This is a genomic window from Mesorhizobium sp. NZP2077 (assembly GCF_013170805.1).
Lineage (GTDB): Bacteria > Pseudomonadota > Alphaproteobacteria > Rhizobiales > Rhizobiaceae > Mesorhizobium.
This window is the reverse complement of the sequence record NZ_CP051293.1, coordinates 1,680,001-2,596,976: the sequence shown is the minus strand read 5'-3', so window position 1 is coordinate 2,596,976 and position 916,976 is coordinate 1,680,001. Positions and strand designations below refer to the sequence as shown.

At 62.4% G+C, this 916,976-nt stretch carries 856 protein-coding genes, 4 tRNA genes, 2 rRNA genes and 31 pseudogenes (2 of these 893 only partly in view); 441 read left to right on the top strand and 452 right to left on the bottom strand.

Translation table 11 applies throughout. The features are described from left to right. Together waaF and waaC are read left to right on the top strand one after the other, a co-directional pair. Positions 1–539, top strand: partial view of a lipopolysaccharide heptosyltransferase II gene (waaF, locus tag HGP13_RS12705; protein WP_172225547.1) — the 3' portion only. The gene continues 469 nt to the left of window position 1, outside the view; 539 of the gene's 1,008 nt are visible here — the last part of the coding sequence; its start codon lies off the left edge, out of view; the stop codon is at positions 537–539. After that, positions 536–1,525 carry a lipopolysaccharide heptosyltransferase I gene (gene waaC, locus HGP13_RS12700; RefSeq protein WP_172225545.1) on the top strand — a complete coding sequence of 330 codons (990 nt, stop codon included), beginning with the start codon at positions 536–538 and terminating at the stop codon, positions 1,523–1,525. The genes waaF and waaC overlap by 4 nt, the downstream gene beginning before the upstream one ends. 247 nt (positions 1,526–1,772) lie before the next feature. On the opposite strand, the gene greA (HGP13_RS12695) is transcribed toward waaC, so the two are convergent. Together greA (HGP13_RS12695) and HGP13_RS12690 are read right to left on the bottom strand one after the other, a co-directional pair. Then, positions 1,773–2,246, bottom strand: coding sequence for a transcription elongation factor GreA (greA, locus tag HGP13_RS12695; protein ID WP_023767588.1), 474 nt, complete (start codon positions 2,244–2,246; stop codon positions 1,773–1,775). A gap of 254 nt (positions 2,247–2,500) precedes the next feature. After that, positions 2,501–3,040: a tetratricopeptide repeat protein gene (locus tag HGP13_RS12690; RefSeq protein ID WP_172225543.1), complete on the bottom strand. Its 540-nt coding sequence runs from the start codon at positions 3,038–3,040 to the stop codon at positions 2,501–2,503. Between the two features lie 193 nt (positions 3,041–3,233). On the opposite strand from HGP13_RS12690, the gene HGP13_RS12685 reads away from it, so the two are divergent. The 3 genes from HGP13_RS12685 to HGP13_RS12675 all read left to right on the top strand — a co-directional run bounded on the left by HGP13_RS12685 (position 3,234) and on the right by HGP13_RS12675 (position 5,950). Then, positions 3,234–3,659 carry a DUF3775 domain-containing protein gene (locus HGP13_RS12685; protein ID WP_172225541.1) on the top strand — a complete coding sequence of 142 codons (426 nt, stop codon included), beginning with the start codon at positions 3,234–3,236 and terminating at the stop codon, positions 3,657–3,659. A 411-nt stretch (positions 3,660–4,070) separates the two neighbouring features. Next, entirely contained in the window at positions 4,071–4,946 is an 876-nt protein-coding gene (locus HGP13_RS12680) for an extensin family protein (protein WP_246707346.1), read from the top strand. A gap of 197 nt (positions 4,947–5,143) precedes the next feature. Beyond that, positions 5,144–5,950, top strand: coding sequence for an extensin family protein (locus HGP13_RS12675; RefSeq protein ID WP_172225535.1), 807 nt, complete (start codon positions 5,144–5,146; stop codon positions 5,948–5,950). A 6-nt stretch (positions 5,951–5,956) separates the two neighbouring features. On the opposite strand, the gene HGP13_RS12670 is transcribed toward HGP13_RS12675, so the two are convergent. Continuing rightward, a complete protein-coding gene (locus tag HGP13_RS12670) occupies positions 5,957–6,667 on the bottom strand; it encodes a gamma-glutamylcyclotransferase (RefSeq protein ID WP_172225532.1) in 711 nt (236 codons plus the stop codon). Positions 6,668–6,779: 112 nt separating this feature from the next. On the opposite strand from HGP13_RS12670, the gene HGP13_RS12665 reads away from it, so the two are divergent. Then, positions 6,780–7,487, top strand: a complete 708-nt coding sequence (locus HGP13_RS12665) for an LssY C-terminal domain-containing protein (protein WP_172225529.1) — start codon at positions 6,780–6,782, stop codon at positions 7,485–7,487. A gap of 162 nt (positions 7,488–7,649) precedes the next feature. Beyond that, positions 7,650–8,960 (top strand): hemolysin family protein, encoded by a 1,311-nt coding sequence (locus HGP13_RS12660; protein WP_172225526.1) that lies wholly within the window; start codon positions 7,650–7,652, stop codon positions 8,958–8,960. A gap of 18 nt (positions 8,961–8,978) precedes the next feature. Here the strand turns inward: HGP13_RS12660 and HGP13_RS12655 are convergent, their stop codons facing one another. From HGP13_RS12655 to HGP13_RS12640, 4 genes are all read right to left on the bottom strand, one after another. After that, entirely contained in the window at positions 8,979–10,298 is a 1,320-nt protein-coding gene (locus HGP13_RS12655) for an HlyD family type I secretion periplasmic adaptor subunit (RefSeq protein WP_172225523.1), read from the bottom strand. Between the two features lie 3 nt (positions 10,299–10,301). Beyond that, positions 10,302–12,056, bottom strand: a complete 1,755-nt coding sequence (locus tag HGP13_RS12650; RefSeq protein WP_172225520.1) for a type I secretion system permease/ATPase — start codon at positions 12,054–12,056, stop codon at positions 10,302–10,304. Positions 12,057–12,091: 35 nt separating this feature from the next. Continuing rightward, positions 12,092–13,582: a family 16 glycosylhydrolase gene (locus HGP13_RS12645; protein WP_172225517.1), complete on the bottom strand. Its 1,491-nt coding sequence runs from the start codon at positions 13,580–13,582 to the stop codon at positions 12,092–12,094. 369 nt (positions 13,583–13,951) lie between these two features. Then, complete coding sequence (locus HGP13_RS12640; protein WP_172225514.1) at positions 13,952–14,866, bottom strand: DMT family transporter; 915 nt, start codon at positions 14,864–14,866, stop codon at positions 13,952–13,954. A 202-nt stretch (positions 14,867–15,068) separates the two neighbouring features. Between HGP13_RS12640 and HGP13_RS12635 the strand changes: the two genes are divergently transcribed. Then, the gene (locus HGP13_RS12635) at positions 15,069–15,833 is read left to right on the top strand and encodes a hypothetical protein (RefSeq protein ID WP_172225511.1); all 765 of its coding nucleotides are present in this window, start codon (positions 15,069–15,071) and stop codon (positions 15,831–15,833) included. 263 nt (positions 15,834–16,096) lie between these two features. Further along, positions 16,097–16,906 carry an MBL fold metallo-hydrolase gene (locus HGP13_RS12630; RefSeq protein WP_172225508.1) on the top strand — a complete coding sequence of 270 codons (810 nt, stop codon included), beginning with the start codon at positions 16,097–16,099 and terminating at the stop codon, positions 16,904–16,906. A gap of 62 nt (positions 16,907–16,968) precedes the next feature. Here the strand turns inward: HGP13_RS12630 and HGP13_RS12625 are convergent, their stop codons facing one another. Next, positions 16,969–17,574: an NADPH-dependent FMN reductase gene (locus HGP13_RS12625; protein ID WP_172225505.1), complete on the bottom strand. Its 606-nt coding sequence runs from the start codon at positions 17,572–17,574 to the stop codon at positions 16,969–16,971. A gap of 91 nt (positions 17,575–17,665) precedes the next feature. Here HGP13_RS12625 and HGP13_RS12620 point away from each other — a divergent pair, with 91 nt between their 5' ends. After that, positions 17,666–18,034, top strand: a complete 369-nt coding sequence (locus tag HGP13_RS12620) for a helix-turn-helix domain-containing protein (RefSeq protein ID WP_172225502.1) — start codon at positions 17,666–17,668, stop codon at positions 18,032–18,034. A gap of 170 nt (positions 18,035–18,204) precedes the next feature. On the opposite strand, the gene HGP13_RS12615 is transcribed toward HGP13_RS12620, so the two are convergent. The 3 genes from HGP13_RS12615 to HGP13_RS12605 all read right to left on the bottom strand — a co-directional run bounded on the left by HGP13_RS12615 (position 18,205) and on the right by HGP13_RS12605 (position 19,980). Then, positions 18,205–18,408, bottom strand: a complete 204-nt coding sequence (locus HGP13_RS12615; protein WP_172225499.1) for a hypothetical protein — start codon at positions 18,406–18,408, stop codon at positions 18,205–18,207. A 130-nt stretch (positions 18,409–18,538) separates the two neighbouring features. Beyond that, a complete protein-coding gene (locus HGP13_RS12610; RefSeq protein ID WP_172225496.1) occupies positions 18,539–18,934 on the bottom strand; it encodes an acyl-CoA thioesterase in 396 nt (131 codons plus the stop codon). Positions 18,935–19,038: 104 nt separating this feature from the next. Further along, complete coding sequence (locus HGP13_RS12605; RefSeq protein ID WP_172225493.1) at positions 19,039–19,980, bottom strand: phosphoribosylaminoimidazolesuccinocarboxamide synthase; 942 nt, start codon at positions 19,978–19,980, stop codon at positions 19,039–19,041. A gap of 258 nt (positions 19,981–20,238) precedes the next feature. Between HGP13_RS12605 and HGP13_RS12600 the strand changes: the two genes are divergently transcribed. Genes HGP13_RS12600 through HGP13_RS12590 form a run of 3 tightly spaced genes read left to right on the top strand, consistent with a single transcriptional unit; the run spans position 20,239 to position 23,980 of the window. Beyond that, positions 20,239–21,855: a GMC family oxidoreductase N-terminal domain-containing protein gene (locus HGP13_RS12600; protein ID WP_172225490.1), complete on the top strand. Its 1,617-nt coding sequence runs from the start codon at positions 20,239–20,241 to the stop codon at positions 21,853–21,855. Continuing rightward, positions 21,852–23,066: a mandelate racemase/muconate lactonizing enzyme family protein gene (locus HGP13_RS12595; protein WP_172225487.1), complete on the top strand. Its 1,215-nt coding sequence runs from the start codon at positions 21,852–21,854 to the stop codon at positions 23,064–23,066. The genes HGP13_RS12600 and HGP13_RS12595 overlap by 4 nt, the downstream gene beginning before the upstream one ends. Next, on the top strand, positions 23,063–23,980 hold the full coding sequence (locus HGP13_RS12590) for an NAD(P)-dependent oxidoreductase (protein WP_172225484.1): 918 nt from the start codon (positions 23,063–23,065) through the stop codon (positions 23,978–23,980). Before HGP13_RS12595 ends, HGP13_RS12590 begins: the two co-directional genes overlap by 4 nt. A gap of 93 nt (positions 23,981–24,073) precedes the next feature. Here the strand turns inward: HGP13_RS12590 and HGP13_RS12585 are convergent, their stop codons facing one another. After that, positions 24,074–25,012 carry a diacylglycerol kinase family protein gene (locus HGP13_RS12585; protein WP_172225481.1) on the bottom strand — a complete coding sequence of 313 codons (939 nt, stop codon included), beginning with the start codon at positions 25,010–25,012 and terminating at the stop codon, positions 24,074–24,076. A gap of 879 nt (positions 25,013–25,891) precedes the next feature. Between HGP13_RS12585 and HGP13_RS12580 the strand changes: the two genes are divergently transcribed. From HGP13_RS12580 to HGP13_RS12570, 3 genes are all read left to right on the top strand, one after another. Continuing rightward, positions 25,892–26,326: a hypothetical protein gene (locus HGP13_RS12580; protein WP_172225477.1), complete on the top strand. Its 435-nt coding sequence runs from the start codon at positions 25,892–25,894 to the stop codon at positions 26,324–26,326. 6 nt (positions 26,327–26,332) lie between these two features. After that, on the top strand, positions 26,333–27,463 hold the full coding sequence (locus HGP13_RS12575; protein WP_172225474.1) for a hypothetical protein: 1,131 nt from the start codon (positions 26,333–26,335) through the stop codon (positions 27,461–27,463). Between the two features lie 132 nt (positions 27,464–27,595). Further along, positions 27,596–28,117, top strand: coding sequence for a hypothetical protein (locus HGP13_RS12570; protein ID WP_172225471.1), 522 nt, complete (start codon positions 27,596–27,598; stop codon positions 28,115–28,117). Positions 28,118–28,550: 433 nt separating this feature from the next. On the opposite strand, the gene HGP13_RS12565 is transcribed toward HGP13_RS12570, so the two are convergent. From HGP13_RS12565 to HGP13_RS12540, 6 genes are all read right to left on the bottom strand, one after another. Beyond that, positions 28,551–29,620 (bottom strand): IS630 family transposase gene (locus tag HGP13_RS12565; protein ID WP_172224417.1). Its coding sequence is split into 2 segments (ribosomal slippage): positions 28,551–29,134 and positions 29,134–29,620, totalling 1,071 coding nucleotides; the frame shifts between segments, so codons are not numbered across the junction. A gap of 84 nt (positions 29,621–29,704) precedes the next feature. Further along, entirely contained in the window at positions 29,705–30,328 is a 624-nt protein-coding gene (locus HGP13_RS12560) for a hypothetical protein (RefSeq protein WP_172225468.1), read from the bottom strand. Positions 30,329–30,343: 15 nt separating this feature from the next. Further along, positions 30,344–31,966 carry an FAD-binding oxidoreductase gene (locus HGP13_RS12555; protein ID WP_172225465.1) on the bottom strand — a complete coding sequence of 541 codons (1,623 nt, stop codon included), beginning with the start codon at positions 31,964–31,966 and terminating at the stop codon, positions 30,344–30,346. 224 nt (positions 31,967–32,190) lie between these two features. Next, positions 32,191–32,433, bottom strand: coding sequence for a DUF1344 domain-containing protein (locus HGP13_RS12550; protein WP_027030598.1), 243 nt, complete (start codon positions 32,431–32,433; stop codon positions 32,191–32,193). Positions 32,434–32,769: 336 nt separating this feature from the next. Beyond that, positions 32,770–33,714 carry a hypothetical protein gene (locus HGP13_RS12545; RefSeq protein WP_246707345.1) on the bottom strand — a complete coding sequence of 315 codons (945 nt, stop codon included), beginning with the start codon at positions 33,712–33,714 and terminating at the stop codon, positions 32,770–32,772. Positions 33,715–33,908: 194 nt separating this feature from the next. Next, on the bottom strand, positions 33,909–34,970 hold the full coding sequence (locus HGP13_RS12540) for a CapA family protein (RefSeq protein WP_172225459.1): 1,062 nt from the start codon (positions 34,968–34,970) through the stop codon (positions 33,909–33,911). Positions 34,971–35,077: 107 nt separating this feature from the next. Between HGP13_RS12540 and HGP13_RS12535 the strand changes: the two are divergent. Continuing rightward, positions 35,078–36,334: pseudogene (locus HGP13_RS12535) on the top strand (hypothetical protein). A gap of 302 nt (positions 36,335–36,636) precedes the next feature. Here HGP13_RS12535 and HGP13_RS12530 read toward each other — a convergent pair. Then, positions 36,637–37,851: a TauD/TfdA family dioxygenase gene (locus tag HGP13_RS12530; RefSeq protein WP_172225414.1), complete on the bottom strand. Its 1,215-nt coding sequence runs from the start codon at positions 37,849–37,851 to the stop codon at positions 36,637–36,639. A gap of 100 nt (positions 37,852–37,951) precedes the next feature. Between HGP13_RS12530 and HGP13_RS12525 the strand changes: the two genes are divergently transcribed. Further along, on the top strand, positions 37,952–38,881 hold the full coding sequence (locus tag HGP13_RS12525; RefSeq protein WP_172225411.1) for a LysR substrate-binding domain-containing protein: 930 nt from the start codon (positions 37,952–37,954) through the stop codon (positions 38,879–38,881). Positions 38,882–38,913: 32 nt separating this feature from the next. Here the strand turns inward: HGP13_RS12525 and HGP13_RS12520 are convergent, their stop codons facing one another. From HGP13_RS12520 to HGP13_RS12505, 4 genes are all read right to left on the bottom strand, one after another. After that, positions 38,914–39,507: an Imm42 family immunity protein gene (locus tag HGP13_RS12520; RefSeq protein ID WP_172225408.1), complete on the bottom strand. Its 594-nt coding sequence runs from the start codon at positions 39,505–39,507 to the stop codon at positions 38,914–38,916. 81 nt (positions 39,508–39,588) lie between these two features. Continuing rightward, a complete protein-coding gene (locus tag HGP13_RS12515; protein WP_172225405.1) occupies positions 39,589–40,524 on the bottom strand; it encodes a hypothetical protein in 936 nt (311 codons plus the stop codon). Next, positions 40,524–43,223 (bottom strand): hypothetical protein, encoded by a 2,700-nt coding sequence (locus tag HGP13_RS12510; RefSeq protein ID WP_172225403.1) that lies wholly within the window; start codon positions 43,221–43,223, stop codon positions 40,524–40,526. The genes HGP13_RS12515 and HGP13_RS12510 overlap by 1 nt, the downstream gene beginning before the upstream one ends. Before the next feature lie 22 nt (positions 43,224–43,245). Beyond that, positions 43,246–44,115 carry a protein-L-isoaspartate O-methyltransferase gene (locus HGP13_RS12505; RefSeq protein ID WP_172225401.1) on the bottom strand — a complete coding sequence of 290 codons (870 nt, stop codon included), beginning with the start codon at positions 44,113–44,115 and terminating at the stop codon, positions 43,246–43,248. A 516-nt stretch (positions 44,116–44,631) separates the two neighbouring features. On the opposite strand from HGP13_RS12505, the gene HGP13_RS12500 reads away from it, so the two are divergent. The 8 genes and pseudogenes from HGP13_RS12500 to HGP13_RS12470 all read left to right on the top strand — a co-directional run bounded on the left by HGP13_RS12500 (position 44,632) and on the right by HGP13_RS12470 (position 53,591). Then, a complete protein-coding gene (locus tag HGP13_RS12500; protein WP_172225399.1) occupies positions 44,632–46,227 on the top strand; it encodes a DUF2778 domain-containing protein in 1,596 nt (531 codons plus the stop codon). A 129-nt stretch (positions 46,228–46,356) separates the two neighbouring features. Then, on the top strand, positions 46,357–49,443 hold the full coding sequence (gene uvrB / locus HGP13_RS12495; protein WP_246707342.1) for an excinuclease ABC subunit UvrB: 3,087 nt from the start codon (positions 46,357–46,359) through the stop codon (positions 49,441–49,443). Positions 49,444–49,506: 63 nt separating this feature from the next. Continuing rightward, positions 49,507–49,842: a hypothetical protein gene (locus tag HGP13_RS12490; protein ID WP_172225398.1), complete on the top strand. Its 336-nt coding sequence runs from the start codon at positions 49,507–49,509 to the stop codon at positions 49,840–49,842. An 85-nt stretch (positions 49,843–49,927) separates the two neighbouring features. Continuing rightward, positions 49,928–50,833: a DMT family transporter gene (locus tag HGP13_RS12485; protein WP_172225397.1), complete on the top strand. Its 906-nt coding sequence runs from the start codon at positions 49,928–49,930 to the stop codon at positions 50,831–50,833. Between the two features lie 249 nt (positions 50,834–51,082). Further along, a pseudogene (locus HGP13_RS12480) lies at positions 51,083–52,608 on the top strand (ABC-F family ATP-binding cassette domain-containing protein). A gap of 100 nt (positions 52,609–52,708) precedes the next feature. Then, positions 52,709–52,958: pseudogene (locus tag HGP13_RS37820) on the top strand (type II toxin-antitoxin system RelE/ParE family toxin). 27 nt (positions 52,959–52,985) lie between these two features. After that, positions 52,986–53,294 (top strand): HigA family addiction module antitoxin, encoded by a 309-nt coding sequence (locus tag HGP13_RS12475; protein ID WP_172225396.1) that lies wholly within the window; start codon positions 52,986–52,988, stop codon positions 53,292–53,294. Between the two features lie 123 nt (positions 53,295–53,417). Then, entirely contained in the window at positions 53,418–53,591 is a 174-nt protein-coding gene (locus HGP13_RS12470) for a hypothetical protein (RefSeq protein WP_172225395.1), read from the top strand. A gap of 48 nt (positions 53,592–53,639) precedes the next feature. Here HGP13_RS12470 and HGP13_RS12465 read toward each other — a convergent pair whose 3' ends face one another. After that, positions 53,640–54,254 (bottom strand): glutathione S-transferase family protein, encoded by a 615-nt coding sequence (locus HGP13_RS12465; RefSeq protein WP_172225393.1) that lies wholly within the window; start codon positions 54,252–54,254, stop codon positions 53,640–53,642. Between the two features lie 243 nt (positions 54,255–54,497). Between HGP13_RS12465 and HGP13_RS12460 the strand changes: the two genes are divergently transcribed. Further along, entirely contained in the window at positions 54,498–54,920 is a 423-nt protein-coding gene (locus HGP13_RS12460) for a glyoxalase/bleomycin resistance/extradiol dioxygenase family protein (RefSeq protein ID WP_172225391.1), read from the top strand. Positions 54,921–55,024: 104 nt separating this feature from the next. After that, positions 55,025–55,138 (top strand): annotated as a pseudogene (locus HGP13_RS12455) (DUF1428 family protein); the annotation flags it as partial. A gap of 195 nt (positions 55,139–55,333) precedes the next feature. Here the strand turns inward: HGP13_RS12455 and HGP13_RS12450 are convergent. Further along, positions 55,334–55,558: a hypothetical protein gene (locus HGP13_RS12450; RefSeq protein ID WP_172225389.1), complete on the bottom strand. Its 225-nt coding sequence runs from the start codon at positions 55,556–55,558 to the stop codon at positions 55,334–55,336. Between the two features lie 327 nt (positions 55,559–55,885). Here HGP13_RS12450 and HGP13_RS12445 point away from each other — a divergent pair, with 327 nt between their 5' ends. The 5 genes from HGP13_RS12445 (at position 55,886) to HGP13_RS12425 (ending at position 57,315) form a co-directional block, all read left to right on the top strand. After that, positions 55,886–56,092, top strand: coding sequence for a cold-shock protein (locus HGP13_RS12445; protein ID WP_172225387.1), 207 nt, complete (start codon positions 55,886–55,888; stop codon positions 56,090–56,092). 186 nt (positions 56,093–56,278) lie between these two features. Beyond that, complete coding sequence (locus tag HGP13_RS12440; protein WP_172234682.1) at positions 56,279–56,548, top strand: hypothetical protein; 270 nt, start codon at positions 56,279–56,281, stop codon at positions 56,546–56,548. Then, positions 56,545–56,811 carry a hypothetical protein gene (locus tag HGP13_RS12435; RefSeq protein WP_172225385.1) on the top strand — a complete coding sequence of 89 codons (267 nt, stop codon included), beginning with the start codon at positions 56,545–56,547 and terminating at the stop codon, positions 56,809–56,811. The genes HGP13_RS12440 and HGP13_RS12435 overlap by 4 nt, the downstream gene beginning before the upstream one ends. 47 nt (positions 56,812–56,858) lie before the next feature. Beyond that, positions 56,859–56,996 carry a hypothetical protein gene (locus HGP13_RS12430; RefSeq protein ID WP_167334868.1) on the top strand — a complete coding sequence of 46 codons (138 nt, stop codon included), beginning with the start codon at positions 56,859–56,861 and terminating at the stop codon, positions 56,994–56,996. 100 nt (positions 56,997–57,096) lie between these two features. Beyond that, on the top strand, positions 57,097–57,315 hold the full coding sequence (locus tag HGP13_RS12425) for a hypothetical protein (RefSeq protein WP_172225382.1): 219 nt from the start codon (positions 57,097–57,099) through the stop codon (positions 57,313–57,315). A gap of 149 nt (positions 57,316–57,464) precedes the next feature. Here the strand turns inward: HGP13_RS12425 and HGP13_RS12420 are convergent, their stop codons facing one another. After that, entirely contained in the window at positions 57,465–57,902 is a 438-nt protein-coding gene (locus tag HGP13_RS12420; RefSeq protein ID WP_172225379.1) for a Kazal-type serine protease inhibitor domain-containing protein, read from the bottom strand. Between the two features lie 541 nt (positions 57,903–58,443). Between HGP13_RS12420 and HGP13_RS12415 the strand changes: the two genes are divergently transcribed. The 3 genes from HGP13_RS12415 (at position 58,444) to HGP13_RS12405 (ending at position 59,814) form a co-directional block, all read left to right on the top strand. Beyond that, positions 58,444–58,656: a cold-shock protein gene (locus tag HGP13_RS12415; protein ID WP_006202520.1), complete on the top strand. Its 213-nt coding sequence runs from the start codon at positions 58,444–58,446 to the stop codon at positions 58,654–58,656. A gap of 325 nt (positions 58,657–58,981) precedes the next feature. Continuing rightward, positions 58,982–59,194 (top strand): cold-shock protein, encoded by a 213-nt coding sequence (locus HGP13_RS12410; protein ID WP_008877668.1) that lies wholly within the window; start codon positions 58,982–58,984, stop codon positions 59,192–59,194. Between the two features lie 176 nt (positions 59,195–59,370). Further along, a complete protein-coding gene (locus HGP13_RS12405; RefSeq protein WP_172225376.1) occupies positions 59,371–59,814 on the top strand; it encodes a BA14K family protein in 444 nt (147 codons plus the stop codon). Between the two features lie 199 nt (positions 59,815–60,013). Here the strand turns inward: HGP13_RS12405 and HGP13_RS12400 are convergent, their stop codons facing one another. From HGP13_RS12400 to HGP13_RS12390, 3 genes are all read right to left on the bottom strand, one after another. After that, positions 60,014–60,652: an MBL fold metallo-hydrolase gene (locus HGP13_RS12400; RefSeq protein ID WP_172225373.1), complete on the bottom strand. Its 639-nt coding sequence runs from the start codon at positions 60,650–60,652 to the stop codon at positions 60,014–60,016. Positions 60,653–60,825: 173 nt separating this feature from the next. Continuing rightward, the gene (locus HGP13_RS12395) at positions 60,826–61,143 is read right to left on the bottom strand and encodes a hypothetical protein (protein ID WP_027044077.1); all 318 of its coding nucleotides are present in this window, start codon (positions 61,141–61,143) and stop codon (positions 60,826–60,828) included. Positions 61,144–61,288: 145 nt separating this feature from the next. Continuing rightward, positions 61,289–62,182, bottom strand: a complete 894-nt coding sequence (locus HGP13_RS12390) for a branched-chain amino acid aminotransferase (RefSeq protein WP_172225370.1) — start codon at positions 62,180–62,182, stop codon at positions 61,289–61,291. Between the two features lie 261 nt (positions 62,183–62,443). Between HGP13_RS12390 and HGP13_RS12385 the strand changes: the two genes are divergently transcribed. The 5 genes from HGP13_RS12385 to HGP13_RS12365 all read left to right on the top strand — a co-directional run bounded on the left by HGP13_RS12385 (position 62,444) and on the right by HGP13_RS12365 (position 66,980). Beyond that, complete coding sequence (locus HGP13_RS12385) at positions 62,444–62,977, top strand: MarR family transcriptional regulator (protein WP_027044075.1); 534 nt, start codon at positions 62,444–62,446, stop codon at positions 62,975–62,977. Beyond that, complete coding sequence (locus tag HGP13_RS12380; RefSeq protein ID WP_172225367.1) at positions 62,964–63,683, top strand: response regulator transcription factor; 720 nt, start codon at positions 62,964–62,966, stop codon at positions 63,681–63,683. The genes HGP13_RS12385 and HGP13_RS12380 overlap by 14 nt, the downstream gene beginning before the upstream one ends. A gap of 47 nt (positions 63,684–63,730) precedes the next feature. Continuing rightward, positions 63,731–65,146 (top strand): ATP-binding protein, encoded by a 1,416-nt coding sequence (locus HGP13_RS12375; protein ID WP_172225364.1) that lies wholly within the window; start codon positions 63,731–63,733, stop codon positions 65,144–65,146. Positions 65,147–65,394: 248 nt separating this feature from the next. After that, the gene (locus HGP13_RS12370; protein ID WP_172225361.1) at positions 65,395–66,417 is read left to right on the top strand and encodes a glycosyltransferase family 1 protein; all 1,023 of its coding nucleotides are present in this window, start codon (positions 65,395–65,397) and stop codon (positions 66,415–66,417) included. A 98-nt stretch (positions 66,418–66,515) separates the two neighbouring features. Next, entirely contained in the window at positions 66,516–66,980 is a 465-nt protein-coding gene (locus HGP13_RS12365; RefSeq protein WP_172225358.1) for a hypothetical protein, read from the top strand. Between the two features lie 3 nt (positions 66,981–66,983). Here HGP13_RS12365 and HGP13_RS12360 read toward each other — a convergent pair whose 3' ends face one another. From HGP13_RS12360 to HGP13_RS12350, 3 genes are all read right to left on the bottom strand, one after another. Further along, complete coding sequence (locus HGP13_RS12360) at positions 66,984–67,343, bottom strand: tRNA-binding protein (protein ID WP_172225355.1); 360 nt, start codon at positions 67,341–67,343, stop codon at positions 66,984–66,986. Positions 67,344–67,354: 11 nt separating this feature from the next. Further along, positions 67,355–67,855: a YbjN domain-containing protein gene (locus tag HGP13_RS12355; RefSeq protein WP_027030631.1), complete on the bottom strand. Its 501-nt coding sequence runs from the start codon at positions 67,853–67,855 to the stop codon at positions 67,355–67,357. A 338-nt stretch (positions 67,856–68,193) separates the two neighbouring features. Next, on the bottom strand, positions 68,194–68,496 hold the full coding sequence (locus HGP13_RS12350; protein ID WP_172225352.1) for an accessory factor UbiK family protein: 303 nt from the start codon (positions 68,494–68,496) through the stop codon (positions 68,194–68,196). A gap of 157 nt (positions 68,497–68,653) precedes the next feature. Between HGP13_RS12350 and HGP13_RS12345 the strand changes: the two genes are divergently transcribed. The 8 genes from HGP13_RS12345 (at position 68,654) to HGP13_RS12310 (ending at position 75,086) form a co-directional block, all read left to right on the top strand. Continuing rightward, positions 68,654–68,815 (top strand): hypothetical protein, encoded by a 162-nt coding sequence (locus tag HGP13_RS12345; protein WP_172225349.1) that lies wholly within the window; start codon positions 68,654–68,656, stop codon positions 68,813–68,815. Between the two features lie 124 nt (positions 68,816–68,939). After that, positions 68,940–69,173 carry a BrnA antitoxin family protein gene (locus HGP13_RS12340; protein ID WP_172225346.1) on the top strand — a complete coding sequence of 78 codons (234 nt, stop codon included), beginning with the start codon at positions 68,940–68,942 and terminating at the stop codon, positions 69,171–69,173. 134 nt (positions 69,174–69,307) lie between these two features. Continuing rightward, positions 69,308–70,168 carry a prolipoprotein diacylglyceryl transferase gene (gene lgt / locus HGP13_RS12335; RefSeq protein WP_172225343.1) on the top strand — a complete coding sequence of 287 codons (861 nt, stop codon included), beginning with the start codon at positions 69,308–69,310 and terminating at the stop codon, positions 70,166–70,168. Then, positions 70,165–71,253 (top strand): class I SAM-dependent methyltransferase, encoded by a 1,089-nt coding sequence (locus HGP13_RS12330; protein ID WP_172225340.1) that lies wholly within the window; start codon positions 70,165–70,167, stop codon positions 71,251–71,253. Before lgt ends, HGP13_RS12330 begins: the two co-directional genes overlap by 4 nt. 116 nt (positions 71,254–71,369) lie before the next feature. Further along, positions 71,370–72,164: a peptidoglycan editing factor PgeF gene (gene pgeF, locus HGP13_RS12325; protein WP_172225337.1), complete on the top strand. Its 795-nt coding sequence runs from the start codon at positions 71,370–71,372 to the stop codon at positions 72,162–72,164. Further along, positions 72,164–73,315 carry a Xaa-Pro peptidase family protein gene (locus tag HGP13_RS12320; protein ID WP_172225334.1) on the top strand — a complete coding sequence of 384 codons (1,152 nt, stop codon included), beginning with the start codon at positions 72,164–72,166 and terminating at the stop codon, positions 73,313–73,315. The genes pgeF and HGP13_RS12320 overlap by 1 nt, the downstream gene beginning before the upstream one ends. A gap of 43 nt (positions 73,316–73,358) precedes the next feature. After that, complete coding sequence (locus HGP13_RS12315) at positions 73,359–73,982, top strand: hypothetical protein (protein WP_172225331.1); 624 nt, start codon at positions 73,359–73,361, stop codon at positions 73,980–73,982. Between the two features lie 168 nt (positions 73,983–74,150). Next, a complete protein-coding gene (locus tag HGP13_RS12310) occupies positions 74,151–75,086 on the top strand; it encodes a ribose-phosphate pyrophosphokinase (protein ID WP_015316090.1) in 936 nt (311 codons plus the stop codon). Here the strand turns inward: HGP13_RS12310 and HGP13_RS12305 are convergent. Further along, complete coding sequence (locus tag HGP13_RS12305) at positions 75,083–75,973, bottom strand: helix-turn-helix transcriptional regulator (RefSeq protein WP_172225329.1); 891 nt, start codon at positions 75,971–75,973, stop codon at positions 75,083–75,085. The genes HGP13_RS12310 and HGP13_RS12305 overlap by 4 nt on opposite strands. Positions 75,974–76,087: 114 nt before the next feature. On the opposite strand from HGP13_RS12305, the gene HGP13_RS12300 reads away from it, so the two are divergent. Then, positions 76,088–77,362, top strand: coding sequence for an MFS transporter (locus HGP13_RS12300; RefSeq protein WP_172225327.1), 1,275 nt, complete (start codon positions 76,088–76,090; stop codon positions 77,360–77,362). Between the two features lie 156 nt (positions 77,363–77,518). Then, a complete protein-coding gene (locus HGP13_RS12295; RefSeq protein WP_172225325.1) occupies positions 77,519–78,268 on the top strand; it encodes an SDR family oxidoreductase in 750 nt (249 codons plus the stop codon). Positions 78,269–78,327: 59 nt separating this feature from the next. Here the strand turns inward: HGP13_RS12295 and HGP13_RS12290 are convergent, their stop codons facing one another. Then, on the bottom strand, positions 78,328–79,185 hold the full coding sequence (locus tag HGP13_RS12290; RefSeq protein ID WP_172225323.1) for an alpha/beta hydrolase: 858 nt from the start codon (positions 79,183–79,185) through the stop codon (positions 78,328–78,330). Between the two features lie 149 nt (positions 79,186–79,334). Between HGP13_RS12290 and HGP13_RS12285 the strand changes: the two genes are divergently transcribed. From HGP13_RS12285 to HGP13_RS12240, 10 genes and pseudogenes are all read left to right on the top strand, one after another. After that, positions 79,335–79,775 carry a MarR family transcriptional regulator gene (locus HGP13_RS12285; RefSeq protein WP_172225321.1) on the top strand — a complete coding sequence of 147 codons (441 nt, stop codon included), beginning with the start codon at positions 79,335–79,337 and terminating at the stop codon, positions 79,773–79,775. Between the two features lie 339 nt (positions 79,776–80,114). Further along, complete coding sequence (locus HGP13_RS12280; protein WP_172225319.1) at positions 80,115–81,146, top strand: glycosyltransferase; 1,032 nt, start codon at positions 80,115–80,117, stop codon at positions 81,144–81,146. Continuing rightward, on the top strand, positions 81,143–82,087 hold the full coding sequence (locus tag HGP13_RS12275; protein WP_246707340.1) for a hypothetical protein: 945 nt from the start codon (positions 81,143–81,145) through the stop codon (positions 82,085–82,087). The genes HGP13_RS12280 and HGP13_RS12275 overlap by 4 nt, the downstream gene beginning before the upstream one ends. A 205-nt stretch (positions 82,088–82,292) precedes the next feature. Continuing rightward, positions 82,293–82,934 (top strand): 50S ribosomal protein L25/general stress protein Ctc, encoded by a 642-nt coding sequence (locus HGP13_RS12270; RefSeq protein WP_172225317.1) that lies wholly within the window; start codon positions 82,293–82,295, stop codon positions 82,932–82,934. A gap of 23 nt (positions 82,935–82,957) precedes the next feature. Then, positions 82,958–83,680, top strand: coding sequence for an aminoacyl-tRNA hydrolase (gene pth, locus HGP13_RS12265; RefSeq protein ID WP_172225315.1), 723 nt, complete (start codon positions 82,958–82,960; stop codon positions 83,678–83,680). A 95-nt stretch (positions 83,681–83,775) separates the two neighbouring features. Then, positions 83,776–84,879, top strand: a complete 1,104-nt coding sequence (gene ychF, locus HGP13_RS12260) for a redox-regulated ATPase YchF (protein ID WP_172225313.1) — start codon at positions 83,776–83,778, stop codon at positions 84,877–84,879. Continuing rightward, a pseudogene (locus HGP13_RS12255) lies at positions 84,879–85,688 on the top strand (APH(3') family aminoglycoside O-phosphotransferase). Before ychF ends, HGP13_RS12255 begins: the two are co-directional and overlap by 1 nt. A 159-nt stretch (positions 85,689–85,847) precedes the next feature. After that, positions 85,848–86,822 carry a magnesium/cobalt transporter CorA gene (gene corA, locus HGP13_RS12250; protein WP_172225310.1) on the top strand — a complete coding sequence of 325 codons (975 nt, stop codon included), beginning with the start codon at positions 85,848–85,850 and terminating at the stop codon, positions 86,820–86,822. Between the two features lie 124 nt (positions 86,823–86,946). Next, on the top strand, positions 86,947–87,417 hold the full coding sequence (locus HGP13_RS12245; RefSeq protein WP_172225307.1) for a MaoC family dehydratase: 471 nt from the start codon (positions 86,947–86,949) through the stop codon (positions 87,415–87,417). Beyond that, positions 87,414–87,884 (top strand): MaoC family dehydratase, encoded by a 471-nt coding sequence (locus HGP13_RS12240; RefSeq protein ID WP_172225304.1) that lies wholly within the window; start codon positions 87,414–87,416, stop codon positions 87,882–87,884. The genes HGP13_RS12245 and HGP13_RS12240 overlap by 4 nt, the downstream gene beginning before the upstream one ends. 255 nt (positions 87,885–88,139) lie before the next feature. Here HGP13_RS12240 and HGP13_RS12235 read toward each other — a convergent pair whose 3' ends face one another. Further along, a complete protein-coding gene (locus tag HGP13_RS12235) occupies positions 88,140–88,685 on the bottom strand; it encodes an adenine phosphoribosyltransferase (protein WP_027044041.1) in 546 nt (181 codons plus the stop codon). Positions 88,686–89,069: 384 nt separating this feature from the next. Here HGP13_RS12235 and HGP13_RS12230 point away from each other — a divergent pair, with 384 nt between their 5' ends. Then, on the top strand, positions 89,070–89,567 hold the full coding sequence (locus tag HGP13_RS12230) for a hypothetical protein (protein WP_172225301.1): 498 nt from the start codon (positions 89,070–89,072) through the stop codon (positions 89,565–89,567). Between the two features lie 132 nt (positions 89,568–89,699). On the opposite strand, the gene HGP13_RS12225 is transcribed toward HGP13_RS12230, so the two are convergent. From HGP13_RS12225 to petA, 4 genes are all read right to left on the bottom strand, one after another. Further along, complete coding sequence (locus tag HGP13_RS12225) at positions 89,700–90,395, bottom strand: phosphatase PAP2 family protein (RefSeq protein WP_172225298.1); 696 nt, start codon at positions 90,393–90,395, stop codon at positions 89,700–89,702. 132 nt (positions 90,396–90,527) lie between these two features. Beyond that, a complete protein-coding gene (locus HGP13_RS12220; protein WP_172225295.1) occupies positions 90,528–91,394 on the bottom strand; it encodes a cytochrome c1 in 867 nt (288 codons plus the stop codon). Between the two features lie 27 nt (positions 91,395–91,421). After that, positions 91,422–92,762: a cytochrome b N-terminal domain-containing protein gene (locus tag HGP13_RS12215; RefSeq protein WP_172225292.1), complete on the bottom strand. Its 1,341-nt coding sequence runs from the start codon at positions 92,760–92,762 to the stop codon at positions 91,422–91,424. Positions 92,763–92,779: 17 nt separating this feature from the next. Then, positions 92,780–93,340, bottom strand: a complete 561-nt coding sequence (gene petA / locus HGP13_RS12210; RefSeq protein WP_172225289.1) for a ubiquinol-cytochrome c reductase iron-sulfur subunit — start codon at positions 93,338–93,340, stop codon at positions 92,780–92,782. Positions 93,341–93,655: 315 nt separating this feature from the next. Between petA and HGP13_RS12205 the strand changes: the two are divergent. Continuing rightward, positions 93,656–93,981: pseudogene (locus HGP13_RS12205) on the top strand (cupin domain-containing protein). 3 nt (positions 93,982–93,984) lie between these two features. Here HGP13_RS12205 and HGP13_RS12200 read toward each other — a convergent pair. Genes HGP13_RS12200 through HGP13_RS12180 form a run of 5 tightly spaced genes read right to left on the bottom strand, consistent with a single transcriptional unit; the run spans position 93,985 to position 99,162 of the window. Beyond that, positions 93,985–94,296, bottom strand: a complete 312-nt coding sequence (locus HGP13_RS12200; protein WP_172225286.1) for a DUF6665 family protein — start codon at positions 94,294–94,296, stop codon at positions 93,985–93,987. Between the two features lies 1 nt (position 94,297). Next, positions 94,298–94,804 carry a GNAT family N-acetyltransferase gene (locus HGP13_RS12195; RefSeq protein ID WP_246707339.1) on the bottom strand — a complete coding sequence of 169 codons (507 nt, stop codon included), beginning with the start codon at positions 94,802–94,804 and terminating at the stop codon, positions 94,298–94,300. A 4-nt stretch (positions 94,805–94,808) separates the two neighbouring features. Continuing rightward, positions 94,809–96,692, bottom strand: a complete 1,884-nt coding sequence (locus HGP13_RS12190) for an ABC transporter ATP-binding protein (RefSeq protein ID WP_172225280.1) — start codon at positions 96,690–96,692, stop codon at positions 94,809–94,811. Further along, complete coding sequence (locus HGP13_RS12185) at positions 96,689–98,575, bottom strand: ABC transporter ATP-binding protein (RefSeq protein ID WP_172225277.1); 1,887 nt, start codon at positions 98,573–98,575, stop codon at positions 96,689–96,691. Before HGP13_RS12185 ends, HGP13_RS12190 begins: the two co-directional genes overlap by 4 nt. Positions 98,576–98,604: 29 nt before the next feature. After that, the gene (locus tag HGP13_RS12180; protein ID WP_172225274.1) at positions 98,605–99,162 is read right to left on the bottom strand and encodes a hypothetical protein; all 558 of its coding nucleotides are present in this window, start codon (positions 99,160–99,162) and stop codon (positions 98,605–98,607) included. 284 nt (positions 99,163–99,446) lie between these two features. On the opposite strand from HGP13_RS12180, the gene HGP13_RS12175 reads away from it, so the two are divergent. Next, positions 99,447–99,905, top strand: coding sequence for a tRNA (cytidine(34)-2'-O)-methyltransferase (locus HGP13_RS12175; protein ID WP_172225271.1), 459 nt, complete (start codon positions 99,447–99,449; stop codon positions 99,903–99,905). Positions 99,906–100,033: 128 nt separating this feature from the next. Then, the gene (soxR, locus tag HGP13_RS12170) at positions 100,034–100,504 is read left to right on the top strand and encodes a redox-sensitive transcriptional activator SoxR (RefSeq protein ID WP_172225268.1); all 471 of its coding nucleotides are present in this window, start codon (positions 100,034–100,036) and stop codon (positions 100,502–100,504) included. A 94-nt stretch (positions 100,505–100,598) separates the two neighbouring features. Here soxR and HGP13_RS12165 read toward each other — a convergent pair whose 3' ends face one another. Further along, a complete protein-coding gene (locus HGP13_RS12165) occupies positions 100,599–100,856 on the bottom strand; it encodes a hypothetical protein (protein WP_027030665.1) in 258 nt (85 codons plus the stop codon). Between the two features lie 163 nt (positions 100,857–101,019). Between HGP13_RS12165 and hemF the strand changes: the two genes are divergently transcribed. The 4 genes from hemF (at position 101,020) to HGP13_RS12145 (ending at position 104,269) form a co-directional block, all read left to right on the top strand. Next, positions 101,020–101,934 (top strand): oxygen-dependent coproporphyrinogen oxidase, encoded by a 915-nt coding sequence (gene hemF / locus HGP13_RS12160; RefSeq protein WP_172225265.1) that lies wholly within the window; start codon positions 101,020–101,022, stop codon positions 101,932–101,934. Between the two features lie 192 nt (positions 101,935–102,126). Beyond that, positions 102,127–102,312 (top strand): DUF1059 domain-containing protein, encoded by a 186-nt coding sequence (locus HGP13_RS12155; protein ID WP_027044022.1) that lies wholly within the window; start codon positions 102,127–102,129, stop codon positions 102,310–102,312. 296 nt (positions 102,313–102,608) lie between these two features. Further along, on the top strand, positions 102,609–103,205 hold the full coding sequence (locus tag HGP13_RS12150) for a hypothetical protein (protein WP_172225262.1): 597 nt from the start codon (positions 102,609–102,611) through the stop codon (positions 103,203–103,205). 83 nt (positions 103,206–103,288) lie between these two features. Then, positions 103,289–104,269: a S8 family serine peptidase gene (locus HGP13_RS12145; RefSeq protein WP_246707338.1), complete on the top strand. Its 981-nt coding sequence runs from the start codon at positions 103,289–103,291 to the stop codon at positions 104,267–104,269. 21 nt (positions 104,270–104,290) lie between these two features. Here the strand turns inward: HGP13_RS12145 and HGP13_RS12140 are convergent, their stop codons facing one another. The 3 genes from HGP13_RS12140 to HGP13_RS12130 are packed head-to-tail and all read right to left on the bottom strand — an operon-like array spanning position 104,291 to position 106,820. Then, positions 104,291–105,553, bottom strand: coding sequence for a CCA tRNA nucleotidyltransferase (locus HGP13_RS12140; protein ID WP_172225256.1), 1,263 nt, complete (start codon positions 105,551–105,553; stop codon positions 104,291–104,293). Further along, complete coding sequence (locus HGP13_RS12135) at positions 105,550–106,182, bottom strand: CoA pyrophosphatase (RefSeq protein ID WP_172234680.1); 633 nt, start codon at positions 106,180–106,182, stop codon at positions 105,550–105,552. Before HGP13_RS12135 ends, HGP13_RS12140 begins: the two co-directional genes overlap by 4 nt. Then, positions 106,182–106,820 carry a DUF1285 domain-containing protein gene (locus HGP13_RS12130; protein ID WP_172225253.1) on the bottom strand — a complete coding sequence of 213 codons (639 nt, stop codon included), beginning with the start codon at positions 106,818–106,820 and terminating at the stop codon, positions 106,182–106,184. The genes HGP13_RS12135 and HGP13_RS12130 overlap by 1 nt, the downstream gene beginning before the upstream one ends. Before the next feature lie 157 nt (positions 106,821–106,977). On the opposite strand from HGP13_RS12130, the gene HGP13_RS12125 reads away from it, so the two are divergent. The 4 genes from HGP13_RS12125 to HGP13_RS12110 are packed head-to-tail and all read left to right on the top strand — an operon-like array spanning position 106,978 to position 113,837. Next, complete coding sequence (locus HGP13_RS12125) at positions 106,978–107,982, top strand: MoxR family ATPase (protein WP_172225250.1); 1,005 nt, start codon at positions 106,978–106,980, stop codon at positions 107,980–107,982. Further along, a complete protein-coding gene (locus HGP13_RS12120; RefSeq protein WP_172225248.1) occupies positions 107,982–108,938 on the top strand; it encodes a DUF58 domain-containing protein in 957 nt (318 codons plus the stop codon). The genes HGP13_RS12125 and HGP13_RS12120 overlap by 1 nt, the downstream gene beginning before the upstream one ends. Beyond that, positions 108,935–111,757, top strand: a complete 2,823-nt coding sequence (locus HGP13_RS12115) for a DUF4159 domain-containing protein (protein WP_172225246.1) — start codon at positions 108,935–108,937, stop codon at positions 111,755–111,757. Before HGP13_RS12120 ends, HGP13_RS12115 begins: the two co-directional genes overlap by 4 nt. Position 111,758: 1 nt before the next feature. Further along, positions 111,759–113,837, top strand: coding sequence for a hypothetical protein (locus HGP13_RS12110; RefSeq protein WP_172225244.1), 2,079 nt, complete (start codon positions 111,759–111,761; stop codon positions 113,835–113,837). Positions 113,838–114,015: 178 nt separating this feature from the next. Here the strand turns inward: HGP13_RS12110 and clpS are convergent, their stop codons facing one another. After that, a complete protein-coding gene (clpS, locus tag HGP13_RS12105; protein WP_172234679.1) occupies positions 114,016–114,321 on the bottom strand; it encodes an ATP-dependent Clp protease adapter ClpS in 306 nt (101 codons plus the stop codon). A gap of 139 nt (positions 114,322–114,460) precedes the next feature. Further along, positions 114,461–114,775 (bottom strand): hypothetical protein, encoded by a 315-nt coding sequence (locus HGP13_RS12100; RefSeq protein ID WP_027044010.1) that lies wholly within the window; start codon positions 114,773–114,775, stop codon positions 114,461–114,463. Positions 114,776–114,789: 14 nt separating this feature from the next. Between HGP13_RS12100 and HGP13_RS38550 the strand changes: the two genes are divergently transcribed. Continuing rightward, the gene (locus tag HGP13_RS38550) at positions 114,790–114,915 is read left to right on the top strand and encodes a hypothetical protein (RefSeq protein WP_281410994.1); all 126 of its coding nucleotides are present in this window, start codon (positions 114,790–114,792) and stop codon (positions 114,913–114,915) included. Between the two features lie 21 nt (positions 114,916–114,936). Here the strand turns inward: HGP13_RS38550 and HGP13_RS12095 are convergent, their stop codons facing one another. Further along, positions 114,937–115,230: a hypothetical protein gene (locus tag HGP13_RS12095; protein ID WP_172225242.1), complete on the bottom strand. Its 294-nt coding sequence runs from the start codon at positions 115,228–115,230 to the stop codon at positions 114,937–114,939. Between the two features lie 39 nt (positions 115,231–115,269). Next, positions 115,270–115,569, bottom strand: a complete 300-nt coding sequence (locus HGP13_RS12090) for a hypothetical protein (RefSeq protein WP_172234678.1) — start codon at positions 115,567–115,569, stop codon at positions 115,270–115,272. A 343-nt stretch (positions 115,570–115,912) separates the two neighbouring features. Here HGP13_RS12090 and HGP13_RS12085 point away from each other — a divergent pair, with 343 nt between their 5' ends. Next, complete coding sequence (locus HGP13_RS12085) at positions 115,913–116,629, top strand: response regulator transcription factor (protein WP_172225240.1); 717 nt, start codon at positions 115,913–115,915, stop codon at positions 116,627–116,629. Next, positions 116,626–118,032 (top strand): ATP-binding protein, encoded by a 1,407-nt coding sequence (locus HGP13_RS12080; RefSeq protein WP_172225238.1) that lies wholly within the window; start codon positions 116,626–116,628, stop codon positions 118,030–118,032. The genes HGP13_RS12085 and HGP13_RS12080 overlap by 4 nt, the downstream gene beginning before the upstream one ends. Positions 118,033–118,048: 16 nt before the next feature. On the opposite strand, the gene choV is transcribed toward HGP13_RS12080, so the two are convergent. The 3 genes from choV to HGP13_RS12065 form a co-directional block, all read right to left on the bottom strand. Beyond that, on the bottom strand, positions 118,049–119,230 hold the full coding sequence (gene choV / locus HGP13_RS12075) for a choline ABC transporter ATP-binding protein (protein WP_172225236.1): 1,182 nt from the start codon (positions 119,228–119,230) through the stop codon (positions 118,049–118,051). Continuing rightward, a complete protein-coding gene (gene choW, locus HGP13_RS12070) occupies positions 119,227–120,081 on the bottom strand; it encodes a choline ABC transporter permease subunit (RefSeq protein WP_172225234.1) in 855 nt (284 codons plus the stop codon). The genes choV and choW overlap by 4 nt, the downstream gene beginning before the upstream one ends. A 132-nt stretch (positions 120,082–120,213) precedes the next feature. Beyond that, positions 120,214–121,149 carry a choline ABC transporter substrate-binding protein gene (locus HGP13_RS12065; RefSeq protein ID WP_172225231.1) on the bottom strand — a complete coding sequence of 312 codons (936 nt, stop codon included), beginning with the start codon at positions 121,147–121,149 and terminating at the stop codon, positions 120,214–120,216. Between the two features lie 257 nt (positions 121,150–121,406). Here HGP13_RS12065 and HGP13_RS12060 point away from each other — a divergent pair, with 257 nt between their 5' ends. The 9 genes from HGP13_RS12060 (at position 121,407) to HGP13_RS12020 (ending at position 132,253) form a co-directional block, all read left to right on the top strand. After that, the gene (locus HGP13_RS12060) at positions 121,407–122,018 is read left to right on the top strand and encodes a thymidine kinase (RefSeq protein ID WP_172225228.1); all 612 of its coding nucleotides are present in this window, start codon (positions 121,407–121,409) and stop codon (positions 122,016–122,018) included. 147 nt (positions 122,019–122,165) lie between these two features. After that, complete coding sequence (locus HGP13_RS12055) at positions 122,166–122,552, top strand: cytochrome c family protein (protein WP_172225225.1); 387 nt, start codon at positions 122,166–122,168, stop codon at positions 122,550–122,552. Positions 122,553–122,770: 218 nt separating this feature from the next. Continuing rightward, positions 122,771–123,859: a hypothetical protein gene (locus HGP13_RS12050; protein ID WP_172225222.1), complete on the top strand. Its 1,089-nt coding sequence runs from the start codon at positions 122,771–122,773 to the stop codon at positions 123,857–123,859. A 40-nt stretch (positions 123,860–123,899) separates the two neighbouring features. Continuing rightward, the gene (locus tag HGP13_RS12045; protein ID WP_095201941.1) at positions 123,900–125,045 is read left to right on the top strand and encodes a hypothetical protein; all 1,146 of its coding nucleotides are present in this window, start codon (positions 123,900–123,902) and stop codon (positions 125,043–125,045) included. Beyond that, entirely contained in the window at positions 125,038–125,469 is a 432-nt protein-coding gene (locus tag HGP13_RS12040; protein WP_172225219.1) for a hypothetical protein, read from the top strand. The genes HGP13_RS12045 and HGP13_RS12040 overlap by 8 nt, the downstream gene beginning before the upstream one ends. Positions 125,470–125,481: 12 nt before the next feature. Then, positions 125,482–127,392 (top strand): ATP-binding protein, encoded by a 1,911-nt coding sequence (locus tag HGP13_RS12035; protein ID WP_172225214.1) that lies wholly within the window; start codon positions 125,482–125,484, stop codon positions 127,390–127,392. A 258-nt stretch (positions 127,393–127,650) separates the two neighbouring features. After that, positions 127,651–128,949, top strand: coding sequence for a DUF6638 family protein (locus tag HGP13_RS12030; RefSeq protein WP_172225211.1), 1,299 nt, complete (start codon positions 127,651–127,653; stop codon positions 128,947–128,949). 105 nt (positions 128,950–129,054) lie between these two features. Continuing rightward, positions 129,055–130,179 (top strand): DUF2333 family protein, encoded by a 1,125-nt coding sequence (locus HGP13_RS12025; protein ID WP_172225208.1) that lies wholly within the window; start codon positions 129,055–129,057, stop codon positions 130,177–130,179. 394 nt (positions 130,180–130,573) lie between these two features. Then, the gene (locus HGP13_RS12020) at positions 130,574–132,253 is read left to right on the top strand and encodes a formate--tetrahydrofolate ligase (protein ID WP_172225205.1); all 1,680 of its coding nucleotides are present in this window, start codon (positions 130,574–130,576) and stop codon (positions 132,251–132,253) included. A gap of 66 nt (positions 132,254–132,319) precedes the next feature. Here the strand turns inward: HGP13_RS12020 and HGP13_RS12015 are convergent, their stop codons facing one another. Further along, positions 132,320–132,964, bottom strand: a complete 645-nt coding sequence (locus HGP13_RS12015; protein ID WP_172225202.1) for a cysteine hydrolase family protein — start codon at positions 132,962–132,964, stop codon at positions 132,320–132,322. Positions 132,965–133,091: 127 nt separating this feature from the next. Here HGP13_RS12015 and HGP13_RS12010 point away from each other — a divergent pair, with 127 nt between their 5' ends. Further along, positions 133,092–134,078 carry a helix-turn-helix domain-containing protein gene (locus HGP13_RS12010; protein ID WP_172225199.1) on the top strand — a complete coding sequence of 329 codons (987 nt, stop codon included), beginning with the start codon at positions 133,092–133,094 and terminating at the stop codon, positions 134,076–134,078. Here the strand turns inward: HGP13_RS12010 and HGP13_RS12005 are convergent. Beyond that, positions 134,051–134,653 carry a sugar O-acetyltransferase gene (locus HGP13_RS12005; RefSeq protein ID WP_172225197.1) on the bottom strand — a complete coding sequence of 201 codons (603 nt, stop codon included), beginning with the start codon at positions 134,651–134,653 and terminating at the stop codon, positions 134,051–134,053. The genes HGP13_RS12010 and HGP13_RS12005 overlap by 28 nt on opposite strands. Before the next feature lie 140 nt (positions 134,654–134,793). On the opposite strand from HGP13_RS12005, the gene HGP13_RS12000 reads away from it, so the two are divergent. The 4 genes from HGP13_RS12000 to HGP13_RS11985 all read left to right on the top strand — a co-directional run bounded on the left by HGP13_RS12000 (position 134,794) and on the right by HGP13_RS11985 (position 139,246). Then, entirely contained in the window at positions 134,794–135,255 is a 462-nt protein-coding gene (locus tag HGP13_RS12000) for a DUF4126 domain-containing protein (RefSeq protein WP_172225194.1), read from the top strand. Further along, positions 135,252–136,628, top strand: coding sequence for an FAD-containing oxidoreductase (locus tag HGP13_RS11995; RefSeq protein WP_172225191.1), 1,377 nt, complete (start codon positions 135,252–135,254; stop codon positions 136,626–136,628). The genes HGP13_RS12000 and HGP13_RS11995 overlap by 4 nt, the downstream gene beginning before the upstream one ends. Positions 136,629–136,736: 108 nt before the next feature. Next, the gene (locus tag HGP13_RS11990) at positions 136,737–137,912 is read left to right on the top strand and encodes an MFS transporter (RefSeq protein WP_172225189.1); all 1,176 of its coding nucleotides are present in this window, start codon (positions 136,737–136,739) and stop codon (positions 137,910–137,912) included. Between the two features lie 278 nt (positions 137,913–138,190). After that, on the top strand, positions 138,191–139,246 hold the full coding sequence (locus HGP13_RS11985) for a succinylglutamate desuccinylase/aspartoacylase family protein (protein WP_172225186.1): 1,056 nt from the start codon (positions 138,191–138,193) through the stop codon (positions 139,244–139,246). Between the two features lies 1 nt (position 139,247). On the opposite strand, the gene HGP13_RS11980 is transcribed toward HGP13_RS11985, so the two are convergent. Further along, a complete protein-coding gene (locus HGP13_RS11980; protein ID WP_172225183.1) occupies positions 139,248–140,018 on the bottom strand; it encodes an isocitrate lyase/phosphoenolpyruvate mutase family protein in 771 nt (256 codons plus the stop codon). A 69-nt stretch (positions 140,019–140,087) separates the two neighbouring features. Between HGP13_RS11980 and HGP13_RS38545 the strand changes: the two genes are divergently transcribed. From HGP13_RS38545 to HGP13_RS11970, 3 genes are all read left to right on the top strand, one after another. After that, positions 140,088–140,213 (top strand): hypothetical protein, encoded by a 126-nt coding sequence (locus tag HGP13_RS38545; protein WP_281410993.1) that lies wholly within the window; start codon positions 140,088–140,090, stop codon positions 140,211–140,213. A gap of 125 nt (positions 140,214–140,338) precedes the next feature. Continuing rightward, on the top strand, positions 140,339–142,528 hold the full coding sequence (locus HGP13_RS11975) for an anthranilate synthase (protein ID WP_172225180.1): 2,190 nt from the start codon (positions 140,339–140,341) through the stop codon (positions 142,526–142,528). Between the two features lie 5 nt (positions 142,529–142,533). After that, a complete protein-coding gene (locus tag HGP13_RS11970) occupies positions 142,534–143,481 on the top strand; it encodes a cation diffusion facilitator family transporter (RefSeq protein WP_281410992.1) in 948 nt (315 codons plus the stop codon). 265 nt (positions 143,482–143,746) lie between these two features. Here HGP13_RS11970 and HGP13_RS11965 read toward each other — a convergent pair whose 3' ends face one another. Both HGP13_RS11965 and HGP13_RS11960 read right to left on the bottom strand, forming a co-directional pair. Then, the gene (locus HGP13_RS11965; protein ID WP_246707337.1) at positions 143,747–144,331 is read right to left on the bottom strand and encodes a DUF4272 domain-containing protein; all 585 of its coding nucleotides are present in this window, start codon (positions 144,329–144,331) and stop codon (positions 143,747–143,749) included. A 146-nt stretch (positions 144,332–144,477) separates the two neighbouring features. Then, positions 144,478–145,581: a hypothetical protein gene (locus HGP13_RS11960; RefSeq protein WP_172225177.1), complete on the bottom strand. Its 1,104-nt coding sequence runs from the start codon at positions 145,579–145,581 to the stop codon at positions 144,478–144,480. A 96-nt stretch (positions 145,582–145,677) separates the two neighbouring features. Here HGP13_RS11960 and HGP13_RS11955 point away from each other — a divergent pair, with 96 nt between their 5' ends. From HGP13_RS11955 to HGP13_RS11940, 4 genes are all read left to right on the top strand, one after another. Continuing rightward, positions 145,678–146,115 (top strand): DsrE family protein, encoded by a 438-nt coding sequence (locus HGP13_RS11955; RefSeq protein WP_172225175.1) that lies wholly within the window; start codon positions 145,678–145,680, stop codon positions 146,113–146,115. A 63-nt stretch (positions 146,116–146,178) separates the two neighbouring features. Beyond that, a complete protein-coding gene (locus tag HGP13_RS11950; RefSeq protein ID WP_172225172.1) occupies positions 146,179–146,961 on the top strand; it encodes an SDR family oxidoreductase in 783 nt (260 codons plus the stop codon). A gap of 64 nt (positions 146,962–147,025) precedes the next feature. After that, entirely contained in the window at positions 147,026–147,334 is a 309-nt protein-coding gene (locus HGP13_RS11945) for a putative quinol monooxygenase (RefSeq protein ID WP_172225170.1), read from the top strand. Between the two features lie 67 nt (positions 147,335–147,401). Further along, positions 147,402–148,505 carry an AbrB family transcriptional regulator gene (locus HGP13_RS11940; protein ID WP_172225167.1) on the top strand — a complete coding sequence of 368 codons (1,104 nt, stop codon included), beginning with the start codon at positions 147,402–147,404 and terminating at the stop codon, positions 148,503–148,505. Positions 148,506–148,528: 23 nt separating this feature from the next. Here HGP13_RS11940 and HGP13_RS37815 read toward each other — a convergent pair whose 3' ends face one another. The 3 genes from HGP13_RS37815 to HGP13_RS11930 all read right to left on the bottom strand — a co-directional run bounded on the left by HGP13_RS37815 (position 148,529) and on the right by HGP13_RS11930 (position 150,686). Then, complete coding sequence (locus HGP13_RS37815; RefSeq protein WP_246707445.1) at positions 148,529–148,873, bottom strand: siderophore-interacting protein; 345 nt, start codon at positions 148,871–148,873, stop codon at positions 148,529–148,531. Further along, on the bottom strand, positions 148,812–149,594 hold the full coding sequence (locus tag HGP13_RS11935; RefSeq protein WP_246707336.1) for a siderophore-interacting protein: 783 nt from the start codon (positions 149,592–149,594) through the stop codon (positions 148,812–148,814). Before HGP13_RS11935 ends, HGP13_RS37815 begins: the two co-directional genes overlap by 62 nt. A 183-nt stretch (positions 149,595–149,777) precedes the next feature. Continuing rightward, positions 149,778–150,686, bottom strand: a complete 909-nt coding sequence (locus HGP13_RS11930) for a LysR family transcriptional regulator (RefSeq protein ID WP_172225165.1) — start codon at positions 150,684–150,686, stop codon at positions 149,778–149,780. Between the two features lie 147 nt (positions 150,687–150,833). Between HGP13_RS11930 and HGP13_RS11925 the strand changes: the two genes are divergently transcribed. Further along, positions 150,834–152,363: an MFS transporter gene (locus HGP13_RS11925; RefSeq protein ID WP_172225162.1), complete on the top strand. Its 1,530-nt coding sequence runs from the start codon at positions 150,834–150,836 to the stop codon at positions 152,361–152,363. 62 nt (positions 152,364–152,425) lie between these two features. On the opposite strand, the gene HGP13_RS11920 is transcribed toward HGP13_RS11925, so the two are convergent. Beyond that, positions 152,426–153,202 carry an esterase family protein gene (locus HGP13_RS11920; protein ID WP_172225159.1) on the bottom strand — a complete coding sequence of 259 codons (777 nt, stop codon included), beginning with the start codon at positions 153,200–153,202 and terminating at the stop codon, positions 152,426–152,428. Positions 153,203–153,206: 4 nt separating this feature from the next. Next, positions 153,207–154,373: an ATP-grasp domain-containing protein gene (locus HGP13_RS11915; RefSeq protein WP_172225155.1), complete on the bottom strand. Its 1,167-nt coding sequence runs from the start codon at positions 154,371–154,373 to the stop codon at positions 153,207–153,209. Positions 154,374–154,869: 496 nt separating this feature from the next. Between HGP13_RS11915 and leuA the strand changes: the two genes are divergently transcribed. The 4 genes from leuA (at position 154,870) to HGP13_RS11895 (ending at position 160,274) form a co-directional block, all read left to right on the top strand. Then, positions 154,870–156,546, top strand: a complete 1,677-nt coding sequence (leuA, locus tag HGP13_RS11910) for a 2-isopropylmalate synthase (RefSeq protein ID WP_246707444.1) — start codon at positions 154,870–154,872, stop codon at positions 156,544–156,546. A 253-nt stretch (positions 156,547–156,799) separates the two neighbouring features. Next, positions 156,800–158,566, top strand: coding sequence for a tetratricopeptide repeat protein (locus HGP13_RS11905; RefSeq protein ID WP_172225149.1), 1,767 nt, complete (start codon positions 156,800–156,802; stop codon positions 158,564–158,566). 202 nt (positions 158,567–158,768) lie between these two features. Next, on the top strand, positions 158,769–159,569 hold the full coding sequence (locus HGP13_RS11900; protein WP_172225146.1) for an alpha/beta fold hydrolase: 801 nt from the start codon (positions 158,769–158,771) through the stop codon (positions 159,567–159,569). Positions 159,570–159,665: 96 nt separating this feature from the next. Further along, on the top strand, positions 159,666–160,274 hold the full coding sequence (locus tag HGP13_RS11895; RefSeq protein ID WP_172225143.1) for a hypothetical protein: 609 nt from the start codon (positions 159,666–159,668) through the stop codon (positions 160,272–160,274). Here the strand turns inward: HGP13_RS11895 and HGP13_RS11890 are convergent. Continuing rightward, positions 160,258–161,181: a metallophosphoesterase gene (locus tag HGP13_RS11890; protein WP_172225140.1), complete on the bottom strand. Its 924-nt coding sequence runs from the start codon at positions 161,179–161,181 to the stop codon at positions 160,258–160,260. The genes HGP13_RS11895 and HGP13_RS11890 overlap by 17 nt on opposite strands. Before the next feature lie 71 nt (positions 161,182–161,252). Between HGP13_RS11890 and HGP13_RS11885 the strand changes: the two genes are divergently transcribed. Then, positions 161,253–161,750, top strand: coding sequence for an NUDIX domain-containing protein (locus HGP13_RS11885; protein WP_172225137.1), 498 nt, complete (start codon positions 161,253–161,255; stop codon positions 161,748–161,750). A 551-nt stretch (positions 161,751–162,301) separates the two neighbouring features. Here the strand turns inward: HGP13_RS11885 and HGP13_RS11880 are convergent. Further along, a complete protein-coding gene (locus HGP13_RS11880; RefSeq protein WP_172225134.1) occupies positions 162,302–163,291 on the bottom strand; it encodes a glutathione S-transferase family protein in 990 nt (329 codons plus the stop codon). Positions 163,292–163,562: 271 nt separating this feature from the next. Here HGP13_RS11880 and HGP13_RS11875 point away from each other — a divergent pair, with 271 nt between their 5' ends. From HGP13_RS11875 to HGP13_RS11855, 5 genes are all read left to right on the top strand, one after another. Beyond that, on the top strand, positions 163,563–164,087 hold the full coding sequence (locus tag HGP13_RS11875; RefSeq protein WP_172225131.1) for an N-acetyltransferase: 525 nt from the start codon (positions 163,563–163,565) through the stop codon (positions 164,085–164,087). Between the two features lie 75 nt (positions 164,088–164,162). Then, complete coding sequence (locus HGP13_RS11870) at positions 164,163–164,924, top strand: 3-hydroxyacyl-CoA dehydrogenase (RefSeq protein ID WP_172225128.1); 762 nt, start codon at positions 164,163–164,165, stop codon at positions 164,922–164,924. Positions 164,925–164,946: 22 nt separating this feature from the next. Further along, positions 164,947–165,726, top strand: coding sequence for a HugZ family protein (locus HGP13_RS11865; RefSeq protein WP_172225125.1), 780 nt, complete (start codon positions 164,947–164,949; stop codon positions 165,724–165,726). 155 nt (positions 165,727–165,881) lie between these two features. Then, positions 165,882–166,226 (top strand): metalloregulator ArsR/SmtB family transcription factor, encoded by a 345-nt coding sequence (locus HGP13_RS11860; protein ID WP_172234676.1) that lies wholly within the window; start codon positions 165,882–165,884, stop codon positions 166,224–166,226. 103 nt (positions 166,227–166,329) lie between these two features. Beyond that, positions 166,330–167,127 carry an RNA methyltransferase gene (locus HGP13_RS11855; RefSeq protein ID WP_172225122.1) on the top strand — a complete coding sequence of 266 codons (798 nt, stop codon included), beginning with the start codon at positions 166,330–166,332 and terminating at the stop codon, positions 167,125–167,127. A 17-nt stretch (positions 167,128–167,144) separates the two neighbouring features. Here the strand turns inward: HGP13_RS11855 and HGP13_RS11850 are convergent, their stop codons facing one another. Further along, the gene (locus HGP13_RS11850; protein WP_172225119.1) at positions 167,145–168,296 is read right to left on the bottom strand and encodes a hypothetical protein; all 1,152 of its coding nucleotides are present in this window, start codon (positions 168,294–168,296) and stop codon (positions 167,145–167,147) included. Between the two features lie 160 nt (positions 168,297–168,456). Then, complete coding sequence (locus tag HGP13_RS11845) at positions 168,457–168,993, bottom strand: DUF1134 domain-containing protein (RefSeq protein WP_244277619.1); 537 nt, start codon at positions 168,991–168,993, stop codon at positions 168,457–168,459. A 390-nt stretch (positions 168,994–169,383) separates the two neighbouring features. Between HGP13_RS11845 and HGP13_RS11840 the strand changes: the two genes are divergently transcribed. Together HGP13_RS11840 and HGP13_RS11835 are read left to right on the top strand one after the other, a co-directional pair. Next, complete coding sequence (locus HGP13_RS11840; RefSeq protein WP_172225113.1) at positions 169,384–170,013, top strand: histidine phosphotransferase family protein; 630 nt, start codon at positions 169,384–169,386, stop codon at positions 170,011–170,013. A 244-nt stretch (positions 170,014–170,257) separates the two neighbouring features. After that, on the top strand, positions 170,258–170,626 hold the full coding sequence (locus tag HGP13_RS11835) for a response regulator (protein WP_172225110.1): 369 nt from the start codon (positions 170,258–170,260) through the stop codon (positions 170,624–170,626). Positions 170,627–170,855: 229 nt separating this feature from the next. On the opposite strand, the gene ctrA is transcribed toward HGP13_RS11835, so the two are convergent. Continuing rightward, the gene (gene ctrA, locus HGP13_RS11830) at positions 170,856–171,551 is read right to left on the bottom strand and encodes a cell cycle two-component system response regulator CtrA (RefSeq protein WP_006203583.1); all 696 of its coding nucleotides are present in this window, start codon (positions 171,549–171,551) and stop codon (positions 170,856–170,858) included. A gap of 451 nt (positions 171,552–172,002) precedes the next feature. Between ctrA and HGP13_RS11825 the strand changes: the two genes are divergently transcribed. Beyond that, positions 172,003–172,380 carry a flagellar export protein FliJ gene (locus tag HGP13_RS11825; protein WP_140705050.1) on the top strand — a complete coding sequence of 126 codons (378 nt, stop codon included), beginning with the start codon at positions 172,003–172,005 and terminating at the stop codon, positions 172,378–172,380. Positions 172,381–172,497: 117 nt separating this feature from the next. On the opposite strand, the gene HGP13_RS11820 is transcribed toward HGP13_RS11825, so the two are convergent. Continuing rightward, on the bottom strand, positions 172,498–172,896 hold the full coding sequence (locus tag HGP13_RS11820; protein WP_172225107.1) for a helix-turn-helix domain-containing protein: 399 nt from the start codon (positions 172,894–172,896) through the stop codon (positions 172,498–172,500). 89 nt (positions 172,897–172,985) lie between these two features. Between HGP13_RS11820 and HGP13_RS11815 the strand changes: the two genes are divergently transcribed. Continuing rightward, a complete protein-coding gene (locus HGP13_RS11815) occupies positions 172,986–173,912 on the top strand; it encodes an NADP-dependent oxidoreductase (protein ID WP_172225104.1) in 927 nt (308 codons plus the stop codon). A 69-nt stretch (positions 173,913–173,981) separates the two neighbouring features. On the opposite strand, the gene HGP13_RS11810 is transcribed toward HGP13_RS11815, so the two are convergent. Continuing rightward, on the bottom strand, positions 173,982–174,257 hold the full coding sequence (locus tag HGP13_RS11810) for a DUF1153 domain-containing protein (protein WP_006203587.1): 276 nt from the start codon (positions 174,255–174,257) through the stop codon (positions 173,982–173,984). 287 nt (positions 174,258–174,544) lie between these two features. Between HGP13_RS11810 and mnmA the strand changes: the two genes are divergently transcribed. Beyond that, complete coding sequence (gene mnmA, locus HGP13_RS11805; RefSeq protein WP_172225101.1) at positions 174,545–175,735, top strand: tRNA 2-thiouridine(34) synthase MnmA; 1,191 nt, start codon at positions 174,545–174,547, stop codon at positions 175,733–175,735. Between the two features lie 45 nt (positions 175,736–175,780). Here the strand turns inward: mnmA and HGP13_RS11800 are convergent, their stop codons facing one another. After that, positions 175,781–176,740: a Gfo/Idh/MocA family oxidoreductase gene (locus HGP13_RS11800; RefSeq protein WP_027043946.1), complete on the bottom strand. Its 960-nt coding sequence runs from the start codon at positions 176,738–176,740 to the stop codon at positions 175,781–175,783. A gap of 240 nt (positions 176,741–176,980) precedes the next feature. On the opposite strand from HGP13_RS11800, the gene HGP13_RS11795 reads away from it, so the two are divergent. After that, a tRNA-Met gene (locus HGP13_RS11795) sits at positions 176,981–177,057 on the top strand. On the opposite strand, the gene HGP13_RS11790 is transcribed toward HGP13_RS11795, so the two are convergent. The 4 genes from HGP13_RS11790 to HGP13_RS11780 form a co-directional block, all read right to left on the bottom strand. Then, entirely contained in the window at positions 177,014–178,696 is a 1,683-nt protein-coding gene (locus tag HGP13_RS11790) for a recombinase family protein (protein ID WP_172234675.1), read from the bottom strand. The two genes, HGP13_RS11795 and HGP13_RS11790, sit on opposite strands and share 44 nt — an antisense overlap. After that, positions 178,693–178,824, bottom strand: coding sequence for a hypothetical protein (locus tag HGP13_RS38540; protein WP_281410991.1), 132 nt, complete (start codon positions 178,822–178,824; stop codon positions 178,693–178,695). The genes HGP13_RS11790 and HGP13_RS38540 overlap by 4 nt, the downstream gene beginning before the upstream one ends. Before the next feature lie 465 nt (positions 178,825–179,289). Continuing rightward, the gene (locus tag HGP13_RS11785) at positions 179,290–179,817 is read right to left on the bottom strand and encodes a helix-turn-helix transcriptional regulator (protein WP_172225098.1); all 528 of its coding nucleotides are present in this window, start codon (positions 179,815–179,817) and stop codon (positions 179,290–179,292) included. Between the two features lie 96 nt (positions 179,818–179,913). Beyond that, positions 179,914–180,558, bottom strand: a complete 645-nt coding sequence (locus tag HGP13_RS11780; protein ID WP_172225095.1) for a hypothetical protein — start codon at positions 180,556–180,558, stop codon at positions 179,914–179,916. A 119-nt stretch (positions 180,559–180,677) separates the two neighbouring features. Between HGP13_RS11780 and HGP13_RS11775 the strand changes: the two genes are divergently transcribed. Continuing rightward, positions 180,678–180,923: a helix-turn-helix transcriptional regulator gene (locus HGP13_RS11775; protein ID WP_031252501.1), complete on the top strand. Its 246-nt coding sequence runs from the start codon at positions 180,678–180,680 to the stop codon at positions 180,921–180,923. A 167-nt stretch (positions 180,924–181,090) separates the two neighbouring features. Here the strand turns inward: HGP13_RS11775 and HGP13_RS11770 are convergent, their stop codons facing one another. From HGP13_RS11770 to traA, 3 genes are all read right to left on the bottom strand, one after another. Further along, positions 181,091–183,247 carry a hypothetical protein gene (locus HGP13_RS11770; protein WP_172225092.1) on the bottom strand — a complete coding sequence of 719 codons (2,157 nt, stop codon included), beginning with the start codon at positions 183,245–183,247 and terminating at the stop codon, positions 181,091–181,093. A 385-nt stretch (positions 183,248–183,632) separates the two neighbouring features. Continuing rightward, positions 183,633–183,848, bottom strand: a complete 216-nt coding sequence (locus tag HGP13_RS11765; protein WP_172225089.1) for an AlpA family phage regulatory protein — start codon at positions 183,846–183,848, stop codon at positions 183,633–183,635. A gap of 131 nt (positions 183,849–183,979) precedes the next feature. Further along, positions 183,980–187,027: a Ti-type conjugative transfer relaxase TraA gene (traA, locus tag HGP13_RS11760; RefSeq protein WP_172225085.1), complete on the bottom strand. Its 3,048-nt coding sequence runs from the start codon at positions 187,025–187,027 to the stop codon at positions 183,980–183,982. A 172-nt stretch (positions 187,028–187,199) separates the two neighbouring features. Between traA and HGP13_RS11755 the strand changes: the two genes are divergently transcribed. The 3 genes from HGP13_RS11755 (at position 187,200) to HGP13_RS11745 (ending at position 188,850) form a co-directional block, all read left to right on the top strand. Continuing rightward, positions 187,200–187,526: a conjugal transfer protein TraD gene (locus HGP13_RS11755; protein ID WP_172225081.1), complete on the top strand. Its 327-nt coding sequence runs from the start codon at positions 187,200–187,202 to the stop codon at positions 187,524–187,526. A gap of 1 nt (position 187,527) precedes the next feature. Beyond that, the gene (locus tag HGP13_RS11750) at positions 187,528–187,776 is read left to right on the top strand and encodes a conjugal transfer protein TraD (protein WP_172225078.1); all 249 of its coding nucleotides are present in this window, start codon (positions 187,528–187,530) and stop codon (positions 187,774–187,776) included. Positions 187,777–188,319: 543 nt separating this feature from the next. Then, the gene (locus tag HGP13_RS11745; protein ID WP_172225075.1) at positions 188,320–188,850 is read left to right on the top strand and encodes a MucR family transcriptional regulator; all 531 of its coding nucleotides are present in this window, start codon (positions 188,320–188,322) and stop codon (positions 188,848–188,850) included. Between the two features lie 703 nt (positions 188,851–189,553). Here the strand turns inward: HGP13_RS11745 and HGP13_RS11740 are convergent. The 5 genes from HGP13_RS11740 to HGP13_RS11720 are packed head-to-tail and all read right to left on the bottom strand — an operon-like array spanning position 189,554 to position 196,480. Further along, the gene (locus HGP13_RS11740; protein WP_109659105.1) at positions 189,554–190,837 is read right to left on the bottom strand and encodes an FAD-binding oxidoreductase; all 1,284 of its coding nucleotides are present in this window, start codon (positions 190,835–190,837) and stop codon (positions 189,554–189,556) included. Next, positions 190,831–192,081 (bottom strand): pyridoxal phosphate-dependent aminotransferase, encoded by a 1,251-nt coding sequence (locus tag HGP13_RS11735; protein WP_109659103.1) that lies wholly within the window; start codon positions 192,079–192,081, stop codon positions 190,831–190,833. The genes HGP13_RS11740 and HGP13_RS11735 overlap by 7 nt, the downstream gene beginning before the upstream one ends. Positions 192,082–192,091: 10 nt before the next feature. Then, complete coding sequence (locus tag HGP13_RS11730) at positions 192,092–193,627, bottom strand: aldehyde dehydrogenase family protein (protein WP_109659101.1); 1,536 nt, start codon at positions 193,625–193,627, stop codon at positions 192,092–192,094. A gap of 22 nt (positions 193,628–193,649) precedes the next feature. Then, complete coding sequence (locus tag HGP13_RS11725; RefSeq protein WP_109659099.1) at positions 193,650–195,071, bottom strand: FAD-binding oxidoreductase; 1,422 nt, start codon at positions 195,069–195,071, stop codon at positions 193,650–193,652. Next, entirely contained in the window at positions 195,068–196,480 is a 1,413-nt protein-coding gene (locus HGP13_RS11720) for a VOC family protein (RefSeq protein ID WP_109661200.1), read from the bottom strand. The genes HGP13_RS11725 and HGP13_RS11720 overlap by 4 nt, the downstream gene beginning before the upstream one ends. A gap of 109 nt (positions 196,481–196,589) precedes the next feature. Here HGP13_RS11720 and HGP13_RS11715 point away from each other — a divergent pair, with 109 nt between their 5' ends. Beyond that, entirely contained in the window at positions 196,590–197,492 is a 903-nt protein-coding gene (locus HGP13_RS11715; protein ID WP_109659097.1) for a LysR family transcriptional regulator, read from the top strand. Positions 197,493–197,701: 209 nt separating this feature from the next. Here the strand turns inward: HGP13_RS11715 and HGP13_RS11710 are convergent, their stop codons facing one another. Further along, the gene (locus HGP13_RS11710) at positions 197,702–198,325 is read right to left on the bottom strand and encodes a helix-turn-helix domain-containing protein (protein WP_109661197.1); all 624 of its coding nucleotides are present in this window, start codon (positions 198,323–198,325) and stop codon (positions 197,702–197,704) included. Between the two features lie 43 nt (positions 198,326–198,368). On the opposite strand from HGP13_RS11710, the gene HGP13_RS11705 reads away from it, so the two are divergent. The 3 genes and pseudogenes from HGP13_RS11705 to HGP13_RS11700 all read left to right on the top strand — a co-directional run bounded on the left by HGP13_RS11705 (position 198,369) and on the right by HGP13_RS11700 (position 200,531). Continuing rightward, positions 198,369–199,058 carry a B3/4 domain-containing protein gene (locus tag HGP13_RS11705; RefSeq protein ID WP_172225072.1) on the top strand — a complete coding sequence of 230 codons (690 nt, stop codon included), beginning with the start codon at positions 198,369–198,371 and terminating at the stop codon, positions 199,056–199,058. A 105-nt stretch (positions 199,059–199,163) separates the two neighbouring features. Next, positions 199,164–199,280, top strand: a pseudogene (locus HGP13_RS37565) (nickel permease); the annotation flags it as partial. 39 nt (positions 199,281–199,319) lie between these two features. After that, positions 199,320–200,531 carry an aminotransferase class I/II-fold pyridoxal phosphate-dependent enzyme gene (locus HGP13_RS11700; protein ID WP_172225066.1) on the top strand — a complete coding sequence of 404 codons (1,212 nt, stop codon included), beginning with the start codon at positions 199,320–199,322 and terminating at the stop codon, positions 200,529–200,531. Positions 200,532–200,760: 229 nt separating this feature from the next. Here the strand turns inward: HGP13_RS11700 and HGP13_RS11695 are convergent, their stop codons facing one another. The 3 genes from HGP13_RS11695 to HGP13_RS11685 form a co-directional block, all read right to left on the bottom strand. Continuing rightward, positions 200,761–201,711 (bottom strand): PDR/VanB family oxidoreductase, encoded by a 951-nt coding sequence (locus tag HGP13_RS11695; protein ID WP_109659093.1) that lies wholly within the window; start codon positions 201,709–201,711, stop codon positions 200,761–200,763. Between the two features lie 6 nt (positions 201,712–201,717). Then, a complete protein-coding gene (locus tag HGP13_RS11690; protein WP_109659091.1) occupies positions 201,718–202,209 on the bottom strand; it encodes an MOSC domain-containing protein in 492 nt (163 codons plus the stop codon). Between the two features lie 216 nt (positions 202,210–202,425). Further along, a complete protein-coding gene (locus HGP13_RS11685) occupies positions 202,426–203,964 on the bottom strand; it encodes a PLP-dependent aminotransferase family protein (RefSeq protein ID WP_109661192.1) in 1,539 nt (512 codons plus the stop codon). Positions 203,965–204,037: 73 nt separating this feature from the next. Between HGP13_RS11685 and HGP13_RS11680 the strand changes: the two genes are divergently transcribed. From HGP13_RS11680 to HGP13_RS11665, 4 genes and pseudogenes are all read left to right on the top strand, one after another. After that, positions 204,038–205,273: a PLP-dependent aspartate aminotransferase family protein gene (locus HGP13_RS11680; protein WP_109659090.1), complete on the top strand. Its 1,236-nt coding sequence runs from the start codon at positions 204,038–204,040 to the stop codon at positions 205,271–205,273. 40 nt (positions 205,274–205,313) lie between these two features. Continuing rightward, on the top strand, positions 205,314–206,216 hold the full coding sequence (locus HGP13_RS11675; protein ID WP_172234674.1) for a dihydrodipicolinate synthase family protein: 903 nt from the start codon (positions 205,314–205,316) through the stop codon (positions 206,214–206,216). Between the two features lie 34 nt (positions 206,217–206,250). Then, positions 206,251–206,895 (top strand): FMN-binding negative transcriptional regulator, encoded by a 645-nt coding sequence (locus HGP13_RS11670; RefSeq protein ID WP_109659086.1) that lies wholly within the window; start codon positions 206,251–206,253, stop codon positions 206,893–206,895. A 45-nt stretch (positions 206,896–206,940) separates the two neighbouring features. Further along, positions 206,941–207,478: pseudogene (locus tag HGP13_RS11665) on the top strand (AAA family ATPase); the annotation flags it as partial. A 17-nt stretch (positions 207,479–207,495) separates the two neighbouring features. On the opposite strand, the gene HGP13_RS11660 reads toward HGP13_RS11665, so the two are convergent. Together HGP13_RS11660 and HGP13_RS37810 are read right to left on the bottom strand one after the other, a co-directional pair. Continuing rightward, entirely contained in the window at positions 207,496–208,620 is a 1,125-nt protein-coding gene (locus HGP13_RS11660; protein WP_172225063.1) for a hypothetical protein, read from the bottom strand. 603 nt (positions 208,621–209,223) lie between these two features. After that, a complete protein-coding gene (locus tag HGP13_RS37810; RefSeq protein ID WP_245951705.1) occupies positions 209,224–209,556 on the bottom strand; it encodes a hypothetical protein in 333 nt (110 codons plus the stop codon). On the opposite strand from HGP13_RS37810, the gene HGP13_RS11650 reads away from it, so the two are divergent. Next, on the top strand, positions 209,544–209,783 hold the full coding sequence (locus HGP13_RS11650; protein WP_172225060.1) for a hypothetical protein: 240 nt from the start codon (positions 209,544–209,546) through the stop codon (positions 209,781–209,783). The two genes, HGP13_RS37810 and HGP13_RS11650, sit on opposite strands and share 13 nt — an antisense overlap. A 35-nt stretch (positions 209,784–209,818) precedes the next feature. Here HGP13_RS11650 and HGP13_RS11645 read toward each other — a convergent pair whose 3' ends face one another. The 10 genes from HGP13_RS11645 to HGP13_RS11600 form a co-directional block, all read right to left on the bottom strand. Continuing rightward, positions 209,819–211,465, bottom strand: a complete 1,647-nt coding sequence (locus tag HGP13_RS11645; RefSeq protein WP_109659078.1) for a Na/Pi cotransporter family protein — start codon at positions 211,463–211,465, stop codon at positions 209,819–209,821. Between the two features lie 57 nt (positions 211,466–211,522). Further along, positions 211,523–212,551, bottom strand: coding sequence for an L-threonine 3-dehydrogenase (gene tdh, locus HGP13_RS11640; protein ID WP_109659076.1), 1,029 nt, complete (start codon positions 212,549–212,551; stop codon positions 211,523–211,525). Between the two features lie 20 nt (positions 212,552–212,571). After that, positions 212,572–213,774 (bottom strand): glycine C-acetyltransferase, encoded by a 1,203-nt coding sequence (locus HGP13_RS11635; protein ID WP_109659074.1) that lies wholly within the window; start codon positions 213,772–213,774, stop codon positions 212,572–212,574. Positions 213,775–213,847: 73 nt separating this feature from the next. After that, on the bottom strand, positions 213,848–214,420 hold the full coding sequence (locus tag HGP13_RS11630) for an XRE family transcriptional regulator (protein ID WP_109659072.1): 573 nt from the start codon (positions 214,418–214,420) through the stop codon (positions 213,848–213,850). A gap of 93 nt (positions 214,421–214,513) precedes the next feature. Next, on the bottom strand, positions 214,514–214,708 hold the full coding sequence (locus HGP13_RS11625; protein ID WP_342770034.1) for an FAD-dependent oxidoreductase: 195 nt from the start codon (positions 214,706–214,708) through the stop codon (positions 214,514–214,516). A gap of 84 nt (positions 214,709–214,792) precedes the next feature. Then, on the bottom strand, positions 214,793–216,079 hold the full coding sequence (locus HGP13_RS11620; protein ID WP_109659068.1) for an aminotransferase class V-fold PLP-dependent enzyme: 1,287 nt from the start codon (positions 216,077–216,079) through the stop codon (positions 214,793–214,795). A 395-nt stretch (positions 216,080–216,474) separates the two neighbouring features. Next, positions 216,475–217,566 carry an ABC transporter ATP-binding protein gene (locus HGP13_RS11615; RefSeq protein WP_109659066.1) on the bottom strand — a complete coding sequence of 364 codons (1,092 nt, stop codon included), beginning with the start codon at positions 217,564–217,566 and terminating at the stop codon, positions 216,475–216,477. After that, the gene (locus HGP13_RS11610) at positions 217,563–218,345 is read right to left on the bottom strand and encodes an ABC transporter permease subunit (protein ID WP_170136690.1); all 783 of its coding nucleotides are present in this window, start codon (positions 218,343–218,345) and stop codon (positions 217,563–217,565) included. The genes HGP13_RS11615 and HGP13_RS11610 overlap by 4 nt, the downstream gene beginning before the upstream one ends. Positions 218,346–218,353: 8 nt before the next feature. Beyond that, entirely contained in the window at positions 218,354–219,142 is a 789-nt protein-coding gene (locus HGP13_RS11605; protein WP_245951684.1) for an ABC transporter permease subunit, read from the bottom strand. Positions 219,143–219,287: 145 nt separating this feature from the next. Beyond that, positions 219,288–220,394, bottom strand: a complete 1,107-nt coding sequence (locus tag HGP13_RS11600; protein WP_109659060.1) for an ABC transporter substrate-binding protein — start codon at positions 220,392–220,394, stop codon at positions 219,288–219,290. Between the two features lie 598 nt (positions 220,395–220,992). On the opposite strand from HGP13_RS11600, the gene HGP13_RS11595 reads away from it, so the two are divergent. The 3 genes from HGP13_RS11595 to HGP13_RS11585 are packed head-to-tail and all read left to right on the top strand — an operon-like array spanning position 220,993 to position 224,166. Then, the gene (locus HGP13_RS11595) at positions 220,993–221,808 is read left to right on the top strand and encodes a DeoR/GlpR family DNA-binding transcription regulator (protein ID WP_109661190.1); all 816 of its coding nucleotides are present in this window, start codon (positions 220,993–220,995) and stop codon (positions 221,806–221,808) included. Further along, a complete protein-coding gene (locus HGP13_RS11590; RefSeq protein WP_109659058.1) occupies positions 221,798–223,327 on the top strand; it encodes a nucleotide pyrophosphatase/phosphodiesterase family protein in 1,530 nt (509 codons plus the stop codon). The genes HGP13_RS11595 and HGP13_RS11590 overlap by 11 nt, the downstream gene beginning before the upstream one ends. Beyond that, a complete protein-coding gene (locus tag HGP13_RS11585) occupies positions 223,324–224,166 on the top strand; it encodes a metallophosphoesterase (RefSeq protein WP_109659056.1) in 843 nt (280 codons plus the stop codon). The genes HGP13_RS11590 and HGP13_RS11585 overlap by 4 nt, the downstream gene beginning before the upstream one ends. Positions 224,167–224,287: 121 nt before the next feature. On the opposite strand, the pseudogene HGP13_RS37805 reads toward HGP13_RS11585, so the two are convergent. The 7 genes and pseudogenes from HGP13_RS37805 to HGP13_RS11560 form a co-directional block, all read right to left on the bottom strand. Then, a pseudogene (locus tag HGP13_RS37805) lies at positions 224,288–224,445 on the bottom strand (agmatinase); the annotation flags it as partial. 22 nt (positions 224,446–224,467) lie between these two features. Further along, positions 224,468–225,184: pseudogene (locus HGP13_RS11580) on the bottom strand (IS5 family transposase). 211 nt (positions 225,185–225,395) lie between these two features. After that, a pseudogene (locus HGP13_RS37800) lies at positions 225,396–225,497 on the bottom strand (IS630 family transposase); the annotation flags it as partial. Continuing rightward, positions 225,498–226,976, bottom strand: a complete 1,479-nt coding sequence (locus tag HGP13_RS11575; RefSeq protein ID WP_172234673.1) for an IS66 family transposase — start codon at positions 226,974–226,976, stop codon at positions 225,498–225,500. 109 nt (positions 226,977–227,085) lie between these two features. Beyond that, the gene (gene tnpB, locus HGP13_RS11570) at positions 227,086–227,442 is read right to left on the bottom strand and encodes an IS66 family insertion sequence element accessory protein TnpB (protein WP_023772705.1); all 357 of its coding nucleotides are present in this window, start codon (positions 227,440–227,442) and stop codon (positions 227,086–227,088) included. After that, entirely contained in the window at positions 227,439–227,885 is a 447-nt protein-coding gene (locus HGP13_RS38535) for a transposase (protein ID WP_172225057.1), read from the bottom strand. The genes tnpB (HGP13_RS11570) and HGP13_RS38535 overlap by 4 nt, the downstream gene beginning before the upstream one ends. Beyond that, positions 227,860–228,829, bottom strand: a protein-coding gene (locus HGP13_RS11560; protein WP_246707335.1) for an IS630 family transposase whose coding sequence is annotated in 2 segments (ribosomal slippage) — positions 227,860–228,492 and positions 228,494–228,829 — 969 coding nt in all. Because the reading frame shifts where the segments join, the coding sequence is not laid out codon by codon here. Before HGP13_RS11560 ends, HGP13_RS38535 begins: the two co-directional genes overlap by 26 nt. 93 nt (positions 228,830–228,922) lie before the next feature. Here HGP13_RS11560 and HGP13_RS11555 point away from each other — a divergent pair. Then, positions 228,923–229,567: a hypothetical protein gene (locus HGP13_RS11555; protein WP_246707334.1), complete on the top strand. Its 645-nt coding sequence runs from the start codon at positions 228,923–228,925 to the stop codon at positions 229,565–229,567. 372 nt (positions 229,568–229,939) lie between these two features. Continuing rightward, positions 229,940–231,064: a porin gene (locus tag HGP13_RS11550; RefSeq protein ID WP_172225053.1), complete on the top strand. Its 1,125-nt coding sequence runs from the start codon at positions 229,940–229,942 to the stop codon at positions 231,062–231,064. A gap of 259 nt (positions 231,065–231,323) precedes the next feature. On the opposite strand, the pseudogene HGP13_RS11545 reads toward HGP13_RS11550, so the two are convergent. The 24 genes and pseudogenes from HGP13_RS11545 to HGP13_RS11430 all read right to left on the bottom strand — a co-directional run bounded on the left by HGP13_RS11545 (position 231,324) and on the right by HGP13_RS11430 (position 251,924). Then, positions 231,324–232,105, bottom strand: a pseudogene (locus HGP13_RS11545) (IS5 family transposase). A gap of 100 nt (positions 232,106–232,205) precedes the next feature. Further along, positions 232,206–232,370 (bottom strand): annotated as a pseudogene (locus tag HGP13_RS11540) (arginase family protein); the annotation flags it as partial. Between the two features lie 366 nt (positions 232,371–232,736). Beyond that, positions 232,737–233,843 (bottom strand): HoxN/HupN/NixA family nickel/cobalt transporter, encoded by a 1,107-nt coding sequence (locus HGP13_RS11535; RefSeq protein WP_172225050.1) that lies wholly within the window; start codon positions 233,841–233,843, stop codon positions 232,737–232,739. 62 nt (positions 233,844–233,905) lie between these two features. After that, entirely contained in the window at positions 233,906–234,979 is a 1,074-nt protein-coding gene (hypB, locus tag HGP13_RS11530) for a hydrogenase nickel incorporation protein HypB (protein WP_109659048.1), read from the bottom strand. Continuing rightward, entirely contained in the window at positions 234,979–235,317 is a 339-nt protein-coding gene (hypA, locus tag HGP13_RS11525; RefSeq protein ID WP_109659046.1) for a hydrogenase maturation nickel metallochaperone HypA, read from the bottom strand. The genes hypB and hypA overlap by 1 nt, the downstream gene beginning before the upstream one ends. A gap of 9 nt (positions 235,318–235,326) precedes the next feature. Further along, positions 235,327–236,394: a hydrogenase expression/formation protein HypE gene (gene hypE, locus HGP13_RS11520; protein ID WP_109659044.1), complete on the bottom strand. Its 1,068-nt coding sequence runs from the start codon at positions 236,392–236,394 to the stop codon at positions 235,327–235,329. Continuing rightward, a complete protein-coding gene (hypD, locus tag HGP13_RS11515) occupies positions 236,391–237,548 on the bottom strand; it encodes a hydrogenase formation protein HypD (RefSeq protein WP_172225047.1) in 1,158 nt (385 codons plus the stop codon). The genes hypE and hypD overlap by 4 nt, the downstream gene beginning before the upstream one ends. Beyond that, positions 237,545–238,237: an SIS domain-containing protein gene (locus HGP13_RS11510; protein ID WP_109659040.1), complete on the bottom strand. Its 693-nt coding sequence runs from the start codon at positions 238,235–238,237 to the stop codon at positions 237,545–237,547. Before HGP13_RS11510 ends, hypD begins: the two co-directional genes overlap by 4 nt. Before the next feature lie 12 nt (positions 238,238–238,249). Further along, complete coding sequence (locus tag HGP13_RS11505) at positions 238,250–238,531, bottom strand: HypC/HybG/HupF family hydrogenase formation chaperone (RefSeq protein ID WP_109659038.1); 282 nt, start codon at positions 238,529–238,531, stop codon at positions 238,250–238,252. 2 nt (positions 238,532–238,533) lie between these two features. Continuing rightward, positions 238,534–240,957 (bottom strand): carbamoyltransferase HypF, encoded by a 2,424-nt coding sequence (hypF, locus tag HGP13_RS11500; protein WP_109659036.1) that lies wholly within the window; start codon positions 240,955–240,957, stop codon positions 238,534–238,536. Beyond that, positions 240,954–242,144 (bottom strand): NHL repeat-containing protein, encoded by a 1,191-nt coding sequence (locus tag HGP13_RS11495; protein ID WP_109659034.1) that lies wholly within the window; start codon positions 242,142–242,144, stop codon positions 240,954–240,956. The genes hypF and HGP13_RS11495 overlap by 4 nt, the downstream gene beginning before the upstream one ends. Next, positions 242,141–243,013 (bottom strand): NifU family protein, encoded by an 873-nt coding sequence (locus HGP13_RS11490; RefSeq protein ID WP_109659032.1) that lies wholly within the window; start codon positions 243,011–243,013, stop codon positions 242,141–242,143. The genes HGP13_RS11495 and HGP13_RS11490 overlap by 4 nt, the downstream gene beginning before the upstream one ends. A 1-nt stretch (position 243,014) precedes the next feature. Continuing rightward, positions 243,015–243,239 carry a hypothetical protein gene (locus HGP13_RS11485; protein ID WP_109659030.1) on the bottom strand — a complete coding sequence of 75 codons (225 nt, stop codon included), beginning with the start codon at positions 243,237–243,239 and terminating at the stop codon, positions 243,015–243,017. A gap of 9 nt (positions 243,240–243,248) precedes the next feature. Then, positions 243,249–243,461, bottom strand: a complete 213-nt coding sequence (locus HGP13_RS11480; RefSeq protein WP_109659028.1) for a hypothetical protein — start codon at positions 243,459–243,461, stop codon at positions 243,249–243,251. A gap of 23 nt (positions 243,462–243,484) precedes the next feature. Then, a complete protein-coding gene (locus HGP13_RS11475; RefSeq protein ID WP_246707333.1) occupies positions 243,485–244,522 on the bottom strand; it encodes a hypothetical protein in 1,038 nt (345 codons plus the stop codon). Positions 244,523–244,606: 84 nt separating this feature from the next. After that, on the bottom strand, positions 244,607–244,927 hold the full coding sequence (locus HGP13_RS11470; RefSeq protein ID WP_109659026.1) for a hypothetical protein: 321 nt from the start codon (positions 244,925–244,927) through the stop codon (positions 244,607–244,609). Beyond that, the gene (locus tag HGP13_RS11465; RefSeq protein WP_109659024.1) at positions 244,924–245,400 is read right to left on the bottom strand and encodes a hydrogenase maturation protease; all 477 of its coding nucleotides are present in this window, start codon (positions 245,398–245,400) and stop codon (positions 244,924–244,926) included. The genes HGP13_RS11470 and HGP13_RS11465 overlap by 4 nt, the downstream gene beginning before the upstream one ends. Positions 245,401–245,410: 10 nt before the next feature. Then, entirely contained in the window at positions 245,411–245,731 is a 321-nt protein-coding gene (locus tag HGP13_RS11460; RefSeq protein WP_109659022.1) for a hypothetical protein, read from the bottom strand. 41 nt (positions 245,732–245,772) lie between these two features. Further along, complete coding sequence (locus HGP13_RS11455) at positions 245,773–246,087, bottom strand: hypothetical protein (RefSeq protein WP_013896579.1); 315 nt, start codon at positions 246,085–246,087, stop codon at positions 245,773–245,775. A 93-nt stretch (positions 246,088–246,180) separates the two neighbouring features. Beyond that, positions 246,181–247,779 (bottom strand): nickel-dependent hydrogenase large subunit, encoded by a 1,599-nt coding sequence (locus HGP13_RS11450; protein WP_109659020.1) that lies wholly within the window; start codon positions 247,777–247,779, stop codon positions 246,181–246,183. 47 nt (positions 247,780–247,826) lie between these two features. Further along, complete coding sequence (locus HGP13_RS11445) at positions 247,827–248,789, bottom strand: hydrogenase (protein ID WP_013896581.1); 963 nt, start codon at positions 248,787–248,789, stop codon at positions 247,827–247,829. 229 nt (positions 248,790–249,018) lie between these two features. After that, the gene (locus HGP13_RS11440) at positions 249,019–249,261 is read right to left on the bottom strand and encodes a hypothetical protein (RefSeq protein WP_109659018.1); all 243 of its coding nucleotides are present in this window, start codon (positions 249,259–249,261) and stop codon (positions 249,019–249,021) included. A 157-nt stretch (positions 249,262–249,418) separates the two neighbouring features. Next, complete coding sequence (locus HGP13_RS11435; protein WP_246707332.1) at positions 249,419–250,810, bottom strand: sigma-54 dependent transcriptional regulator; 1,392 nt, start codon at positions 250,808–250,810, stop codon at positions 249,419–249,421. A gap of 178 nt (positions 250,811–250,988) precedes the next feature. Further along, a complete protein-coding gene (locus tag HGP13_RS11430) occupies positions 250,989–251,924 on the bottom strand; it encodes a LysR family transcriptional regulator (RefSeq protein WP_109659014.1) in 936 nt (311 codons plus the stop codon). A 116-nt stretch (positions 251,925–252,040) separates the two neighbouring features. Between HGP13_RS11430 and HGP13_RS11425 the strand changes: the two genes are divergently transcribed. The 12 genes from HGP13_RS11425 to HGP13_RS11370 are packed head-to-tail and all read left to right on the top strand — an operon-like array spanning position 252,041 to position 264,276. After that, positions 252,041–253,084 (top strand): class 1 fructose-bisphosphatase, encoded by a 1,044-nt coding sequence (locus HGP13_RS11425; RefSeq protein ID WP_109659012.1) that lies wholly within the window; start codon positions 252,041–252,043, stop codon positions 253,082–253,084. Between the two features lie 15 nt (positions 253,085–253,099). Beyond that, entirely contained in the window at positions 253,100–253,972 is an 873-nt protein-coding gene (locus HGP13_RS11420; protein ID WP_109659010.1) for a phosphoribulokinase, read from the top strand. A 10-nt stretch (positions 253,973–253,982) separates the two neighbouring features. After that, positions 253,983–255,995, top strand: coding sequence for a transketolase (gene tkt, locus HGP13_RS11415; protein ID WP_109659008.1), 2,013 nt, complete (start codon positions 253,983–253,985; stop codon positions 255,993–255,995). Positions 255,996–255,999: 4 nt separating this feature from the next. Beyond that, complete coding sequence (gene gap, locus HGP13_RS11410; RefSeq protein ID WP_172225043.1) at positions 256,000–257,007, top strand: type I glyceraldehyde-3-phosphate dehydrogenase; 1,008 nt, start codon at positions 256,000–256,002, stop codon at positions 257,005–257,007. Beyond that, a complete protein-coding gene (locus HGP13_RS11405) occupies positions 257,004–258,221 on the top strand; it encodes a phosphoglycerate kinase (protein ID WP_109659006.1) in 1,218 nt (405 codons plus the stop codon). Before gap ends, HGP13_RS11405 begins: the two co-directional genes overlap by 4 nt. 1 nt (position 258,222) lies before the next feature. Next, positions 258,223–259,302: a class II fructose-bisphosphate aldolase gene (fba, locus tag HGP13_RS11400; protein ID WP_109659004.1), complete on the top strand. Its 1,080-nt coding sequence runs from the start codon at positions 258,223–258,225 to the stop codon at positions 259,300–259,302. 28 nt (positions 259,303–259,330) lie between these two features. After that, the gene (locus tag HGP13_RS11395) at positions 259,331–260,794 is read left to right on the top strand and encodes a form I ribulose bisphosphate carboxylase large subunit (protein WP_210266357.1); all 1,464 of its coding nucleotides are present in this window, start codon (positions 259,331–259,333) and stop codon (positions 260,792–260,794) included. Positions 260,795–260,806: 12 nt separating this feature from the next. Next, positions 260,807–261,196 carry a ribulose bisphosphate carboxylase small subunit gene (locus HGP13_RS11390; protein ID WP_109659002.1) on the top strand — a complete coding sequence of 130 codons (390 nt, stop codon included), beginning with the start codon at positions 260,807–260,809 and terminating at the stop codon, positions 261,194–261,196. An 18-nt stretch (positions 261,197–261,214) separates the two neighbouring features. Then, positions 261,215–262,138: a CbbX protein gene (gene cbbX, locus HGP13_RS11385; RefSeq protein WP_109659000.1), complete on the top strand. Its 924-nt coding sequence runs from the start codon at positions 261,215–261,217 to the stop codon at positions 262,136–262,138. Then, positions 262,135–262,806 (top strand): ribulose-phosphate 3-epimerase, encoded by a 672-nt coding sequence (rpe, locus tag HGP13_RS11380; RefSeq protein WP_109658998.1) that lies wholly within the window; start codon positions 262,135–262,137, stop codon positions 262,804–262,806. Before cbbX ends, rpe begins: the two co-directional genes overlap by 4 nt. Next, complete coding sequence (gph, locus tag HGP13_RS11375; RefSeq protein ID WP_342770027.1) at positions 262,793–263,503, top strand: phosphoglycolate phosphatase; 711 nt, start codon at positions 262,793–262,795, stop codon at positions 263,501–263,503. The genes rpe and gph overlap by 14 nt, the downstream gene beginning before the upstream one ends. A 14-nt stretch (positions 263,504–263,517) precedes the next feature. Then, positions 263,518–264,276, top strand: coding sequence for an HAD-IA family hydrolase (locus HGP13_RS11370; RefSeq protein WP_109658995.1), 759 nt, complete (start codon positions 263,518–263,520; stop codon positions 264,274–264,276). A gap of 133 nt (positions 264,277–264,409) precedes the next feature. Here the strand turns inward: HGP13_RS11370 and HGP13_RS11365 are convergent. The 24 genes and pseudogenes from HGP13_RS11365 to HGP13_RS11250 form a co-directional block, all read right to left on the bottom strand. Continuing rightward, positions 264,410–264,506, bottom strand: a pseudogene (locus HGP13_RS11365) (IS6 family transposase); the annotation flags it as partial. Positions 264,507–264,776: 270 nt separating this feature from the next. Continuing rightward, complete coding sequence (locus HGP13_RS11360; protein WP_245951618.1) at positions 264,777–265,619, bottom strand: aldo/keto reductase; 843 nt, start codon at positions 265,617–265,619, stop codon at positions 264,777–264,779. Between the two features lie 123 nt (positions 265,620–265,742). Next, positions 265,743–266,516 carry a fumarylacetoacetate hydrolase family protein gene (locus HGP13_RS11355; RefSeq protein ID WP_109658991.1) on the bottom strand — a complete coding sequence of 258 codons (774 nt, stop codon included), beginning with the start codon at positions 266,514–266,516 and terminating at the stop codon, positions 265,743–265,745. 18 nt (positions 266,517–266,534) lie between these two features. After that, positions 266,535–267,563, bottom strand: a complete 1,029-nt coding sequence (locus tag HGP13_RS11350) for a 2-dehydropantoate 2-reductase (protein ID WP_109658989.1) — start codon at positions 267,561–267,563, stop codon at positions 266,535–266,537. After that, positions 267,560–269,152 (bottom strand): acyl--CoA ligase, encoded by a 1,593-nt coding sequence (locus HGP13_RS11345; RefSeq protein ID WP_109658987.1) that lies wholly within the window; start codon positions 269,150–269,152, stop codon positions 267,560–267,562. Before HGP13_RS11345 ends, HGP13_RS11350 begins: the two co-directional genes overlap by 4 nt. A gap of 214 nt (positions 269,153–269,366) precedes the next feature. Then, a complete protein-coding gene (locus HGP13_RS11340; protein ID WP_109658985.1) occupies positions 269,367–270,455 on the bottom strand; it encodes an ABC transporter ATP-binding protein in 1,089 nt (362 codons plus the stop codon). Next, complete coding sequence (locus HGP13_RS11335; protein WP_109658982.1) at positions 270,452–271,558, bottom strand: hypothetical protein; 1,107 nt, start codon at positions 271,556–271,558, stop codon at positions 270,452–270,454. The genes HGP13_RS11340 and HGP13_RS11335 overlap by 4 nt, the downstream gene beginning before the upstream one ends. Positions 271,559–271,598: 40 nt before the next feature. After that, a complete protein-coding gene (locus tag HGP13_RS11330; RefSeq protein ID WP_109658981.1) occupies positions 271,599–273,359 on the bottom strand; it encodes an ABC transporter permease subunit in 1,761 nt (586 codons plus the stop codon). A 93-nt stretch (positions 273,360–273,452) separates the two neighbouring features. Next, positions 273,453–274,556: an ABC transporter substrate-binding protein gene (locus HGP13_RS11325; protein WP_109658980.1), complete on the bottom strand. Its 1,104-nt coding sequence runs from the start codon at positions 274,554–274,556 to the stop codon at positions 273,453–273,455. Positions 274,557–274,633: 77 nt separating this feature from the next. Continuing rightward, entirely contained in the window at positions 274,634–276,106 is a 1,473-nt protein-coding gene (locus HGP13_RS11320; protein WP_109658979.1) for a gamma-aminobutyraldehyde dehydrogenase, read from the bottom strand. A gap of 112 nt (positions 276,107–276,218) precedes the next feature. After that, positions 276,219–277,136 carry a LysR family transcriptional regulator gene (locus HGP13_RS11315; protein ID WP_109658978.1) on the bottom strand — a complete coding sequence of 306 codons (918 nt, stop codon included), beginning with the start codon at positions 277,134–277,136 and terminating at the stop codon, positions 276,219–276,221. A 77-nt stretch (positions 277,137–277,213) separates the two neighbouring features. Next, the gene (locus HGP13_RS11310; protein WP_146211762.1) at positions 277,214–277,573 is read right to left on the bottom strand and encodes a 3-keto-5-aminohexanoate cleavage protein; all 360 of its coding nucleotides are present in this window, start codon (positions 277,571–277,573) and stop codon (positions 277,214–277,216) included. A gap of 548 nt (positions 277,574–278,121) precedes the next feature. After that, the gene (locus HGP13_RS11305; protein WP_109658977.1) at positions 278,122–279,879 is read right to left on the bottom strand and encodes a hypothetical protein; all 1,758 of its coding nucleotides are present in this window, start codon (positions 279,877–279,879) and stop codon (positions 278,122–278,124) included. Between the two features lie 45 nt (positions 279,880–279,924). Continuing rightward, positions 279,925–280,800, bottom strand: a complete 876-nt coding sequence (locus tag HGP13_RS11300; protein WP_109658976.1) for a 3-keto-5-aminohexanoate cleavage protein — start codon at positions 280,798–280,800, stop codon at positions 279,925–279,927. 12 nt (positions 280,801–280,812) lie between these two features. Continuing rightward, entirely contained in the window at positions 280,813–281,199 is a 387-nt protein-coding gene (locus tag HGP13_RS11295) for a RidA family protein (protein WP_109661182.1), read from the bottom strand. Between the two features lie 38 nt (positions 281,200–281,237). Then, positions 281,238–282,560, bottom strand: coding sequence for an aspartate aminotransferase family protein (locus HGP13_RS11290; protein WP_245951616.1), 1,323 nt, complete (start codon positions 282,558–282,560; stop codon positions 281,238–281,240). Between the two features lie 9 nt (positions 282,561–282,569). Further along, a complete protein-coding gene (locus tag HGP13_RS11285) occupies positions 282,570–284,615 on the bottom strand; it encodes an FAD-dependent oxidoreductase (protein WP_109658975.1) in 2,046 nt (681 codons plus the stop codon). Between the two features lie 77 nt (positions 284,616–284,692). Beyond that, positions 284,693–286,183 (bottom strand): aldehyde dehydrogenase, encoded by a 1,491-nt coding sequence (locus HGP13_RS11280; protein ID WP_109658974.1) that lies wholly within the window; start codon positions 286,181–286,183, stop codon positions 284,693–284,695. A 261-nt stretch (positions 286,184–286,444) separates the two neighbouring features. Next, entirely contained in the window at positions 286,445–287,251 is an 807-nt protein-coding gene (locus tag HGP13_RS11275) for an IclR family transcriptional regulator (RefSeq protein ID WP_109658973.1), read from the bottom strand. A gap of 12 nt (positions 287,252–287,263) precedes the next feature. Continuing rightward, positions 287,264–288,622, bottom strand: coding sequence for an FAD-binding oxidoreductase (locus HGP13_RS11270; RefSeq protein ID WP_109658972.1), 1,359 nt, complete (start codon positions 288,620–288,622; stop codon positions 287,264–287,266). A gap of 4 nt (positions 288,623–288,626) precedes the next feature. Next, positions 288,627–289,427: an ABC transporter permease gene (locus HGP13_RS11265; RefSeq protein WP_109658971.1), complete on the bottom strand. Its 801-nt coding sequence runs from the start codon at positions 289,425–289,427 to the stop codon at positions 288,627–288,629. Positions 289,428–289,429: 2 nt separating this feature from the next. Next, positions 289,430–290,731, bottom strand: a complete 1,302-nt coding sequence (locus HGP13_RS11260) for an ABC transporter permease (RefSeq protein WP_109658970.1) — start codon at positions 290,729–290,731, stop codon at positions 289,430–289,432. A 22-nt stretch (positions 290,732–290,753) separates the two neighbouring features. After that, entirely contained in the window at positions 290,754–291,803 is a 1,050-nt protein-coding gene (locus HGP13_RS11255) for an ABC transporter substrate-binding protein (RefSeq protein WP_109658969.1), read from the bottom strand. Between the two features lie 29 nt (positions 291,804–291,832). Then, positions 291,833–292,915, bottom strand: a complete 1,083-nt coding sequence (locus HGP13_RS11250) for an ABC transporter ATP-binding protein (protein ID WP_170136657.1) — start codon at positions 292,913–292,915, stop codon at positions 291,833–291,835. Positions 292,916–293,326: 411 nt separating this feature from the next. Between HGP13_RS11250 and HGP13_RS11245 the strand changes: the two genes are divergently transcribed. Both HGP13_RS11245 and HGP13_RS11240 read left to right on the top strand, forming a co-directional pair. Beyond that, positions 293,327–294,079, top strand: a complete 753-nt coding sequence (locus HGP13_RS11245; RefSeq protein ID WP_109658967.1) for an IclR family transcriptional regulator — start codon at positions 293,327–293,329, stop codon at positions 294,077–294,079. An 89-nt stretch (positions 294,080–294,168) separates the two neighbouring features. Next, complete coding sequence (locus HGP13_RS11240) at positions 294,169–294,972, top strand: shikimate dehydrogenase (RefSeq protein ID WP_109658966.1); 804 nt, start codon at positions 294,169–294,171, stop codon at positions 294,970–294,972. Positions 294,973–295,009: 37 nt separating this feature from the next. On the opposite strand, the gene HGP13_RS11235 is transcribed toward HGP13_RS11240, so the two are convergent. After that, entirely contained in the window at positions 295,010–297,022 is a 2,013-nt protein-coding gene (locus tag HGP13_RS11235) for an alpha-ketoacid dehydrogenase subunit alpha/beta (RefSeq protein WP_210266356.1), read from the bottom strand. 165 nt (positions 297,023–297,187) lie between these two features. On the opposite strand from HGP13_RS11235, the gene HGP13_RS11230 reads away from it, so the two are divergent. The 13 genes from HGP13_RS11230 (at position 297,188) to HGP13_RS11170 (ending at position 309,401) form a co-directional block, all read left to right on the top strand. Continuing rightward, positions 297,188–298,027 (top strand): SDR family oxidoreductase, encoded by an 840-nt coding sequence (locus tag HGP13_RS11230; protein ID WP_109658965.1) that lies wholly within the window; start codon positions 297,188–297,190, stop codon positions 298,025–298,027. A gap of 29 nt (positions 298,028–298,056) precedes the next feature. After that, positions 298,057–299,082: a hypothetical protein gene (locus tag HGP13_RS11225; protein WP_109658964.1), complete on the top strand. Its 1,026-nt coding sequence runs from the start codon at positions 298,057–298,059 to the stop codon at positions 299,080–299,082. A gap of 40 nt (positions 299,083–299,122) precedes the next feature. Beyond that, positions 299,123–299,629 carry a VOC family protein gene (locus HGP13_RS11220; RefSeq protein WP_109658963.1) on the top strand — a complete coding sequence of 169 codons (507 nt, stop codon included), beginning with the start codon at positions 299,123–299,125 and terminating at the stop codon, positions 299,627–299,629. Then, positions 299,626–300,411: an SDR family oxidoreductase gene (locus HGP13_RS11215; protein WP_109658962.1), complete on the top strand. Its 786-nt coding sequence runs from the start codon at positions 299,626–299,628 to the stop codon at positions 300,409–300,411. Before HGP13_RS11220 ends, HGP13_RS11215 begins: the two co-directional genes overlap by 4 nt. 75 nt (positions 300,412–300,486) lie before the next feature. Beyond that, entirely contained in the window at positions 300,487–301,485 is a 999-nt protein-coding gene (locus HGP13_RS11210) for a sugar ABC transporter substrate-binding protein (RefSeq protein ID WP_109658961.1), read from the top strand. Positions 301,486–301,576: 91 nt separating this feature from the next. After that, entirely contained in the window at positions 301,577–302,575 is a 999-nt protein-coding gene (locus HGP13_RS11205; RefSeq protein WP_170136655.1) for a sugar ABC transporter substrate-binding protein, read from the top strand. A gap of 54 nt (positions 302,576–302,629) precedes the next feature. After that, on the top strand, positions 302,630–303,382 hold the full coding sequence (locus tag HGP13_RS11200) for an SDR family oxidoreductase (protein ID WP_109658959.1): 753 nt from the start codon (positions 302,630–302,632) through the stop codon (positions 303,380–303,382). 73 nt (positions 303,383–303,455) lie between these two features. Beyond that, complete coding sequence (locus tag HGP13_RS11195; protein ID WP_109658958.1) at positions 303,456–304,142, top strand: GntR family transcriptional regulator; 687 nt, start codon at positions 303,456–303,458, stop codon at positions 304,140–304,142. A 14-nt stretch (positions 304,143–304,156) separates the two neighbouring features. Continuing rightward, the gene (locus tag HGP13_RS11190; RefSeq protein WP_109658957.1) at positions 304,157–305,014 is read left to right on the top strand and encodes an amidohydrolase family protein; all 858 of its coding nucleotides are present in this window, start codon (positions 304,157–304,159) and stop codon (positions 305,012–305,014) included. A gap of 90 nt (positions 305,015–305,104) precedes the next feature. Then, the gene (locus HGP13_RS11185; protein WP_109658956.1) at positions 305,105–306,055 is read left to right on the top strand and encodes an ABC transporter permease; all 951 of its coding nucleotides are present in this window, start codon (positions 305,105–305,107) and stop codon (positions 306,053–306,055) included. Continuing rightward, on the top strand, positions 306,052–307,068 hold the full coding sequence (locus tag HGP13_RS11180; RefSeq protein ID WP_210266355.1) for an ABC transporter permease: 1,017 nt from the start codon (positions 306,052–306,054) through the stop codon (positions 307,066–307,068). Before HGP13_RS11185 ends, HGP13_RS11180 begins: the two co-directional genes overlap by 4 nt. A gap of 29 nt (positions 307,069–307,097) precedes the next feature. After that, on the top strand, positions 307,098–308,657 hold the full coding sequence (locus tag HGP13_RS11175) for a sugar ABC transporter ATP-binding protein (protein ID WP_109658955.1): 1,560 nt from the start codon (positions 307,098–307,100) through the stop codon (positions 308,655–308,657). A gap of 9 nt (positions 308,658–308,666) precedes the next feature. Next, a complete protein-coding gene (locus tag HGP13_RS11170) occupies positions 308,667–309,401 on the top strand; it encodes an SDR family NAD(P)-dependent oxidoreductase (protein ID WP_109658954.1) in 735 nt (244 codons plus the stop codon). Positions 309,402–309,521: 120 nt separating this feature from the next. On the opposite strand, the gene HGP13_RS11165 is transcribed toward HGP13_RS11170, so the two are convergent. The 23 genes and pseudogenes from HGP13_RS11165 to HGP13_RS37790 form a co-directional block, all read right to left on the bottom strand. After that, positions 309,522–311,027 carry an aldehyde dehydrogenase gene (locus tag HGP13_RS11165; RefSeq protein ID WP_109658953.1) on the bottom strand — a complete coding sequence of 502 codons (1,506 nt, stop codon included), beginning with the start codon at positions 311,025–311,027 and terminating at the stop codon, positions 309,522–309,524. Between the two features lie 20 nt (positions 311,028–311,047). Beyond that, on the bottom strand, positions 311,048–311,836 hold the full coding sequence (locus tag HGP13_RS11160) for an ABC transporter permease (protein WP_109661174.1): 789 nt from the start codon (positions 311,834–311,836) through the stop codon (positions 311,048–311,050). Between the two features lie 10 nt (positions 311,837–311,846). Next, positions 311,847–312,710 carry an ABC transporter permease gene (locus HGP13_RS11155; RefSeq protein ID WP_245951612.1) on the bottom strand — a complete coding sequence of 288 codons (864 nt, stop codon included), beginning with the start codon at positions 312,708–312,710 and terminating at the stop codon, positions 311,847–311,849. A 2-nt stretch (positions 312,711–312,712) separates the two neighbouring features. Then, a complete protein-coding gene (locus HGP13_RS11150) occupies positions 312,713–313,822 on the bottom strand; it encodes an ABC transporter ATP-binding protein (protein ID WP_109658951.1) in 1,110 nt (369 codons plus the stop codon). A 71-nt stretch (positions 313,823–313,893) separates the two neighbouring features. Beyond that, positions 313,894–314,958 (bottom strand): ABC transporter substrate-binding protein, encoded by a 1,065-nt coding sequence (locus HGP13_RS11145; protein ID WP_246707331.1) that lies wholly within the window; start codon positions 314,956–314,958, stop codon positions 313,894–313,896. Between the two features lie 21 nt (positions 314,959–314,979). Then, positions 314,980–316,374, bottom strand: coding sequence for a sigma 54-interacting transcriptional regulator (locus HGP13_RS11140; RefSeq protein ID WP_170136654.1), 1,395 nt, complete (start codon positions 316,372–316,374; stop codon positions 314,980–314,982). Further along, complete coding sequence (locus HGP13_RS11135; protein WP_170136653.1) at positions 316,374–317,672, bottom strand: PAS domain-containing protein; 1,299 nt, start codon at positions 317,670–317,672, stop codon at positions 316,374–316,376. Before HGP13_RS11135 ends, HGP13_RS11140 begins: the two co-directional genes overlap by 1 nt. Positions 317,673–318,318: 646 nt before the next feature. Further along, a complete protein-coding gene (locus HGP13_RS11125) occupies positions 318,319–318,657 on the bottom strand; it encodes a hypothetical protein (RefSeq protein WP_146211760.1) in 339 nt (112 codons plus the stop codon). 235 nt (positions 318,658–318,892) lie between these two features. Further along, positions 318,893–319,657 carry an ABC transporter ATP-binding protein gene (locus tag HGP13_RS11120; protein ID WP_172225039.1) on the bottom strand — a complete coding sequence of 255 codons (765 nt, stop codon included), beginning with the start codon at positions 319,655–319,657 and terminating at the stop codon, positions 318,893–318,895. Positions 319,658–319,681: 24 nt separating this feature from the next. Then, the gene (locus tag HGP13_RS11115; RefSeq protein WP_109658945.1) at positions 319,682–320,680 is read right to left on the bottom strand and encodes an ABC transporter substrate-binding protein; all 999 of its coding nucleotides are present in this window, start codon (positions 320,678–320,680) and stop codon (positions 319,682–319,684) included. A 51-nt stretch (positions 320,681–320,731) separates the two neighbouring features. After that, positions 320,732–321,580, bottom strand: coding sequence for an ABC transporter permease (locus tag HGP13_RS11110; protein ID WP_109661170.1), 849 nt, complete (start codon positions 321,578–321,580; stop codon positions 320,732–320,734). Positions 321,581–321,622: 42 nt separating this feature from the next. Then, positions 321,623–322,996: an LLM class flavin-dependent oxidoreductase gene (locus HGP13_RS11105; protein ID WP_109658944.1), complete on the bottom strand. Its 1,374-nt coding sequence runs from the start codon at positions 322,994–322,996 to the stop codon at positions 321,623–321,625. Positions 322,997–323,050: 54 nt separating this feature from the next. Continuing rightward, positions 323,051–323,608, bottom strand: a complete 558-nt coding sequence (gene msuE / locus HGP13_RS11100) for an FMN reductase (protein ID WP_109661168.1) — start codon at positions 323,606–323,608, stop codon at positions 323,051–323,053. 649 nt (positions 323,609–324,257) lie between these two features. Continuing rightward, positions 324,258–324,560: a helix-turn-helix transcriptional regulator gene (locus HGP13_RS11095; RefSeq protein ID WP_109658943.1), complete on the bottom strand. Its 303-nt coding sequence runs from the start codon at positions 324,558–324,560 to the stop codon at positions 324,258–324,260. Positions 324,561–324,572: 12 nt separating this feature from the next. Then, on the bottom strand, positions 324,573–325,922 hold the full coding sequence (locus HGP13_RS11090) for a HipA domain-containing protein (protein WP_109658942.1): 1,350 nt from the start codon (positions 325,920–325,922) through the stop codon (positions 324,573–324,575). Between the two features lie 134 nt (positions 325,923–326,056). Further along, positions 326,057–326,445 (bottom strand): annotated as a pseudogene (locus tag HGP13_RS11085) (NADP-dependent oxidoreductase); the annotation flags it as partial. A gap of 18 nt (positions 326,446–326,463) precedes the next feature. Beyond that, positions 326,464–326,670 carry a LacI family DNA-binding transcriptional regulator gene (locus HGP13_RS11080; protein ID WP_109658941.1) on the bottom strand — a complete coding sequence of 69 codons (207 nt, stop codon included), beginning with the start codon at positions 326,668–326,670 and terminating at the stop codon, positions 326,464–326,466. A 69-nt stretch (positions 326,671–326,739) separates the two neighbouring features. After that, the gene (locus tag HGP13_RS11075; protein ID WP_109658940.1) at positions 326,740–327,768 is read right to left on the bottom strand and encodes an ABC transporter permease; all 1,029 of its coding nucleotides are present in this window, start codon (positions 327,766–327,768) and stop codon (positions 326,740–326,742) included. Positions 327,769–327,797: 29 nt separating this feature from the next. After that, positions 327,798–329,336: a sugar ABC transporter ATP-binding protein gene (locus HGP13_RS11070; RefSeq protein ID WP_109658939.1), complete on the bottom strand. Its 1,539-nt coding sequence runs from the start codon at positions 329,334–329,336 to the stop codon at positions 327,798–327,800. 75 nt (positions 329,337–329,411) lie between these two features. Further along, complete coding sequence (locus tag HGP13_RS11065) at positions 329,412–330,353, bottom strand: sugar ABC transporter substrate-binding protein (RefSeq protein ID WP_109658938.1); 942 nt, start codon at positions 330,351–330,353, stop codon at positions 329,412–329,414. A 152-nt stretch (positions 330,354–330,505) separates the two neighbouring features. After that, on the bottom strand, positions 330,506–331,399 hold the full coding sequence (gene purU / locus HGP13_RS11060) for a formyltetrahydrofolate deformylase (RefSeq protein WP_109658937.1): 894 nt from the start codon (positions 331,397–331,399) through the stop codon (positions 330,506–330,508). Continuing rightward, positions 331,396–332,196, bottom strand: coding sequence for a 3-methyl-2-oxobutanoate hydroxymethyltransferase (locus tag HGP13_RS11055; protein WP_109658936.1), 801 nt, complete (start codon positions 332,194–332,196; stop codon positions 331,396–331,398). Before HGP13_RS11055 ends, purU begins: the two co-directional genes overlap by 4 nt. A gap of 300 nt (positions 332,197–332,496) precedes the next feature. Then, positions 332,497–332,703: pseudogene (locus HGP13_RS37790) on the bottom strand (fatty acid desaturase); the annotation flags it as partial. A gap of 228 nt (positions 332,704–332,931) precedes the next feature. Here HGP13_RS37790 and HGP13_RS11050 point away from each other — a divergent pair. The 3 genes and pseudogenes from HGP13_RS11050 to HGP13_RS11040 all read left to right on the top strand — a co-directional run. Next, positions 332,932–333,963 (top strand): LacI family DNA-binding transcriptional regulator, encoded by a 1,032-nt coding sequence (locus HGP13_RS11050; RefSeq protein WP_109658934.1) that lies wholly within the window; start codon positions 332,932–332,934, stop codon positions 333,961–333,963. A gap of 101 nt (positions 333,964–334,064) precedes the next feature. Further along, positions 334,065–334,916, top strand: a complete 852-nt coding sequence (locus tag HGP13_RS11045) for a TIM barrel protein (RefSeq protein WP_245951608.1) — start codon at positions 334,065–334,067, stop codon at positions 334,914–334,916. Between the two features lie 92 nt (positions 334,917–335,008). After that, positions 335,009–335,140: pseudogene (locus HGP13_RS11040) on the top strand (IS6 family transposase); the annotation flags it as partial. Positions 335,141–335,330: 190 nt separating this feature from the next. Here HGP13_RS11040 and HGP13_RS11035 read toward each other — a convergent pair. The 3 genes from HGP13_RS11035 to HGP13_RS37785 form a co-directional block, all read right to left on the bottom strand. After that, positions 335,331–335,840, bottom strand: coding sequence for an RES domain-containing protein (locus HGP13_RS11035; RefSeq protein ID WP_109658933.1), 510 nt, complete (start codon positions 335,838–335,840; stop codon positions 335,331–335,333). After that, on the bottom strand, positions 335,837–336,295 hold the full coding sequence (locus HGP13_RS11030; RefSeq protein WP_246707330.1) for an antitoxin Xre/MbcA/ParS toxin-binding domain-containing protein: 459 nt from the start codon (positions 336,293–336,295) through the stop codon (positions 335,837–335,839). Before HGP13_RS11030 ends, HGP13_RS11035 begins: the two co-directional genes overlap by 4 nt. Positions 336,296–336,991: 696 nt before the next feature. After that, entirely contained in the window at positions 336,992–337,132 is a 141-nt protein-coding gene (locus HGP13_RS37785; RefSeq protein WP_245951606.1) for a hypothetical protein, read from the bottom strand. On the opposite strand from HGP13_RS37785, the gene HGP13_RS11025 reads away from it, so the two are divergent. The 4 genes from HGP13_RS11025 (at position 337,103) to nadC (ending at position 341,358) form a co-directional block, all read left to right on the top strand. Next, complete coding sequence (locus tag HGP13_RS11025) at positions 337,103–337,924, top strand: hypothetical protein (RefSeq protein WP_245951604.1); 822 nt, start codon at positions 337,103–337,105, stop codon at positions 337,922–337,924. The two genes, HGP13_RS37785 and HGP13_RS11025, sit on opposite strands and share 30 nt — an antisense overlap. 67 nt (positions 337,925–337,991) lie before the next feature. Continuing rightward, on the top strand, positions 337,992–338,966 hold the full coding sequence (gene nadA / locus HGP13_RS11020) for a quinolinate synthase NadA (protein ID WP_109658931.1): 975 nt from the start codon (positions 337,992–337,994) through the stop codon (positions 338,964–338,966). Continuing rightward, the gene (locus HGP13_RS11015) at positions 338,963–340,504 is read left to right on the top strand and encodes an L-aspartate oxidase (RefSeq protein WP_109658930.1); all 1,542 of its coding nucleotides are present in this window, start codon (positions 338,963–338,965) and stop codon (positions 340,502–340,504) included. Before nadA ends, HGP13_RS11015 begins: the two co-directional genes overlap by 4 nt. After that, complete coding sequence (nadC, locus tag HGP13_RS11010; protein WP_109658929.1) at positions 340,504–341,358, top strand: carboxylating nicotinate-nucleotide diphosphorylase; 855 nt, start codon at positions 340,504–340,506, stop codon at positions 341,356–341,358. Before HGP13_RS11015 ends, nadC begins: the two co-directional genes overlap by 1 nt. Positions 341,359–341,556: 198 nt before the next feature. On the opposite strand, the gene HGP13_RS11005 is transcribed toward nadC, so the two are convergent. From HGP13_RS11005 to HGP13_RS10970, 8 genes are all read right to left on the bottom strand, one after another. Then, positions 341,557–341,805, bottom strand: a complete 249-nt coding sequence (locus HGP13_RS11005; RefSeq protein WP_109658928.1) for a DUF982 domain-containing protein — start codon at positions 341,803–341,805, stop codon at positions 341,557–341,559. A 227-nt stretch (positions 341,806–342,032) separates the two neighbouring features. Further along, positions 342,033–342,308, bottom strand: a complete 276-nt coding sequence (locus HGP13_RS11000) for a DUF982 domain-containing protein (RefSeq protein ID WP_109658927.1) — start codon at positions 342,306–342,308, stop codon at positions 342,033–342,035. Positions 342,309–342,460: 152 nt separating this feature from the next. Continuing rightward, on the bottom strand, positions 342,461–343,063 hold the full coding sequence (pmtA, locus tag HGP13_RS10995; RefSeq protein WP_172225036.1) for a phospholipid N-methyltransferase PmtA: 603 nt from the start codon (positions 343,061–343,063) through the stop codon (positions 342,461–342,463). A gap of 473 nt (positions 343,064–343,536) precedes the next feature. Beyond that, positions 343,537–344,703, bottom strand: coding sequence for an ATP-binding cassette domain-containing protein (locus HGP13_RS10990; protein WP_109661162.1), 1,167 nt, complete (start codon positions 344,701–344,703; stop codon positions 343,537–343,539). Between the two features lie 66 nt (positions 344,704–344,769). Next, positions 344,770–345,807, bottom strand: coding sequence for a Gfo/Idh/MocA family oxidoreductase (locus HGP13_RS10985; RefSeq protein WP_109661160.1), 1,038 nt, complete (start codon positions 345,805–345,807; stop codon positions 344,770–344,772). A gap of 30 nt (positions 345,808–345,837) precedes the next feature. Next, on the bottom strand, positions 345,838–346,671 hold the full coding sequence (locus HGP13_RS10980) for a carbohydrate ABC transporter permease (RefSeq protein WP_109658925.1): 834 nt from the start codon (positions 346,669–346,671) through the stop codon (positions 345,838–345,840). Between the two features lies 1 nt (position 346,672). Then, entirely contained in the window at positions 346,673–347,602 is a 930-nt protein-coding gene (locus HGP13_RS10975) for a sugar ABC transporter permease (RefSeq protein WP_109658924.1), read from the bottom strand. Positions 347,603–347,673: 71 nt separating this feature from the next. Continuing rightward, the gene (locus tag HGP13_RS10970; RefSeq protein WP_109658923.1) at positions 347,674–349,137 is read right to left on the bottom strand and encodes an extracellular solute-binding protein; all 1,464 of its coding nucleotides are present in this window, start codon (positions 349,135–349,137) and stop codon (positions 347,674–347,676) included. Positions 349,138–349,406: 269 nt separating this feature from the next. Here HGP13_RS10970 and HGP13_RS10965 point away from each other — a divergent pair, with 269 nt between their 5' ends. Beyond that, complete coding sequence (locus tag HGP13_RS10965) at positions 349,407–350,666, top strand: ROK family transcriptional regulator (protein ID WP_109658922.1); 1,260 nt, start codon at positions 349,407–349,409, stop codon at positions 350,664–350,666. A gap of 255 nt (positions 350,667–350,921) precedes the next feature. On the opposite strand, the gene HGP13_RS10960 is transcribed toward HGP13_RS10965, so the two are convergent. Both HGP13_RS10960 and HGP13_RS10955 read right to left on the bottom strand, forming a co-directional pair. Beyond that, entirely contained in the window at positions 350,922–351,371 is a 450-nt protein-coding gene (locus tag HGP13_RS10960; protein ID WP_281411000.1) for a serine hydrolase, read from the bottom strand. 118 nt (positions 351,372–351,489) lie between these two features. Continuing rightward, on the bottom strand, positions 351,490–352,455 hold the full coding sequence (locus HGP13_RS10955; RefSeq protein ID WP_109658921.1) for a LysR family transcriptional regulator: 966 nt from the start codon (positions 352,453–352,455) through the stop codon (positions 351,490–351,492). Positions 352,456–352,689: 234 nt separating this feature from the next. On the opposite strand from HGP13_RS10955, the gene HGP13_RS10950 reads away from it, so the two are divergent. The 10 genes from HGP13_RS10950 to HGP13_RS10905 all read left to right on the top strand — a co-directional run bounded on the left by HGP13_RS10950 (position 352,690) and on the right by HGP13_RS10905 (position 363,672). After that, on the top strand, positions 352,690–353,781 hold the full coding sequence (locus HGP13_RS10950; RefSeq protein WP_109658920.1) for an ABC transporter ATP-binding protein: 1,092 nt from the start codon (positions 352,690–352,692) through the stop codon (positions 353,779–353,781). 31 nt (positions 353,782–353,812) lie between these two features. Next, positions 353,813–354,544 carry an HAD-IA family hydrolase gene (locus HGP13_RS10945; RefSeq protein ID WP_109658919.1) on the top strand — a complete coding sequence of 244 codons (732 nt, stop codon included), beginning with the start codon at positions 353,813–353,815 and terminating at the stop codon, positions 354,542–354,544. A 3-nt stretch (positions 354,545–354,547) separates the two neighbouring features. Continuing rightward, the gene (locus HGP13_RS10940; RefSeq protein WP_170136652.1) at positions 354,548–355,852 is read left to right on the top strand and encodes an FAD-binding oxidoreductase; all 1,305 of its coding nucleotides are present in this window, start codon (positions 354,548–354,550) and stop codon (positions 355,850–355,852) included. Between the two features lie 60 nt (positions 355,853–355,912). After that, positions 355,913–356,953, top strand: coding sequence for an ABC transporter substrate-binding protein (locus HGP13_RS10935; protein ID WP_109658917.1), 1,041 nt, complete (start codon positions 355,913–355,915; stop codon positions 356,951–356,953). Between the two features lie 82 nt (positions 356,954–357,035). Beyond that, complete coding sequence (locus HGP13_RS10930; RefSeq protein WP_109658916.1) at positions 357,036–357,908, top strand: ABC transporter permease; 873 nt, start codon at positions 357,036–357,038, stop codon at positions 357,906–357,908. Positions 357,909–357,911: 3 nt separating this feature from the next. Next, positions 357,912–358,709, top strand: a complete 798-nt coding sequence (locus HGP13_RS10925; RefSeq protein WP_109658915.1) for an ABC transporter permease — start codon at positions 357,912–357,914, stop codon at positions 358,707–358,709. Then, the gene (locus HGP13_RS10920) at positions 358,706–360,400 is read left to right on the top strand and encodes a GMC family oxidoreductase N-terminal domain-containing protein (protein WP_109658914.1); all 1,695 of its coding nucleotides are present in this window, start codon (positions 358,706–358,708) and stop codon (positions 360,398–360,400) included. Before HGP13_RS10925 ends, HGP13_RS10920 begins: the two co-directional genes overlap by 4 nt. Before the next feature lie 193 nt (positions 360,401–360,593). Beyond that, positions 360,594–360,947: a cupin domain-containing protein gene (locus tag HGP13_RS10915; RefSeq protein WP_109658913.1), complete on the top strand. Its 354-nt coding sequence runs from the start codon at positions 360,594–360,596 to the stop codon at positions 360,945–360,947. A 205-nt stretch (positions 360,948–361,152) separates the two neighbouring features. Next, a complete protein-coding gene (locus HGP13_RS10910; protein ID WP_109658912.1) occupies positions 361,153–362,196 on the top strand; it encodes a tartrate dehydrogenase in 1,044 nt (347 codons plus the stop codon). Between the two features lie 18 nt (positions 362,197–362,214). Beyond that, a complete protein-coding gene (locus tag HGP13_RS10905; RefSeq protein ID WP_109658911.1) occupies positions 362,215–363,672 on the top strand; it encodes an NAD-dependent succinate-semialdehyde dehydrogenase in 1,458 nt (485 codons plus the stop codon). Between the two features lie 335 nt (positions 363,673–364,007). Here HGP13_RS10905 and HGP13_RS10900 read toward each other — a convergent pair whose 3' ends face one another. The 10 genes from HGP13_RS10900 to HGP13_RS10855 form a co-directional block, all read right to left on the bottom strand. Further along, positions 364,008–364,280, bottom strand: coding sequence for a hypothetical protein (locus tag HGP13_RS10900; RefSeq protein ID WP_109658910.1), 273 nt, complete (start codon positions 364,278–364,280; stop codon positions 364,008–364,010). 6 nt (positions 364,281–364,286) lie between these two features. Then, positions 364,287–364,430, bottom strand: coding sequence for a hypothetical protein (locus tag HGP13_RS10895; protein ID WP_170136651.1), 144 nt, complete (start codon positions 364,428–364,430; stop codon positions 364,287–364,289). Then, complete coding sequence (locus HGP13_RS10890) at positions 364,400–364,540, bottom strand: hypothetical protein (protein WP_172225033.1); 141 nt, start codon at positions 364,538–364,540, stop codon at positions 364,400–364,402. The genes HGP13_RS10895 and HGP13_RS10890 overlap by 31 nt, the downstream gene beginning before the upstream one ends. A 118-nt stretch (positions 364,541–364,658) precedes the next feature. Then, complete coding sequence (locus tag HGP13_RS10885) at positions 364,659–365,849, bottom strand: serine hydrolase (RefSeq protein WP_109658909.1); 1,191 nt, start codon at positions 365,847–365,849, stop codon at positions 364,659–364,661. 29 nt (positions 365,850–365,878) lie between these two features. Next, the gene (locus HGP13_RS10880; protein ID WP_109658908.1) at positions 365,879–366,808 is read right to left on the bottom strand and encodes a MurR/RpiR family transcriptional regulator; all 930 of its coding nucleotides are present in this window, start codon (positions 366,806–366,808) and stop codon (positions 365,879–365,881) included. A gap of 12 nt (positions 366,809–366,820) precedes the next feature. After that, entirely contained in the window at positions 366,821–368,272 is a 1,452-nt protein-coding gene (locus tag HGP13_RS10875) for an amidase (RefSeq protein ID WP_172225030.1), read from the bottom strand. Further along, the gene (locus HGP13_RS10870) at positions 368,262–369,914 is read right to left on the bottom strand and encodes an ABC transporter ATP-binding protein (RefSeq protein WP_109658906.1); all 1,653 of its coding nucleotides are present in this window, start codon (positions 369,912–369,914) and stop codon (positions 368,262–368,264) included. Before HGP13_RS10870 ends, HGP13_RS10875 begins: the two co-directional genes overlap by 11 nt. Next, positions 369,911–370,762: an ABC transporter permease gene (locus HGP13_RS10865; RefSeq protein ID WP_109658905.1), complete on the bottom strand. Its 852-nt coding sequence runs from the start codon at positions 370,760–370,762 to the stop codon at positions 369,911–369,913. Before HGP13_RS10865 ends, HGP13_RS10870 begins: the two co-directional genes overlap by 4 nt. 11 nt (positions 370,763–370,773) lie before the next feature. Further along, positions 370,774–371,712, bottom strand: coding sequence for an ABC transporter permease (locus HGP13_RS10860; RefSeq protein ID WP_172225027.1), 939 nt, complete (start codon positions 371,710–371,712; stop codon positions 370,774–370,776). A gap of 61 nt (positions 371,713–371,773) precedes the next feature. After that, positions 371,774–373,321: an ABC transporter substrate-binding protein gene (locus HGP13_RS10855; RefSeq protein WP_109658903.1), complete on the bottom strand. Its 1,548-nt coding sequence runs from the start codon at positions 373,319–373,321 to the stop codon at positions 371,774–371,776. Between the two features lie 262 nt (positions 373,322–373,583). Here HGP13_RS10855 and HGP13_RS10850 point away from each other — a divergent pair, with 262 nt between their 5' ends. Further along, complete coding sequence (locus HGP13_RS10850; RefSeq protein ID WP_172225024.1) at positions 373,584–373,883, top strand: hypothetical protein; 300 nt, start codon at positions 373,584–373,586, stop codon at positions 373,881–373,883. A gap of 165 nt (positions 373,884–374,048) precedes the next feature. On the opposite strand, the gene HGP13_RS10845 is transcribed toward HGP13_RS10850, so the two are convergent. Together HGP13_RS10845 and HGP13_RS10840 are read right to left on the bottom strand one after the other, a co-directional pair. Then, positions 374,049–375,533, bottom strand: a complete 1,485-nt coding sequence (locus HGP13_RS10845) for an NAD-dependent succinate-semialdehyde dehydrogenase (protein ID WP_109661157.1) — start codon at positions 375,531–375,533, stop codon at positions 374,049–374,051. Between the two features lie 2 nt (positions 375,534–375,535). Further along, positions 375,536–376,816 carry a 4-aminobutyrate--2-oxoglutarate transaminase gene (locus tag HGP13_RS10840; protein ID WP_109658902.1) on the bottom strand — a complete coding sequence of 427 codons (1,281 nt, stop codon included), beginning with the start codon at positions 376,814–376,816 and terminating at the stop codon, positions 375,536–375,538. Between the two features lie 144 nt (positions 376,817–376,960). Here HGP13_RS10840 and HGP13_RS10835 point away from each other — a divergent pair, with 144 nt between their 5' ends. Further along, on the top strand, positions 376,961–377,773 hold the full coding sequence (locus HGP13_RS10835) for a MerR family transcriptional regulator (RefSeq protein WP_109658901.1): 813 nt from the start codon (positions 376,961–376,963) through the stop codon (positions 377,771–377,773). Between the two features lie 28 nt (positions 377,774–377,801). Here the strand turns inward: HGP13_RS10835 and HGP13_RS10830 are convergent, their stop codons facing one another. Further along, positions 377,802–378,569, bottom strand: coding sequence for an IclR family transcriptional regulator (locus HGP13_RS10830; protein WP_109658900.1), 768 nt, complete (start codon positions 378,567–378,569; stop codon positions 377,802–377,804). A gap of 158 nt (positions 378,570–378,727) precedes the next feature. On the opposite strand from HGP13_RS10830, the gene HGP13_RS10825 reads away from it, so the two are divergent. The 9 genes from HGP13_RS10825 to HGP13_RS10785 all read left to right on the top strand — a co-directional run bounded on the left by HGP13_RS10825 (position 378,728) and on the right by HGP13_RS10785 (position 387,033). Beyond that, positions 378,728–379,834 carry an ABC transporter substrate-binding protein gene (locus HGP13_RS10825; RefSeq protein WP_210266354.1) on the top strand — a complete coding sequence of 369 codons (1,107 nt, stop codon included), beginning with the start codon at positions 378,728–378,730 and terminating at the stop codon, positions 379,832–379,834. Between the two features lie 82 nt (positions 379,835–379,916). After that, positions 379,917–380,789 carry a branched-chain amino acid ABC transporter permease gene (locus HGP13_RS10820; protein ID WP_172225018.1) on the top strand — a complete coding sequence of 291 codons (873 nt, stop codon included), beginning with the start codon at positions 379,917–379,919 and terminating at the stop codon, positions 380,787–380,789. A gap of 1 nt (position 380,790) precedes the next feature. Further along, positions 380,791–381,699 carry a branched-chain amino acid ABC transporter permease gene (locus HGP13_RS10815; RefSeq protein ID WP_210266353.1) on the top strand — a complete coding sequence of 303 codons (909 nt, stop codon included), beginning with the start codon at positions 380,791–380,793 and terminating at the stop codon, positions 381,697–381,699. Next, a complete protein-coding gene (locus HGP13_RS10810) occupies positions 381,684–382,496 on the top strand; it encodes an ABC transporter ATP-binding protein (RefSeq protein ID WP_210267853.1) in 813 nt (270 codons plus the stop codon). Before HGP13_RS10815 ends, HGP13_RS10810 begins: the two co-directional genes overlap by 16 nt. Beyond that, positions 382,489–383,205: an ABC transporter ATP-binding protein gene (locus HGP13_RS10805; protein WP_109658896.1), complete on the top strand. Its 717-nt coding sequence runs from the start codon at positions 382,489–382,491 to the stop codon at positions 383,203–383,205. Before HGP13_RS10810 ends, HGP13_RS10805 begins: the two co-directional genes overlap by 8 nt. Next, positions 383,202–383,957 (top strand): SDR family oxidoreductase, encoded by a 756-nt coding sequence (locus tag HGP13_RS10800; RefSeq protein ID WP_170136650.1) that lies wholly within the window; start codon positions 383,202–383,204, stop codon positions 383,955–383,957. The genes HGP13_RS10805 and HGP13_RS10800 overlap by 4 nt, the downstream gene beginning before the upstream one ends. Then, on the top strand, positions 383,950–384,684 hold the full coding sequence (locus tag HGP13_RS10795; protein ID WP_210266352.1) for an SDR family NAD(P)-dependent oxidoreductase: 735 nt from the start codon (positions 383,950–383,952) through the stop codon (positions 384,682–384,684). The genes HGP13_RS10800 and HGP13_RS10795 overlap by 8 nt, the downstream gene beginning before the upstream one ends. 11 nt (positions 384,685–384,695) lie before the next feature. Next, the gene (locus tag HGP13_RS10790) at positions 384,696–385,523 is read left to right on the top strand and encodes a polysaccharide deacetylase (RefSeq protein ID WP_210266351.1); all 828 of its coding nucleotides are present in this window, start codon (positions 384,696–384,698) and stop codon (positions 385,521–385,523) included. A 64-nt stretch (positions 385,524–385,587) separates the two neighbouring features. Continuing rightward, positions 385,588–387,033, top strand: coding sequence for an amidase (locus HGP13_RS10785; RefSeq protein WP_172225015.1), 1,446 nt, complete (start codon positions 385,588–385,590; stop codon positions 387,031–387,033). A 632-nt stretch (positions 387,034–387,665) separates the two neighbouring features. On the opposite strand, the gene HGP13_RS10780 is transcribed toward HGP13_RS10785, so the two are convergent. Both HGP13_RS10780 and HGP13_RS10775 read right to left on the bottom strand, forming a co-directional pair. Beyond that, on the bottom strand, positions 387,666–388,484 hold the full coding sequence (locus HGP13_RS10780) for an IS3 family transposase (RefSeq protein ID WP_246707442.1): 819 nt from the start codon (positions 388,482–388,484) through the stop codon (positions 387,666–387,668). Further along, on the bottom strand, positions 388,463–388,813 hold the full coding sequence (locus tag HGP13_RS10775; RefSeq protein WP_172225012.1) for a transposase: 351 nt from the start codon (positions 388,811–388,813) through the stop codon (positions 388,463–388,465). Before HGP13_RS10775 ends, HGP13_RS10780 begins: the two co-directional genes overlap by 22 nt. A 130-nt stretch (positions 388,814–388,943) precedes the next feature. Between HGP13_RS10775 and HGP13_RS10770 the strand changes: the two are divergent. Then, positions 388,944–389,723, top strand: a pseudogene (locus HGP13_RS10770) (Tn3 family transposase); the annotation flags it as partial. Between the two features lie 104 nt (positions 389,724–389,827). On the opposite strand, the gene HGP13_RS10765 reads toward HGP13_RS10770, so the two are convergent. From HGP13_RS10765 to HGP13_RS10740, 6 genes are all read right to left on the bottom strand, one after another. Continuing rightward, positions 389,828–391,225: an L-serine ammonia-lyase gene (locus HGP13_RS10765; protein WP_109658891.1), complete on the bottom strand. Its 1,398-nt coding sequence runs from the start codon at positions 391,223–391,225 to the stop codon at positions 389,828–389,830. A gap of 106 nt (positions 391,226–391,331) precedes the next feature. After that, the gene (glyA, locus tag HGP13_RS10760) at positions 391,332–392,606 is read right to left on the bottom strand and encodes a serine hydroxymethyltransferase (protein ID WP_172225009.1); all 1,275 of its coding nucleotides are present in this window, start codon (positions 392,604–392,606) and stop codon (positions 391,332–391,334) included. Between the two features lie 17 nt (positions 392,607–392,623). Then, the gene (locus tag HGP13_RS10755) at positions 392,624–393,184 is read right to left on the bottom strand and encodes a sarcosine oxidase subunit gamma family protein (RefSeq protein ID WP_172225006.1); all 561 of its coding nucleotides are present in this window, start codon (positions 393,182–393,184) and stop codon (positions 392,624–392,626) included. 9 nt (positions 393,185–393,193) lie between these two features. Beyond that, on the bottom strand, positions 393,194–396,193 hold the full coding sequence (locus tag HGP13_RS10750) for a sarcosine oxidase subunit alpha (protein ID WP_172225003.1): 3,000 nt from the start codon (positions 396,191–396,193) through the stop codon (positions 393,194–393,196). Further along, on the bottom strand, positions 396,190–396,492 hold the full coding sequence (locus HGP13_RS10745; protein WP_137934474.1) for a sarcosine oxidase subunit delta: 303 nt from the start codon (positions 396,490–396,492) through the stop codon (positions 396,190–396,192). The genes HGP13_RS10750 and HGP13_RS10745 overlap by 4 nt, the downstream gene beginning before the upstream one ends. Before the next feature lie 13 nt (positions 396,493–396,505). Further along, the gene (locus tag HGP13_RS10740) at positions 396,506–397,759 is read right to left on the bottom strand and encodes a sarcosine oxidase subunit beta family protein (RefSeq protein WP_172225000.1); all 1,254 of its coding nucleotides are present in this window, start codon (positions 397,757–397,759) and stop codon (positions 396,506–396,508) included. Positions 397,760–397,891: 132 nt separating this feature from the next. Here HGP13_RS10740 and HGP13_RS10735 point away from each other — a divergent pair, with 132 nt between their 5' ends. Continuing rightward, positions 397,892–398,893: a GlxA family transcriptional regulator gene (locus tag HGP13_RS10735; protein WP_172224996.1), complete on the top strand. Its 1,002-nt coding sequence runs from the start codon at positions 397,892–397,894 to the stop codon at positions 398,891–398,893. A gap of 16 nt (positions 398,894–398,909) precedes the next feature. On the opposite strand, the gene HGP13_RS10730 is transcribed toward HGP13_RS10735, so the two are convergent. From HGP13_RS10730 to HGP13_RS10710, 5 genes are all read right to left on the bottom strand, one after another. Continuing rightward, positions 398,910–400,004, bottom strand: coding sequence for an ABC transporter ATP-binding protein (locus tag HGP13_RS10730; protein WP_137934477.1), 1,095 nt, complete (start codon positions 400,002–400,004; stop codon positions 398,910–398,912). Beyond that, positions 400,001–400,834, bottom strand: coding sequence for an ABC transporter permease (locus HGP13_RS10725; protein WP_172224993.1), 834 nt, complete (start codon positions 400,832–400,834; stop codon positions 400,001–400,003). The genes HGP13_RS10730 and HGP13_RS10725 overlap by 4 nt, the downstream gene beginning before the upstream one ends. Further along, entirely contained in the window at positions 400,831–401,676 is an 846-nt protein-coding gene (locus tag HGP13_RS10720; protein ID WP_137934479.1) for an ABC transporter permease, read from the bottom strand. Before HGP13_RS10720 ends, HGP13_RS10725 begins: the two co-directional genes overlap by 4 nt. Before the next feature lie 106 nt (positions 401,677–401,782). Then, the gene (locus HGP13_RS10715) at positions 401,783–402,919 is read right to left on the bottom strand and encodes an extracellular solute-binding protein (protein ID WP_172224990.1); all 1,137 of its coding nucleotides are present in this window, start codon (positions 402,917–402,919) and stop codon (positions 401,783–401,785) included. A gap of 92 nt (positions 402,920–403,011) precedes the next feature. Beyond that, positions 403,012–403,926 carry a LysR substrate-binding domain-containing protein gene (locus tag HGP13_RS10710; protein ID WP_172224987.1) on the bottom strand — a complete coding sequence of 305 codons (915 nt, stop codon included), beginning with the start codon at positions 403,924–403,926 and terminating at the stop codon, positions 403,012–403,014. Between the two features lie 99 nt (positions 403,927–404,025). On the opposite strand from HGP13_RS10710, the gene HGP13_RS10705 reads away from it, so the two are divergent. After that, positions 404,026–404,805: a creatininase gene (locus HGP13_RS10705; protein ID WP_172224983.1), complete on the top strand. Its 780-nt coding sequence runs from the start codon at positions 404,026–404,028 to the stop codon at positions 404,803–404,805. Positions 404,806–405,145: 340 nt separating this feature from the next. On the opposite strand, the gene HGP13_RS10700 is transcribed toward HGP13_RS10705, so the two are convergent. Further along, entirely contained in the window at positions 405,146–406,360 is a 1,215-nt protein-coding gene (locus tag HGP13_RS10700; protein WP_137934483.1) for a M24 family metallopeptidase, read from the bottom strand. Positions 406,361–406,616: 256 nt separating this feature from the next. On the opposite strand from HGP13_RS10700, the gene HGP13_RS10695 reads away from it, so the two are divergent. Together HGP13_RS10695 and HGP13_RS10690 are read left to right on the top strand one after the other, a co-directional pair. Next, positions 406,617–407,831 carry a M24 family metallopeptidase gene (locus HGP13_RS10695; RefSeq protein ID WP_172234669.1) on the top strand — a complete coding sequence of 405 codons (1,215 nt, stop codon included), beginning with the start codon at positions 406,617–406,619 and terminating at the stop codon, positions 407,829–407,831. A gap of 101 nt (positions 407,832–407,932) precedes the next feature. Next, positions 407,933–408,826: a LysR family transcriptional regulator gene (locus HGP13_RS10690; RefSeq protein ID WP_172224979.1), complete on the top strand. Its 894-nt coding sequence runs from the start codon at positions 407,933–407,935 to the stop codon at positions 408,824–408,826. A 45-nt stretch (positions 408,827–408,871) separates the two neighbouring features. Here the strand turns inward: HGP13_RS10690 and HGP13_RS10685 are convergent, their stop codons facing one another. The 8 genes and pseudogenes from HGP13_RS10685 to HGP13_RS37780 all read right to left on the bottom strand — a co-directional run. Further along, entirely contained in the window at positions 408,872–409,642 is a 771-nt protein-coding gene (locus HGP13_RS10685; protein ID WP_246707329.1) for an ABC transporter permease, read from the bottom strand. Between the two features lie 43 nt (positions 409,643–409,685). After that, positions 409,686–410,918 carry an ABC transporter permease gene (locus HGP13_RS10680; RefSeq protein ID WP_172224973.1) on the bottom strand — a complete coding sequence of 411 codons (1,233 nt, stop codon included), beginning with the start codon at positions 410,916–410,918 and terminating at the stop codon, positions 409,686–409,688. A 4-nt stretch (positions 410,919–410,922) separates the two neighbouring features. Beyond that, positions 410,923–412,044, bottom strand: a complete 1,122-nt coding sequence (locus tag HGP13_RS10675; RefSeq protein ID WP_232375810.1) for an ABC transporter ATP-binding protein — start codon at positions 412,042–412,044, stop codon at positions 410,923–410,925. Positions 412,045–412,068: 24 nt separating this feature from the next. Next, a complete protein-coding gene (locus HGP13_RS10670; protein ID WP_172224970.1) occupies positions 412,069–413,121 on the bottom strand; it encodes an ABC transporter substrate-binding protein in 1,053 nt (350 codons plus the stop codon). A 652-nt stretch (positions 413,122–413,773) separates the two neighbouring features. Further along, positions 413,774–416,341 carry a cation-translocating P-type ATPase gene (locus HGP13_RS10665; protein ID WP_172224967.1) on the bottom strand — a complete coding sequence of 856 codons (2,568 nt, stop codon included), beginning with the start codon at positions 416,339–416,341 and terminating at the stop codon, positions 413,774–413,776. 60 nt (positions 416,342–416,401) lie between these two features. Then, complete coding sequence (locus tag HGP13_RS10660) at positions 416,402–417,238, bottom strand: universal stress protein (RefSeq protein WP_172224964.1); 837 nt, start codon at positions 417,236–417,238, stop codon at positions 416,402–416,404. Positions 417,239–417,530: 292 nt separating this feature from the next. Continuing rightward, positions 417,531–418,601, bottom strand: coding sequence for an IS3 family transposase (locus tag HGP13_RS10655; RefSeq protein ID WP_245268851.1), 1,071 nt, complete (start codon positions 418,599–418,601; stop codon positions 417,531–417,533). After that, a pseudogene (locus tag HGP13_RS37780) lies at positions 418,568–418,720 on the bottom strand (transposase); the annotation flags it as partial. The pseudogene HGP13_RS37780 and the gene HGP13_RS10655, both read right to left, overlap by 34 nt. A 39-nt stretch (positions 418,721–418,759) precedes the next feature. On the opposite strand from HGP13_RS37780, the gene HGP13_RS10650 reads away from it, so the two are divergent. From HGP13_RS10650 to HGP13_RS10625, 6 genes are all read left to right on the top strand, one after another. After that, entirely contained in the window at positions 418,760–418,966 is a 207-nt protein-coding gene (locus HGP13_RS10650; RefSeq protein WP_172224958.1) for a DUF6429 family protein, read from the top strand. Continuing rightward, positions 418,963–419,124, top strand: coding sequence for a hypothetical protein (locus HGP13_RS10645; RefSeq protein WP_172224955.1), 162 nt, complete (start codon positions 418,963–418,965; stop codon positions 419,122–419,124). Before HGP13_RS10650 ends, HGP13_RS10645 begins: the two co-directional genes overlap by 4 nt. 72 nt (positions 419,125–419,196) lie before the next feature. Continuing rightward, positions 419,197–419,472 carry a hypothetical protein gene (locus HGP13_RS10640; protein ID WP_172224953.1) on the top strand — a complete coding sequence of 92 codons (276 nt, stop codon included), beginning with the start codon at positions 419,197–419,199 and terminating at the stop codon, positions 419,470–419,472. A gap of 635 nt (positions 419,473–420,107) precedes the next feature. After that, on the top strand, positions 420,108–420,320 hold the full coding sequence (locus HGP13_RS10635) for a hypothetical protein (RefSeq protein ID WP_172224951.1): 213 nt from the start codon (positions 420,108–420,110) through the stop codon (positions 420,318–420,320). Between the two features lie 203 nt (positions 420,321–420,523). Further along, the gene (locus HGP13_RS10630) at positions 420,524–420,727 is read left to right on the top strand and encodes a hypothetical protein (protein ID WP_172224949.1); all 204 of its coding nucleotides are present in this window, start codon (positions 420,524–420,526) and stop codon (positions 420,725–420,727) included. Between the two features lie 607 nt (positions 420,728–421,334). After that, complete coding sequence (locus HGP13_RS10625; RefSeq protein ID WP_172224947.1) at positions 421,335–422,045, top strand: pentapeptide repeat-containing protein; 711 nt, start codon at positions 421,335–421,337, stop codon at positions 422,043–422,045. 410 nt (positions 422,046–422,455) lie between these two features. Here the strand turns inward: HGP13_RS10625 and HGP13_RS10620 are convergent, their stop codons facing one another. Further along, the gene (locus HGP13_RS10620; protein ID WP_172234668.1) at positions 422,456–423,052 is read right to left on the bottom strand and encodes a LysR substrate-binding domain-containing protein; all 597 of its coding nucleotides are present in this window, start codon (positions 423,050–423,052) and stop codon (positions 422,456–422,458) included. A gap of 212 nt (positions 423,053–423,264) precedes the next feature. Between HGP13_RS10620 and HGP13_RS10615 the strand changes: the two are divergent. Continuing rightward, positions 423,265–423,423: pseudogene (locus HGP13_RS10615) on the top strand (transposase); the annotation flags it as partial. An 879-nt stretch (positions 423,424–424,302) separates the two neighbouring features. Here HGP13_RS10615 and HGP13_RS10610 read toward each other — a convergent pair. Next, positions 424,303–424,629 carry a DUF6804 family protein gene (locus tag HGP13_RS10610; RefSeq protein ID WP_172224945.1) on the bottom strand — a complete coding sequence of 109 codons (327 nt, stop codon included), beginning with the start codon at positions 424,627–424,629 and terminating at the stop codon, positions 424,303–424,305. 1 nt (position 424,630) lies between these two features. Next, complete coding sequence (locus tag HGP13_RS38725; protein ID WP_348647142.1) at positions 424,631–424,735, bottom strand: YHYH domain-containing protein; 105 nt, start codon at positions 424,733–424,735, stop codon at positions 424,631–424,633. Between the two features lie 195 nt (positions 424,736–424,930). Here HGP13_RS38725 and HGP13_RS10600 point away from each other — a divergent pair, with 195 nt between their 5' ends. From HGP13_RS10600 to HGP13_RS10585, 5 genes are all read left to right on the top strand, one after another. Then, on the top strand, positions 424,931–425,374 hold the full coding sequence (locus HGP13_RS10600; RefSeq protein ID WP_172224943.1) for a MucR family transcriptional regulator: 444 nt from the start codon (positions 424,931–424,933) through the stop codon (positions 425,372–425,374). Between the two features lie 348 nt (positions 425,375–425,722). Beyond that, positions 425,723–425,851: a hypothetical protein gene (locus HGP13_RS38530; RefSeq protein ID WP_281410990.1), complete on the top strand. Its 129-nt coding sequence runs from the start codon at positions 425,723–425,725 to the stop codon at positions 425,849–425,851. A gap of 53 nt (positions 425,852–425,904) precedes the next feature. Beyond that, positions 425,905–426,141: a hypothetical protein gene (locus HGP13_RS10595; protein WP_172224941.1), complete on the top strand. Its 237-nt coding sequence runs from the start codon at positions 425,905–425,907 to the stop codon at positions 426,139–426,141. Positions 426,142–426,534: 393 nt separating this feature from the next. Continuing rightward, positions 426,535–426,828, top strand: coding sequence for a metalloregulator ArsR/SmtB family transcription factor (locus tag HGP13_RS10590; RefSeq protein WP_172234666.1), 294 nt, complete (start codon positions 426,535–426,537; stop codon positions 426,826–426,828). An 83-nt stretch (positions 426,829–426,911) separates the two neighbouring features. Beyond that, positions 426,912–427,241: a rhodanese-like domain-containing protein gene (locus HGP13_RS10585; protein WP_172224939.1), complete on the top strand. Its 330-nt coding sequence runs from the start codon at positions 426,912–426,914 to the stop codon at positions 427,239–427,241. 217 nt (positions 427,242–427,458) lie between these two features. On the opposite strand, the gene HGP13_RS10580 is transcribed toward HGP13_RS10585, so the two are convergent. Then, complete coding sequence (locus tag HGP13_RS10580) at positions 427,459–427,614, bottom strand: hypothetical protein (protein WP_246707328.1); 156 nt, start codon at positions 427,612–427,614, stop codon at positions 427,459–427,461. Between the two features lie 289 nt (positions 427,615–427,903). Between HGP13_RS10580 and HGP13_RS10575 the strand changes: the two genes are divergently transcribed. From HGP13_RS10575 to HGP13_RS10565, 3 genes and pseudogenes are all read left to right on the top strand, one after another. Continuing rightward, positions 427,904–430,165, top strand: coding sequence for a cation:proton antiporter (locus tag HGP13_RS10575; RefSeq protein ID WP_246707327.1), 2,262 nt, complete (start codon positions 427,904–427,906; stop codon positions 430,163–430,165). A gap of 615 nt (positions 430,166–430,780) precedes the next feature. After that, positions 430,781–431,299: pseudogene (locus HGP13_RS10570) on the top strand (transposase); the annotation flags it as partial. A 116-nt stretch (positions 431,300–431,415) separates the two neighbouring features. Further along, the gene (locus HGP13_RS10565; RefSeq protein ID WP_172224936.1) at positions 431,416–432,531 is read left to right on the top strand and encodes an IS110 family transposase; all 1,116 of its coding nucleotides are present in this window, start codon (positions 431,416–431,418) and stop codon (positions 432,529–432,531) included. 294 nt (positions 432,532–432,825) lie between these two features. Here HGP13_RS10565 and HGP13_RS10560 read toward each other — a convergent pair whose 3' ends face one another. Both HGP13_RS10560 and HGP13_RS10555 read right to left on the bottom strand, forming a co-directional pair. After that, on the bottom strand, positions 432,826–433,917 hold the full coding sequence (locus HGP13_RS10560; protein ID WP_172234664.1) for an IS630 family transposase: 1,092 nt from the start codon (positions 433,915–433,917) through the stop codon (positions 432,826–432,828). A gap of 378 nt (positions 433,918–434,295) precedes the next feature. Continuing rightward, positions 434,296–435,410, bottom strand: a pseudogene (locus HGP13_RS10555) (IS110 family transposase). A gap of 103 nt (positions 435,411–435,513) precedes the next feature. On the opposite strand from HGP13_RS10555, the pseudogene HGP13_RS10550 reads away from it, so the two are divergent. Next, positions 435,514–436,014 (top strand): annotated as a pseudogene (locus HGP13_RS10550) (IS110 family transposase); the annotation flags it as partial. Between the two features lie 669 nt (positions 436,015–436,683). On the opposite strand, the gene HGP13_RS10545 reads toward HGP13_RS10550, so the two are convergent. The 7 genes from HGP13_RS10545 to HGP13_RS10515 form a co-directional block, all read right to left on the bottom strand. Next, on the bottom strand, positions 436,684–439,884 hold the full coding sequence (locus HGP13_RS10545; RefSeq protein ID WP_172224931.1) for an amino acid permease: 3,201 nt from the start codon (positions 439,882–439,884) through the stop codon (positions 436,684–436,686). Positions 439,885–440,501: 617 nt separating this feature from the next. Next, entirely contained in the window at positions 440,502–440,807 is a 306-nt protein-coding gene (locus HGP13_RS10540) for a hypothetical protein (RefSeq protein ID WP_172224928.1), read from the bottom strand. A 472-nt stretch (positions 440,808–441,279) separates the two neighbouring features. Then, a complete protein-coding gene (locus HGP13_RS10535) occupies positions 441,280–441,894 on the bottom strand; it encodes a DUF899 family protein (RefSeq protein WP_246707326.1) in 615 nt (204 codons plus the stop codon). Between the two features lie 1,045 nt (positions 441,895–442,939). Beyond that, entirely contained in the window at positions 442,940–443,179 is a 240-nt protein-coding gene (locus HGP13_RS10530) for a hypothetical protein (protein ID WP_172224925.1), read from the bottom strand. Between the two features lie 208 nt (positions 443,180–443,387). Beyond that, positions 443,388–444,182 carry a class I SAM-dependent methyltransferase gene (locus HGP13_RS10525; protein WP_172224922.1) on the bottom strand — a complete coding sequence of 265 codons (795 nt, stop codon included), beginning with the start codon at positions 444,180–444,182 and terminating at the stop codon, positions 443,388–443,390. Between the two features lie 120 nt (positions 444,183–444,302). Next, positions 444,303–444,746, bottom strand: coding sequence for a hypothetical protein (locus tag HGP13_RS10520; RefSeq protein WP_172224919.1), 444 nt, complete (start codon positions 444,744–444,746; stop codon positions 444,303–444,305). Between the two features lie 335 nt (positions 444,747–445,081). Then, positions 445,082–445,801, bottom strand: a complete 720-nt coding sequence (locus HGP13_RS10515) for an alpha/beta fold hydrolase (protein WP_172224916.1) — start codon at positions 445,799–445,801, stop codon at positions 445,082–445,084. Positions 445,802–446,295: 494 nt separating this feature from the next. Here HGP13_RS10515 and HGP13_RS10510 point away from each other — a divergent pair, with 494 nt between their 5' ends. Beyond that, the gene (locus tag HGP13_RS10510; RefSeq protein WP_172224913.1) at positions 446,296–446,517 is read left to right on the top strand and encodes a hypothetical protein; all 222 of its coding nucleotides are present in this window, start codon (positions 446,296–446,298) and stop codon (positions 446,515–446,517) included. 113 nt (positions 446,518–446,630) lie between these two features. Here HGP13_RS10510 and HGP13_RS10505 read toward each other — a convergent pair whose 3' ends face one another. From HGP13_RS10505 to HGP13_RS10495, 3 genes and pseudogenes are all read right to left on the bottom strand, one after another. Next, the gene (locus HGP13_RS10505) at positions 446,631–447,533 is read right to left on the bottom strand and encodes a sulfotransferase domain-containing protein (RefSeq protein WP_172224910.1); all 903 of its coding nucleotides are present in this window, start codon (positions 447,531–447,533) and stop codon (positions 446,631–446,633) included. Between the two features lie 160 nt (positions 447,534–447,693). Continuing rightward, positions 447,694–448,273, bottom strand: a pseudogene (locus HGP13_RS10500) (glutathione S-transferase family protein). Positions 448,274–448,862: 589 nt separating this feature from the next. Next, positions 448,863–449,708: a LysR family transcriptional regulator gene (locus tag HGP13_RS10495; RefSeq protein WP_172224907.1), complete on the bottom strand. Its 846-nt coding sequence runs from the start codon at positions 449,706–449,708 to the stop codon at positions 448,863–448,865. A gap of 168 nt (positions 449,709–449,876) precedes the next feature. Here HGP13_RS10495 and HGP13_RS10490 point away from each other — a divergent pair, with 168 nt between their 5' ends. Genes HGP13_RS10490 through HGP13_RS10480 form a run of 3 tightly spaced genes read left to right on the top strand, consistent with a single transcriptional unit; the run spans position 449,877 to position 451,995 of the window. Next, positions 449,877–450,962, top strand: coding sequence for an amidohydrolase family protein (locus HGP13_RS10490; protein ID WP_172224904.1), 1,086 nt, complete (start codon positions 449,877–449,879; stop codon positions 450,960–450,962). Next, a complete protein-coding gene (locus HGP13_RS10485; RefSeq protein WP_172224901.1) occupies positions 450,962–451,348 on the top strand; it encodes a Rieske (2Fe-2S) protein in 387 nt (128 codons plus the stop codon). Before HGP13_RS10490 ends, HGP13_RS10485 begins: the two co-directional genes overlap by 1 nt. Positions 451,349–451,371: 23 nt before the next feature. Beyond that, positions 451,372–451,995: an HD domain-containing protein gene (locus HGP13_RS10480; RefSeq protein ID WP_172224898.1), complete on the top strand. Its 624-nt coding sequence runs from the start codon at positions 451,372–451,374 to the stop codon at positions 451,993–451,995. 41 nt (positions 451,996–452,036) lie between these two features. Here HGP13_RS10480 and atzF read toward each other — a convergent pair whose 3' ends face one another. From atzF to HGP13_RS10440, 8 genes are read right to left on the bottom strand one after another with little or no spacing between them, the layout of a single operon-like run. Next, positions 452,037–453,896 (bottom strand): allophanate hydrolase, encoded by a 1,860-nt coding sequence (gene atzF / locus HGP13_RS10475; RefSeq protein ID WP_172224895.1) that lies wholly within the window; start codon positions 453,894–453,896, stop codon positions 452,037–452,039. Then, positions 453,893–454,243 carry a cupin domain-containing protein gene (locus tag HGP13_RS10470; protein WP_172224892.1) on the bottom strand — a complete coding sequence of 117 codons (351 nt, stop codon included), beginning with the start codon at positions 454,241–454,243 and terminating at the stop codon, positions 453,893–453,895. Before HGP13_RS10470 ends, atzF begins: the two co-directional genes overlap by 4 nt. Next, positions 454,236–454,904, bottom strand: coding sequence for an isochorismatase family cysteine hydrolase (locus tag HGP13_RS10465; protein ID WP_172224889.1), 669 nt, complete (start codon positions 454,902–454,904; stop codon positions 454,236–454,238). Before HGP13_RS10465 ends, HGP13_RS10470 begins: the two co-directional genes overlap by 8 nt. Beyond that, the gene (locus HGP13_RS10460; RefSeq protein ID WP_172224885.1) at positions 454,904–456,427 is read right to left on the bottom strand and encodes an ABC transporter ATP-binding protein; all 1,524 of its coding nucleotides are present in this window, start codon (positions 456,425–456,427) and stop codon (positions 454,904–454,906) included. The genes HGP13_RS10465 and HGP13_RS10460 overlap by 1 nt, the downstream gene beginning before the upstream one ends. Before the next feature lie 10 nt (positions 456,428–456,437). After that, positions 456,438–457,157, bottom strand: coding sequence for an isochorismatase family cysteine hydrolase (locus HGP13_RS10455; protein WP_172224882.1), 720 nt, complete (start codon positions 457,155–457,157; stop codon positions 456,438–456,440). Positions 457,158–457,167: 10 nt separating this feature from the next. Beyond that, complete coding sequence (locus HGP13_RS10450; protein ID WP_172224877.1) at positions 457,168–458,094, bottom strand: ABC transporter permease; 927 nt, start codon at positions 458,092–458,094, stop codon at positions 457,168–457,170. Next, positions 458,094–459,227, bottom strand: coding sequence for an ABC transporter permease (locus HGP13_RS10445; protein ID WP_246707438.1), 1,134 nt, complete (start codon positions 459,225–459,227; stop codon positions 458,094–458,096). Before HGP13_RS10445 ends, HGP13_RS10450 begins: the two co-directional genes overlap by 1 nt. 28 nt (positions 459,228–459,255) lie before the next feature. Beyond that, a complete protein-coding gene (locus tag HGP13_RS10440; RefSeq protein WP_172224868.1) occupies positions 459,256–460,383 on the bottom strand; it encodes a BMP family ABC transporter substrate-binding protein in 1,128 nt (375 codons plus the stop codon). 275 nt (positions 460,384–460,658) lie between these two features. Between HGP13_RS10440 and HGP13_RS10435 the strand changes: the two genes are divergently transcribed. Continuing rightward, on the top strand, positions 460,659–461,369 hold the full coding sequence (locus HGP13_RS10435) for a GntR family transcriptional regulator (RefSeq protein WP_172224866.1): 711 nt from the start codon (positions 460,659–460,661) through the stop codon (positions 461,367–461,369). A 255-nt stretch (positions 461,370–461,624) separates the two neighbouring features. Here the strand turns inward: HGP13_RS10435 and HGP13_RS10430 are convergent, their stop codons facing one another. The 8 genes from HGP13_RS10430 to HGP13_RS10395 form a co-directional block, all read right to left on the bottom strand. Then, a complete protein-coding gene (locus HGP13_RS10430; protein WP_246707325.1) occupies positions 461,625–462,161 on the bottom strand; it encodes an invasion associated locus B family protein in 537 nt (178 codons plus the stop codon). Beyond that, positions 462,158–462,619 carry a DUF4189 domain-containing protein gene (locus HGP13_RS10425; RefSeq protein WP_172224862.1) on the bottom strand — a complete coding sequence of 154 codons (462 nt, stop codon included), beginning with the start codon at positions 462,617–462,619 and terminating at the stop codon, positions 462,158–462,160. Before HGP13_RS10425 ends, HGP13_RS10430 begins: the two co-directional genes overlap by 4 nt. A 32-nt stretch (positions 462,620–462,651) precedes the next feature. After that, positions 462,652–463,317, bottom strand: coding sequence for a hypothetical protein (locus HGP13_RS10420; protein WP_172224860.1), 666 nt, complete (start codon positions 463,315–463,317; stop codon positions 462,652–462,654). Between the two features lie 13 nt (positions 463,318–463,330). Further along, positions 463,331–463,915, bottom strand: a complete 585-nt coding sequence (locus HGP13_RS10415) for an invasion associated locus B family protein (RefSeq protein ID WP_172224858.1) — start codon at positions 463,913–463,915, stop codon at positions 463,331–463,333. 7 nt (positions 463,916–463,922) lie between these two features. Next, positions 463,923–469,697, bottom strand: coding sequence for a calcium-binding protein (locus HGP13_RS10410; RefSeq protein WP_172224856.1), 5,775 nt, complete (start codon positions 469,695–469,697; stop codon positions 463,923–463,925). A gap of 196 nt (positions 469,698–469,893) precedes the next feature. Then, positions 469,894–470,412: an AraC family transcriptional regulator gene (locus HGP13_RS10405; RefSeq protein ID WP_172224854.1), complete on the bottom strand. Its 519-nt coding sequence runs from the start codon at positions 470,410–470,412 to the stop codon at positions 469,894–469,896. Between the two features lie 194 nt (positions 470,413–470,606). Then, positions 470,607–471,524 (bottom strand): AraC family transcriptional regulator, encoded by a 918-nt coding sequence (locus HGP13_RS10400; protein ID WP_172224852.1) that lies wholly within the window; start codon positions 471,522–471,524, stop codon positions 470,607–470,609. A 341-nt stretch (positions 471,525–471,865) separates the two neighbouring features. Further along, entirely contained in the window at positions 471,866–472,060 is a 195-nt protein-coding gene (locus HGP13_RS10395) for a hypothetical protein (protein WP_172224850.1), read from the bottom strand. Positions 472,061–472,354: 294 nt separating this feature from the next. Between HGP13_RS10395 and HGP13_RS10390 the strand changes: the two genes are divergently transcribed. The 3 genes from HGP13_RS10390 to HGP13_RS10380 all read left to right on the top strand — a co-directional run bounded on the left by HGP13_RS10390 (position 472,355) and on the right by HGP13_RS10380 (position 475,175). After that, on the top strand, positions 472,355–473,818 hold the full coding sequence (locus tag HGP13_RS10390; RefSeq protein ID WP_172224849.1) for a phosphatidylserine/phosphatidylglycerophosphate/cardiolipin synthase family protein: 1,464 nt from the start codon (positions 472,355–472,357) through the stop codon (positions 473,816–473,818). Positions 473,819–473,941: 123 nt separating this feature from the next. Further along, on the top strand, positions 473,942–474,742 hold the full coding sequence (locus HGP13_RS10385) for an endonuclease/exonuclease/phosphatase family protein (protein ID WP_172224848.1): 801 nt from the start codon (positions 473,942–473,944) through the stop codon (positions 474,740–474,742). A gap of 100 nt (positions 474,743–474,842) precedes the next feature. Further along, positions 474,843–475,175, top strand: coding sequence for a hypothetical protein (locus tag HGP13_RS10380; protein WP_172224847.1), 333 nt, complete (start codon positions 474,843–474,845; stop codon positions 475,173–475,175). 159 nt (positions 475,176–475,334) lie between these two features. On the opposite strand, the gene HGP13_RS10375 is transcribed toward HGP13_RS10380, so the two are convergent. After that, positions 475,335–475,565, bottom strand: coding sequence for a hypothetical protein (locus HGP13_RS10375; protein WP_246707324.1), 231 nt, complete (start codon positions 475,563–475,565; stop codon positions 475,335–475,337). 46 nt (positions 475,566–475,611) lie between these two features. Between HGP13_RS10375 and HGP13_RS10370 the strand changes: the two genes are divergently transcribed. Both HGP13_RS10370 and HGP13_RS10365 read left to right on the top strand, forming a co-directional pair. Beyond that, the gene (locus HGP13_RS10370) at positions 475,612–476,370 is read left to right on the top strand and encodes an SDR family oxidoreductase (protein ID WP_172224846.1); all 759 of its coding nucleotides are present in this window, start codon (positions 475,612–475,614) and stop codon (positions 476,368–476,370) included. Between the two features lie 24 nt (positions 476,371–476,394). Continuing rightward, a pseudogene (locus HGP13_RS10365) lies at positions 476,395–477,332 on the top strand (efflux RND transporter permease subunit); the annotation flags it as partial. 18 nt (positions 477,333–477,350) lie between these two features. Here HGP13_RS10365 and HGP13_RS10360 read toward each other — a convergent pair. Both HGP13_RS10360 and HGP13_RS10355 read right to left on the bottom strand, forming a co-directional pair. Continuing rightward, complete coding sequence (locus HGP13_RS10360) at positions 477,351–485,108, bottom strand: MBG domain-containing protein (RefSeq protein WP_172224845.1); 7,758 nt, start codon at positions 485,106–485,108, stop codon at positions 477,351–477,353. A gap of 9 nt (positions 485,109–485,117) precedes the next feature. Beyond that, positions 485,118–486,818 (bottom strand): ShlB/FhaC/HecB family hemolysin secretion/activation protein, encoded by a 1,701-nt coding sequence (locus HGP13_RS10355; RefSeq protein ID WP_172224844.1) that lies wholly within the window; start codon positions 486,816–486,818, stop codon positions 485,118–485,120. 448 nt (positions 486,819–487,266) lie between these two features. Between HGP13_RS10355 and HGP13_RS10350 the strand changes: the two genes are divergently transcribed. Both HGP13_RS10350 and HGP13_RS10345 read left to right on the top strand, forming a co-directional pair. Then, the gene (locus HGP13_RS10350; RefSeq protein WP_172224843.1) at positions 487,267–488,133 is read left to right on the top strand and encodes a hypothetical protein; all 867 of its coding nucleotides are present in this window, start codon (positions 487,267–487,269) and stop codon (positions 488,131–488,133) included. Between the two features lie 187 nt (positions 488,134–488,320). Continuing rightward, the gene (locus tag HGP13_RS10345) at positions 488,321–489,181 is read left to right on the top strand and encodes a hypothetical protein (RefSeq protein WP_172224842.1); all 861 of its coding nucleotides are present in this window, start codon (positions 488,321–488,323) and stop codon (positions 489,179–489,181) included. 239 nt (positions 489,182–489,420) lie between these two features. Here the strand turns inward: HGP13_RS10345 and HGP13_RS10340 are convergent, their stop codons facing one another. The 11 genes from HGP13_RS10340 to HGP13_RS10290 form a co-directional block, all read right to left on the bottom strand. Further along, positions 489,421–490,935: an aldehyde dehydrogenase family protein gene (locus tag HGP13_RS10340; RefSeq protein ID WP_172224840.1), complete on the bottom strand. Its 1,515-nt coding sequence runs from the start codon at positions 490,933–490,935 to the stop codon at positions 489,421–489,423. A gap of 196 nt (positions 490,936–491,131) precedes the next feature. Next, positions 491,132–492,406 (bottom strand): RNA polymerase sigma factor, encoded by a 1,275-nt coding sequence (locus HGP13_RS10335; protein WP_172224838.1) that lies wholly within the window; start codon positions 492,404–492,406, stop codon positions 491,132–491,134. Further along, positions 492,403–492,777: a YciI family protein gene (locus HGP13_RS10330; protein ID WP_172224835.1), complete on the bottom strand. Its 375-nt coding sequence runs from the start codon at positions 492,775–492,777 to the stop codon at positions 492,403–492,405. The genes HGP13_RS10335 and HGP13_RS10330 overlap by 4 nt, the downstream gene beginning before the upstream one ends. Positions 492,778–492,876: 99 nt before the next feature. Further along, the gene (locus HGP13_RS10325; protein ID WP_172224832.1) at positions 492,877–493,968 is read right to left on the bottom strand and encodes a DNA topoisomerase IB; all 1,092 of its coding nucleotides are present in this window, start codon (positions 493,966–493,968) and stop codon (positions 492,877–492,879) included. Between the two features lie 69 nt (positions 493,969–494,037). Next, on the bottom strand, positions 494,038–494,781 hold the full coding sequence (locus tag HGP13_RS10320; protein ID WP_172224829.1) for a hypothetical protein: 744 nt from the start codon (positions 494,779–494,781) through the stop codon (positions 494,038–494,040). Beyond that, the gene (locus HGP13_RS10315; RefSeq protein ID WP_172224826.1) at positions 494,778–495,656 is read right to left on the bottom strand and encodes a glycosyltransferase; all 879 of its coding nucleotides are present in this window, start codon (positions 495,654–495,656) and stop codon (positions 494,778–494,780) included. Before HGP13_RS10315 ends, HGP13_RS10320 begins: the two co-directional genes overlap by 4 nt. Then, the gene (locus HGP13_RS10310; RefSeq protein WP_172224823.1) at positions 495,653–496,591 is read right to left on the bottom strand and encodes a glycosyltransferase family A protein; all 939 of its coding nucleotides are present in this window, start codon (positions 496,589–496,591) and stop codon (positions 495,653–495,655) included. The genes HGP13_RS10315 and HGP13_RS10310 overlap by 4 nt, the downstream gene beginning before the upstream one ends. 150 nt (positions 496,592–496,741) lie before the next feature. Further along, the gene (locus HGP13_RS10305; RefSeq protein ID WP_172224820.1) at positions 496,742–497,626 is read right to left on the bottom strand and encodes a transglutaminase family protein; all 885 of its coding nucleotides are present in this window, start codon (positions 497,624–497,626) and stop codon (positions 496,742–496,744) included. A 128-nt stretch (positions 497,627–497,754) separates the two neighbouring features. After that, the gene (locus HGP13_RS10300; RefSeq protein ID WP_172224817.1) at positions 497,755–500,160 is read right to left on the bottom strand and encodes a circularly permuted type 2 ATP-grasp protein; all 2,406 of its coding nucleotides are present in this window, start codon (positions 500,158–500,160) and stop codon (positions 497,755–497,757) included. Between the two features lie 6 nt (positions 500,161–500,166). Continuing rightward, positions 500,167–503,526 (bottom strand): transglutaminase family protein, encoded by a 3,360-nt coding sequence (locus tag HGP13_RS10295; protein ID WP_172224814.1) that lies wholly within the window; start codon positions 503,524–503,526, stop codon positions 500,167–500,169. Between the two features lie 165 nt (positions 503,527–503,691). Continuing rightward, positions 503,692–504,888, bottom strand: a complete 1,197-nt coding sequence (locus HGP13_RS10290) for an acyl-CoA dehydrogenase (RefSeq protein WP_172224811.1) — start codon at positions 504,886–504,888, stop codon at positions 503,692–503,694. Between the two features lie 102 nt (positions 504,889–504,990). Between HGP13_RS10290 and HGP13_RS10285 the strand changes: the two genes are divergently transcribed. Continuing rightward, entirely contained in the window at positions 504,991–505,902 is a 912-nt protein-coding gene (locus HGP13_RS10285; protein WP_172224808.1) for a LysR family transcriptional regulator, read from the top strand. Here the strand turns inward: HGP13_RS10285 and HGP13_RS10280 are convergent, their stop codons facing one another. The 8 genes from HGP13_RS10280 to HGP13_RS10245 all read right to left on the bottom strand — a co-directional run bounded on the left by HGP13_RS10280 (position 505,903) and on the right by HGP13_RS10245 (position 516,634). Continuing rightward, the gene (locus HGP13_RS10280; protein WP_172224805.1) at positions 505,903–508,227 is read right to left on the bottom strand and encodes a Tex family protein; all 2,325 of its coding nucleotides are present in this window, start codon (positions 508,225–508,227) and stop codon (positions 505,903–505,905) included. 127 nt (positions 508,228–508,354) lie between these two features. Then, positions 508,355–509,536: a serine hydrolase gene (locus tag HGP13_RS10275; protein ID WP_172224802.1), complete on the bottom strand. Its 1,182-nt coding sequence runs from the start codon at positions 509,534–509,536 to the stop codon at positions 508,355–508,357. Positions 509,537–509,569: 33 nt separating this feature from the next. Next, the gene (locus tag HGP13_RS10270) at positions 509,570–510,766 is read right to left on the bottom strand and encodes a serine hydrolase (RefSeq protein ID WP_172224799.1); all 1,197 of its coding nucleotides are present in this window, start codon (positions 510,764–510,766) and stop codon (positions 509,570–509,572) included. Between the two features lie 159 nt (positions 510,767–510,925). Continuing rightward, positions 510,926–511,954: an extracellular solute-binding protein gene (locus HGP13_RS10265; protein WP_172224796.1), complete on the bottom strand. Its 1,029-nt coding sequence runs from the start codon at positions 511,952–511,954 to the stop codon at positions 510,926–510,928. Between the two features lie 29 nt (positions 511,955–511,983). Further along, positions 511,984–512,796 carry an ABC transporter permease gene (locus HGP13_RS10260; protein WP_027060103.1) on the bottom strand — a complete coding sequence of 271 codons (813 nt, stop codon included), beginning with the start codon at positions 512,794–512,796 and terminating at the stop codon, positions 511,984–511,986. Further along, positions 512,789–513,718: an ABC transporter permease gene (locus HGP13_RS10255; protein ID WP_172224794.1), complete on the bottom strand. Its 930-nt coding sequence runs from the start codon at positions 513,716–513,718 to the stop codon at positions 512,789–512,791. Before HGP13_RS10255 ends, HGP13_RS10260 begins: the two co-directional genes overlap by 8 nt. Continuing rightward, a complete protein-coding gene (locus HGP13_RS10250) occupies positions 513,718–514,818 on the bottom strand; it encodes an ABC transporter ATP-binding protein (protein WP_172224792.1) in 1,101 nt (366 codons plus the stop codon). The genes HGP13_RS10255 and HGP13_RS10250 overlap by 1 nt, the downstream gene beginning before the upstream one ends. Positions 514,819–514,960: 142 nt before the next feature. Continuing rightward, positions 514,961–516,634, bottom strand: coding sequence for an amidohydrolase (locus HGP13_RS10245; RefSeq protein WP_172224790.1), 1,674 nt, complete (start codon positions 516,632–516,634; stop codon positions 514,961–514,963). Positions 516,635–516,724: 90 nt separating this feature from the next. Between HGP13_RS10245 and HGP13_RS10240 the strand changes: the two genes are divergently transcribed. Then, positions 516,725–517,543: a TetR/AcrR family transcriptional regulator gene (locus HGP13_RS10240; RefSeq protein ID WP_246707323.1), complete on the top strand. Its 819-nt coding sequence runs from the start codon at positions 516,725–516,727 to the stop codon at positions 517,541–517,543. 23 nt (positions 517,544–517,566) lie between these two features. Then, a complete protein-coding gene (locus tag HGP13_RS10235) occupies positions 517,567–518,598 on the top strand; it encodes a histone deacetylase family protein (protein WP_172224788.1) in 1,032 nt (343 codons plus the stop codon). Between the two features lie 46 nt (positions 518,599–518,644). On the opposite strand, the gene HGP13_RS10230 is transcribed toward HGP13_RS10235, so the two are convergent. After that, on the bottom strand, positions 518,645–519,838 hold the full coding sequence (locus tag HGP13_RS10230; RefSeq protein ID WP_172224786.1) for a TMEM43 family protein: 1,194 nt from the start codon (positions 519,836–519,838) through the stop codon (positions 518,645–518,647). Between the two features lie 63 nt (positions 519,839–519,901). Further along, entirely contained in the window at positions 519,902–522,796 is a 2,895-nt protein-coding gene (locus tag HGP13_RS10225; protein WP_172224784.1) for a pitrilysin family protein, read from the bottom strand. Between the two features lie 517 nt (positions 522,797–523,313). Here HGP13_RS10225 and HGP13_RS10220 point away from each other — a divergent pair. Both HGP13_RS10220 and HGP13_RS10215 read left to right on the top strand, forming a co-directional pair. Further along, positions 523,314–524,024, top strand: a complete 711-nt coding sequence (locus HGP13_RS10220) for a helix-turn-helix transcriptional regulator (protein WP_172224782.1) — start codon at positions 523,314–523,316, stop codon at positions 524,022–524,024. Beyond that, entirely contained in the window at positions 524,021–524,791 is a 771-nt protein-coding gene (locus tag HGP13_RS10215; protein ID WP_172224780.1) for a helix-turn-helix transcriptional regulator, read from the top strand. Before HGP13_RS10220 ends, HGP13_RS10215 begins: the two co-directional genes overlap by 4 nt. Before the next feature lie 24 nt (positions 524,792–524,815). On the opposite strand, the gene HGP13_RS10210 is transcribed toward HGP13_RS10215, so the two are convergent. Genes HGP13_RS10210 through motA form a run of 6 tightly spaced genes read right to left on the bottom strand, consistent with a single transcriptional unit; the run spans position 524,816 to position 529,649 of the window. After that, positions 524,816–525,250 carry a hypothetical protein gene (locus HGP13_RS10210; RefSeq protein ID WP_172224778.1) on the bottom strand — a complete coding sequence of 145 codons (435 nt, stop codon included), beginning with the start codon at positions 525,248–525,250 and terminating at the stop codon, positions 524,816–524,818. Next, complete coding sequence (gene flhB, locus HGP13_RS10205; protein ID WP_172224775.1) at positions 525,247–526,329, bottom strand: flagellar biosynthesis protein FlhB; 1,083 nt, start codon at positions 526,327–526,329, stop codon at positions 525,247–525,249. Before flhB ends, HGP13_RS10210 begins: the two co-directional genes overlap by 4 nt. Before the next feature lie 3 nt (positions 526,330–526,332). Beyond that, entirely contained in the window at positions 526,333–527,343 is a 1,011-nt protein-coding gene (locus HGP13_RS10200; protein ID WP_172224772.1) for a flagellar motor switch protein FliG, read from the bottom strand. 46 nt (positions 527,344–527,389) lie between these two features. After that, on the bottom strand, positions 527,390–527,776 hold the full coding sequence (gene fliN, locus HGP13_RS10195; RefSeq protein ID WP_172224769.1) for a flagellar motor switch protein FliN: 387 nt from the start codon (positions 527,774–527,776) through the stop codon (positions 527,390–527,392). Positions 527,777–527,793: 17 nt separating this feature from the next. Then, on the bottom strand, positions 527,794–528,741 hold the full coding sequence (locus HGP13_RS10190; RefSeq protein WP_172224766.1) for a FliM/FliN family flagellar motor switch protein: 948 nt from the start codon (positions 528,739–528,741) through the stop codon (positions 527,794–527,796). A 32-nt stretch (positions 528,742–528,773) separates the two neighbouring features. Further along, positions 528,774–529,649, bottom strand: a complete 876-nt coding sequence (gene motA / locus HGP13_RS10185; protein ID WP_027045471.1) for a flagellar motor stator protein MotA — start codon at positions 529,647–529,649, stop codon at positions 528,774–528,776. Between the two features lie 161 nt (positions 529,650–529,810). Here motA and HGP13_RS10180 point away from each other — a divergent pair, with 161 nt between their 5' ends. The 32 genes from HGP13_RS10180 to HGP13_RS10025 all read left to right on the top strand — a co-directional run bounded on the left by HGP13_RS10180 (position 529,811) and on the right by HGP13_RS10025 (position 560,049). Next, complete coding sequence (locus tag HGP13_RS10180; protein WP_172234662.1) at positions 529,811–530,932, top strand: DUF1217 domain-containing protein; 1,122 nt, start codon at positions 529,811–529,813, stop codon at positions 530,930–530,932. 2 nt (positions 530,933–530,934) lie between these two features. Continuing rightward, positions 530,935–531,660, top strand: a complete 726-nt coding sequence (gene flgF, locus HGP13_RS10175) for a flagellar basal-body rod protein FlgF (protein ID WP_172224763.1) — start codon at positions 530,935–530,937, stop codon at positions 531,658–531,660. A 1-nt stretch (position 531,661) separates the two neighbouring features. Next, positions 531,662–533,062, top strand: a complete 1,401-nt coding sequence (fliI, locus tag HGP13_RS10170; RefSeq protein WP_172224760.1) for a flagellar protein export ATPase FliI — start codon at positions 531,662–531,664, stop codon at positions 533,060–533,062. Continuing rightward, complete coding sequence (locus tag HGP13_RS10165; RefSeq protein ID WP_172224757.1) at positions 533,043–533,900, top strand: hypothetical protein; 858 nt, start codon at positions 533,043–533,045, stop codon at positions 533,898–533,900. Before fliI ends, HGP13_RS10165 begins: the two co-directional genes overlap by 20 nt. A 116-nt stretch (positions 533,901–534,016) precedes the next feature. Continuing rightward, a complete protein-coding gene (flgB, locus tag HGP13_RS10160) occupies positions 534,017–534,397 on the top strand; it encodes a flagellar basal body rod protein FlgB (protein ID WP_172224754.1) in 381 nt (126 codons plus the stop codon). A gap of 2 nt (positions 534,398–534,399) precedes the next feature. Next, positions 534,400–534,816 (top strand): flagellar basal body rod protein FlgC, encoded by a 417-nt coding sequence (flgC, locus tag HGP13_RS10155; RefSeq protein WP_172224751.1) that lies wholly within the window; start codon positions 534,400–534,402, stop codon positions 534,814–534,816. Next, a complete protein-coding gene (locus HGP13_RS10150; RefSeq protein WP_172224748.1) occupies positions 534,813–535,136 on the top strand; it encodes a flagellar hook-basal body complex protein FliE in 324 nt (107 codons plus the stop codon). Before flgC ends, HGP13_RS10150 begins: the two co-directional genes overlap by 4 nt. 11 nt (positions 535,137–535,147) lie before the next feature. After that, complete coding sequence (flgG, locus tag HGP13_RS10145; protein ID WP_172224743.1) at positions 535,148–535,936, top strand: flagellar basal-body rod protein FlgG; 789 nt, start codon at positions 535,148–535,150, stop codon at positions 535,934–535,936. 6 nt (positions 535,937–535,942) lie between these two features. After that, positions 535,943–536,512 carry a flagellar basal body P-ring formation chaperone FlgA gene (gene flgA / locus HGP13_RS10140; RefSeq protein ID WP_172224740.1) on the top strand — a complete coding sequence of 190 codons (570 nt, stop codon included), beginning with the start codon at positions 535,943–535,945 and terminating at the stop codon, positions 536,510–536,512. A 149-nt stretch (positions 536,513–536,661) separates the two neighbouring features. Continuing rightward, complete coding sequence (locus HGP13_RS10135) at positions 536,662–537,750, top strand: flagellar basal body P-ring protein FlgI (protein ID WP_246707437.1); 1,089 nt, start codon at positions 536,662–536,664, stop codon at positions 537,748–537,750. Between the two features lie 3 nt (positions 537,751–537,753). Next, complete coding sequence (locus HGP13_RS10130; protein ID WP_172224734.1) at positions 537,754–538,341, top strand: MotE family protein; 588 nt, start codon at positions 537,754–537,756, stop codon at positions 538,339–538,341. Then, positions 538,338–539,039 carry a flagellar basal body L-ring protein FlgH gene (flgH, locus tag HGP13_RS10125; protein WP_172224731.1) on the top strand — a complete coding sequence of 234 codons (702 nt, stop codon included), beginning with the start codon at positions 538,338–538,340 and terminating at the stop codon, positions 539,037–539,039. The genes HGP13_RS10130 and flgH overlap by 4 nt, the downstream gene beginning before the upstream one ends. 20 nt (positions 539,040–539,059) lie before the next feature. Continuing rightward, the gene (locus HGP13_RS10120; protein WP_172224728.1) at positions 539,060–539,554 is read left to right on the top strand and encodes a flagellar basal body-associated FliL family protein; all 495 of its coding nucleotides are present in this window, start codon (positions 539,060–539,062) and stop codon (positions 539,552–539,554) included. Further along, positions 539,551–540,282, top strand: coding sequence for a flagellar type III secretion system pore protein FliP (gene fliP, locus HGP13_RS10115; RefSeq protein ID WP_027045485.1), 732 nt, complete (start codon positions 539,551–539,553; stop codon positions 540,280–540,282). Before HGP13_RS10120 ends, fliP begins: the two co-directional genes overlap by 4 nt. Before the next feature lie 242 nt (positions 540,283–540,524). Next, entirely contained in the window at positions 540,525–541,508 is a 984-nt protein-coding gene (locus HGP13_RS10110; protein ID WP_172224725.1) for a flagellin, read from the top strand. A gap of 282 nt (positions 541,509–541,790) precedes the next feature. Then, on the top strand, positions 541,791–542,861 hold the full coding sequence (locus HGP13_RS10105) for a flagellin (RefSeq protein WP_172224722.1): 1,071 nt from the start codon (positions 541,791–541,793) through the stop codon (positions 542,859–542,861). A gap of 120 nt (positions 542,862–542,981) precedes the next feature. Then, on the top strand, positions 542,982–544,631 hold the full coding sequence (gene fliF / locus HGP13_RS10100) for a flagellar basal-body MS-ring/collar protein FliF (RefSeq protein ID WP_172224719.1): 1,650 nt from the start codon (positions 542,982–542,984) through the stop codon (positions 544,629–544,631). A gap of 3 nt (positions 544,632–544,634) precedes the next feature. After that, entirely contained in the window at positions 544,635–545,255 is a 621-nt protein-coding gene (locus tag HGP13_RS10095) for a hypothetical protein (RefSeq protein WP_172224716.1), read from the top strand. Continuing rightward, positions 545,252–546,652, top strand: a complete 1,401-nt coding sequence (locus HGP13_RS10090) for a MotB family protein (protein WP_172224713.1) — start codon at positions 545,252–545,254, stop codon at positions 546,650–546,652. Before HGP13_RS10095 ends, HGP13_RS10090 begins: the two co-directional genes overlap by 4 nt. Further along, positions 546,649–548,019 carry a chemotaxis protein MotC gene (locus HGP13_RS10085; RefSeq protein WP_172224710.1) on the top strand — a complete coding sequence of 457 codons (1,371 nt, stop codon included), beginning with the start codon at positions 546,649–546,651 and terminating at the stop codon, positions 548,017–548,019. Before HGP13_RS10090 ends, HGP13_RS10085 begins: the two co-directional genes overlap by 4 nt. Next, positions 548,016–549,398: a flagellar hook-length control protein FliK gene (locus HGP13_RS10080; RefSeq protein WP_172224707.1), complete on the top strand. Its 1,383-nt coding sequence runs from the start codon at positions 548,016–548,018 to the stop codon at positions 549,396–549,398. The genes HGP13_RS10085 and HGP13_RS10080 overlap by 4 nt, the downstream gene beginning before the upstream one ends. Continuing rightward, the gene (locus HGP13_RS10075) at positions 549,328–549,918 is read left to right on the top strand and encodes a transglycosylase SLT domain-containing protein (RefSeq protein ID WP_172234661.1); all 591 of its coding nucleotides are present in this window, start codon (positions 549,328–549,330) and stop codon (positions 549,916–549,918) included. The genes HGP13_RS10080 and HGP13_RS10075 overlap by 71 nt, the downstream gene beginning before the upstream one ends. A gap of 224 nt (positions 549,919–550,142) precedes the next feature. Further along, a complete protein-coding gene (locus tag HGP13_RS10070; protein WP_019860967.1) occupies positions 550,143–550,811 on the top strand; it encodes a response regulator transcription factor in 669 nt (222 codons plus the stop codon). Between the two features lie 79 nt (positions 550,812–550,890). Further along, a complete protein-coding gene (locus tag HGP13_RS10065) occupies positions 550,891–552,147 on the top strand; it encodes a flagellar hook protein FlgE (protein ID WP_172224704.1) in 1,257 nt (418 codons plus the stop codon). 28 nt (positions 552,148–552,175) lie between these two features. Continuing rightward, positions 552,176–553,630, top strand: a complete 1,455-nt coding sequence (gene flgK / locus HGP13_RS10060) for a flagellar hook-associated protein FlgK (protein ID WP_172224701.1) — start codon at positions 552,176–552,178, stop codon at positions 553,628–553,630. A gap of 3 nt (positions 553,631–553,633) precedes the next feature. Then, positions 553,634–554,677 carry a flagellar hook-associated family protein gene (locus HGP13_RS10055; protein ID WP_172224698.1) on the top strand — a complete coding sequence of 348 codons (1,044 nt, stop codon included), beginning with the start codon at positions 553,634–553,636 and terminating at the stop codon, positions 554,675–554,677. Between the two features lie 29 nt (positions 554,678–554,706). Next, on the top strand, positions 554,707–555,054 hold the full coding sequence (gene flaF / locus HGP13_RS10050; RefSeq protein ID WP_172224695.1) for a flagellar biosynthesis regulator FlaF: 348 nt from the start codon (positions 554,707–554,709) through the stop codon (positions 555,052–555,054). Continuing rightward, positions 555,051–555,494 carry a flagellar biosynthesis repressor FlbT gene (gene flbT, locus HGP13_RS10045; RefSeq protein WP_172224692.1) on the top strand — a complete coding sequence of 148 codons (444 nt, stop codon included), beginning with the start codon at positions 555,051–555,053 and terminating at the stop codon, positions 555,492–555,494. The genes flaF and flbT overlap by 4 nt, the downstream gene beginning before the upstream one ends. After that, positions 555,494–555,901: a flagellar hook assembly protein FlgD gene (gene flgD / locus HGP13_RS10040; protein ID WP_172224689.1), complete on the top strand. Its 408-nt coding sequence runs from the start codon at positions 555,494–555,496 to the stop codon at positions 555,899–555,901. The genes flbT and flgD overlap by 1 nt, the downstream gene beginning before the upstream one ends. Before the next feature lie 13 nt (positions 555,902–555,914). Beyond that, the gene (gene fliQ / locus HGP13_RS10035) at positions 555,915–556,181 is read left to right on the top strand and encodes a flagellar biosynthesis protein FliQ (protein WP_010911298.1); all 267 of its coding nucleotides are present in this window, start codon (positions 555,915–555,917) and stop codon (positions 556,179–556,181) included. Positions 556,182–556,355: 174 nt separating this feature from the next. Further along, positions 556,356–558,224: an asparagine synthase (glutamine-hydrolyzing) gene (gene asnB / locus HGP13_RS10030; RefSeq protein WP_172224686.1), complete on the top strand. Its 1,869-nt coding sequence runs from the start codon at positions 556,356–556,358 to the stop codon at positions 558,222–558,224. A gap of 181 nt (positions 558,225–558,405) precedes the next feature. Next, positions 558,406–560,049 (top strand): MFS transporter, encoded by a 1,644-nt coding sequence (locus HGP13_RS10025; RefSeq protein WP_172224683.1) that lies wholly within the window; start codon positions 558,406–558,408, stop codon positions 560,047–560,049. Positions 560,050–560,095: 46 nt separating this feature from the next. Here HGP13_RS10025 and HGP13_RS10020 read toward each other — a convergent pair whose 3' ends face one another. Then, positions 560,096–560,710 (bottom strand): TetR/AcrR family transcriptional regulator, encoded by a 615-nt coding sequence (locus tag HGP13_RS10020; RefSeq protein WP_172224680.1) that lies wholly within the window; start codon positions 560,708–560,710, stop codon positions 560,096–560,098. A 111-nt stretch (positions 560,711–560,821) separates the two neighbouring features. On the opposite strand from HGP13_RS10020, the gene HGP13_RS10015 reads away from it, so the two are divergent. Continuing rightward, positions 560,822–561,439 carry a ferric reductase-like transmembrane domain-containing protein gene (locus HGP13_RS10015; protein ID WP_172224677.1) on the top strand — a complete coding sequence of 206 codons (618 nt, stop codon included), beginning with the start codon at positions 560,822–560,824 and terminating at the stop codon, positions 561,437–561,439. 78 nt (positions 561,440–561,517) lie between these two features. On the opposite strand, the gene HGP13_RS10010 is transcribed toward HGP13_RS10015, so the two are convergent. The 5 genes from HGP13_RS10010 to HGP13_RS09990 all read right to left on the bottom strand — a co-directional run bounded on the left by HGP13_RS10010 (position 561,518) and on the right by HGP13_RS09990 (position 566,926). Continuing rightward, positions 561,518–561,886 carry a cupin domain-containing protein gene (locus HGP13_RS10010; RefSeq protein WP_172224674.1) on the bottom strand — a complete coding sequence of 123 codons (369 nt, stop codon included), beginning with the start codon at positions 561,884–561,886 and terminating at the stop codon, positions 561,518–561,520. Positions 561,887–561,888: 2 nt separating this feature from the next. Further along, complete coding sequence (locus HGP13_RS10005) at positions 561,889–563,274, bottom strand: FAD-binding oxidoreductase (protein ID WP_172224671.1); 1,386 nt, start codon at positions 563,272–563,274, stop codon at positions 561,889–561,891. A gap of 25 nt (positions 563,275–563,299) precedes the next feature. Next, positions 563,300–563,959, bottom strand: coding sequence for an XRE family transcriptional regulator (locus HGP13_RS10000; protein WP_172224668.1), 660 nt, complete (start codon positions 563,957–563,959; stop codon positions 563,300–563,302). 167 nt (positions 563,960–564,126) lie between these two features. Further along, positions 564,127–565,908: a chloride channel protein gene (locus tag HGP13_RS09995; RefSeq protein WP_172224665.1), complete on the bottom strand. Its 1,782-nt coding sequence runs from the start codon at positions 565,906–565,908 to the stop codon at positions 564,127–564,129. Positions 565,909–566,626: 718 nt separating this feature from the next. Then, positions 566,627–566,926, bottom strand: a complete 300-nt coding sequence (locus HGP13_RS09990) for a putative quinol monooxygenase (RefSeq protein ID WP_172224662.1) — start codon at positions 566,924–566,926, stop codon at positions 566,627–566,629. A gap of 603 nt (positions 566,927–567,529) precedes the next feature. On the opposite strand from HGP13_RS09990, the gene flhA reads away from it, so the two are divergent. The 3 genes from flhA to HGP13_RS09975 are packed head-to-tail and all read left to right on the top strand — an operon-like array spanning position 567,530 to position 570,751. Further along, positions 567,530–569,617, top strand: a complete 2,088-nt coding sequence (flhA, locus tag HGP13_RS09985; protein WP_172224659.1) for a flagellar biosynthesis protein FlhA — start codon at positions 567,530–567,532, stop codon at positions 569,615–569,617. Beyond that, on the top strand, positions 569,614–570,366 hold the full coding sequence (gene fliR / locus HGP13_RS09980; RefSeq protein ID WP_115140255.1) for a flagellar biosynthetic protein FliR: 753 nt from the start codon (positions 569,614–569,616) through the stop codon (positions 570,364–570,366). Before flhA ends, fliR begins: the two co-directional genes overlap by 4 nt. Position 570,367: 1 nt before the next feature. Beyond that, positions 570,368–570,751, top strand: coding sequence for a hypothetical protein (locus tag HGP13_RS09975; protein WP_172224656.1), 384 nt, complete (start codon positions 570,368–570,370; stop codon positions 570,749–570,751). 23 nt (positions 570,752–570,774) lie between these two features. Here HGP13_RS09975 and HGP13_RS09970 read toward each other — a convergent pair whose 3' ends face one another. The 3 genes from HGP13_RS09970 to HGP13_RS09960 form a co-directional block, all read right to left on the bottom strand. Further along, positions 570,775–571,623: a DUF1365 domain-containing protein gene (locus tag HGP13_RS09970; RefSeq protein WP_172224653.1), complete on the bottom strand. Its 849-nt coding sequence runs from the start codon at positions 571,621–571,623 to the stop codon at positions 570,775–570,777. 16 nt (positions 571,624–571,639) lie between these two features. Then, positions 571,640–572,986, bottom strand: a complete 1,347-nt coding sequence (locus tag HGP13_RS09965; protein WP_172224650.1) for an FAD-dependent oxidoreductase — start codon at positions 572,984–572,986, stop codon at positions 571,640–571,642. Positions 572,987–573,138: 152 nt separating this feature from the next. Further along, the gene (locus tag HGP13_RS09960; RefSeq protein ID WP_172224647.1) at positions 573,139–573,525 is read right to left on the bottom strand and encodes a DUF2147 domain-containing protein; all 387 of its coding nucleotides are present in this window, start codon (positions 573,523–573,525) and stop codon (positions 573,139–573,141) included. A gap of 126 nt (positions 573,526–573,651) precedes the next feature. Between HGP13_RS09960 and HGP13_RS09955 the strand changes: the two genes are divergently transcribed. Continuing rightward, entirely contained in the window at positions 573,652–574,062 is a 411-nt protein-coding gene (locus HGP13_RS09955; RefSeq protein WP_172234660.1) for a DUF2177 family protein, read from the top strand. A 6-nt stretch (positions 574,063–574,068) separates the two neighbouring features. Here HGP13_RS09955 and HGP13_RS09950 read toward each other — a convergent pair whose 3' ends face one another. The 8 genes from HGP13_RS09950 to HGP13_RS09915 form a co-directional block, all read right to left on the bottom strand. Beyond that, positions 574,069–574,629: a hypothetical protein gene (locus tag HGP13_RS09950; protein WP_172224644.1), complete on the bottom strand. Its 561-nt coding sequence runs from the start codon at positions 574,627–574,629 to the stop codon at positions 574,069–574,071. A gap of 25 nt (positions 574,630–574,654) precedes the next feature. Next, positions 574,655–575,683 carry a cyclopropane-fatty-acyl-phospholipid synthase family protein gene (locus HGP13_RS09945; RefSeq protein ID WP_172224641.1) on the bottom strand — a complete coding sequence of 343 codons (1,029 nt, stop codon included), beginning with the start codon at positions 575,681–575,683 and terminating at the stop codon, positions 574,655–574,657. Then, entirely contained in the window at positions 575,680–576,516 is an 837-nt protein-coding gene (locus tag HGP13_RS09940; RefSeq protein WP_246707322.1) for a DUF1295 domain-containing protein, read from the bottom strand. Before HGP13_RS09940 ends, HGP13_RS09945 begins: the two co-directional genes overlap by 4 nt. Before the next feature lie 249 nt (positions 576,517–576,765). Next, positions 576,766–577,887: an ABC transporter permease gene (locus HGP13_RS09935; protein ID WP_172224635.1), complete on the bottom strand. Its 1,122-nt coding sequence runs from the start codon at positions 577,885–577,887 to the stop codon at positions 576,766–576,768. Positions 577,888–577,890: 3 nt separating this feature from the next. Then, on the bottom strand, positions 577,891–578,652 hold the full coding sequence (locus tag HGP13_RS09930; protein WP_210266349.1) for an ABC transporter ATP-binding protein: 762 nt from the start codon (positions 578,650–578,652) through the stop codon (positions 577,891–577,893). After that, positions 578,621–579,106 carry an ABC transporter substrate-binding protein gene (locus tag HGP13_RS09925; RefSeq protein ID WP_172224632.1) on the bottom strand — a complete coding sequence of 162 codons (486 nt, stop codon included), beginning with the start codon at positions 579,104–579,106 and terminating at the stop codon, positions 578,621–578,623. Before HGP13_RS09925 ends, HGP13_RS09930 begins: the two co-directional genes overlap by 32 nt. Before the next feature lie 138 nt (positions 579,107–579,244). Beyond that, entirely contained in the window at positions 579,245–580,453 is a 1,209-nt protein-coding gene (locus HGP13_RS09920) for a sulfotransferase (protein ID WP_172224629.1), read from the bottom strand. After that, positions 580,453–581,523, bottom strand: a complete 1,071-nt coding sequence (locus HGP13_RS09915; RefSeq protein ID WP_172224626.1) for a type III polyketide synthase — start codon at positions 581,521–581,523, stop codon at positions 580,453–580,455. Before HGP13_RS09915 ends, HGP13_RS09920 begins: the two co-directional genes overlap by 1 nt. Positions 581,524–581,730: 207 nt before the next feature. On the opposite strand from HGP13_RS09915, the gene HGP13_RS09910 reads away from it, so the two are divergent. Beyond that, positions 581,731–582,450, top strand: a complete 720-nt coding sequence (locus HGP13_RS09910; protein ID WP_172224623.1) for a class I SAM-dependent methyltransferase — start codon at positions 581,731–581,733, stop codon at positions 582,448–582,450. Beyond that, positions 582,447–583,619 (top strand): NAD(P)/FAD-dependent oxidoreductase, encoded by a 1,173-nt coding sequence (locus tag HGP13_RS09905; protein ID WP_172224620.1) that lies wholly within the window; start codon positions 582,447–582,449, stop codon positions 583,617–583,619. Before HGP13_RS09910 ends, HGP13_RS09905 begins: the two co-directional genes overlap by 4 nt. Positions 583,620–583,639: 20 nt before the next feature. Here the strand turns inward: HGP13_RS09905 and greA (HGP13_RS09900) are convergent, their stop codons facing one another. Continuing rightward, the gene (gene greA / locus HGP13_RS09900; protein WP_172224617.1) at positions 583,640–584,122 is read right to left on the bottom strand and encodes a transcription elongation factor GreA; all 483 of its coding nucleotides are present in this window, start codon (positions 584,120–584,122) and stop codon (positions 583,640–583,642) included. 219 nt (positions 584,123–584,341) lie between these two features. Between greA (HGP13_RS09900) and HGP13_RS09895 the strand changes: the two genes are divergently transcribed. The 4 genes from HGP13_RS09895 (at position 584,342) to HGP13_RS09880 (ending at position 586,431) form a co-directional block, all read left to right on the top strand. After that, positions 584,342–584,953 (top strand): rod-binding protein, encoded by a 612-nt coding sequence (locus HGP13_RS09895; RefSeq protein WP_172224614.1) that lies wholly within the window; start codon positions 584,342–584,344, stop codon positions 584,951–584,953. Positions 584,954–584,966: 13 nt separating this feature from the next. Further along, positions 584,967–585,392, top strand: coding sequence for a hypothetical protein (locus tag HGP13_RS09890; protein ID WP_172224611.1), 426 nt, complete (start codon positions 584,967–584,969; stop codon positions 585,390–585,392). A 29-nt stretch (positions 585,393–585,421) separates the two neighbouring features. Next, positions 585,422–585,958, top strand: a complete 537-nt coding sequence (locus HGP13_RS09885) for a hypothetical protein (RefSeq protein ID WP_172224608.1) — start codon at positions 585,422–585,424, stop codon at positions 585,956–585,958. Positions 585,959–586,146: 188 nt separating this feature from the next. Beyond that, positions 586,147–586,431 (top strand): SCP2 sterol-binding domain-containing protein, encoded by a 285-nt coding sequence (locus HGP13_RS09880; RefSeq protein WP_027043088.1) that lies wholly within the window; start codon positions 586,147–586,149, stop codon positions 586,429–586,431. 85 nt (positions 586,432–586,516) lie between these two features. Here HGP13_RS09880 and HGP13_RS09875 read toward each other — a convergent pair whose 3' ends face one another. Next, positions 586,517–587,083 carry an N-acetyltransferase gene (locus tag HGP13_RS09875; RefSeq protein WP_172224605.1) on the bottom strand — a complete coding sequence of 189 codons (567 nt, stop codon included), beginning with the start codon at positions 587,081–587,083 and terminating at the stop codon, positions 586,517–586,519. Between the two features lie 142 nt (positions 587,084–587,225). Continuing rightward, a complete protein-coding gene (gene odc2, locus HGP13_RS09870) occupies positions 587,226–588,359 on the bottom strand; it encodes an ornithine/lysine decarboxylase (protein WP_172224602.1) in 1,134 nt (377 codons plus the stop codon). Positions 588,360–588,899: 540 nt separating this feature from the next. On the opposite strand from odc2, the gene HGP13_RS09865 reads away from it, so the two are divergent. The 4 genes from HGP13_RS09865 (at position 588,900) to HGP13_RS09850 (ending at position 593,057) form a co-directional block, all read left to right on the top strand. Continuing rightward, on the top strand, positions 588,900–590,096 hold the full coding sequence (locus HGP13_RS09865; protein ID WP_172224599.1) for an amidase: 1,197 nt from the start codon (positions 588,900–588,902) through the stop codon (positions 590,094–590,096). A gap of 3 nt (positions 590,097–590,099) precedes the next feature. Continuing rightward, positions 590,100–590,999: a LysR family transcriptional regulator gene (locus HGP13_RS09860; protein ID WP_172224596.1), complete on the top strand. Its 900-nt coding sequence runs from the start codon at positions 590,100–590,102 to the stop codon at positions 590,997–590,999. Between the two features lie 175 nt (positions 591,000–591,174). Beyond that, positions 591,175–591,843: a DUF1007 family protein gene (locus HGP13_RS09855; RefSeq protein WP_172224593.1), complete on the top strand. Its 669-nt coding sequence runs from the start codon at positions 591,175–591,177 to the stop codon at positions 591,841–591,843. Beyond that, positions 591,840–593,057, top strand: a complete 1,218-nt coding sequence (locus HGP13_RS09850) for a nickel/cobalt transporter (RefSeq protein WP_172224590.1) — start codon at positions 591,840–591,842, stop codon at positions 593,055–593,057. Before HGP13_RS09855 ends, HGP13_RS09850 begins: the two co-directional genes overlap by 4 nt. A gap of 42 nt (positions 593,058–593,099) precedes the next feature. Here the strand turns inward: HGP13_RS09850 and denD are convergent, their stop codons facing one another. The 4 genes from denD to HGP13_RS09830 form a co-directional block, all read right to left on the bottom strand. Further along, positions 593,100–594,077, bottom strand: a complete 978-nt coding sequence (gene denD / locus HGP13_RS09845) for a D-erythronate dehydrogenase (protein ID WP_172224587.1) — start codon at positions 594,075–594,077, stop codon at positions 593,100–593,102. A 12-nt stretch (positions 594,078–594,089) separates the two neighbouring features. Continuing rightward, on the bottom strand, positions 594,090–594,302 hold the full coding sequence (locus HGP13_RS09840) for a hypothetical protein (RefSeq protein ID WP_172224584.1): 213 nt from the start codon (positions 594,300–594,302) through the stop codon (positions 594,090–594,092). 89 nt (positions 594,303–594,391) lie between these two features. After that, positions 594,392–595,363: a cation diffusion facilitator family transporter gene (locus HGP13_RS09835; protein ID WP_172224582.1), complete on the bottom strand. Its 972-nt coding sequence runs from the start codon at positions 595,361–595,363 to the stop codon at positions 594,392–594,394. A 32-nt stretch (positions 595,364–595,395) separates the two neighbouring features. Then, entirely contained in the window at positions 595,396–596,082 is a 687-nt protein-coding gene (locus HGP13_RS09830) for a GNAT family protein (protein ID WP_172224579.1), read from the bottom strand. An 83-nt stretch (positions 596,083–596,165) separates the two neighbouring features. Here HGP13_RS09830 and HGP13_RS09825 point away from each other — a divergent pair, with 83 nt between their 5' ends. Continuing rightward, positions 596,166–597,350 (top strand): pyridoxal phosphate-dependent aminotransferase, encoded by a 1,185-nt coding sequence (locus HGP13_RS09825; RefSeq protein WP_172224576.1) that lies wholly within the window; start codon positions 596,166–596,168, stop codon positions 597,348–597,350. A 152-nt stretch (positions 597,351–597,502) separates the two neighbouring features. Further along, positions 597,503–597,877, top strand: a complete 375-nt coding sequence (locus HGP13_RS09820) for a YciI family protein (RefSeq protein ID WP_172224573.1) — start codon at positions 597,503–597,505, stop codon at positions 597,875–597,877. A 24-nt stretch (positions 597,878–597,901) separates the two neighbouring features. Here the strand turns inward: HGP13_RS09820 and HGP13_RS09815 are convergent, their stop codons facing one another. The 3 genes from HGP13_RS09815 to HGP13_RS09805 form a co-directional block, all read right to left on the bottom strand. Beyond that, entirely contained in the window at positions 597,902–598,657 is a 756-nt protein-coding gene (locus HGP13_RS09815) for an SDR family oxidoreductase (RefSeq protein WP_172224570.1), read from the bottom strand. A 296-nt stretch (positions 598,658–598,953) separates the two neighbouring features. After that, positions 598,954–599,694 carry a tellurite resistance TerB family protein gene (locus HGP13_RS09810; protein WP_172224567.1) on the bottom strand — a complete coding sequence of 247 codons (741 nt, stop codon included), beginning with the start codon at positions 599,692–599,694 and terminating at the stop codon, positions 598,954–598,956. Positions 599,695–599,812: 118 nt separating this feature from the next. Continuing rightward, the gene (locus tag HGP13_RS09805) at positions 599,813–600,742 is read right to left on the bottom strand and encodes a rhodanese-related sulfurtransferase (RefSeq protein WP_172224564.1); all 930 of its coding nucleotides are present in this window, start codon (positions 600,740–600,742) and stop codon (positions 599,813–599,815) included. Positions 600,743–600,931: 189 nt separating this feature from the next. Between HGP13_RS09805 and HGP13_RS09800 the strand changes: the two genes are divergently transcribed. Beyond that, entirely contained in the window at positions 600,932–601,570 is a 639-nt protein-coding gene (locus HGP13_RS09800; RefSeq protein WP_172224561.1) for a 2-dehydro-3-deoxy-phosphogluconate aldolase, read from the top strand. Between the two features lie 426 nt (positions 601,571–601,996). On the opposite strand, the gene HGP13_RS09795 is transcribed toward HGP13_RS09800, so the two are convergent. Continuing rightward, complete coding sequence (locus HGP13_RS09795) at positions 601,997–603,820, bottom strand: DUF882 domain-containing protein (RefSeq protein WP_172224558.1); 1,824 nt, start codon at positions 603,818–603,820, stop codon at positions 601,997–601,999. A 550-nt stretch (positions 603,821–604,370) separates the two neighbouring features. Further along, positions 604,371–605,906 (bottom strand): sigma-54 dependent transcriptional regulator, encoded by a 1,536-nt coding sequence (locus HGP13_RS09790; protein ID WP_172224555.1) that lies wholly within the window; start codon positions 605,904–605,906, stop codon positions 604,371–604,373. Positions 605,907–606,063: 157 nt separating this feature from the next. On the opposite strand from HGP13_RS09790, the gene HGP13_RS09785 reads away from it, so the two are divergent. The 14 genes and pseudogenes from HGP13_RS09785 to HGP13_RS09720 all read left to right on the top strand — a co-directional run bounded on the left by HGP13_RS09785 (position 606,064) and on the right by HGP13_RS09720 (position 621,775). Then, positions 606,064–607,902, top strand: coding sequence for a M3 family oligoendopeptidase (locus HGP13_RS09785; protein ID WP_172224552.1), 1,839 nt, complete (start codon positions 606,064–606,066; stop codon positions 607,900–607,902). Positions 607,903–608,261: 359 nt separating this feature from the next. Beyond that, positions 608,262–609,026, top strand: coding sequence for a proton-conducting membrane transporter (locus HGP13_RS09780; protein WP_172224549.1), 765 nt, complete (start codon positions 608,262–608,264; stop codon positions 609,024–609,026). Positions 609,027–609,195: 169 nt separating this feature from the next. Continuing rightward, positions 609,196–610,341, top strand: a complete 1,146-nt coding sequence (locus HGP13_RS09775) for an aminodeoxychorismate synthase component I (RefSeq protein WP_172224546.1) — start codon at positions 609,196–609,198, stop codon at positions 610,339–610,341. Next, complete coding sequence (locus HGP13_RS09770; RefSeq protein ID WP_172224543.1) at positions 610,290–610,952, top strand: aminotransferase class IV family protein; 663 nt, start codon at positions 610,290–610,292, stop codon at positions 610,950–610,952. The genes HGP13_RS09775 and HGP13_RS09770 overlap by 52 nt, the downstream gene beginning before the upstream one ends. 13 nt (positions 610,953–610,965) lie before the next feature. Further along, positions 610,966–611,253: a YciI family protein gene (locus HGP13_RS09765; protein WP_172224539.1), complete on the top strand. Its 288-nt coding sequence runs from the start codon at positions 610,966–610,968 to the stop codon at positions 611,251–611,253. Beyond that, a pseudogene (locus HGP13_RS09760) lies at positions 611,250–612,188 on the top strand (DUF3445 domain-containing protein). Before HGP13_RS09765 ends, HGP13_RS09760 begins: the two are co-directional and overlap by 4 nt. Before the next feature lie 132 nt (positions 612,189–612,320). After that, a complete protein-coding gene (locus tag HGP13_RS09755; RefSeq protein ID WP_172224536.1) occupies positions 612,321–613,766 on the top strand; it encodes a homospermidine synthase in 1,446 nt (481 codons plus the stop codon). A 112-nt stretch (positions 613,767–613,878) separates the two neighbouring features. Next, positions 613,879–614,229, top strand: coding sequence for a hypothetical protein (locus HGP13_RS09750; RefSeq protein WP_348647134.1), 351 nt, complete (start codon positions 613,879–613,881; stop codon positions 614,227–614,229). A 236-nt stretch (positions 614,230–614,465) separates the two neighbouring features. Next, entirely contained in the window at positions 614,466–616,613 is a 2,148-nt protein-coding gene (locus HGP13_RS09745) for a bifunctional UDP-sugar hydrolase/5'-nucleotidase (RefSeq protein WP_172224531.1), read from the top strand. A gap of 135 nt (positions 616,614–616,748) precedes the next feature. Then, complete coding sequence (hemH, locus tag HGP13_RS09740) at positions 616,749–617,813, top strand: ferrochelatase (RefSeq protein ID WP_172224528.1); 1,065 nt, start codon at positions 616,749–616,751, stop codon at positions 617,811–617,813. A gap of 54 nt (positions 617,814–617,867) precedes the next feature. After that, entirely contained in the window at positions 617,868–619,079 is a 1,212-nt protein-coding gene (locus tag HGP13_RS09735) for an FAD-binding oxidoreductase (protein ID WP_172224525.1), read from the top strand. A 121-nt stretch (positions 619,080–619,200) separates the two neighbouring features. Continuing rightward, positions 619,201–620,151 (top strand): SPFH domain-containing protein, encoded by a 951-nt coding sequence (locus tag HGP13_RS09730; RefSeq protein ID WP_172224522.1) that lies wholly within the window; start codon positions 619,201–619,203, stop codon positions 620,149–620,151. Positions 620,152–620,174: 23 nt separating this feature from the next. Further along, a complete protein-coding gene (locus HGP13_RS09725; RefSeq protein ID WP_172224519.1) occupies positions 620,175–620,639 on the top strand; it encodes an NfeD family protein in 465 nt (154 codons plus the stop codon). 179 nt (positions 620,640–620,818) lie between these two features. After that, positions 620,819–621,775 (top strand): hypothetical protein, encoded by a 957-nt coding sequence (locus HGP13_RS09720; protein ID WP_172224516.1) that lies wholly within the window; start codon positions 620,819–620,821, stop codon positions 621,773–621,775. Positions 621,776–622,146: 371 nt separating this feature from the next. Here HGP13_RS09720 and HGP13_RS09715 read toward each other — a convergent pair whose 3' ends face one another. Then, positions 622,147–623,148, bottom strand: coding sequence for a KpsF/GutQ family sugar-phosphate isomerase (locus tag HGP13_RS09715; RefSeq protein ID WP_172224513.1), 1,002 nt, complete (start codon positions 623,146–623,148; stop codon positions 622,147–622,149). Positions 623,149–623,356: 208 nt separating this feature from the next. Between HGP13_RS09715 and HGP13_RS09710 the strand changes: the two genes are divergently transcribed. Continuing rightward, positions 623,357–625,156 (top strand): outer membrane beta-barrel protein, encoded by a 1,800-nt coding sequence (locus tag HGP13_RS09710; protein WP_172224510.1) that lies wholly within the window; start codon positions 623,357–623,359, stop codon positions 625,154–625,156. 176 nt (positions 625,157–625,332) lie between these two features. On the opposite strand, the gene galU is transcribed toward HGP13_RS09710, so the two are convergent. Next, positions 625,333–626,238 (bottom strand): UTP--glucose-1-phosphate uridylyltransferase GalU, encoded by a 906-nt coding sequence (gene galU, locus HGP13_RS09705; protein ID WP_172224507.1) that lies wholly within the window; start codon positions 626,236–626,238, stop codon positions 625,333–625,335. Between the two features lie 211 nt (positions 626,239–626,449). Between galU and HGP13_RS09700 the strand changes: the two genes are divergently transcribed. Further along, positions 626,450–627,673 carry a lytic murein transglycosylase gene (locus HGP13_RS09700; RefSeq protein ID WP_172224504.1) on the top strand — a complete coding sequence of 408 codons (1,224 nt, stop codon included), beginning with the start codon at positions 626,450–626,452 and terminating at the stop codon, positions 627,671–627,673. A 124-nt stretch (positions 627,674–627,797) separates the two neighbouring features. Next, positions 627,798–629,027 carry a DUF459 domain-containing protein gene (locus HGP13_RS09695; protein WP_172224501.1) on the top strand — a complete coding sequence of 410 codons (1,230 nt, stop codon included), beginning with the start codon at positions 627,798–627,800 and terminating at the stop codon, positions 629,025–629,027. A 30-nt stretch (positions 629,028–629,057) separates the two neighbouring features. Here the strand turns inward: HGP13_RS09695 and HGP13_RS09690 are convergent, their stop codons facing one another. Together HGP13_RS09690 and gltB are read right to left on the bottom strand one after the other, a co-directional pair. Beyond that, a complete protein-coding gene (locus tag HGP13_RS09690; protein ID WP_172224498.1) occupies positions 629,058–630,512 on the bottom strand; it encodes a glutamate synthase subunit beta in 1,455 nt (484 codons plus the stop codon). Between the two features lie 142 nt (positions 630,513–630,654). Next, positions 630,655–635,400, bottom strand: coding sequence for a glutamate synthase large subunit (gene gltB, locus HGP13_RS09685; RefSeq protein ID WP_172224495.1), 4,746 nt, complete (start codon positions 635,398–635,400; stop codon positions 630,655–630,657). Between the two features lie 493 nt (positions 635,401–635,893). On the opposite strand from gltB, the gene HGP13_RS09680 reads away from it, so the two are divergent. Together HGP13_RS09680 and HGP13_RS09675 are read left to right on the top strand one after the other, a co-directional pair. Continuing rightward, on the top strand, positions 635,894–636,943 hold the full coding sequence (locus HGP13_RS09680; protein WP_172224492.1) for a low specificity L-threonine aldolase: 1,050 nt from the start codon (positions 635,894–635,896) through the stop codon (positions 636,941–636,943). Between the two features lie 23 nt (positions 636,944–636,966). After that, positions 636,967–637,857, top strand: a complete 891-nt coding sequence (locus HGP13_RS09675; protein ID WP_172224489.1) for an MBL fold metallo-hydrolase — start codon at positions 636,967–636,969, stop codon at positions 637,855–637,857. 63 nt (positions 637,858–637,920) lie between these two features. Here HGP13_RS09675 and HGP13_RS09670 read toward each other — a convergent pair whose 3' ends face one another. Continuing rightward, positions 637,921–638,388: an Hsp20 family protein gene (locus tag HGP13_RS09670; protein ID WP_013893124.1), complete on the bottom strand. Its 468-nt coding sequence runs from the start codon at positions 638,386–638,388 to the stop codon at positions 637,921–637,923. A 481-nt stretch (positions 638,389–638,869) separates the two neighbouring features. Between HGP13_RS09670 and HGP13_RS09665 the strand changes: the two genes are divergently transcribed. The 4 genes from HGP13_RS09665 (at position 638,870) to HGP13_RS09650 (ending at position 641,440) form a co-directional block, all read left to right on the top strand. Beyond that, the gene (locus tag HGP13_RS09665) at positions 638,870–639,847 is read left to right on the top strand and encodes an alpha/beta hydrolase (RefSeq protein ID WP_172224486.1); all 978 of its coding nucleotides are present in this window, start codon (positions 638,870–638,872) and stop codon (positions 639,845–639,847) included. Between the two features lie 155 nt (positions 639,848–640,002). Continuing rightward, positions 640,003–640,158 carry a hypothetical protein gene (locus HGP13_RS09660; RefSeq protein ID WP_172224483.1) on the top strand — a complete coding sequence of 52 codons (156 nt, stop codon included), beginning with the start codon at positions 640,003–640,005 and terminating at the stop codon, positions 640,156–640,158. Positions 640,159–640,161: 3 nt separating this feature from the next. After that, entirely contained in the window at positions 640,162–640,395 is a 234-nt protein-coding gene (locus HGP13_RS09655; protein WP_172224480.1) for a DUF1127 domain-containing protein, read from the top strand. Between the two features lie 214 nt (positions 640,396–640,609). Then, complete coding sequence (locus HGP13_RS09650) at positions 640,610–641,440, top strand: AraC family transcriptional regulator (RefSeq protein ID WP_172234658.1); 831 nt, start codon at positions 640,610–640,612, stop codon at positions 641,438–641,440. A gap of 12 nt (positions 641,441–641,452) precedes the next feature. Here HGP13_RS09650 and hisN read toward each other — a convergent pair whose 3' ends face one another. Together hisN and HGP13_RS09640 are read right to left on the bottom strand one after the other, a co-directional pair. Then, positions 641,453–642,226 carry a histidinol-phosphatase gene (gene hisN / locus HGP13_RS09645; protein ID WP_172224477.1) on the bottom strand — a complete coding sequence of 258 codons (774 nt, stop codon included), beginning with the start codon at positions 642,224–642,226 and terminating at the stop codon, positions 641,453–641,455. A gap of 314 nt (positions 642,227–642,540) precedes the next feature. Continuing rightward, a complete protein-coding gene (locus tag HGP13_RS09640) occupies positions 642,541–643,482 on the bottom strand; it encodes an N-formylglutamate amidohydrolase (protein WP_172224474.1) in 942 nt (313 codons plus the stop codon). 163 nt (positions 643,483–643,645) lie between these two features. Between HGP13_RS09640 and HGP13_RS09635 the strand changes: the two genes are divergently transcribed. Together HGP13_RS09635 and HGP13_RS09630 are read left to right on the top strand one after the other, a co-directional pair. Then, on the top strand, positions 643,646–644,008 hold the full coding sequence (locus HGP13_RS09635; RefSeq protein ID WP_006199474.1) for a response regulator: 363 nt from the start codon (positions 643,646–643,648) through the stop codon (positions 644,006–644,008). Between the two features lie 105 nt (positions 644,009–644,113). Beyond that, positions 644,114–644,188 (top strand) — tRNA-Val (locus tag HGP13_RS09630). Positions 644,189–644,276: 88 nt separating this feature from the next. Here HGP13_RS09630 and HGP13_RS09625 read toward each other — a convergent pair. The 3 genes from HGP13_RS09625 to HGP13_RS09615 form a co-directional block, all read right to left on the bottom strand. Continuing rightward, positions 644,277–645,761, bottom strand: a complete 1,485-nt coding sequence (locus HGP13_RS09625) for a hypothetical protein (protein WP_246707321.1) — start codon at positions 645,759–645,761, stop codon at positions 644,277–644,279. Further along, entirely contained in the window at positions 645,706–646,674 is a 969-nt protein-coding gene (locus HGP13_RS09620) for a GDP-L-fucose synthase (RefSeq protein WP_172224471.1), read from the bottom strand. The genes HGP13_RS09625 and HGP13_RS09620 overlap by 56 nt, the downstream gene beginning before the upstream one ends. Before the next feature lie 199 nt (positions 646,675–646,873). After that, positions 646,874–648,028: a dihydrodipicolinate synthase family protein gene (locus tag HGP13_RS09615; RefSeq protein WP_172224468.1), complete on the bottom strand. Its 1,155-nt coding sequence runs from the start codon at positions 648,026–648,028 to the stop codon at positions 646,874–646,876. Positions 648,029–648,269: 241 nt separating this feature from the next. Between HGP13_RS09615 and HGP13_RS09610 the strand changes: the two genes are divergently transcribed. The 14 genes from HGP13_RS09610 to HGP13_RS09545 all read left to right on the top strand — a co-directional run bounded on the left by HGP13_RS09610 (position 648,270) and on the right by HGP13_RS09545 (position 664,326). After that, positions 648,270–649,325: a LacI family DNA-binding transcriptional regulator gene (locus tag HGP13_RS09610; protein ID WP_172224465.1), complete on the top strand. Its 1,056-nt coding sequence runs from the start codon at positions 648,270–648,272 to the stop codon at positions 649,323–649,325. Continuing rightward, positions 649,322–650,338 carry a Gfo/Idh/MocA family oxidoreductase gene (locus tag HGP13_RS09605; protein ID WP_172224462.1) on the top strand — a complete coding sequence of 339 codons (1,017 nt, stop codon included), beginning with the start codon at positions 649,322–649,324 and terminating at the stop codon, positions 650,336–650,338. Before HGP13_RS09610 ends, HGP13_RS09605 begins: the two co-directional genes overlap by 4 nt. Continuing rightward, positions 650,335–651,936 carry an acyl CoA:acetate/3-ketoacid CoA transferase gene (locus tag HGP13_RS09600; RefSeq protein ID WP_172224459.1) on the top strand — a complete coding sequence of 534 codons (1,602 nt, stop codon included), beginning with the start codon at positions 650,335–650,337 and terminating at the stop codon, positions 651,934–651,936. The genes HGP13_RS09605 and HGP13_RS09600 overlap by 4 nt, the downstream gene beginning before the upstream one ends. Next, on the top strand, positions 651,929–652,705 hold the full coding sequence (locus HGP13_RS09595) for an enoyl-CoA hydratase/isomerase family protein (protein WP_172224456.1): 777 nt from the start codon (positions 651,929–651,931) through the stop codon (positions 652,703–652,705). The genes HGP13_RS09600 and HGP13_RS09595 overlap by 8 nt, the downstream gene beginning before the upstream one ends. Positions 652,706–652,719: 14 nt before the next feature. Further along, positions 652,720–654,231: an aldehyde dehydrogenase family protein gene (locus tag HGP13_RS09590; protein WP_172224453.1), complete on the top strand. Its 1,512-nt coding sequence runs from the start codon at positions 652,720–652,722 to the stop codon at positions 654,229–654,231. Between the two features lie 58 nt (positions 654,232–654,289). Further along, the gene (locus HGP13_RS09585) at positions 654,290–655,543 is read left to right on the top strand and encodes an ABC transporter substrate-binding protein (RefSeq protein ID WP_172224450.1); all 1,254 of its coding nucleotides are present in this window, start codon (positions 654,290–654,292) and stop codon (positions 655,541–655,543) included. Positions 655,544–655,696: 153 nt separating this feature from the next. Beyond that, positions 655,697–656,647 carry a sugar ABC transporter permease gene (locus tag HGP13_RS09580; protein WP_172224447.1) on the top strand — a complete coding sequence of 317 codons (951 nt, stop codon included), beginning with the start codon at positions 655,697–655,699 and terminating at the stop codon, positions 656,645–656,647. After that, entirely contained in the window at positions 656,644–657,588 is a 945-nt protein-coding gene (locus HGP13_RS09575) for a carbohydrate ABC transporter permease (protein WP_172224444.1), read from the top strand. The genes HGP13_RS09580 and HGP13_RS09575 overlap by 4 nt, the downstream gene beginning before the upstream one ends. A gap of 20 nt (positions 657,589–657,608) precedes the next feature. Then, complete coding sequence (locus tag HGP13_RS09570) at positions 657,609–658,724, top strand: ABC transporter ATP-binding protein (protein ID WP_172224441.1); 1,116 nt, start codon at positions 657,609–657,611, stop codon at positions 658,722–658,724. A 5-nt stretch (positions 658,725–658,729) separates the two neighbouring features. Further along, entirely contained in the window at positions 658,730–660,232 is a 1,503-nt protein-coding gene (locus tag HGP13_RS09565; protein WP_172224438.1) for a GMC family oxidoreductase, read from the top strand. Continuing rightward, positions 660,229–660,990 carry a 3-ketoacyl-ACP reductase gene (locus tag HGP13_RS09560; RefSeq protein WP_172224435.1) on the top strand — a complete coding sequence of 254 codons (762 nt, stop codon included), beginning with the start codon at positions 660,229–660,231 and terminating at the stop codon, positions 660,988–660,990. Before HGP13_RS09565 ends, HGP13_RS09560 begins: the two co-directional genes overlap by 4 nt. Before the next feature lie 12 nt (positions 660,991–661,002). After that, complete coding sequence (locus tag HGP13_RS09555) at positions 661,003–662,625, top strand: choline dehydrogenase (RefSeq protein ID WP_172224432.1); 1,623 nt, start codon at positions 661,003–661,005, stop codon at positions 662,623–662,625. Positions 662,626–662,694: 69 nt separating this feature from the next. Further along, on the top strand, positions 662,695–663,012 hold the full coding sequence (locus HGP13_RS09550) for a Dabb family protein (RefSeq protein WP_172224429.1): 318 nt from the start codon (positions 662,695–662,697) through the stop codon (positions 663,010–663,012). A gap of 90 nt (positions 663,013–663,102) precedes the next feature. Further along, entirely contained in the window at positions 663,103–664,326 is a 1,224-nt protein-coding gene (locus HGP13_RS09545; RefSeq protein ID WP_172224426.1) for an MFS transporter, read from the top strand. Here the strand turns inward: HGP13_RS09545 and HGP13_RS09540 are convergent. From HGP13_RS09540 to HGP13_RS09480, 13 genes are all read right to left on the bottom strand, one after another. Next, positions 664,323–665,168 carry an EamA family transporter gene (locus HGP13_RS09540; protein ID WP_172224423.1) on the bottom strand — a complete coding sequence of 282 codons (846 nt, stop codon included), beginning with the start codon at positions 665,166–665,168 and terminating at the stop codon, positions 664,323–664,325. The two genes, HGP13_RS09545 and HGP13_RS09540, sit on opposite strands and share 4 nt — an antisense overlap. A 7-nt stretch (positions 665,169–665,175) precedes the next feature. Then, the gene (locus HGP13_RS09535) at positions 665,176–666,084 is read right to left on the bottom strand and encodes an endonuclease/exonuclease/phosphatase family protein (RefSeq protein ID WP_172224420.1); all 909 of its coding nucleotides are present in this window, start codon (positions 666,082–666,084) and stop codon (positions 665,176–665,178) included. A gap of 87 nt (positions 666,085–666,171) precedes the next feature. After that, a protein-coding gene (locus tag HGP13_RS09530) for an IS630 family transposase (RefSeq protein ID WP_172224417.1) occupies positions 666,172–667,241 on the bottom strand; the annotation gives its coding sequence in 2 pieces (ribosomal slippage) (positions 666,172–666,755 and positions 666,755–667,241; 1,071 coding nt in all). A 210-nt stretch (positions 667,242–667,451) separates the two neighbouring features. Then, entirely contained in the window at positions 667,452–669,005 is a 1,554-nt protein-coding gene (locus HGP13_RS09525) for a sodium:proton antiporter (protein ID WP_172224413.1), read from the bottom strand. A gap of 82 nt (positions 669,006–669,087) precedes the next feature. Beyond that, on the bottom strand, positions 669,088–670,152 hold the full coding sequence (locus HGP13_RS09520; RefSeq protein ID WP_172224410.1) for an ABC transporter ATP-binding protein: 1,065 nt from the start codon (positions 670,150–670,152) through the stop codon (positions 669,088–669,090). 14 nt (positions 670,153–670,166) lie between these two features. Further along, positions 670,167–670,958: an ABC transporter permease subunit gene (locus HGP13_RS09515; RefSeq protein ID WP_027030931.1), complete on the bottom strand. Its 792-nt coding sequence runs from the start codon at positions 670,956–670,958 to the stop codon at positions 670,167–670,169. Next, positions 670,955–671,842: an ABC transporter permease subunit gene (locus HGP13_RS09510; RefSeq protein WP_348647140.1), complete on the bottom strand. Its 888-nt coding sequence runs from the start codon at positions 671,840–671,842 to the stop codon at positions 670,955–670,957. Before HGP13_RS09510 ends, HGP13_RS09515 begins: the two co-directional genes overlap by 4 nt. 94 nt (positions 671,843–671,936) lie before the next feature. After that, on the bottom strand, positions 671,937–673,043 hold the full coding sequence (locus HGP13_RS09505) for an ABC transporter substrate-binding protein (RefSeq protein ID WP_172224404.1): 1,107 nt from the start codon (positions 673,041–673,043) through the stop codon (positions 671,937–671,939). 243 nt (positions 673,044–673,286) lie between these two features. Next, complete coding sequence (locus HGP13_RS09500) at positions 673,287–674,459, bottom strand: iron-containing alcohol dehydrogenase (protein ID WP_172224401.1); 1,173 nt, start codon at positions 674,457–674,459, stop codon at positions 673,287–673,289. 18 nt (positions 674,460–674,477) lie between these two features. After that, the gene (locus HGP13_RS09495; RefSeq protein WP_172224398.1) at positions 674,478–675,866 is read right to left on the bottom strand and encodes an aldehyde dehydrogenase family protein; all 1,389 of its coding nucleotides are present in this window, start codon (positions 675,864–675,866) and stop codon (positions 674,478–674,480) included. Positions 675,867–675,953: 87 nt separating this feature from the next. After that, a complete protein-coding gene (locus HGP13_RS09490) occupies positions 675,954–677,324 on the bottom strand; it encodes a glutamine synthetase family protein (RefSeq protein ID WP_172224395.1) in 1,371 nt (456 codons plus the stop codon). 95 nt (positions 677,325–677,419) lie between these two features. Continuing rightward, the gene (locus HGP13_RS09485) at positions 677,420–678,961 is read right to left on the bottom strand and encodes an amino acid permease (RefSeq protein WP_172224392.1); all 1,542 of its coding nucleotides are present in this window, start codon (positions 678,959–678,961) and stop codon (positions 677,420–677,422) included. A 23-nt stretch (positions 678,962–678,984) separates the two neighbouring features. Continuing rightward, entirely contained in the window at positions 678,985–679,803 is an 819-nt protein-coding gene (locus HGP13_RS09480) for an N-formylglutamate amidohydrolase (protein ID WP_172224389.1), read from the bottom strand. 136 nt (positions 679,804–679,939) lie between these two features. On the opposite strand from HGP13_RS09480, the gene HGP13_RS09475 reads away from it, so the two are divergent. After that, positions 679,940–680,767: a MurR/RpiR family transcriptional regulator gene (locus HGP13_RS09475; RefSeq protein WP_027030940.1), complete on the top strand. Its 828-nt coding sequence runs from the start codon at positions 679,940–679,942 to the stop codon at positions 680,765–680,767. Positions 680,768–680,903: 136 nt separating this feature from the next. Here the strand turns inward: HGP13_RS09475 and HGP13_RS09470 are convergent, their stop codons facing one another. From HGP13_RS09470 to HGP13_RS09445, 6 genes are all read right to left on the bottom strand, one after another. Continuing rightward, a complete protein-coding gene (locus HGP13_RS09470; protein ID WP_172224386.1) occupies positions 680,904–681,314 on the bottom strand; it encodes a GtrA family protein in 411 nt (136 codons plus the stop codon). Beyond that, positions 681,311–682,129, bottom strand: coding sequence for a ChbG/HpnK family deacetylase (locus HGP13_RS09465; protein WP_172224383.1), 819 nt, complete (start codon positions 682,127–682,129; stop codon positions 681,311–681,313). Before HGP13_RS09465 ends, HGP13_RS09470 begins: the two co-directional genes overlap by 4 nt. Continuing rightward, entirely contained in the window at positions 682,126–683,109 is a 984-nt protein-coding gene (locus HGP13_RS09460) for a glycosyltransferase family 2 protein (protein ID WP_172224380.1), read from the bottom strand. The genes HGP13_RS09465 and HGP13_RS09460 overlap by 4 nt, the downstream gene beginning before the upstream one ends. Further along, positions 683,102–684,268, bottom strand: coding sequence for a glycosyltransferase family 87 protein (locus HGP13_RS09455; protein ID WP_172224377.1), 1,167 nt, complete (start codon positions 684,266–684,268; stop codon positions 683,102–683,104). Before HGP13_RS09455 ends, HGP13_RS09460 begins: the two co-directional genes overlap by 8 nt. Before the next feature lie 217 nt (positions 684,269–684,485). Continuing rightward, on the bottom strand, positions 684,486–685,523 hold the full coding sequence (locus HGP13_RS09450) for a zinc-binding dehydrogenase (protein ID WP_172224374.1): 1,038 nt from the start codon (positions 685,521–685,523) through the stop codon (positions 684,486–684,488). Positions 685,524–685,575: 52 nt separating this feature from the next. Next, complete coding sequence (locus HGP13_RS09445) at positions 685,576–686,817, bottom strand: acyl-CoA dehydrogenase family protein (RefSeq protein ID WP_172224371.1); 1,242 nt, start codon at positions 686,815–686,817, stop codon at positions 685,576–685,578. A 115-nt stretch (positions 686,818–686,932) separates the two neighbouring features. Here HGP13_RS09445 and HGP13_RS09440 point away from each other — a divergent pair, with 115 nt between their 5' ends. The 6 genes from HGP13_RS09440 (at position 686,933) to HGP13_RS09415 (ending at position 691,261) form a co-directional block, all read left to right on the top strand. Then, positions 686,933–687,748, top strand: a complete 816-nt coding sequence (locus HGP13_RS09440; protein WP_172224368.1) for an SDR family oxidoreductase — start codon at positions 686,933–686,935, stop codon at positions 687,746–687,748. A gap of 45 nt (positions 687,749–687,793) precedes the next feature. Beyond that, complete coding sequence (locus HGP13_RS09435; protein ID WP_172224365.1) at positions 687,794–688,273, top strand: MaoC family dehydratase; 480 nt, start codon at positions 687,794–687,796, stop codon at positions 688,271–688,273. Beyond that, entirely contained in the window at positions 688,270–689,310 is a 1,041-nt protein-coding gene (locus HGP13_RS09430; RefSeq protein ID WP_172224362.1) for a phosphotransferase, read from the top strand. Before HGP13_RS09435 ends, HGP13_RS09430 begins: the two co-directional genes overlap by 4 nt. Further along, the gene (locus tag HGP13_RS09425; protein WP_172234656.1) at positions 689,310–690,086 is read left to right on the top strand and encodes an SDR family oxidoreductase; all 777 of its coding nucleotides are present in this window, start codon (positions 689,310–689,312) and stop codon (positions 690,084–690,086) included. The genes HGP13_RS09430 and HGP13_RS09425 overlap by 1 nt, the downstream gene beginning before the upstream one ends. 92 nt (positions 690,087–690,178) lie before the next feature. Beyond that, positions 690,179–690,823 (top strand): TetR/AcrR family transcriptional regulator, encoded by a 645-nt coding sequence (locus HGP13_RS09420; protein WP_172224359.1) that lies wholly within the window; start codon positions 690,179–690,181, stop codon positions 690,821–690,823. Positions 690,824–691,012: 189 nt separating this feature from the next. Continuing rightward, on the top strand, positions 691,013–691,261 hold the full coding sequence (locus HGP13_RS09415; protein WP_172224356.1) for a DUF680 domain-containing protein: 249 nt from the start codon (positions 691,013–691,015) through the stop codon (positions 691,259–691,261). A gap of 50 nt (positions 691,262–691,311) precedes the next feature. Here the strand turns inward: HGP13_RS09415 and HGP13_RS09410 are convergent, their stop codons facing one another. The 7 genes from HGP13_RS09410 to HGP13_RS09380 form a co-directional block, all read right to left on the bottom strand. Continuing rightward, a complete protein-coding gene (locus tag HGP13_RS09410; protein WP_172224353.1) occupies positions 691,312–692,361 on the bottom strand; it encodes a Gfo/Idh/MocA family oxidoreductase in 1,050 nt (349 codons plus the stop codon). A 31-nt stretch (positions 692,362–692,392) separates the two neighbouring features. Further along, on the bottom strand, positions 692,393–693,178 hold the full coding sequence (locus HGP13_RS09405; RefSeq protein ID WP_172224350.1) for a ThuA domain-containing protein: 786 nt from the start codon (positions 693,176–693,178) through the stop codon (positions 692,393–692,395). A 78-nt stretch (positions 693,179–693,256) separates the two neighbouring features. Then, positions 693,257–693,487: a hypothetical protein gene (locus HGP13_RS09400; RefSeq protein ID WP_172224346.1), complete on the bottom strand. Its 231-nt coding sequence runs from the start codon at positions 693,485–693,487 to the stop codon at positions 693,257–693,259. Positions 693,488–693,546: 59 nt separating this feature from the next. Next, positions 693,547–694,131 (bottom strand): sarcosine oxidase subunit gamma, encoded by a 585-nt coding sequence (locus tag HGP13_RS09395; protein WP_172224343.1) that lies wholly within the window; start codon positions 694,129–694,131, stop codon positions 693,547–693,549. Continuing rightward, the gene (locus HGP13_RS09390; RefSeq protein ID WP_172224339.1) at positions 694,124–697,132 is read right to left on the bottom strand and encodes a sarcosine oxidase subunit alpha; all 3,009 of its coding nucleotides are present in this window, start codon (positions 697,130–697,132) and stop codon (positions 694,124–694,126) included. The genes HGP13_RS09395 and HGP13_RS09390 overlap by 8 nt, the downstream gene beginning before the upstream one ends. After that, positions 697,129–697,425 (bottom strand): sarcosine oxidase subunit delta, encoded by a 297-nt coding sequence (locus tag HGP13_RS09385; protein WP_172224336.1) that lies wholly within the window; start codon positions 697,423–697,425, stop codon positions 697,129–697,131. The genes HGP13_RS09390 and HGP13_RS09385 overlap by 4 nt, the downstream gene beginning before the upstream one ends. 64 nt (positions 697,426–697,489) lie before the next feature. Further along, positions 697,490–698,743: a sarcosine oxidase subunit beta gene (locus HGP13_RS09380; RefSeq protein ID WP_172224332.1), complete on the bottom strand. Its 1,254-nt coding sequence runs from the start codon at positions 698,741–698,743 to the stop codon at positions 697,490–697,492. A 200-nt stretch (positions 698,744–698,943) separates the two neighbouring features. On the opposite strand from HGP13_RS09380, the gene HGP13_RS09375 reads away from it, so the two are divergent. The 8 genes from HGP13_RS09375 to HGP13_RS09340 all read left to right on the top strand — a co-directional run bounded on the left by HGP13_RS09375 (position 698,944) and on the right by HGP13_RS09340 (position 705,065). Then, positions 698,944–699,312 (top strand): DUF2568 domain-containing protein, encoded by a 369-nt coding sequence (locus tag HGP13_RS09375; protein WP_172224329.1) that lies wholly within the window; start codon positions 698,944–698,946, stop codon positions 699,310–699,312. Positions 699,313–699,422: 110 nt separating this feature from the next. After that, entirely contained in the window at positions 699,423–700,181 is a 759-nt protein-coding gene (locus HGP13_RS09370) for an SDR family oxidoreductase (RefSeq protein WP_172224326.1), read from the top strand. A gap of 111 nt (positions 700,182–700,292) precedes the next feature. After that, the gene (locus HGP13_RS09365) at positions 700,293–700,679 is read left to right on the top strand and encodes an SET domain-containing protein-lysine N-methyltransferase (protein ID WP_172224322.1); all 387 of its coding nucleotides are present in this window, start codon (positions 700,293–700,295) and stop codon (positions 700,677–700,679) included. Positions 700,680–700,855: 176 nt separating this feature from the next. Continuing rightward, complete coding sequence (rpsU, locus tag HGP13_RS09360; RefSeq protein WP_023810129.1) at positions 700,856–701,134, top strand: 30S ribosomal protein S21; 279 nt, start codon at positions 700,856–700,858, stop codon at positions 701,132–701,134. A gap of 138 nt (positions 701,135–701,272) precedes the next feature. Then, positions 701,273–702,115 carry a tetratricopeptide repeat protein gene (locus HGP13_RS09355; protein WP_172224318.1) on the top strand — a complete coding sequence of 281 codons (843 nt, stop codon included), beginning with the start codon at positions 701,273–701,275 and terminating at the stop codon, positions 702,113–702,115. Positions 702,116–702,337: 222 nt separating this feature from the next. Next, complete coding sequence (locus HGP13_RS09350; RefSeq protein ID WP_172224314.1) at positions 702,338–702,814, top strand: DUF992 domain-containing protein; 477 nt, start codon at positions 702,338–702,340, stop codon at positions 702,812–702,814. A gap of 172 nt (positions 702,815–702,986) precedes the next feature. Further along, positions 702,987–703,472 (top strand): DUF992 domain-containing protein, encoded by a 486-nt coding sequence (locus HGP13_RS09345; RefSeq protein WP_172224310.1) that lies wholly within the window; start codon positions 702,987–702,989, stop codon positions 703,470–703,472. A 159-nt stretch (positions 703,473–703,631) separates the two neighbouring features. Continuing rightward, the gene (locus HGP13_RS09340; protein ID WP_172224306.1) at positions 703,632–705,065 is read left to right on the top strand and encodes an MFS transporter; all 1,434 of its coding nucleotides are present in this window, start codon (positions 703,632–703,634) and stop codon (positions 705,063–705,065) included. A 22-nt stretch (positions 705,066–705,087) separates the two neighbouring features. On the opposite strand, the gene HGP13_RS09335 is transcribed toward HGP13_RS09340, so the two are convergent. The 7 genes from HGP13_RS09335 to kdpF are packed head-to-tail and all read right to left on the bottom strand — an operon-like array spanning position 705,088 to position 713,283. Then, positions 705,088–705,777, bottom strand: coding sequence for a response regulator transcription factor (locus tag HGP13_RS09335; RefSeq protein WP_172224303.1), 690 nt, complete (start codon positions 705,775–705,777; stop codon positions 705,088–705,090). Beyond that, positions 705,774–708,509, bottom strand: a complete 2,736-nt coding sequence (locus tag HGP13_RS09330; protein WP_172224299.1) for a sensor histidine kinase KdpD — start codon at positions 708,507–708,509, stop codon at positions 705,774–705,776. Before HGP13_RS09330 ends, HGP13_RS09335 begins: the two co-directional genes overlap by 4 nt. A gap of 57 nt (positions 708,510–708,566) precedes the next feature. Next, on the bottom strand, positions 708,567–709,133 hold the full coding sequence (kdpC, locus tag HGP13_RS09325) for a potassium-transporting ATPase subunit KdpC (protein ID WP_172224296.1): 567 nt from the start codon (positions 709,131–709,133) through the stop codon (positions 708,567–708,569). A 12-nt stretch (positions 709,134–709,145) separates the two neighbouring features. Beyond that, on the bottom strand, positions 709,146–711,239 hold the full coding sequence (kdpB, locus tag HGP13_RS09320) for a potassium-transporting ATPase subunit KdpB (protein ID WP_172224292.1): 2,094 nt from the start codon (positions 711,237–711,239) through the stop codon (positions 709,146–709,148). Further along, positions 711,236–711,451, bottom strand: a complete 216-nt coding sequence (locus tag HGP13_RS09315; RefSeq protein ID WP_172224288.1) for a hypothetical protein — start codon at positions 711,449–711,451, stop codon at positions 711,236–711,238. The genes kdpB and HGP13_RS09315 overlap by 4 nt, the downstream gene beginning before the upstream one ends. 7 nt (positions 711,452–711,458) lie before the next feature. Beyond that, positions 711,459–713,162 carry a potassium-transporting ATPase subunit KdpA gene (gene kdpA, locus HGP13_RS09310; protein WP_172224285.1) on the bottom strand — a complete coding sequence of 568 codons (1,704 nt, stop codon included), beginning with the start codon at positions 713,160–713,162 and terminating at the stop codon, positions 711,459–711,461. Between the two features lie 31 nt (positions 713,163–713,193). Further along, a complete protein-coding gene (gene kdpF, locus HGP13_RS09305; RefSeq protein ID WP_032918612.1) occupies positions 713,194–713,283 on the bottom strand; it encodes a K(+)-transporting ATPase subunit F in 90 nt (29 codons plus the stop codon). A gap of 1,128 nt (positions 713,284–714,411) precedes the next feature. On the opposite strand from kdpF, the gene HGP13_RS09300 reads away from it, so the two are divergent. Further along, positions 714,412–714,909, top strand: coding sequence for a ferritin-like domain-containing protein (locus tag HGP13_RS09300; RefSeq protein WP_172224281.1), 498 nt, complete (start codon positions 714,412–714,414; stop codon positions 714,907–714,909). Between the two features lie 174 nt (positions 714,910–715,083). Here HGP13_RS09300 and HGP13_RS09295 read toward each other — a convergent pair whose 3' ends face one another. Then, positions 715,084–715,803: a Crp/Fnr family transcriptional regulator gene (locus tag HGP13_RS09295; RefSeq protein WP_172224277.1), complete on the bottom strand. Its 720-nt coding sequence runs from the start codon at positions 715,801–715,803 to the stop codon at positions 715,084–715,086. A 220-nt stretch (positions 715,804–716,023) separates the two neighbouring features. Between HGP13_RS09295 and HGP13_RS09290 the strand changes: the two genes are divergently transcribed. Then, positions 716,024–716,260: a hypothetical protein gene (locus HGP13_RS09290; RefSeq protein WP_172224274.1), complete on the top strand. Its 237-nt coding sequence runs from the start codon at positions 716,024–716,026 to the stop codon at positions 716,258–716,260. Positions 716,261–716,397: 137 nt separating this feature from the next. Continuing rightward, entirely contained in the window at positions 716,398–716,595 is a 198-nt protein-coding gene (locus HGP13_RS09285) for a hypothetical protein (RefSeq protein ID WP_172224271.1), read from the top strand. A 145-nt stretch (positions 716,596–716,740) separates the two neighbouring features. On the opposite strand, the gene HGP13_RS09280 is transcribed toward HGP13_RS09285, so the two are convergent. Next, positions 716,741–717,043 (bottom strand): DUF982 domain-containing protein, encoded by a 303-nt coding sequence (locus HGP13_RS09280; protein ID WP_172224268.1) that lies wholly within the window; start codon positions 717,041–717,043, stop codon positions 716,741–716,743. 95 nt (positions 717,044–717,138) lie between these two features. Between HGP13_RS09280 and HGP13_RS09275 the strand changes: the two genes are divergently transcribed. After that, positions 717,139–718,176, top strand: coding sequence for a methyltransferase domain-containing protein (locus tag HGP13_RS09275; protein WP_210266348.1), 1,038 nt, complete (start codon positions 717,139–717,141; stop codon positions 718,174–718,176). A 35-nt stretch (positions 718,177–718,211) separates the two neighbouring features. Here the strand turns inward: HGP13_RS09275 and HGP13_RS09270 are convergent. Then, positions 718,212–718,301: transfer RNA gene (locus HGP13_RS09270), tRNA-Ser, on the bottom strand. Positions 718,302–718,748: 447 nt separating this feature from the next. Between HGP13_RS09270 and HGP13_RS09265 the strand changes: the two genes are divergently transcribed. The 4 genes from HGP13_RS09265 to HGP13_RS09250 all read left to right on the top strand — a co-directional run bounded on the left by HGP13_RS09265 (position 718,749) and on the right by HGP13_RS09250 (position 721,742). Then, on the top strand, positions 718,749–719,405 hold the full coding sequence (locus HGP13_RS09265; protein WP_246707319.1) for a hypothetical protein: 657 nt from the start codon (positions 718,749–718,751) through the stop codon (positions 719,403–719,405). Positions 719,406–719,515: 110 nt separating this feature from the next. Beyond that, positions 719,516–719,839: a hypothetical protein gene (locus HGP13_RS09260; protein ID WP_172224260.1), complete on the top strand. Its 324-nt coding sequence runs from the start codon at positions 719,516–719,518 to the stop codon at positions 719,837–719,839. 38 nt (positions 719,840–719,877) lie between these two features. Continuing rightward, the gene (msrA, locus tag HGP13_RS09255) at positions 719,878–720,540 is read left to right on the top strand and encodes a peptide-methionine (S)-S-oxide reductase MsrA (RefSeq protein ID WP_172224257.1); all 663 of its coding nucleotides are present in this window, start codon (positions 719,878–719,880) and stop codon (positions 720,538–720,540) included. A gap of 212 nt (positions 720,541–720,752) precedes the next feature. Then, positions 720,753–721,742 carry a BMP family ABC transporter substrate-binding protein gene (locus HGP13_RS09250; RefSeq protein WP_172224255.1) on the top strand — a complete coding sequence of 330 codons (990 nt, stop codon included), beginning with the start codon at positions 720,753–720,755 and terminating at the stop codon, positions 721,740–721,742. A 65-nt stretch (positions 721,743–721,807) separates the two neighbouring features. On the opposite strand, the gene HGP13_RS09245 is transcribed toward HGP13_RS09250, so the two are convergent. Next, positions 721,808–722,203: a hypothetical protein gene (locus HGP13_RS09245; protein ID WP_172224252.1), complete on the bottom strand. Its 396-nt coding sequence runs from the start codon at positions 722,201–722,203 to the stop codon at positions 721,808–721,810. Positions 722,204–722,225: 22 nt separating this feature from the next. After that, the gene (locus HGP13_RS09240; protein WP_172234654.1) at positions 722,226–722,432 is read right to left on the bottom strand and encodes a SlyX family protein; all 207 of its coding nucleotides are present in this window, start codon (positions 722,430–722,432) and stop codon (positions 722,226–722,228) included. A 217-nt stretch (positions 722,433–722,649) separates the two neighbouring features. Between HGP13_RS09240 and HGP13_RS09235 the strand changes: the two genes are divergently transcribed. The 6 genes from HGP13_RS09235 to deoA all read left to right on the top strand — a co-directional run bounded on the left by HGP13_RS09235 (position 722,650) and on the right by deoA (position 728,904). Then, positions 722,650–724,182 (top strand): ABC transporter ATP-binding protein, encoded by a 1,533-nt coding sequence (locus HGP13_RS09235; protein WP_172224250.1) that lies wholly within the window; start codon positions 722,650–722,652, stop codon positions 724,180–724,182. After that, the gene (locus tag HGP13_RS09230; RefSeq protein ID WP_172224247.1) at positions 724,179–725,318 is read left to right on the top strand and encodes an ABC transporter permease; all 1,140 of its coding nucleotides are present in this window, start codon (positions 724,179–724,181) and stop codon (positions 725,316–725,318) included. Before HGP13_RS09235 ends, HGP13_RS09230 begins: the two co-directional genes overlap by 4 nt. A 1-nt stretch (position 725,319) precedes the next feature. Then, on the top strand, positions 725,320–726,291 hold the full coding sequence (locus tag HGP13_RS09225; protein ID WP_172224244.1) for an ABC transporter permease: 972 nt from the start codon (positions 725,320–725,322) through the stop codon (positions 726,289–726,291). Between the two features lie 61 nt (positions 726,292–726,352). Next, positions 726,353–726,745: a cytidine deaminase gene (gene cdd / locus HGP13_RS09220; protein ID WP_172224240.1), complete on the top strand. Its 393-nt coding sequence runs from the start codon at positions 726,353–726,355 to the stop codon at positions 726,743–726,745. Between the two features lie 30 nt (positions 726,746–726,775). Further along, positions 726,776–727,585, top strand: a complete 810-nt coding sequence (locus HGP13_RS09215; protein WP_172224238.1) for a purine-nucleoside phosphorylase — start codon at positions 726,776–726,778, stop codon at positions 727,583–727,585. Further along, the gene (gene deoA / locus HGP13_RS09210) at positions 727,585–728,904 is read left to right on the top strand and encodes a thymidine phosphorylase (RefSeq protein ID WP_172224236.1); all 1,320 of its coding nucleotides are present in this window, start codon (positions 727,585–727,587) and stop codon (positions 728,902–728,904) included. Before HGP13_RS09215 ends, deoA begins: the two co-directional genes overlap by 1 nt. A 17-nt stretch (positions 728,905–728,921) precedes the next feature. Here the strand turns inward: deoA and HGP13_RS09205 are convergent, their stop codons facing one another. From HGP13_RS09205 to HGP13_RS09195, 3 genes are all read right to left on the bottom strand, one after another. Next, positions 728,922–729,485: a TIGR02281 family clan AA aspartic protease gene (locus tag HGP13_RS09205; protein WP_172224233.1), complete on the bottom strand. Its 564-nt coding sequence runs from the start codon at positions 729,483–729,485 to the stop codon at positions 728,922–728,924. A 227-nt stretch (positions 729,486–729,712) separates the two neighbouring features. Continuing rightward, entirely contained in the window at positions 729,713–730,342 is a 630-nt protein-coding gene (gene upp, locus HGP13_RS09200; protein ID WP_172234653.1) for a uracil phosphoribosyltransferase, read from the bottom strand. Positions 730,343–730,494: 152 nt separating this feature from the next. Continuing rightward, complete coding sequence (locus HGP13_RS09195) at positions 730,495–731,469, bottom strand: adenosine deaminase (protein WP_172224229.1); 975 nt, start codon at positions 731,467–731,469, stop codon at positions 730,495–730,497. Between the two features lie 134 nt (positions 731,470–731,603). On the opposite strand from HGP13_RS09195, the gene ubiE reads away from it, so the two are divergent. From ubiE to coaBC, 3 genes are all read left to right on the top strand, one after another. Then, entirely contained in the window at positions 731,604–732,380 is a 777-nt protein-coding gene (ubiE, locus tag HGP13_RS09190; protein WP_172224225.1) for a bifunctional demethylmenaquinone methyltransferase/2-methoxy-6-polyprenyl-1,4-benzoquinol methylase UbiE, read from the top strand. Positions 732,381–732,447: 67 nt separating this feature from the next. Beyond that, positions 732,448–734,022, top strand: coding sequence for a 2-polyprenylphenol 6-hydroxylase (gene ubiB, locus HGP13_RS09185; RefSeq protein ID WP_172224222.1), 1,575 nt, complete (start codon positions 732,448–732,450; stop codon positions 734,020–734,022). Between the two features lie 441 nt (positions 734,023–734,463). Beyond that, positions 734,464–735,933, top strand: a complete 1,470-nt coding sequence (coaBC, locus tag HGP13_RS09180; protein WP_210266347.1) for a bifunctional phosphopantothenoylcysteine decarboxylase/phosphopantothenate--cysteine ligase CoaBC — start codon at positions 734,464–734,466, stop codon at positions 735,931–735,933. A 56-nt stretch (positions 735,934–735,989) separates the two neighbouring features. On the opposite strand, the gene HGP13_RS09175 is transcribed toward coaBC, so the two are convergent. Together HGP13_RS09175 and HGP13_RS09170 are read right to left on the bottom strand one after the other, a co-directional pair. After that, positions 735,990–736,571, bottom strand: a complete 582-nt coding sequence (locus HGP13_RS09175; protein WP_172224218.1) for an invasion associated locus B family protein — start codon at positions 736,569–736,571, stop codon at positions 735,990–735,992. Positions 736,572–736,607: 36 nt separating this feature from the next. Next, positions 736,608–744,644, bottom strand: a complete 8,037-nt coding sequence (locus HGP13_RS09170) for an autotransporter outer membrane beta-barrel domain-containing protein (RefSeq protein ID WP_246707318.1) — start codon at positions 744,642–744,644, stop codon at positions 736,608–736,610. A gap of 479 nt (positions 744,645–745,123) precedes the next feature. Here HGP13_RS09170 and HGP13_RS09165 point away from each other — a divergent pair, with 479 nt between their 5' ends. Both HGP13_RS09165 and HGP13_RS09160 read left to right on the top strand, forming a co-directional pair. Further along, the gene (locus tag HGP13_RS09165; protein WP_246707317.1) at positions 745,124–745,516 is read left to right on the top strand and encodes a hypothetical protein; all 393 of its coding nucleotides are present in this window, start codon (positions 745,124–745,126) and stop codon (positions 745,514–745,516) included. Between the two features lie 127 nt (positions 745,517–745,643). Then, positions 745,644–746,120 (top strand): NUDIX hydrolase, encoded by a 477-nt coding sequence (locus HGP13_RS09160; protein WP_172224215.1) that lies wholly within the window; start codon positions 745,644–745,646, stop codon positions 746,118–746,120. A 9-nt stretch (positions 746,121–746,129) separates the two neighbouring features. On the opposite strand, the pseudogene HGP13_RS09155 reads toward HGP13_RS09160, so the two are convergent. Together HGP13_RS09155 and HGP13_RS09150 are read right to left on the bottom strand one after the other, a co-directional pair. Further along, positions 746,130–746,381 (bottom strand): annotated as a pseudogene (locus HGP13_RS09155) (citrate/2-methylcitrate synthase); the annotation flags it as partial. 14 nt (positions 746,382–746,395) lie between these two features. Next, complete coding sequence (locus tag HGP13_RS09150; RefSeq protein WP_246707316.1) at positions 746,396–746,758, bottom strand: CoA transferase; 363 nt, start codon at positions 746,756–746,758, stop codon at positions 746,396–746,398. 233 nt (positions 746,759–746,991) lie between these two features. On the opposite strand from HGP13_RS09150, the gene HGP13_RS09145 reads away from it, so the two are divergent. After that, complete coding sequence (locus HGP13_RS09145; protein WP_172224211.1) at positions 746,992–749,469, top strand: EAL domain-containing protein; 2,478 nt, start codon at positions 746,992–746,994, stop codon at positions 749,467–749,469. 7 nt (positions 749,470–749,476) lie between these two features. On the opposite strand, the gene HGP13_RS09140 is transcribed toward HGP13_RS09145, so the two are convergent. Together HGP13_RS09140 and HGP13_RS09135 are read right to left on the bottom strand one after the other, a co-directional pair. Beyond that, on the bottom strand, positions 749,477–750,577 hold the full coding sequence (locus HGP13_RS09140) for an OmpA family protein (RefSeq protein WP_246707315.1): 1,101 nt from the start codon (positions 750,575–750,577) through the stop codon (positions 749,477–749,479). 64 nt (positions 750,578–750,641) lie between these two features. Next, complete coding sequence (locus HGP13_RS09135; RefSeq protein ID WP_172224207.1) at positions 750,642–751,181, bottom strand: GNAT family N-acetyltransferase; 540 nt, start codon at positions 751,179–751,181, stop codon at positions 750,642–750,644. Positions 751,182–751,393: 212 nt separating this feature from the next. On the opposite strand from HGP13_RS09135, the gene HGP13_RS37775 reads away from it, so the two are divergent. Both HGP13_RS37775 and HGP13_RS37770 read left to right on the top strand, forming a co-directional pair. Continuing rightward, entirely contained in the window at positions 751,394–751,597 is a 204-nt protein-coding gene (locus HGP13_RS37775; RefSeq protein WP_246707314.1) for a DUF2214 family protein, read from the top strand. Between the two features lie 29 nt (positions 751,598–751,626). After that, positions 751,627–751,848 carry a DUF2214 family protein gene (locus HGP13_RS37770; RefSeq protein WP_246707313.1) on the top strand — a complete coding sequence of 74 codons (222 nt, stop codon included), beginning with the start codon at positions 751,627–751,629 and terminating at the stop codon, positions 751,846–751,848. On the opposite strand, the gene nth is transcribed toward HGP13_RS37770, so the two are convergent. Continuing rightward, positions 751,836–752,648: an endonuclease III gene (gene nth, locus HGP13_RS09125; protein ID WP_172224204.1), complete on the bottom strand. Its 813-nt coding sequence runs from the start codon at positions 752,646–752,648 to the stop codon at positions 751,836–751,838. The two genes, HGP13_RS37770 and nth, sit on opposite strands and share 13 nt — an antisense overlap. 22 nt (positions 752,649–752,670) lie before the next feature. On the opposite strand from nth, the gene HGP13_RS09120 reads away from it, so the two are divergent. After that, positions 752,671–753,165, top strand: a complete 495-nt coding sequence (locus tag HGP13_RS09120) for a DUF2244 domain-containing protein (RefSeq protein WP_172224200.1) — start codon at positions 752,671–752,673, stop codon at positions 753,163–753,165. 2 nt (positions 753,166–753,167) lie between these two features. Here HGP13_RS09120 and HGP13_RS09115 read toward each other — a convergent pair whose 3' ends face one another. Next, on the bottom strand, positions 753,168–753,983 hold the full coding sequence (locus HGP13_RS09115) for a class I SAM-dependent methyltransferase (protein WP_172224198.1): 816 nt from the start codon (positions 753,981–753,983) through the stop codon (positions 753,168–753,170). 115 nt (positions 753,984–754,098) lie between these two features. Here HGP13_RS09115 and HGP13_RS09110 point away from each other — a divergent pair, with 115 nt between their 5' ends. From HGP13_RS09110 to HGP13_RS38525, 9 genes are all read left to right on the top strand, one after another. Further along, a complete protein-coding gene (locus HGP13_RS09110) occupies positions 754,099–754,977 on the top strand; it encodes a bifunctional helix-turn-helix domain-containing protein/methylated-DNA--[protein]-cysteine S-methyltransferase (protein ID WP_172224195.1) in 879 nt (292 codons plus the stop codon). A gap of 220 nt (positions 754,978–755,197) precedes the next feature. Continuing rightward, positions 755,198–755,668 carry a hypothetical protein gene (locus HGP13_RS09105; protein WP_172224192.1) on the top strand — a complete coding sequence of 157 codons (471 nt, stop codon included), beginning with the start codon at positions 755,198–755,200 and terminating at the stop codon, positions 755,666–755,668. Positions 755,669–755,760: 92 nt separating this feature from the next. Beyond that, on the top strand, positions 755,761–756,081 hold the full coding sequence (locus tag HGP13_RS09100; protein WP_246707435.1) for a hypothetical protein: 321 nt from the start codon (positions 755,761–755,763) through the stop codon (positions 756,079–756,081). After that, positions 756,048–756,566 (top strand): hypothetical protein, encoded by a 519-nt coding sequence (locus HGP13_RS09095; protein ID WP_172224185.1) that lies wholly within the window; start codon positions 756,048–756,050, stop codon positions 756,564–756,566. The genes HGP13_RS09100 and HGP13_RS09095 overlap by 34 nt, the downstream gene beginning before the upstream one ends. Beyond that, a complete protein-coding gene (locus HGP13_RS09090; protein ID WP_172224182.1) occupies positions 756,538–757,023 on the top strand; it encodes a hypothetical protein in 486 nt (161 codons plus the stop codon). The genes HGP13_RS09095 and HGP13_RS09090 overlap by 29 nt, the downstream gene beginning before the upstream one ends. 208 nt (positions 757,024–757,231) lie before the next feature. Further along, positions 757,232–758,137, top strand: coding sequence for a ribokinase (locus HGP13_RS09085; RefSeq protein ID WP_172224179.1), 906 nt, complete (start codon positions 757,232–757,234; stop codon positions 758,135–758,137). A 2-nt stretch (positions 758,138–758,139) separates the two neighbouring features. Further along, positions 758,140–759,588 (top strand): amidase, encoded by a 1,449-nt coding sequence (locus HGP13_RS09080; RefSeq protein WP_172224176.1) that lies wholly within the window; start codon positions 758,140–758,142, stop codon positions 759,586–759,588. A gap of 107 nt (positions 759,589–759,695) precedes the next feature. Next, a complete protein-coding gene (locus HGP13_RS09075; protein WP_172224173.1) occupies positions 759,696–760,310 on the top strand; it encodes a LysE family translocator in 615 nt (204 codons plus the stop codon). 298 nt (positions 760,311–760,608) lie between these two features. Then, positions 760,609–760,737, top strand: coding sequence for a hypothetical protein (locus HGP13_RS38525; protein WP_281411318.1), 129 nt, complete (start codon positions 760,609–760,611; stop codon positions 760,735–760,737). A 58-nt stretch (positions 760,738–760,795) separates the two neighbouring features. Here the strand turns inward: HGP13_RS38525 and HGP13_RS09070 are convergent, their stop codons facing one another. Beyond that, entirely contained in the window at positions 760,796–761,737 is a 942-nt protein-coding gene (locus HGP13_RS09070) for a nucleoside hydrolase (RefSeq protein ID WP_172224170.1), read from the bottom strand. A 303-nt stretch (positions 761,738–762,040) separates the two neighbouring features. Between HGP13_RS09070 and HGP13_RS09065 the strand changes: the two genes are divergently transcribed. Together HGP13_RS09065 and HGP13_RS09060 are read left to right on the top strand one after the other, a co-directional pair. Then, the gene (locus HGP13_RS09065) at positions 762,041–762,466 is read left to right on the top strand and encodes an Hsp20 family protein (RefSeq protein WP_013893014.1); all 426 of its coding nucleotides are present in this window, start codon (positions 762,041–762,043) and stop codon (positions 762,464–762,466) included. Positions 762,467–762,530: 64 nt separating this feature from the next. After that, complete coding sequence (locus HGP13_RS09060) at positions 762,531–762,785, top strand: DUF1150 family protein (RefSeq protein ID WP_013529590.1); 255 nt, start codon at positions 762,531–762,533, stop codon at positions 762,783–762,785. A 90-nt stretch (positions 762,786–762,875) separates the two neighbouring features. Here HGP13_RS09060 and ptsN read toward each other — a convergent pair whose 3' ends face one another. The 6 genes from ptsN to lptC all read right to left on the bottom strand — a co-directional run bounded on the left by ptsN (position 762,876) and on the right by lptC (position 768,153). Next, on the bottom strand, positions 762,876–763,340 hold the full coding sequence (gene ptsN / locus HGP13_RS09055) for a PTS IIA-like nitrogen regulatory protein PtsN (protein WP_027031063.1): 465 nt from the start codon (positions 763,338–763,340) through the stop codon (positions 762,876–762,878). 59 nt (positions 763,341–763,399) lie between these two features. Continuing rightward, positions 763,400–763,984 carry a ribosome-associated translation inhibitor RaiA gene (gene raiA, locus HGP13_RS09050; RefSeq protein WP_027043252.1) on the bottom strand — a complete coding sequence of 195 codons (585 nt, stop codon included), beginning with the start codon at positions 763,982–763,984 and terminating at the stop codon, positions 763,400–763,402. A gap of 267 nt (positions 763,985–764,251) precedes the next feature. Next, positions 764,252–765,778 carry an RNA polymerase factor sigma-54 gene (gene rpoN, locus HGP13_RS09045; protein WP_172224166.1) on the bottom strand — a complete coding sequence of 509 codons (1,527 nt, stop codon included), beginning with the start codon at positions 765,776–765,778 and terminating at the stop codon, positions 764,252–764,254. Between the two features lie 251 nt (positions 765,779–766,029). Beyond that, a complete protein-coding gene (gene lptB, locus HGP13_RS09040; RefSeq protein WP_027043254.1) occupies positions 766,030–766,848 on the bottom strand; it encodes an LPS export ABC transporter ATP-binding protein in 819 nt (272 codons plus the stop codon). Then, entirely contained in the window at positions 766,848–767,453 is a 606-nt protein-coding gene (locus HGP13_RS09035) for an LptA/OstA family protein (protein ID WP_172224163.1), read from the bottom strand. Before HGP13_RS09035 ends, lptB begins: the two co-directional genes overlap by 1 nt. Continuing rightward, positions 767,440–768,153, bottom strand: coding sequence for an LPS export ABC transporter periplasmic protein LptC (gene lptC / locus HGP13_RS09030; RefSeq protein ID WP_172224161.1), 714 nt, complete (start codon positions 768,151–768,153; stop codon positions 767,440–767,442). Before lptC ends, HGP13_RS09035 begins: the two co-directional genes overlap by 14 nt. Before the next feature lie 383 nt (positions 768,154–768,536). Here lptC and sppA point away from each other — a divergent pair, with 383 nt between their 5' ends. The 4 genes from sppA (at position 768,537) to HGP13_RS09010 (ending at position 771,253) form a co-directional block, all read left to right on the top strand. Further along, a complete protein-coding gene (gene sppA, locus HGP13_RS09025) occupies positions 768,537–769,493 on the top strand; it encodes a signal peptide peptidase SppA (RefSeq protein WP_172224157.1) in 957 nt (318 codons plus the stop codon). Positions 769,494–769,572: 79 nt separating this feature from the next. Then, the gene (locus HGP13_RS09020; protein ID WP_006200394.1) at positions 769,573–769,857 is read left to right on the top strand and encodes an integration host factor subunit beta; all 285 of its coding nucleotides are present in this window, start codon (positions 769,573–769,575) and stop codon (positions 769,855–769,857) included. 36 nt (positions 769,858–769,893) lie between these two features. Further along, on the top strand, positions 769,894–770,250 hold the full coding sequence (locus HGP13_RS09015) for a DUF1049 domain-containing protein (RefSeq protein ID WP_172224154.1): 357 nt from the start codon (positions 769,894–769,896) through the stop codon (positions 770,248–770,250). 37 nt (positions 770,251–770,287) lie between these two features. After that, complete coding sequence (locus HGP13_RS09010; RefSeq protein ID WP_172224151.1) at positions 770,288–771,253, top strand: ornithine cyclodeaminase family protein; 966 nt, start codon at positions 770,288–770,290, stop codon at positions 771,251–771,253. On the opposite strand, the gene HGP13_RS09005 is transcribed toward HGP13_RS09010, so the two are convergent. From HGP13_RS09005 to HGP13_RS08995, 3 genes are all read right to left on the bottom strand, one after another. Next, positions 771,243–771,686 carry an EVE domain-containing protein gene (locus HGP13_RS09005; protein ID WP_172224148.1) on the bottom strand — a complete coding sequence of 148 codons (444 nt, stop codon included), beginning with the start codon at positions 771,684–771,686 and terminating at the stop codon, positions 771,243–771,245. The two genes, HGP13_RS09010 and HGP13_RS09005, sit on opposite strands and share 11 nt — an antisense overlap. After that, on the bottom strand, positions 771,683–772,063 hold the full coding sequence (locus HGP13_RS09000; protein WP_172224145.1) for a VOC family protein: 381 nt from the start codon (positions 772,061–772,063) through the stop codon (positions 771,683–771,685). Before HGP13_RS09000 ends, HGP13_RS09005 begins: the two co-directional genes overlap by 4 nt. A gap of 79 nt (positions 772,064–772,142) precedes the next feature. Then, positions 772,143–772,829 (bottom strand): YafY family protein, encoded by a 687-nt coding sequence (locus HGP13_RS08995; RefSeq protein ID WP_172224142.1) that lies wholly within the window; start codon positions 772,827–772,829, stop codon positions 772,143–772,145. A gap of 134 nt (positions 772,830–772,963) precedes the next feature. Between HGP13_RS08995 and HGP13_RS08990 the strand changes: the two genes are divergently transcribed. The 6 genes from HGP13_RS08990 to HGP13_RS08965 all read left to right on the top strand — a co-directional run bounded on the left by HGP13_RS08990 (position 772,964) and on the right by HGP13_RS08965 (position 780,063). Further along, complete coding sequence (locus tag HGP13_RS08990; protein ID WP_172224139.1) at positions 772,964–774,049, top strand: class I SAM-dependent rRNA methyltransferase; 1,086 nt, start codon at positions 772,964–772,966, stop codon at positions 774,047–774,049. A gap of 17 nt (positions 774,050–774,066) precedes the next feature. Further along, on the top strand, positions 774,067–774,924 hold the full coding sequence (locus HGP13_RS08985) for an RNA methyltransferase (RefSeq protein WP_172224135.1): 858 nt from the start codon (positions 774,067–774,069) through the stop codon (positions 774,922–774,924). 13 nt (positions 774,925–774,937) lie between these two features. After that, the gene (gene lspA / locus HGP13_RS08980) at positions 774,938–775,438 is read left to right on the top strand and encodes a signal peptidase II (RefSeq protein WP_172224132.1); all 501 of its coding nucleotides are present in this window, start codon (positions 774,938–774,940) and stop codon (positions 775,436–775,438) included. Positions 775,439–775,492: 54 nt separating this feature from the next. Next, the gene (locus HGP13_RS08975; RefSeq protein ID WP_172224129.1) at positions 775,493–776,482 is read left to right on the top strand and encodes an MDR family oxidoreductase; all 990 of its coding nucleotides are present in this window, start codon (positions 775,493–775,495) and stop codon (positions 776,480–776,482) included. A gap of 136 nt (positions 776,483–776,618) precedes the next feature. Beyond that, positions 776,619–778,901, top strand: coding sequence for a PAS domain-containing hybrid sensor histidine kinase/response regulator (locus HGP13_RS08970; protein WP_172224126.1), 2,283 nt, complete (start codon positions 776,619–776,621; stop codon positions 778,899–778,901). 286 nt (positions 778,902–779,187) lie between these two features. Then, positions 779,188–780,063, top strand: a complete 876-nt coding sequence (locus HGP13_RS08965) for a GNAT family N-acetyltransferase (RefSeq protein ID WP_246707434.1) — start codon at positions 779,188–779,190, stop codon at positions 780,061–780,063. A gap of 89 nt (positions 780,064–780,152) precedes the next feature. Here the strand turns inward: HGP13_RS08965 and HGP13_RS08960 are convergent, their stop codons facing one another. Together HGP13_RS08960 and grpE are read right to left on the bottom strand one after the other, a co-directional pair. Next, complete coding sequence (locus HGP13_RS08960; RefSeq protein WP_172224120.1) at positions 780,153–780,785, bottom strand: trimeric intracellular cation channel family protein; 633 nt, start codon at positions 780,783–780,785, stop codon at positions 780,153–780,155. A 125-nt stretch (positions 780,786–780,910) separates the two neighbouring features. Further along, positions 780,911–781,543 (bottom strand): nucleotide exchange factor GrpE, encoded by a 633-nt coding sequence (gene grpE / locus HGP13_RS08955; protein WP_172224116.1) that lies wholly within the window; start codon positions 781,541–781,543, stop codon positions 780,911–780,913. 238 nt (positions 781,544–781,781) lie between these two features. Between grpE and HGP13_RS08950 the strand changes: the two genes are divergently transcribed. Both HGP13_RS08950 and HGP13_RS08945 read left to right on the top strand, forming a co-directional pair. Beyond that, positions 781,782–781,982, top strand: a complete 201-nt coding sequence (locus HGP13_RS08950) for a hypothetical protein (protein ID WP_172224113.1) — start codon at positions 781,782–781,784, stop codon at positions 781,980–781,982. A gap of 139 nt (positions 781,983–782,121) precedes the next feature. After that, positions 782,122–783,144 carry a fatty acid desaturase gene (locus tag HGP13_RS08945; protein ID WP_172224110.1) on the top strand — a complete coding sequence of 341 codons (1,023 nt, stop codon included), beginning with the start codon at positions 782,122–782,124 and terminating at the stop codon, positions 783,142–783,144. Between the two features lie 156 nt (positions 783,145–783,300). Here HGP13_RS08945 and HGP13_RS08940 read toward each other — a convergent pair whose 3' ends face one another. The 7 genes from HGP13_RS08940 to cysG form a co-directional block, all read right to left on the bottom strand. Beyond that, the gene (locus tag HGP13_RS08940; protein WP_172224107.1) at positions 783,301–783,921 is read right to left on the bottom strand and encodes a DJ-1/PfpI family protein; all 621 of its coding nucleotides are present in this window, start codon (positions 783,919–783,921) and stop codon (positions 783,301–783,303) included. A gap of 191 nt (positions 783,922–784,112) precedes the next feature. After that, complete coding sequence (locus HGP13_RS08935) at positions 784,113–785,720, bottom strand: GMC family oxidoreductase N-terminal domain-containing protein (protein WP_172224104.1); 1,608 nt, start codon at positions 785,718–785,720, stop codon at positions 784,113–784,115. A gap of 96 nt (positions 785,721–785,816) precedes the next feature. Continuing rightward, a complete protein-coding gene (locus tag HGP13_RS08930) occupies positions 785,817–786,350 on the bottom strand; it encodes a DUF934 domain-containing protein (RefSeq protein WP_172224101.1) in 534 nt (177 codons plus the stop codon). A gap of 172 nt (positions 786,351–786,522) precedes the next feature. Next, positions 786,523–787,287 (bottom strand): phosphoadenylyl-sulfate reductase, encoded by a 765-nt coding sequence (locus HGP13_RS08925; RefSeq protein ID WP_172224098.1) that lies wholly within the window; start codon positions 787,285–787,287, stop codon positions 786,523–786,525. Further along, on the bottom strand, positions 787,262–788,932 hold the full coding sequence (locus tag HGP13_RS08920) for a nitrite/sulfite reductase (RefSeq protein WP_172224095.1): 1,671 nt from the start codon (positions 788,930–788,932) through the stop codon (positions 787,262–787,264). Before HGP13_RS08920 ends, HGP13_RS08925 begins: the two co-directional genes overlap by 26 nt. A gap of 45 nt (positions 788,933–788,977) precedes the next feature. Then, positions 788,978–789,271 (bottom strand): DUF2849 domain-containing protein, encoded by a 294-nt coding sequence (locus HGP13_RS08915; protein ID WP_172224092.1) that lies wholly within the window; start codon positions 789,269–789,271, stop codon positions 788,978–788,980. Then, positions 789,268–790,719 (bottom strand): siroheme synthase CysG, encoded by a 1,452-nt coding sequence (gene cysG, locus HGP13_RS08910; protein ID WP_172224089.1) that lies wholly within the window; start codon positions 790,717–790,719, stop codon positions 789,268–789,270. The genes HGP13_RS08915 and cysG overlap by 4 nt, the downstream gene beginning before the upstream one ends. Before the next feature lie 548 nt (positions 790,720–791,267). On the opposite strand from cysG, the gene HGP13_RS08905 reads away from it, so the two are divergent. Next, on the top strand, positions 791,268–793,052 hold the full coding sequence (locus HGP13_RS08905) for a cation:proton antiporter (protein WP_172224086.1): 1,785 nt from the start codon (positions 791,268–791,270) through the stop codon (positions 793,050–793,052). Here the strand turns inward: HGP13_RS08905 and HGP13_RS08900 are convergent. Next, a complete protein-coding gene (locus tag HGP13_RS08900) occupies positions 793,049–793,861 on the bottom strand; it encodes a helix-turn-helix transcriptional regulator (RefSeq protein ID WP_172224083.1) in 813 nt (270 codons plus the stop codon). The two genes, HGP13_RS08905 and HGP13_RS08900, sit on opposite strands and share 4 nt — an antisense overlap. A gap of 103 nt (positions 793,862–793,964) precedes the next feature. On the opposite strand from HGP13_RS08900, the gene HGP13_RS08895 reads away from it, so the two are divergent. Next, entirely contained in the window at positions 793,965–794,885 is a 921-nt protein-coding gene (locus tag HGP13_RS08895; RefSeq protein ID WP_172224080.1) for a zinc-binding dehydrogenase, read from the top strand. A gap of 117 nt (positions 794,886–795,002) precedes the next feature. Next, on the top strand, positions 795,003–796,187 hold the full coding sequence (locus HGP13_RS08890) for an MFS transporter (protein WP_172224077.1): 1,185 nt from the start codon (positions 795,003–795,005) through the stop codon (positions 796,185–796,187). A 106-nt stretch (positions 796,188–796,293) separates the two neighbouring features. On the opposite strand, the gene HGP13_RS08885 is transcribed toward HGP13_RS08890, so the two are convergent. From HGP13_RS08885 to HGP13_RS08845, 8 genes and pseudogenes are all read right to left on the bottom strand, one after another. Beyond that, the gene (locus HGP13_RS08885) at positions 796,294–797,046 is read right to left on the bottom strand and encodes an SDR family oxidoreductase (RefSeq protein WP_172224073.1); all 753 of its coding nucleotides are present in this window, start codon (positions 797,044–797,046) and stop codon (positions 796,294–796,296) included. Between the two features lie 78 nt (positions 797,047–797,124). Next, positions 797,125–799,404, bottom strand: a complete 2,280-nt coding sequence (locus HGP13_RS08880) for a transglycosylase domain-containing protein (protein WP_172224070.1) — start codon at positions 799,402–799,404, stop codon at positions 797,125–797,127. A gap of 172 nt (positions 799,405–799,576) precedes the next feature. Continuing rightward, positions 799,577–800,032: pseudogene (locus HGP13_RS08875) on the bottom strand (DUF1629 domain-containing protein); the annotation flags it as partial. Positions 800,033–800,308: 276 nt separating this feature from the next. Next, entirely contained in the window at positions 800,309–800,455 is a 147-nt protein-coding gene (locus HGP13_RS08865) for a hypothetical protein (RefSeq protein WP_172224065.1), read from the bottom strand. A gap of 25 nt (positions 800,456–800,480) precedes the next feature. Beyond that, entirely contained in the window at positions 800,481–800,735 is a 255-nt protein-coding gene (locus HGP13_RS08860) for a GlsB/YeaQ/YmgE family stress response membrane protein (RefSeq protein ID WP_172224063.1), read from the bottom strand. A gap of 111 nt (positions 800,736–800,846) precedes the next feature. After that, positions 800,847–801,050, bottom strand: a complete 204-nt coding sequence (locus tag HGP13_RS08855) for a hypothetical protein (protein WP_172224060.1) — start codon at positions 801,048–801,050, stop codon at positions 800,847–800,849. 96 nt (positions 801,051–801,146) lie between these two features. After that, positions 801,147–801,767 (bottom strand): ribonuclease D, encoded by a 621-nt coding sequence (locus HGP13_RS08850; RefSeq protein ID WP_172224058.1) that lies wholly within the window; start codon positions 801,765–801,767, stop codon positions 801,147–801,149. A gap of 79 nt (positions 801,768–801,846) precedes the next feature. Then, positions 801,847–803,232: a M20/M25/M40 family metallo-hydrolase gene (locus tag HGP13_RS08845; RefSeq protein ID WP_172224055.1), complete on the bottom strand. Its 1,386-nt coding sequence runs from the start codon at positions 803,230–803,232 to the stop codon at positions 801,847–801,849. Positions 803,233–803,711: 479 nt separating this feature from the next. Between HGP13_RS08845 and polA the strand changes: the two genes are divergently transcribed. Next, a complete protein-coding gene (gene polA / locus HGP13_RS08840) occupies positions 803,712–806,669 on the top strand; it encodes a DNA polymerase I (RefSeq protein WP_172224052.1) in 2,958 nt (985 codons plus the stop codon). Positions 806,670–806,676: 7 nt separating this feature from the next. Continuing rightward, a complete protein-coding gene (locus HGP13_RS08835; RefSeq protein WP_172224050.1) occupies positions 806,677–807,144 on the top strand; it encodes a macro domain-containing protein in 468 nt (155 codons plus the stop codon). A gap of 1 nt (position 807,145) precedes the next feature. On the opposite strand, the gene HGP13_RS08830 is transcribed toward HGP13_RS08835, so the two are convergent. Next, the gene (locus HGP13_RS08830) at positions 807,146–807,550 is read right to left on the bottom strand and encodes a Fur family transcriptional regulator (protein WP_172224046.1); all 405 of its coding nucleotides are present in this window, start codon (positions 807,548–807,550) and stop codon (positions 807,146–807,148) included. A gap of 244 nt (positions 807,551–807,794) precedes the next feature. Between HGP13_RS08830 and HGP13_RS08825 the strand changes: the two genes are divergently transcribed. From HGP13_RS08825 to amrB, 5 genes are all read left to right on the top strand, one after another. Beyond that, positions 807,795–809,996 carry a caspase family protein gene (locus HGP13_RS08825; protein ID WP_172224043.1) on the top strand — a complete coding sequence of 734 codons (2,202 nt, stop codon included), beginning with the start codon at positions 807,795–807,797 and terminating at the stop codon, positions 809,994–809,996. Between the two features lie 123 nt (positions 809,997–810,119). Continuing rightward, positions 810,120–810,500 (top strand): hypothetical protein, encoded by a 381-nt coding sequence (locus HGP13_RS08820; RefSeq protein WP_172224041.1) that lies wholly within the window; start codon positions 810,120–810,122, stop codon positions 810,498–810,500. After that, positions 810,497–811,204 carry a hypothetical protein gene (locus tag HGP13_RS08815; RefSeq protein WP_172224038.1) on the top strand — a complete coding sequence of 236 codons (708 nt, stop codon included), beginning with the start codon at positions 810,497–810,499 and terminating at the stop codon, positions 811,202–811,204. Before HGP13_RS08820 ends, HGP13_RS08815 begins: the two co-directional genes overlap by 4 nt. A 2-nt stretch (positions 811,205–811,206) precedes the next feature. Further along, a complete protein-coding gene (locus HGP13_RS08810; RefSeq protein ID WP_246707312.1) occupies positions 811,207–814,239 on the top strand; it encodes a caspase family protein in 3,033 nt (1,010 codons plus the stop codon). Further along, complete coding sequence (amrB, locus tag HGP13_RS08805) at positions 814,236–815,921, top strand: AmmeMemoRadiSam system protein B (protein WP_172224035.1); 1,686 nt, start codon at positions 814,236–814,238, stop codon at positions 815,919–815,921. The genes HGP13_RS08810 and amrB overlap by 4 nt, the downstream gene beginning before the upstream one ends. A 6-nt stretch (positions 815,922–815,927) precedes the next feature. On the opposite strand, the gene HGP13_RS08800 is transcribed toward amrB, so the two are convergent. Then, on the bottom strand, positions 815,928–817,754 hold the full coding sequence (locus HGP13_RS08800; protein WP_172224032.1) for a hypothetical protein: 1,827 nt from the start codon (positions 817,752–817,754) through the stop codon (positions 815,928–815,930). Between the two features lie 141 nt (positions 817,755–817,895). Continuing rightward, a complete protein-coding gene (locus tag HGP13_RS08795) occupies positions 817,896–818,984 on the bottom strand; it encodes a serine protease (protein WP_172224029.1) in 1,089 nt (362 codons plus the stop codon). A gap of 400 nt (positions 818,985–819,384) precedes the next feature. On the opposite strand from HGP13_RS08795, the gene HGP13_RS08790 reads away from it, so the two are divergent. Further along, positions 819,385–820,482, top strand: coding sequence for a trypsin-like serine protease (locus HGP13_RS08790; protein WP_172224027.1), 1,098 nt, complete (start codon positions 819,385–819,387; stop codon positions 820,480–820,482). Positions 820,483–820,575: 93 nt separating this feature from the next. Here HGP13_RS08790 and mgrA read toward each other — a convergent pair whose 3' ends face one another. The 7 genes from mgrA to HGP13_RS08755 all read right to left on the bottom strand — a co-directional run bounded on the left by mgrA (position 820,576) and on the right by HGP13_RS08755 (position 828,057). Then, positions 820,576–821,622 (bottom strand): L-glyceraldehyde 3-phosphate reductase, encoded by a 1,047-nt coding sequence (gene mgrA, locus HGP13_RS08785; RefSeq protein ID WP_172224024.1) that lies wholly within the window; start codon positions 821,620–821,622, stop codon positions 820,576–820,578. 132 nt (positions 821,623–821,754) lie between these two features. Then, complete coding sequence (locus tag HGP13_RS08780; RefSeq protein WP_172224021.1) at positions 821,755–822,912, bottom strand: Gfo/Idh/MocA family oxidoreductase; 1,158 nt, start codon at positions 822,910–822,912, stop codon at positions 821,755–821,757. 11 nt (positions 822,913–822,923) lie between these two features. Beyond that, entirely contained in the window at positions 822,924–823,670 is a 747-nt protein-coding gene (locus HGP13_RS08775) for a sugar phosphate isomerase/epimerase (RefSeq protein ID WP_172224017.1), read from the bottom strand. Positions 823,671–823,728: 58 nt separating this feature from the next. After that, a complete protein-coding gene (gene ugpC, locus HGP13_RS08770) occupies positions 823,729–824,823 on the bottom strand; it encodes a sn-glycerol-3-phosphate ABC transporter ATP-binding protein UgpC (protein WP_172224015.1) in 1,095 nt (364 codons plus the stop codon). A 5-nt stretch (positions 824,824–824,828) separates the two neighbouring features. Continuing rightward, positions 824,829–825,752, bottom strand: a complete 924-nt coding sequence (locus HGP13_RS08765) for a carbohydrate ABC transporter permease (RefSeq protein WP_172224012.1) — start codon at positions 825,750–825,752, stop codon at positions 824,829–824,831. Continuing rightward, on the bottom strand, positions 825,749–826,645 hold the full coding sequence (locus tag HGP13_RS08760; RefSeq protein ID WP_172224010.1) for a sugar ABC transporter permease: 897 nt from the start codon (positions 826,643–826,645) through the stop codon (positions 825,749–825,751). The genes HGP13_RS08765 and HGP13_RS08760 overlap by 4 nt, the downstream gene beginning before the upstream one ends. Before the next feature lie 155 nt (positions 826,646–826,800). Further along, a complete protein-coding gene (locus tag HGP13_RS08755) occupies positions 826,801–828,057 on the bottom strand; it encodes an ABC transporter substrate-binding protein (RefSeq protein ID WP_172224007.1) in 1,257 nt (418 codons plus the stop codon). A gap of 407 nt (positions 828,058–828,464) precedes the next feature. Here HGP13_RS08755 and HGP13_RS08750 point away from each other — a divergent pair, with 407 nt between their 5' ends. After that, positions 828,465–829,517 carry a LacI family transcriptional regulator gene (locus HGP13_RS08750; RefSeq protein WP_172224004.1) on the top strand — a complete coding sequence of 351 codons (1,053 nt, stop codon included), beginning with the start codon at positions 828,465–828,467 and terminating at the stop codon, positions 829,515–829,517. Here the strand turns inward: HGP13_RS08750 and gndA are convergent. The 6 genes from gndA to HGP13_RS08720 form a co-directional block, all read right to left on the bottom strand. Further along, complete coding sequence (gene gndA / locus HGP13_RS08745; protein WP_172224002.1) at positions 829,514–830,941, bottom strand: NADP-dependent phosphogluconate dehydrogenase; 1,428 nt, start codon at positions 830,939–830,941, stop codon at positions 829,514–829,516. The two genes, HGP13_RS08750 and gndA, sit on opposite strands and share 4 nt — an antisense overlap. A 149-nt stretch (positions 830,942–831,090) precedes the next feature. Next, complete coding sequence (locus HGP13_RS08740) at positions 831,091–832,728, bottom strand: copper resistance CopC/CopD family protein (RefSeq protein ID WP_246707311.1); 1,638 nt, start codon at positions 832,726–832,728, stop codon at positions 831,091–831,093. A 53-nt stretch (positions 832,729–832,781) separates the two neighbouring features. Then, a complete protein-coding gene (locus tag HGP13_RS08735; protein ID WP_172224000.1) occupies positions 832,782–833,300 on the bottom strand; it encodes a YcnI family protein in 519 nt (172 codons plus the stop codon). A gap of 39 nt (positions 833,301–833,339) precedes the next feature. Beyond that, positions 833,340–833,855, bottom strand: coding sequence for a copper chaperone PCu(A)C (locus HGP13_RS08730; protein WP_172234646.1), 516 nt, complete (start codon positions 833,853–833,855; stop codon positions 833,340–833,342). 131 nt (positions 833,856–833,986) lie between these two features. Continuing rightward, positions 833,987–834,343 carry a DUF2946 family protein gene (locus HGP13_RS08725; RefSeq protein ID WP_172223998.1) on the bottom strand — a complete coding sequence of 119 codons (357 nt, stop codon included), beginning with the start codon at positions 834,341–834,343 and terminating at the stop codon, positions 833,987–833,989. Positions 834,344–834,477: 134 nt separating this feature from the next. Continuing rightward, positions 834,478–835,380: a GntR family transcriptional regulator gene (locus HGP13_RS08720; RefSeq protein WP_172223996.1), complete on the bottom strand. Its 903-nt coding sequence runs from the start codon at positions 835,378–835,380 to the stop codon at positions 834,478–834,480. 253 nt (positions 835,381–835,633) lie between these two features. On the opposite strand from HGP13_RS08720, the gene HGP13_RS08715 reads away from it, so the two are divergent. From HGP13_RS08715 to HGP13_RS08690, 6 genes are all read left to right on the top strand, one after another. Next, positions 835,634–837,139 carry an altronate dehydratase family protein gene (locus HGP13_RS08715; RefSeq protein WP_172223994.1) on the top strand — a complete coding sequence of 502 codons (1,506 nt, stop codon included), beginning with the start codon at positions 835,634–835,636 and terminating at the stop codon, positions 837,137–837,139. Positions 837,140–837,263: 124 nt separating this feature from the next. Then, on the top strand, positions 837,264–838,262 hold the full coding sequence (locus HGP13_RS08710) for an aldo/keto reductase (RefSeq protein ID WP_172223991.1): 999 nt from the start codon (positions 837,264–837,266) through the stop codon (positions 838,260–838,262). Positions 838,263–838,605: 343 nt separating this feature from the next. After that, positions 838,606–839,601 (top strand): ABC transporter substrate-binding protein, encoded by a 996-nt coding sequence (locus HGP13_RS08705; RefSeq protein ID WP_172223989.1) that lies wholly within the window; start codon positions 838,606–838,608, stop codon positions 839,599–839,601. A 173-nt stretch (positions 839,602–839,774) separates the two neighbouring features. Beyond that, positions 839,775–841,328, top strand: a complete 1,554-nt coding sequence (locus tag HGP13_RS08700) for a sugar ABC transporter ATP-binding protein (RefSeq protein WP_172223985.1) — start codon at positions 839,775–839,777, stop codon at positions 841,326–841,328. After that, complete coding sequence (locus HGP13_RS08695; protein ID WP_172223982.1) at positions 841,325–842,290, top strand: ABC transporter permease; 966 nt, start codon at positions 841,325–841,327, stop codon at positions 842,288–842,290. The genes HGP13_RS08700 and HGP13_RS08695 overlap by 4 nt, the downstream gene beginning before the upstream one ends. Before the next feature lie 70 nt (positions 842,291–842,360). Then, positions 842,361–843,377, top strand: a complete 1,017-nt coding sequence (locus HGP13_RS08690; RefSeq protein ID WP_172223980.1) for a zinc-binding alcohol dehydrogenase family protein — start codon at positions 842,361–842,363, stop codon at positions 843,375–843,377. A gap of 15 nt (positions 843,378–843,392) precedes the next feature. Here the strand turns inward: HGP13_RS08690 and phnF are convergent, their stop codons facing one another. Continuing rightward, the gene (gene phnF / locus HGP13_RS08685; protein WP_172223977.1) at positions 843,393–844,142 is read right to left on the bottom strand and encodes a phosphonate metabolism transcriptional regulator PhnF; all 750 of its coding nucleotides are present in this window, start codon (positions 844,140–844,142) and stop codon (positions 843,393–843,395) included. Between the two features lie 121 nt (positions 844,143–844,263). On the opposite strand from phnF, the gene phnG reads away from it, so the two are divergent. The 13 genes from phnG (at position 844,264) to phnE (HGP13_RS08620) (ending at position 854,908) form a co-directional block, all read left to right on the top strand. Beyond that, on the top strand, positions 844,264–844,725 hold the full coding sequence (gene phnG, locus HGP13_RS08680; RefSeq protein WP_172223973.1) for a phosphonate C-P lyase system protein PhnG: 462 nt from the start codon (positions 844,264–844,266) through the stop codon (positions 844,723–844,725). Continuing rightward, positions 844,725–845,336 carry a phosphonate C-P lyase system protein PhnH gene (phnH, locus tag HGP13_RS08675; protein ID WP_172223970.1) on the top strand — a complete coding sequence of 204 codons (612 nt, stop codon included), beginning with the start codon at positions 844,725–844,727 and terminating at the stop codon, positions 845,334–845,336. Before phnG ends, phnH begins: the two co-directional genes overlap by 1 nt. 2 nt (positions 845,337–845,338) lie before the next feature. Beyond that, positions 845,339–846,451: a carbon-phosphorus lyase complex subunit PhnI gene (locus HGP13_RS08670; protein WP_172223967.1), complete on the top strand. Its 1,113-nt coding sequence runs from the start codon at positions 845,339–845,341 to the stop codon at positions 846,449–846,451. Continuing rightward, positions 846,448–846,753 (top strand): hypothetical protein, encoded by a 306-nt coding sequence (locus HGP13_RS08665; RefSeq protein ID WP_172223963.1) that lies wholly within the window; start codon positions 846,448–846,450, stop codon positions 846,751–846,753. The genes HGP13_RS08670 and HGP13_RS08665 overlap by 4 nt, the downstream gene beginning before the upstream one ends. Before the next feature lie 5 nt (positions 846,754–846,758). Next, positions 846,759–847,652: an alpha-D-ribose 1-methylphosphonate 5-phosphate C-P-lyase PhnJ gene (locus tag HGP13_RS08660; RefSeq protein ID WP_172223960.1), complete on the top strand. Its 894-nt coding sequence runs from the start codon at positions 846,759–846,761 to the stop codon at positions 847,650–847,652. Then, a complete protein-coding gene (phnK, locus tag HGP13_RS08655) occupies positions 847,649–848,425 on the top strand; it encodes a phosphonate C-P lyase system protein PhnK (RefSeq protein WP_172223957.1) in 777 nt (258 codons plus the stop codon). Before HGP13_RS08660 ends, phnK begins: the two co-directional genes overlap by 4 nt. A 2-nt stretch (positions 848,426–848,427) precedes the next feature. After that, positions 848,428–849,135 (top strand): phosphonate C-P lyase system protein PhnL, encoded by a 708-nt coding sequence (gene phnL, locus HGP13_RS08650; protein WP_172223955.1) that lies wholly within the window; start codon positions 848,428–848,430, stop codon positions 849,133–849,135. Further along, complete coding sequence (locus tag HGP13_RS08645) at positions 849,132–849,749, top strand: DapH/DapD/GlmU-related protein (RefSeq protein ID WP_172223952.1); 618 nt, start codon at positions 849,132–849,134, stop codon at positions 849,747–849,749. Before phnL ends, HGP13_RS08645 begins: the two co-directional genes overlap by 4 nt. Before the next feature lie 84 nt (positions 849,750–849,833). Then, the gene (locus HGP13_RS08640) at positions 849,834–850,544 is read left to right on the top strand and encodes a DUF1868 domain-containing protein (protein WP_172223948.1); all 711 of its coding nucleotides are present in this window, start codon (positions 849,834–849,836) and stop codon (positions 850,542–850,544) included. Between the two features lie 136 nt (positions 850,545–850,680). Further along, complete coding sequence (gene phnC / locus HGP13_RS08635; RefSeq protein ID WP_172223946.1) at positions 850,681–851,529, top strand: phosphonate ABC transporter ATP-binding protein; 849 nt, start codon at positions 850,681–850,683, stop codon at positions 851,527–851,529. 88 nt (positions 851,530–851,617) lie between these two features. After that, on the top strand, positions 851,618–852,526 hold the full coding sequence (gene phnD, locus HGP13_RS08630; RefSeq protein ID WP_172223943.1) for a phosphonate ABC transporter substrate-binding protein: 909 nt from the start codon (positions 851,618–851,620) through the stop codon (positions 852,524–852,526). A 55-nt stretch (positions 852,527–852,581) separates the two neighbouring features. Continuing rightward, positions 852,582–853,538 (top strand): phosphonate ABC transporter, permease protein PhnE, encoded by a 957-nt coding sequence (phnE, locus tag HGP13_RS08625; RefSeq protein ID WP_172223940.1) that lies wholly within the window; start codon positions 852,582–852,584, stop codon positions 853,536–853,538. A gap of 2 nt (positions 853,539–853,540) precedes the next feature. Continuing rightward, a complete protein-coding gene (gene phnE, locus HGP13_RS08620) occupies positions 853,541–854,908 on the top strand; it encodes a phosphonate ABC transporter, permease protein PhnE (protein WP_172223937.1) in 1,368 nt (455 codons plus the stop codon). Between the two features lie 101 nt (positions 854,909–855,009). Here the strand turns inward: phnE (HGP13_RS08620) and HGP13_RS08615 are convergent, their stop codons facing one another. The 3 genes from HGP13_RS08615 to HGP13_RS08605 form a co-directional block, all read right to left on the bottom strand. Then, positions 855,010–855,861: a sugar phosphate isomerase/epimerase gene (locus tag HGP13_RS08615; RefSeq protein ID WP_172223934.1), complete on the bottom strand. Its 852-nt coding sequence runs from the start codon at positions 855,859–855,861 to the stop codon at positions 855,010–855,012. Between the two features lie 223 nt (positions 855,862–856,084). Then, on the bottom strand, positions 856,085–857,272 hold the full coding sequence (locus HGP13_RS08610) for a Gfo/Idh/MocA family oxidoreductase (RefSeq protein WP_172223931.1): 1,188 nt from the start codon (positions 857,270–857,272) through the stop codon (positions 856,085–856,087). Positions 857,273–857,421: 149 nt separating this feature from the next. Then, on the bottom strand, positions 857,422–858,477 hold the full coding sequence (locus tag HGP13_RS08605) for a sugar phosphate isomerase/epimerase (RefSeq protein ID WP_172223928.1): 1,056 nt from the start codon (positions 858,475–858,477) through the stop codon (positions 857,422–857,424). Positions 858,478–858,878: 401 nt separating this feature from the next. Here HGP13_RS08605 and HGP13_RS08600 point away from each other — a divergent pair, with 401 nt between their 5' ends. Genes HGP13_RS08600 through HGP13_RS08580 form a run of 5 tightly spaced genes read left to right on the top strand, consistent with a single transcriptional unit; the run spans position 858,879 to position 863,139 of the window. Beyond that, the gene (locus HGP13_RS08600) at positions 858,879–859,766 is read left to right on the top strand and encodes a sugar phosphate isomerase/epimerase (protein WP_172223926.1); all 888 of its coding nucleotides are present in this window, start codon (positions 858,879–858,881) and stop codon (positions 859,764–859,766) included. 59 nt (positions 859,767–859,825) lie between these two features. Then, a complete protein-coding gene (locus tag HGP13_RS08595; RefSeq protein ID WP_172223923.1) occupies positions 859,826–860,995 on the top strand; it encodes a mandelate racemase/muconate lactonizing enzyme family protein in 1,170 nt (389 codons plus the stop codon). A 2-nt stretch (positions 860,996–860,997) separates the two neighbouring features. Further along, positions 860,998–861,717, top strand: coding sequence for a FadR/GntR family transcriptional regulator (locus HGP13_RS08590; RefSeq protein ID WP_172223921.1), 720 nt, complete (start codon positions 860,998–861,000; stop codon positions 861,715–861,717). A 14-nt stretch (positions 861,718–861,731) separates the two neighbouring features. Further along, positions 861,732–862,712: a hydroxyacid dehydrogenase gene (locus HGP13_RS08585; protein WP_172234645.1), complete on the top strand. Its 981-nt coding sequence runs from the start codon at positions 861,732–861,734 to the stop codon at positions 862,710–862,712. Between the two features lie 40 nt (positions 862,713–862,752). Continuing rightward, on the top strand, positions 862,753–863,139 hold the full coding sequence (locus HGP13_RS08580) for a hypothetical protein (RefSeq protein ID WP_172223918.1): 387 nt from the start codon (positions 862,753–862,755) through the stop codon (positions 863,137–863,139). A 24-nt stretch (positions 863,140–863,163) separates the two neighbouring features. On the opposite strand, the gene HGP13_RS08575 is transcribed toward HGP13_RS08580, so the two are convergent. After that, positions 863,164–864,459, bottom strand: a complete 1,296-nt coding sequence (locus HGP13_RS08575) for an amidase (RefSeq protein WP_172223915.1) — start codon at positions 864,457–864,459, stop codon at positions 863,164–863,166. A 117-nt stretch (positions 864,460–864,576) separates the two neighbouring features. On the opposite strand from HGP13_RS08575, the gene HGP13_RS08570 reads away from it, so the two are divergent. Further along, positions 864,577–864,924 carry a GFA family protein gene (locus HGP13_RS08570; RefSeq protein ID WP_172223912.1) on the top strand — a complete coding sequence of 116 codons (348 nt, stop codon included), beginning with the start codon at positions 864,577–864,579 and terminating at the stop codon, positions 864,922–864,924. An 11-nt stretch (positions 864,925–864,935) separates the two neighbouring features. Here the strand turns inward: HGP13_RS08570 and HGP13_RS08565 are convergent, their stop codons facing one another. Continuing rightward, positions 864,936–865,844 carry an SDR family oxidoreductase gene (locus HGP13_RS08565; RefSeq protein WP_172223909.1) on the bottom strand — a complete coding sequence of 303 codons (909 nt, stop codon included), beginning with the start codon at positions 865,842–865,844 and terminating at the stop codon, positions 864,936–864,938. Positions 865,845–865,941: 97 nt separating this feature from the next. On the opposite strand from HGP13_RS08565, the gene HGP13_RS08560 reads away from it, so the two are divergent. Beyond that, positions 865,942–866,502, top strand: a complete 561-nt coding sequence (locus tag HGP13_RS08560) for a TetR/AcrR family transcriptional regulator (RefSeq protein WP_172223906.1) — start codon at positions 865,942–865,944, stop codon at positions 866,500–866,502. A gap of 15 nt (positions 866,503–866,517) precedes the next feature. Here the strand turns inward: HGP13_RS08560 and HGP13_RS08555 are convergent, their stop codons facing one another. Then, entirely contained in the window at positions 866,518–867,732 is a 1,215-nt protein-coding gene (locus tag HGP13_RS08555) for an MFS transporter (protein WP_172223904.1), read from the bottom strand. A 183-nt stretch (positions 867,733–867,915) separates the two neighbouring features. Here HGP13_RS08555 and HGP13_RS08550 point away from each other — a divergent pair, with 183 nt between their 5' ends. Together HGP13_RS08550 and HGP13_RS08545 are read left to right on the top strand one after the other, a co-directional pair. Next, positions 867,916–868,887 (top strand): AraC family transcriptional regulator, encoded by a 972-nt coding sequence (locus tag HGP13_RS08550; RefSeq protein WP_172223901.1) that lies wholly within the window; start codon positions 867,916–867,918, stop codon positions 868,885–868,887. Positions 868,888–869,001: 114 nt separating this feature from the next. Beyond that, positions 869,002–869,433: a DUF4437 domain-containing protein gene (locus tag HGP13_RS08545; RefSeq protein WP_172223896.1), complete on the top strand. Its 432-nt coding sequence runs from the start codon at positions 869,002–869,004 to the stop codon at positions 869,431–869,433. A 13-nt stretch (positions 869,434–869,446) separates the two neighbouring features. Here the strand turns inward: HGP13_RS08545 and HGP13_RS08540 are convergent. The 8 genes and pseudogenes from HGP13_RS08540 to HGP13_RS08505 form a co-directional block, all read right to left on the bottom strand. After that, positions 869,447–870,199: pseudogene (locus HGP13_RS08540) on the bottom strand (ABC transporter ATP-binding protein); the annotation flags it as partial. Between the two features lie 116 nt (positions 870,200–870,315). After that, positions 870,316–870,756 carry a hypothetical protein gene (locus HGP13_RS08535; RefSeq protein ID WP_172223890.1) on the bottom strand — a complete coding sequence of 147 codons (441 nt, stop codon included), beginning with the start codon at positions 870,754–870,756 and terminating at the stop codon, positions 870,316–870,318. Next, positions 870,753–871,841 carry an ABC transporter ATP-binding protein gene (locus HGP13_RS08530; RefSeq protein ID WP_172223887.1) on the bottom strand — a complete coding sequence of 363 codons (1,089 nt, stop codon included), beginning with the start codon at positions 871,839–871,841 and terminating at the stop codon, positions 870,753–870,755. The genes HGP13_RS08535 and HGP13_RS08530 overlap by 4 nt, the downstream gene beginning before the upstream one ends. Before the next feature lies 1 nt (position 871,842). Further along, entirely contained in the window at positions 871,843–872,781 is a 939-nt protein-coding gene (locus HGP13_RS08525) for a carbohydrate ABC transporter permease (RefSeq protein WP_020629045.1), read from the bottom strand. A gap of 3 nt (positions 872,782–872,784) precedes the next feature. Further along, a complete protein-coding gene (locus HGP13_RS08520) occupies positions 872,785–873,846 on the bottom strand; it encodes a sugar ABC transporter permease (protein WP_172223885.1) in 1,062 nt (353 codons plus the stop codon). Between the two features lie 80 nt (positions 873,847–873,926). Further along, positions 873,927–875,360 carry an ABC transporter substrate-binding protein gene (locus HGP13_RS08515; RefSeq protein WP_172223881.1) on the bottom strand — a complete coding sequence of 478 codons (1,434 nt, stop codon included), beginning with the start codon at positions 875,358–875,360 and terminating at the stop codon, positions 873,927–873,929. A gap of 46 nt (positions 875,361–875,406) precedes the next feature. Then, positions 875,407–876,519: an ABC transporter ATP-binding protein gene (locus tag HGP13_RS08510; protein ID WP_172223877.1), complete on the bottom strand. Its 1,113-nt coding sequence runs from the start codon at positions 876,517–876,519 to the stop codon at positions 875,407–875,409. 438 nt (positions 876,520–876,957) lie between these two features. Then, positions 876,958–877,605 carry a TetR/AcrR family transcriptional regulator gene (locus tag HGP13_RS08505; RefSeq protein WP_172234644.1) on the bottom strand — a complete coding sequence of 216 codons (648 nt, stop codon included), beginning with the start codon at positions 877,603–877,605 and terminating at the stop codon, positions 876,958–876,960. A gap of 113 nt (positions 877,606–877,718) precedes the next feature. Between HGP13_RS08505 and HGP13_RS08500 the strand changes: the two genes are divergently transcribed. Genes HGP13_RS08500 through HGP13_RS08490 form a run of 3 tightly spaced genes read left to right on the top strand, consistent with a single transcriptional unit; the run spans position 877,719 to position 880,202 of the window. Beyond that, entirely contained in the window at positions 877,719–878,915 is a 1,197-nt protein-coding gene (locus tag HGP13_RS08500; protein WP_172223874.1) for a Tm-1-like ATP-binding domain-containing protein, read from the top strand. An 11-nt stretch (positions 878,916–878,926) separates the two neighbouring features. Then, positions 878,927–879,781 (top strand): phosphoenolpyruvate hydrolase family protein, encoded by an 855-nt coding sequence (locus tag HGP13_RS08495; RefSeq protein WP_172223872.1) that lies wholly within the window; start codon positions 878,927–878,929, stop codon positions 879,779–879,781. Positions 879,782–879,785: 4 nt separating this feature from the next. Then, entirely contained in the window at positions 879,786–880,202 is a 417-nt protein-coding gene (locus HGP13_RS08490) for a cupin domain-containing protein (RefSeq protein WP_172223869.1), read from the top strand. Between the two features lie 348 nt (positions 880,203–880,550). Here HGP13_RS08490 and HGP13_RS08485 read toward each other — a convergent pair whose 3' ends face one another. Continuing rightward, on the bottom strand, positions 880,551–881,741 hold the full coding sequence (locus HGP13_RS08485) for a Xaa-Pro peptidase family protein (protein WP_172223865.1): 1,191 nt from the start codon (positions 881,739–881,741) through the stop codon (positions 880,551–880,553). A gap of 368 nt (positions 881,742–882,109) precedes the next feature. Here HGP13_RS08485 and HGP13_RS08480 point away from each other — a divergent pair, with 368 nt between their 5' ends. The 6 genes from HGP13_RS08480 to HGP13_RS08455 all read left to right on the top strand — a co-directional run bounded on the left by HGP13_RS08480 (position 882,110) and on the right by HGP13_RS08455 (position 887,749). Then, on the top strand, positions 882,110–883,720 hold the full coding sequence (locus tag HGP13_RS08480; RefSeq protein ID WP_172223862.1) for an ABC transporter substrate-binding protein: 1,611 nt from the start codon (positions 882,110–882,112) through the stop codon (positions 883,718–883,720). Positions 883,721–883,856: 136 nt separating this feature from the next. Further along, positions 883,857–884,843 carry an ABC transporter permease gene (locus HGP13_RS08475; RefSeq protein ID WP_172223860.1) on the top strand — a complete coding sequence of 329 codons (987 nt, stop codon included), beginning with the start codon at positions 883,857–883,859 and terminating at the stop codon, positions 884,841–884,843. Beyond that, positions 884,840–885,670, top strand: coding sequence for an ABC transporter permease (locus HGP13_RS08470; RefSeq protein WP_172223857.1), 831 nt, complete (start codon positions 884,840–884,842; stop codon positions 885,668–885,670). Before HGP13_RS08475 ends, HGP13_RS08470 begins: the two co-directional genes overlap by 4 nt. Further along, positions 885,667–886,464, top strand: a complete 798-nt coding sequence (locus HGP13_RS08465) for an ABC transporter ATP-binding protein (protein ID WP_172223855.1) — start codon at positions 885,667–885,669, stop codon at positions 886,462–886,464. The genes HGP13_RS08470 and HGP13_RS08465 overlap by 4 nt, the downstream gene beginning before the upstream one ends. After that, a complete protein-coding gene (locus tag HGP13_RS08460; protein ID WP_172223852.1) occupies positions 886,461–887,246 on the top strand; it encodes an ATP-binding cassette domain-containing protein in 786 nt (261 codons plus the stop codon). Before HGP13_RS08465 ends, HGP13_RS08460 begins: the two co-directional genes overlap by 4 nt. Next, entirely contained in the window at positions 887,243–887,749 is a 507-nt protein-coding gene (locus HGP13_RS08455; RefSeq protein WP_172223849.1) for an L-2-amino-thiazoline-4-carboxylic acid hydrolase, read from the top strand. Before HGP13_RS08460 ends, HGP13_RS08455 begins: the two co-directional genes overlap by 4 nt. A gap of 3 nt (positions 887,750–887,752) precedes the next feature. Here HGP13_RS08455 and HGP13_RS08450 read toward each other — a convergent pair whose 3' ends face one another. The 4 genes from HGP13_RS08450 to HGP13_RS08435 form a co-directional block, all read right to left on the bottom strand. Next, positions 887,753–888,508, bottom strand: coding sequence for an ATP-binding cassette domain-containing protein (locus tag HGP13_RS08450; protein ID WP_027043364.1), 756 nt, complete (start codon positions 888,506–888,508; stop codon positions 887,753–887,755). After that, positions 888,501–889,562, bottom strand: coding sequence for a ribose ABC transporter (locus HGP13_RS08445; protein WP_172223846.1), 1,062 nt, complete (start codon positions 889,560–889,562; stop codon positions 888,501–888,503). Before HGP13_RS08445 ends, HGP13_RS08450 begins: the two co-directional genes overlap by 8 nt. Before the next feature lie 102 nt (positions 889,563–889,664). Further along, positions 889,665–890,642 (bottom strand): ABC transporter substrate-binding protein, encoded by a 978-nt coding sequence (locus HGP13_RS08440; RefSeq protein WP_172223842.1) that lies wholly within the window; start codon positions 890,640–890,642, stop codon positions 889,665–889,667. Between the two features lie 391 nt (positions 890,643–891,033). Then, positions 891,034–891,933 carry a sugar-binding domain-containing protein gene (locus HGP13_RS08435; protein ID WP_172223840.1) on the bottom strand — a complete coding sequence of 300 codons (900 nt, stop codon included), beginning with the start codon at positions 891,931–891,933 and terminating at the stop codon, positions 891,034–891,036. 290 nt (positions 891,934–892,223) lie between these two features. Here HGP13_RS08435 and HGP13_RS08430 point away from each other — a divergent pair, with 290 nt between their 5' ends. After that, positions 892,224–893,132, top strand: a complete 909-nt coding sequence (locus HGP13_RS08430; protein ID WP_172223837.1) for a tagatose-bisphosphate aldolase — start codon at positions 892,224–892,226, stop codon at positions 893,130–893,132. Between the two features lie 85 nt (positions 893,133–893,217). Then, entirely contained in the window at positions 893,218–894,639 is a 1,422-nt protein-coding gene (locus HGP13_RS08425) for an ROK family protein (protein WP_246707310.1), read from the top strand. A gap of 6 nt (positions 894,640–894,645) precedes the next feature. Here HGP13_RS08425 and HGP13_RS08420 read toward each other — a convergent pair whose 3' ends face one another. Continuing rightward, the gene (locus tag HGP13_RS08420) at positions 894,646–895,320 is read right to left on the bottom strand and encodes a GntR family transcriptional regulator (protein WP_027043370.1); all 675 of its coding nucleotides are present in this window, start codon (positions 895,318–895,320) and stop codon (positions 894,646–894,648) included. A gap of 138 nt (positions 895,321–895,458) precedes the next feature. On the opposite strand from HGP13_RS08420, the gene HGP13_RS08415 reads away from it, so the two are divergent. From HGP13_RS08415 to HGP13_RS08380, 8 genes are read left to right on the top strand one after another with little or no spacing between them, the layout of a single operon-like run. Then, on the top strand, positions 895,459–896,046 hold the full coding sequence (locus HGP13_RS08415; protein WP_172223830.1) for an amino acid synthesis family protein: 588 nt from the start codon (positions 895,459–895,461) through the stop codon (positions 896,044–896,046). Further along, a complete protein-coding gene (locus HGP13_RS08410; RefSeq protein ID WP_172223827.1) occupies positions 896,039–897,838 on the top strand; it encodes an alpha/beta fold hydrolase in 1,800 nt (599 codons plus the stop codon). The genes HGP13_RS08415 and HGP13_RS08410 overlap by 8 nt, the downstream gene beginning before the upstream one ends. Beyond that, a complete protein-coding gene (locus HGP13_RS08405) occupies positions 897,835–898,872 on the top strand; it encodes an LLM class flavin-dependent oxidoreductase (protein ID WP_172223825.1) in 1,038 nt (345 codons plus the stop codon). The genes HGP13_RS08410 and HGP13_RS08405 overlap by 4 nt, the downstream gene beginning before the upstream one ends. Positions 898,873–898,882: 10 nt before the next feature. Beyond that, a complete protein-coding gene (locus HGP13_RS08400) occupies positions 898,883–900,352 on the top strand; it encodes an aldehyde dehydrogenase (protein WP_172223821.1) in 1,470 nt (489 codons plus the stop codon). 59 nt (positions 900,353–900,411) lie between these two features. Further along, on the top strand, positions 900,412–901,416 hold the full coding sequence (locus HGP13_RS08395; RefSeq protein WP_172223818.1) for an ABC transporter substrate-binding protein: 1,005 nt from the start codon (positions 900,412–900,414) through the stop codon (positions 901,414–901,416). A gap of 59 nt (positions 901,417–901,475) precedes the next feature. Further along, positions 901,476–902,336, top strand: a complete 861-nt coding sequence (locus tag HGP13_RS08390; protein WP_172223814.1) for an ABC transporter permease — start codon at positions 901,476–901,478, stop codon at positions 902,334–902,336. Between the two features lies 1 nt (position 902,337). Further along, on the top strand, positions 902,338–903,138 hold the full coding sequence (locus HGP13_RS08385) for an ABC transporter permease (RefSeq protein WP_172223811.1): 801 nt from the start codon (positions 902,338–902,340) through the stop codon (positions 903,136–903,138). Then, positions 903,135–904,211 (top strand): ABC transporter ATP-binding protein, encoded by a 1,077-nt coding sequence (locus HGP13_RS08380; protein WP_172223807.1) that lies wholly within the window; start codon positions 903,135–903,137, stop codon positions 904,209–904,211. Before HGP13_RS08385 ends, HGP13_RS08380 begins: the two co-directional genes overlap by 4 nt. A gap of 63 nt (positions 904,212–904,274) precedes the next feature. Here the strand turns inward: HGP13_RS08380 and HGP13_RS08375 are convergent, their stop codons facing one another. Next, positions 904,275–905,057, bottom strand: coding sequence for a DeoR/GlpR family DNA-binding transcription regulator (locus HGP13_RS08375; protein WP_172223805.1), 783 nt, complete (start codon positions 905,055–905,057; stop codon positions 904,275–904,277). A 179-nt stretch (positions 905,058–905,236) separates the two neighbouring features. Here HGP13_RS08375 and HGP13_RS08370 point away from each other — a divergent pair, with 179 nt between their 5' ends. Continuing rightward, a complete protein-coding gene (locus tag HGP13_RS08370; RefSeq protein ID WP_172223801.1) occupies positions 905,237–906,040 on the top strand; it encodes a hypothetical protein in 804 nt (267 codons plus the stop codon). Here HGP13_RS08370 and HGP13_RS08365 read toward each other — a convergent pair whose 3' ends face one another. Both HGP13_RS08365 and HGP13_RS08360 read right to left on the bottom strand, forming a co-directional pair. Continuing rightward, the gene (locus HGP13_RS08365) at positions 906,041–906,652 is read right to left on the bottom strand and encodes an NAD(P)-dependent oxidoreductase (RefSeq protein ID WP_172223798.1); all 612 of its coding nucleotides are present in this window, start codon (positions 906,650–906,652) and stop codon (positions 906,041–906,043) included. Between the two features lie 37 nt (positions 906,653–906,689). After that, positions 906,690–907,328, bottom strand: a complete 639-nt coding sequence (locus tag HGP13_RS08360) for a DsbA family protein (RefSeq protein WP_172223795.1) — start codon at positions 907,326–907,328, stop codon at positions 906,690–906,692. Positions 907,329–907,462: 134 nt separating this feature from the next. On the opposite strand from HGP13_RS08360, the pseudogene HGP13_RS08355 reads away from it, so the two are divergent. After that, a pseudogene (locus tag HGP13_RS08355) lies at positions 907,463–908,376 on the top strand (LysR substrate-binding domain-containing protein). A 66-nt stretch (positions 908,377–908,442) separates the two neighbouring features. Here HGP13_RS08355 and HGP13_RS08350 read toward each other — a convergent pair. Together HGP13_RS08350 and tnpB (HGP13_RS08345) are read right to left on the bottom strand one after the other, a co-directional pair. Further along, positions 908,443–909,920, bottom strand: a pseudogene (locus HGP13_RS08350) (IS66 family transposase). Positions 909,921–910,029: 109 nt separating this feature from the next. Next, positions 910,030–910,401, bottom strand: coding sequence for an IS66 family insertion sequence element accessory protein TnpB (gene tnpB, locus HGP13_RS08345; RefSeq protein ID WP_172223792.1), 372 nt, complete (start codon positions 910,399–910,401; stop codon positions 910,030–910,032). Between the two features lie 60 nt (positions 910,402–910,461). Here tnpB (HGP13_RS08345) and HGP13_RS08340 point away from each other — a divergent pair, with 60 nt between their 5' ends. The 4 genes from HGP13_RS08340 (at position 910,462) to HGP13_RS08325 (ending at position 913,138) form a co-directional block, all read left to right on the top strand. Continuing rightward, positions 910,462–910,815 (top strand): transposase, encoded by a 354-nt coding sequence (locus HGP13_RS08340; protein WP_172223789.1) that lies wholly within the window; start codon positions 910,462–910,464, stop codon positions 910,813–910,815. After that, a complete protein-coding gene (gene tnpB, locus HGP13_RS08335; RefSeq protein WP_006201720.1) occupies positions 910,812–911,159 on the top strand; it encodes an IS66 family insertion sequence element accessory protein TnpB in 348 nt (115 codons plus the stop codon). Before HGP13_RS08340 ends, tnpB (HGP13_RS08335) begins: the two co-directional genes overlap by 4 nt. 66 nt (positions 911,160–911,225) lie before the next feature. Beyond that, complete coding sequence (locus HGP13_RS08330) at positions 911,226–912,902, top strand: IS66 family transposase (RefSeq protein WP_172223785.1); 1,677 nt, start codon at positions 911,226–911,228, stop codon at positions 912,900–912,902. Next, complete coding sequence (locus HGP13_RS08325) at positions 912,854–913,138, top strand: hypothetical protein (RefSeq protein ID WP_348647072.1); 285 nt, start codon at positions 912,854–912,856, stop codon at positions 913,136–913,138. Before HGP13_RS08330 ends, HGP13_RS08325 begins: the two co-directional genes overlap by 49 nt. Positions 913,139–913,232: 94 nt before the next feature. Here the strand turns inward: HGP13_RS08325 and HGP13_RS38520 are convergent, their stop codons facing one another. From HGP13_RS38520 to HGP13_RS08305, 4 genes are all read right to left on the bottom strand, one after another. Then, positions 913,233–913,679: a transposase gene (locus HGP13_RS38520; protein WP_172223782.1), complete on the bottom strand. Its 447-nt coding sequence runs from the start codon at positions 913,677–913,679 to the stop codon at positions 913,233–913,235. A 157-nt stretch (positions 913,680–913,836) separates the two neighbouring features. Continuing rightward, a tRNA-Met gene (locus HGP13_RS08315) sits at positions 913,837–913,913 on the bottom strand. 175 nt (positions 913,914–914,088) lie between these two features. Further along, positions 914,089–914,203 (bottom strand): 5S ribosomal RNA (gene rrf, locus HGP13_RS08310). 274 nt (positions 914,204–914,477) lie between these two features. Further along, positions 914,478–916,976: ribosomal RNA gene (locus tag HGP13_RS08305) — 23S ribosomal RNA — on the bottom strand (it continues 356 nt past the right edge of the window).

Below are 916,976 nucleotides of genomic sequence, written 5' to 3'. Positions count from 1 at the left end.
GGAACCAGGCCGTCCTGCTCGATCGTTTCGGGCTGGCGCCCCAGAAATTCGCGGCCCTGATGCCCGGCGCCGAATTCGGCCCGGCCAAGCGCTGGCCGAGCGAAAGTTATGCCGGCCTTGCCCGCGAGTTCATGGCCAAAGGCTTGAAGGTCGCCCTGTTCGGTTCGAAGAACGACCGCGATGTCACCGCCGAGATCGCCGCCCTTGCCCCCGGCGTCGTCGACCTTGCCGGCCAGACGCGGCTGGAGGACGCCATCGACCTGATCGCTGCAGCAAGGCTGGCGGTCTCCAACGACAGCGGGCTGATGCATGTCGCGGCGGGCGTCGGCACACCGATCGTCGCCGTCTACGGCTCGACCTCGCCTGAGAATACGCCGCCGCTGGCGGAACGGCGCGAGCTGGTCTGGCTTCATCTTTCCTGTTCGCCCTGCCACCAGAAGGTCTGCCCGCTCGGCCATCTCAACTGCCTGAAGACATTGCAAGTCGGGCAGGTCGCGGCGGCGGCGGACCGGCTGCTGGAACTCCCGGCCGCGGCATGAAGGTCCTCATTGTCAAGACATCGTCGATGGGCGATGTCATCCACACATTTCCGGCGGTCGAGGATGCCAGTCTCGCCAGGCCGGACGTGTCCTTCGACTGGTGCGTCGAAGAGGCGTTCGCCGGCATTGTCGCCCTGCACCCGGCGATCGCTGGGATTCACACCGTCGCCATCCGGCGCTGGCGCAAGACGCTGTTCAGTGGCGGCACCTGGCGCGAGGCGGCCGCGCTGCGCCGCACCTTGCGCGAATGCCGCTACGACCTGGTCATCGATGCGCAGGGCCTGCTGAAATCGGCCCTGGTCGCGCGGCAGGCGGGCGCGCCGATCGCCGGCTTCGACCGATCGAGCGCGCGCGAACCCTCGGCCACCCTGTTCTACGACGTCACCTACGGCGTGCCGCGCGACCTGCACGCCATCGAGCGGACGCGCCGGCTGTTCGGACTGGCGCTTGGCTACCAGCCCGATCTGTCGACGCTCGCATCAGGCATCGTGCCACCGCCCGGCGGTCTGGCCGGCATCACCGGAAAAACCGCCTTCCTGCTGCACGGCACCAGCCGCGAGGACAAGAAATGGCCTGTCGAAGACTGGATCGGAACCGCCCGCCTGCTGGTCGAGCGCGGCATGACGCCGGTCACCACCTGGTCGAACGAGCGCGAGAAGTCTGTTGCCGAAGCCGTTGCCAAGGCCGTGCCATCTACTGTCGTGGTGCCAAAGTCGCCACTGGCAGACATCGCCGCCATCCTCGGCCGCTCGACCCTGGTGATCGGCGCCGACACCGGCCTGACTCACCTCGCCAGCGCCTTCGGCCTGCCGACGGTCGCGGTGTTCCTGGCGACAGAGCCGGGTTTGACCGGTCCGCGTGGGCAATTTGCGTCGACGCTACTAGCCGCACCTGGTGGGCGTTTGGCGCCGGCAGAGGTGGTGGCGGAAGCGGACAGGCTGCTGGAGCGCCAGATACTTGGTCAGGCTAACGCTGCCAAGAGTTGATTTTCTCAATCAATTCAATTGGGAAGGTCGGCGCCGCCCCTCATTGCCCTGCCGGGCATTTCTCCCCGTAAACGGGGAGAAAGAAGCTGGCCGCAACGCTGGCGCCCTTCTTGCAACGTTGAAAATTGGCGAAACCATCAATGAAGGCGTCCTTCTCCCCGTTCACGGGGAGAAGATGGCGGCAGCCAGATGAGGGGCAGCGCGGCGCTTCAGATTCAGCAAAGGCTAAGTGCCCGCGCCTTAGGGTTTAAATAAACTGCACCTGGACGATCTCATACCCCCTGGCGCCGCCGGGCGCATTGACCTCGATGGCGTCGCCGACTTCCTTGCCGATCAGCGCGCGCGCGATCGGCGAGGAGATCGAGATGCGGCCGGACTTCACGTCGGCTTCCTGGTCGCCGACGATCTGGTAGGTCTTCTTTTCCTCGGTGTCTTCGTCGACCAGCACGACGGTGGCGCCGAACTTGACCTTTTCGCCGCTGAGCTTGGTGACATCGATCACTTCAGCGCGCGCGATATAGTCTTCGAGCTCGTTGACGCGGCCCTCATTGAGGCTCTGCGCCTCCTTGGCTGCATGATATTCGGCATTTTCGGACAGGTCGCCATGCGAGCGCGCCTCGGAAATCGCCTCGATGATGCGCGGCCGCTCTTCCTGCTGGCGCCAACGCAGCTCTTCCTTCAATGACGCGAACCCCTCGCCTGTCATCGGGACCTTGTTCATGATGCCTGACCTTTCCTGCCGCCACCCCCGCGTTGCGGGGAAAGCCTTGTCGATGGGTACAAAAAGAAAACGGTCCGGCAGCCTCGGGCTAACGGAACCGTTTCACCGCAATTTCCCAAGATATAGCAATCTTTCCGGGTTTTTCACGCCCAAAAATCGGTTTTGCAAAAATCATCCCCGCTTTCAACGAGACCGGGGCAGCAAAAAGCGGGCCGCGAGCGCGCGCGGCCGCTTCGGAAAGCCCTGGAGCCTGATCAGCTCCGCATGAAATGGTCGATCTGCTCGGACAGCATGCCGTATTCGCGCGATCCCTTGCCGGTGCGCTTCTCGATTTCCATCAGCTGCTGCTGGGCGCCGGCCAGGTCGCCGATCTGCAGATGCGCTTCGCCGAGATATTCGCGTACCAGCGTATAGTTCGGGTCAATGCGCAGCGCTTCCTCGTAGTAGCCGAGGCCGACAGTTACCCGGCCGGAATGGCGGTGCGAATAGCCGAGATAATTGAGGATGCGCGGATCCTGCTTGTTGGCAGCGAGGCTGAGCACCGCGATCGCCTCGCCATAGCGCCCGGCCATCGCCAGCGCATGACCGGCATCATAGATGCTGTCGTCGTCCAGCATGCCTTCCTGGGGCGCGACGCACTTTTTCTTCTTCTTGTCCCAGACCTCGCCCTTCTTGCACTGGGTGACGGTCTGGTCGCTGCCACCACTGCTACTGCCCGCAGCGAACACCGGGACAGCGAAGAACTGCAGCGCGACAAGGGCAGTCGCGGCCTGGATCAGCATTCTTTTACGCATCGAAGCCTCCTTGAGGGGTGAGAATGCAACACTAACGCCAAGTGCCCCGCGTTTCATCCCGGAAAAAAGCAGGGCCGGAAAAAAGCAGAGCCAGAAAAAGCAGAGCCAGAAAGAAAAAGCAGAGGTGGAGAACATCAGGTGACGGATGCCGCAAATCCGCTATCATCCGGCAAACGACGGACGGAGACGGCCCGTGCAGCGGCGGCTTGAAAAGGACTGGGACCTTACGATCGGCCCCGACACCGTGCGCCTGTTCATTCTCAAGGCCAAGGCGCTGAGTGCCGCCGTCAACGAGGATTATGCAGACGGTGCCGAGCACGAGGTCGAACTCGACGGCGAGGCCCATGTCAACCACCACCATGACGGCCTCGCCGAGGAAAGCTCGGAAAACCTGACCGAGGAAGAGCTGCGCGAGCTGATCAACGACCTCAATGTCGATGAGGCCGCCGAACTGGTGGCGCTGGCATGGGTCGGCCGCGGCGACTACGATGCGTCCGAGTGGGCGGATGCGCTGGCCGCGGCGCGCGAACGCGCCAACAAGCGCACGGCGAAATATCTGCTTGGCATGCCGCTGCTTGCCGATTGGCTGGAGGAAGGGCTGGAAGCGATCGGCGCGTAACGGTGTGGTTACCGTTCGTGATGGGCTGAAGGCAACCTCCGGGCGCGCGCGCCGTTGATGGCGATGGGGTCGTCTGTCTTTTCCCGAATGTACAGGATTGCACTGGCTACGGCCGTCACCGCTTTGCTAGTGACGCCTGCCGATGCCAGACATCGCCATCGGCATTACAGGCCACTGGCACCGAGGGTGGAGCAGCCGTTGACACCGCGGGTCGACCAGCCGTTGAAGCCGCGTCGCCGCCATAAAGCGAAATCGCGAGTGCAGCAGCAGACCACGTCGAAACCGGCTCCGCAGAAAACGCAAAATCCCCAGCCATCGCCGCTAACGCCACCGCCTTCATCATCATCCCCACCGCTGCCATCGCCTGCCGATGCTCCGGTGCCTGAACCACGTCCCGCAGCCGCTGCAAAGATGGAAGAACAGAAGACCGCCGTTCCCAAGACCGACGGTCCCAAAACAGACGGCCCAAAGACAGACACAACGTCCGACCAGTTCAATCAGGAAAAGTCCCGTCAGAAAAAGCAGGCGCGGCCCGAACCGTCGGCCCCGGAGCCGCCAGCCGATACGGAAAGCGAGCCGGAGCCGCCAGCCGACGTACCGACCCCGACGCCAAAGCCCGACATTGAGGAACCTGAGACCCAGCCGCCGGCCATTGCCCCGCAGCCGCCGCCAAAGCCGGCGGATGCTGGCGACAAGAAGATGCTGCCCGATCCGCGCTCGGCCGATCTCCCGGACGCGAAGATGCCCGCCGAGGAAGTCGCATGCCGTGAGCGGCTGAAGGCGCTCGGCGTCGAATTCGACGAGCACAAGGCGGAAAGCAATCCCGAAATCGGCTGCTCGATCCCCTATCCGATCGTCATTAAGACGCTGAACAAGTCGGTCGCCATCGGTCCCGCCACCGAGCTCAATTGCTCGATGGCCGAGGCCGCCGCCCGCTTCACGACCGATGTCATCCAGCCGGCCGCCAAGGCGGAGTTCAGCACGGAGGTGAAGTCGATCAGCCAGGCCTCGGCTTTTGTCTGCCGGCCGCGCCATGGCACCGGGAAACTGTCGGAGCACGCCTTCGGCAACGCGCTCGACATCGGCAGCTTCACACTCTCCGACGGAAAGAAGATCGAGATCGGTCCGACACCGCCCGAGAAAGACGCCAAATTCCTCAACGCTGTGCGCAAGGCCGCCTGCGGTCCGTTCAAGACCGTGCTTGGACCGGGTGCCGACGCCGATCACGCCCTGCATTTCCACTTCGATCTCGAGCCGCGCAAACATGGCGGCACGTTTTGCCAGTGAGCACACTGCAAAGCCGCATGCCGCATTTCCGCCGCAGGCATGAACGCGGACGCTGAGCTTTCCTTTACCCTTGATCGTTAAAATGCCGGATATCCGAACCATGATCCCGAAAAGCGGGAACCGGTTTTCGGAAAAGATCATGGTCAGGCAAAAGTTCGAACCTGATCACGGATCAGGTTCGAACTAGGATTCCGCAAATGGCCGGCAAATTTCGCGCCGTGTTTTTCGCCACCGCGCGCCAATCGAAACCGGTGATGCTGTTGGCCGCCGGCCTGACCCTCGCGGCGGTTTCGGCTTGCAACACCGGCAGTGTGCTGTCGTTGCAGCCGGCCGTCGATGTCGGCACGCAGACGGCTGCCGTGCCGCAATATACGGGTATGCAGAGACTTGTTCCGTCCAATCCCTACATGACGCAGGCCGCTTATCCGCGCATGGATGAACCGATGTCGCCGGTCGAACAAATGCCGGCCAGCGAAACCGATTGCCGCCAGCAGCTGAAGCGCCTCGATGTCGCCTATACCGACCTGGCGCCGATCCATGAAGGCCAGTGCGGCATCGACTATCCGGTAAAAGTCACAGCCATCGGCAGCATCCAGATGAAGCCCGCCGCGACGCTGACCTGCGACATGGCCGCCACCTTCGCCGCCTGGACGAGGAACGAACTCGTTCCTTCCGCCCGCTGGCGCTATTTCTCCGGCGTCAGGACCATCCACCAGGGCTCCAGCTATTCCTGCCGCAACATTGCTGGGGAAGGTGTTCTGTCCGAGCACGGCAAGGGCAACGCGCTGGACGTCATGAGCATCGAACTCAACAATGGCGACGACATCGACGTGCGCAAGCCTGGCCTGTTCGCCTTCCGCACGCGCGGCTTCCTCAACAATGTGCGCGCCGACGGCTGCCAGTATTTCACCACCGTGCTCGGCCCCGGCTATAATTACGACCACCGCAACCATTTCCATTTCGACATCAAGAACCGCAAGAACGGCTATCGCGCCTGCCGGTAAAAAAGATCAGTCGTCACCGGTGGACGCAATGATTTGCCGAGCCACCAGATCCTGGATGCGCCAGAGATTCTTGTCGCGAATACCGCTTTCCTCCAGCTTGCTGACCGTCCGGAACAGATACTGCGCCGACGAGCCCCAGTGTCCGGCCGCTCGCGCCAGCGTGTCCGCAACCTGCTCCAACGGCAACCGTCCGGCATAGGCCTTGCCATCCGGCGCGGCGACGAAAGCCAGGGCGCGCAGCGGTCCCTCCTTGGTCTTGACCTTGATCCAGCAGGGCACATTGGTTGGCGGGTTGGCATCGATCTCGCGGCGCATCAACTGGCCGAGTTGCCCGAAATGGTCTTCCATGGGCAGCCGGTAAACGATGCCGTTGCAACTGCCACCACGGTCGAGAGCCAGCATCAGGGCCGGCAATTGGCGGGTGCCGCGCCAGCGTGTCAACTTCAGGCAGAACGAGCGGTGCCATCCAGGCGCCGTCGCCGGGCGCTGCTCGACAGGAACGAATTCGGGATTCCAGATCAACGAACCGTAGGCAAAGACCCAAAGCGTTTCGGGCCGGTATTCGGCAAACAGTCGATCGACCAACTCATCGAACTGCGCGTCGGTGTGCTCGGTTGTTCCAGGCTCAGGCCCGGGATCCGGTTCGATGCGCTCCACCCTGGCGACAAGATCGGCTGTCAACGCCATCGATCGCCGGCCCGTCGGCTTCCGCCTCATTCCAGCCCCCACGAAAAGAATGATAGCTGACGATAGACCGGCTGCTCCTCGCTGGCCATTGATTTCCAAGGACCGTCAGGCAACAGAATACCGCACGGATCGAGCCTCCTTCATGAGCCAAAGAAGCTTCCGGCGACGCATTACGATCTGGGTGGCGGCCTTGCTGGCAGCCTACCTGACGCTTGCCTATGTCGCCGCGCCGGAATTCTGGACATTCAGGGAGCGTGGCTTTCGCGACCGGCGCTTCGAAATGGTGACGCACACCCCGCAAGGCATTCCGGGCGACCCGATCAATATCGGCCTTGTCGGCACTGAGAAGGAGGTGGTCCATGCCTTCGCCGTCGCCGGTTGGGACACCGCCGACGCGGTCACCCTGAGAACCGCCATCGATATCGGCGAAAGTGTCCTGTTTTCCCGCCCCTATCCCGATGCTCCGATGAGCCGCCTGCTGTTCGACGGTCGCCCCCAGGATCTCGCTTTCGAAAAGCCGGTCGGCGACAGTGCCGACCGGCGCCACCACGTCCGCTTCTGGCAGACAGATACGGTCGGCGACGACGGCCGCCCGCTCTGGCTGGGCGCCGCCAGCTTCGATCGCGGCGTCGGGCTGAGCCACGACACCGGCGCGATCACCCATCACATCGGCCCCGATATCGATGCCGAACGTGACTTCCTGATTGGTGACCTGAGCGCAGCCGGCCTGCTGGCATCGACCAGCGACATGGGGGGCATCGGCGCCACCAAGACCGGCCGCAATGGCGGAGGCGACCCCTATTTCACCGACGGCAAGGCGATCATCGGCGTGCTGAGGCAGTTCCAGTGAATGAAATGGGCCTTGCGACAAGGCCGTGGTCGCAAACGGTCGAAAAAGGCATCGTCTGTGCGATGCCGCATGGCCGTGTCGCGTCATCAGCCAGCACTGTCATTTTCCAAAAATGCTGGCGGACTATTTTCGATCGGCCCGCCGCAATGCTATTGAGCCCTCATGCTATACGTTGAAATTGCTATTGTGGTCGTCCTCATCTGCGTGAACGGCCTGTTGTCGATGTCCGAACTCGCCATCGTTTCATCGCGGCCGGCACGGCTCAAGGCAATGATCGACCGCGGCGTCAACGGCGCCGGCCGTGCGCTGGATCTTGGCTCGGATCCCGGCAAGTTCCTGTCCTCGGTGCAGATCGGCATCACGCTGGTCGGCGTGCTTTCCGGCGCCTTCTCCGGCGCCACGCTGGGTGACCGGCTGTCGGTGTACCTGGCCTCGACCGGCATGCGCGAAAGCGTCGCCGACCCGCTCGGCGTCGGCATTGTCGTTGCCGTCATCACCTATTTCTCGCTGATCGTCGGCGAATTGGTGCCCAAGCAGATTGCGCTGCGCGACCCCGAGCGCGTTGCCGCGCGCGCCGCTCCGGCGATGACCATCCTCGCCACCATCTCGGCGCCCCTGGTGTTCCTGCTCGACATCTCCGGCCGCGCCATATTGTGGCTGCTTGGCCAGCGCGGCGAAAGCGACGAGAAGGTCACCGACGAGGAGATCAAGATGCTGGTCGCCGAGGCCGAGCATCACGGCACCATCGAATCCGACGAGCGGCGCATGATCGCCGGCGTCATGCGGCTTGGCGACCGCGCCGTGCGCGCGGTAATGACGCCGCGCACCGAGGTCGACTGGATCAATCTGCAGTCCGACGACACGACGATCCGCAAGCTCCTGATGGAAACCCAGCATTCGCGGCTGCCGGCCGGCGACGGCGGCGTCGACGTCATGGTCGGCGTCGTCCAGACGCGCGACGTGCTGGCCGCGATCCTTGCCGGCCGCACGCTCGACCCGCGCAAGCATGTGCGCGCCGCGCCCATCGTCTACGACCAGGCCGACGCGCTCGATGTGCTGCAAAAACTCAAGGAATCCGACGTGCCGATGGCGCTGGTGCATGACGAATACGGCCATTTCGAAGGCATCGTCACGCCCGCCGACATTCTCGAAGCCATCACCGGCGTGTTTCGCGCCGACCTCGATGCCGGCGACGAGGAAAACGCCGTCAAGCGCGAAGACGGCTCATGGCTGCTCGCCGGCTATATGCAAGCCGACGAGATGGCCGATATCCTGGGCATCGACCTGCCCGAAAACCGCGACTACGAGACCGTCGCCGGCTATGTCCTGGCGCACATGCACCATCTGCCGGCGACCGGCGAATGCGTCGACGCGCAAGGCTGGCGCTTCGAGGTGGTCGACCTCGACGGCCGCCGCATCGACAAGCTGATCGCCACCCGCCTGCCCGGTAGCCAACGCGAAGCGGTGCGCTGACCGCTCGATCCCCAATATCTACCGCTCCGTGAAGGCGCGAGCGAAGGAATCGAGCATCGGCCGTGCCAGATACTCGAAGAATGTCCGGTCGCCAGTGTTGATGAACGCCTCGACAGGCGTTCCGGGATAAAGCTGCTCAAGCTTCACGCCGGACGGCAACTCGGCGGCAATCCTGAGCCTGGCGCGGAAATAGGGCTCATGCGTGGCCTGGTCGATGAGCCGGTCCGCGGAAATTTGTGTCACGGTGGCTGAAACCTCAGGGGTTAGCCGCATGTTCAAGGCGGACAATCGCAGTTTCGCTGGCTGGCCGACACGGACCTGATCGATGTCTTTTGGCCGCAGCCTTGCATCGACGATCAGGCCCGATGCCGTGGGCAGGATCTCCATGATCTTTTCGCCGGGGGCAATCACGCTACCCTTGGAATTGTAGGTCGACGAGACGACTATGCCCGCCGCCGGCGCCTTGATCGTCGTTCGCCGCAGCACCGCCTCCGACGCCCTGATCTGTTCCTCGATGTCGGCCAGGTTGGCGCGAACCTCGTCCAACTTGGTTAGAGCCTCCTCCACGCGCTGCGTGGTGAGGTGCTCGGTCTGCTCCTGGGCCTCGACGATCTGGGTGTTGGCCGCTGCAAGATTGGCCTCCATCGCCCCGGCCTGCCCGACGAGATCCGCTTCGCTGCGCAAAAGCTGGGAGTATTCGGTACGATTGGTGAGGCCCTTGTCCAGCAGGCTGGTCTTGATGCCGAGTTCCTTCTTCACCACTTCGGCCTGTTGCTGAATGGCCTGTTTCTGGGCCTGCAATCCCACGACAGACTGGCGATGCATGGCAACCCGTTGGACGAGGATCGATTGTTCCGATCGAAACCGGGCGAGCCTCGCATCGAATTCCTTCTGCTGTTCTCGAACCAGCGTCTCGAAATCGTGCTGGAACGGCGCCGGCGCCGCTTCGGGGATTGGCGCCAGCCGGTCCAATCCGTCACGTTCCGCCTCCAGCCGCGCCGCGCTCGCCCTGAGCGCGATCGACTGTCTCGTCAACCGGTTGAGCTCTGCCCGCGCGGCTGTTGGATCCAGCACGATCAAATCCTGGGCCTGTTGCACGCGATCGCCTTCGTGCACCAGCAATTCCTGGACGATCCCGCCCTCGGGATGCTGGATCAGGATGTTTCCGCCGGTCGCCGAGATCGTCCCTTGCGTGATCACCGCACCCGACAAGGGCGCGCTGACGGACCAATAGCCAAAGCAACCCACCAACAGCGCTATTGCCGCGTATCCGGCGGATGCCACACGCCTTATGTCGGTGCGCGGACTGCCTTCCCAAGCGAGGCTCTGGACTGCCATGGTCTATGATCCGAAGCGGGTGTTGTGCGTGCGAAGCGTCGCGGCGAACGACCCTGTCACCACCGGATTCTGCCGGGGAATGCCCTTGCCGGCGCCCGTTCTGGCCGCAGACTGCCGCAACACCTCACCGCTGGGGCCGAAGGCTTCGATCACGCCGCCGCGCAAAAGCATCACGCGGTCACAGGAAGCGGCAATCGAAGGGCGGTGCGTGATGACGATTGTCGTGACGCCGGCCGCTTTCACGGCGGCAAGCACCGCTTCGAGCGCTGCTTCGCCCGCGCCATCGAGATGGGCGTTGGGCTCATCCAGGACGAGAATCTTGGGAGCGCCATAGAAGGCGCGCGCCAGCCCGATCCTCTGGCGCTCGCCGCCCGACAAATTTCTGCCCGACGGACCTATCAATGTCTGGTAGCCGTCCCGCTGGGCCAGGATCAGGTCATGCGCCTCGGCCCGCCTTGCTGCTTCGATGATCGAGGCGTCGTCTGCATCGGGGTTGAAGCGGGCGATGTTTTGCGCGATCGATCCCGGAAAGAGTTCCACCTCCTGCGCGAGGTAGCCGATATGCTTTCCGAGCTGGCTTTCGTCCCAGGTCCTGAGGTCGGCGCCGTCGATCCTCACCGCGCCGCCGGTCGGCCGGGCAGCGCCCACAAGCAACCGCGCCAGCGTCGATTTGCCGGCGCCGCTTGGGCCAACGATGGCCAACGCTTCGCCGGCGCCAATTTGGAAGTTCAGTCGCTTGAGGATGGGTTCGGTGCCGGGCTGGGCATTCGGCGCCATGAAGAAAACGTCCTGCATGGAAATCGCGCCAGTCGGATCGGGCAGGATCAGTTTCCGCGCTTCAAGCGGACGCGCCGCAAGCGCCGTCTCAAGCCGGCTCCACGCTCTCCGGGCGTCGGCAATCTGCCGCCAGGCGCCGATCAGCTGGTCGAGCGGCTGCAGCGCGCGCGACGACACCAGCGAGGAGGCGAAGATCATGCCTGCCGTCATCTGCCCTTCGAGCACCAGCCATGCGCCGGCGCCGAGGATCGCCAGTTGCAGCATCATGCGCAGCGCCCGCGACGCACCGCTGAAGATTGCATTGGCACTCGAGGAACGGTCATGGAAGGTGAGCGCTGCCGCGACGTGCCGTCCCCAGACCTGCGCGGCGTTCTCCACCATGCCCATGGCGCGCAGCGTCTCGGCGTTGCGGGCAAAGGCCTGTTCAGCCTGGCTGGCCAAAGCCGAACGCTCCGCGGACAAGGCGTCGTTCTTGCCGATGGCAAGCTGGTTGGCCACGACCAGGAAAAGCAGAAGCGCCGCGCCGGCGACCGTCACCCAAAACAGCACCGGATGGATCAGATACAGCAGGGCGAGAAAGACAGGGGCGAAGGGCAGATCGAACAACACCGCCACGCCGCGCGACCTGATGAAGGCGCAGACCGAGGCGAGGTCGCGCAGCGGCGACAGGCCGCCGGCATATTTTGCGCCAAGCGAAACTGCGAATGTGCCGGCACCCAGCTTCCGGTCGAGGGTCGCCGCGACGCGCTGCGTGTAAATGGCGCGGATCGCGTCCAGCAGCCCGAGGAAAGCGAGCGCGAAAACCGCAATGGCCGAAAGATAGACAAGCGTCTCGACGCTGGAGGACGGCAGCACGCGGTCATAGACCTGCAGCAGGTAGAGCGGGATCACCAACAGCAGGATGTTGATCAACAGCGAGAAGACGCCGACATCGGCGATGGCGCGCATGAAGACCGGACGCAGGCCGGATGGTCCAGTCATTTCCGCATTCCCCGACGCTGCATAATCCCGAGACCTTACGCGTGGCCCCCGAATTCTGAACCGCCATGCAGCATGCTGTTGGCGATACTGTGCGTGCCAGTGCTGGCTGTAGTGCTGCTGCTGGCGATGTTCAGCGCGTTTGCCGGAGCGCTGTCCAGCGTATAGGCGCGGACGTAGTCGATCTTCATCTCGGCCGGCGTGGCCAAATGATCCGGAGGGGTGCCGGCCAGGCCGCCGACCGCGAGATCGACCAGCATGTACATGGGCTTGTTCATGTCGGACGGCGTCGCCGCTGCTGCGACCTGCACACCGTCATAGGTCCAGACAAGCTTGTCCGGCGTCCAGAGCAGGCCATAGGTGTGGAAACCGTCGGGGTCCGAGACACTCACTGTCGACGTGACCTTGGTGTGCGTTCCGGTCTCATTCGAGTGCGCAGTCATGATCAACGAGTTCGGGGCTTGGCCGATCGTCTCCACGACATCGAGCTCCGGCGGCCACGAACCGTCTTCCGGAAGCAGCCAGAAGGCCGGCCAGGCGCCGGCGTGCTCTGGCAGGTCGGCCCGTATTTCGAAATAGCCATAGGTCTGCGAGAAGGTGTCGTGGGTCGTCAGGATGCCTGAGGTGTATTCGTAATTGTTGATCAGCGGCTTGATGTCCGCCGGCGCCTGCGCCGCGGTGATGGTGAGCACGCCGTTGTTCACGCTGAACGGGTGGACGGAACTCGTCGGTGCGTAATTGGCGTCGATATACCATTGCAGCTCGTTGTTGCTGGTCAAGGTGCTGCCATTCGGCGCTCCCCACGAGAAGTTGGTATCCCACGTGCCGCCCTGGCTGTTGTGAAGATTCAGCGTGTTGAAATCGTCGCTGAAGGACAGGCTCATTGCGGACTTGTCGATCGGCAATTCGAACTGGCTGGGCTGGAACTTGTCGATGGTCGTGTCCTTGAACTCGAGGATCTCGCTGGATCCGAGGTTCAACAGCACGTTCGATCCCGCCTGGATCATGTTTGAGTGGATGGCGTCGAACGACGTGAACCCATAGCCATTCAGGCGGACGGTGTCAGTGGCGGCGAAATTCGCTATCAGATCGCTTCCATTGCCTTTCGAGACGATGAAAGTGTCGTAACCGCCGCCGCCGTCGATCAGCACATCGTTTCCCGCGCCGCCGTCCAGCGTCTGGTGCCCGGCCTGGGCGGTGATGATGTTGTCCAACCCGTTTCCGAAAGCATAGTTGTTGGCGTTTGTGACGACGAGGTTCTCGACATTGTCGGGGAGCTTGTAGCTCATCCATGTGCTGATCGTGTCGATGCCCGCCCCAGCGGCCTCGGCCACCTTGTTGCTCGCCGCATAGAGGTAATAGATGTCATCGCCTGCGCCACCATGCATGGTGACGCCGGATGCTCCGTAGAACGAGTCGTTTCCGGAGCTGCCGTACAAGTCCGGCCCGGACCCTGCCGCTGAGTACCAATGGGTGGAAGCGCCGCTATAGGGAAGAGGAACGCCTAGGGCATTGACGAAGAAGCTCATCGGATAAATCCTCCTCGTGATGCCTGGCCTGCTTGTATCGTTCGATACGGGTTCCAGACGGCCGCATCCGAATCAAAATTGCCATGCACTTTGCGGTTCCAGGAACTTGCCATAGAGTTCATCATTACATCGACCATTCAGTGGTATTTTCCGAGCTGTAAGCATAACAACCCGACGAATGGTCTATGGACAGTAATTTGACCAGCGGAATATTTAATAAAAATTGATGCGTCGACGCGCCGGGGATGGCGCCGCCATGTGGCCGACCTCCATGGCGGCGGGATCGACCAGCTGGTCGGCACCCGCGGGACCGGCGGTCATCGCGAGGCGGTGCGCTGGTCTAACAATCGAGCATTTGTTTCGGTCTGATTAAATCGCGGCTTCGATCGGTTCGGCAAGTCTCGGATTCGAGCGTGCGGCGATCAGGCAACTGGCCACGATAAGGCCGGCTCCCGCCAGCGTGGTCCAGGTCACTGCCTCGTCGAAGAAGAACCAGCCGAGCGCGATCGCCCAGATGAAGGCCGAGTATTCCGTCGGGATCAGATATTGCGCTTCGGCGCGCGCATAGGCCCAGCTCATCAGGAACTGACCGGCGAGCGACAGTGCAGTTACGCCTGCGAGCGGAAGCCAGAGATTGTTGGGCAGCGCAACGGCGAGCCAGGGTGCGGCAAGGCCGAGGGTGACCGCAACGCCAAGGTTCTGGAACAGCATGATCTCGACCGGCTTGGCCAAAAGCGCCTGTTGCCGGGCGAGGATCAGATTGTAGGCATAGAAAACCGTCGACGCGAGCACCGCCGCAGTGCCGAGCAGGGCATCCCCGGCATAGGTTTTCTGCCCGAACTGGCCGGTCACGATGATTGCGACGCCCGCAATGCCGGCGAGCGAGGCCCAGATCGCCTTGCGTTGTATCCTTTCGCCGAGCAGCAGCACGGCCAGCAGGAGCGCGAACAGCGGTGCAACGAAACTAAGCCCGATCGCCTCCGCCAGCGGCAGCCTGGCAAGCCCCCAGAAGAAGCACAGCAGGACAAAGCTGACGACCACCGCACGCAGCACATGCAGCCTCAGCACCGAGGGAGTTGGAAGCAAGCGCGGCCCCGCCAGCCAGCCGGCGCCGGCGACCACGGTCGCCAGCATGCTGCGCCAAAGCACTGTGTTGTAGACGCCGACCGCGATGACCAGCACCTTCATCGCCGCATCCATGCCGGACAGCAGGAAGATGCCGAGCACACAGACGAGCACCGGGATGGTGGGGGAGATTGCGCCGGCCAGGCTGGATGATTTCACGGATTTGCTCGAGTGAGTAATTGCAGCCTGACATATCAGGGCAAACTGGCAGGGCCAGATGGCAGCCCCGCCCATATGGCGGTCCAACACGCTTGGTCTTTGGCGCGACCGGGAATTTGAGCTTTCTTGCCGCTCGTGTCGATTTCGCCACCCGAAAGCCACCATCTACGCTGTGCGGTTCAGCGCTGGGCTTGTTGGGCCGATGGTCAGCCTGTATCGTCATGACTGTCTTGGCGGCGGCTCTCGCCTGCAACGTCGTGCCGGCCATGGGAGGCGAACCTTGAGTTCAGTCCAGGCACAAGACGTCAACCGGATCATTGCCTATGGCAGCGGCAGGACCGCGTTGAAATACATCGCCTTCTCGGCACTTGTTCTGGTTGTCGGGATCGTTGTCGCCTTCGGCAGGAATAACTGGCTGTTGGGCGTTCCCTTGGCGGCTGTGGCCGCCGTCGTGATTGTCTGGCAAATCAACGGATTGCTGACCGCCAAGCCACTGTTGCTGCTGTCGCCGGCCGGATTGCGCCTCAATCTCGACGGCTATGTCTTTGTCGACATCCCCTGGCGGGAAGTGGCGGGCATTTCCTCACTCGACCTTACCTTCGAGGTGGTGAAGAAGCGATGGTACGATCTCTCAGGGGACAGGCCGCGATATTCGTTGGGGAAAGACCAGTACCGGGGTGTCACCGCGCTGCAGGTTTCCGAGGCGTTCGCGGATAAAACGGTCCTGCCTCTATGGAGGGCTGTCAACCGAAACAGCAGGGGGTTACGGCGGTTCGGCATCGGTATCGCGACCTTCACGCTCGCCCCGAACGCCACGGCCTCGCGACTGGGCAACATATTCCCGACGCAGGATGGCAAGCGCTTTGTCACACTGCCCCATAGCGTGCTCTCCGTTGGCCGCGACCAGCTTCGCGCCGAAATCGAGGCCCGTTGGCAGGCCTTCGGCGAAATGACGGCCAAGGGCTAGCCGATCGGGGCTAGGCGATCTTCGCCGAAGTGCCCGCCCGCGTCGAATATTCGGCGACCAGCCTCGGAGCCGATCCTGCTGGCGCTCTGCCAATAGGTCAGCACCACGCTGACGAGCTGGACGAGAAGCACCACCTCGCCGACTGCATCATCCGGCCACGGCAGGCACAGCGCGCACAATTGGCTTAGATCGAATTGACCGGGCGGGTTGCGGACACTGGCTACTCACCGCAGACTGTCGATATCTACAGAACGGAACGGCAAATGCACCGCATAGCTTCGGGCGAACTTCATTGGACCTACACTCTTGGTGACGTGCGCATCACGGCCTTGCGCGATGGCTATGTCGACATGCCGATCGGGCGGCTTCGGCAAAACGGCGACAAGCCATTTAGCGATGACTTGCCGGACCAGGTCACGCTGGTTGGTGGTCTCCTCAGGCTCTCCGTCAACGCCTTCGCGATTGACGATGGGAATGAGATAACGCTGATCGATACCGGTGCCTCGAATGCCTGGCACCCCACCATGGGCAGGCTTCCCCAGGCGCTGGACGAAGCCGGCATCGATGTCGAAAAAGTCCGCGCCGTCTGCTTCACCCATACGCATCTCGACCACATCCATGGTCTTGTGCTTGCTGACGGCCGGGACGCTTTCCCGCGGCTGACGCGCCTGCTCGTTCCCAGCGAAGAACTCGGCCTGTTTCGCGCCGAAAAGCGGCTCGAGCGATTTCACGGCATGGCGGAACCATTCGAAGCCGGAGACCATTTCGAGGCAGATGTCGAAATTATCGGCGCTCATGGCCATGAAGTGGGTCACAGCTGCTTTCGCGTTTCGAGCGGCGGCGAACGCATTTTGATCTGGGGCGACACCGTTCATGTTCCCTCGCTTCAGTTCGATCGGCCCGATGTGACGTGGGAATTCGACACGGATCAGGACCAGGCGCGTCAGAGCCGGTTGCGGCTGCTGGCGCTTGCGGCGGACGATCATTGTTTCGTGGCCGGCGCGCATCTGGACTCGCCCGGCATTGGCCGTGTCGTGCGATCCGGCGCCAGCTTTCGATTTGAGCCGCTGTAACGAGAAAGGGCGGCGCAAGCGCCGCCCCGTATCCCTTGGGAGGATAATCTCAAAAAAGGCGATCAAGCCGCCTTGATTTCTTCGTTGACCACGTCGGCATCGCGCGCCTTCTTCAGTGCCTTGGCCCACCAGGCGACGTCGTTGACCAGCGCCGTGGCGGCCTGGTTCAGGTGCTCGAGGTCGTCCAGCTTCTTCTCGCCCTGGCGCACGGCGAGGAAGTCGCCCCAGGCGATGTGGACGGCCGACTTGACCGGCGCCATCTGCAACTCGACCGCATGGAGGCGGAGCTGCTCGACGGCGCGGGCGCCGCCGACGCTGCCATAGCCGACAAAGCCGGCCGGCTTCTTGTTCCACTCGTTGGCGGCGTAGTCGATGGCGTTCTTCAGCACGGCGGTCGGGCCGTGATTGTATTCAGCGGCGGTGAAGATAAAACCGTCATATTCGGCGACCTTCTTCTGCCAGCGTTGCGCCACTTCGTTGGTCGACGGCACCCAGGCGGAGGACGCGACTTCGTCGAAGAAGGGCAGCGGGAAGTCACGCAGGTCGACGACCTCGACCTCGATGTCGGCATGCGACTTGGCGATCTTGGCGATCCATTGGGTCGGCACATCGGCGAAGCGCGCGGCGCGCGTCGAACCGACGATAATGGCGATTTTCGGCTTTGACATGGGGGCTCTCCATTCCAGTAAAAGGCTGGTATCATTTAGATACCGGCGCTATATGAGATACTGTCAACTGCCGACGCAAGGAGGCACCGTTTTGTTACTGAGGCACCCGCACAACACCGAAGACTGCCGCGCGATTTCGGAAATCCTGCAGCGCGTCGGCGACAAATGGACCGTTCTCGTGGTCGGCAAGCTGGGCGGTGGACCACTGCGTTTCAACGAACTGCGCGCGGCTGTCGGCGGCATTTCGCAGAAGATGCTGACCACCACCTTGCGCGGCCTGGAGCGCGATGGCTTCGTCACCCGCACCGTGTTTCCGACCATTCCGCCGCGCGTCGATTACGAGCTGACCGAACTCGGGCATGAGTTGCTGGTGCCGGTCGGCGCACTCGGCGAATGGGCGCGCAGGAACACCCAGCGCGTCCAGGCGGCACGCGAAAAATTCGACGGCGCGCATGGCTGAAACCCTTGCGCTGCAAGGTGTCAAGAGTTTCGCGGGTAAGTGACGACGCCTGACGACAAGCGAAGTCGTCGTTCTCTGAACGATGCCTGACAACTTTTCTTTATGGCGCTTTACAGCGACCACGCACGCGCTGCTTTGACCACGACACCCGCAGACCAAAGGGCAGCCATTCAGCTTCTTGGCGCCAGGCCCTCGCAAGGCGCCGGTCTGCAAGGCGCGCATGTCGCGGCCGGCTTCCGGGCGCCCTTGTCGCCATGCAGGCAAGAGGTGTTCGGAAGGTCGTTTTTGACTTCGGCATAGGCGGTTACGCCGAGCAGGCAGACGACAGCAACAAGGGCTGCCACCAGCCAGCCGTTCAGCATGTGTTGACGCATTGTCTCCCCTCCAACGCCGGCACAATCGGGCGTGAAGGCAACCACTGGATGTCGCGAAACGCATCGCTGGCATCAGCGGTGTAACAATTGCCCTGAATGGGCAACGGGGATTGCGAAGACGGGGCTTTCGTCAACCCTCGGCCGGAACGGCCTTGGGCTTGCCCTCGCCGTCCAGCGCCACCATGATGAAATCGGCGTGCGTCACCTTTTCCATCAGGTCGGAGAGATAGCGCTGCGCCCAGGCTTCGACCTTGAGCGTCATCGAGGTGCGGCCGACACGTTCGACATGGGTGTAGATGCACAGCGTGTCGCCGATCTTCATCGGCTTGGCGAAGGACATCTCCTTGACCGCCGCCGTCACCACCCGGCCCCTGGCGCGCTCGGCGGCACGGATACCGCAGGCAAGGTCCATCTGCGCCATCACCCAGCCGCCGAAAATATCACCGGCTGCATTGGCGTCCGACGGCATGGCCAGCGTGCGCAGCGTCAGGTCCCCGATCGGCCGTCCTTCCGCGTACTGCACCATGCGAGAAATCCCTGAGGTCGACGGCTTGAGATTGATTGTCCTCGATCCCGTAGCGTCACGGCGCAGGCACGTCAACGCGCTATGGGTGGGGTCGCGCTTGCCCGCTAGAAGTAGCGTGCGAGGTTCGAGCGGATTCGATCGAGAACGGTATCCCCGGAAATGTCAGGAACGAATGCCTTGCCGGTGATCGCCTCGTAAGCCTGCGCATAGACCCTGGAGGCCTGCTCGACGATCTCGTCCGGTATCGCAGGAATCGGGTCCCTGTAGGGATCGCAGCGTGCCGCCACCCACGAGCGTATAAAATCCTTGTCGAAACTCTCCGGCCGCGTGCCGCTTGCCAGGGCCTGCTCGTAACTCGCCGCGATCCAGTAGCGGCTGCTGTCCGGCGTATGGATTTCGTCGGCCAGGATGATCGTGCCATTTTTGTCGGTGCCGAATTCGTATTTCGTGTCGGCGAGGATCAGGCCGCGTTCGGCGGCACGCGCCTGGCCACGGGCAAACAGTTTCAGGGCATAATCCGAGACGGTATCCCACTGCGCTTGCGTGAGCAGGCCCTGTTCGAGGATATCCGCCCTCGACAGCGGCTCGTCATGGGCGCCATCCGCTGCCTTGCTCGTCGGCGTGATGACCGGCTCGGCCAGCTTTTCATTGTCGCGCAGCCCGTCCGGCAGGCGCATCCCATACATGTCGCGTTCGCCGCGACGATAGCGGGTCAGGATCGAGGTGCTGGTTGTCCCCGCGAGATAGCCGCGCACGACGATCTCGACCGGCAGGATGTCGAGCCTCGTGCCGACGACGACATTGGGATCGGGATATTCGAGCACATGGTTCGGGCAGATGTCGGCGGTCTCCTCGAACCAGTACCGTGCCGTCTGCGTCAGGATCTCGCCCTTGAATGGGATCGAGGTCAGGATGATGTCGAAGGCGCTGAGACGGTCTGTGGCGATGATGATGCGCCGCCCGTCCGCCAAATCATAGTTTTCGCGGACCTTGCCCTTGTAGTGGCCCGGCAGCTCGGGAATGAAGGCATCCGACAGGGTACGCATATGATTTCCCGACTTCCTCGGAGTGGCCAGAGCATGATTCTGAAAAGTTGCAGACTTTTCGGAAAAAATCATGCGCCAAGATAATGCTCCCGCATAAGCTGCCGACCCCATGCATATCAAGCGCGATTGTCGGTATTCCCCGCAACTCGACCTACATCCCAGTCGCTTTTTTCACAACGCATGCCGGAAGGCGCGGCGACTCGGCGAACCCATGGCGTCTAGGCTGCGGCCAGATTTCCGGAGCCGCCAATACCTATCATGCAGACTTATGACTTCATCATCGTCGGCTCCGGCTCGGCCGGCTCGGTTCTGGCGGACAAGCTGTCGGCTTCGGGCCGCTTTTCGGTGCTGGTTCTGGAAGCCGGCGGCACCGACCGGCGCTTCTACGTGCAGATGCCGCTCGGCTACGGCAAGACGTTCTTCGATCCGGCGGTCAACTGGAACTACAAGACCGAAGCCGATCCCGGTCTCGGCGGCAACGTCGACCACTGGCCGCGCGGCAAGCTGCTCGGCGGGTCGAGCTCGATCAACGCCATGGTGTGGATCCGCGGCGCGCGCGAGGATTTCGACGACTGGGGCGCCGCCGGCAATCCTGGTTGGGGCTATGATGATTTGCTGCCGGCCTTCAAGGCGCTCGAGGACAATGAGGCCGGCGCCGACACATGGCGCGGCACCGGTGGCCCGCTGCACATCAGCGGCACGGCCAACGCGGTCCACCCGCTGACAAAGCGCTATCTCGCCGCCGGCCAGCAGGCCGGCCTGCCACTCAACCCCGATTTCAATGGCGCTACCCAGGAAGGCGTCGGCACCTACCAGATCTCGACCAAAAACGGTCGCCGCATGTCCGCCGCCCGCGCTTTCCTGCGCCCGGCGATGAAGCGCGCCAATGTCCGCGTCGAGACCAATGCGCTGGCGACCCGCATCCTGTTCGAAGGCAAACGAGCGGTCGGCGTCGAATATCTGCAGAACGGCGAGACCAGGACGACGCGTGCCGGCCGCGAGGTCATCCTGTCCAGCGGTTCGATCAACTCGCCGCAATTGCTGCAATTGTCCGGTATCGGTCCGTCGGCGCTGCTTGGCGGACTCGGCATACCGGTCGTTCACGCCAGCGAGAATGTCGGCGCCAATCTGCAGGACCATGTCGGCATCAACTACACCTTCAAGGGCAAGGTGCCGACACTCAACCAGATCCTGCGCCCCTGGTGGGGCAAGCTGCTGGTCGGCATACAGTATATACTGACGCGGTCGGGTCCGCTGTCGCTGTCGATGAACCATGGCGGCGGCTTCTTCCGCACCGACCCGGCGTTCTCGCGCCCCAACATGCAGCTCTATTTCCAGGCCTTCTCGACCGTCATCCCGAAGAGCGGCGAGCGGCCGATCCTGACGCCCGATCCGTGGCCAGGCTTTTCCATCGGCCTGTCCAACTGCCGCCCGTCGAGCCGCGGCGAGATCATGATCCGCTCCAGCAACCCGCTGGAGTATCCAAAGATCGTCGCCAACGCCTATTCCACCAATGCCGATGTCGAGGAGATGCTGGCTGCGGTGAAGTTCGTGCGCAAGATCGCCTCGATGCCGGCAATGGCGGAAATCATCCAGGAGGAAGTCCTGCCCGGCCCGTCGATCCAATCGGATGCCGATCTGATCACGGATTTCAGGAAACGCTCCGGCACCGTCTATCACCCGGTTTCGACCTGCCGCATGGGACCCGATCCCGCGCGCTCCGTCGTCGACCCTCGCCTGAAAGTGCATGGCCTTGACGGCTTGCGCGTCATCGACGCCTCGATCTTTCCCGACAACATCACCGGCAACACCAACGCCGCCTCGGTCATGACCGGGTGGAAGGGGGCCGAACTGGTTCTGGAGGACCAAAAATGAAGATCACCGACGTCAAGACCTGGGTAGTCGGCAACCCGCCGCCCGGCATCGGCGGCAAGTATTTCATCTTCGTCAAACTGACCACCGATGGCGGCGTGGTCGGCTACGGCGAGGCCTACAACGCCACCTTCTCTGCCCACATCACGGCCAAGCTGGTCGAGGACATGGCCGAGCGTTATCTCGTCGGTCACGATCCGCACGACATCGAAAACTTCTTCCGCCGCGCCTATTCCTCCGGCTTCACCCAGCGCCCGGACGTGACCGGCATGGGCTGCTTCTCGGCGCTCGAAATGGCCTGCTGGGATATTATCGGCAAGGAGGCCAACAAGCCGGTCTACAAACTGCTCGGCGGCCAGGTGCACGAGACGCTGCGCTCCTACACTTATCTCTATCCGCACACCGGCAGCGTCCATTCCGAGGACGCGCCGGACGGCAGGAACGTCTACAACGACCCCGAAATGGCGGCGGCCTGCGCGCTCGAATATGTCGAGCAGGGTTTCAATGCCGTCAAGCTCGATCCGGCCGGTCCCTACACCGCCTTTGACGGCCACCAGCCGCGCCTCATCGACATCGATGTCGCCACCCGCATGATAAAGGCGATCCGCGAGGCGGTCGGCACCCGCGCCGATATCCTCTTCGGCACGCACGGCCAGTTCACCGCATCGGGCGCACTGCGCATGGCCCGCGCCATCGAGCCCTACGATCCCTTGTGGTTCGAGGAGCCGGTGCCGCCCGACATGCCCGAAGTGATGGCGCAGGTGGCGCGGGGCACATCGATCCCCATCGCCACCGGCGAGCGGCTGACGACCAAGTTCGAATTCGCCCGCGTCATCGAGAACCGTGCGGCGACCATTCTGCAGCCGGATCTCGGCCGCTCCGGCGGCATCCTCGAAACCAAGAAGATCGCGGCGATGGCCGAGGCGTACCACATCCAGATCGCGCCGCACTGCTATTGCGGGCCGATCGTCGGCGCCGCCAACATCCAGCTGGCGGTGACGCTGCCCAACTTCCTCATCCTGGAATCGCTGAAGCAGTGGGACGGATTCCACGCCACGCTCCTGAAGAAAAAGATCGAGTGGCAGGACGGCAATGTCATCCCGTCGAAGGAGCCAGGGCTGGGCGTCGAGCTCGACGAAGCAGTCTGCGATGCCCATCCCTACACCGGCAAGGACCTGCATCTGCAGATGATGCAGACGCCGCTGATGCCATGAGCGAACGCTACGCCTTCATCGGCCTTGGCCATCTCGGCGGCAACCTTGCCGCCAGCCTGGTCCGCAACGGCTTTGCCGTGACGGTTTTCGACCGCGACCCCACCGCCGTCGCGCGCCTCGTAGCGCTCGGTGCCACCGCCGCCGACAGCGCCGCCGACGCTGCCGCTCGCGCCGGAAACGCCATCTCTTGCCTGCCCTCGCCAAAGGTCAGCGAGGCCGTGCTGGCCGGCCCCGGCGGGTTGCTCGAAGGCCTGCCCAAGGGCGGCACCTGGATCGAGATGTCGACCAACGGCCGTGACGAGATTCTTCGCCTCGCCGCCCTCGCCTCGGCCAAGGGTGTCGAGACGTTGGAATGCCCGGTCACCGGCGGCGTGCATCTGGCGGCGGTGGGCAAAATCACGGCGCTGGTCGGCGGCGATGCCGCGCTCTACGAACGCCATCGCCTGGCGATCGAAGCAATGTGCGCACGCTCCTTCCTGATGGGACCGATCGGCTCGGCGGCGGTGATCAAGGTGATCACCAACATGCTGGCCTTCATCCATCTCGTCGCCGCCGGCGAGGCGCTGATGCTGGCCAAGCAGGGTGGGCTCGATCTTGCGCAGAGCTACCACGCCATCGTTGCCTCCTCCGGCAACAGCTTCGTCCACGAGACCGAAAGCCAACTCGTCCTCAACGGCTCATACGACATCGGCTTCACCATGGACCTGGCGCTGAAGGACCTCGGCTTCGCCTTGGGCATGGGCAAGGATTTCGGCGTGCCGCTCGATCTCGCCACGCGCGTCAACGCGATTTTCGAGCAAGGCAAGGAAGCCTATGGCGGCGGCGCCTGGTCGACGCAGATCGTCAAATTGCTCGAGGATGCCGTTGGCACCGACCTGCGTGCGCCCGGTTTCCCGGCCAAGCTGGAAATATGATCGACGATTGGAAAACCAAGCAATTTCATTAGTTTGAATCGATAGCCGGATTCATTTTCGAAACGACTTGAATCAAAGCCGCAACGCCTTGTTTCAATACCTCAACGTCAGCGCTCCGGGCAGGATCTCGAAGGTCGCCGGTATGCGCCCCGGCGACTCGCCGTCTATGTCGACCAGCGCACCGTTCTTCTCGACATCGCCGAGCGGTTCGACCACCACTTTCTTGCCGCGCAGAATGGTGATTGCCGGATGGTTGCGGTGCCGGCCGCCATAGAGCAGGCGGATGTCCCAGATCAGTTTCAGCTTGCCCGCTGCGCGCAGGATGACGATGTCGAACTGTCCGTCGGTCAGCTCGGCGTCGGGCGCGATCATCATGCCGCCGCCGAAGAATTTGCCGTTAGCCACCGCCACCAGCGCCATGCGCGCCTCGACCGGGGTGCCGTTGTCGACGGTGATCCGCACATCCTGAAAGCGGTAGCGGATGAACTCGACCACGGTGCGCCACAGGAACAGCGCCTTGGCCGACATCTTGCCCTTGCGCTTGTCGGCATTGACCGCGCGGTCGGTGGCACCCGACAGGCCGAGGCTGGCGATGTTGATGAAGTGACGGCTGGCCAGCGCGCCATGGTCGTCTATGTAACAGATTCGGCCGGCATCGACCTTGCGCCCCTTCGCCTCGGCGATCCGCTTCAAGGTCGCGTCCACCGCCTTTGGCAGGCCGAGCCCGCGCGCGAAATCGATGCCGGTGCCGCATGGCAGCAGGCCAAGCTCGGTCGTCTTGCCGCCCTCTTCGGACGCCTGCAGCAGCCCGTCGGCCACTTCGCTGGCGGTGCCGTCGCCACCGGCCGCGATCACCAGGTCGAAGCCGCTGGCGGCAAGGTCGATGGCCAGCCGTTCGGCGTCGCCCTCGGCTTGCGTCTCGCGCAGCTCGAAATCGCCGAAATGCTTTTTCAGCGAGGCGGCGGCTTCAGGCCAATGCCGTTTCAGCCGGCCGCCACCGGCAATCGGATTGAGAACCACCCCGACTTTCAAATACTCGCCCTCCCCGGCGCCGGGCTATGCCCGATCCTTTGCCGGCATTGAAGCCCGCGCCCGTCGGCGTAGCAAGGGCCGCTTTGGGTTGGAGCACCAAAAAACGGGGCAGGCTGTCTAAGGCAGCCAGCGTCGAAATTCCGGGGGTCTCGGCAAACGGTCCCCGATAATCCCGCTATCCACAGGCCCAGGGCCATTCCCCAGGACCCTTACCCGGCGTAAGTTTAACCCATCTCAGGCGGCTACCGATCATCAAGCCGAAAGGCGAAGTGAAAGGCGGATTTCCTGAGGCCCGTACGGCCCGAAGCGAGAGCAGGCTTGCCTGTTCGAGGGACGGAAGCCGAGACCTACGGGGCCGCGGAAAGCGTGCCAACGCCGACGGCGGACCGATGCTGCCATGAAGGACGGCAAAAACCTTCGATGGCCGCAGGGCAAAGCCCGCAAGGGTGGAGACCGGCGAGGTCCCGAACGGACGCTGCTCTCGGGTGGCGGACTGGCAGGACCGTCAAAATCAAGGCCGGCATGGCGCGACGACTTTACGGAAGTTGCTGCCGCGACCGTGTCCTGATCTGACAGGGAGGCGCTGGGAGAAATCCCGGCGCCGACTGTCTTTTAGACCCTTTGATGCGATTGCCGGCGATCTTGCGGGTGGCGCTTCACCGCGCGATAAAATCGGTTAGTATCCCAGCGTCAGAGCCCGTTTGAAAACGCGCTCTGCCGAGTCGGATGACGTGGTTTTCGAGAACCGAAGCGCAGCGGACCTTTGGGTCCGTGAGCTCAGTTCTACTGCGACACAGTAGAACGGGGAAGCGCAGAAAACCGCGACAGGCGGCCGGCAGAGTAGCGTTTACAAATGGGCTCGTAGAAGGGGGATACTTCATGACGCTGATCCAGAAGCTTGCCGTTGCCTATGCTTTCCTGTTCTTCGCCGTCGTCGCCATCGGCTACATACCCGCGTTCAACGATGCCAATGGCAATCTGTTCGGCCTGTTCTCATTGCAATGGTACGATGACCTGCTGCACGCCTTCTCCGGCGTCTGGGCGCTGGCCGCCGCCTTCATCTCGCATCGCCAGGCGGTGTTCTATTTCAAGCTGTTCGGCTCGGTCTATCTGTTCGACGGCGTGCTCGGGCTGATCACCGGTTCCGGCTGCCTCGATGCCGGGATCTTCATCAACGGTTTCCGCTCCCTCAACGACATCGAATTCCCCGCCCGCTTCTTCGCCAACCTGCCGCATATCGTCATTGGCGGCTTTGCCGTCTATGTCGGCTTCTGGCTGTCGAAGCGCGTACACGACCACTTCGCCACGGCCTGACCGGCCATGTTCCTGTTCCGCTGGCTGAAGCGCCTCATCAAGACGATCCTCTGGCTGATCGTCATCGCCATCCTCATCCCGGTCGTCGGGCTGAGCTACGGCTTCCTGACCACGCCCTCGCTCGACAAGACGCCGCTGCCCGGCATTGCCGATGGCGCGCCGCCCAAGGCGCTGGCCGACAAGGTCCGCGCTGAAATCCCCGGCTACCAGCGGCCGGAGGAATCGACCTTCCTCACCTATCCCGAATGGGCGATCGTCTATGCCGCGCGCGAATATGCCGGCTTCGTCGCCAAGGACCAGCCGAGCGGCTTTCCCTATTGGTCCTATGTCGGCCGCTTCTGGCAGGACTACGCCACGGTGATCCGCGCCAGCTCGCCCTACAAGTTCAACTATGCCAACCATCAGATGCTGGTCATCATCGGCACCAGCCACTCGATCGAGCATATCCTGCAATGGGCCTATGAGAACACGGTCGGCCGCATCACCGAGGCGACATCGGCCAAGCGCACCGCCGCCGACATCTACCAGGCCAAGGTGGCGGCGGACTACGCAGGGTTTCTCGACCAGGTGCCGTGGTACCAGTTTCCCTATGCGCAGAAGCGCGCCGGCCTGTTTGCCGTGCAGCCGGCGCCGGGTGACAGCTCCGTCCGCACCAGCGAGCGCAAGCTCGCCTTCGGACTCGCCGATACAATCAAGCAGGGCTATGCCGACCTGATCAAAAAGGCGCTCGCCGCCACCTCCGACCCGGCCTTGCTCGACATCCATGTCTGGGCCAAGGGCCCGGTTGGCGAAGCCACCCGCAACGAGCCCGACACCTTGCTGGAACGCGATTACGGTGCCGACGGCACCATCTTCGTCACCAAGCGCTATCAGGTGTTCACCGACATGATCCCGCGGCTGATCGACAAGGGCGTCTCCTTCGTCGAGATCGGCGGCAATGACGAGATCATGGTCACCATGCTCTCGACCGACTCGATCGCCGTTCCCGAAGGCATGCGCATCCTGTTCAGCTATCCGCTGCCGGCCGACCCATCGGAGCGCCGCACCGGCATGGTGGTGGCCGTGCGCAAGCTGCATCTGGTGCTCCCGTCGCTGATGAAGGCAGGCGCAAAGCTCGAACACGTCTACGACTACTGAGGCCTTTCAGCCACGCCCGGCCAGGATCGGACGCCGCGCCACGCTCATTCCACAATCGCGGCCAAATCCCGCCTTGTTCGCGCGCGATGGAAATGACTGAGCTGCCGGGGGGCATCTCGAAGGGACAAGACCGTGATCAAGACCGCCCTTGTCGCCATGACCATTGTCGGCTGCGACTGCGACGCCAAGCTCTGCGAATATATCGGCGAGACGCCGGCCAAATGGTCGACGATCGCCGAGTGCGAAGCCGCGATGAAGAGCCAGATCCTGCACCAGCGCAATTTCGACTATCCGCTGGTGTCCGGCATCTGCCGGACCAAGGGTTCCTCGTCCTCCTCGCAACTGGCCGCCACCGCGTCCCGCCCGGAACTGAAGCCCGTCAGCCGGGTCGTCAAGGTCGAGAGCCCGCTGCCGCCGGAACTGAGCCATCGGCCGAGCGTCTCGGTCGGCACGCCGACGACGGCCGTCGAGGCGGACGCTGCCCGGCCCGTCGCCTATGAACAAGTGGTCGATGGCGGAACCGGCGTGCTCTATCGCACGAAGAACGGCTATGCCGTGGTCAAGACCGATCTTGGCCGCGCGGCTTCCGCAACAGCCGACGCAGCCAAACGCTCCGTGAACTGGCTGGCTGGCCTGGTGCCGACGGGACTGTAGGCCGCTAGCGTCTCGGCTCACGACCTGCTGCCGACGTATGACACACGATCAAAGGCCTGCCGGCGGGTTCTATCCAGCGGTGTCAGTCGCCCAGTCTCCGTTTGGTCAATTCGACTTGATAGACGCTTCGCGGATGCCGTCTCAGTCGCCATGCCTTGATGGATATGACCAGCGCCAAATATCCAAACAGCGCAAACAGACCCCAAAAGATTCCAATTCCGATTCCGTTGATTAAGATAAAAACAACTACAAACCCAACTGCAGCCACAACATAATACATGGCCGAGGGTCAGAAATATTTCTCCATTTGAGAGCTACTCACCTATCTCTGATTCCCGTTGGGTCATTCGATTCATAGCGCACCAATGCTGTGCAATTCGTTCTCGAGAATATGCCAATAGACGAGGCGCCTTCGACCCACTTATACCAAGAGTCATGGGGTTTGACCGACATGGGCCCATTGGCGCATCCCGATTGATGTGATGGTCTCGGAATCTGCGAGGAGTTTCTGCCAGGCGTCGCAGGCCGCATCGATGATATCGTCATAGCTGTCGAAGACACGGTTGGAGAGCCAGTTCTGGCGCATATACTGCCAGACGTTCTCGACCGGGTTCAGCTCCGGCGCGCGCGACGGCAGGAAGATCGGGGTGATGTTGTCCGGTATGCTGAGGTTTGCGGTGGTGTGCCATCCGGCGCGATCCATGACGAGTACGGCATGGGCGCCCTTTTCGACATGGCGGCTGATCTCGTTGATATGGAGTTGCATGGCCTCGGTATCGGCAAACGGCAGTGCGAGAGCCGCCCCGGTACCACGTGCTGGGCAGATGGCGCCGAACAGGTAGGCGCTCTTGTAGCGCTGGTCGGCCGGCTGTCGCGGCCGCGTGCCGCGTCTGGCCCACTGCCGTACAATCCCGTTCTTCTGGCCGATCCTTGCTTCGTCCTGGAACCAGATCTCCACCTTCGTGCGCGGCGGCAAGTCGCAAAGATGCGCCTTCAGCGTGCGAGGCCAGTTTTTTTGAATTCCTCGATGATATGGGCATCCTGCGCCGGATGACGCGGTCGCACACTCATGTGGGAGAAGCCGAGCTTGTGCAGCAGCTTCCCGACATAGCGCGCGTCATAATCAATGCCGAAGCGGTCCTTGATGGCTTTCTTCAGGTCGATCCGCCGCCAGCGAACGACGCCATCGACGGCACGATCCGGGCCCTTCTCCACAAGCGCGGCCAGTTCGGCCTGCTGCTCATGCGACAGCCGGGACGCTGGTCCCGGCGCCCATTGGTCCACAAGACCATCGGGGCCGGCCGTGTTGAACCGATGCACCCAGTCGCGTAGCGTCTGGCGATCCATCCCGCCGATCCGGGCCGCATCGGCCCGGCTCATGCCGTCCAGAACCGCTGCGATCGACAACAGCCGGCTGCTCTGGCGCACATCCTTTGAGTTCCGGGCAAGACGGCGAAGCTCCCCCGCCGAAAAGTTCGTCCGCAACTTCACCGCTGATCCCATCGCCGAATCTCCTTCGGCAATAGGGAATCACGGCGCGCAAATCGGCCAAAATCACAAAAGAGTCAGCAGCCAAGACCGTTGGTATTACATCTTGACCTTGAGCCTCTCCCAGAACTTGTCGATCAGCGGCTGTTCGGTGCCCAGGTCCTCGCTGCCGACGCGCGTGATGAACAGCAGGCCCTGATCGGCGAGGCCGTAGCCGACGATCTCGAAATACGCGGTGTCGGTGCGCGTCTTCACCTCGGCGCGGATGCCGGTCAGTTCCTTGCCGTCGGCGAGCTTGCGCGTCGTCGGCTGCTGCGTCAGTTCGGCGCCGGCCTGCACCGATTCCCGGGTCATCTCCTGCAGCATCAGCTGGTTGAGCGACACCGGGTTCATCTTGCCGTATTCCTGCACGACGACGATCGTGCCCAGCGCCGAGGCCATCAGATATTGCGTGATGTTTTCGCCAAGATCGGTCTTGGTCACCGAAATCGTGCTCGGATGGACGAAGGAGAAACTGTCGCCGGAAAAGGTGGCGAAGTCGTTGCGTTGGAGCGTCACCTTGCTCTGCTTGCCGCCGGGCAGCGTCACATTTGCGCTCTCGCCGGGATCGATATCGACCGTCACGCCATCGATGGTCAGCTTGAAGGCCTTGAGGTCCTCGGCTCCGGCCTGTCCAGCGCACAGCGCGATGAGAGTGAGGGCTGCCGCCGATACCATCCGCATTGATTGTTCTCCTGCTTACGCCACCCCGCTCAGCGCCTTGATGGCACGGTAGAAGGTCGAGGAAAACAGTTCCGTTGGGTCATGATGCCGCTTTGAGGCGAGGAAAGCCGGCAGTTCGGGATAGGAGGCCAGCAACTCCCTGGCCGTATAATGCAGCTGATAGGGCAGGAAGAAACGCCCGCCATGCTTGATGGTCACGTCGATCAATGCCCGCGTCAGCGCCCGCATCCTGGCATTGCCGTCGGCATCGGTCGGCTGGTTGATGTAGAGCACCAGCGAATAGGCCGGCTCCGGCGCGTAGGTCAGCGCCACATCCTCCTTGTGGACGATGCGCACCGAGGCGTTGAGCACCGGCAGCGACTGGTTGCGCAGGATCTCGCGAGCCTCCGTGATGAATGGATTATACGCACGGCGTGGAATAAAATATTCGTGCAGGATATCGGTCTCGTCCATCAGGTCGTTGAACAGATACGGCACCGAATCGTGCATCGGATTGTTGCGGGTGACGAGACAGGCCTCGCCTTGCGCCATCGCCGCCGTGCGCGCCACCGTGCAGCTTTCGAATTTCGGCTCCAGCGTCTTTTCGGTGAACCACTTCAGCTCCTGGAACAGGCTGCCCCATTTCGCCAGGTTGATGATCACCCGCTTCAGCCCGACCGAGCCCGGTTCGCCGATATCAGGCTGATCGGCCGGCGGCTCTTCGGCCACCTTGTCGTAGCGGTAGACGATCATGTCCTCGAGGAAGTTGCCCGGCGCCGTCGACAGATGGCCGTAGAACAGGCCGATATCCTTGTTCGGCTCCAATACCTCGGCAAAGAAGTTCGGGAAATCGTCAGATTTGATGATTTCGCGCGAAGTGCGGTAGACGGCGTTGTCGACGATGTCGAGCGTTGCTTCCAGCACCACGCCGAACAGGCCATAGCCGCCGACGACGTGGCGGAACAGCTCGGTGTTCTCGCTCGGCGAGCAAGTCGTCACCGACCCATCGGCCAGCATCACCCGCATCGAGCGGATCGAGCCCGCCACCGAGCCCGCCTGATGGTCCATGCCATGCGCGTTGACCGACAGCGAGCCGCCGACGGAGAAGATGTCGGTCGACTGCATCGCCTTCACCGCGAAACGCGGATGCAGCATATTCTGGATGTCGTGCCAGCGCGCGCCTGGCTGCAGCGTCATGGTCTTGGCCGCCGCATCGACGCTGACCTTGTTGAACTTCTTGAGGTCGAGCACCAGCGCATTGTCGTCGAAGGCGTGCCCGCCCATCGAATGGCGCATGGCGGCCAGCGAGACTTTCAGCCCGTTGGCGCGGGCGAAGGCCAGCGCCTTGGCGATATGGTCTTCCTCGCTGACCTCGACCACACCATAGACCGGCGTCCGCGACAGGCCACTGGCATCGTTGATGTCGCCGCCCTTGGCCGACCAGGGCAGCGAAGGATCGAAGGCCGGTGGACTGGCGATCGGTTTCAGCGGCAGGGCAATGCCGTCAATATCGGCGATACGGCCGGCATTCTTCGGCCCCGAAGGCCCGCGCGCCAGCCGCGCCATGGTGGTTCCGCCCCACAGCACCGCGCCGCCGACCACCGCCGCACCGAGCACCAGCCGGCGCGACAGGCGGAAGCCTTTTTGGTCCTCGGCCATGGATATCCCCCGTTGACCAAGGGATAGCGCGGCTTTTTGGCAAAAACCATAGGAGCGCGTGGCGGAGCCATGGCGCCATTTCGGTATCAGGGTGGCTGATGTTCCGATATCACAGGGCTAATCTCGCACGGTTGCGCTGCCCCCTCGTCCGCCTGCCGCTGCGCGGAGCACTCCTCAACTCCCCGTAAACGGGGAGAAGGGAGAAGCTCCAACGCTGGCGAACTCTACGAAGCCTTCTTGATCGACGTCACCATGCCGGTCTTGTCATCGACGGTCACAGCCACTTTGGCGCCGACCTTTAGTTTGCCGACATTCGCTTCCGGCGACAGCTGGTAGATCTTGCCGTCGTCGAGTGTGATCGACTTGGTCGTCGGGTCGACCGCCTGGATGGTGCCCTGAACGGACGCGGCATAGGCCGTACCGAGGAAGGCGAGCAGAGCGGCGGTGGTTACGAGGGTTCTTTTCATCGGATGTACTCCGTACTGTTTCGGTTTTCCGGGCCGCCGGGTAGCGACAGCACCGAACGAGCCGAGACTGGGCCGGAGAGCCTGCTGTCCGCAAATCACGTTGGATGAATTTTCGCAAACAGAATCATAGGCTTAATTCAGACACATTGTTCGCGGGTCGACAAGATCGGCCAGTTCGACGATCAATCACATCAACGACTTCCGCTATGAAAAGAGTCGGTTAGGTGCTGTCTGGCGTCCATCACGCCACTGCCGCATTTGCAGCTTGGCGGCATCACGAAACGGCCCAGAAAAGTCGTCGCGGACACGTTTTGTTTCATGGTCCAAGCGCTTCGGCTAATCCTTCGCCCCGATCTTGCGCACCAACGCTGCCGTCGCCAGCATGGCGCCCATGTCCGAGATCATCGGCGCGACATGCCTGGTATAGTCGAGCGGCACCGATATTTCGGGCAGCTCGAAGAAATCCTTCGCCTGCGGCAACAGCAGGAAACCGTCGCCGCCATTGAGCGCGACGCGGGCCGGATCGTCCGGCCAGGTCTCGCCCAGCCATTTCAGCGCCTGCGCCAGCCGGCCCATCACCAGCGGCCGCGCCGCCTCGACATTGTCGGTGCGGAATTCGTAGGCCGCATCGAGTTCGGACACGCCGGATGACAGTTCCTGCATTTTGCTGGCGAACATGCCGCGGAAGAAGCCCATGACCGCATTGGTGTGCCGCGTCGCCACCAATATTCCCGGGAATGGCTCGATGGCCTCGAAGGCGACGATGACGCCCTTGAAGGTTGTCGCCTTGGTCTTGGTCGACGCCCCATCCCAAAGGTCCGCTTCATAGAGTTCGAACGCAAACCCGTCATAGCGTCCCGATATGATATCGTCGAAGCGGCTCATGCTGGCGCCGCCGACCGTCTCGCGCGGTAGCCGGTCGAAGGAATTCGGCGTCACGTCGTGCTGGTAGCGCATATCCCCGATGAAGCCGAAGATGATCGGCATCAGCGTCTCGCGAAACGACTGCTGCAGCCGCGTCGCCGGCCGGATCGCCCGGAAATAGAGCAGGATCGCCGTCACGAAACCGATGATGTAGAGAAACACATGCGGCGTCGAAAACCATTGCTCGTGCGGGTCGGCGACCTTGTTGAACAGCCAGGCGATCAGCGCCACGGCCACCAGCACCAAACCAACGAAAAACGGCGTCCGCCAGCGCACCTGCCGCAGCGTCGAAGCCCGCGCCGCTTCGTAGGCCTCGATGCCCTTCCGGATGGCTGCGATCTCAGTCTCATCAGGCATGAAATCCGCTGTTTCCACCGCCATCTCTCCGCCGCCTGACTATGCTCATGATAGCTGGTTTTGCAGGAGCGACGCCAGACGGATGGCACTTCTTCCTTCTCCCCCTGTGGGAGAAGGTGGATCGGCGCGTCAGCGCCGAGACGGATGAGGGGTGTTCCAGCGGAGTGAGACGCTGGTATTCCCTGGAGCACCCCTCATCCGTCGCCTTCGGCGACACCTTCTCCCACAAGGGAAGAAGGGAAGACCGCTCTCAATCGCCCCTCGACCTTTGCCCTCATCGCGCCCCCCAAACCCTCCACCGGCACTAGCCGCTCATAGTCGCCGGCGCGCAGCCGCACAAAGGGATGCAGCCGGTAAGACGCAATCGCACCACGCGTCCCTGCATCCGCACTGACATCGGCAACGAAAATCCCGCCAATGCGCCCCGGCCATGGCTGTCGGGCAAGAGCGGTGCCGAGGAAATCGCCGAGCCCGTAAGCGATGACCGCGTCGCCGATCCGCTCCACAGGCTGCACCACATGGGCGTGATGGCCAGCGATCAGCCCGACACCCTGGCCGGCCAGGCGCCGGGCCAATGCCCTTGTTCCGGTGCGTGGAAAATGCCGGAACTCCCAGTCCCAATGCGGCACGGCGCAGAGAAGATCGAAACCATCGCGCTGCCAGCCTGTCGGGTCCATCGACACACGCCCGGCAAACAAATCTTCATCCGCATTGCGCCACAGCGTGAAGGCCGCGAAGCCGACATTCAGCGGCCCGACCTTGACCGGCTGAACCGGACCATTGGCGGCCAGGCCGATAGTGCTGATGCCGAGCCGCCTCAGCGCTGCCACCGTGTCGTCGAAACCGGCGACGCCCTGGTCGAGCACATGATTGTTGGCCAGCGACAGCACGAGTTTTTCGCGCGCAATGCCGGCCGCCGCCAGCGCCTCGGCCAGAAACCGCTCGCTCATCGCATGATGCGTGCCGAGCTTCGTGCCGAGCACGGCGCTTGGCCTGTCCACGACAGGGCTCTCGCAATTGCCGATCACCAGATCGGCGGTGCCGAGCAGCGCCTTGATCGCCGGATCGCAATCCGGCGCACGGCTGTTGGCCACCGCCGAAATGTCGCCGATGAAGGCCAGCCGCACCGTCTTTCCCGGTGGTGGCTGCATCAACGTCCCCGCCATCGGCGCAAACCCGTTGCCGTCGCCGTCAAGCGACGGCTTCAGGAAACGCGGCAGCCAGGACAGCTTGTAGGAAAGCGGATAGTTCGACACGCGACGCCCAATTGTTTGCCTTGTTTAGACTGTCCAGTGGGCGGGTTGAAGCGCATAGGCCGACATTCGTGTATGGTCGCCCGCAACAATACATGGGAGGGGAAACGATGACACGAATAGCAAGCCTGCTGGCATCCGCTTTCATTGTGCTTATGCCCTGGTCTTCCGCCAGTGCCGCCATGCCCGAAGCGGCAACAGCGCTGTTCGAGGCGAAGACCGTGGCCGCGCGTGACAGCGCCCTGTCGACGCTGGAGGCCGCCGCATCGAAAGATCCGGCGTCGGCCTATGCCGCCGGCGCCGGAGAATTCTTCACAGCACTTGAGCTGCTCGCCAGCGGCCTGCACCGGCATGGCTTCGAAAGCCCGCAATCCTTCATTCTGCCGCTGATGCAGCTGCCGGTACCATCAAATCCCAATCCCGAGCCGCTGACCTACGAAGAGTTCCGCGCCATACTGGTCGCCTTTCGCGACCGGCTGGCGAAATCCGCCGCGACGTTGGGCTCGGTGCCCGCCGATGCCGATATCGGCATGGTCATCGACCTCACCCATGTCGGCATCGACCTCAACGAGGACGGCACGATCGCGCCCGATGAAAGCATGGCGGCGATCATGGCCGCGCTGTCGCGCGGCAGCATCTCGCAGGGCGATACCGCACCCGCGCTGACCTTCCGCTTCGACCGCGCCGACGGCTACTGGCTGCAGGGCTATGCCGAGTTCCTGATGGCGCAGGCCGATTTCTGGCTGGCGCATGATTTCAGGAGCACCTTTGACGGCTCCTTCCACATGCTGTTCCCGCGCGCCAAGCTGCCGTTGCAGGACATCCTCGTGCCGCCGCCGAGCGAGATGGGCTCGAGCATCTTCTCCTCGGAATGGCGCATCGCCGATTTCATCTCGATGGTGCACATGATCAACTGGCCGGTGATCGAGCCGGAGCGCCGCAAGGCGGCGCGCCAGGAATTGCTCGAAATGATCCGGCTGTCGCGCGAGGACTGGAAGGCGATCCGCGCCGAGACCGACAATGACCGCGAATGATTGCCGGGACCGCAGCAGAAGGGCGCGAACCCGCTCACCGGTCTCGAAGTCGGCGAGGAACAGGTGCAGGCCTGGCTTGCCGCCTTGACCATGGCCGAGGACCTGCTCGAAGGCCGCGCGCTGCTGCCGCACTTCCGCATCACCGGCAAAGGCATCAACATGAAGCGCTTCTTCGACGAGCCGAAGACGTTCGACCTGGTGCTGTCGATCACCGGCCCTGGCATCGCGCCCTACCTTGAAAGCGGCAAGATCCTGACCAGCGAGGATTTCGACCAGATCCAGCGCGAGTTCGGCGGCGGCGGATTTTTGACGTTTGCGCTGTGGTTCAACTGAGCCGCTGATCGGCCCGCGGCTTGATTGCCACGTGGTTCCCCCAATCCGTCGCTGCTTCGCAGCGCCACCTTTCCCCCCTCCGGAGGGAAAGGAAAGGAGCTTTGCTGGACGAGCTTGGCGCCTTTCCTCTACCCCGTCGATCGGGGGGTCCGAAGGACGGGCGAGACCCGTGGCTCGCCCCGGCAGGTGGCTCGGCGAAGCCGAGACGGAGTGGGGGTCGACCAGCGCAGCATAAGCCAATGCATGCGCCAAGCTGCATGCCGCAGCGCAAAGCGAAGGCGAGGAAACCCTGCCCTTGGCTCTCAGAAAATCGCTCCTTGATACAACACCGCTTCCGCCTCCCCCGGCGCGAAACGTCTGGCCAGCGACCGAAACGCGCTGTGCACGCCGTCACGATCAATATTGCAGCTTCTGAGATGCCGCACGGCGAGCGTCGGGTCGAAGGCGCTGCGGCCATGCAGGACGCGCTGGTTGTCGAAGACCAGCACTTCGCCCGGCTGCAACTGGTGCTGGAACTGGTTCTGCGGGTCGCAGACCAGCCGCGTCAGTTCGGCCAGCGCCTCGATCAGGCCGTCGATCCGGTCCAAGGGAGCCCATTGCGGCGCCAGGCAGCGGTCATTGTAGCGGATGCCGGTGACGGCGCCCGCCGCGTCGAGGCTGATGACATGCGCCTCGGCGCTGAAGAACACTTCGCCTTCATGCTCGCGGTGGAAGGTGACGCCGTGCCGCGTCAACAGCTCGAACAGTTCGGGCGTGCGCCTCCGCATCAGCTCGGCGACATGAAAACCATCGACCATCAGCGAGGTACCGCCGCTCCCAGCACCCGTGCGGATAGCATGGAAAAAGATAAAACCCGGCGGCGCATAGCGAAACGGCTCGTCCGTATGCGGGATCTGCGCCCGCGCCGTCTCGCCCGCCACCCGCGCATCCGGCCGCGAGATCAGGTCAAAGACCTTGCCGTAGCTGGTCTCGCGGATCGGTCCGTAGCGGCCCGCGACCCGCGCCGTCGCCTCCGTCTCGGCCGGAACGCCGGTCAGCATGGCGATGCCGTGATCGCGCAACGCCCTGAGCGACTGGAACAGCGCCTCGTCATCCGCGACCACCGCGTCGAAGGCGAAGCGCCCGAGCCGTGCGGCGAGGTCGCTGTCCCACAGCTGCGGCTGGAAACGGACCGGACCTAAACCGCCGACATGGCCGGCGAGCAAGACCGCGTCGTAGCGCGAGACATGTCCATCCTGCCAGATAACGGTCACTTGCCCCGGCGTGGAGACGTCGAAACTTTCGGCATGAATGGCCTTGTCGACATCAGCCGGCGTCAGCCATCTCTTGCCCGAGGCGGTGTCGCCGCATTGCTCGCATTCACAGGCGAGCCGCAGCCAGCGCGTCGAGAGTTTTGCCGAGCGGCCGTCCGCAAATTCGACCGCGACGTGTGCGCCTGCGGTCCGCATGGCGCAGATCGGCGCCGCTTGTAAGGCTGCGTGTCTTGGCTGGCTTGCATGCTTTGGCGTGTCGAGCATCTGGCGTCCCCTACGGTTGAATTTCTTCGACCAGCCTAGGCAAGGAAAAACCAGTATTCAAACGAGTTCCCTTCTGCAAGTTTTGAAGTAAATTCAAACCATGACGACGCTGAGGGATTTGCCGCTTTCCGGATTGCGGGCGCTGGTGGCCGCCGCCAGGGCCGGCAGCTTGACGCGTGCCGCCGAGGAGCTGCGCGTCACGCCCGGCGCCATCGGCCACCAGATCCGCCAGTTGGAGGAACGGCTCGGCGTCAAGCTGGTCCGGCGCGAAGGCAATGGCATTGTGCTGACCCGCGCCGCCGAGGCCGCTTTGCCTGACATCGACCGCGGCTTCGACGCGCTTGCCTCCGGCATGCGCCGGCTGCGTTTCGAACGGCGGGCCGAGACCTTCACCATCTCGGCCGATCCCTCCTTCGCCTCGCTTTGGCTGGCGCCCCGGCTCAGCCGGGTGCGGACAGCGCTGGGCAAGTTGGACGTCCGCATCGTCGCCTCGGTCGCGCTCGACGCCATGGCCGAGGAAGGCGTCGACCTCGCCATCAGTTATCGCAGGGGTGCCGCCCCCGACCTCGCCTCGCTCGACCTGTTCACCGAACGGATGATCCCGGCCTGTGCGCCCGCTTTGGTTCGCGGCCATGGCAGGCCCGATGCGGCCGAGGTGCTGGACAGCATGCCGCTGCTGCACATCGATCCGACGATGGGCGACGACGTCTATCCCGCATGGCGCGACTGGTTCGCTGCCGCCGGCCGCCAGCCGAAAGGCATCGACCAGGGTCCACGCTTCGGCCTGACCATCGTCGCGGCACAGGCGGCGATCACCGGCATGGGCGCTTTGCTGGCAAGCGAACTGGTGCTGCGGCGCCACCTCGAACCCGGCCATCTCGTCGAGATCGCCCGCGACGTGCCGGCACTGACCATCAAGCGCCGTCTCGTCTGGCCTGAACACGGTCCAAAGGCACGCAGCGCCGCGGCGGTTGCCGCCGAACTGGCTGCCATTGCCGATATCGGAGTTGATCGCGCCTTGCCTCGGTGAATCCGTGTCAGGTCAACGCGACGTTCCATCAATCAGTTCGATACCGAGGAGGCACTATTCTCATTTGATTTATTCGCCCACTCAGCAGCGAACTGCTCGCTCCAACGAGAGAGAACGCTGTAGAAAACCTCGTCGTCGAGCCATTTCTCCACAACCGTGCCGCCGACATCCTCGGGAGATTCCGCATGTGCGGAAGCGATGAGGCGAACCTGGTGGCCGACGTCGAATTGGAGAATATGGCTTCCGTCATCGAATGACTCATCACCATCCGGAGCCCATACGATCGCGTTTCCATGGAGAATTTCGGTGAAATCAGCGGCCGGCAGCCCGAAATAATCAACACGAGCGGTTTGCCTGTACCAGGCATCAAGGTACGCCTCGGCAATCAGCGGCGCGTCGATGGTCGATAGAAACGGAACTTGATGCGTTCCGCGTCGCCGCAGTCGATCATTTACCGCCTCGAAGGAGCAGCCCAACATCGAGGCACCAGGCTTCTGGACGCCATACGCCTTTCCTCGGATGTGAATGACGAAGTATCCCAACGCGCGTTGCGCAATGTTGGGAAATGCCTGCGTGATTGCACTTTCGATCGCAAAGGACGTTCGATCTCCGACCACCGCAACCATCACTCAGCCTCGTGAGTTTTCTCGTACGCAAACAATCTAGCGTAGGATGCTGCCCATCAATCGCGCAAATGCAAACATATTCTAACGCGAGAACCCATGCAGCCTGCCCAGCAACCACTGCAGCGGGTTGCCGACGAACGCCCGGGTGACGAACGTATCGTGAGCGGCATCCGAGGCGAGGAAGGCGACAGTGCCGGCTTCGAGGCGGCGCGGCGGATCCGAACTGGGCGCGATGCCCTGGCTGACCAGCAACTGCCTGATCTCGGCATTGCCGGAGGCCGAGGATTTGCCATAGGCGCTGACGAGGAAACTCTTCCGGTGCTGCGCGATCCAGCTGGCGAAAATGTCGGCCTCGTCAAACACCGCGTCGAGCAGGATGATGCCGAGCACGCGGCCGCCGACGTCACCGTTCTTGAGAATAGAGGCTGCAGGATTGTAGCCGCCGCTGTAGGCGACCAGCACAACCGGCATGGCGTCGAACTTTGCCGCCTTGGCGCCAGTGAGTTTGGCCAATCCTTGAGCCGCCTCAGCCACGAATCCGGCAAAATAGCCCGGCGTCCAGAAATTGCCGGCGCTGGAATCCTGCGCATTGCTGGCGAATTGCGGCGCCACCAGAACGGCGTTGAGGCCAGAGGCCTCGACCTGGGCGACGACGCGCTGGCGGTCGACCACGTCGCGCTGCAGCGTGGCGCCATTGCCGTGGAAGAACACGACGATAACCGCCGGCTTGGCCGGATCGAAGCCTTTCGGCACCGCCAGCAATGTTGAGCGGTCGGAATAGGTCTCATCTTCCCAATAGATGCCGCCGCGCGGCGAGGTGTGGCCGCGCCTTCCATCCGCCGCCGTGACGTCGAGGAACGGCGCGGAACCATCGGGCAGCTTGCCCCGATAGGGAAAGGGAGACGCCTTGAACGGCACGATGGTCGAGATGGCCTTGTGCAAGCGCGCCCCCTGGCTTGCCACCGGAAACGCCGCCGTGGCCAGCAATCCAGCAACGATGGCGCGCCGGTCCGGCATCAGGCTGGCACCAGCCGCACAGCCGGCGCCTTCGACGGCAACAGCACGGCGAAGAAGGCCGGAATGGCGACGAGATAGGCGATCGCCGACCATTGCAGCACGGCGCTCAGCCCGAAACTGGTGGCGACGATTGGCACGGCGGCCGAACCGATGACGGAGAAGCAGCCATTGATGCCCCAGGCCCAGACGAACAGATGCTCCTTGCCGAGCCGCGCCAGCCAGGTCATGGCGGTGGCCATCGGCATGCCCATCAGGAAGGCGGGCGGCGACACCAGCAGGAAGCAGAGCAGCAAACGCACGGCATAGGGATAGGCGCCGATCCAGTCGAGCACCGGCGACAGATAGAAGCCATAGGCGAGCAGCAGCGCGCAGATCGCCAGAAGCACGACCGGCAGCAACGCCCTGGCGCGGTCGAAGATGCGCTCGGCAAACAGGCTGCCGAGGCCCGAAAACACCAGCATCGACGAAATCAGCACCGAGGCCGACACGGTCGGATTGGCGAGCGCCACGGTGAAGCGGCTGATCAGCCCGACCTCGACCATGATGTAGCCGAGGCCGAGACAGGCGAAATAGAGGATGGTGCCGAGCTTGCCGCGCGAGCGCGAGAACACGATGCGCCAGCCGAAGAGGACCGGCAGCAGCACCAGCGACGCCGCGGTGATGCAGGCGATGCCGAGCGTCGCCCAGATCAAGAGATAGCCCCAATCGTCCTGGAACAGGTCGAGCCGGTCGAGCGTGCGCGGCAGGTCGGCGACCTTCACATAGGCGGCGAAATAGGGCTGGTCGTTGCTCAGCGCCCGCGCGTCGAAGACATAGTCGCCAGCGAGTTTTTCCCAACCGCCGGTCAAAAGCGCGTGCCAGGTCATGCGCTGCAGTTCCGTCGCCGGCAACACTTGCGGGTCGGCATCGCCGCCGGCGCCCGCACAGGTGTCCAGCGTCGGATCGGCAGGTGCCGTCGGGTCGCAGTCGGGATTCCCAGGCGCGGTCGGGTCGGCAGGCGCATCGGCGGCCGGCTGGGTCAGCGTCGCATCCTGTCCGCTGCCGAAGATCGAGGCGCGGTAATCATCGAGCACCTTTTGCGCGCCCGAACCGTCATAAACCATTCCTGGATAATAGACTTCCTCCCAGGACATCGACTTGGTGTAGTCGCGCAGCGTCTTGATTTCGGCCTCGCTGAAACCGCCGCGCTTGAACAGCACCGTCGTCGTCGAGAGATAGCTCGACACGGCGAAGATGTCGTTGGCGGCACCTTGCGGGTCAAAGGTTTTGGCCGCCTCGGCGAGGGTCGCATAGAGCTTCAGCACCGATTTCGGCGGCTCTTCCTTGTTCCACAAGGTCACCGACAGCACGCCGCCATCGGCCAGCGCATGCATGTAGCTCAGCATCGCCTCATGCGTGTAAGCATACTTCTCCGAGATGGCGAAGCCGCCCGGATTGGACAGGCCGACGCTGTCGGCGAGGCTGAGGTCGATGACGTCGTAGCGCTCCGTCGTGTTGGCGAGGAACAGGCGCCCGTCATAGTCGATGACCTTGAGCCGCGGTTCGGCCAGTATATCGCCGGTGACATCCCTAAGGATCGGATCGCGAAATGCCCGCAACGTCATCGGGTTGCTCTCGGCGACGGTCACCGAGGTCGAACCGGCATTGAGCGCGGCCTGCGTGGAGATGCCGCCGCCGAACTGCACGACGAAGGTCTTCGGCTTCTCCTTGATGACATAGGGATAGTGCATCGGCAGATAGCGGAAGTAGACCTGCTCGGCCGGTGCCAGGTTGCGCATGATGCCTTCCGGCCCGTCGCCGTCGCGATACATGCCGACATAGGTGTTGGCCGGCACTTCGGGCATGCCGAAGGCGGCATTGTCGCTCAGGCCCGGCGCGAAATGCATGTAGGAGCTGGCATAGACCTGCAGATCGCCGAACGGCGAGACGCTGCGGTAGATGCGCTTGCCATCCGGAAAGTTGCGGGCGTAGGCGACGCCCTTGTACTGCGACACGGCAATGTCGGGTATGCCGAGCCAGCCTGGCAGCATGAGGTAGCCTGATATCGACAGCGCCGCCACGACAACCCCTGCGACAACGCTTTTCCAGGCGCCGAATGCGAAGAACCACAGCAGCGAACCGGCCGCCCACAGCAGCAGCGGCACGACGATGATGGTTTCCGGCGCGAACAGATAGAGCGACACCAGCACGACGAGGCCGGCGAGCCCAGAGCCGGTAAGATCGGCGAAATAGACGCGACCGAAGGCGGTGCGGCTCTTTAGGAAGACGATGCCGAGGAAGAATGCACCGGCCAGGAACGGCAGGAGATAGAGTAGGAAATTGGCGAGCAGCCGCCATTTCTGCGCGGGATCGGAGACCAGGAAGATGGCGTTGAACGGCACCGTCTGGGCGACGAGGTTGGCGCCGACGGCAAGCGGGCCGATCAGCATCAGGGCTCCGGTGGCAGCACCTTGCCAGTGGCGATCGAACCAGCCCTTGCCGGCGAAGATGACGACGCTGGACAGCGAGAAGCCAAGCATGGCGAGGCTGACCACCAGCGAGCCGAAATGCGACCAGCTGCCGACCGCGAACACCCGCATCGCCGCGATCTGCAACGCGATGATGGTGCCAGCGATCAGCCCGACCGCGAGATAGTGCGTTAACCGCGGCGCCTCCAGCGAGGCGATGCTTGGTCGAGAGGTCGATACGACAGCCGTCATTCGGGCCCCATGATGCGGCAACTCAACCGTTGTGCGTACCGACGATCTGGTCGCCTTCCAGCTTGGTGAACGGCACGAACGGCACCACCTTGCCATTGTAGATGTCCGAGCGGACGATGTTGAACGTGCCGTCGGCGAGCTGCTGCTTGATCACCTTGAGCACGTGCTGGGCGCCCGGCGGGCCGACCGGAATGACCATGACGCCATTGGGCTTGAGCTGTTGCAGCAGCGACGGCGGTATGTGGTCGATGCCGCAGGTGACGATGATCTTGTCGAACGGGCCGACGCTTTCCCAGCCATAATAGCCGTCGGCGTTGCGGCTGGTGACCGAGCCGAACACGCTGTAGCCCCGATCGATCAGCGCGTCATAGGTGCGGCGCGTGCGCTGCGCCAGCGGATTGATGATCTCGATCGTGTGGACCTTGTCGGTGAGGTTGGCGAGATACGCCGACTGGTAGCCCGAACCGGTGCCGACCTCGAGCACCGCTTCGCCGAACTGCACGTCGATGGCCGTCGTCATGCGTCCGACCAGATGCGGGCCGGAAATGGTCACGCCATAGCCGATGTCGAGGAAGGCGTGGTCGTAGGCGCGCCCCAGATTCTGCGGCAGGACGAATTCTTCGCGCGGCGTCGAAAGGAAGGCGCGTTTGTTGCGGTCGTCCAGCACATCCTTGTTGTAGACCATGATCTGGAAGCGATCGAATCGCTCGGCCAAAAACTTCGGATCCTCGCCGCGATTGGCCACCATCCAGTCGATGAACGACTTTTTGTCCTTGAACGGCACTTCGGCGTTGCGGTCATAGGCCACCGGCAAGGCAGCCCTGACGCTGGCTGGAAGAATGGAGAACGCCGCCGCACCCGCCGACAGCGTCAAGAAATCCCGACGCTTCATGGAAAAGCCTCCAAAAGTGCCCTTTGCCACCCCAAAACCAAGCCCTTCAACGGGATTGCACCGCCTCCCAAAACGAGTCAATGGCCGTCGGCAGGTCGGCGTCCGGGCCGGGAAAATGTTGCAAACGGGCAACAGTTTTTGCGAGGCCATCGGCTTTTTCGGCACTGTGGAATGGCGCGCCGCATTGCCGCAGGGCCTGCTGAAGCGCCTCTGTCTTAAATTAGCAAGGGCCGTTTTGCTTGACTCGGCCGTCAAAAGCAGGCAGCAAACTTGCCTCGGAAGGGCTGAAATACCGCGTGCATGATCGTGGACGAGCCTTTTTTGGCACAAAGTCCACGTCTCTCGGTTGGTTTTGAGAGGGATTGGTTAACCAACTTTGTCCATATTTTGAAGCAATCGGCAACCAACGACAGGCGCGGCAAACGCGTCGGGGACCACCTGGGATCACTCGCAGAATGGTCGTCGCGGCTGACAAGGCCACGTACGGGGAAAACCGATTGGAGCAAGATTGGTTGCATGGCGTTGTCGAGTAAACACAAAATAATCTGGGACCAACGCGAAGGCGGCGAGTTCGTCGATGCGCAGCGTGCCCCTTCCTTCAATCCGAAACGGATCGTCCGCTGGGTCGCGGTACCCGGTGCGAGCGCCGCTGTCGGCCTCTGGCTGATCGGCACAATGGCTGGCCTCAGCTCCGTCGGCGCTTCGCTGTCGGCAACGTCGGGCGGCGGCCTGCCGCAGACGCTCGCCATGCCGGGCTCGCTGGCGATGGCCGATCCGCTGAAGCAGCATTTCCTCAGATCCTCGGCGCCATTCGTGCTGGCCAATGCCCATGGCGGCGCACAGGCGCTGCATGACCATGCCGTGCAATGCGGCGCCAGCTGCTTCAAGCTGGCCAGTGTGAGCCCGCTGGCGGAAAAATCAGCGCGCCTCGTTGCACATGCGAAGCCCGAACAGCCAATCCTAAAGTCGAAAGCGCAGGAGCGCTTCGAACGCATGGAGGCGTCGCTGTCGCCGACCAAGCTTGCCGCTGCCTTTGCCGGCGCCGGCAGGCCTGTTGCCGTGGCCGACGCCCGCCCGGTGATTTCCAGCATCGGCGCGCAGATCACCGAGGCATCGGTGGTGCCGTCCGTCCAGGTGATGGCCAGCCTGTCGGATGGCATGCCGGCTCCCGCGGCGGAACGCTTCGCCCGCGCCGATACTGTGGTCCAGACCGCGCCGGCCCCGCAGGGCTTTGCCCAATCGCAGACGCCTGACAACACGCAGCTGGCGCTGGCCCTCGTCGAGTCGATGCCGGTCGAGGACGAGGCCTTCGCCTCGCCGCTGCCGGTGACCGAATCCTCGGCCGATGTCGCGGTTGCGCCTGTCGAAACCGAGCAGCAACAGCCCGGCGACGCCGCCGCGCTGCCGGATGCGCTGACCGACGACGTGCCGCTGCCGACGCGCCGCCCGCAATATGACGCGCCGCAACCCAAGGCCGTGGAGCACGACAAGCCGGCTCAACAGCCCAAGATCGTGCAGCAGAAGCCAGCGCCACAGGCAAAGCCGGTCCAGCAAGCCAGGCAACCGACGCGGCAGGGCCGCGGCGGCGGCGATGTGCTGGCCTATGCCAAGCCGGATACGCCTTCGGGCGGTCTTGGCCAGGCCTTCAGGAACCTTTTCAACGGACCGAGCCCCGGAAGCGGCGCCGGCCACGGCGTCGCCGTCTATGACATCAGCGCCAAGACCGTCTACATGCCGGACGGCCAGCGGCTCGAGGCGCATTCCGGCCTCGGCGCCATGGTCGATCAGCCGCGCTATGTCCACGTGAAGGATCGTGGGCCGACGCCGCCCAACACCTACAATCTGTCGCTGCGTGAATCGCGCTTCCATGGCGTCGAGGCCCTGCGCCTCACCCCCGTCGGTGGCGGTAACAAGTACAACCGCAACGGCCTGCTCGCCCACACCTACATGCTGCGCGGCGGCCGCGCCGAGTCCAATGGCTGCGTCGTCTTCCGCGACTACGCCCGCTTCCTCGCCGCCTTCAAGAAGGGCAAGGTCACCCGCCTCGTCGTGGTGCCGCGCCTCAATGGATCGCCGACCCAGGTGGCGACGGACAACGCACGCGGCGCCTGACCACGACAGGCAGGCATCCCCTGATACCTGACTTCTTCCTGACAACCTTCTGTCAGGAGCAGCATCCGGGTATGCGCCTTGCCGCATCGCGCTCTTTCCATTTTGGCCAAGACTCACCATATTCGGGCCATGGCCAAATCCCCCGACAAGAGAACGCCGCCGACGGCGAATGACGACCGCGCCGCGCCGAAGCGACGCAGCCCGCTGACCGATTTCCTCGATGCCTCGGAGCCACTGCATAGAGGCGGCTTCGCCGAGATGCCGCAGCCCGAACTATCGGGCACGCCGCTGACCGGTTCGATCGCAGACTGGGCCGAGCAGATCGAGCAGGAGGCCGAAAAGGAAGGGCGCCAGATCGGCAAGGGCGACGGCGGCAAATCGCCAAAACCGTCGAAGAAGATTCCCGAGCGGTCCGCCGCTCCGGGCCGCAGCTCGCGTGGCACTTCGATGGGCGGCGCGGCGTCAGCCAGGGAGCGGACCGCGGCCGGCCTCAACCCTGTCGCCGGCCTCGACATCTCGCTGGAAGACGCCGAGACAATGGCCTCGAGCAGCGTCACCGCCACGGTGGCGGCACTGTCGGCGCTGATCGAATCCGGCAATCCGCTGCACAAGGACGGCGTGCTGTGGACGCCGCACCGCCCTGCCCGGCCGGAAAAGTCGGAAGGCGGCATCGCCATCAAGATGGTGTCGGACTTCGAGCCGGCCGGCGACCAGCCGACTGCCATCAAGGATCTGGTCGAAGGCGTCGATAACAACGACCGCACCCAGGTGCTGCTTGGCGTCACCGGCTCCGGAAAAACCTTCACCATGGCCAAGGTGATCGAGGAGACGCAGCGCCCTGCTCTGATCCTGGCGCCCAACAAGACGCTGGCGGCGCAGCTTTATTCCGAGTTCAAGAAATTCTTCCCCGAGAATGCGGTGGAGTATTTCGTCTCCTATTACGACTATTACCAGCCGGAAGCCTACGTTCCGCGCACCGACACCTTCATCGAGAAGGAATCCTCGATCAACGAACAGATCGACCGCATGCGCCACTCGGCGACGCGCTCGCTGCTCGAGCGCGACGACGTCATCATCGTCGCCTCGGTGTCGTGCATCTACGGTATCGGCTCGGTCGAGACCTATACGGCGATGACCTTCCAGATGCAGATCGGCGACCGGCTCGACCAGCGGGCTCTGCTCGCCGACCTCGTCGCCCAACAATACAAGCGCCAGGACATTAACTTCGTCCGCGGCTCGTTCCGTGTGCGCGGCGACACGATCGAGATCTTCCCGGCCCACCTGGAGGATCGCGCCTGGCGCATCTCGATGTTCGGCGACGAGATCGAGCAGATCACCGAGTTCGACCCGCTGACCGGCCAGAAGACCGGCGAGCTGAAAAGCGTCAAGATCTACGCCAATTCGCACTATGTGACGCCGCGCCCGACGTTGAACCAGGCGATCAAGTCGATCAAGGAAGAGCTCAAGCACCGGCTGGTTGAACTGGAACGCGCCGGCCGTTTGCTGGAAGCACAGCGGCTGGAACAGCGCTGCCGCTTCGACCTGGAAATGCTGGAAGCCACCGGCTCCTGCGCCGGCATCGAGAACTATTCGCGCTATCTCACCGGCCGCCAGCCCGGCGATCCGCCGCCGACCTTGTTCGAATACATTCCCGACAACGCGCTGGTCTTCATCGATGAGAGCCACGTCACCGTGCCGCAGATCGGCGGCATGTATCGCGGCGACTTCAGGCGCAAGGCGACGCTGGCCGAATATGGCTTCCGCCTGCCATCCTGCATGGACAACCGGCCGCTGCGCTTCGAGGAATGGGACGCCATGCGGCCGCTCTCCGTCGCGGTTTCGGCGACACCCGGCGGCTGGGAAATGGAACAGGCCGGCGGCGTCTTCGCCGAACAGGTCATCCGCCCGACCGGGCTGATCGACCCGCCGGTCGAGGTGCGCCCGGCGAAAAGCCAGGTCGACGATGTCGTCGGCGAGATCCGCGAGACCACCAAGGCCGGCTACCGCACGCTGGTGACCGTGCTGACCAAGCGCATGGCCGAGGACCTGACCGAATATCTGCACGAACAGGGCGTGCGCGTGCGCTACATGCACTCCGACATCGACACGCTGGAGCGCATCGAGATCCTGCGCGATTTGCGCCTCGGCGCTTTCGACGTGCTGGTCGGCATCAACCTCTTGCGCGAAGGCCTCGACATTCCCGAATGCGGTTTCGTCGCCATTCTCGACGCCGACAAGGAAGGGTTTTTGCGCTCGGAAACCTCGCTGATCCAGACCATTGGCCGCGCCGCCCGCAATGTCGACGGCAAGGTCATCCTCTATGCCGACCAGGTCACCGGCTCGATGGAACGGGCGATGGCCGAAACCAGCCGCCGTCGCGAAAAGCAGATGGAGTGGAACGCCGCCAACGGCATCACGCCGGAATCGGTGAAGTCGCGCATCTCCGACATTCTCGATTCCGTCTACGAGAAGGACCATGTCCGCGCCGACATCTCGCAGTTCACCGACAGCGCCGGCGCCATGATGGGCAACAACCTGAAAGCCCATCTCGACGCGATGGAGAAACAGATGCGCGACGCCGCCGCCAATCTCGACTTCGAGAAGGCCGCCCGCATCCGCGACGAGATCAAGCGCCTGCGCGAGATGGAACTGTCAATCTCGGAAGACCCGCTGGCCAAATACGCCGACATGGAAAGCCCGGTTTCGGGCCGTGAAAAGGGCAAGCACAACAAGGGCGTGGCCAAGCATCGTACGGCAGAGGAACAGGAGCGTTTCCGCAAGCTCGACGAAGCACGTGCCGCCGAAGAGGCGGCCAATGCTGCCCGACCCAACCTCTTCCGCAAGCCAGCGCTTGACGAGATGGGCGCCGACGGCGCCGTGCCGGTGAAGAAGCCACTGTTCGCCAAACCCTCGATCGACGACATGGGGCCCGGGACCGATATGCCGACGCCGGCAGGTGCGGTGTCGCGCTCGCTGTTCAAGAAGCAGTCGGCGTCCGAAGCGCACGGCTCCGACTTCGGCATTCCCGGCGAGGCGGTCAAACCGCTGTTCAAGAAGAACTCGCTTGATGAGATGACGGTGCGGCGGACCGAGACTCCGATCGAGGGCGACAAGCCGGTCAAGCGCGAACGCGCCGGCATCGGCTCCTACGAGGATCCGAGCGATGCCCGCCGTGAAAAGCGCCGCCCTGGCAAGACGGGTCGGCCGGGAAGGTAACGGCCTGCAAGGGTCACGTTTCGAACAGTTGCGAATTTCCAACGCCATAACCTAGAATAACTGATGGTCGTTGTCCGCAGGCTTCATGAAAAAGAGTTCAAGGCTTGCTTCGCTGAGCCGATGACGAATGTCACCGCTACGGCGAATCGCGCCGTAGATATATGGCCTTATGTCGACGCGCTGGACCTGGACGAAATCGGTGTGCCCCATCTGAACGACGTACACTATGTTTATCGGGACGCCCAAAACAGGTTTGACCAGGTTTTGATCGGCACAGGCAGGTTCAACGCCCTTCTTGTGATTGTGGTTGATCTTGGCAGAAGCTCGGTTTTCGGCCATTTCCTGCTCGATCTTAACAACGAATATGGAGAAAGCGGCGGCCATCTGAGACCTGTCTGATCCGCGCGTCCCCTCCCTTGTCAGTTGCTGGTTGAAACGATAGGGCGGGTGGCATCCTCTCTCCGCAACCTCCTACCGGCCCCGCATGAAACCCAAGGACATCGCAGCCTACGTCTTCCTGGCCATCACCTGGGGCATGTCGTTCCTTGTCCTGCTCAAGGTGGTGCATGCCTTCGGCTGGGTCGGCGCGGTCACCCTGCGGTCGCTGATCGCCGGCATCACGCTCTTCCTGCTGGCAGCGGCAACGCGGCGCAAGCTGGATTTCAGCGCCGGCTGGCGGCACTTCACCGTGGTCGGCGCGACGACGGTCGCCGCGCAGCTGATCGGCCTGTCCTACGCCACGCCGCGCATCGGCACGGCGATGGCGGCCATCCTGGTTGCCGCGATCCCGCTGTTCTCGATGATCCTCGGCCAGTTGTGGGGCCTGGAACGCATCACCCTGCGCGGACTGGCGGGCCTGCTGCTCGGCGCCACCGGCATCATCGTTCTGGTTGGCTTTCCCGCCGTCCCAATCACGCCGTCCTTCGCGTTCGGCTGCGTCGCCTCGCTGTTCAGTTCGTTCTCGGCCGCCTTCGGCAGCAATTATGCCAACCGCCATCTGCGCTCGGCCGGCTCGTTAGAACTCACCGGCGCCGCCTTCCTGTTCGGCGGCCTGATGACGCTGCCGCTACTGCTCGCCGTGCCGGTGCCGTCCATGCCGCGCCCTGTCGACGTCCTCTATCTCGTCCTTCTCGCCTGCGTGATGAGCGCGCTGACCTACATCGTCTATTTCCGGCTGGTCGCCAGCATCGGCGCGACCAGGACAATCAGTGTCGAATTCGCCGTCACAACGATCGCGGTGCTGGTTGGCACCATCATGCTTGGCGAGTCTCTGACCGTCATCCAGGGCTTCGGGGCGGTGGCGATCATCGGCGGCTGCATACTGGTGCTGGACCCATTCCCGCGCCGGGCGAAAGCGGCAGCCTTGCCATCCGCACCACCTTTGGTGTAATCGCTCCTCAACACTCGAACGTCTTGAAAGGAGGGCTCACGTGTTCACGTTTCATCGTCACCATCGTCAGCGTGGCCCGATTTCCGCCCTGCGAGCTAGCTTGCAGGGCTGACCAGGGACGGTCCGGGTTTTTCCCGCTTCGATTTTTTGGTCTGCCCTTCGTGGTGCCGCAACGCCGAGCCTGATGGCCAGCACGCGCACCGTCAAAGTGCATCCGGAGTTGTTTCCGGCAAGACCAGAGAAATCACAATGGCCCTGATCAGCCTCAAAAACCTCGGCGTCACCATGAGTGCGCCGCTCTTCGCCAATCTCGACCTCACCATCGGCAGCGGCGACCGGCTCGGCATTGTCGCCGCCAATGGCCGCGGCAAGTCGACATTGCTGAAGTGCCTGACCGGCGAGATGGAGCCGTCCTCCGGAGACATCACCCGCACCCGCGGCCTGCGCGTTGGCCATGTCGAACAGTCCGTTGCCCCTGCCCTGCTCAGCCGCACCTTCCATCAGGTCGTGGCCGACGCCTTGCCCGCCGAGCAGGCTGAAAGCGAGACGTGGCGCGTCGATGTGGTGCTCGATTCTCTCGACGTGCCCGAGGCGATGCGAGAGCGAGAAATGCAGGCGCTGAGCGGCGGCTGGCAGCGGCTGGCGCTGATCGCCCGCGTCTGGGTCACCGATCCCGACGTGCTGCTGCTCGACGAGCCGACCAACCATCTCGACCTTGCCCGCATCAGCCAACTGGAAAGCTGGCTGAACGCGCTGCCGCGTGAGGTGCCTGTCGTCATCGCCAGCCACGACCGCGCCTTCCTCGACGCCGTCACCAACCGGACGCTGTTCCTGCGCCCGGAACAGTCGCCGGTGTTTGCGCTGCCCTACTCGCGCGCCAGGCAGGCGCTCGACGAGGTCGACGCCTCGACGGCGCGCAAGTTCGAACGCGACATGAAGGTCGCCCAGCAGCTGCGAAAACAGGCGGCCAAGCTCAACAACATCGGCATCAACTCCGGCAGCGACCTTCTCACCGTCAAGACCAAGCAGCTCAGGGAACGCGCGGAAAAACTGGAGGACGCGGCGAACCCGGCGCATCGCGAAAAATCGGCGGGCGCGATCAAGCTCGCCAATCGCGGCACCCACGCCAAGGTGCTGATCACGCTCGACGATGCGGCGGTCGAAACGCCCGACGGCACACTCCTGTTTCGGACCGGCAAGCGCCACATTTGCCAGGGCGACCGCATCGTCCTGCTCGGCCGCAACGGCGTCGGCAAATCGCGCTTCGTCACCCTGATCCGCAACGCCATCGCCGAACCCGACACGGTCCAGAACGTCAAGGTGACGCCGTCGACAGTGCTCGGCTACAGCGACCAGGCGCTGTCGGGCATCAGCGGCGACGACACGCCGCTGGCGATGGTGTCGCGCCGCTACGATGTCGGCGAACAGCGCGCCCGCTCGCTGCTTGCCGGCGCCGGCGTGGTCATCGAGATGCAGGAGAAACAGATCGGCGTGCTTTCCGGTGGCCAGAAGGCGCGGTTGATGATGCTGGCGCTGAGGCTCGCCAATCCCAACTTCTATCTGCTCGACGAGCCGACCAACCATCTCGACATCGACGGGCAGGAAGCGCTGGAGGAGGAATTGCTGAAGCACCAGGCAAGCTGCGTGCTGGCTTCGCACGACCGCTCCTTCATCCGCGCCATTGGCAACCGCTTCTGGCTAACGACAAGCGGAAACTGACCGAGGTTGAGGACCCGGAGGGCTTTTTCCGCGACGAGGCTGAAGCGGGCGGTTGAGGGCGAAGAATCGATCTGTAAATTATTTGCTTACATCTCTTGATTTGTGTAAGCAATCTGTTTACATATATTCATGATCAAGTCCTTCAAGAACTAGGCGCTGTCGGACCTCTTTCAAACCGGGAAAACCGGCAAGATCGACGCCAAGATGCACAAGCGCATTCTTGTCCGGCTCGACCGCTTGGAAGCATCGGAAAAGCCGGAGGAGATGAACCTTCCCCGGCTTCGATTTCCACCCGCTGAAAGGTTTCAATCCCATCCGCTACACGGTCCATGTCAATGGTCCGTGGTGCATCACATTTGAATTCGACTGCACGGACGCCCGCGTCGATTTCGAGCAATATCACTGAGGCGGCCAGATTGGAGAAATTCGACTTATGAACGTGCACGAGCCGACGCGTCCGATCGAGCGTTGTCCCTCCCACCCGGGAGCGCTGCTTGAGGACATCATCCCGGCAACTGGAAAGACCAAGGTGGAAATTGCAAATCTGCTCGGAATCTCCCGGCAGCAGCTCTATGACATCATCCGCGAAAAGAAGCCGGTTTCGCCGGCAGTGGCCGCCCGCCTTGGGAAGCTGTTCGGCGATGGCGCCGCGATCTGGCTTCGGATGCAGGCGGCTTTCGATGCCTGGCACGCCGAGCGTGAAGTGGATGTCTCAGCTATCCCAACGCTTAAGGTCGCCTAGGTCCATCCTGGATTGAACCCGGAGTCGTAACAAAAATTTCGACGATCTGTCGGATCGTCTGAGCCTGCCTCGTCCTTGGTATGCCGACACGATGATGCCGGCTTCATCTGAGGAGAAAGCATCATGTCCATCCTGTCATCCCTGGGTCGCGTTGCCTCCCGTTACGCACAGAACCGCGCCCGCCACCGCAGCGAACGCGAGCTGCTGTCCCTGCCGATCGAACTGCGCAAGGATATCGGCTGGCCGGAAATCGTCATCGACGCACAAAACGGTCCGCGGATCCGCAGGACGCCCTGACATGCGGTCGGAAAATATCGATGCAGGCCGCTGCTGGGCGGCCATTGCTCAATCATGCGTATCGCCCGAAAGCGGCGTCGCCTGCATCGATCCGCGATTTTCGAAAGCGTCGAACCAGCGCGTCAGCCGCGCCCGCGCGCGAAACGGCGGAAGGTTGCGGAACGCCATCCAGGACAGCGTGGTGGCCAGCGCTATGTGGCCGACATGGAGCGGCGCGCCGTCGTCCAGAGTACTTTCGACCCAGTCATAGCTCGCCTCGATCTTGTCCCGATATCCCCCGGCAAGAGCGCCATAGCGCAGCGGCTCGGGCCGTCTTTCCGTCTCCCAGCGCAAGGCGATGCCCGCCTGCGCCAAGCCTTGGGCGACCGACTGCAGCCGCAACGCCTGCCAGCGCGCCTCGCCGTCTTGCGGCAACAGCTTGCGGCCGTCATGCAGCGTGTCGAGATAGGCGCAGATGACATCGGAATCGAAGATCGCCGATGCGCCGGGCCGCAGCAGCACCGGCACTTTGCCGAGCGGGTTTTCGGCGTAGACACGAGCGTTGCGCAAGGTCGGACTGGTCTCGTGATGAATGACCTTGAGCCGATCGGCGATGCCGATCTCATGCGCGAAGACGAGCGCCTTGCGCGCGGAAGGTGAGTGGGTCTGATAATAGAGGATCATAGTCGTCCCAGGGGGTTGAGGAAGCGGCGCGATCCACCCGTTCTAGCCTGCAGGCTGCGAGAATTGCGCTCTGATTGCGGGCCGCCGACGCAAGTTCGTTTCACGCCTTCCGTTCAAACCGCCGCTTGCGCGGTCTGTCGGCGACTGGCCCGCTAAAAAATTTCGCCGCCATGTAGGATTTGCCGTCACCTCCGTGCGTCCTATGGTTCGCAAGGCCAAACCAGACGCAAAGAGGAGCAAGACATGACTGACCAGACCCCCGTTCAATCCAGGGCAGAAGTGCTCGGCGGATTGACCCCTTATCTGCAGGTCGACGGTGCCTTCAAGGCTGCCGACTTCTACAAGAAGGCCTTTGGCTCGAAGCAGGTGTTCGCATATCCGGCAGACGAAAAGGGCCGCACCATGCACGTCCATCTCCACGTCAACGGTTCGACGCTGATGCTGGGCGACGCCTATCCCGAACACGGCCATCCGCATAAGGCTGCGCAGGGCTACACGCTGCAGCTCCATCTCGACGATGGCGACATCGATACGTGGTGGCAGCGCGCTGTCGATGCCGGCTGCGAAGTGGTCACGCCATTGCAGGTGATGTTCTGGGGCGACCGCTGGGGCCAGTTGAATGATCCGTTCGGCGTCGCCTGGGCGATGAACGCGCAGGTGAAATAAGGCTTGCTGGCGAGCAGGCGTCGCCCGTCAGGGCTGACGCGCTCACCGCGCCGGGTCGTATCCCCGCCGACCCGGCGCCCGCCTCTCAGCAAAGGAATCCCACCATGTCGTATGTCGATGGTTTGGTGCTTGCTGTGCCCAAGGCCAAACTCGATGACTACAAGAAGCTGGCCAACCTCACGGGCCCCATATGGATGGAACACGGCGCGCTCCATCATGCACGACGCCCGGCGCCGGGCCTGGCGTCGTTGCAGGGCCTGCTGCACATACTGGTCGAGGCCCAGCGGCTCGTCTCTGATGTCTGTTAATGGGAAACCTGCCGTGTTTGTCCGCCTGCCGCGAGCTAGGCCATTGGCGCGTCAGGTTCTAGTCTCGGCGTGGTTCTGCGGCTTTTCCGTCGCCGCGCAAAGCGATCAGATCAAACGGTTGGTCTCGGCAACCTGCCTGGCCCGCCTCACCGTGCCATCGGTATCGGAGATCGTTCGCCTTGCCGCCTCATCGCTTCTGATGGTCAGCCGTGCCGACTTGACGATCATCGGCTGGCCGTTGGGGCCAACGGCAACGGCATGTATGGCGATTAACTTGATGACCGGATTGACCGCGACGGTCTTCGCCCTTGAGCTTCTTGTGGAAACCATGGTTGTGTCCTTATTCCGGAGTAAATAAAAATATCAGCACTGGGAAAATACCCCAGCGCGCTCTTCAAGGATTTTCAGAAATATGCCGGATCATAGCAGAATTATTTGAACATCCCCAGCGATCTATTTTTCAGTCGTGGCGGGTTTATTTTCTCAATCACCTTGAATAAGCGGCCAGATCGATCTATGTAAGGCAGATCGTTTTGGCCAGAATTGGCATCTCGCGGCGTCAGAGGTTCTCGACCCGCCAATATCATTCCAAATCGTTGATACCGGGCGCGCGACACATACGCCGTGCGACGAGTTCTCGATTCGCGAAAGACACATATGACCACCGGAACCGTGAAGTTCTACAATGGCCAGAAGGGTTTTGGCTTCATTCAGCCAGCTGACGGCGGCAAGGACGTTTTCGTCCATGTCAGCGCGCTGGAGCGCGCCGGCTTCCCCGGCCTCGCCGAGGGCCAGAAGCTGCAGTTCGAACTGGAGCGTGACGTCAAGGGCCGCGAGTCGGCCACCAATCTGCAACTGATCTGATCCGGCCGAATTCGATGAACGCTGACCACGGATGTACTGGCAGCTCTCGAAGGCGGCTTATTTCCAGCGATTGCCGGAAATAGGAAAGCGGGGCTCGTCCCCGCTTTTTTGCTTTCAGGCCGCTGTTTCGCATAATGCCCCAAGGTGTGAGCCAAAAAAGGCGTGAACCAATCGAAGGCCAGCACGATGCCGGACCGCACCACCCATTCCATCGCCCACTTCACTGCAGCTTTCGCGCTCGGTGGCCTGGAGGGACCGTTGCCGCCCGGCGACTACGACATCGATCATGACGAAGAACTGATCGAGGGCATGTCACGCATTGCCTGGCGCCGCGTCGCCACCTTCATTCACCTGCCGGCAAGGGCGGTGAAGAACCCGACCACCAGCCAGCTTGTCGCCATCGACCACCTCGAACTCGAAACCGCGCTAAAGCGCGACCGGGAGAATGCAGCATGATCCGTTTCCAGCAGAATGCGCGTCCGCGCACCGACACGCCCTCGCACCTTTTCGCCATTGGCCAGACGGTGCGCATGAAGAGCCGCACCGGCCTTGTCCAGAAGACGGCGGAACTGTTCGAGATCAAGAGCAGATTGCCGGTCAAGGACGGTTCGCCGCAATACCGCATCCGCAGCGAGCAGGAGACCTACGAGCGGGTCACCACGGAAGACAATCTCGAACCGGTCGACAATCCGGTTGTCGCCAGCAATCCGGTCGTCTGAGACCACGCCACAACGCCAAACCAGCACGCGCACACGAGGAGCAGTCCATGTCCAAGGGTCAACAGCGAAGCAATCGCGAAACACGCAAGCCGAAGAAGGACAAGGTCGTGGCCAAGGCCGCCGCCCCCTTCGGCTCTTCGGTCAAGCAGGCGGAGAGCAGCCTGAAGCCAAAGTCCAAGAGCTGACAGCCCCCTGGGGGCGCTTCGCATGCGCCCCTCGCCCCGCGGTGAGCACACGCTGAACTGACGCGACAGGCCCACGCAACGCTCGGCCACGGAGGCTTGCTTGAATTTCGTCATCGAGTTCTATCGGTCGCGCGACGCCGAGGAAGCAACACTCGACAAGGTGTCGCTGGAAGCGCCGACCCTGCGCGCCGCCCTGCAGGGCGCCACCGCACTTTTGCATACGCTGGCAATGCCGCAAATCCCGGACCGCCTGCGCATTTCCGATGAGCATGGCAGCGAGCTTTATGCCGGGCCTGCCGATGGGGCTTATCCGGCGTAGGCACCACCCGCGCAAGTGCCTCGCGACGTTGAGCCCGCAAAGCCATTGCTGCAGCCCGAAATGTCCTTCGCCGTCTTGAAGGCCAAGCCCTACGTCAACGTGGGAAATAGGCGGGGCTTTCCTTCTCCCACGTGGGAGAAGGAAAAAACTCAGCACGGTCCATCGCCGACGATGCGGTAGTCCGCGGCGCGGGCTTCGCAGGCGTTGGGGAAGCTGCGCATCTCGCCGTGCCGGCGGGCGCAGACGGGCGCGTATTCGCGGGTGCAGAACGTCTGCTCTTCGCCGCCACCGCCACCGCCATCGCCGTCACCGCGGCAGGGGCCGTCGCGCACGATGCGGTAGCCGGCGCGATCGGCAAGGCAGCCATTGGCGAAGGTCTGGCGGTCGCCGCCGCGGCGGGCACAGACCGGTTCGTATTGCCTGGTGCAGAATTCCGGCTCGGGACGCGGCGGACGCGGGCGTGGTCCCGGCCCGTCATCGACGACGACGGTGCAGGCGGCCAAGAGCGCCGACAGGGACAGCGCGGCAAATGCTTGCCGCGAAAAGCCAAGACCTTGACGCGAACAAATTGACGCCAGGAATTTCATGCCGATCTCTCCCCGATCCCGTCTCCGATCGCGATCCTCGCCATTCCCCTGTCAAATGCAATCCCGCCCCCGTCAAATGCAATCCCGTTGTCAAATGCAACCGCGTTCGCGGCTCTTTGCGCGGGAAACGTCGGTTGCAGCCGTGGCGGGCACCCGCCCACGCCGCCGATAATCCTGGCCCATGCGTGACCCCATCTGTGGGCCGATGACCCGATCCACAACCAAGCCTATTTGCGGCCGGTCGACGCTCAGATTGGTCGATTCTTGCGTCGGGATGCGCCTAGTATGGCGGCCCGCGGCGCTATCTTGCAACCTTCACGTTTCCGTGCGATAAATTCCGTGTTCGGGCATTTGCGACCCGGAGAGCGGAACGTTTTGGACGACCTTTCCCCGATACTGTGAATCTCTGACGGCCCCGTTTTCGGCGGGGGGTTTGACCATGCGCCAATGCATGACTGCCGAAGCAACCACCGGGAACTGCCCTCGACGCCAGGTGGCGGGCAGGACCACCAAAGACTGAACGGGTGAAGGAGTTTCCCCAATGGCCCAGACCGGCACCGTTAAATTCTTCAACGCGACCAAAGGCTTCGGTTTCATCACGCCCGACGGCGGCGCCAAGGATGTGTTCGTCCATATTTCCGCGATCGAGGCATCGGGCTTGCGCACGCTCGTCGACGGCCAGAAGGTCACCTTCGACGTCGAGCCGGACCGCATGGGCAAGGGCCCGAAGGCGGTCAACCTCCGCGCCGCCTGAACCATCGGCGCGCCGCTGCCTTGACGGCGGACGAACGAGGTTCGAAGCTTGCCCAGCCTCTGGGCCAGCAGACAGTTTTTTGAAAGGCGCGGCGATTTTCGTCGCGCCTTTTTCATATCCGCGGCGCAGCATGAATACATGTCACCAAGAGCGTGATCCGGTTTCTGGGGTCAACGACACGCATCATAACAAGAGCTTAAAGCGTGACGCGCTTGAAGTGCCCGCAAAACTTTCTCTTGCCGATGACGCTAAAATAAAGGACAAATTTCCTCTCGGGCATTTGCCGGCCCGAGACTGGAGTTTATGGGATCAAAGGGAGCTTCCCATGCCGCAGACCGGCACCGTCAAATTCTTCAACCATGCCAAAGGCTTCGGCTTCATCACGCCGGACGATGGCGCGAAGGATGTCTTCGTCCATATTTCGGCCGTGCAGGCGTCGGGTCTTCCCGGGCTCGAAGATGGGCAGAAAGTGACATTCGACACCGAGCCGGACAAGCGCGGCAAGGGCCCCAAGGCCGTCAACCTGTCGGTCGGCTGAACCGGCTTCACACTGGCTTCGGGAAGGCAGCCCGAGCCTGGTTTTTGACGCCTCTCTTGGGTTGACAGGTCGAAATCCGTTCAGCCTCCGTTCAGCCACGGTCGCATACTAGTCCTGGGTAAAGCCGGACCGCATCCCCTGCAAAAACTGCACGGCCCGGTACGAAGGAGACCAAGATGAACAGAATTTTCAAGACTGCCGTGCTGTCCGCCGCCGTGGCGGCCACCATGCTTGTGGCCTTGCCCGCGGCCAACGCCGATGAATGGCGCCATCACCGACACCACGGCAACGGCGATGCCATTGCCGCCGGCGTGCTTGGCCTCGCCGCCGGCGCCCTGATCGGTGGCGCGCTGGCCAATGACCAGCCACCGCCTGACGCTAACCGCTACTACAATGACGGTTACTACAATGACGGCTACTACAATCGTGACGTGCGCGTACGCCCGGCTCCGATCCGCCGCTACTATGCGGAGCCGCAGGTGGTCTATGCCGACCGTTATGCCGAACCGTGGACGCGTGACTGGTACGAGTATTGCTCGGACCGCTACCGCACCTTCAACTCCCGCACCGGCACCTTCACGGGCAATGACGGCGAGCAGCATTTCTGCACCGCAAACTGAGGCTTCCCTGCCCCAAACAAAAAAGCGCTGACCGCAAGGCCAGCGCTTTTTTGTTGGGCGCCGAAAATGGTGGCTTCAGAGAACCGGAGCGGAGCGTACTTTTGGGTACGTGAACTCAGTTCTACTGCGAGGGCAGTAGAACGGGGAAGCGCAGGAAGCCGCCATTTGCAGACCGGCCTCACCTGAATATCAGCACACCCTAAGTCAGAAACGGATTGGTCCGCCGCTCCTCACCAAAGCGGCCGCCAGGGCCATGACCGCAGATGAAACCGATATCGTCGCCCAGCGGCAACAGCTTGTCCTTGATCGAAGCGATCAGCGTCGCATGGTCGCCGCCCGGCAGATCGGTGCGGCCGACCGAGCCGCGGAACAGCACGTCGCCGACATGGGCGAACTTGGCGGCGCGGTTGTAGTAGACGACGTGGCCCGGCGCATGGCCGGGGCAATGCAACACCTCGAACACATGGCCGCCGAACGACACGGTCTCGCCTTCGGTGAGGAACCGGTCGGGCACACAGTTGCGCGAGCCGGCAATACCGTAGCGCCTGCCCTGGTTTTCCAGATTGTCGAGCAAGGACTTGTCGGCTGCATGCGGGCCGATGATGTCGATGCCGAGTGCTTCCTTCAGTTCCATGGCGCCGCCGGCATGGTCGATATGGCCATGCGTGATCCAGATCGCTTCGGCCGTGATCGCATTGTCCTTCAGCACCGCCAGCACCTTGTCGATATCGCCGCCCGGGTCGACGACGACGCCGTGCTTGTCGTCCATGTCGAACAGGATGGTGCAGTTCTGCTGAAACGGTGTGACCGGCACGATGCCGGCATTGAGCTGACCCATGATCTTCCTTTCGTATCTCTGGCGAGATGTAGAGGCGCAGGCGAAACGCGTCCACCCTCGAAAGACGAACAGTCAGTCATCCCAGAGACAGAAATGGCCAGAAACAGAAATGGCCAGAAACGGAAATGGGCGGCCGAAGCCGCCCATTTGAACAAACCTGAGACCGTCAAGGCTTACTTCTTCATCGCGCCCAGAACCGCGCCGATGATGCCGGTCAGGATGGCGCCACCGCCGGCGCCGCCGACGATGTTCTTGAGATCCAGAACGCTGCCCAGGCCACCAGCCGCAGTAGCTGCCGCCGCTGGGTCGATCGTGCCACCGCCAAGCAGGCTGCCGAGGATCGCCGCCCCGCCGACGCCGCCAATGGCACCGCCCAGGATTTTGGGCAGCTGACCCATCGCCGCGTTCTTGAGTGCAACACCGACCGCCTGACCACCGATGATACCCGTAATCACCTGTACAATGATCGGAAGAAGCGTGTTCATGTCCATATGATTAGTCCCTCCATAGCTGCCAGCCTCCCGGGCCGACACCATCATGAGACGCCGAATTGGATGAAAGTCAAATGCAGAAACGCTGAAATAAAAGGGGCGGCTGGAAAACCGCCCCTGCTTGCGCGAAAAGCTGTGACTATCGTTATTCTGCGGCGATCGCGTGCTTCGGCTGCACCGCGGTAGAATAGTCGTTCATAAGGTTCTTGGCGATTTCACCGACCTCGAATCGGTAAGGGCCGATCTCCGAAACCGGCGTTACTTCCGCTGCCGTTCCGGTCAGGAAGCATTGCTCGAAGCCTTCGAGTTCTTCCGGCAGGATGGCGCGTTCGATTACCTCCAGGCCGCGATCCTTGGCCAGGCCAATGACCGTGCGGCGGGTGATGCCGTCGAGGAAGCAATCGGGCTTGGGCGTATGGATCTTGCTGTCCTTGACGAAGAAGATGTTGGCGCCGGTTGCTTCGGCGACCTGGCCACGCCAGTCGAGCATCATGGCGTCGGCATAGCCCTTGGCTTCCGCGGCATGCTTGGACATGGTGCAGATCATGTAGAGGCCGGCGGCCTTCGACTTCGACGGCGCCGTGCGCGGGTCGGGCCGGCGCCATTCCGCCACGTCGAGGCGAATGCCCTTCAGCTTCTGCGCCGGATCGAAATAGCTCGGCCACTGCCAGATGGCGATGGCGCAGTTGATGCGGTTGTTCTGCGCCGAAACGCCCATCTGCTCGCTGCCGCGCCAGGCGATCGGCCTGACATAGGCGTCCTGGAAACCCTGCTTCTTCAACAGCGTGGTCGAGGCGTCGTTGAGCTCGGCGACCGAATAGGGAATCTTGAAGCCGAGCAGGCGCGCCGATTCATGCAGGCGCTCGGTGTGCTCGTTGAGCTTGAAGATCGCGCCGCCATAGGCGCGCTCGCCCTCGAAGACCGCGCTGGCATAGTGCAGACCGTGCGTCAGCACATGGATTTTGGCGTCGCCCCACGGAACGAACTCGCCATTCATCCAGATGAAGCCGTCCAGCTGATCGAAGGGAACGGATGCCATTGGTAACCTCCCGCGGGCAGCCGCCCGCATATTTTGGTGTCGTTGCGTGTTCTTTTTGGCCGCGCCATGCGATTGGAGACGCCGGCCGGTGTCTCGAAGCGTAGGCGGAGAATCGCGCTCTGGCAAACTCAGGAAGTTCCGGAAAAACCGGCCTGCCTTGCCTTTTCGTTCGCAATCGGCCCAAAAGCTTGTCAAAAATTACCATTGCAGGGAAATTACGTCAATAGTACTGACATAATCTCCCGTTCCTTTGGAGATATGATGACGGATCGAAGCGCAGCCGCCGGAAAACCGATCAGGACCGCGATCACGGACGAGGACGGCATCGACTTCGCCATCATCGAACTGTTCTTCTTCGCCTATCGCGACTTCACCTCCGATCCCGATCAGATCCTGGCCGACTATGGCTTCGGCCGCGCCCACCACCGGGTGCTGCATTTCGTCAACCGCCGGCCGGGCCTGACGGTCGCCGAACTGCTCGACGTGCTGAAGATCACCAAGCAGAGCCTGGCGCGCGTGCTCAAGCAACTGATCGACACCGACCATGTCGTGCAATTGCAAGGCCCGCGCGACCGCCGCCAGCGCGAACTCTATCCGACGGCGAAGGGCCGTGCGCTGGCGCTGGCCCTGGCGCGGCCACAGTCGCGCCGCATCCGTGCTGCATTGGAAGATTCCGGCGCCACCGAACGGACCTTGGTGGAGCGCTTCCTCGAAGCGATGGTCAATCCGGAACTGAGAGCGCAGATTGACGTTGGGTCCGCAAAAATGTCAGGGAAAAGCCATGGAGAGCACTGAGAGGGTCGATCAGACGGTCGCACCGGACGACGATGCGCCGCATCTGCTTGTGGTCGACGACGACACCCGCATCCGCAATCTTCTCAAGCAGTATCTGACCGAGAACGGCTTTCGCGTCACCGTCGCCGGCAATGCCGGCGAAGCCAGGCGCAAGCTTGCCGGCCTCGATTTCGACCTGCTTGTGCTCGACGTGATGATGCCGGGCGAAACCGGCGTCGACCTGACCAAATCGCTGCGGGCCGAAAAGAACGTGCCGATCCTGATGCTGACGGCGCTGTCGGAAACCGACAGCCGCATCTCCGGGCTCGAGGCCGGCGCCGACGACTATCTGCCCAAGCCCTTCGACCCCCGCGAGCTGATCCTGCGCATCAACAACATCCTGCGCCGCGGCGGCCCGGCGACGACGCCCAAGGTCGAGCAGCTGGTCTTCGGCCCCTACACCTTCCAGATCGCCAGGCGCGAATTGAAGCGCGGCGGCGAGGCGCTGAAGCTGACCGACCGCGAGCAGGAGATCCTGGCGATCTTCGCCGCACGCGCCGGCGAGACCATCCCGCGCCACGAGCTGGTCGGCGACGATTCCGAGGTCGGCGAGCGCACCATCGACGTCCAGATCAACCGGCTGCGCCGCAAGATCGAGCGCGACCCGTCCAACCCGGTCTGGCTGCAGACCGTGCGCGGTATTGGGTATCGGCTCAGCGTGGAATAGAATACCGGCCGTGGCCCGATTGGCCGCGGACGAAATGAAAAGAGCCAATGGCGACGACGGAACTGGAAGGGCCGGGACCTGACGGCTTGAGCGCACGCGCCACGCGAACGCTCAAGGCGGTGCCGCGCATCTGGAACCGGTTCTGGCGCCTTGTGTCGCTTTACATGCCCAAGCGCCTTTATGCGCGCTCGCTGATCATCGTCATCGCGCCGATGATCCTGCTGCAATCGGTCGTCGCCTTCGTCTTCATGGAACGACATTGGGCAACGGTGACGCAGCGCCTGTCACAGGCCACCGTGCGCGACATCGCCGCCATCATCGATCTGATCGAGACCTACCCGCACGACGCCGACTACGCCAACATCATCCGCATCGCGCAAGACCGCATGCAGCTGAAGGTCGATCTGCTGCCGCCGGATCCTTTGCCGCCGCCCGGTCCAAAACCGTTCTTCTCGATCCTCGACGACGTTCTTTCGTCCGAGATCACCCGCCAGATCAACCGGCCGTTCTGGATCGACACGGTCGGCAATTCCAACATCGTCGAGGTGCGCGTCCAGCTCGAGAACAAGGTGCTGCGCGTCTTCGTGCGCCGCAGCCAGGCCTATGCCTCCAACACCCACATTTTCCTGATCTGGATGGTCGGCACCTCGCTGGTGCTGCTGATGATCGCCATCCCCTTCCTGCGCAACCAGATCCGGCCGATCCTGACGCTCGCCGAAGCCGCCGAAAGCTTTGGCAAGGGCCGGCCGATGCCGCGCGATTTTCGCCCGCGCGGCGCCGAGGAGGTGCGCCGGGCCGGCTTCGCCTTCATCCAGATGCGCGAGCGCATCGAGCGCCAGATCGACCAGCGCACCGCCATGCTGACCGGCGTCAGCCATGATCTGAGAACCATCCTCACCCGCTTCAAGCTGCAGCTGGCGCTGGCCGGCGGCAAGGCCGAGACCAAGGCGGCGCTTAACCAGGATATCGACGACATGCAGTCGATGCTGGAAGGCTATCTCGCCTTTGCCCGCGGCGAAGCCTCGGAGGACCCGGGACGTTTCGATCTCGATGCCTATTTCCAGAAGCTCGGCGACGAAGCCGCCTTGCGCAAATGCAAGCTGTCGACGACGCTTTCCGGCGATCCGACCGTGCATGTCAGGCCGAACGCCTTCGCCCGGCTGTTGTCCAACGTCATCGGCAACGCCTTCCGCTACGCCAAGACGGTGGAGGTCAGCGCCAACCACGGCCGTGGCTCGCTTGTGGTCACCGTCGACGACGACGGTCCCGGCATTCCGGCCGACAGACGCGAGGACGTGTTCAAGCCCTTCGTGCGGCTCGACGAGGCCCGCAACCTCGATGCCAGCGGCACCGGGCTCGGCCTGTCGATCGCCCGCGACATCGCCCGCAGCCATGGCGGCGACATCACCCTCGACGACAGCCCGCTCGGCGGCCTGCGCGCGGTGATCAAGGTTCCGGCCTAGGCGAGCCCAAGTATCAAAGCCCAAGTATCAAGCCCAAATACCAAGCCAAGTATCCAGCTTCATCCGCTCGTCATGAAATCATGGTGAAGAGCGCGCATGAAACGCGCGACTACAGTCGATTCGATCTTGCCGCCCCACTTCGACCTCGTGCCCACCCGGGTACGCTGGAGCGAAGCGAGGGCAGCCGGCTGGTCGCCGTTCCGGCATCGTCTCAAGGCAACCGTCGACCTTTCAAGCAAAGGGCCGCCATGCGCATATTGATGGTCACCGACGCCTGGCGCCCGCAAGTCAACGGCGTCGTCCACACGCTGGAGCGGCTCACCGAAACGCTGAAATCCTTCGACGTGGCGGTGGATTTCCTGACGCCCAACATCTTTCGCACACTGCCCCTGCCGACCTATCCCGACATCCGCCTGGCGCTGACCACGCCTGGCCATGTCGCGCGCCTGATCGATGCCTACAAGACCGACCACGTCCACATCGTCACCGAAGGCCCGCTCGGCATCATGGCGCGGCGCTATTGCCGCAATGCCGGCCGGCCGTTCACCACCAGCTACCACACACGCTTCCCCGAATATCTCAGTGCTCGCCTGCCGGTGCCGGAAAGCTGGGCCTATCGCTGGCTGCGCGATTTCCACAATTCCGGCCAGGGCACGCTGGTCGCCACCCAGTCGCTTGCCGACGACCTCGCGGCGCGCGGCTTCAACAAGCTGCGGCCGTGGACGCGTGGTGTCGACATCGACCATTTCCGGCCGGACAAGCGCAAGGATCTCGGGTTCCCCGGCCCGGTCTTCCTCTGCGTCGGCCGCGTCGCCATAGAAAAGAACCTCTCCGCCTTCCTCGACCTCGACCTGCCCGGCAGCAAGGTGATCGTCGGCGAAGGACCTGAACTTGCCAAACTGAAAGCGAAATACCCAAAGGCGCATTTCCTCGGTCACCGCCCGAACGACGAACTGGCCGAGATTTACGCCTCGGCAGATGTCTTTGTCTTCCCCAGCCGCACGGACACGTTCGGCAACGTCATCATCGAGGCGCTGGCCAGCGGCACGCCGGTCGCCGCCTATCCGGTGACCGGGCCGATCGACATTGTCGGTGATGGCTTTGGCGGCGCGGTCTCCAACGATCTGCGCGAGGCGTCACTTGCCGCCCTCAAGGTCGACCGCGCTGAGGCCAGGGAACGCGCCATGCGCTACAGCTGGAAGGCCTGTGCGGAAATGTTCCTCGACTGTGTCGAGGAGGCCCTCGGCAGGACGCGCAAGCTGGCCGCCTGACTGATTCCTGGTTCAGGAATCCTCTGCGCACAGCGCTACTCGCATTCCCCATTGTATTCTGGCTATGATCAGGTCCCTGCGAACGGAAATTGGAATGGATGGCAAACGAGCCTTATCCGTATCTCGTGCACACCAACCGCGAATTGGAGATGATGCTCGCCGGATCCAAGCCGTTTGCCGTCTTTGCCCATGAGCGCGTGGATGGCTTTGAAAAATCCGATGCGCTGGCCAACCAGGATTTCGCGACCTATGTCGCCAATGGAACAGTGTCGGAGCATATCCGCTCCTTCACTAGGCGCCTCCCGGATGGCTCCCCACTGGACATCGACTATTACTTTTATTCCCGCCGGGGTGAAGAATGGCGGGTGGAGGCCTTTTTGCTTCTGCTCGATCTAATGGGTCGCGGGGCTTGGTGCTCTCAATTGGAATGGCTGGAAGGCAAGCTTCTGGGCTACACGGATGAGCAAAACCTTTATCATCTCTCCCGAACCTATCCGAAAGATCGATGGGTCGCAGAGACATATGGGAAACTAGCATCATCCAAGCCAATTGGGCTCACTTAAGCGCTAAAACAATCTGCCGCCGTCTGGCACCTTGCGCTCTATTGCGCCGAGCACCACGGCGCCCTCCTCGTCGGGAAAGCCCAGCGTCAGCACTTCGGACATGAACGGCCCGATCTGGCGCGGCGGAAAATTGACCACAGCGAACACCTGCCGGCCGACCAACGTTTCGGGCGTATAGTATTTGGTGATCTGCGCCGACGACTTCTTCACCCCGATGTCAGGTCCGAAATCGATCTTCAGCTTGAAGGCAGGCTTGCGCGCTTCCGGAAACGGTTCGGCCTCGACGATCGTGCCAGCGCGGATGTCGACACGATCGAAATCGGCAAAACTGATCTCTGGCTTACGCTCTTTGCTTGCACTCATTCGCGTACCGCTCAGGCGTTGCCGTAGGTCTCGAACAGCACACCGGCGAGCGCATCCTTGGCCGAGGTTCCCGACCAGACGACGAATTGAAAGGCCTGGAAATAGCATTCGCAGGCTTCCAGCGCCGAGGACAAGAGCACCTCGACCTGCTGGCTCGACGGCTCGACCCCGCCGGCCAAAAGCAGCGACTGGCGGAACATGATCGCGCCTTCCTGCTCCCAGAGGTCGAAATGGCCGAACAGCATCTGCTCGTTGATCAGCGACAACAGCCGCATCACTTCCAGCGCGCGAGTCTCCGGCACCTTGATGTCGAAGGCGCAGGCTAGGTGCAGCGCCTCGAAATCCTCCATCCAGGAGAAGGAGACGTGATAGTCGGTCCAGCTGCCGGCGACCGAGATCGAGATTTCATCGTCGCCGGCCCGTTCGAAGGACCAGTCATTGTTGTGGGCCACCTGCTCGATAACATCCACCGGATGGATTTCGCGGGAGTATTCGAGTTCGAGAAGTTCCATGGAATGCTTCCTGTGTTCAGGGGGAGCGCCGCACGCTCCGCGGGGCACACACGACGAACAATCTGATCTAGAACTCGGACGGCCAGGACTTTCTTCGCGCTAAAGACGACTTCTCGACGCAAAGACCCCAGACCGGACCCCACCGCCCGGCCGCATGACCCTGCTCCGAATCATGCAACAAATTCAGTCTATTGATCGGGAGTCGCGTGAACAGCCCAATTTTTCGCACTGCGGCATTCGCATGTGGAAAGGCGCTGTCACAAAGATTCATGCAATGCCGTTAAGCGATTCACGGCAAAGCGATTTTCAGGATCGCACTATGTGGAAAAGTTTAACGATTATTTTTTTGCGCGGGGCTTCGCCGCCGCCGCTGGTGCGGCATCACCAGCGAGTTCGGCGAGCTTCGCTTCGAGCGCCTCGATACGGGCGGCAAGCCTAGTATTCTCTTCCCGAGCCTTGGCGGCCATCTCGCGCGCGGCCTCGAATTCCTCGCGCTGCACCACGTCCATCGAATTGAGGATGCGCTCCGCCTGCCCCTTGACGGCGGTCTCCACCTCACGGCGCACACCTTGCGCGGCACCCGCGGCATCGGTCATCAGCTTGGCGAATTCATCGAGAATGCGGTTCGGTCCTGTCGACATGGCAAATCCTCGCTTGCTCGAAATGACGTAGTGGTGCTGGGCGCGGAATGCAAGAACGTTGAGGGCTGGTGCGTCATCAAGTCGGATGCGATTTGCCCTAAGCTGACAGCCAATAACTGGTACCAAAAGATTGAGAGCATTTCGACGGGAGTCTTCTGTGGCCATCAACACGGATTTGGACCGGCGCCTTGCCGCACTCGACGCGGCGCTTGCCCAAGGCATCAGGGAAGCCGACGCAGAGCGGGTAGAACCAGCCGAGGATGTGTTTGCCCGGCTGGAAGGCAAGTACAAGGCATTGGCAGTGAAATCGCCGAAGTAGGCACCCCGCGCCTGCGGGACTTTCGAACGGCTGCCTTCTGTACGGGATGGCGCCAAGTCGCCTATCATGGCGCTTTCCTCGCGACTTACGCCAATCATGAGTCGTCTCCAGTCAGGGTAACCAAATGGCAACGCCCCCGCGCCGACCGACAAATCCGTTCGCAGCCGCCGAAGCGGCCTTCAAGCCGGTCAAGAAACCGGCAGCCCCCATTCGCGAAGCCTCGAGCGCCCCGAATGTCCGGGAACTTGTCTCAATCCGGATCGACCGGGCCGTGCTCGACCATTTCCAGGAGGACGGCCCCGGCTGGCAGGACAGGATCAACGACGCATTGCGGCAATTGGTGGCCGCCAAGGGTTGAGTTCACCACCCACGGCGCGATGGCTCGCAATGGTGATCCATCGCGACACTTGACGGCGACCAGCTCGCCTTGACCCTGCCAAAACCCTGCCGCATGGTCCGCGCCCGAACGCGACCGCAACCGAGAGCTCCCCGTTGAACGAATATTTCCTGCTGCCGCTGGCCTCGCTGCCCTTTCCCCAGATCAACCCGATCCTCATCCAGATCGGGCCGCTGGCGGTGCACTGGTACGGCATCGGCTATATCGTCGGCATCCTGTTTGCCTGGTGGTACGCCAAGCGTCTCGCCGCCAACCCGAAACTGTGGCCCGACGGCGTCCTGCCGATGAAGCCGGAGGATCTCGACGATTTCATCGTCTGGGCGGCGATCGGCGTGGTGCTCGGCGGCCGCACCGGCTACGTGCTGTTTTACGATTTGGCGCGCTACATCGCGCATCCGCTCGACATATTCGCCGTCTGGCAGGGCGGCATGTCGTTCCATGGCGGCTTGCTCGGCGTCATCCTCGCCATGACGCTGTTTTCCATCAAACGCGGGATCCGCACCTGGTCGTTGTTCGATGTCGTGGCTGCCGGCGTGCCGGTTGGGCTCGGCCTGGTGCGCGCGGCCAACTTCATCAATTCCGAGCTTTGGGGTCGACCGACCGATGTGCCGTGGGGAATGGTATTCCCCAATGGCGGGCCGTTCACCCGCCATCCCAGCCAGCTTTACGAAGCCTTCCTTGAAGGCATCGTGCTGTTTATCGTGCTGCGCATCCTCACCCATTCGCGCCTCAAGCTGAAGACGCCGCGCTTCGTCGGCGGCGCCTTCATCTGCGGCTATGGCCTGTCGCGCATCTTCGTCGAGTTCTTCCGCGAGCCCGACCAGCAGCTCGGCTATCTCCTCGGTACCAACTGGCTGACCATGGGCATGATCCTGTCGATGCCGATGGTGCTGGCCGGCATCTGGGCGATGGCCACAGCCAAGCCGGTGACGCAAGCGCAACCGCAGGCGACATGACGCGGCTGAAGACCCGCATCGTCGACCTGATCGAGGCGCTTGGCCCCCTTCCCGTCAACGAATATATGGCGCTGTGCCTGTTCGACCCCGCGGACGGCTACTACACCACGCGCGAGCCGTTCGGCGCGGCCGGCGACTTCGTCACCGCGCCGGAGATCAGCCAGATGTTCGGCGAACTCGTCGCCGTCTGGCTCTACCAGGCGTGGCTCGCCACGGGCAAACCGATGCCGGTCACCATTGCCGAGATCGGCCCGGGCCGCGGCACGCTGATGAAGGACATGCTGCGCACCCTGTCCCGACTCGATCCTGATCTGACCAACGGTGCTGCCTTCGCCATGATCGAGACCAGCCCGCGCCTGACGGAGGTCCAAAAGCAGACGCTTGGCGCGACACCTTTCGCGATTGGCTGGCACGAGACCATCGAGACCTTGCCCGATCAGCCGCTGCTCATCATCGGCAACGAATTGTTCGACGCGGTGCCGATCCGACAGTTCGTCCGCGCCGGCACGGGCTGGCGCGAGCGCATGGTCAGCCTGGACGACGAGAATGCCCTTTGTTTCTTTGCCGGCGCCGGCTCGGTCGACCCGACGCTGCTGCCCGTTGACGCCGCTGAAGCGCCGCAAGGCGCGATCGTCGAGATCGCTCCCGCCCGCACCGCGCTGATGGCGGCCATTGCGGAGCGCATGGCCCGCCATGGCGGCGCCGGCCTGTTCCTCGACTATGGCCATCTGCAGCCGGGTGTCGGCGACACGCTGCAGGCCTTGCGCCGGCACAATCACGAAGATGTGCTGGCCAATCCCGGCGAAGCCGACCTCACCTCGCATGTCGATTTCGCCGCCCTTGCCGCAGTCGTGCGCGCGCATGGTCTCGACGCCCATTTGTCGACGCAGGGCAATTTCCTGCTCGGCATGGGCATTCTCGAACGCGCCGGCCGGCTTGGCGCCGATGCCGGCCAGGCGGCCCGCGACAAGATCACCGAAGATGTCGAACGCCTCGCCGGGCCGCAGGCCATGGGCGAGCTGTTCAAGGTGCTCGCAGTGCTGCCGCGCGGCGTGACCATCCTCCCCTTTGCCACGGCGGATTGACTTTTCACCGCTGCCCCTCCCAATCTCCCGTCCGGCAAAAGAGCGGCCGAACCGCCCGCCGCCTCGCTTCCGGACTTTTTCTTGACGAAACCGCCCACACGGACAACAACGCCCGCATGCTGAATCAGACCAAACCGGATCCCGTTCGGTCGCCGCTGCTGGACAAGGCGCAGGCACAAGGCATCCGCCACGGCTATTTCACCCGCAAAGGCGGCGTCTCGACCGGCATCTACCAGGGCCTCAACATCGGCACCGGCTCGGATGACGACAAGGCGCTGGTCGCCGAGAACCGCGCCCGTGTCGCCGCCTGGATGGGCGTGCCGGCGAGCCATCTGTTGACCGCCTGGCAGATCCACTCCCCTGACGTTGTCGTCGTAAGCGAACCCTTTGCCGGCGAACGCCCGAAGGCCGATGCCATCGTCACTGACCGCCCGGGCATCGCCATCGGCGCCTCGACCGCCGATTGCGGCCCGGTTCTGTTCGCCGATGCCGGGGCGCGCATCATCGGCGCGGCGCATGCCGGCTGGAAAGGCGCTTTTACCGGCGTGCTGGAAAACACCATTGCCGCCATGGAAGGCCTGGGGGCCCGGCGCGAAAACATCGTCGCCGTGCTCGGCCCTTCGATCGGCCCCGACAGTTACGAGGTCGGGCCGGAATTTGTCGCCCGCTTCGTCGAGGCCGACGCAGAAAACATCGGCTACTTCGCGCCCTCCGCCACATCAGGCCACGCCATGTTCGATCTCAACCGCTACACGGTCGACCGGCTGATCAGGGCCGGCGTGACCGCCGAGGGCCTCGGCCGCTGCACCTATGCCGAGGCAGATCTGTTTTACTCCTACCGGCGCACCACGCACCGCAAGGAGCCCGATTACGGCCGGCAGGTTTCGGCCATCGTTTTGGAGAATGAATAATGGCGTTGCATTTTGAACGATCGGAATTTGACGCGCGGCGCGACCGGCTGATGATCGAGATGGCCGAGAAGAAGCTCGACGCCATCCTGCTGTTCGCGCAGGAAAGCATGTACTGGCTGACCGGCTACGACACGTTCGGCTTCTGCTTCTTCCAGTGCCTGGTGGTGAAGGCCGACGGCTCGATGGTGCTGTTGACCCGCTCGGCCGACCTGCGCCAGGCGCGCCACACCTCGATCATCGACAACATCGTGCTGTGGACCGACCGCAACGGCGCCAACCCGGCGGTCGACCTGCGCAACCTGCTCAACGATCTCAACCTGCTTGGCGCCCGCATCGGCGTCGAATACGACACCCACGGCCTGACCGCCTACAATGGCCGCCGGCTGGACGAGCAATTGCAGACTTTTGGCCAGATCGCTGATGCCTCGGGCATCGTCGGCCGCCTGCGCCTGTTCAAGAGCCCGGCCGAGATCGCCAAGGCCGAGAAGGCCGCGAACCTCTCCGACGATGCACTGGACGCGGCGCTGCCGCTGATCAAGCAAGGTGGCGACGAAGCGCTGATCCTCGCCGCCATGCAGGGCGCGGTCTTTGCCGGCGGCGGCGACTATCCCGCCAACGAGTTCATCATCGGCTCCGGCGTCGATGCCCTGCTCTGCCGTTACAAGGCCGGCCGCCGCAAGCTGACCAAGAACGACCAGCTGACGCTCGAATGGGCCGGTGTCTTCCATCACTACCATGCGCCGATGATGCGCACCGTGCTGACCGGCAAGGTGTCGAAGCGCCATCAGGAGCTGTTCGACGCCGCGCGGGCCGCCCTTCTCGCCGTCGAAAAGGCGATGGCGCCTGGCAATACATTCGGCGACGTGTTCGACGCCCACGCCCGCACCATGGAGGCGCACGGCCTGACCAAGCACCGGCTAAATGCCTGCGGCTATTCCGTCGGCGCCCGCTTCACGCCGTCCTGGATGGACATGCCGATGTTCTATCAGGGCAACCCCGAGCCGGTCGCGCCGCACATGACGCTGTTCGCCCACATGATCATCATGGATTCCGAGACCGAGACGGCAATGACGCTTGGCCGCACCTACCTGACCACCGAATCCCAGCCGAAGCCGCTGTCCCGCCATGATCTCGACTTGATCGTACAGTGAATCCATAATGGGAGGCGTTCTTCGCCAAGGAGTTAGAAGGCAAATGAGACGATCGCATGTGACGACCGTGTCATTGCTTGTGGCATTGGCTGTTGCCTCCTGCACCAACGCAAAGGACGTTCTCGAACCTTCCGCCATCACCCCGCCGGCGACCTCAGCGCCGGCAACGCCGACCACTCAGGGCAGCGCGGTCACGGTCACGTCGCCCGCCGCCCCGGCCGCCACCACCACGGCCGGCGCAACCACCACCACACCGGCCACGCCTGCCCAGACCGCCACTATCCTCGCCAAGACCCGGCTGCAGATCGCGCCGATCGTCGGCGCTTCGGTGGAGGCCGCCACGCCGCTGACGGCGGAACTGCAGACGCGCGCGAAACAGCGTGGAATCACGCTTGCCGGCAGCGCCGACCAGACCGCGACCCATGTGCTGAAGGGTTACTTCTCGGCGATTTCGGAGGGCAAGGACACCACCGTCATCTATGTCTGGGACGTCTACGATCCCTCAGGCAACCGCCTGCACCGCATCAACGGCCAGATGAAGGCGCCTTCGGTTGGCAATGGCGGGGGCGCCGACAGTTGGAAGGATGTCTCGCCGGCCACCATGCAGGCGATCGCCGACCAGACCATCGACCAGTTCGCCGCATTTCTTGGCGGCAAGGCGGGCTAGCAAGGCGTGCTCGAGTGTTGCCTCTCGGCGATGGCACCAACCTTTCTTGAGTTTAGCCGGCGGATTCCCGATCTCGGCGCTTGCAATACCGGCGCGGGCCGCTAAAAGCCCGGTTAACGGGCGCAGGCGAGTCCGTGAGGTCTCGCCATCCTCCACCAGGAACGGTGCATGAAACTCTTCGCGGGCAATTCCAACAGGGTGCTGGCCGAAGCGGTCGCCCGTTATCTCAATGTCCCGCTGGGCAAGGCCAGTGTCAGGCGCTTCGCCGACCAGGAAATCTTCGTCGAAATCCAGGAAAACGTGCGCGGCGAGGATGTTTTCATCCTGCAGTCGACCTCGTTCCCGACCAACGATCATTTGATGGAACTGCTCATCATGATCGACGCCTTCATGCGCTCCTCGGCCAAGCGCATCACGGCGGTGATTCCATATTTCGGTTACGCCAGGCAGGATCGCCGGGCGTCGGGGCGCACGCCGATCTCGGCCAAGCTGGTCGCCAACATGATCACCCGCGCCGGCGTCGACCGGGTTCTGACGCTGGACCTCCATGCCGGCCAGATCCAGGGTTTCTTCGATATCCCGACCGACAATCTGTTCTCGGTGCCGGTGATGGCCCGCGACGTGAAGGCGAAATACAAGCAGCTCGGCAATGTCGTGGTGGTGTCGCCCGATATTGGCGGCGTGGTGCGCGCACGCGCGCTGGCCAAGCGCTTCGATGCGCAACTCGCCATCGTCGACAAGCGCCGTGAGCGCCCGGGCGAATCGGAAGTGATGAACATCATCGGCGCCGTCGCCGGCAAGGATTGCCTGCTGATCGACGACATCGTCGATTCCGGCGGCACGCTGTGCAATGCCGCCGATGCGCTCTTGGCCAACGGCGCCACCAGCGTCACCGCCTATATCACCCATGGTGTGCTGTCGGGCGGCGCTGTCGCCCGCATCAGCGGCTCGAAGCTGCAGGAACTGGTGATCACCGATTCTATCCAGCCGACGCAAGGCGTGCTCGATGCGCCCAACATCCGCGTCATCTCGATCGCCGACCTGATGGGCGAGGCGATCTCGCGCACGGCGACCGAGGAATCGGTATCGAGCCTGTTCGACTAAGACCCCGGCGCCGGCAATCTGTTTCCGGCATCGGGCGTCATCCGCCGCGCGCTTTCGCCGCTTTCGCGCGCGCCGCGCATATAGCCGCGCGGCGAGGAGCCCAGCATGCGCTTGAACATGGTGATGAAGGCCGGCACGCTGTCATAGCCGAGATCAAGCGCCACCCTGGTGATCGGCTCGCCATCGGCGAGCCTGGGCAGCGCCGCGAACAGGCAGGCCTGCTGGCGCCATGTCGACAGCGACAGGCCGGTCTGGCGCTGGAAGGCGCGGGTGAAAGAGCGCCGGCTCATGCCGGCGGCATCAGCCCATTCGTCGATCGTCGCATGCGGCGAAGGTGCCGCGACAAAGCGACGACACAGTATCGCTAGCCTCGGATCGGACGGGAACGGCAGCCCGAGCGGACGTTCCGGCAACGTCGGAATCTCATGCAGCAACAGATTCATGATCAACCCGCCGCGTCCTTCCAACTCGCCGCCTTGCGGCAGTTTCTCCGATTCCACGATCAGGCTGTGCATCAGCTCGGTGACGCCGACTACGCGCAAGCCTTCCGGCAGCCCCGGGATCGCGCCCGGCATGACATAGACCGATCGCATCGAGACATCGCCCAGCATCTCGACGGAATGCTCCGTGCCGGCCGGAATCCACATCGCGTGGTCTGGCGGCACCATCCAGCGCCCGTGCCGCGTCGTCACCAGCACGACGCCGACCAGCGCATGAAGCAACTGGCTGCGGCTGTGGCGGTGCTGCGGCACATGGTAGCCATCGGGGTATTCGGTCGGCAACGCCACCGCAGGCCCGGCGACCTCCTCCAGCCACTGCCAGCGGCTCTCATGCAATTGACCGAGATCGGCATTGCCGGCGCGAAAGATTTCCCTGCCATGCGGCATCTTGTATGGCCCACTTGCGAAACTATTGGACCAAACCACGAAAGAAGTCGCGCTGCAAGCAGCCTATAAGGCAACCGTCCCTAAGGCGGCCGCACCGCCAGATTGCCTGCGGGCATGCCCGCCAAAAAGACCACGGAGCCACCCTTGACCGATACGACAGCCGCCAGCGTCGCGCCGCCAGCGCCCGCCAGTCACGCTTCAGCCCAGGCGACGGCCTTCACCGTCATCCTGGCGGTGAGCTTCTGCCACTGCATCAACGACATCATGCAGTCGCTGCTATCGGCCATTTATCCCTTGCTGAAAGAGAATTACGGCCTCGATTTCTGGCAGATCGGCCTGTTGACCTTCACCTTCCAGGTGACCGCCTCGCTGCTGCAGCCGGTAATCGGCATGGTCACCGACAAGCGACCGATGCCCTATTCCCTGCCCTACGGCATGGCCTCATCGCTGATCGGCCTGGTCGTACTGGCCTATGCCGGGCACTACTATCTGCTGCTGATCGGCGCCTCTCTGATCGGCATCGGCTCGGCGATCTTCCATCCGGAATCCTCGCGCATCGCACGCTTCGCCTCGGGCGGCCGGTTTGGCCTGGCGCAATCGCTGTTCCAGGTCGGCGGCAATTTCGGCCAGTCGATGGGCCCGCTTCTGGCCGCCTTCATCGTCGTGCCCTTCGGCCAGACCAGCATCGCCTGGTTCGCTGTCGGCTCGCTGATCGGCATCGTCGTCTTGTGGCAGGTCGGCGGCTGGTACAGCCGGCTGCGCGCCGCGCAAGGCACCCGCAAGGCGGCTAGCTTCGTCTCGCCCTTCCCGCGCCGCAAGGTGATGAACGCATTGATCGTGCTGACCCTCCTGGTGCTGAGCAAGAACGCTTACATCGCCAGCCTCGCCAGCTACTACACCTTCTATTCCATCCATAAGTTCGGCGTGTCGGTGCAGATGTCGCAGATCATGCTGTTCCTGTTCCTCGGCGCCTCGGCACTGGGCATCCTGCTCGGCGGCCCGTTCGGCGACCGCTACGGACAGAAGGCGATGATCTGGTTCTCGATCGTCGGCGTGCTGCCCTTCACGCTGGCGCTGCCCTACGCCAACCTGGAATGGACGATGGTGCTCACCGTGCTTATCGGCCTCATCCTGTCTTCGGCCTTCTCCAACATCGTCGTCTTCGCGCAGGAACTGGTGCCGGGGCGTGTCGGCATGATAGCCGGCATCTTCTTCGGCTTCGCCTTCGGCATGGGCGGCATCGCGGCCGCCGTGCTCGGCGTCGTCGCCGACATGAAGGGCATCGATTTCGTCTTCCAGATCTGTTCGTATCTGCCGTTCCTGGGACTGCTGACGGTGTTCCTGCCCAACATGAAGGAAGCCCGGAAGGCTCAGGCAGCGATCGGCTAAAATCAGCTGATCTTCCGATTTGACACGAGGGCGTGGCGGCAGCCGCGCCCTCGACGATTCTTTCGTCACACGCCGGGTAAAAAGCCTGTTAGGAAATACTCGTCACTGACGGCAGGGCTTCCAACGAAGCGCTCCGAGTCAAGAAAGGCGATCGTCATGTCCAGACTCAAAGGCAAGGTCGCGCTGATTACGGGCGGCACCAGCGGCATCGGCCTGGTGACGGCGCGACGCTTCATCGAGGAAGGCGCGCGCGTCGCCATCACCGGCACCAATGCGGGCCGCCTCGAGGAGGCACGCAATGTCTTGGGCGGCGATGTGCTCATCATCGCCGCCGATGCCGGAGACGCAGCGGCCCAAAACGACATCGCACGGCAGATCGGGGAAACCTTCGGCAAGCTCGACGCTCTCTTCCTCAACGCCGGCATCGCCGATCTGCGTCCGCTTGGCGACTGGACCGAGGCGGCCTTCGACAGGAGCATCGATATCGACCTCAAGGGGCCGTACTTCCTGGTGAAGGCGCTCGTTCCGCTGTTTTCGAACCCGTCGTCGATCATCCTCAGCGGCTCGGTCAACGCGCATATGGGAATGGCCGGAACGCACGTCTATGCGCTGGCCAAGGCCGGCATGATCTCGCTGGCGCGAACGCTCTCGGGCGAACTGATAGGGCGCGGTATTCGCGCCAATGTGATCAGCCCGGGCCCGATCGACACACCGCTCAACGACAAGCTTGGACTGGACCCGGAAGCGGCGAAGGCGCGCGCGAAAGCGGTGGTCGGCCTGGTGCCCGCCGGCCGTTTCGGAACCGCCGAGGAAATAGCCAACGCCGTGGTGTTTCTGGCCTCGGACGAATGCCCGTTCATGGTTGGTGCGGAAATGCTGATCGACGGCGGCCTGAGCATCGCCTGACACCCGCATACGAAAGCACCCGCCAGATGGCGGGTGCTTTGTCTGTCCAGCGGAAAGCCTTACGCCTTGAAGAAGGCCAGCAGGTCGGCGTTGATGATTTCGGCATGGGTTGTCGCCATGCCGTGCGGAAAGCCCTTGTAGACCTTGAGCTCGCCCTTCTTGAGCAACTTGATCGACAGCAGCGCCGAATCGGCGATGGGGACGATCTGGTCGTCGTCGCCATGCATGACCAGCACCGGCACGTCGATCGCCTTCAGATCCTCGGTGAAGTCGGTTTCCGAGAAGGCCTTGATGCAATCATAATGCGCCTTGGTGCCGCCCATCATGCCCTGGCGCCACCAATTGTCGATGACGCCCTGCGAAACCTCGGCGCCCGGACGATTGAAACCGTAGAACGGACCGGCCGGAACGTCGCGGAAGAACTGGGCGCGGTTGGCCGCCTGGGCGGCGCGGAAGCCGTCGAAGACCTCGATCGGCAGGCCGCCGGGATTGGCAGCAGTCTTGAGCATGATCGGCGGCACAGCCCCGATCAGCACCGCCTTGGCGACACGGCCGCCTGAGCCGTACGTCGCGACATAACGCGCCACCTCGCCGCCGCCGGTCGAATGGCCGACATGGATGGCGTTCTTGAGGTCGAGATGCGCGGCAAGTTCCGCCACATCGGCGGCGTAAGTGTCCATCTCGTTGCCGATATCCGTCTGGGTCGAACGGCCATGGCCGCGCCGGTCATGGGCGATGACGCGGTAGCCTTGCGCCAGGAAGAACAGCATCTGGGCGTCCCAGTCGTCGCTGCTCAACGGCCAGCCATGATGGAAGACGATGGGCTGACCGGTTCCCCAGTCCTTGTAGAAAATCTGCGTGCCGTCCTTGGTGGTGATCGTGCCGCTGCCGGAGCCGGACTTTGTCTGCGAAGCCATCTCAATCTCCTCTGATTGCCTCTCGCGATAAACAATATCACGATATCGATATGGCTAACGCAGGTCGAGGGCCTTGTCTACAAAAATATATATCGCGATATCATTTTTCGTGGTACATATTTCGTGCTTAATCGGCAAAGGAATGCGTCGTGCCTCTCCCGTTGGACAATCAGCTCTGCTTCACGCTCTACGCCACCTCGATGGCGATCAACCGCACCTACAAGCCGATGCTGGACGAGATGGGGATCACCTATCCGCAATATCTCGTGCTCAACGCACTTGCCGAGGCCGACGGCATGTCGGTCGGCACGATCGCGCAGAGGCTCGCTTTGGAATCGAGCACCATCACACCGCTGGTGAAGCGCATGGAACAGGCTGGTCTGGTCACCCGCCAGCGCAGCCAGACCGACGAGCGCCAAGTGCAGGTCGACCTGACATCAGCCGGGCGCGCGCTGCTTACCCAGTGCAACTGCCTGAACGAGACCTTGATCGAGCGCTCGGGCATGACGCTGGCACAACTTGATGCGCTGAACCGCCAGATCCAGGCGCTGCGTGATGCGCTGAATGGGGATCTGGCCGACACCAGCTGAAGCTTGGGTGCCTCGGCGCGGCTTAAACTGCGCTCGCGCGGCGCCAAGGTCAACATCAATCAATCGCGCCGTCTTTTCGTGGGGAGGATGCAGCGCCAAAGCGGATTGAGCTTGCGTCATGGCAACGTCGACGGCTTGGCGAGGGCGGTCCAGTCACTCGCAGCACTCGTTGCACGGACTTGCCACCAAATGGGAGCGAAATGCTTCCTTCGTTCGCCCTCTAGTGTGCAGGCTGGCACAAAACGAATCCGGACATGATGATCCGTGGGAGTTGACCTATAGGCTCTCTGTCCTGCTATAGCCTATGGCGCGAGCAATGCTGCGGCAAAGGTGAGATGTATGGGTGTCAACAGCCCCAAGATAAGCGGCTTCGTCATAACCTACAACAGTGGAGAAATTCTCAAGACTTGCTTGCGTTCCTTGCGATTCGTCGATGAGCTCATTGTCGTCGACAAATCATCCACCGACGGTTCCGCTGCTGCTGCCGCCGGCTTTGCCGACAAAGTCATCTCCGTGCCCTGGTCGCCCTTGCCCACCGAGACGCGGTTTGTCGCCTTCGACGCCTGTTCACACGACTTCATACTCTATCTCGATCATGACGAATGCCTCAGCGTCGAAGCCATTCGCTGGATAAGGGAAAATGCCGGCTCCCACCCGGCTGGCGTGTTTCGCTTCCCCAAGCGCGAATACATTATGGGTCGCCACGACGATGATGCCTATTACTGGCCGTCCTACAATGTGCGCGCCTTTCGCCGCGGCGCTGCCGAATTCGTTTCGAAGCTGCATGAAGAGGTCGGACGAATAACGGGCGAGGTCTGCGATGTCCCGCATGATGGAGGCGTGTGCATCCACAATTTGTCGCATCGGGATGCGCATCAATGGATTGAAAAAACCAATCGCTATACGAGCGAGCGAGACAGGGTCTCGTTCTTCGACGCCAACACCCCTTTGGAGACCTTCGGGCACAAGCGCATAGCGTACTGGCTGGCTCAATCCAGGTCGCGGTCGGACTATGTTGTCGCCACCGCGCTGCTGCGGGCGGTCTACGACATAGTGGACCGTGTAAAACTATGGGAAGCGCAGGATGGCCTTAATGGCGACGCGGCATTCGCCGCCGTCTGCTCGGAATTGGAGGCAACCTACGATATTGCCGAACGGGCGAAGCTCTGGGAGGCCCGCGGTGGGCCTGAGGAGGAGGCGATATTCGCCGCCGTCCGCAAGGAGATGGAAGCATTTCATGACCCGTTGAGGTCCGACCGCCGCCAAACGTCGGCGCAAGCCGCCGGACAGAAGGTTCGACCGAAGCCGGCATCCCGGCTCAAAAAGACCTTGAAAAAGATTCGCGCGCGCTTGACGGGAAAAAGGCGTTGACGCTGGAAAACGGCGCGCCTGGATCCGCCATGCACTTGCAGCCGCTTCGTGTCTTGACCCTGATGGCGCGTCACGGGACCGACAAGTATCCGACCGCTTGGCAGGACTTGCGCGCTATGTTCGCCGACCAGATGCCGGACGTTGCGCATCGCGTGCTCGTGATCGACAATGCGCTGCCAGTCGGTCACGGCTCCGATCTCGACCGCGGGGTCGAACTGATCGGCGCGTCGAACGACGATTGGGAGTTCTCGGCGTGGGACGGCGGTATCAATCATACCGGCGCCAAACTTCATCATTTTGATCTGGTTCACTTGGCCACTTCGGCTTTCGCGGCATCCGCATCCGACCATCTCAAATTGATGGATGATGGCTTGTTGCGGTCGTTCCTTGACCTACAAGGGGCGCTGGGCTGCATTGATTTTCACGGCGAGGCCATCTCGATTTTCGGAATCCCTTCGCAGGCCTGGCTCCGCAGTTCGTTCATCCTGATGCAGCCGCGGCAACTCAGCGGCCTGGGATCTTTGGCAAGCGTCAGCTGGAACGCGCCGATTTTCAGCGGCAACCCCCGGCGGCCCTTCCGTGATGACGCTCCGATCTCAAAGGGATATCAGCAGTTTTTGCTGCGTTGGCTCACCGGCGACAGAGACGGCAACGGGCCAGTCTGGCATTCAAGGTTCGATCTTACGCCTGAAACGCTGCCGTTTTTCGAAAGCAAGGCCCGGGCTATTGTCAATGAGCAGATGCTCACCAACCGGTTGCTGGCCAATGGCTGCGCGCCTGTCGACGTGACATGGCTGGCGCGGAAGGCTCGGGCCACGGGCACGCAATCCCAGAATGATATTCCGGACTGGCGCGTGCAGGTCAGCTACCGAGCGCGGCCCAAACGCACTTTGACCCAAAAGCTCCGCCACCGGTTGTCCAAACTTATGTCGTGGCAATGATGCCTGCCATCGCTGGTTGCCGCCGCAGGCATGGCCAGCCCAACCGCTTGCACCTGTGGCCGCCTTCCGCTATAGAGCCGCCACCCGCGTAGACACCCTTGGAGGCAACGCGGCGGAAGGCCGCCTCACCCGGCGGCTTTCGACGTTTACGGTCCAGGCGCACTGCCCGCCGCGAACGCTCCAGAACAAACCGAAAGGAAATGCCATGAGCCACGACACTTACGAGCTCAAGGCCGAAGCACGCGAACAGGTCGGTAAGGGGTCCGCCCGTGCAGTTCGCCGCAACGGTAAAGTGCCTGCAGTAATCTATGGTGACAAGCAGCCTCCCCTGGCTATCGCGCTCACCTACAAGGACATCTACTACAAGATCCACGGCGGCGGGTTCCTGACCACGATCGCCACGATCGATGTCGACGGCAAGAAGATCCAGGTCCTGCCGAAGGACTTCCAGCTCGACCCGGTCAAGGATTTCCCTGTCCATGTCGACTTCCTGCGCATCGGCAAGGACACCGAAGTCAACGTCGACGTGCCTGTCCACTTCATCAATGAGGACAAGTCGCCCGGCATCAAGCGCGGCGGCGTGCTCAACATCGTGCGTCACGAAGTCGAGTTCCACTGCCCGGCCAATGCGATCCCGGAATTCATCACCGTCGATCTCACCGGCGCCGACATCGGCGACTCGATCCATATCTCGGCGGTCAAGCTGCCGGCCGGCGTCAAGCCGGTCATCTCCGATCGCGACTTCACCATCGCGACCATTGCCGGCTCGTCGGCGATGAAGCCGGAGACGGAAGAGACGGTCGAAGCGGCTGCACCTGAAGCGGCTCCTGCCGCCGAAGAGAAGTAACTCTTTCCCGCCCGGAGTAGACGATGCTTGTCTTTGCAGGCCTCGGCAATCCGGGCGCGAAATACGCTGGCAACCGGCACAATGTCGGTTTCATGGCGGCGGACGCAATCGCCCGCCGCCATTCCTTTTCGCCCTGGTCGAAGAAATTCCAGGGCCTGATTTCAGAAGGCACGCTCGGCGGCGAGAAGATCGTCCTGATCAAGCCGCAAACCTTCATGAACCTGTCCGGCCAGTCGGTCGGCGAAGCGTTGCGCTTCTACAAGCTCGACCTTTCCGCGCTCACTGTCTTCTATGACGAGATCGATCTCGCCGAAGGCAAACTGCGCATCAAGACCGGCGGCGGCGCCGGCGGCCATAACGGCATCCGCTCGATCGACGGCCATGTCGGCAACGCCTATCGCCGCGTGCGCATCGGCGTCGGCCATCCCGGCGTCAAGGAGATGGTCCAGCATCACGTACTCGGCGACTTCGCCAAGGCCGACCGCGAATGGCTCGATCCCTTGCTCGACGCGATCGCCGACAACGCCGACATGATCGTCAAGGGCGACGAATCCGGCTTCATGAACAAGGCCGCCCTCGCCGTCCAGGGCAAGGCCGCGCCCGAGCCGGAAAAGCCGGCGCAGAAGCAGGTTCCAAAACAGCAGAGCCACATCCGCCAGGCACGCCCGCAGCAGGCGCCCGCCAAGCTGCCGGAATCCGGCCCGATGGCCGCCATGCTGAAGAAACTGTTCGGCAACAAGGACTGAGCGCGCACGCATGCGGCCTTACAGGGCTTGACGTTGATCACCCCTATCGCCCATAGCCCTCATCAAATTTCGCTTTTCCCGATAGGACCGACACAATGGGTTTCAAATGCGGCATCGTTGGCTTGCCCAACGTCGGCAAGTCGACGCTCTTCAACGCGTTGACCAGGACGGCGGCGGCGCAGGCCGCCAACTATCCGTTCTGCACCATCGAACCGAACACCGGCGAGGTCGCGGTGCCCGATCCGCGCCTGCAGAAGATCGCCGCGGTCGCCAAGTCGAAGGAGATCATCCCGACCCGCATCTCCTTCGTCGACATTGCAGGCCTCGTGCGCGGCGCCTCGAAGGGCGAAGGGCTGGGCAACCAGTTCCTCGCCAACATCCGCGAGGTCGACGCCATCGTGCATGTGCTGCGCTGCTTCGAAGATGACGACATCACCCATGTCGAGGGTCGCATCGACCCAGTCGCCGACGCCGAGACGGTCGAGACCGAGCTGATGCTCGCCGACCTCGACAGCCTCGAGCGCCGCATCGTCCAGATCCGCAAGCGGGCCTCGACCAAGGACAAGGAAGCCACCACCGTCCTGCCGATGATGGAGGCCGCACTCGAGCTGCTGCAGGCCGGCAAGCCGACCCGTATCCTGCTCAAGGGCATTTCGGCCGAAGATTTGCGCATCCTGCAGGGGCTGAACCTTTTGACCTCGCATCCCGTGCTCTATGTCTGCAACGTCGCCGAAGCCGATGCCGCCACCGGCAACGAGCACACCCAGGCCGTGGAAAAGATGGCCACCGCGCAGGGCGCCGGCACCGTGGTGATCTCGGCCGCGATCGAGGCCGAAGTCGCCCAGCTCAGCGATGAAGAAGAAATGGAATTCCTGTCCTCGCTCGGGCTCGACGAACCTGGCCTGAACAAGGTCATCCGCGCCGGCTACGATCTGTTGCATCTCATCACCTATTTCACCGCCGGGCCGAAGGAAACGCGCGCCTGGACGATCCACAAGGGCGACAAGGCCCCGCAGGCCGCCGGCGTCATCCACACGGATTTCGAACGCGGCTTCATCCGCGCCCAGACCATCGCCTACATCGACTACATCACGTTGGGTGGCGAAGTGGCCGCCAAGGAAGCCGGCAAGGCACGTGACGAAGGCAAGGAATATGTCGTCCAGGACGGCGACGTCCTGCTGTTCAAGTTCAACACGTGATGCAACGGGCGGCCGACGATATCCAGCCACTCCCTGGAATCGGTCTGCCGCATGAGCTGCGCCGGCTGCTCTCCGGCTATCGCTGGCACCGCCAGACCATCGGCCGGTCACAGGCCGGCGTGTTCCGGCTGGTGGCCGACGGTGAACCGGCCCTGTTCCTGAAGTGCCAGCTGAGCCGACCTTTTGCCGAACTCGCCGATGAAGCCGCGCGGCTGCGCTGGCCTGCCGGACAAGGCGTCGCCTGCCCTGATGTGATCGCCCTGGAAAGCCATGCCGGCCACGACTGGCTGCAGATGTCGGCCGTCGCCGGCGCGGACGTTGCAACGGTGTCGATTGATCCAGCTGACGTCATCGACATCATGGCCAGTGCGCTGCGCGAACTGCATGCGCTCGACGTCCGCTCCTGTCCCTTCGACCATCGCCTTGACCGACGGATCGCAGTGGCGCGGGCCCGCATGGATGCCGTCCAGGTCGACGAAAGCAATTTCGATGAAGAACGGCAGGGCTGGACCGCCGCGAAGGCCTTCGCCGCGCTTGAGGCGCTCAGGCCGGCGACCGAGGATCTTGTCGTCACCCATGGCGATGCCTGCTTGCCGAATTTCATGGCGGCAGAAGGCCGTTTCAGCGGCTTCATCGATTGCGGCCGGCTGGGCGTCGCGGATCGCCATTAGGATCTGGCGCTCGCCTGCTGGAGTATCCGCTACAACATCGGCGAGACCTGCATAGAGCCGTTTTTCAAACGCTACGGGCCGACGGAAGCCGAGCCGGCGAAGCTTTCCTGGTACCGGCTCCTCGACGAGTTTTTCTGAGTGGCCGATGCCGGCTCGGCGGCATCCCGGGCTTGTCTTGATTTTGTCATGCCACAGGTCTAAGCGGCAGGCACACGCTCGGCGCATGCTACGAAGCGCTGCGCAATCCGACACCAGCGTCAATCTGAACAAACCTTATCTGGCAGGGGAGATCTGGCGATGATCAAGGCATTTGTCGTGGACAATGATCGCCTGCGCGTCGTCGACGACCTGCTGGCGGATAGCGACAGGGTCGTCTGGGCCGACCTGATCAACCCGACCAAGGACGAGGACGCCACCATCGAAAGCTGGCTCGGTGTCGCCATCCCGACCCGCGAGGAGATGGAGGAGATTGAGATTTCCAGCCGTCTCTATATCGAGGACGGCGCCTACTTCATGACCGCCACTCTGCCCGCCCAGACCGAAGTCGATGATCCGCTGATGTCGCCGGTCACCTTCGCGCTCGCCGGCAACAGGCTGATCACCATCCGCTATCATGAACCCAAGGCCTTCAAGACCTTCCCACTGCGCGCCGAGAAGGTGGCGACCGGCTGCACCAGCGGCGACACCATCCTGATCGGCCTGCTGGAGGCGATCGTCGACCGCCTGGCCGACATCCTCGAGCGCGCCGGCCGCGACATCGAGGCAATTTCGCGCGACATTTTCCAGGCACGCTCTACCAAGGTGTCGAAGCGCAACCGCGACTTCCAGGAACTGCTCAAAGCCATCGGCCGCAAGGAGGACATCGCCTCGTCCGTGCGCGACAGCCTGATCTCGCTGCAGCGCCTTGCCGGCTTCCTCGCCCATGTCGCCACCCAGACCAAGATGAGCAAGGACGTCCGCGCCCGCATCAAGACCTTGTCGCGCGACGTGCTGTCGCTCGCCGACCATGCCACCTTCCTGTCGCAAAAGATCTCTTTCCTGCTCGACGCCACGCTCGGCATGATCTCGATCGAGCAGAACGCCATCATCAAGATCTTCTCGGTCGCCGCCGTCATTTTCCTGCCGCCGACGCTGGTCGCCTCGATCTACGGCATGAATTTCGACATCATCCCGGAGCTCAAATGGCAGCTCGGCTATCCCTTCGCCATCGGCCTGATGATCCTGTCGGCGATCCTGCCCTTCTGGTATTTCCGCCGCCGCGGCTGGCTCTGACCGCTGCCGCCGGTGCCGGCTGCCTCACGCTGGCTCACCAGAAAGGACTTGACCAAATCGCGCGCTGCCTGCATCCGGGTTCGCCGATCCATGCGGATCGCGCGTTCTGCAGGGATGCCAGACCATGACCGCAAAGACATGGGCCTATGAGGATTTTGTCGAGGGCGCCTCGTTCGACCTCGGCACGAAAGAGGTGAGCGCGGCTGAGATCGTCGAGTTCGCCAGCGAATTCGACGCCCAGCCGATGCATCTCGAAGAGGAGGCCGGCAAGGCCAGCATCCTGGGCGGCCTGTCGGCTTCGGGCTGGCACACCTGCGCCATGTTCATGCGCATGCTGTGCGATGCCTTCCTTTTGGACTCCACCTGCCAGGGAGCGCCCGGCGTCGATCAGGTCAGGTGGAAGAAACCGGTTCTGGCCGGCGATACGCTCAAAGGCAGCCTGGTTGTCCTGGCCAAGCGCCTGTCCCGCTCGAAGCCGCAACTCGGCTTTGTCACCATGCGCAGCGAGCTGGTCAACCAACGTGGCGAAAGCGTCTTCGAGCTTGAGAATTCCGTCATGTTCCTGACGCGTGATGCCGCGGGGAATGCGGCATGACCCTGGACGAATTCTTCCGCATCGGCACCACGGTGACGCTGGGCTCGCACACATTCGAGGCCGAGGCGATCAAGGCGTTCGCCCGCAAATACGACCCGCAGATCTTCCATATCGACGAAGAGGCCGCCAGGAAGAGCGTGCTCGGCGGGCTCTGCGCCTCCGGCTGGCACACAGCCGCCACCTGGATGAAACTCAACCTCGAAGCCGGCATGGACGCCGAGGGCGCCAACTGGAACGGCCCCGGCCCGATGCCCGAATTTGGCCCCTCGCCCGGCTTCAAGAACCTGAAATGGCTGAAGCCCGTCTATGCGGGTGAGACCGTCACCTTCACGCGCACAGCGGTTTCCCACCGCCCGATCTCATCACGCCCCGGCTGGCGGCTGCTGGCGCTGCGCTGCGAGGCTTTCGCCGCGACCGGCGACAAGGTGCTCGAGTTTGAGAGCGCCGTGCTGGTGAAGACGGAGTAGCAGTGCCTCTTCCTTCTCCCCTTGTGGGGTGAGAAGCGGTCCGCGTTAGCGGACGAAAAGCCAACTGCTTGGCTTTTCGAGCTTCGAACGCCGTGAGCCTGCGAAGGGCGGGGGTGGCTGATCCACCCTTGCCGGGTCCCCGCTGCTTCGCAGCGTCCCGGCGTTCGCCGCCTTTCATCGTGCCACTGGCACGATGAATTCGCCTTCGGCGAGCCGGCTGCTCACCCCACAAGGGGAGAAGGAAGAACCGCTCCCTCAATGCCCCTCAAACCCAATCAGCGTCCTCACCGGCACCCCCAGCGCCTCAAGTTTCTTGCGCCCACCGAGATCCGGCAGGTCGATAACAAAACAGGCCGCCAGAATATCGGCGCCAATCTGGCGCAGCAGCTTCACCGCCGCTTCCGCGGTGCCGCCGGTGGCGATCAGATCGTCGACCAGGATCACCTTCTCACCGGGGGCAACGCCGTCCTTGTGCATCTCCATCTCGTCCAGCCCGTATTCCAGGCTGTAGGCGACGCGCACCGTCTCATAGGGCAGCTTGCCCTTCTTGCGGATCGGCACGAAACCGGCCGAAAGCTGGTGCGCGACGGCGCCGCCGAGGATGAAGCCGCGCGCCTCGATGCCGGCGATCTTGTCGATCTTCTGCCCGGCATAGGGGTGCACCAGCTCGTCGATGGCGCGGCGAAAGGCGCGCGCATTGCCGAGCAGCGTGGTGATGTCGCGAAACAGGATGCCGGGCTTCGGATAGTCCGGAATGGTGCGGATCGACGCCAGCAGCGTGTCTTCGAGCGAAGGTTTCATGAGGCGGCTCTCCGGGTGATCCAGTTTCGGCGGACAGATGTGAAACGCTGCCTGGGCCAATCGTAGCCCGGTGCGGCCGACAACGGCTAGCGCGATGTCGCGCCCGAGACAAGCGCATCCGGCAAAGGATTGGACTGGCCGCTGCAGTGATTTTCCGCGCTGATGCCGTCTGCCACGGCTGCGTCCTGCTCTGCTGATTATCGGAAGCGGTTCCCGCGCCACAATTGTCCGATCGAGTTGCAGCCCATCAACTTCACAACCAGTCCGATCTCGACCCGCATCTGTTTGAGCGCCTCCCTATGCCAAAGGACGTGTTGCCGAACTTTCGCGTAGGGGTAAAAAGGGGGCCTGAAGCGCCCCTTCCCGTCGAACCATGGTCGCTACATGACCCATCTTCTGCGAAAAATACTGACCGCCACTATGGCAACCTCGCTCCTGAGCTGGGCGCCGGCAGCCGTCTCCGCTGCCGAGCAGGCCAGTTGGACGGTCGTGCTACACCCGACAGATTTGGTGGTCGGCGACGCACTTGGACAATTGCATACGCATCGACAATGGATCACTGGATTCGACAAACGGTCAGGCGTGTTCGAGGTCGCTCTGCGCAGGAAGGCAATCGCGATTTCGGCGCCGCGCTGTCGGATGGACTATCTGATTTTGACGATCCCCGTTTATTACCCTGAAAATCCGAAGCAGGCATCCGTCCGCGAGCGTCGCGTCGTCTATGATGCTCTCGTCGCACTGCAGGCGAAGGGCAAAGGCAGCGCAACTGTTGCCGTTGAAGCGCCTGAACCTCTCTCTCGCCTGGGAAAACGAGGTATCGAGCTTGTTGCCTGCAACCTGTACTTTGCCTTTCCAATATCGGTGCAGGTGTCGGCGCAATGAGCCGTTGCCGGCTTCAGTCTCCTGGAGCCCTTTACGCGAGAGGAAGAGAAACTGACGTCCCGGCTGGCGCGCGCAGAGAAGCACCCCAGAGCGCGTCGCATGAATCCGCTCCGACGCGACGCGCTTTGGGACTTACATTCCGAGATCGGAACGCAGCTCGGCCCTGGCCACTTCGTACTCGGCCTTGAAGTCGTCCCGGTTGAGCAGGACCGCGGCAATGACGCTGCCGGAAATCTTGCCCATCTCGACGTCGGACGCATAGTGGATACCGCCAACCTCGCGGTTGTGGGCGTATTCGGCCGCGCGCGCCATGATCTCGGCGCGCTTCTCCGGAACCATGTCGGCAAGGATGATGCCCATCATGGTGCCGACGGTGGCGTGGCCGGACGGCCAGGAGCCGGAACTCGACAGCTTGACCGCCGGCTTGACGAGATCGCTGAGCTGGTGCGGACGCGGGCGTTTCCAGACATCCTTGGCCGGATCGACGACAGCGCCTTCGGTCTCGACGATGCGATCGAAAAAGGCGCTGAACTTCGGCAGCTTCTCCTTGGTGAAATTCGGCCCCATGACATTGGCGAAGCGCCAGACATTCTCCTCCGCATCGGCAACCGAGCTGGCCACCATCTCGGGCGTGCGCGTCACTTGCGCCGTCAGCACTTCGCCGAGCTCGGCCTTGGTCTGCGCCGAATCATTCGCCGGCGGCGGCGGCAGGATCATCGTCAGGTCGACATCCCTATTGGTGAAGAAAGGCTTTGCGTCTTCGGCCTGGGCGGCCGAGCCGATGACCAGCAGCAGCAGACCCGCGGCGAGCGATGCATATCTCCTCATGGGCGCAATCCTTAGTTTGAGAATGCCGCAGGATCACCAGATGCGGTGACGGCCATGTGACATCACCGCCTCCGAAACGCGAAAGGGCGCCTCGAGGCGCCCTTTCGTAGTCCTGTGCAGCTTTGGCGCGATTTAGTGCGCCACGCCTTCCCACACCTTGCGCTTGACGAGGTAGACCAGCGCACCGAACACCAGCAGGAAAAACAGCACGTTGACGCCAGTCTTCTTGCGGGCTTCCATGTGCGGCTCGGCCGCCCACATCAGGAAGGTTGCCACGTCGCGGGAATACTGGTCGACCGTCTGCGGTGCGCCGTCATCATAGGTCACCTGGCCGTCGGAGAGCGGCTTGGGCATTTTCAGCGACACGCCGGACATGAAGTACGGGTTGTAATGCGTGCCCTCGGGGATGACCATGCCGGCAGGCGGCGTCTGGTCGTAGCCGGTCAGCAGCGAATGGATGTAGTCGGGGCCGCCCGCGTCATACTGGGTGAAAATGTCGAAGACGAACTGCGGAAAGCCGCGCTCGACGCCGCGCGCCTTGGCCAGCAACGACATGTCGGGGGGTGCCGCGCCGCCATTGGCGGCCGCGGCGGCCTCTACATTGGCGAACGGCGCCGGGAAATAGTCCGATGGCTTGCCGGGACGGTCGAACATCTCGCCGGCATCGTTGGGGCCGTCATGGATGGTGTAGGTGGCTGCCAGCGACTTGATCTGCGCATCCGAATAGCCAAGGCCCGTTGGGCCTTCCAGCGTGCGGAACGCCACCATATTCATCGAATGGCAGGCCGAGCAGACTTCCTTGTAGACCTTCAGGCCGCGCTGCAGCTGGCCCTTGTCGTAGGTGCCGAACGGGCCGGTGAAGCTCCAGCTCATCTCCTTCGGCTCGTTGATCGGGAAATGCGTCGGCGCCGCCGCGTTGTGCGCCTCTTCGGCGGCGAAGGCGGCAGTGCCGGCGGCCACAAGGCCGATCAGCGCCAGCGAAGTGAGAATCTTTTTCATGCCAAATCCCCTTAGATTCCCTACCGCTCAGCCCTTGGTCTCTGGCGCGGCCGTGGCGCCCGCCGGATGCCCGCTGCCACCCTTGTTCTTTTCAAGCACCGCCTCGGTGATCGAGTTCGGCAGCCTGCGCGGCGTCTCGATCAGGCCAAGCACCGGCAGCGCGATCAGGAAGAAGCCGAAGTAGAAGAGTGTCGCCGCTTGAGCGTAGCCAACGTAGTTGCCCACGAGCTCACCTGTCAGGAGGGACAACAGACCGCCGCCCTCCGCCGGCTGCGAACCCAGCCACCCAAGCAGGATGGCGTCGGCCACGAACAGCCAGAAGAACAGCTTGTACCAGGGCCGGTAGACCGCCGAGCGCACCTTGGAGGTGTCGAGCCACGGCACCAGGAACAGCATGACGATGGCGCCGAACATGCACAGCACGCCGCCGAGCTTGGAATTGATCGGCCCGATGTTGAAGGTGATGGCGCGCAGGATCGCGTAGAACGGCAGGAAGTACCACTCCGGCACGATATGGGCCGGCGTCTTCAGCGGGTTGGCGACGATGTAATTGTCGGGATGGCCGAGATAGTTCGGCAGGAAGAAGATGAAATAGGCGAAGATGAACAGGAACACGATCATGCCGAACGCGTCCTTGATGGTCGCGTAAGGGGTGAAGGCGACGGTGTCGGTCTTCGACTTGACCTCGATGCCGGTCGGGTTCGACTGGCCGACGACATGCAGCGCCCAGACGTGCAGCACGACGACGCCGGCGATCATGAACGGCAAAAGGTAGTGCAGCGCGAAGAAGCGGTTCAGCGTCGGGTTGTCGACGGCGAAGCCGCCAAGCAGCAACTGCTGGATCCACTCGCCGACCAGCGGAATGGCGCTGAAGAAGCCGGTGATGACGGTGGCGCCCCAGAAGCTCATCTGTCCCCATGGCAGCACGTAGCCCATGAAGCCGGTCGCCATCATCAACAGGTAGATGATGCAGCCGAGGATCCAGAGCAGCTCGCGCGGCGCCTTGTAGGAGCCGTAATAGAGGCCACGGAAGATGTGCATGTAGACGGCGATGAAGAAGAACGAGGCGCCGTTGGCATGCATGTAGCGCAACAGCCAGCCGGAGTTGACGTCACGCATGATCTTTTCGACCGAGCCGAAGGCGAGATTGGTGTCGGCCGTGTAGTGCATGGCCAGCACGATGCCGGTCAGGATCTGCGCCACCAGCATGATCGACAGGATACCGCCGAAAGTCCACAGGTAGTTGAGGTTGCGCGGCACCGGATAGGCGACGAAGCTGTCATAGACCAGTCGCGGCAAAGGCATGCGGGCGTCGAACCAGCGTTCGATACCGGTTTTGGGCGTGTAGGTCGAGTGTCCCTCGCTCATCGAAATGTCCCCCTGCCTCAACCGATAAGGATCTTGGTATCGGAAATGAATTTGAATACCGGCACAGCCATGTTCTCGGGCGCCGGACCTTTGCGGATGCGGCCGGCGGTGTCGTATTGCGAACCATGGCAGGGGCAGAACCAGCCGCCGAAATCGCCTTCCTGGCCGAGCGGAATGCAGCCCAGATGCGTGCAGACCTGAACCATCACCATCCAGGCTTCCTTGCCGGGCGTGGTGCGGTTGGCGTCGGTCGCCGGCGCATCGGCAGGCAGATTGGCGTTGCGGGCGATCGGATCCTTGAGATCGGAGAGATTGACAGCCTCGCCGTCTTTCATTTCCTTTTCGGTGCGGTTGCGCACCACGACCGGCTTGCCGCGCCATTTGACGATCAGCGAACTACCAGGCGTCAGCGAGGCGACATCGACCTCGACCGAAGCAAGCGCCAGCGTCGAGGCATCGGGGCGCATCTGGTCGATGAACGGCCAGGCGAAGGCACCGGCGCCGACCACGGCGGCCATGCCCGTGGCGACATAAAGAAAATCTCGACGATTGGGATCGTGGATGTCGGTTGCGCTCACGGGTGCCTGATCCTTTCGCCTCTTCCGCGCCGGTGGCCGAGCCTTGTTCCCCGCTCAATCACGCCAACCCGACAGCGCATGGCGAACAGGCTAGCGAATTCCTCCGGCATTTGGACTTCGGTTTATGCGTGAAGCCCGTTTTTGTCCAGACGGGTCAAGGCACAAGGGCAGATTGTCGCGGGGACAAAATCCCCTATTGCCCGGCGGGACGGGGAATGGCCGCAAAAGGCGGCTAAACAACCGGGAAATATCAGCAAAATCCGAGGCTCCAGCTTGCCTCGACACAGGGCGCCGGTGTGATCTGTCCTCCCAGGCATGGCACACGTCATAGACCGTGAGGAATGGGCCGTCCGCTCCGACCACTGGAAGGGCGAATTGCAAGGCGGTGCCTACGGCTCTAACTCCTGCCTGATCTTCAACTATCTGCCTGATGAAGGCGGCGGCCCGCGGCTGAGATCTTCATCATCCGCCAGGGTACCGGCCTGTTCACCGTCGGCGACCAGGAAATCGAGGCTTCCGCCGGCCAGATCGTCATCGTGCCGCCCCACACGCCGCACAAATTCACCAATCTCGGCCCGGGCCCGCTGGAAACCACTGACATTCATGAGAACGGCAAGTTCATCACCGAATGGCTCGAATGATCCTTACATCGCTCCCAACCGGACAAGCACCGCCTTGGGTATGCCATACTCGCGGATGACGGCCTCGTGCCTGCGCAGGCCGCAAAGTTCGCGCTGGATGAAATAGGCGTGCACGGCCGCGGCAGCCTCCTTGAGAAGCCGGGGACGCAGTTCCTCGTCTGCATTGTCGCTTAGCCGAGCCAGCGTTTCCTCGACCTTTTGGCCGGCCCGGCCGAGTGCCGCCGCCTTCTCGGCCAGGATTTCATGGCCGAGCGCATCAAAGGCGGCTTCGGCGGCCGACGAGCCGGTGAGTTGAGATGGCGGACGCAAGGACATTTCAACTCTCCTTCCCGAACACCAAGCGGTGGGTGACGAATTCTTCGCCTGCCACGCGCTGAAAGCCAAGCCTTTCATAGAAGCCGTAGGCTTCCGGCGGGGCGCGGGTGTTCAACACCGCGAAATACTGGCAGGCCCGATCGATGACGGTCTCGACCAGCATGCGGCCAAGGCCGGCACGGCGGTGAGGCGCGCTGACGAACAGGTGCCGGACCCGGCCCTGATCTCTGCCCTCGAAATAAGGATCGATGTTCAGCCCGCAGACACCGGCGAGGTCCCGGCCATGCCATGCCCCATAAAGCGCCTCGCCCCGCTTCAGGAACTTGTTGCGGCCGCCAGAGTTGTGACCGCTTGACCAGCCATCCGCTAGGCGCACCAGCATCCAGTAGCCTTCCAGCCGGCTCTCGTCCTTCAGCCTGTCGAAGGCCGGCGTGGTCGGCCGGAGCCGCCTGATCTCATAACCGATCTCCGGGCCAATCTCTGGGCTGGTCTCTGGCGTCCCGCCCATGCGCCTACTCCGCCGGCCGCGTCTCTTCGAGCACGCTTTCCTCGTGATAGAGGAAGCCGCCGGACTGTCGCTTCCACAACCGCGCATAGAGCCCGTCGAGCGCCACCAGCTCGTCATGCGTGCCTTGCTCGACGATGCGGCCACCGTCCAGCACGACGAGGCGGTCGAGTGCGGCGATCGTCGACAGCCGGTGGGCGATGGCGATGACCGTCTTGTTCTCCATCAGCCTGGTGAGGTTCTCCTGGATCGCCGCCTCGATGTCGGAATCGAGCGCCGAGGTTGCCTCGTCGAGGATCAGGATCGGCGCGTCCTTGAGGAAGACACGCGCGATCGCCACGCGCTGGCGCTGGCCGCCCGACAGTTTCACGCCGCGCTCGCCGACAAAGGCTTCGTAGCCGGTGCGATCCCGGTTGTCGCGCAGGCCCAGGATGAAGTCATGTGCCTCGGCCTTCCCAGCTGCTGCGATCACCTCGGCGTTTGTCGCGTCGGGCATGCCGAGCTTGATGTTGTCGCGCAGCGAGCGGTGGAACAAGGCAGTGTCCTGGCTGACGACGCCGATATTGGCGCGCAGCGAATTCTGCGTGACTTGGGCAACGTCCTGGCCATCGATGGTGATGGACCCGCTTTCCAGGTCGTAGAGCCGCAGGATCAGATTGGCGAGCGTCGTCTTGCCCGCACCCGATGGCCCGACCAGCCCGACCTTTTCGCCCGGCTTGACGACGAGGTCGATGCCGTTCAGCACGCCGAACCCCTTGCCGTAGTGGAACTCGACATTTTTCACGTCGATGCGCCCGCCGGCAACGACAAGCTCCCTGGCATCGGGCGCGTCGATGAGCCCGAGCGGCTGCGAGATCAGCGCCTTGGAGTTCTCCAGCACGCCAAGGTTCCGAAGAATGCCGTTGAGCTGCATCATCACCCGGCCAAGCAGCATGTTGAGCCGTAGCACCAGCGACAGTGTGAAGGCGACCGCGCCGACGGTGATCGAGCCCTCCACCCAGAGATAGACGGCAAAACAGCCGATCGCCGTGATCACTATGCCCGACAGCGTCGTCAGCGCCATGCGCACGCCGGTGAGCCGGCGGGTGAAGGGCCGCAGCGCGTCGAGATAGATGTCGAAGCCGTTGCGGATGTAATGGTCGTCGCCGTCGGCCGAGAACAGCTTCAGCGTCTGCACGTTGGAATAGGAATCGACGATGCGGCCATTGATCATCGAGCCTGCTTCGGCCGTGGCCTCCGCATGCTTGCGGATCGCCGGCAGATAGAGTTTTGCCAACCAGCCGAAGGCTGCGATCCAGATCACCACCAGCGCCGCCAGCCGCCAGTCAAGGCTGGCGACCAACGCCAGTGTCGTCACCGTGTAGATAAGCATGAACCAGATGACTTCGATGAAGCTTTCCATCAGGTCGCCGGTGGCCTGCCCCGCCTGCCAGACTTTCGTCGCGATGCGGCCGGCGAAATCGTTCTGGAAGAAGGCGTAGGATTGGCGCGACACATGCCGGTGCGCCTGCCAGCGCACCAGATTGTAGAAGCCGGGCGTGATCGTCTGCTCGTCGACCAGCGCCGAGAGCCCGACGACGATGGTGCGGATGACCAGCACCACCGCGATCATGAACACCAGTTCGGGGCCGGCAGCGGTCCACAGCGCATGCCAGCTGCGCTCGCCGGGAAGCTGGTCGAGAATATCGACCAGCCGCCCGACGAAATAGAACAGGCCTGCCTCGACCAGCGGCGCGATGCCGCCGATGACCAGCATGGCGAAGAAGGCGAATTTCGCCTGGCCGACATAGTGCCAGAGAAACCCGCCGACGCTCGACGGCGGCCGAAGATTCGCCGGCTCCCTGAACGGATAGACCCAGTTCTCGAACCAGCGATAAACGGCTGTCATCATTCCGCGGCTTGGCCCTTTGCCATTGCGTCGTTGGCGATTTCGGCCGGGATGTCTTCGAGCAGGAACCCGCCCGACTGGCGCTGCCAGAGTTGGGCGTAGAGCCCGCCCTTGGCGACCAGTTCGTCGTGCGAACCCTCCTCGATGACCCGACCCTGGTCCATCACCACGAGCCTGTCCATCGCCGCGATGGTCGACAGACGGTGGGCGATGGCGATGACGGTCTTGCCTTGCATGAGCTTGTAAAGATTCTCCTGGATGGCCGCTTCCGCCTCGGAATCCAGCGCCGACGTCGCCTCGTCAAGGATAAGTATCGGCGCATCCTTCAACATAACGCGAGCAATGGCGATGCGTTGCCGCTGGCCGCCGGACAATTTGACGCCACGGTCCCCGACATAGGCGTCGAACCCCTTGCGGCCACTGCCATCCGAAAGTCCGCCGATGAAGTCCAGCGCCTCGGCGCGCCGTGCCGCCTCAACCAGCATCTCGTCAGAAGCATCGGGCCGGCCGTAGAGGATGTTCTCGCGCACCGAACGATGCAGCAGTGACGTGTCCTGCGTGACCATGCCGATCTGGGCGCGCAGCGAATCCTGCTTCACGCCGGCGATCTCCTGGCCGTCGATCAGGATCCGGCCGCTTTCCAAATCGTAGAAGCGCAGCAGCAGATTGACCAGCGTCGACTTGCCGGCGCCCGAGCGGCCGACAATGCCGACCTTCTCGCCCGGCTTCACCGCCAGCGACAGGTTTTCGATGACGCCTTTCTGCTTGCCATAGTGGAAGCGGATATCCTCGAAGCGGATCTCGCCCCTGGAAACGACGATCTCCCGCGCATCCGGCCTGTCCTCGACAAGGCGCGGCAGCGAGATCGAGGCGATGCCGTCATGCACCGTGCCGATGTTCTCGAACAGGCCCGACATTTCCCACATGATCCATTGCGACATACCCCACATTCTAAGTACCACGCCGATGACCACGGCGACCGCGCCGATCGTCACCACTTGCCCCATCCACAGCCACAACGAGATGGCGGTGATCGAGAACAGCAACAGTGAGTTCAGGATATAGAGCGTGCCGAAAAGCACCGTCACCAGCCGCATCGACCGATAGACGGTATCGAGAAAGCTCATCATGCCTTCCCTGGCAAAAGTGGCCTCGCGGCGCGCGTGGGAAAACAGCTTGACCGTCTGGATGTTGGAGTAGCTGTCGACGACGCGGCCGGTCATGACCGAGCGCGCATTGGCCTGTTCCTCGCCGACCTTGCCCAGGCGCGGAATGAAAAAGCGCAGCAACAGGATGTAGCCGACCAGCCACACGACCAGCGGCGCCGCCAGCCGCAGGTCGGCAGAACCGACAAGGAACAGCGTGCTGAGGAAATAGACGATGACGTAATTGAGGACGTCGAGCACCTTGATGACGCATTCGCGCACGGCGAGCGCCGTCTGCATCAGCTTGGTGGCGATGCGGCCGGCGAACTCGTCCTGGTAGAAGCTCATCGATTGCTTGAGCAGGTAGCGGTGCACCTGCCAGCGGATGCGCATGGGATAGTTGCCCATCAGCGTCTGCTGGTTGAGCAGCGAATGCAGCCATACCGTGGCCGGCAGCACGAACAGCACGATGAAGGCCATACCGGCGAGCTTCCAGCTTTCCGTCTGCAGGAAGGTCTCGCGGTTCTGCCCCGACAGCCAGTCGACGATCCGGCCGAGAAAGGCGAACATCGACAGCTCGGCGATCGCGATCGCGGCCACCAGGACCGCGTCGACTAGGATATAGGGCCAGGCGCCGCGCGTATAATGCAGGCAGAAGCCCACCAACGTCTTGGGCGGCTCGACCGGTTCCGCTGCCGGGAACGGATCGAGCCTTCTTTCAAACCAGTTAAACAACAACATGGGTCAGTCTCATGAAATCTGTTTTCCGCTCACGCGGCGCGTGAACGTACGAAGTCCCCGGGCCGTGTGGAGCCGAGGGCCGACGGTCCGGAATCATCCGGACCGTCGGCCCTGCTTCGCGCAATATAGGGGCTCGCGGGCTTTTCGCCGACAGGCTCGCTTGCCGATCCTGTCGGTGCGGTGTCGACAAGCCGGATTTTCGCACCCGGCCGGATCAGCCGGATGATCCGGCGCACCAGCGAAGGGCGGCTCAGATCGGGAACCGCGCGCGAGAAATCGACATCCGGCAGCATGCCGCGATGCGGCCGGCGGCGGACCTCGGCGTGAACCGCCGACGAATAGGTTTCACCGATCAGCAGCGCCCAGGTCGCCATCTTCTGGTCGTGCAGACTTCTTGAGCCGGGTATTCTGTAGGGATCGAACATCGGTCCGTCCTCCGTATGAAAATAGAGATGAAAAGGCGAAGCAACATCGTCCGCCGGCATTCGGCCGGAGGCGCGGATTGCGTTGGTCTGGACACGACGCCAAGCATCGGTCTGGACATACTCAGCTCGGGCGTTCAGCCCTTTTGACTTTTTGAAAAACATCGCAGGATTCCTTCGAGAGCCGAAAAATCGTTTCGGCAGGAATCGGTGCGATCAAGTCTTAGAGAGTCAGGAGAATTGTCGTACCGAAACCGCCGGCAGGCAGGTAAGCCCACGAGAGGGGCGCTGGATGTGCATGGTCATCATGAGTTTCCCCTCCATCGGTTCGGGTTGACAATGCTGGCCGTATACCCGACTTCGAAAAAAATGGCCACGCGCAGGTCCCGCAATTTCCAAAACCACGACCCCGCTGTTGCCGATCTGCCACTTATTAGAAGGACGCGGAAATGAACTGTCGTCTCCGCATCGCGCTCTACCAGCCGGACATTGCCGGCAATACCGGGACAATCCTGCGCTTCGCCGCTTGCCTCGGCCTTGGCGTCGATATCATCGAACCGGCCGGCTTTCCGCTCTCCGACAAGGCGCTCAAGCGTGCCGGCATGGACTACCTCGAAATGGCTGCCCTGACCCGGCACATTGACTGGAACGCCTTCGAGGACTGGCGCAAGAAAGACGGGCGCCGGCTGGTGCTGCTGTCGACCAAGGCGACGACCCCCTACACCAGCTTCAGCTTCGCGGACGGTGACATCCTGCTGTTCGGCCGCGAATCCGCAGGCGTGCCGGATGCGGTCCATCAGGCGGCGGATGCGCGGCTGACCATCCCGATGCAGGGCAGCGCGCGCAGCATCAACGTCGCGCTGTCCGTCGCCATGGTGGCGGGCGAAGCCGTCCGGCAGCTCGGCTAGCGGTTCGCCGGCAACTCCGTTTTCCGTCATTCTCACCCAGGCGCACATCGCCTTCTCCTGTCATTTGCCCTATCAACATTTCTTCGCTACAAGCTCAACTTAACTTGAGGTCAAGCGGAAAATCGGAAATGGCTCCAGTAACGGAATTGACGGTCGGCCAGGTGGCCATGCGCAGTGGCGTGGCGGTGTCTGCGCTGCATTTTTATGAGACGCGCGGCCTGATCCGCAGCCACCGCACATCGGGCAACCAGCGCCGTTACGGCCGCGACGTGCTGCGGCGGGTGGCGATCATCAAGGTCGCTCAGGAGGTCGGCATCTCGCTGGCCGAGATCGGCGAGGCACTGGCATCACTGCCCGAGGGCCGCACGCCGACGCGCGACGACTGGAACCTTTTGTCGACCGCCTGGCGCGACGGCCTCGACCACAAGATCGCCCAGCTGAAGAAACTGCGCGACGGGCTGACCGACTGCATCGGCTGCGGCTGCATGTCGATCGACAAATGCCCGCTCCGGAACAAGGGCGACAGGCTGGCAAGGGAAGGCACCGGCGCGAGAAGGTTGGTTTTTCCTTCTCCCCGTTCACGGGGAGAAGGTGCCTGAAAGGCGGATGAGGGGCAGCGCCAGCAAGTGAAGGTTTGCGCTGCCCCTCTCCTGCCTGCCGGCATCCTCTCCCCGTAAACGGGGCGAGGAAATCCTAATCCGCCACCGGCAACCGCCTGATCGTGAACTCGATCAGATCCCCCGGCCGCTCGAACCAGCTTTCGATCTCGGTCCAGTAGGCCTGTTTGGGAAAGCGCTCGAACCATTCCTTGGCCTTGAGCCGCGCGTCCGAGCGCGGCAGCACGAAGGTCTCGCGCAAAAAACCGTCGCGCGGCATGCGTGCGCGTTCGGCACGGCTTTGGTCGAGCCTTTTCTTCAGGCCATCCAGCGGCGGTCTTGCCGGGGTGCGCACGAAACAGCTCCTTGCACCTGGCGCATGACCCCGAAAACCGATTTCGGAAAGGATCATGCGCAAAACCAAAGTGACTTGACCCTGTCCCTCAAGAGATTAGGGATCGCGCCCGGAAAAGACGAGTCTTTTGTCGACTCACCGCCCCGCAACCGGAGACGGCGCTTTGGAACGACCTGAAATACAAGCTGGCCTGCCCGCCGACATCGAAGAGAAGAAGATGAAGGCCCGCCTGTGGTTCGAAGCCTTGCGCGAACGCATCTGCGGCGCCTTCGAGCAGATAGAGCAGGATCTCCAGGGGCCGCTCGCCTCATGGTCGCCGGGCCGGTTCGAAAAGACGCCGTGGGAGCGTGACCAGGGCAAGGGTGGGGGCGGCACCATGTCGATGATGCGTGGCCGGGTCTTCGAGAAGGTCGGCGTCCACACTTCGACCGTTTATGGCGAGTTCTCGCCCGAATTCAGGAAGCAAATGCCCGGCGCCGAGGAAGATCCGCGTTTCTGGGCTTCCGGCATTTCGCTGATCGCGCATCCCTGGAACCCCAACGTTCCGGCCGTCCACATGAACACGCGCATGGTCGTCACCTCCAGGCAATGGTTCGGCGGCGGCGCCGATCTGACGCCGGTGCTCGACCGCCGCCGCACCCAGGACGATCCTGACACCATCGCCTTCCATCGCGCCATGCAATTCGCTTGCGAGAAGAACGCCGAGGTCGCCGACTACCCGAAATTCAAGGCCTGGTGCGACGAGTACTTCTATCTGTCGCACCGCAACGAGCCGCGCGGCACCGGCGGCATCTTCTTCGACTGGCTGCATTCGGGCGAGGACAAAGGCGGCTGGAATGCCGACTTCAACTTCGTCCAGGATGTCGGACGCTCCTTCCTCGTCGTCTACGGCCACCTCGTGCGCGCCAACTTCAACGAGAACTGGACCGACGGCGATCGCGACGAGCAGCTCATCCGCCGTGGCCGCTACGTCGAATTCAACCTGCTGCACGATCGCGGCACCATTTTCGGCCTCAAGACCGGCGGCAACGTCGCGTCGATCCTGTCCAGCCTGCCGCCGGAGGTTCGCTGGCCGTAACATCGGCCAGAGGAATTCCGTCCGGAATTGGCGACATAACGGGCGGTGCACGATGCTTTGATGCAACCAGACCGGCCTTCCCGTGTTATAATATTTGCCCCGCTCACGTCAGGGAATTCAAACTGGAATGCACCGTGAGCCAAGAAAAATGGCGGAGCCCCGACCGGCTCCCCGGAGGAAAGGAGACATCCCATGAAGGAATTTCACTGCGGGTCGCTCGTGCCCGGCTGTGACTGGCACACCCGTGCCGATGAAGAGGCTGAAGTGATGCGCCGTGCCGTCGAGCATATGCGTGAGACGCATGGCGAGACCGTTATCCGCGAGACGATGATCGAGGCGATCCGCTCGCGCATCGAAAAAGTCCGCGACGCCGCTTAGGTTTCGCCCATCTTGGGCTTCGTGGGCGGCGGCAAGCGAACCGCGTCGGCGCTCACCTCTAGGGGTAGAAACGGCTTTGGGTCGCGACGCCCGCGACTCGCGCTTGACGCCATCGCGGTCGCGGCGCGATACATATTTTTTCCGGTCAAAAAATTATATTTGCCTCCGCTAAAGTAAACCCTGCGGTAACCGAACCCGTGCCAATGTCGCGCGGATAATCCGGCTACAGTGGGCTGCCAGAGAAGCCCGTCGCCACCAAGCACTGATCCGGAACGGTGGGGCGAGGTGTTTCGCGCATGCGCGAAAAGTCCGGCAATCGAGTGGGTTTCCGCACGGCGGCGCTCCTGCTTTGCGCGCTCGTCGGGGCGTCCCCGTCTATTGCCCAGGAAATGTCCATTGCCCAGGAAATGACGACATCGCTGGTCGACATCCATCAGGGTTCGCCGCTCAGCGATCGCGCGAGAAGCCTGGGCAATGGCGGTTACGAACTGCAGAACGGAACCTTTGTATCGTTCAACCAATGGTACAGCGCGAGCTGGGTCGACATGCATGTGGACCTGCTGACACAGATCACCGAGGATACCGGCATCCTTTGGGGTTTCGGGACCGGAGAAGAGGGCGAGAAGTATCGGATCGCGCCCAGCCTCAAGCTTGGGTTCCTCACCCAGATACATCCCAATCCCAACAGTACGCTTTCCCTGTCGCTCACCACGACCTTCGGCGGCAAGCTCACCGAAAAGTCCTGCGAAGCGAACTACGGCGATCTGGGCACCTACAGCGTCAATTGCCGACTCGCCGCCAGCCAGATGGCGCCTGAGGAAACCTTGAAATATCTGGTTAATGCTAAACCGGAAAGCCAGCATCTCTGGCTGAATTACCGTGTTACCTTCTGATCGCCGCGAGGTTGCAAATGCGGAATTCATCTCGCCCCGAAAGCGATCGCTCATCCTGGTTCTTGTCTGACTGGAGTTGGAACATGTCGGGTACTTGCATAAAGTTCGGCCTCGCCGCCGCCCTTCTCATCCTTTCGGCGCCATTCGTGTCGGCGCAGGAGGCCCTCGACGCCGATGAAATGGCCGCGCTCTGCCACGGTGGCGGGTCCATATGCGTGAGCGCGACGATCCCAGCCGCACCGGCGACGCAGGCGGTACAGAACTGGATGAGCCCCGATGTCGGCGCCGCATGGGCGGCAGGCTACAAGGGCAAGGGCGTCACCATCACCATGGTCGACGACTTCAGCAGTACGTCGCGCTTCTCCGGCAATTTCGGCGTTGGGGTTCAAACCCAGCGGCACGGCGAGTGGACCCGCGAGGAAGCCAGCATGGTTGCGCCCTTGGCGACGATCAGGTCGAAGGACTTCTCGACCGGTTCGGCCGTCAGCCTGGCGAGCGGCCTGAACGTGCTCAATCTGAGCTACGGCATGTACGCCAAGGCGGGCTACAGCTCAAACCAGATCGGGTGGGCCCCGGAGGAAGCTTCCATCATCTCCTACGCCGCCAAAGGCTTAGCCGTTGTCTCGAAGGCGGCGGGCAACGACTCGGTTGCCGTGGGCGGCGTCACCGGCGGCCAGCAGGATTATCTCGACATCGCTTTGATCGGCAAAGCCTCGGCGATCTTCGTCGGCGCGCTGTCCACCAACGGCACGACGTCCAACAAGGCCCAGCTTGCCTGGTATTCCAACTACGCCGGCTCCAACACGGCTGTGCAGAGCCATTTCCTCGTCGTGGGTGTCACCGGGGACAAGACCGGTCTTTACGGCACGTCCTTCGCCGCGCCGATCATTTCAGGATACGCGGCGATCATCGGCAGCAAATTCACCAAGGCCACGCCGACCCAGATCACCAACGACCTGCTCAATACGGCTCGTACCGACACTCTGGTCAACTATAGTGCATCCGTCTATGGCAAGGGCGAGGCGAGCCTCTCACGCGCCCTGGCCCCCGTAGCGATCAAGTAGGTGAGCGACGCCGGGATTTGACTAGGTTTCAAGTGCCTTTGCGGCGCGTTCGAGCAGCGCGCCGCGATCGGGCGCAAACCCTGCTTCGATCCATTCCGCCTCGAGGTTCTTGAGGATTTCGCCCAGCTTCGGCCCAGGCGTTGCGCCGAGCGCCGCCAGATCGGCGCCTTTCAGCGGAAACACCGGTTTTACCCATTTGAGCGCGAAGGCCAGCAGGCGCGAAAAGCCGCCGGCTTCCAGCAGCGCCTCATTGTCCTCGACAGCGCGCACCCGGGCGCCGGCAAGCGACAGCCGCAGCCGGTCGACAAACCCTTGCCGGTCGCCGCGATAAAGCCTTTTCGCCAGCTCGCCCTCGGTCGTCTTTGGCTCGACGGCCGTGGTGAGTGCCCAGTGGCGCAAGCGGTCTGATTCCGCAGTTGAAAACCTCAGCCGCTCGGCCAGCGTCTTCATGCGCGCGGCGTCCGGCGGCACGATCGCCTCCAGCCGCAGCATCGGATCGGCCACCCAGCCCAGATCCTTCTCGGCCTTGGTCAGCCCATGGATGGCGTCGATGCCCCATTTCTCGCTCTCCGGCAGCGCGGTGGTCAGCACACCTGCCTGCCGCATCCACAGCAGCGCCCGCGACGGGTCAGGCGCCGACAAGAGCTTCTTCAGTTCGGACCAGACGCGTTCCGCCGAGAGTTGGGCCAGGCCCTCCTTCAGCCGGGCACAGGCCTTCAGCCCTTCGGCGTCCGGCCGGCCTTCGCCGTACCAGGCGAAGAAGCGGAAGAAGCGCAGGATGCGCAGATAATCCTCGCGGATGCGCGCTTCCGCATCACCGATGAAGCGCAGCCGGCGCGCCTCGATATCGGCGATGCCTCCGACCAGATCGACGACCCCCCCGTCGGCCTCGGCGTAAAGCGCGTTGATGGTGAAGTCGCGCCGCTCGGCATCCAGCTTCCAGTCGCGTCCGAACGACACCTTGGCACGGCGGCCGTCGGTCTCGACATCGGCGCGCAAGGTGGTGATTTCATAGGGTTTTCCGCCGGCAACCACCGTGATTGTGCCATGCTCGATGCCGGTCGGCACCGGTTTGTAGCCTTCCGCCTCAGCGCGATGGATGGTTTCCTCAGGCAAACAGGTGGTGGCGATGTCGATATCGGCGACCGGCTGGCCCATCAGCGTGTTGCGCACGGCGCCACCGGCGATACGCGCCTCTTCACCGCCTTCAGCCAAAGCGGCAAGCAGGCGCTGCAGATGCTTGTCGGCGAGCCAGTCGGCCCTACCCGCGATCGAAACACTCACGCATAGAGCCTTTCATAGAGCGTACGGATGATGCCGGCGGTGACGCCCCAGATGCGCCGGTCGCCATAGGGCATGTCGTAGAAGAACCATTCGAGATCGTTCCACATGCGGCTGTCGCGCTTGTGGTTCACCGGATCCATCAGGAAGCGCAGCGGCACTTCGAAGGCGGCATCGACCTCGTCGGCGTTCAAGCTCAGCTGGAAGCCGCGTTGCACGATGCCCAGCACCGGCGCGATGCGGTAGCCGCTGCCGGCAACGTAGTCGGGCATGCGGCCGATGATCTCGATACGGTCCTGGTCAAGGCCGATCTCCTCGAAGGTCTCGCGCAGCGCCGCTGCCTCGGGGCTGGCGTCGGTGGAGTCGATGGTGCCGCCGGGAAAGGCCACCTGCCCCGAATGGCTGCGCAGCTTTTCGGCGCGTTTGGTCAAGAGAACCGTCGCCTCGCCACCATGATCGACCACCGGGATCAGCACCGCCGCATTGCGCAGCGCCTTGCCCTGGTTAAGCCGCGGATGGCCCGGATTGAAGCGATGGTCGCCATAGTCGTCGCCGGCATGCGCCTGCGGCTGCGCGGCGAAGCGCGCGCGAAAATCCGCCGATGAAAACGGCGCCGGCGATACCTGGTCCATCATGCGCTCAGCCGCTTCAACTGGTCCGCCGGCATGATCGGGAACACAGCGCCCTTCGAGCGCACGGCAAACATCGTCTTGCCGTCGATCTCGATCTCCTCGCCATGCTCGACCAGTTCATACATCACAGGCCGCCCCACCAGCGCCTCAAGCCGGCCGCGCACCAGCACGTAGGGCTTCAGCCCGCCGGTCTCGTTCTCGTCGACGAAGCGCAGCGGCCGCTCCGGCCCGGCTTCGACGACGTCGCCGACATTGGTGCGGAAGGTGATGATCTGCTCGTCGCCACTGCCCGAAACATCCATTTCGACGGCGGTGAACGGCGCATCGGCGACGCGGATGCCGACCTTTTCCACAGGCGTCACCAGATAGGTCCTGCCGTCCGCGTCCTTCCGCAGCACGGAGGAGAAAAGCTGCACCAGCGGCATGCGGCCGATCGGCGTGCCCAGGTAGAACCAGGTGCCGTCGGCCTTGATCTCCATGTCGAGATCGCCGCAAAAGTCGGGATTCCAGCGCTCGACGGGTGCTGCGCCCTTGCCGGCACGCGCCGCGCGCGAGATCAACGCCTCCAGGCCGCGCGCCCCGGTGGCGCTCGTAAGGCTTTGTTCGCTTTGTTCGCGATGTTCGTATGGTTCCGTCATCGTCACGAAATAGTCACTGTTGTTCCGCTTGTCAGCCTAAGTCTGTGATTTAAGTTCGATCATAGCCACTACCCGAGGCCGAATCGCGGCAACTTATGCTATGGTGCGGCCGTATTTCCGACCATAGGTATCTCCAGCCAAAAGGGATCGAAGCGGCATGAGCGTGATGGTCAAGGAAAGCCCGATCAGCGAAACGGAGATGGTCGCCGAGGCCGAGAAGGCGCTGGCCGATATTTCCAGGATCCGCGACGGGGTCGGCCGGGTGATCTTCGGCCAGGAGAACGTCGTCGAGCGCACGCTGGTGGCGGTGCTGGCTGGTGGCCATGCGCTGCTGGTCGGCGTTCCCGGCCTCGCCAAGACCAAGCTCGTCGAGACGCTGGGCGTCGTGCTCGGCCTCGATTCACGCCGCATCCAGTTCACGCCCGACCTGATGCCGTCAGACATCCTCGGCTCCGAGGTGATGGAGCAGGACGAGACCGGCAAGCGCTCCTTCCGCTTCATCTCCGGGCCGATCTTCGCCCAGCTGCTGATGGCCGACGAGATCAACCGCGCCTCGCCGCGCACGCAGTCGGCGCTGCTGCAGGCGATGCAGGAATACCATGTCACCATTGCCGGCGCCCGCTACGACCTGCCGGCGCCCTTCCATGTGCTGGCAACGCAGAACCCGCTGGAGCAGGAGGGCACCTATCCGCTGCCCGAAGCCCAGCTCGACCGCTTCCTGATGCAGGTCGACATCCTCTATCCCGAACTCGAGGCCGAGCGCCGCATCCTGCTGGAGACCACAGGCATCGAGGACGCGAAGGCCCAGAACGTGCTGCAGCCGGCACGGCTGAAGGAAATCCAGACGCTGATCCGCCGCATGCCGGTGCCCGAAAGCGTCGTCGAGGCGATCCTGACCCTGGTACGCTCGGCGCGTCCGGGCCAGGGCAATGCCGAGACCGACAAGCACGTCGCCTGGGGTCCCGGCCCGCGGGCCAGCCAGGCGCTGATGCTGTGCACGCGTGCCCGAGCGCTTTATGAGGGGCGGCTGGCACCATCGGTCGACGATGTGCGGGCGCTGGCCGAGCCGGTGCTGCAGCACCGCATGGCGCTGACCTTCGCCGCCCGCGCCGAGGGCACCAGCGTGCGCGACGTGGTGGCAAAGCTCGTGAAAGGAATTTGATGGCGCGCATCGGCGAGGTCCAGGCTCCGGCAGCGACGCGCGACGCGCTCGCCCGTGGCCGGTTGCGGGCTTCGCTTGTGCCCGACCTGCTGGTCGAGGCCCGCCGCATCGTCAACACCGTGATTGCCGGCTGGCATGGCCGCCGCAAGCGCGGCATCGGCGAGAATTTCTGGCAGTTCCGGCCCTATGTCGAGGGCGATTCCTCGCGCATCGACTGGCGCCGCTCGGCCCGCGACGACCATACCTATGTGCGCGACCGCGAATGGGAAGCCGCACATACGGTGTGGCTATGGGCCGACCCTTCGCCGTCCATGCTCTACAAATCGACCGGCGCCAGCGTCTCAAAGCAATCGCGCGCGCTGGTGCTGGCGCTGGCCATGGCCGAATTGTTGTCGCGCAGCGGCGAGCGCATCGCCTGGCCTGGCCTGACCGACCCGTTCACCGCCCGCAACGGCGCCGAACGCATCGCCGCCCAGCTGATGCACGCCGGCGACTTGCCGGCAAAGCCTGACCTCTCCGGCATCAGGCGCTTCTGCGACATCGTCATCGCCAGCGATTTCCTCGATCCGGTCGAGGAGACGATGGAATGGCTCGACGTGCTCGCCCGCCACGGCGTGCGCGCTCATCTGATCGAGGTTGCTGACCCGGCCGAGGAAACCTTCCCCTATGCCGGCCGCACCGAATTCACCGATCCCGAGACCGGCGACAAGCTGACCGCCGGACGCGCCGAGATGCTCGGCGACGAATACCGCCTGCTCTACACCGCCCGCCGCCAGGAATTGGCCAGCTGGTGCAAGCGGCTCGGCTGGAGTTTTACCGTCAACCACACCGATCGGCTCGCGTCCGACGCGCTGGTGCGCCTGCACATGGCAATGACCGCTGATGGCGGCTATGCCGGTAGCGGTCGTGCCGGCATGATTGCCAATAGCGATCAGCCAGGAAAGGTGGTCGCATGAGCTGGCTGCCGCTCTCCTTTGGCGCCCCCATGGTGCTGTGGGGCCTGCTGGCGCTGCCTGTGATCTGGTGGCTGCTCAGGCTGACGCCGCCCAAGCCACAGGCCGAGATCTTCCCGCCGCTGAAAATTCTCGCCCGCGTCCTGAAGCGCGAGGAGACGCCGCATCAAAGCCCCTGGTGGCTGACGCTGCTCAGGCTGCTGATGGCGGGGCTCATCGTCGCGGCTCTTGCCGAACCGGTGTTCAACCCGCGCGAAAAACTGCCGGCCGAGGGCGCGGCCCTTGCGCTGGTCATCGACAATGACTGGGCCAGCGCCGCCGACTGGAACAAGCGCGTCGCCACCGCCGAGCGGCTGATCAAGGACGCCGGCTCGAACGGCGTGCCGGTCATCATCGCCTTCACCGCCGAAAAGGCCAATGCGGAGATCGGCCCCTTCGATGCCGCCGCCGCGCTCGACCGGCTGCGCGCCGCCAAGCCGCGGCCGATCCCGACCGACCGGCCCGCCGTCTATGCCCGCGTCGCCGGCGTGCTGCAGACCTTGCCCGGCGCCAGCGTCGCGGTGCTCGCCGATGGCCTCGCGGCAAAGGGTGACGAGGCCGCCTTCAACACGCTTTTGTCGAAGAACGCTGCTCGCGTCGTCTGGGCAACTGCCGACCGGCTTTCCCTGACCGGTCTGACCAGCGCCGACAATCAGGTCGACGGCTTTGCGCTGACCGCCATCCGCGCGGCGGGCGATCCGGCCCCGGCGCAGGTCACAGCCGGCGCCTTCGACGACAAGGGCCGCCGCATCGCCGATGCGACGCTGACCTTTGCACCCGGCGGAGCCACCGCCACCGCCACGATGGCGGTGCCGTTCGAGCTGCGCAACGACTTCGCCTCGATCGCGCTCGACGGCGAGCGCCAGGCGGGTGCGGTGCGCGTGCTCGACGAAAGCTCCAAGCGCCGCCGTGTCGGGCTGTTGTCGCAGGCCGAGGCCGACCAGGCGCAGCCGCTTCTGTCGCCGCTCTACTACATCAGGCGCGCGCTGCAGCCTTTCGCCGACCTGGTCGAGCCGTCGAGCGCCGATCTCGCCGACGCCATCCCGCAGATCCTCGACCAGAAGCCGGCGATGATCATCATGGCCGACGTCGGCACCATCCCGGCGCAGGTCCGGCAAAGGCTGGTCGACTGGGTCGACAATGGCGGCACGCTGGTGCGTTTCGCCGGCTCGCGGCTGGCCGCCGCCGGCAATGATGACGATCTGCTGCCGGTCCGCCTGCGCACCGGCGAGCGTTCGCTCGGCGGCGCGCTGTCATGGACGTCGCCGCAGCCGGTCACCGAATTTCCCAAGGCCGGACCCTTCGCCGACCTGGCGCCGCCGACCGAGGTGACTGTAAGCAGGCAGGTGCTGGCCGAGCCGACACCCGACATCGTCGAGCGCACCTGGGCGGCGCTCGCCGATGGCACGCCGCTGGTCACCGGACTGAAGAAAGGCAAAGGCACACTGGTGCTGTTCCACGTCACCCCCGAGGCGACCTGGTCGAACCTGCCGATCTCCGGCAGCTTCGTCGAGATGCTGCGCCGTATCGTCCAGCTTTCGCGCAACCAGGGCGCGGCGATCGCCAATGCCGAAGCCGCCGCGACGTCGCTGGCGCCCTACCGCATGATCGCGGCCGACGGCTCGCTGGTGCCGCCGACGCCGGATGCGCGGCCGCTGGTGCCCGGCGCCGGCGCGCTGCCGGTGACCTTCGAGAACCCGCCCGGGCTCTACGGCTCCGAGACCGGCGTCTTCGCCCATAATTTGCTCGATGCCGCGAGCACGTTTGCACCGCTGGCACGCCCGCAAATCGCGGTTCCGGTCACCACGATCCAATATGCCTTCGACGAATCGCGCAATTTGAAGGGTTCGCTGGTCGCGGCCGCCCTGGTGCTGATGCTGCTCGATACGCTGGCGGTGTTCTGGATGGGCGGCCTGTTCTCGCGCCGGCCGCGCCGCGCCGGCACCGTGGCCACCACCGCAGCGATCCTGATTGCGCTTGGCACACTGTTCGGCCATGCCGATTTCGCCCGCGCCGACGATGCCAAGCCGGGCGACGATACGGCCATCGAGGCGATTTCGAAGACCCGCATCGCCTATGTGCTGACCGGCGTGCCGGGCGACGATTCGATCAGTCGCGCCGGGCTCGAAGGCCTGACCCGCTTCCTGATCGAGAAAACCGCGCTCGAACCCGGCGCACCGGCCGGCGTCGACATTTCGAAGGACGAGCTGTCCTTCTATCCCTTGATCTACTGGCCGATCGATCCTGCCGCACCCATGCCCAGCCAGGCGGCGATCGCCCGCATCGACGCCTACATGCAACAGGGCGGCACGGTGCTGTTCGACACGCGCGACCAGTTCGCCAACGGCATCGGCGCCGATTCCACCAGCCCGGCGACCGAGCGGCTGCGCGACATCCTGGGCAACCTCAACGTGCCGCCGCTGGAGCCCGTGCCGTCGGACCATGTGCTGACCAAATCCTTCTTCATCCTGCCGGAATTCCCTGGCCGTTTCGCCGGCAGCCCGCTCTGGGTCGAAGCATCGCTAGACGCCAGCAATGCCGACAACCGTCCGGTGCGCACCGGCGACGGCGTCTCGCCGATCATGATCACCGCCAATGATTTCGCCGGCGCCTGGGCGGTCGACGAGAATGGCGACCCGCTGCTGCCGACTGTGCCGAACGACCCGATGCAGCGCATCTACGCGCTGCGCGCCGGCGTCAACATCATGATGTACATGCTGACGGGCAACTACAAATCCGACCAGGTGCATGTGCCCATACTGCTCGAACGGCTGGGGCAGTAAGATGAATTGGTCGATCTCCTTCGAACCGCTGATTTCCTGGCCGTTGCTCGCTTTGGTGCTGGTGCCGCTGGCGCTGCTTGCGCTTGTCGGCCTGTGGTTTCGCCAGCGCGGCGGTGTCCTGCGCTTCGTCGCCCTGCTGGCGCTCGCCGCCGCCTTGTTCAACCCGGTGTTCCTCAATGAGGAGCGCGAGCCGCTGAAAAGTGTCGTCGCCCTCGTCGTCGACCGCAGCCAGAGCCAGGACATTGGCGACCGCACCAGGCAAACCGATGAGGCGGTAGCCGGGCTGCAGCAGCGTCTTGGCCGCTTCAAGCAGTTCGATGTCCGCGTCGTCGAGGCAGGCAAGTCCGATGCCGCCGAGGAGCGTACCGAAACGCGGCTGTTCGGCGCGCTGGAAGGCGCCTTCCGCGACGTGCCGCCGTCGCGCATCGGTGGCGCCATCATGATCACCGATGGCGAGGTGCATGACGCGCCCCCGGGCGCGCCCGACTTCAACGCCCCGCTGCACGCTTTGATCACCGGCAACGACCACGAGAAGGACCGCCGCATCCGCTTCGAGAACGCGCCGCGTTTCGGCATCGTCGGCAAGCCGCTCGACATGAGCTATCGCGTCATTTCGACGGAAAACGAGACCGGCCCGGTCGATGTGCGCGTCTCGGTCAATGGCGAGCAGGTCTCGGTCGAGCATGCCACCGTCGGCCAGCCAATGCCGTTGCAGGTGACCATCCCGGGCGCCGGGCGCAACATCATCGAATTGGCCATCGACCGTGAACCGGGCGAACTCACCGACACCAACAACCGCGCCATCGCGCTGGTCGACGGTATCCGCGAGAATTTGCGCGTGCTGCTCGTATCGGGCGAGCCGCATGCGGGCGAGCGCACCTGGCGCAATCTCTTGAAATCCGACGCCTCGGTCGATCTCGTCCATTTCACCATCCTGCGGCCGCCGGAAAAGCAGGACGGCACGCCGATCAACGAATTGTCGCTGATCGCCTTCCCGACCCGTGAGCTGTTCGTCGAGAAGATCAAGGATTTCGACCTCATCATCTTCGACCGCTACCAGCACCGCGACGTGCTGCCGATCCTCTATTACGACTACATCTCCGAATATGTCGAAAAGGGCGGCGCGCTGCTGATCGCCGCCGGCCCCGAATATGCCGGCGAGGCTTCGATCGCGCGCACGCCGCTGATGTCGGCCCTGCCGGCGATGCCGACCGGCGAGGTGGTCGAAAAGGCCTTCTATCCGCGGCTGACCGAACTCGGCCAGCGTCATCCGGTGACGCGCGGCCTCGATGGTTCGGCCACCGAGCCGCCGCACTGGAGCCGCTGGTTCCGCACCATCGGCGTGCAGAACCCGCAAGGCGAAGTGGTGATGAAGGGCGCCGACAACCGCCCCCTGCTGCTGCTCGACCGCAAGGGCGAAGGCCGCGTCGGCATGCTTCTGTCCGACCAGGGCTGGCTATGGGCGCGCGGCTTCGAGGGCGGCGGCCCGCATGTCCAGCTCTACCGGCGCATAGCCCACTGGCTGATGAAGGAGCCCGAGCTCGAGGAAGAGCGGCTGACCGCCGATGGGCGCGGCATGGTGCTGGAGATCCGCCGCCAGACCATGGCGGACGATCCCGGACCCGCGCAGATCATCACCCCGTCGGGCAAGACGGTGACCGTCAAGCTCGAAAAATCCGAGCCAGGCGTTTTCCTGGGCAGTGTCCAGACCAACGAGATCGGCCTGTTCCAGGTCGCCAATGGCGATCTCACGGCACTCGCCCATGTCGGCCCGGTCAATGCGCCGGAATTCGCCGACGTCGTCTCCACCGAGAACCGGCTGAGGGCGCCGGCGGAAGCCACCGGCGGCAGCGTGCGCCGGCTGGCCTCATCCACGGCCCTCGGCAGCGACGTGACCCTGCCCTCCATCGTGCCGGTGCGCGCGGCCGGCGAGGCCTTCGGCAGCGACTGGATCGGCCTGCGCACCACCGACGACAGCGTGTTGAAAGCCGTCTCGCGCGTGCCGCTGTTCGGCGGCTTCCTGGGCCTCGGCCTGCTGCTGCTGGCAATGGGTTCGATGTGGTACCGCGAGGGACGGTAGCGCGGCGCCGTTTTCCTTCTCCCCTTGTGGGAGAAGGTGGATCGGCGCGCAGCGCCGAGACGGTTGAGGGGTGTTCCAGCGGAGTGAGGCGTTGGCGTTCCCTGGAGCACCCCTCATCCGACCTCGCTTCGCGAGGCCACCTTCTCCCACAAGGGGAGAAGGAAAAGGCGCCCCTGACCTACTCCTCCGGCTCGGTCGTGAACAGCAGCGGATAGCCCTTGGCCTTGCCGGCGTCTGTGGCCCGCGTCGCCTTGGTTTCGGCGACATCCCTGGTGAACACCGCAACCACGCAGACACCGAGCCGGTGCGCGGTGATCATGACGCGGTGCGCCTGGTCCTCGCTGAGCTTGAACTCGCCCTTCAGCACCGTCACCACGAATTCGCGCGGCGTGAAATCGTCATTGATGAGGATGACCTTGTAGAGCTTTGGCCGCTCGGTCTTCGGCTCAACCTTGGTACGCGGTTTTGTGGTGTTTTCAGGCATCGGAACCGACAGTTTGCGATCGGGCTTCACCGCGCATTTTGCCACGGGCGGCAGCGATCGTCCATTTTCATTGGCGTGCGGACCACCGGCGGGGGAGCCTGGCTCATTCACAATGATGTGGGGAATTGTCGGCCGCCGTTCAACGGCCCTGACGGCCGAAGACACGATGATGCGCGGCGGCATCCGCCCGGCGTTCCAACCAAGCCGCGATCGGCCATCCGGCAACGCAGACCAGCGTCACGGCGAGAAGCACGATCAGCAGCCACGCCTGGACAGGCGTGATGTAATCCCAGTTGCTGGAAATTATCGGCGCGAACAGCGACGGTTCGGTGCGGCCACTGGCCGGGTCGGGCACGGGGCTGGCGGTGAGCAGAATCAGCGCCCTGGCGACACCGGTGGCCACAAGGCCGCCAATCACCATGGAACGCAAAATGGACGAAAGCCGCTTCTTCATGCGGATTGTCCTACATGGCCGGCGTTGAAAACGGGTTAAGTCAGATCGAGGTCGCTGGCTGTAAGCAGCCGGTGCTCAGCCGCTCGATCGAGTGCCTGGCAGAAGGCCGCCCCAGCCAGTTGCGGCTGGAACGGCCTTGATAGAACTGACCTCGAAACCGATCAGGGCTTCTTCTTCGGAGCCGCCTTCGGAGCAGCCATCGGGGCGGTCTTCGCGGGGGCCTTCTTGACCGGGCACTTGTGCTTCTTGGTCGGCTTGCAGACGGCCTTTTTGGCGACCTTCTTCGGAGCAGCCTTCATCGGAGCCGCGGTGGCCGGGGCAGTGGTGGCCGGAGCGGTGGTCGTGGCGGCAGCAGCCGGAGCAGCGGCCGTGGTGGTAGCTGCGTTGCCGAGAGCCGGCATGGCGAAGGCGAGAGCTACGGCGACACCAAGGGCGGACAGGAGGGACTTTTTCATGGCTTCGTTTTCCTTTTTATGCGGGTCGAGTTTTTGGTTTCACTGAACTGGGTCGTTCGGTGTCACTCCAAGCAGCTTCAAAGCATTGGCGAGCATCCGGATGCCCTGCGCCTGTTTCTTGGCGGCGCAGTACCGGTTGCCCTTTCTCTGAAGTGCCTTTGCCGCGGTGACCTGCGTTGCCGTGGCATGGGTTTCGAGGGCTTCATCAAATTGGTGGCTGAGATTGGCGCACCGTTCGCTCCGGGTGAGCGGCGCCTTTGCGTCCGATTGTCCGACAGCGGCAGTGACCAGGCCAAGGCCCAGCAACGCACCGAACAAACTGATAGACAAGCCTGGCATTGGTTTTTCCGTGAAACCCGGAGTTTGCGTCGCAGCCGATAACCTGACCGCCACGGCACCGTTATGCAGCCCTACCTTTTCAGGAGTTTTTCCCGATTGTAGAATTTTGTTTCTGGATTGTGTCTGGCGGGGCCGGCTGATGCGTGTCGCCAAAAAGTGGTCCCGGTTTTGGGAAAACGACACGCATGGAACAAACAGCGTCAGCGCGGCCATTCCGATCGATGTGGAGAAGACCGAATTCATTCTCCCTTGAAATCCAAGGCACTGGCCAACATATGGCCCGAATTCTATCGTGTGGCTCACCAGCCAAGATGACTTGGCCGGCAACCAAACAGGGCACCTCGTGAAATCCGACGCACACATACTGATCGTCGATGACGACAAGGGCATCCGCGACCTGCTTCAGGAGTTCTTCCAGAAGCGGGGCCTGCACACTTCGGTTGCCGCCGACGGCACCGAGATGGAGGCCGTCCTGCGCCGCACGCAGGTGGATCTCATCGTGCTCGACGTGATGTTGCCCGGCAAGAGCGGGCTGGAATTGTGCCGCGACCTGCGCGCCCAGTATACGACGCCGATCATCATGCTGACCGCCGTCACCGAGACCACCGACCGCGTGGTCGGCCTGGAGATGGGTGCTGACGACTATGTGCCCAAACCCTTCGATCCGCGCGAACTCCTGGCACGCATCCGCGCCGTGCTGCGGCGCAACGGCACCGCCGAGCCGAAACGCGCCATCACCAAGCAGATCTACCATTTCGCCGGCTGGACCATGGACTGTTCGCGGCGCCGGCTGACAGCGCCCGACGATGTCAGGGTCGAGCTGACCATGGCCGAGTTCAACCTGCTGCAGACCTTCGTCAAGAGCGCCCAGCGCGTGCTGACCCGCGACCAGCTGATCGAACTCTCCGGCGGCGACAGCGACTATTCCTTCGACCGCAGCATCGACATCCTGGTCAGCCGGCTGCGGCGCAAAATGGAAGATGACCCGAAGACACCGAAACTGATCCTGACGGTGCGCAGCGGCGGCTACCAGTTCCTGCCCGAGACGACCTCCGAATGAGACGTTTCCTGCCGCAGACCTTGCCTGTCTGGGTGCTGCTGATCGTCATATCAGGCCTTTTGATCAGCCAGGTCGCGACCCTTTACATCGTCTCGCGCGACCGCGCCGCCGCCAACGACGTGGTCGACCTCTATCGCCTCAACGACCGCGCCTTCTCGCTGGTGCAGCTGATGAGCAGCGCCACGCCGGAGGAGCGTAAGGCAACCGCGGCGGGCCTGTTCAACTCGACCTACGCCCTTACAGTCTCGGACACGCCGGCCGTCACCTCCTCGATCGCCGGCGACGACGAACTGGCCGAACTGGAGGACATCCTCGTTGGCCGGCTGTCGAAGTTCGGCGTCACCGATGCGCGCGTGCGGCGCGATCCGGCGACGCGCGAGGCCGATGACGCCAACACCGTATCCGGCCCCGATATCGGCCAGGTCGAGCGCGATCTGCTGGTGCTGGCTGCCGATTTCGCCCAGAGCGACAAGCTGACGGCCTCGCTGCGCTTCGCCGACGGCCAGTGGCTGAACTTCACCGAGCCGATCACGCCCGTCGGCCCGATCCTGAGCTTCGACAGCCTGCCGCTTTATTCGCTGATCGCCGGACTTGTGGTGATCATGTCGATCTGGTCGCTGCGCCGGCTGACCGCGCCCTACCGGATGATGGAAACCGCCGTGAACCGGATCGGCAAGGATTTGAAGAGCCCGCCGATCGCCGAGTCGGGCAGCCGCGAGGTGCGTGCCGCCGCGAGAGCAATCAACGCCATGCAGGCGAGGCTGCGCGAATATGTCGAGGACCGCGAACATCTGGCCGCCGCACTCGCGCATGATCTGCGCACGCCGATGACGCGCATGCGGCTGCGGCTCGAACTGTTGCGCAAATCAGCGGTTCGCGAGGCGCTGGCGCATGATCTTGCCGATGTCGAGAGCATCGCCAGTTCGGTGATCGACTTCGCCACTTTCGAGGTGAACGAGGAAAAGACCGAGCGCATCGACTTCTGGTCGCTGGTGGAATCGATCGCCGACCCCTATCCGGAGGTCTCGTTCGACAATGACGATACCCGTTCGCGCGGCCTGATCTGCATCGCGCGGCCGGTAGCGCTCAAACGCTGCGTCACCAACCTGGTGCAGAACGCTGTCACCTACGGCAAGAAGGCGCATCTCAGCCTGCACCGCTCGGACGGCACCATCACGCTCACCATCCGCGATGAAGGACCGGGCATACCGCAGGCCCAGATCGATGCCGTCTTCGGCTCCTTCGTGCGCCTCGAACAGTCCCGCAACCGCCAGACCGGCGGCCTCGGGCTCGGCCTGACGATCGCCCGCAACATCGCGCGCGCCGCCGGCGGTGAGATCAGGCTGTCCAACCATCCGCAGGGCGGATTGCTGACCGAACTGCGCCTGCCATTGGCTGCCTGAAGTAGAGCGCGGCGCCTTACCGCCGCAGCACCGCACTCAGCACGTCGCGGATGCCAATGGCACCGACGAAGCGCGATTGGTCGTCGAACAGCGCGACGGGTGCCGTCTGCGAGCGGTGCATGGCGAGCATGACGGTTTTCAGCGAGGTGCCCGGATTGGCCCAGAACACTTGCGCTGCTTCCTCCGACTGGGACTCGACATCGGCGCAGGAGACCCACACCGCCGGCTTGCCGTCGCGTTCGGCCGCTGCCACCAGCCCATGCTCGTCGATCTTGAAACGCGTCGTCTTGCGCCGGTCGAGCCACACCCAGCCGTCCGTGCTCTCTTCGAGGTCGCGGCGATCGCGCATGACGTTCCAGGCGGTGAGCACCGAGAGCGGGTTCACATTGGCGATGAAGTCGCGGACGTAATCGTTGGCCGGGCGCAGCACGATGTCTTCCGGCGCGCCGGTCTGGACGATGCGGCCGCCCTCCATGATGGTGATGTGGCTGCCGATCTTCAGCGCCTCTTCCAGGTCATGGCTGACGAAGATGATGGTCTTCTTCAGCTGCGCCTGCAGCTGCAGCAATTCATCCTGCAGCTTGGTACGGATCAGCGGATCGAGGGCCGAGAACGGCTCGTCCATCAACAGGATCGGCGCCTCGGTGGCGAAGGCGCGGGCAAGGCCGACGCGCTGCTGCATGCCGCCGGACAGCTCGTGCGCGTATTTCTTCGACCACTGGTCGAGATTGACCAGCTTGAGCTGGCGGTGCACGCGCTCCTTGCGCTCCGCCTCCGGCACGCCGGCGAGTTCGAGGCCGAGGCCGACATTCTCCTCCACCGTGCGCCACGGTAGCAGGCCGAACTGCTGGAACACCATCGCCACCTGCTTCTGCCGCAGCCGCCGCAAGGTCGCCTCGTCGCAGGTGACGACGTCGACGGTCTTGTCGCCGTCCTTGACCAGCACCTGGCCGCGCGACACCACGTTCAGCCGGTTGACGGCCCGAAGCAGCGTCGACTTGCCCGAACCCGACAGGCCCATCAGCACCGAAATCTCGCCCTCGTTGACGGTCAGGCTGGCGCCTGCACAGCCCAGCACATTGCCGGTCTTCTCGAGGATTTCGGCGCGCGTCGCACCCTTGTCGATCATCGCCAGCGATCCAGCCTGATCGGCGCCGAAGACGATATCGACATTCCTGAAATCAACGGCGACGGTCATTTCTTGCCTCCAACGGCAATTCGAGTCATCCGGTCGAGCACGATGGCGAGCACGACGATTGCGAGACCGGCTTCAAGCCCGAGATCGATGCGGCGCGAGCCGAGCGCCCGGTTGATTTCGGTGCCGAGGCCGCCGGCGCCGATCAGCGCTGCAAACACGACCATCGACAGCGACAGCATGATCGACTGCGTCAGCCCCGCCATGATGGTCGGCAGCGCCGAGGGTAGTTCCACCTTCCACAGCAGCTGGCTCTTGGTGGCGCCGAAGGCCTCGCCGGCCTCGATGATCGCCTTCGGCACCGAGACGACGCCGAGATGGGTGAGCCGGACCGCGGTCGGGATGACGAAGATGATGGTGACGATGAGGCCGGGCGCATTGCCTAGTCCGAACAGCGTCAGCACCGGAATCAGGTAGACGAAGGTCGGCAGCGTCTGCATCAGATCGAGCACCGGCAGCATGATCCGGTAGACCTTTGGCTTGTGCGCCGCCCAGATGCCGAGCGGCACGCCGATGGCCATCGCCATGGCGGCTGCGGCGACGACAAGCACCAGGGTCTGCACCGTCTGCTTCCACAGGTTCTGGTTGATGATGAAGATCAGCCCGAGGAAGACGCCGATGGCCAGCGGCCGCGAGCGTTGCAGCAGCCAGGCGACGATGGCGATGACCAGCGCCAGCAGCACCGGTGGCACCATCAGCAGGATGTTGACCAGCCCGTCGAGGAGGAAATTGAGGCCATTGGAGAAGGCCCTGAAGATGGTGTCGAAATTGTCGGTCAGGAAGCCGAAGAACGCCTTTCCCCAGGCCCCTATCGGGATCTTGTGGTCGACCATGAATTGCGAAATCGGATCCATTTCACCCCTCTTCGTCCAGGAGCCGCCCTGCTCTCGGCTCGCGCAACGTCATCTTGTCACAGGATATGAAAAAGGGCAGCCTTTTCTAAGATGGCTGCCCTTCCTGGTTCGGCTTTGCCGAATTCAGTCGGCTCAGCTTCCGAGAGCGGTCTTGATGGCCGCTGCCGCGTCGCCACCGTCGAAGGTGGTCACGCCGGCGATCCAGGGGGCAACCGCACCCGGATTTTTCTTCAGCCAGTCGGTCGCCACCGTGGTGGCATCGCCGCCCTTGAGGATGGCGTCCATCATCTGGCCTTCCATGTCCAGATTGAACTTGAGGTTGGCGATCAGCTTGCCGGCATTCGGGCATTCGGTGGTATAGCCCTTGCGCACATTGGTGAACACGGTGGCAGCACCAAAGCCGCTGTCGCCCATGCCGTCGAGATAGGTGATCTTCATGGCACCCATCACCGGATGCGGCGTCCAACCGAGGAAGGCAATCCACTCATTGTTCTTCATCGACTGTTCGGCCTGCGTCAGCATGCCGGCTTCGGAGGACTCGACGAGTTCGAAACCGTCGAGCTTGTCCTTCGGGTTCTTGATCATGTCGAGGATGATGCGGTTGCCGTCATTGCCGGCCTCGATGCCATAGATCTTGCCGTTGAACTTGTCCTTGAACTTGCCAAGGTCGGTCAGCGACTTGACGCCGGCATCCGCGACATAGGTCGGCACGACGATGCCGTAGCCGGCGCCGGTCAGGTTGGTGCTGATGGTCTCGACCGAGCCATCGGCGGTGTAGTCCTTGATGTCGTTGGTCATCGACGGCATCCAGTTGCCGAGGAAGACATCAAGATCCTTGTTCTTCAGCGACGCCATGGTCACCGGCACTGAAAGCTGGATCACCTTCGGCTCGTAGCCGAGGGCGGTGAGCAGCACCGAGGCAACCCCGGTGGTCGCTTGGATGTCGGTCCAGCCGACATCGGAAAGACGCACGGTCTTGCAGCTTGCCGCATCTCCGGCAAAGGCGGCGCTCGTGGACAACAAAGCCGCAAGGCCGAGGCCGGCGGCGAAGGAATTCATACGCGACATAGTTAGTCTCCCATTGTGATTCTTTGGCGAAGCGTCGTTACGGTTTCTCTGCCCGCCTTGTTTCGTCAGCCAAACACCATTCTGGTGTGGATTCAAGCGTTAAGGCAATCACGATCAACGGCGCGGACTGGCCAATCAGCGACACGGTTGACGCTTTTGTCGTGCCAGACGTTTTTTTAAGAGGCGAGCCGGCTTTTTCAGGGGAATGCGGCGGCAGCCCCTCCCCGCACTGAGGCAACTCGGCTTAAAACAGCGGCATGGCCAAGCTCTATTTCCACTACGCAACGATGAATGCCGGCAAGACGACGATGCTCTTGCAGGCATCGTACAATTATCGCGAGCGCGGCATGACGACGATGCTGTTCGTCGCCGGCCACTACCGCAAGGGCGACAGCGGCCTGATCTCGTCGCGCATCGGGCTGGAGACGGAAGCCGAGATGTTCCGCGACGGCGACGATTTGTTCGCCCGCATCGCCGAGCATCACGACCATACGACGGTGCATTGCGTCTTCGTCGACGAGGCGCAGTTCCTCGAGGAGGAGCAGGTCTGGCAATTGGCCCGCATCGCCGACCGGCTGAACATCCCGGTGATGTGTTACGGCCTGCGTACCGATTTCCAGGGCAAGCTGTTTTCCGGCTCGCGCGCGCTGCTGGCGATCGCCGACGATCTGCGCGAGGTGCGCACCATCTGCCGCTGCGGCCGCAAGGCGACGATGGTCGTGCGCCTCGGCGCCGATGGCAAAGTGGCCCGCCAGGGCGAACAGGTGGCGATCGGCAAGGATGTCTATGTCTCGCTCTGCCGCCGTCACTGGGAAGAAGAAATGGGCCGCGCCGCGCCCGACGATTTCATCGGCTTCATGAAATCCTGACCGGCCTGACCCGCGATCCGCGTCGAGATCCATCGTCCAGTCGCAGGAAACCGGGCTGAACTCCGCCCTTGCCAATCCGCCACGATGCAGCGTTTGTTAAGGGCTCGGTCCTATAAGGCCGTCAGCCAGAGTTCTCCGGGGTCAGCCATGCTTCGAGCCATCTCAGCCAGCCTTCTGCTCCTTGCCACTTCCATTGCCGCTCATGCCGGCGGCGACCCCGTGCAGGGCAAGCACGTCTTCAACCGCTGCATCGCCTGCCACGAAGCAGCCAGCGACCGCGACAAGGTCGGCCCGCATCTGCTGGGTGTCGTCGGCCGCACCGCAGGTACAGCCGAGAGCTTCCTTGGCCATTATTCAGAGGCAATGAAGAGTGCCGGGGCGAACGGTCTGGTCTGGGACGAGGCAAATCTTGCCGAATATCTCCGGGCGCCCAAGCTCAAGGTTCCCGGCAACAAAATGGCCTTTGGCGGCCTGACCAATGATGACGACATCACCAATGTCATCGCCTATCTGAAGGCCGATCCGAAGCCCTGAGTGATTGCTTTGCCGGCATAAAAGTTCAATGACAGTTGAACTAGACCAAACCGGCTGGCTAATCACGCCATGACCCCACCTCCATTGTCTTTCAAGGCCTTGGCGGATTCTTTTGTTTTCACGCCACCCTTGTCTTCACGTCTTTCAATCCCCGGATGCCCCACATATATTCGCCGCTGTTCGCAACCAGCGATCGGAAGCCGAAGCGGGAGGCCCCTATGGCGACATTGCAGAATTTCGACGCCGAAATTGCCAAGACCAAGCAGGTCGTCCAGGACATGCGCACCAAGATCGAGCAGTCCGGCACCGTGCTCGACACGCTGGCCACCGCGGACAAGAAGATCGGCGACGCCAATTTCGACATCGAGAATGCCCGCATCGAGGATGTGCTGAAGCAGCAGAAGGTGATGGAAGGCAACATCGCCGACCTGATCATCGGCCTTGAGGACGCCACCAATGTCTTCGGCGCCGAGTTCGAGAGCATGAAGAACTATTCCGGCTGGGAAAATTTCGTCGGCATCTTTTCGGCGCAGCGCAAGCAGCGCATGCGTACCGACCGCGTCCGCAACATGTCGCTGGCCGGCAATCTGCAGGAACTCCTGGCCAAGTCCGACACCATCGTCGGCATCCTGAAGGCGCAGAAAGAGGTTCTCGACCAGCGCTACAAGACCTCGGAGGCCAGCCTGTCGCAGGTGATCGAGCGCCGCAAGACCACCATGTCCAACCTTGAAGCCGTCCAGAAGCGCATCGAGGAACTCAACCCGATGTTGCTCGACATCGAGAACAAGATCGCCGCCTCGACCAACCAGAAGGACCGCACACAGCTCGAAGGCGAACGCTCCGTGCTGGCCACCGAATACAACGAGAAGCAGGCCAAGGAGCAGGAATTGCTGGCCGAAAGCCAGACACTGGAGCGCTACACCTCGATGTTCCAGACCTTCGTCGATTCGCTCAACAACCAGATCGCCGCGCAGTCGACGCTGATCAACAAGCTGACCATCGATACCGAGCAGCGCATCGTGCTCTACAAGGCGCTGGAAGATTCCTTGAAGACCGCCGCCCAGCAGGACGTCGCCCACAAGATCAACACGCTGGGCAGCCAGGTCGACAACACGGCGGAAGAAACCATGGCCGGCATTGGTGCGGCTTCGCAAAAGCACATTGGCGACCTGCTTGAGATGCACGAAAAGAACATGGTCGCCAGCGCCGACATCCAGCGCCGCAAGAAGCTGGCCGACGATGCCTTCGCCCGCCGCTTCGACGAGGTGCTGAAGAAGCACAATTCGGCCAACTACGTGCAGTCATAATTGCCGCGCGCACCGGTGCGACAATCCCAGGGCTGACAGCATGACCCCCGAAAACGACGCGGCGGCGCGGTATTTCTCGGCAATCACGGCAGCGCTCAGCGGCCTTGAAGTGTTCATGCGCGACGACCGCTCGCCGCTCTACCGGCATGGCATCGTCGCCAAGATCGTTGCCGAATACATTGCCCGGCTCGACAAGTCCTTCTCCTGCTGGCGCAACCGGCTGGGCTTCATGGACACGTTCCGCATTTCGCGCGCCGAAAGCGGCTTTCCGGTCTTCCAGAACCTGCTCGAACTGGAGAACGACCGCCGCCAAGCAGACAGCCGGCTCGCCAACATCCCATTGGCCGGCGAGCTGCGCGAGGAGATGGCCGACTTCATCCTGCGCCACAAGGAATTCCCCGAGGCGCTGCAGAAGTCGATGGCCGAGCGGCTCTATCTCGAGGACGTCAAGAGCGAGCAGACTTTCGGGCCGTTCACGCTGGCGCAGACCGCCAAGGTTTCGGTCAATCCGAAGACGGCGCGGCCCTATTATCTCGTTCATTGGGCGACTTTCGACGGCAGCGCCAACCTGCCGCTGGTCTACATGGTCACGGTGGAGGATTCCTCCGAAAGCATGATCCGCCAACTCGTCGACAGCAACGGCAAGCTCAACGACAAGGTCGACATCCCCCTGCCGGTCGACGGCCTGCTCAATCCTGAGCTCGCCCACCGTTTCGACGATTTCACCGAGAAGAACTCCGCCTATACGCTGTCGCCGGCGACCATTGCGGTCAACCTCGACAAGGATTTCGAGCCGCTGCATCCCAAGCAATTGCGCCGCGTCGTGCTTGGCCCCTTCTATTCCGCCGGCATTACCGACAACAATTCGACGGTGACCGAGGTGCTCGCCAAGGTGCGCAAGCCCGAAAACGCCTGGCTTTTGACCTGGACCATCCAGGAGGTCTATTCCAAGGGCGAGAAGCCCGGCCGAAAAGGCCTGTTTTCCAGCGAGAAGACGACGCAGGAATTCTTCATCAACACCGACGATCTGGAAGCCGCGCGCCAGGGCGTGTCGAGCTACGAGAACCACGCGCTGATCCCGCACGAGGCCTACCAGGCGCTCTACGCCGCCGGCGAAGCCCAGAAGATTTTTGGCGGCTACAAGGTCCACATCCTGTCCAACGGGCAGGTAATCTCAGATGTCTGACAGCGAGACAGCACCTGCACATACAGCCTACGGCGGCACTGCGGTGGTCATGGTAAATGTGGCGACATGGCTCCTCGCCTTTTTGTTGGAGCATTTCGTTCCGGAACAAATCTCTACCGGCGTGGCCGGCACAGCTGTCTTGTCCGGAACGATCGGCGGAGGATTGGCATCGGCAAATTCTCTAAAGAATGCCGGTCTCATGGCATTGGTCGGAATGGTCTCGACCACCCTATTACTGTCCTTGTTTGTACCGCTCACAAGCTTTCGCCTTGGCATGGCCGTTGGCGGAATAGGGACTTCTTTCTACGCGATTTTGTCTTTTACCGGCTTCTATACACTGATGTTCCTGCTCATTTTCGCGATCGAGTCCGCAGCCAATTGGCTCGGTCGGAGACGGGACATGCGCAAGGCAGAGCACGATTGACATGAGGTACACATGGACACCGGCCTGACCACCATCCCGGAAGCGGCAATCGAGAAGCACCGCGCCATGGCGCAGAGCTTCATCACCCGCATCGTTGTGCTGGAGGATCCGTCTCGCGAATCCGGCACGGCGCTGGCCGGCACCAACCGCCGCTTCGTCTCCACCGTCTCCGTCGGCTCGGTGCGCCGCACGCGCGAGGTGGAGCTGTCGAAAACCGTCGGCGCAGTCCATCCCGACGATCAGCTACTGACCATCGCCCAGCACACGCTTTTGTTTCGCGCCCGGCGCGGCACGGCGATTGCGCTGGCCGTATCGGACGTTTTTGCCGAAGGCTCCGATCTCGAAAGCCTGCAGGCGAGGAATGTCCGCGCACCGCTCGAGGGCGATGACGCGTCCACCTTCAAGAAGCTTCTGTCAGCCTCGGCTTACATTTCAGCCTTCAGCCTGGCGTCCTATCTGTTCCAGCTGATCGACAGCGACGGCGAAGCGCCCAACGACATCCCGGAGCCGGATTTCCTCTTCGACACGCCGCAGGATGCGGTGAAGTCGATCGTCGCCGGCCTCGATAAGGCCATCGCAGGTTCGGCCGACGACACCGACCTGATGACCAGGGCGCGCGCCTTCGCCCGTGTCGCTATAGACGGGCTGCTGGCCAGGAAAGGCCGCTTCGACGGCATCGGCCCGTTCGAGAATGCCCATATCCGCATCGATGCCGACGATTTCACCCTCGACGGCTTCGACGTGGCGCCGGGCAAGCGCTCCAAGCCGCTGGTGATGACCTTCAAGACACCGGAAGAGGTCGTCGGCAACCACATCGCCAAATACCAGTCGGTCAAGCTCGCCAAGATGCTGATGGCCTATGATTTCGAGCGCGAGCTGAACCCGTTCGTCGACCTCGGCGGCTTCCTGTTCACCTTCATCGGCGATGGCGCGCCCGGCACCGGCAAGACGACGCTGATCCAGATGATCGCCGGTCTGGTCAACGGCTACTGCCAGGTCGCCGGCTATCCCTTCGCCTACGAGAATTTCGGCGTCGACCAGATTTCGTCCTATCAGGGCAAGTCGGGTCAGAACTGCCGCCAGTTCATCAACAATGTGCTGAACCCGCGCGTCATCGGCTTCGGCACCATCGACGACATCGACCAGGTGGCCGCGCGCCGGTCGGACGATCGCGCCTCAGCCGGCCAGCAGGAGATTACCGGCGTGCTGATGGATGCCTTCGCCGGCGCCGCCACCGTCGTGCGCGGCAACTGCTCGTTCGGCATGTTCTCCAATTACCCCGAAAATGTCGACGACGCGCTGCGCCAGCGCGCCGGCGCCCGCTGGCTGGTCGACGGCCCGCAGACCCGCGACGACTATATCGACATCTTCGTGCTGCTGGCCGGCAAGAACCACGAGATCCCTCTGGGCGAGCACGAACTCTACGCCGCGCAGGAGATCCAGCGCGCCGTGACCGAGGCCTATGAGGAGCATGAGAAGCCGCAAGAGGACGGGCTGATGAAGGTCTACGAGCGCTACATGAAGGAGAATGGTGCGCCCAAGACCATGGCCGACATCGGCACCTATCTGCACCTGATCAAGGATGCCGAACCGCGCTTCACCGGCCGCGCCATCAAGAACGTCACCGACGCCATCAAGATGCGCGCCATGGACATCGAGCTGCCCGACGACTGGTTCGAGAAGCCGGAAGCCTTCATGCACAAGGGCTATGACGAGAAGAAAGCGATGATCGAGGAACTGCGCGGGCCGTTTTCGATGGACATGGTCATGCAGGAGATCAACCGCTACGCCGACAGCGAGTTCCGCTATTCCGACAAATCCGACGACGCCGCGGTGGAAAAACTGCTCCGCGATGCGCGCCTGCGCGAACGCGCCGCGCGCGAGATGGAGGAGATGAAGAAGAAGGGCAATTGGAATGCGTGAGGTGAGCCCGCCTTCCCTTCTCCCCTTGTGGGAGAAGGTGTCGCCAAAGGCGACGGATGAGGGGTGTTCCAGGGAACGCCAGCGTCTCACTCCGCTGGAACACCCCTCATCCGGCTCGGCGCTGTCGCGCCGATCCACCGCCCTGGGACGAGCCACGGGTCTCGCCCCGTCCTTCGGACCCCACAAGGGGAGAAGGAAGGCTCGCGCCCCTCATCCGCCCTTCGGGCACCTTCTCCCCGTGAACGGGGAGAAGGAAAGGTGAGCAAAAAACCCGACCTTCTGCGCGACAACGAACTGATCTATGGCCGGCTGCTGACCGTCGACGAGCCGCATCTGATCGATCGCTACAACAAGGCGCTGGCCGCGTTCGGCAAGAAGCCCACCAAGCTGAAAAGCTTCCAGATCGACCGCACCGGTTTCTCGCCCGAAGTGGCCGAGGAATGCGGCGACTACGATTATCTCGACCCTGACGAGGTCAATCGCCGCTTCATCATCCTGACGCCGTCGCAGATCGACCTGCCGGTGGTGCACACCGCCTTTTCCAACACCTCGCTGCTGATGTTCGAGTTCATGTCCAAGAACCAGCGCGCCATCGACGCGCTGACCATCAAGGACGTCATCTACGGCGAGATCGAGGATTCCGTGCCCAAGGTCAACGACATCGAGGACCTGCTGTCGATCAACCAGGTCGAGTTCAAGGTGCTGTCGGCGGAGGACGTGCTGGGCAAGGCCGCCGAACTCGGCAAGCTCGTCGACCGGCTGAAACAGGAGCCCGACGCCTGGCGCGACAATGCCATGCTGACCCGCATGGTGGAGCTGGCGAAGGTCTGCGGCGACATCAGAGAGAACGCGCTGGTGCCCGACCAGGTGATCTTCCGCCACAACGCTTACTGGACCAGCCATTTCGGCGGGCTTTACGTGTTCGTCGATCCCGACATGACGACGGTGATCAGCGACCCGGCTGCGCCTGGCTTCCGCCGTTCGCGGCCATGGCAGGTCAGCTATCTCTCGATCAACGACGCCGACAAGGTGTTCAAATTCCTGGCCAGCACCGGCCGCATCGAACTGCCCCGCGCCTCCTGGGTCGAAGCCTCGGGCTATCTCGAGCACAGGGCCGAGATGGTGGTGCGCGCGCTGATCCGCGACGCCGAGCCGGACCGTAATTTGACCGATGTCGACAAGGTCTGGCTGCAGACATGGATCCAAGGCCATGCCGACCTGATCACCAGTGACGGCAATTTCCCCTTCCTCAACGCCGCCAAGCGCGAGATCGCCCAACTCGGCCACCTCAAGATCGACGATGTCTTCCCGCAGCAGCGCTTCCTGGTGATCCGTGCCAAGCCGGACCATCCCGACGCCTGGCTGACCAACCGGCTGATCTCGGATTTCGTGCCGTCGGACTTCGTCTCGCGCTACATCTTCAACAAGGACGGCTTCTACAAGGACTATGACGGCTTCAGCGACGCCTGGCGATCGCATGTTGTGGACGTTCTGAAAACCACATATTTGAAGGACAAGGTGGCGTTTCGCACACGCCTCTACGGCCTGACTGACTAGAACGAAATGAACCGTCATTTCGTTCTAACTTGTTGTTTTGGCGCATGATGTTATCCAAAAAGTCTGCAACTTTTTGGCATCATGCCTTGATGGGGTGACACAGCCATGCTCGATCCGATTGTGAACTTCTTCACCCGGATTTTCCAATGGATCGGCCGCGGCATCGGCCTTTTGATCGGCGTCATTCTGTGGCCCTTCCTGTGGGCCGGCAGCTGGTACACGCAGCGCGGCTGGATCCTCAAGGCCGTGGTCGGCCTGGCCGTGCTGGTGCTGATCGGCCTCTACGCCAACTTCTTCTATGCCACGCAGTGGTGGAACAAATTCAACCCGAACTATCCTGACACCTATACGTTCGAGAAACGCAATGTTTCCGCCGGCGAACAGGTGGCTGCTGGCACCGGCACCGATACGGCAAAGACGTGCGGCAACTCCGGCATCGCCCAGGTGGCAGCCGACCTGACCGATTTCAACGTCAACCAGAATGCCTGGATCTCGTCGATGATCCTCTACAAGCTCGGCCTGTTCGGCATCGACTGGGACGACACGCCGTGGATGGACAACAAGGCCTCGTTCCAGCGTGGCATCAACCAGGCGGTGCGGCGCACGGCGACCGAGCTGGCCGACAATCTCGGCCGCGTGCGCACGACCTCGCAGATCGATGCCGACCTGCAGGATGCGCGCGGCAATCTGCAGTTCGACGAATACACCTGGTATTTCGGCGTCAGCCCGTTCGGCCCGAAGACACCGACGCCAAGCTATTATCGCGACGCGGTGCGCAAGCTGCGCTCGTTCAACGCACGGCTGGCCACTTGCCAGGCCACTTTCGATGCCCGCGCCGACAATCTGAAGCAGTATATCGACCGCATCGCGTCGGACATCGGCTCGACTTCCGCCATCCTCAAGGAGCGTGCCGAGAACCACAACAATGGCTGGTTCGACACCCGCGCCGACGATCGCTACTGGTTCGCTTATGGCCAGCTCTACGCCTATTACGGCCTGATGAAAGGCGCCCAGGCCGACTTCGAGGACGTCATCAAGGAAAAGCACCTGCAGAGCCTGTGGGACACGATGGACGCGCAATTCGTCTCGGCGCTGCGCATCCAGCCCTTCATCATCGCCAATGGCCGCGAGGACGGCTGGCTCCTGCCGACGCACCTGACGACGATGGGCTTCTACATCCTGCGCGTGCGCTCCAACATGGTCGAAATCAGCAACGTGCTGACGCAGTAACGCTGTTCAGCCGCAATGCATGTCGCCCAAAAGTGGTCCCGGTTTTGGGAGAACGACATGCATAATAACAAAAGGCTAAAGCGCGATGCGCTTTAGCCGGCCGATGGCGAATTTGCGCCGTCGCCTCTGTCGCATTCCGTGCATTGTGCGGCTGTTTTGAGACGGCGGAAGCGCCCTTGCTCTGGCTTCTATACGGCGCGGCAAGCGGAGCCGGAAAGAACCGAGGACAGGTCGGCCCGCCGCAGAGGAATTTTCTCTATAGGAAACATAGTTGCATGAAAGTTGACGCCACGGCAGCGACAGGGTTAGAACATGCCCGCGCGCCCGGTGCCAACATGCCTGCGAGTGAGATCAAACCCGTCCCCTCCACCGTTCAATCCAGAGGAAAGCCGTCATGGCCGAAGTGAAGTCCGACATTGAGATCGCGCGCGGCGCCAAGAAAAAGCAGATCCAGGAGATCGGCCAGAAGATCGGCATTCCAACCGAACATCTGCTGCCCTACGGCCACGACAAGGCCAAAATCTCCGCCGAATTCATCAAATCGGTGAAGGGCAACAAGGACGGCAAGCTGATCCTGGTCACCGCCATCAACCCGACCCCGGCCGGCGAAGGCAAGACCACCACCACCGTCGGCCTCGGCGATGGCCTCAACCGCATCGGCAAGAAGGCGATCGTCTGCATCCGCGAGGCTTCGCTTGGCCCGAACTTCGGCGTCAAGGGCGGTGCCGCCGGTGGCGGCTATGCGCAGGTCGTGCCGATGGAGGACATGAACCTCCACTTCACCGGCGACTTCCACGCCATCACCACCGCGCACAATCTGCTTTCGGCGCTGATCGACAACCACATCTACTGGGGCAATGAGCTCGGCATCGACACCCGCCGCGTTGTCTGGCGCCGCGTCATGGACATGAACGACCGGGCGCTGCGCGAAATCATCTGCTCGCTCGGCGGCGTCGCCAACGGCTTTCCGCGCGAGGCCGGCTTCGACATCACCGTCGCTTCGGAAGTCATGGCAATCCTGTGCCTGTCGAACGACCTGAAGGATCTGGAAAAGCGCCTCGGCGACATCATTGTCGCTTACCGCCGCGACAAGTCGCCGGTCTATGCCCGCGACCTCAAGGCCGACGGCGCCATGGCCGTGCTCTTGAAGGATGCCATGCAGCCCAACCTCGTGCAGACGCTGGAGAACAACCCGGCTTTCGTCCATGGCGGCCCGTTCGCCAACATCGCGCATGGCTGCAACTCGGTCGTCGCCACCACGACGGCGTTGAAGCTCGCCGACTACGTCGTCACCGAAGCCGGCTTTGGCGCCGACCTCGGTGCTGAGAAATTCTTCGACATCAAGTGCCGCAAGGCGGGCCTCAAGCCGGCAGCCGCCGTCATCGTCGCCACCGTGCGCGCCATGAAGATGAATGGTGGCGTCAAGAAGGAAGACCTCGGCAAGGAAAACGTCGAGGCGGTGAAGAAGGGCTGCGCCAATCTCGGCCGCCACATCGAAAACATCAGGCAGTTCGGCGTGCCGGCAGTGGTTGCCATCAACCACTTCTATTCCGACACCGACGCCGAGATCCAGGCGATGAAGGACTATGTCGCCTCGATGGGTGAAGAAGCGATCCTGTGCAAGCATTGGGCCCACGGCTCGGCTGGCATCGAGGATCTCGCCAACAAGGTGGTGGCGCTGGCCGAATCCGGTGCCTCGCAGTTCGCGCCGCTTTATCCCGATGCGATGCCGCTGTTCGAGAAGATCAACACCATCGTCCAGCGCATCTATCGCGGCTCGGAAGCGATCGCCGACAAGTCGGTGCGCGACCAGCTCAAGGCCTGGGAAGACGCCGGCTACGGCAATCTGCCGGTCTGCATGGCCAAGACCCAGTATTCCTTCTCGACCGACCCGAACCTTCGCGGCGCGCCGACCGGCCACACCGTGCCGGTGCGCGAAGTCAGGCTTTCGGCGGGCGCCGGCTTCGTCGTCATCATCTGCGGCGAGGTCATGACCATGCCCGGCCTGCCCAAGGCACCTTCCTCGGAAAAGATCTTCCTCAACGAGGCCGGCCAGATCGAAGGCCTGTTCTAATCTTTTGTCCCTACAAACAAAAAGGGCGCCGCATCAATGCGGCGCCCTTTGCTTTTGCGTAGATGATTATGCCGCGCTGCGCGCCAGCGCCCGCTGGTTGGACGCATAGATCGTGTCGCGCTCCGGCAAGGCGCCGGTCTTCAGACACTCTACCCATTCGGCGGTCTTGAGCACCGCCGCAAAGCGCGACTGCAGGACGATCGTGACCACGCGGTGGATTTCCTCGGCCGAAGCATAACCGGCGCTGTTGGCGTAAGGCGCCGAGCCGGTCGCATCGGAGAGGAACTCGACGGCAAAGCCCATATGCACGGCATGGATGATGGTCGACAGGTCGCAATTATGCGTCATGTAGCCGACAACCGTGATCGTATCGATGGCGTTGGCGCGCAGCCACGCCTCGAGGTCAGTGCCGGTGAAGGCGGAGGGCAGCATCTTCTCGACATAGTGGTCGCGATTGCGCCTGGCGATCTCCGGATGCAATTCGCCGCCGTGACTCCCCCTGGCGAAGATCGGCGAGGTCTCGGGAGCCATCTGCTTGACCACCACTACCTTGATGCCGGCGGCCGCCGCGGCATCCATGGCGCGTGCCACATTGACGACGCTGTCGCGGAACGGCGAATGCTGGATGGCCAGATTGCCGCCATCATAATCGTTCTGGACGTCGACGACGATCAGCGCCCGGCGCGGCGTGGTGTTGGCTGGGTCAGACATGGTGTTTTCCTTTCCGGCTTGACTGCGATGGGTGGAAAATAGACCGATCGGCAAGTGGCCAAAAGTGGCCCAATTGACATCGATCGAAAGAATTGGGACAATCCGCATTCACCCTTGGAAACTGCCCATGACCGCCCCGATCATTGCCGTCCTCGCCTTCGACGGCATCAGCCCGTTCCATCTCTCCGTGCCTTGCCTGGTATTCGCGGAGGACAGGACATCGCTCGGTCTGCCGCGCTTCGAGTTCCGCATCTGCGCGGTCAAGGCCGGCCCGATCCAGACCGAGGCCGGGATGACGATTGCCGCGCCGCATGGGCTGAGAGGGCTCGACGGCGCCGACATCGTCATCATCCCTAGCTGGCATCATCTCGGCGAGCAGCCGTCGGCGCTGCTGATGGCGGCGCTGCGCCAAGCGCACCAGCGCGGTGCCTTGATCGTCGGCCTGTGCCTTGGCACCTTTGCCATTGCCGCGGCCGGCCTGCTCTCCGGACGCACTGCCGCGACGCACTGGGCCTATGCCGAGCAGTTGCAGGAACTCCATCCCGACATCAAGGTCGACCCCACCGTGCTTTATGTCGACAATGGCGATGTCGTGACCTCGGCCGGTGTCGCCGCCGGCCTCGATTGCTGCCTCCACATCGTGCGCGCCCGCTATGGCGCGGAGGCAGCACTGCGGCTTGCCCGCCAGATCGTCCTGTCCCCGCACCGCCAGGGCGGACAGGCGCAGTTCATCGAACGTCCCGTGGCAAAAGGCGCCAACGCCGACCGCTTCAGCCAGGCGCTTGACGCGGTGCGCGCGACACTCGGCGAAACGCACAGCCTCGACAGCGTCGCCGAGACCGCCGGCCTGACCCGGCGCAGCTTCACCCGCCGCTTCCAGAAATCCATCGGCACCAGTTTCGGTGACTGGCTGACCAGCCAGCGCATCGAACTGGCGCAACGGTTGCTGGAAGCCACGGAAAAATCCATGGACATCGTGGCCTTCGAAGCAGGCTTCGGCAGCGCCACCTCGCTGCGCCAGCATTTCGCCGCAAGGCTTCGGACATCGCCGGTGCAATACCGACGGGAATTCTCCCGGCGGGTAGATCAGAACGAACGGGTGGCGCAGGCCTGATCGCTTGCGACGAGAACTCTGCCGTGCCTAACCGCCCGCGCCGGATTGCCGACCACCGTTGTGTTCGCAGGCACATCGCGCGTCACCACCGCGCCGGCGCCGACGATGGCGCCCTCGCCGACGCTGACGCCGCCAAGGATGACGGCGCTGCCGCCGATCCAGGCATTGGCGCCGATCTCCACCGGTCTGGCGATCTCCAGTCCGGCTTGCCGGCCCGCAGCCTCCTTGTGATGCTCGGCGCAGTAGATCTGCACATTGGGGCCGAGCAGCGTTCCCTTGCCGATGCGCACACTTGCCGTATCGAGGATGGTGCAGCCGGCATTGAGAAAAACATTGTCGCCGAGAAAGACGTTGAAGCCATAGGCGCAGTGGAACGGCGCCTCGACGCGGGCGCCCTCGCCCACGCCGCCGAGCAATGCCTTCAAGCCTGGCCCGAGAGTGCCGCGCTGCCGCGGCGGCAATGAATTGTGCTCGAACACCGCGTCGCGCGCCGTGACGCGCAAGGCCTCCAACTCGTCATCGAGGCAAGAGTACCATTCGCCGGCCGCCATCTTCGTGCGCTCGCTTCCAGCCATGGCGGGTCTCCAATTGACGTCATTGCAAAGCATAGTTGCGGCCAGGAGAAAAGCGCCAATCCAAGTACTGGTCAAATATCGGACCTATGGTAGCCTGCCGTCTCAAGGCCGTCCTGGCCCGGGATCGAGGGGGGGGCAACATGCTCTATGTTCTTGCACTTCTGATCGGCGTCATTGCCGGCCTGCGCGCCATGACGGCGCCGGCCGCGGTCGCCTGGGGCGCCTATCTCGGCTGGCTGCCGGTTGCCGGCACCTGGGCAAGCTTCATGAGCCATTGGGCCGCCGTCGGCATCTTCACCATCCTCGCTATCGTCGAGCTGGTCACCGACCAGCTGCCGTCGACGCCAAGCCGTAAAGTGCCGCAGCAATTCGGCGCCCGCATCCTTCTCGGTGCCTTCAGCGGCGCGGTGATCGGCGCCACTGGTGGCGCCACCATGGGCGGCCTGATCGCCGGTGCCATCGGCGCGGTCATCGGCACGCTGGGCGGTGCCGAAGCGCGCGGCCGGCTCGCGGCCGCCTTAGGCAATGATCCGCCCGCCGCCTTCATCGAGGACGTGGTGGCGATCATCGGCGGCCTGCTGATCGTGGCCGCAGTGGCATGACGGCAAAAACCTACGATGCCATCATCATCGGCGCAGGACAGGCCGGCACACCGCTCGCCGGCCGCCTGAACGCAGCCGGCATGAGCGTGGCGCTGATCGAGCGCAAGCTGGTCGGCGGCACCTGCGTCAACACCGGCTGCATCCCCACCAAGACGATGGTCGCCAGCGCCTATGCCGCGCATCTGGCGCGGCGCGCCGCCGACTATGGTGTGACGCTCTCCGGCCCCGTCGGCGTCGACTATGCCAAGATCAAAGCGCGCAAGGACAAGGTTTCGGGCGCCTCCCGCACCGGGTTGGAAAGCTGGATCGCCGGCATGGACAAATGCACGCTTTACCGCGGCCATGCGCGCTTCGAATCCGCCAATACCGTGCGCGTCGGCGATGACCTCCTGACCGCCGAAAGGATCTTCCTCAACACCGGCGGCCGCGCCTCGGTGCCCGACCTGCCCGGCATACATGACATCGACTATCTGACCAACTCTTCGATGATGGATCTCGACGTGCTGCCGCGCCATTTGATTGTCGTCGGCGGCAGCTATATCTCGCTCGAATTCGCGCAGATGTTCCGCCGCTTCGGCTCGGACGTCACCGTCATCGAGAAGAGCCCGCGCCTGACCGGCCGCGAGGACGAGGACGTCTCGGCCACCATCCTGTCCATTCTCGAAAACGAAGGCATCGCGGTCCGTCTCGCCGCCGACGACATCGGCTTCGCCAAACAAGGTAACGACATCGCCGTAACCTTCTCGGCCGGCAAACCGCCCGCGGTCGGCTCGCATGTGTTGCTGGCGCTGGGACGCACTCCCAACACCGACGATCTCGGCCTCGATAAGGCCGGCGTCGAAATCGACAAGCGCGGCTTCGTTATTGTCGACGATCAGCTGCGCACCAACGTGCCCGGCATCTGGGCGATGGGCGACTGCAACGGCAAGGGCGCCTTCACCCACACCTCCTACAACGACTACGAAATCGTTGCCGCCAATCTGCTCGACAATGATCCGCGCAAGGTGAGCGACCGCATCGAGGCCTACGCGCTCTACATCGACCCACCGCTCGGCCGCTGCGGCATGACCGAGGCGGCGGTGAAGAAATCCGGACGCCGCGCGCTGGTCGGCCAGCGGCCGATGACGCGTGTCGGCCGCGCCGTCGAAAAGGGCGAGACGCAAGGCTTCATGAAGATCCTCGTCGATGCCGACACCAGGGAAATCCTCGGCTGTTCGGTGCTCGGCCCCGGCGGCGACGAGGCGGTGCATTGCGTGCTCGATTTGATGTACGCCAAGGCGCCGGTCGACACGCTGGCGCGCGCAGTGCACATCCATCCCACCGTCTCGGAACTGCTGCCCACGATTGCGCAGGAGTTGAAGCCGCTGGCCTGACACTTCGAGCTCTGGACTTTCTGCATCGGTGCATTGCAGCAATGTGCATTGCGCATAGCTCAACTCCTCGCGCAATCTCTGGATTGAACCGATTCAGTCTGGACGCCCATGCCTTTGCCGATCCTTGCGCTTGCCATTGCGTCCTTCTGCATCGGCACCACCGAATTCGTCATCATGGGCCTGCTGCCCGAAGTCGCCGCCGACCTCGGCGTGTCGATCCCTTCGGCAGGCCTGCTGGTCACCGGCTATGCGCTCGGTGTCGTCTTCGGCGCGCCGATCGTCGCCATGGCCACCGCGCATCTGCCGCGCAAGCCTGTGCTGGTCGGGCTGACAGCTTCATTCGTCGTCGGCAATCTGTTCTGCGCCGTCGCGCCTGACTATTGGACGCTGATGGCCGCGCGCGTCTTCACCGCTTTTGGCCACGGCGCGTTCTTCGGCATCGGCTCGGTCGTTGCGGCCAGCCTGGTGCCGCGCAACAAGCGCGCCAGCGCCATGGCGCTGATGTTTGCCGGACTTACGCTTTCCAACATTCTGGGCGTTCCTGCCGGCACCGCCCTTGGCGAAGCTTTCGGCTGGCGCTCCACCTTCATCGCCGTGGTCGGCATCGGCCTGATCTCAGTCGCGGCCATCGCCTGGCTGGTGCCGTCCGATGTCGCCGAGCCGAGCGGCGGCGGCCTTCGCGGCGAGTTGCGGGTGCTGGGCAAATTGCAGGTCTGGCTGGCTATGCTGATCGCCGCCCTCTCCTCGGCCAGCCTGTTTGCCGTCTTCACCTACATAAAACCCTACCTCACCGAAGTGTCCGACCTGTCGACCTCGGCGGTTACCTGGGTGCTGCTGCTGTTCGGCGCCGGCATGACCATCGGCAACATCATCGGCGGCCGGCTGGCCGACTGGAAGCTGATGCCGACCGTCATCGGCACGCTGCTGCTGATGGCGGTCCTGTTCGTCGGCTTCATGCAGTTCGGTGCCATTGCCAGCGTCGCCATCAGCATCGTCTTCCTCTGGGGCCTGCTGATCTTCGTCGTCGTGCCGCCGCTGCAGATCCGCGTCGTCGAGGCCGCTTCCGAAGGACCAAACCTTGCCGCCACGCTCAACCAGGGCGCCTTCAATGTCGGCAATGCCAGCGGCGCCTGGATCGGCGGCGTAGCCCTTTCGGCTGGCGTTTCCTACGCCCACCTGCCGCTGGTCGGCGCGGTGCTCGCCTTGCTGGCGGTTACCGTCGCAGCGCTGTCGCAAGCGCTCGACCGGCGGGCACCTGTCCCGCTTCAGGCTGCCGCAGAGTAACTGCCTGTCGCCCAAAAGCATGCCCACGGGCTTGACCCGAGGGTGCGCAGCGGTTTTGGGGCAACGACGTGCAGCAAGGCAAAAGACCACCCTTGCGCCCATAGCGTGGGCGGGCTGGACCAATCGACATCGGTACTCTCAAATGGGCATGTCTTCTTGCTTCAAAGCAATTCCAGGAAAAGTGTGAAACGGTTTTCCGTCCGGAATTGCCATAAATTAAAGGACTGGAGCGGTTCGAAGTTTCCATGAAACGGTGAACTGCTCCAATGGAGGAAGTCATGCAGAAATCGATCGAACGCATTCCCGGTGACAGCGAAGGCGTTTCCTACGAATTCCCGGTGTTCCGCTTCGCCGGTAGCGACAAGGCGGCATCCTCTGCCTATCTGCAGGCCGCCCTCCATGCCGGCGAACTGCCGGGCGTCGTCGCCATCGACGCGCTGATGCCGATGCTGAACAAGGCCGCGGTCGAGGGCCGCATCAAGGGCAACATCACCATCGTGCCCTGGGCCAACCCGATCGGCCGCGCGCAATATCATTTCGGCGAGCACCAGGGCCGCTTTCACCTGGGCACCCGCACCAATTTCAACCGCGCCTTTCCGCTGCTTGCCAAGCCCGATGCCAAGCTCTTGCCTGACACCGCCCTTGGCGGCGCCGACCAGCGGCTGAAGTCACGCCTGGTGCAGTTGTCGCTCGGTCACGACATCGTGCTCGACCTGCACTGCGACGACGAAGGCCTTGCCTATCTCTACATTCACACCAGCCTGTGGCCGGCCATGGCCGATTGCGCCGCCGCCATGGGCGTCGATGCGGTCGTGCTGTGGAGCGAGGACACCGACGGCACCTTCGAGGGCGCCTCGATCATGCCCTATCAGAACGTTCCCGCCGATGTGGCGAAGTTCGACCGCCGCGTCGCCACCACGGTCGAATATCGCGGTATCCTCGATGTCGATGGCGCGCTCGCCACCGCCGATGCCGAAGGCCTCTATCGGCTGCTGGTGGCGCGCGGCGTGATCGCAGACAGCGCGCTGCCCGCGCCCGGCCCGTTCAAGGGCGTCGTCGCCCCCTTGGAAAACATCGACATGATGCCCGCCCCCCGGGCTGGCGCTGTCCTCTATGACGTAAAGCCCGGCGACCGCGTCGCCCGAGGCGATCGCCTTGCCACCGTCGTCCATGCGCCGGGCGAAGCCGATGGCCGCGCGGAAGTGTTCGCGCCGCAGGACGGCATCATCCTGACCCGCCGCTCGCGCCGCATCATCCGCGCCGGCGAGGACCTTCTGAAACTGGTCGGCGACAGGAAGAGCGCCGATGCAAGATCAGGGACGCTCGAGGATTGACCTAACCCGAGATCGCCAGCCGCGCCTTGGCCTCCAGCCATTCGGCCATCTGCCGGTACGGCACAGGACCATGGCTGATGCGGGCGACGCCGAGTTCGGCCAACCGCTGGCGCGGCGGCACATGCGCCAACGCGATGATGTTGACCGGCAGGTTCGTCGACTTGCAGAGCGTCTCGATCAAGCCCTCGTCGCCAAGACCCGGCGCGAAAAAGCCATTCGCTCCGGCCTTTTCATATGCCTGCGCCCGCTCGATGGCCTGGTCGAGCAACACGTCGTCATGCGCATCCGGCTTGGCCTTGAGGAAGATGTCGGTTCTGGCGTTGATAAACGCCGGTATGCCGCAAGCCTTTACCGCAGCGGCGGCGGCTTCGATGCGCTCTACCTGGACATCGATGTCGTGCAGGCCGCTGCCGCCGACGATCTGGTCTTCGCAATTGAAACCGATGGCGCCGGCGCGCAACGCCGACGTCACCGTGCGAGCAACGAATTCCGGATCGACGCCGTAACCGCCTTCGAGGTCCATGGTCACCGGCAGGTCGACCGCCGCCACGATGCGCTTGATGTTGTCGAGCGCCAGTTCCAGCGGGATCTTCTCGCCATCGGCATAGCCAAAGGCGGCCGCCACCGGCCAGCTTCCGGTGGCGATGGCCTTGGCGCCCGCCTTCTCGACGATCTTGGCCGAGCCCGGGTCCCAGGCATTGTAGAGAACGATCGGGTTGCCCTTGACGTGAAGGGAATGGAACGTCCGCGCACGCTCGGCCTGTTCGGTCATTGTTGCTTTCCCGTCTTCATGGTGTTGGCTATCCAGCCTAGTCGGGGCCTCCGGCTCTGGCGATATGCCATGAGCCTGACAAGCGGCGGCCACCGAACAGACTTTTCAAACCTGTTGCGCATCCCGCTTTTCGCCGCTATGGATTTCGCCATGAACATGCGTTCGACCAAGACCATTTGGTGGTGGGCCTGCTGACAGCGGCCTGTTCGAACGCGCGTGCGTGAAAAGAGAGGGTGGCCGCAACGGAAAGTCCGGGCGGCCATTTGTTTTTTCCAAGCCAGTCCCGGGTCCGTTGCCCCAACAAGCTGATGGAGACGGCAATGACGATGAAGGTTCTGGAAAACGGCGCTGAAAGCTTCGTGACCGCGGGTGGCATCACCATCACCCGCGAGCGCCACGACCGGCCCTATGCAGGCGCGATCGACACCTATGTCGACGGCTTGAATTCCCGCCGGGGTGCGGTTTTTTCCTCGAATTACGAATATCCCGGCCGCTACACGCGCTGGGACACCGCCATCATCGATCCGCCGCTGGTCATCTCCGCGCGTGGCCGCGCCATGCGCATCGAGGCGCTGAACGGCCGTGGCGAGGCGCTGTTGCCGGTCATCGGCAAGACGCTGGGTGGCCTTGCCGACATCACCATCGCCGAGACGACGAAGACACTGATCCGCCTCGACGTCGCCAAGCCCGGCAGGGTCTTCACCGAGGAGGAACGCAGCCGCGTCCCTTCGGTCTTCACCGTGCTGCGCGCCATCACGGCCCTGTTCAAAACCGCGGAAGACGCCAATCTCGGCCTCTACGGTGCCTTCGGCTACGATCTTGCCTTCCAGTTCGACCCGGTCGACTACAAGCTCGAGCGCAAGCCGAGCCAGCGTGACCTCGTCCTGTTCCTGCCCGACGAGATTCTCGTCGTCGACCATTATTCGGCCAAGGCCTGGACCGACCGCTACGATTATTCAGGCGAGGGTTTTTCGACCGAAGGCCTGCCGCGCGACGAAATCGCCGAGCCGTTCAAGACCGCCGACCGCATCCTGCCGCGCGGCGACCATGAGCCCGGCGAATATGCCAATCTGGTGCGCAAGGCGATGGATTCATTCAAGCGCGGTGATCTGTTCGAGGTCGTGCCCGGCCAGATGTTCTACGAGCGCTGCGAGACGCAGCCGTCCGAGATTTCGCGCAAGCTGAAGTCGATCAACCCCTCGCCCTATTCCTTCTTCATCAATCTGGGTGAGGGCGAATACCTGATCGGCGCGTCGCCGGAAATGTTCGTGCGCGTCAACGGCCGCCGCGTCGAGACCTGCCCCATCTCGGGCACCATCAAGCGCGGCGACGACGCCATCTCGGACTCGGAGCAGATCCTGAAATTGCTCAATTCCAAGAAGGACGAGTCCGAGCTGACCATGTGCTCGGACGTTGACCGCAACGACAAGTCCCGGGTCTGTGAGCCCGGCTCGGTGCGCGTCATTGGCCGCCGCCAGATCGAGATGTATTCACGCCTGATCCACACGGTGGATCATATCGAAGGCCGGCTGCGCGAAGGTATGGATGCCTTCGACGCGTTTCTGTCGCACGCCTGGGCTGTCACCGTCACCGGCGCGCCGAAACTGTGGGCCATGCGCTTCATCGAGCAGAACGAGAAGAGCCCGCGCGCCTGGTATGGTGGCGCGATCGGCATGGTCAACTTCAACGGCGACATGAACACCGGCCTGACGCTGCGCACCATCCGCATCAAGGACGGCATTGCCGAAGTGCGCGCCGGCGCCACATTGCTGTTCGACAGCATTCCAGAGGAAGAAGAAGCCGAAACCGAACTGAAGGCATCCGCCATGCTCTCCGCCATTCGCGACGCCAAGTTGGGCAATGCCGCCAGCACCGAGCGCACCACCGCGCGCGTCGGCGACGGCGTCAACATCCTGCTCGTCGACCACGAGGACTCCTTCGTCCACACGCTGGCCAACTATTTCCGCCAGACCGGCGCCAATGTCTCGACCGTGCGTACGCCGGTGCCTGAGGAGGTCTTCGAGCGGCTGAAGCCCGATCTCGTCGTGCTCTCACCCGGACCGGGCACACCAAAGGACTTCGATTGCGCCGCGACCATCAAGAAGGCGCGCGCCCGCGACCTGCCGATCTTCGGCGTCTGCCTTGGCCTGCAGGCGCTGGCCGAGGCCTATGGCGGGGAGTTGCGCCAGCTGCATATTCCCATGCACGGCAAGCCGTCGCGCATCCGCGTCTCGAAGCCCGGCATTATCTTCTCCGGCCTGCCCAAGGAAGTCACCGTCGGCCGTTACCACTCGATCTTTGCCGATCCGGTGCGGCTGCCCGACGATTTCATCGTCACAGCCGAGACGGAAGACGGCGTCATCATGGCTTTCGAACACCGCAAGGAGCCGATTGCCGCGGTGCAGTTCCACCCGGAATCGATCATGACGCTCGGCCACAATGCCGGCATGCGCATCATCGAGAACATCGTCGCCCACTTGCCGCGCAAGGCCAAGGAAAAGGCAGCCTGACCTCGATGGCCGAAGCCGAGAACACGATGGCGATCGCGGCCAAGGCCGCCGCGAGGCGCAAGGTTGCCAACCTTGCCTTCTGGTCGATCGTGATCGCTTTTGTCGTGTTCGGCCTGAAGCTCGTCGCCTGGTACGTCACCGGCTCGGTCGCACTCTATTCCGATGCGCTGGAATCGATCGTCAACGTCATTGCTTCTGTCGCGGCGTTCTGGGCGATCCAGGTCAGCTACAAGCCGGCAGATCAGGATCACCCCTTCGGCCACCACAAGGCCGAGTATTTCTCGGCGGTGCTGGAAGGCGTGCTGATCGTGCTCGCGGCTTTGCTGATCCTCAACGAGGTCTGGCGCTCCTGGCAGGCGCCGGCGCCGCTGGAAAAGCCCCGGAACGGCCTTGCCGTCAACGGTATCGCCACCGTCATCAATGCCTTCTGGGCCTGGACGCTGATCCGCGTCGGTCGGGCCGAAAAGTCGCCGGCGCTGGTCGCCGACGGCAATCACATCATGACCGACGTCGTCACCTCGATCGGGGTCTTCGGCGGCCTGGTCGGCGCGATCCTGACCGGCTGGCAGATCCTCGATCCGGCGCTCGCCGTCATCGTCGCGCTCAACATCCTGTGGCAGGGCTGGCACGTCATCGGCTCGTCGATGAACGGCCTGATGGATCGTGCCGTCGACACCGCCGAGCACATGCGCATCCGCGACATCATCTCGGCCAACTGCAAGGGCGCGATGGAGGTGCATGACCTGAAAACCCGCATCGCCGGCCGCGCCACCTTCATCGAGTTTCATCTGGTCGTCGACGCCGACATGACGGTCGGCGCCAGCCACGTCATCTGCGACCGCATCGAGGACGCGCTGAGAGCCGAAATCCCCTCGGTGCGCGTCACCATCCACGTCGAGCCCGATGATGAGGCGAAGCTGCCGAAGGGGACGACGGCGGTGCCGTTTGCTTGAGAAAAAACTCAGGGCATCATCCTCGGGCGAGTATCTGCCGACCTCGCCGGATCGATCGCGCCATTACCGCCATGAGAGGTAACCCTTGAATGGCTCCATCCAGGCGTTGGTTCCTGAATAAGGTCTCCAAATCGGGCCGCGCCTGCTGATCAAAGGCGCGCCAACTCGGCCTCGGCAAAACCGTCAGGAACCGTCTAAGCTCGTCAAATCCAAACTCGGCAAGCGAAGTCCGATCCAAGGTAGCACCCCGCTTGCGACCGGCTCATCATGTGTCGGTCGAGATGTCATCCCATTCCTGCCCCATATACCCAATCAGCCAATTGAGCGCGTAATGACGTTCGACAACCACGTCTCGTTCCAATCCTGCCGGCGCGGCTTTACCATTCACCCGCGCATCCACCACAGCCCAATCGTACCGATAGATCAGATCGGCAGCATCGAGAAGGTCGCTTTGCGAACGCAAATTGGCCCGCTTGAGCAGCCCTTCCGTGTCGAGGTCATGCAACATCGAAACCATACGCGACACATCGCAAGGCCTATCTGGACGCCCAAGGTTTTTGAAGACTTGCAACGCCCACAACATTACGAAAGCCCCTTCATATCGCCAGCTAAAATTTGCCCGATCTTGCTCGGTTGCAACGGTGTTACCGACAAACGCTTGCTCTTTGGGCGTAAAAAACCCTTCTGCTCCAAACTGGCTGATCAAGTTGCTTACAAGATTTCGATCATTGGTCTCCCCTTTGACGGCCACGATCACTAGTGCGATGGCGCGCTTAACCACCTCGTCCGTCGTCCGTCGCCGACTTTCGGCTGCGGTTTCGATCGTCGGCAAATGGTCGATGAAGGGCACGCCCTCCTTCTTCAACTGCGCTGTTGAGGCCGCCTTGCGAGCCTCAGCCTCGCCTTCAGCGTGCGGAACCGATGAAGGCCAAGGAAGTCAGAACACCAAGAAAGCTGCGACGCATCATATTCATTACCAAATAGCTGCTATTGTGATTAAGGCGCACAAGCCGATTGCGGCATTGGCTCCAGCCGATAGACCTTGTCGTCGGATTTCGTCTTGCCGTCGGCGGCCTTCGAGCAGAGATCGACGATCGCCAGGCTGCTGTTGGGGTTGGCGAGCATCATCGTGCCGTTGGCGCCGCGCTTGAGGAAGATTTCCTTCTGCGCGATGTCGCAGGAAAAATCGCTCATCTTCGAGCTCGCGGCACAGCGCCACTGGTCGGCCTCGCCCTGGCAGGAATAGGTCTGCGTGATCTTGCCGGACTTCAGCCTCGTCGTGACCGAAACAGCGATATCGGCACCATCAGGCCAGTTGGCGACGTCGCCGCCGGAGGCGTAGGAAGCGAGTTCCACCGGCCCGCGGAACACCCGGATCGACTGCGTCAGCTGGTTGGGATGCGAGCTCATATGCGCGGCATCGTAATCGCGGCCATAGCAGAAGGGCTGGTCGGGCTTCAGCCGTTCGCGCAGCGGCGCCCCGAGCGCCGGGTCGATCGGATCGATGCGGGCGAACTCCGCCTTGCAGGTCGCCGCCGGCATCGGATCGAGGCGGAAATTGTCGTCCTCCGAGCCGAGCGCCTGCCTGTCATATTCCGCCTTGCCGAGCTGTTCCTCCGAATCCGGATCCAGATAGATATCGGGCGACAGGTCGGACAGCAGCACCCGGCCCTTGTCATCGACCTTCAGCGAGGCAAGCGTGCGGTCGCAATCCATGCCGCAGCGGATCGGGCCTGATGTGCCGTCCTCGGATTCGTGATTGCACCAGCCGCTGGCCCATTGCGGCGCCTTGGCGCCACGCACCGTGGTGGTGACGAAGCCATTGTAGGAGGTGTCGGAATTGGCGGTCGGTTCCTCGTTCGGCCTGCTGACCGGGTCATGGCCGTAGTAGAAGAAGATCCGCGCCACCTTCTGCTTCGGGTGCGCCTTGAGGTGGGCTGCGTCATAAACCCGGCCGAAACAGGCGTCGGCCCCGTTCGGGCTGAGCTCCCTGAGTTTAAGCGTATCGTCGGCAACGGCCGTGCCTGCCAGCAACCCGAGCAGCACAACGCCAATTCCGGCGCCGGCAATCGTCTTCCATTCCCCTGCCCTGAACGTCATGTGACCTCTCCTCGCATCGACAGGACGTAACGTCAATTTATGCTAGTATTGCGGCCGGAGCCACGCAAATTGCGGTGAAAATCGGAGGACGATGCCATGCGCCGGCGCGACATGTTCCGCGCGGTTCTTGCCGGGACCGGAACGTTTCTTGGCCTGCGGGCCGTGCAGGCGGCGGCCACGGAAACCGCACGGCTGAAGGTCGCCTATCACCTCAGCGATGTCGACAAGGTCAATTTCGTGCTCGGCAACATCAAGAACCACTATGAGGGCACCGGCGGCAATGTCGACATCGTGCTGGTCGTGCATGGCCCGGCCCTGGCCGCCTTCAAGTCGAAGGGCATATCGGCCGCGGTCTCCGGCCGTTTCGCCGGCCTGGTGCAGCAGGGGCTCGAGCCGCAGGCCTGCGCCAACACCATGCAAGGCATGGACATTTCGCTCGCCGACCTGCTCGCCGGATTCCATGCCGCCGACAAGGGCGGCGTCGTCAAGCTCGCGGAACTGCAAAGCCAGGGCTATGTCTATCTGCGCCCGTGAAGCTTGAACACCGGGGCGGCAATGGCCTACGAAGGGTGGCGCAGACATCCCGGAGGAACAACAGTGCCAGCCACCAGTCCACTCAGCATCCCCGATCTCGCCGGCAAGGCGGTGCTGGTCACCGGCGCTTCGACCGGCATAGGTGCTGCGCTGGCGCTGGCCTACGCCGCACAGAAATCCAGGGTGGCGCTGCACTACAATTCGAGCCGCGACGCCGCCGATAAGCTCGGCAAAACCATTGCAGACGACGGCGGCGAGGTCTTTCTTGTTCAAGGCGATTTCTCCATCCCCGCCGATGTCGAGCGCGTCGTCGAGGACAGCGCGCAACATTTCGGCCGCCTCGACGGCCTGGTCAACAATGCCGGCGGCATGCTCGGCCGCGTGCCCTACGCCGAACAGACCGAGGCGCATTACGATGCGGTGATGGACCTCAACGCCCGTTCGGTGCTGACGGCGTCACGCAAGGCGATCCCGTGGCTGAAGAAGCAGGGCGGCTTCATCGTCAACACCTCGTCGATCGCCGCGCGCAATGGTGCCGGCGGCGGCGCCGGTCTCTACGGTTCGGCCAAGGCCTTCGTCTCCAACGTGACGCGCGGCATGGCCAAGGAACTGATCGGCTTCGGCATCCGCGTCAACGCGGTGGCGCCAGGCACCATCCTGACACCCTTCCATGAGCGCTATTCGACCGCCGAGCAGATCAAGGGCATGGTCGCCACCATTCCGCAGGGGCGTGCCGGCACCGCTGAAGACTGCGTCGGCGCCTATCTCTTCCTCTCGTCCGATCTGCTGAGCGGCTACATCACCGGCCAGGTGATCGAGGTGAATGGCGGCCAGTTGATGCCGTAAGCGGGCAATTGCATAGTGGTGACCCACATACTCTTGTCGGAGACTTCAAAGGGAGGCGAAGGGAATGTATGGACTGATCGGCAAGATGCGGGCGGCGCGCGGCCAGCGCGACGCGGTCATGGACGTGTTGCGCGACAGCACCGGCGCCCTGCCCGGTTGTCTGAGTTACATCATCGCTCGCGACCCCGCGGATGCCGATGCGATCTGGGTCACCGAAGTGTGGACCGACGCCGAAAGCCACAAGGCCTCGCTGCAGCTTCCGGAAGTCCAGGCGGCCATCGCCAAGGCGAGGCAGTTCATCGCCGGCTTCGAGTTCCAAGTGGAGACCCATCCTGTCGGCGGCTTCGGGTTGGCTGACAGCAAGACGGGCTGAGACCTGCGTCCAGCTTTTTCGGCACGGCGGGGTTCGCATCGCCGTGCTTCGCGTCTAAGACCGAAGAATGGATTCCTCGGCCCAGCAGCCCCCTCCTGACCAGCCCGCCACCGAGCGCATGGCGCGGATCGGCAGGCCCTGGCAATGGCTGATCCTGCTCACCATGTCCGCCCTGTTTGCCGGCGCGCTCGAACTCGCCGCTCTGCCGGCGGCGCTGCTGATCGGGCCGATGCTGGCAGCCATCGTCGCCGGCACCAATGGCGCCACGGTTCGCGTGCCGCGCCTGCTGTTCGGCTCCGCCCAGGCCATTGTCGGCTGCCTTGTCGCCGCGTCGATCTCGGCTGACATCTTTCCCGTCTTCTACCAGGAATGGCCGCTGTTCCTCGGCGTGGTGATCGCCACGGTTGCGGCCTCCAGCCTGCTTGGCTGGTTGATCAGCCGCTGGCGCATCCTGCCCGGCACCACCGCCGTCTGGGGCTCCTCGCCGGGTGCCGCCACCGCGATGGTGCTGATGGCTGGCGCTTTCGGCGCCGACCAGCGGCTCGTCGCCTTCATGCAGTATCTGCGCGTCATCTTCGTCTCGATGACGGCGGCTCTCGTCGCCAAGATGTGGGTCGACACATCGGGCATCGAAATCCCGCCCATCATCTGGTTTCCGCCGATCGATCTGCAGGCCTTTGCCGCCACCGTCGGCATCGCGCTGGTCGGCGGGATGGCGGGAAAGCTGTGCCGGCTGCCCTCGCCCTTCTTCCTTGGCACCTTCATCTTCGGCACCGTCATCCATCTCGGCCTTGGTGTTGAAATGCAATTGCCGCCATGGCTGCTGGCGGTCAGCTACGCCATGGTCGGCTGGTCGATCGGGCTGAACTTCACCAGGCCGATCCTGCGCCATGCAACGCGTGCGCTGCCGCAGATCATCACCTCTATCGTCGCGCTGATCGCTTTTTGCGGCGGGCTCGCGTTCCTGATCAGCCATCTCCTGGGCATCGATCCGCTGACCGCCTATCTGGCGACCAGCCCTGGCGGCATGGACAGCGTCGCCATCATCGCCGCCGCGGCGCACAACGTCGACATCTCCTTCGTCATGGCGCTGCAATCGGCGCGCTTCCTGATCGTGCTGCTTGTCGGCCCGAGCGTTGCTCGGCTGGTGGCCAGAAGCATCCGGGACTGATCTGCTTCAGCGCTTTCGGCGCCTTATTCCTCGCCGCCCCCGTTCTCGCCCAGCGCGCCGCGGCGCCAATAGGCGGTGACCAGATGCCTGTCGCGAGGCAAGCCCCATTCCTTGCGCACGATCTTGCGTATCTCGCGGAAGTCGGTGAATTCGCATCCGGTCCAGACGAAAAGGCCATCGGCAAGCGCTGAGTGGCTCCGCTCTCGCAGGGCGGCTGGCAGCAGGCCGGCGGTGCCAGCCTCGCGGCCATGCCGGTAGAGCCAGGTGATGTCGATGTTGTCGCCTTGCGGCAGTGCGATCCGGTCATCAGGACCATCGACCTCGATAAGCGCCTCGACGCGCGTTGACCGCGGCATATGCTCGAGGATCCTGCCGATGGCGGGCAGCGCCGTGTCGTCGCCAACCAGAAGCAGAGTCCGCGCCTCCGGCGGGCCCGATCATGCCGATCACCTCTCCCGCCTGGGCGTTCTGCGCAAAGGCGGCGGCCGGCGTGCCCTGGCCGGGGTGCAGCACGAAATCGACATCGAGCCAGCCGCTTGCCGCATCGATCGCCCGGATCGTGTAGACCCGCACGATGAGCGCGTCCTCGCCCGCAGGCCAGACCAGCAGGCCGTCAGGACCTGTCGAGGGCCAGACCGGCCGCCGACCCCTCGGCGGCAACAGCAGCCGCATGTGCAGGCCGCCACGGGTGAAGCGGTCGAGGTCCGTGCCGGCGAAGCGCAGGCGCTGCATGTGCGGCGAAATCCGCATCGACGACATCACCGTAACCTCGCGGAAGAAGACCGGCGTGCCGGCATCGCTGCCGTCGCCTTGCCAGCGCAATCCACTGGTCGTGCCGAGATGCTGCGCGACACGGCCGGCGACCATCATCTTCATGTAGGACAGGCAGGTTTCGTCTATAGCCGCAACGCGGATCAGCATGGCGTCGCCTTCGAGCGTGGCGCTCAACGACCCGTAATACAAGCGAAGCTCCCATCGGTCGGCAGCGCCGGTTTCGATCTCGAACTCTCCGTGCTCGGCGCGCAGAAGCTCGATCGCCGACCTGATTGCCTCGTCGCTGATGGGGATCTGCACGCTCAACTGGTGCATGGCTGAAGTCCTTCGATAGCGGTTCAGATGAAGCCGCCGACAGATCCGGCCTCGTCGCCATCGTCGGCCATGCCACAGCACCGCCGGGGTTTCCATAAGAAACTTGACTTAAAAATTCATATTTTGCGGAGGCCCGCATAGGACCCTGTCCCCTGTCGTGCCGCTTTTGCTTCACATCTGGAATCACAAGGCCGTGCCCCGCTGGCTCGCCGCCGCTGCAAGCCGTTCGGGAAGGAAATCAACGAAGACGCGCACCTTCGGCGACAGATGGCGATTGGATGGCCACAGCATCCGGAACTGGCCACGGCCGTCGATATGATCGTCCAGCACGATGCGCAGCTTGCCGTCGCGCAGCGCTTCGCGGACCAGGAAATCGGGCATGCAGGCGATACCGAGGCCGGCCATCGTGGCGCCCTTCAAGGCTTCCATGTTGTTGCAGGTCAGCATCGAGCGGATCTGCGGTTCAGCGCTTCCGGTGATGAACGGCCACTCCAGCAGCCTGCCGCTGTTGAGAAAGCGGAAGTTGATGCCGAAATGCCTGATGAGATCCGCCGGCTCGCCGGGTGTGCCATGGCGGTCGAGATAGGAGGGCGCCGCGCACAACTGCATGCGAAAAGGTGCAACGGGTCTCGACACCAATCGTGAATCGGGCAGTTGGCCGCTTCGAATGGCGACGTCGATGCCTTCCTCGATGACATCGACGATGCGGTCGTTGAAATCGATGTCGAGCTCGATCTCGGGGTAGCGCTCCATGAACTCCGACAGCACCGGCAAAAGCAGATGGTAGGTGACGATCGGTGTCGACACGCGCAGCCGCCCGTGCGGCGTCTCCCGTGTCCGCGACAGCATCGCCTCGGCATCGTCGATATCGTCGAGGATGCGCCGCACCCGCTCGTTGAACAGTCTGCCCTCTTCCGTCAGGCCGATCCGCCGCGTGCTGCGCTGCAGGAGCCGCACGCCGAGCTCCTGTTCGAGCCTGGCGACGCTCTTGCCGACAGCGGAAGCCGAAATGCCAAGCGCACGTCCGGCGGCGATGAAACTGCCGAGTTCGGCGGTACGGGCGAAGGCCAGGAGCCCACTGAGACGATCCATTGCATTTTTCCATTCGAGCGTTTCAGTCCGGTATATCAGGAGATATAATACCATTTTTCCTGAAAAGCCGTCGACCTATCTTGTCGTTGCGACCGGCGCCACGAGCCACGCGGCATGCCGGCGGATGCTGCTTCAGATAGGAAATCCATGACCTCGAAGATCCCAACCGGCTCGGCCGCGCGATGGCTCGTGCTGTTGTCGGTATGCCTTGCTGCGATGACCATGCCGTTGACCTTCACCGGCCCGGCCGTCGCACTCTCCCGCATCGCGGGCGATCTCGGCGGCAGCCCGATTGCGCTCAACTGGGTGACGAACGCTTTCATGCTGACCTTCGGCGCCAGCCTGATGGCGGCTGGAGCGCTCGCCGACAATTTGGGCCGCAAGCGGCTCTTCCTTGCCGGCCTCTGCCTCTATGTCCTGGCGTCACTCGGCGCCATGCTGGCGCCCGACATCGTCTGGTTCGACATCTTCAGGGCCGCGCAAGGGATTGGCAGTGCCTTGGCCTTCGCCGGCGGCGCTTCGGCGCTTGCCCAGGAATTCGAAGGGCAGCTGCGGCTGCGCGCCTTCTCCTTCCTCGGTACCAGTTTCGGCATCGGTCTCGCCTTCGGCCCGATTGCCTCGGGCCTGCTCATCTCCGTATTCGGCTGGCGGTCGATCTTTGTTCTGGTCGCGGCACTCGCGATCGCCTCGGCAGTGCTGGGCCTGCGCACCATCAAGGAATCGCGCGACCCGGACGCGACCGGCCTCGACTGGGCGGGCGCCGGCACCTTCACCACAGCGCTGGCCTCGCTGACCTATGGTGTCCTGCAGGCGCCACAGAGCGGTTGGGCCGATCCACTCGTCATCGCCCTGCTCGCTGCGGCCGCCCTGTTCTTCGCCGCGTTCGTGATCGTCGAGCGGCATGTGCGCCGGCCGATGCTCGATCTCACGCTGTTTCGCTTTCCCCGCTTCGTCGGCGTCCAGTTCCTGGCGGCGGCACCCGCCTATGGCTTCGTCGTCCTGCTCGTGCTGTTGCCGATCCGTTTCATCGGCATCGAAGGGATGAGCGAAATCAAGGCTGGGCAATTGATGATCGGCCTGTCAGGGCCGTTGCTGATCCTGCCCTTGCTTGCCGGCCAGCTGGCGCGCTGGGTCGCACCGGCCACCATCTGCGGCGCCGGCCTGCTCATCGCCGCCGCCGGCCTCGTCTGGCTGAGCCTGACACCACCGGTCGCCATCGCGCTGGTGGCGCCGCTAGTGCTGATCGGGGTCGGCATCGCTCTGCCCTGGGGACTGATGGACGGGCTTGCCGTCAGCGTCGTGCCGCGGGAGCGCGCCGGCATGGCGGTCGGCATATTCAACACCACCCGTGTCGCCTGCGAGGGTGTGGCGGTGGCCATCGTCATGGCGACCCTGTCGGGCTTCACCGCAGCACAACTCGCCGCCCAGGGCGCGTCTTCCAGGGATGCCGCAGCAGCAGCGCAGTTGCTGGTGACCGGCAATGTCGGTGAAACGGCGTGGCATCTGCCGACGGCCAGCGCCCTGGCTTTGGTCCTGGCCTACGAGACAGCGTTCGACAGGCTGCTGATCATGCTGGCGGCGATCACCCTCGTCACCGCCCTTGTCGTCTTCCTTGGCTTGCGTCGCGGATCGGCGGCGGAACAGGCTGTCCCTCTGCCGGCGTGCCAGGAAGGATAGCGTCAGGTGATGACAAGGTGTCAGCCATTTGCAGGCCAGCCTCCCCTGAATATCAATGCACCTTAGTCGAGCCTGTGCATCAGATCATCATCCAGCCAGCGGCCGAAGAAATAGACCAGCTGCTTGTGCCACCATGGCCAGTCATGGCTGACGTCGCCGCCCCAATAGTCCACCCAGGCCGGAATCGACTTGTCGCGCAGGATCTGTTCCAGCCGGCGCGTCTCGACCAGCATGCGCTCTTCCCAGGCGCCCTGCCCGCAGCAGAAAATGAGCCTCAGTATCTTCAGCCGGGCCAGCAGTTTTGGATCGACAATGCCGGGCAGGTAATCGAGCGGCGAGTTGTAGAAGATGTCGCCGTCCAGCGCCTTGCCGAAGAAATCGCGGGCCGAATAGACGCCCGACAGCGAGATGACGCCACTGGCGAGTTCGGGAAAACGGAAGACGAAGTTCGAGGAATGGTAGCCGCCCATCGAACAGCCTGAAAACAGCGGCTTCAGCTTGCGCCCGCCATTGGCTGCTGAGGCCGTGGACAGGACTTCCGGCAGTGCCTCCTCGCGCACATAGCGGAAATAGGCCTCGTGCCGTGCAATACGCTGCGCGGCGTCGACATGCTTGTTGAAGAAGGATTCCGAATCGATGCCGTCGACCGTGAACAGCTGGATGCGGCCGGTGTCGATGAATTCGGCAAGGGCACCCACCCCGCCGGAATCCTCGAACTGGTAGAACCGCCCCTGCGAGGTCGGGAACACCACGACCGGGCGCCCGGCATGGCCGTAGCGCTTGTATTCCATGTCGCGGCCGAGCTTGCCCGAGAAATGCTTGTGATAGGAGATGTCCATGGCGTCAGGCCTTTTCCGCGTGGATATAGGCGACTGCCTCGCGCAGATCAGCCTGATCCTTCGAGCGCATCTGGTAGGCGTAATTTCCCATGGCGCGGCTGAAAACCTCTTCTATCGGCTGATGGTGGACGATCTTGTCGCGGTGCGCCGCTAGCACGTCCTCATGGCTGTGCAAATAGTGGAGGTGCCGCTTGCGGCTTGCATAGGCGGTGAAATACTTGCCCTCATAGGGCCCGCCGGCGGCGTCCTTGACCACCATGTCGGCCCAGGCCGCATAGACATCGATGTCGAACGTGTAGTTGATGGCGTCGGTCATCCAGGCGCCGGGCGGTCGCATGTTGACCTCCAGCGCGATGATCCGGTCGTCCCTGGTCTCGAACAGTTCGATATGGAAGAAGCGCTCGCGCACGTCGAACGCCTTCAGGATCTTGCGGCCGGCCTCCTCGACAACAGGCCGGATCCGCGGAAAGCAGGTGTAGCTCATGTGGCGGTCCTTGTTGACCACATCCATGACGCTCTGGTCGTAGCGATGGCTGGCCGCCAGCACCACCTCGCCGTCACGGTTGACCAGCCCGTCATAGGTCACCACCAGGCCTTCGATGAACTGCTCCATGACGAAGGTCACGTCCTCGGGCTTGTCGCGGAAGAACTGGTCGAGTTCCTTGGCGTTGGAGATCTTGAAGGTGTTCGAGGCGCCCGAGCCCGAATCCGGCTTCACCACGACGGGATAGCCGACGCGGCGGATGAAGGTCATGGCGCCGGCGCGGTCGGAGCATTTGCGCTGCGCGATCGTCTCGACGCCGCTCTTGCGGAAGAAGGCGCGCATGCGGCTCTTGCGCTTCAAATTCTTCACGAAATCGAGCTTGGTGCCGTAGATGTTGAAGTCGGTGCGGATGTTGGCTTCCAGCTCCAGCCAGTGTTCGTTGAGCGATTCGAAGCGGTCGATGCGGCCCCATTTGTGGATGAAATGGCCTATCGCCCTGAACACAGCATCGTAATTCTCCATATCGGCGATGCGGTAATATTCCGAAAGTGCGGCCTTCAGTCTGCCGTCCAGCGCGTCATAAGGCGCATCGCCAATGCCGAGCACGGTGGCGCCGGCCTTCTTCAGCCGGTCGCAGAAATCGGCGCCGTTGGTCGGAAAATGCGGCGAGAAGAACACGAAATTCATGGACAACCCCCTCATGGCGGCGACGCACCGCAGCCCGCCGACGCCCAAGTCTCGCGCATTTGTCGCGCGCGGGGAAGAGCATCCACATCGGGGATAATGTTCAACAAATTCAGCCCCCGCTTGCCTCCAACAAGCCGCTCCTGTATGAGAACCGGCATGAATACGCGCGCCACCACCGCTTCCCGTCAGACCGGCTTTGCCGGCGAGACCGTGCGCGCCCTTGCCTCGACCCTGCTTCTTCTCGGCCTTATCGGCGATCGCCGGGTTCGCTGAAGGAGCGCCCGGCGGTCGAACCGCCGCGCAAGCGCATGCTCCTTGGCCAGTCTCAAAATTGGCAGTCACATCAAGCGAACGAAAATCTGGTAAAGGCGCCACTCGCCAGCAATCCGTCCAGGACGGATCCGAGGGCCGCCGGGAGAACAAGACGATGAACACACGAGAACAAATCCGCCCTGATGCCGGGGGCACCGGCAAGGATGTGGAGCCCGTCCGGGGCATGCCCGATGCAGCCCGCAAATATCAACCCTATCCGACCGTTGGCCTCACCGACCGCACCTGGCCGTCGAAAGTCATCGACAAGGCGCCGATCTGGTGTTCGGTCGACCTGCGCGACGGCAACCAGGCGCTGATCGATCCGATGGGCCATGAGCGCAAGGCACGCATGTTCGGCCTGCTGCTCGACATGGGCTTCAAGGAGATCGAGATCGGTTTCCCCTCGGCCTCGCAGACCGATTTCGACTTTGCCCGCTGGTGCATCGAGGAAGGCAACGTCCCCGCCGACGTGTCGCTGCAGGTCTTGGTGCAATGCCGGCCCGAACTGATCGCCCGCACCTTCGAGGCGCTGAATGGCGCCACCAACCCGATCGTGCATTTCTACAATTCGACCAGCGAATTGCAGCGCCGCGTCGTCTTCGAAAAGGATGTCGGCGGCATCAAGCGCATCGCCACCGACGCGGCCAAGATGATCACCGACATGGCGGCCAAGGCCGGCGGTGGCTACCGCTTCGAATATTCGCCGGAGAGCTTTACCGGCACAGAACTCGAAGTGGCGCTGGAGATCTGCAACGCCGTCACCGAGATCGTCAGGCCGACATCAGACAACAAGCTGATCATCAACCTGCCGTCGACGGTCGAGATGTCGACGCCCAACATCTATGCCGACCGCATCGAGTGGATGTGCCGCAACCTGGACAACCGCGAGAACCTGATCATCTCGCTGCATCCGCACAATGACCGCGGCACCGGCATCGCCACCACCGAACTCGGCCTGATGGCCGGCGCGGACCGCGTCGAAGGCACGCTGTTCGGCAATGGCGAGCGCACCGGCAATGTCGACATCGTCACGCTGGCGCTCAACATGTACACGCAAGGCGTCGATCCGGGCATCGACTGCTCCGACATCAACCGGATGAAGGACGTCTATGAATATTCGAACCAGTTGAAGATCCCCGAGCGCCACCCCTATGTCGGCGAACTCGTCTACACGGCGTTTTCCGGCTCGCACCAGGACGCCATCAACAAGGGTATGAAGGCGCTGAAGAAAGCCAACACCAGCCTGTGGGAAGTGCCCTATCTGCCGATCGACCCGGCCGATGTCGGCCGCAGCTACGAGGCGATCATCCGCATCAACTCGCAGTCGGGCAAGGGCGGCATCGCCTATGTGCTGCAGGCCGACTACGGCCTCAACCTGCCGCGCAATCTGCAGATCGAGTTCAGCCAGGCGATCCAGGCGATCACCGATGCCGAGGGCAAGGAAGTGCCGGCCAAGCGCATCCACGATAGCTTTCTCGAGACCTACATCGACCAGCCGGGCGCGCGCCTGAAATTCCTCGACCACCACACCTATCCCGATACCGTGGTCAAGGGCCGGCGCGTGGTCGAGGCGGTCATCCTCGACAACGGCAAGGAAGTGACCATTACCGGCACCGGCACCGGCCCGATCGACGGCTTCGTCGATGCGCTCTCGCGCCATGTCGGCGTCGAAATGTCGGTGCTCGATTATTCCGAGCACTCGATGCAGCGCGGCTCGAATGCCTCGGCCATTTCCTATGTCGAAATGGAGTATCCCGGTGGCAAGCTGTTCGGCGCCGGCATCAACACCAACATCGTTGCCGCCTCGCTGGAAGCGGTGACTTCGGCCGCCAACCGTATCGTCGGCCGCCAAGCGCGGTAGCGTTTACCGATGATTGGCGCGAGTTCTGAACGGCTCTCGCGCCAATCATTTTTTCGAGCCCGAACAAGGCCTTGGCATCAAATGGCTGATACTGGCGGCGGCGCTGGTCCTGTAGCCGGCGTCGGCCGCGCGATTAACCACCGGAGAATTATCTGGTTAGGTACGCGATCGCATAATGGGTGTATACTTGTGTGGTGGCGCGAGCCCTATATGATCGCGCCTCAACCTGTGCCGACTTCGAGAGGATCGACACTTGCAGCATGCCACGCCTGCCGCCCCCGCAGTGCGCGAGACACTGGAGCGACTGCTTGCCAGCGAAACGTTCGGACGGTCCGAGCGTGCGCGCAAGCTGATCCGTTATCTAGTGGAACGCGAGCAGGCCGGCGAAGCCGACAGGCTCAAGGGCTTTTCCATCGCCATGGATGTCTTCGGCAAGGACGGCGATTTCGATCCGTCGACCGATGCCGTGGTGCGTGTGCAGGCAGGCAGGCTGCGCGAATTGCTGCAGCAGTATTTTGCCAATGAAGGCGTCGCCGAGCCCGTCCGCATCGCCATTCCACGCGGCGGCTACGTCCCGGCCTATGAACTCAACGCGATCCGTTTGCCGGAAGCAGCCAAACCCGCCGAACAGACGGCAACGGTTCCATCCGAGCACCCCGGCGCTGCCGAGGATACCCTTACGGCCGCCGCGTTGTTGGCGCCGGCGGCCCCCGTGCCCTCGGTGGCGCGCCATCTCAGGTTCTTCTGGATGGCGATCGCCGTCGTCATCGCCATGCTCGGCGTCCTGATCCTGCGTCAGGGCAGCGGTGCGCTGCTGGCAAGCGGCGACTTGCCCGCTGCGCTCGCGACTGCCAGCCAAACCAGCACCGTTGTACCATCAGCGATCTCTGAAGCCCTGCCGCTCGTCTACATCGACGTCAAGGCCGACGGTGCAGATGCCGGCCGTGTCGCCTCGTCACTGCGTGCCGGCTTGAGCGGCTTCGATACGATCGACTTCATCGGTCGCGATACGATCAACTGGCACGACCCCGCCAACGACGCCACCAGCTTCATCTTCGACATTATGGCTGGCCCGAACGCTGGCGACATTAGGATCGAACTGCAAAGCGTGGCATCAGGACGAGTTCTCCTTTCACGCAATCTCACGCCGGCCGACAGCGCCCCCACGGTTATCGAGGATCGCGTTGCCGACATGCTGAGCTCGGCACTTCCCGCCTCGGGCACGATCTACAACTATATCGAGCAGACAGGCGCGCCAAACGGCCTGACCGAATGCCTGCTGCTCAACGACAGATATTATCTCGACCAGAATGCCAGAACCCACGAGGCCGCTTATCGCTGCCTGGAGACGTTGGCCAATTCCGGGGCAAAATCCTCGCTCGTCTACTCGGAACTTGCATCTCTGCAGGTTGAGGCGGTCTCCGATCACTATGCCTATCCGCCCAATGCGACGATCGAAAAGGCCGTCGAGTTTGCTCATCGCGGCGTGCAGATGGGGCCGACCAGCCCTTACGCGCATCGCGCCTATGGCTACGTCAGTTCGCGCCTCGGCAATACGGACGAAGCAATCCGCTGGATGCGCAAGGCCTACGAACTCAATCCCTACGATATGGGCATGGCCGCCGCTTACGGCTATGGGCTGATCTTCGCTGGGCGCTACGCGGAGGGGACGCCAATCCTTACCCATGCGGCCGAGACGTTCAGCGGCCACTCGACATGGTGGGACTACGGCCTGTTCGTCGGTGATTTCATGCTAGGCGACATGAACAAAGCCATCGCCGCCAGCATGGCGTTGAGAACCACTGCCACGAAATCGCATTATCTGGCGGCGCGTCTGATCGGCGCCAAGGCTGCCGGACAGGACCATCTGGTGTCCACGCTGCTAGACGAACTGAACACCAAGTTCCCCAAATTTGCCGCCGACCCGCGCACCACCTTCGTCGAGCGGAAATATCCGGCCGATCTGACTGAGCGGCTGGTCGGCGCCTTGCGCGCCGCTGGGCTCGGCAACGCCAGCTAAGTAACATCCACTACTCGGCGCGCCGGGCCATTGTCGATTTCGTACGCATTGATCACCGAATACCTGTTAGCCGCCGCGTTCTGTCATCAACCGTACAAATCGCGAAAATTTTACTGGCCATAGCGCTGGACGAGGAGCAATCCAGCCGCATTTGGTGCCCGGTCCCGCGCTTTTCTCAGTCCCGCAACAAGCCCTCAGCTTCATGATTTCATCGCTTCATGCCGTCGAACAAGGATCTGGTTCGAAGACCATCGTCCTGCTGCATGGTTTCGGCGGTTGCCATGATGTCTGGCACGAGGTGATCTCTTGCCTGTCGCCTTCCACGCGCACGCTCGCCTATGATCTGCCGGGCCACGGCCTGTCGTTCGGTTTCCCGGACGCTGGTCCAGCCAAGGTAGCCGCCAGGGCGATTCTCGCCGATCTGTCGGCGCGAAAACTGAAGCGCATTCATCTTGTCGGCCATTCAATGGGCGGCGCAGTGGCGATGTTGATGGCGTTGGCCGAGCCCGACAAAGTGGCCTCGCTGACGCTTCTGGCCCCAGGGGGGCTTGGCCCCGAGATCAATGGCCCGCTGCTGCGCCGCTACGCCGGCGCACGGGGTTCGTCCGCGATTCGGGACTGCCTTGTCGCCATGTTCAGCCCTCACAACCAGCCCCCGGAACGCATCGTCGATATACTTTGTGAGATGCGTGGGCGGCCCGGCCAGGTGCAAAAACTCTCTGAAATCGCAGCCGCCATGACCGCTGGTGATCGGCAAGGCGTTATCCCGCGTGACCGTCTCGACGGGCTTAACATGCCTGTCATGGTGGTGTGGGGCGCCGACGATGTGGTGCTGCCCTCCACCCAGGCGGATGACCTGCCTGCGCATTTTCATGTGCATCATGTGCTGGAGGCCGGCCACATGCTTGCCGAGGAAGCGCCCGATCTCGTTGCCGACATCGTTCGCCGCAACATGAACCGCCGTGCCAGGCCGCATCGTCCGAATTTGGCAGCGACTGGCTGACTTTTTCGCGTGTCCCCGGACACGTCTATCTCGCCAGTGCATTTTGCCGGCGGCTGTGTTAACCCCGTGTTAACCAAACCCGCGAGGCAGACGCCGATGAAGGACGCAGGCGAAAAGATCGATCCCTCAAGAAAACTGTCCGATGCAATCCGCGATGTGAAGAACGCCTTCGCCGATCGCGACGACGTTGTCGTCGACATGCGCGAGGCGCATCGCATGCGCCTCGATCTGCTGGCCGCCGAACTTGCACCCGTCTTTGCCGATGTTCCCGCCGACATGGACAATTTCGACTTCGTGGTTTCCTCGGGGCTGCAGCCGCGCCTGTGGATCGATGCCGTCAGCCATGTCGCGATGGGGCGCGACCGCCGCACTTACCGCTTCCTCGAGGACACCCGCATCGGCCGCGTTGTACTTGCCGAATCGACGGAGATGAAGCCGGTTGCCGATTCCGTGACACGCTATGTCGCCGAGCGCGTCGTCGAGCGCCAGAGGATGATGGAAGGTGGGGTCGAAGCCGCCGGCATGAAACGGGCCGAGGTGGCGGAAGCCGAGCCGCCGCTGCGCTCGCCGCAACGCAGCAAGGGCTGGTCGGCCTTCCTGTCAGGCCTTGGCCTGGTCGCCGCCGGCGCGCTGGTCGGCCTGGCGGTGTCGGTCGCCCTGTTCTGGGACCGCATCGTGGCGATGGGGCTCAGCTTGCGGCCATAGAAGCCTCCACGCCCAGTTCCAGGATTTGCAGATCCGAAGGCGGTGTTGCCGGTCCGGTCAGCCCGCGCCGCGTCAGGCGGATCCGCCAATTGCCCTTTTCGCCGTCGATGTCGAACAGATTGTACTGCGCCGCAGGATGCTTGCCGCCCGGCGCCTGGCCGGCGGCGGCGACACCGACCACCGGAACCTTGGCACCGCGAGCCCCTATCTGGAACAGCGACGGCAGATGCGAATGACCGTGCAGGACAAGCTCGGCGCCATGGCGGCGGATGATCTTGTGAAAGCGTGATATCCCGAACAGCCGCTTGTGCTGCGAGACCGCGCCGCGCACCGGCGGATGATGGATCATGATCGCGCGAAACAGGCCTTCCCCGCCGGTATCGCGCAGGATCTTGCCGAGCCGCTCCGCCTGCCCTTCCATGAAGAAACCATTGGCCATGAAGGGTGCCGTGGCGCGCGCCGTCGAGACGCCGATCAGCGCGACATTGCCGCGCACGCGCAGATAGGGGAACGCGTTGCGGTCGACCGGCGTGTTGACCCCGTCGCCGCTCATCCAGGCCGCCCATGACCGGCAGACCTTGTCGAAGGCACCGGGCACATAGGCGTCGTGATTGCCTGGAACCACGGAAACGTCATGCGGCGGCCCCAGCGTCTCCAGCCAGTGCTTGGCCATCTCGATCTCGCCGTCGAGCGCCAGATTGACCAGATCGCCGGTGACGGCGAGGTGGTCGGGGTTTTGCACCTTGATGTCGGCGGTGATGGCGTCGATGACGGCATCATGCATGTGGCGGCGGCGGTTGCGCTGCCAATTGACGTAGCCGAGCACGCGCTTGGAGGCGAGATCGCGATAGGATACATCGGGGAGCGGCCCCAGATGGACATCGGAAATATGCGCGAGCCTGAACATGTATCTTTCATAGGCGACGCGCGTCCTCCTTGCTACAAAAGCTTGGCTTTCCACCCACGGTTTCGCTAGCGATGACGAACGATCCTGAAACCGCTTTCCGCCAGACCGGATGGGCGGGGCTACGGGCCAGGCTGTTTCACCTCTATTTCGTGCTGCGGCGGCCAATGACGCTCGGTGTGCGCGGCCTCGTCTATGACACCGCCAACAATTCCGTTTTCCTCATCCGCCACACCTATGTGCCCGGCTGGCAACTTCCCGGCGGTGGTGTCGAGGTCAGCGAAACGCTGGCCGAAGCACTGGCACGGGAACTCGCCGAAGAGGGCAACATAGCGCTTGCAGCACCGCCGGTGTTGAAATCGATGCATTTCAACCGCCGCTCCAGCCGGCGCGACCATGTCGGCTTCTACCTCATCGAGCAGTTCAGCCAGACGGCGCCGAAGCAGCCGGACCACGAGATCGCCGAGAGCGGCTTCTTCCCGCTGGATCGCTTGCCTAGGGAGACGACGCCGGCGACGCTGCGGCGGATCGCCGAGGTTTTTCAGGGCCTTCCCGCATCGCCATACTGGTAAGACTTCACCGGAAAGTGAGACGCGAGGAGATTTTTTCGCACGAAAGATCGGCCAGCGGGGATAATCTGCGAGGTGTCGACCAGCGGGAGTGACTGCGCTGAAATCTGTCAACATCAAAGTTTTCTTCCGATTCATATATTTGTTCATCCTGCTAGGATTCCTCCTACTATCTTTCGAGTACATTTTGGTATTTTTCCAATTTTCGAAAGATATAAATGTTGAGATCGCTGTATGGTTTTCTTGTCTTTTCGCATTAAAGATGACCCTAGAACAATTAAGCGTGCTTTTTGGGCGCGCTCCAACGACGGTTGAGTATTGGAGATTTGTGATAATTTCTATCCTGATTGCAGTTACGACCCTAGCCATAATGACAAGGGTTTTTGAAACGAACGGTAACCCACCCCATTTCTCGGGGCACTTTTGGCCTGATGGCGTCGTGATTCTGGGGTCGACATTGGGCCTTGTCGCGTTTGGCTATTCGGTATGGGGACCATTCAAGTCGGACGACGCAAGAACAATCCCTCGCAAACCTGAACAAGATTCCTAGTACTTCAAGCCGCCTCCCTGAACCGCCCCCGGTCATGCGGCGCCCCATAGTCGAGTTCCGGCCCTACCGGCACTATCCGCGTCGGATTGATCGTTTCGTGGCTGGCGTAGTAATGCGCCTTGATGTGATGCAGGTTCACGGTCGCGGCGACACCAGGCACCTGGTAGAGGTCGCGCAGATAGTTCGACAGGTGCGGATAGTCGGCGATGCTGCGCAAATTGCATTTGAAATGGCCGACATAGACCGGATCGAAGCGCACCAGCGTGGTGAACAGCCGCCAGTCGGCCTCGGTGATGCGGTCGCCGACGAGATAGCGCTGTTTTGACAGTCGAGCCTCCAGCGTATCCAGCGCCGCGAACAATTCGCCGAACGCCTCTTCATAGGCGCGCTGCGTGGTGGCAAAGCCGGCGCGATAGACGCCATTGTTGACCGCCGGATAGACCAGCGCATTGATACGGTCGATCTCGCGGCGCAAATGCTCGGGATAGAAGTCGAGGCTTGCATCGCCCCATGCGTCGAAGGCTGAATTGAGCATTCGAATGATTTCGGAAGACTCGTTGGAGACGATGGTCTGCTCTTTCTTGTCCCACAGCACCGGCACCGTCACCCGGCCGGAATAGGCGGGATCAGCCTTGGCATAGATCTGGTGCAGGAAATCGAGGCCGTAAAGCGAGTCGCCGGTGGCGCCATCCTGCGCCAGGAATGTCCAGCCATTGGCGCCCATGAAATGATGCACGACCGAGACGGAGATGACGCCTTCCAGTCTCTTCAGCGCACGAAAGATCAGCGTCCGGTGTGCCCACGGACAGGCGAGCGAGACATAGAGGTGATAGCGCCCGGGCTCGGCCTTGAAGCCGCGCGTCCGACCTTCGGCGGGCTGCCCGTCAACGGTGATCCAGTCGCGCCATTGCGACTGCGTCCTCACGAACCTGCCGCCATTGTCCGCCGTATCATACCAGCGATCCTGCCACCTGCCTTCAACCAGCAATCCCATGCAAATCTCCTTGCGTCCTTTCGTGCAATGTAGGCGCAAGGCGGCCCTGTCGAAGATGTCAGGCGCTGAACAGACCGTCACTGGACGGAGACGACGGACATATCAGGCCAATTGCAGCGGCCGAAAATTGATGCTAGCGGACACTCCGCATGTTCGACTTTGCTTTGATCCGGTTTGACCGACGACGAAAGGGCGCCCGCGCTTGATGCGCTGACTGGCGAATGCTGCCGTTTGCAGCAAACCTTTCCTCCTTTACCGGGACGCAAAGACCATGAGCCTTGCCGACGTGAAATACCTGCCGGAAACCCCGGCGCACGACATCCAGATCGAAGCCATCAACGACGAAGCCTTCGGGCCCGGCCGTTTCGTGCTGGCCGCCTACAAGATCCGCGAAGCCGGCGGCCACGAGCGCGCGCTGTCCTTTGTCGCGGTCGACGGCGACCTCGTCGTCGCCTCGGTGCGCATGACCCGCATCGCCGCCGGCGCCGGCCGCGCGCTGATGCTCGGGCCGCTCGCCGTGCGGCCAGCCTTCAAGAACCTGGGCATCGGCCGCCGGCTGGTGGCGATCGCGTTGGAGGCGGCGGCCAGGGCCGGCGCGCCAGCCGTCATACTGGTCGGCGACGAGCCCTATTACGGCCCGCTCGGCTTCAGGCGCATCCCGCGCGGCCAGATCTCGATGCCGCGCCCCGTCGATCTCGACCGCCTTTTGTCGCACGAGATCACGCCGGGCGCGGTCGCCAGGCTCACCGGCGAGGTCGGCCACGCCAGCCAGGCCAGGATCGCCGAGCACGTCTAGACGAGGCTATGGCTTGACCTTGCACGTCGATCCGGGCCTGATCCGTCCCTGTTTCTCGTAGTAAAGGATGACGCCATGAATCCGAACGGCCAGATCGCGATCGTCACCGGCGGCGGCTCCGGTCTTGGCGAGGCTACGGCGCGCGCGCTTGCCGCCAAGGGTGCTCGCGTCGCCATATTCGATGTCGGCATCGATCGCGCCGCCAAGGTCGCGGCCGAGATCGGCGGGATTGCCGTGCAATGCGACGTCAGCAGCGCCGATAGTGGTGCCGCAGCCGTCGCCGAGACGGCGAGCAAGCTGGGCGAACCGCGCATCCTGGTCAATTGCGCCGGCATCGCCATTGGCGTGAAGACGATCGGCAAGGATGGGCCGCATCCACTCGACCAGTACCGCAAGGTGATCGAGGTCAACCTGATCGGCACCTTCAACATGATCCGCCTCGTCGCCGATCGCGCGGCGAAGCTCGAGCCGCTGCAGGGCGGCGAGCGTGGCGTCATCGTCAACACCGCTTCGGTCGCCGCCTATGACGGCCAGATCGGCCAGGCCGCCTACTCCGCCTCCAAGGGCGGTGTCGTCGGCATGACATTGCCGGTGGCGCGCGACCTTGCCCGTTCCGGCATCCGCGTCTGCACCATCGCACCCGGTATCTTCAAGACGCCGATGATGGCCGGCATGCCGCAGGACGTGCAGGATTCGCTGGGCGCCGCCGTACCCTTCCCGTCGCGCCTCGGCGAACCATCCGAATATGCCGCACTTGCCCTGCACATCATCGAAAACCAGATGCTGAACGGCGAGACCATCCGCCTCGACGGCGCCATCCGCATGGCGCCGAAGTAATCAACCTGGCAGGGCAAGACCCGTGGACGATCGAAAGAAGGACGTGATCCGCGAGACCGACGCCGAGGCGATACGGTTGGCGAAGACACTTCTGCGCAGCGCCCGCTTCGGCGCCCTTGCGGTGCTGGAACCGCAGACCGGGTCGCCGCTGGCAAGCCGGGTCGGCGTTGCCACCGACATCGACGGTACGCCGCTGATCCTGGTCTCGATGCTGTCTGCGCACACGCCTGCCATGCTTGCCGATCCACGCTGTTCCCTGCTGCTTGGCGAGCCCGGCAAGGGCGACCCGCTGGCGCATCCGCGCCTGACGTTGACCTGCCGGGCATCACGGCTCGAGCGTGGCGCGGAGGCACATGCTCGCGCCGAGCGCCGCTATCTCAACCGCAACCCAAAGGCGAGCCTCTATGCCGGGCTCGGCGACTTCTCGATCTTTCGCCTCGAGCCGCAGCGCGCAAGCCTCAATGGCGGCTTCGGCAAGGCCTATCTGCTCGATCGCTCCGATCTCGTCACCGTCGGCCCCATCGTCGAAGAGCTTGCGGCGAGCGAACAATCCGCCGTCGAGCACATGAACGCGGACCATCTCGATGCGATCGCCGTGTATGCGCATCATTTTGCCGGGGCATCCGGCGACGGCTGGAGCATCGTCGGTTTGGACGCCGATGGCATGGATCTGGTGTCGAGAGACAATGTTTGCCGGGTATTCTTCCCGCAACCCCTGGCATCATCTCGGGAATTGAGACCCGCCCTGGTTGAAATGGCCAGGGGCGGCAGGGCTGCCGGGCAGGAAAACAACCAAACTTAATTGCATTTGATCAAAAGCAACACTTGAGATTTGAAAGAAATGTTCTACCTTTTGGAAATGGCGCTGACTCGTCAGGGGCCGTTCGCAAGTGATTTTTTGGATTCAGGCCCCATTGCCCCCATGGCGCCTCGATGAACAAACAGCATGGGGCATTCATGGTCTCGACAAAGCTAACCGCCAACGCCGAATCGGCCGCCGAATTTTTGATGCTGATGGGCAACGAAAAACGCCTGTTGATCATGAGCTACTTGATCGACGGTGAAATGTCGGTCGGCGCCATCGCCGAAAAGGTGATGCTAAGCCAATCCGCCCTCTCGCAGCATCTGGCCAAGTTGCGGGCGCTCGACCTCGTGGACACCCGCCGCGACCGTCAGATGATCTACTACTCCTGCAAATCCGATGCGGTGCGCGAGCTCCTTGTCGTGCTGGATGGTATTTTCGGCACCGGCAAGGAGGACCTGTCCCAGATGGCACACAGATTGCGCCGCGCCGGGACTTGACCGGACGCTCCTGCAGCCGTTTACCTCGCTGACGATTTCCGGAGCGTGGCTTGTGTGTCTTTATCGACGCACGAACCGCGCTCTCGATTTTTGAGCGGAGGACATGGACCCAATTCGCATCGACGACCCGCGGGATCCACGCGTCGCAGCCTATCTCGACATCCGCGAACGTGATCTCGCCGGCCGGCAAGGCCGTTTCGTCGCCGAAGGCAAGGTGGTGCTCGATCTGCTTCTGTCGTCCAGCCGCTTTGGCGCCGACTCCGTTCTTGTCCTGGAAAACCGGCTCAGCGGTCTGAACGACATCTTGCACAAGGCGCCCGCGGACCTGCCGGTCTACGTCGTCACCACAACGGTGATGGACGCGATCGCCGGCTTCCACATGCATCGCGGCATCCTGGCCATCGGCCGCAAGGAGACACCGCTCGCGGCCGGGCCATTGCTGGATGCCTTGCCCGACCGAGCCCTGGTGGTGGTGCTCGTCGGCATCGCCAACCACGACAATATGGGATCGATCTTTCGCAATGCCGCCGCTTTCGGCGCCGACGCGGTGCTGATGGACGCCTCATGCTGCGATCCGCTGTACCGCAAGGCGATCCGCGTTTCGGTCGGCGCCGCGCTCAAGATTCCGTTTGCGTCCTTCCCCGACACATCGGGCTTTACGGCGACGCTCGCCGAACGCGGCTTTGAGCAGTTCGCCCTGTCGCCGGGCGGACAAACCGCCATACGCGATGCAAAGCCCTCCAGGCGCATGGCGCTCTATCTCGGCACCGAGGGAGAAGGCCTGCCCAAAAATCTGCTCGCGCGCCTGCAAACCGTGCGGATCACCATGTCGAAAGGCTTCGACAGCCTGAACGTCGCCGCAGCGTCAGCTATTGCCCTGCACCATTTTTCGCCCAGTTAAACGGCTGCACAACCGCTTCAGTTCGCGTCCGCCTTCTGCAAAGCCCGCACGCGGTCGGCAAGGCTGCGGTCGCCATTTTTGGAGTGACTGTCCTGCGGCGCTGCCAGCGCCTTGGCAATCGGTGAGTCAGGTCCCTCGAGTTTGGCCGTCATATGGACGACCTCCGCCGCCAACGCGTTCATCTGCTCGCGCAGCGCGGCACTGCCATTGGCCGAACCCGATGATGCCATGGCGCCGAGATCCGCCTTGAGCCGCTTGTTCTCGCGCGCCAGCGCCGTCAGCCTCGCCTCCAGCCGCTCGCGATCGCTGTCCAGCTTGGCGATCGCCTGATCCAGATCATCGCGCCGCGTGGCCTCGTCATGTCTGCCCGATTCATCCGGCTTGCCGACCAGCCGCAAGGCCGGCCCGCCGTCCTCGGCCTTCGCCTTTTCGCGCAGCCGCGCCATTTCCTTCTCGCGGCGGTCGAGCTTGTCCTCGCGATCGGCGAGCGTTGCCAGGAGCCGTTCGACCTTCTTGTCGAGTTCGGCCGCCCTTTTCTTCTCCGCCTTCAGGGCATCGCGCGCGGCCTTGCTTTCGGCCGCGATCTCCTGCTGGCGCCGATCCGCTTCCTTGCGCTGGCCGCGCAGCAGCGCGATGTCGCTGGCAAGCTTCTGCAATTCGGATTCGCGCGCCACGAGCTCGATCTGCCGGCTGGAGGAGGAAAAACTGGCATCGTCGTACATGTGCTCCAGCTTTTCGAGTTCGAGCGCCCGCTTCTCCAGCTTGCGCTCGGTTTCCTTGAGCCGCTCCGAAAGCTGATGCAGTTCCTCTTCGCGCTGCCGCAGCGCCTCGTTCTTGGCGCCGAGTTCGGCGAGCGCGTGGTTCTTGTCCGTGCGCTCGACCGCCAACCCCTTCAACGCCTCGCGGCCGCGATTGATCTCGACGAGTTGTTCGGCCGCCTTCTCGCGCAACGCCTTGACGTTCATTTCGAGGCGGCGCGTCGCCATGGCGTACTCGGCCCGGATGCGGTCCTTGTCGGCCTGAATCTCGGACTGCGTCAGCGGAATAGAGGCCTCGATTCGCCTGCGGGTCAGCGCGACGGCACGCCGCCAGACGGCGGGAGCCACCATCAGCGCCAGAAAGCCGGCGCACAGAAAGCCGAGGGCAAAGAACAGGACCGACTGAACCAAAGGACAACCCGCTATCGGCGGCAACCACTTGGATTGAACCGCATCATACTGGCATGGCGGAAATCCGGCGCTGCGGCAAGAGCTTGCCGCGGCGCATTGGGGGGCACAGGCCTACAAATCCCATCGAAAAGCCGGCATTGCCATCATGACGGGTGGGACTTTAGAACGGATTCCACGTCGCCCGTTCGGTCAGCTTCAGATAGCCGAGATTGACACCGAGCCGGGCGCCGACGCCGGTGCGGATCGGCACCAGAAGCACATTGTTGTTCTTCAGCACATTGAAGCCGACGCCCGCCACCACATAGGCCGACCCGGCCACGCCGCCATAGCGGTTATAGAGATTGCTGACATCGTCGAGATTGTAGACCAGCATCATCACCCGGGACCCTTCGCCGCCGAAATCCCAGCCCAGCGACGGGCCTTGCCAGAACACTTTGTGGTCGCCGGCATTCTTGGTGTAGAGCGTACCCTCGCCATAGGTCAGGCCGCCGATCAGCGCGCCCGACCCCTCCTCACCCAGCAGATAGCCATTGGGCAAGCCGTAAGAGGCAAAGATCTTCTCGACGACGGTGGCGAGCCCACCCGATGTCGCGCCGAAGAACTTGTGACCGGAATCGATAATCTCCTGCGCGGTATATTCCTGGGCCCGCAGGGCTGATGTCGAGAAGACGAGAACGCCCATGAGCGTAATCGCCATTGAGAGGACGCGGAGGAAACTCCGGTCGTAGTATCGGGAAAACATGCTTCCAATCTCCGTCATGGAGCACTTTCGCCGACGCCTCGCATCCGGTCCGGCTCTTTAGGCGGCCGTTAAGGATGACTGTTAGGGGCAAACTATGCCGTAATCCTTTTTCAACCATTAACTCCCACAGGAAGATGGCGGTTCGAAGGCTGGCTTTTGGGGTATCGCGGCGCCGGCAGGCTACGCGAACACGCCATTTGCCGTGACGACAATTTTGGATTTGTTGCTGTACGTACGAGTGCTGTGTATTCAGAAAGCCTCGGGTTGGAGCGTGATTCGTGTTGGGCAGGCGCGACGATCGATCGCTCGGCCAGGAATTGTGGAATTTTGCAGGGATTTTCACCGATGGCCGATCTGTTCACCCTCTCCGCGCCCGACCTGGCGGCGCTTCTGTGCAGCCGCGTCTGCCACGACATCATCTCGCCGGTCGGCGCGATCAACAACGGGCTTGAACTGCTTGACGAGGGCGGCGCCGACGAAGACGCCATGCGGCTGATCCGCCAGAGCGCCAAGAACGCCTCGGCCAGGCTGCAGTTCGCCCGCATCGCCTTCGGCGCGGCAGGCTCCGCCGGCATGCTGATCGACACCGGCGACGCCGAAGCGGTGGCAATCGCCTTCCTCAAGAATGAAAAGCCGGAATTGACCTGGAATGGGGCCCGCGCGCTGCTGCCCAAGAACAAGGTCAAGCTGCTGCTCAACCTGATCCTGGTCGCCAATGCCGCCATTCCGCGCGGCGGCAAGCTGGTCGTGACCCTCGAGAATCTCGACACCGAGCCGCGCATTTCGCTTTCGGCAAGCGGCCCGATGCTGCGCGTGCCGCCAAAATTCCTCGAACTGCATTCCGGCCACAAGCCGGAGGAGCCGATCGATGCGCATTCGGTGCAGCCCTACTACACGCTGCTTCTGGCCCGCGAGGCCGGCATGACGATATCGATCCATGCGACGGCGGAAGAAATCGTGCTTTCTGCAGCCTGAGCATCGGACCGACCTGCAAGGCAGATAAAGTATTTCAACTATCTAATATTGCCGTGACGGTTCGATCGTAAGCGTTGAGCTTTTCCCGGTCGGCCGCATCGAAGCATCTGCAAAGAAAAGTCCTCCAGACGGTATCTTTGCAAAAATTTTACCTAAAGGCTTTTCGGGTTCTTTACCAGATCGGTCTAGGGTGGTCACCAGATGCCCGCACGACCGGATTGCCCCAGGGCAAAGAGGACCCGGAATGAAACGCTGCATGTTCGTCGACGACTCAAGCGTCATCAGGAAGGTTGCAAAACGCATCCTGGCCGGCTCCGACATGGTGGTTATCGAAGCAGCCAGCGGGCTAGACGCACTGGAGATGTGCGCCGCCGACATGCCCGATATCATCGTCGTCGACGGCGCCCTGCCCGACGTGCAGGCGGTTGACCTCATCCGCCGGGTGCGCGCCATGGAAAGCCCGATCAGGCCGCAGATCCTGATTTCGCTGGTCGAGCTCGATATCGCCTCGATCATGCGGGCCAAGCGCGCCGGCGCCCAGGGCTATCTGTTGAAGCCGTTCAATCGCCCGCAGTTGCTCGAGCGCTTTCGCACCCTGAAAATCGCTGCCTAAGGCAATTCCAGGAAAAGTGTAAAGCGGTTTTCCCGGGAAAAGCGCGTAGCGCTTTCCCTTGGGAATTGCGTCAAAATAGAGAGTTAGAGCAGTTCGCCGATTCTGTGAAACGGTGAAATGCGCTAACGACTGCGGCAACGCACCCTTAGTTATGAACCGTGACACAAAAAACCCGGCCGAAGCCGGGTTTTTTGTCGAAGATGGCAATAATTCAGTCGGCGCTGTCGTTTCAGGCGCTGACGCGGATGTCCTCGGGTTCGCGCAGCACATAGCCGCGGCCCCAGACCGTCTCGATGTAATTCTGGCCACCGGACGCGGCGTCGAGCTTCTTGCGCAGCTTGCAGATGAAGACGTCGATGATCTTCAGTTCCGGCTCGTCCATGCCGCCATAGAGGTGGTTGAGGAACATTTCCTTGGTGAGCGTGGTGCCCTTGCGCAGCGAGAGCAGCTCCAGCATCTGGTATTCCTTGCCGGTGAGATGCACGCGCTGGCCGCCGACTTCAACGGTCTTGGCGTCGAGATTGACCACCAGGTCACCGGTGGTGATGACCGACTGGGCGTGGCCCTTGGAGCGCCGCACGATGGCATGGATGCGCGCCACCAGCTCGTCCTTGTGGAACGGCTTGGTCATGTAGTCATCAGCGCCGAAGCCGAGGCCGCGCACCTTGTCCTCAATGCCGGCCATGCCGGAGAGGATGAGGATGGGCGTCTTTACCTTGGAGAGGCGAAGCGTTCTCAAGACCTCGTAGCCGGACATGTCGGGCAGATTGAGATCGAGAAGGATGATGTCGTAGTCGTAGAGTTTGCCCAGATCGACACCCTCTTCGCCGAGGTCCGTCGTATAGACGTTGAAACTTTCCGATTTCAGCATCAGTTCGATGCTTTGTGCGGTTGCACTGTCATCTTCTATCAGCAGAACACGCATTTAATTCCCCTTTTCTGCTACCGGACCATCTTACGACCCGTCCGGATCCGGAGCAGTGGTTGCCTTGTGCAGAGGCTGCCATTGAATGGTTAACAAAACCTAATTTCCCGTCCACGACGGTACCAGATTTTTTAACCCCTTTCTACACCCTCTTGAATCTAATAACGAATCACAGACCAAAATTCCTAATGCAACACATTAACAACCTGGACTAAGCGACTCCAGGGACTCATCGACGCGCTTCCGAATCGGCGACCGGAATTTTTACCCGGCCTTAAGTCCTGACCCGTATGATTAACAATGCCCGTAAACGAATGGTTACCGCCGGCAAAAAACTTTAGGGTTTTGTTTCCCATAGTTCGGGGAAAGCCGGTGGACACGGGCAACGCCTGGGCCTTTCCAGGTCGTTTGGACGATATGTGCGGGTGTGCGTTTCCGGGAGTACCGATTCATGAAGTCACGTGAAAACCTCGTTCGGCTGAAACAGTTTCAGGTGAATGAGAAGCGGCGGCAGCTGCTGCAGCTCGACATGATGATCGCCGAGTTCGAACGCATGGCCGTCGAACTGGAGCTTCAGATCACCGCCGAGGAAAAGAAAGCCGGCATCACCGACATCAATCATTTTGCCTATCCGACCTTCGCCAAGGCGGCACGCTTGCGCCGCGACAACCTCAGAAATTCACAAGGCGACCTCGCCCAACAGCGAAGCGCTGCCGAATCATTACTCGGCGAAGCTGAAGCGGAGCTTTCGAAGGCTGAAATGCTGGAATCGCGCGACACCAAGATTCGCGAGGCCGAAACCGGCGGCCGCAGCGCCATGATCGGCTGAACCTGCCGAGATCCGGATCGTCAGCGTGTCCGCGTGGGCGCGCATCTGTAGCAATTCCAGCCTAGCTGGCCATAGCCTCGAACCGGCTCCGGCCGAATTGCCGCGGAGATCACCGATCTAAGCGGCCCAATCCCCTTCATTTGCGGCAATCGCCCTGGCGCGGGCATCCTTGATGTCGGGCGCGTGCTGCTCCGCCCATGCCCTGATCTGAGTGAGGAGTGCCGCCAAGTTCTGGCCGAGTTCGGTCAATTCATATTCGACGCGCGGCGGAATGACCGGGAAGACCTCGCGCCTCACCAGGCCGTCGCGCTCCAGCACACGCAATGTCTGCGTCAGCATCTTGGGCGTGATGCCTTCGAGCTTGCGTGCAAGCTCGCCATTGCGCAGCCGACCTTTGCGCAGCGCGCAGACCACCAGGTAGACCCATTTGCTGGCCAGCATCTCCAGCACGGTGTGCGACGCACATGTCCGCCGGAAGGCGTCATAACCAAAAGAGGATTCGAAGTCACTATCCATGAGGTACCTATATATCAGGCAGGTACATACTGGACAAGAGAATATTACTATCCAAATGATAGCGGCACCAACCAAGCAGGAGACATCCCATGCGTGCCGTTATTCAGAATTCCGTCGGCGGACCCGACGTCCTTGTCATTGCCAATCAGCCTGACCCAACGGCAAAGCCCGGCGAAGTGCTGGTCCGCGTCAAGGCCGCCGGCATCAATCCGGTCGATGGCGCCGTCCGCGCCGGTAATTACAAGCTGCTCGGCGAGCCGCCCTTCATCCTCGGCTGGGATATTTCGGGAACCGTCGAGGCGCTGGGCGCCGGCGTCACCGGCCTCAAGATCGGCGACGAAGTGTTCGGCATGCCGCGCTTCCCCAAGCAGGCGGCCGCCTATGCCGAACTGGCTGCCGTACCCGCCGACGAGATCGTGCTGAAGCCGAAAGGAGCGGACCACGTCCAGGCAGGCGCATTGCCGTTGGCCGGCCTGACCGCCTGGCAGGGCCTTGTCCGCCATGGCGCACTGAAACCGGGCCAGCGCGTGCTGGTGCATGCGGCGGCCGGCGGCGTCGGCCATCTGGCGGTGCAGATCGCCAAGGCGCGCGGCGCCTACGTCATCGCCACCGCCAGCCCGAACAAGCTCGATTTCGTCCGCAAGCTCGGCGCCGACGAGATCATCGACTACACCAAGGGTGATTTTACCAGTCAGCTCAGCGACATCGATCTGGTGCTGGAGCCAATGGGCGGCGAGCACGCCGAACGCTCGCTGAAGGTCATCAGGAATGGCGGCGTGCTGGTGTCCTTGCTGAACCTGAATGACTCCATCAAGGCGCTGGCCAGCGCCCGCGACATCCGGGTCGAGCGCATGTCCGTCGTGCCTGACCGCGAAGGCCTTGTGGAGCTTGGCCGGTTGATCGACGCGACCAAGCTCACCGTCCATGTGGCGAAGAGCTTCCCGCTCGAGGAGGCCGGTGCCGCACACGCCTTTCTCGCCGCCAGGCCGATCGGCAAAGTAGCGCTGACGGTCTGACGCCAAGACGCGGCTTCGAAAAGACAAAGGGCGCGGAGTGCCGCGCCCTTTGATGTGTTCAGCTCGACCCTAATGTCGGTATTGCTGGATGCGCGTGGTGCGCAGCCCGGCAAGGCCATATTCGTCGATCGACGCCTGCCAGGACAGGAATTCCTCGGTGGTCAGCTTGTAGCGTTGGCATGCCTCTTCGAGGCTCAAAAGCCCGCCGCGCACCGCCGCAACGACTTCCGCCTTGCGCCGGATAACCCAGCGACGCGTGTTCGTCGGCGGCAGATCGGCAATCGTAAGAGGGCTGCCGTCAGGCCCAATAACATACTTGACTCTAGGTCTAACCAGATCGGTCATCGTACTCTCTACAAAAAACTCAAAGACCCAATCCCCGCCACGTTACCGCCACAGCTTTAAAAATTGCCTAAGCAGACCCTAATGACTAGGTAAGGATCGTGAACGGCGCGTTAGGGTTTTCGCGGGCATTTGAAATATCCGGCTGGAAGCCTTGGTTTGCCTGGGAAAAATCCCGATGACCGCGGATTGACCGCAATCTGTGAATTGCCCTGCAAGCTGGCGTCGCCGGAAAGCTTGACCTATATTCTCGACATTGGCATTCAGACGCCGCGCAGAATGAAAGCATCATGAACAGTCTCGACCTTCCCGGACGTCCCGAAAACACCCGTATTGTCGTCGCCATGTCGGGCGGCGTGGATTCGTCCGTGGTCGCCGGCCTGTTGAAGCGCGAAGGCTATGAGGTCGTCGGCGTCACCTTGCAGCTCTACGATCACGGCGCCGCGACCCACCGGGCCGGCTCATGCTGCGCCGGACAGGACATCGACGACGCCCGCCGCGTCTCCGAGACGCTCGGCATCCCGCACTACGTGCTCGATTACGAAGAGCGCTTCCGCAAGGCGGTCATCGACCCCTTCGCCGAGAGCTATGTCGCCGGCGAGACCCCGATCCCTTGCGTCTCCTGCAACCAGACGGTGAAGTTCGCCGATCTCCTGGCCACCGCCAAGGAATTGGGCGCCGATGCGCTCGCCACCGGCCACTATATCCGCTCGGGTGCCAACGGCGCCCACCGCGCGCTCTACCGGCCGGTCGATGCCGACCGCGACCAGAGCTATTTCCTGTTCGCCACCACGCAGGCGCAGATCGACTATCTGCGCTTTCCCTTGGGCGGCCTGTCGAAGCCGCAGGTTCGCGCCATTGCCGAGGAGATGGGGCTGACGGTGGCCGCCAAGCAGGACAGCCAGGACATCTGCTTCGTGCCGCAAGGCAAATATTCCGACATCATCGCCAAGCTGAAGCCGACCGCCGCCAATCCGGGCGACATCGTCCACATCGACGGCCGCGTGCTCGGCCGCCATGAGGGCATATTGCGCTACACGATCGGCCAGCGCCGCGGCATCGGCATTGCGTCGGGCGAGCCGCTCTATGTCGTCCATCTCGATGCCGAGCGGGCCCGCGTCGTGGTTGGCCCGCGCGAGGCGCTGGAGACGCACAAGATTTTTCTGCGCAACATGAACTGGTTGGGTGACGGTGCCCTGGCTGATGTTCCGGCCGGCGGCCTCGAACTGTTCGCCAAGGTGCGCTCGACCCGGCCGCCGCGTCCGGCGGTGCTGCGCCACATCGCAGGCGTGACATCGGTCGAACTGGCCGACGGCGAGTCCGGCATCGCGCCCGGACAGGCCTGCGTGCTCTATTCCGACGACGGCAACGAGGCCCGCATCTTCGGCGGCGGCTTCATCGAGCGCTCCGAGCGCGGCGCCGAGGCCGAGGCCATGCTGACGAAACTTGCGGCAAGGCCGGCACAGGTTCCGGCCGAATAGGCGACCGCCTGCCCTGTCGCGCCAAGAGTACGGCGCGGCCTTCCTTCAAGATTTGGTGTGGGTGACCGTGCCTGCCGTCAGGATGCGCAGCACCCTGATCGCTTCCTCGCCGCTGGTGCGCGGTTCGGCGCGCGTCTCGATGCACTGGATGAAATGCTCCAGCTCGCGCGTCAGCGGCATACCTTGCGCGACCGCGACATAGGACGGCTCGTTGGTGGTGAACGCCCATTGGCCGCTGTCCTGCCAGACCGCGTGGCGGTAGACGGCAAGCTTGCGCTCCCATGGCTCGACATCATCGAACACCGCCATCGCCTTGGTGCCGACCACGGTCAGCCGCCGTTCGCGATAGGGATTGAGCCGCGAGGTGAAAAGATGGCTGCGCAGGCCGTTGGGAAAACGCATGTGCAGATGCGCGAAATCGCTGAGGTTGTCGAGGAGTGCCGCACCCTCGCCGCGCACCTCGATCGGCTCGGTGCCGGTGATCGCCAGGATCATCGACAGATCGTGCGGCGCCAGATCCCACAGCGCATCGTTCTCGGTGTGGAATTTACCAAGGCCAAGCCGGTGCGAGTGGATGTAGCGGACCTCGCCGAGCTCGCCCTTGTCGATCAGCCCCTTCAGCGTCTCGAAGGCGGGATGGAAACGCAGGACGTGGCCAACCATGAAGACGCGGCCATTGTCCTTGGCCGCCTGCACCGCTCGCTCGGCATCCGGCACCGTCAGCGCGATCGGCTTTTCAACCAGCACGTCCTTGCCGTTTTCAGCGGCGCGCACCGCAAGGTCGGCATGGAACTGCGGCGGCAAGGCCATGACGATGGCGTCGATATCGTCGCGCACGAACAGCTGGTCGGGCTCGATCGCCAGGCAATCCTGTTCGCTGGCAAAACCTTCGGCGCGGGCCCGGTTAGCGTCGGAAACCGCGTGCAGCGCGCCGAGCGCCTTGAGGGTGCGGATGTGGTTGCTGCCCCAGTATCCGCAACCGAGGACTGCAATGCGCGGCTTCATCTGTTTCAAACTCTAAAAACTCGTGGCCGAGACATAGCGACGTGCCCCGTCGAACTCAACCCCGGCGGTTGCAACCAAATGTCCACGCGGCAAAGCTTTTTCGGCAAAGAGAATATGCGATGATATGGAATGCTTCGAAGCTTGACAGGCTCGCCCTCCCAACCTTATATCCGCGCGACCTTGGCGAACGCCTCGAAATGCCTTTCGATTTAAGGCGGATTTCGGGCCTTTCGCCGCCCTGGCGGGGTAGCTCAGTTGGTTAGAGCACGGGAATCATAATCCTGGGGTCGGGGGTTCAAGTCCCTCTCCCGCTACCACTTCCAACCCACTATCGTACGTAACGGCGGCGTTGAAGCGGCTGCCTAGTCCGGTGGGCTTTTCAGTATACCGTGCATTGGGAAATGCGGCCCCGCCTATAAGGGCGGCAAGCTTGCCCTTGACCTCGATTTCGAAGCCCTCACGTGCCCGCTTGGGGTGCACGGTGACACTATGAACAAGTCCTCGAAGGTTTTGGATCAGCGGGCCACGGTCGTCAGCAGCCGTTGCGTGGTCGGCCAACGCCTTTGAAAGGCCGTCGACGGTTTCGATGTAACGCTGCAAGGTCGCAGGGTGGAGAGCTACGGGTGACGGCGGCTCATCGAGACCGGAGAGCTGTGCCTCTACCTGGGAAAGCTGCGTCTTGAGTTCTGCAATACGCTGCTTGGCATCCTCTTCAGCAATGACGCTCCTGATCACAAGATCGATCGTGCGCTGCCGTTCGCCTTCTATCCGATCGCGCTTGCCTTGCAGCGCTGTGCGGATCGCATTCGCCTGTGCGGACAATTCTCGGCGCTCTTGGTTGTATCTGCGGATGTATGCCTCGATGAGGTCGGGGGCTTTCAGTTGGTCGCGCATGCCATCAAGGACCGCCTTTTCGATCTCGGGCAGATAGATGATGCGCCGATTGGAGCAGCTCCCGCTTTCTCGAACGGCCGAGCACCGAATACGCGTCTTGCCTGTCTTATCACGATCGTGAACCGACAGACCTGAACCGCAAACGCCGCAGCGGAGCAGACCGGACAACAGGTGAGCTGGCCGACGCTTGACATGAGAGGCTGCGTTCACCCTCACTGCTTTGCGAGCCTGCGCCTTGTGCCAAGTTTCGTCTTCGATGATGCGCAAATGCGCAACTTCTTTCGTCTGCCATTGGTCCTTTGGATTTGGCCTGGAGACACGCTTGCCAGTATCGGGGTTCTTCACCATTCGGACCTTGTTCCAGACGATCCGACCGACATAGAGCTCGTTGAAGAGCAGACCTACGCCGCGCTGTGCATTTCCGTTGATGGTGGAACCGTTCCACCGTATCCCCCGCGGTGGCGCTATCCCATCCCGGTTGAGGTCACCGGCTAGGTCACGTGGAGCGCGACCGGCCGAATAAGCGGCAAAAATACGCCGGATAACGTCCGCCTCCTCTTGGACGATCTCGAGTTCGCCAGGATGGCCCAAGACCGGTCGATAGCCATAGGCCCGGCCTCCGGCATGACGTCCATCACGGACGACTCCAGCCATTCCCCTACGGACTTTCTTTGCGCCATCCTCCCTCTGCATCTGACCGACAAGTCCACGAATACCAATGAGCACCGCATCGGCGATACCATCATGAACAGCCTGGATTTCAATGTCGAGAAAAGAGAGACGTTTGTGAAGACCTGCGAGATCCGCCATGTCGCGCGATAGGCGATCGAGCGCCTCGACGACGACGACGTCGAACGCGTACTGGCCCGCAGCTTCCATCAGGCGCATCAGCGCGTCGCGACCCAATATAGACGAGCCGGAGCGCGCCTTGTCCTCGTAGACCGCAACGATAGCCAGACCGTTGCGCGCTGCGTAAGCACGGCACAGCGCAATCTGGTCTTCAGTGGATTTTTCGTTCTGCAGCTCGGTCGAAAAGCGTGCGTAGACAGCGGCCCGCCTCATGTGTCGGAAGCCTTCTTCTTGCAGCGATTTGCATCCATGGCAGCATTTCGGCCAGCCGAAGCGCCGACGGATTTGAGATGATCGCCTCTGGCATCGGCGATGGCGAGTGCTTCGACAAACTTAAGCATGGCTGTGCGAAGCTCCTCCGGCGTTACCGCTGGGGCGGTTTCGCGCAGCAATCCACCATCGCGTCTGTGTCGTGCCGACTTCACGAAGCCGAGCATCACTAACACGACCGGCGATAAAAGGGGCAGACCCCTTCGATCGTGCACTTGGGACCCTTCGGCGCGGAAATCGGATAGTCGCCGAACTGGCGAATCTAGATCGCACGGGCTGCAGCCGTGCTGCTGGGAAGCCTATGGCAGGAACTTGGGATGCGTTCGGAAGCTTTTTCATGCAACGCTCCCATCATCGCCATAGGCAACGACAGGGCCACTTTCTCCCTGCCTGCGGCCATGTAGCCGTTGTCGAGGTCTCTTCGGGAAACACTCGCTCGACCATCCCCTCCTTCGCGGTGCGGATCGAAGCGACAGCGCGAACTTCGCCATTCCAGCCGTCGAAGGGAACTCGTTGAGCTTTGCCATAACTGCCGGTCAAGCCGGCCTGCATTCGACCGGCATGGGTTCGCTGGACCTTGCGCTCTCCTGCTTTGGGTCGATGACTGCCAGTTCCTCTCCTAATGCTGCGATTAAGGACGACACCCGCCCTCGCACTCGCGGATGGAGATGCACCAGCCCTTCAATCAGGCGTCGGCCTTCCGCGCTGGCAATAAAATCGATGCGTTCGTCGGCCGGCAGCTGAGGAGGATCACGATCGGTCTCATTGCCCGGCAGGCCTTCGAAGAAGCGGCCGACCGGAACACCTAGTGAACTAGCGATCTCGTAGAGCATGGAAGCGCTCACGCGGTTTCTCGCGTTCTCATATTTTTGAAGCTGCTGAAAACTGATGCCGATGGATCGGGCAAGCTGGGCCTGCGATACGTCCGACTGCACGCGAACCGCGGCGATCTGCCTGCCGACATATTGATCAGCAGGGTGCGGGCCACTCTCGATTCCATGGTTTACCGGTGCGTTGAAGACGCTGCGGCGCCCTGGCTCCGCAAATGCTTTTCGGAACTGCATCAATCGCTCCATGTGTAGAGAGTTTGTCTCGGTAAGCCCCCGCGAAAATCACCAAACCGACGAATGATCGCGATTTCGGTACCTTATTGCCGAAGTTCAGCTCGAGACGTTCTGCTCTCTAATCCGAGCTATATCGTCCAAGGCCGAGCGGATCTGTGGCCACGGGGGCTCACTGCCATGTAGCGAATACTCCCCTTCCCTAAGCGCTGCATTTAGCTTGGCGGCTATACCGGCGAGCGACGTTGCAGGAACTTGGGATAAGGCTTCGAGTAATTCCTTCGCCCGCTCGCCAGCTTCGCGCTCAGCAAGTAAGGCTGTCGAATAGCCAATCTCCCTGGCGGCGGCATCCCAGCGCGCCTGATTGGCTACGATTTCAGCTTCAGCTTGGGTGCGGGCCACTGTGTTAGCCGGACGAACATCGAGCAATTCCTGGAGGGCTTCAACGGAGTGAACTGTCACGCTCTCGCCGTCGGACAAGGTAACTGTCGTGCAAGGGAAGCCAACGGTCTCGATAAGTACCCTCTCCAGCCGCTGCTGCTGATTGCAAAGCCGTTCAGCCTCTTCCCAAGCCGCCTGCCATCGTTTCCACACCGCCACCGCAGGATCAATGGCGTCATCACCCTCCAAGTCGATGCGAGCAAACGATGTAGCCTGCGTCGCCGCCGTTGCGGTTGCTGTTCCCTCAAGCACCTTCCTGCGGGTGACGAAAGGCCAAGTCGTGTTATTGTCGGAATCAGCCATGATCCGAGCTCCGCAAAGCGTGGGCGTGGTTAGACTGTTGGAAGCGGGGGAACCACTTCCAACGGCCGTTACCTAAAACAAGCATATTTGCACTTTTTGTGCAACAGGGCATTTGAACAATGAAGGTAAGTGCGGCCCAAGTTCGCGCGGCCCGTGGGCTTCTCGACATTTCTCAACAGGAACTGGCGGATCTATCCAAGGTAAGTTTGAGGACGATCGTGCAGTTCGAACGTGGTTCGAAACCAGCATCTGAATCAATCCTGCAAGCGCTGAAGCTATCGCTCGAAGCGGCCGGAATAGAATTCATTCCAGAGAATGGCGGTGGCCCTGGTGTGCGCTTGTCACGCGGTACCGCGAACACTTAGACGAAGGCGGCATCTACAGGCGCCTTTAGGATTATCTGTTTCTCAATCAATGTCAGCAATGCGCCTCAGTTCGGTCGTTGAGAGTCCGCCGCAAAATCCCGAAAGAGGCATCCGTCTTAAAGGTCAACCGCAGCTCGTCGGTATTGATCTGCTGCGGCGCCTTCTACCTAACTATCAGCTACCGGCCCGGCACTCGTTGGCTGAGGCAGGAAGTAGAGGCGGTGGGTCGTCTCGGCGAGGTCATAAGCGCTGGATGCGTAAATGTCCTTGCCGACGGCGTCCTTGCGCCGCTCGTAGAAACGGTACGGCTCGAGCTCTTGGTGGGTAAGGAGGATCACACGACGGACAAACTGAGTGTTGAGGGACTTGGCGAGCTCGATTTCGTCTGGCGTGAACGCGGAGAGCTTCGCGAGTAGGATGTACACTACGAAGCGCTCTTTTGGGAAAGCATCGGCAACTTGCCGCAAATGCTCGATGTCAATGGGGTCGATCGCACCGCCAGCGTCCTTGCACTCACCGATGATCACTGCCGGCATTGAGGAGCGGGGCTCGTGCACCAAAGCCACAAGGTCGGTCTCGCATACCGGTAGGCCCCCGCCAGGGTCGATGGGCTTGAGATCGTATGAAGCGCCATAACCATCTGAGTGGAAGGTGCTTCTAAGGTTCACGTACAGTTGCTGCAACACCATGGCCACCGGTATGGCACCCGCTGCGTTCCTTTCGACGCCTAGAACGCCGGTCCGTCGGTAGGCGAATTGGCTTTCGACCAACTGTCGGGTAGCGTCAAAGGCGGTCCCGCAAAGCGGGCACGTTGCTTTCTGCTTCAAGCTGTCGAGCGGGGTCCAGCTAGAGAGTTGGCACGTTGGGCAGCGCAGGTCCGAACCTATGCGGAACAAGCCCTTTTCAACCAGATGAGTGAATACCATAGGAGGCGTGAGGTCCGTGCCAGCCCCCCTCTGTTCGATGTAAAGCCGCCGATGGTCCGCAAATGTGGAACCGGTGTCAGGGTCCTTCGATCCAATTTTGTTTGTGGCGTCATTCTTGGAAAACGAGTGCGTTGGGCCAAATGACTTGATCAGCCTGCGGACGCCTGAAATCTTGAAGGCTCGAACGCCATCCAAGCCTCCCATGCTAGTGATAAGCTGGCGAGTGATGAGGCCACTCCCGCTCAGCTTGGCCTGAAAGCCGGCCAACGCAAAAATGCGCTCGATGAGTGTTGGTATGGAGATCGCGCCGATCCTAAGGTCAACGTCGGCGGCATCAATTATGATTCCAACGTGTTCGGGCTCAAGCCGAAGGCCGTCATAGTCCAGGATCATTTTGCGGCCGGCGAATTCGTTCAGCTCCGGAACGCACGGCGGGGTAAAGGTGTAGTTGCTGCCGTCGCCAGGCACACCCATTACCGAAATAGACGCCATAAGGCGCTGCTGGTAGAACCAAGGGTCAGACGCAAACGGCTTGTCCTTCAGCGCGAAGCTAAGGTTGGGCAACTGGCTCGGCCCGCCGACCACTGCAAGTGCCGACTCTATGCCAAAATGCATTTTCGCCGGGCTGACGTTGTGCCCATTCCATGTCGCTTCGCTCACCCCGCAGATGGTCCAGGGGCCATCGCCAAGCGCCGCAACTGCGTTTTCCCGGTTGGCATCTAGGCACCAAATGGCGGGTTTGTTGTGAAAGTCGTCGCGTCCAGCGAGGCTGGCCCGTAGCCTTGCCTCATAGTCAACTTTGACAAGGTCAAATCGCGCCGGGTGCTGCAGGTCGTGCCATGCCAATTGAATGCCGCACGCCCGAAGGTTCCAGAACATGACAAGGTCATCGATGTTTGCCGCACTGCCCAGGTAAAAGCCCGGGTAGTCCCACCCCGCTCGTGCCGAATAGTGTGGCGTCAGATCGTAGCGGCTCAAATGGGATATGCCCGGATACTGCGTGATCTCCGACGGTATCGGGTCGCCATTCGCAATCGGCAGATTGACTGCCTGGGTCGCCTGATCGAGACTTCTCCGGTAGTCGATCCCAATGGCTTCTTGCGCGGGGAATTGGCCGAATTGCATCAAAAAAACATCGGCCAGCGGATCGGCGTTGTCCCAGGTGGCGACTCGAACGCCATGTTCGACCATCGCCTTCCATTCGGGATCATCGCGCCGATGGACCATGAGGTTACGGACGTCGAGCACGGTGGCCGTGCCTTCCCGACTGCCGTGAGGCGGATAAAACAGGTTCGCGGGAACTCTGTCATTCTGGAGACTGGCATATCGCCCCTCGAATATGGCTAGGTCTGCGTGATTCCCCACTGAAGTCACGATGTCGGGGCGGAACAGTTCCATGAGCCGGTGGGCTTCCGGCCGGTCGATTAGAACAATAGGGTTGTAACGACCACCCCAAAAGCAGTGGCAATACCTTACCGCCGCACGAACGCTATCCAAGTCACTGGAGCGGACCGCGAATGCAATTCGCAGCGGGCGGTACACGATGTCGACACGAGCCGTTTCCATATTTCAATTGTGCCATTCTTGCTGCATTTCGCCAATGCGGGCTCGGTCCGGCCCGTCTACTCCGGGCCGACCTCGGTACTCGTACTAGCGAAATGAATGTCCGCTGGTTTCTTGCGGAGGCCGGAAGCTGCCTGTCTGCAGTCGGCCATTCCCAGTCGTTGAACTTACATCAGAGAGGACTGTTCAACGATGGGCGCAACGTGCCACTCCACCGCCACTAGTCGCTGTTTTTTCGTGATGCACTGGTGTGCCATGAGACAGGATCAGCGACCCACCGATTGATGTCCGACTCCCTCCATCCCGCACCGTTTAAGCTGATCTTGACCTGGGCCGGGAACGTGCCTTCGCCGATTTTTCGGTACATCGTCGAGCGGGACAAGCCGGTCCGCGCGAGGACGGTCTTAAGGCGAATGATACGATCCAGTTCAGGCATGGCTGCCTTGCCTTTCGCTGAGAGCATTTGGCACCTGCTGGAACCAGACAGGACAACCCAAGGTCGCCGCGCAATCAGATTTGTCATCGCGTCGATCTGGGGCGTGGGAACGGCGGCAAATCGGAGGGGTGTCAGAGCCCAAGGCCCCGCCCCTTACCGATGCCATGGCTGAATGCCAGTTCCGCACCAAGGCGCCGGCCGGATTCGACCTGGATGCCAAGCGCCTTTTTACGATTGGCAAGCAAGGATTCAAGCTGCGGATCTCGTTCGAGGCTCTTGGCCATATCGGACATGGCCGAACGCGTTGACTTGTAGCCGGACATGTCGCCGGTCTGATATTGCTCCCGTCCCGTCCGATCGAGCTTTTGCCAGCGTTCCACGAACCGGTCGGCGCGGCGGCCGGGATCGATGTCCATCCCGGTGCGGATTTCCGTTTCAAGCTGGAGAGCAAGCACGATTCGATTGACGCGGCCGGCACCCGCTTCACGAACCAGCTCGGGATTTTTCACATAAGCCGCTTCGGCATCGCGCCAGCCATGCGGTCGCACCTTCTCGAAAGCGCTACGGGCATCCCTCAACTCGCGCATCTGCTCAGGCGTCCCCTGCCCATCCGCATTTGCGTTGTGCGACATCGCGTCGAGAGCGCGCGCGTGACGCACTAGCGCCTTCGTACGAGCGCTGCGCAACGCCGCTTCCGCGTCCACCGGCAGAATCGTGTCGCGTGGCACGCCGGTTGCGGGAGTTTTTCTGTCGGGCGTCGGGTCTGCATCTCCGATGTGCGCCCCAACATTTTCCCTTCCCGGCCCAGGTCCACGGTCCTGCGAGGGCTCGCCGTCTGCGGGCGAGCGCAACCCGTCCAGCAATCCGCCGATCCTGTCGCGCAGCTTCTCCGGAACGATCCGGCGCACGATCTCAACCACGCGCTCGCGGAAGGTGATCCCGCGCCGTTCGGCATAGCTCTGCGCCGGATCGGCCTGCTCGTAATCCGACGCCATGTCCTTGGCACGGTCGCGCGACAGCGTGCGGACGAGCCGGTCTCGTGTCGCGAAGTCGTCGCTGGCGTAATGCAGGTCCATCCCGTCTCGATGACGCGATAGGGCGACATAGCTCCCATGGGCGTCCAGGCCCTGCGTCGCTAGAACGTGGGTGCGGTCAACCGTCATGCCCTGGGCCTTGTGGATGGTCGCGGCATAGCCGTGGTCGATGTGCGTGTAGTCTTTCAGGTCGAAGCGCACCGACCGGTGATCGTCAGTGCGCACGGTCATGCTCTGTCCGCTGACGTCCTTCACGATGCCAAGCGTGCCGTTCTTGACGCCGAGCCCACGCTCGTTGCGCAGGAACATGACACGGTCGCCGCTGGCGAAGTTCCGTGCACCGCGTTCCACATCCACCTGAACTTCGTCGCCGAGATCTCCGGCGGCGCGCATGCGCTCGCGCGCTGCATTGTTGAGCGCCCGCACTTCCTCGTTTGTGTGAGTGAGGATGATCCGGCTTGCCTCTGGATGCGCCTGCCTGTCGCGATCCCAGCGCTCGACGAGTGCACCTCGCGCTTCGTCGCGCGTCGCGGCATGATGCACCATGCCTCTGGCGTCATAGACCTCGATCGCAGCGCAGATCCTGCCAGTTGCCAGATCTCGCGTTGCGTCACGCTGCCAGTCCTCGCGCTGGCGGCGCACCTGGCCGATTTCAACGCCGCCGTAGCGTTCGTAGATCGAACGGAATGCAGCGCCGGCCTCGATGGCCTGCAACTGCTGCGGATCGCCCACAAGCACGACTTTTGCGCCGACGTCCGCCGCATGGGACAGCACGCGCTCCAACTGGCGCGTGCCGACCATGCCGGCCTCATCGATCACCAGGACATCGCGGGCTGTGAGCAGATCCCTGCCCTGTCCCCAGCTGTGTTCCATACTGGCTATGGTGCGTGACGAGATGCCTGATCCGCTTTCGAGATTCTCGGCGGCAATGCCGGAGAGTGCGGCGCCTCGAACCTCGTAGCCCGCCGCTGCCCATGCCTGGCGCGCAACGCCCAGCATGGCGCTCTTGCCCGTTCCGGCAAAGCCGACAACGACACCAAGACCGCGACCATCGGTGATGTGATCCAGCGCTTCGACCTGCTCGCCTGACAGGACAAGACCGCGTTGCGCAGCCCGCGCCAGTGCTGCCTCGCGATGTGCGTCACTCACCGCGTGTCGCTCGTCCAAATCGATGCGCTCTGCAGCGCGATGCAGGCGCTGCTCGTTCTCGATCATTTGCCGGGTGGTGAAACGGTCTTCGCCGCGCCGGTCCTTGCCGAGTTCGACCAGATCGGGTGCGTTGGTGATGGCTGCCACGACCGCGTTGAACTGTTCCACTCCATCGCTGTGACGATGCGAGAACTTCGCGATGTCGCGGCGGGTAAAAGTCGATTGCTGATGCGTGATGGCCTCTAGCGCCACCGATGCATCGGCAATGATGCGCGCGCCATTGTTGCGCGCGATCTCGCGATGCAGTTCGGCGCGATCCGCTTCAATGCCGGCAGCGTCAAGGCCATTGCCCTCAATGCGTTGAGCCGGAGCACCAATCTGGGTTTGCGGCTCCAAGGCAATGCCCTGCGCTTCCAGGCTGCGATGATCGATGCGGGCGTCGATGTCGAGCTCGGCAAGCCGCTCATTGGCAAGCTCGGCCCACCGTTCGCGCCAACGCTCGACCATCTGGGTGGCATTCCAGTCGCGCACCTTCGCCCCGAAACCGTTCTCATCGACCGACCGCATGGTGAGCATGACATGGGCATGCGGCTTGGGACTGCCATCTTCTGCCCTGTCCCAATGCACATTGAGATCAGCGACCATGCCCCGACCGACAAATTCCGCCTGAACAAAGTCGCGCGCCAGTTCGATGCCTTGCGACTGGCTGAGTTCGCGGGGGAGCGCAAATTCGACCTCGCGGGCAAGCTGCGCGTCCTTGCGTACCTCGAACGCCTCGACATCGTTCCACAGCCGTTCGCGGTCGCTCCAGGCGTCCGGTGCATTCTCCGGCAGCATCACCTCGGAATGAACGACACTGCGCTTGGCCGAGAAATCATGCGTCCGTTCGATGCGCTCGTCGCGTAACCGCGAAGCCGAGCGGTAGGCGGCAGACGCGACAGCACTGCTCCCAGCCTTGCGGCCAATGACCTTGACGTGAAGATGATAGATCGCCATCGCGACAGGATCATTTGCACGTCGAAGCGTACGTCGGCACGACGTATAAGCGCGCCCTCCCTCGAAAAATTCTCGGGATGGACCAGCCCGTCCCGGGCTGTCTCGGCAACCCTGAAGCCTTCCGGCGGACGCTCAACTATCATCCAGAGATCGACAATCAATGGAGACAGCCATGCGCAAACCACGCGACTTCGACGCCGAACTGAAGGCGCTGGAAGACAAGGCGAGAGAGCTCAAGACGCGAAAGGTACAGCAGCTCGGTGAACTGGTGATCGCCACCGGCGCCGATCAACTGAGCACCGACGAACTGGCCGGCGCGCTGGTCGCAATTGTTGAAACGAAAGACACCGCAAAGCGCGAGGCATGGGCTAAGCGTGGAGTGATGTTTTTCGAGAGCCGGTCCCGGCGAACTGCTCCGGCATCTCAGCGCAACGCTCGCAGCGCTCCAGCGCAACCGGGCAGCCCACAATCGCCGGCAAGCGGCTCTGGCTCGCAATGACATGCGCGCGTGGCAGGTCGAGCGCCGCAAGCGCACCCGGCATCTGATCGAACTCGGCGGTCTCGTCGTCAAGGCCGGCATCGTCGAGCTAACCAACGACGATCGCGCTACCATCTACGGTGCGATGCTCTGGATGGCGGAAAAGCTGCAGAGCCATGAAGGGAAGAATGCGCGAAACCTGTGGACTGCGAAGGGTAGGCAGGCCTTCGATGGTGAACGGCGTGAGGAGCAGATGGGCCGGCGAACTTAGCCACAGTTGGCGAGCAGCGGCCGGCGCGAAGCCCGAACAGCAGACTTCCGCCGGTGCGCCGGCGCCGACGCCGCAGCCAAGCGCTTGCGCAGGAAGCTTTCGGGATCTTCGTCGCTACAGGCGACAATCTTCTCTCGCGAGCCTTGAACCAGATGATGAAGGGCGCAATGCTTGAGTAGGCGAAGCTCGTCAAAGCAGACGCTGCCTATGAGCAACCTTCAAACGCCAGATCGTGTTCCCTCGAAACCTCCCACGCCCCACAGATGCGATCATGCACACTGCGCCTAAATAGAAACTCTATAGCCAGGGTGCGAGCCAGCACTGCTCTGCACAGCTGGAACGGGCGGAAAAGCAAGGGAAGCTTCTCGCTTTGTATGAGATCGGCAAGGGCACCCCAGCCGATGGAACAACAGAAGCGAAACTTACTCTTGTCATGTTGCGCAAGAGAGGTGGATTTAACGAAGAAATGTACTATTTGCGTCGTAGGCAGGGCAGAAAAATCAAACGTCGCTCAATTCATCCGATACAAAAAAGGGAAATCATATGACCACTGCTCTTGAGCAAGGCAACAAACCGGATACCGTGTCGATAACGGCTGACATTGTCGCGGCCTATGTATCGAACAATCCACTGCCGGTTGGCGAATTGCCGAAACTAATCGGCGACATCCATGCCGCTCTGAACGGTATCGGAACGCCAGCTGTAGAGCCGGTGGTTAAGCAGGAGCCTGCAGTATCGATTAAGAAATCGGTAACGCCCGACTTCATCGTCTGCCTGGAAGACGGAAAGAAATTCAAATCGCTCAAGCGGCATCTCCAGCATTTTGGTCTGAGCCCCGACCAATATCGGCAGAAGTGGAACCTGCCGTCCGACTATCCGATGGTCGCGCCGAACTACGCGGCCACCCGCTCGGCCTTGGCGAAATCAATTGGGCTCGGACGCAAGGCGCCAGCGCCCATATCTGCCGCGGCAGAAAAACGGAAACCGGTCGTGCGTGCGGCGGCAGCAAGAAAAACTGCGGCTGCAATCAAGTCGCCGGTGAAGAAGGTGCGCAAGACGACTGCCAAGGCTTGACCTGGGACATCTGACGAGAGGTCGGCGCCGGGAGCTGAATATAACGAAGCCCCGTCTTTGCGGTGGGGGCTTCGTGCTTGTTGGATTACTCTGCGGTGCGGCGTGACCAGATGAGCGAGAAGTCGCCTCGGTTCGGTCTCGACCAGACTCGCATAAGTCGGAACGGGACAGCTGGAATCACCGAGCTTGACGGAACGGTAGTCGCGGCCCTCGCGCGAGGTCGTCTTCCGTGCCGCGCCCCGAACTCGGTGGCACCAGCAAGCAAGCCCGCATTGGGCCGGCCGGCCGCTACCGGCACAGTGAAGCCAGAACCTGGCAATCAGACGACGTGCTACGTTCTTCCTCTTCTTTGGCTGAAGGCCGTGGATGCCAGCCGCACTTATTCGCAAGCGTGGTCGGCGCATTGAGCGAGTTGAAGGGTGGCGCGGTACTTATGGAATCCGAGGGCGTCTATTGCATGCCGCACAAGTGAGTGCGCCGGGAGGGGAGGCGAGCGAGGCCCGTCTCACCTGAGGTGCCGGTAAGCCATGCTGTTGCAACAATGAGAGTGTTGTTCTATAATAACCAAAAAAATTTGCAGAATGAGCCATTATTGACAGTCAAATTGTCAATAAATACTATTATCTACTGCTGAGAGTCGCGTAACCTATCTTATGGAACTTTGATTTGTTGCAATGAAAACAACGGCATAGTGTACGACGGTTCAGAATCTTTCCGACGCCAGATGGGCGACCTGCGCACCAATTTCGTAGTAGATTTCCCTGGAACGACGAAACCAAGGTTCCTGAAGCTCGGTGAGCGGCAGCAACATATCGGCTTCGGCCTTTTCGCCGAGGATGAGGTACGCCAATTCGCGGCCGAATACCGTGCCGGGCGAGATGCCGCGGCCGTTGTAGCCGGAGAAGCCGACGACATTCCTCCCGAACTTGTGGAGCCGCGGCAACGCATCCGCAGTCATGCCGATCTGCCCATACCACTCATGCTCGAACTCGACTGCGCCCAGCTGCGGATAGAGCTTCGCCAGTGCCCGCCGGGCCCAGGCTTTGTGGATCGCCGTGCCGGTGTTGCGCAACGCACCGACACTGCCGAAGACCAGCCGTCCCGACCTGTCCAGTCTGAAGGAAGACAGGATTGTCCTGGTGTCCCAAGCGCCCTCGCGCCCGGGCAAGATGGTTTGCAACAGATCGACGCCGAGCGGCTGCGTTGCCAGATTGAAGTATGGCAGATGCACCTGTTCGGACCGGACGCTCTGCCACGGTCCCGTGCTGTACGCATCGGTGGCAACCACGACCCACTCGGCGTCGACCGTGCCGCCCGTTGTGCTGACCACCCAGCGATCGCCCTTCTTATCGGCCGCAACAACCGGGCTGGACGTATAAATAGTCACCCCGGCAGCCAGGCAAGCCTGCGCGAGACCACGAGCATAGGCAAGCGGCTGCAGCGTGCCGGCGCGCTCGTCGAGCAAGGCGCCGCAATAGGCCGGCGTACCCAGCCTTGCTTTCGTTTGCTCGGCATCGAGGACACGCACCGGCGCGCCGCGCCTTTGCCATTGCGCCGCGCGCTCTTTGATCTCCTTCAGCCCTGCCGGGCCGACGGCGCAGTGAAGGGTGCCGTTTCTTTCCAGTTCGCAGTTGATGCGATGCCTGTCGATGATATCCATCACCAGTACCGGGCCGTCGCCGAGCAACCCCAGCAAGCGCTCGCCATGGACAGAGCCGAGCGCGGCGATCATGTCGTCGGGCATCAGCCACAAGCCGGCGTTGATCAGCCCGACATTGCGGCCCGCGCCGCCAAAGCCGATCTCACGGCTCTCCAGCAAGACCACCCTCCGGCCAGCCTCGGCCAGATGAAGGGCGCAGGACATGCCCGTATAACCGCAGCCGACGACAACCACATCGGCCGATACTACTGCGTCCAATGAGGCCGTAGCCGGCGGTTCGGGCGCGGTCGCTTGCCATAGACCGTGTGAGCGGGGATCATTCAGCATCGGTCGCTGTCGCTCCCAAGCCGTGAACAGGCCGCGGCGATGCGCAGGATCGCTTCCGTCAACTCTGTTTCGGATGTCGCATAGGAAATACGAAAGAAGGGCGAAAGGCCGAAAGCCGCGCCCGGGACAACCGCGACGTGGGCTTCCTGAAGCAGATAATCGGAGAAGTCGGTGTCGGTTTCGATCGGCTTGCCGGCGGGCGTTGTCTTGCCGACCAGACCAGCGCAACCTGCGAAGGTGTAGAAGGCCCCTTCCGGCACGCGACAGTCGATACCATCGATGGCGTTCAACCCGGCAACGACGAGATCGCGACGGCGCCGAAAGCTCTCGGTCCGTTCCTTCAGGAAGTGCTGAGGACCGGACAGCGCCTCGACCGCTGCGGCCTGGCTGACCGATGACGGGCAAGACGTCGACTGGCTCTGCGCCACCGCCATTGCCTTGATCAATTCGCGCGATCCGCCAGCGTAGCCGATCCGCCAGCCGGTCATGGCGTAGGCCTTCGAAACGCCGTTGACGGTGAGCGTCCGTCCCTTCAGGCGTGGCTCCAACGCAGCCGGCGTGACGAAACGGAAATCGTCATAGACAATGTGCTCGTACATGTCGTCGACCAGCAAGCGGACATGCGGATGCCTCAGGAGGACTTCGATCAGCGGCTGATAATCGGTCGTGCTATAGGCAGCACCGGACGGGTTTGAGGGGGAGTTGAGGATCAGCCATTTCGTCTTCGGCGTGATCGCTGCCTCGAGCTGGCTCGCCGTCAGCTTGAAACCGGCTTGCGCGCTGCACGGGATACAGAGCGGCTTGCCTTCGGCAATGGTGACGATATCCGAATAGGACGTCCATGCCGGCGTTGGAATGATAACCTCGTCGCCGGCATTCAGCGTCGCCATCATGGCATTGAACAGGACCTGTTTGGCGCCGGTCGCGACGGTGATCTCGTCGGCGGCATAGTCGAGGCCGTTCTCCCGGCGGAACTTTTCGCGGATCGCCTGCTTGAGATCTGGCGTGCCGTCCAGCGCGGTGTATTTGGTGTCGCCGCGTTGGATGGCTTTCCAGGCTGCCTGTTTCACGGTGTCGGGCGTGTCGAAATCCGGCTCGCCCGCCCCCAGGATGATGACCGGCGCCCCGTCGCGCTTCATCGCCTGCGCGCGGGCGCCGATCTTCAGGATCTGCGAAACCCCGATCGCCGATATGCGCGACGCCGGCACGAAGCCGGCCTCTTCGATACTTGTGGTGACGGTCATGGCCCGATCCTCAGTCGATGTCGAAGGAGACGCCCTGGGCGAGCGGCAGCGCCTTAGAATAGTTCACCGTGTTGGTGGCGCGGCGCATGTAGGCCTTCCACGCATCGGAGCCGCTCTCGCGGCCGCCGCCGGTTTCCTTTTCGCCACCGAACGCACCACCGATCTCGGCGCCCGACGTGCCGATGTTGACGTTGGCGATGCCGCAATCCGAACCGTCGACGCCGAGGAAACGCTCGGATTCCTGCAGGTCGCGGGTGAAGATCGACGACGACAGGCCGGCGCCAACCGCATTGTGCTCGTCGAGCACGGCGTCGAAGTCAGAATATTTCATCACATACAGGATCGGCGCGAAGGTCTCTTCCGTCACCGGCGCAACCTGCTTCGGCATTTCGACCAGCGCCGGGTGCACGTAATAAGCGTCGGGATGGCCGTTCTCGACCCGCGTGCCGCCGGTCACCTTGCCGCCATGGGCGCTGGCTTCCTTCAGTGCCTTCTGCATGGCGTCGAACGCCGCCTTGTCGATCAGCGGACCGACCAGCGAGGACGTCTCCAGCGGATTGCCAACCGAGACGCTTTCGTAGGCCTTCTTCAGCCGCGGCAACAGCGCGTCATAGACGCTGTCATGCACGAACAGGCGCCGCAGCGTCGTGCAGCGCTGGCCGGCCGTGCCCATGGCGCCGAAGGCGATGGCGCGCAGCGCCATGTCGAGATCGGCGGTGGGGCACACGATGCCGGCATTGTTGCCGCCGAGTTCCAGCACCGCGCGGGCAAAGCGCTTGGCGAGCCTCGGGCCGACCTCGCGGCCCATGCGCGTCGAGCCGGTCGCCGAGACCAGCGCCACCTTGGGATGGTCGACCAGCACCTCGCCGGCGACGCGGTCGCCGATCAGCACCGGCGCCAGGCCTTGCGGCGCATCATTGCCGAAACGCTTCACCGCGCGCTTGAAGATCGCCTCGCAGGCAAGTGCAGTCAGCGGCGTCTTCTCCGACGGCTTCCACACCAAAGCGTCACCGCAGACCAGCGCCAGTGCGGCGTTCCACGACCACACCGCGACCGGGAAGTTGAAGGCGGAAATAACGCCGACCACGCCGAGCGGATGCCAGGTCTCCATCATGCGGTGTCCGGGGCGCTCGGTGGCGATGGTAAGACCATACAATTGCCGGGACAGACCGACGGCGAAATCGCAGATGTCGATCATCTCCTGCACTTCGCCCAATCCCTCTGACGGGATCTTGCCGACCTCGATCGATACCAGCCGGCCAAGCTCGGCCTTGTGCGCCCGCAATTCCTCGCCGAGCAGGCGAACCAGCTCGCCGCGCCGGGGACCCGGCACCATCCGCCAGGCCTGGAACGCCGTGTGCGCGGTATCGATGGTCTTTGCCGCGTCGGCCGGCGAGATCGTCTTCAGCGCCGCGATCTGCTCGCCCGTCACCGGGCTGCGCACGATGAGGTCGCCCCCGACAAGCGCCTCCTTGGCGACACCCAGTTTCGCCAGAAGTTCGGTCGTTTCCTTGGCTATATCGATCGATTTGACTGCAATGTTCATCCGGCAAACTCCTGTTTTTGACTTATCCGAAACACACCGAACCAAGGCGCCCTGGCGACGTCAGTTGCTTCAGGCCAGCGGCAAGGTCCTTGTGCTTTTTCTGCGTATAGAGATCGTAATAGGCTTGGTTCTTGCGGCCGACGCCGTGCTCGGCGCTGAAGCTGCCGCCGAAACGATCGACCGCGATCGAATAGACCCAATCACGCAATCGCCGTTCGAAGGCGATATCGACTGGACCAGCCCGCGCCTCGTCGACGACCAGATTGAAATGCACGCCGCCGTCGCCGATATGGCCGAAGTCGAAGATTGCGACATCGGGAAAATGGCTGGGCAGTTCGAGCTTCATCCAGTCGCAGAACGCCAGTACGTCGGCCCTGCGGAACGACAGATCGAAAGCGACCAGTCGGCCGGCATGTTTGACGCCTTCCGACAGGGCGTGACGCAGCGCCCACATCTCGCGGGCGGGACCGACAAAGGCGTTGGCGAGCGGCGCGTCCTCCGCTCCCCAGACTTCGGCCAGCACCGTTTCCAGGACTGCATCGAGCGGCTGCTCGTCATCACGCGGAAGCCAACTGCGGGAAACTTCAGCCAGAATGACATAGTTGGGAACGTCGCCATTCTGGAATGGATTGCGCAGCGACGGAACATGGGCAAGCGTTGCGGTAATCGCATTCCCCGACATGCCTTCGAAAGCCGACAGATATGATCCGAGACGCTCTTCCATCGCCCGCAGCAGGGGCATGACGGCAGTGCCGGTTCGCGGCACCAGATAGGCCGTCGAGACCTGCCTCGGCAGACGCTCCAGATTGAGCACGCATTCGGTGACAATGCCGAACGCGCCGGATGTCCCGATGAAAAGCTGCTTCCAGTCGACGCCCGTATTGTTCTTGCGCAGCCCCGACAGCAGGTCGACCACGGTACCAGCCTCGTCTGCCAGGACGACCTTCAAGCCCAGTGTATTGCTGCGCACGTCGCCATATTTCAGAAACCGCGAGCCGCCGGTGTTGGTTGCCAGCATGCCACCCACCCGCGGATCGGCGCTGAGGTCGATCGGGAAGAAAAGGCCGCCGGGCTCGAGCCGTCCGTTGATGTCCGACAGTCTGGTTCCAGCGTCGACGTGGATCGAGCGGTTGTCGATATCGAGATCGAAAATCGGTGTCATCCGGTCGAGACTGAGCACGACCTGCGCTCCACTGGTATCCGGCGTCGAGCCGGAGACTAGGCCGGTGTTGCCCGACTGCGGGATGAGCTCGATATGCTCACGAACGCAGTAGGCGACGCAAGCAGATACCTCAGCCGTGCCGCGAGGGCGCAGCACCAATGCGGCGCTACCCCGGTCATAGCGCGCGCCATTCTCATAGGCGGCCAGGCTGGCGCAATCCTGAACAACCCCGTCCGCGCCGAGGATTTCGGCCAAAGCTGTCTTGTGGCGCTCGCCGATCATGCCGACTGTCTCTCCGCTGCCTGAACGCCGCGCAGAGCGCGTCGGCACTCGTCGATCGACGCCTGCTCGATCGCCGCATAGTGCTCGAATTCATCGAGGACGCCGGCGCCGAGAGCGGCTTCGAAGTGCTTCTGGTTGGGACTGGCGACGAAATCCTGGCCCGCTTCATCGCCCAGATTGGACTGGAAGATACCGGCCGCGCTGACGGGCAGGAAATCCTCGTAGACGATCGGGTCGAAACGGACGAAGCCATCCGCCACCAGCCGATCGACACCTTCCAAATGGACGCTGCCGGCCTGACGCCCTCGCTCGGTCAGCGAATAGGTGAAATAGCCAAGGCCAGCAGTGCGGATGCTGTCCCATGTGTCGGGAAACGACTGGAATGTCCGCGACAACGCCTCGACGTAATCAGTAGCATTTGACCCGTCGGCCGCCGGCCTGATGATTTTGCGCGTGGCATCCAGGAGGCTGTCGTAGAGCGCCCTGCCCTTGGGAGTGAGCGCCACGCCGCGCTGCTCGATCTCGCCGAAACGCGCCGTGTGCGAGCCAGCCGTCCAACCGCCGCTGCCTGACTTGAACGAGACCGGTTCGTCCAGCGCCTTGAACGATGTCTGCCTGAGCAGGATCGGGCACCGGCGAGTGGGCGGACCCTCGACGATCGCCTTGGGCTCGATGCCACGCGACGGCATGCCCGTCTGCACCGCGTCGATATCGAGCGTGCGCGGCGTCAGGTGGTTGATATGCGGGCCTTTGAAGGAAACCACGTCGGCGACCAGCCGATGCTGCTGGTGCAGCCTGTGGTACATCTCCATGCTGACGCAGGCCTGATCGTGCCAGCGGAATGTCTCGATGATTTCGGCGACAAACCGATCCGCATCGGCTTGATCCAGCCCGCCCTGCGTCTCGGCCTTTTCGGTGAGTTGGATGGCGCTGTCCGTGAAAATCCGTCGACCGGCAAGAATGGCCTCCGCTTCCGTCCGCAGAACCTCGTCGCCGATCAGGTCGATTCTGAGCAACGAGGTGAAGACGCGAAAAGGATTGCGGCTGAGCGCTTCGGCACCAACCGGACGAAACGCAGTCGCATGGACCGGCACGCCGGCCGTGCTGAGGTCGTAGTAGCCGACCGGATGCATGCCCATCACCGCGAACACGCGCCGCATCATCGAGAGTTCGGCCGGCGTTCCTAGGCGGATCGCCCCGTGCCGCTCTTGCGAGATGCGGTCAAGCGAATCCGTCGCCTCGAGCCGTTGGCGCAGCACTGGCGTGGCATCCAGCACTTCGGTATTCACCTCGGCGACCAGTTCCATCAGCGTGCCGTAGGCGGGAACCTCGGTCCGGTACATGGCTGACATCGCCGCAGAAAAAGCAGAACGAACGTCATCGGATGCAACGAAAGCAGCATTTTGCACGGCGCGGTCTCGCTTTTGAGAAAACATGAGATCATTCCGGAAAAGAGTGATATCGGATTTCATCCGGCACGGATCGCGACGATTTTAACTAGGTTGATGCGAGATACGCATGATATTGAGCAGAAAGTTGATGCCAGACCTGGTTGCAATCCAGGCCTTCGAATGTGCGGCAAGACACGCGAGCTTCACGCGCGCCGGCCGGGAACTCAACCTGACCCAGAGCGCCGTCAGCCGTCAGGTCAAGGATCTGGAAGCCTATCTCGGCGCGCTGCTGTTCGAGCGTATCCGGCAGCGCGTGGTGCTTTCCGAAGACGGGCGGCGCTTCCTGCCGGAGGCGCGGAAGCTGCTGCAGCAAGCCGAAGAGACGATGCTGCGCGCAATGTCGTCCGCCGATGCCAAATCGAGCCTGAGCATCGCAACCTTGCCGACATTCGGCAGCCGCTGGCTCAGTCCGCGCTTGCCTGATTTCCTGCGCCTCTACCCCGGTACGATCCTCGACGTCGGTTCCCGGTCGGCGCCGTTCGATTTCGACGAAGAGAATTTCGACCTAGCCATCCACTACGGCCGGCCTGTTTGGGCGCGCGGCGTATGCACCTATCTTTGCAGCGAATCGATCCTGCCGGTGGTAGGCGGTGCGCTGTTGACAACTTGCAAGGAGATCGCCGCCGCAGATCTGCTTACCAAGCCGTTGCTCCATCTCGCAACGCGTCCCAAACTTTGGGCTCTGTGGTTCGAGCAGGTGGGCGTGTCGGCCGAAATGGCCTACCGCGGACACCGCTTCGATCAATTTTCAATGATCATCGAGGCGACGGTTGCGGGCATGGGGTTTGCACTTCTTCCGCGCTACCTCATTGAGCAAGAGCTAAGATCAGGCGAGCTTCGTATTGTCCTCGATTTGGCGATGCAGACCGAGAACAGCTACTATGTCGTCATGCCGGAAGCGAAGAGTACAAATCCGCTAGGGCAAAATTTCACGGCGTGGCTGGTACGCCAGGTGGCAAATTCGAGCTAAACCCCTGCTGCCGACAGGCAAAACATCGGCCACCGCCCTCGATCTGCCGGCGGTCATATAGAACAGTCCATATTACGGCTTTGCCACGCGCGCCGATTTTGGCTTTGCCTCCTGGATAGAGAGCACGGAACAGTCGCTCGGCACATTGTGCGACGAGTTCAATGACCTCTACCTGCGCGGAACCTGACACGGCGCCAAGGATGTTAATACTAGAGACCCGTTCTCACCCGTGGCCGCTGCAACTCCGCCACGGTCATGACAAACCGGAGTTCCTGCTTGCCACTGTTCACGTAGGCGTGTTTGTCTTCTGTACGAGCCAGCACGGATGAACCCGCTGGAACGAGATGATCGCTGTCGCCCAATTTCAGGGTCAGTTCGCCAGCCTCCACATTCAGCAGTTCGAGTGTTCCCGGCGAATGCCCAGGGGATTCGAATGTCTCGCCGGGAAACAGTGTCCAGCGCCAGAGTTCGATCTCGTCGGGTCCTTGCGTTCCAACCAGGAGCGTGGCGCTGCCTCCCTTGGGACCGCGCCAAAGGGTGGAAGCGTCCTGCGGTGGAACGATACGTACCGGCACGCTGACGGCCACTCCGACGAAGTCGGCCACCGACACACCTAGCGCAGTTGCTGCACGGCAAAGCGTCGCGATGCTGGGATTAGCGGTCCCTTTTTCAATCTCGACAAGCATGCCTTTGCTAACACCGGATTTTTGGGACAGCTGATCGAGTGTCAGACCGTTTTGCCGCCTGAACGATTTGAGGTTTTGAGACACAGTGGCGCTGACACGCTCAACGTCAGCGACCGCTTCGGTCGATATATTGACTTTCTTACTCATAGTCGTTAGCATAGACTAAATTGGTCAATGGGAGCTAGAGGCCGTGTTGGATTTTCCAGTGGTCGACAAAGAAATTGCGGGCATCGCACCGGACTTCCGGGCGATCAGCATTCTTGTTGATGCCAACGGCACAAAGAAGGGACGAGTTGATCCCAACATCTTGTTGAGCGCTTGCGATTACGTGTGCTCTGGTGGTCCGGAGTGGAGGGATGCGCACCTGGCCAGCTGGGGTGACGTATACAGCCGGTTCGGAGCAAAGCCAAACCGGACGCCGTGCTCCGCGCAGGCATTGAAGAGACGTGTGGAGAAGGATGGCTGCATTCCATCGATCAACCCCGTCGTCGACCTTTACAACGCAGTGAGCCTGCGTTTCGCAGTACCGGTAGGGGGTGAAAACTTCGATGCGTATGTTGGAAGTCCGCGGCTGACGGTTGCCGACGGAACGGAGCCTTTCGACACTTTTGCGAATGGCGATGCGATCGTCGAAAGCCCATCCAAGGGGGAAGTCATCTGGCGCGACGACGTGGGCGCTACATGTCGGCGCTGGAATTGGCGGCAGGGCACGCGCACCCGCTTGGAAACCGTGGGCGGCCGGATGTGGTTCATTTTGGAAAGCTTGGCAACGATGCCGGAGGAAGCGCTCGAGGAGGCGGGCAAGATGCTCGTGAGCGGTCTAATCGAGCTGGCGCCAGGGTGTGAGGTCTATAAACAGAAAATCAGCCAGTGGACGTGACTTGCGATGTCTCGATGTCGCACAAGCGGCGGTTTGTGCGAACGGCTCCTTCCACTGACCAGCCGCGAAATGATTCCGCCGCCTGCGCAGGAGCGGGCGCCCTAGGATATGCTCCCGGTCTACGAGCCCCTCCTCCTGGTAACGGTGTTTTACATCGGCCTGACCTTTGTCATCACGCAGGTCTTCCAGAAGCTGGAAAACGCGGTGCCGGTTCGACGTTAGCCGCACTTGAGCAATCAACCCAAAAAGCAGAGGCCAACAATGTCGAGACCAGACAAACACGAACTGTCCACGCTCTCCTTCAATACGCTGTCGGTGCATGGCGGCAATGAGATCGACAAGACGTCCGGAGCGATCCGCACGCCGATCGTCATGGCCAATTCCTATCTCCTTCCTGAAGACCCTTCCACGATGGACTGGTCCGATACCGAGACACCGTCCTACACGCGCAATTCGGGCCACAATCAGATCTGCCTGCAGCGCAAGCTTGCCGCGCTGGAAGGCGGCCAGGATGCCGCCGTCTTCGCGACCGGCGTTGCCGCCCTACATGCCGTATTCTTCACTTTCCTGAAAAGCGGAGACCATGTGATCGTCGGCGACGTCACCTACGAGGCGGTTTGGCGGCTCTTTTCCGAACTCCTGCCGCAGCGCTACAAGATTGAAGCCACCTTCGTCGACATGGACGACATGGAGGCCGTCAGAGCCGCCGTGCGGCCGAACACCAAACTGATCCACACCGAAACGATTGCAAACCCGACTACAAAGGTTGCCGATATCGCAACGCTGGTGTCGGTCGCCAAGCAAGCTGGCACGCTGTTGTCGGTCGACTCGACCTTCACCCCTCCCCCCTTCTTCCGGCCGCTAACCTTGGGCGCAGACCTCGTTATCCATTCGCTGACCAAGTACATCAACGGCCATGGCGACGCGATGGGCGGCGTGGTGATCGGCTCCAAGGAGCTCGTCCATCACATCAAGGCAGACGCGCTTGTCGACCTTGGCGGGACGATATCGCCATTCAACGCCTGGCTGATCGTGCGCGGCTCGGTCACGCTACCCCTGCGCCTGAAGCAGCAGTACGCATCGGCCGAGGCCGTCGCCCACTATCTGTCGACAGACAAGCGCGTCGCCTACGTCACCTATCCCGGGCTCGAGAACCATGACCAGCACGCGCTGGCGAAAAGCCAGTTCGCCGGCAAGGGCTACGGCGCGGTCATGGCTTTCGCGGTCGAAGGCGATCCCGACACGCAGAACCGGTTCGTTGCCAATCTGAAGGTAATCACTTCCGCCGTTTCGCTTGGTCACGACGAAACCCTGATCGTGCATGTCGGCGGCAGCGGCCGTGGCGGATCCGATCGTTACCCGGCGAGCTTCCAGAAGTATGGGCATCTGCGTCTTTCGATCGGCCTCGAGGACACCGAGGATCTGATCGCCGACATCAGACACGCGCTTGATGAGACGTTCGGCGCATCCTGAGAGTCATCGAAGCTCTGGATCGTCTCAGGTGAATTGCCCCTCGCGGGCAATTCACATCGCTTCTCTTCAACGCGCCCCGCGCGGCGGATCAGCAGTCCGCCAGGAGGATACCATGCACTGGATAATTCTGTTCGGCGCCGGCCTGCTTGAGATCGTCTGGGCGTATTTTATGAAGAGGTCGGACGGAGATCCCAAAACGTTCGCACTGCCGATCGATGTGGCCGCTCACTCAAAGATCGAGCCTGAGCACACCTTTCGCGCGAGACACGCACGGGATAAACCGGCTGTCCCGGGCCTGCCTAGTCAGAACAGCATCGCGGTGGATCGGCTGGCCTTCCAGCATTCCGCATTCACAGGTTCCGCAAACGCCGTTCTCGCACGAAGCCATGAGCAGCACGCCCGCCCCTCGCAGTGCTGCGAGCGCGGTCGTATCGGCTGCGACGGGGACCGATGTCCCATCGCGCAGTGTGATCGTGAAAGGTTCGGGTGGTGCAGCATCGTGCTCGGGCGGCTGAAAAGCCTCGAAATGCACCGTGCCTGCCGGCCAGTGGGCGCTTGCCCGGTCGACGGCAGCCCTGAAACCAGGTGGCCCGCAATAGTAGAGCTGTGGGTCGGACGAACGCGTCGACAGCAAGGTTTGAAGATCCTGCCGGGTTTCGGGCTCATCGTCGAAATGCAGCCGCACATTGGCTGGGTCGAGGGCGCTTTGAATTTCCGACAAGAGCGGCGTAAGCGCTCTGGCACGCGTGAAGTAGTGCAGTTCGTACCGTCTGCCCCGCCTCTCCAGCGCCCGCGCCATTGCCAGGATCGGCGTGATCCCGATACCTCCCGCCAAAAGCAGGGCCGGCCCACCACTTTTGCCGAGGGGGAAATGATTGCGCGGAGCGGAGACCGGCAGTGTGAATCCAGGGCAAACAGTCTGGTGGATCCAGCTCGATCCGCCGCGGCCTGTCTGCTCGAACTTCACCGCAATCGTGTAGCGGCTCAAATCGCCCGGGTCGCCGCAAAGCGAATACTGGCGCACCTTCCCGTCGGCCAAATGGACATCCACATGGGAACCAGGTTCGAACGGCGGCAGCAACGGTTTGCGCGGGTGCTTCAAATCGATGACGAGGACGTCGCCGGGCTCCTTGCGGATGGCGGTTACGGTCAACTTCATGATGATACGGGGCGCGGCCATGCAGGTTCACTCATACATTGGAAGGATCGGATCGCCGGGGCGGATCACGCCGCCGATCTCGATTGCACAATTCAGACCGGAACGGTTCAACAGACCCTCGTAGAGGCCGGGAATGCCAAGCAGCTCTTCGATGTACTTGCAGGGGAAGTTCATCCGCGCGGCCCGCAGCACGGTCTCGCCAACGCGGAAACGCTTGCCTACGAGGTGGCCGAGCGGCACGCCCCGGGTGGTCAAGTTTCGTCGATGGTCTTCCGGCTCGAGCCTCGCTTTGAAGCCCGGGATCTTTGGCTCACCTGCGGCGATCGCGTCCAGGACTTCGACCTCGATCAGCGTCACCTCGCGAACGTCCAATTTCGGGGAGTAAGTTCCCGTTCCCAGAAAATATCGATCTCCCACGATGCCGCGACCAGGAACAAGCTGTGCCTGGGTCAATTCCTCCATCTCGTAGGAGGCCGCCGGCGCGACGTGGATGTGGAGCAGCGTTCCATTCCACGTCATGCTTCGCCCTCCAAGACCGCCATCGCGGCGCCCAGCTTCCGGCCGGATGCGAGGATCTGATCGAGATGTGCGTTTGCCATGTTTGCTTCCACGCTCCAGGGATAGCGTTGCCGGCATCACGCTGTGCCCGGACACTGGCCCGACAGACAGAGCCAGTTTTGCCGAGTCTTGCTAATCCAGTGGACGATACCGTGTTGGGTTCGGCGGCAGCGCCGGTCAGGCGCTGTCGCTGTCATCCCTGCCGAGCTTGTTGCTCAACTGAGCGGGCAAGCCCTTGCTTACCCGTTGGACAACGCCGGCGAGCAGCCGGACACCGTTCTCGATCTGCCGGATGGTCAAGGCGGAATAGCCCATCACCAGTCCGATACGGTCGCAGCGGCGTTCGTCGGTTTCGTGAGCATAGAGCGGCGATATCGGATGGACGCCCACGCCGGCCCGTCGCGCCTCGTCAACAAAAACGTCTTCCAATGACCGAGTGAGATCCTTGAACCAGACGACGACATGCAGCCCGGCGTCGGCACCCTCGATCACGATGCGGTCGGCGAAGGCGCGCCGAAGGGCGGCAAGCAAGGTTCCTCTTCGCTCGCCGTTGAGACGGCGGACACGGCGCACGTGGCTTTCATATCCGCCGCTCTCAATGAGCGAGGCCAGCGCCTCCTGCTCCGCAACCGGGCAATGCCTGTCAAGAAGCTGCTTGGCCGTCGCAAAGACGCCTTGCAATTCCGGCGGAACCACGAGGTAGCCGATGCGAAGCATCGGCGACAGCGTCTTGGAGATCGTGCCGAGATAGATGACGGAACTCCGGTCTTCCAGCTTGTGCAGAGGGGGAACCGGACGAATGTCGTAGCGGTACTCGCCATCGTAGTCGTCTTCGATCACGTAGGCGTCGCTGCGCCGGGACCATTCGAGGAGCTGATACCGCCGCGAGATCGGCAACACACCGCCCAGTGGGAACTGATGCGACGGTGTCACATAGGCCAGCCGCGCCGTGATCCCTTCAAGAAGCTCCGTCTTCATGCCGTCGCTATCGACGGCGACAGAGACAGGTGTCGCCCCTGTGCTGGCAAACACCTGGCGCGCCATTCTGTAGCACGGGTCCTCGATGACGAAGTTGTCTGAAGGATCAAGCAGCAAGCGGGCGCACATATCGAGACCCTGCTGCGATCCGCTTACGACGAGGATCTGCTCGACCTCGCAGCTTAGCGTTCGAGCCCGCCACAAATATCCCTGCAGAGCCTGGCGCAAGCGAGGCGACCCGCGTGGATCGTCATAGGCCAGCCTTCCTGGCCGTTGTGACATTGCCGCGTTCATTGCGCGCTTCCAAGTCAGCGCCGGGAAATCAGATGGCGCAAGGTCGCCATAACGGAAATCGACCTTCAACCGGTTGGGCAGATAATCGGGCCATGGCGGGCTGCCACGCAGTCGCTCGCCGTAGCTGGAAAGATGGACCGGGCCAGTCCGTTTTGGGGCCGCGCTGCTGGCCTCGCGAGGAACCAGGGAAGCAGCAACGCGAGGCCGTGCGCCTTGGTTGACCTCAATGAAGCCTTCCGCGGCCAGCTGCTCGTAGGCGACGGTGACGGTCGTTCGCGAAACGCCGAGGTCATTTGCGAGGCCGCGAGACGACGGCAGCTGACTGCCGGTTTCATAGACACCGCTCAAGATCTGCTCGCGAAGCGCTTCGTAGATCTGGCGCGCGCCCAGACCCGGCGCGTGACCCGTCGACACGGCACTGGAAGACTGGACCATTTGTTTCATCGCCAACTGGACGTTACATCCAAGCCAGTTTGCCGGCAATCTTCTTAAGAACCAAAAGGATTTCAAAACATCGATGCCCCGCACCACAGACCAATCCGAAACCGGGGCACCGACGCCGTCCCCTCACGATGCCGATTTCGCATTCGCCACCCGGGCCATCCACCATGGCTATGATCCGGCGGGCTTTTCCAATGCCGTTCAGCCGCCGGTGTTTCTGACCTCGACCTATGGGTTCGAAAGTGTGGAAGCAAACGAGGCCGCGGCAGCGCTTGGCGGAAGGCTTTACGCACGCGAATACAACCCGACGACCGAAATCCTCGAAAAACGGCTCGCCAATCTCGAAGGAGCCGAAGCCGGGCTGGTCGTTGCTTCGGGGATGGCGGCTTTCGGCACGCTGATCCTGTCGCTGCTGTCGCAAGGCGACGAACTCATCGTCCACAAGACGCTTTATGCCAACACGCTCGCCATGGTCGAACAGGCGGTGCCGCGGTTTGGCATCAAGGTCGTTGCGGTCGATCTATCCGTACCAAGCAATCTCAAAGGCGCCATAACTGACAGGACCAGGCTTGTCTTCTTCGAGACGCCGGTCAACCCGCTGAGCCGCATCCTCGACATTGCGGCCATTGCCGAACACGCCCATGCGCGCGGCGTGAAGGTCGCGGTCGACAGCACCTTTGCCTCGCCCGCGCTACAGCGTCCTTTGGAACACGGGGCCGACATCGTGATCCACTCGCTGACCAAGTATATCAATGGCCACGGCGATGCTCTGGGCGGGGCGATCCTCGGTGATGCGAAAACACTTCACACCCTGCACGAAACGGGCTTGCGCTATATTACCGGTGCAGCGCTCTCGCCGATGTCAGCGTTCCTGATCTTGCGCGGGCTGAAAACGCTCACCCTGCGTATGGACCGTCACAGCGCCTCCGCCCTTGCGGTCGCGCAGGCACTCGAAGCGCATCCGGCCGTGGCCTGGGTAAGCTATCCATTTCTCGACTCTCATCCCGATCAGGTGATCGCGCGCAGACAGATGTCGCAGGGCTCGGGCATAATGGCTTTCGGCCTGCGCGCAGGCTATGAGGGCGCTCGCCAGATGATGAACCGGCTCAAGCTGATCACTCGTGCAGTCAGCCTCGGCGACGCCGACAGCCTCATCTATCATCCTGCGAGCCTGGCCCGCGCGCGCAAGGCAATCCGCAAGGATGCGCATCTGGCCGATGGTGTCGGCGAAGACCTGATGCGCCTGTCGGTGGGGCTCGAAGACGCCGCCGACCTGATTGCGGATCTGCGGCAGGGGCTGGACGCGGTCTGATGCCGAGCGCCGCAACCAATCAGACGATGGGAGCTTGAACATGGCCTTCTTGAGCGGCCTTTGCGCCTTCCCGATCACGCCTACCGACAGTGACGGGCGGGTCGATACCGCAGCGCTGCGCCAGCTGATTGCACGGCTTTGCACAGCAAAGGTGGATTCCATCGGGCTTCTTGGCAGCACCGGCACTTACATGTATCTGTCGCGACAGCAGCGACGCCGGACCCTTTCCGAGGCGCTGGACGAGACTGGCGGAGGTATCCCGGTCATCGTAGGGGTCGGCGCATTGCGCACCGACGAGGCGATAAAACACGCAAGAGACGCAAAGGCCCTCGGCGCGGCCGCAGGCTTGCTCGCAGCCGTCTCTTATGCCCCGCTCACCGATGACGAGGTGTTCGAGCATTTCTCGTCGGTCGCGCGCAGAAGCGGACTGCCGATCGTCATCTACGACAATCCTGGAACGACGCATTTTCGCTTTACACCCGCGCTCGTCGCACGTCTGGCGCAGGTGCCTGGGATCGTGGCCATCAAGAACCCGACCGACGGGGGCGATGCGATCCTGGGCCATCTGCAGGATCAGAGGCAAATCGTGCCAAAAGGATTCTCGATCGGTTACAGCGGCGACTGGAACGCCACACAAGCCATGATTGCCGGCGCCGACACCTGGTACAGTGTGCTGGGCGGCATCTTGCCCGAACCTTGCATGGGGATCGTCAGGGCCGCCCAACAGGGCGACCACGCGCAAGGCCGTCGCATCGACGCCACGCTGGCCCCGCTATGGGAACTCTTCAAGACGTATTCGAGCCTTCGTGTGGTCTATACGCTCGCTGAAGTCCTCGACATCTGCCGTGCCGCACCCCCGCTTCCGATCATGCCGCTTCCCATCGCGGCGAAGCACCAGGTCGCCGACGCACTGGCACGTCTGCGAACAGCTGCCGTGTCGTGAGCCGCGAACTTCGAGATCATTGAAAGAACCGACCATGTATGTCCCGCTGCACAACGAAGAGCCCAGCCGAGAGGTTCTTTTTGATCTGATCCAGAACACCGCACTTGGTGTGCTGATCACCCATGGACCAGGTGGACTCGACGCCAATCACATCCCCTTCGAGCTCGACAACTCGGCAGGAAAATTCGCCACGCTGCGATGTCACGTCGCGCGCAGCAATCCGGTCTGGCAGGACGTATCGAGCGGCGATGAGGTCCTCGTCGTGTTCCGGGCCGCCGACGCCTACATTTCTCCCCAGTGGTATCCCAGCAAGCACGAGTTCCATAAACAGGTCCCGACCTGGAACTACCTGGTCGCACATGCGCACGGACGGATCACCGTTCACGACGATGAGCGCTTTGTGCGTCGGAACGTGGCCAAACTGACCCATCGGCATGAGTCAATCCAGCCCGTCCCATGGAAGATGGGGGATGCGCCGAGAGACTTTATTGACACGCTGGTCAAGGAGATCGTGGGACTGGAGATCGAGATTACGCATCTGGTTGGCAAGGCCAAGTTGAGCCAGACCAAAGAGCCGCGCGATATTCGCAATGCTGGCGAAGTGCTCGTCGCACGGGGCGACACGGGCGTCGGTCAGGCGATGCTGGCAGCCGCTGCTCGCAAGTCCGAACAGGGTTGAAGTCCCCAGCCATCAGCTCCGAGGCCGGCTCCCCCGGCAGGGCAGGAGCTTGATCGCGATCTGACCGGTCTCAAGCCGGTCAAGCAGCGTATCCGCGAGACGGCGGCGCTCTTGCTGGTCGGGCGCGCGCGCAGCCGCCTGGGCCTGTCGACCCACACGCCGACGTTGCATATGAGCTTTACGGGCAATCCAGGCACCGGCAAGACGACGGTGGCGCTCAGGATGGCAAATCTGCTCCATCGGCTTGGGTACGTGCGCAAGGGCCATCTCGTCTCGGTAACGCGCGACGACCTCGTCGGCCAGTATATCGGCCATACCGCGCCGAAGACGAAGGAGGTGCTGAAGAAGGCGATGGGGGGGCGTGTTGTTCATCGACGAAGCCTACTATCTCTACCGTCCCGACAACGAGCGCGACTATGGCCAGGAAGCCATCGAAATCCTCCTGCAGGTGATGGAGAACCAGCGGGACGACCTCGTCGTCATCCTCGCCGGCTATGGGGACCGGATGGAGCGCTTCTATCAGTCCAACCCGGGATTTCGATCGCGCATCGCGCACCACATCGACTTCCCGGACTATGAGGACGCAGGGCCCTCTTGCGTTCAGGGCTTGCCGTAGTCGTCAGAAAACGTCAAGGGCGCGCGAGCTGGCGCCAGCCAGCGGCACAGATAGATCAGACTGAATGAAGCAACAGCCAGGCTCGACGCAAGCAACAGCAGCAGCGCGAGTGAAATGTCCGCGAGCGATCCCGCAACCGCAGTAGCGATCGCCGATCCAAGCCAAGAAGCCGCCTGTAGCCAGCCATAGGCCTTTGCATGTTGAGAGGGCTGGGTGACCCGAGAAACCTCCGATGTCAGAAAAGCAATGGTCGGCGCTACCGCAAGTCCACTCATCACGAGGATGATGGAAAAGAGAGGCAGGTTCGATGTCACCAAGCCTGCCATAGCGATGCTCGCAACTGATGGAACCGGAAGGAGCAACAAGCGAATCCGCTCGATATCTCGAAAACGACTGAGCATCAGCCCGCCGACCAAAGAAGCGCCTGCCCATGCCGTTAGAAGCAGCGCCGCTACCGTTCGGTCATCAATCCGTGCAACAACGGCAACCTCGATGCATGCGAGCATACCGTAGGCTGCGGCTCCTGAGAAAATCAACGCCTGGGTCAGCCAGTTGAGATTCGTATTGCCCCGCCTCGGACCTTCGTCAGGATGCTCCGATTTACGTTCGATGCCATGCCCGACGTGCGCAAAAGTCAGCGAAACCAAACCGAGTAACGCCGCGCAAGAAATCGTGGGCCCAAGCTGCCCTACAAAATTCGAGGCGGCTACGACCAAGGGCGCAATAACAAATGCCGAGCTCGCCAAAGCTGCCTCTGCGTCAAATGCAACGGAGCGCCGATCAGCGTCGAGTAGACCCGCAAGGAGAGCACGCGCCTGTGCTGTGATAGGCGGCAGTGAGGCGCCGGCGATCGTGGAAACAAGCACAGCAGAGAGCGGGCCGCTGACAATGCCGATCCCGACATGGCTCGCAAAGCTGACAATACCCAATAGCAGAAACGTTGGACGCCAACCAATATTCTTTACGATCGCAATCCAGAGCGGTTGGCTGAGGGCACCCGCAAAGGTCCAACCGGTCAGAGCAAACGAGGCGACCGCAAGTGAGAGTTTGTCAGCTAGCGTGACGAGGATCGCGAGCGGTCCCATGCTCGTCGCGACACGATAGGCCATTGTTACTGCCAAAATCGCCAGGACATTTCTAGGTAGGCTCGCCATGTTTCCTAACACTACCCATGTCTAGGCGATTATCTTAGGCTGCCACAGAAAGGCTATCTTTTCAGCTCGGTCAAGCAAGGCGGTGGCCAAAGGTGTGAGGCCGACGGACGACTTTTCTCATGCCTTGACAGCAATGAGCGGACCTCCCGAAACCCAATTCGAGACATGGCGAGGCCTGTCGGTGCGGCGTATGCAATCCAACTTCCCGTGGCTGTCCGCGCGACGTGCCGAACCTTCGCCCTGGTGCCGGGCGCTCAATGCCTAACTTTCCTTTGCGAGCATTGAGCTCAAAGGATAGTCCCGCCACGCGGGTCGAGGCAGAACCAAATTATTTGCCAAGTCACACCTCTCCCCCGATTGCATTTCGGCCCATAACCTTGGTCGCAGCAGGTAGTGTACCGTCGACACGCGGTTGTACCAAACGGCACCTGAATCTAGACACCTGCTCACGCACCACACCGCAACCGTAGTGGCCGCTTAACTGGAACAGGCATTTCCCGGATCTTCAGTTCGCCATGATGAGGGCGTCGGTGACGAGCTGGGCCGTCATCTCGGCCTTCATCGACCAGCCGACGACGCGGCGCGATAGCAGGTCGACGACTGCATTTGCTTCATGGACCACACATCAGGCGCTTCGCCTGAGCGATGACCGGATCGAGCGTCACATAGTTGTTCGACACATAACGTTCCTGCCATTTCAGAGGGTAGTTCGACACCGCTCGCCCATCCGATACGCGCACGCTGAAAATGGGCAAAATGCTCGAAACCGGAATTCGTGGCGAATTCCTGCAGGGCGGTTTTGATCGAGCGCTCATCCCGAGCGAGCTCCATCGCGTCGATCAAACGATCAAGATGATTGCCTAGGACGCGTTCTGCTTTTGCTGGCAACATCAAACCTCCTCGTATTGTTGCGTGCCTATGCTCGCACCTCGCTCGGGCTAGCAGTGGGTGATCGTCGTGAACCTCTCCGCCGCGAAGTGTGCCGCACCAATCGCGGAAGAGCATTCACCTTTTCGGATGGCATCGAAGAACGCTCCCTTCTTGGTATTTCGTCGATCGATTGTGGCAATGCTTTTATGCCGAGCGAGCACGCGATGTCGCTCGTCGTCCTGGATTGACAGGATTCCGGTGCGCTGATCGTGATGCTCGGCAATCAACTTGCGCGTCCCGCCGGCTTGGCAATCTCGAGCAGACGAGACTCACTCAAAACACCAGCTTCTTTCAAAATAGGATAGGCGATCGCCGCTATGTGGGCGTTGATACGCTTAAGATCACGCAGGATGTCGAGGTGCAGCGCACTAGTCTGGAGACTTTCGATCTGCCCGTCGCGAAGCCGATTAAGATGGTTGTCCGCTGACCGCTTCTCGAGATAGCGGATATCGACTTTCGCCTCGACCAGCCGGCGGGCGAGCTTTGCGTCGCCTGACACGAGGATGCTCTGGGCGATGCGCAGGTTCGCGATCGTGACTGCGTAAACCTCCTCGATCTCTGCCGCTCCTGGGGCCGAGAAGGTCAGCTGGTTTCTGATCTTTTTCACGACGAGATCATGCAAGTTCTTTTCTATGATATCGCCGATGTGCTCGAGATTGATGGCGTAGGAGACGATCTCGGCCGAGCGATGTGCCTCGTCTTCGTCGAGATCTGTCCGATTGAGGTTGGAGAGATAGAGCTTTACTTGCTCGTGCAAGCGATCGACTTCGTCATCCATAGCGGCGATGTCGGCGCAGAGCTTGGTGTCGTTCCGACGCAGCGCTTCCAGATTTTTTTGCAGCATGTCCGTCACGTTGTCGCCGATGCGCAACGTTTCTCGGACTGCACCAGCAAGCGCCATTGCTGGATTGCTGAGACTCGCCTGATCGAGATGGCCAGGACCGCCCTGAATCGGCACTTCCGGCAGCAACCGGCGCATCGCCCACGAAACGGCACCGAGTAGTGGCAGCATGATTGCAGCGAGCAGCAAGTTTAATCCGATGTGTGCGTCGACAACGAGTTGCGCCGGCTCCAAGGCGAAGCCGGAGAGCGCGGAAGCCGCCTGATCGGCGAAGGGCAACACGATCACGCAGCCAATCAGCCGGACGGCGAGATTGCCGATGGTCACCCGCCGTGCCAGCGGACCGTCTCCCATCGTGGCGATCACAGGAGGGACAGCGCCGCCAAGATTGGCGCCGAGAACCAGAGCGATGCCGAGAGCGGGTCCAACCGTTCCGCTGGCAGCCAGTGACATAACGAGAAGGACGATGGCGAGGCTGGAGGACGAGGCGATTGGCAGCACGGCCGCGACCACGACCGCCAGCGCCGGCACTGCATCCAGTGAGGCCATTAGCGCGCGCAGCACCTCAGACTGCCGCATCGGCTCGGTCGATTGGCCAAGCAGATGAAGCGACAACAGCATCAGCCCCAGCCCCAGCACCGCGCGGGCGATCCCCTTGTGCGGCCTGGCTTCGCTGAACGTGAACATGACGACACCGGCTGCAATCATCAGCGGCGCGAGCCAGTGGATGTCGAAGGCCAGAATCCGCGTGACCAGGCTGGTGCCGACATTGGCACCGAGCATGATCGCCTGCGCCATGGCCGAACTTATGAAGCCGCTGCCGGCGAATGAAGCTGTCATGAGCGCGGTGGCCGTGCTGCTCTGCAACGCCATGGTGGCGGCAAGGCCGACGCCGAAAGCCATCAGCCGGTTGCGAGTGGCGGCGGCGATCCAGCGGCGCAGTCGGGCGCCAAATGCCCGGCTCACGCCGGTCTTGACCATGCGTATACCCCACAGCAGAAGTGCAACTGCGCCGATGAGGTCAATCATGGGGGTCCTTCCCACGTATATGCACTGGCGAGATCCCGGAATTTGGAAGCGCTGACATCAGCGCTTCCAGTCCAACACGATCTTGCCGGAGTTACCGCTTTGCATGGCTTGGAAGCCAAGCTCGTAGTCGCTTATAGGCAGGCGATGTGTGATCACCTTGCGCACGTCGAGGCCGCTCTGCAGCATCGCCAGCATCTTGTGCCAGGTCTCGAACATCTCACGCCCGTAGATGCCCTTGACCGTCAGCATCTTGAACACGACCTTGGTCCAGTCGACCGGAGCCGGCCTTGCCGGGATGCCGAGCATTGCGATCTTGCCGCCCATGACGAGATGCTCGACCATTTGGTCGAAGGCCGCTGGTGCGCCGCTCATTTCCAGGCCGATATCGAAGCCTTCCTTCATGCCAAGCTTGGCCTTGACGGAGCTTAGGTCCTCCTTCGACACATCGACCGGCACGACGTCGGCGACCTCGGCCGCGAGCGCAAGCCGCATCGGATTGATGTCGGTGATAACCACATGCCGCGCGCCAACATGCCTGGCCACCGCCGCACTCATGATGCCGATCGGACCGGCACCGGTCACGAGGACATCCTCGCCAACCAGATCGAAGGACAATGCGGTATGGACCGCATTGCCGAGTGGATCGAGGATGGCGCCGATCTCGTCGTCGATCGTGTCGGGGAGAGGCACGACGTTGAACGCCGGCAGCCTGAGATATTCTGCGAAGGCGCCGGGAATGTTGACGCCGATCCCCTTGGTTTCGGGATCGAGATGGAATCGGCCTCCGCGGGCTGCACGACTGTTCATCCCGATGACGTGGCCCTCGCCCGAGACACGCTGGCCGATGGGGAGATTGCGAACGTTTGATCCCGTTTCGACGATCTCGCCGGCATACTCATGCCCGACTACCATGGGGACGGGAACCGTGCGCCGCGCCCATTCGTCCCAAGCATAGATATGTATGTCGGTTCCGCAGATCCCCGTCTTGTTGATCTTGATCAGGACGTCGTCCGGTCCGATCGGGGGTACCGGCTGATCATCGAGCCAGAGGCCGGGTTCGGCCATTGCCTTGACAAGCGCTCGCATCAAAATACCCCTCTCAATCATCAAATTATCCCGATCGCCCCGCCGGCATCCTTGAAGGCATCTAGGGCGAAGTCGACGTCCGTTTCGGTGAGCGCCGCCGACATCTGTGTCCTGATCCGGGCCTTGCCCTTGGGAACGACGGGAAAGAAGAAGGCCGCGACATAGACGCCGCGCTCGTCGAGCGCTGCCGCCATCTGTTGGGCGAGCCGCGCGTCATGGAGCATGACCGGAATGATTGGCGTCTCGCCAGGAAGCAACTCGAAGCCCGCACTAGCGAGCTTGGACCGGAACCGGACGGCGTGAGAGGAAAGAATCTGTCGCCGATCATCGGCCTGCCTTGCGATCTCGATCGCCTTGATCGAACCGGCTGCGATTGCAGGGGCGAGACTGTTCGAGAACAGATAGGGCCGGGCGCGCTGGCGAAGCAGATCGATGATCGGCTGCGCAGCCGCAACAAAACCACCCATCGCGCCACCCAGGCTCTTGCCCAGCGTTCCCGTCACAATGTCGACGCGCGGCCCGACGCCGGTCAGCGCCGGTGTGCCCCGGCCCGCCTCGCCAATGTGCCCCGTCGCGTGGCAATCGTCGACCATGACGAGCGCGCCATAGCGCTCGGCGAGATCGCAGATCGCCGGCAGGTTGGCGACATAGCCATCCATAGAGAAGACGCCATCGGTGACGATCAGCTTGAACCGGGCGCCATCGGCGGCAGCCTCCTTGAGCCGATCCTCAAGCTCGTTCATGTCGCTGTTTAAAAAGCGATAACGCTTTGCCCTGCTGAGACGCACGCCATCGATAATCGAAGCGTGGTTCAGCGAATCTGAAATGATTGCGTCCTCCGCTCCCAGCAGTACCTCGAAAATGCCGCCATTGGCATCGAAGCAAGCGGCAAACAGGATCGCGTCGTCCTTGCCTAGGTAGTGTGCGATCGTCTGTTCAAGCTCGCGATGCAAGGTCTGCGTGCCGCAGATGAACCGAACCGACGCCATTCCGAAGCCGAATTTATCAAGACCTACTTTGGCGGCCGCCACGATTTCCGGATGGTTCGCTAGGCCTAGATAGTTGTTGGCGCAGAGATTGATAACGTCGCGGGTTCCTGCAGGCAACGTCACATCTATGCGGCCGTGCTGGGGACCGGCGATCAACCGTTCCCGTTTGTAGAGGCCCTCGGCTTCGATTGTCGCGAGGGTTTCGTTCAAATGTCTCAGGAAGGTCGCAGCCACACCGTCACCAAATTCCGTTATAAGGGAATTAATCCATTATACAGGAATGATGTCAAGCGATAGTGGAAATTCATTATCTGTAGAGCAAAACCATCAAGCCCTTGGCAGCGGTCTTTGACGTATTTCGTATCCGATGGGGCACGTCAGCCGGGTATCGCGCGGTCTCACCGGTCTTGAGGATTTTGGTCACGCCACCACTCGTGACCTCGAAGCCTCCGGTGAACGCAGTGAGATGTTCGAATGCACGTGGTGCGTGCGCGGAGCTTTCGAGACACCCACCCGGAGCAATCTCGACCTCATACCACTCCGTGTCGCCCGCTAGGCGGGGCGGACTCAGAATACGAAGATGGCATGATCCGTCAGCATTCTTGATCTCCGGCGTGTGAGGCGCCGTGATAACTTCGACGGTGTCGGTATTCGAACCAGCTGAGGTTCCTTCCACAAGATCCGAAATCTCGATCTTGAGCGCGCGCGTCAGGCCCCAGAGCACCGCAAATGTCGGATTCGCCTGGCCACGTTCGATTTGAGAAAGCATCGACTTTGAAACGCCAGACAGCATCGCCAGCTGCTCAAGCGTCAGGCCGGAGTCTTTTCGTCGGCGTTGTACATTTGGACCAATTAGCGGCGGGGCGGATGATTCTGACATTCATATCGTATAGCCAATTTCCAGTATAACGGAAAGGCCTTCTGCTTGATGCACGATTGCTCACTTATCTTTCGAGCGAATGTCAGCCACACGCTACTTGGGTAGCTGCTCAGAAATCTCCTCCGCAATGATTTGAGCAGCGGCAGCTGAGAGCGTCCACCCTAGGTGCCCATGACCGGTGTTGTAGAAAATGCCGGGACTGCGCCCGACACCGATTCTTGGCACCATGTTCGGTAGGGCGCAGCCAGCCCAAGATATAACGGCGCTGGTGTCCACGTCTGGGAAAATCGGTAGGATAGAAGGCTCCCAAGTGCCGGCCCCAAATCACCGCTTCGCCAATTCGGAAAGCCTGTTTGTGAGTATTCAACCTAATTAAGCGCCGCTGATGACGGCGAGCGCTTCGACCAGTCGGGCGACCTCCGCCTCAGTCGTGTAGAGAGCGGGCGACACACGGATGCACTGGCCGGCCGCTACACCGGCGCGGCACACCGTCAGAACCTTGAACTCATCGCGCAGTTTCGCCACCAGAGCGTTGTTGTCGTCCTTCGTCCCCTTGCTCTTGACGCGGAACGAGGTGATGCCGGCATGCATGCTCTGGTCGTCGGGCGTCAGGATTTCGTAGGTTTCCATCGCCCGGACCGGCCCAACCCACTGGTTGCGCAAATAGGTTAGCCTCGTGTTCTTGGACGCAGCCCCGATCTTCTCGTGCAAGTCGAGCGCCGCGGGTACGCTGAGGGCGGCGGCGAAGTTCAGCGTTCCGGTGTGGATGCGCGAGCGGATGTCGTCTGCCGGCCAGTCCTGGTCGCCCATATGGATGTCGATATCGGCCAGCCGACCTTTTTTGATGTAGAAGAAACCCATCCCGACGGGTGCACCTATCCATTTGTGCAGATTGAAGCCGACGAAATCGGCGCCGAGATCGGTTGCGTTGAAGGATATCTGTCCCCAGGAATGCGCCGCGTCGACGATTGTGTCGACGCCCCTTTCCCGCGCCATGTCGGTGATCTCGCGGGTCGGCATCACCAGCCCGGTCCGGTGCGAAAGATGCGTCAGAAGCAGCAGTTTCGCCTTGGGCGTCTGGTCGAGAACCTCCTTGTAGGTTTCGAGAACCGCCTCGCGGGTGACCGGTTCGGGGATGGAAAAGGTCTTCACCTCGACGCCGCGCCGGTCCTTCAGCATGGCCATCGCATATTGCATCGAATCGTAGTCGAGGTCGCAATAGAGAACCGCATCGCCAGGCTGCAGCTTGTTGTAGCCGGTGATCAGGACCTGCAGGGCTTCGGTGGCGCCGCGCGTCAGCGCGACCTCCTCCGGCAGCGCGCCGACAGCGGCAGCGACGCGCGTACGGACATTCTCGAAATCGGTTCCGAAGGCGCTGCGGTGATAGAGCGAATTTTGCCGGTTCACTCGCTGCGTGTTCTCCAGGTAAACCTCCAGCACCGGCCGTGCCATAATACCCCAATAGCCGTTCTCCAGATTGGCGATCGATCGGTCCACGTCGTAGAGGTCTCGCACGGCCGCCCAGTACCCGTCGTCGGTCGCCAAATTCGACGTATCCGCTGTGGGAAGGGCGACGGTTTCCGCCGCTGCGGTCCGCAGGGTTGCCGCTCCTGCCGCTGCGATCATGCTGCCCATGAGAAAGTTGCGCCGCAGTGTCATATCCGTCTCCTGCGATCCGTCGTTTGTTGTTGATGGCGCGTGTCTACCGAGGCTTTGCCACAGGCCGTTGAAGCGCGCGGACATGGCCCGGCGCCGGCCTTGGACGTGTGCATGGGTGCGGGCTGCCAATCGCTATGACCATTCCCTACTTTCCACTCAAGGGCGGTGGTGCCGGCCTGATGCGTCCAGATGGATTTAGCGATGTCGTCCTATGCCGAAAAGCGTCTCGTACCACGCGGCGCGCGTATTCGCGCGCGGAAGAAGCAGCCGCCAATGACCTGGCGCACTTTCGTGTCGTGACGCCAAACTGGGGCCCTTGAACATCAAAACTCTCCCAAAACAATCGAAGGGATCCTTGCGATGCTGTCGGTAACCAAACGTTGCAAGAGATCCCATTATTCGGCTCGCATCACAAACATGCTCTTGGGGTCTATCGAAATATCAACGTCCTGGCCGCGCGACGGCGGGGAGGAGAGCTGCGTATTAAACGTGTCAATAGTGATTGTCTCATTGCCAACGATCAGGCGAACCCGAATTACAGAGCCATAAAAGCCAACCCCCGTAACCTTGCCTCTCAGTATGGCATCTCCTTTGCGGGCGCCAAAGCGTATTGCTTCTGGCCGAACTGCCAGTGAGAGATGGTCACCCCGCGCTAAACCCTGCGGAAGTTCCAGATTTTTGAGAGTCGCGGTTGCGACCTCCACCGACCCGCTCGCAGGGTCCAATAACGTTGCCTTGAGGACAGAAAGCGTTCCAACGAATGATGCGACGAAACGCGTGGCCGGACGATTGTAGATTTCAAGTGGTGTGCCAAACTGCTCAACCCTTCCGCTGTTCATGACCGCAACCCGGTCAGACATCGACAATGCCTCTTCCTGGTCGTGTGTCACAAAAAGCGTGGTGATGCCGAGTTCAGTTTGGATCTCTCGAATCTGTTCACGCAAAGAAAGACGAATCTTTGCATCAAGTGCCGAGAGCGGTTCATCAAGCAAGAGCATCGCTGGTTTCTTTGCCAACGCTCGTGCCAAAGCCACGCGCTGTTGCTGGCCACCCGAAAGCTCATACGGAAAACGCCGCTCCAATCCTGTCAAGCCGACGAGTTCTAACATTTCAGCAACACGCCTTTGAATGTCTCGATCTGCCATGGCCGCGATTTTGAGACCAAAGCCGACGTTGGCGGCAGCCGACATATTCGGAAACAACGCGTAAGATTGGAATACCATTCCGAGGTTGCGCTGATCTGGGCGCAACCTGGAAACATCTCTCCCATCAATCAGAATTCGGCCAGTTGTCGGATACTCAAATCCTGCAATCATACGCAAGACCGTAGTCTTTCCGCAGCCGGATGGGCCAAGAACCGAAATGAATTCGCCTTTCCGTACTTCAAGATCTAGATTGCGAACGACTTCATGCCCCCCGAACCGTTTGATGACCCCGGAAAGGTGAAGAGCGGCATTTGCTTTGGCGGAGGACGCGACCAGATTCATTTACTCTCTCTTCGCACAGGAGGGGAAAAGCGCGCCAAAATTTGGACCAGTCCCATGGCGGTCCAGGTAATGAAGAATGACAGAATGACCAATGCCGCCGGTTCATAGGCCTTTGCGACCCCAACTCTCTGGATGTAGGGGCCAAAGGCAGGCCTCGTGAGAAGACTCGCCATTACGAACTCACTGATTACAACGGCGAAAGTCAGGAACGCACCAGACAGCACAGAAACCATTATATTGGGTAGAATTATGCGGGTGATAATAGTGATTGGTCTGGCGCCAAGAATTGTTGCGGCTTCAGTGAGCACGCGGGCATTGATTGCTTGGAGGCCGGTATCAACAGCTCGGTACAGATACGGAAGCGCTAGCGTCACGTAACCACATATCAACAATATATCTGACCCGCGAGACGTTCCTGTAAGAGGAATCAGCGATGAAGAGGAGAACATCCGCACATAACCGAATACCAATATTATCGGCGGAACGATCAGCGGCAGCAGCACGATAAACTCGACGACCGGCCTAAGCCATGGCAGGCGCAGGCGTACCAAATATACGGTTGGCACGACGAGAACAGTACCTACGAAGATTGTGCACAACGCGATGAGCGCCGAATAACTGAAACTCGAAATGAAATCCGGATCGGCGAAGACGTAACGGTAGGCATCGAGACTATAGCCGTCGCGCCTTAGGCTAAGCGAGAACTTTGCTGTACTGATCAATGGCATCAGGAAGAAAGCAACACCTAAGGACAGACAGATCCAGCGAAGAAGATGCATGGTTTTTATCATCGGAGCCACCGTTCAGCGCGGGTGCGGAGGACGAGATAGATGGCGTTGGCAAATGCCATGACGATGATCATGCCAAGCGCCAATGCAGCACCGAGGTTCTCGTTGTGCAGGACGTCACCACGGATCTGCGCATAGAGCAGAATCGGCACGATGTTCACCGCGTAACCGGTGAGGGCATAGGCTGTGGCAATTGCCCCAAACGAGTTCGCGAAAAGGAGCGCTAGTGTCCCAAGGAGGCTGGGCCACAAGATCGGCAGGCCGATATGTCGCCAATACTGCCAAGAGCTGGCGCCAAGGATTGACGCAGCTTCGCGCCAGTCTCTCCGCAAGCCATCAATGGCTGGCATCATGATCGTAACCGTGATCGGGATCTGGAAAAAGAGATAGGTGACTGTTAGCCCCCAGAAGCTGGCCAGATCGAAGCCAGCGGCATAAATATCTATGCCAAAGGCCGCCTTGATTGCTGCGGTGACCAATCCGAGACGTCCAAGTGTTGCGACGAACGCAAAGGCGAGCGGAACGCCGGAGAAGTTCGAAGCGACGCCACAGAATGTCATCACGATAGAACGGACCTGAGTGCTGCCTATACCGCGCCCGACGTTTAGAGCAAGGCCGAGGCCAATTACTGCACCAAGCACGGCTGACGCTGCAGAGAGCCTTATAGACTCGGCAAACGCCCCCGTGACCTCAGGCGTGTTGAGGTCAGCGAAATTCCCGAACGTCAGGTGCCCCTGCTGATCGACAAACGCGTTGGCGATCAGCGCAACTGTTGGCGCGACCATCATCACGAGAGCGAAGATGAAAAACGGCGCGACGCCGATCAGCGCGGACCAATCCAATCGTCGTAACGCCGAAGCTCGCTGCGTGATAGGAAGCTCGCTGGGTTTGGAAATTCCCAACTCAGCGACTTCCTTCTCCGACAGGGACACCTCAGTTCTTCTTGGCATTCGCATTGATGGTCGTTGTCCAGCTTTCAGCGACAATCTTGCCGGCTTCGATCAGATCCTGAAGCTCCGGGAACACGACTTTATCCCCGGATGGAGGAAGTTTAGCGACCATCTCATCCGTGATTGAGCCTGCCTTCCGCATTTGGTCGAAACGGATCGGATGGCAGAGACCGTGCAGAAATCCGATCTGCCCTTCGTCGGAATACAAGTACTCCATCCAGAGCTTCGCCGCGTTGGGATGAGGCGCATACTTGCTGATCGCCTGGGCGTAAACGCCCGCGACGGTCACCTTGGGGACGATTGTTTCAATGAGAGGATTGCCATGGAAGTTCTCGTTGTAAATGACACCGTTGAAGTCCCAGCGTGTTGTAATCGGCGTTTCGCCTTTGGCAATTGCAGCGGCGTTACCGAAAGTCGGAACGAGATTACCGATTTCATTGAGTTGGCGGTAGAACTCTATACCCGCCTTGGCTGCATCGGCACCCGTTTTCGCGCCAGTGGCCAATCCGGCGGCATAAATGCTCAGGATCGCGTTGTTCGCCGTTCTCGGGTCTGCCGGCACCGAGATGCTTTTCTTGTACATCGGATCGCGGAGATCAGACCAATCAGCAGGGCTTTTCTGGACCACGTCCTTGTTCACAAGGAATGCCAGCACTCCATAATAGTCGCCGTACCAGTGACCCTCCGGATCCTTAACGGCGTCCGGAATCGAATTCCAAGTCTTGACCTTGTACGGCTGCAGTAGTTCGTCCTGCATGGCAGTCGGACCAAACACCATGCCAATGTCGATGACGTCTGGAGCCTGCGGCCCTGTGTTGCCGATGTTGGCCTTGATCGTGGCAAGTTCTTCTCCCGAACCAGCGTTCGGATTCAGTTCATTTACGACGAGGCCGTACTTGTCCTCGAAGCCCTGAATGAGGGCTCCATAACCGCACCAGTCGTGTGAAACGGCAATGACTGTCAATTGACCTTCAGCTTTGGCGGCAGCAACGAGGGCATCGAGGTCCTGTGCCGATGCAGCGGCGGGAAGGACGGCCAGTGCCATTATCGCCACGCCGGCGAGCAGTCCTGCAGTTGTATTCACGCGCATGATTCTCTCTCCTAGTTCTTGATCCCACAAACAGGCTTGGAGGCACCCATATGAGGCCGCCCTTTCGACAGCCAGATTATGGACCTTGCGTAACATCTATGTGACATTATTAGATAATAACTGGTATTTTATGACTTTTAATTTGTCAAGGGGTTTTGCTCGGTCCGCCCCCCTGATTTTCGTCAGCTGCCTTGCCCGCGAAATAGCAATAATTTCAATATCTTATACATTCCAAACGAGATGAGGCGGGAGACTCCAAAGGCCTTCCCCGCCGGGAAGAAGCCCCGATAAAATGATAGGTGGCGTTATGCAATGCGAGGTTTATGGGGACGCGCGGCTTTGACAATGTGAGTTTTTAGGTTCCTTCCCTAGGATAACTTCCCCGATTGAGTCCAGACGGCTACTCCCGCATCCCCATCAATGGATTCCCCGGATTTCATATTTGGGCGCCTATTCTGGGCGTAAGCCGATCTTGAAGCTGCCGTCTTAGGCCAGCCTCTTGGGAAACGGGTGTTTGGCCTCGTTGACACGACAGCATACACAAAATATCATTATTCCTCACGAAAGATACCAGTCTGGCTACGGAGTGCCTCGCGGGATGAACGAAGTTGGAAGCCAACGAATAGGCAGATTGCCTGCTGCTGGTCGGCTGCAGGCAATAACCGAAATGGTCGAGGCTGGATCAAGTATCAGCATTGCCGGGCTAGCAGAGCAGTACTCAGTGTCGATGGAGACCATACGTCGCGATATCGCAGCGTTGGAAAAGGAAGGGCTCGTCTACCGTGTGCACGGTGGCGCCATGCCCGCTGGGCGTTCAGCTACTATCGACATCCGGGTGAATAACCTCAGTCTCGAAAAAGCGTCGATAGGAGCATTGGCGGCGAGGCTGATAGAGAAAGATGAATGGATATTCCTGACGCATGGAAGCACGACGCTCTCAGTTGCCAAAGCGCTTAACGACGGCCCTCCAATTTCCGTGATGACCAACATGCCGGCAATTGCTGAGGCTCTCCACGGTGGAGCAAAGCATCGCGTTGTGTTAACCGGCGGCGAATACAATCACGCCGATGGCACTTTGGGCGGCCAGGCGGTGCTTGAGGCCATTTCCGAGTGCGTGTTCGACACCGCCATTATGGGTACTTACGGAATCAACCCTGTGCATGGGTTGGTCGAGGCCGAGAAATACCACCAGCATCTCAAGCGCCTACTTTGTCAGAGGAGTAGAAGGCGTATCTTTGTTGCTGACCACAGCAAGTTCGGCGCTTCTGGCTCTTACGTTTCCGTTCCCCTATCAGAAATCGGCACCATCGTCACGGACCATGCTCCGCCAAAAGACTTCGTCACCGCTTTCAATGAATCGGGCGTCAAAGTTATCTACCCAAGTAATTTTGGAACTAAACAACATGATCTGTGAAGCGAAAACCGCCATTATTCTTGGCATCGACGGCTTAAGACCGGACATGGTCAATGAATGGACGATGCCCAATCTGACTGAATTGGGACGAAAGGGCACTTGGAGCAAGAACCATAAGACCGTCTTCCCTAGCGAGACACGAGGCGCGTTGACTGCTCTCGTCACTGGAGCAAACGCTGAAGCCAACGGGATTTTCGGTAATCAGTTCTACATTAGAGACACCGACCCCAATCAGATTTTCACTGAAACTACCCACGACTGGTATGCTGCAGACAATCGGCTCAAAGGGCGGTTGGTCACCGCTACATCGCTTGCGAAAATCTTGCGTGACGCACAGAAAAAACTCGCAGTCATAACATCCAGCGGTCCTGGAGCTCTGTCGGCGTTGAATTGGCAAGGTGACAAGTACGGACAAATTGGGTTCAATGTAAAACATCCCCAGACTTCCTTTCCTCATGACTTCGCAGCGAGAGCGCATCGCAATCTAAACATTCCAGCCGGAGGTCTGTCCGTGGACGGCCCGAAAACAGCTCTCAAGTTGTTTCAGAGGGAAGTATGGCCGCACCATCGTCCAGCCGTATCTATCCTGTGGTTCACAGAGGTCGACAGCGCCGCCCATTTGTACGGATTAGGTTCGCCCGAACATTATGACAGGATGCGCCTTTGCGACGAAGTGGTAGGAGAGCTTCTCTCTTGGCATAGCCTTCAACCCGACCGGGACGAAACCAGCATCTTCGTCGTGTCAGACCATGGGCACATCACTATTAGTGGTTTGTTGTCGGTTGCAGAAGAACTGCGAGAGGCCGGCTTTGCCGCAGACTCGTCTTTCGAGGATAATGCTACTGACCTTCTTTTGAGGCCTGGCCGTGCAGCAGGAATCTGGATGCGAAGGTTCGATCCCGTACTTCTCGGGGATGTTTTGAGCTTCATGAGTGAACAAGAATGGTTTGGTGGTGCATTTACTCGTGCCATTGATCCGGGGGGCCCTGACGGTATCTTGGCCAACACGCTGGCGCTCGAACTCATTGGTGCCGGTGGACCCCGCGCGCCAGATTTATGCGTCAATCTTGCAGACGGTCTCGGCGTCAGCGCAGCTGGCATCCGTGGTAGTGCCTACTATGATGCGGGTGACTACGATTTGCGGCTGGGTGGCGGAACACATGGCGGTCTCCACGCTGCCGAGCTTTCGGCCGTTCTCGCCACCTATGGAGCGGGGCAGGCGAAGGGGCTCGTTGCGGATGCGCCAAGCTCGATCACAGATATCGCTCCGACAGTCCTGAGCATATTAGGTATTCCATGCCCAGCATCAATGAGCGGGAGGGTCCTGAGCGAGCTCACTGAAGACAGGTCGATCTTGAGCGAGGTCACCAGTATGAAGATGCGATCGTCGGGAGGCATCAAACCAACCGTTCTCAGCGTCACCAAGTTGGGTGACCGCATGTACCTGAACGAAGGAGGCGTTGAGGGGGCTATGTCGAATGACGTTACGACAGGTGCCCGTGCCGGAGCGGTACAATGACCAACAAAGTCCGTGCGGAGAACATTAGAATACAACTTGAGGTGGATTTCAGAAGTGGCGATTGGGAACACTTCCGTATCAGAGCGCAAGCACCGATGACCTCTCGCCGGATCTACGCGGTCGCTGATATCCACGGCTATGATTTTCAGCTCAACTCCATGGTGAGGAGAATCTCTGAAGATATGGCGGAGGTGCCGGGCGCAAACCCCATCATTATATTTCTTGGCGACTATATTGATCGTGGCCCGAACTCAAAACTCGTGGTCGAAAGACTTTGTGAACTGCGGACGAATGGAATCTTTGACTGTGTTTTATTGAGAGGTAACCATGAGCAATGGCTCATCGATTTCGCACAAGACAGTACCGTTCTTCCTCTCTGGGGTCGAAAAGGAGGTCTGCAGACTCTCTGTTCGTATGGGGTGCCCTTGTCGCAGATTGAAGCAGGCATCAAGAACCCCTTGGTTGCCGAGGATGTCCGTCGTCAATTCTTGAACTTAGTGCCACTGGAACATATGGCGTTCTTTCGTTCTTTACAGAGCCACTTTGAATTTGGTGACTACTTTTTTGCCCACGCGGGTGTTGATCCGGATATCCCGCTCGATCAGCAGACTGATCATGATCTGACTTGGATCCGGTACAAATTCTTGGAGTCAAGAAAGGATTTCGGGAAAGTAGTGGTCCATGGACATACCCCGGCCGAGAACGTGGAAAGCCTGCCGAACAGAATTAACGTTGACACGGAAATTTACACCCGCGGAGTTCTTAATTGCGTAATTCTGGAGGATAGAACTCGCCACCTCCTCAGCGTTAAAGGCGATCATTCAACACACGCCGATTGATGCGGTGGATTGAACAACCTGTTTCGGATCTGTTGCAATGTTTTGGTTGCCGACAGGTATGGCAAGGAACCCTTCGATTGTTTTGGGAGAGTTTAATGTTCAAGGATAGCCAGTTTGCCCCAATGCCAAGTGATGACACCTCTCTTTCGTGTATGACGGTCATTCCGGATGCGTAAGAAAACTCCCAGAGCCACTCGGCCCCCACTCCTGAGACTGATCTGGATCGTCCGTATGGAGTCGAGAACTCCGTCGAGCACTGCCGCCGTGATGGAACTTGGTAAGAGTCCGTTTGGGAATTCGTTCAATGGCTGATCCTGTGCAGCAAGAGACTTCCCACAGCGACGCGTTTCGTGGCTTCGGAGGTGTCGACGCACTGTTCGCAGTCGCGCAAGAGGCTGCGCCAGCGTGCGAACCAGTCGAAGGTTCGCTCGACGACCCAACACCTGGGCAGTACCTTGAAACCGGCCTCGGTGTCGATGCCGCGCCCCCACTTCGAAGACGAAGTCGAGGAACGCCGCCTACTGCCTCAATTGCCTGCGATCGTAGGCGCCGTCGGCGAAAAAATGCTTGATCCCTGGCCAGCAGATAGACTTGAGGATCATCTGCACTCCGGGGCTGTCGGAGATGTTGGCCCGCGGGAGATTGACAATCAGCAGCCGCCCATCGGTGTCGACCGGGCTCTTACGCCCGGCCATCTTCCTGGCCGTATCATGGCCTCGCTCGGCGTCCAGCGAAGGTGCTTTGAAGGTCTAGCTTTCGATAATACCGGCGCTCGGGCTGGCTTCGCGCCCGCCCCGCTCGCGATCGAGCATCCCGGCGATGTTGCAGATCATGCAAAACAGCGTCAGTTGTACAAAACGTCGGGACCACCAGTAGACCGTTTGCCAGGGCGGAAAGTCCTTCGGTATCTGACGGCCGCCCCCCGTACGCGTCATGTGGCGGATCACGTTGAGAACCTCGCGCAGGTCGATTCTAAGCCTACGGCTCGCCTGGCCGGCTTCTGCAGCAACAGGGCAATCCGATCCCATTACTCATCGGTGAGATCGATCGGACAACGCTTCGTCTCGAGCCGAGCCATCGGGCCTCGGGTCGCTCGTGTCCACATACATAGCCAATAATCACAAATCGATCGCGCAGGACGCGGGACTCTTACGCGGCAGGGGACCACACATGGCAAAATCATTTGATTTTGAAAAAGAACCTCGCCAGGACAAGCTCTCTAGAGCCTTTCACGTTTTGACAGAAGCGTAGCCTGCGTTTTGGAAGTAGTTCTTGCATTCGGCTGCCTCGATCGTTTCGACGAGGTGGCCGATGTGGCGTAACCGCTGTTCTCAGGCCACGGCCTTGAGTGGCGCGGTGGCATAGGCCCAGGGCAGCAGGTCGTCGAGCTGGCTTTGCGGATGGCCTGCGACGATGCGGGTGATGACGTCGGCAAGGTAGGCGTACGGGTCGACGCCGTTGAGTTTCGCGGTTTCTACGAGCGAGGCGATGGTCGCCCAGTGCTCGCCACCGCCGTCGGAACCGGCGAAGAGCGCATTCTTCCGATTGAGGGCGATTGGCCTGATCGAGCGTTCGACGACGTTGGAGTCGATCTCGACGCGGCCGTCGTCGAGGAAGCGACCAAGTCCGGCCCAGCGCGAGAGCGGGTAGCGGATTGCTTCAGCGAGCTTGCTCTTCTGGCTGACCAGGGCGAGCTTCTCGCGCAGCCATGGCTGGAGGGTATCGATGATGGGGCGGCTTCTCTCCTGGCGCGCGGTGCGCCGCTCTTCGGGCGAGCGTCCCCGTATCTCGTTCTCGATCTTGTAGAGCTCGGCGATGCGCTGGAGCGCCTCCGTGGCGATCGGCGCGGGCCCGGACTGGGCCAGTTCGTAGAAGCGTCGACGGACATGCGCCCAGCAGAACGCCAGGCTCACGGCATTGCGCTCGGCCAACGCCCGGTATCCAGCGTAGCCGTCGACTTGCAGGACCCCGACGAAGCCGTGAAGGTGCCGCAGTGGCTGTTCGGCCTTGCGGTCGGGTGCATAGAGATAGGCGACGCCGGGTGGATCGATCCCGCCCCAGGGGCGATCGTCGCGAGCATAAGCGAACAGCTGGCCCGTCTTGGTGCGGCCGCGCCCGGGATCGAGCACCGGCGCCGTGGTCTCGTCGGCGAAGAGCTTCCCGGACGCCTTCAGCCGCTCGAACAACCGCTCGTGGATGGGGCGGAGCAGGAAAGCCGCCTTGCCGACCCAATCGGCAAGCGTCGAGCGATCCAGGTTCACGCCTTGGCGGGCGTAGATTTGCGCCTGGCGATACAGGGGAAGATGGTCGGCGTACTTGGAGACCAGCACATGGGCGACGGTCGCCTCAGTCGGGATGCCGCCCTCGACAAGCCGTGGCGGAGCCGGTGCCTGCACCACGACCTCCTCGCAGCTCCGGCAGGCGTATTTCGGTCGGCGCGTGACGATGACGCGGAATTGGGCCGGCACGATGTCGAGGCGCTCGGAGCGATCCTCGCCCATGACATGCAGCATTCCCTTGCAGCACGGGCAGATCTTGTCGGGAATGTCGATGATCTGCTCGATACGCGGCAGATGCGCGGGCAGTGATCCACGGTTGGCGCGGCGCTTCCTGGCGCGAGCCTCGCGCTTGGCAGTATCGGCGGTGTCCTCCGCGGCGAAGCCTTCAGCCTCGATCTGCTCGGCCTCTTCCAGGCCCAGCAGCAGCTGGTCGACCGGCAGGCTCTCTGCCCTGCGGCCGAAGCGGTGGCGCTGCAGTTCCTTGATGATCTGGCGCAGCCGCTCGTTCTCGGCGCGCTCCGCCGCGAGCATCGCCTGAAGCGCGATCGGATCGTTGGTCTGAGGCTCGGCCGGGTTGCTCACAAGGCCGATTCAATCATGCATTCCAATGCTTTGCCAGCGCCTCTAGCCTCCCATGGAATCAACTTGCCGCGACCGGCGCGCGCGTCTCGCGGGCGTCATGCACGCGCCGCCAATCCAACCCTTCCAGGAGCGCCTGCAATTGCGCCGCCGACAACCTCACCACGCCATCGGTGATGGCAGGCCAGCAGAACTTCCCGTCCTCCAGACGCTTCGCCAGCAGGCACACGCCGGTGCCGTCGAAGTACACCAGCTTGACCCGGTCAGCGCGCTTGGCCCTGAAGACGTAGACCGCGCCAGAGAACGGATCGGCGCCCATCGTCTCGCGCACCAGCGCCGCCAGGCCCTCGGCCCCCTTGCGGAAGTCCACCGGCTTCGTCGCGACCATCACCTTGACCACACCCGTCGGCCCGATCACGACGGCGCCTTCAGCGCACGGATCACCGCAGCCACCGTCCTGGCGTCGGCGCCACGACCGACCCGCATGGCGACGCCGTCAATCTCCAGCTCTATCACGCCGGTTTCTCGCGCGGCCTTCCGCCTCCGTGTCGATCTCGCGCGCTTCCCCGCCGGTTCGGGCTCCTGTGCCGCGACCACCGCTGGAACAAACAACGGCTCCGGTGCCGGCGCATTCGCCAACGGCACCCGCGCGGACCGGCGCCAGGCGAACAGCTGCTGCGGGGACAATGCATGTCGCCGAGCCACCGCGCTCACGGTCTCGCCAGCATCGTAGCTTTCCGCCACGATCCGCGCTTTCTCCTCCGGCAACCATTCGCGCCGCCGTCCAGAACCCGTGAATATCTCAAGCCGTCGAACCGGCTCCTCGTCCCTGGACTTAAGCGTAAGCTCTGAAATCGTCATGTGTCGAAGCCCTCAAAGGCTCCGAGCATCGTCGCTCACGACAACGCGCGAAAGGTGCCAACGGGACAGCGCTTACGATGTGGCGCCATGTGTCCTCAATGGTGCGTTTTTGGGCTTGGCGCATCCAGTGTTTGATCTTGGCGAAGGCCTGCTCGATCGGATTGAGGTCTGGAGAATAGGGCGGCAGGTACCAGAGCCTGGCGCCGGCAGCCTTGATCATCTGCCTGATGGCCGCCGACTTATGACTTCCCAGATTATCCATGACGACGATATCGCCGGGCTTCAGCACGGTGACGAGCTGTTGCTCGACATAGGCCCGGAAGCATTGGCCGTTGATCGGGCCGTCGAACACGCAAGGTGCCGCTAGCCGATCCCAGCGCAGCGCGCCGAGGAAGGTCAGCGTACGCCAGTGGCCGTGCGGAGCCAAGCCGCGCAGCCGCTTGCCCTTCGGCCCCCAACCGCGCAGTGGAGCCATGTTGGTCTTGATCCACGTCTCATCGATGAAGACAAGGCACTGCGGATCGAGGCCGGCCTGCCAGGATCGCCATCGCCGGCGCCTGCGGGCAATATCGGCGCGCGCCTGCTCAAGGGCGAACAGCGTTTTTTTTGAAGCTCAGGCCCTCGCGCCTCAAGAACATCCAGACCGTATTGTGCGAGACCTTGACCCCGCGCGCATCCAACTCGTCCTTCAGCCGATGCAGCGTCAGTTCAGAGGTCTGATTAATCCGCTCCACGATGAAGGCCCGATGCGGCTCAAGAACCCGCTTGCGGTGTCCGCCCATCTTGCCCGGCGCCACCGAACCCGTTGCACGGTAACGCTGCGACCACTTCACCACCGAGGAAACTGCAACGCCAAAGCGCGATGCCACTGCACGGCAGTTTTCACCGGCGCCAACTGCCTCAACAACACGCTCACGAAGATCGTTTGAAAGCGCTCGCGTCATCAGATGCTGGCCTCCAATCCAGCCAGCATCTTGAATCACAATCGCCCTGATTTGGGAATCCTACGATTCTCTCAAAAGAGGAAACGCTCTAGCTTGGTTGCAAAAGAGGTCCGGCGCGTCCTGGCTCAATTAGACGAGGTCATAGAGGCACACACTTCAACCCCAGCCCACATGAGCGCTGGCAACATCGCTGGCACCGATCTACCTTCGCTAACTCGCAAACGAGCGGTTCATGACGATTTGACCGCCCTGGCCTCCGAATTTGTTCACAGGCTCGCGGCCGAAGCAGCGCGAGATTTCAGTGCCGGCGCTCGTGAGGGAGTTCCGCTCACGGTTCGAACCGAGGGCGCTCATGGGAGCGCAGTCCAAAAAACGCGAGATCAGCAAAGCGATTGCCTTGGCATTCAAGACTGGGCTGGTCAGGTTGCAGGGCCAACATATCTGGAAAAACGCTTCGGCATACCGCGATCGACACTGCATTGGTGGCAACGGCAAAACGACGTGGTGGCACTGCGAAAAGGCGCCCGCAAGCATGTGTTCCCGTTGGCTCAGTTCATCGACGGCAGGCCAGCACCTGGAATTCGGCAGGTGCTCGCCTCGATCTCCAATCCAAGACTGGCCTGGTTCTGGCTGATCCGTCCTTCGCCGCTTCTCGATGGTCGCGTTCCCATAGAAATGCTCAGGCAAGATCTGGCTGAAGAAGTCGTTTTGGCCGCACGAGACTTTTCCTTGACATAAAGCCGAACTCACGGGCCCAGCTGCAAATCAGCGTCGGCTGGCAGCGATGCCGGCCGAGCGCGTGCGCACCGCCCCCCCATTGATTCGTGTATATCTGCCAGCTATTTCCAATTGTACAGATTGATCTGTTTGTATAGTTTGTACCAATAGTGCAGTATATATTTGTATTTTCGCGACATAACTGCAACAGTTGCTGTATATACCGCTGCGCCAAGCGCCAGAAGTATTGAATAATTCAACGCAGCCGGTAGCGTCAAACTGCGAGGGAGCAGCGTGGTGCGCATGGTTCTCGATCGTGGGGAATGGGAGGGGGTGCTGTCTTTCAGCAAAGATACCCTGGCCCTTTTTTTAATCTTTTGAGTGGAGATCAAAATGAACATCAAGAGCCTTCTTCTCGGCTCCGCTGCGGCTCTGATCGCAGTTACGGGCGCGCGTGCGGCCGACGCGGTCGTCGTCGCCGAGCCGGAACCGGCCGAATACGTCAAGATCTGCGACGTCTACGGCGCCGGCTATTTCTATATTCCGGGCACCGAAACCTGCCTGCGCATAGGCGGCTATGTCCGCTATGACATCGGCGCCGGCGACATTGGCTCGTTCGATGGTGCACTCGCCACGGACCGCCAGGACGGCGATATCCAGGACACCTGGAAGAAGAACGCCCGCTTCACCTTTAAGACCTGGACCGGCCAGGAAACCGAGCTAGGCACCTTAAAGACCTACACCGAAATGCGCTTCAACTTCGGCAACACGGCAACCAGCAATACCGCCTTCGACAAGGGCGTCTCGGTGAAATTCGCCTGGATCCAACTCGGTGGTCTGCGCGTCGGTAAGGACGAATCGGCCTTCGACACCTTCATCGGCTACGCCGGCGCCGTCATCCAGGATACGCTGGTTCCTTACGGCGATTTCGACACCAACGTCGTGCAGTACTACTTCGACGCCGGCAATGGCTTCACGGCCGTGGCCTCGCTCGAAGAGGGCTCCGGCGCGGTCGGCACGATCGACAGCTATGTTCCGCATGTCGTCGGCGGCGTGAAGTACACGCAGGGCTGGGGCGCCATCACCGGCGTCGTCGCCTACGACAGCAACTACGAGGAAGTGGCCGGCAAGGTCCGCTTGGACGTAAAGCCGATGGACAACCTGTCACTATTCATCATGGGTGGCTACGGCACCGACGACAACCTCTTGGACGACGCGGGCAACGCTATCGACGCGCACGGCCGCGGCTTCTACAAGCAGTGGAGCGGCAACTGGGCGATCTGGGGTGGTGGCACCTACACCATCAACGAGAAGACTTCGTTCAACACCCAGCTCTCCTATGACGAAGGCAAGAACTTCGGCGTAGCTGCGAACATTGCCTATGAAATCGTCAAGGGCTTCAAGGTCACGGCCGAAGTCGACTATCTGCATGTCGGCGCAGACACCGTCACCAACTGGACCAAGGCCGACAAGGAAAACAGCATCGGCGGTATCCTCCGCTTCCAGCGCTCGTTCTAGCGGATCGCACCATTGAACCAGGGTGCCCGCAGCATTGCGGTTGCGGACACCAGGCTTCGCTAATCCAGCCAGCGATGGCGAAGCGGAATACCAAACAGCGCTCATCGGCGGCTCCTCCAGAATGCTAAGGTCTGTACTCCCCGGATCGAAGCGTGCCGCCGATGCGAAGGGCGCCCTTGAGCAAGGCGCCCTTCATTGTTGCCATACAAAATGACTCCATTTCACCCGAAGGTCGAAGGCGATGTAAGAGTTTGGAAACTCACAGATGAGCGGTTCTGCGGATAAGATTTCCGCCCATAGCGACGAGGATCATGGCTTGCGAGACATCGTTACGCTGCTCGTAGTCGCGCACTAGGCGGCGCCATCTTGTCATCCAGCCGAAGGTCCGCTCGACGACCCAGCGGCGGGGCAGAACCTGGAAGCCCTTCTGGTCGTCGGAGCGACGGATGATCTCGACCACGAAATCGAGGTAGGCGGCCTTGTCCGTGAACGTGAGCCGGTCGTAGGCGCCGTCGGCGAACAGATGCTTCACCCAGGGCCAGCGCTTGCGGATACCATCCAGAATCGCCTGTGCGCCGGCGCTGTCGGAGATGTCGGCCGGCCTCAGGTTGACCATCAACAACCGCCCGTCGGTATCGACGGCGATGTGGCGCTTGCGGCCGACAATCTTCTTGCCGGCGTCGTACCCCTTGTTTTCAGCTTGCGGCGCCTTGACCTACTGGCTGTCGATCACGCCAGCCGTGGGGCTGGCCTCGCGCCCGGCCCGCTGGCGGTCCAGCATCAGCGCCACGTCGTGAATGGTCTGGAACAGAAAGCGCCGCGCCAACTCGCGAAACCAGCCGTAGACCGTCTGCCAGGCGCCGAAATGGATCGGCAGCATCCGCCAGCCGCAACCCGAGCGCACGAGGTAGCGCACCGCGTTAATTACCTCACAACCTCGCGCGGGCGGCCGCGACGCCCAGGCTTAGCCATCAGCGCAGCGATCTGTTCCCACTCTTCGTCCGTCAGATCGGACGGGTAGCGCTGGGTCTTCTTGGCGATCTAGGCCATCCGGCCACGGCTCTGTTTGGTCCACATCCCCAAGATGAACCACAAACCCGCCTCCGCCGAAATCCCAATTTTCCGATTTTCCAAACGGCCTCTGAAAAGGGCCGCCGTGATGGAACTTGGTAAGGTCGAACGTACCGCCGGTGTCGCAGTGGGCGTCTATATGAATCAATCCGACAGGAGCCTTCTTTCCGACGGCTTTCAGGATCGGGTAAGTTATCGAATGATCGCCGCCCACTGAGAGAGGAAGAACACCAGCGGTCGGACTTTCTGCCGGGCTGGTTGCAGCGCTGGCTCCGGTGTTGGAGCAGGAATACGTTGAAGGCGCGCCTGCGATCGGGGACGGACATTGATCGCGTCCACAGTGCGGATTCCGAGTTTGAACCGGACGGGGTTCCGATCAAATTCCGGACGCAGGAGTGAACGCATGGTTTGATGAGGAACTTGCCGGGTCTACCAGGGTGCAATTTCCGGCCACTTGAGCCGCCTTGGCCGTGAATTCAAAGGTTTCTCAGGTACCAAGCGAATGTGCCATTCCACCCAGCCGATTTCTCATTATCAAGCGCCAGACGTCTTTCAACCAGAGCATCTCGCGTTACTAGGTCGAGATCCAGCACATCGGAGCCTAGGTGTTCTCCAGCCTCAATCTTCCGTAGCCTTTCGCTCGGTAGACGATCACAGAGACCACCCAACTCACCACGAAGATACCGACAATCGCATAGCCGAAAGTGGCAAAATTCTCATTGATCCCTTCAACCGCGCCCCAAAGCCCGCCTTGCAGACCAAGCTTGTCGGCGAGGATCCCGAGCGCCTCAATGCCGCCTATGAAGATCGCGATCACCGCTGAGGCAATTGTGATGGTGAGATTATACCAGAGCTTTCGCATCGGATTGACGAACGCCCAGCTGTAGGCGCCAGTCATCAATACGCTGTCCGTTGTGTCCATGATGGACATCCCGGCGGTGAAAAGCGCTGGAAAAATCAGAATAGACCAGAATGAAATGCCCTGCGTTGCCTGGGTTGCGGAGATGCCTAGCAGGCCGATTTCCGTCGCGGTGTCGAAGCCGAGACCGAAGAGGAAGCCGATCGGATACATGTGCCAGGAGCGAGAAACGATGCCGAATAGCGGGCGGAAAATGCGGGCGATCAAGCCACGCCCGGCAAGCAGGGCGTCGAGATCCTCGTCGACGATCTTCTCGCCACGGCGCGCCCGGATGAAAGCCGCCCATATGCCCTTGAGGATGAACAGGTTCGCGATGCCGACCACCAGCAGGAACAGGGCCGAGATGCTGGTCCCGATCAACCCGCCCAGATTGTGAAACTCATCCAGTCTGCCTTGCATCATCGTGGCGGACGCAGCGATGGCAATCGAGGCCAGGACGACGATGCTTGAGTGGCCGAGCGAAAAGAAGAAGCCGGTCGCGTAAGGGGCCTTGCCCTCCTGCATCAGCTTGCGCACGACGTTGTCGATGGCTGCGATATGGTCAGCGTCGAATGCGTGCCTGAGACCGAACATATAGGCGAGCAAAGCGGTGCCGAGCAGGGCCGGCCGGTCGGAAAAAGCGACCCAGGCCCACATCCACGCAGCGATGTTGGCGGCGATCAGCAAGACGTAGATCATCACCGCCTTGGTTCTCACACGCACCGGCTGGTCGTCGAAGGGATTGGGCAGACGTCGTTTAGCCGGTTCCTGGTGCATCGCTGGCGCCGTGAGCGCGGCTCCTTGCGTCATTTCTCTCCTCCCCGGTCCGTGTATGGCGCGGCAAATTCTGGGACGATCTAGCGCATCCAGGCCTAGAGCCCTACCTGCGCCGCTTCGTTGTGAAGCCATTCATACCAACCCCCGAGCCCCTCCCCCGTCTTTGCCGACACGCTAAGCGTGGCAATCTCGGGATTGATCCGCCGCGCGTTGGCGATGGCGGTGTCGACGTCGAAATCGACATGCGCCAAAAGATCGATCTTGTTGATGATCATGACCTTGGCAGCACGGAACATGTGCGGATACTTCAGCGGCTTGTCATCGCCCTCGGTGACCGAGAGTATGACCACCTTGGCGTGTTCGCCCAGGTCAAACATCGCCGGGCAGACAAGATTGCCGACATTTTCGATCATGACCACGGAACCGAAGGCCGGCTTCAGCTCGGCCAGCCCCTTGGCCAGCATGTCGGCTTCAAGATGGCAGCCGGCGCCGGTGTTGACCTGGATGGCGGCAGCCCCCGCGGCGCGGATGCGCTCGCCGTCATTGGCGGTCGCCTGGTCACCCTCGATGACCGAGATCAGCATCTGGTCCTTGAGATCGCGGATGGTGCGCTCAAGCAGCGTCGTCTTGCCGGAGCCTGGCGAAGAAACAAGGTTCAGCGCCAGTATCTCGCGACCGGCGAACCAGCCGCGATTGCTGGCCGCGAGTGCGTCGTTCTTGGCCAGGATTTGCATTTCGAGTTCGACCACCGCGGTTTGGCGGTGGCGATGCTCGTGACCATGGTGATGATGGCCGTCAGCATGATCATGACCGTGGTGATCATGCTCATGCGAATGGTCGTGACCATGCAACTCCGCGTCGTCATGGGGATGATCGTGATGGTGGCGATGCTCGCGCGCCTGCTCGAACGCGTGGTCGTGCCCGTGCTCGTGGCCATGAGTGTGGTCGTGGCCATGACTGTGCGGATGCTGGTGATCGTGGCTATGTCCGTCGCCATGGTCGTGCGGATGGGCGTGGCTGTGGTCATGATCGTGGCCGTGCCGATGCGCCAAGTCGCCCTTATGCGCATGGCTATGACCGTGCCCGTCGCTGAGAGCCGTTTCCTTGCCGGTTTGCAGGTTGAGAATTCGGGTTTCGGCCTTGGAGCCGCAGCCACAGGTTCCGCACATCAGGCAGCCTCCTCGATTTCCATTTCCCGGATCTTCAGTTCCTCGCCGGCCAACCGGTCGATGGCATGGGAGCCGCAGGCGCAGGCCTGATAAAGGGTTGCCGTCTCGAACGTTGCGCTGCAAGTCCGGCAGCTTGCACGCCCGGCAATCTTGTGGATGTCCAGCCGGGCGCCATCGAGCAATGTGCCCTTGGCGACAATGTCGAAGCAAAACAGGATGGCGTCGGGCATGATCCCGGAAAGCTGACCCACATCAAGTGTCACGCGCCTGACGCGGCGGCCCTTCGCCGCTTCCTCGACGATGGAGACGATGTTGCGCGTGATGCCGAGTTCGTGCACGGGCCTTCCTCAACAAATCCGCGGTAATTGTTCGCCGACCAGCATGTCGACGATGCGCCGGCCGCCAAACAAGGTCTGCATGGTCACGCGCCCCGGCTCGCCGAGGCCGGCATGGCCGATGATTGCAGAGCCCTGGCCGTGCGGATGCGCGCACAATGCGGCAAGCGCGGCCTCACTTTCTTCGGCCGGCACCGCAATGACGATCTTGCCTTCGTTGGCCAGATAAAGCGGGTCGAGACCGAGTATCTCGCAAAAGCCGCGCACTTCATCGCGCAGCGGCGTCGCTGCCTCGTCGATTTCGATCGACACCGCGGAGGCGTCGGCGATCTCGTTGAGCACCGTAGCGATGCCGCCGCGTGTTGCGTCACGGATACAGCGCGTGCCGGGCGCGGCGGCGAGCAGCAACTCGATCAGTTCATGCAGAGCCGCACAATCGCTCTCGATCGAGGCTTCCAGCGCCATGTCGCCGCGCGCGCACAGGATCGCCGCGCCATGATCACCCAACAGGCCGTTAACCAGGATAGCGTCACCCGGCCTGACATGGTCGATGCCGAGTTCAAGTCCGGGCCGGATCACCCCAATTCCGGTGGTCGTTATAAACATCTTGTCGCATGCGCCGCGCTGAACGACCTTGGTGTCGCCCGTCACGATGGTGACGCCGGCTTCGCGTGCCGCTTGCGCCATCGAGAGCGCGATCCGGCGCAGCACCTCGACCTTCATGCCTTCCTCGATGACGACGGCGCAGGACAGATAGAGCGGCTTGGCACCGCCGACCGCCAGGTCGTTGACAGTGCCGTAGACAGCAAGCTTGCCGATATCCCCGCCGGGAAAGAACAGCGGGTCGACAACGAAGGAATCGGTGGTGAAGGCAAGCCGGTCGCCATGCGTTGCCAGCATTGCGAGATCGAAGCGCGCCTGGTCTTCCAGCACTTCAGGTGCGCCATCGGCGAAGGCGCTGATGAAGACATCGTCGATCAGGTCCTTCATCGCCTTGCCGCCGCCGCCATGGGCAAGCGTCACGGTGGGGATGAAAACCCGTCCCAGCACGCGTTTGGGTGGGGGTGGCCGCATGTTCATGACACGCTCACCGGCTGGCTACCGGACCGGACCGTGGTATGCTTCTTGACGCCGCCATACTGGTAATAGGCAGCGCAAGCGCCCTCGGATGAAACCATTAGGGCACCGAGCGGCATCTCCGGGGTGCAGGCGGTGCCGAACACTTTGCACTGCCACGGCTTGATGACGCCCTTCAGGACCTCGCCGCACTGGCAGGATTTGGGGTCGGCTATCTTGACGCCGGGGATGGCGAACCTGCGCTCGGCATCAAAGCGGGCATAGTCATCGCGCACCTTGACGCCGGAATGGTCGATGGAGCCGAGCCCCCGCCATTCGAAGAATTCACGCAGTTCGTAGACCTTGCCCACGGCAGTGAGAGCGGCGTTGTTTCCCGCCTCAGGAACGATGCGGGCATACTGGTTTTCGATCTCGGCGCGGCCATCCTTGATCTGCTTCAGCACCATCCAGATCGATTGCAGGACATCGAGGGGTTCGAAGCCGGCGACGACCATGGGCCGCTTGTAGAAGTCGGCGATGAATTCGTAAGGGGCGGTCCCGATGACCATAGAGACATGGCCTGGTCCCAGGAAGCCGTCGAGATGCAGATCCGGGCTGTCGAGGATCGCCTTGATCGTCGGCACGATGGTGATGTGGTTGCAAAACACCGAGAAGTTTTCGATGCCGTCGGCTTCGGCCTGCAGCACCGTCAGTGCCGTGGACGGCATTGTGGTTTCGAAGCCGAGGCCGAAGAACACCACCTCTCGATCCGGGTTCTTGCGCGCCAGCGACAGCGCGTCCATCGGCGAATAGACCATGCGCACATCGGCGCCATCGGCCTTTGCCTGCTGCAGGCTCTTCTTTGAGCCGGGCACACGCATGGCGTCACCGAAGGTGGTAAAGATCACTTCCGGCCGCTCGGCGATCGACACGCAATCGTCGACCCTGCCCATCGGCAGCACGCAGACCGGACAACCCGGCCCGTGCACGAGTTCGATGGCGTCAGGCAGCATGCCTTCCAGCCCGTAGCGGAAGATCGAATGGGTGTGGCCGCCGCAGACCTCCATGATGTTGATCGGGCGCGTTTTTGCGATCTCGATGGTGGCGACAAGCTTGTCGATTTCCTTGATCAAGACTTTCGCCTTTTCCGCGTCGCGGAATTCGTCGGTGTATTTCATTGGGCGCTTCCTTTTGCGGCGGCGGAGCCGCGTTCGTCGGCGAGCAGCGTGTGCACGAGGTCCCACAGGATGTGGTAAGCGGCGACATGGCATTCCTGGATGCGGTGGATCGAGGTCGACGGCACGACGAGCAAATGCTCGACGGTGCCTGACGATTTCATGCGCCCCCCGTCGCCGCCGGCGAGCCCGATGGTATGGACGCCCATCTCCTTGGCCTTGGCGAAGGCCGCGACCAGGTTTTGCGAATTGCCACTGGTCGAGATGCCGATCAGCGCATCGCCCTTGCGGCCGTGCGCCAGCAGTTGGCGCACGAAGACATGGTCGAAGCCGAGATCGTTGCCGACGGCTGAAATCATCGCCAGATCGGCAACGAGATTGGTGGCGGCGAGCGCCGGCCGGCCGGCGGTCACGGGATGGACGAACTCGACCGCGACATGGGACGCATCGCAGCTCGAGCCGCCATTGCCCATGGAGAACAGCTGACCGTTGTTGCGGTAGACATCCGCCAGCGCATGCGCGGCGGCGACGAGGATGCCGGCCTGATCTCCAAAGAAGCGCTCATTGGTTTCGCGTGTGTCGCGGGCCTTTTCGGCAACGGAATGCAGCAGCGCCGCATTCATCTTTTCCGGATTCTGCGCCTTGCCGTGCAGGAATGGATAGAGCCCTTTCAGTTCGCTTTCGCTGGACATTTTCACGTCCTCCTAATGGACCGCCGACAGCCGCATGGACTCCATCTCGGCTTGCGCTTCGCCGAGTTCGGTGAGGATTTTTAAGGTTTCGGCTGCTTCACGCTCGTCGATGCGGCTCATGGCGAAACCGACATGGATCAGCACCCAGTCGCCGACGCAGTCGTCGACCGAATGGTGTTCGTTGACAATGCAGGCGATGTTGATTTGTCGCCTGACGCCGCTGACATCGACGGTCGCCAGCTTCTTTTCATGATCGTCGATCTTGAGGATCTTTCCAGGAATGCCAAGGCACATTGTCAGCTCGCTTTCTGTCGGACACCGCCGGCGTCGATGAGATGGGCTGCCGCGATCACGGCCTGGCCGAACGCGACGCCGCCATCATTGGAAGGCACGCGGGAATGCGTCAGGACGTTGAAATCGAGGTCCTCAAGCCGGCCGAGGACCTGCTCGAACAGCACCTTGTTCTGGAAGCAGCCGCCCGACAGGACCACCGTGTCGAAACGCGGCAGGGCGCCGTCTTCGTCGCGACGCGCCAGCTTCAAAGCCATGGCGGCGATGGATTTCGCCAGACCCTTGTGGAAGCGCGCCGCGATGAGGGGCGCCGGCGTTTTCAGGATCAGGTCGCCAAAGACAGCGTTCCACATGCCCAGCGGTTCAATGTATGGCAAGCCTGAACCTTTCAGGTTGGGGATCGGTAACGGATAGGCGAGAGCATCGCCCTCCTCTTCAAGCGAGCGGGCCGAGACCATCGCCTCCAGCCGCGCGGCCGCCTCGCCCTCATAGGCCTGACGGTCGAAACAGATTCCGAGAGCCGCAGCGACTGCGTCGAACAGGCGACCGCAAGATGACGCGTTGGGCGAATTGAGGGACGCCTTGATCATGGCCTCGACGCTCGCCAACGGCTTGGCGGTGAGCGCGGCAAACAGGTCCAGTTCGCCAAAATTCATGGCGAAGGCCGGCCATCCCATCTCGGACAAAACATGGGCATGGAGGTTGCGCCACGGCTCGCGTATGGCTTGAGCGCCCCCTGGCATGGCGACCGGCTTGAACGTGCCAAGCCGTTCGAAGCGGCGATAGTCCGCGAGCAGGAACTCGCCGCCCCAGATCGCACCGTCCGATCCGTAGCCGAGCCCGTCGAGCACGATGGCCAGGACAGGATCGGCGTTCAATGACCGTCCGTTTTCAGCGAGGCAGGCAGCGGCATGCGCATGATGATGCTGAACCTCCACAAGCGGCAGGTTGTCAGACCTGGCGGTGGCGCGCGCCAGTTTCGCTGACAGATATTCAGGATGCAGGTCCGCGGCCAAGGCCACCGGGCGATGATCGAAAAGATCGCGATAAAGGACGAGGTTCTTGCGATAGTCGTCGTAGGTCAGTGCGTCTTCGAGATCGCCCTGGTGCTGCGACAGCACAGCCCGGGCGTCCTTGATCAGACAGAAGGTCGCTTTCAGTTCAGCACCGTAAGCCAGGATTTCTGGCGCCGCCTCGAAGCCTGGCGGAAGCTCGATCGAAGCCGGCGCATAGCCGCGCGCGCGGCGCAGCACGCGCAGTTTTGCGCCCATGTGGCGCACAACGGAATCGTCGATGCGGTTGGCGATATCGCGATTGTGGGTCAAAGCGTATGGTGCGATCGAGGACAGTTTTGCTGCCGCCTCCGCGTCATCGACAAGCTGCGGTTCATCGGACAGGTTGCCGCTGGTCATGACCACCGGCCGGCCCATGCGCCTGAGCAAGAGCAGATGCAAAGGGGTTGAAGGCAGCATGAAGCCCAGGGTCTGCAGACCGGGCGCGATCTCGGCGGGCAGTTTTTCGGGTCCGGTGGCGGCAAGCAGGACAATTGGCGCCTCGCGGCTTGCAAGGGCTGCCGCTTCCGCGTCACTGACCGTTGCGTGGCGGCGAACAACATCGAGGTCACGCGCCATCAGCGCGAAGGGTTTTGCGTCGCGGCGCTTGCGTTGACGCAGCAAAGCCACCGCCTCCGGCCGGGTGGCATCGCAAGCAAGCTGATAGCCGCCAAGTGCCTTGATGGCGACGATCTCGCCTTTCTGGATCAGGCTCAATGCCGCGTCCACATCATCGAGCATTGAATGCTGCTCGAAGGAGAAGGCGCGGCCATCGAAGCGGATCAATCTTGCTGTCGGTCCGCAGACATGGCAGGCCGTCGCCTCGGCATGAAAGCGGCGGTCGCCAGGATCACGATATTCGGCGCCACAGGCCTGGCACAGCGGAAACGGCGCCATGGTCGTGGTGGCGCGGTCGTAAGGAACGCCGCGAACGATGCTCAGCCGTGGCCCGCAATGGGTGCAGTTGGTGAAGGGATAGCGGAAACGCCGCAGGAACGGATCGAGCACTTCGGCCGCGCAGACGCTACACATGGCGGCATCGGGCGATATTTCGGTGCGGGCATGAACACCCGCCTCGCTGTCGACGATGACGAAGCCGGACGCCAAGTCGCCCTCACAAGGGCGGGTCTCGATGGCCGTGATTTCGGCCAGCGGCGGCGGCGACGCCCGCAACTCCTCGACAAGTGCTGCAATGGTCGACGAGACGCCACGCACGCGGATCAACACGCCCTGGCTGTCGTTGAGCACGTCGCCGTCGAGGCCCAGCCGGCTGGCGATCCGCCACACCGTCGGCCGGAAACCAACACCTTGCACACGGCCGCGGACCCTTATCTCGACACTGCGCGTCGCGTCGGCCATCCGCAGCGGCGTGTTCATGACACCGCCTCCCACAACAGGACGCGATTGTTGCCCGTATCGGCGATCGCCAACGTTTTCCCCGACGCGGCCAATGCGAACGGCCAGCAGACGCTGTCGCGGGTGGCAAAGCGCCAGCGATTGTCGCCCTTGTCGGCAAATCCGGACTGGGCGGCGAGACCGCAAGCAGCAGCATCCATGCGGAGATCGTCGAGCGGGTAGCCGATCAACCGGGAATTGGCGGTGTCGGCGCACACGAGGGTGCCGTCGTGTACGGCCATGCCATAGGGCATGTTGAGTGCACGATTGTTTGGATGATAGGAGGCCCTGTTGTGGTCATTGCCGTCGAAGCCGGATTGACCCAGCACGAAGCTGCAGGGCGCGCCATCGGCATTGGGCATGGAATTCCAGACCATGATGCGGTTGTTGCCGGCGTCCGCCACCAGAATCTTGTTGTTTTCGACAGCCACGCTATGCGGCCAGCGCATGCCGACAGCGCCGCCAACCCCGGAGGCATTGTCATCGCGGGTGGTTGCATCAACCTGGCCGAGCACCAGATCGGCAGGCTGGCCGTTACGCCGCGGCATGGAGTTCCAGACCAGCACCCGACGGTTTCCGGTGTCGGCAACAAACACCCTGCCATCGGCGATTGTGACCCCATAGCACCAGTTCAGCGTATCGGCCGCGGCAGTTGCCGCGCCACGGTTGGCGGCGCCGCTGGAAAAATCCGCCTGCCCGAGCACCAGGTCCGCCGGCTGGTTCGAATGCTCGGGCAGTGTGCGCCAGATCAGCACACGGTGGTTCCATGCGTCGGCAATGGCGAGCACCTTGCCATCGCTCGACAGTCCCGTCGGCATGTTCAACGTGGCGGGACCAACCGGCCCATGCGCGTTGCGACCTTCGGAGTAAAAATCAGGCTGGCCGATCAGCAGGTCCGCGTCGGCATTGTCTGCTTGCGGCACCTTGTTCCAGATCATCAGGCGATGATGGCCGGTATCGGCAACGAAGAACGGTCCACCGTGCGGTGCGAAGCAGACGCCACGCGGCCCAAACAGCGAATTCGGTTGAGGCCTGATGGGATCTGGAACTCCGTTGGCAGCGATCTGGTCACCGAGAACAGTTCGCGCACCGCGCGGATCGAGCAGCTGTTGTGTGACGCTGCCCGGGAGAGGACGGCGGTAATCGGGCGCCAGGGAGATGCGCATCATGACGACAGCCTCACCTCGACCCGATTGCCGATGACGCGCACGGCATGCGACTGAAGTGCCACTTCGGGCGCGGTCAGGCACTCGCCGCTGGAAAGATCATACCGGAAGCCATGATATGGACAGGTGATGATGCCTTCATCGATGCTACCGCCGTCGAGCTCCATGCCAAGGTGCGCACAGGCATTCTGGAAGCAGGAAACGACCCCCTCCTGACGCGACAGGATCACATTTTGCCCACCGACCACGACGGCACTGATGCCGCCCTGCGGGATCTCATCGAGGCGGCACACCAAATGCCAGCCGCCGACGGCGCCGAGCGCGAACGGACTGACGAAGCGGACACTATCATTGTCGGCAGCGTTGCTCATGCCCTTGATCTGAACGATATCGGTGATCTCGGGACAGGCTTCCTCGACTGCTTTCTTTACGCCTGCATGGAAAGTGAGAGCGGAGGCCGGACAGCCGTCGCATGCGCCGACGAACCGCACCTCGATCGCCGGCGGCCTGACGTTGACCAACTCGACATTGCCGCCATGCGAGGCAAGCATCGGGCGCACGCCGTCCAGCGCCGCCTCTACCCGCTCACTGAGGCTGGGCTTGAGGATGTTGTGACGGCGCAGCACCGCATAGACGACCTCGTCGGTAACCGCCTGCTTCATCGCCGTGAGCGCGGCCGGTTCATCTTTCAACGCCCGCACCAGGCGTCGCAACGCCTCCCCATGCAGGTCCTCTATGGCGCGACGGTAGGCCTCGACCGCGTTGCGCTGCGTCTCGTCCCAGCTCGAAAAGATCGCCTCGACACGCTCGATGTCGCCGGCAAGACCGGCGAGATCCTCGCGTTTGGTCGGGATCTGATCGATGGCGTTCATATCAACGGTACTTGAGGTTCTTGAACAGGTACGGCTGCAGTCCACCGCCAATGAGGCAGGCAAGTGCCGCTGCGGCCGCCAACGGCAGGCCGGCCTTGGCAAGGGCAATGACAAGCAGGGCGGTGATAGTCGCGCCTATCGCTGTCTGGCGATAGACTTTGCCGGGTTCGGAGAAGAGCTTTCCCCGAAAGAAGAGCGTGATCGAGCTTTTTGCCATTTCCAACATGATTGCCCCTCAGCCGATCAGCGCCAGAATTATCAGTCCGGCGACCAGTCCCGGCACGCCAGCGATCGGTCCGTAAAAACTGCCCATCATGGCGGCAAGTTCGTTGCCCAATGATTTTCCGCCAATCGCGATACCGCCGATCGCTCCGCCGATGCCGGAGCAGACCAGTCCGATGATGAGCGCAACCAGCGCGCCAGCTGCCGTCAGTTCAACTCCTGCCACGTCATAGTCTCCTTGAGTTCGGTTCAGTTGAGATGTCGGTGTTCCCCGCCACCTTGTTGATCGCTATCGCCAGGGGCTGCCGAGAGCAGTTCACGTTCGATCTGCTCGAGGGCCTCGGCAACGGTGCGGGCCTTCTCGGCCTGCCCGCTGGCGCTGAAAATCTCCCGGCTCTCGCGATAATACTCCCGAGCCGCGCGCACATTGGCGCGGTTGCCGTTCTCCGGCCGTTCCGGGTCGTCGGGAAGATTCCACAGGCAATTCGCCTTGTTGGCGACCGTGTTGGCATATTCGAGCGGCATGGTGGCCCGCAGACGAACCTTCAGAGCTTCGTCATAGGCGTCGAGCGCGCGCAGGTTGTTCTCCAGCGTATGGCTTGAGGACGCGTATTGCAGGGCATTGCCGAGGTTGTTCTGCAACATAGCGTATTCGGTGGGATGATCGATCAGATTGACGATCTTCAACCCTTCTTCGAAGGCTTGCACGGCCAGCGCCTCCCGCATCTTGGATCTGGCATCGGTGAACGGAATGGAGAGAAACGCCGTCGCCAGATTGTTCTGCAGGATGGCGAATTCCTTTGGGAAGTGTGCCTTGTCGAACGTGCGCAGCGCCCGCTGATAGGCCGAAATCGCGTCGGTGATGCGGGCCTTGTGCTGGCCGGCCAGATTCTGGATCGCCAGACCAAGGTTCATTTCCGCCTCTGCCAGTTCTTCTGGCCGACCGAAATCGACCAGGGATGGCATGGCGGCCTCGAAGGCGGCGCGCGCTTGTTGCAACGCTGCCGTTCCTTCGTCGGGAAGGATCAAAAGAGCCGTGCCCTTGCGGGCAAAGATACGGGCCGCGAGCAGGCGTTCATCCTGCGGGCAGACACTGAGCGCGCGATCGTAGAGGTCGACTGCTGCCAGGATCTGCTCAGCGCTCTTGGGGCGCTGCTGGAGTCCCATGGCGATTTCCATGAGCATCTCGGCCCGCTCGGCGGGGCTCGACGATTCGTCTTCTGCCGCAGCAATTGCTGCGCGCACCTCATCTTCGGCGCGAGTGCTCTGCAACTGGGCTTCCTCCACGGCTGCTTTTGGCGCAGCTTATTATCTTGGCAAAAAGCTAGCCTAGTTTTCCAAAGCTGTCTACTTAAATTACCAACTGGTAACCTAGTTTACACAAAACATATTTTTGGCTACGAGTGCGGCCTGCTCCGAGTCCCACTGCGCGAAAAATTCGCGCACCGTTTCATCATCAATCCCATGCTCCCGGAAGAAATCCGGCGCAAAGACCACGCGGTCCCCTGCACCGTTGCGATGCTTCAGCAGATAGCCGCCAGATGCGGCGTGACGAACCGGCAGGATCACCAGGTCGTCGTCGCGCCGCAGCAGAATGACGCTCTCCAGGCCGGCGAAATATCGGTCGCATGTTGCCGAAGACAGATAGAGCCCGCCGCGCCTGATCTGGACACTGGCGGGGGGTGCGTTCATGCGGGCACGTTGGCCAACATTGCGCCGATGAGCACCTCGATACGCCGTGAAACCTGCTCAGCCGATGCAGCGACATCGTGCGACAACCCTATGCCGAAGCCAAGTTCGGCCGCCTCTATCAAAAAGACCGTCACGTCGGTGGGAAACTCCTCGCGGAAAATCTGCCGTCCGGCATAAAGGGCCGCGTCCCAGCGGAAATCATGAAGGTTGAGACCGGGGACATAGGGGCGTTCAAGGACAGTGCCAGGCACCTCGTGAATGGCGCCTGGCGTTACCCCGGTTTTTGACGCATCGACCACGATCAAGGACGTGCAACCGCGCGCGGCAAACATGACCGACATGCCGTCCGTACCGGCGTCCAGCAATTTGACATCCGGTCCTTCGAGGTTGCGGTGCCGCAACGCGCGTATGACCTCTATGCCCACCCCATCGTCTTGCCGGTTCAGATTTCCGCAGCCGATGACGATGATCATAGAAGTGCACTCATATGCGCCAGAGACGGCAGGACCACTGCGGTTCAACGGGAACGGCGAGTTCGGGAAGCTCGCAGAAGCGCCGGTGGACCAGATAGTACATGCAGGTCTCGCAGGCCTGCTCGATGCCGCCGTGCTCCACGGGCTGGAGGGTGAAGCCCGCAATCACCAGTCCAGCCGAAATGTCGCCGCCAGCCTCGCGCAAACGGCCAAGGATTTCGGCCACGCTGTCCTGGTCGTCGGCACGTGGAAAAACTTCGGTCTTCAAGCCGCCAGCAAGCAAAGAGCGGATTTGGCCCGCCACATTCTCGTCGTTGGTTTCGTTCGCCACCGGCTCCTCCTACCGCGCGGGCCCAACGTCGTTGCAAGGGCCTAGATGCGCCAAAGCCTGCACCACCAATCGGCATCGACCGGCACGGCCAGTTCCGGCAGGTCGCACCATTCTCGGTGGACGAGGTAATACATGCATTCCATGCAGCGCTGCTTGTCAGGGCCGTAGGGTTGATCCACGAAGCCGCTGATGACCATCTTGCCCTCGATGTCGTCGGCCTTCAACTGCCGCAGTTCGGTCAAAATCGCGGCAAACTCCTTTTCCGTTTCGGGAAAAGGTTCGGTCTGCGTCTTTAGCCCGCCTTGCATCAATTGCGCCATCTTGCGCAGCAAAGCATGCTGTTGCTCGCTATTCATTGCCTGCGCTCCCGGGTTCGTGTGCAGCAGATCCGATCGTCCGGCGCGCGGCCGGACGATCGAGGCTGAGCGCGCTCGACGCGTCGCGTCGAATCAAGCCGTGCGGAAGCGTGCGAGTTCTGTCCCGGTGCTGGCATCATGGGCGTGCACGGTACAGACAAGACAGGAATCATACGAGCGGCAGACATGGCCGACCTCGACGGGATCACTTGGATCCGCGATCGGCGTGCCGATCAGCGCCTGCTCGATCGGGCCAAGCTCGCCACCGTCCGATCTTGGCCCGACATTCCAAGTGGTCGGCGCGATGATCTGGTAGTTCTTGATCTTGCCGTTTTGCACCTCGATCCAATGACAAAGCGCACCGCGGATGGCTTCGGTGGCTCCCCAGCCGCGGCCGTCCTTCTCCGTCGGCTTGACGTACCACGGGTCATTGAGGCGAAACTCGCGCAGTGCATGCTCGGCCTGACGATAGAGCTTAACGCCCTCGTGCATGCGGGCGAAGTGACGCAGCATGACACTGGCCCCGCCAAGTTTCTTGTACATGTCAAGAACAAGCGGGTCGTGATGCTGCCAGCTTTCTCCGTGGCTACCACCTGCGATAAGCTGGCGGGCCAAGGGTCCAGCTTCGAGCCGACCGTTATTGTCGTGGCGCACCGCGGTCGACCATGAGTATTGATTATCGTATTCGACGGGATTCTTGCCGACGGCCTTTGTCGTGCGATCGAACGGATGCTTTCCGCTCGGCTCGTCGTACCAGGCATGCAAGACGTCCTCTCTAGTGTGGACCTGGTCCATCAGCTTGTGGGTATCGGCCGCCCCGTCATAGACACCGCTTTTCATCAGCAGCGAGGCGTTGCGGTTTTCGATCGTCGGCCGATTGTACTTGTCCTCATGCGGCAAGTAGCCCCACGAAACGTATTTCCCATGACCTTTGCCATACTTGTCGACACCGACGTCCACGCTCATGCGCCAAAACATGCCCAGATCCGAGTTCGCGTGCTCGGGGCGCTCGTCAAGCCAGGCCATGAAATCGTCATAGGAACGAATTTGCTCGTAGCGTTCGAAGGAGCAGCCCAGCCAAACCGGCTCCATCCAGTTGCGGCGGAAATGCTCGAGGATGGACCAGGCCCGGGTTACGTCAGTAAGCGTGGGCGCACACATCACGCCGCCAGGCACCATGTAGCTGGAATGCGGCCACTGGCCCCCCAGCAGGGCATAGATTTCAACGGGTCGTCCAGAGATCGTCACGCCAAGTTCATAGTTGGTGCCGGTGTATGGCGACCAGCGCTTGACCGCCTCCTCATAGTATTTCGAATGCGAATAGTTCTTGTGCGTGTAGTCGATCATGAACAGGCCGTAATGGTGTCTTGGCAAGCTCTGCAGGCTTTCGACGATCTGCCCGAGATTGCGCGCAAGGATGGCGTTGCGGGGAACCTCGGCTTTCCAGGCGGTATCGAGCGCCCAGGCCGCGCAGGTCAGGTGCGAGGCGCCGCAAATACCGCAAGCGCGCGGCGTGACGACCAGCCCCGCCTGCGGATCCTTGTCGCGCAGGATAATCTCGAACCCGCGGAACAGTTCGGCTTGCGTCCAGGCGTTGACGACAACGCCATTTTGGATGTCGACGCGCACGTCGAGATCGCCCTCGACACGGCCGACAGGAGAAATATCAAGTGTTTGAACAGCAGCTGACATGGTCTTCCGGACCTCCCTGGAAAATTGGATTCTAGCAATCGGTGACTTCAGACGACGAAGATGTCTTCTTCAGCCCAGCGCGGCGAAGCAGCCTTGGCCGCGGCCGTCAGCTTGATGTAACCGGTCTTGTCGACCCCGCTCGGCATGTCCTTTGGGACACCCATGACGGTCTGCGTCTTGAACACAGTTCCCGGAGCCAGATCGAAGAACGGGAACTCGGGCTCCGTGCAGCCCATGCACGGCATGCCCGCTCGCGTCTTGGACGATTGGCGGTTCCACAAAATGCGGTTGCACGGCGAATGCGTCATCGGCCCGCGGCAGCCCAGGTCGTAGAACAGGCAGCCTTTGCGCTGACCAAACTCGGTCGCCGAAACCTTGTAGGCGAAGTGCATGTTGCGGGTGCAGCCGGTCTGCGTGAAGGACGTAAAAAAGGTCTTCGGACGCTGGAACTCGTCCAGCGTGAGATCCCCTCCACGGCCGGTCGCCACGGCGACCACGATTTGCGTGATCCAGTCGGGGTGAGCCGGACACCCTGGAATGTTGATCACTGGCAGGCCGGCCTTGGATTTGAAATCCTTGCCGAGGAAGCCGCCATGGCCGCGCTTGAGGAATTGCAGGCCTTCGCTTTCGGACGGGTTTGGCGCGGTCGCGGGGATGCCGCCCCACGTCGCGCAGTCGCCGACGGCGACGACAAAATTGGCGACCTTGCACAGGTCCCTTACCCAGTCGCGCATGGGACGACCCGCAAAGCGGTTCCATTCGCCTGTTCCGTTGGGGGCATTCACCACGGTGCCTTCGAACACGAAAATATCGAGCGCCAGCGTGCCGGCGGTCAGCGCCTTCAGCATCTTCTGCAGGTTCTCGCCAAGCTCGAGCCCGAGCGACGGATGCCACAGCACGTTAATGCCAAAGTCGGTAACCAGATCACACGCGCTCGGTTCCTCGGCATTGAGAAACGACATCGTGTTGCCGGAGCATGCTCCACCCTGGAGCCACAAAAGATTGGCCATTCTCTCCTCCACAGCCTGTAACGAAGCATTGCCGTAGGCACGCCTCCGATTAGTGTGAAGCAAGCGCCGTGCCAGCCGCCAGCGATGGTCAGGAATTCGTTTGTTATCAGTATGTTGGCGTGTCTTGCGCGGATCTGGCCGCCGAATTGGCGCGGGTCCCAGGCTGCAAACTAACTTTGCTGTTGGAAACTAGATTGTGACCGACGCCAAAGACGTCACAACCTGTTTGCTATCCGTGACGATTACCGCAGGCGGGACATGTGACTTCGAGCAGATAGCCATACCAGATGCCTTGGCAGCGACTGCACCAGTGGCCCGTCGCCTGCCGTTCAGGCGCGCCGATCGCTTTTGCCATTGCCCCCTGCCCCAGATATTTGATCGGCTTGTGTCGGCTTGAAGGCAGAACCCGGGACTGGGGAAAAGGAATTATGTCTGGTTGCGGCGGTGATGAGGGTTCGTCGGCTTGGTTCATGGCGCTCTCCTAAACGTCCGCGCTCGAAGCTTGAGCATAGGGCGGACATGACCGATTTGTCACCCCGGCTCAAGCAGCCAACTGCCGCCAAGCCTGCGTCGCAACATCCAGCATCACCGATTGCCAACGGCAGGAGCCTGTCGCTACGGCTTCGCCGTCATTGGTGTTGCTGGCCGTGTTCGTTCAAGCTGTAGCGTTTGATCTTGTTTGCCAGACCAACCCGCGACAGCCCGAGTTCGTTTGCCGTGCGGCTTTGGTTCCAGTGATTGCGAACAAGTGCCCTGCTGACGATCTGCTTTTCGAGGCTTTCCACCTGGTCCTTCAACGTCACGCCCTCCGGGAGAAAGGCAACGGCTTCCGAACTGCGCCGGGGCGACGCAGCAAGGAGCGTCGCTGACATGTTGCGTGTCGTCAGATATTCGCCATCCTTGGCGAGAGCCACCATGCGGCGGATTTCATTTTCCAGTTCCCGGACATTGCCTGGAAATTCGCCGCTTGAAAGCTTTTCGATGGTGTTGGCCGTGATTCCCAGAATCTTGCGGCCAATGGCATCGGCATGTTTTGCCGCAAAGAACTCCGCCAGGGGTCCAATGTCTTCGGGGCGTTCTCTCAGGGAAGGGACTTCGAACTCAAAGCCTTTCAGCCGGAAATAGAGATCCTGCCGGAACTCGCCACGCGCGACCAGATTTTTCAGGCGCCGGTTGGATGCCACGATGATGCGAACATTACAGTGTGTGACCCTGTCGGAGCCAAGGGGCTTGACCTCGCCCTCCTGGAGAAATCGCAACAAGCTAACCTGAAAGGACGGCGACACTTCGGAAATCTCATCCAGGAAAACCGTCCCGCCGTCGGCGGCGCGAAACAGACCCAGCCGGTCCGAAATAGCTCCGGTAAAGGATCCGCGCTTGTGTCCAAACAATTCCGATTGCAGCAATTCGTCCGGCACGCCTCCGCAGTTCTGGACCAGCAGAGGACTTGCCCGGCGCATCGAGTTGTAATGGATGGCCCTGGCCAGCAGTTCCTTGCCGGTGCCCGTCTCCCCTTCGATGAGAATCGGCAGCTCGGTCTTGGCCGCTTGCCGTGCCAGATCGCACAATTCAGCCATTTTCGCGCTGACATAGACGAGTTTTTCGAAACGCTGGCTCTCCGCTCTGAAGGCGGCATTCTTGCGCTCACCGAAGATCAGTCCGTCGCCCGAGATCTTGAACTCCCGAGACAGGATGCGATGGCGGCGTGCAAGTTCGCGGGTCTCCAATGCTCTTTCGACAAGCAGGCCCAATTGCGAAGCATCAACGGGCTTCAGCAGAAACTGGTAGATTGCCGCCTGGGACAATGCCGGCTCCGAGATGCAGTCCGAATTCGACGTCACATAGATGCGGGTGATGTCGGGATGAGACACCCGAAGGCCGGTAAGGAAGGTGAGACCGGCATCTTCCCCCGCATGATCCTCCGCTATGGCCAGATCGACGTGGATGGTGGCCATCGTGGTCAGGGCTTCAGAAAAGGAGTGCGCCAGAACAACACGATATGCGTAGCGCTCGGCCAGCACGTGAAGCGGCCATGTCCAGTCGCTGCCCTGCCGCGAGACGATGACGACGGTGCCCGGTTCATCCATACAAGTAGGTTTCCATTTTGCGCACCTTGTTAGCAAAACGGCGCGACGGCTTCAATTGCCCTGAATAGCTGCTACTTTTTGAACCATGGACAGGTTGGCGCCGCCGCAGGTCTCAGCGGGTTTCGGGATAGAGCTTACCCGAGATCGGCAGGAAAGCGGCTCCCTTACGCGCCAGGAAGGCGCAGAACGCACCGATGGCTGGCGTCACGACGCGGTCGCTGCGCACGACCGAAAACCATTGGCGGCGAATTGGCATACCGATCACATCGAGCACCGACAGCCGTCCCGCCTGAACCTCGAAGGCTATGGTGTGGGCGGAGATGAAGGCCACGCCCAGCCCGGCCATCACGGCCTGCTTGATCGTTTCGTTGGAATCCATCTCCGTTCCGGGTTGCTCCAATCGCCCGGGGATGTCGCCAAGAAACCTTTCGAATGACATGCGCGTGCCCGAACCCGGTTCGCGCACGATGAAATGTTCCTTCGCGATCCTGGCTTTGGTTATGTCGCGCGCCTGTGCCAGGGGATGATCGGGGGCGGCCGCGATGATCAAGGGGTGGTCCCCGAACACTCTGGCCTCCACCGGCAGATCCGGGGGCGGTCGCCCCATCAGTGCAATGTCAAGGACATGGTCCTTCAGCTTCGCAATGGTTTCGGCCCGGTTGCCGATCACCAGCTTCAGTTCGATATCGGGGAACTCCTTCTTGAAACCAGCAATGATCTGAGGCGCGAAATACTTCGCCGTGGAGACCGCGCCGACGATCAAATGCCCCTTCCGGAGACCCTTGACCGCATCAATTTCCTCCTGGAGCAGCCCCAATCTCTCATCAATGGCGTGTGCCGCTTCGATGAAGGCAAAACCTGCGTCAGTCGGACGCATCCCATGTGGAGCACGTTCGAAAAGCTGAATTCCCGCTTCTGCTTCAACCTGTTGGAGCTGTAGCGTCACGGCCGGCCCGGTTAGTCCCAAGGCCTTGGCAGCGTTGATGATTTTGCCCTCGGTGTGGATGGCCGAGATGATTCGAAGATGGCGGAGCGTTATGTTGCGCATCGATCGAAGTAAGCAGAACTTATCGCCGTCGTAAATAGATTAAAGTTTACTAATCCATGACGGGCTGTTCCAACCGTCTTCAGATCTGCGGCCTATCGCGAGATCGGGAGGGGAAAATGAGCAATCCGACACTCGACGCCTTTTTGGCGTCGCACCAACGGCAAGGGCATGATGGCGACGTCTTGGCAACGGTCGCGGCGCTGGCTGGTGCGGCTCTCGCGATCAACAACGGCATCCGCTCTGGTAGGCTTGGGTCCGCCTTTGGCGGGACCAATGGAACGGTCAACGCGGACGGTGATACCCAAAAGGACCTGGACATCTATGCCGATGATATCTTTCTGGAAGCCATGCGCCGTGCTCCCGTGCGGTGTGTCGCCTCTGAAGAGCGTGTCGCACCGGTCGCACTCGACCCCGAGAGCCGCATCGCGCTAGCCATCGACCCCTTGGACGGTTCGTCCAACATCGACGTCAACGTGTCGATTGGCACAATATTCTCGCTTCTCCCAGCGACTGGCGCGCCCGGCATCGACCCGGCCGCCTTTTTTCTTCAGCCAGGCAGCAGCCAGCTCGCGGCAGGCTTTTTTGTCTACGGACCGCAGCTGGTTCTCGTTTTGACGCTTGGCCTCGGCACGCACGCGTTCGTCTTCTCGCCTGAACTTAACACCTTCGTGCAGACCCATGAGAGCGTGGCGGTGGCCGAACGCACCCAGGAATTCGCCATCAACGCGTCCAATTATCGCCATTGGGAAGAAGCCGTGCGGCTCTATGTGGATGATTGCCTGAAAGGCGAGGAAGGTCCGCGCGGCAAGAACTTCAACATGCGCTGGATCGCCTCGCTTGTCGCCGATGTCTATCGCATCCTGATGCGCGGTGGCGTCTTTCTCTATCCCGGCGACAGCCGTGCCGGCTACGCAAGCGGACGGCTGCGGCTCGTCTACGAGGCCAATCCCATCGCGATGCTGGTGGAGCAAGCCGGCGGACGCGCGACGAATGCGCTTTGCAGCATACTCGACATCGTTCCGACCGGCCTGCACCAACGCGTCCCGCTTGTCTTCGGCTCCGCCAGGGAGGTCGAGCGCGTCGCCCGCTACCATACCGAGCCAAGCGCAATAGCCGAGCGTTCACCGCTGTTTGGCAACCGCGGCCTGTTTCGGGCCTGATCAGGGAGGCATAAGATGTCGGCCAAGCACCCCATCATCTCGATCACCGGCTCCTCGGGTGCTGGCACCACCTCGGTCAAGCGCATCTTTGAGCAGATCTTCCGGCGCGAAAACGTCGAGGCGGCGTTCATCGAGGGCGATGCATTCCACCGCTACGATCGCGCGGCGATGAAGGTGAAGGTTGCCGAGGACGAGAAGGGCGGCAACCCCTACTTCACCCATTTCAACGCGGAGGCCAACGAACTCGATGCGCTCCAGGAAGTCTTCGAGGCGTATGGGCTGAGGGGTGCTGGCCGCACGCGAACCTATGTTCACGATGAGGCGGAGGCTGAACTCTATGGCTGCGATCTCGGCACCTTCACGCCGTGGCGCGAGTTCGCGCCCAGTGATCTGCTCTTCTATGAGGGCCTGCATGGTTGTGCCGTCACCGACAGGGTCGATCTGGCCAAACACGCTGACCTCAAGATTGGCGTGGTGCCGGTCATCAACCTTGAATGGATCCAGAAGATTCACCGCGACCGCTCCACGCGTGGCTACTCGACGGAAGCCGTGGTGGACGTGATCCTTCGGCGCATGCCCGATTACGTGCGCCACATCGTGCCGCAGTTCTCAAAGACCGACATCAATTTCCAGCGCGTGCCGATCGTCGATACATCCAATCCATTCGTCGCTCGCTGGATCCCTACACCTGACGAATCTATGCTGATCATCCGCTTCGCCAACCCGCGCGGCATCGATTTCCCCTACCTGCTTTCGATGATCCACAACTCGTTCATGTCGCGCGCCAACTCGATCGTCGTGCCGGGCAACAAGCTCGACCTGGCCATGCAGCTGATCCTCACACCGCTGATCATGCAACTGATCGAACGCAAGCGCCGCGCCAACTGAGGAAGCTAGGATGAACCAGATCGCAATCGAGAGCCCCGCCCCTGCCAAGACCGATGAGCAGCTGATGGCGAACGCCATCAGGGCGCTCGCCATGGATGCGGTTCAAAAGGCAAACTCCGGCCATCCCGGCATGCCGATGGGCATGGCCGATGTTGCCACCATCCTGTTCAATCGCTTCCTCCAAATCGATCCGTCGCGTCCCGACTGGCCCGACCGTGACCGTTTCGTCCTGTCGGCGGGCCATGGCTCCATGTTGCAATACGCGCTGCACTATCTGCTCGGCTACGAAGACATGCCGATCGAGGAGCTGCAGCGCTTCCGGCAACTTGGCAGCCGCACCGCCGGGCATCCCGAATACGGCCATGCCCTTGGCATTGAAACCACGACAGGTCCACTTGGCCAGGGCATTGCGACAGCGGTCGGCATGGCATTGGCCGAACGCATGCTTGCCGCCCGGTTTGGTGACGGCCTCGTCGACCACTTCACATATGCCATCGCCGGCGATGGCTGCCTGCAAGAGGGGATGAGCCACGAGGCGATTGACCTCGCCGGCCATCTTGGCCTTTCAAAATTGATCGTGCTTTGGGACGACAATCGCATTTCGATTGACGGTCCGACCTCGTTGGCGACCTCGATGGACCAACCGATGCGGTTCCGGGCCGCCGGCTGGAGCGTTCTTTCGATCGATGGCCACGACCTGGATGCAATCGCGGCGGCGCTGGAAGAGGCGCGGACGTCGGATCGGCCGACGTTGATCGCATGCCGGACCACAATCGGAAAGGGCGCGCCGAACCTGGGCGGCTCGGAAAAAACCCATGGCGCGCCGCTCGGCGCGGCCGAAATCGCCGCGACGCGAACAAACCTCGGTTGGGATCATCCACCCTTCGAGATCCCCGGCGAAGTTTTGCGCGCCTGGCGCACCGCGCCAGCACGCGGCCGAACCGCGCGCGCGGCGTGGGAGGCGAGACTTGCCGCTTCGCCGCGCCGCCAGGAATTCGAAAGTGCTGTGGCTGGCGACCTTCCCGAGGGCGTCTTCGAGGCACTGTCGACATTTCGCCAGCAACACTTCGAAAATGCGACCAACGTCGCAACCCGCAAGGCCTCGGAACTGGCTCTCGCTGTGATCAACGAGGCGACGGAACAGACTGTCGGTGGATCGGCGGATCTCACTCATTCCAACTTGACCATCACCAAGGGCATGGCTCGCGTCTCACCGGGCGACTTTTCCGGACGATACATCCACTATGGCATCCGCGAGCACGCCATGGCGGCGGCTATGAACGGGATGGCCCTGCATGGCGGGCTTGTCCCTTATGGCGGGACGTTCCTGTGCTTTGCCGATTATGCGCGCGGCGCAATGCGGCTCTCGGCGCTGATGGGCCAGCGCGTCATCTATGTGATGACCCATGATTCCATCGGACTTGGCGAAGATGGGCCCACGCACCAGCCTGTCGAACATTTGGCGATGCTGCGCGCCACGCCAAATCTCAATGTCTTTCGTCCGGCCGACATAATCGAGACAGCTGAGTGCTGGGAGCTGGCGCTGAGGTCAAAGCACCGGCCGAGCGTGCTGGTGCTGTCGAGACAGAACCTGCCGATGCTCCGCACGAAGGCTCCCGAAGCCAGTCGCTCGGCCCAAGGGGCTTACCTTATGCGCAAGCCCGTCGGCCGGCGTGACTTGACGCTGATCGCCACCGGTTCGGAAGTGGAAATCGCCCGCGCGGCCGCCGACCTGCTTCTGGAGCGCCATCATATACGGGTTGCCCTGGTCTCCATGCCCTGCTGGGAACTCTTTGAAGAACAAGACGAAGCCTATCGCGCCGAGGTTCTCGGAACAGCTCCGCGCATAGCCGTCGAGGCGGCCGCGCGCCTTGGTTGGGACCGCTGGATTGGCGAAGGTGGCGCCTTCATCGGAATGACCGGCTTTGGCGCCAGCGCACCGGCCGCGGAGCTTTACAGGCATTTCGGTATCACCGCCGAGGCGATTGCCGATGCCGCTTGTGCAGTTGTTCAGAAGGATTGAAGCCTTGACCGTCAGAGTTGCCATCAACGGATTCGGCCGCATTGGCCGCAACATCCTGCGCGCCATCCATGAATCCGGCCGCAAGGACATCGACGTCGTCGCCGTCAACGATCTCGGCCCGGTCGAGACCAATGCGCACCTGCTGCGCTACGACAGCGTGCACGGCCGCTTCCCGCATGAGGTGTCGGTGTCCGGCGACCAGATCACCGTCGGCAAGGAAAAGTTCAAGGTCACCGCGATCAAGGATCCGACGCAGCTGCCGTGGAAGGAACTCGGCGTCGACATCGCGCTCGAATGCACCGGCATCTTCACCGCCCGCGACAAGGCTGCCGCCCACCTGACCGCCGGCGCCAAGCGCGTGCTGGTCTCCGCACCCGCCGACGGCGCCGATCTGACCGTGGTCTACGGCATCAACCACGACCAGCTGACCAAGGACCACATCGTCATCTCCAACGCGTCCTGCACCACCAATTGCCTGGCGCCGCTGGCCGCCGTGCTGCACGAGACGGTCGGCATCGAAAAGGGCATGATGACGACGATCCATTCCTACACGGGCGACCAGCCGACGCTGGACACCATGCACAAGGATCTCTACCGCGCCCGCGCCGCCGCCCTGTCGCAGATTCCGACCTCGACCGGTGCCGCCAAGGCGATCGGCCTTGTGCTCCCCGACCTCAAGGGCAAGCTCGACGGCATCTCGATCCGCGTGCCGACCCCGAACGTCTCGGTGGTCGACTTCAAGTTCATCGCCAAGCGCGCCACCACGGTGCAGGAAATCAACGAAGCGGTCATCGCCGCGTCGAATGGCAAGCTCAAGGGCATTCTCGGCGTCACCCATCACCCGAATGTCTCGATCGATTTCAACCATGATCCGCGTTCGTCGATCTTGGCGCTCGACCAGACCAAGGTGATGGACGGCAACTTCGTTTCGGTGCTGTCCTGGTACGACAATGAATGGGGCTTCTCCAACCGCATGGCCGACACCGCGGTCGCTGTTGGGGGCGTGCTTTGAGACCCCTCCCCGATATCCGCTCCGCTGAAATTGCCGGCAAGACCGTTCTCGTTCGCGCCGACCTCAACGTACCCCTCAAGAATGGCATCGTCGCCGATGCCACCAGGATAGTGCGTTTTGCTCCGACTGTCAGGGACCTCCTGGCGCGAGGTGCCAAGGTTGTCGTCATGACGCATCTTGGCAGACCCGACGGTGATGCCAATCCCATCTATTCAGTGAGGCCGGTAACAGCCACCCTGTCCAGCGAAGTCGGCCGCGAAGTTGTGTTCGTCCCAGATTGTGTCGGTTCCACTGCGGAGAAGGCTGCCAGGCATCATCACGACGGCAAGGTTCTCCTGCTCGAAAACCTTCGTTTTCACAAGGGTGAGGAGGCCAACAGTCGCAATTTTGCATTGCGGCTCTCGGTCAACGGCGATCTCTTTGTCAACGACGCCTTTTCCTGCGCTCATCGGGCGCATGCTTCGACCCACGCAATCGCGCAAATCATGCCCGCCTACGCCGGGCCGTCCCTGCTCGCCGAAGTCGCCGCACTGACTGCCGCCCTCGACGCGCCGAGAAGGCCGGTGGCCGCCCTGGTAGGGGGTGCCAAGGTCTCGTCCAAGATACGGGTGCTGAAGCACCTGATCGGCAGGATGGACCACCTGATCATCGGTGGCGGCATGGGCAACACATTTCTGGCTGCAAGCGGATATCGGGTGGGGCGGTCAATCCACGAGCCGGAGTGTGTTTCGATCGCTCGCGATATCATGGAGACCGCCGCCGCCAACGGTTGCCGTATCCTTCTGCCCAGCGACGTGACCGTTGCCAGGATGTTCGAGGCAGAGGCTCTGGCCACAACTGTCCCCGTGGCAGCTGTCCCTGACGAGGCAATGGCGCTCGACGTTGGCCCCAGGACAGTCGCCGAGATCAAGGAGGTCCTGAACGCCTGCCGCACCCTGTTGTGGAATGGCCCGCTGGGGGCCTTCGAGATGCGGCCATTTGGAGACGCCACCTTCGCGGTGGCGCGCCATGCAGCTGCACTGTCAAAGGCCGGACAACTCGCCACCATCGCGGGCGGCGGCGACACGGCGGCCGCACTGTCGATGGCGGGCGTCGCCGACCAGATCACCTACCTTTCGACCGCCGGCGGCGCCTTCCTGGAATGGCTGGAAGGTTGCCACTTACCCGGCATCGAAGTGCTGCGCAAAAGAGTCGAAAATTCGGAGACCGTCTAAAATGGCCAAGATTACACTTCGACAGCTGCTCGACCATGCCGCTGAACGTGACTATGGCGTTCCAGCCTTCAACATCAACAATATGGAGCAAGGTCTCGCCATCATGCAGGCGGCAAAGGCCTGCGACGCGCCGGTTATCATCCAGGCCTCGCGCGGCGCCCGCGCATACGCCCATGACATCATGCTCTCGAAGATGATGGATGCCCTGGCGGAGATCTATCCCGACATTCCCCTTTGCGTCCATCAGGACCACGGCAACAACGAGGCCACCTGCCTGACCGCGATCCGCCACGGCTTCACCTCGGTCATGATGGACGGCTCGCTCCTGGCCGACGGCAAGACGCCGGCGAGCTATGACTACAACGTTGAGATGACGGCAAGTGTTGCCGAGATGGCGCATGCGGTCGGCGCCTCGGTGGAAGGCGAGCTCGGTGTGCTTGGGTCGCTGGAAAGTGGCCATGGCGAGGCCGAAGACGGGCATGGCGCGGAGGGCGCGCTTTCCCACGACCAATTGTTGACGGATCCCGAGCAAGCGGTCGATTTCGTCATGCAGACGAAGGTCGACGCGTTGGCGATCGCCTGTGGCACAAGCCACGGCGCCTACAAGTTTTCGCGCCGCCCTGACGGCGACATCCTCGCCATGCATGTCATCGAGGCCATCCACCAGAAACTGCCAAACACGCATCTGGTGATGCACGGCTCTTCCTCCGTGCCGCAAGAACTGCAGGACATCATCAACAGCTATGGTGGAGAGATGCCGCAGACCTTCGGCGTGCCGGTGGAAGAGATCGTGCGCGGCATCCGCCACGGCGTGCGCAAGATCAACATCGACACCGATTGTCGCATGGCCATGGCCGCCCAATTCCGCAAGGTCGCGGTCAGCAATCGCGCCGAGTTTGACCCTCGCAAATTCCTCAAGCCTGCCATGGATGCCATGCGCGACCTGTGCCGCGAACGTTTCGAGGCCTTTGGCTGCGCGGGCAATGCCAGCCGGATCAAGGTGATGCCCTTGGACGAGATGGCCAGGCGTTACGCAACGGGCCTGCTCGACACACAAGTGGCGGCCAGCAGGGCTGCCTGAAGCACCAATTTTTGATGGAAGGATCTGGATGATGACCGCGCAACCGACCGAACTGAGGGGCAAGGAACGCTATCGCGCTGGCGTGCTCAAATACGCGCAGATGGGGTACTGGAACGGCGACTACGTGCCCAAGGACACCGATCTGATCGCGCTTTTTCGCATCACGCCCCAGGACGGCGTCGATCCGATCGAGGCCGCGGCCGCCGTTGCCGGCGAATCCTCGACCGCAACCTGGACGGTGGTCTGGACCGACAGGCTGACGGCGGCCGACCAGTACCGGGCAAAGGCCTATCGGGTCGATCCGGTACCGGGGCGGCCGGGCGAATATTTCTGCTACGTCGCCTACGACCTGATCCTGTTCGAGCCGGGCTCGATCGCCAACCTGACGGCCTCCATCATCGGCAACGTGTTTTCGTTCAAGCCGCTCATGGCGGCGCGGCTGGAAGACATGCGGTTGCCCGTCGCCTATGTGAAGACCTTCAAGGGACCGCCGACCGGCATCGTGGTCGAACGCGAGCGGCTGGACAAGTTCGGCCGGCCGCTGCTGGGGGCCACCACCAAGCCGAAACTCGGGCTCTCAGGCAAGAATTACGGCCGCGTGGTCTACGAGGGTCTGAAGGGTGGCCTCGACTTCATGAAGGACGACGAGAACATCAACTCGCAACCCTTCATGCACTGGCGTGACCGGTTCCTCTACTGCATGGAGGCCGTCAATCGCGCAGCCGCCGAAACCGGCGAGATCAAGGGCCACTACCTCAACATCACGGCCGGCACGATGGAGGAGATCTACCGGCGCGCCGAGTTCGCCAAGGAACTGGGCTCATGCATCGTGATGATCGACCTGATCATCGGCTACACGGCAATTCAGTCGATCTCGGAATGGTGCCGGCGTAACGACATGATCCTGCATCTGCATCGCGCTGGACATGGGACTTACACCCGCCAGAAGAACCACGGCATCTCGTTTCGCGTCATCGCCAAGTGGATGCGACTTGCCGGCGTCGATCACATCCATGCCGGCACGGCCGTCGGCAAGCTCGAAGGCGATCCCATGACGGTCCAGGGTTACTACAATGTCTGCCGCGAACTGAAAAACGAGGTGGACCTTCCGCGCGGCATCTTCTTCGAGCAGGACTGGGCCGACACGTTGAAAGTCATGCCGGTTGCCTCTGGCGGCATCCATGCCGGGCAGATGCATCAACTGCTTGACTTGTTCGGCGACGACGTCGTGCTGCAGTTCGGCGGTGGCACGATCGGTCATCCGATGGGTATCCAGGCGGGCGCAACCGCAAACCGCGTTGCGCTGGAAGCCATGGTGCTTGCCCGCAATGAGGGCCGCGACATTGCCGCTGAAGGCCCCGAAATCCTGCGCGCGGCCGCCAGATGGTGCAAACCCCTCGAAGCGGCCCTCGATGTGTGGGGCAACATCAGTTTCAACTATCAGTCCACCGACACGTCGGACTTTGTCCCCACCCCCGCCGTCGCCGTTTAAGGAGCTTGATCAATGCGCATCACACAGGGAACTTTTTCCTTTCTGCCGGACCTCTCGGACGAACAGATTTCCGCGCAGGTCGAATATTGCCTGCGCAACGAATGGTCGATCGGTGTTGAATACACTGACGACCCGCATCCCCGGAACATATTCTGGGAGATGTGGGGCAACCCAATGTTCGACCTCAAGGATGCGGCTGGCGTTATGATGGAGATACGCGCCTGCCGCGTTGCCCAATCGGACAGCTATATCCGCCTCAACGCCTTCGATTCCTCGCGTGGTTTCGAGACCGTGATGCTGTCCTTCATCGTCAATCGGCCGAAGGTCGAGCCCAGGTTCGTCCTCACCCGCACCGAGACGGACAGCCGTGTCCAACGCTATTCGATGAAGGCTGCACTTTAACGCCCTGGAGACGTATCCATGACTGCCGTGCAGACATTCGAAACGGCAACGCCGAGCGTGGACCTGGCCGCCGACTTCCGTGAATCGGGGGTGGCTGAGATCCTGGCGGAGCTTGATCGCGATCTGACCGGTCTCAAGCCGGTCAAGCAGCGTATCCGCGAGACGGCGGCGCTCTTGCTGGTCGAGCGCGCGCGCAGCCGCCTGGGCCTGTCGACCCATACGCCGACGTTGCATATGAGCTTTACCGGCAATCCAGGCACCGGCAAGACGACGGTGGCGCTCAGGATGGCAAATCTGCTCCATCGGCTTGGGTACGTGCGCAAGGGCCATCTCGTCTCGGTAACGCGCGACGATCTCGTCGGCCAGTATATCGGCCATACCGCGCCGAAGACGAAGGAGGTGCTGAAGAAGGCGATGGGGGGCGTGTTGTTCATCGACGAAGCCTACTATCTCTACCGTCCCGACAACGAGCGCGACTATGGCCAGGAAGCCATAGAAATCCTCCTGCAGGTGATGGAGAACCAGCGGGACGACCTCGTCGTCATCCTCGCCGGCTATGGGGACCGGATGGAGCGCTTCTATCAGTCCAACCCGGGATTTCGATCGCGCATTGCACACCACATCGACTTCCCGGACTATGAGGACGCAGAGCTGCTTTCCATTGCCGAGACGATGCTGGCCAAGCAGAATTATGTGCTCGACGATGAAGCCACGCAGATGATGGCCGCCTACATTCGCATGAGGCGCACGCAGCCCCACTTCGCCAATGCACGCTCGATCCGCAATGCGTTGGACCGCGCCCGGCTGCGTCACGCCAATCGTCTTTTCGAAACCTCGGTCGGCCCCGTCACCGTGCAGGAGATGTCGACCATCCGTGCCGACGACATCAGGGCCAGCCGAGTGTTCTTGACGCCAACAGCCGCGGAAGGTCCCACCAAGTGAAGCAGACGATCATTGCCCCATCGGTCCTCTCGGCCGACTTCTCGCGTCTTGGCGAAGAAGTCGAGGCCGTCGCCGCAGCAGGTGCGGACTGGATCCACCTCGATGTTATGGACGGCCACTTCGTGCCCAACATTACCTTCGGTCCTGCCGTGATCAAGGCAATCCGGAACCGAACAGACAAGGTGTTCGACTGTCACTTGATGATCACGCCAGCTGATCCCTATCTCGCCGCCTTCGCCGATGCAGGTTGCGACATCATAACGGTCCACGCAGAAGCTGGAGTGCACCTCGACCGATCGCTCCAGGCCATCCGCGACCTTGGCAAGAAAGCCGGCGTTTCGATCAATCCCTCGACGCCGGAGAACGTTATCGAATACGTGCTGGATCGTCTGGATCTCGTCCTCCTGATGACGGTCAATCCAGGGTTCGGCGGCCAGGCCTTCATTCCGTCGGTGGTCGAGAAGGTAAAGCGCGTGAAGGCGATGATCGGTGATCGACCGATCGATATCGAAATCGACGGCGGGGTGACTTCGCAGACCGCACCCCTCCTAGCATCCGCCGGTGCCAATGTGTTTGTTGCGGGCTCGGCCATCTTCAAAGGCGGGACGGCCGCGGCATACGGGGCCAACATCGCGGCCATTCGCCAATCAGCCGATGCGGCTTCGTGAGACGGGCGCCATGAAGGCGAGCCAAGCATTCGCGGACCTGCCCCTGCGGGCGGTCTTCTTCGACCTTGATGGAACGCTTGTCGATTCGGCCCCTGATATGGCCGCCGCCGTCAATGAACTGATGGCGCAATACGGCCTGGAGCCGCACTCACTTGAGGCAGTGCGTGGCATGATCGGCCATGGGGTCGAGAAACTCATCGAACGAGCCTTCGCGGCGCATTCGGTCGCGCTTGGCCTGGAAGATCAGAGCGCAAGCCGCGAGAGGATGAATGAGATCTATGGCCGCCACCTCACCCGACTGACCTCCCTGCGCCCCGGAGCGGACAGGGCGCTGACCGCGGCTCGCAAGGCTGGGATGCGGACCGGCGTCGTCACCAACAAGCCGGGAGGCTTCTCACGCATTGTCCTGGCGCATTTCGGCCTGTCGAATGAGCTCGATGTCGTCATCGGCGGCGATGCCGGCCATCCGAAAAAACCTGCTCCCGATATGCTTCTGGCTGCCTGTCACGCGTGCGGTTGCAGCAGCGCTCAGGCGGTTATGGTGGGAGATAGCATGGCCGACGTCGGAGCCGCCAGGGCCGCGGGCATGCGCTGCATCATAGTGCGCGGCGGGTATACCGAACTGGCGGCCGAAGCTCTCGGCGCTGACTGCGTTATCGACGTGCTCGACCAGCTGGAATCGGTTTTCCTGAGGTAAGAAAAGGCTGTGCAATGGCTATTCGAGCGCTTGTCTTCGACGTTGACGGCACGCTCGCGGAGACCGAGGAGCTACACCGTCAGTCTTTCAACCAGACTTTTGCCGAGCACGGGCTTAATTGGGTCTGGGACCACAGTCTGTACACCGAGTTGCTCGGCACCACGGGTGGGCGGGAGCGCATTGTTTCGTATGCGCAGATGGCGGGGCAAAATGTCGACCCAGATCTTCTGCACGCACGAAAGACAGAAATCTATAACCTCAAGATCAAAGAGGGTCTGATCAGCCTGAGGCCTGGCGTGGTGGAGCTGATTGAGCATGCCACGCAGGAGGGGCTGATGCTCGCGATCGGAACGACCACCAGTAGGGCGAATGTGGTGTCGCTCCTTCATCAGACGCTCGGCCCAAGGTCCTTGGACCTGTTTTCCAGCATCCGTACCGGCGAGGATGTGCGCGCCAAAAAACCCGATCCTGAAGTCTATCGGCTGGTGCTATCGGACCTTGGTCTGGAGGGTTGCGAGTGTCTTTGCATCGAGGATTCCAGGAACGGACTTATGGCTGCTCGTGCGGTCGGCATGCGCACGGTCATCACAGCCAGCCTGTTTACGTCTCACGAGGACTTCAGCGGCGCCGATCTCATCCTACGCAATCTGGCGACGCCATGGTCATCGGCCGAGTTCAACCCTTATACGTCGATGATGAACCAGCCGCTCGAGGTGAGCCGCCTACTGCGGCGTGCCGGAGGGAGGTCCGGCGGTCGGCGAACGGACGCTTGAACATCGCCAACTTTGTCGAGCGGGCCGTCGCCCGGCAACCCAAGGGATTGGCCGATCGAGCAGTCCTCGCGGCCTGTTGCGGGTTTTGTTGCAAGGGCTGAACAGGGACGCCGAGTGGCCGCTGCGAGGTCAATCAGGCGGCGAGGTTCTCGGCCAGGGACGGATTCGCATTGAAGGCGTACCTCGCCTGTCGCTCGCGCATCATGTGAATTTTCGATGCCAGACAAGATGGTGGGAGGCAGTGGCCGTCGATTTGAAGCAGAGCCTCGGCCGACTCGGCGCTTGATGCGCCGATGGTGTGCGAAGCGTATCCGCCCGATGGCGGGTTTGGCGATGCGGATGCCGGCCGGCTTGGAGGACAACACGGGCAGCGCGGCCAAGGGTCGCCCATTTGGTTGCGATCAGCTGCGCAAGCGCCGTCCGTTCCACCGTTGCACAGTCTAAAACAAATCTGCCGAACTTGGCCTGGAGCGCTGCCGAACTCGACGACGTCGAGAAGCCTACAGTGCTTGCGAGATGCGGCGGCGCTGCTCATCCGTTGCCACGTCTCCGAACCCGGCCCGCGCGTTGCTTTTCATGTGTTCGGGATCTGACGTGGCGGGGATAATGCATGTCACCGCAGGATGGGCCACGATGTACTTCAGTGCCAGCTCTGACCAGCTTCCGCAGCCAAGCTCCCTGGCGACCTCAGGAAGCGGTCTGTCGCTGAGGCGACGTATCAGTGTGCCTTCACCCAAGGGCCGGTTGACAAGAACGGCGACGCCGAGGTCCTGGGCCGCGGGTAATAGCCGCCGCTCCGCCGCACGATCAAGCAGCGAGTAATTCAGCTGCACAAAATCGAACGTCTCCGACCGAAGGACGGCTTCGAGATCCCCGTGGGCGCTATCCGTGTAGTGCGTCACGCCAATGTACCTGAGACGCCCTGCGGCCTTCCACTCTTTGAGGACGGGAAGGTGGGTCCTCCAGTCGACGAGGTTGTGAATTTGCATCAGATCGATCACGTCGGACTTCAGCAACCTGAAGGAATGCTCCATCTGCTTGATGCCTGCCCGCCGACCCGTCGTCCAGACCTTGGTTGCGAGGAATCTTGGGGAACCGGGCGCCAAACTGGCCAGGACCTCGCCGGCGACCTGTTCGGCCCGACCATACATGGGTGACGTGTCAATGACTGAACCGCCAGCCGCGAACAAACGCTCGAGAACCTGCCTCGGTGCCTCGAGTTCAGTCGGGGATGTGCCGCTATCGAACGTCTGCCAAGTGCCGCATCCCACGACCGGCAGCGGCTCACCGCTCGAAGGAATGTTCCTGGTAAGCATCGCGGATTGGCCTGGTGTTTCGGGCATTAAGCTACTCCATCGTCGTCTAAGGCATGGACGTTTCGGCCATGAGTGAAACAGGCAGGAAGCAGATTAGAAAACAGCCCTGCCCTGTTTGGTCGTTATTTCCAGAGGCTGCTCGTCGCGGGATTATTGCGGTGGGCGGCATTGCGTCGTGAGTATCCCGATGCCGTCAATCTCGACTTCCACGGCGCCCTCCTTCGGCAGCGGGCCGACGCCCGCCGATGTGCCGCAGGCGATGAGATCGCCCGGGAGCAGGGTCAATCCGCGCGAGATCAAACTGATCAACCTGGCCGGCTGGAAAATCAGATCCGATGTCGAATATGACTGGCGCTCGCGCCCGTTGACGCGCGTACGGATAGTCAGTCCGGCCGGATCGATGTCAGTCGCTATGACCGGGCCGAATGGCGCGAACCCATCCAGCCCCTTGGCGCGCGTCCAGTGGGTAAAACCAGATTCCGCTTGGAGAAATGCGTGCGCCGTCAGGTCGTTGACGCAAGTATAGCCAAAGATCGCCGCCTCAGCCACTTCGATCGATGCATTAAGGCACCGCCTGCCGATGATGATGCCCAGTTCCCCCTCGAAGAGAATGCGCCCGACAACCGCTGAATGCTCGACAACCGAATTCTGACCGGCATATGAATTGGCCGGCTTGATGAAGAACATCGGGTCTTTTGGAATTTCAAGACCCTGCGTGGCCGCGACGGTACGGGAATTGTTCCACAGTGCGATCATCTTGCTTGGAACGCATGGCATGGCCACCTGGACCGACTCGAGCGGAAGCAAGGCACCGGTTGGCTCGCTTGCTCCGAACATGTCGCCCTCATGGACATGAATGGTATCGTCAACAAGGATGCCGAAGCCTGAACTTGTTTTCACAGAATAACGAATCCAGTGCGTCACGTCGGTTCCATCCAGAATCTATTTTACACTGGGCGAGGCGCGGTCCACCTGTTCGTGCGGTGCGTGTGGTGCGTTCGTTTCAGCCAGTGTTTTGGCCCTCAGACGAAGCAGCGCCAGCACAAGATCGATTGACGGTGTTTTCATGCCCGTCATAAGTCCCAGTTCCTGCACGGAGCCGGCGAGCGACTCAATCTCCATCGGGCGGCCGCGCTCCAGGTCCTGCAACATTGAAGTCTTGTGCTTGCCAACGGCCTGCGCGCCCGCAATACGGCGATCGACATCAATCGGGAACTTGACACCCAAATGCTCGGCAATGCGTTGCGCCTCCAGCATCATTGATCGCGCCACACCCCGTGTCCCGGGATTACGGCAGATCGTTTCGAGTGTCGCCAGTGTCAGCGCCGAGATTGGATTGAAGCTCAGGTTGCCCCATAGTTTTATCCAGATCTCGTCGCGAATGCGTGCCCGGATCGGCGCTTTCAGGCCACCCTTGCGCATCGCATCGGAGAGCGCTGATACGCGCGGCGTCGCCTCTCCGGATGGCTCGCCCAAGGAAAACCGGTCCCCCTCCATCAGCGTCACGACGCCAGGATAGGTGATCTCGCAGGCTGGATAGACGACGCAGCCGATCACCCGCTCGGGCCCGATCGTGCGCCATTGCACACCGCCTGGATCGACACTTTCGAGCCACCTGCCCTCGAATTCGTTTCCGGCCTTGAAAAAGTACCACCATGGCAGGCCATTCACTGCGGTGACCACGCTGCCTTCCGGCGCCAGGAGTGCAGCGATCGATTGGGCAGCCGCCGGCACCTGATGAGCCTTGAGCGCGACAATCACATAGTCCTGTGCAGCCAGGTCTTGTGGCCGGTCGGTACAGATGAGACGATAGACCGTCTCCTGCTCGCCTTGGACCATGCGAAGCCCATCTCTTCGGATGGCCTCCATGTGCGCACCGCGCGCGATCAGGCTGACTTCGCAGCCCGCCTCGGCAAGTGCGGCCCCGAGATATCCACCAATCGCGCCGGCCCCGTATATACAGATCTTCATGCATGCCCTTCTGTTCGGCTAATGCCCAACAGCGCAGCAAGACCAATGCGCTGAATCTTTCCTGTTGCACCCTTCGGAATCTCATCGACGATGAATATCTTGCGGGGCACTTTGAATGCCGTAAGCCGCTCCGCGGCGAAAGCACGTATGCCCTCGGCTGTGGCGCCGCTGCCCGGCGAAAGCACGACGGCTGCAGCCACCTCTTCGCCAAGCTTTGGATGCGGATAGCCGAAGGTGACGGCCTGGGCCACGCCGCTTGCCAGCAGCAGCACTTCGTCGACCTCGCGCGGGGCGACTTTTTCACCCCCCCGGTTGATCAATTCTTTAATGCGGCCGGTGACGGTCAGATAACCTTCTTGATCGAAGCGGCCGAGATCACCGGTGCGAAACCATCGCGCCTTCGCATCGCCGTCCTCGAAGAACGCGGTGGCATCGGCGCCGGGATTGTTCTCATAGCCGCTGGCAACATTGGGTCCGCAGATGACGATCTCGCCCTCGGTGCTGGGCGGAAGGAAATTGCCGAATGCGTCGGCGACACGCACCATCGGGCCGGCCGCCCGTCCAACCGTTCCTGGCCGGCGCTCTGCCTTTGTCAGTGGATTGGACGTCATTTGATGCGCCGCCTCGGTCATTCCGTAGGCTTCGACCACGGTGCAGCCGAAAGTCTTCTCGATCTCCGCCAGAACCGAGGGCGGCAGGGAGGCCGAACTCGAGCGAACAAAGCGGAGGCGGTTCTTCATGGCCTCGTCCGGTTGGCGCGCTGCCCGCTCGGTGATCGCCTGATGCATTGTCGGTACCGCAGTGTACCATGTAGGGCTCTCGCCTTTCAGCAACGCCATGAAGCGTAGCGCGTTGAAGCCCGGGGTGCAGACCACTGAGGCTCCGGCGTGCAAGGATGCAAGGACCGCCGCGACCAGCCCGTGGATATGGAAGAGGGGCATGATATTCAAGCAGACGTCGTCGCGCCGCAACGCCAGCGAGACCGCGATATGGTTGGCCGATGAGGTGAGGTTGCGATGCGACAGCGGCACGATCTTCGGCCGCGACGTGGTGCCGGAGGTGTGCAGCACCATGGCAGTGTTTTGCGGCGATATGTTGCTCGTGGCAGTCTGCGGCACCGCCGCATCGAGATCAGGGGATACCAAGAGCCCAGCCGTCTTTTGCGTTCCGCAGGTGACGCGAACGACCGCCATTCCCCTGGCAACAGCAGCCTCGATCGCCGGCCCGGATGCGTCAGCGTCCACGATGATGAGCTTTGCATCGAGGTCATTCAGGTAGAAGTCAAGCTCCTCCCTGCGATAGGCTGGATTGAGCGGCGCCGCCGTGCCGCACAGCGTCGAAGCGAGAAACGCCACCGCCATCTCGGCACCGTTCGGAAGTACGATTGCCACTCTGTCATTCGGTCCGATGCCCATGCCGCGAAGGCGGCAAGCGACGTCATCCGCATGCTGCAGCAACTGCCCATAGCTTAGCGGCGCCTTGTCGGGTGCTCTGATCGCCGGGGCCTCGGCGTCAGCGCGCGACAGTATGTCCCTGATCGTCAAGTGTAGGTCGCTAGGCAAGCCATCCTCCTTTATGTTCGCAGGCATCCGCCTCCCGGTCGAAGGCGACAGCTACCGGATGTCCTACACGCGGCCACGTTGGCGTTGCCTACCAGCCGGAGCGAACTCGGCGTCGATACCACTCGTGTAACCCGGCCCGTGCCGGCCTCGTTTGAAAGCTGCGCGGGGCCTCAATGCTGAATATTGGCAGCAGCGCATAGCCAATCGTTGACGGTAACATCCCTCGTCACGACCGCGCCCGTTAAGAGGGAAACAGAATGATGTCGAGCGGATCCCAGGACAACGAAACCGCATCCCCGCGAGCTGGCAAATACACGCCTTGCCGCACAGTCTGCTTGACGATCACCTGCGCCGATCCCAACGAAATCACATATCGAATGGAATCGCCGCTATAGATCAGATCCTTGACGGTCCCGGCCCATCCCTTTTCGTCACCAGGCGCTGTGAAGACGATCTTCTCGGGACGAATAAACACTTCGACGTCTTGATCCGCGCGAATGCCGCTTGACGGTACGCCCTGGAGTAGGAGTTCACCGATCTTGACGGTTGCTGTACCGCCATGCTCGCCAACGACGCGACCGCCGAGGAAGTTGCTCTCCCCCATGAATCCGGCGACAAACTGATTGACGGGCCGCTCGTATATTTCACGCGGCGGCGCAATCTGCTCCACCCGACCGTTCTTCATAATCGCGATCCGATCAGACAGGACCAGCGCTTCGTCTTGGTCGTGCGTCACATAGATCAGCGTCGTCCCCAGTTCCTGATGCACTCGCCGTAACTCATGCTTCATCTGCTCTCGCAACATGCGATCCAACGCGCCGAGCGGCTCATCAAGCAGCAATAGCGGTGGTTGGAACACCAAGGCGCGGGCGAGCGCCACTCGCTGTTGTTGGCCTCCGGATAGTTGTCGAGCATAACGCTCCTCAAGGCCGTGCAATCGAACGAGCGCCGTGGCGCGGGCTATATGATCTCGTGTGTCGGCTTCCTCCATGTCACGCATCCGCAATGGAAATCCGATGTTTTGTGCAACGCTCATATGCGGAAAAAGGGCGTAGTTCTGGAAAACAACGCCGATTGAGCGCTTGTGCGTGGGAATACCGACCAGATCCGTATTGTCCAAAAGGATCGACCCTGCCTCGGGCTGAACAAAGCCGGCAATCATCATCAAGGTGGTGGACTTCCCAGAGCCGCTCGGCCCCAGCAACGTCAGGAACTCCCCGGCACGCACAGAAAGAGAGACGTCGTCCACGGCCACGACGCCGCCATAAGACTTGCGCAATGACCGCAGCTCCAGGCTGCCTGCCTGCCTGGCAGGTACTGCCGATTTCATAGGCTGTATTCCAAGATCTCGAGCCCGCGCACGCGATCGATCAGATAAATCCGTTGCGTCGCACGATCGACAAAGACGTCGTTCGACAGCGGTCCGAACTCCGAACGCATCGGAGGTAGCCAGCTGGCGATTTCGACCATTTTCCTCGGATCGCTGACATCAAGAACGCGCAAGCCATGGGAGAACCAGGCCAGGAACAATAAGTTGTCAACGATCTCCTCATGCGGCTGATGCGCTGCCCAAATGCCCATCTCTTTCCCGCGCGGCAGCTTGAACTCGTCGACGATTTTCGGCGCGTGCCGATCGGCAATATCGAGGCTTGTGGCCCACCCTTCCATATCCCACCAGCCTTCATCGACTGAGATCACAAAGTCGCCATTGGTCACCGCGCCGGGTGTTGGCACGATCGTGTGTGTGAACAGGCCGTGCAGCGGATGGCGGCAAACAGTCTTGGGTTTGGTAATATCCGTCACGTCGACGATCGCCATGCCAGCGTGTACGAGAGAGACATAGATATAATTGCCCCGCCGCAAGCCGTGGTGAACGCGATGGCGTACGCCTCCTTCCCAGGAGGGGGTTTCACCGCCAGCCGTCCACTGCCCCGGCAGCCACCAGCGCGAGACTTCCCTCGGCCGGGTGGGATCGGCCAAGTCGTAGGTCACCAGGATATTGCCTTGATAGCCTTCAATCTCCGTCGACAGATAGGCGTAACGACCGTCAAAGTCGAAGCGATGGACGCCCCGACCCCCGGTACGCAGGAAATGGATCTCCTTCGGCTGTTCGGGTCGTGAGATGTCGAATATACGAACGCCGCCCTGGAATTCCGGCGCTATGCTGAATTCAGGGTAAGCTTCGTTGTTGATCAGCATCAGATCTCCATGCACCCGAACCTTATGACTATGGGCTGTCCATGGCATGGTGAGATGCGACAGGAAGCGTGGTTTTGCCGGATCGGAGATGTCTAGAATGGTGGTTCCTTCGGGGGGCGAGATATGGCCCACGAAGCAAACGTTCCCTTGCACATTGACCTGGCCACCGCCGCGGACATCGGCGTAACCTATATGCTTGAGCTTCAATTGACCCATTTTTTTCTCCTTGAACATTTTTTCGCCGGGCAGTCCTAAGTCGTGAAGGCGACAAGGTTTATCCGCGCTCACTCATCGAGCGCGATCGCAGCAGATGCATGATGACCAGCGCCGCTATCGTTAATCCCACGAGAACCGCAGACGCAGCAAAAACGCGTGGATCACTATCGTTGAGCATGCTGTCGTAGAGTTGTTTCGGCAGCGTCTTTGCCTTGCTGCTCGTGAGAAACAACGCGATCGCGAGATCGTCGAAGGATGTCAGAAAGGCGATTAGCGCGCTGGCGGCCGTCATCGGAGCCAGCAACGGTAGAATAATATGACGAAGCCGACGCCATGGAGACGCGCCAAGAGACGCGGCTGCATCCTCGAGACGGTTGTCGATTGATTGGACCGCCGCCACCATAACAAGCACCGTCGGAGGGATCGCAAGGATTGTATGCCCCAAGACCAGGCTTATCCTTGTTCCAATTAGGCCAATTTGTGCAAAGAGAAAGTATGCCGACACACCATATGCGACCGCCGGCACTATCATTGGGGTCAAGTTGATCGACACCAAGGTCGTCCGGACCGCCGGTGGCAAGCGACGGAGCCCGAGGGCGGTCACAAGTGCGATTGTGCTCGCCAAGGCCGCTGTCACCAGCGCGACTTGAAAGCTGGTGAGTGTCGAACTGATCCACTCATCACGCGTGAAATACAATGCGAACCAACGCAATGAGAAATTGCCGAGCCTGATAGCGCTAGAGGGCGACGGGAAAAACGCCATAAGAACGATCAAGAGGATCGGGAAAGCGGTTATGGTCGCGATCAGCGCCGCCATCAGAGTTGCCAGCCTGGGCTGCGATCTCGCTGACCGCCGCCTACGCCGCAGTGGATTTGGCGAGAAGCGTCTCCACAGCGCGCGAACAGGGCGCCATCCTTGATCCAGCTTCGCGATCAGCGTGTAGAGCCTGATCGCTTCGCCGCCTTGACCTTCCGGTGCCGCATGTCCAGCACGGACGTAGCGATTGAACACTGCAAACAGCAAAAGTGTAGCCGCCAGCAAGAGGGAAGACAAAGTCGCGGCCATGGGCCAATTCAGCATCACCCCCATATGGCGCTCCACCAGAACCACAACCGAGGGGCTTTGATTTCCGCCGAGAACCGCCGGGGTCACAAAGAAGCCAAGCGAAACGATGAACACCAGAAGCGAACCCGAGATAATTCCTGGAGCTGTCTGGGGAACATAGATCAAAAAGAACGAACGCATCCGGCCCGCTCCAAGCGTTTCGGCGGCTCGGACAAGCGAGCGGTCGATGCCGTGCATGGAGCTGTAGAGGCACAATACCATGTAAGGCAGCATGACGTGGACCGTGCCAATGAAGACCCCGATACGGTTGAACACCAACGACATCGGGCGGGATACGATCGAAAGATACATTAGGCTGGAATTGACGATCCCCTCCCGGCCAAGGATGGCGACCCAGGCAAAGGTGCGCACCAACGCACTCGTCCAGAACGGCATGATGATGCAGATCAGAATGAAAAGTCGCAGTCGCGACCCGCCGGTCGCCATGACATACGCGACCGGATAGCCGACGACCAAGCTGAGGATGGTGGTAAAAAGGGCGAGCTCGAATGTCCAGACAAAGGCGTTCAGGTACAGTGCCGAACTTAGCGCCCGCTCGTAGTTACTGAAAGTAAAGACACCGTCTATCCAGAAGCTCATCCAGAGCGTCTGGATGAGCGGCACATAAAAGAAGCATAGAAGAAACAACAGCGGACCCGTCAACAACATCACGGCTGCTCGGTTGACTGTGTCCGGTCCCCGCAGTTTAGGCATGATTTCTCCATCGTGCGCTCAGAACCTTTCTGAGCCGCGGGTGCTGCGACGTCACTATTCGAACAATCCCTCTAGCACTGAACCCGGGACCGGCTATTGGCTTACCCAGCTTGCCCAGCGCTCGTTGACCTTTTCAAAATTGCTGCGGCCGGAGCTGTCCTGTTCCATCCACCAGTCGTCATTGATCATTATGAGACTGGCGAGGTGTTCAGGAGAATTGATCCGGCTGGCCGCCGTTTTGGGGTCCATGTATTGCTGCGCTGACTTCACGGTGAGGCCATAAGCTGGATAAGCATTCAGGAAGGCCGCGTGATTTTTTGGCTCCAAATAGTAATCCAACAGGCGATGAAAATTCTTCGGGTGCGGCGCCTTCTTGGGCATACCCCAATAGGAGATCTTGGCCATCGCCTGATTGAATTCGATATTGATCCCCGGATCCTGCCCCTGCTGCTTCATCACAATGATGCGGCCAAGCGTGTTCATGCCTACCACCGCATTGCCGCTCGTCATCAAATTGAGGCCTTCAGGGCTGGTTGACCAGAACTTGGCAACATGCGGCTTGATCTTGTCGAGGGAGGCAAAGGCGCGGTCAACGTCCAGCGGGTACAATTTGTCGACCGGCACGCCGTCGGCGACCAACGCCGCTTCGATGGGTCCTACATAATAGCTCGGATCGGGCAGCGCCCTGGGACCCGGGAACTTGCTGACGTCCCAGACATCCGCCCAGCTGCGCGGATGCGACCCTTCTTTGAACTCGGTGGCGCTGTATACGATGCCCGCGCCCCAGACGATCGTGCCTACACCGTACTGAAGTGCGCCGTTGGTGATTAGGTCGTCTTTCAGCCCGGAGCGCAGTGCCGAGTAGTCGATGGGCTCAAGCAGGTTTCGCCGGCCCAAAATGCCGATATCCGTGGCACCAATTTCCCAGAAATCAAGGTCAACAGTGTCTGTTGAGACCATTGCCTCGACCTTGGCGAGCTTCGGATATGGAACTGACACGACTTTGATGCCCGTGGCAGCGGTAAAGGGATCGAAGATCGTTTTTCGCTGCACCTCCTCCACAATCCCGCCAGTTGTTCCGTATAATATTTCGGGTTCTTCCTTCTGCTGAGCCCATGCCGTCGGAGCCGCGACAAGCGCTGCCGTTGCAACTGCCTCCCTGAGCAGGGCGCGTCGAGACATTGCACGTTTCAACATTATTCTTCCTCCCTTTTAGAGTTCCCTCAGTAACAACCCTCAATCATCCACTCGTAGTCACAAAGCAAACAATAACTTCATCCACTAAAGCCGGTCGAGCCACTACCAAAGTTCATCATGACATGCCTGACGATGGTATATTCTTCGAGACCATACATCGACATTTCCTTGCCGAAGCCTGACATCTTCATGCCACCATGAGGCATCTCATGCACGAAAGTCAGATGTTGGTTCACCCATACGACGCCATATTGTAAGCGCGCGCTGATCTTTAGCGCGGTCTTGACGTCGCGGGTCCACACCGACGAGGCAAGCCCGTAGTCGTTGTCATTTGCCCAAGCGATGGCCTGGTCAGCATCCTCGACGCGCGTGACGGAAACGACCGGTCCGAACACCTCGCGCCGGACGATCTCGTCCGACTGCAGGGCTCCAACAATCAGCGTCGGCTCATAGAAAAAGCCGGCGCGATCTGACGGACGGCCCCCCGTCACGACCTCGATGTGCTTCTGCTGCGCCGCGCGCTCCACGAAACTGGCGACCCGCTCGCGCTGACGCTGGCTGATCAAAGGACCCAACTCGGTCGTCCCTTCGCCGGGCGAACCAATACACAACGACTTGAGGGCGCCGTCGAGCTCAGCGACCAGCTTGTCGTGGATTTTTGGAGCCGCATAGATACGACACGCGGCCGTACAATCCTGGCCTGCATTGTAGAAACCAGCAAAGCGGATGCAACGCACGACCTCTTCGAGGTCGGCGTCGTTCATGACGATGACGGGCGCCTTGCCGCCGAGTTCCAGATGGGTGCGCTTCAGCGTCTTTGCCGCGGTTTGCAGTACCTTTTGGCCCGTCACGGTGTCACCTGTGAGTGACACAAGCCGGATGTCTGGATGGGCTACGAGCGCGGAACCTATGGTCTCGCCGCGACCGGGCAGGATGTTTACCACACCTGGCGGAAGAACCCCGGCCAACAGCTCGGCAAGCTTCAACGACGAAAGCGGCGTCTGCTCCGAGGGCTTCAGAAGCACCGTGTTACCCGCTGCCAGCGCCGCTGCGAGCTTCATGGCTGCGGTCGTCAAAGGGTAGTTCCAAGGAGCGATCAAACCGACAACGCCCACGGGATCGCGTCGGGTCATGCTGGTATGATTGGGAAGATACTCGCCGGCGGCGCTGCCCCCCATGCAACGCGACGCCCCCCCCATGAAACGGAAGAGCTCGGCCACGGCCGGCATCTCGTCCTTCAACATACGGATATAGGGTTTTCCGGTGTTGAGCGACTCAAGGGCCGCGAACGCTTCGGCGTCCCTGTCGATCAAGTCAGCTATACGGAAGAGCAATCCCGCACGGTAGGCGGGTGTCGTGATTGACCACGTCGCGAAGGCTTTCGTGGCCGCGGCGACCGCCGCATTAAGTTGATCCAACGACGCTTCAGCGACCTGTGCGATGACGCTGCCAGAAGCCGGATCAACGATGGCCTCGACCTCTCCCTGGCCAGCAACAAGCTGTCCGTCGATGAAAAGCCGCGTTTCGATCTGTGAAGATGGCAGGTCCATAACGCTTCCTCTGGCAACGTGTGCTAGTCCCTTTCGACTTGACTATAGAAACCGGGCCTGCTGCGTAAAATTCAAAATACAAGCCGGCAGCTATCGGAAAAATCGATGGCCACTAGGCGGTGAAGTGGCGCACCATTCGATAGCCTCGCGCCAACGCAAGGAACACGGAGGCCGGCTCCGCCAGCATCGATCCCCGCCGCCAAACGACACCGACGTCGACAGTCGGGATCGGGTCCTCCAGTGCTCGCACTTCGAGGCGGTCTCCTTCCAGAGACCATTGGCGGAAGGCGATGTCAGGCAACACCGCGATCCCTGCTCCGGTCGCCACCAGGCTGCGCACCGCCTCGACTGACGAGGTATGCAAAACGATATTCGGATGGAGGCCGGTCGGACGCCAAATCCCCTCACTGTTTTGTCCCATCTCATCAATCGTCAGCCCGATTACAGGCTCTCGCGCGATATCTGCCAAGGCGATCTGCTTGCACGCTACCAGTGGATGACCCGCCGATAGCCAAACTCGATTGCTTGAACGAACCAGAACTTCCGACTCTAGTGCATCTTGATTGGCCAAATTGGAGATCAGCATCAAGGCAACCTGCAGCTCGCCGTTGACGACCAGATGTTCGATGTAGGACCGGTCCTCCTCGGTGACTTTGACCACTAGCTTCGGGAACACCCGACGCAGTCGGGCCAGGACATCCGCCAGGAAATAACCAGCAACAAGGCTCGTAACTCCGAGCGTTAGCGTGCCCGAGATCGATTGAGGCTTGGTGATACTGACCGCCCTCCCAGCGTCCGCCACTGCCGCCAGGATCAGCCGCGAATGCCGCAGGAACTGGTGCCCCTGATAGGTCAACACAACACCCTTGGAGTGGCGGTCGAACAGGGTGGCCCCAGTCTGCAGTTCAAGCATTCGCACGCTCTCGGTGATGGCCGACTGTGAGATACCAACTGCCGCTGCCGCCGCGGATATGCTCCCCTCCTCAGCCGTCGCGACAAAATACGAGATCTGGCGAATAGTAATGTTCATCGGAATTGCTCACGCCTCCGAGTTGCCACCACAATTTTCGATGGACGCGACCACCGTCCAGGCCACAACCGATACGGTTACGGCCGCTCAGTACGAAAAGCGATGCTGCTTTGAATCTGCACAGTAGCTGGCAGGCGACGAGCCTGTTTTCTTAGTGAGGCATCGCAATCGACCGACAAACCTAGCGCAGCGCGAATGGCGCCCTCCTTACCAACGCGGACATGCCCACCGAGCGGATACGTCTGCGTTGACATCGAAAGAGCCGCTCGCCCGATGCGCGGGCCTGTGCGGATCGCGTCCTGCAGCAACTTGTTTTGTTCGCGTACACCATGATCTTGTAGACGCCGCGCCGGACAAGGGCGGGCCACAGTGCCAGATGAACTGAAACGTCTCACGCCAACGACGGACTTCATTGTCATCTGTTTGATGTCAACCATGAAGGGGCTCATCCTCGTTCTCAGAAGCAAGGGTGTCCGAGCATCGGCCGAGATCCCCGGGGTCTGAGGCTGCCGAGAGGCGTCGCTCAATTTGCGACCTTTTCCAAAGTTCCGATTATTGATACATAATCTCTATTTTCGAGAATCTCAAAGTACGTTCTCATTGTCAAGCGGAGATTGGGCCCGACCTGCTGCAAAGGCTAAAATCGAAGCACAGAGGCCCGGGTCGATCACGGAGCGAGAATTTTCGAACTGCGCGGCCAAGAGTAGACACGGATTAAAGGCGAACCTCGCCTGTCACTTGACCCATCATGGATCGTTTCGATCCCACTGGATGATCGCGGTTGCTGCTGGTGATTTAAAGCCGGCCAACTGAAATCTACCATCGTCACTTGATGCGTCCGATCGCATCCGGAACAGGGATCCCGCCCGGCCATAGCATCCTGTCGAGACCGGCAGGAGCCGGTTCGGCACTGACCCTGACCGATAGCCGGATATAGAGGAGCGCATCGACGATCAGGCAACGGGCAATCTCACCTCGCACTCTGTCAGTTGCTGCAGACTTTTTTGATTGCATTGGAGGCCTGAACCAGGCCGGAAAAATCACTCACGCTCTCGTCGTCCGTCGGCGCCGATGAAAGTCGCACGGCGAGCAGCTTATTTGGCAGCATTGCAACCACCTGTCCGCCGTAACCCATGAACCGTGCGAAATTTCCGCTGCACCCATCAAAGGAGAAGTCATCGATCCAGAAAGAACTAAAGTATCTCTGGCCCAGACCGGTTGGTCGGCCTGTGTCCAGGCCCCACTTGTGATGGTTCGTCAAACCCTCTTGGGTTTTCTGTTGGCTAAGAACTTGGTCCCCTGAAACTGCGCCATTGTTTTGAAAGAGCTCGGCGATCTTGACGAGATCATCAACGGTCGCATACAGCCCCTCGAACGCAAGAGGCTGCCTTTTTACACCAAACGTGGTTGCCACAGGCAGGTCGTAGATCCCGATTTTTTCGTACACCTCCCGTCGTAGCATCGATACGATGTCTTTGTCGGCGCCTTCCTTCTGTTTAAGCAGGCTGTCCAAGGCCGCGACAAGCACGAAGTAATCCTCGTCTCGATAGCGAACAAACCTGTCGACACCCCAGCCATAGGACCTGGGGCGTGCGAGCGCCTTGTCCAGTTTCGAAGCGAAATCGCCGTCGTTGTAAAATGCCATGTAGGAATCATCATACGGCTCGTCACCGATGTTCACTTCAGGCTTCCCTGCCCCGTTTCCGACACCGGTCGCCATGTTGAGGGCGCTGCCTAGCGTCACGTCCTTCCAAGCCGGAAAGTGTTTCGCTTCCGGTATCAGATCGTCAATCTTCATCGTGAAGATTTGATCCCCGTATTTGGCTGCCATCTCAAGCATGGCCATGCGCGCGACGGCGGATTTTGTCGCAGACCATACGCCGAAGCGCTGTCGGTCGCAGTAAGGCAGCGGACCGTCCGACGTTTGGCAACTCTTCATATAAATGGTGCCGTCAGCAAAGACCGCGGTCACGACTTTCCAGTCCTCACGCATACGGCCGCCGAACTCAGTGCTTTGAGCCGTGGTCAGGCCGACCGGCAGGTTGTCCCACGATGTTACCGGCAGGCGGCTGGCCTCTCGCACACTAAACGCCTTTTCAATGGCATGGACGTCCTCTGTCGAAATCGGTTTCATCGTCGAAACGGACGTTGCGGTTGCCTTGAAAACCGCGCCAGCCTGGAAGGGCGTGGTTCCGGTGGTTATTTGAATATGCAAGGGCGTGATATCCGCATCTTTGTACATAAACAGAGCGACGCCGTTATGGCTCTCGCCGCCTTCCACGGGATTCATAAGTGCAAATGGGAACGACGCGCGCGTCCAGCCCGGCGGATCATGCGGTTCCGACCAAACTTTTCCGGGCTGTACCAATATCTGCCAGTAGGTCCCAGCTCCCGTGGGTTTGAAGTCACCCAGGATTTCTTGTGAAGAGGGGACGAGGGTGCTTCCGACCGTCGTGAAGCTGATTTCGAAAGCAGGAAATGCATGCAGGTCCTTGCCATTTACCGGCGCAAGCTTGTCGGTGCTCACCATACTTGCCCCGGCAAAAGCCAGATGTCCGCTGAACGGCTTGGTGGCGTGCGAAGCATCCTTTGAGGAAACAAAGTCGTCGTTGGAGCGTAGCTGCAGCGTTGCGCTGGATTTTACGTCTTGAACCGAAATTGGTGAGGCCTTTAGATCACTGGCAGTGCCGGTAATGGCCAACGAGACGATCCCAAGTGCCACAAATGCAAATCTCGCTCTCATTTCAGTTCTCCCAAATTCCCGCTATTGGCATCGTCTTCAGGACTTCTAAGCCTTCAAAGCGAGCTGAGATCGCGCTGAAGCAGGGCTGGCGATCGTGGCGCCAAGCCTTTCCAGAAGCCATTTCGCTTTCTCGACCAGTTCGGCATTGCTCTTCACAAGCTCGGTCTTCGACATGCGGATCGTGTCCTCCATCCCGATCCGTACATGGCCGCCAAGCAGGTAGGATTGCATCAACATCGGGTAAGCGGCGCGGCCGATGCCAAAGCCTGTCCAGATCGCTTCCCGGGGCAGCATGTTGCGAGCGAACATCATGGTCTCAGGCGTCGTCGCGAAGCCGTATTTCACACCAAGCACAAGACTTGCGAGCGGCGGACCGCGAAACACGCCGCTTGCGAGAAAGTCGTTGAGGAGATTGATGTCTCCGCTGTCGAAAAGCTCGAACTCGGGCCGGACCCCACAGTCATAGATGATCTCCGCCATCTTCTTGACGTTGGGGGGCGTGTTGATGACGACCTCGCTGCCGAACGTCATCGTGTTGAGATCCAAGGTGCAGATGTCGGGCCGCAGATCGCGGATATGCTCGACGCGGCGTTCAGCGGTCACGAAATTGGTCCGGGGGCCGGCAATCTTGGGGTCCTCCTCACCGGGCTGGAACCGGCCACCAGGTCCGGTGGTGATATTCAGGATCACCTCCGTATTCTTGGCGCGGATCAAACGAACGAGCTCGCGGTAGTGATCGAGTTCCATCGACGGCCGACCGTCGGGATGGCGAACGTGAAGATGCAGGATGGACGCCCCTGCATCGGCGGCCTCAAGCGCCGAGACAGCGATCTGCTCCGGCGTGACCGGCAGATTTGCGTTGTCTTGCGGCCTTGTCAGGCTACCGGTCACGGCGCAGGTGATGATGGTGTCCTTCGACATCAGACTACCCTCTCAGCTTGCAAGGATGGCAGTGGCGGCGATCTCGACGAGAAGGCTCTCGTCGATTAGTGCTCCCGCCTGCACCATCGTCGTTGCGGGTCGAATGGCGCCGAAAACGGAGCCGTGGGCTTTGCCGACGGCCTCCCAGTCGCTCATGTTGCGCAAGAAAATGCGCGTCTCGACAATATCGTCGATCGAGGCGTCGAGTTCGTGCAACGCAGCACCGATGCGCTGCAGAACCACGATGGTTTGTTGTTCCGCATCGCCGGGGTGAAGTGCCCCATCGGGTCCAGAGGCGGAAGTGCCCGATACAACAATGATGTTTCCGGCGCGCACCGCCCGGGAATAACCGATAGCCGCGCCCCACTTGTTGTTCACGTCGACCCTGGCCCTTTTCATGTGCCACTCCTTGGCTGCCCTGGAGTTTCCTGCCGCTATCATGATGCGAAAGGCAGCAATGCCCGGTCGAAGGCCCGCACTATTTCGTCGATATCGGCATCTTCCATGGCAGTGGAGAACGCCATCAATCCATTGCCTGCAATGATCACGCCTTCGTCGAACAACGCCTTGGCGAGGGCCGATACCCGCGCGGCGCCATCTGCGGCGAATGTGGAGCGGTAGTCGCTCAGCGGTGCGTCCGTCAGGTGGACACGCCGCAGCGAACCCAGTCCGGCAACCTGCCCCTTGATCCCGTGTCGGGCAAAACAGGCACCAATACCCTGGTCGAATCGATCACCGAGCGCCTCGAGCTTCTCGAATGCGGCAGGGGTCAATTCCTCCAGAGCGGCTATCCCTGCCGACATGGACATGGGATTGGCGCTGAATGTGCCGCCATGCGGCACCGCGGGCGGACCCTTGCTCGGATCGAACACCGACATCACCTCCGCGCGGCCGCCGATGGCGCCGATGGCGAAGCCGCCACCGATAATCTTGCCCAGCGTGGTGAAATCCGGATCGATGTCGAAACGGCCCTGCGCACCATTGTAGCCAAGGCGAAAGGTGATGACCTCGTCGAGGATCAGCAGCGCCCCAAGCTCGCGCGTAACCCGCCGCAGCATCGCCAGATATTCGGGCTTAGCCGGCACCAGCCCTGCGCGATTGGGCATGACATCGACGAGCACGGCCGCCAGGCTGTTGCCGCTGGCGCGAAGGATTGCCTCGGCTACAGGCGTGTTGTTGAAGGGAATGACGACGACATCGTCGAGCACGCCCTGGGGTGTCCCCTTGGCGGTCGGCACGGATCCCGGCCTGTCGATGTCGCCCCAGGTGGCGGGGGTGGCGTCCTGGCTTGTCTCGGCTGGATCGTAGGTCCCGTGGTAGGCGCCCTCGCATTTTGCAATCTTCGGTCGGCCGGTATAGGCGCGCGCCGCCTTGATCGCGTTCATCACCGCTTCAGTGCCGGAATTGGTGTAACGAAGCTGCTCGACGGACGGCAGACGGTCGCACAGGATTTCCGACAGCCGGATCTCACTCTCGGTGGGCATGCCGAAACATGTGCCGGCCTCGAGCTGCCGTGTGGCAGCCTCGAGGATCTGGCGATTGCCATAGCCATGAATCAGAGAGGTGAAGTTCCCCAAGGCGTCGATCCGGACATGGCAATCGACATCGGTGATCCGGCAGCCATCGCCGCGCCAGGCATAGATTTGATGCGGCTTGCGATAGACGGTCGTGCGCGTGTTCCCGCCAGGCATGACCTCGCGGGCACGGGCATAGAGGTTTTCGGAATTTGGTGTCGCTGGTGCTGACATAAGGTCGCTCATCACTTGGTTCTACGTGGCAAGATTGATCCGCTCGCGACGCAAGGTCGGATGGCCGTTGTCGAATTCTTGAGCAAAACGGTGCCCCGAATAGACGGCGGCATAGATGGCGGCCGGCGCTTCGCAATCCCCGATGCGCGAGACACGGCGCAGTCGGCCTGCGTCACCCCTGTCAAGACGGGCGCTCAGCGCTTCAAACAGTTCGTTGCGAGGTAGCCGCGCTGTGACGAGGACAAGGGCGTCGGTCTCCCGGTGGCTCGTTGCGCCTGTTCGCGCATCGACGAAGAGGGCCTGGCCTTCATGCGCACCGGCGAGCGCCATGTGCGTAACCATTCCAACGCCACGCTCATATAGCCGCTTTGCTGTTCGAATGTTTTCAAGCGTGTTGATCGTGAAGGAGGAGACGTCGGCCGCTGGCGTGACCAACGTCACATTATTGCCCATCAGCGCCAGCTTTTCAGCGATCACGGCGCCCATGTAGTAGTGGTCGTCGTCATAGACGATAATGCGGCCCGAAGGGATATTGCCGCCCATGATGTCGTCCGGTGTGAACACGGGCACGCTGGCTGACAATGCAAGCGGCTTGAACGCCGCGCGCCCCACGCCATCGGCGCGCCATTGCGATCCAGTCGCGAGCACGACCTCATCGGCGTCAAACTCGAGAACATCGGCCAATCCGAGATCGCTTTCGAGATAGACACCGACATTCGAGAGTTTGTCGAGCTGAGTGACGCGCCAGTCGCGGACCCTCAGCCACTCACGCAGACCCGGCAGCTCGCCCTCAAGGGTCACGCGGCCACCGAGACGGCTTTGACGCTCGGCCAAGGTTACCTGGTAGCCGCGCTGACCGAGCGCCCGGGCGCATTCGAGACCCGCTGGCCCACCGCCAACCACGAGCACGGTCGCATCGCTTGATTTGGTGGAAATTCGTTCGGGATGCCAGCCGCGACGCCATTCTTCGCCCATGGTCGGGTTTTGCGTGCAGCGCAGGTTCGTCATGGCAAAGTGGCTGGACACGCAGATGTTGCAGCCAATGCACTCGCGGATATCTTCGTAGCGCCCCTCCTCGATCTTCTTCGGCAAGAAGGGATCGGCGATCGAGGGGCGCGCGGCGCCAATCATGTCAAGCACGCCGCGACGGATCAGGCTTGCCATCGTGTCGGGCGAAGTGAAGCGCCCGACACCGACGACCGGCTTGGTGGTGACGCCCTTGATCCCGGTCATGAACGGCTCGTGGTCGTTCTCGGGTGCGAAGCGGGAGGTCGGCGAATCGTCGGCCCAGGTTCCAACGACGAGATCCCACAGGTCCGGCAGTTCGGCGAGCAAGCCTATGGCCTCTATCCCTTCGTCCGCGGCGCGAAGTCCTTCGGGGCCAAACAGTTCATCGATGATCAGACGTACGCTCACCGCGCAGGCATCGCCGCCACCCTCTCGCGTTGCCTCGATCAATTCCTTGAGAAGGCGAACCCGGTTTTTCAGCGAGCCGCCATATTCGTCGGTGCGCTGATTGCGGGGCGAAATGAATTGGAAGGCGATGGTGGAGAAATTGCCGTCGACATTGAGAATGTCGAAGCCGGCCTTGCGCGCCCGCTGCGCCGCCGCCTTCCACCATCCCAGCAGTGCCTTGATGTCGGACTTGTCCATGGCGCGAACCTGGACCGGATGGTGTCCGCTGACGGGTCGGTCCATCGGGCCGAGCGGCACGTCGCGGGTCATGCGATTGGCGTTGTAGTAGGCGGGATAGGCGAGTTGCACGCCGGCCAGCGAGCCGTGCTCGTGGACCGCTTCGACCATCAAAGCGAGCGGTGGAATGTCGCCGTCATCCCACAGCATCTGCAGAACCTCCGGCATGAGGTCGCCTGAGGGATGAACCGAACAATGCTCGGTGTTGACCACCGCCCATCCGCCCTCGGCCTTGATACCGCGCATGGCGGCATGGGCTTGCGGTCGCAAATTGCCCATGCCGTTGCAGTGAGGTGCCTGGTAGAACCGATTGCGAGCGACAACAGGTCCGATCCGCACCGGCTCGAACAGGATATCGAAGCGTGGATCGCGCATGCATGGCTCTTTCTGTGTCTTCGCCTCAAAGAAGGACGAAGGGCGTGCTTTGTCAGGGGATGAAGCCAGTACGACCGCTAGGCGCGGATCTTGATCCAGGTTGCCTTCAGCTCGGTGTATTTGTCGATCGCATGCAGCGATTTGTCCCGTCCGAAGCCCGACTGCTTGTAGCCGCCAAAGGGCATTGTAATGTTGCTCTCATCAAAGTTGTTGATCCAGACAGAGCCCGCTCTAAGCCGGCGAGCGGTGGACAGCGCGACGTCGATGTTGTCGGTCCAAACAGCTGCGGCCAGGCCATAGATGGTGTCGTTGGCAAGCGCGACCGCCTCCTCCGCCCCGGAAAAGGAGATGGTGGCAAGGACGGGGCCGAAGATCTCCTCTTGCGCAATCCGCATCTTGTTGCTGACATTGTCGAAAACGGTCGGCTCGATGTAGTAGCCGCCGGTCTCGCTGAGGACACGCTTGCCGCCGGACTTGAGCTCGGCCCCTTCCCTGGCGCCGATATCGATGTAGTCGAGCACACGATCCATTTGAACCTGACTGACCATGGCGCCCAGCTTCGTGGCCGCATCGAGAGGGTCGCCAACGGTCAGCGTTTTCCCGACAGCAATCACCTTCTCGAGAAACGCGTCCTTGATCTTGGCGTCCACGAGAAGACGTGAGCCGGCGTTGCAGACCTCACCCTGGTTGAAGAAGATGCCGTAAGCCGCCGCCGTCGCGGCTTCGTCGAGGTTGCCGCAATCGGCCATGACGATATGCGGGGTTTTGCCGCCGCATTCGAGTGCCACGCGTTTCATGTTCGACTGGGCGGAATAGCTCATGAAGAGCTTGCCGACTTCAGTCGAACCCGTGAACGTCACCGCATCGACATCCATGTGCAGGCCAAGCGCCTTGCCCGCGGTCTCGCCAAGGCCGGTGACCACGTTGAACACGCCATCGGGAATACCGGCTTCCGCCGCGAGTTCGGCAAGCCTGATCGCCGAGAGCGGTGACTGCTCGGCAGGCTTGAGAATGACCGAGTTGCCCGCTGCGAGCGCTGGCCCGAGTTTCCAGCATGCCATCAGCAAAGGAAAGTTCCATGGGACGACCGCCGCCACGACGCCGACAGGCTCACGCGTAATCATGCCCAGAGCACCGCTGCCGGTCGGAGCAATCTCGTCGTAGATCTTGTCGATCGCCTCGGCGTACCAGGCGATCGTATTGGCAGATGCCGGAACGTCGATTGAGCGCGCGTCCGAGATCGGCTTGCCCATATTCAAGGTCTCGAGCAGGGCGAGCTCATCACCGTGCTGATGCATCAGCTCGGCGAAGCGCTGCAGCACTTTCTTGCGATCGCTCGGTGAGCGCCGCGACCAGGAGCCAGACTCGAAGGCGCCGCGCGCGGAGCGCACCGCCAGGTCGACATCCGTCGCGTCGCACGACGCTATCTGGGCAAGCGTTGTTCCATTGGAGGGATTGATCGCGTCGAACACCCCACCCGACACCGCGTCGACGAATTTTCCGCCAATGAATGCCTGTTTGCGGAGATTGAGATTGGACGCGGCTTGACGCCAGTCGATCGCACTCATGGAAGCTACCTTTCTCGATAATCGATACCTGCAGTCAATTAATGAGAAATTAGACCTTTCGGTCGCTGGCTGTCAACACAATATCGCAATGTTCCGCAATGATTTCTCAAAAGACGAGCGCCATCGACGACGTTCGTCAGATATTTCTTGCGAAAATACCCTCAAACGTTGCGCGAAAAACACAACTTTTATAATAATACGTGCAAATAGAGCGCTTCGGTTACTACCGAACGCTGCCGAGCAGGCAAGGATTTTCTGGACTCAGGCTGTACTTTTTAACGTATGCCGGAATTGTTTTTCCAGGATCTTAGACAGTTTCTCCGCCAGACGCTTGACCACTGCGACGTTAGTTTCTCGGTTGGTGTCGATAATTCCCTGGATCGTGCCCGTGACACACAGGCTATGCTGCGTGCGCTGCCCATCGATCCTGATCGGCGCGGCGATCGCTGCAAATCCGTCGACATCTTCACCGATGCAATAGGCCACACCGGTTTTGCGCACGAGTTGCAGTTCTTCCACGAGGACGTCGAAGTCGACTTTGGTCGCAGCCGTGAACCGCTTGAGCGGCTTGTCGAGCACCGAAGCGATGAAGTTCGGATCCTGAAAGGCGAGGATTGCCTTGGCCGAGGCGCCGGCGTGCGCCGGGATTTCGTGCCCCGGGACAATATAGGCCCTGACCAGATCGCCGGGCGCGACCATGTCGAGGCTGCGCACGCTGTCGCCCGACAGTCGCGCGATGAAGCAGGCCTGGCCGGTTTTTTCTGAAAGCTCTTGCAACGTCGGACGCGCAACGACCTTGAACCAGTCGTCGCTCGCACCTGAAAAGAGCAGTCTTTCCAACCGTCGCCCAAGCTTGAAATTGGCCGCGCTTGGGCCGCTCTGCTCGATCAGTTCAACATCAGCCAAGCTCTTCATCAGCCTGTAGGCCGAGGCTTTCGGCAGATCGAGCATCTCGCCGACGGCGGTTCCCGAGATGCCGCCTGGAAAGCCGGCGACGATCTCGAGAATACGCACATAGCGCTCCAGAGGCTTTTCAGTAGCCGCTTTGCCCGATGTGCTCTTGTCCATGATGCCTGCGCTCTAGCCCTTTGCGATTCGATCATCATGCCAGTCGAAATAGCGCATAGCCAAGGGCACGAACCACGGCGAGCCGTTAAAGAATGGCACCGTAGGAAATTTTTCGACGTCGAAGGCCGAAGACATGTCTCCCCGTTGAAGAATTCGGGCAGCAAGCTTCTCCCCAAAATGTGTTCCAAGAGGAATGCCGGCAAAGTTGTAGCCGAGGGCAAAGTGCACGCCGTCCTTCGTGCCGATATGGGGCATGAAATCGAAAGTTCCCGCGCAGTGCCCGGTCCATGCACGGCTGAGGCGGACACCCTTGAGGTCAGGCAGGATTCTCACAAGGCGATCGCGGAGCGCGCCTGCGAGCGGCGTCGCCGTCGGGCTCGCTGTACCAGTCATGCCGCCAAACAGAATGCGGCTCGAATCAGGTGCGGTGCGAATAAAATCGATGTTCATCCTGGTGTCGAGATAGGTGCGGCGGCGCGGTATCACCTTGTCGATTGTTTCAGGTGGCAACAGCTCGGTTGCAATGACAAAACCACGGAAAGGAATTACCCGCCTTGCAAGCCACCTGAGGTCGCGGCTCGTATATCCATTGGTGGCGACAATGACATGAGGGGCAGCAATGTCGCCTCTTGACGTTCGAACGGTCTTCTCATTCGCAGTGTGATCGATGCCCACGACATTGGTGAGAGGATACAGCCTGACACCAGCATCGAGCGCCTTGCGGACAAGGCCCGCGTGATAAAGCCCGGGATGAATTGAACCGAGATCTGGAATGACCGCGCCGCCATGGTAGCTGTCGGAGGCGATTTCTGCATGAACGTCATGTTTCTCGACCACGGAATAATCGAACCCGACGGCCTGTCGGGTCTGTTCAAGTTCGGCGATCAAGGCTCGAAAATGAGCCGTCGAATTGGCGGCAATGAAGCGGCCGCAGGTCTGGTAGTGGCATTCGATGCCCTCGCGCTCGACGAAGGCCTGAACACCACGCATGGCGGCGTCAAGCTCACGATAAACTTTCAACGCGTGCTCGCGCCCCGACTTTTGCGCCAGCCATTCGACGGACCGCTTCAGCGTGCGGCCAACAAAGCCGGCATTGCGGCGTGCAGCGCCCTCGCCGATCCTCTGCGCATCGACAACAGCAACGTCACAACCCGCGCGCGCCAGATAAATCGCTGCCACTAGGCCCGTGATGCCGCCGCCAACGATGACGACATCAGCCCTACCGCCAAGGCCGGCCGGTTCGTTGTTTTCGTCGGCCGAAGGCAGCGGCGCCGCCGACCACCAATAGGGTTCCTCGCGATAATCGTTCGCGAACAATCCGGTCTGCAACGCACCGATCTTGCCTGTGTCTTGCGACATGATGTGCAGCATTACGTTACCTATTCTTATTGACGTTGTAGGCAATAGCCATCAGGCAACTCGTCAGTACGATCATCACCGTGGCGGCGGCGAGGATCGTCGGATCGAGCTGTTCACGCAGTCCCGTGAACATTTGCTTTGGAAGCGTGCGCTGCTCAGGTCCGGCAATAAACAAGACCATTACCACTTCGTCGAATGACGAGGCGAAGGCGAAGACCGCGCCCGCCGCGACGCCCGGCGCGATGATTGGAAGCATCACGGTTCGAAATGCCGTCAGGCGGCCGGCGCCGAGACCTGCCGCGGCCCGCATCAGGTTGAAGTCGAAGCGCGTCAGCGTGGCCGTCACGGTGATGACAACAAAGGGCGAAGCCAAAATCGTGTGTGCAATAACGACACCGGCGTAGGAATAGTTGAGACCGAGCGGCGAAAAGAAGATGAACAGCCCAAGGCCCAGCACGACGACAGGAACGATCATCGGTGAAATCGCAAGCGCCATCACGGCGGTGCGGAAAGGGAACCGTGGATTGACAAGCCCGATCGCCGCGAGCGTGCCCAGAGTCGTGGCGACCACCGTGGTCGAAATTGCAATCACCAGGCTGTTGACCATTGCTCCGGTCCACAAGGGCGAGGAAAAAAGCTCCGCGAACCAGCGAAGAGACAACGCACGGAATGGGTATGTAAACCAGGGATCGGCATTGAGCGAAATTGGGAGAGCGACCGCCAGCGGCAGCATCAGCAAGAGAAGTGCGATCCCAACAAATCCATAAAGCGGCATACGAATGTAGGCGGGAAACTCAGTGTAGACGCGGCGGCCCATGTTCATATCCGATCCGATGAGTGACGCGCGACATGTCGCGCAAGGGGCAGAGCAACGAGGCCGGCCCCCAAGATGAGTATGACGCTAAGGGCCGAGGCAAGCCCCCAATTCAGATCCTCATTGGTAAACCTGGCAATGAAGAAGCTCACCATCTGATCGGACGGTCCACCCACCAATGCGGGCGTCAGATAAAAGCCAAGGCACAGTACGAAGGTGAGAAGTCCGCCGGCGGCAATGCCTGGAACCGCCTGCGGCAGAAAAATAGTTGCATGGGCCCGGAGTGGCCCTGCCCCAAGGTTCCGAGCGGCCTTGACCTGGTTCGTCGGGATCGCCCGCATCACGCTGATCATGGGCAAGACCGTGAACGGCAACTGGATCTGGATCATCGCGATAATGGTCGCCAGGCGCGTGTAAAGGAGGGGCAGCGGCTCTGATATTAGTCCCGTTCCAGCCAGCGTGGCGTTGAGAACGCCGTTGGTCTGAAGGAAGACGATCCACGACATTGTTCGCACGAGCAGCGAGGTCCAGAACGGCAGGAGAATGAAGAACAGGAGGACTGCGGCTGTGCGCCCACTGGCATTGGCTATGACATAGGCGACTGGGTATCCGATCAAGATCGTAAGCCCCGTCACAACAAGGCTAATCAGGATCGTCCTTAGATAGATCGACCGGAAATCATAACTCGTTTCCTGAGACAACCGACCATCGGCTTCGATCTTTACAGGAAAGCCTGTCGCCCAGCGCAAATAGAAGGCGCTGTAGCGACCATTATAGTGCTTGAAGATGCTCCAGACACCGCTCTGTCCCCAGGCCGGGTCCGCCTTGATCAACTGGGCCTTCCAGGCCTGTGGGTCGGCGCGGTCGAAATCCTCGGAGAGTATCCGCTGGGCACCAAGGATGATGTTCGCCCCGCGCGACAATTCGTAACCCACCCGACGGCTTAGCGGGCGTACTGACCCAGCATGTCCCGCGGCCTCGAGCTCCTGACCAAATGTCATGTAGACGGCGCTGAGCGGCACATCATCTCCGTCCCAGGCCTGAAGCGCCTGCGTTGTCAGCGGCAGGGCTCTGGCGATTTCCCCATCCGATACCGCCGTATGAACGATCGAACCTATCGGGATCACCAGGAACACAAGCAGAAAAATCAGGAGCGGCGCCGCCGGAAGCGCAGCCCGAACTGCCCTTCGGTGGCTGTCGCTCCTGATCGATGAGCGAACGACCCGAACCGACGGTGCCGCGGCCTTGGCAGCAGGGGTATCATTCTGCGTCATCATCAGGCCCACGTCACCGTACGGTAGTGTCATGCGAGAACTCCCACCACTCGACTTACTGGGAAATCCAGCTGGAGAAGCGGGCGTTCAGCGCGTCACCGTTTTTGGCCCAAAATGCGCCGTCCTGGGCCAAGGCGCCCTCGCTGTTTTGCGGGGCAGACGGCAAGTTCGGCAGCACGTCCTTGGCAACCAGAGCGCTGGCCGCCTTTACGGTCGGACCGTATGCGATGTAGGTGCTCAAGGTGGCGTTGACATCCGGCTTGACGCTGAAGGCCACGAACTGCTTGGCGGCTGCAAGGTTCTTCGACCCGGATGGGATAACCCACATGTCAAAGCCACGGATCTGATTGGTCCAGGCGATCCCAAGATCGGCATTTTCCTTGGCGTTGGCGTCCGCGATGCGGCCGTTCCAGGCCAGCGCCATCTTCACCTCGCCGGATTTGAGCAACTGCGGCGGTTGGGCGCCGGCCTCCCACCAGACGATGTCCTTCTTGATCGTGTCGAGCTTCTTGAAGGCTCTGTCAACGCCGGCGGGCGTTGCGAGCGTGGTATAGACGTCCGACGCCGCGACACCGTCGGCGAGCAGGGCGAGTTCGAGCGTGTCCACCGGACTCTTGCGCACACCGCGTTTGCCGGGGAAGGTTTTGGTGTCGAAAATGTCGGTCAATTTGGTAGGGGCCTGCGGGAACGCCTGTTTCTGAAACGCCAGGATCGTGGCGTAGACGCTCGTTCCCACCGCGCAATCGGTAAGGGCGCCATCAACGAGACCCGCGGACTTGAAGGCCGCGTCAGCACCAATCTTCTCAAGCAATCCCTGGTCGCAGGCGGTCGCCCCTGTTTGCGGATCGACGTCGATGACGTCCCAGGCGACATTGCCGCTATCGACCATGGCGCGCAGCTTGGCCAGTTCGCCGCTCCAGGTGTCCTGGGAGACGGTGATGTTGTTGGCTTTTGCATAAGGATCGAGAAATGCCTTTGTCTGTGCCTCCTGCAGAGCCCCACCCCAGGAAACGACGGTCAGGCCGTCTGCCAGGGCTGGAAAACTGACCGCGATCAAGACAAGTCCGGCAAGGAACGATTGTTTGAATGAACGTGCTCGTGGCATGTGATGTCCTCTCTGGATTTTCGGTTGTGTTATCTGCCGTCAAGCGCCCAGGCATCGCGGGGCTCCCAGTCGAGAAGGACGGGACTGCCCATCTCCATCTGGAGTCCCAACGATGATGAACTCTTCGCAATCAACCGTTCCCCGCCCGGCAGTTCGACGTGGATCCGGAACTGGTCGCCGCAGTAAATGATGTCGCTGACCTGCCCGCTGAGCGTTGCGGCGCGGTCCTGCCCGGTGATGCGGACGCTCTCCGGCCTGATGGCGATCGTCGCCTGTTGATCAACCTTCGTGTGAACGCTGCTGCGCGCCCAAATTTCCTGGCCGCCGGCAAGCCTTGCACGCGCCAGGTCGCCTTCGATCGAGACGACCTTCGCGTCAAGGCAGTTGTTGTCGCCAACGAACTCCGCCACGAAGCGGCTCGCGGGATGGCCGTAGATATCTTGCGCCGAACCGATCTGCTGGATGCGGCCGTCGTTGAAAATGGCGATCCTGTCGGACATCGTCAGCGCTTCGTGCTGATCGTGCGTCACATAGACGACTGTCAGGTCAAGCCGATCGGCGATCCGGCGGATTTCGAGCTGCAAATCCTCGCGCAGCTTCTTGTCCAAGGCGCCGAGCGGCTCATCCATCAGCACCAGGCTGGGTTCGAAGACGAGCGCTCGAGCCAGCGCGACCCTTTGTTGCTGACCGCCCGACAAGGCCGTGGGCTTGCGTTGCGCCAGGTCCGAAAGTTGGACTATCGCCAGCGCGTCGCCGACGCGCGTGGCGATCTGCTGCCTGGAGGAGCCGCGCACCCGCAACGAATAACCAACATTCTCGGCGACCGTCATATGCGGGAAGAGGGCATAGTTCTGGAACACCATGCCGATGTTCCGCTTTTCCGGCGGCTTGTCCTGGATCGGCCGCCCGTCGAGCGTGATTTCACCGCCTGACGGATATTCGAAGCCGGCGAGCATCATCAGCGTCGTCGTCTTGCCCGATCCCGAAGGACCCAGAAGCGTCAGGAATTCGCCCTTCGTGATCTCAAGGTTGAGATCGCGAACCACGAAGCTATGGCCATCATAGGTTTTGGATATGCCGGTCATGCCGACATGCATCGGGTGGTGAACCATGGCTGAAGGCCCTTCTCCCATTCCATCGTTCTCGATTATTGAGAATCATTATTGAATATCGAGAATAGAAGCACTTGGTTTGGCTTGCGTCAATCCCTATGCAAAAATTCTGACCGGCTACGGTCTGGCATTGAAATTGTGCGTTGCAGCATTTCTCGATGCACATGTCAGCCTTGGCAGCGGCTTGGTCGAGCACCCCAACCAGCTTCCCGTACCATCGGCCGTTGCAGATTCCGCCCCGCCACAGAACCCCCAAATTAAGCTGGGGCCGCCGCTGCACGCTTTCTGGCGCTGTTGTCGAACAATCGATTACCCTCGACTTTGATCGAACCCTGGCCGAACTGCCCCGTTTGTCAAAGAGAGCGCCGTCCGTGATAAGCTCTATGTCGAGGCTGCGAGGATCAGACGACCATGGATACGAATTACACCCGCTCAGGCAAACCGCGTGTGCAGACGGCGGCGCGCACCGTGCAGATTTTGAAACACGTTGCCCGTCAACGAGGCCCGGGCATCTCGGCGAAGCAGATAAGTGACGATCTCTCGATCCCCCGCCAGGTAGTCTACCATTTGATCCACACACTGGTGGAAACCGATATGCTGAGAAAGATTGGTGGGAGCTCGTATGCGCTGGGCTTCGGTGTCGCCTCCATCGCCGATGGCTTCAAACGCCAGTTGGCCGCGCCCGGCATGATGGCGGAGCTGGCCGAACAGGCCGCCAAAATAACAGGTGAAACCGCCTACATCGTCGGATGGATCGACGGCGAGATCGTGGTGATGGCAACAGCCACCGGAACGGCACCAATTCGTGCGGGAGAGATCGCCCAAGGCACGACAGGTGATGCCCATGCGCGAGCCAGCGGAAAAATGCTTCTGTCCATGGTCCATCCATCCGAACGGGATCAGTATCTGTCCAAACACGAACTCAGAAAGCGGACGCAAAACACCATCATCGATGTGGAGGTCTTTAAAGGGGAACTCGCCCAGACGCGCGAGCGCGGTTTTGCGTTCGAGAACGAGGAATATGCTCCGGGGCTGTCCTGTCTCGCGGTTCCGATCGGGAAAATGCCCTCGCAAATGGTACTAGGGCTGTCGGCCCCATCCGAACGGTTCAATGATAACCTTGATCGCTATGTCGATCGTCTCAAGGATATTGCGAAGCGGTAAGTAGGTTGATATCAACTAATGATGTGAGTGTAACATGTTGACATAGCCTTCCCTTCCGCTTCTATCTGCGGGGTCTCAGGGAGGGTCAATTGGCTATTTCAGGCACGACCAGGCTTTATCCCATTTTGGCCGATCCGGTCCTGCACGTCAGGGCGCCCGCACTGCTCAATGCGCGGTTTGTCGAGCGCGGGTACGACGCAGTGGTGGTACCCTTTCAGGTCCCCCGAGATCGTCTGGCTTGTGTGTTTTCCACCTGTAGGAGTGTCGCCTCCATTGCGGGCTTCCTGGTGACCATCCCTCACAAGTCGGCCATCGCCCCTCTTTGCGATGTCGTGACGCAACGCGCTCACGCGATCGGGGCTGTCAATGTCGTTCGACGTCTTGAGGACGGTCGGATGGAGGGCGACATGCTCGACGGTCCGGGTTTCATAAGGGGTCTCGAGGCAGCGGGCATACAATGGCAAGGCAAATCGGTTGCCCTGGCCGGGGCCGGCGGCGCCGCCAGAGCGATCGCGTTCGAGATGGTCGCGAGGGGAGCTGGCTCACTTTCCATCCAAAATCGCAACAGACAGGCCGCCGAGGAACTGCGTGATCAGCTTTTGCGAGCCTTTCCGCATGCCAACGTATTGGCCGAGGGCGGGCAGGCCCTCGACGACACGTTTGATCTGCTCGTCAACGGGACCTCCCTGGGGATGAGGAAGGATGACCCTTTGCCTTTCAGCGAGGACGTGCTGCGGCGGTCTGGCGTCGTCTGCGAGGTGGTCATGGCGCCGCAGACGACGCCCCTGCTGCAAGCCGCGCTGAGAGCCGGCGTGCCTATCCATCGAGGAGACAGCATGCTGATCGGCCAGATCGAAGCCATGTCCGACTTCTTCATGGCCAAATCCGGCTGACGTCAAAGGTTCCTCGACGGCCCTGTTTGACCAGGCCTCAGGACGCCAACGTTTTCGCGGCCGCTGCAATTGTCTCTGGATTCGGCAAGAGTGCCTTTTGCAGAACGGGACTCGACGGCATTCTGACATCTGGGGTCGTCAACCGCGAAATTCTGACGTCCATTTTTGGAACGAGCTCGCGAATGCGCATGGCGATTTCCCCGGCGAAGCCCCCCGTCCTCACCGCTTCGTGAACGATGAGAACCTTGCCGTTTGCCGTGGTGACGGCGTCGACGACGGCCTTCTCGTCCAGCGGGTTCAACCAACGAAGGTCAAGCACGCCCACATCGAGTTTGCCGGCCGACAGGGCCTCCGCTGCCGCCAGCGAGGGCCCAACCATCGTTCCCCAGGTCAAGATGACTGCGTCTTTCCCGTCGCGGCGCTTCCTTGCCGTGCCGACGGCCTCGGCGCCATCTGTCAGTTCCACCATCGACTTGGTTTGATAGAGAGAACGGGATTCGATGACGACACAAGGATCCGGGTCGGCCGCGGCGGAGCGCAGCAGCGAATAGACATCCGAGGCAGTGGCGGCCAAGGCTACCTTGAGGCCCGGGACGTGGGCGAGCATGGCCTCGATGGATTGCGAATGTTGAGCGCAAGAGCCCGGTGTCGCTCCTTGCTGGGTCCGCACCACCATAGGCACCGACGACTTACCGCCCGTTATGTAGCGGATGTTCGCTGCCTGGTTCACCAGTTGATCCAAGGCGACAAAAATGAAGTCGGCCCACATGATCTCGACGATCGGCTTCATTCCGGCCAAAGCCGCGCCGACCGCTGAACCGAGGATGGCATTCTCGGCGATTGGCGTATCGAAGACCCTATCCGCGCCAAAGTCCCTTTGGAGATATCGGCTGGCGCCGAATATGCCGCCGCCTTTGCCGACGTCTTCGCCGTAGACCAACGTTCGAGGTTCGTTTTCGAGTTCTGCCCGCAGCGCGGCATTGACAGCTTCGATATAGGTCATCTCCCTGGTCTCAACGACCTTGGGTATTTTCCGCCCTGCCGTCAGGAGGGGTGCGATCACATTGCTGCGAGCTGAGTTGGGATCGGGGTCCCGCGAGGACATCACCGTCTCGACCAGGTGCTCGACCTGCTTGTCCTGAAGAGCCACTATGCGGTCGAGGTCCTCGGCCGGCACACCGCTGGCCAGAAGGCGCCCCCGCAACTCGGTAAGCGGATCGCGGGCTTCAGCCTCTGCCTTGTCCGACTTGGATCGGTAGTGTTCGATGTCCCTGTTGTAGTGACCCCATAGCCTCGGGACGCGGCATTCGAGCAGGCTTGGCCCCTGGCCCGCGCGGGCACGAGCGGCAGCGAGCGCAATGCTGTCGCGCACGATCATCGGATCGGCTCCGTTGATGGTCGCCGCCGGGATGCCGTAGCCGTTGGCACGTTGAGCGAGGCGTTCCACCAGAAACATGTCGGACGTCGCGGTCAACTCTGACCAGCCATTGTTCTCCACCACGAAAATGACCGGCAACTTCTTGGCGGCGGCGAAGGCGAACGCCTCGTGTGAAGCCCCCTGGTTCATCGCACCGTCGCCAATGGAGACGACGACAATCCTGCCGTTGCCGAGCGACAGGTTTGCCAGGGCCACCCCGCACGCCATCGTGGTCCCCGCCCCCACAATCGAGTTCTCACCAATGAACCGGGTATCGGGCGCCATAAAGTATGGCGAACCCGCGCGCCCACCATTCAGGCCCTCGGCCTTTTGGCATATCTCGGCCATGACCGAATGCGGGTCCAAGCCCGCGGCCAACGCCCAGCCATGACCGCGGTAGGTTGCAATGAGTTGATCCTCCTCCTGGAGGCCGGCAACGGCCCCGAGAGGCACCGCCTCCTGCCCGGCGCAGAAATGCATCGATCCCATGACGCGTGGCGGATTGGTCTGGGTTAGAGCCCACGCCTTGGCCTCGAACGCCCTGATGAATGCGGTTCTTGCGAACATCTCCCGCGCGAAGTTCATGTCCAACTCTTTCAAGGGCTGACGGCTAACGCCAACGCTAACGTTCATCTCCTGCTCCTTCTTAGGGTCCGTTCGGAGGAATGACTGAATAGCCTGGAAATGTCAAATATGGATGCCATCATCATATGTTGATAAATATGACGATCTTTTAGCCTTGCTGTGATAACAGATAATGTGTATCAGGTAAGGCAATGAGTTGACTGGGAGGGTTCAATGTCGTTCACGGCTCACCCGCTGGGGGAAAGCTTCGCCGTCGTCACGGGAGGCACACAGGGTGTGGGCGAGCAGACCGCGCGCCTTTTGGCCGACCGCGGCATCGCAGGATGTCTGATCACAGGCCGGCAACGCGACAGAGGAAAGGCCGTGGCTGCCGATCTTACCGCCAAAGGCTGTCGCGCTTACTTCGTGCAAGCGGATCTGGCCGAGGTCGATGCGGCCGCCCGGATCATCGACGCCGCCGACAAAGCTTTTGGACGGGTCGACATCCTCGTAAATGCGGCAGGCGACACAAGTCGCGGCAGCATTCTCGATACCTCTCCCGAGACTTTTGATCGTCTGTTCGCCGTCAATGTGCGCGCGCCGTTCTTTTTGATCCAGAAAGCAGTCGAGATCATGCGCCGGGAAAAGACGAGCGGTTCGATCTTGAACGTGATCAGCATGTCTGGTCATGGCGGCCAGAGCTTCATCACACCCTATTGCGCGTCGAAAGGCGCCCTCGCCACTTTGACCAGGAACGTGGCTTTCTCCCTGCTGCCCGACCGCATCCGGGTGAACGGGCTTAACATCGGCTGGACGGACTCTCCGGGCGAGCGCGCGATGATGGCTTCCGTTATCGGCCCGGGCTCGGACAGGTTCCTGGCCGAAGCCGGCGCGAAACTGCCGTTTGGACGCCTGCTTGATCCGGCCGAGATCGCACGCGCGGCGGTTTTTTTGGTGTCTCCGGACTCCGGGATCATGACCGGGTCGCTGGTTGACTACGACCAATCCGTGCTCGGCTGCTCGGATAGCGGTCCGCAGCCAGCCGCTCGCGTACCTGACCACGCCGCGGCGTAGCTTTCGGCGCCCAATTCCAGAGGTTTGAAATGACGACGGTTTGGACAGTAAACTGGCCGCACGGGAAATTCGACGTCCACGCCAAGGGCGGAATGCTGGCGGGCGTCAAGTTGAAAGTCGGCGGTCAAGATGTAGCGCCATTCTACGAGGCGCCCTGGATCGCGCCAGGCATAAAGGCCGACCCGCCTATCTTGGAAAATCTCAGGAGCGAGTTCGCGTGCGTTCCTTTCGGCGCGGACTACCCGCAGGAGAGCGTGACGGAGGAATGGAAGCCGAGCCTGCGCCGCTCCGAGGCAGATGCCCAACTCGATACGACCGACTTCCTCCTGCACGGCTACTGCACGGTCGCGAATTGGCGCCTGGTTCACCGCGATGAAGAAAGCGTCGAAATCGAGGTGGAGTATCCCCAGACCTCCGCCATCCGGCGGTTGGTGCGCAAGGTCACCGCCGACAGGAACGGCCCGAACCTGACTTTCTCGCTGACCATCGAGACCCGCAGGGCCGTCGCCCGCCCTATTGGCCTGCATCCCAATTTTGCCTTGCCTCAGCTGTCAGGCGCTTTTCGGATCAAGCCCGGGGCATTCAAGTTCGGCATCGTGCATGCGGCGGGTCCAGAGCCGGGAGTGTCGCGAGCCTTGCCGGGTGCCGTTTTCGACGACCTCGCCAGCGTCCCCCTATCGGCAGGCGGCACCGCAGCATTCGATCAGCTTCCGTTCGCCCATGACACAGAGGAAATCGTAGAACTTTGCGGCATCGACGGGCGGGTGGAGCTCATCGACGCAAGCAGGGCTGTCTTATACCGGTTGTCCTGGGATCCCGGCGATTTCAATTCGCTTCTTCTTTGGATGAGCAATCGCGGCCGCGCATACGCGCCGTGGAACGGCAGGAATGTCTGCGTGGGCGTCGAGCCGCTCACCGGGGCGTTCGACCTTGGAACACGGGCGAGCCTGGCTTCCAATCCCATCAACAGGCGCGGCGTGGCGACGACGGTGGAACTGGATCCCGCCAGTCCCCGAACCATCGAATACCGGTTCAGCGCGGCGCCGGCCGCCTAGATGCCGAACGCCGTGCAAAGCGAAAGCGAGTGAAATCACCATGACCGTATGTTCCATGTGGCACGCCTCCTGGACGGTGGAGAGTATGGAAAGAACGTTGCCCTTCTATACCGACCTTTTGGGGCTCGAAGTCATCCACACGCAGATCCAGGACAACGAATACACGAGGAAGCTGGTCGGCATCGAAGGCGCGATCCTCAAGGCCGTGCTTCTGAAGGTGCCGGAACTGGATGCCGGGCTCTCCGGGCACATCATCGAACTCATGGAGTATATCCAGCCGAAGGGGGTCAAGATCGACACCAAGCCCTGCAACATCGGCGCCGCCCACTTCGCCTTCGGAACGCGTGACGTTCACGCGATGTACGAGAAGATGTCGGCTGCCGGCGTGGAGTTCGTCTCTGAACCGGTGGCGATCACCGCCGGGATCAATAAGGGCGGCTTCACCTGCTACCTCCATGATCCCGACGGCTACACGCTGGAGCTCATGCAGCCGCCTTCCTGGCGCTTCGACCAGGCGATCGCGCTGACGCAGAAGGTTGGCCAATGAACGAGGATTTCGATCTCACTGGTCGGGTGGCGCTTGTTACCGGCGCATCGCGGGGCCTCGGTCTCGCCACCGCCCGAGCGCTCGCCAGCGCGGGAGCACATGTCGTGGCGACGGACATTGACCTCCCCGTGACCCAGGCCGTAGTCGCGAAATTCCTCGAGAACGGGCTGAAGGCCGAGGCCGCGCTTCTGGATGTCACCGACGAGCCGGGCATCCGATCTCTGGTCAAGGACATTGCCGCACGTCATGAGCGGATAGATATCCTCGTCAACAACGCCGGGATGATACTGCGCAAGCCGCTGGTCGACACGACCGGTGACGAATTCCGCAGGCTGTTGAATGTCGACCTTGTATCGATGCTGCTGCTGGCTGGAGCGGTGGCTCCCGTGATGGCGAAGAACGGGTACGGCCGCATCATCAACCTATCGTCGATCATGGGGACCATAGGCAGGGCCGGCCAAGCCACTTACGTGGCTGCGAAACACGGCGTTGTCGGCCTGACGAAGTCGCTGGCTGCCGAATTCGGCCCGCAGGGCATCACGAGTAACGCCGTGGCCCCGGGATATTTCTTCACCGAAATGAACAGGCAGATCCTGGACGACCAGGATTTCTACCAATCCGTCATTTCCAGGACACCGCTGCGACGTTGGGCGGAAGCCGAGGAGCTTGGGGGCACCATGGTGTTTCTTGCCTCCAAGGCATCCGCCTACCTGACCGGCCAGACGCTCGTGCTCGACGGGGGAATGACGGTGACCGTACCGGGACCCGCGGGGACGTCCTGAGACGGCGAGAGGCTGGGAGGAGCCAGCGAGTTCGACCCGAACACGTGCAGCCAACAACCAAAACAGGAGGAAGACATGAATCTATTGAAAACACTCGCGGCAGGTTTGGCCCTGTCGGCCATGCTTGCGGGCGCCGCATCAGCGCAGGACAAACAGGATTGGCTTCCCTCGCCGCTTCCAAAGCCGCTCGGTGAAATCACCATCGGTTTCGCCAACCTCGGCTCCGGGGTGAACAGCTATGTCGCGACATATCTCGATACCTTCAACACCTACACCAAGCAACTCGGCGTCAAGACCATCGTGCTCGACGCTCAGGTCGATCCCGCCAAGCAGTCCGACCAGGTGCAGGATCTGATCGCGCAGCAGGCGGACGTCATGATCGTGTGGCCGGTGAACGGCAAGGCGATCGTTCCCGCCCTGCGCAAGGCCAAGGAGGCCGGCATTCCTGTCGTCGTCACGAACTCGCAGGCCGATCCGTCGGCGGCCGATTACTTCAACACCTTTTCCGGTCCCGACAATATCAAGCAGGCAAACTCTGCCGGCGAGATGATGGTCGAGGCGCTCGGAGGCAAGGGCAATGTGGTCGTCATCGATGGCCTTCCGGGCTACTCGGTCGCCCAGGAACGCGAAAAGGGTTTTCTCGACGTCATCAAGCAGCATCCCGACATCAAGGTCCTGGACATCCAGCCCGGCGACTGGTCGCGGGAAAAAGCCCAGTCGGTGATGGAAGCCTATCTGGTCAAATACGGTGACAAGATCGACGGGGTCTATTCCGCCGATTCCGACATGGGTGTCGGGGCGCTTGCCGCCGTCAAAGCCGCGATCGCCGAAGGCAAGATCAAGCCGGGCAAGATCAAGTTCACCGATTGCACGCTGTTTGCCGCCGCCTATGACGAGATCAAGGCCGGCAACTATTACGGATCGGTCTTGCAATCGCCAGTCGTCGATGCACAGGCCGCCATCCAGGCCGCGATCCAGATCGCGGAGGGCAAGGAATTGCCCAAGCAGCTCTTCTTCGCTTCACCTTCGATCACGCAGAAGAACATCGCTGACTATCCGCGTCCCACGTTTTGAGTGGATCTCCCCCGGGATCTCCAAAGGGTCCCGGGGCAATCGACACAGCGCACGAATGGTCTGCCGCTATGCCAAGAGCAGGAGGGAAGATATGAAACCATTGAAAACACTCGCGACTGGCTTCGCCCTGTCGGCCATGCTTGTCGGCGCCGCGTCAGCGCAGGACAAACAGGATTGGCTTCCCTCCCCGCTTCCAAAGCCACTCGGTGAAATCACAATCGGCTTCGCCAATCTGGGCTCGGGCGTGAACGGCTATGTCGCGACATATCTCGATACCTTCAACGCCTACACCAAGCAACTCGGCGTCAAGACCATCGTGCTCGACGCGCAGATCGACCCGGTCAAGCAGTCAGACCAGGTTCAGGATCTCATCGCGCAGCAGGCGGACGTCATGATCGTGTGGCCGGTGAACGGCAAGGCGATCGTGCCTGCTCTGCGCAAGGCCAAGGAGGCCGGCATTCCTGTCGTCGTCACGAACTCGCAGGCCGATCCGTCGGCGGCCGATTACTTCAACACCTTCTCCGGCCCCGACGATGTCAAACAGGCAAACGCCGCCGGCGAGATGATGGTCGAGGCAATCGGCGGCAAGGGCAACGTCGTGATCATCGACGGCCTCCCGGGCTACTCCGTAACCCAGGAGCGCGAGAAGGGTTTTCTAGACGTCATCAAGCAGCATCCCGTCATCAAGGTCCTGGACGTACAGCCGGGCGATTGGTCGCGCGAGAAAGCCCAGTCGGTGATGGAAGCCTATCTGGTCAAATACGGGGACAAGATCGACGGGGTTTATTCGGCCAACTCCGACATGGGCGTCGGGGCGCTTGCCGCCGTCAAAGCCGCGATCGCCGAAGGCAAGATCAAGCCGGGCAAGATCAAGTTCACCGATTGCACGCTGTTTGCCACCGCCTATGACGAGATCAAGGCCGGCAACTATTACGGATCGGTCCTGCAATCGCCGAGCGCCGATGCGCAGGCCGCCATCCAGGCAGCGATCCAGATCGTGGAGGGCAAGCAGGTCCCCAAGCAGGTGTTCTTCGCATCGCCTTCGATTACGCAAAAGAATATCGATCAGTATCCGCGTCCCACATTTTGAGGGGACCTTCCCAACGGGTTCGCAAAGGGTCCCACGGGGCAATTGGAGGAAAGCATGAGTAATGTTGCGGTGGTGACGGGCGCGGCTTCCGGGATTGGTGCAGCAACGGTGCGTCGCCTGGTCGGCAAGGGCTACAAGGTGCTTGGCGTCGATATGTCGGGCGCGCAGGAGACCGAGAACCTGGGATGGGTATCGGGCGATGTATCGGCGGCTTCGACATGGCAAGGGGTCGGCGAGACGCTGAGAAGACGGGACTGGCAACCTTCCGCTCTCGTGACGGCGGCTGCGTATCTTGAAGTCGGAAACGTCCTGGAGCTTTCGGACGACGCATGGGCGAAGACGATCGGCGTCAACTTGATGGGCCTTGTCTTCGCCGTCCGCAGCGTGCTTCCGGCAATGATAGAGCGTGGGCGAGGCAGCGTGGTGACGATCGGCAGCATCGATTCCTATATGGCCGAACAAGGGCTGGTTTCCTATTGCTCCAGCAAAGGTGCGATTTTACAGTTTACCCGGGCACTTGCCATGGACCACGCCCGCCAGGGCATCCGCGCAAATTGCGTGTCGCCGGGTGTTACCGACACCCCCTTTTTCCGTCGCCATCTGGCGACGGCCAGCAACCCGGATATGTTTTTGCGCGCTCGCGAGCAGCGCAATCCCATTGGACGCTTACTCGACCCGGACGAGGTCGCGTCCACAATTGTCTATCTCGTGTCCGACGAGGCATCCGGCGTCACCGGCGCCAACATGGTCGTTGATGGCGGCTTGACCGTCGGTTTCGATTTTCGCACAGGCACCGGCGGGGACTGACGCGGAGTGCGGATGCCCTGCGGCTAGTCGCTGTGATAACGTCGAACAGCCGAAATAGCAGGAGAGGCAAGACATGAGCGGACTTTCAGCGATCGTGCCGATTGAAACCGAAACGCTTGGGGTGCGCGTCTATCTCCAGCTGCGCGAGATGCTTATCGCGGGCCAGTTCGCACCTGGAGAGAAACTGACCCTTCGAACGCTGGCGGCAGCGATTGGAACGAGCCCGATGCCCGTCAGGGACGCACTGCGCCAGCTGATGGTCGATCAGGCCATCGAACTCCTCCCCAATCGTGTGTTCCGCGTTCCGTTGATGAGCAAAAGCCGCTTCATCGAACTGCGCGAGATCCGCATCCGCATGGAAGGCATGGCTATCGAATATGCGGCCGAACGAATTTCCGCAGCCGAACTTGGGGAAGCCGCTGCCTTCTCCGCGGCGTTCAATGCCGAATGTGACCTGCATCAACCGGATCCGGCAAAGTTGATTGTCTTGAACAAGAACCTGCATTTCACATTATACAGGGCATCGCGACTTCCAGCATTGCTCCAGATCATCGAGGGTTTGTGGACGCAGATCGGTCCGGTCCTGAATCTGGACGTTCGCTCCGGATCCGAGAGGATCACCAGCAAGACCCCGACCAAACATCATGAAGCCATGATCGCTGCGCTGAAGGTTCGTGATGCAGACTCGGCAAAAGCGGCCCTCGCCGCCGACCTGCGCAGCGCCAGCGACTATATCCTTCAACAAAACCGGCTCACCTGAGGTCGAGGATCGCCATGCCCTCGTTTCCGATTATCGACAGCCACCTGCACATCTGGCGCCCTGACCTGCTCGATATGTCATGGTTGAAGTCGGCGGGAAAACTCAATCGAGGCTTCACTTTGCAGGACTTCGACGAAGCAAGGGCGGACGTCGAGGTCGAGGCAATGGTGTTCGTGGAGTGCGATGTGGATGAAACCGCCACCCTGGCGGAAGCCAGATGGGTGGCGGACGTCGCCCAGCAGGACCACCGCATCAGGGCGATCGTCGCGCATGCGCCGATACACAAGGGAGACGCCGTTCGGAGCCACCTAGAGAAGTTGCGCGACATCGTACTGGTGCGGGGCGTACGAAGGCTGCTTCAGCAGGAAGCCGACGCGGATTTCGCGCTGAGACCCGATTTCATCGACGGACTAAAGGCGCTGTCGGAATTCGGATGGTCGTTCGATATCTGCATCACCTACCGGCAGATGGAAAGCACCATCAAGTTGGTGCGACGGTTTCCCGAGATGCGATTTGTCCTCGACCACATCGGCAAGCCAGGTATTCGGGAGCAGCGCTTTCGGCCATGGGCCGACCAGATGAAGGAACTTGCTCGATCCGGGAACGTCGTTTGCAAACTGTCGGGCGTTGCAACGGAGGCGGACCATGAGCACTGGACAGTCAGGGATATCGAGCCGTTCATGACAACCGCGCTGGAGGCCTTTGGGCCTAAGCGTCTGATGTTCGCCGGCGACTGGCCCGTGGCGACCAACGCCGTGTCCTATGTGGGCTGGGTCCATGCCGTCGATCAGGTCATGTCGAAGCTCGGCGGTTCTGAACTGCGGGCGCTGTACCGCGACAATGCCATCGAGACCTACAAACTGAACGTCTAACGACATAGCGGCTCGTATTCGACTGCCTTATGCTGTGATAACATGTAACAGCTTGGACCTTGAAGGGACGCGGTCGCCGGGGAGAAGCATATGAAAGACATCGGTCGGCCATCCGCGCGCCAGCTGCTGATCGCGGCAGCCGTGCTGGTCCTCCTGACGGGTGGCGCGACGGTGCCGGGCCTGTTCAGCTTCGACAACATCACCCAGATGCTGAGGCAGATATCCGTGACGGGGATAATTGCCCTTGGCGTGACATTCGTGGTCATAGCCGGCCGCCTGGACCTGACCGTGGGTTCGCTTCTGTCGCTTTGCGCCGTGGTGGCAATCACACTTCACGACGAGATATCGCCCGTCGCCGCGGTCACTGTCCCGATCATCATCGGCTTGGTGGTCGGGTGCATAAATGGGTTCCTCGTCGCGATCCTTCGGCTGAACTCATTGATTGCCACTCTTGGCATGCTTTCGGTTCTCCAGGCGGTCGCCCTCGTTTGGACGAGCGGACAGAATGCCCTCATCGATCGGCCTGAGGCTACGTGGTTCGCGGTGATCGGCCGCGGCTACCTGCTCGACGTCCCGATCCCGGTGCTGATCTTTCTCCTGCTTGCGGCATTGACCGCAATCCTGCTTGGAATGACCCGGTTCGGCAGGGAGGTCTTCTCCGTCGGTGGCAACGAGATCGCCAGTCGCTTCTCATCCATAGCCGCCAGGCAGGTGCTTTTCACTTGCTATATGATTTCCGGCACGTTGACGGGGATGGCGGCCATCGTCTTCAGCTCACGGGTGATGGCAGCGCAAAACAACTCTGGTTCAGGCCTCGAGCTGCAGGTGCTGTCGGCGGTTATCCTCGGAGGGACAAGCCTGGCCGGCGGTGACGGCGGTATCGGCCGCACCATTATTGGCGTGGTCCTGTTGGGATTTATACAAAACGCGCTCCTGCTCATCGGCCTGCCTTATTACGTGCAGTGGCTGGTTTCGTGGGTCGTGATTATCGGTGTCGTATGGGCGGACGTAGCCTCCCGGCGCGGTAGGGTTCTCGCATGAGCATCGGGGACATCAAAATGGCAAGCAGCCGGCAAGAGGCAGCGCACGGCCCTCATGCAGGAATGAGGCTCGTGGAATCCGTGAGATACCTGGCCCGAAACCCCGTCTGGCTGCTCGGTCTGGGGCTCTTCATTTTCTTTTCCGTGACCACCTCACACTTTCTGACGGCCTACAACCTGTCGAATGTGCTCTTCCAGTGCGCGCTGGTCGGTCTGCTTGCCACCGGCCTCACTCCCGTCATCATCAGTGGAAACATCGACCTCAGCGTCGGGGCGGTCGTCGGCCTCTCGTCTTGTCTCGTCATCGGCATGCAAGAGCAGATCGGGTTGGCAGGCGCGATTGCCGTAGCGTTAGGTAGCGGCCTCTGTCTTGGCCTCCTGAACGGGCTCGCCGTTGAGCGCCTGGGTGTCAGCTCGTTCATCATAACGCTCGCTGGGATGATTGGCACGAGGGGTTTGGCGTTCCTGTACGCCGGCGACACCTCCTTGTCGGCGATCGACGAACAGCTGTACGACCTCACCATGTTGCATGTCGGCCCGGTCACGCTGATCCCCTTTATATTTCTGACTGCCGTGTTGTGTTTCCAATGGATGCTTCGGCGTACCGTGCACGGCAGGAATACCTACGCCATTGGCGGAAGCCGATCGGCATCGACAAATGCCGGGATTCCCGTGTCGCGGCATGTCGTGATCAACTTCATCATCTGCGGATTGATGGCGGCGATATGTGGGGTCGCCATGGCGGCCAACCTGGGAGCGGCCACGCCCAGCTACGGCAAGGATTATGAGTTGTGGGCAGTGATCGCTGTCGTCCTCGGCGGCACCCGTCTGCGCGGCGGCAAGGGCGACCTGATCGGAACATTCGCGGCGGTGCTGGCACTGGCCATCCTGCGCAACGGCCTCAACATGCTTCACGTTGCCCCCTTCTACATCCCGGGCATCATGGGGTTGGCGCTGATCGCAGCGCTCGTTCTGGACAGACAGCTCAACCGTGCAAGCAAGACAGCCGAATGACGCTCGCGCCAATCAAGGGAGGCTCTCAGATGTCGATTGCGCCGCAACCATTGCAATCGCAGCCCGAAGCAACGCAGGGGGCGATCATTTCACTCGAAGGCGTCGGAAGGACATTTCCGGGCGTGATTGCGCTTTCGGACGTCACGTTCGACGTGCTGCCGGGCGAAGTGCATGCACTATGCGGCGAAAACGGCGCCGGTAAAAGTACGCTCATGCGCGTCATGGCCGGAAGTTTCCCGCAAGACAGCGGTACGATAAGCTATCGCGGCGAAACGGTGACTTTCGCCAGCCCCATGGATGCCAAGCGTCGCGGCATCCTTCTCATCCACCAAGAAATTTCGCTTGTCCCGGAATTGAGCGTTGCCGAAAATATCTTCCTCGGCGATTTCCCGAAGCTGCGGGGCGGCCGCCTCGATACGAAAAAACTCTACCGCGATGCCGAACACGTTCTTGAAGATTGTGGGTACGATCTCGATGCGCATGCCATTGTGGGCGACCTGTCGCTCGCGCGCCAGCAAATGGTCGAGATCGCGAGGGCTACGGCGTTCAATTGCTCGGTCGTCATTTTCGACGAACCGACAGGGGCGCTCACCAACCAGGAGGCCGAGGCACTTTTCGTCACGATCGACCGCTTGAAAAAGCGCGGTGTCGGCATCGTCTACATATCGCACAAGATGAAAGAGGTGCTGACGCTTGCCGACAGGGTGACGGTCCTGCGTGACGGAAAGGTCACCGGCACGCTATCTGGCGAAAAGATCACAGAGCGCGAGATCACGCGCCTCATGATCGGTCGCTCGCTCGACAGCTATTTTCATCGCGCGCGGCGCCGGATCGGCGAAGAAGTTCTCCGCCTTGAGGGCTTCGGTGTGGGCGGCTCCGCAAAGACCGTCGATCTCAGTATCCGCGCTGGAGAAATAGTCGGTTTGTACGGGCTCGTCGGGGCCGGACGATCAGAGCTCATGGAAGCGGTTTTCGGCTTGCGCAAAATCACTTCGGGCAAATTGTCATGGTGCGGCCAATTGCGGGAAATCAGCTCTCCCAAAGATGCCGTGCGGCTTGGCATCGGCTTCGTACCGGAAGACCGCAAGGAACAGGGCTTGGTCCTTGGATTGGGAGCGCGCGACAACACCAGCATGGCGTCGTTGCGCCGGCTGGTCCGCTTCGGCTTCATGGATACGATCAAAGAACAGTCGATCTTCGAGAAGTATCGCGAACGTCTCGAGATCAAAGTGTCTACCGCCAAGACCCGTGTCGGAACGCTCAGTGGTGGAAACCAGCAGAAGATCGTTCTTGCCAAATGGATGGCGACGGCGCCCAAGCTTCTGATCCTCGACGAGCCGACCCGGGGCATTGATGTCAATGCGAAAGCAGAAGTGCATGCCCTGATCGGCGAACTCGCCGAGAGCGGCCTCGCGGTCATCCTCATTTCCTCCGAAATGCCCGAGATCATTGGTTTGAGCCACAGGATCGTCACCATCTACCAAGGCGAGGTGACCGGCGATCTTGCAGCAGAGCACGTCACCGAGGACATGTTGGTGGAGCGTGTCATGAACCCGCCCGAGCGGTTCGCAGATTTGTTGATTGGTTGAGGCAGCAGCATGGACAATCTAACTTCCAAGGTCGCACTTGTTACCGGCGGCTCGCGGGGCCTTGGCCGGGAAATCGCCCTTGGTCTGGCCAATGAAGGGTGCGACGTCGCAGTTCACTTCAATGCCGACAAACAATCCGCCGACGCTGTCGTCGATGAGATAAAGGCCAAAGGCCGCAGGGCCGTGGCCATCGGCGCCGATCTTTCCGATCCAGCGCGGGCCGCGGAACTCGTGCGGATGGTGGGGGCTTCCCTGGGATCGATCGACGTGCTCGTCAACAATGCGGGGATCAATCCCTCCAGGACGATCGACCAGGTATCAGGGCAAGATTGGGAGCGATCCCTTCAGGTCAACCTGAGTCCCGCTTTCCACACCACCCAAACGGCGCTGCCGGAGATGCGGCGGCGCAAGTGGGGCCGCCTCATCTTTATCTCTTCGATCGCTGCGCAAACCGGCGGCATCATCGGTCCCCACTATGCCGCCAGCAAGGCTGGTCTCATCGGTCTCGCTCACTACTACGCCAACGCCCTTGCCAAGGAAGGCATCACCGCCAATGTCCTTGCTCCGGCGTTGATCGAGACGGACATGATCACGAACAATCCTGCAATCAAACCAACGCTGATCCCGGTTGGTCGTTTCGGCCAGCCGGACGAAGTCGCCTCGGTTGCCGTCAACCTTGCACGGAACGGCTACATCACCGGGCAGACGATCAACATCAATGGCGGCTGGTACATGAGTTCCTGAGCGCCCCGTCTGGGTCAGCCCACAAACGATCGCGGTTGGCAGTTTTCATTCAGTCGTTGCGATTTCAGCCAAGGCGAGAAGGCCGCTCCGTCCCGCAGGCGACGGCGGCCTTTCGATATCTCAGCCCAGGTTTACCCACACCGACTTGGTCTGCGTGTACTGTGACAGCGCTTCGAGGCACTTGTCGCGCCCGTTGCCGGTCTGCTTGTACCCACCCCAGATCGAAGTCATGTCGCCATGGTCGAAGCAGTTGACCCAGACGACGCCGGCTTCGATGTCACGAGCGAACGTGTGGGCTTTCGAAATGTCGCGTGTCCATATGGATGCCGCCAGGCCGTAGATGGAATCGTTGGCGATTGCGATTGCGTCCTCGGCCCCGTCTACGGGAATGATGGTCGCTACGGGCCCGAAGATTTCCTCGCGCGCGATCCGCATGTTGTTGTTGACGCCCGTGAACAGCGTCGGCTCGACATAGGCTCCCGATGGCGCGGACGCCAGCGTGCCCCCGCCGAACCTCAGCGAAGCCCCTTCCTGCCGGCCGATGTCGATGTAGCTCAGCACCCGCTTCTGGTGCGATGCGGTGACGAGTGGCCCAATGGTGGTCGATGGATCGAGCGGATCGCCGAGCACGAAGCTCTGCTTGGTGCGGGCGGCAAACCGTTCGACGAAATCGTCGTGGATGCTCCTGTCGACCAGGATGCGCGATCCGGCGTTGCAGACCTCGCCCTGGTTGCCATAGATACCGTTGACGGCATAGGTAACGGCGGTGTCGAGATCGTCGAAGTCGCCGAGGATGATTTGCGGGGTCTTGCCGCCACATTCGGTGCTGACCCGCTTCATGTTCGACTGTCCAGAGTAGATCATCAGCAGCTTGCCGACTTCCGTGGAGCCCGTGAAGCCGATCTTGTCGACGTCGTTGTGAAGAGCGAGCGCCTTTCCCGCTTCCTCGCCAAGACCGTGGACCACATTGAGAACGCCTGGAGGACCGCCCGCTTCGATGAAGAGTTCTGCAAGCAGGTTTGCCGACAATGGGGATTGTTCAGCCGGCTTCAGAACGACGGAGTTACCGGTCGCCAGGGCCGGGCCGAGTTTCCAGGCCGCCATCATCAATGGATAGTTCCAAGGCACGATCAAGCCGACCACGCCCAGGGGCTGCCTGAGGATGTAGTGCAACGCGCTGGCCGTCGTCGCGGTCACCGCGCCTTCGATCTTGTCGATCGTTTCGGAGAAGAACTTCAGGGACATGACCGATCCGGGGATGTCGATGTTTATCATGTCCATCACGGGTTTGCCCATGTCGAGACTGTCAAGGATCGCGAACTCCTCGGCATTGGATGCGATGAGGCCAGAGAATTTCTCAAGTACCGCCATCCGACCGCGTGGGTCCATACGCGACCACACACCTGACTTGAACGCCTTGCGAGCCGCGATCACCGCACGGTCGATCTCGGCCTCGCCACCGCGGGCGACGTCCGCGATCGTCTCGCCGGTCGCCGGGTTGATCGTCGGGAAGGTTCGTCCGTCGACGGAGCCAACATAGGCTCCATCGATGAAGTGCTGCGTGCGGAATTCAAGCGACCCGGCCTTGGTCCGCCAGAAGTCGTGGGTATAGGTCGAGGCATCCATGCTGATCTCCCTTCAATGGACTATGATTCACGGCGGTCGCGCAGCAGCGTGACCGAGAGGATGATGAGGACGAAGGACACAGCGACGATCACTGTTCCGACGGCGTTGATCTCGGGCGTGATGCCGCGCCGCAGCGTCGAATAGATGTAGATCGGCAGCGTGACCTCGCGCCCGGTCAAGAAATAGGTGACGGGTATCTCGTCGAAGGACAGGGTGAAGCACAGCAGCGCGGAGCCGAAGATCGAACTTCTGATGGCTGGGAGGGTCACGCGCCGGAAGGTCTCGACAGAGGTCGCCCCCAGGTCGGCGGACGCCTCGAGCTGCCGGCGATTAAGCTTGGCGAGACGCGCCATCACTTGTGAGACGACAACGCCGAGTAGCGCCGTGGCGTGACCGATCACCACCGCCGTCAGGCTTTGTGGGATACCGATCTGCTTGTAGAAGTTCAGCATGGCGATGCCCGTGACGATGCCTGGAAGGCTGAGCGGCAGCAGGATTGCGTTCTGAAAAAGCCGCTTGCCGGGGAACTCGTAGCGGTCGAGCGCGAGCGCGGCGGCCACGCCGATGACGACGCTGAGCGCCGTCGCGAACGAGGCGACCACGAGGCTGTTCGACAGCGCGCGCAGCATCTGTTCGTTGGAGAGGAACGCCTCGTACCAGTGAAGCGTGAAGCCAGCCAGGGGAAAGGACGTGACCTTGCTGTCGTTGAAGGAAAAGACGACCAGGATGACGATCGGCAGATACAGAAAGGCGAGCACCGCGAGGCTGACGCCCACCATGCCCTTTTGCCACCATCTTAGTGCATTCACGTCGGCCTCCTCATGCCAGATCGACGCGACCGGCACGGTCAAGTCGCATCGAAAGCTGCAGAAGGACCAAAACAAGGGCCAGGACCACAGTGGCCAGCGCGGATCCGAGCGGCCAGTTGAGGGCCGTCCCGAACTGCGTCTGGAGCAAGTTGGCAACCATCGTTCCATTGGGACCGCCCACGAGGACAGGGGCAACGAAGTCGCCGAAGGCCAGGCAAAACGTCATCGTGGCGCCAGCGATGACGCCGCCCAGAGAAAGTGGAAAGATCACCTTCCAGAAGGTCATGAAGGGACCGACGCCCAGATCCTCTGATGCCTCGATCAGACGTCTTGGAATGTTGTCCAGAACCGTAAACAGCGGCATCACCATGAAAGGCACGAAAATGTAGACCAGCGTGATCACCATGGCGGTCTGATTATAGAGGAAGATGTCGAGTGGGGCATCGACGATGCCAGTTGAAACCAGCAGCGAGTTCAGCGCCCCGTCAGTGCCGAGAATGATCTTCCATGTGTAGGCGCGCAGCAGGTACGACACCCAGAGCGGCACGATTACCGACATGTAGAGAAGGTTGCGAAGTGCCGCCGATCTCACGGTGAACACCAGGAAATAAGCAAGCGGATACCCCAGGATGACGGCGCCCAAGGTGACGAAGGTCGCGATCTTCAGCGTCCTCACAATCACAGTCGTGTATTGCGGGTCGGAGAAGATCTGCACGTAGTTGCCGAACTGAAAATCCGGATGGAAGAGAGGAAATTGCCGGGTCCAGAAACCGACGGAAATCATGATGGCATAGGGAACCACAAGAAGGAGAAGAACCCATGCCAGTGGCAGCGAGAACAGGGCAAGGAAGCTTGCAAGCGTGCGGCGCGTCAACGTCATTCCTGGTCTTCCTTCGCGTTGAAGACCATGACGTCGTCCGGGTCGACCAGCAGGGTAATGTGGCTGCCAGGTTCAACCCCCGATGGAGATGAAACGGCCGTCCGGGGCAGCTCGGCGAAGAGAGGCATGGTGATTCCGTCCAGACCCAGTTCGAGACGCAGGCGGTCCCCATGGAAGAGGCTTTCCCTGATCACGCATTCCAGCGAATTGGTGGCTCCGGACGTCGCGGCGACAAAGCGCTCCGGTCGAATTCCAAGGGTGATCCTTCTGCCAGGTTCCCGCATCGCGGTCGCCCGACGGGAGCGCACCACCATGCCATTGCCGATGCGAAACGCGGCCGTGTCGCCGTCGCGTCCGATCAGTTCGGCCGGGACGAGGTTGGCCCCGCCAATGAAATCCGCCACGTAAGGATTGGCCGGATTGTCATAGAGCTCGATCGGCGAGCCGATCTGGGAGATGCGCCCCTGGTTCATGACGACGATGCGATCGGAAAGCGCGAGCGCCTCGGTCTGGTCATGGGTTACCATCAGGAAGGTGATGCCAAGCTCGCGGTGAAGGCGCTTGAGCTCGACTTGCATGCCCTCGCGCAGCTTGACGTCGAGCGCCGAAAGCGGCTCGTCCAGCAGCAGCACTCGGGGCCGGCGCACGATCGCTCTCGCCATTGCGACGCGCTGACGTTGGCCACCCGACAGTTCACCGGGGCGGCGATGCGCCATCCCCTCCAAGCCTACCAAAGTCACGGCTTCGCCGACACGCTTTGCCCGCTCCGCCTTGGGGACATTGTTCGATTTGACGGAGAGGCCATAGCCGATGTTGTCGGACACGCTCATGTTGGGAAACAGCGCATAGTCCTGGAAAACCGTGTTGACGGGACGATGATAGGGCGCGCGCTCGGTGACATCCTGGCCGGAGATCGAGATGCGGCCGGCGCTCGCCTGTTCAAAGCCGCCAATCAGCCTCAGGGTCGTCGTCTTGCCGCAACCGGAGGGGCCGAGCAGCGTGACGAACTCGCCTTCCGCGATGGCGAGGTCGGTCGGATGCAGGGCGGTGAAGGCGCCATAGGTTTTCGCAACGCCTTCAAGCGCCACGATCGATTTGGAAGTCATTGGTTCCCCAGACTTTTTATTGTTTCGTAAGTGGCGAGCGTGGCCGCGGTCGGGCCACGCTGTCGGCTCGATCAGGGGGCGGCCTTCACGGCGTTCCAGACTTCCAGATACTTGTCGAGGCGTTTCGGCTGCTGCCACATGACGAGGCTCTTGACGAACTCGATATTGTTGACCTGGCGCTCCTTCTTGAGCTCGTCGCTCATGCAGCTTTCCACTGCCTTGGGATTGACCGGGAAGTAGCCAGTGGATTCGGCGATGCCGCACTGGCCGTCCGCGGACTGCATGAAGGACATGAACTTGTAGGCGCAGTCCTGGTTGGGCGTGTCCTTGACCAGCATCATTGAGTCCATCCAGCCCTCGGCCTTTTCCTTCGGCGTGAACTCGACGACCTCGAAGCCCTTCTTGAGGTTGTTGACGTCCTTGCTCGTAAGCCCGGTCCAGGCGTTGGAGACGTACACCTCCTGGTTGGCCATCAACTCGGTCAATTCGCCGGCCGACGCCCAGTATTTGCGGATCAGTGGCTTTTGTTCGATCAGCTTCGCCTTGACAGCGTCCAGCTGCTCGTCGGTCAGGTCGAAGACGTTGTTGTAGCCCAGATAGCGAGCTGTCCAGTAGATCGCTGACTTGTCGTCCCACAACGAAATCTTGCCCTTGTACGCCGGGTCGAAGAGAACCGAGATCGAGTCCGGTTTGGTGGTGAACTTGTCAGGCCTGTAGATCAGTGACACCGACCCCCAAACGAGGGGCACGGCCCAGGTTGCACCCTCCGCCACGAAGTCGCTGTTTTTTGAGAATTCCGGATAGATGCTGTCATGGCCTTGGACCTTGGCCGTGTCGATCGCCTGTACGAAGCCCGCAAGCCGCATCATCGGCACCGTGTCGAGGGATGGTGTGATGATGTCGTACACACCGCCACCGGCCGCCAGCTTGGCCGCGAAATCGTCATTCGAGCCGACGTAGGAAGCTGTCACCTTGCATCCGGATTCGGTCTGGAACTTGGAGATGAACTTGTCGGCTGCGTAGCCCTCCCATGTGAGGATATTGAGTTCTGCAGCTGTGGCGGCCAACGTCTGTGCAGTGATGGCAACGGCCGCGAACGCGGCGATCATTGGTGTCTTGAGTGTTCTCATTCTCATTCCCCTTTCCTTTTTCAAAGCTCATTGTCTCTGTTTGGTTTTCCTAACGAGGGTCGCGATATCGATGCCGAGCGACTTGGCGGCGCTGCGTTTGCTTCGATTTCCGGCGATGGATTTTTCAATGACCCAAGCCTCGAACTCCCGAACCATGTCCTTGAGGTTGGCAGAGGGAGCCGCGTCGATGGGGTCGGCGTGCCTTGGAATGGAGACGGCCGTCGGGGTCGGCACAATGAAGTGCTCTGCAAGCGCCACCTGGTCGGCGGCCGCGGCGGCGCGCTCGAGAATGTTGACGAGCTCCCGTATGTTGCCGGGATATCCATGCGCCTTAAGTCTATCCATGAACTCGGGCGAGAGCCTGAGTTGCGGCTTGCGCCCAAGATTGAGGCGGCGAAGATGATGATCGGCCAACGCCTCCACCAAGCCTGTCTGGTTTCTCAGGGGCGGAAGCTCGAAAGCCATGACGGCGATGCGGTAATACAGATCGCCCCTGAACGCACCGCTGGCCACCTGATCCGACAGGTTCTCACTGGTTGCCGCGATGACCCGTACCCTCGCCTGCCGGCGCTGTGCGGAGCCGAGCCGGCTGAAGGTTTGCGTCTCCAGAACGGCGACGAGCTTCGACTGCGAGGACGCGGATAGATCGGTGACCTGGTCGAGGAAGAGAATGCCGCCGTCGGCAGCCTCCAGATAGCCGAGCTTGCCGCGTGTCGAAGTGTCCATCGGCGAGCCTGGCTCGATGCCGAACATTTCCCCCTCGAACTGGTCGTCGGAAAGCATGCCGCATCTGACATGGATGAACGGCGGCGCCTCAGGGTCCCCTGCCCTTCCCGCCGCCAGGGCGAGTTCAGTCTTTCCGGTTCCCGTCTCTCCCGTGAACAGCACGTTCGCCCCCCGCTCGAGGGCGGTCCTTGCCTGCTTTGCGATGGCCTCGATCGGAGGTAGCCGGACCAGACGCGTCCTTGCGCTCCCCCACGCCTCTGCCTCGAAGCGGAAATTATCCGACACGTCGGCGCTTCGGCCGTGCCGGCCGGCCTCCCTCATCGTCAAAAGCGCGCCATAGGCTCCGCCATCGGCGGTGCGCAGGATGCTCAGTGATGCGACGACGCTTCGCTGCGAGTTGAGGAGGCCGGCCACTTCGACGCGCTTGAGCTGCTGAAGGGCAGCGGAGAGTTTCTGTACGACAGGGCCTGCCGTCTTGGCGTGCTTTGCCAGTTCGGAGCCGACAAGGTCGCCGCCGGCCAGATTGAGCAGGAGCTCGAGCTTGCTGTTGACGAGTTTGATCTTGCCATCGACTTCAAGGAGCGCCGCTCCATCGGGAAGAGCTTCCAGAAAGGAACCAAATTGTGCATCGTCAATGAAAGACGGCCGCAGCCGGCGGTTGGCAAGGTTGGTGACGTCGTTGGCGTAGAACTTCATCACAAGGCCTCCTCTGCGAGGAGGCGAGTGCGGCGTTTGGCTCTGCGCCGTGCTGTCAGGACGTAACGTCGAACCTCGCCCTCCATGCGAGCGGAACGAAAGCGCCATGTGTCACGGCTGTCATCTGCCGAAATGACCCCAAGGTCGCATTCGCCATCCTCGCCATCTGAAGCCGCTCGGCGAAGCTTTTCGACGGCATTGCGCGTTTCGATGAAGTGCTGGATCGAACGTCCGAGAATCTGGTCGGCAGGGCGAGCCCAGGCGGCCTCAGCGGCCGGATTGGCTGCAAGAACCGCGCCCTGTTCGGAAATGACCAGGATTGGATCGGGAGTTGCGCTCAATATGTCGAGCATCGTGTCGGCTCGATCGGACAGTTGTTGTTCGCGCCTCTTGTGTGGACCAATATCCCGTGTCGTTCCCCAAAGACGGATCAGACGTCCGTCCTTGATGGCGGCACGGAAGTCGTTCTCAACGAGCATCTCGCTGCCGTCATGCCTGCGGTCAATGGCGGCGGCATGATCAAGTCGGTAGTTCGATCGTACGAGATCTCTCACCATCTGGCGGTTGACCTCGGTGTCGGGGAAATATCTCGACACGGCCTGCAAATTGAAGTCGAGGCCTTCCGGCACCCGGTAAAGCCGTGCCATCGCCTCATTGCAGGCGCGCCAGCGGCTCTCATTGGAAAATACCCGTTTGACGATCTCCTCTTCGGCAAGTGAGGTATCGACTGGGTCGAGGAATTCGATGCACCAGCACGCTTCTGTCGCCGCACCGATCATCTGAGAGAGGATTTCAACGCGCTCCACCAGTTCGGGGCCGATGCCCAACGTGGCAGGTGAAAGGGCCTGCTTGATGATGGCGAGGCCACGCGGCGCGTCTGGAATGGCGCTCGCAACCATCGGCACCTCGCTGTAGGAGGGCGTGTTTACCCAGATCGGAAACGTGGCATCCGCAATATGCTGTCCTTTGGCGATTGCCCTCAGCAACTGCGCGGACGTGCTGCTGTAGACGCGCTCGAGCGGCAGACCGCCCACTTCCCTGGCTTCGATCCCAAGTTCACGGGCCTCGAAATCGTTGACTTCTGATATGCGCCCCTCCTCATCGATCCAGTCGATCATGAGGAAGCCTAGATCGGCGATTGATGGCTTGGACGTCTTCATCTTGTGATCCTGCTGAGGGAAAGAGGGCGCATGTCCCACAGCGGCTGAATTCGGAAACGCGATGATCCAGCCACAGGGGACAACGAAGGCAATGCTAAATTCGCTTATACGGCAATTAAAATGGTTCAGGATGGACACTTGTGTGCACCGCCGCATCAAAATGATGCACATTTGCATCGTTTCGCCTCGGTATCGCACTGCGGACTTCACTGGGCTGCGGAAATTCGCGCATCTCATGACTGCAGCAGGTGCGTCAGGCAAGCCGCGCGAGTTGCCCCTTTTTGCATCGCCGCGATGCGATAGCCGACGTGGCGGCCAATTTTCTTGATATCGGCATTGATCATTTTCCCCACGCGTACCCGTGAGACGCCAACCGTGCGAGGGATATAGCTTGCCGATGCAGAATTGGCGCCGCAACTGCCACAGGCCACCGGTGCGTCGGCCCTTGTTCCGATCGAACACGCCGGTCCTGCACCAAGTCAGAAAGGAAACCGAGGAAACGGTCAATTTGACGGAGCTGGATGCTTCTCGCGGTCGAACACCCAGGAAGGCGCCAGGTCAGGCGCGACAATCTCTGTATGGTCCATACCTGAGCGGTGTGAGTAATCGTGGGTGAAGTTCTGTCTTTCATCATGCAGTTTTTTACCCGCGCGATAGGCGGCGGCAGCCCCAACGGAACGCCCTGAGCAGACCATCGGAGGGGCATGTTTCCGTTCATGCTTTGCGGTGAGTGGGTAACTCCCCGACCAGATGGCTAGGGCCTAAAAACCGTCTGCAACTTTCTCTACAGCAAAGGCGGGCGTTGGTAGGGCACGACCCCCTGCGTAGCGACCACCATTTTGCCGCCGCCCGGTGCTGGAATACGATCGACAAGTGCCTCTACCCTATAGTTGCGATTTTTGCGTAAAAACGGGAGTAGCCATTCTGCATCGTCGTTGTAGAACACCATCTTCTCGGCAGCCCTCACCAATTCGCTGTTTACCTCTCGCGTTTCTTCAGGTCTCAGCCCGCGAAACCGCGCACGAAAATAAGGGAACGAAAAGTACGGTTCCGTGCCACGTTCGCGGATCTTCGGATATATGCGAATCGCAATGTCAGGGGCCAATGGCGCTGTCTTGCTCACGACCCGATTGTCGTTCGCCGACCATCTTGGCTGGGTGTTGGTCGATCGCAATGCGACTGGCCGAAAGATCAAGCCAGTTTATTATTTTGTATCACCCCATCCGAATAAGACGAAGTGCCATGAACATTGAAATCCCAAGGTCGCTGCGGGACGCGCTGGTTGTTGATGCCGAACGTTTGGCTTCTTTGCACGCTCGGTTCGAGCCGAGATCATGGCCAATTAACCTCTGCCTCGATCAGTGCAGACCGAATTCGCGCAGCAATTCTTCGCGATAGTGCACGAAGCGGCTTTCGCTGCGCTCGCGCGGGCGTGGCACGTCGATGTCGATCAGCCGCGCCGCGCCGCCTTTCTCCTTGGGCAGGATCAGCACGCGGTCCGCCAGATAGATCGCCTCTTCCAGATCGTGGGTGACCATCACCATGGTGACGTTCTCTTCGCTCCAGATGCGCGCCAGTTCCTCCTGCATGCCGATCTTGGTCATGGCGTCCAGCGCTCCCAGCGGCTCGTCGAGCAGAAGAATTTCGGGCTGGACGGTGAGTGCCCGGGCGATGCCGACGCGCTGCGCCATACCGCCGGAAAGCTGGTTCGGAAAGGCGTCGGCGAATTCGGCAAGGCCGACCAGCCCGACGTAGAAGCGTGCGCGTTCCTCGGCTTGCTTCTTGGGCACGCCGCGGACTTCAAGGCCAAAAGCGACATTGCCGAGTACGGTCAGCCAGGGCAGCAGGCGCGGTTCCTGGAAGATCACCGCACGCTCGGCGCCGACGCCATGCACTGGCGTGCCGTCGATCGCGACGCCGCCGCTGTCGGCCGCCTCCAGCCCAGCAAGAATGCGCAGCAGCGTGGTCTTGCCAGAGCCGCTGGCGCCGACAATGACCAGGCATTCCCCCGAACGAATGTCGAGGTTGAGCGTCCGCAGCACGGCGAGCTGGCGCCCGCCGAGGCTGAAGGATTTGGAGAGGTCGCGGATCGAGACCTCTCCGCCACGATTGGAACCGGTCATCTCATCTCTCAGTTGTTTCAGAGCTTAGTTGGTCTTGGTTTCGCCGGGCCGGTACAGAATGTCGGCAGCTTTCAGCTTGCCCTTGGCCAGGCGGCCGTCGCGCTCCAGCACGGCAACCCAGAAATCTATGTCGCGGTTCGTCGCCTGCGCACCTTCTCGCAGACCAAAGCCGGTCCAGTAGCGGGCGAGATCGCCGTTTTCACCGCGTTTGTTGAGGATAGTGGCCAAAACCTTGCGGGCTTCATCCGGGTTCTGGCGCGACCAGTCTGAAGCGCGCGCCGACTGTTCGACGAAGTTGCGCGCCGCATCCGGATTGGCGGCAATGAAGTCGCGCCGCAGCACGACGAAGCCGCCGGCGAGTTCGCCGAGCACCTGGGTATCGTCGAACACGCCGCGCACGCCGCCATTGGCGACCAGCTCGCCGGCAAAGGTTGCCTGCCAGTAGCCGAGCCCGGCTATATCGACTTGGCGCGAGCGCAAGGTCTGCTCCAGCTGCGGACCGGGCACCACCACGAGGTTGGCTGCCTCCGGCGGTAGACCGACGCTGTGCAGCGCCTCGCGCACCGTGTAGTCGAGATGGGCGCCGAGCGTGTTGACCGAGATGGTCTTGCCGGCAATGTCCGCGATCGATTTGATTGGGCTGTCCTCGAGCACGTAGAAAACGCTTTTCACGTCCTTGTTGATGCCATTGCTCGGATAAACGGCGACGAAGTCGTTGCCGCCGGAGATCGAATTGATCACGGCGGCGGTCGCGGCGCCGCCAATGTCGACGCTGCCAGACGCCAGCGCAAACAGCGATTCCGGCCCGCCGCCCGCGTAGCCGGCATTTTCCAATTCAACACCGAGGCCCTTGTAGTAACCGAGCTCGTCGGCGAGCTCATGCGGAGAAATGCTGCCACGGCTGGCGAGGTAGCGGAACTTGACGGGTGCGCCTTGCGCAAAGGCGAAGCGGGGCAGCCCGGCGGCGATAATGCCGGCGGCAATGGGTGCACCGGCAAGCAGGGAACGACGAGTGATTTTCATGATCGGGTCTTTCCTGGATTGAGAGCGGCGGGCCTAGATTGAGAGGGTTGGTCAGTTGACGGGATTGCTCCAGCGGCACAGCCGCCGCTGCAGGACAACCAGCGCCTGGTTGGCGATCAGGCCGAGGCCGGCGAGGATGACGATTGCCGCAAACATCAGCGGGATCTGGAAATTGTACTGCGCGTTCATCACCTGGAAGCCGATGCCCTTGTTGGCGCCGATCATTTCGGACGCGATCAGCAGCAGCAGCGCGGTGGTGGCGCTCAGCCGCAAGCCGACGAAGATCGACGGCACGGCGCCCGGCAGCACGACGCGGCGGAATATGGTGAGCCGGCTCGCACCATAGACGCGCGCCATTTCGAGCAGCTTCGGATCGACTTCCTTGACGCCGCTGGTGGTGTTGAGCAGCAGCGGAAACAGGGTCGCCCAGAAGATGACGAAAATCTTGGAGGTTTCGCCCAGCCCCAAGAGCAGAATGAACACCGGGTAGAGCGCCAGCGCCGAGGTCTGCCGGAAGACCTGCAGGATCGGATCGAAGGCGGTTTCGACGGCGCGGACCTGGCCCATGAACAGGCCAAGCGGGATGGCGACGGCGACAGCTGCCGCAAAGGCAATGCCGGCTCGCTGCAGGCTGATGGAGATGTCGCCGAGCAGGGCGCCGCCGATAAGCCCTTTCCACAGGGCGGCGACAATCTTGTCAACGGGCGGCAGCACGGATGCATTGACCCATCCCACACTGCTCGCCAGCTGCCAGAGAACCAGGAACCCTACAAGGACCCCGTAGCGCGACAGGAAGCGGACGGCGGCTCGGCCATTCCAGCGTAGGAAATCCGCGGCGAGCCTGGTTCCGTTGCCATGCGTGCCGATGATGGCCGGCCGCTCGATGTGCTGCAAAGTCATCGTCATGCCCTTTCCTTGGAAGATTGTTGGCGCGTCGGGGAATTATTCGGCGGCCAGCACGGTGGAACGCGCAGCGGTCCATGGGTTTTCCGGCCGCCTGAGACCGAGATTCTCGCGCAGTGTGCGGCCCTCGTAAGCGGTGCGAAACAAACCGCGCCGCTGCAGCTCGGGGATGACCAGGTCGACGAAGTCGTCGAGCGCACCGGGCAGCCAGGGCGGCAGGATGTTGAAGCCGTCGGCGGCGTCGCTGGTGAACCATTCCTCCAGCTGGTCGGCGACTTCCGTGGCGCTTCCAACGATGGTGTAGTGGCCGCGCGCCGTCGCCACCCATTGGTAGAGCTGGCGGATGGTGAAGTTGTGCTCGTCTGCGATCTGCCGGATCAACGCCTGGCGGCTCTTCATGCCTTCGGTTTCCTTGCTCGGCGGCAGTGGGCCGTCGATCGGATAGCCCCTGATGTCGAGCGTCTGGCCGGCCAGGCTATTGAGTAGGGCCACGCCATCCTCGGGCAGGATCAGGTCGTTCAGCTGCTGATATTTGGCGCGCGCTTCTTCCGTTGTGCGGCCGACGAAGGGCGCCACGCCGGGCATGATCAGCACCTGGTCGGGATCACGGCCGACGGAAGCCACGCGCGCCTTGATGTCGCGGTAGAATTCCTGCGCGGTTTCGAGCTTCTGATGAGCGGTGAAGATCACCTCTGCCGAATGCGCGGCGAGCCCGCGTCCATCCTCGGACTGTCCGGCCTGCACCACCACCGGATGGCCTTGTACCGGGCGCGGCACGTTGAGCGGACCCTTGACGCTGAAATGCTCACCCTTATGATTGATGTCGTGCAATTTGTCCTTGTCGTAGAAGCGGCCCGACTGCTTGTCGCGGATGAAGGCGTCGTCCTCCCAGCTGTCCCACAGCGCCTTGACCGTCTCGACATGTTCATGCGCCCGTGCATAGCGGTCGGCATGGTTGGGCTGGACATCTCGGTTGAAGTTCTGGGCGGTCTCGTCGCCGGCCGAGGTCACGACATTCCAGCCCGCGCGGCCATTCGACAACAGATCGAGCGACGCGAATTTGCGCGCCAGCGTATAGGGCTCTTCATAGGTGGTGGAGGCCGTGGCAATGAAGCCCAGATGCGTGGTCAGCGGCGCCAAAGCCGCAAACAGGGTCACCGGCTCGAAGCCGGCGATCTTGGCATTGCCGCCTTCGCGGGCGCCGAGGCCGACGGTCAGGCTGTCGGCCAGGAAAAAGGCGTCGAACAGGCCGCGCTCGGCGGTCAGCGCAAGCTGCTTGTGGAACTCGAAATTTGTGGCACCGTCGGCCGGCGCATCGGGATGGCGCCAGGCGGCAATGTGCTGGCCGCCGCCGGGCAGGAAAGCACCAAGTTTGATCTGACGGGCCTGCCTGGACTTGCTGGATCTGGTCATTGCGGTTTCCTTCTGGGCTATAGGGGAAGGGAATGTGAATGTCGGTCGCGCGCTTCAGGCGGCGCGGTTGACGCTGAAGGGCGCTGCGAGCACCCGGCATGCCTCGGCCACTGCTTGGCGGGCGCGAGCGTGGATGGCTTGCGACACCAGCAGGCCATCCGTGAAGTCCTTGTCGGAAGCGTAGATCGCGGTCGGCATGGTCAGCGCCTCGAAGAAGCCGAACAAGGGCCGCAGCTGGTGCTCGACGATCAGCGAGTGACGCTCGCCGCCACCGGTGGCAGCCAAGATGACCGGCTTGCCGCGCAGCGAGGACGGGTCGAGCAGGTCGAAGAAATGCTTGAACAACCCGGTGTAGCTGCCTTTGAAAGTCGGGGAACCGATCACCAGCACGTCGGCGCCCGTCACTTGCTCGACAATGTTGCGGGCCGATGGATCCAGATCACCAATGCGCCTGGCCAGCGGCAAAGACGGACCGAGATCCTCAATATCGAAAACGGTTTCAGTGGCGCCGATTCCGTTCGCCAGTTCGCCCGTGATGTGGCTGATGAACGTCCTGGTCTTTGATGGACGGGTCAGGTTGCCCGATACTCCTACCACCAGCTTTCTCGACATTTTGGGCTCCTCGCAAAGCATTCGATGTGCATTAAGCCTAGCGATTTTGTAGAATTAAATGAGCGAGAGGATTTCAAAACAGAGCCGGCAGGGGGATTGAGTTTGCGCGTTCGAGCCGTTCCTTGGATCAGCAGGTGCGGATTTTGGCCCTACGGTCTTCAGCACAGCCCGGGTTCAAGTCCCCGCTCGACATCGCAATTGCCCCGACGAAGAGCAAGGCGGAGCAAGCGCCGCGTTGAGGCGGCTCCCGAAGCTTCGCAACGACCGTCAAGGGGCGTGGGCCTGAAAGCTCGCCCGTCTTCGCGTCGCCGGTTGTCATGGTGGCACCACGAGAAGCGACCAGCATTCACCGCCCGACTGCGCAGGAGCGATACTGAACCGGGCGGAGAATTCGCACCTGCCGTTTCGAAAGCGGGATCGAACGCGACAGGGTTTCCGGTCGATCGGCTCATTGCAGCATTTCGTGTCGATCTTTTCCGCCGTCCGATACCTTTTCGTCCCATCCCAGACCAACCGCTCCGCAGCCCAAATTCGAACCCATCGACGCCAGGCCATGGCCGCGTGGGAAGCCGTGAGTGCACGGCCTGCCTGAAAAGCGCGGTGTTGGCCTCACGCGGCCAATTTCAAACAACATGACAACGCACAGGGATTACATCTTGGGCGCCTGCATTTCCGAAGATTTGCGCGGAACAAAGCCAAGGCTGAATCCGAACAACCCGGCAATCCTCTGTAGCGTCTCCACCGTCGGATTAGCCTTGCCTGTCTCAATCTCGGCGACCTGACGTTTCGTAGTCCCTGTGATCTCGGCGAATTGCTCCTGCGTCAGGCCAAGTGACCTCCGGATTTCCGCCACTGCATCAGGAAATCGCAACTCGCCTGCTTCGGCTTTTTCACGAAGGAGGGCGCGTAGAGTGCTGATCTCTGCCTTACTTGGCTTCTTCCATCTTGGCATCCTCGTCTGCCCTTATGTAGCTGGCGCTGTGATCTCGTCGGAAGACGCAGCCAGGACATTGCTGGCGACCTCATCGCATCGGATCATTGCTAAATCGATCACCTCTTGCGGAATGTTGAACTCGGCCGCACGGTTGCGCCACTCCGGCAGGCGCTCCGCGAACCCGCAGATGTCGCCTAGCAGACGGTTGGCGTTTTCTTGATTATCCGGGAAAATTCCCCTGCAAACTTCGGCCCAATCGGGAGAGGTGTCGCGATGAGTATCCCTCATGGAGGCCCAACGAGTCGACTTCACGATGCCCTCGGTAGCAAGCTGCATTGGAGCAAAATCGAACAACGGTGCGAGTGTTGCGCCCCCATTAGGTCCCTTCGACATGGCGGTATTTCGCCCATGATTGTCAGGATTGCCGAACGCCCGATTAGCGATGTCACGCTTCACATATTCAACGATGTCCATGTAGGGATCATTGGAATACAGTTTTAGAACATCGATATAGTCCTCGTGGCTCGCAAGATGTCCGAAATCGGCCACGCCGATTGCCGATACCATGCTTTCTTGACCAACGCGCACCACGGTTGCGTCATGTCGGACCTCGCGGTCAAAGCGCGGGATGATCAGAACGCCTTCGGCATAGACCGACGGTTTATAGACATTGAGACCAATTTCGCGAGCAAGCGCAGAGTAACCGGCCTCGGCCTGGAGGATTAGCCGGTCCCGTTCGTCTTTGCTCCTCAACAGTTTGACTATGAAATGACCAACGGCTTCGTCATCCCGCACAAATGCGTCAGGATAATAAAGACCGTCGTGTGCCAGCGTCAAAGCGACCTTCGGCCATTCGCCCTGTAGTCCGCTTGAACCCGATGCCAGCAAGCCAAATCGGTCGACGACCTCAATGAAGAGATCGCTCCGTCCCAATATGTCATTCTCGGTCACCCCGACGCGTGTAACGTTCGCAAGCCTATCCTGCTCGGCAGCGGCAGCCTCGCGAATACGGATATTCCCAACCGGGTTGCCAGCGGCGCGAATTAGAAGTGGCAAGTCCGAGGAACGGGACTCCACGTCGATTTTCATATGTTCCGCGAGCTTTCGCCTAGCATGGCCCTGTGGCATCAGATCGAGTAGAAACGGAGGCCAGGTTGGAAGATATCGATTTTCTAGATCGACAGGATACCGAACCGACAGAGCACGTGCGTCAGTGACATCACCGTGGGCATTCCGGTCCGCCGCTGCATGCTCCATGAAATAGTCCACGTCATACTCGACAACCGATTGGCCTCGGTAGCCATGGTTTTCATCATCTATTTCGAGGAAGGCGCTCTGACGCCACTCCCCTTTCCAGAATGTCTCAATAGTAAGTTTCATATGATTACAGACCCTTTAAGTGGTATCAATAATCGTAACTAGCGCAGTTTTCAACCCCTAAAGGGGTCTAATTATAAGGATTTGACGTGAGAAACCCGTCAGGTGTCAGCGCGCGCCATGTGGGCTGGAGTGGGTATTTGCGACACCTGCCCGGCTGATCCGACCGCACCGCTGGCCGCCGCGACAACCACCGTCTCACCCGGCTTTGTCTATCCGATGGTGAGCAAGCCGGCATAGGCGGTGAAGCACGGCATACAGAGTACGCCGAGCGCCGTCGTAACGGGCGCTGCGACGGGGTCGAGCTTGCGCGGTCCGACACCAACGGACAGCGCAAAACTCTGCCATCCCGAATGGGAGAGCACGATGTCCCCTTCGGCAAATTCCGCACGGCGAGATCTGACGACGCGCGCCACGGTGCCGCCGTCCATGACCCATCGATCTTGACCGGCTTGGCGTAGGATTTGGCGTCGTTTAAGCGGCCGCGAACATAGGGATCAAGTAACAGATAGAGGATCTGCAGCACGCCTGCCAAAAATTCCTGTCAGCTGCGATCGCCCATCCGTGCGAGGGTTATCTTCTGTTCATTGATCGTGCGGACCGCATCCATGACTGTCCGCGAAGCGGATGATGAGACGTTTGATTGCCCCTTCAGGACGCGATGCACCGTACCGACGCCGACGCTCGCCGCCGCGGCAATTTCCTTGATGGTTCCCAGTCGTTCGATCCCGATCGCCGGTTCGTATGTCATGTCCAACTCTCCTCGCCACAATGAGAAACGGGCGGCGGCTGCACAGCCGCGGCTGCGCAGCCTCCTGCATCAGGTCTTGCGGCTCTTCTGGCGATAGACGTCGGCAATCACGGCGGCGATAATGATCAGCCCCTTGATGATCTCCTGATAGAAAGCATCGACGCGCAGGAAGGTGAAGCCCGACATCATCGTGCCGAGAATAATCGTGCCGATCACCGTGCCTGTGATGCGGCCGACGCCGCCGGTCAGCGAGGTGCCGCCGATCACGGCTGCGGCAATCGCGTCAAGTTCGTACATCACACCCATTCCGGCCTGCGCAGTTTGCGCGCGCGATGCGGTGACAATGCCGGCGACGCCCGCGAGCAGACCGGCGACGGCATAGACCTTGATCAGGTGGCGCTCGACGTCGATGCCGGAGACACGTGCGGCCTGCACATTGGCGCCGATGGCGTAGGTGAACTTGCCATAGCGCGTATAGCGCAGCGCCACGTGGAAGATCACGGCGACCACCAGAAAAACCACCACCGGCCAGATGCCCGAGCCGATGAAGGTGAACTGGTCGGTCAGTCCCGACACCGGTTGACCCTTGGTGTACCACTTGCACAAGCCCCGCGCGGATACCATCGTGCCCAGCGTCGCGATGAAGGGCGGGATCTTGGTGTAGGCGATCAGCGCTCCGTTGAACACGCCAGCGAGCAGGCCGACTGCCAGTCCGACCAGGATCGGGATGACAAACGGCAAGTCGGTGAGCGAGGGATAGAGTGCTTTGGTCCAGGCCGACGATTGCGCCAGGCTGGCCGCGATCATGGCCGTCAGGCCAACCATGGAACCCGACGACAGGTCGATGCCGCCGGTGATGATGACTTGGGTGACGCCCACCGCAATGATGCCGATGACCGAGACCTGCAGGATCATGATCTTCAGGCGTTGCGCATTCATCAGGAAGCTCTGGCCGACAAAGATCCAGCCGAGCAGTTCGAACACCAGTGCAATTCCAAGCAAGATGAGAAGGATGTTGGCTTCGACCGGCAGTCGGCGCCTGTTGGCCCCGATCCCAGTGAAAACGGCGGGTCCCGGCAATGTGCTGTTCGTTGACATGTTGTATCCTCCCTAGTTGTGTTTGGGTCCTATTTCGAAGCCAGTTCCATGATCTTGACCTGTGTCGCCTCTGCCCGATCGAGAATCCCCGTGACGTGTCCTTCGTGCATGACCAGGATGCGGTCACTCATGCCGAGCACCTCGGGCATTTCCGACGAGATCATCATCACCGCCACGCCATCGCGCGCGAGTTCCGTGACCAAGCGATGTATTTCGGCCTTGGCCCCAACGTCGATGCCGCGCGTCGGCTCGTCGAGGATGAGAATCCTCGGCTTGGTCAGGAGCCAGCGCCCAATCAGCACCTTCTGCTGGTTGCCGCCGGACAGGTTTTCGATGCGTTGCGCGAGATTTGGCGTTTTGACGCGCAGCGTTTCGCTCATCAGCGTGCAGGCGCTGGTGATGCCCTTTTCGGCCACGAAGCCGCGTGACACGTAGTCTTGCTGCAACACGGCGATCTGCATGTTCTCGAGGATATCGAGGATGAGCAGGCAACCGGTTTCCTTGCGGTCCTCGGTCAGCAGCGCCATGCGGTGACGAATAGCGACGTTCGGCGACGAGATGGTCACCGGCTTGCCGTGGATCTCTATGGAGCCCGAACTAGCCGGCGTCACACCGAAGATCGCTTCGGCGACGTTGGAGCGGCCGGAACCCACCAGCCCGGCGACGCCCAGGATTTCGCCGGCACGGATGTCGAAGGAGACGTCGCGGAAGACCCCGTCGAGCGTCAGGTTCTTCACCGACAGCACGACGTCGCCGATCGGAACTTCCTCTTTCGGAAACATCTGTGTGATCTCGCGTCCGACCATCATGCGGATGATGTCGTCACGGGTCACATCACTCGAAAGGTGGGTGCCGATGTATCGGCCGTCGCGAAACACCGAAAACTCGTCGGCGATCTCGAACAGCTCGTTCATCTTGTGGGTGATGTAGATAATGCCTTTGCCCTGCGCTTTCAGGTCGCGGATGATGGTGAACAGGTGGGAGACCTCGCGCTCGGTCAGCGCCGATGTCGGTTCGTCCATAATCAGCACGTCAGATTCGTAGGAGACAGCCTTGGCGATCTCGACCATCTGCCGGTTGGCGACGGTGAGATCGCGCACCTGCACCTGCGGATGGATGTTGATGTTGAGCCGCCGGAACAGATCCGCCGTCATCTTGTTCATTGTGGTATGGTCGACGAGGCCGAAGCGGTTCAGCGGCTCGCGCCTGATCCAGATGTTCTCCGCCACCGTCATGTAGGGCATCAGGTTCAGTTCCTGATGGATCATGGCGATGCCGTTCTCGAGTGCGTCCAGCGGCGACTTCAACTGGATAGGCTTGCCGCGCAGATGCAGCTCGCCGCGGTCGGGATGATAGATGCCGGCGATGATCTTCATCAGCGTGGACTTGCCCGCACCGTTCTCGCCCATCAGCGCATGAACCGTTCCGGGCCGCAGCCTGAACGACACGTCGTCGAGTGCAACGACGCCAGGAAATTCCTTGCGGGCGTTCTCGATGGTCAACAGATATTCGGAACCTGCGGCCGAAGCCCTGTCGCGGGCGGCGGCCGGTATCGATGCACTGCTCATGGCGTGCTCCTCCTCCTAGGGTGATTTTCGGCTGGGCGCGCGGATGCGCGCCCAGCTAGCCTCAACCAAGCAAGTTCAGTTCTTGCTCTGGTAGGTCGCCAGATTGGCCGGCGTCACCAGCTCGAACGGCACGAAGACCTTCTGGTCGACCTTCTCGCCCTTGGCGAGCTTCAGCGCCGCGTCGACCGAACCAACGCCTTGGCCGGAGGCGTTTTGGAACACGGTGACGTCGAGGTCGCCGGCAGCCATTGCGGCGAGCGCATCTCCGGTTGCGTCGACCCCGCCGACCAGCATCGACTTCATGTCGATGCCGGCCGCCTTCATCGCCTGGATGGCGCCGATCGCCATCTCGTCATTGTTGGCGACGACGGCGTCGAACTGGATGCCGGCCGACAGCCAGTTGCTGACAAGGTCGGTGCCCTGGGTGCGCGACCAGTTGGCGGTCTGCTCCTCGACGATCTTCATGAACGAGCAGTCCGGCGTCGCGATCACGTCGTGGACGTCCTGCGTGCGCTGGCGGGCCGCCTGGTTCGACAGTTCGCCCATCATCACCACGATTTTGGCTTCGGTCTTGCCGGCTTCCTTGAGCAGGCGGCAGATTTCCTTCGTTTCCAAAGTGCCCGACTCGACCTCGTTCGACGCGACGAACGCCTGCTTCTCCGGCAGTTTGTCGACGTTGACCGGCTGGCGATTGACATAGACCAGAGGAATGCCAGCATCGGCCGCGATCTTCGACATCGCGGTTGTCGCGTCCGTATCCACCGGATTGACAATGATCGCGCTTACGCCAGAAGCGATGAAGTTCTGGATCTGGCTCTGCTGCTTGGCGACGTCGTTTTGTGCGTCCTCGACCTGTAGCGTCACGCCATTAAGCGTCTTGGCATAATCGATCATGCCGTTGCGCAGAACGGTCAGGAAGTTGTCGTCGAACTGCGCCATCGACACGCCGATGTTCTCGGCCAGTGCCGAGGTTGTCATCAGCGCCGAGATTGCGGCGCCCAGAATCAGTTTCTTCATGTCAGTTCCTCCATTTTAAGGCGTCCGGTGCGCCCGATCCTCCCGGAACTCCCCCGGTTCGGGGGTCGTATCGAAACGGCAAGTGCCTCAGCGCCAAGGCCTCGGTGACAGCGTTGCCGTGACGAATTCCATGTTCACCCGCGCCTCCAAGGTCAGAAGACGATCGTCTTGTGGCCGTTGAGCATGACGCGGGTCTCGAGATGCAGCTTGACCGCACGCGCGAGCACCCTGCTTTCGATGTCGCGGCCGACCGCCACGAAATCTTCCGCGCTCATCGAATGCGTCACGCGTTCGGTCTCCTGGTCGATGATCGGCCCCTCGTCGAGGTCGGGCGTGACATAATGGGCGGTCGCGCCGATCAGCTTGACGCCCCGCTCGAATGCTTGGTGGTAGGGCTTGGCGCCCTTGAAGCTCGGCAGGAACGAGTGGTGAATGTTGATCGCCCGGCCGTAGAGGCGCTTGGAGAGAGCGTCCGAAAAGACCTGCATGTAGCGGGCGAGGATGACCAGTTCGGCGTCCGTTTCGCGAACCAACTCGAGCAGCTTTTCCTCCTGCTTTGTCTTGTCGTTCTTCGAAATCGGCCAGCAATGATAGGGGATGCCGGCCAACTCGGCGTTACAGCGGCTGTCTTCATGATTGGATACGATCGCCGCAACCTCAGCGTTCAGCCATCCGACCTTGATCTGGTAGAGGATGTGCAGCAGCGCGTGGTCAAACTTCGAGACCATGACGATGATCTTTAGCCGACGGCGCTGATCGATCAGACTGGCCTTCATGCCGAAGCGTTCGACAGGCGATTTCAGCGCCCGTTCGATATCATCCTTGACCGCACCGACCGGTGCCGCGAAGGCGATCCGCATGAAGAAGCGGTTTGTCTGGCGGTCCCAGAACTGGTTGCTCTCGGCGATGTTGGCGCCCATTGCCGCAAGTTCGGTGGTGACGGCGGCCACGATGCCGGGGCGGTCATCGCACGACAGGCTGAGGACGTGGATCTTGTCCGCCACGGTGTGGCCCCTGTGGGGCGGTTCTTCGCTGTGAGCGTTCATGAGACAGGCAGGCCATCGAGGAAGCGGCGCAGTTCGCCCGCTTCGATACCGACGACGTGGCGCTGCTCAGGGTAGATGCCGCTGCGCACGTCGGCGGCGAACTCGGAGAACGCCGCGATGCGCTCGCGCTGGAGGCGGTCTAACTCGGCTGCGAAGTTGCGATAGGCCTTGGCGTGCCTTGGCACGTGGCCGCGATTTTGGCCCAATAGGTCGTCGCCAAAAAGATATTGGCAGTCGCAGCCGGTTCCAGCACCCATGGAAACCATGAACAGCGACGTGCGTTCGCTGATGGCGGCCGCGACCTCGGCCGGGACGACCTCGATTTCCGCGCCAAAGGCGCCGGCCGCTTCGTATGCCTTTACCGCGTCGAATATTTTGAGAGCGCTTTCGGCCGACTTGCCGACCGCCTTGAAGCCGCCTGTCCAGGTGGCCCGCGACGGGATCAGCCCGACATGGCCGATTACAGGTATGGCTTCGTCAGCGAGCCGCTTCACGGTGGCCAGGCTGGCGCTGCAATAGACGGCGTCGGCGCTCGCCTTGTAGAGCGCGAAAGCCCAGTGCACAAAATCGTCCGCCGTGCCGACTTCGAAGAAATTGACGCCCGGCACCGCAAACAGGCTTGGCGCAACCTCGCGGAAATGGGGAAGAACCATCATCTGCGGCGGCACCGAGACCATGTCGACGCCGGCTTTCTCGGCAGCCTCCAATTCTTCCAGCGTCTCCACGCGGATCATCGTGAACTGGTATTTGCCTTTCATGGCGCGGATATCCGCTACTGTCGGTCTCTTCCTGCTCATCGGCTGCCCCTCCCATTTTGCGTAATCATGCCGCCAGCAACGCCTTCGTTTTCACGAGAGCGAGGTCAGTTCCGAAGGCCCGGCCGCCTGCCTGATTCCAAGCGAATGTCGCGGGCCACGGCGTGGCCGGGGGCGATGCCGTTCGCCGAAGGCAGATGTCCGTCCGGCGCCTGCGCCGCAGGCCTCGATCCAATCGGTCACCTTCGCCTGAGCGGATCTTGTGTGGGTCGACGTTCGGAGGCGGCGGCGGACCGCCGCCTCCGTAGCCTTGGGAGGCTGGTGGTCCGAGGCAACGTTGGTTTCGGGGTGGAACTGTTCGCGATACGACCGCGCCATCGGCGGCAGATCGCGCTTGATGAAGCAGTCTTCGTTGCGCAACTGGCGCAGGAAGGCCGGTATTATTTCGCGGCAGCCGGTCGGGACCGACGGCGACGGCTGGTCGCGTTTGATCAGACAGTTCAGCTTCGGCAGCGTATGGCACGACCCCATCGGGACCGTGTGGTGCTCACCGGCGCGCTGCGCTTCGCGCCCTATCAGAATGCAGTGTCGTTTCTTCGGCCTATAGTCTTCGGCTGCGGCGGCTGCGCTGAGCATGACCTTCCTTTTCCGGCTGGAACCAACACTGATAAGCTTTCCTGCAAGAGAACTACCAAATTCATTCATTTCCATCAACGCCACTTGCAATTTTTCTATCATATACTATCATTCCTTCGAAGTCCTCAAAAGGAGACTGCCTTGGCCAAGCGCCCAACGGTTTCGGATTTGGCCCGGGCATCCGGGGTTAGCGTGGCGACGGTCGACAGGGTTTTGAACAACCGCCTGCCGGTGCGCGAGGAAACAGCGCAGCGGGTCTATGAGGCGGCGACCGTCATCGGCTACCACGCCGTGACCCTGATCAAGCAGCGGATCCGGCAAGATCTCCCGGAATACCGGCTGGGCTTTCTTCTGCAGAAGCCCGAGCAGCATTTCTACCAGGAGTTCGCGCGCGAATTGGAGGCCGCGGCGACCAATGCGCCGCGGTTCCGCGGAATTCCGGTTGTCGATTTCTGGTCGAGCCAGGCTCCCGAGGACATCGTCGTCCATCTGGAGAAACTGGCAGCAAAAACGAATGCCATTGCCTTGGTTAGCCCCGATCATCCGACGATCACGGTCGCCGTGGAGAGCTTGAAAGCCCGCAGTATTCCGGTGTTTTCGCTTCTGTCGGATTTCGCTCCCGGCGTACGGGAAGGCTATGTAGGCCTCAACAACCGCAAGGTAGGACGCACCGCCGCGTGGATGATCGCGCAGTGCGCCAGCCGGCCTGGCAAGGTCGCGGTCTTTGTCGGCAGTCACCGCTTTCACGGCCAAGAGCTACGCGAGATCGGCGTGCGCGCCTATTTCCGGGAGCACGCACCGGAATTCACTGTGCTTGAGACGCTGGTCAATCTCGAAACGGCCGATCTAACCCACCATGCGATGCTCGACCTGCTCGAGAGGCATACCGATCTCGTCGGATGCTATGTAGCTGGCGGCGGCATGGAAGGCGCTATCACTGCGTTGAGAGCGGCCATGCCTGCCCATCCCCCAGTCTTGATCTGCAACGAGATAACGCCGGAGTCACGCGCCGCACTCGCCAACAACATCATCACCATGGTGTTCGCAACGCCACTGGCGCGGCTGAGCAGCGATCTCGTCAATCTCATGGCGCATGCCATCAAGGACGGCGCCGCCAACGCCCCGGGACAGACCTTCCTGCCCTTCGACATCCACGTGCCGGAAAATATCTAGGCGCCTCTGCTATAGAATCTATCATGGATGATAGAAACTCATCACGACGAGTTGACTGTATCCTGCCGCCAGATGATGGGATCGGCAGCCGCGCCGGGGAAATGACCGGCATCAACGGGAGGGAATATCGGATGCCAGTTGCTCGATTGCCGTCGTTCGCACTCAACCATATGGTAGCGCCCTCGCTGCGCTCGGACGCGTTCTTCGCGCTCTGCCGCAAGGTGGGTGTGGCGCAGGCGGAAATCCGCAACGATCTTGCAGGCAACGCCATCATGGACGGCACGCCCGCGGTCGAAATCGGCAGTCAAGCCCGCAATGCGGGAGTGTCCCTGATCAGCATCAACGCGCTGCAGCGCTTCAACGAATGGACGCCGGCCCGCGAAGCCGAGGCGATCGCCCTCGCCGACTATGCGCAGGCCGCAGGCGCGGCAGCGCTGGTCCTCGTTCCGGTCAACGATGGCTCGGGACGGGCGGACGGGGAACGTCAGAAGAACGCAAGGACTGCCCTTCGCGGCCTGAAGCCGATCCTGAGTGACCGCGGCGTGGTTGGCCTGGTCGAGCCGCTGGGCTTCGCCATCTGCTCCCTGCGCTCCAAACGAGAGGCGGCAGACGCCATCGCGGACATCGATGGCGTGGGCGCCTTCGGGCTGGTGCACGACACATTTCATCATTTCCTCGCTGGAGAGCCGGCGCTGTTTGCGGAGATGACCGGCCTCGTCCACATATCGGGTGTCGCCGATAAGGAAGTGGGGATCGACGACATGCGCGACCCGCATCGCGTGCTGGTGGATGAGAAAGACCGACTCGACAATATCGGCCAGATTCGTGCATTGCAAAGCGCGGGCTACGCCGGCCCCCTCTCCTTCGAGCCATTCTCGCCGGCCGTCCATGAACTCGATGACCCCGCACGCGCGCTCGCCAACAGCATCGCTTTCATTCGAGCCCGGCTGTAAGCGATGTGTTGCAACGTTTTGACTACCAGCGCTATGGCGACATTTTCGAAGGATTGGACGTTCAAGGGCCGCCAATTCGACCGGTCGTTGATCCTGCCTTGCGTGCAGCCGCAATCATCCTAAATGGCATCGAAATGGTTCACATGATGCGCAAGCAACAGGTGAGTTTCGCCTTCAATCCGGATCCATCCCCGTCCGAGCGGTTCAAAATCGTTGCCGCGTGATGGCCTTGCGTCAGACCTCTCTGCGCTTCCTTGAGCGGTTGCAACAAAACCAGGCAGATTACCGTGTGCTGGTGACGCCCTGCTGCGCGCCTGCAATGTAGCGGGGACACGACATGCTCAGAATGAGCCAGTACCTAGCTTCACCAACTGGTCGGGCGGGAGGCCTGTGAAGATTGCACCCACCCCTATGTTATTTGCTGACCGGGGGATGCAGCCTTGTGTCGAGGGCAAAAGCTTCCTGGAACTTAAGCGTGTAGGAAGATGCCGCTACGCTCGCCACGAAGATGATGTTCCAGCTATATGAAGAGACCGCGCTTGGCATAGCTATGATGGGATGTTTCATCAGGAGGTCATCCCCGAATGCCTGCTGACCCGCGCTTGGTATGCCGGGGCGCAGCCAGTTCGGATTGGGCACGCTTGCAGGATCGACGACATGGATAGCCGATGGATCGCTGAGGACAGCGGCTGTTAATGTGTGGGCAACTGTGTCGAGGGCGCGAAAACCCTTATGCACGGCGACCTCAAGGATGGCCGTGGCGGGATCGACCGAGCAGTACACAGCTCTTACGCCCTTGCTGTTCCAGCGGCCGCCGACCCGATAGGCACCTTCGCCGCTATTCCATATCGCGGCATGGACGGCCTGGTCGAGCCGCCACGCAATGAGTTCCGTTCCTCCGAGCGCCATCGGCAGAGGCGTCATGCATAGACGCCGTATGCAAGCCGCTCCAGATAGTCTTCGACCAGTTCCACGCCGGCGGGAGTGCCCAGCAGATCGATCGGACGGCGCTGGTCGAGACCGATCGCCGGGCGCTCCAACCATTGTTCAGCTTCCGCCTGCGTGCCGAGCACATCCGTCGCCTTCGCCAGGATCTCTGCGAATTTCCAAGTCCGTCCGCTCTGCTCCTGGCTAAGGGGCTTGGAGGGAGCGTCTTTGCGGCGCTGCCAGGTTCGCAGGCTCATACCAACGGCCTTTTCGAGCGACGCCGTCTTGTTGATGAAGACCAGTTGTCCGACGAGGTGATTTAGCGCCGAGGCCGGCAGGCCGAGTAGAAGCAGTTCATGCGCATCAAGGGCACTGGTCAATCGACGCGACAAGACCCGAGATCCGCCGAGCAGTGCCTCCACCCTCTGGAGATCACTGCCTCCCGCTTCCATAGGGGCCTTATCCGCTGTGGCTGTCATGCGCACCTTCTGTGTCACGTGTCGCCTAAGATACGACGGCTGTCGCATGATTTCAAGCGCGTGTGAATTGATCTTGAAGGCCGAGCACCTGCCCCGAAAACAACCGGGGCAGACGAGGCATTGGTCTGCGAAGAGAAAGACGGCGGCCGTCGCTGCCCGATCGAACCGGGTCTTAATGGGCAAAAGCAGGGCATGACGCCGACGGCCAGACGGTGCTCGAGAGGGTTCTGTCGCTGAGAAACGTTTGATCTAGGCTCCAAAAGCGCTGCCCCGCGCCAGGTGGCACACAAGTGATCTCTGGGTCGGCTCCTGCGTGACGCCACAGTGGTTGGACGAACGGGATGTCGCGGCAGTTGCGCGCGCAGTGCATCGCCGCGCTGCGTGTCAGTGGCATGGACCGAAGTATGGCTCGCGCCCGCTGCAACAAGCAGAAGCCATCCAACCACACTCGTGGCGCCCGAGCGTTTCCTCGCGCTAGCTGTCGCATTTGGCATAGATTTGTGAAGTTGCGGAGGGCAAAGACCATGAGGTTATCGATTGCACCGTCCTGGGGAGCGTTGACGAGCGGAGAACTGCAGCTCACTTTCGCCCGGGTTGCCCAGATCGGGTTCCTCATTCTCCGGAAATCAGTCAAAGCCTATGGAAGTCAAATCAACACAGGCCAGGAGATCAGCTGGTAGAAACGGCCAACGCCACGTTGTTGATGCCGACCTGATCGCCGTAGTGATAGCCGTGACCGACGGCGAGCCGCGCGTCTTGACCATCGGGGAGGCCCAAGCCTTGCCGTCCGGTCCCTTTGAACTTGGCCATCGATCCCTCCAGTCCGGTCTGAGGGCGTGGGTAGAGCGCCAGACCGGTCACCCGCTCGGTTATATCGAACAGCTCTATACGTTTGCCGACCGCGACCGAACCGCCGACGAGCGCGTGCAGATTTCGATCAGCTATCTCGGCCTTGCGCGCGAAGAGCAGTCCGACAGGTCGGCGCACGGCTGGCGGAGCTGGTACGACTATTTTCCGTGGGAAGATCACCGTGCCGGCGTACCGGCTATACTGCCTGATACCGTCGTGCCAGGACTTTTGGCTTGGGCTGAAGAGGCAGAAGACCCGAACATCCGCCGCGATCGCGGTCTGCGCGTGGAATTCGCCTTTGGCCTGGATGACCGTGGCTGGAACGAGGAACTCGCCCTGCAGCGATACGAACTGCTCTATGAAGCCGCGTTGGTGGCCGAGGCCACGCGCAGTTGGGACAAAGGCAATCCGCTGTCCATTGCTGGCCGGTCGATGATCGCCGACCATCGCCGCATTCTGGCGACCGGGATCGCCAGATTGCGGACCAAGATCAAGTACCGACCCGTCGTGTTCGAACTGATGCCGCCGGCATTCACGCTGCTGCAGTTGCAGCGCACCGTTGAGGCGCTCGCCGGCCGGCTCGTGCACAAGCAGAATTTCCGGCGTCTCATCGAACAGCAGGATCTGGTCGAGGAAACAGGCGAGACCGTGTCTGAAACACGAGGGCCTCCGGCCAAACGCTTCCGCTTCCGCCAAACGGTTCAGGCGGAACGAACTGTCGCAGGGACGAAATTGCCACTTTCACGCGCTTGACATTCAATATGCTCAAGTTAAGCATATACCTCTATTATACTCAATACGAGCATAATGAAGGTAAGGCATGTTCAACGCCTCCACGCCCACAGCCGCTCTCTATGACCGAGTAAGGCGGGTCATCCCGTCCATCGAGTGGCCAGCCTTCGCCGGCGATATCGAGGCCATCCTCGATCTGAAGCGGCAGCGAAATGCCGTCATCCTGGCGCACAACTACCAGACGCCGGAGATCTTCCACTGTGTTGCCGACATCGTCGGCGACAGCCTGGCGCTCGCCCGCAAGGCGATGACCGTCGACGCGGATGTCATTGTGCTGGCCGGCGTCCACTTCATGGCCGAGACGGCAAAGCTGCTCAACCCGCAGAAGACGGTACTCATCCCTGACTTGCGCGCAGGCTGTTCGCTGGCGGATTCGATCACCGCCGTGGACATCCGTCTGCTGCGGCAACGCTATCCGGGCGTGCCGGTCGTCACCTACGTCAACACATCGGCCGAAGTAAAAGCCGAGTCCGACATCTGCTGTACCTCCGGCAATGCCAAGGCGGTCGTCGAGTCCCTCGGCGTCCCCCGGGTGATCATGCTGCCCGACGAATACCTGGCCCAGAACATCGCCGCCCAGACCGAGGTGGAGATCATCGCCTGGAAAGGGCATTGCGAGGTGCATGAACGCTTCACGCCTGCCGACATCCGCGAGTTGCGCGAAAGCCATCCCGGGGTGACGGTGCTGGCGCATCCCGAGTGCCCGCCGGAAGTGGTTGCGGAAGCTGACTTTTCCGGTTCGACTGCCGCCATGTCGGATTATGTCGGAAGGCAAAAGCCGCCGCGCGTCGTGCTGATGACCGAGTGCTCGATGAGCGACAATGTCGCGGTGGAGCATCCCGAGGTCGAGTTCATCCGCCCCTGCAATTTGTGCCCGCACATGAAGCGGATAACGCTAGCCAACATCCGTACGGCGCTCGAGCAGAACCGCCATGTCGTGACCATCGCACCCGAAATCGCCGGTCGCGCGCGGCTGTCCGTCGAGCGGATGCTGGCCGTATGAGCATGGACGTCCACCATCTCGCCGGCCGGCCGGTGATCATCGGCGGCGGCATAGCCGGGCTGATGACCGCGCTGCATCTGGCGCCCGAGCCGGTGCTTCTCCTGTCCAGGACGCCATTGGGTGCTGACGCCTCCAGCACCTGGGCACAGGGCGGCCTCGCCGCAAGCCTCGGCGACGACGACGATCCAGCACTCCACCTTGCCGACACGCTCGCCGCAGGCGATGGCCTTTGCGACAGGGAGATGGCGAGCCGGATCCTCAATGCGGCGCCGGGCGCGATCGAGACATTGGCGGGCTTCGGGGTCCGCTTCGACCGCATGCCGGATGGGACGGTGCGTCTCGGACTGGAGGCCGCGCACAGCCGGCGCCGCATCGTTCATGCCGGCGGCGACGGCAGCGGGCGCGAAATCATGCGTGCCTTGGTCGCGGCCATCCGTTCGACGCCGACAATAGAGGTCGTCGAGGGGTTCGAAGCGCGCCGGCTCGCGGTGGTGGACGGCAAGATCGCCGGTGTTCTGGCGAGCGGTCCGAAAGGCCCAGCGTTCTTCACCACGGGACGGGCCGTCCTCGCCACCGGCGGGATCGGCGGGTTGTTTGTCGACAGCACCAATCCTCTGGGCAGTTGCGGACAGGGCTTGGCGCTCGCGGCCCGCGCGGGGGCTGTCCTTGCCGATATGGAATTCATCCAGTTCCACCCGACCGCGTTCGATGGATCGAACCGCCCCATGACGCTCATCAGCGAGGCGGTTCGCGGCGAAGGCGCTGTGATCGTCGACGAGACGGGCCGACGTTTCCTCGACGGCTTGCAAGGCGCGGAACTCGCACCACGTGACATCGTCGCGCGCGCCGTCTGGAGGCACCTGGCAAACGGCCATGGCGTCTTTCTCGATGTGCGGGAAAAGCCCGGCTCGGCATTCGCGCGCCAGTTCCCGACGATTGCATCGGCCTGCGCCAGGGCCGGCATCGATCCGACGCGTGATCTCATTCCCATTCGCCCTGCCCAGCACTATCACATGGGTGGCGTCGCCGTGGATCGGGACGGGCGCACTTCCGTTCCGGGACTTTGGGCTTGCGGCGAAGTCGCCTCGACCGGGTTGCACGGCGCCAACCGGCTCGCCAGCAACTCGCTGACCGAGGCCGTCGCCTGCGCGCGCTGGGCCGCCGAGAGTGTAGCCGGTTCGCCTGACGGCGGCGGAAAGCTAGCCATGGTACCTCACCTACCCGCGCCAGATCCAGGACCTGTGCGCCCTCTCCTGTCGCGTGCCCTCGGCGTCACAAGAGATGGCGAAGGGTTGAAAGAAGCTGCACAGGCCTTGCTGCCGCTGTCGCAGCGGCACGATGCGGCATCCGATCCCGCCGCCGTCGGGCTGATGATTGCGATAGCCGCCTTGCGGCGCCGGGAAAGCCGCGGGGCTCATTTCCGGACCGACTTTCCGCATCATGCAACCCTCGCTCGCCGCTCCCAAATCACCCTCGAAGCGGCCATTGCCGCCGCGCGGGAACTCGCATCCTCCCCCGAGTTGGAAGGCGTCATCTGATGAACCTGTCACCACCTCCTGCGATCATGCTCGAGCCTCTGGTGCGTGCAGCTCTGCTTGAGGACCTCGGCAGGGCCGGCGACCTGACCACCGACGCCATCGTGCCGAAGGACCTTCGGACAACGACCGTGCTGTCGGCACGCCAAGCGGGAATAGTTGCCGGCCTCGACCTGGCGATGCTCGCCTTCCGCCTCATCGACCAGACAGTCGAAATGACCGTGCATCGGCCGGACGGCAGCGACGTCGCGCAAGGCGAGATCATTGCCTCGATGAGCGGTCCGGCCCGGGCCATCCTCACCGCGGAGCGGACGGCGCTCAATTTTCTCTGTCATCTGAGCGGCATCGCCACGGCGACGGCATCGGTCGTCGCGGCGGTCCGCGGCCACGGCGCAAGGATCGTCTGCACGCGCAAGACGACACCTGGTTTGCGGGCGATCGAAAAATACGCCGTGCGCGCCGGTGGTGGCTCCAACCACCGCTTCGGCCTCGACGATGCCATCCTGATCAAGGACAACCACATCGCCATCGCCGGTGGAATTCGCCCGGCCATCGAGCGGGCCAGAATGAGCGTCGGCCATCTCGTCAAGATCGAAGTCGAGGTCGATACGCTGGCCCAGTTGGAAGTGGTCCTGGCCCTCGCCCCAGACGCAGTGCTGCTCGACAATATGTCGCTCGACGAGCTACGTCAGGCGGTGGCTACGGTTGCCGGCCGGGCGGTCACCGAGGCGTCGGGTAGGATAACCCTGACGACGGCACCGGCCGTGGCTGCGACAGGCGTTGATCTGATTTCCATCGGTTGGTTGACCCATAGCGCACCAATCCTTGATATCGGGCTCGACTGTCGTGAGCCTTGAACGTCGAGCCTGACGCCGCCTGTCTGCGAGATTTTTCCACTCCGGGCGGGCGGAATGCGCAAGCTACGCTTTAAGGATCCGCTCTCGAAAGAATATCCACCACCTTTCTCGTCGGCTGCATGGCTCAAACAGCAGCTATCTATGGGTGATCAAAAATCGCCCATCCCAAATCTGCCCTTTTGGCGGCCGCCCTGGCCTTCAATCGCTGCGTAGAATCTTTGCTTCGAGCGCGGCTGCGACAAAAGCCCGCCGAGCGGCCGGTGGATGGGCCTCACCTCGCAACACCTGCAGACAGGCGTCCATTGCCACCTTGCGCTTCTCGGTCTGACGATGGAGATCCCGCAGCAGGATAGTGGCCGCATCATTGACGTCGACCACAATACGCTCCGCGCCATGACGGCTGACCTGGACAACGACTGGCCTCTCAAATCTGTTCAAGCCCATCATCACTCCCCCTCCAGCGCTGGCGACAGGCCTTTGCCCGCACTGATGTCTGCAGCCGAAATTTCGGCCGGGTCCCGCCCAAACGTGATCGCTGCCCAGGCGATCACGATCTGCGCTGTCTCGCTCATGTTTGCTAGTGTGGGATGTGGCCCGCTATAGAACTCAATGACGCCTCTGGTGGTATCGCATACTTCATGAAAGCCTACGCCTACATTTATCCACTGCCTGTTTTACATTGCAGCAATCCATTGCATAGCGGCGGTTGGATCCTCCAATACCGAGGCTCGCTTCGCAAAGCCGATAAGGGCATTGCAGGCAGCGCTTACCGATGCATGCCCACCATAGGCGTCATGGCATGCCCGAAGGGCGGTTTCATGGGCCTGGTCCCTGCGATCTTCGGGCCACCCATCGAGAAAGTCGATAGCGTCCGCAAGGCTGGCAATCTCTTGCACCAGATAGGTCGCTCGCTTCACGAAAATGGGGCTGCTGAAAACCTCAAAGTTCATTCGTGCCTCCCCATACACTCAGCCCTCGTTTCGGAAAGCCGTATCCCATGGAGAGCCACCCGGCCAGCAGCCATGATTCAAGGGAACAAGCTCGCTGGCGCTGGCATTTGCCGCTTCAGCCCGACTTGCCAAAACCCCTTCTTCCTGCCTCGTCAGAGTGCCCGTGTGTAGGTCCACAGCTGTGCAGGCGGAATGTTGCGGACGACGAAATCATAATGAGAGACGATGTAGCGGTCCGGCATTTTGACCACTGGTGACAAGGGCCCATAGGTGATTTGCATCACGGGTCTTCCAGCAGGAATTCGGGCCAGCAAATCCTCAAGCAAGGCCACGCGTTGCACCATTGGAAAACTCAACAGCGGCACGGCGCTTATAACACAGTCGAACTGTTCGCGGGACCGCTCCGCCAGGACATCACCCAGCGCAAATGCATCGCCCAAACGAAAATCCACATCCGGAAAACGTCGCGTCAGTCGATCATAAAAATCCTTCGAATATTCGACCGAAATCAGCTGCTGCGGCTCGATGCCTCTTTCCAGGATGGCCTTGGTGATGACGCCGGTTCCTGCACCGAGTTCAAGAACTGGCATGCCGGACGCCGGATTAATCACACTTGCCATGCGGCGCGCGGCATGAGCGGACGTTGGCATGAGCGCGCCCACTCTTTTCTTATCCTTTTGCCAGCCCCTGAAGAATTGAATCTCTTCTTCGAATTTCCTGCCGATGCGCTGTTTCAACCGAAAGACCATATCCATTCCCTGCTCAGGCTATTCCTGGGTCGCGTTGACGACGGAACGTTTGTACAAGTTTTGCGACATTTACAAGCCTGAATACGACGGACCCCGCTCGTGGGAAGACTGATTTTTCGCGGCGTTTCATTGTCTCATTGTGGGGGTCTGAAGGAGGGGCGGCGGACTGTCGATCCTCTGCGCACAGATTAAGGAGAGCAGCACGCGACCTCGGAAAATCGCCTGGCTTCCTCAACAAGCTCTCGAGGCGCCAAAGACAGCCATGACGGCAATGAACTTGCCGACAACGGAAACGCGTTTCGCAAGCCACTCCTCCAAGCCATTGCTCTCGGGACATGGGTGTTCAGGTTGAGATCGTTCGATGTCCTGCTTTTGAAAAAATGGCTGCCGCCGAAATCGTGTTCGACGACAGCCAAGGTGCCTGGGAGGGCAAGAGAAAGGGTTAGATCCCCTAGCTGGGATATGTGTTGCGTGCGCTATCAGTCACGGATTGCGGCTCCCGTTACCGGGTCGAACCAATGCAGCTTCTCCTTGTCGACAGTCAGAGCCAGGCGCTGATTAGGAGCTGGAGTCAGGGCCGGAGGGATCCGCGCCACAAGGCGGTTCTTGCCCTTGTGCGGGAAGTCTTCGGTGTCTTCCGCATCGTTGACGTTCACCGGTGGGGACGTGATGTCGAAAAAAATGAACGTATCGGCCCCAAGTGCTTCCGCAACCGGGATCTTCTCGTTGAACAACGCCTCATGTTCCGCACAAACCTGGAACATTTCGGGGCGAATTCCAGCAATAACCTGTCGGCCGATACAGCGGGAAAGTGCCGGCCCAGCGGACACAGGAAAGGATATGCTTGTCCCCACTATTGTGGCGATCGGGGAACCGGCTTCTCCCCCGAGCTCGATGCGCACGAAGTTCATGGCCGGGGAGCCGATAAATCCGGCGACAAACAGATTGACTGGTTTGTCGTACAGCATTTGCGGTGTGTCGAGCTGCTGAAGATTGCTTTCCAGGCCATTGCGCACCGGCTTGAGCACCGCAACGCGGTCTCCCATGGTCATGGCCTCGACCTGATCATGCGTTACATAGAGCGTCGTGACACCCAGACGCTGATTGAGTAGCTTGAGCTCACCTCGCATTTGCACGCGAAGCTTCGCATCAAGATTGGACAAAGGCTCATCCATAAGGAAGGCCATCGGATGGCGAACAATAGCACGGCCCATGGCGACACGTTGGCGCTGGCCGCCGGACAAGGCGCCTGGCTTGCGCCCCAGGTGGCGGGTTAGATCGAGCATTTCGGCGGCAACCCGCACAAGCTTGTCGATCTCTTGCTTTGGCATTTTGCGCTGTTGCAAGCCGAAAGCCATGTTTTCATAAACGGTCATATGCGGATACAGCGCATAGTTTTGGAACACCATGGCTATATCCCGATCCTGCGGGTCGTTTTCGGTGACATCGTTGTCACCCATCAGCAGTCGGCCGCTATTCAGCGTTTCGAGGCCCGCCGCCATTCTCAGCAAGGTTGACTTGCCGCAACCCGACGGGCCGACCAAGACCACGAATTCTCCGTCGGCGATCGCAAAGCTCACATTGGCGACGGCAACGGTCCCGTCCGGGTACGTCTTGCCAACTCCGTCAAAGGTCATAGACGCCATAAAACTACTCCGCAGCATCAGTGGGCGAGGCCAGCCGTCCCCGTGGGACAGCAAGCCCCTGTGTGTTCAGGCTCCGGCGCTGGCGATGTCTACAGCCTTGCCGCTGGCGACAGACTCCTCGATCGCCGCCAAGATCCTGGTGTTTGCCAGACCGTCCTGCGCATCGGCCAGCAATGGAGCACCGCGCACCACGCTGTCGACGAAGCGGGCAATGGATTCGAGAACAAAGCCACCGATGCGGGTCTCGCCGGTCGGGGTTATGCCGATATAGTCGTTGTACTTCAAACCTCCCTCCCCAATGCGACGCAGGCCGCCATTGTGGGTGGGATCGGCCTGGATCTGGCCCTTTTCACCGACAAACTCGATCTTGAAGTCAACCAGGGAAGGATTGTCTCGCGACAGGATCCAGCTGTTTTCCATGGTCACGACCGTCCCCTTGGAGAACTCGAGGATCGATACATGGAAATCCTTCGTGTCCACGCCGCGGCCAGACAGCGTGCCTGAGCGAGCAACCGAATAGACGCGCACGACTTCGTCAGCGAGAATGAAGCGCAAGACATCGACGAGATGGCTGCCCAGGAACCACAGCGCGGAAGACTTCGCAGCCCAGCTCAGCATTTCAAAGGGCACAAACGTCGTGTTGGAAAGACGCGCGTTTCCATGTTTCGCAAGACCGATTTGGCCGTCCTGGATCATGTCGCGAACTTGGGTGAGGATGGGATTTACACGGTTGTGAAAGTCCACCATCAGCTTGCCCGAGGACCTGGCGGCAGCCTCGGCGATTTCCTCTGCTTCCTTCACGGTCGTGGCCAGTGGCTTTTCGCTGAGAACATGCTTGCCGGCCTTGAGTGCTGCGAGAACGATCGGCGCATGGGTAAAATCCGGTGTTGCTACCGATATCGCATCGATATCGTCACTGGAAATCAGCTTCATGTAATCGGTGAACGCCCGGGCCGCCCCGAAAGTGTCCTTCATTTTGAGAGCCCTGCCCTCGTCGAGGTCGCAGACGCCGATCAGCTCGGTTTCCGGCAACACCTTGAAAGTGTGAGCGTGATTGTTGCCCCAAAGGCCCGCGCCGATGACGCCCATGCGCAATTTGCTCATTTCCATTTACTCCATTCAAACAAGGGAAGGTCAGCCTTTCACCGAGCCAAAGGTGAGGCCTCGTACGACATATCGATCGAAAACCAGGAAGATTATCATCGGCGGGATCATTGCCAGCACGGCAGCGGCGGCGATGTAATTCCATGTCACGCCGCTGGTGGCGAAGTAGCCAAGTGTTCCGATCGGAAGGGTGGCGGTCGAGCGCGAACTCAGGACCAGCGGAAACGCGGCATTGTTCCATGCAAACACGAATGCAAACATGGACGTGACAATGATCCCGGGACGAACGATGGGGAGCGTAATGCGCCACATGATCGTGTACCAGCGGGCGCCGTCTACGCGGGCAGCTTCTTCCAATTCCGCCGGTACCTCATCAATGAAGCTTTTCATCAGCCACACGGAAAACGGGATCGTCAGCGTCTGCAGAACCAAAACCATGGAGAAGTAGGAGCCCTGGAGACCGATACGCGTGATCAAGATGAAATACGGAATCAAGAACGCAATCGGCGGGGCCATCAGAAGGCCGAGGTACCACAACATGATGTTCTTCTTGCCGCGCAGCTTGAAACGGGACAGTGCATAGGCGGCCGGAACCGAGAAAGGCAGATTGAGCAACACCGCGCCAATGGCGACGATCAGGCTATTCGCCAGTTGAGGCGCGTTGGTGCCTGGATCGACGAGAATATGCCGGAACGCGTCGAGATTTGGCTCGAAGGATAGTGAAGGCGGCATTGTGAAGGCGGTCTCGGCAGGGCGGATCGCAAGAGCGATAAACCACAAAATCGGCCCGACAAAAATCGCCAGGAAGAGAAGGCCGGCAGCGTAGGTTGCTGCTGTGTAGAAACTGGTTCGGCGACGGGACATCTCACCACTCCTCATGGCGAAAGGCGACGAAGACATAGAGGGCGACAATGATGTTGACGATCAGCACCGTGATCCACGTCATTGCACTGACGAGACCGATGTTGAAATTCACGAGACCCTGCTCGTAGAGCGAATAACCGAGGGTGCGCGTGGATGTGCCCGGTCCGCCGCGTGTCAGCACGAGCACCGTGTCGAAGGTGTTGAATATCTGCATGAAGCGCAGCATGACGATGATAATCGCGGTGCGCTTGATGAGCGGCAGCTTGATCCGAAACAGGATCGTCCAGGGTGACGCGCGATCCAGCCGCGCGGCCTCGATGATCTCGTCGGGGACAGCCAGCAGGCTGGCGTAGAGCACGATGGCAAAGAAGGGTGTCCACTGCCAGATGTCGACGAAAAGAATGGCGGCGAGCGCCGTGGACGGTGACCCGAGTATTCCTTGCGCCGGGACGGGTAGCCACAAAGACTGCAGCACCCAGACCAGCAGGCCGCCACCGGGATCGTAGAGATAGCGGAACAGAAAGCCGACGACGATTGGGGCAATTGTCGTCGGCAGGATCAGCAAGGCACGCACGACGTTCATGCCAGGCAGGGCCTTGAGCAGGATCAACGCGATCGTCAGCCCAAGTCCAAACTCAATTGCCGTTCCCATTGTTGACAAGATCAGCGTGTTGCCAAGCGAAGCGCGGAAATCGAAGGCATTGAAGGCCTGAACATAGTTTTCGACGCCGACGAAGGCGAGCGGCTGCGGCCCGATCTGCAGGTTCCAGAAGTAAAAGCTCGACCTCAGCGCGAACAGCAAGGGGTAAGCGATCAGCGCAAGCAGCATTACGACCGAAGGCGCAATGAGCAGGTACGGCAGATTTTTGCGGACAAAGCTCTTCCTGCCAAGTCCGAGGGCATGCGGCGAGCGAACGGTCGTAAAGGGCATTGCCAGATCCAGTTCTTTTTCACCCGTTTCGCCGGCGCGAGCACTGTCGCGCCGGCACGAGGAGAACTGTATTACTTCTTGCCAAGCTTGCCGATCAGGGCCTTGGCACCATCCAAGGAGTCGGCGAAGCTTTCCTTTTGATAAGGGATCATGAGATTGCCCTTCAGGATGCTCTCGAACAGGCTGTTGGTCCGCTCAAGGGCAGTCTTTGGATCCTCCGTCCCGGTGAGGAGTTGGTTCAACGTGAGCCCCAGTACGCTTTCAATGGCCGTGTAACCAGGGACGGGCGGGCGCGTGATCTTGCCGTTGCCTTGCTTCATCATTGCGTACTGGACATCGAGGTAGGGATAAACAGCCTTCACCTCCTTATCCTGGTAGAGTGAAGCACGGGCGAAGTCGGAGAACTGGTAATTGAGATCAGGCCAAAGAGCCATCTTCTTCTGGGTCGCCTTCGACGTTGCCCACTTGATGAAAGCGAAGCCTGCGTCCTGCCGCTCAGAGCTGGAAGGAATACCGAGGCTGTAGCCGCCTACGCTGACAGTCTGAGGCACACCCTCGGCCTTCGGCAGGGCCGCCGTCGCATACTTGCCCATGACGTCGGACTTCTTGCCAGTCATGTAGCCGGAGTTCTTGATCAGGTAGAAATATGGGGTCCACCAGTAGAACATGCCTACATCGCCCTTGGCGAAGCGGGTTCCGGCGTCGAACCACACGTAATTGATCGCCTCAGGCGGCGAGAGCTTGTAGAGCTGACGGTAGATATCGACGGATTTGATCCAGGCCTGGTCCGTCAGTTGCGGAGCAAAGTCCCATGGAGCGGCCGGGAATGATTTGAACCAGTTCGCACCGTGGCTCACAGAGAGCTGGGTAAACATGTGCACAATCGGCGAAGGTTGCGAGCCGCAAACCACTGTCGGAAAAACCGGTTGCCCGCCGAAGGACTTGCCTTCCAGCGACTGCAAGGTCTCGACGTATTTCGTCCAGGTCCAGTCTTCCGACGTCTGCGTCGGCGGTGCGGCAAGCCCAAACTCGTCGAACATGTCCTTGCGGTACATGACGCCCTGCGCATACGCCGCGATCGGCAAAGTCCCGATCTGGCCGCGCCACATGTTGCACGAATAGAGGACCTCGGGGATGAAGTCCGAAAGGTCGATATCGCCATCCTTGGCGATGAAATCGCTGAGCGACACGATCCAACCGTTGTCCAGATACTGCCCAAGCCACATCTGATCGACGACAATGACGTCGGCATCGGAAGTTTTGGCAACAAAGGAGGACACAAGACGCGACTGCAGCGCGTCATAGGAAAGACTTTCCAATTCGACCTTGATGCCGGTTTCCTTCTCGTATTCGGGAACCATCGCCTTCATTGCAAAGAAGAACGGGTCTTCAACCGACAGGACGCGAACCGAGTTGGCGTCTTGTGCGGCGGCGCGCCGGGGAGCAGACAGGGTCCCGACGCCGGCCACGAGAGCCGCGGCGGATACGGTTTTCAGCATGTTGCGGCGCGAAATGTTTGCGATATCAATGGGCATTGGACACTCCTCCAGTTGCTTTTAATCCGATCCGGCCCTGCACATGCTTGTGCCAGGAGCTTGCGGTCGTCCCTCGATCTGCCTTTTCAGCAGTTAGTTTGTACTTCGCACAAACCTATGATACTGTCAAGAAGCCGTCATGATGAAAATTAGCAGGACGCAATTTGGCGTCGAAGTTGGAAAGCGCGCCCCCCAGAGCCCATAGGGTATACTGGTCGGGCACAACGCCGCAGCGTACAAAGTCCAACGGGCCAAACTGGAGATGTAAGTTGAAATTCGAGAACCAGCCCTCCTACTCGTTAGGCCGCCGCACGCTCTCCACCAAAGACGTTGCGCCTGGCGAGGCTGGCACCAACGTGACCCTTATCTCGCAATTGACTCTCGGTGCCATCAATCGCGGGCGCGTGTTGCAGGCTTTGTATGACAATGGGCCCAAAAGCCGCGTGGACCTGGCGCGCCTCGCGGGGGTGAACCGTACGACGATAACCGGCATCGTTCAGCCGATGATTGAGGAGAAACTCCTGGTAGAAGGGGACGCAGCCCCTTCGGACGTCAAAGGGGGCAAGCCTGCCCGCCCGCTTTTCTTCAATCCTGATGCTCCCATGCTCGGAGCGGTGCTCCTTCTTCCCGGTAAGATCCAGACGTGCCTTGTAACGCTGACCGGGGAAATCAAGGCGCATATGAAAACCGAATTCGATCCGCTTGGCGACAGGGATGCCTTCCTGTCGGTAATGAGGGAAACGCTTTCGTCGACGCTTTCTCAAGCCCCTCAGGCACCGTTTGGGATTGGTGTTGCCTCGGCGGGAATGATCGACAGTGACAATGGCGTTATCCTTGCCGTAAATCTCGCGCCTGTTTTGACGGGACTGCCCCTGGTAGACCTGTTGCAGGAACATTTCTCGCTACCAGTCGTCATTGATCACCACCCCCGGGCCTTGCTTGTCGGCGACCGATGGTTTGGACCTGGGCGCGGACTGCAGACCTTCGCGGCGATCTACACCGGGGAGGTTCTGGGAGGAGCGTTCTATATCGAGGGGAAGGTCTATCGTGGGCTTGCCGGCTCTGGCGGCGAACTTGGCCATTCCGTCGTTCAAATCGATGGCGAGGCCTGCAATTGCGGTAAACGCGGCTGCTGGGAAACGGTGGCTGCCTTGCCTTGGCTACGACGAGAGGCTGGCCGACTGGGGTTGCGGGATCCGGGCAACATTACATGCGCGCGTCTTGTGAAAGAGGCGGACGACGGGTCGAAGGCGGCAGATGCCCTCCTCGACCGCTACACTCGAAATGTGGCTTTCGGAATCGTCAACCTGCAGCAGACGCTATCTCTTAACTCCTATGTCCTTCATGGCGACGTCGCGGGCGGCGGCCAAATGGCTGCAGAGCGTGTCAGGCAGCACGTCGAACAACTGGTGATGATGAGACCAAACCAGGAAATTTCCATCACAGTGAACGGTATTGGCGAGGGCCACACGGCACTGCGAGGGGCGGCAGGTTTGGTGCTATCGAGTCACCTGAAGGTGGTCATCTAGAGCAGGTGACAATGATTACCCATAGTCGCGTGAACAGTCATCAAGCTAGAGCATCGGCGCCTTGGGAGGCTGCTCGAGTTCAATTTGCCGCTTTTCGGCAGCTTTCTTTCGCTTGATGGGGTCGATCCCTCAGCCGCGCCAGCACGAACTGGCCATGGCCGACCACATCGGCGTGTCCCATGTCACACGCTCCGCGTCTGGACGATCCCGGGCAGCCAGCGCGGCTGCGGACCCGAACGGGGAATAGCCCGCTCGCTACGACGACAGCGCCCCTCGGATAGCCCTGACCGCCGCCAGCGCTGTCCGCATCCTCGTCGAGCTGACGAATTCCGGCCAGCTCGACAGGACAACCGCCGCGAAATCCGCCACCGGGTCGATGTAGATCAGTTGTCCGAAGACGCCGCGGGCCATATAGACGCCGCGTGCGGTATCTTCGATCCAGAACTGGTTGTGATATGCCCCGGCGGGTAGAACCTCTTGATAGACGCCGCCGAAGAGTGTCGGGTCAGCACCGAACCGTGTCCCGGCAATCCACTCGGTCGACACGATACGCCGGCCATCGATCTCGCCGCCGCGAAGATGCAGCAGGGCGAAACGAGCATAGTCGCGAAGAGTCGCATTGAACCCGCCGTCACCCAGATCATAGCCGGCCTTTTGTCGCCATCTACCCGCAGATCGTCCCGGACCGGCGTGGCGTTGAACGATCGAGAGCGCGGCAATGCTCGCTTAAATGGATTTCGCCTGAGCGCCAGTCTTTTAGGCAGGCTTATAGAAATGAGCGAACCTTCAAAAGCGAATGCTGCAATCTATGCATGTGGGCGGATCACTCGGTGGATTTTGAACGGCCTGCCGACTTTAGCCCAAGCGTTGGATAAAGCGCATCAACCGCTACAATGTCGGCATTCAGTTCGCCAATCATCCAGTCCCTTACCTGCGTAACGATTGGGCGTGCGGGTTTGTCGCGCAGGCGGACGAGATGGCACTGGCGGCCCGTAATCATGAGCTGCTCGCGCGCCGGCACCAGAGCCTGCGTCCGAAGCCAGTGGGCAATGACGTTCAGCCAACCGAGCGCCACGCCCTGCCCGAGCAATGCGGCCTGAACGACGATGGCATAGTCGGAAAAAATCATCGAATTGACAGCGTCACCCTCGTTCAGTGGGGAGAATAAACTGGACCAGTTCGGCTGCGCGTCACTCAGATTGATCGTGGTGTCGGGCATCCGCTTCACATCGGTTGCCTCCGAACCATGGCTTTCTCTGTAGGAGGGGCTACAGATGGGGATGAGGATTTCCGGCATGATGAAGACGGCCTCATGTCGCTCGTCCGATCCACCGACGAAGCGCATTCCGAGATCCACATCGTTCACCGGCCCCGCGAGCGCGCCCATGACCAGCTGAAAACGCAGATCGACAGCCGGAAACTCCTTTTTGAAATCTGCCATGCGCGGCATCATCCAGTGGGTGGTGAACCCGGTCGAAACCGACAGCGACACCGTTTGAATGCCGATGCGGCGATCCTCGATCTCGCGTAAGGCATTTTCGATGACTGAAAACCCTCTGGCAATCGCGTCAAACAGCAGCCGTCCAGATTCGGTCAGGCCGACTCCGCCAGGTTGACGCACAAACAACGTCGTCTCGAGATGCTCTTCCAGCCGTGCAACCATACGGCTGACGGCCGCGGGCGTCACGTTCAGCTCCTGCGCTGCCCTGGAAAAATTGCCGCAGCGCGCGGCGGCTTCGAAAGTAAAGAGGCCGTTCATGGATGGCAAGGAGCGTCTCAATTTTTCCATTACATGATGTAACATCATCCCGAACTTTTTTTCAATTGCGAAGACACACTTTCTTTGGTCTCCTGGCTGTCATGGAAGGCGCAAGACCTTCAAGAAAAATTTCGGGAATGGAATGCGCACTCAGACGGCACGGGGCAGGTGCCGGCATGAAATATATATTCAGACTTCTACTCATCACAGAATGCAGCATGCGCCCCACCAAAGCGCCGCTGATGAATTTCGTAGTGGAATCATATGATTGATGCAACGAAAGCGGATCGCGTAGGTGCCTCCATTCGCGCGGCCAGCAAGAGCTATGGACATTTTCGCGCACTGGACAATGTCAGTCTCGAGGTCGCTCCAGGCGAGTTCGTCTCCATTCTCGGTCCGTCCGGATCGGGGAAGACGACATTTCTGGGTCTTCTTGGCGGCTTCGTCCAACCGACATCCGGGTCAATTTGGCTCGGCACCCGCGATATTACATTCGAGCCTCCGCACAAACGCGATATTGGCATCGTCTTCCAGAACTATGCTCTTTTCCCGCATATGAGCGTCGGGGAAAACATCACCTTTCCGCTGCGCGCACGTCGCCTGCCGAAATCAAACTGGGCCGACAAGCTGCAAGGCGCGCTCGATATGGTCGAACTGGGCGGCTTCGAGAGCAGGCGCGTCCACGAACTGTCCGGCGGGCAGCGCCAACGTGTAGCACTGGCCCGCGCCATCATCTTCGAGCCGCGGCTGATCTTGATGGACGAACCGCTGTCGGCGCTCGACAAGCAATTGCGCGAATCCATGCAGATCGAACTGAAACGGCTGCACCGCAAGCTCGGCGCGACGATCGTCTATGTCACGCACGACCAGCGGGAAGCTCTGACAATGAGCGATCGCGTCGCCATCATGAACAAGGGCCGCTTCGTCCAGATCGACACACCCGAACAGCTGCATGACCATCCCGCCGATTCCTTCGTCGCGCGCTTCATCGGGGAGGCAACTCTTTTGCCCGTCACACGCGCCGGCAACGATACAGTAACGCTCGGCGATGCCGTTCTGCGCACATCGCGCAGCGTTCCCCAAGGCAAGGCGCTGTCTCTCGCGGTGCACTCTGAAAAACTTGTGGTCGCCGATGACAACGCGCCGCACGCGTCGAACAGGCTTTCGGGGACGGTGACCGAGACGCTCTATCAGGGCGAGAGTATCCGGGTGTTTCTGAAATTGTCTTCCGGCGGAGATCTGAGCCTCAGGCTTCCCAGCAATCATGCCGGACGGTTGCACCTCAAGAAACCCGGCGAACCGATCACGGTAGCCTTGCACCCCGAAGACACGATCGTCGTCCCGGACGCCCCCTGAACGCCCTGATTTGCCAAAAGGAAACCGCATAATGAAACTCAGCGAATTCAAGGTCATGACCTTCGATGTCGTCGGCACGTTGATCGACTTCGAAACGGGCGTGCTCAATGCCGTTCGCGCGCTCGGCGGCGACAAGGCGAAGGCTGCCTCCGACGATGCGATTTTCGAATCCTACAAGCGCGGCCGCGACAAGTTCTACGGCCGCTCATCCTTCGCCATGAAAGATGTCTATCTGTCGTTGGCAACGGAAATGGACTTCACCCGAGCGGAGGCAACGGCGGAAGCCTTCCAGCTCGCGGTCCTGCGGTGGCCGGCCTTTTCCGATTCCGTCGAGGCTTTGGCGCGGTTGCGGCGCAATTTCCGCTTGGTGGCAATGACCAATGCCGATCGCACGGCATTTTCGGCCTATTCGGCCACGCTTGGCAGTCCCTTTCACGACAGCGTCACCTGTGACGAAGCCGGATGCGCCAAGCCCAATCCACAGTTTTTCGCCTTCAACAAGGGCCGTCAGTCCGCCTCCGGCTACAAGCAATCGGAAATCCTGCACGTGGCCCAGAGTCAGCATCACGATATCGGCGTCGCTACGGAGCTTGGCTACACGACCTGCTGGATCGAGCGACGTCAGGGCCAGACAGGATTTGGCGGCACACCGGAACCCAAGGTGCTCACCACACCCGACTTCCATTTCTCCTCGCTAAAGCAACTGGCAGACGCTGTGGACGCGGATCTGGCCGCAGGTCACAGGATCGCCAGCGCGGCCTGAGTGATGACCGCGCACCCGCCCTTCCCCGATATCCACTCGCTTTGGCAGGAGACGGCCTGTCCACGGCCTGTTTTCAGCAGACTTCCGGGAGATCGCCACTACGACGTGGCGATTATCGGCGGCGGCTACACGGGCCTTTCAACGGCCCGGTATCTCGCTCGCCGAGGCCTGTCATCGGTGGTTCTCGAGGCGAACCGCATCGGCTGGGGCGCCAGTGGTCGCAACGGTGGCGTGGTTTCTGGAAAATTCCGCATTGCATTTTCGCAGATCGCCGAACGGTTTGGCTTGGAGGCCGCCCGACGGATGCACGATCTCGGTATTGAGGCGATCGAGCATGTCGGCGAACTGGTGGAGGATTATAACATTGCGTCCGCCGATTACCGTTCGACCGGATCGCTGCGATGCGCGCACAATGCGGTTTCGCTCGAAGGATTGAAAAAAGAAGCTGCGTGGCTGCACGAGGTACTCGGCGACCCGGCCTGTTCCATTCTGACGGCCTTGGAGATGGGGACGGAAACCGGATCTCGGGATTTCGTCGGCGGAATGCTCAACACGCACGGCGGCATCATCCATCCGCTTAATTTCGTGTTCGGCATCGCGGCCGGGCTTAAAGCTGCCGGCATCGACATTTTCGAAAACACGCCGATCACACGGCTGAAGCGCGAGGGGATGGGCGTTCTGTTGGAAACGCCTTCCGGTACTGTGACCGCCGCACAGGCGGTGGTTGCGACCAATTCGTATTCCGACCTGACGACAGCTACCGCTGCCGTGCGCACCTCGATCATCCCGTTTCGTTCGGCCATGATCGCCACGGAACCGCTGACAGGAAAACCCGGGGCCAATCTTCTGACCAAGGACCGCAGCTACACCGAGACGCGGCGAATGATGCGTTGGTTCCGCAAGGCCGGAGACCGCTTGCTCTATGGCGGGCGCGGCGCCTTCGGAAAGAAGGATTCGCAAAGCGCTTTTACCGCCCTGCACAAGGCTATGGTTCGTCAGTTCCCAGAGCTTGCCGGTGCGACTGTTACCCATCGCTGGTCCGGTCTGGTCGCGATGACGATGGACAGCATCCCGCATGCCGGCCGGCTTGATGACCGGATCGTCTATGCGGTCGGGTACAACGGCACCGGCGTGGCGCTGGCCTCCAATATGGGAAAACACGTCGCCGCTATCGTGGCCGGCGAAAGCCCGGATCTCGGGCTTCTGACTTCGCAACGGCTGAAAGCCGTTCCTTTCTATCCCATCCGGGAACCCGCTGTCCGGCTTGTCGCCGGGTGGTACCAGTTCCTCGATGCAATCGGGCGCTAAGACCCAGCATTCAAACGTCAAAACAGGGTTTGAAACCCTGCCAACAAGAGGAGAACGGACATGCTACCGAAATTTTCCACGCTCGTGCTTTCCGCTTCAGTCATCGGCTTTTCCGTCGGTTTTGCGTCGGCGGAACAGATCACGTTCGTCTCGCAAGGCGGCGCCTATCAAGAGGCCCAGACCAAGGCCATCCTCGATCCGGTGGCCGCCCTGCTTGGCATCACCATCAACCAGGACAGCGCGCCGGATGCTTGGCCAGTCATCAAGACCCAGACGGCAACGGGCAAGCCGGTCTGGGACGTCGTCGACACACCGACGCAGGATTGCATTCGCGGCGGACAGCAAGACATGATCGAAAAGCTCGATTTTTCCAAGATCCCCAATGCACAGAAGATGCCTGCGCAGTACAAGAGCCCTTATTCCGTGGCCTACGAATTCTATTCAAGCGTGCTCGCCTACAACAAGGATAAGTTTGGCGACAATCCGCCGAAAAGCTGGGCTGATTTCTGGGACGTGAAGAAATTTCCCGGCACGCGGGCGCTGCGCAACCATCCGCTGGCAACGCTCGAGGCGGCCCTGCTCGCGGATGGCGTACCGGCCGACAAGCTCTATCCGCTCGATGTCGATCGAGCCTTCAAGAAGCTCCAGGAGATCAAGCCTTATATCACCGTCTGGTGGACATCGGGCGCGCAGTCGGCGCAGCTTCTGGCCGATCGTGAAGTTGATATGGAAATGGCGTGGAACGGCCGCGTCACCGCAGTCGCCAAGGAGGGCATCCCCGTCAGCTACACGTTCAATCAAGGCTTCCTTCAATATACCTCGCTGTGCATCCTGAAAGGTGCGCCTAATCTCGATACGGCGGTCAAATTCGTCAACGCGGCGATGACGCCGGATATTCAAGCGAACTTCCCGGCCTATATCGACTACGGTCCGGGCAACCCGGAAGCCTACAAGACCGGCAAGATCACACCGGAGCGCGCGGCCGAAATGCCAAGTTCCCCCGAGAATGCCGCCAAACAGGTTCTGGTGTCCGACGAATGGTGGAGCTCGAAGGCTGGCGAAGACGCGCAAAAACGCTGGGCGTCCTTTATCCAGCAGTAAAGCATGTCGCCCGCAAGTGCGCAGCGGCTTCGGGAAAACGACCTGCATCAGAAAGCGCAAAGACGTCTTGGGAGGGTCATTGATGACGATATCGATAGCAAGCCCGTCCGACAGTCACGAGCGCAGCGAGCAGAGGCTGATGCTTCTGCTCCTGGCGCCCGCGCTTCTGGTCGTCGGTGCGCTTCTGATCGTGCCGCTCGGCTGGCTGGCGTGGCAGTCGATCTGGCAGGATGGCGGCTTCACCATCGTCAACTACCAGCGGTTTCTAACCGATTCCGTCTACTGGATGACGTTTTTGCAGACCTTCCGCATTGCCTTCGTCGTCACGTTGGCAACCGTTCTGCTCGGCTATCCCGTCGCCTATGTGGCGGCGGGACTGCCACAGCGCTGGAGCATGATCGTTCTGGCTCTCGTCCTTCTGCCCTTCTGGACCAGCGTTCTGGTGCGCGCTTATGCCTGGCTCATCCTTTTGCAGCGCACCGGCATCGTCAATTCCGCGCTGAAAAGCGCCGGATTGATCGACAGCCCGCTGTTGCTGGTCAACAACGAATTCGGCACCGTGCTTGCCACCATCCACATCCTTTTGCCCTTCATGGTGCTGCCTCTCTACGCCACGATGAAGAAGATCCCGCAGGAGCTGGTCATGGCCGGCTCGAGCCTCGGCGGATCTCCATTGCATGTTTTTCTGCGTGTCTTCCTGCCGCTGTCGCTGCCGGGCATGATCGCCGGCATGGTTCTGGTCTTCGTGCTGACGCTGGGCTTCTACATCACGCCAGAATTGCTCGGCGGCGGGCGCACCTACATGGTTTCCATGCTCGTATCGCGCAATATCCAAGTCTACAACGAATGGGGGGCTGCTTCCTCGATCAGCGTCGTGCTGATGATCTGCGTCTTCCTCGTGTTCAAGCTGGCCAGCCTTCTCATTCCCTTCGAACGCATCATCGGAACGAGGTGAGGCATGCGCGCTTCCAGTCTCCTGCTTTACGCCGTGGTCGCTCTTATTTTGGCCTGGCTGGTCATACCGATCGTCATCATTGTGCCGATGTCCTTTTCAAGCGCCCGGTTCCTGACCTTCCCGCCGCCCTCGTGGTCGCTACGCTGGTATGAGGCCTATCTCGACAGCGCCGCCTGGATGCAGGCGACCCGTGTCAGCCTGATCGTCGCGGTTAGTAGCGCCGTGCTGGCCACGATTTTCGGAACGGCTGCCGCCTACGCGCTCAACATGACTTCGTCGAAACTGGTGCGCAGCTTGCAGCTCGTCCTGCTTTTGCCGCTGGTGGTGCCCATCGTCATCACCGCCGTCGGCGTCTTTCTCGTCTATGCGCAAGTTGGGCTGCTGGCGAGCATGACGGGCCTCATTCTCGCCAATACGATGCTCGGACTTCCCTATGTGATCACCTCGGTGCTGGTCGGCCTGCGCAAATTCGACCATACGCAGGAGATGGTCTCGCGCAGCCTGGGTATGAATCGGCTGCGCACCTTCTTCATCGTCACCCTGCCGCAGATCCGGCCCAGCGTCATTTCGGGCCTGCTGTTCGCCTTCATCTCCGCGATGGACGAAACGGTGGTTTCGCTGTTCATCTCGGGCGGTGAATATCAGACCCTGACCAAGCGCATGTTCACGGCGCTGCGCGATGAGATTGACCCAACAATCGCCGCGATCAGCTCGCTCCTGACTGCCGTTTCCTTCATCATGCTGATGCTGGTGGCGATCAATGCGCGCGGCAGCAAACGACGCACGGAGAAAGCCGGATGATCGTCGATCATCTGATCCTGGGGGGCGGCTCGGCCGGCTGCGTCCTTGCCGCACGGCTGTCGGAGGATCCAAACCGCACCGTGACGCTGGTCGAAGCCGGACGCAACATATCCGCCGACGACATTCCAGAGGCGGTGCGCAGCCGCTATCCCGGCCGCGCCTATCTCGACACACGCAACATCTGGTCTTCCCTTACCGCGATGATGGGGTACGCTCGCTCCAACAGCGCGACGCGTCTGTCGCGCCGCTATGAGCAGGCCAGACTTCTCGGCGGCGGCTCGGCCATCAACGCGCTGATGGCCAATCGCGGCGCGCCCTCCGACTATGCCGAATGGGTGTCGCTGGGGGCCACGGGCTGGGGCTGGGAGGAGTGCCTGCCCTATTTCAGGAAGATCGAGGCAGACAGAGATTTTCAAGGGCCGCTGCATGGCATGGATGGCCCGCTGACCATCCGCCGCGTCAGCGATGCAAAGATCTCGCCCTTTGTCGCACGCGTGATGAAAACGCTGGAGGCACGGGGACATCCAATCAAGCCAGACCAGAACGGCCCTTGGCAGGACGGCGCCTTTCGCGGCGCGATCGCTGTTAGCGATGCGGGCGACCGCCTGCCGACCTCCATCGCCTATCTGACGCCCGAAGTGCGCAAACGGGCGAACCTCAAAATCGTGACCGACAGCGTGGCAACGCGCATCCTCTTCGATGGCGCCCGCGCAATCGGCGCTGAGATATCCGGGCCCCACGCTGGGAAGATTATGGCCCGCGAGGTGATTGTGGCATCCGGCGCCATACATTCTCCGGCACTCCTGCAGCGGTCCGGCGTGGGGCCTGGCAATGAGCTTGCGGCTCTCGGCATTCCGGTTGTCGCATCGAGATCCGGGGTCGGACGAAACTTGATGGAGCACCCCTCGATTGCCGTTGCAGCCTTCCTTCCCTCGCACATGCGGGTGCGCGACAAAGGCGAGCATCACGAACAGGCGGTCTGGCGTTTCTCCTCCAACCTTGAGGGAACGCCGTACGGCGACATGCATGCGGCCATCCTGTCGCGCTCGGGCTGGCATTCCGTCGGGTTGCGCATGGGCAGCCTGTTCTTCTGGGTCAACAAATCCTATTCGCGCGGTGTTGTGCGTCTTTCCAGCGCCGATCCCGATGCGGAGCCGGATGTCGATTTCCGCATGCTCAGCGACGAGCGGGATCTTGAGCGGCTGAAGAGCGCCTTGCGGCTCGGTGCGCAGACTTTGCTTGATCCGACCATGAACGGCGCTCGCGGCACCGTTTTCCCCTCCAGCTACTCGCCGCGCGTCGCGAAAGTCGCCGTTCCAGGTCCCTGGAATGCGGTGCAGCGGGGTGCCCTGTCGGCAATGCTCGACATAGCCGGGCCACTACGCGCAGCTCTTGTGCATTCGGTGATTACGATGGGGACGACCGTGGATGGATTGCTGAAGGACGATGCCGCGCTGACCGAATTCGTCTCCCGGCATGTCGCCGGAACCTGGCATCCCTCCGGCACCTGCCGCATGGGGACGCCCGATGATGCGATGGCCGTGACGTCGCCTTTCGGCAAGGTTTACCAAACGGAAGGGTTGCGTGTTTGCGATGCATCGTTGATGCCCTCGATTCCGTGCGCCAACACAAACATTCCAACGATCATGATGGCCGAGCGCATCGCCGACATGATCCGCGCTGCGAACTGAACGGAAAAGCCATCGGGCCAGAATGGCCGGACACCGGACTCGACAATGGAAAGTGTGCGGAAATCTCAGATCGACGGCGCATGGTTTTGACGCGGTCGGCCAAGCTTCAACCTCGTCAACGGCAATGTTCCGACGGTCGGCGCCATACTCGCGAGCCAGTGCAGGAATTGAAACATCCCAGAAGGAAACGACCATGCCCCTCATCAAGCGCATCGAAACCGACCCACAAGCCCCGCCCCGCGAATCCAAGGCCGCAGCAAACCGTCTGATATCCGGCGACCCGTCATTCAAAACATGGGCGCAGGACGTCTCGCGCGAGGAGACCGTTCACACCGGCGTATGGGAGGCCACCCCCGGTGAAACCCATTCGATCAAGGGCACGACCTTCGAATTCTGCCACATCCTCTCCGGCGTCGTCGAACTGACGGAGAAGGACGGCGAAACCGCAACCTATCGCGCCGGCGACAATTTCGTCATGAAGCCTGGCTTCGCCGGCGTCTGGCGCACGGTCGAGACCGTCCGCAAGATTTACGTCACCGTCAGCTGACATGATGCTGCGGGATTTCAGGCCCTCCAGGCGGGTCACCAGAGGGCAGCACACGCGCAGGAAATGTGCGTCGCCACGGCCGCTCGCGCGCCAATATCCAGTCGACTGGCGGCTGTTAGGCCCCGGCATCGGCAAGAATTCGGCCCCCAAGGCGGTAGGCCAAACCGCGAGTCAAAGCGTGCTGATCGCTCCGTAAGGGGAACACATGACAACCTACACTATCGCGCTTGTCCCAGGTGACGGCATCGGCGGCCCGGTCATTGAAGCCGCTTGGCAAATCCTGGAAGCCGCAGCCAAACGTGGGAATTTCGCGCTCGAAGCCAAGAGCTTTCCATGGTCCTGCGCCTTCTACAAAGAAACCGGATCAATGATGCCGTCAGACGGTATCGAGACCCTGCGAGGTCACGATGCTATTCTGCTTGGTGCCGTCGGCTGGCCCGCCGAAGTGCCGGATTCCGTTTCGCTGCACGGTCTGCTTCTGCCGATCCGCAAGGCCTTCGTGCAATATGCCAATATCCGTCCGCACAGGCTGTTGCCGGGCGTCGAAGGACCTTTGAGGGCCGGCGCCTTCGACATCCTGTGCATCCGCGAAAATACCGAGGGGGAATATTCCGGGGCCGGCGGCCGCGTTCATGTTGGCACGATGGACGAGGTTGCGGTGGAGACATCGATCTTCACCCGCGCCGGCGTCGAGCGCATCCTGCGCTTCGGCTTCGAGCAGGCGCGGGCGCGGCGGGGCAAGCTGGCCTCCGTCACCAAGTCCAATGCGCAGAAGTACTCGATGGTGTTCTGGGACGAGATCACGCGAAAGCTGGAGGCGGATTATCCTGATGTCGAAGTGACCAGCTATCACGTCGACGCGCTCGCCGCACGCATGATCACGGCGCCGGAGAGCCTCGATGTGGTTGTGGCCTCCAACCTGTTCGGTGACATCCTGACCGATATCGGCGCCGCGATCCAGGGCGGGCTCGGTTTCGCCGCATCCGCTAACATCAATCCAGAACGTAGCGCACCGTCGATGTTCGAACCGGTACATGGGTCCGCCCCTGACATCGCCCATCTCGGCATCGCCAATCCGATTGCGGCGATCTGGTCCGCCGCCATGATGCTCGATCATCTCGGCGAAGCGGCGGCGGCCGCAGACATCATCAAAGCCGTTGAGACCGCCACCGCGCAAGGCATCGGCACAGTGCCCGGCAGGGACAGGACGGATGCGATTACCGCCGCTGTCCTGGCTGCGCTCGCATAAATTGAAGAGGATCTCGCCATGAAAACCCTGAACGACAAAAGCCTGTTCCGCGAGCAATGCCTCATCGCTGGCGCTTGGCGCAACGCGGCCTCGGGCGCTTCGGTGCCGGTGACGGACCCCGCGACGCAAGGGACGCTAGGCCATGTTCCCGACGTCTGCGGTGCTGAGACCCGTGAGGCGATCGCGGCCGCCGATGCCGCCTTTGCGCCATGGAAAGCCAAGACCCACGCCGAGCGCGGCGCTCTGCTGGAAGCGTGGCACCGCCTGATGCTCGAGCATGAGCAGGATTTGGCCCTGATCCTCTCGCTTGAGCAGGGCAAACCGCTGTCGGAAGCGCTTAGCGAAATCCGCTACGGGGCGTCGTTCGTCAAATGGTTCGCCGAGGAAGCCCGGCGTGTCGGTGGCACGACCATCCCCTCGCCGACAGCGGACCGCAGGATCGTCATACTGAAAGAACCGGTCGGCGTCTGCGCCATCATCACCCCTTGGAACTTCCCGAACGCGATGATCACCCGTAAGGTGGCGCCCGCCCTTGCCGCAGGCTGTACCGTGGTCGTCAAGCCGTCGGAATTCACCCCCTTCTCCGCCCTTGCGCTCGGAGTGCTGGCCGAACGCGCCGGTATTTCACCCGGCGTGATCAACATCGTGACCGGTATGCCGGCCGAGATCGGCACCGAGCTGATGGCGAATGAAACGGTGCGCAAGATCTCCTTTACCGGATCGACCCGCGTCGGGTCGGTTCTGATGCGCGGCGCCGCCGACAGCATCAAGCGGCTGAGCCTTGAGCTTGGCGGCAATGCGCCGTTCATCGTGTTTGACGACGCCGACATCGACCTGGCTATCGAAGGTGCCATCGTCTCCAAGTTCCGCAATGGCGGCCAGACCTGCGTCTGCTCAAACCGGATTCTTGTCCAGTCGGGTGTCTATGACATTTTCGCCGCCAGACTGTCGGCCCGCGTGTCCGCGATGAAGGTCGGCCCCGGCACGGGCGCGCCGGTCGATATCGGCCCGATGATCAACGAGGCCGCTATCGACAAGATCGACCGCCATGTAGCGGACGCGCTTGCCAAGGGCGCGCAGATTCTTTCGAAGCGCCCCGACATGCCCAAGGGCAAGCAATATGCCGTGCCCCTGGTGCTCGGCGGCGCGACGACCGACATGCTGCTTGCCCGCGAGGAAACCTTCGGCCCGGTCGCCCCGTTGTTCCGGTTCGAAACGGAAGCCGAGGCCATCGCCATCGCCAATGCAACGCCCTTCGGGCTTGCTGCCTATTTCTATACCGAAAGCCTGAAGCGCTCCTGGCGCGTTGTCGAAGCGCTGGAGTTCGGTATGGTCGGTCTCAACACCGGCTCTGTTTCTACCGAAGTCGCCCCCTTCGGCGGCGTCAAGCAGTCCGGCCTCGGCCGGGAGGGTGCTCAGTGCGGAATCGAGGAGTATCTGGAAATGAAAACCTTCCACATTGGTGGGCTGAGCTGAACCGCGAAGGATGCATGTCTTCTTGCGTGCGGCCCATCATTGTAACCCTCCGGCCTCCGGTTCCGTCGGCTAGGAAAGCTGGCGACTTCACCGAGCCTGGCGCGAGACGGGCTTGTTGCGGGAGCCGTCATGCGTTTGGTCACATAGCCGCAAAAAGAGCCGCATCGTCTTGAAGCAATTCAGAAGATCCGTGACCGGCGGCTGAGCGTCCCGACTGAGATGACCATCCTGACTGTGCTCCGCACCGCCCGCCACATCCGCTGTCGAGGCAAAGTTGTATTAGACCTATCTACTCGGTCGGGCTCAGCTTCAGGAACGTTATCGAGACGAGCGCCTCAATGAGCGTTGCCAGTCAGCTCGCGACGGCTCACCACCTCGGTGAGCAGCGGTCCGACGAGCGTGCCGGAGCGGGTGGCGCAGGCTTCCATAGTCGCGCCCCGGCAATTGATGCGGTTCATGATCATGACCTCGTCCTGCGCCTGGATCTCCTTGGCGTGACGGCCGTATTCCTGCTCATTGGAGATGAAGAAGGTGGTGTGGCCGCTGTCGCCGAACGCCGTCTGGACAACGAGGTCGGTGCCGATTCCTGCCTTCTTCGCCCAAGCCATCAGCTCTTAATAGGTCTTGGCCGGTCCGAGCGTATTGGGCACGGAGGCGAGCGAGGCGAACTCGTTGTGCGGCTGGCGCGAGGGCACCATCACCTTGGGGTGGCGGCCGTCGAAGCAGTCTATGTAGCTGATGAACTTGAAGTTTCGCACCACTGGTCAATGCCGAGCAGGTTGAAGTTGGTGGCCGAGATAAAATAGATCGGCCGTTCGTTGCGGTGCATGACCACGCGCAGGTCGGACACGTTGCGAATTGTTTTCATTGTCTCTTCCCCCTCGATTCTATGCCCTCAAGCGGGCCGGGACGTCCAACCGCACCTGGCCACGCGACCAGGGCGAGCGCCAGCGCGGCTGCGGACCAGAACGGGGATAACCTGCTCGCTACGACGACAGCGCCCCTCGGATAGCCCTGACGGCCGCCAGCGCTGTCCGCATCCTCGTCGAGCTGACGAATTCCGGCCAGCTCGACAGGACAACCGCCGCGAAATCCGCCACCGGGTCGATGTAGATCAGTTGTCCGAAGACGCCGCGGGCCATATAGACGCCGCGTACGGTATCCTCGATCCAGAACTGGTTGTGATATGCCCCGGCGGGTAGAACCTCTTGATAGACGCCGCCGAAGAGTGTCGGGTCAGCACCAAACCGTGTCCCGGTAATCCACTCGGTCGACACGATACGCCGGCCATCGATCTCGCCGCCGCGAAGATGCAGCAGGGCGAAACGAGCATAGTCGCGAAGAGTCGCATTGAACCCGCCGTCACCCAGAGCATAGCCGGCAGCGTCCACGGTGAAATAGGCGTCCTCCTCCGCCCCCATCGGCGCCCACAATTCACGGCTGACGAGTTCTCCAAGCGGGGCAGCGGCGGCGCGCTGTAGAACGAAGGACAGGAGATCCGTCTCGATCGAGCGGTAGCGGAAGGAGGTACCGTGCGGGCACTCCAGATCCTTCAAAGACAGGATCAGGTCCCAGACATTTGTGGGCCAGTTCGGGTTCCAACGATCCTTCCAGCCGCTGGCGACATCGAGTTGCGCCATGTGGGAATCGAGCGCGGTATAGGTCTCGTCGAAGGCCACGCCGCTGGTCATGTCGAGCACGTGCTGGACGGTCGCGCCGCGATAGGCCGTCGCCTCCAGCTCCGGCAGATAGTGCGTCAGGGACGCGGCCGGATCGACCACTCCGCGGCCGATCAGGATGCCCGCCACGGTGCCGACGACCGACTTGGCGACCGATTGCGACAGGTGCTGGGTATGCGGTGTCATGCCGTTCAGGTAGCGCTCGGCGACGATCTTGCCGCCATGGAGCACCAGGAGGCCATCGGCATAGCTCGTCTCGAGGAAGCTGCCAATGGTATAGGCCTGCCCCTCCGCCGCGAAGGCAATGGCGTCGATATCCCGCAGATCCGCCGGCAGCAGGCTTGCCGGCCCTGCTCCGCGCCAGACCTGCGTAGTCGGCAGCAGGTCCCGGACATGCTGGAAAGTCCAGCGGTTCCAGGGCGCGCGATCCCAGTCTTGCCTCGGAACGAGAGAACTGCCGGGGGCAGTCGGATCACGGAATGGCGGAATACTGCTCATGCATGCTCTCGCTTGCGGTTTGGAATGGATCAATCGTTACGGCGCAGATAGCTGCCGCCGACGAATTCTCCGAAGAGGGTGCCCATGTCGCTCATCATGGCGAAGTTGCGCTTAGCCTTCGGCCCGAGTTTGGTGGCAACGGCGTCGATGAGCAGATTGAGCACGACACTGAGGCTTGCCGTAGAATCCCAGAAGGTCTTCACATGCGTATGCGCCTCGAAGACGAAGCGCGTATAGGCAAAGGCCCAGTGACTGAACTTGTCGGTGACGATGACCAGCGGCATGTCCATCGACTTCAGCTTCTCCACCAGCTTGATGCCGCGCGTCGCATAGGAGGCCGTGTCAACAAGGACGACGGCGCTGTGCTTGGGATCTGCGTTGATGATCTCGCCGAACGTGCCCGAGGTGTTGTCGACGAAAATGACGTTGGAACGCGCCCACAGCAGGCGGCTGGCGAAATCGAGCGCCAGGCCCTTCGAGGCCTGGAAACCGACGACATAGATGGTGCGCGCCTTCACCAGCAGGCTCGCCGCCTCGTCCCACACTTCGGACGTGGTCAACGCATAGGCCTTCACGATGGCATCCAGCTCCAGCCGCAAGCTTTCCTGCAGCATCTGCTGCCGGCCTTCGCGCATCTGAAAGCGGGCCATGTAGTCATCGATTTCGCTGTCCTTCTCCGTGACCGCCACGCGCAATCGTTTCTTGAGGTCGCGCAGGTTCTCGAAGCCAAGGCCGCGAACGAACCGCGTGACGGTCATCTCGCTGACGCCGACCGCCTGCGCTATGCTGCTGCCGGTCTCGAAGGGCAATATCTGGATGTTGTCCAAGATATAGGCCGCAAGGCTTTGCTCCGACGGCGAAAACCCGGACATGCGGTCGCGCAGGATCGCTTCGATGTCGATCTTCTCCTCAACGCCATTCGATCCCGCGGCATCCTTGCCGCTTCGTGCTTTCGCCACAGTGACTGACTCCTAGAAGTTGCCGGCGTGAATGGCCGGACGCCCCTGTCCCCAGATGCCGGGAGCGCTTTCTAGCTCTTCCTCCATTTGCCGCGCAGCCGCAAGCAGCAGGTCTTCCCGTCCAAAGCGGGCCACGAGCTGGATGCCGATGGGCAGGCCGTCCCAACTGCGCCCGAGCGGCAGGGATATCGCGGGCTGTCCTGTCGCGTTGAACAGCGCGGTGAACGTCTCCTTCGGCGCCAGATCGTCGAACACGCCATCGGCGTCGATACCGGCGCGATTGGGATCGAAGGTGCCGATCGGTTCCGGCAAAATGGTGCTGGTCGGCGTCAGCAAGAGATCATATCCGGCAAGGAAGCGCCCGACCTGCCGGGTCACGCGATCATAGACGGCAAGCGCGTCGATAAGCTGTGCGCCGCTGATGCAGAGCCCCCAGCGATAAAGAGCATATACGCTTGTACCAAGCGCTTCCTCCAGCGAGCGGTTCATATACCGCGCCATGGCCGGCATATGCGCGGCGGCATCCGCGGCCCAGATGACCTTCTGCGCATGGAGGAAGGCGGGATAATCGAAGTCCGGTGACGCTTCATCGACATGGTGACCGAGAGCTGCGAACCGTTCCGCGGCAGACCTTGTTGCTGCCGCAACCTCCGGGTCGAGCTGAACGCCCGACCACGACTTTGTACACAGAGCGATCCGCAGCCCCCGCGGCGGGCGCTGCATGGCATCGCGATAGGTGCCTGCCGGCGCCGCAATTTCATAGCCGTCGCCGGCATCGGGACCGTGGCACAAGTCGAGCAGCACGGCCGTATCGCGCACAGAGCGCGTCAGCATGAAGGCCGTCGCCAGTCCCAGAAGCGGGGCATTCGCATTCGGCGCGCCGGTAACCCGCCCGCGTGAAGGTTTCAGACCGATCAAGCCGCAGAACGCGGCCGGGTTGCGGATCGATCCGCCGCCGTCGCTGCCCTGCGCGAAAGGCACGATGCCCGCAGCAACGGCGGCCGCCGCGCCGCCGCTTGAGCCGGCAACGCCACGTTCCGGGTTCCACGGATTGCGGGTGGCACCATAGAGTGGCGATTCCGTCGTCGCCGGCACGCCGAATTCGGAACTGGCCGTTCGTCCGGCATTGACCAGTCCGCCCTTTCGCAAACGCGTCCAGTAGACGGCATCGTGGCCGGCGCTGAAACCCTGTGCAAGGCGGCTACCGAACTCGGCGGGCCGGCCCCCCAAGCCCCCCAAGTCCTTGGTGAGGGTGGGAATGCCGCCGAAGGGGGTGGCGGACGCGCGCTCCGGCAGGCTTTCTAGCGCGTCCGGATAGAGTTCGATGACGGCGTTCAGCGCAGGGTTCACCGCCGCGACGGCCTGTTCGACGCATCGGCCGAGTTCCCTCGGCGTGACCTTCCCTTTCGCCAGCAGGCTGGCGAGGCTGATTCCGTCGTGGGCTGCATATTCATCAAGTCGCATGGGTCGCTACCCCTTGTGAAAGGGGGATTGTCTGGGTCGTCGGCAGCCGGGCCAGCGAACCGACCAACGCCTGCGTATAGGGATCCCGTGGTGTGGACAGAACCTGCTGCGCCACGCCTTGCTCGACGATACGCCCGGCCTTGAAGACATAGACGCGCTGGCAAAGGCTGCTCACCACGGCAAGATCGTGCGAAATGTAGAGCAGCGTCAGCGAGCGCTGGCGCTGGAGCCGCACGAGCAGCTCCAGGATCTGCGCCTGTGTCGTGACATCGAGGGCCGAGGTGATTTCGTCCGCGATGAGAAGCTGCGGCTTCAGCGCCAGCGCCCGTGCAAGGCCAACGCGCTGGCATTGGCCGCCGGAAAGCTGCTGCGGCTTGCGATCGCGCAGGCTGCCCGGCAATTCCACCATCTCCAGCAATGCGTCGGCTTCTTCCCGCGCCGTCTTTCGGTCCGCAATGCCGTGCCGCCAGATCGGCTCCGCGACGGCCTCGGCAATCGTCAGGCGCGGATTGAGCGAATCGTACGGGTTCTGGAACACCATCTGCACGCGACGGCGGAACGCCGTCAGCGCCTCGCCGGCGAGCGCCCCGACATCCTGTCCGTCCAGACGGATCGCGCCGCCACTCGGCGTGTTCAGGCGAATGATCGACCGGGCGAGCGTGCTCTTGCCCGATCCGCTTTCGCCGACGATGCCGACCGTTTCGCCCGTGTTGATCTCCAGATCGACGCCGTCGAGGGCGCGGAAGGAATTGCCGCCGAGCAAGCCCTGCCCGGCGGGGAATGTCACCGACAGGTTTTCGACGCGAAGCAGCGATTTTCCCCGATCCGGGCTGCCGACCGAGCCATAGCTTTTGCGGCCGGGCTGGGATTCGATCAGCAGCCTTGTATAGGCATGGCGTGGCCGGTTGATGACGTCGTCGATCGGCCCCTGCTCCACCACCTCGCCATTGCGCATGACCACGACGCGCGAGCAGATATCCGCGACGACGCCGAGATCGTGCGAAATGAGGATCATCGCAAGCCCGGTCTTGCGGTTTAGCTCCTTGAGTAATTCAAGAATGCGGGCCTGCACGGTGACGTCGAGGGCGGTCGTCGGCTCGTCGGCGATCAGCAACTTGGGTTGGCAGCCGATGGCGGCGGCGATCATCGCCCGCTGTTTCATACCGCCGGAAAATTCATGCGGATAGGAACGCGCACGCTTTTCCGGTTCGTGGATACCGACGTCCTCCAGCAGCTTGACCGCCCGCAGAAGACCTTCGCGTTTGCCGATGCCGAGATGCCGGATCATCGGTGCCGCGACCTGCTGGCCAATGCGGCGCAGCGGGTTGAGATGCGATGCCGGGTTCTGGAAAATCATGCCGATGTCGCGGCCGCGAATGGCGCACAGTTCTTCCTCCCCAAGCGCCAAAAGATCCTGCCCGTCGAGCGCCACCGTACCCTGGGCGCGCGCCGCGCCGGTCAGCAGCCGCATCACGGCACGGCAGGTCACGGACTTGCCCGAGCCGCTTTCGCCGACGATGCCGAGGATCTCTCCCGGCTGGAGCGTGAACGAAACGTTCTTGACCGCCGCAAAGCCGCCGAAGCTGACGGTGAGGTCCTTGACGTCGAGCAGCGGCGGCTTGCCAGTCTCCGGCCGGCTCATGCCGTAGCTCCCCTGCGATGTATCTGTCCCAGCCCATCACCGAGCAAAGCAAAGCCGAGGCCAAGCGAAATCGCGGCCAGACCGGGGAACAGGCATATCCACCAGGCTTGCTGCACGAATGCCTGTCCGTCGGCGATCATGACGCCCCACTCGGCAGCTGGCGGCTGCGCACCCAAGCCGAGGAAGCCGAAGCTCGCGCCGGCCAGCATGACGAGCACCGCATCACTGACCGCGTAGGCGATGACGGGCCCTATGGCGTTGGGCAGCACATGATGGCCGAGGATAGCGGCCGGCGAATAGCCGAGGCACTTGGCCGCCTGGATATACTCGCTTTCGCGGATCGTCAGCACCTGCGCCCGCATCAGGCGCGCGTAGCTGACCCATCCGACAAGCGTCAGCGCCAAGATGAAGTTGAGGAGCCCTGGCCCGAGCACGCCGACGATGGCCAGCACCAGGACGAAGAAGGGGAACGCAACAGTGAGGTCGTAGATGCGCATGAACACATTATCGACCACACCACGGAAATAGCCGCTCAGCAGCCCGATGGTCGTGCCGATCAGCAGCGGTGGAAGCACACCGGCAACACACAGCAGCAGATCGATGCGGCTTGCGAACAGAACTCGGGAGAAGACATCGCGGCCGACCTGGTCCGTGCCGAACAAATGGGCGGCACTCGGCGGCGAGAGCATGTTCATGATGTCGATGGCATCTGGGTCACAGGGCGCTATCACCGGGGCCGCCAGCGCCAGCGCCAGCCATCCGAACAGGACGACGAGCGCAACCAGCATGGTGGGTGTGATGCGACGGATCGAGGGCGCGGTCTGCGCCAGAACGGGGCTTTCAGCCATGTGCGATCTCCTCAAAGCCGGACGCGCGGATCGATGAAGGCGCTAAGCAAATCCACGAGCAGCGTGATCAGGACGGTCGAGACCGCGAAGACCAGGGTCAGCCCCTGCACGACGTAGTAGTCGCGGCCAAGCAGCGCGTTGACCATCAGCGTGCCGAGGCCCGGCACCGCATAGACGGTTTCGACAATGATCGCGCCACCGATCATGAAGGCCACCATCACGCCGAGCAGGTTAAGTGTCGGCAGCACGGCGTTCGGCAGCATGGTCTGCCAGAAGATCTGCCGTTCCGTGGCGCCCTGCGCCCGCGCGGCCGTGACAAAATCGGCCGTTGTCTTCTCGATGAGGGCAGCGCGCAGGCTCTGCGTCAGAACCGGCACCAGCCAGATGGCCGTCGACACTGCAGGCAGGAAGAGGTGGTGGAGATGCCCGATGAAGCCCGCGCCGTAGCCCGACACAGGGAACCAGCCGAGACTAACGCCGAAGAGGCGCGAGATCATGATGCCCAGCCAGAACACCGGAATGGTGAGGCCCGCAATGCCCACCAGACGAATGATCTGGTCGGCGACGCCGCCGGGCCGGCGCGCACCGAGGATGGCGAGCGCGACCGTCGGCGGGACGGCGAGGCAAATGACATAGACGGTCAGGAACAGTGTCGGCCACATGAATTGTTCGATAAGCTGGCTGACCGGCCGCTGAAAGCGAAGCGACAAACCGATATCACCCGAAAACAAGTTTGCGAGATAGGTCAGGAACTGCCTCCAGAGAGGCAGGTCAAGCCCATATTGCGAGCGGATCGCCGCGATGGTTTCAGCACTCGCCCTCTCCCCGGCAAGAAGCCGAGCGGGATCGCCGGGGGCCATGTGCAAGAGCAGGAACGTCACGAGGCTGATGCCGGCAAGCACACCAGTCAATTGCAGCAGGCGCCGCGCGATGAGTTGCAGAAGGGGCAATCCGGTTCTCCGGTTCGAGCGTCAAGGGCGCGCCCCTGTCGCGGGGCGCGCTTGAGGCGGCTCAATGGCCGAGGGAGGTTTCTTCCAGCGTCCATTGCAGCGCGGGCGTCAGCTTGAGACCCTGGAGACGCTTGGAATAGGCAACCGCATTCGGCGCATAATAGAGGGGGATCTGCGCGACCTCTTCGGTGGTGATCTTCTGGATCTCCTTGTATATTTCCGCGCGCTTGGCCTGATCGGCCTCCTTGGTTCCCTGCTCAACGAGCGCGTCCACCTTCGGGTTCTCATAGAAGGTGCTGTAGGAGTTCGAGCCGCAGGATCCGCATACGGCCCATCGCACGGCGAGGTCAGGATCGGTGGTCTCGTTGTACCACCAATTGGCGGCAGCGTCGTAATCGCCCTTGCCGGTGGCATCCCACCAGGCGCCACTATCGACATTGACGATCACCGGCTTCAACCCGATCGCCTGCCATTGGGCCTGGATCAGCAGTGCCGTCTGCTGCGACGGCGCATCGGCTGTCGCCAGGATCTTTACCTCGCGCCCCACCATGCCGGATTCGGCCAGCAATTCCTTTGCCTTGGCGGGGTCGTAGGGAATGCCCGGATAATCCTTGTCATGGAAGTCGATGCTGCCCGGCAGCGTGGTATTCGCGGGTTCGGCATAGCCACGCGTGATGGCCGCAGTCATGGCCTTGTTGTCGATCGCCATGCCTGCCGCCTGCCGAGCCTTCAGATTGGAGAAGGGTTCGCGCTTGTGGTTGAGCAGGGTCATGTAGATGGTGGTCGAAGGCTCGAGTCGCATATCCACCGTCTCGGTCGCCTTCAGCTCGTCGATCTGCGTCCACGGCACCGCGCGCACCACGTCGATCTCGCCGGCCTTCAGCATGGCGATGCGGGTTTCGGGCGATGCGATCTCGATCAGTTCGACCGTGGCGTCCGACTTCGGATAGCCCTTGCGCCAGTAGTGCGGATTGGGTTCGAGAACGAGCTTCTCGTTCGGCTTCCACTGCTTGACTTCATACGGGCCCGACGCAACCGGGACCGTGGCGAAAGCCGCCTCCTCGCCGCGCTTCTCCACATCGGCCTTCGAGACGATGCCCATGTTCCAGATTTCCGCATTGCCGAGGAACGGCGCGAAGGCTGACTTGAGGGTGATCACCACGGTTTTCGCATCCGCCGCGGTCACCGATTCCACGGAGCCCAGCGGCGCAGGATAAGCCGATTTCTTGTCGCTCCGGATACGGTCAAGGCTGAAGGCGACGTCGGCAGCCGTGATCGGCGAACCGTCCGAGAACTGGGCCTCGCGCAGATGGAAGGTGTATGTCTTGCCGTCCGGCGAAATCTCCCATTTCTCGGCAAGCCCCGGCTCCAGCGCGCCGGTTTCGTAGTTGCGGCGCAGCAGGCGCGAATAAAGCTGGCCGTAGGTTTCGATGTTGCCGGCCGCCGCGGAGCGCATCGGATCGAGCGTCGTAGTCTGGTAGGGCGAAACCACGCGGATGACATCGTCGGCGAAGGCCGGAACGGCCCAACACAAACCCATCGCGACGAGGACAGCCCCGTGCAACACCGCGCCGGCAGCCCGCGTGCGGGATCCGCTCAAGGAATTCATCTAGTTCTCCTCCCGAAATTTTGTCTTGTGCCTTTCGGCATGAGGCAGAGGTTTATGTGATATAGATAACTTGTGTCAACAAGATAGTTGCAAATCTAACATACGCGCTCTTAGATGGGAAGCCGCAGCGCCCAGGCCAGCGATGGGACCTCCATGGCAAACTTTGTGCTGATCACGAGTTCGAACGAACTCCAAACGCGTGGATCGCGATACGTTATGGGCATGGCGCGTAGCGCGTGCTCGTAGGCTGGCCCAACGTCTATTGGCTGACCAGAGGCACAATGCCACGGCGCGCGGGATCTATGACCGGATCGGCCGCAATAGGCTGGCGTATGCTAAGTTCGTCGGCCTTTGCATAGACCGTTTCGATGATGGCCCTCCCGACGCCCGTGCTTTAGCCCTCGGGATCGGCATGGAGCTCCTGCGGATAACAATTGTTCTTGGTCGACCAGGGCGTTCTATGCTGGATACTGCACAAGCCGACCGGCTTTTCATCCACCATGGCGATGAAGCCGTTGGGCTCAAATTCGCCCTCCAAACCAAGCGGCTGAAGGTGGTCTGATAAACTCCGTCACGCTGGTTTCGTTGGAGTCGAGATAGGCGGTCCACAGCCGCCGCCATTCCTGTTCCATCGCTGGCTGCGATCGGCCGGACGACGGTTTCCATGCCACCATTTCGGTGCCGGCCGTTGCCGTGTTCAGGAGGTAAGCAATGAGCGGGTCAGCCCTCATCCTTCGATCGAGAGGCAAAGATATTTGATCTCCAGATAGTCCTCGAGACCATATTTCGAGCCTTCGCGGCCCTGGCCGGATTGCTTGATGCCGCCGAAAGGCGCCGTCTCGTTGGAGATCAGGCCGGTATTGATGCCGACCATTCCGTATTCGAGCGCCTCGGCGACGCGGAACACCTTCGACAGGTCCTTGGCATAAAAATAGGAGGCAAGCCCGAATTCGGTGTTGTTCGCCATTTCGATCACCTCTTCCTCGCTCTCGAACTTGAACAGCGGCGCAACCGGTCCGAAGGTTTCCTCGCGGGCGACCTTCATGTCTGACGTCACGCCGGTCAGGATGGTCGGCTGGAAGAACAACCCCGCTCGGTCGGCGGGCTTGCCGCCCAGCATGATGCTGGCGCCCTTGGAAAGGGCATCGGCGATATGCTCTTCCACCTTCTCCACGGCCTTCTGGGTGATGAGCGGGCCGGCATTGACGCCGTCCTCGAAACCGTCTCCGACCTTGAGCGCCGCAACCTTTGCCGCCAGCTTTTCGGCAAACACGTCGTAGACGCCAGCCTGCACGTAGAGCCGGTTGGCGCAGACGCAGGTCTGGCCGTTGTTGCGGTATTTCGACACCATCGCACCTTCGACCGCCGCATCGAGATCGGCATCGTCGAAAACGATGAACGGCGCATTGCCGCCGAGCTCGAGACCAAGTTTCATTATCTGCTCTGCACCCTGACGCATCAGGATCTTGCCGACGCCGGTCGAGCCGGTGAAGGTCAGTTTGCGCACCTTGGCGTTCTCGGTGAATTCCTTGCCGATGGACGAGGAATCGGTCGAGGTGACGACGCTGAAGACGCCGGATGGCAGTCCGGCGCGTTCCGCCAGCAGCGCCAGCGACAGCGCCGAAAGCGGCGTCTCGGCCGCAGGCTTCGACACCACGGCGCAGCCGGCAGCGACAGCCGGCGCGAACTTACGCGCCAGCATCGCATTTGGGAAATTCCACGGCGTGATCGCCGCGACGACGCCAACCGGCTGCTTGAGGACGATGATCCGCTTGTCCTGCTGGTGGCCTGGGATCGTATCGCCATAGACGCGCTTGGCCTCTTCGCCGAACCATTCGACATAAGAGGCACCATAGAGGATTTCTCCGCGGGCTTCGGCCAGCGGCTTGCCCATTTCCATGGTCAGGATGGCGGCAAGATCGTCGGCATTGGCGAGCATCAGATCGTAGAGCCTGCGAAGGATCGCGGCTCTATCCTTGGCCGTCTTTTTTGCCCAGTCCTTCTGCGCCTTGTAGGCGGCATCGACAGCGCGGGCCGCCTCCGCGCGACCCATGTCCGGCAGGGTCGCGATAACGTCACCGGTCGAGGGGTTGGTTATGTCAAAGGACTTGCCGCCATCGGCCGCCGACAGCCATTCACCGGCGATCAAGGCCTTGTCAGTAACAAGCGACGGATCCTTCAAACGTGCAAGCAAAGCGTTGGAAATGCTCACTGTCATGCCTCCTTGGCGCATTCGCGCAAGGTTTCCTCCAGGATGTCGAGCGCTTCGGAAAACACCTCGTCCTGGATTGTCAGCGGCGCGAGAAAACGGATGACATTGCCGTAAACGCCGCAGGTTAACAGGATCAGGCCCTTGGTCAGCGCCTTTTCGCGCACCTTGTTGGTGAACTCGGCATTTGGCATTTTGCTCCTTGGCACGTTGAATTCGACGGCGTTCATGAAACCCGGCCCGCGAATGTCGGCGATCTGTGGCACGGCGTCGGCAAGCGACTGCAGGCGCTGCTTCAGCCGGTTGCCAAGCAACGTCGCCCGGTCGTTGAGGCCCTCTTCCTCGATCACGTCGAGAACGGCATTGGCGGCGGCGACGCCGATCGGATTGCCGGCATAGGTGCCGCCGAGCCCGCCGGGCCCCGGAGCGTCCATCAGCTCGGCGCGGCCCGTCACGGCTGCGATGGGGAAGCCGCCGCCAAGGCCCTTGGCCATGGTGGTGATGTCTGCCACCACGCCATGATGTTCCATGGCAAACAGCTTGCCGGTGCGCGAGAAGCCGGTCTGCACCTCATCGGCGATCAGCAGGATGCCATGTTTGTCGGCGATCTCGCGCAGCTTCTGCATGAACGCCTTTGGCACCTCGTAAAAGCCGCCCTCGCCCTGAACGGGTTCGACGATAAACGCCGCCACACGATTGGGATCGACATCCGCCTTGAACAGCTTGTCGAGCACGGTGAGCGAATCGTCGACCGTGTAGCCATGCAGTTCGACCGGGAAAGGCACATGATAGACATCCGGCAGCATAGCGCCGAAACCGACCTTGTAGGGGACCACTTTGCCGGTCAGCGCCATGCCCATGAACGTGCGGCCATGGAAGGCGCCAGTGAAGGCGATGATCGCCGAGCGGTTGGTCGCGGCGCGGGCGATCTTGATCGCATTTTCCACAGCTTCCGCACCTGTCGTGACGAAGACGGTCTTCTTTTTGAAGTTGCCCGGAACGGCTTTGTTCAGCCGCTCCGCGAGGCGCACATAATTCTCGTAGGGAACCACTTGATGGCAGGTATGGGTAAAATGGTCGAGCTGGTCTTTGACCGCAGCGATGACCTTGGGGTGCCGATGTCCCGTGTTGACCACCGCGATGCCAGCAGCGAAATCGATATAGCGGCGGCCTTCGACATCCCAGATCTCCGCATTTTCGGCGCGCTCCGCATAGACCTGCGTGATAACGCCAACGCCGCGCGAAATGGCGTCGGAGCGACGGTCTGCGAGTTCGATATTCTGCATGGAAGCAATCCCTGAAAAACGGAAGACTGGTGGTGAGGACGAAACGTCTCAGTCAAAAAAATATCTACATTTTTTCTGTAGACTTGCAAGATGCGTCTTGTGACCGCTAGAAAATTTCACCCTGCGAGAACCTGCCCACGGGATATGCAAAAGAATCCTCTGAAAATTGCCGAAGCGGCGCGCAGCGCCGGCGTTTCCCCCTCGACACTCAGGCTGTGGGAACAGCAGGGGCTGGTCGAACCGATCCGCACGCCCTCGGGGCAGCGACTCTATGATCCCGAGCTCGTCGAACGGCTGCAGACGATTGCCTGGATGCGAAGCGAAAAAGGTCTCAATCCGGCAGCCATCAAGGAAGGGCTGAAGGACGAGCAGGAATCACGCCCCGCCGTGCAAGGCCATGTCGCTGGCGACGACATGCCCATCGGGATGAAGGTCAGGAGCTTGCGACGGCAGGCACGGCAGACGCTGGAAACAGTAGCGCGTGCAACAGGGACCTCCTTGTCGCAGCTATCGACATTCGAGCGGACGTCGCAGGGAATCTCGATCACCGCGCTGCACGATGTGGCAAAACACCTCGGGACGACGGTCGCCGATCTCAGCGGGCAGCAGGGGCAGGAAGAAAGCGCATCGCTCGTACGCAGCGGTGAATGGGCGACGTGGCCGACCACTTCGTCGGGCGTCACCATCCATGCGCTCGTCCCGGGTCGGCGGCAGATGGAATGTCATCGTTTCGACCTTGCGCCCGGCGCCTCCAGCGAAGGCTCCTACCGTCACGAGGGAGAAGAATTCATCTTCGTCCTGGCGGGAAAGCTGCAGGTCGTGCTCGACGGCGACCAGTTCTTCGAACTGCGCACCGGAGACAGCTTCTATTTCGAGAGCAACAGGCCGCATTCCTGGCGCAATCTCTCCGACAGTCAGACAACGCTGATCTGGATCAATACGCCGGCGACGTTCTGACGCCGGCGCCCGCAGATCCCTGCCGGGATCAGGATCTGTTCGAAATCATCCGCGCGGCCGAAATAGCCAACGGCGCATGTTTGCGGCAGAAAGAGTCGGCATCCCAGTCCGACAGCGAGCCGGCGATATGCACCGCGCCGATCGGCGTGTTGCGTTCGTCGAAAATCGCCGATGCAAGTACGATTTCGCCGATCAGCATCTGCTCTATGCATAATGCATAACCAAGTTCACGGGCTCTATCGATCTCCGCAAGGATCTCGGTTCGCGACGTGACCGTCTTCGGCGATTGCGGGACGAGAGCCGATCTGTCGATAATGTCTTCTACGACGTCGCGCGGCAGATGGGACATCACCACCCGCCCGCCGGACGCGGCAAACGACGGAACGCGTCGACCGGTCAGGGTGGCGAAGAAGGTCTCACGCTTCGATTGCCGGCGAAGCGCATAAACGATTTCCACATCCTCGAAGAGACTGAGGTCGACACGCTCCCCCGTCTCGTTCTGGAGATCCATGAGGATCGGGCTGGCTCGCTGGATCGTCTGCGAATGGCGCAGGTACTCGAAGGTGAAATGGAGGAACTTCTTGCCGAGGACGTAGGTGCGGTTCTGCCCGCGCTCAAGATAACCGAGTTTGACCAGCGTATGGGACATGCGCTGAACCGTGCTGGCATCCAGACCGGTCAGCTGTTTCATATCCTTGTGTGTCAGGCGTCCGCCATCGCCACTCTTCTCGAACGCCTCGAGCAGCTGAAATGCTTTCGCCAGCGATTTCACGAACAACGAATCGTCATCGCTCACAGGTGCATCCCTCCATAGGCTCAGCGCTTGACCGCCCGATTAAACCATAATAAGATAAGTTATATCGCATTACAATATAAAAAATTGCGGCAGCCCAACTTAAAGAGGTGAACATGGCTATTTGGGTAAAAGCGGCTGCTGCCGCTGGACTTTCCGTAATGATCTCGTCCGTCGCGATATCCGCAGCGTTTGCAGAACAGCTGAAGCTGGGCGTCTCACTGCCGCTGTCCGGCCCGGCTTCGCTTGCCGGCACATCGATCCGCGAAGGCATCGAGTTTGCCGTCAAGCAGGCAAACCAGAAGGGCGGCGTCTTCGATCAGGACGTCAAGGTGTTCATCGAGGACGACGAAGGCAATCCGACGAAGGGTGTAACCGCGGTCCGCAAGCTCATCGAGCAGGACCACGTCGTCGGCATCAGCGGCACCTATGTTAGCGCCGTCGCTGCGGCTGAAAGCAAGGTCGCCAAGGAATACAAGGTACCGATGATCTCGGCCGGTTCGACGTCTTCCGCCGTCACCGATGCCAATACGGCCGGAGACCCATGGTTCTTCCGCGCCTTTCCCGGCAGCAGGGCCCAGGCCAAGCAGACCGCCTCCGACACGCTCAAAAAGCTGAACGCGAAGACGGTGGCGGTGCTCTACGAAAACTCGATTTACGGCAAATCGCTGGCCGACGAGTTCAAGTCGAACTATGAGGGTATCGGCGGCAAGGTCGTTGCCATGGAAGCATACAATCCTGGCGACAAAGACTTCTATTCATCGTTGACCAACGTTCGCGCCCAGTCGCCTTCGGCCGTTTATATCGCCGGCCTGATGGATTCAGGCGCCCAGATCATCAAGCAGGCCGGCGAACTCGGCGTTCAGACCCAGATCGTCGGATCGGGTTCGATGATGAGCGACAAATTGATCGAACTTGCCGGTCCGGCGTCGGAAGGCTTCGCCGTATCTTCGATGTTCGAACCCAGCACGCCGAACAAGCATGGCGCAGAATTCGCCAAGGAATTCCGGGCCGCCTACAAGAAAGAGCCTGACGTCTACAGCGCCATCGGCTTCGATTCCATGGGCCTTCTTATCGAGGCAGCGCGCCGCGCGGGCAAGCCGGACGGTGCCGCGATGCAGAAGCAATTGCTCAACATGCCGGACTTCCCGCTGTCCCAAGGACCGGACCGCACGACGGCAAAGTTCGACGACAAGGGAAGCGTCGAGTTCAAGGTGGGCCTTGCGATTGTCAAGAATGGTAAGCGCGAATGGCTTCCCTTCGACTAAGCAGCAGCGACGGCTTCGCGAGGCGAGAGATTCCGCCCCCGGGAGCCGCTTCTTTCTTCACGCCCGGACAGGGATTCCACCATTGATACTTTTCCAGCAATTCCTGGCTAACGGAGTTGTCGTCGGGTCGAGCTATGTACTTGTCGCGCTCGGCCTGACGCTCATCTTTGGCATCCTTAAAATCGTCAACTTCGCCCATGGCGAATTCTACATGCTCGGCGGCTACGTGGCCGTGGTCGGAACCCAGGTCCTGGGCATCGGCCCCCTTCCCTCGATCGTGCTTGTTATCGTTGTGATGGTGATGTTGGGTTGGTTCATCGAGCGCGCCATCTTCGTGCCGATCGCCAAGAAGGATCCGACAAACGTCATCATCGCGTCTTTCGGACTGTCGATCCTGCTGCAGAACATCGTGCTCAAGATTGCCGGACCGGAACCGATGCTTGCCAGGAGCGGCCTGCCACGTGGCGCCATTCAGATCGGCAACATCTTCCTGACCAGCGAGCGCCTTGCGATCGTAGCCCTCGCAGCCGTCACGGTGACCGCCCTGCTTGTGGTGCTGAAATACACCTGGATCGGCCTGTCTCTTCGGGCCATGTCGGAAAAAGCGACCGTGGCACGGATTTGCGGCATCAATGTCCGTCGTGTCGGCGTGGTGACCTTTGCCATCGGCGCGGCTCTTGCCGGACTGGCCGGCGCGCTTATGGCGACTGTCTTCACCGTTCAGCCAAATGCCGGCAGCCTGATCGTCATGAAAGCCTTTGTGATCGTGGTTCTGGCCGGCATGGGGAGCATCGAGGGTGCAATCATCGCGGGCCTTGCTCTCGGCATCGTCGAATCCCTCGTCACCGGCTATCTCGGCAATGGACTGCGCGACATCGTCGGCTTCATCTTCGTGATGGGCGTTCTGACCATACGTCCGCAAGGTCTGTTCGGCATCCAGACGGATCGGTCCTGACGTGCGTGCGATTTTTCTCATCCTCGTCGCTGCGGCGACGCTTGCCATCGTATCGACGGTGTTCGGCGGCGGATACGCGATCAATATCGCCATCGTCGTCTGCATCTACGTCATCCTGGCCAGCAGCCTCGATATTGTGATGGGCTGGACGGGCCTTTTTTCCTTCGCCCATGCCGCCTTCCTTGGAATAGGCGCCTATACCGCCGCTATCCTCGGCCGGGACTTCGGAACCACGTTCTGGCTCAATCTGCCGCTCGGAATGATCGTCGCAGGCCTGTTCGGTTTCTTGCTCGGCCTGCCGCTCCTGCGGGCACAAGGACATTTCCTGGCGATCATGACAATCGCATTCCAGACCATCGTCTATCTCGTTCTGTCGCAGTGGACCGATTTCACCGGCGGACAATATGGGATCGAAGTCGAACCAGTCGCAGGCTTCACCACGCTATCGTCATACTTCTACCTGGTGCTGGTGATTGCGGTGATCTGTCTGATTGCGATCCGCTTTCTCACGCAATCGCGCTTAGGAGACGCCTTGCAGGCGATCCGCGACGACGAGACCCTGGCGCGTACGATCGGCATGAATACAAAGGCCGTCAAACTTGTCGCATTGGCAATATCGTCGGCTTTCGCGGGCGGCGCGGGCGTCCTTCTGGCTTATCACATACGCGGTGTGACGCCTGACGATTATACTGTCCTCGCTTCGGCATCGATTGTGGCAATGGTAGTTCTTGGCGGTCGCGGACGTTTCTGGGGTCCAGTTCTCGGTGCAGTGCTGCTGACCGCACTGCCCGAAATGCTTTCGATACTTACCGACTACAAGCACATCTTTTATGGCGGCGTGTTGATCCTGGTCACGATGTTTGCTCCGCAGGGGCTCGCGGGCAAGTTCTCTCGTTGGAGAGCAAGATGACGGGTGAACAGAAAAACATTGCTCCGATAATCAGGGCGGAAGCACTCACTAAGAACTTCCAGGGGATGGTGGCGCTGAATGCGTTCGACTTCTCGGTCAACGAAGGCGAGATCGTCGGGCTGATCGGTCCAAACGGCTCGGGCAAATCGACCGTGGTCAATCTTTTAACCGGCGTTCTTGCGCCCACCAGCGGCCGTGTGCTGATCGACGGCAAGGATTTTACCGGTGCCGCACCGCATGTCGTTGCAAGACACGGGGTGGTCCGCACCTTCCAGATGATCAGGCTGTTCCCGAGCCTGACGGTTGAACGGAACATCGTATTGGCGCTGCAGGAGCAATCTGGCCCCGGGTACATGTCATCCTTCCTGAACCGTCGCAATGCTATGGCGTGGCACGAAAAGGCGGCTTGCAAGGCGCGCGACATGCTGGCCTTGTTCGAAATGGAGAAGCACGCCCACAAGCTCGCCACCGATCTTTCGATCGGACAGCAGCGTATGGTCGAACTGGCGCGTGGCCTCGCCACGAACCCGCGTATCTTCATTCTGGACGAACCGGCAGCCGGCCTTTCGCCAATCAACGTCGATCGGCTCATCGAAATGATCCGCCGCATGCGCGACGAATTCGGCGTCACGATCCTGCTTGTCGAGCACGTCATGCGCGTCGTTCAAGCAGTTTGCGACAGGGTTGTCGTCCTCGATTACGGACAAAAAGTTGCAGACGGCAAGCCGGATGTCGTCGTTCAGGACCCCAAGGTCATCGAAGCTTATATCGGATTGGGGCGGTCTTCCCATGCTTGAGTGCAAAAGTATCGATGCCGGATACGGCAAAGTTCAAATCCTTTACGGTCTCGACTTCACCGTACCCAAGGGCGGGCTGAGCGCGATTCTCGGCGGCAACGGAACAGGCAAGTCGACGGCGCTCAAGACGCTCGCTGGCCTAGTGAAGCCGACCCGCGGAGAAATCCTGCTCGACGGCAAGCGGATCGACGGCAAGGGGGCCCATGCCATGGCGGCGGCGGGCTTATGCCTCGTGCCCCAAGGCAAGGAAGTCCTCGGCGGCCTGAGCGTGCATGAGAATATCACCGTCGGCGCCTATCACCGGCGCAAGGATAAGCCCGGCATCGCCGAAGACGTCGAGATGGTCTATGCCGAATTTCCCCGCCTCAAGGCCCGTTACAAGGCACCGGCCGGACTTCTGTCCGGCGGCGAGCGGCAGATGCTGTCGCTGGGTCGCGCTTTGATGGCGCGGCCGAGCATGCTTCTGCTGGACGAACCTTCGGCAGCGCTCGCACCGAAGGTGGTAGGCGAAATTTCCGACATTATCCGCAAGCTGAGAGCGCGCGGCCTGACCATGCTTCTCGTCGAACAGAATGTCTCGATGGCGCTCGAACTCGCTGACGAGGTGCATATCCTGCGTGAGGGCCGTTTCGCCTATTCGCGCAAGAATGGCCCCGATCTCAAGGTCGAGGAACTGCGCGAATTTTATCTCGGGAAAGGACAATCGTGACGCGGTTTGCCGGGAAAACGGTCCTGATCACCGGCGCGGCCGGCACTCTCGGCACCGATCTGTCGCAGGCATTTGCCCGCGAAGGCGCCGAGCGCCTCTACCTTGTCGATCGAGACGAGGCTCGGCTCGGCGAACTCCGCGCCGCGATCGGCAGACCGGCCATTGCGGTCCGCTGCGACCTCACGTCAGTTGCCGACATGCGGCAGGCCTGGGACGGCATGGATTTAGAGTTGGGTATCGACGTCCTGGTGACCGCCGGCGGGACCCTTGGCAGCGGCAAACCGCTTCTGGAAGTCGATCCGGAAGAGTTCGACCAGATGCTGTCGCTCAATGTGCGCGGCACACTGTTTGCTGTCCAGCTCACCTTGGGCGCGCTGCGGCATCGCAAGGGATGTATTGTGACCTATGGCTCGACGGCCGGCCTGACCGGTTCGCATGCGCTCGGTGCCTATTCGACGACCAAGGGAGCCGTGGCGCTGCTTACCCGCAGCCTTGCGTTATCGCTCGCCGAGGAAGGCATCCGCGTCAATTCCGTCTGCCCCGGATCGATCTCGTCGCCGATGCTGGAGCGGAACTTCGCGGCCGCCGGCGCAGAAGCGGAAATGCGTCGGCAGATCTATAGGGATCTTCATCCGATGAAACGTTTCGGTGAGGCGAACGAGGTGACGCAGGCCGTGCTCTATCTAGCCAGCGACGCCGCATCCTATACGACCGGCGTTTCGCTGCCGGTCGATGGAGGTCGCCTTGCATAGCTTTGAGGGCAAGACTGCTGTCGTTACCGGCGCCAACAGCGGCATCGGCCGCGCGACACTCGATCTGCTCATCGCGCGCGGCACCTCCATCGTGGCGGTCGACCAAGACGTGTCCGAGCTCGGCGGCGTCGCTGCAACCGTTGTCGCCGTCGATCTCTCCCAAGAGGCGGCACCGAAGCGGATCGCCGATGCGGCCAGCGCGCTTGGCGGGCTGGATCTCCTGGTCAATTGCGCCGGCGTCGGCGGCTCGAAACGCATCGCCGAAACCGATGACGCCCTGCTCGACCGGATCCTCAGCATCAATCTACGCTCCGTCATCCGGCTGACGCGGGAACTGCTGCCGTTGCTGCGCCAGCCCGGCGGCGCGATTGTCAACCTCGCATCCGTTTATGGCGAGGTCGGGCGCGTGGGCACCACCGCCTACGCCGCCAGCAAGGGCGGCATCTCGCAGCTGACACGGCAATTGAGCGCGGAACTCGGTCCGGAAGGGATACGGGTAAATGCCGTCGCACCCGGCTGCATCCTCACCGCGATGACCCGCGACAAGATTGACAAGGATGCCGAATACCGGAGCGCGATGATCGCCGGAACGCCGTTGCGACGGATCGGCGATCCCATGGAAGTGGCTGAAGTGATCGCTTTCCTGGGCTCCGATCAGGCATCCTTCGTCAATGGTCAGATCATTGCCGTCGACGGCGGCTGGCTCTCGTCCCGAGGCACATTCTAAGGAATAGAGAGATGGAACATTTCGGTCCTGTCAAATGGCCTGGCGGCCATCGCGTTGCAGTCATGCTCTCCTTCGATTTCGATGCCGAAACCCTCTGGCTGTCGCGGGATCCCGATAATGCGCGCCGTCCGGGGACGCTGTCGCAAGGCGTCTATGGCGCCAAAGTCGGCGTTCCGATGATCCTCGAAACCCTGGAAGATGCCGGTGTGCGGGGAACCTTCTTTGTGCCCGGATGGACGGCCGAAAGACACACCGCCCGCCTGGAGATGATCGTCGCCAGAGGCCACGAAGTCGGCCATCACGGTTACCTGCATGAATGGGTCGACCCCGACCAGCCGGAACGGGAGGAGGAAATCCTCGTCAAGGGCCAGGAAGCCCTGAAAAAGACGGTGGGGATCGTTCCAACCGGTTATCGATCGCCGGCCTGGGAGACCTCGCCGAATATGATCGGCCTCCTGAAGCGATACGGCTTTTTCTACGACAGCTCCTTCATGGACACCATCAACCCCTATCGGCATACGCTCGATGACGGGACAGATGGTCCGATCGAGCTTCCGGTTCACTGGAGCCTGGACGACGCGCCATTCGCGCTGTTTTCGGTGCGCGCGCCACGCACCATCGTCACCAACGACCATATCCTGAAGGTATGGCAGGACGAGTTCCGCGAAATCTACCGCTGGGGCGGGCTCTTTAATCTGACGATGCACCCGCAGGTCATCGGCCGGCCGTCCCGCATCGCGCTGCTCAGAGAATTCATCCAGTGGGTAAAAACCTTCCCCGGTGTCTGGTTCGCCCAGGGACATCAGGTCGCGGAGGCCTGGAGCAAGTCCGAAAAGTAATCTTTTTTCATACCTTTAGAAGGCTGCACCGAAGGAAGACGGCTTCCTCTCGAACGGAGATGTCATGAATTTTGAAGAGTACCGGTCCAGGGACGGCATAGCTCTTGCCGCACTTCTGGCCAATGGCGAGGTGAGCGCGCTGGACCTGATGCGGATCGCGATAGAGGCGGCCGAACGCGTCGATGCCCTCACCAATATGCTGTCCTACAAGGATTACGAAGGCGCCTTGGCGAAGGCTTTCCGCCATGAGGTGGTTGCCGGAAAATTCAGCGGCCTGCCGTTTCTCCTGAAGGATTCAGGCCTTGCCTCAACGGACCTGCCGACGAGTATCGGGTCTTCGCTCTTCGAGGCGACGAAGGCCCAAAGCGACGCGACCCTCGTCAAGCGGTTCCGCGAGGCGGGCTTCATCTCGTTTGCGCGCTCTACGGTGCCTGAACTTTGCATGGCGCCAACGACGGAGGCGCGCCGAAATGGCGGCCCTACCCGCAATCCTTTCGACCCGACGCGTTCGTCCGGCGGATCGTCCGGCGGCGCTGCCGTCGCCGTGGCGGCCGGCGTTGTCCCGGTGGCGCATGGCAGCGATGGCGGTGGGTCCATTCGCATTCCCGCTTCATCGTGCGGCGTTTTCGGCCTCAAGCCGTCCCGCGGCCGCGTTCCGCTGGGCCCTTTTCGTGGCGAAGGCTGGGGCGGACTTGCCTGCGATGGCGTTTTGACTCGCACAGTACGCGACACGGCACGCGCTCTTGACCTCACCGCGGGAATGGAGACCGGCGCACCCTACGCAGCTCCACCCGGCTGCAGCTTCGAAGCGAGCCTAGACGTAACTTTGGAGCGCCCCCTACGGATCGCCGTCTGGCAGGATCCATGGGGTCTGGCGATGGATGGACCTTGCCGGGAGGCCGTACGGAAATCGGCCGAGCTTTGTGCGGCGTTTGGCCATGAGATCATCGCCATCGACCCACCGGACTTCGACTATTGTGCCTTCATCGATGCCATTATCACCGTCATGGCTTCTAACGTCGCACTTTCCGTCCGTGTAAAGCTTTCGGCGTTAGGCCGCGATCCAAGACCGGACGAGCTTGAGCCAGCTATTCTGGACGGCTACTTCATCGGTGCACGCACTACGGCACCTGACTATGTCGCGGCCGTCGATAGGCTGCACGCTACCGGCCGGATGATGGCCGCGATGATCGACGGATACGATCTCGTTCTTTCCCCCACCCTTACGACCCTTCCACCGACGCTAGGGACCATTTCAACCAAAGAGGCTGATTTTCGCGGTTTCCGGCGCAAGGCTAGCGAGCTTACTCCGTTTTTGGCAGTAGCGAACGCGTCAGGCCAGCCAGCCGCAAGTCTACCACTTTGGCGGCATGAAGGTCTTCCCGTCGGCGTACAACTCATCGGTCATTTCGGCCGAGAGGACATGGTGCTGGCCCTGTCACATCAACTGGAAGGAAGCGCGCTCTGGAGCGTAGCCCAGGGATGGCCTGACTTGACTAATTTCCTATAGATAGCATCCCGGGGACAGAACAAGAGCTGTTCAGAACCTTTCGCTGTGGCGGAAAAGTGAACGCCCGGATGTTGGCTGTGAATACGTCATTTGCCTCCTGTACCGCTAGGCTGCTTTGGATAAAGGCTTGGCCACTACCGTTCTAGGGTGGAGTGGAAAGTGGGCCCGAGGTGCGCTTCTCAAAGAACACGAACGAAAGACTCTACTCGCCATTCCGATCGACGATGACGGCCTGGTCCGGCACTATTCTCTTGAGCGTTGCTCTCTCAGCCGATCGAGGCCGTCTGTGGATGAGGCGTCGTGTCGGCTATGCATAACCGGTGGACGACGATCCTTGTTTAAGAATCCAGCATGACAACTTCCCGCCACCCAAACAGCGCGAGCTGAGAATTCCATCGCCGCCGGAATGAGAACGTCGCAGCGCTGTTCGAAGCCCGTCATATCGCCGGCAACGGACCTGGCGCCTTCGAAGCCAAGAATGCTGCCGGTCTGGAGTGCTGCTTGAGGGCTTCCATGAAGACATTCGGGGTTGGCGACATAGCATCACGTCCAGCAACAACGGTGACGCGTGGGCCATCCTCTTCCGAGAGGAACTTGGCGGCGTGTAGTGCGCCCCCCCGGGCCGGACAGGATCAAGCCGCAGTTTTGACCATCTGCCGGGCTTGTTGGTCCTCGAACTGTTGTGGGCTGAGATAGCCGAGCGCTGAGTGCAATCGGCGGGTGTTGTAAGCCTCATCAATGAAGCGGGGAAGGTCCTCAGCGACGTCGGCGAAGGTTTCGTAGGCCATCGGATAGACGGCTTCGACCTTCATCGTCTTCATGAAGCTTTCCGCTTTCGCATTGTCGTAGGGATTGCCGCGCCGGCCCATTGATCCAATAAGATCGTGCTCGGCGAGAAGATTGCGGTAGAGGAGTGCGGCATATTGCGAGCCTCGATCCGAGTGGTGGACGCAGCCCGGCGGTGGCTTTCGTCGTTCGATTGCCGCCTTCAATGCTGCAACGGTCAAGCGCGCGTCGATCGATCGGCCGATGGCGTAACCAACGACCTTGCGTGACCAGGCATCCAAAATGACAGCGACGTAGACGAAGCCTACCGTAATCGTCACGTAGGTTATGTCGCTCACCCAGAGCTGGTTCGGGCCGTCGGGTGTCACGTTCTTCGCCAAGTTCGGGAAGATCGGCAACTCGTGATCGCTGTCCGTAGTGGCGATGAAGCGCCGCCTAATCCTGGGCTGCAGATCATGCTCGCGCATCAACCGTCTGACCTTCTTGTGGTTGACGACGATGCCGCGCTGCCGCAGCGCCGCCTGCATGCGGCGATAGCCGTAAGCTTCGAAGCTGTCGGAGATCTCACCCATCGTCTCGACGAGCTCTGTGTCATCCACGGCGGTTTCGGGCTGATCGTAGTAGGTTGATCGCGCGATCCCCATCAGCCGGCATCCTTCAGCGATGGAGACACCACCGGGCCGGTGATTACGGATGTAGTCCCGCTTCTGGGACGTGGTGCGCTTTTCAGAGCCCCCTTTAGAAACTCGATTTCCAAGGCTTGTCGGCCTACCAGCCGCTCCAGCGCTGCGATCCGCGCCTCATAGGTCTGCATCGTGTCAGCCGCCGCCACGTCCTCGTCGAAGGAGCCGGCCTCGTATTTCTGGACCCAGATGCGGATCAGGTTGCGCGGCAGTGTGTGCCGCTTGGCGAGACCATGCAGCGTCTCGCCGGAGAGGTACTCCTGCACTACTTGACGTTTGAACTCGATGCTGTGCGTGCGATAAGTCACCATGGGCTTCCATCCTTCGAAAGCCCGGCTTCCAAGTCAATTCCGCTTGTTCAATCTGTCCGGCCCGGGGGGCGCACTCAGATCGGCATCCAATTTTTTGCACGCCGATCCACACCGCCGCTCACGACGATTCTATGTGCTCGACGGGCTGTTCGATCAGGACACGATCCTCGAGATCCAGGAACACTTCACCGATACGGGCGGTGCAAGCGACCATGTCTTCGGACTGTTCGCCCTGATCGGCAACCGCTTTGCGCCTCAGCTGCGCAACCTCAAGGACCGGAAATTCCACACATTCGACAAAGGCGATACATACCCGGCGCTATCGAACCACATCGGGGCACCGATCAACGCCACTCTGATTCTAGACCATCGGGACGATCTGCTCCATCTGGCGGCGTCGATCACGACGCGCGCCGTGATGCAGAAGCTGTCAGCATCCCCGAAGGGAAGTCGGCTCGCAAAGGCGCTACGGGAACTTGGCCGGATCGAGCGATCGCTGTTTATGATCGAATGGTATTCGAGCCCAGCACTGCGCCGGCGCTGTCAGGCCGGCCTCAACAAGGGCGAGGCCGCGCATAAGCTGAAGCGCGCCGTCTTCTTCCACGAGCGAGGAGAGATCCGGGACCTATCAATTGAAAGCCAAGCCTTCCGCGCATCCGGCCCCAACCTCGTCGTCAGCGCCATCGTCCATTGGAACACGGTCTACATAGAACGGGTCGTCAACCACTTGCGCAGCATGCGTCGCCAGGTTCCGGATTATCTGCTCAGGCACATCTCGCCGCTGAGCTGGGAACACATCGATCTGACCGGCATCTACACCTGGGACAGCGAACAGCATCTGCTGGAGGGATTCCGGTCGCTGAGGCTCCCGGCTGGACTACGGCGAGCCGCTCACTTCGTTCGACCTTAGCGTACGATTTCGCACTGCTCTTGTTCTGACCCCATTTTGTCGAAGTCGCGAAAAACCTTCCCGCGCGCGGCTGAGTTGCGCCTGCCTATCCTTGGGAGCGTTGCTCAGCATTCGGGCAGGTTGACGGCGAGGCCGCCGAGGCTTGTTTCCTTGAATTTGGTGCTCATCTCAACGCCGGTCTGGCGCATCGCCTCGATGCAATTGTCGAGCGGCATGAAATGCGAGCCGTCTCCTCGAAGCGCGAGGGACGCGGCCGCCACCGCCTTGGTAGCACCGATGCCGTTGCGCTCGATGCAGGGCACCTGGACAAGCCCTGCAACTGGATCACAGGTCATGCCGAGGTGGTGTTCGAGCGCGATTTCGGCCGCGTTTTCCACTTGCTCCGGTGTGCCCCCGAGAACGGCGCATAGCCCACCGGCGGCCATTGCGGCAGCCGACCCAACCTCGCCTTGGCAGCCGGCTTCCGCGCCCGAGATCGAGGCGTTGTGCTTGATCAGCCCGCCGATTGCGGCGGCAGTCAAAAGGAACTCAGACACCCTCGCCGGGTCGGCGCCTACGCAATGGTCGAGATAATAGCGCAGCACCGCCGGAACGACGCCCGCAGCACCGTTGGTTGGCGCAGTCACTACTTTCCCGCCAGCCGCATTCTCCTCGTTCACCGCCATGGCGTAGACGCTGAGCCAGTCGGACGCGACGTGCGGCTGGGCACGATTTGAGCCGCGTTCCTGCTGGAGTTGCTCAAGGATCTTCTTGGCGCGCCGCTTGACGCGAAGGCCGCCCGGCAGTTCGCCATCAAGCGCAAGCCCACGGTCGATGCAGGCGCTCATCGTCGCCCAGATCCGTGCCACGCCCTCATCGAGGTCGCGCGGCTGGCGTACCACGAGCTCGTTGGCCCGCTTCATCGCCGCGATCGAAAGGCCAGTGTCCCTGGCCATCCGCAGCATCGACGCCGCTGTGTCGAACGGATAAGGCCAGCGTGCAACCTTGCCGGCAGGTGTCGCCTCACGTGCTTCCCGCTCTGCCGCCGTGACGACGAAGCCGCCGCCGATCGAGTAGAAGGTTTCTGCGAAATACAGACGGGTATCCGCGTCGAAAGCTTCGAAAACAAGCCCATTGGCGTGGCCGGGCAACGCCGGCCCGTAGTTGAACACAACGTCAAGACCCGGATCGAACGAAAGCGGCGGCAGATTGACAGGCCGCAGCGTCTTGGTGCGTTGCAAATCCGTGAGCCGCGATTCCGCCTCATCTGGGTCGAGGTCGGCAGGCGTATAACCGAGCAGTCCGGTCGCCACGGCACGATCCGTCGCATGGCCCTTGCCGGTAAAGGCCAATGAACCATAGAGGGTAACGCGCAAGCTGGCGGGCTTGGATGTTTCGCCACGCGCTACCGCGTGCTTGTTCAGCGATTGCAGGAAACGGACCGCTGCCGTCATCGGGCCCATCGTGTGCGAGGACGACGGACCAATGCCGATCTTGAACATGTCGAATACACTGAGAAACATCTGACTGCTCCGACCCATCAGGCTGGCGAATTAAGCGTGCATCACCAGACCGCCCTGCCGGGTGGACAGGGCACAACTCGCGAAAGATTTGGCCATTGAACTGGCGCTACTGGTAAATAGGAAAACGGCGGCAGAGGTCGCGGACTTCGGCCAGAACGTTCTCTTCGACTGCACGATTGCCCTCCTGCCCAGCCTCGGCTAGTGCATCGACCACCGACAGGATCAATGCACCGATCCGCCGGAATTCTTTTTCGCCGAAGCCACGTGTCGTGCCGGCCGAGGTGCCGAGCCGCACGCCTGACGTAACCGCCGGCTTTTCGGGATCGAACGGAATGGCGTTCTTGTTGCAGGTCAGTCCGGCGCGCTCAAGCGCCTGCTCGGCGTCACGGCCCTTGACGGCCTTGGGGCGCAGATCGACCAGCACCATGTGGCAGTCAGTGCCGCCCGAGACAATGTCGAGACCACCCGAAATAAGTGTCTCACACAGAGCCCGGGCGTTGGCGACCACCTGTCCGGCATAGGCCCTGAAGTCGGGGCGCAAGGCTTCGCCGAAGGCTACAGCCTTGGCGGCGATAACGTGCATCAGTGGGCCGCCTTGATTGCCCGGAAACACAGCCGAGTTGAACTTCTTCGCCAGCGTCTCGTCATTGGTCAGGATCATGCCGCCGCGCGGGCCACGCAGCGTCTTGTGCGTCGTGGTGGTTACCACATGGGCATGCGGCAGCGGGTCTGGATAGAGGCCGGCAGCGACCAATCCGGCATAGTGCGCCATGTCGACCATCAGATAGGCGCCGACCTCGTCGGAGATTCTGCGGAAAGCCGCAAAGTCGATGGCGCGTGGATAGGCCGAGGCGCCGGCGATGATGAGTTTCGGCCTGGTTTCCAGAGCTCTCTGCCTGAGCAGATTGTAGTCGATCTGCTGGTCAGATTGGCGCACCTCGTAGCTGACAACGTCAAACCATTTGCCCGACATCGTCACCGGCGAGCCATGGGTGAGATGCCCGCCATGCGCCAGCGACATGCCCATGATGCGGTCCCCCGGGTTGAGCAGCGCCAAGAACACCGCCTGGTTGGCCTGCGCGCCTGAATGCGGCTGGACATTGGCGAAGCCAGCGCCGAACAGCTTTTTCGCGCGGTCGATGGCGATCGTCTCGACCTCATCGACGAATTCGCAACCGCCATAGTAGCGGCGTCCCGGATAGCCCTCGGCGTATTTGTTGGTCAGCACCGACCCCTGCGCCAGAAGCACGTCGCTGGAGACGATATTTTCCGATGCGATCAATTCGATCTGGTTCTGCTGGCGCTCAAGTTCGCGACCTATGGAGGCAGCGATTTCGGCGTCGCTGAGCGTTGCGTTCATCTGTGTCTGGTGAAGGGTCATTTGCTTGTCCTATGTTCTCAGATGCCGAGCGCGATTTCGCGGCTGGCGGCCTGCAACAGTCCCCAGACGTGATCGGCGAAAGAGCGCCAGACCTCGATGCGGAAACGGTTTTCGTCGTGGCGGATCAGGATGATCTGCGCCTTGTCGAAGATCGTGCGTGTTCCGGTGCCCGATGGCATGGTGTCGAAATCGAAGGCGCAGGCCGAGCGCAGCGCCAGCACCGCGGCAGCACCTTCGACGGCGATGCCGATCTCGCGATGACCGACATCGACCAGGCTGTGCGGGCAGCTGGCATAGAGCGCGGCGAAAGTGGTTTCGATGGAGCGGCTCTCAGCGAGAGGCGCATAGAGCTGCCACTCGTCCGGGCCAAGGCAAAGCGCCAGCCTGCCACCCGAAGTCGCGGTCGCGCCGATCGTCGCCAGCAGTTCGCAGCCGAAAGCCTTCGAGGCAGCTCCCAGATTTTCCGGCGCGATGCGGAGGTTGAAGCGCGAAGAATCCTCGGCGTCGTGGATAACGAGGGAGACCCCCTCGGCCAGTGAGATGCGGTGACCCATCAGCGGGTGACGTTCCTGCAGCATGGTCGTCTCCTAGACATTGAGGCGCTTGTTTTCCGGATCGACGAACACCATGCCGACGATCTCGGCTGAATGGGTCTTGTCCGGCATCGGCACGTGAACGGTCTGGCCTTCCTTCGCCCGCCCGCCTTCGACGATGGCGAGCGCGATGGAGCGTCCGAGCGTCTCGCTCCAGTAGGACGAGGTGACGTGACCAACCATCTTCATCGGCACCTTCTGATTCGGGTCGAGGACGATCTGAGCCCCCTCCTCCAGCACGGTCTTGGGATCACTCGTCAGCAGCCCGACCAGTTGCTTGCGGTCGGCCATGAGCATGTCGGGGCGGGTCAGCGACCGCTTGCCGACGAAATCCGGCTTGGTCTTGCCGATGGCCCAGGCAAGGCTCGCATCCTCCGGCGTCACCGTGCCGTCGGTGTCCTGGCCGACGATGATGTAGCCCTTCTCGGCACGCAGCACGTGCATTGTCTCGGTACCATAGGGTGTGATGCCGTATTTGCGGCCAGCATCGTACAGCGCTTCCCAGACGGCGCGGCCGTAGCGCGCCGGCACGTTGACCTCGAAGCCGAGTTCGCCGGTGAAAGAGACGCGGAACAGCCTGGTTGGCACGCCGCAGATCCTGCCCTCGGCGACCGACATATGGGGGAACGCCTCGTTGGCTAGATCGATGCCTTCGACCAGCGGCTCGATGAGCTTGCGGGCGTTCGGCCCGTTCAGCGCGATCACCGCCCATTGTTCCGTGGTCGAGGTCAGCCACACCTTCAGATCGGGCCATTCGGTCTGCAGATAGTCCTCCATCATGGCGAGCACCCGCGCGGCGCCGCCGGTCGTGGTCGTGACATGGAAGCGGTCCGTCGAAAGCCGGCCGATGACGCCGTCATCGCGGATGAAGCCGTCCTCGCCAAGCAGCAGTCCGTAGCGCAGCCGCCCTGGCGCGAGTTTGGTCCAGGCGTTGGTATACATACGGTTCATAAACTCAGCCGCATCCGGACCGACGATCTCGATCTTGCCGAGCGTCGATGCGTCGAACATGCCGAGCGACTGGCGCGTCGCCCGGCATTCGCGCGCCACCGCCTGGTGCATGTCCTCGCCCTGTTTCGAAAAATACCAAGCGCGCCGCCAAAGAGAGACTGGCTCGTAGACGGCGCCCTTCTCCTCAGCCCAGCTATCGATCGCTGTCTTGCGCGTCACCTCAAACAGGTCGCCGCGATTGTAGCCGGCGAAGGCGCCGAAGGTGGTCGGCGTGTAGGGCGGGCGGAACGTGGTCAGCCCGACGGACGGCGATGGTCGCTTAACCGCGTCCGACGCGATTGAGAGGCCGTTCATATTCGACGTCTTGCCCTGGTCAGTAGCCATGCCGGTGGTGGTGTAGCGCTTAATGTGCTCGATCGACTTGAACCCCTCGCGGACGGCAAGTCGAATGTCCTTGGCGGTCACATCGTTCTGGAAGTCGACAAAGGCCTTGGCCCAGGATGCGCTCCTGTCCGACGGCAGTTCGCGGTTGCTGGCACCAATGCACAGCACCTCGCCTTCCACCGAGTAGGAACCGGCGCTGGCGCTGAAGCCGGCATCGATCGCCGCGGCGGCTCCTGCCGAAGCGCCTTCCATCAGAGACTCTTCCAGACCGAATTTGCCGTTACCGGCGCCGGCACACCGGCTGTCTTCAGTGCGCGCGCCCGGCAGGAACATCTGTCGTTCGTCGCTCCAGTCGAGCTTGCCCTTGGTGTGCGAGAACAAGTGCACGCTCGGCGTCCAGCCGCCCGACATCAGCAGTGCATCGCAGGCGATCGTCCGGGCTGGACCGACATGGCCACCGGCGCTGACCGGATTGACCCGCACGGAGGTGACGCGATGCCGGCCCTTGGTGCCGCTTATGGTCCAGCCGCACAGCGTTTCGATACCCAAAGCCCTGGCGCGCTTAACGAAGTAGTTCGGAACCCGAGCGCGGATATCCACGATCGCTGCAACCTTTGCGCCGGCCTGGGCCATATCGAAAGCGGCGAGCCAAGCCGAGTCGTGCGAGGTGACGACCACCGGCAGGTTGCCGACCTTGACGCCGTAACGATTGAGATAGACGCGGGCCGAGCCAGCCAGCATCACACCTGGCCTGTCGTTGCCGTCGAACACCAGCGGCTTTTCGATAGACCCTTGCGCGAGCACGACCTGCTTTGCCCGCACCTTCCATAACCGCTCGCGCGGCGCGCCGTCCGGCAGTTCGGAAAGATGATCGGTCAGGCGCTGGCACAAGCCGACGAAGTTCTGGTGATAATAGCCGATAGCGGTGGTGCGGTTCAGCAGCGTGACGTTCTTCATCGCGGCAAGCGCGGCGTTTGTCTCCAGCAGCCAGTCCCATGCCGACAGGTGGTTAATTTCCGCATCCGGCTCGCCGAGCAGCGAGCCGCCAAATTCAGGACTCTCGTCGACAAGGATGACCTTGGCGCCGCTCTTTCCCGCTTCCAGAGCTGCCACAAGACCAGCAGGACCTGAGCCGACCACCAGCACGTCGCAATGCGCATAGCGGCTGGCATAGGTGTCCGGATCGGGAACCGCGGGCGACTTGCCGAGACCAGCGGCACCCCGGATGATCGGCTCGTAGACCTTGTTCCAAAAAGACTTCGGCCACATGAACGTCTTGTAGTAGAAGCCTGCCGAAAACAGCATGTAGAGCGGATCGTTGATGGCGCCGACATCGCGTTTCAGCGACGGCCAGTGGTTCTGGCTGACGGTGTTCAGGCCGTCAAAGATTTCTAGCACTGTTGCGCGGGTGTTAGGTTCGGCCCGGCCGACGCCACGATTGACTCCGACAAGCGCATTTGGCTCTTCCGAACCGGCGGAGAGGAAGCCGCGCGGGCGGTGATACTTGAACGAGCGGCCGATGAGATGCACGCCGTTGGCGAGCAGCGCGGAGGCCAGCGTGTCGCCCTGGCGGCCCTCGAAGTTCTCGCCGTTAAAGGTGAAGCGGACCGGCCGGTTGTGATCGACGCGGCCCTTGCCGGATACGCGATAGGTGCTCATGAACGCGCTTCCTTGATCTCGTTTTCCGTTGGGCGCGGCATGCCTGCCTTGTAGGTCATGGCGAACTGGTCGCTGACCGTGTCGCGCACCGCGTTGAAGAAGCGGCCGCAGCCATGCATGTGACGCCAGCGTTCGAAATGGGTGCCGCGCGCATTCGAACGGATGAAGAGGAAATTCTTCCATTCGTCGTCGGTCAGCGCGGCGGGATCAACTGGGCGGGCGACATGTGCTTCACCGGCATAGACGAACTCGACCTCGGGCCGTTCGGTCTCGCAATAGGGACAGCGGATAAGGAGCATCTTTTTTCTCCCCTCAATGCGCGACGGCGGCGGCGGCGGCCTCGTCGATCAGCCGGCCGGTGGTGAAGCGTTCGAGCGTATAGGGCGCGTTGATCGGATGCGGTTCGTCTCGGGCGATGGTGTGGGCGAAGATATGGGCTGCGCCCGGCGTCGCCTTGAAACCGCCAGTACCCCATCCGCAATTGACGTAGAGCCCCGGCACCGGCGTCTTGCCGATGATCGGCGAACGGTCGGGGGTGACGTCGACGATGCCGGCCCATTTGCGCAGCATGCGCATGCGGGTGAAGATCGGGAACACCTCGCAGATAGCCGCGACCGTGTGCTCGATCAACGGCAGGCCGCCGCGCTGGCTGTAGGACACATACTGGTCGGTGCCCGAGCCGATGACTAGTTCGCCCTTGTCGGACTGGCTCATATAGGCGTGAACCGTGTTCGACATGACGACGCACGGGAAGATCGGCTTGACCGGTTCCGACACCAGCGCCTGGAGCGGGTAGCTCTCCAGCGGCAGGCGCACGCCGACGGTGTCCATGACCACGGAGGTGTGGCCGGCCGCCGACACGGCCACCTTCCTGGCCTTGATGAAGCCGCGCGGCGTGTCGACGCCGGTGACCTTGCCCGAGACGTCGCGGCGAATCGCCGTTACCGGGCAGTTCTGGATGATGTCGACGCCGCGCGCCGCGGCGCCCCTTGCATAACCCCAGGCGACCGCGTCGTGGCGGGCAACGCCGCCGCGCCGCTGCAAGGCGGCGCCCATCACTGGATAGCGCGCGTCGCTGGCGATGTTGAGCGGCGGGCAATAGGCCTTGGCCTGTTGCGGCGTCAGCCATTCATTGTCGACGCCGTTCAGCCGGTTGGAATGGATATGGCGCTTGAAGCTCTGCACGTCATGGATCGAATGCGCCAGCATCATAACGCCACGCTGCGAGAACATGACGTTGTAGTTTAGCTCCTGGCTCAAGCCTTCCCACAGGTCGAGTGCGTGGTCGTAGAGCCTGGCGCTCTCGTCGTAGAGGTAGTTGGAGCGGATGATGGTGGTGTTGCGGCCGGTGTTGCCGCCGCCGAGCCAGCCCTTGTCGATGACCGCGACATTGGTGATGCCGTGCTCCTTGGCGAGATAGTAGGCCGTGCCCAATCCATGGCCCCCGGCACCGACGATGACGACATCGTACTCGGCCTTCGGCTCAGCGTCCGGCCATTGCGGCTGCCAGTTCTTGTTGCCGGTCGCGGCGTTGCGCAGCAGCGCGGAAAACGAAAAGCGGGTCATGACTTACCCCGGGTTCAACATGCCGCGACTATTCACCCAATACCCGGCCTTGAACAGAACGGCTGCGTCAGAGTAGTATTACCGGTGCGACAGACGAAATGGCGAGATGGATCGAACCCTATATCGAACCCTATGGAGATACGGACGAAATCGAGACATGCGCCAAAGCGTGGCGACTCAAGGCGTCTTTCAGTCGGCTTCATCCTGGCCCGGCGCTTTACGCTTTGCGCCTTTGCCAATTTCGTCGACGTGCTTCGCCTCTCCGCCGACGAGGGCGACCGCAGTCGACCGATCCTGTGCGGCTGGCGCGTGCTTTCCGCCACGATGGACCCCATCGTCTCCAGTTCGGGCATCGCGGTTCAACCCGAGGAGCGGTTGGGCGACCCGGCCCGCTTCGACTACATCGTGGTGGTCGGCGGATTGATCGACGAGATCGAAAACCTGCATCCGGACTATGTGCGTTTCCTGCATCGGGCGGCGATCGCCGGCGTGCCGCTGGTCGGCGTCTGCACCGGCGCCTTCGCTCTCCACCGCGCCGGCCTGATGCACGGCTACAAATGCTGCGTCAGCTGGTTCCATCACGACGATTTCCTGGAGCAGTTCGACGGGCTGAAGCCGGTCTCCGACCAGATCTTCGTCGTCGACCGCGACCGGCTGACGTGTTCGGGCGGCGCCAGTTCGGCGCATCTCGCGGCCTATCTGGTGGATAGGCATGTCGGGCGCGCGCAGGCCCGCAAGAGCCTGAACATCATGATCATCGACGAGGCCGAGCGAGCCGAGACGCCCCAGCCCGGCATGCCGCTCGACCTGCACACCGACGATCCGATGGTCAAGAGGGCGCTGCTGCTGATGCAGCAGACCATCGACACCCCGATCGCCGTCGACGAGCTTGCCCGGCGTCTCGGCGCCAATCGACGGCAACTTGAGCGCCACTTCCAGCGCACGATCGGCATGGCGCCGACGCTGGCCTACAAGATCATGCGTCTCGAATATGCCGAGTTTCTGCTCAAAAACTCGCAGGGTTCGGTAACTGAAATCGCCAACTCGACCGGCTTCTGCGATTCGTCCCACTTCATCCGCGCCTTCCGCGAGCGCCGCGGGGTGACGCCGGCGGTATTTCGAAGCAACGCTTAGGGAAGGGGTTCGACGCCTACTCGCCTGGCAGGATGTGGCTCGACTCGGTGCGCCAGGACATCCAGATTTTCGCACCGGGCGTCAGGTTCAGCCGTTCCAGTTCGTCGTGGCTCTTCTGCGCCTTGAGTTCCAGACCGTCGGCGCCTTCGAGGTGGATGACGGCCGTGGCGCCGACGAACTCCTCGCCGACCACCGAGGCCTGCACGCCGTTTACGGCGTCCGTGGGCTTCTCGTTGGTTAACTGCACGCGATCGCCGGAGACGACGAAGGTCGCCTTGTCTCCCTTGGCCAATGTCTTGGCTGGATTGCGGGCGACGTCGAACTCGCCTGAGGGTGTGGCGATCCTGATGGCATCGCCGTCCGCCGCCGAAACCTTGCCGGCGAAGATATTGGATGAGCCGAGAAACTCAGCGACGAACCTCGTCCGCGGCGCGCGATAGATCTCTTGCGGGTTGCCGATCTGTTCGATGCGGCCGCGGCTCATGATGACGACGCGGTCGGCCATCGAAAAGGCCTCCGACTGGCTGTGCGTGACATAGACGAAGGTGATGCCGAGTTCCTTCTGAAGGTTGGACAGCACGGTTTGCATGCGCACCTTGAGGTGGGCGTCGAGTGCCGACAGCGGCTCATCGAGCAGCAGGATTTCCGGCTCCGTCACCAGCGATCGCGCCAACGCCACACGTTGGCGCTGGCCGCCGGAAAGATGGGCGACGTTGCGATCGGCGAATTCGGTGATCTGCATGCGCTCGAGCCACTTGTCGACGCGTTGCCTGCGCTCGGCTTTTTCGACGCCGCGCATGCGCAGGCTGAACTCGACGTTCTCGCGCACCGTCAGGAACGGAAACAGCGCCAGGCTCTGCCACACCATCGGCGTGTCGCGCCGCCAGGTCGGCAGGTCGTTGATACGCTTGCCGGCAAGGCGGATCTCGCCTTCGGTTGGCGCTTCGAGCCCGGCCAGCATTCTGAGCGTGGTGGTCTTGCCGCAGCCGCTCGACCCCATGATGGCAAGAAATTCGCCCTTGCGGATTTCGAGGTCCATGTGCTCGACGGCGTTGAAATTGCCGAATCTCTTGGCGACGCCGTCGAAGACGACGAGAGCTTGATCGGTCATGGCAACAACTCCGGCGCGTTGCCGCCGGCCTTGGGCGCGACGCTGCGTTTCATCAGAAGAATCTGGGCGAGGATCACCAGCGTCATCGAGGCGAGGAAGACGAATGTGCCGATGACATTGATGCGTGGGCTGACCTGCCCTTGCAGAAAGCCGAGAACCTTGACCGGCAGTGTTTCGTGCAGGCCGGACACGAACCAGGACACCGCGAATTCGTCGAACGACACCGCCATGGTGATGAACAACGCGGCGAAGATGGCGGGCCGGCAGAACGGCACGATGACGTGGCGCATCGCCATCCATTCGGACGCGCCGAGGTTCCAGGCGGCGGCTTCAAGCGATGGGTCCATCTGCGATAGGCGCAATCGGCAGATCGCCATGGCGAAGGGTGCGCACATGACGACATGGGCGATGATAACGGAATGGACTTCCCCGGACAGGTGGACGTTGGACAGGAAGGCCAGCATCGCCAGGCCCAGAATGACCACGGGAATAGTCGGCGGCAACAGCGCCAGCGCCAGATAGAACGGCTTGCCGAAGAATTTATAGCGGAAGTCGGTGTAGGCGGCGCCGAAGCCGAGCGCCGTGGCGACGACCGAGACGGTCGCGCCGACGATCAGCGTGTTGCGCAAGCCCTCCCAGACGAGCGGATCGGCATAGACGGCTTCGTACCAGATGGTCGAGAAACCACCCAACGGCAGCGAGGGAAAACGGTCGATGTTGAGCGAGAAGACGAAGCTCGCGGCAATCGGCGCGAAAATGAAGGCAAAGGCGAGCGCGATGTAGAGCTTCAGCGCCCAGTCGATCAGCGGATTGCGGTTGAAATCGCTCATCGCCCGCGCTCCTTGTAGGCAAAGCTCACCGCCGCGAACGCCACCGCGAGCAACGTCGCGATCATGGTCAGCGCGATGACGGCCGCGCGCGGCCATTGCTGGCCCGATTTGGTGGTGTCGGTGATCAGGATGGACAGCGTCGGCGGGTCACCGCCGCCGAGATAGAGCGGGCTGACGAAATCGCCGAAGGTGAGGATGAAGCAGAACAGCGCCGCGATCACCAGCCCGACCTTGGCCGCCGGTACCACCACCTCGAACACCGTGCGCAGGCGCCCGCAGCGCAGATTGTGCGCCGCTTCAATCAGCGTGCGGTCGACGAACACGAGGCTGAACAATTGCAGCAGCACGACGAGTGGGAAGCTCAGAGTCAGATAGCCGACCATAGTTCCGAAGACCGAATTCAGCATGCCGAACGGCCCAATGCCCGCCTTTGCCAGCAGCGCATTGATGATGCCGTTGTCGGACAGGAAAATCTGCCATGAATAGACGCGCACCAGATAGCTGGTGAAGAAGGGGATGACCATCAGGAACACGGCCCAGCGCCGCGCCGTTTCCGACAGCTTGAAGGCGATGCCGTAGGCGCAGGGGAAGGCCAACGCGCTGGTGATGATCGCGGCCGTCGTGGACAGGACCAGCGTGCGAAAATAGGCCTGCCAGAAAACGCCTCGGCCAAGCATTCTGGCCCAGTTGTCTGGATTGAAATCCGGCTCCATGCGGAAATTCCGGACCGTCCAAAAACTCAGCGCGATCAAAAAGACCAGCGGCGCCAGAAAGAACAGCACTTGCCAGATCAGCATGGGCAGCGAGAATGTCAGTCCGTAAAGGGTGATCGATTTCCGCATCGATGCAGTTTCCGTCCGTTGAGCCACGGCTCGTCCGTCTGCATGACGCACGACGATTCCCCAAGAATGCCAGGTGGGCAGGATGCCCACCTGGCGATGGTGACTGTTACGACCCCTTGTATTCGGACCAGAAGTCGTTCCAGTCTTCAAGGCTCTGCTGAACCGGCAACTGGCGGTATTTGATACGGCCATTGCGGATCATGTCCATGACATTGCTCTGGTTGAGCAGCATACCCTGCCGCTTGGCCTCCGCCGGCGTTTCGGTGGCCAAAAGCTCCCAGCCCTTCTTGTTCGGGATGAGGCAAGGGTAGGCTACCATGTTGGCCGACTTCACCTGGCCCTTGGCAGAGGTGATGTACTGGATCCATTTCTTCGCCAGATCGGCCTTCTGCGAGCCTTTGCCGATCGAGAAGGATTCGGTGAACTGCAGGCCACCCTCTTCCGGAATGACGGTCCGCACCTTCGCGCCGCCCTTTTCCAGCGCCCCGGTAATCCAGTCGCCGATGCCCGCCATGGCCAGCATCTGTCCGTTCTGAAGCGACGAGAAGGTGCCGCCGTAGTCGAAGAAGCCGCCAATCTGCGGGCGCAGCGATCTCGTCTTTTCCTGCACGGCGCTCCAGGCCTCGGCGTTAATATCATAGGGCAAGGCGTTGCCACCGAGCAGGCTGATCTGTCCGAGATTGGGCAGATGCCAATCGAAATGCCCGACCTTGCCTTTCAGCTTCTCGGCCCAATAGACATTGTAGGTCGAGGCCTCCTTCTCGGTAATCGCTTCGGTGTTATAGGCCACGCCGAGGAAGCCGAACCGAGTGATGACGGAATAGAGGTCGTTGCCCTGCCAGTGTCCTGGAAAATGCTGGAATTCGGGGAAGAATTCGTCGAACGGGTAGTCAGCGGGATCAAGCTTCTCGATATAGCCGGCCGCGTTGAGCTGCTGCACGTATTCGGCATCCGACAGGATGACGTCGAAGGTTCCCGGGGGCGATTGGGCGATCAGCCCAAGCATGTTGTCGCCGCCAGTGTAGTATTTCGGCTTGAACTTGACGTTGTTCGCGGCCTCGAACTCGGCCACCACGTCAGGTTCGGCATGGCCATACCATGCGAGCATATTGAGCTCGACCGGGTCGGCGAAAGCCAGCCGGCTGAGGAACGGCATCGCCAGCGCGCCGCCGCCCAGAATACTTGCGCCCTTTAGAAGATCGCGGCGCGTGCGCAGGCCGGACAAGCTTTTTTTGACTATCATGGTTGTTCCCCTTTGGCTTGTAGTCCCATCAAGCCTACGAGCGGTCCAACTATTTGGAAAATTAATTCTCATAATAAATGCATTTACATGCCTTATTGACGATCCAGCTCGATCGGCCGCCGCACCGGGTCGCCGGAGACACCGGCTTCATCCAGCCGCGCGACGATGTGATTGACCAGCCTGATTCCTGCATCGGACAGACGGGGATGCTTGTAGAACAAGCCGACCCGGATTTCAGCGAGCGCTGGAAACCCGTCGCTGTCATCAAGAACCCGCATGCCGGGCAGCATCGTGTAACGGGTCAGCGCGCTGACGCCGAGGCCGTTCACAACGGCATTCTGCAACCCCGCGATGCCGGAGCCGGTATAGGCCACCCGCCAGCGGATCTGTGCGGCATCCAGAGACTGGATCATCCGCGCCCGATAGGCGCAACCTTCTGGGTGGGCTGCGAGGGGCACACCGGTTCCCAGGTCAAAACGGGCAGCTTCGGCGGCAGCCCAGATCGGCCGCTCGATCCATGAACGCGACAGATATTGGGAGCGTTCATTGTTGACCATCGCCACCGCCAGATCGAGTTCGTCGGCGCGCAGCCGATCGAGAATGTCGGCGCTCCAGCCGCAGTGGATTTCCAGCGAAATGCCCGGATGCTGACTGGTATATTCGGTAATCACGCCCTGCAGGAAAGCGACCGCATAGTCGTTTGGCAGACCGATCCGCAGCACCCCGGCTATCTTCGACCGATTGAAATAGGACGCAGCCTCATCATTGAGCCGCAGCATCTCGCGGGCGTAGCTCAGCAGCATCTCCCCTTCGCTGGTCAGAGTGAGACTGCGTCCGACCTGTTTGATGACTGGCGCCCCGACCAGTTCCTCGAGCCGGCGTATCTGCAGCGAGATGGCCGGCTGGGTGCGCCCCAGCGCATCTCCGGCCTTGGTGTAGGCGCCAAGATCGATAACCGAAACAAAGGCCCGCAGCAGGTCGGTTTGAAAGTTGATGAAATTGCGCATGGATTTGGATTTCTCATACCTAGATCATGAATATAAATTTTTGATATCACGACTATCACCGTTAAGCATCAATTCCAACAGCCGCCTTGGGAGGACATCATGTCGGATTCCAGTGTTTTCGCCGCCGAACTGCCCTGGCCGGACTACGACGCGAAGGTCAGGGACGGCTCCGTGTCTATCCTGCTGCCGGTCGGGTCGATGGAGCAGCACGGCCACCATATGCCCATGCATGTCGACGTACTCTTGCCGGTCGAATTCTCCCGCCGCGTCGCTGGCGAGATCGGCGCGCTTGTGGCACCCCCTTTCACCTACGGCTACAAATCGCATCAGAAATCGGGGGGCGGCAATCACCTGCCGGGCACGACCAGTCTGGACGGCGCGACACTGGTCGCAGCGCTCCGCGATGTCATCAAGGAATTCGCCCGCCACGGCGTGCGCAATATCTGCTTGATGAATGGCCACTTCGAGAACTCGTGGTTCATCGTCGAAGGCATCGATCTGGCGCTGCGCGAACTGCGCTGGGGCGGTATTGGCGACATGAAGATCGTGGTGCTGTCTTATTGGGATTTCGTCGACAAGCCGACGATCGCGCGGCTCTATCCAAACGGGTTCACCGGCTGGGATCTGGAACATGGTGGGGTGCTCGAAACATCGCTGATGCTGGCGCTCTACCCGAACTTCGTTCATCTCGAGCGCGCCGCCGATCATGAACCGGCCAGCTTTCCGCCCTATGATGTATACCCGCCCAAGCCTGAATGGACACCGGCGACCGGCACATTGTCGTCGCCCAAGGAAGCTTCGAAAGCGAAAGGCGACATCTTGCTGGATGTCTGCGTGAGGGGCATCGTCAAAGCCCTGCGGGCCGAGTTTCCGCGCTGAGCCCTGCGTCCCGCCTTGTTTCCGGATTGCGATCGGGGCTTGAACTCCCAATGCGTCTTTAGGCAGCGCGCGAAGGCGACCCCGTCAAGCGATTCTCGATCCAGTACGCATTATCAGTATGGAAACGGCCAATTCGGTGGCGCTTGCCCTCTCACAGTGCCGGCATTTTCGTCGGGTGGGCAATCACCGCGTTCCACGAGAGTGTCGGCCGTGAACACTTTTATCAGGAAAATGAAGAATTCGCGGGCGAAGCCATAGACCGGCGACGCCGCGTAAGGGTTGGGTCGGTTTGTTCGGTCCCCTCGCTGATGCCAATCGTGGGGGATGTAGAACACGTCCGTCAGTCCCCGACGATGTTGTGGTCCGGGCCGAACGGGAAGCCGGTGATGTTTTCCGCGCCGTCCTGCTTCACGATCAGGATATCGTGCTCGCGATAGCCGCCCGCACCCGGCACGCCTTGCGGCAGCATCACCATCGGCTCCATGGACACGACCATGCCGGGCTCGAGCACTGTGTCTATGTCCTCGCGCAGTTCAACGCCCGCTTCGCGGCCATAGTAATGGCACAGCACCCCGAAGGAATGGCCGTAGCCGAAGGAGCGGTACTTCAGCAGATCCCACTCCCGGTACATCTCGTTGAGCTCGATCGCGATGTCCTTGCAGCGGGCGCCGGGCTTGATCAGTTCGAGACCGCGGCGGTGGACAGCGACGTTCTTCTGCCAGATGCCAAGGCTGGCGTCGTCGACGTGGTCGCAGAACAATGTGCGTTCGAGCGCGGTGTAATAGCCGAAGATCATCGGGAAGGTGTTGAGCGAAAGGATATCGCCGGACTGGACGCGGCGGTTGGTGACCGGGTTGTGGGCGCCATCGGTATTGATGCCGGACTGGAACCATGTCCAGGTATCCATCAGTTCGACATAGGGGTGCGATTTCGCGATCTCGCGGATCATGGCGTTGGTCGTTGCAATAGCCACCTCGTGCTCAGGCACGCCGGCTTTCACGGCCGCCACGCAGGAGGCACCGCCGACGTCGCAGATGCGTGCCCCCTCGCGGATCAGCTTTTGCTCTTCCAGCGACTTGATGGAGCGCATCCACATCGAGGGCTGAGCGATGTCGATGAATTCGACGCCAGGCAGCGCCTCCACAAGCTGACGGCGGAAGTCGAGGTTGACGTGATCGAACTCGATGCCGATGCGCTTGGCGCCCGCAGTGAGTTGGCGCACTGCACGATAGAAGTTGTCGCGGCGCCAGTCACTGTATGTGATATTGTCGCCAAAGCTGCGGCGGTAGGGCTGGCCACCATCGATGCCGGCCGAAATCGTCGTCGCCTTGTTGTGGTCAATGACCATACCGTATTTGCGGCCGAAGTAGCAGTAGAGCCAGCCAGAGTAATAATTGATGCAATGATAGGACGTGAACAGCGCTGCATCGACCTTGTTCTCTGCCATCCAGAGGCGAATGTCGGCCTGGCGGCGCTTCATCTCGGCATCCGAGAAAGGCGAGTACTCCTTTTCCCCATTGTGCCACGCCATCACATGCAACATGTCGTCGGTCATCGTGCTGTTCCCTGCAATATCGATGCAAGAAAGCTACGATCGATGAGCGCATCAGGACAATTTATTCACCTGATGCCTGCATTACGAGAAGTTATGGAAATCGCGCGCGCGTTTGTGGCGCAGACCGGCGATTAGCAACACTTATCCTCCGATATCGACTTCTCATTTCCAGCGGCTCGGCCGAATTTTTATAGTCCGCTTCCAACCTGAACCCGATTTGGATGCGGAGGAAAGAATGAACGTCTACGCCAAGGGCATGCCCAACGAATTGCTGCGTCTACAGAAGATGCATAATGGCGAGAAGGCTGTCGCCACCTTCAGCCCCGCCGAAATGACGCGCCGTCAGGATGGGCTGCGCAGCATCCTGGCCGACCTGAAGCTCGACGCGGCGGTGCTGACTTCCTACCACAACATCTGCTATTTCTCGGACTTCATGTTCTGCTATTTCGGCCGCCGCTATGCCTTTGTGGTCACCCCGGAGAAGGCAGTGTCGGTCTCGGCCGGCATCGATGCCGGCCAGCCATGGCGCCGTACTTTCGGCGATAACATCACCTACACCGACTGGCAGCGTGACAACTATTTCTACGCCCTGCAGAAGACGCTGCCCGGCGTGAAGCGTATCGGCATCGAGTTCGACCACGTCAACCTCGAATTCAGGAAGCTCTTGCAGGACGCCTTCCCGAACGTCGAGTTCGTCGACGTCGGCGCGCCGGCTATGTGGCTGCGCACAATCAAGTCGGCAGAGGAGATCGTCCTGATCAAGGAAGGCGCGCGCACCGCCGACATCGGCGGCGAAGCCATTCGCAATGCGATCCGCGAGAACGTTCCTGAATACGAAGTGGCGCTGGCCGGCACGCAGTCCATGGTCCGGCACATCGCCAACACCTTTCCGCATGCCGAACTGATGGACACCTGGGTCTGGTTCCAATCGGGGGTCAACACTGACGGCGCGCACAACCCGGTGACATCGCGCAAGGTTCAGAAAGGCGACATCCTCTCGCTCAACTGCTTCCCAATGATCTCGGGCTACTACACCGCGCTCGAGCGCACGCTGTTCCTCGATCATGCCAGCGACGAGCACCTGCGGATCTGGGAGATCAACTGCGACGTCCACCGTCGCGGGCTCGAACTCCTGAAGCCCGGCGCACGTTGCGGCGACGTGGCGACGGAGTTGAACGAAATCTACCGCAGTCACGATCTGCTCGGCTACCGCTCGTTCGGCTACGGCCACTCCTTCGGCGTGCTGTCGCACTATTATGGCCGCGAAGCCGGCGTCGAACTGCGCGAGGACATCAACACAGTGCTGCAACCGGGGATGGTTGTCTCCATGGAGCCGATGCTGACCATCCCCGAGGGACTGGCTGGCGCTGGCGGCTATCGCGAGCACGACATTCTGGTGATGACCGAGGACGGGGCGGAAAACATCACCAAGTTCCCGTTTGGTCCGGAGCATAACATCGTCAAGGCATGATCGCCGAATAGCGCTATCCCTGGCGGGCCTTCCTGGAAAGGGAGGCTCGCTTGCGTTTGTTTGGAGCGCCGTGATCTAATCGGCGAATGTGGAGCTAACCCATGCGCAGCATCCCGACCGACCTTCTCCGCGCCTTCGTCACCGTGATCGACCTGCGCGGCTATACGCGGGCGGGAGAAAAGCTCGGTCGCACGCAGCCGGCGATCAGCCTGCAGATGAAGCGGCTTCAAGAATTGCTCGGCGTCTCGCTCTTCGCTAAGGAAGGCGGCGCACAGATCACGGAACAGGGTGAACTTGTTGCCGGCTACGCGCGCCAGATCCTGGCGCTGAACGATGACATGATGCTGAAGCTCTCGAAGCGCGACAGCAAGGGTCGCCTGCGGCTCGGCATCCCAAATGACTACGCCGATCACTTCCTGCCCAAGCTGATGGCCAGTCTGGCGCGCGATGGCGGCGACCTTACCTTCGACGTCGTCTGCGATCTGTCGCACAATTTGCTGCAGGGCCTGCGCAATGGCCTCTTCGATATTGTCGTGGCAATGACCCCGGACGGGCCTTCCGAAGGCGCGTTCATGACCTGGAAGGAGACGCTGGCCTGGGTCTGCGGAGCGCAGATGCCAGATCTGCCGGAGGATGCTGCAAGACAAAGCGAACTGCGCATTGTCTGTTATCCCGAGGGGTGCCTCTACCGTCGCAACATGCTGACTGCGCTACAGCGCGACGGTCGCAATTTCGAGATCGTCTACACAAGCCCAAGTCTTGCCGGCCTGGAGGCGGCTGTGGGCGCCGACTTCGGGGTGACGGTACTGGCGCGCCGGATCGTTCCAGCGAAACTCAGGATCATCCAACCGTCGGCCCATCTGCCTCGGCTCGCAGATGTCGTGGTCGGCATCTATGTCAGCCCCGACCGCAAGCGGTCCGCTGTGGCGCAGAGTTTTGCCGCTCGATTTGCTGATATGTTCGTCGCCGGCGAAGGTGCTGCCAAGGTCGATTGAGAACGGCCTTCGAATTCCAGCCGGACAAACGTGGTGGCCAGCCGGTTATTTCACCCTTCGCCGGGTCAGCAGCGCCAGCATCGCGAACAGGATGATCGACAGCGCAAGCAGCAGCGTCGCAGCGGCCATGATGGTCGGATTGATCTGGTCGCGGATGCCGGAAAACATCTGCACTGGAAGAGTGCGCTGCTCGGCCGCCGTCATGAACAGTGCGACGACCACCTCGTCGAACGAGGTGGCGAAGGCGAAGATCGCGCCGGAAATGACCCCCGGCAGGATGTTCGGCAGCGTGACGCGAAAGAACGCCGCCGACGGCGGCGCGCCGAGGCTCAATGCCGCCCGGGTGAGATTGGTTTCATAGGTGGATAGGGTCGCCGTCACCGTGATGACCACGAAAGGCGTCGCCAGTGCGGTATGCGCCAGGACGAGGCCGGTGCGCGTGTTCGTCAGGCCGAACTGGCCGAAGAAGAGATAGCTGCCGACAGCCACGATGACGATCGGCACGATCATCGGCGAGATCAGCAATGCCATGATCAGGCGGCGCGCTGGGAAATCGGGACGCGAGATGCCGAGTGCCGCCAACGTGCCGAGCGTGGTGGCCAGGATCGTGGTCATCACCGCCGCAACGGCGCTGTTGACGATGGCGTTCATCCAGCGCGCGTTGCCAAAGAAATCCGCATACCAGCGCAGGGAATACTCCCGCACGGGCAAGGTGAAGAACGGATCCTTGGAGAAGGACAACGGCACGATGATGAACAGTGGCGCGATCAGGAACAAGAGCACCGAGACGGCGAACGCCACCACCAGCGTGCGCATTATCCGTTCAGAGGGAGTCGCATAGGAAGGCAACCACATGGCGTCACCCGAGCTTGATCTTGTCGGCGCCAACGAGGCGCAGGAACAACAGGTAGATGGCAAGTGTCACGACAAGCAGGACCACACCCAGGCCTGCAGCCAGGCCCCAGTTGAGATCGCGGTTGATGTAGGTCGAGATGAAGTTGGACACCATCTGGTCGCGCGGCCCGCCAACCAGTGCCGGCGTGATATAGTAGCCGAGCGACAGGATGAAGGTCATCAGGCACCCGGCAACGACGCCAGGCAGCGTCTGCGGCGCATAGATCCGCCAGAAGGCGGAGGATGGCGGCGCCCCGAGCGAGCGAGCCGCCCTGAGCTGCGTGGTCGGGATCGAGCGCATGACGCTGTAGATCGGAAGGATGGTGAAGGGCAACTGGATGTGCGTCATTGCGATGACCGTGCCGACGCGCGTGAAGATGAGCTGAACCCTCTCGCCTGTCAGATGCAAGGCCATCAGCACGTCGTTGATGATGCCGTCGGACTGCAGCAGCACGACCCATGCTGTGGTGCGCACCAGCAGCGACGTCCATAGCGGCAGAAGCACCATCAGCATCATGATGCCCGCAATCGCCTTGGGCGCGATGGTCAGCACATAGGCGACGGGATAGCCCAGGATAAGGGTAAACAGCGTCACCAACCCGGCTACGAAAAGCGTCCGCCCCAACACGTCGAGGAAGATCGCCTGGTCGCCCTGGACGCGCTCGACCGATCCGTTCGGGGCTTGCTTGAGGTCGAGCGCGGTCAGCATATAGTAAGGCGTGAGAGAACCACCGTTGCGCTTGATGATCGCCCAGGTTTCAGGCGAGCCCCAATCCTGGTTCAACGCGAGAAACTTCTCCTTGTACGGACCGGTATCCAGTTTCTCGACCATCCGTGCTGCCGCCAGCACGCGGCTGCGCATGCCGGAAATCTCGTAGTTGAGACGCTTGCCGAGCAAGGCGGCCGTGCTGTTGTCCTTGGCGACCTTCAAGTCGGCGGCGAGCGCGGCGTAGACAGGTTCGTCCGGTGTTGAAGCGCCATCCCAGCTTTGGAGGGCCTCCAATGTGCGCGGCAGCACCTCGCGTGTCTCCGGATTGCCCACCGCCGTGACCAGCAGGTAAAGGATTGGAGCGACGAAGGCGACCACCAGGAAGACGATCAGCGGCAGAGCCAGCGAAAGCGCGGCCCGTCGAGCGGGTCTCTCTGCCCGACGTACGGCCATGAAGATGTTGACGCGGTCTATCTCCGCTACGGTCATGGCGTCATGCCTCCAGCAGACGGCATTCGGAAATGCCGCATTCGAGGACGACATCCTCGCCCAACGCAAAATGCCGCGCCTGCCGCGCCGGGATACGCGCGGTGACGAGCTGGCCGCCAAACGCCTCGACCGACAGCCGCATATGGTCGCCGAGGAAGAAGACGTCGCGCGCCTTGCCCGAGAAACGGTTGAGACCGGCACGGACACCCTTGCCGGCCAGCGAAATGTTCTCCGGCCGCACGGATACACTTATGTTCGCGCCCGTGCCCGACACATTGGCGCCGGCGGCCTTCAACGTCGTGCCGTCGGCCATGCGCGCGATGGCCACGCCTCCTTCCCGTCCAAGCAAGGTGCATGGCATCGTGTTGTTCTCGCCGATGAAGGAGGCAACGAAACGATTGGACGGCTCGTCGTACAGCGTTTTCGGATCCGCAAGCTGCTGGATACGGCCATCGTGGAAGACAGCGATGCGGTCCGACATGGTCAACGCTTCGGACTGGTCATGGGTGACGTAGACCATGGTGATGCCGAGCGAGGTCTGGAGTTGCTTGATTTCGATCTGCATGCGTTCGCGCAATTGCTTGTCGAGCGCCCCGAGGGGCTCGTCCATCAGCACCAGCGAGGGCTCGAACACGAGAGTGCGGGCCAATGCGACACGCTGCTGCTGGCCGCCGGAAAGCTGCGCCGGGCGACGATCGCCCAGCGCGTCGAGACTGACGCGGCCGAGCGCCTGGCGAACCTTTTCCTTCGCGGCCGCGCCGGTGATGCCACGATAGCGCAGCGGAAACGCAACATTCTCCGCCACAGTCATATGTGGAAACAGTGCGTAGTTCTGGAACACAAAGCCGATGTTGCGTTTCTCGGGCGGCAACCGCTCGACAGGCTTGCCGTCGAGCAGGATATGGCCGAGCGTCGGCTGTTCGAAACCGCCGAGCATCATGAGCGTCGTGGTTTTGCCGGAGCCCGAAGGCCCCAGCATGGTCAGGAACTCGCCACGAAAGACGTCGAGATTGAGGTCCTTCACGACGAAGTTGATGCCGTCGTAGGATTTCTTCACGTCCTCGAACCGAACGAGGGCATCGACTGGGTTGTCCGTCGCAAGTGACATTCGCTGGGCAAAATTCATCGATGCTCTCCTCCGAAGTCCTGACTACTGCGCGAGCCAGGTCGTGAACCGCTTGCGTATTTCGTCCCCATTGTCAGCCCAGAAGCCATTGTCGAGGGTTAGCGAAACCGTTAGATTCTGCGGGCTGGTCGGTAGATTCTTGGCATCCTCCGGCGCCACGAACTCGGCCGCCGATTTCCGTACAGGGCCGTAGGGAATGTATTTGGTGATCCCCGCGAGTACCTTGGGCTCGACCGCGTATTTGATAAAGGCAAGCGATCCCTCGGCATTCTTAGCGCCCTTGGGGATTACCCAGTAATTGGAGTCAAGGATCTGGTTGTCCCAGACGATCCGAAAATCCTTGCCTTCCTTGTTGGCGTTGTAGATGCGGCCGTTCCACGCGGTCGTCATCGTTACCTCGCCCGAAGCGAGCAACTGCGGTGCCTGGGCGCCCGCTTCCCACCACACAATGCTGTCCTTGATCGTGTCGAGCTTGGCGAAGGCACGATCCACTCCCGCCGGGGTCGACAGCGTTTCGTAGACCTGGTCAGGCGCAACGCCATCGGCGAGCAACGCGAATTCCAGGTTGGTTGCGGGGTTCTTCCAGAGGCCGCGCTTTCCGGGGAATTTCTTGGTGTCGAATAAGTCCTTGATCGTCTTCGGACCATCGGCCAGCTTGGCGCCGTCATAGGCAAGGGTCGTCGCATAGACGATCGTGCCGACGCCGCATTCCGAGGTCGTGCCCTTGATCCAATCGTCCTGCGGTCCGACCTTCGCCCAGTCGATTTTTTCGAAAATGCCCTCGTCGCATCCTTGCAGCAACGTCGGCGCATCGACATCGACGACATCTATGGTGGTGTTGCCGGATTCGATCATCGCCTTGATCTTGGCGATCTCGCCGCCATATTCCTGCTCGTCGATCTTGACCCCGGTCTCGGCGGTATAGGTTTCGAACACGGCTTTGCGCTGCGCTTCCTGATAAGCGCCACCGAAACTCATGACCGAAAGCGTGTCTTGCGCTCGCGCTGCATTCGAACAAAGCGGCGTCAGCGCCAACAGCGACAAAGTCAGCACACGACCTGTTAAGGGATATCTCATTTCCGCCACTCCCATTGATTGGAACCACGGCCTCGACTTCGTCTGAGTGAGCCTTGGCCGGTGCAAAACGGTAATTTGGCTAGGGCGCGACAGCAAATAAGTACATCGCATGGGCCCATGAGAAACCGTTATCGCGACAAGGCTGTCTCAGACCTCGCGTGAAGCGCTTGGCAGAGCGCTGGACGGCTAGCGTCGGTGCCGGCGACGACGTTCTGTACGCTTCGAGCGGATTTTTCGTAGGAATTGATCGACCCGACCGCTCCTCGAATACGACCATGCTTGCATTGTTGCCCTGCTTGTCCATGCACGGCAGGCCTAAGGAATCAGCTGCCTATGGCATCATTTTGCCCAGCACTCGCCATCGACGCTCCAGCTCCGCGTTCCACTCTGCCATTTATGCGACTTTCGAAGCACAAAAGGCGAACGGCGTGTGTTTTCGTCGTCAGCAGCCCTGCCCGCTCCGCAGCTCCGGCGACATTGCAAAGGATGGACTGCCCAACGCCGTCATCCGCGAGTTCGTGGATTGTCGGCGTTCATTGTGTCAACGCCGAAAAGGTTCGTCTTGGGGCGTCCTTCACTTTTCCAACCTTTGTTCACAACCAACTCTTCTCCAGCCGACGACTGGTCGTGTCTCGGCTCATAGAATCTGCTTCTAGCCCTTCAGTTGCTTCCGCCAGAGTGGCTTCAGCAACTCCAGGCATGCCAACACGGCAAACCCCGACGCAATCGTCACTGCCAGGTCGTTGAGATGCAGCGGTCCGAAGCGGAAGAGATCGGTGGCGAACGGCCACAGGAGTGTCCCGCTCAGCATCGAAGCGACGACCACGACAACAATCATGAGCGATCGATTGGGCCTGGTAATCGCGGTCAACAGTGATGCGCTGAAGGAGCGATTGGCAAAAATCAGCCCGACGATTGTCAGCACCAGCGAGAAAAATATCAGGGCTCGGATTTCGTTCTCAGCCATGCCCTGCTTCAGGGCGACAAGATAGATGCCCGCGAGAAATGCGAAGGCGAGCGTCCCCTGAACAAGCCCCCACCCGATCAAGGCGCCGGAGAACAAGGGCGCATCCGGGTTGCGAGGCGGACGGCGCATCACATCGTCTTCTTCGGTTTCAGCCTCGAAGACCAGCGAGCACACCGGATCGATCACCATCTCCAGAAAGGCGATATGTATTGGCCCGAACAGGATTGGCAGGCCAAACAGTAGGGGCAACAGCGAGAGACCTGCTATCGGAACGTGGACCGCGAAGATGAACCCCATGGCCTTGCGCAGATTGTCGAAGATGCGGCGGCCAAGCCGAACGGCTTTGACGATCGAACCGAAATCGTCGTCGAGCAGAACAATCGCCGACGCTTCGCGCGCTACGTCTGTGCCACGACCTCCCATGGCAATGCCGATATTGGCTGCCTTGAGCGATGGGGCGTCGTTGACCCCGTCGCCAGTCATGGCAACGATTTCACCATTCGACTTCAACGCGCTGACGATGCGAAGCTTCTGTTCGGGCATGATGCGCGCGAACACTGTCGCGGTTTTCACACGCAAAGCCAGCTCCTCGTCATTGAGCGCCTGCATCTCACTGCCGGTCACGATCCTCTCGGCATCGAGGCCGGCCTGGCGTGCGATCACCTTGGCGGTTGCCGGGTAGTCGCCGGTGATCATCATCACCCTGATTCCAGCTGAACGCGCGTCGCTTACGGCATCTGGGACACTTGCGCGCAGTGGATCGGTCAGGCCGACAAGTCCGAGGAACTCAAATTTGAAATCGTGTTGCGTCTCCGGCAAGGCGCCGCCGCGACGGGATACACGGGCCACGCCGAGCACGCGCAGCCCCTCGGCCGCCATGGCCTCGACCGAGCCCTTCAGGGCCTTGAATTCCTTTGCGTTCAGATGGCACAGCGCCCCGATCGCCTCTGGCGCGCCTTTTGCCGCAACCAGCGAATTGCCATCGCCACGTGTCGATTGCCAGACATTCGACATCGCCAGCAGACCGGGTCGAAGCGGATAGGCGCGGACCAGTTCCCAATCCGGATCCTCCAGTATCTTGCGTTTGGACAGCCGTTCCTTGGCGAGCTTGTGAAATGCGATCTCCATGGGGTCGAAAGGAATCTCGGCACTGGCAAGCGCTCCGATCTCGGTCAGATCGGCGAATGCCGCCGGCAGATCGGTGCCCGGGTTGTCCGCCATCCGAAACGACTTTCCATCCGCCGTCCGAAGTTCGGCAATCGTCATCCGGTTCTCGGTGAGAGTTCCTGTCTTGTCGGTGCAAAGGATCGTCGCCGAACCAAGGGTTTCGATCGCCGCGGCCCTGCGGGTCAGGACGCGCGCCTGTGATATGCGCCACGCACCCATGGCCATGAAGATCGTGAGCACGACGGGAAACTCTTCCGGCAGCATGGACATGCCGAGCGCGATGCCTGCGAGCACGGCGTCAAGCCATCCGCCCCGCAGAAGCCCATAAAGCAAGACGGCGACGACGCTGACCGCGCCGCCGACCATTGCGAAAATGCGTACAACGCGCCGCATCTGTGCCTGCAATCGCGGCGGTTCTGTCTCCATTGAACTCAGCGAGTGCCCTATCTTGCCGATTTCACTTCGTCGCCCCGTCGCCAGGACTTCGCCCATGCCTGAACCGCGAACGATCAGCGAACCCGAGAATATGAAAGGAAGGTCGTCACCGCCTGGTCGGCATTCGCTCAGTGGCGGGGCGCCGTCGGCAGCAATCTTTCGGACCGGTACGGATTCGCCGGTCAGCAGGGATTCGTCGCTCTGCAGATCCTGGCTCTGGACAAGCCTGGCATCGGCCGGCACCCGGTCACCCTCGCCGAGTACGACGAGATCCCCCCGGACAACCTCGCGACCGGCAATGCGCTTGCGTTCACCACCGCGTATGACCAGGGCGCGAGGGCTGGTGAGATCACGCAGCGCCTCCAGGACACGCTCGGTGCGTGTCTCCTGTATGATGGTTATGCCGATCGACATCGTGGCAAAGGCCAGCAGGATCAGCGCTTCCTCCAGATTGCCCAGAATGAGATAGACAACGCCGCCGCCAAGCAGGAGCGCCAGCATCGGCTCGCGAATGACCTCGAAGGCAATCCGCAAGGGCGTGCGTTGGTTGGACCTCGGCAGTTCGTTGTAGCCTTCGGCGGCAAGCCTGGCTTGCGCCTCGGCCTCTGAAAGGCCGGGAAACGCATCGGCCGTCGCGATAGGCTGGGGCATGTCAACTCTTTCGGACGGACTGTCAGCCAATGTCATCGCCAGCTCTCACAAGACGCTATTTCAGTGCGACAGGAGGATAGGAAGCCGCAGATCCGCGAGAACCCCTTCAGTTGCGCCGCCGAGCACGAAGTCCCTGACCCGCGAATGACCATATCCTCCCATGACCAGCAGCTTGCCACCGATCTTTAGGGCGTGCTCCTGGAGAGCGGCAGCAATCGAACGAGATCCAGCCTGGATCAAAGCGGTTTCGACCGTCAATCCGCGCATAATCAGGCCTCGCGCGAGGCGTTCGCCGATGTCTTTTCCGGGAAGCGGCTTTTCGTCGGTCACCGTGACAACAGTAACCTTGGAGGCGAGTTCCAGAAACGGCCTCGCATCTGCGACGGCCCTTGCCGCCACCCGACTGCCATCCCAGGCGATGACAACATGACCAACAACGCCAACGTCATCGTAGTCGGGAAGGAGCAGCGTCGGCCGTCCTGAGCCGAATACCAGCGCCTCGGCAGTCACCCGCGCTGAGGGGTTGTCCGGTGCCCAGCCGACCAGACAGATATCGAAATAGCGAGAGTGCTCGGCCGCTGTATCGCCCATCAACGCCGGGGGCGCCGTTATCTCCTGCGTGCTTAAGGTTACGCCGCCCTGTGAGGCCTCCTTAGCCACTGCCTCGAGCAAGGTCTTGCCATACTTGCGGCTGGTCGCCTCGACCTCCCGGATCTTGCTTGGGAGATCCAGCAGGTAGCTCGATAGCGCGTTCGAAACGTCGGGAATATCGACATTCACGGCGATAGCGTGAAGCGCTGCCCCCAATTGCCTGGCGAGCGCCGCTGCATTCGAAGCGATCTTCACCGTATTCGCCTCGGGATATGTAGTCAGCAAGAGACATGTCATGAGTTTCATCGGATTCGCCTCTGTCCCAACAGCGGCCAGATGGCCGCAAGCGTTTTTAACCCAATGGATGGACCGGGCTTTGATTCACCGCAAACCGTCAGATTGAGGCTCCGATCGTTGCCTTTCTGTGCCTCGCGCGAGCAGTTTCATATCTGCTGTAGGCGACCGGCGCCTCGATAACGCCCGGGAATGGCGCGGAGCGGGAGTGGCCAGTCTTCGCGACGTAAAATAATGACTGCTGCCAAGATCGATGATGCAGTCCTGGCGCTGCTTTGGCTGACGCTGACCTGCCACTGAACTGTCATCCAGCTGCGATTAGAGCCTCGACCGTTTTTGTTACGCCTTGTGGCGCGGGTTGAGCAACCGGCGGAGGCGCGGAGCCTTCCATCAGCACAGCGTCGGAGCCGGTTGCGGTGATGACCTCGGCATAGGCTGCCGGGGTCTGGTAGCCGAGCGAGGAATGTGGCCTGGCGGTGTTGAAGTCCTCCCTCCATTCGGCGATGGCGCTTCGGGCGTGGTCGAGACCGAAGAAGAGGCTCTCGTTCAACAGCTCGTCGCGCATCCGGCCGTTGAAACTCTCGACGTAACCGTTCTGCATCGGCTTGCCCGGCGCGATGTAGTGCCATTCGATCCTGCAATCCTTCGACCAGGCGAGGATGGCGTTCGAGGTAAACTCGGTGCCGTGGTCGGAGACGATCATGCCCGGCTTGCCGCGGTGGGTGATCAGTTCCGTCAGTTCACGGGCAACCCGACGGCCGGAGATCGAGGTGTCCGGGATCGCGGCCAGGCATTCGCGCGTCACGTCGTCGACGATGTTGAGCACGCGGAACCTGCGGCCGCAGGCGAACTGGTCATGCACGAAATCCAGCGACCAGCGCGCGTTTGGCTTTGCCTCGACCAGGATCGGCGCCCGCGTGCCGACCGCTCGCCGCCTTGCCCGGCGCTTGCGCACCGTCAGGCCTTCCTCGCGGTAGAGACGATAGATGCGGTTGACCCCAGATGCCTCGCCCTCGCGCCTGAGCAGGATGAACAGCCGCCTGTAGCCAAAGCGTCGGCGCTCGTTGGCGAGGTCGCGCAACCTGCCACGCAGCTCCGTCTCGGGCGGACGCCGGGACTGGTAGCGGATCATCCTGCGATCGGCGCCGACGAAGGAACAGGCCCGACGCTCCGACAAGCCCATGACGGCCTGCAGATGCGCGACGGCTTCGCGCTTAACGGCGGGCCCTACCATTTTTTTGACAGAAGCTCGCGCAGCGCCGAGGCTTCCAGCATCTGATCGGCGAGCAGCTTCTTCAGCTTGGCGTTCTCGTCTTCCAGCGCCTTCAGCCGCTTGGCGTCGGACACGTCCATCCCGCCATACTTCGCCTTCCAATTATACAGCGTCGCCTCCGAGACCCCGTGCTTGCGAGCCAAATCGCCCGCCTTCGCTCCCGCCTCGTGCTCGCGCAGAACCGCAATGATCTGCTCTTCCGTGAACCGCTTTCTCTTCATCAGTCCGTCCTTCGATCAAGGGCCGGACTCTAATCTCAGATGGAGGAAATTCTCAGTGGCAGGTCAACGCCGCACGATGAACGGTGCGCCTGGAAGGGCTTTGACTGGGACGTGACGGATCGACTTCACCGGAAAGGACTGATCGCCGACCCGGTCAACAAGGCAAAATCCTTGGTGTTGACGGATGAGGGTCTTAGACGCTCGGAGGAGCTGTTTCGCGCTCTGTTTACGCGGCCGACGCCATGAGCGCCGAAGCGGGCCGCCTTCATGGCGACGCTGATCACCACCTCGCAAAGCTCACCGACGTCGATCCGCAGGCCCGGCAGGCCGATGTTCTCTCATGCATCGCGAACACGCCATCACACGGCTCAAGGATTAGCTTCCCTGGAATTGAAGCTCTTTGACGGTCGCAGCATCTGCCTGATCGGGCCTTTCATTATTGAGCTCACATGCAAATCGGATCTTGAGGCCGTCAGATGGGATATCGCAACTCAGCTCTTTACACCCTCAAATATGTGGCTGAGATGCTCGAAGAGGACGAAGACTTTTTGCGCGATTGCTCGATCGAGATGTTCTCGGAAGACGGTTGCCTGAGCGCCTACGACGACTATCCCGCATCCGAATTGAGCGAACCTATCGTCGTCCTCACCGAAGATGGCATCGACAACCTTCGGCATATCGTAGACGAGCGCAGGGCTGCGGGTCGCGCACCGCCGAAACCCACCGCAGAAAACCGTCGCCCGAAATCGTAGCCACCGCTGCTCTGGCCAGATGGGTACCCCGTGGGCGCAATCCGGACATTCTCAAACCTCGAAACGCAAAAAACCGCCCCGGTTAGACCGGCGCGGTTAGGGTATTATGACGAAACTGGTTGCGGGGACACGATTTAAGACTGCAAACCGCCCTATAACTTGCAGAAGAGTCGAGTTAGCAAACGAATTCAGTGGCAGCACTGTATTGGCGGTATCCCTCTTCCGACACGAAACCCCAGATTAGCGCTGCGATCAAGCTTGCACCACTGCGGATCCACACCCGCCAACTTCCTTCCCGGCCGCCCTGCCGGGGTATCGGCTAACGGTCGCGCCGTCGGAACAGTTCAGGGGTTGGATTCAGGCACTTCATACACTGGCCGGGGCTTGCTTTGTGGCTGACAGTGGCACGACCATAAACATGAACCACCACGGCGGCACCAACTTGTGGAGCGCGCTAATCCCGCAGACCTGGGCGGTCGGGGACGAATTCAGCATAGATGTGACGGTGCCACTCAAATAGCAGGATTACTCCCGATTTCGATGTCTCGACTGGGTTACGGATCAGCGGCCCACTATGGAGCCAACCAGCGACATGGCGCATAGTTTCGCGCTCGGCGACCGGGAGCGCCGTAACGATGGTCTACACAGTGATTTGGTACGGTAGGCAAGGCGTGGTTGAAAAGGCGCCGTTCGATGCCGAAAAGGACGCCAGGGAGCATGCCCAGGCGACGTTCGCTGCTCGACAGCAGGATGACGGCGTCGTGGCGGTAGAAGTTCGCAAACACGACGGCACGGTTGTCTTTAGCCAAGCGGGCGGCAGCGGTGGTGGTGTCGACGGCGGCGGCTAATAAGCGCAACCTTCTGTGCGGGAGTGGAAAATCGTTAGGGGCACCGCGCGGCTCATTTTCGACCTTGCCTCCCGCACGTAACGTGCAACATCGCGAATCTTGTGGCGGACGCGTCGATATCGTGCGGCGCGGCCTTTCTTCCGCCACCCGAGGCGCGTTCATAGGCCTTCACGTTTTCTACTGAGTAGCGCAAAGGAGTTCACATGGCTGCTACCGCAGTTCTGGTCTGGTATCTGGTAATCGCCGGCCCGCAGGGCGGCATGGTGGTGCTGCCCAGCACCTTCGACAAGCGCGAACAGTGCACCGCCGCGATCACCGAATATCAGAAGCAGCCGACACCCGCCGGCTGGTCGGTACAGTGCGTGCCGAGCGCCTCGCCCTTCACCGACAATGGATCAGCCGAATAGCTGCGTTGTCGCTTGCCGCTTACGGTGGCGGCTAGTAAAGCCCGCTGCCTACTGGTGAGCGGGCAGCGGGCCTTTTGTTTCGGCAGGTGGAGGCCCACCGGGCTGCAAATGTGCCGTTCGCTGCCTATGGATGGTTAGCTGGCGCTGCCAGAAACGGCCACTTACGAATCCGTAAGGAACTCAAGCGCGGCCATTGTTTCAGGGTGTGCTAAATTAGGACGATGAGGCTCCTGCTTATCGCTCTGGCGTTCTGTTTTTTATGGCGCTCGCCTTTTGGATGCGTCTTCTGCGGCGGACCTGATGTCCGCTTGGCCGGCGTCATCCCAAGCCCACCCCACTGGGCGCCGGCCATTTTCATCAGCGCTTCTTCGCCTTCGGCGTGATCTCCTCGATCCGCACCTTGTCGCGGATTTCTGAGCACTATCCGCCGGGCTCTTGCATTCAATAAGGTCCGACAGTCGACCCAATTTGGCCCGCTGCCTCACGGTGGCGGGCTTTTCATTTGGCTGTGGGACTAGGCGGGATTGGCGGGCAAAATGCCGTCGCTTTCGAGCGTCAGCAGATGTGGTAAGGTTGATTTTCGGCGAGTAGCAGAGGTCCAGCAACAATGACTTTGAGACGAACCAGAGCTTACGGCACATCCGGCTTGGTTCTAGCGGTTTGCATTGTATTTGCTTGGCAGAAAGCCACTGCGGCTCAAAATTGCGACGCAGCCGCGACGCCTGGCGTCAATTGGCAGGACTGTGACAAAAAGCTTCTCATCCTAAAAGGACAGGACCTGAGCGGGGCGAACCTGAGCGGTGTTGATTTCACTTCGACCGACCTCAGGAACAGCAATCTCCTTGCGGCAAATTTTGAGAAGGCAACGCTTGTGCGTGCTTCCCTGGCCGACTCGACCGCCAAAGGCGCCCGGTTCGACAAAATCGAGGCCTACAGGACCGACTTCAGCCATATGGACGCGCAGGGCGCTGTGTTTACGAGCGCGGAAGTGCAGCGCTCGAATTTCCAGGACGCCAATCTGACCAATGTTGATTTCACAAAGGCGGAATTGGGGCGAGCGCAGTTCAATGACGCCGATATCAGCGGCAGCCGCTTTTCGTTTGCCAATCTCGCGCGGGCGGACTTCCGAGGAGCGACGTTCACCGCACCGATAGACTTTGACCGCGCTTTTTTCTTTCTGACCCGTATCGAGGGCCTCGATCTTTCCAATTCGACGGGTCTATCCCAGTGGCAGCTCAACATGGCTTGCGGAGACGCCCGGACCGAGTTGCCCTCTGGCTTGACGAGGCCTGAAGATTGGCCCTGTAGCGAGCCATAGGCTCGGCGCCGCGTCGCTGCCGGGGCTGAGACCGGCGACCTCCAGCCTGACTTTGGGCCTGCAGAGCAGCAGACCGAGGACCGGGCAATAAGGATCGCAAAGGTCCTAGCCGGGAAGCATGCCGGCGTCATTGCGTGGTTACGCGACGCCACGCCTCGCTTGGCGAATATGGGGAGCCCACAAACCCTCTTCGTCGGCGGCGACGTGCCCGACATGGCGTGACTGCGGTTGCCCAACGAGACGGAGATGAAAACCTGCCGTCAGGCCTTGGCCTTCCGCCCTTTTTTGAGGCCTTCTTCGCTGGCGTTGTCGCAACTACCTTGCGACCGAGGCCGGAAGACTTTGCGAGTGCCGACCGCTGAACCGCGTAGCTTGGCGCAAGCTACTGTTCAGGCGACGCCCCGCCTAAGCTAAAACAGCCTCACATTGCCACTTCGGTTATCTTCAAGCGCCGTTCGGAACTCCCGTTCGAAAACCTGCTGCAGCATCGACGACACCTGCGTGCGGTTGCGGGTCATGTAGATGTGACAGGGAAGTCGAGGAGCGAACGGTCGGATGGTGAGTTGGCCTTCCCACCGGGCTGCAGAAAACGGATCAACGATTGAAACGCCCAGACCTTGTGTGACGAGCGCGCAGGCTGTGTCGGCGAAAGGGGTTTCAAAACGGCAGTCGATGGAAATGCCCACATCAACGAGCGCGCGATCAATATCCTGCCTGGTACGATCGTCTCGTCCCAGGGCGATGAATGCCTGCTCCGCAAATTGTAATGGGCTAATGACTTCTTCGTTGGCAAAGGCATGGTCGAGCGGCGCCACGCAGACACACTCGGCCTCAAAGATCAGATCGCAGGTGATCGCAATGTCGACCACCGGCGCCTGGATGAGACCAACGTCGATCTGCCGCCCAGCGGTCAACTCGGCGATCCTCGGTGAGGCACTGGGGAAAATGCTCATCCGAGCCTTCGGATGGCGTCCGGCAAAATCCTTGAGAAAACGCGGCAGGACGATGCTTGCAACGACAGGTTCTCATCGCATGGCAACCGCGCCGAGAGGCGCCACCTCCGCTCGCGTTTGTGTCAAAAACTTGGTGGTGGTTATTTGAAAGCACCCCTCCTTCATGGCTCGCTTTGTGAGGAACTTGCGACGTCCGTGAAGGGTCGTCGCCGACCGGCGGCTTCCATATTCGACCGAAGTCTGATTCAGACCCTGCATGAGGCGATATCAAGCTGACCGATTTCGAATTGTGCGCCATCGAGTCGCTGTTGCCCAACAAGCCGCGAGGAGTGCCGCGCGTAGACGACCGCCACGTGCTGAACGATATATTCTGGGTGCTGCGATTGGGTACGCCCTGGCGCGATCTGCCAGAGCGATACGGTCCCATGCCGAACAGGAAAACCCGCCGACCAAAGTCGACGGGCTTTTTCCTCGTACTACGCGGCTTTCCAGGTTGGCCCCCGCCAGAACTCCAGAAAACTCAGCGCTGAGGACACCAGTACTTCAAATCCTTGATCGACGCTGTAACCGAGTGGCAACAGGCAACCCGAATTTGCTACAGGAGGCCCGCAAGGCGTCTGCTCTGGGTCTCCTTGAAATGTTGGCAAGAAAATGACGCAAAAAATCCTTTGATCCCGGTCAAGGCGATGATTTTGCAATTACACTATTTCATCCCACATTCGTTGCCATTTTCCTTGGGTGATATAGTGGATGAAGAAATACCCGACCCCCTTATCAGCAAAACGGACAATTCCGAGTCTCGTTTCATTTGCCAGAAAGAGGCCAACTTGCAGTGGACCGTATGGGATCGCTTCACCAACAGACCTGCAAGCCTGGGAGGACGTGAACTGGTAGGGTGCACGTCCTATCGAGCAAGTGCGGCCGCCTCTGTGCTGACGCAGATTTATTCGACTGGGCTAGAGGCAGGGCCGCATCCACGGCGACGCGAGCCCGAAACGCCCGAGGCCTTGGAAGAGCGCGCCTCACGGAAGTCCGAAGAGGATGAGTAATTCGCAGCGGTTGTGTCGCGACTCTTCCGTCTACGGCGTCCTTCCCAGGGCATGAACTATTCTTCAACAGCGAACAGGCGCAGACCCTGACGTCTGCGGCTTCGAACGTTGTGCCGAGAGCTGGCGGTGCTGCCGGAACAGCCATCTTGCCGGCAATCGCGGGGGCCTGGGCTCTGTTGGTCTGCAATGCTACAAACTGGAAAATCGTGGCGAGCAGTTAGAAATCGTCTAGTTTCGGGAATGAGACCTGACCATCTATCCGCGCTGGCGATATGCGACAAAACCGAATAGGGCCGCCGCTCCGACATTGAACACTGCCCACAGTTCGCGCGGCAGATGAACTGGTAGGAATGGGTTGAAGATCGCCGCGGCTCCGAAAAGTGCCCAAGCAAGGTTACGATTCTCGGGCCCTGATTTCCAGACCATGGCTCCGCAGTAGATCCCGGCCGCGCAGACGACCACACGAAGAAGTTGATAATAGCCGTACGGCCACGGCGCCACCGCCAGCAGCGACATGACCGCTACGCAAATGCAGACCAGCCGAACCGTGCCGCTCGGCGTTGAAAGCCAAGTCTTCAGCATGTCAGTGGCAGTGATATTCGCCAGTCTTGTGATTCTTATGGCACCCGTTGGCATCGGTGCCGCCGCCGTGTGCAAACGAGTTGTTCGAAAATGTGAAAACTAGAATTGCTACGGCTGCGAAAATTGTTGTCTTCGTAACTTCCCCCTAAGTGTTTTTCCACAAAGCACGATCGTTGCGCAAGCACAAGCCGGTCTCCACAATTCGGCATCCTCCTCAGCGCCGGCGTATCTGATAGCGGGTTGCGTCGCTGCAGCGCACAAAATACATAGGACGCAACATCAATCAGGAAGCAACGAACAAATGCCAGCCACCGCAGACCAGAACGCCATCGAGCTGATCGAACTCACCGCCGATATTGTCTCGGCCTTCGTGAGCAACAATTCGGTGCCAGTCTCAAACTTGGCGGATCTGATCTCGTCGGTTCACGCGTCCCTTTCCTCAGTCGGCAAAGACACGCCACCGCCAGCCGAGCCGCTTACGCCAGCGGTCAATCCTAAGCGGTCGGTGACGCCTGATTTCATCGTCTGCCTGGACGATGGCAAAAAGTTCAAATCGCTGAAGCGCCACCTGGCCCAGCTCGGCATGACGCCTGATCAATATCGCGCAAAATGGAACTTGCCGGGCGACTATCCAATGGTAGCGCCGAACTATGCCGCACAACGTTCCGCGTTGGCGAAGTCGATTGGGCTCGGGCGGAAAGCAGCGCCGCCGAAGAAAGCTCCGGCCAAGCGGAAGGCCAAATAGTCCGCCCGTCCATAGCGCGCCGGGATATGTGTGCGCTTCCGCGATAACACCATAACGACGCGTAGAAGAATCGGTCATTTAGGACTGGCGGCGGACCTGATTGTCCGCGTGGCCGGCGCTGGGCCCAGCTCCCACCCTCGGCGCCGGCCCTCTCTAAGCATCCCGATTTCGATGTCTCGACTGGGTTACGGATCAGCGGCCCGCTATGGAGCCAACCAGCAACATGGCGCATAGTTTCGCGCTCGGCGACCGGGAGCGCCGTAACGATGGTCTACACAGTGATTTGGTACGGTAGGCAAGGCGTGGTTGAAAAGGCGCCGTTCGATGCCGAAAAGGACGCCAGGGAGCATGCCCAGGCGACGTTCGCTGCTCGACAGCAGTGACGGCGTCGTGGCGGTAGAAGTTCGCAAACGCGACGGCACGGTTGTCTTTAGCCAAGCGGGCGGCATCGGTGGTGGTGTCGACGGCGGCGGCTAATAAGCGCAACCTTCCGTGCGGGAGTGGGGGCCGTTCAAGATTCAGTGCTTCGGATGGTGAAAGCCCATGCGGCGACGATGAACGGCGTCAACGGTTGGCGTTACGAGGCTTCGGATATCGAGGGGGGTGGATCCCTGACCGCGTCGCCGCCGGCGAAGGATGTGGCCAAGTTGCACGGCCTTGGCTTCTTCGGGCTGATGGCTCAGGGGATGCATCATCAGCGGCACCACCTAATGATTGCACGAGGCGAAATCCTCACCTCTAATGCGGGAAAAAGACAATCTGCCTGACTATCTTTGCTTCGATCCAGGTCAGAATCCGGCCGCTGTCCCACTCATGTGCACAGCACCCGGAAAATCGCCGGATAGCCCGCAGCACCAGCAGCGTCGGGCATGTATCCGTTGCTGCCCGGATAACGACTGACCTAGCTTCAATGTCGCCGAACGGCCTGGATCCGCTCGCGGCCTTCTAGGAGATAATGATCGATTGAGCCGCCGGGCTTGGCCGCCGCTTACACCGCCGTGCCGACCAGCGCGCCGATGCCGGCAATCGCGCTCCCCGGCTTGGGAATTGAGCCAGATCAACCCAAGCCCGCGGCCTAGCTGTCAGGTTACTCGAACAAGCCGTTTGGCGGCCTGCCGATTGGCTTGCAATTAACATTCAAATATTTTAAATTCAAGAATATGAATGTAAGAGAGATGATCCCGGCTTCGGGAAAGGCAGCGGACCTGCTTAGGAGCCTATCCCATCCCCAACGGCTTCTGGTCCTCTGCGCGTTGGGGAAGGACGAGCGCTCTGTCGCGGAACTGCGCGAGTTGTTGGGCATCGACCAAGTGCCGATGTCACAGCAACTGATGCGGTTGCGTGCTGACGGCCTAGTCGAGTCGCGCCGCGATGGCACGACTGCCTACTACCGCATCACCCGGCCGGAAGTGCTCACTGTAGTCGAAGCGCTTCACTCGGCCTTTTGTCGCTGACGAGAAACAGTTGCGATCGACAATCTCATAGGCCTCAAAGGCGGCGCACAGCATGCTGCCTCCGGAAAAACAGGAGAAGTGCAATGTTTGGATTTGGAGCGAGCTCGGCAGCCAAGACACTGACACCGACGCAAGTGCGCCAGATGGGTGACGCTGTCACGCTTGTCGATGTCAGGGAAGACGGCGAGTGGGCATCTGGGCATATAGCCGGTGCCGTCCATATTCCATTAGGCAGGCTTCGTGACGAAATGGACCGGATTCCATCCGGCAAACCAGTCGTGTTTTATTGCCACGCCGGCGGCCGCTCATCGCAAGCGATAGCCATCGCCATGGCGGCAGGACAGGCGCACAATACACATATGGGCGGCGGCATCAGCGCCTGGCGTGCGCAAGGTTTCCCGTCTGCGGCCTGACAGCGACGGCGTTTTTTCTCAACACCGGTGAGTTGCGAGGTGTCACGGTCGCGGCGGTTCTCTGGCAATGATGAAGAATGATTTCGGTGGTTAACGGCTCCGACGAAAAGGCTAGACGATCAAATTCGCTATGCTTCAGAGATGGAGGCGCTTCGACCTTAGGCTTAGACAGTCTTTCGTCTCACCGGTTGTGTGCAATCGATGGAGGTATGACCTCTCACATGCCGCGCCAGTCCTCGGGCGCGACATCGGCGATTGACTGCGAGAAGGTCCAGTTGTGGCCAGCAAGGTCACGGCATGAATATTGGCGCTCGCCAAAGGGATAGCTCGTCGGCCCGCTCAATATGTTGGCGCCGATCGAGTGCGTCGACATCCTCGACGCGCACCATCACGGCGAATGGTTCGCCTTTCCGCACCTGATGCGATAATAGCAGGCTATGGAGCAGTCGAGTGACATAACGTGGCGTGGTTCCGCGAACAGCCACTTCGGAGACTGGTCATAGAAGCTATCGGCGGCAACCATAGTTCTCCATCGGAGACGCGCACGGATCACAGTGGCAACGCAAATCCCTATCATGCGTTGTTGGCGTAGGCGCATTCCACTGCGGGGCTTCATGAATTGTCAGGCGGCGACACGTTCGGCTACGAAGGTGCTGCCATTGATGATGCTTTTTCTTCTTCCGAACAGCATGAGTTGGGCGGCGGGTGCCGAGCCGTCGGGCATGGGTGGCTCTGCGGAAGGCACCTTCGTTGCAGAAATTGTCCTCTTGCTTTTGGTCGGCCGGGGGCTCGGCGAAATCTTTCAGCGCTACGGCCAGCCGGCAATCATGGGTCAGTTGATCGGCGGCATCCTGCTTGGTCCTTCCCTCTTCGGCTGGCTGTGGCCCGAGGCGCAGCAGCTGATCTTCTCGACCGAGCCGGCGCACAGGAGCATGCTCGACGCAGTCTCGCAGCTCGGCATCCTGTTGCTTCTTCTCTTGACCGGTATGGAGACCGACCTGCGCCTCGTGCGCCGGGTAGGTGCGGCTTGTTTTTCGATCTCTATCACCGGCGTCGTCGTGCCCTTCGCCTGCGGCTTCGCGCTGGCGCAATTGCTGCCGGACTCTCTGTTGCCCGATCCCAAGCAGCGCCTCGTTGCCGGCCTGTTCCTCGGCACGGCATTGTCGATCTCGTCGGTCAAGATCGTCGCCATGGTGGTTCGCGAGATGAACTTCATGCGCCGCAATCTCGGCCAGGTCATCATCTCCTCGGCGATCATCGAGGACACGGTCGGCTGGCTGATCATCGCCGTCGCCTTCGGCATCGCCACCAATGGCAGCCTGCAGATGCTGCCGCTCATCGCCACTGTGGCCGAGGTGGCACTGTTCATGGTGTTCTCCTTCACCATCGGCCGGCGCCTCGTCTTCGCGCTGATCCGCTGGAGCAACGACTCTTTCCGCAGCGAATATGCCGTCATCACCGTGATCCTCATCATCATGGGCGTGATGGCCCTGATCACCAACCTGATCGGTGTCCACACCGTGCTCGGCGCCTTCGTCGCCGGCATACTGGTCGGCGAATCGCCGATCCTGTCCGATCACATTGAAGGCCAGTTGCGCGGCGTCATCACCGCACTGTTCATGCCGGTCTTCTTCGGCATGGCCGGCCTGTCCGCCGACCTCACCGTGCTCACTGATCCGACGCTTGCGCTGCTGACGTTGGCGCTGGTGGCGATCGCTAGCGTCGGCAAGTTCGGCGGCGCTTTCCTCGGTGGCCGGCTGGCCGGCATGTCGTTGAAGGAAGCCACCGCCGTAGGCAGCGCCATGAACGCGCGCGGCTCGACAGAGGTGATCGTCGCCAGCATCGGCCTGTCGATGAACATCCTCTCTCACAACCTGTTCACGATGATTGTCACCATGGCCGTCATCACTACGCTCGCCATGCCGCCGATGCTGCGCTGGGCGCTTGGCCGGTTGCCAATCAACGACACCGAGAGGCAGCGTGTCGATCGCGAGCTGCTCGACGAGCGCGGCTTCGTCCCCAAGCTGGAACGGTTGTTGGTACTGGTCGACGACAGCCCTAACGGCAAGTTCACTGCTTACCTCGCGGGCTTGGTCGGCGGCGGCAGCGGCATGCCGACCACGCTTCTCCAACTCAAGGACGGCGAACTGTCGAGGCTTCCCCCTGCCAAGGGTCCAGACCGGGCTGTAAAGGAGGTCAAGAAGGGAGCGGCAAAGAGCGCTAAGGCCGTGAGCAAGGCGGAGGACGCACCGGTCGATAAAGTCCATTTGACTGCCCGCAGCGAGCTCGGGGCAACCGCCGAGACAATCGCCGAGGAAGCCCGCAAGGGTTTTGGCCTCCTGGTGGTCGGCTTGGCGACCATGCTGACCGACAAGGGATCGTTCACCGACGCATTGAACGACATGACCGCCGGCTTCGACGGTCCGCTATGCCTGGTGTTGAACGGCACAAGATCCACCGGCAAGATGCCGGTTCTGAAAGCCGGCACCACCATACTGGTTCCCGTCAACGGCACGGAAGTTTCGCGCCGCGCCGCCGATTTCGCGCTTGCGCTGGCGCGGCCGCACCGGGCCCGCGTCAAGGTTCTCTATGTTTCACAGACTACCAAAGGCAGCCGCCCGGGATCCGTTTCCCATCGGCGCGAGGAGGCCGTGCTCAAGGACATCGTCGACCTCGCAGATCGCTATGGCGTATCCGTCGAGACGGCGATCCGCACCAGCGCCGCACCCAACGAAGCGATCGCCCGCGAAGTGGCCAAGGGTATAGTGATGGTGGTGATGGGCGTGACGCAACGGCCGGGCGATGAGCTGTTCTTCGGCGACACCGCTATGGCGGTCCTTGCCGGCGTGGACTGTCCGGTCGTGCTGCTGGCCAGCGAACGCGTAAAGCACGCAGCGAACAGTAGGGAAGCGCATGCTGCGTGAATGGCATGTACAAAAGGGAGCCCAGGCTTCTTGACGTCCCCAAAAACATCGTCGGCTTCCTCGCCGGTGCAATGCGCATGACGCGGACGGGTTTGCCGATCACATCGGCGGGACGCTTCTGGACTATAGGTGCGAGCGCTGCGCGCTCCCAGAGCTTGCACGAGCGGCCTCCTCGACTTGGTCTTGGCACCAGCAGCCAATCCGCGACCTGAAAGGCAATGGCAAATTGTCCAGGGCGCCGTTGGTCAAACTCGGCGTGGAAGATTCGCCATTGCCTTTAACTTTGCCGCCCGAGTCGTTCTGCAAATTTTGCATGGTTCTTGGCTACAAGGCTGTGCGGGGGCTTCGCTGAGCGGTCCGTCCGTGTCCACCGCGTCGCCTAACGGGGGCGGTCACGCCGTCGCCGACATCAGCCGCAAACTAAAATCCTCATGGCCACCAACTGTGGCCCGCGGGTTCCTGCATGAGAGGCTTTCGTACATGGGGTAATCGCGGAGTGATTCGCTTCGTCTGCATACGTGATGAATAGCGGGCGACAGGTGGTTGCTCCCCGATATGATTGAAGAGACGGGCTCACGATTGGCGCCAGGCCCGATTATCGGAGGGAGAACAATTATGGGTGAGTTTATCGGGCTTGACGCATCTTTGAAAGAGACTGCCGTTTCCATACGGCGCGCAGGCAAACGGGTGTGGCGGGGCAAGTGCCCGTCAGACCCTACGCTGCTAGCGGAGTTGATCCGCAAGCGTGCGGCCGATGTCGAACGGGTGGTGTTCGAAACCGGCCCGCTGTCAGTCTGGTTCTATCATGGACTGATCCGGCAAGGAGTGCCGGCGATCTGTATCGACGCCCGTCACGCCAAAGCGGCGCTGGACATGGCGCCGAATAAAACTGACGCGAACGACGCCGACGGCTTGGCGCATCTGGCTGAGGTAGGTTTCTATCGGGAAGTGCGGGTGAAGGGTTACGACAGCATGCTGATACGCACTTTGGTTGCTGGACGTACAAAGCTCGTTCGCATCACAACCGATCTTTCAAATCAGATACGCGGCCTCCTGAAAACGTTCGGGCTAGTCGTTCCCCGTGGGCAAGGCAGCACCTTTGAGAAAAACATCTATCGGCTACTCGATGGCGAGGACGCGCTAGTCCCTATGATTGCTGGGCCTGAGGGCGGCCCGTCATCCGATATGCAACGGTACGAGGGTTAAGCCGGCTGGCCGGCGCAGAGCCTCATGCATAGGAGACGGGCCATATGGACCATATCAGATTTGTCGGTTTGGATATTCACAAGGAACGGATCTCAGTCGCGGTGGCGGAGAGCGGACGCTCCGGCTCGGTGGAATATCTCGGCGAGATTGCCAATGATGCTGATACCATCAGCAAGCTGTGCGATCGTCTCAGGCGGTCCGGCAAGCCACTGGCGTTTTGTTATGAGGCCGGCCCGTGCGGCTATGGCGTTCATCGCCAACTCACGCGCCTCGGCCATCGGTGCGACGTGGTGGCGCCATCGCTGATTCCGCGGAAGCCTGGCGATCGGGTGAAGACGAACCGTCGCGACGCCACCATGCTCGCCCGCCTTCATCGGGCCGGAGAGTTGACCCCAGTCTGGGTGCCCGACGCCGATCATGAAGCCATGCGCGACCTGATCCGGTTGCGCAGCGTCGTGCGACAGGTGGTGACGCGAGCGCGCCAACATCTTCAAGGATTTCTGCTGCGTCACGGGCGCAAGCATGAGCGCGGGACGGCCTGGCGAAAGGCTTACCGGCGATGGCTTTCGACATTGGCCTTCGACCATCCCGCTCAGCAGATCGCATTTCAGGACTACGTCGATGCTGTCATGGATGCGGAACGGCGCCTGCAGCAGGTCGAGGAACAGATACTCAGCCTGCTCCCGGAATGGAACCAGCGCCCGGTCGTTGACGCCTTGCAGGCGATGCGCGGCATCGCGCTGATTAATGCCGTGGTGCTGGTCGCGGAGGTCGGTGACTTCACACGCTTCTCAAACCCACGCCAGCTCATGGCCTATTTTGGCCTGGTCCCCGGAGAACAATCGAGTGGTGAGACCGTCTGGCGCGGCGGCATCACCAAGACCGGCAACACTCATGCCCGGCGCGCGCTGGTCGAAGGCGCCTGGGCTTACCGGATGAGAGCGCGCATCGGCCGGCACAAGGTCGACCGGATCGAGGCGCTGCCGAAAGTCGTTCGCGATATCGGGTGGAAAGCGCAAGTTCGACTGTGCACCCGATATCGTCGGCTGAGCGCGCGCGGCAAGAATGCGAACGTCGTCAATGTCGCCATCGCACGCGAGATGGTGGGCTTCATCTGGTCGATCGCCTGCACGGTTCAATCCGCGCCAAAGACGGCGTGACCACTATTTGACAGACAGCCAGCAGAGGAGACCACAACACAGGATCAGCCTCGGCGCGATATGCGGCGCTGGAGGCGGGACAATGCCGGGGAGCCCTCGTCTCCACTATGAGCCTCGACGCTCGCCACCTAGACAGAGGCAGCCCCAAACGAAACCAGGTCATGCGGCCCGACCCGCGGATGAGAGATTGTTGACCGACGTTCAAGTCCCGCCTCTTGCACCTCATATCCGCCGTACAAGTGCCTCGACCGCCGATCCGGATCGGCGGGCCGCAGCTTATGTCAAAGGCCATTGTCAGCAATCATGAGAGTGGATTGATTCCAACGCTTGGTGCCCGCGTTTGACGGCTGCAATGATCTCATCGGGGTCTGCTTTCCAGACGAATGGCCGGGGTTCGTGATTGTGCTCAGTCATGAAGCGGTTGATTGCCGCCTGCAGATCGACGACGGAGTGGAAGACACCGTGTTTCAGTCTACGTCGTGTCAGTTTGGCGAAGAAGCCCTCGACAGCGTTGAGCCATGAACATGATGTTGGAACGAAGTGGAAGGTCCATCGCGGATGTCTTGCCAGCCAGGCGCGGACCTTCGGCTGCTTATGGGTCGCGTAGTTGTCGAGAATGACGTGGACTGCCTTATCCTTCGGCAGTTGCGCCTCAATCACGTTGAGGAAACGGATGAACTCCTGATGCCGGTGTCGCTGCATGTTGCGGCCGATCACCGAGCCGTCGAGAACATTGAGGGCAGCAAACAGGGTGGTGGTTCCGTGGCGCTTGTAATCATGGGTCATCGTGCCACCCCGCCCCTTCTTTAACGGAAGTCCTGGCTGGGTGCGGTCCAGCGCCTGGATCTGGCTCTTTTCATCGACGGAAAGAACAATGGCATGGGCCGGCGGCGAGACGTAGAGCCCAACGACATCGTGCAGTTTCTCGGCAAAGGCCTTGTCATTCGACAGTTTGAAGCTGCGCCAGCGGTGCGGTGCAAGACCATGCTCGTGCCATATCTTGACGACCGAAGAGGCCGCGATCCCCACCGCCTTTGCCATCGCGCGAACGGTCCAGTGTGTGGCCTCTTGCTTGGGCGTTTCCAGCGTCAGCGCGATCACCTGATCGACCAGTTCGGGATCGAGTGGCGCAATGCCTGGCGGGCGGCTCTTGTCGCGCAAAAGGCCATCCACGCCTTCGGCCATAAAACGCTCCTGCCATCGCCACACGCAGGTCTTCGATTTGCCGGTAGCCTGCATAATGGTCACGGTTCCCAAGCCGTCATCGCTCATCAGAATGATCTTCGCCCGCCACGCATGCTTCTGCGGCGAACCGTGCTTTGCCACGATGGCTTCGAGCTGGATCCTGTCGGCGGCAGTGACGTCAAATGTAATACCGGTGCGCATGCCCGATCGTCGCACATGCGAAAACAGATGGGAATCCAACATCGGACTCTTTTGTCTCGATCAATCCACTCTCATGATTGCTGACAATGGCCTTTGACATAAGCTGCGGCCCGCCGATCCGGATCGGCGGTCGAGGCACTTGTACGGCGGATATGAGGTGCAAGAGGCGGGACTTGAACGTCGGTCAACAATCTCTCATCCGCGGGTCGGGCCGCATGACCTGGTTTCGTTTGGGGCTGCCTCTGTCTAGGTGGCGAGCGTCGAGGCTCATAGTGGAGACGAGGGCTCCCCGGCATTGTCCCGCCTCCAGCGCCGCATATCGCGCCGAGGCTGATCCTGTGTTGTGGTCTCCTCTGCTGGCTGTCTGTCAAATAGTGGTCACGCCGTCTTTGGCGCGGATTGAACCGTGCAGGCGATCGACCAGATGAAGCCCACCATCTCGCGTGCGATGGCGACATTGACGACGTTCGCATTCTTGCCGCGCGCGCTCAGCCGACGATATCGGGTGCACAGTCGAACTTGCGCTTTCCACCCGATATCGCGAACGACTTTCGGCAGCGCCTCGATCCGGTCGACCTTGTGCCGGCCGATGCGCGCTCTCATCCGGTAAGCCCAGGCGCCTTCGACCAGCGCGCGCCGGGCATGAGTGTTGCCGGTCTTGGTGATGCCGCCGCGCCAGACGGTCTCACCACTCGATTGTTCTCCGGGGACCAGGCCAAAATAGGCCATGAGCTGGCGTGGGTTTGAGAAGCGTGTGAAGTCACCGACCTCCGCGACCAGCACCACGGCATTAATCAGCGCGATGCCGCGCATCGCCTGCAAGGCGTCAACGACCGGGCGCTGGTTCCATTCCGGGAGCAGGCTGAGTATCTGTTCCTCGACCTGCTGCAGGCGCCGTTCCGCATCCATGACAGCATCGACGTAGTCCTGAAATGCGATCTGCTGAGCGGGATGGTCGAAGGCCAATGTCGAAAGCCATCGCCGGTAAGCCTTTCGCCAGGCCGTCCCGCGCTCATGCTTGCGCCCGTGACGCAGCAGAAATCCTTGAAGATGTTGGCGCGCTCGCGTCACCACCTGTCGCACGACGCTGCGCAACCGGATCAGGTCGCGCATGGCTTCATGATCGGCGTCGGCACCCAGACTGGGGTCAACTCTCCGGCCCGATGAAGGCGGGCGAGCATGGTGGCGTCGCGACGGTTCGTCTTCACCCGATCGCCAGGCTTCCGCGGAATCAGCGATGGCGCCACCACGTCGCACCGATGGCCGAGGCGCGTGAGTTAGCGATGAACGCCATAGCCGCACGGGCCGGCCTCATAACAAAACGCCAGTGGCTTGCCGGACCGCCTGAGACGATCGCACAGCTTGCTGATGGTATCAGCATCATTGGCAATCTCGCCGAGATATTCCACCGAGCCGGAGCGTCCGCTCTCCGCCACCGCGACTGAGATCCGTTCCTTGTGAATATCCAAACCGACAAATCTGATATGGTCCATATGGCCCGTCTCCTATGCATGAGGCTCTGCGCCGGCCAGCCGGCTTAACCCTCGTACCGTTGCATATCGGATGACGGGCCGCCCTCAGGCCCAGCAATCATAGGGACTAGCACGAATTATTCTTCCAATATTGGAGGCATGGCGCACCATGCGAGCAAGAGCCGCTGAACTGGGGCGTCAACTCACGTCTGCGGCGCGCGAGAGCCAAGCATGCCAGCTCTTGATGACGATACCCGGCATCGGCGTCGTGACCGCAACCACCTTTACCACGGCGATTGAAGATCCCTCCAACTTCGCCAAGTCACGATCCGTGGGTGCGTGGATTGGTTTGACCACGCGGCGATATCAATCTGGCGAGGTCGACTATGACGGACATATCTCAAGACGTGGTGACGCCAATCTGCGAGCTCTTCTGTATGAGGCCGCGACCGTGATCTTGACGCGCACTCATGAGGAAAGTGAATTGCGAACCTGGGGGCTCAAACTTCGTGAGAAACTCGGGTTCAAGCGGGCCGCTGTCGCCGTCGCCCGGAAGCTGGCGGTCATCATGCATGCCATGCTGAAATCAGGTGAACTGTTCAGTCGGACGACCGCTACAGCATAAATTTTTACCGTCGATTGCGCCGAGACGTCCCTGCCGGGACGTGAGCTGGCCCATTCCGAGAACAGGCGTTGCACCGTCAAGCCATCTTGACGCGTGCGCTTCGTACAGTGGAAGGGCCGTTCCGTGGAGACCCATCATGCAGCGACATCATATCGACTGCGAAGACGACCGTGCTCCCGGCATACGACACTTCGTGTGGCAAAAAGGGCTGAAAAAAGGGCTTGCATTATCGGCTGCGATTAGACGACGCCTGCCGGCACCCGAAACCCTTCAGCATTTAGGGCGTTCGTACCGCTTCGACTGAGCACCGAAAGCGGACATGTCGTGGAGCTAAAAGCTAATGGTCGTTCGGAGCTGCTTAGCCGCTGTTAGCCATTCTTTCTTGAACGTTGCCTTGGTAAGGCGGACATTCTAACTTTGCTCTATTTTTTACGATTCTGGTGCGTGGGGCGCATCGCCACGTCATGGGCGCGGGCCTGGGTCGGCGGGGGGCCTTTAGGCTTTTCCAAACCGCCTGATAATGGTCGAGCGTCACCTTGTGGCTTCCCGACCGAGCCCAGAAGCTTTGTCCCTGAAGGACGGCATAGGCAGGAAGGCGTGTAACAATTGGGGCCCTAGGCAATTGCTATGACAGCGCTCAGGTAGAAGACCGTAAGACAGGTTTCTAGGCTAGCTGGCAACATTTGCTCGCTTGCGCAAAGCAACTTCCGAATCCTGTTTTTCACCAGAGAATTTTGATCGGGTACCCAAGCCATTCGTCACTTCTTCATAGAGCGCTATTGGATGCGGGTGCCCCACGAGATAACCCTGAATCTCGGGACATCCTTCCGTCATCAAGAAAACACGCTCGTCTTCTGTTTCAACGCCCTCTGCGATGACAGGCAAGGTCAGCGCATTTCCCAGGCTGAGAATCGTTCGTACGATGGCGGCGGACTGGGCATTCGAGTTGACGCCGGAAACGAAACTGCGATCAATCTTGATCTTGTCGAATGGAAACGCCTGTAGCGAGGAAAGGGAAGCATATCCGGTTCCAAAATCATCCATGGAGATCCTGACGCCCAATGCCTTCAATCGCCGCAAAACCGACAACGCGGTTGCCCGATCACGGATGAGAACCCCTTCGGTGATTTCCAATTCCAGGCGTCCCGGCGTAAGGCCGGTCTCGTAGAGGATCGAATGAACGAGCCCCACCAGGTCCCCGAAACGGAATTGCACAGGGGAAAGATTGACGGCGATTTGCAGGGGCACGGCCCAGGAGGCGGCCTCCTTGCATGCCTGCCGGAGCGTCCATTCACCTATTTCAACGATCGTGCCATCCTGTTCGGCAAGGGGGACAAACGCCGTCGGCGAGACGAGTCCATGTCTTGGATGGTGCCACCGGGCGAGTGCCTCAAAACCAAAGATTTCGCCGTCTATCCGAGCTTGCGGCTGATAGTGGAGCACAAGTTCGCCATGTGCGATTGCCGAACGCAAATCTCGCTGCAAGGCGTAACGTTCTCTTAGCCGCCTGTCCATTTCAGGATCGAAGAACTGCAGCATTCGACGACCGTCCGCCTTGGCTCGGTAGAGCGCGGCGTCGGCATTTGCCAATAGCGCCGCCGCATTCTCGCCGTCCCTCGGATAGATCGCCGCGCCGATGCTCAGTCCGATGGAAATGTGCTGGCGCCGGATTTCGAATTCGCCTGCCGCCGATTCGAACAGACGGTCGGCGACTTCCTGGGCTCCAGCGGGCTGTTCATCCATGGACAGGATAAGTGTGAATTCGTCGCCACCCATGCGGGCGATAAAGGCTTCGGGCGCCGCAGCTTCAAGGCGCCGGGAGATGGCGCACAGAAGATCGTCGCCGGCCGCGTGCCCAAAAACGTCGTTGGCCTCTTTAAAATGGTCAAGGTCGATGCTGAGAACGGCAAAGCTGCTGTGCGATGCTCTTGCCTGCTCGAGCGTCCTGGCCAGGTGCGATGCCAGCGAGGTGCGGTTCGCCAGACCGGTGAGGGTATCGTGATGTGCAAGATGCTCGATTTTCTGGTGCCGTGCCATCAGTTCCGTGCGCGCTAAGTGCATATTCTCGCGCGCCTCGTCCAGGCCGTGGGCGGCCTCTTTCACTTCATCTTGCAGGAGGTTGAAGCTTTCGGCCATCTCTCCGAGTTCGTCCCGAGAGTTTACCCTCACCGGTAAGATGTTCACCGAGGCGTGCGCCGCGTCGAGGTCTCCTCGCCCCAGAGCAGCCATGGCGAGAGAGAAGTCCTTTAACGTTCCGGATGTCAAACGCTTCGCTGCATTGGTCACCTCGCTTGCCGAATGAGTAATCATTCCCGGCAAAACCAGGCCGACGCTGATGGTCAGTAGCGCGACGACAACAAATATGTCCTCCAGCGCTGCGATCAGTGGAGCCTGCACGTGGGAAACGCTGCTGATTGCCAAGAAATAACCGGCACCGTCAAGCACGAGCACAAAAAGCATGGCTCCGGTGAGCTTCAGGTGAAGCGTGCGCGCCAGCAAGGGTAGACCCAGTGCGTGCCGATCCTCAATAGCGCGCCACGCGTAAAGCGCAGCGCCCGAATATGCCAATGCCAGACCGAACAATACAGTAGGAAGGCCAAACTGCTGGAATCCCAGTACGGCGGTCAATAGCCATATTGCCGCCGCCCCTAAGCCAAGGACGATCGTTCCCCTGGGAGCATGGAAGGGTCGCTTGGCATCGGGATGGTCTCGGCGCAAGAGCCAGACTGCGATGTTGGGCATGCAGATGCTAATCAGATAGGTAAAATTGGCCGCAGCAATCATCCAGAGCGGGTATCCGCACAGCATGAAACCTATGGCTGCGCCAGCAGTGAGCAGCGTTGCCGCCCATGGACAATCCGTTGCGGTGCGGCTGGCCAGGAACCTCGGCAGCAGGCCGTCTTCGCTCAGTTGCGCAAGGGTCCGCGCGGCGCCTGCCAGGGGCTGCAACGTTCCATGAAACATGTTCAACATGATAAACCAGATGGCAGCGGCTTTGCCAAAACTGCCCAATAGGGGAGCAAACGTGGGGCCGAGGACCACCGCGAGGTCCGTGCCGAGCGGCCCTGGCCCAAGCACACCCAACCAAACAACCGGCAGGACGAAGAAATAGATGCCGGCCATTCCCGCGCTGGCCAACATCGCGCGAGGAATATTGCGGTTAGGGTCGATGGTTTCCCCAACATGGCAAGCTGCGGCCTCAAACGCCGGCGCGGCGAATCCGATCAGATATAGTCCTGCCATTACCGACGTGATGTTGCCGAACAGCCCGGCAAACGGACTTGTCAGTGTAAAGTCAGTCGCCTGCCGCCAGTCAACCGCGCCGCTAATGACCGGGATAAAGGATGACAGAAACGCAAGCATCGCGGAGAATGTAGCGATCGGCATCGCCAGTCGTACCACCCACTTGATTCCACACAGGTTGACCGCCGTAAAAAACCCGATGAGCGCGCAGGCGACCGCCTCCACGGGGATGCCCGGCAGGTACCATTGCTGGATTGCGGACGCTGAAAGAACCGCGGTCAGTCCGCACGTTGGGACCCAACCCCACCAGTAGCAGGTGCCTGTCAAGGCAGAGAGGACGGGACTGTAGGGCCGGAAAGCTTCCGCGCACGCTGCAGAGATACCGCCAACGCGGTTTGGCCACATGAGAACCAATTCGGTCCACGCCGGCGCCGCAGCCCAACTAAGAAGCAGACCAACAACGAGCAACGGGACCGCTGCGCTTCCTTGACCGGGAATATTCCCTTGGCCGACAAAAAGGGCGGCTATCAGAAAGAGGCTTTGATTGCTGCCTCCCATCGCGAGCGCCGTCGTGCCCGCCCATCCCAAGGTTCTTGGGTGCGGTCGACAAGGAGTGACGTCGCGCATTCTGATGGGTCCATTCCAATGCGGTAGGCATTCGAAGCGCGACCGGGATTGGGTAATCGCAGGCCACGCAATCGGATATCGCCTGTCTAATCCAGACAGGTACGGTGAGCTTGAAGTATTAAGATTCCGTACGGTCCCCTAGATGGCTACGGCTCGGGTTTGCCGCCGGCATCAACCGGCAACCGTATACTCGTCTTGTTCCGGGAGAATTGTAAAAGCCCGTCATCGGGATGGCAGGCAAGTAAGCACACCGCGATTTTGTTAAAAACGTACAATCGAGTGATCTTGAACCAGCGAATTCGACGAAATTATTGAAGGGTATCCGTTGCGTGAGGGCTGCCATTGTGGACAATAACGGACAATTCTCCGCTTGTGATTTCGACATCGTGCGGGAGGCCTTCAGGAAGTCGGTTGCTGAACTAAACCCGGTAGAGCAGGATTGGCCGCTACTCGCCCACGCCAAGGCGGCGGCTATGTCAGTGAAGGCGGAAGTTTCTGCTTCGAATGTCCGCCAATGACGCAACCTGATCGTTCAGATCGACGAGAAGAATGGCAAAGATTCCAGCCTTTAGAGTAGCGACGTTGCCGCCGCGTAGCGGCAACAAAGGTTCTGCCGGCTACTGCGCACCTGATGTCCATTCGGGCAGTGGCGCAAGGCTGCGATTGAACTGCTTCCACCACATGGACTCGTCTACCTCGCAGCAGGCGCGAAGCATAGCGTGCCCCTTCTCGAAAGCTTGGGAGGCGAGATCGTCGAACGTCATATGCGCGTCGTACGGCACGGACACCACCAGTTCCTGACCGGTCTGTGTCCCGCCTTCGTCGACTTGAAGATAAAGCCAAACGACGAATTGCGCGCCGCGGCCGCTCGCGTCCGCATTGCCGATCTTGATCCGGTCGATACCTGCTGCAGTGACTTTCATGCGGAGGCCCCTTCATTTGGTTGGATTCGCACTGAATCCCAGAAGTCCGCAGCAATCAGAAAGGTTCCGCGACCGTTGTCCCTATGGTGAAGTATTGATAAAGAGGTGGTTAGGCAGCCCTATTCTCCGTATGAATCTCGCATCGGTTGGTGCGCGCCGAGCCGAGGCCTGCGCGTCCTGCGAGCAGTAATTCATCCTTGATGTTGGAATGCGTCGGCGCCATTCGTCCTTGGAACAGCCCTATCTTATCCTCCAAGGAAGGAAGAGTTGGCCATGGCTACTGAAACGAATCCTTCGCATAAAGGCCTCCAAATCCGCGATACTCTCGACGACTAGACGACACCGCTCTCGGTACGGCGGCGCGGACAACCCTGGCCAAGTGGCTTGCCATGATCGCAAGCAGTGACTTTGGCGAGCTGGGCTCTGTCATTGCCGCCGAGGCGGTCTACCATTCGCCAGTCAAATGGCACCCCTATCCGGGGCACGATCTGGTGTGCCTTTTGGTCCGGACCGCGGCTGGGGTTTTTGAGGACTTCAGATATGAGCGCCAGATGGACCGCAGATACAGGTGGCACTGATTACCGCGAGCGGGGCGCAAGCCTGAGGTTGGACGTGGCGATTTGCCAACGTAGCGAATTTCGTTCCGCTGCTCTTCAGCGGTCAAGCCAAGCTCGGCGGAATCCTCTAATAGCTGAGCTTCGGATACCAATCTGTTCCGCGACCGCCGGGAGTTAGATCCAGGATGGACCAAAGCGAAGCGATGTCGGAGCATCGCGAGGATCCTGGCCAGGATCGGCCATGTCGGCCGACATTTCGCTGGCCCAGAATAGGCGCACTCGGTCGCCGTCGCGCTTAAACACACAGAGAGCTGGGTTCTCAGGTTCTCACTCCCGTCGGCGTTGATGAGGCCAAGATCACGAGCATAGTCATCTCCCGCTGTCTGGACGAAATTCAAATCACGCCACCCGCACTCCTGCGCGAACGCGATCTGGCGCTCCACCGGACTTCGTCCGAGAATCTTCAGGCTTACGCGCTGCTTGATGTCGGCCCCATTTCCGTTCACCGCACCCGACCAGTTGGTGCACATCGGGCATGGGCGGGCTCGCGCGGACCCAATCTCCGTTCAAAAATCTATTGCCGCGCGCTGCGAACACCCCGTCCATTCCAACCGACGATAGCCGGTTTTCCTGCAGGAGCTTGTCTGGCTGGATGGGGAGGTGCGGATCGCTACGACCCGCAGGTCCGATCACGCTGACACCCACGCTCTACGAGTATGCGGATCGGTTCTCCCACGAACCGATTGTTCGTTACCCTCCCGTTCATCATCCGCCCGTCCGTCATCGGTGCGTTACGGACCTAGTACCAGCGCCCTCGGCCGTAAAAGCCGCCGCCTGGTATTCATATGCGACTCCCAAGAGCGCGCCCAGCGGTTCTCGCCGTTCCCAGCTCTTGCCCGCAGGGCATGAATTGTTCCTGTCACTTGACAACCCCCGACGTTCGGCATGGCATTGTTGTTCCAATGGACCTGAGAGGCATGACCAGCCCAACGGACCGCTAGCCTCAACTCGGCTGGAAAGGTTTCTGAAACGATGTTCGGATTTACCAAGGAACCAACCTGCCTGGCGATTTCTTTAGCTGCATGAAAAAACCTGGCACGCTCGGAACAGAAGATCACGATCAGACGGCCCGAACGCCATCCCAACATCAGGATTCTGAAGGCGATTTCGGCGGTCGATTTGGATATGGGCATACCGCTCACAAGCCGGATCCCTTTTGCCAAATACACGTTTTCGGCCGGAGCTGTTCGTCCTCTGCCAGTCGACACGAAGAAAAGATGGCGCTAGCCGGAAGTGCAAAAACCCTGTGAACCCGCCTATTTCGCCAGGAAGCACGGGATCACACAGGCCCAGGCACGACGGATCACCAAAAATTTTGGCCCTTCACGTGTCAGATGCGATACAGCCGCCCAGGATCTGAATCTGGCCCTGAATGACCCATCACCGTTGCATGAGTGTCCGTCAGCATCTGTTTCTTCGATGCCGAAGACGTATCGGACTGCCGGGCCAAAATTTCCTGAGTCTAGTGCAGTGGGATGCCAAGTTTATCCTCCCGACTTTTCACCTCCGCTTCGCTTAAATACCCATTCGGAGGCAGTTCGCGACTTCATAAGGGTGGCTCTGCGGGATGGAAAGCGTGGCGTTCAAGTCATCGAGGCACCCCTGCCGCAGCGCTTTATCCACCAGTTGCTGCAGCGTTGCTTCTTCTCCTTGCCGGTGTGATCGATGCTCGCCGAGGACATAATAACCAACCCCAACGACAATGGCTGCGAAAGCACCGGCTACCAGCAGTCGCAATCGCGCGTTATTGGGCATTTGCCCTCCGCAGAGCAGGCGGAGCCTTTCAGGCTACCGGGCTTGGTCAGGGTGAATCCCTGGTTGGCACCGATCGGCGTGGCAGATGGGATCCGCCCTTTCTTGGGCCCAGTCATGGCGGCAATCGGTGCCGTCATTGTGGTTGGCAACGGCCACGCTGGTGCTTCGAAGATGGTCAGTTGGCGCGCGGTACACCCTGTACACCAAGTCACCGCTTGCACAGTCGCGCCACCAGGCCGCGAAAGCCGAATGGCAACCAAATCACTTGAATATCGATTTGATCCGACGCAAATGCGCTCCTGCCGAGGAAATCCTCAAGTCCTTTTGGATCAAATGTTTGTCGGGTTTCGGGGCCAACGAATTGCAACCTCTTCATTGAAGAGCAATCTGTCGCGTAGATCGACATTGTTCCGCCTGGACGCAGAACCCTGTGGGCTTCCGCCAAGGCGGTTCCGGTCGGCGAGCAGAAGTAAATCACGTTGACAGCCAGAATCTTGTCCATTGAGGCGCTTTCCACTGGCAGCCGCTCGAAGGTGCCGTGGATCAATTTCAGCTTTCCGTCTTGAATTGCGGCTCGATTTCGAATTTGGGCCTGACGAACCATCGTCGGCGACCGATCCACCCCTGTAATCGTGCCGCCGTGCGCAAGTCTGGCCATTTTCTTGAGCGCCCAACCAGGCCCAAACCCTATTTCAAGCACGTCATCCTGCTCGCCGATGTCCAATCGTTCGATGGCCCGCCTGTTGGGCAGGTGATTTATCAGACCCATGACTGCCCCGGCCGCACGCCCGCACATGCCCTCCGGCATGGAAAACTGCTGCGCAATAAAGTCGTGCAGGCCAATTGCGCCAATGCCATCGAGTGACCCGACGACGGATGCACGTGGTGGTTCCGGATGCAGGCCAGCCGCGCCTTGGAACGCAAGGCCGTCGTTTCCGCCGAATCTGTCAGCTTGTGGAGCCAATGGAATCGCAAGCGGCTCCTGGGCACTTTCATCCAACATTCATTGTGCTCTTTATTGCGGGCGATACCCAGAACGCCAGTTCGATGCGGCAGTGTCCGAAACGTATCCCGCGCCATCGCGGCAACGGCCATCGTTGCAGCCGCAGACACCCTTACAGGGCTACGATCGCCCAACCACGGTGTAGGTCGTCTCTATGGTCGGAGCAAGGCGGGACCAACTAGCCGGGCCTTTTCGAGTGGAGGGAGAAATGAAATCGCCACAATAGCGGTGACGATGAACCCTCCGCATCGCCACAGGAAGCGCGAGCGCCAAAAAGCAAACGATGGCAACGATCGGTACCGCGACGGCTGCAAGGGCCGCGCCCAGAACCAGCGCGGCAGCAATCCAGAAGGTTTCAGCGATCCTGTTCATTGAGATGACTCCATTCTGCCCGAAGCAATGAGCCATTTTTGTTTCCCGCGCATTTCCGCTGGAATACATATTCGTAAGATCCCGCAGTGGCTGGCGCATTGGATAAGGGGTATCGATCCCGCCAATCGAGCGCAAAGAGATCAGGAAACATGCGCGGTCGACAGTCTCGAATTCCTTGTCGGTGCCCGGCAAGTCACGCGCCCCTCCGGCACCGTGGTAAACAAATGGATCGCCGGATATCTGGCGTCGATCGGGTCGCAGGCCCTGAGCCGCTGTCAGCTCACCATTTGATGCTTCGCAGGCTCCACTCCTGACACGATGCCGACCGGCCGCTTTGGGGCGGCGCCAGTCTGATCGCTTTAGGCAGCCAATTTGCAAAAGCTGCGGTCCTTGGCCTGGCTTCGGTAGGCTTCGGTAGGCGTCGCAGTTTGACCAATGTCGCCGTTGGCTAAGTGGCGTCTTTCGCAATTGTGCCGAGCGGCCGTTCAGGTTCGAGCAGATTGCGGCGCGTCCGCCGATGCCCCGGGCTAGGCGGTGATGTCCTCCGCGATCCGGCTCAGCAACTCGGCGACATCGTCTGGTGCGGTCACCATGGCGTCGTGTCCCGTCCGCAACTCGTGGTAGTCCTCGATATCAGCGGCTTGCGCGCTCTTTGGCTGGCCAAGTGGTTTATCGCCGATGCAATTGACGTAGGTCCGTGGCACCCATTGGAAACCCGCACTCAGTTTGACCGGCTCCCTGAAAGTGCGGATCGGGTGCGCGGTAAGCCTTGGGATTACCCAACGGACGTCCTCTTCTTCCTTCAACCCGAGGAATTGCACGGTCGCCGCGCTGGCGGGGATGCGCCAGCCCTCACCCCCGACTCGCGCCTGCTCCTCGAAATAGTCCCTGGCCTGCGCCGATGCACAGTCGTACAGGCACTGGCCGTCGCGGGGAACGATGGCGTCGAGATAGACAACTCGCGCTATCCGGCTGGCCGCCCTGTCCGCGGCTGCCGAGACCACGATTCCCGCGTAACTGTGTCCAACTAGGACAACATCTCTCAAGTCCTCGGTCTCCAGCACACCGAGCACATCGCAAATGTGCGTTTCCAGGTCGATGTCTGGAGAGGCGAGATGTGCTCGCTCACCGAGGCCGGTAAGGGTGGGGGTATACAGATCGCTGCCCGGCACCTTCAGTGACTGAGCGACCTTTCGCCAACACCACCCACCATGCCACGCGCCGTGCACCATAACAAAGGTTGTCATTCGGTCGCCCCGCTCCCCTCGATACACGGAATGCACCGAATTTCGCGCAAGTGCAGGGTTTCCGGCGCGCGATAGCCGCGAAGATATTCCGCACACGCACACTACCCCCAAAGCTCGGGACTAGAAAGCTCCGCGCTTTCGGCGCGCGTGCGTGCGTTAACGGTTTTCGGGGCCATGGGCGGTACGCCTGACTATGTCTCGTTCTGTGGCGCGCTGCCGACCAACAAGTGCGGTTTTCGAATGTCTGCTATTGGGCGAAACAATTCTGGATCAAGGCGACCGAACTGAGGCCGCATACCAGACATTCAGCAGCTTAAGCGTTCCGGTAGGATCTATGGTCTGGGCGGCAGCATAGCGTCACCATCGTTATGGCTGAATCCCAGCCTGCAATCGTCATTGTGAAATTGAGGCGCGGGCTTCCTCCTTATTGATGATGCTGCGTTTGGCTGGCAGTTGTATGCTCGCAGGGTTCGGGTGCCGCGCGGGAGGGTGCCATGCGAGAATTGCCATTCGACATCGATGCAGATGCCGTGATTGAAGTCGGCCGATATCTGGATGATCACGCGAAGACCACCGCAGTTTCGATATCTGAAGCGCTCCGTGTAATCAGGCGTCGCGTCAACAAATCGCGCGTCGGCGACAGCGGTTTGGAGGAACTGATTGTAGAAAGCGCCGCAACCAGAAAGCTTGCCCTTTTGTTGGACAACCACAATTAAAGGGAAGCTTCGGCGGTGTAGGAGAGCGGCCGGCAGAAACGCGCGCTGGTGAGGCTCCAATCAGCTGACGGAACCATAGCCTTCGTACGCTTTGATGGGGTTTGTCGGCTCGTTCATGTTTGCTTGCCACGCTCCAGCCATTGCGCGCATTCTCGGCCGAGTTCGCGTTCGGCCGTGAGTTCATAGGCGGAGATATCAGCCGACGTCAGCACGCCCTTCCAGCGGCCATTGGTGCCCTTGTGGATAAAGGTCTGGGCCCCGCCCTCCCATAGCATGCCGCCCAGCGGGGTCACCGATTCAGCGTGTGATTTCATGTAGTCGAAAGTGCAGTGCTCGACGATTGCCGGGAAGGCCGAGTCGTCGATCCCGATGTCGAGAAATCCTGCGATGCGTCTGATCGTGCCGGGAAGGTCTCGCTTCAGATCATTGAAGTGGAGGAGTTTCACGTTGGGTAGGTCGCGGATTTCCCACCAGGAGCGCACGTTTTCCCAAAATGACCAGAAGGGATAGCCGTCCTTCTCCAGCCAATCGCGAAAGTATTTAGCGATGTCGCCGGGCGGCGGGTCGATCGGCGGGCCGACCCGTCCCGGCGTGTTGTTCAAGGCGCCGTACCAATGTTCGTTGGCGTTGAGATGGTGGTTGTAGAGGCTCCACACCATATCGCGGCCGTCGCGAGCGACGTAGAGGTATTTAGCCTTTGGCGAAAACACCAGAGCGTCCACTGGCAAATGGGTTTTGACGAAGCGGCGATGCGTTTGCCCCTCCAGTGCGGCCAGCGCCTCTGGCGGCATAATGCGCAGATCGTACCAGGGTGATAGCTTCGAGATTTCGATGCCCTCGGCGCCGTTGAAAATCAATTGTGCCAGTATTTGCTGTGTCCAGGTCGTGCCGGATTTTGCATAGGTCGCCAGGATGATATCGTCATCTCGGAACTTAAAATTGTCCCATGTCGTCGAATTCATGTGGTGGTTGTGAATGTCGCGGCTCTTCACCGGCATTTGTACATTAGCCGTCATAACTCCCCCCCTTTGGCACCAAGCCGTTCCCGGGAATGGAAAGTTCCCGGCCATCGGAATATGCACTCAAGCTAATATGGCCGCAATCCCACGCTCGAGGAGCCAGCCATTCGTCGTTGAATGCTCGTCAAATGTGGCTTAGGGCTTTCGCGCTGGCCCGTTAGTCTTGAGCAGCAAAATGCGCCATCTGGTCCGCGTATGCCTTCACAAAGGATGGGCGGGTCATGGCGCGTGCGACATAGGCGCGGCAGGCGGGATATGCCGCCAGCCCGTCGAGCGATCGACGAGGCGCAGCACATCGGCCATGAGGATGTCGGCGACGGAGAAGGTCCCAGCCAGCCATTTGCGCCCGGCTAGGATTGGCTCGATGTGCCGGAGCCGCGCCTTTAGGAACTCGTCGAACTGCTTCCATGCGGGCGCTTCGGTCTGGCCGCAGAACTGAAACAGGGACCAGGGCAGGCTCGCCATCTCGACCGAGTTGAGCGCCGCGAATAGCCATTCCTTGGCCTCGTTGCGGCCTCGCGGGTCAATAGGCATCAGCGTATCACTTCGCTCGCCGAGGTATAGCAGGATCGCACCGCCTTCGAAGATCGAGATGTCTCCATCGGTCAGCCACGGTACTTGGCCGAAGGGCTGGTGCAAACGAAATGCTCTGCACCCCGATCGCGAAATGGCGTGCTCTCGACGCGATAGGGCAATCCGGCCTCTTCAAGTGCCCAACGCACACGGACATCGCGCACATAGCCTCGCGGAGGCTTCGGAACTCAGTCGTAGGTGGTGAGGATCAAATGCGATGTCTCGTCAAATCTTTCCTAAAGCCGAATCCGACATTCGAATTTGTACCGTAAGCGCATGTAGTTCGGCCTGGGTCGCGACCCAAAAAATTAGAAAAAAGAAAGGAAGCAGAACTTTCGTGTGCGATTTTTTACACAAGATCTCGTAAATAATTGATTATTCAGGTATCCTCACCATCCATCCTTGCCACGAACAATGGCTTCAACTTGCTGTCAAGCCGCATGCCGACGATAGCAAAAGAGCGCCTCCTCAATAGTGGGTGTTGTGATGTAGCGGTCTCCCGCTACCAAAATCTGTTTAACGCACTGAATAAGAAGTCTGCCCCGGCGGCAGCGCCCCCCGGAGGGGAGCAACGCCGTCAATGGGCAGGGATCGTTGTGATCCCAGGATCCATCGCACAGCGAGCGGCCTCGCAAAACGATCAAAATGGCGATGAAGGCGGGCTTGAGTCGGAGTTCGCGGCAAATCAGCGTAGGCTCGATTTGGTCGATTCACCCGATCCTCGATGCCGCGATCCCCAACTCGGCGATTGAACTATGCCGTCATCTGCTTGAGCGCCTTGAGCAGGCGCAGATGCGTGTGGGAATGGTGGTGCCTGACATGCACGGCCGAATAGATCGGATGCGAGATTTTCGGCGCATCGGCAACCGGCTGCACCACGCCCTCTTGCCGCAATTTCATCGCCACCGTTTCGGTGACGAAGGCGGTGCCACCCCGGCTTCGCAAGAGGTAGGCGACGGCGCCGCCATTTCCTGTCGACACCGGGACGTTTTCCAGTTCCGGCAGCATCTGCTTGTGGGCGCGATTGAAGAAGGCGGAATAGTTGGCGCGGATATAGTCCGCTGGCGTGACCGCGTCGAACGCGACGCCGCGCGTCGACACCATGACGAAATTCTCTTCGGCGATCTGCTCGTAATGCATGTCGGGAAGATGTTGTGGCGAGTAGAGCACCGCCAGGTCGAGGCTCCCGGTCGTCAGGTCGAGTATCATCTGGTTCGAATAGTCGATCTCGACGTAGATCGCCAGTTTGGGCAGCGTCGTCCGCACCCACTCCAGCCACCCCTCCAACACGCGCTCATAGAGCTCGAACTGGATGCCGATGCGGATCAGCTGGTCGAACTTGCCGACCGACTGAATCTCGCGGCGCGCATCGAGCCACCTGAGCTTGACGGCGCGTGCATGGTCCTCGAAGCGGAGGCCGGCAACGGTCGGTTCGGTGCCGCTCTTGCCACGGATGAACAGCTGTTTGTCGAGCAGCGCCTCGAGCGAACGGATGCGGCTCGAAACGGTCGACTGGGTGATGCCCAGCCGCTCCGCCGTGCGGTTGAAGTTGCGGGTCTCGATCAGGTCCAGGAACGTGTCGAGCAGTTCGATCTGCATCTCGGCCACCCAGCAAAAGCTTCACAATGGCTACCGCTTTTTAGCCCGGCCCGACAATGGCTAATCGGAATCCTCGATTAACTTCACATGCCGGGTTGCGTTGCCGGGTCTCGCCTTCAAGCGCAGATTTGCAGCATCTTTCAAACATCCGCCGCGGCAGGTCATCCCATGTTCATCGTCGACACCGACGTCCACAATTACTGGTCAAGTGCCGAGGTCCTGCTTCCCTATCTCGAACCCTATTGGCGCGACTTCCTGGTTCGTGGCGAAAAGCCGGGACCGGCGGGAAGCTTTCCGCACGGCCACCGCCCATGGCTGCATCCCGAGGGATTTTCGCGGCACGACATCCGCCCGCAGACCGAGGAGGACAACTATCTGATCATGAGGGAGAAACACCTCGATCTCTATGACATCGACGTGGCAATCCTCACCGCCGACGAGCCGCTCGAAGCCTCGACGCTGGCCAACTACCACTACGCCAACGCGCTGGTGAAAGCCTACAACGACTACATGATCGACTGGTGGCTGCCCAAGGACCGGCGCTTCAAGGGATCGATCATCATTTCGCCGACCGACCCGCACGGCGCCGCGGCCGAGATCCGCCGTCTCGGCGCCCACAAGGACATCGTCCAGGTGCTGGCCAGCCACGGCTCGCAACGCCCTTACGGCGATCCGTTCTATCATCCGATCTTCGAGGCCTGCGCCGAAGTCGGGTTGCCCTTCGCCATCCATTTCGGCGGCCAGGGCGGCGTCAACCACAATGCCATCGCCAGCGGCCCGACGACCTATTATTGGGAAACACATGCGCTGCTCAGCCAGCCGGCTATGACCCATGTCGTGAGCATGATTTCCAACGGCGTGTTCGAGAAATATCCCGACCTCTATTTCGTCGTCATCGAATGCGGCGTGTCGTGGGTGCCGTCGCTGATGTGGCGGCTCGATGCCAACTTCAAGGCCCTGCGCAAGGAGACGCCGTGGCTGAAAATGCTGCCGTCGGAATATTGCCGCCGCAACATCCGCTTCAGCACCCAGCCGCTCGAACAGCTGCAAAACGTCCGGCATCTCTGGGAAACGCTGGAGCACATGGATGGCCAGAACACGCTGCTCTTCGCCTCCGACTATCCGCACTGGGACTTTGACGCGCCGACCAACATCCACATCCCGCCGGCCTGGCGCGACAAGGTGATGGGGCTGAATGCGCTGGAGGTCTACAAGCGCATCGAGGCGCCCGCCGCCAGCGCGAGGGTCGCGTGATGACGGCCACGGCAACAGCAACACCAGTCCGGGGCCGCACCTTTGCCTGCAAGGCCGACGAGGTCGCGATCGGGCAACCCAGGATCGTCGCCTTCGGCCGCATGAGCATCGGCATATTCCAGCTCGACGACGGCTATGCCGCCTTGCTCAACATTTGCCCGCACCGGGCAGGCCGACTTTGCGAAGGGCCGGTATGCGGAACCACCAGGCCGACCGATCGAGCGGAGTTCGTCTATGAGCGCGCCGGCGAAATCGTTCGCTGTGCCTGGCACGGCTGGGAGTTCGAGATCAGGTCGGGAAAATGCCTCGTCGATGACAAGCTCAAGGCGCGGACATTTCCGGTCGAGGTCGTCGGCGAAGACCTCTATCTCGAGCTGGGCCGGTAGGCGGCGAACGGAAGGCGACGACAGTGGAAACCGTGAAATTCACCCAGATGAAGGATGGCGACCGCGAGGATTATGCTTTCCTGACCGACCATGAGATCGAGTACGCCGCCGGCACGTCCGACCGGCTGCTGGCGGCCATGGTCGAACTCGACAAATCCCTGTCCGGCTACAAGGTGACGCGGCTTGGCCATTCGCTGCAGGCCGCGACGCGGGCCTGGAATGCCGGCGCCGACATCGACTGGGTGGTGTCGGCGCTGCTGCACGACATCGGCGACATCTACGCGCCTTACAACCACGATGAATACGCCGCCGCCATCATCCGGCCGTTCGTGCGCGAGCAATGTGCCTGGGTGGTCGAGAAGCACGGCGACTTCCAGCTGCTCTATTACGGCGAGCATGTCGGCGCCAATCCGCACAAACGCGAGGCCTTCCGGGACAGCGCCTATTTCGACGATTGCGCCGAATTCTGCGAGAAATGGGACCAGTCCAGCTTCGATCCCGATTATCCGACCAAGCCGCTGGAATTCTTTGCGCCCCTGGTGAAAGAGGTTTTTGCGCGCAAGAGCTATGGTTCGGGAGTGATTAGGACCGGGGTCCGTGTTCCCACGTCGGATGAGGGTGTCGCGTTGGCGCGATCGGCGCCGTAGGACACCATCGGCAATTGTCTTGCCCGGCTTATCGTAACGCGCTAGGCGGCGGTGATAGGCACGCCGGCGGGCCAATTCCGTCGCTGATCGCTTTGGTCGGCCACGTCTTTGCCGCGTGCGACAAAGCCGCGCCAGCCGCCGAATGAGGAGATGTCGAGGGCACCGTCCAGGCCAGCGGTTTCGACCAGAAAACCCTTGGCCGGGGTGCCGTCGTCGAGTTCTATCGTGCCGATGCCGAGCGGCGGCGGAATAGCGGCGACGAAACGGCCGAAGGCCTCCGGCTCGAGCCGCCAGATCTCGACCTCGATCCGCGTGCCGCCATCGGCAACCCTGATCAAGCCGGGCTTGGGCACGGACTGGCCGGCCAGCGCATAGAGCTTGTAGGCGGCGGCCGTCCTGGTTGCGCGCAGGAACTGTGCACCGAGTTGGCTGAGCTGGCTGTTGAGCGGCATGCCGGACAGATGCGCGCCGACCACCACCAGGTCGATTAAACCGTCGCGGGGCGCGACAGCGGCCGGCTGCAGGCTGGGCTGCGGCCAGCCGGTTGCGCCGAGGACAAGACCACTCGCCGCATGGATATCGCGAGCAAGGGCCGCGGTCAGCCAGTCCTTGCCCGCCATGGCCAGCAAGGTTACGCTCATCGGCAGCCCGTCGTCGCGCTTGCCGGTCGGCACGGCGATGCCGCACATGTCGAGCAGATTGACGAAATTGGTGTAGGTGCCGAGCCGGCTGTTGGTGACGATCGGATCGGCGAGCACGGCGTCCAGCACATAATGCGTCGGCGCGGTCGGCACGCAGAACAGGTCGACCGAAGCGATGACCGGCGCGAGCTTCGCCTTGTAGGCCTGCAGCGCGTAGAGGCCCTTGAAAGCGTCGGCCGCTGACAGGCCGCGCGCACCGCCAATGATCTTGCGCGTCACCGGATGCATGGCGGCTTCGTTGGCATCCATGAAGTCGCGGATCGCCGCATAGCGTTCGGCCACCCAGGCGCCTTCATAGAGCAGATTGGCGGTGGCGTAGAAATCGCTGAACGGGATTTCCATCAGCCGGCAGCCTAGCTTTTCCAGAAGGCCATGAGCGGCCTCGAAGCCGGCCTGCATCGAGGCATCACCGAAGAATTGCAGGTCCGCCTTCGCCGGTACGCCGACGCACAGCACAGGCGGGCGCGCGGCTAGCGCCGGCACCTTCACAGCGCGCGAATAGCCATCGGCCGGGTCCTTGGCCGCGGCCACGCCGAAGACCGCATAGGCGTCGTCGACGGTGAGCGCGAACACCGAGATGCAGTCGAGCGTGCGGCAGGCCGGCACGACGCCGGCAGCCGAGAGCGCGCCGACGGTCGGCTTCAGCCCGACGATGTTGTTGAGGCCGGCGGGGATGCGGCCGGACCCTGCCGTATCGGTGCCAAGCGCGAACGAGACAATGCCGCGCGCCGTCGCCACCGCCGAGCCGGACGACGAGCCGCCCGGCACGAGGCTGGCATCGACGGCGTTCCTCGGGATCGGGTATGGCGTGCGCACGCCGACCAGGCCGGTGGCGAACTGGTCGAGATTGGTCTTGCCCACCACCAGCGCGCCGGCGGCCTTCAACCGCGCCACCACGGTGGCGTCCCTGTCGGGCACATAGGCATATTCGGCGCAAGCGGCGGTCGTCGGCATGCCGGCGACGTCGATGTTGTCCTTGACCGCGAACGGCACGCCCCACAGCGGCTTGCCCACCGGATCGAACGGTCCGAGCTTTTGCGTCTGCGCCAACATGTCCGCCTTGGCGGCGAGATGAATGAAGATGCCGGGATCCTCCGCCGCCGCGATGCGCTCATGCACGGCATCGATCATGTCGGCGACAGCGACACCGTTGGCATAGGCCGCGTGCAGACTGCCGATGTCGAAGCGGATCTCGCTCATGTCGCCTCTCCCAGAATGATCACCGGCAGGTCCCACTGGATCAGCACGACGCAGCCGTCCTTCGTCCACACCGAATGCTCGGTCCCGACCGGGTTCAGGATGACGCTGCCGGCTGAATAGTCGCCGTTCTCGTCGCTCTGCCTGCCCTCGAGCACGACGATGGTTTCCAGCCCGACATGGCGGTGACGCGGCACGCCGGCGCCGGGCCGGTAGTCGAGGATCGCCACCGACGGTTCGACCGGTCCGCCCTTGAGCAGCCAGTGCACCGTGATGCCGTCGCGAAAAGGCTCGAACGCCAGCTCGCGCCAGCCGCCACCGACGAGGCCGGCAAAGCTCAGATTAGCCATGGGCAAGTCCCTGCAGCACCTGGTCGGTCGTCGCTGTCCAGCCGACGATGGCGCCTTGCGCCCGGATCATGGCGATGGCCGCCACCTTGAACTCGGGGAAATAACTTTCCGTCGCGTCTTCGGCGAGCAGGCATTCGTAGCCGCGATCGTTGGCCTCGCGCATCGTCGTCTGCACGCAGACTTCGGTGGTGACGCCGGCGAAAACCAGTTGCTGGACGCCGAGCCGCTTCAGTTCGTCACCGAAGCTGGTCGCATAGAAGGCTCCCTTGCCGGGTTTCTCGATGACGATTTCGCCGGGCAGCGGCTTGAGTTTGTCGAGGATCGCCGTGCCCGGCTCGCCGACGATCAGCACGCGACCCATCGGCCCGACATCGCCGATGCGGATCGACGGATTGCCGCGATTGCGCTTGGCCGGCGGCAGGTCGGACAGGTCGGCGCGGTGGCACTCCATGGTGTGGATCACCGGCAGGCCGGCGGCGCGGAAGCCTTCGATCAGCTTCTTCACCGTCGGCACGATGGCCGTGACCCGGCTGACATCGTTGCCGAGGCTGGCGCCGAAGCCGCCCGGCTCGGCGAAATCGCGCTGCATGTCGATCACGACGAGCGCCATCGTGTCGGGCTTGAACGCAAAGGCAAACGGCAGCGCATCGATTTCCGCCATCAGTGATGTCCCGCCATATGCTCGCCGATGGTCTGTACACTGGCCCCTGCGATCGGCGTCTCATAGACCAGCGCGCCATCCGACATGACGAAGATGCGATCCGACAGTTCCAAAAGCTCGTCGAGGTCTTCCGACATGAGAAGCACGGCCGCACCCGCATTGCGCGCCTTCATGATGCGGGCGCGGATTTCGGCAACCGCAGAGAAGTCGAGGCCGAAGCACGGGTTGGAGACGATCAGCAGGTCGACCTCGCCGGTCAGTTCGCGCGCCAGTACCGCGCGCTGCACATTGCCGCCCGACAGCGAGGCGATGGGCGACGACAGCGAGGCGGTCTTGACCTTGAACTGCTCGACCAGCCTGGCGCTGAAAGCGCGGATGGCGCTGGTGCTGATCCAGCTCACCGGCCGACCGTTGCCGTCCATGTCGAAGGTGCGGAAGGAGATGTTCTCGGCCACTGTCATTTTCGGCGCGCAGGCATTCTTCAGCGGCTCCTCGGGGATGAGCCGCACGTTGAGCGCGCGCGCCTCGGTCCGCGTCGCCGCATAGGCGGAGCCGCGCACCAGCACCTCGCCGGCGTCGCGCGGCCGCTGGCCGGCCAGCACTTCCAGAAATTCCTTCTGGCCGTTGCCGGAAATGCCGGCGATGCCGACGATCTCGCCCGAACGCACGCCGAGATCCTCGATGCGGATCGACTTCAGCCCGGTCCTGTCCGGCGCCTTCAGCGATTTGACCTTGAGCACGATCTCGGCATCCGGTTTCGGCGCCGCACGGCTGTCGAGCACCGCGATCGGCTGGTCGCCGATCATCATCGCCGCCATAGCCTTGTGGTCGAGGTCGGCGACGCGGCCGGTTCCCGTCAGCTTGCCCTTGCGCAACACACTGACATCGTCGGCGAAGGCGGTGACCTCATGGAATTTGTGCGAGATCATCAGCACGGTGAGGTCACCGGCTTTGGTCATGTCGCGCACCAGGCCCAGCACCTCCTGCGCTTCACCGGGCGTCAGCACCGAGGTTGGCTCATCCAGCACCAGGAAGGAGCGGCCGAGATAGAGCTGCTTGATGATTTCGAGCTTCTGCTTCTCGCCGGCGGCGAGCTCCGCCACCTTGACGTCGAGCGGCAGCTGGAACGGCATGCGCTCCATGAACACGGCAAGCTCGCCGCGCTCCTTGCGCCAGTCGATGATCCCGGGAACCTTTTCGCGTGAGATGACGAGGTTTTCCGCGCCGGTCAGCGAGGGGACGAGGGTAAAGTGCTGGTAGACCATGCCAAGCCCGAGCGCCGAGGCGTCGCGCGGACTGCCGATCGCCACTTCGCGGCCATCGACCAGAATGTCGCCTGAGGTCGGGTGATAAAAACCCATCATGCATTTGACCAGCGTCGACTTGCCGGCGCCGTTCTCGCCAAGCAGCGCGTGGAAGGAGCCCGCCGGCACCTTCACCGACGCCGCGTCCAGGGCGGTGAAGCCGCCGAAGCGCATGGACATGGCGATGGTTTCGACGCCGACCGCTTTCCTGTCGCTCATCGCGGCCTCCTCACGGCAGCTGCGCCACGAGCGCCTTCGAATTCGACACCGTGCCGAAGACGCCGCCCTGCATCTTGATCATCTTGATCGCCGCCAGATGGTTGCCGTAATCGGTCGCCCCGCAGCAATCCTCCAGCATCATGCATTCATAGCCACGGTCATTGGCCTCGCGCATGGTGGTGTGCACGCAGACATCCGTGGTGATGCCGGTGAGCACGATATTCTGGATGCCGCGCTGGTTGAGGATCAGCTCGAGATCGGTGGCGCAGAACGAGCCTTTGCCCGGCTTGTCGATGATCGGTTCGCCTTCGATCGGATAGAGGTCGGGGATGATGTCCCAGCCCGGCTCGCCGCGCACCAGGATGCGCCCGCACGGACCGGGGTCGCCGATGCCGGCATTGATACGGCGCGAGCGCCAGCGCTTGTTGGCCGGCAGGTCGGCAAGATCCGGCCGATGCCCCTCGCGCGTATGGATGATGGCGTAGCCCTTGGCCCGCATCGCCGAGAGCACCGCCTTGATCGGCTCGATCGGCGCCCGCACCAGCGACAGATCGTAGCCCATATGGTCGACATAGCCGCCCGGCCCGCAGAAATCGGTCTGCATGTCGATGATGATCAGCGCCGTGTTGTCGGGTCTGAGGTCACCATTATAGGGCCACGGATAAGGCTCGGCATTGATCGTGTGCTGGGTGAATTCGGCTCTGGCGTTCACAGGCAAAACTCCAGTCATTTGGTGCCAGTCATTTGGTGATCGACAATTCGCCCGGCGCGCCCGCAAGCGAGCGTGTCGGCGACGAGGTGGCGATCATGATGATGAGGGTGAGGATGTAGGGCGCGGCGTAGAACAGATAGTAGCCTTGCGTGACGCCGACCGATTGCAGCGCCGGCCCGAGCGCCCCTGCCCCGCCGAACAGAAGGGCAGCAGCAAAGCAGCCGAGCGGGTTCCAGCGCGCGAAAATGACCAGCGCCACCGCCATCAGGCCCTGGCCCGACGAGATGCGCTCGGTCCAGCTGCCGGGATAGTAGAGCGACAGGTAGGCGCCGCCGATGCCAGCCAGTGCGCCGCCGACGCCGGTGGCGAGCAGCCGCACCGTATCTGGGTTTAGGCCCATGGCGAGTGCGGCATCCGAACTGTCGCCGACGACGCGCACGATCAGCCCGGCGCGCGTGTTGCGGAAGGCCCACCACAGGATGACCGACAGCACAGCGCCGATCAGGAACAGCACGTTGACGTCGAGTGCCGCCTGCACCTGCGGAATATCGGACCAGCTGCCGAATGGGATGGCCGGCAGGTTGGGCGCCTTTGGCTTGATGAACGGCTTGCCTAAGAAGAAGGCGAGGCCCGAGCCGAACAGCATCAGCGCGATGCCGATGGCGATGTCGTTGACCCCACGGAATTTACAGATCCAGCCGTGGAACAGGCCGAAGCACAGGCCGGCGAAGGCCGCGGCAATCAGGCCGAGCCAGGGCGAGTTGGTCATCACCGCCACCGCATAGGCAGTCATGGCGCCGAAGACCAGCGTGCCTTCGAGCCCGAGATTGATGCGGCCGGACCGCTCGGTGATCGCCTCGCCCAGCGAGACGAAGATGAACGGCGTCGACACGCGGATGGCGCCGCCCAATATGGCCAGCGGCACGCCCCAGAGGCCGATCTCGGTCGCATCCATCAGGCAGTCCCCCGCGACAGATCGGGCCGCTTCCAAAGATCGGGATTGAAGGCCTTGAAGCGGCCGTAAAAGGTTTCGCTGAACAGGATGACGATGAAGATCATGCCTTGCAGCACCAGCACCGTGGCGTCGGGCAGGTCCATGCGGCGCTGGATCAGCCCGCCGGAGGCGTCGATGCCGCCGAGCAGGATGGCGACCGGGATGATGGCCAGCGGGTTGTGACGGGCCAGGAAGGCGACGAGGATGCCGGTATAGCCGTAGCCGGCGGCGAGCGAGGCATTGGCGCTGCCTTGCACGGCGGCGACCTCCAGCATGCCGGCAAGCCCGGCAAAGCCACCGGCGAGCGCCGTGAAGCCAACGATCAGCGGCCCGACGGCCAGCCCCTGCACCTGCGCGGCCCGCACATTGCCGCCGGCGATGCGCGCGGCGAAGCCCCAGCGGGTCTTTTCGATGAGCACCCAGGACAGGATGCAGGCAACGACGCCGACCACCAGCCCCCAATGCACGTCCATGCCCGGAATGTTGCCGATGCGGTAGATGCCCGCCAGTGGCTGCGTCGACGGCTTGTTGAGCGAGGCCGGATCGCGCAGTGGTCCTTCCACCAGCTGGTTCATCAGCGCGATGGCGATGTATGCCATCAGCAGGCTGGAGATGGTTTCGTTGACGGCCCGGTAGTGGCGAAGCGCGCCGACGGCACCGATCCAGATGCCGCCGGCGGCCATGCCCGCCACGCCCATGGCAAGAATGACGATTGGGGAAGGCGCGCCGCTGAGCGCCACGCCGATCGCAGCGGCGCCGACGCCCCCGAGCACGATGGCGCCCTCGCCGCCGATGACGACGAGGCCAAGCCGCGCCGGCAGCGCTACGCACAGCGCCGCCAGAAGCAGCGGTGCGGCCCGCGACAGCGAGTTCTGGATGGAGAACCAGGAGCCGAAGCCACCCCGCCACATGGTCTCGTAGAGCAGGATCGGCGACTTGCCGACCAGCGCGATGAACAGGCTGAACAAAGCCATGCCGACGATCAGCGCCACGAGCGGAATGACGAAAGCCTCCGCCCGCCGCGCGATCCATTCCAGCGCCGCCGGATAGCCCTTGGCGCCGAATAGTGCCGGCACACCGGCTCCTGTCACCATATCCGTCATCGCCCCGTTCTCCCTCGGATCACGCGGTCGAGCCGACGACGCCCTCGACCAGATAGTCCATGCTTTCGAGTTCGATGGCGGTTTCGACGAAGGCCTGGCCCGCGGTGGCGACGACGACGCCCTTGTTGCTCTTCAGGGGACCCTTGATGACGGCGAAGCCGCCCTTCATCATTTCGGCCAGCGTGGCCTCGAACTGCTTGCGGGCCGGTTCACCGACGGCGGGGCCGAGCGGGCTCATCTTGACGAAGCCGTTGGCCAGGCCACCGCGCGTGAAGTTGGGCAACGGCGTGCCGGCGACGAGATCGTCGACGAACATCTTGTAGACCTTGGCCCAGTTCCACTCGGCGCCGGTGAGATATTTTTCCGGCGCCAGCGGGCTCTGGTTAGCGTGATAGCCGCAGACGAAGGCACCGCGCCCGGCCGCCGTCTCTACCACCACTTTCGGGCTGTCGACATGGCAAGTAATGACGTCGGCGCCCTGGTCGACCAGCGCGTTGGTGGCTTCCGCTTCCTTGACCGCCAGCGACCACTCGCCGGTGAAGATCACCTGGCAAGTGATGCTCGGATCGACCGAGCGCGCGCCGAGCAGGAAGGAATTGATGTTGAGCAGCACCTGCGGGATCGGCTTGGCGGCGACGAAGCCGAGCTTCTTGGTCTTCGAGGTGTGGCCGGCGACGACGCCGTTGAGATACTGGCCCATGCCGATATAGCCGAAATAGGATCCGGCATTCATCGGATGCTTGGCCTTGTCCCACATGCCGCCGCAGTGGCGGAACTGCACGTCGGGGAATTTCGCGCACATGGCCAGCATATGCGGGTCGAAATAGCCGAACGAGGTCGGGAAGATCAGCGAGGCGCCGTCGAGGTTGATCATCGATTCCATCGTCTTCTGGACATCGACCGTCTCCGGCACGTTCTCCTCCTCGACGACGGTGATGCCCTCGATGCCCTTCAGCGTCGCCGCCCCTTCGGCATGCGCCTGGTTGTAGCCATAGTCGTCCTTCGGCCCGACATAGATGAAGCCGACGGTGGCGGCGGCGGCAAAGGCCCTGCTGACGGGAAAGGCCGCAGAGGCAAGCCCGAGTGCCGCTCCGGCGGCGGAGGTCTTGAGCAGCTGGCGGCGGCTAAGCATGAATCGGTCAGTCATGTGAATGCTCCCCTGTAGGACCCTTTTCCGGGTCGGTTAACGCCTTCTCAAGAAAGTGCATGCAATCGCCGTGCCAATTCATATGGAGAAATTTTACCAATAAAATCAGGGATAGATGCAATGGGCCATGCACAAGTGAGAGGCAATTGCATACACTTTTTGCCTTGAAAACAGCCAATTTGACATGGAGATTAAAACATAGGCATAGAGGGTGTGGCCCTGAGTCGGGATCGTGCCGTTTGGCCGCAGGATTTCATGGCTTGGGACGCCGAAGCATGGGAGGCGATCGAGATTTGTCGGCAAAGCGCGGGTTGATCCGGTCGGGCACGACCGTCGATCAGATGGTGCGGGCGATCGGCGACCGCATCGTCACCGGCGTACTGCGTCCGGGCGAAAAACTGGATGAGGTCTCGCTTGCCGCCCGCTTCGAGGTTTCACGCACGCCGGTGCGCGAGGCGCTCGGCCAGCTCAGCGCCATGGGTCTCGTCGAGCGGCGGCCCAACAGGGGCGCCATTGTCGCCGTCGTCACGCAGGAGCATCTCACCTCGATGTTCGAAAGCATGGCTGAGCTGGAAGGCATATGCGCGCGCTTCTGCGCCGAGCGCATGACCGGCAGCGAACGCCGCGCGCTCGAGACCGAGCACCAGGCCTCGGCGCGGCTGGTGCGGCTGGGCGCCGAGGAAGACTATGAATATTTCAACACCGAGTTCCACAGCCGGCTCTATCGCGGCGCCCACAGCACGCACATCCAGGAGCTGACCGCGACGACGCGCAGTCGCCTCGCCCCCTTTCGCCGCGCCCAGTTCAGGCTGGCCGGTCGGTTGGCCAAATCCTGGCAGGAGCATGACGCCATTGTCACCGCGATCCTGCGCGGCGATGCCGCTGCCGCTGGCAAGGCGGCCAAGGATCACGTGTCAATCGTCAGCGAAGCCAGCGCGGCGTTTATCGTTGGCGACCAATCGAGAGCCGAGCCGCGACATCCGTGAAGACCTCAGGCTTACGATCACGCGGAACTTCTACCCCGCGATGAGGAAAAAAAGCTAGGATTACTCACCCAATATGACCCCGGACGCCACGATTTGCGCGGTGCGCCGAGTCAGTTTTTCGCGTTTCACAAGCGTGGGTTTGACGTAGGTCTTCTTCATCATCACGATCCGCTGCACCGGGACTAAACGACCTCGGCACACTACCGTTCCACGAGACCCGGCGGCGGCTGGCATCAAGGGCAGCCGCCCGCCTCCTCATCGTGCGCTCAACGCGACCATGCGGTCGAGCGCCGCGGTCAGGCCGTGCAGCGACACCGGGAATGTCAGCGGCGTCTCTGCGTCTGTCGTGACATTGAGCTTCAGCACCTCGCCTCCCCTCAGCTTTCCAAGCACCGACCGGTCAATGGAAAACACCGCGATGCAACCCGTTGGCAAGCAGGTCCTGAAGCGCTGCGGGGACGAGGGCGGCTGATCGTCGATCTGGAGCGTCACGCCGGAATCAAGCAAGATGCCGAAGGGCAGAAGCAAGGTAGCCACCGTCGACCCGTCCGCGCGTCTCTGTATCTCGACGGCAAGCAGCCTTTGACCGTTCTTCTGGACCTGGTCCTGCGAAAGCGAGCAGACCCTCGCATTGTCCTGGACGGAGCAAGCCACGCTCCAGTCCTGGTAGACTTCGCGCAGCGACGACGGGCCATCCGGAACAGCCGCCACCTGTTGCTGCGCCGCTGCCGGCGACATCAACGAGAATGCGATTGCCCCGCAGGCGCAGGCCGCCTTGAAGGCACGCTTCATGTGCAGACCCACTCGCGGACCTTGCATTTCTCTCCCGATGCCTGGCAGGCCTGCAAGGCGAGGTCTTCGGCTTCCCGGCGGGTCTCGGCCGAGTTCACGCCCCAGGGCGTGAAACGGTTCTCGACCTTGTCGGCCAGGGCGAGCGCACCGCAGTGCTTGTAGGGAAAGCCGGTCTCGTCGTCATCGTTCCAATGGCGATGGTTGCGGAAGACGGCGACGACGTTGCAGGCCTTTCCACCGGCGTTCTCGCAATATTTCTGCGCGATGTCCTTCGCCTCCTGCCGCTTGTCGGCGCCCCAGAAGAAGCCGTATTTGCTGTCGGCCTGCGAATAGGCGATCGCCGCCCAGATACCCTTTTCCTCCTGCTGCGGCTCCGACGGCGCCACCAGGTCGGCCGAGACGACTTGTCCGCTCCACAACAAGGTCAAGCCCAAAACTGCCAAAGCCCGGAATCTCATGGTCGGCACCCCTTTCCTTGATCCCACTCGCCTTACTTTGCCGCCGTAGCGACGGAGATCACCACGCAGCTTTTGCCCGTCGGCAGCAGAAGGGCTTCACCAGCGTTGCCGCCGAGCTCGTACACCTCGACCTGGCCAAGATGGTCGGTGATCTTGCTGCCCTGCGGAAGGATGGACGGGATGTCGGCGCATGGGCTGGCGAATGGCGCCACCCGCACCATCGCCCCCTCGCAACCCGAGGCCGTGGGCGATGCGAAAACGACGCCGGCGGCAGGGCCGCTATAGCGTTCCGTCGCATAGTCCATGCCGACAAAGGCCTGGACAGCATGCTTGTCGGCGGCCTGGTCGTTCCACAAGGATTTGACGCTGTATTTCGTGCCGGTCGTCAAAATCTGTCCGAGTACCGGATAGATGGTCGAACAGGCCTGCACCCCGGCTTGCTTGACATGCTCGAGGAAAGGCGTGTCCGGAAGCGCCGGGTTGGCTGCCTCAGGCTGCGCGGCCGTCGCGCTGCCGACCAGATTGGCGATCGCGGCATAGTTGCCGGCGGCGAACCCAAGGCCCGCCACGACCAGCCCCAACAGCGAGAATCCGACGACACGTGGCCAGCGCCGCTTGGGTTCGACCAGCCTCTGCCGATCCGCCTCGACGGTCGGGCTGCTGCGTTTTGCGGATATGAACTGGTCCTGCTGGCTCATGGTGCTGCCCCGGTTATTTGACTGGCGAAAGGGCCTCCGTCAGCCCCTTGAGTGTTGCTGCGGTCACGGTGATCGTCTTGCCGTCGACGGTCGGATAGGAGATCGCCGGCGTCGCGTTCTTTGAGATCTGCTGGCGCATGACCGGCCCGACCGGCAACATGCCGACACAGACCATTTCGTTGCAGCCGTTCAGGTGAACGTCGATCGCCTGGCCCAGCCCATCGAACTTCAGCGACACCAGCCCATCGCTTCGGGCGTTCGGTGCGGTGCGCAGGATCATGTAGGGCTTGCCGTCCTGCGTGGCGGCAAGCGACCAGCTGAACGCCATCTTGCCCGACGCATCCTCGATGACCTGCGAGACGTTGCAGACCTTCTTGCGGGCCTTGAGGTTCTCGTCGCAGATCAGCGTCCAATTCTCGAACGGACGGATGGTGCGCTGATAGGTCCCCAGCTTCACGTCGGGCGGCAGCACCACATCCGACGGCTTGATCCTGTATGGCGCGGAAACCTGTCCTGCAGCCGGCGCGGAAACCTGCCCGGCGGCCGGCGCGAAGCCGCCGCAGAGCGCCAGGCAAGTCAGTGCGGCAAGTCCTTTCATTCCCGCCTCAGTTCAAGGTGAAGCTGATGCCGGCGCCGACGCCGACATGCCCACCCGCGGCAGTGCCGGACACATTGCCGCGGATGCGGCCATCCTCGCTGGTGTAGCCGGCGCCGAAGGCCAAGGCGCTCGAATCCCGCCAGAAGCCGCCACCCGCCGCAACGCTCAGCTTTCCGGGCCGGTCGTCGTAGCGCAGCGAGGCAGCGGCGAGCCCGATTGCCGCCGCCTGCCGGGCTTCGTCGCGTATGCCGCCCAGGTCCGAGTTGAGCTGGCTGAGCTTCTGGTCGGTGTAGTTGTTGGCCTGTTGCAAGGTCGTGGCGGCCACCTTGTCGGTATAGGTGTTGGACGTGTTGATACTCGTGGCCAGGCCCTGGTTCAGTTGGTTGACATTGACCGCATCGTTGCCCTTGACCCCGGGTCCGACATTCGAGATGACGACCGGCGCGTTCACGTCCCCGCCCTGCAGCGTGATGCTGTTCTTCTTGCTGCCGTCCGGATTTGTGTCATACGTCACCGCGTTCTGGGTGAGCGATCCGAGGCCCGATTTCAAATCCTCGACCGCCGTGTTGGTGGCGTAGAGCTGCGAACCGTTTATCGCATCGGTGCTGTTGGCGTTGACCCGTCCGGCGGCGACATTGGTGATCGTCCGTTCGGCGCCGGCAGCGCCTACGCTGACGGTTCCGACCGGGGTGGTGCCGGCGAAGGCGTAGGTCTTGCCGTTGATGACGGTGCTGGAGGTGCCGACCGCGGCCTGCGACACCGCGCCCGAACCCAGCGCCACATCATTGGCGTTGTTGGCCTTGGCGCCCTGGCCGAGCGCCACCGCGCCTTGGCCGGTGGCAGTGGAACCATTGCCGGCGGCAAGGCTGTTGGTGCCGCTGGCCACGCTCGCCGGTCCGATCGCCACGCTGTCGGTCCCGCTTGCTGTGGAGTCCGCCAGCGTCGAATTGGCGTGGAAATACTTGATGCCGCCGCCATTCGAGATGTTGGTCAGCGCGTTGTTGACGGCCGTGAAGCCGTCATAGACGGTCGAATAGTTGTTGCCCTGGATGGTGTAGGTCGGACCGGTGATCGAGCCGTCTGGATTGACCGTGGTGCCGCCGCCAAACAGGTTGCTGATATTTTGCGACACGCCGCGCAACTGGGAGACGTTGACACCATCAGTGTTGGCAGAACCCGCCGCGACATTGGTGAGCTTGCGTTCTGCCCCGGCTGCGCCGATCGACACTTCGCCGACCGATGTCTGCGGAGCAGTGAGGCCAAAGGCCGTATAGCCGGTCTGAGCGCCGACCGAGGTGATGGACTGCGCGCCGAGCGCGACGCTGTTGATGAAGGTGCTCTGGGCGCCGGCGCCGAGCGCCACCGACTGGATGCCGGACGCCAGCGAATTGGTGCCGAGTGCAAGGCCGTCGGCCAGCATCACATGCGCGTTCTGGCCGATGGCCGTTCCGCCGGGAGCGGTCTGGTCGACGATGGCGCCGTTGCCGATGCCGATGCCGTTGTCGCCGTTGACGACCGTCGTCGGGCCGACCGCAACCGATTCCGCACCGACCGCAAGCGAGTCGCCCGCCGCCGAATTGGCATGGAAATACTTGGTTGACGTCACCGAGACGGATGCGATCGCTCCCTGCAGCTGGCGGACCGTCACCGCGTCCTGCGCCTGCGTGCCGTCAGCCACATTGGTGATCTGGCGGTAGGATGTGGCCGTGCCGACCGAAACGGCGCCGAGCAATGTCTTGTCGGTGGTGTTGTACTGGATGAAGTTGGAAGGACCGGCCGCTATCTGGCCGCTGGCCGGAGCCAGGGCGCGATCGGAAACCGAGCCGGAACCGAGCGCCACACTGCCATCGATGCTGGCCAGCGTGTCGCGGCCAAGCGCCAGCCCGCTGACGCCGGTCGCGGTCGCCTGGTAGCCGACGGCGGTGGAGCCGACCCCTTGCGCGAAGGAATCGGTTTGCGCCAATCCCGTCTCGTTGGTGCGGGCGTAGCGGATGCCCACGCCATTGGCGTCGGTATAGGCGGTCGAGGTATCGCCGGCGATGTTGCTGATCGTGTTGCCGAGATTGGTCACGGAACCGCCGATATTGGCAATGTCGGCGGTGTTGGCAGCAATGTCGGTCGTGTTCTGCGTGACCTGCTGGTTGGTGGCGAAGAGCTGCGAGCCGTTGACCGCGTCGGTCGAGCCGCCGTTCAGCTGTCCGGCAGCAACATTCTGGATCTGGCGCTCGGCTCCAGCCGACCCGACCGAGAACGCTCCGGCCGGCGTGGTGCCGGCGAAGGTGTAGTTCACCCCGCCGATCGTTGCGCCGCCAACGGCGGTCGTCGCACCCGACGCCGAATTCAGGCCGATCGCCACATCGCCGGCATTGTTGGCCACCGCATTCGGGCCGACGGCGACTGAATTGGTGCCCAGCGCCTGGGAGTCGGGCAAGGTCGAATTGGCGTGGAAATACTTGATGCCGCCGCCGACATTGATGTTGTTGAGCGTGGTGCCGATGGCATCGACCGCCTGGTTGGTGGCGAAGAGCTGCGAGCCGTTGACCGCGTCGGTCGACAGCGCGCTGATCCGCCCCGCCGCCAGATTGGTGAGCGTGCGTTCCGCACCGGGTGCGCCGATGCTGACCGTCGAGGTCGGATTGGTGCCTTGGAAGGCGTAGGTCGTGCCGTTGATCACAGCGCTTGCCGTACCGACCGCTGCAGTGGTCACAGAGCCCGAGCCCAATGCCACGTCGCCGGCGCTTGTCGCCGCCGTCGCGCCGTCGCCCAGCGCGACATTGCCGGCAAGACCGGCGGCACCCGCCGTCGAGCCGTTGCCCAGGGCCACGGAGCCTTGCCCGATCGCCTTGTTGTTGTTGCCGATGGCGACAGCGCCCGCCGCCATATTGGCCGCGGTGGCGCTGGTCGTGCCGTCGCTGTTGGCGATGTTGTTGGCGCCGCCGGTGAAGGCGCCGGTGCCGCTGGCATAGCTGGGATCGCCGATGGCCACCGCGCCGTCGCCGTAAGCGGTGTTGCCGGCGCCGATCGCGGTTGCCTTGCCGCCGGCCGCGGCCGAGCCGTGGCCGATGGCAATGGCATCGGCGGAATTGGCGATCGTGTCCGTGCCCATGGCGATCGCGTTGTCGGCGCTGGCATTGGCGTGCAGACCCAATGCCGTGGATGACACCCCGGATGCCGTGGATTGGAACCCCCCGGCGAAGGCGAACTGGTTGGAGGCGTTGGTGCCTCCACCTATGGCGGTACCCGCGGTGGTCGCGCTGGCGTTGTCGCCATAAGCCGACGCGAAGTTGCCCAGCGCTTTTGCCCCGCTGCCGGACGCAATCGCCCGGCCACCCGACGCGCTGGCACCGCTGCCGAGAGCCGTCGAGGTGGCGCCGGTCGCGGTCGAGCTATCGCCAATGGCGACGGCATCGACGGCGTTGGCGGTCGTGCTCGTGCCTATGGCGATCGCGTTGTCGGCGGTCGCATTGGCGTGCAGGCCCAGTGCCGCGGACGAAACCCCGGACGCCGTGGATTGGAACCCCCCGGCGAAGGCGAACTGGTTGGAGGCGTTGGTGCCTCCGCCGATGGCGGTACCCGCGGTGGTCGCGCTGGCATTATCGCCATAAGCCGACGCGAAGTCGCCCAGGGCTTTCGCGCTGCTGCCGGACGCAATCGCGCGGCCGCCCGTCGCGCCGGCATTGGTGCCAATGGCCACGGACTGGGCGCCCGTCGCGCCATTGTTGCTGTAGTTCCCGGTCGCCGTGCCGCCATCATTGATGCTGACATAATGCGACGCCGCCCCGGCGATGGCCGACTGCAATGCCTGATTGGTCGCAAACAGCTGTGAGCCGTTGATCGCATCGGTCGAATTGCCCGCGATTCGTCCTGCCGCAACATTGGTGATGGTGCGCTGATTGGTCCCGCTACCGACGCTGACGGTGCTGGTCGGCGTCGTGCCGGCGAAGCTGTAGGCCGTGCCGCCGATCGTCGTGCCGCTGGTGCCGACCGCGACAGCGGTCACCGACCCCGAGCCGAGCGCCACGTCGCCCGAGCTTGCCGCCGCCGTCGCGCCATTGCCCAGCGCGACATTGCCCGCAAGGCCGGCCGCGCCCGCGGTGGAGCCGTTGCCCAGCGCCACCGAGCCTTGCCCGATCGCCTTGTTGTTGTTGCCGATGGCGACAGCACCCGCGGCCTGATTGGCGGCGGTGGCGGTTGCCGTGCCGTCGCTGTTGGCGATGTTGTTGGCGCCGCCGGTGAAAGCGCCAGTGCCGCTGGCGTAGCTGGGATCACCGATGGAAACCGCGCCGTCACCATAGGCGGTGTTGCCGGAGCCGATCGACACCGCCTTGCCGCCGGTCGCCACCGCATTGGTGCCCATGGCGACCGCTTCGGCAGAATTGGCCTTGGCATTGTTGCCGACAGCGATGGCGCTCGTCGCCGACGCATTGGCGCCGATGCCGAGTGCGGTACTGCCTGCCCCACCAGCGCTGGCGCTGACGCCGGCAGCGAGAGAATTGTCTCCTGCCGCAGTTGCTCCCGACCCGAACGAGGAGGCGTTTGCGCCGCTGGCGACGGCGACGTTGCCAACCGCTGTGCTGGCAGTGCCACTTGCCTTTGAGGTAGTACCCATGGCGATGGCGTCTTGTGCGCTCGCGTTGGCTTGCTTGCCGACCGCCGTACCGTCTACACCGCCCGCAGTGGCGCCCAGGCCCAGCGCGCTTGCGTTCGCGGCGGTCGCCGCGGCGTTGTTGCCAAGTGCGGTGGCGGACACGCCCGTGGCTTGGGCCCCCGAGCCCGCTGCCATCGAGCCTACTCCGCTCGACACAGCCTGGTTACCCAGCGCCAATGAGAAATCGGCCGAGGCATTGGTGCTGGAGCCGAGCGCTGTCGAGTTCAGCCCTGCCGCATTGGCCGACTTGCCTATGGCGACGGCACTGTCCGCGCTGGCGACGGCCGACCAGCCTCCGGCGAATGACAAGCCACCGGTGGCGGACGAACTGGTACCGACTGCGGTGGAATTCCCTCCCGAAGCAACAGAGAAGGTGCCCAAGGCGTTGGCGCCGCCCCCGGTGGCGCTAGCCTGGACGCCGAGCGCGACCGAATTGACGCTGCTTGAGACCGTGCCTTGGCCCAGCGCCATCGCGCCGCCTGCGCCCGTGGCTTTCGCGTTCAGGCCGAGAGCCACCGAGTATTGTGCCGAAGCAACGGATGAACGTCCTACCGCGATGGCGTCGACCTGGGATGCCGTGACATCCGTACCGATGCCGATGGCGCTCGTGGCAGTGGCACCTGTTCCAGCAGCTGTCCGCGAGCCAAGATAGATGGAGTTTAACGCGGAGGCGATCGTTCCAAAGCCGATCGCGACGGCATTCTGGCTGCCGGCGCTGGCATTGGTGCCTTGGGCGATCGAATCTATTCCGGCCTGAGTTGCTCCAGAGCCAATCGCGACACCCCGCAGTCCATTCGTAGTCGCGGACGGACCGACCGCCACCGAGCCGGCGGTGTTTGCCGTGCCGCCACCGGCCGCATACTGCGCCAGCGCCGGCGTGGCGAGGCCTCCGAGTGCGATCACACCAAGCGCCGCGGCCACAATCCTGCCCATGCCGAGCATGCCGAGCCCAGATCCCTTGCGGCGCATGCCAAGCACACGGTGAGCCATCCTCAGCACCGCCATCAGGCGGCGGCGAACCGAGCGCGAGCCGTGATCGGCCCCCGCGATCCACTGCCCGGCGAAATACGCCGCGCGACGCTGAACAAGCAAGCCGCTCGAAATCTGGCCGCTCGAAATCTGGTTGTCGGTCATGGTCGCCGCTCCGCTGGCCGGCACGAAATGTCTGACAATTCCGTTCACCAGCAGAAAGACATGATTCCTGCTTTCAGTATTTCACGAAATTGCTGCCATGTGAGAAAAAAGTTGAGCAACCCGACAGAGGTTAACGCCCCGTTACCTTAGCCAGTGCTTTAAAACCAAGTAATCAAAGAATGACGTAAGATCCGCCTCATCTAAACTTCGAGTTAAGCTTGCCCACCCGCGCCTGCAATGGCGTCACCTGCCGGTATTTCTTCATGACGGTGGTGAAATGGCTCTGGCTTGAAAAGCCAGCAAGGTGGGCGATATCCGCGATCGCCATGCGGCTGTCGGCAAGCAGCCTTTCCGCGAAGTCCAGCCGCAGATCGAGGACATATTGATGCGGCGGCATCCCGAACGTCCTCGAGAAGGCCCGCATGAAGTGATAGGGTGAAAGCCCGCAGACTGCGGCCATCTCGGCAAGCGCGAGCTTCCGCGTAAAATTCTCGTCCAGAAATTCCTGCACGCGGCGGGCGCTGCGGGCGGAAAGCCCGCCTTTTACGTTCAGCGCCGGCTGTCGCGTGGGACTGGGTCCGGACGCCGAACCCGGAGCGCCATCATCAGACCGCATCTTTCGGTCCCTTGATATTTCGCAGATGGAATTCAACCCGAGACCGCCCTCCCCGTTCCCCCCAAAAACAATTCGTGATTGATCGAGCTGTGGCTGCATTGTCGCTCCGATTCATTCGATCAGTCCGGCCAGATGGCGAATGATGCACAGGCTCCATGCCATTTCGAATGACTCCCGTAATGCCTGGGGCACAGTGGTGACGGACGTATTTTGGAAAACTCCGGAAGCTTTGTAAGAAATTCCGGTCTTGGATTATCGGACGGCAGGTGTTGCCACTTTGCCATCCCGAGCTTTCAGTTTCTGCCTGGCGCATATGCGGTCATGGTCGGTGTTCTGCCCCTGTATTTCTTCATGGTTGCGGCCAGATGACTCTGATCCGAAAACCCTGCGAGGTAGGCGACTTCGGCGATTGCTAGCTCGCCGTCAACGAGCAGCTTTTCGGCGAAGTCCAGGCGCAGGTTGATCAGGTAGCGATGCGGCGGCATGCCGAACGTGCTGGCGAACCTTGCGATGAAATGATTGGGGGAAACCCCCGCGACCAACGCCAGCTCGGCGACCATGACTTTTCGCACGAAGTTCTCGTCGAGATATTCGCGCACACGCCGAGCACCAATGGCGGAGAGCCCGCCTTTGGGCAACACGGCCTGCCTGCTGCGGCTCGTGTAGGTGCGCAGCAAATGCACGCCGAACACCGTGAGCAGCGAATCCAGATAGAGCTCATTCGGCGGCAGCGTCCCGGTCAGCTCGGCGGTGATCATCTGGGCTATATTGAGGGCCCTTAGATCGACCGTACCGAACGCAGGCGGCGCAAGATCCACGTCGGCGCGATCGGACTCATGCGCGGCCAGTTCCGACAGCGCTTCCGGCGATATGGAGACGACGGCGTTTTCCCTGGTCTGCGACCAGGCGAAGGTGCTGTCGACCCCCGCGGGATTGATGATGAGGCATCCGACCGGCGCATCGTATTCGGTGATCTTGTCGCTGCCGAGCGAGGCTCTGAATTTGCGTCCCGGTCTCAGCACAATTCCCGCGGAATGTTCCTTGGCCAGGAAAGTTTGCGACCCGGGACCGCGGACGGAATGGATGACGCTGCCGCGCGCCGTGGCGCGTCTGGGGCCGGCACTTTCTGGAATGATGTCCAGGACATATCGGGCTGTCCGATCGACGCCCCGGGAAACGCCGCTCTCCCGAGCCTCGTCCGCATTTTTCATTGCATCGCCTCGGCCGTCTTGCTGCCGCTTGAAATCCCCCTTATGCCCGACCCGAAATCAGCGTAACGCACACAACTCGGCTAGGGAAGAACTCCCCCGCGCAAAGAAAAATTTTTATTCGGGAAAAGAAAAGAAAACGACCGATACAGGAAGTCGGCGAGCATTCTGTTTCAGCCCCATCGCCAGTCTCGCCATGCGAGAGTTTCGCTGAGCCTTGGCATGACCGGCTGCACGTTCTCCACTGTTTCTAGTACACCACCATAGGGGCTTGGCGTGGCCTTCGCGGGCCGACATCTTGGTTTGCCACCGAGATCGGCAACAGCAATGACGCAGGTGTGCGGTTACAAATCGCCGCGACGTTTCTCGTACAGATCCCAGGTGAGTTCCACAAAAGCCAGAAGAACATCGTCCTGGTTCCAACCGGACGCGACCGCCGCCTGGACGATCTCACGGACCAGAGGCAGCAACTGGCGCTGGCACTCGGCCGACATGTCCCCCTCCCCAACAGGAGGCCCTTCGAAGTTGAATCTCATCATTCGGCGCCTCCCCCGCCTCTGATCAAAGTGTTATATCGCCATTTTCGTTCCCTCTGATATACAGTATATGTGGTACCAAAGTACAAGAAGCGTTGGACCACCAAGGCGGCACCGGACGATGCCGGGCCACGCCGTCTCTATGCTTTCCCTCGGGTCATGTTGGCTTTTCCAAGCGTGATCACAGGGAAATTTCATCCTGCCTGGAATAGGGACCTTCAGCCGAAGCGCTGACCTCCGTCCGCCGAAGGCGCGTCCGCATTGCCTTCTACAGCCGCTCGCTGGATAGTCCCGGCAATGTACGAGACTATTGCGAGTCACTGGACCCAAATCCTGGCGATCATCTCTGTGGTGATGGCGACTGTTGGCATCGCCCACGCCGTCATGACCAAGGAGGATGTGCGGGCCGCCACCGGCTGGGTCGGCGTCATGGTGCTGTCGCCGATCCTTGGCGTGCTGATCTATGCCGTGGCCGGCATCAACCGCATCCGCCGCGCCACGATCACAGCACAGCGCCCGCTTGCCGGCGACGCAGTATCCGCCAAGCATGAGCGAGACATCCCCGCCGAGAAGGCGCTGATCGTCGAGCGTTACGGCCAGCGCTTCACCGGCCTGCGGACACTGGGCGACAGGGTGGCGCGGCGCGCGCTCAACCCGGGCAATGCCATCGACGTGCTGGAGACCGGCGACGAGGCCTATGCCGCCATGTGCGCGGCGATCGATGGCGCCAAGCGCAGCGTCCTGCTCGAGACCTATATTTTCGACAATGATGCCGTCGGCCTGCTTTTCGTCGAATCGCTGGCCGGTGCCGTGAGGCGCGGCGTCACCGTTCGCGTGCTGATCGACGCCGTCGGCGCCCGTTACTCCGTCCCCAGCATCCTCGGCCATCTGCGCCGCGCCAACATCACCGCCGATGTCTTCAACGGCAACATCGTCATGGGCTTGCGCCTGCCCTACGCCAACCTGAGAACCCACAGGAAGATCCTGGTGGTCGACGGCACGGTTGCCTTCACCGGCGGCATGAACATCCGCAAGGGCTTTTCCGAGGAGTTCGCCGGATCGAACAGCGCCAGGGACACGCATTTCAAGGTCACCGGACCTGTCGTCGCCGACCTGTTCTCGGTTGCCGCCGAAGACTGGCGTTTCTCCACCAACGAAGCGCTGAAGGGCGATGCCTGGCGAATTGCCCCGCTGTCGCCGGCAGCCGGCCAGCCGATGCTGGTACGGGCGGTCGCATCCGGGCCGGATGCCAGCAATGAGACCAACCACAAGCTGCTGATCGGAGCCTTCTCGGTTGCGCGCAAGTCGATCCGCCTGATGTCGCCCTATTTCCTGCCGGACCGGGAACTGATCAGTGCCTTGATCACCGCCGCCCGGCGCGGCGTCGAGATCGATGTCGTGGTGCCCGCGGTGAACAATCTCTTCCTTGTCGACCGCGCCATGACCGCGCAATTCGACCAGATCCTCAAGAACTATTGCCGAATATGGCGAACGGAGGGCCCATTCGACCATTCCAAGCTGCTTTCGATCGACGGCGTGTGGGCCTATGTCGGCTCGTCCAACCTCGACGCCCGATCGCTGCGGTTGAATTTCGAGATCGATCTGGAGATCCTCGACGCAGGCTTTGCCCGCGAGATCGAAGCCCGGATTGGATCAGCAATCGAAACGGCTATCCCTGTGACGCTGGACGCCTTGCGGGCCCGGCCGTTCATCATCCGGCTTTTCGACCGTATCCTGTGGCTGGGATCGCCCTATCTCTAGAAAAAGCCCTTGGGTTTAACAAAACGACGTGTTTCACGGATAGTTTGACGTCGATCATGGAACATAGGCGCAAAGACTCTATTTGAGGTGCATGGTGACAGCGGCTGAAATGGCGAACATGCGATGCGGATGAACGAACGCAGCCTCCCCGCCTCCATGCTTTTGTCCATTCGCGACAGGCGGATGCAGAAGGCAAACGCCGCTGCGCACAAGGCGACCGCGACCACCGGAACGCTGGTCGCTTCCTACAACGTCCACAAATGCATCGGCGTCGACCGCAAATTCGATCCCGAACGGACCAGCCGCGTCATCCGCGAAATCGACCCGGACGTCATCGCCCTGCAGGAGGCTGACAACCGCTTCGGCGACCGTGACGGACTTCTCGACCTGCCCCGCCTCGAGCGGGAAACCGGCCTGGTGCCGGTGCCGATTTCAGCCACCGGCAAGGGCCATGGCTGGCACGGCAATGTCCTCCTGTTCAAGAAGGGCGTCGTCCGCGACGTGCATCAGATCAGGCTTCCGGGCCTGGAGCCGCGCGGCGCGGTGGTGGCGGAGATCGACCTCGACGGAAACCGGACCTTGCGCGTCATCGCCGCCCATCTCGGTCTGCTGCGCCATTCGCGCTCGCAACAGGCCCGCGTCGTGCTGGACATCATGAGCAGCGCCGACGAGAAGCCGACGCTCCTGCTTGGCGACCTCAACGAATGGCGGCTCGGCAACCGCTCCGCGCTCAACACGCTGCATTCGACGTTCGGGCCGCAACCACCGGCGGTCCCCACCTTCCCCTCAAACCTGCCGCTCCTGGCGCTCGACAGGATCATGACCAACCGGCACGGCATGATCGCAGCCGTGGAAGCACACGACACGCCGCTTTCGCGCGTCGCCTCCGACCATCTGCCGCTGACGGCCTTCGTTCGTCTATAGGCCCGGTCTGTCGTGCATGGCTTCGAAAAGCTCTGGATTCATTTTGGAACGCTAATTCTTTCTGAGAGTTGATACGGATTGAAACGCAGGAGGACGAAACATGAAGAAGTTATTCTTGGCTTCCATGGTGGCATTGGCCGCCACAGCAGCAGTCATTGCGCCGACGCAGGCCGCAAGCGTGATTATCCAATCCGACGGCAACAACCAGTATTCACCGGACGACCAATCCGATAACGGCCAGATCATCGTTCGCCGCCATCACCGGCAGAATTACGACAACCAGTATGGCAACGACCAGAACGTGCAATATGATAACAACAACAACGATGGCGAGTATCGTCGCCACCATCGCCACCACCGCTGTCATATGGAGACAGTCGTGCATTGGCGTCACCATCACAAGGTGGTCGAGGACGTGCGCGTCTGCGGCTGAACACGAGCAATGACCGGCCGGCAAAAGTCGGCCGGATCTGCTTGTCGTAAGCTGACGAAATAGCGCTGCCATTCGAGGTCGGTGATGTGCGACGCCTGCCAGGCATCGAACGCCGCGTTCTGGACGCGCTGGCGCTCGGCGCTATTGTCGCGGAAAGCTTCACCACGCTTCGGCGCAGAAATCGGATGTCGCGAACGCTTCGATCGAGGCATTGAGCGTGCGCGGCAGTTTCGGCTTGTCGAGATTGGCAAGGTTCGAGGTCACCGGTGCCTCGAGCGGGGTCGTTCTCGATCCCCTCGCAGCGAAGGCCGGCTTGCCGTGGCGCCACAGGCTGACATGCTGATGCGCGCCGCAGGCGCTTTCCTTGCCCGGCGGCTGGAAGCGCGTCATGATTGTCCCGACATCGCGCATTGGCGAAAGTAGATGAGGGGTTCTGATGATCGTTTATGATTTCACGGGCAGGCATGCGGTCGTCGCCGGCGCGGGCGGCGGCATGGGCGAGGCGATCGCACTCGCTTTGCTCGGCGCCGGCGCGTCCGTCACCGCCATCGACGTCAAGGCCCGTCCAGCGTCGCTGGCCGCCTATGACGACAGGCTGACCTTTGCCCAAGGGGATCTCACTGACGCCGCCTTCGTCGAGCAGGTCGTCGGCACGGCGGGCCGCGCACGCGGTGGCATCGACTATCTCGCCAATGTTGCCGGCGTGCTCTGGTTCGGCCGCGACAAGTCGGCGCTCGAAATGGACCTCGACGTCTGGGACGAGGTCTTCAGAATCAACCTGAAATCATTCGTGCACACCGCACGCTCGGTCGTTCCGCATATGCGCGCCGGCGGGCGCGGCGGCGCCATGGTGCATTTCTCCACCATCCAGTGGTATCGCGGCGATCCGAAACCGCAAGATGCCTACCAGGCTTCGAAGGCAGGCGTCTGCGCGCTCTCCAAATCGCTGGCCATGCAGCTTGCCGGCGAGCGCATCCGATCCAACGCCATCTGCCCCGGCATGGCGCTGACCCCGCTGCAAGCGCGCTGGGACACCGAGGAGAAGCGCTCGGCCGTGGCCGAGTACACACCGCTCGGACGCATCGGTACGCCGCAGGACATGGCCAACGCCGCCCTGTTCCTGCTCTCCGACGCTGCGAGCTACATCACCGGTATCGAGCTTGCCGTCGATGGCGGTCTGTTGATGCGCATGTAGCCGGGGACGCCGGACAGCACGGCAGTGATCATGGAAGTGGCGCCGCAATACTGGCAAACCCCGATGCGCTGAAAAAAGTCTATATCAGCACGTCGGGAGGCTCGGTGCATGGCTCGCAAGCGAGCACCGGCAGGACGGCGGCCTCGACCGGTTCGGCGGTCGGCACCGGACAAGAGACCATGGTGCCGCTGTCGGCTGTTGCGCATTACGGCCCCGGCAGCACGCCGCTTTCGGTCAACCACCAGGGTCTGTTCGTCGCCACCACGCTGTCGTTCAATCTGGCGCCGGGCGTCGCGCTCAGCGAAGGCGTCGCGGCCATCAACACGGCCACCGACCGCATCGGCATGCCGGCCACCATCCATGGCAGTTTCCAGGGCACGGCGCGCGTCTTCCAGGACTCGCAGTCCGACCAACCACTGCTGATCCTTGCCGCGCTGATTGCCGTCTATGTCGTGCTCGGCATTCTCTACGAAAGCTACGCGCACCCGCTGACCATTCTGTCGACCTTACCCTCGGCCGGCGTCGGCGCCTTGCTGGCGCTGACCCTGTTCAACATCGAGTTCTCGATCATGGCGCTGATCGGCATCATCCTCCTGATCGGCATCGTCAAGAAGCACGCGATCATGATGATCGACTTCGCGCTGGCCGCGGAGCGCAACGAGAATAGATCGGCGCATGACGCCATCTACCAGGCATGCCTGCTGCGCTTCCGCCCGATCATGACGACGACAATGGCAGCGCTGTTCGGCGCCGTGCCGCTGGCGATCGGCCTTGGCGAAGGTGCCGAACTGCGCCAGCCGCTCGGCATCGCCATCGTCGGCGGCCTGATCCTGAGCCAGATCCTGACCCTCTACACGATGCCGGTCATCTACATCTATGTCGACCGCTTCGGTCGCTGGTGCCGGCAGTCGCGCCTGGCGATGCCACGCCTGTGGACGCTACGCCCACAACCGGGTGAATGAACGCCGCCGAGCAGCGTCCTATTGCACCGAGCCGGCGTTACAGACAGCCGCGATCTCGCCGATATTCTGGCAGAAGGCAGGGCTGTCGAGACGCGGGTCCTCGACCAGCGCCTGCGCGTCGCCCGCAGCTGGCTGTCCGGTGAAGAAAACCGGGACAGGCTGCCCGCCGCCATGGCTGGCGGCGTTGTAGGCAACAACGCTGGCTGTGTCGGCCGATGGCGCAGCACTGCTTGGCTGCACCACCAGATCGGCGCCGACATAGGTCAGGTCGTAATTGGCCGATGCGGCAAGACTGCCTTGGTCGATGGCGTAGCTGCCCGGCGCGCTTGCCGTGGTCGCATCGGTCGCGAGCGAGCCGGCGAGCGTGTCGCTGCCGACCAATCCCAGCCCACCGATCGTGTAGGTGAGCGGCGGGTTGGGCATGCCTTGCGGCCGGCCTTGCGCGTCGGCCACGACAGTAATGGCGCGTTTGCCAATGGTGAAATCCGCGCTGACATAGGTGATGTCGTAGTTCGAATTTGCCGCGTTGGTCAGCGTGCCCTGGCCGATTTCATAGCTGCCTGCATTCTCACCGGCGGCCCTGTCCGGCGCGCCTACCAGGGCGACGCCATTGCCAAGATAGGAATAGCTGTAGCCATAGGACGACGGATCGGCGTCGCCGTAGGTCTTGCCCTGGCCGGCATTCGCCGTGACCGTCACCGATCGCTTGGCGATGCTGAAGTCGGCCCCGACATAGCTGATGTCGTAGTTCGAATTGGCCTCGTTGCTGATACCGCCCTGGCCAATCGCATAGTTGCCGACCGTCTCTCCGGCGGCGCGGTCGAGAGCGCCAACCAGCGCCACGCCGGTGCCGAGGCTGGTGAACGTATAGCTGTACGAGGACGGATCGATATCGCCATAGGTCTTGCCCTGGCCAGCATCGGCCGTGACCGTCACCGACCGCTTGCCGATGCTGAAGCCGGCATCGACATAGGTGATGTCGTAGTTCGAATTGGCGGCATTGGTCAGCGAACCCTGGCCGACGACGTAGCTGCCGACATCCTCGCCCGAAGCGCGGTCGAGCGCGCCGACCAGCGCCACACCAGTGCCAAGGTCCGAATAGGTATAATCGTACGATGACGGATCGGCATTGCCGTAGGTCTTGCGCTGGCCGGCTGTCGCTGTGACCGTGACCGACCGCTTGCCGATGCTGAAGCTGCCGCCGACATAAGTGATGTCGTAGTTCGAATTGGCGGCGTCGGTCAGCGTGCCCTGGCCGATCGTATAGCTGCCAACATCCTCGCCAACGTCGCGGTCGAGCGCGCCAACCAGCGCGGCGCCGCTGCCGAGATCGGAGTGGGCGTAGCCATACAACGGATCGGCATTGCCGTAGGTCTTGCCCTGGCCGGTATCGGCCGTGACGGTGATTGCCCGTTTGCCGATGCTGAAATTCGAACCGACATAGGTGATGTCGTAATTCGAATTGTTGGCGTTGCTCAGCGAGCCCTGGCCGATCGCATAGGTGCCAACATCCTCGCCCGCGTCGCGGTCGAGCGCGCCAACCAGCGCCGCGCCGCTGCCGAGATCCGAGTAGGTGTAGCCGTAGGACGACGGATCGGCATTGCCGTAGGTTTTCCCTTGGCCAGCGGTCGCAGTGACCGTGACAGCCCGCTTGCCGATGCTGAAATCGTTGCTGACAAAACTGATGTCGTAGTTCGAATTGGCAGCGTTGGTCAGCGTGCCCTCACCGATGGCGTAGCTGCCGACGTCCTCGCCCGAAGCGCGGTCGAGGGAGCCAACCAGGGCCGCGCCGGTGCCGAGATCCGAATAGGTGTAGCCGTAGGATGACGGATCGGCATCGCCGTACGTCTTGCCTCGGCCGGCGGTCGCCGTGACCGTGATAGCCCGCTTGCCAATGGTGAAATCGTTGCTGACGAAACTGATATCGTAATTCGCATTGGCGGCGTTGGTCAGCGTGCCCTGGCCGATCGTATAGGTGCCGACGTCCTCGCCGGCGTCGCGGTCGAGCGAGCCGACCAGAGCTGTGCCGCTGCCGAGATCGGAGTAGGTATAGCCATAGGACGATGGATCGGCATCGCCATAGGTCTTGCCCTGCCCGGAATTGGCGGTGACGGTGACCATCCGCTTGGCAACGGAAAGCAGGCCGCTGCTGCCAAAGGCAACGGCGTAGCCGTTCAGCCCAGCGACGTTGGCGGCATCGATAGTGATCGTATAGGTCCCGGCTCCGAGCTGCTGTGTGGCAAGCGTAGCGGGGGTATAGAGCGTCGGCGCGCCGGTGAAGGCGGTGGTGGCACTGTCGCCGAGATAGGCGTTGGCCACCCCTGCCTGATAGCCCGAGACCGAACAGGTCAGCGTCGGCATCGCGTCGCCGTAAACCTTCGACGCATTGTCGGAGGTGAAGGTCAGCGTTGGCTGGTAGGCGAAGACATAGCGATTGCCCGTCGCACTTACGGCGCCGCCGGCAGCCGTATTCCAGATCGCCGTGTTACCGCTGTCGAGGTTGCCGAATGTGTTGCCGGTCGGACCTGCGGCATAGACAAGCCAGCGGCCTGTTCCGGAGACCGAAACCGCGTCGCTGCCACGGTTGTTGACGAAGACGCCGCCAGCCGAGAGCGCGACATTGGCGTTGCTGCCCGCGGTAACCTTGGCCGTGGATGCGACCGTCAGTTTGCCTGGTGTCCTGACCGTGACCGCGCCGCTCGCGGTCACACCGTTGACGCCTGCGACGGTTCCAACCGTCAGGTCGCTGTTGTCGGTGACGCTGACCGTTCCGGTCGAGGCCGCCAGCGTGCCGATCGCATTGCCGGCATTGTTGAGCGCATAGTTGCCGCCGCTGCCGAGCAGGAGAAGACTGCCCGCGCTTATTGAGGCCGTCTGGGTCACCGTTCCCGTCGAGGAGAACACGAGCGTGCCCGGCACATAGGCGGCCTGGTCGATGGCGAAAGTCGCTGCCGACGGGTCGATCTCCATATTGGCAAGCCCGCCGATCAGGCTGGAGGCCGTGGTATTGCTGCCGACCGCCGTGACGCGCGCGCCGTTGAGCGCCGACAATGTCGCCGCCGAACCTTGCTGCTTGAGATAGGTACCGTAGATCGACAGGCCGCTTATGTTTCCGGTGGCGTTCTGCTGGAAGGTGGCGCCGGCCGAGGGTCCACTCGACATCACCAGCCCTTGGCTGCCGCCGGCGGCGATGGTGCCGTTGGGCAGCAGGAAATAATAATAGCCGTTGGCGCCGGTCGAGCCGACCGCCGAGGCCGGCGTCATCGTGCCGTTGACCAGAATGTTGGTGGCGACGCCGGCAAGCGGTGTTGTGCCGCGATCGCTGTAGGCCGTCCCGGTCACCACCTGCGGTGTCGTCGGATAAAGCCATTTGAAGTAAGGCAGGCTGGTGTTGGCGACGAGCCCCCAGGTCGATGACGAGAAGCCGGTCTGCAGCGCCACCATCAGCTGTGCCGTGGTCTTGCCGGTGGCGCTCGCGCTTGCGCCTGTGGTGATGCCGGCACCGATGCCCGAGAGGCCGGCGCCGGCCGTATCGATGTCCCAGTAAGACGTCTTGACGGTCGCCGGCTTGTTGTTACCCGACGTGTCGGCCATGTTGTTGCCGACGAGCCCGCCGACATTGGTCGTGCCGCTGACGTAGCCGATCGAATAGGAGCTCTGGATGCGGCCAAAAAGGGAAACACCGCCGGAATAGACCGAGCCGTTGAGACCGACGAGGCCGCCGACATTGCTGGTGCCATAGACAGCACCGGTCGCGTAGGTACCGGTCGTGCCGGCGATCGCACCGACGATGCTGAGATTGCGCCCCACCAGGCCACCGACCTGGTCAACGCCGCGCACCACCCCGGTGGCGAAAGAGGTATCGATGTAGCCGCCGGCATCGTTGTTGCCGACCAGGCCGCCGACCGCGGTGACCCCGGTCACCGCCCCGGTTGCATAGGCTTGCGTGGCGCTGAAGGTGGAGAGGCCTAGTAGCCCGCCGACATTGTTGCGTCCGGTGACGGCACCGGTTGCATAGACGGTGTCGCTCGGACCGCTGCCGACTTGGCCGGAGGCCTGCCCGAACAGGCCGCCGACATTGTCGCCGGTCGCCGTAACAGTCCCGGTCGCATAGGAGGTGTTGTAGAAGCCGGCCAGGACATAGCCGAACAGGCCGCCGACATTGCTGCGGCCGCTGACCGCCCCTGTCGCCGAAGCGGCAACATTGGTGCTGACGGCTTCCACCCAGCCGCGGCTCGAATTGTTATAGCCGGCGAGCCCGCCGACATAGTCGCGGCCACTGACCGCGCCGCTTGCCGAGACATCGTTGATGTAGCCGGCTTCGATCGAGCCGGCGAGACCACCGACATAGTCGCGCCCGCTCACTGCCGCCGAAGCGGACACGTTCATGAGATAGAACGGATAGTAGGTGCTGCCATCGCTCGCATAGCCACGATTGCCGCCGAGAAGCGCGCCGACATGGTCGCGTCCAGTAATCGAGCCACAGGTCACTTTGACGTTCTGGATGGTTGCGGCGTTGGCATAGCCGAACAGGCCGACATAGTCGGTCGTCGGCCGGTTGATGAACAGGTTGGAGACGGTGAGGCCCTTGCCGTCGAACGTACCGGTGAAAGCATGTTCGTTGGTCGCGCCGAACGGCAGGTTGGAATTGGCCGGGAAACCGGTGCCGGCATCGAGGGCGTTGCCGATCGGCACGAAGCCGGCGGCACCCCATACGCCCTGACCGCCTGCCGTCGTGCTGGCATCGATATCGTTGCCGAGCGTGTATTTGCCGTTCAGGTTAAGCGCCATCAATTGCAGCTGGTGCGCATTGGTGATGGTGGTCGAATATTCCGACAAAAGCATCGGCCGTGTGCCGCCGGCAGCACCGCCGGCATTGTTCAGCGTCGAGTCGGCGTCGACGATCACCCAGCCGGCGCCACCACCCGTGGTGCCGAACGTCCAGCCAGTGAAGCTCGACGCCGTCAGGAAGTCGCTGGTGTGCAGTCCCGTTCCGCCGGTGGCGGTGTTGGGCCCCCAGCCGGCGGCGGCAGTGGCACCGGTGGTGTCGAGGTCGAAATAGGACGAGGCAATGCTGCCGCTGTTGTAGCCGACGATCCCGCCAGGCGTCGCGCCAGTCAGCGCACCGGTGGCGTAGGAGTTTGTGACCGTGGTCGTCGCATCCAGGGAAGCACCGACGAGCCCGCCGACATAGCCCTGGCTGGCGTTGACCGCGCCCGTCGCATAGGAAGTGCCGATGCTGGCCGTGCCTCTAGTGGAGCCGACGAGGCCGCCAGCCTGGGTGGCGCCGTCACCGTACACAGTGCTCGATGAATAGGATGTGGCGATCGAGGCGCTATCGAGATTACCGACCAGGCCTCCTGCCCTTGACGAATTCCCGGATGTTACGGTTCCCGTGGCGAAGGACCCGGTGATCGAGGCGCCAAAGCTGGCGTCGCCAACGAGGCCGCCGCTGTTGCTCTGGCCGCCTATGGTTACCGCGCCGCTGGCCGAAGAACCGGTAATGCTGCCGGCGAAAAGAGCGCCGACAAGACCGCCGGCATTGTCGGCATACCCGGCCTGCACCGTGGCCGTCGAGATCGCACCACTGATCGTGCCGCTGCTGAAGCCAATGAGGCCGCCGACGGAGCGATAATAGTCCGCGGTCGTCCTCACGCTGCCCGAGACGGTCACGGCACTCACCGTTCCCTCATTCGTGCCGGCGAGGCCGCCGATGGTGGCGCTGTTGGCTGAGCCGCTCGCTCCCAAGATCGCGACATTCGCCAATTTTAGATTACGCACAATGGCGCTGCCGGCGATGTCGCCGAACAGGCCGACGCTGCTGTCGGGCGACGTGATGGTCAGGTTGGATATAGAGTTGCCGAGACCGTCGAAAGTGCCATTCAGCGTGTCGACGACAGCCGAGGTGAAGATCGTCCCGGTCGCATCGATGCCGCGGCCGAGCGCGTAGTTGGCGCCGCTGTTGTTCTTGATGTTGCGCAAATCGTTGAGCGTGTTGACCAGCATCGCCGCGTTGAGCGTGCCGCCGCCGGCGATGTTGCCGGAATAGTTCTCGGTCGGATTGGCGTAACTTGTGTTGTTGATGCCGCTGCCTGCCGGATTGACCGTGGGGTTGTAATAGATCGAGACGACCCCTGACGTGCTCGCCTTGATCGCGCTGCTGGCGAAGCTCACCGTGCCGGTCCCGGTGCCGGAACTGTCGGCGCGCAGGTTGATGGCCCCGCCGCCGGTGGAGGTCAGGCTCGCATTGACGGCGATGTTGCGATTGGCGCTGAGCGTCAGCGAATTGCCGCTCGCCCATGTCACGGCATTGGCGACGGTGATGTCGCCGGTCTGGCTGCCGGCAGTGCCGGTCGTGACCGTGACGTTGGCGTTGGCGAGTGCGCTCTGCAACGTCGAAACGCGCAGGATCGAGTTGTTGCCGCTGGCGGTGTAGGTCCCCCCCGATCCGGAAGCGGCAGGCGAGCCCGTCGCGGTCTGGATCGTCAGATTGTAGGGGTCGAGCAGCAGATAGCCTGTATCGCCAAAGCGGGCGCTGAGGTCGACATTGCCGTCGAAATCGAGGACGCCGTGGCTCGACACTTCGGTGGACCCGCCATTGCCGCCCTGCTCGCCACCGCGCGCCGAGATCATGCCCTCGAAACCCGTTACCGCATCGGACCAGACAATGACGGTGCCGCCATTGCCGTTACCGGTGGCATCGGCCTTGATGGTCGAAGCCGCGTCGATCTCGGTGGTGTCGGCGTGCTGCAGCGTACCTGAGCCCTGATAGTCACCGCCGATCTTGACCGTACCGCCGCCATCCTTGCCCGAGGCATCGACCTTGGCTGCCTTGAGCTTCAGCTTGCGGCCGGTGACCGTGACCTTGCCACCCTTGCCGCCGCTTTTGGCCGCAGCATCGAGCGTACCGGAAATCTCAACCGAGCCCTGGTCTCCACCAAGCACGATAGCGCCGGACTGGCCGGACACGGTGCGGGCCTCGATGACACCGGACATATTGACCGCCTGGCGCGCGGCATCGCGCACCGCCGCGGCCTTGAGTTCGACCGTCCCGCCATCGGCGCTGATAGTACCGGAATTGCTGACCAGCGCGTTACTGCCGTCGGCCTTGGTCGGCACGGAAACCTGCAAAAAGCCGTCGCCGGAGAGATCGAGCGTCGCTTTCTCGCCCGAACCCAGCCCGGCCTTGCCCAAGGGCACGCTGATCGAGCCGGCATTGTCGACACTACCGCCGATCAGAGCCGCATAGCCGCCACGGCCGATCGAGACGGAGCCTTCGTTTGAAACAGCCGCCGAGGCGCCTTTGCCCTGGAATGTGAGCTTCCCCGCTTTGAAGTCGTCATCGCTGATATCGAGCGAGGAGCCGACGAAACCGGCAGCACTGACCTTGCCGGTCTTGGAGATGGCGATGCCGTTGGGGTTGACGAGAAAGACCTGGCCGTTGGCGTTGAGCTGGCCTGCTATCGTCGACTTTGTGCCGCCGGTGACACGGTTGAGCATCGTCGAGGTCGATGTCGGCTGGTCGATGTTGACGGTCGCACCCGCGCCGATCGAAAAGCTCTGCCAGTTGACGATCGCCGAATTGGTCGACTGCTTGATGCTGAGCTGCGAGGATGACGGGTTCGAGATGGTGACGCCGCCGGAGGCGACGCTGCCGCCGGTCGGCAGTTGCTGCGCCCGCGCCGAGGTGAAACCGACGAGTGCGGTCGAGGCCAGCAACAGCGCCATCAGCGGTGCGCTGGTGCGGTTGCGGCGGTGTGGTGAGTGGCTTCGCATGCTCACACCTCAGAACTGGATCGCGCCGGCGAGCGAAAAGCGATCGCTGGTCGGCAGATGGTCGTCGCGATGCTGGCGGCCCCATTCCAGCGTCAGGCTGGCGTTGGTCGCATCGCCCGCAAGGGCCGTGCCGACCTTCAGGCCAAGCCCGTATGACGCGCCGACAATGTCGGCCGTCTCGAGCACGGTCGGCATTTCGAGATGGACCTGCCCGATAGCGCCGAAGACATAGGGCGATAGCGAAACGATGCCGCCGGTGAATGGCACGTACCAGGGCGAGGACAGCTCGCCGCGAAGCACATAGCCGGAATCCCCCTGCAGCGCGCCGGCGTCGAAGCTCGACAGACTGTTGGCGCCGACGAGCCCGATCTGCTCCGACTGCAATAGCGGCTTGCCGAACGAGGTCTGCGCGCGGGCATAGAGATCGAGGCCGAGATGGGTGGCCAGCGGCTGGCTGTAGCTGGCCTGGACCTCGAGCTTCTGGAAGTCGGCATCGGCGCCCTGGCGTGACAGCGGCAGCAGCGGCGTGGCGTCGGCGGCTGAGCGCGCGCCGAGCCCGTCAATGCCGAACGAGGCCACGACATTGCCGGTGAAGACGCCGCCGAGCGACGTGAACCAGGTGGCGTCCGTGCCGAACCTGATGATACGCAGCCGATCCTCGGCGATCGGCAGCGAGATCGGCGTCGCCGCGTTGAGAAAGTCGTTCTGCGCGTCGAACGAGAGTTCGCTGCGGACGGTCAGTTCACGGCTGCGGATCCAGGGATAGCGAAGCCTGGCCGAATAACGCTCGAACTCGCTGCCGAAGCCGAGCGTGCCGGGCTCGGCGGCCGGGTTGGCGCGTGTGCGGGTGGCTTCCAGGTTGAGCGTCAGCCCGTCATAGCCGATCGGCACGACGATGCCGGCGGCATAGTTGCGGTTGCGCGGAGCATCGGTGAACAGGCCGCTCTCGCCGCCATCGGGATAGCCGCCGATGCGCACATAGACGAGTTCGCCGAGGCCGAGCAGCGAGTTGAAATCGACGCCGACGCCCGTCGACCAGCGCTGTAGCGATGGCGACAGCGAATTGTCCACGGTGACCTGGCCGCCAAGCGGGCGGTACTTGCCGTCGATGACCAGTACGCTGGCGCCCTTGGCGGTGCCGGCCTGCAGGGTCGAGCGCAGCCTGGCGCCCGGCATGTCGCCGGCCAGAAGCAGCTTGCGCTCGATCGCCGACAGCTTGATGCTTTTTTGCCCGACCAGCGGCGCCAGCGTTGCCTCGACCCGTCCGCGTATGCGCTCGGGCAGGTTGCTGGTGTCGATCCGCTCGAGATAACCGTCGATGACGACGAGGCTGAGCCTTGCGCCGTCGTTGAGCTTCTGCGCCGGCAGCACGACCCGAACCAGAGCATAGCCGGCGCGGCCATATGCGGTCTCCAGCGCACGCGCCGCGGCAAAGATTTCCGCCGCCGTCACCGTGCGATGGGCGATGCCCGCAACGATCTTGCGCGTTGCCTCGGCCATGTCGGGCAGGCCGCCCTCGACACTGACATCCCTGAGCTTGACCTTCAGCTTCTCGGCGCCCGCCGGCGCCTCGAGACCCGATCCTTCCGGGATCGTAACGCCCGCCATGTTGGTCTGCGGCGGCGGCCGGAAACTTGGCGGCGTGATCTGGCTGGCGGTCTCAGCGAACGCACCGGCGGGGAGCCCTAGACATATCGAAGCGGCGAGCATGGCGGACCACCCACCACGCACCCCGGGCCTGCAGGAAACGGGCAGGCCTTTGGCTTGTTTGCCAAACGCGATCTTGCTTCTATACTTCACCCAGCCACTCGTAATTCGAGGTACATGCGGGCAAGGCTTCGCCGCCGGGCGATCTCTGATCGCTCGTCTTTGCCGCCGTTTCTCGAATTCATGTCCGAAAGGCATGCCCCCGCCCCTCGGATGGCGCGGAAACTATGCCTGGCCCTGATGAAGGTCAATTCAACCTGCGGCTGTTCGGCTGACTATTATTGGGAGGGGTTTTCGAAGCTATAGCAATTGGTTAGCAAGTTGCGCCGCCAACCTGTCGCACTTTGACCGGTCCAGTTCTCGGCATTTGGTACCTCTGGACACAAGTGTTGAAGGTTGGAAAATGAGCAACGAAACTACGCTGTTGGAGTTGACTCGAAAGAGCAGGAGGATGGCGCTGAATTTGCAAGATATTGCCGGCCATCCGGCGTTGCATCGCTTCGTTCAGGAGCAGTCGCTGGCGTTGATCCAGATCTATGAAGAGAGCCCCAGGCTGGCTGCCATTTTTGCCACGCAGCAGCGCTGGCTGATGGCCCATGTCGGCCTTGCCATGCACTTCAGGCGCGACCCGAACGACCGCCGCAAGGAGCTGACGGTATCGCGTTTCATCGAGGTCGTGCACAAGAACGCCGTGGCCAGCCGCAACACGGCGGACGCTTTCATCAAGGAGATGCTGCACTACAACATCGCCGAGTATGTGGCGGGCGGCGACGGCCGCACGCATCCCCTGCAACCGACAGCGGCCACCATTGAGAGATTCACCGGCTGGGTGATCGCCCATCTGCGCACGCTTGACCATATCGATGGCGGCGACCGGCTGGCCAGATACCTGGACCGGCCCGACATGCTTGCGACGCTGCAGCCGCTGGTGGCTGACGGCCTGCTTGCGTCAAAGCCGGTGCGCGAACCCAACCAAACCTTTTCCCTGTTCATCTGGCTCAACAATGGCGGCATCGTCATGGACTGGCTGATGTCCGGCATCGATCCCGACCACGCCGGCCTGGAGCGGATTCCGACCAGCGTGGTGTCGATCGGCGACTTCGCCAAATGGCTCAAGCTGTCGCGGACCCATCTCGGCCGCAAACTGCGCACCGCCGAGGAACTCGGCAGCATCGGCTGGCTTGGCCAGCGTGGCCATTCGGTGATGTGGGTGTCGCACGGCTTCTACGAGGAATACATGACCGTCCAGGCCGCCAAGCTGGCCGTCGTCGACAGCGCCTTCGAAGCCTGTTTTCCGCCGCTGCAAGGCGGTGGCTGAGCAGCGCCGCGCACAAGGGCAAATTTTGGGGGAAATCGTGAAGCGGATTTCCGTCTGGAATTAAGTCGAAACACCCACTGTACACATTCACTCACTATTAACGGCCGGCGTCTGGACACGAGCCGCGAAGGCTGAAAATGTGGTTCTCGCGTCTTCGCGGCAAGGGGGCTTATCGCAGCGGGGGAGAATGGCGCTCACATTGGAAGAAATTGCCGCTCATCCGGCATTGCATCGCTGTGTTCGCGTCCAGGCGCAGGCGATGAACCAGACCTATGAGACGAACCCGCGGCTTTCCTCGGTGTTCGCCACACAGCAACGCTGGCTGATGGCCCATATCGGTCTCGCCCTGCATTTCAGGCGCGAGCCCGACGACTATCGCAAGGAACTGACTGCGGCGCGTTTCATCGACGTGATCCGCCAGAATTCCGTGGCCAGCCGCAACACCGCCGATGCCTTCATCAAGGAAATGCTGCACTACGGGTTCATCGAGTATGTGCCCGCGACACAGGACGGCCGCATCCGCCCCCTGCAGCCGTCTGTGGCCTCGCTGGAGCCGGTTACCCTCTGGCTGATGGCGCATCTGCACACGCTGGACAGTCTCGACGGCCGCCTGGCCCTGTTCCTGTCACGGCCGGACGCACTCGCAATGGTGCAGCCACGGATCGCCGATGGCTTGCTCTCGTCCAATCCGGTGCGTGAGCCCAGGCAGACGTTTTCACTGTTCACCTGGCTCAACAATGGCGGCGTCGTCATGGACTGGCTGATAGCGGGCGTCGATCCGGATCATGCCGGCCTCGATCGAATCCCGACGGGTATCGTGTCGATCGGTGATTTCGCCAAGTGGCTGAAACTGTCTCGAACCCATCTGGCGCGCAAGCTGCGCGATGCCGAGGACCTCGGCAGCATCGGCTGGCTCGGCCAACGCGGCAATTCGGTGATGTGGGTGTCGCCCGATTTCTATCAGGAATACATGAGCGCCCAGGCCGTGAAACTGGCCATCATGGATGCCGCATTCGCCGAAGCCTTTGGTTCGGCGGCAGGCCACTGACCGGTGCGGCATCCTCCACGCGGGGATGCAGGAATCCGCGATGGCCGCTAGCACTCAAGTTGCCGCCATGCGCGGCGTTATGATTGGAGAGGGACCTGCCATGAAAAAGCGTTACGAAAAACCGACGCTGGACAAGCGTCAGAGGCTGTCCAGCGTCACTGCGGCATGTACGCCCTCAACCTGTGTCAATTGATGCTCGCGGGCTTCACCGACACTGACCTTGAGCAGACTCGGCGTTCTCAATCGATGTCGAAAGAGACGCCCTGGGCAAGCGGCAGCGCCTTGGAATAATTCACCGTGTTGGTGGCGCGCCGCATATAGGCCTTCCACGCATCGGATCCGCTCTCGCGGCCGCCGCCGGTTTCCTTTTCGCCGCCGAAAGCACCGCCGATCTCGGCTCCCGACGTGCCGATATTGACGTTGGCGATGCCGCAGTCCGAACCGTCGACGCCGAGGAAGCGCTCGGATTCCTGCAGGTCACGCGTGAAGATCGACGACGACAGGCCCGCACCCACCGCATTGTGTTCGTCGAGCACGGCGTCGAAATCGGAATATTTCATTACATAGAGGATCGGCGCGAAGGTCTCTTCGGTCACCGGCGAGACTTGGCTCTGCATTTCGACCAGCGCCGGATGCACATAATAGGCATCCGGGTGGCCGTTCTCGACCCGCGTACCGCCGGTCACCTTGCCGCCATGGGCGGCCGCTTCCTTCAACGCCTTCTGCATGGCATCGAACGCCGCCTTGTCGATCAGCGGTCCGACCAGCGAGGACGTCTCCAGCGGATTGCCGACAGAAACGCTCTCGTAGGCCTTCTTCAGGCGCGGAACCAGCGCGTCATAGACGCTGTCATGCACGAACAGGCGTCGCAGCGTCGTGCAGCGCTGGCCGGCCGTGCCCATGGCGCCGAAGGCGATGGCGCGCAGCGCCATGTCGAGATCGGCGGTCGGGCAGACGATGCCGGCATTGTTGCCACCCAATTCCAGCACGGCGCGCGCGAAACGCTTGGCGAGGCGTGGGCCGACATCCCGGCCCATGCGCGTCGAGCCGGTGGCCGAAACCAGCGGCACCTTGGGATGGTCGACCAGGATTTCGCCGACGGCACGGTCACCGATCAGCACCGGCGCCAGGCCCTGCGGCGCATCAGTGCCGAAACGCTTCGCCGCGCGCTTGAAGATCGCTTCGCAGGCAAGTGCGGTCAGCGGCGTCTTCTCCGACGGCTTCCACACCACCGCGTCACCGCAGACCAGCGCCAGTGCCGCATTCCACGACCACACAGCGACCGGGAAGTTGAAGGCCGAAATGACGCCGACGACGCCGAGCGGATGCCAGGTTTCCATCATGCGATGGCCCGGCCGTTCGGTGGCGATGGTCAGACCGTACAATTGCCGGGACAGACCGACGGCGAAATCGCAGATGTCGATCATCTCCTGCACTTCACCGAGGCCCTCGGACGGGATCTTGCCGACCTCGATCGATACCAGCCGGCCAAGCCCGGCCTTGTGCGCACGCAGTTCCTCGCCGAGCAGCCGCACCAGTTCGCCGCGCCGGGGACCCGGCACCATCCGCCAGGACTGGAACGCCTTGTGCGCGGCATCGATGGTCTTGGCCGCATCGGCGGGCGAAATCGTCTTCAGCGCGGCAATCTCTTCGCCCGTTACCGGGCTGCGCACGATGAGGTCGCCGCCGACAAGCGCATCCTTGGCCACACCCAGTTTCGCCAGAAGCTCAGCCGTTTCCTTCGCTATGGTCATTTTTGTCCCTTTCAGATCCCATCATATGGCGTCGGGTCAAAGCCTCGCGCCATGTCGCCCGTTTGCCGGAAGGCACTCCAGGTGCAGTCATGGCGTGGCCTTACTCGTTTCAGGGGAAAATCGCCACCCCGGCATGGTCCAAGCCCAGATTACACGATTGAGCCAGAGACGATCGAGCCGGACAGGCGGACGGCGCTCAGTTGGCCTTTTTCGCCGGCGTGCGCACGGCACCGTCTTTCATCAGGCGGTCGATATGCATGCGGATATGGGCCGCTTCCGCAGCCGTGTTGGCAAGCGCGATGGCGCGATCGAAGGCGACACGCGCTTCCTCACCCCGGTCAAGCTGCATCAGCAGCCCACCCTTGAGGCCGAAGAAGTGGAAATAGCCGGAAAGCCTTTCTTCCAGCGGTTCGATCATGGCTAGCGCCTCTGCCGGTCCGCGCACCTTGGAGACCGCAACCGCGCGGTTGAGCGTGATGACAGGCGACGGCTGCATCTGCTCGAGCAGGCGGTAGAGCAGGTCTATCTCCACCCAGTCGGTATCCTCGGCCTTGTCAGCCCGCGCATGCAGGGCGGCGATCGCCGCCTGCACCTGGTAGGGGCCGGGTTTGCGATGGCGCAATGCCTTGTCGACAAGGGCCAGCCCCTCGTCGATCATCTTGCGGCTCCACAGGCCGCGATCCTGGTCTTCGAGCAGCACGATCTCGCCGTCGTCGCCGAAACGGGCCGGCGCGCGGGCATGCTGCAGCAAAAGCAGCGCCGTCAGTCCCATGATTTCCGGTTCGGTCTGGAACAGCCGCAGCAGCAGCCGGGCAAGCCGGGTCGCCTCCTCGCACAGCGGCGCTCGCGCCGGCGCCTCGCCGCTGTTGGTCGAATAGCCCTCATTGAAGATCAGGTAGACCATGGCCGCGACGGCCGCGAGCCGTTCGGAGCGCTCGACCGCACCCGGCGTCTCGAATGGCACGCCGGCGTCGGCAATGCGCGCCTTGGCGCGGGTGATGCGCTGTTCCATGGCGCTCTCGCCGACCAGGAAGGCACGCGCGATCTGCTTGACGGTAAGGCCGGAGACGATGCGCAGCGCCACCGCGATCTGCTGCGTTGCCGGCAGATCGGGATGGCAGCAGATGAACAAGAGCCGCAAGATGTCGTCGCGGTAATGCGCGCCGTCCAGCCGCTCGGCAATATCGCTCTCGGCATCTTCCAGATCGGAGATCTGGTCCTCTTCCGGCATCGGCGCCTGCTTGGCGCGCTTGCGCACCGCATCGATGCCGCTGTTGCGACCGACAAAGATCAGCCAGGCCGCCGGATCACGCGGCGGCCCGTTCTGCGGCCAGTTCTTCAGTGCCCTGAGGCACGCATCCTGGAAAGCCTCCTCCGCCGTATCGAGATCGCGGAAGTAGCGCAGCAGCGCGCCCATCGCCTGCGGGCGGGCGACGCTGATCGCCGAGCTGATCCAGGCCAGTTCGGTCATACAGCTACCTTGGTGGGATTGAACACCGACACCGGCCGGATCTCATAGGATCCGCCGCTCGGGTTGACCTCGGAGAGCTCACGAGCGAATTCGACGGCCTCGTCGAGATCGGCGCATTCCAGCGTATAGAAACCGAGGAACTGCTCCTTGGTCTCGGCGAACGGCCCATCGATGACCACAGATTCGCCCTTTACCTTCCGCAGCGTCGTCGCCGCCGTCGTCGGCAAAAGCCGCGCTACCGGGCCAAGCCGGCCGGCCTTGGCGTATTTCTCCTGGACGTTGAGGAGATTGGTCATGACTTCGTCGTCCTGCGCCTTGCTCCACGAGCTGACGACGTCTTCGGAGGCATAGCAGAGGATGGCGTAGAGCATGGTTGGTCCTTTTCTGTATCAAAGGACGAAACAGTAAGACCGATGCCGACACGACGTCGATAAAAAAATCCGGATTGGGCGACTGCCAATTGCCGCCAGTCACCTTTCGTGCGTCTTCAACCATCTCAACACGAGAGCCTCCTCGTCATCGAGACCGTCTATCGACCGCTTGCGCTTGTTGGCTTGCGTCATTTCGTCAAGCAATCGCCCCTGCGACCAGACCTCGAAAACCTGCGGGTGGATATAGCATTTGCGGCAGACGGCGCGGGTGTTGCCCAGCCGCTCGGCCACTCTGTCGATGACGCTGTTCATCACCCGCTTTTGCTGCGCCTGGCTGTCGGGCAGTTCCGTCTGCGCAAACAGCGACGCGGCATGGATGGTGCCGCCCCAGGTGCGGAAATGCTTGGAACTGAACGCATCGCCGGCGGCGTCCCGGATGTAACGGTTGACGTCGTCGGAGCGGACAGGGCGCCTGTTGCCGTCCTCGTCGAGATACTGGAACAGTTTTTGACCCGGCAGGTCCTGCGCGCCCCGCACGATCCCGGCAATGCGGCGGTCGACCAGCTTCAATTTCCATTCCTTGCCGGATTTACCCTTGAAGGCAAAGCGCAGGCGCGATCCCTTGATGTCGACATGGCGGTCCCGCAACGTCGTCAGGCCGAAGCTCTTGTTGTCGCGCGCATAGGCGGCATTGCCGACGCGGATCATCGTGTTGTCGAGCAGCCAGACGACCGCGGCGACGACGCGCTCGAACGGAAGGCCATGACGGCGCAAATCGCTGTCGATCGTGCGTCGCAGCTTGGCCAGGCTTTCGGCGAAAGCAACGAGGCTCGAATATTTGGCGCCGTCGCGCTCTTCGGCCCATTGCGGATGATAGCGATACTGCTTGCGCCCCCGCTGATCCCTGCCGGTTGCCTGGATGTGGCCATCCGCGTCGGGCGAGATCCAGACATCCGTCCAGGCCGGTGGAATGACGATCGCCTCGATGCGCGCCCTGGCGGCATCCGAGACGGGCTTCCCGTTCGGTCCCTTGTAGGAAAATCCCTTGCCTGTCTTCAGCCTCCGGATGCCGGGCTCGGCATCGCTGACATAGGTCAGAGCGGCATTCTCGGCCGAGCATTGCGCCCATGGCCGTGGATGATCTTCCCCTGCAACCGCGCAACCAAAATGCACCTCTGATTTGTCCAGCATGTCCACTCCACCGGATTATCCGAAGATAATCGACGGACTGGCGGCTGGTTCCGAGCAGCGGATGAAATGCTATCTTTTGGCCTCGGGCGCGAGATCGGCCATCCACATCTGGCCATCATCGACATGCGGCGGATGGTATTCATGACCCGGTGAGAATCTCTCGAAGCGAGCATCAGTCTCGTCGGTAAGATAATCGTAGCCGATGTCCTGCATCTCATGTTTGGGGTCGAGATGCTTGTAGAGAGCTTGTCGGCCGTACCGGCGCCTGGGCTCTATCATCTTCAGATGGTATAGGTTGAGACCGGTGTCTTTCTCCCTGAAGCCAACGCCGGCAGGGTACCAAGGTCCATGCAGATCGCTGGACCGATAGTCCAAGGGATCGTAGGCTCGAAAAAGGCGATGCTGTACTTTCTCACCCCACCGGCCGTCTATCCTGTAATCCGTTGGCGAATACATTTCGCGGAGTCTGAACCCCCAGGCAATTCGTCGGCGGCGGCTTGTTAACTGGCCAATGCGATCGGCGGTCGCCCGTTCCAGCCGTTCATCGGGATCCATGGCCAGAATCCAGTCGGCCCCCGCGTCGCGAGCCGATTCGAGCAACAGTCGCCGCCGCTGCGTCTCGCTGCTGAAAATACCCTGCGCCTTGCGGTCGTCGAAGGCGATCCAGCCATCAACGATTGGGTCCAGATTGGCAAGGAGGTCAGACACCAGATGCGCATCATAACGATAGCTGAAAACCGCGATCGTTCTCTGACGCGTCCAGAACAATCTGCCGCGCCGCCAGCGCCTTTGCTTCATGTGGCTAGAGATCATCCCGGTGTTTTCCGGTCATTTTTCAAGCGATCGCGAGCGCCGAAATAGATGCCGAGAGATTTAGCAAACAAGGCCAGCGTCAAGATCGGCATCGAATGCATGGCGAAGGTCAACTCCGATCCGGACAGCCCGATCCTTGCCAGTTTTCGAATCTGCCTCCGATCCCTGAAATTATTTCGGGCAAGTTGAAAGGGCTTGGCGCTCGTCGTCCCGATGTAATAGGCGCCACTGCGATGACCGCGGCTGTACTGGTCACGGAGCAAACCACGCAATCGCGTGTCGTTCCGATGGATCGTTTTGACCTCCGGTTCCCAGACCGGCTCAAGCTCCGATGGCAGCCGTGCGAGAAATTCGGTGTCCTCGGCAACCCGCATCGATTCGTCGAAGAGGCCGTATTCCTCGAAAAGCCGGCGGTCGAAGGAAACGCCGTAGCGCAGCGCCAGTTCGGCGGGCAGGCCGGGAAGACGGCGGGCGAACAGGGCGAGATATGCGGCACAGGCAACCGGATTGCGGGGATGGCTGTTCGATATCGCGCTCGAAACCGTGGCAACTCCAGCGGAGTGGTGACGTATTCGTGCTTCGGCCCAACCCGGGCAAGCAAGGCAATCGTCTGCAAGGAATGCGACGAAGGGCGCGGTCGTGGCGGCGATCCCGACATTGCGCGCAGCCCCAACGAACACCCGATTGGCGATTTCAATCACCGGCACATCGATACCGGCATCATGCAGAAGTGGCTTCGCATCCCCTCCGCCAGAGTTGACCACCAAGATCTCGAGGGGAATGCCCTGGTCGAGAAGAGATTTGACTGAACCGACTATACTGGCCGGGGCTCGGCATCCGATTACGACAACCGCCAAGTCCGGCTTGGCTGTCATAGAGCGTCTTGCAGGTAGACTCCCTGCGCGGAAAACCTGCGCCGGGACCATATCTTCACCTTGTAGCGGACACAGCGCCAAGCATCCGACTTTCGCTTCGGCGCGGCCGCAGCTACCGCCAGGAAGCGCGCCGCCATCTCAAGGTTGCCTCGTGCATAGTGAACACGGGCAATCTTCAGGGCGACAAGCCCCTCCCTGGTCTTGAGGGCCGATATCGGGATTCCGCAATCGATGAGCGTGCGCAATTCGCGGCGCCACTCCAGAAAGCGCTTCACCGGCGTGATCGTAAAACGATCGTCGGAGCGCATCGGCGAGACCTCATAGACCATCACAGGCTGCTGAATCATGGCCAGTGATGCCTTGCTCATCAGCCGCGCCCAGAACAGCGTGTCCTCGTCATAGGCAAGGCCCACGGGAAACCGCGTCTCTCCGATCAATTGCCGGGATGCCAGCACGCTACCCACGGCGACGGAGCGTATATCGCCTTTCACATAGGCCGAAGCATTTGCCAGGCATTCAGCCTGATAGCCGTTCGGCACCTTGATCTGCCGATCCTGGCCGTTCACCCGTCGCCGGTACGCGCCCACGATCATGTCGACATTCGGCTGGGCTTCCGCCTGACGGAGCAGCGCGCGCAATCCGCCCTGGAGATGCAAATCATCGGCGTCTATCAGGTACACCCAGGGCTGGAGCGCCTGCGCCAGCGCTACGTTGCGAGCGCCACCAGCGTCGCGGCAACCGGCGGGCAGCACACGCAGCGGCAAGGTGAGTTGTGCCGCGGCCTGCCGTGCCACGTCAGCCGTGTTATCCGTCGATGCATCATCGACCAGCAGGACCTCGCCAATGACCTCGGCCTCACCGGCGAGCGACGCCAGCGTTGTGGCGATGGTTTTCGCCGCATTGTGGGCAGGAATGACGACGCTTGCCGCTTTCAATTACAAGACCCCGAGCCCACGCGCTTTAGCAAAACAATGGCTGTCCCCTCGAAACGAATAGAGATTAGCGGCGCCTTCGATGTTTGAGAAGTCGCTTAAGTCCGCCCAGAATTGCAGCGGCGGAATGCCTGGCGTGTGCTCAGCCCGTTTTCACGCCTTTTCGAGCGCGACCGGAATGACGTCGACAGCCTGCTCGCCCACCTGTCCGCCGGTGGTTTTCAAGACGCCGACGATCGGCGCGACGTCAGAATAATCGCGGCCATACCCGACAGTGATATGGTCGTTGCTGGCTCGCATGCCATTGGTCGGATCGAACTCCTGCCAGCCGGCGTCGCGGCCGCACCAGACCTTGACCCAGGCATGCATTGCATCGGCGCCTTCCAGCCGGGGCTTGCCCTTGGGCGGGATGGTGCGCAGGAAGCCGCTGACGTAGCCGGCCGGAATGCCCAGCCCCCGCAGCCCGGCGATCATGATGTGCGAAAAGTCCTGGCAGACACCGCGCTTCAGCTTGAACGCATCGCTGGCGCGGGTTCGCACCGTGGTTGCGTCACCATCATAGGTGAAATCGCGATGAATGCGGTTGCACAGGTTCATTGCCGTACCGGCGGCCGAGCCGGCGATGCTGTCGCGTGCGTAGGCTGTGATCGCTGCATCGATGCCGGAGTGAGCGCTTCCTGCCAGAAAATGGTGCGGTGACGCAGACGCCAGGGACCGCACCACGGCCAGCTCCTGCCTGAGCCGCCCTATATCTGGCGACACGTCGAGCCCAGGCTCGGGCCGCGACACAGACACGCGGGCGCTCATCCTTATGTCAAGTTCATCATGCGCGTCGCGAAAGGCGATCGAAGTGACGTTGTTGCCGAAGAAGTCCGAAAAATCCGACCGTTCATTGGGTGCCGGCGCGAAGGACAGGGATGCCGCGATGACGCGCTGCACGCCTGATATCGTCGACGGCAGCACGCGGATCTGGTGGCGGCCGCCGCCGGCCGCCGCTGCATAATCGTAATGGAGATGAAGCCTGATGTCGTAAAGCATGCCTACTTTTCTTGTTCTGCCGCAGGTTCTTGTCGCAAAACCGTGCGACACTTTTGCGGAACCTGGCCAACTCTTTGTTTCGACGCAATTCCGGACGGAAAACCGTTTCACACTTTTCCTGGATTGCTCTAGCCGAAATAGGCCTTGGCGAGGCTGTTGTAGAGACCACCGATTTCATAGGCGAGTTCGTCCAGCGCCTTTGCCGTCATGTCCGATGGCTCCTTGATGGCGATGGCCGTGTTGAGCTGCAGGATCTCCTTGGCCGCCGGCGACATGTGCCCCTCGCCGCCGACCGATGGCAACAGGCCGATCTCGGCCTTCAGCCTTTCCAACTGGAACAGGATGGAGCGCGGATTGAGTGGATCGAGCGCCAGAAGATCGATCACCGTGCGCCGGCCCGCCTGCACTGGATATTGCCGGCGGTGGGTCATCACGCTGTCGCCGATCTCCAGCATCATGTCGAGCGCGCCGTCCGGCGCCTTGGCGCGGGTCAGCCGGGACAGCGTACGGGCGATCTGGATGCCGCGTTCGAGCCGCCGGCCGATCTCGAGGAAGCGCCAGCCGGCGAAGCGGTACATGTTCTCATGCAGCAGGCCGGAAAAGCCGGCGAGCTTGCGCAGGATCACCGTCATCGCCCGCGTCGCGTCGTCGCCCGGCGCTACGGTCGTGGCAAACTGATGGATGGTCTTCGACAGGTCCTTGAGCGCCAGCCAGCCATCGGGCGAGAAGCGGTCACGGATCTGGCCGGCGCTGTAGACGGCGCTGTCCAGCGTACCTATCAGTCCAGACGGGATCGCCGTCTCGACGTCGATGCCGAACGGTTCGAGATAATCCCTGACGTCGACAAGCAACGGCATATCCGCATCGGAGGTCTCGGCCAGCCGCACATGGTAGGCGCGCAGGATGCGCACAGTGTCTTCCGAGCGCTCGATATAGCGGCCGAGCCACATCAGGTTTTCCGCCGCGCGGCTGGGCAGGCTGCCCGGCCTGGTGCGCGTGAAGCTGTCGCCCTCCTGCGGCAGCAACGTCTCGCGCTCTACCGGCTTGTCGCTGACCACCCACACGTCAGCCGCCTGGCCGCCGCGCTGCATGGCGATCGCCGTCGGGTCGAGCGACAGGCCGACGCGGGCAAACCCGCCCGGCATCACCGTCCAGCCCTCGGACGTGCGCGCCAGATAGACCCGCAGGCTCGCCGGCCGCGGCTCCAGCCAGCCGCCGACAAAGACCGGCGTTGTCGACAGCGTCACCGCTTCCTGGCCGACGAAGGCGCCGCCATCGCTTTCGATGCGTGCCACCAGCTCGGCCCGCTCCCCGGCCGACAGTGCCGAGCCGAGCGTGGTCTGGCCATCATCCTCGAAGGCAAGCCTTGTCGACAGCGCCGGGCCGACCACCATGCGGTCGATATTGGCCAGCACATGGGCACGTTCGGTCGCTTGCCCGCACCACCATGTCGCGACGCTCGGCAGCAACAACTCCTCACCCCGGAGGGCGCGTGAAATCTTGGGCAGGAAAGCGAGCAGCGCCCGCGTCTCCATCAGGCCGGAGCCCAACGCATTGACGGTGGAAACCGCCCCTTGCCGGATAGCCTCGACCAGCCCCGGCGTGCCGATCTGCGAATCCGACCGCAGTTCGAGCGGATCGGCGAAGGCGGCATCGAGGCGGCGCCACAGCACGCTGATCGGCATCAGGCCGGAAACGGTGCGCACCATCAGCCTGCCGCCGGAAACGGTCAAATCCTCGCCTTCGAGCAGCATGATGCCGAGATAGCGGGCGATATAGGCGTGTTCGTAGTAGGTTTCGTTGAGCGGCCCCGGCGTCAATATGGCGACGCGGCCATCGGTGGCCATGCCGATCAAAGCATCGCGGAAGCGGCGGAAGAAGCCGGCCAGGCGGTGCACATCCATCTCGCCATAGATGTCGGATAGCGCGCGCGTGGTGGCGACGCGGTTTTCCAGCGCGAAGCCGGCGCCGGACGGCGCCTGCGTGCGGTCGCCCAGCACCCACCACTGGCCGTCTGGTCCGCGGCCAAGCTCGAAGGCACAGAAATGCAGATAATGGCCGCCGGCCGGCGTGGTGCCCACGACCGGCCGCAAATATTCGGGGCTGGCGGCGATCAAACCCGCTGGCAGTATGCCTTTTTCGACGAGCCGGTTCGGCCCATAGATGTCGGCGATGGTTTCCTCGAACAGCTCGGCGCGCTGGACGAGCCCGGCGCTGATCGCGGCCCATTCGGCGTCTTCGATGAGCAGGGGCACATGCGCCAGCGGCCATTCGCGCTCATTGGCGCCGGCCTTGTCGTAGACGCGGTAGTAGACGCCGGCATCGCGCAGATACTGGTCGGCGCGGGCAAAGCGCTGGCCGAGCTTTTCGGCACCGAGTTCGTCGAGCGCCTCGATGAAATGCTTCCACACCGGACGGGGATTGCCAGCAGCGTCGACCATCTCGTCGACGACGCCGTCGATCGGCTGGTAGTGCTCCAGCAGGCTGTGGATCTGCGGCTTGCCGCGTAGCCTTTTGTGATTCCCCTTTGCCATCGCTGATCAGAGTCTTGCCGGCCGCCTGAGGTCAAGGGTCATCGGGAAATCTTCCGATGGTTGTTCCTCGCGCAGCACATAGCCAGATGGCGTGTGGCCGCGCGGTTCGAAGCGGGCGAGCCGCCGTGCTTCCGCCTCGTTGCCGTTGACCGGGAAAGTGTCGTAGTTGCGGCCGCCGGGATGCGCGACATGGTAGACGCAGCCGCCGACCGCTCGGCCCGACCAGCGGTCATAGATGTCGAAAACCAGCGGCGTGTTGACCGGCAGCGCCGGATGCAGGCCCGAAGCTGGCTGCCAGGCCTTGAAACGCACGCCGGCCACCGCGACCTCGCGATTGTCCGTCACCTTCATCGGCACGATGCGGCCGTTGCAGACGATGGCGTGGCGCTCCGGGTTCAGGCCCTCGGTCTTGACCTGCAGCCGTTCGACCGAGGAATCGACGAAGCGAACGGTGCCGCCGATCGCACCTTGCTCGCCCATGACATGCCATGGCTCCAGCGCCTGCCGCAGTTCCAGCTTGATGCCGGCATGCTGGACCTCGCCGCAGAACGGAAAGCGGAATTCGAGCTGGGCGTCGAACCATTCAGGCCGGAACTCGAAGCCGTTGAGCTTGAGGTCGTCGAGCACATCGAGGAAGTCAGCCCAGACATGATGTGGCAGCATGAAACGGTCGTGCAGCGACGTGCCCCAGCGCACGAAGCGGCCATCGAGCGGGTTCTTCCACGCGCGGGCAATGATGGCGCGGACGAGAAGCTGCTGCGCCAGCGACATGCGCGCATTGGGCGGCATCTCGAAGCCCCGGAACTCGACGAGACCTAGACGACCAGTCGGACCATCCGGCGAGAACAGCTTGTCGATGCAGATTTCCGAGCGGTGCGTATTGCCGGTGACGTCGGTCAGAAGATTGCGGAACAACCGGTCGACCAGCCACGGCAAAGGGGCCGCGCCAGTGTCGGGATGCGGTACCTGCGCCATGGCGATTTCGAGTTCGTAAAGCGAATCGTGACGCGCCTCGTCGAAGCGCGGCGCCTGGCTGGTCGGGCCGATGAATAGGCCGGAGAACAGATAGGATAGCGAGGGATGCCGCTGCCATTGCAACACCAGGCTCTTCAACAGATCGGGCCGGCGCAGGAACGGGCTGTCATTGGGCGTCGCGCCGCCGACCACGACATGGTTGCCGCCGCCGGTGCCGGTATGGCGGCCGTCGATCATGAACTTGTCGGCGCCAAGCCGGGTCAGCCGCGCTTCCTCGTAGATCGCCGTCGTCGTCGCCACGCAATCCTGCCAGTTGGAAGCCGGATGGATGTTGACCTCGATGACGCCCGGATCGGGCGCGACACGGATGACGTTGAGGCGCGAATCATGCGGCGGGCCGTAGCCCTCGATATGGACGGGCAGGCCGATCGCCTTTGCCGCGTTCTCGGCGGCGGCGACCAGTTCGAGATAGTCCTCCAGCGCCTCGACCGGCGGCATGAACACGCAGAGCCGCCCGTCGCGCGGCTCGACCGAGAGTGCCGTGCGCACCGCGCCGCCAATCTCGGTGATTTCCTGCTCGATCCGATCCTGCTGGCCGATCGCCGCCGTAAATGAGGCCGCCTGCTGGCGGCGCGCCATTTCATCGGCGCCTTCCAGTTCGGCTGGAGCCGCTGTGGGCAAGATCGCCTCGCGCGCCGGCAGCGGGCCGCGCGACAACGACGGATCGACCGGCACGATGTAGGGGAATTGCGCCGGCGGCACATAGGGCAGCGTGCCGAGCGGCAAGCGGTAGCCGACCGGTGAATCACCCGGCACCAGGAACAACCGGCCGCGCCGTGTCTTCCACTTTTCCGAGCGCCAGCGCGGTCCCGACGCCTGGCTGTTCCAGCGCTGCACCGGCAGCACGTAGCCCGACGGCTTGGTCAGCCCGCGCTCGAACACTTTCGCCATGCGGCTGCGTTCTTCCGGGTCCTCCAGCTTGGAATTGGACGGATCGACATTTTCGGGCAGCTTGCCTTCCTTGAGCAGCCACTCGGCCGGATCCTCATAGGCTTCGCTGACCATGGTCTTGTCGATGCCAAGCTCACCGGCGATCGCCGTCAGCAGGCTTTCGGCCTGTTTCGGCCCGATATCGGCCGAGCTTTTCTCCCGCGCGATCAGCGACGGATCGCTCCATACCGGCTGGCCATCGGCGCGCCAGTAGAGCGAGAAGGTCCAGCGCGGCAGGCTCTCGCCCGGATACCATTTGCCCTGGCCATAGTGGAGGAAGCCGCCCGGCGCGAAACGCTCGCGCAGTTTTCGGATCAGCGCGTCGGCCTTTTCGCGTTTGGTCGGGCCGACGGCGGCGGTGTTCCATTCGGCGGACTCGAAATCGTCGATCGACACGAAGGTCGGCTCGCCGCCCATCGTCAGCCGCACGTCCCCGGCCGCAAGTGCTGCATCGACCTTGTTGCCGAGCACATCGAGCGCCCGCCAGCTTTCATCCGAGAATGGTTTGGTGATGCGCGGATGCTCGGCGATGCGGTCGACCCGCATCTCGAAGCCGAATTCGACATTGGCAAAGCTCGCCATGCCGGAAATCGGCGCCGCATTGCGAAAATGCGGCGTTGCGGCGAGCGGCACATGGCTCTCGCCGGTGAGCAGGCCGGAGGTCGGATCGAAGCCGATCCAGCCGGCGCCAGGAAGATAGACCTCGCACCAGGCATGCAGATCGGTGAAATCGACTGATGTGCCGGCCGGGCCATCGAGCGCGATGAGGTCAGGCTTGAGCTGAATCAGATAGCCGGAGACGAAGCGCGCAGCGATGCCGAGATTGCGCAGGATCTGCACCAGCAGCCAGCTAGAATCCCGGCACGATCCCTTGCCGGCGGCCAGCGTTTCCTCCGGCGAGAACACGCCGGTCTCCATGCGCACGATATAGGCGATCTCGCGCTGCAGCCTTGCATTGAGGTCGACGAGGAAATTGACGGTGTTGGGAGCGCTGCGCTCGACAGTCCTGAGGAAGGCCGAGAGCAGCGGACCCGCCGGCTCAGGCGTGCGGTAGATGGCGAGATCGTCGCGGATTTCTTCCGGATATTCGAACGGAAACGTCTCGGCCGACGGCTCGACGAAGAAATCGAACGGATTGTAGACCGTCATGTCGGCGACGAGATCGACCTCGATCTTCAGCTCTCTCACCGGCTCCGGGAAGACGAAGCGGGCGAGGAAGTTGCCGTAGGGATCCTGCTGCAAATTGACGAAGTGGTTCGCCGGCTCGACCTTCAAAGAATGGCTTAGCACCTTGGTACGGGAATGCGGTGCCGGCTGCAGCCTGATGATCTGGGGCCCGAGCACTACCGGCCGGTCGTATTTGTAGTGGGTCAGGTGGTAGACGGCTGCCAAAATTGCCATGGGACCCCGGAGATCGGCGTTTCAGATAATTCGCCGAACCCTGACACATCTGCCGGCCATTCTCCAAGCACAGATGTTGCGGTGCACCTAATTTAAGCAGCCGAAGCCGGCTTAAGGTGTGCTGGGATTAAGGTCAGGCCGACCTCACCTGAATATCAGCGCAGCTCAAAAGAAGGCCTGAATACCCGTCTGCGCCCGTCCCAGGATCAGTGCATGCACGTCATGCGTGCCCTCATAGGTGTTGACGGTCTCCAGGTTCTGCGCGTGGCGCATGACGTGATAGCCGATCTGGATGCCGTTGCCGCCATGCATGTCACGCGCCTGGCGGGCGATATCGAGCGCCTTGCCGCAATTGTTGCGCTTGACGATCGAGATCATCTCCGGCGCCATCTTGCCTTCATCCAGCAGGCGCCCGACGCGCAACGATGCCTGCAGCCCCAGCGCGATCTCGGTCTGCATGTCGGCGAGCTTCTTCTGGTAAAGCTGCGTGCCGGCCAGCGGCTTGCCGAACTGCTTGCGGTCGAGGCCATACTGGCGGGCGCGGTGCCAGCAATCTTCCGCCGCTCCCATCGAACCCCAGGAAATGCCGTATCGAGCCCGGTTGAGGCAGCCGAACGGGCCGCCAAGACCTATGGCATTGGGCAGCAGCGCGTCCTCGCCGACCTCGACGCCTTCCATCACCACTTCGCCGGTGATCGACGCCCGCAGCGACAGCTTGCCGCCGATCTTCGGCGCCGAAAGCCCCTTCATGCCCTTTTCCAGCACGAAACCGCGGATCTCGTCCTTGCCGTTCTCGCCCTTCAGCTTCGCCCAGACGACGAAGACGTCGGCGACCGGCGCGTTGGAAATCCACATCTTGGAGCCGGAGAGCTTGTAGCCGTTGGCGGTCTTTTCCGCGCGCGTCTTCATGCCGCCCGGGTCGGAGCCGGCATCCGGCTCGGTCAGGCCGAAACAGCCGATCCACTCGCCGCTGGCGAGCTTGGGCAGGTATTTCTTGCGCTGCTCGTCTGAGCCATACGCATAGATCGGATACATCACCAGCGACGACTGCACGGACATCATCGAGCGATAGCCGGAATCGACCCGCTCGACTTCCCTCGCCACCAGCCCGTATGTCACATAGCTGGCGCCGAGCCCGCCAAACTCTTCCGGAATGTTGATGCCGAGCAGGCCGGCGTCGCCCATCTCGCGAAAAATCGCGGTGTCGAAGGTTTCGTTGAGATAGGCGTCCTCGATGCGCGGAGCCAGCTTGTCGGCGGCAAAAGCCGCCGCGCCGTCGCGCACCATGCGCTCGTCTTCCGAAAGCTGGTCCTCGATCAGGAACGGATCTTCCCAGACGAATGCATTCTTGTCGGCGGCCATGGCTTGTCGTTCCTCAAACGGGTGAAGACCGGCTTATCGACCCGCGGCCTTAAAAAATCAAACGAAATTGCTTCATGGATCAATGAGCGCTAGGAATGGATCATGAGTGTCCAACGCCGCCTGTTGCCCAATATCAGCGCCCTTGCCGCCTTAGAAGCGGTGGCCAGGCTTGGCAGTTTTACCGCCGCTGCCCAGGAGCTGGATCTGACCCAAGGCGCGGTCAGTCGGCAGATCAAGCTCCTCGAAGATCAGTTCGGCCGCCGTCTGATCGAGCGCGACAGCCGCAATGTCCGGCTGTCGGCAGCAGGCGAGATCTATGCCGAGGCGGTGCGTTCAGCACTTGGCCAGTTGCGCGACGCGGCTCTCGGATTGATGAGCAATCGGCATAGTGGCATCCTGAACCTTGCCATTTTACCGACCTTCGGCACGCGCTGGCTGATGCCGATGATCCCTGATTTCGTCGAGAACAATCCCGACATCACCATCAACTTCGTCACCCGCGTCGGCCGTTTCGACTTCGCCAGGGAGAGGCTGGATGCGGCGATCCATTACGGTCTGCCGGACTGGCCGGAGGCGGACTCGACGCTGTTGGTGCGCGAAACGGTGGCGCCGGTCGTGTCGCCCGCATTCCTCGCCGGCCGCGCAATCGCCACACCGGCCGATATCGGCCGCCTGCCGCTGCTGCACATGGCAACGCGTCCTGGCGCCTGGACCGAATGGTTCGAGCACCAGGGCCTGAGCGCGCCGACCGGACCCGGAATGCAGTTCGAACAGTTCGGCACCGCCGCCCAGGCCTGCATGGCTGGCCTCGGCGTCGCACTGCTGCCGCTGCTCCTCATCGCTGGCGAACTACAGCGCGGCCAGCTCGTTCCCACGCCCGGCCAACCCATGCAAAGCCGCAGCGCCTACTATCTCGTCGTCCCGCACGATAAGCGCGGCCATCCGCCGGTCGCCAGTTTTCGCGACTGGCTGCTGGGCCAGATTGAGAAGGAGCCGGCGGTTCTGGCGTGGTAGCTACTTCCGCTTCAGCGCATCCGCCAATGCCGCGCCGAATGCCCCTTGCTGGGCCGGCCGCTCCGGCTGGCGCTGCGGTGTTGGCGAGCGCGGCGCTGGCCTGCCGCCGCCATTGTCGCGCGGCCCGCCTTTCGATGCGCCGCCCTCGCCACCATCCTTACGCATGGAGAGCGCGATGCGCTTGCGCTTGATGTCGACCTCGACGACGCGCACCTTCACCACGTCGCCGGCCTTGACCACCTCATGCGCGTCCTTGATGAAACGGTCGGCCAGTTGCGAGACATGCACCAGCCCATCCTGATGGACACCGATATCAACGAAGGCGCCGAAGGCGGCAACATTGGTCACGGTGCCTTCCAAGAGCATGCCGGGCTTCAAATCCTTGATGTCGTCGACGCCGTCGGCAAAGGTCGCGGTCTTGAAGCCGGGGCGCGGATCGCGGCCGGGCTTTTCCAGCTCAGCCAGGATGTCGCGCACCGTCGGCAGGCCGAAACGGTCGTCGACGAAGACGCGCGGATCGAGCGCCTTCAGCGCGGCACTGTCGCCCATCAGCGAGCGAAGATCGCGGCCGCAGGCGGCGACGATCTTCTTGGCCACGCCATAGGCTTCGGGATGCACCGACGAGGCATCGAGCGGCTCGCTGCCATTGGCAATGCGCAGGAAGCCGGCGGATTGTTCGAACGCGCGCGGTCCAAGCCGCGGCACCTTGAGCAAATCCTTGCGGCTGGCGAACGGACCGGTCGCATCGCGATGCGCGACGATGGCGTCGGCGAGCGACGCGCCAAGGCCCGAGACGCGGGCCAGCAGCGGCGCCGAGGCGGTGTTGAGGTCGACGCCAACCGCGTTGACCGCGTCCTCGACCACCGCTTCCAGCGAGCGACCAAGCCGATACTGGTCAACATCGTGCTGGTACTGGCCGACACCGATCGATTTCGGTTCGATCTTGACCAGTTCGGCCAGCGGATCCTGCAGCCGCCGCGCGATCGAGACCGCGCCGCGCAGCGACACGTCGAGCCCGGGAAATTCCGCCGCCGCCGTCGCCGATGCCGAATAGACCGAGGCGCCGGCTTCGCTGACAATGACCTTAAGCGGCTTCGGCCCGCCATCGGAAGGCATGTCGGACAGCATGTCCGCGACCAACTTCTCCGTCTCGCGGCTGCCGGTGCCGTTGCCGATCGAGATCAACTCGACCTTGTGCAGGCGGATGAGCTTGGCGAGTTCGGCCCGCGTGCCGCGCACATCGTTCTTCGGCGGGAACGGATAGACCGTCGTCGTTGTCAGCACCTTGCCGGTGCCGTCGACCACGGCAACCTTAACGCCGGTGCGGATGCCGGGGTCGAGGCCCATCGTGGCACGCGATCCGGCGGGCGCGGCGAGCAGCAGATCCTTCAAGTTGCGGGCAAAGACATGGATCGCCTCTTCCTCGGCCCGCTCGCGCAGGTCGCGCATCAGATCGAGCGTCAGGTGCAGCGAGAGCTTGATGCGCCAGGTCCAGCCGGCGACGTCCATCAGCCAGCGATCGCCCGGCAGGCTGCCACCGATGGCGTAGGCATTGGCGATCATCCGCTCGACCGGCTTCACCGGCGAGGTGTCGTCGGCATCGATCTCGATGTCGAGCGACAGTATCTCCTCGTTGCGGCCGCGCAGCATGGCCAGGGCGCGGTGGCTCGGCACATTTGCCCAGCGCTCGACATGGTCGAAATAGTCGGAGAATTTCGCGCCGGCCTCCTGCTTGCCGTCGACCACCCGGGCGCGCATGAAGGCGCGTTCCTTCATGTAGGCCCGCAGCTTGCCGACCAGCTCGGCATTCTCGGCAAACTGTTCCGACAGGATGTCACGCGCGCCTTCCAGTGCCGCCTTGGCATCGGCGACCTCCTCGGTCACATAGGTCAGCGCCAGCTCGGCGGGCACCAGCGAACGGTTGGCAAGGATGGCCTCCGCCAGGGGCCCCAGCCCTCGCCCCCGGGCGATCTCGGCCTTGGTGCGGCGCTTCGGCTTGTAGGGCAGGTAGATGTCTTCCAGTTCCGCCTTGGTGGCAGCGGCAGCGATCTTGCCCTCAAGCTCAGCGGTCAGCTTGCCCTGCTCACGGATCGACCCCAGGATCGTGTCGCGGCGCGCATCGAGTTCGCGCAGATAGGCAAGCCGCTCGGCAAGGTCGCGCAGTTGCGTGTCATCGAGCCCGCCGGTGACTTCCTTGCGGTAACGCGCCACGAACGGCACTGTCGAACCCTCGTCGAGCAATTCGATCGCCGCGGCCGCCTGTTCAGGCCGCGCCTTGATCTCGGCCGCGATGATGGCTGCGATGCGCTTGATGTCGGATGCCATGTCGTTCCTGCATTTGTGGAAAGAGCGGCGACCATAGGCGTAGATGCCTGCCCCGCCAACCGCGACGTTTTCAACCGTCGCAGGCGGTCCACAAGAAACCTTGCGGCAAGTAACCGCGCCGGACGATTCAGACCCGTTGGGTCAGCGCCTCGAAGAAAGCGACAATCTCGACATCCAGCGGATCATCGACCGGCTCCGGCTGCGACGACATCTTGGAGATGACGACCTCGGTCCTGGGATCGACATAGAGCCACTGACCATGGATGCCGATACCGCAATAGGCGCCGTTCTCGTGTCCGGTCTGGTACCATTTGTTGCGGTAACGGCCCTTGGGAAACAGCGGCAGCATCGCGCCACGCTGCCAGGCGTCCGCACTGCCGCCGGTGCTGGTCGTGTCGCGCACCCAGGCCTCGGGCACGACGCGGCGGCCATTGACCGTGCCGCCTTGCCGCATCATCTCGCCGATACGCGCCAGGTCGCGCGGTGTCACCGAAATGCCGCCGGCGGTGCGTGCCGTGCCTTCCATGTCGACGCCGATCGAGGCTTCGCTGACGGCGCCAAGCGGCAGCCATAGCTTCTCGCGCATCAGCTCGGTAAAGCGCTGGCCCGACGCGCGTTCGAGCAGCAGGCCGAGCAGGTCGGAATTGGGCGAACGGTAGCGGAAGGTCTGGCCATGCGGCTCGGCCAGCCGCTGCAGGCTCAGGATGAATTCGCGTAGGCTTTCCGTGCCGCCGCCCGGGTTCCACAGCGTGGCGCGGCGGTAGCGGGCAAAGGCGCTTTCCGGATCGAGATAGGCCTCCTCGAAATCGAGGCTGACGCTCATGTCGAGCACATGCCGGCAACTGGCATCGCCATAGGCCGAGCCGGCGGCTTCGGGAATGTACTGCGTTACCGGCGCTTCCGGATCGAACACCCCCTCGCCTTCCAATATGCCGGCAATGATGGCGGTGAGCGACTTGCTGACCGAAAAGATGATGTGGCGAGCGCCGAAATCCATATGCGGCGCGAACCAGTCGCCAATGATCTTGCCGCCCTTCATCACCGTCAGCGCGTCGGTGCTGGAGCGCGTGAGGAATTCGGCCACTGTCTCCGGCGCGCTGGCCACCGAAACCTTTTCGCCGAGCAGGCCGCCCATATCCCGTGCGGGTGCTTCGGTCCCGCCCGGCGTTGCCGCCACACGCGCCGTCGGCACCAATTCGCCTAGGTTCTGGAACGACCATCGATTGAAGGGGCTTTCGCGCCAGTTGGAGAGCAACACGTCATTGCGGCGGAAGCAGTAGCGGGTCTCGAACGCGGTCTTGCCGGTCATGGCGTTTCTTTCCAGGTCGTTTCTTGTGGGGTCTCAGCTCAGCGCGGCGGCGATGGCGTGCACCGCCTTCAGCGTCGCCATGCCGTAGGCGAGATTGCTGAAATCCGGCCAGGTCGACAGCTTCACCACGACCATTCCGGAATTCCAGTCGATATGGATCATCTGTCCGAACACGCCCCGGCACATCAGCGCGCGCGAGCGCGGATTCTCGATCCAGAACTGGTTGCGGTAGCTGCCTTCAGGCAGGCTGGGGCCGAAGTCCGCCCCATGCTTGCCGTTACGCGTCGCCTCGATCCAGTCGGCCGGCACGATGCCGCCGCCATTGTCGAGGATCATCTGGCCGAAGCGGCCATAGTCGCGCAGCGTCGCGTTGAAGCCGCCATCGGCCACGGCATAGCCAGCGCTGTCGACGGTGAAGCAGGCGCTTTCGTCGGCGCCGAGCTTTTGCCAGAGCTCTTCGGAAACCAGCTGCGGCAGACGCTTGCCCGTCACCCGTTCCATGATGAAGGCGAGCACGTCGGTCTCGATCGAGCGGTATTCGAACGCGGCACCGTGTGGGCGGACCGTATCCTTCAAACCGAGGATCAGCTCGAACATGTGCGAGGGCCAGCGGAAGGCCGGATCGCTGCCCGGCGGCACCGGCTTCCAGCCGGTGGCGACATCGACCTGGCCGATATCGGAATAGCGGTCGGTATACTCCTCGGAGAAGCGCACGCCGCTCGTCATGTCGAGCACATGCTGGACAGTCGCGCCGGCCCAGCCGGTCTCCGCCAGCTCCGGCAGATAGTCGGTCACCGGCCTGGCCGGATCGATCAGGCCCCGTCCGGCCAGTATGCCGAACAGCGCGCCGGTGACGGACTTGGCCATCGACTGCGACAGATGCAGCGTACGCTCGTCCATGCCGTTGAAATAGCGCTCATAGGCGACCTTGCCGTTCTTGAGCACCAGAAACCCATCGGTATAGGTCTCGTCGAGCAGCCCGGCGAGCGTTGTCGGCTTGCCCTCGCTGTCCTCGACCTCCAGCCCGTCGAGATCGACCTCGGCGCGTTCGAGACGGTGTCGATGGCCATTGCCGCGCCAGACTTCGGCGGTCGGCAGAATTTCCCTGATGTGCTGGAACGCCCAGCGGTTCCATGGCGGCCGGTCCCAGTCGAGCTTCGGCGGCACCATGGCGGGCGGCGAGCCCTGCATGATCGGCGGCGCCGGATCGCTGTTCCGGTAAGATGTCATGGAACCCTCCAACGATGCATGTCGCCCAAAAGTGCGTAGCGGTTTTGGGAAGACGACTTGCATGAAAACAAGAATTTAACGCGTCGCATGCCCACAACATGCGACGTGTCGCAAAGAAGGGAGGCCGAAGCCTCCCTTCCGCTGGATTCTAGACCGAACCTATTTGCGCAGATTGGTCCAGATCTTGTTGTAGATTTCCACCACATCCGGCGGACAGGGCGGAACGAATTCCGCCACCGGCGCGCCTGCCGGCGGATTGATCTCCGGCGAATTGGCGAAATCCGCCTGCAGGAACTTGTGGCTGCCGGCAATGCCATTGTCGTAGCCGGCGAATTCCGAGATCAGCGCCGCATTTTCCGGGGCCATGATGAAATCCTGGAACAGCTTGGCGTTTTCGAGATTCTTGGCGCCCTTCAGCACCGCGACATTGTCCATCCAGCCTTCGATGCCTTCCTTCGGATAGGCATATTTGATGGCCGGGATTTTCTGCCGCGAGCGATAGGTCGCGCCGTTCCACTGTTCCGTCACGATCACGTCGCCGGAGGTGATCTTGGTGATGGTGTCGTAGCTGAAGGTCTTCCAGGACGGCTTGGCGGCCGTCAGGATGTCGTTGACCTTCTTCAGATTGGCCTTGTCGGCACCGCAGCGCGGCACGCCGGCATAGCGCTCGGCCGCATGCATGACGGTGTTGACGTCGTCGAGGATGTTGATCTGCCCCTTCAGCTCCGCCGGCGGGTCGAAGAGGATGGCCAGCGTGTCGATGTTGCCCTTGAACTTGTCCGTGTTGACGGCGAACGCCGTGGTGCCGAACTGCCAGGGCGCAGTGTAGTGGCGGCCGCTGTCCCAATAGATGTCGACGAAACGCGGATCGATGTTCTTGCCGTTCGGCATCGCGTTGGGCTCGGTCTTTTCGAGCAGGCCCTCATCGACCATGATCTTCACCGTGTAGTCGGACGGCACCACGATGTCGTAGCCGGAATTGCCGGCGCGCACCTTCGACAGCATGGTTTCGTTGGAATCATAGTCGTCCAGCGTGACCTTGATGTTGTACTGTTTCTCGAACTTTTCGATCAGCTTGGGATTGGTGTAGTCACCCCAATTGTAGATATGCAGCTCGCCATCGGCGAGTGCGGGCACCGCCCACAACAGCACTGCCGTCGAAACGGCAGCCATCAGTTTCCTAGACATTTTTTGTTCTCCTTTGCCTTCCCATTGATTCACTTGGCGCGTCGGCGCGCGATCAGGAACGATACCGAGACGAAGAGGATCGAGACCAGGAGCAGGATGGTGGAGATGGCATTGATCTCCGGCGTCATCGGCCGCCTGATCTGGTTCCAGATGTAGAGAGGCAGGGTCGTCTGGCCGGGGCCGGCGACGAGCTGCGTGATGGTGAAATCGTCGAAGGAGACGATGAAGGCGAGTGCCGCGCCCGACATGATGCCGGGGACAAGCAACGGCAGTGTTATGCGCCGGAACGCGTGCCACGGCGTGGCGTAGAGATCGGCGGCGGCGGATTCGAGCGTCAGGTCCATATCCTCGAGACGCGCCCGAATCGGCATGTAGGCGAAGGGAATGCAGAATACCGTATGGGCGAGGATCAGATTGCCGATGCCGAAATTCAGACCGAAGGCCCCGGCGATCAGGGCGAAGAAGGACAAGGTCGCCACTGCCGTGATGATCTCGGGAACCATCAGGGGCAGGTTGATGACCATGAAGGCGGCCGGCAGGCCACGCCACGGCTTCACCCGTGTCATACCGATCGCCGCCAGCGTGGCGCAGATCGTCGAAACGATCGTCGCGCTCACCGAGATGATCAGCGTGTTCTCGGCGGCGTTGTGGAATTCCTCATTGAGCAGTGCAGTGCCGTACCAGGTCAGGCCGACGCCCTCCCAATGGGTGACTAGCGAACCCGTGTTGAATGAAAAGATCATCAGGATCAGGATCGGGACGTAAAGCACGGCAACGCAGATGATGGCGATCGTGCGGAACCCGGGCTGGTCCTTGATATCGACGTTGCGGGGATCAGCCATGCTGGATCTTCCCCGACGTGGTGCGAACGTAGAAGTAGAGCGCGACCAGCACAGCGGCCATCAGGATCAGCGCCTGTGCGCAGCCGAGCGGCCAGTTTCGCCCGGAACCGAATTGCTGGGCGATGAGATCGCCGATCATCAGGTGGATGCCGCCGCCAAGGATAAGCGGCGTCACATAGGCGCCGAGCGCGGGAATGAATACAAGCAGACAACCCGCGATGATGCCAGGCAGCGACAGCGGAATGATCACCCGCCAAAGAACTTGCCGGCGCGTCGCGTAGAGGTCGTTGGCCGCCTCGACCAGCCGGAAATCCAGTTTCTCCAGACTGGCATAGAGCGGCAGGATCATGAACGGCAGGAACGAGTAGAGCAGGCCGAGCTGGATTGCGAAGTTGGTGTAGAGCATGATGATCGGCTTATCGATCACGCCAAGCCCGATCAGCAGATTGTTGATGAGGCCTTCGTCGCGGATGATGAACATGATGGCCAGCGTGCGCACCAGAAGGTTCGACCAGAACGGGATGGTGATCAGCAACACCCACCAGTTGCGCTGCGCCGGCGTGCGCGTGGCCATGAAGTAAGCGGTCGGAAAACCCAGCAACAGGCAGATCACCGTCGTCACCACGGCGAACAGAAACGAGCGCAGATAGATGATCAGGAAATCCGGCGTGAACTGCAGCGTGTCGTCAAAAATATCCTGCTGGAACAGAAAGTTCAGATAGGCGTCCGTTGAAAACTTCCACTGCACGCCGCCATAGGGTGCGGCCTGGAGAAACGAATAGACCAGGATGATCAGCAGCGGCAGCACGCCGAAAATTCCGATGACGATCAGCGCCGGCAGGGAAAGCAGGCGGTTGCGCCTGGCGCTTTCTTTCTCGGCCTTGGCTTCGAACAACGCGGCTTGGGAAAGCGCCATTGTCATCAGTCCTTCAGTATCCGCGCGCCGTCGTCTTCGAACACGATGCCCACCTTGGCGCCCGTCTCGAATGTCACTGCGCCGGACCGGCTGTTCTGGTAACGCACGATGAAGTTGTCACCGCCGTCGAGCTTGACGTGGTAGTGCGTATCCGTGCCGAAATAGACGATATTCTCCAGAGTTCCGGCGACCGTGCCCTTGGACACATCGGCGATCAGATCCGCATGCTCAGGCCGCACGACGACCGTGACTGCACCCGAGGGATCGAAGTTTTCCGGGAACCCTGCCGCCACGGTCGCGCCGGAGGCGAGCTTCACGGTGGCGACGCCGGATTTCTTCGATACCACGGCACCCTTGAGGAAATTGGTCTCGCCGATGAAGTCGGCGACGAAGCGTTCGGCCGGTCGGTCGTAGATGTCGCGCGGCGCGCCTACCTGCAGGATCTTGCCCGCCGACATGACAGCGATGCGGTCCGACATGGTCAGCGCTTCTTCCTGGTCGTGGGTGACGAAGATGAAGGTGATGCCGGTCTCGTGCTGCAGCCGCTTCAGCTCGATCTGCATTTCCTTGCGCAGCTTGTAGTCGAGTGCGGAGAGCGGTTCGTCGAGCAGCAGCACTTTCGGCTGCGGCGCCAATGCCCGGGCCAGCGCCACGCGCTGCTGCTGGCCGCCGGAGATCTGGCTGGTGCGGCGATTGCTCAGCGCCTCCATCTTGACCAGCTTCAGCATCTGGGCGACGCGCGCCGTAATCTCCGCCTTCGGCTTACCCAGCATTTCCAGGCCGAAGCCGATATTGTCGGCCACCGTCATGTGGGGAAACAGTGCATAGGACTGGAAGACGGTGTTGACCGGGCGCTTGAACGGCGGCAGCGGCGCGATGTCCTGGCCGTAGAGCAGGATTTCGCCGGCACTCGGAAAATCAAAGCCGGCTATCAGCCGCAACAACGTCGTTTTTCCGCAGCCGGATGGTCCCAGCAGTGTGAAGAACTCATTCTCGCGGATCGATACCGAGACCGTGTCGAGGGCAGCGACCTGCCCCTCACCCGATCCGAAAATTTTGCTGACGTTTACTACTTCAATCGCATTCCGATCCGGTTTGTCCGGCACGATTACGCCTCATCGTTGACCCCGCTCTTGCTGGCGGAGCTGTTCCCCTGTTGGATGTGATCATACGCCCGGTATGTTGGCAAGCCCGGCATTGAATCACAGTTCAGTTAGCGGTCTTGGGGTAGCAAGCCCCATGCCACAGTCAGGCTTGGTAGGTGATTTTGCCGCCACAGATGGTCGTCACCGGCCGCACCGTATGCAACGCTTCCGGGGCAGTGCTCTCGATATCGGCCGACAAAACGACGAGATCCGCCAGATAACCCGGCTTCAGCACGCCTTTGCGGTGTTCCATGAATTCGCTGTAGGCGCCCTCGACCGTATAGCCGGCAAGCGCTTCATGCAGCGAGAAACTCTGGTCCGGCAGGCCTTCTGCCCAAGGTTTGCGCATGACCGCAGCTTGGATGCCCAGGATCGGATCAACCGGCGAGACCGGCCAGTCGGAAGCGAACACGACGCGGGCGCCAGCATCCTTGAGCGTGCGCCAGGCATAGCTCAGCGGCCACCTGTCGCGGCCGATGCGCGAAATCGTCGGCTCCAGCGGAAAGTTCATGGCGCCGGGCGGATGCGGCGGTTGCATCGAAGCGATGACGCCAAGTTCGGCGAACCGCGGCACATCCGTAGGCGTGGTGACCTCGATATGCTCGACGCGGTGACGGCTGTCCCGCTTGCCATTGGCCTTCTGCGCCGCCTGATAACCGTCGAGCACTGCGCGGACTGCGCCGTCACCTATCGAATGAACGGCGATCTGCAGGCCTCTGCGGTCGGCCTCCACCGCCACCTCGGCGAAGTGCTCGGGCGTGAACAATGGCTCGCCGCGCCAGCCGGGACGGTCGGCATAGTCGTCGACCATCACAGCCGTCCAGGAATCGAGCACGCCGTCATAAAACACCTTGACCATGCCCGAGGACAGCCATTCGGACTTGTAGGTCGCGGCCATGGCAGACGCTTTTTCAAGTATGCCCAGCTCCATGAAGTTCTTGAAATGGAACGGGATTTTTGTACGGCATATGAGCCGCCCTTCCGCCTCCAGGCCGGCAAGCAGCTCGAGCTGGTAGAGGTTGCCGTCCATGTTCTGGATCGACGTGATGCCGTGGCGGGCGCACCATTCCAGGCCGCGATGCATCAGATCCCGATCGGCGGCAAGTTCCTCGGCGGAGGGATAGGGTTCCGGCTCACCGCCCGTAAGACCGAGCCGTGTGCGGTTCTGCCCGAAATGCTCCAGGATCGGGCCGAAAGCCTCGCCCTCGCGCAATTCGCCCGCCGCGAGTCCATCGGTACCCATCACGATCTCGTTGCCCGGCCCCAATTCCCTGCCATTCAGGAGGCCCGCCTCCTCCAGCGCCTTGGTGTTCGCCCACATCGTATGGTGATCGGAGGCCGACATGGCGAAGGGGCGGTCGGGGATAATTTGGTCGAGATGGTGGCGCGTGACCGGCCCTGGCAGGATCGCATAGTCGACGCCGGCGCCGATCAGAAGCCTGGCGTTGGGCCGCGCCGCGGCAAAGGCCCGGATAGCATCGCGCAAGGCATCGAAGCCATGCACGCCAGCCAGATGCAGATTGTCGAGTTCAGCCGCGCCGCCGAAAAGATGCATATGAGCTTCGATGAAACCGGGCAGAACCGAACCGCCCTTGGCGTCGATCACCTGTGTGGCCGTTCCCTTGAGCTCTTCGATTGCAGCGCGGCTGCCGATGGCGATGATGGCGCCGTCCTTGACGGCAACGGCCTCGGCGGCGGGATTGTCATCGTCCATGGTCAGCACACGACCGTTGATGACGATCAGATCCGCACTACGACCCGCACCCGTGACAGACATCGCGACTCCGCGCTTTTGATGACCGACTGAGACCGACAATCCTCTTGTCCGACAGGCTGCCACGTCACCGCGGCTATCGGACGAAAAGTGATGCCAGTGCGCTGTTTTGAAATTCCCCTTGTGATCTCCGAAAACAGCGTGGATAAAAGAATGCGACTGATTATTCGCGTTTGTCAACATGCCGAATTTAGAATGTATTGTGGACAGCCCCCTGCGCCTGTGTTCAGACCGGGCGGGGAACGAGGACATCAAGCCGTGAAGCGCAGTCTCGATCGCAAAACCAGGATAGCGCTCGAGCCGCGCAAGCAGCCGCGGCAACAGCGGTCGAGCAAGGTGGTCGACCGGATTCTCGACGCGGCGCTGATCCTGACGCGGGAGCAAGGAACCAGGACGCCGACGACGCTCGCCATTGCGCAGCGCGCGGGCCTGTCTGTCGGTTCGATCTACCAATACTTCCCCAACAAGGAAGCCATTCTTCTCGACCTGGCCCGGCGCTGGCTGTCCTCCTTTCCCGAAGTGATCGCCAAGCGCATCAAGGTCGCCCCGCCCACCAACCGGGAAGAGTTCCGGCGCGAAGTGCGCAAGCTCTTCATCGATACCTCCAGGATATATCTCGAAAACGCCACCCTGATGCCGGTGATCGAGGCCATATCTGGCAATGCCGATCTCAGGCCGATCCAGGACGAATATGACGAGCAGATCATCGCGCTTTACGCCGCCTGGCTGCGACACGTGAACCCTGCGCTGGAAGATAAGATCGCCAAACGGCTCGGCCTGGTGATGATGGAGGTCGGGCACGCCTGCCGGCTTGTCGGCATGAAACGAGATCGCAAGACATTCGACCTCATCGAGGACGATGTCGAATCCATGTGGCTGGCTCTGGTGAGCCCCTACCTCAACCTTGGCTGACTTCGCACTTCGAGAGGAACTTTATGAAGACTGTCTATTCGCCGCTTCATGCCGGCCATGCCGGCCAGATGGAACTGGTCACATCGGCCATCGTGCCGGGTTTTGAAAAGCCTTCACGCGCCGAGTTCATCAAGGCGCGGGTCGAAAGCGAGAAGCTCGGTCCGATCGTCCTGCCGCTCGAGCATGACCTTGCCGCCGCCAAGCGTATCCACAAATCGGACTACATCGACTTCCTGCCGGCGGTCTGGCCGCAATGGGTGGCCTCCGGCCACGAGGGCACCGCCATGCCCTTCACCTGGCCGACGCGCGGCCTGCGCGGCGACGTGCCGCCGAAGCGTGTCGATGCGCTGCTCGGCTACTATTCCTTCGATGCCGGCGCCACCTTTGTCGAAGGCACCTGGGCCGCGATCAAATCGTCGTATGACGTGGCGCTGACCGCGGCTGGCCTGGTCAAGGGCGGCGAACGGTCGGCCTTCGCGCTCTGCCGCCCGCCCGGCCACCATGCCGGCGCCGGCTTCATGGGCGGCTATTGCTACATCAACAACGGCGCCGTCGCCGCGCAGTGGTTCCTTGACCAGGGCGCTGCCCGCATCTCCATCCTCGATGTCGACTACCACCATGGCAACGGCACGCAGGAGATTTTCTATCACCGCGCCGACGTGCAGGTCCTCAATCTGCATGGCGATCCGATGGTCGAATATCCGTTCTTCCTCGGCCATGCCGATGAACGCGGCGTCGGCGCCGGCGAAGGTTTCAACATCAACTATCCCATGCCGTTCGGCACCAGCTGGGACGCCTGGAACGCCTCGCTGGAGGATGCCTGCGCCAGGCTCGCCGCCTATGCGCCCGACATCGTCATCGTCTCGCTCGGCGTCGACACCTTCGAGAAGGACCCGATCAGCCAGTTCAAACTGAAAAGCCCCGACTACCCCAAGATCGGCCGCCGCATCGCTAGGCTCGGCCTGCCGACGCTGTTCGTCATGGAAGGCGGCTATGCCGTCGAGGAGATCGGCATCAACGCCGTCGGCGTGCTGACCGGTTTCGAGGACCGGTAAGAAAAACGGGGCACGCGGCTTACGGACGCGCGCGCGCCTTTCCAAATCATGCCGCGGCGCCGGTGCTAGGCGTGCCAATTGGTGCCGCTGCCTTGCGTGAGCGGCCGAGATAATAGACCGCCGCCGCCGCGATGACGCCGGCGGCCAGGATGCCGGCCGCCAGAACCGGCCGATACCAGAACCAGGCAATCGCGATCGTCGTCATGCCGACCAGGATCGCCAGGAAGAAGGCGATGATGCCGGTGCCCATCCGCGCGATGCCGCCGAGGAACGGGATGACATCGAGGATCACGCCGATCGGGCTGAGGAACAGGGCAAAGCCGATCGTCAGCAGCAAGAGGCCACCGGCGCGCAGCAGCCAGGTGATCAGCGTGTTGGCGCTGACCGCGTCGGCGAACATCTTGTCGGCCGGCACCTGGCCGGTATCGACCATCAGCAGCGCATCGCCGGCTTGCGTCTGGTAAGGCTCGAACCGGCTGCCGGCCTGGCGCGCGACGATGCTGACCACGCCGAGCGGCGCCAGGTCGTAGCCGATACGGTAATCGCCCAGCGCAGGCGTCGTGTTGTCGCTGCCGAGATAGATCCTGCCATCGACGATGCTGAGCGGCTTCGTCCCGGTATAGGCCGCCTTTATCGCCGCCGACTGGCTGGACGACAGCGAGTAGTCCTTGTCGCCCTGGATACGATCCAGCACCGGTGTATCCAGATCGAAAGCGACGAGCTTGCCCTGCGGGATCTGGAAGGTCCGGCTGTGTATTGCCATTGGTGGATTTTGATGGCCGTCCGGCTTCTTGAAATCGGATGAATCGATCTGGCTGTCGTCCCACACCTTCGAATAGCTGTAGGTGGTCTCTGTCTCCTCGCCGCCGCCAAGCTTCTTGGTGGTCTCGGATTTGGACTCTTCCTTCCACTGGTACATCTCGACGCTGCGCGACAGGCGCAGCCCTTGCGCCGCGATGCCGAAATCCGGATCGGACAGGCCGCTATCGGCCGTCACCGGCCCGCTGACATGCACCAGTTTGCCGTCATTGCCGGCATCGACGCTGTCGGCGTTGATCGAGACAACAGCGCCCGACCCTTCGGCCAGCGAGCGCGCCGTCTGCACCGCGCGGCCCTCGTTCCAGAACAGCCCGATCACCATCAGCACGATCAGCAGCAGGCCGAAGATGACCCCACCGACCGCGCGCTTGATCCGCCCGAACCACGAGACCGAAGTAACTTCCCGAAATGAATCGCTCATCGTTTCCCCCGAAACCAAAGATAACAAGATTTGAGCGCCGCCGGCGGCCGCGCATCGAGCCGATCAATCGGCGTGGATTTGCGCGCCGCAGTCCTTGGCGCCGGCGCAAGAGTGCACCGCTCGCGTCGTGCCGCTATCGCCGACCCGCCACGGCGAAGCGGACAACGGCGCCTGGCTGTTGGCGCCGAGAAGGTCGAGCGCCCGCATGGCCGTCTGTTCGCCAGCCTCGTCACGCTTGACGATCTCGACCTCCTTGAGGCCAATCGCGGCAAGCTGCGGCATGACCACGTCGGGATCACCGGCAACGACGATCAGCGACGGCTCCAGCGACGACAATGCCAGCGCCTGTTTCTGCACGGCGTCGAGCGTCAGCTGGGTGCGCGCCGTCATCCGGCTTTGCTGGTCCTCGAGCGTCGAACCACTGCCGACCGCGCCGATCAGCGAGCCGAACAGGCCGGCCGAGGTTTCCGCCGACCCAGCCAGCGCCCGGCGATAGACTGTCACCGTGCGGTCGACCTCGTCCTGCGCCACCGGCAAGGTTGTCAGGCCGGCAAACCCCTTCAGGATCTCGGTGATCGCCGGACCGGTGTTGGCACGTTCAACAGTCGTTGCCACGACGAGGCCCGAGCCGGCCTTCATCGGGCTTAAGAGATAGCTCGACACGCCATAGGAATAGCCCTTCTCCTCGCGGATCACTGAATTCAGTCGGCTGGAGAAATCATCGCCAAGCAGATTGGCGACCGCGGTCGATTCCGCGCGTTCGCCTTCGTCGGTGCCGGGCGCCGGTCGCGCCACGAAAAGCGCCGACTGGCTGGCGCCGGGTTCGGGCACCAGCAGCACTTTTCGGCCCTGCTTGAAATGCGCGGCAGGCGACGGTTCGACGGTATAACCGGCGGAGTCGCTCGTCCATGTACCGAATACCTTTTCAAGGCCGGCAGCGACGGTCGCAACCGGCATCGGGCCAACGCTGTAGAAGGTCACCGACTTCGGCGTGAACTCCGCCTTAAACGCAGCTTTCGCCTCGTCGAGCGAGATCGAGGCCAGCGCCTTTGCCGACCAGTCGACATCAGCCTTGCCCGGCACCTGCGGGATCAGCGCCGCCTTCGCCGCGCGGCCGGCGACGCCCGGCAGATCCGCCTCGCGCCCGTTCAGCCAATCGACTGTCTGCGCCATCAGCACCGTCCATTCGGTCTTGTCGAAACGCGGCTTCAGCACCGCGTCGGCAAGCAGGCCAAGACCTTGATCCAGTTTTTCCGGCCGCACGCCAAGCGTCATCGATGTGGTCAGCGCGCCGGCCTGGTAGCCGATGCCGGCGCCGATATCGCTGGTTGCCTTGGCGAAGTCGGCCGAACCGCGATCCCTAGCGCCACGCGTCGCCATGCTGGCGGCAAGCTCCAGCAGCCCCTCCTTGCCTTGCGGCACGCTGTTCCAACCGCCTTGCGCACTCGCCGCGACATAGACCATCGGCGCTTCCGGCATTGTGTAGTGGACGAGTTTGATGCCGTTAGAGAGCGTCGCCGTTTCCATGGCCGGCAACACCGCCGAAGGCGCTTGCCCGGCCGGATGCTTCGGAATGTCGATCGCCACCCTCTCCGGTGCCGTAAAGGGCCGCGGCGTGCCGGACGAACCGATCAGCGCGTCGGGATAGCCGCCGCGCGGGCCTGGCTTCAACACCAGCACGCTGGCGTCTTCGAGTTTCAGGAGCCGCCTAATCGTCGCTTCGACATCGGCGGCGCTGGCATTCTTGACACGCGGATCGTCGACCAGCGCGCTCTGCGCATCGCCGAGAATGTCGGCATCGTAGGAGACGGTGCCGGCACGATCCTTCAGCGCCTCGTTGCCCAGCCGCGCGGCCTGCAATATGCCGTTGCGCGCGCGTTCGACATCAGCCGGGTCGAGCGGCGTCTTCTGGAAATCGGCGAAGGCGGCTTTCATCGCGCTTTCGAGCGCTTCCGGCGTCACGCCCGCCGCCGCACCCGCCTCGAAGGTGAAGCGCCCGCCAAGCAGGCCGCCCGTCCAGCTCGCGCTGGCATAGGTGGCGATACCCTGTTCCGACACAAGCCGGTTGCGCAGAAATCCGTAGTCGCCATTGCCGAGCAGTTCGGCGGCGATGCCGAGCGCGCCATTGTCTGGCGACTGCGCCGCCGGGCCGCTGAAGCCGACCACGACGACGGGGCTCGGCACGCGGTCTTCCAGCACCAGCTTCAGCCGCGCCTGCGTCGGTTCCGGCACTGCGGGTCGCGCCACATCGGCGCCGCTCGGTACCCTGCCGAACGTATCGGCAATCAGCGCCTTGGTGTCATCGACCTTGAGGTCGCCGACTAGCACCAGCACGGCATTATTGGGCAGATAGTAGGTGTTGAAGAAGCCTCTGACATCGTCGAGCGTCGCCGCATCGAGGTCGGCGACCGAACCGATGACCATGCGGCTATAGGGATGCGGCTTCGGGAACAGCCCGGACCAGAAGGCTTCCCAGCCGGATGCGCCGGCCTTGTCGAGCACGTTCTGGCGCATCTCGTTCTTGACCACCGAACGCTGCAGGTCGAGCTTGGCTTGCGTCACCGAGCGGCCGAGGTTGGCCATGCGGTCGGCTTCCAGCGACAGGATCATCGGCAGTGACGACGACAGCCCGTCGACATAGAACACGGTACCGTCCTCGGTGGTCCAGGCATTGATCTCGTTGCCTAGCGCTGCATGCGCGCCGAACACGTTCGGCCAGGCCGGCGTGCCGGAAAACATCAGATGCTCGAACAGATGCGCGAAGCCGGAGCGGCCAGCCGGTTCATTCATCGACCCGACGCGGTAGCGCAGGTTCATCACCACCTTCGGCGCACGATGGTCCGGCACCAGCACCACTTGCAGCCCGTTGTCGAGCGCATAGGTGACGATGGGCTCGGCCTTGGCCGCGCCGGCAAAAACCGCGAGCACCACCGTGAACGCCAGGAAAACCCGCTTCATGATTACCCCCAATGCCGATGGCTGCGAAGCAAGCGCGGCCACCCTAGCCCAGTCCGATCGAAGGGAAGCCCACCTCCCTGCCGACAGCCGCGAACCTATCGGAATCGATCGGTCCTCGATACGGCAGCCTCGCAACACCCTCTGGCTTTTTCGTGTCGTGTTCATGTCGGTGAGCCAGATGCCCTGAAACAATGAAACCGGCCCGCGAGCCCCCTTTGAGTCGCACGCGAGTCCACCGGTTTCGATTTTGTCAAATCGCGTTTGATGTCGGATTCATCTGCGGGTAGATTAGACCCGAATCAGCCGGTCCTGGGGGGCGCGGCGACCACCCAAAGTCTCACGTTCCGGAATTTCCGGCGCCAGACGCGGATGTCTTCGCGTTCCCTGAATGGATTCTGTCTGATTGGCGCGGCCCCGCGCCTCGTGTGCGTCTCGTGAAAGTAACGCGTTTTTAGGGTTCGGCGGCTGGCCTCCAGCATCCGGGCAGCAGAAACGATTCCGGCCAAAAGCAACAAGAATGAGCAGTCCCGCCGCGCTTCTTCAATCCGACACATTGGGCTCGCGCCTGACGTCGCGCGGTGATTTGACCAGCTTCTTCATGGAGCTGACCGCCGAGATCGGCGCCGACAGCTACATGCTGGTTGCCATCGTCCACGACCAGGACCGCAACGACGCGCGCATCGTCTCGTCGAACTGGATCTTCGACGCCATCGAACTGACCGGCAAGCGGCTGATCGCCAGCCTTGCCCAGGGCGCCCTCACCGTCGCGCCCGGCATCCGTCCACGGCCGCTGGTGGCAGCCGAGGCGCCCGATGCCGACGGGCTGGTCTCTGGCGAAGAAGCCCGCCTTCTCGACGTGCTCGGCCATGCCGAGATCTATTCGCTCAGGCTGAATGTCGGCCGACAGCGCCTGTTCGCCCTGTTCTCGGCGGCAGCGGCCGGCCAGATCGACCAGCCGGCGCTGATGAAGGCGCAGCTGAAATGCTGCTACGCGCTTTCGAATATTCCGCAACTGATCGCTGCCGCGGCCATGCAGGATCCGCTGTCCGATCGCGAGCGTGAATGCCTGTTCTGGGTCTCGGAAGGCAAGACCACCGATGAGGTGGCGGTCATCCTTGGCGTGTCCTCCAACACCGTCAACAGCTACATCACCCACGCCATCCAGAAATTCGCGGCCTCGAACCGCGCGATGGCCATCGCCACGGCGATCAGGAGTGGCATCATTTGAAACAGGCAGACATCAAGGAAGCCGCGGAAGCCCTTTTCAACGAGCAGCGCAGCCCGTTCGGCGCCTTCTCGCTAAGTTCCGAAACCCATCACGCCGTCACCGTTCCCGATGCCGTGCGCCGCTGCCGCTGGATATCGGTCGACATCAACGCCTCGGCCTTCGGCCTGTACTTCGTCAGCCCGTCGCCGGAGCGGGCGCGGCTGGTCCCATGCTTCGATTCCGACTATCCCGGCATTGCGGTGGCGACGAAGTTCATCTCAGGCGCCAATGGCGAAGAGATCGTGCGCCACACCCACAATTCGACGGAGCCACGCTGGTGGACGGATGACGGTGTCGCGGCCATGACCGAAATGTTCGGCAACCTCGCCTGGACCGCGCAGATAGCGCCACTGGCGCCCGGCACCAGCGGCATCGCCTTTCCTGTCCACGCCGATCGCGGCCAGTGCGGCCTCGTCGTCTTCCTGGGATCGGAGATCGTGCTGCCGCAGGATTCCCTCTACGAAATCCACGCCCGCTGTTTTTCCTTGTTCGCCGCCGTCGCGCGTATCCGCCCAGGCGATGCCGGCAGGATGCGCGCCATCTCCAAACGTGAACTCGAATGCCTGAAGCTGACTGCCAACGGCAACACCAGCGAGGAAATCGCACGGCTCCTGAAACTGTCGGTCCACACCGCCAACCAGTATCTGACCCAGTCGACGCAGAAGCTCAACGCCGTCAACCGCAACCAGGCGGTTGCCAAGGCGCTGCGGCTTGGTCTGATCGAGTAATTGCTGTCGCCTGGCAAAGGCGCTTTAGAAAGCCAGCGGCTCGACCTTGCGGATCCGCGCCTGTTCGATCACCGCTTCAAGCAGCGCCGTATTGTGCTCGGGATCCTCGCCGGGCTTTTCGAACGACACGTAATTGACCGCGACCGAGTTGCCAGTCCCGCTCAGCGTCAGCTGGAAATAGACGGTCACGCCTGGCGGCCGCAGCTCCAGATCGAGCACGATGCGTGGACTGCCGCTCCAGTCGACATGCGCCTCGCCGCCATGGCCGAGCCTGAGCGTGCCCGGCATGAAGAACAGTTCCACCGCTGAATCGACCAGGTCCGACAGGCAGGCGAAATGCTCCAGCCGGATGAAGGCGATGTAGTCGGCGACATCGATCAGCCTCAGTTCGCCGACCACTTGCTCGATGGCGCTGGCGACAATGATCTCGCGGGATTTTGCGTGCGGTTGGCGGTTCATGAAATCTGTCTGCGCTCAGCCTTTTTCGAGTAGATGATCCGCACCAGTTCGGCGACGGCCTGGTAGAATTGCGACGGGATCACATTATCGACCGAAACTTGCTTGTACATGGAGCGGGCGAGCGCCACGTCCTCGAAGATCGGGATGTTGTGCTCCTTGGCGATCTCGCGGATTTTCAGCGCCACCAGATCCTGCCCCTTGGCCAACACGAGCGGTGCCGAATCCTCGTCGCGCACATATTTCAGCGCGATCGAGTAGTGCGTCGGGTTGGCGATGATCAGCGTCGCGCGCGGCACCGCCGTCATCATTCGCTTGCGCGCACGGTCGCGCGCCAGCGAGCGCAGCCGCGACTTGACGATCGGGTCGCCCTCGGACTGCTTGAACTCGTCCTTGACTTCCTGCTTGCTCATGCGCAGGTCCTGCTTCCAGTGGAAGCGCGACCAGACGATATCGATCGCCGCGATCAGCCCCATGACGAAGACGATCGCCACCAGTATGTCGACCGCGATGCCGCGGATGACGAGGCCGAAAGCGACCGGATTGGTGATCATTCCGGCGAGCAGCTTGCGGTGATCCTCCGACAGCGTGAAGGTGAGCACGGCGATGGCGAAGCCGACCTTTGCCAGGGATTTCAGGAATTCGACCCAGCCCTGGGCGCCGAACATCCGGCTCCAGCCCTTGGTGATCGAAATGCGCGAAAGCTGCGGCCTGATCCGCTCGCCGACGAATTGCGGCATGTTCTGCAGCACCGAGGCGCCGATGCCGGCAACGGTCAAAAGCACCAGCAGGCTGACAAGGGCGCGGCCCACTTCGAGCACGACGAGCTTGTAGAGCGCGATGACATCGGTCTCGGTGTCCATCGGCCAGGCCTCTGGCTTCTCGAGGAACATCGACAGGAACATGCCGAGGTCGATGATCGCGTCCTTGGCATAGAAGACGGTGAAAACCAGTATGGCGACGAAGGAGGCAAGGATCGCGGTTTCCCGCGAATGGGGCAGTTTGCCCTGTTCGATGGTGTCGCGGACTTTCTTTTCCGTCGCCTCTTCGGTTTTGGAGTCCTTGTCGGTGGCGTCGGACATGCCTTAGGCGGCGTCCTGCGTCGAGGGAAGTTCGAACGCGCCTTCGCGCGATAGCCGGATCGTCGTCGACACGATGGTCTTGCGCGCCGTCGCGATGTCGGCGGCAGGCACTCCATCCGACCCCTGACCGAGTTCGGCTTCGATCATGCGCCGCGACCGCGCGCCGATCGCCGACAGCACCGCTTCGGCGAGCGCCGCCGAGGTGCCGCGCAGCGCCAGCGTGACAAGCTCGGTCGACAGTCCGTCGAACAAAAGCACGCGCGCCTTCTGGGTGAGCAGCGGCAGGTCGTCGAAAGCGAAAAGCCGTGCCCGCACACCGTCGAGGTCGGGCGTGCCTGCGGCTTCTAGATCCTGCATGACCTCTTCAAGCAGCGGCTTGTCCAATTCGTTGAGCACGCTTGCGACGCGCGCCTGTCCCGCCGAGGTGTCTTTGGTCGACGTCTCCGCCAGCACGCTGGTGCGCAGCCGGTTCTCGACGATCCTGGCGGCGGCATCCGGAACATTGGCCATCGTCACCATGCGCTTGATGATTTCGCCGCGCATCGGCTTGGTCAGCGTCAAAAGCACACCCGCCGCCGTCTGCGGCGCCAGCTTCGACAGCACCATGGCCGCCGTTTGCGGATGTTCGCCGGCCAGGAAGGTGCCAAGCCGTGCCGGTTCGAGCTTCTCGAGCTCCGGCCAGATCGGCGGTGGACCTTCCGGCGCGACTTCGAATCTCTTGTCGCCCATGATCGCGCTCATCTCTTCGGGCGACAGCGATTCATTGAGGATGGTGTCCATCCTGTCTGCTGAATCGAGCAGGCCGGCGCCTTCGGTGAACTCGGCTTCGAATTCGGCGACGATGCGCTCGAGATCGCTCTGCGGAATGGTCCTGAGCAGCCGGGCGCCCTCGATCAGCGCCTTCAGCTCTTCCTGCTTGAAGAATTTCAACAGGCGGCTGGCGGACGGCTTGCCCATCGCCACCAATATGGCGGCCGCCTTCTGCGCACGCGTCAGGCTCATCAGCGGCGTCATGGTGCCTCTCGCCTCCGCTGCAATCGGCAAGCCCCACCGGTCATGTCTAGGCGCCCTTCGTGCCGGCGATGATTTCGGTCAGCCTGATGCCGAAGCGCGAGGGGTCGCTTTCGAGCACCGTGATCTCGCCACGGGCGATCTTGCGGCCGTTGACCACGACGTCGACGGGCTCGCCGATGCGGCGGTTGAGCGCCACCGTCGAACCCTTCTGCAGCGCCATCAAATCGGCAACCGCCATCTCGGTGCTGCCGAGGATGATCTGGACATCGACAGGAATATTCATGATGACGTTCGAATTGGCGCCGGCGGCGGCCCTGAATGCCGCGTCGGGGCGCTGCTCTTCCTCATTCAGGACCCCGCGCAATTCCTCGATGGCACGGTCGAGCTGCTCGTCCGGCTGGTCGAGTTCTGCTTCCACTTTGGTCTTGGCCATGAATCGTCTCCAAAAGCTCAGGCGCGCCCGGCACCGGCCGGCATGAGCCCATCGATGAAATCCTGCCCGGCATCGAAGGGATGCTTGATTCGGACGGTGTAATTCTGCCCCAGTTTGCCGAACTCGCATACGAACAGCGTCTGGCCGCGCGCGCTGAGGCGCGCCCTAGATTGCGCCGTTTCGTCGAAATCGATGACCTGGCCCACCTCGAGATTGGCGAGATCGCCAAGCGTTAGTCGTGTCAGCGGCATGGTGGCTTCGAGCGCCACCGCCGAGCGCATCACCTCTTCCGAAAAGCGCGCGCGCCAACTGGTGCTGTGATCGGCCTCGCTGACACTGGCGGTGCCGTCGCGGCCGGCAAGCACGACACGCTGCGGCATCGTCACGGTGACGGAGCCGCTATCGACCGGCGTCGAGATGCCGAGGACGACGCGGATGGCAGCACCATCGCGCAGCACATGCCGTTTCGCCTCGGTGCCCGACATCGCCCGCGGCGCCGGCAGCCGCAGGTCGAGCGAGCGGCGCCCGGATCCGTTCAGCGCTTGCGCGACCTGCTGGAACACCATGGTCGACACATCGGTCTCTATCGGCGACAGGTCGCGATCGATCGGCGACACCGGCATATCCGGGTCGCCACCAAACAGCGTCGAGACCATAATGGCGATCGCGGCAGCGTCGATGACGAGCGTCATCGCATCCGAGGATGCTGGCGAGGCGACGACGGTCATGGCGAAATTGTCGCCGGCGCGTGAGCGCGCCTCGGGGACGCGGCTGACCTCGACCGCCTTGAGGTCGACGATCACGGGAACGCCAAGCTCGCCCGAAAGCCCCTTCTGCAGCAGCGGCACGGCGCGTTCGGCCATGGCGCGGCCGGCTTCGATGACCTGATCGGCCTCGCCACTGTCGCCGACAAGACGCTCGATGATCAGCGAGCGCGCCTGCGCGGGGCTGCCCGGACTGGTCATGACAATTTTGCCGCCGTTCTGTCGAACATCGCTCAGGCGGCCTTCTTTTCAGCGGCGGCGGTGTTCATGGTGCTTTGCTCAACGGCGTCGATGGTCGGCCGCTCATAGGACGAGATGGTCTTGCGGCCGAATTCGATCGCCACCTGCGGCAGCGCGCCGTTCATGTAGGCGAGCAGCGTCTGCTTGACGATGATGTAGAGGCGGTTCTTCTTTTCGCGCACCGTCTTGATCTTGGTGGCGACGGGCCCGACCACGGCATAGGACAGGAAGATACCGAGGAAGGTGCCGACAAGGGCGGCGCCGATCAGGCCGCCGAGGATTTCCGGCGACTGGTCGAGTGCGCCCATCGCCTTGACCACGCCAAGCACGGCGGCGACGATGCCCAGTGCCGGCAGGCCGTCGCCGACCGCGACCAGCGCGTGATAGGCCTTCATCTTGTCTGACTTGATGGTCTGGATTTCTTCGTCCATCAACGCCTCGATCTCGTGCGAGCGGGCATTGCCGATGATGATGATGCGGCAGTAGTCGCAGATGAAATTCATCAGGTCGTGATTCTTGAGAACCGTCGGAAAGGCCTGGAAGATGGCTGATTCTTCGGGATTGTCGATATGCGCCTCGACCTCGCTGCGCGACTTCGAGCGCAGTTCGCGCATCAGGCTGTGCAGGACGCCGAGCGTTTCCAGATAATCCTGTTCCTTCGGCACCGCCTGCTTGAAGGCTTCGAGAATGCCCCTGCCGGTATCCTTGACCGTCTTCATCGGGTTGGCGACGAGGAAGGTGCCAAGGGCAGCGCCGCAGATGACCACGGCCTCCCAGGGCTGGACCAGCACGTGCAGATGCCCGCCCATGGCCATGAAGCCGCCAAGGACGCAACCGAGCGTCACCACAAGTCCAATGAGAATGCCCACGGCAGGTCCTTCCGCATTTCACGTCAACTGCAAGGGATAGTCCCCGTGCCTTGTGTGAGGCTTGAATCCGATCCGCCACGGAAGCGAATGTTGGCGATTCAGTTTCGCGCAAGGAAGTGAGGTTATTGTCGCGATATTAAGCTTCGGCCGGAGGCATGACGTTGCTCAGTACCTTTACCAGCTACCAATTGATCACCAAGGACATCACCAAGTCTATCGACCGCATCGAGCAGCAGCCGACGGTCGATCGCGACACCCAATATTATCTTGCCAACATCACCAAGGTGAAATCGATCGACGATTTTGTCAAAAATGACCGGCTGTTCAAATATGCCATGAAGGCCTACGGGCTGGAGAACATGGACTATGCCAAGGCCTTCATGGTCAAGGCGCTCAAGGAAGGCGTCACCGACCCCAACAGCTTTGCCAACAAGCTGACCGACAAACGCTACGCCGCGTTCGTCAGCGCCTTCAATTTCGCCGCCAATGGCGCCGATGCAACCATCTACAACAAGGCCCAGCAGCTGGTGACGAAGAACTATGCCACCCAGGCGCAGATCGCCGGCCTCGACCCGAACTCCGACTATGTGAAAGGCGAGACGACCTACTACCTCGCCAACATCACCAAGGTGAAGTCCGTCGACGACCTGATGTCGAACAGCCGGCTCTACACCTATGCCCTGGCCGCATACGGTCTCGACTCGGCTACCGAGGACAAGGACCTGATCAAGCAGGTCCTGCAAAGCAAGGTGAGCGACCCTGGCAGCGTCGCCAACAAGCAGACGAACCCAGCTTATGCGGGACTGGCTTTGGCCTTCAATTTCGAAGCCAATGGCGAGAACGCCACCACCATCAATCCTGCGCAGCAGCCGACCGTCGACATGTACATGCGCCAGACCCTCGAGGAGGATGCCGGCAAGACCAATGAGGGTGTGCGGCTGGCACTGTATTTCCAGCGCAAGGCGCCCGACATCACCAGCTGGTACGACGTGCTGGCCGATACGGCCCTTGCCAGCGTCGTGCGCACCGCGCTGGGCCTGCCCGATTCCTTCGCCACCGCCGACATCGACAAGCAGGCGCAGCTGTTCGAGCAGAAGCTCGACCTCACGGATTTCACCGATCCCGCGAAGCTCACCAAGTTCCTGACCCGCTTCACCAGCATGTACGAGATCAACAACCCGACCTCGACCGCGGTGTCGTCGATCAGCGTGCTCTTCGCCAAGCCGGTCACGTCGGGCATTTCCACCGACCTGATGATGGCCATGCAGAAACTGAAGTTCTGATCATGCAAGACAGTCTTTATGTCGCCCTTTCCGCGCAGATGGCGCTCGAGCGCCGGCTGGACACCATCGCCGACAATGTCGCCAACGCCAACACTGTCGGCTTTCGCGCCACCGGCGTGAAATTCGAGGACGTGGTGTCGGGCACCGGGCAGAAGTCGGTGTCCTTTGCCTCGTCGGGCAAGACTTATCTCTCGGGCGCTCATGGTTCGCTTAGCGAGACCGGCAACCCCTTTGATTTCGCCATCCAGGGCGACGCCTGGTTCGCCATCGATACGCCGGCCGGCACCGTGATGACCCGCGACGGCCGCTTCTCGATGAACGAGAATGGCGAGCTGATGTCGATCGAAGGCCATCCGGTGCTCGACGCCGGCGGCGCACCGATCCAGCTCGACCCTCGCAACGGCCCGCCCAAGGCCGGCGCCGACGGCTCGCTGCGCCAAAACGACCAGCTCGTCGGCTCGATCGGCGTCTACAATTTCGATCCGGGTCAGAATTTCGTGCGTTACGGCAATTCCGGCATCGTGCCTTCGCGCACGCCCGAGCCGGTCACCGATCGCTCCGATGTCGGCATCGCCCAGGGCTTCGTCGAGGAATCCAACGTCAATCCGGTGATGGAGATGACGCGGCTGATCATGGTCCAGCGCGCCTTCGAGAACACCGCGGCCCTGATGCGGCAGACGGATTCCTCCACCGACGAGGCGATCAAGACGCTCGGCTCGAAGTCGTAGCATGTCGCTCGACAGATCCTCCATCCGCGCACCCGAAATCCAGCTCCAGCCTGCGCCGGAGGATCGGCTGGCCGCGTTGGAACGGGTTATCAGGCGCTTCAGCAACGCCGATGGGCTGGTCAAGCGTGGCGGTCTCGTCACCGAAGTCACGCCGACGCATTACAAGGTGCGCGGGCTTTCCGATTTCGCCAGGCTGGGCGACATGGTCGAACAGCGCGGCCAGACCGGCTCGCGCCGCGGCGAGATCGTCAAGATCAGCCGCGACGAGGTCGTCGTCGCGCCCTTCGAGCACAGCGCCGATGCCGGCATCGGTGATGCCGTGTTCCGCAGGGGACCGCTCGCGGTGGCGCCGCACGGCTCCTGGCGCGGCCGCACCATCGACGCGCTCACCCGGGCGATCGATGGCGGCCCGCCGCTGATCAGGGGCGACGACCTGTCGGGCAGTTCGACGACGCCCGGTGCCATGGCCCGGCAGCGCGTCGGCACCGCCTTCATGACCGGCGTCAGGGTCATCGACATCTTCACGCCGCTGTGCTTCGGCCAGCGCATGGGCGTCTTTGCCGGTTCGGGCGTCGGCAAGTCGACGCTGCTGGCCATGCTCGCCGGCGCCGACGCGTTCGACACCGTCGTCGTGGCGCTGATCGGCGAACGCGGCCGCGAGGTCCGCGAATTCCTCGAGGACACGATCGGCGACAGCATGGCCAAGACCGTCGCCGTCGTCGCCACCAGCGACGAGAGCGCCATGATGCGCCGGCGCGCACCCGACACCGCCATGCGCGTCGCCGAGCATTTTCGCGACCAGGGCCACCGTGTGCTCCTTGTGCTGGATTCGATCACCCGCTTCGCCCATGCGTTGCGTGAGGTGGCGACGGGAACCGGCGAACCGCCGGTCGCACGCGGCTATCCCGCCTCGGTCTTCACCGAACTGCCCAAGCTGCTCGAGCGCGCCGGACCGGGGATTGAAGGTAAGGGTTCGATCACCGCCATCATTTCGGTGCTGGTCGACGGCGACGACCACAACGATCCGGTCGCCGATTCCGTGCGCGGCATCCTCGACGGCCATGTCGTGCTCGACCGCGCGATCGCCGAACAGGGCCGCTATCCGCCGGTCAATCCGCTGTCGTCCATATCGCGCCTGGCCGGCAAGGCCTGGAGCGTCGAACAGCGCGCTTTGGTGACGCGGCTGAAGTCGATGATCTCGCGCTTCGAGGACACGCGCGACATCCGCCTGCTCGGCGCCTATCAGGGTGGCGCCGACGCCGAGCTCGACATTGCCGTGCGCCAGGTGCCGCTGATCTACGAGGCGCTGACGCAATCGCCCAGGGACCGCCCGTCAGCCGATCCGTTCTCCGGTCTCGCCCGCCATCTCAAGGGAAAGCTGAATGCCGAATCAGGAGACTGAACGCCAATACACCGAGCGCATCCTGAACGAGATGATCGCCGAGGCGAACGCCGCCGAGGCAGCTCGGGCCGAGGAAGAGAGGGCCGCCAAGGCAAGGGTCGCCAGCGCCATAGCTGCCAAGACCGCGGCTGTTCTGGCCAGAGCCGCCAAGCCGGCTCTGGCCAGAACCAAGCCGGCGCTACCCAGATCCGAGCCTGTTCTGGCTCAGGCTGCCGTGCCGGCCATGCAGGTGGGTCCCCGCGTCGAGCCTGCCGAGATGACGCAGGCAAGCCGCGAATCGCTCATCGACGGCCTGTTCTCCGTCACCGAATGGCCGCAACCACCAAAGGCGCAATTTCCAAAATTGAGCAAGAAGGCGGACCGGCGAAGCGACTTCGTCATCGCCGCGCTCGGCGTCACGCTCGGCCTGATCTGCGCCCTGTTTCCCTGGTACATCTTCTTCAACCAGGAGCAGTTCGGGGTTCAGGCGATCAAGTTTGGCGGGACCGGCACCAATGCGGGACGCGCGGGCGGTGGTGTGGTCGCCTCGCGCAGCGCGCCGCTGACGGCCAAGGACGTTCCCAACACCAGCATCGATCTGCTCGCCACCGGAACGGTGCAGGATGGCGCCACCCCGACACAGCCGCCCGGCGACCAGCCCTTCCCCGCCGATGTCGCGAAATTCCGCATGGTCCATGTCGCCAACGGCCGCGCCATGATCGAGGACGACACCGGCCTGTGGATCGTCCAACGCGGCTCGCCGCTGCCGGACTCGAGCACGGTATCGTCGATCGAGCAGCGCAACGGCAAGTGGGTCATGCTGACCAGCACCGACCAGGTGATCCAGCTTTCCAGGTAGGCCGTCGCGGTTCTGCCAGAGCGGCTCTCACTTTTCGGCCTCATGCTCCAGCGGCTCCCCGCAAGGTCCGCGCAAGACTGGCGGCCTAGTCTTTGGGCACATGCCCGGAGATTCCCATGGAGCCCGTTTCCCTTTTCGATCTCGCCGCCAAGCAAGCGCAGTGGCTTTCCGTGCGCCAGTCGGCGATCGCCGGCAACATCGCCAACGCCAACACGCCGGGCTACACGGCAAACGACGTCGAGCCCTTTGAAAAGGTGCTCGACCGTACCGCGGTGTCGCTACAGACCACCGAGGCCGGCCATCTCGGCAGCGCGGCGACCAATGCCGGCTTCACCATCAAGCCGCAGGAAGATGACGGCGTGGTCATGCCGTCCAAGAACACCGTCGTGCTTGAAGACCAGCTTCTCAAGGCCGGCGAAGTGCGCCGCACCTTCGAACTCAACACGGCAATAGTCAAGGCATTCCACTCGATGATGATGATGGCGGTGAAGAGCTGACCATGGACGCGCTGACCGCAGCCCTGAAAGTCGCAGCATCCGGCCTCGGCGCCCAGTCCGAGCGCCTGCGCGTGGTTTCGGAAAACCTCGCCAATGCCCAGTCGACCGGCACCACGCCCGGCGCCGACCCCTATCGCCGCAAGACCATCAGCTTCGTCTCCGAACTCGACCGGGCCTCAGGCAGCTCGACGGTTCAAGTGAACTCGATCGACCGCGATCCGAGTGATTTTCCCGTCGAGTTCCAGCCCGGCAACGAGGCCGCCGACGAGAAGGGCTACGTCAAGATGCCTAACGTCAACGTGCTGATCGAAATGGCCGACATGACCGAGGCCAACCGTTCCTACGAGGCCAACCTGCAAGTCGTGAAGCAGGCGCGCGACCTCATTTCAATGACCATCGACCTGATGAGGAACCAATGATCGTAAATGGCATCGGCGCGCTCAACCTGAAGCCCGGTCTCGGCGATACGGCTACCGACCTGCTTCAGGGCGGTGTCGCGCCGGCGACAGCGGGCAACCTTGGCACCTCCTTCGCCGAAGCGGTCAGCCAGGCAGCGTCGAAGACCGTCAACACGCTGCAGAATGCCGAGCAGGTGTCGCTGCAGGCGCTCAAGGGCGATGCCGACACCCGTCAGGTGGTCGATGCGGTGATGAGCGCGCAGCAGGCGCTTCAGACCGCCGTCGCCATCCGCGACAAGGTCGTTTCGGCCTATCTCGAAGTCAGTCGCATGGGTATTTGAGGAGTTAGGGCATGAAAGCACTTTCCATCGCCGCCACCGGCATGAATGCCCAGCAGACAAATCTGGAAGTCATCGCCAACAACATCGCCAACATCAACACCACCGGCTACAAGCGGGCGCGCGCCGAATTCTCCGACCTGCTCTACCAGGTCGACCGCACGCAAGGCGTACCCAACCGCTCCAACGCCTCGCTGGTGCCGGAGGGCGTTTCGATCGGCCTCGGCGTCAAGACGACGGCCGTGCGCAACGTGCACACCCAGGGCGAACTGACCAGCACCGGCAACAGTTTCGACATGGCGCTGACCGGCCGGGGCTGGTTCCAGATCGAGGGCGCCGACGGCGGCACGCTCTACAGCCGCGCCGGCGCCTTCAATACCAACGCCACCGGCCAGCTGGTGACGGTGGACGGCGCCAATGTCATTCCGGCCATCACCGTGCCGACCGATGCAGTCGAGGTGATCGTCAACAAGACCGGCCAGGTCTTCGCCCGCATCGACGGCCAGACCGCTCTCCAGAGCCTCGGCCAGCTCCAGATCGCCAACTTCGCCAACGAGGCGGGCCTCGCACCGCTCGGCGACAACCTCTTCCAGGAAACGGCGGCTTCCGGCCCGGCCAATGTCGGCGTGCCCGGCGATCCCGGCTTCGCCACCATCCAGCAAGGTTATCTCGAGGCTTCCAACGTCGACCCGGTCAAGGAGATCACCGAACTGATCTCGGCGCAGCGCGCCTATGAGATGAACTCCAAGGTGATCCAGGCCGCCGACGACATGGCCTCGGTCGTCTCCAAGAACATCAGGTAACGGACGATGGCCATGCCGATCTCCTGCTCCGCATTCCGCCGCGCCGCGCTGATCCTTGCGCTGGTGGCCGGCGGCATGCCGGCTTTCGCCCAGGAATCGACAAGCCAATCCACAACTGGCCAATCCACAACTGGCCAATCCACAACTGGCCAATCGGCAACGCAGATCGCCAGCAATCAGCCTGTCGGCGAGGTCGTGCTGATCCCCAACCGTGTCATCTATCCCGGCGAGACCATCGAGCTCACCGCGCTGAAACAGGTGACCCTCATACCGGGGAAGCACAAGCCCGACGCCATGGCGACCCGCTCCGAGGAGCTTCAAGGCAAGATCGCCAAGCGCACGCTGCTGCCCGGACGCTACATTCCGTCAGCCGCCATCCGCGAGGCCTGGCTGGTCGAACAGGGTGCCGCCGTGCAGGTCTTCTTCATCGCCGGCGGACTGACGATCTCGGCCACTGCCGTGACCTTGCAGCCGGGTTCGGCCGGCGACCTCATCAAGGTTCGCAACAGCGACAGCGGCAAGATCCTATCCGGCACCGTTATGGCCGACGGAACCATCCAGGTCAGCGCTTCATGATGGGCCTGCTTGCCCTTCTGCTCGCGGCCACCCTCGGCCTGCAGCCGGCTCTGGCCGACGGCCTGACGCCGAAGGCCAAGCGCGAACTCGCCGCCAGGAACGGCGGCGTCGACAACGATCCGGAATATGATCCGGCGACCACCACACGCATGTTCCGCGTTTCGCCCGGGCCAAGCTCGCTGCCGCCCGGCCAGGTCGCCTCGCGCATCAAGGACATCGCCCAGCTGCAGAGTTCGCGCGACAACCAGCTGGTCGGCTACGGTCTTGTCATCGGCCTCGCCGGCTCGGGTGACAGCCTGCGCAATTCGCCGTTCACCGAGCAGTCGATCCGCGCCATGCTGGAGAATCTCGGCATCGCCACCGAAGGCGGCAGCGCGCGCGCCAAGAACGTCGCCGCCGTCATCGTCACCGCCAATATGCCCCCCTATGTGCAGTCGGGTGCCCGCATCGACATCGACGTCTCCTCGATGGGCGACGCCACCTCGCTTGCCGGCGGCACGCTGATCATGACGCCGCTCAAGGCGGCGGACGGCGAGATTTATGCCGTCGGCCAGGGCGCGGTCATCGTTTCCGGCTTCATCGCCCAAGGTCAGGCCCAGCAACTGACGCAAGGCGTGCCGACCGCCGGCCGCGTGCCGAACGGCGCCATCGTCGAGCGGCAGGTGAAAGCCGAATTCGACGACCAGTCAACGCTGACGCTGCAGTTGCGCAATCCCGATTTTTCGACTGCCATCCGCATCGCCGACGCCATCAACGACTACACCAGCCAGCGCTTCGGCATGCGCGTGGCGGCCGAGCGCGATTCCCGCACCGTCCAGATCAGAAGGCCGAGGAATGTCTCGGCCGCGCGCTTCTATGCCGAGATCGAAAACCTGGTGGTCGAATCCGATACGCCGGCCCGTGTCGTCATCGACGAGCGCACCGGCACCATCGTCATCGGCAATGACGTCAAGATATCGCGCGTCGCCATCAGCCACGGCACGCTGACGGTGCGCATAACGGAAGCGCCGCGCGTCGTGCAGCCTGAACCCTTCTCCAAGGGCGAAACCGCCGTCGAACCGTTCACCGCCATCGACGCCAGCCGGCCGAATGGCCGCGTCGCGGTGCTCGACGGACCCGACCTGCAAACCCTGGTTTCCGGCCTCAACCGCCTCGGCGTCAAGCCGGATGGCATCATTGCCATCCTGCAAGGCATCAAGTCGGCCGGCGCCCTGCAAGCCGATCTGGTTCTCCAATAGGCGATGCCGATGATCCACTCCCTCTCATCCCATGAAAGACGCCGCCCCCGCGCAATCCTGTTCGGGGCCACGGCTCTCGCGGCAATGTCTGTTTCAATCGGCAGCGCACGCGCCGAGGATGTCGTTCGCCAGGTTCTGCCCGGAGCGCAGCCCGCGGTGGCGCCTCAGCAACTGACGAAGGAGAAAGCGCCGGATCAGAGCGAGATCGAGCGCTTCTGCTCCAACATAGCCGACGCCGCGCGCGACCGCCGCTATGCCTTGCAGGCGGAAGAGTTGAAGCAGCTCCAGGCCGGCATCGACGAACGCATGAAAGCGCTGGACGCGAAGAAGGCCGAATATGAGACCTGGCTGAAGCGGCGCGAAGTCTTCCTCGCTCGAGCCGAGGACGGCGTTGTCAAGATCTATGCCGGCATGAAGCCTGATGCGGCGGCCGAACGCCTGGCGATCGTCAATGCCGATCTGGCCGCGGCCATCCTGATGAAGCTCGATTCACGCAAGGCCAGCGTCATTCTCAACGAAATGGACCAGAAGGCGGCGGCGACGCTCACCGGCATCATGGCCAGCGCAGCCCGAAGGGTAGATCCGTCATGATCCGCAAAACGCTCATCTTGTGCGCGGTCGCGATGCTGTCGGGCTGTGGCACGGACCTGCGCCAAGTCGGCAAGGAACCGGCACTGTCGCCTGTCGGCTCCGGCGTGAGCGACGGCACCACTGGCTCGCTCTATCCGGAACCGCCAACTGCACCGGTAAGGAAATTCTCGCTGTGGAACGACCGCCAGAGCCGGCTGTTCACCGACCCGCGGGCACTGTCGCAAGGCGACATTCTCACTGTCAAGATCTCGATCAACGACAGGGCCAATTTCAAGAACCAGAACGACCGGAGCCGCACCGCCAACCGCAAGCTCGGCTACGACATCAGCGCGCAATGGGACAAGCTGAGTACCGCTGGCAAGGGCTCTGGCGCGCTCAGTTCCGGCACGGACACTACCGCGGACGGCGAGATCAAGCGATCGGAGACCCTCGAACTCAATGTCGCCGCCATCGTCACGGACGTCCTGCCCAACGGCAACCTGATGATCAGAGGCTCGCAGGAAGTGCGCGTCAACGCCGAACTGCGGGTGCTGACCATCGCCGGCATCGTCAGGCCCGCCGATATCGGCGGCGAGAACACGATCCCTTACGAGCGCATCGCCGAGGCGCGCATCTCCTATGGCGGACGCGGCCGAATCACCGAGATCCAGCAGCCGGCCTACGGCCAGCAGGTTCTCGACCAGGTTCTTCCGTTCTAGGGATTGGGGAACAAAGCACCGTGGCCAATGTCGAACAGCTTCAGCCTCGCAAGGGTCCTTCCCTTGTCGTCCAGGGCGCCATGCTGCTGGTGGTGACGGCCGCCGCCATCGGCATGGGTTGGATGTCCGGCGGCTATCTCAAGGGCGTCGACGCACCGTCATCGGTGCCGGTTGCGCCTGAAAATGAGGGCAAGCCTGTCGAGCCCGCCGCCGCACATGAGCCTGGCGCAGGGCCGACCGTCGTCGCACTGGCGCCGATCACCACCAATATCGCCTCACCCGCCGACACCTGGATCAGGATGGAAGTATCCGTGGTCTACGACGCGCCGCAGCCGCCGGCGATGACGGAGGACATCCATCAGGACCTTCTGGCCTTCGTGCGCACGCTGAAGATGCATCAGATCGAGGGCGCCAGCGGTTACCAGCACCTGAAAGCCGATCTCGAGGAACGCGCCTCGATCCGCAGCCAAGGGCACGCCAAACAGGTTCTCATCAGGACATTGCTGCTCGAATGAAGAAGTTCCTTCTCGCCGCGGCGCTGATCGGCGCCGCCACATCGATCGCGGCGGCGCAGCAGCTGGACCTCGGCGGCATCGGCAAGGCCGATGGCACCACCGTCGGCTACATCATCCAGATGTTCGGCCTGCTGACCGTGCTGTCGGTGGCGCCGGGGCTGCTGATCATGGTGACGAGCTTCACCCGCTTCGTCATCGCCTTCTCGATCCTGCGTGCCGGCATCGGCCTGCAGTCGACGCCGGCAAACCTCATCCTGATTTCGCTGTCGCTGTTCATGACGTTCTATGTCATGGCGCCGACCTTCGATCAGGCCTGGAACACCGGCGTCAAGCCGCTGATGGACAACCAGATCAGCCAGACCGAGGCTTTCGAGAAGATCTCCGATCCGTTCCGCACCTTCATGCTGCACAATGTGCGTGACAAGGACTTCGATCTCTTCGCAGACCTCGCCCGCGAGCGCGGCCAGGTCGTTGCCAAGGAGACGGTCGACCTGCGCATCCTGGTGCCGGCCTTCATGATCTCCGAGATCAGGCGCGGCTTCGAGATCGGCTTCCTGATCGTGCTGCCGTTCCTGGTCATCGACCTAATCGTCGCCACCATCACCATGGCGATGGGCATGATGATGCTGCCGCCGACCGTGGTGTCGCTGCCGTTCAAGATCCTGTTCTTCGTCCTGATCGACGGCTGGAATCTGCTCGTCGGCAGCCTGGTGCGCTCCTTCAACTGACCTCGCCGTATCGGCCCATCGCGACGCTGCCCGTAAGAACCGGGAGCGCGAGACGTCGTCGATTTTTTCTGGAATTATTTTCGATTAACCGTCCGATTTAGCCCTTTGGTAGGAACTCGCCGCCATAGTCGCTCGCAGATGGCGGGTGACCCAAACGCAACGGTCATTGGCATGATGCCGCTCCGTCATACCGGACAATCCGGTATGCCAAAAACACCTGTAAAAACAAGGTACGAGTAGCCATGGCCAGTATCATGACCAACGCCTCGGCGTTGACCGCTCTGCAGAGCTTGAGCGCCACCCAGAAGAACCTCGACACCACCCAGGCCCGCATCTCGACGGGCTATCGCGTTTCCCAGGCTTCCGACAACGCCGCTTACTGGTCGATCGCCACCACGATGCGCTCGGACAACCAGGCCATGTCGACCGTTTCGGACGCACTCGGCCTCGGTGCTTCGAAAGTCGACACCGCCTACACCGGCATGAACAGCGCGATCGACACCATCAACCAGATCAAGACCAAGCTGCTGTCGTCCTACGGTCAGACCGATGCCTCCAAGGAAAAGACCCAGGTGGAAATCGCTGCCCTCCAGGCGCAGTTGAAGTCCTATGCCGATGGCGCCACCTTCTCCGGCACCAACATGCTTTCGGTTTCCACTGCCTCGGGCACGGCTGCCGACGTGAAAATCGTTTCGGCCTTCAACCGTGACGCCACCGGCGCTGCTTCGGTCAGCACGATCGACGTCAATGTGGAAAGCATCAAGCTCTACGATGCCGGTGCCGCGCCGACCGCCAAGGGCATTCTTGACACAGACCGCCTCGGCACCACAGGGGCTGCGGTTACGACGGCCTCTACCCCAACGCTGGGCGCCGCTGCAGCTGCTACCGACACCTATTCGGTTGCCACGCTAAAAATCTTCGGGGGTGGCGTTGCCGCCAGCGATACTCAGATCGCGCAGCAGATGAACGTCGTCGACGCCGCACTCAAGGACATGACGACCGCCGCGACCAAGCTCGGCGCCGCCAAGAGCTCCATCGACCTGCAGAAGACCTTCACCTCGAGCCTGATGGACTCCATCGATCGCGGTGTCGGCCAGCTCGTTGATGCCGACATGAACAAGGAATCGACCCGCCTCCAGGCCCTGCAGGTTCAGCAGCAGCTCGGCGTCCAGGCGCTGTCGATCGCCAACGGCTCCTCGCAGTCGATCCTGTCGCTCTTCCGCTAATCGACTTCGCTGACGCGTAGTTCGCACTATGACATCGGGCCGCGCCAAAAGCGCGGCCCGTTTTACGTTTGCTCCAGCCACGCGCAACCCTCGTTTCTTAACCCTCGAAAGCGGGCCTTTAACAGGCCGTTAACCATAACGCGCTAGTCATGGTTAACCAAAAGCTTACAACGGATTGGCGAATCGGCCCGGTCGGTCGACGGCAATCGATGGGCGGGCCAGCGGCTCGCGAGGGCAACACCGGTTTTTGAGAAAGACCGGTCTGAAAAAGGAGCGAGTTTCTTGGCGAGCATCATGACAAACGCTGCGGCGTTGACCGCACTTCAAAGCCTCAACGCCACCAACAAATCGCTTCAGCAGACAGAGGCTCGCATATCGACCGGCTACAGGGTCTCCGAGGCCTCCGACAACGCCGCCTACTGGTCGATCGCCACGACGATGCGCTCCGACAACCAGGCGCTGTCAACGGTGCAGGATGCGCTCGGCCTCGGCGCCTCGAAGGTCGACACCGCCTATACCGGCATGAACAATGCGCTGGATACGATCGGCAAGATCAAGACCAAGTTGCTCTCCACCATTGGCCAGACGGCTGCCGCCAAGGCAAAGACGCAGACCGAAATCACGGCACTGCAGGCGCAGATGAAGTCCTTCGCCGACGCCGCAACCTTCTCGGGTTCGAACTTCCTTTCGGTGACGTCAACGCAGGTTGCCGCCCCCAATGATGGCGTCCAGCCCGACGCCAAGATCGTCTCGTCCTTCAACCGCTCCTCGTCGGGCGCCATCTCGCTCGGAACGATCGACATCAATGTCGAGAGCACCAAGCTGTTCGATTCCGGCCTTGCCACGGACGTCAAGAACCAAGGCACGCTGGACCGCCAGACCTCAGTCTATTCCACAGCCGCCGCCCAGAGCCTGTACGACAACGCCTATGCCACCGCGCTCGCCGGCGGCTCCACGGACATTGCCGCCAACACCGCTGGCCAGGCCGCGGCGGGGGCGGCGGTGCCCAGGATCGACAACGTCTCAGCCTACAATCTCGACATCACCGCGCCCGGCGTGACCGACGACATCATCACCCAGATGGTTGGCAAGATCGACAAGGTCATGAGCCAGTTGACCGACTCAGCCACCATCCTCGGCTCGGCCAAGAGCTCGATCGACTTGCAGAAGACCTTCACGCAGAGCCTCATGGACTCCATCGACCGCGGTGTCGGCCAGCTCGTCGATGCCGACATGAACAAGGAATCGACCCGCCTGCAGGCGCTGCAGGTGCAGCAGCAGCTCGGCATCCAGTCGCTGTCGATCGCCAACAGCTCGTCGCAGTCGATCCTGTCGCTGTTCAAGAACGGCTAATCCGGCCGCAACTGACAGATACCTACACGGGCCGCGCCGCAAGCGCGGCCTGATTTCATTTTCGCACAAGCTTCGAGGGCTACTGTTCCGGCGGACAATCATGCTGGGAGTCGCTCTATCGTGCCGGAACAGATCCAGAGCATCATCTCTAACCTCCGCGGTTTTGGTGTGAAGCGCCTCGCCATGCTGGCGGGCATCGCCGTTCTGGTGATGGGCGTCATCGGCATCGCCTCGGTCTACCTCAACCGCCCGGCCTACGACACGCTCTATGTCGGCCTTGATCGTTCCGACGTGAACCAGATCGGCCTGGTGCTGGGCGAGGCCGGCATCGGCTTCGACGTCGGCGCCGACGGAACCTCCGTGCTGGTGCCGGCCGGCACCACGGCGCAGGCGCGCATGCTGCTTGCCGAGAAGGGGCTGCCGACCAGCGCCAATGCCGGCTACGAACTGTTCGACAATGTCGGCGCGATGGGCCTGACCTCGTTCATGCAGCAGATTACGCGGGTGCGTGCACTGGAAGGCGAGATCGCCCGCACCATCCAGTCGATATCAGGCATCAAGGCGGCGCGCGTCCACATCGTCATGTCCGAGCGCGCCAATTTCCGCCGCGACGAGCAGCAGCCTTCCGCATCCGTCGTCATCCGCTATGCCGGCATCGACGCCGAGAAAAGCGCCATGTCGATCCGCCATCTCGTGGCCGCCGCCGTTCCCGGCCTGTCGGCCGACAAGGTGACCGTGCTTGATTCCAACGGCAATTTGCTGGCAGCCGGCGACGACCCGTCCAACACCAGTGCCGCCCGCACGCTCGGCGTCGAGCAGACCGTGGAAGCGCAGATCGGCGACAACATCCGCCGCGCGCTGACTGCCTATCTCGGCCCGGACAATTTCCGTGCCAGCGTCAAGGCCGAGGTCAACACCGACACCCGCCAGACCGAAGAAACGATCTTCGATCCGAATTCCCGCGTCGAACGCTCGGTGCAATCTGTGCGCGCCAATGAAAACAGCAACCAGAAGCAGGCTTCGACCCCGGCAAGCGTCGAGCAGAACCTGCCGGAGACCCAGGCGACCAGCACCGAGGGTCCGCAAACCTCTTCGGCAAATGACCGCAAGGAAGAGATCACCAATTACGAGATCAACTCCAAGAAGATCGCCACCGTCTCCAACGGCTACACCGTCACCAAGATGTCGATCGCCGTCGTCGTCAACCAGGATCGGCTGAAGGCGATCCTTGGCAAGGACGCCACCCCGGAGCAGATCGCCAAGCGCGTCGCCGAAATCCAGAAGATGGTGACCTCTGCCACTGGCTTCGACGACAAGCGCGGCGACATGATCGACGTCTCGGCGGTCGAATTCATCGACGGGCTGGATGGCGAGGCGATTCCGCAGGCGGGAATGCTGGATTCCATCGGCCAGCACGCTGGCACGCTGATCAACGCCGGCGCCTTCATCGTCGTCGTCTTCCTGGTCGCCTTCTTCGGCCTGCGGCCGATGGCGGCGGCGCTGACGGCGAAGGCAACGCCCGCTTTGCCGGGTCCCAATTTCGATGAAGTCCAGCGTTCGCTGCCGACACCGGAGGCAGCGGCTGCCGCCGATGCTGGTGCCGCCATGGGCGCCTTGCCCAACTCGCGGCCCGGCGCCAATGCGCTCGATGATCTTCGCCAGAAGATCAGGCCTGCGCCACAGGAACGGCTTGCCCGCATGGTCGACCTCAATGAGGAGCGCACCGCGCAGATCCTGCGCAAATGGGCGGCCCAGGAAGTCGCGGCGTAAACCATGGCCTCCGCAGCCCTTTTCGATCTTCTCCCTGATTTCGGCACGCGCGCGCCGCGCGTCAGCCAGCCCCAGCCCGCGGCCGACCACAGGCCGGAAGCATCCGCACCGAAGGCTGACATCGGCACGCTGATCGCCGAGGCGGTTGCCCAGGCGGAGGCAACGCTGGCGGAACGCCTTGTCGCTGCCCATGACGCGGCCTTGGAAGCGGAGCGCCAGGCGAATGCCGAGGAAGCAAGGGGTTTTCTCGAAAGCTTCGGCGGCGATATCGGCAAGGCGGTCTCGCTGCGCATCGATGCCATGGAGACGCGCGTGACGGACCTCGTCGCCGCCACGGTCGCCCGCATCATAGGCGGCGTTGTCAGCGACGATCTGCAGAAGCGCTCGCTCGAGGCGCTTGCCGGTGCGATTCGCGAAGCTGTCGGCGATGGCGAAGCGGTGCGCATCGCGGTGCGCGGACCGCTGTCGATGTTCGAAACGCTGAAGGCATCGCTTGGGCCACGCATAGCAAATCTCGACTTCATCGAGGCGCCCGGCTTCGACCTGACGGTGACCATTGACGAGGCCGTGTTCGAAACACGCATGGCCGAATGGGCGGTAACCCTTTCCGAGGTCTTGTCATGAGTGTCGCCGAGGCCGATCACGGCAGGCACGAGATCATCATCGTGCGGCGGGCTCATGATGACCACGACGAAGCCCATCATGGCGGCGTCTGGAAGATTGCCTTCGCCGACTTCATGACCGCCATGATGTGCTTCTTCCTGGTGATGTGGCTAATCAACGCCGCCAACGAACAGACCAAGGCGGCCGTCGCCAGCTACTTCAACCCAGTGAAACTGGTCGACCGCAATTCAAGTCGCAAGGGGCTGGAGGACTTGGGCGACGGGCCAAGCGCCATTGGCTCGACGGCCGACAAACCGCAACAGACGAAAGCCAAACCCGGCCAGGCTGGTAGCGGTGACGCGGGCTCTTCCGACGCCAAGAAAGACAAGCAAGAATCGCAACAAACCGACGATCATCTGTTCGCCGACCCTTACGCCGTGCTCTCCGAAATCGCCACCGACACCGGCGTCATGCAGAACGTCAGCCAGAAGGGCGATGGCGGCGCGCAGAGCGCCGGTCCGGCAACGGGGGCCTCGGGCGGTGCGTCCTATCGCGATCCCTTCGAACCCGATTTCTGGTCGCAGCAGGTCGCCACGCCCGCCGCCGAGGCGAGTGCGCAACGCCCCAAGATCGAGGGCGATCCACTCAAATCAGGCGACAAGGCCGCCGAGACGCAGGTCGCCAAGGTCAAGGCCGTGCCGCCGCCGCCGCCCGTCAAGGACGCCCCGCTCGAGCCCCTGGCCGCGGATGGCAAGGACGCCGCAGCAGCGATGCCCAAAGTGGGCGATACGAAGGCCGACGTAACCATGGCCAGCGAAACCAAAGCCGGCAGTGCCAAGGACGGTGATGCCAAGGCTGGAGACAGCAAGGCCGTGGCCGCAGCCAAGGCGGAAGCCGCAGCCGCCGCGCAAGAGACGACCGCGCCTGAAGCCGGGCAAAAGCCGCCGACCGCCGCTGCGCTGAAGGCCGCGGCCGACGTCAAGCGGCAGCTGGCCGATGCCTTCAAGCCTGGCGACAAGCTGCACGACGGCGTCTCGGTCGAAGCCACCGACAAGGGCGTCGTCATTTCGATCACCGATCAGCTCGACTTCGGCATGTTCGAAGTCGGATCGGCGGTGCCGAGCCGCGAACTCGTGTTGGCGATGGAAAAGATCGGCCGCATCATCAACAGCCAGAAGGGCACCATCAGCATCAACGGCCACACCGATGCGCGCCCCTTCCGCAGCGCCAGCTATGACAATTGGCGGCTGTCGACGGCGCGCGCGCATTCCGCCTACTACATGCTCGTGCGCGGCGGCGTCGACGAACGCCGCATCACCGAGGTCGCCGGCTTCGCCGACCGCCAGCCGAAGGATCCGGCCGATCCCCTGTCGGCGGCCAACCGCCGCATCGAGATCCTGATGGCGAACGGCGGATGAAGCGGGCGACCGTCACCAGCCGGCTGATGGGCCTGTTGCTGCTGGCAGCTGGCTATCCGTCGGCCGGCTTTGCAGAGGATGCGCTGCAGCCTTACCAGCTGGTGCGCTCGCTGCAGCTCGTCCAGGACCGCATCGCCGCTGGCGATCACGCGGCGATGCCGATGCAGGCCAAGCTGCTCGAGATGACCGATACGCGCCTGCGCGAAGCGGATGCGCAGGACTTCAAGGACCCCAAGAATTTTCGCGCGCTGCTGGTCTACGGCATGAGCGGCGGCAATCCGGTGACCGTGGAGGCCGCCGTGTCGCGTGCCGCCACGGATCCGGCGAACCTCGCCATCGCCAAGGGTGTGATCGACTATCTGAACGGCCGGCCCGGCCAGGCTATCGAAGCCCTGAGGCCGATCGATCCAATGACGCTGCCCGGCGATCTCGGCGCGTTCCTTGCCCTGGTCAAAGGATCGCTAATGGCGACGGATGAGCCGGCGGCTGCGCTGACGCTGCTCGACGAGGCCAAGCTGCTCAGCCCTGGCACGCTGGTCGAGGAGTCGGCGCTGCGGCGCTCGGTCGGCATTGCCGTGGCGCAAGGCGACGCGGCGCGGTTCGCGCTTGCCTCCACCCAGTATGTCGAGCGCTACCTCTATTCGCCCTACGCCAGCCAGTTCGCCGATTCCTTCGTCTCCGGCGTCATCACGCTGCACATGTCGATCAGCCAGGACAAGCTGGCCGATATCACCGCGATGATGGATCCCGAGCGCGAGAAGGTGATCTATCTGCGTATCGCCCGCCGCGCCGCGATCGACGGCCTCAGCGAATTGTCGGCCTTCGCTTCGGCACGGGCCGAACAGGGTCGCGACGGCAGCACCAATCAGGGCGACCCGCGCGCCCTGCTCTATTCCAGCCTGTCGACTGTGACTTCGGACACGACCGAGGATGTGCGCGCCAAGCTCGGCAAGATCGACCGCAGCAAGCTGTCGGACGGTGACCGTGCCCTGCTCGACGCCGCCCAGGCCATCGCTGGTGAAATGGTGGCGCCGCCTGCCTCCGCTCCAGCGGCGACCCCGGCGCCTGCATCCGATGCACCGCAGCCCAAAGCTGAAGTCGCCGCCGTGCAGACCGCCGACGAGGCCGGATTGCCGCCTGTCGAGGGCGCCGTGTCCGAACAGCCCGCCGTCGCGCCATCCGGCGGAACAGTAGCCGCTGCGCCGAACGCGCCGGCGCCTTCAGCCGACGCGGCAACGGTCCTGCCGGCTTCGGCGCAGGCAAATTCCGCCGGTCCCGACACGACCGATCCGACCGACGCCGCCATGATGAAAACCCGTCGACAGCTCGACCTGATCGACCAGATGCTTGGAGCCGCTCCGAAATGACCCCCAGCCTCGGCCCGGCCCTGCCAGGATTTACCACCGCGCGCACAGCGGAGCCGGCCGCGCCCGGCAAGAAGGATGATGCCGGTTTCGGCAGGATGGTGCATGGCGGCGCAAGCCAGGCGGAAAAGCAGCCGACGGCCGAGGCCGGGATGCGAGACCCGCGCTGGAGCAAACTTGCCGCCGACCTTGCGGCACAGACAGGCGAGGACGAACCGATGCCGTCCGGCAAGGGTAGGGCCACGCCGACCGGATCGACGGCTGCGAAATCCGCAAAAGACGGCAAGGCTGTCGAGGCCGACAAGGACGCCGATACCGAAACGCCGGCGACCGACGCCGGCGCGACGCCGCTCGACGACCATCTGCCTCTGCTGATGGCGTTTCATGACCTGCGCCATTTCTCGACATCGGCCAAGTCGGCCGACGCAGGCGAAGCCGGAAAGCAACCGGCGCTCGCCGGGCAGATCCAGTCGAAGGGTCAGCTTTTGCCGAAGGCCTATCGGGCGACATCGGCCGCCGGGCACGACGAGCTCGAACCGATGTCTAAACTAGAGCAGGTGTCGCTCGTCGACGGGCCGCTGACGAAGCTCGAGTCCGTCCGCGATGCCGGCGCTGGCGCCCCGCGGCGTGACAATGCAATCGCCGCCGGCCCGCTGCCCGACACGGCAACCGCCGATGTGCCGGGCGTTGAGCCGAAGCAGGCGGCGCAGCAGCTGAAGTCCATCGCCGACGTCCAGTCCTCGTTGCGGTCGGAGCCGGGAAAACCGTTCTCGGCGCAGGCGCGCGTCGACGTGGTTTCCGAGCGCAGCTTCCCGGCCCCGCCGCAGGCGCCGATGAGCCAGGCAGCGCTCAACGTAATCAACGCCGTAGCGGCCGATGTTGGCCCGAAGCAGGCCTTTTCGACGGCCTCCGCCAGCACTCAGCTGGCCAGTTCTGTTGCCGTTCCGACACATGTGTTGAAGATCGAACTTCACCCGGCCGAACTGGGCATGGTCACGGCCCACCTTCGCCTCTCGGGAGAACAACTCTCGATTGAATTGAAGCCTGAAACACACGATGCCTACCGCCGGCTTTCCAGTGATAGCGAGGCAATCGTCAAGTCGCTACGCGGGCTGGGTTTCGAGGTTGATAAGGTGACCATCATGCAACCGTCAGTGGCCGTTCCGGCTACAACCCGCGCTGATGCAACCGCCTCGCTCAGCGCCGCGCCTGGCCGCGACCAGTCCTCGTTCCAGCCCGGAAACTCCAGCGGTGGAAACGGTGGAGCCGGCGGCCAGCAACCGGGCCAGCAGTCCGCAAGGGGGAACCATGATGACGCGCAAGCACTCGGCCGCGCCGCTTCGCCATCTCGTGAGCGCGCTGGCGGCGATATGTTTATCTAGCCTCGCGAACGCTGCCCTCGCCGCCACCCCCAATCCCTGCGAGCCAGAGATCCTGCGCGCCGCCGACCGTTACGGCGTGCCCGCCGGCATCCTCTATGCCGTCGGCCTGACCGAAACCGGCAAGAAGGGCAGCCTTCAGCCTAATGCATTGAATATAGAAGGAAAAGCGGTCTTCCCACGGAGTCGGGCCGAAGCGCTTGCGACCTTCGCCAATGCGCAGCGCGAGGGCAAGACACTGATCGATCTCGGCTGCATGCAGATCAACCACCACTATCATTCCTCGCATTTCCGCAGTGTCGAGGACATGCTCGACCCGCGCCAGAACGTCGACTACGCGGCGCGTTTCCTGGCCAGTCTCCATGCCCGCCACGAAACCTGGTCGATGGCCGTCGCCCGCTATCATGCCGGTCCCGACAACGACCCGGCGCAGAAGGTCTATGTCTGCAGGGTGATCGCCAACATGGTTGCCACCGGTTTTGGCAAGTGGACGACCAATGCCCGCTCCTTCTGCAACCCGTAAGCGTATTTTCTGCTTCTAATACGCCAACCGCACTGCTTTTGGATTGCGGTTTTGACTTGGCTAGAACTTCCCACGACAAGCATATCTGGCTGCACGCTGATGCAACCGGTGCGATTCCAGACTCCCAAGAAACTAGTTACAAGAAATGACGGTTGTTCAGGTTTCCCGCCAGCGGTTACGCCTTTCCCCACGGGGCAGATGTGCTGATTCGGAAGGCGGGGCCGATGATCGTGATCGTTGACGAGCGAGAGCTCGTAACTGAGGGATACAATTCACTTTTTGATCGCGAAGGCGTCGCCTGTGCGGGCTTCGCGCCGGGCGAATTCGGCGAGTGGGTGAACTCGGCCGCCGACACCGACCTGCGTTCGGTGCGGGCCTTCCTGATCGGCGACTGCCGCGAAGGCGCCATCTCTCCACGCCAGATCCGCGACCGCACCGGCGCTCCGGTCATTGCGCTCAGCGAACAGCATTCGCTGGAGAACACGCTGCGGTTGTTCGAGAGCGGCGTCGACGACGTCATCCGCAAGCCCGTCCACATCAGAGAGATCCTGGCCCGCATCACCGCCATCCGCCGCCGCGCCCATGAGGATGTCGCCTACACCGAGATCGGCGCCATGCGCATCTTCATGGACGGCCGCGACCCCGAGATAGATGGCCAGCCGCTGCCCTTGCCGCGCCGCGAACGCCGCATCCTCGAATATCTGGCGAGCAACCGTGGCCGCCGCGTCACCAAAACCCAGGTCTTCAACGCCATCTACGGCATCTTCGACGAAGAGGTCGAGGAGAACGTGGTGGAAAGCCACATCAGCAAATTACGCAAGAAACTGCGCGAGAAGCTGGGCACCGACCCGATCGATTCCAAACGCTTCCTCGGCTACCGGCTCGTGTTCTGATGCCGCGCCGCGCCAGCTTCGCGCAAGACAGGACGCGTAGCCTCAAAGCCAGTGGCATGGACATAGCGGAGACGTTTCGATGAGCCTCTACGGGATGATGCGGACCGGCGTTTCCGGCATGAACGCACAGGCCAACCGCCTGTCGACGACAGCCGACAACATCGCCAATTCCGATACCACCGGTTACAAGCGGTCCTCCGCCGAATTTTCGACGCTGATCATGCCGTCGACGGGCGGCGCCTATAATTCCGGCGGCGTCACCACGACGATCCGCCAGGCAGTCAGCGACCCGGGCGTGCTTCAGTACACGACCTCGGTTTCCGATCTTGCCGTCAGCGGTGATGGCTTCTTCGTCGTCCAGGATCCCGGCGGCACACCTTTCCTGACCCGCGCCGGCGCCTTCGTCCCCGACGCACAAGGCAGGCTGGTCAATGCGGCCGGTTTCCAGCTGATGGCCTACAGCTACGCCAATGGCACGCCGGCGGCGACGGTCAACGGCTTCGAAGGCCTGGAGCCGGTCGTCATCTCCGACCAGGGACTGACCGCGACCCCGAGCACCACGGGTAGTTTCAGCGGCAATCTGCCGGCAGGTGCGACACCGGTCGTCGCCGCCAACCTGCCCGGTGCCAACGCTGCCACCGCGCAGTACACCTCAAAATCGTCGATGGTCGCCTATGACAACCTCGGCAACAAGAAGCTGCTCGACGTCTATTTCACCAACACCGGCGCCGGCACCTGGCAGGTGGCGGTTTTCGATCAGTCGCAGGCGACGCCTGGAACATCGTTCCCCTACACCGGTGGCGCGCTCGGCACGGCCAACCTGACCTTCGATACCACGACCGGCAAGCTCACCGGCGCCACCACCGGCGTTTCATTTACGGTGCCGGGCGGCGCCAGCCTCAATCTCGACCTGTCGACACTGACCCAGCTCGGGACGGGCTTCACCGTTACCGACGCCCAGGTCAACGGCAACGCGCCGAGCACCATCGACAAGGTGCAGATCAGCAAGGACGGCACCATCTACGCCCAGTACAAGGACGGCTCCACCAAGCCGCTCTACAAGATTCCGCTGGCCGACGTGCAGAGCCCTGACCAGCTCAAGGCCCTTCCCGGCAACGTCTATGCGCAAGGCACCGATTCCGGTGCGATCCGCGTCGGCTTCGCCAATGAAGGCAAGCTCGGCTCGATCATCTCGGGCGCGCTCGAAAATTCCAACGTCGACATCGCCGAGGAATTGACCGACATGATCGCGGCGCAGCGCAGCTACACCGCCAATTCGAAAGTCTTCCAGACTGGTTCCGACCTGATGGACGTCCTTGTCAACCTGAAGAGATAAAACCGGGCGTGGCCCGTGAAAGACCCGCATGTCGTTATCTTCCGCATTGAGCATCGCCCAATCGGCGCTTATGAGTACCGCGCGCCAGACCAGCGTTGTTACACGCAACGTCTCGGACGCCTCCAACCCGGACTATACGCGCCGCATCGCCGTCGTCACCAGCACGGCGCCCGGCGCGCGTTCGGTTGATATCCAGCGCGCAACCAACGACCTGCTCTTCCGGCAGAATCTCGGCGCCTTGTCGGCGTATAGCGGTCAGAACGCGCTCTACAGCGGCATGGATCAGCTGGACGTGTCGGTCAACGGCGTCGACAATGCCTCCTCGCCCTCGACCGCCATCGCCAATCTGCAGCAGCAGCTGCAGCTCTACGCCACCTCGCCGTCCAACCAGAATCTCGGCTCCAGCGTCATCGACGCGGCCAAGCAGGTCGTGCGTTCCCTGAATGAAGGCTCGCAGGCCATTCAGGATTTCCGCACCCAGACCGACGGCCAGATCGACACGGCGGTCAAGGATCTCAACTCGCTGCTCAGCCAGTTCCAGGACGCCAACCAGGCGGTCATTTCCGGAACCCGTTCCGGCACCGATGTTTCCGATGCGCTCGACCAGCGCGACGCGCTGCTGAAGAAGATCGCGGACTATGTTCCGGTCTCGACCTTCACGCGTGGCGACAACGACATGGTGATCACCACGGGTGACGGCACCACGCTGTTCGAGACGATACCGCGCACGGTGAGCTTCACGCCATCGGCAGGCTATGCCGCCGGAAGCCCCGGCAACACCGTCTATATCGACAATGTGCCGGTCTCGGCGGGAAGCGGCGGCAACACCAGCGCCAGCGGCAAGCTTGCCGGCCTGCTGCAATTACGCGACAGCGTCGCCTCGACCATGCAGGGCCAGCTCGACGAAACCGCGCGCGGCCTGATCACGGCCTTTGCCGAGACCGCGCCCTCGATGCCCAACGCCGCCGGCCTGTTCACCTGGTCCGGCGCACCCGCGGTGCCAGCCGCGGGCACGCTGGTCAATGGCCTGGCCGGCACGATCAGCATCAATGCGGCGATGGATCCGAGCGCCGGCGGCAATCCGACATTGCTGCGCGACGGCGGCGCCAATGGCGCTGCCTATGTCGCCAACACCACGGGCGGGGCTTCCTATTCCAACCTTCTGGTTGCCTATGGCGACCGGCTCGACCAGCCGATGACATTCGACCCCGCCGCCGGGATTTCGGCAACGTCCAGCGTTTCCGACTACGCCGCCAATTCGATCGGCTGGCTCCAGGGCATGCGCCAGCAGGCTTCGACTGCCGCCGACGCGAAGGAGGCGCTGGCGCAGCGCAGCTCCGAGGCGCTGTCCAATGCGACAGGCGTCAATGTCGACCAGGAAATGTCGCTGATGCTCGATCTCGAACACACCTATCAGGCATCGGCCCGCATGATGAAGACCGTCGACGACATGATGGCGGCCCTGTTGAACGCGGTGGGATAATCCATGACCTCAGTCTCCTCGGCCGCCCTCTCCAACGCCCTGCGCTATCAACAGATGCGCATGCAGGCCGATCTCGTCAAAGCGACGAAGGAATCCTCGACCGGCAAGGTCGCCGATGTCGGCCTGGCACTGGGCGGACGCACGGCCCAGTCCGTCACCTTTTCGCGTGACCTCGACCGGCTGAACGTGATTGTCGATTCCAACGGGCTGGTCGCCGCAAGGCTTTCTTCGACGCAGACCTCGCTCGGCCAACTCTCCGGCGTGGCACAGACCTTCCTTTCCAGCCTGACCACAGCATCGTCGGGCGACAATTCCGACACGCTGACCCAGTCGACCGGCCAGACGACGATCCAGCAGCTTGCCTCGATCCTCAACACCAGCGTCAACGGCGAATATCTGTTTGCCGGCACCAACACCGACGTCAAGCCGATCAACGATTTCACCGCCGCCGGCTCACCGGCCAAGGCCGCCTTCGACGCCTCGTTCGTCGCCAAATTCGGCTTCACGCCCAGTGATCCGGCCGCGGCCAACATCACCGCCGCCCAGATGGACGATTTCATCACCAACGACGTCACGCCTCAGTTCCTCGGCGCCGGCTGGCAGACCAACATGTCGAACGCCACCGACCAGCAGATCGTCAGCCGCATTGCGCTCAACGAAACCACCGAGACCTCGACCAGCGCCAACAGCGACGGCATCAAGAAGCTCGCAATGGCCGCAGCAATGGTCTCGAGCCTGATGTCCACCAACATCAGCCAGGCGGCGAAGGACAGCATCGTCAGCCACTCGCAGACACTGGTCGGCGAGGCGCTGAGCGGCATCGCCCAGGTCCAGTCGGAGACCGGCATCGTGCAGAAGCGCGTCTCCGACGCCAGCGATCGCATGAAGACGCAGATCGACCTGTTCGAACGCCATATCCTCGATCTCGAAGCCGTCGACCCGGCCACGGCCGCCACCAAGGTCGCGGATCTGACGCAGCATATCGAGACATCCTTCGCTCTGACAGCGCGCCTGCAGCAGCTCAGCCTGTTGAAGTACCTGACCTGACAACTTCCAGCGGAACGGTAGAGCCAACAATGTACCAATTCTCCTACGCCGACGTTCAGAGCACCTCCGTCTCGGACGCCAAGGACCGTGAGCGCGAACTTCTGACCCGCTCGATCGACATGCTGTCGGCGGCAGCGGCGGCCGGCCAGGATTCGATGGAGGCGGTGGAGGCGCTGAATTTCACCAACCGCGTCTGGACCGTCTTCGTCGAGGATCTTGGCTCCAGCGACAATGCGCTTCCGAAGGAATTGCGCGCCAACCTGATTTCCATCGGCCTGTGGCTGCTGCGCGAGGCGGAGGACATCCGCCAGGGCCGCACCAACAATTTCGAAGGGCTGATCGAAGTGTCCCAGATCATTCGCGACGGCATTCAATGACCAACACGCTGAAGATATCGCTGAAGCCCAACGAGAAGATCTACATCAACGGCGCCGTCATCCGCGTCGACCGCAAGGTCACCGTTGAACTGATGAACGACGTGCAGTTCCTGCTCGAAAGCCATGTGCTACAAGCCGACGACGCATCGACGCCGCTGAGGCAGCTCTATTTCATCGTGCAGGTCATGCTGATCAACCCGGCCGGCGCCGACGACGCCCGCGAGATGTTTCGCCGCTCGCTGCCGCTGCTCATAGCAAGCTTCGAGGACGCCGATATCTGCAGCGCACTGAAACAGATCGACCGCATGGTCGGCGAGGATCATATCTATGAGGCTTTGAAGGCGATCCGTTCGCTTTATCCTCTCGAACGCCGCGCGCTTGGCGGCAATGACGATGTTCCGGGCGCCGCGCGCCCGCAGGCCGTGGGAGCACGCTACTAATGACCGTGGACATGACGACGACGATACCGGTTGGCGCCAATTCGACGACCGCGTCGACCTCGAAGACAGCGGTCGACTATCAGTCCTTCCTGAAGCTTCTGATCGCCGAGATGAAGAACCAGGATCCAACCAAGCCGATGGATTCGACGGCGTATGTGGCCCAGCTCGCCACCTTCTCGCAGGTCGAGCAATCGGTGCAGACCAACACCAAGCTCGACCAGATCATGTCATCGTCGGCGCTGTCGCAGGCCGACGCCATTATCGGCCGCTCGATCACGTCGGCCGACGGCAAGACCACGGGAATAGTGGCTTCGGTGACGCTCGCCAGCAGCGGACTGATCGCAGTGCTGCAGGATGGCACCCAGGTCCCCGTCGGCGCAGGCGTGTCGATCAAGCCCGCAAGCTAGGCCAACCTCTGACATGAACGAGGCCGACGCACTCGACATCGTCCAGTACGCCGTGTGGACGGTGCTGACCGCCTCCGCTCCGGTGGTGCTGGTCGCCATGGCGGTCGGCATCGGCATCGCCCTCATCCAGGCGCTGACGCAGATCCAGGAAATCACCTTGACCTTCGTGCCGAAGATCGTCGCCATCATGCTGGTGGTGGCGCTCACCGGCCCGTTCATCGGTGGCCAGATATCGGCCTTCACCAACGTCATCTTCCAGCGCATCCAGAACGGGTTCTGAACCCTTCGAGGGAAGCTGCGTCGACTTCACTCCGCAATTGCTTGAAGAAAGCGTTCCGCTTGCGGCTGGTCCGGTTCCGGTTAGATTGCCATGTGGCCACTCCCGGCCAGGCGATCGTTTTGTCCCAATGGCTCCTCGCGAACCTCTGAACCAGCCCAGATCGACCAACGGACCATGTGCGGCATAGCCGGCGTCTGGCGCAAGCGGAACCCGATCGCGGGCGGTGATCTCGACGACGTCGGCCGCATGATGCAGGCACTGGCGCATCGCGGTCCTGACGATCATGCCACATGGAACGACAGCCGGCTGGCGCTCGGTCACCGGCGGCTCTCGATCATCGACCTGTCGGCACAGGCGCGCGAGCCGATGCTCACCGCCTGTGGCCAGGGCGTGCTGGTCTACAATGGCGAGGTCTACAATTACCGGGCATTGCGCGCGATACTTGAGGCCGAAGGCAGGCGGTTCCGAACGGTTTCGGATGCCGAAGTGGTTCTGGAAGCCCTGCACCAATGGGGACCGGACAAGGCCATCCCGCTGTTCGACGGCATGTTTTCCCTCGCCTATTTCGACATGCGGGCCGGCGCGCTCTGGCTGGCCCGCGATCGCCTCGGCATCAAGCCGATGTCGGTGGCCGAAGCGAGTGAGCGAATCCTCTTCGCCTCCGAGGACAAGGCGATCCTTGCCTGTGACGACGTCGCACGCGCCATCGACGCGCGCGAGATCACGTTGCGTCTTGCCTGGCAAAGCCGCGACTCCAGCTCCAGCCTGTTCGAGGGCATGGAGCGGCTGCCACCGGCAGGTCTGTGGAAGATTACCGACGCCGGCATCGAGAAGCGCTGCTTCTGGCATGTCCTCGATGTGCTCGACGCTGGCCGCATCACCGGCGACACCGCCAGCGACGCCGAGCGCATGGCGACGCTGGAGGCGCTGATCCAGGACAGCGTCGGACTGCACTGCATTGCCGATACCAGGCTGGCCGCGGCTTGCAGCGGCGGCGTCGATTCCGGTCTCGTCACGACACTGGCGAAACGGTTCAGGCCGGAGATGACAGCCTATGTCGTCGATCCGCGCCTGGGCCACAGCGAAGCCGAAGACGCCGCACGCACCGCGCGCCATGCCGGCGTGCCGCTGAACAGGGTGCCTGTCGACAAGGACCGGTTCCTCGAACTCTGGCCAAGAACCATCTGGCATCTGGAGAGCGACGGCTGGCATGCGAGCCATGTCTGCCTGCTGGCGCTTGCCGAGCAGTGTCGGGCCGACGGCATCAAGGTGCTGTTGACAGGTGAAGGTGCCGACGAACTCTTTGGCGGCTACGACTGGCAGGAAGCCAGCATGCGGCCGTGGCGGCCCTGGTCATGGCCGCAACGGCTGTTTCGCTCCAAGGCCCGGCTTGCCCGCAGGTTCGAGCGCCTGCGTCATGCCCCCTTCCGGACATCGGTTGCGGGTGGTCATGGCTGGGACCGCAACATCGTGCTAAGGGCACTGTCGCCGGAACTGAATTTCCTTCAGACCAAGATCTTCGACCGGCTCGAGCCCGTCGCCTCACTCAGTGACCGTGCCTTCCTGGGATGCTGCCTTCACGACATGTATGCACATCTGCAGGATCTGTTGAACAGGCATGACCGGCTCAGCATGGCCGCCTCGGTGGAGCTCAGGGTGCCGTTCCTCGAAAACCGGCTGATCGACTTCGCGATCCATCTGCCAAGGCGGCACAAATACCGCCACAAGCAAGGAAAATGGCTGTTGAAGAAGGTCGCTGAAAAACACATTCCGCTTCAGAACGTGAACGCCCGCAAGAACGGCTTCCAGGTATCGAACACCTTCACCACGGGTACCGAGGGCCTGCTGCGCGGCGGCTTGCTGCGCGACGCCATGAAGTGGCCGGCGGCTTCGGTCGAAGACCTGATCGAGCTGGCGAAGCGAGACCAGCCATCGCGGCTGCGGCTGGTCGGCATGGAGCTTTTCCTTCGCCTGCATGCCGGCGGCCAGACCACCGGCGACCTCACCGAAGCGCTGCATGCTGCGGTCAGGGACGCTCGCTGAAGCAAACGCACGAGGACCGGGGGCAATGGCATGGCATTTCGCGATGCCGATAGAGGCGGTGGCCCTCCTCTATCCCCTTGTTGGACCATGATCTTCTTCGCCTTTGCGGCGCGATGCCATAGTTTCGGCAAACGATGCGGAGAAACCGCTGGGATCAGCACGCCGTGGCAGGAACCCATCCATGATTGACGAGAAACCGGATAGCGAAGGCGTTTCGGCGCTGGCGCCGTTCCGGCATGGCATTTTCCGCGCCGTCTGGGCCGCAAGTCTCGTTTCCAATTTCGGTGGCCTGATCCAGGGCGTCGGCGCCGCCTGGATGATGACCACGATCGCGACCTCGCCCTATCAGGTCGCGCTGGTCCAGGCTTCCACCACTCTGCCGATCATGCTGTTCGCGCTTGTCGCCGGCGCCATCGCCGACAGCTTCGACCGGCGCAAGGTGATGCTGGTCGCGCAGACCTTCATGCTGGTCGTTTCGGTGCTTCTGACGGTGTTCACCTACTATCACCTGCTCACGCCCTGGACGCTGCTTGCCTTCACCTTCCTGATCGACAGCGGCACGGCGCTCAACAGCCCGTCCTGGCAGGCGTCCGTCGGCGACATGGTCCCCCGCAACAAGGTGCCGGCCGCCGTGGCGCTCAACTCCATGGGTTTCAACCTGACACGCAGCGTCGGTCCGGCGATCGGCGGCATCATCGTCGCGGCCGCCGGTGCCGCGGCCGCCTTCGCGGCGAACGCGGTCAGCTATATCGGCCTCATCATCGTGATGGCGCGCTGGAAGCGCGACGTGCCGGTATCGACCTTGCCGCGCGAGTCGCTGGGTGCGGCCATGGGCGCCGGTCTGCGCTATGTCGCCATGTCGCCCAACATCGGCAAGGTGCTGGTCCGGGGCGCGGCCTTCGGCTTCAGCGCCGGCGCCGTGCTGGCGCTCTTGCCGCTGGTGGCGCGCGATGTGGTCAAGGGCGACGCCTTGACCTACGGCATCATGCTGGGTTCGTTCGGCATCGGCGCAGTCGGCGGCGCGCTGATCAGCGTGCGGTTGCGGCAACTGCTCTCCAGCGAGACGATGGTGCGCTGTGCCTTCGCCGGCTTCGCCGTCTGCGCCTTCAACGCCGCGATCAGCCATCACGCCTGGCAAACGTCGCTTGGCCTGCTGGTCGGCGGCGCCTGCTGGGTGATCGCGCTGTCGCATTTCAACGTCACCGTACAGATGGCGACGCCGCGCTGGGTAGTCGGCCGGGTTCTGTCGGTCTACCAGACCGCCACCTTCGGCGGCATCGCGCTGGGCAGCTGGATCTGGGGCGTCGTCGCCGACGCGCATGGCGCCGAGACGGCGCTGATCGCCGCAGCCATTACCATGCTGGCCGGCGGCGCCATCGGCCTACTACTGCCGCTGCCGCAGCAGCAGGTGCTGAACCTCGACCCGCTCAACCGCTTCAAGGAGCCGCATCTGGCGCTCGACCTGAAGCCGCGCAGCGGTCCCATCGCCATCATGATCGAATACATCATCCGCCACGAGGACGAGGCCGAGTTCCTCGCCACCATGGCCGAACGCGGCCGCATCCGCCGCCGCGATGGCGCCCGCAACTGGACGCTGGCGCGCGACCTCGAAAATCCCACAATATGGATCGAGCACTACCACACGCCGACCTGGCTCGAATATGTCAGGCACAATGGCCGCATCACCCATGCCGATGCCATGGTCGGCGAGCGCTTGCGGGCGCTGCATAGCGGCGACGAGCCGCCGCGCGTGCGTCGCGTCATCGAGCGCCCGACCACCGCGGGCACCGCGCTGGTGATGGCCAAGGGGCCGATCGAGCATTGATGGTGTCCAAGGCTGAACTGATCCTTCGGCAAGATAGCCGGCCCGCCTATTTTGCCAGCAAGGCGAGAAAACCATCGAGACTTTGCTTCATCAGCGCCTCGGCGTTCTCCGCACCACCCCACTGGGCAAACTGACCATCGATCCACATGCGGGCAAGACCGTAGACCATCGCACGTGCCTGCAGGGGAACGCCTTCTATATCGGTTTTCCGCAACTGCCCGGCCGCGCGCGCGTCCTCCAGCATTCGCACCATCAGACCGCGGATCTCTTCATTGAGCCCGACAAGCGTCTCGGAGGCATCGAAATCGATCGCCCGGCGTATCGAGATGATTTCGAAATGCGTCGGGTTGTCGATGACCCAGCGCAGATAGGCGACCCCCAGCGCCCGAAAGCGCGACAGCGGGTCAAGTTGTCCTGCTTTGTCGAGTTCGACCGATATCCCCGCACGGAACCGGCGCATCGCCTCTTCGGCCACGGCAGTCATCAGCGCGGTCTTGCTCGGAAAGTGCCGGAACGGCGCTCCTGACGACACGCCGGCCCGCTTCCCGGCCTCACGCACCGTCACCTGTTCGACGCCATCCTCCCTGGCAATGGCAAGGGCGGCGTCGATCAGCGCCTGCCGCAGACTGCCGTGATGATAGGTCTTGCGTTGCGTCGCCATGCCCCTGTCCCCATCACAATCCGGCGCTCGATGCAAGCACGACTTACTTCTGGATTGCAATGGCAGCCAATCAATGTAAGTAGTTATTACATCTTCTGCTCAGGAGGCTTCATGGACACCGTCGCACCCCTTGCAACCAGGGCAACGAACCGCTGGTGGCTGTTCTGGCTTTTGGCCGCGATCATTCTTGCGCTGTCCGGGCTTGTCGCATTCCGCGGCGATTTCTCGGTGGCAGGGGTTCGCCAGGCCGTGCGGCTCACCGCACAGATGTCGCTGATCCTGTTCTGCATCGCTTTTTCGGCATCAGCGCTGGCGCGCCACCTGCCGAGCGCATCCACACTGTTCCTGCGCCGTCATCGGCGCCAGATCGGATTGGCCTTTGCTTTTTCGCATGGCGTCCATGCGGTCGCCCTGTTCGCTTTCGCGCAGGCGAGTCCGGATCAATTCGATGACGCCACGGATACCGCGATGTTCGTTTTCGGCGGCCTTGCCTACCTGTTCATCATCGCCATGGCGGCGACGTCCTTCGATCGCACGGCTGCATGGATCGGACCACGCGCATGGCGAATCCTTCACACAGTCGGCAGCTACGACATATGGCTGACATTTCTGATTGCCGAGGGCAAACGCGCGGTCCACGACGTCTACTATTGGCCCTATGTGGCTGTTCTTATCGCCGTCATGGCCATTCGCTGGTGGGGCGGAAAAACGCGGTCGGCCGGCAGCTAGCCCGCCCGCCAAGCTCACCGGCAGGCTGGCGATAGCCAAGGACCGATCGCGCTCTTACTTGAGCCCGGCGGCTGTCTGTCAGCCGGTGCTCTGGATCATGTAAAGCTTGCGCGTGGTTTCCCGGATCCGCCATTCGCCCTTCCATCCCTGCGGCAGCACGAGGAGGTCGCCCGGCCCCAGCTCGCGCGTCTCGCCGTCGGCGCGGCTCACCTCCACTCGCCCCGAAATGATGTGGGATATCTCCGACGAACCGGTGCGATCAGCAGTGAAGCGGCCGGGCGTGCACTCCCAGATGCCGATATCGACGGTCCCGTCCGGTGACTGGAACAGCGAGCGCGCCGCCTCGACCTGATCCCCCTCGATGCTGGTCGGCTTTGGTGAGAACGCGCCGATATCGGTCTTGGCGAGATCGTGGAAGGCCGAAAGGTCGACCAAATTGGACTCCATGATCAGTGGCCCGTGATGCTGTCAGCGAGCGCCGCCAGTCTCGATGTATGCGCAAGCCCAGCGGCCTCGCGCCCGTCAGCGATGCGATAGAGCTGGTACATCGAATGCACGCCGAGCCACCGAAACGGCTCCGGCTCCCATGGCCTGACCTTGCGGTTGACCCAGGGCAGCTTCGTCCGTTCCGTGTCCTGGCCAAGGATCAGGTCGGCAAGCGTGCGTCCCGAAAGATTGGAGCTCGACACGCCAAGCCCGACATAGCCGCCGGCCCAGCCGATACGGGTCGCGGGATCGAGGCCGACGGTCGTGCACCAGTCGCGCGGCACGCCGAGCACGCCGCACCAGGCGTGCTCGATGCGGCAGTTCGCCGTCTGCGGCAGCAGCGTCGTCAGGATCTGATGCAACTGGTCGATCGTCGCCTGCTGCGTCTGTCCATTGACGTCGGTGCGCGAGCCATAGCGATAGGGCACGCCGCGCCCGCCCATGGTGATGCGCCCCTCGCGCGTGCGCTGGGCATAGCAATAGGCGTGGGCGGCGTTGCCGAGAAGCTCATGTCCTTCCCAGCCGATGTCGCGCCAAAGCTCGGGTGGCAGCGGCTCGGTGACGATCTGCGCACTGTTGAGCGCCAGCCAGGTCCGCTCCTCGCCGGGGATGCCCGCCGTGAACCCCTCCGTCGCGCGAATAATGGTTTCGGCCCGCACCGTGCCGTGGTCGGTCGCAACACTGCCCTTGGCGATGGACGTCACCGTCGTCTGTTCGTAGATCGCCACGCCCAGCCGCTCGACGGCGGCGGCAAGCCCGCGCACCAGCTTGGCCGGCTGCACCCGCGCCTGGCCGTGGACGACGAAGCCGCCCATGACGTTGCGTACATTGATGCGCGCCCGCGTCGCCGCTTGATCCAGCATTTCGACGCGGTCCGGATCGACATCCCAGGCACGGATCGTTTCGCACTCTTCGCGCGCGCGTTCGAGCTGCGCGGGGTTGGTGGCCACCGTCAGATTGTCGACGCGGCGGATATCGGCATCGATGCCTTCCTCCGTCGCCACCCGGATCACCTCGTCGACGCAGCCAGCCATCGCCGCCTGCATGGCGCTCACCCCTTGCCGGCTCGAGGTCTTGAGGTATTTTTCGCGCGACCAGGAGAAGCCGCCCGACAGCCAGCCGCCATTGCGGCCCGAAGCGCCGAAGCCGGCGAATTCGCGCTCGATCAGCGCGATGCGCAGCGAAGGCCTTGCCTTCTTCAGATAGTAGGCGGTCCACAGCCCGGTATAGCCGGCGCCGACGATCGCGACATCGGCTTCGATATCGCCGGGCAAGGGCGGCCGGGGGGCGGGAACTCCGCCCAGATCCGCATACCAGAACGATATGTCGCCGTTGCGTTTGGCTTGCATGGGCTGACTTTCAGATTGATTGGACCTACCTGGCCGCGAGTGGTTTCCAGGCCGTGTATTGGTCGAGTTCGGCGCGCACCGAGGTCGGCGGCGCGATGATCCACATCACTTCGGCTCGGCCACTGCCGATGTTCTCTGAGCGATGCGGTGTCGAGGTCGTGTATTCGATGCTGTCGCCTTCCTCGAGCACGTGGCGCGCCTCGCCGAGCGAGACCTCGACGACCCCGCGCAGCACGACGAGCATCTCGTGTGCGTCGCCATGGGTGTAGCGATCGGGTCCGGTCGAGCCGCCAATGTCCAATTCCCCGACATAGACTTCCATGTCGCCCAGCGGCGGGCGCGACAGCAGCATCTTGCGGCAGCCGTCGCTGGGCGGCAGGCTCGGCCGCTCGCTGCGTCTCAGAACGCCATGGTTTTGCGCTGTGCTTTCCTCGAACAGCATGGCGACGCTGACGCCGAGCGCCGAAGCCATCTGGTTGAGCGATGCGGTGCTGGCGCCGGTCAGGCCGCGTTCAAGCTGGCTGATGAAACTGGCGCTTGTCCCGGTCGCCTCCGCAAGCTCCCGCAACGACAGCCTGCGGGCGAGGCGAAGGCTCTTGAGGCGCATGCCGAGCACCTGATGGGCATGCGTCGCGGCCGATACGTCGCCGGTCTTTACCGAAGCCTTTTCGGACCCCTTGCTCATGCGGTCTTCCACCTCACTTAACACTTTGTACAGTGGCACTGTACAATTGGCAAGCCGCGCATGATGCCAGGAGCGCACCGATATCCGGGCCAGGCTTGCTCAAATCGAAGGTTGTGTCAGCAGTAGGACGTGCTTGCTTGTCGACAGGAGATGCGCAGGTGCGCCCCCTACCCCTCGCCCGACAGGTCCCGGCGCGCCTTTTCGAGTTCCTCGGCGTAGCGCCGCATCAGATGGCCCTCGGTCAGCAGCCCGAGCACGATGTGGTCGGTGAAATCCTCGACGACCGCCAGTTCTTCGGCGCCGGCGCGCTGGAACGTCTCGGCGGCAGTCTGCACGTTCATGCTCGGCACCAGGACGGCATCCTTGTACTGGGCAAGATCGCGCACCAGCACCTCGCCGCCGGCGGGATCGCTGTGCAGTTCGGCCACGATCAGCACGCCGACATACTGATCGCCCGGGTCGACGGCGATGACGCGCTGGGCGGAGCCGAGCGGGATCTGCTTGCGGAAGTCGGCCAGCGTCGTCGAGGCATCGATGGTCTTGATGTCCTTGCGCATCATCGAGCCGACGGTGAGACTGCGCATCCAGCCGACATCGTGGGCGCTGCGGATCGTTTCGCCGCGCAAATGGAAGCGCCATGTCGAGAACGAATAGCCGAAGGTTTCGCGCACCAGGATCGCCGCCATGATCGAGGCAGCCAGAACGACGCCGGTCAGCGTCAGGTCGCGTGTCGATTCCAGCGCCAGGAAGGTCATGGTCAGCGGGCCGCCGACGACACCGACGGCAAGCGAGGTCATGCCGACGACGGCGGCGACCGAAGGGTCGATGCCGGTCGCCGGCGAGACCAGCGCCATCACGCCGGCGAATGCCTTGCCAAGCAGCGCGCCAAGAAACAGCGACGCGAAGAACAAGCCGCCGCGAAAGCCGGAGCCGAGCGAGATGGCCGACGCGGCCAGCTTGAGTAGAAAAACGCTGGCCACCACGGCCAGACCATAGTTCATGGCGAATTCCCGATGCAGCGCGCCATGGCCGCTGGACAGGACCTGCGGCGTGATCAGTCCCAGCAGGCCGACAATGACGCCGCCGATGACGGGGCGCAGCGAGGCATCGACCGACAGCCTGTTGAAACCGCGTTCGATCAGCGTTACCAGTTGCATGATGGCGATCGAGGCCGCACCGCCGAGCAGCCCGAGCAGCAGGAACGGCACATACTGGCTGGGCGTCAGCGCCGGCAGCCCTGAAAGCTCCAGCGGAAACGGCACGCTGCCGAACATCTCCGCCGTCAGCGAGGCCGAGATCGCGGCCGTCATCACAGGCGCGACATTGGCGACCGAGTAGATGCCGATGACCAGTTCGAAACCATAGAAGGCGCCGGTCAGCGGCGCATCGAAGGCGGCGGCGATAGCGCCGGCAGCACCACAGCCGACCAGGATGCGGACATCGTTGCGGCGCAGCTTGAACATCCGCGCCAGCCGCGATGCCACGCCGGAGCCGACCTGCGTGTAGCCGGCCTCGAGGCCAACCGAAGCGCCAAAGCCGCTGGAGATCATCGTCTGGCAGACGATGACGAAGGTGTCGGTCAGCGACATGCGCCCGCCATAGAGCGCGTTGGCTTCGATCGGATCGACCGGAGTGCGGAATCTGCGCTTTCTCAGCCAGATCACGCTCAAGCCGAGCAGGATGCCGCCAAATGCCGGGACCAGCGCCTGCACCGGATTGGCGAGCGAAAACATACCGGAAAGCCGGCCGCCTGGCTGAACGCCGAACAAGAGCCCGTGCAGATCCTGCACGATCTGGCTCATCGCGGTGACCAATATGCCCGCCATGACGCCGACGACGCCGGCCAGGATGACCACGGCAATGCCGCGCGCCTCGAGGAGCGGAATGGACCTCAGCAGCACCGCGCGCAGCCGGCGGGCGTAGACTTGTGGCTGGTTTCTGGAAAGCACCGGGGCGGCTCGCCGATATCAAAGGGACGTGGAAGGCTGATACGCCTGGGGATACCGCATGGCAACCGCGATATCGGCGACCGAATGCGCGGATCGTTTTCGAACGGGTTGGAGACTTCTGTTGATCAAGCCCCGAACCCAAAGGGCATGAGTGAATCGGTGATCTCAAATCGGACGGCGGATTCGCTGCTATGCCCCTGCTCCTGTTCGCTCACGAAATCGACGCAACGCCTGAAAGGTGGTATTTTAGCCCGTCTTCATTTCCCTCAAGGAGGAGAATATGAGTGCGCGGGGGTTCTTTTCGTTAGCTGCTTGCACGATTTTTTTGAGCTCGTCTGCGATGAGCAACTCGAGCGTAGATATGCCGGTTAAGCGGAATATTTCATACCCAATATCTCTTTTGTCGGGAGGCAATACGGAAAAACAGAGCCGGCCGACAGAAGGATTTCTTCAGCTTGCGCAGCAGGACGTCTGCTGTCCTGGCGGTTATCCCTGGTACCGTAATTCAACAAACATGTGTTACGGCAGCTATGAAGATTGCCACGATACCGATGGCGGAGGTTGGTCCTGCAGACAGGTCAACGCCTGCTAGGCCTGCTTAGCCTTCGGAGAGCAGCGGGATCGATCTGGCAAGCACCGCGCCAAGTCGGCAGGTGTAGACTTTGCGTGGTTCCTGGAAGGCATCGGAACCGCTCGGCAGACCCAAAGCCGCGGCCGATCAGGTCGGCACGGGCTCGCCGGCTTCATAGAGCACAAGGTTGCGCTCGCCAATGCCCAGCGCCGGCCAGCTTGAGCGCCACGCGGCGATGTGCGGCGAGCGGAAATGCGCATCGAGCGTCGCCCTGTCGCGCCACACTTCCGTGACCCGGATCAGCCCCGCGTCGAAGACATCCTGCGCGTAGGAATATTCGAGGCAGCCGGGCTCCGCGCGGCTGGCTGAAACCATGCGCTCCATGGCTGGCTTTGCTTCCTCGAGCTTGCCGGATGGCAAGCGGATCGTGCCGATGATCAGGAGCATCTGGTTCTTTCGAAGACGCGGACCAAACGTCTAGTTTAGGTCAAAAACCTGACCTCGCTCTTCACCGTCCAGCTCTTTTGATCTATGCCACCCCAACCAAATTGGCTCTGATATGTTACCCTGCCGTATAAGAGCGTCTACAAGCGTACGCGCGAGCCAGGACGGTTCGGGTGCCAAGGGACCATCATTGATATAGCAATCGAGTCGAGAATGCGGGAAGTACCCTTCCGGATGTATCTGTGGCCGCCATGTATAAAAGCGTCCGACCGGCGTGCTAACCGATCCGCCAGCTTTGTTGCGTGATATGTGGAAAATCACGCCATTTTGAAACAATCCATCTGCATCTGACACGACATAGTAGTCCGAACTCAAGGTCGGGTTAGTCATCGCAACACGATATCCAGTTTGGCCGGAGCCGTCTACGCGCGCACTGGTCTGCGTAACGCCAAGCAGATTCCTGGCGCTTGAAGCGTTTCGACTGAGCCCGTTTCAACGCGACACGCTTTCAGACTGAATTAGCCACTCTCCCACCCTCGCGCAAGCTTGGCCAGCTACCCTCGCCGGGCTGTCCTGTGCGCGGCAGCCTATGGTTCGAGGACGAGAATGGCGATCAGCGAAAGCATCCAGCCCGGCGCGGTGGCCAAGAATGGCCGCGATGTCTTCTTCGCGCTCGGCATCGTCATCATCCTGGCCGTGCTGTTCCTGCCGATCCCGGCCTTCCTTATCGACATCGGCCTCGCCTTCTCGATCGCGCTTTCGGTGCTGATCCTGATGGTGGCGCTGTGGATCCAGCGGCCGCTCGATTTCTCCTCGTTCCCGACCGTGCTGCTCATCGCCACCATGCTGCGGCTATCCCTGAACATCGCCACCACGCGCATGATCCTGTCGCATGGCAATGAAGGCACGCACGCCGCCGGCTATGTCATCGCCGGCTTCTCCAAGCTGGTGATGGCCAGCGACTTCGTCATAGGCCTCATCGTCTTCATGATCCTGATCGTGGTGAACTTCATCGTCATCACCAAGGGCGCCACCCGTATCGCCGAAGTCGGCGCCCGCTTCACCCTCGACGCCATCCCCGGCAAGCAGATGTCGATCGACGCCGACCTGTCCGCCGGCATGATCGACGACAAGACCGCGCAGTTGCGCCGCCGCGAACTGGAGGAAGAAAGCTCCTTCTTCGGCTCGATGGACGGTGCCTCGAAATTCGTGCGCGGAGACGCCATCGCCGGCCTCATCATCACCGCCATCAACATCGTCGGCGGCATCGCCATCGGCTACATCAGGCACGGCATGGGCATGGGCGAGGCCGCCGACGTGTTCATCAAGCTGTCGGTCGGCGACGGCTTGGTCACCCAGATCCCGGCGCTGATCGTCTCGCTCGCCGCCGGCCTGCTGGTGTCCAAGGGCGGCACCCGTGGTTCGACCAACCAGGCCGTGTTCGGCCAGCTCGGCGCCCATCCGCGCGCGCTCTATGTGGCGGCGGCGCTGCTGGTGCTGCTCGGCCTGATGCCCGGCCTGCCGCTCTTCCCCTTCTTTGCGCTCGCCGGCGGCATGGCCGCACTCGGCTACATCATCCCGATGCGCGCCAACCGCGTCCTCGCCGCCGCCGAAGCGTTGAAGACCCAGGAGAAGGCGACCAAGGTCGAGGAGGAGAAGAACTCGGTCAAGGCCTCGCTCGCCACCGCCGAGATCGAACTTCTGATCGGCAAGCAGCTGTCGACGCGGCTGCTGGTATCGCATCAGGAGCTGGTCTTCCGCATGGGCAAGATGCGCAAGAAATTCGCCCAGCAATACGGCTTCGTCGTGCCTGAAGTGCGCGTCGCCGACGATTTCGCCATCCCGCCGAAAAGCTACCAGATCAAGGTGCACGGCACGGTGGTCGCCGAATACTCGATGCGCGTCGGCGAGATCATGGTGCTGCTCGGCAACCGTGATGTGCCCGAAATACCGGGCGAAGAGATCCGCGAACCCGCCTTCGGCATGCGCGCCTATTCCGTCATGGAAACCTTCGCCGAGGATTTGAAGCGCGAGAACTACACCTTCGCCGACAACATGTCGGTGCTGCTCACCCATCTCTCCGAGGTGATCCGCAACAACCTGCCGCAGCTTCTGTCCTACAAGGACATGAAGGCGCTGCTCGAGCGCCAGGACCAGGAGTACCGCAAGCTCGCCGACGAGATCTGCACCACGCACATTTCCTATCCCGGCCTGCAGGCCGTGTTGAAGCTGCTGCTCGCCGAGCGCGTCTCGATCCGCAATCTGCACCTGATCATCGAAGCAATCGCCGAGATCGCGCCGCATGTGCGCCGCACCGAGCAGATCGTCGAACATGTCCGCATCCGCATGGCCCAGCAGATTTGCGGCGACCTCTCCGAAGGCGGCGTGCTCAAGGTGCTGCGCCTGGGCAACCGCTGGGATCTCGCCTTCCACCAGAGCCTCAAGCGCGACGCCAAGGGCGAGGTGCGCGAGTTCGACATCGATCCGCGCCAGCTCGAGGAATTCGGCCAGGACGCCACCAAGGCGATCAAGAAATTCCTCGAAGCCGGCGAGCGTTTCGTCCTCGTCACCGCACCCGACGCCCGCCCCTATGTGCGCATGATCATCGAGCGCCTGTTCACCACGCTGCCGGTGCTCTCCCATGTCGAAATCGCCAAGGGCGTCGAGATCAGGGTGCTCGGGACCATATCGTGAGCGTTCTTTCGCAGAGCGTCGTCATCGCGGCGTTCCTCGCCTTCTGCCGCATCGGCGCCTGCTTCATGCTGATGCCGGGCCTGTCCAGCGCCCGCGTGCCGGTGCAGGTCAGGCTGTTTGTGGCGGTCGCCGCCACCGGCGGCCTGCTCGCCTTCCTGTGGGACCGCATCATTCCCTTCGTCGATCCGCGTCCGCAGATCCTGGTGCCGATGATCATCTCGGAACTCCTGGTCGGCGGGCTGATCGGCGCCATGACCAGGCTTTACATGGAAGCGCTGCGCTTCATGGGCTCGGCCATCGCCATGCTGATCGGCTATGGCGGCTCGGGCGGGCCGGCGATCGAGGAGCCGGAACCGCAGGCGGCACTCGCCGCCATCATCTCGTTCTCGGCGCTGTTGATGCTGTTCGTCTTCGATTTCGACCACGAGATCGTACGCGCCCTGGTGGCGTCCTACACCGTCGCGCCGGTCAATATCTTCTTCAACCCGCAGGCTGCCCTCGTCGACATCACCGACACCGTGTCGGACACGTTCTTCCTGGTCATCCGCCTCGGCAGCCCGTTTGTCGCCTATGCCATCCTGGTCAATCTGACGATCGGCTTCGTCAACAAGCTGACCCCGCAGATACCGATCTACTTCATCTCCCAGCCCTTCGTCATCGCCGGCGGCATGATCATCTTCTATTTTGCCGTCGGCACCATGCTGTCGCTGTTCGTCGACGGCTTCGTCGACCTGACTTTGGCGAGGTGAGATGAGCACGCGCAAGGATCGCCTGAAGAAACTGATCAAGGTGCAGGAACAGCTGAAGGCGCTGCACGAGACCCGCCACGCCACCTTCCTCGCAGCGGCAAACGCCGCCGAGTCCGAGGCCAGGGAATTGATCGGCCATTTCGATCAGGACAATTCGCTGTCAGGCCTGTTCCCCGATCTCTATCATCGCCGCATCGCCCAGGCGGTCGTGCGCCAGGAGACGAGCCTGGAAAGTGCTAGGCAGGAAGTCGGCCTCATCGCCAAGGCAACCGCCCGCAGCAACATGGTCGAGCGTGCCTACAAGGAGGTGCGCAACCGCGACGAGCGCGAGAGCGCCGACCGCGAACGGCTGGATCTCATCGCGCAGAAGCGGAACGAGGAGTAGCTGCGGGACTCTGGAGCCCGGGCCTACTTGCGAACAGCGCTCGGCTCCGTCTCGTGGGTCAAGCCGTATTGGGTACGACCTTCAACCTTCGGGCTCGGATGGAAGCGCGCGCCTTTCAGCCAAAGCTTCAGAGCTTCCCAGTGAATGCCAGCGACGATCTTCACCGTCACAAAGGGAAACTTGATCAGGCACGCGCCAAGGTCCGGCGTGGCAAGCGGGCGTGCGGCGCCGGCAAAGGTCGCCGACAGCAGCGGTTCGCCGTTCTCCGTCTCGTGGATGCGCAGCCTGACCGTCTTGCCCGGCGGCAGAATACGAAAATAATAGTGAGCGTCCATGCCGACGAAGGGCGAGACATGGAAGACCTTGGCTTGCGTCTGGCGCACCCCTGCGGGGCCGAGTTCGCCCGCCAGGACCGGCGACACGTAGATATGCCGGCCACCGAACGTGTTGCGCACCGCATAGATCAAGGCGATCAGCGCGCCGGCGGCGTCGTAGCAGAAATACACCGAGATCGGATTGAAGACGTAGCCGAAGATGCGGGGATAGGCGAGCAGCAGCACGCGCGCCGCCGGTTCGCCAAGGCCGGCATCGAGGAGCAGCCTGTCGACGAAAGCCCGCAGCGTTTCGCCTGATGTGCCGACGTGGTCGCTTTCATGGAAGGATGCCAGGCCGGGCCGATTGACGCCCAGCAGCCATGTCATGCGGCCGAGCTCGGCAAGCCTGTCTATATCGACAAGCAACGAGAACACGCGATAGACAAAGCGGTGGCCGAACGGCTTCAGCCGCGCATGCATGACCTCACCCGGATACAGCACGCCCGCCGCCAGCGGCGGCGGACCATTTTGCTCCAACGTGGTGACGCGTTGCTCCATGTCCGGGAAATGCCTTCTATTCCGCCGCCAGGAGAGCCCCCGGCAAAGCCCCCTCGCCTCGCCGCCATGGCACCATGGCGCCGAGGGCAATCGCCGCGTCGAGGCCCGAGCGCAAGCCATCCTCATGAAAGCCGTGCCCAGTCCACGCACCGGCAAAATGGGTGCCGCGCACACCTTGGATGTCATCGAGACGGGCTTGCGCGGACAAGGCACGCGCATCGTACTGCGGATGGTCGAACGTCCATTCGCCGAAGACCAGGTCCGGGTGCGGCTCGACGACCGGGTTGAGCGACACGAAGAGCGGCTTTGCGGCGTCGATCCCCTGCAGGCGGTTCATCCAGTAGGTCACCGACACCTCCGGTTCTTCACTGTCACAGGAACAGCGCAGATAATTCCACGCCGCCCAGGCGGCCCGCCGCTTCGGCATCAAGCGCGGGTCCCTGTGCAGCACGACCCGGTTGGGACGATACGGTATGGCCGACAGGATCGATTCCTCGACGCTGGATGCGTCGCCGAGCATGGCCAGTGCCTGGTCGCTATGCCCAGCGATGATCACATTGTCGAAGCGCTCCGGCGCGTCATCACCAGCCCACAAGGTAATGCCGAATGCATCGCGCACCATTGTCTTGACCGGTGACGACAGGCGCAGCGCCGATCCGAGCGGCGCCAAGAGTTTTTGCAGATAGTTGCGCGAACCACCGCTCACCGTGCGCCACATCGGCCGTGTATCATTGTCGATCAGCCGATGGTTCTCGAAGAAGCCGATGAAGCTTGCGGCCGGATAGTCCAGCATTTTGGCGCGTGGCGTCGACCAGATCGCCGCCGCCATCGGGATGAGATAATTATCGCGAAAGCCTGCGGAGAAACCGCGGGTGCGAAGATAATCCCCGATCGAGACATTGCCCAGCGTGCCGCTGTCGCGCTCGGCGATACACTCCTTGTTGAAGCGCAGGATTTCGCGCAGCATCCACAGGAAGCCGGGCGAAAAGACATTGCGTTTCTGGGCGAATATGGTGCGCAACGTCGAGCCGCACCATTCGAGTTTGCCGCCGTCGAGCGAAAGCGAAAAGCCCATGTCGCTCTCATGCGTGGCCACACCAAGGTGCGAAAACATCGCGGTGAGATCCGGGTAGGCCAGCTCGTTGTAGACGATGAAGCCGGTGTCGACGGAAATCGATGTGCCGTCATAGTCGATGTCGACCGTGGCGGTGTGGCCGCCCGCGCGGTGCGAAGCCTCATAAAGGATGATTTCGGCACTCGGGTGCAAGGCCCATGCGGCGGCGGCGCCGGAAATGCCCGAACCGATGATGGCGATTTTCTTCCGGGCGTTGGAGCCACCACGGTGAATGGGCACAATATTCATCGAAAATCCTTGTTGGAAATCAAGTCTGTAGGGTGCGGGCGGGACCAGGCACATTTGTAGATACGGAAGGATCCGACGTGAGTTTCACCGTGCCGAAAGGGATATTTGTCGTGAGATGAAAGGACGCCAGTTTCCGGCCTGTCACCCCATCGTCAGCGGGCGCGGGACCAGTTGACCGACTTGCAAACCAGGCCGCCAACGAGGCAGCCTCGTGTCACCAGTTTCTGCCCGGCCACCTTGAGCTGGATCGCATAGGTCAGCGCCCGCTTTGCATCGAAGGCCTTGCCGGTCAGCGTGTCGGCGGACTTCGGCTGCAGCGTCATGACAAGCTTGTCGCCAACGGCTTCACCGCCGCTGGTGTCCTTGATCCATACATTGGTGGCGCAGATGTTCGAACCGCATGGCGCGATCCGGACCTTTGCATTGCCGTCGCCGCGGTTCCATGTGCCACTGGGATCAGGCGCCGATGCCGCCAACGCCGATCCGCTGAACGAGACAAAAAAGAAAAGGCCTGCCGCCACTGCCAGTGGGTTCATCATTCGCCCTTGTCATCCGTTTTACGAAGCTACGGACGACAGGGAGAGCGAGTTTCGGCCGGTCGAAACTATCGCCGCTGAAAACCGTTGCTGAGATCAACAGCCTATGGGATTTCGGGAGCGGACATGATCAAAACCCACAGCATCGCCTATCTGACGACGGCGGTCGTGTTCCTGTGCATCGATGCTGTCTGGCTGACGGTGATGAGCAGCCGGCTTTACAAGCCGCTGCTGGGGCCGATCCTGCTCGACAATTTCAACGTCAAGGCGGCAGCGCTTTTCTACGTCATTTACATCGCCGGCGCAGTCTATTTCGCGGTTCAGCCCGCCTTCCAGACCGGCACGTGGACGACCGCTGCGGTGAACGGCGCTGTGTTCGGCTTCTGCGCCTACGCCACCTATGACCTGACCAACCAGGCGACACTGAAGTATTGGCCCGTCGCGGTCACTGTCGCGGACATCTGCTGGGGCACAGTGCTCACCGCAATCGCGGCTACGACCGGCTTTCTCGTTTCCAGTGCGCTATCGCGAACCGCGTAGTAGCCGTCAGCGCGTGGCCGGAGGGCTGATCAGCCTCATGACGAGAAGACCGATGAAGGCGGTAAGCGTGCCGGCGCTGAGCGCGTTCATCCTCAAAAACCCAGCATATTCCTCGGCCGAATAGAGGTGGACAGGGGCGCCGTAGCGGCCATGCAAGACCGTGAAGGCCAGCATGCCGACCGCCGCTATGGCGATCGCGATGAAGCGTTCGCCAGGCCGGAACAGCACGAAGCCGAGCAGCACGCAGGGCAGCAGAAAAATCTCGACGCCGGAGGCGACGCCGAAGACCTCAGCGCTAAGCACCGTGTTGCCGATACCGGCGAGCGGCAGCAGCGCCCGCCCGGCACGGCCGTTGACGCGGGCGACTGCCGGAACCGCCAGGAAGAACGGCGTCGAAAGGAATGTGTAGAAGGTTGGCGCGATGTCGGGGCCCACCGACCAGTACACATAGAGCGGATAGAATGGCTGGTTCCACAGCACGACAAGCGCGACCAGGTTGGCGGTGGCCACGAGAGGGTCGTCATGGGTGAAGTAAGCCTTTGCCGCGTTCCAGAACGTCCTCAACATTCCCGATCGAACCGGCGCTTCCATCTCATGCGGCCGCGCGCAGGCGATAGTGGCTGACGCCCCATTCCTCGCCATTCTTGTGTCCGAACAGCCCTGCTGTGGCGAGGAAAAACAGACGCCAGCGCCGACGCCAGATCAAGGCCTCCTTGCCGTAGACCTCGGCGAGAATGCGGTCGATCTCGGGCAGGTTGGCGTCCATGTTGACGAGCCACTGGTCTGCGGTGCGCTGGTAGTTGCGGCCATTCCATCGCCATTCCTGCTCGACGTCGAACAGGGCCGGGAAATGCCGGATCAGATCGTGGCTCGGCATGATGCCGCCGGTGAAGAAGTGCTGCGCAATCCAGTCGGATTTGTCGCAATGGTCGAAACGATAAGACCGGCTCTTGTGGGTGAAGACATGGATGAAAAGCCGCCCCTCCCGCGTCAGCCAGGAGTGCACGCGTTCGAGCAGCTTTTGCCAGTTCGACATATGCTCGAACATCTCGACCGAGACGATGCGATCGAACATGCCGTTGGGATGAAAACTGTTCATGTCGGCCGTGATGACGCGGATGTTGGCGAAGCCCTTCTCCCGAGCCTGCGCTTCGATATACGCCCTTTGAGGCACCGAGTTGGAGACCGCGGTAATCCTGGCGGCGGGAAAACGCTCCGCCATGAACAGCGTCAGCGAACCCCAGCCGCAGCCGAGTTCGAGGATGTCCTGGCCATCCGCGAGATCGGCGTGAGCAACGGTTTCCTCCAGCGCAAGCAGCTCGGCCTGCGCCAGGCTTTCGTCGCCACGTCGATAGAGGCAGGAGGAGTATTTGCGTCGCGGCCCGAGCACCAGCCCAAAGAAAGCCGGCGGCAATTCGTAGTGCTGCTCGTTGGCGGCTTGCGTGTGCTCGGCAATCGGATGATCGGCCATCGCGTGAACGAAGGCCTGCTCATGCATGGCCGGGTTTTCGAGCAGATTTCGGCGGGTGCGTCCGACCAGGAAGTCGATTCCCGTTCGCGTCACGGGATCGGGAAACGGGCTGCGTTCGACGGTGCGTATGGCGGATGCGATGAGGCTCATGATGCCCGACCTTTCGAAGTCTGTGCAGGGGTATGGCGGGGTGGCCCCGGCCAGAACGCATTGACGCGTGCCTGGTAGGCACGGAACTTTTCGCCACGCGATTTCAGCATGTGCGTTTCGAGTGGCGGAATGCCGGAGACATGAACCAGAAGCCAGTACATGAAGAGCGGGCCGGACGCGGCGACCCAACCCCAGGCGTAGGCGCCGGTAAAATCCAGCGCGATCGCCACATAGGCCAGCCAGCCGAACCACTCGAAGAAGTAGTTGGGATGGCGTGAAAGCCCCCAGAGCCCGGCGTCGCAGACTTTTCCCTTGTTGGCCGGGTTGTCGCGAAACCGGGCAAGCTGGCGGTCGGCCAGGCCCTCGCCAAGGATGGCGATCACCAGAATGGCAATGCCCAGCCAGTCGCCGATTTGCAGTTGTGGGACCGGATTGCGGGCTGCCGCGAAAATGGAAAGTGAAAGCAGGAAGGCAGCGCCGGCCTGAATTTGCAGAAACCAAAACAGCCGGCGCGGAAAATCCTTGCCCCATTCGCTGCGTAGTTGCGCGTAGCGCGGATCGTCGCCACCGTGCAGCGTCCTGACGACGATATGCAGGCCAAGCCTGATCGACCAGATCGCCGCGAGCAGGGCGACGATGACCGGCCTTGTCGTCGTTTGCTGCCACCCGGGCAGTGGAACCAGCGCGATGGCGATGCCGGCGACACCCACGGCAAACGACCAGATCGCATCGACCCAGCCGGACTTGCCACTCCGAATGGCAATTGCCCATGCGATCGACATCACAAGCGACAGGCAAATGCCGACACCAATAAACAATGTTGCAAACGTCACATCGCAGCCCTGCAGACCACAATGGTCTGTTGGGCGAGTAACGGATCGACATGACGTCAAGTTTCTCGCGCTGCCAGAGTTTTGCCGAAGCACGCATCTCATACGCGGGTCTCCGGTTCGAGTCCGCGCGGACGATCGGTTCTTGACGACGCTTGGGATGGGGGCTGCGTGCGGGCAGTGCCTCTCTCTTCCTCCCGCAAGCCTGTCACCGCATGATCCACCTGTTTAATAAACAGTCGACCTTAGCCGTCAGATCCGGCGGAGCGCCTCGGCGGGGAGAAGGCGCGTGGCGCGCCAGGCTGGGTAGAGCGCGCCAAGGGGGCCAGCGACGAAGACAAAGAGCAGCGCCTGCGCGATCGACCAGCCTGACAAATAAGGCACGATCAGACCGGCCGCGAACTTCGTCTTCGCCGCCATTTCCATCGTAAGGGCGCCGAGAATGATCCCGATGACCCCGCCGGCCGCGCTCATGATCACGCCTTCGATGAGAATGAGCCGAAGTATCCGCCGCGGCGACCAGCCAAGTGCAGCGAGAACGCCAATCTCGAACGTCCGTTCGTTCACCGCCATCAGAAGCGTATTGGCGACGGCGACCGAGGCCATCGCCATGACAACCAGTGAAATTGTCTGGGCAATCGCCCGAAGCAGATCGAACACGCGGATGCTGTTGGCAAACTGCTCGGTGTCGCCGACCTCGAATCCTGGTGCCGCCGCGATCAGCCGGGTTCGGGCAACGGCGATGTCGCTCTTCTCGAGCGGGCGCTTCAACCTCACCTCGTACAAGGTAAACACGTCTTCCCGCGACAGGAGTTGCTGCAGCCCTTCGAGCGGAACGATCGCGCTGTTCTGGTTCAGCACGGACGAGAACGACGCGATGCCGACAATCTGGTAGGGCTGGAACTGCAGCTCGACCGTATCACCCACCCGCTTGCCCAATGCGGTGGCGATCGACTCGCCAAGGATCACGGGCCACTGGTCCCCCGGTGCAGGGATTCGCCCCGACAAGAGGTGCATGTCGTTCCAAAGGAAGCTGTCGCTCGGCCAGCCGGCCATGACAATGTTCGCAGCGTCGTCAGCGGTGGTGATGTTCAGGAGAACGCCCGAAACCGCCTCGACGTTTGGCACCGCGGAAAGCCCGGAGCCCAGCGACCTGGGCACGGTGCTGCTCACCAGGTTGAATGCGGCACGCTGGCTTACCACCAGGTCTGCGCCGTTCTCGTCGATTCCCGAAGCGAACGAGCGCTGGACGCCGGCGGTCAGGCCGGTAAGCGCCACAAACCCCGCCACCGCCAGCGCGATGCCGAGAACCGTGAGGAGGGTGCGAAGCGGGCGCGAAGTGAGACCGCGCAAGGGAAGGGTCAGCTCTGTCATGGGTTAGCGGATCCGTGACGCCGGTGTGGGCGTCGGCATCGCCGCCGACCGGCTGTCCGAACGGATGCGGCCGTCGGAGATCTCGACGCGCCGAGCGCATAGCGCGGCCACGTCCTCGTCATGGGTCACCACGATCACCGCGGTACCGAACTCGCGATGCACGTTGCCGATAATGCTCATCACGGACTGGCTCGTCTGCACGTCGAGGCTTCCTGTCGGCTCGTCCGCAACGAGAAGCTTCGGACGGTTGGCAAGCGCCCGCGCAATTGCAAGCCGCTGGCGTTCGCCGCCCGAAAGCTCGGCCGGCCGCAGCGTGGCGCGTTCGGCAAGACCGAAATGTGCCAGAAGTTCGAGCGCGCGATGGCGACGCTGCCGCGCTCCGCCGAGGTTTCCCAGCAAAGCCACCTCGATGTTCTCGCACGCCGACAAGGACTGGAGCAGGGAGAAGTTCTGGAAAACGATCCCGATCTTGCTGGCCCGGACGGCTGCCCATGCGGCCCTCCCGTTGACGGCCCTTCCCTCGAACCGAACTTCGCCGCGCGTCGGCCGGTCGAGCCCACAGACCAGGTTCAGGATCGTGGACTTGCCGCTCCCGCTGCGGCCGACAATGGCGACGGTCTCGTCATCCTCGATCGCGAGCGACACACCGTCGACGGCGACAATGCGGCCGCCGTCGAAGTCGCGGCCGACATTGCTCAATTCTACGAGGAGGGACATGAGCACGAGCGAGGCGTCATACCCGGCCTTTCCTGAGGTCGGCGACAAGTGCCGGGATCGAGCCGCCATTGCCGGCGAGTAGCTGGGCGACGCGGTCCCGCTGCTGCACCGTCACCGAGCCGCCGTCGACAAGGACATCGCCGATGCAGAGTTGTCCGCGGCAGTGGCGGACACGCCAGTCCACGGATGTTGGGCCGTGGAGCGGCCGGCGGAATTCGCTGCGCACCAGGATGTCGCCGTTAGCCAGCGCCTTTGTGCCGAGCACGGTGAAAGTCTTGTCCTGCGTCCGCTCCAGCCTGTCGGCCAGCCTGTGAGCGATTGCATAAAGCAGCGCATCAACCACCGAGGCGCGGTCGTCCGCACTTGCCCGGCGCCAATACGTCCCGAGCACGGCTTGCGCGATCCCCCTCCCGTCGAACGCCGCCGAGATCGCACGGAGCTGCCCCTCGGTGGATCCACCATGCCCAAGCACAACCGCCGCCCGGCGCACGCTCTCAACCAACTTGACGGCCTCACTCTGCTCATCGGCAGCTGCCGAAAGCGATGGGGCGCAGATCGCGAGCAATACGGGGACAAGCAACAGCCGGGCCAAAGCTGCCCAGCTTGCGTGCAACCATCGGCCTGATGTCATGATCCTATGTCATCCAATGCGCTGTTGGCTGTCAACATCGAGCGTCTCGGGAGGCTGTAGAGGCGCATGTCCAAACGCGGTGGCCAGCGGCTCGAGGCGAGCGACCCTCGCTTTCTGCCCTTCCGTCAAGTCGGTATGGCGGCTGCGCGCCTGCTTGCCGAACGTCGCGGCGACCTGCGACATTCGCGCCTCGAAGTCGCGCGAAAATGGCAGGCCCAGTTCACGGTAGATCCGCCTCATCTCGCCCATGGGGTCGGCGGTGAGATCCTGCAGCCGCACTTCCGCGAGGTCGCCAGCTGGAATCCGGGCTCTGTCGGCCAGATAGTGCATCTCTGTCGCGAGATATTCGTGAGCGATGATCTCCTCCTGCTCGTCCTCGGGCAGCGGCGGCTGCAGCGCGAATGCACGTTGCAATTCGCGCACCAGAAGCAGGTTGGACCGGAACACGACTTCCGGCGACCGCGAGATGTGGACAAACTTGGCCCCCGGAAAAAGTTCCTGGAGGTAGCGGACGCGCGCCGTATGGCTCGGCGACTTGAGCACAAGTCGCCGCCCGCCCGCAACGAGAGCAAGCTTCTGGACGAAACCCAGCTGATGTGAGCGCCAGCGGCCCAACTCCGCCTTCGAAAGCGCGTCGAGATCGTGAAATCGATTGAAGAAGGCTTGCCGGCGGGGAAGTATGGCGCGCCCCGCCAGGACGGACATCCCGCCCAGATTGTTCAACGCAAAGTCGTCCTCCCCCGGCAGCTCGGCGCCCACCGGCACCACTGCGCCGAGCCGTGTCAACGGCAGCGAGGGCACGAAAAGGTAGCGCAGGAGAAACCAGCCAGGGACGAATGCCTGAGGCGCCAGGACCTGCGGCCAGCTCGGCGATCTCAGGTCTGGGTCGGCTGCCAGCAGGTTCTGCAAGAACGTCGTGCCGGACCGGAAGTAGCCTAGGACGAACACAGGGGCATTGTCCCGCCCCATCCGGGGAGGCCGCAGCCGCAGCCATGCCGCAACGATCAGGCGCTCCGGCAGGGAGGCGACGGTGTTGATCAGTGAAAGCAGCAGCAGCAGCACCAGACGGGGCCAGTAGGCGGGAGGGATCTGGCCTTGCGAGCGCCACAGGACCCGCAGCACGGCGTCGAGAGGCGCCACGCACATGAAGTGCGGATACGGCAAATAGGGCGCCAACCGACGGGCCGCGAGCGAGATGTTTTCGTGCAAGGCCTTCATCAGGCAGTCCGGAACATCATGGTCTCGGTGGTCAATCCCGGCCCGAACGCCATGCCGCAGCCGACCAAGCCTGACGGCTCCTTCAGCATTTCGGCCATCACGAACATCACGGTTGCCGATGACATGTTGCCGTATCGCCTGAGCACTTCGCGCGATACGGCGAGCGCGCTCGGCTCCAGTTTGAGTGCCCGCTCGACAGCGTCGAGCACGGAGCGGCCGCCGGGATGCACCGCCCACAAATCGATCTCGCTTGCGGGCCTGCCGCCGAGGATGGCCGCATGCTCGTTGCGCAGCGTCTCGCGGACCGCGCCGGGAACCTGACCGGACAGCACCATGTCAAAACCGTCGTCGCGGATGTGCCAGCTCATCAGCTCCTTGCGCTCCGCCGTGACGATGGCGTGGAAGCTTTCGAGCAGGATGCCGTGCGGTTCGGCCGTTACCAGCGCGGCCGCGCACCCGTCGCCCCACAGGCAGAACGAGATCAGCTTCTCAAGTTCGGTGGCTTCCCTGAAATGCAGCGTGCACAATTCGATGTTGACGATCAGCACGCGGGCTTTCGGGTCGGAGCGCACGATATGGCGTGACAGCTTCAAGGCGTTGATGGCGGCATAGCATCCCATGAAGCCGACGATGGTGCGCTCTACCGAATTCGGCAGGCCGCATCGCTGCACCAGCTCCAGGTCGATGCCAGGCGCCGAAAAGCCCGTGCAGCTCGTCACGATCAAATGCGTGATGAGCGAGCGGTCTTCGTCGGCCAGAAGCTTGTCGACGGCCTGCTGCGCGAGCTCAGGTGCCGCGGCTTCGTACATCTCCATGCGGGTCGCGGTGCTGGCGAACGAGCCCCTGACCGAGGTGCCGTCGCGGTCGATTGCCCCGCCGCGCGGGTCGTCGGCAGGCGCAAAGCAGGAATAGCGATGTTCGATGCCTGCGAGAGCGACCATTCGCTCGAAGAGCGTAAGGCGCGGGGCATTGTCTTCAAGCAGCAAAGCTCCATAGCGGAGATAGAACTCATGCACGTCGTGTTGTGGAACCGACGTGGCAATGCGGTTCAGATACGCTTGAGGGGACAAAATTGCTCCGACAATGAGCCCAATCGGGTCTCACAAGAGGTCTGGGAATTGGGGAAGCTTTTCCTAAGGCAAACGCCGGCACAAAGCATTTTATTGCATGGCGCCGATATTTCTTATTTGCAAACTGTCATACCAGCCTCCGATCTAGTATGAAAGGGACCGACCTGCCGGATTGCCGGCTGAAGCCCTGGATTTCCGATCCATAGCATGACCGACATGAATATCCGGCATCTGGAGCCAGAGCTGCTCGACGGCCTCGCGGCCGATGATCCCAGTGCGATCGCATCCCGACGTGACCTCGTTCGCATCAATGCGCTGATGTTCCAGGCCAGGTTCATGGCATCGCTCATGCGAGCCAATTTGCAAACGCCGCCGCTGCGCATCCTCGAACTGGGCGCCGGTGACGGAAAATTCATGCTGGGAGTGGCGCGGCTGATGGCGCGGCATTGGCCCGATGTGGAGATCGTCATGGTCGACAGGATCGGCCTGATCGGCAAGGATGTGTGCAACGCTTTCGCTGAATTTGGTTGGCGGGCGCGGCCTGTAACCGCCGATATATTCGACTGGACATCGGACAGGCCCTTCGATCTCGTTTGTGCCAACCTCATCCTCCATCACTTCGACGACACGCGCCTCAAGGAGCTGTTTGTCCGGATCATGACGATGGCCCCGCTGCTTGTCGCGACCGAGCCGCTCCGGGCCAAGGGGCCACTTGTGGCGACACGATTCCTGCGAGTGATCGGCGCCTGCGCGGTTACACTGAACGACGCGACGCAAAGTGTCCGATCCGGTTTTCGTGGCACCGAACTTTCACAATTGTGGCAAGCGTCGGGTGGAACGCCGGTGATCGAGGCTCGCAGAGGCCTGTTCACTCAAGGTTTTGTCGGTGCCCGTGTGCCCGGCGCAAGCATGCCCGGCGCCAGATGACGCACGACGCAATCATCATCGGTGCCGGCCCCGCCGGGAGCTCCACCGCCATTGCGCTGGCCCAGCATGGTTGGTCGGTGGCAATGGTGGAGAAGGTCGCGTTTCCGCGCCGAAAGGTCTGCGGCGAATTCATGTCGGGTACCAGCCTTGCCCTGCTCGACCAGTTGGGCGTCGGCAAGACCTGGCGCGCCGAAGCCGGTCCCGAAATTCGTCGCGTCGGCTTCTTTTCGGGCGATGTCTCGGCCGAGGCGCGAATGCCGCGCGCCAGGACGGGTCTCGGCCGCGCTCTCGGCCGCGATCGCCTGGACTACGTCCTGTTGCAGGCCGCCGAACGCGCCGGGGTCGAAATTCTCCAGCCTTGCAAGGCTGTCGCTATTCGTCGGCGCGATGATGTGCAGTTCGTGACCGTGGAGGCGGGCCAGCAACAACAGGTTTTGAGCGCACCTGTGATCATTGCCGCGCACGGATCCTGGGAAGCAGGCAAACTCCCGAGCCAGATTGAAAGGGCGAGCCAACCCTCCGACCTTTTCGGTTTCAAGGCGCATTTTACCGGCGCGGCACTGGCGCCCGACCTGATGCCGCTGCTGGTTTTCCCGGGCGGCTATGGTGGCATGGTGACGGCAGACCGTGGCCGGGTTTCGATTTCCTGCTGTATCCGCCGGGATGTGCTGTCCGGGCTGCGCCAGCGCTCGGGAAATAGTGCGGCCGCGGATGCATTGTCGCGCCACGTCGTGGCCTCGTGCCGAGGCGTGGGAACGGTGCTGGCCGGTGCCGAACTGGATGGCCCATGGCTCGCCGCGGGGCCGATTCATCCCGGTATTCGAGCTGGCTATGATCAGGGCATCTTCCGCGTCGGCAACATCGCGGGCGAGTCGCATCCTCTCATCGCCGAAGGGATTTCGATGGCGCTGCAATCCGGCTGGCTGCTTGCGCGAGAACTGACCGCGTCGGGTAAAGGCCACGAGGGCACCGACGAAGCCGGACGCCGCTACGAAAGGGAATGGCGCCGGCAATTCTCGACCCGCTTGCGTGCCGCGGCCTTGATTGCCCGAATAGCTCTCCGGCCTGGCAGCGCGGCGGCCATGCGCGCCGTGATCAAGAGTTTCCCGGCGGCCTTGACACTTGGCGCTCGATTGAGTGGAAAGACCCGGCCTGTTCCGGGTTTTTGACGTCGTACCCCGATATCCAGCTAGGAAATGGACAGGATCTCGAGTTCGCGCGGCCCCAGCTGGACAACATCGCCAACGCTCCTGCCCATCAGCGCGATGGCTACCGGCGAGCCATGCGATATGGACGCTTGCGACGGGTCGGCCTCATCCTCGCCGACAATGCGGAAGGTCTGGGTGCGGCCATCGTCACGCTCGAAGGCAACGGTGTGCCCGAAGGCGACCACTTCATTGGCCGTCGGCACCGGCATGAGCTGAGCCGTGCGGACGCGTTCGGCATAATAGCTGACATCTCGAACCGGAACCGCCGACTGCCGCCGCCTCTCGTTGACATCTTCCAGCACGCTGGCGGCCTCGAGGGCCTGCCGGGCGCTAGCCAATTCATCCCTTAGCATCTTGAGGCCCGCCTCGGTGACGAGGTTGATCCGATCGGAAATAGGGCGAGCCGGCAGGATGGTTTCCGACGCCGCCTCGGCACTTTCCTCCTTGGCAAAGGCTACGCTCAATTGGTCGCAACTCCGTGTCGAACAGTGTTGGTTGTGGGATAACCCAAAGGCGACAACAAAGCTTCAACAATTCGACGCCTGGACGGTCCCCTCCCGACCGAAAGGCGATATCAGGACATCTGGTCGGCAATGGCTTCTGGCGCGAGCGGACAACCGATCCCAGCACCTGCATTGTGCCTCACTCCTCCCTTCGCAAGCCTGCCACAAGCTTGTTGAGGCATGGTCCGGCTAAGGAAACCCGGCAAAAGGCGGACTTTCTTGGCGATTTCACCACCCAGCGACATTGTTATGGATGTCGCCCGAGCTGTCGATCCGATGGATATCGAGGCTGCCCGCGCCGCGCTGACGAAGCGTGCGGGCGGTGCCGCCGGCGCGTTCTCGGTCGACACCGCGGCATCCGTCGATGCCGGCTCGATCCTGTCGCGCACCACGGCTGACAAGGCGGCGGCGACAGCCGATCCGGCCAAGAAATTCAAGAAGTTCGAGGCGATGATCCTGCAGACCTTCATCCAGAACATGCTGCCCAAGGACACCGAGGGCGTCTACGGCACGGGTCTCGCCGGCGACATGTGGAAATCGCAGCTCGCCGAGCGCGTCGCCGACGTCATGGCCGAGCGCGGCGGCATCGGCATCGCCAAGTCGCTGCTCGCCGACCACTATATGGACGGCAAGCGCAAGGTGCCGATCGGCCCGGTCTCAAACGGACCGGAAAAGACCGAGATTGACCAGCAAACCCGTCTTTCCACCTCGCTCGTCCAGGAATTGCAGCGCAAGGCCGCCAGGTCGATGACCGGCGACGAGACAACCATAAAAACAGATATCAAGATCTAGGCTGGGAAACACCATGACCGACTCTTCCGAATTCACCGCCAACCTGCCGGCGCGTACCACCGCGTTGGAAGCTCCGATACCGTTCGCGCGGCCCGGAAACCTTGCCGCCATCATCGGCCGCATCGAGGAGGTGGTCGAGGAAGAGACCGCCGGTATCCGCAGTGACACCAGCTATGACCTCAAGGCGTCGAACGCCCGCAAGAGCCGCTATCTCTACGAACTGACGCGCGCCATAAAGGGCGGCAGCGAAGCCGAGTTCCTCGAACAGCACCGCGAGGGCCTGACCAGGCTGCGCCAGAAACTGGCGAAGAACGAGGCGGCTATCCTGGCGCATCTGAGCGCCGTCAACGAGGTCGCCAGCCTGCTGCGCAGCGCCATCCAGCGCGCCGAAACCGACGGCACCTACTCCGCCGGCGAATTCGGCCGGATGAAGGGGTAGATCGTTGTGATGTCGGGCTCGGGCTCTGAATGATCAAGATCATCGCCATCGCGATCTGGGTCTGCGCCGCCACGCTCGGCGCGGTTTTTTACTCGTTCCAGGCAGCGGGCGAAAAAGGCGTCGGCGAAAAACCCAAGCCGATGCTGGGCGGGCTGGATTACGTCAAGACCGACGTTATTTCGGTGCCGCTGATCCGCGACTCCAAGATCGGCGGCTATTTCCTGGCCAAGCTGGTCTACACCGTCGAGCCGGAGCAGATAAAGAAACTGTCGATCCCGGCCGAAGCGCTGATCACCGATCAGGTCTACAGCTACCTCTATTCCAATCCCCAGATCGACTTCAGCAAGAAGGCGACGATCGACCTCGACGCCTTCCGCGCCGCGATCCGCGACGCCATCAACACCCGCGTCGGCGCAACCCTGGTGCATGAGGTTCTGATCGATCAGGTCAACTTCCTGAGCAAGGACGAGATCCGCGACAACTGGCTGCGCCGCCGGCAGGACTCCGACACCGCGGCCCCCGAGAAGGCCAAGCCGGCCGACGCGGAAGCGCCGCCGGCCCACTGACCGGGCACCGGTGCTCCCACCGGCTTGCCCGGTGCGGCGATAGGAACCAGCCTCCCGGATTCGCGTTGACGTAAACGTCAACCCGCCGCTATATGCGGCAGCGATTGTAATCGCCTCAGAGGCAGCATGGGGTTTCGGTCGGACCGAAGCACCGTCGCGCGACAGATGCAACCAGACAGGAGAACAGCGTGAGCGTTCAGGAGATTGCCGAGAAGATCAAGTCGCGCGTGGCCAGCAGCGGCTTCGATCGTTCCGTGAAGTTCGACACCGGCGGCGACGGCGTCATCGTCATCGACGGCGCAACCGTCTCGACATCGGATGCCCCCACCGACTGCACCATCAAGCTCTCGCTCGACGATCTCGATTCGCTGATCGCTGGCGACCTGAACCCGACCATGGCGTTCATGACCGGCAAGATCAAAGTCGAAGGCGACATGACGGTGGCCATGGCACTCAGCCAGCTGATCGGCTGAACCGCGCGGCCGCCGAATGGCGGCGTCAGGAAACAGTGACAAGCAATAACGAAAACGCCGCCTTTCGGGCGGCGTTTTGCGACAATCAGGCCGCCAGCGTCGCCTGTACCTTCAGCTTGCGTCCGGACGCCTTCAGCGTGCCGAGCACGCCATCAAGCGCTCCGTCCATCAGTTCCAGCGCCAGCAGGCGGTGCCGCTCATAGGGGCCTGGCATCGCCAGCCGGCCCGTCTTGTCGGCCGAGAAGCCGAAGCGTCCGTAGTAGGGCGCATCGCCGACCAGCAGGATCGCCGCGTGGCCGAGACGCGCCGCCTCGGCGATGGCGTGGCGCATCAGGGCCGAGCCGATGCCGGCATTCTTGAGCGACGGATCGACGGCGAGCGGGCCAAGCAGCAGCGCCGCCGGACCGCCCTCGCCCAGCCTGACATCCCACAGCCGTACCGTGCCGGCCACGCTGCCCGACACATCGCGCGCGACGAAGGCCAGCCCTTCCGAGGGCCGCCGGCCGCGTCGCAGCTTCTCCGACGATTTTTTCCGACGCATCGGCCCCATGGCGCGATCGAGCAAGGCTTCGCGCGCCGCGACGTCGGCAACGGTTTCTGCGACCATGGCGAAGGCCGGCGCATGAGCTACGATTTCAACTGACATTTCCATTTCCGCAATCCCTGGCAAGCGGAGATCTGTTCCACAAGCGAAGCCGGGCGGGCGACAAGCGCCCGCGCCGGATGATCTGATCGGCTCTCTCAGCGCATTTTCGGGCGAAGTGGTGTCCGAAAATGCATCAAACGAAGAACCGTCAGATCACGTAGGATCGGAGAGGCTCGAAGCCGTTGAACGCGACCGCCGAGTAGGTGGTCGTGTAGGCGCCGGTGCCTTCGATCAGCACCTCGTCGCCTATCGTGAGCGACAAGGGCAGCGGATACGGCGTCTTCTCGTACATCACGTCGGCCGAATCGCATGTCGGGCCGGCGAGCACACAAGGCGCGGTCTCCGAGCCGTCGTGGCGGGTGACGATCGGGTACCGGATCGCCTCGTCCATCGTCTCGGCCAGGCCGCCGAACTTACCGATGTCGAGGAACACCCAGCGCACATTGTCGTTGGCGGCCTTCTTCGAGATCAGTACAACTTCCGACTTGATGACGCCGGCATTACCGACCATGCCACGGCCCGGCTCGATGATGGTTTCCGGGATGGCATTGCCGAAATGCTTGCGCAGCGCCGAGAAGATCGCCTGGCCATAGGCCTGAGCCGCCGGCACGTCACGCAAATAGCGCGTCGGGAAACCACCGCCCATATTGACCATCTTCAAGACGATGCCTTCGTCGGCGAGCGTGGCGAACACCTTCTTGGCGTCGGCCAGCGCACGGTCCCAGGCGGTCAGGTCGGTCTGCTGCGAGCCGACATGGAACGACACGCCATAGGCGTCGAGGCCGAGGCCCTTGGCATGGCGCAGCACATCTACGGCCATCGCAGGCACGCAGCCGAACTTGCGCGACAGAGGCCATTCGGCGCCCTCGCCATCGGTCAGCACGCGGCAGAACACGCGGGCGCCGGGAGCGACGCGGGCGATCTTCTCGACCTCTTCGACGCAATCGACTGCGAACAGCCGGATGCCGAGCTGGTAGGCGCGTGCGATGTCACGCTCCTTCTTGATGGTGTTGCCGAAGGAGATGCGGTCCGCGGGCGCACCCGCGTCCATCGCCATCTCGACTTCGGCAACGGAAGCGGTGTCGAAGGACGAGCCCATCGCAGCAAGGAGGCGCAGGATTTCAGGCGCCGGGTTTGCTTTCACCGCATAGTAGATCTTGGAATCGGGCAACGCCTTCTCGAAGGCGCGGAAATTGTCGCGCACGACATCGAGGTCGACGACGAGGCAGGGGCCGGCCGGACGTCGGGTGGCGAGGAAGTCGAGGATGCGCTGTGTAGCCATCGGTATTCTCCAACACGCCTTTCGGCGCGCACAAGGGTGCGTACGCAGGCCTTCGGCCTCGCGAACACGCGGTCAAACAAAGGCGGGACGGAAATTCATGGACCCAGCCGGTGGAGACCCCGGAACCATGAAACGCCGTCTCGCGGCGATGAACCTTGGCCTTGCCCGGCTTCGGTTCGCTTTGTCTGCCTTGGCTTGGATTGGGAGACCCCGTTCCGCACTGCCGGCAATGAAGGTGTGCCTCTTTAGTAACCCCGGTCTTTGGACAACCGGAAGAGAACCAGAAAGGCCCGCACCGTCGTTGCTTCAAGGTGTCCTCGGGCTGGCGGTTGGCCGCTAGACCGACTGGAGGGGTTGGCTCCAGTTACCTTACCGATTTCCCTCACCATTCGAGGATCGGCGGACACCCACAGGCACGTGCGACTTTGGGCAAGCGCGATATATGGCTGGTTGCCGTCACAATCAATAAAAATCGTATCCAAGGTTGTAAAATTTCTGGCATCGAACAATGTTGGCACAACCGTATCCGGATATCGAACGATGCCAGGCACACACGGCCCCCACAACGCCTTCCTCAATCTTCGCCAGATGCCGGTGGCCCATGCCGAGCTCGGCCCGCTCGCCGGTCTGCGGCTGGCCGTCAAGGACATTTACGACGTAGCCGGCTACCGCACCGGCTGCGGCAATTTGCAAAGATTCGCCGAAAGCCATGCCGCCTCGCGCACGGCGCCTGCCGTGCAGGCGATTCTCGATGCCGGCGCGCGCTTCGTCGGCAAGACGCAGACCGACGAGCTTGCCTTCGCGCTGTTCGGCCAGAACGCGCATTTTCCGTTTCCGGTGAACCCGGCCGCTCCCGACCGTGTCACCGGCGGCTCTTCGTCTGGTTCGGCTTCGGCGGTGGCGGGCAGGCTGGCCGACATTGCCACCGGCTCGGATACCGGCGGCTCTATCCGCGCGCCGGCGAGCTTTTGCGGGCTGATCGGGCTGCGCACCACGCATGGCCGCATTTCGCTTGACGGCACGATGAAGCTGGCGCCGAGCTTCGACACGTTCGGCTGGTTTGCCGACGACATCGAGACCTACGAGACCGTCGGCAAGCTATTGCTTGGCCGCGACCCGCACCAGCATTCCCTGGACCGCCCGCTGTCCATCACCTGGCTGGACGAAATGGTCGCCCGCCCGGCACTTGCCGAATATGCCGGGATGAAGGGACTGGCGAGCGCGGTTTTCGGCGCCCCGGCAACGCCGGTGACGCATTTCAGCTCTACCCCCGATGAACTCTACTGGTGCTTTCGCCGGCTGCAGGCCAGGGAAGCCTGGGGCGTGCATGGCGACTGGATCACCAGCGGCGAGCGCGACCTTGGCCCCGGCGTGGAGGAGCGTTTCGGCTTTGGCCGCGCCGTCGATGACCGCACAGCGCAGGCCGAGAAGGTGCGCCGCCTGACCTTCCGCGGCGAACTCGGCGCCCTGCTTGGCAAGGACGGCTTCCTTGTGCTGCCGACCGTGCCGGGTCCGGCCCCCTATGTCGACTCGACGCCGGAGCAGTTCCAGGCCTACCGCGAGCGGGCGCTTCATCTTCTGTGCCTCGCCGGGCTCTCCGGCTTTCCACAGATCACCTTGCCCATCGGCTCGGTCGCCGGCGCACCGTTCGGCCTGTCGCTGCTAGGCCCTCCCGGCAGTGACATTGCCCTGATACGGCTCGGCCGAAAACTTCTCGACGCAGCACAAAGGGCCTGAACGATGGACACACTGACCCGCATGCGCGCCTTCATCGACGTCGTCGAGGCCGAGGGCTTTTCAGCGGCCGCGCGCAAGATCGGCCGCTCCAAGGCGCTGCTGTCAAAGTATGTGCGCGAGCTGGAGGACGAACTCGGCGCGCTGCTGCTCAACCGCACCACGCGCCAGTTCTCGATGACCGAGGCGGGCCACACCTACTACCGGCGCGCCTCGGAGATCGTGCGCGAGGTCGACAGCCTGGCGGACGCCGTGCGCGAATCCTCCGGCGACGTGCGCGGCAGGATCAAACTCTCGGCGCCGCGCACTTTCGCCGACGCACCGATCGGCCAGTCGCTGATCGACTTCGCCAAGCAGCACCCCGACATCGTGCTCGACATCCAGCTCGACGACCGCTTCGTCGACCTCGTCGAGGAAGGCTTCGACCTCGCGGTGCGTATCTCGCGCCTGGAGAATTCGTCGCTGATCGCCAGGCGACTGGCGCCATTCTCCATAAAGCTCTGCGCGTCGCCCGAACTGATCGCAAAGCATGGCATGCCGACGCGGCCACAGGATCTCGGCCACATGCCCTGCATCGTCGACACCAATGGCCGCGGGCTGAACAACTGGGCATTCAAGGGCGACAACAATGATCAGCTGAGCGTCGCCGTGTCGGGCCCAATCGAGGTCAACAGCCCGATGGCGGCGCGCGCCGCCGCCGTGTCGGGGCTCGGATTTTGCATCCTGCCGGATTTCATCGCCTCGCCCGATCTTGCCAGCGGCCGGCTGGTGACTGTGCTCGATGACCGCATCCTGTCCGGCGGCGGAATCTTCGCCGTCTACCCACACCGCCGCTATCTGCCGGCCAAGGTCCGTGTCTTTGTCGACTTTCTGGTGCAGTGGTTCAGGACACGTGAGGCCGCTTGACCTGCTTCAGCCATCAGAACACATCGCCGCGACGCGCTCTGACTTCTTGTTGCATAGGTATCGTAACCGCAAAACCGCCGCACACTTTTGGGTGACACGCACTGGCGGTCCCATTTTCGCCCCCTTTCTGGTAACCTTCGGTTTCTCGCCAAGGCCAAGGGAATCGCGACCGGGAATGCATCTCAAACGGCATGCAATCATATTGGCTTCGGCCTTGGCGGCGACCTTTGCCGCGACGGGGCCGGCCTATGTGCATCCACACGTCTTCGCCGAGGCCCGCCTCGACGTCATCCTCTCCCCGGATCACCAAAGTGTGAAAGCGCTGCGCCATCTCTGGCGCTTCGACGACCTGTTTTCGAGTACGGTGATGATGGAGTTCGACAAGAACTCCGACCTGAAGCTTGACGACAAGGAGCTGAAGGATGTCGCCGACACCGTTCATGCCTCGCTGGCCGAATTCAACTATTTCCAACTCGTCACGCAGAACGGCAAGGACGTGACGATGGTGCCGCCCCCACATCTGATGGCCAATTTCGACAACGACCAGTTGATCATCCTGTTCGAGTCCGAGCCCAAGGCGCCGATCAAGCTGACCGGCACGATCGACATCGGCGTCTACGACCCGACTTTCTATACCGCGATCGACTTCACCGAGGATTCCAACATCACTGTCGAAGGCCTGCCGTCGAATTGCACCAGCAAAGTGGTCCGTCCGGACCCGGATGAGGCCATCAAGGAAAACCAGAAGACCCTGACGGACGCTTTCTTCAACGATCCGACAGGTACCGACATGAGCAAGATCTTTGCCACCAAGCTCGAACTGACCTGTCAGCCAGAAGGATGAAGCCGGTGAGGAAACCGTCCCTGCGTTTGGCACTCGGCCTGTTGGCCCTCACCTTTGCCGCGATGCATTTCGCCAATGCCGCGCACGCCCAGAGTTCGCTCGGCATCGGCGTCAATGACGGCATGGCGCCGACCACAGGCCCGTTCGCCCACATCCTGATGTGGATCAACCTCAGACAGCAGGAATTCTATCGTGCGCTGGCGACAGCCATGAAGGCGATGCGCCAGGACAACAGCAAGATCTGGATCCTCATCGGTCTGTCCTTCGCCTATGGCATTTTCCATGCCGCCGGCCCCGGCCACGGCAAGGCGGTGATCTCGTCCTACATGGTGGCCAATGAAGTGGCGCTGCGGCGCGGCGTCCTGTTGTCCTTCGTTTCGGCGCTGCTGCAGGGCCTGACGGCGATCGTGGTCATGCTGCTCGCCTATTTCGTCCTGCGCGGCACCACCATCTCGATGACCGACGCGGCCTGGTTCATGGAGATCATGAGCTTTGCCCTTGTCACCCTGTTCGGCGCCTGGCTCTTATGGCGCAAGCTCGGCCCTTCCATCCTGCGCCTGTTCGGCAGGGCGCCCGCCTACAGCCTGTCGGCCGCTCATGCCGGCCATTCGCACGGTGGCCACTCGCATGCCGGCCGCGCTGGTCACTCCCACGCCGGTCATTCGCATGCGGCCCACGGCCATTCGGCGCCTGCTCATTCGCATGCGCTGCAAGTGCATGACGACCATGTTCATGAGCATTCGCACGACCATCATGACCACGCCGCGCATGACCACCCGCATGATCATGCGCATCACGACCACGCGCATCACGATCACGCGGCAGGCGAGGTCTGCGAAACCTGCGGCCACTCGCATGCGCCGGATCCGGCGCTGCTGTCGGGCGACCGCTTTGACTGGCGCACCGCCTGGTCGGCTGTGGCCGCCGTCGGCATCCGACCCTGCTCCGGCGCGCTGATCGTGCTGAGCTTCGCGCTGCTCAATGGGCTCTGGCTCGGCGGCCTCCTGTCGGTGCTGGCAATGTCGCTTGGAACCGCCATTACCGTCTCGGCGCTGGCGACACTGGCCGTGACCGCTAAGAACTGGGCGGTGTATTTCGCCGGCGACGGCCGCATGGGCAACCGCATCCATTCGATTGTCGAGATCGCCGGCGCCGCCTTCGTCTTCCTGTTCGGATTGCTGCTGCTGTCGGCGAGTCTGACGGGCAGCGTGTAGGTCTTCCCCATCCCATCGAAAAGGGATGGACGTCGCAAACTCCTAGCCAGGAATCTGGCCATCCAGCTCATCCTCGATATGGGCGCGGATGATCTCGTCGAAGCTCTTTTCAGCAGTAAAGCCAAGCTCCCGTGACCGCTGCGCCTCGAAGCGGGTCGGCCATCCCTTGACGATCGCCCAGATCGTCTCGTCGGGCACCTCGCGGATCAGGCTTACCGTCTTCGGCCCGGCGATGCGCTCCAGCGCCTCGATCTGCTCACCGACGGTGACGGCGACGCCGGGCATGGTCAGGTTGCGGCGCGGCCCGACGGCAGCACCGTCGATCCCGGCCGCACGGATCAGGAAATTCACCGCCGAGCGCGGGCTGGCATGGGTGTGCACGACCGAGCGCGGCACCGGCAGGATCGCCTCATGGCCGCTCAGCGGTTCGCGGATGATGCCGGAGAAGAAGCTGGATGCCGCCTTGTTCGGCTTGCCGGGCCGCACGCAGATCGTCGGCAGGCGGATGCCGATGCCGTCGAAGAAACCGCGCCTGGAATAGTCGGCGAGCAGCGCTTCGCTCATCTGCTTCTGCGTGCCGTAGGAGGTCAGCGGTGTCGGGTGGAATTCATCCGGGATGACATCCGGGAACGGCGCACCAAACACCGCGATCGACGAGGTGAAGACGACGCGCGGCGCAAAACCCCCAAGCCGGATGGCATCGAAGAGGGCGCGCGTGCCGTCGAGGTTGACGCGGTAGCCGAGATCGAAATTGGCTTCCGCCTCGCCTGACACGATGCCGGCGAGATGGAAGACGACGTCGGGGCGCGACGCGACCAGGCCTTCGGCGGCACCTGTCACCGCGAGGTCGCCGGTATGGGTGCTGATGCTGACGCCTTCCATCGCCGGCGCCTGCGGCGGCACGATGTCATGCAAATCGAGCGCGGTGATCTCTTTGCCGCGCAACGTGCCGTCCTTGGCCAACCGGGCGATGAGTTTGCGGCCGACCATGCCTGCGGCGCCGGTGATCAGAATGCGCATGTCAAAGATCCCTTACTTGCCCTGATTTTTGCGCTGGCTGCGCGCGCGCAGCCAGAACACGAGGAAGAACGCCAGCACGAAGACGACGCCGAAGATACCCGCCAGCACGGTCGAAAAACTGCCGAGTGCCAGCATCACTGTCGGCAGATAGAAGGCGGCAATGCCGAACAGCAGCATGATCCAGACCGCCGCGATGGCCGCATTGCGCGTGTCACGGTCCATCATGCCGCACCGGAGCGGCGGTCGTTCGTCGGGCTGGGTTTCAAAGCTGGAAAACTCCTGAGACAGGTCCGATCAATGGTCATCGATCGGGCCTAGTGATGGTGGCCGTGATGCGCAGCCGCATCGTGCTCATGCTGGTGATCGTGGTCGTCACCCTCATCGGCACAGTGGCCGAATTCCGGTTCCACGGTGGCATGGCTGATGCCGTGCTCGCTGGCAAGCCGCTTCTTGATGGTGCTGACCGCCTGGTACGCATCGACACCCTCGTCGAGGCAGGCATGCAGCGTCGCCATATTGCTTGACCCGTCGAGCGACCAGACATGCATATGGTGCACCTCGCGCACGCCCGGGACCGCCGTTTCCAGGTCCTTGGCGACCAGGTCCCGATCGAGGCTTGGCGGCACGCCCTCGAGCAGGACGTGGGCGGCGGCGCGCATCAGCGACCAGGCCGTCGACAGAATCAGCAGCGAGACCAGCACCGACAGGATCGGGTCGATCGGCGTCCAACCGGTCGCCAGGATCACCAGCGCCGCCACGATCGCCGCTGCCGAGCCAAGCAGGTCACCCAGCACATGCAGGATGGCGCCGCGCATGTTGAGGCTTTCGCGGTCGCCGCCATGCAGCACGAAGAAGGAGCCGAGATTGACCAGCAGGCCGAGGATCGCCACCACCAGCATCGGTCCGCCCAGCACCGGCGCCGGTGTGAGCAGGCGGTCCCAGGCCTCGTAGACGATCCACAGCGCGATGACGAAGATGGCGATGCCGTTGGTGTAGGCGACCAGTGTCTTGACCCGGCCGAAACCATAGGTGAGCCGGCCGGTCGCCGGCCGCCCTGCGAGATGGAAGGCATACCAGGCAAGGCCGAGCGCGATGGCGTCGGCCAGCATGTGGCCGGCGTCCGCCAGCAGCGCCAGCGACCCGGTGAAGAGGCCGCCAAGCGCTTCCGCCACCATGAAGCCCGCCGTCAGGCAGGCCGCGATCAGCACGCGCTTCTTGTCGGTGGAGCCATGCACATGGCCGACGCCGCCGTGGTCATGCCCGCTATGGTCGTGGGACTGCGCCACTGGCAACTCCTGTCATGCGCCCCAAGCCGGACTTAAGCGCCGAATTCCGCGCGACAATCCTCGAGCCGTCGCTTTTGCTGGCCGGCGCCGTCGAAATTGGCCGGATCGAGCCACGCAACATAGGCTTTGCGCAGGGCCGGCCATTCCTTGTCGATGATCGAATACCACGCTGTGTCGCGGTTTTCACCCTTGACGATGAGGTGCTGGCGGAAAATGCCCTCGAACTTGAAACCGAACCGTTCCGCCGCCCGCTTCGACGGCTCGTTGCGGTTGTTGCACTTCCATTCGTAGCGGCGGTAGCCGAGCTCGTCGAAGATGTATTTCATGAACAGGAACTGCGCTTCCGTCGCCGCCGGCTTGCGCGAGATCAGCGGCCCCCAATAGATGTTGCCGATCTCGATGACGCCATAGGCTGGATCGATGCGCATCAGCGTCTGGCGTCCGGCAACCTTGCCGCTGGCCTTGTCGATGATGGCAAAGAACAGCGGATCCTCGCTGGCCTCGACCTTGTCCAGCCAAGGCTGGAAGGCGGCGCGGGTTTCCGGCGGATAGTCGGGCAGCCAGGCGAAGCGGCCATCGACATCGGACACGGAAGACGCCTCAAAGAGCCCATCGCCGTGTTTTGCGGCGCTCAGCGGTTCAAGCCTGACATATCGGCCGTCGATCGCCTTGCGCTCCGGCCGGGGACGCGGTTGCCAGTCTTTGAGATTTTCCGACACCCAAAACTCCAATCCGTTTGACTTTTGCCTGGTGAAGCTCACAAAAACGCGACCCAGCAGCAAGAACCACACGGACGAGAAAAATGCTCCACACGATTTCGGCCTTCGATCGCCTCGGCGAGGAAAATGCATTCGCGGTGCTGGCCAGGGCGACCGCACTAGCGAGCCAGGGCCGCGACATCGTCAATCTCGGCATCGGCCAGCCCGACTTCAAGACGCCGCAGCATATCGTCGAGGCGGCGATCAAGGCGCTGCGTGACGGCCACCACGGCTACACGCCCGCCAACGGCCTGCTGGCGACGCGCGAGGCGGTGGCGCGCCGCACGCTGACCACCACAGGCGTCGAGGTCTCGCCCGAAACGGTGATGATCCTGCCCGGCGGCAAGCCGACCATGTTCGCGGCGATCCTGATGTTCGGCGAACCCGGCGCCGAGATCCTCTATCCCGATCCCGGCTTCCCGATCTACCGTTCGATGATCGAGTTCACCGGTGCCGCACCGATACCCGTGCCAATGCGCGAGGAGAACGGCTTTGCCTTCTCGGCCGAGGAGACGCTGGCGCTGATCACGTCCAAGACCAGGCTGCTGATCCTCAACTCGCCGGCCAACCCGACCGGCGGCGTCACGCCGCGCGCCGAGATCGAGAAGCTGGTCAAGGGGCTGGAGAAGCACCCTGATGTCGCGATCCTCTCCGACGAAATCTACGACGTCATGACCTATGATGGCGAGACGCATTGCTCGCTGCTCGCCTACCCCGAAATCCGTGATCGGCTGATCGTGCTCAATGGCTGGTCCAAGACTTGGGCGATGACCGGCTGGCGCATGGGCTGGTCGATCTGGCCGAATGGCGACAAGGGCGCCCATCTCTATGACAAGGTGCGCAAGCTCGCGGTCAATTGCTGGTCCTGCGTCAACGCGCCGAGTCAGTTCGCCGGCATCGCGGCCATCGATGGCCCGCAGAACGATGTCGACACCATGATGCGCGCCTTCGACAACCGCCGGAAGATCGTCGTCGAAGGCCTGAACGCCTTGCCCGACATTTCCTGCATCACGCCCAAGGGTGCGTTCTACGCCTTCCCCAATGTGTCGAAGACCGGCTGGAAGGCAAAGAAGCTCGCCTCCGCCCTGCTGGACGAGGCCGGCGTGGCGCTGATCGGCGGCCCCGATTTCGGCATCCTCGGCGAAGGCTACATCAGGCTTTCCTACGCCAATTCCGAGGAGAACATTCTGCGCGCGCTGGAGCGGATCGGGGCATTCCTCGCCAAGTAGACTTCAAAGCGGGCCGGTGCCCTCTTCCAGACAGTTTGCGGCCAGCCGCCAAGGCGGTGTCATGAGCCGTCCGGAGGCTCGCAGCCAAGACTGGGCGTACATGTCGGGAACGGTTACGGTCCTAAGATCATGATCGAATTGGGGTGCGCCGGATGTTCTATGCAATCCTTGCCTATCACGTGGAAGATGCGATCAAGGCGCTGACGCCGCAGGACGACGCAGCACTGATGGCCGAGCTGCTGAAGATCAACACCCGGCTTCATGACGAAGGCACGCTTGGACCGTCCGCGCGCCTGGGGGCGACACAGGATGCCATTACCCTGCGCGGCCCCGGCGACGGTGTGATCATCGACGGTCCTTTCGCCGAGACCAAGGAACAGCTGCTCGGTCTCTATGTCGTCGACTGCGCCACGCGGGACGACGCCATCGCGATCGCCCGCGACCTTCGCCGCGTCAATCCTACCGCGGTTTACGAGATCAGGCCCATTTTGCTGTTCAAGCCCGGCGTGCCGCTTGCGGGCAAATGAACTGGCGGCGCCAGAACCCGCCGCTCACCCACGTCCCACGAACGGCATCTTGGTCGCCATCACGGTCATGAACAGCACATTGGCGCCGAGCGGCAGGCTGGCCATGTGGACGACGGCATCGGCGACGCGCTGGACATCCATCACCGCTTCGGCTGATATCGAGCCATTGGCCTGCGGTACGCCGACGGTCATCGGCTGCGCCATATCGGTCAGCGCGTTGCCGATGTCGATCTGGCCGCAAGCGATGTCGTAGGGGCGGCCGTCGAGCGCCAACGTCTTGGTCAGCCCCGTAATGGCATGCTTGGTCGCCGTATAGGGCACCGAGCCGGGGCGCGGCGCATAGGCCGACACCGAGCCGTTGTTGATGATGCGGCCACCCATCGGCCGCTGCTTGCGCATGGCGCCGAAGGCTGCCCGGGCGCACAGGAACGAACCGGTGAGATTGACGCCGACGATATCGTTCCACACCTCGACCGGGATCTCGTCGATCGGCGTCGACTTGTATCCCATGCCGGCATTGTTGAAGAGCAGGTCGACGCGGCCGAAGGCTTCCGCCACCGTCTCGAACAGATCCTCGACCTCACCGGCCTTGCTGATGTCGCAGGCGACCGCCAATGCCTTGGCATCCGTCTTCCCGGCGTCGGCGATCGCGGCATCCAGCACCGCCTTGCGGCGGCCGCAGAACACCGTGTTCCAGCCGTGCTTGAGCAGCGCTGTGGCAACGCTCTTGCCGATACCCGTGCCGGCGCCGGTGACAATGGCGGTTTTTTGCTCGGTCATATCTATCCTCCGGCAGCGCCGCGCGTGCCTAACTTATTTTTGGGATTAGGCTCGGGAAGAAGGCATCGCAAATGACGGTAGCTATGGCAAGCCGGCCGTCGGGCCGTGATCCTGAAAAGCTGGATCAGTTTTTGGGGGAGCCCTGACAAGGGCCGACAAAAAGGGCGGTCATTGGCGACCGCCCTGATCTGAACCGGGCTTGGGAGGAGGAAAAGCCGATCCGACTGTGTAGAATGATGCGCTTCCTGAGTTAACGAAAAGTTAACGCCGGAAAGGCGGCCTGTCCCGATCTGACCTTACCAGCGCGGATTGGGCGAAGTCCCGGTCTTTGTAGCAGGACCCTTGGCCGCCGAAACCGTCGCCTCGACATGATCGACCAGCGCATCCGGCAGGCCGAGCCGGCCGGCAAGCAGGTCGAGATAGCCGCGTTCGGCGCGTGTGTCGGGATCGATGGTGAGGCGTGATGCCGTATAGAGTTCGAGCTTCTGCGCGTCGGTGTGAGCACCCGCCACCAGCGTGTCGAGATTGAGCGGGCTTTCCAGCTCGGCCATCAGGAATTTCTCGGCATCGGTACCGATCCCCGAAAGGCTGAGCTTGCCGGCGATCTTCTTGCGCTCCTCGTCGTCGACATGGCCATCGGCCTTGGCCGCCGAGATCATCGCGCGAACGAGCGTCATCGTGAACTCGTCCTCGCCCTGCGGCGCCTGTGACGGGTGGAAGGCGGTGTCCTTGGGCGGCGGCAGCAATTCCGGCTCGCCGGCGGCGGGCGCCTGTTCCGGCGCATTGCCGGCCTTGTAGTTCTGGTAGGCCTTGTAGGCGAGGCCGCCGATCGCGGCCAACCCACCGAGCTTCACCGCGGCACCGGTCACTTCGCGGCCGGCACCTGTTCCAAGCAGCACCGCCGCGAGCGCACCGGCGGCCAGCGGATTGTCCTTGGCCATCTGCACCGCTTGTCCAGCCTTGTCGCGGACGGTGCCGCTGGTGCCGGGAATTTGCGAGCCGAGCAGATCGTCGAGAAGCTTCTTGGGATCGAACATTCAGTGCCTCCAGCATATGCCCGGCCGAACGGGCTGGTTTCGAACGCCGAAGACGTAGGTCCCAAAACTTGACATTGCAATGACAGGCCGCCGCTTTGCCGCGGCTCCGATGCCTTGATCAGGACCCGATATGAGGCCCCTTGCCCCGCGCCTCAGCGAGTTCGACCTGCCGCTGGCGCTCGGCATAGCGCTGACGGTCCTCGTCGGTACGGGCATCGAAACAATGCGGGCAAGAGACGCCGGCGGCATATTTCGGCGACGCCAGCTCGCTCGCCGTCAGCGGATGGCGGCAGGCGCGGCACAGTTCCGCATCGCCCTCGGCAAGGCCGTGCGACACCGAAACCCGCTCGTCGAAGACGAAGCACTCGCCTTGCCACAGGCTCTGTTCGGCCGGAACTTCCTCCAGGTATTTGAGGATGCCGCCCTTGAGATGGAACACGTCCTCGAAGCCGAGCGACTTGACGTAAGCCGTCGCCTTTTCGCAGCGAATGCCGCCGGTGCAGAACATCGCCACCTTGCGGCCTTCGAGTTCCGACCGGTGCGCTTCCACCCAGGCCGGGAACTCGCGAAAGCTCGTGGTCGCCGGATCGACCGCGCCCTTGAAGGTGCCGATCGACACCTCGTAAGCGTTGCGCGTGTCGATGACGATCGTGTCGGGCTGCGAAATCAGTGCGTTCCAGTCGGCGGGCACGACATAGGTGCCGGCGGTTGTCGCCGGGTCGATATCCCTAACACCCATGGTGACGATCTCGCGTTTCAGCCGCACCTTCATGCGGTGGAACGGCATGTCCGCTGCTGCGCTGTACTTGACCTCGAGGCCCGCCAGGCCGTCGACGGCTTCGATATAGTCGATGAGTTCGGCGATCGCTGCTTCGCTGCCGGCGACGGTGCCGTTGATGCCTTCATGCGCCAGAAGCAGCGTGCCCTTGATGCCGCGTCCGCAGCAGAAGGCCGCGAGCGGCGCGCGCAGCGTCTCGAAGGCGTCGAGCCGGGCAAACCGGTAGAGCGCGGCGACGCGAACGGGCTGGAATGGAGCGGACTGTGTCATTGCCAGAGCAACTAGACGCTCGTAAAAGCCGATTCAAGGCGAAACGAGCCTCGGTGCCTGTCATGGCCCTGTCGGCGAAGAGCCCGTAAGCTGTCGCACGGCGCGTGACAACGCGACGCGACCGGTTTCGTGGACAGGCAAACACCCGTCTGCTAATCGGTTGAAATTCCCCTTGGTATGGAGAGACAGATGACCAGCAAGACCGAAAAACTCCTGTCGCTCATCAACAGCCAGCCGGTCATCCCGGTGCTGAAGATCACCGATGTCGCCAATGCGGTGCCGTTGGCCCGCGCCCTGGCGCGCGGCGGCCTGCCGGCGATCGAGATCACGCTGCGGACCGCCGATGCGTTGGAAGCGATCCGGCGCGTGGCGGCCGAAGTCGAGGAAGCAATTGTCGGCGCAGGCACCATTCTGGACGCCAAGCAGTTCGACGAGGCGGCCAGCGCCGGCTCGCGCTTCATCGTCAGCCCCGGCATCACACGCGAGCTTCTGGCCGCCGCTGCCGATAGCGAAGTTCCGCTGTTGCCCGGTGCCATCACGCCCGGCGAGATCATGGCCGCGCGCGAGGCGGGCCTGCGCTTCCTGAAATTCTTCCCGGCCGAGCAGTCCGGCGGCATCGCCTCGCTGAAGGCCTTCGCCTCGCCGCTGGCCGATGTCAAATTCTGCCCGACCGGCGGCATCACCGGCAAGAATGCCGCCGACTACCTCAGCCTGTCCAACGTCATCTGCGTCGGCGGTTCCTGGGTCGCGCCCGACGACATGGTCAAGGCCGGCAAGTGGGACGAAATCGAAGCCCTCGCCCGCGCTGCCAGCCAGCTCGGGAAATAGCGTTGCCACGCGCACACAAAAACCCGGCCAGCTTCCGCTGACCGGGTCTTTTCACATTCAACTTTGACTGATCAGTTGCAGACCTTGACCTCTTTGGTCACCTTGTGATGGTGCTTCCAGGTCGTGACCACCCTGGTGCATATGATTGTCGGTCTTGACGACAACGGTCTCAGCCTGTGTGGGAGCAAATTGCCCCCGAAGCGGTTGCCAGCGCAATGACCGATGCCAATAGAATGTTCTTCATGGATATCCCCGGGTTTGAACTTACTGACACCGACCCGAACATCGGCAAGCTGTTCCGGCATCACTAGAAGTTCAGCCGCGCGTGATCTTGCAGAGATAGCGGCGCCATTTCCATCGTGCCTTTGGGCAGCAAAAAGCCGCGCCGGTTGCCCAGCGCGGCTTCTGTTATCTCTGGCTAGGCGGTTACTTCGTCTGGAAGCGGGCGACCGACATGAACTTGACGGCATTGCCGGTGAAGCGATTGACGTCAGCCACTTCGTTGCTCGGCTGGAAGCCGGCCGTATAGACCTCGCTCGGCGGCGTATGCACGATATTGTAGGCGTAGCCCGGCGCCGTCGTCGCGCTCGAAACGGTGGCGACTTTGTCGCCGCTGGTCAGCGCCCAGCGGGCGGCCTGGGGTGCCGCGGCAACCACCATGGCCCTGGGGCCGGGCTTCTGGTCGCGGGCGGTGGCCCTGGCTTCCTTGCGGGTCGTCTTCACGCCGGCGCCGATCGCGGCGGCCGGATCGGAACCAGCCGGACGGGCGGCAACTGCCTGGCGCGGCGTTGCGACATCGACGTAAGACGGATCGTTGAAAGCCGAGCGCGGTTCTTCGGCCAGCGATGCAACCTGATATTCGTCGGCATTGCCGGCTTGGGCGCTGACTTGGGCGTTGGCGTCGTCGAGCACGGCCTTGACGGCGTCCGGCTTGGCCGGCTCAGGCCGCGCCGAAGGCAGAACCGAGAACGCATCGGTCGCGGTGCTGCCCTGTTCGGCCGTATCCGCCAGCGCCATCAACACATCCTTGCTGGGCGGCGGTGCGAGTTCCGCCGGCAGCGTGCGTTCGGGACGCCATGTTGGCAACGGGATGTTGTTGACGGTAACCTGCGTCGGATCGGCGGCAGCAGCAGCCGATGCCGCGGCAGGGTCAGCCTTGCTGAAAGGCATGTTCGCCGGCGCCTGCGCGGTCGCCACGGCCTGTTCGGTGGTCGCCGTCGCGTCCGCCATGGCGAACGGAACATTCTCAGGCTGCGCGCCGACATCGACCTTCGGCCGCGGCGCGAAATCGGGCACTGGAATTTCCTTGGCCGGCAGCGCGGCAATGATCGTTTCCGGCGTATCCTGTTCCGGTTCCGGAGCCTGCTCGTCGGCAATCTGCGGAATGTTGGCGCGCTGCGCTTTGTCAGGCGCGACGATGGCAATGCCCGGCAGGTTGCTGCTCTTGGCGGCAGCAGTCGGCTTCAGGTTTCTCGGCTTGGGCGCGGGAGCAGCCGAGGCGGTCTCGACATCGGCGCTGTCGTCGGCCTCGTCGTCGCCGCCACCGCCGAAGAAGGCAGAGAGGAACCCGCCGGATTTCTTGCTGCCGCCACCGGCGCTGGCCAGTTCGATGTTGGGTGTGCCGGAGCCCTTGCGGGACTTGTAGGAGGCGAGCGCCTGTTCATAGCCGGGCAGCGGCCGGCCGTCGCTCGGCACATGCAGCGTCTTGCCGTTGGGGAACAGGCTGACCAGTTCCTGGCGGCTGATGCCGGGCCAGTGGCGCACATTACCGACATCCATATGCACGAACGGCGAACCGGAGGTCGGATAGTAGCCGACGCCACCGCCCTGCATCTTGAGGCCGATGTTGCGCAACTTCTTCAGCGGCACGCCGGGGATGTAGAAATCCATCGCCTTGCCGAGCATGTGCTGGCTCTTCTCGGCAACACCTCGGCTGCGGCTGCGCAGCATCGAGTTGGTCGACGGCGAACGGTAGCCGCACACGACCTGGATATAGTCGGTGGCGCCGCTTTGGCGATATGCCTCCCAGACCAGGTCCAGCAGGCGCGGATCCATCTTGGTCGGCTCGTTGCGGCGCCAGTCGCGCAGGATGATGTTGATCTTGCGCAGGCCCTCCGGATCGTAGCGGCCATTGCGCTTGTAGACGATCTCCGCCTTTTCGTGCGTGTGGAGGTGGTAGAGCTTCAGCGAACGAACTTCGGCCTGGGCGCCGGTGGCGGCCGCGGCAACAAAACCAAAAGCGACGATCATCGCTGCCAGCCATCTCGGCCAGACGCTCAGATGATGATGACGCCCGTTTGTGAGTCGTTCGATTCTGTTCAAATCAAAAGGCCTTGCAGGCTGCCGTTTGTCCCCGGATTTGCCCAAACGGATGTGTCGTTTTCACATCCGAATATCGATCCTAATGGTTAATCATCGCTTATTGAAGCCGAAATGCGGTAACACCATGGCGATATCCCGTCAAAAAATGTTCACAAGGTTTCTTGGTAAACCGCTGGTTTAGATCAGGATTCCGGCTTCGGCCGAACACGTTCTGTTACCGTTAGCCTTAATGCGTGAACAGAGCTGTCCACAGGCGCGCCATATTCCAGCCGAAACCCCGATACAGGGGCCAAATCTTGCATTGCAAGCTGGTCCCGGCCTTACGTCCAATGCATGTCGTCCGAAAGCGACCTCGGTTTTGGCGAAGGACATGCAGCAAACAAAGACCTGGGAGCGCGTGACGCGATGCGCTTCAAGGTGTGTCGAGAAGCGTAGAAAGCTGCCATTTGCAGGCAGCCTCACCTGAATATCAACACACTTAGGAGGCGAGCCGGTCGACGCGGCCGGTCTCCGGGTCGATGCCATATTCCTTGAGCTTGCGGTAGAGTGTCGAACGGCCGATGCCGAGGCGGCGCGCGACTTCGCTCATCTGGCCGTTATAATGATCGATGGCGAGCTTGATCATCTCGAGTTCGACATCGGCCAGCGCCCGCACATTGCCGCGTTCGTCGAGCGCCCGCAACGTACCGAATCTGGGCTGAAGCACGGCCAGCCGGTCAGGCTCGGCCATCGGGGTGGTATCGCCGTCCGGGGCCTCCTCATCGCGCGGTCCTGGAGGCGATGAAAAGTGCGGTGCCGTGTCGTCCGTTTCGAGATTGATGGTGCCTTCCACCTGCGCCCGGATCTGCGGGAAGTCATCGACATCGAGCACATCGCCGTCACACAGCACCGAGGCGCGGAAGACGGCGTTTTCGAGCTGCCTGATGTTGCCGGGCCAGTCATAGGCCTGCAGCACGGCAAGGGCGGAAGCCGAAATGCCTTGCAGGCGGTGGCGCGGGTCGGCGGGCGCCACCTTTTCCATGAAGTGCGTGACCAGATGCGGGATGTCGTCGCGGCGGTCGCGTAGCGGCGGCACGAAGATCGGGTAGACATTCAGCCGGTAGAACAGGTCCTCGCGGAACTTGCCGTCCTTGACCTGCTGCAGGAGGTTGCGGTGCGTCGCTGAAATCAGCCTGATGTCGACCCTGACGGTGGCGCGGCCGCCGACCGGATCGACCTCACCGTCCTGCACGGCGCGCAGCAGCTTGACCTGCACGTCGAGCGGCAGGTCACCGATCTCGTCGAGGAACAGCGTACCCGAATGCGCTTCGACGAACTTGCCGGTGTGCTTGTCGGTGGCGCCGGTGAACGAGCCCTTCTCGTGCCCGAACAGGATCGATTCGACCAGATTGTCGGGAATGGCGCCGCAATTGACGGTGACGAACGGTTTCGAGCGGCGGTCGCCGGTGCCCTGGATGGCGCGCGCCACCAGTTCCTTGCCGACGCCGGATTCGCCTTCGATCAGGATCGGGATGTTGGAGGCGGCCGCTTTCTGTCCGAGGCGTATCACCCTGTCCATGGCCGGACTGTGGGTGATCATGTCCCTGAAGGTCAAAAGCCCGCCGCGCTTGCGCGATGTGCGCTTGACCTCGCCCTCGACCGCCTCGACCTTGAGCGCATTGGCGATCGACGCCTGCAGCCTGTCGGGCGAAGCCGGCTTGACGACGAAATCGAAGGCGCCATGGCGCATCGCAGAAACCACGGTTTCGATGCCGCCCTGGGCGGTTTGGACGATGACCGGGACGGTGATGTCGCGTTCGCGCATCGCCTTCAGCACGCCGATGCCGTCGAGACCGGGCATGACCAGGTCGAGGATCACCACCGAGACGTCGCGGGCGCCGGATCCGTCGAGCACGTCGAGGCCGGCGGCGCCGCCGTCGACGACGATTGCCGTGTGGCCGAAGCGTGTGACCGCCGCCTCGAGCAACCGGCGTTGCACGGGATCGTCATCGACTATGAGAATGGAACCTGTCATGACTTTATGAGTTGCCCGCTCGAAATCCCGATGGATCATCTTGGCACAGGGTTCTAAATAAGCTTTCAAAAAACCCGGTGAACGAATTGCTTAGGATTTGACCGGCTTCTCTGTTCCCCTTGAATTCTCTCTTCTTGATGAAAAAAAGGTATTGTCGATGCGCATGATGTTTGGTCGGCGGCTTGCGGCACCAGCGTCCGGTCAGGGCGCGGCCGAGCTTGGCGATCTGCCGGAATGGAACCTTGCCGACCTCTATGCCGGCATGGAAGCCCCGGAACTGAAGCGTGACATCGCCAGGGCCGCCGCCGACGCGATCGCTTTCGAGAGCCGCTGGAAGGGCACGCTCGCCGCCGAGGCCGGGCGCGGCAGCGCCGGCAAGCTTGGCGAGGCGCTGGTCGCCTACGAGGCGCTGGAGGAACTGATCGGCCGCATCGTCTCCTATGCCGGCCTGGTCTACGCCGGCAACACCGCCGATCCGCAGCGCGCCAAGCTCTATGGCGACATCCAGGAGAAGATGACCGACGCCAGCGCGCATCTTCTGTTCTTCGCGCTCGAACTGAACCTGATCGAGGACGCCGCGATCGAAGGCGCACTGGCCGGCGATTCCGCTTTCGGCCACTATCGGCCCTGGGTGCTCGACCTCAGAATGGACAAGCCCTACCAGCTCGAGGATCGAGTCGAGCAGCTTTTCCACGAGAAGTCGATTACCGGACGCGGCGCCTGGAACCGCCTTTTCGACGAGACGATGACCGACCTCCGCTTCGACGTCGATGGCGAGGAGCTGACGCTGGAGCCGGCGCTCAACCGCCTGCAGGATGCCGATGGCGAGGTGCGCCGCCGCGCCTCCGAGGCGCTGGCCGCGACCTTCCGCAAGAATTTGCGCACCTTCACGCTGATCACCAACACGCTGGCCAAGGACAAGGAAATATCCGACCGTTGGCGCGGCTTCGAGGACATCGCCGATTCACGCCATCTCGCCAACCGTGTCGAGCGCGGCGTCGTCGATGCGCTCGCCACCGCGGTGCGCGAGGCCTATCCGCGCCTTTCGCACCGCTACTACGCCATGAAGGCGCGCTGGCTCGGCATGGACGTGATGAACCACTGGGACCGCAACGCGCCGCTGCCGGAGACACCGCAAGCGGTGATCGGCTGGGACGAAGCCAGGAACACCGTGCTGTCCGCCTATCAGCGCTTCTCGCCCGAGATGGCCGAGATCGCCCGCAGCTTCTTCGACCGCAACTGGATCGACGCGCCGGTGCGCCCGGGCAAGTCGCCAGGCGCCTTTGCGCATCCCACCGTGCCGTCGGCGCACCCCTACGTGCTGCTCAACTACATGGGCAAGCCGCGTGACGTGATGACGCTGGCGCATGAACTCGGCCACGGCGTGCACCAGGTGCTGGCCGCCGGCCAGGGCGCGCTGATGGCCTCGACGCCACTGACGCTGGCCGAGACGGCTTCCGTCTTCGGCGAGATGCTGACCTTCCGCTCGCTGCTCGAGCAGACCACTGACAGGCGTGAGCGCAAGGCCATGCTCGCCCAGAAGGTCGAGGACATGATCAACACGGTGGTGCGCCAGATCGCCTTCTACGAATTCGAACGCAAGGTGCATGCCGAGCGCCGCAACGGCGAACTGACATCCGACAGGCTCGGCCAGTTCTGGCTGGAAGTGCAGGCCGAAAGCCTCGGTCCCGCGATCAAGCTGCGCGATGGCTATGAGGTATTCTGGACCTACATCCCGCACTTCATCCACTCGCCCTTCTACGTCTATGCCTATGCTTTTGGCGACTGCCTGGTGAACTCGCTCTACGCCGTTTACCAGAACGCCGAGCGCGGCTTCCAGGACAAGTATTTCGAGATGCTGCGCGCCGGCGGCACCAAGCATCATTCGCAGCTTCTGGCGCCCTTCGGCCTCGACGCCACCGACCCCGCCTTCTGGCAGATCGGGCTCGGTGTCATCAGCGGCCTGATCGACGAACTGGAAACGCTCGACGGTTGAGACCTCTAAGCCTGCGAAAAACAGTTTAGCCGGAATGCATGTTTGGATCGCACTATTCCTGCGCTAAATATTTGTTCTTGAAGAACTCTCGACGGACGTTTTCCCGTAGCTTTCCGCAAGCTCTATGATAGCCTTCGCTGCAAGCTCAGCCGGAGCGCATGCGGATCGGCGAGGGAAAATCTCAGCCGGACGTGACGCTCAGGCGAACGCGACAACGGCCGTTGGCCATGGGCAAGCAAAGCCGATTGCCGACCGCTCGAACCGAGGCCGGCTGTTCTGCGAACCCGCGGAACCATCATCGAGAAGTCCATCGCCGAAGGTCATGACCCACGGCAGACGGATCTGACTGGAGAGAGACAATGGGCACTTTTATCTACATGCTCCTGGCGTTCCTTGTGGGTGTATTGGTTGGCTGGTTCATCTGGGGTCGCCTGCGTGGTGAGCTCGACGGTCTGCGCGGCGACCTCGACCGCACCCGCAGCGAGCGCGACCGGCTGCGCGCCGACAGCGACCGTCTGACCGGCGAACTCAATGCATGCGGCAAGACACGCGCCGACCTCGAGCGCCAGTTGCGCGACGCGCAGGCTTCCACGGGTGGCGGAGCAAAGGCCGCCAGCCAGCCTCCGGCAGCCCTGCTGTCGACGCCCGCCGCGGCCAAATTCGCTCCGGCGGCAACCAAGGCTGCACCGGCCAAACCGGCCGCCGCTAAGCCGGCAGCGGCGAAACCCGCCGCGGCCAAGGCCACAGATCCAGCCAAACCCGCGGCGAGCAAACCCGCGGCCGCCGGCTCGGCAACCAAGAGCGCGGCCGCTCCTAAGCCAGTTGCTCCCAAGACAGTTGCTCCCAAGCCAGCCGCACCGGCAGCGGCCAAACCAGACAATCTGCGCCGGCTGATCGGCATCGGCCCGGTCAACGAGAAGCTGCTCAAGGGACAAGGCGTGACCACCTTCGCCCAGATCGCCGCCTGGACTACCGCCGACATCGAGCGAATCGAGCACGCCCTGCAATTCGGCGGCCGCGTCGAGCGTGAGCGCTGGGTGGAACAGGCCAAGCTGCTGGCATCCGGCAATGAGGCGGAATTCGCAAAACAATTTCCGAGCGCCGGAACCTCCAGCAACACCTGAACGCTGGAGGCGGATTATTAAGCCGGCGGCGCCAAAGGCCCGCCGGTTTTGTTTTTGGCAGGCAAGGCCGGCTATAGGTCGGCTTTGAGGGGCAAGGTGCCGTTCCCTCGATTGCACGCGAGCGGCCCCCCATATAGAGCGATCGTCGGCTTCATCGATCCCGGTTCCCATGTCCCTGCCCGCCGCCATTTTCCGCAACGACGAAAGCGCGCGCCAGCTCGTTTTCGACCGGCCGGCCGACATTATCGTCGCGCGTGAGGCGAAGGACTTCCCGGCGGCGTTGCAAGCAGCACAGGCGGCCCATGATGCCGGCAAATGGCTGGCCGGCTATTTCTCCTACGAGGCCGGCTACCTGCTCGAACCGAAACTCGTTCCCTTGCTGCCGAAGGGACGTCGCGCGCCGCTGGTCCGCCTCGGCGTCTTCGACGCTCCGGTCGAGGAAGCAGTGCCACAGCGCAACACAGCGGCAACGAACGGTCCGATCTTCGATGCAAGGGCGGCCTGGTCGTTCGAGGATTACGAGAAGCGGTTCTCGCGGTTGCACCAGCACATCAGGCAAGGCGATTGCTACCAGGGCAATCTGACCTTTCCGGTGCAGGCGCAATGGACCGGCGATCCGCTTGCCGCTTTCGATGCGCTGACCGAACGCCAGCCGGTGAAGTATGGCGCGCTGGTGGCGCTGGGTGACCCGATCGTGCTGTCGCGCTCGCCCGAACTGTTCTTCGAGATCGATGCCGCAGGGATGATCGAGACCCATCCGATGAAAGGCACGGCACCGCGCGGCGCGACCAAAGCCGAGGACGAGCGGCAGAAGACCTTCCTGCGCAATGACGAAAAGAACCAGGCCGAGAACCGGATGATCGTCGACCTCCTGCGCAACGACATCTCGCTGATCAGCGAGGTCGGCACGCTGGAGGTGCCGGAACTGTTCCGCATCGAGAGCTACCCGACCGTCCATCAGATGGTGAGCGACGTCAGGGCGAAGCTGCTGCCGGGGCTCTCGATCCACCAGATCTTTGCAGCCCTCTTTCCCTGTGGCTCGATCACCGGAGCGCCCAAAATCCGTGCCATGGAGATCCTGCACGACCTGGAGGGCACGCCGCGTGATGTCTATTGCGGCGCCATCGGCTGGATTGCGCCCGGCGGCACGATGCGTTTTTCCGTGGCGATCCGCACCATCTCGCTCTTCGCCAATGGCGAGGCCGTCTACAATGTCGGCGGCGGCATCGTCTTCGATTCGACGCCTGAGGAGGAGTATCAGGAGTGTCTGCTCAAAGCCCGCTTCGCGACGGGGACGCCGCCGATTTCGAGCTGATCGAGACCATGCGCTGGCAGCCGGAGACGGGCTTCCTGCGCTTCGATCGCCACCTTGTGCGCCTCTATGGCTCGGCGGCGGAACTCGGCTTCGCCTGCGGTCCGCAGGGAATAGGCGCCGTGCTGGGCAACGCCGTCGACGGGTCCCGAACCGCCATGCGCACGCGGCTCGCTTTGGCGCGCAACGGCGAAGCCACCGCCTCGGCGCACCCCTACGAACCGCTCGCTGCCGACAAGGTCTGGAAGCTGCGGCTGGCGCGGACGCGGCTCGATTCCGGCAATACGCTGCTGCGCCACAAGACCAGCCGGCGCCACCTCTACACCCACGCCCGCTCCGAATATCTCATCACCCAGGCCGACGAGGTGATCCTGGCCAATGAGCGCGGCGAAATCTGCGAAGGAACCATCACCAACGTCTTCGCCGATTTCGGCGACGGCGTGCTGGCAACGCCCCGGCTCGATTGCGGCCTGCTGCCTGGCGTATTGCGCGCCGAGCTTCTGGATGAAGGCCGGGCGGCGGAAGCGATCTACACCTACGATGATCTGAAGTCGGCCAAGGTACTCTTTGTCGGCAATTCGCTGCGCGGCCTGATCCCCGCAAGGCTGGCGTGACCAGGAGAATGCCATGTTCGTCGTTTCGCTGAACTACAAGGTGCCTCTGACCGAGATCGACCGCTTGCAGGCGGCGCATATCGAATGGCTGAAGGCCTGCTATGCGGAGGGCGTCTTCATCGCCTCCGGGCCGAAGAAACCGCGTACCGGCGGCGTCATCATCGCCCAATGCCCGCGCGATATCCTCGACGAGAGGCTAGCTGCCGACCCTTTCGCCAAGGCAGGCGCCGCGGACTACGATGTCACCGAATTCCTGGCCAGGATGACCGCCGCCAGTCTCGACGCTTTCAAGGAAGCATGAGCTTGGTCGAGGCCCTGCCCACCCACACCCCCTATGACGGCTCGTCGAAGCTGTTCAACATCGGGCTGAAGCCCCTTGAGCCGGCAAACTGGATCGAGGTCGACGACCATCTTCTGCCCTATCTCGCCGAGAAGCGCCGGCTTTATGCTGAAATCCCCGAGCGGGTCTTCGTCGAGGAGGACGGCACGCGCGACGCCCAACGCGAAGTGCTCGACTTGCTCGGCGCCTACCTGCCGGAGCGATTTCCGCACACCCATCGCCGCACCGATGCGGGTGTCGAGGTCGTGGGCGCCGCGAACCACCCTGCTTTGCCTTCGGACCTTGCCGACGCGCCGCTGGTCGCTGCCTCGCTGCTGGTCCAGGAAGACCTGATCCTGATGCGCCGCGACGACAGCGGCTGGCGGCTCGCGGCGGGTTCGTTATGCTTTCCCTCATCCTGGTCGCTGCTCGAAAAGTTCGGCAAGCCGCTGCAGCAGATCCACGAACCCGTGCCGGGCTTCGGCCCGGGCACGCGCCCTGCCGCATTGATCAACCGCATGTTCGACGGCCTGCAGGGCCAGGCGGTCGAGCGCTTCAACTGGTCGATCCAGGCCGACAATGCGCTCTACCATCCACTATCGAATGTCGAGCGCATCGACCGCGCCACCAACCGGCCGACGCGCTTCCCCGACGGTGACGTCAAGGCGCACGGCTTCATCCGCGTCGAGCGTCAGACGCTGCGCAAATTGCCGTCCTCACGCGACATCCTGTTCACCATCCGCATCCATCTCGACCCGCTCGCCGTGCTGGCGCGGCACCCCGACCGGGCGACGCTCGCAGTGTCTTTTGCCGCCCAGCTCTAAGCGCTCGACCTCGACCAACTCGACTATAAGGGCCTGACATCGGACCGCGACCGGCTGATCTCGGTCCTTAACCACATGGCCAGGGACGGCTAGCCCGGGTTGGCGCTTTTCGCTGGTTTATGACAATGATCTGTGATGTAGCGCATGACCGTTGGGCGAAAATGCCCTCTGGTTTTGCAGGTGTTTGCCTGGTTTTTGCATATGTCCGAAGGAGTGCTCGATAAAATGGCGAATGAAAACTGGCCCGTTTACGGTGAGATTACCGGCCCCGTGGTGATGATCGGCTTCGGTTCGATCGGCCGGGGAACGCTGCCTCTCCTCGAACGCCATTTCAAGTTCGACAAGTCGCGCATGACGGTCCTCGACCCGCGCGACACCGACCGCAAGCTGCTCGACGAGCGCGGCATCGCCTTCGTCCAGGAAGCGGTGAGCGAGAAGAACTACAAGAAGCTTCTGACGCCGCTGCTGACCAATGGCGGCGGCCAGGGCTTTTGCATCAATTTGTCGGTCGATACCGGCTCGGTGGACCTGATGCGCCTCTGCCGCAAGCTCGGCGTGCTCTACATCGACACCGTCGTCGAGCCGTGGCTCGGCTTTTATTTCGACGCCAAGGCCGACAATGCCAGCCGCACCAACTATGCGCTGCGCGAAGCGCTGATCAAGGAGAAGCACGACAAGCCTGGCGGCGCCACCGCCGTCTCCACCTGCGGCGCCAACCCCGGCATGGTTTCGTGGTTCGTCAAGCAGGCGCTGGTGAACCTCGCCACCGATCTTGACCTGGAATTCTCTGAGCCCGCGCAGGACGACCGCGAGGGCTGGGCCAAGCTGATGAAGAAGGCCGGCGTCAAGGGCATCCACATCGCCGAGCGCGACACCCAGCGCGCCAAGAAGCCGAAGCCGATGGATGTGTTCTGGAACACCTGGTCGGTCGAGGGCTTCATCTCCGAAGGCCTGCAGCCGGCCGAGCTCGGTTGGGGCACGCATGAGAAGTGGATGCCGAAGAACGGCAAGAAGCACAAGCACGGCTCCAAGGCCGCGATCTATCTGGAGCAGCCCGGCGCCAACACGCGCGTGCGCTCCTGGTGCCCGACGCCGGGCCCGCAATACGGCCTGCTGGTGACGCACAACGAGGCGATCTCGATCGCCGATTTCTTCACCGTGCGCTCCAAGAAGGGCAAGGTTCAGTACCGCCCCACCTGCCACTACGCCTACCACCCCTGCAACGACGCGATGCTGTCGCTGGACGAAATGTTCGGCGCCGCCGGCAAGCCTCAAGCCGTGCACCACGTGCTCGACGAGAACGAGTTGGTCGACGGTGTCGACGAACTCGGCGTCCTGCTCTACGGCCACGACAAGAATGCCTACTGGTACGGCTCGCACCTCTCGCTCGCCGAGGCGCGCAAGCTGGCGCCCTATCAGAATGCCACTGGCATGCAGGTCACTTCGGCCGTTCTCGCCGGCATGGTCTGGGCCCTGGAAAACCCGGATGCCGGCATCGTCGAGGCCGACGAGATGGACTACAAGCGCTGCCTGGAAGTGCAGGCGCCCTATCTCGGACCGGTCGAAGGCCATTACACCGACTGGACGCCGCTCGACAGGCGCCCGGGCCTCTTCCCGGAGGACCTCGACCGCAGCGACCCGTGGCAATTCCGCAACATCCTCGTCCGATAGCACTCAGCAGAACACCCGCCCCTGCCTTGCAATCGCCCGGAAATCGGGCGATTGAAGGCATGCGGACTGAGGAGAGGGTTTTCATATGAATATTGCACGCAAGAGTCTTTCGATGAGCGTCGCAGCCGTTGCGTTGGCGGGGCTTGCTGCCTGTACGACCAGCGGGCCCAATGAGCCGCCGATGGCGGCGGCGCCGAAAGGCGTCGAAGGCTCGTGGATCGACGGCACGGGCAAGGCGCTTTCGACATTCAACGGCGGAAAATACAAGACTGTTTCCGCCGAGACCGGAGAGCCGTTCGCCGAGGGCACTTACACCATGACCGGCGCCACATCGCTCGAGATCACCGGCACCTCGTTGATCCGCCACACGCAGATCAACACCAACTGCCTGATGGTGTCCATCAACCAGCTCAACTGCACGGACTCGGCCGGCAAGAACTTCGTGTTTACACGTCGTACTTGAACCAGCACTAACCGAGCTAAAGGACGGCGGCCCTGTGGCCGCCGTCCTTTTTTGCATTTGCAAATACCCCGGGTTTTTCGCCGGCAAATACCCCCGGTTGTGCGCTTGCAAACAACCCCCGGCATTTCCGCTTGCGTCAGCCGGAACGCGATGGGAACATGGTCAAAACGCTGGCTGTTATACCCCAGTCAAGCAAAGGCGCTAAACGCCTCTGGTCAGCCTACCGGGAGACGAAGATGAAGAAATTTGCCGCCATTGCCGCCCTGTCCGTATCGACGCTTGGCCTGTCGGCCGGCGCATCCTTTGCCGACTACACACTGAACATTTTGCATTTCAATGATTGGCACAGCCGCATCGAAGGCAACAACAAATACGAATCGACCTGTTCGGCCGATGAAGAAACCAAGGGCGAATGCATCGGCGGCGCCGGCCGGCTGATCACGGCGGTCGCCCAGGAACGCAAGAAGCTCGAAGGTCAGAACGTGCTGCTGCTCAATGCCGGCGACAGCTTCCAGGGATCGCTGTTCTACACCACCTACAAAGGCACCGTGGAAGAGGAATTCCTCAATCAGATAAAGCCCGACGCGGTGACGCTCGGCAACCACGAATTCGACGACGGCGAGAGCGCGCTGGTGCCTTTCCTCGACAAGGCGAAGTTCCCGATCGTCAGTGCCAATGTCGTGCCCAACGACAAATCCGGCGCAGCCGGCAAGATCAAGCCGTCGATCGTCGTCGAGGTCGGCGGACAGAAGATCGGCATCATCGGCGCCGTCACCAACGACACGCCGGAACTCGCCTCGCCCGGCCCCAACATCGCCATCGCGGACGACGTCAAGTCGATCACCGCCGAGGTCGAGAAGCTGAAGGCGCAAGGCGTCAACAAGATCATCGCCGTCACCCATATCGGCTATCGGCGCGAGCGCGATGTCATTGCCAAGATCCCGGGCATCGATGTCGTCGTCGGTGGCCACAGCCACTCGCTTCTGTCGAACACCGACCCGAAGGCAGAAGGCCCCTATCCGACGATGGTGGACAATCCCGACGGCTACAAGGTGCCGGTCGTGCAGGCGGCCTCCTATTCGAAATATCTCGGTGAGTTCAAGATCGTGTTCGACGACAATGGCGTCGTCAAATCGGCCAGCGGCGACCCGATCTATCTCGACAAGTCGATCACTCCCGATCCCGCCGTGCTCGCCCGCATCAAGGAACTTGGCGCACCGATCGAGGCCCTGAAGAACAAGGAAGTGGCCGAGACCACCGACGTCATCGACGGCAGCCGCGAGAATTGCCGCGCCAAGGAATGCGCGATGGGCAACCTCGTCTCCGACGCCATCCTCGACCGCGTCAAGGGACAGGGTGTCGAGATCGTCATCTCCAATGGTGGCGGCCTGCGCGCCTCGATCGACAAGGGCACCGTCACCATGGGTGAGGTGCTGACCGTGCTGCCGTTCCAGAACACGCTGGCGACCTTCCAGATTTCCGGTAAGGACCTGGTGGCCGGTCTCGAAGGCGGCCTCAGCCAGATCGAGGACGGCGCCGGCCGCTTCCCGCAGGTGGCGGGCCTCAAATATTCCTTCGACAAGTCGGTCGCGCCCAATGCCGGCCGCGTCAAATCCGTCGAAGTGATGGAGAACGGCGCCTGGACGCCGATCAATCCCGACAAGGACTATCTCGTCGCCACCAACAACTATGTCCGCCAGGGCGGCGACGGCTACAAAATCTTCGCCGAAAAGGCCAAGAACGCCTATGATTATGGTCCCGGTCTCGAACAGGTCGTTGCCGACTATCTCGCCGCCCACCGGCCCTACACGCCCAGGCTCGACGGCCGCATCACCGAGATCGCCGCGACCGTTGCCGCAGCACCGGCAGCACCTGCCGCCGAGCCTGCCAAGCCAGCCGAGACCGCGCCGGCAACCCCGGCGCCCGCTCCTGCAACGCCAGCGCCAGCCGAGGCCGCCAAGCCGGCTGAACCGGCAAAGCCCGCGGATGCCGCCCCTGCAATGCCGGAACTGCCCGCCAACTCGGGCGATATCGCCAACACGCCACCGGCCATATCGACGGAGGCAGCACCGCCGCCACCGGCCCCGCCGGCTCCCGCTGCTCCGGCACCGGCACCAGCCGAACCGGCAAAACCGGCTGAACCTGCTCCTGCACCCGCGGCGCCCGCGCCGGCAGAACCCGCAAAGCCTGTCGAACCGGCAAAGCCCGCGGAAGCCGCACCAGCCACAGGCAGCCATGTTATCGTCGCCGGCGATACCTATTGGGATCTGGCCAAGCAAGCCTATGGCGACGCGACCAAGTGGAAACTCATCTACGAGGCCAACAAGGGTCAAAGGCCTCACCAGCTCAAGCTCGGCGCGACGCTGACAATCCCGGCGAAGTAACCTCCCTTCGCCCTTTCAGGAATGAAACCCGCCCGGGAACCGGGCGGGTTTCATGTTTTCGGCCTAAGGTGCGGCCAGACGCTGCATTGAAAGCCCGCGCAAGATGGTTAGGTTCGCGTCTCCTGGAGAACCCGTATGACGCCTTCCACTCCTGTCGATTCCAAAGCCGCGAAGGCCCTCGGCCCACGGCCGGCCGGGCATCCGCCGGTCAAGACCGGCAAGATCGGCGTCATGCTGATCAATCTCGGCACGCCTGACGGCACCGATTTCAAGCCGATGTGGCGGTATCTCCGCGAGTTCCTGTCCGATCCGCGCGTCATCGAGCTCAACAGGGCGATCTGGTACCCGATCCTTTACGGCCTGGTGCTCACGATGCGGCCGAAGAAGTCGGGCGCCAACTATGCCCGGATCTGGAACCGGGAGAAGAACGAGTCGCCGCTGCGCACCTACACCCGCGCCCAGGGCGAAAAGCTGGCCGAAGCGTTGCGCGACCTGCCTGATGTCGTCGTCGATTGGGCGATGCGTTACGGCAATCCTTCGACCGCAAGTGTCGCCGAGAGGCTGGTCGCACAGGGCTGCGACCGCATTCTTTCGTTCCCGCTCTATCCCCAGTATTCGGCGACCACGACGGCAACAGCCAACGACCAGCTGTTTCGCGCCCTGATGAAGATGCGCCGCGCACCGGCCATCCGCAGCGTGCCGCCTTACTATGACGAGCCTGTCTATATCGAGGCGCTGGCGCGTTCGATCGAGCAGAACCTCGCAACGCTGGATTTCGAACCAGAGGTGGTCATCACCTCCTATCACGGCATCCCAAAGCCCTATTTCGAGAAGGGCGATCCCTATTATTGCCACTGCCAGAAGACGACACGGCTGTTGCGCGAACGGCTCGGCTGGGATGACAAGAAACTGATCATCACCTTCCAGTCGCGCTTCGGCGCGCAGGAATGGCTGCAGCCCTACACCGACAAGACAGTAGAGAAACTGGGCAAGGACGGCGTCAAGTCGATCGCCATCGTCAATCCCGGCTTTTCCGTCGACTGCATCGAGACGCTGGATGAGATCGGCCGGGAAGCGGCGGAGACTTTCCATCACGCCGGCGGCAAGAATTTTGCGCACATCCCTTGCCTCAACGATAGCGCCGAAGGCATGGCGGTGATCGAGGCGATGGTGCGGCGTGAATTGTTAGGCTGGATCTGACACCCGGAACAACGGCCACTCCGGGGCGTTGAGCGGCACCCTCCGGAGAACTAAATGTCCCGCAAACTCGACCTCAGAACTGGCCGGCCCGTCTGGTCCGCCTATCGCGCGCCTGCCGTTCCGACATCGGCGCTGACCCGCGACGTCAAGACCGACGTGCTGATCATCGGCATGGGCATCAGCGGCGCCATGATGGCAGAGGCGCTGACGGCGGACGGTCATGCCGTGATCTGCATCGACCGGCGCGGGCCGCTGAAAGGCTCGACCGCCGCGACTACAGCGCTGGTCCAGTTCGAAATCGACCAGCCGCTTTCGACGCTCTCGAAGATGATCGGCAAGACCAAGGCACAGCAGGCCTGGCGCCGCTCGCGGCTCGCCGTTTCCAACCTGGCTGGCCGCATCGAGGATCTCGCAATCGACTGTCGCCTGCGGCGCACCCAGTCGCTTTATCTTGCCGGCACGCTGCTTGGCCCATCGGAACTGCATGCTGAAGCCGAAGCGCGGCGGCAAGCGGGCATTGCCGCCACCTATCTGACGCCGCAGCCGCTGGCGGAGACATTCGGCATCGACCGCGGCGGCGCCATTCTCAGCCATGGCAACATCGCGCTCGACCCGCGCAGGCTGACCGCCGGGCTGCTGCTCAAGGCGCTGGAGCGCAAGGCCCGCTTCCACGCGCCCGTCGAAGCGACGGCGATCGAAGACAATGCCGACGCGGTGGCCGTGGCCACGAAAGACGGCCCCACCATAACGGCACGGCATGTGGTTCTGGCCACCGGGTACGAACTGGTCGACATCGTGCCGGCCACCGCTCACCGGATCATCTCGACCTGGGCGATCGCGACGCGCCCGCAGCCCCAAAAACTCTGGCCGCAGGCAGCGTTCATCTGGGAGGCGTCGGATCCCTACCTCTACATGCGCGCGACGCCGGATGGCCGTGTCATTTGCGGCGGCGAGGACGAGGATTTTGTCGACGAGACCCGGCGCGATGAACTGATCGCCGACAAGAGCGCCCGCATCGCCGAAAAGCTGGGCCGCCTGTTGCCCCATCTCGACGTAAGGCCCGAATTCGCCTGGACCGGCTCCTTCGGCACAACCACCACCGGCCTGCCCTATATCGGAGCTATCCCCAGACATCCTCGCATCCATGCGGTGATGGGTTATGGCGGCAATGGCATCACCTTTTCGCGCATCGCTTCCGAAATTGTCTCGGCCTCGATCAAAGGACTGGACGACACGGATGCAGAGCTGTTCGCCTTCAACCGGTGAGTGCAAACCGACAAACAATCCTTCATCACCTGATTGTAACGCACCTGAAACACACTTAAGTCTTTGGTGAAGTCGGCTGCGCGGGAATGGCTCTCGCGGCCTGCTTCTGAGGGAGAGCCAAATGGATTTCAGTGGTTTCGATATTGCGGTCATTGTTCTTGTCGCACTTGTCGTGCTGGTGCTGTTCAAAGGCATCAAGACAGTTCCGCAAGGCTACAACTATACCGTCGAACGCTTTGGTCGTTACACTAGGACACTGAGCCCCGGCCTCAATATCATCACCCCGTTCGTCGACCGCATCGGCGCCAAGATGAACATGATGGAACAGGTGCTCGACGTTCCGAGCCAGGAGATCATCACCCGCGACAACGCCATCGTCGGCGTCGACGGCATCGCCTTCTACCAGATCCTCAACGCGGCACAGGCCGCTTACCAGGTTGCCGGCCTGCAGAACGCCATTCTCAACTTGACGATGACCAACATCCGTACCGTCATGGGCTCGATGGACCTCGATGAGCTGTTGTCGAACCGCGACGCTATCAACGAACGCCTGCTGCGCGTCGTCGACGAGGCGGCGCATCCGTGGGGCATCAAGATCACCCGCGTCGAGATCAAGGATATCAACCCACCGGCCAACCTCATCGAATCGATGGGCCGCCAGATGACCGCCGAGCGTAACAAGCGCGCGCAGATCCTCGCCGCCGAAGGCCTCAAGCAATCGCAGATCCTGGAAGCCGAAGGCCGCAAGGAAGCCGCCTTCCGTGACGCCGAGGCTCGCGAGCGCTCGGCCGAGGCCGAAGCCCGCGCCACGCAGGTGGTGTCGGAAGCGATTTCCAAGGGCGACGTGCAGGCGCTGAATTACTTCGTCGCGCTGAAATACACCGAAGCTCTTGGCAGGATCGGCACCGCCACCAACAGCAAGATCGTGCTGATGCCCTTCGAGGCGTCGTCGCTGATCGGCTCGCTCGGCGGCATCGGCGAAATCGCCAAGGAAGTCTTCCGCAGCGAAGGCACGACCGGTTCGCAGAGGCAGGCCGCCCGCCCGCCAGTCGTGCGTCCGACCGATAATTGAAGTCTCCAACAGAGGAGAACACCATGATCGATCGTGTCATTTCCGAACTCGGCCCGTGGAGCTGGATGGTTCTGGGCTTCGTCCTGCTGGTGATGGAAATCATCGCGCCCGGCATCTTCATGCTGTGGATCGGCATCGCCGCGCTGATCATCGGCGCGGTGTCGCTGCTGATCTGGGACGCGGCATTCTGGACCTGGCAGGTTCAGGTCCTCGCGTTCCTCGCGCTGTCGCTGGTCTCGGCCTATGTCGGCAAGAGGGTGGTCGGCAGCCGCAATGATCCGACCGACCAGCCGCTACTTAACCGGCGCGGCGCGCAGATGGTCGGTCGCATGGCGACGCTCGCCGAACCGATCGCCAACGGCCGCGGCCGCATCAAGCTCGGCGACACGCTATGGCGCGTCTCCGGCCCGGACCTGCCCGCCGGCACGCAGGTGCGCGTGACGAGTGCTGCGGATACCGATCTGGAATTGACGGTGGAACGCGTCTGAAATTTTCAACCCGGGCGGCGGTGCACAAGATGTGTTGAGGTTCAGGTCAGGCCGAGTCGAAAATGGCTGATACCGAGAGCCGGAGCGGAGCGTACTTTTCGTACGTGAGCTCAGTTCTACTGCGACGCAATAGAACGGGGAAGCGCAGGTAGGTAGTGTCTCAGTTTGAAATTTAGCAATTGCGGTTTCTGACGGCAAACGGCATAGACCCGTCACATCAAGTTGTGTTGACGCACAAGTTGATGGAAGTCGGCGGTGGTGCTCAGAAGCGCGGCGATGATTATTTCCTCACGAGGGGCGCTTGCCGTCTCATCGCCATGAACGGCGATCCCAGCAAACCAGAGATTGCTGGCGCACAAGCTTACTTCGTCGTGCAGACGCATAGAATGGAGCAGGAGGACGCGCTTTCGGCCGATGAGAAGCGCCTCCAGCTTCGCGAACGTGTAAAGACGGCTTTTCGGGTTGTCAGCGGTGTTGCTCAGGGCGCGGGCCTGTCGAGCAAGAAACAGCCGCTCTTTCACGATGCGCGATATCAAGGGCTGTATGGCATGAGCCGACGTGATGTGCTGGCAAAAAAGGGCCTACAGCAAGATGACAACCCATTCGATCACGCTGGTCCGCTCGAACTTTCAGCGAACGAATTTCAGATGAATGTCGCGGCTGACGTGATCCAAAAGGAAGGCATCAAGGGAGAATACAACCTAATTTCCAAGGACAAGGCCATAGCTCACGATGTCCGCCAGACGATGCGGAACAGTGGCGCGACGATGCCCGAAAATTTGCCGACCGCTGAACCCATAAAGGACGTGGCAAAACGGCTAAGGCAGCATAGGAAACTGGCCGCTAAGGCTTTGCCAGCGCTTAGCAGCTGCCTGCTTGGCGATCTCGGTGCGCCGCTCTGGCGTCATATTGGCGGCGCGCTTCTTTCCGCCCTTCGCGCCAAGCGACTTCGCGGCAGGGTCTTTGCCGTCGTCAATCACGTCGTCGGCTTCATCGCCGGTGGCAATGCGCATGACGCGGACGGCATTGCCGATAACGTCGGCGGGGCGCTTCTGGCCTTTAGGTCCGGTTGGCATCCGGGGCGTCCTCCAAGGTCGCAATATAGTGTATTGGGCTGCCGCTCGCGTACACGGTGAAGCTCTTGTTTCCCGAGCGGTCGCGTTTCACGGTAAGTGAGGTAGTGGGGCGCGGCGCGTTTCGTGGGAGTGGTGATGCAGCAGGTGGCAGGTGGCTCAAGGCTAGACGCCAAAGAAGTACAGCCCGTTGGCCTTTAGCCAACGACTTCTCTGGGATGGAATCCTCCCATTGGTCAGGAGCCCCATGGCGTACAATCTTCCAAATTCGCGGCATATGTCCGGCTCATGCTTTCCGGTAAGCATATAGGCGGTTCGGCCTATTGGAGCAAACGCGGCGAGGCGGTTTCGCCTAACCGGCAAATTTCAAACTGAGACACTACCCGCAGGTATCAGCCGTTCGCAGGCCGGCCTCACCTGAATATCAATGCACCTCAGGCAGCACCGATTCGCAGCAGGTCGTGGAAATGCACCACGCCGAGCGGCATGTTGTTCTTGGTCACCACCAGCGCACCGATATTGTGCTCGTTGAGCAGCGCGATCGCCGTGCCGGCAAGCGTCTGCGGGTCGACCGTCTTGGGCGTGCGGGTCATCACCTCGTCGACGATGACGTCGGCCAGGTGGCGGTGCAGGTTGCGCGCGACATCGCCGTCGGTGATGATCCCGGCCAATTCGCCATTGGTGTCGACGATCAGGACGCAGCCGACCTTCTTGTGCGACAGCGTCATGACCGCTTCCGGCATCTTGGTGCCGAGAAGTGCCAGCGGAATCTGGTCGCCTACCCGCATGATCTCGGAGACCAGCGTCAAATTGGCGCCGAGCTGGCCGCCGGGATGGAAGGTGCGGAAATGATCCGGCGTGAAGCCGCGCGCCTCGAGCAACGCTATCGCCAGAGCATCGCCGATGACCAGTTGCAGTAGTGTCGATGTCGTCGGCGCCAGGCCGTGCGGACAGGCCTCGGGGGTGCGCGGCAAAAGCAGCACCACATCGGCCGCACGCGCCAGCGCCGATGTCTCCCCAGCAGTTATGGCAATAAGCGGAATGGAGAAGCGCCTGGAATAGGCGATGATGCCCTTGAGCTCGAGGCTTTCGCCCGACCACGACATGGCGATGATAGCATCGTCCTTGGCGATCATGCCGAGATCGCCATGGTTGGCCTCGACGGGATGGACGAAGAAGGCTGGCGTGCCGGTCGAAGCCAGCGTCGCCGCGATCTTCGAGCCGATATGGCCGCTTTTGCCGACGCCGGTGACGATCAGCCGGCCCTCGATCTTCGAGATCATGTCGACGGCTTGCGCGAAAGGCGCGGCCAGTCCGTTCTCGAGCGCTTCGGCCAGGGCGGCGATCCCGGCCTGCTCGGTCGCCACCGTTCTCAGTGCCGAATCAATCGACGCTTGCCTGTCCAGGGGCTTCTTATCCAGGGATTTCGCATGCATGGGTGATGCGATTAGCGCTTTGCCGCCCGCCTGTCCAACAGAAATGGCACTGACGCCCAGACGGCGAAGGCCTCGGACGCGCCACACGATCCCGCAAACAGCGGCACTTTAACCGGACGAACGATCGCTGCCTCAACCCTCCGTTAACCATCCCCATTTACGGTTCGGTAAGTATGGCGCGCATAGCGCCGCGCAAGCAGTGGTGGCGATGTCCGGGGCCCAGCCAGAAAAATCGAGAGGACGACAGGGCAAGGCGGTCTGCGCCTTGCTGCTGGCAACCAGCATGCTTGCCTTGCTGCGCCCGATCGCCCTTCATGCCCAGGAAACCGAGCTGCGCGGCGAGGTTTCCGAATCGGCGATCCTGTCCGACCAGCAGCGCAAGGCAAGGCAGCTCGCCGTTGCCGCCCAGGGCCAGCAGGCGTCGGGTAATACCGCGCAGGACGATACGCCGTCGCGCACCTATCTGCCGGCCAGCGCCGGCGCCGTCCCAGACGACACGGGCGTCGATGCCGCCACCGGCAGCGTTTTTGATCCACCGCAGGCGACCGACGACACCTCCACCGACAATCCGACGCCGCCCAAGCCTCGCCGCCGCCCATCGAACGCCAAGCAGAACGCGACGGATCAGGACAAGGCCAAAGCGGGCGCCAAGACGGCCGACAAGTCGAAAAAGAAGAAAAAAACGACGGCTGCAACCACCGGCACAACCGCGTCAACGACGGCCTCCACGACGGACGCCGCCGGTACGACCGACACGGATGAGGAGACGGCCAACCGCCGTGCCCTCACCGTCGACAGCGCCGACAGGCAGAAGCTTGACCCCGGCGCCGAGCGCACCGCCGCCATTGAGGGCCAGAACAAGAAGGCCGAAGAGGATCCGTTCGCGCCGACCGGCGTCAAATGGGGCTCCTTCGTCATCCGCCCGTCGATCGAACAGGGGCTGACCGCCACCACGAATGCCGATTCGAGCAGTGCCGGCACCTCGGCGCTGCTGTCGGAGACGGCGTTGCGTTTTACCGCCGTTTCCGACTGGCGCGAAAACTCCGCCACCATCGACGGCTATGGCCTGTTTCGCGAAACCGTGTCGGGCTACCCCGTTCACAATGCGCAAGGCCGCATCGAAGGCCAGCTCAATGTCGACCTCGACAATGAACTGCGCGCTATAGCCAAGCTCGGCTACGAAGCCGTGCCGGAATCGGCATCGTCGCCCGATGCCATTGCCGGCGTCAGCACCCAGCCGCTGCGCCAGACGATCGACGGCAGCCTCGGCGTCGAAAAGCATGTCGGCAAGATGCAGTACACGCTGACCGGCGCGGTCTCGCACGACTTCTACGGCGACGCCAAGCTTTCGGACGGCACCACGCTGTCGCAGAAGGATCAGGATAACACGCTCTACACGGCGACCTTGCGCACCGGTTACGAAATCTCCCCGGCCCTCACCCCGTTCACCGAAATCGAAGTCGGCCGCCGAGCCTATGATCAGCGCATCGACAATGAAGGCTTCGAGCGCTCCTCGACGCGGCTCGGCGCCCGCGCCGGCCTGCAACTCGACATGGGTGAGAAGCTGTCAGGCGAATTCTCGGCCGGCTGGCTGCGGGAGGCGATCGATGACAAGAGCCTGGAGGCGATTTCGGGCGCAACCGTCAATGCCGACCTCAAATGGTCGCCGGAGCGCGGCACCACGATCGGCCTGACCGGCAAGACCACCGTCGAGACCACGACCACATCAGGTGAAAGCGGCGATATCCTCTACTCCGGTCGCCTGACAGGTGAACGCCAGATCCGCGCCAATCTGACCGCGAATGCGGCGCTCGGCCTCGACTGGCGCCACTATGTCGGCATCGATGGCCATGACCAGATCTTGAGCGTCGAAACTGGGCTGACCTGGTGGCTGAACCGCTATGCCGGTCTCACCACAAGGGTGAGGACTGAAAAGCTGACCAGCAACCTGCCCGGCCGCGACTACACCGCCAACAGCATCTATCTCGGCCTGAAAGTGCAGCGCTGAAGGCACATGCGCCAAGGGTATGTCGAGATTCAGGTCAGGCCGAGAATGGCTGATACCGAGAACCGGAGCGGAGCGTACTTGAAGTACGTGAGCACAGTTCTACTGCGACGCAGTAGAACGGGGAAGCGCAGGCACTGGCCATCCGCAGGCCGGCATCACCTGAATATCGGCGTACCCTAAAACGCAGCCCCGCGGCGCTCTGACGGCTTCATTTCGTCAAGCAGCGTGCGGATGACGCCGGCCATGTTCTCGTTCATGTCGCTGCGCCACAGCGCGAAGGCGACATTGGCCTCGACAAAACCTTCCGGCGAACCGCAATCGAAGGTGCGGCCCTTATAGTGGTAACCGTAGAAGGCCTGCTGCTTTTCCAGCTTCAGCATCGCGTCGGTGAGCTGTATTTCGTTGCCGGCGCCCTTTTCCTGGCCTTCGAGGATCTTGAATATCTCGGGCTGCAGGATGTAGCGGCCGTTGATGTAGAGGTTGGAGGGTGCTGTACCGGTCTTCGGCTTCTCCACCATCTCGGTGATGCGGAAGCCGTGATGCGTGTCCTCGCCGCGACCGACGATGCCGTATTTGTGGGCCTCCGCCGGGTCGCATTCCTGCACGGCGATGATGTTGTTGCCGGTTTCCTCGTAGAGCTCGACCATCGCCTTCATACAGCTCTTCTCCGACTGCATGATCATGTCGGGCAATAGAAGCGCGAACGGCTCGTCGCCGACCAGTTCCCGCGCGCACCAGACGGCATGGCCCAGCCCCATCGGCACCTGCTGGCGGGTGAAGCTGGTCTGCCCCGGCCCCGGCTGCAGCCGCTGCAGCCGGGCAAGCTGCTCGTCCTTGCCGCGCTGGGCCAGCGTGTCATAGAGTTCGAACTGGATATCGAAATGGTCCTCGATGACCGCCTTGTTTCGGCCCGTCACGAAGATGAAATGCTCGATGCCCGCTTCGCGCGCCTCATCCACCACATACTGGATGACCGGCCGGTCGACGACGGTCAGCATCTCCTTGGGAACAGCCTTGGTGGCCGGGAGGAACCGCGTGCCGAGACCGGCGACTGGGAAAACTGCCTTGCGAACTCTTTTCATGCTTTCAATTATCCGTTTGCTGCCCGGCTCCGCAATCCCTGTCTCGCGACATTTTCACGCCGGAATTGAAGATTACTGGAGCGGGTGAGGGAAACTTCCACCGGTTAAAGCATCGAGGTGTCTTTTCGTTCCAGGCGACACCTATGGTAAACTAATTCCTAACCCGGTTCGGCGATGAATGGTCATTCCTGAGACAGAGAAGGGGGAAAACATGTCCGTTCGCAATGTCGCAAAACATTTTACCAGCGTCATGACGGCGGCCAGCCTCTCGCTCGCTTTGCTGATGCCTGCCGGACCAGCCTTCGCCGACGCCGGTTTCCGGCAATGGGTCGCCGGCTTCCGTGCCACCGCCTTGGCCGGCGGCGTTTCCGGCTCTGTCTACGACCAGGCTTTCCGGGACATCAAGGAGCCCGATCCGGTGGTGCTGGATAAGGCGCGCACGCAGCCTGAATTCACGGCACCCGCCTGGGATTATTTCGACAACCGCGTCCACGACCAGTCCAAAGCCGTCGGCCAGCAGATGGCCAAGAAATGGAAGCCTTGGCTGGACAGGATCGAGGCGCGGTTCGGCGTCGACCGCTACATTCTGCTCGCCATCTGGTCGATGGAATCGAACTATGGCGAGATCCTCAAGCGTGACGACATCATGCGCAACGTGGTGCGTTCGCTGGCGACACTCGGTTATGGCGATCCGAAGCGGTCGAAATATGCCCGCACCCAGTTGGTCGCGGCGCTGAAGATCCTGCAGACCGGCGACATCGACGAAAGCCACCTGATGGGCTCCTGGGCCGGCGCCATGGGCCAGACCCAGTTCATTCCCACCAGCTACCAGCATTATGCCGTCGACATGGACGGCAACGGCAAGCGCGATATCTGGAATTCCATCCCCGATGCGCTGGCGACATCAGCCAATCTGTTGAAGAAGAATGGCTGGCAGGCCGGCAAGACCTGGGGCTACGAAGTCACGATACCGGCCGGAAAACTGCCCGCCGGATCGAAGACGCTGGCGCAATGGCAGGCGCTCGGCGTCGTCAGGGCCAATGGCAAACCGTTCAAGAATCCCACCGACAAGGCGACGCTGAAGGTGCCGGATGGCCGTGGCGGGCCTGCCTTCCTGATGATCAGGAATTTTTCCGTCATCAAGGCCTACAACAACGCCGACAAATATGCCCTCGCGGTCGGCCTTCTTGCCGACGAGATCGCCGGCTCCAGTGGGCTCGTGCAGGACTGGCACCGGCCTTTCACCAAGCTCTCCTTCGAGGAAAGGCAGGAATTGCAGAAGCGGCTTTCGCAGCACGGGCTTTATGACGGCAAGTTCGACGGCAAGATCGGTGACGGCACCAAAACAGCCATCATGACCTATCAGGCAAAGGTCGGCTTGACCCAGGACGGTTACCCGAGCATGGAAGTGCTCAAATGGCTCAGACAAAAATAGAGCCGACCACGGCGCCACGCGCGTTTCTAGCGCACTCGGCGGGCGCCATGGCACTTTGAACTTGCGCCCGACCGCAAAACCGGCTCCGGTTTGCGGGACCAGGCACAAGGGGATGGAGGAGTGATTGGTTTCGGCCGCGCGTATCGCGATCCTTGTTCGTCGCACGCCGATCCTTTGTCTTGCGATCGTCCTGCTGGCGATCGGCGCCGCCGGTGCCTTCCACGCACCGGCCATGGCGCAGGAGCAGCCGCAGCAGAATCGTGGATGGTCGTTGCGCGACCTTTTGTTTCCGCGCCGCAGCGAGCGGATCGAGCCGCCGCTCGACATCCAGAAGGCAAAGCCGAAGCCACGCAAACCCCGGGTCCCACGTGCGCCCGTCGAACCACAAGTGCCGATAGTTGAGAAGGCGCCGGACGCTCGGACTGTCCTGGTGGTCGGCGACTTCATGGCGTCCGGCCTCGCCGAAGGCCTGGACACCGCCTTTGCCGATAATCCGGCCGTCCGGATCGTCGTCCGCTCCAATGGCTCATCCGGTTTCGTGCGCGATGACTTCTACAACTGGCCCGAACAGATCAAATCGCTGATCGAGACCGAGAAACCGGCCGCCGTGGTTGTCATGCTCGGCTCCAACGACCGCCAGCAGATGAAGGTGGGGGATGTGCGCGAGCAGCCCCGATCGGAGAACTGGACCAAGGAATATGAACGCCGCACCGACGAACTCGGCAAGGCCATCGCCGACGCCAAGGTGCCGTTCCTTTGGGTCGGCATGCCGGCCTTCAGGGTGCCGAAGATGACGTCCGATATGCTGGCCTTCAACGACATCTATCACCAGGCCGCCGAAAACCATGGCGGCGAATTCGTCGATGTCTGGGACGGCTTTGTCGACGAGACCGGCGCTTTCATCACCACCGGCCCCGACATGAACGGCCAGCCGGTGCGGCTGCGCGCCGATGACGGCATCAACGTCTCCAAGGCCGGCAAGCGCAAGCTCGCTTTCTATACCGAAAAGCCGCTGATGAAGATCCTGGGCCTGGCTGCTCCCGGCAGCGTGGCCCCGGCGACGGCACCGGCGGGCGCGCCCGTCGAGGCACCGGCGCCGGCGGCCGCACCCATTGTCATCGACCGCACCGCACCGATGCTGCTCAGCGACCCGGCGCTCGACGGCGGCACCGAACTGCTCGGCGCCGCCCCGCCGGCAAAGGCCAATCCGGCTCTTCCAGCGGAAAGACTGGTGATCGAGGGCAAGGCGTCGGAGGCGTCACCCGGCCGCGCCGACGATTTCTCCAGGCCGCCGAGGCCCGAACCGCCGGCGACGGCCGCTGCTGCCGACACGACGACGGCGATCACCCCTTAATAGCCTGGAGCGCTCCGAGGCCGTACGATCTCAGCGCGGGAGGACGCTCGTCCCCATCAGCGCCTCGTCGATCGAACGCGCCGCCTGGCGGCCCTCGCGGATCGCCCAGACGACCAGCGACTGGCCACGGCGCACGTCGCCCGCCGCATAGAGACGGTCGACGCTGGTGCGATAGTCGCGGTCATTGGCCTCGACATTCCGGGAACGCCGGCTGTCGGTGGTGATCTTCATCTCGCCCTCCAACTCCTTCGCCACGCCGACGACGGCCGGCCCGGCAAAGCCGATGGCGATGAAGGCGAGATCGGCACGGATGACGAATTCGGTGCCGGGGATCGGCTTGCGCTTGTCGTCGACCTCGCAGCATTTGACGCCGGTCAGCTGGCCCTCTTCGCCGATGAATTCGAGCGTCGCCACCTGGAATTCGCGCTCGGCGCCCTCGGCCTGCGAGGACGAGGTGCGCATCTTGGTCGCCCAGTAGGGCCAGACGGCGAGCTTGTCTTCCTTTTCGGGCGGCTGCGGGCGGATGTCGAGCTGGGTGACGCGCACCGCACCCTGACGGAAGGCGGTGCCGACGCAGTCGGACGCGGTATCGCCGCCGCCGACGACGACGACATGCTGTCCGCCGGCGATGATCGGATGCGACGGCCAAGCCACCGACTGGATCGGCTCGCCGCCGACACGGCGGTTCTGCTGCACCAGATAGGGCATCGCATCATGCACGCCGCCGAGATCGTCGCCGGGAATGCCGGCGGCACGCGGCGTTTCCGAGCCGCCACAATAGAGCACGGCATCATGCTCGGCGAGCAGCTCGGTCACCGGCTTGTCGACACCGACATTGACGCCGCAATGGAAGGTCACGCCCTCGCCCTGCATCTGTTCGATGCGGCGGTCGATATAGTGCTTCTCGATCTTGAAGTCGGGAATGCCGTAACGCATCAGCCCGCCCGGGCGGCTCTCGCGCTCATAGACATGGACGTCATGGCCGGCGCGGCCGAGCTGCTGCGCGGCCGCCATGCCGGCCGGGCCGGAGCCGATGATGGCGACCCGCTTGCCGGTCTTCTTCTCCGGCGGATAGGGCCTGATATGGCCCGTCTCATAGGCCTTGTCGGCGATCGCCTGCTCGACCGTCTTGATGGCGACCGGAATGTCCTCGAGATTCAGCGTGCAGGCTTCCTCGCAAGGCGCGGGGCAGATGCGGCCGGTAAATTCCGGGAAATTGTTGGTCGAATGCAGGTTGCGGATCGCGTTGTCCCAGTCCCCGTTATAGACGAGGTCGTTCCAGTCGGGGATCTGGTTGTGGATCGGGCAGCCGGTCGGCCCGTGACAGAACGGAATGCCGCAATCCATGCAGCGCGCGGCCTGTTTCTCGACCTCCTTGTCCGACATCGGCAGCGTGAACTCACGGAAGTGCCGGATGCGGTCGGAGGCCGGCTGGTACTTGTGCACCTGCCGGTCGATTTCGAGAAAGCCTGTTACCTTGCCCATGGTCCAGTTCCTGCTGTCCAGATGGTGCGGTTTTCGCCGCACCCGTTAACCTCTAGAGGCAGCCATGGCAAGCTTGCACCCGAGGTCAAACTGTCGATGAAGGTGAGCCGGGAAACCTGGGCTCCCCGGCAATTGCGAAAATCTATTCGGCAGCGACGCCCATGCGCATGCGTTCCATCTCGATCAGCGCGCGGCGGTATTCGACCGGCATGATCTTGCGGAATTTTGGCCGAAAAATCGTCCAGTCATCGAGGATCTCGCGGCCGCGCACCGAACCCGTATAGTGCACATGGTTCGAGATCAGCTGATAGAGCCTTTCCTCGTCATGGCTGGTCATGTCGCCCGAGACATCAACGCGGCCCTTGTGATCGAGATCGCCGCCATGGTGCAGCAGCCTCTCCATCAGATCGTCTTCTTCCGGAACCGGCTCCAGCTCGACCATCGCCATGTTGCAGCGCTCAGCGAAATCGCCGGCCTCGTCGAGCACATAGGCGACACCGCCCGACATGCCTGCGGCGAAGTTGCGGCCGGTCTTGCCGATGACCACGACGATGCCGCCGGTCATGTATTCGCAGCCATGGTCACCGACGCCTTCGACAACGGCCGCCACACCCGAATTGCGCACCGCGAAACGCTCGCCGGCAACGCCGGCGAAATAGGCTTCGCCCTCGGTCGCGCCATAGAGCACCGTGTTGCCGACGATGATCGATTCCGCCGCAACGATCTTGGAGTTCTCCGGCGGCCGGATGATGATGCGCCCGCCCGACAGGCCCTTGCCGACATAGTCGTTGCCGGCGCCGACGAGTTCGAACGAGATGCCGCGTGCCAGGAAGGCGCCGAAGGACTGGCCGGCGGTGCCGGTGAGTTTCACCTGGATCGTGTCCTCGCGCAGGCCCTTATGCTTGAAGCGCTTGGCGACTTCACCCGACAGCATGGCGCCGGTCGAACGGTCGACATTGCGGATGTCCACCTCGATCTTGACCGGTTGCTTGGCCTCCAGAGCGGGCTTCGCCAGCTCGATCAGCTTGCGGTCGAGCACGTCGTCGATGGGATGCTTCTGCCGCTCGGTCCAGTGCACTGCTTCATGCGGCGCATCGGGCTTGTAGAACATCTTCGAGAAATCGAGCCCGCGCGCCTTCCAGTGCATGATCAGGTCGCGCTTTTCCAGAAGGTCGGTATCGCCGATGATCTGGTCGATATGGGTGTAGCCCATCTCGGCGAGCAGCGCCCTCACCTCTTCCGCGACGTAGAAGAAGAAGTTGATGACATGCTCGGGCGTACCCTTGAAGCGCTTGCGCAGAACCGGGTCCTGCGTGGCGACGCCAACCGGACAGGTGTTCAAATGGCACTTGCGCATCATGATGCAGCCGGCCGCGATCAAAGGCGCGGTCGAGAAGCCGAACTCGTCGGCGCCGAGCAGCGCACCGATGACGACGTCGCGGCCGGTGCGCAAGCCGCCATCGACCTGCAGCGCGACGCGCGAACGCAAGCCGTTCAGCACTAACGTCTGGTGCGTCTCGGCAAGGCCCATTTCCCACGGGCTGCCGGCATGCTTGAGCGAGGTCAGCGGCGAGGCACCGGTACCGCCATCATAGCCCGAAATTGTGATGTGGTCGGCGCGCGCCTTGGCGACACCGGCCGCGACCGTGCCGACACCGACTTCCGACACCAGCTTGACCGACACGTCGGCCGCCGGATTGACGTTCTTCAGATCGTAGATCAGCTGCGCCAGATCCTCGATCGAATAGATGTCGTGATGCGGCGGCGGCGAGATCAGGCCGACGCCCGGCGTCGAGTGCCGGACCTTGGCGATGGTGGCGTCGACCTTGTGGCCAGGCAACTGGCCGCCTTCGCCGGGCTTGGCGCCCTGCGCGACCTTGATCTGCATGACATCGGAATTGACGAGGTATTCGGCCGTCACGCCGAAACGACCCGATGCGACCTGCTTGATCGCCGAGCGTTCCGGGTTCTTGCCGCCGCCGGGCAGCGGCAGGTAACGGTCGGCCTCTTCACCGCCCTCGCCGGTGTTCGACTTGCCGCCGATGGCGTTCATGGCGCGTGCCAGTGTCGTGTGCGCTTCCCTGGAGATGGAACCGAACGACATCGCCCCGGTCGAGAAGCGCTTGACGATGTCGGCTGCCGACATGACGTCGTCGAGCGCGACTTTCTTGCGCCCGCTCTCCTCTGCCAGCTTGATCTTGAACAGGCCGCGGATGGTCTGCGCGCGGGCCGTCTCGCTGTCGATCTGCGCGGAATACTCCTTGAACGTTTCCCACGAACCCTGGCGCACGGCGTGCTGCAAGGTGGCGACCGCGTCGGGCGACCACATATGCGCCTCGCCGCGCATGCGGAACAGATATTCGCCACCGACATCCAGGCTGTTGCGCAGCACAGGATCGCTGCCGAAACCATCCGTATGGCGGCTGACAGTCTCGCCGGCGACCTCTTCCAGCCCGACGCCTTCGATCAGCGTCGCGGTGCCGGTGAAATATTGCTGCACGAAATCGGTCTTCAGCCCGATGGCGTCGAAGATCTGCGCGCCGCAATAGGACTGGTAGGTCGAGATGCCCATCTTGGACATCACCTTGAGGATGCCCTTGCCTATCGACTTGATGTAGCGCGACACGACCTCGTAGGCGTCGACCTCTTCCGGCAGCTCGCCGCGCTTGTGCATGTCGGTGAGCGTGTCGAAGGCGAGATACGGATTGATCGCTTCGGCGCCATAGCCGGCAAGGCAGCAGAAGTGGTGCACTTCGCGCGGCTCGCCGGATTCGACGACCAGGCCGACCGAGGTGCGCAGCCCCTTGCGGATCAAATGATGATGCACCGCGGCGGTCGCCAGCAGTGCTGGAATGGCGATGCGGTCCGGGCCGAGCTGACGATCGGACAGGATGATGATGTTGTAGCCGCCGGCGACCGCCGCCTCGGCGCGTTCACAGAGCCTGTCGATGGCGCCTTGCATGCCGGCAGCGCCCTCGCTCGACCCGTAGGTGATGTCGATCGTCTTGGTGTCGAAACGGTCCTCGGTGTGGCCGATGGAACGGATCTTCTCCAGGTCGCCATTGGTCAGGATCGGCTGGCGCACTTCGAGCCGCTTGCGGCGCGAATTGCCGACCAGGTCGAAGATGTTGGGCCGCGGCCCGATGAAGGACACCAGGCTCATCACCAGTTCCTCGCGTATCGGATCGATCGGCGGATTGGTGACCTGGGCGAAGTTCTGCTTGAAATAGGTGTAGAGCAGCTTCGACTTGTCCGACATCGCCGAGATCGGCGTGTCGGTGCCCATCGAGCCCACAGCTTCCTGGCCGGTGGTCGCCATTGGCGACATCAACAGCTTGGTGTCTTCCTGGGTGTAGCCGAACGCCTGCTGGCGATCGAGAAGGCTCACGTCCCTGCGCAATTCGCGTGGTTCGACCGGCTTCAGGTCTTCCAGGATAAGCTGCGTGTTGGCGAGCCAGGTCTTGTAGGGATGCTTGGTGGCGATCTCCGACTTGATCTCCTCGTCGGGAACGATACGGCCCTTGGCAAGGTCGATCAACAGCATGCGGCCGGGCTGCAGCCGCCACTTCTTGACGATCCTCTCCTCCGGCACCGGCAGCACGCCGGCCTCCGAGGCCATGATCACGCGGTCGTCATCGGTGACGATGTAGCGTGCCGGGCGCAGGCCGTTGCGGTCGAGCGTGGCGCCGATCTGGCGGCCATCGGTGAAGGCGACCGCCGCCGGCCCGTCCCACGGCTCCATCAGGGCTGCATGGTATTCGTAGAAAGCCTTGCGATCGGCACCCATGAGCTTGTTGCCGGCCCAGGCTTCCGGGATCAGCATCATCATGGCGTGGCTGAGGCTGTAGCCGCCCTGGAACAGGAACTCGAGCGCATTGTCGAAACAGGCGGTGTCGGATTGGCCGTCATAAGAGATCGGCCAGAGCTTCGAGATGTTGTTGCCGAACAGTTCGGAATCGACCGACGCTTGGCGCGCCGCCATCCAGTTGTTGTTGCCGCGCACCGTGTTGATCTCGCCATTGTGGGCGACCATGCGGTAGGGATGCGCCAGCTTCCACGACGGGAAGGTGTTGGTCGAGAAACGCTGGTGGACGAGGATCAGCGCGGTGTCGAAGCGCGGGTCCTTGAGGTCCTTGTAATAGGCGCCAACCTGATAGGCCAGGAACATGCCCTTGTAGACGATGGTGCGCGCCGACAGCGACACGCAATAGGCGCCGATGTCCTTGTTGTCGTTCTCGGCGTAGATGCGGCCCGAGATGACCTTGCGCAGCAGATAGAGCCGGGCCTCATATTCCTCGTCATCGGGAATGTCCGCCGTGCGGCCGATGAACACCTGGCGATGGAACGGCTCGGAGGCGACGATGTCGGGCGCCTTCGACAGCGATGAATTGTCGACGGGCACATCGCGGAATCCGAGCAGCGGCAGTCCTTCCGACTGCGCCGATTCGGCGATGATGTCCTCGATATGGGCACGCAGCGCGGCGTCCTGCGGCATGAACCAGTGTCCGACGCCGTACTGGCCCGCCGCTGGCAGTTCGATGCTTTGGGCTGCCATCTCCTCGCGAAAGAACTGGTCGGGAAGCTGCACCAGCACGCCGGCGCCATCGCCGACCAGCGGGTCGGCGCCGACGGCGCCGCGATGCGTCAGGTTTTCAAGCACGGCAAGACCGTCCTTGACGATCTGATGCGACTTCACGCCCTTCATGTTGACGATGAAGCCGACGCCGCAGGCGTCATGCTCGTTGCGCGGATCGTAGAGGCCTCGTTGGGCAAAACCGGTTTGGCCGATGCCGGTTCGGCCAGCATCGGTTCGCGACGTATTTTTGACGGCAGCCGCTTTCGTCTGAGCGGCCTGGCCGTTCGTCGCAGAGAGCGTCATGTCCGTCATTGTCACATCCTCCATCCCAGCCCTTCGGGCGCTGGCCATTCTTAGGTCGCTAATTTGCCTCGGCAAGCGCTTGGCTCACCCTGATCCTTGCGGCACGTCTTGCGAAATCCTTGCCGAACCAGGCGGCTTTCCGCATGGTTCGCATCTGGTATCGTACAGGCCAGCGTCTGGCCGTCCACCTGTCGCTCGCAGCAACAGCCGGAGAGGCCAATATGTTACGCCAATCCAGCCTGTTTTGTGTGACAAAATAAGACAGCACTACTGTCCTAAATTTTTATGGCAGAATTCCCGGACGCACACAAGACCGATTCACAAAAAACTTGAGCTTCCCGCGACATAAAATGTCGTGAAGTTGAGGGAAAACGTAAGCTTCAGTCGCCGATCCCGACCCTGTCGGCTTGACTGGCTTTAACGGTTTTCCGGCGTCTGGCCCTTGCGGTTGACCTCTGAAACCAGTCAACTCCGCACCGATTTCCCAAACACAGGCAGATGCATGTTCTTCGCTTCCGACAATTGGGCAGGCGCCCATCCCAATATCGTTGCCGGCCTGTCGGCCGCGGCCGGCGGCTTTGCCACCGCCTATGGCGACAGCGCACTCGACCAGGCGGTCTACACCAGGTTCAGCGAGATTTTCGAACGCGAGGTCGCGGTGTTCTTCGTGGCGACCGGCACCGCCGCCAACTCGCTGTCGCTGACCACCTTCAACAAGCCCGGCGGCATCTCGTTCGCCCACCGCGAATCTCATGTCATTGAGGACGAGTGCGGCGCGCCGGAGTATTTTTCCGGCGGCTCGCGGCTACATGCCATCGATGGCGCCCTGGGCAAGATCGACCCGCACAATCTGGAGCGGACCATTGGCCGCTTCGCGCCCGAAATCGTCCACTGGGGTCGGCCGATGGCGGTTTCGATCACCCAGTCGACCGAGGTCGGCACCATTTACGGTCTGAATGAGATCGAGGCGATTTCGGCCATTGCCAAGCAGCATTCCGTGCCGCTGCACATGGATGGCGCCCGCTTTGCCAATGCGCTGGTCGCGCTCGACACGACGCCGGCCGAAATGACCTGGAAACGCGGTGTCGACATCCTGTCTTTCGGCGGCACCAAGAATGGTTGCTGGTGCGCCGAGGCGATCGTGCTGTTCGACCTCGACCGCGCCAAGGAATTGGCCTTCCTGCGCAAGCGTTCCGCGCAGCTGTTCTCGAAGTCGCGCTTCGTCGCGGCGCAGTTCGAAGCCTATTTCAGGGACGGCCAATGGCTCGACACCGCGCGCCAAGCCAACGCCATGGCCGCACGCCTCGCCGCGGCAATCGAGGATTCGGCCCACGCCAAACTGGCATGGCTGCCGCAAGCCAACGAGGTGTTCGCGGTGATCAAGAAGACCGAGGCCGAGAGGCTGCAGGCGGCGGGCGCTGCCTTTTACGACTGGCACAAACCGCATGGCTTCGACGGCCATATCGGCGAGGACGAACTGCTCTACCGCTTCGTCACCAGCTTTGCCACGACGTCAGAGGACGTCGACCGCTTTGGCCAGCTGATTGCTTGAGTTCCGAGATCGCGAGCAAGCAAATGACCAAGCCGCCTCTTGGCTCGACAATGCGGCTGGTCCGTCCAGCACCAAACGTCCTTGGCTTCTACGATGGCCGCATTGACGGCGCTCGTGCCTGGTCGGACGCACCAAACTGGCTCGACGACGGCGCCTATGCGCTGGGCATATGCACCTATGCGATCATCGATGGGTCGCAGGCGCTTGTCTATGACACGCACATTTCACTGCCCCATGCCCGTTTCATCAGGCAAACGCTTGAAGCCATGGGGGTAACCTCGATCCGGGTTGTGCTCAGCCACTGGCATGACGACCATATTGCGGGCAACGAGGTGTTCCAGGATTGCGAGATCATCGCAAACCACCTGACCGCCGCGGCTCTGGCGAGCAACCGCGCTGAAATAGAAGGTGGCAGTCCGCCGATCATGCCGCTCGTCCTGCCGAACAGGACCTACGCCGGCAGCCTCAGCCTGATGGTTGGGTCGATTGCGGTCGAGCTTCACCAGGTTGAAATCCACAGCCATGACGGCAGTGTACTGCTCATGCCCGGCACCGGCCTGCTGCTGGCGGGCGACACGCTGGAGAATCCAATCACCTATGTCGCCGAACCGGAGCGGCTAGCCGAACATCTGATCGATCTCGAACGCATGGCCGGCTGGAAAATAAACCGGATCCTGCCCAATCACGGCTCCCTGGAAGCAATCGAGGCGGGTGGCTATGACGCAAGCTTCATTGCAGCGACTCAGGCCTATGTCGGCAAGCTGCTTGCCTGTAGGCACGAACCCGATCTGGCAAGACAGGATCTGAGAACGTTTGGCGCCGACATGTTCGCCACCGGTGCGGTCAAGTATTTCGCGCCATACGAGGCCGTTCACCGGCAAAACGTCGAAGCCGTTATCACCACCGGCCAATAAAAAAGCGGCGCCTTTCAGCGCCGCTTTCGTCTCGGGAGGAGACGCTTCTATTCCTGGGCTACGTTACGCAGCGGTCTTGGCCTCGATCTGCTTGGCCTTGGCCGGAGCCGAAGTGATCGCGATCTTGCGCGGCTTCAGCTCCTCGGGGATGTTGCGCTTGAGGTCGACGAAGAGCAGGCCGTTCTTCAGCGCGGCGCCGACGACTTCAACGTGATCGGCAAGCTGGAAGCGGCGCTCGAAGGCCCTCGAGGCAATGCCGCGATAGAGCAGTTCGGAGCCTTCGCCGGTGCCCTCGTCCTTGCGCTCACCCTTCACTGTCAACACGTTGCGGTGGGCTTCGATCGAGATTTCCTCGTCCGAGAAGCCGGCGACCGCCATCGAAATCCGGTAGGAATCCTCACCGGTGCGCTCGATGTTGTAGGGCGGATAGGTTTGCGCGCCATCGGGCTGCGCAAGCGAATCCAGCATGGTGAAGAGACGGTCGAAGCCGACAGTCGAGCGATAGAGCGGGGAAAAATCAACGTGACGCATGAGGTGTTCTCCTGTTGAGCAACATGGTTTGCGTATGGTCGCTGCGAAACCCTTAAGCGGCGTTCCGGGAGGACCAGCGGCCCCGACATTGGCGACCGCATTCCACATTTGGGGAGCGCCGGAATGCATTTCAAGATTTCGCCCGGCGGCAAAAACGGAATGGCTTGCCCCTCGATGAACGGCAGATGAACCGGCGCTTCGGCGCGCGTTCAGACAGCCAGCGCTAGAGTGTCCTCAAGATCAAGGACAGGCGGCACCAGAGTCACACAGGTACCGCGACGAGGCCGACCGGGTGTTAACGTCCCTTCCTCCCGGATCGACAGGGGCCGGAAGCACGCCTTCGAGCGGCTTCCGGCCTTCCCCCGTTGCAGTCCCGGTATAGGCCGGATTTGCTTTGCTTTTGATGCATTGGCGTCTATCACCTTGGGCGAGGCCAGCCACGACAGGCTGGCACGTGAAGACGCCGAGCACAAAGCGCCGAATGACGGACCTTTTCCACGAGACGCCGCTTTTCCACGAAACCGAGGGCAATCCGCGACCGGAAAACGCCACCGGCGGCTTCTGCGTCACGCGCGATCGCAAGAGGATCCGCTATGGCCTGTTCGGCGCAGTGGAGCGTCCGATGCGAGGCACGGTGGTGCTGCTGTCGGGTCGCAACGAGTGCATCGAGAAATATTTCGAAACCATCCGCGACCTTGCCGCCCGGGGCTTTGGCGTCGCCACGCTCGACTGGCGCGGCCAGGGCGATTCCGACCGGCTGATCCGCGATCGCCAGCGCGGCTATGTCAAAAGCTTCCGCGACTACACAGCGGACCTCGAACAGTTTTTCGAGGAGATCGTGCTGCCGGATTGCCGCGGGCCGTATTACATCCTCGGCCATTCCGCCGGCGCGGTGATCGCGCTGCTTGCCGCGCCGTCCATGGTGAATCGCGTGCGGCGCATGGTGCTGATCGCGCCGTTCCTGACCCTGCCCGACCTGCCGGTCTCGATCAGCACCGTCCGTCGCGTCTGTTCGTTTTTCTGTTTTTTGGGCCTTGGCCGACTTTATGCCGCCTGGGGGCCAAGGCCGAGACAGACGCTACCTTTCGAGGTCAACAAGGTGACGTCGGATCCGCTGCGCTACCGCCGCAACACCCGCATCTATGAAGAGTACCCGCAACTGGCGCTTGGCGGGCCGACGATCCGCTGGCTGCGGGCAGCGGCGAAGGCGTCGGAAGCCGTCAGCGACCCCGATTTCATGGCCCGGATTCAGGTGCCTTTGCTGATCATCGCCGCCGGCGCCGACCAGGTCGTCTCGACCAAGGCGGTCGAAGCCTACGCCAGAAGTCTGAGGCTCGGTTCACTGCTGATGATCGACGGCTCCAAGCACGAAATCCTGCAGGAAGTCGACCTCTACCGCGAACAATTCCTCGCTGCCTTCGACGCCTTCATTCCCGGCTCCGACGACCCGACGGCCTGACCGGCACCGGAGGCCGGCATAGCTGACACACCGTTGTCAGGATGATCGGCCGGCAGCGGCCCATGGCACACAAACTGCTAAAGATTCTGACAGCCCGCGCCCGCCCCGGAATGCTCATCTGCATGCGTCGAATTGAACGCCATGGAGATGAGAGCATGACCGAGAAAACCTGCGCCGCCTGCGATTGCCAGCTCGATGCCAACCCGATCCGCGTCAAGGTCGGCGGCAAGACCGTCGAGGTCTGTTGCGAGGAATGCGCCCAGGCACTGAACGAGGCCGGTGTGTCGGCGGCTGGCGTGAGTGAGGATTGAGCCATGCGCACCGATCACGCAGGGGCACAACGCCTGACCGGCCAGGTCCCGGCGCCAGCCCGCACCACAACCATCCTTTCGGCCTTGCGCGCTCAGTGCATCGCGGCGGCGAGATGGCTCGCCAGCCAGATGGAGAAACGCCGAAGCCGTCTTGCCTTGCTCGAAATGACCGATGAACAGCTCAAGGACATCGGTCTGTCGCGCGGCGATGCCTATTCGGAATTCAGGCGGCGCTAAAGCAACTCCGGGAAAAGTGTGAAGCGGTTTCCCCCCGGGAATTGCGTCAAAACAAATGCAGAAGCAGTTCGCCGGTTCCATGAAATGGTGAACTGCTTTTTCTGGATTGAGCAGCGCTTGCCGAGAAGTCTCCTGACAGGACTGGGCAGGCCGATTGCGTAGAATGCCCCTTGCGCCCGGAACTTTCCGGCACGGGGGGAAGAGCACAGTGGCTATGTCGCAATTCACGGTTCTGCCGCTTCTCGATACCGGCATCGTCAAGGTGCGGGAGGTCGTCTGCAGCGGCGAATGCCGGCACAGGAGCGACGAGGAATGCACGTCGGCCACGCATCTGGTGTTCCCCTATCGCGGCGTCTTCGTGCGCCATGTCGGCCGCAACGACGCCGTCGCGGAAGCCAATCAGCTGCTGTTCTTCAATGAGGCTGAGGCCTACCAGGTCAGCCACCCCGTCGAGGGCGGCGACGCCTGCCTCGATCTCGTCATCGAGGCAGGCCAATTGCGCGAGTTGGCGCCTAAGGAGCAGTTGCGCGCCGGCGACCGCTTGGCGTTTCGTCGCCAGCGCCGGCGCATCGATCCCCGCGCGCAGGCCTTGGTGGCACTGCTGCGCCACAGCCTGAGCCGCAATGTCGCCGAAACGCTGGAGGCCGAGACGCTGGCGCTTACGCTGGTGCGGCGCTCGCTCGGCGAGCGCACCTCGCATGTCGCGGGCGCCAGCCCCGGGCGGCAAAAACTGGTCGACCGCGCCAAGCTCGTGCTGGCGTCGGACCTGTCGCGGCGCTGGACGCTGGCCGAGATTGCCGCCGAGGTCGGCGTTTCGCCGGTCTATCTGACGCAAATGTTCCAGCAGGTCGAGGCCATGCCGCTCTATCGCTATCATCTGCGCCTGCGGCTGGCGCGCGCACTCGATCTGCTCGGCCGCTACGACAATCTGACCACGCTGGGCATGGACCTCGGCTTTTCCAGCCACAGCCATTTCAGTGCGTCGTTCAGACAGATTTACGGACGCACGCCGGCGGAGTTCCAGCGCTCGATCAGATCGCGCTGAAGTGGGGAAATGTCAGCCGCGCAGGGCAGCCATGGCGGCCGCATGAAGCTCCGGCGTCGCCGCCGCCAGCACATCGCCGCCCTTTTCCGCCGGCCCGCCATCGAAGGTGGTGATGACGCCACCGGCCTTCTCGATGATCGGGATCAGCGCCACGATGTCGTAGGGCTTCAGACCGGGATCGGCGACAATGTCGACGCTTCCCGAGGCGATCATGGCGAAGGCATAGCAATCGGCGCCGTAGCGGGCGAGCTGGACCTGTTTCTCGAACGCGTCATAGCGCGTGCGCGCCTCGCCCTTGTACAGCGCCGGCGTCGTGGTGAACAACGTCGCCTCGTCGAGCTTTGTTGTCTTGCGGGTCGAAAGCTTGCGCGGTCCGCCCGGCCCCTCATAGTGCGAGCCCGAGGCGTTGGCATAGAACAATTCGCCGGTGAAGGGCTGCGCCATCATGCCGGCGACGGCGTCGCCGTCGACCGTCAGCCCGACCAGCGTCCCCCACACCGGCAGGCCGGAGATGAAAGCGCGCGTGCCGTCGATCGGGTCGATCACCCAGACATGCCGGCTGGAGATGTTCTCGCTGCCATGCTCCTCGCCGAGAATGCCATGGTCGGGATACTCGGCCGATATCAGCGCCCGGATGACGCGTTCGGCCTCGCGATCAGCTTCCGTGACCGGGTCGAAACTGCCCTTTTCCTTGTTGGCCACGGCACCCTGGGCGCGAAAGCGCGGCAAGGTCTCGGCCGCTGCCGCTTGCGCGATCCGGCGCATGAAATCGATGCTGACGTCCAACTGATTCTCCCGCATTGCAGAGTGCCCACCGGGCTCTGCCGACACTTTCCCGCCAAAACAAGCCTGTTTATCGATTTATTCGTCGCGACAGCTGTTGCCCAAATGTCACATCAATGTCACCGAAACGCAATTTCCACATCACTCTGAATTAAAAAAGCCTGAAGGTCGCTTGACATTTGTGCACCGCACAATACCCTCGACCTCGGACAGCTTTTCCTGTCCATGCCCTCCTTGGGCGTTTCCTCCCTAGACTTCGACCGTATCGTGCAAACGATGCGGTCTTTTTTTACGCCTTGCTCTTCGGGCCGGCTATTTCACTCCGCGGCCAGCGGCAGATCGACGAAGTGATGGTCAGGCATTGCCATCAGATCCGCTGAAAATCGCGTCAGATCGTCGGCCAGCGCGTCGAAGCCGGCAGCCTTCTCGAAGGTCCGCTCATTCATGTAGAGCCCGCGATTGACCTCGATCTGCAGTGCATGCAGATGGCGCGCCGGGCGGCCATAGTGCTCGGTGATGAAGCCACCGGCATAGGGCTTGTTGTGAGCGACGGTATAGCCCATCGCGGTCAGCAGGCCGATCGCGGTCTCGGTCAGGGCCGCGGTGGCCGAAATGCCGAAACGGTCGCCGATGATGAAGTCCGGCCGCACGCCGCTGTCGCCGACACGGATGCTTGCCGGCATCGAATGGCAATCGATTAGCACGGCAAAGCCGAACCGGGCATGGGTTCTGGTCAAAAGCCGCTTCAGCGTTTCGTGATAGGGCTTGTAGACGGCCTCGATGCGGGCAACGGCTTCGGCCAGCGGCAAGCGGCCGGAATAGATGTCGAGCCCTTCGCCCACCAGCTTGGGCACGGTGCCCAGGCCGCCTGCCACCCGCGCCGACCGGATGTTGCAGAAGGACGGCACCGGTTCGGCGAACATGCGCGGGTCGAGTTCCCACGGCTCGCGGTTCACGTCGAGATAGGCGCGCGGGAAATTCGCCGCCAGCATCGGCGCGCCCAACGCCACGGCGCCGCCGAACAGTTCGTCGACGTAGCAATCCTCGGAGCGCCGGATGGCGTTGCGATCGAGCCTCGCCATGGCGAGGAATCGCTCAGGATAGTAGCGGCCGCTATGCGGCGAGTTGAACAGGAAGGGTACGCGCTGCTCGGCGCCCGATCGGATTTCGAAGGGTGGAACGACCGAAAAATCCTCGGCTGCCGTCTTCAATTTGAACGAACCCGAAAACACCAGTGCATCATGGTATGAAAGTGCCACCTTGCTGGCCGCATGTCCAGCATTTCGCCGTGCACATGGCCTTGCCAAATGCGGATAATGCTTCGCCGCGTTCACTTGATGTTTACCGTCACCTCCTCATATACAGGATGGTTAACGGGCTGCCCGGGCGGCAGGCTCGGGCGGGTGATTCGGACGGGATATCATGGCACGCATTCTTCTGGCGGAAGACGACGACGATATGCGTCGGTTCCTCGTCAAGGCGCTGGAACGCGCCGGCTACCAGGTCAGCGATTTCGACAATGGCGCCAGCGCCTATGAGCGACTGCGCGAGGAACCGTTCTCGCTGCTGTTGACCGACATCGTTATGCCGGAGATGGACGGCATCGAGCTGGCGCGTCGCGCCACCGAGATCGATCCCGACCTCAAGGTCATGTTCATCACCGGTTTCGCCGCCGTTGCGTTGAACCCGGATTCCAAGGCGCCGAAAGACGCCAAGGTGCTGTCGAAGCCCTTCCACCTGCGCGACCTCGTCAACGAGGTCGAGAAGATGCTGCAGGCGGCCTGAGCCGCCTTCCGCAAAGGCATCGCAGCTGCGGCGAGACGACGCCTTCTTTCCTTTTTCTCGCTATTGACGCGCCGAACCAAAAATGGTGTATGCGCGGCTTCGGATGGGCGTGTAGCTCAGCGGGAGAGCACTGCATTGACATTGCAGGGGTCACAGGTTCAATCCCTGTCACGCCCACCATCCAGACAAACCTCTATTTCCCTGTATTAGTTGACCGAGCGCAGGCCTGCCTCACGACGCCGATCCCCCTGATATGCTCGATCAGGACTCAGAGCCAGGGCGGCCGCAACCGGCCGAGCCGCCATCTTGCCCTCGCCAGCCGGCCGGATTGCGGCTTCTTCCCCAGGCGAATTCGCCGTCTGACCCTCCTGAAGATCGGATTTCCCGGCTCGACCTTTACCAACCTTGCCGCCATCTCAACCGCCGACTTTCTGTCTTCCAGCACTTCGAGCAGGATGTAGGCCGCGCAAGCCATGGCATAGGGGTGGCCCGCTCTTGCCGCAGCGAAAAAGACCTCCAGGTCTTTGGCCATGGTAAGACCACCGCCAACCCGGCCGGCGAGGGCGCCCATCATCCGCAGTGGAATTTTAGAGCGCAGTCGGGATTGGCCGATCATCAGCGATTTCAGGATGGCCTCGCCGGCTGGATAGTTGCCTTCGTGGAAATGGGACGCCGCCATCTTCAGATCGTAGACGTCGTTTTCCGGATCCAATGCCCCGGCTTTTCCCAGCAATTCCCTCGCTTGCGCCGGAGCGATCTCGTCTTCCTGCGACAGAAAAGCCCATTGGTAGCCAAAGGCGGCCTCGAGAGGATGGTAATCGGCTTGATGCGCCTGCAATTCCTCCATGATGAGTTCCGCCGCGCGCTGCTTGTCGAACAACGCACTGATGCCCAGGCATGGGACCTCGCCCATGACGGACGCCACCACCGCGTAGATGCTGTTGCCGGCATAAATCTGCTGGCACCTTGCCATCAGCGCCATCTCGAAGAATGCGCTGAGGGCCTCCTCCCCCTTGAAGGCCGCGGCGCCGAAATCGTCGGTTCGCAGCGCTCCGGTTTGCCCGCTGACATAGTCGACCGTCGCGCGATCCTGGCCGACAAGAAGCGTCGTCATGCCCTTCGACGAGAGTTCCGCCACGACAGCCCTGGCCAAGGTCGAAGGGATGACCTTGTCGGCGAAAACCAGCCTTTTGCGATATTGACCATAGACAATGTCGCCACTGCGAAGATGCAAGGCGGCCATCGGACCGGGGAACCGGCATTTGCCGGCGGCATCCAGCGCCTGCCGCACGGCCGGCGAGAAGCCGAAGGCCTGCAGCGCTTCGGATGGGGCTGGTCGGACACCCTCGTCGCGGAAGAAATCGAGAACGCCGAAATCGTCGCAGATCCAGCCGCGCAGCTTTCCCGATCTTGCAACCGCTTCAAGGTCCGACGGCGCGAAAGCGGAGCCGCCAAGAACGCCGAACTCGGCAGCCTTGATCTTCTCGCCCAGCCAGTGCTTCTCGATGAAGTCGCCGGAGAAGATTTTCCCGACCACGTCGACGGTATGGGAGTCCTGGTCGGTGATATCCCTGCTGTTCCAGGTGAAGCCAAACCGGTAGCCGAGTCGGTCGGCAAGGGACTTGGCGTTGGCCATAGCAAACAGGCGGCCGCCGAGCCCGTCGATCCTGTTGGCGACAATCAACATCGATCTGTCGTCACGCGGCTCCGAGCCGGACATCGCCCTTTTCAACGTGGCGGAGAAACCATTCATTTGTCTGTTCCAGTCCCTTGCGCAGCGAATAGCGCGGGCGCCAGCCGGTGGCAAACAGCCGCGTCACGTCCAGCAGCTTGCGCGGTGTGCCGTCCGGCTTGGTCGTATCGAACACAATCTCCACGTCTCCGCCGACGATCGAGGCGACCGTTCTGGCCAATTCGGCAATGGTGATATCCTGACCCGAGCCGACATTGACATGGCTGTCGCTGCTGTAGGTTTTAAGCAGGCAGATCAGGGCATCGGCCGCATCGTCGACATACAGGAACTCACGCATCGGCGTGCCCGTTCCCCACACTGTCAGCGTCTTGCGACCGGCCAGCTTGGCTTCATGTGCCTTGCGCATCAACGCGGGTACGACGTGACTGGATTCAAGATGGAAATTGTCACCTGGACCGTAAAGATTGGTTGGCATCGCAGAGATGTAGTCGACGCCGTATTGGCGCCGGTAGGCCTGGCATAGTTTCAGCCCGGCGATCTTGGCGATCGCATACCATTCATTGGTTGGTTCGAGCGCACCAGTCAGCAGGGCGTCCTCGGAAATCGGCTGCGGCGCGAATTTCGGATAGATGCAGGACGAACCGAGGAACAGGAATTTGCCCACTTCGGCGCGAAAGGCCCCCTCGATGAGATTGGTCTGCACGACGACATTGTCATACAGGAAATCGGCCGGAAACCGATCATTCGCCAGGATGCCGCCGACCTTGGCCGCCGCCATCACCACGGCATCCGGCCGACGATCGGCCATCCAGCGCCGCACACCAGCCTGATCCAGGAGATCAAGCTCGGCGCGCGTCGCCGTCAGGATCTCGCAATCCTCGGCAGCCAGCCTGCGCACGATGGCCGAACCGACCATGCCGCGATGCCCGGCCACGAATACCCGCTTGCCCCTGAGATCGAAGGTTTCGCCCATAACCCTGCCCGTATGAAGAGCGGCGGCCGGACGACCGGCGCTCGACACCATGGAACCACATAGCTCTCTGTAAGTGCAACTGCGCCAGATCCATCCTGGCCGTTACCCGGTAATGCGGGCCACTTTCTACGCTCCCGCAATACAGACTGATATCGCAAATCCCCTGCGTGGGGGATTGTTATGACCTAATTCGCTCGACTCAGACGCCTGCGACAGCGCACAGGCTGTTCATCCGCGATATGGCAAGCTCGGGATCGGCCAGGAGACCTGCCTGGTCGGCAAGGCGAAAGATCTCGGCATAGTGGCGGATGCCGCGCGCCGACTGCATGCCGCCGACCATCGTAAAGTGGTCCTGATGGCCGTTCAGCCAGGCCATGAAGACGATGCCGGCCTTGTAATATTCGGTCGGCGCCTCGAAGATTTTTCGCGACAGCGGCACCGTCGGCTCTATCAGCGCGTCATAGCCGGCCTGATCGCCCGCGGCGAGCCTGGCCAGGGCGGCGTTGGCGACCGGCGCGATGGCGTCGAAAATGCCAAGCAGCGCGTGCGAATGCCTGTTGCCGTCTCCGGCGATCAGCTCGGGATAGTTGAAGTCGTCGCCCGTGAACATCACGACACCGTCCGGCAGCCGGTTGCGGAGCGCGACTTCCTTGCCGGCATCGAGTAACGATATCTTTATGCCTTCGACCTTGTTTGCGTGGCGCTCGATGATGGCGACCACCGTATCGAGCGCGGTCTCGAAATCGGTGCTACCCCAATAGCCCTTCAAGGCCGGGTCGAACATGTCGCCCAGCCAATGCAGGATGACCTTGCCGGAGGCCTGGCTGAGAATGCGGCCATAGACGGAGGCGTAGTCGTCCGGGCCCTTCGCCAGTTCAGCCAGTGCGCGGCTGGCCATCATGATCGCCTTGCCGCCCTGCCCCTCGATGAAGGCGAACTGCTCCTCATAGGCGGCAATCACATCGTGCAGTGTCCTCGCCGACGCAGGCGCCAGATGGTCGGTCCCGGCGCCCGAGGCAAGATCGGCGCCCGGAACCGTTCGCGCCTCGGCGATCGAACGGCGGATCAATTCCTTCGCATTGGCCCAGTCGAAGCCCATGCCGCGCTGCGACGTGTCCATCGCTTCGGCGATGCGGAAGCCGAGCCGCCACAAATGATGGCGGAACGCCATCGTCCTGTCCCAGTCGACGACGGGCCGCGACCACGGATCGGTCATTTCATGGGGATCGGCAACGACATGCGCGGCGGCATAGGCGATGCGCGAAAACCGAGCGCCGATCTCGGGCTGCACCGGTTGTCCGACAAGCGCGTAACGGGTGCTGCGGCCACCCTCACAAGGCAAGGCAATGTCCATCGATCTCTCCTCTCGCAGCGCCTATTAAATGGAACGTTCCAATAAATCAAGAACCTTTAGATTTGCAGCGCATTGGCGATCAAATGCTGCGTTGCAACACAGAAAGCCTTGCAAGCTAAGCCATTTGAGTACGCACAATCGGTTTTTCAGACTGAGAAAAAATTCGCGATTGACTCACGATTGAACCAGTGATTAGAACGTTCCAATAAATTTATCAATAAAACCGGGAGGAGATAGCAGTATGGCCAGCCGGGCCAAGGCAACGATCTTCGACATCGCCCGCGAGGCGGGCGTGTCCAAATCGACGGTATCGCTCGTGCTCCAGGGCAGCGCGCTGATCCGGCCTGAAACCGCGGTCAAGGTGCGCAAGGCCATCGAGGATGTCGGCTATGTCTACAACCGCGGCGCCGCCAATCTGCGCAAGGCCCATTCCAACGTCATCGGCATGGTCATCAACGATCTCACCAATCCCTTTTTCGCCGAACTGGCGGTCGGCATGGAGCGCGTCTTCCAGTCGGCCGGTATCGTGCCCTTCATCGCCAACACGGCGGAGAATCCGGTGCGTCAGGAAGAGGTGCTGAAGTCGCTGATGGAGCAAGGCGTCGCCGGCCTCATCGTGTCGCCGGCGCGCGGCACCACGCCAGGCGCCTTCCGCCGCTTGGAGATGGCGGGCTTGCCGGTGGTCTTCGCCATGCGCCGTTTGCCTGAGAGCCGCATCCCGGTGATCGCACCCGACAATCATCGCGGCGCCTATCTCGCCACCGCTCATCTCATAGGCAAGGGACATCGCCGGCTCGTCTTCTTCGGCGGCTCGTCCGATCTGGTGGTCTATCACGAGCGCCTTGGCGGGTTTCGCGAAGCCTGCGAGACGCAAGGCATCGCCGCGCGCGACACGCTTGTCGTCGAGGGCGAGACCAGCCGCAGAGGTGGTATCGCGTGCCTGGAAACGGCTCTGGCGATGGCTGAACCGCCGACCGCTGCCCTCTGCTTCAACGACGCCGTCGCCTTCGGCGCCATGCTGGCTTTGCGCAAGCGTCGGCTTGAGCCCGGTGCGGATTTCGCCATCGTCGGTTTCGACGACGTTGCCGAGGCCGAGCATTACATGCCGGCCTTGACCAGCGTCGCGGTGGACTCCGCGGGGCTCGGCGAACGCGCCGCCCATGTCATGCTGAAAATGATCCAGTCGCGCACCACGCGTGCGGAGGACCATATCGGCGCGGTCAATCTCGTGGTCAGGGAAAGCTGCGGTCCGGATCGCCGTACGCGAAGAGCTACGGGAACGGGAGGCGCCGCGTGAGTGTCAAATGGGGGCTGATCGGCGCCAGCACGATCGCCAGGCAATTCATGATCAATGCCATTCGTGCGCAAGAGGATGGCGAGATCGCTGCGGTGATGAGTTCCAATCCGGAACGCGCGAAAGCCTATGCCGGGGAAAACGGCATTCCGCTCGCCGTCTCGACGCTCGATGCCTTGCTCAATGCGGATATCGACGCCGTCTACATCTCGACCACCAACGAACTGCATCTCGAACAGGCGCTTGCCGCCATCGAGGCGGGAAAGCATGTGCTGTGCGAGAAGCCGCTGGCGCTGACCAGCGCCGACGCGCGCAAGATGGTGGCTGCCGCCCGGGCGGCCGGCATCGTGCTCGGCACCAACCATCATCTGCGCAATGCCGGCGCGCATCGCGCCATGCGCGACGCCATCGCCTCAGGCCGCATCGGCAAGCCGATCGCCGCACGCGTCTTCCATTCCGTCTATCTGCCCGAGACTCTGCAGGGCTGGCGCATCACCAAGCCGGAAGCCGGCGGCGGTGTTGTGCTCGACATCACCGTTCACGACGCCGACACGCTGCGCTTCGTGCTGGGTGACGATCCGGTCGAGGTCTCGGCCTTCACGCAAGCCGCGGGCATGGCCGGCAGCGGGCTGGAAGACGGCGCCATGTGCATCTGGCGCTTCAAGTCGGGCCTCATCGCCCAGTCGCATGAGGGCTTCACCACCAAATTCGCCGGCACCGGCTTCGAGGTGCACGGTTCGGAAGGCTCGCTTATCGCCGGCAATGTGATGACCCAGAAGCCGGACGGTTCGGTGCTGTTGCGCACGGCGAATGGCGAAGAGGAACTGAGCTTCGACCGCGGGGATCTCTACACAAGATCCGTACACCAGTTCCACGCCGCGATCCGCGGCGAGGACCAGCCTGCCGCCACTGGCGAGGACGGCATCTGGTCGCTGGCCTCGGCCGAGGCGGCGCTTCAATCGGCCAGCTCCGGCAAGGCCGTCAAGATCGACCCGAAACTCGGGAGCATGAATTGAGCAAGGTCGTTTCCGCAGCACAGGCAGCCAGCCTGATTAGGGATGGCGTGGTCGTTTCCGTGTCCTCATCGAGCGGCCTTGGCTGTCCGGACGCCGTGCTGGCCGCCATCGGCGAACGCTTCGACGGGGAAGGCCACCCGAAAGATATCACCACGCTGCATCCGATCGCCGCCGGCGACATGTATGGCATCAAGGGCATCGATCATCTGGCGAAGCCCGGCCTGCTGAAGCGCACGCTCTGCGGCTCCTATCCGTCCGGTCCCTCCTCATCCGAGCCGCCGCAGATCTGGAAGATGATCGGCGACAATTCGGTTGCCGCCTATAACGTGCCGTCCGGCATCCTGTTCGACATGCACCGTGAGGCCGCCGCCAAGCGGCCGGGCGTGCTGACCAAGGTCGGCCTCGACACTTTCGCCGACCCACGTCACCAGGGTTGCGCCATGAATGCGGCGGCAAACGAGCCAATCGTGTCGGTGCAGCAGTTCGACGGCGAGGAATGGCTCTATTTCCGCTCGATCGTGCCGCAGGTCTCGATCATCCGCGCCACCACGGCCGACGAGCGCGGCAACCTCACCTATGAGCATGAGGGCGCCTATCTCGGTGGTCTCGAACAGGCACTCGCCGCCCGCAACAATGGCGGTGTCGTCATCGCGCAGGTCAAGCGCGTCGTCGAGAACGGCACGCTGAAGCCGCATGATGTGCGCGTGCCGGGCGTGCTGGTCGACCATATCGTCGTCGCGCCCGACCAGTTGCAGACGACGCTGACGCCTTACGATCCGGCCATCTCGGGCGAGATCTTCCGGCCGCTATCGACCTTCCGCAATGCCGAGATGAACGTGCAGAAGGTGATCGCGCGCCGCGTCGCCATGGAACTCCGAGACGGCATGGCCGTCAACATCGGCTTCGGCATCTCCGCCAATGTGCCGCGCATTCTTCTGGAAGAGGGCCAGCACGGCAAGGTCACCTGGGTGATCGAGCAGGGTGCCGTCGGTGGCGTGCCGCTGCTCGACTTCAAATTCGGCTGCTCGTCCAACGCCGACGCGTTCATGCCATCGCCGCACCAGTTCATCTATTTCCAGGCTGGCGGCTTCGATGCCTCGCTGCTGTCCTTCCTGCAGATCGACCGCCACGGCTCGGTCAACGTCTCGAAACTGTCGGCGCGGCCGCATGTCACCGCCGGCGCCGGCGGCTTTGTCGACATCACCGCGCGGGCGAAGAAGATCGTCTTCTCCGGCTTCTTCAATGCCGGCGCCAAGCTCTCGCTGGCCGATGGCGGTATCCGCATCGACGCGGAAGGCAAGGTCAAGAAGGTGGTCAACGAGGTCGAGCACATCTCCTTCTCCGGCAAGCGCGCTGTCGTTCAAGGACAGGACATCACCTATGTCACCGAGCGCTGCGTGATGAAGCTGACGCCGGACGGCCTGATGGTGACCGAACTGGCGCCCGGCATCGACCTCGAGCGCGATGTTCTGGCACAGTCCGAGACACTGCTCGGTGTCGCCAATGACCTCAAGGTGACGCCGGCGGCGCTCTATCACGATCGGCCGATCGGCCTGTCGCTCAATGGCGGCGCCTCGCTTGGAGGCGCGCATGGCTGAGCGCCTCGTCACCTTGGAGCAGGACGGCGCCATCGGCATCGTCACCTTGCGACGGCCGGAAAAGTTCAACGCCCTTGATATTCCGATGCTGCGCGCTCTCGAAGCCGCGCTCGACGAAGCGGAACTGGCCGAAGGCGTGCGTGTCGTGCTGGTCCGCGGCGAAGGCAAGGGCTTTTGTGCCGGCGGCGATGTCGAAGCGTGGGCGCAAATGGGCGCCGCCGACTTCCAGGTGCAATGGGTGCGCTACGGCCATCGCGTCTTCGACCGGCTGGCGCGGCTCAGGCAACCGACCATCGCCGTGCTCTCCGGTCATGCGCTGGGTGGCGGGCTGGAACTGGCCGTCGCCTGCGATTTCCGCGTCGCGGAGGCGCATGTGAAATTGGGCTTGCCCGAAACCTCGATCGGCGTCGTGCCCGGCTGGTCCGGCACGCAGCGCGCCGTACGTCGCTTCGGCGCGCAGACCGTGCGCCGCATGGCGCTGGGTGGTGAAGTTTTCCTGGCGGCCCAGGCTCTCGTTTTGGGCATCGTCGACAGAGTTATCGAAACCGGCGGTGGGTTAGCCGAAGCCAAAGCTTGGGCCGAAAAGATCGCCGAGCGCGGCCCGCTGGCGACGGAAGCGGCCAAGCTGATGATCGCGGTGGCCGAAGGCGAGGAAAGTGCCGCCGCGACCGAAGCACTGGCCAGCGGCTTCATCGCGCTCACCGGCGATCTCAAGGCTGGCGTGACTGCTTTCAAGACCAAGCAGAAACCCGCATTTTCAAGAAGCTAGAGAAAACAATCCTGATGAACGCCCCCCTCAAAATCGCCATGCCCGCCGAAGCGTCAGCCGCGCCGAAAACCTACCGGCTGCTGATCGACGGCAAGCATGTCGATGCCCGCGATGGCCGCACGCTCGCGCGCAAGAGCCCCGGCCATGGCTTCACTGTTTCGCGCTATGCGCAGGCCGGCGAGGCCGAGGTGGAAGCGGCGATGCAGGCCGCGCATAAAGCGTTCGAGACCGGCCCGTGGCCGCGTATGAAAGCCTCCGAACGCGCCGCGATCCTGCTCAAGACGGCCGACCTGATCGAGACGCGGCTGGAAGACATCGCCCGGCTCGACGCGCTGGAATCCGGCAAGCCGATCGCCCAGGCGCGCGGCGAGATCGGCGGCGCCGTCGACATCTGGCGCTATGCGGCATCGCTTGCCCGCACGCTGCATGGCGAGAGCTACGCCAATCTCGGCGACGCTATGCTGGGCGTGGTCGTGCGCGAGCCGATCGGCGTCGTCTCGATCATCACGCCATGGAATTTCCCGTTCCTCATCGTCAGCCAGAAACTGCCTTTCGCGCTCGCCGCCGGCTGCACGGCGGTGGTCAAGCCGAGCGAGATGACATCCGCCTCGACCTTTGTCCTTGGCGACATTCTGCTGGAGGCCGGCCTGCCTGCCGGCGTCGTCAACATCCTTGCCGGTCTTGGCGCCGATGTCGGCGCGCCGATGGTCAGCCACCCCTTGGTCGAGATGGTCTCGTTCACCGGCTCCACGCGGGTCGGCAAGATGACCATGGCAGCGGCGTCGAATTCGCTCAAAAAAGTCTCGATGGAACTCGGCGGCAAGAACGGCCAGATCGTCTTCCCCGATGCCGATCTCGAAGCAGCCGCCGACGCGGCGGTGTTCGGCGGCTTTTTCAATGCCGGCGAATGCTGCAATGCCGGCAGCCGGCTGATCGTGCACGAGGCGATCGCCGAAGATTTCCTGGCCGCCGTCAAGGCGCTCACCGCCAAGGTAACCGTTGGCGATCCTCTGGATGATCGAACCAAGGTCGGCGCGATGATCTCGTCCGACCATCTGGCAAAGGTGACCGGTTACGTCGCGGCAGCTGCGGACGAAGGCAGCAACGTCTTCAGCGGCGGCAAGCAACTGGCCTCCAATGCCGGCCAATATCTCGACCCGACCATCATCCGCGGCGTCACCGAGGATATGGCTATCGCACGCGAGGAAGTGTTCGGGCCGGTGCTCTCCGTGCTGACTTTTGAAACGATTGAAAAGGCGTTGCACATCGCCAACAACACGCCCTATGGTCTGTCCGCAGGCGTGTGGAGCGCCAGCATCGACACGTGCATGTCGGTGGCGCGTGGGGTGCGTTCGGGGACGGTTTGGGTGAACACATTCATGGAAGGTTATCCCGAGCTGCCTTTCGGAGGCTACAAGCAGTCCGGTCTCGGACGCGAACTCGGCAAACGCGCCGTCGAGGACTATACCGAGGAAAAGACAATCCAGTTTCATCGCGGCCAGCGCACCGGATGGTGGGTCGGCTGAGTTGGGAAGAACCCGGTGGGCTTCCACCGGTCGTGTAATGCAACAAGGGAGGTAGTACATGTTGCGCAAACTGCTTATCGGAACGGCTCTTGCGACGAGCTTTGTATTCTCGGCGCATGCCGCGGACGTCAAGGAAGTGCAGATGCTGCATTGGTGGACGTCGGGCGGCGAAGCGGCTGCCCTCAACGTTCTCAAGGGCGACCTGGCCAAGGAAGGCTATGCCTGGAAGGACGTTCCTGTTGCCGGCGGTGGCGGCGACGCTGCCATGACCGCGCTGAAGGCGATGGTCGCGGCCGGCAACTACCCGACCGCCTCGCAGATGCTCGGCTACACAGTGCTCGACTATGCCGCGGCAGGCGTGATGGGCGACCTGACCGAGACGGCCAAGAAGGAAGGCTGGGACAAGTCGGTTCCGGCGGCTCTGCAGAAGTTCTCGGTCTATGAAGGCAAGTGGGTCGCGGCTCCGGTCAACGTCCACTCGGTCAACTGGCTGTGGATCAACAAGGCCGTCATGGACAAGATCGGCGGCACCGAGCCGAAGACCTTCGACGACTTCGTTGCCCTGCTCGACAAGGCCAAGGCGGCGGGCGTGATCCCGCTCGCTCTCGGCGGCCAGAACTGGCAGGAAGCCACCATGTTCGATTCGGTCGTGCTGTCGACCGGCGGACCTGAGTTCTACAAGAAGGCCTTCAACGACCTCGACGACGCCTCGCTCAAGTCCGACACGATGAAGAAGTCGTTCGACAATTTGGCCAAGCTCGTCACCTATGTCGACCCGAACTTCTCGGGCCGCGACTGGAACCTTGCCACCGCCATGGTCATCAAGGGCGACGCCCTGGTGCAGGTCATGGGTGACTGGGCCAAGGGTGAGTTCCACGCCGCCAAGAAGACCCCGGGCACGGACTTCCTGTGCTATCGCTTCCCGGGCACCGACGGCTCGGTGATCTACAACTCCGACATGTTCGGCATGTTCAACGTTCCGGACGACCGCAAGGCCGCTCAGATCGCACTGGCCACCGCTACTCTGTCGAAGAGCTTCCAGTCGGCCTTCAACGTCGTCAAGGGTTCGGTTCCGGCCCGCACCGACGTTCCGGACACCGACTTCGACGCTTGCGGCAAGAAGGGCATCGCCGACCTGAAGGCAGCCAATGACGGCGGCACGCTGTTCGGCTCTCTGGCCCAGGGCTATGGCGCGCCTCCGGCGGTCGCCAATGCCTACAAGGATGTCGTCTCCAAGTTCGTCCATGGTCAGATCAAGACCTCGGACGAAGCCGTGACCGAACTGGTCAAGGCCATCGACGACGCCAAGTAAGCGCTACGCCTAAAACACCTTCCCCGCTCCGGCGGGGAAGGTTTCACCTCAGGATTGGCCGGCTTGAACATCATGCCGACCAAGCACCCGTACGCACGGGCCGCCTTGCCGCCTGACGGCAGAGCACGGACGACCCGAAACGGGAGGAGCCTCATGAGCAGTGTAGCGACAACACAGATCAAGCTGACGCCGGAGCGGCCGCGCGCCTCGGTGCGCTCGCGCCTGCAGGACGCCTTGCCGAAGATCGTGCTGGCGCCGAGCTTCGCCATCACCATCGTCTTCGTCTACGGCTTCATCCTGTGGACGATCTATCTGTCCTTCACCAATTCCAAGACCTTCCCGTCCTACGTCATCACCGGCTCGCGCGCCTATCAGCGGCTGTGGGGCTGGACCTTCGACACCGACCCGCCATCGAGCTGGTATACGTCGATCACCAATATGGGCATTTTCGGCTTTCTCTACATCGCCATATGCCTGGCGCTCGGCCTGTTCCTGGCCATCCTGCTCGACCAGAAGATCCGTGGCGAAGGCGTGTTGCGCCCCATCTACCTCTACCCAATGGCGCTGTCCTTCATCGTCACCGGTGTCGCCTGGAAATGGTTCCTCGACCCCGGTCTCGGCCTCGAACAGACCCTGCACCAATGGGGCTGGACGAGCTTCCATTTCGACTGGATCAAGAACAAGGATTTCGTCATCTACACGGTGGTCATCGCCGGCGTCTGGCAGGCCTCCGGCTTCATCATGGCGATGTTCCTGGCCGGCCTGCGCGGCATTGACGGCGAGATCATGAAGGCAGCGCAGATCGATGGCGCCACCACCTTCCAGCTCTATCGCCGCATCGTCATTCCGCTGCTGCGGCCGATCTTCCTGTCGGCCTTCATCGTGCTCGCGCACCTCGCCATCAAGTCGTACGATCTGGTGGTCGCGCTGACCTCCGGCGGCCCCGGCGGCTCGGCCTGGCTGCCGTCCAACTTCATGTATGAGTATACCTTCAAGCGCAACGAAATGGCGGTCGGCTCGGCAAGTGCCGTGATCATGCTGATGACCATCGTCGCCATCATCGTGCCCTACCTCTATTCGGAACTGCGGGAGAAGCCGCGATGAGCACCGTCGCCACCCCTGCCCGCCAGGCCTCAAGCGGCATCAACACCAAGATCGTCAACCGCGTCGTCATCTACGGGCTCTTGGCGCTGTTTGCGCTGTTCTACCTGATGCCGCTCTTCGTCATGCTGGTCACCTCGTTCAAGACCATGGACGAGATTCAGAACGGCAACATGCTGGCGCTGCCCAAGGCGCCGACCTTCGACCCGTGGGTCAAGGCCTGGGGCGAGACCTGCGTCGGCCTCACCTGCGCCGGCATCAAGGGCTATTTCTGGAACTCCATCAAGATGGTGGTTCCGGCCGTGCTGATCTCGACCATGCTCGGCGCGCTCAACGGCTACGTGCTGACCAAATGGCGCTTTCGCGGCGCGACACTGGTCTTCGGGCTGATGCTGTTCGCCTGCTTCATTCCGTTCCAGTCGGTGCTGCTGCCGATGGCGACCATCCTCGGCAGCCTCGGCCGGTTCGGCGTGACCTTGCAGAACTCAGTCGGCACCAGCTTCGGCCTCGGCAATCCGACGGTCAATCTGGTCTTCGTCCATGTCGTCTACGGCATCGGCTTCACCACGCTGTTCTTCCGCAACTATTACGAGGCGTTCCCAACCGAGCTGATCAAGGCCGCACAGGTCGACGGCGCCTCCTTCTTCCAGATCTTCCGCCGCATCATGCTGCCGAACTCGATGCCGATCTTCGTCGTCACCGTGATCTACCAGTTCACCAACATCTGGAACGACTTCCTGTTCGCCTCGGCTTACGCCGGCACCGGTGACGCCATGCCGATGACTGTGGCGCTCAACAACGTCGTCAACACCTCGACCGGCGTCGTCGAATACAACGTCAACATGGCGGCCGCGATGATCGCGGCTCTACCCACCCTGATCGTCTATGTCGTCGCCGGCCGCTATTTCGTGCGCGGGCTGATGGCGGGCGCGGTCAAGGGCTGAGCTATCAAGAAGGAACGACCATGGCTTTTCTGGAAATTGACGGGCTGAAGAAGCGCTTCGGGAATGTTGAGATCCTGAAGGGCATCGATGTCGAGCTCGAAAAGGGCGGCTTCCTGGTCCTGGTCGGCCCGTCCGGCTGCGGCAAGTCCACTTTGCTCAACACCATCGCCGGGCTCGAGCAGATCACCGAGGGCGAGATCCGCGTCGACGGCCGCGCCATCAACGATCTGCACCCTTCGAAGCGCGACATCGCCATGGTGTTCCAGAGCTACGCGCTCTATCCGAACATGACGGTGGCCGGGAACATCTCCTTCGGCATGGAGATGCGCGGCGTGCCGGCCGACGAGCGCCAGAAGGCGATCGACAAGGTGGCCAAGGTGCTGCAGATCGGCCACCTCCTGCAGCGCAAGCCAAGCCAGCTTTCCGGCGGCCAGCGCCAGCGCGTCGCCATGGGCCGGGCGCTGGTGCGAGACCCCAAACTGTTCCTGTTCGACGAGCCGCTGTCCAACCTCGACGCCAAGCTGCGCGTCGACATGCGCATCGAGATCAAGCGCCTGCATGCCACCACCGGCACCACCATTGTCTATGTCACCCACGACCAGATCGAGGCGATGACGCTAGCGACCAAGATCGCCGTCATGCGTGATGGCGAGGTGCAGCAGTTCGGCACCCCGGCCGAAATCTACAACAACCCCACCAACCTGTTCGTCGCCGACTTCATGGGCTCACCGGCGATGAACCTGATCCCGGCGACCATCGCCACCTCGGGCAATGCGCTGTCCGTCGTGCTGCAGCGCGAGGCGCGCGAGCCGATCACGCTGCCGATGGCCAATGCCCCGGCGGGTCTCTCGGCATTCCAGGGCAAGCCGATCATCTTCGGCGTGCGACCGGAAGCGCTGACCGATCCGGAAGGCGCTGAACGCAACGCCTCGAACATCGCCACCGCCGAACTGCACATCGAGGTCGTCGAGCCGGCTGGCTCCGACACCTTCGCCGTCACCAATCTCGGCGGCAAGGGCGTTGTCGCACGGCTGCGCGCCGATGCCAACATCCAGCCGGGCACCAGCACGCCGCTCGCCTTCAACCTGACCAAGGCGGTGTTCTTCGATCCGGCGACCGAGAACCGCATCCGCTGATCGAGATGACCAGCCCCGATATCGTCATCATCGGCTCCGGCATCGGCGGCTCCACGATCGCCTCCGGCCTGGCCGGCAGCGGCGCCTCGATCCTGATGCTGGAGCGCGGTGAGCCCTTGCCGGCAACGCCGCATGCACGCGACACGCGCTCCATCTTCGTCGACGGCCACTACCGGCCAAAGGAGATGTGGCGCGAAGCCGGCGGTGCGGCCTTCAACCCCGGCAATTACTACTATGTCGGCGGCAATTCGAAATTCTACGGCGCGGTGCTGATCCGCTATCGCAAGGAAGATTTTTCCGCCATGGAACACTTTGGCGGCGTTTCGCCAGCATGGCCGTTTCCCTATGACGAATTCGAGCCCTGGTATTCCCAAGCCGAGCAGCTGTTTCGCGTGCGCGGCACGCTGGGCGAAGATCCGACCGAACCGTTCCACTCGGTCCCCTATGCCTTCAAGCCAGTGCCCGACGAAGCGCCGATCGCGCGCGCCCGCGCCGAACTCAAAGGCCTCGGCCTGCATCCGGCCTCGCTGCCGCTCGGCGTCGACATCGACACCTGGCTGAAGGAGGGCAACACCGGTTGGGACGCGTTTCCGAACACCGGCCAGGGCAAGATGGACGCCCAGACAGCACCGCTGGCGGCGGCGCTCAAGGACAGCAACATCCGGCTCGAGACCGGCTGCTATGTCGAATATCTCGAAGCGGCGGCCGACGGCAAAACCATCGCCGCCATCCACTACCGCCAGAACGGCGAGCTGAAGAAAGTATCGCCGAAACTGGTCATCCTGTCCGCGGGCGCGGTCAATTCCGCCGTCATCCTGCTGCGCTCGCCCTCATCCGATGGCAAGGGCCTCGCCAACCGCTCCGACCAGGTCGGCCGCAACTTCATGAACCACAATTCCAGCGCCATGCTGGCCATCGACCCGCGCCGCCGGAACGATGCCGTCTACCAGAAGACGCTGATGCTGAACGACTATTATCTCTCCGACGGCAAGGGCGGCAAGCCGCTCGGCAATGTTCAACTGCTCGGCAAGATCGACGGCAACATGCTGAAGGCCAATGTGAAGTCGGTGCCGAAATTCGCGCTCGATTACATGGCCGGCCACGCCGTCGACTGGTATCTGATGTGCGAGGATCTGCCCGATCCCGAAAGCCGCATCATGGTCGACGGCAAGGACATCGTCATGCAGTGGCGGCGCTCCAACATGCAGTCGCTCGACGGGCTGACCAAGGTGATGCGCGAGAACTTCCGTGCCTGCGGTTACCCCATCGTATTGTCCCGCCCCTTCGACAAGCGCACCCCCTCGCACCAGTGCGGCACGGTGAAGATGGGCAACCATCCCGCGACCGCGCCGCTCGACCCCTTCTGCCGCGCCTTCGACCACCCGAACCTGTTCGTCGTCGACGGCAGCTTTTTGCCGAACTCGGCTGCGGTCAATCCGGCTCTGTCGATTGCAGCACAAGCGCTGCGGGTTGCCAACCATATCCGCAAGACTGAGCTTGCCGCATGACCCGCCCCGCAGCCATCGTTACTGGCGGCGCGCGTGGCATCGGCCTTGCCTGCGCGGAAGCGCTGGCTGATGCCGGCTTTGACATTCTGGTCGCCGATCTCGCCCAACTAGCGCCTGACGAACTAGCCGCCAATATCTCATCGCGTGGCGCGAAATTCGCCTATATCACCTGTGACATTGCCAATCTCGACCGTCACGCCGCGTTGGTCGATACCGCGTTACGCGCCTTCGGCCGCATCGACTGCCTCGTCAACAATGCTGGTGTTGGCGCTGTCGTGCGCGGCGACCTGCTGGAACTTACACCCGAAAATTTCGACCGCACGCTGGGCATCAACCTGCGCGGCACGGTTTTCCTCAGCCAGGCCGTTGCCAAGGCGATGCTGGCCACACCGGGTGGTCACACAAAATCGATCATCACCGTCACCTCGGTCAGCGCCGAGATGGCCTCGCCGGAGCGCTCCGAATACTGCGTGTCGAAGGCCGGGCTCTCCATGTGGGTGAAGAACCTGGCGCTCAGGCTCGCGCCTGAGAACATCGGCGTGTTCGAGTTGCGGCCGGGCATCATCCGCACCGACATGACGGCAGGCGTCACGGCCAAATATGACGCCCTCATCGAGGGTGGACTGGTGCCGGCCAAACGCTGGGGCGAAGCGTCAGACATCGGCGCGGTGGTGGCGACGCTTGCTGCCGGCAAGCTCGGCTTTTCGACCGGCTCGATCATCAATGTCGACGGCGCGCTCTCCGTGCCACGGCTCTGAACGGATGAAAAAATGACCGACTACATCATCGTGGGCGCCGGTCCGGCCGGCTGCGTTCTGGCCAACCGGCTGAGCGAGGATCCCTCAAATTCCGTGCTGCTGCTGGAAGCCGGCGGCAAGGATTGGCACCCTTACATCCACATGCCGGCGGGCTTTGCGAAGATGACTAGGGGTATAGCCTCCTGGGGCTGGTCGACCGTGCCGCAGAAACACATGAACGACCGCGTCTTCTGGTACACGCAGGCCAAGGTGGTCGGCGGCGGCTCGTCCATCAACGCCCAGATCTACACGCGCGGCAACGCGCGCGACTACGACGCTTGGGAGAAGGAAGAGGGCCTCGCCGGCTGGGGCTACCGCGACGTCCTGCCCTATTTCAAGCGGGCCGAGAACAATCAGCGCTACGCCAACGATTTCCATGGCGACCAGGGTCCGCTCGGGGTCTCGAACCCGATTTCGCCATTGCCGATCTGCGAGGCCTATTTCCGCGCCGGTCAGGAGATGGGCATCCCCTTCAACCCGGACTTCAACGGCGCGAGCCAGGAAGGCGTCGGCTACTACCAGCTGACCCAGAAGAACGCCCGGCGCTCCTCCGCTTCCGTCGCCTATCTCAAGCCGATCCGTGCGCGCAAAAACCTCACCGTCAGGACCGACGTGCTGGTGACCCGCATCGTCGTCGAGAACGGCCGCGCCATCGGTGTCGAGATCGTCGACAGCGGCGAAAAGAAAATCCTGCGTGCCGAGCGCGAGGTGATCGTCTCGTCCGGTGCCATCGGCTCGCCGAAGCTGCTGATGCAGTCGGGCATCGGCCCGGCCGATCATCTGAAATCGGTGGGCGTCACCCCGGTGCATGACCTGCCCGGCGTCGGCTCCAACATGCAGGATCATCTCGATTTGTTCGTGATCGCCGAATGCACCGGCGATCACACCTACGACAACTACGCCAAGCTGCACCGCACGGCCTGGGCCGGCCTGCAATATCTGCTGCTGAAGAAAGGACCGGTGGCCTCCAGCCTGTTCGAGACCGGCGGCTTCTGGTACGCCGACCCCACAGCCGCCTCGCCCGACATCCAGTTTCATCTAGGCCTCGGCTCCGGCATCGAGGCCGGTGTCGAGAAGCTGAACAATCCGGGCGTCACCTTGAACTCGGCCTTCCTGCGGCCGCGCTCGCGCGGCACGGTGCGGCTGAAGAGCGCGGATCCGGCCGACCATCCGCTGATCGATCCCAACTACTGGTCCGATCCCTATGACCGCGCCATGTCGCTGAAGGGGTTGCGGCTGGCGCGCGAGATCATGCGGCAGAAGGCGCTTGCCCCCTACGTGCTGCGCGAAGTGTTGCCTGGCCCGTCACTGGCCAGCGACGACGAGTTGATCGACTATGCCTGCCGTACCTCCAAGACCGATCACCACCCGGTCGGCACCTGCCGCATGGGCCATGACGCCATGGCCGTGGTGACGCCGGATTTGCGCCTGCGCGGCATCGAAGGCCTGCGGGTCTGCGACGCCTCGGTGATGCCGCGTGTCCCCTCCTCCAACACCAATGCACCGACCATCATGGTCGGCGAAAAGGGCGCCGATTTGGTGCTCGGCCGCGAACCGCTGCCGCCGGCTGTGTTTTCCGGCAACCGGGCTGCTTAGGAGTAATTCCAGGAAAAGTGTGAACGGTTTTCCGTCCGGAATTGCTCTGAAACAAGGAGAGCAAAAAAGATGATCAGGCACTGTGTTTTCGTCAGGTTTCGCCACGATGTCCCCGAGGGCGAGCGCGCGGCGATCCATGCCGACCTCGAAGCGCTGCGGCAGGTGATTGACGGCATGGACAAGGTCCACTTCAGCGCCAATGTCAGTCCTGAACCCTTCGCGCGCGGCCTCAGCCATGGCTTCACCATCGATTTCCGCGATGCCGCGGCACGCGACGCCTATCTGGTACATGAAGCGCATCAGCGCGCCGGCGCCCGGCTGGTCTCCGCGCTCGAAGGCGGCACCGACGGATTGATGGTCTTCGACCTCGACCTTACGAAAAAGTGACCGCCGGTTCTTCGAAAGCCGGCTGATCGCTGTTCTCTTTTACGAGCAGGGCGACATATCGTTCCTTTGGGGGAGCCAAAGGAGGACGCCTTGAATCTCACTGCCGAGCAGAAGAAAACCGTTCTGGCCTCATTCCTGGGCTGGACGCTCGACGCTTTTGATTTCTTCCTTCTGACATTCCTGCTCACCGATATTGCCAGTGAATTCCAAACCGATGTCCCGGCAGTCTCGAAGGCACTGTTCCTGACCTTGGCGACCCGCTTTATCGGTGCGTTTTTCTTTGGCATGCTCGCCGACAAATATGGGCGCAAGCCCATCCTCATGCTCAACATCGTCAGCTATTCGGTGATCGGCGCGCTCGCCGCCTTCTCGCCCAATCTCGGCATTTTCCTCGCCTTGCGCGCCTTGTTTGGCGTCGCCATGGGCGGCGAATGGGGGCTCGGCAGTTCGCTGGCCATGGAATCCGTCCCGCCCAGCGCGCGCGGCATCGTCTCGGGCATCCTGCAATGCGGCTATCCGGCCGGTTACCTGCTGGCGGCGGTGGTCTACGGCCTGCTCTACCAGCAGACGATCGGCGGCTACACGATCGGCTGGCGCGCCATGTTCCTGCTCTCCTTCGTCCCGGCGCTGATCGTGCTCTTCATCCGCTCGCATGTGCCGGAATCGCCGGCCTTCGTCGAGGCGCAGAAATCCGTCAAGCCGGGGCTCCTCGAAACGCTGCAGAAGCACTGGGGCGTTGCGCTCTATGCCGTCGTGCTGATGATGTTCTTCAACTTCTTCAGCCATGGCACGCAGGACCTCTATCCGACCTTCCTGAAGAAGCAGCATGGCTTTGATCCGCATACGGTGAGCTGGATCACCATCGTTGCCAATCTCGGCGCCATCGCGGGCGGCCTGACCTTTGGCGCGCTTTCCGAGAAGATCGGCCGCGTCAACGCGATCACCCTGGCGTGCATTATCGCCTTGCCTGCGATTCCGCTGTGGGCCTACAGCTCAACGCCGTTCATGCTCGCCATCGGCGCCTTCGTCATGCAGATCGCGGTGCAGGGCGCCTGGGGCGTCATCCCCGTGCACCTCAACGAACTCTCGCCCGGTGCGGTGCGCGCGACCTTGCCCGGCTTCATCTATCAGGCCGGCAATCTCGCCGCCTCCTATGGCGGTCCGTATCAGGCGGGAATCGCGGAAGGCTCCGGTGGCAGCTACGGCTACGCGCTGGCGCTCTTTGCCGGCGTGGTCGCCGTCTGCATCATCGTCGTCATCCGCTTCAGTCCGGAACGGCGTGGCCAGGTGATGACGGTTCTGGAGCGGAGCTAACCCAGCCGGAGCGCGATAACTCCGGCGACAATGCTGAGCGCGGCCGCACCGCGCCAACTCGTCATCTTCTCGCCGAGCGCGTAGACCGAGATCATCATGGCAAACAGGATCGAGGTCTCGCGCAGCGACGCCACCGAGGCGATCGGCGCCTTGGTCATCGCCCACATCACGATCCAGTAAGCAGCGCCGCTGAGCACGCCGGTGAATATGCCAGTCTTCCAGCTGCTGGCCAGCACCGGCAGCGCCTTCGGTCCCCGGAAGATCAGGCACAGCACCAGGGCTCCCAAGGCATCGCAGACGAACAGCCATGCAGCGTAGCTCTGTGCGGTGGCGGCAAGCCTGGCGCCGCTGCCGTCCGACAGCGTGTAGCTGGCAATGAACACCGAGGTACCGAACGCAAAACCGACCGCGCGCAGGTTGAGCTTCTCCAGATGCGCGCCGCCGCGAAACGACATCACCAGCGTGCCGGCTGACAGCAAAAGAATGCCGAGGATGGCAAACGGCCCTGGCACCTCGGCAACAACGAATATGCCACCCAGCGCTGCAAGCAGCGGAGCGGTACCGCGCGCCAGCGGATAGGTCTGCGCGAAGTCGCCCGCCTTGTAGGCACCGATCAGGAATGTCCTGTAGCCGATATGGAAGATCACCGAGGCGATGATGTAGGGCCAGACCTCAGCCTTGGGCACTTCGACGAACGGCAATGCAAAAAGCGCGGCGAATCCCATGCCAAGCGTCATCAGCGTGATCGACAGGAAGCGGTCCAGATGGACCTTGACCAGCGCGTTCCAGATCGCGTGCATGGCGGCCGCGGCAAGCACCGCGAAGAAGACGAAAAGCGTCATTTCGGATCTATCGGCCTCCCAAACCGAAGGGCGTTTCGAGATCGATGTCGATCCGCAACGGGAAGTGGTCGGACGCCACCTCGCCTATATCGGATCCGACCGAGCGCACCCGCCCAGCGAACATGCCGCCGACAAAACAGTGGTCGAGCCGGCGCTTTGCCAGTCTGCCGTCGATGATCTTCTCATGGGTGTGGAAGTCATCCGCCGGGTCGATCGCCACGGAAGCGGCGTCGACGAAGCCGTCGAGATAGGCCACACCGCGATGATAGGGCGTGCTGCCGACGATGCGGCGATATTCGGCGCTGCCCGGCTCCATGTTGAAATCCCCCATCCAGATCGCAGCCTGCGGGTTTTCCGGCTCGGCCTCGCCACTGGTCCAGTTGCGCGCAGGCTCGTCATCGATGCCGCTCCACGGCCCGCCTTCGGACCGCGCGCGGAGGTGTTGGGCGAGCAGATAGTCGATCTGCTCCAGCCGCTCTTCGGCCGCGATATGAGCAAGATGCAGCGACAGCACCCGCACCGCCCCGGCTGGCGTGCGGATCATGCATTCGAGTGCCGCGTTGCGTGTGTTGAGCGGCTGCAAGGTGCGGCGCATCGGCAGTGCATGCAGCCGTGACCAGACGATCGGCAGCTTCGACAGCACCATGGTGCCGAACTGCCGGCGCCGATTGACCAGGCGGCCGTCGCGCCGCTCGCTGGCATCCATGTCGAAGGCCGGCCCATAGACCCAGTGATGGTTGGGCAGCCGGCGCGACAGCAGCTCCGGCTGGTCGTCGAAATGGCTGCGCTGCCAGTGCCGTTCCACCTCTTGCAGCGCAATGATGTCGGCGCCGCCAACGATCCGCGCGGCCCGCGAAAGATCGTAGCGGCCGTCGCTGCCGAACCCGTACTGGATGTTGTAGCTGACCAGCTTCATTGCTTATCCGGCTCACTTTCGATGGCAGTAGCGGTTCAATGGATTGGTTGCAATGTGCAGGAGAATGGCAGCGGCTTATACCAAGAGTCATGGGGTTTGACCGACATGGGCCCATTGGCGCATCCCGATTGATGTGATGGTCTCGGAATCTGCGAGGAGTTTCTGCCAGGCGTCGCAGGCCGCATCGATGATATCGTCATAGCTGTCGAAGACACGGTTGGAGAGCCAGTTCTGGCGCATATACTGCCAGACGTTCTCGACCGGGTTCAGCTCCGGCGCGCGCGACGGCAGGAAGATCGGGGTGATGTTGTCCGGTATGCTGAGGTTTGCGGTGGTGTGCCATCCGGCGCGATCCATGACGAGTACGGCATGGGCGCCCTTTTCGACATGGCGGCTGATCTCGTTGATATGGAGTTGCATGGCCTCGGTATCGGCAAACGGCAGTGCGAGAGCCGCCCCGGTACCACGTGCTGGGCAGATGGCGCCGAACAGGTAGGCGCTCTTGTAGCGCTGGTCGGCCGGCTGTCGCGGCCGCGTGCCGCGTCTGGCCCACTGCCGTACAATCCCGTTCTTCTGGCCGATCCTTGCTTCGTCCTGGAACCAGATCTCCACCTTCGTGCGCGGCGGCAAGTCGCAAAGATGCGCCTTCAGCGTGCGAGGCCAGTTTTTTTGAATTCCTCGATGATATGGGCATCCTGCGCCGGATGACGCGGTCGCACACTCATGTGGGAGAAGCCGAGCTTGTGCAGCAGCTTCCCGACATAGCGCGCGTCATAATCAATGCCGAAGCGGTCCTTGATGGCTTTCTTCAGGTCGATCCGCCGCCAGCGAACGACGCCATCGACGGCACGATCCGGGCCCTTCTCCACAAGCGCGGCCAGTTCGGCCTGCTGCTCATGCGACAGCCGGGACGCTGGTCCCGGCGCCCATTGGTCCACAAGACCATCGGGGCCGGCCGTGTTGAACCGATGCACCCAGTCGCGTAGCGTCTGGCGATCCATCCCGCCGATCCGGGCCGCATCGGCCCGGCTCATGCCGTCCAGAACCGCTGCGATCGACAACAGCCGGCTGCTCTGGCGCACATCCTTTGAGTTCCGGGCAAGACGGCGAAGCTCCCCCGCCGAAAAGTTCGTCCGCAACTTCACCGCTGATCCCATCGCCGAATCTCCTTCGGCAATAGGGAATCACGGCGCGCAAATCGGCCAAAATCACAAAAGAGTCAGCAGCCAAGACCGTTGGTATTATGCCAGAGGCGTCCCCCTGCCCTTGCTACGCGATCATGCACCGATTCCTTACCGCTTCGGTATCCTCCGCGCGCCGGAAAACGCCGGGAGCGCCCCGCAAATGGCGATGGCCTGAATTTGGCGCTAGTAGGTCGTCAGCGGCTGGAACCGGCCCGCCGGAGACGCCGCCAGTTCCGCCCAGTCGATCTCCTCCTCCAGCCGGTGGTAGGCTTCATCGCCGATCGTGCCGTTGCGGCGCAGTTCCTCCAGCGTGTCGCGCTGGCGGTTGATGGCATAGAGGCGCAACCGGTCGTATTCGGTTGCAGCCTGTGCGTCCTCCGGGTTTTCCGCAATGACGCGTTGGGCCTCGTACTGCTCGCGCACGACAGCCGCCGCGGCCGATGTCTTGCGGCTCAACACATCGAGTGCTGCCTGCATGACGGCAACGCGCGCCTGCGCCACCTCGCGATCAACAGTCGTATCCCGCGGGAAGTTGAGTATCCGCAGCAGCGGCTTGAGGGTCATCCCCTGCAGCACCAGCGTGCCCAGGACCACCGCGAAAGCCGCAAGCACGATCGGATCGCGGCCTGGAAAGCCGGCCGGCAGCGCAATAGCCACCACCAGGGTCACCAGCCCGCGCATACCGCACCAGCCGACGAGCACGGCACCGCCCAATGTCGGCGCATCCCGCCTTACGTCCTCGCCACCGAAGCGGGAAAACCACCGGATGATCGCAACGTAACTCGCCACCCAGACGAGGCGTGCGACGATGACGACAACCAGCACCGTCGCGGCAAAAAGAAAGGCCTGGCCTTGCCCTTCGCCCGAAAGCCGGCCGACGATCGACCGCGCCTGCAGGCCCATCAGCACGAAAGCCAGCACATTGAGCACGAACACTGCCGATTCCCAGACCGAATAGGTGCTGACGCGCCGCCTGGCCGACACTAGGCGTGGCGCCCTGCGCGCGAGGGTCATGGCGTAGACGACGATGGTGATGATGGCCGAAAGGCCGAGCTTGTCGGCCAGGATCCAGACCCCGAAAGTTCCAGCGAATTGCACCACCGTGCTGCTCGCCGCATCCTCTATCCTTGCGAGCGTCAGCAGCGAGAGGCGGCCAAGCACATAGCCGGCGATCAGGCTGCCTATGGTCGACAACAGGATCGTCGGAATGGCGTTGCTCAGCATGATCGAGCCCAGCGCCGCCGAAACCGCCAGGCGGTAGATCAAGAGCGCGGTGGCATCGTTGAGCAGGCTCTCGCCCTGCAGGATGGCCGTGATGCGGTGCGGCACCTTGAATTGCCCGAGCACGGCGGATGCCGCCACCGCATCCGGCGGCGCGACGATGGCGCCGAGGGCGATTGCCGCCGCGATCGGCAGGCCGGCCATCTTCCAGCCGACGAAGGCAACCACGACAGTGGTGAAGACGACGGCGCCAAGCGCCAGCAGCAGCAACGACAGCCGGTAGCGCTTCAGGTCGCGCAGCGACGTGTCATAGGCGGCGTCGAGAAGCACCGGCGCGATGAACAGGGCAAGCGCCAGTTCCGGATCGATTTCGATCATTGGCGCGCCAGGCACGAAGGCGATCCCTACCCCGGCCAAGGCCAGCAGGGACGGATAAGGGATCTCCAGCCGTCGCGACAGCGCCGTCAATGCAACGGCGGTCAAAAGCAGGATAAGGGTCAGTTCGAAAAGAGCCATCGCCTATCGTAGCGACCGAACAAGGCGATTGGCAGTGCCAAAGTCGCGATGCTTGGCAGTTACGTGACAACCGTGGCAACGCTTAATGCAGCACCAGCATATCGCTCGATGAAAACGAAATCTCGGCCTTTTCGCCGACAGCCGGTGGCGGTGTGGCCGGGCTGTTGAACGTGTCGAGCGACACCGTGTTGCCGCCGATGCCGACGCGAACACGGATCACCGAACCGAGGAAGTGCACTTCGGAGATTTCGCCCGACAGGCTGGAGTCGCGGCCAGGCTGACGGCCGAGCGAAATGGCTTCTGGCCTGAGCGCCAGCGACAGCGTGTCGCCGGACTTCGAGCCGTTGAGCTTGCCCTTGAGCGAGACCTGTTCGGAGTTGACCCGCACCGTGCCAGCAGCTGCGTCGGTGACGGTGCCCTCCAGCACATTCAGTGTGCCGACGAAATTGGCGACGAACTTGGTTGCCGGGCGGTTGTAGATCTCGAACGGCGTACCAACCTGCTCCGCCTTGCCGCCATACATCACCGCGATGCGGTCGGAGATCGACAGCGCTTCTTCCTGATCGTGGGTAACGAAGATGGTTGTGATGTCGAGCTTCTTCTGAATCGAACGGATTTCCTCACGCAACGACACGCGCACCTTTGCATCGAGCGCCGACAGCGGTTCGTCGAGCAGCAACAGCTTCGGTTTCGGCGCGATCGCACGCGCCAGTGCGATACGCTGCTGCTGGCCGCCCGAGAGCTGGTAGGGGTAGCGATCAGCCATCTGCGGCAGCTTGATGATGTCGAGCATCTCGGCGACGCGCCGGTCAGCATCGGGCTTGTTCATGCCGCCCACCTTCAGCCCGAAGGCGATGTTCTGCGCCACCGTCAGGTTCGGAAACAGCGCATAGGCCTGGAACACCATGCCGACATTGCGCTGGTTGGGCTTCAGCCTGGTGATGTCCTTGCCACCGACCACGATCTTGCCGCCCGACGGCTCCTCGAAACCGGCGACCATGCGCAGCACCGTCGTCTTGCCGCAACCTGATGGTCCGAGGAACGAGACGAACTCGCCTGGTGCGACATCGAGGCTGAAATCCTGGACCACGGTGTTGGTGCCGTAGGACTTTCGCACATGCTGGATGGACAGGAATGGCTCGACCATGGCTTTTCTCTCGATCAATTCGGGCGGTTCGCCGATTTCGGCGCGAAGCGGGACAGAATCTGGATCAGCGACATGCAGCCCCAGGTGATGGCGAAGGCGATGATGGCAAGCGCCGCCGGCTCATAGGCGCGGTTGGCGCCGATGTTCTGCAGGTAGGGCCCAAAGGCCGGCCGGTTGAGCAGGCTTGCCATGGTGAACTCGCCGATAACGATCGCGAAGGTCAGAAACGCCCCCGACAACACCGCGATCAGCACATTGGGCAGGATAACCCTTGTGATGATCGTCGACCAGCCGGCACCAAGTATCTGCGCCGCTTCGGTCAAAGTGCGCACGTCGATGGTGCGAAGTCCGGTATCGACCGCGCGGTACATATAGGGCAGCGACAGCGTCGCATAGCCGATCACCAGCAAGGCGCTGGCGCCCAGATCGCTGGCAAGGAACGGCAAAGGCGAATTCGAGCCGTACATCCTGATATAGCCGAAGACGATAACGATGGCCGGGATGACCAGCGGTAGCAGCGTGATGAATTCCACGATTGGTCGCAATTGCGGTAGCCGCAGCCGGATCCAGTAGGCTGCCGGCACCACGACCAGCACACCCAGGATGATGGTGAAGATCGCGGCAATCACCGAATACATGAACGTTGCCTGGAACCGTGGGTCGCCCAGCACGATCTGATAGGCGTCGAAGGAATGGACGCCGCGCCGCAGGCGCAGCGAAAACTCGAACGTCGCGAGCAGAGGAATGAAGAAATATGCCGCGCTAAGGGCGAAAACGACCCAAGCCCAGAATTTTCCCGACTTCATTTGAGCCACCTCTCAGAACGCGTCCGGAACCAGATGTAGAAGACATTGGCCAAGCCCGTGATGACGATCATGCCGAAGGCGATGGCATAGCCGAGTTGCGGGTTGTGCAGCACGTCGCCATTGATCTGCGAATACAGCTTGATGGGCACGATGTTGAGCGCCGGGCCGGCAAACGCATAAGCCGTGGCAATGGCGCCGAAGGAATTGGCGAACAGCAGGATGACCGTGCCGAGAAAGCTTGGCCACAACACCGGTATGACCACCATGCGCCAGTACTGCGCCTGGGTGGCACCGAGTGTGGCGGCCGCCTCGCCCCATTCCTTCTTCAAACCGTCGATTGCCGGCACGATGATGACCACCATCAGCGGAATCTGGAAGAACAGGTAAACCACGATCAGCCCGGCCGTGGTCAGGAAATTGAACCCCATCGCATAGATGTTGAGGTTGAACACGTCACGCAGGAGCGCCGTCACAATACCGACGCGGCCGAGCGTTGCTATAAACGCGAAGGCGAGTGGCAAGCCGGCGAAGTTAGAGGCCACGCCAGAGAATGTCAGGGTCGCCGACCGTATCCAGTTGGGGAGGCCGCCGCGCACGATGGCGATAGCAAGCGCTAGGCCGGCAAATGCCCCGATGATGGCCGACCAGAAACTGATCTTGATCGAAACCCAGTAGGCATTGCTGATGGACGGGTCGCTCACCAGCTGCAGGAGGTTGTCCAGCGTCAGGTGGCCGTCCCCGTCTTGAAAGGCACCAACGACAAGATAAAGCGTCGGCAGGATCAGGAACATGATGGTGAAAATGAAGAACGGCGCCACACCGATCCATTGCGTCGGGAAGCGGAATGCGGTTGCCGCGTTCGGCGGCGCGGGCTTCGAGGCAATCGTTCGATTTGAAAGCGAGAGATCGGTCATGCGCCGGCTACCGTCTTCGAGGGAGGGCGGGCGGCCTCGCGACCGCCCGGTGGATTTTCAAATCTTACTTGACGTTGGCACCGACAACGGCGTCCCAGTTCTTGCTGATAACTTCCTTGGCCTTGCCCTGCTCGTCGAGCGTCGGGAACGCGGCGGCGGCATAGGATTCAGCCGGAGGCAGCTTGGCCAGCACATCCGCCGGGATCTTGCCGTTCTTGGCGAGATCGTTGAAGCGGATCGGGTGGCAATAGCCCTTCAGCCAGCCGATCTGGCCTTCGTCGGAATAGAGGTATTCCATCCAGAGCTTGGCAGCGTTCGGATGCGGCGCGAAGGCGCTGATCGCCTGCACGTAGACGCCTGCGACGACGCCCGTCTTCGGCACGATCACGTCGACGGGCGGGTTGCCCTTCAGCGTGTCGCGGCCAGCAAGAGCGTTGTAATCCCAGTTGATCAGGATCGGGGTCTGGCCCTGGGCGAGCGTAGCGGGCTTGCCGACGACCGGCACGAAATTGCCGGCGGCGTTGAGCTTCTTGAAGAAGTCGAGGCCAGCGGTGCCGGCGGCTTCACCAGCAGCAGCGCCCGTCGACAGGCCGGAGGCGTAGACCGCCTGGATGGCCTGGTTCGAAGCGCGCGGGTCACCGGCGACGGCAACCGCGTTGGCGAATTCCGGCTTCAGGAGATCAGCCCAGTCCTTCGGCGATTCCTTGATCAGGTCCTTGTTCACCATGAACGACAGAACGCCGTAATAGTCGCCGTACCAGGCGCCATCGGCATCCTTGGCGCTGTCCGGGATCGAGTCCCAGGTTGACACCTTGTAAGGCATCAGCAAGCCAGCGGCCTTGGCGGTCGGGCCAAACGACAGGCCGACGTCGATGACGTCGGGAGCCTGCGGGCCCTTGTTGTCCTTGTTGGCCTTGATCGCCTCGACCTCGTCGCCGGAACCGGCATCGGGGTTGAGCTCGTTGATGGCGATTTCCGGATACTTCGCCTTGAAGCCGGCGATGACGTCGCCGTAGCCGCACCAGTCATGCGGCAAAGCGATCGTGGTGAGCTGGCCTTCGGCCTTGGCGGCCTTGACGAGATCGTCCAGCGAAGCCGCGGACGAAATCACCGACGACACCATCAGGGTCGCGGCCGAAAGGGAAAGTACTTTCCCCGTGAATTTGAACATGTGTTCTCTCCGTTGAACTGACGCCGTTGGACGCCTGCGATCCGGTATCGTTTTCATGTGACAGCCAGATGAAAGCTTTGTGAAACCGGGTGCTCGCAGTACGAAAAAGTAAACTCTTTTTAACCGGTTGTAGCAATCGCCACGCGATTCTTTTTCCGGCTAACTAGTTTCTGCCTTGCCCGTCATCCCTCCCCCTTGGTTTTCTACCCCTTTTCCAAATCAATTTCCTGCGCCGAAAACGGCTCACACCGTGCCGGCGATGGCGTTTTCGAGCAAGGTCAGCGCCGCCTTCTTGGTCAGCTTCACCGGGTTGCCGCCAGCTGTCGGATCGACCACCGCCATGTCGGCGATCAGCGCCTTGCGCTTCTTGTCCATGTCGAGCCCCTTGATCAGGCCCGGCAGGGCGTGCGGCACCTTCAAATCCTTGCGCAGCTTGATGATCGCCTTGGCGAAGCCGTCGAAGCCACCCTTGATGCCGCAATAGGCGGCGAGCCGGGCAATGCGCTCCTCGATGGAGTCACGGTTGAAGGCCAGCACATAGGGCATGAACACCGCATTGGTCATGCCGTGATGGGTGTCATAGAGCGCACCGATCGGATGCGACAGCGAGTGGATGGCGCCGAGCCCCTTCTGGAAGGCGGCCGCCCCCATCGCCGCCGCGCTCATCATATGAGCGCGCGCGACGAGGTCCTTGCCGTTGGCGTAGGCCTTCGGCAGGTTCTCGAACACCAGACGGACACCTTCCACCGCAATGCCGTCGGCCATCGGGTGATAGCCCGGCGCGCAATAAGCCTCGAGGCAATGGGCAAGCGCGTCCATGCCGGTGCCGGCGGTGATGAAGCTTGGCATGCCAACCGACAGTTCCGGGTCCGCGATAACGATCGCCGGCAGCAGCTTCGGATGGAAGATGACCTTCTTGGTATGCGTTGCCTCATTGGTGATGACGCCGGCGCGGCCGACTTCCGATCCGGTGCCGGCCGTGGTCGGCACGGCGATGATCGGCGCGATCGCATCGGAATTGGCGCGCGTCCACCAGTCGTCGACATCCTCGAAATCCCAGACCGGCCGCGTCTGCCCGGCCTGGAAGGCTATCAGCTTGCCCAGATCGAGCGCCGAGCCACCACCAAAAGCGATGACGCCGTCATGCTTGCCCTTCTTGAACACGGCGATGCCGGCGGTCAGGTTGGAATCGACCGGGTTCGGCTTCACTTCCGAGAACACGCCATAGGGCACCTTGGCCTCGTCGAGAATCTTCAGTGTCGAGGCTACGACCGGCAATTTTGCCAGGCCGGGATCGGTGACGAACAGGGGCCGCTTGATACCGGTCGCTGCCAGCACCTCGGGCAGTTCCTTGATGCGGCCGGCGCCGAAGCGGACGGTGGTGGGGTAGTTCCATTTGGAGATCAGCTTGGACATGTCTTGTCTCTCAAAAAATCAGATGGCTTCGCGCAGGTGGAAGGATTTTGGCCGGGTCAGATTGTCGTAGCCGATGGCCGACAGCCCCGCGCCCTTGCCGGTGTCCTTGACGCCGGTCCAGACCAGCGCCGGATCGAGATAGTCGCAGCGGTTCATGAACACCGTGCCGGTCTCGATGCGATTGCCGATCGCCACCGCGTGCTCGGTATCGCGCGTCCAGATCGAGGCCGTCAGACCGTATTGGCTGTCGTTCATCAGCGCGATCGCCTCTTCGTCATTGCGCACCTTCATGATGCCGACGATCGGACCGAAGCTTTCCTCGCGCATGACGCTCATCTGGTGATCGACGCTGGTCAGCACCTCAGGCGCCAGGTAGGGCGAGCCGGCCTTGTCGTTAGCCACCTTCATGTTGATATGCGCCACCGCACCCTTGCGCAGCGCTTCGACCTTCTGCTCGCGGATCAGGTCGGCAAAGCGCGCCTGCGCCATCGGTCCCATCGTCGTCGCCTGGTCCAGCGGATTGCCGACGACATAATTCTTCGTCTCGGCAATGAAGCCCTCGACGAACTCGTCATAGACCTTCTCGTGCACATAGACGCGCTCGATGCCGCAGCAGCACTGGCCGGAATTGTAGAAGGCGCCGTCGACCAGGTTGGCGACCGCGTGATCCAGCTTGGCGTCGGGCAGCACATACGCCGGGTCCTTGCCGCCAAGCTCCAGGCCGAGCGTCATGAACGTGCCGGCTGCGGCCTTTTCAATGGCACGGCCGCCGCCGACCGAACCAGTGAAGTTGACATGGTCTATCTTGCCGGAACCGAGCAGCTTCTCGGTCTGGGCATGGTTGAGCACCACATTCTGGAACACGCCCTTGGGCAGACCGACCTTGTCGAAAGCCTGTTGAAACCGCTCACCGACCAGCAGCGTCTGCGCCGCATGTTTCAGGATGACGGCATTGCCGGCCATCAGCGCCGGCACGATGGTGTTGACGGCCGTGAGATAGGGGTAGTTCCACGGCGCGATCACCATGACAACGCCGAGCGGGTCCTTCTTCACATAGCGGCGGAAGCCGTCCTTCGGGTTGGAGGCCGGCACGGACTTCAGCGCAGCTTCAGCGATCTCGACCATGTAAGTGGTGCGTTCCCTGACGCCGCCGAACTCGCCGCCATAACGCACCGGACGCCCCATCTGCCAGGCGATCTCCGGCACGATCTCGTCGGTCATGGCGACCAAGGCTTCGAGCATCGCCAGCATGTACTTGCCGCGCTCGACGATCGGCGTCTCAGCCCACTTCTCCTGCGCTGCCTTGGCGCGCTCGACAGCGGCATTGATCGCCTGGTCCGTCGCGATGGGCCGCTCCGCATAGATCGAGCCATCGATGGGAGATATCAACTTGACCGTTTCGGTCATTCCTTCAGTCCTCGCACTTCATGAAATCTTGTTTTTGACGTCGCCCGCCATCAGGCGATGGCCAAGGGAGGGCGACGCCGACATAGTTTAGTACCGCTCGAAACCTCTGTGCAGTTCCCAATCCGTAATGCGGCGGTCGTATTCGAACTGCTCCCACTTGGCGGTGTGGACATAGTGTTCGAGCACGTCCTCGCCGAGCGCCTCTTTCAGCATCTTCGACTTGGCCAGCGTCTCGGTGGCGTCACGCAGCGTTTTCGGGATCTCCGGCAGGCGCGAGGCCTGATAGGCATCGCCGACGAAGGGTTTCTGCAGTTCGAGCTTCTCGTCGATGCCGGCAAGGCCGGCGGCGATCAACGCCGCGAAGGCGAGGTAGGGGTTCAAGTCGGCGCCGCCGATGCGGCATTCCATGCGGATGCCCTTGGTGCCCTCGCCGCACAGTCGGAAGCCGGCGGTGCGGTTGTCCTCGCTCCACATGATCTTGGTCGGCGCGAAGGTGCCAGCCTGGAAGCGCTTGTAGGAGTTGATGTAAGGCGCCAGGAACCAGGTGAATTCCTTGGCGTATTTCAGCTGACCCGCCCCCCATTGCTGGCCAAGCGTCGACAGCGTCCAGTCCGCCTTCTTATCGAAGAACAGCGCCGTCTTGCCGTCAGCGCTCCACAGCGAATTGTGGATGTGGCTGGAATTGCCGGCGAGGCCGTAATTGTATTTGGACATGAAGGAGATCGCCTTGCCCTCGGACTCGGCAATCTCCTTGGCGCCGTTCTTCAGGATGACGTGGCGGTCGGCCATCTCGAGCGCTTCGGCATAGCGCACATTGATCTCTTCCTGGCCAGGGCCCCATTCGCCCTTGGAGTTCTCGATCGGAATGCCGGCCGCATCCATCTCGTTGCGAAGCCGGCGCATGACGCCTTCTTCCTTGGTGGTGATGCCGATCTGGTAGTCGCCGATATAGGGCGACGCGGTGTCGAGACCCTGCCAATGCTTCTTACGGGCGGAATCGTAGGTCTCGTTGAACAGATAGAATTCGAGCTCGGAGGCAAAGTAGCCGATGTAGCCTCGCTCCGTCAGCCGCTTGACCTGCTTCCTCAGGATGGCACGCGGCGAATGCGGCAGGTCGTCATGGGTGTGGTGGTCGAGCACGTCGCAGATCACCAGCGCCGTCTTTTCCAGCCACGGAATGCGCCGCAACGTCGCCAGATCCGGCTTCATGACGAAGTCGCCATAGCCCTTCGACCAGCTTGCCGCCTTGTAGCCGGGCACCGGCTCCATATCGATGTCCGCGGCCAGCAGATAGTTGCAGCCATGCGTTTCGTCATGGGCGGAATCGACGAAATACTGCGCCAGGAAGCGCTTTCCGGCCAATCGTCCCTGCAGGTCGACGATGCAGGCCAGCACCGTGTCGATCTCACCGCTGGAGACCGCTTTCTTCAACTGATCGAAAGAGAAATTTCCGGCCATTCCTTTGGCACTCCAGCGCTTGTCGTTTCGGGCTTGTCACATTGAACTGAAATAAAAACCGTGGCGAGCGAGCCCGCCACGGTTTGATTGGCTGTTTAGGCGGATTCGCCGACGGCCTTTTCGGCAGCTGCGATGGTCGCCGTGCGCTTGGCGATTGCCGCCTCGCCGATAGGCGGCCCCTGGAAGCGGCGATTTTCAACGGCGAACCACAGAACGACGAGCAGAACGATCAAGCCGATGGCGTAGTTGATCAGGATGTCGAAGGGCGGCTGGATGCCGGCATACATCAACACCAGAACACCAAGCACCGTGATGACGGCGAACGGCTTTGACCAGATGCCGAGCCGGAAAGGCCCGAATTCGGTCCAGCTCTTTCCTTCCGCCAGAAGTCCGGCTGCGATCGGCATGGCGTAGGAGACATAGAGGAAGAGAGCGCAGCCAGCTGCCAGCGCCGCGAAGGCCGGCGAATAGAGCGTGGCGGCAATCGACAGCACGACGCCCAGCCAGATGGCCGGGACAGGCGTGCGCCAGGTCGGCGAAACCTGCTTCCACAGAGATGACCCCGGCAGACCTCCGTCACGCGAAAAGGCGAAGATCATGCGCGAGGTCGAAGTGAGCCCGGCCAGCGCGCACAGATAGTTCGACAGCACGATAGCAATGCCGAGCAGAGCCTTGAGCCAGGTTGGCGCGGGTAGATTGTTGAACAGGTTGAACCAGGCATTGCCGCCGTCTTTGGCTGTCGCCACGAGATCGGGGCTGGCAAGGACGAAGGAGACCGCCATGATGAAACCGAAGACGAGAGACCACAGAACCGCGTGGATCATGCCTCTGGGCACAGCAACGCGGGCATTGTGCGTTTCCTCGGCGGTATGCGCCGAGGCGTCGAAGCCGGTGATCGTATAAAGCGGGTAGAGAAGGCCGATCAGGAAGGCCACAAGTGCGGTGCGGGCCGTCGGAACATAGGCACCACCGGGATCGCCGGTCGTGTTGACGAAAGTCGTCAGCCGAGCAAGATCGAAGCCATGCGCGCCCCAGATAAGGAAGGTCAGCGTCAGGATGACCGCAACAACAAGGATGAGGTAGCCGGAAAAGTCGGTCAACATCGTTGTCGTCTTGATGCCAAGATGATTGAAGAGGCCTTGGGTGACGGTAATCAGGATGACTGCCGTCGTCTGCTGCCAGAAGCCCCAGGCCGATGTGTCCCAACCAAAGATCGGACCCGCGACGAGCCCCTGAAACAGCAAGTAGACGCCGACATTCACCGAGGCGACGACGAAGATCAGGCCGAGCAGGTTGATCCAGGCCGTGGCCCAGCCCCAGCCGCGTCCGCCCAGGATCGACGACCAGTGATAGAGGCCGCCGGCTGTCGGATAGGCTGATCCAATCTGCCCGAGAGAAGCCGCGACCACGAGCGCAAAGACGCCGCCGACTACCCAGCCGATGGTCGCCTCGAAACCGCTGCCGGTACCCATGGCCAGCGGGAATGACGTGATACCGCCGGCCAGAATGCAGATGATCGAGAAGGAAATGGCGAAGTTGGAGAAGCCGCTCATGCGGCGAGCCAATTCCTGGGCGTAGCCCATACTGTGAAGGATTTTTGTATCCTCCGACTTGTCAGAGTGATCCGGTGTTGTCATGTCAGAATTCCCCTTGTTGGTTCTTAGCTGGCCGATTGAACTGACTTTCCGACTGCGCTTCGTCGAGAGCCCTTGGCCTCCTCTGGCTCCAGATCCGAAAAAATGCCCGTGAGCAGATCCGCCCATTTCCGCTGCCCGGTCTCGCCTGAGATTTCATCGTTGCGGATTTCGATCATGGCGCAGGGCAGCCCGCGCGAGCGTGCATGCCGTTCCAGCGTGAAATAGACGCGGTCATCCGGCGAATAGGGTTCGTTGACGCCGACGGTGACGCCGGCAAGCCGCTTCAGCGCCGATATCAGCGGCGACGCCAGCCGCTGGTCGTCATCGTGGATGATGCCGATGTGCCAGGGCCGATTGCGGCCCTTGTAGACCGGCGTGAAGGAATGGACGGAAACCAGCCGGGTCTCCTGGCCGCGCGCCAGCCGCTCCGCGACGATGAGTTCGATGGTGCTGTGAAACGGCTGCCATGACAGGGCGACCCGCGCAGCAAGCTGTTTTTCCGACAGATCGGTATTACCGGGTATCGTCGTGGTCTCGCTGACCGGCGGCACCAGGTCCGGCGCATCGAGCGGCCGGTTGCAGTCGATGACGAGACGCGAAATGCGGGTTTCGACCAGCGTCGCATCGAGCGCCTGCGCCATGCGCGTTGCCACCGGCAGCGCGCCGGGATCCCAGGCGATGTGGCGGGACAGGTCCTCGGCGGCAAGGCCGAGCGTGCCGAATTCGGCGGGCAGGAAATTGGAAGCGTGATCGCAGGTCAGCACAAAAGGGCTTGATCCGCCAGGGTTGGTCACCCTCACGGAATCAGACGATGCAAGGCTGGCGGGCCGTGCTTTCTCCATAGTCTGCCGTCCCCGGGGAGCGCTGTATCGTATGTTACGTATTTTGTCTCATTGCGTCCCTATGGATGATTTCATACAGTTTGCCCGGCTTTGTCAAATGCGATCTCATGGGGCGGGCCAAGGGGTGGGGGAAAAGATGATTTCCAGCATTGCCGAACTCATCGCCGACCGCATCGGCACGATGCCGGCCAGCGAACGGCGCGCGGCGCAGACGCTGATCGCCAGCTATCCGATGATCGGCCTGAAGACGGTCGCCGAATTCTCGACCGCGGCCGGCGTCTCCTCGCCGACGATCCTGCGCTTCGTTGCCCGGCTCGGCTTCCAGAACTATCCGGAATTCCAGTCGAGCCTGCAGGACGAACTGGCGGCGCAGCTGCAGTCGCCGGCGATACGGACGCTCAACCCGCCCTCCCCAGGCGGCGGTACGGTGTCGCCGATGCTGGAAGCGACGCTCGACAATATGCGCGAGACCTTCCGCCACCTCTCCGACAAGCAGCTTGCCGACATAGCCGCACGGCTTGCCGACCGGCGCGGCAAGACATTCCTCATCGGCGGCCGCTTCACCGACCCCCTGGCGCGCTACATGGCCGCCCATCTCGCCGTCATCCAGCCTGACGTCTTTCACCTCGCCGGACAGGAGAGCATGTGGCGCGACCGGCTGATCGACATGGGCAAGCGCGACGTGCTGGTGATCTTCGACATCAGGCGCTACCAGGATAGCCTCGTCCGCTTCGCCGAGAAGGCGCATCAGCGCGGCGTCCAGATCGTGCTGTTCACCGATCAGTGGCTGTCGCCGATCGCCAGGTTTGCCCGCCATGTCATCGCCGGACGAACCGCAGTGCCGTCCGCATGGGATTCCTCGGCAGCACTTTTCGTCGTCGCCGAAACGCTGATCGGCGCCGTCACCCGGCAGCTCGAGGCCGACGGCGCAAGGCGTATTCGGGAAATGGAAGGGCTGCGTTAGGCTGCAACTGCAGCAAACCGGAACCAAGCCGCCGTTCCGCGCTGATCCAGCCGATGCGCGATTCCGGCGAGATCCGCTCAACCTCCGACAATACCGGCCAGAACGCTCCTCCAATTCCGGCTTCATGGTAGCGCCGCTATTTCAGCAGCCGGCCCTCGATCGACCAGCGCGCGGCGAGGAAATTCAGCACCGCCGCAACGATGACACCGCCGATCTTTGCCGGCCACACCCCGGCGATGCCGGCGAAAAGTGCGATCGACAGGCTGGAGACACCGAGCGAAATCAGCGCCCCAAGCGAGACGAAGCGAAGGAAAGCGTCATGCAGCCGGATGGCCTGGTTGCGCTCGAACGACCACAAACTGTTGGCCGTGAAAGAGAAGATCACGGCAATGAACCAGGAGGTGACATTGGCCGGCAGTGGCGGGACATGCAGCTTGAGCAACACGAAAAAGCCGGCAAGGTCGATGGCCGTGTTGATCAGTCCGACGATGGCAAAGCGGACGATCTTGCTGCCGGTCGAACGCCGGGGCTGGTCCGCGCCGCTCATCCCTGGCCGTCCATGATCTCGACATTGGCACGGGCGAGGCTCGCGCCGAACGCGTCCGAGGCCAGGAGCGCGAACTCCACCTCGCGCACGCCCTGCATCGGGTCGCGCGCCCGCAGCGTCTCGTCGACATGGCCGGGGTGGCACATGAACAGGCCCCGTTCCGGCAACGCGTCGACAGCGGCTTGCAGAACAGGGGCGAATCTCTCGGGTTGCCGCCAGTCATAGATGCCGGTCAGCGGCTGGAAAAGGGCGAAGCCGGCGCGCACCATCGAGCGGTTGAAGCCGGCGGCCACGGCAGCGATTGCCGCGACTTTCGGCGCCACGGCCGCATTGCCCAGCGCCGGGGCACCGCGCAGCACCGGCCTGCCGCCAGCTTCAGAAAAATGCGACCGCAGCCATTTGCGCACGACGGGCAGGAAATGCACGTGCTGGTGGCCGTCGATGAAGTCAGGCTGGCGGCCAAGTGCCTCGACGAAACGGCTGTACTGCGCTTCGAGCTCGGCATGGACATCCCGCTCGTTGACGCTGCCGCGCAGGACCGGCAGCGCCAGCGAACGCAGCGGCGGCAGCCGACCCTCCGGCGCCAGGCTCGACCGGCCGGTGACGGCAGGCTGGTCGGTGAGGGTCAGGTGCAGCCCGACCGCCGCGCGGCCGCACAGCGGCTTTATCCGCGCCGCCGCATCGGGCCATTCCGGAAAGCCGGTCATGCAGCCGGTACCGGTCAGGCGGCCGCGATCGAGCAGGTCGAGAATCCCGCTGGAAACGCCGGGCGCCAGGCCGTAGTCGTCGGCGATGAGGCGGATGCGCCGCGTCATGCGCCGGGCGCGCCTGGCGGCCTGTCCGGAACCTCGCCGCGCAGGACATCGCGCACGATATAGACCGGCCGGTCCTTGCTCTCCGAAAGCGTCACCCAGACATATTCGCCGATCAGGCCGAGCAAGGTGAGGTTGAGGCCGCCGAGCAGGACGACGGCGACCATGAGGCTGGGGTAGCCGGGGACGGCGATACCGTAGAACAGCACCTCGAAGAACACTTTGGCTCCGTAGACAATGCCCGCCAACGCCGCCAGCATCCCGGTCAGGCTGATGATACGCAGCGGAATGACGGAAAACGACGTGAACCCTTCCAGCGAGAAGGCGATCAGGTTGAGTCGGCTCCATTTCGACGTGCCGCTGGCGCGGCTCTCCGGCGAATAGGGCATGGCTTTCTGGCGAAAGCCGGCCCAGGCGAACAGGCCCTTGTTGAAGCGCCGCTTGTCACGCAGGCTCGTCAGCGCGCGCACCACGGCACCGCGCATGACGCGAAAATCTCCCGCATTCTCGGGAATGTCGAAACGCTGGCTGCTGTTGATCAGGCTGTAGAAAAGCCGCGCCAGCTGGCTGCGCCGCCAGCTCGCCTCGCGGCGGTCGTTCTGCGCGTAGACGACATCGATATCGCGGTTTTCCACCAGCTCGGCGATCATCTTCAGGCTGGTGTCCATCGAATGCTGGAGGTCTGCATCCATGACCAGCGCCATGTCGCCGCGCGACTGGTCGAGGCCGGCGAGCACCGCGACCTCCTTGCCGAAATTGCGGCTGAGCCGCACGATCTCCCAGGAGCCCGACAGCGCCTGCGAAAACCGCTCGGCGCCATCGTCGCGGCTGCCGTCATCGACCAGGATCTTGTGGACTTCCATGCCGAAGCGTTTCGAAACTTCGGTTTCAAGCTTGTCGAGCAATGCGGCAAAGGCCGACGCCGACTGCGCCTCGTTGAAGAACGGCGCCACGATATCGAGAACGAGCCGCGATTCAGCCATTTGCGACAGGCCTTTCATTCATCACCTTGTCTCGTGCCTTTACCCAGAACCACCAGATCAGGGAGCCGGCGATAACGGTGACCGTGATCGGCCGGAACCAGGGATACGTCAAATCCTGGATATGGCGTTCAACGCCGGTTAGCCCTGTAAGGAACAGGGTCACCGCCAGCACCGAGGCCAGGACACCGCCCCGTTCCTCGCGCCACAACAAGGCGACAGCGAGACCGGCAGGCACGGCGATCATGGCATAGGTGTTCGGCTCGACGCGCGGGTTGAAGACGCACATGTAGAACGTCGCCGTCAGGAAGATGGCGAGACCGGCCGTCCCGCGTTCGAGCTTGCGGTCGAACCAGGTGACCGCGGAAAGCGTGAACAGCGCCATGACGATGCGCACGATCGTGGCACCTAATTCCGGGAGGGGCAGCCCCATTTTGGTGAAGGGCGCCGTGAAGTCGGTGGGAACAAAATGGCTGGTGTTGTCGACAGCCATCGAGGTCAACATCTCGGCAAAAACACGATACTGGTCGTTGAGATAGCTGGCGGGCGCGAAAGCATAGGGCAAGGCCAGCACGAACAGTACGGCCAGCACCAGCACAGGTATCAGCCGGAAACGCAGGGCTCCCACCAACAACAGCATGATGATCGCGGTCGGCTTGGCGATGATGGCAAGCGAAGCCCAGAAGAAGGTTTCGGCGCGCCGACCTTCGAGCGCCGACAAAGTCAGAAGCCAGCAGGCGCCGGTCAACAGGATCGTTGCCTGGCCGTTGCGGATCGCACCCAGCGCCATCGGCAGGGCGAGAAACAGCCCGAAGGACAGCAGCCATGGTAATTCCCCGCCGCCGAGCTTGCGCACCTGCCGCATCGCGGCGAAGGTCAGCACCGCGAAGCCGATAATATGCCACAGCAGGCCGCCCAGATGCGGCCCGAGCTTGAACAGCGGAACATAGAGCGCGGCAAAGGCCGGCGCGTAGAGATACCCCATCTCGGACTGGATGTTGTAGAGCGGGCGCCCGGCGAGAAATTCCTGGCTGCCATATCTGTAGGCCGACAGCACGCTGCGCGTGTCGGGCGCCAACAAGACGAGGACAAGAACGACCAGAAACGCTCCGATCCAAAGGCCAAGTCCCAAACGGTCGAAAACCGGCTTGGACATCGTCATCAAGACACCCCACAACACCCGGAACAGGCTCAGTCCAGCACTGTCCCGGCATTCGATGGCGGCGGCATATCACGGACAAAGCGGCGTGGCATAGGGGCTGAAAGACGCGGCCGTCAAGTCGACGGGCCGTTGCGTATGGTCAGGCACTGCGACGGTCTGACGGAAAAAGACCTCCGAAAGCCTCGTATTCGCGCTTCTGTGGGTACTTCGGACGGCGTCAAGGCTTGATGAACACCTTGCCGTTGGGCTTGGCCAATTCGGCCGGTACCCGCGCGATCGCCTCGGCGAGCGGCACTACCGCCGTCACGTCGGTCGACCAGCGCCCGTCGGAAAAACGCTTCTGCGCTTCCAGGATCGCCGGACCACGCCGATCTCTAGATTGCCGCATCCATTCGCTCAGCCAAAAACCTTCGATGTGCTTGTGCTGGAAGATCAGCTGGCCGGGTTCACGGATGATGGTGGCGTCCGTGTCGAGCCGGCCGTAGATGATCCAGCGCGCCCGTTTCGCCATCGCATGGAAGATGGCTGATGCCAGCGGCCCGGTGACCGCGTCGAGGAAGATGCGCGGTTGTTCGGCCTTCATCACCTCGCGCAGCTTGGCCTCGAAATCCGGCGCCTTCTCGTTCAGCACATGGGCAGCGCCGATCTCTTTCAGAAGCGCGATCTGCTCATCGCGGCGCACGGTGACGATTGGCCGAAAGCCCTCTTCCTTGGCCAGGCCGATTATCAGCTTGCAGAGCTGGCTGGCGCCGGCGGTCATGATGAAAGCCTTTTCACCCTCCTGTTTGACGATGTCGAACATGGCGATCGCGGTGAGCGGATTGACGATCATCGCCGCGCCGTCTTCGTCGCGCACCGTATCGAGCAGCGGAATGCAGGCCGCCGCCTCGGCAACGGCATATTCAGCCCACGAGCCCCAGTTGCTGAGTCCGGTGGCGAAGGCGACGCGCTTGCCGACGAGGCTTTTGGCATAGGGCTCGTCACCATCGGCGACGATCGTGCCGACCCCCTCGAAGCCGGCCGGCTGGCCCTTGGCGCGCGGCTGGCCGTACTGGCCCTTGATAAAGGCAACATCGGAGGGGTTGATCGAGGCCAGGCTGACCTTGATCAGCACCTGGCTCGGTCCGGGCGCCGGCACCGCGATGGTGCCCGGCACGAGATAGGGCTCCATCGCCTCGAGCGCACTGCCGCTCGGCGTCTTGGTGTAGCCGTCGCCGACCAGGAGCAACGCCTTCATTTCGGAGGGAATGGTCATCGGTGACACTCATTGGTTGTTGACAGAGGGCTCATGGTACCGCGGCTGCTGCTCAGAGCTTCTCCTGCGTGTATTTCTTCAGCTCCGTCCGCGCCACCTGGCGGCGATGCACGGCGTCAGGCCCGTCGGCGAGGCGCAATGTCCTCAGATGCGTCCACGAGCGCGCCAGCGGCGTGTCCTGGCTGATGCCTTGCGCACCGAACATCTGCACCGCCTCGTCGGTGATCCTCAGCGCGACACGCGGCGCGATGACCTTGATCTGGCTGATCCAGGGCGCCGCGGCGCGCGCATCGCCCTGGTCGATCATCCACGCCGCCTTGAGGCACAGCAGCCGGGCCATCTCGATCTCCATGCGGCATTCGGCGATGATGTCGAAATTGGCGCCGAGTTTCGCCAGCTTCTGGCCGAAGGCTTCGCGGCGCACGGAGCGCTGGCACAGCATCTCCAGCGCCATCTCGGCCTGGCCGATGGCGCGCATGCAGTGATGGATGCGGCCGGGGCCAAGCCGGCCTTGCGCGATCTCGAAGCCCCTGCCCTCGCCGAGGATCAGGTTCGACGCCGCTACCCTGACATTGTCAAAGCGAAGGTGCATATGGCCATGCGGCGCGTCATCGTCGCCATAGACCTGCATGGCGCGGACCTTGGTCACGCCTTTCGTGTCGGAAGGCACCAGGATCATCGAATGGCGGCGGTGCTGCGGCTCGTCATCGCCGCCTGTCCGAACCATGACGATGTAGATGGCGCAACGCGGATCGCCGGCGCCTGATGCCCACCATTTCTCACCATTGAGCACATAGTCGTCGCCTTGCCGCTCGCAGCGCATCGCAATGTTGGTGGCGTCGGATGAGGCGACATCAGGCTCGGTCATCAGATAGGCCGAGCGGATTTTTCCATCCAAAAGCGGTTCGAGCCATGTTTTCTTGTGGTCGGCCGAGCCGTAGCGCTCAAGCACCTCCATATTGCCGGTGTCGGGCGCCGAGCAGTTGAAGGTCTCGGCGCCTAAGTGCGCCTTGCCCATCTCTTCGGCCAGATAGGCGTATTCGACCGTGGACAGGCCGTAGCCGCGTTCCGAGCCGGTCAGCCAGAAATTCCACAGGCCGCGCTCTCGTGCCGTCTTCTTCAGCCCTTCGAGGATCTCGCTCTGGCGCGCGCTGTAGACCCAGCGGTCGCCTGCCTTGCCGACCTCGCCCAGGAATTCCTTGTCGAGCGGCATGATCTCGTCGCGCACCATGGCCGCGACGCGCGCGTGGATCGGCTTCAGCCGCTCGGTCATGCCGAGATTCATCTCCGTCATCGGTCGCTAACCCTTCATGCAGGCCGGGCATTTTGCCCGTGGCAAGGATGACCGTACTTCGGATAGCCTTGTCAACGCGAACTGTTTGCCCGCATGTCGTGCGCGGAGGATTGGAATGGCCTATCTCGACGAGCTGTTTTCGGTGGCCGGCAAGACCGCGCTGGTGACGGGAGCGGCGACTGGCATCGGCCGCATGGCGGCAACCGCGCTGGTGAAAGCCGGCGCCAGCGTGATGATCGCTTCGCGCAAGGGCGAGGACTGCGTCAAGGTCGCTGCCGAACTGAACGGGCTTGGCGTGCCTGGCCGGGCCGAAGGCTTCGCCGGCGACGTCTCCAGCGAGGCCGGCATTGCCGCACTCGTCACCGAGGTCAAGGCGCGGACCGAAAAACTCGATATTCTGATCAACAATGCCGGCGTTTCCTGGGGTGCGCCGCTTGAGAGCTTCCCCTATTCGGCATGGGCCAAGGTGCTTGGTGTCAATGTCACCGCGGTTTTCCACCTGACGCGCGAATTGCTGCCGCTGCTCGAAGCCGCCGCCAGCAACGCCGATCCCGCCCGGGTGATCAATCTGGGCTCGGTGATGGGCACGCAGCCGCTGGCCGACGACGCCTATTCCTACACGGCGTCCAAGGCCGCGGTGCATCATCTGACGCGCACGCTAGCGCTCGAATTCGCCGCACGCCGCATAACGGTCAACGCCTTTGCCCCCGGCCCCTTCCAGAGCCGGATGACAGCCTTTGCCACCGGTACGGATGAACAGGCCAGGCATGTCGGCAATCATGTTCCGATCGGCCGTATCGGCGCACCGGATGACATTGCCGGTGCAACGCTCTATTTGTGCAGCCGTGCAGGCAGCTATGTCACCGGCGCGATCCTGCCGATCGACGGCGGGCAATCGGTGCAACATGGATTGACCTTGTTCAAGGAATGACATTTTCCGGTCGTAGAAGCCGGAGGTGAACTGGAGGACAAGAGCGTGGAACCGATCAGTCTCGATGTGCTTGTGGCCAGTGTCGGCAAGGAAGTCGGCGTCTCACCGTGGCGGGTGGTGACGCAGCGCATGATCGACCAGTTCGCCGACGCCACCGACGACCACCAGTTCATCCACTGCGACCCCGAGCGGGCCAAGCGCGAGACGCCGTTCGGCGGCACCATCGCGCATGGCTTCCTGTCGCTGTCGCTGCTCTCGGCGATGACCTTCGAGACCATGCCACCGCTGGAAAACGGCAAGATGGGCGTCAACCACGGCTTCGATTCGCTGCGCTTCCTGGCGCCGGTGAAGACCGGCGCGCGCATTCGAACTCGTTTCGTGCTGGCCGACGTCAAGGTCAGGCCGTCGGGCTGGGTTCAGACCGCGCATGACGTGACGATCGAGATCGAGGGCTCGAAGAAACCGGCGCTGACCGCCCGCTGGCTGACGCTGACCCTGATCGAACGCCAGCCCGAGACCGCATGAGCGACGCCAACGCGCTCGACCAGGCAGCGCTTGCGCCTTACCTCGAGGCGGAAATCCCGGGCTTTTCCGGGCTCGCTGCAATCGAAAAGTTCAAATCCGGACAGTCCAACCCGACCTATCTCCTGACGGCGGCCAGCGGCCGCTACGTGCTGCGCGCCAAGCCGCCCGGGCAATTGTTGAAATCGGCACATCAGGTCGACCGCGAATTCCGGGTGATGAAGGCGCTCGCCGGCACCGCCGTGCCGGTGCCTGAAATGCTGCATCTGTCGGCGGAGGACTCGCCGATCGGCCGCATGTTCTATGTCATGGATTTCCTCGACGGCCGCATCTTCTGGGATCCGGCGCTGCCGGAAGCGCCCGACAATAACGAGCGCGCCGCGATCTACGACGCCATGAACGGCACGCTCGCGGCCCTGCACGACGTCGATGTCGAGGCCGTAGGTCTCGGCGATTTCGGCCGGCCAGGCAATTATTTCGAGCGGCAGCTGGCGCGCTGGACCAGCCAGTACCGTGCCTCGGAAACCGGCAGCATTGCCGACATGGACCAGCTGATCGCCTGGCTGGAAACGCACATGCCCGCAGACGACGGGCTGATCTCGCTGGTGCATGGCGACTACCGGCTGGACAATCTGATCTTCGCGCCGGACCAGCCAAGGGTCATCGCCGTGCTCGACTGGGAACTGTCGACGCTTGGTCATCCGTTCGCCGACATCGCCTATCAGTGCATGCAATGGCGCCTGCCGCACGCTTCGGGCTTTCGCGGCCTGGGCGGCGTCGATCGCACCGCGCTCGGCCTTCCCTCCGAAGAAGACTATGTCGCCGCCTATTGCCGACGGCGCGGGCTCACCAGCATCGGCAACTGGACCTTCTTCCTCGCCTTCTCCTTCTTTCGGTTGGCTGCGATCTGCCAGGGCGTCTACAAGCGCGCGCTGGACGGCAACGCCTCCAATCCCGAAAAGGCCAGAACCTATGGCGAGGCGGTGAAGCTGCTTTCGCATCTCGCCGCCAAACTGATCGACAAGCAGGGGAAGTCATGATGGGCCGCTTTGACGGAGCAACGGTGCTGATCACGGGTGCCGCCGGCGGGCTTGGCGGTGGGGCCGCGAAGGGCTTTGCCACTGAAGGCGCGCGGCTGGTGCTGTCGGACATCGACGAAAAGGCGCTCGCCGATCTTGCAGCTTCCTTGCCGGCCGAAACGGCGATCCTGGCCGGCAACATCGCCGACGAGAAACTGTCGGAGGGTCTGGTCAGGCTGGCTGTCGAAAGATTTGGCCGGCTGGATGTCGCCATCAACAATGCCGGCATCGTCCAGAGTTTCGTGCGCCTGCCGCAAGTGCCGTCGGATGAGGCCCGCCGCGTGCTGGAGATCGACCTGCTTGGCGTCTTCTATGCCATGAAGCACCAGATCCCGCAGATGGAACGGCAGTTCAAGGCCACGGCCAAGGGCGGCGCCATCGTCAACATCGCCTCGGTTGCCGGGCTGGTTGGCGCGCCGAAACTTTCGGTCTATGCCGCCGCCAAGCATGGCGTCGTCGGGTTGACCAAGTCGGCGGCGGCCGAATACGCCACCAAGGGTGTGCGCATCAATGCCGTCTGCCCTGCCCACACCAGGACAGCGATGGTCGATAGCTTCGTGCGCGTATCCGGCGCGCCGGAGGCAGAGGCGTTGGCCGAACTGACACGCGGCGTACCGATGAAACGCGTGGCGGAAGTCGATGAGATCATCACCGCCATCCTGTTCGCCGCCGACCCGGCCAATTCCTTCATGACCGGCCACGCACTGGCCATCGACGGCGGCGTCGGCGCCATCTGAACCATGCCGCATGGGAACTTCCCGCGCCCTTGTTCGTTTCCGTACAGCGTATATAATTTAGCCAGGCACCAACCAAACGAAGGCACCAGATTTTGCCGCCGAGCGTCCAGAAACGCCGCGAAAAACAAAAGGCCGAACTGCGCTCCGAACTGCTCGAAGCCGCGCACAAGCTTGTCCAGGAAGAAGGCTATGAGGGCCTGACCATCCGCAAACTGGCCAAGCGGGTCGGCTATGCGCCGATGTCGGTCTATTCCTATTTCTCCGACAAGCAGGACATCCTGTTCGCGCTGGCCGAAGACGCCTTCGAGACGCTTGCCCGCCGCATCGAGGAGCATCCGTCCGACGATCCGATCGAGGCCCTGCGGGCGGTGATGACCGAATATGCCGCCTTCGGCCTCGGCAATCCCAATGAATACCGCACTGTCTTCATGACCGAAAAGACCACGCCGCCGGAAGGCCGGAGTTTTGAAGAAATGCACGAGGCCAACCCGGCGATGAAGGCGCTGATCACCCGGGTCGAAGCCTGCGTCGTTGCCGGAAAACTGCACGGCGATCCGCGCGCCATCGCCACCATGCTGTGGGCGGTCGGCCACGGCACGATCTCGCTGCTGATCACCTTCCCCTTCTACCCCTTCGGCGACCCGTATGCTTTCGTGAAACGGATGTGCGACCTCCAACTGGCCGCACTCAGCACTCAGAACGTACCGCCATTGACCGAGACTCCGGTCGACTGCTGAACGACATTTCCGTCGTTTCCTCACCTCCCCGCCACCCTTCTCAACCAAACCGAGGGCAAATTTCTTGGTTAACAAGAAATCTATCGTACGCGTACGATTTTGACTTGAACTTCGCGATCGCCGGCCGTATTTGTACGCCACACCGTACATGTACGGGAAAAATTTGACCGTCGAAAACGGAGACTGACAATGAAAAAGACACTCCTCACCCTCGCCGCCGTGTTGGCCCTTTCCGGCTCGGCCTTCGCTGCCGGCACCACCCAGCCGGTCAAGCACGTGCCGGCCGCGACCTGCGTCGACACCAAGACCAATGTGAAGCTCGATTGCACCTCGACCGGCTCGGTCGAGAAGAAGGGCGCTTCGGAAAATACCGCTGAAGGCAAGGGTCCGCGCCTCGGCATCAGCATCAACCCGTGGATCGTGCCGAGCGCGTTCTGATAGCTGCAAGAAAAATGAATTCTGGCCTGCTGAAGCCGGCCAGGTTGATATCAGCTGATCGAGACCGGCAGCCTGGCCGCGGAACTTTCGAAGGCCGCGTCGATCAGCTTCTGCATGTCGGCGGCGCGCCGGAAGGACGGGTCGCCATTCTGTCCGGCGTCCAGCGCGTCGGCAAAACGCTGGGCGTTGCGCTTGACATCCGGCAGGGCCAGCTCTCGCCAGAGCTGAACATCGACATCCTCTCCCAGGCACGCCGACAGCCGTGCCGCCTTGCCATCGGTCTCGACCTTGAGTGCTCCTTTGGTGCCATGCAGCGCCAGCGACAAATCATTGCCATAGCCGGTTGTGTAGCGGCTCGCCATGATCGTCGCCAGAGCGCCGGATGTCAGCCGTGCCGTCATCGCCACACTGTCATTGGCGTCCAGCACATAGTCGCCGATCCGATCGCCCTCGGCCTTCGCAAACGTCACCAGATCGGCGTGCAGGCTGACGATGTCCTGGGCGGCGCCATAGGTGGCGAAGTCCAGGATATGGATGCCGACATCGCCCATAACCCCGGTCGAACCGTGCCGGGTCGACAGGCGCCACAGCCATTTGTCCTCGACGCGCCAGTCGCCCCAGGACTTGCTGACCAGCCAGCTCTGCTTGTAGCTCGCCTCGACATGGCGCAGTTCGCCGATCGCGCCGGCCAACACCAGACGCCGTGCTTCCTGGATCGCCGGTGAGTTGCGATAGGTCAGGTTGACCATGTTGACGAGGCCGGCGGCCTCGGCCGCTTCGGTCATGACAAGCGCGTCGGCCTGGTTCGGCGCCAGTGGCTTTTCGCAAAAGACATGTTTTCCCGCGGCAAGCAGCGCCAGCGTCGTTGCCTTGTGCACGCCGTCCGGCGTCGCGTTGATGGCGGCGTCGAAATCGCCCCAGGCGATCGCCGCCTCAAGGCTCTCGAAAGAAACGCCGATCTTGTTGGCATCGGCAAACGCCGCCGCGCGGCCAGGCAGCTGATCGACACAGGCGACAATGCTGCAGCCAGGAACCTTTGCAAACTCTTCGATATGATGTCCGGCGATCCAGCCGGTACCGAGCAAGAGCAGGCGATGCATCAGATCAGGTCCCTCATCAACTCAAGCCCCATCAACTCAAGCCCGTGTCGCCGTCGGCATGCAGGCGCAAGCCTTTCTGCACGATCTTTTCCTTGGCCCTGTCCGTCGGCACGTTCGGCGCGTTGGTGATGCCGGACCATGCGGGTGCGGGGTTGTGCGCCCAGTGCACGGCGTTGCGCAGCACCTGCCGCACGCCTTCATTGTGATAGATCGGATAGGTCTCGTGGCCGGGTGAAAAATAGAAGATGCGGCCGGCACCACGCTGGTAGGTCAGCCCGGAGCGGAACACCTCGCCGCCCTCGTACCAGGAGACAAACACCGTCTCCAGCGGCTCCGGCACCGCGAACGGCTCGCCATACATTTCCGTCTCGCCGATCTCCAGGCATTCGCCGATGCCTTGCGCGATCGGATGGCTGCGGTTGATCGCCCAGACGCGCTCGCGCTCGCCCGCCTCGCGCCACTTCAGCGAACAGGGCGTGCCCATCAGCCGCTTGAATATCTTCGAGTAATGGCCGGAATGCAGCACGATCAGCCCCATGCCTTCCCAGACCCGTTTCTGCACGCGCTCGACGATCTCGTCCTTGACCTCGCCATGCGCCGCATGCCCCCACCACAGCAAGACATCGGTGGCTGCCAGGCGCTTCTCGCTCAGGCCGTGCTCGGGCTCCTGCAAGGTGGCGGTGGTCGCCTCGATGCCTTTGTCTTGGTTGAGCGCCGCGGCAATCGTGCCATGCATGGTCAAGGGATAAAGCTCACGCACGGCGGCATTGGTCTGCTCATGGACGTTCTCGCCCCAGACAACAGCTTTAACATGCATTTTTCCTCTCCAAAGCGCTTTGAATATCGCATCCGCCGACGTCTTGGGAAGATGCCTTTCGACCAAAATTGCGGAAAATCAGGGCTTGCGGCGTTTCCGCCCTGGGACGTTCTTGGCCTTGCCCGGCTTGGCGGGCGCGCCGGGGATCGCCGAACTGGTGATGGAGACCGGGTCGCTGGCCGGAAAGGTGTCCTCGAGGCCTTCCTCGAGTTCCTGTTCGGCGCTTGGCGCTTCGTGTTGCTCATGCTCAAGCGAGCGGACGGCCGACGTCTTTTTCACCGGCGACTTCGGCGCGGATTTTGATGGCATCGGCATTTCTCCCTCGACCTTTTGCCGCACAACGGACGCGGGCGGCAAACGTTCCGGGGTCAGCCAGCCGCGTCGCGGGCTCCCTCGGAGAGGAAAGTAAAAACATAGTCCGAGAAGGAACGCCAGCACTCGACCCGGAAGGCGTCCTCGTCGGTGCGCAACAGCACGATCTCGGCCTTGCCGAGAATGGTGCGCGAGGCAGCGCCCACCGGGAAGGCGTCGAGCGACAGGTCCTGCGGGCACCCCGAATTCACCGCGGCTTCGGCTGCTGGACCGGCGACTGATATCGCAATGTTGCGGTGAGAGATGCCGACCGCCGAATGCAACGCGGCAACCCCTGCGCAATCGGCCTGCGGGTCCTTGCCGGCTTCGTCGATGACCAGCCACTCGTCAGGGCCGAGCCACAGCGCCGTACGCCCTGCCTTCGACGCCGAAGTCTTCGGCTTCTTCGGCAAGGTCAGGCCAAGCGCCTTCGACAGGGCAGCGACCGAAGCCTCTGGCGCGCGCAACGAGATGCGCTCCGCCGGCGGCAACACCTCGACCTTGACACCCGTCGCGGACGCGGTGCGTCCGGCCAGTGCCGGGCGGCGCTCGACCGAAGGCGTTGCGGTGGTTGTTGCTTTTTTCGCAGCAGGCTTAGCCATTGAGGCGCCCTCCCGTCTCGTCGAAGAACACCATGCCGGTAACCTCCACCTCGATCACCCCGTTCGGCATCGGCACATAGAGCGTGTCGCCCATCCGGTCGCGGCCGCCGGCAACCAGCGCCAGCGCGATGGAGCGGCCGCAATTCTGCGACCAATAGCTCGAGGTGACATGGCCGATCATCTTCATCGGGATCGGCTGCTTGGGATCCTCGACGATCTGCGCGCCCTCTTCCAGCACCACCTTCGGGTCCTTGGTCTTGAGACCAACCAGCTGCTTGCGGCCCTTGGCGACCAGGTCCGGTCGCGTCAAACCGCGGATGCCGACGAAGTCGGTCTTCTTCTTGCCGACCGCCCAGTCGAGGCCGGCATCGCTCGGCGTCACCGTACCGTCCGTGTCCTGGCCGACGATGATATAGCCCTTCTCGGCCCGCAGCACGTGCATGGCCTCGGTGCCGTAGGCTGCGGCGCCATGCTTCTGGCCCTGCGCCCACAGCGCTTCCCAGACGGCCTGGCCGTAGTCGGCCGGCACATTGACCTCGAAGCCGCGCTCACCGGTGAACGACATGCGGAACAGCCTGGTCGGCACGCCGCAGATCTTGCCTTCGCGCACCGACATATGCGGCAGCCCCTCGTCGGACATATCGATGCCTTCGACCAGCGGGGCGATGATGTCGCGCGACTTCGGCCCTTGCACGGCGATGACCGCCCACTGCTCGGTGATCGAGGTCAGCCAGACATTCAGATGCGGGAACTCGGTCTGGAGATAGTCCTCCATGTGGTTCATGACGCGCGGCGCGCCGCCCGTCGTCGTCGTCACATGGAAACGATCCGGCGCCAGCCTGCCGACGACGCCGTCATCATAGATGAAGCCGTCCTCGCGCAGCATGATGCCATAGCGGCAGCGGCCGGGTTCCAGCTTCTCCCACGGATTGGTGTAGAGCAGTTCCATGAACTTGGCGGCGTCCGGCCCGACGACTTCGATCTTGCCGAGCGTCGAAGCATCGAACAGGCCGGCATTGGTGCGCACAGCGACGCATTCGCGGTCGACCGCCGCATGCATGTCTTCGCCGGCCTTGGGGAAATACCAGGCGCGCTTCCACTGGCCAACATCTTCGAAGACAGCGCCTTGTGCCTCGGCCCAGGGATGGATCGCGGTCTTGCGTGTCGGATCGAACAGCGGCCCGCGCGAATGGCTGACAATCGCGCCAAAGGTGACCGGCGTGTAGGGCGCGCGGAAGGTGGTGAGCCCGACTTCCGGGATCGGCTTGCCCAACGTCTCGGCGGCAATCGCCAGGCCGTGCATATTCGAGGTCTTGCCCTGGTCGGTCGCCATGCCGTTGGTGGTGAAGCGCTTGACGTGCTCGATCGAGCGCATGCCTTCGTGCACCGCCTGGCGGATATCCTTGGCGGTGACGTCGTTCTGGAAATCGACGAACGCCTTCACCGTCGTGTCCGGCCCGGCGCCGGGTGCCGCACCCAGCATGCCGCGTGACCAGCTTTCCGAGGCGTCGACCTTCGGCTTCGTGGCCTTGCCCGCCTTAACGCTGGAATCCTTGGCGCCGGCATCTTTCGCTGCCTTCGCGCCCGCCGCATAGGCTTCGTCCACTGTCGCCGACAGCCCGTCGGTGCCGTTGCAGGCGCCTACCGAGACGCAGTCCTGTGCATAGGTGCCCGGCACGAAACGCTTGGTCTCGTCGTTGAAGGCGACCTTGCCGCGCGACTGCGAGAACAGGTGTACCGACGGCGTCCAGCCGGCCGACATCAGGATCGCATCGACGGGAATGGTGCGTTCGCCGCCGCCATTCTTCGGCTGCACGGTCATCGAGGATACCCGTAACTTGCCGCCGGCGCGGATCACCGCGCGGCCGAAATTGATCTCGATACCGAGCGCCCGCGCCTCGTCGATCACCGGGCCTGTCGGGTTGTCGCGCAGATCGACGATCGCCGTGACATTGACGCCGGCCTTCTTCAGGTCGATCGCCGCCGCGTAAGCGGAATCATTGGCGGTGTAGACGCCGACATTCCTGCCGACCGCCACGCCATACTGGTTGAGGAAGGTGCGCGCCGCGCCCGCCAGCATGATGCCCGGCCGGTCATTGTTGGCGAACACCATGTGGCGCTCAATGGCGCCCGAGGCCAGCACGACACGCTTGGCCCGCACCTGCCACAACCGCTCGCGCGGCAAATCACGGCCGGGGGCCTTCAGATGATCGCTGACGCGCTCGACCAGGCCGACGAAATTCTGCGCGTAATAGCCGAAGGCCGTCGTGCGCGAGAGCACGCGGACATTATCCATCGCCCTCAGCCTGGCGATCGCCGCTTGCGCCCAGGCAAAACCGTCCTGGCCGTCGATCTTCGCCCCGGTCTCGAAACGCAGGCTGCCGCCGAATTCGGCTTGCTCGTCGGCGAGGATGACGCGCACGCCGGTCTCGGCCGCGGCCAACGCCGCCGCGAGGCCTGCCGCACCGCCGCCCAGCACCAGCACGTCGCAATGCGCGTAGCGCGAGGAATAATGGTCGGGATCGGGCTTGTCGGGAGAAACGCCAAGGCCGGCGGCTTCGCGGATCTTGGGCTCGTAAAGGCTCTTCCAGGCTGCCTTCGGCCACATGAAGGTCTTGTAATAGAAGCCGGCCGAAAACATCGGCGATGCCAGGTCATTGACCGCGCCGACGTCGAAGGACAGCGACGGCCAGCGGTTCTGCGAATTGGCGACGAGCCCGTCATAGAGCTCTTGCACGGTGGCGCGCACATTCGGCGTCTTGCGCGCATCGTCGCGCACGACCTGCACCAGCGCATTCGGCTCTTCCGCCCCGGCCGACAGGAAGCCGCGCGGCCGGTGGTACTTGAACGAGCGGCCGACCAGATGCACGCCATTGGCAAGCAGTGCGGAGGCCAGCGTGTCACCCTCGATGCCGGTATAGGACTGGCCATCGAAGCTGAAGCGCGCGGTCTTGGCCTGGCTGAGGCGACCGGCTCTCGGGATGCGGAACGCGCCGCTCATTTGGCAACTCCCGGCAGCTTGGCGGGTTTGGGTTCGCCGGCCTTGTAGGTCATGACGAACTTGTCGGTGACGGTGTCGCGCACCGCGTTGAAGAAGCGCGCGCAGCCATGGATGTGGCGCCAGCGCTCATAGATGATGCCCTTGGGATTGGAGCGGATGAAGAAGAACTTTTCGAAGTCGTCGTCGCTCTCGCCGGCAATGTTGGCCGAGCGCGCAATATGCGCCTCGCCGGCGTTGCGGAATTCGAGCTCTGGGCGCTCTTCCTCGCAATAGGGGCAGCGGATGAGAAGCATTCTGTTCGTTCCTACAATTCGCCGTGGCCGATGGCCGGTTGGTTGCAAAGCCTCTCGACGGCCATCAGTGCGCCACCGCCGCCGCCGCCGCCTCGTCGATGAGGCGGCCGGTGCGGAAGCGTTCGATGGTGAAGGGCGCGTTGATCGGATGCGGATCGTCCTTGGCGATGGTGTGCGCAAAGACATGGCCAGAACCCGGCGTCGCCTTGAAGCCGCCCGTGCCCCAGCCGCAATTGACATAGAGGCCGGGCACCGGCGTCTTGGCCAGGATCGGCGAACGGTCCGGCGTCACGTCGACGATGCCACCCCACGAACGCAGCATCTTCAAGCGCGTGAAGATCGGGAACATCTCGCAGATAGCGTCCAGCGTATGCTGAAGAATGTGCAGGCCGCCGGTCTGTGAATAGGAGACATACTGGTCGGTGCCGGCGCCGATCACCAGTTCGCCCTTGTCGGACTGCGAGATATAGGCGTGCACGGTGTTTGACATCACCACGCAAGGCACCACCGGCTTGATCGGCTCCGACACCAGCGCCTGCAGCGGATAGCTTTCCAGCGGCATGCGCACGCCAGCCATGTTCATGATGACCGAGGAGTGGCCGGCGGCGACAACGCCGACTTTCTTGGCGCCGATGAAGCCACGCGTCGTGTCGACACCCATGACCGCGCCATTGGCGGCCCGTTTGACACCGGTGACTTCGCAATTCTGGATGATGTGGACGCCGCGCGCCGAAGCGCCGCGCGCATAGCCCCAGGCCACCGCATCGTGGCGCGCCGTGCCGCCGCGCCGCTGCAAGGCAGCACCGACGACCGGATAGCGCGCATCCCTGGAAATGTTGAGCGGCGGGCAGAATTCCTTGGCCTGCTCCGGTGTCAGCCATTCATTGTCGATACCGTTCAGCCGGTTGGCATGGACATGGCGCTTCAGCACCTGGATGTCGTGCACATTGTGCGCCAGCATCATGACGCCGCGCGCCGAATACATGACGTTGTAGTTGAGCTCCTGGGAGAGCCCATCCCACAGCTTCAGCGCATGGTCGTAAATGCCTGCGCTCTCATCGTAGAGATAGTTGGAGCGGATGATGGTGGTGTTGCGGCCGGTGTTGCCGCCGCCGAGCCAGCCCTTTTCCAGCACCGCGACATTTGTGATGCCGTGCACCGTGGCAAGATAATAGGCGGTGGCCAGGCCATGGCCGCCGGCGCCGACGATGATGACGTCGTATTCCTTCTTCGGCTCTGGTGAGGACCATTGTTCCTCCCAGCCCTTGTGGCCGCGCATGGCCTCGCGGGCGATGGCGAATACCGAATATTTTTTCAACGTTCCAGCCTCGCAAATGGCGGCAGGGCGTTCACTCAGCCCCGGCGCGCGAGGTGTATCACTAGCGAAACAGCGCTTCCACCCTTGCGCTGTTTGCGACGGCGCTTGCCGTTTTGCGCCGCGGTGAAAAAGACGCGTCCAGACTGGCTCTCATAGCTTACTTCAATCACATTGCCTGTCGCGAGACTCTGGAGGACGATTTGGGTAACGCTTGGTGGAATCTGACGCTACGCTTCCTGCTGGAACTTGCCGCCTTGCTCGGCCTCGGCATGGCGGGCTGGAACCTCTCCGTAGGATGGTGGCGCTGGATCCTCGCATTGGCCCTGCCGCTCATTGCGGCCGTGCTGTGGGGGACTTTCGCGGTGCTCGACGACCCAAGCCGGTCGGGCCGCGCACCGGTGCCTGTGCCGGGCACGGTGCGGCTGGCGCTCGAATTGGTCATCCTGTTCGGCGGTGCTGCCGGATTCTATGCCGCCGGTTACACGACCACAGGCATCATCATGGCTCTGCTCATCACCATCAGCTACGCATTTTCACTCGACCGGCTCGGTTGGCTGCTGAAGCAATAGTTCGGAACGACTCGACCTGTGCAGGTATCGGGTGGCTCCGACCTGCCCCATTTGCGACCAAGCATCCCGATTGCCGGCGAGACCGGCACGAAAAACAGGGATGCAGAAAGATGCTCGCACTCGCCAACAAGATCGCCATCGTCACCGGCGCCAGTTCCGGCATTGGCCGCGCCACCGCAAAACTCTTCGCCGAGGAAGGCGCCAGGATTGTCGTCTCCGCCCGGCGCCAGGCCGAACTCGACACGCTGGTCGCCGAGATATCAGACGCGGAAGGCACGGCCGTCGCCCTTGCCGGCGACGTCAGGGACGAAGCCTATGCAAAAGCCCTTGTCGATCTGGCGGTCGAAAGCTTCGGCGGCCTCGACATCGCCTTCAACAATGCCGGTGCCGTCGGCCTTATGGGTCCGATACCGGAGATGTTGCCGAAGACATGGCACGAGACGATGGACACCAACCTGACCAGCGCCTTTCTATGCGCCAAGCACCAGATACCGGCGATGCTGGAGCGGGGCGGCGGCTCGCTGATCTTCACGTCGAGCTTTGTCGGCTACGCCGCCGGCATGCCGGGCATGGCCGCCTACGCCGCCGCCAAGGCCGGCCTCATCGGCCTGGCACAGGTTCTGGCCGCCGAGTACGGGCCGAAGGGGCTACGCGTCAACGCATTGCTGCCGGGCGGCACCGACACGCCGGGCGCGACGACGACGACGCCCGAAGCCCGCGCTTTCGTGGAAGGCATCCATGCCTTGAAGCGCATGGCGCAGCCGGAGGAGATTGCCCGCTCGGCGCTTTATCTCGCCTCCGACGCCTCAAGCTTCACCACGGGAACCGCGCTGTTTGCCGATGGCGGCGTCTCGATCAACCGGACGTGAAGGTTTTTTGGGGCGAACAGGCCGGTTCGCCGCTTTGACGCAGGCAGCCGGTCTTGCTTTTTACGCTCGATTTGGCGATTCCGTTTTGTCGTCGAAACGGGTCCCGAAACCATGATGCTGATCCGAACCTATGTGGCCGCGAGCGCAATCGAGGGCGTCGGCATGTTCGCCGCCGAGGCGATCCGGAAAGGCGCCTCGATCTGGCGCCTCGACCCGGATTTCGACCGGCTGATCCCGATGGATAAATACGAGGCGGCGCCGCAGCCTCTGAAGGAATTGCTCGACCGCTATGCCTATCCGAGCCCGGATCGGCCGGGTTTCATGGTCTATGAGGTCGACAATGGCCGCTTCATGAACCATTCGGCGACGCCGAACACCGATTTTTCGCAATACGGCGGGGCGACCGCGACCCGCGACATTGCCGCCGGCGAGGAGATCACCTGCGACTACGGCGAATTCTTCGAGGATTTCGAACGGCTGCATCTGGCCACGGCATAGCTGGCGCCCTATCTCGGGCCTACCGTGGCAATTTGGCTGTCGTCCTTCATTTCGTCTGTGGACAGCGCAGCCTGATTCTGCTATCAGCCGCCACAATTCGTGGTGTCGACCGCCGCGGAGGCTAGTGGCTATGGCCGCTTGCCTGATGATATCAAACCCGAAAGACAGGATTGCCCGTGCAGGTACTCGTCCGCGACAATAACGTTGATCAGGCGCTTCGCGCGCTCAAGAAGAAGATGCAGCGCGAAGGCATTTTCCGCGAAATGAAGATGCGCGGTCACTACGAGAAGCCTTCCGAGAAGCGCGCCCGTGAGAAGGCTGAAGCTGTTCGCCGCGCCCGCAAGCTAGCCCGCAAGCGCGCTCAGCGCGAAGGCCTGCTGCCGATGACGCCGCGCCCGGTTGCTGCTGGCGCCGCCGGCGGTGCAGGTGGTGCGCCGCGTCCGCCGCGGTTCTAACGCCTATTTTTCGTCCTTTTCGAAGGATACTAGAGGTGGCGCGATGCGGAATCGCCGCCACCTTTTTGTTTTTGACGTGACCCGGCCCGGAGGGGGGATCCGGACCTGAATGACGGCGCAAGTGAGGACAGGGCAGACATGAACGCAACGAGCGTGGAGCGCGGGACCGCATTGCGTGGTTTCGCCCTGACAGCAGCCCTGCTTTCCGGACTGGTGCTGGCCGGCTGCCAGACATCGGGCCCGACCGGCGAGTTCAACAACATCGACAAGGCGCAAGGATCGAGCGAGAACATCTCCTCGCTGTCGGCGGTGATCCAGCGCAATCCCCAGGATCCCGAAGGCTACAATGTACGCGGCTCGGCCTATGGCCGCGGCGGCCAGTACCAGGCGGCGCTCAAGGACTTCAACCAGGCGATCCAGCTCAATCCGAATTTCTACCAGGCCTATTCGAACCGGGCGCTCATCCAGCGCTTCCTCGGCAACCAGGAAGCCGCTCTCGCGGACTACAACCGCTCGATCCAGATCAACGGCAATTATGACGCCGCCTATATCGGCCGCGGCAATCTCTACCGCAAGGCCGGCCGCACCCAGGATGCCTTCAGCGATTTCCAGAAGGCGATCCAACTCGACACGACGGACGCCCGCGCCTACCACAATCGCGGCCTGATCTATCAGAGCCAGGGCCAGCACAAATTCGCCATCGAGGATTTCTCGACCGCCATCTCGCTGGCGCCGGATGCAGCCGAACCCTACAACGGCCGTGGCCTGTCGTATCTGGCGACCGGCGACGAGGACAATGCCTTCTCGGACTTCAACATGGCCATCAAGCTCGACGGCCAGAACGCCGAGGCCTGGGCCAACCAGGCGTTGATCTACGAGCGGCGCGGCGACAAGGCGAAGGCGGCGAAATCCTATCGCGAAGCCGTTCGCCTCAACCCCAGCTACCAGCCGGCCAAGGATGGCCTCGCCCGGGTCAGCTGATTTAGCTTTGGCATATCTGGGCTTCGGCATATCCGGCTGAGCATTACGGGTCGTCGGCGTGTCCAAAAGGACACGCAGCGCTGGATATCGCCGCCAATCCGGCAATTGCGCGTTAACCTCTGCAGCAAGCCGTTAATCCTTGCCTTGTTCACGCCAAGTTTTCGACGGAACGGTCTGGCCACTCAAGCCGTTATTTCCAAGCGATCTGCGAAAGGACCTCCCATGATCAAGAAACTCGTCTGCGCCGCCGCCCTTGCATCGACCGTATTCGCTGCCGCCCCGGCCAGCGCCGGCAAGCTGCAGCTCGGCACGCTCGACTGCACCATCGATGGCGGCACCGCCTACATCGTCGCTTCCAACAAGGGCGTATCCTGCGTCTTCCGTCCCTATCACCATGGACCGTCGGAGATTTACACCGGCGTCATCTCCAAGATCGGTGTCGATCTCGGCCAGACGCATCAGGGCCAGCTCGTCTGGGCGGTTTTTGCCGCAACCCGCGACCGCGATGCGGGTGACCTTGCCGGCAGCTATTACGGCGTCAACGCCGAGGCGAGCGTCGTCACAGGTGGCGGCGCCAATCTGCTGGTCGGTGGCTTCGACAGCGCCTTCATGCTGGAGCCGCTCAGCGTCCAGGCTCAGACTGGCGTCAATCTCGCCGTGGCCGTGACTTCGCTTGAGCTGATCCACTCGCTCAAGTGATTGCATGGAGCCATGCGCTCCACGACCCCTACCTTGCGGCGCGGAACCGAATAGGATGGTTCCGCGCCGTTTTATTTTCTGAGCGATTCCAGGAAAAGTGTGAGGCGGTTTTCCGTCCGGAATTGCGCTAAAACAAAGAAAGAGCGGTTGCGAACCGCTCGATGGGACCGCCATGCCGAAGACAGCCATCGCCGCTGCCGTGATTGCAATCGTGCTTGGCGCGCCACAGGCGCAGGCTCAGGACCGCGGCATCGAGCTTGGCACGCTTGAATGTGCCATATCGGGCGGCACCGGCTTCATCTTCGGCTCGAGCAAGGATCTGAGCTGCACCTTTACGCCAACCGACAAAAGCTTCGCCCCGGAAGCCTATTTCGGCGCCGTCAACAAATACGGCCTCGACATCGGCACGACCAAGCAGGCGGTGATGCGATGGCTGGTGCTGACGCCGCTGAAGAACATCTACGCGCCCGGTGCGCTGGCTGGCGACTATATCGGCGCCAGCGCCGAGGTGACGGCAGCCGTCGGTGCCGGCGCCAATCTGTTGGTGGGCGGCTCGTCGCGGGCCTTCACCTTGCAGCCCCTCAGCCTGCAGACCCAGACCGGCATCAACCTCGCTATCGGCGTCAGCCAGTTCCAGTTGCGCAGCACCGAGAACTGACCGCTTGAAAAAACCGCTTGAACTCAACCGCGGTTGAGGTTCTACAAGCCTGCCCCACTGAAGCAGCGCCTCGATCCTGCTGCGCATGGTCCTGCCGGAAACCCTTGCTGGCTTCTGGTGCCATGCGCCGGCATCGAGATATGCAGGACTGGGGTGGACATGACTGAAATCAGCACAAACAGGGTCGACTGGCGCGCTTTGTGGGCGAGCGGCGATCTGGCGCGCTTCTGCTTCATCAGCCTCGGCATCCTGCTGCACGCCACCAACGAGACCATGGTCGCGACCGTCATGCCGGCCATGGTCGGCGAACTGGCCGGCGTGCAGCTCGTCGGCTGGTCGCTGGCGATCTACGAACTCGGCGCCATCGTCGCCGGTGCCGCGGCCGGACGGCTGGTGACCTATGTCGCCTTGCGGACCAATATGGTGGTCGCGGCCTTGCTCTATGCGGCCGGGGCGCTGATCTGCGCCACCTCGCCTTCCATGCAATTGTTCCTGGCCGGCCGCCTGATCGAGGGGTTGGGCGGCGGCGCGCTGGTGTCGCTGGCTTTCGTCTCGGTCGAGCGGCTGTTTTCGCGCGCCATCTGGCCGCAGCTTTTCGGCATCATGTCGGCGATCTGGGGCGTCGCGGCGTTCAGCGGCCCATTGCTGGGCGCAATCATGACCGAGCTTCTGTCGTGGCGCTGGGCCTTCGGCGTCTTCACCCTCGGCGGCACCGCCATGGCGCTGGCCAGCTTCCTCGTGCTCAACACTCCGGAGGCGACGCGACCCGTGCTGAGCGCCGGCAAGGTGCCGCCCTTCCCGTTCGCCGCCCTTGCCTGTCTTGCCGTCGCCGTTGTGCTGATCGCCTCGGCCGGCGTCGACATTGCCGTGCTGCGCTCCTCGCTGCTGATCGTGCTGGGCCTCGCCGGCCTGGCGCTGTTCTTCACCATCGACGCGCTGAAGCCGCGCTCGCGGCTTTTCCCGTCGCGGCTGTTCTCGTGGCGCACACCGGTCGGCGCCGGCATGACCATGGTCGCCGCCTTTTCCGTCGCGACCTGCTCCTTCGGCGTCTATGGACCGCTGCTTTTGACCAGCCTGCACGACATTCCGCTCTTGACCACCGGCTACATCATCGCCGCCGAATCGATCGCCTGGTCGATCCTGTCGATCCTCGTCGCCAACGCACCGCCGCAGCGTGAGCGGCTGATCATTGTCGCCGGCGCGCTGATGATCGCGGCGGGCATCGCCGGCTTTGCCTACACGATACCGCTGGGCTCGATCCCGCTGATCCTGGTCTGCGCCCTGTTGCAGGGCGGCGGCTTCGGCATTGCCTGGCCGTTCCTGACGCGTGTCATCGTCGCCTCCGCCCCGGACGACGAACAGACCATCGCCTCGGCCGCGGTGCCGACCATGCAGCGCATCGGCTATGCCGTGGGTGCCGCCCTTGCCGGCATCGTCGCCAATGCCAGCGGTTTTTCGCAAGGGCTGAACCACGACGCCGCGGCCAATGTCGCGAGCTGGCTGTTCCTCGCCTTTGTGCCGCTTGGGATTCTCGGCTGCATCGCGGCGTTGCGGGCATCCGCGACGACTCGGCCATTGGAAGCCATCGGCTGACGCAAGCTCAATCGAGATTGTTTCAGTCGACCCGCAGCCGATAACCGACACCGGTCTCGGTGGTGATGTGGTGCGGCTGGTCGGGGGTCTTCTCGATCTTCTGCCTGAGCTGCCGGACATAGACCCTGAGATATTGCACGTCGGTCGTGTCACCCCAGATCTGTTTCAGGATGAAATGGTGGGTCAGCACTTTTCCGGCGTGCTGCACCAGGATGCGCAAGATGTCGTATTCCTTCGGCGAGAGTTTTATCTCCTTGCCCTCGACCTTGACGATGCGCTTGACCAGATCGACGCTGAGGTCGCCGCTCTGGAACACAGGCTTTTCGCCCTGCTGCTGGAACTTGTGCCGCAGCGCCACGCGGATCCTCGCCACCAGTTCGTTCATGCCGAACGGCTTGGTGACATAATCGTCGGCGCCGAGCTCGAGCGCATTGACGATGCCGGCCTCGTCGGTGCGGCTGGAGAGAATGACGACGGGAATGTCGAGGCCGTCGTCGCGCCATTTGCGCAGAAGCTCATGGCCGCTCATGCCGGGCAGGCCGAGATCGAGCAGCACCAGATCGGGCTTTTCCTCGTCCATCAGCTCGATCGCTGCCTTGGCGTTCGGCGCTTCGCTGACCGCGTAGCCCTGGCTGCCGAGGCCGACCCGAAGCAGTTTGCGGATCGGCGGCTCGTCATCGACGACCAATATCCTGACATTCGCGTTCGTCATGCCAAATCATCCACATCATTGTCGTCTGCATTGGCGGCGCTGAGATCGGGCGGGTTCGTCGGCTTCGACATTTTGATGGTGAAGACCGCGCCCGAACGGTCGGTTCGGTTTGCCGCCGTGATCGTGCCCCCCATTGCCTCGATGAAGCCGCGGCAGATGGACAGGCCGAGCCCGGTGCCGGCGCGAATCTGGTCACGCTTGCGTACCCGGTAGAACGTGTCGAAAATCCGCTCCAGATCACCGGGGGGAATACCCAGCCCCTCATCCATGATCTGCAGGATGACGGAGCCATTGTCGCTCCAACCCTGCACCCGGATCGTCGAGCCTGACGGAGCGTATTTCGCCGCATTGTCGAGGAGGTTGAACAGCGCCTGCTCGAACAGGACGGGATCGACTTTCAACATCGGCAAATCCGAGAGGATATCCACCTCGGTCTTGTGCTCGCCGATGATTTTCCTCGCCCTCTGCAGGGCGGAGCCGACGATGTCGCCGACATAGTGGAAGGCGAAGTTCGGCTCCATTGCGCCGGACTCGATCTTGGTCATGTCGAGCAGATTGGCGATGAAGCGGTTCAGCCGCTCGGATTCGTCCAGCACGGTCGTCAGCAGCTCCGCCCGGTCCTCTTCGGGAAGTGCCGGCGCGAATTCCCGCAGCGTGCCGGCCGCGCCCATGATAGCAGCGAGCGGCGTTTTCAGGTCGTGCGAAATGGAGGTCAGCAGCGCCGAGCGCAGCCGATCGGCCTCGGCCAGGAGCTTGGCGCGGTCGACGTCGGCGACCAGCTGGATACGCTCGATGGCGACCGCTGCCTGGTCGGCCAGCGCGTCGAGCAGGCGCTGCTGTTCCGGCGTCAAGAGCGGGCCCTGCTTGTCATTGTCGAGGCCGACGACGCCGATTGCCGTGCGCCCTGTCCGCAACGGAAGATAGAGGCGCTTGGCACCAGGCAGCGTGTCGGCGCCGCGCCCGGCGGCGCGGTTGTGCTCCCAGGCCCAGCGGGCGGCAGCGATGTCGGCTTCGGCCAGCGTGTCGTCGGGCGGATAGCCGGCCTTGACGGTGATGGTGCCGTCTTCGGGCAGAAGCAGCACCACCCGCAGCTTCAGCATCGAGGCGATCTGGAAGGCGGTGGCCCACAGCACGTCGTCGAGCGTGCCGGCACCGGCGAGTTTCTTTGAAAAGAGGTAGATGTCCTCCGTGGCCCGCGCCCGTGAACGGGCGGCGACCGCCTGGCGCTGCACGCGCACCGTCAGATTGCTGGCAATGACGGCGACGACCAGGAACACGCCGAGCGCGACAATGCTCTCCGGATCCCGGATCGTCAGCGTGTAGCGCGGCTCCAGGAAGAAATAGTTGAAGGCAAGTGCGCTGGCGAGACAGGCGTACAGAGCAGGCCAGAGACCGCCGGTTACCGCCGACGCCAGCACCCCGATGAGGAAGATGATCGCGAGGTTGCGAACATCGAGAAACTGGTCAAGCAGGGCGGCAAAGGCGAGCGAGCCGGCGACATAGGCCGTGGCCAGCAGATAGGGCCGGATCTGGAATGGCGTCTGCTCATCGGCGGTCCTGACGTTCCTTGATGTCGCCTCGGTGTTGCGTTCGGTTCCCGAAATGACATGGACGCTGATGTCGCCGGCATTGCGGATGAGATCATAGGTCAGCGAGCCTTCGATCAATTCGCGCCAGCGCGACCGGGTCGGCCGGCCGACCACGATGTGGGTAAAATTGTTCGCTGTCGCATAGCGCACGATGTCTTGCGCCACGTTCTGACCCGGAATGGTCGTCACCTCGGCACCGAGCTGTTGGGCGAGGCGCAAATTGTTTGCGAGCCGGTCCTTGTCGTCCTCGGGCATGCTGGCCGAGCGAGGACTGTCGACATGGAGCGCCGTCCACGGGGCACGCAGCCGATCGGCCAGCCGGCGCGCATAGCGGATGCGGGCCGCACCGCCCGGGCGCGCGTCGAGGCAGACGAGGACCCGTTCCCCGGCGGCCCAGGGGCCTTGGATGGCATGGGATTGCATGTGGTTAAGTAACTGCTCGTCGACGCGCTGCGCGGTGCGGCGCAGCGCCAGTTCCCTCAGCGCCGTCAGATTGCCGGGCGAAAAATAGTTCTCGATGGCGCGCTGGGCGGTGTTGGGGAAGTAGACCTTGCCTTCCTCGAGCCGCTTGATCAGGTCGTCGGGGGTAAGATCGATGATCTCGACATCGTCGGCCTGGTCGATGATGGAATCTGGAACCGTCTCGCGGACCCTGACCTTGGTGATCTGGGCGACGACATCGTTCAGGCTTTCGACATGCTGGACGTTGAGCGTCGTGTAGACGTCGATGCCTTGCGTCAGGATTTCCTGGACGTCGAGATAGCGCTTGGGGTGGCGGCTGCCGGGCGCGTTGGTGTGAGCGAGTTCATCGACGAGAACCAGCGCCGGACGCCGGGCGATGATAGCGTCGATGTCCATCTCGTCGAGCATGCGCCCCTTGTAGTCGACCTTGCGGCGGGGAATGATTTCATAACCCTCGACCAGGGCCTGGGTTTCCTTGCGGCCGTGTGTCTCGACGACGCCGATCACCACATCGATGCCGTCGGCCAGTTTGGCACGGCCCGACATCAGCATTTCGTAGGTCTTGCCGACACCGGGTGCCGCGCCAAGGAATATCCGCAGACGGCCGCGTCCCTCCCGCTCGGCATGCTCGAGCAGCGCGTCGGGGGAAGGTCTGTTTTCGTTGCTTCTGTCGTCCGGCATCAGGATCGATCATGGAGAGGTCCGGGGATGCTGTCGATCCCCGGCCCTCGCCATCAACTACTTAGCGGCGTCCAGCGCCAGGTTGAGCGCCAGAACATTAACCACCGGCTCTCCCATGAAGCCGAGTTCCCTGCTCTCGACCTGACCGTCGACAAGCGCCTTGATCTTGGCTTCGTCGATGCCCCTGGCCTTGGCGACACGGGGAACCTGGAAGTAGGCGGCTTCAGGGCTGATATGGGGATCGAGGCCGCTGCCCGACGACGTCACCATATCCATCGGCACCGGCTGGCTCGGATTCTCCGCCTTCAGCTTGTCGGCGTCGCCCTTGATGCGGTCGATCAGCTTGGGGTTGGTCGGGCCGAGATTGGTGCCGCCGGATGCGGTGGCGTCGTAGCCGTTGCTGCCGGCCGCCGAAATACGGCCATGGAAATACTTGTCGCCGGCAAAACCCTGGCCTATCAGTTCGGAGCCGATGACCTTGCCGTCCTTCTCGATCAGGCTGCCATTGGCCTGGCGCGGGAACAGCGCCTGGGCAATGCCGGTCATGCCGATCGGATAGATCAGGCCGGTCAGGACCGTGAAGAAGACGATCATGATGATCGCGGGTCTTATCTGGGTGAGCATGGAACTTGTTCCTTAAGCGAGGCCGAGGGCGGTGACGATCATATCGATCGCCTTGATGCCGACGAAGGGGACGATGATGCCGCCGAGACCGTAGACCAAAAGGTTGCGGCTGAGCAGCGCGCCGGCGCCAATCGCACGATACTTGACGCCTTTCAGCGACAGCGGGATCAGCGCGATGATGATCAGCGCGTTGAAGATGATGGCCGACAGGATGGCGCTCTGCGGCGTCCCCAGATGCATGATGTTGAGCGCCTGCAGCGGGCCGGTGGTCTGCCCCGGCGCGACGTAGAAGACGGCGAACATGGCCGGGATGATGGCGAAATACTTGGCCACGTCGTTGGCGATCGAGAAGGTCGTCAGCGAACCGCGCGTCATCAGCAGAGCCTTGCCGATCTCGACGATCTCGATGAGCTTGGTCGGATCGCTGTCGAGATCGATCATGTTGCCGGCTTCGCGCGCGGCGACCGTGCCGGTGTTCATGGCGACGCCGACATCGGCCTGGGCAAGGGCCGGCGCATCGTTGGTGCCGTCACCGCACATGGCGACCAGCTTGCCCTTGGCCTGTTCGTCGCGGATCAGCTTCAGCTTGTCCTCGGGCGTCGCCTGGGCAAGGAAGTCGTCGACGCCGGCTTCCGCTGCGATCGCGGCCGCCGTCAACGGATTGTCGCCGGTGATCATCACCGTGCGAATGCCCATGCGGCGCAGTTCCGTGAAGCGCTCGCTGATGCCGCCCTTGACGATGTCCTTGAGATGGACGACGCCGAGCAGGCGCCCGTCGCGCTCGACCGCCAGCGGCGTGCCGCCGGACTTGGCAATCTCGTCGGCGACCGTCTGGAGATCCCTGACGGAATCGCTGCTGGGACGCGTGCCGTGGGCGGCGACCGTCGACTGATTGACATGGGCAAGCACGGAATCGACCGCGCCCTTGCGCACCGACGAGCCGTCGACGTCGACCCCGCTCATGCGGGTCTGTGCGGTGAAGGGAACGAAGGTTGCGTGTAGCGTTGCCATGTCACGGGCGCGGATGCCGTATTTCTCCTTGGCCAGGACGACGATCGAGCGGCCTTCCGGCGTTTCGTCGGCGAGCGAGGCGAGTTGCGCCGCGTCGGCCAGTTCCTGTTCGGTGACGCCCTTGACCGGACGGAATTCCGTCGCCTGGCGGTTGCCGAGCGTGATCGTGCCGGTCTTGTCGAGCAGCAGCGTGTCGACGTCGCCGGCGGCCTCGACGGCACGGCCCGACATGGCGAGCACGTTGAAGCGCACCAGCCGGTCCATGCCGGCGATGCCGATCGCCGACAGCAGCGCGCCGATGGTGGTCGGGATCAGGGTGACGAACAGGGCGACGAGCACGGTCACCGAGATATAGCCGCCCGAATAGGAGGCAAAGCTCGGGATGGTTGCGGTGGCCAGCACGAAGATCAGCGTCATGCCGACCAAAAGGATGTTGAGCGCGATCTCGTTCGGCGTCTTCTGGCGCTCGGCACCTTCGACCAGCGAGATCATGCGGTCGAGGAAGGTGTGGCCGGAGGCGGCGGTGATGCGCAGGCGGATCCAGTCGGACAGCACCTGCGTACCGCCGGTGACGGCCGAACGGTCGCCGCCGGATTCGCGGATGACGGGGGCCGACTCACCGGTGATTGCCGCTTCGTTGACCGAGGCGACGCCTTCGATCACTTCGCCGTCCGACGGGATGATGTCGCCGGCTTCGACGAGGACGATGTCACCGACCTTCAGGCTGGTGCCGGGCACCAGCTTGAACTTGGTCCGGTCCTCGCCGGCCAGAAGCTTGGCCTGGGTCTCGGTGCGCGCCTTGCGCAGCGAGTCGGCCTGCGCCTTGCCGCGGCCCTCGGCGACCGCCTCGGCGAAATTGGCGAACAGCACGGTGAACCACAGCCAGATGATGATCTGCAGCGTGAATTTGAAATCGCCGCCGCCGGTGATCAGGTCCCTGACGAACAACACGGTGGTCAGCGCCGAGACGACGGCGACGACGAACATCACCGGGTTCTTGATCAGGGTGCGCGGGTTCAGTTTCTTGAAGGCTCCACCAATGGCGGGCCACAGGATGCGGGCATCCATGATGCTCGCGGATTTGGACTGGCTCATTTGTTGGCTCCAGTATCTGAAATGTTTGCAGGCACCGATCGATCGGATGCCGAAGGAAGATGCGGCGGCCCATAGACCAGCAGCCAGATCACGATCATGACTGCCGCAATGCCGAGGAATGTGGACACGGTCGGGAAAGGAGGGGGGATTGTCTCCCCCTCCTTGTCGGTCCGACGCTTGACGTGGCGTCGCATGATGTTGAACCAGGACATGCCGGCCTCAGAAGGTCTGCCCGTGGATCATGGCCAGATGTTCGACGATCGGACCGATCGCCAGCGCCGGGAAGAAGGTAAGGCCGACGACGATCAGGATGACGCCGACCAGCAGGCCGACGAACAGCGGGCCGTCGGTCGGGAAGGTGCCGGCGGAGGCGGGCACCGTCTTCTTCGTCGCCAGCGAGCCGGCGATGGCAAGCGCCGGGATGATGACGAAGAAGCGACCCATCCACATGGTGATGCCGAGCGTGATGTTGTACCAGGGCGTGTTGCCGGAGAGGCCGCCAAAGGCCGAGCCGTTGTTCGCCGCCGCCGAAGTGTAGGCATAGAGAACTTCGGAGAAGCCGTGCGGACCGCCATTGGCCATCGAGGCCACGGCGCTTGGCAGCACGACCGCGATGGCTGTGAAGGTCAGCATCGCCAGCGGCAGGCAGAGGATGGCGAGCATTGCCATCTTGACCTCCTTGGCCTCGATCTTCTTGCCGAGATATTCGGGCGTGCGGCCAACCATCAGGCCGGCAACGAAGACGGCGACGACGATGAACATCAGGATGCCGTAGAAACCGGCGCCGACGCCGCCGACGATGACTTCGCCGAGCTGCATGTTGATCATCGGGATGAAGCCGCCGAGCGCGGTGAACGAGTCATGCATGGCGTTGACCGCGCCGCAGGAGGCGGCCGTGGTGATGACGGCAAACAGTGCCGACAGGGCGATGCCGAAGCGGGTCTCCTTGCCTTCCATGTTGCCGCCGTCGATGCCCAGCGCGTGCACCAGCGGATTGCCGGATGCTTCCGCCCAGTAACAGATGGCGACGCCGGCGATGAACAGGACACCCATCGTGGCCAGGATCGCCCAGCCCTGGCGCTGGTTGCCGACCATGCGGCCGAAGACGTTGGTCAGCGCCGCACCGAGCGCGAAGATCGTGACCATCTGGATGAAGTTCGAGATCGCGTCGGGGTTTTCGAATGGATGCGAGGCATTGGCGTTGAAGAAACCGCCGCCATTGGTGCCAAGCATCTTGATGGCGACCTGCGAGGCAACCGGGCCGAGAGCGATCGTCTGCTTGGCGCCTTCGAGCGTGGTGGCGTCGACATAGGGCCCGAGCGTCTGCGGCATGCCGAGCCAGACATAGACAAGGGTGAGCACAATGCTGAGCGGCAGCAGGATGTAGAGCGTGCAGCGGGTCATATCGACCCAGAAATTGCCGATCGACTTGACCGAATGCCGGGCGAAGCCGCGGATCAGCGCCACCGCGATGGCGATGCCGACCGCCGCCGACATGAAGTTCTGGACCGTCAGGCCGGCCATCTGCACGAGGTAGGACATCGTGCTTTCGCCGCCGTAATTCTGCCAGTTGGTGTTGGTCACGAAGCTGACGGCGGTGTTGAAGGCGAGGGTCTGCTCAACGGCTGGCATCCCGGCCGGATTGTAGGGCAGCACGCCTTGCACACGCTGCAGGACATAAAGCACCAGGAAGCTGGCCAGGCTGAAAAATATGATGCCTGCCGCATAGGCGGTCCAGTGCTGCTCTTCGCGCTCGCTGGTTCCCGAAATGCGATAAAGGACCCGCTCGACGGGGCCGAGGATCGGCGAGAGAAATGTGCGATCGCCGTTAAAAACGCGGTACATGTAGCCGCCGAGCGGCTTCACCAGCAGAACGAGGACCACGCAGTAGGCGAGGATCTGTATCCATCCGTTGAGTGTCATGGCTGTAGCTTTCCGTGCCTTGCTGTTGCCGTCAGAAGCGTTCTGGGCGAACGAGGGCGTATGTCAGATAGGCGAGCAGGAACAAGGTCACACCGCCGCCGAGGATATAGTCGAGAAGCATGTTGCGATCCTCCGGTTTAAAGAATGTCGCAGACTTTGATGTAGGCGACGGAAAGGGCGAAGAACAAAATCTCCAGCCCGACAACGACGATATCCATCGTGCATCTTCCTTATCTTCGTTTTATTTGCGCTTCGCACTGTAGGCCTGCAATCGGCAGGCTGAAACCATATGGAAACGCTCCGTCACGAGGGATAATCGCGACCGAGCTCTTTGTTCCCTGCGAAATATGGACCCGATCGCCATAAAGGATCGAGACGGCGCGGGGCGGAAAGAAATAGGAATTTTATAAAGATTTTCGGGATGCGGATCGCCGTGACTGGACCTATCGGCTGGCCGATCCAGCCATGGCGGATCGGCGGGATGGGCGCGACGCGTGGCGGGCACCCAACATGCTGGTGGTATGAGCGCGCAAGCCTACCTATGCGCTCGAGAAGGAGCGCTTTTCCTTACCAATCAGTAAGTCGCCGATCTAGGCAATCCCAGCTAACCATCACAGTCGGCAGTGAACGGCACTTTGCTGCCCGGTGGGCCTCCACCCGCCGAAGCGAATGGCGGCCCGCTGCCCGCGCCCATCCGGCGGCAGCAGGCCGCCGACACGCACAAGATTCCCCGCAGGCCACCTCTTACGAATCCGTAAGTCGCGCACCTTGGCCCAGTCTCATAAGGTGTCTCGGAGTAGCGAACATCAATGCCGCCCTTTCGCTACTCTTGGGGTGCAAGCCCAACAGCCCGCTGCCCCCCCAGTCCCAGCAGCGGGCTGGTCCCTCCTGGTCCTTCGAGAGGTGAAGCTACACGGCAGAACCATTGTCGGTGAAGGGCGGGGCGCTGGGCACCGCGGACGATCAGGCGGCATAGCCGCCATAGCCGCGCGCGACATGACCGGCTCGATCTCGGGCCAGAGAATGCCGGGGTGGCTTTCGCGAATTCGACGAGCGCATGGCGCGCCTCATCCCTGGTGATATGCAACCTTCCAGCCCAAGGCCACAGGCCTCCACGGCATGGCGATGGAGAGGACCACAGGGTGGAAAGAAATAGGAATTTTATAAAGATTTTCGGGATGCGGATCAGTCGGAACAAATCCTCCAATGCGAGATTGTCGACGCGAGGGACCAACTGAAGGAGATGACAATGGCAAAACAGAAAATGCTCGACGACCTGTTTCACGACACGCTGAAGGACATCTATTTCGCCGAAAAGAAGATACTGGCGACGCTGCCGAAAATGGCCAAGGCCGCGCAAAGTGGCGAGTTGAAGGCTGCCTTCGAAAAGCACCGCACCGAAACCGAAGGCCATGTCGCGAGGCTGGAGAAGGTCTTCGGCGTCATCGGCAAGAAGCCGGTCGGCAAGACCTGTGCGGCCATCATGGGCATCACCGAGGAAGGCGCCGAGATCATGGAGGAGTACAAGGGCTCTCCCGCGCTCGATGCCGGCCTGCTGGCCGCCGCGCAAGCGGTCGAACACTACGAGATCTCGCGCTATGGCACGCTGCGGACATGGGCCGGCGAACTCGGCCTGAACGAAGCCGTGACGCTTCTCGAAGCGACGCTGAAGGAAGAGAAGGTGACCGACGAGACGCTGACCAAGATCGCGGAGTCGGCTGTCAACGTCGCCGCCGAAGCAGCGTAAATCCGCAAGATCGGGGGCCGCGTTGACCGGCCAAAGGTGTGTTGAGATTCAGGTCAGGCCGAGCCGAAAATGGTGGGTTTCGAGAACCGGAGCGGAGCGTACTTAAGTACGTGAGCACCGGATGCGGAGAAACCCATCGTTTGCAGGCCGGCCTCACCTGAATATCAATACACCTTAGCGCGGTTCCCGCATCATGCTTAGATACGTCGGATCGAACTCGGCGATCTCCTGCAGCCGGTGCCAGTCCAAAATGGTCACCGTGTGGTTTGCCCAGCTGACGACGCCTACCTTGCGCAAGGCGCCGATAACCCGATTCATGTGCACCACCGACAGGCCAAGCACGTCGGCCATCTCTGCTTGCGAGAGCGGCAGGTGAAAGCTCATGCCGTTGGTCCGCTGCACCACCTGCAGCCGCACGAAAAGCTCACAGACCAGATGCGCCAGATGCGAGGTCTTGGACCGCCGTCCCATGGCGACGATCCATTCGCGATGAATGGCGCCGTCGACCAGCGTGTCCAGCCACAACAGCCGGGTGAGATGCGGCGCCTGCTCGGTGATGGTGCGAAGCCGGCCATGATCGGCGAACATAACATGGCAGGGCGACAGAGCGACGATGCCGTGATCCATGGTCTTCAGCAGGAAGGCGTGGAGATCGACAAAGTCGCCGGGCACCTGCAATGAGGTGAACTGCCGGCCGCCATTCTCCAGCACCTTGTAGCGCGCCGCCAGCCCATCGAGGACCAGCGTCGAATAGGTCGGCCGCGATCCCGATGCGACAATGTCCTGGCCGACGGCGAAATGCCGTTCAAACGTCATGGCGCCGGCCAGCAGCGCCTTTTCGGCGTCCGACAGCGCATCGTGCTGGCCGAGGTTCAGGTAAAGGGATTCTAGCACCGCGATCTCCGGCGAAAGGGCTTCCGGGGCCGACCCCCAAGTGTTTCTGTCGGAAGCAAGGCGGCTTTGCATGAACTAGGCCCTTGGCTGCTCATGGGCATTAACATTTGTTGGACCCGCTTGTTCCACGGCAAATGCCACCATTGGTGGAACAACTGCCCGGTCCGCGAATTGTCGGTTGAATATCTCGCCATTTCAACAGCCTGAGGTCCGGCCCACTATGCCTCGATACTATCTCGACCTCTACAATGGCGACGGTCTGACGGTCGATGATGACGGCCAGGTCTTCGAAACCCGCGAACGCATGCGGCGCGAAGCGATCCGCATCCTGCCCGACATCGTCCGCGATGAGATCATCGAAAACGACCACACCGCGATCACCGTCAAGGTACGCGACGAGGACGGGCGCCAGATCTTCGAGGCGTCGCTGGTCGTCTCGTCAGGCTGGTGCGACTGACGGCCCTCCCCGGCATCGGTGGCAAAAGTTTTCCGACCATCATTTGTAATCGCCGCCTTCGCCGCGACGCTGCACCATGCGGGGCGGAAGAGGCGGCGTTCCGAACCGCCAGCTCTGCGTGATGGAGGTAGGAGCACATGGTCCGTGCAAAAGTCGACACCCAGCGTGACGAGCGCGCCAAACGTGAATCGCAGATCGTGATCGATGCCGAGCGGGCGGCCCGCGAGGCAAAGACAGCCAGATTGAGAGAGCTGCGCCTTGCCGCGCAGTCAGCGCAGGCGCCTGATCCGACGAGGCACAGCCCGGCACGCCGGGGTGCGCCTTCGAAAGGTTGATTGCCCCAAAAGCGCCGGGCAACATCGCCGTAGATAAACGCGATCTTCCCTTAGCAGAGTGAAAGCCCGGCTGGGAGGGCCAGGCCGGGCTTTCTGTGGCGATCGATATTGAATTGGCCACCACGACGGGAGGTGGCCTCAGAAATCAAGCGGCGTAGCCGCCATAGCCGCGCGCGACGGCGCGCGCCACGATCACCGGCTCGATCTCGGGCCAGAGAATGCCGGTGGCTTTCGCGAAGTCGACGAGCGCATGGCGCGCCTCATCCCTGGTGATGCAACCTTCCAGCGCCAGATCACACGCCTCGACGGCGTGGCGATAGAGCGGACCACGGCGCGACGTCGTCCAGTTGGTCAGGAAATCGTGCATCTCGGCCAGCGAGGCGATCTCGCGCTTGAAGCCGAGGCCGACGGTCAGCGCCACCGGCGAATGAAACAGCTTGTCGTACATGAAACGGCTCCTGATTATGGCAGCGCCAGGAGAAATATCCGGGCTGGTCCACGGACGGGACGCCGTGAAACGCGCGGCAGCGCGGGAGGTTCCAGATGAACGCTTTTATTCCTTCGCGCCGCTTGCCCGTGGGGCTACATCAGATGCCCGGTCCACCAGCCAAGGCTGCCGCTGACGCGGATCAGCAGCATGCCGAAGTGATGGACGCCGACTTCGGTATTTGGCCATCCTTGAAATTTGTCTTCATTGAATGGAGTGGCGAAGGTGCTCACGAACAGCTATCGACGAGACTGATGAGCGAATTTCAGCCGTGGAAAATTTCGGGGTTTTGCCCCATTTGCCAGAAGAACACAGAGTTCCTGGCGAAGGGCGCCTGGCTTCGCCAGGAACTGGTGTGTACATCGTGCCCTAAAGGGTCGATCCCCAGGGAGCGGGCGCTGGCGCTGATCCTCAATGAGCTGAGACCCGGCTGGCGCAACTTGCACATCCATGAGTCATCGCCCGAAGTCAGAGGCATATCTCCGGTGATGAAGCGGGACGCGCGATACTACATCGCTTCTCAATACTTCCCGGACCAGCCATTCGGGTCAATGCACAAGGGAGTTCGCAATGAAAGCCTCGAAAGCCTGACTTTTGAAGATTGCTGCTTTGACATCACGGTGACGCTCGACGTGATGGAGCACGTATATCATCCGGACAAGGTCATTCCGGAGATTTTCAGAACGATAAAACCCGGCGGAACTTACATCTGTACCTTTCCGGTCCGGAAATCTCAAACCAACGCATGGGAGCGCAGGTTCGTTCAGCATGCGGATGGGACGAGAGAGCATTTGAAAGCGCCGGAAATCCACGGAAATCCGGTCAGCAGCGACGGTTCCATCGTGACTGTCGATTACGGCTACGATCTCCACCTGGCCATCGCGGAGTGGGCACCATTTGACGTTCGCGTGTATCGCTTCGCTGATCGCACACACGGTATCCTTGGTGAATACACGGACCTGATTGTCTGCACCAAGCCGGCTTCAGCCGCCGGAAACAGGACAGCCGTCGAACCTACACGGCCAGCAACGGGGCTTGGTCGCTGGCTTGCCCTTCCTCGCTTTATCAAACGGGCTCGCTCACGTGGCCGCTGATGACCACCAAGCGATTTTAGTGATTTAGATGAAACTGGCGGAGAGAGCGGGATTCGAACCCGCGTTACGGTCTCCCGTAAACACACTTTCCAGGCGTGCGCCTTCAACCACTCGGCCACCTCTCCGTCTTTGCCTTCGCGCGGCCGGTTTCGCCGCGCGGGTTGGGGAGATGCATCTCCTTTGGGGCCGCGGCGCGGAATGTCCGCACCATGGACGCCGCCCAACCAGCGGACATCCTTCCCCGGCACCTGAGCCGTCGAAGCAACAGGCGCGGGGCTCATCTAGTCGATCCCGCGCCGAATGCCAAGCCATAACGGTGCTCTATTCGCTTTGCCGGCCACATGGTGTTTCCTGGGGTCGCCGCCGCAGCCGTTTCCGGGGTGCCCGCACCCCGAATGATGTGCACAGGCAAGGCAGCAGGACCCGCCATGCTTGACTTCGCCGCCAGCCGGCTGTCGAGTGAAACAGAGGCTTTGCGGGGGCATCGTCCTGACATGACGTCAAGCAGCGAACAACCGGCCAGTGGAATCCCAAGTGGTGGACAGGCGCCAGTGGGGCGCCCGGGCGGCGACATGTTCTATGTCCCGGTCGGCTGGCTCATCTTCGTGATGGCGTGGTCGGTCTATGGCCTGGCGTCGGCCTGGTGGCTGGTCGGCAATTCCGGCGTGCCGGACAAGATCCTCTATTTCCTGCTTGGCGGGCTCGTCGCCAATGTCATCATCATCCTGTGGGGGCTTTACCTGCTCGGCCTCGCCTTTGGCCGCTCGGGGCGCTTCCCCCACCATTTCACCATCTGGCAGATGACCCTCATCGTCTGGGTGCTGGCAAGGCAGGCCTATGTGCTCACCGTGCCGGAATTCGTCTTCTCCGCCAGGAGCCTGGGCATCACCGCCATCGAGATCGGCGTCGGCCTGCTTTGCATCTACCTGCTGCGCGGCGGCTCCGGCGCCGAGACCGTCTACGCCAAACCGGAAACCGAGGCGCCGCCGGTCCTGGTTTCCATTGCCGCGGCCTTGCTCGGCATCGTCCTCGGCGCCGCCATCGGCGCCGTGGGCGGCTTCTTCGCCGGTTCGGTGATCGCCGATGTCGCCGAGGTAAGCTGTTTCGAGGGCGGCTGCGGCTATTTCGCTGCCTTCTTCGGCCTCGGCGGGCTGGTGGTCGGCGCCATTGTCGGTGGCATTCTTGCCGTCTGGCTCGTTCACCGGCGCAGGCGCAAGCCGGTGGCATAAAGAGAGGAAGCCCTTCAAATTCGTGTATCGCGGTTGCGGGCAAGCCATGCGCACTCTATTTCTCGCTGGTGCCGGAGATCCCGTCCAGGATCGGCCGGGGGGAGAGCTTGATGTTTCGCTTCATTTTTCGTCTTGCCGCCATGGTGGCGCTGTCGGTTTCCGTCATCATGGCGGTGCTCGACACGACGCGCACGGTGGCGGCTTCGGCGCTTGTGCTGACCCCGCTCAACGCCAGCTGGCTGGCCGTCTCGCCGGACACGCGGGCGGCCTTCGAAACCTTCGTCCGCGCCAAGGCCAGTCCGCTGCTGTGGGACGGCGCCATCGCCTGGGTGCTCAACCAGCCGGGCTTTGCCGTGTTCGCGGTGCTGGCCTTCCTGCTCTACGCCATCGGCTACCGCCGCCAGCGGCGCACGGGCCAATTCGCCGCCAACTGATCGATTTTCTTGCATCCTGACGGGAAGGAAGGCCGCGCATGTTCTTTCTCAGTGACATGCTGAACAAGAAGCTCAATCTGCCGAAGCCGTCCGAGGCTTTGCCGGGTCGCGCCAAGGCGATCGCAACAACGTCCAGGCACCATGTCCTGAAACGGCCGCTGAAAGGCCCCTACCCCGAGGGGCTGGAGACGGCGATGTCCGGGCTCGGCTGCTTCTGGGGCGCCGAGCGGTTGTTCTGGCAAATCGAAGGCGTCTGGGTCACGGCCGTCGGCTATGCCGGCGGCATCACGCCCAATCCGACCTATCAGGAAACCTGCACGGGACTGACCGGCCATGCCGAAGTGGTGCTGGTCGTCTTCGACCCCAAGACGGTCTCCTATACCGAGCTTCTGCGGCTGTTCTGGGAAAGCCATGACCCGACGCAAGGCATGCGCCAGGGCAATGATGTCGGCACCACCTACCGCTCCGCGATCTACACATCAAGCGAGCGGCAATTCCAGGCGGCGAACGCCGCGCGCGACGCCTATCAGGCCCAGCTGCGTGGTGCCGGCCACGGCAAGATCACCACCGAGATCGCGCCGACGCCCGCCTTCTACTTCGCCGAGGCCGATCACCAGCAATATCTGGCCAAGAACCCCTACGGCTATTGCAACCTCAAGGGCACCGGCATCGCCTGCGCCATGCTGGCCGCCACCGCTTGATGGCTCACGCGCAAGGATCGGACTGCCGAGCGGCCTGCCCGTGGCACGCTTTTCCAAAAGGTCAAAATTCCGCGTGAATTTTGTTTCGGGCCGTGCCAGATTGCCCAGGAGCGGGAGGGGAATACACTCCTGGCTGACGTCGCGTGGCTGCCGGTGAACCGGGCAGGCAGGCGGTGCGTAACGGAAAAAATAACCGACAGGGTGTGGATCACATGAAACGTATCGTTCTCGGCCTCCTGGCCGCAACCGCAATGGTTCTTCCGGCTTTCGCCGCGGATGTCCAGCCGGCCATTCTTTATGATCTGGGCGGCAAGTTCGACAAATCCTTCAACGAGGCTGCCTTCCATGGCGCCGAGAAATTCAAGACCGAGACCGGCACGCCCTATGTCGAGTTCGAAGTGTCCAACGCCTCGCAGCGCGAGCAGGCGCTGCGCCGCTTCGCCGAGGACGGCCACAACCCGATCGTCATGGCCGGCTTTGCCTGGGAGGATGCGCTGAAGAAGGTCGCGGCCGAATATCCCGATCTCAAATTCGCCATCATCGACGACGCCGTCGACTTGCCCAATGTCCGCTCGCTGGTGTTCAAGGAGAACGAAGGCTCCTATCTCGTCGGCATCATGGCGGCGATGGCATCGAAGTCGAAGAAGGTCTCCTTCATCGGCGGCATGGACATCCCGCTGATCCGCAAGTTCGAATGCGGCTATGTCGGCGGCGCCAAGTCGGCCGGCGCGACCGACGTCATCCAGAACATGACCGGCGATACGCCGGCTGCCTGGAACGATCCGGCCAAGGGCGGCGAAATCGCCAAGACGCAGATCGATCAGGGCTCCGACGTGGTCTACGCCGCGGCCGGCGGCACCGGCGTCGGCGTGCTGCAGGCGGCGGCTGATGCCGGCAAGCTCGGCATCGGCGTCGATTCCAACCAGAACGGCCTGCAGCCCGGCAAGGTTCTGACCTCGATGATGAAGCGCGTCGACGTGGCCGTCTACACCGCCTTCATGGACGGCAAGAACGGCACCTTCAAGGGCGGCCTCGAGAATCTCGGCCTCAAGGAAGGCGGCGTCGACTACGCCATGGACGACAACAACAAGGCGCTGGTCACCCCCGAGATGAAGGCTGCGGTTGAGAAGGCCAAGGCGGACATCATCGCCGGCAAGATCCAGGTGCACGACTATACGGCCGACAACGCCTGCCCGTATTGATCGGCGGCGCCATACAGCCATGATCTGCAACCGCCGGACGCAAGTCCGGCGGTTTTGCGTCGGCCCTACAATTTCCCGACGAGATAGCCCAGGGCAAAGACCGCGATCAGCGCGATGGCGATGACAGTGCCGCGCCGGCCACCGAGCGAATGCACGCCAACGCCGTACGGTGACCGGGACAGGCTTCGGATCACCGGGCGCGGCCTGGCATCATAGCCACCCAGCCCAACGCTGCGCATCTGCGGCAACTCCGCGATACGCTGAGTGACCAGTTCCCAGTGATTTTCGGGCCGGCCACCCCCTTTTTCGGCACGGTCGAACATATGCATGCGTTCGGCAAGCTGCAGCACGGCGTCGCGGAAGGCGGGGTCGATTTCCAGATCGCGCTCGGCCCGTTCGCGCTCCGCGTCATTCATCAGGCCAAGCACATAGTCACCGGCCCTTGCGATGCGGTCGCTCATGATTCGCGCCCTCCCCTATTCCTCACCAGTGCGGCGGCTTGGTCACTGGCACATCGGGTGCCGACTGCTCCTCCAGCGCCAGGAAGCGGTCGGTCAGCGCATCGAGCTTGCGCTGCATGCGCTCGATCAGCGTCCACTGCTCGGCGATCTGGCCTGACAGCTCCTCGATGGTGTTTTCCTGCTCGGCGGCGCGGATTTCCAGCGTCGTCAGCCGGTCGACGGGCGTGATCATTCGCAATCCCTGATCTTGCACCCCGATGCCTTGCACCGTGATGCGAATTTCGACGTCGTCATATTAGCGAATATGAAGCCTGCGGACACGTTGGAAATTGACAAGCACACCGGGATTTGCCGAGAGTGAACGCTGCTACGCCAATTGGCACGGGCGGAGCGTCATGCTAGGCGTTTTGACCAAGCGATAAAAAAATAAGAGTGGGACTGGCTGCATGGCGCAAGCCGCAATCGAACTGATCGGCATCAACAAGAGTTTTGGCGCGGTGCGCGCCAACCGCGACATCAATCTGGAGATCGCGCGTGGCACCATCCACGGCATTGTCGGCGAAAACGGCGCCGGCAAGTCGACGCTGATGTCGATTCTCTACGGTTTCTACCAGGCAGACAGCGGCGAAATCCGTGTCGGCGGCAAGCCGGCATCGATCAAGACGCCCAACGACGCGATCGCGCTCGGCATCGGCATGGTGCACCAGCATTTCATGCTGGTCGACAATTTCACGGTGCTGGAAAACATCATCCTCGGCGCCGAAAGCGACGCGCTGCTGAAGCGCAGCATCGCCAAGGCGCGGTCCGAACTGGAGCGGCTGGAGCGCGAATACGGTCTCGAGGTCGATCCCGATGCGATCATCGAGGAATTGCCGGTCGGCCTGCAGCAACGCGTCGAAATCCTCAAGGCGCTCTATCGCGGCGCCGAAATCCTGATCCTCGACGAGCCGACGGGCGTGCTCACACCGGCCGAGGCCGACCATCTCTTCCGCATCCTCAAGCAGTTGAAGGAGCAGGGAAAGACGGTGGTGCTGATCACCCACAAGCTGCGCGAAATCATGGCCATCACCGACACCGTGTCGGTGATGCGGCAGGGCACGATGGTGGCGACCCGGGAAACGAAGAAGACCACCGTCGAGGAACTGGCCGAATTGATGGTGGGGCGCCGCGTGCTGCTCCGGGTCGAGAAGGGTGAAGCCGAAGCCGGCGCCATCAAGCTCGCGGTCAAGAACCTGACGGTCAAGGATTCGCGTGGCGTCACCATGGTCGACGACATCTCCTTCGACATCAGGGCCGGCGAGATCGTCGGCATTGCCGGTGTTGCCGGCAACGGACAATCCGAGCTGCTCGAAGCGATTTCCGGCATCAGGCGCGCCGTTTCCGGTTCGGTCATGCTCGACGGCAAGCCGATCGACCTGACGGGTGCCGCCGATCCCGGCGAATTGCGCGATCGCGGGCTCGCCCATGTGCCGGAGGACCGCCATCATGTCGGGCTGGTGCTGGCCTTCGAGGAGAACGAGAATTCCATCCTCGGCTATCACGACGACCCCCGTTATCTCAAAGGTCCGTTCCTCAACGTCGACGCCATCATGGCCGACGCCAAGGACAAGATCGAGAAATACGACATTCGCCCCGGCAATCCGCGCTTGAAGACCGCCAATTTCTCCGGCGGCAACCAGCAGAAGATCGTGCTCGCGCGTGAAATGGAACAGGACCCCGGCGTGCTGATCGTCGGCCAGCCAACGCGCGGCGTCGATGTCGGCGCCATCGAATTCATCCACAAGCGCCTGATCGCCATGCGCGACCAGGGCAAGGCCGTGCTGGTGGTATCGGTCGAGCTCGACGAGATCCGTTCGCTCTCCGACCGCATCCTGGTGATGTTTGCCGGCCGCATCGTCGGCGAGCGTGGCCCGGAGGCGACCGAGGGCGAGCTTGGCCTGCTGATGGCAGGTGTCGAGCGCCAGGAGGCTGCGGAATGAGCACGCCTTACGCCAAACTGCCGGCCTGGGCCGATTATGGGCTGATCCCGCTGATCAACCTGTCCGTGGCCTTCATCGTCGCCGGCTTCGTCGTGCTGCTGGTCGGCGAAAACCCGTTCCGCGCCGCCGTCATCCTGGTCGAGGGCGCCTTCGGTAAGGGAACCGGCATCGCCTTCACCCTGTTCTATGCCACCACCTTCATCTTCACCGGACTTTCGGTGGCGGTGGCGGCGCATTGTGGCCTGTTCAACATCGGCACCGAGGGGCAGGCCTATATCGCCGGGCTGGGCATCGCCATCGTCTGCCTGTCCTTCGACAGCGTGCTGCCCTGGTGGCTGACATTTCCGCTGGCCATCGTCGCTTCGACGGTGGTGGGCGCGTTGTGGGCGCTCATCCCCGCCTATCTGCAGGCCAGGCGCGGCTCGCACATCGTCATCACCACCATCATGTTCAACTTCATTGCCGCCTCGATCATGGTCTACCTGCTGGTGGGGCCATTGAAGCCGGCGGCCTCGCAAGCGCCGCAGACGCGCAACTTCCTTGCCGGCGCGGAATTGCCGAAGCTCAACTGGATCATCGAACTGTTCGGCGCCAAGATCCGTTCGGCGCCACTCAACATCACCTTCCTGCTGGCGCTGCTCATGGCCTTCCTGGTCTGGCTGCTGATCTGGCGCACCAAGCTCGGCTACGAGATGCGCACCTATGGCCACAGCCCCAAGGCGGCGCGCTATGCCGGCATTTCGGAAACCCGCATCATCATCACCGCGATGATGATCTCCGGCGCGCTGGCCGGCATGATGGCGCTCAATCCGGTGATGGGCGACCAGCACAATGTCGCGCTCGATTTCGTTTCCGGCGCCGGCTTCGTCGGCATTGCCGTGGCGCTGATGGGCCGCCTGCACCCGGTCGGCATCGTGCTGGCGGCGATACTGTTCGGCATGCTCTATCAAGGCGGCGCCGAACTTGCCTTCGAGATGCCGGCGATCAGCCGCGACATGATCGTCATCATCCAGGGCTTGGTGATCCTGTTCGCCGGCGCGCTGGAACACATGTTCAGGCCCTACATCCAGGCGCTGTTCGCCTCGTTCAGTCCGCGATCGGTCGGTATGGAAGCGGTCAAGGGAAAGGGCGCCTGAGATGGATGTCTTCATCGCCATCGTGCAGATACTGGACTCCACCATCCGCTTGTCGGTACCGCTGCTGCTCGCTTGTCTCGCCGGCCTTTATTCGGAACGCGCGGGCGTCTTCGACATCGGGCTCGAGGGCAAGATGCTGGTTGGCGCCTTCGCGGGGGCGGCCGCTGCGTCGGTCTTCCATTCGGCCCTTCTCGGCCTCGGTATGGCCATCCTGGTCTCGGTCGCCTTCGCGCTGATCCACGGCTTTGCCTCGATCACCCATCGCGGCAACCAGATCGTTTCCGGCGTGGCGATCAACTTCATCGCCGCCGGCTCGACCGTCATGCTCGGCCAGGCCTGGTTTCAGCAAGGCGGGCGCACGCCGGCGCTGCAGCCGGGCGAGCGGTTCGAGGCGATTGTCTGGCCCGGCGCCGATGCAATCAGGGACGTGCCGATCATCGGGTCGATCTACGCGGAGCTGATCTCCGGCCACTCGATACTGGTCTACATCGCCTTCCTGATGGTGCCGTTCACCTGGTGGGTGCTGTTTCGCACCCGCTTCGGTCTCAGATTGCGCGCCGTCGGCGAGAATCCGGCCGCTGTCGACACCGCCGGCATTTCGGTGGCATGGCTGCGCTACCGGGCGCTGATCTGCACCGGCATCCTGACCGGCGTCGCCGGCGCCTATCTGTCGATGGTGCAGAATGGCGGCTTCGTGAAGGACATGACCGCCGGCAAGGGCTATATCGCGCTGGCCGCACTGATCTTCGCCAAATGGAAGCCGGTCAACGCCATGTTCGCCTGCCTGCTGTTCGGCTTCCTCGATGCGGCGGCAATCCGCTTGCAGGGCTCGCCGCTGCCGATCATCGGCAAGGTGCCGGTGCAGTTCATGCAGGCGCTGCCCTATATCCTCACCGTCATCCTGCTCGCCGGTTTTATCGGCAAGGCGATCCCGCCGCGCGCCGGCGGCGTGCCCTACGTCAAGGAACGCTGAGGTCACGGCTCGGCACGGCAAGCGCCGGGTTTTGGACACGATCATCGGAGAGAACAACTGAATGTCGCATGATCTGTTCGAAGCGGCCAAGACCGCCATGGCCAAGGCCTATGCGCCCTATTCGAAATTTCCCGTGGGTGCCGCCTTGCGCACCGAGGACGGACGCGTCTTCACCGGCGCCAACATCGAGGTCGCCTCCTATCCGGAGGGCTGGTGCGCCGAGACGACCGCGCTTGGCCATTACATCATGGGTGGCGGCGGCAAGATCGTCGAAATCGCCGTCCTTGCCGAACGCATGGCCAAATGCTCGCCTTGCGGCGGCTGCCGCCAACGACTGGCCGAATTCTGCCGACCGGAAACCAAACTCTATCTCTGTGACAATACCGGAGTCGCCGAGACCGTGACCTTGGGCGACATGCTGCCCTACGGCTTCCGCGGCGATATCCTCAAATGAAGTGCGGGCTCAAATGAAGTGGTGGCTGCGATGACTGAAAAGGCGGTGGACCATCTGATCGAAAGGCTGGACGGCCTGGCGCCGTCGACAGCACTGGTGCTGGGGTCGGGCCTAGGCGTCCTTGTCGACCGGATCGAGCACCCGATCCGCGTCCCCTATGCCGACCTGCCGGGCTTTCCCAAAAGCGGCGTCAGCGGTCATGCCGGTGAAGTGGTGGCGGGGCTGTTTGCCGGCGTGCCGGTGCTGATGCTGTCCGGCCGCGCCCATTACTATGAGCACGGCGATGCCGCCGCGATGCGACCGGTGCTGGAAGTGCTCGCCGGCGTCGGCATCACCAAACTGATCCTCACCAATGCCGCCGGTTCGGTCGATCCGGACATGCCGCCGGGCTCGGTCATGCTGATCACCGACCACATCAATTTCTCGGGCAGCAATCCGTTGATCGGCGAGCCGAGCGACCGCCGCTTCGTCGGCCTCACCGAGGCCTATGATGCCGGCATCCGCAAGGCCATCGAAGGCGCGGCGAAGGCGACCGGCACCGCGCTGCACAAGGGCGTCTATATGTGGTTTTCCGGCCCCTGTTTCGAAACGCCGGCCGAAATCCGCATGGCACGAATCATGGGTGCAAACGCCGTCGGCATGTCGACCGTACCGGAGGTCATTCTCGCCCGCTTCCTTGGCCTGCGCGTCGCCGCCTGCTCGGTCATCACCAATCTGGCGGCCGGCATGACCGGAGCCGAGCTTTCGCATCAGGAAACCAAGGACATGGCGCCGGTCGGCGGGTCGCGGCTGGCAACGGTCCTGCACAGAGTGTTCCGCGACGGGCTGCTGGAGAGCTGATGCTTCCGCAGGAAATCATCCGCCACAAGCGAGACGGCCAGAGGCTGTCTGCTGGTGAAATCACCGCCTTCATCGACGGCGTGACCTCGGGCGCCGTCAGCGATGGCCAGGTCGCGGCTTTCGCCATGGCGGTGTTCTTGAACGGCATGAACCGCGACGAGGCCGTGGCGCTGACGCTGGCCATGCGCGATTCCGGCGACGTGCTCGACTGGTCTGACCTGCCCGGCCCCGTCACCGACAAGCATTCGACGGGCGGTGTCGGCGACAATGTCTCACTGATGCTGGCGCCGATCGTCGCTGCCTGCGGCGCCTATGTGCCGATGATCTCGGGCCGTGGCCTTGGCCATACCGGCGGCACGCTGGACAAGATGGATGCGATCCCCGGCTACACCAGCCAGCCGGATATCGCGCTGTTTCGCAAGGCGGTGCTGGAAACAGGTTGCGCCATCATCGGCCAGACTGCCGATCTGGCACCGGCAGACCGCCGGCTCTACGCGATCCGCGACGTCACCGGCACGGTGGAGTCGGTGCCGCTGATCACCGCCTCGATCCTGTCGAAGAAGCTGGCCGCCGGACTGGGCTCGCTGGTGCTCGACGTCAAGGTCGGCAACGGCGCTTTCATGGAAAAGTCGCGCGACGCCACCGCGCTTGCCAACAGCCTTGTCGAGGTCGCCAGCGGTGCCGGTTTGAAGGTCTCGGCGCTGATCACCGGCATGAGTGAGCCGCTGGCATCGGCCGCCGGCAATGCCGTCGAGGTGCGCAATGCCGTCGATTTCCTGACTGGCCGTCTGCGCGACCGGCGCCTGGAGGATGTGACCCTGGCGCTGGCCGCCGAAATGCTGCAGTCGGCGGGGCTGGTGTCATCCAATCAGGATGGCATGCGGCGCGCCACCGAGACGCTGACCAGCGGCCGCGCCGCCGCCACCTTCGCCCGTATGGTTGCCGTGCTCGGCGGCCCCGCAGATTTCATCGAAAGGCCGGAAAAATATCTTCCCCTGGCGCCAACGGAATTCGTGGTCAGGGCGACGACCAACGGTTTCGTCACTGGCATCGCCACCCGCGACATCGGCCTTGTGGTGGTCGGCCTCGGCGGCGGACGCACAAGGCCTGACGACAAGATCGACCCCAGCGTCGGAATCACCAGGCTGCTGCCCATAGGCGTGGAGGTCAGGGCTGGCGAGCCGCTGGCGCTGGTCCATGCCCGTTCACAATCCGATGCCGATATTGCCGGCGCCGCCGTGTTTTCGGCCTATACCGTTGGCTCTTCGAAGCCAGCCGCCGACAAGTCGGTTATCCGAAGGATTCTTTCGCGCAGCTGATCAGATTGAGGTCGCTGCTACTGCACCAGCAGTAGCGTGCCGTTCTCGGCCTGGTATTTGCCGAGCCGATTGAGAAAACTCATGCCGATCAGATTGGTCTGCAGCGCCTTGTCGTCGAGCACTATGGCTTGCACGTTGTCGACGCTGATGCTGCCGATCTGAAGGCGATCAATCGCCACCACCGCCGCCTTGATCGTGCCGTTGGCAGTGCTGACCTCGTGGCTGAAATCGGACGGATTGAGCGACAGCCCAATCCTGCGCGCCGTCGACGTATTGACCGCGACCAGTGTCGCGCCGGTGTCGATCATGCCGTCGACCTGACGGCCGTTGAGTTTGAAGGTCGATGAGAAATGCCCACGTGCGTCCGCCGCGACAACGACCTTGCGGCCGGTCGGCAGTGGCGCCACCGGCTTGTTGGGCACAGACGCCAGGTTGACCTCTGGTGGCGTCTCGACCTCGGGCTTGGCCGTCACCGCCGACTTCAGCAGCTTTTCGAACATCTGCGGATTCGACTGGTAGACAACCGGGATCGATGCCGATGCACCGGCAAAGACGCTGAGGATGAGAAGCTTGCGCAGCATGGATCGGCCTCGCCGCATGACCCCGAAAATCGGGATCGATTTTTCGGAAAGGATCATGCGCAAAAAACAAAGTGCTACAGCGTCCTTTTGCGCGTCCGAATGGACGCGCGGCGCTGTAGTGAGAGCCGATTCATTAGCGCTGGATGGTGTTTGCCGCTTTAACGGGCGCTAAAACCGCGCCGTTGCGTAAACATTCGGTAAATCGTGCCAGGCAACTTTGCCTGGTACTACTTGGTTCCATACATGCGGTCGCCGGCGTCGCCGAGGCCGGGCATGATGTAGCCCTTCTCGTTGAGCTGGCGGTCTATGGACGCGGTGAAGACCGGGACATCCGGATGCGCCTTGGTGAAGCGCTCTATGCCTTCGGGCGCCGCCAGCAGGCACAGGAAACGGATGTTGGTGGCGCCGCGCTGCTTCAGCTTGTCGATCGCCGCGATCGCCGAATTGGCGGTCGCCAGCATCGGGTCGACGACGATCACCAGCCGGTCCGCGAGGTCGCTTGGCGCCTTGAAGAAATACTCGACCGCCTCCAGCGTCTCATGGTCACGGTAGAGACCGACATGGGCGACGCGTGCCGCCGGCACCAGGTCGAGTAGACCCTCGAGCAAGCCGTTGCCGGCGCGCAGCACCGAAGCAAACACCAGCTTCTTGCCCTCCAGCGTCGGCGCTTCCATGGTCTCCATCGGCGTCTCGATCGTCGTCGTCGTCAGTTCGAGATTGCGGGTGACCTCGTAGCCGAGCAGCAATGATATCTCGCGCAGCAGCCGCCGGAAGCCGGCCGTGGAAGTCTCCTTCTTGCGCATGATGGTCAGCTTGTGCTGGACAAGCGGGTGGTCGACGACGGTGACGCCCTTCATGATGTTCTCCTGATGCATGCGTGTCGCCCGAAACCGCGCGCATGAATCCCCGGGGATATGTCGCGCTTCAAGCTGCCTGGGCGAACCCTAACGACAATGGACCGGCCAAGGAACCGCTTGACCGCCATCGACCACAGCTTTGTCGGAAGAAATCAGCGTGCCGTGCCGTTCAGCCGGGCGAGAAGTGCGGCTTTGGTCTTCCGGTCGACGAAGGCGGCTTCGATGGCGGTTCTGGTGACGGCTGCCAGCGCCTTCTCGTTCATCGCAAAATGCTCCGCTGCAATATCGTATTCGCGCTTCAGCGACGTCCAGAAATAGGGCGGATCGTCGGAGTTCAGCGTCACCTTGCAGCCGGCCGCCTGCAGCGCCGGAAACGGATGGTCGGCAAAACTGTCGAACACGTTGAGCGCGATGTTGGAGCCGGGGCAGCATTCCAGCACGATGCCCTCGTCGGCGATACGCCGGACAAGGTCCGGGTTTTCGATGGCCCGCACGCCGTGCCCGATACGCGAAGGCTTGATATGGTCGAGCGCCGCCTGCACCGTCTCCCAGCCGGTCAGTTCGCCAGCGTGGACGGTGATGCCAAGCCCGGCTTCGCGGGCGATCTCGAAAGCCCGGACATAGTCCTCCATCTCGCCCATCCGCTCGTCGCCGGCAACGCCGAAGCCGGTGACCAGCGGATGCCCGCAGCGCGCCGCGAAGCGCGCTGCCTGTTCGATCGACTCGACGCCGACATGGCGCACGCCGGTGACGATCATGCGGCCCTCTATGCCGGTCTTCGCCTTGGCGCGGAGCATGCCTTCCCCGAGCGCGTCGGTATAGGCCTTGGGCGACAGCCCGGCCTTCGTCGCATGGTCCGGCGAGGTGAAGACCTCGGAATAGATCGCCCCGTCTCGGGCCAGGCTGGTCAGATAATGGTCGGCCAGCCGCGCATAATCCTCTTCGGTGCGGAACAGATCGGCGGAAAAGTCGTAAGCCGCGAGAAAAGACGTAAAATCGTGCCAGACAAACGAGCCGTTCTGGATATAGGGCGAAGTGTCCTTGCCGTATTTCTGCGCCTGGCGGATAACGAGTTCTGGCGCCGCTGCCCCTTCAATGTGGCAGTGCAGTTCCGCTTTCAAAGGCATTCAAACATCCCGTCGGTCAGTCCAGGTCTTGAAAACCCACCACCTGGAAGCGCGGCTGAACACCGCGCCTTAAACAATAGCGCCCACAGCATCGATCGGCTATGGTCCCGCCGGTTTTATGACGGATCAAAAAAATGTCAGTTGAGAGAACCACGGCCGCGGGCGGCATGGAAACCTCCTATGGTTTCAAGCGTGTAGGGGAAGGCGAGAAGCAGTCCCTGGTCAACGATGTTTTCCACAAGGTCGCCAACCGCTACGACCTGATGAACGACCTGATGTCGGCCGGCCTGCACCGGCTGTGGAAGGATGCCATGGTGACATGGCTCAATCCGCCGAAACGGGCGGGCTGGAAGGTCCTGGATGTGGCCGGCGGCACCGGCGACATCGCCTTCCGCATCGTCGATGCCAGCCATGGCAATGTTCATGCCACGGTGCTCGACATCAACGGCTCGATGCTCAGTGTCGGCCGTGACCGGGCCGAAAAGAAAGGCCTGTCCGGCAACACCGATTTCGTCGAGGCCAATGCCGAGGAACTGCCCTTCGCCGACGCCACCTTCGACGCCTACACCATCGCTTTCGGCATCCGCAACGTGCCGCGCATCGATGTCGCGCTCAGCGAAGCATTCCGCGTGCTGAAGCCCGGCGGCCGGTTCCTGTGCCTCGAATTTTCCGAGGTCGAGATGCCGCTGCTCGACAAGGCCTATGAAGCCTGGTCGTTCAACGCCATCCCGAAGATTGGCAAGATGGTCACCGGCGACGGCGAGCCCTATTCCTACCTGGTCGAGTCCATCGCGAAATTCCCCAACCAGCAGAACTTCGCCGCGATGATTTCCCGCGCCGGCTTCGACCGCGTTTCCTTCCGCAACTATTCCGGCGGTATTGCCGCGCTGCATTCGGGCTGGAAGCTTTGAGGCTGGCCCGCATTTCCCATCCTCGCTATAGCTCGTGCCGGCCGCAAGGCTCGGCCTGGGTGCAGCCATGAGCAGCGTCGGCGCCGGTTTCAGGCTCGCACGGGCCGGCTGGGTGCTGGTGCGCGAGGGCGTCATCGCCGCGCTGCCGGGCGAGGAACTGTCCGGCCTGCCGAAATTCGGCTGGCGTTTGGCGCGGCTGTTCACCCGCCGCCGCGCGCTGGCTTATGAGCGCAGCGACCGGCTGGCCAAGGCGGTGGTCCGGCTCGGCCCGTCCTATGTCAAGCTCGGCCAGTTCCTGGCGACAAGGCCCGACGTCGTCGGCAACGACATGGCGCTCGATCTCGCCATGCTGCAGGACAAGATGCACACCTTTCCGAAGACCGAGGCGGTGGCGGCCATCGAGGCCTCGCTCGGGCGCAAGGTGGGCGATCTCTACGCCGAGTTCGGCGATCCCGTCGCGGCAGCCTCGATCGCCCAGGTCCATGCCGCCGAAACCATCCATGACGGCGTTGCCACCAAGGTCGCGGTGAAGGTGATCCGGCCCGGCGTGCGCCGCCGCTTCTTCCATGATCTCGAGAGCTATTTCCTCGCCGCCCGCCTGCAGGAGAAATATATCCCCTCGTCGCGCCGGTTGCGGCCTGTCGAGGTGACAGAGACGTTGGCGCAGACCACCAAGATCGAGATGGACCTGCGCCTCGAGGCCGCGGCCCTGTCGGAGCTTGGCGAGAACACCAGGGACGATCCAGGCTTTCGCGTGCCTTACGTCGACTGGGAACGCACGGGCCGCGACGTGCTGACCATGGAATGGGTCGACGGCGTCAAGATGAACAACATCGCGGGCCTCGAAGCCGCCGGCCACGACCTGAAGGCGATCGCCGCCAATCTCATCCAGTCGTTCCTGCGCCATACTTTGCGCGACGGCTTCTTCCATGCCGACATGCATCCCGGCAATCTGTTCGTCGAGGCCAACGGCACCATCGTCGCCGTCGATCTCGGCATTGCTGGCAGGCTAGGCAAGAAGGAGCGCCGCTTCCTCGCCGAAATCCTCTACGGTTTCATCAGGCGCGATTATCTGCGTGTTGCCGAAGTGCATTTCGAGGCCGGCTACGTGCCGCGTCAGCACAATGTCGCGGCGTTCGCGCAAGCGATCCGCGCCATCGGCGAGCCGATCCACGGCCAGCCGGCAGAGACCATTTCCATGGCCAAGCTGCTGACGCTGCTGTTCGAAGTGACCGAGCTCTTCGACATGGCGACAAGGCCGGAATTGATCCTGCTGCAAAAGACCATGGTGGTGGTCGAAGGCGTGGCGCGCACGCTCGATCCGGCCTTCAACATGTGGAAGACGGCCGAGCCGGTGGTCGGCGGCTGGATTGCCGGCAACCTTGGCCCGCGTGGCATGATGATCGATGCGCGCGACGGCGCCAAGGCGCTGCTGACGCTGGCCCGCCAGATACCCGAACTTGCCGCGCGCACCGACCGGCTGTCGCGCGAAATCGACCTGATGGCCGAGCACGGGCTGCGCTTCGACGAGACCACCGCCCGCGCCATAGGCAAGGCTGAGGCGCGCTACAGCCGCTCCGGCCGCGCGGCGCTGTGGGTGATCGCGCTGACGCTGATCTATATTGCGTGGAAAATCTTGTGATTGCCGGATAGTGGAGCGGGTAGCGATAGGGTTATCTTGGCGGTATGGACACGTTGCCAGTCGTAGAGGTGAAGCCAATCTATGGCTACGGGTGGCTCATTGCAGGTGAGTTCCGTCCCGAGGTGCCGGCTGCTTTTACGATGAAACTTGAGCGCTCGGAGCCAAAGCTTTGGGCCGGGATTGTGCTGACCGAGGGCCACGAGTTTGAGGGGCGCCGCGTTACGCTAACGCAACGCCATCTAGAGTGGTCAGGTTACGTCAACATTGTGCTTGAAGCCAACCCACCAACGAGCGGTTCCGGGAAATTGGTGGGTCTTCCGATCCGAGAAGACTGATTCCGAATTGCCAAAATAGGCTCGCTGGCGATCGCCGATCGCGCTTGCTCGTCAGTGATTGCATTGCTATCATCGCCATCGGCTAAGATGAGAAAAGTGCAATCACATGGCCAGCATCACCATTCGCAACCTTGACGATGAGGTCAAGGAGATGCTGCGCCGGTTGGCGGCGGAGAACAACCGCTCGATGGAAGAACAGGCGCGGGTGATGATCCGGGCCGCAGTCGACGGTCAGATCGGACCCGGCCGTATCGACCAGATCGAAAAGACCCTGCGCGAGTTGACCATTGCGCAGGGTACAGCGGCTCCTGTTGCGGCCCCTGCGGGCAGGATCCTTCCGCGCGGCAGCGTCTCTGGCAAGCGCATCCTGCTCATCATCGGCGGCGGCATCGCCGCCTACAAGGCGCTCGACCTGATCCGCCGGCTGCGCGAGCGCGGCGCGGCAGTGCGCGTGGTGATGACGTCAGCGGCACAGGAATTCGTCACCACGCTGTCTGTCGGCGCGCTCTCGGCCGACCATGTCTTCACCGAATTGTTCGACCGCAATGACGAGCATGATGTCGGCCACATCAGGCTGTCGCGCGAGGCCGACCTTCTGGTGGTCGCGCCCGCTACCGCCGATCTGATGGCCAAGCTCGCCAACGGCCATGCCAACGATCTCGCCTCGACCGTGCTGCTGGCCACCGATAAGCCGGTGCTGATGGCGCCGGCGATGAACCCCAGAATGTGGGCGCATCCGGCCACCCGCCGCAATCGCGCGACATTGGGCAAGGACGGCATCGCCTTCATGGGTCCGGCCAAGGGCGAGATGGCCGAGAGCAATGAGGCCGGCGAAGGCCGCATGGCCGAGCCGCTGGAGATCGTCGCCGCTATCGAAGTGCTGCTCGATGCCGGCCTCAAACCGCTCACGGGGCGCAAGATCATCGTCACCTCCGGCCCGACACACGAGCCGATCGACCCGGTGCGCTACATCGCCAACCGCTCCTCCGGCAAGCAGGGCCACGCCATCGCCGCGGCGTTGGCCAGGCTCGGCGCCGATGTGCGCCTCGTCTCGGGTCCCGTAAGCATTGCCGACCCGGCCGGTGTGAAGACCATCCATGTCGAACGTGCGCAGGAAATGCACGATGCGGTGGAACAGCTTCTGCCAGCGGACGCCGCGGTGTTCGTCGCCGCCGTCGCCGACTGGCGCAGCGAGAATTCGGCCGGTGAGAAGATCAAGAAGGTGGCGGGTGAAGGCCCGCCGGTGCTGCGCATGGTCGAGAACCCCGACATCCTTGCCGGCGTCGGCCATCACAGCCAACGGCCCGGCCTGGTCATCGGTTTCGCCGCCGAGACGCAGGATCTTTTGCGCAACGCCGAGGCCAAGCTCAGGAAGAAAGGTGCCGATTTCATCGTCGCAAACGATGTCTCGCATGAAAGCGGCATCGGCCCTTCAGGCGTGATGGGCGGCGATCGCAACCGGGTGCGGATCGTGTCGAAGACCGGCGTCGAGGAATGGCCCGAAATGAGCAAGGACGAGGTGGCGACGCGGCTCGCCGCCCTCATTGCCGAGCGGTTGAAGACGATCGCTGTTTGACCTGTTGGCGGGAAAACCCTTCCGCCAACCCCTCTTGCCGCCGGTGATCTCCGCCCTCAGTTGGACAAAAGCTCCGCCGTGCGGGCAAGCGCCCCGCCAAAACCGTTGAGCGGAATGGAAAAGCTCACCGCTTGCCCCGTGTCGGCGGCAAAGGCGTCGATTTTCAGCGTCGTGCCGTTCTTGAGCAGAGGTGTGACATTGGCATCGAACGCCACCGGCACCAGGCAGCCGACCACCTGGCAGGTGTTGAACGCCAGGCTGCCGTCCAGCTTCTGGTCGTCGATGGTGAGCGTAACGCCCTTGGCGAGAGCCAGTCCAAACGGCAGGGCAAGGGTCCCCGTCGCATCGTCACCGGTCTTGCTCGACAGCTCGATCGCCAGCAGCCGCTGGTTGCTTTGCTTGTTGAACTGCTGGTGCGACAGGCTGCAGACCTTGTTCGTGCCCGATATCTGGCAATTGACCGTCCAGTCGCCATGGGTTTCGGACAAGGCCGATGCCCCGCCGGGCAGTTGCGGCGCGTCAGCGGCGGGCGCGGGCGTCGCCGCCACCTTGTCGCCCTTGGTCTGCGCGGCCACGGCCGGCAGCCCGACAATGCAGGCCACACCCAGCACCGCAACCAAATACGCGTATTTCCTCATCAAGACCTCTCCCGCCCGGCTCCGTCTCGAACCAGCCTAGAAACTGACCTTGAGAGACGCGCTGACTGCATTCTGTTTGACCGTTTCCCCGAAGGCGCCGTTATACCTGACTGACATGCCGACGCCATTGACGCCATTCAGCTCGAGGCCGGCGCCGACCCGATAGAGCGGCGAATCGACGGGCTCCGTCAAGTGCAATGCGGGGCTGCCGGGCAGATTCTCCGCCGCGGCGAAGCGGCCTTCGATCTCCCACTCCTTATTGGAAAACTCCACTCCGGCCTTTCCGTAGAGGCGAAGACTGGCAACATCGCTGAGCGCGATGTCGGTGCCGATCTCCAAAGCCGGGGTCGCCGAATAGTATGTGTTCGCCGAGCCATCGAAGTTGAAGGCGGCCACCGAGCCTTCTTCCTTGCCCGAAACACGCAGCCAGCGCGCGTCCAATTGCAAGGTCGGCTGCAGGTAGAAAACGCCCATCTGCTGCGTTACGCCGAACCGCGCCGAGCCGCCGAACATGGCGGTCTTCTGGGTGTAGGTCACGCTGTTGCCTATGCCGGGCAGCAGTTCTTCCGGAAGATAATCGCCGATCAGCGTTTCGCCCGGAATGAAGCCGACCTGGTCGACATACGTATCGCGTTCTCCCTTGAAGGAGCCGGTACCCCCGCCGACTGCGAAATCGACGAAGTAGTTCTTGTTGGCATATTTCGCCAGCGCATATGCCTGCCAGGCCTCGCCGGTGGTTTCCGACAGCAGATCGCCGTTGAAGTCGATCTTGGAATCGAATTCCGTACGGCCGATGGTGGCGCCGAGCGACCAGTTCTGGCCGACCTCGCCGATGCCGCCAAGCGACATCGTCTTCAGCACGTCGTCGCGGCTTGTCGTCCCCGCACCGGCATCGCGGCTATACTCCGCCTGCGGGCTGATCGACGCCCAGACACAGCGACCATCCGGATTCTTGTAGGCCGGCGCGCCGGTGCACTCGCGCGCCGCTTCCAGCATCATGTCGGCTTCGCGGTTGATCATGTCGAACGTATGCACCGCATAATGTGGTGTCAGTCGCGTCAGCGCAGCGCCCAGTTCCTCTTCGCTGGGCAGGAAACGCAACATGTTGATGAGCCGGGCCATTGGATTGTCCGGGGTGGACGAGGCCTCGACGTCGTCGAGATACTGCGCCATCTGGAACACGCCTGGATCGTTGGTGCCGGACCCCGGGTCCTGTGCCAGTTGGAGGAAGGTCTTGTTGTCGGCGTAGAGAACGAGATCGTTGCCGTCGACCTTGGTCAGGAAATTGAAGCCGACATAGGGATGCGGCGTCGTCGGCGTCAGGTAGTTGTCAGCCATGGACGAGCCGGTCGCCAGCACGTATTGCGTGAACAGCTTGTCGATCGACAGGAAGTTCAGCGCTGCCGTGCCGTCGAAATTGCCGGCGCCGGTCAATGTCAGCGCGTCGGTGATCTGGTTGTTCAGGTCGATGTCGGTGACGAAACTGCCGGTACCGTCCTGGGTAAATCCACCGGTGACGGCAACGGTCGCAACGACCCCGATACCCTGGTTGGTCATCAGGCCCTGATTCTTGAACAGCCCGCCGGCTCCGAGATTGATGGTTTTGAGACCAACCATCGATGAATCGGCGAAATTGTCGAACTCGTTGATGCCGCCGCCGAGGTCGATGTTGCCGATGACGCGGCCGAGACCCACCACGCTCTGTTGGTTCTTGATCGTATCGTTGCCCGACGTTCCGGTGATAGCGAATGGGCTGAAATCGTCGAGCAGAGTTTCAAGGATCGCGTCAGTGGGCACGACCGGCCCGGGAGCCAGCAGCGACGCTTTGAACGAGGCGAAACTGGACTGCATGACCGAGAATGTCGGCGTCGCCCCCATCGCGTAGAGCAGGCTGTTGTTATTGACGGTGTTGTTCTGGCCGCCGACCAGCATGGCCGCCACGCCGGTGTTGGCGCCGCCGATCGTGTATTGGCCCTCCAGGTCGAGCGTTATGTTGCCCTTCGTCCCTTGAGCCGTGCTTTCGCCGTACGCCGCGACCGAATCGGCACCTTGGGCAAAAAGACTTCCCTCGGCTGTCAGATGGACGAGGTTCGAGTTGCCTTGGCCGGTCGCGCTCTGACCGAACATGGCATAGGAGCTTGCGCCTTTGACCCAGACCTGGCTGTCGGTGCTGGCCGTCGCCGCCGCGGCGTCGCCTATGCCGCCTTGTGAGCCGGCGCCAGACTGACCCATGGCGAGCGAACTCGTGCCGCCGACGCCGCCGCCGCCGCCAACCGCCTGGGCGACGATACCATGTGAACGGTCACCAGCGGTCTCGATCGCGCCGGACTGGATGATGCTCACGGTGCCGCCGGTGCCCTTGTCGCCACCGAGCGATTTGAAGCCGACAGTGTTGTTGTCGAGGCCGCTGCCGCCGTCGGCGCTAGCGCCGAAGCGCCCGAATCCAGCACCGCCAAAGCCGCCGCCGCCGCCGACGGACTGTGCGATGATGGCTATCGAGCCCAGACCTGTCGTGGTGATCGTGCCGGTGCGGATGACAGTCACATCACCGCCGTCGCCGCCGGCGCCACCGAAGCCGCCGATCGCCAGTGCGTTCGAGGTCTTGCCATTGGCATCGCCACCGTAGCCGCCGCCACCGCCGATCGACTGGGCGACAACACCGTGCGCATAATCTCCTGTCGTGCTGATCGAGCCGTTGACGGTCACCTTGACATCGCCGCCGTTGCCGCCATTGCCGCCCTTGCCACCAATGCTCAGTGTAAAGGAGTCGTCGCCGGCGGCATCGCTGGAAACGACGCCTGTATAACCGCCTCCGCCGCCGACAGACTGTGCCATGATACCGATCGCACCCTTGCCGGATGTGCTGATCACACCATCGTTGTTGACCTCGACATAGCCGCCATTGGCCCCCCCGCCCCCAACAGTGGACGTCGCCACGCCTATCGTCATGTCAGCCGTGGATGCATTGGACGCGGACCCCGCGGCGCCACCACCGCCGCCAACCGATTGGGCAAAGATGCCGTGTGAAAGATCTCCTTCGGTTGTGATCGTGCCGTAGTTGTCGACCTCGACCCTGCCGCCCGTATTGCCTTTGCCGCCAAGGCCGCCAACCGCCAGGCTGACATTGGTATCGGCTTCGCCACTTGTCGTCGAGCCGCCACCGGCCGCGCCGCCGCCGCCGCCGATCGACTGGGCGAAAATGCCGTCGGAATTGTCGCCCTGGGTCCAGATCCACCCTGATGCGAAATTCTTCACCGTAACGGCATGGCCCTCACCGCCGTCGCCGCCCAGCCCGCCCAAAGCGAAGCCGATCGTCGTCTCGGCATCTGCGGTGGCCGAGCCCGCTGCCCCGCCGACGCCACCGCTGCCGCCGATCGACTGGGCCAGGATGCCGTGCGAATTGGCCTTGTCGGTCCAGACCGTCCCGCTGTTTTCGACATTGACGTCGCCGCCATTGCCGCCGCCAGCGCCAAGCCCACCCATGGTCATCTTGATGTCGACGCTGCCGCCGTCGCTGCCGGTGCTCTTGCCGGCGCCGCCCGAACCGCCGCCGCCGCCGACAGACTGCGCGAAGATGCCGATGGAGTTTTCCTGCTTGGTCCAGATGAACCCATTGGCTTGATTGAAGACCTCGACATGTTGGCCGAAACCTGAACTGCCACCGGCGCCGCCAATGCCGCCGCCGATGGCATATTTGGCGCTGGCACCGGCTGAAGCCGAGCCGCCGACGCCACCGCCACCGCCGATGGAACTGGCACTGATGCCGTAGGAGAAAGCACCGTCGGTGAAGATCGAGTTGTTGTTGGTGACGGAGACCTCGCCACCATTGCCTGCTGTACCGCCAGCGAGCGCCAACGCAACACCGATCGAGACGGTAGTCTGGCCGTCATCCCCTTCACCGCCGCCGCTGCCGCCGCCGACATCTTCATCGGATGCCGACGCGGCGCCGGCAGCACCGCCACCGCCGCCGACGGACATGGCGATGATGCCCGACGAGCCAAAGCCCGAGGTGTTTATGATGCCGGTGTTGCCCACCGTCACCTTCATGGCGTCGGCGGCGCCGCCGCCCGAACCGCCCAGGCCCATATTGACGCTAACGCTGGTCTGGCTGCTGCCGCCGATGTTGTAGGATTTGGCCGTGCTCGATCCGCCGATGCCGCCACCGCCACCAATCGACTGCGCCATGATGCCTGACGAGAAAGCCCCCGTCGTGGTCAGGTTGCCTGAATTGACGACGTCGACCGTGTTGCCGAAGCCGCCTTTGCTACCACCCCCGCCCATGGCGAAATTCGCCGCGATGTTGACGCCGTCGCCGCCGCCGACATTGGCGCTGCCGCCGGTGCTGGTGCCGCCATTGCCGCCGCCACCACCGATCGATTGCGCCACAATCGCGCTGCTCGAGTCGCCATCGGTGGAAATCGTCATGGCGTTTGTGACGTGGACATCGCCGGCGCTGTTGCACTTGGTCGGATCATTGCCAATGCAACCGCCGCCTTTGCCGCCGATGTTGACGGAAGCCGTCACCGTTACGCTGTTGCCGTAGCCGCCGGCGCCACCAAACGTGTCGCCACCATTGCCGCCGCCGCCGCCAATAGACTGCGCCAGGATACCGACAGCCTGGAAGCCGTGGGTGATGATCTCCCCACCGCTGACCAGACCGATCTCCACGGTAACCGTCTTGCCCTGGCCGCCATTGCCGCCGCTGCCGCCGATGGCCACACCGAGATTGATCGCGACTTCGTCACTCACCGCGCCGGCGATGGATGTCGCGCGACCGCCATTGCCGCCGCCGCCGCCAATCGACTGCGCGACGATGCCGCCCGAGCCGTCGGCGCTGGTCAAGGAATCTATCTTGCCATCCGCCTTGACGCTGACCACCCCACCCGAGCCGCCATCGCCGCCATCACCGCCGAGTGTAACCGCTACGGCCGCTGAAGCGTAGAGACCGACACTGAACGCACCGGCGACGGCCTTGCCGCCATTGCCGCCGCCACCGCCGATCGCCTGCGCGATGATGCCCTTGGCGCCCATGCCGCTGACCGTGATGTCGCCGACCTGGGTGACATCGACCTCCATGGCGTCGCGGCCGGCGCCACCATCGCCACCGACGGCAACGCCGACGCCAACGAAGGCGCCCACGGAAACCGCGCCGGCGCTGCCGCCATTGCCGCCGCCGCCGCCAACCGATTGCGCCAATATACCGTGAGCGAGATCGCCCTTGGTCGTGATGGCGGCGGTATTCTTGACAACCACCTCGCCGCCATTGCCGCCGCCGCCACCCTTGCCGCCAACGCCAATCGCGGTGAACAGACCACCGGCTCCCGCGAGACCGCCGTCGCCACCGCCGCCGCCAATGGCCTGCGCCAGGATACCGATCGACATCGCCTGGTTTGTCTTGATCTCACCTGTGTTCGTCACCGTGACCTTCATGGCGCTGCCGCCATCGGAAGCAGCCCCGCCAACCGCCAGCGACGGTCCGCCGACGGCGATCGCGAAACCGCCCGAACCGCCGCCGCCGCCGATCGATTGCGCCTGGATCCCGTGCGATTGGATACCGTCGGTGGTGATGTCGGCCCCGTTGGTGACATCGACGATGTTGCCGGCACCGCCGCCTGCACCCTTGCCTGCAATGCTGACATTGAGGGCAAAGCTGCCGGCGACGCTGCCGCCACCCGTGCCGCCACCGCCGCCGACCGACTGAGCCAGAATGCCGGTCGAACGATCGTTCATCGTATGGATGGTGCCGTCGTCTATGCTTACCGTGACGGTATTCGATCCGCCGGCTGCTCCAGCCTTGCCGCCCACACCGACAGCGGCACCCGCCGACAGATTGAACGAGAAGCCGCCATTGCCGCCGCCGCCGCCGATCGATTGCACGATAAGACCGGCCGAGTCGGCTTCATGCGTGGTTATGATGGTGCTTGCCGAGTGGTATTCCACGGCCCCGGCGCCGCCACCGCCCGCTCCGTTTCCGCCAATGCCCACCGTCAGCCCGAGCCCGACGCCGATGACGCCGCCGCCATTGCCGCCACCGCCGCCGATCGACTGCACGATGATACCGGCCGAACGCTCTCCAAAGGTCTCGACCGAGCCATTATAGGTCGTGTGGACAGCAACGCCCGCGCCGGCGGCGCCCGCACCACCGCCAATGCCCAGATTGGCCACTGTCGCGAAAGTCCCGACGAAGCCGCCATTGCCGCCGCCGCCGCCCACCGACTGGACAATCAGGCCGGCCGAATCCGTGCCATGCGTGGTGATCGACTGATTGACACCACCGTCGGGCGTGCGGAAGAACACCTCGCCGCCGTCGCCGCCCTTGCTGCCCGAGCCGCCGACCCCGACGGTGGCCCCAAAACTGCCGGCGACAACAAAGCCGCCATTGCCGCCACCGCCACCGAGCGACTGCGCGATGATACCGACCGAGCGATCCTTGGAGGTCTCGACGTTGCCTCCGGACGTAACGTCGACCTCCTTGCCGGAACCGCCGGCTGCACCCTGGCCGCCGACGCCGACCGCAACGACACCGGCACCGCTCAGGGCAAAACCGCCATTGCCGCCGCCGCCGCCGACCGATTGCGCCAGAATGCCGGTGGAATCCGTGCCGTTCGTCTTAACGGTCGCGTTGCCGATGTTGTAGGTCACCACGTCGCCGTCGCCGCCGGCCGAGCCGCTGCCGCCGACGGCAACCGAGACGATGCTGCCAATGGCCAGGCTGCCGCCGCCATTGCCGCCGCCGCCGCCGATTGACTGCGCGATAATGCCGATTGCCGAGTTGCCCGTGGTGCTGACGTTGGCGCCAGCGCCCGCCTGGTTGACGTTGACCGCCCCACCATTGCCGCCCGTGCCGCCACCACCACCAATGGCGACGGCAATTGTCGCGCCGGCAGAGAACGCGAAGCCGCCATTGCCACCGCCGCCGCCGACCGACTGAGCGAGCACGCCATGCGCGCCGTCACCGCTGCCGTCGACGCCGGTGGTGATCGTTCCGCCGACATTGGCATTGACAGTACCGCCCTTGCCGCCACCGCCAGCAGTGCCGCCGATCGAAACGACGCCGATCGCGCCGCCGCCATCGCCGCCGCCGCCACCGACCGATTCGACCAGCATGCCGATCGCACCGACGCCACTGGTTTTGATCGTGCCGGTGTTGGTGCCGGTTGCGGTGGCGCCATCATTGCCGGCCGTGCCGGAACCGCCGCCACCCCAAACGCCGAACGAATCGCCGCCATCGCCGCCGCCGCCACCGACCGACTGCACGACCATGCCGCTGGCGTAGTCGCCGATTGTCGTGATGTTGCCCGAGTTGTTCCCTGTCGCGTTGCCGCCGATGGTCGGGTTACCGCCATTGCCACCCTGTCCGGATAGCAGGCCAAACCCACCGGCGCCATCGCCGGCGACGCCGCCGGCCGCGCGCACAAGCATGCCTTTGGAAAGCGTGCCTTGCGTGCTGATGTCACCGGCATTGACCCCTTCGCCTGTGCCGCCATTGCCGCCGGTGCCGCCATTGCCGCCATCGCCACCGCCGATGGCGCCAACCTCGGTGCCGCCATTGCCGCCACTGCCGCCGCTGGCCTCGACCGTCATGCCGTTGCGGTTGGCGAGCGTGGTTGTCACGCTCGCGCCAAGCGCATTCGTGGCCTTTGCATTGCCGCCATTGCCGCCGCCGCCACCGGTGCCGCCATCGGAGAGCCCGAAATCGGCTGCCCAGCCGGCGTCGCCGCCTCGGCCGCCATTGGCCTGGCTGATGATGCCGAAGCCGGTCAGCGTGGCATTGTTGGTAACGTCGACGACACCACCATCGGCGCCCCTGCCACCGTTGCCGCCCTCCAGCTTGGGCGGTATAGGCTGAAACACGGTGCCGCCGTCGCCGCCCCGGCCGCCATTTGCGGTCCCGCCATATTGGTTGCCGCCGGATGTGGTGTTCGTGTCCGTGACGGGACCGGTCGACGGATGGCCCGGATCGCCATCGGCATTGCCGAAGACGGAAGCACCGTCATCGCCCTTGGCACCGTCGTGGTTGATCACCACCTGTGCGTGGACGACGCCTGGAGAAGGTGCAAAGAGCCCGACCATCGCCGTGGCGCCGAGCAAGAGCGCGAGACGTTTCGGCGGAATGGCGAAACGTCGACTCGCGCGCCTCGGAGACTCCGTTTGCGGAGCCGCTGCCTGAGCTCCTGTGAGATACGCGCTGGCTGATTCCTGGCCGGTTGACGCTCCGAACTCAGGACGCGCAACAACACGCTTTGACAACAAAGCCATACACTTACCCCCGCTGTCGACGCTTCCTCCGATCCCCTGAGATGCGCGCCGAAGTCACCCGTATGCGCCCTGGAAATGTTGTGCCTGAAACAAGTCCGGATACTTCAAAGTCGGCATATGCATTCCAGCTTATGCAGTACAGACTTGATTAGAATATATTAACTTATGCTGAATGGTAACGAAATTTTAACTAACCGACATTGGCTAAAGCCCCTGGTGATTCCTAGTCGTCATATGACGACAACTTGTGGCGGCCACGGTGGCGGGGCCAGGGCCGACGGATAATCGATTTCATGGCGATCAAGGCCCTGGCCATGGCATCACCGCGCAAGCGCCCTATATGTGGAGGCAGATCTTCTTCTTGCGGAAATGAGCAGATGTCGGCGCTTCGACCATCAACGATTTTCATGTCGGCCGTGCTCGCCACGGTAGTGCTGGCGGACCTGGGCTCTTCCGCTTGCGCGCAAGCGCTCAGTCCCGCTGCCAAAAGTAACGCGCTGATCCAGCAAAACGATCTGCAGATCTTGCAGAACCGGGTGCAGCGGCAGCAATTTCAGCAGCAGCAACAGCAGTATCGCGCCCAGGACCGGGTAATCGTCCAGCAGCCGCCGCCGGTGGTGCCGCAGGTCAGGCCGAGCTGCCAGACGCAGATAATCGGCAGCACCGCCGTAAGCACCTGTCGCTGACGGGCGGGCTGCTCTTTTAATTAGCCGACTTACATGGTAGGGGCGTTCGAGTGCCCCTGCGGCAGTTTGGGTTTTGCAAAGGCGCCACATCACGCTATGGGGCACTGCACCGACTGGATTGTTACGAATGGCAGCCACCAAGAAAAAGGCCGTACGCAAGGCCAAGAAAGGCGAGCGGATCCGCCAGGTCGCGGCGATCCCCTTTCGGCGAAACGCGCATGGCGACATCGAGGTGATGCTGGTCACGTCGCGGACGACGCAGCGCTTCATCGTCCCCAAGGGATGGCCGATGAAAGGCAAGAGCGGCCGCAAGGCAGCCACCATCGAGGCGATGGAAGAAGCCGGCGTGCTCGGCAAGACATTGAAGCAACCGGCGGGCACTTATTCCTACTGGAAACGGCTGGCCAACAACTTCATTCGTGTCGACGTCATCGTCTATCTGCTCGAGGTCACCGAGGAACTGGCCAGTTGGCAGGAGGCCAAACGGCGGCAGCGGGCCTGGCTGGCGCCGGCTGATGCAGCGACGCTGATCGACGAGCCGGACCTTTCGACGTTGGTGGCGACCTTGACCATTCCCGGACCTGCGCCGCTCGAAGCCGGCTGAGGGCCGTCCTCAGCCGCTCGTACCGCCGTCTTCGGGGAAAGGGCGTACCGGTGTGCCGGTATAGGTCCACAGCCATTCGCGCGGCAGCGGTCCCTTGTTTCGTTCGCTCTGCTGCGACTGCTCCCAGGCATGCGCCAGAATGCCGACAGAGCGCGACAGCACGAAGAGCCCCCGTGTCAGCGGCGGCGGGAAGCCGAGTTCTCCGTAGATGACGGCCGTGGCTCCATCGATGTTGAGCGGGATCTTCTTGCCCTTGCGCCGCGCGGTTGCGTGTCTCACGCTCGGCAAAGCGGAGTCCGACGCCAGCTCGCTTGATCTGTCGGCACAGCGCCGGGTCGAAAATTCTCCACCAGCGCGTCGGCACCGGCGATCAGATCGAGGAAACGCTCGCGATCGGCTTCTGCCTTGAGATCGAGCACGACGGATCGTTTGCCGGCGTTCTGCGCCAGGAACGAGGCAGCCATGCCGGCTTGGTTGAGCTTTGGTGAGCCGCCGAGCTGGCGCGCCAGGTCGGCGCCTCGCAGCCCCTCGACCTTGATTGCGTCGGCGCCCAGCAACGCCAGCGGCGGAGGCTCTGCCCTGGTTCCCGCAGTTGCGGCCCGGAAAGGCTCGATACGCCTCAAATACAAATTGAACAAACTTGAAGCGTTTTCTTGACGTTGCGTAATATTCGGCTCGCTCGCAGCAAGAACCGGCTTCCTATAAAGGGGAATTATTTATTCGCTGTTAAGCCCACCCGTGGTAACCGGATCGTTGTCGCCATCTGAGCGACATGAGGGAAGAAACATCGTCTCAACCGACGGGTGAAACAGTCGGACAGACGCGCTGACAGGATCATGGCACGTCCGTGAATTCGAAGAAGCCGTCATCGATGGACGCCAGCCCCCGTCTTCTCGGGCTCGTCTGGCCGTTCATCGCCGTTGTCCTCATCCAGGCGCTGGTCGCCAGCCTGAGCCTCTACACGCTGTCGGCGGTTCGCGCCTATGTCGGCGGCGAAAGCCAGTGGTCCAAGGGGCAAAAGCACGCCATCTATTTCCTCAGCCTCTATGCCGACACCGGCAAGGAGGAGTTCTTCGGCGAGTATCGTGCAGCGATCGCCGTTCCGCTGGCCGACCGCTCGGCCCGCCTGGCACTTGAGCAGCCTGAGCCCGACACTGAAGCGGCGCGCGCCGGCTTTCTGCGGGGCGGCAACCACACTGACGACGTGACCGGGATGATCTGGCTGTTCCAGAATTTCCGTGGCTTTATCTATCTCGACACCGCTATCCGGCACTGGACCGCCGCCGACACGATGATCCTCGCCATCCAGAAGCTCGGCGACGCGATGCACGCGACGTTGAGCAAGGGGCAGGCGTCACCAGCCGAGATCAACGCCTGGAAGACGGATATCCATCAGCTGGACCGTCAGATCAGCCCTCTTTCCAAGGCCTTCTCGGACAGTCTCGGCGAGGGATCGCGCTTCATCCGGATGCTGCTCACCTTTGCCAATCTCGTCACCGCGGCCTTGTTGATCCTGCTTGCCGTATGGCGCACGCGCAAGCTCCTGGCGCAGCGCCAGGCCTTCCAGCTGGCGCTCAACACCGAGCGCGAGCGCGCTCAGATCACGCTGGCTTCGATCGGCCAGGCCGTCATCAGCACCGGCCGTGACGGGCGGCTGGACTATATGAACCCGGTCGCCGAGAAATTGTTGGCCTGCCCGTTCAGCAGCGCCAAGGGCAAACCGATCGCTTCGCTGTTCCGGCTGGTGGACAAAGACACCAGCGTCGAAGAACCCCGACTGATTGAAAGCCTGCTGGCCGGCGAACCGCGCCGTTCCAGCGCCCGTCCGCAATTGCTGCAGCGGTCGGATGGCTCTGTTGTTCCCGTCGCGCTGACGGGCGCGCCGCTGCTCGTTTCCGGTGAAGTCGTCGGCGCGGTGCTTGCCTTCCACGACATGACGCGCGAAGAGGGCTATATAGAGCGGCTTTCATGGCAGGCTTCGCATGACGCATTGACCGGGCTCGCCAACCGGCGCGATTTCGAAAGTCGGCTGGAAAGGACGATCGTCGAATTGAAGGGCCAGCCTCGGCAGCACGCCTTGATGTATCTCGATCTCGACCAGTTCAAGCTGGTCAACGATACCTGCGGCCATGCCGCTGGCGACCAGTTGCTGCGCCAGATCTCCGCACTGCTGACCCACGAATTGCGGCCGGGAGACGTGCTGGCCAGGCTGGGCGGCGACGAATTCGGCGTGCTGCTGGTGGACAGTGACTGCGAAACCGCCGCCGACATCGCCGAACGGCTGCGCACGGCCGTGCAGGACATGCATTTCGCCTGGGATGGCAGACCCTTCAACACCAGCGTCAGCATCGGCATGGTGCAGATCGCCGATGCGCAAGTGACTATCGAGGAAGCGCTGCGGGCCGCCGATGTCGCCTGCTACATGGCCAAGGAAAAGGGCCGCAACCGTGTCCAGATCCACAGCGACAGTGACATGGCCTTGCGCGAGCGCTTCGGCGAGATGGCCTGGGTGCAGCGCCTGCACGCCGCATTGGAGCAAAACCGCTTCAGGCTTCTTGCCCAGGAAATCTGGCCGCTCAACGATGACGCCGCCTGGGCGGGCGCGCATATCGAGATCCTGTTGCGGCTGACCGATGAAGACGGCAGCTTCGTCACCCCGCAAAGCTTCATTCCCGCGGCCGAGCGTTATGGCCTGATGCCGTCGATCGACCGTTGGGTGGTGCGCAATACCTTCCGAGTCCTGGCCGCACGGCAAGCCGATCCGGGCATGGCGCCGATCGCTACATGCGCCATCAATCTTTCCGGCGCGACTTTCGGCGACGAGACCTTTCTCGGCTTCCTTTGCGAGCAGTTCCTCGTCCACCGCATTTCGCCTGCCATGATCTGCCTGGAGATCACCGAAACCAGCGCCATTGCAAATCTGACCAATGCCATTCGCTTTATTGACGATCTGCGCAGCCTGGGCTGCCGTTTTGCGCTCGACGATTTCGGCTCCGGCATGTCGTCGTTCGCCTATCTCAAGCACCTGCCGGTCGACTACCTCAAGATCGACGGCAGCTTCGTCAAGGACATGGTGGAGGATCGCATCGACCGCGCCATGGTCGAGATGATCCACCACATCGGCAAGGTCATGGGCAAGCGCACCATCGCCGAGTTCGTCGAAAGCGACGGCATCATCGCCGCCCTGAAGACGATCGGCGTCGACTACGCCCAGGGCTATGGGATCGCCATGCCGAAGCCCTTCGATGCTTCGACGGTGCTGCTTGGCCCGAGCGTCACGCCGGCCGCGGCCGATGCCGCCGATCCGTGGGCCGATCTGGCACGGAAGCTGCGCCGCAAGGCCGGCTGAAGCGCGCTCAGTTCAGCTTGACCAGAACCACGCGGCGGTTCTTGGCGCGGCCCGCCTCGTCGTCATTGCTGGCGACGGGTGCCATCATGCCGGCGCCGGCCGCCGTCAGCCGCGAACCATCGATGCCATATTTCGCCACCAGCGCTGCCTTGACCGCTTCCGCCCGCCGCGACGACAGGTCGAGATTGTAGTCGAAGGCGCCTTGATTGTCGGTGTGGCCGACAACGATCACGGCCATCTTCGGGTCGCCGGCCAGAAGTTTCGAAATCTCTTTCAGCGTCGGCTCCGACTCCGGCTTGATAGCGGCCTTGTCGGTGTCGAAGAAGATGCCGTAGAGCGAAATGCTGCCGGTGGCGGAGAGCGAATCCGCCATCTTGGCAGCCTCGACGACCACCATCTTCTTGTCGCGCGCCTTGGGCTCCAGCACCTGGACAACGGCGACGGTGCGGCCGTTGAGCGCCTTGCAGTAGAGATCGTCGGTCAGCGAATAGGTCTGCACGGTGACATAGGCGTCGCCGCCATCCTGCGGCACCTTGGCCGAGAAATAGCGCTGGTCGTTGATGCCGGTGGCCAGCGCGCAAGCGCCATTGGAGAATGCCGCGTCCTTGAGATCGCTCTCGTGGAAGGAATACATCGTCAGGCTCATGTCGCCGCCGCCACCGCTCGACGAACGGTCGGCAGCGCCGCCGCACTCCTCCTTCTTGCACTCAAACAGGACCTCGCCACCGGCTGCCTTGATTACATCCTGATAATTGCGCAGAACTTCAAGCGGCGAGCGCTCGGCCGGCAGCACATAGGCGATGCGGGTCAAGGCGCCCTCGACCTCGGCCTTCTTGTCGGGGGCGAAGACGCGGTTGTTCATCGCATCACGCGCGTCCGGGTCAGCGCTCGGCTTCAAGGGCGACAGCGGCACACTGAAATCGGTGAAGGCCAATTTCACATAGGAGACGATGAACGAGCCTTCGTAGCGCTTGGCCAGCTGATTGTCGGCGGCCCCCTTGATATCGGCGGTCGGCACCGTAGCGTCGGCCGCCGCGAGCCGCAGTGTCAGCGCAAGCACGAGCGCCGCCCAGAACAACCTCATGACTGTCGTCTTGAATGCATGCATCGATCATCCCCCTCATTTGATGATCGATGCTAACAGAGCGGGTATGTCCAGTCGATGACGCCGCTCAGGGCCGCCGCTCGAGCAGGATGGTCGGGGCATCGTGATAGAGGGTCCGCGTCACCTCGTTGTAGCCGCACTTCCTGGCGACATTCTGTGAAGCCGTATTTTCCGGATCGATGATGCAGACGGTTTTGGCACGTCCGAAGGTCTCGTCGCCCCAGACGTGCACGCGGCTGACGATCTCGGTGGCAAGGCCGGCACCGTGCACGGCCGGAGCCAGCGCCCATCCGGCTTCGGGAATGCCTTCGATCGACGGTTCCATGTCGCGCTTCAGATCGTGAAAGCCGGCCTCGCCGACGAAGCGGCCCGTTGCCTTCTCCTCGATCGCCCAGAAGCCGTAGCCGAGCAGCGACCACAGGCCGGCGTGACGCAGGAAGCGCATCCAGCTTTCTTCGCGCGTGCGCGGCTTACCGCCGATGAAACGGGTGACGACGGGATCTGCCCACATGGCGACATAGGCATCGAAATCGTCAAGACGGTGCGCCCGCAGGATGGTTCGCTGCGTCTCGATGACCGGGGCGACGATCACTTGGCGGTTGTTCATGGGACTTGCCTCGCTGATGGTGTCCGCGCTTAGCAAATCGCCCCTGCGGTGCAAGGGCCAGCAGAAGATGCGCCATCATCCAGGACCGCAATGTGCAATGTTCTGCGGTGAGAAATCCCTTCGACGACGTTATCGTCCCGGCAGGTTGATTCAGCACCTCGCGACGCGACTTTTTTCAGACGCGGCTGGTGCACAAACCCAAGGGAAAAAACATGGACACGACCGACCTTGTGCTTGCCATTGTCCATCATCTGCTGGTGTTTTCCCTGGCAGCGATCATTAGCGCCGAATTCGTGCTGATCCGCGGCGACCTGCCCGCCGTGACGCTCAAGCGGCTCGCCGGCATCGACCGCCACTATGGCATCATCGCCACGCTGATCATCGTCGTCGCATCGGCCGTGTCGTCTGGGGCCTGAAGGGTTGGGAGTTCTATGTCTACAACTGGGTGTTCTGGGCCAAGATGGCGGCGTTTGGCCTCGTCGGGCTGCTGTCGATCATCCCGACGGTGCGCTTCATTTCCTGGAACAGGCAGGCCGGCGCCGATCCCTCCTTCACTGTACCCGCGAGCGAACTGGCCTCGGTGAAGACCTATATCCGCACTGAAACCTTCGTCTTCCTGCTGATCCCGGTCTTCGCGGCGGCGATGGCGCGCGGTTACGGCACCTGATCTTCAGCACCCACCGTCTCAAGCGGAGCGATCGGCACCAGCGGCGCTGGAACGCTGGTCGTCTTCTCCTGCGCCTTACAGATGTCGGCGATGACGCAGGCCGGGCAATCCGGCTTGCGCGCCTTGCAGACATAGCGGCCATGCAGGATCAGCCAATGATGCGCATGGCGCATAAATTCGTCGGGGATGATCTTCAGCAGGCCCTGCTCGACCTGTTCGGGCGTCTTGCCCGGCGCCAGGCCGAGCCGGTTGCCGATGCGGAAGATGTGCGTGTCGACCGCCATCGTGTGCTGGCCGAAAGCCATGTTGAGCACGACATTGGCGGTCTTGCGCCCGACCCCCGGCAGTTTAACCAGCGCATCGCGGTCGTCGGGCACCTCGCCGCCATGGTCGCGGATCAGCGCTTCCGACAGCGCGATGATGTTCTTGGCCTTGTTGCGCCACAGCCCGATGGTCCTGATGTGGTCACCGACCGTGGCCTCGCCCAGCGCCAGCATCTTCCGCGGCGTGTCAGCGACCTTGAACAGAGCCCGCGTCGCCTTGTTGACGCCGGCATCGGTCGCCTGTGCCGAAAGCACCACCGCCACCAGCAGCGTGAAGGCGTTGACGTGTTCGAGCTCGCCCTTCGGCTCCGGACGCTGCACCGAAAAGCGCCGGAAAATCTCGTGCACTTCGGCCGGACTGTAGCGCGAAGTCCGCCGCGCCGGCCGTGGGCGCGGCTTGGCATTCGAACCGTCGCGCCGTCCGGCCGGCAGCTCTTTTTCGGGCTTGGAAGAATCTTTGGACTTGGGGCTCGCCATTTCCCTCCTATAATATCCCGTCATGAGCGACACAAACGCCTCGTTTCAGGCTGACGAGCCCTTCTTTCACGCATTGCTGACCCCACACCGCTCGCTGGGCAGGACGGGCTTCCTGGTCCTGATGGGCACCCTGCTGTTCGGCTGGCTGGTGACCGGCGCGTTTTTCCTGTCGCGTGGTGCCTGGCCGGTGTTCGGCTTCTTCGGCCTCGACGTTGTCGCCGTCTACATCGCTTTCCGTGCCAATTATCGCGCCGCTCGCGCCCGCGAGGAAGTTTCGGTCTCCCGCACCAGCCTCGATATCCGCAAGACGGCCCCTTCGGGGAAATCGGAAGCGCACCGCTTCAACCCGTTCTGGACGCGGTTCTCGGTCGCCCGTCACGCCGAGATCGGCATCACCAAAATGACGGTGGAAGGGGTAGGCCGGAATGTGCCGATCGGCGGCTTTCTCGATCCCGAGTCCCGCGAGAGCTTTGCCACCGCCTTCTCGCGCGCACTGGCGACCGCTAAGGCGCGCTGAATCTAGAAACGATACCGCAAAAGCCTGCCGACTTTGCGCAGCGCCGGAATGTGTTTCCAAAGACGCACGAACAGCTTGGCCGACCAGCCCATGCGGGCGGCGTGTTCCGGTTTATAGGCGGAGATATCCTCGACGAAGCGCAGCTTCGGCACCGCCAGTTCCAGTTCGTGCGGATCGTCTATCGCCCAGTGGACCTCGGCGCCTGTCGCCCTGATGGTCGGATTGAGGCGAAGCAGCGTCAGCCCGAAACGGCTATAGGCATCGAACATCAGCTCGCCGCCGGCAAGATGCGAGACAAGCCGCGAAACCAGCTGTAACCCTGCGTCTGCAGGCAGATAAGGCGTCAGCCCCTCCGCCACCACGATGGCCGGGCGGTTGCGGGGCACTCCGGCCAGCCAGCCGGGCTCGGTCACCGACGAAGCGATGAGGTGGTAATGGTCGCGGGTCGGGTAGAGCTTGCGCCTCAACTCGATGACTTCGGGATAGTCGACATCGAACCAGTCCACGCCTGGCAGCGGATCGACGCGGAAGATGCGCGTGTCGAGTCCGCAACCCAGATGCAGCACCATGGCACCGGGATTTCTGGCCAGGAAATCCTCAACATGAACGTCCAGTGTCTTGGCCCGGATCGCCAGGCCAATGCCGAGATTCTCGTCGACCTTGAGCCTCGCAAAATCATAGTCGATCTTGCGCACCGCCTCGTCGGCGAAGTGATCCCCAAGCAGCGAATGCGGCAGCCGGCTCTCCAGCGCCTTGCCGTAGAGCGTCATCAGCAAGGTTTCCTTTGCCCCGGTCAACTGCACTTTCTCGCCGGCCATGATCGACTCCTGGGCTCGCAGCCCGAGTCTATCTGGGCATGCGCGGCAAGAAGGCAAGTTTCGGGTGGCGAACGGCGCCCCAAGGGGCGATATTCCTGGTCAAGGAGACAGTTCGATGAGCACACAGACAGCAGTCCTCAAAAAGGACATCACGCCGCAAGGCAGCGACTACGAGATCGTGCGCCGCGCCATCGAGAAGATCAGCCTCGACTATCGCGACCAGCCTTCGCTCGAGGAGCTTGCGGAGGAGGTCGGCGAGACGCCGACCGGCCTGCAAAAACTCTTCACTCGCTGGGCCGGCCTGTCGCCCAAGGCCTTCCTGCAGGCGGTGACGCTCGACCATGCGCGCCGGCTGCTCGATTCCGGCATGCCGCTGCTCGAAACCTCGTTCGAACTGGGCATGTCCGGTCCCGGCCGGCTGCATGACCTGTTCGTCACCCACGAGGCGATGTCGCCGGGCGACTACAAGACGCGCGGCGCCGGGCTGACCATCCGCTACGGCTATCACCCCTCGCCGTTCGGCACCGCCTTGATCATGGCCACCGACCGCGGCCTTGCCGGCCTCGCCTTCAGCGATCCCGGCGAGGAACGTGCGTCGTTCGCCGACATGTCCAGCCGCTGGCCAAACGCCATCTATGTCGAGGACATGACTGCCACCGGGCCTTATGCCGCGCGCATCTTCGACCAGACGCTGTGGCGCCCCGACCAGCCGCTGCATGTCGTCATGATCGGCACCGACTTCCAGGTTCGCGTCTGGGAGGCGCTGCTGCAGATTCCGATGGGCAAGGCCCGCACCTATTCCTCGATCGCCGCCAGCATCGGCGCGCCAAGCGCCAGCCGCGCGGTCGGCGCCGCCAACGGCGCTAATCCGCTCTCTTTCGTGGTGCCTTGCCACCGCGCCATCGGCAAGTCCGGCGACCTCACCGGCTACCACTGGGGCCTGACCCGCAAGCGCGCCATCCTGGGCTGGGAGGCGGGGCAAGTGTCGTCATGAATGTCGATTTTCCAGCTATTGCCGTATAAATCTACATATATTTATAAATAGGAAGTATAGGCAATAATTCTGTGACGCTTTTCTTCCTTACAACCCACGACAACCCACGGGTTGCACAACAGCTACTTCAATTAAGTATTTTAGTTTACCCTAAATTAACCACGATAAAGCGATGATGACCCATATTAATTCGGGCAATCCGGCTTAATAGGAGGTCTCGATGACGTTGTTTCGCACTGCGTTCGGTGCAGGCATGCTGGTCGCCTGTATGGACCAGGCGGCGTTGGCCACGACGCAGAATGTCATTTTCAACGGCACGATCACTGCGACCTGTACGCTGGTGGTCGCCACCAACGGCACGATGACGGTGAGCCCCGATCTCCAATCACTGAGTTCTCATAACAGCGGTGGCTCGGCGGGGACGGTCACGCTCACCACCACCGGAGGTGTGTCGCTGAGCGTCGATCCGGTCACCACCACCACAGTGCCTGCCGCCGACACCACGGCCATCACCTGGACGCCAACCTATTCGGCGAGCGGTGCCCACACGATCGCGGAGACAGGCTCGGCCACCAGCCTGACCGCGCCCGGTGCCGATCTCGTCACGGTCCACCTCGCCGGCACCAAGGGCGGCAGCAACCGCTTCGCCTCCGGAAACTATCAGGCAACCGTGACGGTGCGCTGCGAATAGCCCTCGGGAAGGAGGCATCCTTGACACTTTCTGGAACCTTGGCGACGGCGCTGGTCGTCGGCCTGATCCCTGTTGCCGCCGCGGCTCAGTCGATGTCGCCGATGCGCGGCGAGGTCAACAGTTTCGCCGACGTCTTCGCGGTCCGCGTTTTCCCGGCCAATCCCTACGACCAGAAGATCAAGATCGAAGTCCACGTCTACGATCAGGATTTTCAGCCGGTGGACGCCAAAATCTCTCCCAGTGTCTTCCAGCTGGCTTCGCAGGCTTCCCGTCCCGTGCTTGTGGTCGTGCCCTTCGACGGCGCCCCGGACCGTAAAGTGCGTATCTGTACCGAAAGCATCCCCTTTCCCAATCAGCAGACCCAGATAAAGGCACAGATATGCGGAAAGTTCTTTGGACATCGCAAGTCCTGACGCTGGCACTCGCGGTTGCCGTGGCAAGCGCTGCGCCGGCTCTGGCCCAGGATGTCTACAACCTCAACCAGAACGAGACCGGATTCAATCTGCCCGGCGTCACCTTGCCCCAGGGTCAGGACGAGGTGCACGCTGCCGATGGCACCACCTGCCGCTCGGCGGTTTCCGGAAGCGGCGCCTATCTCGATCTCGGCGTCATCAGGGGCAACAACCAGTCGAACAATGACGTCGCCACCTATGGCCGGGTGGTGATCCCGATCGGCCGGACGCCAAAACGTCTCGACTGCAGCCGCCTCTATGAACTCGAGGTGCAGCGCCTGCAAATGGAACTGAAGCTGTTGAAGATGGGCGTCAATGTCGACGGCGGCACGACGGCAAGCGTTGCCACCACTGCTCCCACGGCCGCATCACCCGGATGGGCCAACGAAGGCTGGAGCCTCAGGACCGGAAATAGCGATGGCAAGAAAAAGAAGAAGAAGAAATAACCGCGCACTGCTTGCGATGGCAGCCCTTGCCGGCTTCTGCCTTCCGGCGCAACCGGCGATCATCGGCACCTGCACCATCGTGGTCGGGGCGTCGGGAACAATGACTGCAAATCCCGCCATCAGCATACTGGGCTCCAAACAGGCAGGCGGATCGAGCGCCAGCGCCACGGTGGTGGCAAGCTCGCTGCTGTGCTCGATACTCAACTTGCTGGACTGCTATTCGGTTTCTGCGCCGGCGCCTGCCGCATTCTCGTCCGCGCCGAGCGGCGGCGGCACTAATGTGACCTTCGCCTCGGTCTTCCGCCTCGACGGCTCGGGGGTCGATATCAACGGCAGCGTGCCGCAAAGGGTCGTCAACGGCAGCCATCCCCTGCAGGTCGATCTCACCGCCACCAAGTCGAGCGGCATCTTTCCCGCCGGTACCTATCAGGGCACCGTCACCGTGCGCTGCGAGTGAGGCGACAAATCTCTCCTTTTGATATCCACATGGTCTGGCAACTCATCGCATGACGCGCTAGCTTCCCGCGCAACCGGGGTGACGGTGCATCCAGACTGATGCACCGTCGTGCCTCGCCATATCGATCCACATTGTGGATCTCGATCCACATCGTGCTTTCCGAAAGTCGATCCTGATTTCCGGCCAGCGCTGGCAGGGAGGCACTTTCTTGATAGTCGTCATCGGCTCGATCAACCTCGACCTTATCGCCAAAGTCGACCGCCTGCCGACCCCCGGCGAGACGGTGAGCGGCTCCGGTTTCGCCACGGCGCCTGGCGGCAAGGGCGCCAACCAGGCGCTGGCCGCCGCGCGCGCCGGTGCCTCGGTGCGCATGGTCGGCGCCGTCGGCAGGGACAGTTTCGCCGCCGAGGCGCTGGCATTGCTGCGCGAGGCCAAGGTCGACCTGTCGGGCGTGGGGGAAACCTTTGCCTCGACCGGCACGGCGCTGATCATGGTCGGCAACGACGGCGAGAACATCATCGCCGTGGTTCCCGGCGCCAATGCTTCTGTGGTGCCTGGCGACCTCTCCAAGGCCTTTCTGAATAAAGGCGATCTCGTGCTGCTCCAGCACGAGATCCCGCTGGCGACCGTGGAGGCCGCACTCGACCAGGCACGGGCGGCCGGCGCCGTCACCGTGCTCAACACCGCCCCTTTCCAGGGCGATGCGGCGGCTTTCCTCGGCAAGGCCGATTATGCAGTCGCCAACGAGACCGAGTTCGACCTCTATGGCGAGGCGCTGGCGTTGAAGGGCCGCGACCGGGCGGCACGCATGCGCGACTTCGCCGCGAAAACCGGCCGCACCATCGTCGTCACGCTCGGCGGCGATGGCGTGATGGCGGCGACGCCGAGAGATTTCCTGACCGTTGCTGCCATGAAGATCACGCCTGTCGACACGGTCGGCGCCGGCGACACCTTCTGCGGCTACTTCGCTGCCAGCCTGTCGTCCGGCCTTGCGCTCGACAAGGCACTGGCGCGCGCCGGTGCGGCCGGCTCGCTGGCATGCCTGAAGCCCGGTGCTCAACCAGCGATCCCGATGGCTAGGGATGTCGATCAGGCCCTGCAGGAAGCCCGCTGAAAATGATGCGCCCCCGGACGAAACATGCCGCGCCGCCGGCCGGCGATATCTGCCGCCTGTCCGCCATCGAGCTTGCCGACGCGATCCGCCGCAAGAAACTGTCTGTACGCGAGGTGGTGACGGCCTTCCTCGACCGCATCGAAACGGTCAACCCGCTGGTCAACGCCATCGTCTCGTTGCGCGACCGCGGCGACATCCTGCGCGAAGCCGATGCAGCCGATGTCAGGCGGGCCGATGGCGAAGCCGGGACGCTTTTCGGACTGCCGATCGCCATCAAGGACCTTGCCTCGACAACGGGCTTGAGAACCTCCTTCGGCTCGCCGATCTTTGCCGATTTCGTGCCGCAGGAAGACGATTTCTTCGTCGAGCGCATCCGCGACGCCGGCGCCATCATCATCGGTAAGACCAATGTCCCCGAATTCGGGCTCGGCTCCAACACCTACAACACCGTGTTCGGGCCGACGCTGAACGCTTTCGATCCGGCGCTGACCGCCGGCGGATCGAGCGGCGGTGCGGCCGTGGCGCTGGCGCTCGACATGGTGCCTATCGCCGACGGCAGCGACTTCGGCGGTTCGCTGCGCAATCCTGCAGGGTGGAACAATGTCTACGGCTTCCGCCCGTCGCAGGGGCTTGTGCCCGGCGGCCCGGACTTCGAAGTCTTTCATGCGCAGATGGGTGTCGAGGGGCCGATGGGCCGCAACGTTGCCGACATGGCGCTGCTGCTCGACGTGCAGGCGGGCTACCACCCGCAAGCACCATTGTCCTATGAGAAACCAGGCTCGTTCCTCGAAGGGCTGGCAATGCCGTCGACCGGCGGCCGCGTCGCCTGGCTCGGCGACCTCGGCGGCCATCTGCCGGTCGAAGCCGGCATCCTCAATCTGTGCGAGGCAGCACTTGGCCGGTTTGCGGATGCATCCTTCCTGACCGAACCCCTGCTGCCGGATTTCGATTTCGAAGCGCTGTGGCAGGCCTTCGTGACGCTGCGCCAGGCGAGCAGCGGCTGCGCCCTGAAAGTCCATTACGACGACCCTTCCAGGCGCAGCCTGCTGAAGCCGGAAGCCATCTGGGAAGTCGAGAACGCAATGCGGCTGACGGCGCCGCAGATCCGCGCGGGCTCGGTCATCCGCTCCTCCTGGCACCGCACGTTGCTGTCGATCTTCGACCGCTTCGACCTCGTCGCGCTGCCGACCGCGCAAGTCTTTCCCTTCGATGTCGGGACCCACTGGCCGCACGAGGTCGCCGGACGGCGGATGGACAGCTATCATCGCTGGATGCAGGTTTCAGCTTTTGCCACGCTGGGCGGCTGTCCGGCGGTCAATGTGCCGGTCGGCTTCGACGACAAGGGCCGGCCAATGGGCATGCAGCTGATCGGCCGGCCGCGCGGCGACCTCGCTGTGCTGAGGGCGGCCGCAGCCTATGAGGCGACGCTGCCCTGGCCAGCAGGCGCTTGACGCGCGTGCTACGACGCAGCGCTTCGCGGATGTCTTGCGCGGAGGCCATTGTCATGCATTGATTGTTCCCAGTTGCGCCGCATCGGCGGCATTCCAAGGGAAAGATCATGTCGCTCGAACTCTACGCCGCTTATGTCCTCGCCTGCATCGTCATCATCCTGGTGCCCGGGCCGACGGTCACGCTGATCATCGCCAACAGCATTCGTCATGGCGCCCGCGCCGGTCTCGCCAATGTCGCCGGCACACAGGCAGGCCTTGCCATCATGATCGCCATCGTCGGCATCGGCCTCAACACGCTGATCGCGGGCATGGGCCATTGGTTCGAATGGGTGCGGCTGATCGGCGCCGCCTATCTGATCTGGATGGGCGTACAGATGTTCCGCTCCAAGGGCACGCTGAACGCCGACGGCACCGCGAGGAAGCCGCGCGGCGGCTTCTTCCTGCAGGGCCTGCTGGTGGCGCTAAGCAATCCCAAGACGCTGGTGTTCTTCGGCGCCTTCTTTCCGCAGTTCATCGCGCCGCAAGGCAATTATACGCTGCAGATCGTCGTCATGGGCCTGACCGCCATGATCTTCGCCGCCATGTCGGATTCGACCTATGCACTCGCCGCCAGCCGCGCCGGGCGCCTGCTATCGGCCAGCCGCATCAAGCTCATGTCCAGGATCAGCGGCAGCTTCCTGGTCGGCGGTGGCCTGTGGCTGGCGTTTTCAAGGTCGAAGTAACGGCGACCGCGCGGCACGCGCCGCGAAGAATTGCAATGCCCTGGAATTGCATCCGATTGAAAGTGTGCTCTCCCACCGCCACATGAATCTGTATCGGGGGATTCATGCCTGTTTTTTGGACTTGGAATGGTTTGAAGACGAACGCGCCTGGCGTGATCCTCTTCATCGGTGCGTTTGTGATTATGCTCATGTTGGCGGCAAACAAATGGGCTAATGACGAAAGCCCAATCCGGTCTGTCGGGCCATCGATGCAACGATCAAAAGTGCCCAATGGAGAGACGGCAAGTACATCCTCTATGTGCTTGTTCTCGATGATGGCTCGTCTGTGCTCATCGATGGCGACCGCCCGCATCTGATTGGGCCAGATGCGGGCATCGAACGCGTCACACGCGGCAATGGCGTCGTCTTCTACCGGTTTCCCGAGTGAGACATGCCCAAAAGCTCTATGCCCTCTGGGCAAACCATTTGCATCGAGGGTGGAAGTGTTACAGCCGCCCCAGCCTCTCCACCAGCAGCGCGAAGAAGCCATCATGGTCGATGTCGCGCATCACCATGGCGTTCTTTTCCCGCTTGGTCACACCCCACCAGTCGATCACGGTCATGCCCATGGTCAGTTCCGACGCCGTTTCGACGCTGACATTGCAGTTGCGGCCCTTGAACAACTCCGGCTTCAGCAGATAGGCGATGACGCAGGGGTCGTGCAGCGGCCCGCCATCGGTGCCGTACTTGCCCTCGTCGTAACGCTCGAAGAATTCCAGCATGTCGGCGGTCGCGATGCCGACCTTGGTGCCGAGCGCGCGGAAGGCCTGCGTGCGCTTGGTGGTGGTCAGCGCCTTGTGGGTAACGTCGAGCGGCATCATCACGATTGGGATGCCGGCCTTGAACACCAGATCGGCGGCCTGCGGATCGACATAGATGTTGAATTCGGCCGCAGGCGTGACGTTGCCGCCCTCGAAGAAGCCCCCGCCCATCAGCACGATTTCGTTGATGCGCGGCGCGATGCGCGGTTCGCGGATCAGCGCCAGCGCGATGTTGGTCAGCGGCCCGAGCGGGCAGAGCGTGATGGTGCCGCTCTCTTCCTTCATCAGCGTCTCGACGATGAAGTCGACGGCATACTGCTCCTGCAGCTTCATCGTCGGTTCGGGCAGTTGCGGCCCGTTGAGGCCGGTCTTGCCATGCACTTCCTCGGCGGTGACCAGTGTGCGTGCCAGGGGACGGATGGCACCGGCATAGACGTTGATCTCCGGCCGGCCGGCCAGTTCGCAGATCTTGCGGGCATTCTTTTCGGTCAATTTCAGGGGCACGTTGCCGGCAACGGCGGTGATGCCGACGACCTCCAGCTCGCTGCTGCCGAGCGCCAGCAGAATGGCGACGGCGTCGTCCTGGCCGGGATCGGTGTCGATGATGATCTTGCGTGGTTGAGGCATTTCAATTCCTTGTTTGGCTGGCCGTAAGCTCACCGGGCCGATCACACGCCGCAAGGACGCCGAACCGGCTGCAAGCTGCCGAACCGCTCGACCGGGAACGGCCCCGACCCCAGCGCTTCTCCTTGCATCCGCGCGTCGTTTCAAGCGCCATGTCGATTATTCCTGTGAGTCCAAGGCCTGGTCTTTTTGGGCGGGTCTTCTGGTGGCTTGAACTTGGTCGCGGGGCGGACCATATCAAGACCATCGGGAAAAATGCCACCTGGGTTTTTCCACTTTATGTCGCTCTTGAGAGGACAGTGTAACATGAGCCGAATGACGCCTTTCTCCAGCCCGCTTCTCCTTGGTTTCGACGCCATGGAAAAGACCCTGGAGCGCTTGGCGAAATCCGGTGACAGCTACCCTCCCTACAACATCGAACGACTCAGCGGTGCCGACGGCAAGGCCGAAAGGCTGCGCATCACGCTCGCCGTCGCCGGTTTCGCCGAAAGCGATCTCGATGTGACAACGGAGGAGAACCAGTTGGTCGTGCGCGGCCGTCAGACCGACGACACCGAGCGCGAATTTCTTCATCGCGGCATCGCCGCGCGCCAGTTCCAGCGCTGCTTCGTGCTGGCCGATGGCATGCGGGTGATCGCGGCGGAGTTGAAAAACGGCCTTTTGTCGATCGACCTCGATCGGCCGGAGTCCGAACGGCTGGTACGAAAAATAAACATATCGGTGAAAGACTGATCTTTACCGATGGCTCTCATGCGGGATGGCCTTGAGCGGCGTCCTCGCGCCAAGGAGGCTTGAAATGACCAGAACTGAAACGATCACCATGACCAATGGCGAATTCGCCCATCTCGGCGAGGGCTCGGTCGCTTATCTGCGCAAGGTCTCGAGCGACGAATTGCTCGGCCGTTTCCCCAATCTCGGTGAAATCGCGCCCGGCATGGAGCTGTGGGCGCTGTTTGCCGCCAATGGCCAACCGATCCTGCTGTCGGATGCGCGTGACCGCGCTCTGGCCGGCGCCATGGAAAACGACCTGACCACTGTCGCTATTCACTGACGGCGATCTCCGCCTGAAACGGACAGGGCCGCCCATGGCGGCCCTTGTGGCAGTCTTATATCAACTGGCGGGTTCTCTTATCTCAACGATTCAGGCGGCGTGCGAGGCCTGCGTGTCCGACAACAGCGCGTGGATCGCCGTGGCGTCGCGCGTTCCCCTGACCTTAGCCACCGTATCGGCGTCGCGCAGCACGCGCGCGATGCGCGACAGCGCCTTGAGATGATCGGCGCCTGCGCCTTCCGGCGCCAACAGCAGAAACACCAGATCGACGGGCTGGTCGTCCAGCGATTCGAAATCGACCGGCGTCTCCAGACGGGCGAAAACACCGGCGATGCGCTTCACGCCGGCTAGCTTGCCATGCGGAATGGCGATGCCGTTGCCGACGCCGGTCGAGCCCAACCGCTCACGCTGCAGGATGGTGTCGAACACTTCCCTCTCCGGAATGCCCGAAATCGCCGCTGCCCGTTCGGACAGCAATTGCAGAAGCTGCTTCTTGGAGTTCGCCTTCAACGCCGGCAAAATCGCCGGAACGCTGATAAGATCGCTCAGATCCATGCTTGAAAATCCCTTGTTCGCCTGCCGTCACCAGTCCCCACCCCTCGTGCGGCTGGCTTTTATCCCTGTGCGACCTTGGTCGTGGACGGGTCGATCCAGCCAATGTTTCCGTCGGGCCGGCGATAGACGATATTGAGATGGTCGGTTCCGGCGTTGCGGAAAACGAACACCGGACTGTCCTTGGTATCGAGTTCGATGACCGCCGAGGCCACCGACATGGTCTTCAGCGTCATGGTCGATTCGGCGACGATGGCCGGCGCGAAATCCTCCGGGATCTCCTCGTCGTCATCGGCAAGCGGCGCCATCACCGTATAGGCGATGTCGGTCAACTCGCCATTGCCATTGCCCGAATTGTGCGACTTGAGACGGCGCTTGTAGCGCCGAAGCCTGGTCTCCAGCCGATCGGCCGCGGCCTCGAAGGCGAGCGTCGGATCCTGGGCATCGCCGGTGGCCTGCAGCGAGGCACCGGAATCCAGCCGGATCATGCAATCCGCCGAATAGCGCGAGCCCGATTTGATGACGGTGACGTGTCCCGCAAAGCCGCGATCGAAATATTTGCCAATCGCTTCGCCGACACGATCGTTGATGCGTGTGCGGAACGCATCGCCGATATCCATGTGTTTTCCCGATATGCGCAGATTCATCTGAAAACTGACCTTCCTTGCTCAGGCTTCAAACTGGCCTGAGTTTATACTCGTGATCCGTGCGCACAAGCTTTCCGGCGTCACTCGCGCCGATTTAAATCCGAACTTTCCGGTTGATCACAAGCCGCCTTTTTGACCGTCCCGAGGCCATTGTCGTGACGGACCATCCGCTAGCGGGCAATCCAGCCCGTCTCATGCGGGCGGGCTTCTAGCCACTTCCCCACGGCTTGTCAATGAAGCTCGAAAGCTGTGGAAAATCCGAGGCCCTTAACGCCCCGCGCTGGCGAGCGCCCGCTTCTCGCGCCGGCGCTGCACGGAAGACGGAATATTCATGCCTTCCCGGTACTTGGCCACCGTGCGCCTTGCAATATCGACGCCGCTCTCCTTGAGCATGTCGACGATCGCGTCGTCGGACAGCACGTCGACGGGTTTCTCCTCGTCGATCAGCTGCTTGATGCGATCCCGCACCGCTTCGGAGGAATGCGCGTCGCCGCCGCCCGACGCGGCGATCGAGGCGGTGAAGAAATAGCGCAGTTCGAACACGCCGCGCGGGGTCAGCATGTATTTGTTGGCGGTGACGCGGCTGACGGTCGACTCGTGCATGCCGATGGCGTCCGCCACCGTGCGCAAATTCAGCGGCTTCAGCTGGCGCACGCCATGGACCAGGAACGCATCCTGCTGGCGCACGATCTCCGAGGCCACTTTGAGGATCGTCTTTGCCCGCTGATCGAGGCTGCGCGTCAGCCAGTTGGCGTTTTGCAGGCACTCGGCCAGGAAATCCTTTTCCGCCTGGTTCTTCGCGTGCGGCGAGACCTGGGCGAAATAGATATGGTCGACCAGCACGCGCGGCAGCGTTTCGGCGTTGAGTTCGACGGTCCAGCTGCCGTCATTGGCCGCACGCACCTCGACATCGGCAACGATGGCGTCGCTGGCGCCGCCCGAAAACGCCATGCCCGGGCGCGGATCGAGTGCCCGGATCTCGGCCAGCATGTCGAGCAGGTCCTCCTCGTCGACGCCGCAGATCCGCTTCAGCGCCTGGAAATCGCGCCGCGCCAGGAGTTCGAGATTGGCGACCAGGCCCTTCATCGCCGGATCGAGGCGGTCTCGTACCGCAAGCTGCAGTGAAAGACATTCAGCAAGATCCCGGGCGAACAGCCCGGCCGGCTCGAAGCCCTGGCACACCGCCAGCACCTTGGCCACCGTGGCAGCGTCGGTGCCAAGACGCGCGGCGACCTCGACCAAGTCCGCGCGTAGATAACCGGTCTCGTCGAGCGCGTCGGCAAGGTCGGCCGCGATCAGTCGCCCCACGGGATCGGCGAATGCGAGTGCGACCTGCTCGCCGACATGGTCGCGCAAGGTGATGGCGCCCGCCGCCATGTCGCCGGCGTCAAGCCCCTCGGACGAGGAGCCGCCGCCATTGCCGGAAGCCGATTTCCATTGCGCCGTCAGGTCCGGTCCGAGCCGCTCGCTGGTGCCGGGATCGTCGGGAAACAGGTTTTCCAGCGACGTATCGAGTTTTTCCGAGATCGCTTCGGCGCTCCATCCCGCCTCGTTCTCGAACCAGTCGCCGTCGGCGGCCGCTTGCGGCTCGGCCTCGGTCTTCTGCGCCTGGTCGCTCGCGGCGTCGTCCTGCGGCTCGGCGCGCTCCAGAAGCGGGTTGCGCTCGATCTCCTCGTCGATGAAGTGCTCGAGTTCGAGATGGGTGAACTGCAGCAGCCGAATCGACTGCATCAGCTGCGGCGTCATCACCAGCGACTGCGACTGTCGGAGCTGTAGTTTCGCCGCCAACGCCATGGTTCGGTTTCAAACGCCTCCTCTACGCAGACTTACCGGAAATGAATTTCGCGGCCGACCATAGAAACTGGCCCGGCTTTTGCTTGTCAAGGCAAAGCCTAGCAAAAGCCGCTTACCGGAGCGTTATGCCGGAGCAAAATCGCGGAAAAACATCCCGCTAAACGCAAAAAATCGTGTCAGGAAACAAATTTCACGCCCAAGGCAATTCCAGGACAATTGCGTTGCGGTCCGGAATTCCGCGAAAAAATGAGTCAGAGCGTAAACCCCTCGCCGAGGTAAAGCCGCCGCACATCCGGGTTCGCCACCACTTCGTCGGCGCGGCCATGGGTCAGCACCTGACCGGCATGGATGATGTAGGCGCGATCGATCAGCCCGAGCGTCTCACGCACATTGTGGTCGGTGATGAGGACGCCGATGCCGCGTGCCGTCAGATGGCGCACCAGTTGCTGGATATCGGCGACGGCGATCGGATCGATGCCGGCAAAGGGCTCGTCGAGCAGCATGTAGGCCGGGCGCGTCGCCAGCGCGCGCGCAATCTCCAGGCGCCGTCGCTCGCCGCCGGAGAGCGACATGGATGGCGCCTTGCGCAGATGGCTGATGTGGAATTCCTCGAGCAGTTCGTCGAGATTGCGCTCGCGCACCTTGCGGTCCTTTTCGACCACTTCGAGCACGGCGCGGATATTCTGCTCGACGTTGAGGCCGCGGAAGATCGACGCCTCCTGCGGCAGATAGCCGATGCCGAGGCGCGCGCGACGGTACATCGGCATCGAGGTGACGTCGAAGCCGTCGATCTCGATCGTGCCCTCATCCACCGGCACCAGGCCAGTGACCATGTAGAAACACGTCGTCTTGCCAGCGCCGTTAGGCCCGAGCAGCCCGACGGCCTCGCCGGCACGCACGCCCAGCGTGACGCCACTGACGACCTTGCGGCCCTTGTAGCTCTTGGTCAGGCCCTTGGCGATCAAGGTTCCCTTGAACTTCGCCTTGTCGACGGTGATCGTGGCCGGAGCCGAAATCTTGCTTGCGGCTCGTCCCGGAAGACGCGCCGTCAGCGATGACAGGCTGGCCATCAGGGGTTCGTCGCTCCCGATTGCGGCGCATCCGATTTCGGCGGCGGCGTGATCGACATCTGGACACGCTGCCCAGCGCATGGATCGACCTGGGCCAGCCCGCTTTTCATCTGGACGGTCAGCTTGCAGCCGACCAGAACGTTGTCGTTTTGCGAAAGAACAACCTTCTTGCCCGAAAGCACCAGCACCTGGCTCTTCATATCGAAGCTGCCCTGATCGCCGGTCGCGACCTGCTGATCCGACTTGATGTAGACCTTGTCGGAGATCTCGAGATGGTCGATGTTGGCCGAGCCGGTCATCGCCGCGCCCGCGGCTTCCGTGCCCTTGGCGGCGGCATTCGGATCCTTGATGTAATAGACCATCATCTTGCCGGCCTTCATCAGCGTCGGCCCCTGGACGACGGTGACATTGCCCGTGAAGATGGCGACATTTTCGGCCTGCCGGACTTCGAGCTTGTCGCTTTCGATCTGGATCGGCTTGTCGCCCGCCAGTTTGAGACCTGACACCTGACTGGCGGCACCGGACTGTGCCAGTGAGGGCGCCAGCCCCAGCAGGACCAGTGCTGACGTTGCGGCCGCAAGCCGTATCGAACTATTGAGCCACATTCGCTTCTTCGCCCTTTGCCTCAGCCGCCTTCAGAGCGGCGGGATCGATGTTGACGCGCACCCGGTTCTCGAACACCAGGACCTTGCCATTGTCCTGGACCGACATGGAATCCGCTGTGATCTGCGACCCGCCACGGCTGACATCGACGGGATCATCCGTCTTCATAGTGCCTTTGCCCATGTCGAGGAAGACCGATTTGAACTTGGCTTGCATGCCGTCGGTCGTGGTGATCATGACGTCACTGGTCATTTTCATCGTGTTGCCGTCGCGATCGTAGGTCCCGCGCGAGGCTTTGATCGCAGCGACATTGTCCGGCCCGACCGGCACCTTGGCGTCTATGCCTTCGAGCTCGATGATGCCTTGCGTGTTGACATTCTGTATCGCCCGCAGGGCTGTCATCGAATAGGGCTGCTTCTGCTTGGTGAAACCGTTGAGCTTGGGATTGGCCATCACCAGCTTGCCGTTGGAAAAGGCGGTGCCTTCCGCCTGCACCGCGACGGAGACGGGTGCGGCGAGATAGGAGTAGACCGGGAAGGCGACGGCGATCAGCGCCGCAGCCAGGGGCACGGCGAATTTGAGCACGCGCACGCGGCGCGAATGACGCTGGGCGCGGTCGAACGCATCGCCCCGAGTCCAGCCATCCGCCGGGGGAGCCAACTCCGTCTCGGGGCTGGTCGGTTCATTCGATCGCGCTAACATGACTGCTTTCTTCTAAACCCCTGCCCGCCAGGGAGCACCGCCTATAGGTGGTGGGCCGGTGCCCTCAAGCAAGCACAAGCCCACGAAAACCGCAAAAATGTGACAACTGACGTTGTACAAACGAAACCACTGACGTTTTACAAACGAAAACGAGGTCAGCACAACAGCCGGTACTTCTTAGCAGAAATGGACGCGCCTGCGCCGTTTTTTCATCGCCGCCGCTTCTCCCCCTTACCCTGCGTCCCTTGCGCAGGCCAGTCACAAAACTGACAGCGTTGGGATCGCCTTGGGCGGATTGCCGCGCCATATGCAAGACGGAACTGCTTCCCGCTGAGGACATCATGGTCTAAAAGCGTCCGTTCCCGCCGAATGTGAGGCTGACCATGGCATTGAGAGCCGACGACCTGATCGACCGCCGCCGTTTGCGGCGCAAGCTGACATTCTGGCGTGTTGCGGCCATCGGCATCGTCGCCCTCGGGGTGATTGCGCTGTCGGCCTGGTTTTATCGCGACGATCTCGGCGGCTCGACTGTCGACCATATTGCCAAGGTCAGGATCGAAGGCACGATCACCGAGGACGAGGAACTCATCAAGCGGCTGGAGGACGTCCGCAAGTCCTCGAAGGTGAAAGGCGTGATTCTGGCGATCGATTCGCCCGGCGGCACCACTGTCGGGGGTGAATCGATCTACGAGGAAGTGCGCAAGGTGGCCGCCGACAAGCCGGTCGTGGCCGAAGTCGGCACGCTCGCCGCATCGGCGGGCTATATGATCGCCAGTGCGGCTGACCACATCGTCGCCCGCAAGACCTCGATCGTCGGTTCGATCGGCGTGCTGATCCAGTATCCTGACGTCAGCGGCCTGATGGACAAGCTCGGCGTCAAGCTGGAGGAGGTGAAATCCTCACCGCTCAAGGCCTCGCCCTCTCCCTTCAAGCCGACCAATGACGACGAGCGCGCCATGGTCCGGAAGCTTATCCTCGACAGCTACGACTGGTTTGTCGGCATCGTCGCCGAACGCCGCAAGATGACCCACGAACAGGCACTGGCGCTTGCCGACGGGTCGATCTTCACCGGCCGCCAGGGCGTCGCCAACGGCCTGATCGATGCCGTCGGCGGGGAGACCGAGGCGATCGACTGGCTCGCGACCAAGGGTGTCGATGCCAAGCTCAAGGTGGTTGAATGGAAGGACACGGACCGGCGCGGCAGCTTCCTGTGGTCAAAAGCCATGGTGAAAATGGCCGGCAGCGCACTCGGACTGCCGGACTCAAGCAGCGATGTCATCCACGAGCTTGGCGCCGACCGCTTGTTTCTTGACGGCCTCGTTTCCGTCTGGCACCCTTGAGCGCGGTTTGGGACAGCTAAAAAGCCAATAAAATCATCCTCATAATTTCGACCGCACTGCTTTCACGGGGACCCGTCTGATGATCAAGTCCGAACTTGTGCAGATTATTGCCACGCGCAATCCGCATCTTTTCCTGCGCGACGTCGAAAACATTGTCGGCGCGATCTTCGACGAGATCACCGACGCCCTTGCTGAGGGCAACCGGGTCGAGCTGCGCGGCTTCGGTGCTTTTTCGGTGAAAAACCGCCCCGCCCGCACCGGCCGCAACCCGCGAACCGGCGAATCCGTCGAGGTCGAGGAGAAATGGGTGCCGTTCTTCAAGACCGGCAAGGAACTGCGCGAAAGGCTGAACGGCGGCAAGTAAGCGCGACTTCAGCGCCAGCTTCCGACGGAAAACATAATGCTCAACCGTTTCATGCTCATCGTGGTCTTCGTACCCTTGGCGATCATTCTGATTGCCTTGGCCGTCGCCAATCGCGAACTCGTCGCCTTCACGCTGGACCCGTTCAATCCCGGCAATCCGAAGCTGACGCTCACCTTGCCGTTGTTCATTTTCCTGTTCCTGGCGCTCGCCATCGGCATGATCGTCGGCAGCCTGGCGACATGGGTCAAGCAGGGCCGCTACCGCAAACTGGCGCGCCAGCGCGGCGTCGAGGCCGAAAACCTGCGCCAGGCGGTCAGCCGCGTGCCATCGGCACCGCAGGGACCGATCCAGGGGTCAGCCCAAGGGTCCGCATTGCCGAAGCCGACCAATTGAGCCGTCGGCCGGCGGCTTTCTTTCCACGGAGCTTTCCATGCTGACCATTTCGGCCGCCGAGGTCGATCATGCGCTGACCTTTCCTGGACTGGTCGAGACGCTGCGCACGGCTTTCCGCGACGGCGCGGTGCAGCCGGTCAGGCATCATCACGCGGTCGAACGGCCCGATGGTGCGGCCTCGACCTTGCTGCTGATGCCGGCATGGACCGATTTCAACGCTGCCGGCACATCTTCCGGCGGCTATATCGGCGTCAAGATCGTCACTGTCTCGCCAGACAACAACGCCATCGGCAAGCCGGCGGTGATGGGGCTCTATCTCCTGCTCAATGGCGCCACCGGCGAACCGGAAGCCCTGATCGACGGCCAACGGCTGACGCAGTGGCGCACCGCCTGCGCCTCGGCGCTGGCGGCTTCCTATCTGGCACGCGAGGACGCCTCCAGGCTGCTGGTGATCGGCGCCGGCGCACTGTCACCCTTTCTCGCCAAAGCGCATGCAGCCGTGCGGCCGATCAAGACCATCCGCATCTGGAACCGCACCCCGGCCAACGCCGAGAAAGTCGCGGCCGATCTGCGCGCCGACGGCCTCGCGGCGAGTGCTGCAAGTGATCTCGATGCCGAACTTGCCGAGGCCGACATCATTTCCTCGGCAACGATCGCCACCACGCCGCTGATCAAGGGCGTGCTGCTGAAGCCGGGGGCCCATGTCGACATGGTCGGTGGCTTCACGCCGACCATGCGCGAAAGCGACGACGATGCGATCGCGCGCACCAGCGTCTATGTCGACACCCGCGCCGGCGCCACCAAGGAGGCCGGCGACATCGTCATCCCGCTTGCATCGGGCGTGTTGAAGCCGGAAGCAATCATCGCCGACCTGCATGAACTGGCGCGCGGCCAGAAGAAGGGCCGCGCGAGCGCCGACGAGATCACGCTGTTCAAGTCGGTTGGCGCGGCACTTGAGGACCTTGCCGCCGGCATCGCCGTCTACAAGGCGCTCAAGCCGTAGCCGCTGCAAGCTTTTTCGCGGCACCCATCGCGTCGGCGATCAGACGAAAATCGTGATCGGTGATTTCGAAGAGACCAAAGCGAAGCTGATACCCCCAGTTCGACTTGCCGGCGGTGAAGTCCAGTCGGTCGAGCAATGGCTTGATCGGCGCTTCTTCAGCCGCCACCCACTCGACGTCGCGGCGGAACGGCGTGAAGCCGCCGCCCATGTCGCCTTGATAGGGCTCGCCTTCCCGCACGGTGCCGATTGCGGTGAAAGCCTGCAGGCCATCCTTTTCGCCCAAAATCGTGGTCGGCGAATAATAGATGATGCCGTCGCCGGGTTTGACACGGCACTGCGGAGCCGCCTTGCCGTGGTTGACCTGCATGAAGCCGGCGGCCCGACCACGCCGGACATGCTCGGCCGACGCAACCGCGATCCAGTACGCGCTCATTTCTGTTCCCCATCTGACAGCCAGTAGACACGAAGGCGATGATTGTCGGGGTCGAGCGCAACGAAGGTGCGGCCGAAATCCAAGTCGGTCGGTGGCTGCAGGATCTTCAACCCGCGCCCGGCCCAGTCGGCGTGGGTGGCATCGACCGCGTCAGGCGTCTTGAGCGCAAACACGATCTCTGCGCCGCCACCGCCCGCTGCCGCCGCCGGCTCGACCGTATGCCGGGACCAGAGGCCAAGCTTGAAGCCGTTGTCGAGCACGAACAGCACGAAGGTCGGCGCGCTTTCGACCGGCTCGCGCCCTAGCAGCGCGCCGTAGAAGGCGCCGCTCTCCAGCGGCTGGTCGACATAGAGGATGACGAAATTCGGCGTGGTCATATCTGCTCTCCGAGATGTTCAGCGTTTCGACTTGGCTGATATAAGATGCGCTACTGTCAGATTCTGGCAGTAGCCGTCATCACCGCCGCGGCTTGTCGAGCGTCGCTCGCCATTCCTTGAGCAACACCTGGCGGCGACGCGGATAGCGCGCATCAATGGCGTCGAGGCCGGATATTCGATCGGCGCGAAAATGCCGGAAATCCTGCCGCATCTCGCACCACGCCACCACCACCCGCACCTTGTCGAAGAAGCCGAGCGCGAATGGCCAGACGACACGTTGCGAAGCAGCACCCCCGGCGTCGCGATAAAGAAAGCCGAGCTTGCGCTCGTTGCGGATGGCCTGCCGCACGACGCCGAGGTCTATGCCTTCAATGGCCGTCATGGGCGGCCCGACCAGCAGCGTCGAGGCATCGAGATCCTCGCGCAGGTCGTCCGGCAGCACGGCTGCGATCTTGGCCAGCGCGTTGGCGGCGGCGGCCGACAGGCGCTGGTCCGGCTGCTTGGCGACCCAGCGCGATCCCAGCACGATGGCCTCGATCTCCTCGTCGCTGAACATCAGCGGCGGCAGTATGAAGCCGGGCTTGAGCACATAGCCGAGACCCGCCTCGCCCTCGATCGGCGCGCCCTGCCCCTGAAGCGTGGCGATGTCGCGGTAGAGCGTGCGGATCGAAATCCCAAGCTCGTCGGCCAACACATGTCCGCTCACCGGCCGGCGATGCCGGCGCAGGCACTGGATGAGGTCGAGCAGGCGTTCGGAGCGGGACATCAGGCTGATTTGCCTGTTTCTTTGACATTGGTCCATCACTGGCCGACATGAATGGAAGGGTGGCCGCGGCGGACTTGGTTGCGAAGCCGGTTGCCCTATGCCAAAAGCGGCACGCCGCTCGGAGATACCTCTGCTTGAAGTCTTTTCGCGACAAACGCCGCGACAGCCGCCCGCCCGTGAAAGGCGGAAGCGCAGAGGTGCGCCCGCACGAGACGCGTGGCCCCGCACGACCGGACGCCAGGCCGCGCGAGCGGCCTGAGACCAGAACCGACGATCGGACCGAACCTAAATCCCCACCGCGCATCCTCGCCCGCCGCGAAGGGACGCTGCCCGCTGAACAACTTCCGGTAATCCTCGAAGTAGCACCCAACGCCGATTACGCGCTGCTCGACAGCGGCGCCGGCGAAAAACTCGAACAATACGGCCCCTACCGCATCGTGCGGCCCGAGGGCCAGGCGATCTGGCAGAAGGCCTTGCCGGCCAAGGACTGGGGGCGTGCCGACGCCATCTTCACCGGTGACACTGACGAGGAAGGCATCGGCCGCTGGCGTTTTCCGAAGACGCCGCTCGGCGAGACCTGGCCGATGAAGCACGACGGCATCGACTATCTCGGCCGTTTCACCTCGTTTCGCCATGTCGGTGTCTTTCCCGAGCAGGCCTCGCACTGGGACCATATGGCTGGGCTGATCGCGGCGGCCAGACGGCCGGTCAAGGTGCTCAACCTGTTCGGCTATACCGGCCTCGCCTCGCTGGTGGCGGCCCGCGCCGGCGCCGAGGTCACCCATGTCGATGCCTCGAAGAAGGCGATCGGCTGGGCGCGTGAAAACCAGGAGATAGCGGGGCTCGGCAGCAAGCCGATCCGCTGGATCGTCGACGACGCGGTGAAATTCGCCGAACGCGAAGAGCGCCGCGGCAGCCGTTACGACATCATCCTGTTCGACCCGCCGGCCTATGGCCGCGGCCCCAAGGGCGAGGTCTGGCAATTGTTCGAGGACCTGCCTGCGCTTACCGACCTTTGCCGGGCGATCCTGACGCCGAAACCGCTCGCGGTGGTGCTGACCGCCTATTCGATCCGCGCCTCCTTCTTCGCCATCCACGCTCTGATGCGCGACACTTTTGCCGGCATGGACGGCAGGGTCGAATCGGGTGAGCTGATCATCCGTGAAAAGTCCGCCGGCAGGGCGCTTTCGACCTCACTGTTTTCGCGTTGGGTGGCCTAAATGCCCCGGAGTCCTGAATGAACGAACGGCACGTCGGCGCACCCGGCCAGGTGAAGGAAGTCACCAGCCTCGCCAATCCGCTGATCAAGGACATCAAGGCGCTTGCGCTGAAAAAATTCCGCGACCAGCAGAACGCCTTCATGGCCGAGGGGCTGAAGCTGGTCATCGATGCGCTCGACCTCGGCTGGCAGATCAGGACGCTGGTGTTCGCCAAGGCCGGGCGCGGCAATGCTGCGGTGGAAAAGGTCGCGGCGCGCACGGTTGCCGCTGGCGGCACCGTGCTCGAAGTGTCGGAAAAAGTGCTTGTCGCCATTACCCGCCGCGACAATCCGCAAATGGTGGTCGGCGTCTTCTCGCAGAGATTCCTGGCCCTGAAGGATATCCGCGCCGACAATGGCGATGTCTGGGTGGCGCTCGACCGGGTGCGCGATCCCGGCAATCTCGGCACCGTCATCCGCACCGTCGATGCCGTCGGCGCCAAGGGCGTCATCCTGGTCGGCGACACCACCGATCCTTTTTCGGTGGAGACAGTGCGCGCCACCATGGGTTCCATTTTCGCCGTGCCGGTGGCCAAGGCGACGACCGAGGCTTTCCTTGCCTGGCGCGGCGGGTTTTCAGGCCTCGTCGCCGGCACGCATCTGAAAGGCGCCGTCGATTACCGCTCGGTCGACTTTTCCCGTGGGCCGGTGCTGCTAATGATGGGCAACGAGCAGCAGGGCCTGCCCGAAAGCCTGGCGGCGAGTTGCGACAGGCTGCTACGGATCCCACAAGCCGGCCGCGCCGATTCGCTCAATCTGGCCGTCGCCACCGGCATCATGCTGTTCGAGATCCGTCGCGGCGCGCTGAAGCTCGAACCAATCGCCGACCAGCAATGAAGGTTGTCCGCCCTTGAGATCATGGTCCCCCTACGCGCTGCTCGTCGTCGCGGCTATAGCGCTCGATCAGTGGATAAAGCACCTGGTCGAGACCGGCCTGCCCTTCCAGGAAAAGCTCGATCTGGTGCCGTTCCTGGCGCTGTTTCGCACCTACAACACCGGCATTGCTTTCTCGATGTTCTCCTCCTTCGGCGACACCGGCCTTGTGGTCATCGCCGTGCTGGTCGTTGCTTTCGTGCTCTACCTCGCCACCCGCACGCCATCGGCCCATGTCATCGCCCGCACCGGCTTTGCCCTGATCATCGGCGGCGCGCTGGGCAATCTGATCGACCGCGCCGTCTACGGCCACGTCATCGACTACATCCTGTTCCACACGCCGGTCTGGTCCTTTGCCAACGTCTTCAACCTCGCCGACGCCTTCATTTCCGTGGGCGCGGCACTGGTCGTCTTCGACGAACTCATCGGCTGGCGACGCGAACCCAAGCCTTCGAACGCCAAGCCTCCCAAAGATTGACCGAAGGCGGCCATCGCCGCACAGTCCACACCGAGCAAGCTCGCGGAGAAAAAGATGTCCGAAACCTTCAAAGCCATCCTCGTGTCGCGCGATGCCGACAAGAAGCAATCGGTGGCCGTGACGGATCTGACCGACGCCGACCTGATGGAAGGCGACGTCACCGTCGCGGTAGAGGCGACGACGGTGAACTACAAGGATGGGCTGGCCATTACGGGCAAGGCGCCGGTGGTCCGCCGCTGGCCGCTGGTGCCGGGCATCGACTTCGCCGGCACGGTGATCTCGTCCTCCAATCCCGATTGGCGCCAGGGAGACAAGGTCATCCTGAACGGCTGGGGCGTCGGCGAGACGCATTTCGGCGCCTATGCCGGGCGCGCCCGCGTCAAGGGCGACTGGCTGGTGCCGCTGCCGGAAGGCATCAGCGCACATGACGCGATGGCGGTCGGCACCGCGGGCTACACTGCCATGCTCTGCGTCATGGCGCTGGAGCGGCACGGCATCCTGCCCGACCGCGGTCCTGTGGTGGTGACGGGTGCTGCCGGCGGCGTCGGTTCGGTCGCGGTCTCCATCCTGTCCAGCCTCGGTTACCACGTCATAGCGTCGACCGGCCGCAATGCCGAAAGCCCCTATCTGATCAACCTCGGCGCCGCCGAGGTCATCTCGCGCGACGAGCTCAACCAGCCCGCCAAGCCGCTGGCCAAGGAACGCTGGGCCGGCGGCATCGATTCGGTCGGCAGCCACACGCTGGCCAACGTGCTGTCGATGACCTCCTATGGCGGCGCGGTCGCGGCCTGCGGCCTCGCCGGCGGCATGGATCTGCCGTCGAGCGTGGCCCCCTTCATCCTGCGCGGCGTCTCGCTGCTTGGCATCGATTCGGTGATGGCGCCGAAGGCCGTGCGCCTTGAGGCCTGGCGGCGCATTGGCTCCGATCTCGACCTGCAGAAGCTCGCCAGCCTGTCCACGACCATCGGCTTCGACGGCATCATCGATGCCGCGCGCGATATCGTCGACGGCAAGATCCGCGGTCGTGTCGTCGTCGACATGTGAGTCCGCCGGCCGGAAGGCTGGCGGAATTGACACTCTCTGGCGAAAAATCCGGCTCATCGAGCAAAAGAGGCGCATCCGCTAAAATTCGAACGATCCGCCGCAATTTTCCATAATCTCTGTCTGGCAAGGATTTCGCATGATCGCGGAATCCGACAGCCAGCAGGTGGACAAGGGCGACGACGTCGATGCGTTAGCCGCACCGGAGCGGCGGTTCATCGCTGCGCCGCCGTTGGTGCCCGAGCAGCAATTGGCCAGGCGGGAAAGCCTGCCGCTACTGACCTTCGGTGCCATCATCATACTGGCGGGCCTCGCGCATCTCACCGGGGCGCCGATTTTCATCAGCCTCGCATTGCTGGCGACCGGCCTCGCCGGCCTTGGAATGCATCTGAACGCCAGACGCAGCGTCCACCGCACCGTGGTTCTGCTGGACGAGACCACCGCCCGCAGCCGCGCCGAAATCGAGACGCTCGCCGACCGCATGTGGGAAATGCAGGAAAGCGAGGAGCGCTTTCGCGGTCTCATCGACGCGCTTGGCGATCTCGTCATCCATCGCGACCGCGACGGGTACATCGTCTATGCCAACAAGGTGTTCGCCGATCTGGTCGAAACCGATCAGCGCGACCTTGCCGGCAAGACCCTTGCCGAACTCGGCATCGAGGTCGGCATCGTACCCGATGCCGCCTTTTCCGACCATGAGTGCCTGAGTTCCACTGACGTCGCAATCCGCACGCCGAGCGGCTCGCGCTGGTTCTCCTGGATCGAGCTGTCGGTGCGCGACAAGGATAGCGGCGCGGTTTCGCATCGCGCCATCGCCCGCGATATCACTGCCCGCAAGCGCGCTGAATCCTCGCTGATCACCGCGCGCGAGCGGGCCGAATACGCAAGCCAGGCCAAGTCGCGCTTCCTCGCCACCGTCAGCCATGAAATCCGCACGCCGATGAACGGCATCATGGGCATGGCCAGGCTATTGGCCGACACCAGCCTGTCGCCGGAACAGCAGACCTATGTCGGCGCCGTCTCGACCTCGGCCAGCGCCTTGCTCGCCTTGATCGAGGATCTGCTCGACTATTCCAAGATCGAGGCCGGTCGCTTCGATCCGGAACCGCAGCCGATGTCGGTGCGCGAGATCGCCGACAACATCATCGAATTGCTGGCCGCGCGCGCCTTCGCCAAGGATATTGGCCTCGGCTGCCACGTCGAACCGGATGTACCGCAATTGATCACCGCCGATCCGGGCCGGGTAAGGCAGGTGCTGCTCAACCTCATCGGCAACGCCATCAAGTTCACCGACAGCGGCGGCGTACTGGTCAGCATCGCGCGCGCCCGCACCGAGACCAGCGACCGCATCTGCTTCACCATCACCGACACCGGTCCCGGCCTGCGCGACGAGGACATGGAGCGGATTTTCGAAGAGTTCGAGCAGGCCGACGGCACCTCGACGCGCACACATGGCGGGGCGGGGCTGGGACTTGCCATCTCCAGGCGCCTGGTGGCTGCCATGGGAGGCACGATTTCAGTCTCCAGCCGGCTTGGCCAGGGGTCGGAATTCGTCTTCGAAATCCCAGCCACGGAGGCCACGGAAGCGCCGCAGAGCCGGCAGAACGTGCTTGCCGGCAGGCGCGCGGTGATCCTGTCCAGGAACGCCATCGAGGCCGACGCCATCGCCCGCACCATCCGCGCCAATGGCGGCACGGCCGGTATCGCCACCACCGTGGCGCAGGCCGCCCCACTGGCCGAGGGCTGCGACGCGCTTCTGGTCGACGCGGCCATGGAGGAGGGTGACGGCAGGCTGCTCAAGCGGTTGCGCCAAGGCGGCTTTTCCGATTGCGAAGCCATCACGCTGATCGCGCCGACCGACCGCGGTATGCTCGGCGAGTTCCGTGCCAGCGGCTACGCGACCTTCCTGGCTCGGCCCGTGCGCGGGGGAACACTTTTGCGTGTGCTTTTGACCAGCCATGCGCCGGCCCTTGCCCAGCCGCAGCCGGAAAAGCGCCGCACTCCTGCACTTCGCGCCTCAAGCGACCGCCAGCAGGGCCTGTCCGTGCTGATCGCCGAAGACAACGACATCAATGCCATGCTGGCTCGCGCCACGCTGTTGAAGGCGGGGCACCGCGTCAAGGTGGTCGGCAATGGCAAGGCCGCCGTCGAGGCCGTCACCAGCGCCGGGCACAAGCACCGCTTCGACGTGGTGCTGATGGACCTGCATATGCCGATCATGGACGGGTTGGACGCCATTGCCGCGATCCGCCGCCATGAAGAGGAAACATCGGCGGCGCCCGTGCCGATCATGGTGCTGTCGGCCGACAGCCAGGAAAAAACCCGCCATACGGTGCTCGCCCACGGCGCCAGCGGCTTCGTCACCAAGCCGCTCGACCCCGATGCGCTTGTCAGCGCCGTCGAGGGCCAGGTCGCGGCCTGAGCAGCTTTTTTCCGGCGCGCTGCTAGTGCATTTCGCGTGAAAGTGACTCCGTTTTTGCCACGACGACATGCATGAAAACAAGGACCTGGCGCGCGTTGCCTGGGTTCGTGCAAACGCGACGCGCTTCAGATTTCCTCACCTAACGTAGCCGGTTGAGCGTTTTCGCCAGCCGACGAAGTATTGCCCGCGACGCCGTATCACGGTACTGTCACAATCCTGTTGCACCTACACCGTATCCCCGTGCCAAGAGGGATGGCTCGAAGGAGAATCACTCGTGCATACAGTTATGCCGGAATGTGACACTCGGCCAAACGCCAGCAGCGCCTTGCTTGCCGGACGTAATGTCGATTCCGTCGTCAAAGGCGCAGCACTCGGCCGTATCGGCAATCTCGAAGTGCGGCTCGCCCGCAACGAGGCTGAGATCGCGGCCGCGCAAGAAGTGCGCTACCGCGTATTTTACGACGAGCTTGGCGCCAGGAAGGACCTGTTCCAGGCACAGGATCGTCGCGACGCCGACCGGTTCGATCCGCTCTGCGACCATCTTCTGGTGCTGGATACGACGCTTTCCGGCCCCGAACATCGCCGTATCGTCGGTACCTATCGCCTGCTGCGGCAAGAAATCGCGGCCACCGCCGGCGGCTTCTATTCCGAAGGCGAGTTCGAGCTGACCAAGCTGATTGCCCGTCACCCCGGCCAGCGCTTTCTCGAACTCGGCCGCTCCTGCGTTTTGCCGCAATACCGCTCGAAGCGCACCATCGAGGCGCTGTGGCAAGGCATCTGGGCCTATATCAACCACTACGAAATCGGCGTGATGACCGGCTGCGCCTCCTTCCACGGCACCGTGCCGGCCGCTCACGCGGAGGCGCTCACCTATCTTGCCCATCACTGCCGCACCAACTCCGCCTGGGACGTGCGCGCGGTTTCCGACCGGTACTGCTCCATGGATCTGATGCCGATCGAGGCGGTCAACGCCAAGGCGGCGATCGCGGCGATGCCGCCTCTGGTCAAGGGCTATCTGAGAGTCGGCGCCCGCATTGGCGACGGCTGCGTCATCGACCGCGAATTCTCGACCGTCGACGTCTTCGTGGTGATGCCGGTCAAGGAGATTGGCGCCCGCTACGTCAACTACTATGGCGGGGAAGCGCAGCGCTTCGCAGCGTAGGCAGTAGGCAGTAGGCAGTAGGCAGTAGGGAAGACGTCACGTTCACGCTGCTCTGACCACTCACTACTGACTATTCCCCATTCCCTCTCTTACGGAATATCTTCCGGCCGCCTTCCCGGCCGACTCTTGTAGGACGCAAACGTCCAGCCGAAACGCAGCGCGCCACCGCGCACGGCGAGCGCCACGACGAAGCCGGCCAATCCCGAGACAATCTGCGGCAATCCGGCGACGTCACCCAATGTGAAGATGGCGGCGCCTGCCAGAGCGGCCGTGACATAGATCTCCGGCCTCAGCAGCACCGACGGCTCGCCGGCCAAAAGATCGCGCAATATGCCGCCGAAAGTCGCGGTCAGCATGCCGGTGATGATCGAAACCACAGGCGAACCGGTGATTGCCAGGCCTTTTGCCGCGCCCATCACCGAAAAGGCGGCCAGCCCGATAGCGTCGAGCCACAGCAGCAGCTTGTAGCGGGATTCGACGCGATGCGCGGTGAAGAAGACCAGAACCGCCACCACAGCGCAGATCAGCACATAGTCGCGGTTTCCCACCCAGAAGACCGGCACATTGAGGATGAGGTCGCGAAATGTGCCGCCGCCAATGCCGGTGACGCTGGCCAGGAACAGGAAGCCGATAATGTCGAGCTGTTTGCGTGAAGCAGCCAACGCCCCCGTCGCCGCAAAAACGGCGACGCCGGCATAGTCGAGAAGGGCGGTGGGATGCATGGAAGGCCAGGGCAGTAAGGGAATAGGGCAGTAAGGCAGTATGTTTAACACGAAGCCGGAGAGTTGGGACGCCCCCTATCCTCCCACTGCCCTACTGCCCTACTGCCCTACTGCCTAATCCCTAACTACGCATCCTTCTCCGCCTCGTCATTCACCGGCCCCGGCTCGACCGGCGCCTCGGCGGCAATCTTCGGACCGCCCTTGGCAACGCCGACCATGGCCGGACGCAGCACCCGCTCGCCGATCGAATAGCCCGGCTGCACGACCTGAACCACCGTGTTGGCCGGGACATCCGGATTGGGCACTTCGAACATCGCCTGGTGGAAATTGGGATCGAACTTCTCGCCTTCGGGAGTAAGCTTCTTGACCCCGTGCCGTTCCAGCGCCGACAGCATGGCACGCTCGGTCAGGTCGACGCCTTCGATCAGCGCCTTGAAGCCGGCGTCGCCCGACGCCTTGGCCTCGGCGGGAATCGCGTCCAGCGCGCGGCGCAAATTGTCCGACACCGACAGCATGTCGCGAGCGAAATTCGCAACCGCGTAGGTGCGGGCGTCGTGCACGTCGCGCGCGGTGCGGCGGCGCAGGTTCTCCATCTCGGCCGCGACGCGCAGCGCGCGGTCCTTCAGTTCTTCATTTTCCTTCAGCAGTCGCACAAGCGCTTCATAGTCGCCGTCGATGCTGCCTTCCGTGCGCTCGGCATTGGCCTCGGCCGCCTCGACTTCACTGGGCGCGCGTTCGTCTTTTGCCTGGTCGCTCATCGCCGTTTCCCGTCATCTCGAATGGTGTGGATTTTGTGCCCGATATCGAGGTTTGGCAGGCAAAAATCAAGGGGTAAGCCACCGGGAGCACCTTCGGAGGACCGATACGGTGACCAATGACACTCCCTCGATTTTAATTCAAATTTTACCGTACTTGCCGGCTCGGCTTGCCACGGAAGCGTGATGCGGGAACCATTCCCTTGCTGGAGGAGTTTTGGAACCGACAAAGGATTTTGAAATGATGACCCGCGACAAGGCTGAAAAGGGAGAAAAGCTCGCCACCGAGGTCAGGCGCCAGTTCGGCGCCGAGGCGATGACGCGCTTTCTGCGCACCTTGCCGGCTTTCCGTGCCGAAGCCGACATTCCCAATCGCTTCAGGGAGTTGCTTGACCATCTCGATCGGGTGGAGAGCAACAGCCTTGGCGGCGGTCGCCAATAGGCGCCGCCAGGCCGGGCCATCCCGGCCTTTCAGAACTGTGGAGAACCGGCCCGGGATCGCCTGTCGCGCGACAATTACGCACAGTAATTTTGCGTGATGGTTGCCTTGCGGTGGCCACAAGCCCCGCCTATGCTTTCTGATGAACATGATTTCCCCCGAAGCGGCCGCCAACAGCAGGCGTGCCTGGCTGAAGATTCTGGCGCGCTACAAGAAGCCGGATCGGCGACGCAGCGCCATCGAACTCGCCATCACCCTCATTCCGTTCGCCACGCTCTGGGCGCTCTCTTCGGCCGCCTATGCCTATGGCCATTGGTGGGGGCTGATCCTGATCCTGCCTGCGGCCGGATTCCTGGTGCGCATCTTCATGATCCAGCACGATTGCGGACATGGCTCCTTCTTCGCCAACCGCTATGCCGACGACTGGATCGGCCGTGCGCTCGGCGTCCTCACGCTGACACCTTACGATTGCTGGCGGCGCGCCCACGCTGTGCATCATGCCAGCGCCGGCAATCTCGACGAGCGCGGCATGGGCGACATCCGGACGTTGACCGTTGCCGAATACCGGCAATTGTCCTGGCGAGGCCGTCTTGCCTATCGGCTCTACCGCCATCCGCTGGTGATGTTCGGGCTCGGCCCGATCTGGCTGTTCATCTTCGAGCAAAGGCTGCCCATCGGCATGATGCGCGGCGGCCTGACGCCCTGGGTGTCATCCATGACCACCAATCTCGCCATCGCGGTTGCGGCAGCCATTCTCATCTGGGCCGTCGGCCCCGGCGCCTTCCTGGTCGTCCATCTGCCGATCGTCATTCTCGCCGGTTCGGCCGGCATCTGGCTGTTCTACGTGCAGCACCAGTTCGAGGAGACGGAATGGGCAAAGGATGACGACTGGGAGTTCCAGCACGCCGCCCTGCATGGCTCGTCCTATTACGACCTGCCGCCGGTGCTGAACTGGTTTACCGGCAACATCGGCGTCCATCACGTCCATCACCTCTCCGCCAAGGTGCCGGGCTACCGGCTGCAGGAAGTGCTGCGGGATTATCCGGAGCTGCGCGGCATCGGCCGCGTCACGCTGCTCGACAGCCTGCGCTGCGTCAAACTGGCATTGTGGGATGAGAACCGCCGCAAGCTGGTGTCGTTCCGCGAAGCACGGGCGGCTATCTAGAGCAATTCCAGCAAAAGTGTGAGCGGTTTTGCGTCCGGAATTGCGTCAAAACAAAGAGTTAGAGCAATTTCAGGAAAAGTGTGAACGGTTTCCGTCCGGAATTGCTGTGGAAAGACCGCCGCGCTTATGGGCGCGGCGGCCGTCAAAAATCCCGGATCAGGCTGCCTGGCGCTCGTCGCGCATCAGGATCTCGCCATGGCGGATTTCGGTGCCCAGCACCTTCAGGCATTCGCGGATGAAGTTGGACAGGCCCGGCCAGCCCTTGGCTGAAACCAGATTGCCGTCGACATGGGCGCCGGTCGGCGCGACATCGATGTAGATGCCCCCGGCTAGCGTCACTTCCGGCTCGCAATAATGCAGAGCCGCCACTTCCCTGCCCCGCACCACGCCATCGACCGCGATCAGAATCTGCACGCCGTGGCAGATGGTGAAGATCGGCTTGCCGGCCTCGTGGAAATGCCGCACCAGCGCCTGCACGCGCTTGTCGATGCGGATGTATTCGGGACCGCGCCCGCCCGCCGCGTAGACGGCGTCGTATTGGGCCGGATTCACCTCGGAAAACGTCTTGTTGAGGATGTAGTCGTGGCCGAGCTTTTCCGTGTAGGTCTGATGCCCTTCGAAGTCGTGCAGCGAGGTCTTCAGGATATCGCCGGCCTTCTTGTCCGGACAGATGACATGCACCGTGTGGCCGACGGCATGCATCGCCTGTTCGAAGACGAAAATCTCATACTCCTCGCTGAACTCGCCAACGAGCATCAATATTTTCTTGCCAGCCATTTCCGGTTCCTCCCTTGTGGCCATTTATTTCGGAGTGCGAAATAATCGACCTATCCTAAGGGCAGGCCAGCGAAAGGGAAAGTCTAAATCGCACAATTGGTACGACCAGTTTTCTTCATTCCTGACCAAGGAGGTGACAAGACGCTTCGCCTCGAACAAAAATAGCATCGCTGGTTCTACCAGGCTTGCAGTCAGGCGACTGCCTTGATCATGTCCGCCGCCTTTTCGGCGATCATGATGGTTGGTGCATTGGTGTTGCCGCCGATCAGCGTCGGCATCACCGAGGCGTCGACGACCCGCAAGGCTTCAAGCCCGTGAACCCGCAATTGCGGATCGACCACCGCCATCTCGTCGACGCCCATTTTGCACGTGCCGGCCGGGTGATAGATCGTGTCGGCGCGGGCGCGGATGTGGGACATCAGCTCCGCGTCGCTCGAAACCCCGGCGGTGTAGATTTCCTTGTGGCGGTATCTGGCCAGCGCCGGCGCCTCCAGGATACCGCGCATCATCCTGACCCCTTTGAGCAATAGATCAGCGTCGCGTTCGTCCGAAAGAAAGCGCGGATCGATGCGCGGTGGTGCCAAGGGATCACGCGTCGATAGCGCGACCTCACCGCGCGAATGCGGCCGCAGCACGCAGACGTGGCAGGAAAAGCCATATCCCATATGCAGCTTGCGGCCATGATCATCCACGATCGCGATGCAGAAATGCAGTTGCAGGTCGGGCCGTTCAATCGCCGAATCGGACTTGAGGAAGGCACCGCCTTCGGCATAGGGCGTGGCGATCATACCGCCGCCATCTTTCCGCCAGCGCAGCATGTGCCGCAGGAGGCCAGGTAGGCCGCGCAGGCCGATGCCCATCATATCGGCATCCTTCGACGTCCAGCCCATGATGAAATCGAGGTGGTCTTGCAGGTTCTTGCCAACACCGGGCAGTTCATGAATGACTGGAATACCATGCATGGCAAGCTCGGCAGCTGGGCCAATGCCCGACAGCAACAGGAGCTGAGGCGAACCGAAGGCGCCACCGCAGACGATGACCTCGCGCCTGGCTTTCACGACGGCTTCGCCCTTGCCCACGCGGTAGCGAACGCCGGTGGCCCGCTTGCCGTCCAGCACGATGCCCGTTGCATGCGCTCCGGTGATGACGGTCAGGTTCGGCCGGGTCATCGCCGGATGAAGGTAGGCGGCTGCCGCCGAACAGCGCTCGCCATTGCGGTGTTCGCCCCAGAATTGCGTGACCTGATAAAGTCCGGCGCCTTCCTGCTCGATCCCGTTGAAGTCATCGTTGCGACGGATCTGGTTTTCACCGCAGGCCTCGACAAAGGCCTGGGACAGCGCACGTGGCTCCTGCTGCTCGCCGACCCGCAGCGGCCCATCGCCGCCGTGCAGAGCGTCGCTGCCGCGCTGGTTGCCTTCCGCGCGCCGGAAATAAGGCAGCACCTCGTCCCACGACCAGCCGTCGCAGCCAAGCTCGGCCCATTCGTCATAGTCGCCACGGTGGCCGCGTGTGTAGAGCATGGCATTGATGGCGCTGGAACCGCCCAGCGCCTTGCCGCGCGGCTGGTAGCCCTTGCGGCCGCCAAGGCCTTGCTGCGGCACCGTCTCGAAGGCCCAGTTGTTGATTTTCGGCCGACCCGGCAACAGCGCGATTATGCCAGCCGGCGCGCGGATGAGCAGATTCCTGCCCTCGCCGCCGGCTTCGATCAGGCAGACCGTTTTCGAGGTATCTTCGGAGAGCCGCGCGGCAAGCGTGCAGCCGGCGGACCCACCACCGGCGATAACATAGTCGAAATCCATGACTTCCTCCCTCGCACCCGGCGGATGTTTCCGTCCGGATGACCAAGAGAAAGCTCGATTACGGCCTATGTAAAGATGTGTGAAATTACCCCTACGTCAGCTGTTGCGAACGCGCCGCCAGGAATATTTGGGACCGTTTGGCTCCGGCACGGCGGTCGGCTGGTAGTAGAGCCCCAACCCGCCGGTGTGGCCCTCCTCCAGGCGCTTCAACAGCACCGGGTTGGAAATCTCGAACTCATCGAAGCCCAGCCGCAGCATATGCGGCAACGGGTCGACCAGCACCTGGCCGGTGGCGCGAACGGCACCTTCGAAATGATAGCGGCTGCGCAGCAGTTCAGCCTTGGAGAAGGAGCGGCCGTCGCTGAAGGCCGGGAAAACCAGCGCCACCAGCGACAGCTGGTCGAGCAGGTCTGCTATCTTCTCGAGCTGGTCGCCGGGCTGCAGCACCACGCCGAGCCGCTCTTTGGCGGACCTGCGCACCTCCGGGTCGAGGTCGAGGAACGCCTGCAGCGGCAGGATGAAGCGGCCATTGCCGGAAAGCGCGTCCGCACTTTCGGCATGAGCCCACTCATCGTCGCGAAACCCCTCGGGGGTCCAGAGCCGGGTCTCCGGTGTCGTCGTCTCGGTCATCAAAAAGTTCCTAAATATTCAAACGAGCCAAGGATGTGTTGAGATTCAGGTCAGGCTGCGCCGAAAATGGCGGCTTCCGAGAACCGGAGCGGAGCGTACTTGAAGTACGTGAGCACCGGAAGCGCAGGAAGCTGCCGTTTGCAGGCCGGCCTCACCTGAATATCAGCACATCCTAAAGGGATGCGTCGGTCAGCGACACTTCGAGCCCCGACAGGTGAATGCCGCACTCGGTCTTGGCATGACCGGCCCAGCGGCCGCTGCGTGCGTCCTCGCCCGGCTGCACCGGCTGCGTGCACGGGAAACAGCCGATCGACAGATAGCCATAGGCGACGAGCGGATTTTCGCGCAGCGCATGGGCGCGCATGTAGTCGGCCTGGTCCGAGGTCGTCCAATGCGCCAGCGGATTGATGCGGATGCGCGCGCCGACCGCCTCGAACACCGGCAGTGCTGCCCGCGTCGAGGCCTGGAAGCGCTTGCGCCCGGTCAACCAGGCCCGGAACGGTGCAACCCCACGCGCCAGCGGCTCGACCTTGCGCACGTCGCAGCAGGCATCGGTGTTGCTCTGGTGCAGATTGCCCGTCGGGTCGATCCGCTCGAGCGCCGCCTCCTCAGGCTTGATCACGCTGATGTTGGTCAGCCCGAAATCGGCGACGAGCGCGTCCCGATAGCCGAGCGTCTCCTCGAAATGCTTGCCGGTGTCGAGGAAGATGACCGGCAGGGTGCGGTCGATCTCGGCGATCATGTGCAGCAGCACCGCCGAATCCGCGCCGAAGGAAGACACGGCGGCGATCTCGTCGTGAAACAGGTCGCGCGCCGCGCGTTCGATGATCTCGAGCGGCTTCAGATGGCCATAGAGCGCATCAAGCCCCGCTGCCTTGGCGGCGGCGCCATCATCGACGTCGACGATACGGTCAAGCGGCCTTGGTTTCGCCAGCATAGAGCGCCTCCTTGAACGGCGCGGGACCGACACGGCGGTAGGCGTCGATGAATCTTTCACTGGGGTTGAGCCGAAGGCCGAGATAGGTCTCGACGATCTGCTCGATGGCGTCGGTGATCTCCTCCGACGAGAAGCCGCGGCCGATGATCTCGCCGACCGACGTGTTCTCGTCGGCCGAGCCGCCCAGCGTCACCTGATAGAGCTCGGAGCCCTTCTTCTCGACGCCGAGTATGCCGATATGGCCGACATGGTGGTGACCGCAGGCATTGATGCAGCCGGAGATCTTCAGCTTCAACTCGCCGATTTCGCGTTGCCGCTCAAGCGAGGCGAAGCGTTGCGAGATTTCCTGCGCGATCGGGATCGAGCGTGCGGTGGCCAGCGCGCAATAGTCGAGGCCCGGGCACGCGATGATGTCCGATATCAAATTGGAGTTGGCCGTCGCCAGCCCGATGTCGACCAGCGCGTCGTAGACCGCCTTGAGATCGGCGCGCGCCACATGCGGCAGGATCAGGTTCTGCTCATGGCTGACGCGCAGCTCGTCGAAGGCGTATTTCTCGGCGATGTCGGCCACCGCTTCCATCTGGCTGTCCGAAGCATCGCCCGGCACCTCGCCGATGCCCTTGAGCGAGATCGTCACCGCCGCATAGTCGGGATGGCGGTGCGTCACCACATTCTGGTCGAGCCACTCCGAGAAGCCCTTGGAATCGAGGCGCGCCAGCTTGACCGCCTGATCGCCTTCCGGTCGCTCAGTGAGCGCCGGCGGCGCGAAATAGGCCTCGATGGCACGGATGTCGGCATCCGGCAGCTTCAGTTCGGCGTCCTTCAACTCCTGCCACTCGGCCTCGACCTGGCGGATTATTTCCTCGACCCCGGTCTCATGCACCAGGATCTTGATGCGCGCCTTGTACTTGTTGTCGCGGCGGCCATAGAGGTTGTAAACGCGCAGGATCGCCGTGCAGTAGGACAGAAGGTCGGCTTCCGGCAGGAAATCGCGGATCTTCTTGGCTACCATCGGCGTGCGGCCCTGGCCGCCACCGATATAGACGACGAAACCAAGTTCGCCGGCGGCGTTCTTCTTCACATGAAGGCCGATATCATGCGTCTGGATGGCGGCGCGGTCGCGCTCCGCCCCTGTCACCGCGATCTTGAATTTTCTGGGCAGGAACGAGAATTCCGGATGCACCGAAGACCATTGCCGCAGGATTTCCGCATAGGGGCGCGGATCGGCGACCTCATCGGCGGCAGCACCGGCAAAGTGGTCAGCGGTGACGTTGCGGATGCAATTGCCGCTGGTCTGGATGGCGTGCATCTCGACGCTGGCCAGATCGGCGAGGATCGCCGGAATGTCCGACAGCGCCGGCCAGTTGAACTGGATGTTCTGGCGCGTGGTGAAATGGCCGTAGCCCTTGTCGTATTTGCGGGCGATGTGGCCGAGCATGCGCAGCTGCTTGCCGCTCAACGTGCCATAGGGCACCGCGATGCGCAGCATGTAGGCGTGCAGTTGCAGGTAGACGCCGTTCATCAGCCTGAGCGGCCGGAACTGGTCCTCGGTGATCTCGCCGGACAGCCGGCGCTCGACCTGATCGCTGAACTCGGCGACGCGGGCCTGGACAAAATCGTGGTCGAACTCATCGTAACGGTACATGCTTCGTCTTTCAGGGCGCGTCCGCCCGTTTCACTCAAATCCTGGCTACGCCGCCCGCTCGGCCTGCTTGCCGAGATCGCCGCGGATGGTCGGGCCGGCGGCGCGGATCTTTTCGCGCAACCGCACCGGCTCGACAACGCCGTCGACGACGTCCGCGTCGATCAGATTGACGTCGACCACCTCATTGTCGGCATAGGCATTGGCGCCGATTGCTTCCAGGCGGTCCTCGGCCGCCTTGTCATGCGCAAGGTCGGCGTGGTCGACGGTCTCGGCCCAGCCGCCGTCGGCATACCAGACGGCTATGCCATCGGTCAGGCGGTTGGCGGTCAATATCTTCATTCTTCGACCTCTACTGCTGCCGCGTTGGCGGCGCTTTCATGCCTATATGCCGCGAGCGGCTCGGACCGTTCAAAATTGGCGCCGGCAACCGCGTCGCCGATGATGGTCATGACCGGCCCGTAAAGATCAACGCGCGCTTCCAGCGACGGCAGGTCGGCCAGCGTGCCGTGGAAACGGCGCCGGTTGGCCAGGCTGGCATTCTCGACCACGGCGACCGCCGTGTCCGGCGACAGGCCGGCTTCGATCAGCCGGCCGGCAACTTCGGCGGCGACCGAGCGGCCCATATAGACGGCGACGGTGGCACCGGAAATGGCGAGCTTCGCCCAGTCGGGCAATGAATTGCCCTTGAGGTCGTGGCCGGTGGTGAACACCATAGACGACGACACGCCGCGCAAGGTCAGCGGCAGCTCGAAATCGGCGGCGGCGGCAAAGGCCGCGGTGACGCCCGGAACCACCTCATAGGCGATGCCGGCTTCGCGCAGTACCGCCATTTCCTCGCCGGCGCGGCCGAACACCAGCGGATCGCCCGACTTCAGCCGCACCACGCGCTTGCCCTGTCGGCCAAGCTCGACTAGCAGCGCATTGATCTCGGCCTGGCTCTTGGTGTGGCAGCCCTTGCGTTTGCCGACTGGAAGGCGCTCGGCATCGCGGCGACCCATGGCGACGACCGCCTCCGGCACCAGCGCGTCATGGACGATGACATCGGCTTCCATCAGCAGGCGATGGGCACGAAGGGTCAGAAGATCCTCGGCGCCAGGACCGGCGCCGACCAGGGCGATGTGGCCTGCAACGGGTGCGTTCGACAGCAGAAGATCCACGGCGGCATCACGCGCCTGAGACAGCTGGCCGGCTTCCACGGCGTGCGCTGGCGTACCCTGGAAAAAACTGCTCCAGAAGCGGCGGCGGGAATTGCCTTTCGGCAGCACTTTTTCGGCCGCGCCTCGCAATGAGGCGGCAAGCGTTGCCAGCGATCCAAGCGACGGCGACAGCATCTGATCGATGCGGCTGCGCAGCATCTGGGCAAGCACCGGGCCAGCGCCTTCAGTCCCGATGGCAATGGCGACCGGCGCGCGGTTGACCAGCGCCGGGGTGAAGAAATCGCACAGCTCCGGCCGGTCGACGGCATTGACCGGAATGCCCAGTTTGCGCGCGTCCGCGGCAACGCGGCGGTCGAGCGTCTCGTCGCCGCTGGCGGCAAACACCATGACCGCGCCTTCGAGCTGTGAGGCATCATAGGTCGCCGCGACATGGCTGGCGCCGCACTGGGCGATGAAGGCAAGCAGCTCCGGTTCGGCATCTTCGGCAATGATGCGCAGCACCGCGCTCGACTGTCCGATCAGCCGCGCCTTGGCCAATGCCTCATCGCCGCCGCCGACGATGGCCACGGCTTCGCCCTCGACCCGCACGAAGACGGGAAAGGCGTTGAGCTTGGGCACGATATGCGGCATGACGGGTGCAATCCGAGAACAGGTTCGCAGTTTTACGCCCGGGCGCGAAAAACCAGAAGCAAAGCACTCGCGCATCCTGTGATGGCAGGCAATCGCTTTTTCGCAACTGCGAAAGGCAGGAGAAAAATATTCCACATCCAGGGCGCGGATGGATTCAAGCCGCTGAAACGGGCCTTGATTTCAGGTCTTTTTAGCCGTCTGCCCTTTGTTTCGCAAAACAGTTTTTTCTAATTTCTACCAATCCAGTAGATTAAAGTCGCCAGCCGGCAACTTTCAATCGTGGGACTCGGCCGACGGGCGTTCGACCGGCCTTTGCGGTTGGAACATTTCGGTTTCGCAAGACCTTCCCACACCACCACTACCCCAATCGAAACCGCGGCGGATCAGCGGCATCTTGGCTGCCGGTCAAGCATTTTGACGCCGCACCGTCGTCTTTTCGCACCGTTGCGGTTGCATCACCGTCACCCCTTCCACCATATTGCAAAACAGGCGGCGGCTTCGGGCGGCGCACATCCGACATCCCCAGCTTGAAAGGCGCTCCATAGACAATGCCGCATGACACGCCCCTTATCGCCACCATCGTCGCCGGTCTGGGGCTGGCTTTCGTCTTCGGCGCTCTCGCCAATCGCTTCCGCATCCCACCGCTGGTCGGTTACCTCGTAGCCGGCGTGCTGGTCGGGCCGAACACACCCGGCTTCGTCGCCGATGCCGGCCTTGCCAACGAGCTGGCCGAAATCGGCGTCATCCTGCTGATGTTCGGCGTCGGCCTCCACTTCTCGTTGAAGGACCTGCTGTCGGTCCGGGCCATCGCCGTGCCCGGCGCCATCGTCCAGATCGGTTTTGCCACGGCGCTCGGCGCCGGGCTTGCCTGGATGCTCGGCTGGTCGATGGGCGCCGGTCTGGTGTTCGGCCTGGCGCTGTCGGTCGCCTCGACCGTGGTGCTGCTTCGCGCGCTTCAGGAACGCCGCCTGATCGAGACCGAACGCGGCCGTATCGCCGTCGGCTGGCTGATCGTCGAGGACCTCGCCATGGTGCTGGCGCTGGTGCTTTTGCCGGCCCTTGCCGGCGTGCTCGGCGGCCAAGAGCAGGCGGATGTGCACTCGAGCGGCCTGCTGTCGCTGCCGGCCAGCTACGGCATCTGGGGCGTCGTTGGCATTACGCTGGCCAAGGTCGCCGCCTTCGTCGTCGTCATGCTGGTGGTCGGCCGCCGGGTCATCCCCTGGATCCTGCATTACGTCGCCCATACCGGGTCGCGCGAACTGTTCCGGCTGGCGGTGCTGGCGATCGCGCTCGGCGTCGCCTTCGGCGCGGCAAAACTGTTTGGCGTCTCGCTGGCGCTCGGCGCCTTCTTCGCCGGCATGATCATGAGCGAATCCGAGCTCAGCCACCGCGCGGCGGAAGAGTCGCTGCCTTTGCGCGATGCCTTTTCGGTGCTGTTCTTCGTCTCCGTCGGCATGCTGTTCGACCCGTTCAGCCTGTTCAGCAACGGCCTGCCGATCCTGGCGACGCTAGCCATTATCGTCATCGGCAAGTCGTTGGCCGCCTTCGTCATCGTCGTCGCCTTCGGCTATCCCCTGGCAACGGCCTTGATGATTTCAGCCAGCCTTGCCCAGATCGGCGAATTCTCCTTCATCCTGGCCGAACTCGGCGTCGGGTTGAAACTTCTGCCCGAACAGGGCCGCGACCTGATCCTTGCCGGCGCCATCCTGTCGATCGTGCTCAACCCGCTGATGTTCCTGGCCCTCGACTGGATGAAACCATGGCTTGAAGCGCGCGCCGCCAGGACGGCCCCGCCGGCGGACGCCAAGCCGGTCGGCCCGGCGACGGAACCGGGCCAAGTCGCCTCGGTCGTGGCAACAGCCAAGGCGGAAGACGGCCCGCCGCCAAAGACGGCACTCACCGGTCATGCCATCCTGATCGGCTACGGCCGTGTCGGCGGTCTGGTCGGCGTCGCGCTGAAAGACGCCGCAATGCCCTTCCTCGTCATTGAGGACGCCGACAAGACACTGGTCAAGCTGAAAGCCGACGGCGTCGAGACCGTCGCCGGCAATGCGGCCAACGCCGAAGTGTTCGCCGCCGCCAATCCCGAAGGCGCCAGGCGGCTGATCCTCGCCATCCCCAACGCCTTCGAGGCCGGCCAGATCGTGCTCAGGGCGCGCGCCGCCAATCCCAACATCAACGTCGTCGCCCGCGCCCATTCCGATGCCGAGGTCGAGCATCTCAAGGGGCTCGGCGCCGACACGGTGATCATGGGCGAGCGCGAGATCGCGCGCGGCATTGTCGAAGAGGTGCTGGGGCACAAGTCGCCGGCCACCGAACCCACCGCGGCCTAAACTGATCGCACGAACGCAGAACCGCCGTTCTCAGCGATGCTGCTGAGATATTGTGCGGGAGGCTTGCCGAGCGCCTTTTTGAACATTGTGATGAAGGCTGTGACGGATTCATAGCCGAGATCACCCGAAACCCGCTGGACACTTGCGCCCGAAGCCAGCTCCCTGATCGCAACGACCAAGTGCAATTGCTGGCGCCAGCGGCCGAAGCTCAAGCCAGTCTCCTTGACGACGAGACGCGCGAGACTGCTCTCGCTGAGCGCGACGCGATTGGCCCACTCCGCCAGCGTGCTGCGGTCAGCGGGATCGTCCGCCAGCGCTTCGGCGATCCGCCGCAAGCGCGGCTCGGAGGAGATCGGCAGATGCAATTGCTGGACAGGCATATCAGGCAGTTCGGCAAGCAGGACCCTTCCCAGGAAAGCGCACCTCGCATCGTCCGGCGCGCAGTCCGACAGCTCGATGATGAGTTCGCGCAGCAGCGGCGAGATCGAAAGCGTGCAGCATCGATCCGGCAGTTCGGCAGCACCGGGCTCGATGTAAACGAAGAAAATCCGGGCATTGGCCGTCGCTATGTTGCTGTGTTCCATGCGGCTCGGCACCCACACGCCGCAATGCGGCGGCACCATCCACAGGCCGCTGGGGACGCGGCAGGTGACACCGCCGCCGAGCGCGAAGACGAGTTGCCCCTTGCGATGCCAATGGGCCGATACCTCCGCTCTGGTTTCGGGGATGTCGACGCGCACGGCAATCGCCGGCGCTGAAAGCTCATCCACATCGAAATCGAGCCAAGGATAGCGAAGGGGTTGTTTCATGATTGACGACTTCTAGCGATTGATTGCCTTTATATCTAGATTATTCGCCAACACAAATCGATAGGCTTGGGTCGTTGTCGCCACAATTGGCAAAGGTGTACCCATGCTCGCGCTTACCGTCTCTTCCGTTAACGCAGCCAGATTGAAACTCGCCGAGGTGGACGAGCCACAACCTTGCGCGAACGAAGCGCTGGTCTCGGTCCACGCAACCTCGTTGAACCGTGGCGAACTGCGCCTGCTCACCATACGCCCGGACGGCTGGATACCTGGCCAGGACGTCGTCGGGGTCGTCGAACGGGCGGCAGCTGATGGCTCCGGGCCGGCCGTGGGCACAAGGGTTGTGGCCTTGGTCGACGAAACCGGCTGGGCCGAGCGTGTCGCCGTTCCGACCGAGCGTCTCGCCGTCCTGCCCGAGGAGGTCGGCTTCGTTTCGGCGGCCACGCTTCCGGTCGCCGGCACGACGGCACTAAGGACGTTGCGCCATGGCGGTGACCTCGCCGGCCAGCAGGTGCTGATCACCGGTGCGAGCGGTGCGGTCGGCCGTTTCCAGATCCAGATCGCCCGGGAGCAAGGCGCGTCGGTGACCGCGATCGCCGACGCCCGGCATGCCGACGATCTCCTTGGCCTCGGAGCCGGGCAGGTCGTCGAGTTGATCGAGCGGGCCGAGGGGCCGTTTTCGCTGATCACCGAGTCGGTCGGCGGCCAAAGCCTCGCCCACGCGATCGAACGAATCGCCCCTGGCGGGACCATCGTCATGTTCGGTTCGAGCAGCGGCGAACTGACGCCGGTTGGCTTCCGCCAGTTCGTTCCGGGCCATGAGGGCGCGAGGCTGCAGACGTTTGCCTACTACACGTCCGGCTCGGGCATTGGCGCTGATATCGCCTCGCTGCTCGCCCTGGTCGCAGCCGGCCCGCTGGAGACCCGCGTGGCTTTGACCGTGCCGTGGACGGATATCGCCCAGGCCCTCGACGCCCTGCGACAGCGCAGCTTCAGCGGCAAGGCTGTTCTCACCATAGCCGGATAAGCCGGCCGTTCTGGTCGGCGGCCCGTGCCCCGGCATGGGCTGGAGACGGCTGACGATATTCATCCGCAACACGTAAATCAAAGCGCCCAGGCGCCAACACCAGGTCAGGGGTCTCCAATGACGGTTAGAGAAATTGTCAGAACATCCAGCGGCCAGGGGCTTCTCCTGATCGGCGTCATGCTGATCGCCTCGACGCTTCGCGCGCCCATCACAGGCGTGGCGCCGATGCTCGGCATGATCCGGCAAACCAGCGGCATCAGCGCCACTGAGGCAGGACTGCTGACCACCCTTCCCTTGCTGGCGTTCGCGGCGATCTCGCCTTTCGCGGCCGGCCTGGCGCGCCGATACGGCATCGAAAGGTCGTTATTCGCAGCGCTGCTTGTTGTCGCGACCGGCATTGTCCTGCGCGCGACCAGCCCCCTCTGGGCGCTGTTCGTCGGCACCGGTACGATTGGGGCGGGGATTGCTGTCGCCAACGTCCTGCTGCCAGGCTTGCTGAAACGCGATTTTCCCAACCGGGTCGCCAGCCTGACCGGCTTCTATGCCATCGTGTCCGGGCTTTCGCAGGCATTGGCATCGACGGCAGCGATCCCGCTCGCTCAATTGCCGGGGTCGAACTGGCGTCTGTCGCTTGCCTGCACGCTGATCTTTCCAGTCGCCGCCCTGATTGCCTGGGTGCCCCAGCTTCAAATGCCCGCCGCCCCGGAGCGCGCGGCATCGTCCTCACATGACCGCGGACACCTCTGGCGCTCGGCCCTTGCCTGGCAGGTAACGGGCTTTCTTGGCCTTACCTCGCTGGTCTTCTACGTGATCGTCGGATGGTTGCCCGCGATCCTGGCGGAGGCAGGATATTCGGCAGCGACGGCGGGCTCGCTGCATGGGCTCTGTCAGCTGGCAATCGCGATCCCCGGCCTGCTGCTCGGCACCGCCGTCAAGCGCATGAGGGACCAGCGCGCCATGGCCATCGGCATGGCACTGACCACATGCCTCTCGCTGCTCGGCCTCTGGCAGCTTCCGGCGCTCGCAGCCCTTTGGATCGCGCTGTTCGGTTTCGGCGCCGGTGCCGCCTTCATGCTGGGTCTCTCCTTCGTCAGCCTGAGGGCCTCGCACAGCCAGGAGGCGGCAGCGCTGTCGGGAATGGCGCAATGCCTGGGCTACTCGCTGGCCGCCGCAGGCCCGCCGCTGGCCGGTCTTGCCCATGACGCGACCGGGAACTGGAGCCTGGCCCTGGGCGCCTGCGCCATCATCACCTTGCTGATGGCGGTCCTGGGAAGCCTTGCGGGGCGGGCGAGGACGATCTGACGTCTAAAGCGCGTCGCGTCTGAACGGATTTATGCGACGCGCTTTAGGTCTTTATTTTTATGCATGTCGTTCTCCCAAAACCGGGGCCACTTTTGGGCGACATGCATTAGACGTGCTGGCCGCCATTGATGTGGATTTCCGAGCCCGTCACATAGGACGCCTGCTGCGAGCACAGGAAAAAGATAATGTCGGCGACCTCGGCCGTTTTGCCGAGCCGCCGCATTGGGATTGTCTCGACGATCTTGTCCGTGCCTGGCGACAGGATCGCGGTGTCGATCTCGCCCGGCGCGATGGCGTTGACGCGGATGCCGTGCGGGCCGAAATCATGCGCCATTTCGCGCGTCAGCGAGCCGAGTGCGGCCTTCGATGTCGCATAGGCAGTGCCGGCGAAAGGATGCACGCGGGTACCGGCGATCGAGGTGACGTTGACGATCGAGCCCTTGGCCGCGGCTAACTCTTTGAACAACCCCCGCGCGAGCATGATCGGCGCGAAGAAATTGACCTGGAACACGTCACGCCAGACATGCATCGGCGTGTCGATCGAGTCCATGCGGCTGTTGCCGTCCTTGAGCTTCGGTGAAATGCCGGCATTGTTGACCAGCGCGTGCAACTGGCCGCCATGCGCTTCCAGCCGATGGCGTATCTCCGAGACGGCGACGCCGACATCTTCCTGGTCGGCGAGATCGACCTTGATATGGTCCTCCGGGCCTGCCGGCCACGGGCAATCCTCGGCAAAGGCCTGGCGTGAACAGGTGATGACGCGCCAGCCCTCGCGCGAAAAGCGCTTGACCGTGGCGTGACCAATGCCGCGGCTGGCGCCGGTCAGCACAATGGTTTTTCTGGTGTCAGGTTCAGCCATGTCAGATCTCCGCGGGGAGATGTAGCGGAACGCCGCGACGGTGGCGAGAGGCGGATTGACGCCGCTCGGGTGACAGCATCAGCCGCCGCCCAGAATATCCAGGATCGAGGTCCGCTTCTTCTTCAGTGGACCGCCGACACTGCCCGGCGGCACCGGGTGCCCGACTGAAGCCGTTGTGCCGTCATCCGCAGGCATGTTGAAGCCATCGGCATCGACGGTCTGAGCAGGCCGCGCCACGCGCGCCGGCGCTGGCGCCTGAGCAACGGGAGCGGCTCGCGGCGCTGCTGGCGCCTGCTGGCCAACCGACGCTGACGGAACCGGCGCCGGCTGGTTGTTGTCGACTGAAGGTATGTCGTCGGGCACGATCGTATCGGCCGGCGTCGATTTCCAGGTGCCGGGCAGCGGCCGCACCGGCACACCCTCATGTGCCGCGACCATGAATTCGTGCCAGGCCTGCGCCGGCAGCGCGCCGCCGGTGACCTTCTTCATCGCAGTGCCGTCATCATTGCCGAACCACACGCCGGTGGTGAGATTGGCGGTGTAGCCGACGAACCACGCATCGCGCGAATTCTGGCTGGTGCCGGTCTTGCCGGCCGACGGCCAGGCAAAAGCCGCCTTCTTTGCCGAGCCGAATTCTACCGTGCCCATCATCATCGAGTTCATCATGCCGACGATCTCGGGTTTGACCACGCGGGGCGCATTGCCGCCGCCGTTGTCATAGAGAACCTTGCCATCGGCGGTGGTAATGCGGCGGATGAAATGGATGTCCGGCTTGTAGCCGCCATTGGCGAACGGCACATAGGCCGAGGTCAGTTCCAGCGGCGTGACTTCCGAAGTGCCGAGCGCGATCGAGGTGTTGGCCTGCAGATCGGACTGGATGCCCATGCGGTGCGCGGCCTCGACCACCGCGTTCGGCCCGACCTCCATGGTCAATTGTGCGGCGACCGAGTTCAGCGATTTGGCCAGCGCTGTCGCCAGGGTGACCTTGCCAAAGTACTTTCCGCCGTAATTGTCGGGTGTCCAGTTGCCGATCTTGATCGGCGCATCGTTGCGCGTGCTGTCGGGCGTACGGCCGGCTTCGAGTGCCGCCATATAGACGAACGGCTTGAAGGCCGAGCCCGGCTGGCGGCGCGCTTCAGAGGCGCGGTCGAACTGGCTGGTCGAATAGTCGTAGCCGCCGACCATGGCGCGCACCGCGCCGGAATCGTCGATCGACACCAGCGCGCCCTGGGTGACGTTGAGCTTCTTGCCGCTCTCATCGATCAGCCGGCGGATCGACTGTTCGGCGAGCTTCTGCAGGTTCAGGTCGACGGTCGAGTCGACGACGATGTCGCCGCGCACATCGCCGATCAGGTCGGGCAGTTCTTCCATGATGGTGTCGGCGACATAGTTTTCCGAGCCCGTCCAGTAGGACGGCGAACGCGTCGCCGGTGCGCTGAGTGCCGTCTTCAGCTCTTTGTCGCTGATCTTGCCCTCATCGCGCATGGCCGCGAGCACGAGTTGCGAGCGCTCCTCGGCAGCCTTGGGATCGCGTGCCGGCGACAATTTCGATGGCGCCTTCAACAGACCGGCAAGCAGGGCTGCTTCCGACAGCGTGACGTCGCGCGCGCTCTTGCCGAAATAGCGCCGCGACGCTGCCTCGACACCATAGGCGCCGGAGCCGAAATAGACCCGGTTGAGGTACATTTCGAGGATCTGGTCCTTGGTGTGCTTGTGCTCCAGCCACAACGCCAGCAGCACCTCCTGCACCTTGCGCTCCAGCGTGCGGTCGGGCTTCAGGAACAGGTTTTTCGCCAATTGCTGCGTCAGCGTCGAGCCGCCCTGCGAAAAATGCCCGCCGATAAGGTTGGTCACCATGGCGCGCGACAGGCCGATCGGATCGACACCGAAATGCGAATAGAACCGGCGGTCCTCGATGGCGATGACGGCTTCCGGAATATAGGGCGACATTTCGTGCAGGCCGACGGCCTCGCCGCCGCTCATGCCCCTGTTGGCGAGCAACTGGCCATCGACCGAAACGATCTTGATGTTGGGGGCACGGTCGGGGATCGACCAGGTTGTCGCCGCCGGCATCTTGGCGCCGTAATAGACGACGACGCCCGCCACCGCGATGCCGCCCCAGATGGCGAGCACGAAGCACCAGTAGAACAGCCGGGCAAGCACGCCGAATAGGCCGCGCCGGCTTCTGCCACGCCCGCCGCGCGACGATTTGGCCTTCGACAATTTGCGTTTGGCGGAGGCTTTGCGGTTGCTGGGCACGACGCGATCCTCCTCGCTCACCGAAAGACCCGGCTGGGATCGCGCCTGTGGCGATCCCTCGAAGCTGGGTTCGATGCGACTGTCTCTGCGGTTCGCCATGCGTTGTGCTTGATATCCCGGTGCCTAGGCGCTCGGATTGGAGGGTAGATGCGGCGGTTTAAGGGCGCGTTAAAGCAGGGTTTATGCACCCTTTTGAAATTCCTTAAGAATTTCTGAATCCGTCCCCAAGGATGGGATCGTGCTCTTCCCTCAAACTGGGACAGAATACCCGTTAGTAAGCTGAAATATCTGTGAAAAGTTCCGGATCTTTTATACCCGCCGCAATACAAGTATCTCGAACTGATGCGTCGCAAACCACAAGGGCTGTGTTCTTAAGTCGAAAAATGTGCGCAGAGCCAACAGATTCTAGCTTCAGGTTTAAAATCGAACGTCCGCTGAGATCATAAATCTTGACTCCTTGATGATATTCAATCTTCAGAGTTGAAGACGCCTCATCAACTGCATCAATCTCTCGGGTGACATCACAGAGATAGTGCTTTGGCTCAATTGGTTTTCCGCTTATGTGATAGACTTCGCATTCAGCAAAGACGACCGCCTCTTTGTCGGTTTCTTCCAAGGCAGTCTTAAGTCGCTCAGACACCAACCAATAACTCTCGAAATCCTCAAGATCCCGCGGCGGCCTCTTATAAGACTTCTTTTGCGGACGGAGACGAGGTGTCTCTGGAAAATCGGGAAAGCCTTATGTTCCCAAAATGGTTGGGCCTAAAATCAATCGCGGCGGCTGGACGAGAGCTTTTCTGTTCTCCAATTCCAAGCCTGTCGCCCCCCCTCGATAGGTTGGCCGAAGAGCGAAGAACTTGCCTTTTTTCTTGAGAGCTCCTCGCCCTTTCGCGGCCCACAATTCCAATTCACCTACCAATTTGGAACTCCGTGAGCGATCCTTGGACTGGCTTCGGCTCGCTCGCCGTCGCGAAATACAGAAAACCAGGCAGTCGATAATACCTCAGTTCTGCTGGATCGAAATACCCTTGTCGTCGATCTTGAGCTCGACGCCTTTCGGCTTGGTCTGCTCGCGGTAGGCATAGGCGCCTAGCGCGATGACCACAACGACGAGCGCGCCAACGAGGAGGTAGAGTGTGTTCTGCTTCATGGCGCGCTCTTTCTGATATCGAGCCTCACGCTCGCTTCAAGACTTTCACCAGCACCAAAAGGATGATGGCGCCGATCGTGGCGTTGATGATGGCAGCGAGAATGCCGCCGCCGATGGCGAAGCCGAGCCTTGGAAAAAGCCAGCCGGCGATGAAGGCACCGATAATGCCGACAATGATGTTGCCGATCAGGCCGAAGCCGAAGCCGGAAACGATGAGACCGGCAAGCCAGCCGGCGACGGCACCGATAATGATGAAAACGAGCAGGCTTTCGACGCCCATGGCGATTTTCCTCCGAGCAAGAGGGCGAGTACGGAGCGGAAGGCTCCGAATCGGCCCCGATATCAACGGCTTCAGGCTATGCGAAAGCAGCCTTGCTCGCCAGCGGCGCGCTCACTGGTCGTCATCGTCGCTCGCGGCTGGCCGCCAGCTGGTCGGCTCGACCTTTTTCTGGGTGTTGCTGTCGGTATAGACCCACCACCCGCCGTCGCGATGTTGCGCGATGGATTCGTTGACGACGCCGTCGCTGTCCTTCCACATGACGGAGACCTTGGAGCCGTCGGTCGGCGCTGTCGATATCGGCTTTCGGTCGGCCATCTTATCCCCCATTGACCCGTTGAAACTGCGCCGACAAAACGCGGCGGCTGGCATCTTGGTTCCAGTTGGCCACCGGCCAGGATCGCTCTCAGGCCATCAGCTGTGCGCAAAAATATCCTCTTCGTCCCAGCCCATCAGGTCAAGCTTGGCCCGTGTCGGCAAGAAGCGGAAGCAGGCGTCGGCTTCCTTTGTGCGCCCATCGCGCGCCAGTCGTCCGGCCAGCACATCGCGCAACCGGTGCAGATAGAGCACATCGGAGGCCGCATATTCGAGCTGCTCGGGCGACAGGGTTTCGGCCGCCCAGTCCGACGATTGCTGCGCCTTGGAAAGGCCGACGCCGAGAAGTTCGAAGCAGATGTCCTTCAGCCCGTGCCGGTCGGTATAGGTGCGGGTCAGCCGCGACGCGATCTTGGTGCAGAACACCGGTTCGGGCATCACCCCAAAGGCATTGTAGAGCACGGCGAGGTCGAAACGCCCGTAGTGGAACAGCTTGGTTACAGCGCGGTTCCTCAGCAGACTGACGAGGTTCGGCGCCTTCTTCTGGCCGGGCGCGATCTGGATGACGTCGGCGCTGCCGTCGCCAGGCGAAATCTGCACCACGCACAACCGGTCGCGATGCGGGTTCAGACCGAGCGTCTCGGTGTCGATGGCCACTGCATCGACATTGTAATGTGTGTGGTCGGGCAGATCATGCTTGTGGAAACGGATATCGGCCATTGTCTTCTCCGGTCGCGGCGTTCCCCGTCCTCGCCGCGATCCGGTGAAAAATCAACATAAAGTTGATTCTCACGCTCCTTTAGCGCGTCAGAGCATCCAGAATGCGCGCCCAGGAGCGCTGGCCCTTGTGGAAGGATGAGAGCTCGTATTTCTCGTTGGGCGAGTGGATGCGGTCGTCGTCGAGGCCGAAGCCGACCAGAAGCGATTCCATGCCGAGATAGGTCTGGAAATCACCGACCACGGGGATCGAGCCGCCGCTGCCGGTCGTCACCGCGGGCTTCGGCCATTCGTCCGACAGCGCGATCTTGGCCTTGGCCAGGAACGGCGAGTCGTAGGAAAGCTGGATTGCCGGCGAGCCGCCATGCGGATGGAACTCGACAGAACAGTCGGCCGGAATGCGCTCCTCGACAAATTTCTGGAAAGCGTCGCGGATCTTGGCCGGGTCCTGCTTGTGCACGAGGCGGAAGGACACTTTCGCCGAAGCCTCCGCCGCGATCACCGTCTTGAAGCCCTTGCCGGTATAGCCGCCGATGATGCCGTTGAACTCGGCGGTCGGCCGCGCCCAGGTCAGTTCCAGCACCGAACGGCCCTTTTCGCCCGATGGGATCGACAGGCCGACAGGCCCAAGGAAGGTCTCGGCCGTCTCTCCCAGCGTCTCCCAGGATTTCAGCACCTGCGACGGTGTTTCCTCAACGCCGTCATAGAAGCCGGGGATTGTGATGTGGCCATCCTTGTCGTGGATGTCGGCCAGCACCTTGGCCAGGATGCGGATCGGGTTGGCGGCGGCACCGCCATAGAGACCCGAATGCAGGTCGCGGTCGGCGGCCTTGACGGTGATCTCCTCGCCGACCAGCCCACGCAGCCCGACGCAGATCGAGGGCGTGTCGCGGTCCCACATGCCGGTGTCGCAGACCAGCGCGAAATCGGCCTTGAGCTCTTCGGCATTGGCCTCGAGGAACGGCTTGAGCGACGGCGAGCCGGACTCCTCCTCGCCCTCGAACAGGATGGTGACGCGGCATGGCAGATTGCCATGCACCTGTTTCCAGGCGCGGCAAGCCTCGACAAAGGTCATCAGCTGGCCCTTGTCGTCGGCCGAGCCGCGCCCTGATATCACCTTGTGGTCGGGCCCGACCTCCTTGATGGCAGGCGCGAACGGATCGCTTTCCCACAATTCGATCGGGTCGACCGGCTGCACGTCGTAATGGCCGTAGAACAGCACATGCGGCGCGCCGGCCGGCCCCTCATGATGCGCCACCACCATCGGGTGGCCCGGCGTGTCGCGCACGCTGGCATCGAAGCCGATCAGCTTGAGTTCCGCCACCAGCCATTCCGCAGCCTTGCGGCAGTCGGCGGCATAGGCCGGATCGGTGGAGATCGACTTGATCCTGAGCAGGCCGAATAGCCGCTCCAGGCTCTGGTCGAGATTCTTGTCGAGACGGTCGAGGACGGGGGAAACTGCGGACATTATTGGAGCCTTTCGATTCAGTGCCGGAACCGTAAAGGCAGAGCGGCGAAACGAAAAGCCCGGGACCATTGGACCAACGCGCGAGTCGGCTATCGCCAATGCATGTCGTCCCAAAAGTGGCCCCGGTTTTGGGAGAACGACATGCAAAAAAGCAATAGGCAAAAAAAGACCGCCGTGGTGGAGGGGGAACCACGGCGGTCCTGTACTCGAAACGATGCGGCAGCCCGGAGAGGGGGGATAGGCTGCCGCAGTTGTCCGGGATAGGCGGGGGACGGGCCTTGCTCCGGACTCGGCGAAAACTGCCGATGACCTGTATTTGTGTCTTTGAACGTGGCGTTTCAAGGGCACGAAAATTACACTTTTGTAACGTGGGCGTGATCAGCCGGGTCGACTTCGTTCTGTCAGGGTGTTGCCGGAACCGGTTGGTCTCGGTGCCTTTGGCATGGACCAAGCCATCGCGCCGCGCTATCCCTGCCGGCATGAAAAAAGGCGATCATCTCTTTCTTGTCGACGGTTCCGGCTACATCTTCCGGGCCTACCACGCACTGCCGCCGCTGACGCGTAAGTCCGATGGCCTACCGGTCGGCGCCGTTTCCGGTTTCTGCAACATGCTGTGGAAGCTGATGCAGGATGCCCGCAACACCGATGTAGGCATTGTGCCGACGCATTTCGCGGTCATCTTCGACTATTCCTCGAAAACCTTCCGCAACGACCTCTACCCCGAATACAAGGCCAACCGTTCGGCGCCGCCCGAGGATCTGATCCCGCAATTCGGCCTGATCCGGCAGGCAACCAGGGCGTTCAACCTGCCTTGCATCGAGATCGAAGGTTATGAAGCCGACGACCTCATCGCCACCTATGCCAGGCTGGCCCGCGAAGCCGGCGGCGACACCACCATCATCTCTTCGGACAAGGATTTGATGCAGCTGGTCGGCGATACGGTCGGCATGTACGACCCGATGAAGGACCGTCAGATCGGCATCCCCGAGGTCATCGAGAAATGGGGCGTGCCGCCGGAAAAGATGGTCGATCTGCAGGCGCTGACCGGCGATTCGGTCGACAATGTGCCTGGCGTGCCCGGCATCGGGCCGAAGACGGCGGCGCAGTTGCTGGAGCAGTTTGGCGACCTCGACGGGCTGCTGGCCCGAGCCGGCGAGATCAAGCAGGACAAGAGGCGCGAATCGATCATCGCCAACACCGACAAGGCGCTGATCTCGCGCCAATTGGTGACGCTGAAGAACGACGTGCCGGTGACCGACGGACTGGACGATTTCGTCCTGCATGCCCCGGACGGGCCAAAGCTGATTGGCTTCCTGAAAACCATGGAATTCACCTCGCTGACCCGCCGCGTGGCGGAAGCGACCAGCACCGAGGCCGGCGACGTCCAGGCAGTCGCCGTGACTGTCGAACGCGCCGACAATGCGCACGGCCCCGATGTCGGCGCCGGAGCGCCAGTTTCGGCTCGGACCGGTGCCGAGCCAAGCCAGGCCAACGGAGCGGCAACCACTACAGTGGACACCGGGAAGCAAGGTGACACCCCTTCCCTGCTCTCAGCCTTGCGGCTGGAGCGTGCGGCAACCGACAAGATCGACACGTCAGCCTACCAATGCATTCGCGATATCGCGACGCTGAAGGCGTGGATCGCCGAGGCGCGGGAGGCTGGTGTCACTGCTTTCGACGTCAGGGCGACGTCGGGCGATCCGATGCAGGCCGAACTGATCGGCATGGCGATAGCCACGGCGCCCGGCCGCGCCGGCTACATTCCCTTCGCCCACAAGAGCGGCAATGGCGACCTGCTCGGCGGCGGCACGCTCGAAAACCAGATCCCGCTTCGCGAGGCACTGGCGGTGCTAAAACCGCTCCTCGAGGACAAATCGGTCCTCAAGATTGCGCAGAATTTGAAATACGATCTGGTCATCATGAGCCGTTACGGCATCGATGTCGCGCCGTTCGACGACACCATGCTGATCTCCTACGTGCTCGATGCCGGCACCCCGCATGGCCACGGCATGGACGCGCTGGCCGAAAAATGGCTTGGCCATACCCCGCTCGTGCTCAAGGACGTGACCGGCTCCGGCAAGAGCGCCGTCGGTTTCGACCAGGTCGACATCGACAGAGCGACCGCTCATGCCGCGGAAGACGCCGATGTGACGCTGCGGCTCTGGTTGGTGCTGAAACCCCGGCTTGCCGCCAAGGGTCTGGTCTCCGTTTATGAGCGCTTGGAGCGGCCGCTGGTGCCGGTGCTGGCGCGCATGGAGCAGCGCGGCATCTCCGTCGACCGGCAGATCCTGTCGCGGCTGTCGGGCGAACTGGCGCAAGGTGCCGCCCGGCTCGAAGAGGAAATCTACCAACTCATCGGCGAACGCATCAACATCGGCTCGCCCAAGCAGCTTGGCGATATCCTTTTCGGCCGCATGGGTCTGCCCGGCGGTTCGAAAACCAAGACCGGCCAATGGTCGACCTCGGCGCAGCTGCTGGAAGACCTTGCCGCCGAAGGCCATGAACTGCCGCGCAAGATCGTCGACTGGCGCCAGCTGACCAAGTTGAAATCGACCTACACCGATGCGCTGCCCGGCTTCATCCACCCCGACACCAGGCGCGTCCACACCTCCTACGCGCTGGCCGCGACGACGACGGGCCGTCTGTCATCGTCCGACCCGAACCTGCAGAACATTCCGGTGCGCACCGCCGAAGGCCGCAAGATCAGGACCGCCTTCATCGCCGATAAGGGCAACCGGCTGGTCTCGGCCGACTACAGCCAGATCGAGCTGCGCGTGCTTGCCCATGTCGCCGAGATCCCGCAATTGCGGCAGGCTTTCGCCGACGGCGCCGACATCCATGCCATCACCGCATCGGAAATGTTCAACGTGCCCGTGCAAGGCATGCCGTCGGAGATCCGCCGCCGCGCCAAGGCGATCAATTTCGGCATCATCTACGGTATCTCGGCCTTCGGCCTCGCCAACCAGCTGTCGATCCCGCGCGAGGAGGCCAGCAACTACATCAAGAAATATTTCGAGCGTTTCCCCGGCATCCGCGACTATATCGAGGAAACCAAGGCCTATGCGCGCGAGCACGGCTTTGTCGAAACCGTCTTCGGCCGCCGCATCCACTATCCCGACATCCGCTCGTCCAACCCATCGCTGCGCGCGTTCAACGAGCGCGCCTCGATCAATGCCCGCCTGCAAGGCACCGCCGCCGACATCATCCGCCGCGCCATGGTGCGCATGGAGGAGGCGCTGGACAAGGCAAAGCTATCGGCCCGCATGCTCTTGCAGGTGCATGACGAACTGATCTTCGAAACGGTCGAGGCGGAGGTCGAGGCGACAATCCCGGTCGTGCGCCATGTCATGGAAAACGCGGCGATGCCGGCGGTATCGATGTCGGTGCCGCTGCATGTCGATGCCCGTGCGGCCCACAACTGGGACGAGGCGCACTGAAAATCCTATGATTGTCTTTGTCGCGGGGGATTTGCTGGCAGCAAAAGAAAATTACATCGCTCAGGGCGTCGCCGAGGGCAATCAGGAGGGGCTTGGCACCGGCCTCGCACTGAAGATTTCGAAAAAGTGGCCTAATGTACAAGCCGCTTTCAAGAAACACGCGCGGGCAGGTAAATTTACAGGGGGGCAACTCTGGGCCTTGAAACCGGATGGCGATCAGCCCGGCTTTGTCTATCTGGCGACCCAGCCCGATATGTATCACGCCACACTACCCTATCTGCGCAAGGCGATTCGTGGGCTTGCCAAGTGGGCTGACAGGAACTTGATAGAATCCGTTGCCTTGCCGAAAATCGGAGCTGGGTTGGGCAAGCTGTCGTGGCAGGACGAAGTTAGACCCCTGCTTGTGGAGTACCTCACGCCCCGAGCCACGCGATATGTGGTCTATGAGACATTCTTGAACGAGTTCGAGACGTAGCTTAAGCCGCTTGCGCCCGGCACTTCGCACACACACCCCGAAACTCGATCACTGCCTTCTTGGCGGCAAATCCCGTCGAGCGCACCCATTCGTCGAGCTGGTGGCCCACATCGTGATCCGACATCTCGGTCACCTGCCCGCATGTGTCGCAGATGGCGAAAGCGGTCATCGAATGGCTGTGGTCGTGCGGTTCGGCGCAGGCGACGAAGGAGTTGATGCTTTCCAGCCGGTGCACGAAGCCAGATTTGACCAGCGTGTCGAGGGCTCGATAGACCTGCAGCGGCGCGCGAAAACCGCGCTCGCGCAACTGGTCGAGCAAGGTGTAGGCGCTGAGCGGTCCGCTGGCGGTCTCGAGCTTCTCGAGCACGCACAATTGGTTTTTCGTCAGCACATCCCTAGCCGCCATGGTCCGGTTCCAACTTTGTCCAACGCCATCTTCAGGCTGTTTGCCCGGGCAAACCGCCTGATCCCATTGAGATAGCGACGAACCGTCGTCTTTGCTACTGTTCTGTTGTCCCGGACCAATCGATGACGTGCCGGCACATTTGGTGACGGCAAGCTTGATGGCGCAGCGACATTCAAAATACTGACAAAATCCTCGACGAGGATGGTTTCGCTTGGGAAATTCGATCGGGCTTGGGGAAGCAATCATGATCAAATTGACACGCCGGACGCTTCTTGTCGGCACTTCGGCGCTGATGGCCGCCGGTACGGTCTCGTTTCGAGCCCGGGCCGCATCGCGCACCTACCATGCGCTGCTGGTCGCCTGCACTGAATATCCTGCCTTGCCGCAGAGGAATTGGCTGATCGGGCCGAAGAACGATGCCGGCCTGGTGCACGAGTATCTGCTGAAGAACGTGCCGGCCCCGGTTAGGTTCGCACCCGAAAACGTCACGCTGCTCGCCAAGGACGTGCCTGGCGCCAATGGCTTGCCGACCCATGCTGCGATCAAGGCCGCCTTGGCTGACCTCGCTGCCAAGGTTCAGCGCGACGATTTCGTCTACCTGCATCTGTCCGGCCACGGCGCCCAGCAGCCGGAGAGGGTCAAGGGCGACGAGACCGACGGGCTCGACGAGATCTTCCTGCCTGTCGACATCGAAAAGTGGATCAACCGCGATGCCGGCGTGCCGAACGCGCTGGTCGACAACGAAATCGGCGACGCGCTCGACGCCATCCGCAACAAGGGCGCCTTCGTTTGGGCTGTCTTCGACTGCTGCCATTCCGGCACCGCGACACGCGCCGTCGAGGTCGATGACGAGCTGGAGCGCAAGGTTGAATTCGCCGACCTGGTCGGCGGCGACGAGGCGGCAAGAGCGGCGGCCATCAAGACCTATGAGGACACCGTCGCAAGCGCCTCGCGCGGCCTCGACGAGAATGGCGCGCGCAAGCCCGCCTTCAACCTGACGCCTACCGGCGGCGAGGCGATCACCAAGGGCAAGCTGGTCGCCTTTTATGCCGCGCAGACGGTGGAGACGACGCCGGAAATGCCACTGCCCAAGGGCACGACGGATGCGCCGCGCTTCGGCCTGTTCACCTTCACCATCCTGTCGAAACTGGCGGAGAATCCAAACGTCACCTATCGCCAGCTTGGCCAGGCCGTGCTGCAGCAATATTCGGCCGACAGCCGTACCCGGCCGACGCCGCTATTCGAGGGCGAACTCGACGCGCGCGTCTTCGGCACCGACAAGACCGACGCGGTCATGCAGTGGCCCATCGTCGTCAAGGACGGCGAGGCGACGATCGGCGCCGGCCTGCTACATCGCCTCACTCCGGGCAGCAAGCTCGCCATCCTGCCGTCGGCGCTGTCGTCGCTGTCCGACGCAGTCGGCTATCTCGAGGTGGAATCGGCAAAAAACCTGGAAAGCCATGTCAAGCCGGTCGAATTCGAGAAGAAGCCGGCACTCAAGCTCACCGACTTTCCCGCCAACGCCTATGCGCGGGTGGCGGAGATCGCCGTCGACTACAAGCTCGCAGTCGCACGCCCGGCCGCGACCAAGGGACTGGAGAAGGAAACCGCGCTGGTCAATTCAGTCCTCGACGAACTGGCCACCGCGAAGGAAACCGGCTTCAACATCGAGCTGGTCGACCCGGGCAAGAGCGCCGAGCTGCGCTTCGCGGTGATGCGCGAGAATGCCATCGAAGGCGCCGCCAAGGACGCATCCGACAAGCCGGCGCTGTGGTTCCTGCCGTCATCGGGCGACGTGACCTTGAAGGACGGCAGCAAGCCGCCGCTGGTCATCATCCACCCGGACGATCGCCAGAAGCTGGTCGACGCCACCACCAGGAATTTGCGCACCATCTTCCGGGCCACCGGCCTGTCGCGGCTGGCGGCGGCCTCCGACTACAAGCCCGAGGATGTCGACGTCCAGTTCCAGGTCAAGCGCCGCGACAAGGATGGGCTTGAACCCTTGCAGGCTTCGGTGGTGCCGCGCGTCTCACCGGGCGACGAGGTGCATGTGCTGGCCAAGAACAGCTCGGACCAGTTGGTCGATATCAACGTGCTCTATGTCGGCAGCGACTATTCGATCACCCACATCGTTGCCGAGCGCCTCGCCCCGCAGGCAACGTTGGAGGAAGGGCTGCTCGCCTTCACAGACACCAGCTTCGGCATGGAGCGGATGATCGCGGTGCTGACCGAGGCGCCGCCGGAGAGCGAGAAGGAGGATTTGAGTTTCCTGGCGCAGGATGGCGTCGCCTCGATGACGCGTGGCCTCGGCCCCCCCAGCTTCTCCGACATGCTCGCCGATATCGGCGCGGCGCCGCCGACCCGCTCGGTGATGCGGCTTGCCGACAAGAGCGGCCCGAAGGGCGCGGTGATGATCTTCCCGATGGAGACGGTGCCACGCGCCTGAGCTCCGGCGCGCGGCCCTAACGGCCCGGTATCGTCGGCTCTTGCGCGATTGGCGCGATATGAGAACATTCCCGGCCGCGGCCATGGCGCATGATGGCCTGACAAAAGCAAGATAGGATCGATCGTGAAGAATTTTGTGTTTCCCTGGCGTGGAGCGGTGGCCGGCCTTGCCGGCAGCCTGTTGCTGATCGCCAACGCTTCGGCAGAGGACGCTTGCGGCCTGTGCGTCAAGCAGATCGTCACCAACTCGGAACTGGCGACCTGTTTTCTCGACCAGTACGACCAGATCGCCAAAAGCAACGGCAACGCTGTCGTGGTCGATCTCTCAAGCTGTGCCTCGCGCGGCATCGTCGAGGCATTGCCGTCACCGACAAAGGCGCCTGCGGAACCGGACATGCAGTTCATGGTTTCGCGCCTGCAACTGCAGTGCCTGAAGAAGCAGTTGGAGGCGCCCGGCGTCGTGCTTGACCCCTCCGCCACCATCCAACTGGACAGCTGCAAATGAAGAAGCCTGCCGGCACCACCAGGCAAATCGCTGCTGACGCACCCGCCAAGGCGCCGGCGGCAAAGCAGACGCTGCCGGAAACCACCGAAGGTTTCCCCTGGCCAAGCAGCCATGAGATCAAGAAGGAGAGCAATCCCTTCACCGACCGTGACTGGCGCATGCTCATCTATGCCTGGTCGGGCATGGCTGTGCGTTTCGCCATCATCTTCACCCTGGCATTCTCGGTCTACCAGTTCCTCGCCAACCAGGAGCAGAAGCGTGTCGAGCAGACCATGTCACTGGTCGAACTCTGGGAGACCAAGGACTACCAACAGGCGCAGCGGGCGTTGAAAGATCGGCTCGCGGCCCTCAATGCCAAATACGACAATCTGCTTAGCGCCAATCCTTCGCCGACCGAGGAGCAGGTTTTCCGGCAGCGTATCGGCATCGAGGCAATGACCGCCGCTGGCGGCGACATGCCGCTCGCCGAGTTCAACGAGAATTTCGACCGCATCGTCTATTTCCTCAACCGCCTGTCCTTCTGCATCGACGGCGACCTGTGTTCGCGCAAGGTGACCGACGCCTATTTCCGCGACTATGCCGTCTCGTTCTGGAGTTATTTTGCCGGCTATGTCGACAAGCAGCGCAAGGCCGGTTCGCCGACTTTTGCCTCGGCGATCGAAGCCTATGTACGCAGCGGGCCACCGGCGGCTGAAGCCAAATAGTGATGGGAAAGGCCGGGATCCCCGTTCGCCTCATGCGCGCCTGCCGCTGGCTCGCCATGGCCGCAGCTTTGGTCACGGCCTCGTTCGCTCGCGCCGAGGACGCCCCGGATTTCCATCTCGACCTCGACACCGGGGGCCACACCGCGAGGATTGCCGACCTCGCCTTCACACCCGATGGCGAGGATATCGTCTCGGCATCCGACGACAAGACCATCCGCGTCTGGGACTGGCAGAGCGGCGTGACGCTGCGCACCATACGCGGCTATCTCGGCAATGGCAGCGACGGCAAGATCTTCGCGGTCGCGGTCTCGCCGGATGGCAAGACGATCGCAGCCGGCGGCTATTTCGGCGCCAGCCTCGGCGACAAGCCGCCCTATGGCGACATCAGGCTGTTCGATTTCGCCAGCGGCAAGATCACGGCTGTGCTCAAGGCCGCCGACTACGCGACCTATGACCTCGCCTTTTCTCCCGATGGCAAGACGCTTGCCGCCGGCGGTGCCGACGGCGTCGTCTATTTGTGGAAACCGGACGACAAGGCCACGTCAGGCTGGACGCTGGACAAGAAACTCGACGCCGATTCCTGGCACATCGACAAGCTGGCCTTCGCCGCTGCGGGAACCCGGCTGGCGGCGACCACGACCGACAACGGCATCCGGCTCTGGGACGTCGCTAAGGGCGAGGAGATCGCCTTGCCTGATGAAGCCAAGCCATTGCGGGACATCAGCGTCATGGCGCTGGCCACCTCGCAAGATGGCAGCCTGTTCGCCACCGGCAGCAAGGACGGCCAGGTCCAGCTCTGGCGCGCGGCCGACGGCACGCTGGTGCGCACCATGCCGAGGCAGGATTTCCTTATCGGCTCGCTGACCTTCGCCAAGGGATCGCGGCTGATCGCCTCCTGCGGCTATCGCTGCGCCGACAAGCACCGCTCCATCGTCTGGAACACCGACAGCGGCGAGAAACTGCTCGACTATGCCGGCCATGACGGCACGGTCTATGCCAGCGCCGCCAATGCCGACGGCTCGCTGGTGGCGACCGCCGGCGGCACGCGCAACGCCGTCCAGGTCTGGGACCCGGCGACGGGGGAACGCAAGGCCTTGCTGCAAGGAGTGGGGGAGCCGGTGACTGCCATCGGCATCGACGCGGCGAACGGTATCATCGCCTGGAGCAATGCCAACCCCTGTCCCGAGCGCGTCGCTTGCCCGGAACAGATGGGAGCGCTGGACAAGAGGCTGGAGCTGCCCACCACCGAGCGGTTCTTCGAGGATCCGCAGCCGTTGACGGAGCCGGGCTCGTTTGCCCGCGCCGCGCTGACCGACGGTGAGTGGTCGCTGCACGCCACTCAAGGCGGCAGGGACGCACTGGAAAACGCGGTGCTGGAGATCGCCAATGGCGGCAAGGTGGTACGCTCGATCGAGAACGACGCCACCAACGGCTTTGTCCATTCCGCCTTCACGCTTATCGATAACGGGCTTGGCCTGATCACCGGCGGCAATGACGGCACGTTGCTGGAATACAAGGCCGCGACCGCCAGGGTTTCCGGCGAATTCACCGGCCATACCGGCGAAATCAACGCCATGGTCGCCTCGCAGAAAGCCGGTCTTCTGGTCACCGGCAGCGCCGACCAGACGTTGAGGCTGTGGAACCTGAAGACGCACGAGCTGATCGTGTCGATGTTCTTTGCCGGCTCGCAATGGATCGCCTGGATGCCGCAGGGCTACTACTATTCCTCCGACGAGGGCGACAAACTGATCGGCTGGCAGGTCAACCAAGGCCGCGACCATGAAGGCCGCTTCATCCGCGCCGGCCAGTTGAAGAAATATCTCTGGAGCCCGGAAATGGTTCGCCGCGCCATAATCCTGCGCAGTGCCAAACAGGCGGTCAAGGAGATGCGGCCGGGCGTCGACAACGAGTTGCAGAAGCTGTTGCAGCGCAAGCCGCCGGAATTCGGCATTCGGCTGGCCGACGACCAGAGCAAGGTACGCGATGGCTATGTCGCCGTCGAGATCACAGGCGCCAAGGAGGCCGGCGCCGATGTCGCCGGCTTCTCGATCCTGTCGAACAGCCGCAATGTCGGCGACATTGCCACGCGTTCGGCGGACGGCAACAAGACAATCGTCGAGATCCCGGTCGAGAATGGCGAAAACACCATCCGTATCACCGGCACCAATGAATTTGGCTACCTGACCGAGCGCAGCGTGACGGCGCTGGCCAGGAAGGTCGACAAGGCCGAGGCCAAGGGCAAGCTCTATGTCGCGGTCATCGGCGTCGACAAATATCCGTTCCTGACCGACGCCTGCTCCGGCCACGCCTGCGACCTGCGCTACCCCGTCGACGATGCCACCGAATTCCTCAAAGTGGTTGCACAGAAATCGGCGCCGCTGTTCTCATCGATGGAGACGCTGGTTCTGGTCAACCGCGAGGCTCTCGACGAGAGCCCTGACAAGGCGCAGCAGACTTACACAGTCGCTAGCGCCGACAACATCATGGAGCCGGACTCGCACACGATCGACGACCAGCTCGCCGATTTCCTCGACAAACCCGGCGAGCACGACACCACCATCATCTTCGTCGCCGGCCACGGCATCAACATCGATGAGGATTACTATTTCATCCCGACCGATGGTCGCAAACAGGATGCCGACCGCTGGAAGCGCTCTTCGCTTGTCGACTGGGGTGATATCCAGAAATCGGTCGAGCGGGCCAAGGGCATGCGCTTCATGCTGCTCGACACCTGCCATGCCGCCAACGCCTTCAATCCGCGCCTGGAAAAGGACGCGCAGGACGCACGCATCGTCGTGTTCTCCGCCACCGCCGCCAACAACACCGCCGCCGAGCTGCCCGAACTCGGCCACGGCGTCTTCACCTATTCGATCCTCGAAGGTTTGCGTGGAAAGGCAAGAACCTCGGATGGCGGCGTCACGCTGTTCGGGCTCGCCGATTTCATTTCGCGTGAAGTGGTTCGGCTGACGTCGTCGAAGCAGAAGCCGTTCTACTATGTCGGCGGCGTGGAGAACATTGTGTTGGCTGAGCCGTGATCGCTCGTCTGCTGACTATTGTCGTCTGTTCTCTGATTGTCAGCGGCGCGGTACAGGCCGCCCCGATCGTCTGCCCGCCCGGCAGCGAAAACTTCCCGCCCTTCTATGACGACGCGACGCTGTTCAAGAATGCCATCGCCAGCGTCGCCACTATCCAGCCTTCCAACCAGCGGCTGACCGGCATCACCGTGCCGCATCATCTGCTGGCCGCCGACCTCGTGGCACTCGGCTTCCGCGCGGCATCCGGCTTCCGCTATAAGCGCATCGTCATCCTGTCGCCGGACCATTTCCACAAGACGCACAAGCTCTACGCCACCGCGGCGCGCGGCTTCGACACAGTACTTGGCCCGGTTACAGCCGACACCGATGCCGTGCGCCTTCTGGAGGCACATGGAGACATGGTCGAAGAATCCTGCCTGTTCGACAAGGAGCACGGCGTGCGTGCCATGCTGCCTTTCCTCCACCACTATTTCCCCGAGGCGAAAATCGTGCCGGTGGCGATGTCGGTCAAGGCGAAGCGCGGCGACTGGGACAGGCTGGCCGAGGCGCTCAAACCGATCGTCGACCAGGACACGCTGATCGTCGAATCCACCGACTTTTCGCACTATCTGCCGCAGCACGACTCCCGGCTTTTCGATCAGCAGACGCTGAATATGCTGGCCGCCGGATCGCTAGACGGCATAGCGGGCTTGCGCCAGCCGGATCATGCCGATTCCGTCGGCGCGCTCTACATCCAGACGAGGCTGCAGCGCGAACTGTTCGGCGCCCAGCCGCTGGTCGTCGCCAACGAGAACTCGCAGGAACACACGTCCGACTATGTCGAGCGGACCACCAGCTATGTCGTGGCGCTGTTCGGTGCCTTCGGTCCCGGCTTCAACAACCCGACACGGCCCAAGGACAGGATCTACTATCTCGCTGGTGACGTGAATTTCGGCCGTGCCATGAAGAAAATCCTGGTCCGCGACGGCGTTGCCGACAAGATCGTCGACAGCATTCTAGCGCTGACCGGATCGCGGCCGCTAATCATCAATCTCGAAGGCGTCATCCTGCCCAATGTGCCGGAAGCGATCGACGATATGACGCTGGCCATGCCGGAAGACCTCGCTGCCAGCATGCTGAAGCGGCTGCACGTCGCCGGCGTCGGCCTTGCCAACAATCACGCCTATGATCTCGGCGCGTCAGGCTATGCCGAGACGTTGCGCGCCCTGAACGAGGCAGGCATCCCGCATTTCGGCCAGGGCGAGACGCTGGCGCTTGCCGATCTCGATCTCGTCGGCCTAACCGACATCGACACCAACGGCTCAAAGAACACCGACCTGTTGACCCCTGCTCTGCTCGACCGGCTGCTGCATGAGAATGGGCAGCGGCCGGTGGTCGCCTTCGTCCATTGGGGCCGCGAATACAAGACCGAACCGTCGCCGCGCGAACAGATGCTTGCCGATGAGATGCGGTTGCGCGGCGTCTCGGCGATCGTCGGCGGCCATCCGCATGTGTCGAGCGAGGCCATCGTCCCGCTTGCCGGCGGCGATGTCGCGGAGGTCTATTCGCTCGGCAATTTCCTGTTCGACCAGAGCGCAGAAAGGTCGTCAGGATCGATGTTGGAACTGCGTGTCTTCGCCCAAGGGACGATCTTCACCAGGCTCATTCCGCTGCCCAATTATTTCGAGATGGGTCGCAAGTAGGAGAGCCTAGCCGCAGCCGGCCATATCGCGCGGCAGATAGCAGGCCGCCGGCTCGGTCTTGGTCTCGAACAGCGACCGCTTCGGCTTGAAATAGAAGAAGGTCACCGGCTTGCTCTCGCGCACGCTGCCGTCGGCAAAATGCGCGGCGATGCTGAAACTGTGGACCGACGACATCGACGACCACATTTTCAGCCGCGCCGTGTAGGCGCTGACGTTCCTGTTGCCGCGCACCGGCATTGCAATGGTGTAGTCGTGCTTGCCGATCGGGAACTCGATGTTCTGGTAGCGCATCGCTTCCGGTGTGCCCCCGCCGCCATCGCCGCATTCGGCCATCGATTCGGGGGTCTCGAAAACCGCCATGCTCACCGAGGCGCGGAACGGCTCGCTCTTCTGATAGACATGACCTTCGTCATCCGCCCAGAAATAATCGAACTTGCCGATCGCATTCAGCGTCATCGCCTGTTGCATATTGCCGAGATAGTCGGCGACCTCGCCGAACTTGATCTTGTTGGTCAGCTGGCTGCGGCAGACATTGAGACTGTCCACCGAAGGGCAGGGAAAACGCCCCGTTTCCAGGCTGGCCGTATCGACGCCGGCTTCGGTGAGCACGCTCTTGATCGACACGTCGACGCCCTCGCCGAAACTGCCAATGTCCTTGCTGAACATGCGGCTGGGCTGGCCGGTCGGGTTGCCATCCTCGTCCACCGTCGTGAACTGGATGGACATCTTCATGTCCTTGGCGTCGCCCCAGCCATTGTTGATGATCGAGAAATCCGGCCGGAAGCCGACACAGCCGAAATGCTCCGATATCGACAGCATCGGCTTGCGGTAGGCATCGCTCGATGCAACCTTCATTTCCAGGCGGTCGAGCTTGACTTTGGATTGGTCTGTCGTCTTGAGGTCGACCTCGGCGAAGGCCGGCGCCTCGTCCCAGTCCTTGCGGCCAAAGACATTGCTGGTCGTGATCTGGCCGGTGCCGTTCCAGCTGTCATTGTCCTCCTCCGCCTGCGGATAGATCGCGATGTCCTCGTCGCGCACTAGATGCTGGTACTGCATGTCGGCCTGTTGCGTCATGCGCTGGTCGACCACGACGCCGATCTGGACTTTGTCGGCATCACCGCCGCCGGCCTGCGCCTTGAGAAGGCCGCCGACCCTGGCATCGGCCAGAACGTCCGGGCGCGAGCCGCTGACCTCCTTGCCCATCACCCATTGCGATTCATAGACCGTGCCGCCGGTGAGCCGGGTCTGGCCCTTGCCGTTCTTGAGGCCATCGACAAAAGAGCAGGCAAAGATCTCGCCAGTTTTCGACAGCAGCCGGCCCTCGCCATTCGGGATGCCATCGACGAATTGCCCCTCATAGCGATTGCCGTCGGCATCTACATGGATGCCTTTCCCGTTGAGTGCTCCGCCAAGCCAATGCCCATCGAAGACCTCGCCCGAGCGCAACTCGAGCCGACCCTGCCCATCGGGCCGGCCGTTCCTGACGTCGCCGAAATAGCTGGAGTAGACGGTCTTCGGGTCATAGCTCGCCGAGCCGCGCACCCGCCACACCAGCCTGCCCTTGCCGCTGATGGTGCCATCCTCGGCGATCGTCTTATCGGGCGACTGGCCAGCCGCCGGCTCCCAGACGAAGTCGAGGTTCTTTTCCGGATGAAAGTCCCAGACGCGCACGGTCCGGCGCAGCACCGAGCGCGTATCGGGCTGATAGAGTATCTGCACGCGTTCCGCCCAGGCACCGCCGACAGCGGCGGCATCGGCAAAGGCCACTGAAAGCATCAGCGTGGCCAGCATCGATGCGGCCGCGACCCCGAACAATGACCTTGCCCGCGCCATCCCGAAAACCCCTTTGGATGCCAACCCCTTGGCAAGCCAAGCGTAGTCGCGGTGCCTGCCTCGTGCAAGCGGAAGGATCGGCACGAAAAAGGCGGCGGGATTGACCCGCCGCCTTTGCATTCTCTGCGAATTCAGCCCGGATTATTTGTACAGGCTGTTGATCCACTGGATGTTGGCGGCGTTCAGGCGCACGGCGGTGTTCGCCTCGGGGCTTTCCGCCACGTTGACGCCGGTGATGATGCGCTGCTTGGAGTTGTTGTCGTAGGCATAGACCGAGCTGCCGCTCGACCCCGGGAACGTATCGCAGTCATACTGGAAATATTCCGGGGCGATGTTCTCGGCTTTCACTTCGCAGCTCGCTTTCCACATCGTGCCCATCGGCTTGTCGCCGGGATAGCCGACGAGGTTGGCGGTGAAGTCGCCGAGATCGTCATAGTTGGCGTAGCCCAGCCAGCCGAGATTGGTGCCGACATCCTGCTTCAGCGTGATGATGCCGAGATCCCACGGGATGACCGAACCATAATAGCCCTGGTAGTTGTCGATGAAGCCTTGCAGCACATAAGCACTTTCATAAGTGAAGGCGCCGAACGGTGCGTCATCCTTGGTGCTGCCGTTGAGGCCCGGCACGAACAGATAGTCTGAGAGCCAGTCCTTGTCCTCATGGCTGTAGAGGCAGTGTGCTGCGGTGAGCACGGTGCGCGGGCCGATCAGGGTCGCCGAGCAGCTGCCGTAGCCGGTCTTCGACTTGGCTTCGAGATAGCCGATTGCCGAGAAAGGATAGGTCTTGGTGTTCTTGACCTGCTCGCGATCGTCGGTGCCGAAAACCTGGCGGCCGGCTTCGCCTTCGCCAAGCCCGGGATCCTCGGTCTTGCGCGGGCCACCTTCAGCTCCATTGGCCGGCGCATTCAGTTCCTTGATGATGATCTCCCGCAGCGCTTCGCTCGGTTCGATCTTGATCACCTTGCCATCGGCGGAACGCCCGACGATGCCATAGGATTTCACAGCCGTTTTTTCGTCGGTGAGCGGCGCGGCGCGGCTGTCTTCGTCAGTAAGCTTCGGTGTCGTGATCGGTCTTGCCCGGCCAGCCTTGAAGTCGCCTGAAGATATGTCCCGCATGCTTTCGCCATTACCGGCACTGGCGGAACCAGGGTCGGCGGCGAAAACCGGGACCGTCCACATTGCGGTGGAAAGCAATGCGGACGCAATCATAACGTTTGTCAGTTTTGTCATGGTGAGACTCTCCCAAAAGTCAGCAAGGACTGGATCAAAATACAGAAATATTGTCGAGATCGTGGTGGTAGCGAAAAAATGGTTAAGGCAATCGGCGTACGCACCGGTTCGTTGTTTGCCACGGTCAATCTAAGCCCCCGCCAAAAGACCCCATCGCGACATACTGCCTAAAATAATCCTAGATTGGCAATGACAAATCGCTTCCACGTAGCCCGTGGGGGGCTATAGGATTTTGTGCGGGTTCTACTCGCGGGCACGGTTAGCAAAAGTGGGCTTCGGTTTTGTGACCGATCGCGCGCCATTTCGATACGGCACGCGTGCGGATCGCTGAACCGGCAGCACCTCCTTGCACAATGCCCGGCGTCGATCTGCGCGGGAGAATTGTCTCAGGAGGGTTCAGGTGCACATCACAAATCGGTTCGGACCAATCGCTGCCGCATCGCTGCTTGGCATTGCCGCTGGCTTTGTATCAATCAACACCGGCCAGGCGGATGAAAGTACCGCAAGGCCCGAAGCGGCGGTCTCGCCGATGCAGCGGGTGAACGATGCCAGGGCCAAGGCGGCGGCGGAAAACCCCGAGGGCGCCGACCGGGTCTATGGCGGCAACCAAGCTGAAAAGGGCGCCTATCCTTTCCAGGTTGCGTTGCTCACCTCCGCCAGGCTGGACGAGAATCCCGCCTCGCAGGCCAATGCGCAATTCTGCGGCGGCAGCCTGATCGCGCCGCAATGGGTGCTGACGGCGGCGCACTGCCTCAACGACAAGGGCAAGCCGATCTCGCCGGATTCGGTCACCGTGCTGACGGGCGCCACCGACCTCAGCGAAGGCAAGCGCCACAAAGTGGTGCAGGTCATCGTCAACGAGGGTTATAGCGAGCAGACGCTCGACAACGACCTTGGCCTGCTCCGGCTTGCGGATACGGCCGATGCGCCGACCATCAAGCTTACCCACGAGGCGACCCCCGACACCGGCAAAACCACCGTCACCGGCTGGGGCAAGATGCAGGACGGGACGTTCCCGACCACGCTGATGGTCGCCGACCTCGATCTGCAGCCGAACAAGGCCTGCAACAGCGGCATCAAGGCCATCTATGCACATGATCTGAAGGCAGCCCTTGGCGATCTGTCCCACCGCATGCGCTATTCGGAAAAGGGCATCGATGCCGCCGCCAACGCCATCGCCGCCGACATGACCGACCCGCTGACCAGCAATATGATCTGCGCCGGCACCACCAGCGGCGTGCGCGATGCCTGCAACGGCGACAGCGGCGGCCCGCTGTTCATCACTGGCGCTGATGGCCCGGTCCAGGTCGGCGTCGTCAGTTGGGGCGAAGGCCCGGCCGACGGCAGTGCGGCCTGCGGCCACAAGGACGCCTATGGCATCTACACGCGGCTGGCCAACTATGGCGGCTGGATCGAGGCGAAGATGAAGACCCCTGCTCCCGCGCCGGAAAAACCGAAGGCAGGACTGGGCACCGCCCAGAAGCCGAAGACGCCCTGAAACGCGGCATTTGCTTTCACATGAAAACGGCGGGATATGTCCCGCCGTTTCTGTTTTGCCGGCTTGCCAAATGGAGCTATTCCCTTGGCAACCCTATTTCCTCGGCGGGCCTTTGCGCTCGGCGGAGGCCGCCCACAGATTGATGTCGGATTCGCGCGCGTAGCTGTCGATCTCGGCCAATTCGGTATCGCTGAAGTCAAGCACGTTCAGCGCGCCGACGCAGTCCTCGACCTGCTCCGGCCGGCTGGCGCCGATCAGCGCCGACGTCACCTTGCCCTTTCGCAGCACCCAGGCCAGCGCCATCTGCGCCAGCGTCTGGCCGCGCTTGCCGGCGATGGCGTTGAGCGCCTTGATGTTGGCGATGGTGCGGTCATTGATGAAGGCCGTCTTCAGCGACTTGCCCTGCGAGGCGCGGCTGCCTTCGGGGATGCCGCCGAGATATTTGTCGGTCAGCATGCCTTGCGCCAGCGGCGAGAAAACGATCGAGCCGACGCCGAGCCCTTCCAGCGTATCGAGCAGGCCATCTTCCTCGACCCAGCGGTTCAGCATCGAATAGCTCGGCTGGTGGATGACGCAGGGCGTGCCGAGCTGCTTCAGTATATCGGCGGCCTCGCGGGTGCGCTGCGAATTGTAGGACGAGATGCCGGCATAGAGGGCCTTGCCCGAGCGCACCGCATGGTCGAGCGCGCCCATGGTTTCTTCCAGCGGTGTGTCGGGATCGAAGCGGTGCGAATAGAAGATGTCGACATAGTCGAGCCCCATCCGCTGCAGGCTCTGATCGAGGCTGGCCAGCATGTATTTGCGCCCGCCCCATTCGCCATAGGGCCCTGCCCACATTTCATAGCCGGCCTTGGTCGAGATGATCAGCTCGTCGCGATAGGCGGCAAAGTCAGTGCGCAGGATTTCGCCGAAAGCGGTCTCCGCCGAGCCGGCCGGCGGCCCATAATTGTTGGCGAGGTCGAAATGGGTGATACCGAGGTCGAAGGCCTTGCGGGCAATCGCCTGCTTCGTCTTGTGCGGCGTGTCATCGCCGAAATTGTGCCACAGGCCGAGCGAGATCGCCGGCAGCTTGAGACCGGACCGTCCGCAACGGTTGTAGATCATTTTTTCGTAGCGGTTTTCTGTGGCGATGTAGGGCATGGGAATCCTCAGGATCAGGCGGCGCGGGGATCGCCGGAAGGAACAATTGAATCGATGCTCGCCTTCTCCTTACCCCCTCCCCGGCGAAACGGGGAGAGGGAGATTTGAAAAATTATCGATAATCCCTGCGGCCTACTTTTTCTTCGCCAGCAGTTCCTTGGCTGCCTTGACGCCAAGGGCGGCCGGCCGCTCGCAGGTGGTCTGCATGGCGACGAATTTTCCCGTCTCGCCGGAACGCAGGATGCCGGTCATGATATCGACGGCATGCAGCCCCAGTTCCATCGAACAGCGGTGCGGCCGCCCCTCGACGATCGCCAGCGCCATGTCGGCGAGGCCTGATGTGCGGTAATTGGCCATCATGCCCTGACCGTGCATCTCGTTGGGAACGCCAAGCGGATGCTTCCATTTCGGCAGCTTCTTGACCGGCTTGCCTTCTTCGGTGAAGCGCACGTCGCCGCCGAAGAAGTTCGGGTCCGGCACGAACACCGTGCCCGCCTCGCCATAGAGTTCCATCGGCGCGTGGCCATGAGCCCAGACATCCCAGCTGGTGTTCAGCGTCACCACGGCGCCATTCTCGAACTCCAGCAGGCCGTGGATTGTGGTCGGCGTGTTGACGGGGATTTTTTCGCCCGCGCGCGGCTTTGACGAAATCGTCCGCTCCTTGGCCGGAGTCGTCGCGAAAGCCGCCACCTGCTTCACCGGCCCGATCAGCTGGATCAGATTGGTGATGTAGTACGGCCCGATATCGAGCACCGGTCCGGCGCCCGGCTGGAAGAAGAAATCCGGATTGGGGTGCCAATGCTCCATGCCATGACCCATGACATGGCAGGTACCGCTGGTGATCTTGCCGAGCTTGCCCTCGTCGATCAGTTCACGCACCAGCTGGTGCGCGCCGCCGAGGAAAGTGTCGGGCGCCGAGCCGATGCGCAGCCCTTTTTTCTCGGCCCGCGCCTTGAGGTCCTGGCCCTCCTTGAGCGAGAGCACGAACGGCTTTTCGGAATAGACGTGCTTGCCGGCGTCGAGCACCCGTTTCGACACCTCGTAATGCACGGCCGGAATGGTCAGATTGACGATGATGTCGATGTCGTCGGCCTTGAGCAGGTCCTCGACGGTATCGGCGCGCAGCTTGAATTCCTTGGCCCGCGCCCTCGCCGCGTCCATGTTGATGTCGGCGCAGGCACGCATCTCGATGCCGCGAAACAGCGGCGCCAGCGAGAAATACGCCTTCGAGATGTTGCCGCAGCCGATGACGCCAATACCCAGTTTCCCAGTACCCAGCTTCTTTGCCATGATGATTGTTCCTAGTAAGCCTTGACGGATGCGATCGAGCGGCGGGCGAAGCGCTCGATGTCGTTGGGATTGTCCTGTTCCATGACAAAGTAATTTGCCGCGCTCTTGGCCCGCAACAGTTTGATCAGGCCGGCCCAGTCGATCGTGCCGTGGCCGACATCCGACCAGCCATCCTCATCCAGTCCTTCGCCCGGCTTTGCAATGTCCTTCACATGTACGGCGACGATGCGCTTGCCGTGCTTTTCGATCCAGGGCAGCGGATCGGCGCCACCGCGCACCACCCAGGCGAGGTCCATCTCCCAGCCGATACCGGGAGCGGAAGACAGGATGTGGTCCTGCGGCACCGAGCCGTCGGCGAGTGCCTTGAACTCGAAATCATGGTTGTGCCAGGCAAAGCCGTAGCCGGCCTTCGAGGCCACCTCGCCGACCTTGGCCAGACGCTCGCCGAAGCCGCGCCAGCCGGCGGCATCGGACGGCCTGTTCTCGGCCAGCAGATAGGGACAGATCAAGAGCTTGATGTCGAGCGCCTCGGCGATCCTGCGCACGCCGTCGAAATCCTTCTCCAGCGCGTCGATGGAGAAGTGCCCGGTCGGCATGGCAAGGCCGTTCTTGTCGAGTTCGGCGCGGAAGGCCTTGGGATCGGCATAGACGCCGCCGAAGCCTTCAACTTGCGTGTAGCCAAGCTTGCCGAGTGTCGCGAGCACGCCTTCCCAGGGCTGGAAATTGCGGGCGCTGTAAAGTTGGAATGACCAGTTCATCGTCTTTGTCCGTTCTGCTTGGTATGGTGGGGCTTGGGGGATGGTTCTTGGGGAGAGATTAGAGGCGGTTGCCGGTTTGGGCATCGAACAGCGAGGCCCGCATCGGATCGAAGCCGATGCTCACCGCGTCGGCATTTTTCGGTGTGCGCTCCGATGTCACGCGGACGGTGAAATTCTGCTTGCCGAGCTTCAGCCAGACCAGCGTATCGGAGCCCATCGGTTCGACGACTTCGACATTTGCGTCAGCCGTAAACGGCCAGCCGGCGCCGCTGTTGAAGGCGACGTGCTCGGGGCGCATGCCGAATACGGCCGGCCCCGGCACCGGCTCCTTCTCGAAGCCGTAGGTCGCGAGCGGAATGCGCACATCCTCGACGACGAAATGCCAGTCGCCCTTGTCCTTCTCCAGCCTGCCGTCGATGAAATTCATCGCCGGTGAGCCAAGGAAGCCGGCGACGAAACGGTTGACCGGGCGGTTGTAGATGGTCTGCGGTGCGTCGAGCTGCTGGATGACGCCGCCCTTCATCACCGCGATGCGGTCGGCCAGCGTCATCGCCTCGATCTGGTCGTGGGTGACGTAGATCATGGTGTTCTGCAATTTGCGGTGCAGAAGCTTGATTTCGACGCGCAGTTCCGAGCGCAGCTTGGCATCGAGGTTGGACAGCGGCTCGTCGAACAGGAAGACGTCGACATCGCGCACCAGCGCGCGCCCGATCGCCACGCGCTGGCGTTGGCCGCCGGAGAGGGCCGCCGGCTTGCGCTGCAGCAGCGGCTCGATCTGCAGGATTTCGGCCGCTCGCGCGATCCGCTTGGCGATTTCGCCCTTTGGCGTGCCGGCGACGCGCAGGCCGAAGGACAGGTTCTTCTCCACCGTCATCTGCGGGTACAGAGCATAGGACTGGAACACCATGCCGATGCCGCGATCCTTGGGCTCTTCCCAGGTGACGTTCTTGCCCTTGATGAAGATGCGGCCTTCGGAGACGTCAAGCAGGCCGGCAATACAGTTGAGCAAGGTCGACTTGCCGCAGCCGGAAGGCCCGAGCAGCACGATGAACTCGCCTTCGGCGACATCGAGATTGAGCGTCTCCAGGACGGTCACCGCACCGAAATTCAGCGACAAGTCCTGGATTGAAACGCTGGTACCGTTCTGCGCCATATCCACTAGCCTTTCACCGCACCGGCGGCGATGCCGCGCACGAACCATCTTCCCGAGACGAAGTAGATGAGCAGGGGCACCGCCGCCGTCAGGATGGTCGCCGCCATGTTGACATTGTACTCCCGCACGCCGGTCGTGGTGTTGACGATGTTGTTGAGCTGCACGGTCATTGGCCAGTTCGATCGCCCGGCGAACACGATGCCGAACAGGAAGTCGTTCCAGATGCCGGTTACTTGCAGGATGATAGCGACGACGGTGATCGGCACCGACATCGGCAGCATGATGGAGAAAAAGATGCGCCAGAAACCCGCCCCGTCGACACGCGCCGCCTTGAACAGCTCCACCGGCAGTGCCGCGTAGAAATTGCGGAACAGCAGCGTCAGGATGGGCATCCCGAAGATCGTGTGCACGATGATGATGCCAGGAAGGGTCGCGAACAGCCCGACCGAGCTCAGGCCGATGATCAGCGGATAGATCACGACCTGATAGGGCACGAAGGCACCGAAAACGAGCAACCCGAATAGCAGATTGGCGCCCCTGTAGGGCCAGAAGGTGAGCGCATAACCGTTAATCGAGGCACAGATGATCGAGATGATCACGCTCGGCACGGTGATCTTCACCGAATTGTAGAAGCCTGGGCTGAGGCCGAAGCAGTCGCGGCCGGTGCAGGCATGGAGCCAGGCGTCGGCCCAGGGCTGAAAGGTCGGCTCGACCGGAAAGTTGAAAAGATGCCCGAGCCTGATCTCCGGCATCCCCTTCAGCGATGTGACGATCATGATGTAGACCGGGATGAGGAAGAAGAGCGCCGCAACGACCAGGAACGCATAGAGGCCGATGCGCCCGACAGATGTCCGGCGTGGTTTCGGCCCGAACGGCGCGACGCCAGCCTGATCCGGCTGTTCTTGAGTGGTGATCACGCCGGCGGTCATAGGGCTGCTTCCCGCTGGCGATTGCGCCGCCACATGACAAGTCCGCCGAACGCCAGCACGACCAGCACCGGCAGCAGCATCATCGTTGCCGCGGCCATGCCCTGGCCGACGTTCTGGCGCACAGTGATCAGCTGGATCACATAGACCGCCGGCATCGACGTGGCGATGCCCGGCCCACCGCCAGTCATGGCAATGACCAGGTCGTAGACGCGCACCACGCCGACACATTGGAGAACGAAGGCGGTGGCGAAGGCGCCCTTCATCATCGGCGCCACGATGGAAACATGCGTGCGCCATGTCGGGATGCCGTCGACCCTCGCTGCCTTCCAGATCTCCTCGTCAACCCCGCGCAGGCCGGCAAGCAGGATCGCCATCGTCACGCCCGAGCCCTGCCAGATGCCCGCCACGACCAGCGCGTAGATCGCGGTGTTGGCGTCAACCAGGGGGGCGAAGCTGAAGCTCGACCAGCCCAGGTTGCGCATGGCCTCCTGCAGGCCGAGATTGGGATCGAGCACCCACTGCCAGACGAGACCGGTGACGATCAGCGACATGGCGAAGGGATACAGGAAGATCGAGCGGAACAGGTCTTCCTGGCGGATGCGCTGGTCCATGAAAACGGCGAGCAGATAGCCGAACACCATGTTGCAGGTGATCGACATCAGGCCGAAGAACCAGATGTTGTTGACCGAGACGAGCCAGCGGCTGTCGGCCCATAGCCGCCTGTACTGCGCCAGGCCGACGAAATCGTAATTGGGGAAGAGCTTGGAACTGGTGAACGACCATAGCACCGAGAAGCCGATGCCGATCACAAAGACGCCGACGGCAACGAGAATCATCGGTATCGTGCCGATGACGGCAGGCAGGTGAAATCTGCGCCTCCAGCTCCTCTGCATCGTCCGTCTTTCTCCGCTTCTACCGATACACCGGGATCGTCTGGCGACGCGAAAGTCAGCCTCCGCCAGATTCACAACCGCTACGGCTTCCGATCCTGCGATTGTCAGCCCGCCGACAAAGGCTTTCTGCTTGACGAGCCGAGGTGGAACGGCTCCTAGTCGGAATTTCCGATGATGGTAGCGAACTTCGCGGTAGCGTCGTCAGCTGTCATGGAGTCGTCGGCGAAGAATTGCGCGACGAGCTCATTGAGCTGCTGGTTGGTGTTCTCGGTGATGAACCGGTTGGTCGCGGTGACGATGTTGGCCGGATCTTCCACCGCTTTCAGCGACTTCTGCATGCACGGGTCGGCCGTCGACATGTCGACATCGCCACGCACGGGCATCGAACCCTTGGCGTTGTTGAAGGCGACCTGAACCTCAGGGCTGATGAGCAGTGCGGCAAGACGCTTCTGCGCTGCCTCGACATCCGGATTGTTCTGCTTGAAGAAAACGATGATATCGCCGTCGGTGCTGACCACCGGCTTGGCCTCGTTCAAGCCGATCATGCAGCCGAAATCCTTGACGCCGGTCATGCCGGCGGCCGCGAATTCGCCGCGCGCCCAGTCGCCCATCACCTGAAGTCCGGCCTTGCCGGTGATCACCAGATTGGTGGTGTCGTTCCAATTGCGGTTGGCGTAGCCATTGTCGGTGAACTGCTTCAGCGTCCTCAACTGCGTGAAGACGCCTTTCATCTCGGGGCCGCCGGCAATTTCGGCGCTCTTCTTCGTATACATCTCGTCGCGCTTGGCGACGCCTAGAGCCTCTGTGACCATGTCCTGGAAGAGCAACTGGATCTGCCAGCCGTTTCCGTCGCCGCCGATGGCGAAGGGAATGAGGCCTGCTTCCTTGATCTTCGGCGCGGCCGCAATGAAATCGGCCAGATTCTTCGGCTCCGGCACGCCGGCTTTCTCGAACACCGGCTTGGAGTACCAGGCCCAGTAGTTCGAATGAATATTGACCGGAACGCACCACCAATGACCGTCGACAAGGCAGGCGCTGCCGATCGCCTTCGGGCGAATGACTTGATCCCACTTGCCAGCGGTCGCGACATCGGTGAGGTCGAGCAGCTTGCCGCCCGAGATCAGCTCCTCGTACTGGCGACCGGGATTGAACTGGGCCGCACCGGGCGGATCGCCGCCGAGCACACGCTGCATGACGGTCGAGCGGGCGGTTTCACCCAGGGCAATCGCGCTGTCCACCCACTTGTCGCCATGGCCGTCGTTGTCAAAGGCCTTTGCGAACTGCGAGACCGCCGCCGACTCGCCCTTCGACGTCCACCAGTGGATGACTTCCAGGTCCGTGGCCTTGGCCGTGCCGGCAAACTGTAGCGCCGCCGATGCTGCCAGCGCAGCGGTCAAAATCCTGTATCGCATTTCGGTTCCTCCCAGAATCTGAAACGTTACAGATTTTGGATAAGGCAATTGCAGGAATGACGCAACCCCAAGCGTGATCGCCGTCTGATATTTTTTCGAGCTGCGAACAAAATGCGTAAGCCAACGAGTCCATTGTGCGCCGCAATATGAGCTACCGCACCGCAAAACAGACGGGCCTTCCATGAAAGGCGGTGAAAAGGCAGTTAGGGCGACGTTTAGCCTTGGATTCTCAAGGGAATCCACGATCACGTGTCTGCTTGCCTATCCACCAGGTCGCCCCCTGAGACTGGCAATCTGTAACGTTTCAGTATATTGACATCGCGCCGGGCCCGGAATCGTGCCGCACCGCCAATCACGGCGATTGCCGACCCGGTCTGCGGCTGCTATGCGCCTGACGGGCGGGACAAATGGACAAACGGCGTACGGAAAAGAACGACGAGAATTCGGCCAGCGAGCGGCCGACGCTGAAGACGCTTGCCTTCATGACCGGGCTCGGCGTCACCACCGTATCGCGCGCCCTGAAGGACGCGCCGGAGATCGGCGCCGAGACCAGGCGCCGCGTCCAGCTGGTCGCCAAGCAGATCGGCTACCGGCCGAACCGTGCTGGCGTACGCCTGCGCACCGGCAGGACCAACGTCATCAGCCTCGTACTCAACACCGAGCGCGAGATCATGAGCTTCGTCTCGGATATCATCTACGGCGTTTCGGAAGTGCTCGCCGACACGCCCTATCACCTGATCGTCACGCCCTATTCGCGTTCACAGGATCCGCTCGACCCCATACGCTATCTGGTCGAGACCGGTTCCGCCGATGGCGTCATCATTTCCCGCACGCAGCCGAATGATGCCAGGGCCCGCTATTTGCTGGAGCACGGCATTCCTTTTGCCACGCATGGCCGTACCGACATGGGGCTGGTCCACCCCTATCATGATTTCGACAATCACGCTTTCGCGGTCGAAGCTGTGCGGCGCCTTGCGAGCATGGGACGCCGCAAGCTCGCTCTGCTGGCGCCACCCGTCGGACTGACTTATCACGGCCATACGGTCAACGGCTTTGCCGATGCGCTGAGCGAGGTCGGCGCCAGCGAGATCCCGTTCAGCACCGTGTCGATCGACCATTCGATCGAACAGATCAGGACGAGGACCGCGCAGTTGATGCGCCGCGACATCAGGCCGGACGGCATCGTCAGCAGCGCCGCCGCCGCCACGCTCGCGCTCGTCGCCGGCATCGAGGATGCGGGCTTCAAGCTTGGCCGTGACGTCGATATCGTCTCCAAGCAATCATCGGACCTTTTGCACCTGTTTCGGCCCGAACTGCTGATCGTCAACGAGAACTTCCGGCTGGCGGGCTCGGAGCTCGCCCGCTCGGTTCTCGGCTGGATCGGCGGCTCAGCACCTGGCTCGCTGCAAAGTCTCAGCGTGCCGAGCGAGGTCCTGGCCTACAAGCGCTCCATGGCTTAGCCGGCAGCGCCACTGCCCCACGGCCCGTGGAAGGCCCCCTGCTCGCCAATGCGTTCAAAGCCATGCGCACCGAAGAAGTCGCGCTGCGCCTGGATCAGGTTCGAGGTACCGCGGCCCTGGCGATAGCTGTCGAAATAGGCAAGAGCGGAAGCCAGCGCCGGCACCGGCGAGCCGGCCTCCGAAGCCTTGGCAACAACGCGCCGGAGCGACGGATGCGCCTCCTGCATCATGGTGATGAAGGCCGGCGCCATCAAAAGGTTGGTCGCCGCGCCGCCCGAGCCGAACGCGTCCGCCATCGTGTCCAGCATCTGCGAGCGGATGATGCAGCCGGCGCGCCAGATCTTGGCGATGGTCGGCATCGGCAGGTTCCAGTTGAACTCCTTCGAGGCGCCGCTCATCACGGCAAAACCTTGCGCATAGGCGGCGATCTTGCCGGCGAGCAGCGCCAGTTCGAGGTCTTTCAGCAGCACATCCTTGTCGCCGGAAATCTTCGTCACAACGATATTGCCATAGGCCTTTTCCGCCGCCTGCCGCTCGTCCTTGATCGACGACAGAACGCGCGCCGCCACCGCCGCCTCGATCGCAGTCGCCGGAATGCCGAGCTGCTGCGCCTCGATGACAGACCATTTGCCGGTTCCCTTCTGGCCGGCGCGGTCGAGGATGATATCGACCACCGGCTTTCCGGTCTTCGGATCGTCGGCGGCCAGCACCTTGGCGGTGATCTCGATCAGATACGAATCGAGCCGGCCCTTGTTCCACTTTTCAAAGACGGTGCCGATGTCCTTCGGCCCCATGCCCAGGCCATCGCGCAGGATACCGTAGATCTCGGCAATCATCTGCATGTCGGCATATTCGATGCCGTTGTGGATGGTCTTGACGAAATGGCCGGCGCCATCAGTGCCGAGCCAGGCGGCGCAGGGTTCGTCCTTGAACTTCGCGGAGATGGCGGTCAGCACGTTCTCGACGCGCTTCCAGGAGTCCTCAGTACCGCCGACCATGATCGACGGGCCGTGGCGCGCGCCCTCCTCGCCGCCGGACACACCCATGCCGATGAAGGTCAGGCCCGATCCGGACAATTCGGAGAAACGCCGCATCGTATCGCGGAAATTGGCATTGCCAGCGTCGATGACGATGTCGTTGGCCGAAAGCACGCCGCGCAAGGCTTCGATCTGTTCATCGACAGGCTTGCCTGCCAACACCATGATGATGATCGGACGCGGCGGCCGGATCGCCGCAGCAAGTTCTTCCAGGCTGTAGCAGGGAACAACCATATTCTTCAGCGCGCCGGCATTTTCGACGAAAGCGTCGGTGCGTGCCCTTGTGCGGTTGAAGACGGCGATGCGGTGCCCGTGTTCGGCGATGTTGAGGGCCAGGTTGGAGCCCATCGTGCCAAGGCCGATCAGGCCGATTTCGGCTTTTTCCATCGTTTCTTCCCTGCTTTCGGATCTTATTGGTTGGAGCCCGCGATTTGGCGGGATGATTGACGGGCCTTTCGGGCCGCGTCAACCGCCTCGCCGAATTGTGTTGCAGTTGCACAAGGCAGACCGTTCGACAATGGTATTGCATCTGTCGGTTACGGCCTGATGTCCACCGGCGCTTCGATCTTCACGATCTCGAAGTCCGAGACCAGGATGTCGATGCGCACCGTCCAGCGGCCGGGGACCGGGATGACGAGGTTGTCGACACGCCAGCTGCCGTCGCCGGGCTTGGTCGCCGCGCGCTTCAGCGGCTCGATGCCGGAATCAGGCTTCGACAGCACCAGCGTCACTTCCTTGGCGTCGAGCGAGCCGAAATCGCCGGTCATGATGATCATCGAGGCAGCGACAGGCCCGGCATGGCCAGGCGTGATGCTGAGATCGGCCATCGCCTGCAGGGCATGGATATGGACCGAAACCGGCTGCGCCGCCGCGATCGCCAGGGCCCGTGGCGGCGGCGTGAAACGCCAGCCCGCGGCAACGCCGAAGATCGCCAGCACGATCAGCATTTCGACGCCGATCGAGCGGGTGAGCCTGCGCTGGACCTCCGTAGCGCCCGCCTCGGCCGAGGCGGTGAGCTTCCAGCGATTGACGGCAGCAAGCGTGAACAGGAAGACCAGCAGCGCAAGCTTAACCAGCAGCAGCCGGCCATAGGCGGTGCCGACCAGCGCCGAGGGCGTCTGCACCTGGATGACGGCCAGCACGAGGCCGGCCGCGGCAAGCACCGCCACGACAGGCAGGATCGCTGAGGAGAAGCGGCGCAGGAAAGCGACGGCGTCAGTTGTTTGGCGCTTCAGCGCGAGACCGAGCGGCACCAGTGCGCCGGCCCAGAAGGCGATGCCGACGCCATGCACGAACACCATCGGCCGCGTCAGCCATTGCGGTTCGGCCGCACTGGCGTGGCCGCTGGCGGCAAGCGCAACGCCGACGCCGGCAATCCCGGCAAGCGCAAACGGCCTGGCGAGTACACGCGGTCCGGCCAGCGACAACAGACCGAGCCCCAGCGAAATCAGGGCAACCAGCACCGTCCAGCCGAAGCTGGTGCCGAGCCCGGTCCGCCAGATCACTGCTTGCGCGAGATGGGAGAGCGGCACCCCGAGCGCATCGAGCCCCTGAAAGCCGAGCGACAAGGGCGCCGCCACCAGCCCGCACAGGATCGCAATGGCCACAAAGCGTTGACCGGCGCGTCCGTCGCCGGCCAGCCAGGCAAGGGCGAAGGCACCGCCAACCCCGAGGAAAAGACCGATGTAGAGAAAGACCTTCCCGATCCAGATCGCCGACCGCAGCGGCCAGTCGATCACCTCGGACACGGCCGGCGGTTCGCTCGGCGCGCCGATGGAAAACAGCAGCGAACCACCGACCGGATGGCCATCGGCGGAAATCACACGCCAGCTCAGCACATGCGTGCCGGATTTGAGCGTTTGCGGATTGTCGATCTCGACGGTCTGGTCAGTGAGGCGGAAGGATGTCAGCGCAACAGGCGTGCCATCGGGCTTCACCAAGGTCAGCACCAGCGGCGAGACCGGCTCGCTGAAGGTTAGTGAGAATTGCGCCGGAGCCTGCGCCAGGACCGCACCGTCAGCCGGGTCGGTCTTGATCAGCGCGGCATGGGCAAGGGCCTGGTTTGTCGAGGCCATGACGACGCACAGCATGATCAGGGCCAGCAGCCCGCCGGCAATGCGGCGGAGGGGCTTGCCGGTCGTACCGACCATACACAGGGAAGATATTGCGCTCATGGCATGCCTTGGGATGCGGCGCGCCCTTATGAGCAGAGCGCGCCGCGAGAAAATTACTTCTTCGGCGTGAGTTTGATGCCGGGTGCCGGGTTCTCCAGCGCGTCTTCATCCTGCCCTGCCGCCGGGATCTCGATCCAGCGGTCGGCGGCATCACCGCATTCCTGCACCACTGGGAAGTACAGCTTCTGGCCGACGGGCAGATCCGCCGTCAACGTCGCGCGAAAGACGAACTCGTCGTAGAATTCATCCGGCAAATTGCCGCCGCTCCAGTCGACTTCCTTGACGCCGTCGGTCACCGCCTGACCATAGAGCTGATAGGATTTTTCATATTTGCCCTTCTTGGTCTGCAGCGCCCAGCCCGGCTTCGGCATCGGTTTCACCGCGATCACCCCTTCCGGAATCTGCACGCGCACGGCGGTTGTCGCCTTGCCGTCGCAGCCATGCGGCACGCGCAGGACCGCCTTGTACGTCGACCCGACCGCCGCTTCCTGGGTTTCGAGCGTGATGTGCGCGAACGCGGCATTCGTCCCCAGCACGAGGAGCGCCGCGGCCGACAAAAGATACTTGTTCATGATTGTCCCTCTAGAATCTTGATCGGTACGATGGCCGGTTCAGTCGTTGTCTTCTTGAGGCGCCGCGCTGCCCATGGCTTGCACGGCGAATTTAATCGTCACTGTCCCGGCTTTTTCGAAGGTCAGCGTGGCGGCGAACATCTCGCCTTGCTTGGGTGGTTGCTTCAAATCCATGAACATCACGTGATAGCTGCCGGGACCCAAAACGACCTTGCCGCCGGCTGGAATCTCCAGGCCGCCGGTAACCGGCCGCATGGTCATGACGCCGTCCTTGACACCCATCTCATGCAGCTCGGCCTTGTCCGAAATGTCGGAGGAAATCGACACGAGCCGGTCCGGCGTGCTGCCATTGTTGGTGATGGTGAAATAGCCGCCGGCCACCTTGGCGCCGGCCGGTGTGGCACGCGACCAGGGATGCCCGATCTCAAGATCGCCGACCTTGAATTCATGTGCGAAAACAGTCTGGGCGCCTAAGAACAACAGGACCAAAGCCAACACGGCAATGCCGAGACGCTCCTCAAGGGTGCGCAGGAGGGATTTGTTGTCGCCGAGCATGGGACGCACGGCGATTGGGAAGGAATGGGACATGGTTGCTCCATGAAGTGATGATCGCGCCGTTGCCGGTCGCGAGTAGTTTTGATCTTTGGATGGGTGCGCCTGCGAAAGGGTCCGCCAGGCAAGCAGGCTCAGCCCACCAGCGGCGGCGCGCGCGGGTTCGACGGCGAGCGTTCGCGCGCGAAGTCGAGATGAATGCTCGCCGGAAAGACGAAGGCGACCGCTTCAAAGGAAAGGCTGCCCAGAGCCAGGCCGGCATTGGCCGGCGGTCCAAAGGCCAATGAAAACATGCTGCAGCCAAGCGTGCAGCAGGCCGGCAGATGCGACGGGTGCTGGTCACCGCCTGGGCGCTGGGCGGCACCGTCGCGTGTACAGATGACGTTGCCGAAAGCGTCGAGTTGCATGGCATTCGGGCCGGTGCCGAAGGCGAACGCGCCGAGCGTCGATTGGAGCAGCAGCAAATAGGCCGCAACAAGCGCGACCGGCATGCTCCAGCGTCTCCCCTTCTTGCTCAAATGACTTGCCTGTTCAAACCATCTGCCTCTTCAGACTTGGAAGGATACCTACCACGGCCGGAGCAGGCCGAAAATCGGCAATTCGGTACTGCGGCAACGCGGCGCGATTAGGATTTCTGCAATGCCCGGCTTTCAGGGATTGAGGTCAAAAGCGTGTTACGCGCCGATTTCAGGTGCTTGCGACAGGCGGCATCGACCTTGCCGAGGTCACGCGATTTGAGCGCCTCGATATAGGCAAGATGCTCGCCGACCGCGACTTCGTTGCGCTCACGCTCCTGCGCCTTGTTCCACTGGTAGTGGTAGTGGAAGATCATGGCGATGACGTCGTAGAAATCGACGATGAAGCGGTTGCGCGACGCACGGTGGATAAGCCGGTGGAAGCGCTCGTCCAGCTCCGAAAACTCGTTGAACCGCGTGGCGATCTCGCGTACCAGCTGGCGATGTTCGTCCTCCAGGCGGTCGAGATCGGCCCAGACCGGGCTGTCCTGCGGCAAGGCGGCGAAGGCAGCCGCCGAACGTATTTCGAACATCTCGCGGATTTCGGTCAGCTCCAGCGCGAAGGCCCGCGTAAAACCCTTCAGCACCCAATGGCTGTTGCGGCGCTTCTCGATCAGGCCGAAGCGCGAGAAGCGGATCAGGAACTCGCGCACGCTGGTGGTGCCGACGCCGATCTCGCGCGCCAGTTCGAGCTCATTGATCTGCATGCCGGCCTCGGCGCCGCCGGCGAGAAGCCTGCGCATGAACGACCGCTCGATGATCTCGGCCAGCGTGTCGGTCTCTTCCTCAGGAAAGAAATCGTCCGGACGCGGATCACGCAGCACCGTCTTGGCGCGCTTGTTCCAGGCGATCAGACCGGTTTCCTCCATGCGCGTCAGGATGCTGCGCACGGTGGTGCGGCTGACGCCGAGCAGCGTGCCCAGTTCCGGTTCCGACGGCAGGCTGCGCGTTTCGTCGAGCAGCCTGAGGCACCTGTTGTAGGCGTCCTTGTAGACGTTGTTGCTCTTCGACATCCCCTGCCCCACTCACGCTGGCGCTTGCGGCGGCCGGCTTGAAGCGCAATATGACGTTACCATGACCCTGAAAAGCAGGAACCGCTTTCGCTGGGGTCCGGTCCGTTGTTTGCAGCGCCGCCACCAGCCAAAGGCACGCGCAACGCCTGCGAAAAAACAATTGACGCAAAACTGTTTTTTCACGATAAAAGACATTAACTCTTAACAGGCGCGTGTCAATCCGCGCATCCCAGGATCACCCAGGAACCCGCCCGTGAACGTCTCCAACACCATTCTTCTGTCCCCCGCCGACAATGTCGCCGTTGCCAATGGCCGCATCGAAATCGGCACCGCGCTGCCAGGCGGCGCGCTTGCCACCGGGGTTATCGAGCCCGGCCACAAGGTGGCGATCAAGCCGATTGCCGCCGGCGAAGCCGTGGTCAAATACGCCCAGGCGATCGGCCGCGCGACGCAGGACATTGCGGCGGGCGAGCATGTCCATTCGCACAATCTGGTGTTCGAGGCCGGCCGCCTGCCGGTGGTGCCGCCGAGCGAGGCCGAGCATGCGACGGAGGCCGACCGCGCTCGCACCTTCATGGGCTATCGCCGCGCCGACGGCCGCGCCGGCACGCGCAACTTCATCGGCATCCTCGCCAGCGTCAATTGCTCGGCCACCGTCTGCCATTCCATCGCCGACGCCGCCAACCGGACCTTGCTGCCGAAATATCCCGGCATCGACGGCTTCGTGCCGATCGTCCACGGCCAGGGCTGCGGCATGAGCGCCACCGGCGACGGCATGATGGTGCTGCACCGCACGCTGGCCGGCTATGCCCGCCACCCGAATTTCGGCGGCGTGCTGATGGTCGGCCTTGGCTGCGAGGTCAACCAGCTCACTCTCTACGGCCAGAAGGGCGTCGCCGCCGGCAAACGCCATTTCAACATCCAGGATGCCGGCGGGTCGCGCAAATCGGTGGAAAAGGCGCTGTTGGTGCTGGCCGAGATCGCCGAGGAAGTCGGCCAGTTGAAGCGTGAGCCGATCCCGGTCTCAGAGATCGTCGTCGGCCTGCAATGCGGCGGCTCCGACGGCATGTCCGGCATCACGGCCAATCCGGCACTGGGCGCGGCTGTCGACATCCTGGCCGGCGTCGGTGGCATCGGCATCCTGTCCGAGACGACGGAAATCTACGGCGCCGAGCATCTGCTCGCCTACCGCGCGGCGACGCCCGAGATCGCCAAGAAGCTCGATGGCTATGTGAAGTGGTGGGAAGACCACGTCGCCAAGCATGGTGCCTCGATCGACAATAACCCCTCGCCCGGCAACAAGCGCGGCGGCCTCACCACCATCCTGGAAAAGTCGCTGGGCGCGGTCGCCAAGGGCGGCCAGACGCCGCTCAACGGCGTCTTCGGCTATGCCGAGAAGGTCACCGGTAACGGACTGGTGTTCATGGACACGCCAGGCTACGATCCGGTCTCGGCCACCGGCCAGGTCGCGGGCGGCGCCAACGTCATCGTCTTCACCACCGGCCGCGGTTCCTGCTTCGGCTGCCGGCCGACACCGTCGATCAAGGTCGCCACCAACTCGACCATGTATCACCAGATGGAAGAGGACATGGACGTCAATTGCGGCGTCATCGCCTCGGGTGAAAAGACCATCGCCGGCATGGGCCGCGAGATTTTCGAACTGATCGTCGAGACGGCTTCCGGGCGCAAGACCAAGAGCGAAGACTTCGGCTACGGCGACAACGAGTTCGTGCCCTGGCATCTCGGCGCGACGCTCTAACTCTTTGTTTCTGCGCAATTCCGGACGGAAAACCGCTACACACTTTTCCTGGAATTGCTCCAGATTTGGCTGATATGTGGTAGAATGGCCGGGCCGGACAACGGCCGGCAACGGGGGGCTTTGCATGGAAAAACGCCGCATCGGCCAGACGGCACTCGAGGTCACCGAGATCAGCTTCGGTGGTGCCGCGATCGGCGGCCTCTACCGCGCCTGTTCGCGCGAGGCGGCGATGGAAACGCTGCAAGGCGCCTGGGAGGCAGGCTTGCGCTATTTCGACACCGCGCCCTTCTATGGTTTCGGCCTGTCGGAGCGGCGCTTCGGCGATTTCCTACGCTATAAGCCGCGCGATTCCTATGTGCTTTCCACCAAGGTCGGCCGCTTGTTCCGCCCCGTGCCTGAAGACCAGGTTCCCGACCACTCCTATGTCGACCCGCTGCCCTTCGCGCTCGACTACGACTATTCCTATGACGGCATCATGCGGTCGGTCGACTTCAGCTACGCGCGGCTTGGGCTGAACAAGATCGATATCCTCTATGTGCACGACATCGGCGCCTACACGCATGGCGTCGAGAAGACCAAGCTGCACTTTCGCCAGCTGATGGACGGCGGGCTCAAGGCGCTCGAGGAGCTGAAGCGCTCCGGTACGATCTCCGCCTATGGACTCGGCGTCAACGAAGTGCAGATCTGCCTCGACGTGATGCGCCGGGCGCCGCTCGACTGCATCCTGCTCGCCAGCCGCTATTCCTTGCTCGACCGCAGTGCGGAAGCCGAACTGCTGCCGCTGTGCCGGGCGCAGCAGACGTCGCTGGTCATCGGCGGTGTGTTCAACTCCGGCATATTGGCGACCGGACCGGTGCAAGGCGCGCATTTCGACTACGAGCCCGCCAGCCGCGATATGCTCGACCGTGTTGACGCCATGGAGAAGATCGCCGGCGAAGGCGGGTACCCGCTGGTCGCGGCCGCATTCCAGTTTCCCCTGCAAGAGCCAACGGTCGCCACCGTGCTGACCGGCACCGCCAAACTGGCGAACCTGACACGCAACCTCGAACTGCTCGACGTGGACGTACCGGAGACGGAGTATCAGAAATACCGTCCCTACACCGTGGTGCAGGAGTTGGGATGAAGCCGGCATCTTACCGACATGCCCTTGACGACGGGCTCCAACTTCACAAACCTGCGACCTCGCCGAGAGAATGAACATTCCATATTGACTAAGTCATGGAATTAATATTCCATGACTCTACGGAACGAAACGGGAGCTTCTGGCTGCATCTTGGGAGGAGCAGCGTGCGAATGTGTCTCTGCCTGCCATGGGAAGTCAGGCGCGAAACACCGCTTGCATCGTCCAGACTGATGCACTATCAAAACAGCGCAACTGTTTTTTATTGATAAAGTTCCGTTTGGGCCGCGCCTATCCGGACGGAGCTTTCCGTAACGTTCACCGGGCGACTTAGGGAGGAATCCTAATGAAATTCGTGACCAGCATTCTCAACCGCCGCGCCGTCATGGCGCTGGCAGCAGCTTCGATGCTCGCCGGCGTCATGCATTCGGCGCCGGTTTCGGCGGCGGACGTGACCATTCCGATCATCGTCAAGGACACCACGTCCTTCTACTGGCAGATCGTTTTGGCCGGCGCCCGCAAGGCAGGCAAGGATCTCGGCGTCAATGTGCCGGAACTCGGCGCCCAGGCTGAAACCGACGTCAACGGCCAGATCTCGATCCTCGAAAACGCCGTCGCCGGCAACCCGGCTGCCATCGTCATCTCGCCGACAGAGTTCAAGGCGCTCGGCAAGCCGATCGATGAGGCAGCAGCGAAAGTCAAGGTTATCGGCATCGACTCTGGCGCCGACTCCAAAGCCTTCACCTCGTTCCTGACCACCGACAATGTCCAGGGCGGCCGAGTCGCCGCCGACGGTCTGGCCGCGGCCATCGGCGCCGCCAATGGCGGCAAGGTCGAGGGCAAGGTCGCGCTGATCACGGCCCTTCCTGGCGCCGGCTCGCTCGAGCAGCGTGCCCAGGGCTTCAAGGAACAGCTCAAGGCCAAATATCCAGGCCTTGAACTGGTCGCCGACAAATATGCCGACGGCCAAGCCACCACCGGCCTCAACATCGCCACCGACCTGATCACCGCCAATCCGGACCTCAAAGGTATCTTTGCCTCGAACCTGATCATGGCGCAGGGCGTCGGTCAGGCTGTCGCCGAGAACAACCTCGGCGGCAAGCTCGCGCTGATCGGTTTCGACAGCGACGAGAAGCTGATCAAGTTCCTCAATGACGGCGTCATTTCCGGCCTCGTCGTCCAGGACCCGTACCGGATGGGCTATGACGGCATCAAGACCGCGCTCGCCGCCTCCAAGGGCGAGAAGGTCGAAGCCAATGTCGACACCGGCGCCAATCTGGTGACCAAGGCCAACATGAAAGAGCCCAAGATCGACGCACTGCTCAACCCGAAGCTCAAGTGAGCCTAGCGTCTACAATCGTTTCCGGGGCCTCGGGCCCCGGAAACATCCACTGCCGGCACAAACGGCTTGGCAACCCGAAAGCTTAGGCTAGGCTGCCTTTCGGGGCGCGAGTACTTGCCTCGCCGCGTGCCAGTCGTGTGGCCTATCTGGGAGGCCAATCTGGGAGGATTGTCATGATTTCGACGGCGCAGGATCTGCATCCCGCCCCCGCGCTGGAACCAGGGCGGACCATCCTCGAATTGCGCGGGCTGGAGAAGCGCTATCCCGGCACGCACGCGCTGAAGCCGGTCAATCTCGCCTTCAAGTCGGGCGAGATTCACGCCATCGTCGGCGAGAACGGCGCCGGCAAATCTACGCTCATCAAGCTTCTGACCGGCGTGATGCCGCGCACATCGGGCGATGTCTTCTGGGAAGGCAAACCGGCGGCCCTCGCGACCCCGCATGAGGCAATGGCGCTCGGCATCAACGCCGTGCACCAGGAGGTCGTGCTCTGCCGTCATTTGACGGTCGCCGCCAACATGTTCCTCGGCGAGGAGAATTCACGTTTCGGCATCCTGCAGCAGCGCGCCATGGTCAGGGAGGCGCAGAAGATCATCGACGATCTCGGCTTTGACCTGCCGGCGCATGTCGTGCTCGGCGAGCTCACCATCGGCCAGCAGCAGCTGATCGCCGCCGCCCGCGCCACCGTGCGCGGCACCAAATTCCTGATCTTCGACGAGCCGACGGCTTATCTGACCCGCAAGGAAGCCGACCAGCTCTTCACGCTGATCCGCCGGCTGAAGGGCGAAGGCGTGACGATCATCTACATCAGCCATCGCATGGAGGAGGTGTTCGAGCTCGCCGATCGCGTCTCCGTGCTGCGCGACGGCACGCTGGTCGGCACCAGGAACATTGCCGAGACCAACGACGCCGAGTTGGTCAAGATGATGATCAACCGCTCGATAGAGCAGGTCTACCACAAGGAGCATTTCGCCCCCGGCGCTACAATCGTCGAGACCAGGAACCTGTCGGGCAAAGGGTTCGAGAATGTCTCGATGACCGTCCGTGCCGGCGAGATCGTCGGACTTTACGGCCTGATCGGCGCCGGCCGCAGCGAATTCGTCACTACGCTTTATGGCCGCCACCGCAAATCGGCAGGTGAGATCCTGTGGGAAGGCAAGCCGGTTCAGGTCAATTCCGAGCATGACGCGATCAAGCTCGGGATGGCGCTGGCGCCGGAAAGCCGCCGCGACCAGGGCCTCTGCCTCAATCTGCCGGTCGGCCTTAACCTCAACCTGCCGATCTACAAGCGCATCTCCAGCAATTTCTTGATCTCCAACACCAAGGAGAAGGCAGAGGCCGACCGCCAGATCGCCGGCCTCCGGATCAAGACGCCGACGCGCGGCGCGCTGGCGTCCAGCCTTTCCGGCGGCAACCAGCAGAAGATCGTCATCGGCAAATGGCTGGCGCATGGCGCCAAGCTGTTCATCTTCGACGAACCGACGGTCGGCGTCGATGTCGGCACCAAGGCCGAGATCTACCGCCTGTTCGGCGAGCTGCTGTCGAAGGGCGCCGGCATCATCCTGATCTCGTCCTATCTGCCGGAGGTCTACGAACTGGCCGACACGCTGCACGTGTTCCGGCGCGGCAAGCTGGTGGCCACGCATGGGTTCCACACCGCCAGTCACGAGGACATTCTCACGCAGGCGCTTGCTGAGAAACAAGAAAAACTGGGAGGACAGACATGAGCATCGAGGCGATCCCCGCCGAAAAACCGAAGCGCAACTACAACGTCCTGTTCGGATTGACGCTGCTGGCGCTGTTGGTGCTGCTCTGGATCGTCCTTTCGCTGGCGACGCCAAGCTTCGCTTCAGGCAACAACATCGCCAATCTTCTGCGCCAGGGTTCGATGATCGCCATCATGGCGGTCGGCCAGACCTTCGTCATCATTACCGGCGGCATCGATCTGTCGGTCGGCGCGGTGGTCGGCTTCGCCACCGTCGTCGTCGCCATGATGATCAATGCCGGCTTCCCGATCTGGCTCGCCATTCTGGTGACACTGCTGGTCGGTGTCGCCATCGGCATGTTTCACGGCTTCGGCATCGTCAAGATGGGCCTGCCGCCCTTCATCATCACGCTGGCGACGCTGACCTCGCTGCGCGGCATCGGCCTTTTGATGACCAACGGCAACTCGATCAACATCAACAGCGACACATTCACCGCCTTCTCGCGCAACTCCTTCATTGGCATTCCCAATCTGTTCTGGATGGTCATCCTGGTCGGCATTCCGGCCTATATCTTCCTCCATCACAGCCGCTGGGGCCGGTATCTGTTCTCGGTCGGCTCCAACGCCGAGGCGTCGCGCCTATCCGGTGTCAATGTCCCGCGCACCATCTACATGGCCTACACGCTGTCCGGCCTGTGCGCGGCCTTCGTCGGCGTGCTCTTGGCCGCCCGCATCGGCATCGGCAACCCGACCCAGGCCGAGGGCTGGGAGCTGCAGGCGATCGCTTCATCGGTCATCGGCGGCACGTCGCTGTTCGGCGCGGTCGGCTCCGTACATGGCCCGCTGCTCGGCGCCTTCATCCTGGCCACCATCAACAACGGCGCCAACCTGCTCAACGTCAACTCGTTCTGGCAGCGCATCATCACCGGCGCGCTGATCATCATCATCGTCTACTTCGACGGGCTGCGCCGCCGCGGCAAGTAGACCATCCCTGGCATCAGACTGGCCCGCATGACAGCGGGCCGGCGACGCCGTGAACAGACTGGATTGAAGCATGAAAGCCGTCGTCTGCCGCTTACCCGGCGAGCTTGTCCTGGAAGACCGCCCGGCGCCTGGCGCCCCGCCCGCCGGCTGGGCGCTGGTCGCGGTCAGCCACGTCGGCATCTGCGGCACCGACTACCATATCTTCGAGGGCAAGCACCCGTTCCTTGCCTATCCCCGGATCATGGGTCACGAAGTGTCAGGAACCATCGTCGAGACCGGTGACGGCGTCGACCTTGCCGTTGGTGAGCCGGTCGTCATCAACCCCTATCTCTCCTGCGGCAAGTGCATCGCCTGTCGGCACGGCAAGCCCAACTGCTGCGTCAGGATCGAGGTGCTCGGCGTCCACCGCGACGGCGCCATGTGCGAACGCATCCTGGTGCCGGCGCAGAATCTTTATCCGGCAAACGGCCTGTCGCTGGCCGACGCTGCCGCCGTCGAATTCCTCGCCATCGGCGCGCATGCCGTACGGCGCGCACGGGGCGAGCCCGGCGCCCGCACGCTGGTCATCGGCGCCGGCCCGATCGGGCTCGGCACCGCCATCTTCGCCCGCATCGCCGGGCTCGACGTAACACTGCTCGACATGAGCACGGAACGGCTCGATTTTGCCGCGAACGAACTCGGTTTCCAGAGCCTCGACGGGTCACGTGGACCAGTCCCGGATCTAGTCAGGGAAGCGACGTCAGGCGAAGGCTTCGACGTGGTCTTCGACGCCACCGGCAACACCCAGTCAGTGCAGTCGGCCTTCGCCCATGTCGCCCATGGCGGCACACTGGTGCTGGTCAGCGTCGTCAAGGACGACATCGTCTTTTCCGACCCTGAATTCCACAAACGCGAAATGACATTGATCGGCAGCCGCAATGCGCTGCGCGCCGACTTCGACCACGTCGCCGCCTCGATCCGCAACGGTGCGGTGCCCCTGGCCAAGCTCGTCACGCACCGCACATCGCTTGCCGATACGCCGCGTGATCTCGCCCGCTGGGCACATGAAAAATCCGGCCTGATCAAAGCCGTGATCGAGGTGGGGTAGCCGGCCGCCGCCGGCTCACAACGCCGACAGCTTCAGTTCCACCCGTTCCGCCGGAAAGCGCGATTCCGAAAACTGGATCGGCTGGCCGTCCGGCGTAACGTTGACGGCGACCGTCACCAGCACGATGGCGCCCGGTTGGAGGTCTAGGTCGGCGAGATCGGCCGCATCTGCGTGGCGCGCCGACAGCACGGTCGATTGGCGGAGATAGTCGTCTATGCCGAAACGGGCCAGCGACGCGGTGATCGAGCCGGTCTCAGCCATCGCCTTGTCGATGCCGGCAAAGCGCCTGGCCTCGAACCAGCCGGCAGCGCGTGACACCGGCCGCCCATCGGCTTCGCCGCGGGTCTCCAGCCTGATCACCTCGGCGCCCCTGGCCAGGCCAAGCCCCTCGGCGACTCTCTGGCTGGCCGGCTCGATCGATGAGGAGAGCAGCACGATATGCCGTTCCGACGTCTGCCCTTGCAGGCCGGTCGAAAAACGTGTGCGCGCGCCGATCGGATAGGACAGCCGCCTGCGTGGCAGCACGAAGGTACCGCGTCCCTGCTCGGCCCGCAGCACCCCTTCCTGCACAAGCGCCGATATGGCGCTGCGCACCGTGTGGCGGTTGACGCCATAGCGCTCGGCAAGCGCCACCTCCGGCGGCAGCGCGGCATTCTCGGCGAAATCGCCGGTCGCGATCGCCTGCAAGATACTGTCGGCGATCTGCCGCCACAGCGAGACGCCGCTGCGCCGCTCGATACTGTCGGCTTCCTGTCGCCCGATCATGAATTGCCCCCATGCTTCCACCGCTTGTCATCCACCCGTCATGGACACGCGCTAGGTAATATGTATAATTTGTATAGTTGTCTATATCAATAGACAAATTTAGCAAAGAGGAATGCTGCCGATGCGAGGACAGGAAGCCCGCGACCAGGCCGAACGCAAGGCCGCCATGGCGACGCTGGCGCAATCGAGCGGCGACGACATCGTCCGGCTCTGGAACGAAGCCGGCCTGCCTTCGCAGGCCGAACTGCTGCGCGGTCCCGAGACCGGCCTGGTGACGCTGCGCGGTCGCATCGGCGGCGGCGGCGCGCCCTTCAATGTCGGCGAAGCGACCGTCACCCGCGCCACTGTGCGGCTGCCGTCCGGACAGGTCGGCCATTGCTACGCGCTTGGGCGCGACAAGCAGAAGGCCAAGCTCGCGGCCATCGCCGACGCGCTGTGGCAGGACCCTGCCCGCCGCGCCGAGGTCGAGGCCCGGCTGATCGCGCCTTTGAGGTCGGCACTCACCACTGCCGAGGAAAAACGCCGGGCAGAGACGGCGGCAACGAAGGTGGATTTCTTCACCATGGTTCGCGGAGAAGACTGATGGATATCGCAGCGCAATCGATCGAGGGCGGCTTCACCGATCCGGTCTTCAACGCCCAGACCGTTTTCCGCGCGGTCATGGACGCTATGGCGCGGCCGGGCAGCGTGCAGTCTTTGCCGGCCTTGGCCCGCCCGCCGGCGCCGCTCTCGGCAACTGCTGGCGCCGTAGCGCTGGCGCTCTGCGACAACGACACGCCACTCTGGCTCGACCCGGCCCTGCACGCCTCCGCCGCGATCGGCTCCTGGCTTGGTTTCCACACCGGCGCGCCGCTCGCCAACACACCCGCCGACGCGCATTTCGCCTTCGTCGCCACGCCGGCCGAGATGATGTCGCTCGACGGCTTTTCGCAGGGAACGCAGGATTATCCGGACCGCTCGACCACCTTGATCCTGCAGGTCAGTGATCTCACTTCGGGCGCTCCGCTGCTGCTCGAAGGCCCCGGCATCGAAACCAGCGCCACGATCGCGCCGGCGCAGATGCCGCGTCATTTCATCGAGCAGTGGAAGCAGAACACCAAGCGCTTTCCACGCGGCGTCGACATCATCCTCGCCACAGCTGGCGGCATAGCCTGCCTGCCGCGCACGACGCGCATCAAGACGATGGAGGCTTGAAGATGTATGTCGCGGTAAAAGGCGGCGAAGCCGCAATCGCCAACGCTCACAGCCTGCTTGCCGACCGCCGCCGCGGCGACCGTTCGGTTCCGGCACTGCGCCTCGACCAGATCGTCGAGCAGCTGGCGCTCGGCGTCGACCGGGTGATGAGCGAAGGCTCGCTCTACGACCGGGAACTCGCCGCACTCGCCATCGTCCAGGCGCGCGGCGACATGATCGAGGCGATCTTCCTGGTGCGCGCCTATCGCACCACGCTGCCGCGCTTCGGCTACAGCAAGGCCATCGACACCAGCGCTATGCGTGTCGAGCGGCGTGTCTCAGCGACCTACAAGGACCTGCCCGGTGGTCAGCTGCTCGGCCCGACCTTCGACTACACCCACCGGCTGCTCGACCCTGAGCTTGCCGCCGGCGCCGATGTCGCCGAACCCTTGCAGCGCGAGACGGAAGCGCAAGCAATGCCACGCGTCTCGGCGATCCTTGCCCGCGAAGGCCTGATCGAACCGGATGGCGACATGCCGCAGGACCATGTCCCCGGCGACATCACCCGCGAGCCGCTGGAATTCCCGATGGCCCGCGACATCCGCTTGCAGGCGCTGTCGCGCGGCGATGAGGGTTTCCTGCTGGCACTTGGCTATTCCACCCAGCGCGGCTACGCCCGCAACCATCCCTTTGTCGGTGAAATCCGCATCGGCGAAGTCGAGCTGGAGTTGGACGTTCCCGAACTGCCTTTCGCCGCTCCGCTCGGCACGGTGCGGGTCACCGAATGCCAGATGGTCAACCAGTTCAAGGGGTCGGCCAAGGCGCCGCCGCAATTCACGCGGGGCTACGGCCTGGTCTTCGGCCAGAGCGAGCGCAAGGCCATGGCCATGGCGCTCTGCGACCGGGCGCTGCGCGCCTCAGAGCTCGGCGAGGACATTGTTGCCGCCGCCCAGGACGAGGAGTTCGTCATCTCGCATTCCGACAACGTCCAGGCGACCGGCTTCGTCGAGCATCTGAAGCTGCCGCACTATGTCGACTTCCAGGCCGAGCTCGACCTCGTGCGCCGCATGCGCGCCGAATATGAAGCCCGCGAAAATCCGGCGAAGGTCGAAGAAAAGCGGGAGGCCGCGGAATGATCGAAGGTCCGTCCCACCGCGCAATGAACTCAGTGCCCACTGCCTCCATGGCCACCACCGTCGTGGGAATGACCGCCATAGCCATCATACCCGGGGTAGCCACCATTGCCGCCGCCGCCCGCGGACTCACCTTGCGAGCCGTCTCTTGGCTCGGGCAGGATCATACGCCGAAGGAAAAAAGCCACTGCGCCGGCAAACACCAGCAGCAGGATTCCGAGATGCATCCATCCGGTCGAGTCCATCTGAATTCGCACCTGTTTCCGCGTCTTGGACGCCAATTCAATAGCACAATGTGGATGTGATCGCCATGACCGACATCGCCACCTACAACTTCGCCTATCTCGACGAGCAGACCAAAAGGATGATCCGCCGGGCGATCCTGAAGGGCATCGCCATTCCCGGCTATCAGGTGCCGTTCGCCTCGCGCGAGATGCCGATGCCTTATGGTTGGGGCACCGGCGGCGTCCAGGTCACCGCCTCGATCATCGGCCCCGATGACGTGCTGAAGGTGATCGACCAGGGCGCCGACGACACCACCAATGCGGTCTCGATCCGCGCCTTCTTCAAGAAGGTCGCCAATGTCGCTGTGACCACCGACACCGCCAGCGCCACCATCATCCAGACCCGCCACCGCATTCCCGAACATCCGCTCACCGCCGGCCAAGTGCTGGTCTATCAGGTGCCCATTCCGGAGCCGCTGCGCTTCCTCGAGCCGCGCGAGACCGAAACGCGCAAGATGCATGCGCTGGAGGAATACGGCCTCATGCATGTGAAGCTCTATGAGGACATCGCCAAGCACGGCCGCATCGCCACCACCTATGCCTATCCGGTCAAGGTCGAAGGCCGCTATGTGATGGACCCCTCGCCGACGCCGAAATTCGACAACCCGAAGATGCACCGCTCGCCGGCCCTGCAGCTGTTCGGCGCCGGCCGCGAAAAGCGCATCTATGCGGTGCCACCGTTCACCGAGGTCGTCAGCCTCGACTTCGAGGATCATCCGTTCGAGGTGCAGACCTTCGACCAGCCCTGCGCGCTGTGCGCCGCCGAGAATGTCTATCTCGACGAGGTGATCCTCGACGACCATGGCGGCCACATGTTCGTCTGCTCCGACACCGACCACTGCGAGAAGCGGCGGGCCGATGGCCATCGCGGCCACCTTGCCCCCGAAGCTGCCTCAGAAAACATGGAGCCGGCACAATGACCGACGAACCGTTGCTGCGCGTCTCGGCGCTCTCCAAGTTCTATGGCTCGCGCGTCGGCTGCGACAATGTCTCGTTCGACCTGTGGCCGGGCGAGGTCCTGGCTGTGGTCGGTGAATCCGGTTCCGGCAAGACGACGCTGCTCAACTGCCTGTCGACGCGGCTCATACCCTCCTCCGGCACCGCCAGCTACCGCATGCGCGACGGCCAGTTCCGCGAACTCTACCGGATGAGCGAGGCCGAGCGCCGCTTCCTGATGCGCACCGACTGGGGTTTTGTCCATCAGAACCCCGCCGACGGCCTGCGCATGACGGTTTCGGCAGGCGCCAATGTCGGTGAACGGCTGATGGCGGTGGGCGACCGCCACTATGGCAAGATCCGCGCCACCGCCGTCGACTGGCTGTCGCGCGTCGAGATCGACGAGGACCGCATCGACGACGAGCCGCGCGCCTTCTCCGGCGGCATGCGCCAGCGCCTGCAGATCGCCCGCAACCTCGTCACCGGCCCACGCCTGGTGTTCATGGATGAGCCGACCGGCGGCCTCGACGTCTCCGTGCAGGCGCGCCTGCTTGATCTCCTGCGCGGGCTGGTCACCGATCTTGGCCTCGCGGCCATCGTCGTCACCCACGACCTCGCGGTGGCACGCCTTCTGTCGCAACGCATGATGGTGATGAAGGACGGCCGCGTTGTCGAAAGCGGCCTCACCGACCGCGTGCTCGACGACCCGCGCGCGCCCTACACGCAGCTTCTCGTTTCCTCGATCTTGCAGGTGTAATCATGCCGACGCCCCTCGTTGTCTCCGACGTCGCCAAGAGCTTCACGATGCATCTGCGCGACGGCATCAAACTGCCGGTCGTTTCCGGTGTCTCCTTCTCGATCAAGGCTGGCGAATGCACCGTGCTCGGCGGCCCATCCGGCGCCGGCAAGAGTTCGATCCTGAAGATGCTTTACGGCAACTACGCCGTCGACGAGGGCCAGATCATCGTCATGCACGGGGACGGACTGATCGATCTCGCCCACGCCAGCCCGCGCACCGTGCTTGCCGTACGCCGGCAAACGATCGGCTATGTCAGCCAGTTCCTGCGCACCGTGCCACGCGTCTCGGCGCTCGACGTCGTCGCCGAGCCGCTGGTCGAGCGCGGCGAGGACCGCGATATTGCCCGCGACAAGGCGCGCGCCCTGCTGGCCCGGCTCAACTTGCCGGAAAAACTCTGGGCGCTGCCGCCGGCGACCTTCTCCGGCGGCGAGCAGCAGCGCGTCAACATCGCGCGCGGCTTCATCACCGATCACCCGATCCTGCTGCTTGACGAGCCGACCGCCTCGCTCGATGCCAAGAACCGCGATGTGGTGATAGAACTCATCGCCGCCAAGAAAGCGGCCGGCGTCGCATTGCTTGGCATCTTCCACGACCATGATGTGCGCGAGGCGGTTGCCGACCGCATCATCGACGTCACCGCCTTTGCCCCGGGAAAACTCGCCGCATGACCAGGAAACTGTCGGAGATGCCGCTGGTTCATCCGACGGCGGAGGTACACAATTCTACACTCGGCCGATGGACCGAAATCGCCGACCGCAGCCGGGTTTCGGAAAGCGAACTCGGCGACTATTCCTACATGATGCAGGACTGCGCCGTCTGGTGCGCGACGATCGGCAAGTTCGCCAACATCGCGGCAAGCGTACGCCTCAACGCCACCAATCACCCGACCTGGCGGCCGACGCTGCACCACTTCACCTACCGCGCTTCAGACTATTGGGACGACGCCGAGCACGAGAGCGAATTTTTCGCTGAGCGGCGCGCCAAGCGCGTCACCATCGGCCACGACACCTGGCTTGGCCATGGCTCGACCGTGCTGCCCGGCGTCACCGTCGGCGATGGCGCGGCTGTCGGCGCCGGCGCCGTGGTCTCCAAGGATGTCGCGCCCTACACCATCGTCGCCGGCGTGCCGGCAAAACCGATCCGCGAACGCTTCGATCGCCGCACCGCCGAACGTTACCAGGCGCTTGCCTGGTGGGACTGGGACCACGCCAGGCTGCGCGCATCGCTAGACGATTTTCGCGAGCTTTCGGCGGAGGCTTTCCTGGAGAAATACGAGGGATAGTTCCTCTCATCATCGTCATGGGAGAGCCTGTTCATATCCCTGACACATGACTCGGACAGGACGCCATCTTTCCCAGGAGGCTCTATGCTCGACACTATCAAACCCTCGCTCGCCGGATTCTTCGCCGGCTCCAATCCGACCCCACCGGTGCATCTTGGCACGCGCTACGACACGTCAGGCAATTTCCTGACCGAGCCCGGCAACACCGTCGTCAGCCATCTCGTCAGCGGTTCGCCGTCCGAGGCCGTGGTGCTTGCGGTGCGCGAGAAGATGCTGGCGATGCCTGACGCCGACCGGCTCGCCTTCACGCCCGTTTCCAGCCTGCATATGACGCTATTCCAGGGTATCATCGAACATCGCCGCCGCTTGCCCTACTGGCCGCAGGACGTGCCGCTCGACACCAGCATCGACGCCATGACTCGGCTCTATCTGGAACGGCTGAAGGGTTTCGAGGGCTTCGGCCCGTTCAACATCAAGGTCGTTGAAGTCGTGCCGACGGGGCTCACCGTTGCCGGCGCCACCGACGAGGACGTGCGCATCATGCGGGAATGGCGCGATGCCCTGGAGGTGCCGTTCGGCTACCGGCATCCAGACCACGACAGTTACACCTTCCACATCACTTTTGCTTATCAGATTCAACGCCTTGCCGACGACAGGGCGGCGGCCTGGCAGGGCCTGTTCGATGACGGCCTCGCGCTTTTCGCCAGCCATGCCCCGGTGATTGAAATCAAGGCGCCGGCCTTCTGCAGCTTCACGGACATGAAGCATTTCGAGGAATTGCTGGTGCTCGGCTGATCGCCCCTAGAATCGGCGCCTGACATTGCACCTGTGGGCAGTAACAAAACTGACATCAATCCGACACCTCAGGTTCATGGCGCTGCGCTAGCGAAAGTCTTAACAGACCTTCAACGCGACTGGACTGGAAGTTACCATGTCAGCCACGCTCGAAATCCGCGGCGTCACCCGACGATTTGGCAAGAACACTGCCGTCAGCGATATCAACATCTCGATCCCGCAGGGTCAGATGGTCGGCATTATCGGCCGTTCGGGTGCTGGCAAATCGACTCTTCTTCGTATGATCAATCGTCTCAGCGATCCCAGCCAGGGGTCGATTTTTTTTGACGGCGTCGATGTCTCCAAGCTGGGCGGTTCGTCGCTCCGGCGCTGGCAGCGCGACTGCGCGATGATCTTCCAGCAGTTCAACCTGGTGCCGCGCCTCGACGTGCTGACCAACGTGCTGCTCGGCAAGCTGAACCACCGTTCGACCATCTCGAACCTTCTCGGCATGTTTTCCCGCGCCGAGTGCGCCGAGGCAGTCGCCGCGCTCGAGCGGCTCGATATCGCCCGCACCGCGCTCCAGCCCGCCGGCACCCTTTCGGGTGGCCAGCAGCAGCGCGTTGCCATTGCCCGCGCCATGATGCAGCAGCCCCAGGTGATCCTCGCCGACGAGCCGATCGCCTCGCTCGACCCGCTCAACGCCAAGGTGGTGATGGATTCGCTGCAAGACATCAATCTGCGCGAAGGCATAACCGTCGTCACCAATCTGCACACGCTGGACACGGCTCGCGCCTATTGCAGCCGCATCATCGGCATGGCGGCCGGCAAGGTCGTCTTCGACGGCCCGCCGGAAGAACTCAACCGCGAGGCTGTGCGCATGGTCTATGGCGCCGACAGCAATGGCAGCGAAATCTCCGAGGCCATCACCTCCACCACCATCGCCTACAAGCAAAAGATTGAAGCATCCGCCGGACCGCTCGAACCCGCATTCCCGGGATACTGAGAGCGCCTGGATCGCCGGCCCGCGTCAAGGGCGTCTGTCAAAATTCGAACGCAACCGGCGCGAGGCCGGGACCAACAGGAGAGAGACAATGTTCAGGAAGATGGTTTTTGGCGCCGTTTCGGTGCTTGCCATGGCAACCAGCATGGCCCACGCCGCCGACATGAAGGAATTCCGCGTCGGCATCCTTGGCGGCGAGAACGAAACCGACCGGCTGCGCAACTACCAGTGCCTCGCCGACCACCTTAAGACCGAATTCGGCTTCGAGAAGGTCTCGCTGTTCCCCGCCGCCGACTATGACGGCGTCATCCAGGGCCTGCTCGGCGGCACGCTCGACTTCGCCGAACTCGGCGCCTCCGGCTATGCCAGCGTCTACATCAAGGACCCGAAGGCGGTCACCCCGATCCTCACTACCCAGCAGACCGATGGCGCCACCGGCTATTACTCGATCGGACTGGCGCTGAAGACCTCCGGCATCACCGACATCAAGTCGGCCAAGGGCAAGAAGCTTGGCTATGCCGATCCGGATTCGACCTCCGGCTATCTGATCCCGTTGACGCAGATTCCGAAGACCACCGGCGCCTCGAACGAAGCCTTCTTCGCTTCGACGCAGTTCAACGGCGGCCACGAGAACAACGTTCTGGCCGTGCGTGACGGCAAGGTCGATGTCGCGGTCGACGATTCCTCGGGCATCGGCGACTTCAAGAACGGCTACACCTCCGGCACCTTCCACAAGGAAGTCGCCAAGGGCGCCGTCGACCCCAACGACTTCGTCGAAGTCTGGCGCTCCGGCCTGATCCCGAACGGCCCGCTGGTCGTGCGCACTGCGCTTGGCGACGAGATGACCGCCAAGCTGACCGCCTTCTTCGCCGACCTGCCGAAGAAGGACAAGGCCTGCTTCGAAGGCGTCGAGGGCGGCGATTTCACCGGCTACGTTCCGGTGAAGCCGGACTTCTACAGCGTCATCGTCGAAGCCCGTAAGGCAGCCATCGGCGGCTAACGGCGAAATCGGGAAGGGCGGTGCTCAAAGCGCCGCCCTTTTTGCGTCTCCGATCATGACCCTTTCCGTGACAGCCCCCTCCGGCGGCACCCATCAGATGGCCGATGCCTGGCGACGCCAGACGTCGTTACGCCGACTCTACACGGTGCTCGGCGTCGGCCTGCTGCTTGCCGCGATGCTCTCCAGCATGTGGTTCGCCGACGAAGCCAATGCCGGGCACTTCTTCGACCGTCTGCCGCACATTCTGGATTTCCTGAGCTGGCTGATCCCCAAGGATTGGAACGACGTCTGGCGGGCGCTGTTCGACATCGCCTCGCCGCACGATACCGGCACCCAGGAATTCAACTTTCCGCTCGGCCGCGTCTATGTCTGGGGCGATTTCTACATCCCTGAATATTTCGAGCTGATGCTGACCACGGTGAACGTGGCGCTGGTCTCGACTTTCATCGGCTTTGCCTTCGCGGTGCCCTTCTCCTTCATCGCCGCGCGCAATCTGACGCCGCATCCGGCGCTGCGGCTCATCGTCAAGCGTTTCATGGAATTGCTGCGCGCCTTCCCCGAAATCGTCATTGCCGGTCTGTTTGCGGCCATCGTCTCGACCGGCCCCATCGCCGCCATCATCGCCATCGGCCTGCACTCGATCGGTGCGTTGGGCAAGCTGTTCTACGAGATCAACGAAAACATCGACATGCGTGCCGAGGAAGGCCTGAGGGCGGTCGGCGCCAACTGGTTCGAGCGAGTGCGCTTCGCCGACCTGCCGCAGGTGCTGCCCAATTTCATGTCCTACACGCTGCTGCGCGTCGAGATCAACGTACGCGCTTCGACCATCATCGGCGCGGTCGGCGGCGGCGGCATCGGCGAGGAGCTGAAGCTTTCGATCTCGCGCGGCTTCGGCGCCAAGACGCTGGCGCTGGTGCTGCTGCTGTTCACCACCATCGTCCTCATCGACCAGTTCTCCGCCTGGCTGCGCCGCAAGCTGGTCGGCGAGCAGGCCTTCCTGATGGGTGCGTGATCATGGCGACGATGACATCAGACGAAATTCAGTCGATCGAGGACCGCTACCCGCACGTCTTCCAGCGTCCTTTGTACAAGCGCTTTGGTCCGTTGCTCCTGTTCGTCGGCACCTTCCTCTATCTCGTCTATGCCCTGTGGTTCTTCAGCCTGCCGCAAGTGCTGCGAGAATCGCACTGGGAGCGCCTGCCGCTCTTCCTGTCGCAATGGATCAGCTATGACCTGCAGCCGGAATTCCGGCTCGACCAGCCGGAGATCACACCCAAATATCCGCGCTTCTCGGCGCTGGGCGATAACCCGAATCCGGACTGGGTCATCAAGAACGCGAACGGCACCTTTACCGTCTTGATCGACGGGCCGGCGAAATCCGTCACTTTCGACAAGACGCAGGCGACGATCATGGCCAACGGCCAGACTGTGCCGGTGTCGCTGACCAGCGACAAGCCCGTGGTCTCGGGCGCCGTGCCCGACTGGGTTACCGCGCATGACGACGAGGTGGTTGCCAAGATGGGCTTTGCCGGCGAGGTGCGGGTCAGCGTCGACCGCGTCAAGGTTCGCAAGCGCTTCCTTGGCTGGGCAAATTTCGTCTTCGACACGCGCTCGCCCTTCTTCGGCAAGTCGGCAAGCGAAGTGATCTCGCTGATCGTATCCGGTCCTGAATTGAAGCCCGGCACCTCGAACCTCGCATTGGCCGGCGACAACATCTGGAACAACGCCCAGTGGCAACACGGCGACGTCTGGACGAAGCTGTTGCAGACCATCGTCATGGCATTCCTGGGCACGCTGCTCGGCGGCATCGTCGCCTTCCCCTTGGCCTTCTTCGCCGCCCGCAATATCACGCCGAGCGGGTTGCTGAGCCAGGTGCTCAAGCGCTTTTTCGATTTCATGCGCTCGGTCGACATGCTGATCTGGGCGCTGTTCTTCACCCGCGCCTTCGGCCCCGGCCCGTTGGCCGGCAGTGCCGCGATCTTCTTCACCGAAATAGGCACGTTGGGCAAAACCTATTCGGAAAGTCTCGAGAATATCGACGACAAGCCGCGCGAGGGCATCAAGTCGACCGGTGCCAACGGTCTTCTGGTGCAGCGCTATGGCGTGATGCCGGAAGTGATTCCCATCTTCATCAGCCAGACGCTCTATCAGTGGGAATCCAACACGCGCGGCGCCACCATCATCGGCGCCGTCGGCGCCGGCGGCATCGGCCTGAAGCTGTGGGAAGCGATGCGCACCAATTCCAACTGGGCCAACGTCTTCTACATGGTGCTGCTGACGCTGTTCGTCGTCTTCATCTTCGACAACATCTCGCACTTCCTGCGCCGCCGGCTGAGCCGCACCATCCACGACTACAATCGGATCCAGGCCGAGCAGGGGTGATCGGCTTAGCGCCAGCGGCCACCCCTCGCGTCTTCGTCATCCACGGGCGAAGCAAGGAGCGAAGCGACGCGGCGCAGACCCGAGGATGACGAAGGGAAGGCCTACGCGGCAGCCTTCCACCCATTCCTAATATGCCTATAGCCGTCCCGATAAACCGCTTCCGGCGTTTCCGAAAAATCGCGCCACACCTTGGTCGCCGCCGCCAGATCTTTCAGCGACCGGCCAAACGACTCAATGGTCAGCCAGTCATCATAGCCGCTCTTGCGGATCGCCGCGAACGTCTCCGCCCATGGGATGTTGCCGCGCCCAGGCACGCCACGGTCGTTCTCCGATATGTGGATGTGCACGACATTCCTGCGGTGCTTCGTATAGGCGCCGATCGGGTCGGCCTCCTCGATATTGGCGTGGAACGTGTCGTACATCGCCTTGATGTGCGGCCGGCCGATGGCATCGATATGCTCCGACAGATCAGCCATCGTGTTGAAAAGATAACATTCGAAGCGGTTCAGCGCCTCCAGCCCGATGGTGACGTTCCGCTTGCCGGCATGGTCGCCGATGGTGCGCTGCGAGGCGACGGAACGGTTCTTCTCGGCGGGTGTCGGCCCAGAGCCGGAGAAGGCGCCGAGCGTCGAGTGCAGCGGCCCGCTCAGCGTCCTGGCGCCAAGCGCATCGGCGCAATCGACAGCCCATTTCATGTACTCGACACCGGCCTTGCGGGTGGCGGTATCCGGCGAGATCAGGTTCATTGCCGGATCACCCATCGCCGAGACCGCGGTCCGCTCCAGGCCGATGCGGTCGAGCAGGGCGCCGAGTTTTTTGTAGTCGTCGGGCGTGCCGGCGAAGATCGGTATCTCGACGCCGTCGAAGCCCGTCGCCTTGATGTCGCGAAGCAGCTTCTCGTGCTTCTTCGACACCGTTGTCGTCCACAATAACATGCACATGCCGATTTTCATCGACGTCCCTCCCCCATTTGATCCCGCGTTTTGGCTGTCCCCGCCAACTCCGCGCAAACTCCCCCTCATCCGGCCGCTTCGCGGCCACCTTCTCCCCGAGGGGAGAAGAGGTTTAGCGTCGGCGCCTCCTCTCCCCTCGGGGAGAGGTCGGATTGCCCCGAATTGCCCCTTCGCAATTCGGCTGGCAATCCGGGTGAGGGGGTCTTCGTTACCCGCCGCGCGACTAGAGCTTCGTCCACGCTCCATTCTTCTTCGATGACTTCACGCAGGCCTCGATGAAGGCCATGCCTTCGACGCCGTCCTGGATGGTTGGGAAGACGACATCCTTTGCCGGCTTGCCACCCTTCTTGCGCGCAGCGCGGATGGCGCGTGCGGCCTCCTGATAGATGTTGGCGAAACCTTCGAGATAACCCTCGGGATGGCCTGACGGCACGCGGCTGACACGGCCCGCCACTGGCAGCGCGCCGGCACCGTTGCGGGTGATCAATTGCTTGGGCTGACCGAATGGCGTGTACCAGAGATAGTTCGGATCGGCCTGAACCCATTCCAGCCCGCCCTTCGAGCCATAGATGCGCAGCTTCAGCCCGTTCTCGTGCCCGGGCGCCACCTGGCTCGCCCAGATCATGCCCTTGGCCGGATGCGTCTTGCCGGTGGGCTTGAAGCGCAGCATGACGTTGACATTGTCGTCGAGCAGCCGCCCCCGCACGAAGGCATCGAGATCGGCCGAAAGCGAATCGAGCTCCAGCCCCGAGACGAAGCGGGCGAGATTGTAGGCATGCGTGCCGATGTCGCCCAACGCGCCGCCCGCACCCGCCTGCTTGGGATCGCCACGCCACGAGGCCTGCTTCTGGCCGGTGGCGGCGAGATCCTCGGTCAACCAGTCCTGCGGATATTCGGACTGCACGATGCGGATATCGCCGAGCACGCCCTTGGCCACCATTTCGCGCGCCTGACGCACCATCGGATAGGCGGTGTAGTTGTGAGTGAGCACGAACACCTTGCCGGTCTTCTCGACCACAGCGGCGAGCTTCTTCGCCTCCGCCAGCGTCGTTGCCAGCGGCTTGTCGCAGATCACATGGATGCCGGCCTCGAGGAAGGCCTTCGCCGCCGGCACATGCACATTGTTCGGCGTGACGATCGCCACCGCCTCGATGCCGTCGGGGCGCTTGGCCTCGGCCTTGGCCATCTCGGCATAGGAGGCGTAGCTCCGGTCCGGATCAAGCCCGAGTTCGGCAGCCGATGCCTTGGCCCGCTCGGGATTTGCCGACAGCGCGCCGGCGACCAGCACGAAATCGTTGTCCAGGCGCGCCGCAATGCGGTGCACCGCGCCGATGAAGGCGCCCTGCCCGCCGCCGACCATGCCGTAGCGGATCGGGCCGCCTCCCGTTTCCGACTTCGATGCGCCGACCATGTCTTTTCTCCTGGCTGTTGCTCACCTCCCCTTGAGGGGAGGTCGATCCGCGCAGCGGATCGGGTGGGGTCGTAGAGGCAGAGCTCGGCCTGAACCGACCCCACCCGGCCCTTCGGGCCACCCTCCCTCGAGGGGGAGGGAAAGCAGCGCTAGATACCCATCATCGCGCGCAGCAGCTTCTTGTCCGTGGTGCCGCTAGCAAAATCGTCGAATGCCCTTTCCGTCACGCGGATGATGTGATGCTGGATGAAAGGCGCCCCTTCGGCCGCGCCGTCTTCGGGATGCTTCAGGCAGCACTCCCATTCCAGCACCGCCCAGGAATCGTAATTGTACTGCGTCAGCTTGGAGAAGATGCCACCGAAATCCACCTGCCCGTCGCCGAGCGAACGGAAGCGGCCGGCCCGGTTGGTCCAGCTCTGATAGCCGGAATAGACGCCTTGCCGCCCGGTCGGGTTGAACTCGGCGTCCTTGACGTGGAAGGCCTTGATGCGCGCGTGATAGATGTCGATGAATTCGAGATAATCGAGCTGCTGCAAGAGGAAGTGTGAGGGGTCGTAATTGATGTTGCAGCGTTTGTGGCCGCCGACCGCCTCGAGGAACATTTCGAACGTGGCGCCGTCGAACACGTCCTCAGAGGGGTGAATTTCGTAGCCGACATCGACGCCATTGTCCTCATAGACATCGAGGATCGGCTTCCAGCGCTTGCCGAGTTCGCCAAAGGCCTCCTCGATCAGTCCGGCCGGCCGCTGCGGGAAGGGATAGAGGTAAGGGAAAGCCAGCGATCCCGTGAACGACACCGAAGCATTCAGCCCCAGATTGCGCGACGCCTTGGCGCCGAACTTCATCTGTTCGACCGCCCATTTCTGCCGCGCCTTTGGGTTGTTGTGGACCGAGGCGGGCGCGAAGCCATCCATCTGCGCGTCGTAGGCCGGGTGCACCGCCACCAACTGCCCCTGCAAATGCGTCGACAATTCGGTGATCTCGACGCCGGCATCGGCACAGATGCCCTTCACCTCGTCGCAATAGGTCTTGGAAGAGGCCGCCTTCTTGAGGTCGAACAGGCGCGCATCCCAGGTCGGGATCTGCACGCCCTTGTAGCCGAGACCGGCGGCCCATTTGGTGATCGAGGCCAGCGAATTGAATGGCGCTGTGTCACCCGCGAACTGCGCCAGAAACAGTCCAGGGCCCTTCATTGTCGTCGGCATCGGCATCCTCCATCGTTGTGTCTTGACCAAGCATAGCGCCGATTGGAAGCAGGGCCAGCCATTTTGCTCTTTTCGCACCGGGCGCTTTGCAGGCACTGCCATTCTGGTATTACCAAATAGGGGAATTTGGTCAAGCCTGACGATGCACCGGCAAAGCCCTCGTAACGCCCGAAGTATCGGCATATATCGCAATATAATCAACGAAATAATTCGCATAAAAAGTTGCCTTGCCGCGCTTCTTGCCGTCCCCTGGAATTTGCTGTAGACCTCGCTTCAGGCCCAATTGGTCTAACCAGTTTGCAGGAAAAGGCTGGGGATGCCTTGGGGAGGAACCCTTGCCTCGCCTTTCGGCGATGCATGTCGCAGGCAAACCATACGGACGAATTTGGGAAGGACAGACCATGCATCTTTCGACGCACAACTGGATGCGCGCGGAGCCCTTGGAGACGACGCTCAAGCGCATCAAGAAGTTCGGCTATGAGTCGATCGAGATTTCCGGCGAGCCCGAGCAGTACAAGACCAAGGAGACGCGGGCACTCTTGAAGGAGCATGGCATCCGTTGCTGGGGCGCGGTGACCTTGATGCTGGGCGAGCGCAACCTTGCCGCAAAAAACCAGGGCCAGCGCGAGCGCTCGGTTCAATACGTCAAGGACGTGCTGACCATGGTCAGCGAACTTGATGGCGAGATCATCACGCTCGTCCCAGCGACAGTCGGCAAGGTGGTGCCGGACGGTACCGAGGAAGAGGAATGGAAGTGGGTGGTCGACGCGACCCGCGAGTGCTTCACCCATGCCAAGAAGGTCGGCGTCAAGATCGCCGTCGAGCCGCTCAACCGCTTCGAGACCTATCTGTTCAATCGCGGCGCCCAGGCGCTGGCGCTGGCCGACGCCGTCAGCCCCGAATGCGGTGTCTGCCTCGACGCCTACCACATCCACATGGAAGAATTTAACGTCCATGACGCCATCCGTCAGGTCGGGAAGCGGCTCTTCGACTTCCATGTCGCCGACAACAACCGCTTCGCCGCCGGCCTTGGCCAGATCGACTGGCCCAGAATCGTCGCCACCTTGAAGGAAGTCGGCTACGACGGCGCGCTGACTAACGAATTCGTCGCCCCGGTCGACCGCACGCCGGCAGCACCCTACCCCGAAATGGTCGAGCGCCACCCGGTCGATATCTCGCCCGAGCAGCTGAAGTTCATCCAGGATCACGGCTCCAGCGTGCTGACCGAAAAATTCTACACCGACCAGATGCGCATCACTGCCGAAACGTTGCTGCCGCTGATCAAGTAGTCGACTGCTTCTGGCAATTTGCCCTTCCGCCTTGACCGGCGGCAGGGCTGGGGAAAGACATGCGCATCAAGACCGTCCAAGCCTGGTGGGTCCGCATCCCGATCGAAGCCGCGAAGCAACATCGCAGCGACTTCGGCCAGGTGACGACCTTCGACGCCGCCATCCTGCGCATGGAAACCGATGACGGGCTGGTCGGCTGGGGCGAAGGCAAGAACGCCGCCGGCAGTGCCGGCAGCTACGGCGCGCTCGTCCATATGCTCAACCACGAGATCGGCCCGCAGCTGATCGGCCGCGACCCGGCCGACATCGGCATCATCTGGGAGATGCTCTACAACGGCGTGCGCCACGACAGTGCCGCGCGCGCCGGCCATGCCATGCCGCAACTGGCGCGGCGCGGCATGAGCATCGCCGCCATCAGCGCAGTCGACATCGCGCTCTGGGATATTTTGGGGAAATCGCTTGGCGTGCCGGTCTGGCGTCTGCTCGGCGGCCGCAAGCTCGACCGCATGCAGGCCTATGCCTCCGGCGGCTGGGCATCCGCCGATGCGATCGGCGAACAACTGAAATCCTACATCGCCAGGGGCGGCTTCAAGGCGTTGAAGATGCGGGTCGGCGCCATGGATGGGGCAGCCCACATTTCCGCCGCCCGTGTCCGCGCCGCGCGCCAGGCGCTCGGCCCCGATGTCGAGCTGATGGTCGACGCCCACGGCACCTATACGGTTGCCGAAGCCAAGCGCTTCATCCATCTCGTCAACGACCTCGATCTCGCCTGGTTCGAGGAGCCTGTGATCGCCGACGACAAGCCGGGCATGGCCGAAGTGCGCGCCTCCGGCGCCGTGCCGATCGCCACCGGCGAAAGCGAGGCAACGCGCTATGCCTTCCGCGACCTCGCGGTGCTGAAAGCGGCCGATATCTTCCAGCCCGATCCTGCCTTCTGTGGCGGCATCAGCGAGGCGATGAAGATCGGCACCATCGCCAGCGCTTTCAATCTGCGCTTTGCCCCGCATTTGTGGGCGGGCGCCCCCTGTTTCTTCGCCGGACTGCATGTCTGCGCCGCCTCGCCGTCGAGTTTCACGGTCGAATATTCGCTCGGGGCCAACCCGATGATCCACGATCTGGTCGAAGAGACTGTCGAAGCAAAGGACGGTATGATAGCGATCCCGGAAAAGCCCGGATTGGGATTCACCATTTCTGAGCGATTCCTGGAGGCGCACGCGCAACGCAGTTGACGATGAAAGAAAAGAACCTCCTCGCCGAACTCGCCGCCTACCTGTTCTCCCACTCGGACAGCGAGACCGGTCGCACGCCGTCGGAGCGTGAGCTGGCGGAGCATTTCGGCGTCAGCCGCGGCCAGATCCGCGAGGCGCTGGCCATTCTGGAAGCCATGCGCATCGTCGAACGCCGGGCCAAGTCGGGGATCTACATCGACACCAAGCAGGCGAGCGTCGAGGCGCTGGCGCTATTCGCGCGCGCCGGCCTGCCGCTTGATCCCTTGCAGATCTATGAAACGGTCGAGCTGCGCAAGATCCATGAGATCAAGGCGGCCGAACTTGCCTGCTCGCGCGCCACCGAGGAGAATTTCGAACGGCTGCGTGAAATCCTCAAGGCATCCGAGGAGCGCATCGCCGCCGGCGAAGGCCTCGCCAAGGAAGACCGCGAGTTTCATCTCGAGATCGTGCGCGCCACCAAGAACAGCGTCTTCCACAACATCTGCAGCGTCTACTACCTGATGGGGGAGCAGCGCCTGCCGATCTACTTCAACGATCCCGAGCGCAGCGTGCGTTCGCATGCCGAGCACGTGCAGATCTACGAGGCGCTGCTGCGCCGCGACGGCAATCTCGCCCAGGCGCTGATGAGCGCCCACCTTCAAGGCGCGGAAAGCTATTGGAAGGGCCTGATCGAAGGCGGCAAGGCGGCTGCGCCGCCAAGCCCCGCGCTCGAAAAGGCCTGACCGTGGCCCAGACCGTGCCGAAGATCCTGTCGACCCATCCGCTGCATCCCCGCGCTTCGGCCAGGCTGGCTAGCGCTGGTCAACTGGTCATCGCATCGGCGCTCGATCCTGCCACCTTGACCAGGGAGGTTAAGGACGCCGACATCGTCATCGTGCGCGCGCCGCTGCCACCGGCACTGTTCGAGGGGGCCTGGAAGCTGCGGGCAGCTATCCGCCATGGCGCCGGGCTCGACATGATACCGATGGAAGCAGCGGCCGCGGCCGGCGTTCTGGTGGCCAACGTGCCGGCGGTCAATGCGCGCTCGGTTGCAGAACATGTCATGTTCACCGCACTTGCGCTGTTGCGGCAATTCCGCAGGGTCGACCGCGACCTGCGCGCCAAGGGCTGGCTCGCCGGCCGCGAGCACGCCAATTCCAACATCGAACTTGCCGGCAAGACCATCGGCATCGTCGGCCTCGGTGCCGTCGGCCAGGCCGTCGGCCATATCGCCGCGCACGGCTTCGACCTGAGAGTGGTGGCAACGACGCGCAGCATGCAGCCGGCGCCCGAAAAAGTCGGCTTCCTGTCGATCGACGCACTGGTCGAGCAAAGCGACATCATCGTGCTCTGCTGCCCGCTGACGCCGGAGACGCGCGGCCTGATCAGCCGCGAGCGCATCGCCCGCATGAAACCCAACGCGCTTCTGATCAACGTGTCGCGCGGGCCGGTAGTCGACGATGACGCGCTGATCGAGGCCTTGCGGGAACGCCGCATCGGCGGCGCAGCACTCGACGTTTTCTCGACGCAGCCGCTGCCGGCAAATCATCCCTATTTCGGCTTCGACAATGTCATCATCACCCCGCATATGGCGGGGATCACCGAGGAATCGATGATGCGCATGGGCGTCGGCGCGGCAGGGGAAACCTTGCTGGTGCTGGCCAATAAACTGCCGGTCAACCTGCGCAATCCGGAAGTGATCGATCATTACCGGCAGCGGTTTCCGCTCGACATATAGCAATCGCGGTTTCGCCCCAATTCTCCGCGACGGTGCGGCCATGTCCGGTCTTCGCCTTGCAATTCAGATTGCCGCAGCGTCGTCCATCTGCACCTTGCCGGCATTCGCTGCCGAGAGCAGCTATGTCTATTGCGACAACGGACTACGCTGCTTCAAGGCGCCCTGCCCGTCGAACAGCGCGCTCGATCTTGCCACCGGCACGATTATCAAGGGCGTGTCGATCGATGCCAGCGGCTTGCCGCAGGTGGACAAGGCGATAATCGATCAGTCCGACGTGCTCTATAGCGGAAAGATCGTCGTCAGGGGCTCGATCCAACACCGCACCCAGACCATCACCGGCAAGGACTACAGCCTGCCATGGCTGGTCGCGACCCGCATTGTGCGCACCGCCAAGGACAGCGAACGCAAGCACTGTTCGTCGCCCTGACCACTCCTGGCCACTCACTACCGATCAGCCGCGCAGCAGCCTCTCCACTTCAGTAGCTATCCGCAGCAGATGCCGGTCATGGCCGTTGCGAGCCACCAACATCAGTCCGGCCGGCAGGGCCATATCAGGCATTGGCAACGAGATCGCGCAGAGGCCGAACTGGTTGGCGACCTGCGTGTTGCGCAGCAGCAGGCCTTCGACGTGGTCGCGCAATTCGTCATCCTCGCTCATGGAAACGATGGTCGGCGCCGTCACCGGCGTGGTCGGCAGAGCCAGCACATCGACCGATGTCAGCCGCTCATCCATGGCTGCTGCCAGAGCAGTGCGACGGTGGAACGCCCTGATGTAGACCGGCGTCGGCAGCATGGCCGCCCGCGACAAGGGCCCGCTGACATGCGGGTCGACCGGCACCGATGCGCCCGTCGCCAGCCAGTCGGCGTGGATCTCGGCTCCTTCCATCGCGGCGATCGAGCCGCGCTTGGTGGCCGTGCGCAGCTCCGCGATCATGTCATCGATCGCCAGATCGGCAATGCGCGCGCCGGCCTGTTCGATCTTGCCAAGACAATGCTCGAAAGCCGCAGCAACTTCGCCTTCCGTGTCGCTGAAGAGAACGCCGCGCGGGATACCGACGCGAAGCCCAGCGAGCGGCATGGCCGCCAGCTCTGTAGGCACCTCGCCGGCCATCACCGCGTCGGCAGCGGCACATTGCGCGACGGTTCGGGCGAGCGGCCCGATCGAGTCCAGCGTGCCCGACAGCGGAAAGGCGCCAGAGAGCGGCACGCGCCGGGCCGTCGGCTTGAAGCCGACAACACCATTCAACGATGCCGGGATCCGGATGGAACCGCCGGTATCGGAGCCGATCGAGATGTCGCTCGTCCCCTCGCCGACGGAAACGCCGGCGCCAGAGGACGAACCGCCGGGAATATGGCTGGCATCGGCGGCATTGCCCGGCGTGCCGTAATGCATGTTGTCGCCGATCGCCGTGAAGGCGAATTCGGTCATGTTGGTCTTGCCGATGATGACAGCTCCAGCCTGACGCAGCCGGCTGACGATGGCCGCGTCGCGCGCAGCGGGCGAGGCAGTCCTAAGCATAAGCGAGCCCGCCGTGGTCACCTCGCCGGCGACATCGAACAGATCCTTGATCGAGACAATGGTGCCGTCGAGCGGTCCGAGCGTCACGCCAGCCTTTTTGCGCGCATCGCTGGCATCGGCCGCGGCTCGCGCTGCCTCGGCATAGAGCTTCGTGAAGACCTTCTCGTCTCCAGCCCGATTGGCAAGACGTGACAGGATGATTTCGAGACGATCGCGGATTGATTGCATGTCGATGTCGGACTCCGCCAGGATGCGACGTCTTTAAGGCAAGCAGCCGATTTGGCCTGCGGAAGGGAATAACCCGGCCAGCGTGCCTTTGCACCTGCCAGCGATAGGAAGATACTGATGCTGTACAAAGGCAGCTGTCATTGCGGCAAGGTCGCCTTCGAATTCAAGGCGGAGCTGACCGGCGCCATCCGGTGCAGCTGTTCGATCTGTTGGCGCAAGGGCGCTTTGCTGAGTGCCATCCCGCACGGGAGCCTGACGGTCCTGGCCTGGGGCGACGACCTGGGCACCTACGCCTTCGGCAATCACGCGATGGCGCACCGCTTCTGCCGCACTTGCGGCATCCACCCTTTCGCGGAGGATGTCCGTGAAGGCGGTGAACGCAACGCCTACATCAACCTCAACTGCGTCGCCGATCTCGACCCGTCCACCCTGTCGATCTTCGACTTCGACGGGCGCTCGGCTTGAGCGGTTCCAGGTCACCGGTAACCCGTTGGGTCAGCAGGCTTGCCGGCATCCTGGACTTCCGGCACATAGCGCCAGGCATCGGGCCGCGAACCGTCGAGGTCGGTGAAACCATAGACCTGCGCCAACCCACCGCTGGATAGCGACTGTCCGTTCCAGCGCGCGCGGTTTGGATCCGCCGCCAAGGCGGTAACGGCGCGCCCAACGAAGCGCGGCGTCTCGGAAATGACGAAATGCGGCACAGTGGCGGTTGCATCGCGCCAGTTCTCCTCACGCACCCCAAAGGCCTCCAGCATCATTTCTGACCGCAGCCAGCCGGGCGTCAACGAGACTGACGTGGCGCCATGTTTCGCAAGGTCCTTGGCGTGCGCCCAGGCCATGCGGTTCACCGCAACCTTGGCCAGGTCGTAGAAGGGCGACAGCCGGTAGTGGTCAGCATTGTATTCGGCCGTGCCGTCGGTGACTTCGACCAGCACCCCGCCCGCCCGCTCGATCATGAGGGGCAGCGCATGATGGGCGGTGATCAAATGCGTGTCGATGGCCAGCCGCAGCATGCGCAAGCCGTTTTCCAGATTGTGCTCCCAGACGGGCTTGTCCCATTCGAACAGTTTTTCGCCGCCCCAGATGTCGTTGACGAGTATGTCGAGCTGACCCTGTTCAGTGCGGATGCGTTCGACCAGACTTCGTACATCGTCGGCAACCAGATGATCGACCTGTACGGCAATGCCCTTGCCTCCGTTCGCGGAGACCAGTTCCGCCGTTTCCTCAATGGTTTCGGGTCGGGCATATTCTGATTTTTGGCTGCGTGTCGTGCGCCCGGTGACATAGACGGTGGCGCCGGCAGCTCCTAGCTCGACAGCGATACCGCGCCCGGCGCCACGCGTGGCGCCGGCGACCAATGCGACTTTTCCTTGCAACGTCATTGAACTCTCCCGAAAACGGCACGATCAATCAAACTGAGCTGGCTTCCGCCGCTCTTGTCATATATAAATGATCATTCGGTTATATTGAGATGTCAAGATGACAAGGCCAAAAACCCAGTCGGACGAACAGGTGCTGGAGGCAGCGCTTCGGCTGATCCATGGGCATGGTCCGGAGGCGCTCACTTTCGATCGGCTGGCAAAGGCTTGCGGCCTTTCCGGCGCAACTCTGGTGCAGCGTTTTGGAAACAAGGCGCGGTTGAAACAACGCACCCTTCTGCATGCCTGGGATGATCTCGACGACAAGACCAGGACACTGGGCGCCACCATCGCCAGGACACCGGCTGGCGCGATCGAGCTGCTGGTCGCGCTATCGCAAGGCTATGGCGGCATCGAATCCTATGCCGAAGGCCTACTTGTCCTGCGCGAGGATCTGCGTGATCCCGTGCTCCGGGCGCGGGGGGCGGCCTGGAGGGCATCCCTATCCGAAATCCTTGCGGATTGCTTTGCGGAGATGTCCGGCCCGCCACAGGACGTCGGCCTGCTGATGGCCTCACATTGGCAGGGCTCGCTCTTGTGGTGGAGCTTCGATCCGACGATCGATGTGACGGCCTATGTCGAGGACAGTCTCAACCGCTTCGTCGCCGCCATCGCTGGATAAGTCAGAGATGGGAGACTACTCGGCCTGCTTCGGGCCGCGCAGGAACACCACGATGGCCGCCAGCAGGGTTGCCGCGCCGCAATAGGCGAAGGCGCTGGCGACGCCGGCATGATCGACCAGCAGGCCGCCGAAGACGGCGCCCAGCGCAATCGCCACCTGGAAGGTCGCTACCATCAAGCCGCCGGCGCTTTCGGCCTGGTCGGGCGCCGCCCGCACCAGCCAGCTCTGCAGCCCGACCGGCACCGCGCCGAAGGCAAAGCCCCAGGCGGCAACGGCAGCCGCAGCGACCGTCGGCGAGGCGCCGAAGACCCGCATGGAGGCAGCCGCCAAGGCGATCAGCAGGGGGGCCAGCGCAACCGCGGCCTTGAGGTTGCGTTCGGCCAGGATGCCGCCGACGATGTTGCCGAGGAAGCCGCCTGTGCCGTAGGCGAGGAGCACCAGCGAGATCGTCTCGATGTCGAGCACCGGCACCTTCTCAAGGAAGGGGCGGACATAGGTGAAGCCGGCAAAGTGCCCGGACGCAACCAGCAGCACGACCAGAAGGGCCACTCGGATCGACGGCCGCTCGAGCACCTCAAGCAAGGTGCGGAAGCTCGCGACACCCACAGGCGGCAGCTTCGGAATGGCCGCTACCTGCACCAGCAATGCCAGCGCAGCGACGACTGTCGCGATCATGAAGGCCGTGCGCCAGCCCCAGATGTCGCCGACATAGGCGCCGACAGGGGCGGCGGTGACCGTGGCCAGCGAAACGCCGGTCAGGATGATCGACATGGCGCGCGGCATCAGCCGCATCGGCACCAGCCGCAGCGCCATGGCCGCCGACATCGCCCAGAAGCCGCCCAGCGCCACGCCGAGCACGACGCGGGCCAGCAGAAGCATGGGCAGCGACGAGGCAAAGGTGGCCACAAGATTGGACAGGATGAGGAACGATGTCAGCATCCACATCACCAGCCTGCGGTCCATGCGCCTGGTGATGATCGCCATGGTCGGTGCGGCGATCGCAGCGACCATGGCGGTTGCCGTCACCGCTTGTCCGGCAACGCCTTCACTCACCCCAAGATCGCGCGCCATTGGCGTCAGCAGGCTGGCGGGCAGGAATTCGGCCGTGACCAGCCCGAACACCCCAAGCGCCAGTGATACAACGGCACCCCATGCCGGCTCGGTTCGTTCATCGATGTCTGCGGGGTTCAGAAGTGCGGCGTCGATGACATCAGTCGCGGGTTCGGCCATGGTCAGTCTCCGATCTGTTTGCGGCGCCGCATAGGCAATGGCCTATTGGGGCTTCCACCCGTTCCATGCCTTGCCTTCACGGCTTGGCTATATGGTCGGTCTTGGCTTGGTTGCGGCGCAACATTTGGCTGCACTGCAACATAGGGAGTGACAGCCTGGAGTTTCCATGTTAAAAACACCGAAATGAACTACAATTCGTCCAAAGCTGCTTTGCCCGCGTCTGGTGACCCGCTGACCGACATGCTGCGCGGCTTGCGCCTCGACGGCGTCGACTATGGCCGCTGCGTGCTTGGCGAGCCCTGGGCCGTTTCCTTTCCCGCGCAGAAAGCGGCACGGTTCCATTTCATCGGGCAACAAAGCTGCTGGCTGTTCTCACCGTCGAAGGAGTGGATCGAGCTGTCGGTTGGCGACGCGCTGCTGATCCCGCGCGGCGACGAGCATATTCTGGCCAGCGCGCCAGGGGTGCCGCCCATTCCGATCGGCCGCTACTCAATCGAACCGGTATGCGAGAACATCTACGACGTCTCGAACGGCTGCGATGGCTGCAAGACGTTGTTGTTCTGCGGCAGCATGCATTTCAACCTCGACGGCTCGCACCCCCTGCTCGACATGATGCCCAGTCTGATGCAGGCGCATAAGTTGATGACCAACGCACCGGGCATCCAGCATTTGCTCGATGCCATGGCCGGCGAAGTGACGATGGACCGGGTCGGCTCCGGCGGCATTCTGGCGCGCCTTGCCGACGTGCTCGCCGCCACCATCATCCGCTCCTGGGTGGAGAAAGGCTGTGGCGATGCCTCCGGCTGGATTGCCGCCGTCCGCAATCCCGATGTCGGCAAGGTGCTCGCCGCCATTCATCTGCAGCCCGACCGCGACTGGACGGTCGAGGCGCTGGCCAGGATGATGGGCGCTTCGCGCTCCGCCTTCGCCCAACGCTTTGCCAGCGTCGTCGGCGAAACGCCGGCGAAATACGTGCTGCGCGTGCGCATGCACCAGGCACGGCAATGGCTTACCCGCGACGGTTTGAGGGTGTCAGTGGCGGCGGCGAAACTAGGTTACGATTCGGAAGCCTCCTTCAGCCGCGCCTTCAAGCGGGTGATGGGCGTGGCGCCGAGCCACCTGCGGAACACCGGTGACGGCCACACCCACACCTGAGATGAGGATTCGGTACGAATCCCTCTCCGGACTGGAGAAATTGCCAAATCTTTTGGACGGCATGTCATTGCACGCCGACCGTACCGTCATAGTCTGGCAGGCGGAGGAACCGCCATGCCCAATCGTTCTGGATTTCTAGTGCTCGCCACTCTGTGCGTCTTTCCCGCTCGCGCCTTTGCTCTCGAGGACAGCTATCTGCCGGCTGACAAGACTCCTTACGTCGCTGAAGCACCGGACCAGCCGCAACGCCTTGGGCCACTATGGGGAGAAAGGGCCAAGGGCCCGGCGGGAACGTTGCTGAAAGTTCCCGGCAACTGGCGCGCACCGGTTCACGCGCACACCGCCGACTATCGCGCCGTGGTCATAAAGGGGTTGTGGGCGCATTGGCAGATGACAGGTGGCGAATCGACCAAGGTCGAACTGCCTCCGGGATCCTACTGGACCCAGAAGGCCAATGAGATGCATGACGACGCTTGCCTGTCCGACACGGAGTGCGTGATCCTGTTGATCAACGACACGCCTTACGAAACCTACCTACCGAAATAAGGCAGGGTGCGGCTTATGACGCCTGCCGCAAGCTGACGCCGCTGCCCTTGTCGAACAGCACCACCTTGTCCGGGTTCCAGGCAAAGCGCACCGGCTGCTCGATGGCGACATCGGTCCTGGCCGGCACCGTGGCGCGCAGCATCGTGTCGCCGACACGCAGCGTCAGGATCTTTTCCACGCCATGGTTCTCGACATCGTGGACGCGCGCTTCGACCGGCGCGCCGCTTTCCAGATAGACATCCTCCGGACGGATGCCGAAGACGAGCGGCCGACCGTCGGTCGCCGCACCCGTCTTTAGCGCCCCAAAAGTCTTGGCTCCCCCTGAAAAGGGCAGCTCGAAATTCATCGGCGCCATCACCGCGCGGCCGTTCACCAGTCTGCCGTCGATGAGGTTCATCGGCGGTGAGCCGACGCGCGGACTGTTGTAGATCTCGTGCGGCGTGCCGGTCTGGACGATGCGGCCATGGTTCAAGACACCGACCTTGTCGCCCATCGACATCGCCTCGATCTGGTCGTGCGTGACGAACAGGAAGGTGGCGCCGAGCTGTATCTGCAGGTTCTTGAGCTCCGTGCGCAGCGCCTCGCGCAGCTTGGCGTCTAGCGCCGACAGCGGCTCGTCCATCAGGAACACGCGCGGCTTGGGCACGATGGCGCGGCCGATCGAGACACGCTGCATCTCGCCGCCGGACAGACGATCGGTCTTGCGATCGAGCAGATGTTCGATCCGCAGCGTTTTGGCGGCGCGGTCGACACGATCCTTGATCTCGGCGTCGGGTCCTCCGGTCAAGCCGGCGGATGACGGCGCGAGAGTTGAGAGGGCGACGCACACCGACCGTCGCGGACCGGCGCGAGCGCGACCTGCCGGATAGCGTCAGCTGCTGATCATCGCGCTGTCTTGTTGAGAGCGGTGACGACCAGCGCGAGAATCACCGCCGCGGCGGCGATTTCCCACACGAAAGCCTGCTTGTAGAAAGGCGGCGTGGCGAGCTGCGCCTTGCCGGCGAGAGTGTTGGGGTCCGGTGGATTGAGGAAGAAGACGCCGTAGAGATGCGCCGCCGTGATCGAAACCAGCAGCGCAATGCAGAAGACCAGCGCCACGACCAGCGCTGCGGTCACCACACTGCGCACCTTGACGCCCGGCTGGGCCAACGGCAGCAGGTTGTTGATGAGTCCGGCAAGCACCACGAGAGCGCTGCCGACCGCGTACAGGCCGATGGAAAAGGGTTGGAAGATCAGCACCAGCGCCATGACGCCGAGGCCAATGATGAAGACCTCGAGGCAGAACGCGCCGGCGCGGCTCATGCCGGAAGAACTGTCGCTCATGACCGCACCGCCTTTCCGGCGCCATCGAAGACATGGGTTTGCCTGGGATCGGGGCGTAGATTCAGCGCCTCGCCGACCTTGACCCGCTGGCTTCTCGTCACCACGACGCGGATGTCGGCGCCTGCCGCCGTGCGGGCATGAATAAGGGTTTCGGCGCCCATGGGCTCGATGAGCTCGGCCCGGGCGGAGATGGTGCCACGGTCCCCCGTATCGGTCGCGGTGAAGGCGCGGGGGCGGATACCGATCGTCACCTTGCCGGGCTGCAGTCGCGCGACCGCCGCGTCCGTGCGGATCGCCAGACTAATGCCGGCCACGGTCATGTCCGCCGTGCCATCGGCGAAGGTCTTGAGGTCGGCCTCGAGAAGATTCATCTGCGGCGTGCCGATGAAGCTCGCCACGAAAGCATTGGCGGGCTTGGCAAATACCTCGTGCGGTGAGCCGACTTGCTCGATCAGGCCGTCCTTCATGATGGCGATGCGGTTGGCCATGGTGAGCGCTTCGAGCTGGTCATGGGTCACGATCACGGTCGCTTTGGAGAGGCCCTGCAGCACTTCCTTGATCTGGCCACGCATGGTCTGGCGCAGTTCGACATCGAGACGCGACAAGGGCTCGTCGAAGAGGAAGCAATTGGGGTCGCGGACGATGGCGCGGGCCATGGCGGCGCGCTGCTTTTCGCCCTCGGATATCTGGTTCGGCAGTCGGTCGAGAACGTGCTCCAAGTGGAGGATCGCGGCGACGCGGTTGACGCGGGCAGTCCGCTCAGCCCCGGAAATGCCGTCATGATAGAGCGGGAAGGCGATGTTCTCGGCGACCGATGCCGACGGGTAGAGCGCGTAGAACTGGAACACCATGGCGATGTCGCGCTTTTCGGGCGGCAGGTTGTTCATCACCTTGCCGGCGACGACGACCTCGCCGTCAGTGACGCTTTCCAGCCCGGCGATGACGCGCAAGGTCGTTGTCTTGCCACAGCCGGACGGGCCGAGAAGGCAGACGACCTCACCGGCGGCCACCGACAGGTCAACGTCCTTGACCGCGGTGAAGGAGCCGAAGCGCTTGGTGACTTTGCGGAGTTCGATGGTTGACATCTCAGCGCTTCACTGTGCCGAAGGTAACGCCGCGCAACAGATGGTTTTGCAAGAAGAAGGTGACCAGGAAGACTGGGACGAGGAACAGGGTTTCGATGGCGGCAAGCAAAGTCCAGTCGGTGCCGCGTCCACCCGACGACACGGCCTGGTTCATGGCGACCGGGACCGTCCTCGTGTCGGGCCCCGAGAGCAACAGGGCGAAGAGGAACTCGTTCCAGGTGAGGATCAGGCCGAACACGAACGTGGCGGCGAGCCCGGCAATGACCTGGGGCAGGCAAATCTTGAAGAACACCCGCATTCCGGACGATCCGTCGATGCGGGCGGCATCCTCGACGTCTGGCGACAATTCATCGAAGAAGCTCTTCATCATCCAGATGGTGAAGGCCAGGTTGAAGGCGGTGTAGAGCATGATGATGCCGAGATACGAGCCCGACAGGCCCACTACGCGGAACATCAGGATCACCGGAATGATCACCACAATCGCCGGCAGCATGCGCGTCGTCAGGATGATGAACAGGTAGGTGTCATTGCCTTTCAGCGGATAGCGCGAGAAGCCGAAGGCCGCCAGGGTGCCGATGACCAGCGCCAGCAGCACCGACGCCGAGGCGATGAAGATCGAGTTGAAGAAATAACGGTCGAATCCTGTCGCTTCCGGGGCACCGTCCGGCGTCATCGAGCGGGAAAAGACGGACCCAAAATTTTCGAGCGTGGGCTTGAACACAAAATGGTCCGGAATCAAGCCGAACAGCGACGTGGGCGACAGCGTCGGAGGCACCAGGAGCGCGTCGCCCTGCGGTTTGAAGGCTGTGAATATGATGAACAGCACCGGCAGAAAATAGATAAAGGCGACGACGGCCACGGCGAGCGTCCGCCCCCAGCCGGCCTCGTCTACTCCGCTGGCCCGGCGGAAGCCGAGCTTTCCCAATATCGATTCGGCCACGGGTTAGGCTCCCTGCGTACGGCGGTTTGCGAGGTACAGGTAGAGGTTGGTGAGAACGATCACCATGAACAGCATCAGATAGGAGATCGCCGCGCCCTCACTCGTCTTGTTCTGCTCGTTGGCGATGCGGATCAAGTGATAGGAGATCGTCAGTGTGTCGTTGCCGCCCTTGGTGAGGAGGATGACGAGGTCCGCCAGCTTGAATGCCTCGATGGTGCGGAAGAGAAGGGCCAACATCAGGAGGCCGCGGATGTAGGGGAAGGTGATCATCCAGAATTGCCGCCAGCTGGAAATACGGTCGATGGCAGCGGCCTCGTAAAGGTATTTCGGCACCGAGACGAGGCCCGCCAGCACAAGGAGCATGACGAAGGGCGACCACATCCATGCGTCGGCGAAAACGATTCCCGCCACGGCACCGACTTTGTTGCTCATCAGGATGAACTGGTTGCCGGAGATGGAATTGATGACGTAGCTGAGAATCCCGAATGTCGGATCATAGTAGTAGGTGAAGAACACGCCAGAGGCGACAACCGAAAGCATCATCGGTGTCAGCACCAGGATCAACAAATACTTGCGCAGCGGAAATTGCTTGGCGAACAGGATGGCCAGCAGAAAGCCGACGATCATCTGCGCGGAGACGGTGAACACGACGAACATGGCGGTATTGATCAGCGCGCCCCAAGTCGCGTGAGCAGCGAGATCGTTGGTAAGGATCCGGACGTAGTTCCCGAGTCCGACGAAGCGGATCGTCTGCTGGTTTGCCTGGTAGGCGAAGAACGAAAGGCCCAGCGACCACAGCAGGGGGAAGATATTCATCACAAACAGAACGGCGATTGCGGGAGCGACCAGCAAGGCGCCGAAGTAGTGGCGGCGATACGCGTTGACGGTAAATGCGGCCGCGACCAACGCCACCGTGGCGCCCACCACCCAGAAGGAGACAGCCGCCGGCAAGCCCGCGATTGATATGGCCGACACGACGACAGCGACAGCGATGGCGAGTTTCCAGTTGTGGGCAACAACCGCGGTAAGGCGTGGTGTCGGCAGCGTGCTTGAAACAGCGGTCATGGGAGTCCGAAATATGGAGCGCCTGACGTGGCAATGACGGGGAGCGGCTTTTGCCCGCTCCCCGCAGCTATGTCGGAAGGTTACTGGATAAGGCCATCGTTCTTCAGGAGGTCCTCCTGGAACTTGGCGATGTTATCCAGGGTGGTCTTAGCGTCCTGCTTGCCAGTGATGGCTAGGTCGTACTGGTCCTGCTGCTGGGTGAGCAGTTCGAAGAACTGCGGCACGTGCCACATGTCCTTCTGCCAGTCGAGCGAATTCGCCCAGGCGCGGTCCCACGGACGATAGGTCACATACTTCGGATCGCTGTAGACCGACTTGATCGCGGACTGGCCGCCGGCGGCGGCGAACTGGTTCTGGATATCAGGCGAGAGCCACCACTTCACGAAGCCCACCGCTTCCTTGATTTGCTCAGGCGTCGTCCAGGTGGTGAGAACGAAAGGCTGTCCGCCGATCTGTGACGTACGATTCACCTTGCCGTCGGGGCCGCGCAGGCCTGGCGCCAATCCGAACACCAGCTTGTCGGCAACCTTCGACGTCTTGGGATCCAGCGAGGCTTCGGCGAGACCGATCCAGTCGATGTTCATGGCCACCTTGCCTTCACGGAACAACTGGTCCGAGACGAAGATGTCCATGGTGCCGGTCTTGACCACCGGCGGCATGAACTTCAGCAATTTGAGGAAATGCTCCATGCCCTCGATGGACTTCGGGGAGTTTACGACGCCTTCGGCATGTCCGGTCGGGGCCTTGGTTTCATCCCAGATGCCGCCGCCATGCTCCCAGACGAACGTGTGGACCGAGCTCGTCGAGAAGTCGTAGCCTTTGCCTGCCTGATAGGCGATGCCGTAGAAATCGTCATCCAGCACCTGGCCGGCGAGCTTGTCGCCCTTCTTGCGCTGGAAGAATTCGCCAACATGCTCGAACGTGTTCCAGTCCATGGCGTCGATTTCTTCGCCGGTGCAGGGCAGCTTCTCATTATACTTCGCCTTGAAGGCGGCCTGCTCGTCGTCGTTGCAGAGCACGTCCTTGCGGCCGTAGGTGACCAGCACGTCCGGGAACTGCGGGAAGCCGTAGTAGTTCGGCGTGCTGTTGGGATAGGTCGAGTAGGCGTTGAGCACGGCGGGATGCATCGACTCCATCGTCGCCTTGAGTTCCGGGTCGGCATCGATGAGATCGTTGATCTTGCGGAAGTAGCCGCCTTCGACGAAGGCGCCCAGCCACTGCGAGTCCGACACGATGAAGTTGTACTTCTTTTCGCCCGAGGTCAACGAGGCGTTGACGCGGGTGTAGAAATCCGGCCACGGAATGAAGTCGACATCGAGCTTCACGGTATTGCCAGACTTGGGCTTGTACTGCTCGTCGAAGAACTTCTTCATAATGCGGGTCGGGGGCCAATCCGGCACCGCCATCGTCAACGTCACTTCTTCGGCAGAGGCATAGGTCACGCCTCCCACCAGTAGCGTAGCAGCGAAGCTTGCGGCTGTCGCTAGCCCTTTCATCTTGGTCATCGCCGTCATTCGCGTTTCCTCCCTTGGTTAACCGGATTGCTTCTCGCCGTTCGCGTCAGGTCATTGCCTGGCCGCTCGCGGCGCGGAAGACGTGGATTTTCCTGTTATCGATGGCGATCGATGCCGAATCGCCGGTCCTGATGCTGGCGGCGATCGCTTCCGGCAGCACCATGCGCAACATCTCGCCGCCAGCCTCGACCGAGACGATCGTGATGTCGCCGAGCGGTTCGACCAGATGCACCTTCGAGGCAACCCCGGCTTCGCCCTTGGCGGCGAGCCGAATGTCGCTCGGGCGAATGCCGATCAGCGCGGCCTCGCCGGCATCGGCAGTCTTTGGCGCCGTCGCCGGAACCAGAGTCCCGAGCGGCGTGTCGAAAGACCTGGTGTCGGCGCGCACCGAGGCCGTGAACAGATTCATGTGCGGCGAGCCGATCTTGCTGGCGACATAGGTATGGATCGGCTGCTCGTAAAGCTCGTCCGGCGTGCCGATCTGGACGATGCCGCCATCGCGCATGACGGCGATCACCTCGCCCATTGAGAGAGCCTCGAGCTCGTCGGGCGTGGCATAGATCACGGTCATGCCGAACTGGCGGTGCAGCCGCTTCAACTCGGCGCGCGTCTCGTGCCGAAGCTTGGCGTCGAGATTGGTGAGCGGCTCATCGAGGAGAAGAATCTTTGGCCGGCGGATCAGGGAGCGGCCGAGCGCGACGCGCTGCTGCTCTCCGCCGGACAGGGTTGCCGGCTTGGCCTTCAGGCGGTGTGTCAGCTTCAGGATCTCGGCGGTCTCTTTCACCCGCTTGTCGATCTCGGCGCGCGCGGCTTTCTCCTCGCGCAGCGGATAGGCGAGATTGTCATAGACCGTGAGGTGGGGGTAAAGCGCGAAAGACTGGAAGACCATCGAGATGCCGCGGCCGGCGATCGGCGCATGGGTCATGTCGCGGCCGCCGATCTCAAGCGTGCCGGAGTCGGCCTGGACGAGGCCGGCGATAGTGCGCAGCGTCGTCGTCTTGCCAACCGAGCTCGGCCCGAAGAGTACGAAGAAGCGGCCTTCGTCGACGGCGAAGCTCAGGTCGTTGATGGCGCGCACGGATCCATAGGCCTTGCTGAGCCCATCGAGGCGCAGCGCAATCCCCTTGCCGGCACTGGCGCGAGGCGACGTCTGCGTCACGATGCGCCACCTCGTGCGGACGGAACACGCGCCATCCGTATGATCCTCCTCGCCCTGCCGAAATAGACCGCGGCTGTCATTCCCGATCCGCCTTTTCTTTCCTAATCTGGTATTACCAATTTAAGATGCCCGTCAAGCGCTTTCTTGAAATTCGCCGTCACCAAAATAAGCTGAAAACGTCCGCTATATGTTCGTATTTCCTTCATTTTTGGCAGTTCTCCGCCTTCATCCCGTTCGCAAAACGCCAATCCCCAAAATTACTGAAATCGCCGACCTTCAAATCTGGTCGAACCAGATTCGCTCCGAGCTACCGCGGCGACCGCCCCGGATTGCCCTCGACGACCCCCCAATCGGTCCGCATCGGGAGAAGTCTCATATCCTGCATCCGCCTTCGTCCAGCCCTCCTCCATGCCCAACTCACGCCGCCACCACCCCTGGTCAAGATGGCGTCCGGAGTCGCGCCTGCCGCACCAGCGCTGCGGCCGCCCACTGGCCGACGGCCAGGGTCTTGCCGCTGTCCAGGCCCCAGATGTCCTTCAGCACAATCAGCAGTTCGACGCCGAAAATCAGCGACAGCGCCTGCGCCAGGCGCTCGAATTCGCGCGGCGGCAGCTCGCCCCTCAGTGGCGCAAGCGCATCCTCCAGCAGGTCCATGCGATGGCCACGGGTGAAGGGTGGCTCGCCGCCCAGCGTGCCTGCCTGCCCGCGCGCCCATTGGTCCAGCGACAATTTCAGCGCTGCCTTGAACGTTGCCTCGAAGGCCTCGATGCGCGGCATCGCGCTGTCTATCAACTCCGCCACGCGGCGTTCGGCATCGGACGAATCGGATCGCCACTCGAGTATCGGGCCTAGCCCCTCATCGACCACCGCCTGCACCAGAGCTGCTTGGCTTGGGAAATAGCGATAGGCGGTGGCGCGCGACACTTCCGCCGCCTCCGCGACTTCGCTGACCGAGGGCGTGACGCCCGCCTGCATCAGCCTTGTTGCCGTCTTCAGAATCAGCCGCCTCGTGCGGGCACGGGGACCGCGTTCGGCAGCCTCTTTGGCGTCGTCGTTCACGGCGGCTTGTTGACGTGAGACATCCATGTCAATACGATACGTGCGTCTCAAAAAAATGCAATGGCCTTCGCTTGCCGAAGGATCAAGCAAAAGAGCGGCAGGCGGTCCAGCGCCGGTCAGCCGATGACGGGAGAAACGCGATGAAGCGCATCTACGTGGTGGGCACGGCCGACACCAAGGGCGAGGAACTTGCCTTCCTAGCCGATGCGATTGCCGCCACCGGCAATTCGATTGCCCGCGTCGACATCGGAACGCGCGGCGCCACCGTGCCCGTTGATATTCCGGCCCGCGAGGTCGCGGCACATCATCCAGGTGGTGCCGGCGGCGTGCTCGACATAGATGACCGCGGCACGGCGGTGGCTGGCATGGGCGTGGCCTTCACCAGCTTCATCCAGTCGCGCGACGACATATCCGGCGTGATCGGTATTGGCGGCGGCGGTGGCACATCGATCATCACATCGGGCATGCGCGCGCTGCCGCTCGGCCTGCCCAAAATCATGGTCTCGACGCTCGCCTCCGGCGACACCGCTCCCTATGTCGACGTCTCCGACATCATCATGATGCCGTCGGTGACCGACATGGCCGGGCTGAACCGTCTCTCCCGTGTCGTCCTGCACAATGCCGCCCAGGCGATAGCAGGCATGGCGGCAAGGCCGGCGCCGCCGCCCGACGGCAAGCCTTCGATCGGGCTGACCATGTTCGGCGTCACCACGCCTTGTGTGACCGCCATTGCCGACCAGCTTCGCTCGACCTACGACTGCATGGTCTTCCACGCCACCGGCACTGGCGGCCGCAGCATGGAGAAACTGGCCGACAGCGGCCTGCTGTCCGGCGTCATCGATATCACCACGACCGAGGTCTGCGACCTGCTGTTCGGTGGTGTGCTGCCGGCAACGGAGGATCGCTTCGGCGCGATTGCCCGCAGCAAGCTGCCCTATGTCGGGTCGGTCGGCGCGCTCGACATGGTGAATTTCTGGGCGCCCTCGACCATTCCGGAACAGTATCGAGGAAGACTGTTCTACGAACACAATCCCAACGTCACATTGATGCGCATGACAGCGCAGGAATGCCGAGCGATCGGCGAATGGATCGGTGCCAGGCTCGCCCTCTGCGACGGGCCGGTGCATTTCCTCATTCCGGAAAAGGGCGTCTCGGCACTCGATGTCGAGGGCGGCGCTTTCTTCGATCCGCAGGCTGACGCCGTCCTATTCGAAGCCATCGAGCATACCATCAAGCCGAATGCCAACCGCCGCGTCACCCGCCTGCCGCTGCACATCAACGACCCCAAATTCGCCAGGGCCGCGGTCGCGGCTTTTCTCGACATCGCCAGACACTGAGGTCCAAAAACATGCCCGCAATACCGCGCAAGGACATACTGAAGAAGTTCAGGGGAATGATCGACAAGGGCGTGCCGATCGTCGGCGGTGGCGCCGGCACCGGCCTGTCGGCCAAGGCCGAAGAGGCCGGCGGCATCGACCTGATCATCATTTACAATTCCGGCCGCTATCGCATGGCCGGGCGCGGCTCGGCCGCCGGCCTGCTCGCCTATGGCAATGCCAACGAGATCGTCAAGGAAATGGCCTATGAGGTGCTGCCGGTGGTCAGACACACGCCCGTGCTGGCCGGCGTCAACGGCACAGACCCCTTCGTCATCATGCCGCTGCTGCTGGCCGAGCTGAAGACGATGGGCTTTTCCGGCGTGCAGAACTTTCCCACCATCGGCCTGTTCGACGGCACCATGCGGCAGAGTTTCGAAGAAACCGGCATGGGCTTCGGGCTCGAGGTCGACATGATCGCCGAGGCGCACAAGCTCGATCTGTTGACCACGCCCTATGTCTTCAATCCCGACGAAGCCCGCGCCATGACAAAAGCTGGCGCCGACATCGTCGTCGCCCATATGGGCGTGACCACGGGCGGCTCGATCGGCGCCACCTCGGCCAAGTCGCTCGACGACTGCGTGGTCGAGATCGATGCCGTCGCCAATGCCGCCCGCTCGGTGCGCAAGGACGTCATATTGCTTTGCCATGGCGGCCCGATCTCGATGCCGAACGACGCCCGCTACATCCTCGACCGCTGCAAGGGCCTGCATGGCTTCTACGGCGCGAGCTCCATGGAGCGGCTGCCGGCGGAAGCGGCGATCGCCAGGCAGACAGCCGATTTCAAGGCCGTCACGCTGCACGACCAGAAGAAAAAGAAGGGATGAGCAAATGACCGACAAGAGCAAGGTGTTCGTCTATCCGAAGGACGTTAGCGCCTTCGGCTTCGACTGGGGCAAGCTGTCGCTGACGGTGGCTCCGGAAGTGAACGGCGCCACGCGCTTTTCCGGCGGCGTTGTCGACCTGCCTTCGGGGAAGGGCCACACCCGCCACAACCATCCGGGTGCGGAGGAAATCATCTTCGTCATCTCGGGCCATGGCGAACAGATGGTCGAGGACGAGCAAGGCAATCCTGTGGTGGCGAAGGTCGGTCCCGGCTGCACCATCTATGTGCCGGAAAGCCGGTTTCATTCGACGCTGAATACGGGCGACGGGCCGATGCAGCTGTTTGTTGTCTACTCGCCCGCTGGACCGGAACTGGGGTTGCGGGAGCTGCCGGATTTCAGGTTATTGCCGGCAGGGAAGTGACTTCTCCTTCCCATGCCCTCAATTGCGGGGAGGCCCCCTCATCCGACCGCTTCGCGGCCACCGCCCTCCAGGGGTTCGTGCCGGCCCTCCTCTCCCCTCGGGGAGAGGTCGGATTGCCCCGAATTGCCCTGCGCACAAAGGGTGGCCAACCCGGGGGGGGGGGCGCCCCCCACCATAACCCCGTGGGCGCCCCCCCCCCCGGGCCCCCCCCGCCCGCGCCGGCCCCCCCGCCCCCCGGGGGGGCGGCCCGCCCCCCCCCCCCCCGGGGTGTGGGGGGTCTCCCCCCCCACCCCCCCTCCCAATTTCGTCGGCAACGGGGGGGGGGGGGGCAGCACCCTTCAATACCGGCTAGGCAGCACCACCCCTGTTCCATCCCCTGCCCCGATCACCGAACATCACATAACCAGCATCCGTCACCGCCAGCGTATCCTCCAGCTTGATGAAGCCTCGCGTCGGGTGAAGCATCGTCGTTTCCACCGACAGCACCATGTTCTTTTCCAGCGGTTTGGCCGCATAGGTGCCTTCATAGGTCACCGGATGGTTCGTCATCAGGAACGGCGCCTCATGCGTGATCAGGCCCATGCCGTGGGCGAAGAAATCCGTATAGGGCGCCACCTTTGATTTCTTCAACACGCCCTCAGCGTGCGAAATCATGTCTCCGCCCAGCGTACCGGCTTTCACCTTTGAGAACGCCGCCTGCTGCACGATCTCGACCTCGGCCAGCAGATCCTCGAGCTCGGCATCCGGTTCGCCCAAAATGCCCATCCGGCAGAGGTCGCCGATGTATCCGTGGTAATTGCCGCCGGAATCGATCGACAGCACCTCGCCCTTCTTCCATGCCTGCGGTGAAGCGGCGCGGTTGTGGCTGGAGCCCAGCGTCAGCAGGCAATATTCGAAATGCGCGCCGCGATTGGTCTCCTCGCGCCTGATCTGCTCGATCATCTCGGCCTTGGTCGTGCCTTCGCGCGCCCAGGCAATGGTTGCCAGCATGGAATCGGTGATCAGTTCGGAGGCCGTGCGCAGCTTCTCCAATTCCGCATCGGTCTTGATGGCGCGCATGCGTTCCAGCATATCGGTTGCATCGATCAGCTTGGCGTCCGGCAATGCCTTGCGGATCAGCGTGTAGGCATCCGACGGCAGGAAGCCTGGTTCGATGCCGATGCGCGCGCCGGCCTTGCCGGTCTTCTGCAGATGCTCGACAGCAAGGTTCGCGGCATCGAGCGTGCCCCAGCAGGCGGCGTGCAGCGTCGGCGTCCAGAACGGGTTGTTCTGATGCTCGCCGCCTTCCATGCGGTTGCCGATATAGGCGGCGTGGTCCGGCCCGCCTTTTTCGTAGACGACGATCGGCAGGTAACGGCTGTGGCCGATCGCATCCATGGCGGCGAAGAAGATGAATTTGTAGCCGCCCAGCAGATATTGCGTGTTGTGCTTGGAGGTGGCGAGCAGCACATCGATGCCGGCCTCCTCCATCAGCCGGTCGACCCTCGCCTCGTCGAACGGAATAGTGCTGACGGTGCTCTTGCCCGGCGCAATGTTCATCTCTCTCTCCCTGAATTTGCCTGGGATCACTGGTCGTTCCGCTCAGATCCCTTGGCCGTGGATCAAATCTGCATCATTTTACCCACTCTGGTCTAGCCAGAAATCCGCGAACAGTGCGGCCGGGCTGTCACCAAGTCGTCATCCGCCACTCATCCGCCAAATCTGGTCCTGCCAGATAGATTGAATTGAACCCGTTCTCTTGAGCTGGTCCAGCGGACGAAAATTTCAAAGCCAAGCAAGGATGCGCCAATTCCGTCTCTGGCGAAACCCTCGGCAAGGCTCATAATCGCCACCGCAAGAATGCCGGTGCCGGCATTCGAGGGGTGTTGTCGCGCCGATCGGGGTCGCGGAGAGGACGGAGTTCGATCATGTCAGGTTTCACGATTTCCAGACGCAAAATACTTGCCGGCTCGGCGCTGCTGCTGGCCTCCACCGCCATGCCGACATTGGGCTGGGCGCAGACGCCTAAGAAGGGCGGCCGACTGGTGCTCGCCGCCGATTCCGAACCACGCAACCTCAACCCGGCGATCGTCGCCTCCAACGGCGTCTTCTTCATCTCCAGCAAGATCGTCGAGACGCTGGCCGAAGCCTCCTTCGACGGCAAGGACGGGCTCGCGCCACGATTGGCGCTGAGCTGGGAAGGTGCCGGCGACGGGCTCTCCGTGACGTTCAAGCTGCGCGACGGCGTCAAATGGCATGACGGCAAGCCGTTCACCTCGGCCGACGTCGCCTTCTCGGCGCTGCAGATCTGGAAGCCGCTGCAAAATCTCGGCCGCACCGTGTTCAAGGATCTGGCCAGCGTCGACACCCCTGACGATCTCACCGCCGTCTTCAAATTCGCCAAGCCGACGCCGTTCCAGCTGATCCGTAACTCGTTGCCGGCGCTGAGCAGCGTCGTGCCGAAGCACGTCTACGAGGTCGGCAAGATCGAGGACAACCCGGCCAACAACGCCCCCATCGGCACCGGGCCGTTCAAGTTCGGCGAGTACAAGGCCGGCCAGTATTACCGGCTGACGAAGAACACCGATTACTGGGGCAAGGACGAGCCCTATCTCGACGAGATCATCTATCAGGTTCTGACTGACCGCACGTCGGCCGCGAGCGCGCTGGAAGCGGAAGAAATCCAGCTCGCCGCCTTCTCCGCCGTGCCGCTGGCCGATCTCGACCGCATCTCCAAGGTGCCTGGGCTGAGGGTGATCAGCAAGGGTTATGAGGGGCTGACCTATCAGCTCGTCGTCGAGATCAATCATCGCCGCAAGGAACTGGCCGATGTGAAGGTGCGCCAGGCGATCGCCCATGCCATCGACAAGGATTTCGTCGTCAAGACGGTGTTCCTCGGCTATGCCGCCACCGCCACCGGCCCGGTGCCGAAGAACGACCCACAGTTCTACACCGCCGACGTACCGACCTATGCCTTCGATGTCGCCAAGGCCAACGCGCTGCTCGACGAAGCCGGCTACAAGAAAGGCCCAGACGGCAAGCGCTTTACGCTGAAACTCCTGCCGGCGCCCTATTTCAACGAGACAAAACAGTTCGGCGATTATCTGCGCCAGGCGCTGGCTGCCATCGGCATCGACGCAGAACTGGTCAACAACGACTCGGCCGCCCACATCAAGGCCGTCTACACCGACCACGCATTCGATCTCGCCGTCGGCCCGCCGGTGTTCCGCGGCGACCCGGCGATTTCGACCACCATCCTGGTGCAGAGCGGTATTCCCGACGGCGTGCCGTTCTCCAACCAGGGCGGTTACAAGAACGAAGCGCTCGACGCGCTGATCGCCAAGGCCTCGGAAACGCTCGACACGGCAGCCCGCACCGACCTCTACAAGGAGTTCCAGAAGGAAGTGGCCGCCGACCTGCCGCTGATCAATGTCGCCGAATGGAGCTTTATCAGCGTCGCCCGCGATACGGTGGGAAACATCGCCAACAACCCGCGCTGGGCGGTGTCGAACTGGGCGGACACGTATCTGGAATCGTGACACATTTGCGCGGATGAAAGTTCGCGAAATCAACGTAGGCGTCGAGTTCTGCGAGGCCCCCCTTTGTCCGGCAGGACAGAGGGGGGCACTCACGCGCGACGTTTCCTTTAGTCGTCGTGCACCGCCGACGCCCCCCATGACCCGCGCCCTCACCCTCCTCCGCCGCCGTCTCGTCGGCAGCGTCTTCGTGCTGCTGATCGTCATCATCGGCACCTTCCTCCTCCTCGAAGCCGCCCCCGGCGACGCTGTCGATGCCTACATCGTCTCGACCGGCGGCGATGCCGGCATGATCGAATTGCTACGGCATCGCTGGGGTCTCGATCAGTCGGAACTGACGCGGCTGGCCAACTATCTCTGGGCGCTGCTGCATCTCGATCTCGGCCAGTCGGTGACCTTCTCCAAGCCAATCCGCGACGTGATCCTTGAACGCCTGCCCAACACGCTGCTGCTGATGGTCAGCGCCACCGCGCTATCCTTCGGGCTCGGCTCGGCACTCGGCATCTATGCCGGCGCCAAGCCCGGCAGTTTCCGCGACCGCTTCCTGTCGATCGGCTCGCTGGCGCTTTATGCCGTGCCGGGTTTCTGGCTCGGCCTGGTGCTGATCGTCGTCTTTGCCGTCGACCTGCGCTGGCTGCCGATCGGCGGTATCGAGACACTGGCCTCGGACAAGACCGGCCTCGACCGCGCCGCCGACATCGCCATCCATCTCGTCCTGCCGGTGTCCGCCCTCGGCTTCATCTATCTGGCGCTCTACCTGCGCATGATGCGCGCTGGCATGGCCGAGGTCTGGCGGCAGGATTTTGTCCTCGCCACCCGCGCCAGAGGGCTTTCGCGCCGCCGCATCGTGCTCGCCCATATCGCCCGCAACGCGCTGCTGCCACTGGTCACCATGCTTGGTCTGCAATCGGCGCAGATGCTGGGCGGCAGCGTCGTCATCGAGAGTGTCTTTTCCGTGCCAGGCCTCGGCCGGCTGGCGCAGGAAGCGGTGGCTTCGCGCGACACGCCCTTGCTGCTCGGCATCATCCTCGTCAGCGCTTTCCTGGTCATCGTCATCAACCTGCTCGTCGACATCGCCTATGCCTTCCTCGACCCACGCGTTGGCGCCAGCGAGGCCGATGCATGACCCCGCTCCGCCGTTTTCTGCATACGCCCGAGGGAATAGCCGGCGCCATCCTTCTGACTGCACTGGTTGCGATGGCGCTTATCGCTCCGCTGCTTTTCCCTGGCGATCCCCAAGCCATCGCTGGACCGGCGCTGCTACCACCGTTCCAGGATTGGTCGCTGCCGCTCGGCACCGACAGGCTGGGCCGTAACGTGCTGGCCGAACTGTTCCACGGCGCCCGCACCTCGCTTGCCGTCGGGCTCGCTGCAGCGGCGGCGGCGCTCGCCATCGGCTCTGTGGTCGGCACGCTGGCCGGCTTTGCCGCCGGCCTCGTCGACGAGGTGCTGATGCGCATCACCGATGCTTTCCAGACCGTGCCGAGCTTCCTGCTGGCACTGGCCTTCGTCAGCGTCGTCGGACCGTCGCTCGGCATCGTCGTTGCGGCAATAGCGCTCGGCACTTGGACGGGGCCGGCGCGAATTTCCCGCGCCGAAGTCCTCTCCATCCGCGAACGCGACTATGTCGCAAGCGCCCGCGCCATCGGCATGCATCCGCTCGAAATCGCCTTTCGCGAGGTGCTGCCCAACGCCTTGCCGCCAGTGCTGGCGATGTCGTCGGTGATCGTCGCCGCCGCGATCCTCACCGAGGCGGCCCTCTCCTTCCTCGGCCTCGGTGACCCCAACCGGGTCACCTGGGGCGGCATGATTGCCGAAGGCCGCACTGTGTTGCGCACCGCGCCATTCCTGTCGATCGTCCCGGGCATAGCGCTCGTGCTGACGGTGCTGGGCGTCTATCTCGCCGGAGAAGGCATCGTCGAGACGACAGCGGTTCGAAGAGGCCTGTCGTGACCGTGCTGGCGTCGATCCGCGATCTGACGGTGACCTATCGCCGCGACGGCGGTGAGGTGGCGGCGTTGAAGAACATCAGTCTCGATATAGAGGCTGGCGAACGTCTCGCCATCATCGGCGAAAGCGGTTCGGGCAAGAGCACGCTGGCGCTGGCGATCGCAGGGCTGCTGCCGGCTTCTTCGGCAGTTGGCGGAAGAATTCAATGGCCCAGCCTTGGCCGCACACCCCTCGGCGGCCGCGACATCGGCTTCGTCTTCCAAGACCCTTCCGCCAGCCTCGATCCTGTCATGACCATCGGCAAACAAATCGCCGAAGTCGCGCGCACCCATCTCGGCCTCAACTGGCCGAAGGCCTATGCAAAAGCCAAAACCCTCCTCGAACGCGTCCGCCTGCCCGATCCCGACTCGGCCCTTCGCGCCTTCCCGCATCAGCTCTCCGGCGGCCAGAAGCAACGGGTGGCAATCGCCGCATCAATCGCGGCTGGGCCGACATTGCTGATCGCCGACGAGGCGACGAGCGCGCTCGACACCATCGTGCAGGCCGAGATCGTCGGCTTGATCCGGCGGCTGGTAACCGAGGATGGCATGACGCTGCTGTTCATCAGCCACGATATCGCGCTGGCAGCGGAACTCGCCGAGCGCATCGCCGTCTTCCGCCACGGCCAATTGATCGAGCTTGGCGAGACGGCACATATTGTGGGCGCCCCAAGCCAACCCTACACACGGGCGCTGCTCGACGCCCATATCGGCCTCGACGCCGCACCCTTGCTGAACCGGGCCGGGTTGCACGCATGAGCCTGCTCGCAGTGTCCAACCTCACCAAGCGCTACCGTCGCGGCGGTAATACCGTCATCGCCGTCGACGATGTCTCTTTTCACATCGACTCCGGTGAAACACTAGCGCTGGCCGGCCCCTCCGGCAGCGGCAAATCGACGATCGGCCGGCTGGTGCTGCGGCTGATCGAGCCGGACGCTGGCCGCATCGACTTCGAAGGTGAAGATTTCCTGGCGTTGCGTGGCGCTGCCTTGCGCGCTCACCGCGCGCGCCTGCAAATGGTGTTCCAGGATCCCCTTGCCGCCTTCAACCCGCGCGCCACGGTGGCGCGCGTGCTCGACGATCCCTTGCGCATCCATCGCATCGCCTCCCGCACCGAGCGCCCGCGCCGCATCGCCGCCTTGCTCGAGCGCGTCGGCCTGACGGCCGATCTCGCGCCGCGCGACATCCACGAAATCTCCGGCGGCCAGCGACAGCGTGTGGCCATCGCCCGCGCCATCGCAACGAAGCCGTCGCTGATCGTGCTCGACGAGGCGGTATCGGCGCTCGACGTCTCGGTGCGCGGACAAATCCTCGACCTGCTGCTCGACCTGCAGAGGCAGGAACGGATCGCCTATCTCTTCATTTCCCATGATCTCGGCGTCGTCCGTGCCATCGCCCACCGTGCCATCCTTCTCGATGCCGGGCGCATTGCCGAGAGCGGCGATGCCCGTGCCGTGATCGACGCACCGCAATCAGCCATCGGCAAGGCGTTGGTAGCGGCAACGCCAAAGCTCAAAAGAACCACACAGGATGCATCATGACCGACGCCGAAGCCAGAGCCGAAAAACTGTCGCGCGAACTCGATTCCGCCTTCCGCAATCGCGCCGATCTCTACCGCCTGTTCCTCGACGAACTGACCGGAGAGCTGGGTGCTGAAAAGGCCGAGGCGATCATGATCCGCGCCATCGAGCAGCGCGGCAAGGAAGTGGCCGCAGCCGCCTTCTCCAGCTTCGGCGCCAACGATGCGCGCGCCATCGGCGAGGCCTTCCTGGCGGTCAGCCCGGACGGCGGCCTGATGTATCCGACCGATGTCGAACGCGGCGATGACCGCATCGCCTTCAAGGTGAAGTGCTGCCCGCTGAAGGATGCCTGGGTCGAGGCCGCCGTTGGCGACGAAAGCCTCGCCACGCTCTGCCGGATTGCCGGCGCCTTCGACCGTGGCCTGTTCGAGGCGACCGGCGTGCGTTTCGACAACGTCACCTGGACCCCGGGCCACGGCTCCGGCTGCTGCCACATCGCGCTGACGAATCGGGAGGCAGCTTAGAAATCAGCCGCCGACCATCAGCTTGACGACCTCGTCATGGTTGGTCTCTGAGATCTTGCGCTCGCCGGCCTGGACGCCGCGCCGCAGCACCACGATACGGTCCGAGACTGCAAAGATGTCCTGCAGATTGTGCGAGATGAAGATCACGCCTCGGCCTTGCGCCTTGAGCTGGTGGATCAGCGAGATCACCTTGCGCTGCTCCGGCACGCCGAGGGCGGCGGTCGGCTCGTCCATGATCAGGATCTGCGCATCCCAGTAGACGGCACGGCCGATGGCGACCGCCTGGCGCTGGCCGCCGGAGAAATTGCTGACCGGGGCCTCGAGCCGGCTGACATGGAAGTCGAGCCGCCCCATCGTCGCCTTGGCTGCCTCGGCCATCGCCTTGCGGTCGAGCACCGGCAGGAAGCCGAACGCCTTGCGCATCGGTTCGCGGCCAAGGAAGATGTTGGCGCCGATCGACAGATTGTCGGCAAGCGCGAGATCCTGGTAGATCGTCTCGATGCCCTTCTCGCGTGCCTCCTGCGGCGTCGCGAAAGTCACCGGCTGGCCCCGGAGCAGGATTTCGCCGCCCGTCGGCTGGAACACGCCCGATATCGCCTTGATCAGCGTCGTCTTGCCGGCGCCGTTGTCACCGGCCAGCGCCACCACTTCGCCCGGCCGCACGGCCATGGAAAAATCGTTCAGCGCACGCACGGCACCGAAGTGCTTCGACAGATTGCGGACTTCCAGCAGGGGCGTGGTCTGATTGCTGCTATTCATCCTGACGGGCTCCACTGAACCGGCGCTGCGCCTGGTCGATAAGAACGGAAATGATGATGACGACGCCGACGGCGATGAACTGCCAGAACGGCTCGACATTGACGAAGACCAGCCCGTACTGGATGACCGCGATCACCAGCGCGCCGGCGACCGTGCCGAAGATGGTACCGGAGCCGCCGAACAGACTGGCGCCGCCGATGACCACGGCCGCGACACTGTCAAGCAGCAAGGGCTCACCGGCTTGCGCCGCACCCGCGGTAAAGCGCGCGGCATAGAGCGCGCCGCCAAGGCCGGCGCACATCGCCGACAGCACATAGAGCCGCAATATATGGCCCCTGATGTCGATGCCCGCGCGGCGCGCCGCCTGCACATTGGCGCCGATGGCATAATTGTGCTGGCCGAACCGGGTCTGGCTGAGCAGATAGTGCATCACGATGACGAAGACCGCGGTGATCAGCACCAGATAGGGCACGCCATAGAACTTGCCGTTGCCGAGCAGCGCGAACCAGGAATTCTGCACCGGCACGGTGGTGCCACCGGCAAGCAGGAAGGCGGCGCCGCGCGCGACGCCGAACATGCCGAGCGTGCCGATGAAGGGCGGAACCCTGAGGCGCGAGATCAGCAGGCCGTTGATGACGCCTGGCACGCCTGCAACGATCACCGAGGCGAGGATGCCCGCCAGCATGGCCAGCGGCAGGGGAATTGCGGCTCCCGCCAGGTTGGTGGCATGCGCGGCGATGACGGCGGCAAGGCCCATGATGAAGCCAAGCGACAGGTCGATGCCGCCGGAGATAATGACGAAGGTCTGTCCGGTCGCCAGCAGCAGCGGCGCCACGGCGAAGATCGCGATGGACTGCAGGTTGAATGGGTTGAGCATGAAGGTCGCGCCGAAAGCGAGCCGCGACCAGACCTCGAAACAGATGATCAGGCCGGCAAGGAACAGCCAGGCGCGCCCTTCGGCGATGCGTGCGACCAGGCTCCTGGCTGGATCGCCGTGATCGGCTTGAGGGGCGACATGCTTGTCGGCCGGCTGGGCAGGTGATGTCGAGGTCATGGATACTCCGCGGCGCGGCTGCCTTCCAACAGGTCCTGCCTCTGGCGAGGACCCGGCACAGGCTCCTCCCGGCGAGCCGGGAGGAGCCAAGCTGGTCTGGACTTACTCCGAGTAGAGATACTTCGAGATGTTCGGGTCCGCGATGTTGGACTTGTTCATGATCGTGAAGCCGGTGCCGATCGTGACCGGGATCGAATGGCCGGTCAGGTGGGCATAGGCCGAGACAACACCGTAATAGCCGATCTCGGCGGGATGCTGGGCGATCGCCACGTCGACCAGGCCGGTGTTGATGTTGTCGACGATGCTGGTCGGGGCATCGAAGGCGACAACCTTGACGGTGCCCGTCTGCCCGGCCTGCTTGACGCCGTTGGCGGCTCCCAGCGCCGAGAACAGATTGGCGCCGAACACGCCGACTAGGTCGGGATTGCGCGCAAACACCGCCTGCAACTGCGAGGCCGCCTTGTTGGCATCATCGTCGTTGAACTGGGTCTCCAGAACGGTGATGCCCGTATGCTTGGCCATCTCCTTCTTGAAGCCCTCTTCACGCTGGTCGGTGGTCGAGATGCCGGGCTTGACGTTCGACACATAGACCTTGCCCTTGTCGCCAATGGCGGTGGCCAGGGCGCGAGCAGCGATCTCGCCGCCGAGCACATTGTCCGAGGCAATGTAGGCCAGCGGGAAATCGGCGTCGCCGGCGCCCGTCTGGTAGACGCCGCTGCCGATGAAAGTATCGACGGTGATGACCGGAATGCCCGCGTCATTGGCCTTGCGCAGCGGCTCGACCAGCTGGACCTTGTCGGTCGGCGCGATCAGGATCGCATCGGGCTTCTTGGCGATGACCGCGTCGAGTACCGGCACCTGGGTGACCGGATTGAAGTCCGGCGCGCCCTGGAAAACCAGGTTCACGCCAAGCGCGTCGGCGGCCGCCTGGGCGCCCTTGCGCATGGTGATGTAGAAGCCGTCGGTGGTCAGGCCCGGAATGAGTGCAATGGTGTATTTCTTGTCCTGCGCCTGTGCCGGCGCCATCAGCATGGTCGCACTGACGGCAAGCGCCGCGAGCGCGGCAACAATCTTCTTCATGACATCCTCCTCATTATTGGCAGATCTGCCGTTGCAAGTGACATTGGAATGGCCGTCATCCCTTCGGATGCCGACGGCCGGGAACGCCTGTTTGCCTTTCGCGGGCAGCTCCTCCCAAGCGCCCTCCAGTCGATATGTCAGCCGGTCAGCCGACCGGCGCACCTGGCCACAGCCCCGACCCTCTGCCTCCGCGAGGTTCGGCAAACTGTGCCTCACGCCGCGCCTTGCCGGCGGGCGTTCGAACTTGTAACACTTTGCAGAAATAAATTGCAACTCGGTTTTTCCGAGCTGGCAGCGCCGGGTCTTTCACAGCGTACAACATCCGACTGCTCCGCAGAGCCCCGGCCAACTATCGCCCGGGGCCTGCGGCGGCACAACTGGTTTCGTCATGTTACGCGAGCGCCGCGAGGATAGCCTGCGCCGTCTTGGTATCCGTCACCAGCGTATTGATGAGCCCGGCGCGAACGGCGGCAATGATTGCCGTCGCCTTTTCCGGCGACGCGGCAAGGCCGATGACCAGCGGCACGGCGCGCAGCTGTGCCGGCGACATGGCGATCATCCGGCTCTCGCCTTCCCACGCGATCAGCGTGCCCTCGGCATCGAAGTAATGGCGAAGCACGTCGCCGGCCGCATGAACCAGCGCCTGCTCGCTCGGCGTGGCGGCGCTTGCCTCGGGGGCATTGATGGCATGCGGCAGGCCGATACCGACAATCGCGACATCGGTCCTCTCCCACAAGGCGACGGCATCGCGGATGGCGGTGTCGCGCAGGAAGACCTCGCGCAATTCGGTGGAGGGCAGATAGGGCGCGTGAATGAAATGCGGCGTGCCGCCAAACTCCTCGGCGGCAAGCCGTACGAATTCGTTGACCTGAAAATGCGCCGCCTGCTGCTGCATGCCGCCGGTGGCAGCCACGGTCAGCACGCCGGGCATGCGCGGCAGGCCGGCGCGGATCACCTCGCGCACGGCACGTCCCCAGCCGATGGCAACGACAGCGCCCGCCATCAATTGCGCCTGCCTGAGCAGACCGCCAAGCGGTGCCGCGAGCGCCGCCAGCGTGCCCGCCGCCGGCGTCTCAACCACCGCGGCATCCCGCAATTTCAGCCCACCGATCAGTTGCCTGGTGATGTCCTCCGGCGTCGCCATGTCGAGAACCTCGATCCGCACAATCCCTTCCGCCCGTGCCCGCTGCAGCAGGCGCGAAATCGTCGCGGTGGAGACACCAAGCTGCCGCGCAATGTCGACCTGCGACATCTCTTCCACGTAGTGCAGCTTGGCAACCGTGTGCAGCATCGTCCGCGATGCGGCTGCATCCTGGATGGGGGAAACAGACAGCTTGCAATTCCTTTCAGCAACGTGTTACACACGCATACGCCGACGGGAGTTATCGCGCAAATCCAGCCAACTCGCAACTTGCGGCCGATCCCTGGTCGCAAGGCTGGCGAGGCATTGTTCGCGAGGGCGGATGGTGCAACACCTCGGCAAAATCTCCCTGCCTGCCGGCAAGGCGTGCAGAACCGAATATTCTTGTTTCCACGGGATCCGCGCCCTCGGCAAGAGAGCGCCAACATCGGATTGAGACCATGACGAAGATGACCACCGCGGAACTGCGCGGCTACCAGCAGATATGCGGCAAGGATGGGGCCATGGTGGCTATTGCCTGCGACCAGCGCGGCGGCATGCGGACCTTGCTGGCATCGGACCCGGCCGAACAGGCCAAGATCACCAACGACATGCTCGGCGACACCAAGGCTGACATCACGCGCTACCTCGCCAGTGCCGCGTCCTGCGTGCTGCTCGACCCGCTCTGCGCAGTGCCGCGCATTGTCGACGAGGGCGTCTTGAACCGCGACACGGCGCTGCTCATCGGCCTCGACGCTTCGGGTTTCGACGTCACGCCCGAGGGCTACCGCCTGTCACGCCTGGTTCCCGACATCGACGCGCGCCGCGTCCGTGCGCTGGGCGGCACCGGCGGCAAGATCATGGTGTATCTGAGGGCCGACAAGCCTGAAGCCAACGAGCACAACATCGCCATCCTGCGCCAATGCATCGCCGATTTCGGGCAGGAAGACCTGCTGCTGGTCGTCGAATTCCTGACCTATCAGCTCGATGGGGAAAGCCCCGAGGACTATGCGGCCAAAACGCCATGGCTTGTCGAAGAAGGCACCAGGATTTCGCTCGAATGCGGCGCCAAGGTGCTGAAGCTCCCCTACCCCGGAACGCCGCAAGCCTGCGCCAACATCACCAAAATGGCCGGCGACGTGCCGTGGGCGGTGCTTTCGGCCGGCGTCAACCACGCCACCTTCCTCGGCCAGGTCGAGATCGCCATGCAGAATGGCGCCTCTGGCGTCATCGCCGGCCGCTCGCTGTGGAAGGATTGCATCTCGCTCGACCGTGACATCCAGCGCGAAAGGCTTAAGACCATTGCGGTGCCGCGATTGCGTGAGATCCAGGCCGTGATCGGGCACTACCGGCAGAAAGCCGCTGCCTGATAGTCGAATTTGGATCAGAGCTATTCCAGCCAAAGTGTGAAGCGGTTTTGCGTCCGGAATTGCGTGAAAACAAATGCAGGACGCCATGCCTCTCAGCATAGGAATCGATATTGGCGGCACCAATCTGCGTGCCGCCCGCATCTCCGAGACCGGCGAAATCCTCAAGCGCGTTTCCGAAAAAAGCGCGCCCGACCCGGAGCTGGTGCTCGGCCTCATCGCCGACATGGTGCGCCTTCTCGACACGCCCGAGGTGAAGACCATCGGCGTCGGCGTTCCCGGCCGCGTCGATGCGCGGCGCGGCGCGGTCCTGTCTGGCGGCTACGTCAACCTCGCCTCGGTTGCGCTTGGGCAGCGCCTGGAAGACATGACAGGCAAACCCGTCGTCATCGACAATGACTGCAACATGGCGCTGGCCGCCGAAATGGCGCTCGGCGCCGGGCGTGGCCATGGCAATATCGTCATGTTCACCATCGGCACCGGCATCGGCGGCGCTGTCGCTCAAGATCGGCGGATCACGCGCGGCTCGGCAACGGCGGGCCAGCTCGGCCACATTACCGTCGACGTCAATGGCGAGGTTTGCGCCTGCGGTCGCCGCGGCTGCGTCGAAACCACCAGTTCGGGCACGGCGCTCGGCCGCCACATTGCCCGCGCCGGGCTCGGCGCCGACATTTCGGTCGATCAGCTCTTTGCCCGCGATGCGGCCGGTGACTTCCACGCACGCGGCATACTGGACGCCTGGGCGAGGCCGCTACGCGCCGCCATCGACACCGCCGTTGCCGTGCTTGCTCCCGATTTGGTGCTGCTTGGCGGCGGCCTTGGCCGGGCGGCACATGCGGCCCTCGCCCGCGCGCCGGCGCTGGCGCCCTGGTATCAATGCCACGTCGAACCCGCCCAGCTCGGTGACGACGCCGGCGTGATCGGCGCTGGTCTGCAGGCGCTGGCGGAGCCATCGGCCAAGTACAATCGCGCTCGTCGCGCGGTGCTCGTCAACGGCATTCCCGCCAGCGGCAAGAGCACCGTCTCGCGCGGTATCGCCGACCGCATGGGATGGCCGTTGCTGGCGCTCGACACGATCAAGAACCCGTTCCTCGAAATGCTCGGCGGCGGCGACCGCCTGTTCAACCGCACGCTCGGCCGCGCCAGCTACCAGGCGATCTGGTCAGTGGTCGGCGAGGCTCCCGCCGGCACCACCGTGGTCGTCGACGCCTGGTTTGGCTTCCAGCCGCGTGAGGTTCTCGAAGATCATCTGCGAAAGGCTGGCGTCGAGCAGACCGTCGAAATCTGGTGCCACGCGCCCGGCGAAGTGCTTGCCGAGCGCTACGGCGCTAGGCTCGACCAACGTCCCGCCGGACATCCCGGTGCTGCCTATATTCCCGAACTGATCGAGCTCGCCAAGCGCGCCGAGCCGCTGCGGCGCGGACCGCTCTTCGACGTCGACACGACAAAGCCGATCGACTTCGATGCCATCACAGCCTGGCTGCGAACGGTGATGGCCGACCGTGCATAAGCGGCTTCATGCCGGCGGTCGCAGCGCCGTGCGGGCGATCTGCCAGGCGGATTCGACATGGCGCCGCGCCGCGGCTTCCGCCTCTTCCGGCTTGCGTGCGCGGATCGCATCCATGATCTCGTTCATCTCGGCGATCGCCGCTTCGCGCCGGTTGGTCGAGACGATGGTCATCGAACGAAGCTGGTTGATGCGGACATTCAGCCCGCTGACGATTTCCCAGGCGACGCGCTTGTCGGCGGCCTCGAACAGTGCCTCGTAGAATTTCGTCGTCGCCCGCATCACCGCCGGCGGCGTCCCCGATGCCCATGCCTCGAACAGATCCGCCAGCGCGCGTTCGAGCGTCGCCAGTTGCTCGCCGGTGGCCGACAGGGCGCAGGCGCGTGCCGCAATGCCTTCGAGCAGCGCCCTGAGCTCATAGATCTCGTCGGTGCGCCCGAGGTCCGGCCTGGCTACGGCCGGCCCATGCCCAGGGATCATCTGCACGAGCCCCTCGGCCTCCAGCTGCCGCAGAACCTCGCGCACGACGGAACGGCTGACGCCAAGCTGGTCGCAAAGTGGCCGCTCGACCAGCCTTTCGCCGGGCTGGAAGTGGAAATCCATGATCGCGTCGCGCATGCGTTCCAGCGCCAGCGTCCTCAAGGTCTTGGCGCTGCGGTCGATGCGAAGCGTGTCGTCTGGCATGTGTTGTGTTGGCTCCTGCACCGCCACAAAACAGATTCCATGCCCGGTTGACAAGGTACTTGGCGCTCCATAGCATGGTATACCATAAGATGATACAGGGATCAGACGATCCCGCGGCATCGCCGACCCGAGGATTTCATGCAGCCTGCCATCCGCAAGATCGTGACCTATACCGAGAACACGCTGATCGAAGGCGGCAAGGTCGCCTCCAGCCCTCTGCGCCTGATCGGCGTCGCCGCAGTGCTGACCAATCCCTGGGCCGGTCGCGGCTTCACCGACGATCTGTCGCCCGAAATCCGCGCCTGCGCGCCGGTGCTGGGAGAGATCCTGACCCGCGAGATCATTGCCATCGCCGGTTCCGGCGAGGCGATCGAGGGCTATGGCAAGGCGGCGATTTGCGGCACGTCAGGCGAGATCGAGCATGCCTCGGCGCTGATCCACACGCTGCATTTCGGCAATCATTATCGCCGCGCCGTCGGCGCCAAGACCTATCTTGCCTTCACCAACCTGCGCGGCGGGCCGAACACGCCGATCATGATCCCGCTGATGGACAAGAATGACGAAGGACGGCGCTCGCATTACCTCACCGTGCATTTTCAGATCGGCGATGCGCCGGCGCCGGACGAACTGGTGGTCGCCCTTGGCGCGTCGATCGGCGGTCGCCCGCATCACCGCATCGGCGATCGCTATCAGGACCTCAAGGAGCTTGGGGACGTGCATGGCTGACGCTTCCGCATGGGCTCGACAGGGCACCGCTCCCGACGGCACCGGCTTCATCCGCGCTGGATCGGGCACGCCGGTGCTGTTCATCCATGGCGTCGGCATGAACGCAGCGATCTGGCAGCCGCAGATCGAGCGCATGGCCGGTGGCTTTGACGTGATCGCCATCGACATGCTCGGCCACGGCCTTTCGCCGCTGCCGCCGCAGCACCCGGAACTGGCCGACTACGCCGACCAGGCCCTTCGCCTGCTCGACCATCTCGGCCTCGACAAGGTATCCGTCATCGGCCACTCGATGGGTGCGCTCGTTGCCCAGGAACTCGCGCTGCGCGCGCCGGAGCGCGTCCGCCGCATCGTTTCCCTGAATGCCGTGTTCCGGCGTCCACCTGAACTGGCCGAAGCCGTTCGCCAGCGCGCGGTGGCGCTCAACGGCCGCAGCGATACGGCCGGCACGGCACAGACCATCGCCCGCTGGTTCGGAGATCCGGTGCCGGCCCAGCTGGAAACGGCTGCCCAGAAGACAGCATCCGCACTGAGCGCGATCGACCCGGAAGGCTATGCTCGCACCTACCGCCTGTTCGCTCGTGCCGACGGCGATCATGCCGACCGCCTGCCGACGCTGGCCGTGCCGGCGCTGTTCATGACCGGCTCCGAGGACAGGAACTCTTCGCCGGCAATGTCGGCCGCGATGGCACGCCTGGCGCCGCAGGGCCGCTGCACGGTGCTGCCGGGCGAGAAGCACATGATGGCGGTCGCGGCACCTGACCTCACCACGCGCCACATTGTTGACTTCCTCGCAGAGGACGAAGCGGCCGAACAAGACGGCTCTGCGAAGACGAATCCCGGGTTCGACAGCGGCGAGTTCCGCCGTGCGCTTGGCTCCTTCCTCACCGGCGTTACTATCGTCACGACGATCGGACCCGAAGGCGAGCCGCGCGGCTTCACCGCCAATTCCTTCACCTCTGTGTCGCTCGATCCGCCACTGGTGCTGGTCTGCATCGCCCACAAGGCATCAGGCCATCCCGTCTTCGCGACCTCGAAGAGCTTCGCCATCAACGTCCTCAACGAGGGTCAAAAGGCAGCGTCCGGCGTCTTCGCCTCGAAAGCGGCCGACAAATTCGCCTCGGTAACCTGGCACCCCGGCCAGACCGGCAGCCCCGTGCTGGACGGCTCCGTCGCGTCCTTCGACTGCGACATGGAGCGGCTGGTCGAGGCCGGCGATCATTCGATCCTCATCGGCCGCGTCCGCGATTTCGAGCACAACTCCGCGCAGCCGCTCGGCTATTGCCGCGGCGCCTATGTCGCACCCGGCCTCAGCCAGGATGCGCTGGCCGCCACCCAGCCCGGCACCGATGTCGGCGCCATCCTCGAAAATGGCGGCCGGATCCTGTTCCTGGAAACGGCGGACGGTTTCGAACTGCCGCGCGGCCGAGGGTTGGGCTCGGCAGGCGATGGCAATAGTCTGCGAGGACTGCTTGCGAAGAAGGCCATCGAGGCTCAGCTCGGCTTCCTGTTCGCCGTCTGGGACGACGCAGGACCTGTTTCGCGCACGCATGTCTGCTATCGCGGCACATTCGATGTGCCCGCTTCCAGCGATCGCGGCATCCGGCTCATCGAGATCGACGCGATCGAAGGATTGAAGATCGCCGATCCGGCGATCCGCTCGATGCTCGAGCGCTATGTCAGGGAATGCTCGGTGGATGCATTCGGCGTCTATGTCGGCAACGATGTCGAAGGCGAGGTCCGGCCGCTCGCCAGACCCAGCGCTTCCACCGTCAATACAGGTGACCACGGATGAAATTCTCGCTCTTCGTGCACATGGAACGCTCGGACTTGACCAAGCCGCATTCCGAGCTTGTGACCGAGCTCGAGGAACTGGTCCTCATGGCCGAACAGGCAGGGTTTGAGACCGCCTGGATCGGCGAGCATCACGGCATGGAATTCACCATCTCGCCCAACCCTTTCATCAACATCGCTTATCTCGCCGCCAAAAGCACCCGCATCCGCCTCGGCACCGGAACCCTGATCGCGCCCTTCTGGCATCCGATCAAGCTTGCCGGCGAAGCGGCGATGGCCGACGTCATCAGCGGCGGCCGGCTCGACATCGGCATCGCGCGCGGCGCCTACACATATGAGTATCAGCGCATCTTTCCCGGCCTCGACGCCTGGGGGGCTGGCCAGCGCATGCGCGAGATCATACCGGCGATCCGCGGCCTCTGGGACGGCGACTTCGAACTCTCCGGCGAGTTCTGGCAATTTCCTACCACTACTTCCTCGCCCAAGCCGGTGCAGAAACCCTACCCGCCGATCTGGGTGGCGGCTCGCGACCCGAACTCGCACGATTTCGCCGTCGCCAATGGCTGCAAGGTCCAGGTGACGCCGCTGGCATCAGGCGATGACGAGGTGACGAGCCTGATGCAGCGCTTCAACACCGCCTGCGCCGCGCATCCTGAGATCGAACGGCCGGAAATCATGCTTTTGATGCACACCTTCGTTGCCGAAGACGCGGCCGACGCCGATCGCCTCACGCAGGAACTGTCGACTTTCTACTGCCAGTTCGGCGCCTGGTTCCAGAACAAAAAGCCGGTGCATCAAGGCATATTGGAACCGCTGACGCCGGACGAGATCGCGGCCATGCCGCAATACGCGCCCGACAAGATCCGACAGAACCTGGTGATCGGCGAGGCCGATGAGGTCATCGCCCGGCTGAAGGCCTATGAGGCGCTCGGCTACGACCAGTATTCGATCTGGATCGACAGCGGGCTTTCGCACGAGCGCAAGAAAAAATCGCTGCAACTATTCATCGACCGGGTGATGCCGGCCTTCCTCTGATCGCGAGCCCATGACCGACGCTTTTTTTAGGAACTTCATCGACGGCCGCTTCGACGAGCCATCCGCCACGTTCGACAGTGTCGACCCGTCGACCGGCGCGGCCTGGGCGAAGATGCCGGCGGCAAGCGAGACCGATGTCGACCACGCCGTCGAGGCGGCGCACCGCGCTCTGCGTTCCGGCCCATGGCGAAGGATGACCGCGACGGCGCGCGGAAAGCTGCTGGTCAAGCTCGGCGACCTCGTCGCCGCCAATGCCGCACGCCTGGCCGAGCTCGAGACACGCGACACCGGCAAGATCATCCGCGAGACCCGCGCCCAGATCGCCTATGTCGGCGACTACTATCGCTATTATGGCGGGCTTGCCGACAAGCACGAAGGCGCGCACGTGCCGATCGACAAGCCGGATCTCGACGTCACCATCCGCCGCGAACCGATCGGCGTCGTAGCCGCGGTGGTGCCTTGGAATTCGCAGCTCTTCCTCTCGGCCGTCAAGCTCGGCCCGGCGCTTGCCGCCGGCTGCACCATCGTGCTCAAGGCCTCAGAGGACGGCCCGGCGCCGCTGCTCGCCTTTGCCGAACTGGTTCATGAGGCTGGCTTTCCCCCAGGCGTCGTCAACATCCTCACCGGCTTCGGCCATGAGTGCGGCCGGCGCCTGACCAGCCATACGCTGGTTTCGCGCGTCGCCTTCACAGGCGGCCCATCGACGGCGCGCGCCATCGTCAGGAACACGGCGGAGAACCTTGCCTACACCACGCTGGAACTCGGCGGCAAAAGCCCGGTCGTCGTCTTTGCCGACGCCGACCTCGACAGCGCTGCCAACGCGGTCGTCGCCGGTATTTTCGCCGCGACCGGCCAGAGCTGCGTCGCCGGCTCGCGGCTGCTGGTCGAGCGTTCGGTGAAGGATGAATTCCTCGCCCGCCTGAAGAGCAAGGCCGAGGCTATCCGCATCGGCGATCCCCAGGATCCGGCGACCGAAATGGGTCCGCTCGCCACGCTGCGCCAGCGCGACTGGATCGAGAAGGTTGTCGCGGAAAGCCTCGCCCGGGGCGGCACGCTCATCACTGGCGGAACACGGCCAGCCGGTGACGGCTTCTACTACGCACCGACCATCATCGACGCCGGCGGCAGCGACCTGCTCTGCGTACGCGAGGAATTGTTCGGTCCGGTGCTCAGCGTGCTCGCCTTCGACACCGAGGCGCAGGCGCTGGCGCTCGCCAACGACACGCCCTTCGGCCTGGCTTCCGGCGTGTTCACCAGCAATCTTGGCAAGGCGCACCGCATGGCGCGCGACATCCATGCCGGCGTCGTCTGGGTCAACACCTATCGCGCCGTATCGCCGCTCGTTCCCTTCGGCGGCTACGGCCTGTCGGGCCTCGGCCGCGAAGGCGGGCTCGATGCCATCAGAGACTATACGCGCTCGAAATCCGTCTGGATCAACACCTCGGACGAGCCGATCCCCGATCCCTTCGTCATGCGCTGAGAACCGCAGGACGCAGGTGCACGGAGAAAAACAAGAACAGACCAACAGAGGAGAATGACATGAAACTGATTTTGACCGGCCTGCTGGCCGGACTGCTAGCCGCAACCGCCGCCAAGGCCGACGAGATGGCGTTCACCAGTTGGGGCGGCACCACGCAGGAGGCACAGACCAAATCCTGGGCGGCCCCCTTCGAAGCCAGCTCCGGCATCAAGGTGCTGCAGGACGGACCGACCGACTACGGCAAGCTCAAGGCCATGGTCGATGCCGGCAATGTCACCTGGGATGTCGTTGACGTGGAGATGGATTTCGCCATAAAGGCCGCCAAGGACGGGCTGCTGGAGCCGATCGACTATGCGGTTGTGCCCAAGGCCGATCTCGACCCGCGCTTCAGCAATGAGCATGCTGTCGGCAGCTTCTACTATTCCTTCGTGCTCGCCTGGAACAAGGGCACAGTCACTGGCGAACCGACCGGCTGGGCCGACATGTTCGACACCCAGAAGTTTCCCGGCAAGCGGACCTTCTACAAATGGTCGGCGCCGGGCGTCATCGAAATCGCGCTGCTGGCCGACGGCGTGCCGGCGGACAAGCTCTATCCGCTCGATCTCGACCGTGCCTTCAAGAAACTCGACACCATCAAATCCGATATCGTCTGGTGGGGCGGCGGTGCCGAGTCGCAGCAGTTGATCGCCTCCGGCGAGGCCGCCTTCGGCCAGCTGTGGAACGGTCGCGTCTTCGCCCTCCAGCAGGATGGCACCGATGTCGGCGTCGCCTGGAACCAGAACCTCACCGCAGCCGACGTGCTCATCGTGCCGAAGGGCGCCAAGAACAAGGACAGCGCGATGAAGTTCCTCGCTGCCGCCACCAGCCCAACCGGCCAGGCGAAATTCGCCGAGGCAAGCGGCTATGCGCCGATCAATACCAAGGCCAAGGCGGAGATGCCGGCCGATGCCGTCAAGGCCCTGCCAGATGCCCATGTCGAGGGCCAGATCAACCTCGACATGAACTACTGGGCCGAGCATCGCGACGAGATCGCCACGCGCTGGTATGCCTGGCAGACCAAGTAACACCGTTGCAGACCGACGGGGCGCGGCTTGCGCGCCCCGTTTCGAGACAGGACCGCTCGATGCAGGGAAGTTCCTTTAGACGCAGCTCGGTTGCCGGCCTGCCGGCCGGCAGCGGCAGCGCCTTCCCGGCCCTGCTCCTGGTCGGCCTGTTCTTCATCGTGCCGGTGGTCGCCCTGCTGCTGCGCAGCGTCACCGATCCCGAACCGGGCTTGCAGAATTACGCGACGCTGTTCGGCAGCGGCACCTATGTGCGGGTGTTCCTCAACACCTTCCTGGTCGCATCGGTCGTCACCGCCGTCACCATCCTGGTGGCCTATCCCGTCGCCTGGATGCTGGCGATCATGCCGCCCGCCTTCGGCTCGATCGTCTTCGGCATCATCATCCTGTCGATGTGGACGAACCTTCTCACCCGCACCTATGCGTGGATGGTGCTGCTGCAGCGCACGGGGGTGATCAACAGGGCACTGATGGGCCTGGGTATCATCCACGAGCCGCTGCCGCTCATCAACAATCTGGCCGGCGTCACCATCGGCATGGTCTACATCATGCTGCCCTTCATGATCCTGCCACTGGTCGGCACGCTGCGCGCGATCGACCCGATGACGCTGCGCGCGGCCGCCCTTTGCGGTGCAAGCCCGTTCGAGGCCTTCCGCCGCATCCTCCTGCCGCTGTCGCTTCCCGGCATCGCCGCCGGCGGCCTGATGGTCTTCGTCATGTCGCTTGGCTACTTCGTCACGCCTGCGCTGCTCGGCGGCACATCGAACATGATGCTGGCCGAGATGATCGCCCAGACGGTGCAGTCGCTGCTCAACTGGGGACTCGGCAGTGCGGCCGCCTTCGTCCTGCTCGTCGTCACCATGGCGCTCTACGCGATCCAGCTTCGCCTGGTCGGCGCCAGGCGCGCCGGCGGAGGGCTCTGACATGCTGCTCGACTACGACAGGCTCGGATGGCTGCGCGTGGCGCTTGTCGGCTTCACAGCGGCAGTCGCGGCTTTCCTGTTGCTGCCGGTGGTCTTCATCGTGCTCCTGTCATTCGGCTCGTCGCGCTGGCTGGCCTTCCCGCCGCCCGGCTGGACGCTGAAATGGTACCAGCAGCTGCTGGCCGACCCGAGCTGGATCGATGCAGCGCTGACCAGCGCCAGGATTGCCGCCATGGCCGCAATCCTCGCCGTCATTATCGGTCTGTTCGCCTCCTTCAGCCTGGTCAGGGGCGAGTTTCGCGGACGCCAGGTTCTGCGCGGACTGCTATTGACGCCGATGGTGCTGCCAGTCGTAGTGTTCGCCATCGCCATCTACGCCTTCTTCCTGCGCATTGGCCTCGCCGGCACCACGGTCGGCTTCGTCATCGCGCATACCATCCTGGCGCTGCCTTTCGCGATCATCCCGATCACCGCGGCGCTCGAGGGTTTCGACAAATCCATCGAGGACGCGGCCATCGTCTGCGGCGCCAGCCCGCTGCAGGCACGGCTGAGGATCACCTTGCCGTCGATCAGGATCGGCATCTTCTCGGCGGCGATCTTCTCCTTTCTGGCTTCATGGGACGAGGTCGTGGTGGCGATCTTCATGGCGAGCCCGACCTTGCAGACCTTGCCGGTGAAGATCTGGGGCAGCCTGCGCGCCGACCTCAGCCCAGTCGTCGCCGCCGCCTCCAGCCTGCTTGTCGGCCTGACCTTGTGCCTGATGATCGTGACCGCACTCCTTCGCAGAAAATTGTCCCGATGACACGACCGTTCCTGTCCATACGCGCGGTAAGAAAGACGTTCGGCGCCTTCGTCGCCGTCCACAACGTCACCATCGATGTGCCCAAGGGTGAGTTCCTGACGTTCCTCGGCCCGTCGGGCTCCGGCAAGTCGACCACGCTCTACGCCATTGCCGGTTTCCAGGATCCGAGCTCAGGCGATGTGCTCCTGGAGGACAGGTCGCTGCTTTCGGTGCCGTCGCACAAGCGCAACATCGGCATGGTTTTCCAGCGCTACACGCTGTTCCCGCATCTGAGCGTCGCCGAGAATGTCGCCTTTCCGCTGCGCGTGCGCCGCCGGCCCGATGGCGAGATCAAGCGCAAGGTCGCCGACATGCTGGCGCTGGTGCGCCTCGAAAATTTCGCCGATCGCCATCCGGGCGCGCTGTCTGGCGGGCAGCAACAGCGCGTGGCGCTTGCCCGCGCGCTCGCCTACGACCCGCCGATCCTCTTGATGGACGAGCCGCTGTCGGCACTCGACAAGAAGCTGCGCCAGGAAATCCAGACCGAGATCCGCCGCATCCACCGCGAGACCGGTGTCACCATCCTCTATGTCACGCATGACCAGGAGGAGGCGCTGCATCTTTCGGATCGCATCGCCCTGTTCAGGGAAGGCCGCATCGAACAGATCGGCACCGGTGAGGATCTTTACCTCAGGCCGGCGAGCGAGTTCGTCGCCGGCTTCATCGGCAACTCGAATTTCCTGCCGGCCGAGCATTTGCATACCGCGGGTGAGACATCGACGATCCGCCTGACTGACGGCTCGATCGTGACCGGCGTCAAGACGACAACGTCCTTCGGCCAAGGCCAGAAGGTCCGGCTGATGGTGCGCCCGGAAGCCTTCCGCCTCACACCCGGGCCGACAAGCGCGGCACTCGCCGTCGAGATCATCGACACCGCCTTCTTCGGTGACCGCCGGCGCATCGTGGCGCGCACGGCCGGTGGCGATGAGATCGACATCAGGCCAACCTCTGACGCAGAGGGGGCGGATAGCACCATCGCATCAGGTCAGCGTATCTTTTTCGATCCCGCTTCGGCGTTCCTGTTCCCGGCCTGATGGCCGCGAGTCTTCCTGCTGGGATCGGACTTCGACTGACCGGTCGCCTCTCGAAGCGGTCGCTCAGACGCCGTTGAAGACATGGAGTTCCGTTCCAGCCGCTTCAATGACGGCGCGCAGCGCCGGTTGCGGCTCACGATCGGTGACGATGTCGGAAAGCTCGCCGAGCCCGCAGACGCGTTCCAGGCTGTTGCGGCCGAACTTGTCGTTGGTCACCACAAGCGCTGTCGACAACGCGCGCGCGATCATCGCCCGCTTGACCGCCGCCGCCCCCGAGATCATGTCGCTGGGGCCGTCCACCGACAGGCTCGAGGCGCCGATGATGGCAATATCGGCATTGTAGCGCTTGACGAATTCCACCGTATCCTCACCGACCACGCTGGCTTCGCGGCTGTCATAGGTTCCGGGGCACAGGATAACCCGGAAGGTCGGATTGGCCCCAGTCACCGAGGCCACGCCGATGGAATTGGTGATGATGGTCAACTCGCGTTTCAGCTGCGAGAGACTGCGCGCCACCTCGTAGGTGGTCGAGCCGCCATCGATCATCACGATCTGGCCTTTCTCGACCAGTCCGGCCGCACCATGCCCGATCCGGGCACGCTCCTCGATCATGGTCTGGCTGCGCTCGGCGATCACCGGTTCGGATGTCACCAGCGAGATCGTCGCGCCACCATAAGTGCGGTTGAGCAGTCCTGCATCGCCAAGCTCGATCAGATCGCGGCGGATCGTTTCGCCGGCAACACCCAGCCGCAAAGCGAGCCTGGAGATACGGATCGAGGCCGAGCGGCGCACTTCCGACAGGATAAGCGCATGGCGCTCCTTCTTCGATAGCCGGCTGTGCTCCATGATCGATTCTCCGCGAAGTCGACACTATTAACCATGCCGACGCAGATGGGGAAGGAGGCTCGCGAGGCCCAACTGATCTGCCTCGTCCCGAACGGTTAAACCGGATGCCGACTGACAAGCGCAGGCGCTGCTGATTTGATGACAGTCTGACGAATCGGCGGAAGACGACGGAGACCGCAATGCATGTCGTGACATTGTTGAAGGCTGATATGTTCGACGTCGAGATCGACGGCAAGCCCGCCTCGATCGCGCAGGCCTTGCCGGACTGGAACCCGCATGATCGCTTCGGCCTGGTGATCGACGATGCACTGGGCGGCATCGGCGCCACCCATCTGCTGCAGATCGCCATCACGTCGTTCTACGACATCAAGCCGAGCCGCCGCACGGAACTCACCGTCTATCCGGAGATCTATGCCTTCCACATCGGCAAGGGCTATGGCGCGCATGCGCCCTATGATTTCTGGCCGGCCCGGCGCGAGGTCATCACCTCGCGCGAACATCGCGAGGTGCTCGATGCCATCAATGATCGCGGCATCACGAGGCTGGCTGTTCCCGATCGTGCGCCGCGCGAGGTGGTGCACCGGCCAAAGGAGGTCGATGCGGCGCTCGACCGCATCGTCTCGGCCTTCGTCTACGATCCGTCGAGCCGGGTTTCGGATCCCGACCTCGTCATTTCAGGCAACGACAAGCGAACCGAATACAATCCCAACAGCGCCCTGCGGCCGCGCTACAGCGACAGCCGGCCGGTTTCGGTTTCGACCGCGGCCAAGCCGGTCAAGGAACTCGATTCGTCCTACCAGGAGTGGCTTCGAAAGCGTGAGCACGATTTGACCGCCGAGGAACGCGCCTTCGTCGAACGCCGCCGCCAGGACCTGAGACAGGACGGCCTCGTCACCGAAACCTATCGGCGTGTCAGCGTCCGCGAAGCGCTGATGCGGCTGGCGTCGGCCGGCCTCGATCGAGACATGGCCGCCGCCGTTTGATCAATAGCCGACAGTAAAACGCTGCCTGATGTGGGCCGGCTTCTCGATCTCGTCGACCATGACGATGGCATAGTCCTCGAACGAGATGCTGCTGCCCTTGTCCGAGGCCAGAAGCGCGTCCTTGCCGAGGCGGTATTTACCGGTGCGCTCGCCCGGGACGAACATGGCGGAGGGCGACAGGAAGGTCCAATCGAGGTCGCCCACCGTCTTCAAATTGTCGAGGAAGTCGGCGCCCTTCTGTGCCTCGGCCTTGTAGATCGCCGGGAATTCGGGGGTATCGACCAGCCTTTTGCCGGGCGCGACTTCAAGGCTGCCGGCGCCGCCGACAATGAGGTAGCGCTTGACGCCGGAAGCACGCACGGCGGCGATCAGCGTGTCCGGGTCGCTATCCAGAAAGTGCACGGCGCTGATCACCACATCATGGCCGCGGATCAGGTCGGTGAGGCCTTGCCGGTCGAAGACATCGCCCTTCCTGGCCGTCACACCAGGCAGCGCGGCAATCTTTTCCGGGCTGCGGGCGATACCGGTGACCGTATGGCCACGGTCGGAAAGTTCCTTGAGCAGGCGCGAACCGACAGCGCCTGATGCGCCGATGAGAGCGACTTTTGCCATGTCTTTTTCCAGTCCTTTGTTGGAGGTGAGTTGGGGATCACGCCGCCGCGATATGGGCGACGAGATTGTCGAAGCTGCCGAACAGCGCGTTCGAACCGATCAGCCGCGGCGCATCGTTGCGGATGACTGCGAGGGAAGGCAGGCCATTGGCATGCAGGCGCTGGAACAGCGCGCCGCCACGGCCAACCCGTTCGCGGTGCGCCGTCAGCAAGGTTTCGGGCGGCTTCTTCAGCATTGCCGCGGCATCCGCCATGCCGGCGTCGGCAAGCACACCAGCCACGCCTTCGACAGTCACGATATCCCGGCCGTCGACATAGCGCGCACACTGGATCGCCTTAAGCGCGGTGAGCCGGCGGCTGGGATCCTCCAGCCCGGCGGCGCTGATGCCGAGGGTCGCGGCATGCGAGTCCAGCAAGGTGCCGCGAATATTGAGGACATTGTGCTGATAGGCCTGTGTGAACTTCTGTCCGGTCAGACGCTCGATACGCTGGTCGTTCGCCCAGGCATGGGCGGCAAAACCCTCATCCATCGGCCGTGCACCGGCACCGGAGAAGAGGCCGGTCGGCAGTAGCTCGACGCGCATGCCACTGGCCGACAGCCTGTCCAGCATCGGCGTGGCGCCATAGCACCAACCGCAGAGCGGATCGAAAAGGTACGTCACGTCTGAATTGCTCACGATCGCTGCCATCCTCGGTGTGGGATATCGCTGCCCGCCAAAATGCCTTGGTCATATGTGGCAGACAGAGGTCTTGCGATAAATTGTGCGCAATAATACAAACTGTCTGATCAGATCAGACAAAAGCAACCAGCTTGGCCGACCTTCTGAACCTCAACCGGCTCGTCTACTTCACCACGGTGATGGAGACAGGCTCTTTCACCGCTGCGGCGGATCGGCTTGGCGTCGCCAAGGCCGTGGTCAGTCATCAGATCGGCAGGCTCGAAGAGGAACTGGGTGCAACGCTGCTGCAGCGCACGACCCGGCGCGTCGCACCGACGGAAGAGGGCCGGCTCTTCTATGACAGGGCGGTGATCATCCTGCGCGAGGCGGAGTCCGCTTACGGTGAGATTTCGCACACCGCGGTCGAGCCGAGCGGAACGCTTAGACTAACCGCGCCGCTCGACTATGGCACCAGGATGGTGGCGCCGATCGTGGCGGCGTATCTGAAAGCCTATCCGCAGATGCGCGTCGAAGCGATCTTCGACGACGCGGTGAGCAATCTGGTCGACGAGCAGATCGATCTCGGCATTCGCGTCGGCTGGCTCACCGATTCCTCCAACCAGGCGCGGCGCCTGGGCACGATTCGGCAGGTCGTCGTTGCCAGCCCGGCCTTCGCCGCAAGCCTGCCCGCGGATACGAACCCGAACCAGGCACGATCGCTGGCCTAGGTTGGCAATGCCCAGTTGCGCGGCGTCGGCCAATGGCTCTTTTCCAGGGATGGCGAGACCGTTCTGACCGAACTCAATCCCGTCGTTGTCTGCGACAAAAGCCCGGCGGCCTATGCTTGCGTGCTTGCAGGTATCGGTCTGGGCATATTTCCCGACTATGCAGTCTATGAGGATATCGTCGGGGGTCGGCTAGTGCGGATATTCGCCGAGTGGACCCTACCCACAGGCGGTATCCAGTCTTTCCGCCGGCCCGCTTCCGGCCCGCCAAGGTGCGCACCTTCGTTGAATTGCTCGCGGCTGCCGAGAGAAAGCGGGCGCGCGGCGTCACCAAAGGGTAGCGCAACATGGTATGCAGAATGTGAGCGACAACTTACGCAGAGGCATTACCACCGTAACCGCTGTTTTTAGGCCACGGCCTTGAGTGGCGCAGGGGTGTAGGCCCAGGGCAGCAGGTCGTCGAGCTGGCTTTGTGGATGGCCGGCAACGATGCGGGCGATGACGTCAGCGAGGTAAGCGTACGGGTCGACGCCGTTGAGCTTCGCGGTTTCTATGAGCGAGGCGATGGTCGCCCAGTGCTCGCCACCGCCGTCGGAACCGGCGAAGAGCGCATTCTTTCGATTGAGGGCGATTGGCCTGATCGAGCGTTCGACGACGTTGGAGTCGATCTCGACGCGGCCGTCGTCGAGGAAGCGACCAAGTCCGGCCCAGCGCGAGAGCGGGTAGCGGATTGCTTCGGCGAGCTTGCTCTTCTGGCTGACCAGCGCGAGTTTCCCGCGCAGCCACGGCTCGAGGGCGTCGATGATGGGTCGGCTTCTCTCCTGGCGCGCGGTGCGCCGCTCTTCGGGCGAGCGGCCTCGTATCTCGCTCTCGATCTTGTAGAGCTCGGCGATGCGCTGGAGCGCCTCCGTGGCGATCGGCGCGGGCCCGGACTGGGCCAGTTCGTAGAAGCGGCGACGGACATGGGCCCAGCAGAAGGCCAGACTGACGGCATTACGCTCGGCCAGCGCCCGGTATCCGGCGTAGCCGTCGACTTGGAGGATTCCGACGAAGTCGCGCAGATGCCGCAGTGGCTGCTCGGCCTTGCGGTCGGGTGCCAGAGATAGGCGACGCCAGGTGGAGCGATCCCGCCCCAGGGGCGATCGTCGCGAGCATAAGCGAACAGCTGGCCCGTCTTGGTGCGGCCGCGCCCGGGATCGAGCACCGGCGCCGTGGTCTCGTCGGCGAAGAGCTTCCCGGACGCCTTCAGCCGCTCAAACAGCCGCTCGTGGATGGGGCGGAGCAGGAAAGCCGCCTTGCCGACCCAATCGGCAAGCGTCGAGCGATCCAGGTTCACGCCTTGGCGGGCGTAGATTTGCGCCTGGCGATACAGGGGAAGATGGTCGGCGTACTTGGAGACCAGCACATGGGCGACGGTCGCCTCAGTCGGGATGCCGCCCTCGACAAGCCGTGGCGGAGCCGGTGCCTGCACCACGACCTCCTCGCAGCTCCGGCAGGCGTATTTCGGTCGGCGCGTGACGATGACGCGGAATTGGGCCGGCACGATGTCGAGGCGCTCGGAGCGATCCTCGCCCATGACATGCAGCATTCCCTTGCAGCACGGGCAGATCTTGTCGGGAATGTCGATGATCTGCTCGATACGCGGCAGATGCGCGGGCAGTGATCCACGGTTGGCGCGGCGCTTCCTGGCGCGAGCCTCGCGCTTGGCAGTATCGGCGGTGTCCTCCGCGGCGAAGCCTTCAGCCTCGATCTGCTCGGCCTCTTCCAGGCCCAGCAGCAGCTGGTCGACCGGCAGGCTCTCTGCCCTGCGGCCGAAGCGGTGGCGCTGCAGTTCCTTGATGATCTGGCGCAGCCGCTCGTTCTCGGCGCGCTCCGCCGCGAGCATCGCCTGAAGCGCGATCGGATCGTTGGTCTGAGGCTCGGCCGGGTTGCTCACAAGGCCGATTCAATCATGCATTCCAATGCTTTGCCAGCGCCTCTAGCCTCCCATAGAATCAACTTGCCGCGACCGGCGCGCGCGTCTCGCGGGTGTCATGCACGCGCCGCCAATCCAACCCTTCCAGGAGCGCCTGCAATTGCGCCGCCGACAACCTCACCACGCCATCGGTGATGGCAGGCCAGCAGAACTTCCCGTCCTCCAGACGCTTCGCCAGCAGGCACACGCCGGTGCCGTCGAAGTACACCAGCTTGACCCGGTCAGCGCGCTTGGCCCTGAAGACGTAGACCGCGCCAGAGAACGGATCGGCGCCCATCGTCTCGCGCACCAGCGCCGCCAGGCCCTCGGCCCCCTTGCGGAAGTCCACCGGCTTCGTCGCGACCATCACCTTGACCGTACGCCTCCGGCGAAGGCCGCCTTGCGCGAGCATGGCACGGTAGCGAGGCTGCGCTCTTAAGGTCGTCCTTACGAGCGAAGTTAGCAGCACAGCATGAGCCATGTGACGTTATTGACCGGACCGGAGCGTCGTCGTCGTTGGCGTGAAGAGGATCAGTTCCGGATACTGGCCGCGGCATTCGCGCCCGGGGCCACGGTGGCAGCGGTAGCGCGTCAGTACGATGTCGCGACCAGCCTGATCTATAAGTGGCGCCGAACGCTGAGAGCCCGCGAGACAGGCTTTGCGGAAGTTGTCGTGGTTCCCGATGAGCCTGTCGCCGCTTCGGTGCCGGCGGCGGCCCCAGCGGTGATCGAGCTGGAGATCGCCGGCAAGGTGCGGCTGCGGATTCCGCTGACCACACCGCCGACACTCGCGGCGGCGATGGTGAAGGCGCTGGGCGTTTCATGATCCCGGTTCCGAGCCAGGTGCGGATCTGGTTGGCGGTCGGCCGGACCGATATGCGTCGCGGAATGCAAGGCCTCGCTCTGCAGGTCCAGGAGACGTTGGGCCGGGATCCGCATGCCGGGGATCTTTATGTCTTCCGAGGCCGCAGCGGCAATCTGATCAAGATTATCTGGCATGATGGGCTCGGCATGTCGCTGTATGCAAAACGGCTCGAAAAGGGCCGGTTCCTATGGCCGTCGCCGGCGGACGGCACGGTTTCCATATCACCGGCGCAGCTCGCCTACATGCTCGACGGGATCGATTGGCGCAACCCGCGCCACACGTTCCGCCCCCAGCGCGCGGGCTGAGTTTTTCTTTGAGTTTGCGCCATTTTCCGCGAGTCAGCGGACGCGTTTTATGATTCACTCCAGGACATGGTTGCCACCGCCCTGGATGCTGTTCCGGACGATATCGGTGCGCTGAGAGCAGCGCTGACCGCGGCGCTGGCCAGAGCCGAAGACGAGACCGCGCGCGCTACGCTGATCGAGGCCGAACTGGCGGTCGCCAGGGCCAAGGCATCGGATGATGCGGCGCTGATCGCACATCAGGGTCTGACGATCCGCAAGTTGCAGCGGGCGCTGCATGGTCAGAGTTCTGAACGCTCAGCCCGCCTGCACGACCAGATGGAGCTCACCTTCGAGGAACTCGAGAGCACGGCGACGGAAGACGAGATCGCCGCCGAACAGGCGGCGGCCCGGACCACTGAGGTGGCACCTTATGTGCGCAAACGACCGGCGCGCCAGCCATTTCCAGAGCATCTGCCGCGCGAACGCGTGGTTGAGCCGGCGCCGACCGCTTGCCACTGCTGCGGCGGTCATCGGCTGCGCAGGCTGGGTGAGGATATCACCGAGACGCTGGAGGTGGTGCCGCGGCAATGGAAGGTGATCCAACACGTGCGGGAGAAGTTCACCTGCCGCGACTGTGAGGCGATCAGCCAGGCACCGGCGCCGTTCCACGCCACCCCGCGCGGCTGGGCTGGCCCCGGCCTGCTGGCGATGATCCTGTTCGAGAAGTTCGGCCAGCATCAGCCGCTCAACCGCCAGGCTGAACGCTATGCCCGCGAAGGCGTGCCGCTCAGCCTGTCGACGCTCGCCGACCAGGTCGGCGCCGGCGCCGCGGTGCTGATGCCGCTGTTCAAGCGGCTCGAAGCCCATGTGCTGGCCGCTTCACGTCTGCACGGCGACGACACGACGGTGCCGGTCCTGGCCAAGGGCAAGACCGATACCGGCCGATTATGGACCTATGTGCGCGATGACCGGCCGTTCGGCGGCGCCGATCCGCCGGCGGTGGTGTTCTACTATTCCCGCGATCGCCGAGGCGAACATCCCGAGGCGCATCTCGCCGGCTGGAGCGGCATTCTGCAGGCCGACGCCTATGGCGGTTATGGTGATCTCTATGCGACGGGCCGTCAGCCGGCGCCTATTCTGGAAGCCAGCTGCTGGGCCCACAGCCGGCGCAAAGTGTTCGAGCTGGCCGATATCGAAGCGGCGGCGCGCAAGAAGGCGCACGGCGAGAAGCCCAACCTGGTCTATCCGCTAGCGGTTGAAGCCGTGAAGCGCATCGATGCCCTGTTCGATATCGAGCGCGCGATCAACGGCCTGTCGCCAGGCCAACGCCACGCCGTGCGCAAAGAGCGGAGCGCGCCGCTGGTCACCGAGCTCGAGCGCTGGATGATCGAGACGCGCGACAAGCTCTCGCGCGGACACGATCTGACCAAGGCCTTCAACTACATGCTGCGTCGCTGGTCGTCCTTCACCCGGTTCCTCGACGATGGGCGGATTTGCCTATCCAACAATGCAGCCGAGCGAGCCCTGCGCGGCATCGCTCTCGGCAGAAAGTCCTGGCTGTTCTGCGGTTCCGATCGCGGCGGACAGCGCGCTGCCGTTCTCTACAGCCTGATCGTCAGCGCCAAGTTGAATGACGTCGACCCTCAGGCCTGGCTCGCCGATATCCTGGCGCGCATCGCAGCCCACCCAGCCCAGCGGATCGATGATTTGCTGCCATGGAATTGGAGATCTGCAAAATTGCGGACCCAACCAGCGGCGGCCTGATCATGCAGCGCAATAAGGTGCATCACGTCTACACCGTCGAACGTGTCGCCAGGGACCTCGGAGTCAGCGAAGCGCTCATCCAGGACCTGACCCTCGGTCTCGAGCCCGAGGACGGCGTCATCTGGGTGTACGGCGCCAACGATGACGACGGGATCTTGGCCTTCACCGATGAAGGCATCGAGGAAGTCAAACTCCTCCTCGAAGAATATCATCGCGTCTCCCCATCGAAAGCTTGACCCAGCACCACGGTGCTCAGGTGCTCAAGCCGCCGGATACGCACGTCTGCGGTCTTCACCGGACGGGTACCCTTGACCACACCCGTCGGCCCGATCACGACGGCGCCTTCAGCGCACGGATCACCGCCGCCACCGTCCTGGCGTCGGCGCCACGACCGACCCGCATGGCGACGCCGTCAATCTCCAGCTCTATCACGCCGCCTTCTCGCGCGGCCTTCCGCTTCCGTGTCGATCTCGCGCGCTTCCCCGCCGGTTCGGGCTCCTGTGCCGCGACCACCGCTGGAACAAACAACGGCTCCGGTGCTGGCGCATTCGCCAACGGCACCCGCGCGGACCGGCGCCAGGCGAACAGCTGCTGCGGGGACAATGCATGTCGCCGAGCCACCGCGCTCACGGTCTCGCCAGCATCGTAGCTTTCCGCCACGATCCGCGCCTTCTCCTCCGGCAACCATTCGCGCCGCCGTCCAGAACCCGTGAATATCTCAAGCCGTCGAACCGGCTCCTCGTCCCTGGACTTAAGCGTAAGCTCTGAAATCGTCATGTGTCGAAGCCCTCAAAGGCTCCGAGCATCGTCGCTCACGACAACGCGCGAAAGGTGCCAACGGGACAGCGCTTACCTTCCTTTCATCATCGCGCTTCAATTGAGCCAAAAACGCGAACGGCCCGCAGGCTGGAAGCCATGCGGGCCGTTTTTGATTTGGTTGCGGGGACAGGATTTGAACCTGTGACCTTCAGGTTATGAGCCTGACGAGCTACCGGGCTGCTCCACCCCGCGTCAACCTTTGGACGTAAGCCATGACCTACAAATAGGATGACCTACGGATAGATAGATGGTCCACCAAATGAAAGGGCCGCTTACGCGGCCCGTGGTCCCGTTGGCGGGCCTTGTTCGTAGAGAGAAGATTTCACTCAACATCCGCTTGGATGTGAGTTCAACGTGCATTTAGCAGACCTGGCAGCGACCTACTCTCCCGCGTCTTGAGACGAAGTACCATCAGCGCTGGAGCGTTTCACGGCCGAGTTCGGAATGGGATCGGGTGCAGCCGCTCCGCCATAACCACCAGGTCGGCAAAACGCACGTTGTTCGAGAAGCTTTTTGAGCGAAGGAGCATAGAGAGACGTCGGCAGCAGATCTGTCGGGGCCTCTCGGGGCTGTTCGCTGGTCTTATATGTGCCTTTACAGTTCTTCTAGTCTTGGCGCCTTTCGAAGCGAAGCTTCGCAAGGTCGACCGACCGTCGGCGCTGATGCGCCGCACCCACGTAGCGCCGCCCGCAGGGCGGAACAAGCGTGAGTGAGAACAGACCATCTGACTTTGTCAGATGGGCATAAGGAATGAGAACGATCAAGCCGATCGAACTATTAGTACCGGTAAGCTTCAAGCGTTGCCGCTCTTCCACACCCGGCCTATCAACGTGGTCGTCTTCCACGGTTCTCAGGGAATACTCGTTTTAAGGTGGGTTTCCCGCTTAGATGCCTTCAGCGGTTATCCCGTCCGGATATAGCTACCCTGCTATGCGGCTGGCGCCACAACAGGTCCACCAGAGATCCGTCCATCCCGGTCCTCTCGTACTAGGGACAGATCCTTTCAATATTCCTACACCCACGGCAGATAGGGACCGAACTGTCTCACGACGTTCTGAACCCAACTCACGTACCGCTTTAAATGGCGAACAGCCATACCCTTGGGACCTGCTCCAGCCCCAGGATGCGATGAGTCGACATCGAGGTGCCAAACAACCCCGTCGATATGGACTCTTGGGGGTCATCAGCCTGTTATCCCCGGCGTACCTTTTATCCGTTGAGCGATGGCCCTTCCACGCGGGACCACCGGATCACTATGACCGACTTTCGTCTCTGCTCGACTTGTCAGTCTCGCAGTCAGGCAGGCTTATGCCATTGCACTCAGCGAACGATTTCCGACCGTTCTGAGCCCACCATCGCGCGCCTCCGTTACTCTTTAGGAGGCGACCGCCCCAGTCAAACTACCCACCATACATTGTCCCGGACCCGGATAACGGGCCGCGGTTAGACATCCATAGTAATAAGGGTGGTATTTCAAGGGTGGCTCCACCTGAGCTGGCGCCCAGGTTTCAAAGCCTACCACCTATCCTACACATGCCACTACGAATGCCAATGTAAAGCTATAGTAAAGGTGCACGGGGTCTTTCCGTCTAACCGCAGGAACCCCGCATCTTCACGGGGAATTCAATTTCACTGAGTCTATGCTGGAGACAGCGGGGAAGTCGTTACGCCATTCGTGCAGGTCGGAACTTACCCGACAAGGAATTTCGCTACCTTAGGACCGTTATAGTTACGGCCGCCGTTTACTGGGGCTTCGATTCAGAGCTTGCACCCCTCCTCTTAACCTTCCAGCACCGGGCAGGCGTCAGACCCTATACGTCGTCTTGCGACTTCGCAGAGCCCTGTGTTTTTGATAAACAGTCGCTACCCCCTGGTCTGTGCCACCCTCCTCTACTTGCGTAGAAAAGGGTCACGCTTCTTCCGAAGTTACGCGTGCAATTTGCCGAGTTCCTTCAGCATAGTTCTCTCAAGCGCCTTGGTATACTCTACCAGACCACCAGTGTCGGTTTCGGGTACGGTTTATAAGGAGGAGCTATTTCCTGGAACCACGCAGCAGCCCGTTCAATCCGATAAGATTGGACTACCTCAATGATCCGTCACTACCTCCAAGCCCACGAATATTAACGTGGTTCCCATCGACTACGCGTTTCCGCCTCGTCTTAGGGGCCGGCTAACCCTGCTCAGATTAGCTTTAAGCAGGAACCCTTGGTCTTTCGGCGGGGGAGTCTCTCACTCCCCTTACGTTACTCATGTCAGCATTCGCACTTCTGATACCTCCACCACCCCTCACGGGTATGGCTTCATCAGCTTACAGAACGCTCCGCTACCGCTCGTATTGCTACGAACCCTAAGCTTCGGTGTATGGCTTTAGCCCCGTTACATTTTCGGCGCAAAGACCCTTATTTAGACCAGTGAGCTGTTACGCTTTCTTTAAATGATGGCTGCTTCTAAGCCAACATCCTGGTTGTTTTGGGATCCTCACATCCTTTCCCACTTAGCCATAACTTGGGGACCTTAGCTGTAGGTCAGGGTTGTTTCCCTTTTCACGACGGACGTTAGCACCCGCCGTGTGTCTGCCGACTAGTACTCCCAGGTATTCGGAGTTTGGTTAGGTTTGGTAATCCGGTGAGGACCCCTAGCCCATCCAGTGCTCTACCCCCTGGGGTATTCGGTCGACGCTCTACCTAAATAGATTTCGCGGAGAACCAGCTATTTCCGAGTTTGATTGGCCTTTCACCCCTAGCCACAAGTCATCCCGAACTATTGCAACAGTTATGGGTTCGGTCCTCCAGTAAGTGTTACCTTACCTTCAACCTGCTCATGGCTAGATCACTCGGTTTCGGGTCTAATGCGACGAACTGAACGCCCTATTCAGACTCGCTTTCGCTGCGCCTACACCTAGCGGTTTAAGCTTGCTCGTCACACTAAGTCGCTGACCCATTATACAAAAGGTACGTGGTCACCCTTGCGGGCTCCCACTGTTTGTAGGCAATCGGTTTCAGGTACTCTTTCACTCCCCTTGTCGGGGTGCTTTTCACCTTTCCCTCACGGTACTAGTTCGCTATCGGTCATGCACGAGTACTTAGGCTTGGAGGGTGGTCCCCCCAATTTCAGACAGGATTTCACGTGTCCCGCCTTACTCGAGGACGATTGATTGCATTACGCGTACGGGGCTGTCACCCACTATGGCCCTACTTTCCAGAAGGTTCCGCTTGTCTCTCAATCGCCACTGGCCTGGTCCGGGTTCGCTCGCCA

Bases quoted from the DNA above. Each gene is read 5' to 3' on its own strand.
- HGP13_RS09425 (WP_172234656.1), top strand. From the start codon at position 689,310: ATGGGCCGCTTTGACGGAGCAACGGTGCTGATCACGGGTGCCGCCGGC.
- HGP13_RS12020 (WP_172225205.1), top strand. From the start codon at position 130,574: ATGGCCGAAGTGAAGTCCGACATTGAGATCGCGCGCGGCGCCAAGAAA.
- HGP13_RS10305 (WP_172224820.1), bottom strand. From the start codon at position 497,626: ATGCTTTACGACATCAGGCTTCATCTCCATTACGATTATGCAGCGGCG.
- HGP13_RS11870 (WP_172225128.1), top strand. From the start codon at position 164,163: ATGAATCCGAACGGCCAGATCGCGATCGTCACCGGCGGCGGCTCCGGT.
- HGP13_RS09350 (WP_172224314.1), top strand. From the start codon at position 702,338: ATGATCAAGAAACTCGTCTGCGCCGCCGCCCTTGCATCGACCGTATTC.
- HGP13_RS09885 (WP_172224608.1), top strand. From the start codon at position 585,422: ATGATCAAGATCATCGCCATCGCGATCTGGGTCTGCGCCGCCACGCTC.
- leuA (WP_246707444.1), top strand. From the start codon at position 154,870: ATGCCCGATGCAGCCCGCAAATATCAACCCTATCCGACCGTTGGCCTC.
- HGP13_RS10275 (WP_172224802.1), bottom strand. From the start codon at position 509,536: ATGACCGGCAAGACCGCGTTCGAGACCCGCTACTGCTTCCGCCGCAAT.
- corA (WP_172225310.1), top strand. From the start codon at position 85,848: ATGATCAAGGCATTTGTCGTGGACAATGATCGCCTGCGCGTCGTCGAC.
- waaC (WP_172225545.1), top strand. From the start codon at position 536: ATGAAGGTCCTCATTGTCAAGACATCGTCGATGGGCGATGTCATCCAC.
- HGP13_RS09465 (WP_172224383.1), bottom strand. From the start codon at position 682,129: ATGACGCGGCGCATCCGCCTCATCGCCGACGACTACGGCCTGGCGCCC.
- cdd (WP_172224240.1), top strand. From the start codon at position 726,353: ATGTCGCATGATCTGTTCGAAGCGGCCAAGACCGCCATGGCCAAGGCC.
- HGP13_RS09730 (WP_172224522.1), top strand. From the start codon at position 619,201: ATGGATTTCAGTGGTTTCGATATTGCGGTCATTGTTCTTGTCGCACTT.
- HGP13_RS09035 (WP_172224163.1), bottom strand. From the start codon at position 767,453: ATGTGGCTCAATAGTTCGATACGGCTTGCGGCCGCAACGTCAGCACTG.
- HGP13_RS10665 (WP_172224967.1), bottom strand. From the start codon at position 416,341: ATGCCCCAGCCTATCGCGACGGCCGATGCGTTTCCCGGCCTTTCAGAG.
- HGP13_RS09665 (WP_172224486.1), top strand. From the start codon at position 638,870: ATGACGGACCTTTTCCACGAGACGCCGCTTTTCCACGAAACCGAGGGC.
- HGP13_RS09855 (WP_172224593.1), top strand. From the start codon at position 591,175: ATGCATCTCAAACGGCATGCAATCATATTGGCTTCGGCCTTGGCGGCG.
- HGP13_RS08400 (WP_172223821.1), top strand. From the start codon at position 898,883: ATGACCGACGCTTTTTTTAGGAACTTCATCGACGGCCGCTTCGACGAG.
- HGP13_RS10695 (WP_172234669.1), top strand. From the start codon at position 406,617: ATGCCCAACGAATTGCTGCGTCTACAGAAGATGCATAATGGCGAGAAG.
- HGP13_RS08420 (WP_027043370.1), bottom strand. From the start codon at position 895,320: ATGCCAGACGACACGCTTCGCATCGACCGCAGCGCCAAGACCTTGAGG.
- HGP13_RS10210 (WP_172224778.1), bottom strand. From the start codon at position 525,250: ATGAACCGCCAACCGCACGCAAAATCCCGCGAGATCATTGTCGCCAGC.
- HGP13_RS09235 (WP_172224250.1), top strand. From the start codon at position 722,650: ATGGCGCAAGCCGCAATCGAACTGATCGGCATCAACAAGAGTTTTGGC.
- HGP13_RS10460 (WP_172224885.1), bottom strand. From the start codon at position 456,427: ATGAGCGACAGGAAAGCGGTCGGCGTCGAAACCATCGCCATGTCCATG.
- HGP13_RS12340 (WP_172225346.1), top strand. From the start codon at position 68,940: ATGGCAACGCCCCCGCGCCGACCGACAAATCCGTTCGCAGCCGCCGAA.
- HGP13_RS08330 (WP_172223785.1), top strand. From the start codon at position 911,226: ATGGTTGCCACCGCCCTGGATGCTGTTCCGGACGATATCGGTGCGCTG.
- HGP13_RS08720 (WP_172223996.1), bottom strand. From the start codon at position 835,380: ATGTCGAAGAGCAACAACGTCTACAAGGACGCCTACAACAGGTGCCTC.
- HGP13_RS12370 (WP_172225361.1), top strand. From the start codon at position 65,395: ATGCGCATATTGATGGTCACCGACGCCTGGCGCCCGCAAGTCAACGGC.
- HGP13_RS09520 (WP_172224410.1), bottom strand. From the start codon at position 670,152: ATGGTCGAGCCATTCCTGTCCATCCAGCATGTGCGAAAGTCCTACGGC.
- HGP13_RS10450 (WP_172224877.1), bottom strand. From the start codon at position 458,094: ATGGATGCGACCGAGATCGGCCTCTGGGGCGTGCCGCTGGCCATATTG.
- HGP13_RS10835 (WP_109658901.1), top strand. From the start codon at position 376,961: ATGCAAAAGAATCCTCTGAAAATTGCCGAAGCGGCGCGCAGCGCCGGC.
- HGP13_RS10425 (WP_172224862.1), bottom strand. From the start codon at position 462,619: ATGAGATTCCGGGCTTTGGCAGTTTTGGGCTTGACCTTGTTGTGGAGC.
- HGP13_RS11890 (WP_172225140.1), bottom strand. From the start codon at position 161,181: ATGTTCAGGCTCGCGCATATTTCCGATGTCCATCTGGGGCCGCTCCCC.
- HGP13_RS08940 (WP_172224107.1), bottom strand. From the start codon at position 783,921: ATGGCTGGCAAGAAAATATTGATGCTCGTTGGCGAGTTCAGCGAGGAG.
- HGP13_RS12520 (WP_172225408.1), bottom strand. From the start codon at position 39,507: ATGGTTGCGGTGGTCGGAGATCGAACGTCCTTTGCGATCGAAAGTGCA.
- HGP13_RS08740 (WP_246707311.1), bottom strand. From the start codon at position 832,728: ATGAGCGCAATATCTTCCCTGTGTATGGTCGGTACGACCGGCAAGCCC.
- HGP13_RS11810 (WP_006203587.1), bottom strand. From the start codon at position 174,257: ATGACCGATCTGGTTAGACCTAGAGTCAAGTATGTTATTGGGCCTGAC.
- HGP13_RS08845 (WP_172224055.1), bottom strand. From the start codon at position 803,232: ATGTCCGCAGTTTCCCCCGTCCTCGACCGTCTCGACAAGAATCTCGAC.
- HGP13_RS12575 (WP_172225474.1), top strand. From the start codon at position 26,333: ATGTTCCTGTTCCGCTGGCTGAAGCGCCTCATCAAGACGATCCTCTGG.
- HGP13_RS11685 (WP_109661192.1), bottom strand. From the start codon at position 203,964: ATGAAACAAATGGTCCAGTCTTCCAGTGCCGTGTCGACGGGTCACGCG.
- HGP13_RS09865 (WP_172224599.1), top strand. From the start codon at position 588,900: ATGCCAGGCACACACGGCCCCCACAACGCCTTCCTCAATCTTCGCCAG.
- HGP13_RS12315 (WP_172225331.1), top strand. From the start codon at position 73,359: ATGAGACGATCGCATGTGACGACCGTGTCATTGCTTGTGGCATTGGCT.
- polA (WP_172224052.1), top strand. From the start codon at position 803,712: ATGAAAAAAGGCGATCATCTCTTTCTTGTCGACGGTTCCGGCTACATC.
- HGP13_RS11975 (WP_172225180.1), top strand. From the start codon at position 140,339: ATGACGATGAAGGTTCTGGAAAACGGCGCTGAAAGCTTCGTGACCGCG.
- HGP13_RS08695 (WP_172223982.1), top strand. From the start codon at position 841,325: ATGAGCATCGAGGCGATCCCCGCCGAAAAACCGAAGCGCAACTACAAC.
- HGP13_RS11900 (WP_172225146.1), top strand. From the start codon at position 158,769: ATGATTTCATCGCTTCATGCCGTCGAACAAGGATCTGGTTCGAAGACC.
- choW (WP_172225234.1), bottom strand. From the start codon at position 120,081: ATGGATCCGATTTCGCAATTCATGGTCGACCACAAGATCCCGATAGGG.
- hemH (WP_172224528.1), top strand. From the start codon at position 616,749: ATGACGCCTTCCACTCCTGTCGATTCCAAAGCCGCGAAGGCCCTCGGC.
- HGP13_RS12115 (WP_172225246.1), top strand. From the start codon at position 108,935: ATGAGCTGGCTGCCGCTCTCCTTTGGCGCCCCCATGGTGCTGTGGGGC.
- HGP13_RS10410 (WP_172224856.1), bottom strand. From the start codon at position 469,697: ATGACCGACAACCAGATTTCGAGCGGCCAGATTTCGAGCGGCTTGCTT.
- HGP13_RS10785 (WP_172225015.1), top strand. From the start codon at position 385,588: ATGAATTTTGAAGAGTACCGGTCCAGGGACGGCATAGCTCTTGCCGCA.
- HGP13_RS09395 (WP_172224343.1), bottom strand. From the start codon at position 694,131: ATGGCTAAGCCTGCTGCGAAAAAAGCAACAACCACCGCAACGCCTTCG.
- HGP13_RS12010 (WP_172225199.1), top strand. From the start codon at position 133,092: ATGACCGCCCCGATCATTGCCGTCCTCGCCTTCGACGGCATCAGCCCG.
- HGP13_RS10710 (WP_172224987.1), bottom strand. From the start codon at position 403,926: ATGCGCAATTTCATCAACTTTCAAACCGACCTGCTGCGGGCCTTTGTT.
- msrA (WP_172224257.1), top strand. From the start codon at position 719,878: ATGTTCTTTCTCAGTGACATGCTGAACAAGAAGCTCAATCTGCCGAAG.
- HGP13_RS12650 (WP_172225520.1), bottom strand. From the start codon at position 12,056: ATGACTGGACCATCCGGCCTGCGTCCGGTCTTCATGCGCGCCATCGCC.
- HGP13_RS11115 (WP_109658945.1), bottom strand. From the start codon at position 320,680: ATGAAAATCACTCGTCGTTCCCTGCTTGCCGGTGCACCCATTGCCGCC.
- HGP13_RS11195 (WP_109658958.1), top strand. From the start codon at position 303,456: ATGAGCGGACTTTCAGCGATCGTGCCGATTGAAACCGAAACGCTTGGG.
- HGP13_RS11660 (WP_172225063.1), bottom strand. From the start codon at position 208,620: ATGGCCTATCGTGTCGCGACGAGCATGGGACCGCTCGCGATCCTCGTC.
- ptsN (WP_027031063.1), bottom strand. From the start codon at position 763,340: ATGGATCTGAGCGATCTTATCAGCGTTCCGGCGATTTTGCCGGCGTTG.
- soxR (WP_172225268.1), top strand. From the start codon at position 100,034: ATGGCTCCAGTAACGGAATTGACGGTCGGCCAGGTGGCCATGCGCAGT.
- HGP13_RS12610 (WP_172225496.1), bottom strand. From the start codon at position 18,934: ATGGTGCAGTACGCGGAAGGACGGCCGATCGGGGACCTGACGCTGCGC.
- HGP13_RS12510 (WP_172225403.1), bottom strand. From the start codon at position 43,223: ATGACGGCTGTCGTATCGACCTCTCGACCAAGCATCGCCTCGCTGGAG.
- HGP13_RS38550 (WP_281410994.1), top strand. From the start codon at position 114,790: ATGGCCGGCGTTGAAAACGGGTTAAGTCAGATCGAGGTCGCTGGCTGT.
- HGP13_RS12430 (WP_167334868.1), top strand. From the start codon at position 56,859: ATGTCCAAGGGTCAACAGCGAAGCAATCGCGAAACACGCAAGCCGAAG.
- HGP13_RS11300 (WP_109658976.1), bottom strand. From the start codon at position 280,800: ATGTCGAAGGACACCATCATCACCTGCGCCGTGACCGGTAGCCTGACA.
- HGP13_RS38545 (WP_281410993.1), top strand. From the start codon at position 140,088: ATGAGCCTGACAAGCGGCGGCCACCGAACAGACTTTTCAAACCTGTTG.
- HGP13_RS10735 (WP_172224996.1), top strand. From the start codon at position 397,892: ATGGAGATACGGACGAAATCGAGACATGCGCCAAAGCGTGGCGACTCA.
- HGP13_RS10390 (WP_172224849.1), top strand. From the start codon at position 472,355: ATGTACGAGACTATTGCGAGTCACTGGACCCAAATCCTGGCGATCATC.
- HGP13_RS12300 (WP_172225327.1), top strand. From the start codon at position 76,088: ATGCCCGCCAAAAAGACCACGGAGCCACCCTTGACCGATACGACAGCC.
- HGP13_RS09450 (WP_172224374.1), bottom strand. From the start codon at position 685,523: ATGACCATTCCCTCCGAAATGAAGGCGTTGCTCCTGGTCGGCGACGGC.
- HGP13_RS09230 (WP_172224247.1), top strand. From the start codon at position 724,179: ATGAGCACGCCTTACGCCAAACTGCCGGCCTGGGCCGATTATGGGCTG.
- mgrA (WP_172224024.1), bottom strand. From the start codon at position 821,622: ATGCCCTACATCGCCACAGAAAACCGCTACGAAAAAATGATCTACAAC.
- HGP13_RS09505 (WP_172224404.1), bottom strand. From the start codon at position 673,043: ATGTTCAAATTCACGGGGAAAGTACTTTCCCTTTCGGCCGCGACCCTG.
- HGP13_RS08450 (WP_027043364.1), bottom strand. From the start codon at position 888,508: ATGAATAGCAGCAATCAGACCACGCCCCTGCTGGAAGTCCGCAATCTG.
- HGP13_RS09840 (WP_172224584.1), bottom strand. From the start codon at position 594,302: ATGATGGACCGTGACACGCGCAATGCGGCCATCGCGGCGGTCTGGATC.
- HGP13_RS10545 (WP_172224931.1), bottom strand. From the start codon at position 439,884: ATGCGCGACGTCACTCCTTGTCGACCGCACCCAAGAACCTTGGGATGG.
- flgF (WP_172224763.1), top strand. From the start codon at position 530,935: ATGCAAGACAGTCTTTATGTCGCCCTTTCCGCGCAGATGGCGCTCGAG.
- HGP13_RS09225 (WP_172224244.1), top strand. From the start codon at position 725,320: ATGGATGTCTTCATCGCCATCGTGCAGATACTGGACTCCACCATCCGC.
- HGP13_RS11835 (WP_172225110.1), top strand. From the start codon at position 170,258: ATGAAACGCTGCATGTTCGTCGACGACTCAAGCGTCATCAGGAAGGTT.
- HGP13_RS10435 (WP_172224866.1), top strand. From the start codon at position 460,659: ATGGGAGGCGATCGAGATTTGTCGGCAAAGCGCGGGTTGATCCGGTCG.
- HGP13_RS11270 (WP_109658972.1), bottom strand. From the start codon at position 288,622: ATGCTGCACATCATGTCGCAAGACACAGGCAAGATCGGTGCGTTGCAG.
- HGP13_RS11035 (WP_109658933.1), bottom strand. From the start codon at position 335,840: ATGACGCCTCTGCCGATGGCGCTCGGAGGAACGGAACTCATTGCGTGG.
- HGP13_RS12490 (WP_172225398.1), top strand. From the start codon at position 49,507: ATGGTCGTTGTCCGCAGGCTTCATGAAAAAGAGTTCAAGGCTTGCTTC.
- HGP13_RS09440 (WP_172224368.1), top strand. From the start codon at position 686,933: ATGGCCTATCTCGACGAGCTGTTTTCGGTGGCCGGCAAGACCGCGCTG.
- HGP13_RS09815 (WP_172224570.1), bottom strand. From the start codon at position 598,657: ATGACCGAGCAAAAAACCGCCATTGTCACCGGCGCCGGCACGGGTATC.
- HGP13_RS11220 (WP_109658963.1), top strand. From the start codon at position 299,123: ATGACCGTATGTTCCATGTGGCACGCCTCCTGGACGGTGGAGAGTATG.
- HGP13_RS09780 (WP_172224549.1), top strand. From the start codon at position 608,262: ATGGGCACTTTTATCTACATGCTCCTGGCGTTCCTTGTGGGTGTATTG.
- phnE (WP_172223940.1), top strand. From the start codon at position 852,582: ATGACCCTTTCCGTGACAGCCCCCTCCGGCGGCACCCATCAGATGGCC.
- HGP13_RS09960 (WP_172224647.1), bottom strand. From the start codon at position 573,525: ATGATGAACCCACTGGCAGTGGCGGCAGGCCTTTTCTTTTTTGTCTCG.
- HGP13_RS12135 (WP_172234680.1), bottom strand. From the start codon at position 106,182: ATGGACCAGGTATCGCCGGCGCCGTTTTCATCGGCGGATTTTCGCGCG.
- HGP13_RS12095 (WP_172225242.1), bottom strand. From the start codon at position 115,230: ATGAAAAAGTCCCTCCTGTCCGCCCTTGGTGTCGCCGTAGCTCTCGCC.
- HGP13_RS09935 (WP_172224635.1), bottom strand. From the start codon at position 577,887: ATGACAGAGCTGACCCTTCCCTTGCGCGGTCTCACTTCGCGCCCGCTT.
- HGP13_RS11030 (WP_246707330.1), bottom strand. From the start codon at position 336,295: ATGGAAGCGGGAGGCAGTGATCTCCAGAGGGTGGAGGCACTGCTCGGC.
- HGP13_RS11340 (WP_109658985.1), bottom strand. From the start codon at position 270,455: ATGAAATCGGCAGTACCTGCCAGGCAGGCAGGCAGCCTGGAGCTGCGG.
- HGP13_RS11595 (WP_109661190.1), top strand. From the start codon at position 220,993: ATGAACGAAGTTGGAAGCCAACGAATAGGCAGATTGCCTGCTGCTGGT.
- HGP13_RS10375 (WP_246707324.1), bottom strand. From the start codon at position 475,565: ATGACGCGCTTCCAGCCGCCGGGCAAGGAAAGCGCCTGCGGCGCGCAT.
- cysG (WP_172224089.1), bottom strand. From the start codon at position 790,719: ATGCCGCATATCGTGCCCAAGCTCAACGCCTTTCCCGTCTTCGTGCGG.
- HGP13_RS09475 (WP_027030940.1), top strand. From the start codon at position 679,940: ATGATTTCCAGCATTGCCGAACTCATCGCCGACCGCATCGGCACGATG.
- HGP13_RS12040 (WP_172225219.1), top strand. From the start codon at position 125,038: ATGTCTGACAGCGAGACAGCACCTGCACATACAGCCTACGGCGGCACT.
- phnC (WP_172223946.1), top strand. From the start codon at position 850,681: ATGTCAGCCACGCTCGAAATCCGCGGCGTCACCCGACGATTTGGCAAG.
- HGP13_RS08545 (WP_172223896.1), top strand. From the start codon at position 869,002: ATGCCCAATCGTTCTGGATTTCTAGTGCTCGCCACTCTGTGCGTCTTT.
- HGP13_RS11090 (WP_109658942.1), bottom strand. From the start codon at position 325,922: ATGAAACTTACTATTGAGACATTCTGGAAAGGGGAGTGGCGTCAGAGC.
- HGP13_RS09260 (WP_172224260.1), top strand. From the start codon at position 719,516: ATGTTTCGCTTCATTTTTCGTCTTGCCGCCATGGTGGCGCTGTCGGTT.
- rpoN (WP_172224166.1), bottom strand. From the start codon at position 765,778: ATGGCGTTGGCGGCGAAACTACAGCTCCGACAGTCGCAGTCGCTGGTG.
- HGP13_RS10755 (WP_172225006.1), bottom strand. From the start codon at position 393,184: ATGCTGCAGGAACGTCACCCGCTGATGGGTCACCGCATCTCACTGGCC.
- clpS (WP_172234679.1), bottom strand. From the start codon at position 114,321: ATGCCTGAAAACACCACAAAACCGCGTACCAAGGTTGAGCCGAAGACC.
- HGP13_RS12185 (WP_172225277.1), bottom strand. From the start codon at position 98,575: ATGTTGTTGTTTAACTGGTTTGAAAGAAGGCTCGATCCGTTCCCGGCA.
- lptC (WP_172224161.1), bottom strand. From the start codon at position 768,153: ATGTTAGCGCGATCGAATGAACCGACCAGCCCCGAGACGGAGTTGGCT.
- HGP13_RS08495 (WP_172223872.1), top strand. From the start codon at position 878,927: ATGCCCGCAATACCGCGCAAGGACATACTGAAGAAGTTCAGGGGAATG.
- HGP13_RS08700 (WP_172223985.1), top strand. From the start codon at position 839,775: ATGATTTCGACGGCGCAGGATCTGCATCCCGCCCCCGCGCTGGAACCA.
- HGP13_RS10580 (WP_246707328.1), bottom strand. From the start codon at position 427,614: ATGTCGACGCACTCGATCGGCGCCAACATATTGAGCGGGCCGACGAGC.
- HGP13_RS09175 (WP_172224218.1), bottom strand. From the start codon at position 736,571: ATGAGGAAATACGCGTATTTGGTTGCGGTGCTGGGTGTGGCCTGCATT.
- HGP13_RS10915 (WP_109658913.1), top strand. From the start codon at position 360,594: ATGCCCCTCATCAAGCGCATCGAAACCGACCCACAAGCCCCGCCCCGC.
- HGP13_RS12395 (WP_027044077.1), bottom strand. From the start codon at position 61,143: ATGGACATGAACACGCTTCTTCCGATCATTGTACAGGTGATTACGGGT.
- HGP13_RS08455 (WP_172223849.1), top strand. From the start codon at position 887,243: ATGACCGACGCCGAAGCCAGAGCCGAAAAACTGTCGCGCGAACTCGAT.
- HGP13_RS12485 (WP_172225397.1), top strand. From the start codon at position 49,928: ATGAAACCCAAGGACATCGCAGCCTACGTCTTCCTGGCCATCACCTGG.
- HGP13_RS12645 (WP_172225517.1), bottom strand. From the start codon at position 13,582: ATGAGCTTCTTCGTCAATGCCCTAGGCGTTCCTCTTCCCTATAGCGGC.
- HGP13_RS09825 (WP_172224576.1), top strand. From the start codon at position 596,166: ATGCTCCACACGATTTCGGCCTTCGATCGCCTCGGCGAGGAAAATGCA.
- HGP13_RS12675 (WP_172225535.1), top strand. From the start codon at position 5,144: ATGGCCGGCAAATTTCGCGCCGTGTTTTTCGCCACCGCGCGCCAATCG.
- HGP13_RS11325 (WP_109658980.1), bottom strand. From the start codon at position 274,556: ATGTTGAAACGTGCAATGTCTCGACGCGCCCTGCTCAGGGAGGCAGTT.
- HGP13_RS10165 (WP_172224757.1), top strand. From the start codon at position 533,043: ATGCCGAATCAGGAGACTGAACGCCAATACACCGAGCGCATCCTGAAC.
- HGP13_RS10330 (WP_172224835.1), bottom strand. From the start codon at position 492,777: ATGCTCTACGCCATCCTCTGCTATGCCTCCGAAGACGTCGTCAGCTCG.
- HGP13_RS09445 (WP_172224371.1), bottom strand. From the start codon at position 686,817: ATGACGGAGATGAATCTCGGCATGACCGAGCGGCTGAAGCCGATCCAC.
- HGP13_RS11740 (WP_109659105.1), bottom strand. From the start codon at position 190,837: ATGCTGAATGATCCCCGCTCACACGGTCTATGGCAAGCGACCGCGCCC.
- HGP13_RS09135 (WP_172224207.1), bottom strand. From the start codon at position 751,181: ATGAACAACCGCCAAGTGATCGTCGCCCCGGTCATCGAGACGCAGCGA.
- fliN (WP_172224769.1), bottom strand. From the start codon at position 527,776: ATGGCCAAGACCAAAGTGGAAGCAGAACTCGACCAGCCGGACGAGCAG.
- flhB (WP_172224775.1), bottom strand. From the start codon at position 526,329: ATGTCCGACGCCACCGACAAGGACTCCAAAACCGAAGAGGCGACGGAA.
- HGP13_RS10650 (WP_172224958.1), top strand. From the start codon at position 418,760: ATGGAGGAAATTCTCAGTGGCAGGTCAACGCCGCACGATGAACGGTGC.
- HGP13_RS09595 (WP_172224456.1), top strand. From the start codon at position 651,929: ATGGCTGAGCGCCTCGTCACCTTGGAGCAGGACGGCGCCATCGGCATC.
- HGP13_RS08575 (WP_172223915.1), bottom strand. From the start codon at position 864,459: ATGCAATCAATCCGCGATCGTCTCGAAATCATCCTGTCACGTCTTGCC.
- HGP13_RS11765 (WP_172225089.1), bottom strand. From the start codon at position 183,848: ATGCCTGAACTGGATCGTATCATTCGCCTTAAGACCGTCCTCGCGCGG.
- HGP13_RS12670 (WP_172225532.1), bottom strand. From the start codon at position 6,667: ATGAGGCGGAAGCCGACGGGCCGGCGATCGATGGCGTTGACAGCCGAT.
- HGP13_RS10150 (WP_172224748.1), top strand. From the start codon at position 534,813: ATGATCGTAAATGGCATCGGCGCGCTCAACCTGAAGCCCGGTCTCGGC.
- HGP13_RS10510 (WP_172224913.1), top strand. From the start codon at position 446,296: ATGCGAGAATTGCCATTCGACATCGATGCAGATGCCGTGATTGAAGTC.
- odc2 (WP_172224602.1), bottom strand. From the start codon at position 588,359: ATGGCTACACAGCGCATCCTCGACTTCCTCGCCACCCGACGTCCGGCC.
- HGP13_RS11370 (WP_109658995.1), top strand. From the start codon at position 263,518: ATGGCTATTCGAGCGCTTGTCTTCGACGTTGACGGCACGCTCGCGGAG.
- HGP13_RS08485 (WP_172223865.1), bottom strand. From the start codon at position 881,741: ATGAACATTGCGCCGGGCAAGAGCACCGTCAGCACTATTCCGTTCGAC.
- HGP13_RS10720 (WP_137934479.1), bottom strand. From the start codon at position 401,676: ATGCGGAAATCGATCACCCTTTACGGACTGACATTCTCGCTGCCCATG.
- HGP13_RS10485 (WP_172224901.1), top strand. From the start codon at position 450,962: ATGACGGCCACGGCAACAGCAACACCAGTCCGGGGCCGCACCTTTGCC.
- HGP13_RS10525 (WP_172224922.1), bottom strand. From the start codon at position 444,182: ATGTTGGATGAAAGTGCCCAGGAGCCGCTTGCGATTCCATTGGCTCCA.
- HGP13_RS08560 (WP_172223906.1), top strand. From the start codon at position 865,942: ATGACAAGGCCAAAAACCCAGTCGGACGAACAGGTGCTGGAGGCAGCG.
- HGP13_RS09110 (WP_172224195.1), top strand. From the start codon at position 754,099: ATGAGCACACAGACAGCAGTCCTCAAAAAGGACATCACGCCGCAAGGC.
- HGP13_RS12270 (WP_172225317.1), top strand. From the start codon at position 82,293: ATGAGCCACGACACTTACGAGCTCAAGGCCGAAGCACGCGAACAGGTC.
- HGP13_RS11055 (WP_109658936.1), bottom strand. From the start codon at position 332,196: ATGAGCAGGAAGAGACCGACAGTAGCGGATATCCGCGCCATGAAAGGC.
- HGP13_RS09965 (WP_172224650.1), bottom strand. From the start codon at position 572,986: ATGAATATTGTGCCCATTCACCGTGGTGGCTCCAACGCCCGGAAGAAA.
- HGP13_RS10220 (WP_172224782.1), top strand. From the start codon at position 523,314: ATGAGCAGTCCCGCCGCGCTTCTTCAATCCGACACATTGGGCTCGCGC.
- HGP13_RS11630 (WP_109659072.1), bottom strand. From the start codon at position 214,420: ATGTCAGAATCATCCGCCCCGCCGCTAATTGGTCCAAATGTACAACGC.
- HGP13_RS12330 (WP_172225340.1), top strand. From the start codon at position 70,165: ATGACGCGGCTGAAGACCCGCATCGTCGACCTGATCGAGGCGCTTGGC.
- HGP13_RS12410 (WP_008877668.1), top strand. From the start codon at position 58,982: ATGCCGCAGACCGGCACCGTCAAATTCTTCAACCATGCCAAAGGCTTC.
- HGP13_RS09290 (WP_172224274.1), top strand. From the start codon at position 716,024: ATGCCTCGATACTATCTCGACCTCTACAATGGCGACGGTCTGACGGTC.
- HGP13_RS11535 (WP_172225050.1), bottom strand. From the start codon at position 233,843: ATGACGCAAGGAGCCGCGCTCACGGCGCCAGCGATGCACCAGGAACCG.
- HGP13_RS12600 (WP_172225490.1), top strand. From the start codon at position 20,239: ATGCAGACTTATGACTTCATCATCGTCGGCTCCGGCTCGGCCGGCTCG.
- HGP13_RS09275 (WP_210266348.1), top strand. From the start codon at position 717,139: ATGAACGCTTTTATTCCTTCGCGCCGCTTGCCCGTGGGGCTACATCAG.
- HGP13_RS10930 (WP_109658916.1), top strand. From the start codon at position 357,036: ATGACGATATCGATAGCAAGCCCGTCCGACAGTCACGAGCGCAGCGAG.
- HGP13_RS08430 (WP_172223837.1), top strand. From the start codon at position 892,224: ATGACGAAGATGACCACCGCGGAACTGCGCGGCTACCAGCAGATATGC.
- deoA (WP_172224236.1), top strand. From the start codon at position 727,585: ATGCTTCCGCAGGAAATCATCCGCCACAAGCGAGACGGCCAGAGGCTG.
- HGP13_RS11190 (WP_109658957.1), top strand. From the start codon at position 304,157: ATGCCCTCGTTTCCGATTATCGACAGCCACCTGCACATCTGGCGCCCT.
- HGP13_RS12280 (WP_172225319.1), top strand. From the start codon at position 80,115: ATGGGTGTCAACAGCCCCAAGATAAGCGGCTTCGTCATAACCTACAAC.
- HGP13_RS09950 (WP_172224644.1), bottom strand. From the start codon at position 574,629: ATGTTGAGGACGTTCTGGAACGCGGCAAAGGCTTACTTCACCCATGAC.
- HGP13_RS10660 (WP_172224964.1), bottom strand. From the start codon at position 417,238: ATGAAACTCATGACATGTCTCTTGCTGACTACATATCCCGAGGCGAAT.
- HGP13_RS10855 (WP_109658903.1), bottom strand. From the start codon at position 373,321: ATGAATTCCTTGAGCGGATCCCGCACGCGGGCTGCCGGCGCGGTGTTG.
- HGP13_RS09905 (WP_172224620.1), top strand. From the start codon at position 582,447: ATGACGCACGACGCAATCATCATCGGTGCCGGCCCCGCCGGGAGCTCC.
- HGP13_RS11995 (WP_172225191.1), top strand. From the start codon at position 135,252: ATGACGGCAAAAACCTACGATGCCATCATCATCGGCGCAGGACAGGCC.
- traA (WP_172225085.1), bottom strand. From the start codon at position 187,027: ATGGCGATCTATCATCTTCACGTCAAGGTCATTGGCCGCAAGGCTGGG.
- fba (WP_109659004.1), top strand. From the start codon at position 258,223: ATGGCCAAGATTACACTTCGACAGCTGCTCGACCATGCCGCTGAACGT.
- HGP13_RS08725 (WP_172223998.1), bottom strand. From the start codon at position 834,343: ATGCCGGTCGCGCTTGTTGCGGCCTATTTGCTGCTGCTCCAATCGACG.
- HGP13_RS11250 (WP_170136657.1), bottom strand. From the start codon at position 292,915: ATGGTTCACCACCCGATGCATGTCGGCATGACCGGCATATCCAAAACC.
- HGP13_RS12305 (WP_172225329.1), bottom strand. From the start codon at position 75,973: ATGCCGCATGGCAGGGAAATCTTTCGCGCCGGCAATGCCGATCTCGGT.
- HGP13_RS09460 (WP_172224380.1), bottom strand. From the start codon at position 683,109: ATGGCTGAATCGCGGCTCGTTCTCGATATCGTGGCGCCGTTCTTCAAC.
- HGP13_RS08555 (WP_172223904.1), bottom strand. From the start codon at position 867,732: ATGGCCGAACCCGCGACTGATGTCATCGACGCCGCACTTCTGAACCCC.
- HGP13_RS12220 (WP_172225295.1), bottom strand. From the start codon at position 91,394: ATGAAAAAGATTCTCACTTCGCTGGCGCTGATCGGCCTTGTGGCCGCC.
- HGP13_RS08670 (WP_172223967.1), top strand. From the start codon at position 845,339: ATGTATGTCGCGGTAAAAGGCGGCGAAGCCGCAATCGCCAACGCTCAC.
- HGP13_RS11170 (WP_109658954.1), top strand. From the start codon at position 308,667: ATGGACAATCTAACTTCCAAGGTCGCACTTGTTACCGGCGGCTCGCGG.
- HGP13_RS09810 (WP_172224567.1), bottom strand. From the start codon at position 599,694: ATGTTCGATCCCAAGAAGCTTCTCGACGATCTGCTCGGCTCGCAAATT.
- HGP13_RS11790 (WP_172234675.1), bottom strand. From the start codon at position 178,696: ATGAGGCGGGCCGCTGTCTACGCACGCTTTTCGACCGAGCTGCAGAAC.
- HGP13_RS08595 (WP_172223923.1), top strand. From the start codon at position 859,826: ATGCGCATCAAGACCGTCCAAGCCTGGTGGGTCCGCATCCCGATCGAA.
- HGP13_RS10985 (WP_109661160.1), bottom strand. From the start codon at position 345,807: ATGAGCAAATTGCGCATGGGCGTCATCGGCGCGGGCCTTTGGGGCAAC.
- HGP13_RS09800 (WP_172224561.1), top strand. From the start codon at position 600,932: ATGACCAGCAAGACCGAAAAACTCCTGTCGCTCATCAACAGCCAGCCG.
- HGP13_RS12180 (WP_172225274.1), bottom strand. From the start codon at position 99,162: ATGTTTTTCAAAAAGTCAAAAGGGCTGAACGCCCGAGCTGAGTATGTC.
- HGP13_RS08965 (WP_246707434.1), top strand. From the start codon at position 779,188: ATGCCGGAATGTGACACTCGGCCAAACGCCAGCAGCGCCTTGCTTGCC.
- HGP13_RS12550 (WP_027030598.1), bottom strand. From the start codon at position 32,433: ATGAAAAGAACCCTCGTAACCACCGCCGCTCTGCTCGCCTTCCTCGGT.
- HGP13_RS08370 (WP_172223801.1), top strand. From the start codon at position 905,237: ATGCATGTCGTGACATTGTTGAAGGCTGATATGTTCGACGTCGAGATC.
- HGP13_RS08730 (WP_172234646.1), bottom strand. From the start codon at position 833,855: ATGCTCGGCGACAACAAATCCCTCCTGCGCACCCTTGAGGAGCGTCTC.
- HGP13_RS11895 (WP_172225143.1), top strand. From the start codon at position 159,666: ATGAAGGACGCAGGCGAAAAGATCGATCCCTCAAGAAAACTGTCCGAT.
- HGP13_RS08470 (WP_172223857.1), top strand. From the start codon at position 884,840: ATGACCCCGCTCCGCCGTTTTCTGCATACGCCCGAGGGAATAGCCGGC.
- HGP13_RS09745 (WP_172224531.1), top strand. From the start codon at position 614,466: ATGAAGAAATTTGCCGCCATTGCCGCCCTGTCCGTATCGACGCTTGGC.
- HGP13_RS09315 (WP_172224288.1), bottom strand. From the start codon at position 711,451: ATGTCCTGGTTCAACATCATGCGACGCCACGTCAAGCGTCGGACCGAC.
- HGP13_RS10640 (WP_172224953.1), top strand. From the start codon at position 419,197: ATGGGATATCGCAACTCAGCTCTTTACACCCTCAAATATGTGGCTGAG.
- HGP13_RS12545 (WP_246707345.1), bottom strand. From the start codon at position 33,714: ATGCCTGATGAGACTGAGATCGCAGCCATCCGGAAGGGCATCGAGGCC.
- HGP13_RS10080 (WP_172224707.1), top strand. From the start codon at position 548,016: ATGACCCCCAGCCTCGGCCCGGCCCTGCCAGGATTTACCACCGCGCGC.
- HGP13_RS10635 (WP_172224951.1), top strand. From the start codon at position 420,108: ATGGTCTACACAGTGATTTGGTACGGTAGGCAAGGCGTGGTTGAAAAG.
- HGP13_RS10870 (WP_109658906.1), bottom strand. From the start codon at position 369,914: ATGAGCCGGCCGGAGACTGGCAAGCCGCCGCTGCTCGACGTCAAGGAC.
- HGP13_RS08755 (WP_172224007.1), bottom strand. From the start codon at position 828,057: ATGCGATACAGGATTTTGACCGCTGCGCTGGCAGCATCGGCGGCGCTA.
- HGP13_RS11065 (WP_109658938.1), bottom strand. From the start codon at position 330,353: ATGAAGAAACTGATTCTGGGCGCCGCAATCTCGGCGCTGATGACAACC.
- HGP13_RS10025 (WP_172224683.1), top strand. From the start codon at position 558,406: ATGATTGACGAGAAACCGGATAGCGAAGGCGTTTCGGCGCTGGCGCCG.
- HGP13_RS10730 (WP_137934477.1), bottom strand. From the start codon at position 400,004: ATGACCGATCAAGCTCTCGTCGTCTTCGACGGCGTCGCCAAGAGATTC.
- HGP13_RS09500 (WP_172224401.1), bottom strand. From the start codon at position 674,459: ATGTCCAAGCTGATCTCCAAATGGAACTACCCCACCACCGTCCGCTTC.
- hypF (WP_109659036.1), bottom strand. From the start codon at position 240,957: ATGAACACGCCGCTGCGGATGGCCGACGCGACGCGCAGTGTCGAGATA.
- HGP13_RS08490 (WP_172223869.1), top strand. From the start codon at position 879,786: ATGACCGACAAGAGCAAGGTGTTCGTCTATCCGAAGGACGTTAGCGCC.
- raiA (WP_027043252.1), bottom strand. From the start codon at position 763,984: ATGAATCTGCGCATATCGGGAAAACACATGGATATCGGCGATGCGTTC.
- HGP13_RS12230 (WP_172225301.1), top strand. From the start codon at position 89,070: ATGACCCATCTTCTGCGAAAAATACTGACCGCCACTATGGCAACCTCG.
- HGP13_RS08985 (WP_172224135.1), top strand. From the start codon at position 774,067: ATGAACGAACGGCACGTCGGCGCACCCGGCCAGGTGAAGGAAGTCACC.
- HGP13_RS12390 (WP_172225370.1), bottom strand. From the start codon at position 62,182: ATGGCATCCGTTCCCTTCGATCAGCTGGACGGCTTCATCTGGATGAAT.
- HGP13_RS09075 (WP_172224173.1), top strand. From the start codon at position 759,696: ATGTCGCTCGAACTCTACGCCGCTTATGTCCTCGCCTGCATCGTCATC.
- HGP13_RS12365 (WP_172225358.1), top strand. From the start codon at position 66,516: ATGGCAAACGAGCCTTATCCGTATCTCGTGCACACCAACCGCGAATTG.
- HGP13_RS11885 (WP_172225137.1), top strand. From the start codon at position 161,253: ATGACGAACGATCCTGAAACCGCTTTCCGCCAGACCGGATGGGCGGGG.
- HGP13_RS11455 (WP_013896579.1), bottom strand. From the start codon at position 246,087: ATGAATAGCGAGCAACAGCATGCTTTGCTGCGCAAGATGGCGCAATTG.
- HGP13_RS08930 (WP_172224101.1), bottom strand. From the start codon at position 786,350: ATGACCGAGACGACGACACCGGAGACCCGGCTCTGGACCCCCGAGGGG.
- HGP13_RS09690 (WP_172224498.1), bottom strand. From the start codon at position 630,512: ATGGGCAAGGTAACAGGCTTTCTCGAAATCGACCGGCAGGTGCACAAG.
- glyA (WP_172225009.1), bottom strand. From the start codon at position 392,606: ATGACCCTTCACCAGACACAGATGAACGCAACGCTCAGCGACGCCGAA.
- HGP13_RS11150 (WP_109658951.1), bottom strand. From the start codon at position 313,822: ATGACTTCCAAATCGATCGTGGCGCTTGAAGGCGTTGCGAAAACCTAT.
- HGP13_RS11275 (WP_109658973.1), bottom strand. From the start codon at position 287,251: ATGGACAAGAGCACATCGGGCAAAGCGGCTACTGAAAAGCCTCTGGAG.
- HGP13_RS10265 (WP_172224796.1), bottom strand. From the start codon at position 511,954: ATGTCTAGGAAACTGATGGCTGCCGTTTCGACGGCAGTGCTGTTGTGG.
- HGP13_RS11280 (WP_109658974.1), bottom strand. From the start codon at position 286,183: ATGAGTGCGATCGACTGGCGTCAAGCCGCGTCCAATCTCAATCTCCGC.
- HGP13_RS10070 (WP_019860967.1), top strand. From the start codon at position 550,143: ATGATCGTGATCGTTGACGAGCGAGAGCTCGTAACTGAGGGATACAAT.
- HGP13_RS10015 (WP_172224677.1), top strand. From the start codon at position 560,822: ATGGACACCGTCGCACCCCTTGCAACCAGGGCAACGAACCGCTGGTGG.
- HGP13_RS12225 (WP_172225298.1), bottom strand. From the start codon at position 90,395: ATGAGGAGATATGCATCGCTCGCCGCGGGTCTGCTGCTGCTGGTCATC.
- HGP13_RS08410 (WP_172223827.1), top strand. From the start codon at position 896,039: ATGGCTGACGCTTCCGCATGGGCTCGACAGGGCACCGCTCCCGACGGC.
- HGP13_RS11335 (WP_109658982.1), bottom strand. From the start codon at position 271,558: ATGTTCAAGGAGAAAAAAATGGGTCAATTGAAGCTCAAGCATATAGGT.
- HGP13_RS10630 (WP_172224949.1), top strand. From the start codon at position 420,524: ATGGCTGCTACCGCAGTTCTGGTCTGGTATCTGGTAATCGCCGGCCCG.
- ychF (WP_172225313.1), top strand. From the start codon at position 83,776: ATGGGTTTCAAATGCGGCATCGTTGGCTTGCCCAACGTCGGCAAGTCG.
- HGP13_RS11005 (WP_109658928.1), bottom strand. From the start codon at position 341,805: ATGATGGGCTTGAACAGATTTGAGAGGCCAGTCGTTGTCCAGGTCAGC.
- flgD (WP_172224689.1), top strand. From the start codon at position 555,494: ATGACCGTGGACATGACGACGACGATACCGGTTGGCGCCAATTCGACG.
- HGP13_RS09410 (WP_172224353.1), bottom strand. From the start codon at position 692,361: ATGCATCGCCTGCTCTTGCTCGGTACCGGCTGGATCGCCGGACATCAT.
- HGP13_RS10595 (WP_172224941.1), top strand. From the start codon at position 425,905: ATGGTGAAAGCCCATGCGGCGACGATGAACGGCGTCAACGGTTGGCGT.
- HGP13_RS08810 (WP_246707312.1), top strand. From the start codon at position 811,207: ATGGGAAAGGCCGGGATCCCCGTTCGCCTCATGCGCGCCTGCCGCTGG.
- HGP13_RS11140 (WP_170136654.1), bottom strand. From the start codon at position 316,374: ATGAAGTTCTACGCCAACGACGTCACCAACCTTGCCAACCGCCGGCTG.
- cbbX (WP_109659000.1), top strand. From the start codon at position 261,215: ATGACTGCCGTGCAGACATTCGAAACGGCAACGCCGAGCGTGGACCTG.
- HGP13_RS09205 (WP_172224233.1), bottom strand. From the start codon at position 729,485: ATGCTGCGCAAGCTTCTCATCCTCAGCGTCTTTGCCGGTGCATCGGCA.
- HGP13_RS11015 (WP_109658930.1), top strand. From the start codon at position 338,963: ATGAGCATGGACGTCCACCATCTCGCCGGCCGGCCGGTGATCATCGGC.
- HGP13_RS08830 (WP_172224046.1), bottom strand. From the start codon at position 807,550: ATGGCGGCTAGGGATGTGCTGACGAAAAACCAATTGTGCGTGCTCGAG.
- HGP13_RS12660 (WP_172225526.1), top strand. From the start codon at position 7,650: ATGCTATACGTTGAAATTGCTATTGTGGTCGTCCTCATCTGCGTGAAC.
- HGP13_RS08515 (WP_172223881.1), bottom strand. From the start codon at position 875,360: ATGACGGCGATGACCAAGATGAAAGGGCTAGCGACAGCCGCAAGCTTC.
- HGP13_RS11000 (WP_109658927.1), bottom strand. From the start codon at position 342,308: ATGAACTTTGAGGTTTTCAGCAGCCCCATTTTCGTGAAGCGAGCGACC.
- HGP13_RS09700 (WP_172224504.1), top strand. From the start codon at position 626,450: ATGTCCGTTCGCAATGTCGCAAAACATTTTACCAGCGTCATGACGGCG.
- HGP13_RS10975 (WP_109658924.1), bottom strand. From the start codon at position 347,602: ATGCCCTTTACGACCGTTCGCTCGCCGCATGCCCTCGGACTTGGCAGG.
- HGP13_RS12525 (WP_172225411.1), top strand. From the start codon at position 37,952: ATGACGACGCTGAGGGATTTGCCGCTTTCCGGATTGCGGGCGCTGGTG.
- HGP13_RS12355 (WP_027030631.1), bottom strand. From the start codon at position 67,855: ATGGAACTTCTCGAACTCGAATACTCCCGCGAAATCCATCCGGTGGAT.
- HGP13_RS08325 (WP_348647072.1), top strand. From the start codon at position 912,854: ATGGAATTGGAGATCTGCAAAATTGCGGACCCAACCAGCGGCGGCCTG.
- HGP13_RS09710 (WP_172224510.1), top strand. From the start codon at position 623,357: ATGTCCGGGGCCCAGCCAGAAAAATCGAGAGGACGACAGGGCAAGGCG.
- HGP13_RS08775 (WP_172224017.1), bottom strand. From the start codon at position 823,670: ATGAACTGGTCATTCCAACTTTACAGCGCCCGCAATTTCCAGCCCTGG.
- HGP13_RS12120 (WP_172225248.1), top strand. From the start codon at position 107,982: ATGGCGCGCATCGGCGAGGTCCAGGCTCCGGCAGCGACGCGCGACGCG.
- HGP13_RS11285 (WP_109658975.1), bottom strand. From the start codon at position 284,615: ATGCGCGATCCACGCTTCGATATCCTGTTCGAGCCGGTGCGGATCGGA.
- HGP13_RS09165 (WP_246707317.1), top strand. From the start codon at position 745,124: ATGGCGATCAAGGCCCTGGCCATGGCATCACCGCGCAAGCGCCCTATA.
- choV (WP_172225236.1), bottom strand. From the start codon at position 119,230: ATGACCGTCGCCGTTGATTTCAGGAATGTCGATATCGTCTTCGGCGCC.
- HGP13_RS11600 (WP_109659060.1), bottom strand. From the start codon at position 220,394: ATGCGCGTGAATACAACTGCAGGACTGCTCGCCGGCGTGGCGATAATG.
- HGP13_RS10005 (WP_172224671.1), bottom strand. From the start codon at position 563,274: ATGCAAGCCAAACGCAACGGCGACATATCGTTCTGGTATGCGGATCTG.
- HGP13_RS10745 (WP_137934474.1), bottom strand. From the start codon at position 396,492: ATGCTCCTTATCCGCTGTCCCTATTGCGAGACCGAACGGCCCGAGGTC.
- HGP13_RS09285 (WP_172224271.1), top strand. From the start codon at position 716,398: ATGGTCCGTGCAAAAGTCGACACCCAGCGTGACGAGCGCGCCAAACGT.
- HGP13_RS10540 (WP_172224928.1), bottom strand. From the start codon at position 440,807: ATGAAAGTCACTGCAGCAGGTATCGACCGGATCAAGATCGGCAATGCG.
- HGP13_RS10110 (WP_172224725.1), top strand. From the start codon at position 540,525: ATGGCCAGTATCATGACCAACGCCTCGGCGTTGACCGCTCTGCAGAGC.
- HGP13_RS10790 (WP_210266351.1), top strand. From the start codon at position 384,696: ATGGAACATTTCGGTCCTGTCAAATGGCCTGGCGGCCATCGCGTTGCA.
- HGP13_RS11445 (WP_013896581.1), bottom strand. From the start codon at position 248,789: ATGGCCAATCTTTTGTGGCTCCAGGGTGGAGCATGCTCCGGCAACACG.
- gltB (WP_172224495.1), bottom strand. From the start codon at position 635,400: ATGACGGACATGACGCTCTCTGCGACGAACGGCCAGGCCGCTCAGACG.
- HGP13_RS10705 (WP_172224983.1), top strand. From the start codon at position 404,026: ATGTCGGATTCCAGTGTTTTCGCCGCCGAACTGCCCTGGCCGGACTAC.
- HGP13_RS09015 (WP_172224154.1), top strand. From the start codon at position 769,894: ATGCTCAACCGTTTCATGCTCATCGTGGTCTTCGTACCCTTGGCGATC.
- HGP13_RS10670 (WP_172224970.1), bottom strand. From the start codon at position 413,121: ATGAGATATCCCTTAACAGGTCGTGTGCTGACTTTGTCGCTGTTGGCG.
- HGP13_RS10135 (WP_246707437.1), top strand. From the start codon at position 536,662: ATGTTCCGCGTTTCGCCCGGGCCAAGCTCGCTGCCGCCCGGCCAGGTC.
- HGP13_RS08975 (WP_172224129.1), top strand. From the start codon at position 775,493: ATGTCCGAAACCTTCAAAGCCATCCTCGTGTCGCGCGATGCCGACAAG.
- HGP13_RS08375 (WP_172223805.1), bottom strand. From the start codon at position 905,057: ATGGAGCACAGCCGGCTATCGAAGAAGGAGCGCCATGCGCTTATCCTG.
- HGP13_RS10905 (WP_109658911.1), top strand. From the start codon at position 362,215: ATGAAAACCCTGAACGACAAAAGCCTGTTCCGCGAGCAATGCCTCATC.
- HGP13_RS10395 (WP_172224850.1), bottom strand. From the start codon at position 472,060: ATGATGAGATTCAACTTCGAAGGGCCTCCTGTTGGGGAGGGGGACATG.
- ubiE (WP_172224225.1), top strand. From the start codon at position 731,604: ATGTCAGTTGAGAGAACCACGGCCGCGGGCGGCATGGAAACCTCCTAT.
- HGP13_RS10585 (WP_172224939.1), top strand. From the start codon at position 426,912: ATGTTTGGATTTGGAGCGAGCTCGGCAGCCAAGACACTGACACCGACG.
- HGP13_RS09895 (WP_172224614.1), top strand. From the start codon at position 584,342: ATGGTCCGGCTAAGGAAACCCGGCAAAAGGCGGACTTTCTTGGCGATT.
- HGP13_RS09910 (WP_172224623.1), top strand. From the start codon at position 581,731: ATGACCGACATGAATATCCGGCATCTGGAGCCAGAGCTGCTCGACGGC.
- hypB (WP_109659048.1), bottom strand. From the start codon at position 234,979: ATGTGCGGAACCTGTGGCTGCGGCTCCAAGGCCGAAACCCGAATTCTC.
- phnG (WP_172223973.1), top strand. From the start codon at position 844,264: ATGCGAGGACAGGAAGCCCGCGACCAGGCCGAACGCAAGGCCGCCATG.
- HGP13_RS09765 (WP_172224539.1), top strand. From the start codon at position 610,966: ATGTTCGTCGTTTCGCTGAACTACAAGGTGCCTCTGACCGAGATCGAC.
- HGP13_RS10885 (WP_109658909.1), bottom strand. From the start codon at position 365,849: ATGAGCAGTATTCCGCCATTCCGTGATCCGACTGCCCCCGGCAGTTCT.
- HGP13_RS12125 (WP_172225250.1), top strand. From the start codon at position 106,978: ATGAGCGTGATGGTCAAGGAAAGCCCGATCAGCGAAACGGAGATGGTC.
- HGP13_RS09560 (WP_172224435.1), top strand. From the start codon at position 660,229: ATGACCCGCCCCGCAGCCATCGTTACTGGCGGCGCGCGTGGCATCGGC.
- HGP13_RS12215 (WP_172225292.1), bottom strand. From the start codon at position 92,762: ATGAGCGAGGGACACTCGACCTACACGCCCAAAACCGGTATCGAACGC.
- HGP13_RS11175 (WP_109658955.1), top strand. From the start codon at position 307,098: ATGTCGATTGCGCCGCAACCATTGCAATCGCAGCCCGAAGCAACGCAG.
- HGP13_RS08900 (WP_172224083.1), bottom strand. From the start codon at position 793,861: ATGAAACAACCCCTTCGCTATCCTTGGCTCGATTTCGATGTGGATGAG.
- HGP13_RS10065 (WP_172224704.1), top strand. From the start codon at position 550,891: ATGAGCCTCTACGGGATGATGCGGACCGGCGTTTCCGGCATGAACGCA.
- hypD (WP_172225047.1), bottom strand. From the start codon at position 237,548: ATGAAATACACCGACGAATTCCGCGACGCGGAAAAGGCGAAAGTCTTG.
- HGP13_RS12500 (WP_172225399.1), top strand. From the start codon at position 44,632: ATGGCGTTGTCGAGTAAACACAAAATAATCTGGGACCAACGCGAAGGC.
- HGP13_RS10645 (WP_172224955.1), top strand. From the start codon at position 418,963: ATGAGCGCCGAAGCGGGCCGCCTTCATGGCGACGCTGATCACCACCTC.
- HGP13_RS09265 (WP_246707319.1), top strand. From the start codon at position 718,749: ATGTTCTATGTCCCGGTCGGCTGGCTCATCTTCGTGATGGCGTGGTCG.
- HGP13_RS11690 (WP_109659091.1), bottom strand. From the start codon at position 202,209: ATGACGTGGAATGGAACGCTGCTCCACATCCACGTCGCGCCGGCGGCC.
- HGP13_RS10420 (WP_172224860.1), bottom strand. From the start codon at position 463,317: ATGAGCCAGCAGGACCAGTTCATATCCGCAAAACGCAGCAGCCCGACC.
- HGP13_RS12295 (WP_172225325.1), top strand. From the start codon at position 77,519: ATGTCCAGACTCAAAGGCAAGGTCGCGCTGATTACGGGCGGCACCAGC.
- HGP13_RS11255 (WP_109658969.1), bottom strand. From the start codon at position 291,803: ATGCCACGAGCACGTTCATTCAAACAATCGTTCCTTGCCGGACTTGTC.
- HGP13_RS08835 (WP_172224050.1), top strand. From the start codon at position 806,677: ATGATTGTCTTTGTCGCGGGGGATTTGCTGGCAGCAAAAGAAAATTAC.
- phnD (WP_172223943.1), top strand. From the start codon at position 851,618: ATGTTCAGGAAGATGGTTTTTGGCGCCGTTTCGGTGCTTGCCATGGCA.
- HGP13_RS10675 (WP_232375810.1), bottom strand. From the start codon at position 412,044: ATGAATTTTGCCCAGCGAATGTCACTTGCGACGGACAACCCAGTCGAT.
- HGP13_RS11845 (WP_244277619.1), bottom strand. From the start codon at position 168,993: ATGGCGATTACGCTCATGGGCGTTCTCGTCTTCTCGACATCAGCCCTG.
- HGP13_RS11180 (WP_210266355.1), top strand. From the start codon at position 306,052: ATGAGCATCGGGGACATCAAAATGGCAAGCAGCCGGCAAGAGGCAGCG.
- ugpC (WP_172224015.1), bottom strand. From the start codon at position 824,823: ATGGCGCAGAACGGTACCAGCGTTTCAATCCAGGACTTGTCGCTGAAT.
- HGP13_RS08995 (WP_172224142.1), bottom strand. From the start codon at position 772,829: ATGTCCCGCTCCGAACGCCTGCTCGACCTCATCCAGTGCCTGCGCCGG.
- HGP13_RS09680 (WP_172224492.1), top strand. From the start codon at position 635,894: ATGTTCTTCGCTTCCGACAATTGGGCAGGCGCCCATCCCAATATCGTT.
- HGP13_RS09920 (WP_172224629.1), bottom strand. From the start codon at position 580,453: ATGAAGGCCTTGCACGAAAACATCTCGCTCGCGGCCCGTCGGTTGGCG.
- HGP13_RS08855 (WP_172224060.1), bottom strand. From the start codon at position 801,050: ATGGCCGACCGAAAGCCGATATCGACAGCGCCGACCGACGGCTCCAAG.
- HGP13_RS12005 (WP_172225197.1), bottom strand. From the start codon at position 134,653: ATGGCTGGAAGCGAGCGCACGAAGATGGCGGCCGGCGAATGGTACTCT.
- HGP13_RS08605 (WP_172223928.1), bottom strand. From the start codon at position 858,477: ATGCCGACGACAATGAAGGGCCCTGGACTGTTTCTGGCGCAGTTCGCG.
- HGP13_RS12690 (WP_172225543.1), bottom strand. From the start codon at position 3,040: ATGCGTAAAAGAATGCTGATCCAGGCCGCGACTGCCCTTGTCGCGCTG.
- HGP13_RS09340 (WP_172224306.1), top strand. From the start codon at position 703,632: ATGACTGAAATCAGCACAAACAGGGTCGACTGGCGCGCTTTGTGGGCG.
- nth (WP_172224204.1), bottom strand. From the start codon at position 752,648: ATGGCGAGCCCCAAGTCCAAAGATTCTTCCAAGCCCGAAAAAGAGCTG.
- HGP13_RS11940 (WP_172225167.1), top strand. From the start codon at position 147,402: ATGGATTCCTCGGCCCAGCAGCCCCCTCCTGACCAGCCCGCCACCGAG.
- kdpA (WP_172224285.1), bottom strand. From the start codon at position 713,162: ATGACACTCAACGGATGGATACAGATCCTCGCCTACTGCGTGGTCCTC.
- HGP13_RS12015 (WP_172225202.1), bottom strand. From the start codon at position 132,964: ATGTCTGACCCAGCCAACACCACGCCGCGCCGGGCGCTGATCGTCGTC.
- HGP13_RS09405 (WP_172224350.1), bottom strand. From the start codon at position 693,178: ATGCATGTTAAAGCTGTTGTCTGGGGCGAGAACGTCCATGAGCAGACC.
- HGP13_RS09625 (WP_246707321.1), bottom strand. From the start codon at position 645,761: ATGAATGGTTTCTCCGCCACGTTGAAAAGGGCGATGTCCGGCTCGGAG.
- HGP13_RS09120 (WP_172224200.1), top strand. From the start codon at position 752,671: ATGAGCGACACAAACGCCTCGTTTCAGGCTGACGAGCCCTTCTTTCAC.
- HGP13_RS10840 (WP_109658902.1), bottom strand. From the start codon at position 376,816: ATGCAGAATATCGAACTCGCAGACCGTCGCTCCGACGCCATTTCGCGC.
- HGP13_RS09590 (WP_172224453.1), top strand. From the start codon at position 652,720: ATGAACGCCCCCCTCAAAATCGCCATGCCCGCCGAAGCGTCAGCCGCG.
- HGP13_RS10625 (WP_172224947.1), top strand. From the start codon at position 421,335: ATGACTTTGAGACGAACCAGAGCTTACGGCACATCCGGCTTGGTTCTA.
- HGP13_RS12155 (WP_027044022.1), top strand. From the start codon at position 102,127: ATGAAGGAATTTCACTGCGGGTCGCTCGTGCCCGGCTGTGACTGGCAC.
- HGP13_RS08970 (WP_172224126.1), top strand. From the start codon at position 776,619: ATGATCGCGGAATCCGACAGCCAGCAGGTGGACAAGGGCGACGACGTC.
- HGP13_RS12515 (WP_172225405.1), bottom strand. From the start codon at position 40,524: ATGCCGGACCGGCGCGCCATCGTTGCTGGATTGCTGGCCACGGCGGCG.
- HGP13_RS10935 (WP_109658917.1), top strand. From the start codon at position 355,913: ATGCTACCGAAATTTTCCACGCTCGTGCTTTCCGCTTCAGTCATCGGC.
- HGP13_RS11305 (WP_109658977.1), bottom strand. From the start codon at position 279,879: ATGAGAGCGAGATTTGCATTTGTGGCACTTGGGATCGTCTCGTTGGCC.
- HGP13_RS08380 (WP_172223807.1), top strand. From the start codon at position 903,135: ATGACACGACCGTTCCTGTCCATACGCGCGGTAAGAAAGACGTTCGGC.
- HGP13_RS11780 (WP_172225095.1), bottom strand. From the start codon at position 180,558: ATGGCTGATTCCGACAATAACACGACTTGGCCTTTCGTCACCCGCAGG.
- HGP13_RS09485 (WP_172224392.1), bottom strand. From the start codon at position 678,961: ATGACAACACCGGATCACTCTGACAAGTCGGAGGATACAAAAATCCTT.
- grpE (WP_172224116.1), bottom strand. From the start codon at position 781,543: ATGAGCGACCAGGCAAAAGACGAACGCGCGCCCAGTGAAGTCGAGGCG.
- HGP13_RS10470 (WP_172224892.1), bottom strand. From the start codon at position 454,243: ATGGCTAATCTGAGCTTTGCCGGCCTCGTCGGTGGCGGCTGGCGCGAG.
- HGP13_RS09400 (WP_172224346.1), bottom strand. From the start codon at position 693,487: ATGCCATCAAAATCCGCGCCGAAGTCGCCGGTGAAAAAGACGTCGGCC.
- HGP13_RS11990 (WP_172225189.1), top strand. From the start codon at position 136,737: ATGCCTTTGCCGATCCTTGCGCTTGCCATTGCGTCCTTCTGCATCGGC.
- HGP13_RS08435 (WP_172223840.1), bottom strand. From the start codon at position 891,933: ATGCTGCACACGGTTGCCAAGCTGCACTACGTGGAAGAGATGTCGCAG.
- HGP13_RS12470 (WP_172225395.1), top strand. From the start codon at position 53,418: ATGTCCATCCTGTCATCCCTGGGTCGCGTTGCCTCCCGTTACGCACAG.
- HGP13_RS08860 (WP_172224063.1), bottom strand. From the start codon at position 800,735: ATGGGCGTCGAAAGCCTGCTCGTTTTCATCATTATCGGTGCCGTCGCC.
- HGP13_RS08535 (WP_172223890.1), bottom strand. From the start codon at position 870,756: ATGAGCGACAGTTCTTCCGGCATGAGCCGCGCCGGCGCGTTCTGCCTC.
- HGP13_RS12460 (WP_172225391.1), top strand. From the start codon at position 54,498: ATGACTGACCAGACCCCCGTTCAATCCAGGGCAGAAGTGCTCGGCGGA.
- HGP13_RS09145 (WP_172224211.1), top strand. From the start codon at position 746,992: ATGGACGCCAGCCCCCGTCTTCTCGGGCTCGTCTGGCCGTTCATCGCC.
- HGP13_RS11700 (WP_172225066.1), top strand. From the start codon at position 199,320: ATGTCGAGACCAGACAAACACGAACTGTCCACGCTCTCCTTCAATACG.
- HGP13_RS12360 (WP_172225355.1), bottom strand. From the start codon at position 67,343: ATGAGTGCAAGCAAAGAGCGTAAGCCAGAGATCAGTTTTGCCGATTTC.
- HGP13_RS11855 (WP_172225122.1), top strand. From the start codon at position 166,330: ATGGACCCAATTCGCATCGACGACCCGCGGGATCCACGCGTCGCAGCC.
- HGP13_RS10320 (WP_172224829.1), bottom strand. From the start codon at position 494,781: ATGATCTCTAGCCACATGAAGCAAAGGCGCTGGCGGCGCGGCAGATTG.
- kdpC (WP_172224296.1), bottom strand. From the start codon at position 709,133: ATGCTCACCCAGATAAGACCCGCGATCATCATGATCGTCTTCTTCACG.
- HGP13_RS12580 (WP_172225477.1), top strand. From the start codon at position 25,892: ATGACGCTGATCCAGAAGCTTGCCGTTGCCTATGCTTTCCTGTTCTTC.
- HGP13_RS08765 (WP_172224012.1), bottom strand. From the start codon at position 825,752: ATGACCGCCGGCGTGATCACCACTCAAGAACAGCCGGATCAGGCTGGC.
- HGP13_RS11695 (WP_109659093.1), bottom strand. From the start codon at position 201,711: ATGGCCGCGCCCCGTATCATCATGAAGTTGACCGTAACCGCCATCCGC.
- HGP13_RS10940 (WP_170136652.1), top strand. From the start codon at position 354,548: ATGACCGCGCACCCGCCCTTCCCCGATATCCACTCGCTTTGGCAGGAG.
- HGP13_RS08440 (WP_172223842.1), bottom strand. From the start codon at position 890,642: ATGAAGAAGATTGTTGCCGCGCTCGCGGCGCTTGCCGTCAGTGCGACC.
- HGP13_RS10515 (WP_172224916.1), bottom strand. From the start codon at position 445,801: ATGACAACCTTTGTTATGGTGCACGGCGCGTGGCATGGTGGGTGGTGT.
- HGP13_RS09565 (WP_172224438.1), top strand. From the start codon at position 658,730: ATGACCAGCCCCGATATCGTCATCATCGGCTCCGGCATCGGCGGCTCC.
- HGP13_RS12680 (WP_246707346.1), top strand. From the start codon at position 4,071: ATGGAAGAACAGAAGACCGCCGTTCCCAAGACCGACGGTCCCAAAACA.
- HGP13_RS12240 (WP_172225304.1), top strand. From the start codon at position 87,414: ATGACCCTGGACGAATTCTTCCGCATCGGCACCACGGTGACGCTGGGC.
- HGP13_RS09715 (WP_172224513.1), bottom strand. From the start codon at position 623,148: ATGCATGCGAAATCCCTGGATAAGAAGCCCCTGGACAGGCAAGCGTCG.
- msuE (WP_109661168.1), bottom strand. From the start codon at position 323,608: ATGTCGAGAAAGCTGGTGGTAGGAGTATCGGGCAACCTGACCCGTCCA.
- HGP13_RS11815 (WP_172225104.1), top strand. From the start codon at position 172,986: ATGCGTGCCGTTATTCAGAATTCCGTCGGCGGACCCGACGTCCTTGTC.
- HGP13_RS11925 (WP_172225162.1), top strand. From the start codon at position 150,834: ATGACCTCGAAGATCCCAACCGGCTCGGCCGCGCGATGGCTCGTGCTG.
- gph (WP_342770027.1), top strand. From the start codon at position 262,793: ATGCGGCTTCGTGAGACGGGCGCCATGAAGGCGAGCCAAGCATTCGCG.
- HGP13_RS11320 (WP_109658979.1), bottom strand. From the start codon at position 276,106: ATGGACCTGCCATCTTCACAGATCGAAACGCGGCTTTTCATCGACGGA.
- HGP13_RS08415 (WP_172223830.1), top strand. From the start codon at position 895,459: ATGCAGCCTGCCATCCGCAAGATCGTGACCTATACCGAGAACACGCTG.
- HGP13_RS11080 (WP_109658941.1), bottom strand. From the start codon at position 326,670: ATGACATACGAACCGGCGATCGGGATCGAACGACTGGGAACCATCAAG.
- HGP13_RS11470 (WP_109659026.1), bottom strand. From the start codon at position 244,927: ATGAACGCACCCCCCGCCAGTGTCCAGATCAGGCGCGGCGGGCTCTAT.
- tkt (WP_109659008.1), top strand. From the start codon at position 253,983: ATGAACCAGATCGCAATCGAGAGCCCCGCCCCTGCCAAGACCGATGAG.
- HGP13_RS12615 (WP_172225499.1), bottom strand. From the start codon at position 18,408: ATGCGTCAACACATGCTGAACGGCTGGCTGGTGGCAGCCCTTGTTGCT.
- HGP13_RS08425 (WP_246707310.1), top strand. From the start codon at position 893,218: ATGCCTCTCAGCATAGGAATCGATATTGGCGGCACCAATCTGCGTGCC.
- HGP13_RS12605 (WP_172225493.1), bottom strand. From the start codon at position 19,980: ATGCGTACCCTGTCGGATGCCTTCATTCCCGAGCTGCCGGGCCACTAC.
- HGP13_RS38530 (WP_281410990.1), top strand. From the start codon at position 425,723: ATGCCCAGGCGACGTTCGCTGCTCGACAGCAGTGACGGCGTCGTGGCG.
- HGP13_RS12440 (WP_172234682.1), top strand. From the start codon at position 56,279: ATGCCGGACCGCACCACCCATTCCATCGCCCACTTCACTGCAGCTTTC.
- HGP13_RS12195 (WP_246707339.1), bottom strand. From the start codon at position 94,804: ATGGGCGGGACGCCAGAGACCAGCCCAGAGATTGGCCCGGAGATCGGT.
- HGP13_RS12465 (WP_172225393.1), bottom strand. From the start codon at position 54,254: ATGATCCTCTATTATCAGACCCACTCACCTTCCGCGCGCAAGGCGCTC.
- HGP13_RS10775 (WP_172225012.1), bottom strand. From the start codon at position 388,813: ATGGTGACTTATCGCACGCACAGCATCGAGTTCAAACGTCAAGTAGTG.
- HGP13_RS11450 (WP_109659020.1), bottom strand. From the start codon at position 247,779: ATGTCAGCTGCTGTTCAAACACTTGATATTTCTCCTGTCGGCCGTGTC.
- atzF (WP_172224895.1), bottom strand. From the start codon at position 453,896: ATGAGCGAGATCCGCTTCGACATCGGCAGTCTGCACGCGGCCTATGCC.
- HGP13_RS08710 (WP_172223991.1), top strand. From the start codon at position 837,264: ATGGAAAAACGCCGCATCGGCCAGACGGCACTCGAGGTCACCGAGATC.
- HGP13_RS09090 (WP_172224182.1), top strand. From the start codon at position 756,538: ATGGCAAGAAAAAGAAGAAGAAGAAATAACCGCGCACTGCTTGCGATG.
- HGP13_RS11095 (WP_109658943.1), bottom strand. From the start codon at position 324,560: ATGCCAAGATGGAAGAAGCCAAGTAAGGCAGAGATCAGCACTCTACGC.
- HGP13_RS10680 (WP_172224973.1), bottom strand. From the start codon at position 410,918: ATGACCGTAGCGGAGATAGACCGCGTCAACATCTTCATGGCCGTACGT.
- HGP13_RS08390 (WP_172223814.1), top strand. From the start codon at position 901,476: ATGCAGGGAAGTTCCTTTAGACGCAGCTCGGTTGCCGGCCTGCCGGCC.
- HGP13_RS11615 (WP_109659066.1), bottom strand. From the start codon at position 217,566: ATGAATCTGGTCGCGTCCTCCGCCAAAGCAAATGCCGCTCTTCACCTT.
- HGP13_RS12110 (WP_172225244.1), top strand. From the start codon at position 111,759: ATGAATTGGTCGATCTCCTTCGAACCGCTGATTTCCTGGCCGTTGCTC.
- HGP13_RS09020 (WP_006200394.1), top strand. From the start codon at position 769,573: ATGATCAAGTCCGAACTTGTGCAGATTATTGCCACGCGCAATCCGCAT.
- HGP13_RS11730 (WP_109659101.1), bottom strand. From the start codon at position 193,627: ATGAACATTGCAGTCAAATCGATCGATATAGCCAAGGAAACGACCGAA.
- HGP13_RS11360 (WP_245951618.1), bottom strand. From the start codon at position 265,619: ATGCCCGAAACACCAGGCCAATCCGCGATGCTTACCAGGAACATTCCT.
- flgG (WP_172224743.1), top strand. From the start codon at position 535,148: ATGAAAGCACTTTCCATCGCCGCCACCGGCATGAATGCCCAGCAGACA.
- HGP13_RS11875 (WP_172225131.1), top strand. From the start codon at position 163,563: ATGAGCCTTGCCGACGTGAAATACCTGCCGGAAACCCCGGCGCACGAC.
- HGP13_RS09215 (WP_172224238.1), top strand. From the start codon at position 726,776: ATGACTGAAAAGGCGGTGGACCATCTGATCGAAAGGCTGGACGGCCTG.
- HGP13_RS12635 (WP_172225511.1), top strand. From the start codon at position 15,069: ATGGTCAGCCTGTATCGTCATGACTGTCTTGGCGGCGGCTCTCGCCTG.
- HGP13_RS12445 (WP_172225387.1), top strand. From the start codon at position 55,886: ATGACCACCGGAACCGTGAAGTTCTACAATGGCCAGAAGGGTTTTGGC.
- HGP13_RS11200 (WP_109658959.1), top strand. From the start codon at position 302,630: ATGAGTAATGTTGCGGTGGTGACGGGCGCGGCTTCCGGGATTGGTGCA.
- HGP13_RS11575 (WP_172234673.1), bottom strand. From the start codon at position 226,976: ATGCTCGCGGCGGAGCGCGCCGAGAACGAGCGGCTGCGCCAGATCATC.
- HGP13_RS11290 (WP_245951616.1), bottom strand. From the start codon at position 282,560: ATGAGCGACCTTATGTCAGCACCAGCGACACCAAATTCCGAAAACCTC.
- HGP13_RS11755 (WP_172225081.1), top strand. From the start codon at position 187,200: ATGCGCAAACCACGCGACTTCGACGCCGAACTGAAGGCGCTGGAAGAC.
- hypE (WP_109659044.1), bottom strand. From the start codon at position 236,394: ATGAACATGCGGCCACCCCCACCCAAACGCGTGCTGGGACGGGTTTTC.
- HGP13_RS10285 (WP_172224808.1), top strand. From the start codon at position 504,991: ATGAGTGTCCAACGCCGCCTGTTGCCCAATATCAGCGCCCTTGCCGCC.
- HGP13_RS09570 (WP_172224441.1), top strand. From the start codon at position 657,609: ATGGCTTTTCTGGAAATTGACGGGCTGAAGAAGCGCTTCGGGAATGTT.
- HGP13_RS09785 (WP_172224552.1), top strand. From the start codon at position 606,064: ATGCGCATGATGTTTGGTCGGCGGCTTGCGGCACCAGCGTCCGGTCAG.
- HGP13_RS12055 (WP_172225225.1), top strand. From the start codon at position 122,166: ATGCTTCGAGCCATCTCAGCCAGCCTTCTGCTCCTTGCCACTTCCATT.
- HGP13_RS10260 (WP_027060103.1), bottom strand. From the start codon at position 512,796: ATGGCTGATCCCCGCAACGTCGATATCAAGGACCAGCCCGGGTTCCGC.
- HGP13_RS09080 (WP_172224176.1), top strand. From the start codon at position 758,140: ATGATGCGCCCCCGGACGAAACATGCCGCGCCGCCGGCCGGCGATATC.
- HGP13_RS09555 (WP_172224432.1), top strand. From the start codon at position 661,003: ATGACCGACTACATCATCGTGGGCGCCGGTCCGGCCGGCTGCGTTCTG.
- HGP13_RS12145 (WP_246707338.1), top strand. From the start codon at position 103,289: ATGTCGGGTACTTGCATAAAGTTCGGCCTCGCCGCCGCCCTTCTCATC.
- HGP13_RS12555 (WP_172225465.1), bottom strand. From the start codon at position 31,966: ATGGCCGAGGACCAAAAAGGCTTCCGCCTGTCGCGCCGGCTGGTGCTC.
- HGP13_RS09875 (WP_172224605.1), bottom strand. From the start codon at position 587,083: ATGGAAATGTCAGTTGAAATCGTAGCTCATGCGCCGGCCTTCGCCATG.
- HGP13_RS08580 (WP_172223918.1), top strand. From the start codon at position 862,753: ATGTCCGGTCTTCGCCTTGCAATTCAGATTGCCGCAGCGTCGTCCATC.
- HGP13_RS10315 (WP_172224826.1), bottom strand. From the start codon at position 495,656: ATGACAGCCAAGCCGGACTTGGCGGTTGTCGTAATCGGATGCCGAGCC.
- HGP13_RS11245 (WP_109658967.1), top strand. From the start codon at position 293,327: ATGGATACGAATTACACCCGCTCAGGCAAACCGCGTGTGCAGACGGCG.
- HGP13_RS11620 (WP_109659068.1), bottom strand. From the start codon at position 216,079: ATGACACTGCGGCGCAACTTTCTCATGGGCAGCATGATCGCAGCGGCA.
- HGP13_RS08505 (WP_172234644.1), bottom strand. From the start codon at position 877,605: ATGGATGTCTCACGTCAACAAGCCGCCGTGAACGACGACGCCAAAGAG.
- HGP13_RS08780 (WP_172224021.1), bottom strand. From the start codon at position 822,912: ATGGCAAAGAAGCTGGGTACTGGGAAACTGGGTATTGGCGTCATCGGC.
- HGP13_RS10910 (WP_109658912.1), top strand. From the start codon at position 361,153: ATGACAACCTACACTATCGCGCTTGTCCCAGGTGACGGCATCGGCGGC.
- HGP13_RS09755 (WP_172224536.1), top strand. From the start codon at position 612,321: ATGGCGAATGAAAACTGGCCCGTTTACGGTGAGATTACCGGCCCCGTG.
- HGP13_RS11330 (WP_109658981.1), bottom strand. From the start codon at position 273,359: ATGCCTAAACTGCGGGGACCGGACACAGTCAACCGAGCAGCCGTGATG.
- HGP13_RS10345 (WP_172224842.1), top strand. From the start codon at position 488,321: ATGGCGCTCACATTGGAAGAAATTGCCGCTCATCCGGCATTGCATCGC.
- HGP13_RS12320 (WP_172225334.1), top strand. From the start codon at position 72,164: ATGGCGTTGCATTTTGAACGATCGGAATTTGACGCGCGGCGCGACCGG.
- HGP13_RS11185 (WP_109658956.1), top strand. From the start codon at position 305,105: ATGAAAGACATCGGTCGGCCATCCGCGCGCCAGCTGCTGATCGCGGCA.
- HGP13_RS12380 (WP_172225367.1), top strand. From the start codon at position 62,964: ATGGAGAGCACTGAGAGGGTCGATCAGACGGTCGCACCGGACGACGAT.
- HGP13_RS38540 (WP_281410991.1), bottom strand. From the start codon at position 178,824: ATGCTTAAGTTTGTCGAAGCACTCGCCATCGCCGATGCCAGAGGCGAT.
- HGP13_RS10900 (WP_109658910.1), bottom strand. From the start codon at position 364,280: ATGGCTTGGGCGAAGAAGGCAGGAATCGGCACCGACCTCGTTGTCCAG.
- ubiB (WP_172224222.1), top strand. From the start codon at position 732,448: ATGAGCAGCGTCGGCGCCGGTTTCAGGCTCGCACGGGCCGGCTGGGTG.
- HGP13_RS11120 (WP_172225039.1), bottom strand. From the start codon at position 319,657: ATGACCGGTTCCAATCGTGGCGGAGAGGTCTCGATCCGCGACCTCTCC.
- HGP13_RS12590 (WP_172225484.1), top strand. From the start codon at position 23,063: ATGAGCGAACGCTACGCCTTCATCGGCCTTGGCCATCTCGGCGGCAAC.
- HGP13_RS10865 (WP_109658905.1), bottom strand. From the start codon at position 370,762: ATGGCTGAAAGCCCCGTTCTGGCGCAGACCGCGCCCTCGATCCGTCGC.
- HGP13_RS09970 (WP_172224653.1), bottom strand. From the start codon at position 571,623: ATGGAGCAACGCGTCACCACGTTGGAGCAAAATGGTCCGCCGCCGCTG.
- HGP13_RS09140 (WP_246707315.1), bottom strand. From the start codon at position 750,577: ATGCATGCATTCAAGACGACAGTCATGAGGTTGTTCTGGGCGGCGCTC.
- HGP13_RS10090 (WP_172224713.1), top strand. From the start codon at position 545,252: ATGAGTGTCGCCGAGGCCGATCACGGCAGGCACGAGATCATCATCGTG.
- HGP13_RS09330 (WP_172224299.1), bottom strand. From the start codon at position 708,509: ATGCCGGACGACAGAAGCAACGAAAACAGACCTTCCCCCGACGCGCTG.
- HGP13_RS08915 (WP_172224092.1), bottom strand. From the start codon at position 789,271: ATGAAGATATTGACCGCCAACCGCCTGACCGATGGCATAGCCGTCTGG.
- kdpB (WP_172224292.1), bottom strand. From the start codon at position 711,239: ATGAGCCAGTCCAAATCCGCGAGCATCATGGATGCCCGCATCCTGTGG.
- HGP13_RS10325 (WP_172224832.1), bottom strand. From the start codon at position 493,968: ATGCTGGACAAATCAGAGGTGCATTTTGGTTGCGCGGTTGCAGGGGAA.
- HGP13_RS11930 (WP_172225165.1), bottom strand. From the start codon at position 150,686: ATGGATCGTCTCAGTGGGCTCCTGGCCTTCGCCCGTACCGCCGAACTC.
- HGP13_RS08935 (WP_172224104.1), bottom strand. From the start codon at position 785,720: ATGGATTTCGACTATGTTATCGCCGGTGGTGGGTCCGCCGGCTGCACG.
- HGP13_RS08385 (WP_172223811.1), top strand. From the start codon at position 902,338: ATGCTGCTCGACTACGACAGGCTCGGATGGCTGCGCGTGGCGCTTGTC.
- flgC (WP_172224751.1), top strand. From the start codon at position 534,400: ATGGACGCGCTGACCGCAGCCCTGAAAGTCGCAGCATCCGGCCTCGGC.
- HGP13_RS10440 (WP_172224868.1), bottom strand. From the start codon at position 460,383: ATGACTGACCGATTCATGCTTAGCCGCCGCCAGCTGCTCAAGACCTCC.
- HGP13_RS11440 (WP_109659018.1), bottom strand. From the start codon at position 249,261: ATGAACCAAGCCGACGAACCCTCATCACCGCCGCAACCAGACATAATT.
- HGP13_RS10765 (WP_109658891.1), bottom strand. From the start codon at position 391,225: ATGTTTCTCAGTGTATTCGACATGTTCAAGATCGGCATTGGTCCGTCG.
- phnE (WP_172223937.1), top strand. From the start codon at position 853,541: ATGGCGACGATGACATCAGACGAAATTCAGTCGATCGAGGACCGCTAC.
- HGP13_RS08610 (WP_172223931.1), bottom strand. From the start codon at position 857,272: ATGGTCGGCGCATCGAAGTCGGAAACGGGAGGCGGCCCGATCCGCTAC.
- HGP13_RS09790 (WP_172224555.1), bottom strand. From the start codon at position 605,906: ATGACAGGTTCCATTCTCATAGTCGATGACGATCCCGTGCAACGCCGG.
- HGP13_RS10355 (WP_172224844.1), bottom strand. From the start codon at position 486,818: ATGCTCGCCGCTTCGATATGTCTAGGGCTCCCCGCCGGTGCGTTCGCT.
- HGP13_RS37775 (WP_246707314.1), top strand. From the start codon at position 751,394: ATGGACACGACCGACCTTGTGCTTGCCATTGTCCATCATCTGCTGGTG.
- HGP13_RS11550 (WP_172225053.1), top strand. From the start codon at position 229,940: ATGAACATCAAGAGCCTTCTTCTCGGCTCCGCTGCGGCTCTGATCGCA.
- HGP13_RS11110 (WP_109661170.1), bottom strand. From the start codon at position 321,580: ATGACTTTGCAGCACATCGAGCGGCCGGCCATCATCGGCACGCATGGC.
- HGP13_RS08665 (WP_172223963.1), top strand. From the start codon at position 846,448: ATGATCGAAGGTCCGTCCCACCGCGCAATGAACTCAGTGCCCACTGCC.
- HGP13_RS08445 (WP_172223846.1), bottom strand. From the start codon at position 889,562: ATGACCTCGACATCACCTGCCCAGCCGGCCGACAAGCATGTCGCCCCT.
- HGP13_RS12025 (WP_172225208.1), top strand. From the start codon at position 129,055: ATGCTCGATCCGATTGTGAACTTCTTCACCCGGATTTTCCAATGGATC.
- HGP13_RS09670 (WP_013893124.1), bottom strand. From the start codon at position 638,388: ATGCGTCACGTTGATTTTTCCCCGCTCTATCGCTCGACTGTCGGCTTC.
- HGP13_RS08340 (WP_172223789.1), top strand. From the start codon at position 910,462: ATGAGCCATGTGACGTTATTGACCGGACCGGAGCGTCGTCGTCGTTGG.
- HGP13_RS11225 (WP_109658964.1), top strand. From the start codon at position 298,057: ATGACGACGGTTTGGACAGTAAACTGGCCGCACGGGAAATTCGACGTC.
- HGP13_RS12200 (WP_172225286.1), bottom strand. From the start codon at position 94,296: ATGTCCTTGCGTCCGCCATCTCAACTCACCGGCTCGTCGGCCGCCGAA.
- HGP13_RS08460 (WP_172223852.1), top strand. From the start codon at position 886,461: ATGAGCCTGCTCGCAGTGTCCAACCTCACCAAGCGCTACCGTCGCGGC.
- HGP13_RS09650 (WP_172234658.1), top strand. From the start codon at position 640,610: ATGTCGCAATTCACGGTTCTGCCGCTTCTCGATACCGGCATCGTCAAG.
- HGP13_RS09525 (WP_172224413.1), bottom strand. From the start codon at position 669,005: ATGGCTCTTTTCGAACTGACCCTTATCCTGCTTTTGACCGCCGTTGCA.
- fliP (WP_027045485.1), top strand. From the start codon at position 539,551: ATGAAGAAGTTCCTTCTCGCCGCGGCGCTGATCGGCGCCGCCACATCG.
- HGP13_RS08640 (WP_172223948.1), top strand. From the start codon at position 849,834: ATGCTCGACACTATCAAACCCTCGCTCGCCGGATTCTTCGCCGGCTCC.
- HGP13_RS12150 (WP_172225262.1), top strand. From the start codon at position 102,609: ATGCGCGAAAAGTCCGGCAATCGAGTGGGTTTCCGCACGGCGGCGCTC.
- HGP13_RS10230 (WP_172224786.1), bottom strand. From the start codon at position 519,838: ATGAGCGATTCATTTCGGGAAGTTACTTCGGTCTCGTGGTTCGGGCGG.
- HGP13_RS12530 (WP_172225414.1), bottom strand. From the start codon at position 37,851: ATGCTCGACACGCCAAAGCATGCAAGCCAGCCAAGACACGCAGCCTTA.
- HGP13_RS11165 (WP_109658953.1), bottom strand. From the start codon at position 311,027: ATGGATGCCTCGACCTATACCCACGACTTCTGGCGGACCAAGGCCGGG.
- HGP13_RS11585 (WP_109659056.1), top strand. From the start codon at position 223,324: ATGACCAACAAAGTCCGTGCGGAGAACATTAGAATACAACTTGAGGTG.
- HGP13_RS09415 (WP_172224356.1), top strand. From the start codon at position 691,013: ATGAAAAAGACACTCCTCACCCTCGCCGCCGTGTTGGCCCTTTCCGGC.
- denD (WP_172224587.1), bottom strand. From the start codon at position 594,077: ATGCGCATTCTGATCACCGGCGCCGCAGGCATGGTCGGCCGCAAACTC.
- HGP13_RS10385 (WP_172224848.1), top strand. From the start codon at position 473,942: ATGCGGATGAACGAACGCAGCCTCCCCGCCTCCATGCTTTTGTCCATT.
- HGP13_RS11800 (WP_027043946.1), bottom strand. From the start codon at position 176,740: ATGAAGCCGCGCATTGCAGTCCTCGGTTGCGGATACTGGGGCAGCAAC.
- HGP13_RS11295 (WP_109661182.1), bottom strand. From the start codon at position 281,199: ATGAAAAGGGCCAGGGTCGACGTGAACAACAAGTGGGGCGCGGCTATC.
- HGP13_RS09735 (WP_172224525.1), top strand. From the start codon at position 617,868: ATGTCCCGCAAACTCGACCTCAGAACTGGCCGGCCCGTCTGGTCCGCC.
- HGP13_RS11920 (WP_172225159.1), bottom strand. From the start codon at position 153,202: ATGGACATCTCCTATCACAAGCATTTCTCGGGCAAGCTCGGCCGCGAC.
- phnH (WP_172223970.1), top strand. From the start codon at position 844,725: ATGGATATCGCAGCGCAATCGATCGAGGGCGGCTTCACCGATCCGGTC.
- HGP13_RS10700 (WP_137934483.1), bottom strand. From the start codon at position 406,360: ATGACCGACGACATGTTGCATGTGATGGCGTGGCACAATGGGGAAAAG.
- HGP13_RS09795 (WP_172224558.1), bottom strand. From the start codon at position 603,820: ATGATCGTCGCTTTTGGTTTTGTTGCCGCGGCCGCCACCGGCGCCCAG.
- HGP13_RS10955 (WP_109658921.1), bottom strand. From the start codon at position 352,455: ATGGAAAAATTGAGACGCTCCTTGCCATCCATGAACGGCCTCTTTACT.
- HGP13_RS11395 (WP_210266357.1), top strand. From the start codon at position 259,331: ATGATGACCGCGCAACCGACCGAACTGAGGGGCAAGGAACGCTATCGC.
- nadA (WP_109658931.1), top strand. From the start codon at position 337,992: ATGTTCAACGCCTCCACGCCCACAGCCGCTCTCTATGACCGAGTAAGG.
- mnmA (WP_172225101.1), top strand. From the start codon at position 174,545: ATGAACAGTCTCGACCTTCCCGGACGTCCCGAAAACACCCGTATTGTC.
- HGP13_RS11960 (WP_172225177.1), bottom strand. From the start codon at position 145,581: ATGACGTTCAGGGCAGGGGAATGGAAGACGATTGCCGGCGCCGGAATT.
- HGP13_RS10255 (WP_172224794.1), bottom strand. From the start codon at position 513,718: ATGACAATGGCGCTTTCCCAAGCCGCGTTGTTCGAAGCCAAGGCCGAG.
- HGP13_RS10405 (WP_172224854.1), bottom strand. From the start codon at position 470,412: ATGCAGCCACAGCTCGATCAATCACGAATTGTTTTTGGGGGGAACGGG.
- HGP13_RS12050 (WP_172225222.1), top strand. From the start codon at position 122,771: ATGGCGACATTGCAGAATTTCGACGCCGAAATTGCCAAGACCAAGCAG.
- HGP13_RS08500 (WP_172223874.1), top strand. From the start codon at position 877,719: ATGAAGCGCATCTACGTGGTGGGCACGGCCGACACCAAGGGCGAGGAA.
- HGP13_RS10715 (WP_172224990.1), bottom strand. From the start codon at position 402,919: ATGATAGTCAAAAAAAGCTTGTCCGGCCTGCGCACGCGCCGCGATCTT.
- HGP13_RS09975 (WP_172224656.1), top strand. From the start codon at position 570,368: ATGAGCACGCGCAAGGATCGCCTGAAGAAACTGATCAAGGTGCAGGAA.
- HGP13_RS09535 (WP_172224420.1), bottom strand. From the start codon at position 666,084: ATGAAGCTGGTCAGCTACAACATCCAGTACGGGTTCGGCAGCGACGGC.
- tdh (WP_109659076.1), bottom strand. From the start codon at position 212,551: ATGCGAGCGCTTGTCAAGGCAATGGCCGAACCCGGCCTCTGGCTCGAT.
- HGP13_RS10300 (WP_172224817.1), bottom strand. From the start codon at position 500,160: ATGGCAAAGGGGAATCACAAAAGGCTACGCGGCAAGCCGCAGATCCAC.
- HGP13_RS11770 (WP_172225092.1), bottom strand. From the start codon at position 183,247: ATGGAACTGTTCCGCCCCGACATCGTGACTTCAGTGGGGAATCACGCA.
- HGP13_RS09820 (WP_172224573.1), top strand. From the start codon at position 597,503: ATGTTCTATGCAATCCTTGCCTATCACGTGGAAGATGCGATCAAGGCG.
- HGP13_RS08760 (WP_172224010.1), bottom strand. From the start codon at position 826,645: ATGCAGAGGAGCTGGAGGCGCAGATTTCACCTGCCTGCCGTCATCGGC.
- HGP13_RS12375 (WP_172225364.1), top strand. From the start codon at position 63,731: ATGGCGACGACGGAACTGGAAGGGCCGGGACCTGACGGCTTGAGCGCA.
- HGP13_RS10380 (WP_172224847.1), top strand. From the start codon at position 474,843: ATGAAGAAGTTATTCTTGGCTTCCATGGTGGCATTGGCCGCCACAGCA.
- HGP13_RS11485 (WP_109659030.1), bottom strand. From the start codon at position 243,239: ATGTTGGAAATGGCAAAAAGCTCGATCACGCTCTTCTTTCGGGGAAAG.
- HGP13_RS08945 (WP_172224110.1), top strand. From the start codon at position 782,122: ATGAACATGATTTCCCCCGAAGCGGCCGCCAACAGCAGGCGTGCCTGG.
- HGP13_RS09070 (WP_172224170.1), bottom strand. From the start codon at position 761,737: ATGCCTCAACCACGCAAGATCATCATCGACACCGATCCCGGCCAGGAC.
- phnF (WP_172223977.1), bottom strand. From the start codon at position 844,142: ATGATCGGGCGACAGGAAGCCGACAGTATCGAGCGGCGCAGCGGCGTC.
- HGP13_RS09170 (WP_246707318.1), bottom strand. From the start codon at position 744,644: ATGGTCGGGCTCTTTGCACCTTCTCCAGGCGTCGTCCACGCACAGGTG.
- HGP13_RS08880 (WP_172224070.1), bottom strand. From the start codon at position 799,404: ATGGCGAACCGCAGAGACAGTCGCATCGAACCCAGCTTCGAGGGATCG.
- HGP13_RS08905 (WP_172224086.1), top strand. From the start codon at position 791,268: ATGCCGCATGACACGCCCCTTATCGCCACCATCGTCGCCGGTCTGGGG.
- HGP13_RS09540 (WP_172224423.1), bottom strand. From the start codon at position 665,168: ATGACGCTTTTCGTCTTCTTCGCGGTGCTTGCCGCGGCCGCCATGCAC.
- HGP13_RS11315 (WP_109658978.1), bottom strand. From the start codon at position 277,136: ATGAACATTACTATTCGCCAGATCTCGTATTTTGTCGCGACGGCTGAG.
- HGP13_RS08865 (WP_172224065.1), bottom strand. From the start codon at position 800,455: ATGAAGCAGAACACACTCTACCTCCTCGTTGGCGCGCTCGTCGTTGTG.
- HGP13_RS10335 (WP_172224838.1), bottom strand. From the start codon at position 492,406: ATGACCGAACTGGCCTGGATCAGCTCGGCGATCAGCGTCGCCCGCCCG.
- HGP13_RS09250 (WP_172224255.1), top strand. From the start codon at position 720,753: ATGAAACGTATCGTTCTCGGCCTCCTGGCCGCAACCGCAATGGTTCTT.
- HGP13_RS09065 (WP_013893014.1), top strand. From the start codon at position 762,041: ATGAGCCGAATGACGCCTTTCTCCAGCCCGCTTCTCCTTGGTTTCGAC.
- HGP13_RS09660 (WP_172224483.1), top strand. From the start codon at position 640,003: ATGACCGAGAAAACCTGCGCCGCCTGCGATTGCCAGCTCGATGCCAAC.
- HGP13_RS10805 (WP_109658896.1), top strand. From the start codon at position 382,489: ATGCTTGAGTGCAAAAGTATCGATGCCGGATACGGCAAAGTTCAAATC.
- HGP13_RS11310 (WP_146211762.1), bottom strand. From the start codon at position 277,573: ATGGTTGACATCAAACAGATGACAATGAAGTCCGTCGTTGGCGTGAGA.
- HGP13_RS10590 (WP_172234666.1), top strand. From the start codon at position 426,535: ATGAATGTAAGAGAGATGATCCCGGCTTCGGGAAAGGCAGCGGACCTG.
- HGP13_RS11820 (WP_172225107.1), bottom strand. From the start codon at position 172,896: ATGGATAGTGACTTCGAATCCTCTTTTGGTTATGACGCCTTCCGGCGG.
- HGP13_RS11825 (WP_140705050.1), top strand. From the start codon at position 172,003: ATGAAGTCACGTGAAAACCTCGTTCGGCTGAAACAGTTTCAGGTGAAT.
- HGP13_RS11465 (WP_109659024.1), bottom strand. From the start codon at position 245,400: ATGATCATCGTCATCGGCTGCGGAAATCTGAACCGGCAAGACGATGGG.
- HGP13_RS10970 (WP_109658923.1), bottom strand. From the start codon at position 349,137: ATGCCCATTGATATCGCAAACATTTCGCGCCGCAACATGCTGAAAACC.
- HGP13_RS11075 (WP_109658940.1), bottom strand. From the start codon at position 327,768: ATGTCAACGAACAGCACATTGCCGGGACCCGCCGTTTTCACTGGGATC.
- HGP13_RS09490 (WP_172224395.1), bottom strand. From the start codon at position 677,324: ATGGCCGGAAATTTCTCTTTCGATCAGTTGAAGAAAGCGGTCTCCAGC.
- HGP13_RS12100 (WP_027044010.1), bottom strand. From the start codon at position 114,775: ATGAAGAAGCGGCTTTCGTCCATTTTGCGTTCCATGGTGATTGGCGGC.
- HGP13_RS12665 (WP_172225529.1), top strand. From the start codon at position 6,780: ATGAGCCAAAGAAGCTTCCGGCGACGCATTACGATCTGGGTGGCGGCC.
- HGP13_RS10565 (WP_172224936.1), top strand. From the start codon at position 431,416: ATGGACCATATCAGATTTGTCGGTTTGGATATTCACAAGGAACGGATC.
- HGP13_RS09725 (WP_172224519.1), top strand. From the start codon at position 620,175: ATGATCGATCGTGTCATTTCCGAACTCGGCCCGTGGAGCTGGATGGTT.
- HGP13_RS11985 (WP_172225186.1), top strand. From the start codon at position 138,191: ATGCAGAAATCGATCGAACGCATTCCCGGTGACAGCGAAGGCGTTTCC.
- HGP13_RS08645 (WP_172223952.1), top strand. From the start codon at position 849,132: ATGACCAGGAAACTGTCGGAGATGCCGCTGGTTCATCCGACGGCGGAG.
- phnL (WP_172223955.1), top strand. From the start codon at position 848,428: ATGCCGACGCCCCTCGTTGTCTCCGACGTCGCCAAGAGCTTCACGATG.
- HGP13_RS12560 (WP_172225468.1), bottom strand. From the start codon at position 30,328: ATGCGGATGGTATCGGCGGCAGCCCTCACTCTCATCGCGCTGTGCGCT.
- HGP13_RS09005 (WP_172224148.1), bottom strand. From the start codon at position 771,686: ATGAGCGCGTACTGGATCGCGGTTGCGTCGGCCGAGCATGTCCGGCGT.
- HGP13_RS09105 (WP_172224192.1), top strand. From the start codon at position 755,198: ATGACGTTGTTTCGCACTGCGTTCGGTGCAGGCATGCTGGTCGCCTGT.
- HGP13_RS09280 (WP_172224268.1), bottom strand. From the start codon at position 717,043: ATGTACGACAAGCTGTTTCATTCGCCGGTGGCGCTGACCGTCGGCCTC.
- HGP13_RS10270 (WP_172224799.1), bottom strand. From the start codon at position 510,766: ATGACATCTTACCGGAACAGCGATCCGGCGCCGCCGATCATGCAGGGC.
- HGP13_RS09095 (WP_172224185.1), top strand. From the start codon at position 756,048: ATGCGGAAAGTTCTTTGGACATCGCAAGTCCTGACGCTGGCACTCGCG.
- ctrA (WP_006203583.1), bottom strand. From the start codon at position 171,551: ATGCGTGTTCTGCTGATAGAAGATGACAGTGCAACCGCACAAAGCATC.
- HGP13_RS12350 (WP_172225352.1), bottom strand. From the start codon at position 68,496: ATGTCGACAGGACCGAACCGCATTCTCGATGAATTCGCCAAGCTGATG.
- HGP13_RS10360 (WP_172224845.1), bottom strand. From the start codon at position 485,108: ATGCGAAGCCACTCACCACACCGCCGCAACCGCACCAGCGCACCGCTG.
- HGP13_RS09430 (WP_172224362.1), top strand. From the start codon at position 688,270: ATGAGCGACGCCAACGCGCTCGACCAGGCAGCGCTTGCGCCTTACCTC.
- HGP13_RS09365 (WP_172224322.1), top strand. From the start codon at position 700,293: ATGATGCTGATCCGAACCTATGTGGCCGCGAGCGCAATCGAGGGCGTC.
- HGP13_RS11070 (WP_109658939.1), bottom strand. From the start codon at position 329,336: ATGAGCAGTGCATCGATACCGGCCGCCGCCCGCGACAGGGCTTCGGCC.
- HGP13_RS11495 (WP_109659034.1), bottom strand. From the start codon at position 242,144: ATGATGCGCATCTCCCTGGCGCCCGATTACCGCCGTCCTCTCCCGGGC.
- HGP13_RS09455 (WP_172224377.1), bottom strand. From the start codon at position 684,268: ATGACGATGTCCAAGCCGGTTTTCGACCGTTTGGGACTTGGCCTTTGG.
- HGP13_RS08895 (WP_172224080.1), top strand. From the start codon at position 793,965: ATGCTCGCGCTTACCGTCTCTTCCGTTAACGCAGCCAGATTGAAACTC.
- HGP13_RS10190 (WP_172224766.1), bottom strand. From the start codon at position 528,741: ATGACCAGTCCGGGCAGCCCCGCGCAGGCGCGCTCGCTGATCATCGAG.
- HGP13_RS09480 (WP_172224389.1), bottom strand. From the start codon at position 679,803: ATGGAGAAAGCACGGCCCGCCAGCCTTGCATCGTCTGATTCCGTGAGG.
- HGP13_RS10010 (WP_172224674.1), bottom strand. From the start codon at position 561,886: ATGGAGTCCAATTTGGTCGACCTTTCGGCCTTCCACGATCTCGCCAAG.
- HGP13_RS11430 (WP_109659014.1), bottom strand. From the start codon at position 251,924: ATGCGCAACATAACGCTCCGCCATCTTCGAATCATCTCGGCCATCCAC.
- HGP13_RS12045 (WP_095201941.1), top strand. From the start codon at position 123,900: ATGACCCCCGAAAACGACGCGGCGGCGCGGTATTTCTCGGCAATCACG.
- greA (WP_023767588.1), bottom strand. From the start codon at position 2,246: ATGAACAAGGTCCCGATGACAGGCGAGGGGTTCGCGTCATTGAAGGAA.
- HGP13_RS09115 (WP_172224198.1), bottom strand. From the start codon at position 753,983: ATGGCCGGCGAGAAAGTGCAGTTGACCGGGGCAAAGGAAACCTTGCTG.
- HGP13_RS10535 (WP_246707326.1), bottom strand. From the start codon at position 441,894: ATGTGCACCAACTGGTCGGGTGCGGTGAACGGAAATGGGGCCGACATC.
- HGP13_RS09990 (WP_172224662.1), bottom strand. From the start codon at position 566,926: ATGCTCCTGATCATCGGCACGATCCGCTTGCCATCCGGCAAGCTCGAG.
- HGP13_RS11045 (WP_245951608.1), top strand. From the start codon at position 334,065: ATGACCGGCATCAACGGGAGGGAATATCGGATGCCAGTTGCTCGATTG.
- HGP13_RS10685 (WP_246707329.1), bottom strand. From the start codon at position 409,642: ATGCGCACGCTGGTGGTGGCGTTCGCCGTCTCGGTGCTCTTGTTCCTG.
- HGP13_RS10925 (WP_109658915.1), top strand. From the start codon at position 357,912: ATGCGCGCTTCCAGTCTCCTGCTTTACGCCGTGGTCGCTCTTATTTTG.
- HGP13_RS08705 (WP_172223989.1), top strand. From the start codon at position 838,606: ATGAAATTCGTGACCAGCATTCTCAACCGCCGCGCCGTCATGGCGCTG.
- HGP13_RS11775 (WP_031252501.1), top strand. From the start codon at position 180,678: ATGAAGGTAAGTGCGGCCCAAGTTCGCGCGGCCCGTGGGCTTCTCGAC.
- HGP13_RS09100 (WP_246707435.1), top strand. From the start codon at position 755,761: ATGTCGCCGATGCGCGGCGAGGTCAACAGTTTCGCCGACGTCTTCGCG.
- HGP13_RS08925 (WP_172224098.1), bottom strand. From the start codon at position 787,287: ATGCTGGCGAAACCAAGGCCGCTTGACCGTATCGTCGACGTCGATGAT.
- flaF (WP_172224695.1), top strand. From the start codon at position 554,707: ATGTACCAATTCTCCTACGCCGACGTTCAGAGCACCTCCGTCTCGGAC.
- HGP13_RS09620 (WP_172224471.1), bottom strand. From the start codon at position 646,674: ATGGGCGAAACCTTCGATCTCAGGGGCAAGCGGGTATTCGTGGCCGGG.
- HGP13_RS08395 (WP_172223818.1), top strand. From the start codon at position 900,412: ATGAAACTGATTTTGACCGGCCTGCTGGCCGGACTGCTAGCCGCAACC.
- HGP13_RS10225 (WP_172224784.1), bottom strand. From the start codon at position 522,796: ATGAAGCGGGTTTTCCTGGCGTTCACGGTGGTGCTCGCGGTTTTTGCC.
- HGP13_RS12190 (WP_172225280.1), bottom strand. From the start codon at position 96,692: ATGATGACAGCCGTTTATCGCTGGTTCGAGAACTGGGTCTATCCGTTC.
- HGP13_RS09390 (WP_172224339.1), bottom strand. From the start codon at position 697,132: ATGAGCGGCGCGTTCCGCATCCCGAGAGCCGGTCGCCTCAGCCAGGCC.
- HGP13_RS10530 (WP_172224925.1), bottom strand. From the start codon at position 443,179: ATGCCCAATAACGCGCGATTGCGACTGCTGGTAGCCGGTGCTTTCGCA.
- HGP13_RS12245 (WP_172225307.1), top strand. From the start codon at position 86,947: ATGACCGCAAAGACATGGGCCTATGAGGATTTTGTCGAGGGCGCCTCG.
- HGP13_RS11670 (WP_109659086.1), top strand. From the start codon at position 206,251: ATGTATGTCCCGCTGCACAACGAAGAGCCCAGCCGAGAGGTTCTTTTT.
- HGP13_RS10610 (WP_172224945.1), bottom strand. From the start codon at position 424,629: ATGCTGAAGACTTGGCTTTCAACGCCGAGCGGCACGGTTCGGCTGGTC.
- flbT (WP_172224692.1), top strand. From the start codon at position 555,051: ATGACCAACACGCTGAAGATATCGCTGAAGCCCAACGAGAAGATCTAC.
- HGP13_RS12065 (WP_172225231.1), bottom strand. From the start codon at position 121,149: ATGTCGCGTATGAATTCCTTCGCCGCCGGCCTCGGCCTTGCGGCTTTG.
- nadC (WP_109658929.1), top strand. From the start codon at position 340,504: ATGAACCTGTCACCACCTCCTGCGATCATGCTCGAGCCTCTGGTGCGT.
- HGP13_RS11945 (WP_172225170.1), top strand. From the start codon at position 147,026: ATGTATGGACTGATCGGCAAGATGCGGGCGGCGCGCGGCCAGCGCGAC.
- HGP13_RS09775 (WP_172224546.1), top strand. From the start codon at position 609,196: ATGTCCCTGCCCGCCGCCATTTTCCGCAACGACGAAAGCGCGCGCCAG.
- HGP13_RS08475 (WP_172223860.1), top strand. From the start codon at position 883,857: ATGACCCGCGCCCTCACCCTCCTCCGCCGCCGTCTCGTCGGCAGCGTC.
- HGP13_RS12175 (WP_172225271.1), top strand. From the start codon at position 99,447: ATGAACTGTCGTCTCCGCATCGCGCTCTACCAGCCGGACATTGCCGGC.
- flgB (WP_172224754.1), top strand. From the start codon at position 534,017: ATGGAGCCCGTTTCCCTTTTCGATCTCGCCGCCAAGCAAGCGCAGTGG.
- pmtA (WP_172225036.1), bottom strand. From the start codon at position 343,063: ATGGATATGGTCTTTCGGTTGAAACAGCGCATCGGCAGGAAATTCGAA.
- HGP13_RS08850 (WP_172224058.1), bottom strand. From the start codon at position 801,767: ATGGCCGATATCCGTTTCCACAAGCATGATCTGCCCGACCACACACAT.
- HGP13_RS37785 (WP_245951606.1), bottom strand. From the start codon at position 337,132: ATGGCCAAGTTCAAAGGGACCGGACGGCAAGGCTTGGGCCTCCCCGAT.
- HGP13_RS08825 (WP_172224043.1), top strand. From the start codon at position 807,795: ATGATCAAATTGACACGCCGGACGCTTCTTGTCGGCACTTCGGCGCTG.
- HGP13_RS09580 (WP_172224447.1), top strand. From the start codon at position 655,697: ATGAGCAGTGTAGCGACAACACAGATCAAGCTGACGCCGGAGCGGCCG.
- HGP13_RS10020 (WP_172224680.1), bottom strand. From the start codon at position 560,710: ATGGCGACGCAACGCAAGACCTATCATCACGGCAGTCTGCGGCAGGCG.
- HGP13_RS08405 (WP_172223825.1), top strand. From the start codon at position 897,835: ATGAAATTCTCGCTCTTCGTGCACATGGAACGCTCGGACTTGACCAAG.
- HGP13_RS10340 (WP_172224840.1), bottom strand. From the start codon at position 490,935: ATGACCATAGCGAAGGAAACGGCTGAGCTTCTGGCGAAACTGGGTGTG.
- HGP13_RS10690 (WP_172224979.1), top strand. From the start codon at position 407,933: ATGCGCAGCATCCCGACCGACCTTCTCCGCGCCTTCGTCACCGTGATC.
- flgK (WP_172224701.1), top strand. From the start codon at position 552,176: ATGTCGTTATCTTCCGCATTGAGCATCGCCCAATCGGCGCTTATGAGT.
- HGP13_RS12435 (WP_172225385.1), top strand. From the start codon at position 56,545: ATGATCCGTTTCCAGCAGAATGCGCGTCCGCGCACCGACACGCCCTCG.
- HGP13_RS09000 (WP_172224145.1), bottom strand. From the start codon at position 772,063: ATGACCACGCCGAATTTCGTCATCCTCTATGTCGACCAGCCGCTGGAG.
- HGP13_RS10980 (WP_109658925.1), bottom strand. From the start codon at position 346,671: ATGTCCCGTCGCCGAACCAGTTTCTACACAGCAGCAACCTACGCTGCC.
- HGP13_RS12625 (WP_172225505.1), bottom strand. From the start codon at position 17,574: ATGTCAAAGCCGAAAATCGCCATTATCGTCGGTTCGACGCGCGCCGCG.
- HGP13_RS09355 (WP_172224318.1), top strand. From the start codon at position 701,273: ATGAACGCAACGAGCGTGGAGCGCGGGACCGCATTGCGTGGTTTCGCC.
- HGP13_RS12090 (WP_172234678.1), bottom strand. From the start codon at position 115,569: ATGCCAGGCTTGTCTATCAGTTTGTTCGGTGCGTTGCTGGGCCTTGGC.
- HGP13_RS11860 (WP_172234676.1), top strand. From the start codon at position 165,882: ATGGTCTCGACAAAGCTAACCGCCAACGCCGAATCGGCCGCCGAATTT.
- HGP13_RS11970 (WP_281410992.1), top strand. From the start codon at position 142,534: ATGGCCGAAGCCGAGAACACGATGGCGATCGCGGCCAAGGCCGCCGCG.
- HGP13_RS08795 (WP_172224029.1), bottom strand. From the start codon at position 818,984: ATGACAAAACTGACAAACGTTATGATTGCGTCCGCATTGCTTTCCACC.
- HGP13_RS10245 (WP_172224790.1), bottom strand. From the start codon at position 516,634: ATGTCTGTCACGGGTGCGGGTCGTAGTGCGGATCTGATCGTCATCAAC.
- HGP13_RS10240 (WP_246707323.1), top strand. From the start codon at position 516,725: ATGCCAGTGCGCTGTTTTGAAATTCCCCTTGTGATCTCCGAAAACAGC.
- HGP13_RS09575 (WP_172224444.1), top strand. From the start codon at position 656,644: ATGAGCACCGTCGCCACCCCTGCCCGCCAGGCCTCAAGCGGCATCAAC.
- HGP13_RS11420 (WP_109659010.1), top strand. From the start codon at position 253,100: ATGTCGGCCAAGCACCCCATCATCTCGATCACCGGCTCCTCGGGTGCT.
- HGP13_RS11210 (WP_109658961.1), top strand. From the start codon at position 300,487: ATGAATCTATTGAAAACACTCGCGGCAGGTTTGGCCCTGTCGGCCATG.
- HGP13_RS10415 (WP_172224858.1), bottom strand. From the start codon at position 463,915: ATGAAAGGACTTGCCGCACTGACTTGCCTGGCGCTCTGCGGCGGCTTC.
- HGP13_RS08800 (WP_172224032.1), bottom strand. From the start codon at position 817,754: ATGGCGCGGGCAAGGTCATTGTTCGGGGTCGCGGCCGCATCGATGCTG.
- HGP13_RS11425 (WP_109659012.1), top strand. From the start codon at position 252,041: ATGAGCAATCCGACACTCGACGCCTTTTTGGCGTCGCACCAACGGCAA.
- purU (WP_109658937.1), bottom strand. From the start codon at position 331,399: ATGAACGCTCACAGCGAAGAACCGCCCCACAGGGGCCACACCGTGGCG.
- HGP13_RS12235 (WP_027044041.1), bottom strand. From the start codon at position 88,685: ATGAAACCTTCGCTCGAAGACACGCTGCTGGCGTCGATCCGCACCATT.
- HGP13_RS08570 (WP_172223912.1), top strand. From the start codon at position 864,577: ATGCTGTACAAAGGCAGCTGTCATTGCGGCAAGGTCGCCTTCGAATTC.
- HGP13_RS10130 (WP_172224734.1), top strand. From the start codon at position 537,754: ATGCCGATGATCCACTCCCTCTCATCCCATGAAAGACGCCGCCCCCGC.
- HGP13_RS08750 (WP_172224004.1), top strand. From the start codon at position 828,465: ATGGACAAACGGCGTACGGAAAAGAACGACGAGAATTCGGCCAGCGAG.
- HGP13_RS08920 (WP_172224095.1), bottom strand. From the start codon at position 788,932: ATGTACCGTTACGATGAGTTCGACCACGATTTTGTCCAGGCCCGCGTC.
- HGP13_RS10055 (WP_172224698.1), top strand. From the start codon at position 553,634: ATGACCTCAGTCTCCTCGGCCGCCCTCTCCAACGCCCTGCGCTATCAA.
- HGP13_RS09195 (WP_172224229.1), bottom strand. From the start codon at position 731,469: ATGCCTTTGAAAGCGGAACTGCACTGCCACATTGAAGGGGCAGCGGCG.
- HGP13_RS10290 (WP_172224811.1), bottom strand. From the start codon at position 504,888: ATGGCCGCCGACAAGAATGCATTCGTCTGGGAAGATCCGTTCCTGATC.
- pth (WP_172225315.1), top strand. From the start codon at position 82,958: ATGCTTGTCTTTGCAGGCCTCGGCAATCCGGGCGCGAAATACGCTGGC.
- phnK (WP_172223957.1), top strand. From the start codon at position 847,649: ATGACCGACGAACCGTTGCTGCGCGTCTCGGCGCTCTCCAAGTTCTAT.
- HGP13_RS09850 (WP_172224590.1), top strand. From the start codon at position 591,840: ATGAAGCCGGTGAGGAAACCGTCCCTGCGTTTGGCACTCGGCCTGTTG.
- HGP13_RS10350 (WP_172224843.1), top strand. From the start codon at position 487,267: ATGGCGCTGAATTTGCAAGATATTGCCGGCCATCCGGCGTTGCATCGC.
- HGP13_RS11265 (WP_109658971.1), bottom strand. From the start codon at position 289,427: ATGGGCCGCCGCGTCTACACTGAGTTTCCCGCCTACATTCGTATGCCG.
- tnpB (WP_172223792.1), bottom strand. From the start codon at position 910,401: ATGCTCGCGCAAGGCGGCCTTCGCCGGAGGCGTACGGTCAAGGTGATG.
- HGP13_RS09300 (WP_172224281.1), top strand. From the start codon at position 714,412: ATGGCAAAACAGAAAATGCTCGACGACCTGTTTCACGACACGCTGAAG.
- HGP13_RS08590 (WP_172223921.1), top strand. From the start codon at position 860,998: ATGAAAGAAAAGAACCTCCTCGCCGAACTCGCCGCCTACCTGTTCTCC.
- HGP13_RS10200 (WP_172224772.1), bottom strand. From the start codon at position 527,343: ATGACGCCGCTGATGAGCCTGACGCGTGCGCAGAAGGCGGCCGCCATA.
- HGP13_RS08550 (WP_172223901.1), top strand. From the start codon at position 867,916: ATGAACTACAATTCGTCCAAAGCTGCTTTGCCCGCGTCTGGTGACCCG.
- HGP13_RS09635 (WP_006199474.1), top strand. From the start codon at position 643,646: ATGGCACGCATTCTTCTGGCGGAAGACGACGACGATATGCGTCGGTTC.
- HGP13_RS08890 (WP_172224077.1), top strand. From the start codon at position 795,003: ATGACGGTTAGAGAAATTGTCAGAACATCCAGCGGCCAGGGGCTTCTC.
- HGP13_RS09655 (WP_172224480.1), top strand. From the start codon at position 640,162: ATGCGCACCGATCACGCAGGGGCACAACGCCTGACCGGCCAGGTCCCG.
- HGP13_RS09495 (WP_172224398.1), bottom strand. From the start codon at position 675,866: ATGACCGAAACGGTCAAGTTGATATCTCCCATCGATGGCTCGATCTAT.
- HGP13_RS38520 (WP_172223782.1), bottom strand. From the start codon at position 913,679: ATGACGATTTCAGAGCTTACGCTTAAGTCCAGGGACGAGGAGCCGGTT.
- HGP13_RS11345 (WP_109658987.1), bottom strand. From the start codon at position 269,152: ATGCCTGCGAACATAAAGGAGGATGGCTTGCCTAGCGACCTACACTTG.
- HGP13_RS12080 (WP_172225238.1), top strand. From the start codon at position 116,626: ATGAGACGTTTCCTGCCGCAGACCTTGCCTGTCTGGGTGCTGCTGATC.
- HGP13_RS10950 (WP_109658920.1), top strand. From the start codon at position 352,690: ATGATTGATGCAACGAAAGCGGATCGCGTAGGTGCCTCCATTCGCGCG.
- HGP13_RS11505 (WP_109659038.1), bottom strand. From the start codon at position 238,531: ATGTGCCTTGGCATTCCTGGAAAGATCCTCAAGATCGACGATCATGAA.
- HGP13_RS09945 (WP_172224641.1), bottom strand. From the start codon at position 575,683: ATGAGCCTCATCGCATCCGCCATACGCACCGTCGAACGCAGCCCGTTT.
- HGP13_RS10560 (WP_172234664.1), bottom strand. From the start codon at position 433,917: ATGCGCACCGGTATTACATTTGACGTCACTGCCGCCGACAGGATCCAG.
- HGP13_RS12450 (WP_172225389.1), bottom strand. From the start codon at position 55,558: ATGGTTTCCACAAGAAGCTCAAGGGCGAAGACCGTCGCGGTCAATCCG.
- HGP13_RS11745 (WP_172225075.1), top strand. From the start codon at position 188,320: ATGACCACTGCTCTTGAGCAAGGCAACAAACCGGATACCGTGTCGATA.
- HGP13_RS09615 (WP_172224468.1), bottom strand. From the start codon at position 648,028: ATGGACATTGCCTTGCCTTGTGAGGGTGGCCGCAGCACCCGTTACGCG.
- HGP13_RS12385 (WP_027044075.1), top strand. From the start codon at position 62,444: ATGACGGATCGAAGCGCAGCCGCCGGAAAACCGATCAGGACCGCGATC.
- HGP13_RS10890 (WP_172225033.1), bottom strand. From the start codon at position 364,540: ATGAAAACAATTCGCAACGTGTCCGACCTGCGCGTGGTCATGCACCGC.
- HGP13_RS10825 (WP_210266354.1), top strand. From the start codon at position 378,728: ATGATCTCGTCCGTCGCGATATCCGCAGCGTTTGCAGAACAGCTGAAG.
- HGP13_RS08815 (WP_172224038.1), top strand. From the start codon at position 810,497: ATGAAGAAGCCTGCCGGCACCACCAGGCAAATCGCTGCTGACGCACCC.
- HGP13_RS10490 (WP_172224904.1), top strand. From the start codon at position 449,877: ATGTTCATCGTCGACACCGACGTCCACAATTACTGGTCAAGTGCCGAG.
- HGP13_RS11350 (WP_109658989.1), bottom strand. From the start codon at position 267,563: ATGAAGATCTGTATATACGGGGCCGGCGCGATTGGTGGATATCTCGGG.
- HGP13_RS11205 (WP_170136655.1), top strand. From the start codon at position 301,577: ATGAAACCATTGAAAACACTCGCGACTGGCTTCGCCCTGTCGGCCATG.
- HGP13_RS09010 (WP_172224151.1), top strand. From the start codon at position 770,288: ATGCTGACCATTTCGGCCGCCGAGGTCGATCATGCGCTGACCTTTCCT.
- HGP13_RS08365 (WP_172223798.1), bottom strand. From the start codon at position 906,652: ATGGCAAAAGTCGCTCTCATCGGCGCATCAGGCGCTGTCGGTTCGCGC.
- HGP13_RS08690 (WP_172223980.1), top strand. From the start codon at position 842,361: ATGAAAGCCGTCGTCTGCCGCTTACCCGGCGAGCTTGTCCTGGAAGAC.
- HGP13_RS10945 (WP_109658919.1), top strand. From the start codon at position 353,813: ATGAAACTCAGCGAATTCAAGGTCATGACCTTCGATGTCGTCGGCACG.
- HGP13_RS08660 (WP_172223960.1), top strand. From the start codon at position 846,759: ATGACCGACATCGCCACCTACAACTTCGCCTATCTCGACGAGCAGACC.
- HGP13_RS11785 (WP_172225098.1), bottom strand. From the start codon at position 179,817: ATGCAGTTCCGAAAAGCATTTGCGGAGCCAGGGCGCCGCAGCGTCTTC.
- HGP13_RS09370 (WP_172224326.1), top strand. From the start codon at position 699,423: ATGCTCGCACTCGCCAACAAGATCGCCATCGTCACCGGCGCCAGTTCC.
- HGP13_RS11510 (WP_109659040.1), bottom strand. From the start codon at position 238,237: ATGTCCAGCGAAAGCGAACTGAAAGGGCTCTATCCATTCCTGCACGGC.
- HGP13_RS10430 (WP_246707325.1), bottom strand. From the start codon at position 462,161: ATGAAGCGTGCCTTCAAGGCGGCCTGCGCCTGCGGGGCAATCGCATTC.
- HGP13_RS09610 (WP_172224465.1), top strand. From the start codon at position 648,270: ATGGCCAGCCGGGCCAAGGCAACGATCTTCGACATCGCCCGCGAGGCG.
- HGP13_RS10370 (WP_172224846.1), top strand. From the start codon at position 475,612: ATGATCGTTTATGATTTCACGGGCAGGCATGCGGTCGTCGCCGGCGCG.
- HGP13_RS12000 (WP_172225194.1), top strand. From the start codon at position 134,794: ATGCTCTATGTTCTTGCACTTCTGATCGGCGTCATTGCCGGCCTGCGC.
- HGP13_RS08530 (WP_172223887.1), bottom strand. From the start codon at position 871,841: ATGTCAACCATCGAACTCCGCAAAGTCACCAAGCGCTTCGGCTCCTTC.
- HGP13_RS08950 (WP_172224113.1), top strand. From the start codon at position 781,782: ATGATGACCCGCGACAAGGCTGAAAAGGGAGAAAAGCTCGCCACCGAG.
- HGP13_RS11675 (WP_172234674.1), top strand. From the start codon at position 205,314: ATGGCCTTCTTGAGCGGCCTTTGCGCCTTCCCGATCACGCCTACCGAC.
- HGP13_RS11715 (WP_109659097.1), top strand. From the start codon at position 196,590: ATGATATTGAGCAGAAAGTTGATGCCAGACCTGGTTGCAATCCAGGCC.
- HGP13_RS08565 (WP_172223909.1), bottom strand. From the start codon at position 865,844: ATGACGTTGCAAGGAAAAGTCGCATTGGTCGCCGGCGCCACGCGTGGC.
- upp (WP_172234653.1), bottom strand. From the start codon at position 730,342: ATGAAGGGCGTCACCGTCGTCGACCACCCGCTTGTCCAGCACAAGCTG.
- HGP13_RS11710 (WP_109661197.1), bottom strand. From the start codon at position 198,325: ATGAGTAAGAAAGTCAATATATCGACCGAAGCGGTCGCTGACGTTGAG.
- HGP13_RS10875 (WP_172225030.1), bottom strand. From the start codon at position 368,272: ATGCGACTTGATGAATATGCAGCCCACGACGGAATCAGCCTCGCCAGC.
- HGP13_RS08615 (WP_172223934.1), bottom strand. From the start codon at position 855,861: ATGAAAATCGGCATGTGCATGTTATTGTGGACGACAACGGTGTCGAAG.
- HGP13_RS10920 (WP_109658914.1), top strand. From the start codon at position 358,706: ATGATCGTCGATCATCTGATCCTGGGGGGCGGCTCGGCCGGCTGCGTC.
- asnB (WP_172224686.1), top strand. From the start codon at position 556,356: ATGTGCGGCATAGCCGGCGTCTGGCGCAAGCGGAACCCGATCGCGGGC.
- HGP13_RS09515 (WP_027030931.1), bottom strand. From the start codon at position 670,958: ATGAAGTCGGGAAAATTCTGGGCTTGGGTCGTTTTCGCCCTTAGCGCG.
- HGP13_RS11935 (WP_246707336.1), bottom strand. From the start codon at position 149,594: ATGCACCAGTTGAGCGTGCAGATCCCCATCAGCGACGAGGCAATCAGG.
- lptB (WP_027043254.1), bottom strand. From the start codon at position 766,848: ATGGCCAGCCTGTCATCGCTGACGGCGCGTCTTCCGGGACGAGCCGCA.
- HGP13_RS09550 (WP_172224429.1), top strand. From the start codon at position 662,695: ATGATCAGGCACTGTGTTTTCGTCAGGTTTCGCCACGATGTCCCCGAG.
- HGP13_RS09750 (WP_348647134.1), top strand. From the start codon at position 613,879: ATGAGCGTCGCAGCCGTTGCGTTGGCGGGGCTTGCTGCCTGTACGACC.
- HGP13_RS11645 (WP_109659078.1), bottom strand. From the start codon at position 211,465: ATGATTGACCTCATCGGCGCAGTTGCACTTCTGCTGTGGGGTATACGC.
- HGP13_RS11880 (WP_172225134.1), bottom strand. From the start codon at position 163,291: ATGGGATTGCTGGTTGAAGGCAGGTGGCAGGATCGCTGGTATGATACG.
- HGP13_RS11390 (WP_109659002.1), top strand. From the start codon at position 260,807: ATGCGCATCACACAGGGAACTTTTTCCTTTCTGCCGGACCTCTCGGAC.
- flgH (WP_172224731.1), top strand. From the start codon at position 538,338: ATGATCCGCAAAACGCTCATCTTGTGCGCGGTCGCGATGCTGTCGGGC.
- HGP13_RS08480 (WP_172223862.1), top strand. From the start codon at position 882,110: ATGTCAGGTTTCACGATTTCCAGACGCAAAATACTTGCCGGCTCGGCG.
- HGP13_RS12400 (WP_172225373.1), bottom strand. From the start codon at position 60,652: ATGGGTCAGCTCAATGCCGGCATCGTGCCGGTCACACCGTTTCAGCAG.
- galU (WP_172224507.1), bottom strand. From the start codon at position 626,238: ATGAAAAGAGTTCGCAAGGCAGTTTTCCCAGTCGCCGGTCTCGGCACG.
- HGP13_RS11610 (WP_170136690.1), bottom strand. From the start codon at position 218,345: ATGCATCTTCTTCGCTGGATCTGTCTGTCCTTAGGTGTTGCTTTCTTC.
- coaBC (WP_210266347.1), top strand. From the start codon at position 734,464: ATGGCCAGCATCACCATTCGCAACCTTGACGATGAGGTCAAGGAGATG.
- HGP13_RS11980 (WP_172225183.1), bottom strand. From the start codon at position 140,018: ATGACCGAACAGGCCGAGCGTGCGCGGACGTTCCATTCCCTTCACGTC.
- HGP13_RS11915 (WP_172225155.1), bottom strand. From the start codon at position 154,373: ATGAATTTCGTGTTCTTCTCGCCGCATTTTCCGACCAACGGCGCCGAT.
- HGP13_RS10990 (WP_109661162.1), bottom strand. From the start codon at position 344,703: ATGGCGTCTATGACCTTTGACGGAGTTGGCAAGACGTACCCGGACGGG.
- flgA (WP_172224740.1), top strand. From the start codon at position 535,943: ATGGCCATGCCGATCTCCTGCTCCGCATTCCGCCGCGCCGCGCTGATC.
- HGP13_RS11605 (WP_245951684.1), bottom strand. From the start codon at position 219,142: ATGATGGTCGCGCCAACAGTTGCGCTGATCGCCAACGCGTTTGTCGAT.
- HGP13_RS10575 (WP_246707327.1), top strand. From the start codon at position 427,904: ATGATGCTTTTTCTTCTTCCGAACAGCATGAGTTGGGCGGCGGGTGCC.
- HGP13_RS10750 (WP_172225003.1), bottom strand. From the start codon at position 396,193: ATGAGCACCTATCGCGTATCCGGCAAGGGCCGCGTCGATCACAACCGG.
- sppA (WP_172224157.1), top strand. From the start codon at position 768,537: ATGGCATTGAGAGCCGACGACCTGATCGACCGCCGCCGTTTGCGGCGC.
- HGP13_RS12420 (WP_172225379.1), bottom strand. From the start codon at position 57,902: ATGAAATTCCTGGCGTCAATTTGTTCGCGTCAAGGTCTTGGCTTTTCG.
- tnpB (WP_006201720.1), top strand. From the start codon at position 910,812: ATGATCCCGGTTCCGAGCCAGGTGCGGATCTGGTTGGCGGTCGGCCGG.
- HGP13_RS10455 (WP_172224882.1), bottom strand. From the start codon at position 457,157: ATGACTGGAGTTTTGCCTGTGAACGCCAGAGCCGAATTCACCCAGCAC.
- HGP13_RS11260 (WP_109658970.1), bottom strand. From the start codon at position 290,731: ATGACACTACCGTACGGTGACGTGGGCCTGATGATGACGCAGAATGAT.
- HGP13_RS37810 (WP_245951705.1), bottom strand. From the start codon at position 209,556: ATGTTGCCAGCAAAAGCAGAACGCGTCCTAGGCAATCATCTTGATCGT.
- HGP13_RS12405 (WP_172225376.1), top strand. From the start codon at position 59,371: ATGAACAGAATTTTCAAGACTGCCGTGCTGTCCGCCGCCGTGGCGGCC.
- HGP13_RS09060 (WP_013529590.1), top strand. From the start codon at position 762,531: ATGACCAGAACTGAAACGATCACCATGACCAATGGCGAATTCGCCCAT.
- HGP13_RS12475 (WP_172225396.1), top strand. From the start codon at position 52,986: ATGAACGTGCACGAGCCGACGCGTCCGATCGAGCGTTGTCCCTCCCAC.
- HGP13_RS12655 (WP_172225523.1), bottom strand. From the start codon at position 10,298: ATGGCAGTCCAGAGCCTCGCTTGGGAAGGCAGTCCGCGCACCGACATA.
- HGP13_RS11955 (WP_172225175.1), top strand. From the start codon at position 145,678: ATGCGCCGGCGCGACATGTTCCGCGCGGTTCTTGCCGGGACCGGAACG.
- HGP13_RS11145 (WP_246707331.1), bottom strand. From the start codon at position 314,958: ATGAGAATGAGAACACTCAAGACACCAATGATCGCCGCGTTCGCGGCC.
- HGP13_RS09805 (WP_172224564.1), bottom strand. From the start codon at position 600,742: ATGACACAGTCCGCTCCATTCCAGCCCGTTCGCGTCGCCGCGCTCTAC.
- HGP13_RS12035 (WP_172225214.1), top strand. From the start codon at position 125,482: ATGGACACCGGCCTGACCACCATCCCGGAAGCGGCAATCGAGAAGCAC.
- HGP13_RS10465 (WP_172224889.1), bottom strand. From the start codon at position 454,904: ATGGCGGAAATCGATGCGCTGCCGTTTGCCTTTGCGTTCAAGCCCGAC.
- HGP13_RS11680 (WP_109659090.1), top strand. From the start codon at position 204,038: ATGCCCCGCACCACAGACCAATCCGAAACCGGGGCACCGACGCCGTCC.
- HGP13_RS12505 (WP_172225401.1), bottom strand. From the start codon at position 44,115: ATGAAGCGTCGGGATTTCTTGACGCTGTCGGCGGGTGCGGCGGCGTTC.
- HGP13_RS10280 (WP_172224805.1), bottom strand. From the start codon at position 508,227: ATGGCATCCGACATCAAGCGCATCGCAGCCATCATCGCGGCCGAGATC.
- fliQ (WP_010911298.1), top strand. From the start codon at position 555,915: ATGAACGAGGCCGACGCACTCGACATCGTCCAGTACGCCGTGTGGACG.
- HGP13_RS11735 (WP_109659103.1), bottom strand. From the start codon at position 192,081: ATGACCGTCACCACAAGTATCGAAGAGGCCGGCTTCGTGCCGGCGTCG.
- uvrB (WP_246707342.1), top strand. From the start codon at position 46,357: ATGGCCAAATCCCCCGACAAGAGAACGCCGCCGACGGCGAATGACGAC.
- HGP13_RS08735 (WP_172224000.1), bottom strand. From the start codon at position 833,300: ATGAACAAGTATCTTTTGTCGGCCGCGGCGCTCCTCGTGCTGGGGACG.
- HGP13_RS12415 (WP_006202520.1), top strand. From the start codon at position 58,444: ATGGCCCAGACCGGCACCGTTAAATTCTTCAACGCGACCAAAGGCTTC.
- HGP13_RS10400 (WP_172224852.1), bottom strand. From the start codon at position 471,524: ATGAAAAATGCGGACGAGGCTCGGGAGAGCGGCGTTTCCCGGGGCGTC.
- HGP13_RS12630 (WP_172225508.1), top strand. From the start codon at position 16,097: ATGCACCGCATAGCTTCGGGCGAACTTCATTGGACCTACACTCTTGGT.
- kdpF (WP_032918612.1), bottom strand. From the start codon at position 713,283: ATGCTTCTCGACTATATCCTCGGCGGCGGTGTGACCTTGTTCCTGCTC.
- pgeF (WP_172225337.1), top strand. From the start codon at position 71,370: ATGCTGAATCAGACCAAACCGGATCCCGTTCGGTCGCCGCTGCTGGAC.
- HGP13_RS09860 (WP_172224596.1), top strand. From the start codon at position 590,100: ATGGACACACTGACCCGCATGCGCGCCTTCATCGACGTCGTCGAGGCC.
- HGP13_RS38535 (WP_172225057.1), bottom strand. From the start codon at position 227,885: ATGACGATTTCAGAGCTTACGCTTAAGTCCAGGGACGAGGAGCCGGTT.
- HGP13_RS11840 (WP_172225113.1), top strand. From the start codon at position 169,384: ATGGCCGATCTGTTCACCCTCTCCGCGCCCGACCTGGCGGCGCTTCTG.
- HGP13_RS09245 (WP_172224252.1), bottom strand. From the start codon at position 722,203: ATGAGCGACCGCATCGCAAGGGCCGGTGACTATGTGCTTGGCCTGATG.
- HGP13_RS10000 (WP_172224668.1), bottom strand. From the start codon at position 563,959: ATGAGCAAGGGGTCCGAAAAGGCTTCGGTAAAGACCGGCGACGTATCG.
- HGP13_RS12290 (WP_172225323.1), bottom strand. From the start codon at position 79,185: ATGGCTTCGCAGACAAAGTCCGGCTCCGGCAGCGGCACGATCACCACC.
- HGP13_RS12595 (WP_172225487.1), top strand. From the start codon at position 21,852: ATGAAGATCACCGACGTCAAGACCTGGGTAGTCGGCAACCCGCCGCCC.
- HGP13_RS10740 (WP_172225000.1), bottom strand. From the start codon at position 397,759: ATGACCCGCTTTTCGTTTTCCGCGCTGCTGCGCAACGCCGCGACCGGC.
- HGP13_RS11105 (WP_109658944.1), bottom strand. From the start codon at position 322,996: ATGACCAGATCCAGCAAGTCCAGGCAGGCCCGTCAGATCAAACTTGGT.
- HGP13_RS09335 (WP_172224303.1), bottom strand. From the start codon at position 705,777: ATGACGAACGCGAATGTCAGGATATTGGTCGTCGATGACGAGCCGCCG.
- HGP13_RS08520 (WP_172223885.1), bottom strand. From the start codon at position 873,846: ATGACCGCTGTTTCAAGCACGCTGCCGACACCACGCCTTACCGCGGTT.
- flhA (WP_172224659.1), top strand. From the start codon at position 567,530: ATGGCGATCAGCGAAAGCATCCAGCCCGGCGCGGTGGCCAAGAATGGC.
- HGP13_RS11490 (WP_109659032.1), bottom strand. From the start codon at position 243,013: ATGAACGCCATCGATCAGATCCCGACCAAACGCGAGGATCTCGCCGGT.
- HGP13_RS10085 (WP_172224710.1), top strand. From the start codon at position 546,649: ATGAAGCGGGCGACCGTCACCAGCCGGCTGATGGGCCTGTTGCTGCTG.
- HGP13_RS09345 (WP_172224310.1), top strand. From the start codon at position 702,987: ATGCCGAAGACAGCCATCGCCGCTGCCGTGATTGCAATCGTGCTTGGC.
- HGP13_RS10495 (WP_172224907.1), bottom strand. From the start codon at position 449,708: ATGCAGATCGAACTGCTCGACACGTTCCTGGACCTGATCGAGACCCGC.
- HGP13_RS09470 (WP_172224386.1), bottom strand. From the start codon at position 681,314: ATGAGCGGCGCGGACCAGCCCCGGCGTTCGACCGGCAGCAAGATCGTC.
- HGP13_RS09160 (WP_172224215.1), top strand. From the start codon at position 745,644: ATGGCAGCCACCAAGAAAAAGGCCGTACGCAAGGCCAAGAAAGGCGAG.
- HGP13_RS09890 (WP_172224611.1), top strand. From the start codon at position 584,967: ATGACCGACTCTTCCGAATTCACCGCCAACCTGCCGGCGCGTACCACC.
- HGP13_RS09675 (WP_172224489.1), top strand. From the start codon at position 636,967: ATGACCAAGCCGCCTCTTGGCTCGACAATGCGGCTGGTCCGTCCAGCA.
- HGP13_RS08885 (WP_172224073.1), bottom strand. From the start codon at position 797,046: ATGGCTGAACCTGACACCAGAAAAACCATTGTGCTGACCGGCGCCAGC.
- gndA (WP_172224002.1), bottom strand. From the start codon at position 830,941: ATGGAAAAAGCCGAAATCGGCCTGATCGGCCTTGGCACGATGGGCTCC.
- HGP13_RS12310 (WP_015316090.1), top strand. From the start codon at position 74,151: ATGAAACTCTTCGCGGGCAATTCCAACAGGGTGCTGGCCGAAGCGGTC.
- HGP13_RS12130 (WP_172225253.1), bottom strand. From the start codon at position 106,820: ATGACGGAACCATACGAACATCGCGAACAAAGCGAACAAAGCCTTACG.
- HGP13_RS10075 (WP_172234661.1), top strand. From the start codon at position 549,328: ATGACGCGCAAGCACTCGGCCGCGCCGCTTCGCCATCTCGTGAGCGCG.
- HGP13_RS10725 (WP_172224993.1), bottom strand. From the start codon at position 400,834: ATGAGCGATTTCAACCGCAATCCGCTGATCGACTGGGCGCTGAAGCTC.
- HGP13_RS11215 (WP_109658962.1), top strand. From the start codon at position 299,626: ATGAACGAGGATTTCGATCTCACTGGTCGGGTGGCGCTTGTTACCGGC.
- HGP13_RS10445 (WP_246707438.1), bottom strand. From the start codon at position 459,227: ATGGTGACAGGAGCCGGTGTGCCGGCACTATTCGGCGCCAAGGGCTAT.
- HGP13_RS10295 (WP_172224814.1), bottom strand. From the start codon at position 503,526: ATGGCAATTTTGGCAGCCGTCTACCACCTGACCCACTACAAATACGAC.
- HGP13_RS08960 (WP_172224120.1), bottom strand. From the start codon at position 780,785: ATGCATCCCACCGCCCTTCTCGACTATGCCGGCGTCGCCGTTTTTGCG.
- HGP13_RS12060 (WP_172225228.1), top strand. From the start codon at position 121,407: ATGGCCAAGCTCTATTTCCACTACGCAACGATGAATGCCGGCAAGACG.
- HGP13_RS09585 (WP_172224450.1), top strand. From the start codon at position 654,290: ATGTTGCGCAAACTGCTTATCGGAACGGCTCTTGCGACGAGCTTTGTA.
- HGP13_RS11230 (WP_109658965.1), top strand. From the start codon at position 297,188: ATGTCGTTCACGGCTCACCCGCTGGGGGAAAGCTTCGCCGTCGTCACG.
- HGP13_RS10235 (WP_172224788.1), top strand. From the start codon at position 517,567: ATGAAGACTGTCTATTCGCCGCTTCATGCCGGCCATGCCGGCCAGATG.
- HGP13_RS11590 (WP_109659058.1), top strand. From the start codon at position 221,798: ATGATCTGTGAAGCGAAAACCGCCATTATTCTTGGCATCGACGGCTTA.
- fliI (WP_172224760.1), top strand. From the start codon at position 531,662: ATGTCGCTCGACAGATCCTCCATCCGCGCACCCGAAATCCAGCTCCAG.
- HGP13_RS10600 (WP_172224943.1), top strand. From the start codon at position 424,931: ATGCCAGCCACCGCAGACCAGAACGCCATCGAGCTGATCGAACTCACC.
- HGP13_RS09385 (WP_172224336.1), bottom strand. From the start codon at position 697,425: ATGCTTCTCATCCGCTGCCCCTATTGCGAGGAAGAGCGCCCAGAGCTC.
- HGP13_RS11750 (WP_172225078.1), top strand. From the start codon at position 187,528: ATGCGCGCGTGGCAGGTCGAGCGCCGCAAGCGCACCCGGCATCTGATC.
- HGP13_RS11725 (WP_109659099.1), bottom strand. From the start codon at position 195,071: ATGATCGGCGAGCGCCACAAGACAGCTTTGGCCGAAATCCTCGGCGCG.
- HGP13_RS11235 (WP_210266356.1), bottom strand. From the start codon at position 297,022: ATGAACGTTAGCGTTGGCGTTAGCCGTCAGCCCTTGAAAGAGTTGGAC.
- HGP13_RS10095 (WP_172224716.1), top strand. From the start codon at position 544,635: ATGGCCTCCGCAGCCCTTTTCGATCTTCTCCCTGATTTCGGCACGCGC.
- HGP13_RS10505 (WP_172224910.1), bottom strand. From the start codon at position 447,533: ATGACGGCTAATGTACAAATGCCGGTGAAGAGCCGCGACATTCACAAC.
- HGP13_RS08600 (WP_172223926.1), top strand. From the start codon at position 858,879: ATGCATCTTTCGACGCACAACTGGATGCGCGCGGAGCCCTTGGAGACG.